We start from the raw sequence: 918,028 nt of genomic DNA, 5'->3' as shown, positions 1-918,028 counted from the left end.
CGCGATCGGCTCCGACGTGAGCCAGGCGGCCACGCTACGCATCGGCGACTGCGCCACGCTGGCCGAGTACGCGCGGCTCGGCCCCTGCGCCGACGGGGACGTCTTCCTCGCTCAACCGCCGGCCGGCGAGCAGCAGCTCACCGGCTTCGACCCCGGCGACCGGGTGACCCTGAGCGGGAACGAGACGGCCTGGACGCTGCCGCGGCGGCTGCGCGCCGTGCCGTCGGTCCCGGACCCCGTCGGTTGGTCCCACACCAGCCTGCTGGTCACCCCCGGCGCGGCCGACGCCGCCTGGACGGGACTGCGAGCGCAGGCGCTGCTCAGCCTCGACCCGGCCGACCCCGACGCGCTGGAGCGGGTCCGCAACGCCGCCGCCGAGGTGGACGTGCGCGCCCAGGTCATGGCGCTGGACGAGGAACGCCAGGCCACGCAGTTCGTCAACGTCAAGCGGGGCCTCTTCGTCGGCGTCGTGGTGACCCTGCTGCTGCTCGGGGCGAGCATGCTCGTCGGCGTGCTGGAGCAGTTGCGGGAGCGCCGCCGCCTGCTGGCGATGCTGGCCGCCGTCGGCACCCCGCGCCGCACGCTGGGCCTGTCGGTGCTGTGGCAGGCGGCCGTGCCGGTGCTCGTCGGGCTCGGCCTCGCCGTAGCCTTCGGCCTGGGCCTCGGGGCGGTGCTGCTGCGCATGGTCGGCGCGCCGGTCTCGATGAGCTGGCCGGTGGTCGGCCTCGGCGCCGCCCTCGGCGGCGGCGTGGTGCTGCTGGTCACCGGCGCGAGCCTGCCCGCCCTCTGGCGGCTGACCCGGCCGGAGGGCCTGCGGGCCGAGTGACACCGGCCCGGAGCCGGTCGACCCGACCGACGAGGGCCTGCGCGGGTAAGCGGCCGGCCCGTCGCGCCCCGGCCGGCGGGCCGGGCGTCGACGGGCCGGCCGGGCGGTCAGCAGAAGCTGCCGGCGTCGGCCCCGCCGTCCTGCCGGGTGGTGCGGAAGTCGCAGAGGTCGTAGCCGTTGGCGGTCAGCACCGCCTTCGCCTCGGCCAGCTCGGCGCCGCCCAGCGCCGGCCCGCGCGACAGCACGAAGCCGGTGCGGCGGTCCGGGTCGCCGACGACGGCCCAGCGGTAGTCCACGTCGAGGCCCATGACCAGGTAGTTCGGCCCGCCAAAGTAGAGCCAGCGCCCGCCGACCTCCAGGAACGAGACGGTCAGCACCGAGTTGGCCGGCGGGTTCTCGCTGCGGGCCCGGCCGGTGACCGCGCTGGTGGTGCCGAGGATCGTCCGGCAGGTGTTGCGCACCCCGACGGTGCCGTCGGGCTGGACGTCGTACCGGGCCTTCACGTTCTTGAAGCACTGGATCTCGAAGATCGCCGGGATCGCGGCGACCTGGTACCAGTCCCCGGCGTAGCGCTGGAGGTCGACCGCCGCCACCGGGGTCACCGCTGCGGCGGCCACCGACGGCGCGGCGCTGGCGGGCGCGCCGGTGGCCGCCACCGTCGCGGCCACGAGCAGGGCGGTGGCGGCGACGGCGTGCGCCACCTGTCGACGTACTCCCATGGGGTCTCCTCCGGTCTTGCGCTCCACCGTGGGGTGCGGCACCCCACGGGCGACGGCGGGGCCGCGCTACCCGACAGGATGCCCGGGGACGCCGCCGGAAAACTATCGGCATTCTCATCGCCGTCGATGCATCCGGCGGCGGCGCGGCGGTCGTATCCCGACGGGGATCCTCTGTCCACTGCGACGGGTCGTGGCCCGGGTCACCAGCCGGGCCGGCCGCCGAGGCTGCGGGCGGGCCGCATCGGCGATAGGTTGGTGTCGTGCAGTCCGTAGCGTTCGCCCGGCCGTCCCTGCCGGCGACGCTGCGCGGGTCGCGCCTTTCGTGGCGGTCGAGGCTGCGCCGCATCGGGGAGTTGGGTCGCCTCGCGCTGACCACCCTGGTCCTCGCCGTCGGCCTCGGCGGCGTCGCCGCCCTCACGGCCGGCACCCCCGCCATGGCGTCCACGGCCACCGGCCCGACCCACCCCGTCGTGGTGGCCAGCCGGGTCGACTCGCTGGGCCCCGGCGCGACGGCCGAGCCGCGCACCGATCCGGCCGCCCCGCAGGCCCGCCCGGTCGTCGGCGACGCGCGGCGGCCGGTCCCCGCCCCGGTGGGCCGGCCCGTGGCGGCCGTCCCGGTCGACCGGCCCGCCGTCGACCCGGCCGCCGGCACCGTCGTCCGGCGCGGGCCGCCCCGGCACTGACCCGGGCCGCCACCAGCCGCCGATCCGGTCCGCCCCGGCGTCGTACCGCCGTGCCGGCACCGCATTGGCCCGCCGCGAGCCCGCCGCCCGCCGCGCCCCGCGCCGCCGACGACCCCGCCCGCCGTCACCCGCACCGGTGACGACTGCGGCAGGGCCCCGTCCGGCACCGGTCGACGCGCGGCCCCGCCCGCACCGCGGGCCCCGACCGTCAGTCCACTTCGTCCCCTCCGAGGTGCCCCTCATGCAGACCGCGCTCTCCTCCGTCCTGCTCGACGTGCCCCGGGCCGCCGCGATCTGGCTGGCCCTGCTCGTCCTCGCCGTCGTCGCCGTGGCCGGCCTGGTCGCCCGGCCCGACCTGTTCCGCTCCGTGATCGGCGGGCGGATCCGCGAGGCCGCCATGCCCAGCCTCCTGGAGGAGGCCGCCGAGGAACGCGCCCAGCGCCGGTACGCCGACGAGGTGGCGACCGCGGCGGAACGGGCCGCGGCGACCGCCAGCCGGATGCGGGCCGAGTGGCTGTCCGCACAGGATGAGGTCGAGGCCGCGTGGCAGGCGTACGAGGCGGCGGAGGCAGACGTCCGCCGGCTGGCGGCCGCCACGGCCCTGCCCCGCCCGCACACCGAGCGCACCCCCGCCGAGTACGCCGACCGCGAGCGTTACCTGCACCGGGCCGCACTGGACGCGTACTGGCGTCGGGAGCTGTCGGAGGAGCAGCTCAGCGACGTGTTCGCGCACCGCAACGGGTGGGACCCCCGGCTGCACCCGGTCGACCAGGAGCTGGTGCTGCGCCGCGCCGTACGCGACCACCTGCGCGCCCGGCAGGAGGCCGCCCAGGAGCGGGAGCAGGCCGCCTGGCGGGCCGCCGAGCAGGCCGCCGTCGCCGCGCGCAGCCTGCGGGACGAGGCCTTCGCCGCGACCGTGCCCGCCCCACAGGAGCAGGAGTCGCTGCTGCCCGGGGTGGGCGACGAGCCGTCGCCGGCCGCCGAGCAGACCCGGGAGATGCCGGTGGTCGCCCGGCAGAAGCCGGCCGTGGCGAGGGGCCGGGCCGCCGTCCCGGCCTGAGCGGCCACGCCTGACGGGTGAGGGTGGCCGCCGCGCCCCGGACACCGTGCCGGCCGCCGCCGAGCGGGTCGGGGCGGCCGACACGGGGCTCAGAGCTGCCGCAGGATGGCCACCTTGTCGTAGGCGACGGCGACGACGTCCGGCTTGCCGTCCCCGGTGACGTCACCGATGGCCACGCCGTCCCGCTGGGGCCCGACGCCGTCGACCCGGTTCGTCGTGTACCCGCCGAGCGTCCCGGTCGGCTGCTGCAGGTGGACGCTCACCGCCAGCCAACTGTCGTGGGTGACCGCCAGGTCGTTGCGACCGTCGCCGGTGAGGTCGCCGACGGCGAGACCGGAGGCGATGTCGTAGGCCGGATACCGCACCGGCGTCGTGGCGAGCCCACCGGCGCCTTGGGTGAACACCTGGACGGCGGAGTCGGGGGTGTTGCCGCTGACGCTCGTCACCAGGTCGGCCCGGCCGTCGCCGGTCACGTCGCCGACCGCCGCGCCGTTGCTGACCCGGCGGTAGCCGTTGCCGTCCTCCGGCGTCCGGTACGTCGTCGCCGGCCCGAAGGAGCCGTCCACGCGGCGCAGCCGCACCCACGTGCCGTGCCGGTAGAACTGGGCGACGTCGAGCCGGGCGTCCCCGTTGAGGTCGGCGGCGAACACCTGCTCGCCCGGGGCGCCGGCGAGGTACGGCCCGGTCACCGTCGAGTGGACCGGGAAGGCACCGGTCGCGGTCTGCGCGTGGATTCGCACCTCGCCCGGCCGCGCGCTGACCACCAGGTCCGGCCGGCCGTCCTCGGTGACGTCCGCGATCGCGACGTCTCCGGCGCTCCCCGCGACGAGCACGGGTGCGGCGAGCCGCCCGCCCCGTTGGAACAGCAGGTCGACCCCGGCGGACGACGACAGCGCCACGTCCGTGCGCCCGTCGCCGTCGATGTCGGCGACCGCGAGGCGTACGTCGCTGTTGTAGCCGCCGTGCGCGACGATCCTCGTCGGAGCGCCGTAGCTGTGGTCGGCGCGCTGGGCGAAGAGCAGCACCGAGCTCGTCTGCGTGCCGTCCACGGCGTCGACGCCGACGACGATGTCGGGTCGCCCGTCCCCCGTGACGTCGGCGACGGCGACGGCGTTGGTGGCCGTCGACCCGCTGGCGAGATACTGCGGGGGCGCGAACGTCCCGCTGCTCGCGGCCCCGGCGGCTGCCGGCACCGCCGCCCCGGCCACTGCGGCGAGCGTCGCCGCCAACCCGAAACTGGCACGTCTGTCCATTGCGAATCCCCCGTCACCGTACGGTCACCCATCGACCACTGTCGGCGCTCCCTCTTCCCTGAGCGCCGACGGCGCAAACTCTGTCGCCCTTCTTCGCCCCCGGTCGGCTAGCGTGGGCGCATGACGGAGCGCACCTGGCTGCTGGTCGTCGCCGGCCTCGTCGTGGCGGCGACGCTCGTCGGCGCCGTCGTGCTGGCCGTACGGGTGGTCCGCACCCGCAAGCTGCTCGGCACGCTGGGCGTCGGCGGCAAGGTCGCCTTCTGGGGTGCGCTGGCCTACACGATCTTCCCGATCGACGTGCTCCCCGACCCGATCTACCTCGACGACATCGGGGTGCTCGCCGCCGCCCTGCTCTACCTGGGCCGGCTGGTCCGGCAGCACCGCGCCGCCCAGCGGCAGCTTCCCGGCCAGCCCGGGCCGCAGGAGGACAGGACGCGCCGCCCGGTCGGCTGAGCCCGTGCCATGATCGGGGCCGGGCTCCCGCGTCGGGGGCGGCACGGTGCGGCGGGATCGGACAGGGGCGGGACATGCCGGGCGACCATCGGTTGGGCATCCACGACGAACGGGTCCTCGCGTTCTGCCGGGAGCGGCACCTGGCCACCCTGACGACGCTGCGCGCGGACGGGACCCCGCACGTCGTACCGGTCGGGATGACCCTCGACCCGGCCGCCGGCCTGGCCCGGGTGATCACGTCGGGCACGTCGGCCAAGGCCCGGCACGTCGCAGCGGCCGGTGCGGCGGGCACCCCGGTGGCGGTCTGTCACGTCGACGGGAGGCGCTGGCTGACCGTGGAGGGTCGGGCGGTGCTGCGCGCCGACCCGGCGTCGGTCGCCGAGGCCGAGCGCCGGTACGCCGAGCGCTACCGCGTCCCGCGCCCCAATCCGCAGCGGGTCGTCATCGAGATCGCCGTGACCCGGGTGCTGGGCAGTCTCTGACCGGTTCGGACGGTCTTTGACCGGTTCGGACGGTCGCCTCGGGGTACCAGCCTCAGCACCGACCGATCCGCAACCGGTAAGGGGCACCGACATGACCGACCCGCAGAGCAGGACCGACCACCCGCAGGGCGTGACCGACCAGGACGTCGTGGACGTACTCGTCGCCGACCACCGCGCGGTGGAGGCGATCTTCGTGGAGCTGGAGGGCCGGCAGGGCACCCCGGAGCACCGCCGGCAACTCGCCGACGTGGTGATCGCCGAACTGGTCCGCCACTCGGTCGCCGAGGAGCAGTACGTCTACCCGGCCGCCCGCAAGGCGCTGCCCGACGGCGACCAGCTCGCCGAGCACGAGATCGCCGAGCACGCCGAGGCCGAGCGGACCATGAAGGAGCTGGAGTCGGTCGACCCGTCGGAGGCCCGGTTCGAGCCGCTGCTGGGTCACCTGGCCAAGACGATCCGCCACCACGTGCAGGAGGAGGAGGCGGAGCTGTTCCCCCGGCTGCGCGCCGCGATGGCCCGGGAGGAACTGGTGGAGCTGGCCGGCAAGGTGCAGGCGGCGAAGAGGTCGGCGCCGACCCGGCCGCACCCGGCCGCGCCGGACCACCCGCCGGCGAACCGGCTGCTCGCCCCTGGCACCGGCCTGGTGGACCGGCTACGGGACGCCCTCAGCGGCCGGCCCACCTCCATGGAGGAGCTGCGCGACAAGCAGCTCTGAACTGTTGCGGTGACGCACCGCCGACACCGGTTCGGGGTCGGTGTCGACGGTGGTCACCGGTCAGGGCTCGGGGGCGATCCGCCGGCGACTGTCCGCCTCGGAGACGAGGATCGCCTCCATCGGGCAGGAGTCGGCCGCGTCGAGGACCGCCTGCGCCGGGGCCACCCGCTCGGCCAGCGGGCGGGACAACCCGTCCACCAGGCCGAAGTGCTTGGGTGCCGTCCCGGCGCAGATGCCCGAGCCGATGCACCGGGTCGGGTCCACGTGCAGCCGCCACCCCGGGCCGGACTGCCCTTCCTCCATGCTCACCTGATCCTCCCCCTCACCAGGCCACCGGCATCGCGGTGAGGCCGCGTACCAGCAGGCCGCTCTTCCAGATCAGCTCCGGCTCGGGCACCGCCAGGCGCAGCCCCGGGGTGCGGTCGAGCAGCGTGTCCAGCACCACCTGGAGCTCCATCCGGGCGAGCTGGGCACCGACGCAGTGGTGCACCCCGTGCCCGAAGCCCAGGTGCGGGTTGACCTCCCGGCCCAGGTCGAGCCGGTCGGCGTCGGCGAAGACCGTCTCGTCCCGGTTGGCCGACGGGATCGACACGACCACCGGCTCGCCCGCGCGCACGAGCACGCCGCCGATCTCGACGTCCTCCTTCGCGTAGCGGGCGAAGGCGGCGGTCGCGCCGAGCGGGACGAAGCGCATCAGCTCCTCGACCGCGCGGGGGACCAACGTCCGGTCGGCCCGCAGGCGGGCCCACTCGTCGGGGTGCTGCAGCAGGACGTACACGAAGTTGGGGATCTGCGTGACGGTGGTCTCGTGGCCGGCGGCGAGCAGCCCCGCCGCGAGCTGGACCACCTCCTCCGCGCTGAGCCGGTCGTCGGCGTCGCGGGCCCGGACCATCGCGCCGATCAGGTCGTCGGTGGGTTCGTCGCGCCGCCGCGCGATCAGCTCGCCCATGTACGCGAACAGGTTGTCGATGTACTGCTGGATCTGCTCCTGGCTCAGCGAGGTGGTCGAGACGATCGCCTCCGACCAGGTGTGGAACTTGTCCTGGTCGGTGACCGGCACACCGAGCAGGTCGCAGATGACCCGGATCGGCAACGGGGTGGCCACGTGCTCCACCAGGTCGGCCGGCGGGCCGGCGGCGAGCAGATTGTCGACCAGCTCGTCGGCGATCTGCCGGGTGCGGGGCCGCAGCTCCTCGACCCGGCGCGCGGTGAACGCGCGGGCCACGAGCCGGCGCAGGCGGGTGTGGTCGGGCGGGTCCATGGACAGGATGCCGCCCTGGATCTGCCGCGCGGTGTTGCGCGGCTCGTCGCGCCCCACGGCGGCGGCCCGGCTGAACCGGGCGTCGCCGAGCACGGTACGCACGTCGGCGTGCCGGGTGGCCAGCCACGCCGGCTCGCCGTACGGCAGGCGGACCCGGATCAGCGGCTCGTCCCGGCGCAACCGGGCGTAGCGCGGATCGAGGTTGAGCCGGTCGGGATCGCCGAACGGGTAGCGCTGGATCGTCGCCTCGGATGTGTCGGTCACCGGATGACTCCCTCTCGTCCGCAGCCCCGCCGTCGGGCCGCCCGGTCCGCCGGGGCGACCCACCTGGAGTCATGCCCCGAATACGGATCGTAGCGAGAGAGTTCGATGATCGGCCAGTGAGCGGGACCGGATTTCCGGCCCGGGTCGCCTTGACGAGAATCCCCCTGGCCCGCCCCGGCGCGGCGGCTGCTCCGACACGACGGTCCCGGGGCGCCTCGGCGTGGCGGCCCGGGACCGGAGACGGGTCGGGGTCAGCGCGGCGAGGTGTCGCCCTCGCCGGTGCGCCGCTGGGCCATGTCGACACCCTTGTCGATCTGCTTGTCGTACTTGCCGCCGCTGCGCTGGTCGGCCATGTCGCCGGTCTTCTCGATGCCCTGGTCGACCTGCTTGTCGTGCTTGTCGGCGAAGTCCTTGGCCTTGTCCATGAAGTCACCCACGCGCTTCCCCTCCTCCACTGATTCCCTGACGGGAGCGTTCCCTGCCCCCACCCGCACAAACCGCCGCCGGATCGGCCGCGCCCGCCGACCTTGGACAGTTCGCGTTCCGTCCCAGCGACAACCGTCCAAGATTGGTACGAGGTGGGGCGGGTGTCGGGGAGGTGGCGTTCGGGTACGGGGAACTCGCCGAGAAGTGGGAGGGTGACGTGGTCGACGACGGTGCCGGGGATACGACGGACGACGGGCAGCGCGCCGGGCGGGTCGCGGTCGACGCGAGCGGCGCGGGGTCGCGCCAGGCGTGGGCCGGGCTGCCGTGGCTGGTCCGCTCTGCCGTGCTGTGGAGCGCCTGCCTGGTGGTGGTCGTCGCCGGGCTGTACCTGGTCGGGAAGATCGCCGTACTGCTGGCCCCGCTGGCGATCGCGCTGGCCGCGACGCTCTTCCTCACCGCCCTGCTCGACCCGGTGCTGCTCCTGCTGCGCCGGCTCCGGCTGCCGGCGGCGCTGGCCGCCCTGCTCACCGTGCTGTTCCTGCTCGGCATCCTGGTCGGCGTCGGGGTGCTGGTGTGGAACCTGACCGCCAGCCAGTTCAGCGAGCTGAGCCAGGAGCTGGACCAGGGCCTCCAGCGGACCCGGGACTTCGTCACCTCCACCCTCCCGGTGACCGACGACCAGCTCGACAAGCTGATCCGGCAGACCCGGGACGGGCTGGGCGGCGGCGCCCCCGACCCGGTCGGCGGGGCGCGGACTGCCGCCGAGGTCGCCGGTTCCGTGCTGCTCTCCCTGGTGCTGCTTTTCTTCCTGCTCAAGGACGGCCGGTCCATGTGGCACTGGGTGCTGCGCCGCACGGCCGGCCCCAACCGGGACGTCGCCGCCGAGGCCGGCCGGGTGGGCTGGCGGACCCTCGGCGCGTACAGCCGGGGGACGATGATCATCGCGGCGATCGACGCGCTCGGGATCGGCCTGGCCCTGGTGCTGCTGCGGGTGCCGCTCGCCCTGCCGCTGGCCCTGATCACCTTCCTCGGCGGGTTCGTCCCCATCATCGGGGCCACCGTGGCCGGGGCGGTGGCGGTGCTGGTGGCGCTCGCCGCGAAGGGGCCGACCGTCGCGCTGCTCACGCTGGCCGCCGTGATCGCCGTACAGCAGATCGAGGGCAACCTGCTGGAGCCGCTGGTGATGAAGCGGCAGGTCCAGCTGCATCCGGCGGTGGTCCTGGTGGCGGTGACGGCCGGCACGCTGATCGCCGGCATCGCCGGGGCCTTCGTCTCGGTGCCGATCACGGCGGTCGTGTACCGGGTGATCGACACCGTGCAGCGGCACCGGCAGGCCGCCACCGGACGGCCGCCCGCGCCCGCCTGAGACCGATGGCCCGTCAGGTGGGCGGGCGCAGGTGGGTGGCGAACCAGTCGGCCGCCGCGTCGGCGACCTGCTCCAGCGCGCCCGGCTCCTCGAACAGGTGGGTCGCGCCGGGCACCACCCGCAGCTCACCGACGTCACCCAGCTCCGCCACCGCCTGCTCGTTGAGCGAGATCACCTGCTCGTCCAGCCCACCCACCAGCAGCAGTGTCGGGGCGGCCACCCGGGGCAGGGCGATGCCGGCCAGGTCCGGTCGGCCGCCCCGGGAGACCACGGCCCGCACCCGCTCGGGGCGGGCCGCCGCGGCGACCAGCGCGGCGGCGGCACCGGTACTCGCGCCGAACAGGCCCACCGGCAACCGGGCCAGCGTCGGCTCGACGGCCATCCAGTCGACGATCGCGGCCAGCCGGTCGGCGAGCAGCCCGATGTCGAACCGGAGTTCGGCCGTACGGGCGTCGACCCGGTCCTCCTCCGGCGTGAGCAGGTCCACCAGCACCGTGCCGAGCGCCCGCCCGTTCAGCACCCCCGCCACGGCCGTGTTGCGGGGGCTGTGCCGGGAGCTGCCGCTGCCGTGCGCGAAGAGCACGACGCCCGTGGCCCCGGCCGGAACCAGGACGTCGGCCGGCAGCCCGGCGTCACCCGCCGGGATCGTCACCTCGCCACCCCGGGTCGTCGTGCCCACCTGTCCCCGTGCCGCCATCGCACATCCTCCCCACGGCTTCCGCCTCGTCCGGCGTCGCTTACCCGCCCTGGCGGCCGGGATTCGCCGTTGCCTTGACATCGGCGGCAAGGTCTAGCGTTGCGGTCGGCGGCGGGCGAAGGAGGTCGGATGCTGATCGGTGAGCTGGCGGAACGTGCCGGCACGAGCACCCGGACCCTGCGGTACTACGAGTCGCAGGGGCTGGTCCGGCCCCGGCGCTCCGCCAACGGCTACCGCGTCTACGACGAGGCGGAGCTGCGGGTCGTACACGAGATCCGGGCCCTGCTCGCGGTGGGCTTCGGCCTGGACGACATCCGGCCGTTCGTGGCCTGCCTCCGGGCCGGGCACGCCTCCGGGGACGTCTGCCCGGACTCGGTGGCCGTGCTGCGCCGCAAGCTGGCCGAGGTGGACGCCTACCTCGACCGGCTCGGCGCGGTGCGGCGACAGCTGCACGACCAACTCGCCCAGGCCATCGCGTACCGGGAGGAAACATGCCTCAGGAAACGGGAACCACCCCGCTGACCGCCGTCACCGACGCCTCGTTCGCCGCGACGGTGCTCGCCGCCGACCGGCCGGTGGTCGTCGACTTCTGGGCCGAGTGGTGCCCGCCGTGCGTGGCGGTCTCCCGGAGCCTCGCCGAGTTGGCCGTGGAGTTCGGCGACCGGCTGCGCATCGTCACGCTCAACACCGACGAGAACCCGGCGACGACCCGGGCGTACCAGGTGATGTCGATGCCGACCCTGCTGGTGTTCCGCGACGGGGAGGTGGTCGGCTCCACCGTCGGGGCCCGCCCCAAGAGCAACCTGCGGCTGAGCTTCGCGCGGCACCTGGAGCCCTGGCGGCCCTGACCCGGCTCGCCGCCGCTGCGGTTTGCCGCCGGGCCGGGCGGGAAGGCCCGGGGTGACCGCAGCACCGGCGCAGCCGCGCCCCGACGGATCGCGAGGATCGTCATGGCCCGACGACAGGACAGGTCCAAGCAGCAGACCGCCGAGCGGGACGAACAGCGGGAACGGGACGCCGAGCGCAGCCGGGACTGGGCGGACGAGGCGGCGCAGGCCCGCACCGCCGACGACCCGAGGGCCGTCGCCCCGCACGACGCGGCCGGTCGCCCCTCGAACGGGCGGCAGTTCTGACCCCTCCCCGGTCGGTCGGGGAAGCGCCCCGGCCGACCGGGAACGCCCGCCGGGCGCGGAGCTTCAGCCGAGCTGCTCTGGGAGGCGGAGCAGCGGGGCCCGGCCGGGCGGCTGCTCCGGTTCGGTGGCCGGCGGCGTGAACGGCGGCACCGGCACGGTGACCGGCTCCGCGTAGGTCACCCGCACCTTCTCGCCGTGGTGCCGCAGCTCCACCACGTCGTCGGCGCGGCCGTGGCGCAGCGCGTACGTCGTCTGGTGCGCCCGGACGTCGACCCGCAGCCGCAGCCCCCGCCACTGCAACGAGAACTCCAGCCGGTCGAGCCGGCTCGGCAGCCGGGGCGCGAACGCGAGCATCCCGTCGTGGTCGCGCAGCCCGCCGAACCCGGCGACCAGGGCGATCCACGCCCCGGCGAGGGACGCCATGTGCACCCCGTCGCGGGTGTTCTCGTTGAGGTCGTGCAGGTCCATCAGCGCGGCCTCGCGCAGGTACCGGTGGGCCAGCTCCAGGTAGCCCACCTCGGCGGCGATCACCGCCTGCGTGCAGGCCGACAGCGACGAGTCCCGCACGGTGCGCCGCTCACAGTAGAGGAAGTTGCGCCGCTTCTCCTCCTCGGTGAACGCGTCCCCCCGCCAGTGCATGGCCAGCACCAGGTCGGCCTGCTTGATGACCTGCTTGCGGTACAGGTCGAAGTACGGGTAGTGCAGCAGCAGCGGGTACTTCTCGGTCGGCGTGTGCTCGAAGTCCCACTCCTGGAGCCGGGTGAACCCCTCCACCTGCTCGTGCACCTCGACGCCCTCGTCGTACGGGACGCACATCGCGTTCGCCGCGTCCCGCCAGGCCGCCGCCTCCTCCTCGGTGACCCCCAGGCCGATCGCCTGGTCCCGGAAGCGCATCGCGCACTGGGCGGCGGTAAGCAGGTTCCGCTGCGCCATCAGGTTGGTGTAGACGTTGTCGTTCTTCACGGCCGTGTACTCGTCGGGGCCGGTCACGCCGTCGATGTGGAACCGGCCGTGCCGGTCGTGGTGGCCGAGGGAGCGCCACAGCCGGGCCGTCTCGACCAGCAGCTCCAGGCCGATCTCCCGTTCCAGCCCCTCGTCGCCGGTGACCAGCACGTACCGGCGCAGCGCGTCGGCGATGTCGGCGGCGATGTGGAACGCCGCCGTCCCCGCCGGCCAGTACGCCGACGACTCCGGCCCCTCGATCGTGCGCCACGGGAAGGCCGCCCCCGCCAGGTTCAGGGTGCGGGCCCGCTCCTGCGCCTGGGCGAGGGTGGAGTACCGCCAGTACAGGGCGTCGCGCACCGCCCCCGGCTGGGTGTAGGTGAGCACCGGCAGCACGAACATCTCGGTGTCCCAGAACGCGTGCCCGTCGTACCCCGGGCCGGTGAGGCCCTTCGCGGAGATCGGCCGGCGTTCGGCCCGCGCCCCGGACTGGAGCACGTGGAACAGCCCGAACCGCACCGCCTGCTGCACCTCCGGGTCGCCCTCGACCCGGACGTCGGCGACGTCCCAGAACTCGTCGAGGTATTCCCGCTGCTCCCGGCGCAGCCCGTCCCAGCCGTCGAGGCGGGCCCCCGTGAGGGCCGCGCCGACCTGGTCGCGCAGCGCCGGCAGCGACCGGCGGCTCGACCAGCCGTACGCCAGGTACTTGACCACCCGCAACTTCTCGCCGGGCTTCAGCACGCAGCCGACGGTGGTGCGGACCCAGTCCTCGTACCCCTCGGTGGTGACGGTGGTGTGCTCCGGGGCGTGCACGTCGTGGTCCATGGCGGCGGCCACCCGCAGCCCGCTGACCTTCGTGCGGTGGATGAGCAGCCCGCCGTCGTTGGTGGTCAGTTCCTCCTCGGCCTGCAACGGCGACTCCAGCACCGCCGCCACCCGGGGGTCGCGGCTCTGCGCGGGGAGGTTCTCGTTCGCCACCAGCTCGGACTGGAGGATCAGCCGCAGCGGCCCGTCGACCGCCTCCACCTCGTAGTTGATGCAGGCGACCGAGCGCTGGGTGAACGACACCAGCCGCGTGCTGCGCACCTTGACCTCGCGCCCGGCCGGGGTGCGCCAGTGCAGCTCCCGGTGCAGGGTGCCGGCGCGCAGGTCGAGGATCCGCTCGTGGGCGAGGAGTTCGCCGTACCGGACGTCGAGGGGCTCGTCGTCGACGAGCAGCCGGATCAGCTTGCCGTTGGTGACGTTGACGATGGTCTGGCCGGACTCGGGGAAGCCGAACCCGGCCTCCGCGTACGGCAGGGGGCGCAGCTCGTAGAAGCTGTTCAGGTACGTGCCGGGCAGGCCGTGCGGCTCGCCCTCGTCGAGGTTGCCGCGCAGGCCGATGTGCCCGTTGGAGAGCGCGAAGACCGACTCGGACTGCGCCAGGACGTCCATGTCGAGCCGGGTCTCCCGGATGTGCCAGGGCTCCACCGGATAGGCGCGTTCCCGGATCATGCGTCGGGTCTCCTGTCCACGAGGTCGGCGAGGTCGGTCACCACGACGTCCGCCCCGTGCGCGCGCAGCTCGTCGGCCTGGCCCACCCGGTCGACGCCCACGACGTACCCGAATCCGCCGGCCCGGCCGGCGGCAACCCCGGCGAGGGCGTCCTCGAAGACGGCGGCCTGCGCGGGGTCGACGCCGAGCAGCTTCGCGCCGGCCAGGAACGTGTCGGGGTGCGGCTTGCCGCGCAGCCCCTGCTCGCGGGCGACCACCCCGTCGACCCGGGCCTGCAGCAGCGACTCCAGCCCGGCGGCGGCGACGACGTCGCGGCAGTTGGCGCTGGCCGAGACGACGGCGCGGCGCAGGCCGGCGTCGGCTGCCGCCCGCAGGTACGTCACGGAGCCCGGATAGACCTCGACCCCGTCGGTGTGGATGCGCTTGAGCAGGACGGCGTTCTTCCGGTTGCCGACGCCGTGGACGGTGTCCGCGTCGGGCGGGTCGTCGGGCGAGCCCTCCGGCAGGACGATGCCCCGGGAGGCGAGGAACGACCGCACCCCGTCGGCGCGGGGCTTGCCGTCGACGTACCGGTTGTAGTCGGGGCCGGGGTCGAACGGCCGGTACGGCTCGCCGGTGGCCGCCGCGCGGCGCTGGAGGAACGCGTCGAACGTCTCGGTCCACGCGGCGTTGTGCACCCGGGCGGTCTGCGTCAGCACACCGTCCAGGTCGAAGAGACACGCGGTCACGTGAGCAGGCAGGCCCAGCACGGTACGAATCTATCCACCCCCGGAATCCCCCAAACCCGTTTGGGGAGAAGGAGGGGCCCGCGCGGGGATCAGCGGTGGGGGCGCAGGGTCCAGACGACCGTCATCGCCGAGGTGGGGGTGCCGTCCTCGGTGGCGATCTCGACGTCGACCGGGAACTCGGGCCGCCGGCCGGCCTCCAGCTCTGCGACCACCTCGGGCGCCGGCCGACCGAGCCGCGCGGTGGCCAGCACCGGACCCATCGCCACCTTCCCGTACGCGATCTCGGCCCGCACCGCCAGCGGCACCGCCCGGTCGAGGAGCTGCCCGAACGCGGCGAGCACCACCGCGCCGGAGGCGGTCTCGCCGAGGGCGAACATCGCTCCGGCGTGCGGGCCGCCGACGTGGTTGTGGGTGGCCGGCGAGTCGGGCAGCCGGACCACGGCGCGCACGCCGCCGTCGGCCTCGGGGGCCACCTCGACGAATTCGACGCCGAGCGTGCGGGCGAACGGCACCGCCTCCAGCATGCCGGCGGCGACCTGGCGCGAGTCGATGGTCATGCCCGCACGTTACTCCGCAGTAACTTGCGGCTCAAGCGTCGGCTGCGGAGGCCGGCGGGTGGAAGTGTTCGGTTCCCGACCCGACGCTGTCGGATGCTGGCGCGGCGGCGGCACGATGGGGAGCGTGATCGATGCACAGCAGCGCGCCGCAGCCCTCGTCGTCGACGCCGCGCGCCGCGCGGTGACCGGCTATGCCCCGGAGGAGCTGGAGGTGTTCGACGGGGTGGCCGCCGGCTGGCGGGAGCAGGCCGCGAGGGGGGCTCGGCAGCAGGAGGCCCCGGGCAGCGCGGTCGGCTTCGGCATCGACACCACGCTCGTCAGCGAGCTGTTCCTCCAGGCCATGTCCGCCGCCGTGACCGAGGTGCTCGTGCTCGGCGTGACGGGGGTCGGCGCGGGGCTCCGGGCCAGGTGGCTGCGACACCGCGGCCGGGACGCGACGACGGCCGAGTCGACGGAAGCGCTCGCACCGACGGAAGCGCTCGCACCGAACTCGGCTGGCGAATCCGCGAAGGTCGCCAGCGAACCGGAGGGACCGGCCACCGGATCGGCGGGACCCGCAGCCGGCACCGGCCCGACGGCAGCGAAGGCACCGGAGGCCGGCACCGGGCCGGCCGACGGGCTCGGGTTGACCGGCCCCCAGGTGGCCGCACTCCAACAGGCGTGCCGCCGGCACGCGCTCGCGCTGGGCCTGCCGGCGGACGCGGCCGATCTGCTGGCCGACGCCCTGGTGGGCGCGCTGGCCGCACCGGGCGACCGGTGACCCGGCCAGCCGGCACACCCGAGGCGGGCCGCGACGAGCCCCCGCCACCCCAGGACCGCGACGAGCCCTCGCCACTCCATGACCGTGACACGACGACGACGCCCGGCCACGACGGCGACGGCGGCACGCCGTACCGGCTGGGCTGGCTGTACCTGCTCGTCGTCGCGGCGCTGGTCGCCATCGGGATCAGGGCGGGTGACCTGCTCTTCCTCGCCAACCGGGCATGGAGCCTGCCCTGGGCAGCCGCCTTCGCCGAGTGCGAGCTGGCATACGGGGCGACCGCCGCGAATCCCATCCCGCCCGGGTTCACCGACTGCATGGCCGGTCCGGCCCGAGAACGTGGGTTGGTCATGCTCGGGGCGGTGGGCGTGGTGCTGGCCGGCGCGGCCCTGTTGCTGCTGCTGGTGCCGGCGGTCGACCAGTGGCGGCTGCGCCGGCACCGGGGCCGGTTCGCCGTGCCGGGGGCGGCCGACCGGTTCGACGCGCTCTGCGACGACAACGGGCTGACCGGCCGCAACCGGCCACGCCTGCTCATCGCCGGCCCGCCGGTCCGGCAGGCGTTCACCATCGGGGTCGTCGGCCGGCGGCCGCTCGTCGTGCTCCCGGCGGGGGTGGCCGTGGCGTACCGCGACCCGGCCCGGTTCGACCCGGTCGTGCAGCACGAGCTCGCCCACGTACGGGCCCGCGACGTGACCTGGGCGGCTGCCGTACGAGGACTCGTCTGGTTGCCCGTGCCCGCGGTCGCCGCCGGCATCCTCGTGGAGATTGCCTCCAACCAGCAGACCTCCCCCCTCTCGCAGACCACCAGCAGATGGCTGGGTGGCTCGCTGCTCACGGTCCTGCTCCTGGCGGGCCTGGTCACGCTGCTGGCGGCCAGCCTGCTCCGGATGCGTGAGCGGGAGGCGGACCGGCACGCGGCCCGGGCCGGCCAGGCGGACGCGTTGGCCGCGCTGCTGCGCGACGCCGCCGCCCGGACGGCGCCGGCCGGCAACCGGTTGGCCGTCGCGCTGCGCAGCCCGTTCGCCCGCCACCCCCGGCCGCTGGACCGGGTCCGGTCGCTGCGGCAGCCGGACGGACGCGACGGCGACCTGGCGCAGGGGCTGGCCGTCGGCGCGGTGACGGTCATGGCGATGGCCGCCGCCGCGAACCTCACTTGGGCGCTGCACTACGCGGCGCAGGGCTGGCTGCCGACGGCCGCCGCCGCCTGGGTCGGTGCCGCGCTGCTCGTCGGCGGGCTCCTGCCGTCGCTGCTCTGCCGCGCGGAGTCGGCCCGGCGGACCGGAGTGCCGGCCACGTGGTGGCGGCCGGTCGCGGGCACGGCGACCGGCCTTTCCGTGGCCGCGTTCGGCACGGCGATGCCGTCCCTGCCCGGTGCGGATGGGCTGTTCCTGGCCCCGGGGACGGCGGACGGCCTGCTCTTCGCCGCCGCTACCGCAGCGCTGGGCGCGGGCGCGGTCGGCCTCTGCGTGGCCCTCGCGACCGTGCTGGCCGGGACCAGGCCCTCGACAGGCCCGGCACGGGCTGCGGGACGGCTCGCCGGGCACCTCGTGGCGATCGCCGCCACGGCCGTCCTGCTGTGGCCGCTGCACATACTCGCTACGGTGTTGCACACGGACCTCCCGGAAGCGTTCCGGGCCTGGCTGGTCTACTCGCTGCCGAAGGCCGCCTGGCCAGCGGCGCTCGCGCTGCCGGCGCTGATCGCGGTGCGGTCGCTCGCCACCGGGCCAGGCGCACTGCGCCGGGCACTCGGCTCGGTCGAGGCGAGGACCGCCGCGCTCGCCGCGCTCGTCGGCGGCACCGCCGCGATCGTGCGTACCCAAATCGATCCACCCGCGACCATCGACGAGGCGCTCCGCGCGGCGCAGGCCCGGTGGCTGCTCTGCGCCCTGACCGGCTGGGTCGTCCTGCTCGCGACCGCGACGAGGCCGGGCCCGCGGGCCCTCGCCCGTGGGCTGCTCGCCGCCGGGTCCGCGACGGTCCTGGCCGGCTTCCTCCAGTACGCGCACTCGGCCGTGACCGGGCGCTCGGCCGACGTCCTGGCCCTGCGGCTCGCTGTCGGGACGCCCCTGGTCTGGCTGCTGTTCCTGACGGCGCTCACGTCGGCCGTCCTGCTGCTGCGCCCGGCCCGCACCGCGCTGCCCGACGGCACCCCAGCCCACGCCGCGCCCCGCGACAGCACCCCGGCCCGCACCGCGCCGCCCGGCCGTGTCCCGCAGTCGCCCGACCGCCCAGCGCTGCCGGGCCGGCTGGTCCTGCCGGCGACCGGGCTGGTCATCGTCCTGTTGGCCGGGGTCGTCCTCGGCCCGGGAGTGCCCGGCAGCTACGCGCCGGTGCCGCTGCCCGCCGCCCTCCCGTCGGCTCCGCCGGACGGCACCGGCGCCGCCGCAGCGCCGGCCGGTTCGCCCGGACCCGGCGCGGACGGGACGATCCCCGCCGCTCCGACGACGACCACGGATCCGGCGCGCACGGGGCCACCGATTATCGGCAGCTCCGCCGACGCCGGTCGCCTGCTCACCGGCACCGAGGCCCGGAAGGTCGCGCGGGCGGTCCGGGCGGCACTGCCCAGGTCCTGGGTCGCCGAGGAGGCCGGGCCGGGCACCGAGTCCCGGATCGAACCGGCCGCCTGCCGCCCGCTGGCCCGGGACGCCTACCTTGACGGGCTGAAGCCCGGCGAGCGGGCAGCCGCCGAGGCGCGCTACTCCACGCCGCCGGGCCAGGTCGGCATTGCCTCGACCACGGCGAAGGTGACCGTCGCCTCGTATGCCGAGCCGGTGCCCGCCTCCGTGTTCGCCGCCGCAGAGGCCGACCGCGCCGCGTGCCGGCGGTTCACCGGCAGCAACGACGACGGCCCGCCCGTGCGGTTCGCGGTGCGCGCCCGGCCGGCGCCGGCGGCCGGCGAGCAGTCCTGGCGCGTCGACTACGGGCTATCGGTCGGCAGCGGCGTCAACGAGATCACCGGCAGCAGCGCGTTCGTCATGGTCCGGGTGGGCCACAACCTCGTCACGCTCACCGTGACCTCGGTGTTGCGGCCCCTGGACGAACGGCTCGTCGCCGACGCGCTGACCGCCGTCGTGCGCGCCCTCGACCGGCCCTGACCCGACCGCCCCTGACGGGAGGCGGCGTCTCGGCGGCGCACGTGCCTCAGCGGCGCTTCGCCTGGGCGACGAACGCCGCCCAGCTCGCCGGGGCGAACACCAGCACGGGGCCCCGCCGGTCCTTGCTGTCGCGCACCGCGACCGCCCCCGGCAGGTCGTCGGCCACCTCCACGCAGTTGCCCTGGTTGCCGCTGCTGCGGGAGCTCTTGCGCCAGGTCGCGCCGGTCAGGTCCATGCCTCTGCCGCCTCCATGATCGCCGTGAGCGTGGCACCGTGCGGCAGCGCCTCCGCCCGCACGGACTCCCACCCCTGCCGCAGCGAGTGTATGTCCACTGTGCGCTCCACGATGGTGCCCTGCAACTGGTTGTCCAGGTAACCGACGTCGTTCGCCTCGGGCAGGGTGGCGAGCACGAACGCGCCGTTGAGCCCCGGGTACGCGCCGGTCCCGCGCGGCACCAGGTGCAGGTGCACCCGGGGGCGGCGGCCCATCTCGACCAGGTGCCGCAACTGCTCGCGCATCACGGCGGGCCCGCCGACGGGGCGTTCCAGCACGGTGTAGTCGAGCACGGCCACGAGCTGCGGCGGGGCGGGCCGGTCGAGCACCGCCTGCCGGGCCAGTCGCGCGGCGAGGGGCGGTTCGATCGCCTCGCCGACGAGCTGGGCCGCGCCCTCGTAGAGCGCGCGGGCGTACCCCTCGGTCTGGAGCAGGCCCGGCACGACCAGCGGCTCGAAGCTGCGCAGCGTGGTGGCCTCCTGCTCGATGGTCACCCACTCGCGGAACCACGGCATCAGGCTCTCCCGCACCAGCGTGTCCCGGATCCGCACCAGCAGCCCCTCGCCGCCCAGCGTGTCGTCGCACCGCTGGGTGAACTCCTCCCGGGGCGGGCGGCGGCACTGCTCGACCGCCGCGACCAGCGACGCCGAGTAGTTGACCCGCTCGCCGAGGGCCTCCTGCGACAGGCCCGCGCCCGTCCGCAGGCGGCGCAGCTCGCCGGCGAACAGCTCCAACATGGGGATCCGATGGCTCATCTGCACACCTCTGCACACACGCCCCGGCCGATCCGGACGGCCGGGCTGGTGGGAGCGGAAAGACTTCTGAGAGTAGTACGACGATCAGCAGACTGTCACACAGCGGGGCCGCCGCCGCTTCCGCCCCCGGGAACGCGGCGCGACCGCACGGGCCCGCCCCGCCATTCCCCCGGCGGGGCGGGCCCCTCCCGGCGCGAAAGGAGACGTACGTGATCAGCCACCAGCTTCCGCAGCCCGGTGACGGGCCGGCGGCGGACCGCCCCCGGGCGTACCCGCCGCACGCCACGCCGCACACCCCGCTGCGCCCACTGTGGTGCTGCCGGGCGTGCGGGCAGCCGTGGCCGTGCGCCGAGGCGCGGTTGCTGCTCAAGGCGGACTACGCGGGCAACGCGATCGGCCTGTCGATCTACCTGTGCGGGATGTTCTACGAGGCGGCCCGGGACCTCTACCGGCTCAACCCCGACGACGGCCCCGCCCCCGCCGACCTGTACGCCCGCTTCGTCGCCTGGGGCCCGTACCGTCGCCGCCCACCCACCCCCGACCCCCCATGACCGGGCCACCGGTGACCCGGCTCGCCGCTCGGCTCTGGTGATCAAGAGGTTTGCGTCATCGTGGAGATCGACTCTGACGCTTTTCTCTTGATCACCAACGCCGGGGTGGGGGCGGGAGGCGCGGGCGGGAGGCGGCTAGAAGAGGTTGCCGAGGGTGCGGATGATCTCGGCGTAGAAGTTGCCCTCGATGCTGCGGAACAGCGCGAACCCCTCGCCGGGGCTGCCGAAGAACGGGCGCAGCGTCCAGGCGAGCTGGGTGCCGACGAAGCCGAACAGCAGGATCCACACGTACAGCAGGGTCATGCTGGCCGGGCGCTGCGCGTCCGGTGCGGGGCGGGCCGCCGGGTACGGCCACTGCCGGTGCTGCTGCGCCGGGTACCCGGGCGGGAGCAGGCCCGGCCCGGCCGGCACCAGGTGCTGCCCGGCCACCATCTGCTGCGGCGGGACGCCGACCGCGACGGGTACGGGCTCACCGGCCCCGTTCGCCGGGGTGGAGGCAGCCGGGGCGGCGGGAGTGGCCGGGGCGGCGGGAACTGGCGGAGTGGCCGGGACCGCCGGGGTCGCGGCGCTCGCGCCGTTCGCGCCGACCGCCACCGGCTCGGCGGCGGGCTGACCGACGGCCTGCGGCGTCACCTGAACAGCCGGCACCGCCAAGGCCGGCGCGGCCTGAGCAGCCGGGACAAGGGCCGGGGCAGCCGGGGCGACGGCCGGGGCGGCGACGGGAGGAGCCGCAGCCGGGGCGAGCAGGCCGTGGGCGTTGAGCACCTGCATCCCGCCGGTCAGGAAGCGCAGCCCGACCACCGCGCTCAGCGTCAGGATCGCGACGTTGAGCAGCTTGAAGAAGCCGTAGTCCGGGGCGGTGATCAGGAAGAACAGGCTGATCGGCGCGAACGCCACGGCCAGCATCGAGGTGACGGTGATCGCCACCATCACCAGCGCCAGCGACTGCCGCACCGACAGCCGGGCCCCGAACACGAGGTTGAACAGGTAGAGCGTGGGCAGGCAGATGGCGAGGGTGACCAGGAACAGCAGTGGGAGCTTGACCGCCGACGTCAGCGCCATCAGCACGCTGTGGAACGCCCCCAGCACCGCCCCGTAGCAGGCCAGGGCGACGCCGGAGCTGGCCAGCATGCGCAGCGTGAGGGCGTTGAGGTCGTGGTCGGCCACGATCTGCTGCCAGATGCCCTGCCGGTCGCGCAGGATGCGCTCGATGACGAGCGGGCTCGGACGGTCACCCGACACGGGCTGACCCCTTTCTCACACTGTGCTCAGTGGACGAGGTCCGCTGACCGTAGGGCACCGCCCGCCCCGCCCGCCACCCCGCTCGACTCCGGCGCGGATCGGAACGGGCCGCTCAGCGCCAGCCCACGTCGATCCGGTCGCCGCGCTCGTCGAAGAAGTGCAGGGCGTCCATGCGTACGGAGATGGCCAGCGGGTGCCCGGAGCTGACCGCCGGGTACGGGGCGAGCCGCACCGCCAGCTCGGCGGGGCGGCGGTGGTGCCGGCCCGGGTCGTTGAGCACGCTGGTGCGGTTGCCGCCGCCCCGGGCCGGCTCGGCGGGGGCCGCCTCGGCGTCGCCGGAGCGCCCGGTGAGCCGCTGCATGACCTGCCCGAACCGGCGCAGCCCGCGCTGGCCGCCGCTGGTCTCCTCGGTCCGGTTGCCCATCTCGTCGACCACGATCGCGGTGGCCCCGATGTCGAGGAACGCCAGCGACTCGTGGCCGTGGTGCTCCAGGTAGCGGATCCGGCCCTGGAGGACGTGCCCGGGGGTGTCCGGCGCGACCGGGGTGAGCGCCTCGGCCCGCATCCCGACCACGATCCGCTCGCCGTGGTAGTGCGCGACGGCCCGGCTGCGGATGTCGTCCCAGGGCAGGTAGAGCGACTGCTCGCCGAGGTTCAGCGCGACGTACCGGTCGAGGTGGACGTAGACCGACGCCTCCAGCAGGTTCATCCTCGGGCTGCCGAGGAACGCGGCGACGTAGAGGGTCGCCGGCCGCCCGTACACCTGGGTGGGGGTGCCGACGTCCTGGAGGACGCCCTTGCGCATGATCGCCACCCGGTCGGCCATGGTGAGCGCCTCGGCCTGGTCGTGGGTGACGTAGATGGTGGTGACGCCCAGCTCGCGGGTGAGGGCGGAGATCTCCGCGCGCAGCTCGGCCCGCAGGCCGCTGTCGAGGTTCGACAGGGGCTCGTCCATCAGGAACAGGCCCGGCCGGCGGACGATGGCCCGGCCCATCGCGACCCGCTGGCGCTGCCCGCCCGAGAGCTGGCTGGGCTTGCGGCCCAGCACGTCGCCGATGCCCAGCGCGCTGGCCACGTCGGCGACCCGTTCCCCGCGCGGCGACGGGTCCACCCCGGCCAGCCGCAGGGGGAAGCCGATGTTGTCGCCCACCGTCATGTGCGGGTAGAGGGCGAAGTCCTGGAAGACCATGGCGATCTTCCGGTCCCGGGGCGGCAGGTCGTTGGCCAGCTCGCCGTCGAGCAGCACCGCACCGGAGGTCGGGTCCTCCAGGCCCGCGATCATCCGCAGCACCGTCGACTTCCCACAACCCGACGGGCCGAGCAGGACCATGAACTCCCCGTCGTTCACGTCCAGATTTATCTTGTCGACGGCAACTGTGCCGTCCTGAAACACCTTGGTCACATCCTTGAGCGCGACGGTTGTCACCGTCTCCTCCCCAGCCCCTCGGTTGAACCCCGAATGAATGTGACCAGGATCATGGACGCCGCACATCGGGTAAACGTGCCATGTTCGGCTCGTGACAGACCTATTACATGATCCTGCGGTTCAGCCGACTTCCCCCAGGAACACCCGCCGGACGACCCGCTCGGCGGCGTGCCCGTCCTCCAGGGCACAGAACCGCTCCCGGAACCGGCGGCGGGCCGCCGTGGCGGGCTCGGCGTCGACCGCGCCGGAGCGGAACAGGTCCAGCAGGCCGGGGAAGCTGGTGGTCACCGCGCCGGGGGGCTCGGCGAGCAGGTCGAGGTAGACGCCCCGGGCCAGCCGGTACGCCTCCCAGTCCGGCGCGTAGACCACGATCGGCCGGTCCAGCACGGCGTAGTCGAACATCGCCGACGAGTAGTCGGTGACCAGCACGTCGGCGGCGAGGTAGAGGTCCTCCACCCGGTCGTGCCCGCTGACGTCGCGCACCCGGGCCGGCCCGGGACCCGCCCCGGGATCAAGGCCCGGCCGCCGGTCCCGGTCGGCGAAGTAGTGGCTGCGCATCAGCAGCACCCCGGTCGGGCCGAGCGCGTCGCGCAGCAGCTCCGGGTCGAACGGCGGGCGGTACCCGGGCAGGTGCTCGCGGTGCGTCGGCGCGTACAGCACGACCCGGTCGCCGGGGGCGAGGCCGAGCCGGGCGCGCACCTCGCGCACCTCGGTGTCGGTGGCGGTGACCAGCCGGTCGTTGCGCGGGTAGCCCACCTCCAGCGTGGTGTACGCGGCCGGGTACGCCCGCTCCCACATCTGGGTGGAGAAGCTGTTCGCCGAGACGCTGTAGTCCCAGCGGTCCACCCGGCGCAGCAGCTTCGCGAAGTCCATCCCGACCGCGCCGACCGGGTACCGCTGCTGGTCCAACCCCATCACCTTCACGGGGGTGCCGTGGTGGGTCTGCACGTGCACCGACCCGGGGCGCTTACGCACGAAGTCGGGGAAGTTCACGTTGTTGACCAGCCACGTCGCCCGCGCCAGCACGCGGTGGTACTCGCGGGTGCCGGCGACGACGTACTCCACCCCGGGCGGCAGGGATTCGACCCGGTCCCGCCGGACGATCCACACCCCGCGCACCTGCGGGGCCAGCCGGCGGGCCGCCTCGTAGATCGCGGCCGGGTTGCAGGCGTACCCCCGGAACCAGTAGGCGGCGTAGACGGCGAGGTGCGGGTCGAGCGGCCGGCGCAGCTCCGCCAGGTAGTACTCGCGCAGCACCGCGTCGCGGCCCAGCCGGGCGGCCCGGCGGGCAACGGGCCTGCCCCGGCGGACCTGCCGCCCGGCGACCTCCCGGGCCTGGTTGGCGGCCCGCAGCGCGCTGAACGTCCGCCACCGACCGGCGGCGACCAGCCGGTGCTTGAGCCCCTCCACGCCGGGCGGGGCCGGGTAGCCGCCGGGCGGCAGCCAGCGGGCGTGGTCGGCGGTGATCCGGTCGAAGAAGGCCGACCGCAGCTCGGGGGCGATCCGCTCGCCGTTGCCGAGCACGGTCAGGTAGTGCCAGATCATCCGCTCGAAGACCGCTGGCCGCAGGCCGTCGACCGGCGGCGTCCGCCCGTCCATCCACCGGAACACCCGGTGCCACTGGACGAAGACCTCGAAGTGCCGGTCGCCCCGGGTGCGGGTGATCGCCCCGGCCCGGCGCTGCCGGTAGTTGAGGCAGACGCGGTCGAGCACCCCGATCCGCTCGGCGGCCAGCAGCAGCGGATAGCTGAACGCGACGTCCTCGTACCAGCCGGGTTCGAAGCGCAGCCCGAGGTCGACGAGGAACTCCCGCCGCACCAGCTTGTTCCAGGCGGTGTGCAGCAGCCGCAGCGCCTCCGGCCGCTCGGCCAGCCGGAACGTCTCCTCGCCGGGCGGGGTGGGGAAGACGTCGGCCAGCGCGCTGCGGGTGGCCCGGCCGTCCCAGCGCACCCGCACGTGGTCGACGAGCAGCACGTCGGGGCGGGTCCGGCGCAGCCGGGCGGCCACCTCGGCGAGGCAGTCGGGGGCGAGCCAGTCGTCGCCGTCGACGAACCAGACGTACTCGCCGCCGGCCCGGTCCAGCCCGACGTTGCGGGCCGGACCGAGGCCGACGTTGTCGTCGAGCCGGACGGCGTGCACCCGGTGGTCCCGGGCCGCGTAGTCGGCGAGGATGTCGCCGCTGCCGTCCGGCGAGTGGTCGTCGACGCCGATGACCTCGACGTCGTCGAACGGCTGGCCGAGGATCGAGTCGAGGCACTCGCTCAGGAACGCCTGCACCCGGTAGGCCGGTACGACGAAGCTGATCAGCGTCATCGGCCGGCCCCTCACGTCAGCCCGGCTGGCGGACCTCACCGCCCGCCGGGACCCCCACGCCCCGCCGGGCGCGGGCGGGCAGGACGACCCAGGCCAGGACCACGCTCCCGACGAAAACCACGAGCAGGTACGCACCGAGTGTAGCCATGGCAATACCCGCAAAACCGGCGAAAGCCGCTACCGCCAGCACCGCCGAGCGCCCCTCCCAGCCCAGCGTGGCACCGTGCAGCGGCGGGGCCGCCTGCCGCTTCTCCAGCCGGGCGGTCAGGTCGTAGTGGTGCAGGGTGAGCACGAAGACGTAGCCGAAGACCACCCATGCGGGGGCCCCGCCGACCACGCCGGCGGCGATCGCGAACAGGTACTCGCCGGCCCGCAGCGCCGCCGGCACCAGCCAGTCCAGCGGGCCGTTGTGCGCCGCCCCCGCCCCGAGCGCGGCGACCAGCAGCACCAGCAGCGCCACCGGCACCGCCCAGGCCAGCCCGCCTGCCTCGTCGCCGGCACGCACCCGCAGCCCCGCCGCGACCAGCAGCGCCGCCGGGCCGAGCGCCCCGAGCACCGCCAGGGTCAGCGGGCCCATCGGCCGCAGCACCGGGAACCGGGCCGCGATCGGCCCGTCGTCGCGGTGCAGGGTCGCGTCGACCGTGTCCAGCACCGGCACCCACATCCAGCGGGCCCGCAGCGTGCGCAGCGCACCCGTGTACGCGAACGCCAGCACCCCCCAGGTCAGCACGGCGACGAGGCTGACCAGCGGCCCGAACAGCGCCACCGTCAGCGCGATCAGCGCCCACCGCTCCCCGATCGGGAACACCACCGTGCGCTTCAGCCAGTACGACAGCGAGCCCGTGTCGGCCTGCACCCGGGTCGACGCGGCGTTCAGCCGGTCGCCGATCCCGCCGCCGCCCCCGCCGACGGCCTTCGGCCGGCGGGCCGCCTCGTCGTGCAGCACCCCGTACCAGGTGTCGGTCATGTGCCGGACGGTCTGCAACGTCATCGCGGCCACGGCCAGCGCCCAGCCGTAGCGGAACCCGGCGGCCGTCGCGCCATAGCCGAGGCCGGCGTAGACCAGGTATTCCTTGGCCCGGTCGGCCATCGTGTCCAGCCAGCCGCCCCACGCGCTGAAGTGCCGGGTGTAGCGGGCGAGCTGCCCGTCGACGCAGTCGAGCACGAAGCCGAGGTAGAGCAGCACCGCGCCGGTGACCAGCGCCGGCCGGCCGCCGACGCCGAACAGCACCGCCGCGACCGCCGCGAAGAGCACCGAGATCGCGGTGACCCCGGTCGGCGTCAGGCCGAGCTTCGCCGACGCCTTCGTCACGTACGGCGACCAGGTGCTGACGAAGAACGTGGTGAAGAAGTCGTCCTTCTCCTTCACCGACAGCCGCAGCTCGGCTCGGTCCTCGTCGACGGCGGCGACGGCGGCCTCGGCGGCGGCCAGCCCTGCCGGGTCGGCGACCCGGTGGGCGACGAGCAGGCGTACCCGATGGGCGAACGTCAGCGTGCCCAGCGCGGTGAGGCCGGTGAACAGCCGGTCCACGGCGGACCCGGCCGCCTCGGGCCCGGCGGCCGGCGGCGTGCCCGCGACGGCGGCCGTGCCGGCGATCGGCGTGCCCGCGACGGCGGCGCGGGCGGCGGCGGCCAGCGCGGACAGGTCGTCGCGGCCCACCCGCAGCGCGCCGCCGAACACCCCGGTCTGCCCGCCGTCGAGCCGCCCGTCCGGGCCGGCATCGACGACCTGGCCGCGCTCCTCGCGCACCACCGCCTGGCCGGGGGCCGGCGGGTCGGTCAGCACCAGGGCCACCGTCGGGCCCACCGGGCTGGTGGCCAGGTGCCGCAGTACGGCGGTGTGCGCCACCAGGTCCGTCCCGCTGACGATCACCGGCCCGGTCGCGGCGTCGACCAGCGTCGCCAGCTCGGTCAGGTTCGCGGCGCGCCGCACGTGGGTCACCCCGGCCCGGTGCCACTGCTCGGCGAGCCGGTCGGCGAGGGTGTCCCCGGCCGCTGTCGGCTGGCCCGCGGCCGGCGCACCGGCCGCGAGCACGATCGCGACGGTCACCGCGCGACCGCGGCGTGGTACGCGTCGAGCGCCTCGGCGATCGTCCCGTCGACGGTCAGCCGCCCGGCGTCGAGGTAGAGCCCTCGACGGCAGAACCGGGTCAGATCCTTTTCGTTGTGTGACACCAGCACGAGTGTGCGTCCCTCCCGAAGCAATCTCTCGATCGTCGCATAGCACTTCTCGCGGAACTCCGCGTCCCCGACCGCCGTCACCTCGTCCATCAGCAGGATCGGGTGCGGGAGGTGGGAGATGATCGCGAAGCCGAGGCGGACCTTCATCCCCGACGAGTAGTGCCGCACCGCCGTGTCGATGGCCCGTTCCACCTGCTCGCCGGCGAAGGAGACGATCTCATGAAAGTGTTTCCGCAGGTAACGCGACGACAGGCCGTGCAGGCCGCCGACGAGGTAGAGGTTCTCCCGCCCGGTCAGGTCGTTGGAGAACCCGGCCGAGAGCTCCAGCAGCGGGGCCACGTCGCCGCGCACCCGGATGCTCCCCTCGTCGGGGATGAGCACCCCGGCGATCAGCCGCAGCAGGGTGCTCTTGCCGGTGCCGTTGCGGCCCACCACCCCGAGCGTCTCGCCGGGCGCGACGCGGAACGACACGTCCCGCAGCGGCCAGAACCGCCCGTCGTCGCCGGACCGGCTCTTGTCGGCGGCGAGTCCGGCGGTGCCCCGGCCGCCGGGACGGATGAAGAACTCGCGCAGCCGCAGCTGCCGCCGCCGGTTGCGGACGAACCGGATGCCGAGCCCGTCCGCCTCGATGATCGGATCGGCGGCCATCACAGCTCCTTGAGCACGGCGGGTTCGAGCCGCCGGAACGCCCACCAGCCGGCCACCAGCACCAGCACGCTCACCACGACCGTGGTGACGAGCAGCCGGGCGTCGGGGAACTGGTCCGGGTACCACACGGCGTGGTGCAGCTGGAAGATGCCGACCAGCGGGTTCAGCTCGTACGCGGCCTTCACCCACCCCGGCAGCGTGGACTCCTGCACCAGGCTCAGGGGGTAGATGATCGGGGTGGCGTAGAACAGCACCCGGATCACCAGCCGCATGAACCGCTCGATGTCGCGCATCAGCACGTTCAGCGCCGACAGCAGCAGCGCCAGCCCGACCAGCAGCACCGCCTGCACGGCCACGGCCAGCGGCAGGGCGAGCACCGACCAGCCCGGGTGCACCTCGCCGCGCACCGCGTACGCGACGGCGATGGCGGCCAGGATCGGCAGGCCGGCGGCGTACTCGGCGAACCGGCCGGTGATCCGGCCGATGGGGAACACCTGGCGCGGCACGTTCATCGTGGTGATCAGCCGGGCCTGGCCGGTGAGCGCGTTGGTCGCCTCGCTCAGCGCCGAACTGGTCCACATCCAGGCGAAGATGCCGGTGATCAGGAACAGCGGGTACGACCCGGCGGCCTGCCCCAGGTGCCGGCTCGTGTCGCCGGAATAGAGCACCCCGAAGACGAACCAGTAGATCGCGCCCATGCCCAGCGGCTCGATCAGCGACCAGAAGTAGCCCAGCACCGACTGCTGGTATTTCACCGCGAGGTCGCGGCGGACGAGGATGCGCAGCGAGTTGCGGTGCGCCCACAGGCGGGCCACGGGCCCGTGCGGGCCGGCCGCCCGGACGCCAGACGTCACCGCCCGCCTCCTCGCCCGCTCAACACTCGATCACGTTGACGGCCAGGCCGCCCCGCGCCGTCTCCTTGTACTTGACCTTCATGTCGGCGCCCGTCTCGCGCATCGTCTTGATCACCTTGTCCAGCGACACGTGGTGCACCCCGTCGCCGCGCAGCGCCAACCGGGCCGCAGTGATCGCCTTGATGCTAGCCACCGCGTTCCGCTCGATGCAGGGGATCTGCACCAGGCCCCCGACCGGGTCACAGGTCAGCCCCAGGTTGTGCTCCATGCCGATCTCGGCCGCGTTCTCCACCTGCTCCGGGGTGCCGCCGAGCGCCTCGGCCAGCCCGGCGGCGGCCATCGAACAGGCCGACCCGACCTCGCCCTGGCAGCCCACCTCGGCCCCGGAGATCGACGCGTTCTCCTTGAACAGCACGCCGATCGCCCCGGCCGCCAGCAGGAACCGGACCACGCCCGCCTCGTCCGCCCCCGGCACGAACCGGGTGTAGTAGTGCAGCACCGCCGGGATGATGCCGGCCGCGCCGTTGGTCGGCGCGGTCACCACCCGCCCGCCGGCCGCGTTCTCCTCGTTGACCGCGAGCGCGAACAGGGTCACCCAGTCCATCACCCGCAGCGGGTCGGCGCTCGCGGCGTCCGCCTCCAGGCCGCGCCGCAGCTCGGCGGCCCGCCGCCGCACCTTCAACCCGCCGGGGAGTACGCCGTCGCGGGCGCACCCGTTCTCGACGCACTCCCGCATCACCCGCCAGATGTCCAGCAACCCGGCCCGCACCTCGCCCTCGGTGCGGCGGGCCAGCTCGTTGGCCAGCATCACCTCGCTGATCGACAGCCCGTTGCCGGCGCTGACCGCCAGCAGCTCCGCCCCGGTGCCGAACGGGTACCGCACGCGGGTGGTGTCGGGCACGATCCGGTCCGCCCCGGCCGCCGCCTCGTCGACCACGAACCCGCCGCCGACGGAGTAGTACGTCCGCTCGCGCAGGAGCGCCCCGCCCCCGTCGTACGCGGCGAAGGTCATCCCGTTCGGGTGGTACGGCAGCGACCGGCGGCGGTGCAGCACCAGGTCCCGGTCCGGGTCGAAGTCGACCTCCTGCGCGCCGAGCAGGGTCAGCCGCCGCCCGGCGCGAATCGCGGCCACCCGGGGGGCGACGGTGTCGGTGTCGACGGTCTCCGGGGCCTCGCCCTCCAGCCCGAGCAGCACGGCCGGGCCGCTGCCGTGGCCGTGACCGGTGGCGCCCAGCGAGCCGAACAGCTCGGCGCGCACCCGGACGACGTCGGCGAGCAGGCCGTCGGCCTTGAGCCCGGCCACGAACGTCCGCGCCGCCCGCATCGGTCCCACCGTGTGCGAGCTGGACGGGCCGATGCCCACGCTGAAGAGGTCGAAAACGCTGATCATGTGCACTTCCTCGCCGTCGTACGCCCTTGTACGGACCCGACGGGCGAGCCTACCCGCCGCCCGCTTCCCTGCTCGGTGCGTCGGGGCGGGCCCGCCCGGGTAAGCACCTACGGGTCAGGGGTACCGGGATCCCCCTCGCGACGGAGGGCGGGTGCAACGGCGGTTCCTACCGTTGAGTCAGAGGCGGCGGGCACGCCGCAGAGTGGGAGTACGACGATGAGTCGCAAACTGGTCCGGCCCCGCGAGGGGCGCATGCTCGCCGGCGTCTGCGTCGGCCTGGCCCGCCGGTTCAACACGTCCGCCAACCTGGTCCGGCTGCTGTTCCTGCTGTCGCTGCTGCTGCCCGGCACCCAGGTGATCGTCTACCTGGTGCTGTGGGTGCTCATGCCGAACGAGGACCGCTACGCCGCCACCACCCGCTACTGACCCGCCGCACGAGGACGCCCGCCCCGGCTCCCCCCGGGGCGGGCGTCCGTTCGCTGTGCGCGCTGGCGTTCGCGTTGCTGTTCGCGCCGGTCAGGGCGCGGTGTAGGTGACGGTCACCTTCTCGTAGCCGAGGGAGCGCAGCAGGCCCGCCAGCATCTTGTCGGTGTTCTCCTGCGCCCGGTCGGTCAGGCCGCTGTCGCGGGCGGCTGCCGTGATCCGGTCCTCGGCCAGCTTGTAGACCTGCTGCTGGCGGTTCGGGTCGCCCTTGACCAGGTCGTTGATCCGGTTGAGCAGGCCGCGCTGCTCCGCCACGACATAGCTCTTCTCCATGTCGAGGTTGGTCTGGCCGAGCTGCGGCGCGGGCAGCTTCACCTCGACGGACTTCCCGTCGGGCGAGACGACCACCGCCCCCTCACCGATCTTGGTGAAGTCGACGTACGCCTCCACGCTGCCCGCCCCGACGAAGAGGGTGCGCTGGTTGAGCAGGAACTCCGGCACGTTGTCGCGGTCGTTCTGCAGGTCGACCACGACCTGGAAGTTGCCCTCGGCCGCGACGTAGCGGCTGAGGTCCTGGATCGACTTGAGCAGCGGCGGCTGGCTGCGGTCGGTCTGCTCCTTGGCGAAGGGGTTGCGGAAGTCGGGGAACACGTTGGTGGCCTGCGCGCCGAGCAGCACGACCACGGCCACCGCCGCCGCGCCGAGCACCACGAGCAACCCCCGGGCGGGCCCGGAGGGGCCCTTGGGGGCGGGCCGGTCGACCTCACCGTCGTGGGACATCGCTCACCATCCTCGATCGAACATCGTCTGAGGATGACGTTACGGCCACCGTGCGACACCCGCCCGCCGACGGCACCGAGGCGTATGGTTCGTGGCGTGCCCAGCGGTCGTCTCATGCGGATCCACAGCGCCGAGTTCCAGGCCATGGCCGCCCGGGTCCTGCGGGTCACCGAGCTGACCTCCCGCCTGAACGTGCTGCCCTTCGAGGACGAGGCGGGCAAGGCGGAGCTGTTCGCGCAGATCCTCGGCAGGCCGCTGCCGGCGCGGGTCACCATCTATCCGCCGTTCTACACGGACCACGGCCTCAACCTCGACCTCGCCGAGCGCGTGTTCATCAACCAGAACTGCACGTTCCTCGACTACGCCGGCATCCGGCTCGCCGAACGCGTGATGGTCGGCCCGAAGGTCACCTTCATCACCAGCGGCCACCCGGTCGACCCCGAGGAACGGCGGCTGTATCTCACCGGCGCGCCCATCGACGTGGCGGACAACGTGTGGATCGGCGCGGGTGCCACGATCCTGCCCGGCGTCAGCATCGGCCGGGACGCCGTGATCGCCGCCGGCGCGGTCGTGGCCGACGACGTACCGCCGGCAACCCTGGTCACCGGCGCGAAGGCGACCACGCGCCGCCAGTGGTGAACGCCTTTCCGGGAGCGCCGGATCGGGCCCAAGATCGTGCTCGATCGGTGCCCAAGATCGTGCTCGATCAGGGAAAGCGGGGCCTCGCTCCGGCTTGGACCCAACTCCTTCACCGATCGAGCACGATCTTGCAGGCCAGGACCCGACCGACGAGACTCCCCCGCAGACCACCGGCCCAGAACGCGCCAAAGCCAGGAGATCTTGGAAGCCGACGGCCCCTCTGGGGGCCGGATTCTTCCAAGATTCAGTCCCACCGCCTGCGGAGCAACCGAGCCAGTCAGGGCAGGTGCACAGCGCACAGTCAGGCCAGGATCGCCGTCGCCTCGACCTCGACCTCGACGTCGGGCTCGAAGAGGTAGTCGACACCGATGAGCGACGCCGGAGGCAGGGGTTGCGGCAGGCCGAGTTCCCCCGCGACGTCGTCGACGCCGGCCATGAAGTCGCCGATCCGCTCCGGCGCCCAGTTCGTGACGTAGAACGTCAGGCGGACCACGTCCGAGAAGCTCGCGCCGGCACCGGCGAGACCGTGGGCCGTGTTGCGGAGCGCCTGGGCGACCTGCCCCCGGAGGTCACCGGACGCCACCGGCCGCCCCGCCTCGTCGCGGCTGATCTGGCCCGCCACGTGGACGTGGCGCGACCCCGACGCGACCGCGACGTGGTGGTAGGGAACGGGCTGCATCATGCCCCGGGGGGAGAAGAGCTGGACACCCATCGCAATTCCTTCCTCGCACCAACCTTGGTATCACCTTGATACCTGGTGCCTAGAGGAAACTTCAACGAGACTAGGTGTCATGGCAGATACCGACCCCGGCACGGCGGAGCGTCTCGACGTCACCCCGGCGCACCGCGAACTCCTGGACCAGGTCCTCGACAAGTGGTCGCTGGAGGTGCTCAACACCCTCTGCGAACGACCCTCGCGGTTCAACGAGCTGCGCCAGGCGATCCCGGCCGTCAGCCAGAAGTCGCTGAGCGCGACCCTGCGCCGGCTCGAACGCAACGGCATCGTCGAGCGTCGCGTCCTCTCGTCGCGGCCGGTCGCAGTCGAGTACCGGATCACGCCGCTGGGCAAGACCCTCCGGTCGCCGGTCGACGCCCTCTTCGACTGGGCCGACCATCACCTGGGCGCGATCGAGACGGCCCGCCGGGCCTACGACGAGGCAGACCCCACCGCATCCTGACGGCGGACGAGGTCCCGCAGCCCGACGGCAAGCGCCCGCCCCGAGCACGGGACGGGCGCGTCACGCCTGTGGCACGGGCTGGTCAGGCGAACGCGGAAAGCCCCGTCAGCCGCTGCCCGATGACGAGCTGGTGGATCTCGGAGGTGCCCTCGTAGGTGAGCACGCTCTCCAGGTTGTTGGCGTGCCGCATGATCGGATATTCCCCCGAGACGCCGTTCGCGCCGAGGATGGTGCGGCACTGCCGGGCGATGGCCAGCGCCTCGCGCACGTTGTTCAGCTTGCCGACGCTGACCTGCTCGGGGCGCAGCCTCCCGGCGTCGGCGAGCCGGCCCAGGTGCAGCGCCAGCAGGAAGCCCTTCTGCCACTCGACGGCCATGTCGGCGAGCTTGGCCTGGGTGAGCTGGAAGCCGGCGAGCGGCCGGCCGAACTGGGTGCGCGTGCCCGCGTACGCCAGGGTGGTTTCCAGGCAGTCGCGGGCCGCGCCGAGCGCGCCCCAGACGATGCCGTGCCGGGCCTCGGTGAGGCAGCTCAGCGGGGCCTTGAGCCCGGCCGCGCCGGGCAGCAGCGCGTCGGCCGGGAGCCGGACGTCGTCGAGCGCGATCTCGCCGGTGAGGGAGGCCCGCAGCGACATCTTGCGCCGGATCTCGCGCACCGACACCCCGGGCGTGTCCAGGGGTACGGCGAACCCGCGCACCCCCTCCTCGGCGCGGGCCCAGATCACGGCGACGTCGGCGACCGGCGCGTTGGTGATCCACATCTTGCCGCCGTGCAGCAGCCAGTCGTCGCCGTCGCGGCGGGCGCGGGTGGCCATCGACGCCGGGTCGGAGCCGTGGTCGGGCTCGGTCAGCCCGAAGCAGCCGATCGCCTCGCCGGTCGCCATGGCGGGCAGCCAGCGCTGCTTCTGCTCCTCGCTGCCGTAGCGCCAGATCGCGTACATGGCCAGCGAACCCTGCACCGAGACCAGGGACCGCACGCCGGAGTCGCCGGCCTCCAGCTCCAGGCAGGCCAGCCCGTACGCGACGGCGGTGGAGCCGGCGCAGCCGTACCCCGTCAGGTGCATGCCGAGCAGGCCGAGCCGGCCGAACTCCCGGGCCAGCTCGCGGGCCGGCACCTGGCCCCGCTCGTACCAGTCGGCGACGTGCGGCCGGACCCGGTCGTCGACCAGCCGGCGCACGACGGACCGGATCTGGCGTTCCTCGTCGTCGAGGAGGGAGTCCAGGTCCAGCAGGTCGACAGGAGTCATCCCGCCACCCTAACGAAGCCTCAGGAGCGGGTCACTCGTGCTGACCGGCCAGCACCAGCACCCGGGCGTGGATCTGGTTGCGTTGCTGGAGCGCGGCGCGCAGCGCGCGGTGCAGCCCGTCCTCCAGGTAGAGCCCGCTGTTCCACTGCACCACGTGCGGGAACAGGTCCCCGTAGAAGGTGGAGTCCTCGGCGAGCAGCTTGTCCAACGCCAGCTCACGCTTGGTGGTGATCAACTGGTCCAGCCGCAGCGGACGCGGCGGGATCTCCGCCCACTGCTTGAGCGTCAGGTTGTGCTCCGGATAGGGACGCCCGTCCCGGACCGCTCTGAAGATCACGACGGCACGCTCCCCTCCCCCTCACCGTTCCGACCCACCGCGCCGGGTCGGATCGCGGCGTGGCACCGCGCGGCACGGCACCGATGACCGTGCCAGCGTAGCCGCCCCCGCCACACCGCGTTTTACTCCCTCATGTCGCTTTCGCGACCACTGTTGGTCAACCCCGCCCGGCGACGCCGGGCCGGCCACCGACACCGCCCCGCCGACGGCGAGCCGGGCCGCCGACGCCCCCGGCGTCAGCTCCAGCGGCCCCGCCGGACCACCTCGTCGACCGGGCGACGCCCCCGCCGCAGCGACGGCGACCGGTGGTCCGGCGCCCGGTACCCGACGGTGAGCGCCCCGACCGGGTCGTACTCCGCCGGCACCCCGAACGCCTCCCGGTACGCCTGCGTGCGCTGCGGCGGGATGCCGAAGAAACACGCGCCCAGCCCCTCGTCCACGGCGGTGAGCAGCATCAGCAGGGCGGCGAAGCCGGTGTCGACATACCAGTACGGCACCGGCCAGCGCTCCTGCGCGCGGTCCGTCCAGCCCTTGTCCGGCTCGGCGTACCGGTCGAGGTACGCCGAGCGGTTGGCGTGCGGCACGACGATCAGCGGGGCCCGCCGCATCCCGGCCAGCCACCGCTCGCGCCCGCCACCGTCCGGGGTGGTCGCCGCCCAGAACCGTTCCCGGTCCGCCGGCTCCTCCAGCACCAGGAACCCCCAGCCCTGGGCGAACCCGGCCGACGGGGCCCGGACGGCGTGGTCGAGCAGCCGCTGCACCACCTCCGGCGGGACGGGGCGGTCCGGGTCGTAGTTGCGCACCATCCGGCGTCGCCGGAGCACCTCGGCGAACTCCACGCCGCCTGCTCCCCCTGCTACCGGGCCCCGGGCCGGATGCCCATGGTGCCCCGCCAGGTGTCGCCCGGCTCCAGGGTGATCACGTCCTTGCCCGAGCGGTACGCGTCCGGCGGGCAGGTCATCGGCTCGATCGCCACCGAGCGGCGGTGCCGCTCGCCGGTCAGGGTGTCCCCGGTGAAGACCTGCCACCAGCCGAACTCGCGGTCCGCCCAGACGGTGACGGCCGCCGCGTCGTCCGGGGCGGCCAGGGTCACCGAGGAGCCGCCGTCGGCGTCGCGGACCACGTCACCGAACGCCGTGTCGAGCACCGCGTGGCCGATCCGCCGGGGGCTGGTGTAGTCGTACTCGGTGCCGGCGACCGGGGTCGCCCCGACCGGCAGCAGCCGCCCGTCCACCTGCACCCGCAGCTTCGCCGGCACCCGCAGGGCGAGGTCGTCCACCGCCACCCCGGGCAGTTGCAGGTAGGGGTGCATCGAGAAGCCGAACGGGCAGGGCTCCCCGCTGACGTTGGTGGCCTCGTGGTCGATGCGCAGGCCGTCCGGGCCGACCGAGTATCGGTTGCGCAGCCGCAGCGCCCACGGGTAGCCCGGCTGCGCGGGCAGGTCGTAGCCGAGGGTCACGGCGTCGTCGGACTGCTCGACGAGGTGCCACGGCACCCAGTTGACCAGGCCGTGCAGGGCCGCGCCCCGGCTCGGCTCGGTCAGCGTGAGCTGGAACTCCCGGCCACCGAAGGCGTACTGACCGTCACGGATCCGGTTCGGCCAGGGGGCCAGCACCTGCCCGGCCCCGCCGGGGCAGAGCTCGTCGGCGGCGAACCCGTCGACGTAGTCGACGCCGTCGTGCCGGTACGTCCGCAGGCCGCCGCCGACCTCGACGAGCACGGCCTCGTGGCCGGCGGCGGAAATGGTCCACTGGGTGCCTGACGGCGGGCGGGGTGCGGCGTTCTGCATGCCGGTGACCTTAGTCGGTCACCTTCGCGCACGGGGTGCGGCTGTCGGTCATGGCCGCGCAGCGGTATCGACGCCCGCCCGGTAGCGCACCAGGGCCGGGAAGACGGCCACCAGCAGCACCGCGAGCACCGCCGCGGCGAGGCCGCCGCCGACCCAGGCGACGCCGGTGCCGAAGCCGGCGGCCATCGTGCCCGCCCGCAGGTCGCCGAGGCGGGGCCCGCCCGCCACCACCACCGTGTTGACGCCCTGGAGCCGGCCCCGCATCCGGTCCGGCGCGTGCACCAGCAGCATCGTCTGCCGCAGCACGGCGCTGACCAGGTCGGCCGCGCCGGCCACGGCGAGCAGCCCGACCACCAGCCAGAGCTGGCGGGCCAGCCCGGCGGCGGCGATGGCCAGCCCCCAGCCGACGACGGCGCACACCAGCGCCACCCCCTGCCGGTGGAGCCGGCCGATCCAGCCGGACGTGAGCCCGCCGAGCATCGACCCGATGGCGATGGCGCTGAACAGCCAGCCGACGGCCGCGCCGCCGCCGAAGCGTTCCTCGGCGATCTCGGGGAACAGCGCCCGGGGCATCGCCAGCACCATCGCGATGAGGTCGATGGCGAAGGAGAGCAGCAGCACCGGCGTGGTGGCCAGGTAGCGCAGCCCGTCGACGACGCTGGCCAGCCCTGCCCTGCGGGGCGAGCCGTCCCCGTCGGGGTCGGGCTCCGGCGGCAGCGCCGGCATCCGCAGCGTCGCCCAGACCGCCGCCGTGAAGAAGACCGTGTCCACGCCGTACGCGATGGGCAGCGCGACCCCGACCTCCCAGGCCGCGAAGATCAGCCCGGCCAGCAGCGGCCCCAGCACGGACGCGGCGGTGTGGGTGGTGAAGTTCAGGGTGCTCGCGGCCGGGACCAGCTCGGCCGGGACGAGCCGGGGGATGCTCGCGGTGCGGGCCGCCCCGCTGACCGCGAACCCGACCGACTGCAACGCCACCAGGACCAGCAGCAGCACCGGGCTGCCCACCCGGAACACGGCCTGGGCCAGCAGCCCCACCATCGACGCCCAGAGCACCGCCTGGCTGACCAGCAGCACCGCGCGCCGGTCCCGGGCGTCGGCGACCGCGCCGCCCCACAGCCCGAAGACCAGCAGCGGCAGGAACGCGGCCACGCCGAGCAGCCCGACCCAGAACGAGTCCCGGGTCAGCGCGAACATCTCCACCGGCACGGCCACGGCCGTGAACTGGAAGCCGAGCATCGCGACGCTGTTGCCGACCCAGATCCGCCGGTAGACGGGCACCCGCAGCGGGCGCAGGTCGATCGCCCAGCGACGCGCCCCGCGCGGCCGGGTCTCCTTGACGGCGGTCACGGGGCGAGCCGCTCCACGACCCACCGGCCGTCGTCGGCCGGCCCCGGGTCGGGCGCGGTGCGGCGGAACCGCAGCCGGTCGTGCAGCCGGCTGGCCCGGCCCTGCCAGAACTCCACCGTCTCGGGGCGCACCCGCAGGCCGCCCCAGTGCGGGGGCGCGGGCACCGGGTCCACGTCGGCGAACCGCTCGGCCACCGCCCGGTAGCCGGCGTCCAGCGCGGCCCGGTCGCCGATCACCCGCGACTGCTCGCTGGCCCACGCGCCGAGCTGGGAGCCGCGCGGCCGGCTGGCGAAGTACGCCTCGGTCTCGGCCCGGTCGACGGGCTCGATCCGCCCGGCGACCACCACCTGCCGCTGGATGGGAAACCACGGAAAGACCAGGCTGGCGTACGGGTTGGCCAGCGCCTCGGTGCCCTTGCGCGAGCCGTGGTTGGTGAACAGGACGAAGCCCTGCGGGTCGTACCCCTTGAGCAGGACGGTGCGCCCGCTGGGGCGGCCGGCCGCGTCGGCGGTGCCGAGCACCATCGCGTTCGGCTCGGGCAGGCCGGACGCCACCGCGTCGGCGAACCAGCGGGCGAACTGGGCGTGCCAGTCGGCGGCCAGATCAGCCTCGGAAAGGCCCAGGTCGGCGGCGTACTCGTTACGCATGCCGGCCGGGCCGGGTGTGTCACCCGTCACAGCTACCCTCCCCTTCGGTGGCCCCGTCACCCTCGGCGACGCTGGCCAGCCCCTACCGCCCAGTCTCATCGACCCCGCACGCTTGTCCACCGGCGGGGATGTCGCGTGCAGCACAGTCGTCGCGGGTCGCGCAGCCGGTTACCCACCAGGCAAGATGTCACGAACACGTCCCTGAGGGTCGCCTAAGGCGCTCGGCCGGCCGGGCCGGATGAGCCCAGGCGGGCGCATCGAGCAGATCCAGGAGTAAGAATGGCCGACTTCAAACCGGGCCTGGAGGGCGTCGTAGCCTTCGAGACCGAGATCGCCGAGCCCGACCGCGAGGGCGGTGCCCTGCGCTACCGCGGCGTGGACATCGAGGATCTGATCGGTCAGGTCTCCTTCGGCAACGTCTGGGCGCTGCTGGTCGACGGCCGGTTCGGCCCCGGCCTGCCGCCGGCGGAGCCGTTCCCGGTGCCCGTGCACTCCGGCGACATCCGGGTCGACGTGCAGTCCGCCGTCGCGATGCTCGCCCCGTACTGGGGGCTCAGCCAGCTCCTCGACATCTCCGACGAGCAGGCCCGCGAGGACCTCGCCCGGGTGTCGGTCACCGCGCTCTCCTTCGTCGCCCAGTCCGCGCGCGGCCTGGGCCTGCCGGCCGTGCCGCAGAAGGAGATCGACAAGGCGGAGACGATCGTCGAGCGCTTCATGAAGCGCTGGCGCGGCGAGCCCGACCCCCGCCACGTGAAGGCCGTCGACGCCTACTTCATCTCGGCCGCCGAGCACGGCCTGAACGCCTCCACCTTCACCGCCCGGATCGTCGCCTCCACCGGCGCCGACGCCGCCGCCTGCATCTCCTCCGGCATCGGCGCGCTCTCCGGCCCCCTGCACGGCGGCGCGCCGTCGCGGGTGCTCAGCATGCTGGAGGCCGTCGAGCGCAGCGGCGACGCCGAGGGGTACGTCAAGGGCGTCCTCGACCGGGGCGAGCGGCTGATGGGCTTCGGCCACCGGGTCTACCGGGCCGAGGACCCGCGCGCCCGCGTGCTGCGCCGCACCGCCAAGGAGCTGGGCGCGCCGCGCTTCGAGATCGCCGAGGCGCTGGAGAAGGCGGCCCTGGCCGAGCTGCAGGCCCGCCGACCGGACCGGGTGCTCGCCACGAACGTCGAGTTCTGGTCGGCCGTGGTGCTCGACTTCGCCGAGGTGCCCGCGCACATGTTCACCTCGATGTTCACCTGCGCCCGGATGGGCGGCTGGAGCGCGCACATCCTGGAGCAGAAGAAGCTCCAGCGGCTGGTCCGCCCGTCGGCCCGCTACGTCGGGCCGGGCAGCCGCAAGCCGCAGCAGGTCGAGGGCTGGGACGCCATCCCGCACGGCGTGTGAGCAGCGGCCCTCTCGACGCCTTCGCCAGACACCCACCACCTGGGTGCGCGACGCCCGTCCGATCCACCCGTCGACGCGACGACGGAAGGGGCCCCGCCGGTTCGGCGGGGCCCCTCCGCGTACCGGAAGGTCTGTCCGGCCCCGTGTAACCGCGGGTGGGGTGGCGACGTAACCGGGCGGATGTGTCATACGCCTCAGCTCCGGCGGCGGGACCCTCGGGTGTCCGGGCCGCCCCGGGTGCGAGGATGGGGGCTCGGCAGTGCCGCCGGACCGGGCTCGGATCCGGCCGCCCGTGCGTCCCACGCACGCGTCCGTCCTCCGCGCCCGACCACCACCTGTGACCGGGCCCCGCCCACGCGGAAGGATCTCGACAACCGTGGCTGACGCACCGACCATCCGGATTCCCGACGACATCAAGCCCGCCGACGGGCGGTTCGGCTGCGGGCCGTCCAAGGTCCGTCCGGCGGCCGTCTCCGCCCTCGCCGACGCGGCGACGGGCTTCCTGGGCACCTCGCACCGGCAGAAGACCGTCCGCGACCAGGTCGCCCGGCTGCGGCGCGGCATCGCCGAGTTCTACTCCCTCCCCGAGGGCTACGAGGTGATCCTCGGCAACGGCGGCACCACCGCCTTCTGGGAGGTCGCGACGTTCGGCCTGATCCGCGACCGGGCGCAGTTCGCCAGCTTCGGCGAGTTCGGCGCGAAGTTCGTCAAGTCGGTCAAGGACGCCCCGTTCCTCGGCGAGCCCACCGTGCGCAAGGCCGAGCCGGGCAGCGCTCCGGCGCTGGTCGCCGAGGCCGGCGTCGACGCGTACGGGCTGCCGCAGAACGAGACCTCCACCGGCGTCGCGGTGCCGATCAACCGGGTCGCCGGAGCCGACGAGGGCTCGCTGCTGCTGGTCGACGCGACCTCGGCGGCCGGCGGCCTGGCGGTGGACGTCGCCGAGACCGACGTCTACTACTTCGCCCCGCAGAAGTGCTTCGCCTCCGACGGCGGCCTCTGGCTGGCCCTGATGTCGCCGGCCGCCCTGGACCGGGCCGCCGAGATCAAGGCGTCGGGCCGCTACATCCCGGCGTTCCTCGACCTGGTCACCGCGATCGACAACTCGCGGCTGGAGCAGACCTACAACACCCCGGCACTGGCCACCATCTTCCTGGCCGCCGAGCAGACCGACTGGATGAACGAGCAGGGCGGCCTGGCCTGGGCGGCCAAGCGCACGGCCGAGAGCGCCGGCATCGTGTACGGCTGGGCCGAGCGCTCCGCCGTGGCGACCCCGTTCGTCACCGACCCGGCGCTGCGCTCCAACGTGGTCGCCACCATCGACTTCGCCGACGGGGTGGACGCGGCGGCGATCGCCAAGGCGCTGCGGGCCAACGGCATCGTCGACACCGAGCCCTACCGGAAGCTCGGCCGCAACCAGCTGCGCATCGCGCTCTACCCGGCCGTCGAGCCGTCCGACGTGGAGGCGCTGACCGCCTCGATCGACTACGTGGTCGAGCGGCTCTGAGACATCGTCACACTGGGTGGCCGCCGCACCGCCGCCGGCCACCCAGTGTGATCATCTTCGCAGCTCATCCGCGACATGCGGGTGTCGCATCCCCCACCGGGTTGCGGATGGGCGTACCGTGGTGCGGGACGCCCGGGTGGCCGACCCGTGGCGTGCGGCCAGCGAAGCGGGACGGAGGCAACGCTCATGCGCCCAGTACGCTTCGTCGCCCTCTCCGAGGACGGCCAGGCACTGGTGCTCGCCGACGAGGTCGGGCGGCTGCTCGCCCTGCCCATCGACGAGCGCATCGCCGGCGCCCTGCACGCCGAGCCGGGCGCGCCCCCGCTCGCCGTGGTGCCGAACACCACCGACCACCCCCTGCCGTCGCTGTCCCCGCGCGACATCCAGGCCAAGATCCGTTCCGGCGAGTCCGCCGAGGACGTGGCCCGCGTCGCGGGCGTCCCGGTCGACCGCGTGCTGCGCTACGCGGGCCCGGTGCTCCAGGAGCGGGCGATGCTCGCCCAGCACGCCCGGCGCACCCGGCTCAAGGGCGCGGAGAAGCCGACCCCGCTGGCCGAGGTGGTCAACGGCCGGCTGGCCCAGCACGGGATCGACACCGAGAAGATCTCCTGGGACGCCTACCGCCGCGACGACGGCACCTGGCGGATCATCGCCACCTGGCCGTCGGGCAAGGCCACCGCGCAGGCGGTCTGGGATCTGGACAAGACCCGGCAGCACGTCGTCCCGCACGACGACATGGCGCAATACCTCTGCGCCGAGCGCCCCACGCCGATCCTCGGCCAGGAGCCGGCACCCGAGCGCGGCGGCCACGCGCTGCCCGGCCCCTCGCGCGGCGAGCCGAGCCGGGGCGGCCACGGGCTGCCCGCGGCGGCCGGCGACCACAGCCGCCCGGGGCGCGACCCGATCCGCGCCGGGCGGGACGCCCTGCTCGCCTCCCTGGACCGGCCGCTCGGCTCGACGTCCGGTCGCGGCCTGGAGCCGCGTACGCCGGCAGCGCTGGCCGGGTCCGACGCGCCCCGGCAGCGGCCGGTCGGCGGCGGGGCGGCGGCCCTGCTCGGCGGCGGCCAGGGCTCGGCGTTCGACGACGACTCGGACGCCCCCAAGGAGGTCCCGGCCGTGCCGTCGCTGGCGGTGCTCCGGCCCCGCCGCACGGGCGCTGCCGCGGCGGCCTCCGGCGGCGAGTCCACCGACGCCTCCGGCAAGCCGCGCAAGCGCCTGCCGAGCTGGGACGACGTGCTGTTCGGCAGCGGCCCGGCGGCCCGCGAGTCCTCCTGACCCACCCGCCCGCGCCGGGCGGCACGCGGTCCCCGCGCACCGCCCGGCGGCGGCAGGCAGTCGGCGTGCCGCCGTGGCAGGGTGGGTCGTATGGAGTACACGAATCTGGGACGCACCGGTCTGTCGGTGAGCCGGCTCTGCCTCGGCACGATGAACTTCGGTCCGCAGACCAGCGAGCCGGACAGCTACGCCGTCATGGACCGGGCGCTCGAGCACGGCATCAACTTCTTCGACACCGCCAACATCTACGGCTGGCAGACCGGCGAGGGCATCACCGAGCAGATCATCGGCCGCTGGTTCGCCCAGGGCGGCGGCCGGCGGGAGAAGGTGGTGCTGGCCACCAAGGTCTACGGCAAGATGGGCGACTGGCCCAACGAGCAGGGCCTCTCCGCCCGGCACATCATCCGGGCCTGCGAGGATTCGCTGCGCCGGCTCCAGACCGACGTCATCGACCTCTACCAGATGCACCACGTCTCCCGGGCCACCCCGTGGGAGGAGATCTGGCAGGCGATGGAGACCCTGGTCGCCCAGGGCAAGGTCGTCTACGTCGGATCGTCCAACTTCGCCGGTTGGCACATCGGGCAGGCACAGGCGGCGGCGCAGCGGCGCAACTTCCTCGGCCTCGTCTCCGAACAGTCCATCTACAACCTGCTGACCCGGGCCGTCGAGCTGGAGGTGGTGCCGGCCGCCCAGCACTACGGCCTCGGCATCATCCCCTGGTCGCCGCTGCACGGCGGGCTGCTGTCGGGGGCGCTGCGCAAGATGGCCGAGGGCGGGGCCGCCCGCAGCGCCGCAGGCCGCGCCGCCGAGGGCCTGGCCGAGCACCGGCCGACCATCGAGGCGTACGAGAAGTTCTGCGCCGACCTCGGCCACGATCCGGCGGACGTGGCGCTCGGCTGGCTGCTCTCCCGGCCCGGGGTGACGGCCCCGATCATCGGCCCGCGCACCATCGACCAGCTCGACCGGTCGCTGGGCGCGCTGGACGTCCGGCTCGACGAGGCGGCGCTGGCCCGGCTCGACGAGCTGTTCCCGCCGGTGGGCAAGGGCGGCCCCGGCCCGGAGGCGTGGGCCTGGTAGGGCCTACGCCGAGCGCGGCGGGCGCGCGTCGCGCCGCGGCCGGGCACGCACCGCCGCCGGGCACGCACCGCGGCCGGGCACGCGCCGCCGGGCACGCGCCGCGATGTCGGCGACATGGTGGTATCCCCGAGGCGGGAAGCCGCCATGTCGCCGACATCGCGGGCCACCACCGGCCCCGACGCGGCCCGGCGCGACCCGACCCCGCCGGCGCGACCCGGCCCCACCGGCGCGACCCGGGCCCACTGGCCCCGACCCGGCCGGCCGGTCCCGGTCAGATCGGCCAGGCGGCCACCCGGTCGTACGTCGGCTGCGGGCACTGGTGGCTGCGGACCAGCACCAGCTCGGCGGCCGGCCACGGCGGCCCCAGGTAGTCGTGCAGGGCCTCCCGGTCGGCGGCCACCTCGGCGCGGTCGATCCGGTCGCCGGGGCGGGCGATGGTGAGGTGCGGGGTGAACGGCTTCTCGTCGTACGGCAGCCGGCCCCGGCGCAGCCCCGACCGGACCAGCCGGGCCAGGACGCGCAACGCCTCGACGTCGCCGCGCACGTCCACCCAGAGGACCGTGAACCGGCCCCGGCCGAAGCTGCCCCCGCCGCCGAGCCGCAGCACGGCCGGCCCGGTCCGGCCGCCCGCTAGTCGTTCGGCCGCCGGCAGATCGCGGGTGCGGAACGTCTCGGCGGCGATGCCGAGGGCGTTCTCGACGTCGACGAGGCGGCCCGCGTCGACCTGGCCGAGGAAGGCGACGGTGAGGTGCGCCCGCGCCGGATCGGCGAGCCGTACGTTGGTGCCGGCCGCCGCCGCGCGGCCGACCCGGAGCCGGGCCACCTCGGCGCTCAGGTCGGCGACGGCCTCGGGCGGCGGGAAGACCCCGACGAAGAGCCGCATCCCGGCGGCGGGCACGACGGTGCCGGTCACCGGGGGCTCGGCGGGGGTCAGCGGTGCCGCTGGCGGTGTCGGGGCCGGGCGGCGGGCAGGGTGAGCCCGGCCGCGTGCAGCATCCCCTCGACCCGGACCCGCTCGATCTGCCGGTCGACGCCCTCCAGCTCGCCCAGGTGCTCGGGGAGCCCCAGGCAGCGGCAGGCGGCCCTCAGGTGCTCGTCGTACGCGTCGACGACGGCGGCGTGCCAGATCACCGCCCGGCCGCCCGGGTTGACCCGGTGCCCGGCGAACCGGTGCAGGTCGGCGGCGATCTGCTGGAGGGACCGGCGGTCCTCCCGGTCGAACTCGGTGAGGTCGATCCCTCGGGTCAGCCCCTCGGCGTCGACGGCCCGGTCCAGCCGGGCGATGGTGCGGCGTTCCCGGCGTCGTTCGCGCCACTCGGCGTAGCCGCAGGCGACCCGGTCGATGATCTCGTCGGCGCAGAACACCAGCGCAAAGGCGACCGGAAGACTCGCGACAGCGACGAACGCCAGGGCAAGGAGCATCGCTCGGCCTACCTCCACGTATCGACGCTATGCTGCCGCGAGCCTCGCCGCCACCGGTTTGTTGACATTCACCATCTTCAATTGCTCGGCGTCAGCAGGGGGCCCCTCCCTGCTCCCTGCTCCACCACGTAGAAGCGGGGGGACGGGAGCACCCGCAGGCGCAGCCGGGCCCCCGAGCGGCGCAACTGCCAGGCGAGCGCCAGCAGGGCGGTGGCCAGCGAGATCAGCCCGCCGATCCAGATGCTCGCCCCGGCGCCGAACCGCTCGGCCACCCAGCCGATGATCGGCGCGCCGACCGGGTTGGTGCCGAGGAACACCAGCACCCACAGCGCCATGACCCGGCCCCGGAAGGCGGCGTCGGTGCCGAGCTGCACCCGCTGGTTGGCCGACTGGGCGAAGAAGACCATGAAGAACCCGGCGGGCAGCAGCAGCGCCACCACCATCCAGTACGCCGGGGCGAGCCCGACCAGGGTGCCGAAGACGGCACAGCCGACCGCCGCGCCGAGCACCAGCCACACCGAGGGGCGGCTGCGCCGCCCGGTGCCGGCCAGCGCCCCGACGAGCGCGCCGACGGCCAGCGCCGTGCTGAACAGGCCGAACGAGGCGGCACCCGTCTTGAACACGGTCTTGGCCAGGGCGGCGAGGGTGAGCTGGAAGTTGAACAGGCTCATCCCGATCACCGACATCACGGCCATCGGCAGCAGCAGGTCGGGGCGGCGGGCGACGTAGCGCAGGCCGTCGACGACCCGGGCGGAGTCCCGCTCGGCGACGGGGAGGAGGTCCTTGCGGTGCAGCTCGGCGGGGCGCATCCGGACCACGGTGGCCAGCGGGCCGAGCGAGCTGAGCGCGGTGAACAGGAAGACCGGGCCGACGTCGACGGCGGCGATGGCCAGGCCGGCGACGGCGGGGCCGACGATGCGGGCCGAGTTGAACACGGCCGCGTTGAGCGACAGCGCGTTGGGCAGCAGCGACGTGCCGACGAGTTCGGAGACGAACGCCTGCCGCACGGGCGTCTCCACCGCGTTGGCGACGCCGAGCAGGGCGGCGAAGACGAAGACGTGCCAGAGCTGGACGAGGCCGGTGAGCACCAGCAGGCTCATCCCGAACGACAGCACCGTCCAGAACGCGTTCGCGACGAAGAGCAGCAGGCGCTTGTCGTACCGGTCGGCGAGCCGCCCGGAGAGCAGGGTGAGCAGCAGCACCGGGGTGAACTGGAGGGCGGTGACCACGCCGAGGGCGGTGGCGGAGTCGTCGGAGAGTTCGAGGACGAGCCAGTCCTGGGCGATGAACATCATCCAGACGCCGATCAGTTTGATCAGCTGCCCGGACGCGAAGAGCCGGTAGTTGCGGACCTGCAGTGACTGGAACATCGTGCTCAGCTTCGCCTGCACCCTGGATGCGCCTCCTCGCTCGTACGCCTCATCGACGGCGGACGGCGCGGACCCGGCGGCGGCGCGCCCCGGTGGGCGCGGCGCGTCAGGCGCGGGCGAGCTGCTGCAGGATCTCGGCAGCCCGTTGCAGGGTCTCCCGGTCGGTCTCGGGCAGCTCGGCCAGCCGGCTGGCCAGCCACTCGTTGCGGGCCCGCTCGAACTGGTCGAGCACGGCCCGGCCGCCCTCGGTCGCCGAGAGGATGACCTGCCGGCCGTCGGTCGGGTGGGGGGTGCGGCCCACGAGGCCGCGTTCCTCCAGCTTCGCGACGATCTTGGTCATCGTCGGCGGCTGCACCCGTTCGACGTCGGCCAGTTCCCGGGGCGTCAGCGCGCCCGCCAGCACGAGGCTGGTGAGCGCGGAGAGCTGGGTGACCGTCAGGTCGCCGACCGGTCGGGCCTGTCGGACCCGCCGGTTGAGCCGGGTGATCGCATCACGCAACTGGGGAGCCAGCTGCGCCGGTGGCACGCGTCTCGCCGTCACCGTCCGCTCCGTCACGATAGTTAGCCTAACTAATGAGCCTGGCTAACGACAGCCGTTATGACCATGCTCACCAGGGGGTGTGCGCCCCGGAAGCCGGGGTACCTGTCCGGCACCCCGACCCCCGGGACACGTGGGGCGTCAGAGTACGACCGACTCGATCGGCCCGCGCAGGAAGTACAGGACGAACAGCGCCGCCACCGCGTACAGCAGGGGGTGGACCTCGCGGGCCTTCCCCTTCGCCAGCTTCACGATCACGTACGAGATGACGCCCGCGCCGATGCCGTTGGAGATCGAGTACGTGAACGGCATCAGGGTGATCGTGAGGAACGCCGGGATCGCGATCTCGTAGTCGGTCCAGTCGATCGTCCGCACCGCCGTCATCATCAGGAAGCCGACCACCACCAGCGCCGTCGACGCCGCCTCGAACGGCACCACCACCGCCAGCGGCGCGAGGAACATCGCCAGCAGGAACAACGCGCCCGTGACCAGGTTGGCCACGCCGGTGCGGGCGCCCTCCGCGACACCGGCGGCGCTCTCGATGTACGACGTGTTGCTGGAGACGCTCGCCGCGCCACCCGCAGCCGCGGCGATCGAGTCGACCAGCAGGATCTCCTTGGCCCGCGGCGGGGTGCCCCGCTCGTCGAGCATGCTCCCCTCCTGGCCGATCGCGACCATCGTGCCCATCGTGTCGAAGAAGTCCGTGATCAGCAGCGTGAAGACGAACATCAGCGGCACCAGCCAGCCGACCCGGGTCCACGAGTCCAGCACGTTGAAGTTGCCGAGCAGCGACAGGTCGGGCACGTCCACGACCGTCTTCGGCAGCTCCGGCACGTTCAGCGACCAGCCCTTGGGGTTGGGCTTGCCGTCGACGAAGGACGGGCCGACGTTCGCCACGGCCTCCACCACGATCGCCAGCACGGTCGAGGCGAGGATGCCGATCAGGATCGCGCCGCGTACCCGGCGCACCACCAGCACGATCGTGACCAGCAGGCCCACCACGAAGACCAACATCGGCCAGCTCACGATCTTGCCACCGATGCCCAGCCCCACCGGGACCGTCGTGTTCGCCGCGTCCGGCACCCGCCGGACGAAGCCGGCGTCGACCAGGCCGATGATCGTCAGGAAGAGGCCGATGCCGACGCCGATCGCGGTCTTGAGCTGCGTGGGCACCGAGCGGAACACCGCCGTACGCAGGCCGGTGAGCACCAGGATCGCGATGAGCACACCCTCGATCACCACCAGGCCCATCGCGTCGGCCCAGGTCATCTGCGGGGCGATCTCGTACGCCACCAGCGCGTTCACGCCCAGGCCGGCGGCCAGCGCCATCGGGAACCGGCCGACCACCCCCATCAGGATCGTCATCAGGCCCGCGACGAGCGCCGTCGCGGCGGCCAGCGCCGGGATCGCCAGCTTCTTGCCGTCGCCGTCGACGGCGCTGCCGATGATCAGCGGGTTGAGCACCACGATGTACGCCATCGTGAAGAACGTCGCCAGGCCGCCCCGCACCTCCCGGCCCGGTGTCGAGCCGCGGGCGGTGATCTCGAAGAAGCGGTCGAAGGCGTTGCGGGGGTGAGCGGGATCGGGTGGAGTGCCGTTGTCCGGCGGCGCAATGGCCATCTGGTCCTCGCAGGTGATCATCCGTCTGTCGCGCGCATCGTCGCAGATCACACGCCAACTGGGAAAGTTGATCGCGTACGCTTGCCCCCGTGCGACAGGAGCAACCGCCGCGGCCCGAGCCGCTCGACCCGCCGATGGTGCCGTTCGCGGTCGCCGGGCTGGTCGCCTGGGCGGTCGCCGGCCTGGTGCTGCTGCTCTTCTTCCGTGGCTGGCTGACCGAGCACGGCCACCAGGACTGGCTCTGGATCTGCCTTGCCGGTTTCCTCTGGGGCTTCCCCGGTCTCGCCGTGATGATGCGTCACGACGCCAACCGGCGTCGCCGCCGCGCCGCCGCGCGGGCCGGTCAGCCCGCCGACACCCGCCGCTGAGCCCGCCCGGTCCGCCGGCCGCTGGCCGGCACTCGCTCAGGGGTGGCCGTAGGGCTCGCCCGGCTCCGCCGCCTCCACCGAGCCCGGGGCCCGGCTCACCGCCACCGCCTCGACGGCGCTGTCGTCGTAGATCGTGGGCAGCTCGTCGACCGGGCTCTCGGGCGTCTCGACCAGCGTCTCCGAGTGCGCGCCGCAGCCGTGGTCGGCGCTGACCACCCGACCGTCGTCGGGGGCGTAGAAGTTGCCGCACGCCCCGAACGCCTGCCGCAGCGCGCCGGCCAGCGGCAGGTAGAAGCCGCACGTGCCGCAGCGGGCGGCGGCCGGGGCGGCCGTGGAGATCGGCGCCGAGGGGCCGTGGTCGCCGTCGTACCAGCGCTGCGCGGCCTCGCTGCGCCCCTCCCGGGACAGCACGCGCGGCCGACCGAGGCCCAGCTCCCAGGCGGTCTCCTCCACCGCCGGGTCGTCGGACAGGACGTACCCCGGGGCGAGCCGCTCGTCGTCGGGCGGGGTCGGCAGGAGGTCACCCGGGCCCAGGTCGCCCGGCTTGAGCCGCTCCTGCCAGGGCAGCCAGCCCGGCGCGAGCAGCGCGTCCGAGCCCGGCAGCAGGACCGTCTCGCAGACGGTGACCTTGCGGCTGCGCGGCACCCGGGTCACGGTGACCGCCCACCGCCAGCCCCGGTAGCCGGACAGCCGGCACTCGAAGTAGTGGGTGACGACCCGGTCCGCCTCGGCGACGGCCTGGAGGTGGTCGCCGACGTCGGACGGCTCCACCTCGGTGATGGCGTCGCGGGCCACCTCGACGGCGGCGGCGCAGACCTGGTCGAGGCGGGCGGCACGAGCGGAGGCGGGCCTGGTCACCCGTCCATTGTTCCCCATGGGTGACGAAGACCGACAGGCACTCCCCGCAAGGTCGTTCTCCGGCGGTGCTGGCGCGGGGGTGGGGTACATGGGCGAGGATGGTGCACATGCCGTTGTTCTCCCGCTCCGATCGGTCCATGCTGGGGCGGACCGTCGGCACCGGCATCCGTGCCGTCCGCCTCCTGCTGCGCGGCTCCGCGCGCGGCGGGCGCTGGATGACCCGTCAGGCCGGCTCGGCCCGGGCCCGGGGCGCGGGCGGCGAGGTCGGCATGGTGCGCCTGTTCGACCTGCACGCCCTCTCCTGCGCGGGAGACACGCTGATCGCGATCGGCCTCGCCGGGACGATCTTCTTCAACGTCCCCCTCGGGGAGGCGCGCAGCAAGGTCGCGCTCTACCTGCTGGTCACGATGGTGCCGTTCGCGATGCTCGCGCCGGTGGTCGGGCCGCTGCTGGACCACTTCCGGCACGGCCGGCGGTACGCGCTCGCCGCCACCATGCTCGGCCGGGCCTTCCTGGCCTGGCTGATCTCCGACTACATGCACGGCTTCGGCCTCTACCCGGCGGCCTTCGGGGTGCTCGCGCTCTCCCGGGCGTACGGCGTGGCCCGCTCGGCGGCCGTGCCCCGGCTGCTGCCCGAGGGGCTCGGCCTGTCCCAGGTCGGCGCGCGGGCCAGCGTCTACGGCACGGTGGCCGGCGCCCTCGTCGCCCCGATCGGGCTGGCCGCGTTCTGGTTCGGGCCGCAGTGGCCGCTGCGGGTCGCCTCGGTGATCTTCCTGGTCGGCATGGTGATCGCGTTGCGCCTCCCGCCCCGGGCCGACTCCGAGCCGCCCGAGCGGGTGCCCCGCCCGCTGCGCTCCCTGGGCCGGCGGGCCGCCGGGGACCGCCCGCTGGGGCGTGGCCGCCCGTCCGGCCGCCTCGTCATCGCCAGCCTGCTCGGCGCGGCGCTGCTCCGCGTCGTCTACGGCTTCCTGCTGCTCTTCCTCGCGTTCGCGCTGAAGAAGGGCGACCTGACCACCGACTTCTTCGGGCGCGAGCTGAGCGCGGAGATGGCGCTCGGCCTCGTCGGCGGTGCGCTGGCGGTGGGCAGCTTCCTGGCCACCGCGGTCGGCACCCGGCTGCGCATCCACCGCCCCACCGCGATCCAGTCCAGCAGCACGATCATCGTGGCCGGCACGGCCGTTCTCGCCACGATCCAGTTCTCGCTGCCGATGGTGGCCCTGCTCTGCCTGGTCGCCACGCTGGCCAGTGGCGTGGCGAAGCTCGCGGTCGACGCCTCCATCCAGGAACGCATCCCGGAGCGGCTGCGGGCCAGCTCGTTCGCCCACTCGGAGACGGCGCTGATGCTCGCCTTCGTGGCCGGCGGCGCGCTCGGCCTGGTCCCGTTCGACGGCCGGCTGGGCATCGCCGTGGCCGCCGGCGTGGGCGTGCTCGCCGCCGCCCGGGGCGCGTACGTCGCCGGCAAGCTCCGCGACCAGCGGCTGCTCGGCCGCCCGCTCGGCGACGACGAGTTGGCCGACGAGCCGGTCGAGGATCCCGCCGGGAAGCCGGCCGCCGGGGACCGCCCGGCAGCCGACGACCCGACGGCGCACGGGCCGGTGACACCCGACCCGGTGATGCACGACCCGGTGACCGACCACGACCCGGTGACGGACATCGCCCCGACCTCGCCCGCACCCGCCTCCTCCGCCCCGCCCGGCTACCACGTCTACCGGCCGTCCTCCGCGGTCGCCGGCGCCGGCGGAGCGGGCGCGGCCGACGACGAGGCCCGCCGGGAGCCCCGAGGGCCCCTCGCGTGACCGGCGGGACGGGCGTGACCGGCGGGACGGGCGTGACCGGCGGGACGGGCGTGACCGGCGGGACGGGCGTGACCGGCGGGACGGGCGTGACCGGCGGGACGGGCGTGACCGGCGGGACGGGCGTGACCGGCGGGACGGGCGTGACCGGCGGGACCGGCCTGCTCGGCGAGGCCGGCCTGCTCGTGGTGACGGCGGTGCCGGCCGAGGCCGAGGCGATCCACGCCGGCCTTTCCGCCGCCTCGCCCGGGGCCACCCCGCCCGCGGCTGCGCCGGCCGGGACCTCGCCGGCCGCCGCCGGGGTGACCGTGGTGCCCGTGGGGGTGGGCCCAGCCGTCGCCGGGGCGGCCACCGCCCGGCTGCTGGCGCTCGCGGAGGCCGCCGGCCGCCCGTACCGGGCCGTGGTCAGCGCGGGCATCGCCGGTGGCTTCGTCGGCCGGGCGGCCGTGGGCGCGACGGTGCTGGCGAGCCGCAGCGTCGCCGCCGACCTCGGTGCCGAGTCGCCGACGGGCTTCATCCCGGTGGACCAGCTCGGCATGCCCCCCGAGCTGCTCGGCGCCGGCACCGCCGTGCCCGCCGACCCGGGCCTGCTGGCCGCCCTGCGCGCGGCCCTGCCGGCGGCGACGGTCGGCGCGGTGCTCACCGTCAGCACGGTCACCGGCACCGCCGCCGGCACCGCCGCGCTCGCCGACCGGCACCCCGACGCGGTGGCCGAGGCCATGGAGGGGTACGGCGTGGCGGTCGCCGCCGCCCAGGCCGGCGTGCCCTTCGCCGAGCTGCGCACCGTCTCCAACCCGATCGGTCCCCGGGACCGCAGCGCGTGGCGGATGCGCGAGGCGTTCGCCGCCCTCACGACGGCCGCGGCGGCGCTGGGCTAGGGCTGGAGCGGCGCTGGGCCAGGAAGCAGCGCAGCACCGAGCCACGCACGGTCGAGGCGCATCGCGTAGTGCCCCCGCCCCTCGATCCGGTATCCACAGGCGAGCAGCAGGTCGACACCGCCGAAGTCCGCGACGGCGTGGGCGACCCGGATCCCGGCCCGTTCCATCTCCGCAGTCAGCGCCGCCACCAGCCGCTGCCCGATCCCCAGCAGCCGGCACGGCCCGGCCACCAGCACGCCGTCCAGCACGATCTCCCGCTCACCGGCGTCGATCAGGTCGCCGTACAGCAACCGGGGGTCGCGCTCGTGGGCGCGCAGCTCCCCGACCAGCCGGCCGTCGGGCAACTCCGCCACGAACCGCCAGCACGTCCCGGGCAACCCGTCGTCGGTGACCCGGCGCACGGTCACCTCGCGGCGGATCCGCTCGCCCCACCGGCGGCGGTCCCGACGCTCGCGGCTCAGCTCGTACGTCGCCGCGGGCAACCGCCGCGGCCAGTGCTGCGGCGGAAGGTTCCACCACCCCGCCCACCAGGCACCCGGCCAGTCCCTCGGGCCGTGCACCTCCCAGGCGTCCAGGTGCGGCGGGTACCGCCGCCCCGCCGCGTCCCGCAGCCCGTCGTGCGGCACCCCGGGCACCGGCACCACCTCCGGCACCCGGTCGTCGCTGGCCTGATCGCCGGGTATCCCGATCGCCACCCGCCCGCCGGCCGCCCGCACCAGCCGCTCGACCGTCCGGAACCGGACGTCCCCGGAGCGACCCGACTCGATCCGCGCCAACGTCGCCTGTGGCACCCCGGCGAGGTCTGCCAGCTCACGCTGGCTCAGGTCCGCGCGGCGACGCAATGCCCGAAGCGATCCGCCCAGATCGACCCGGTCCGCTGTCTCTGCCATGCCTCAATGCTGTCGCCCGCTCCCGCCGGTCATCAACAACCCCCGCCAGGCTGTGGACAACCTGTGGATAACTCCACTCGCTGTTGAGGACCGATACTGCGTTCCGCTCACTAGGGAGCTGAGTCACCTACGACATCAGGGCACCGGAGCACGACACCGGAGCCACCTGCCAGGCACGGGGCAGGGGGCGGCGCGAGACGAGGCGGCACGGCGGGCCCAGGAGACAGCGCGAGGCGAGGCGGCACGGCGGGGGCGCAAGACAGCGCGAGGCGAGGCGACGCGGGCCGGCAAGGCCGGAAGGCGACGCGCAGCGAAGGAGGGCCGGCAGGCCGATTCCCGGCATGTCGGGTACCGCCCTTCCCGGGACCAGGCTGCCTGGGGACCAGGCTGCCTGGGGACCAGGCTGCCCGGCAACAGCCCGCCCGGGGACCGGCCTGTTCGGGACCGGCCTGTTCGGGACCGGCCTGTTCGGGACCGGCCTGTTCGGGACCGGCCTGTTCGCTGAGTCATCCACGACATCAGCTCCCTAGCCGGCGGAAGAAGTACCCGAGGTCCGCCGACACCGCCGCCGCACGGTAGGCGCCCGCACCGAGCGGGTGGCGGGCCAGAACGGGGGCGGGGATACGGTGGGGGCGTGGCGCTCACCCTGGCGATCTCGCCCTGCCCCAATGACACGTTCGTCTTCGACGCCCTGGTGCACGGCCGGGTGCCCGGCGCGCCGCCGGTCGAGGTGACCTACGCGGACGTGGACGTCACGAACACCGCCGCCGAGCGGGGCGCGTTCGACCTGGTGAAGGTGAGCTACGCGGCGCTGCCGTGGCTGCTGGACGACTACCACCTGCTGCCCTGCGGGGGCGCGCTCGGCCGGGGCTGCGGGCCGCTGGTGCTGACCCGCCCCGACCGGGCCATCAGCGGGCAGGCCGGCAATGAGCAGCCCGACACCGCCGACCTGAGCGGGGCGACGGTGGCGGTGCCCGGGGACCGGACCACGGCGTACCTGCTGTTCCGGCTCTGGTCGGCCGAGCGCCCGCCGGCACGGATCGAGGTGGTCCCGTTCCACGAGATCATGCCCGCGGTGGCGGCCGGCCGGTACGACGCCGGGCTGGTGATCCACGAGGCCCGCTTCACCTACCAGCGGCACGGGCTGACCGCCCTGGTCGACCTCGGTGAGTGGTGGGAGGGCGACACGGGGCTGCCGATCCCGCTCGGCGCGATCCTGGCCCGCCGGGGCGTGGTCGACCCGGTCGAGGCGGCCGGCTGGATCCGCGAGTCGGTACGCCAGGCGTGGGCCGACCCGGAGGCCAGCCGACCGTACGTGCTCTCCCACGCGCAGGAGATGGAGCCCGACGTGGTGGACCGGCACATCGCCCTCTACGTCAACGAGTTCACCGCGGACCTGGGGGACGCGGGGTTCGCCGCCGTGGAGGCGCTGCTGGGCCGGGCCGCCGACGCCGGGCTCGTGCCCCGGGCCGCCGGCCCTCAGACCTCCAGCTCGCGCGCCACCGCGTGGACCAGCTGAGCGATCTTCTGTGCCGTCTTCTTGTCGGGGAACCGCCCCCGCCGCAGGTCCGGCTGGACCTTCGCCTCCAGCACCTTGATCATGTCTTCCACGAGGCCGTGCAGCTCCTCCGCCGGCCGGCGGCGCAGCTCCGCCACCGACGGCGGGGCCTCCAGCAGCTTGACCCCCATCGCCTGGGCGCCCCGACGGCTGTCCACCACGCTGAAGTCGACCCGCTGACCACCCTTGAGGTCGGTGACACCCGCCGGCAGCGCGCCCTTCGGCAGGAACACGTCGCCACCCTCGTCGCTGGTGACGAACCCGTATCCCTTGGCCGCGTCATACCACTTCACTCGACCCGTCGGCACCTGAGAACCCCTGCTTCACTTGAGACGTCTACTGCTCCAAGGCTAGCCGGATCATGGTGGCGAGCGCCGCCGGGAATCCGGTGAGGTCGGCCAGGACCAGGCTGGCCCCGGCCGAGCGCAGCTCGTCGGCCGAGCAGGGGCCCGTGGCGACCGCCACGCCCGGCACGCCCGCCGCCCCGGCGGCGACCATGTCGGCGGTGTGGTCGCCGACGTACAGGGTCGCGCCGTGCGCGCGCAGCGCCGTCGCCTTCTCCTCGGCGAACAGGTCGCCGGCCAGCTCGTCGACGGCCAGCCCGAGGTGGTCCAAGTGCAGCCGGGCCAGCCGGCCCAGCTTCGAGGTGACGACCACGACCCGGCCGCCGTGGGCGTGCACGGCCGCGATGGCCTCGACCGCGCCGGGCATCGGCAGGGTCGGGGTGATCGCGTACGCCGGATACAGCTCGCGGTACGCCTCGACGGCCGACTCGACCTGCTCGGGCGGGAACCAGCGGGCGATCTCCACCCGCAGCGGCGGGCCGAGCCGGGACACCGCCGCGTCGGCGTCCACGGGCACGCCGGTGCGCGCCGTCAGCGCCCGGTACGCCGCGGCGATGCCGGGACGCGAGTCGACGAGGGTCATGTCGAGGTCGAAACCGACGGTGAGCGGGGGCATGCCGAGAACCTACCCGGCCGGCGGGTCCAGCCGGACGTCCGAGGGGCGCGCGGGCCCCGTCCCGGGCTAGCGTGGAACGACGATGACGACCTCACTCGCCGACCACCTGCGGACGCTGCCCGACGAGTCCCTGGCCGCCCTGCTCCAGCTGCGGCCGGACCTCGTCGTGCCCGTGCCGGCCGACGTGTCCGCGCTCGCGGTCCGGGCCCAGTCCCGGGTCTCGGTGGCCCGGGCGCTGGACGGGCTGGACCAGTTCACCCTCCAGATCCTCGACGCCGCCCGGCTCACCCGGGACCCGGACGACGGCACCACCTCCACCGAGGCCGTCCTCGCCATGGCCACCGCCGGTCCGCGCCCGCCCGCCCCGGCCACCATCCGGGGCGCGGTGAACAAGCTGCGGGCGCTGTTCCTGCTGTACGGGCCCGAGCACGCCCTGCGCGTGGTCGACGGTGTCGACGAGGTCGCCCCGTACCCGGCGGGGCTGGGCCGGCCGGCGACGGAGCTGGACGCGCGCACGGCGGCCCTCTGCGCGGACCCGGCGAAGCTGCGCCGCACGCTGCTGGCCGCGCCCCCGTCGGCGCGGGCAATCCTGGACCGGCTCGCCGCCGGCCCGCCGGTGGGCAGCGTGCCCCCGGGCGCGCTCCAGGCCCCGCCGCTCGGGGCGGAGGACAGCGTCCCGCCGGACCCGACCAACGGCGGCGCGCCCACCGGGTCGCCGGTGCGCTGGCTGGTCGACAGCCGGCTGCTGGTGGCGGTGTCCGCCGGCACGGTGGAGCTGCCCCGCGAGGTCGGCCTGCTGCTGCGCCGCGACAGCGGCCCCCTGGGGCCACTGCGCACCAGCCCACCGCCGGTGGCCGCCGTCGCGCGCGAGGCGAAGGCCGTCGACTCCGCCGGGGCCGGGCAGACCATGGAGGTGGTACGCCACACCGAGGCGCTGCTGGAGCTGCTCTCCGCCGAGCCGGCCCCAGTGCTGCGCTCGGGCGGGATCGGGGTGCGTGACCTGCGCCGGCTGGCGAAGGCCCTCGCCCTGGACGAGGCGACGACCGCCCTGCTGCTGGAGGTGGCGTACGCGGCGGGGCTGGCCGGCGAGCTGGAGCTGTCCGGGGCGACGACCACCCGGTACGGCGCCGACCAGCAGGTCCTGCCCAGCGGCGGGTACGAGGTGTGGCGGGCCATGTCGCTGGCCCGGCGCTGGGAGCAGCTGGCCCGGGCGTGGCTGCTGATGACCCGCCAGGTGGGCCTCGTCGGGCAACGCGACGACCGGGACCGCCCGATCGGCGCGCTCTCGCCCGAGGCGGAACGGGCCGGGGCGCCCGCCGCCCGCCGGGCCGTGCTGGCGGTGCTGGCCGACCTGGAGCCGGCCGTCGCGCCCACCCCGGAGGAGGTGCTGGAGCTGCTCGACTGGCGGGCTCCCCGGCGCAGCCGGGGCCGGGAGGCCGCGCACCGGGAGGCCCTGGTCGAGGCGGCGCGGCTGGGCGTGACGGGGCTGGGGGCGCTCACCTCGTACGGGCGGCTGCTGCTGACTGACGTGGCCGAGGCCGACGAGCGGGGCGGGGACGACCCGCTGGGGCTGCGCGCCGACGCCGAGGACGCGTCCACGGCCGTGCGGGCGCTGGACGGGCTGCTGCCCGCGCCGGTCGACCACTTCCTGGTGCAGGCCGACCTGACGGTGGTGGTGCCCGGCCCGCCCGACCCGGCGCTCGCCGGCGAGCTGGAGGTGGTGGCCGAGCACGAGTCGGCGGGCGGGGCGAGCGTGCACCGGGTCACCACGGCCAGCGTGCGCCGGGCCCTGGACGCCGGCTACTCGGCCGACGACCTGCACGACCTGTTCCGCCGCCGGTCCCGCACACCGGTGCCGCAGGGGCTGACGTACCTGGTGGACGACGTCGCGCGCAAGCACGGCGGGCTGCGGGTCGGCTCCGCCGGGGGGTACGTGCGCAGCGACGACGAGGCGCTGCTGGCGGAGGTGCTCGCCGACCGGCGGCTGGAGGCGCTGGCGTTCCGGCGGCTGGCCCCGACGGTGCTGGTCACCCCGTACCAGGTGAACCGGATGCTGCTGGCGTTGCGCGACGCCGGGTACGCCCCGGTGCCCGAGGACGCGTCGGGGGCGGCGGTGCTGTCGCGGCCGAGGACCCGGCGGGCCCCGGGGCGGGCCCCGGTGGGCCGGACGGTGGACCCGTTGGCGTCGCCGAAACTGGCCCTGCCCCGGCTGCTCGGGGTGGTGGAGCAGATCCGGCGGGGCGAGGCGGCGGCGCGGGCGGCCCGGCGGGCCCCGGCGGTGGTACGCGGCACGGCGGCACGCACCGGCCCGGCCCCGGTGCACGGTCACTCCGACGCCCTGGCGGTGCTGCAGCAGGCGGTGCGGGACAAGGCGCTGGTCTGGGTGGGCTACGTCGACGCGCACGGGGCGACCGCGTCGCGGCTGGTCCGGCCGGTGTCGATCGGGGCGGGCTACCTGCGCGCCGAGGACGAGCGCACGGAGATGCTGCACACGTTCGCGCTGCACCGGATCACCGCGGCGGTGCTGGAGGGCTCCTGAGCCGCCCGGCCGCCGGGTCGGGCGTCGCCGCCGGCGGTGTGGCGTCAGCGGCGGCTCCGGCGCACGGTGCCGACCACGGAGACGGCCAGCAGCAGGGCGAACCCGGCCCCGGCGGACTCGCCGACGGAGGCGACGAAGCCCTGCCGCTGGACCAGCCAGCCGTAGAGGAACCAGCCGACGAGGAGCACGGCGGCGGTCGCGTACGCGAGCAGCGTCGCCGCCGAGACCTCGCCGGCCGGCGCGGGCTCGTCGTCGCCTGTCACGTGCCGGGCCGGCGACCGAAGAGGACCACCCGGCTGCCGACCTTGCCCAACTCCCAGGCGCGGAGGGCGTCGGCGGGGAGGAGGTTGACGCAGCCGTGCGAGCCGATCGACTTGTCGTGCAGGTAGGTGGTGGTCTGGTGGTAGCCCATGCCCTGGGTGAAGTGCTGCCAGTAGGGCAGCCACACCTCGTACGGGTCGGACCACTCCTTGATGTTGCGGTAGTTGATGGTGAACGTGCCGGCGGGCGTCGCGTAGCCCTTCATGCCGGTGCGGGTCACCGTCGGGCCCCACACCACCTTGCCGCCGCGCAGCGCCCACGTGGTCTGGTGGGTCAGGTCGATGCAGAACGTGGTGCCGGAGGAGGCGGCCTTGCAGCGCTTCGTGTCGGTGGTGGCGAGGCGCTTCGCCACGTCGTACGTGGTGGGGCCGGCGCGACCGGCGGCGGGGCGGATGTCGTACCGCTGCTGGAACTTCTTGATGGCGGCGCAGTCGGCGGCGGACTGGCGGCCGTCGACGGTCACCCGCCCGAAGCCGCCCAGCCGGGCGAGGTAGGTCTCCACCTCGCGCTGGTGCTCGCCCAGCGGGCATCCGGCCGCCGCAGGCTTCGGCGCGGGCTTCGGCTTCGCCTTCGTCGGGGTGGGCTTCGGCTTCGGCTTGGACTTCGTGCGGGTGGGCTTCGGCTCCGGCCGGGTCCGCTGGTCGGAGCCGGACGAACCGCCCGCCCCCGTTTCCCGTTCCGCCGAGCCGGCCTGGGCGAGCCCTCCTCCACGGCCACCCGGGTCGGCTTGGCGTTCGGGCGTGCACGCACCGACGCCGACCAGCGTGACCACAGCCAGGGCGACGACCCGGGCGCTGAAGCGAACCTGTCTCATGGGGCCTCCCCGGGTCGGTCGTCCCACTGCCTAGACGCCGGACGTACCGGAATGGTTGCACCTGGTGTCCGAATTTTCGGCCCCATTCGGGCTTCGTGCAACACTGGTTGGTCGGCCCGGGGTGGGTAGCCGCCCGGCGGAGGGCCGTTGACCAGGCCAAAGAGAGGACGCCGGCGTGAGCGGTGGACCACTGATCGTGCAGTCGGACAAGACGCTGCTGCTGGAGATCGACCACCCCGACGCCCAGTCCTGCCGGATGGCGATCGCCCCGTTCGCCGAGCTGGAACGTTCGCCGGAGCACGTGCACACGTACCGGCTGACCCCGCTCGGCCTGTGGAACGCCCGCGCCGCCGGCCACGACGCCGAGGCCGTGGTGGACGCGCTGCTGAAGTACAGCCGCTACCCGGTGCCGCACGCGCTGCTGGTCGACGTGGCCGAGACGATGGACCGGTACGGCCGGCTCCAGCTCGCCAACGACCCGGCGCACGGCCTGGTGCTGCGCGCCCTCGACCGGTTGGTGCTGATCGAGGTCGCCAAGAGCAAGAAGCTCGCCGGGATGCTCGGCGCGAAGCTCGACGACGACACGATCGCGGTGCACCCGTCGGAGCGGGGGCGGCTCAAGCAGGCGCTGCTGAAGCTGGGCTGGCCGGCGGAGGACCTCGCCGGGTACGTCGACGGTGAGGCGCACCCCATCGAGCTGGCCGAGGCCGGCAAGGACGGCGGGAAGCCGTTCACGCTGCGCTCGTACCAGCGGGAGGCCGTGGAGGCGTTCTGGGCCGGCGGGTCCGGCGTGGTGGTGCTGCCCTGCGGCGCGGGCAAGACCCTCGTCGGGGCGGCGGCCATGGCGGAGGCGAAGGCCACCACCCTGATCCTGGTCACCAACACGGTCGCCGGCCGGCAGTGGAAGCGGGAGCTGATCGCCCGCACCTCGCTGACGGAGGAGGAGATCGGCGAGTACTCGGGCGAGCGCAAGGAGATCCGGCCGGTCACCATCGCCACGTACCAGGTGCTCACCTCGCGGCGCGGCGGCGCGTTCACCCACCTGGACCTGTTCGGCGCGCGCGACTGGGGCCTGGTCGTCTACGACGAGGTGCACCTGCTGCCCGCGCCGATCTTCCGGTTCACCGCGGACCTCCAGGCCCGCCGCCGCCTCGGTCTCACCGCGACCCTGGTCCGCGAGGACGGCCGGGAGGGCGACGTGTTCAGCCTGATCGGCCCCAAGCGGTACGACGCGCCGTGGAAGGACATCGAGCAGCAGGGCTGGATCGCCCCGGCGCAGTGCACCGAGGTGCGGGTGACCCTCACCGACGCCGAGCGGATGTCGTACGCGACGGCGGAGGCGGAGGAGCGCTACCGGATGGCGGCGACGGCCCGCACGAAGCTGCCGGTGGTGCGGGCGCTGGTCGACCGGCACCCGGACGAGCAGGTGCTCGTCATCGGCGGGTACATCGACCAGCTGCACCAGCTCGGCGAATACCTGGACGCGCCGATCGTGCAGGGGTCCACCACGAACAAGGAGCGGGAGCGGCTGTTCGACGCGTTCCGGTCGGGCGAGGTACGCACGCTGGTGATCTCGAAGGTCGGCAACTTCTCCATCGACCTGCCGGAGGCGGCGGTGGCGATCCAGGTGTCGGGCACGTTCGGGTCGCGGCAGGAGGAGGCGCAGCGGCTGGGCCGGGTGCTGCGGCCGAAGGCCGACGGGCGGCAGGCGCACTTCTACACGGTCGTCTCCCGGGACACGATCGACACGGAGTACGCGGCCCACCGGCAGCGCTTCCTGGCCGAGCAGGGCTACGCGTACACGATCGTGGACGCCGACGACGTCCTGGGCCCGCCCCTGCCCAGCGTGGACTGACGCCACCTTTCGACATCACGCGTGCTGGACCACTCAGTTGCGCTTCTGCAGGACGCCCACTTCCTCGATCCGAGCCATGATGGCGCTGACGAAGGCGGCATAGCCGATCTCCGGGTCTGGCTGCCGGATGGGGGCGTCTGGCTGCCGAGACGAAGTGACAAGGCAGGTGGCGTCGTACAGCCCGGCGCTCCGCAGACGCCTGCAGAGAATCACGTATCGGTCGAGGTAGGAAGTGTCAGCAAAGGCCGGGTCGATCGGAAAGGTGCCGCTCCGCGGCCTGCCCTTGCTAACAGAGCCGGGTGCCTCCTCCAGCAGCAGCACGTAGCCGAGCCATGGCTTGGTTCGCCCGAGTAGGCCGTTGTCATACGCTCGCCGCAGGTCGGCTGCGCTTCCAATCGCCTCTTCCACCCGATTGTTGAAGTTGTTTCCGAACGACGGGCCGACATGGGACTTCAGCTCGATGGCGGCAACCAGTTCACCTTCGAGCAGTACGACCAGATCCCACTTCTTGGTGGGTCGGAAGTAGCCGGGCAGTTCAACGCCGGACCTGCAGCGCACCGCGTCAGGCGGGAAGCCGGCGTCTCGAAACACGTTTCCGAGCAACTCCGTCATGGCGTTGAGGTGTGCCCCGCCGGTGACGGCACCACGTCCTCCGGTGTCGATCTTGCCGTCGATCAACTTCTTCGCGGCCTGCGATTCGCGCACCGCCCAGGAACTGCGGACCGCTTCCTCCAGCGAACGCTGGTCCATTGATTACACCTCCATGGCCGCAATCCCGTAAACACGCAGCGCCACCTCCGTCGCCGCTCGGGCATTCCGCTCGTCAAAGGCGGCGACGAGCGCAGCACGGTCGGTGGCCGAGATCGTCTCGGGCCTCGGGACACGGATCCGACGCAGGTACTGGGCTTGGAATCGAAGGGTGCCGCCCCGCATCCTAACGGCATAAGCCTCCACAAAGGCCTGTGCGACACCGGAGAGCAACAGTCCGCCAAGGACTCGCAGGTCCCAGGCGTCCGACACGATGTAGTACAGATTGTGATGCGGATAGAAGCCACCCTCGTCGAGGACGGGATGAATCGCGGTCTTCAGGTCGGGGAAGAGCAGCTTCGGGCGGTCGACCAGGGAATGGTCAACCTTGTCGATGGTTCGGTACCAGTGCGCGGGACGCTTGCCAGCGACGTGCCGGCGCTTGAGTGCCGCAGCGTGCCGCTGGTAATACGCACGCAGGCGCGGCAGAGCATCCAGGTTCACGAGCTGGCCGTCAGCGTCCCATGGATTGACGAGATAGTGGCCGGACCAGGAGTGCCTCCCCGATGTCGTGTCCTTGACCATCGACAGCGGCAGCAGCCGACGCGGCTCGACATCGGCGTCCGTGGTGATGAAGACGCTGTCGGCACCTGTCGCCACGCCAATACCGACCCGGGTTCCGGTGCTCGGGTCTTCCAGCGCAGGGAAGCGGTCGTTCAGCGTCTCGATCATGGCTAGCCGGGACGGCGATCCCGCTGGCCAGGAGTCACCCCCGGCAAACCAGTGAGGTAGCTGAGCGACCTCGAAATGACCATCAAGGCCCACCCTGGGCTCGGCAGAACAGATCGCCTCCACCAGCTCCGGAGCGTCCTGCGGCCCAAATCCCCGCCGTGTGTCCACGACTGCGGCGACACCCTGCTCAGCGCGACGTAGCACCGTGACAGCCGGATAGGCTGACACCTGCTCCTCGAACGCGTCGACGTCGTGCATGGTCACGGTGACGTCGACGCTGTAGCCGGCAGCGATGAGCTCCCGCAGTTGCCGGCCATACTGGTTGCGCATCCAGCGATCGGCGCAGATGAACGCGAGGACACCGCCCGGCGCGAGGCAGCGCAGCCCACGCTCGTAGAAGCCGACGTAAAGATCGGACCTGCCCGTCATGGTCGGGCAGGCGGCGCGGTAGGCGAGCATCCGATCCGCCGGCACGTCCTCCAGCCGGACGTACGGCGGATTGCCCACGACGAAGTCCACGGCCTCCGGGACGTGTGGATCCAGCAGGTAGTCGGCCTGCCGCACCCACGCCGTCGCCACCTCTCGTGCTTCGGGAAGCGACCAACCCCCATCGACCAGCACGTCCCGCACCAGCCGCCTGCTGGCCGCCACGTTCACGGCCAACAGGTCGAAGGCCTGTACCGCCCACTTGGCATCGAGCAGCGGCCGATCGTGCTTGCGGCACGAAGCGCTGACCCGCGCCGCCATGCCTGCCAGGAAGGCGCCGCCGCCGCAGGCCGGCTCGACCGCCACCAGAGCGGCAAGATCACGGTCGGCGGTGTAGCCGGCCAGGTCGAGGACCAGATCGACGACCCAACGGCGGGTGAAGACCTCGCCATGCTCGACTGACTCCGCCGGAATAGCGGTCAGCGACGACAGCATCTCGCCGAGCATGGGCTGTCGCATCTCCGCTGCTGCCGCCTTCACCCGACGAGCATAGGACAGCCGGCTGGGCAGAGATCAGACTATGACGACGCGGCTCGCGTACCCGCGCTCAGCGGCTCAGCCTCGTCTCCCGCGCCATGTGCGACAGCTTCTCGGGATTGCGTACGGCGTAGAGCCCGCCGATGCGGCCGTCGTCGACGTGCACGGCCAGCACGGTGTCGAGTTCCCCGTCGAGCCGGATGACGAGCGCCGGGCTGCCGTTGACCTGCGTCGGCAGCAGCGACGTGACACCGGGAACCCTGCCCCACCCGCCGGCCAGCAGGCGGGCCACCTTGTCGGCGCCCACGACGGGCCGCAGGACGGCCTGCTTGACTCCGCCGCCGTCGCCGAGCAGGACGACGTCCGGGGCGAGCAGGTCGAGCAGGCGCTGGAGGTCGCCGGTTTCGACCGCCCGCCGGAACGCGTCGAGCACGGTGCGGGTCTCGGCCGCCGACACGACCCGGCGCGGCCGGCGCGCCGCCACGTGCGCCCGGGCCCGGTGCGCGATCTGCCGGACCGTGGCAGGGCTCTTGTCGACGGCTTCGGCGATCTCGTCGTACCCGAGGTCGAACACCTCGCGCAGCACGAACACCGCCCGTTCGGTCGGCCCGAGGGTCTCCAGCACCAGCAGCATCGCCATCGAGACGCTGTCGGCCAGCGCGACGTCGTCGGCCACGTCGGGCGCGGTGAGCAGCGGCTCGGGCAGCCACGGGCCGACGTAGGACTCCCGGCGGCGGCCGAGCGCGCGCAGCCGGGTGAGCGCCTGGCGGGTGGCGATCCGGACGAGGTAGGCGCGCTGGTCCCGCACCGCACCGAGGTCGACGCCCGCCCACCGCAGCCACGTCTCCTGCAGGACGTCCTCCGCGTCGGCGGCCGAGCCGAGCAGCTCGTACGCGACGGTGAAGAGCAGGTTCCGGTGAGTGAGGAACGCCTCGGTGGCCGGGTCGGGCGAGCCGGCGCCCCGGCCGGCGTCGGCTGCGGTCTGCGGTGTGCCGACCATGGGTGACCCCCGTTCGCTCTCGACTGCGTCGCCCATCAGACGCCGGACCCCGCCGCCGTGTGACACCTCCGGGTGTGGCAGTCGTCACCCATCCCGGCCGTCACAGGGGCCCGAGCGCCGGCATCTCTTGTTCGTCCCACTGCACGAGCGAACGAGCGAAGGACGGTAGCCATGGACACCCGATTCGACCTGTTCAGCAACGAGCTGGCCACGAGGTTCGCCAAGCGGTTCGCCAACGCCGGCATGGTGATCCACCAGTCGCCGCTGCCGAAGGCCACGCAGGAGCTGGTGTCGCTGCGGGCCAGCCAGATCAACGGCTGCGGCTGGTGCATCGACATGCACACCAAGGAGGCGGCCGCCGCCGGTGAGAGTCAGGTCCGGCTGCACCTGGTCGCCGCCTGGCGCGAGTCGACGGTCTTCACGGAGGCGGAGCGGGCCGCGCTGGCGCTCGCCGAGGAGGGCAGCCGGCTCGCCGACGCCCACCAGGGCGTGTCCGACGAGACCTGGGCCCAGGTGCGCAAGCACTACGACGACGACCAGATCGCCGCGCTGGTCTGCCTGGTCGCCCTGATCAACGCTGCCAACCGGCTGGCCGTGATCGTGCACCAGCGGGGCGGCTCCTACCAGCCCGGCATGTTCGCCGCCGCCCTCGACTGACGCCAACCTGGCCGAGTCGTCCTGCATGGGCACCCCGACGTCAGTCCACAGTGGCACAATCGGGGACCGTCACCGACACCCGCCGAAGGGACCCGAGTGAAGCGTCGAATCCTGTCCGCACTGACGGTCGCCACCGTCGCTCTCGCCGGCTCCGCCGTGGCCCCCACGGCCGCCTCGGCGAGCGACGCGTGGGGCATCGTCTGCAACCTCACGCAGAACACCTGGCTGCGGGCCGCCCCGCACGCCCAGGTCCTGCGCACCCTGACCTCCGGGCGGGGCTTCCGCTGGCACGGCCAGGTGTGGGCGGAGGACGACGACGTCTGGATCTACGGCCACGGCGCCGAGGATCCGGCCATCGACGGCTGGGTCCCGGGCGGCAACACCACCTGCTGACGCCCCACCCCTCTCACCGGTCGTAGCGCCCACGCAGGGCCTGGCCTGAGGTTGTTCGCCCGCCGTTCACGGCCGGGCCAGCTCCCGCTCGGCCCTGCGTGCCAGCCTCCGTCGCAGCGATATGACGGAGGACCATGTGACACCGAAACGCACCCCCACCCCGACGGCCGGCATCGCCGCCGCCGCGCTGGCCATCGCCGGCACGCTGGCCGTCACCGGCACGGCCGCCGCCGGCCCCACTGACGCCGGCCGGCACCACCCCGCCGAGGGCCTCACCTTCGACCGCACCGCCACCTACCCCGTGTTCCAGAACCGGCCGGCCGGCGAGGACCCGGCGACGGAGACGGTCGCCGAGATCTCGGCGGTCAGCCCCGACGGCCGCACCCTGGTCTACACCGACGCGGCGGCCCGCCGGATCGGTTTCCTCGACATCGCCCGCCCGGACCGGCCGCGCGGGCTCGGCACGCTCTCCCTCGCCCAGCTCGGCGACGCCGAGGACGAGCCCACCTCGGTGGCGGTCCTCGGCCGGTACGTCCTGGTCGTGGTCAACACCAGCGCCAGCTACACGGCCCCCTCCGGCCGCCTCGACGTGATCGAGCTGGCCACCCGCCAGCGGGTCCGCAGCATCGACCTCGGCGGCCAGCCGGACTCGATCGCCATCAGCCACGACCAGCGGTACGCGGCGATCGCCATCGAGAACGAGCGCGACGAGGACGCCACCCCGCCCGGTCGGAAGAAGGGCGACCTGCCGCAGGCCCCCGCCGGCTTCGTGCAGATCCTCGACCTCGACGGCAGGTCGACGCCGCAGCGGTGGAAGCTGCGGACCGTGCCGCTGACCGCCGCCGACGGGCAGGCCCTGCCCGCGCTGGCCGCCGCCGGGATCACCGAGCCCACCGACCCGGAACCCGAGTACGTCTCGATCAACGGGCGCAACCAGCTCGCGGTCACCCTGCAGGAAAACAACGGCGTCGTCCTGGTGGACCTGCCCACCGGCCGGGTCACCGGGGCCTTCAGCGCCGGCACCGCCTCGGTCGGCGGCATCGACACCGTCAAGGACGGCCGGATCGAACTGACCGGCTCGATCACCGACGTGCCCCGCGAGCCCGACGCCGTCGCGTGGGTGGACGACCGCTACCTGGCCACCGCCAACGAGGGCGACTGGCGGGGCGGCACCCGCGGCTGGTCCGTCTTCGACAGCCGCACCGGCCAGGTGGCCTGGGACGCCGGCAACACCTTCGAGCGCCTCGCCGTCCGCCACGGCCTGCACAACGAGGACCGGGCCGCGAAGAAGGGCACCGAGCCGGAGGGCGTCGCGATCGCCGAGTACGGCGGCGTGCGGTACGCGTTCGTCGGCTCGGAGCGGAGCAACTTCGTCGCCGTCTACGACCTCAGCCGGCCCACCGCCCCGGTCTTCCGGCAGGTCCTGCCCACCACCAACGGCCCGGAAGGGCTGCTGCCGATCCCGTCGCGGGGGCTGCTCGCGGTCTCCAGCGAGACCGACGACGCCGACGCGGGCGTACGCGCCTCCGTGTCGCTCTACCGACTGGGCGGGGGCACCCCCGGCTTCCCGAGCCTCGTGTCGGCCGACGACGCGCAGGGCGCACCGATCGGCTGGGGGGCGCTCGGTGCCCTCTCCGCCGCCACGGGCCGGCCGCAGCAGCTCTACAGCGTCACCGACGCGGCGTACACCCCGACCCGGATCCTCACGGTCGACGCCGGCCGGTCCCCGGCGGTGGTCACCGACTCCCTGCCGGTGACCGACGCCGACGGCAACCCGGCCGCCTACGACGCGGAGGGGATCTTCGCCCGCCCGCAGGGCGGCTTCTGGCTCGCGGTCGAGGGCGCCAAGGGCGCGGAGAACAAGCTGGTCCGGCTCGACGCCGCCGGGCGGACCCAGCAGACCGTGCCGCTGCCGGCCGAGGTCGCCGCCGGGCTCGGCAAGCAGGGCTTCGAGGGGGTCGCCGCCAGCACCGACCGGCACGGCCGGGAGATCGTCTGGGCGGTGCTCCAGCGCGAGGTGTCCACCGACCCGGCGGGCGTCGCCCGCATCGGCCGGTACGACGTGACCGCCGGGACGTGGAGCTGGTTCGGCTACCGGCTGGAGTCCACCGCCGTCGCGGGCGACTGGATCGGGCTGTCCGAGGTGACCGTGGTCGGCAACCGGCTCGCCATCATCGAACGGGACAAGCTGAACGGCCCGGCCGCCGCGCTCAAGCGCGTCTACACGGTGCCGATGCCCGCCGGCCCGGCCGCGCCGGGCCCGCTGGCGGTGCTGCCGAAGACGCTCGCCGTCGACGTGCTGTCGGCGCTGCGCGCCACCAACGGCTGGACCCAGGAGAAGCTGGAGGGCCTGACCGTGGCCGGCAACGGCCAGGTGTACGCGATCACCGACAACGACGGCGTCCAGGACGCCACGGGCGAGACGGTCCTGCTCCGGCTCGGCCCCGCCGCGAAGGTCTTCGGCCGCCGCTGACGCCCCGCCCCTCTGCTCGAATGCCGGGCAGGTGGCGGTATCCCGGCCGCTCGGATACCCCCACCTGCCCGGCATGGCGTCGTCGGTCAGAGCACGCGGGTGATCTCCTCGGCGGCGACCCGGGCGTCGAGGCGGGACCGGTCGAGGTTGGCGCACACGACCACCGACGCGCCGACGGACAGCGGGGCCAGGAGCCACTTCAGCGGCTGCTCGTGCTCGGCCGCGTCGACCAGCAGCCGGTCACCGGGCCGCAGCCCGAGCTGGTCGGCCACCTCCCTGGCGAGCCGGCCCCACGCGCCGAAGCTCGTGCCGTCGGGGGTCGCCGCCTCCGCCGGGTGGACGCCGGCATAGTCGGGCGGTGTGTCGGTGTGCCGCAGCACCTCGGCGTCCCAGTCGAGCCAGCCCGCCGGCACGTCCGCCAGCGGGCCCGGCCCGGTGCCGACGAGGTAGCGGTGCACCCCGTCGGGCACGTCCTCCAGCCAGTCGTCGAGCCGCTCCGGGGTGACGAACACAGCGTCGTACGGCCGGTCGCCGCCCGGCTCCAGGACCGGCAACCCGGCGGTGGCCCGGGGCCGGAACGACACGGCCAGCCCCACCGACCAGGCGCCCAACAACACTGCGGCGGTACGCCAGTGCGGCGGCAGCAGCACCGCGACGCGGCTGCCCGGGGCCAGCCCGCAGCCGTCGCGCAACAGCCCCGCGGTGCGCGCCGCCCAGCCGCCCAGGTCAGCGGCGCTCAGCGCGACCCGGTCACCGGTCGCGTCGTCGCAGAAGGTGAACAGTGGCCGGTCTACCTCGGCCTGCGCCGCGACCGGCAGGGCCACCACGTCCGGCGCTCCCATCGCACACCTCCCTGTGAGCGCGGCCCGCTCGGGCCACGGAAGGTCACCGTACCGCCACGAGCTGACGCTACGACGACGGCATGTAGCGACTACGCACCGCGCCGAGCGTTCAGTGATCAGGCGGCCCTGAGCTTCCGAATGACGTACTGAGGATCACCCCCGCGTGCGCGGGGAGCAGGACGCCCAGGTGGTCGCCGAGCGCCCGGACCTGGGATCACCCCCGCGTGCGCGGGGAGCAGTAGATCGGGTAGAGGCCGGTCGCCGCGAACGCCGGATCACCCCCGCGTGCGCGGGGAGCAGCGATTCGCCGTGATCGACGGGGCGCACGTCGCGGGATCACCCCCGCGTGCGCGGGGAGCAGGCAGGTTGATCACCGCGGTGACTTCGAGCCACGGGATCACCCCCGCGTGCGCGGGGAGCAGCCGGCCGAGGACGGGCCGCCGGCGGATCCGACGGGATCACCCCCGCGTGCGCGGGGAGCAGAGCCGTCGCACCGCCGGCACCCATCGCGGGTCGGGATCACCCCCGCGTGCGCGGGGAGCAGACGAACGGCTTCTGCGTGATGGCGTGCACGCCGGGATCACCCCCGCGTGCGCGGGGAGCAGGTCATCGGCACCCGGGCGCGGGTGTGGGTGCGGGGATCACCCCCGCGTGCGCGGGGAGCAGGTCATCGTGGCGTACCGCACGATCTGGATCTTCGGATCACCCCCGCGTGCGCGGGGAGCAGCCGAGCTGGACGGCGAGCTGGTCCGTGACCAGGGGATCACCCCCGCGTGCGCGGGGAGCAGTTCAAGCGCCGCCACCGGGCCGCGTGATGGCCGGGATCACCCCCGCGTGCGCGGGGAGCAGAGGCGGGCTGACGTGTTCGGCAAGCGGGCCGCGGGATCACCCCCGCGTGCGCGGGGAGCAGGTGTGGTGGGGCTGCTGGGGCGTCGAGCCGTGCGGATCACCCCCGCGTGCGCGGGGAGCAGACCACCACCAGGCCCTGCACCCGGTCGGCCGCGGGATCACCCCCGCGTGCGCGGGGAGCAGGCGTAGGCGGCCGGCATGGCGGGGTTCAGCGCGGGATCACCCCCGCGTGCGCGGGGAGCAGCCGCCGCGACCTGGGGCCGCATGGTCGCCGTGGGGATCACCCCCGCGTGCGCGGGGAGCAGATGTCGACGCCGAGGCGCTGCCCGGCCAGGTCCGGATCACCCCCGCGTGCGCGGGGAGCAGGCGCGTAGGCGGTTGCCGTGGCGGGACCGCCAGGGATCACCCCCGCGTGCGCGGGGAGCAGCCACCGGCCGGCCGGTTGCCGAAGTTGTCCCGCGGATCACCCCCGCGTGCGCGGGGAGCAGCTCGGCGTGGTGCCGTTCACGGCGTGCGTGCCGGGATCACCCCCGCGTGCGCGGGGAGCAGAAGGTCGGCGCTCAGAGCGTCGATGACGAGGCGGGATCACCCCCGCGTGCGCGGGGAGCAGCACATCTCCATTTCCAGGCCGATCAGAGTCGTGGGATCACCCCCGCGTGCGCGGGGAGCAGGCCAGATCGATCGTGGTCCGCGTGCTCTTGGCCGGATCACCCCCGCGTGCGCGGGGAGCAGACCAGGGCCCGCGCCTGCGCGCCCGGTACGCAGGGATCACCCCCGCGTGCGCGGGGAGCAGACTTCCTGAGCTGGGGCGCTAAAGATCAACTACCGCCATTTCCTTCACTTTGTTCGGAGGGAACCGACGATCCGCTGCTCCCATCTGGGGCCCTCCGCCCGAACTTCCGACGCTTGGACGCCTTGCTCCATCCCCGCCCCACTGCTGGGTTGTACGAACTCCGATCCGTAGGCCGACGCATGAGCGTGATCCCGTCGAAGTCCACCGGCTCCCAGTGATGGTCGTGTACCTCGAAGGTCAGTCGTTGCTCGCCTGGCCGCTTGTAGACGAGCAGTGCCCGGCCTGGCCCGGCCATCTCGACGACCTTGGCCCAGAGCCGCTGTCGGATCCGGCTGTTCACGTGTCCCACGTACACCCCGGCAGAGATCTCCAGCAGCCACTGCGTCAGGTGCCCACGCAGCCCTTCCGGGCAGGCGGTGAGGATGATGACGGTCATCAGAAGTCCACGTCCCCGGAGTAGTTCCGGCCGCCAGCGAGTTCGTAGCCTCCCTCGTCCCACAGGCGTACGGCATCGCTGCCGGCTTCCTCGTCGAGCTGTTCCTCGTCGATCGGCCCGGCCGAGCCATCGGTGAGCAGCAGGCTTCGGATGTCGCGGACGCACCGGTCGAGGAGCGCGCCGTCGTGGACCCGGTCACGGACGGCCCGACGGGTGTCCGAGCCGATGTCGGTCGACTCGCCGGCCGCGATGTCGAAGGCGACCGGAATGCTGATCTCGGCCTTGTACAGGTCAGCGATGTCGTAGACGAACGACCGCTCGTGGCCGGTGTGGACGAATCCGAGCCCCGGCGATGCGCCGATGGCGACGATGACCGTGTGCACGATGCCGTACAGGCAGGCGTGCGCCGCCGACAACGCCTGGTTGACTCGATCGCTGCCGTCGAAGTTGTCCGGGTCGTACTCTCGGTTGTTCCACGACACACCGGTGCGCAGCGAGTGCTCCCGGTAGCAGCGGCGGACCCTCGCCCCTTCCTTGCCGCGCAACTGTTGCATCGTGAGCCTGCTGGTGTCTTCCCCGGGAAAGCGCATCCGGTACATCGCGCGCGCCACCTGGAGCCGCCGGTCCCGGTGCGAGACGGCGGCGGCCTGGGCGAGGAGGAGGCGGCTTGACCGGGCGAGCGAGCGCCCGTGTGCGTAGTACCGGATGCCGTGCTCACCAACCCAGACGACCGTGGCGCCGTTGTCGGCGATCAGCATCATCGCCTGCTGGGTGATGCTGGTGCCGGGACCCAGCATGAGGACCCCGAGCGTGGCGGCCGGCAGATGCACGACGCCTTTCTCGTCGGTGGCCGTGATGGCGTTGCTGTCCCGGTGGAGGACGCATCGTTCGAGGTAGACGAAACTGACCCGGTCCTGCGCACGGTTGAGTTCCGCCAGTTCGGCCGGCGGCACACCCGGGATCTTCTTCACGAGGTCGGCTGCGCGGGCGCGAGGGTCAGCAGCCCACAGCCGTACGCCCGCGCGTGGCCGATGCCCCGGGTAAGGACGTTACGGAACAGGGCTGGGTCCTCGATGTCGAGGACGCCGTCATAGGTGGCTGTGACGAGGGTGACCGGCCGTTGTCCGTGGTTGCGGGTAAACCGGCGAACCTGGCGGTCGTAGGTGACGAGGTTCAGCTCCCCGTCAGCCTGCCGGGCGATGGTGAACCCGTGCCGCTCGGCCCGGCTGGTCAGCCACTCGATCTGCTGCGTGGCGGTGACCTGACCGAATCTCTGCGTCGTCGGCGAGTTCTCCGTCTTACGGCCGGTGCGGCTGGGGTTGGCCGTCAACCGGAACGCCCATCGCTGTCCCTTCTCCAAGGAGTCGAGCAGGCGGTCGTAGGGACGGGTCTCCCAGGACTCGCTGCTCCTCGGCCAGCCGGCCTGCTCGACGAGGTGGGTCAGCTCGGGCTCGGTCGGGCTCACGATGTAGAGCACGACCTGCCGGTCCCGCCGCTGGTCGACGCGCCACAGGGTGCGGGCGTCGTCGCGGGTGTGGTCCTCGGGACGAGGGAAGCCGGACAACACGGCGGCGTGCATCGCCTGCGGCGAGGCGAGCAACTTGCGCGCGCCCTGGCGGGCGGTGTTCATGAGGAACCGGGTCAGGTACATCGTCGTCCTCACAGCCACGTGAGCGGGTCGTGGTCGGCCAGGGCGGGGCCTCCGGGGACGCCGGCGGCGACGGGAGGACGGCCGTCGGGGTTGGGCGCGAGGACCCGGGTACGGACGACAGCCCGCCACCCGTACTGCCGGTGGGCCGGGTCGAAGCTGATCGGCTCGTCCTGGAAGGTCTCCGTGGCCTCGGCCCCCGGCGGAGCGTCGAGGAGCGCCTCCAGCCCAACGGTCGACGGTCCGCGCTCACGCAGGCGCTTCGAAGCCTGCCACGGCACGTCGCCGAGCACCTCTGCGACCGTGCCGGGGCGAACGCCGAGGGTGACGGGCGCGACCGGCGGGCAGGACCGGCGGCCCAGATAGAGCGGGAACTGCGGTCGGCGTACCGCCTCGTGCAGGCCGTCGAGCAGCTCGCTGTCGCCACCGATCGCGGCGAGGAACACCGCGTCGGAGAGGTAGTAACGGTTGGTCAGCGGCATGCTGTCCCGGCCGTCGAGGGTGCGGGCAACCTGAAAGTCGCGGAGGATCTGGCCGGGCTGGTCGATCCGTACCCCGAAGTCAAGGCCGAGCAGCTCGGTCAACGGATCGGTGCGCCGCTGCCCCCGGGCTGCGGCGAGCAGCCCGATCACTCCGCTCTTGGTGGGCGCGATCTCGGTGTGCCGCTGGGTGAAGCGGCTGGTCGACCCCCATGCCTGGAGCGGGCCGGCCAGCCGCAGCAGCAGGACGCTCATGCCGGCGTGCCGAGGCGGTCCGCGACCGTCGTCCCGACGGCGCTGACCAGGCCGGGCAGGGGCAGCACCTCGCCGAGAGGTGCGAGGGCGGCGGTACGGCTGCCGACGTGGGTGACCCAGGCGGCGACGGCGGGATCTCCGTACGTCTCCTCGATCTCGGTGGTGTAGTCGGCGAGCTTATGGGCGGCCTCGGCGACCATGCCGGAGCGATCCCCGAGCTGCCGCTCCCGAACGGGCTCCTCGAAGGCCCCCACCAGGTTGACCGACTGGGTGTCACGCAGCCGCACCATGACCGCGTCGGGGCGGGTGTGGTTGGCGAACGTGTTCTGCTTGCCGGACGGCATGCTGGTGACAAAGGCCTGCAGGAATGCCGTCACGGCCTCACGCGTGGCGTCGGCGTCGCCGAGGGTTTCGTGCAGTCGGTCGACGTCGATCGTCGCGTACCGGTAGAGGGTGGCGGAGTTGAACTCGATCGTGCCGATCATGCCGGCACCGGTCTCCTGGTTGTCGTGCTTACGGTCGTCCACGGCGGTGTAGTAGTCGAACTCGTTGTCGACGGCGTGAACGCTGAGGGCGTGGGCGACCTGGACGGCCGCATCGACGTTCAGGTCCGGCACGTCGGCGAGCATCCGGCCGAACATGGCGATGTCGATGGAGTGGTCGGTGTCGGCCAGCTTCTGGAGCTGCTTGGTGTCGAGCTTCTCCCCGGTCCGCTCGGCGTCGATCGCGGCCCGCGCCAGGTTCTCCTGCTGGCGGTGGCTGAGGAACATCAGGTAGCCGGACTCGACGTCGGAGTTCGCCGCCGCCTCGCCCTTGCCCTTCTTCGCCGCGGCCTCCTTCTTCACCAGGCCGGACGCCTTCAGCACGTCGGCTGCCAGGGCGGACGCCCGATCCTTCAGCTCGGGGTCGAGGTCGGCGATCCGGGCGGCGATCGCCTCTCCGATGCGCTTGGTCCGCTCGCCGAGTTGGGAGTCGTCGAGGGTACGGCGGAACGCCAGCCGGACTGCCCGCTTCCAGGACTGGGAGGAGACCCGGGCCCGACGTACGCCGCCGTAGGTGGCGGTCTTCGGGGAGCCGGAATCGTCCCGGTTGATGTTGCTCGGCGGCACGGTGTGCAGGATGTGGACGTCCAGGATCGTGCGGCTCATGGTCACTCCTCGGAGGGGGCGCCTGCGGGCGCGGAGTCGGCTTTCGAGTCGGTGCTGTCGTCGCCCTGGCGGTCCCCGGGCTCGGGCTGGCGGTAGAAGTCACGGCCCCACCGGCCGCGGACCTGGGCGGGGCCCCATGGCTTCTGCAACTCGACCAGGTCATCGGCCAACACGCCGTAGTCGAGGGCGATCCGGTGGTCCCGCAGAAGCCGGATCAGGCTGCGCAGGTGGGTGGTAACGGCGGCGTAGCTGGTGGCGGTGCCGAGGGCGGCGAACCGCCGGCGCACGGCGGCGGCTCTGTCCGGGTCGCTACACAGCAGGCTGACCGCCCTGCCAAGACCGATCCCGTCCTGGTGCATGGGCGTGTCGCGGATCGACTGCTGGTGCACCGCGTACAGGGTCAGCGCGGTGTGCATGGCCCGCTCGGTGTGAGTCGGCTCGTCACCGAGGCGATCCCCGAGGTACTTCTCCGCCACGCGGGTCTGCTCCAGGATCGTGAAGTCCTCGCCGGGTTCCCGGCCGACCACGCCCCGCAGCCTGGCCAGGGCGGCGATGGCGAAGCTCTCCTCGCGAAGGTAGCCGTCCTGCAACACCGCAACCCGGGTAGCGACGTGACCCCCGAAGGGCTTGCGTCGGCGGGCGTACCGCTTGGGCTCCGGGCTCTGGGTTTCGTTGTCGGCTGGGGCTGTGACGGTCACGCCGGCACCTCCTGGGAAACGGGCGGGTTCTCGGTGACAGCAGCCAACGGCAGGGCGCGACACAGGGCGTCGCGGAAGAACTTGTCCGCGAGCGGGCTGCTCAGGTGCTTCTTCTTCTCCTGGTCGACGTAACGGCCAGCCCATGCCTGCGGGCCAGCCTGCTCGACCATGCCTTGGCCGAGCCGGCGCACGCAGCGATCGGCCAGCGTCTGCCACTGGATGCGCGCCCCTGCCGGGTCGCTGTGGGGGCCGAGGTCGCCCAGCCAACGCCGGAACAGGACGTCCAACTTGGCGTAGCCGACTTCGGCGGCCCGGTCTGCGGCGGCAGCGGGCGGATCCTCGGCCCGGTCCCCGTACCCTCCGGCGGCGCGACACAGGTCGGCGGCCAGCCGGCGTAGCGCGAGGACGGCGGCCTCGGCGTCGGCGGCGCTGTCCACGATGGTGACGGCAAGCGGACCCGCAGGGTCGAACGCCTGAACGGGCATGGTCAACGCGTCCTGGTAGACCTCGTCGACCACCGACATCTGGTTGCCGTAGACGACGCCGACGGCGCGGGCGGTGACCCGGTACCGGTCGTCGATCAACTCCCTGATCCGGAGCCGGGCCAGCCACTGGCTGACCGCCGGCGGTCGTCGGCTCGCGGCTTCGGTCCCCGGTCGTTCGGTCGGGGCGGGCAGCAAGCTGGTCAGCCCGCGCCAGAGGGCCCGGGTGTGGTCGTGGAGGGCGGGCAGATAGACGAGGGGTTGCCCGAGCTTCTTCTCCTGGTTGGCGCTGCGCCGCCAGCCGCTCATCGGCTCCTGCTGGTGCAGGTTCGGCCAGGCGATGCGGTCCCCGTTTGCGATCATGGCACCGGTGATCCCGGCTTGGTCGCCGAAGAGGCGGATCCGGCGAGACTGCCAGGTGTAGAGGTTGAGCAGCCCGTACGGGCCGCGAGCGCGCTCGTTCTCCTCGACTGGGCCGTGCGGCTCGCGCTCCCAGACCGGGGAGTCACGTTCCGGGTCCTGCCGGAGGTAGTCGCTGTCGAGCGGGACGAGGTTGAGCAGCAGTGTCTCGCGCAGTGTCCGGCCTTCGAGGTAGACCAGTCCGAGGGAGCCACAGGAGGCGGGACCGATCGGGTAGCCCTTACCGCCCTTGACCCGGTCGTCACCGACCGCCCCGGACTTGATGCCGGACGTGTCGTACGCCTGGCAGTGGACCAGCCAGACGGCCGCCTCGGCAGGTGTCAGCCGGGCCAGGCCGGGCCCGAGCCGGGTGGTGAGGTAGGGCGCGTTGTTCGGCACGTCGGCGATCAACCGTTCCAGGCCGAACCCGTCTCCCTTCTGCGTACGCAGGTCGGCCACCTGGTAGAACGGCGTGACCGGGTGCAGCAGGTCGAAGCGGTCCCGGTACTCGTCGAGGTAGCCGGCGATGTCGTCCGCCGGCAGGTCGGAACGCCGCCACAGCCCCTGCCACGCGCGCTCGTCCTCGGGCCCGCCGACCGCCCGGTGCAGGATCGCGAGGAGCAGCCTTAGGATCGCGGACGTCTGGGTCGGCAGCTCACCGGCGACGGCCCGCAGCTCCGCCGCTTGGGCGAACAGCTCGTGCAGGGTGACCAGGCGACGACGGCCGGACAGGTCGAGCACCGGTATCCACGGCTGCTCGATCAGCGAGAAGGAAGAGGTGGCGGCATCCGGCATCTGAAGGTTCTCCATCCACTTCGACCGGCAATGAGAAACACGGGTATGAACCTGTCCCTACCAATGCGACGGCGCTTGCACTGTAATCGTTTCCCGCGTCACGCGGGGTGATCCACTGTCGCTACCGATATTCACAATGTTCCCTGCGTAGGCAGGGTTTACCGCAGCTCACTGGGGGCGCGGGCCACCAAGTTCGGTAACGAAGAGTCAGCAGCCTCGCGCGGCCTGTCTGATAGCGGACAACTGCCGGTCAGTCGCTACGCAGGTCGGCCTTCTCGACGCGCAGGCCGCTGTGCCGGTCGTACGTCAGGACATGATCGACAAGGCGGGCCTGCCCCCGCTCGTCGAGGTCGAGGATCAGCTCGCCGCCGAGCAGCGGGTCCTTCTCCCAGGCCGGGAAGGCGTTGCGTGCCTCCAGTTCGTCGATGATCCGCTCGGTGCCACCGTTGGCGGTGAGTGCCCTCGGCAGCGGCAGGGCGCACCGCAACATCGCGCGGGCTACCGCCTTCGACGGCGCGAAGTCCGTCGGGACGACCACATCGCCCCCCTCGGCAAGCCAGGACGGAGTGCGCAGTTCGCCTCCCCGACGGATCAGCAACAGCACCTCCAGCGCCTCGGCTGCGTCGTCCCGCACGTGTGCCCGGCCGCGCCGCTCGTCGCCGTTGGCGGTATCGGTGTTCCCCACGTTGGCGTCGAGCCAGCTCAGCAGGGAGACCCCCGGCTGCTTGACCGGCCGGATCCGGAACGTCTCCGCGCGCTCGCCAGCCGCGAAGGTTCGCTTCAGCGCCTGCGTCTCGGCCTTGGCCAGAGCGTCGTGCCAGGAGGACGGGCCGACCGGCTCGGAGCCGTACGCGTCCTGCACGAGGGACGCGATGTCCTGCGGAAGGGCAAGGCCACTTTCACCGTCGAGGTAAGGCAGGAGCACAGCCGCCGCCCGGAGCAGGGCGAAACGGTCGTACACCCGGACCGAGCCGGTCACCGGAGCGGGCGGCTCGGCCGCCCAGTCCGCGCCGGTCACCAGGCACCGAGGATGCGCGAGCCGGGCGGGGCGGTCGGTCCGGTGGTGCCGGTGCAGCCGGCCGAGCCGTTGCAGGATCAGGTCCACCGGGGCGAGGTCGGTGACCAGCAGGTCGAAGTCGATGTCCAGGGACTGCTCGGCGACCTGGCTGGCCACGACGACGTGGCAGCTCGGCCGGATGCGTCCGAGCTTGGCGAGGTGGCTGGGAGGGCCGAAGGTGTCCCGCAGCCACTTGTCCTTGGCCGCGCGGTCGGCGGCCATGAAGCGGGAGTGCGCCACCGACACCGGAATCTGCGGCCCGAGGTGCTCGCGCAACGCGGCCGCCGTGTCCAAAACCCGCGCAACGGTGTTGCGGACGATCAGGACGCAGCCACCGTCCGCAAGGTCGGCCCGGAGCCGATCGGCGAGGGCAGCCAGGTCGTCGTCCGCGTGTTCCAGCCGTACGTCAAGGCTGCGGCCGGACGCCGCGCAGCCCACCGCCACCGGCTGCCGGCCGACACCGGAAACGCTGAGCAGCGGATACCGTCGATCATCGCGCAGAGGTTGGTAGTCGTCGGCGGCGACGGTGCCGCTCGCGCGATACCTGCGTCGGGTGCCACCCGCCTGCCGATGGCCCAACCGCCCGTCGTCGTAGGCCCGCATCATGTCGGCCCGCCGCGCAGCGGGAAGGGTCGCCGACAGGATGACCACGGGTACGCCGTGGGCCCCCAGCCATTCCAGCGCCCGGTCCAGGTACCGGCTCATGTAGACGTCGTAGGCGTGCGCCTCGTCGATGACGACAACCTTGCCGGCGAGGCCGAGGTGTCGCAGGGCCACATGCCGGGCCTGCAACGCGGCGAAGAGCAACTGGTCGATGGTGCCAACGACGAAGCTGGACAGCAGCTTGCGCTTCCGTCCGGCCAGCCAGCCGTGCACGGCGGTCTGTGTCCCGCCCTCGTCCAGGGCGATCGCGCTGGGCAGCACCCCCCGGTAGAGCCGGGAGTATTCGTCGTTGAGCATCGCCTTGCCGTGCGCCAGGGCCGCATCCCGGGCGCCCCTGCCCAGATCCGCATCAGGGAGCCGGCTGAGCCAGGTCAGCACCCGGCTGAACATGGCATCCCCGGTCGCGCGGGTAGGAAGCGCCAGGAAGCAGCCGCCCGCACCGCTGCGCCGGGCGAGAATCTCCACGGCCGCGAGCGCGGCCTCGGTCTTGCCCTCGCCCATTGGCGCCTCGACGATCAGCAGGCCCGGCAGCGGCATGGCGCGGGCCTGTTCCACCACCGCCGCCTGCACGGGATACGGATGCGTCCCAGCCGGCAACTCGAAGCGCCGGGAGAACAGGGCCGACACGTCGAGGCCGGCCACGTCAACGGGCTGCCAGGGCATCGGCAGATCCAGCTCGTCCCAGGCCTCGGCCAAGCGGTCCGGCGCGTTCTCCCGTTGGAAGCCGTACGGAAAGATCTCGTCGTTGCTGGCGATCCAGTCGGCGACGATCACGATCCCCGTCAACAGCACCTGGACCGGTTGCGGCAGGGCGACCTCCCGCCAGACCGGCAGCCGGCCGGTCACGTCGGCGTACCCACTCATCCAATCGAGCAGCTCGTCGCGCACCTCTGGCCACAGCCCGTCGATTCCAAGCAGGTAGGGCCGGTCGCGGATTGCCTTGAGGTCGCCGTCGGTCGGCGGCACCCCGTGGTGGCCGCCGACGACCACCGCGTATGCCTCGGCCTGGTTACGCACCCAGCCGTGGCGGGCGGCCAGCCAGTCGATCAGGGCGAGATGCCCTGCCGGGCCGTGCGGGGCGCAAAGGCGTTTGTCCTCCACCTGACGGTCGAAGACGAAACCGTGGTCCTGCATCGCCTGCCGCAGGTGTTTCACCTGCCAGGCGAACGCCGGGGTGGCCTTGCCGATGTCGTGGATGCCGGCGAGCCAGCGGACCAGCCGGCGGCCGTCGTCGGCCCCACCGGGCAACGGCGCAGCGATCCGCCGCCGGACACTTTCCGGCAGCCACATGTCCCACAGCAGGCCGGCGACATCGGCGCTGTCGGCGAGGTGACGATGGAGCGGAAGCCAGAAGCCCCGATCGCGGTTCGTCTTGCCCCAGACAAGACGGGCACTCTCGCTGAGACCAGGTTGGTCGGGCACGGGAGGGATGAAAACAGAGGGGTACGACACCTGACGACCAACTCCCAGGGGCGACTTGCAGGCCGAGCTTTCAGCATCGAGAACGACGCTCATGTACGTCCGGACGCAGCCTGGTCGGAGATCGAGCCAGATTCATCTGGCCACCGGAACCCCTCCCTGTCGGACACCCTCACGGGGAGTCCATCGGTACGCTGAGTCGGCTGCGACTCACACCACTCCAACCGAAGCGCTCGATTGCAACGGCGATGATCTTGAGAGGCAAAGTGAACGAAAACGAGGAAGTTGATCTTTAGCACTGCTGGTCAGGAAGTCTGCTCCCCGCGCATGCGGGGGTGATCCCAGCTCGTGCACCTCGTCGAGCAGGATGAACACCTGCTCCCCGCGCATGCGGGGGTGATCCGGCGGTGAGCAGGGCGGCCCGGCGGTCGCCGTACTGCTCCCCGCGCATGCGGGGGTGATCCGCTCCGGGCGCGCATCGGCGTGTCCCCTGGGATCTGCTCCCCGCGCATGCGGGGGTGATCCTCACGGCCGTCGTTAATCCACAGCCCTCCCTGACTGCTCCCCGCGCATGCGGGGGTGATCCGTGGGGCATCCCCATCCACCACGGCCCCGGCATCTGCTCCCCGCGCATGCGGGGGTGATCCGCGGTGGATCACCCACGAGGTGCTCCCGGCGATCTGCTCCCCGCGCATGCGGGGGTGATCCCAGGTCGACGACGTCGACATGGAGCCCTGCAACCTGCTCCCCGCGCATGCGGGGGTGATCCCGGTGGGGACGTGTTCTACCGGGGCCGGCGTAGCTGCTCCCCGCGCATGCGGGGGTGATCCCAACAGCGCCATCTTCGACTTGCCTGACTTTTTCTGCTCCCCGCGCATGCGGGGGGTGATCCCCACGGCGAGCGATCCACCCCCCTACCCCTCAGCTGCTCCCCGCGCATGCGGGGGTGATCCGTCGAGCAGCGCCTTTTCGACGTCGAATCCGGTCTGCTCCCCGCGCATGCGGGGGTGATCCCGCCCGCGACCGCGAGCGCGTCGCCGGAGAGATCTGCTCCCCGCGCATGCGGGGGTGATCCCGCGCACAGCCATTGGGCCACGGTGCCGCATCCCTGCTCCCCGCGCATGCGGGGGTGATCCGTCCATCGACCGCCGCAGATCGCCCGACTCGAACTGCTCCCCGCGCATGTGGGGGTGATCCCGCGATCAGCCACCGGCCCAACCGCGGGAACCGCTGCTCCCCGCGCATGCGGGGGCGAACTGCGGCATTCGTCGTCCGGCATCCGGCCAGGCCGCGCCGCCTCACGCACCACCGTGCTTGCACCTAAGTGCTGCTAGCCCTCAGCGACGAAGACACCTCGGCCGGGGCGGCCCACCAGGATGCCCCGCTTCCGCAGGGTCGCCCAAGCTCTATTGATGGTGGACAGCGACACGTCGTACTCGTCGGCCAGCACATGACCGGGCGGCAACTGGGCGCCAGGAGCCCACTCCCCCTCGTCGATGCGCCTGACGAGATCCTCCAGCAGCTCGTTCATGGTCGGCGGGATAGGCACGAGCACCCCTTGCAGTCGGTTGGCTCTGCCAGTATCAATCCACCTCCTGAGACAGGCAAAACACCTAAGGCATTTGGCAGTGCTGACATAGGTGAAGACACTGCGACGACTCTTGACATTGCTCCTGACGGTCCGTACGGTCGCTTTCAGTGACGCGGTACCTGCGGTCGGTTGGCGCTTGCCGTGGTGGTGGCCCGTCACGTCAGCACCACTCCCCCCGTTCCGGGGCGGCCGGGCCATTCCCCCGGCCCGGCCGCCCCGGACCCGATTGCGCTCTGCCGTCGCACGTCGAGTGAGACTGCACTGGCAGGTCCACCCCCAACCAACCGAAGGGCACTGGAATGTCGAAGACCCCGCCTACAAGCCGATGAGAGGGCCCAACAACCGGTGGGTCGTGCACGTGCCGATCGTCGTCCCGGACCTGCTCCGCGCCCGGATCCTCGCCCGCACGGCGGCGCGGGTCCTGGCCCAGCTCACCCGGTGTGTCGACGTCGGGGAGGTGACCGTGTCGACCGAGGACGACCAGCGCGTACATCATCGGGTGTTCTGTGACCGGCGACTGGTCGGCGGCGCGCGGTGCGGCCTGCCCAGCGACCACCTCGCGCCGTGCGCGACCCGCCGCAACCAGCGGGCCTACGGGCAGCGCGAGCAGCGACCACCGGGGGTGTAGGCCCATGACCGTTGCCCGGCGACCGTCGGGTCTAGACAGTGGACGGATGACTGGTCACGGAGAGCCACGGATCGCACCACATGCCGAGGGAGGCGCGCCACCGACACCGGGCCGCTGGCGTCGGTGGCGCGCCGGTGCTGGCCGGCGATCGTGCTGCTAGCCGCCGCGTTCGGGGTGGCGCAGGCCGGGCTGGTCGATCAGTCGCTGTTCAACACCGGCTTCCTCGACGACACGGAGTGCGCAGAATTCGACTCCGCCGCCGCGCAGACCCGGGTGCCGGTCCTCGGGTTCAGCGTCGGGGAGGCGTTCGACTACGTCGGCAACCATGTCGCGCTGAGCGTCTGCGCGCCGATCGCGATCGTGGAGTCGTTCGTCTCCCCGTACCGTCGGCACCGGCCCTGGCTGCGGTGGCCCGGCCGGCGCGCTCTTCCTGGCCGGCTGTCTGCTGCTCTCCGCCGCCAGTTTCGCGTACGCCGTGCCGAGCTACGCGCCGTCGTCGCCGGTGATGGCCCTGGTCAGCGATGTGGTGATCAGCGTCATCGCGGTTGCCCTGGTCGGCGGCGCGTTCCTGCGGCTGCGCCCCGAGCTGCGCGAGAAGAGCGCCTGGACATTCTGGGCGTGACACACAAATTGCTGCTAGCCTGGAGGTCGCAGGACGCCCCTCGGGGCTCCCGCACCCGCCTTAGGGCCCGCGTCAGCGGGCCCTTCGTGCATCCGGGGTCAGGTCACGGAAGCCTGGCCAACGGGTCCCAGCACCAGCAGTGGTAGCAGCGGGAGGCGACCAGGGACCACAGGCGCTCGTTGGCCGCGACCTCCCGTGGATCGACGCCTGGCCGGTCAAGCCGTTGGTAGAGGAACGTCACCAGGTCGACGGCTTGGACGAGCCGGCTGGCGTGCGATGGGGCGAAGTGCAGCGTATCGACGATGCGTGTGAGCTTCCTCGACCGGTACCCGCCGGTCCCGGACACCCGGTACCGCGTGAGGTCGGCCCGATGCGCCGCCTGTTCCTGCACCTCGTCGGCGATGACCAGCGCATACTCCTCCCGACTCGCCGCATACCCGTCGATTCTTTCGAGCAGGTGGGACAGCACCACCTCGTGTGCCGGCCGGGCGGATGCGGCGTATCTCTTGGCCAGGGCTGGCCGTTTCACGCCACGGATGATGATCGTGACATCGTGAGCGCCGATCGCCTCCATGTTGGCGCGTCAGCCGGCGGACACCTCGGGGCCGCCGTCGAGTAGCGGGGCGAGCAGGTCGCCGTGCTTGTCCACCCGCTTGAGCACCTCTTCCGCCGTGTAGGGGCGGGCAGCCGGGCGCTTCCCGGCCGCGCCGGCCGCCACCTCGTCCCAGGTCAGCGGCGTCGACACCGCCGGCACGGGCTGGGCGCGCAGCGAGTACGGGGCGACGGTCGTCTTCGCCGCGTTGTTCTGGCTCCAGTCGATGAAGACCTTCCCGCCGCGCAGGTTCTTCGCCATCTTCGACACGACCAGCTTCGGGTGGGTTTCCTCCAGCTCGCGGGCGACCCGGTGGGCATAGTCGGAGACCGTGTCCGAGGACTGGGTGCCGGCGATGGGGCAGCAGAGCTGCATGCCCTTCTTGCCGGAGGTCTTCGGATAGGAGTCGAGCCCGTCGAGAGCCAGCCGGTCGCGCAGCAGCAGCGCGACCTGGCTGCATTCGCGTAGCCCGGCCGGGGGGCCGGGGTCGAGGTCGACGACCAGCAGGTCGGGGTGCGCGCCGATCTTCCACTGCGGGGTGTGCAGTTCCAGGGCGGCGAGGTTGGCCAGCCAGACGAGGGTGGGCAGGTCGTCGGCGACCACGTAGTCGATGGTCTCGCGGCCCTTGGTGGAGCCGGGGGCGGGAAGGTTCTCGGTGCGTACCCAGGCGGGGGTGGCGGCGGGGGCGTTCTTCTCGAAGAAGCTCTTGTCCTCCACGCCGTTGGGGTAGCGGATGCGGGTGAGTGCCCGGTCGGCGAGGTGCGGCAGGAGCACCGGGGCGATGCGGGTGTAGTAGTCGATCACCTCGCCCTTGGTGAAGCCTGCGGCCGGGTAGAGCACCTTGTCCAGGTTGGACAGCTCCAGCGCGCGGCCCTGCACGTCGACCTTGAGCCGTTCAGCCGGCATCGTCCACCTCCTCGGGCGGCTTGTCGGGGCGCAGCCGCAGCACCCGGGGGAAGCGCAGCCGGCCGTCGGGGGTGCGCTGGCCGTACTTCACCTCCACCACGACCTCAGGATCTACCCAGATGGCGCCCCGGGCATCCTCGCGGGGCACGTCCCCGGCGAACGGGGAGCTGCCGGCGCGCAGGGGCTCCAGCTCGCGCAGCAGCTCGCGTTCGAGGGCCGCGCCGATGCCGCCGCCGACGCGGCCCCGGTAGGTGAGCCGGCCGTCGGGGCGGGGCACGCCGACGAGCAGGCCGCCGATCTTGCGGGCCCCGGGCCGCCAGCCGCCGACGACGAAGTCGCCGGTGACCTCCAGCTTGACCTTGACCCAGTCGGGCGAGCGGACGCCGGGCCGGTAGGCCGAGCCGGCGCGCTTGGCCATCACCCCTTCGAGGCCGTGTTCGCCGGCCGCCTCGTAGGTGGCGGGCCCGTCGGCGAAGACGGGGGGCACGGCCCACCGGGCGCCGCCGAGTCCGAGGCCCTCCAGCAGGTCGCGGCGTTCGCGCCAGGGCCGGCCGGTGAGGTCCGCGCCGCGCAACCGCAACAGATCGAAGATCAGATACGTCACGGGTACGCTCGCCGCGAGCCGGGCCGCCTTCGCCGGATTGCGCACGTGCATCCGTTCGGCGAGCGCGGTGAAGGAGGGCTGACCGGCCTGGTCGAGCAGCACCACCTCGCCGTCGAGCAGGGCGTCGTCGACCTGCTCGGCGAGGGTGATCAGCTCCGGGTAGGCGGCGGTGATCTGCACGCCGGAGCGGGCGTACAGGTGTTGCCGGCCGCCGACGATGTCGGCGAGCGCGCGTACGCCGTCCCACTTGAACTCGTACGCCCAGTCTTCACCGGCGGGCAGCGGGCCGGTCGTCGCGAGCATCGGCTTCAGCGGCGCGCCGGGCATTTCCTGACTGTAGTAGGGCAACAGAAGTCATCGCGCCCGCTTCGATCCTTTGCGATCCTGATCTGTAGCCGGGGAGAGGAGCGGGGGATGCGGGCGATCTGGAAGGGGGCCGTCTCGTTCGGGCTGGTCTCGATCGCGGTGAAGCTCTATTCGGCCACCGAGGAGAAGGACATCCGCTTCCACCAGGTGCACCGGGAGGACGGGGGGCGCATCCGGTACAAGCGCACCTGTTCGGTGTGCGGTGAGGAGGTCACCTACGACGACATCGCCAAGGGGTACGACATCGGCGGCGGCGAGATGGTGATCCTGACCGACGAGGACTTCGCGGACCTGCCGCTGACCACGTCACGCGCGATCGACGTGCTGGAGTTCGTCCCGGCGGAGCAGGTCGACCCGATCCTCTACAACAAGGCGTACTTCCTGGAGCCGGAGGGCGCGGCGACGAAGCCGTACGTGCTGCTGCGCGACGCGCTGGCCGACTCGGAGCGGGTGGCGATCGTCAAGGTGGCGCTGCGCCAGCGGGAGCAGTTGGCGACCCTGCGGGTGCGCGAGGGGGTGCTGCTGCTCAACACGATGCTGTGGCCGGACGAGGTGCGTACCCCCGATTTCGGTTTCCTGGGCGAGGACCTGAAGGTCCGGCCGCCGGAGCTGGCGATGGCCAGCTCGTTGATCGACTCGATGGCGGGCGAGTTCGAGCCGGAGGTCTTCACCGACGACTACCGGGCGGCGTTGCAGGAGGTCATCGACGCGAAGGTGGAGGGCCGGGAGGTCGTCGCGCCGGAGGAGGTCGAGGAGGCTCCGGCGGCGGCGGTGGACCTGATGGCGGCGCTGAAGGCGTCGGTGGAGCGGGCCCGGGCGGCGCGCGGGGAGCAGCCGGAGCGGGGCGGCGAACCGACCCCGATCACGTCGGCCCGGTCGGCGCAGAAGGCCACGAAGGCGGCGAAGGAGGCGAAGGCCCCGGCGCGGAAGTCGGCCGAGAAGAAGGCGGCGGCGAAGAAGACCGGCGGGACCGGCGGCGGGACCGCCGGGGGCGCGAAGGCCACCGGGGGTACGCAGAAGGCGGCCCCGGGGAAGGCCACGACGAAGGCGGCGGGGGCGAAGGCCGAGAAGAAGGCTCCGGCGCGGAAGGCCGCCCCGAAGAAGGCGGCGCCCCGCAAGACCGCCTAGCCGGGTCGCTCCGGGATCGGCCCCGCAGTCAGCCCTGTTCGGCGAGCCGCCGGCGGTCGAGCCCCTCGATCAGCAGGTCGAGGGCGAATGCGAACTCGTCCTCGTCGTCGCAGCCGCCGAGGGCCCCGCTGTGCGAGACCGCGACGGCGAGTTCCGCGATGTGCGGCATGCTCTCGGCCCAGGCGGCTGCCTGCGCGGCGGTCTCCGCCTCGGTCGCGGGGGTGTCCGGCGAGTCGTCGAACAGGTCCTGGCTGAAGCCGAGGATCCGGCTGCCGAGCAGGTGCAGGGCGTGGTGGCTCAGGCTCACCGAGCAGCCGCCGCCCCGCAGCACGGCGAGCACCCGCTCGATGTGCCGCAGCACGGCCGGGGTGGGCGTGTCGCGGGCCTCCAGCACGCGGGCCGCCCAGGGGTGGCGCAGCATCGTCCGGCGGGCCCGCATGATCAGCGCCCTCAGTTGGTCGGTCCACGGTCCGGGGGCGCCCGCCGGGCCGCTGCCGGCCGCCGCCTCGCCACCGGCCCCGGTCCCGCCGCCGAGTGCGGCGGCCCCGGTCCCACCGCCGCCGAGTGCGGCGGCCTCGATCTCCCCGTCGGCCTCGATCTCGGCGGCGACGGCGTCGGCCATCGCGGCGAGCAGGGTGTCCTTGTCGCGCAGGTGGTAGTAGATCGACATCGCGTCCACGCCGAGGTGCTGGGCGAGCCGCCGCATGCTCAGCCCGGCGAGGCCGTCCCGGTCGGCGAGGCCGATCGCGGCGGCGACGATCGCCTCCCGGCTGAGGCGGGCGGGGGCGCGGGGCGCGGAGCGCTCGTCGGCGTGTCGGGGCACCTTCGGATCCTACTTGCCGCCCTACGGCGTAGGGCTTACTCTACGGTGTAGACCTACACCGTAGAAACGAGGCCGCCATGGGCACCTCCCCCAAACCCCCGCCGAGGTGGTTCGTCCGCAGCGCCTGGCTGGCCCACAAGGCCCTGCTGCGCGTCACCGCCGACCGGGTGGGCCTGAGCGCCCCGACGCCGGGCGGCCGGTTCGGCATGCTGCGGCTGCACACGACCGGCCGCCGCTCCGGCCGGCCGCGCGCCGTCATCGTCGGCTACATCCGCGACGGCGACCGGCTCGTCACCCTCGCCATGAACGGCTGGGACGCGGCCGACCCCGCCTGGTGGCTCAACCTCCAGGCCCACCCGCGGGCGACCGTCGACCTCGGCGGCGAGTCCCGCGAGGTGACCGCCCACCGGGCCACCGGAGCCGAGCGCGACCGGCTGTGGTCGGCGCTGCACGACTACCGGGGCTACGGCGACCTGGACGGCCTCGCCGCCCACCGGGGCCGGGACACCGCGATCGTCGTCCTGACCCCGGTGCCCGCCTAGGCTGCCGCCCGGCGGCCGGACCGGCGACACGGACCGACGGCCGGACCGATCAGGAATCAAGAAGCACAGGTCAGTCGCCCGCAACTAGCGTGACCGGCATGGACATCACCATTCACACGAGCTTCCTGCCGCACACCGACCCGGAGGAGTCCCTCGCCTTCTACCGCGACGTGCTCGGCTTCGAGGTCCGCAACGACGTCGGCACGGGCACCATGCGCTGGATCACCGTCGGCCCCGCCGGCCAGCCCGGCACCAACATCCTCCTGGCCCCGCCGGCCGTCGACCCGGGCATCACCGACGACGAGCGGCGCACGATCGCCGAGATGATGGCGAAGGGGACGTACGGCTGGATCCTGCTGGCCACGCCCGACCTGGACGGCACCTTCGAGAAGATCCAGGCCAGCGACGCCGAGGTCGTCCAGGAGCCGACCGAGCAGCCGTACGGGATGCGCGACTGCGCCTTCCGCGACCCCGCCGGCAACCTCGTCCGGATCCAGGAGCTGCGCTGAGCATGGCCGCGGAGACGGGGTCGGAGTCGACCGCGCGGCGCGGCGCCGGGGGTCACGACGTGATCCGGGTGCGGGGCGCACGCGAGAACAACCTGAAGGACGTCAGCGTCGACCTGCCGAAGCGGCAGCTCACCGTGTTCACGGGCGTGTCCGGCTCCGGCAAGAGCTCGCTGGTGTTCGGCACCGTCGCGGCGGAGTCGCAGCGGCTGATCAACGAGACGTACAGCGCCTTCGTGCAGGGCTTCCTGCCGACGCTGGCCCGGCCCGAGGTCGACGTGCTCGACGGGTTGACCACGGCCATCGTCGTCGACCAGCAACGGCTGGGTGGCGACGTGCGCTCGACCGTCGGCACCGTCACCGACGCCAACGCGATGCTGCGCATCCTGTTCAGCCGGCTGGGGCAGCCGCACGTCGGGCCGCCGGCCGCGTTCTCCTTCAACGTGCCGTCGGTGCGGGCGAGCGGCGCGATCACGGTGGAGCGCGGCGGCGGCCGGACCGTACGGCAGACCTTCACCCGCACCGGCGGCATGTGCCCACGCTGCGAGGGCCGGGGCACGGTCTCCGACCTCGACCTCACCCAGCTCTTCGACGACTCGAAGTCGATCGCCCAGGGCGCGATCACCATCCCCGGCTGGAAGGCCGACAGCTTCTGGACGGTGCGGGTCTACGCCGAGTCGGGATTCCTCGACCCGCACAAGCCGATCCGCGAGTTCACGGCGCAGGAGCGGCACGACTTCCTGCACCGGGAGCCGACCCGGGTGAAGGTGGAGGGCGTCAACCTCACGTACGAGGGGCTGATCCCCAAGGTCCAGAAGTCGTTCCTCGCGAAGGACCGCGAGGCGATGCAGCCGCACGTCCGGGCGTTCGTGGACCGGGCGGTCACCTTCACCGCGTGCCCGGAGTGCGGCGGCACCCGGCTCGGCGAGGCCGCCCGCTCCGCCCGGATCGGCGGCGTCAACATCGCCGACGCCTGCGCGATGCAGATCAGCGACCTGGCCGAGTGGGTCCGCGGTCTCGACGAGCCGTCGGTCGCGCCGCTGCTGGACAAGCTGCACCAGACCCTCGCCTCGTTCGTGGAGATCGGGCTGGGCTACCTGTCGCTGGACCGGCCGTCGGGCACGCTGTCGGGCGGCGAGGCGCAGCGGGTGAAGATGCTGCGGCACCTCGGCTCCCCGCTCACCGACGTCACGTACGTCTTCGACGAACCCACGACGGGCCTGCACCCGCACGACGTCAGGCGGATGAACGACCTGCTGCTGCGGCTACGGGACAAGGGGAACACGGTGCTCGTCGTGGAGCACAAGCCGGACACCATCGCGATCGCCGACCACGTCGTCGACCTGGGGCCCGGCGCGGGCGCGGCCGGCGGCGCCGTCTGCTTCGAGGGCACCGTCGAGGGGCTGCGGGCCAGCGGCACCGTGACCGGCCGTCACCTCGCCGACCGGGTCGCCCTCAAGGAGACGGTACGCACGCCCACGGGCCGGCTGCCGATCCGGGGCGCGTCGACCCACAACCTGCGCGACGTCGACGTCGACATCCCGCTCGGCGTGCTCGTCGTCGTCACCGGCGTGGCCGGCTCGGGCAAGAGCTCGCTGGTGCACGGGTCGATCCCGGCCGGCGCGGGGGTCGTGTCGGTCGACCAGGGCCCGATCCGGGGTTCGCGGCGGAGCAACCCTGCGACGTACACGGGGCTGCTCGACCCGGTCCGCAAGGCGTTCGCGAAGGCCAACGGCGTGAAGCCGGCCCTGTTCAGCGCCAACTCGGAGGGCGCCTGCCCCGGCTGCAACGGCGCGGGCGTGGTCTACGTGGACCTGGCAATGATGGCCGGGGTCGCCACGGTGTGCGAGGAGTGCGAGGGGCGGCGGTTCGAGGCGTCGGTGCTGGAGTACCGCCTCGGCGGCCGGGACATCGCCGAGGTGCTGGCGATGCCGGTCACCGAGGCGCGGGAGTTCTTCGGCGACGGCGAGGCCCGTACGCCGGCCGCGCGGGCGATCCTCGACCGCCTCGCCGACGTGGGGCTGGGGTATCTCACCCTGGGCCAGCCGCTCAGCACGCTGTCCGGTGGCGAGCGGCAGCGGCTCAGGCTGGCCACCCACCTGGGCACCGAGGGCGGCGTGTACGTCCTCGACGAGCCGACCGCCGGCCTGCACCTCGCCGACGTCGGGCAGCTGCTGGGGCTGCTCGACCGGCTCGTCGACGCCGGCAAGTCGGTGCTCGTCGTCGAGCATCATCTGGCGGTCGTGGCGCACGCCGACTGGGTCGTCGACCTCGGCCCCGGAGCGGGCCACGACGGGGGTCGGATCGTCTTCGAGGGCACGCCGGCCGCCCTGGCCGCCGCCCGCTCCACGCGCACGGGCGAGCACCTCGCGGCGTACATCGGGGGGTGAGGAGGGGTCCCTTGTCAACGCAAACGGTGGAGAGGGGTCCCCTTCTCACCGCGGGTGTCGACAGGGGGCCCTTCCTTGCAGGTGGGGGTCAGCCGCGGCCGAGCTTCTGGGTGGGGGTGATCCGGACGATCACCCGCACCTCGCCGGGCTGCCCGAACGGGTAGGTCTCCTGGCCGAGGTACTTCTGCGCCATCTTGTCGATGTGCGCGTCGGCCCCCTCCTCGACGAACTCGGCGGTGCCCTTGACCCACAGGGTGCGGAAGTCGTTGGCCTTGTCCACCACGGAGACGGCCACGATCGGGGTCCGCTGGATGTTGTTGTACTTCTGCCGCCCCTTGGCGGTGTTGAACACGATGTGCTCGCCGTCCGTGTCCACCCAGACCGGCGTGACGTGCGGGCTGCCGTCGGGCTCGATGGTGGCCACGTGGGCGAGCTGCGGTTCGGCCAGCAGGGCCAGGTCTTCTTCGGTGAGGATCGCCATGGTCGACAAGCTACCCCCGTCGACGCCCGCGCGCCGGCAACCGCAGCCGGTCGGACCGGTGGGGGTGGCGGCCGAGGCAGCACCGTGGGCAGCAGGGCGGGTACCGTGTGCGCTGGCCTAGGCAGCGGCCGCCGGGCCCCCCACCTCTTGATCAGGGAGTCGACGTGAGCGAGCGTGTGCAGAACCGGTCGGCGGGCCAGGGCCCGGGCAAGGCGGAGCGGCGACTGGCCGCCCAGCTGGCGGCGAAGAAGGCCGCCGAGAAGAAGCGCCGCCTCCAGTCGATCGTCGGCGCGCTCGCCGGTGTCGCCGTCGTCGGCGTGCTGATCACCGTGTTCGTGGTGGTCAACCAGGGCAAGGACGACGCGCCGGAGGAGGTCGCCTCCGCCCCGTCGGCGACCGCGCCGGCCGAGGAGCAGCCGCCGACCGCGCCGCCCGCCCCGCAGCTGCCCGAGGGGTCGGACCCGGCGCTGGCCACCAAGCCGAAGGTCGAGGCGGGCAAGGGCGAGCTGAAGAAGCTCACCGTCAAGACGCTGATCGAGGGCAAGGGCGCGGCGGTGAAGGCCGGGCAGCAGATCACCACCAACTACGTGGGCGTGTTCTACGCCGACGGCAAGGAGTTCGACGCGTCCTGGAACAGCGGCCAGCCGGCCACCTTCCCGATCGGCGTCGGCCAGGTCATCAAGGGCTGGGACCAGGGCCTCGTCGGGGTAAAGGTGGGCAGCCGGGTGCAGCTCGACATCCCGGCCGACCTGGCGTACGGCAACGACTCCTCGGGCGGCCGGCCGGCCGGACCGCTGCGGTTCGTCGTCGACGTGCTCGCCGCGCAGTAGCCCGCACCTGGTGCGGTAGTTCACAACAGTCTTTCTTCCCGTCGCCTACGACCAGTAGGTTCGGGGTCACCGTGGGCGGTCCCGCCCGCCGCACGGTGACCCCATCGACGCGGAGGTGCACGTGGCGGCGCTGGACGATCCGGGGATCGCCCGGTTGATGTGGACGCACTTCGAGCCGGTGCACACCGTGACCTATTTCCATCCCCGGGCGCGGGCGGCGTTCGAGGCGGTCGGGCTGCGCGGCTTCTGGCGGGGCTACTTCGCCGGCCGGGCCGCCCCGCTGGGCGCCGTGGAGGCCGCCCCGGTGGTGGCCGCGTTCTTCAGCTTCGCCCCGCCCGTGGTGGCGCGGGCCGTGCCGGCGGTGTGGCAGTTGGTGACGCCTGCCGAGGCGCTGCGGGCCCGGCTCACCGGTGCCGTGCAGGCGCTGGCGGAGCTGGCGTACGAGCTGCCGGAGCGGCACCTGGCGGAGGCCGCCGAGCTGCTGGAGGAGGCCGCCGGGGCGGCGCGGCCGGAGGGCCGGGTGCTGGGTGCGGCCAACGCCGCCCTGCCGGCCGCCGAATACCCGCTGGCCCGGCTGTGGCAGGCCGCGACGACGCTGCGGGAGCACCGGGGCGACGGGCACATCGCGGCGCTGGTCGCCGCCGGCCTGGACCCGGTGGAGACGCTCGCCTGGCGGGTCGCCGAGGGCATGCCGGAGCTGAACCTGCTGGGCCGGGGCTGGTCGCCGCAGGAGTGGGAGGCGGCGGCCGGGCGGCTCGCCGAGCGGGGCTGGCTGACCGGGGACGGGAAGCCGACCGAGCACGGCCGGGCGGAGTTCCGGGCGGTGGAGGACGCCACCGACGTGGCCGCCCTGCACCCGTGGCAGGCGCTCGGCGCGGAGCGCACCGACCGGCTGCGGGAGCTGCTGGAGCCGCTGGCCCGGGCCGGGCACACGGTGATCCCGCCGGAGAACCCGATCCGCCTGCCGCCGCTGCCGGCCTGACACCCCGGGTGGCGACACACGCGGCCGTGCCGCCGGGTCCGGCCACGTGCGACCGGTGCCGGGCCACCGGCCGCCGACGAGGCCGGTAGCGGGCCGCCCCGAAGCGCGGGCGGGTGAGGGCTCGGGCAGGATGGTGCCGTGGCGGATGCGGTGGTCTTCGACCTGGACGGCGTGATCGTGGACTCCGAGCCGGTCTGGGAGGAGGTGCGCCGGGCGTACGTGGCGACGCACGGCGGCACCTGGCAGCCCGACACCCAGCGACGGCTGATGGGGATGAGCACGGGCGAGTGGGCCCGCTACCTCAGCGGCGAGCTGGGCGTCGACCGGACGGCCGAGCAGGTCGCCGTCGAGGTGGTCGACGAGATGGGCCGGCGGTACGCCGAGCGCGTACCGGTGATCGACGGGGCCGACGAGGTGGTGCGCCGGCTGGCGGCGCGGTGGCCGTTGGGGCTGGCCAGTTCCTCGCCGACGCGGCTGATCGCGGCCGCGCTGGCGGCGACGGGGCTCACGGAGGCGTTCGGCGCGACGCTGTCGACGGAGGAGACCGAGCGGGGCAAGCCGGCCCCGGACGTCTACCTGGAGGTGGCCCGGCGGCTCGGCGTCGATCCGGCGCGCTGCGTGGCGGTGGAGGACTCCTCGAACGGGGTGCGCTCGGCCGCCGCGGCGGGGATGCGGGTGGTGGCGGTGCCGCACGGGGCGTACCCGCTGGATCCGGACGCCGAGGCGCTCGCGGCCGTGGTGCTGCCGGCGGTGGGTGACCTGACCCCGGAGGTCGTCGCCGACCTCGGCTGACCGCGCGGGCAGCCCGGCCATGCGGGCCGGGCGGCCGGTCTGCCTGAATCGCGGCCTTCACCCGGCTTGCCCGCCTACCGTCGGTGGCATGAGAGCTGTGGTGTACCAGGGGCCGCACGAGGTGGCGGTCAACGAGGTCCCCGATCCGCGGATCGAGGCGCCGAACGACGTGATCGTCAGGATCACCACGACCGCGATCTGCGGCTCGGACCTGCACATGTACGAGGGCCGCACGCTGGCCGAGCCGGGCATCGTGTTCGGCCACGAGAACATGGGCGTGGTGGAGGAGGTCGGGCCGGGGGTCGTGCACATCCGCAAGGGCGACCGGGTGTCGATGCCGTTCAACGTGGCGTGCGGGTTCTGCCGCAACTGCCGGGAGGGGAAGACGGGGTTCTGCCTCACCGTCAACCCGGGCTTCGCCGGGGGCGCGTACGGCTACGTCGCGATGGGGCCGTACCGGGGCGGGCAGGCCGAATACCTGCGGGTGCCGTTCGCCGACTTCAACTGCCTGCGGCTGCCGCCCGGCACGGAGCACGAGAACGACTTCGCGATGCTGGCCGACATCTTCCCGACCGGATACCACGGGGTGGCGATGACCGGGCTGCGCCCCGGCGAGAACATCACCGTGATGGGCGGCGGACCGGTGGGGCTGATGGCCGCGTACTCGGCGCTGCTGATGGGCGCGGCCGAGGTGTTCCTGGTGGACAAGGTCCCGGACCGGCTGCGGCTGGCCGAGTCGATCGGCGCGATCCCGGTCGACTTCACCGCCGGCGACCCGGTCGAGCAGATCCGGGAGCAGACCGACGGGGTCGGCACCGACCGGGGCGTGGACGCGGTGGGCTACCAGGCGTCCGGGGCGGGCGGCGAGGAGCACCCGGCGGCGGTGCTGAACAGCCTGGTGGACGTCGTGCGGCCGACGGGGTCGCTGGGGGTGGTCGGGCTGTACCTGGCGCACGACCCGGGCGCGCCGGACGAGCGGGCGGGCCGGGGCGAGCTGGTGTTCAAGGTCGGCAAGTTCTTCGAGAAGGGCCTGCGGATGGGGACGGGGCAGGCCAACGTGAAGTCGTACAACGAGTACCTGCGGAACCTGATCATGGCGGGGCGGGCGAAGCCGAGCTTCGTGGTGAGCAAGGAGCTGCCGCTGGCCGACGCGCCGGAGGCGTACCAGCGCTTCGACCAGCGGGAGGCGGGCTACTCGAAGGTGGTGCTGAAGCCGGCCGCGTAGGCCGCCGGGCCCTGCGGGCTCAGATCGCCCGGCTCCGGCTCGTCCACGGCAGCCGCCGCCCGGCCGGGTCGTCGGGGGCCGGCCGGGGTTCGTCACGCGGCGGGTCGGCGCGGACCGCTTCCGGCGTCACCCGGCCCGCGTCCAGCCTCGCCCGGCCCGCGTCCGGCCCGGTCCGGCCCGTCGGGGGCGGCAGCGCGCCCACCACCGGTTTGTCCCGCATCAGCACTCCCCTACCTCCGTGTACCTGGTTATACGGTTCCGGTGGCGGGCGGGATCGGAATGAAGCGAGATCACCCGGGTAGCGGACCGGGGACGGGCCCGCGACGGGCCCGCCGCAGGCGAGGGTGAGGAGAGACGGCGATGCGGGCGATCGTGTACGAGAGCAACGGCGACGCCTCGGTGCTGCGCCTGGTGGACCGGCCGGTGCCGGAGCCGGGGCCCGGCGAGGTGCTCGTCCGGGTGGCCGTCTCCGGGGTGAACCCGACCGACTGGAAGGCCCGCCGGGCCTCGCCGCCGCCGGCGGGCTGGCAGACGCCCGGCCAGGACGGCGCCGGGGTGGTCGAGGCGGTCGGGGCGGGGGTCGACCGGAACCTGATCGGCGAGCGGGTGTGGCTCTGGGAGGCCGCCTGGCAGCGCCCGTGGGGCACCGCCGCCGAGTACACGGTGGTGCCGGTCCGGCAGGCGGTGCCCCTCGGCGACGCCTCCTTCGACGTGGGGGCGGCCCTGGGCATCCCGTTCCTCACCGCGCACCGCTGCCTGACCGCCGGGGAGATGATGCCGGGCAAGCTGCACGCCGGGGCGCTGGCCGACCACACCGTGCTGGTGCAGGGCGGGGCGGGGGCGGTCGGCAACGCGGCGATCCAGCTCGCCCGCTGGGCCGACGCCACCGTCGTCGCCACGGTCAGCAGTGCGGAGAAGGCCAACCTCGCTGCGGCGGCCGGCGCGTCGTTCGTCGTGAACTACCGGGAGCAGGACGTCGTCGAGGAGGTCCGCAAGATCGCACCGGACGGCGTACACACGATCGTCGAGGTGTCGGCGGCGCGCAACGCGGCGGCCGACGTGCAGCTGCTGCGGGCCGGCGGGGCGGTCTGCGTCTACGCCGACGACGGCGGGGGCGAGGTGACGCTGCCGATCCGGCCGCTGATGGCCCCGAACGCCCGCTGGCAGTTCGTGCTGGTCTACACCGCCCCGGCGGTGGCCAAGGCGCAGGCCGTCGCCGACGTGTCGGCGGCCGCCGCGCAGGGCGGCATCCGGGTGGGCGAGGCGGCGGGGCTGCCGCTGCACCACCACCCGCTGGCGGCCACGGCTGCGGCGCACGAGGCGGTGGAGAACTCGGTGGTCGGCAAGGTGCTGGTCACGACCACCGAGGAGGCGAGCGCCGGGTAGGACGGCCACCGACCGGACCGGCACCGAACGGGGCGCGTTCACCGGCTGTTTTCCCCGTCGCCAGGACAGAGCCGAACAAGTTTCGCAAGAATGGAGGGGCGGGTGAACCGCCCCTGGGCGGGCGGCCCCGGCGCGGTGCGAACGCCGGGGCCGCCCTTGGGGGGAGGGAGGTCTAGGAGTACATCCCTGCCCATTCAGGCGACGGTGCGCCTGAAATTGTTACGGCGTTGTCAGCTCCCGGACATTCAGGCCCCCTTCGGCGTACCGGGACCGGACGACCTTCTTGTCGAACTTGCCGACGCTGGTCTTCGGCACGGCGTCGACGAACGCCCACCGCTCCGGCAGCTGCCAGCGCGCCACCGAACCGGCCAGGAAGTCGCGCAGCTCCTCGGCGGTCACCTCGGCGCCCTCGCGGACCACCACCGTGGCCAGGGGCCGCTCGTCCCAACGCTCGTCCGGCACGCCCACCACGCAGGCCTCCAGCACCGCCGGGTGGGCCATCAGGGCGTTCTCCAGCTCGACCGAGGAGATCCACTCGCCGCCGGACTTGATCACGTCCTTCGCCCGGTCGGTGAGGGTGAGGTACCCGTCGGGCGACAGCGTCCCGACGTCGCCCGTGCGCAGCCAGCCGTCGCGGAACTTCTCCTCGTCCGGGGCGTCGTCGCCGACGTACCGGGCGGTCACCCACGGCCCCCGGACCTCCAGCTCCCCGACGGAGGCCCCGTCGGCGGGCAGCGGCTCGCCCAGCGGACCCACGATCCGCGCGGCGACCCCGGCCGGGACGCGGCCCTGCGTGTACCGGTAGCGCCAGGCGTCCTCGCCGGTCGCCCCCGCCGGCGGCCGGGCGACCGAGCCCAGCGGGGACATCTCGGTCATCCCCCAGGCGTGGATGACGTCGACGTGGTGCCGCTCGTCGAACGCGTGCATGAGGGCGGGCGGGCAGGCCGAGCCGCCGACGATGACCTCCTTCAGCGAGGAGGTGTCCACGTCGTGCTCGTCGAGGTAGGCCAGCAGGTCGTTCCAGATGGTCGGCACCGCGCCGGCCAGGGTGGGCCGCTCGGCGGCGATCATCGCGGCGATGGGGGCGGCCTGGAGGAACCGGTCCGGCATGATCAGCGACGCGCCGGAGAGGAACGCCGCGTACGGCAGCCCCCAGGACATGGCGTGGAACATCGGCACGATGGCAAGCTCCCGGTCGGTCGGCCCGAGGCCGAACCCCTCCGGCATGCAGATCTGCAACGAGTGCAGGTAGATCGACCGGTGCGAGTAGGCGACCCCCTTGGGGTTGCCGGTGGTCCCGGAGGTGTAGCAGAGGGCGGCCGCGTCGCGCTCGTCGACCTCCGGCCAGTCGAAGACCTCCGGCTTGCCGGCCAGCAGGGCGTCCCAGTGGTGTACGGCGATCCGGTCGCCGGCCGCCGCCACCAGCGGTGCGGGGTCGCCCCCGCCGACGACCACCACGTGCCGCACCGTGGCCAGGTCGCCGATGACCCGGGCCAGCAGCGGGATCAGCGTCGAGTCGACCAGCACCACCCGGTCCTGCGCATGGTTGGCGATGTAGGCGACCTGGTCGGGGAAGAGCCGCAGGTTCAGCGTGTGCAGCACCGCGCCCATGCTGGGCACCGCGAAGTAGGCCACGAGGTGCTCGTTGTTGTTCCACATGAACGTGGCGACCCGCTCGTCGCCGGTCACCCCGCACTCGTCGCGCAGCGCGTGGGCCAGCCGGGCCGCCGCCCGCCCCACCTCGGCGTACGACATGCGACGGGGCTCGCCGCCGGTCCAGGTGACCACCTCGGCGGTGCCGTGCACCGTGGCGCCGTGTTCGAGGATCCGGGCGACCTGGAGGGGAGCGTCCATCATCGTGCTACGCATGGGTAACAAGCTAGTGTCGGCGGTCATCCGTTGGGAACCCCCGTTAGGTTGTCCGGGTGAGCATCTCCTGGGCCGACTCGTACGTGGGGCAGCTTCGCGCCCTCGCCGGTGACCGCACCCTGATGTTCGTCGGCGCTCGCGCGGTGGTCCGCGACAGCGCCGGCCGGGTGCTGCTGATCCGGCGCTCCGACAACGGCCAGTGGGCCCTGCCGGCCGGGGCGATGGAGCTGGGCGAGTCGATCGCCGACTGCGCGGTGCGCGAGGTGCGCGAGGAGACCGGGCTGCGCGCCCTGCGGGTGGGCGCGTTTGCCCTCTACACCGGCCCCGACCGGATCACCACCAACATGTACGGCCACACCTACCAGGTCTTCACCGTCGCCTTCCGCGTCGAGGACTGGGACGGCGAGCTGGTCCGGGCCACCGACGAGACCACCGACGCGGGCTTCTTCCACCGCGACCGGTTCCCCGCCCCGCTGTCGGCCTCCGTCACCGAGACCCTCGCCGACCTGGACGTCTTCGAGCAGGCCAACCGGATGATCCTGAAGTAGCCGCCGGATTCTCCCGGGTCCGGCCGCCCGGCCCCGGCCCGCCCGGGAAGGGGCGGGGCGGGGCTCACAGCATCGTCTGGCTCTTGGCCTCCATCTCGGCGGCGGCCTCGTCCCGCGACTCCTTCGCCAGCGGCTTGCCGCCCGGGGCGGGAGCCTTCCCGCCCAGCGGGTCGGCCCCGCCCGACGCGCCGCGCGGCCCGGCCCCGCGCAGCTTCTCGTTCGGCAGCGCCAGGGTCACCAGCACCGCCACGACGGCGACCAGCCCGGTGGTGAGGAAGACCAGGTGCAGCGACTCCACGAAGGCGGCCTGGATGGCGGCGCGGACCGGGCCGGGCAGGGCCAGGATCGTCGCCGGGTCGTTGATCGACACGTTGTTCCCGCCGCCGGCCAGCACCGCCGCCCGCTGCTGCGGCGGGAGCTGCGCGAGCGCGGCCGGCATCCGGGCGGCGAGCTGGTCGGCGAGCCGGGACGACAGCACCGCCCCGAGGATCGCCACCCCGAACGAGCCGCCCAGCGACCGGAAGAACGTCGCCGAGGAGGTGCCCGCGCCGAGGTCCCGGGGGCCCACCGAGTTCTGCACGGCGAGGATCAGCGACTGCATGGACAGCCCCAGCCCGACGCCGATGACCGTCAGGTAGCCGAACGCCACCCACAACGACGTGTCGACGGCCAGGCGGGTGAACAGCAGCATGCCGGCGAGCAGCACCACCGACCCGGCGACCGGGAACCACTTGTACCGGCCGATCCGGGTCATCGCCCGGCCGGTGAGGATCGAGGTGACGATGATGCCGGCCATCATCGGCAGCATCAGCAGGCCGCTGCGGGTCGGCGACGCGCCCTTGACGATCTGGAGATACAGCGGGATGAAGATGATCGACCCGAACATCACCAGGCCCAGGACGAAGCCGGCCCCGTTGGCCAGCGCGAACGTCCGGCTACGGAACAGCCGCAGCGGCAGGATCGGCTCGGCGACCCGCGCCTCCTGGAGCAGGAACAGCCCGCCCAGCACCGCCCCGGCCACGAACAGCCCGACGATCACGGCGGAGCCCCAGGCGTACGAGTTGCCGCCCCAGCTCAGCGCGAGCAGCAGGCAGCTCACCCCGGCGACCAGCAGCGCCGCCCCGAGCCAGTCGATCGCGTGTTCCCGCCGCTGGAACGGGATGAGCCGCATGACGTGGTAGCAGACCACGATGGCCAGGATCGCCAGCGGCACGTTCAGGTAGAAGATCCACCGCCAGTTGGCCTCGGCAAAGTAGCCGCCGACCAACGGCCCGGCCACCGAGGCGATGCCGAACACCGCCCCGAACAGGCCCTGGTAGCGACCGCGTTCCCGGGGCGACACCACGTCCGAGATGATCGTGAACGCGAGCGTCATCAGGCCGCCCGCGCCGAGGCCCTGCACGCCCCGGGTCACGATCAGCTGGGTCATGTCCTGCGACAGCCCGGCCAGCAGCGAGCCGAGCAGGAACGTCCCGATCGAGAAGAGGAACACCGGGCGACGGCCGTACAGGTCGGCCATCTTGCCGTACAACGGGGTGGAGGCGGTGGAGGCGAGCAGGTAGGCGGTGACCACCCACGAGTAGTGGTCGATCCCGCCCAGCTCGCCGACGATGGTGGGCAGCGCCGTGCCGACGATGGTCTGGTCCAGCGCGGCGAGCAGCATGCCCGTCATCAGGCCGAACATGAGCAGGCGTAGCTGCCGGGGGTTCAACACCGGGCTTTCTTGCGTGGTCATCCCGCCTTCTTTCCCGCCCGGCGCGGATCATGCGGGCCGGGCGGGAGGAAGAAGGCGGATCCGGTCGTTGGCGGCTCTCGGCGGGTCGGTGGCGGCCCTCGGCGGGTCAGTGGCGGCCCTCGGCGAACTCCTCGACGATCTTGGCGCAGAAGGCGGGCAGGTCGTCCGGCTTGCGGCTGCTGACCAGCCCGTCGTCCGTGACGACCGGCTCGTCGACCCAGGTCGCGCCCGCGTTCGTCAGGTCGGTGCGCAGGCTCGGCCACGAGGTGATCCGGCGGCCCCGCACCACGTCCGCCTCGACCAGCGTCCACGGGCCGTGACAGATCACCCCGACCGGCTTGCCGGCGTCGAAGAACGCCTTCACGAACCGGACCGCGTCCGGGTCGGTGCGCAGGAAGTCCGGGTTCGCCACCCCGCCGGGCAGCACCAGGCCGTCGTACCGGCCGGCGTCCGCGTCGGCGACGGTCACCTCGACGTCGTACGTCCCGCCGTGGTCCAGATGGTCGAATGCCTGGATCTTGCCCGGCTTGAGCGAGACCAGCTCCGCCGTCGCCCCGGCGTTCTCGACCGCCTCGCGCGGCCGGGTGTACTCGACCTCCTCCACGCCGTCGGTGGCCAGGAAGGCGATCCGCTTGCCCTGCAGTGTCGTGCCTGCCATGTCGTGTCTCTCCTCTCGGGGGTACCCCTGGACGGTTCCCGGGCCCGCCGCGGCGAAACCGGCCCAGGTTTGATCCCGCAGGGCCGGGGGACCCGGGGTGGCATGGCAGGAGCAGCAGCGGAAGAGCGCCGGCTCGCCACCGTCGTGGAGAGCTGGCTGGGCCGCCCCGTGCTGGTAATCGGCGACGCCATGCTCGACGAGTGGCGGTTCGCCGAGTCCGACCGGCTCTGCCGGGAGGCCCCGGCCCCCGTCCTCACCCTGCGCCGGCGCATCTCGGCGGCCGGCGGGGCGGCGAACACCGCCGTCAACGTGGCCGCCCTCGGCGGGCGGGCGGTGCTGGTCGCCCCGGTCGGCGCGGACGTCGCCGGGGACGAGCTGCACGACTGCCTCGACCGGGCCGGGGTCTGGGACCGCACCGTCGCCCAGCCCGGCCGGCACACTCCCGTGAAGCGGCGGATGCTCGCCGGCAACCAGATCCTGCTGCGCGAGGACTCCGGCGACCCCGACGACGCGCTCGACGGCGACGGGGTGCAGCGGCTGCTCACCGCCCTGGAGTGCGCCACCGAGGAGCTGCGGGCCGCCGCCGGGGGCGAGGCGCCGACCCTGGTGGTCTGCGACTACGGGCTGGGCGCGCTGCCCGCGCCCGTACGCGCCTGGCTGGTCGCCGCCCGCGACCGGTACGCCACGATCGCCCTCGACGCCCACGACCTGGCCGACTGGCGAGGGCTCGCGCCGACCGTGGTCACCCCCAGCTTCGCGGAGGCGACCCGGCTGCTCGCCCGCGCCGCCTCGCGTACCGACTCGCACCTGCACCTGGACCACCCGGCGGCCGACCCGGCGGACGGCCCCTCGGAGCTGAGCGTGGGCACCGCGCCGGGCGCGGCGGGATCCCCGGCGGTCGCCGCACCGGCCGGAGTGCCGGGGGCCGCGCCGCCGCCGGCCGGGGTGCCGCTCGGCCCGCCCACGGGCGGGACCGGCGAGCCGACGCCCGGCGAGGACCGGGTGGCGATGACCGGCGACGGGCTCAGCGTCACCGGCACCGGCGTGACGGTGAGCGCCCTCGCCGGCGAGGGGGTGGACCGGGCCGTGCTGGCCGAGGCCCGCCTCGCCGAGCTGCGCGCGCACACCGGCGCGGACGTGGTCGCGGTGACCCTGGACACCGAGGGCGCGGTGGTCGGCGGCGCGGACGGCGCCTCCCGGCGCAGCCACAGCACCCCGGTCCCGGCGAGCCACGCCGTCGGCGCGGGGGACGCCTACCTGGCCGCGATGACGCTGGCGCTGGCCGCCGCCGCGCCCCTGCCGACCGCCGCGCAGCTCGCCCAGCTCGCCGCCACCATCACCGTGTCCGACACCGGCACCTGCGTGTGCCGGCGGGAGGACCTGCTGCGCGCGCTCGGCGCGCGCGGCGACGACGCCGGGCACCCCGTGCTGGTGGCCCCGGACGAGCTGGCGGCCATCGTGGAGACCCAGCGCGGCGCGGGCCGGTCGGTGGTCTTCACCAACGGCTGCTTCGACGTGCTGCACCCGGGGCACGTGCGCTACCTGGAGCAGGCGCGGGCCCTCGGGGACCTGCTGGTGGTGGCGGTCAACTCCGACGGCAGCGTACGCCGGCTGAAGGGCCCGGACCGGCCGGTCAACCCGGTGGAGGACCGGGTCGCGCTGCTCGCCGCCCTGGCCTGCGTGGACCACGTGGTGATCTTCGAGGAGGACTCCCCGGCGGGCCTGATCGAGGTCGTCCGCCCCGACGTGTACGTCAAGGGCGGCGACTACCCGCCGGAGATGGTGCCGGAGGCCCCGCTGGTGCGCCGGCTCGGCGGGCAGGTCCGCACCCTCGGGTACGTGCCCGACCGGTCCACCTCCGCGATCATCGAACGCATCCGGGCGCACGGCCACGGGACCGTGCCGGGCGGGCCGGAGCGGGTGGACGCGCGCGGCCGATCGGCTGTCCCGGGCGAGCCGGAGCAGGTGGACGCCCACGGTTCCACGGCGTCGGTGCCGGGCCGGCCGGCGTGAACCGACCGCCCGACCCCGGCACGGGTGGCGTCGACCGACCGCGTGCCTCCGCCTCGGATGGCGTCGGCCGACCGCTCGACCCCGGCACGGCCGACGGGTTCCGCCGCCAGCGGCAGCTAGACGTGCTGATCCCGACGCGCAACCGGCCCGCCGAGCTGGCGGTCACCCTCGCCGGACTGGCCGCCCAGGAGGGCGTCGCCGGGTTCGGCGTGGTGGTCAGCGACCAGTCCGACGGGGACCCCGCGTACGCCCATCCGGCCGCCGCGACGATGGTGCGGGCGCTGCGCCACCGGGGCCACCCGGTGCTGCTGACCCGGCGGCTGCCCCGACGCGGGCTGGCCGAGCACCGGGCGTACCTGCTGGACGCCTCGGTCGCCCGCTACGTGCTCTGCCTCGACGACGACGTCTGGCTGGAGCCGGGGACCCTGCGCCGGCTGGTCACCGCGATCGGCGAGCTGGGCTGCGGCTTCGTCGGCAACGCGGTGCACGGGCTGTCGTACGTCGACGACGTCCGGCCGCAGACCCACCGGCACTACGAGGAGTGGGCGGGCCGGCCGGTGCCGGAGCGGGTCCGCCCCGGCACGCCGCAGTGGCAGCGGGCGTCGATCCACTCGGCGGCGAACCTGCTGCACGTCACCGCGGGGCTGCGCCTGCCGGCGGGGGCGTGGCGGGCGTACAAGGTCTCCTGGGTCGGCGGGTGCGTGCTGTACGACCGGGCGGCGCTGGTCGACTCGGGCGGCTTCGACTTCTGGCGGCGGGTGCAGCCCAACCACCAGGGCGAGGACGTGGCCGCCCAGCTCGCGGTGCTGGAGCGCCACGGCGGCGCGGGCGTCCTGCCCAGCGGCGCCTACCACCTGGAGTCGCCGACCACGGTCACCGAGCGGGACGTCGAGGCGTGGGAGGTCGTGCTCGCCGACTCCCCCGAGCGGGTGTGAGCAGGGGACCCTTCTCGACCGTATGCGTCAACAGGGGGCCTTCCTTACCCGGCCAGCAGGTCGTGGGCCGCCTCCAGCACCTCGATCGCCGGCACGTCGGCGACGAACGAGTCCCGGTGCGGGCACTCGCCGTCGCCGGGGCGGTGCGGGTAGATCCCGGGGGTGCAGTCGACGCCGCAGACCGGGCAGCGCACCGTCCAGGAGGCGATCGGGCGGTGCCGGCCGCGCAGCAGGTGCCCCCCGTTGATCAGGTTGCCGATCCAGTAGACCCCCACCGTGGGGGTGCCGACGGCGGCGGCCAGGTGCAGCGGGCCGGTGTCGTTGGAGACCACCAGCGCGCAGCCGGCGTAGCAGGCGGCGAGCCCGCCGAGGCCGAGCGCGCCGACGAGCGGGCGCACCGGCACGCCGGCCGCCGCGACCACCCGGTCCACCACGTCGCGTTCGGCGGGCGTGCCGGTGACCAGCACCTCGTAGCCGTCGCCGGCCAGGGCGCGGGCCACCTCGGCGAACCGCTCGGCCGGCCAGCGCCGCCGTGTGTCGGTGGCCCCGGGGTGCAGGGCCACCCGGGGCCGCCCCGGCGGGCCGAGCACCGCGTCGGCCTCGGCCCGGTCGGCGTCGGTGACCGCCAGCACGGGGACGATCCCGGCGGGCGGCGCGCCGACCAGGCCGACCACCTCCAGGTAGCGCAGCACCTCGTGCTGGTAGTAGACGTAGCGGATCCACCGGTCCAGCGGCGGGGCGTCCTCGGCGCGCAGCCCGGCGGTGACCCGCGCGCCGAGCGCGCCGACGATCGGGTTGGAGTTGCCCCCGCCGCCGTGCAGTTGCAGGGCCAGGTCGAAGCGTTCGGCGCGGGCGGCGGCGAGGAAGTCGGCCATCGACGTCTCCGGCTCGCCCGCGCCGGGCTCACGGATGCCGGGCGCGGGCGGGACCACCAGCACCCGGTCCACCGGGCCGGGCCGGTCGCGCCAGAGCTGCGCGTGCCACGGCGCGCCGAGCAGCACGATCTCCGCCTGCGGGTACGCGGCGCGCAGTGCCTCCAGCGCGGGCAGGATGAAGATGAAGTCGCCGAGCGCGTTGGCGCGCAGCACGGCGATCCGCGCGACGTCGGGGACGCGCTCACCCAGCGCGGCCGGTGCGGCGGCACCGCCCTGCGGGCCGGACGTCGACGGGGTGACCATCTCTGCCCGACCCGCTACGGCCGGTCGATCTCGTCGACGGCCGTGTCCGGGTGGTGCAGCTCCCGGTCGGCGGCGGGATCGACGGGGGCGGGCGTGCCCGTCGAGCCGGTGCTCGTCCGGTGGCCCGGGCCGGTGCCGGCTCCCCGGTGGGCCGGGCCCCCGTCGGCTCCCCGGTAGCCGGTGCGGCCGACGGTGATGGTGCGCGGGGTGGGCCGGGCCGCCCGGGGCAGCCGGACCCGGAGCAGGCCGTGGTCCATCACGGCGTCGATGCGGTCGGGATCCACGCGGGCGGGCAGGCCGACGCGGTACTCGAAACCCCGGGTCTCGAAGCCGCCGGGGATGCCCTGGTCGGCGTTGACCTCGGCCTCCGATCGGGCCCGGACGCACAGCTCCCGGTCGTCCAGCTCGACGGCCACCTCCTCGGGGGCCACGCCGGGCAGCCGGACGACGACCTCCCAGCCGTCGGCGGTCTCGCCCAGTTCCACCTCGGGCGGGCCGGACCGGCCGCCGCCGACGAGGCGGCTCAGCTCGGCGCGCAGCGACTGGAGCTCCCCCATCGGGTCCCAGCTCTGCTGCCGGCCGCGCCAGCCACGGCCCTCGGACTGCTGGCTCATCGCACGTCTCGCATCCGCTGGCCGGCCGCCTGGGCCCGCAGCGAGCTGGGCGCGTCGAGGCCGGCGTCGGTGTCGACGCCGACGCCGAGCCGGTCGACCAGCTCGCCGCCGAGCCAGGCGCTCGCACCGAGGATGGCCAGCGCGACGACCTCGATGGCGATCAGCGCGCCGCCGGCGGCCCGCGACTCGGCGTTGAGCCGGACCACCCAGACGGCGGCGAAGAGGAGGATCACGGCGAGGTTGGCGGCGGCGTGGGTGAGGCCCACCCGCTTCGCGCGGGTGCCGGTGGGGATGGCCAGCAGGTCGAACGCGCCGGCCGCCGCGGCCAGCAGGCCACCGATCAGGCCGACGGTGATGTTCCAGTACGCCACCTCGCCGAGGAAGGCCGGGCCGCCGACGGTGTCGACGACGTCGAAGATCACGGCGGTGACCAGCAGGCCGACGGGGAACGTGATCAGCATCGGGTGCACGGGGTGCCCGAGCACCTTGAGTCGGCTCTCCATCGCGGCCTCCGTCGGTCGGTCCGTGCACGGTTGCGGGCTGGGCTGCTGTTCCGGGCTGGGCTGCTGGTGGGGCTCGGCGGCGCTGCGTGGGGCCGTACCCGGGACGCCGGGTGACAAACCTCGCGCTCGCGGCGCTTCGCCTAGGCTCGACCCGACGGGCCGGGCAGCGCCGCCACGGGCCGCCACCGGGATCAACGGTTACGGGGAGGCTGACGTGACGGTGGAGATCACCTCACACGAGGAACTGCGCGAGCTGCTGGGGGCGCCGCTGCCCCGGGCGGTGACCAAGGAACGGCAGGCCCTGCACGAGCGGGACCGCCAGTGGCTGGCGGCCTCGCCGTTCTGCCTGGTCGCCACGGCCGGCGCGGACGGGGCCTGCGACGTCTCGCCGAAGGGCGACCCGCCCGGCTTCGCCCTGGTCCTGGACGACACGACGATCGCGATCCCGGAGCGGCCGGGCAACCGGCGGGCGGACGGCTACCACAACATCGTGGACAACCCGCACGTCGGGTTGATCTTCCTGATCCCCGGCCGGACGGACACGCTGCGGATCAACGGCCGGGCCCGCCTGGTGCGCGACGCCCCGTTCTTCGACGACATGGTGGTCCGGGGCCACCGGCCCGTCCTGGCGATCGTCGTGGAGATCGAGCAGATCTTCTTCCACTGCGGGAAGGCGTTCCTCCGCTCGGAGCTGTGGCGGCCGGAGACCTGGCAGCCCGACGCGCTGCCGTCCCGGCCCCGGCTGGCCAAGGAGGTCGAGACCTACCCGGAGAGCCTGGCGGACCTGGAGGTCTACTACGGCCCGGCGTACGAGCGCAAGATCTACGGCTGACGCGAATGTCGGGGAGGTGGCGGTATCCCTGGCTCCGGATACCGCCACCTCCCCGACACGATCTCGTCAGCCACCCACGCTGTGCAGGTCCTCCAGCACGGAGGCCGGCACCGGCCTGCCGAGCATCGCGCAGACGGACGCGTCGGTGGCAGCCATGGCCACCCGGTAGTAGCGGTCCCAGCCGGCGTTGGGCTCGGCGTCGAACGGCTCCGCGTTGGCGACGCTGACCACGGTGCGCCGGCCGTCGGCGGTCGCCAGGGCGATGCTGTGGTGGCCGAGGGTGTCGCCGCCGTGGCCCCACACCGTGCCGCACGCCGAGTCGAGCCTGATCAGCCCGAGGCCGTAGCCGCCCTTCATGGGGAAGTCCGCCGGCAGCTCGACCGTGGTCGTCATCTGCCTGAGCTGCTCGGCCGAGAACAGCTCGCCCCGCAGCACGGCGGAGAAGAACCGGGCGAGGTCGTCGGTGGTGGAGATGACGGCCCCGGCGGCGCCGCCCCAGCCGCCGATCGGCCAGGTGGCCGTGTCGACGTAGCTGGGCTGCGGGCCGGCGAGCCTGACCCCGTAGCCGTGGGCGTAGCCGGGCCCGGTGTGGACCGCGCGCGGGTCGGCGAAGTAGGTGTGCCGCAGGCCCAGCGGCGCGGCGATGCGCTGCCGCACCAGCTCCGGCAGGCCCCTGCCGGTCAGCTTCTCGATGATCATCCCGAGCAGCGTGTAGTTGGTGTTCGAGTAGGACCAGCCCGTGCCCGGCGCGAAGTTCGGCTCGTGCGCGAATGCCACGGCGAGCAGCTCCTGTGGGGTCCACACCCGCTGCGGGTCGCTCGCCAGGGAGGCCATGAAGTTCTCGTCGCCGGTGTAGCTGAACAGGCCGCTGGTGTGGTTGAGCAGCATCCGGACGGTGATGTTCCGGCCGTTGGGCACGACCTGCGGCAGATACCGGGAGACCGGCGCGTCCAGCTTGAGCTGCCCACGGTCCACCAGCTGCAGGGCGAGCACCGCCGTGAACGTCTTCGTGTTGCTGCCCGCCTCGAACTGGTCGCGGGCGGCCATGCGTCGCCCGGTGGCGATGTCCGCGAGGCCGGCGGCCGTGCGGGTCACCCGGTGGCCGTCGCCGATCCGGGCCGCGTACCCGGGCGGGCCGACCGCCATCATCCGGCGGGCGACGTCCTCCAGCACGGGGTTGCCGCCCCGCTGGGCGGGAGCGAACGCGGCCGGGTGCCCGTCGGCCCCGGCGGCGGTGGCGACCCCGGGGGCGGTCAGCACGGCTGCGGCGGTCGCCAGGATCGCGGTGGCGCGCATCAGGCGGGACTGCTTGGGGGTGGTGTTCCGCGTCGTCGTCATGCATCGAGCATGTCGACCATCCGGGGCCGGGTCATTGCCGCCCACTGCCCGACCGTCGTCCAGGGCACACCACCGTCCACGGTGGTGCCAGCACTACCAGCGCCGCGCTGCGGTAGCGTCGCGGGCGTGCTGATCCGGGAGTTCACCGACACCGACTGGCCCCGGGTGTGGGAGATCGTCGCCGAGGTCGTCCGGGCCGGGGACACCTTCACGTACGACCCGGCGACGACCGCCGGGCAGGCGTACGACATCTGGGTGGAACGCCCGCCCGGGCGGACCGTCGTGGCGGTCGACGGTGACCGGGTGCTCGGCACGGCCAAGATGGGCACCAACCGGCCGGGGCCGGGATCGCACGTGGCCACCGCGAGTTTCATGGTGGCCGCCGACGCCCGGGGGCGCGGGGTCGGCACGGCCCTGTGCCGGCACGCGCTGGACTGGGCGCGCGGGCGCGGCTACGCCGGGATGCAGTTCAACGCGGTGGCCGAGTCCAACCGCGCGGCGGTCGGGATCTACCGCCGGCTCGGGTTCGAGGTGGTCGGCACCGTGCCCGGCGCGTTCGCACACCCGACCCTGGGCCGGGTCGGCCTGCACGTCATGTACTGCGCGTTCTGACTACTCCCGCCAGCCGTCGGCGTTGCCGAACGACTCCCGGGAGATGCCCGACCCGGTGTGCGGCCAGTCGCCGAACCGCTTGTCGTGCAGGTGCGCGAACAGGTAGCAGATGCTCTCGCACTCGGCGTCGGTGACCGCCAGGGCGGGGTCGGCCCGCACCGCCTCGTAGAACTCGCGGCCGAGGGCGACGATGTGGCCCCGGGCGTAGAGGAAGCCGTCGTCGGAGCCGTCGGTGACGGCGTGGATGTCGGCGCGGTCGAGGTCGTAGAGCTTTCGCTCGACCACCCGGTCCAGGGCGGTCAGCTCCTCGCTCGACAGGTCGGCGGCGAGGGCGCGCAGCTGGTCGACGAACGGGTCCAACCACTCGTCGAGGTCGTCCGGGTCGACGTCGCCGGCCGCCGGGTCCCGCTCCCGCAGGGCCCGGCGCAGCGCCGCCGGCTCGGGGCCCAGCCGCTCCCACGCGGCCTCCACCATGGCCCAGAACCGGGCCTCGTCCTCGACACCGGGCAGCTTCGCGACACCGTCCACCGACACGCTCATGAGCCGCAGGTTAGCGGGGGGCACCGACATCCTCCCCCGGCCGGCGGGCGGGGCGGCTACCGGTGGCGGGCCAGCAGGTCGGCCACGGTGGCCGGCGAGTACACCCGGCCACGGGCAAGCACCGCCACGACCAGCGGGGCGAGCACCGCGACCAGGCCGAGCAGCGCGGTCTGCTGGTCGGCCGACACCGGCAGCCCGAAGGCGACCAGCAGGCTGAGCACGGCGGCACCGGCGGCGGTGACCCCGCCGACGGTCAGCAGCGGCTCGGAGGCCGCCGCCGCGTGCGCGGGAAGGGGAACGGGAACGGACTCGGGCATCACGGCCCTCCTAGGGGCTCGGTCGCGGACAGATCGGTCGTTCATTCGGTCACGCAGGCGACGATGCGCTGCGGGCCGTCGGCGGTGACGACGGTGACGACCTGCGCGGTCGTACCGTCAGGGCACCAGGGCCCCGGCGGGCCGCTCGGGCCGCCCGGCCCGGCCTCGCCCTGCGGCCCCCGCTCCCCCTGCGGGCCCGCCTCGCCCCTGGGCCCCTCCGGACCGGGCGGCCCCGGCGGGCCACCGGGGCCAGTCGGACCGGTCGGGCCGGTAGGGCCGCTCGGGCCGACCGCACCGGTGGGGCCGGATGGCCCCTGCGGTCCCTGCGGGCCCTGCTCACCGCGCGGTCCCGGCAGACCGGTGGGACCGGCGGCACCGTCGAGGCCGGGCACCCCTGGTGGTCCCGGCGGACCGGCCGGCCCGGGATCCCCGGGTACGCCCTTCAGGTCTTCCGGGTCGAAGACGCACGTCCCGCCGAGCTGCCGGACCTGCTGGCACAGTTGCTCGGCACCGGACACGGCGGTGGCCGCCCGCTGCTGCTGCTGGACGGTCTGCCGCCCCATCGACGCCGCCCACCAGCCGATCGTGGCGGCGATGAGGGCGGTCGCCGCGACGGCGATCACCGCGCGGCGGCGGCCCAGACGGTTCATCCGTAGCCGTAGCTGAAGGGTCTCGTCGGTCACGCATCACCGCCTGGCTCGTGCGGACGCAGTCTCGTCAGTTCCCGCAGCAGGGAGTCGGCGTGGTCCTCGGCCGCCCGCCGGGCGGATCGCGCCTCGTCCACAGCCTGCTGGAGGGTGTCGAGCCGGGCCTCGGCGGCCGAGCGGCGCACCTCCGCCTCGTCGGCGCGCCGCTCGGCCCGGTCGATGGCCTCCTGGTACTCCTTGCGGTCGGCCCGGTTCGCGTTGAGGAGGTACAGGACGACCATGACGAGCAACCCGCCGGCTCCGACCGCACCGAGGCCGCCGGGCGGGACGAGAGTCGCCAGGTCCACACGACGTCAGCTCGACAGCCGGGCGGTCAACTCGTCGACGACCTTGCGGGCCATGTCCTGCGGCACCGCCGCCGCGATGGCCGCCGGGGTGAGCCCGGCGGTCGCCAGCGCCTCGGCGAGCCGCTGCGGGGACAGGCCGGCGAGCACCCCGGCGATGATGGCGGGCTCGTCCGTCCAATCCTTGCCCTGCAGGGTGGTGACCCCGGCGACGACGCCGTCCAAACGGGCCATCAGGTAGTCGAGCTTGGCGACGAGGCTGTTGCTGGCCCCCGCCGGACCGGCGCCGTCGGGGTCGACGGCTCGGCCCATGCTGCTCCCGCCGTAGAACGTGCCTAGGTAGACCTGGTGGATTTCGTTCTCGGCCTTCTCGCTCATGTCGTCCTCCGGTGTCGGGGGGCTGATCAGCCCAATTTCGGTCAGGTAGCGGCGGAACAGCGGGGTCTGGTCCCGGCCCGCCTTGGTCGAGTCGCGGAAGAAACTGAAGTGGGTGTGCCAGAGGTGGGAGCTGTCGCCGGTGCTGCGCTTGCCGAGCCGGTCCCACCGCTTGACCGTCTTGCCGTCGGGGGAATAGATGATCTCCCTGATGTCCCGCGTGTCGGCCGTGCCGGCGGTGCACTGCTGCACGCACCAGACCGAGAACGAACGCAGGTCGTGGGTGCGGCCGCCCGACTTCACGCTGAAGTCACCGACGTCCAGGCCGGACGCGTCGAGGGTCAGCCCCGAGCTGTCCCGGGTGGACTCCACCACGGAGTAGTCGCCGGACACGACGCGGTCGGAGCCACAGTGGTAGCCGCCCCGGTGGGAGGCGTCGCCCACGATGCCGACCTCCGCTGGTTCCAGGTCCTGCGGGCGTGAGGTCTTCGGGTCGACGTCCAGGTGGGTCAGGAGCAGGCTTCGGACGGCCATCAGGTTCGCCGGGGCCCGGGTCATGGGCGCTCCCTTCGGGTAGTTGGGAGCCGGGCCAGATGACTACCGAGTACGCATACCCTCCGTTAGGCACAAGCCCGACCAAGTGGTGCACAACGGCGGGCAGTTGACCCAAGGGTAGCTAGATAATCACGCTTTCACCAGGGCAAACGCCCCAGCTTCGGATAGTGCTATCCAAGCCCTGACCTGCCCGAACACCTGGGGCGGCGACATGGGGGCATCCGGCGGGCCGGATACCGCCACTAGGCCGACGTCGCCGGCGGGCGTCGCCGCCTCCAGACATAGGCAAGGACGAGGGCGGCCAGACCCAGGAGAGCCAGAGCGGCGGCGACGACCACGCACACGGCGAGCCGGCGTTCGGCCGCCGCGACGTTCGCGGCGTGCTGTTGCAGCATCTCGGGCGTCGGGTCCTGATAGGGCAGTGACGTCCCGGCCACCTGCAGCAGGGGCAGGCACGGCAGCAGGCAGGAGGCGAGGAGCAGGAGAACCCCGACGGACAACGCCAGGCGGCTACGGGACATCGCGACAGGCTCCCACAGCCCGTCGCCCCCCGGGCCCGCCGGTGCGCGGAGGCTTTGCTGCCAGCGCCACTCCCCGTGACCCTGCGTCCACCCCCGCCCACGCCTCGCGCTCCCTTTGCTCTGCACCCATATCCGCAGCATCAGCGCCGACCTGCAGTTATGTACATTCGCGCAGAGCGCGGCAGGCAACGGCCGATCACTCCGGGTAAGCCGTTGCGCATCTGGGTGCAGAGCAAAGGCAGCGGGCCGGGGTGGCAGCGCTCGACGGAAGAACACGCTGTGTCACGCCGGGGTGGGAGAGATCGCGGCGCACGGCAGCCGCGCACGGCAGGGCCCAGCCCGGGCGGCGGTGCGACCGCTACCGGAAACGACGAAGCCCAGGCCATCTGACCTGGGCTTCGTCACCGAGCCGCCTGACGGAATCGAACCGTCGACCTACGCATTACGAGTGCGTCGCTCTAGCCGACTGAGCTAAGGCGGCAACGATCGTCAAGTGTACGGCACGCCCCGGCCGCCGCCACAGCGGGATGCCTCCCCGCAACGGGAACAGTCACGGCGACAGGCACCCGTGCCCGGCACCCGGGCCCAGTGCGACCGGGCCCGGGCAACCGGACATCCGGCCCGTCCCTGCTCACACCCGACAGCGGATCGGCGCTGCCCGGACTACGCTGCGCCTGGTGACCGACGATCGCACCCCAATCGACGGCCCGGCCCCCCTCGATGAGCCCGACGACGAGCGCGCCTTCGCCCGCACGGCCCGCCGGCCGCGCAGCATCGACCCGCCGGAGTTGGGCTTCACCCCGCGCAGGCCGGTGCCGTGGCTCGCGCCGCTCCTGCTGATCAGCACCGGCCTGCGTACGCTGCTGGCGATGCTGTTCGGGGCGTACCTGGACAAGCGGGAGCTGCAGAACTCGCTGGAGGCCCGCATCGAGCGCCAGGTCGGGCCGGACGGCGGGCTGTGGCTGGACTACGTGGCCGACCTCGGCGACGGCTTCGACGCCACCTACTCGGTCGCGTACCTGCTCGCCCAGCCGGAGCTGACCGTCGACGGGCACCGGCTGCCCCGCGCGCAGACCCTGGTGATGGGGGGCGACCAGGTCTACCCGTCGGCCTCCTACGAGGCGTACGAGGACCGCTGCAAGGGGCCGTACCAGGCCGCGCTGCCGGTCACGCCGCCCGAGCGGCCCACGCTGTTCGCGGTCCCCGGCAACCACGACTGGTACGACGGGCTGACCGCCTTCCTGCGGCTGTTCGTCCGCTCCCGGGACCGGCACTTCGGCGGCTGGGGCACCGGCCAGTCCCGCTCGTACTTCGCCGTCGAACTGCCCGCCGACTGGTGGCTGCTGGGCCTCGACGACCAGTCCGGCTCATACCTGGACGACCCGCAGCTCACCTACTTCGACACCGTCGCGAAGCGGCTGGGGCCGGACAGCCGGGTGATCCTGGCCGTGCCGGCGCCGACGTGGGTCAAGGCCGTCGACCACCCGACGGCGTACGACTCGATCGACTACTTCATCCGCACCATCGTCGCGCCGACCGGGGCGCGGGTGCGGCTGCTGGTCTCCGGCGACCTGCACCACTACGCCCGGTACGCCGGCCCGGACCGGCAGCTCGTCACCTGCGGCAGCGGCGGGGCCTACCTGTACCCGACCCACCACCTGCCCGAGCGGATCGAGGTGCCCCCGCGCGACACCCTGTCCCGGCGGGCCAGCCGCAGCCTCCCGTACGACCTCGCGGCCACGTTCCCCGACCGGGCCCGCTCCCGCCGGTACGGCTGGGGCGTCTTCGCCCGGCTACCGAGACGCAACCCGGGCTTCGGCACCCTGCTGGGCACCGTGCACACCCTGCTCATGCTGGCCATGGCCGGGGTGGCGGCGGGCCGGGCCGGCGGCACCGAGCAGCGGCTGCTGAGCGTCCCCCTGGTGGCGATGCTGCTGGTGACGATGCTCGGCGCGGTCTTCTTCGCGAAGCCGCCGAGCGCGAGCGGCAAGCGGCACGTGCGGCACTGGATCCTCGGCGTCACGCACGGGCTGGCGCAGGTGGCGCTCGCCGCCGCCGGCACCTGGGCCTGGCTGTCGGTGCCCCTGCACGACTGGCCGTGGCCGCTGCCCGTGGCCGCCGCGGCGGTGGTGTACGGCCCCCTGATCGGCTTCCTCTCCACCGAGCTGGTGGCGGCGTACCTGCTGGTGGCCGCGGCGTTCGGGGTGAACGTCAACGAGCTGTTCGCCGGCCAGGGCATCGACGACGCGAAGGCGTTCCTGCGGATGCGCATCGACCCGGACGGCACGCTCACCGTCTACCCGGTCGCCGTGGACCGGGTCGCCCGCGACTGGCGGCTGAACCCCGACGGGTCCCCGACCGCCTCCTGGCTGACCCCGAAGGAGCCGCTGACCCCGCGCCTGGCCGAGCCGCCGATCGTGCTGGAGCCCTGAGTCCTCAGGCGTCGTAGCGCTGGTCGTGGGCGCGGCGGGAGCCGCAGACGTCGGCGCGGGAGCACATGGAGCGCGAGCCGTCGGCGTCCAGCCGGACGGTGACCGCGTCGCGGGGGACGCTGTGCCCGACGACCCGGCCGTCGCCCTCGGGGGTCGACACCCGGCTGCCGACGGGCGGGGCCGACTCCTGGAACTTCTGGTAGAGCGGGTGCTCGTACTTCAGGCAGCACATCAGCCGGCCGCAGGCCCCGGAGATGCGCAGCGGGTTGAGCGGCAGGTCCTGGTCCTTGGCCATCCGGATCGTCACCGGCTCGAAGTCGGTGAGGAAGGTGGCGCAGCACAGGTCGCGCCCGCAGGAGCCGATGCCGCCCTGCACCCGCGCGGAGTCGCGGGCGGAGAGCTGGCGCAGCTCGACCCGGCAGTGCAGGGTGGCCCCGAGGTCGCGCACGAGGGACCGGAAGTCGACCCGGTGCGGGGCGGTGAAGTAGACGGTGGTGCGGTCCCCGCCGCCGTCGGCGGTGGCGAGCACGTGGTCGACGGCGACCACCTTCATCGGCAGGCCGTGCTCGCGGATCAGCCGCTTCGCGGCCACCTTCGCCTCGGCCTTGCGCCGCCGCAGCAGCTCGTCGCGGCGCAGGTCGTCGTCGGTGGCGAGGCCGGCGAGCCGGGGGAAGCCGTCGGTGTCCTCACCGACCCACTGCGCGGCCCAGACGCACTCCGCGACCTCGGGGCCGTCGTCGGTGGGGACCAGCACCCGGTCGCCCACCTGCGGGCGGAACTCGCCCGGGTCGAGGTAGTAGAGGCGCCCGTACCGGTTGAAGCTGACCGCGCAGAGCATGCCCATGCCTTCACCCTACGACGCGGCGCGGCCCGGTACCCACCCCCGTGTCACCGCCCGGTCACCGGACCCGCAGCGGGGAGCCGTGGTAGGGGCCGCCGACCGTCGACCCGCGCCAGGTGGTCTCCGCGAGGCTCGGCGACCACTGGCGCAGCAGCGTCTCCGCCCCGTCGTACGCCACCCCGAGCACGGCCAGCACCCGGTGGGCGATGTCGGCCGCCGCGAGCAGCCCCGCCCCGCCCGGCCCGGCCCCGCCTGTGGTGGCGGTGGCGGTGGCGGCGCGCACCCGGACCGCCTCGGCGGAGCCGAGCACGTCGGCGAGCGCGCGGGCCAACGCGAGGCGGCTGCCCTCCACCCAGTCGGCGAGGGCGTCGGCGTAGCCGGCCGTGGCCTCCAGCCGGCCCACCAGGCTCTCGGGGCCCTCGTCGAGGTGGCGCAGCAGGACCGCGCGCGCCTGGTCGTACGCCGAGGCAGCCGGCCCGGACCAGGCGGCGGGATCGGTGAGGGTGCGGCTGACCTCGTCGTACGCCCGGACGAGCCCGCGCACCGCGTGGCCGGCGCCGGCCAGCGGGGCCGGGTGCAGGTCGAGGAAGCCCCGCACGGCGTCGCCGGGGAGCACCTGCATGCGGCGCAGCAGCGGCCAGAGCCGGTGCCCCTCGGGTGCCCCGCCGGCGAGCAGCGTGTCGACGCGGTCGAGCAGGTCGAGCCCCGGCTCGGCGAGGCGGTCGAGGGCGTCCATCAGAACTCCCGGCCCAGCCGGCGGCGGACGGCGTCGTCGACCCCCGAGTAGCGGTCGGCGGCGGTGCGCACCGCGGACGCGGCGGCGGCGAGGCGGGACGCGGCGACGGTCGCCTCCCGGGCCCGGTCGCCGGTGGCGTCGGTCCACCGCCGGTGCAGGGCCCGGCCGATCTCGCCGGGCCGCCCGGGGACGTGCGCGCCGAACGCCGGGTGCGGCGGATCGGTGGCGGTCACGGCGCGGGCCAGCGCCTCCAGGGTGGCGCCGGCCTCGTCCAGCCGGGCGGCGAGGGCGCGCAGCTCGTCCACGTCAGGCCCCCGCGAGGGGCCGGTAGGCGGCGAACGTCTCGTTGTGCAGCTTCTCCCGGGCCCACTGGGCCGCGTCGGCGGCGGCGGCCACGGCGGCGCGCACGGAGGCGGCCACGTCGCGGTGGTGGCGCTGGTGCAGCGGCCCGAGGAAACGCACGTCGGTGATCCGGCCGTCGGCGGTGACCGCGACCTCGACCAGGCCGTCCGGGGAACGCACGGTGACCTCCACGGTCGCCACCGCCTGGTCGAACTCGGCCTGCAACGCCTCGATGCGGCGGTAGCGCCGCACCGCCTCCTCGATCCAGGCCTCGTCGATCTCCCCCCGAGGCATCGCGGACTCCTCCCGGCAGTGCACTCACTGAGTGTGCCGCCACGGTCACCACGGCATCACCGGACCGTACCGCACACCAATCGGGCCTGTCGATGCCCTGTGGACGGAGCAGGGGTGGGCGGTTCAGCCCTTCCAGAGGGCCAGCATCATCGCCTCCACGGCGATGCGCGGCTTGACGTTGGACTCGATGGCGGACCGGCACTCCAGCACGGCCTCCAGCCGGCGCAGCGCCCCCTCGGCGTGCCACTTCTGCCCGCCCGCCTCGGCCAGCGCGGCGGCGTCGGTGTGCACGGGGGCGACCGGCGCGCGCAGCGCCGCGACGAGGGCGTCGCGGTAGAAGCCGGCGAGGTCGACCAGGGCCCGGTCCAGGGCGTCGCGCTGGGCGCGGGTGGCCCGCGACTTCTGCCGCTTCTCCAGGTCCTTGAGCTGGCCGGCGGCGCCGCGCATCGCGCCGGCCGCGCCCCGGCCCGTGCCGCCCGCGCCGAGCGCCGTCTGCAACGCGGCCTTCTCCGCCTCGTCGAGTTCGGCGACGGACGCGGCGGCCTCCGCCTCGGCGGCCTCGATCAGCGCGGACGCCGCGTCGAAGGCGGCGCCCACCCCGGTGAGCCGGCGGGGCACGGCGAGCACGGCGTCGCGCCGGCTGCGGGCCTGCGGGTCGCCGGCGAGCCGCCGGGCCCGGCCCACGTGCCCCTGCGCGGCCGCCGCCGCCCACCGCGCCACGTCCGGCGCGATCCCGTCCCGGCGGACCAGCACCTCGGCCACCGCCTCGGGCGCGGGCTGCCGCAGCGGTACGACCCGGCAGCGCGACCGGATGGTCACCGACACGTCGTCGGGGTGGGTGGACGGGGCGCAGAGCAGGAACACCGTGCGCGGTGGTGGCTCCTCGACGGCCTTGAGCAGCGCGTTGCCGGCCGCCTCGGTGAGCCGGTCGGCGTCGGAGATGATCACCACCTGCCAGCGCCCGCCGGACGGGGTGCTGGCCGCCCGCAGCACCAGGGCACGCATCTCGCCGACGCCGATGCTGAGCCCCTCGGGCGCGACGAGCCGCACGTCGGCGTGGGTGCCGGCCATCGTGGTGTGGCAGCCGGGGCAGGTGCCGCACCCGGTGCCGTACGCGCACTGGAGGGCGGCGGCGAAGGCGCGGGCGGCCAGCGAGCGGCCCGAGCCGGGCGGCCCGGTGAAGATCCACGCGTGGGTCATCCCGGCCCCGGGGTCGGCGGCGGGCTCACCGCCGGGGGCGGCCTGCCGGAGCTGGGCGGCGGCCGCCGCGGCGGCCCGGCGCAGCGTGGCGACCGCGTCGTCCTGCCCGACGAGGTCGGCGAAGACGCCCGGCGGGCTGGTGAGGGCTTCCGACGGGGCCGCGGTTTCCGGCGCGGCGGCTTCGGCTGCGGAGACGTCCGGCATCAGGTGCGGTGCTCCATCGTCACCAGCTCCGAGTCGGATAACTCGGGCTGCACCGAGGTGTCGGGCCCCTGGGCGGGCCGGGGGTGCACGATCCCGGCCGGGTCGACCAGGAACTCCTCCACCCGGCGGGCGACCAGCGCGGCGGTCTCCTCGACGGGGCGGGAGGCGTCCAGCACCAGGTAGCGCTTCGGGTCGTTCGCGGCGAGGTCGAGGAAGGCGTACCGGACCCGCTCGTGGAAGGCGACGGACTCGGCCTCCAGCCGGTCGGGCCCCTCGTTGCGGGCGGCGACCCGGGACAGGCCGGTGTGCGGGTCCACGTCGAGCAGCACCACCAGGTCGGGCTTGAGCCCGCCGGTGGCCCAGGAGGAGAGCCAGGAGACCTCGTCGACGGGGAGCGTCCGCCCGGCCCCCTGGTAGGCCAGGGACGAGTCGACGTACCGGTCGCTGATCACCACCGCGCCCCGGACCAGCGCCGGCCGGACGACGGTGGCGACGTGGTGCGCCCGGTCGGCGGCGTAGAGCAGGGCCTCGGCGCGCGGGGACGGGCCCTCGGCGGTCGCGTCGAGCAGCAGGGTGCGGATCCGCGCGCCGACCTCGGTCGCGCCCGGCTCCCGGGTGACCACCACCTCACGCCCCTGCCCGCGCAGCCGCTCGGCGAGCGCGGCGAGCTGGGTGGACTTACCGGCCCCCTCGCCGCCCTCGAAGACCACGAAGAGCCCGCTGGAGACGAAGTGCTCGGCCGGCATCAGGGGGCGGCCCCGGATCGACCCCCACAGGTCGGCGAGGACCGGCACGCCCTTCTTGTCGTCCATCTGGCCGAAGGCGCTGATGCCGGCGAAGATGCCGGCGGCACCGGCGGCGAGCAGCAGCAGCCGGGTGGAGGAGACGGAGATGCCGAGGTCGGCGATGGTCAGCTTGCGGGAGCCGCCGACGCCGACGAGGAGGCTGCTCAGCGCGATGGCGAGGATCAGCACCAGCCGGGTGCCGATCTGCACCACCGCGAAGACCCGGCCGCGCACCTCGTCGGCGACCTCGCCGCCGAGCAGCGTGGTGCCGGCGAGGAAGGCCATGCCCGCGCCCGCCCCGACCAGGATCGCGCCGAGCATCGCCATGGACAGGTGCACGGCGAACGCGAGCACCAGCACCGACGCGCTGGCCAGCACGATGCTCATGCCGAACCAGCGCCGCCGGGACATCTCCCGGACGATCATCGGGCCGAGCCCGATGCCCAGGGCGAGGCCGATGAACATCGCCCCGAAGAGCAGGTAGAAGGCGGCGTCACCGGCACCGAGCGAGGCGGCGAAGAACTTGGCCGTGCCGATCACGATGCCGCCGCCGGCGAACGCGCCGAAGATGCCGAGCACCAGGCCACGGACCAGCGGGGTCTGGCCGATGTATTTCCAGCCCTCGGTGAACTGGCGCATGACGCCCTGTTCGGTGCGCGCGGCCTCGCCGGCCTGCGCCTGGCTGATCTCCTTGATCCCGAAGGCGACGACCAGGGCGGTGGCGAGCCGGGAGAACGCGTTGAACCAGAGCGCGAGCTGCGCCGGCTCGGCCCAGGACGGCATCTCCCCGCCGGTGGCCGCCCGGACGCTGCGGTCGAGCAGGGCGAGGCCGAGCGCGGCGGCGATCGGGGTCAGCCCGTACGTGGTGATCAGGGTGAGCTGGTTGGCCGCCTCCAGCCGGGCGCGCGGGATGAGGTTTGGGACCGCGGCCTCCTTGGCCGGGATCCAGAGCAGGGTGATCGTCTCGATCAGGAAGGTGGCGACCGCCGCCCAGCCGACCACCAGCCCGCCGCTGGCCCCGGTGAGCGCGAACAGCGGGATGGAGGCGAACAGCAGGAAGCGCAGCACGTCGCAGATGACCATGGTCCAGCGCCGGTCGAACCGGTCGGCGAGCACGCCGGCCACCGGGCCGAGGATCAGCGCGGGCAGCAGCCGGATCGCGATCAGGGTGCCGAACGCGGCGCCCTGGGCGGTGCTGCCGGAGACCTGGGCGGCGGCGAAGACCGAGGTGGCGAGCAGGCCGAGCCAGTCGCCGAAGGACGCGGCGCCGAGCACGATCCAGAGCCGGCGGAACGGTCGGATGCGCAGCACGGAGCGGATCGCGGCGGCCCCGGACCGGTCGGCCGGCTGCGTCCCGGCCGGCTGAGCGCCCGCCTGGGTGCCGGTGCGGCCGGTGTCCTCGGCGCCGGGCGGGCCGGCCGACGGCGACTCGCCGGGCGACTCGCCGCTGTTCTGGCTTTCGATGGCCGTACCTCCACGTGCCGGCCCAACGTTGGGCATCCCGGTGCAACACTCTAGTCCCGGCCGGGGGACTTCCCGCCCGTGACAGTGCCTGCTCGCCGAGCCTAGGCCGCAGACGCCACCCGCCGCCGCCCGTGTCCCCGGGCCGCCGGGAGGAAGACGGTCCGGCAGACGCGAGGCTCTTTCACAATTGACCGATCGACAGTTAGCGTGCACACGTGACCAGCGAAGGCGACAAACTGCGCGAACGCCTGGAACGGGCGACCGCCCACCTCGACCCGCCGTACGCGGTGGTCGACCTGGCGGCGTTCGACGCCAACGCGGCGGCGCTGCCCACCCGGGCCGGCGGCAAGCCGATCCGGGTCGCCAGCAAGTCCGTCCGGTCCCGCGAGTTGCTCCGCCGCGTGCTGGGCCGCCCCGGCTGGCGGGGGGTGATGGCGTTCACCCTGCCCGAGGCGAGCTGGCTCGTCCGCGCCGGCGTGACCGACGACGCGCTGGTGGCGTACCCGACGGCCGACCGGGGGGCGCTCGCCGAGCTGGCCGCCGACGAGGGGCTGGCCGGCGCGGTCACGCTGATGGTCGACGGGACCGACCAGCTCGACCTCGTCGACGCGGTGTGCCCGCCGGGCCGCCGGCCCGCGCTGCGGGTCTGCATCGACCTCGACGCGTCCTGGCGGCCCCTGGGCAGGCGGGTGCACGTCGGGGTGCGCCGCTCACCGGTGCACAGCGCCCGGGCGGCCGGCGCGCTCGCCGCCGCGATCGCCGCCCGGCCGGGCTTCCGGCTGGTCGGGCTCATGTCGTACGAGGCGCAGATCGCCGGGCTGGGCGACGCCCCGCCGGGGCGGGCGGCCCTCGCCGCCGCGATCCGGGCCGCCCAGCGCGGGTCGTACCGCGAGTTGCTGGCCCGCCGGGGCGCGGCGGTGTCGGCGGTACGCGAGCACGCCGACCTGGAGTTCGTCAACGGCGGCGGCACCGGCAGCGTGGCGGCGACCAGCGCCGATCCCGCGGTCACCGAGGTCACCGCGGGATCGGGCCTGTACGGGCCGACGCTGTTCGACGCGTACCGGGCCTGGCGGCCCACCCCGGCGGCGTTCTTCGCCTGCGCGGTGGTCCGCCGGCCGACGCCGGAGCTGGCGACCGTGCTCGGCGGCGGCTGGATCGCCTCCGGCCCGCCCGCCGCCAGCCGGCTGCCCACCCCCTGGCTGCCGACCGGGCTCAAGCTCCTCGGCGCGGAGGGCGCCGGCGAGGTGCAGACCCCGCTGACCGGCCCGGCGGCGGCCGGCCTGCGCGTCGGCGACCGGGTGTGGTTCCGGCACGCCAAGGCCGGCGAGCTGTGCGAGCGCGTCAACGAGCTGCACCTGGTCGACGGCGACCGGGTGGTCGAGACCGTCCCCACCTACCGGGGGGAGGGCCACGCCTTCCTCTAGCCTCGCCGCCGCCGGTTCAGGAGGCGGGGGCGGGGGCCGGGGTGGTGACGCCCGCAGCGGCGGCGGCCGACGCCTCCACGTGCCGGTGCAGGTATTCGCGGATGAGCGCCTTGGCCTCGGCGAGGACCCGCTCGTCGCCCTCGGCGTTGCGCCGGAACGCCAGCTTGATCAGGGCGTCGGCGGCCTCGACGGCGATCTCCAGACAGAACCGCAGGCGCGGCTCGTCGACCATCCCGAACCGCTCGGTGAGCACCCGGGCGAGCTGGTCGGCGATCACGCCGTTGTTGTCCCGCTGCTCGTCCAGCAGGTGCAGGTCGACCACGTCGCCGAAGTGCAGGGTACGGAACCCGGGGACGGTGCGGTGCATCGTGATGTATTCGTCGATCCCCGCGTCGACGCCGTCCCACCAGTGCGTCAGATCGTCCGAGGCGAACCGCTCGTCGAGCCGCTGGAGGTAGGATTCCATCGTGCGCAGGGTCAGCGCCTGCACGATCGCCCGCTTGTCCGGGAAAAACTGGTAGACCGACCCGATCGCCACCTCGGCGCGCTCGGCGAGCAGGGTCGTGGTCAGTCCCTCGTACCCCACCTCGTCGACGAGTTCGGCGCAGGCGTCCAGCATCCGCTGGACCCGCGCGACGCTTCGACCCTGGACCGGCACCCGGCGCAACGGCCCGGTCGTGGCGGCTGGTGTGGACACTCGGCGCCACCCCCCTTCGACGGATGAACATATCTGCACGTCACGAGTACGTGACTACCGGTACAACGAGCGGACCTGGATTGCGGTATTTACCAGGCACAACGTTCCTGATATGAAGACATCTCACGTTCACGTCGAGGAGCGCGCATGGGCAGCACGACCCCGCCGAGCCCCCACTGGAGCAACTGGGCCGGCAACCAGCGCAGCACCGCCACCACCATCCTCCGCCCCCGTACGATCGCCGACGTCACCGCCGCCGTCCAGGCCGCCGCCGACGCCGGCGAGCGGATCCGGCCCGTCGGCAGCGGCCACTCCTTCACGGCCGTGGCGTGCGCCGACGGCCACCGGATGGAGCTGACCGACCTCGACACCGAAATCCGGGTCGACCGCGACCGACGCCTGGTCACCGTACCGGCAGGAATGCCGCTGCACCGACTCAACGCCCTGCTCGCCGGGCACGGGCTGGCGCTGCCCAACCTCGGCGACATCGACGCGCAGACCGTCGCCGGGGCGATCTCCACCGGCACCCACGGCACCGGCGCGGCGTACGGCTGCCTGTCGACCTTCGTCGAGGCGCTCACCCTGGTCACCGGCACCGGAGAGGTGCTGCGCTGCTCCGCCGACGAGCACCCGGACGTCTTCGCCGCCGCCCGCGTCTCCCTCGGTGCCCTCGGCGTGCTGACCGAGGTGACCCTGCGCGTCGTGGACGCCTTCGTGCTGCGCGCCCACGAGCGCCCCGCCGCCCTCGACGACGTCCTCGCCGACCTGCCGTCACTGATCGCCGCGCACGACCACGCCGAGTTCTTCTGGTTCCCCTACACCGACCGGGTGCAGCTCAAGACCAACGACCGGGTGCCCGCCGACGACCGGCCGCTGCCCCGCTGGCGGGCCTGGCTCGACGACGACTTCCTCTCCAACACCGTCTTCGCCGGCCTCTGCCGGCTCGGCCGCGCCGCGCCGGGCCTGGTGCCCGCGATCAACGCGGCCTCCGCCCGGGCCCTCAGCGAACGCACCTACACCGGCCGCTCCGACGCGGTCTTCTGCACGCCGCGCCGGGTCCGCTTCATGGAGATGGAGTACGGCCTGCCGCGCGCCGCCCTCCCCGAGGCCCTGGCCGAGGTGCGCCGCATCGTCGACAGGCTCCCGTTCAAGGTGCAGTTCCCGGTCGAGGTGCGCTTCACCGCCGCCGACGACATCTGGCTCTCCCACGGGTACGGGCGCGACTCCGCGTACATCGCCGTCCACCAGTACGTCGGCGCGCCCTACGAGCCGTACTTCCGGGCCGTCGAGGAGGTCGCCGCCGGCCTGGGCGGTCGCCCCCACTGGGGCAAGCTGCACTGGCGCGACGCGGAGTCGCTCGCCCCGGCGTACCCGAAGTTCGCCGACTTCCGCTCCCTCCGCCACCGCCTGGACCCTCAGAGAGTCTTCGGAAGCCCCCACCTGACAACTCTCCTGGGCACCTGACGCGCGCCCCGCGCGAACGGGCCTCGCGAATCTTGGTACGAAATTGCCCTCAGGGGGGCGGATTCGTACCAAGATCCGGAGGTTGTCCACAGGGGGTGGAGAGGTGATCCCTCTGTGGGGAGAGTGGTGGGGTGAGGGGCGGGAGTGGGAGCGGGAGCCTGGGGCAGGGTGGGGGTAGCGGTGGGGGTTGGGCCCGGTTGGCGCGGGCGCTGCCAGGGGACGACGCCGACGAACTGACCTGGTTGCTTTTCCATCAGGACGATGTGATCAGCCTGGCGCAGGCACGGCGGTTCCTGACTCCCAAGGCGATCCGGCACCGGGTCACCGTCCAACGGTGGCGACAGGTGCACCGCGCCGTCTTCGTCACCCACAACGGCCCGGTGAGCGCAGACCAGCGCCGCTGGATAGCTGTTCTGGCCGCTGGAGCGGCGGCGGTGCTCGCCGGCCCTACCGCCGCCAGTGCCTGGGGCCTGCGCCGGTACGACAGCCGAGCCGTGCACCTGCTCCTGCCCGCCGCGCACCAGACCCGCTCGCTTCCGCCCGGCGTCCTTCTGCACCGCACCACCCACCTGCCTGAGGAGGACGTGCTACGGGTGGGTCAGCCGTGTCGCACCATGCCAGCACGTTCGCTGGTGGACGCCGCGCAGTGGGCGGCCACCGACGAGGACGCGCGGGCGATCATCGCGGCCGGGTTCCAGCAGCGGCTCGTCGCCGGCGACGACCTGCACCGCGTGCTCGACCGGCTACCGCGGGCGCGACGCCGCAGCCTCATCCGCCAAACAGCCGACGATGCGGCAGGCGGCTCCCACTCCCTGCCCGAGCTGGACTTCCTCAGGCTGACACGCCGCGCCGGCCTGCCCGAGCCGTCCCGGCAGGCGGTGCGACGCGACGCCAGCGGCCGACGTCGGTACCTGGACGTCTGGTTCGACGACTGGCGCGTGCACGTGGAGATCGACGGTGGACAGCACCTCGACCCGCGGGCCGCCTGGGCGGACATGCGACGACAGAACGACCTCTGGATCGAGGGCGACCGGGTGCTGCGATTCCCAGCCTGGGCGGTGCGCCACACTCCTGACGAGGTGGTAGCCCAGGTCCGCGCCGCTCTCCGCGCGGCAGGCTGGCCCGGTTGAGCCAGCCTGCCGCCCTTGCTCAGGTGGTGGCCTTCTTGGGGGGTGTCGCCTTCTTCGCCGGGGTCGCCTTCTTGGTCGCCGTGGACTTCGCAGCCGCCGTCGTCTTCGTGGCGGCGGTGGTCTTCTTCGCGGTCGTCGTCTTCTTCGCCGTCGTCTTCTTCGCGGCCGGGGCCTTCTTCGCCGCCGCCTTCTTCTTCGGGGCCGGGCCCTTCGCGCGCTTCTCGGCGAGCATCTCGGAGGCTTCCTCGACGGTCAGCGCCTCCGGGGTCTGCCCCCGCCGCAGGGACGCGTTGAACTCGCCGTCCGTTACGTACGGGCCGAACCGGCCGTCCTTGATCACCAGCGGCTTCTCGGTCAGCGGGTCGTTGCCCATCTCCCGCAGCGGCGGCGCGGCGGCGCGACGCTGGCGGGTCTTCGGGGCGGCCAGCAGGGCCAGCGCCTCGTCCAGCGTGACGGTGAACATCTTGTCTTCCGAGTCCAGCGAACGGAACTCGTCGCCGCGCTTGACGTACGGGCCGTAGCGGCCGTTGTTGGCGAAGACCTCCACGCCGTCGGGGGCCACCCCGACCAGCCGGGGCAGGCTGAGCAGCTTCAGCGCCTCTTCGAGGGTGAGCGAGTCCGGCGACTGCGTGCGCAGCAGCGACGACTTGCGCTCGCCGCTGGCCACGTACGGGCCGAACCGGCCGGACTTGAGCAGGATCGGCTCGCCGGTCGACGGGTCGTCGCCGAGCTTGCGCTCGCCGCCCCCGCCGAGGAACAACTCGTGCACCTTCTCCGGGGTCAGCTCGTCGGGGGCCAGCCCCTCGGGGATCGGCGCCCGGTCGCCCTGGGCACCGCCCTCCTCGCCCTCCCCGTGGGCCGCCGGCTCCTCGCCGGGCACGCCCCGCTGGAGGTACGGCCCGTAGCGTCCCACCCGGACGACGACCTCGCGGCCCTCGTCGTCGGTGTGCAGGGGGATCGAGTTGACGCTGCGCGCGTCGATCTCGCTGAGGTTCTCCGTGACCAGCTTCTTCAGCCCGCCGGAGCGGGCGATGTCCTGGTCGCCGGCCCCGTTGGCGCTGCCGAAGTAGAACGCGGTGAGGAAGTCGACGGCGGCGTGGTCGCCACCGGCGATCTCGTCCAGCTCGTTCTCCATGCTGGCGGTGAAGTTGTAGTCGACCAGCCGGGGGTAGTGCCGCTCCAGCAGGCCGATCACCGCGAACGCCAGGAACGACGGGATGAGCGCCTGGCCGCGCTTGCTGACGTACCCCCGGTCCTGGATCGTCTGCATGATCGACGCGTAGGTGGAGGGGCGGCCGATGCCCAGCTCCTCCAGGGCCTTGACCAGCGACGCCTCCGTGTACCGCGACGGCGGCTGGGTGTGGTGGCCCTGGGCGGCCAGCTCGTCGGCGGTCAGCGGCTGGTCCTTGACCAGGTTGGGCAGCCGGCGCTCGGCGTCCTCGGCCTCGGCGTTCTCGTCGTCGGACGACTCGACGTACGCGCGCAGGAAGCCCGGGTCGGTGATCGTCTTGCCGGTCGCGCCGAAGTCGGCCTCCTCGCTGGCGGAGGAGACGGCCCGGATGCGCACCGAGACGCTGGAGCCGACCGCGTCGGTCATCTGGGAGGCGATGGTGCGCCGCCAGATCAGCTCGTAGAGCTTGAACTCCTCGCCGGACAGCTCCCGGGCCACCTCGCCCGGGGTGCGGAAGTTGTCCCCCGCCGGGCGGATCGCCTCGTGCGCCTCCTGCGCGTTCTTCACCTTGCCGGTGTAGCGGCGCGGCTCCGGCGGCACGCTGCGCTCGCCGTACAGCTCGACGATCTGCCGGCGGGCCGCCGCGATGGCGGTCTCCGACAGGTTCACCGAGTCGGTACGCATGTAGGTGATGTAACCGTTCTCGTAGAGCCGCTGCGCGGTGCGCATCGTCTGCTGCGACGAGAACCGCAGCTTGCGGGCCGCCTCCTGCTGGAGGGTGGAGGTGATGAACGGCGCGTACGGGCGGCGGCGGTAGGGCTTCTCCTCGACCCGGGTGACCGTGAACGGCCGCCCCTGCAGGCGGGCCGCCAGGCCGCGCGCGCCGCCCTCGTCGAGGTGCACGACGCCCGCGCCGGGCCGCACCCGGCCGGTGGTCGGCTCGAAGTCCTTGCCGGTGGCGATCCGGTCGCCGTTCAGCGCGACGAGGGTGGCGTTGAACGTGCGCGGCCCCTCGCCCGGCCTGGCCACGGCGAGGGTGGCCAGGATGTCCCAGTATTCGGCGGTGCGGAAGGCCATCCGCTGCCGCTCCCGCTCGACCACGATCCGGGTCGCCACGGACTGCACCCGGCCCGCCGAGAGCTTCGGCATGACCTTCTTCCACAGCACCGGGGAGACCTCGTAGCCGTAGAGCCGGTCGAGGATGCGCCGGGCCTCCTGGGCGTCGACCAGGTCCCGGTCGATCTCGCGGGGGTTGGCCACCGCCGCCTGGATCGCCGGCTTGGTGATCTCGTGGAAGACCATCCGCTTGACCGGCACCTTGGGCTTCAGCGTCTCCACCAGGTGCCAGGCGATCGCCTCGCCCTCGCGGTCCTCGTCGGTGGCCAGGAAGATCTCGTCGACCTCCTTGGCCAGCTTGACCAGCTTGCTGATCTGCTGGCGGCGGTCGGGCGAGACCACGTAGAGGGCGTGGAAGCCGTTGTCGACGTCCACCCCGAGCCGGGCCCACGGCTCGCCCTTGTACTTGGCGGGCACGTCGGCGGCGTTGCGCGGCAGGTCGCGGACGTGACCGAAGCTGGCCTCCACGACGTACCCCGGGCCGAGATAGCCCGAGATCGTCTTGGCCTTCGCCGGTGACTCGACGATGACCAGACGGGTGGTCCTGGCGTTGCTCGGCACGTCTCCTGCGACCTCACTCCTGCTCGTGGCCGGCCGATCCGGGGCGCGGACCACCCGCGGTCCGCCGGAACCGCCGGCGGTCCGGATGTCCAACGTAACGCGCCGTCCGCGTTCCGGGTTTCGCGGGCGGCAAACCGCCCACGCCGCTTCCCCGGGCACCGGCGACGGTCTTGCCGGACGGCGCCACCGTACACCGTGGGTAGGCCCTCGGGCGGGCCACTGTGACGACGCCGCCTCTCGGTGGAGGTCCGACCAGCCGCTCCGCCGCCGCCGTCCGACGGCCGGAGTGTCCTTGATCGGACACCCGGAGGAGGCCGACCAGCGACGCGCCGCCCGGCCCAGGGCGTGCCGCGGCACCCGGCTCAGGACGTGCCGCCCGCCCGGCTCAGGGCGCGGCGGGCCAGTCGGCAGCGGGGGCGGCGGGCGGGCGGTCGCCGATGAGGTCGGCGAGGCGGGCCAGCCGGCGGCGGCCCGTGATCCGGTACGCCGGACCGCCCGCCTGCGCGTCGAGCAGCACCGCCGGCAGGCCGACGGCGGCCAGGGCCGCGCCGACCGGTCCCCGGCAGTGCTCGTCCGCCGCGCCGAGGCGGAGCAGGAACCCGGGCGGCTCGGCCGCCCCGGCGGCGGCCACCCACAGCCGCAGCCGCCGGCCGTTGAGGTGGAACCCGGCGGGCGGCCGCTTCACCTCCCCCGCTGTCGGCGGGTCGAGCAGCCAGGCCAGCGCGAGCGGCGCCAGGGTGCTCGCGTACGAGGTGCGCACGAGGTGCCGCCCGTCGGCAGTCGCCTCCCAGGTCGCGGCGACGCCGCGCCGGGACAGCTCGGCGACGAGCACGTGCACCCGCCAGGCGGCGTCCAGCACGATCGACAGCCGGGCGGTGCCGCCCATCCGGGACACCTCACCGGGCCCGGCGAGCAGCCCGGCCAGGTCGGCGACGGACGGGTCCGCCGCCTCGGCGCCGAACAGGGAGAGCTGCCGCACCGGGTCGGGTGGTCGGTCGGGGGACGTCAGCGGCACTCCGGGACCTCGTCGAAGGCCTGCCTGAGCTCTTCGGAGTCGAGCCGGCTGGTGTCCAGCGCGCTGGCGTCGTACTCCTTGTTGAGGGTCTCCACGGCCGTGCGCACCCCGTCGTAGAAGGCGGTGGCCTCGCCGGTGCCCAGCCCGTCGATGGTGTCCCGGGCCCGGCCGTACGCGTCGCGCACCTTGCCCAGGGACGCCTGGAAGCGGGTCGAGATCTCCTCGCCGTGCTCGGTCTCGGGGACGCCGGCCTGGTCGATCTTGCGACGGGCGGTCTCGCTGGCGTCCTCCGCGCCGGCAAAGAGCCGCACCAGGTTCTCCTTCGCCTGCGCCGGGGTGGTCTGCGCGGTCATCTGCTGCTGAGTGCTGCTGGTCAGCTTGTTGATCTCGGCCCGCCACGGGGTGAGCGCCTCGCAGACCGACGCCGCCCACGCCCGCGGGCTGGGGCCGCCGCCGCACGCGGCCAGCGCCAGGACCAGCGTGGCGAGGACCGCCGTCAGCTTTCCGGCGGTCGCCGCCCGGCACGTGCGCATGCGTTGCAGCGTACGGCCTCCGCGCCGTTGTGCCACGGGTCGGTTTGCCGCCCCGGGCCCGCCAAGGGGTGTGCGGGTTCCCGGCCGGCGGTGGTGGACCGGCCGGGAACCCGCTGTGTCACCGCTCAGGCGTTGACCGTCTCCGGCCGCTGGTCGGCGCTGCCGGCGCCGGTGCCGCTGTCGTCGGAGTCGCCCATCGCGACGCCCTTGCGCTTGCTGAACACCACCGCCGCCACGACGATCAGCGTGGCCACCACCGCGATGCCGACCCGGAGGCCGACGTTGCGGTCGTCGCCGACGCTCCACGCCACGACGGCCGGCGCGATCAGCAGCGAGACCAGGTTCATCACCTTGATCAGCGGGTTGATCGCCGGGCCGGCGGTGTCCTTGAACGGGTCGCCGACGGTGTCGCCGATGACCGTGGCGGCGTGCGACTCGGAGCCCTTGCCGCCGTACGCGCCGTCCTCGACCAGCTTCTTGGCGTTGTCCCAGGCGCCGCCGGAGTTGGACAGGAAGACCGCCATCAGGGTGCCGGCGCCGATCGCCCCGGCCAGGTACGCCGCCAGCGCGCCCGGCCCGAGGCCGAAACCGACGGCGATCGGGGCGAGGATGGCGAGCAGGCCGGGGGTCATCAGCTCGCGCTGCGCGTCCCGGGTGCAGATGTCGACGACCTTGCCGTACTCGGGGCGCTGGGTGCCGTCCATGATCCCGGGCAGCTCGCGGAACTGCCGGCGCACCTCCATCACGACGGCGCCCGCCGAGCGGGACACCGCGTTGATGGCCAGCCCGGAGAAGAGGAACACCACGGCCGCGCCGATGATCAGGCCGACGAGGTTGCGCGGATTCGCCACGTTCAGCGAGTTGAGGATCTCCGCGCCGACGTCGCCGACGCCCGCGTCCGAGTACGCCGTGCGCAGCGTGTCGGTGTACGAGCCGAACAGCGCCGTCGCCGCGAGGACGGCGGTGGCGATCGCGATGCCCTTGGTGATCGCCTTGGTGGTGTTGCCGACCGCGTCCAGCTCGGTGAGGATCCGGGCGCCGTTCTCGTCGATGTCGCCGGACATCTCGGCCACGCCCTGGGCGTTGTCGGAGATCGGGCCGAAGGTGTCCATCGCGACGATCACGCCGACGGTGGTGAGCAGGCCGGTGCCGGCCAGCGCCACCGCGAACAGCGACAGCGTGATGGAGCCGCCGCCCAGCAGGAACGCGCCGAAGACGCCCGCGCCGATCAGCAGCGCCGAGTAGACGGCCGACTCCAGGCCGACGCTGATGCCGGCGAGGATGACGGTCGCCGGGCCGGTCTGCGAGCTCTTGCCGATGTCCTGCACCGGGCGGCGGTTGGTCTCGGTGAAGTAGCCGGTGAGCGCCTGGATCGCGGCGGCCAGCACGATACCGATGATCACGGCGGCGATGGTCACCCCGCGCGGGCCCAGCGGCGGGTCGCCGCCCTCGACGCCGAGGCTGGCCCGCCACTCCGGCCCGAGCAGGTCGGCCCAGGTCGGCTTGAGGTAGACGAAGGAGGCGACCGCCACCAGCACCGCGGAGAACAGGGCGGAGAGGTAGAACGCCCGGTTGATCGCGGTGAGGCCGTTGCGGTCGGAGGCACGCAGCCGGGTGATGAAGACGCCGACGATCGCCACCAGCACGCCGATCGTGGAGATGATCAGCGGGAGGACGAGGCCGTCGTTGCCGAACGCGGCGCGGCCGAGGATCAGCGCGGCGACGAGGGTGACGGCGTACGACTCGAAGAGGTCGGCGGCCATGCCGGCGCAGTCGCCGACGTTGTCGCCCACGTTGTCGGCGATGGTGGCGGCGTTGCGCGGGTCGTCCTCGGGGATGCCCTGCTCGACCTTGCCGACCAGGTCGGCGCCGACGTCGGCGGCCTTGGTGAAGATGCCGCCGCCGACCCGCATGAACATGGCGAGCAGGGCGGCGCCGAAGCCGAAGCCCTCCAGCACGGTCGGCGCGTCGCCCTTGAACAGCAGGACGACCAGCGCCGCGCCGAACAGGCCGAGACCGACGGTGAGGAAGCCGACCACGCCGCCGGTGCGGAAGGCGATCTTCATGGCGCCCTCCCGGCCGCCGGTCGCCTCCCGGGCCGCGGCGGCGACCCGCAGGTTCGCGCGGGTGGCCAGCCACATGCCGGCCCCGCCGATGAACGCGCTGAACAGGGCGCCCACCACGAAGAAGGCGGACCGGCCGATCTTCACCGCCAGCTCGCTGCCGTCGGTGTCGTGCACCGGCAGCAGGAAGAGCAGCACCACGGCGATCACCACGAAGATCGCGAGGGTCCTGAACTGCCGGAGCAGGTAGGCCGAGGCCCCCTCCTGCACCGCTCCGGAGATCTCCTGCATGTTGGTGGTGCCCTTACCGGCTGCCAGCACGGCCTTGGTCAAGGCGGCGGCGAAGACGAGCGCCACCAGCGCGATGACCGCGGCGATGACGACGTACGTCAGGTTGGCTCCGGTAAGGGACAGTGCGCCGCCGTCGGCGGCCATGGTCCCGGACATCTGTGTCCTCCTGTACCGAACACTCGCGCCGGCCGGTGGAGACGCACGGACCGACGCCTGGATGCGGACTCGCAAGCGCGCCAACCCACTCCAGCGGACCAGCGATGAACACCCATACCCGCTGGCTGCGGGAAGGATCACTTGCTGACAACCCGCGTACTGTAGCCCTCCGTAGTGCCAGAGGTCACATTGAGGGGCACCCTGTTCGGATGATCTTCGTCGCTGTGTTACGAGAAGAATTCTGATATAAGCCCCGACCACGACGAACGGGCCGCCCTCCCGGTCGGGAGTGCGGCCCTGAGCAGCCAATCAGTGGGTTGAGCGCGGAGTCAGTCGGGACGACTGACCATGCGATCAGCGGGGGTTGATCCGGGAGTCAGCGACCCACCGGCCATACCATGCGGACCTCCGTGCCGACGCCCTCCTCGACGGGGCGCACCTGAAGATCCTCGACGAAACCGGCCAGCAGCGCGAAGCCCACGCCGGTGGTCAGGTCGTCCTCGTTGAGCGACTCGTTGGCGAGCTGGTCGGCGTCCAGCGCGGCCAGGCCGATGCTCGCCTCGATCGGCGCCCGGTCCACCACCCGCACCGCGTACGCCCCGCTGTCGGACATCTCCACGAGCACCGGATCCGGCACGTTGTACTGCCGGTGCAGCGCCACCGCCCGGGTGCACGCCTCACCGATGGCCAGCCGCACCTCGTCGAGCAGGTCCTCGCGGACGCCGGCGCGGCGGGCCACCGCGACACCGACCAGCCGGGCGGTGCGCACGTGCACCGGGGCCGGCGAGAAGGAGAGCCGGACCGTCGCCATCAGGCGCCGGAGCCGGTCGGATCGGCCCCGATCGCCGCGTCGACGGTCGGGTACAGCGGGAAGACCTGATCCAGGGCGGTGATCCGGAAGATCTTGAGCAGCGGTTCCTTGCCGCAGACCAGCGCGAAGCTGCCGCCGGCCGCGCGCAGCCGCTTCAGCGCGCCCACCAGCACGCCCAGCCCCGTGGAGTCCAGGAAGTCGACCCGGCCCAGGTCGACCACGACGTGCCGGTCTCCGCCGTCGATCAGCTCCAGCAGCCGTTCCCGCAGCCGAGGGGCCGTGTAGACGTCGACCTCACCGCCGACCTCGAGCACCGTGTGCTCCCCCACGGCACGGGTCGCCAGCGACAGCTCCATCGGTCCTCCTCGCAAGAGTCGTAAACTCTCCTGGGCATCTAACCATCCCCGCCGGGGCCGTCCGCGAGGTCACCGGCGAAGGGCTCCCCCATACCCACACCCCCGCCGGTCAACTCCGAACACTTGTGCGAGAGTGCAGACATGCCCCCCGCAGCCACCGTAGCCGCAGGCCACGGCCCCGACCGCCCGCCCGGCGCGGCCCCGGCCGAGCTGCTGCGTCGGCTGCGCGCGCGCACCGGCGGTGACGCCGACCCGGTCACCCACGTCGAGCGGGTGCCGGCCCGGCCCGGCGAACAGGTGCCGTGGCCGCAGTGGACCCCCGAGGAACTGCGCGCGGCGTTCGCCCGCCGCGGCGTCGTCGCGCCGTGGCGGCACCAGGCCGAGGCCGCCGACCTGGCGTACGCGGGCACGCACGTCGTCGTCGCCACCGGCACGGCGTCCGGCAAGTCCCTGGCGTACCAGCTTCCCGCGCTGGCCACCCTGCTCGCCGACCCCCGGGCCACCGTGCTCTACCTCGCGCCGACCAAGGCGCTCGCCGCCGACCAGTTGCGCGCCGTCGCCGGCCTGGAACTCGACGGGGTACGCCCCGCCACCTACGACGGGGACACCCCGCGCGCCGAGCGGGAGTGGATCCGCCGGCACTCCCGGTTCGTGCTGACCAACCCCGACATGCTGCACCACGGCATCCTCCCCGGGCACGCCCACTGGTCGGGGTTCCTGCGCCGGCTGGCGTACGTGGTCGTCGACGAGTGCCACACCTACCGGGGCGTGTTCGGCTCCCACGTCGCGCACGTGCTGCGCCGGCTGCGCCGCCAGTGCGCCCGCTTCGGGCGTACCCCCGTGTTCCTGCTGGCCTCGGCCACGTCGGGTGACCCGGCGACGGCGGCCGGGCGGCTCACCGGCCTGCCCGTCGCGGCCGTCACCGACGACGCCTCCCCGCGCGGTGGGGTGACGTTCGCCCTGTGGGAGCCGCCGCTGCTGCCCGGCGACCAGGCTCCCGGGGCCGGCGGCCAGGCGGGCGGGGCCGGCGACCTCGCGCCGGTGCGCCGGTCGGCGCTGCGCGAGACCGCCGACCTGCTCGCCGACGCGGTCGCCTCCGGCGTGCGCACCCTCGCCTTCGTCCGGTCCCGCAAGGGCGCCGAGGTGGTGGCCGCCACCGCGCGCCGCGCCCTCGACGAGGCAGTCCCCGGGCTCGGCGACCGGGTGGCCGCCTACCGGGCCGGCTACCTGCGCGAGGAGCGGCGCGAGCTGGAACGCGCCCTGCTGCACGGCGACCTGCTCGGGCTCGCCTCGACCAACGCCCTGGAGCTCGGCGTCGACCTGGTCGGCCTCGACGCCGTGCTGATCTGCGGCTGGCCGGGCACCCGGGCGTCCCTGTGGCAGCAGGCCGGGCGGGCGGGGCGCTCCGGCGACGAGGCGCTCGCCGTGCTCGTCGCCCGGGACGACCCGCTGGACACCTACCTCGTGCACCACCCGGAGGCCCTGTTCGGCCGCCCCGTCGAGGCCACCGTGCTCGACCCGGCCAACCCGTACGTGCTCGCCCCGCAGCTCGCCTGCGCGGCGGCCGAGGCCCCGCTCACCCCCGCCGACCTGGACCTCTTCGGCGACGGCGCGAAGGAGGCCGTCGACTCGCTCGTCGCGGCGGGCGCGTTGCGGCAGCGGCCGACCGGCTGGTACTGGCGGCACCGCGAACGCCCCGAGGTGGACCTGCGCGGCGAGGGAGGGGCCCCGGTCTGCGTGGTCGAGGCGGCCACTGGGCGGCTGCTCGGCACCGTCGACGGCGGGTCGGCCCACTTCCTCGTCCACGCCGGCGCGGTCCACCTGCACCAGGGCGTGTCCTACGTGGTCGACTCGCTGGACCTCGACGACGGGTGCGCGCTGGTGCACCCGGAGGAGCCCGACTGGTCCACCCACGCCAGGGACGTCACCTCCCTCACCGTGGCGTCGGTCCGCTCCTACGTCGACGCCGGGCCCGTCGGGCTCTTCCTCGGCGAGGTGGACGTGACCAGCCAGGTCGTGTCGTACCAGCGACGCCGGATCTCCTCCGGCGAGGTCATCGACACCCGCCCGCTGGACCTGCCGGCCCGCGAGCTGCGCACCGTCGCCGTCTGGTTCACCCTCTCCCCGGAGTCGCTGGCGGCGGCCGGGGTCGAGCCGGCGGACGTGCCCGGGGCGCTGCACGCCGCCGAGCACGCCGCCATCGGGCTGCTGCCGCTGATGGCCACCTGCGACCGGTGGGACATCGGCGGGCTGTCGACGGCGCTGCACCCGGACACCGAGGCCCCCACCGTCTTCGTCTACGACGGGCACCCCGGCGGGGCGGGTTTCGCCGAGCGGGCGTACGGCACGGCCGCACAGTGGCTGCGGGCCACCCGCGACGCGATCGCCGAGTGCGGCTGCGAGGCGGGGTGCCCGTCCTGCGTCCAGTCCCCGAAGTGCGGCAACGGCAACAACCCGCTGTCCAAGCCGGGCGCGCTCCGGGTCCTCGACGTGGTGCTGGCCAACCTGCCCGCGCCGGGGGCCGCCGCGCTGCCCCGGCAGGGTGACCGGCGCGCCGAATAGGCGGCGTGCCGGATGGGCCGGTATCGGGAGGCGTGCATGACCAGAAGGCCTAGTGGGCATTGATGCATGGGAGCGCTTCCATGTCAGGCACCCGCCCCACTACCCTGAGATCGCCGTTTCCAGCCGCCGGAGGAGGAGTCGTGGCCGACACCATCGCCGAGACCGTCGACCTGCTCTACACCATCGACCAGGAACACCTCACCCCCGACCAGCAGATCGCCCTCGGTGCCGCCATGGCCACGCTCGCCCAGGCGGAGCGGCTGGAACAGATCAACGAGCGGCTGCGCGGCATCCACCAGGTGCTCAACGCGTGGGCGCTCAAGGCCACCGTCGACGGCGGGCGCTGACGGCTGCCAGCGGGCCGGCGGCCGGCGGGCGGGTGTCGGCGGCCGTCAGCCGGCGGGCGGGTGTCGGCGGGCTGTGCGAGACTCCGGCGACCCTTTGGAGGAGATCTCATGCAGCTCGACACCTTGCAGCACCAGCAGCAGTTCCACGTCCGGCAACGGATCCGGATGATGGTCAACCAGTACGAGGTCCACTCCGTCGCCCCCGACGGCTCGGAAGGCGGGCTGCTGGCGTTCGCACAGCAGAAGCGGCTGGCGTTCAAGGAACAGGTCACCATCTACACCGACGACAGCAAGCAGCAGCCGCTGCTCGGCTTCAAGGCCCGGCAGCGGCTGGACCTCGGCGCCACGTACGACGTGACCGACCACGCCGGCACCCCGATCGGGCTGTTCCGCAAGGACTTCGCCCAGTCGCTGCTGCGGTCCACGTGGCACGTCGAGCAGGCCGGCCTGCCGCAGATCACCGGCCAGGAACGCAGCATGCCGGTGGCGCTGCTGCGCCGGTTCGTCGACTCGCTGTCCTGGCTGCCGTACCACTTCGACTTCACCGCCGACGGCCAGCCGGTGTTCTCGGTCATCAAGAAGTGGGGCCTGCGCGACCGGTACGTCGTCGAGGTACACAACCCGCAGATCGACCGGCGGCTCGTGATCGCCATGGCGATCGGCCTGGACGCCCTCCAGGGCCGCTGACCCGGGGCCGCTGGCCCTGACGTCGCCCCGGTCCGACGGCCTTCGGTCCCGCCGCCGGCTTTCGGTCCCGGCTCCGCTGAACGGCCGGGGCCGGGCCGGGACGGCCCAACACCACCACTCCCATCTGCTCGGCCAGGCGCAGGACGTCGGCGCTCGCCGCGGTGGCCGCCGGAGGACGACCGCCAGCAGCGCGTGCCCCACCGGCCCGATACGGACCTTGGCCGTCGCCACCCGGTCGGCGCCCACCACCGCCTCGGCCGCACCAGGCAGGTCACCGAGGCCACCCAGGGCTAGCCCCTAACCTCGACGTGTGTGGGGAATCAGGGAGATCTTGGAAGATTCCGGCCCCCGGAAGGGCCATGCGCTTCCAAGATCTCGCAGCTCCGAAGCTTGTCGGGCCAGTGGCCTCCCAAGCGGGTAGGAGGCAACACTTTCCCTGATCGAGCACGATCTTGTTGCGTGCCCGCCCGCTTACACCACGCCGAGGCCGGGTGAGCGACCGTGACACAGGTGCCAGGTGGAGGTCGGTGGGCGTTCACGCAGATCGCTAGGCCGACTCCGGCAAGGAAAGCACCGGCAGCGGCGGCGTTCAGGCGCGGGAGATGTGGATCAGCCGGTAGTTGGGGCTGTGCCGGGTTGTGAGCGGAACGCGGGTCCGGTCGAAGTCCGGGTTCCCGAGCTCGACCTCGGTGCCCTCCGGCACGTTGAACTCCCTGACGGTGAAGGTCAGGGGCACGTAGCCGGGCACGCTGGCGTTGCCGCTGTTTACCCTGTTGATGCCGTCGATGACGCTCTGCGCGAACCCCTGGCCGGGCTCGTTGTCGGTCAGCACATAGGCATGGCTTGCGGCCCCCATCACCTCGTCGAGGCAGGAAGCGAGGTCGTTCGGCGGCGCCAGCTTCGTCCACGGCCCCGGGTGCGGCACGAAGATGTCGGTGTGCGGCACGTGGTTGCCGAACGCGGTGATGGATGCCTGGTGAAGCGTCACCGCGTTGGCGGGCACGCCGACGCTCGCAAGCGTGGATTGCGCCGTCGGCGTCATGTCCGGGTCGTAGGCCGACACCTGACCGCGCTGGCTCGCGAGGTCCCGCAGGAAGTTGGCCTCTCCCCGGCTGACCACGTTGATCCCACCGGTCAGCGTGTTCCGCACCACCGCCAGCGCCTCCTCGACGTGGTAGATCTCCTCGTCGTCGGCGGCCAGCGTCTGCAGTTGGGCGATCATCGGCTGGGGAAGGCCCGCGAACGCCGGATAGGTGGGGACATCGTTCGACTCCAGCAGGGTGGGGTCCGCCGGGTCCCCCGCAGCGATCATCCGCTGGACCGTCGGCGCCCCGACCCCGTGCCCGCCGGTGTCCGCGTCGTGCTGCTCCGACTCGACGGCCGGGGACGGAGGTGCCACGGACAGCGCCCTGGTCGCGGTCTCCTCGGCCTCCCGCTCGAACCGGTCGGACGGATCGCTGATCCGCAGCCCGCCGCCGTGATCCGTGCCGTCCACCGCGCCCAGGCGCTGCTGGACGACGTGGGTCAGCTCGTGGGCGAGGGTGTGCCGGTCGGCACCGCCCTGGCCGATCACCACGTGGTTGCCCGAGGTGTAGGCCCGCGCCCCGATCTCGCCGGCCGACTGCTCCGCCGCCGTGCCGGTGTGCAGCCGGACGTCGGAGAAGTCGGCGCCGAGCCTGGCCTCCATGTCGGCCCTGGTCGTCTCGTCGAGCGGCGCCCCCGCAGAACGCAGCACCTCCGGCACCGTCGACCGCTGGACCGGCTGTCCTCCGGCCAGCAGGCGGCCGACCTCGGCGTTGCCGATGGCGCGCTGGAGCGCCGGCAGCGCGGCCGGCGTGAGGGCCTCCGGCCCCAGGTCGGCGTGGGCCGGGTGCGCAACCGCCGGTTCCGCGTCCCGGACGGGTCCCGTCAGCGACGCTGAGCACAGCCGGCGCTGCCGCTCCGGGTCCTGCCGTGCGTGCATGATCGTCTCCGTTCGACGGGCTCCGCGGGACCGGTTCGGACGGGTGGGGCCGTTCTCGGGCGACGAGCCGGCCGGGACGAGCCGGGCGATCTTCGTCATCCCACCTAAGCGCGCGGGACGCCGCCCCGCGAGAGCCGCCGGGGCACACCTGTTGCCCCTGGGGGCGCGCGCCACCGTCGATGCGTCATGCCCGGGCCGGGCCGGCGCGGGCGGTCGCCGTGGCGACCCGGGTGAGGCCGGGCACCGGCGTGACGGTCACCTCCGTCGCCACCACGGCGTCCAGCCCGTCGAGCCGGCAGCCGGCCAGCCGCGCCCCGTTGGCCCGAGCGACGGCATCAGCGGACGCGCAGGCCACCTCGCCGCCGGTGAGCGCCTGCGCCGCTGCGGCGAGCGCGGCGAAGTCCGCCGCCACCGCGGCCCGCTGGCGCGCGACCCGGGCAGCCTCGACGGCCGCGCCGAAGACGCCGACGATCACGAACATCAGCCCGACGGCGAGCAGACACACGGTCGCCCCGCCCCGATCGCCGCCGCACCGCCGGCCCACCGCCACCCCACCCCGACCGCCACCGCACCGCCGGCCCACGGTCGCCCCGCTCGTCCCGGCCCCGCCGGATCGCCCGTTGCCCGGAGCGCCCGCTGCGCGGGCCGGTGCGGCCAGGGTGACTGAGCGGGTCCTCACGGCTGCGGGCCCGGAGCGCCGGGCTCGACGGCGGCGACCGCCGTAGCGGTCACGGTGATGAGGGGCAGCCGAGCGCCGAGGGCGCGCACGGGCGCCCGTACCGACGCGGTGACCCTTTCGCCGCCCACCGAGACCGAGACGTCGGCTCCGGCGGGTGCCGCCGCCTCGCCCGCCGCGACGCCGGGCTGGCCCCGGGAGGCGGCGAGCGCCGCCTCCCGGGCCGCCCCGAGGCAGCCGGCCTGCGTCGCCACCGCGTTGACGGCGGTGAGACCGGCGAGCAGGAGCAGCAGCAACGCCGGCAGGCCGGCGGCCATTTCGGCCGTGAACGACCCACGCTCCCGGGGCCGCCGGAGTGGACGCCGCCGCGCCCGACGGCCACGTCGACCGGATGCTGGCTGCCGCTCCGGCGCACCCCGATCGCGCACGGCCTGCCGGCGGCGCGTCACTTCAGCGCCCGGTCGATCACGGCGGTCAGCGCGGACTGGACGTTGCCCGAGGTCAGCACCTTGAGCAGGATGCCGGCGAACGCGACGGCGGCGAGGGTGCCGACGGCGTACTCGGCGGTGTTCATCCCGGCGTCGCCGCGCAGGCGCACGAGGAGCTTTCGCATGTGTGTTCCTTTCTCGACTTGTCGCCGCGCGGCCGGACGGCCGACGGCGCTCAGAGCACGTCGCCGAGGACGGCGACGATCACCGGCACCAGGCCGGCGAGAATGAAGGCCGGCAGGAAGCAGAGCCCCAGCGGCAGCACGATGAGGACACCGGCCCGGCGGGCGGACGCCTCGGCGGCGGTCGAGCGGTCGGCGCGCAGGTCGTCGGCCAGACGGGTCAGCGCGCCGGCGAGGGCGGCACCGCTGCTCGACGAGCGCAGCGCCGCCCCGGCCAGCCGCTCGGCCCCCGGTACCGCGGCGAGATGCGCCCACGCCTCCTCGGAGCCGCCGCCGAGGAGCAGGGTCCGGCCGACGCGGCCGAGGCGGTCCCCCAACGGTCCGCCGAGCGCTTCGGCCACCGCGAGCACCGAACGGTCGACGGGTGCCCCGGCCCGCATCGCGGACGCGAGAAGGTCCGCGGCGAGGGGCAGGTCGGCGGCCTCCCGCAGCCGCCGCTCCCGGGCGACGCGCGGCTCGATCCGGCGCAGTCCCCGGTCCGCCACGACGGCGGCGAAAGCACCGCCGAGCAGTCCCGACCAGCCGCCCAGCACGATCAGGACCGCCGCCCCGGCCAGCCCTGCCCCGAGGCGTACCGGGTCGGGCCACCACGCCGGGCGCGACCGCCCGGCAGGCTCGTTCCGCCGGCTCAGGCCGCGCAGCCGCCGGGCGGGGGCGGCCCGCGTACGGACGGACAGGGCGAGCACGGCCGCCACGGCGAGACAGCCGGCGGCCAGCGCATGGCGGGACATCAGCGGCTCCCGTCCGGTGCCGCGCCGAGCCGTTCGGCCCAGAACAGGCCGGCGAGCTGGAGGACGACGGCCACCACCGCGCAGCCACCACCGACGGGGGTGTGCAGCAGGACCGCGACGGGGTCGACGCCGACCCCGTACCCCAGCCCGATGCCGCCGAGGGGCAGCGCGGCGAGGAGCCAGGCGGTGGCCCGGCTCCCGGCCGCCTGCGCTGCGGCGGCCGCGAGTCCCCGATCGGTGGCCCGCGCGTCGGCCTCGATGCGTTCCAGCAGGTCGGCCAGGGGTGCCCCGGTCCGGTCGGCGAGCTGAACCGCCGCGCGGGCCAGCCGCCCTAGCCGGTCGGCAGCTGCGGGGTCGACGGGCAGCGAGGCGGCGGCCGTCAGCACCGGAACGCCGGCACGCAGGTCCGCGGCGAGGGCGCAGAGCTGGTCCAGGCTGCGCCGTCGCGCGAGCTGCGCCTGCCGGGCCAGCCGCCTGCGGAGCAGACCACGTACGGCCAGCGCCCCGTACGCGCCGACCACCACGGCGGCCACCGGCCCGGCCAGCACGGCACCGGACGCCGCACCCGCCACGCCCCCGACCAGCCGGGCCCGCCGGGGCGAGGCCGACAGCCAGGCCGGGGCGCGCAGCGACCGGAGACCGGCCACCGACAGCCGGGCACGCCCACCGCCGCCCGCCCCGTCGCGCGGCGGAACCGTGGACGGGCCCGGGTGGGGCGGCGTCTCGGATCGGAGCAGGGCACCTGCCGGCCTGCGCGGATCACGCCGACCGGGCGGGCCGGACCGTCCGCCGGGCTCCGCCGGACCGGGAGCGCCAGCGGGGCCGACCGAGGGACGGTGACCGGTCGGGCCGGGCGAGGGACGGTGACCCGTCGGGCCGGACCGGCTGGAGGGCGGGCCCGGGGTGCACGGGCCGGCGGTGGCCCAGGCCGGGCGGGCGCCGGACGGCGCGGGGTCCCGCACCGGCCGACCGGCATCCGGCGCGCCGGACCCCGCCGGGTGCGGGGGCGGTTGCCCGAGCAGCGCGCGTCTCCTGGCCCGGCTGCTGCGCATCGGCCACACCACGGCCGCAGCGGCGGCGACGAGGAGGGCGGCCACCAGCCATTCGGTCGTGCTCACCCGAGCTCCCCGTGGCGGGCAGGGGCCCCGGCCCGGCCGTCCCGCTCGGTGCCGCCCCGCCACGCCTCACCCAGGACCGACGGGACGGGCACGTCCCGCTCCCGCAGCAGCACGCCGAGGGCCTGCGCGGCCCGACCGGGGCCGTGGCCGCGTACCCAGGCGGGGACGACCGTGACGAGGCGGTCCGGGCCGTCCGGGAGCAGCAGGCAGACCGACTCCAGGACGCGGCCCCGCGCGCCCCGGCGGACCTGGAGCAGCACCTGGAGCGCGGCGGCGACCTGGGCGTGCAGCGCGGCCCGGGGCAGCCCGCCCAGCATGCCGAGCGCCTCCAGCCGGGCCGGTACGTCCGAGGGCGCGTTGGCGTGCAGCGTCCCCGCGCCGCCGTCGTGGCCGGTGTTCAGCGCGGCGAGCAGGTCGACGACCTCCCCGCCCCGGCATTCCCCGACGACGAGCCGGTCGGGGCGCATCCGGAGCGCCTGCCGCACCAGGTCGCTGAGCCCGACCGCGCCGGCACCCTCCACGTTGGAGGTGCGGGCCTGCAGTCCGACCACGTGCGGATGCAGGGGGCGCAGCTCGGCGGCGTCCTCGACCAGCACGATCCGCTCGTTGCCGGGCACCAGCCCGAGCAGGGTGTTGAGCAGGGTCGTCTTGCCGGAGCCGGTGCCGCCCACCACCAGGTACGCGAGCCGGGCGGCCACCACGGCGGCCAGCACCGGTGCGACCGGCCGGGGCACGGTGCCCTGCCGCACGAGGTCGTCCAGCGTGAACGGGCGCTGCCGGAAGGTGCGCAGGGACAGGTAGGGCCCGTCCGTGGCCACCGGGGGCAGCACGGCGTGCAGCCTCGTGCCGTCCGGCAGCCGGGCGTCGGCATACGGGGCGCCGTCGTCGAGGCGACGGCCGGCTCCGGCGGCGAGGCGTTGCGCCAGGCGGCGTACGTCGTCGACGGTGCCCACCGGCACCGCGACCTGGTGCAGGCCCTGGCCCCGGTCGACCCACACCCGGTTGCCGTTGACGAGAACGTCGGTCACCTCCGGATCGGCGAGCAGGGGTGCCAGCGGGCCCGCGCCGACCAGGTCGTCGTGCACCCGGCCCGCGATGCGCAGCACGGCGGTGTCGCCGAGGACCGCCGCCGCCGGCTCGGCGCGGACGGCGGAGACCACCGCCGCCGGCGTGACCGGGGCGGCCGTGGCCGCGAAGCGCTGCCGCACCCGGCTGGCGATCTCCTCGCCGTCGGCGTGGCCGGTCACGCCGCACCCGGCATCGGGACGCCGGTCAGCTCGCCGACGATCCGCTGGCAGAGCGCGGCGAGGGGGCCGCGCCCGTCGGCGGCGGGGGCCTCCCCGCGCTCCAGTCCCCGGCACAGCCCCGGCTCGGGGCGGAGCGTGCCGGCCAGCGGCAGGCCCAGCGCGCGGGCGACCACGCGATGCCAGAAAACATGCACCCATTGTACGATCGCTCAATGACCGTCCGAAATGCCGCCATCTATTGCCGCATCAGCCACGACCGGGAAGGCCGCGCCCTGGGTGTGGCCAAACAGGAGGAGGACTGCCGGGCACTGGCTGAGCGCCTCGGGTGGGAAGTCGGGCATGTGTTTGTGGACAACGACCTCTCAGCCAGCGTCCATGGCAAGAAGCCTCGGCCCGGTTTTGAGGACATGATCCGGCGGGTGGAGGCAGGAGAGTTCAACGCCGTTCTTGCCTGGTCGACATCACGCCTCACACGTCGACCGATGGAGCACGAGCGGCTGATCCCCCTGTTCTGGGAACGCAAGATCCCGATCTCCACGGTCAAGGCTGGCGACATCGACTACACCACCGCCCGAGGTCGTAGCCGCGCCCGTGACGACGCTCGTCGTGATGCGGAAGAAGCGGAAGAAACGTCTGAGCGGGTGGAGCGGGACGTGCAACGGAGGGCCGAGGCTGGCGAGTTCCACGGCGGGCACCTGCCCTTCGGCATCGATGCCGACCGCGAGATCATTAGGGGCAAGGTCAAGTACGTCAGGTTCCGTCACCACACCACCGACGCCCCACGAGTCAGGGACGCCGCGCGTCGGCTGCTGGCCGGAGAGACGGTCTACGGCATCGCCAAGGACTTCGGGATGCAGCCCCGGACGTTGAAGCGCGCTATCACTAACCCCGCCATCGCTGGTCTACGCGAGTACAACGGGCAGTTCTACCCGACGCCGTGGGAGCCCATCGTGGACCGCGAGGACTGGGAGCGGGTGTGCGAGATCCTGAGCGACCCGTCGCGCCGCACTAGCGAGACCAACCAGCGCAAGTACATGCTGTCGGGGCTGGTGTACTGCCACTGCGGCAACCGCATGACCTCTACCAGCGCCAAGCGCACCGAGGGACCGACCTACGAGTGCTCACCGACCAAGACAGGCGGGGGGTGTGGTCGCGCCCGCATCGTCATGAGGCCGCTTGAGGAGTACATCGCAGAGCAGGTGTTCACCCGCCTCGACTCCCCTGATCTGCGGGAAGCGATGGCCCGGGAGTCGGGAGGTGTGGACGACAAAGAGCGGGAGCTACGCAAGGCCGTCATGGATGACGAGCAGCGGTTAGTCGAGCTTGCCAACGAGCGCGACGACAACCTGATCGGTGAAGCTGAGTACCGCCGTCGTCGGGCACGGTTGACCGATCGGCTTGAGGCCAACCGCATGACCCTGGAGAGGACCACCAGGAAGCGCGCACGCACCAACCCCCCGCCCGGTGCCGAGCTACGCGCGGTGTGGGCAGACAAGGGCAGCGTCTGGAAGCGGACCATCCTCGCGTCGATCATCGAGCGCATCGACATCGGGCCACACCCCGTCAACCCCGACACAGGCCGGCTGTTTACTAGCGCTCCGCCTCGTCGGAAGGGCGAGGATCATGAAGCTTGGCGTAAGCGGTTCGACCTCCACCGAGCGAGAGTGTTCGCCAGCCGGGTCTACGTGACGTGGCTGGTATGACGCCAAAAGGAATGCCGCGGTCAAGCCGGCGTTGCTGACGATTCTTGTCCGTATTGAAGATTAGGATTCGGCAGAACCGAACTACCGCTGCAAATGGTCGCTTCCAGGGTGCGAACAACATGGCCCGGGTGGTTTCCGAAGGGCGGGTGATACGAACGGGATCAGCATTGTCCTTACGCTGCCAGCTAAGGCCGTTTGCATCTGTGAAGTAGATCTCGGTAGACACGTACCCGGCATCCAGCTGTCCACCCCCCTTAATCCGCGCAGGAAAGGGCCGCTTAGGCACCATTTCCCCGACAAGCCGGTCGGTAACAACCTGTTCCACGTACGCAGATGACCGACACCCATAGCCACCCGTCCGCGCAAACAGCATCGGATAAAGTATCGGAAGGCCACTGAAGTTGAGCACTTCGAAATGAACTGACTCAACGAACCGAATGCCGTCCTCATCCTTATACGACAGACCCACACATCGAGTCACGATGAGTCGAGCCTGAGCCGCCTCGTTGTCGCGCCGCTCCTCGCGGCGCACGCGGATCTCATGGCGAAACAGCAGACCGGTGAAGATCACGGCAAAGGTAGACATCACCAGGCCAGCAAGACTCCCCCACGCCTGCATCCAGTCAGTGACCTTCGGGGCTTCAACGGCCAGCACTGCACCACCCTACGACTATCGATCCACCGCGCGTCGCGGACCGCCGCGCGGTGGCGGCTCCGATCATCGGACGATCAAAGACACCGCAGCCCCGGCCATGCCGGCAGCCATCGTCCCACTGAGGACGATCATCACCACCTGAGCAGTCCTGGAATCTCTCACCGGTTTGTCTAGGACTCGCACAGGTGGGTGTCGGTCGAGGCGGCTCCACCGATGGCCGTTGGAGTCAGTGAACATGATCTCGATCTGAGACGTCCTGACGACCTTGGTCAGCATGGCGGGCTGCATCCCCTCGAACAGTTGCAGGTCGCCCTTCTCCTCGCCCGTCAGCACTGGGAAGTGATGCGGGAGGCCGAGACTGCCTTCCTCCCAACGGTGTCTCACCGTTACGTCGAGGACCGGTGAGCTGCTGTAGTTCACAACCTTGTAGGTGGCTCTTGGCTTGCCGCCCCTCCACGGCTCTGCTGGCCCGACCTCGGTGAGCGTGGGCACCACCAACCGTGCCTGCGCTAACTCGGCGTCCAATCGTTCTTCACGCCGTACCCGGATCTCGTGACGGAGCAGTCCCCACGTAGCGATCACAGCAAGGACGGACATGATTAGGCCGCCCAGACTCCCCCACGCCTGAATCCAGTCGGTGATCTTTGGGGCTTCCTCGGCCAGCACTGGGTCAGGGTACGACCATCGATCCAGAACGGCAGTCCCACCAGTTGGAGCGCAAGTCTAAGACCAGTTGGGAAGGGATTAGGACTGGTCAGCGGTCCTCTTACGTTGCTGATGCGCCACCAGGGCGCACCCCACCGAGGAGGACCCGATGACCGAGCCGACCCCCGGCACCGCCAAGAAGGCGAAGGCCGCCCCCGACGCCAGGCCCGCGTTCGCCCCGAAGGTCACCGAGAAGGGCCGCTTGGATCACTCCGCCTGCGGACACCCGCGCACCCTGGCCGGTCGGTCGGCGTGCCGGGCCAACCACGCCAAGGCTGCGGAGGCTGCCAAGTGACCGCCGACATGCTCGCGGCGTTCGATCGGCTCAAGGCGCAGGTCGATCGGACGTACGAAGCGGCGCGGGACCGCCTGGCCGATCACGACCTCACCGCCGCTCAGGCCCTCTTGTCCCGCCTCGGGGAGACCCACACCCGGGCGGCTTTGCTCATGGGCAACTGTCTCGCTCCGTGCATCGTCTGCGGCAAGGGCAATCACGATGGCACCGAGGGTCACGAGCTGATCCGCACCGACACCCTTAGAGACTGAACCGACCGGTACCCGCCCAACGACACCCGCCCCGGTGGGTTAACGCCTCTGCGGCGATCTGGACCGCCTCTGCGTCACGGGCGCGGGGGCGGTCCGTCGCTGGAGCATCAACCCGGCCCGAAGTACGAAGATCTCCCGTCGGGCCACCGCCTCGCCTTTAGCGTCGAGCTGGTATCCGTCGAGCCAGATCCACTGGTCGTAGGTCACCAGGTCGTGCCGCACCTTGATCAAGCGGAACATCATCGACTTCGTGAACTGGACGCTGCACGCGGCAGTTATGTAGAGGACGTCGCCGGGCCTCAGCTCGATCATCGCCGACCCCAGCGGTAGCGGTACCAGTGCCACGCCCGGATTCGGGCACGGGCGACCTCCACCATCGGGCAGAAGCCAGTGTCCAAACACTTTCCGCAGCGGTGGTGTCGGTGGTAGGCGAGGCAAGCCCAGGCCAACTGCACCAGAAGCGGCACCTGTCGGGGTGTGGTCATCGGGCCTCCTGGGGCTGCGGTTACTGCGGCACCCCGCCCCGCCGAGCGCAGCTCCACCAGGGCGGGGGCACCGCGTCACCGATCCCACACCCACAGTCGCCCGGTGTCAACTAGGGCACGCCCTATAGGGCAGAGTGTGTGCGGCAGGCCCTAAGGGGTAGGACGCACTGTGCCTACCTTGTGGGACATGGGCGAGGAGGAAGTCCCAGGTCCGCTCGTTGGGGCGGCCGAGATCCAGGACATGCTGGGAGTGAGCCGGTCGCGGTTCCGGCAGATCATCCTGCTGCCCAGATTCCCGAAGCCGTTTCAGAAGCTGATCGGCGGCTCGGTGTGGCTGCGATCAGACGTCGAGGCATACATCCGGGACTACCGCCGCCCCAAGCCACCAGCGGACGAGGACGAGCAGGGCTGACGGCCACCGCCTACACAAGGAGTACAAGGTGCGGAACCTCGTATACGGGCAGCCCGGCCAAGGCGTCTACGTCAAGAAGAACTGAGGGCGGCAGCCAGCCGAAGCCAGCTACCGCCCCTACAGGCCGATCAGCGACGCCACCACCGGAACAGCTCGGATACGGCCTTCACGATCGCGGCACGATCCTTGGACTCAGCACCCCTCAGGGCGATACCAGCCACGATCACCTTGCCGACCACCGGGAGCCCCACGACGACCGCAGCGATCAGCGGACTTGCTGCGGCGATAGGCTCGATGCTGGACAGTGCCACTGCCTTACCCTCCTCGCTCCAGACCGAGCGAGGCGCGCAGGACTCAGCTCGGCCACGACAGGCCAAAGGCTGAGGCCCCGCGCCGACTGCGCAGAATCCCAGGTGTTTCTCTGGCCCTCATCAGTTTCAGCAGAGCTTTAGAGGCTTTGGGGTCGCATCTCGCCGGTCGTCGGCACCGGGAGACACTCATTAGGGGGCGGGCCAGACGCCGTCCACGGGGGACGGACACTCGCCAACAGCGTACCGGACCCGCACAAAACCACGCTACGGCTCATGCCGTCAGCACTGCCCCCTCCTGCTCCGCCTCTCAGACAAGATCGATGGGAGGTTAGCGCCCGGCTCTTCATCAAGATCAACAACCCGGGCGTTGAGTGGGCGCAGGGCGGACAGCCCTTCCAAGATCTCCCGGCGCTCACGAGGTCGAGCGTCGCGTAGTGCGATCTCAAGCAGGGCCTTGTCTCGCTCGGCATGGATCTTGTCGCGGATCAGGCGGAACGCCAGGGAAGCAACAACAGCTATAGCGCTAGGGAGCGCCAACCAGAGCCCCGGTTCTACGAGCCCCACAATCTCGCCTCTCACTCAACTGGTCGAGAGACATCTGCGCAGGGGCACGATTCAGCTCGACCAGTACTTATACGACTGGTGAACCGAGTCGATCCCTTACGACTCGCCATCGGACGGCCCTCGCGGGCAGGCCCGGCCTTGCCATCGCACAGAATGCGGTTGCTCGTAGAGCGCTACTGGTGGGAAGCGTACCGGACCCGCGCAACGCGATGCCAGCGTGAAGGGCTCTCAGGTTGCCCCAGAGGCGCGAACGCGGCCCGGTGGCACGTGGGTACCAACCGAACCGCGTCGCGGGCCTTACAGCGAACAACGCGTTGCGGGGCCACACCCGGTCAGAACGGCATGACGACCATGGTGACCTTGCCGACGTATGGGCTGCCCTCCATAGATCCGTCCATGGCGTCGGCGCTCGTGTCCTTGGCCTCCAGCCAAAAGGTCCACTCGCCGGGGGCGAGGTCATCCCGGAAGTCGACCGAACTGGCCTGCGGGCTAAGCGAGCCGCTCAGGAAGCTCTCGGGGCTCGATGAGATCTCCAAGCCGCTGTAGAACCCCACGCCGATGAATCCGGTGATCGTCGCTCCGCCCGGCCCCAATCCCCTCACGTAGATGTTGACGCCCTCACGCGCATAGGTGTCGAGGGTGATGGAAGCGCCCACGAGGAACAGCGCCCGGCGAGAGGTCCCGATCCGCGTGGTGAGGTCCGTGCCTTCCAGCTTCACAGTCTGGTTGGTGATGTTGATGCTTGGTGTCGCAGATACCGCCTTCATCCCGAAGGCCAGCTGCGCGAGGTCCACCAGAGCGCCGGTGCTTGGGTCAACGGCCGCCAGCCCGTAGTCCCCGTTACTCAGCTCACCGACCTCGACCTTCGTAGGTCCATAGACCAGCCCGTTGTGCGATACCGCACCCTCGCCGTTGGGGTCGTGAACCCTCAGCCCCGCGCGGGGCACCAAGGCGGTCTCCCCGCCGACGATGCGGACGGCACCGTCTCCGGCATCACCGCTGATCTCCACCGATACGTTGGTCACTTCGTCTCTCCTTCGGTCATGCACGACCACGGGGCGAGCAGCGCCGTAAAGTCGCCAGGATCGATGCTGTCTCGCGCGGCGTAGGCACCTGCCGCGTCCATAGCCGCCAGCACCGCAGCCCAGATGGCGTCAGTCCCCGCCGTCTTGAGGTCCCTGTCCGCGAGAACGGCCCGCTTGGCGTCGGCCCGAGCGGTGAGGAACGTTGGCCGGGCCGAGTCGGGCATGCTCGTCACCCCTGGCTTCCGCAGACGAGAGGCTTCCACTGCTCGCGACAGGGCCTCAGGGGTCAGCGCGTCAGGGATGCCCGCTATGAACGCCTTCGCCGTCATGTCGCCCTTCGCAGGGTGGGCATCCCGGTAGGCGACCAGCGGGCCGTAGTAGCCTCTGGGCCGGTCCAGCGTCGGCCAAACCGCCACCGTGGCATGGTTGGGTGTGGGCATGTCCAGCGCCTGTGCGACCGTCTGAGCGACCTTGTAGAAGCGGTCCCCGTGCCCGTCATGGTCATGGTCGGACGGCCCCGGGTAGTCGCTGATGATCTGGTGAATCATCTCGTGCGCCACTACGTCTCGGACCAGTTCGGGTACCAGGGCCAGGTCGCGGTGAAGAACGAAGTGCCGAGTGTGAGGATCCCAGCCACCGAGGGCTTCTTCGCCATCCGGCCCGGTCACCTGCTCGGCCCAGGTGACCGTGTTGTTAGCAGGCGGATGGAAGAAGATGCTGTGGTCGCGCAGCCGGTTGTACAACTCCGTGTAGATCGTGGCGAGGTCGGTTGCGCAGTCCCCGCCACCGCCCCGGAGCCGGGTCAGATCGAGATGACTGCCATCGAAGCTAACGATGATCTCGGCCGTCAATGGTTGAAGCATTCCTCTCCTCCCCTTACGAATCCTCGTCGTCCTCGATGTATTCACCGTCAAGGACGGCAGGTGTGTCTTGCGGGAGTCCGTCGTCGAGGACGATGGCCGCAGCGATAGCCACACGCGGGGCGGCCTGCGCGCCTACGTCGACGTGGGCCTTGGCCTTGCCGTGAAGCTGCTCGTAGATGAACTTGCCGATGTCAGCCCGAACGCCTGCCGGCGTCGCGGGGTCTGTCGCCAGGTCGACCAGGACCTTCATCACGGCTTCCGAGTGGGCCATGACGGCCGAGAACGTCCTTTCCTTGAGCCTCTTCCGCGCCTCGGCCTGGATGGCCTCCGACAGCCACGATGGCGAAGGACCAGCGAAAGTGCCTCGCTTGTTTCGTGGCCTGCCCCTGGCCAGTTCCTCGTTATCCCACTCAGAGACGGGCTTGTACCCGATCTCCTCCAGCATCGCGAGGTCCCGTTCCGGGTTGGTTCCGTGCCGCAGCCGGTCCCTGATCCGCCGGGGCTTCCGGGACAGCTCCCGATTCGTCACACCACACCTCCCGTGTGCGAAGGAAGGGCCGGGCACGCCGCGAGGGTGTGGCCCGGCCCTCCCGGTCGTCAGTTCCCTTGTTCCTGCACCTGGCGGACGTAGTCGCCCAGCGTGCGTGCCGAGCCGGGCAGCGCAGGGAATCGCCCCCGCAGATTCGCTTCCCCCGCCTCATCCTGAAACTGGGCCAGTGGCTTGTCGTAGAGGTCAGCGAGGTGGTTGTCGTCCTCGATGAGTGACCGGTGCAGCTCGGAGAGGCGACCGTGCTCCGCGACGAAGTTCCGCATCTTGCCCTCGGCTTCCTGGGGCGTGATCCGTCCCTCCTCCAGGTCCGTCTTGAGCTGTCGAAGCTCCTTCGGCCCCTCCTTCTTGGCCCGGTAGACCAGCTCGTCGTGAGACTCGTCCCGGGCCTCGCTGCCGGCCCGGTACTGCTTCTTCCGCCGGACGCGCCACTCCTTCCGGGCAGCGGCATAGGCACGTTCCAGGACGTCCCTGTCTGCGGCGTTGAGTTGCGCCCGGTCGATCTCCGCCCGCATGTCGGCGAGCCTCGTCACGTTGAGGTTCATCAGTAGCTCCCGTGTACGGAAGGCGCCTGCTGGTCGGTGTCGACGTAGGCGCTGGGGTCGGTCGGGTCGGTCTGGTAGATCGCGTGGAGCTTCTCCGACGCGGACGGCTCGTGCGGGTACGGCTGCGTCAGTCCGCCCACACCCCCGAACTCGCTATCGTCCGTGCGATCGACGAGGGAGTTCAGGTGGTCGGTGGCCGACCGGTGGGGGTTCACGCCTTCTCCCTCAGTGCGGGCCAGCGGTTGAGGTCGGCGGCGGCCCGCTCCTCGGCCGGCTCTCCCAGAGTCCGGTACGCCTGCCGAGCCCTCGCCCGCAAGATGGCGTCCTCCACCTCGCTGATCGTTCGATGGAACAGGCCCAGCGCGGTCACGCGGCCCTCCTCGTCAGCCCTCTCGTGTGGCATTCTTGTCCCCTTCATCAGCCGTGCCGCTTCTCCATTCCTTGTCCACAAGCCAGCGAACGGTTCCCGCCAGAGAATCCGATCGCCGCGCGGCAAGGCTCTTCAACCGGAACCGTTGCGCCTCTGACATCGAGATATCCAGCGAGACCGGATACTCCGGCAGCTTTCCCCGAGCACCCATAGCGCTCCTCCCGGTCCGCAAAAACGTTCCGGGGACCATTTTCCGTGGAATCCGAGAGTTTGTCAGATTCGCCCCTCGCCTACATCGAACGGGCGTTGTCCGGCAGACCCAATCTCGGTTGCAGAGTCATGCAGGGATGTGCATACTGCACTGATGGCGCAAGAGAGACGAATACCTCTCGCGAGCGTGGGATTCCCCGACCCCGAGTCGCGCGAGGCGGCGAAGAACAGCCACTTCCTGGACGAGCTCGACCGGCAGGCCGAGTTAGCCATCAGAAGCATCCACTTCGCCGTCATGCGAGGCCGGGAGACTAGAGACGCCCGCGACCCGAAGGTCTGGGGCTCCCTCCAGAACGCGCTCTTCGCGGCCATCTGCATTGCCCGGATCTTCAATCCAAAGGTCAGGAAATACCCCGGCATGACCAAGGATGAGAGCCAGGCCTATGCCGATAGGCGGGGGAAGACACTTCGAGATCTACTCCAAGTCAAGGACGACTGCCACATTCTGGAAGTCAACAGTGTCCGCGACGCCTACGAGCACTATGACGAGTACTTCGAGAAGCACCTACTCAACGGCGTGGATTGCTTCTCCGACTGGTACATCACCGACCGGCTCGTCTTGAAGACTGCGTCGCATCCGGGGGGATCATGGAGCTCAGCAGGCCTTCGGGTCTTCTATCCAGCCGGGGGAGTTCTCATCTTCGATGAACGAAGGCTTTATCTGTTTGAGCTTGAGGTAGAGCTAATAGAACTTCGCGTCAGAATTGCCGACAAACTTAAGGAACTCCGAGAGAGCATCAAGGGACGAGCCAACTACGGAGGACACATAGGCGAAGTTGTCATGACGGGACAAGAAACCAGCCAACGATTTATGGAGTGGCAACACCGCCGGGCAGAAGCGTTGGAGGAGCTGGCCAAGCGGAAGAGGTAGCCCCGGCTACACCCGACGCACGTTGACTGTCCACACCGCCGCTTTGCCGGACGCGGGAGCATCCCACGATTCCACAGGTCAAGACGTGGCGAGAACCAGGGGTTGCGACGTGCTGGCATCATGCGTGAACGTGCTCCTCTCACCGACGCCTTCTCCGCCAGACCTGCCACCTCCGGTGCCCACGAGCGCTCCGCCCACAGTCGTCGTCAACGTGCCCGAACCTGCCCCCAACGTTTGGGAGATCATCAACTCGCTGGGAGCCTTCTTTGCGGCAGTTATAGCCCTAGTGGCCATCCTGGTAACGATCAAGGTCACCCGCGATCAGGCAAAGCGACAGCGCCAGGCCGACGAGGAAGCTACCGCCGATAAGCGCCGCCTTTACGAGATCGGCATTCTGAGAGAACTACTCGACAGCATCCCGTCGTCTGATCATGATCAGCAATCGATGAAGCAGAACGGCAATGCGGAGGTGGTAACCCATCAGCAATTCACACTCCTATCGCTACTACCCAACGACGTACTGCCTCTTTCGCGCCAGATCGCCATCATCATCGGAAGAGGGCGACCATTCCCGGAACTGCTGGAGGTTTTAAATGAGGCCAACGTTCCACAAGCATTCAGCCCGGCTCAGCGAGTCCGAAGGCTGCAAACACGCGAAGTACTCGAAGAGATTCGCAAGCGGACCGGCGGCGAGCCATCCGAGGTAGAAGCGTGGCTAGACCGCCTTGACGGAAGAGCCTCCTGAACCGATTGCCGATGGCGCACCATAATACCGGTTATGGTATTCCTAACCGTCTATGGAAGTGGCACTATCACCCAACCGCCGCTACCCTTCCAGCGGACATTGATCTCGCCGAGGGTGGGAAGCTGCATTGAGGTGAGCACCAAGAACCTAATGGATTCACCGGGGGCAAGCTCCGCCACATCGAGCCCGCTGCCGCCGATTGGCCGCAGGACTGAGTTCATCTTGTCGACCTCTACGTTCACAGCGGTCTGCGTGCCAACGTTACGCAGTACGTAGCTGTTCTTCCCCCTACCAGGGAGCACCTGCCAGGCCACGGTAGGAGGGGGTGGGGGGATGGCCGCCTCTGCCGCTGCTGCCTGCCGCTCCGCTGCGTCTGCCGATCGCTTCGAGGCATCTGCTGACCTCTTCGAGTAGCCGGCGCTGACCCCAGACACCACGAGCGCTGCCAGAGCGATCACCAGCGTTGCCACGTTCTCCCAGGCCATGGCACGAAGCTACCCGGTAGGGCCAACCTCAGCGAGTTGCCCGCGCAGGACCCGACGCGGGGCCTACCGACTGTGTACCGTCCGCAGGGCATGACCGAAGGGAGTCAAGGGTGAATGGCGTGAACTGGGTGGGCGTGGGTGTGGGCGGCCTGTTCGCCGTGACTGCTGTCGTGGCACTGGTAGCCAGCATGCACCCGGACCCTGAGGTACGTAAGGACTCTGGCGCTGTGCTTCGCCAACTGCTGCGGTTCCTGCCCCGCGCTGACGTGTCCGTTGCCTAGAACTCGACGCATTCCGTCTTGGACCGACGGCCTACGGCAGGATGTTGCGGTGGACACCAACGCCTCTGACCAGAAACCCGAGCAGCACGTGTGCACGTGGCGCATGACGGCGGGCTTCGGCGACAAGAAGTTCTACGGCTGCTCGCACGCTTGGTCCGACGGGGCCATCTGCGGATACGTGACCATGGATCCTACGGAGCGTATCCAGGTAACCCGGTATCCCAAGGTGCCGGCTGACAGCAGTGCGCGGGACGTCTAGCGCAGCAGACGCCACACGGCCGGCTTGGCTCGGTGGCCTCCCGCTGCAAGGATCGCGGGGTGACTGATGACTTCAAGAAGACCGACCGGAACCTCAAGGTCACCCTCGATTTGGACGACCAGCTCACCTGGGGCGAGCTGATCCGCTTCGTAAACCTGGCGCAGAGCGCAGGCAACGTGTCACCGGATCAGCCGGTGGGCATCGAGTACGACCCCAACGAGTCGCTGCCGCTGGTCAACGGCCTGTACGTATATCTCGACGCCGAGAGCCTGTCGCAGAGTTCTTGATCTAGGCCGTTCAGATCGCCGCAGAGGTCACCGACCACCCCGGAACCGTGTCGTCCACACCACTCGGTGCGCCATGGCCTCTACGGTGGCCTGGAGACGTTCCCCGTACATGCTGGTGGGGCGGGTGGGCGGACCGATACCGCAGTAAGATCCAACGGCCGCCCTTGCTAGGAGACGAGAGCCTAGAAAGACCGGCGGTGTTTCTAGGAAGACGCCCCCCACACCCGCAGGCATGAGGGCCGTCCCCGTCGTCGGTCCGCCGCACCGCCCCGGTCGTTCCGCTGCCGCCCTCGTCGGTGGTCATGTTTGGTTGGGTCGTTCCATGTATATACGGAACGACCAACCCAACCAGGTTATTCAGAACGACCCAGAACGACCCAGAACGACCGGGAACCGTGAGGTATGCGGTAGGTGGAACGACCTGGCACGTTGCGACCGCCCCCGTTGATTCCCGGTCGTTCGGCTACCGGTCGCGGGTCGTTCGGCTGCGTCGCCCCGGTCGTTCCGTCCCATTCGTCCCGCCCCGGCGCGGTCGTTCCGCCGCGATGTAATGAGGTGTGGCACCACCTTCAGGCTTGACCGGTGGGGGTGGGCCGCCCCGGTGCTCAGGCCCCGGTTCGATGCGCTTCTCCTTCTTCTGCGCCCCCTGGCCCTCCCGCAAGAACCCGTGGTAGATGGCCTCATCAATGACCGTGCCTGCTGCCTGCCCACTTTTCTTGCCTGGAGGGAAGAGGTGTTTGGCTGCCGCCTTGAACTTGGACTTGGACAGGCCGGGGTTGGCCTCCGCGTACGCAGCCAGACCGATCCACACATCGCGGTCAACCACGTCATCTCGGCTGCCCGCCGTGCCGATCGAGGACCTGTGCGTCTCGTCGTCCCAGACCAGTGACGTCTGCTTCAGCTCCACGCCTCGCCCGTTGACTCGGAGGAAGCGGATGTTGTTGTGCATGGTGAAGATCCACCGGGCGCCTGCGTGCTCATCGATCGCGGAGGCACCACGCGCCCGTTCCTTGCCCTCTTCCATGTCCGCACGCGGCGTGTGGGCGAGGATGAAGGACACCTGGACATCGGCCTCACGCTTGATCTCATCGATCGCGGCGAACAGCGCGCGGGTCTGTCCGTTGTCCTTGTCGATGTCCACGCCAACCCAGACCGCCAGGACCGCCAGGCTGTCGATCATCCATACCTTGACCTTGTAGTGCTTCAGCCAGTTGACCGTCCACGCCTTGCCCGGCTCCGACAGGATGTTGACTGGCTGACCGACGCCATCCCACACCGCCAGCCTGCGGTCGGACTTGATCCCCACTGGGTCCATGAACTCGCGCCGCAGTTCGTTGAGTTCGACCTCCAGCGACCAGAATCCCACTCGCGACCGGACCACCGGAAACGTCCCCAGGAACGGCTCTCCGTCCACCAGAGACCGCGCGAGATCGATTGCCAGGGCGGTCTTGCCGGTCTTGTACTGCGCGATCAGTACCGCGTTGTGCCGCGCGCCCAGGAGGCCCTTCTTGCCGTCCTCGGCCGAACCCACCAGGTACTCGACCGGAGGCAGGTCCAGCTTGTTGATGTCGGCCAGGGTGCCGTACGTCTCGGGGTCAGGAGCGCGGAAGTCAGCCGCAGCCAGTTCCTCCGCCACCTGGCGACGGGCCTCCGCTTGGGCGCGGAGCTTCAGCTTCTCCTTCCGAACGAGGTTGTCGTACTCCTCCTGCTCGGACTCTTCGAGCTCTTCGTCGGTCAGTTCCTCGAAGGGTCCGTCGTCCTCGACCAGATGTAGTCCCATCAGGCAGCCTTCTTCTTCAGCGCCCGCAGGCGGACGGCCTGGCGTTCCTTGGTGATCGTGCGGCAGATCGGGTACATGTCACCCAGCAGTAGTGCCACGTCCAGCCGGTAACTTTCGGCCAACACGGAGTCAAGGAATCGCTTGTACTCGTTGAGATCGCTCGTGTAGGTGGTGTGGTAGTAGGGCATGAACCAGATCAAGAGCAGATGGAAGTCGCCTTCGCTCATCTGCTCCAGCGGCGTCCGGTTGAGCTTGGAAGGGCGGTAGACCTTGCCCGGCTTAGGTTTGATACCGCGCAACAAGGGCTTCAAGTGCCGATTGATGACTGTCAGCTCTTCGCCCTTAGCAAGGCCCCGGCTCTTGGGCATCGGCAGTGGAGGAGGGGGAAACTTGCTGAGTTGCAGCGCTCTTTGATTAGGCATTATGGTTCACTTATCCTTTGTCGTTTCACGAGGGCTCTCGCATTGGCAGTGCGGGAGCCCTCACCTCTTTCCGAGGGCCGCGATCTTGTCCAGCGTGGACCGGTCCTGAATGACAGGCGGCAAGCCCTGCTTGACCGCCGACCGCACGGCGTCCTGCGCGGCGACCTCTTCGAACGTCTCCGGCGTGTACCACTCGGCCTCGGGCCAGCAGGTGACGACGGTCCGAGGACGGAAGTCCAGCTTCCGGCGGGTGGCGGTCACGACCGCACCGCCGATCCCTTGCGCGGGTCGTAGCTCGCCTCAAGCATCTCGGCGCAGAACAGGTCGCTGAGGGGAACGTCGAGCAAACGCGGCAGGCCCCTACGCACCTCGGGCATGGGGTACGTCTTGCCCGCGAGTGCGTTGCGGAGGTGCCGCTCCGGCACGCCGATCTCCTCGGCCACCTGCTGAATCGTCAGCCGCCGCTTGAACAACTCGACCTTGGCCGGCTGCCAACCGTACTTGTCTCGTGGCATTGGGTCATGTCCCAACCGCCCTCGCGGGGATACACGCGTGCCGAGGTCCCGCGAGGGCATAGGGGTGCCCGGCAGCGTTCTCCTCGGTTGACTCGCGCCCAATACGCGAAGGGTGGAACACCACGACTCCGGCCGGTTGCCGTCGGCGTCCGTCGTGTGGATCGACCATACATGGTGCTGGGACTCCCAACGGCGCTGAGTTCGCCACAGCCCGCAACGGGTGCCACACCACCGGGGACAACACCCACCCCCGCCCACCAGCGGCTCTGGGGCGATCTCAGGCACCTCTATGCGCGGTCGTCGCGTCCGTGGCGGCGGTCGGGTACGCTGCTTGCAGATCACCCGAGCCGCAATGGCTGGGTGCCTAACCCTCAGCCAGCGTCCGCAATGGAAGCAAACGGCGCAATGCCGGGCACGAGGAGGGCTCTCTGTGCTCCGGCGGCAGAGCAGCCACAGTTCGACCCATACCAAGTGGTAGGTAGCACCATCGGCAAGACCCGAGAGGCAAGTGCTTCTCGGTACTGAGATCCACGATCGCCGGAACGCGGACTCAGCCAGACCAGTGTTCACGCACTGGCCGGGCTGGGTTGACGCACCCTCGCCCGACCAGGGAGGAGGGGTAAGAAGTGTGGATCGCCAACCTTGAGCCTGTCATGGGCGCTGGGCCTTGGGTCGTCGCTGCTATAGGTGTGCCGGTCGCGGGAATGATCATCATCACGTACATTGCCCTACGTGGCACCGAGGGCAAGGACCGCGCCGCGATCATCAAGGCGATTGCTGAACTGTTCCGGTGGCGTCGGTGACCTGCACCGTCTCTACGCCAGTGCCCACCACGAATCGAACGGGTCAGGTCGGGGCGGTACGTGGTCGTGCTCGGTCAGGTACTCGGGCCAGTAGCCTTCATCGGTCCACTCGCCGGAGGGCTGGGGCTTACCTTCCCTGCACCGGCTTCTTGCGCTTCCTCGTGCGGCGCGGCTCCGGGAAGCTCGTCAACAGCTCTTTTGATGACGCAAGAGGCAGGTAGAGGAGAGACGGTGTGGAGAGCCCATCGGCAGGGATGATCGGCAGATCGGCCGGTCCCCCGCTCTGACTCACGCCGACGTACTTGACGGCCCGCTTTGCCTTGAGGTGAGGCGAAACTCTCCGGCGGCATCGCTTGCGGGCAGCGTTGGTGAGCGGATGGTCGCAGTTGGCATGGTCTAACCCCCTGGTCGCCTCTGGTCCAGGTCCGCCCGCCTTCCGGCAAGCTTCACGGGCCGCGTTGGTGGCGGGGTGATCGCAGTTCGAGTGGTAGGTCTTCGGCATGGCTACCTCTGCGACCGCATGGCGTCAAGCAGGTCGGCCAGCTGCTGCCGTTCGTGCTGGTGTTCCTCGGCGGGCGTGGCCGGTCGAATGGGGTAGACCTTCGGCTCGCGGGGCTCAGGGAGCGCCAACAGGACGCCGACGATGACGACTATCGCCGCGATACACACGGCCAGGTGTTGGATGACGGCGTAGTAGTACCAGGAGCGTCGGGGTGCCCCCTGTTGTACCACACGCGACTTCGACGGCCTTGAGCCGGCCCGGCGCCGGGCCCCGCACGACGACGGAGAGTTGGGCGCAGTGCGGGGCGGCGGCCGCCGCCACCCGGGCCGCCGCGGCGGTGGCCCGCAGCTCGGCCGGCACGACGAGGAACGCCTGGTCGGCGGCCTGCAACGCGAGCACGGCCGGGTCGTCGAGGTGCCGGGGCACGTCGACCACGACGAAGTCGCGCCCGCGTCGGGCCGCGTCGAGGGTGGCCGCCATGGCCGGGGCGGGCAGCGGCAGGGGGTCTCCCCGGTCCCAGGAGAGCACCACCAGGTCGCCGCGGCTGGGCAGGGCCCGCACCAGCGCCGGCGGGTCGACCCGGCCGTCGGCGTCGGTCAGCGCCGGCCAGCGCAGCCCGTCCAGTTGTTCCCAGCCGAGCACCAGGTCGAGCCCGCCGCCGAGCGGGTCGGCGTCGACGAGGAGGGTGCGCAGCCGGGCCCGGGCGGCGGTGACGGCCAACCCGCCGGCGAGGATGCTGGCTCCGGCACCGCCCCGGCCGCCGAGCACCGCGACCACCCGGGCCACGCCGTCCCCGGCGCGGTCCGGCGCGCACTCGGCGAACCGGTCCACCAGCCACGGCTCGGCGGCCGGCAGCGTGGCGACGTGCTCGGCACCGATCAGCTCGGCGATCTCCCAGCCGGGGTCCAGTTGCCCCGTCCGGCCCACCAGGACCATGCGCGACCGGCGCGGCAGCCGCGCCCGCAGGCAGGGCTGGGCCTGGTCGTCGCCCACCAGCACCAGCGGGGCCGGTGACCACCGGGACCGGGCGGCGGCCGGGTCGGCGGCCACCTCGACCTCGGTGCCGCCTGCGGCGGCGAGCCGGAGCAGGTCGTCGAGCAGGCCGTCGTCCGAGGTCACCACCAGGGGCAGTCGGCGGCGCGGCGGGAGCGGGGTACGGGGTGGTGGCATCGCGGCCTCCAGCAGTCGGGCTCGGGGGTGCTGCCGGAGAGCGTGCCCGGGTGGGACCCGGCCCGGCCGCCCACGATGGCTTCCCTGTGGACAACCGGGGGCACTGTGGACAACGCCCGAAGCCCGAGTGGATCTGCTATGGCGGGCCGAAGCGGTGCAGGTCGGAGGGGTCAGCCACGGCAGGCGCCTGGGCCCCGTCGCACGTCCCGCGCCCGAATACGCCGCCGGCCCGGGTGCCCGATGGACGGCCGAGGCAGAATTCCCCCCGGCAACCATTGACCTTGGAGAACCCATTTCGCATAATTCGGTCCTCCGTGCCGCTGTTTCGAGCGGCACCGTGCGCGGATCGGGGCCATGACCCACTCAAACGATTTCGACGATCGGCGCAGGCTCGACATCTCCAGGGGGGCCGGGGAAGGCGCCGGGACGGTGGCGCGCCTGCGCATCGGCGGCTGGGTGCAGCCGTCGGTGGAGCGCGCGGCTCTGCCGTCCGCGCCCTACCAGGCGTTTCCCGTCGGGGACGGCTGGACCGGGGCGGGGCCGGGGGCGGCACCGGCCGCCCAGCCGGCGTCCGCGCCGTCGAGACGCGCCTACGGCAGCGAGGGGCCGCAGTTGGCCCTCGTGCTGACCTCCGTGGCGGTCGGGCTGGTGGCCACTCTGGTCATCACGCTGCTTCCGTTGTTCAACGCCTACCAGCCGTACCAGCCGGGGCCGATCGCCCAGGAGCCGATCCGGGTGGGCCTGCCGACCGACAGCGCGACGCCCACGCCCACCCTCTCTCCGGCGTTGGGGTCGCTGTCGAACCGGGCCTCGTCGCCGGCCCGGGCTTCCGCGTCGAGCCGCCCGTCGACCGACCGGCCCCGGACCACCAGCCCGACCCCGACCGCCCGCGCGACCACGAGCCGGCCCGCCCCGGCGACGACCGGGCCGCGGCCGCAGCCCACCCCGGCGGGTACGGCGGAACTGCAGGCGCTTCCGCCGTCTGCGGAGTCGCGCCTGCGGTCGACCGGCGGCGGCCGCTCGACGTACGTCGACTTCGTCAACGCCCGGCGCGAGCGGGTCGTCGTGTACTGGCTCGACTGGGACGGCCGCCGCCGGCAGTACCGGACGCTGGGACCGGGCGAGTCGTACCGGCAGCAGACCTACGTCGGGCACCCGTGGGTGGTCACGAACGACCGGGGGTGGGCGCTGGCCTGCTTCCAGCCGGAGCCCGAGACGCGCCGGGCCGTGGTGCGCTGAAACGACGGTGGCTCACCGTCGCGGCATCAGCCACGACGGTGAGCCACCGCGCCTCGCTAGTTGGCGACGAGGCGGAACTGCTGGTTGGCCTGCCCGTGGCAGTCGTAGAGCTGGACCTGCTGCCCGTTGCCGGTGCCCCACACGTCGAGGCAGCGGCCGGACTGGACGCCCGAGATGGTGCCGTTGGAGTTGACGTTCCACTGCTGGTTGGCCCCGCCGTTGCAGCTGTAGATCTGGACCGCCGCGCCGTTGCCGGAGCCGTTGGCGTCCAGGCACCGGCTGCCGCCGTACACGGTCAGTTGCTTGCTCGCGGTGTACGTCCACTGCTGGTTGGTCTGGCCGTGGCAGTCGTAGAGCTGCACCCGCGTGCCGTTGGTCTGCGACGAGTTCGGCACGTCGATGCACCGGCCCGACTGGCTGCCGACGATCCGGTTGGCGCCGCCGGACGGCGGCGGCGTGGTCGGCGTCGCCGTCGGGGTGCCGGTGGGACCGGGGCCGGCGGCGTTGAGGGCGTTGAGGACCGAGGTGTACGCGGCCTTCTTGTTGCCCCCGCCGTCGAAGAGCAGCGGGTTCTCGTTGGAACGCCAGGAGTCGCTGTCGCGGACGCCCCAGACGGTGATGCCGATGCAGCGGGGCACGTTCAGGCAGGCCTGGGTGAGCCCGGCGTACTGGGTGGTGGAGGCGTTGGTGACGTCGACCTCGGTCAGCGCCACGTCGACGCCGAGCGCGGCGAAGCTGGACAGCGTGGTCTGGAAGTTGCTCGGCAGGGAGCTGCCGCCGGTGAAGTGGGTCTGCAGGCCGACGCAGTCGATCGGCACGCCGCGGGACTTGAAGTCCTGGATCATCCGGTAGACGCCCTGCGTCTTGCCGTAGCTCCAGTTCTCGATGTTGTAGTCGTTGTAGCAGAGCTTGGTCGACGGGTCGGCCGCCCGGGCGGTGCGGAACGCCACCTCGATCCAGTCGTTGCCGGTGCCCTGGAGGTTCGACTGGCGGCGGCTGCCGTCCTCGTTGAACGCCTCGTTGACCACGTCCCACGCGGCGAGCTTGCCCTTGTAGTGGGCCATCACGCCGTTGATGTGGTTGATCATGGCGCTGCGCAGCGCGCTGCCGCTCATGCGCTCCATCCAGGGCGGCTGCTGGGCGTGCCAGGCCAGGGTGTGCCCCCGGACCTTCAGGCCACGCTGGGTGGCCCAGTTGTAGATCTGGTCCCCGGCGGAGAAGTTGAACTGGTTCTGGTTCGGCTCCGTCGCGTCCGGCTTCATCTCGTTCTCGGCCGTGATCATGTTGAACTCACGCCCGGCGATGGTGCTGTACGTGGAGTCGTTCAACCGACCCCCGGCGATGGCGGTGCCGAAGTAGCGGCCCGACTGCGCCGCCGCGGCCCCCAGCGTGGTGGCGGCCTGGGCCAGGCTGGGCACCACCAGCGCCGCACCGGCCAGCACCAGCGCGCTGGCGGCGGTGGCCACCACCGCGCGGCGGCGGCCGTTGCTCAGTAGACGTTTCATGACACTCCTTTGCATATCCATCGACGATGCGCAAAGTTGGAAGGAAGCGCGGATTCACGGCCTGTTTCCGAAACTTTCGGAAACTGCCGTAACTGGACTGCAACATACCCGCAACCGCCCGATCGGTCAACGTCGATGGCGCTGTCGTGCGAGGCAGGGGAGCGCGATCAGCCCTACACACTGACGGCACACCGGAAGCCCGACAGGAAGCACCTCCCCTGCCGGGCATGACCCTTACCCCACCAGAGCCCGAAACTTTCGGCGCAGCGCGCCTCGGTTCAGCCGAGGGCGGTGTGTTGCGGCGGGAACCGCAGTTCGAGTTCGACCGTCTGTACCGCGTCCTGGCTCACCGTGATCGGCTCGGGTCGGCCGGTCCAGTAGCCCTGGGCGAAGTCGACGCCGTAGCTCTTCAGGTGCTCGACGGTCTCGTCGTCCTGCACGTACTCGGCCGCGACGCGGATGCCGAGCGTCTGGCACAGTTCCACCAGCTTCGACACCACGGCCTGGTCCGCCGGCGACCGGCAGAGGTCGACGATGAACGTTCCATCGATCTTGACGAGGTCCACCGGGAGGTACTTCAGGTGCGCGAGCGCCCCGTACCCGGTGCCGAAGTCGTCAAGCGCCAGGTGGCAGCCCGCCGCCCTGATCCCCCGGGCGAAGGCCAGCGCCTCGTTCCGGTTCTCGATGAGCGCGGTTTCGGTGATCTCGAACGTCAGGCGCTCCGGCTTGACCCCGTACCGGTCGATCGCCTCCGTCACGAAGGTCAGCAGTCCCGGGTCGGCGAGGGACTTCCCCGAGATGTTGACCTGGTAGTGGGAGGTCTGCGCGCCCCGGCCGATGAACTCCAGGGCGTGGTCGACGACCCACTTGTCGACCGCGAGGATCTCGCCGACGCGTTCGGCCATGTCGAGGAAGGCCACCGGCGCGACCGGCTCCCCGGTGTCGCTGCGCACCCGCAGGAGGATCTCGTGGCGGGTGACCTGGTTGAGGTTGAGGTCGACGATGGGCTGGGCGTAGAGGGCGAACCTGCTGGCCGAGACCGCGTGCCGGACACGGGAGCGGCACCGGGCCGTCCGCTCGCCGTCCGCGACCGGCTGGTCGAGCACGACGACGGAGGCGGTGTCGCGGCGCGCGTCCCGGGCCGCGTGCTCGCCGTCGACGAGCAGGTCGAAGCCGGTGGCGAGCACGCCGCTGCCGAAGCGCACCACGCCCGCCGAGGTGTTGAGCCGCAGGGTGTTCTGCCGGATGCCGAACAGGTGGTTCCGGAAGGTCTCCACGATCCGGGCCGCCAGGCTCTCGGCGGCCTCCGCGCGCCCGTCGGCCGGCGCGAGCAGCACCCCCCACAATCCGGAGCCGACCAGACCTGCGGTCACGTCGTTGCCGACGACCGTGCGCAGCAGCCGGGCGACCGACGCCGTCAGGCGGTCGCGGTCGGCGTCGGTGAGCGCGTCCGGCAGCCGGGTGGCGGGTTCGGTCGCGACCACGACCAGGGCTCCGCCGGTGGTACGGCGGGCCCGGTCGACCTCGTCGATGACGTACCCGCGGTTCGGCAGCCCGGTGAGGCCGTCCAGCACGGCCAGGTCGGCACCGAGCATCTGGCTCCGGATGGCGAGCCGGCGGCGTTCCTGCCGGGCGAGTTCGAGCGCGGTGACGTCCTCGCCGGTCACGATGATCCCCGACGGTTCGCCCTCGCGGGTGGTGATCTCCAGGTGGCAGTGCACGTGGCGGATGCTGCCGCCGGGCTGGACCACCCGGAAGCCGACCTCGCCCGGCCGGCACCGCGTCCACGCCGTCCGGACGGCCCTGCGGACCCGCTCGGCGTCGGCGGGATGGACGAGCCCGAACAGCGTCTCGGGCGTGAGGCGCAGTGTCCCCGGCGCCTGCCCGAAGATCATCGCCATCTCGTCCGACCAGTGGAGCCGACCGAGGCCGTCCCGCCCGCCGGCCACCCAGGTGATGGTGCCCAACTTCGCCAGCTGGGCGGCGCGCGCGACCCTGGTCGCCTCGTCGACGTCCCAGGTCAGCGGGTCGACGAGGGCGGTGTCGACCATGATCTTGTAGCCCTCGGCGAGCGAGAGGTCGTACCGGCTCTGCGCCGCACGCGCGACGCGGCGCGCGCGGGCGAGTTCCAGCGGGCTCGGCCTGGTCTCGGCCAGCGCCAGGATGTCATCGAGGTCCACGACGTGCTCCCTGCCGCCGGTGACCGTCCGGGGCGACGTAGCCGGCCTCCTCAGCCAGCTCGCGCAGCCCTCGCCTCGCGGCGACCTTGTAGGAGCGGACGCTGTTCTCGGTCAGCCCGAGGATGCGGGCGATCTCCTGGTTGGAGAAGCCCTCCTGCGCCATCTGGAACACCTCGGCGTGCCGTGCCGGGAGCCGGTGCAACCAGCCCCGCAGCAGTTCCTGCGCCTCCCACACGTCGGCGATGTTCGAGTGCGGCGCCGTCGGCAGGTCCTCCGGTGCCATCGCAGCCTCCCGTAGGTGCCGCTGGTGGTCCTTGCGGATCTTGTGTCGCGCCGTGACGATGATCCAGCCGATCGGCCGGTCGTGGACGCGCAGCTTGGACCACTGGACGCGCCCGTGCAGGTACGCCTCGTTGAGCGCGTCCTCGACCACCTCGCGGTCCCGGCACGCCGACCTGAGGATCCGCTCCACCTGGTGGTAGGAGGCCTCGGTGAACGCGGCGAACTCCTGGTCGTGCGCGGCCTTCACGCGTGTGGCCTCCGCCTCGCGCGTCGCCTCGCAGTCGGCCTGCTCCGGTGTCAGGGCGGCGGTGCCCTCGAACTCGATCACGCCGCCTCCCTGGCGGCCTCGGAGTTCGACCCGCCACGGCCGCCCAGCTCCACCTCGCGGTGCCCGTCGCGGTCGCGCTCCACGATCCGCACCACGTCGTGGTCGGCCTCCGCGAGCCTGGTCAGCCACGTGACCCGGGCTGTCGTACGTGTCGTCACCTCCCGCTCCTGCTGTATCCGGGCCCGGTACGCGACGCAGGCGCGCGCCAGGCCGGCCAGTACCCCGGCGACGGTGACGGCCACGGCCATCACCTGGTATCCGGTGAGCGGTTCCGCCAGCGCTTCGTTCATCTTTCCCCTGCCCCTCTCGGTCGACAATTACTATCCGTGGCGGGCAGCGGTTGTAGACGCCCCAGCGTCCACAATGTTCAGGAAGATCAATGATCAAGCCTTTTACCTGGCAGTACGGCACAAAGTAGTGGCGACGGGACGCTGTGCGAAGGGTGCGTGACAATCCCATCGGGGCAATTTGCACACCGCCCTAAATCACTCTCAGCTATCGTCCCGCCACTCCGGACCGGCCGTCCCGCGCGCCCGATCCAGCACCTCCTCGACGGTGAGCGGGCTGCGGGGATGATGCGTCAGCGAGAGCGGGGTCCGGATCTTCCGTGGTGCCGCGCCCTCGGCGGCGAGGTAGAACTCGCCCACCGTCAGCCGGGAGATGTCCGGCACGTCCCCGCCCTTGGCGCGGGCCATCTCGCGGGCCGCCTCGATCTGGATCGGGCTGTTCATCAGGCCGTACAACTGCGTCGCCGCGTTCCCCGGGATGCGGTTGTGCAGCCCCTTCGGCGCCTGCGTGGCGAAGACCAGCCCGAGCCCGTACTTGCGCGCCTGGGCGGCCAGCGCCAGCGTGCTCTGGGTGCAGGCCGTCATCGCCCCCGACGGGGCGAACGTCTGCGCCTCGTCCATGACGAGCAGCCCCAGCAGCGGCCGGTCGCCGGCCGGGTTCCTCTTGATCCAGGCGAACAGCGCCATCTGGAGCTGGTTGACGAAGCTCTGGCGCACGTCGTCGGAGGGCAGGCCCACGAGGCTGACCACCGACACCCGGGCCCGCCTGCCGGGGGCGGGCGTGAGCAGCACGCCGGGATCCATCGGGGTGCCCTCGCCCCCGAAGAGCGGATCGTTGACCATGGCCGCCGTCAGGTTCTGCGCCAGGCTGAGGCCGATCTTCTCGGCGTCGTCGAGGTCGATGATCCCGTCCGGCAGGTCGGCCAGCGTGTCGACGAGGCCCCTCAGCCGGGAACCGCCGCGCCGGCCGTAGTGCTCGACGGCCTTGCGCAGCACCGCCAGCCCCAGGTGCGCCCTGGTGGCCCGGCCGGTGACCATGGCGCGCGGCGCGAGGGCCGCGACCGCCGCCTCGACGGCCTCACCGAACTCGTCCGGGTCGTCGCGCACGCCGGTGAAGTCGGGCAGCGGCTGGAAGCTCAGCGGGCGGCCCGAGTTGCGGCGCGGCGTCCAGACCACCACGTCGGTGTACGCCAGATAGTCCCGCGCCCGGGCCGCGTCGCCCGGCCGCCACCCTGCGGGCTGCTCGGGCCATTCCTCCCCGAGGCGGGCGAGGTCGTTGTTCGGGTCGAGCACGATGGCGGAGACACCGGCGAGGGCGCACTCCTCGACGATGCGGCGGATGAGCACCGTCTTGCCCGAGCCCGAGCCGGCGAAGATCGTGGTGTGCTTCCGGAGCGCCTCCAGGGCCAGCGGCACGGGCGCGCCGTCGTCGTACCCGTACCCGACGACGAACGCCGGCTCGGCCGGGACGGTGGCCGCCGGGGCCGACTCGGCCGGCCCTGCCGACTCGGCCGACCGCGCCGGCTCGCTGGCCTCCGGGGCCGGAGTGACCGGGGTCGGGGCGGTGGGGGTCGGGGCGGCCGGGCGGGCGGCGGGTCCCGGCGGCGCGGCGTCCGTCGTCCAGCGGTCGACGTCGGCCAGCGCGTGCTGGAGGAACTTCAGGTCCCGGGTCGGGCGGCGGTCGATCAGCCAGCCCTGGAAGTCCATCGTGGCCTCGGCGAGCATGACCCGCAGCGCCGAGAGGATCCGCAGGTCCTCCTCGTCGACACCGATGGTCTGCCCGCCCGCCGCCGTGAACGCGGAGACGGCCTTCCGGGTGGCGGCGCTGGTCGACCAGCCGCGGTTGCGCAGCAGGAACAGCGTGCGCTTGGCCGAGCCGGTGTCGAGGGCGGCCGCCACACTCGCCTTGCGGAGCCGGGCCAGCGCCGCGTTGCCGTGGTGGTCGTCGCTGATCGCCCGGAAACACCAGTGCGCCTGGTCCTCGGTGCGCTCGTCGAGCGTCAGGCGCAGCCGGGCGTGCAGCGGCGGGTCGGTGCTCGGGGGCGGGTCGACGCTGAACGCCGCACCGGCGTCGCCGCGTTCCAGGATCCAGGCGGTGAGCCCGGCGGCGAGCAGCGGCGGCATCGCCTCGTCCTCCGTCGCCCGCCCGAGCGGGGTGGCGACGTCGGCGGCGTCCCGCAGCTCGGCGAAGCGGGCGTCGTAACGCTCCATCTCCTCGGCGGTGGCGGTGACCGGGGCGGGCCGGGGCGCTGGTGACTCCGCGACGGCCGGCTCGCCCAGCGTGGCCATCTCCCGCACCTCGTCGGCGGCGAGGCAGCCCCGGATGTGCCGGTCGATCTCGATCAGCAGTTGGCGCGGGGTGAAGGCCCCGGCCTCGGCGAAGGCGCGCGGGGACACCGGCCACGACGGGTACGGCGGCGCGTACCCGACCTCGCCGTAGCGGACGGTGAACCGCTTCTCGATGATCGCCCGCGCGAGATCGGCGTCGTCGATCCGGCGCAGGACCGGGGTCTCCCGGAACCGGTCGGCGACGGTGTCGGCGGCCGTGGACCGGATGATCGTCCACGAGTTCGGGATGCAGGCGAGGACGGTCAGCGTGCGCCGCGTCGCCTGCCGCAGCGACATCAGGCCGTCCGCCATCCGGGCCAGCATGAGCGACTGCTCCGGGCTCATCGCGGCGGCGCCCACCACGGCGGGGTCGCTCTGGATCGCCAACTGGGCGATCAGCGTGTCGACCTGGTCGATCGCCACCACCGACGGGCCGGTGAGCGCCAGCAGCCAGGACAGGTCCTGCACGATCTGCTGGGCCGGTCGGGGCGCGCGCCGCATCCCCCAGGCCGCGCGTTCGCCGGCCACGACCTCCTCGCCGGAAAGGAAGTAGTTCTCCGCCAGGTCGCGGTGGGAGATGTCCTCCGAGGCGGACAGCGCGAGGGCGCGGGCGGTCTCCTGGCAGGTGCGGGCCGCGTGCCGGTCGTAGTCGCCGAGGCCGGTGAGGAAGGCGTCGAGCGCCGGCCGGGTCAGCTCGGTGTCGCCCATCACGGCCCGGCGTGCCGTCCGGGGCGCGCCCACCAGCGCCGACAGCCGCCGCAGCAGCAGCTTGAGCTGCGTCTCGGGGCTGCCGGGCACCGGCCGGGCCAGGCCGTCCAGCAGGGCGGCGAGGACGTTGTCCCAGAAGCTGCCCGCGTCGAGCAGGCCGACCAGGAAGAAGTAGCCGCCCGCCTCCTGCACCCGCTGGCGGACCACGCCCAGCAGGTGGGTCTTGCCGGACCCCCGCTGCCCCTGCACGACGAGGCCGAGCGGGCTGCCGTGCGGGTTCGACGCGGCCTCGTCCACCCCGGCGAGCACCTCCCGGACAACCGGGACGTGCAGGCCCTCGACGTGGAAGGGCAGCGGACGCCACACGTCGTCGGGGACCGGCGCCCAGTCGAACCGCAGGGCCGCCAGCGCGGTCCGCTCCGCCTCGTCCATCACACGCCGATCGCCAGCAGATGATTGTCCTGCCCGCCGAGGCGCAGCGCGGCCGCGATGTCCGCCTCGGTGAGCGTCTTCTGGTTCGACTCCGGCGTGATGGCGACGCCCTCGGAGCGGCTGAGCCGACGCAGCGCCTCGTCCAGGTCCTCCCTCGGCACGTCGGCGAAGAACGGGCGGAGGCGGCGCAGGCTCACCCAGGCCCCCGGCGCGTCGGCGAGCGCCCGGTACGCGCTGACGACGCGCGCCGTCAGCGCGCCCGCCGGGTCGGCGGCGGCCGTGGGCGCCGACGCGCGTACGTCGGTCACGGCGAACAGCTCGGCGAGCGTGGCGCAGCCGCTGCGCGCCAGGACCCGGTCGCGCAGGTTGGCCTGGAGGGCGGTCAGCGCGGCACCGAGCGCCGACGCGCCGCGCAGCGCGAAGTCGAGGTCGCTCTGCATCCGCACCCAGCCCTTGTCGTCGAGCTGGAGGGCGTACGTCGATCCGCTCTTGCGGCTGGCGACGTAGTGCAGGCGGGTGAGCTTGTCGCGCTGCGGCTTGCGTACGTCGAGGTGGTAGAGCTCGCGGAGCTCGGTGTTCAGCACCTCGCGCGCCTCGGCCATGAGCACGACGAGGATCGCGCTCTCGGATGCCGTCAGATCATCGCCGGCCATGCTGCCGTCCTTCCGCCATGTCCCGCCGACGTTCCCGCAGATACGTGCCGATCTGCCGGACCACGGCACCGACGTCGTGGGTCACCCGGGCGTTGGTGAAGCGCAGGACGGCGTAACCATCCAGTTGCAACTGGACGTCGCGCTGCCGGTCGGCCTCGAAGTGGACCGGACGGCAGTGCTCCGGCCCGTCGATCTCCACCACGCACCGTTCGTCGGGCCACACTAGATCCAGCCGGATCGGCGTGGCCAGATCGTGCGACCGGTAGCTCTGGTTCCACCGCCGCCCGACGGCCCAGCTCTCGGCGGCGAGCGCCGCCTCCAGCCTCTTCTCGGCCTCGCTCGCCGGGTGCGGCTGGCCCACCACCGCCCCCGCGTCGGACGACAGTCCGCGCGGCGCGGGAGGCACGTCGCGCGCTGTGCGTGGCGGGGTGAGCGACGCGGATGGCACGTCGCGCGCTGTGCGTAGCGGCGCGGGTGGGACGTAGCGCGGCCCGGGCGGCAGCGCGACCGAGAACTCCGGCACCGCCTCCAGCCCGGCCGCGTCAGCCCCGAGCAGCCAGGTGACCGGGCCGCCGTGCTGCACCAGCCAGGCGGCCCCCGCCGCAGACACCGCGCCCGTGCCGGCGGCCGGCTCGACGAGCAGCACCACCCGACGCCGGCCGAACGCCCCCGCCACGAGCCGCGCCAGCGCCGCCGCCCGGGTGCGCAACGGCAACTGCGTGCCGGACGGACGGCGGGCCGTCACCGCGAAGACGGCCAGGTCGGGCAGGAAGGAGCCGGGATAACGATCGCGGCGGGAGCGCGCCGCAGCGGCGGCCCGGACCGCCGCCAGCCCGGACGTGTCCGGGCGGACGCCGTCCGCAGCCTCGGGCAGCCAGGCGGGCAGCAACTCGACGGCGACCTGTTCGAGCTGGTCCAACGCGGCGTACACGAAGTCCACCGGCAGCGCGATCCGGGCGGCCGGGCGGTGCACCACGGCGGCCAACTCCGCGTGGTCCCGCGCGATCAGCATGGCCAGCGCGTCGGTGTCCGCGTCGGGCAACGCGACGACCCGGTCGGCGGGGACGTCGGCGAGGCTCCGGTTAACCAGCAGCGTCCGGCCCTCCCCCACGGTCGACGGGACGTCCCGGACAGAGTACGAACGCGCCTCGGGTGACGCCACACCGTCGCGTGCCCGCTACGTAGGGCGTCGGGGGACGGAAAGGCCCTCCCACCAGCGGCGGGACGCTCAGGTGCCGCTGCAGAGTCGGCTTTCGGACCGTCGGCGGGCGGACGTCCCGGGGAAGGGACTCATCGGGAAGTCACCCGACATGGCAAGGAGGGCGATCGGGTGCCATGTCGCATGGTCAGGCGCATCGCTCGTGTGGGTGGTGCGGTCGGCGGATGGCTCCCCACCGCCACCACCCCGCGATCGGGGTCGACTCATCGCCTCCAGAACAGGAGGTGGGTGACTCCGCTAGGGCTCGGCACCGACTCAAGGTGGAAGCGGTCGAGAAGGTCGTCGGGGCTGTCCCACAGCCGCTCACCTCGGCCGAGGTCGACGGGCGCGACGGCGATGTGCATCGTGTCGACCAGGTCGGCCTCGATGAACTCGCGGATGGTCGCGACTCCACCGCCGAGGCGCACGTCCCGACCATCGGCGGCCTGCCTGGCGCGTTCCAGCGCCTCGGCCGGGCTCGCGTCGAGGAAGTGGAAGGTGGTGTCGGACAGGGTGAACGACGGTCGTTCGTAGTGGGTGAGCACGAAGACCGGCGTGTGGAACGGCGGGTTGTCCCCCCACCAGCCTTGCCAGTCGTGGTTCTCCCAGGGCCCGCGCTGAGGGCCGAACTTGTTCCGTCCCATGATCTCCGCGCCGATGTTGTGGTCGTAGTCGCGGGTCAGGTAGTCGTCCAGGCCACGGGTGCCGCCGGGTTCGGTGCGGTACATGAAGCTGGCGGTAGCGGCACGCCAGGAGAACAGCGGGGTGGGGTCGGCATGGCCGAAGGGCCGCTCCAGGCTCTGCCCCTCGCCGGTGCCGAACCCGTCACGCGACACGTTGAAGCTCTGCACCCTTAGCAACTGCGGCACGGATCCTCCTTGGTAACTGCGGAGAACTTCCGGTTGCAACTTGCAACCGGTGCCACCGTACTAAACTGGTTGCATGTCGCCATCAGTAGGGGCCGGTCGCCTGCCCGTACCCGATGGAAAGTCCGGGTGCCCGATCAATCTGACCGTCGAGCTCCTGGGCGACCGGTGGAGCCTGGTCGTGCTGCGCGATCTCATGTTCGGCGGCCACCGGCACTTCCGCGAGCTGCTCACGAACTCGATCGAAGGCATCGCCTCGAACATCCTCGCCAGCCGCCTGTCCAAGCTCGTGGACGCGGGCCTGCTCAGCCGGCACGAGGACCCGACCCACCGCCAGAAGATCGACTACCGGCTCACCGAGGCGGCCATCGAACTCGTGCCGCTCATGGCGCATCTCGGCGCCTGGGGCTCCCGATGGCTCCCGACATCACCCGAGCTGTCGATCCGCGCCCAGCTACTCGCCGACGGCGGCCCCGAAATGTGGCAGAGGTTCATGGACGAACTTCGCGGCACGCACCTCGAAGGCCGCCCGCAACCTGCCGACGGAGTTCTCGCCGAACTGACCCTGGCCTACGAACGCGCCCGGGCACGCGCATCGGCTTGACGGGGCGTCGATCGCCGCCTGACGCCTTGAGCGAAGACACGCCGAGGTGCCGGACTTTCATCTGCCGGGCGGAGTCGGACATGTCGCCGCCGTGCAGCGGACCCAGCGCCGACTCTCGGGCAGCGTCGCTCAGCCGATGTAGGGCTCGGGGCGTTCCTCGTAGCCGTGGGTGATGCGGAGCAGGGTCGACGGGTGGATGTCGAGCGTGACCAGATCGTCACGGGCCACCCACCGGGCGTCGCTTGATTCGTCGCTCGGGGTCAGGGTGCCACCGAGGGGCACGGCTCGAAGGCAGAGGGAGAACTGCTGCCGCACCTGGCCGTCGGAGTAGGCGATGACGTGCGCGGGGTCGGAATAGACGCCGACCATCCCGGTGACCTCGACCCGTACGCCGGTCTCCTCCTGGGCCTCCCGGACGGCCGCCCCTGCGACCGATTCGCCGATCTCCTGGCCGCCGCCGGGCAGCGACCACAGGCCGTTGTCTGTGCGCTGGATGAGCAGCACCCGGCCGCCCTCGTCACGGACGAAGACGGAGACGGCAACGACGATGCTGTTGGCCTTCGGCGCGTGAGGAGCTGGCGCGTCGCCAGGGGATCCGGCCGGTCGCCTCCGTCGACGACCTGGCGCGGCCTGGCCTGTTCGAGTCGGACGAGGAGTTGGATGACTTCCTCGCCGACCTTTACGCCTCCCGGTGAGCCGGCACCGCGTGAGTCTGGTCGTCCTGGACACCGACGTCGCGTCGGCGATCCTCCGGGGGCGGCTGCATGACTCTCCGTGCTCGCCTGGCCGGTAAGACCCCCTGATCACCTTCGTGACGCGCCGACCTTGGGACCGGCCGACTCGGGAAACGCGTCTTCACCTGGCCCGGAACGGGACGGGGAAAGGGACGACCCCCGTCGGGGGGAGACGGGGGTCGTCGGGAGGTTCGGCTCCGGGGGGGTTGAGCCGAACCGGCTCGGCGGTCACGGGGGGTGCGATCGCCGAGGGCCTGCTGTCGTACGACAACGCGAATGTGCGTCGCAAGAACAAGCATGCCTGAGCAAACCGGTATACGTCGAGTGGTGTCGCCTCCACTCCCTGCGAAATCATCGCCGGAGAGTGTGACCGCCGTCACTGACGGCAGGGGGTGGAGGAGGTCGCCGTAGGGGCCGGGCCGGAGTCCGTACCCCAGGCACCCGCCGACCATAGACCATCCGGCTAGACTTTCGCGCCGTGGGCCGAAGTGCCGCTTTTTTCGATCTGGACAAGACCGTCATCGCCAAGTCGAGCGCCTTGGCGTTTGGTCGGCCGTTCTACCGGGATGGGCTGATCACCCGGCGGGACGTGGTGAAGTCGGCGTACGCGCAGCTGATGTTCCGGCTGGGCGGCACCGACGAGCAGACCATGGCCAAGACCCGGGACTACCTGGCCGCGCTGTGCAAGGGCTGGCAGGTGGAACAGGTCCGCCAGATCGTCGCGGAGACACTGCACGAGCTGATCAACCCCTACGTGTACGCCGAGGCGGCGGCCCTCATCGAGGAGCACCAGGCCGCCGGGCGGGACGTCGTGCTGGTCTCCGCCTCTGGGGAGGAGATGGTCCGGCCGATCGGCGAGTTGCTCGGGGTGACCGACGTGATCGCCACGCGGATGGCGGTGGCGGACGGCCGGTACAGCGGTGAGGTGGAGTTCTACGCGGCCGGTCCGAGCAAGGTCGAGGCGGTCAGCGAGCTGGCCCGGCTGCGCGGCTACGACCTGGCCGACTCGTACGCGTACTCCGATTCGATGAGCGACCGGCCGCTGCTGGAGTGCGTGGGGCATCCGTCGGTGGTCAACCCGGATCGGGCGCTGCGCAGGCTGGCCACCGAGAACGCCTGGCCGGTGCTGGAGTTCCGGCACCCGATCCCGCTGGGCCGCCGGCTGCGGGAGCGCCCGGCGGTGCCGGTCGCCGCGGCGGCGCTGGGCGTCGGGGTCGGGGTGGCGATCGGCATCGCCTGGTACGGCCGGCACCGCCGCACGCGTACCACCCCGGTGGCCTGACCGGCAGCCCGCGACCGGTCCGGGCGGCCCGGCCAGGCCAGCCGGGCCAGCCAGCCGGGTCAGCCAGCCGGTTCAGGCGGCGGCGAGGATCTCGTCGCCGACGGCGGTGAGCTGGTCGGCGCCGAGTTCGACGGCGGCCATGTAGTGCCGCAACCAGGAGCGCAGCCCGTCGGGGGTGCCGGTGGCGAACGCCCCGGCCGCGCCGACGTACTCGGGTTCGCGCTCGCGGTGGCCGACGTCGACGCCGACGAGCCCGCGGGGGTCGAAACCGGTGGACATCAGGACGAGCCGGGCGGCTCCCCGGGCCACCAGGCCGGACGGCCCGGCGAACGGGCGCAGGTTGAGCAGCTCGCCGTGCACGACGGCGGCGAGCACGAGCGGGGGCACGGCGGTGCCGCCGGCGACGAGCCCGGCCAGGCCGTCGAGCCGGGCGGCGACGACCGGGTCGGCCACCGGCCGCCCCAGCTCGTTTTCGGGTACGACATCCCGGGCGGCGAGCACGTGCAGCCGGGCGAGGACCTGCCGGGGCGACGTCGGCCAGCGCTCGGTCAGGCCGGGCAGCGCCCCGGCGACCCGCAGCGCGCCCTGACTCACCGGGTCGGTGACCGTGCCGGCCCGGACGGACTCGCGGTCGTGGGCGTACCCCTCCAGGGCGGCGCTGGCCACGGCGGACCGGAGGCTGACCTCGGCCGCGACCTGGCCGCCGTGCCGGCGCAGAGCGCGGTGCCGCATGGCCTGGTCGACGCGGTCGCGGGCCCGCTCGACGGCGGGGGCGATGTCGGCGAGCGCGAGCAGGGGCGCGAGCGGATCAGCGGTCACGCTGCCACGCTAGCCACCTGCGGGGACGGCGGGTGAGAAGGGGACCCTTCTCTACCGTAGGCGTCAACAGGGGGCCCTTCCTGACAGCTCGGCGCGTGGCGGGGGCCGCTCGGCGCGCGTGGGTTCGGGGAGCTGTCGCGGCCTCCGGCCGCCCCGACTAACCTCTGCGGGGGTAGGAGACGCAGGTCACGCGAGCGACGAGGGAGTCACGGCATGAGCGAGGCACTGGCCAACTTGCTGAACGAGACGCGGCAGTTCCCGCCGCCGGCCGCACTCGCCGCGCACGCCAACGTGACCGCCGACGCGTACGCCGAGGCCGCCGCCGACCGGCTGGCGTTCTGGGAGCGGCAGGCCGGGCGGCTGGCCTGGGCGCAGCAGTGGGAGCAGGTGCTCGACTGGTCGAACCCGCCGTTCGCGAAGTGGTTCGTGGGCGGCCGGCTGAACGTGGCGTACAACTGCCTGGACCGGCACGTGGAGGCGGGCAACGGCGACCGGGTGGCCATCCACTGGGAGGGCGAGCCGGGCGACACCCGCACCATCACGTACGCCGACCTGCACCGGATGACCTGCCAGGCGGCGAACGCGCTGACCGACCTGGGCGTGGTGGCCGGCGACCGGGTGGCGATCTACCTGCCGATGGTGCCGGAGGCGGCGGTGGCGATGCTGGCCTGCGCCCGCATCGGCGCGACGCACAGCGTGGTCTTCGGCGGCTTCTCCGCCGACTCGCTGAGCAACCGCATCCAGGACGCCACCGCCAAGGTGGTGATCACCGCCGACGGCGGGTACCGCCGGGGCAAGCCGTCGGCGTTGAAGCCGACCGTGGACGAGGCGGTGGCGAAGTGCCCGTCGGTGGAGCACGTGCTGGTGGTCCGCCGCACCGGTGAGGAGGTCGCCTGGTCGGCGAAGGACCACTGGTGGCACGAGACGGTGGAGACCGCGTCGGCGGAGCACACCGCGCAGCCGTTCGACGCCGAGCACCCGCTGTTCATCCTCTACACCTCGGGCACGACGGCCCGGCCGAAGGGCATCCTGCACACCACGGGCGGCTACCTGACGCAGGCGGCGTACACGGCGCACGCGGTGTTCGACCTGAAGCCGGAGACCGACGTCTACTGGTGCACCGCCGACATCGGCTGGGTGACGGGGCACTCCTACATCGTGTACGGGCCGCTGGCCAACGGCGTCACCCAGGTCATGTACGAGGGCACCCCGGACACGCCGCACAAGGGCCGGTTCTGGGAGATCGTCGACCGGTACCAGGTGAGCATCCTGTACACCGCGCCGACGCTGATCCGCACGATGATGAAGTGGGGCGACGACATCCCCGCCGGGCACGACCTGTCCTCGCTGCGGCTGCTGGGCAGCGTCGGCGAGCCGATCAACCCCGAGGCGTGGATGTGGTACAGGCAGCACGTGGGCCGGGGTGAGCTGCCGATCGTGGACACCTGGTGGCAGACCGAGACGGGCGCGATCATGATCTCGCCACTGCCCGGGGTCACCGAGACCAAGCCGGGTTCGGCGATGACCCCGCTGCCGGGCGTCGTGGCGGACGTGGTGGACGACCAGGGCCAGTCGGTGCCGAACGGCGGCGGCGGCTATCTGGTGCTGCGCGAGCCGTGGCCGTCGATGCTGCGCACGATCTGGGGCGACGACGACCGGTTCGTCGAGACGTACTGGTCGCGGTTCGAGGGCATGTACTTCGCCGGGGACGGGGCGAAGAAGGACGACGACGGGCACATCTGGCTGCTGGGCCGGGTGGACGACGTGATGCTGGTGTCGGGCCACAACATCTCCACCACGGAGGTGGAGTCGGCGCTGGTGTCGCACCCGTCGGTGGCGGAGGCGGCGGTGGTGGGGGCGACCGACCCGACGACGGGGCAGGCGATCGTGGCGTTCGCCATCCCGCGCGGCTCGGTCGACACGGCCGGCGAGGCGGGCGAGCAGCTGATCGCGGACCTGCGCAACCACGTGGCGCGGACGCTCGGCCCGATCGCCAAGCCGCGGCAGATCATGCTGGTGCCGGAGCTGCCGAAGACCCGCTCCGGCAAGATCATGCGTCGGCTGCTGCGGGACGTCGCGGAGAACCGGTCGCTGGGCGACGTGACGACCCTGCAGGACTCCTCGGTGATGGAGCTGATCTCCTCGGGGATGGGCGGCGGCAAGTCCGACGAGGACTGACATAGGACGTACCTTTCGGAGGGTGGCGGGCCCCGCACGGGCCGCCACCCTCCGTGTCTGCGCTTGTGAACGGTGCGTGACGAAGGGGTGTCGGTCGGTCGGTTGAGGGGCACCGGCTGAACGGACACAGGGGACGCCACCCCCTGTCGGAAGGGTTCTTTCTCCTTTAGGTTCAGCCGCATCGGTCGGTTCGACGGATGTCTCTGCCGTGCGCGCCGGCCGGCTCCACGCCCATGCCCGAGAAACGGAGCGGCATGCACATGATTCCGCAACGACGGTCACGCCGACGCCTACTCGTCGCGCTGCCCGCCATCGCCCTCGCGGCCACGTCACTGACCGTGACGGGGACTGCGTCGGCCCAGACGTCCGGCCCGGCTCCTGCCACGATCGGGGCGGACGAGCACTACATCAACTACGCCGAGCCCGAGGTGCAGCCGGACACCGCCGGCAAGGAGGTCAAGGGCGCCGACGGCGTGTACACCACGGCGGCGGACGAGGCCCGGGCCTACGACCGCAAGTACGCCGCGGGCAACCCGACGACCGCCAAGCAGCTGGCGAAGCTGGAGGCCCAGTCGATCCGCTCCGGCAAGAGCCCCCGGTGGATCAAGAAGGCCCCGAGCACCCAGAAGGCGAAGCTCCTCACCCTGCTGGTGGAGTTCAACGACCAGGCCAACGACGACTTCACCGGCACGATGGTGCCGAAGACGGTCTTCGAGGACCGGACGTGCGTCCCCGGCACGGTGCAGAACGGGCCGAAGCACAACAACATCGCGAACCCGGCGAGCCTGCCGCACAAGGACAACAACTCGATGTGGGTGCCGGACTTCTCGCCGGACCACTACAACAAGATGCTCTACACGAAGACGGGCATCACCGAGCGGGTCCGCAAGGACCTGAAGGGCCCGGACGGCAAGAAGGGCATCAGCCTCGCCGGCCGGACCATGCACAACATGTACCTGGAGATGTCCAAGGGCGCGTACACGGTGGACGGGCAGGCCAGCCCGTGGATCACCGTGCCGCACTCGGAGGGCTGGTACGCGGCGTCGCGCTGCTTCCAGGACGAGAACGGCAACTGGGTCGCCGGGCGTGAGCAGGCCATGAACGGCCACCCGGACAACCCGGCCGGGGCGGGCCGGCTGGCCACGGACGCGATCGACGCGCTGGCCGCCATGGACCCGAGCTTCCCGTGGGCCGACTACGACATCGAGGACCAGAGCGACCGCGACGGCGACGGCAACCTCTTCGAGCCCGACGGCGTGATCGACCACCTGGTGCTGGTGCACGCCGGCCAGGGCAAGTCCCGCGGCGGCGGCGCCGAGGGCACGTACGCGGTGTGGGCGCACTCCTCGACCGTTCCGGGCGGCTACACCATCCCCGGCACGCAGCTCAAGGTGTCGAACTACATCGTGCAGCCGGAGGACGCCGGCGTCGGCGTCTTCGCCCACGAGTACGGGCACGACCTGGGCCTGCCGGACCTCTACGACACGTCCGGCAACGCCGACTCCGACGTGGACTTCTGGGACCTGATGGCCTCCGGTTCGCACAGCGGCGAGATCTTCCAGGCGCTGCCCACCCACATGGGCATCTGGGACAAGTGGGTGCTCGGCTGGGCCGACCCGGTGACGGTCGCCCCCGGCTCCGCCCCGCGCACCATCAAGCTCGGGCAGACCTCCCGCACGCCGGTCGGCACGGCCGACGGCATCAAGGTGGACCTGCCGGACAAGGTGATCACCCTGGCCACCCCGCACAGCGGGTCGAACATGTGGCACAGCGGCGCCGACCAGAACTGGGCGGACGTCAAGCTGAGCCGTTCGGTGAGCGTCCCCTCCGCCGCCGACGCCAAGTTCTGGATGTGGAACAACTACATCATCGAGGAGGACTGGGACTACGGCTTCGTCGAGCTCTCCACCGACGGCGGGGCGACCTGGTCCGAGCAGAAGGTCTACGACGCGGACGGCACCGTCGTCACCACGCCGGACAACTACGCCGACCCGAACGGCCGGATGGCCGACTTCGGCGGCAAGAAGTACGGCCTGACCGGCTCGTCCGGCGGCTGGCGGCACGACTACGTCGACCTGTCGGCGTACGCGGGGCAGACCGTGCAGCTGCGGCTGCGGCAGGCCACCGACGAGGCGTTCGTGGAGCGCGGCTGGTTCGCCGACGACTTCTCGGTCACCGGCGGCGGCGGCGCCACCACCTGGAGCGACGACGTCGAGGGCGGGGCGAACGGCTGGACCGCCACGGGCGGCAGCTTCACCGACACCACCGGCGCGGGTTGGAAGACCAATTCGGGCACCGAGGTCCGGGCGCACTACTACCTGGCCGAGTGGCGTAACTTCGACGGCTTCGACAAGGGCCTGAAGTACGCGTACGACACGGTGTACTCGCACGAGGCGTGGAAGGTCGACCGGATCTCCTACAACGCCCCGGGCATGCTGGTCTGGTACCGCGACACGGCGCTCGGCGACGTCAACCACGTCACCGGGCAGCTGACCGCCCTGCCGAGCTACGGCGCCAAGGGTGGCCTGCTGATCGTCGACTCGCACTTCGACCCGCTGCGGCGGCAGGGCACGGCGGCCGAGAAGGACCCGTCGGTGCTGGACAACCTGCCCAGCCGGCCCCAGTCGTCGAACGCGGCGTTCGGCCTGAAGAAGACGTACTCCTTCAAGGAGTGCCTGGAGGCGGCGGACGAGCCGTACAGCGAGTACTGCACGAGCTTCCCGGCGCAGCCGGCGGTGCCGCAGTTCACCGACTCCAAGGGCTGGTACCCGGGCATCGAGATCCGGGACGGCTCGCCGTACGCGCGGGACAGCGACGCCTCCGTGGTGCTGCCGTCGCGCGGCAACGCGCAGTACACGACCCGGGTGGTCAACCCGGACGGCACCCCGGCGCCCTCGTTCTACGGGGTCACCCTGGGTGGCGGGGCGATCGTCCTGGGCACGGGCAACCCCGGTGACGCGGGCGTCGCCTACGGCGTCTCGCTGACGGTGAAGAAGACCGCGTGGAACAACTCCGTCGCCACGGTGAAGGTGACCGCGGCGACCCCGTGACGACGGGCGGCAACTGATCGGAAGATCAACGAAGGGGCCGGTGGCGGCGACGCCACCGGCCCCTTCCGCATTTATCCGACCACACCCATCGAGATTCGTCGCTGCAATTCACCGTCGGGCGTCCGCGCTGCTCAGCCTGCCGCCGAAGGCGATCGGTGTGACGGTGAAAAGCGTTCTCAACAAAAGTTTGCAACAAATCGACGCACGCGTCTTCCCACCCGTCCCGCGAGACTCTATGTTCACCATTGGTCCCACAGTCGGGACGACTCACCGGCTCCTACCCCCGTTGGGCCGGTTCCCTCACACCGGAGGTACCACGTGCGGAAAGTCGCAGTGGGTCTGCTCGGGCTTTCGTTGACGGCGACGGGTCTGGTGGTCGCCACGACCGCCAACGCGGCGCCGACCGCGAAGCTCCCGACGGCCGCCCCGTCGGCCGCCGAGAAGGCCCCAGCGGATCACGATCTGCCGGACAAGCTCGAGGACAAGCGCCGCGCGCTCCGCCAGGAGGGCCTCAGCGAGGTCCTCTCCGGCCGGGCCAAGGCCCAGAAGATCAACGGCAGCACCGTCGTCAAGGTCGGCAAGACCGCCGGCGGCGCGGCCTCCGCGGCCGGCGCGCGCAGCGCCAAGAAGGGCCAGAAGGACCAGTACGTCGAGCTGGCCCGGGAGCGCACCGACAAGATCTTCGTCATCCTCGCCGAGTTCGGCGACGAGCGGGACCCCGCGTACCCGGACAAGGACACCAACCCGAACATCGCCGGGCCGACCACCTTCGACGGGCCGCTGCACAACGAGATCCCCCAGCCCAACCGGGCGGTGGACAACTCGACCGTCTGGCAGGCCGACTACAGCGCGGACTACTTCCGCCAGCTGTACTTCGGCACCGGGCAGGGCGACGAGTCGCTCAAGCAGTACTACGAGGCCCAGTCGTCCGGGCGCTACAGCGTCGACGGCATGGTCACCGACTGGGTGAAGGTCAAGTACAACGCGGCCCGCTACGGCCGCTCGGACGACCCGATCGCCGACGACGACACCGACAACCCGGCCAACGACCCGGCGGTCTGCGCGGACAACATCTGCCAGAACACCTGGGACCTGGTCCGCGACGCCGCCAACCAGTGGGTCGCCGACCAGAAGGCCAAGGGCCGCACCGACGCCCAGATCAAGGCCGACATGCAGTCCTACGACCAGTGGGACCGGTTCGACTACGACGGCGACGGCGACTTCAACGAGCCGGACGGCTACATCGACCACTTCCAGATCGTCCACTCCGGCGGCGACCAGGCCGACGGCGACCCGCACCAGGGTGAGGACGCCATCTGGAGCCACCGCTGGTCGGCGTACAACACCTCGCGCACCGGCCCGGCGAACTTCCCGATCGGCGGCACCCAGATCGGCAACACCGGCGTCTGGATCCGCGACTACACGATCCAGCCGGAGAACGGCGGCCGGAGCGTCTTCTACCACGAGTACGCTCACGACCTGGGCCTGCCGGACGACTACAACAACCTCAACGGCGGCGACAACAACAACGAGCACTGGACCCTGATGGCCCAGAGCCGGCTCTCCGCCAAGAACGACGCCGGCATCGGCGAGCGCGGCGGCGACCTCGGCGCCTGGAACAAGCTCCAGCTCGGCTGGCTCGACTACGAGGTGGTCAAGGCCGGCCAGAAGAAGACCCTGGAGCTCGGCCCGCAGGAATACAACACGGCCAAGCCGCAGGCCGCCGTGGTGGTCCTGCCGCAGCGGGAGTACACCTTCGACTACGGCGCGCCGTTCGAGGGCAGCAAGCAGTTCTTCTCCGGCAACGACGACGACCTGGACAACACCCTGACCAGGACGATCGACCTGACCGGGAAGACCTCGGCGGCCCTGTCGCTCAAGGGCCGGTTCGACATCGAGTCCGGCTACGACTACCTCTTCTTCGAGGCGTCGACCGACGGCGGCTCCACCTGGAACGCGCTGCCCGGCACCGTGAACGGCAAGCCGATCCCGCCGGTGTCCAGCAGCGACCCGACCCCGGGCCTCAGCGGCAGCAGCAACGGCGCGTGGACCGACATCAACATCCCGCTCAACGCCCTGACCGGCAAGAGCATCCAGTTCCGGTTCCACTACATCACCGACGGTGGCGTGGCCGAGGGCGGGTTCTTCGGTGACAACATCACCGTGACCGCCGACGGCCAGACGCTGTCCAGCGACGGCGCCGAGAGCGGCACCGGCGACTGGGCCGCCAAGGGCTGGAGCATCGTCGACGAGACCTACACCCGGCTCTTCGACAACTACTACATCGCCGGCCACCGGTCGTACGTCTCGTACGACCAGTACCTCAAGACCGGCCCGTACTACTTCGGCTACGGCAACACCCGCCCGGACTACGTGGACCACTACGCGTACCAGGAGGGCCTGCTGATCTCGTACTGGAACCTCCGGTTCGCGGACAACGACACGTTCGAGCACCCGGGCGAGGGTCGCAACATGATCATCGACTCGCGTCCGCAGCCGATCTACAACCTGACCGGCAACCCGTGGCGGGCCCGCGTCCAGGTGTACGACGCGCCGTTCAGCACGAAGAAGGCGGACTCGTTCACGCTGCACATCAACGGGCAGGCCCAGTACATCCGGGGTCAGGCCGCGCAGCCGCTGTTCGACGACACCAAGCAGTACTGGTTCCCGGAGCTGCCGAACCACGGCGTCAAGGTCCCGGCCACCGGCACCAAGATCAAGGTGCTGGAGCAGAAGGGCACCTCGATCAAGGTCCGCTTCTCCTGAGCCACTGATCGGCATGCGCTGATCGACCGTTCCACCGCGATGCCCGGGCAGGCCACCTGCCCGGGCATCGCCCTTTCGGCACCGGTGCTCCGGGGTCCTAGGCTGGGGTCATGACCGAGCAGCGCGGCGGGGCCGTCGACGAGTCCTGTGTCCTGACCGAGGGGCCGTGGACGCACCGGTTCGTCGGGGCCAACGGCAGCCGCTTCCACGTCGTCGAGGCCGGCACCGGCCCGATGGTGCTCCTCCTGCACGGCTTCCCCGAGCACTGGTGGGCCTGGCACGACGTGCTGCCGGCCGTCGCCGACGCCGGCTTCCGGGCCGTCGCGGTCGACCTGCGCGGCTACGGGGCCAGCGACAAGCCGCCCCGGGGGTACGACGGCTACACCCTCGCCGCCGACGTCGCCGGCCTGATCCGGGGCCTCGGCGAACGCTCCGCCACCGTGGTCGGCACCGGTGCCGGCGGCCTGATCGGCTGGACCGCCGCCTCGTTCCACCCGTCGCTGGTCCGCCGGCTCGTCGTGCTCGGCGCGCCCCACCCCCTGCGGCTGCGGGCCGCGATCTTCGCCGACCCGCGCGGCCAGTTCGCCGCCGCCACCCCGGCCCTGAAGTTCCAGCTACCCCGCTACGAGCACGTGCTCACCCGCGACGACGCGGCGGCCGTCGAGGAGATGCTGCGCCGCTGGGGCGGCCCCCGGTGGGTCGACGGCCCCGACTTCGACGCGTACGCCCGGCGCTGCCGAGAGGCGATGCGGATCCCGCAGGCCGCGTTCTGCGCGCTGGAGGGCTACCGCTGGGCGTTCCGCTCGGTGCTGCGGCTGCACGGCTACCGGTTCGTGCGGCTGATGCAGAAGCCCCTGGTCACCCCGACGCTCCAACTGCACGGCGCGTTGGACGTCGCGTCCCTGCCGCGCACCGCCCAGGGCTCCGGCCGCTACGTGACGGCCCCCTACGAGTGGCGGCTGCTGGACGACGTCGGCCACTTCCCGCACGTCGAGGCGCGGGACGTGGTGCTCGGCGAGATCCTGCGCTGGGCGAAGTCCTGAGCGGCTCCCGCCCCGCCCCTGGCCGCCGGTCGGGTCAGAGCCGCTGCTCGCGCAGGTCGGCGACCGCGCCGGCCGGGGCCCAGCCCTGATAGACCCCGAAGTCGAAGACCTCCAGCCCCATCGCCTGCGCCACCGGCCACCGGCCACCCGTGTACTCGACCCGCAGCCAGCCGTCGTGCTCGGCGAGGACGATGAACGGCTGGCCCTGCCACGTGCAGGTGGTCCGCACGTACGCCAGCTCCTCCACCTCGGACGCGGGCAGCACCCGGACGTAGCGGCCGGGGCGGATCTCCTCGAACCCCTCGCCGGGCTCGGGCTGGTAGAGCCGCACGTCGTCGCCGTCGGGGCTGGCCTGGTATTCCCGGCCCCGCCAGCGGGCCACGTAGCCGTCGCGCATCAGTCCTCACCGGCCCGACGCCACAGCAGCGCGTCCGTGTCCAGGGTCGCGACCACCCGTTCGGTGCCGTCCGCCCCGATCCGCCACAGCTGCGCGCCGTGCGGCAGCCGGGCGCTGTCCACCTTGAACTCGGCCACCACGTCGCTGCTGTCTCCCGGTGCGAAGCCGTTGCCCCGGAACGGCGGACGCTCGATGACCCACCCCTCCATGGCCCGCATGGCGCCCTCGTTCTGGCCGCCGTACGGGATGCGGTAGAGGCTCGGCCGGTGGGCGGGCCAACGCAGGACGTAGATCTCCTCCGCGTCCCGCGAGAACGGCGAGCCCGGGTGGCTCAGGCCGAGCGCGTCGTGCAGCTTGGCCGGGGTGTTCAGGTGGGCCAGCTCGCTGGCCCGGTGCACGAAGCCGGAGACCCGGTCGTAGCCGCGCTCCAGGTAGTAGGAGAGCTGGCTCGGGGCGACGGCCTTCTGCATCACCACCGGCCGGTTCGGGTCGACCGGCGGCGGCGCCTGCCGGGACGCGCCGGCCGACGCCTCGGCCACCGGCTGCGGCTCCGGCTCGCTCTCGACGTCGTCGCCGAGCCCCACGTCGGCGGCCCAGTTCGCCAGCGCGACGATCTGCTCCCCGGGCAGCTTCGCGCCCACCGGCGTGTTCGGGTTTACCGCGAACGACCAGGCGTCGTCGGGCCAGCGGCGGATGAGCTGGGCGAACTTGACCGACACGGTCTCCACCGGACCGTCGGCGTGGTCGGCCAGCCGCTCCGGGGAGGTGTAGACCACGACGTAGCGTTCGCCGTCCAGCCGCTCGGTCCGCCAGACGAAACCCGGCTCGCCGGGTCGGCTGCCGTCGGCCGAGTCCGGCGCCACGGGGAGCAGCACCCGGGCCAGCAGCAGGGTGGAGAGGAAGGTGTCGGTGCTGCCGGTGCCGGCGGCGGCGAGCAGGTCCTCCTCGACCTCGTTCGCCGGCTGGAACTCGGGGGCGGGCGACGCGACGGGCTCCGGGCCCGGATCCTGCTCAGGCACCTGCTCCGGTTCGGCGACGACTCCGCTCGGTGCCGTGGCCCCGCCGGCCGGTGCGGCGCTGTCGGCCGGCGGGGGCCCGTCGGTGGGTGCGGGCCCGTCGGCCGCAGCGGGACCGTCGGACACGCCGGTCGACGTCGGCAGGTCAGGCGCGGCCGGGATCGGATCGGTGGGGGTGCCCGGCTGGAAGAGGGACCCGGCCGACGGGTCCGGCGTGGGCCGCCTCGACGGGGTGAACAGGGACACCGTCGCCTCCGCGTCGGCGGTGCCGACGGGCGGGGCGGTGGCTGCGGAGCCGGCCAGGGTGATGGGCGCGGTCACTCCGTCGGCGGGCCCGGCGACGGACGGGTCGACCCCGACCGGGTCGGGGACCGGCTCGGTCGGCACCGTCGTGCCCAGCGCAACGGTCGGCTCCGGCGGGACCGTCACGCCCAACGCGACGGTCGCGTCCGGCGACGCAGTGGTGCCCAGCGGAACGGTCGCGTCCGGCGAAGCAGTGGTGCCCAGCGGAACGGTCAGGTCCGGCGAAGTCGTGGTGGCCAGCGAGACCGTCGCGTCGAGAGAGACCGTCGCGTCCGGCGGGGCGACCGGGTCCGGCTCCGCGGCGGGCAGGTCGCGCGCCTCGATGATCGTGCCCTCGATGACGATCGGCGAGAAGGACTGGCGGGGCGCAGGCGGCGCGGAGACCGGCTCGGCGATCGAGGCGGTCACCTCCTCGACCACTTCCTCGACCGGAGCGGGGCCGGGACGCTCCCGCAGGGGCCGGGTCGGCTCCTCGTCGGCCGCACCGGGGCGGGGGCGCACGAACGCCGGCTCGGCCGCCGGCACGGGGCCACGACGCGGCAGGTTTTCCGCCACCCCGGCACCGGTCGCGCCGAAGGGGCGGGTCGGCTCGTCCGCGCCCGCGCCACCCGCCGGGCCGAAGAGTCCGGCCGCCGCGCCGCCGGCCGCCGCCGCGAAGGGACGGGTCGGCTCGTCGCCGGGCGGCACGGCCCGGAAGGCCCTGGTCGGCTCCTCCGCCGGCGACGGCCGGGGCGGCACCCCGGGCGGCACGGCGCCACCGGGACGCAGGAGACGGGTCGGCTCGTCGTGGGCCGCAGCGGAGCCAGGCGCGTCTGCCGGGGCCGCCGCCGGTGCCGCCCCGCCCCGGGAGATCGGCACCGTCGGCGGCTCCGGGGCGGGAGCCGGGGCCGGACGGAAGGGCTGGGTCGGTTGCTCGGCGAGCGGGTCCGAAGCGGGACGCCGCCGGGGGAACGGCTGGCCACCGCCGCCGAATCCCCGGGACTGCGGCGCGGGCCGCTCCGCGGGACGGCGGGGTTCGCCGAGCGCCCGGGCCGCGCGGCTGCGGCCGGACGCTGGTTCGAAGAAGGAGCTGGGTTGTGGGGGTGGCCCCGGCGCAGCGGCGGGTGGGGGGTTGCCGCTCGGCGTCGCCTCGCCCGGCGGGACCTCCACGGGCGGCCGCCGCCGGGGGACGTTCAACCACGCCGAGCCAGCCGGCGCAGGCTCGCCGCCGGGCGTGCCGGCGGCGGAGGCGGGAACGGGGCCGGCGTCGCGGGGCCGGCCGCCCCCCGGCCCGTCCGGGCGCGGCGGTGCCGGGGGCAGGTCGGCCCCCTGTGGACGGGGCGGGGCCGTCGGCGACACGGTGAGCCGGGTGGTGGGCGTGCCGGCGACGTCGGCCGGCCCGGTGGTCGGTGTGCCCGGCAGCGGGCCCGCGGCCGCCGCGCCGGGCGCGGGCGACACCGGCGCGTCCCGGCCGGGGACCACCGCGGTGGCCCGGGCCTTCGCGGCGGACTCGACGCGGTCGAGGCGGGCGCGGGCACCGAGGGTGCGGCCCGGCAGCCGCACGTCGCCCCTGGAGAGCTGGGAGACGAACCAGGCGGGCAGGTAGCCCTCGATGGGCAGCCCCGGGTTGACCGCCAGCCACCACTCGTGGTTGGGCCATTCGGCGGCGAGGTCGGCGTACGCGCTGCGCCGGGTGGGCGCGGGGTTGCCGCCGAGGCAGGCCCGCAGCGCGGCGGGCGACGTGAAGGCCAGCACGTGCGTCCGGCCACCGGTGGTCCAGGTGCCCCACCCCATCGGGACCTGCCCGGCCAGGGCCTCCGCGGAGACCGGCAGCAGCAGGTCGGTGCGGGCCAGGATCCGGAAGTAGAGCTCCTGGTCGTTGGCGCGGAGGGCGTCCCGCATCGCCGCTTCGGCCTCGGTAGCCGGCTCCCAGTCGGTCACGGCCACCTCTCCTCCCGCCATCAGGCCATAGCCATCGCGTACAACCTACAAGGTGGTAACAAGATCACAATGGCTGGCCGGGGACGCCCCGCCGGACAATCCGGATGCGGATAACATCCGGTTTCGAAGCCGACACGATACGGAGGCGTGATGCCCCGGCCCACCGCGCGTCCGGCCCTCGCCGCAGCGGCCGCGGCCCTGTTGGCCGCCCTCCCCGTCGCCTCGGCGCAGGCGGCCGGCGCGCATCGCGCGGCCCCCGGCTGCGCCACCCCGCCGGCCCCGGCACGTCCGGTCGCGGCCACCCCGTGGCCGCAGCAACGGTACGCCCCGCAGCGGCTCGCCGCGCTGGCCAGCGGGGCCGGCGTCACCGTCGGGGTGATCGACTCGGGCGTGGACCGCCGGCACCCGCAACTGGCCGGGCGGGTCACCGCCGGGGCCGACTTCCTCGACCCGGGCGGCGACGGCAGCGGCGACTGCGCCGGGCACGGCACCGGTGTGGCGAGCATCATCGCGGCCGAGCCCCGCGCCGGCGTCGCGTTCCAGGGCCTCGCGCCGGGCGCCCGCATCCTGCCCGTACGCGTCAGCGAGCAGCAGGTGGTCGAGGGGCGCGAGTCGGGGCGCACGGTCAGCGCCGCCGACTTCGCCCGGGCGATCCGCTGGGCGGTCGACCACGGGGCCGACGTGGTGAACCTCTCCGTCGTGCTCTACACCGACAACCCGGCCGTCCGGGCGGCGGTCGGCTACGCCGTCGCGCGGGACGTGGTCGTGGTGGCCGCCGCCGGCAACCTGCACGACAGCGGCGACCCGCGACCGTACCCGGCGGCGTACGACGGGGTGCTGGGGGTGGGTGCGATCGGCGCCGACGGCCGGCGGGCCGACTTCTCGCAGACCGGCCCGTACGTCGACCTGGTCGCCCCGGGCGGCGAGGTGCTGATGGCCGCCCCGGGGCAGGGTCACCGCCGGGCCGAGGGCACCAGCTACGCCGCCCCGTTCGTGGCGGCCACCGCCGCCCTCGTCCGGCAGTACCGGCCGGAGTTGACGGCTGAACAGGTGACGCGGCAGATCCTCGCCACGGTCGACCCGGCACCCGGCAACGACACCGGCGGCGGGTACGGCGCGGGGGTGCTCAACCCGTACCGGGCGGTCACCGAGACGTGGGCGGGCCCGCAGGGGCCGGCTCGCCGGGCCGTGGCCCTGCCGGCGGGCGAGGTCGACCCGGCGCTGGGCGCCCGTCAGGCCCGGCGGGCGGCGGCCCGGGACCGGGCGGTGGTCGTCGCGGCCGTCGCCGGGGCGGCCGTGGCGACCGCGATGCTGCTGGCGGTGGTGCTGCCCCGGGGCGGTCGCCGCCGCTGGCGGCCGGCGGCCTGACCGGCTGCGGTGGCGGCGCCCGGCGTTGCCGCCGAACGCCGCCGTCGCCGCCGCTCACCGGAGCGGTCCGCCGCGCTCACTGGAACAGGTTGACGTTCCGCTTCTCGGTGTCGAGGTAGTCGTGCGCGGAGTCGTCGACCGCGAGCTTGATGTCGCGCAGCATCGCCTGGAGGTCCTGCGAGGCGGAGCGCCACCGGGCCTGCCGCTGCTCGTACGCCTGGCGGGCCTCGCCGTCCCAGCTCGCCACCAGCGGGGCGGCGTCGCGTTCGAGCTGGCCGAGCTGGCTGTCCAGCGTGTTCAACGCCCGCTGGATGTCGGCGCCCGCCTGCTGCAGCGCGGCGAAGTTGACGACCAGAACCCCATGGTCCATCGGATGATCCCCTTTCCGGGAGGTGCTACAGCGGCAGCTGGATGCCGCGGTTGGTGCCGGCGACCCGGCTGGCGGCTTCGTTGTCGGACACGTCGTACTGCTGGCCGGCGGTGCGGATGGCGGTGGCGGTCTCCCGCAGGGCCCGCTGCAACGCCGCCTGGTCCTGCGACCACTGCCGCTTCACCTGCTCGAACGAGCGCCCGCCGGCACCCCGCCAGGCCTGCTGCAACACCTCCAGCTCGGCCAGCAGGCCGGTCAGCATGGCCTGCAGGGACTGGTCAACCTGCTCGAACTTCGCGGCGGTCTGCTGCATCACCGCGGCTTCTGCCTGGGTCTGGGACACCCCGGACGTCACCTCGTCTCCTCGATCGTGGCTGGCCGTCGGACGCGCCCGCGGCGGACGCGCCGCTCGCCTGTCCCGGCGGCGCGCCGGGTCGGGACGGGGTCAGCCAACTCGTCGCTGACGGTAGCGGCCCGGTGGCGGTTCTGCTACCCCGCCCCGCTCCCCTGTGGACAACCTCGGCTCCCGTGATCTCGGGGTGGAACCATACGATGACGCTGCGGAACCGCCCGCGGTCACGCCCCGGGCCACGGCGGCGTTCCGGGCGGGCGTTGAGGAGGCGCGGTGACGGCCAGCACGACCACGGCCCCGGTCCAGCCGGCGCACCGGCAGCCGCTGCCCCCACAGTGGATCCCGGCCACCACCCGGCGGGGCTCGGCCGGGGTGCGGGTCGGTCAGGTGGTCGCCACGCAGGCGGCGGTGGCGCTGGTCGCCGCCGGGGTCGGCCGGGGCGCGGTCGCGACCGTGGCCGCCGTCGCGGTGGCCGCGCCGCTGCTGGCCGGCGCCTGGGTGCGGGTGCGGGGGCGCTGGCTGTTCTCCTGGCTCGGCGTCGCCGCCGGCCACCTGTCCCGCCGGCGGGCCCTGGCGGCGACCACCGGCCCGGGGGCGCTGCTGGGGCTGCTCGACCCCGGTGCGGTGGTCCGCGCGGCGGAGCTGGCCGGCGGCCCGGCCGCCGTGGTCGACGACGCCGAGGGCCTGACCGCCGTGCTGGAGGTCGGCGACCCGGGTGACCTGCTCGGCGACGGGCCCCGGGCGCTGCCCCCGCCGTCGATGCTGCTGCCGCCGGTCTCCCCGGAGCTGCCCCCGGTCCGGCTCCAGCTCCTGATCAGCGGCTCTCCGGCACCCGCCGTCGCGGTCGGGGGGAGCACGGTGGCGACGTCGTACCGGCAGCTCACCGACGGGCTGCTGGCCGGGCGCGACTCGGTGCTGCTGGCGGTGCGGGTGCTGCGGGTGGACGGGTGGACCGACGAGGACCTGCGGGCCGCCCTGTCCGGGGTGGTCCGGCGGATCGTGCGCCGGCTGGGGCCGGTGACCGCCCGTCCGCTCGGCGAGCACGCCGCGCCCCGCGTACTCGCCGAGCTGGCCCACCACGACGGCGGCGGGCCGATGGTGGAAACCTGGCCGGCCGTGCGGACGGGGGCGCTGTGCCAGACCACCCTCCGGGTGCGGCGCGGGCCGGACCCGGCCACCGACGCAGGGCGGCGGCTGGTGCCCCGGCTGCTCACCCTGCCGGCCGCCGCGACCACGGTCTCGCTGTGCGTGGGGCCGCGCGCCGGTGCCGGCGGCGTGACCGTGCCGGCCGAGCTGACCGTACGCCTGGCCGCCTGGACCCCGGCCGAGCTGGCGGCGGCGACGCAGGCGTTGCGGCGGCTGGCCGACGGCGCGGGCGCGGAGGTCGACCGGCTCGACGGCCAGCAGCTCCCCGCGTTGGCGGGCACGCTGCCCCTCGCCCTCGCCGTTCCGGGCGCGGCGGTCGACCCGGCGGCCCTCGACGAGCTGGAACTGCCGGTCGGCGACGCGGGGCTGATGGTCGGCGCGAACCGGCGCGGGGCGGCGGTGACGATCCGGCTGTTCCGGCCGGAGGGCACCCGGTTGATGCTGGTCGGCGGGGTACCCGTCGCGCAACTGCTGGCCCTGCGGGCGCTGGCGCTGGGTGCCCGGGTGGTGGTCCAGACGACCCGGCCCCGGGCGTGGGAGCCCTTCGTCCGGGGCGTCGCCACGCCCGACGGGCCGATCCCGGTGCTGCCGCCGGGCCGCGCGGTGGGCGCGGCGGCCGGTTCGGCGCTGCGTCCGATGCTGCTCGTGGTGGACGCGGGCCCGCTGCCCGCCGACGCCGATCCCGGGTCGGCCTGGCGCTCCACGCTGGTGGTCCGGGACGGCCTGACCACGTCCGACGTCGACCAGCTGGGCCGGGCCGACCTGGTCGTGCTGCAACCGCTGCGTCCCGCCGAGGCCGCGTTGGCCGGTGCCGCGCTCGGCCTCGGCGGCTCGGCCGAGTGGCTGACCCGCATCCGGGAGGACATGGTGGCGGTGGTGAACCGCCGGGCGCTGCGCTGGGCGCTGCTGTCGCCGACCCCCATCGAGTCGCAACTGATCGGCCGCCCCGGTCGGGGTTGACGCGGCGGGTTCCGCCGGTGGCGGGACCGTGGCACGATCCGTGGCCATGGGTTTCCTGAAGGGTCTTCTGATCCGGCTGGGCAGCACGGCGGTGGCCTTCTGGCTGGCCACTCTGCTCATTCCGGGCATCACGCTCGACACGGGTTCGGCCACCGAGGCGATCGTCACGCTGCTGCTCGTCGCGGTCATCTTCGGGGTCGTCAACGCCGTGCTCCAGCCGATCGTCAAGACCGTGGGCTGCGGCTTCTACCTGCTGACGCTGGGCCTGATCGCCCTGGTCGTCAACGGCCTGCTGTTCCTGCTGACGAGTTGGATCGCGGGCGAGGCCGGGCTGCCGTTCCACGTGGACGGCTTCTGGCCGGAGGCGGTGCTCGGCGCCCTGTTCGTCGGTGTCGTGACCTGGCTGCTGGGCGCGGTCCTCGACCGCGACTGAGGCGAGCGGGGGCGGTCCCGGCCGGAGCGGGGTGGGCGGATTCACGGCGCGCGGGGCCGAGCGGGCACGCTAGCGTCGCAGGGTGTTCACCCTGACCCGCGACGACGGCCACCAGCTCAGCACCGACCCCGCCCGGCTCGACCTCGACCTCGTGCACCACTGGCTCTCCACCGACGCGTACTGGGCGCTGGGGCGGGACCGGGAGACCGTCGGGCGGGCGTTCGCCGGCTCGCTGCCCTACGGGGTCTACCGCCCCGGTGACGGTCGGCAGGTGGCGGTGGCCCGGGTGGTGACCGACGGCGCGACGTTCGCCTGGCTCTGCGACGTCTACGTGGACCGGGCGGCCCGGGGGCGCGGGCTGGGCACCTGGCTGGCCGGTGGGGTCCGCGACCACCTGGCCACGCTCGGCGCACGCCGGATCGTGCTGGCCACCTCCGACGCGCACGGGGTCTACGCGAAGATCGGCTTCACCCCCGTCGACCCGGGGCGCTGGATGGAGTACGACGGGCGAGGGCAGGCGTGAGCCCGCTCCGCCTCGGCTACCTCTACGGCATCGGCGCGTACCTGCTCTGGGGGTTCTTCCCGCTCTACCTCAGGGCGCTCAAGCCGGCCGGCCCGCTGGAGATCCTGGCGCACCGGATCGTCTGGTCGGTGCTCTTCGTCGCGCTGCTGCTCGCCGCGCTGCGCAACGTGGGCTTCCTGCGCCGGCTGGCGCGCCGGCCCCGGGCGCTGGCCGGCATCGCCGTGGCCGCCGCGCTCATCGCGGTCAACTGGGGCACCTACATCTACGGCGTGAACTCGGCGCGGGTGGTGGAGACGGCCCTCGGCTACTTCATCACCCCGCTGGTGTCGGTGCTGCTCGGGGTGACCGTGCTGCGGGAACGCCTGCGCCCCGGGCAGTGGCTGGCGCTGGGCATCGGCACGGCGGCGGTGGCCGTGCTCACCGTCGACTACGGCCACCTGCCCTGGCTCGCGCTCGTCCTGGCCGTCAGCTTCGCCGCGTACGGGCTGGTCAAGAAGCGCCTCGGGCTGCCTGCGGCGGAGGGGCTGTTCGTGGAGTCGGCGGTGCTCGCCCTGCCCGCCCTCGGCTATCTCGGCTGGCTCGCCGCCGCCGGTGGCCTGGCCTTCGGTCACGTCTCGGCCGGGCACACGGCGCTGCTGGTGCTGGCCGGCGCGGCCACCGCGACCCCGCTGCTGCTCTTCGCCGGTGCCGCGAACCGGCTGTCGCTGACGGCGCTGGGCATGCTCCAGTACCTCGCCCCGATCCTCCAGCTCGGCTGCGGGGTGCTGATCTTCCACGAGCCGATGCCCCCGGCCCGGCTCGCCGGCTTCGCCCTGGTCTGGCTGGCCCTGCTGACCTTCACCGCCGACGCCCTGCGCCATTCCCGCCGCTCACGCCGCGCCCGCCGCCCCGGTGCCGCCCGGCCGCTCGCGCCGTCGCCGGTGGGGCAGGGGACGACGGCCCCCTGAGCGCCCGCCGCCGCACCCCGTCGCTTTCCGTCGCTTTCCGTGATGGGATGCGGTGCCGATCGCGGCGCCCCACCGGGCTGACCGTCAGTCACCACCGCTCGACCTCGCCACGGACCTCACGCCCCCTTTGCTCTGCACCCATCCACGCAGCACCACCTGCGAGCTGGAAACATGAGGATCACGCCGCTCGCGGCGACCCCGCCGGCCGGTTGCGCCGCGTGACCGTTGCGTATTCGGGTGCAGAGCAAAGGAGTGCATCCAGGGGTGGCCCGGTCGGGTAGGGCAACTACGCGCCGCAACATCGCCGAGGCGAGCAACGCGCACGATCACCGCCCCGCGCGGGGGCGCAGTCCCCCGGCGGAGCCCCGACGGGGCTCAGCGGACGTCGTAGGCGAGGACCGGGGTGCCGTCGGCGCGCAGGAGTTCCAGGCGGACCAGTTCGCCGTCGGTGAAGTGGGTGGTGGCGGTCAGGCTCAGCTCGTCGCCGGGGGCGGCCAGCCAGGAGCCGATCTGCTCCGTCGCGCCGTCCGGGCCGTGCGCCATCAGCCGGAAGGTGTACGCCTCGCGGTGCCCGGCCCGCCGGTCGTACCCGCAGCGCATGGTGACCTCGGTGCCCCACGGCGTGCCGGTCAGCGCCACCTCGGCGCGCACCGGCACCGTGCCGGCGATCGGCCGCATGGACGCCAGCGCGATCTGCGGGGTGGGCGTCGGCGTGACCTCGACGGGCGGCCGGAGGGTGGCCGCGCCGAGCCCGGCGAGCACCGCCAGGACGGCGGCGGCCAGCGCGGTCAGGGCGTACCGGCGGCGGGCGGCCGACCGCTCGCGGCGTCGGCGGCGACGGGCGGCGTCGAGCAGCGCGGGCACCCGGGAGATCTCGGCGGGCGGCTCCAGGAACTGCTCCAGCCCGGCCGGGTCCAGCCGGCCGAGCAGCCCGGGGAGCACGGCGATCTCGGCCACCGCGTCCCGGCAGGAGGCGCAGCCGCCGAGGTGCCGCTCGTAGGCGGCCCGGTCGGCGGGGGCGAGCGCGCCCAGCACGTACGCGCCGTCGTCGTGCGCGAACTCGCAGCGGGTCATCCCGTCACCCCCATCTCGGCCAGCGCCAACCGCAGTGAGCGCAGCGCGTAGTGGGTACGGGACTTGACCGTCCCCGGCGGCACGCCCAGCCGGACCGCCGCCTCGGACACCGAACGCCCCTGGTAGAAGCACTCGATCAGCACCTCGCGGTGGGTCGGGCTGAGCCGGTTCAACGCCTCGGCGACCGTCCACGCCTCCACCGCGCGCTCCGCCTCGTCGATCGTCTCCGGGGGTTCGGGCAACTCGTCGGTGTAGATCTCGCCGACCCGGGTCGAGCGCCGCCGCCACGCGTCGATGGCCAGGTTGCGGGCCGTGGTGAACAGCCACGCCCGCACCGATCCGCGCGTCGGGTCGAGCGACTCCGGGTGCCGCCAGGCCCGCAGCAGCGTCTCCTGCACCAGGTCCTCGGCCCGGGTCCGGTCGCCGTTGACCAGCCGCAGGGCGTGCGCGTAGAGCGCGTCGGCATGCTCGTCGTGCAGCGCGCGCAGCAGTTGGGCGTCGTGGTCGCTGATGACGACCTCCTCGCTGTCGCCGGAGTCCAGCGGCTCCCGCTGTCGAACGCGTCCAGCGGTGCGTTCGCCGGACAGTACGTACGGTGCCGCCGATCGGTTCATCCGCAGGTCGACGGGGAGGTCAGGCGCAGGTGTTCACATCCGGTTCATGTTCGGGCCGACCCGCGCTCACCGCGCCCTCCTAGCGTCCGCCGGGTACGCACGTCGGAGGGCTGACCCCGGCGTGCACCGACTTCCTTGGAGGCACCTCCCGATGAGCGACCGACCCCGGCTGCTCCCCCTGCTGGGCGCCACCCGCCACGGCAGCCGTGACGCCATGACCTGTCTCTACCGGTGCGGCAACGCCTGTGACCACCCGGTGCCCAACACGTCCGACAACCCGTACCTCGGCGACATCGTGGACGCCGAGGTGTCCCGGCGCGGTGTGGTCCGGGCCGGCGCGGTCGGTGCGCTCGTCCTGGGCTTCGGCGGCGCGACCGCCGGGGCGCTGGCCGGCGCCGGCGCCGCGTCCGCCGCGCCGGCCGACCCGGTCGTGCCGGAGGCCGCCGGGTTCGGCCGCCCGGCCGGCGGGGTGGGCAGCGGAGCGCTGACCTTCCGGCCGATCCCGCCGAACAAGCTCGACACCCTGGTCGTGCCCAACGGGTACGACCACAGTGTCGTGATCCGCTGGGGCGACCCGGTGGTGCCGGGCGCGCCCGAGTTCGACGTGCACGCGCAGACCGCCGCGAAGCAGGCCAAGCAGTTCGGCTACAACAACGACTTCGTCGGCGTGCTGCCGCTGGACAAGCGGGGCCGCCGGGCGCTGCTCGTGGTCAACCACGAGTACACCAACGAGGACCTGATGTTCCCCGGCTTCACCAGCCTCGACGCGCTCACCGTCGAGCAGGTGAAGGTCGCCATGGCGGCGCACGGCATGTCCGTGGTCGAGCTGGAGCGGGTCGACGGCACCGGGCAGTGGCGGCCGGTCGAAAGCGGCCGGCGGCCGTACAACCGGCGGGTCACCGCACTGGCCACGAAGTTCGAGCTGACCGGCCCGGCCGCCGGCTCGGCGTGGCTGCGTACCGCCGCCGACCCGAAGGGCCGGACGGTGGTCGGCACGCTGAACAACTGCGCCGGCGGCGTCACCCCGTGGGGCACGGTGCTCTCCGGCGAGGAGAACTTCAACCAGTACTTCGTCGGCGGGGACGCCGCGCCGGAGGAGCTGAAGCCGAAGCTGGCCCGCTACGGCATCAACACCACCGAGCGGTACCCGAGCGGCAACCGCAAGTGGGACCGCGCCGACGAGCGCTTCGACCTGGCGAAGAACCCGTACGAGGCGCACCGCTTCGGCTGGGTCGTCGAGATCGACCCGTTCGACCCGGAGAGCCGGCCGCGCAAGCACACGGCGCTCGGCCGGTTCAAGCACGAGGGCGCGAACGTCATCGTCGCCCGCAGCGGCCACGTGGTGGCCTACATGGGCGACGACGAGCGGTTCGACTACCTCTACAAGTTCGTCTCCGACAAGAAGTTCATGGCCGGCGACTCGTGGGTGGCCCGCAAGCACAACCTGACCCTGCTGGAGTCGGGCACCCTGTACGTGGCGCAGCTCGAAGGCAACTCGGCGGCCGAGATCGACGGCTCCGGCAAGCTCCCCGCCGACGGGGCGTTCAACGGCCGGGGCCGCTGGATCAAGCTGGTCAGCGGCAACCGCTCGTACGTCGACGGGATGACCGCCGCGGACGTGCTCACCTTCACCCGGCTGGCCGGCGACAAGGTCGGCGCGACCAAGATGGACCGCCCGGAGGACGTCGAGCCGAGCCTGCTGACCGGCAAGGTGTACGTGGCGCTGACCAACAACACCGACCGCGGCAAGGCGGGCAAGGCCCCGGCCGACGAGGCCAACCCGCGCAACCTCAACAAGCACGGTCAGATCCTGGAGCTTGTCGAGGACGGCAACAACAACGCCGCCGAGACGTTCGCCTGGTCGCTGCCGATCGTCTGCGGCGACCCGACCGACCCGTCGACCCACTTCGCCGGGTACGACAAGGCGAAGGTCTCCCCGATCTCCTGCCCGGACAACGTCGCCTTCGACGCCACCGGCAACCTCTGGATCTCGACCGACGGCAACGCGCTGGGCAGCAACGACGGCCTGTTCGCCACCGCCGTGGAGGGGCCGGAGCGGGGGCACCTCAAGCAGTTCCTCACGGTGCCGCTGGGCGCGGAGACCTGCGGCCCGTTCATCACCGGCGACAACCGCTCGGTGTTCGTGGCGGTGCAGCACCCGGGTGAGATCACCGGGGCGACCGTGGAGAACCCGGCGTCGACGTGGCCCGACGGCGACTACGCCAAGCCCGGCGTGGTGGTCACCTGGCGGCTGGACGGCGGCCCGATCGGCAGCTGACCCCGCTGGGCGTCGCGGCGGGCCCCCTCCCCACCAGGGAGGGGGCCCGTCCCGTTTCGGCTCTCGACGGCGACGGCGTCGGTCCTCGACGACGCCGGCTCAGTTCTCGGCGGGGCCGGCTCAGCCCTCGGCGGCGACGGCGTCGGCGATGGCGCGGGCGGCGGTGAGCAGCTTGGCCCGCACCACCCGGGCGGAGGTCATCATCTCGCTGGCCGGCAGCGAGCAGGCCAGCACCATCCGCCGTTCCATGTCCTTGTCGGGGATGACCAGCACGGCGGCGCACGCGACGCCCTGACGGAACTGCCCCAGCTCCAGCTGCATGCCCCGGCGGTCGCCGGCCGCCACGTCCGCCTCGAACGCCTCGGGGGTGGTGAGGGTGGCGTTGGTGAACGGGCGCATGCCGTATTCCCGCAGGTAGCGGAAGCGCTGCTCGGCGGTGAGGGTGGCCAGCAGCGCCTTGCCGAGCGCGGTCGCGTGCGCGCCCTCGTCGAACCCGGGGACCAGGTCCTCCAGGTGCGGGGAGCGGTGCCCCTCGGCCACGGCGGTCACGGCGACCTGGCCGCCGACGAAGCGCCCCAGGTAGTGGCTGTAGCCGGTGTCCAGGGCGGCGCGGCGCAGGCACTCCCCGACCGCCGCGGGCCCGCGGAACGCGGTGACCAGCTCGCGGTAGCGGTCGGCGATCTCCAGCCCCACGATGTACGTGCCGTCCTCCCGGCGGATCACGTAGCCCTCGTAGGCCAGCGTGCGGACCAGGTGGTAGGTGGTGGCCACGGTCAGCTCGCAGCGCCGCGCGATCTGCTTGACGGTCAGCCCCTTCGGGGCGCGACCGACCGATTCGAGCACGCGTAGCGCGCGGGAGACACTCCGGATGAGGTCCGAAGGTTCCGCCAAGGGGTCGCGCACAACCACCTCCGCCGCCGGGGACTTACACCATATGAAATCCAGGCGTCCGGCGAAATGCCTGTTCGGGTCGACGCTGCCAGATCATCCTAAACGGTCAGTGCGTCGAGCGACACGGTGAGTTGTCCGAGTCGGACTCGCGAAGGGTTCGCGGAACCCGCACCGGGACCCGGGAAGGGTCAGCCGGTGCGGTCGGCGATGTAGTCGCAGAGGGACTCCAGCGCACGGCGGGACGACGTCTCCGGCAGCAGCGCGAGCTGCTCCCGGGCCTCCTCGGCGTAGCTGCGGACGGTCTCCCGGGCGCGCTTGAGCGCCGGGGACTCGCGGAGCAGGCCGAGGGCCTCGGCGTGCAGGGCGTCGTCGACGAGCGGGCCCGTGGCCAGGATCTCCCGCAGCCGCACCGAGGCGGCGTCGGAGTCGTCGGAGGCGAGCGCGTAGAGCACCGGCAGGGTCGGCACGCCCTCGCGCAGGTCGGTGCCGGGTGTCTTGCCCGACTGCACCGACTCGCTGGCGATGTCGAGCAGGTCGTCGGAGAGTTGGAAGGCGACGCCGATCGTCTCGCCGTACCCCGCCAGGGCCTCGGTGTGCGCGGCGGACGCCCCGGAGAACAGGCCGCCGAAGCGGGCCGAGGTGGCGATCAGCGAGCCGGTCTTCTCGGCGATCACGCCGAGGTAGTGGGCCACCGGGTCCTGCCCGTCCCGGGGGCCGACCGTCTCGGCGATCTGGCCGTGCACCAGGCGGGCGAACGTGCGCGCCTGCAGCCGCACCGCCTCCGGGCCCAGATCGGCCGAGAGGTCCGCGGCGCGGGCGAAGAGGTAGTCGCCGACCAGGATCGCCACCGAGTTCGTCCAGCGGGAGTTGGCGCTCGGGGCGCCCCGCCGCACGGCGGCCTCGTCCATGACGTCGTCGTGGTAGAGCGTCGCCAGGTGGGTGAGCTCCATCACCACGGCGGCGGAGACGACCCGGGGGTCGGCCGGATCGCCGAACTGGGCGCCCAGCGCGACCAGCAGCGGGCGGAACCGCTTCCCGCCGGCGTCCACGAGGTGCCGGGCGGCCTCGGTCACCAGCGGGTCGGCGCTCGTCACGGTGGCCCGCAGCTCCGCCTCGACGGACTCCAGCAGGCCCAACACGGACGCCTCGACGCGGGCATCGGCTAGGTGCAGGCCGAGCGCGCCGAACTGACCCATGCTCTCCCGACCCCGCCGAGCGGAGCCGGTGGCACCTGAACGCTCGCCAGCCGGATTCACCACGCTATCCACCATGCCACACCCGTTCGACCTGCTCCGGGGCGGGGATGCGGCGACGGGGCCGGCACGCTGTCGCGTACCGGCCCCGTCGCGGGGAAAGGTCGGTCATCGCACGAATTCGGCGGCGCCGTTGGCGAGGTCGAGCAGCGGGCCCGGCACGACGCCCAGCACCAGCGTGGCCAGCACGCCGATCATGAGCGCCGCCGAGGTCAGGCCGCCCGGCACCGTCACCGTCGGGGTGGACTCCCCGGGCTCGGACAGCCACATCATGACCACGACCCGCAGGTACGGGAACGCGAGCACCATGCTCGTCAGCACGCCGGCCACCACCAGCCACGCCTGGTCGGCGTCGAGGGCCGGGGCGAAGACGGCGAACTTGCTCATGAACCCGCTGGTGAGCGGGATGCCGGCGAAGGCCAGCAGGATGAAGGTGAAGACCGCCGCGAAGAACGGCGAGCGCTTCCCCAGCCCCGCCCAGCGGGACAGGTGGGTGGCCTCCCCGTCGGCGTCGCGGACCAGGGTCACCACCGCGAACGCGGCCAGCACCGAGAAGCCGTACGCGGCGAGGTAGAACATCGTGCCGGCGAGCCCGTCCCGGCTCGGCGCGAGCACCCCGACCAGCAGGTAGCCCGCGTTGGCGATCGACGAGTAGGCCAGCAGCCGCTTGATGTCGGTCTGGGTGACCGCCAGCACCGCGCCGACCAGCATGGTGAGCACCGCCACCGCGCCGAGGACCGGGGTGAAGTCCCACGCCGCCCCGGCGAACGCCACGTGAAAGACCCGCAGCAGGGCGCCGAACGCTGCGACCTTCGTGCAGGCCGCCATGAAGCCGGTGACCGGCGTCGGGGCACCCTGGTAGACGTCGGGGGTCCACACGTGGAACGGGGCGGCGGCGGCCTTGAACAGCAGGCCGATGGAGAGCAGCGCCATGCCGGCGAAGAGCAGCACCTGGCTCGCCGGGGACTCGCCGACCGCCGCGTGGATGGTGGCGAAGTCGACGCCGGCCGGGCGGCCCGGGATGCCGGAGGTGAAGCCGTACACCAGGGCCACGCCGAACAGGAAGAACGCCGAGGCGTACGCGCCGAGCAGGAAGTACTTCATCGCCGCCTCCTGGCTCAGCAGCCGCCGGCGACGGGCCAGCGCGCAGAGCAGGTAGAGCGGCAGGGAGAAGACCTCCAGGGCGATGAACATGGTCAGCAGGTCGTTCGCCGCCACGAAGATCAGCATGCCGCCGATGGCGAAGCTGGCCAGCGGGTAGACCTCCGTCGCCCCGTTGCTGCCCTCGGCCTGCCGCCGGTCCTCCACCGACTCGGCGGTGACGGCGGCCTGGGCGACGAACGCCCCGCCCCGCTCCACCGAACGCTCGCCGATGAGCAGCAGCGACATCGCGGCGAGGACCAGGATCGCGCCCTGCAGGAACAGGGTCGGCCCGTCCACGGCGAGCGCGCCGCCGGCGGTGATCAGCCGGTCGTCGGCGTTGAAGATCACCATCACCAGCGCGGCGAGCACCGCGAGCAGCCCCAGCGAGAGCTGCACGAGGTGGCGGTGCTTGCGGGGCACGAACGCCTCGACCAGCACGCCCAGCAGGGCGGCGCCCAGCATGATCAGGATCGGAGCGAGCGCCGCGTAGTCGATCGACGGCAACTTGAGCTCGGTCACTTCGCGGCCTCCTGCACGACACCGCCGACCTCAGGGGCCGGATCGGTCCTGCCGACGTCCTCCATGGTGGCCCGGACGGCGGGGTTGATGACATCGGTGACCGGCTTGGGATAGAAGCCGAGCAGCACGATCAGCGCGATCAGCGGCGCGACCACGACCTTCTCGCGCAGGTTGAGGTCGCGGCGCATCGGCTCGACCTCGGTCAGGGCCGGGTTGAGGGTGCCCTGGGTCGTCCGCTGCACCATCCACAGCACGTACGCGGCGGCCAGGATGATGCCGAGCGTGGCGATCACCGCGACCGGCTTGTTCACCGTGAAGGTGCCGATCAGCACCAGGAACTCGGAGACGAACGGCGCGGTGCCGGGCAGGGCCAGCGAGGCGAGGCCGGCGAAGAAGAGCACCCCGGCCAGCAGCGGCACCAGCTTGCCCGCGCCGCCGAAGTCACTGATCAGGGCCGAGCCGCGCCGGGCCACCAGCATGCCCACCACCAGGAAGAGCAGGCCGGTGGCGAGGCCGTGGTTGAGCATGTAGAGCACCGCGCCCGTGCCGGCCTGCGTGGTGAAGGCGAAGATGCCGACCCCGATGAACCCGAAGTGCGCGATCGAGGTGTACGACACCAGCCGCTTCAGGTCGTTCTGGCCGACCGCCAGCAGCGCGGCGTAGATGATGCCGATCACCCCGAGCGCGAGCGCGTACGGGGCGAACCACTTCGACGCCTCCGGGAACAGCGGCAGGCAGTAGCGCAGGATCCCGAACGTGCCGACCTTGTCCAGCACGCCGACGAGCAGCGCGGCGGCCCCGGCGGGGGCGGCCCCACCGGCGTCCGGCAGCCAGGTGTGGAACGGGAAGAACGGCGCCTTGATCGCGAAGGCGAGGAAGAAGCCGAGGAACAGCCAGCGCTCGGTCCCGGTGGAGATGTCGATCTGGGTGAGCGCCTGCCAGTCGAAGGTCTTCCCGCCGACGACCCACAGGCCGATCACGGCGGCCAGCATGAACAGGCCGCCGACCAGCGAGTAGAGGAAGAACTTCACGGCCGCGTACTGCCGCTGGTGGCCGCCGTAGCTGCCGATCAGGAAGTACATCGGCACCAGCATGACCTCGAAGAACACGTAGAACAGGAAGACGTCGGCGGCGGCGAAGACGCCGATCATCGTGGATTCGAGGACGAGCAGCAGGGCGAAGTAGACCGGGATCGAGCGCTTCGACGACTCGGCGTCGTGCCAGGACGCGAGGATCACCAGCGGCACCAGCACCGCGATCAGCATCAGCATCACCAGGGCGATGCCGTCGGCGGCGAAGGTGAACCGGGCGTCCCACTGCGGGATCCAGGTGTACGACTCGCGGAACTGGAGCCGCTCACCGCCGGTCTTGAACGCCAGCCACATGACCACGGACAGCGCGAGCACCAGCAGCGACCACCCGAAGGCCACCTGCTTGGCCAGCTCCGGCCGGCGGCGCGGCAGGACGGCCACGACCAGCGCGCCGACCAGCGGCGCCACGGTCAGCACCGAGAGGAACGGGAAGTTGGACATTATGCGGCCTTACCTCCGTCGTCACTGCGTGGTCCGCCGGCGGGGGCGGCCGTAGAGAGGTCGATCACGCCAGCCACCCCGCCTGCACGGCCAGGAACGCCGCCACCACCAGCAGCGCGCCGGTCAGGATGGACGTCGCGTACGACCGGACGAAGCCGGTCTGCAGCCGCCGGAGTCGGCCGGAGCCCCCGCCCACGGCGGCGGCGAGGCCGTTGACCAGCCCGTCGATGCCCCGGTTGTCGAGGAAGACCAGCGCCCGGGTGAGGAAGATCCCCGGCTTCTCGAAGACCGCCTCGTTGAAGGCGTCGGTGTAGAGGTTGCGCCGGGCGGCGGTGACCAGCACACCCGCCGGCTGCGGCTCGGTGGCCGTGCCGTTGCGGAACAGCGACCAGGCGAGCCCGGCCCCGGCGATCGTGACGACCAGCGACAGGATCGTGATCACCGTGTGCGACAGCACGGCGTGGTGCTCCTCGCCGGCCTCGCCGAGCACCGGCGTCAGCCAGGAGGCCAGGCCGTCGTTCCACACCATCAGGCCACCGGCGACCACCGAGCCGATCGCCAGCAGGATCAGCGGGATCGTCATCAGCTTCGGCGACTCGTGCGGGTGCTCGATGTCCTCGGTCCACCGCTTCGGGCCGTGGAAGGTGAGGACGAACAGCCGGGTCATGTAGAACGCGGTGAGCCCCGCGCCGAGCAGCGCCGCCCCGCCGAACAGCCACGCCGTCCAGTCGTCCCGCGTGAAGGCGGCGACGATGATCGGCTCCTTGGAGAAGTAGCCGGACAGCGGCGGCAGGCCGATGATGGCCAGCCAGCCCATCATGAACGTGATCCAGGTGACCTTCATGTACTTCGACAGCCCGCCGAAGCGGCGGATGTCCACCTGGTCGTTCATGCCGTGCATGACCGAGCCGGCGCCGAGGAACATGTTGGCCTTGAAGAAGCCGTGCGCCAGCAGGTGGATGATCGCCAGGGCGTACGCCCCGCCGCCGAGGCCGACGCCGAGGAACATGTAGCCGATCTGGCTGACCGTCGACCAGGCCAGCACCCGCTTGATGTCGTCCTTGGCCGCGCCGATGATGCAGCCGAGCAGCAGGGTCAGCGCGCCGACGCTGACCACCACGAGCTGGAGCGTCGAGTTGGCCGAGAAGACCGGGTTGGACCGGGCGATCAGGTAGACGCCGGCGGTGACCATGGTGGCGGCGTGGATGAGCGCCGACACCGGGGTCGGGCCCTCCATCGCGTCCGGCAGCCACGCCTGCAGCGGGAACTGGCCGGACTTGCCGGCCGCGCCGAGCAGCAGCAGCAGGCCGAGCACCAGCACCGTGGTGCCGGTCAGCGAGCCGACCCCGTTGAACACCTCGTCGTACTGGGTGGTGCCGAGGGTGGCGAACATGATGAAGATGCCGATGGCCAGGCCGGCGTCGCCGACCCGGTTCATCAGGAACGCCTTCTTGCCGGCGGTGGCCGCGCTCGGCCGGCCGTACCAGAAGGAGATCAGCAGGTACGACGCCAGACCGACGCCCTCCCAGCCGAAGTAGAGCATCACGTAGTTGTTGCCGAGCACCAGCAGGAGCATCGCGGCGACGAAGAGGTTGAAGTAGGCGAAGAACCGCCGCCGACCCTCGTCGTGCGCCATGTACTCGACCGCGTACAGGTGGATCAGGAAACCCACCCCGGTGATCAGCAGGACGAAGACCGCGGCCAGCGGGTCGAACAGCAGGCCGAAGTCCACGTGCAGGTCACCGACGGCGATGAAGTCCCACAGGCTCAGCTCCGCCGACTTGTTCTCCAGGCCACGGAGCTGGAAGAAGTAGGTCAGGCCGAGCACGAAGGCGGCCCCGATCGCGGCCACCCCGAGCCAGTGCCCCCACCGGTCGGCCCGCCGCCCCAGCAGCAGCAGGACCGCCGCGCTGGCCAGCGGAATCGCCACCAGCAGCCAGAAGCTGCCCAGCAGGCCGCTCGCCGCAGCGTAGGCGACGTCACCTGCCGGCTCAGCCGGGGCGTTCATCAGAATCGTTCCCACCGCAGGGCCCCTTAGTACTTCAGCAGGTTGGCGTCGTCGACGCTGGCCGAGCGCCGGGTCCGGAAGATGGACATGATGATCGCGAGGCCGACCACGACCTCCGCCGCGGCCACCACCATCACGAAGAACGACATGATCTGGCCGTTCAGGTCACCGTTGATCCGGCTGAAGGTGACCAGGGTCAGGTTGGCCGCGTTCAGCATCAGCTCGACGCACATGAACAGCACGATCGCGTTCCGGCGGACGAGCACCCCCACCGCACCGATGGTGAACAGCACCGCGGCGAGCACGAGATAGTAGTCCGGGGTCACCGGTCCGTCCCCTTCAGCGTGGTCTCCTCGGCGGTCATCTCCCGGGCCGGCATGATCTCCGGGATGCTGCGCTCGGTCAGCCGGCCGTCGGGCAGGCGGGCCGGCGTGGCCACCGAGGACGAGGTGGCGAAGACACCCGGGCCGGGCTTCGGGCCGGGGTAGTTGCCCGGGGCGAAGCGGGCCTTCATGGTGGCGATCTGGTCCATCTTGTCCTCCCGACGCCGCTCGATGTGCGCCAGCACCATCGCGCCGACCGCCGCGGTGATCAGCAGCGCCGAGGTCAGCTCGAAGGCGAAGACGTACTTGGTGAACAGCAGCCGGGCGATGCCCTGCACGTTGCCCTCGGCGTTGGCCTGCTCCAGGCCGACGGCCGAGACGCCGCCGAGGCCCCGGTAGAGGCCGCCGCCGACCAGGCCGGCGAAGCCGAGGCCGAGCACCACGGCGGCGACCCGCTGGCCGCGCAGGGTCTCGATCAGCGAGTCCGAGGAGTCCCGGCCGACCAGCATCAGCACGAACAGGAAGAGCATCATGATCGCGCCGGTGTAGACGATGATCTGCACCATGCCGATGAACGGCCCGGCCTGCAGGACGTAGAAGACGCCCAGGCAGAGCATCGTCAGCACCAGCCAGAGCGCCGAGTGCACGGCGTTGCGGGCCGCGATCATGCCGATCGCGCCGAGCAGCGCCAGCGGGGCGAGGATCCAGAAGGTGACCTCCTCGCCGCCGGAGACCCCGCCCGCCGCGGCGAGCACCGTCTGCGTGGTCATGCCTCGTCCCCCTTGCCCGCCGCCGCCCGCTGGGCCTGCTGCTCGGCGCCGGGGAAGGTCACCCCGGGGTGCTCCTCGACCTGGTAGCGACCCGGGCTGTTCGCCGCGTGCTCGGCCCCGGCCGACGTGCCCGGGTTGCTCAGCGCGCCGACGTAGTAGTCCTTCTCGCTGTCGCCGAGCCGCATCGGGTGCGGCGGCTGCTCCATGCCCGGCAGCAGCGGCGCGAGCAGCTGCTCCTTCGTGAAGATCAGGTCCTGCCGGTTGTCCCGGGCCAGCTCGTACTCGTTGCTCATGGTGAGCGACCGGGTCGGGCAGGCCTCGATGCAGAGCCCGCAGAAGATGCAGCGGGCGTAGTTGATCTGGTAGACCGACGCGTGCCGCTCACCCGGGGACAGCCGATTCTCCTCGGTGTTGTCCCCGCCCTCGACGTAGATCGCGTCGGCCGGGCAGGCCCAGGCGCACAGCTCGCAGCCGATGCACTTCTCCAGGCCGTCCGGGTGCCGGTTGAGGATGTGCCGCCCGTGGTAGCGCGGCGCCGAGACCGGCGGCTTGAACGGGTAGTCGGTCGTGACGACCTTCCTGAACATGTGCGAGAAGGTGACCCCGAAGCCCTTGAACGTTCCGGTGATCGCGCCCACGTCACACCTCCCTGGAGTCCGAGCCGGCGGCGATGTTGGCCGGCTCCCGCTCGGCGACCACGCGCTTGGTGCGCGGGCTCGGTGGCACTTGCAGGTCCATCGGTGGCAGCGGGAAGCTGCCGTGCGGGCGGCTGTTGACCTGCTCCTGCAGCGTCGGCCGCGGCTCCTTCTTGCGGCTCGGCCACAGCAGCGTCACCAGCAGCAGCACACCCGCGCCGAGGCCCGTGGCGAGCAGCCGGTCCCGGGTCTGCCAGCCCTCGATCGAGCGCAGGCCGGCCAGGACCAGGATCCAGACCAGGTTGATCGGCAGCAGCACCTTCCAGCCGAACCGCATGAACTGGTCGTAGCGGAGCCGGGGCAGGGTGCCCCGCAGCCAGACGAAGACGAAGACCAGCGCCAGCACCTTGCCGAAGAACCAGAGCATCGGCCACCAGCCGGTGTTGGCGTCCGCCCACAGCGTGATCGGCCAGGGGGCCCGCCAGCCGCCGAGGAACAGCGTCGTGGTGACCGCGGACATGGTCACCATCGCCACGTACTCGCTGAGCATGAAGAGCGCGAACTTCAGCGAGCTGTATTCCGTCATGAAGCCGGCGACCAGCTCCGACTCGGCCTCGGGGAGGTCGAACGGCGCCCGGTTGGTCTCACCGACGGTGGCGATGAAGAAGATGATGAAGCTCGGCAGCAGCAGGATCGCGTACCAGCCCGGGGCGGGGATCTCGGTGCCGGCGATGGTCAGCCGGGTGGCGTCGCCCTGGGCGGCGACGATCCCGCTGGTCGACATCGTCCCGGCGGTCATGAACACCGCCACGATGCTCAGCCCCATCGCGACCTCGTACGAGATCATCTGGGCGCTGGAGCGCAGGCCGCCGAGCAGCGGGTACGTCGACCCGGACGCCCAGCCGCCGAGCACGATGCCGTAGACGGCCAGCGACGAGCAGGCCAGCAGCACCAGCACCGCCACCGGCACGTCGGTGACCTGCAGCGGCGTCCGGTGGCCGAAGATGCTCACCATCGGGCCGAACGGCACCACCGACAGCGCGGTGACCGCGCAGACCACCGAGATGACCGGCGCGAAGAAGTAGACGACCTTGTCGGCGGCCTTCGGGAGGATGTCCTCCTTGAAGGCCATCTTCAGGCCGTCGGCGAGGGTCTGCAGCAGGCCGAACGGGCCGACCTGGTTGGGGCCGGGCCGCACCTGCATGTAGCCGACGACCCGCCGCTCGAACCAGACGCCGAGCAGCGTGGCCAGCAGGCCGAAGACGAAGGCGAACAGGACCTTGATCAGGACCAGCCACCACGGGTCCTTGCCGAAGTCGGCCAGCGTCGGGTCCTGCGCGAGGTAGACCGCGTTCACTGGGAAACACCCCCGGTGTTGAGGAGGGGACCCGGGCGGCCGGCCGCGTCGGCGGCGACCTCGCCGGCCGGGGCCGGTCCGGTCGCCGTGGCGGCGGAGATCCGCACCACCGTGCCGGACGTCGCGCCGAGGCCGCGCCGGACGGTGGAGCCGGGTGAGTTGGTCGGCAGCCAGACGACGCCGTCGGGCATCTCGGTGATCGCCGCCGGCAGGGTGATGGCTCCCCGGTCGGTGCCCACCGTCACCGGGTCGCCGTCGGCCACGCCGAGGGCCTCCGCGGCGCCCTTGCCCAGCCGGGCCACCGGCGGGCGGGCGGTGCCGCCGAGGTGCTCGTCGCCGTCGGTCAGGCTGCCCAGGTCGACGAGCTGGTGCCAGGTGGCCAGCACGGCCTCCCCGGCGCCGGGCTGCGGCACCGTGGCCGGCTGCACCGACGGCGTGGACGGCCGGTCGGCCCGGGTCGGCGGCAGGCTGCCCAGCTCGCGGCGGACGCTGAGCACGTCGCCGGTGCCGAGCTGCACGTCGAGCAGCGCGGCGAGGGCGTCGAGCACCCGGCCGTCGGTCATCGCGGCGGTGTGCAGGACCGCCTCGAAGGGCCGCAGGCGGCCCTCCCAGTCCAGGAAGCTGCCGGCCTTCTCGACCACCGGGGCGACCGGGAGGACCACGTCGGCCCGGCGGGCCACCGCGCTCATCCGCAGCTCCAGGCTGACCAGGAACGGCACCGCGTCCAGGGCCTGCTCGGCCAGCCGGGGGTCGGCCAGGTCGGCCGGGTCGACGCCGGCGACCACCAGCGCGCCGAGCTGACCGCCCGCCGCCGCCGCGAGGATGGCGTCGGTGTCCCGGCCGGCCTGGCTCGGGATCACGCCGGCCGGGATGTCCCACGCCTCGCCCAGCTCGGCCCGCGCGGCCGGCTCGGTGACCGGGCGGCCGCCGGGGAGCAGGTTCGGCAGGCAGCCCGCGTCGACCGCGCCCCGGTCGCCCGCGCGCCGCGGCACCCAGGCCAGCTTCGCGCCGGTACGCCGGGCCACGTCCGCCGCCGCCGACAGGCCGCCGGGCACCTCGCCCAGCCGCTCGCCGACGATCAGGATCGCGCCGGGGGTGCTCAGCGCCTCGGCCACCGTGGCGTGCTCGGCGAGCACGCTCGCCTCCTCGCCCGGCACCACCCGGGCCAGCTTGGCCCCGAGCTTCTCCAGGCCGCGGGTGGCGAACGGCGCGATCGCGTACACCGTCAGCTTCTTCTTCAGGTACGCCTTGCGCAGCCGCAGGAAGAGGATCGGGCACTCCTCCTCCGGCTCCAGGCCGACGAGCACCACGGCCGGGGCGTTCTCCACGTCCGCGTAGGTGACGTCGGTGCGCCCGGCGACGGAGCTGGCCAGGAAGTCGGACTCCTCGCGGGAGACCGGCCGGGCCCGGAAGTCGATGTCGTTGGTGCGCAGGGCGACCCGGGCGAACTTCGCGTACGCGTAGGCGTCCTCGACGGTGAGCCGGCCGCCGGTCAGCACCGCCGTGCCCCGGGCGGAGTCCCGGGCCGCGGCCAGCCCCTCGGCGGCGACGGTCAGCGCCTCGCTCCACGACGCCTCGCGCAGCTCACCGGTCTCGGCGTCGCGCACGAGCGGGTTGGTGATCCGGTCGAACGCGCGGGTGTACTGGAAGCCCCAGCGACCCTTGTCGCAGTTCCACTCCTCGTTGACCTGCGGGTCGTCGCCGGCCAGCCGGCGCAGCACCTTGCCGCGCCGCCAGTCGGTGCGCTGGGCGCAGCCGGCCGAGCAGTGCTCGCAGACGCTGGGGCTGGAGACCAGGTCGAACGGGCGGGCCCGGAACCGGTACTGCGCGCCGGTGAGCGCGCCCACCGGGCAGATCTGCACGGTGTTGCCGGAGAAGTAGGAGTTGAACGGGACGTCGCCGCTGTCCTCGCCGGCCTCCGCGCCGTACTCCTCGTCCCGGTAGATGTTGATTTCCTCGGCGGACGACCGGCCCATCAGGTCGATGAACTTGTCGCCCGCGATCTCCTCGGAGAACCGGGTGCAACGCTGGCAGAGCACGCAGCGCTCGCGGTCGAGCAGCACCTGGGTGCTGATCGGCAGCGGCTTGGGGTACTCCCGCTTGTGCTCGTGGAACCGGGAGTCCGTGCGGCCGGTGGACATCGCCTGGTTCTGCAGCGGGCACTCGCCGCCCTTGTCACACATCGGGCAGTCGAGGGGGTGGTTCATGAGCAGCAGCTCCATGACCCCCTCCTGCGCCTTCTTGGCGACCGGCGAGGTGAGCTGGGTGCGCACCACCATGCCCTCGGCGACGGTCTGGGTGCAGGAGGCCACCGGCTTGCGCTGGCCCTCCACCTCGACCAGGCACTGCCGGCACGCGCCGGCCGGGGCCAGCAGCGGGTGGTCGCAGAAGCGCGGGATCTCGGTGCCCAGCTGCTCGGCGACCCGGATCAGCAGCGCGCCCTTGGGTGCGGTGACCTCGACGCCGTCGATCGTGAGGGTGACGGTCTCGGTCTGCTTGGCTACGTCGGTCATCAGTGCGCTCCCACCAGCTGCTTGTCCGACAGCTTCGGCGCGGTACGTCCCTCGATGTAGTCGAGGTAGTCCTGCTTGAAGTACTTCAGCGACGAGGTCACCGAGCTGGTCGCACCGTCACCCAGGCCGCAGAACGAGCGGCCGAGGATGTTGTCGCAGGTGTCGAGCAGGGTGTCCAGGTCCTCGTGGGTGCCCTGGCCGGCGAGGATCCGCCGGTAGACCCGGACCATCCAGTAGTTGCCCTCGCGGCACGGGGTGCACTTGCCGCACGACTCGTGGTGGTAGAACTCCAGCCACCGGTAGGTCGCGTAGACCGGGCAGTCCTGGTCGGAGAAGAGCTGGGTGGCCGTGGTGCCCAGGATCGAGCCGGCCGCCGCCACCCCCTCGAAGTCCAGCGGCACGTCCAGGTGCTCGGCGGTGAGCAGCGGGGTGGACGAGCCGCCCGGGGTCCAGAACCGCAGGTTGTGGCCCGGCTGCATCCCGCCGGCCAGCTCCAGCAGCTCGCGCAGCGTGACGCCCATCGTGCACTCGTACTGGCCGGGGTTGGCGACCCGGCCGGAGAGCGAGTAGATCATCGGCCCGGACGACTTCTCCGTGCCCATGGTCTTCCACCAGTCGGCCCCGCCGAGCACGATGTACGGCACGCTGGCGATGGTGCCGACGTTGTTGACCACGGTGGGGCTGGCGTACAGGCCGTGGGTCGCCGGGAACGGCGGGCGCAGCCGGGGCTGGCCCCGGAAGCCCTCCAGCGAGTCCAGCAGCGCGGTCTCCTCACCGCAGATGTACGCCCCCGCGCCCGAGTGCACCACCAGGTCCAGGTCGAACCCGGAGCCGAGGATGTTGCGCCCGAGGTAGCCCTTGGCGTACGCCTCCTGGACGGCGCTGCGCAGCCGGCGCGCGGCGTGCACCGCCTCGCCCCGGATGTAGATGTACGCCCGGCTGGCCCGGATCGCGTACGACCCGATGATCACGCCCTCGACCAGCGAGTGCGGGTCGTGGGTCATCAGCGGCAGGTCCTTGCAGGTGCCCGGCTCGCCCTCGTCGGCGTTGACCACCAGGTAGTGCGGCTTGCCGTCGCCCTGCGGGATGAAGCCCCACTTCAGGCCGGTCGGGAAGCCCGCGCCGCCGCGACCGCGCAGCCCGGAGTCCTTGATGAGCTGGATCAGGTCGTCCGGGTGCGCCTTGAGCGCCTTGCGCAGGGCGGCGTAGCCGTCGAGCTTCTCGTAGGTGCCGATCCGCCAGGCGTCCGGCGACAGCCAACGCTTGGTGAGCACGGGGGTGAGCTTGGCCAGGGTCTCCGGCCGGGGAGTCGTCACTGCTGGGCCTCCGCTTCCTTGAGGGAGCGCTCCTGGGCTTCGGCGTCGTCGCCGGCGGGCTTGCGGTCGCCGGCCGGCGGGTTCGCGGCGGCGCCCGCGGCCTGGGCCTGCTGGGCGTCGCGCGGGACCGGGGGCGCCCCGTCGACCGGCACCGCCACCCCGGGCGCGGCCGGCGCGGGCTCGGGCTCGGCTGCCGGAGCCGGCTTCGCGGCCTGGGCCTTCGCCTCGGCGGCGGCCTTCTCGGCCTCGGCCTTCGCCTTGGCCTCGGCGGCGGCCCGGTCGGCCTCGGCCTTGCTCCGGATCGGGGTGTTCGGGTCGTAGCCCGGCACCGAGATGCCGTGCTGCTCGGCCAGCCGCAGGCCCCGCAGGGTGGGCTCGCCCGGGCCGCCGTCGGCGACCGCGCCCTCGCGCTCGTCGGCGAAGCCGGCGAGCTGCACCGACATCTCCTTCAGCGTGCAGAGCCGCGCGCCCCGGGTCGGCATCGGCCGGCCGCCGGCCCGCAGCTCCTCGACCACCCCGACCGCGGTCTGCGGGTCGACGCCGTCGAAGAAGTCGTAGTTGACCGTCATGACGGGGCCGTAGTCGCAGGCCGCGAGGCACTCGGCGTGCTCCAGGGTGACCTTGCCGTCGGCGGTGGTCTCGTCGTGCCCGACGCCCAGGTGCTCGGCGAGGGTGTCGTAGACCTCCTGCCCGCCCAGCACGTTGCACATCGTGTTGGTGCAGACGCTGACCAGGTAGTCACCGGTCGGCCGACGCTTGTACATCGTGTAGAAGGTGGCGACCGCGCCGACCTGGGCCTTGTTCAGGCCGAGCACCTCGGCGCAGAACTCGACGCCGGCCGGGGAGACGTACCCCTCCTCCGACTGCACCAGGTGCAGCAGCGGCAGCAGCGCCGACCGGGACCGGTCGGCCGGGTAGCGGGCGATGATCTCGCGCGCCCGCTCCCGCGTCTGCTCAGTGAAAGTCGTCGTCATCGGTCACAACCACCCATCACGGGGTCCAGCGAGGCGCCGCCGGCGATCACGTCGGCGATCAGGCCGCCCTCGGCCATCGCCGGGAGGGCCTGGAGGTTGACGAAGCTCGGCTCCCGGTAGTGCACCCGGTAGGGCCGGGTGCCGCCGTCGGAGACCGCGTGCACGCCCAGCTCGCCCCGGGGCGACTCGATGCCGACGTACACCTGGCCCGGCGGGACCCGGAAGCCCTCGGTGACGAGCTTGAAGTGGTGGATCAGGGACTCCATCGACTGGCCCATGATCTTGGCGACGTGCTCCAGCGAGTTGCCCATGCCGTCCACGCCGATGGCGAGCTGCGCCGGCCAGGCGATCTTCTTGTCGGCCACCATCACCGGGCCCGGCTTGAGCCGGTCCAGCGCCTGCTCGACGAGCTTCAGCGACTCCCGGATCTCGGCCAGCCGCACCAGGTAGCGGCCCCAGACGTCGCCGTCCGGGTGGGTGGGCACGTCGAACTCGTAGGACTCGTAGCCGCAGTACGGCATCGTCTTGCGCAGGTCCCAGGCGAGGCCGGCGGAGCGCAGCACGGGGCCGGTGACGCCCAGCGCCAGGCAGGCGGTCACGTCGAGCACCGCCACGTGCTTGGTGCGCTCGGTCCAGATCGGCTGGCCGGAGAGGAGGTCCTCGTACTCCTTGAGCTTCTTCGGCATCATCTTCAGGAAGTCGCGGATCTTGCGGATCGCGTCGTCCGGGACGTCCTGCGCCACGCCGCCCGGCCGGACGTACGCGTGGTTCATCCGCAGGCCGGTGATGGTCTCGAAGATGTCGAGGATGTACTCCCGCTCGCGGAAGCCGTACAGCATGATCGAGATCGCGCCCAGCTCCATGCCGGTGGTGGCCAGCCAGACCAGGTGCGACGAGATCCGGTTGAGCTCCATCATCAGGACCCGGATCGTGGTGGCCCGCTCGGTGATGTCGTCGGTGATGCCGAGCAGCTTCTCCACCGCGAGGCTGTACGCCGTCTCGTTGAAGATCGGGGAGAGGTAGTCCATCCGGGTCACGAACGTCGAACCCTGCACCCAGTTGCGGTATTCGAGGTTCTTCTCGATGCCCGTGTGCAGGTAGCCGACGACCGACCGGGCCTCCCGGACGGTCTCGCCCTCCAGCTCCAGGATCAGCCGGAGCACGCCGTGGGTCGACGGGTGCTGCGGACCCATGTTGACGACGATCCGCTCGTCGTTGATCGGGTCCGTGCCGGAGACCACCTGGTCCCAGTCCCCACCGGTGACGGTGAAGACCTTGCCCTCGGTCGTCTCGCGCTCGGTGGCGTAGTTCGACGTCGTCACTGGTACGACCTCCGTCGGTCCGGCGGCGGGATCTCCGCGCCCTTGTACTCGACGGGCACGCCGCCGAGCGGGTAGTCCTTGCGCTGCGGGTGCCCCTCCCAGTCGTCCGGCATGAGGATCCGGGTCAGGTTGGGATGGCCGTCGAAGACGATGCCGAACATGTCGTACGTCTCCCGCTCCTGCCAGTCGGCGGTCGGGTAGACGGCGGTGACGCTCGGCAGGTGCGGGGCCTCGGCGGAGACCGCGGCCTCCAGCCGCAGCCGGCGGCGGTAGGTCATCGAGGTGAGCTGGTAGACCACGTGCAGCCGGCGCTCGTCCGCGCCCAGGTAGTCCACCCCGGACACCGAGGAGCACAGCTCGAAGCGGAGCGCGAGGTCGTCGCGCAGCACCTGGCAGACCTCGGCGATGCGCTCCGGGCGTACGTGCAGGGTCAGCTCGCCCCGGTCGACCACGACCTTCTCGATCGCGTCGCCGAAGTGCGGGTACGCCTCCTCCAGCGCGTCGCGGACCTCGTCGAAGTAGCCCCCGTACGGCCGGGGGGTGTCCTCGATCGGCCGCTGCTGGCGGACCAGGCCGCCGAAGCCGGAGACGTCGCCGGTGCCGTGGATGCCGAACATGCCGCGCCCGGCCGGGCTGGACGGCGGGTGCTCGGCCGGTGCGCCGCTGGTGGCGCCGGCCGGCGTCACCGGCACGGGCACGCCGCCGGTGCTGTTCCTGTCGTTCGGTGCGGTCACTTGGGGCCCCCGTGCGGGTGGAGGTGGTTCTGCGCGTTCATCCAGTTCTCGATCCGCAACTGCTCCTCGCGCCCCTCGCGGACCGCCCGGGTCCACTCGGCGCGGCGGGCCTTGTCGTTGCGGTACGACGAGGGCATCGAGCCGTACGGCACGACGGGGACGTCGCCGCGCTCCTGGCGGGCCTGGAGCATCTTGCGACCGTTCGGGCCCAGCGGCTCATACATGATCTTCTCGCGGAGCTTGAGGATCGCGTCGATGAGCATCTCCGGCCGGGGCGGGCAGCCCGGGAGGTACATGTCGACCGGGACGATGTGGTCGACGCCCTGCACGATGGCGTAGTTGTTGAACATGCCGCCGCTGCTGGCGCAGACGCCCATCGAGAGCACCCAGCGGGGCTCGGCCATCTGGTCGTAGATCTGGCGCAGCACCGGGGCCATCTTCTGGCTCACCCGGCCGGCGACGATCATCAGGTCCGCCTGGCGGGGCGAGGCGCGGAACACCTCCATGCCCCAGCGGCCCATGTCGTAGTGCGGGCCACCGGCGGCCATCATCTCGATGGCGCAGCAGGCCAGGCCGAAGGTGGCGCCCCAGACGGACGACTTCCGCGACCAGTTGACCAGCTTCTCCACGGAGGTGAGCAGGACGCCGGCGGGAAGCTTCTCCTCGATACCCATCTGACGTACCTCCCTCAGTCCCAGTCCAGGCCGCCGCGCCGCCACACATAGGCGTACGCGACGAAGACCGCGACGATGAACAGGACCATCTCCACGAAGCCGAAGATCGGCAGGGCGTCGAACGAGACCGCCCAGGGGTAGAGGAAGATGATCTCGATGTCGAAGACGATGAAGAGCATCGCCGTCAGGTAGAACTTGATCGGGAACCGGCCGCCCCCGACGGGCTGCGGGCTGGGCTCGATGCCGCACTCGTACGCCTCGAGCTTGGCCTTGTTGTACCGGCGCGGGCCGGCGAAGCGGGCGGCGGCCACGGAGAACAGCGAGAACGCCGCGGCGAGGGCGAACAGCCCGATAATGGGTGCGTAAGGCGAGAGCGTCATCGTGGTCTCCTGCTCGTCCTTCCCTGCCCTCGGCGGTGGTGGGCCAAAATCACACTATTCACGTCCCTCACGACGGCTGTCGGCGGGGGTCGATCTCTGCCTGGCCGGTGTCCTCGTCGACCTCGGCCCGACGGCTCACACGGCGGGTGCCGCCTTCGTCATCGCGTTGATGACCCGGTCCATCGCGTCCCCGCCGCGCGGGTCGGTCAGGTTGGCCAGCAGCTTGAGCACGAAGCGCATGAGGGCGGGGTGCGGCATGCCGTGCTTCGTGGCGATCCGCATGATCTCCGGGCGGCCGATCAGCTTCACGAAGATGCCGCCGAGCCGGTAGTAGCCGCCGAAGCGGGCCTTCAGCTCCTGCGGGTACGCCATGAGCGCCCGCTCCCGCTCGGCGCCGGCCGGCCGGGCGAGGGCCTGCACCGCGACCTCGGCGGCCAGTTCGCCGGACTCCATCGCGTACGCGATGCCCTCGCCGTTGAACGGGTTGACCATGCCGCCGGAGTCGCCGACCAGCAGAACGCCCCGGGTGTAGTGCGGCACCCGGTTGAAGCCCATCGGCAGCGCCGCGCCGAGGATCGGCCCCTCGGCGTTCGTCTCGTCGGTCAGCCCCCACTCCTCGGGGGTGTTGGCCAGCCAGTCGGTCAGCAGCCGCCGGTAGTTGGTCTTGCCGAAGGCGGTGGAGGAGTTGAGGATGCCGAGGCCGGCGTTGACCCGCCCGTCGCCGAGGCCGAAGATCCAGCCGTAGCCGGGCAGCAGCTCGCCGTTGCCCTTGCCCCGCAGCTCCAGCCACGACTCCAGGTAGTCGTCGTCGTGCTTGGCGGGCGAGCGGTAGTAACGCCGGACGGCCACGCCGATCGGCCGGTCCTCGCGCTTGGCCAGCCCGAGGGCGAGCGGGAAGCGGCCGGAGACGCCGTCGGCGGCGACCACCAGCGGCGCGCGGAAGGTGGCGGGCTCCTTCTCCGGGCCGACCTCGGCCACCACGCCGATCACCCGGTCGTCGGCGTCGAGCACCGGGCCGGTCACGTTCACGCTGGTGCGCAGCTTCGCCCCGGCCGAGACGGCGCGCTGGGCGAGCAGGTCGTCGAAGTCGAGCCGGGTGCGGACCAGCCCGTAGTTGGGGAAGCTGGCCAGGTCGGGCCAGTCCAGCTCCAGTCGGACGCCGCCGCCGATCACGCGCAGGCCCCGGTTGTGCAGCCAGCCCGCCTCGGTCGAGGTGTCCACGCCCATCCGGATGAGCTGCCGGACCGCGCGCGGGGTCAGCCCGTCGCCGCAGACCTTCTCCCGGGGGAACTCGGTCTTCTCCAGCAGCAGCACCCGGACGCCGTGCCGCGCCAGGTGGTACGCCGTCGCCGAGCCACCGGGACCGGCGCCCACGACGATCACGTCGGCGTCGTTCTCCACCGCGGTCATCTGCGCCTCCTCCCCATGCTCGTGAAATGCTTCACAAGCCAGTCGGGTGGAGTCTATGACCGGCGTAACACGCGCGCCCGGTTAGGTGGCCCTAACTTACCGAGGTGAGGGCCACCAAGGTCCACTTCTCCGGTCAGCAGGGTCCACTTCGGTCGTCAGCGCGGGGCGGGGGCCGGGGCGTCCAGCCGGGTGTCGGCCGCGTCGTCCAGTCCGGCGTCGACCCGGATCGACTCGGGCAGATGGTCGCGCAGCGCGCCGCCGGCCACCCGGTCGAGCGCGGCCAGCACCTCGGCCACCACGCGGCGCACGTCGGCGGGATCGGCACCGGCCAGGTCCCGGAGCTGGGCGACCAACTCCGCCGCGTCGTCGTCCGGCGGCGCGTCGCCCGCCTGATCTGCTCCGGTCATGCCGCGAGCCTAAGCGGCAAAGTGGACTATTTCCCCACAATTGGGAAAGGTGTGGGCGACTCGGGTCAGGCGCGGCGGGTCGCGCGGTGCAGCGCCACGACGCCGCCCGTGAGGTTGCGCCACGCCACCCGCTCCCAGCCGGTCGCGCCGATCCGCCCGGCCAGGGCCGGCTGGTCCGGCCACGCCCGGATCGACTCGGCCAGGTAGACGTACGCCTCCGGGTTGCTCGACACCGTGCGGGCCACCGCCGGCAGCGACCGCATCAGGTACGACAGGTAGACCGTCCGGAACGCGGGGTTGACCGGGGTGCTGAACTCGCAGACCACCAGCCGGCCGCCGGGCCGGGTGACCCGGGCCAGCTCCCGCAGGGCGGCGTCGGTGTCCGACACGTTGCGCAGCGCGAAGGAGATGGTCACCGCGTCGAAGCTGGCGTCGGCGAAGGGCAGCCGCAGCGCGTCCCCGGCCAGCAGCGGCACCGCCGGGCGGGACCGCTTGCCGGCGTGCAGCATGCCGAGGGAGAGGTCGGCGCCGACCGCGTACGCGCCGGACTGGGACAGCTCCTCCGTGGAGACGCCGGTGCCCGCGCCCACGTCCAGCACCCGGTCGTCGGGGCCGAGCCCCAGGGCCGCCCGGGTGGCCCGCCGCCACGAGCGGTCCTGCCCGAAGGAGAGGACCGTGTTGGTCAGGTCGTAGCGGGCCGCCACCCCGTCGAACATCGCGGCGACCTCGTGCGGCTGCTTGTCCAGGCTGGCGCGCTGGCCCTGCGGGGTACGGCTCACCCCTCCACTCTGCCAGCCGCCGCCCGGACGCGGTACGGGCGGGGTGGTCGCCCACCCCGCCCGTACCGTCGTGTGTCGCCGCTGACCGGCTGTCGCGCTCCGGGTCAGTCGGTCGACTTCTCGTCGCCCGGCGTGACCAGCACCACCCGGCGACGGCGGGCCAGCACCAGCAGCACGCCGCCGGCCAGCAGCACGGCCGCGCCGACGCCACCGATCAGGCCGGCCTGCACGCCGGTCACCGGCAGCCCGCCGCCTCCACCGCTGCTGCTCGGCGAGGGGGTGACGCTCGGCTGCCCGGAGGGCGCGGCGGTCGGCGTGGCGCTCGGCTCACCGCTCGGGGTGGGGGTGGGGCTGGGCTGGGCCGACAGGTCCACGAACACGTCGAACACGGCCTGGTTGTCGACGTCGTCCGTCTCCATGAAGGCACGACGCTGCGCCGAGGAGGCGACCTGCGGCTCCTCCTCGGGCTCGCCCTCCGCCCCGTCCAGCCCGTACGCGAACAGCTCGCCGGGGCGCAGGACCGGCTCGGCCGCGTCGTCGGCGACCTTCACCTGCACGTCGTCGGTGTAGTACTCGCCCGGCTTCAGCACCGCGCCCGCGTCCTCGCAGAGCGCCTGGGCCAGCCCGCCGATCTCCTGCTCGACGCAGTTGTCGGGGAGCTTCGCGAAGCTGACCTTGGCCGGCAGGGTGAGCATGTAGAAGATGCCCGTCGCCCGGCGGCTGCCGTCGTTGTAGACCGCCCAGTCCAGCGGGGCCGTGCCGCCGCGCGGGATCGGCTTGAGGTCCGGCTCGCTGTTCTGCGCGCCGTCGACCACGACGTTGGCGTACCCGTCCTGCACCCACGAGGTGAGGTCGTAACCGGGGCGGGTCACGGTGATGTCGACGGTCTCGGAGTTGTCGTCGGCGTTCGGGTCGGCGGTCGCCGAGGTGATCGTCACCGTCAGCGAGCCGCCCTTGCCCCTGAGGCCCGCGCTGAACAGCGGGATGCCGAAGTCCTCGGTGGTGCCCCCGGCCAGGTCGCCGAGCAGGCAGGTGAACGTGGTGCCGGCGACGTCGCAGCCCTGCGGGACGACGAAGCCGACCCGCTGGGTCAGCCCCTTCGTCTCCACGGTGACCCGGACGTCGCGGGCCACGGCCGAGCTGCGGGTGTTGTCGACGGTGAACTTGAACGGCTTGGCCTTGGCCGCCTGCACGCCCCGGGCAAGGTTCTGGCTGAGCGGGACGAGCGCCAGGTCGGCCTGGTCGGCCGCCTGCGCCGGAGCGGCGACGGCGGCGAGGCCACCGGCGGCCAGCAGCGCCGCGGCGCCGACGCGGGTCAGCGCCGAGCGGTGAAACGAGGTCATTGATCCCCCGAGACAGGAAAGAGGGAGGTTGCGGAATCGAGCGGACGTTATCCGAGGTAGATCGTTCGCGCCAGCCGCAGCGCGCGATGTTCATCGCTTCGACCACGACCCGTATCGACAGTGAGGGCGGGATGGTCGCCCATCCCGCCCTCACCGCGGTGCGTTATATGAACGGCCCTCATGGGCCGATGGAGGATGTGGCCCGCCGGCCGTTCCACCCCGGCCGACCCGCTCCGACCTGCGTCGGAGGGTGCGCGCCGCACGTTATCGGCCCCCGGGCGGCGCCGCCACCCCCCGCGCCGGCGATGCCCGGGCCGTACGTTCGGTCACCTTCGGGGATTGTCGGGATTGGCCGCTTGTGGGGCGGGCCCTCAACCCGGTGCGTCCCCCGAACGGCGACCACTAATGCCCTCCCGACGACCGGTCACGGGACTTTCGGCCGGTCACGCTGCGATCCGGGGCCGCGACCCGGCGTGAGGGCCGGCCAGGGGCGTGCGCAGCCGCCGCGCCGCTCGTCGGTTTGGGGTCAGCCGTTGCGCCGCTCGTCGGTTGGGGCCACCAGGACCACCCGGCGGCGACGGGCCAGGACGAGCAGCACACCGCCGACGGCCAGCACCGCCGCGCCGACCCCGCCGATCAGGCCGGCCTGCGGGCCGGTCACCGGCAGGCCGCCGTCGCCGCCACCGCCGCCGTTGCTCCTGGCAATGACGAGCACGGCGAAGTCGTCGCTGTTGTCGCTGCCGTCGACCTCGTGCGCCGGCACGAGGGTCAGGCCGGACGGCAGGGCCGGCGCGGTCGCCTTCCGCGACCGCTGCTGCTGCGGCGTGAGCTGGCCCAGGGCCTCCGCCGTCACCGTGCCGGGCTTGAGGGCGACCGGCCCCCGCACACCGGCGTCGACCGTGATCGGCACCACGAAACTCAGGGCGTCGCCGCCGTCGGCGAGCCGCAGGTCCTCGATCTCGCAGGTCACCTTGCGGTTGCCGGCGGAGTGCGTGCAGTCGGTGAACTCCGCCGCGAAGGTGACCCCCTCGGGCAGCAGCATGGTGAGCCGGAGCCCGTCGGCGGCGAGGTCGCCCTGGTTGAAGACCTCACCGACGAGCACCGTGGTCTGGCCCGGTTGCAGGGCGGGGAAGCCCTCGGTGTCGGGGTCGTACTCGTCCGGCCGGATGTGCCGGGTCACGTCCGGGACGCGGACGCCCAGGTCGACGCCGCTCTCCTCGGTGAACTCGACCCGCACGGTCCTGGTGTTGTTCTCCGGGGTGGTGTCGTCCGGCGAGGCGAGGGTGAAGGTCACCGGGGCCGAGCGGGGGCCGCCGCCGTTGTTCTTGAACACCAGCAGGGGCACCTCGACGGTCCGGCCGGGGGCCGGCAGCTCGTCGTCGAGCAGAGCGCAGTACCAGCGGTCCTCGCCGATCTCCTCGCACGCCTCGCCGCGCGGGATCGCCTCGGCGTCGAGCGGGTCGAGGTCGCTGACGTCCACCTCCACGCTGGCCTTCGAGACCGGGTTCGTACCCCGATTGCTGATCTTGATGAAGGCGGTCTTGCCCTCGACGCCGGCGGCGACCCGGGTGCCCGCGACGTCGAGCGAGAGGTCGGTGCCCGCGCCCTCGGCGTGGGCCGGGGCGCCGAGGGCGGCGAGCGCGCCGGAGGCGAGCAGGGCGGCGGCCCCGAGCCGCACCAGCGGTCGGTAACGCAAGGTCATGACTTTCCCCCGTGGAAAGAGCGGAATGTACGCGACCGCACGTTAGCGCTCGCCGCTCCGTCCCGCCGCCCCGTGCCGGGGTGGGTGGGGGTTCGGTCAGCGGGCCTCGACCAGCGGCAGGGTCTTCCCGACCCCGCCTCCCGGCAGCGCGATCGAGGAGAAGTGCGACACCACCCGGTCGTCGGTCGGGTCGTCGGCCGGGGTGTGGTGCATCGCGAGCCGGCGGTAGAGGGTGTCCCGCTGGGCGGGGATGCGGTCCGCCGAGCGGATCATGCCGATCAGCTCGTGCAGGTTGGACCGGTGCCGCGCGCCCGCCGAGGAGATCACGTTCTCCTCCAGCATGATCGAGCCGAGGTCGTCCACGCCCATGTGCAGGGCGAGCTGGCCGACGTCCTTGCCGGTCGTCAGCCAGGACGCCTGCAGGTGCGGCACGGTCTCGAAGAAGAGCCGGGACACCGCGACCAGGCGCAGGTATTCCAGCGTCGTCGCCTGGGTGCGGCCCTTGAGGTGGTTGTTCTCCGGCTGGTACGTCCACGGGATGAACGCCCGGAAGCCCTTCGTGCGGTCCTGCACGTCGCGGATCATCCGCAGGTGCTCGATCCGCTCGGCGGCCGTCTCGCCGGTGCCCATCATCATCGTGGCGGTCGACTCCAGGCCCTGCCGGTGGGCCAGCTCCATGACCTCCAGCCAGCGCGCCCCGGACTCCTTGAGCGGGGCGATCGCCTTGCGCGGCCGGTCCGGCAGCATCTCCGCGCCGGCCCCGGCGATCGAGTCGAGCCCGGCCGCCTTGATCCGCGCGATCGCCTCGTCGAGGCTCACGCCGGACACCTTGGCCATGTGCAGGATCTCGCTCGGCCCGATGGAGTGGATGGCGAGCTGCGGGTACGCCTGCTTGACCGAGGAGAACAGCTCCTCGTAGTACTCCACGCCGTAGTCGGGGTGGTGGCCGCCCTGGAGCATGACCTGGGTCGCGCCCAGCTCGACCGCCTCGCCGCAGCGGCGCAGGATCTCCTCGGTCGGGTGGGTCCACCCCTCCTTGTGCTTGGGCGCACGGTAGAAGGCGCAGAACTTGCACGCCGTCACGCAGACGTTCGTGTAGTTGATGTTGCGGTCGATCAGGTAGGTGACGATGTTGTCGGGGTAGCGCCGCCGGCGCACCGCGTCGGCCGCCTCGCCGAGGGCGTGGAAGGGCGCCTCGGTGTAGAGCAGCAGGGCCTCCTCGGGCGTGATCCGCCCGCCGTCCGCGCCGCGTTGCAGGATGTCGTCGATCTCCCGGCTCACCGTCACGCCTCCGAGGGTACGCCGGGCGGCCGTCCAGGCCCGCAGGGGTGCGCGGCGTCGTGACGCGTCCCGCACCCGGACACTGCCGGAGACCCACGCCAATCTTGGACAGTTCCCGTCAGCTCCGGACGGGAACTGTCCAAGGTCCAGGGGTTCCGCCAGCGGGACCCTCTCAGGCCCGGCGTGGCAGGCCGGCGACGAAGGCGGTCCAGGCCCGCCGGTCGAAGGCCAGCACCGGCCCGGCCGGGTCCTTCGAGTCGCGTACGCCCACCGCCCGCGCGCCCGTCGCCACCTCCACGCAGTCGGCGTTGGAGCCGCTGCGGGTCGACTTGCGCCAGGTCGCGCCGGACAGCTCAGGGGTGGTCATCCTCGGCTCACTCTCGCTCGTGCTCCGCCGCGTAACGCGCGACGAGCGCCACCGAATCGACGGGGCTCAACGCCGCCCCGGTCAGCCTATCCGCCTCCCGCCGGAAGTGCGCCACCTGCGCGGCCTCCTCCAGGAACAACCCGGTCAGCTTGTGGTCGAGATAGACCACCGACCGGTTGCGCGGGAAGTCGAAGAGCGCGAACGAGCCGTCCAGGCCGGTGTGCGCGCCGACCGCCAGCGGCACCACCCGCAGCGTCACCGTCGGCCGCTCGGCCGCCTCGACCAGGTGCCGGAGCTGCCGGGCCATCACCCGGGGGCCGCCGAGCGCCCGGCGCAACACCGCCTCGTCGAGCAGAGCGTGGAGAGCAGGCGGGGTGGGGCGGCTCAGGATCGCCTGCCGGCCCAGCCGGGCCGCCACCCGCCCCTGCGCATCCTCGAGTGGCACCCCGCAGCCGACCATCACCGCGTGGGCGTAGTCCGGGGTCTGCAAGAGCCCCGGCACCAGCAGCGGCTGCCAGTTCACGATGCCGGCCGCCTCGGCCTCCAGCCGGATCAGCGTGCGCGACTCGTCGGACAGCCCGCCGATCGACTCCCACCAGCCGGTCTCGGCCGACCGCTCGGCCATCGCGAGCAGCCGCTTGCGCTCGTCCCCGGTGATGCCGTAGATCACCAGCAGCGAGGCGACGTCGGCGGCCTGGATGCCCTGGATGCCGGTTTCCATCCGGGACAGCTTGGACGGCTGCCAGTCCAGCCGGATCGCCACCTGCCGCAGCGGCAACCCGCGCTTCCTCCGCAGCTCGCGCAGCTCACCGCCCAGCCCGCGCCCGACGACGGTCGGCAGATTCGCCTTGGCCATGCCATCCCCTCCACCACACCGCCGGCCGTCACTCTGACGACACGCGTCGTGGCGTTGAGCATTGACTCCAGGCACCTAGAAAGCAACCATGACAAGCAACGTTGCTGAGCATCGTCGCCACGAGTTGAGGAGTTGCGATCGGGGAGGCCTGCGGCGAGCCGGTCGTCCTCACGGAGCACCACTCCGACCTCACCTACTGGACCGCCCACGTACGCAAGGGCTGAAGCCCGCGTCGCACCCTCACAAAGAGGAGATCTTGGAAGAATGAGGCCCCTCCAGGGGCCGGAATCTTCCAAGATTCACGCCGGTCCGGAGGGCCGCGCCTGGAGGGCGGGTCAGCGGAGGGTGAGGTCGGTGGCGGGGAAGTCGTACCAGGACAGTTCGAGCGACGAGCCGGCCTGCGGCGCCACCGGGAACACGGCCCAGCTCGCCAGCTCGCGGCCGGGCGCGAGGTCGAACGACTCACCGGGCCGGGTGGAGCAGTAGGTGCTCTCCGGGCGCACGGTCCTGCCGTCGGGCAGGGTGAGCAGCACCAGCTCGCGGTCCTCGGCGACGGTCGAGCATTCCAGCCCCCAGGGGACCACCGAGCCGTTGCGATACCGGAGGTTCAGCCGCAGCTTGCTCCCGGTGACCTCGGCGCTGACCAGGGTGACCGTCATCGACGCCTGGTCGTAGAAGGTCCGGTCGAGCCGGTACGTCCGCGATCCCCCACCGCCGGAGGAGCCGGACGAGCCCGAGGAACCGGACGAACCCGTGGGGGCGCCCGACGACGGACGCGCCGGCTGGTCGGTCGGGGCTGCTCCCCCGCTGGCCTCGGGGCCGCCCGTCTGCCGGCCCGCGTCCCCGCCCGCGTCCACGGTGCTGCCGGCGTCCACGGTGCGGTCCGCCGTCGCACCGTCGCCCCGGGTGGCCAGGTAGGTGCCGCCGACCGCGCCGACGACCGCCACGACGGCCAGTACGACGACCAACGTGCCGACGTGCCTCTTCTCCATCATCGCTCCCACTCCGACCGGCGCTGCTGGCGCGACCGTAACAAAACCAGGCCAGCCGCCGGCGCGGCCGACCTCACCGGCGCGCCCGCATGTTCAGCACCACCCCGGCGGTACGCGCCAGCGCCGCCATCCGTCGAGGCCGGGAGACGACCGCCGCGCGGGTACGCAGGCAGTCCAGCACCACGTCGGCAGCCTGGTCCACCGAGAGCATCATCGGCTTGACCCGCGCCTTGGCCATCTTGGTGTCCACGAAGCCGAACCGGACGACGCTGACCCGCACCCCGTGTGGCCGCAGGGCCCCGCCCAGCCCCAGCAGGTACGACGACAGCCCGGCCTTGCCGGCGGCGTAGCCGGGCGCCTCGGCCGAGGGGGCCACGTCGGCGAGGCTCGACAGGCCGACCACGTGCCCCGCCCCGGCGCGCGCCATGGACGGCACCACCACCTCCATGGTGCGCGCGGCGCCGACGAGGTTGACCTCCAACGCCCTGGTCTGCGCGGCCAGGTCGTCCACGTCGAAGAAGTCCCCGATCCCGGCGGCGTAGATGCATGCCTCGACGCCGCCGAGGGTGTCCAGCGCCCCGGCGAGCACCTCGCGGTAGCCGACGTCGGTGACGTCGGCGCGGTGGTGCTCGTAGCCGCTGGACGTCAACGGGCTGCTGCTACGCGACAGGCCCGCCACCGTCCAGCCGTCGTCCAACAGCCGGCGGGTGACCGCCAACCCGATGCCGTCACTGTTACCGACCACGATGGCCCGCTGCTTGTCCACAGCGCATGTCATACCAGCACGGCGGTCAGTCCACGAAGCGGCCAGCGGCCCCGCCGCGCCGGCTACGCGTCGTAGTCGACCGTGAGGGTGTCGGTCGTGGGGGTGGACTGACAGGTCAGCACGTACCCGGCGGCGACCTCGTCCGGCTCCAGGGCGTAGTTGCGGGCCATCGTCACCGCGCCGGAGACCACCTTCGCCCGGCAGGTCGAGCAGACCCCGCCCTTGCACGCGTACGGCAGCTCGCCGCGCACCCGCAGCGCCGCGTCGAGGACCCGCTCCTCGCGGCCCATGGGGAACGTCGACGCCCGGCCGTCCAGCACGATCGTCACCTCGGCGTCCCCGGTCGACCCGGCGGGGCGGCGCTGCGCCGGGGCGGGCGTGTCGTCGACGTGGAACAGCTCCGCGTGCACCGCCGACTCCGGCAAACCCCGCGCGGCGAGCACCGCCTTCGCGTCGACCACCATCCCGTACGGGCCGCAGAGGAACCACTCCTCGATCGCGTCGCCCGGCACGATCGTGCCCAGCAGGCGGCCCAGCCGGTCGGCGTCGATCCGCCCCGACAGCAGCGGCGACTCGCCGGGCTCCCGGGACAGCACGTGCACCAGGTGCAGCCGCGTCGGGTAGCGGTCCTTCAGGTCGGCCAGCTCCTCGGCGAACATCACCGAGTTCGCCGTGCGGTTGCCGTACACCAGGGTGAAGGTGCTGGCCGGCTCGACGGCCAGGGCCGTGGCGACCAGCGCGAGCACCGGGGTGATGCCGGAGCCGGCGGCGACCGCGCCGTAGCGGCGGGCCCGGCCCGGGTCGAACGCCGTGGTGAAGTGCCCGAGCGGGGGCAGCACCTCGACGGTGTCGCCGTGCCGCAGCACCGAGCAGGCGTAGGCGGAGAACGCGCCGCCGGGGACCTCCCGCACCCCGATCCGCAGCCGGCCGTGCCGGGCCAGGTCGTCGGGCGTCGAGCAGATCGAGTACGACCGCCGCACGTCCGCCCCATCCGCATGGTCGGAGTTGGCGGGCAGGCGCACGGTGAGGTGCTGGCCGGCGGAGAACGCGAAGAGCGCCCGCAGCTCCTCCGGCACGGCGAAGGTGATCGCCACGGCGTCGGCGGTGAGCCGGTCGACGGCGGCGACGGGCAGCGGGTGGAAGGCCGGCCGGCGGCGGACCGGGCGGGTGATCGTGACAGTCACAGCGCCTTCAGGTGGTCGAAGGGTTCACGGCAGGCGCGGCAGCGCCACAGGGCCTTGCACGCGGTGGAGCCGAACCGGCTGACCTGCTCGGTCTCCGCCGACCCGCAGAGCGGGCAGCGGACGGCGAGGGTCAGCGGCACGACCGTGCCGGCCCGGGTCGCCGGGGCGGTGCCGGCGTCCCGGGTGGCCGGCGGCGGGGCGATGCCGGCGGCGGCCAGCTTGGCCCGGCCGGCGGCGGAGATCCAGTCGGTGCTCCACGCCGGGCTGTAGACCGTGCGGACGTCGGCGTCGGGGTGTCCGGCGGCGGCCAGCGCCCGCCGGATGTCGGCCCGGATCACGTCCATCGCCGGGCAGCCCGTGTAGGTGGGGGTGATGGTCACGGTGACCCGGCCGGTGGCCGGGTCCTTCTCGACCGCCCGCAGGATGCCCAGCTCGTCGATGGTGATCACCCGGATCTCCGGGTCCACCACCGCCGCCACGGCCTCCCTCGGGTCTACCACGTCGCCCCCGGGTGGGCGCGGTGCAGCACCTGCATCTCCGCCAGGAGGTAGGACAGGTGCTCGGTGTGCACGCCGTCCCGCCCGCCGGCCGGGGCCCAACCGTCCGCCGGCCGGGTCAGGGTCGCCTCGGCCAGCACCGGCCCGACGTACGCGTCGAAGTCGCCGCGCAGGCCGGCCGGGTCGACCGGCGCGCCCGGCCACGGCGCGAACAGCTCGTGCGCGTACGGCCAGACCTGGTCGACGGCGGCCTGCATGCGGCGGTGCGACTCGGCGGTGCCGTCGCCGAGCCGGCGCACCCACAGCGCGGCGTGGTCCCGGTGGTACGCGGACTCCTTGCGCGCCTTCGCCCCGATCGCGGCGAGCCGCTCGTCGGCGCACCCGGCCAGCGCGGAGTAGAGCGGGAGCTGGTAGGCCGACAGGAACAGCAGCTTCGCCATGGTCACCGCGAAGTCGCCGTTGGGCAGCTCGACCAGCAGGCAGTTGCGGAACTCCCGGTCGTCGCGCAGGTACGCCAGCGCGTCCTCGTCGCGGCCGGCGCCCTCCAGCTCGCCCGCGTACGTGAGCAGGAGCCGGGCCGCGCCGAGCTGGTCGAGGGCGATGTTGGCCAGCGCGACGTCCTCCTCCATCTCCGGGGCGCGGCTGGTCCACTCGCCGAGGCGCTGCGCGGCGACCAGCGCGTCGTCGCCGAGGGCGAGGGCGAAGTCGAAGGGGTTCCTCACAGGTGGGCCACCCCGTCCGGCACCTCGTAGAAGGTGGGGTGGCGGTAGACCTTGTCGGCCGCCGGGTCGAAGAAGGCGTCCTTCTCGTCGGGGCTGGACGCGGTGATCGCGGCGGCCGGCACCACCCAGATCGACACCCCCTCCTGGCGGCGGGTGTAGAGGTCCCGGGCGTTGCGCAGGGCCAGCTCGGCGTCGGGGGCGTGCAGGCTGCCGACGTGGGTGTGCGCCAGCCCGCGCCGGGCCCGCACGAAGACCTCCCACAGGGGGCTCGGGCTGTCGATGCCGCTCATGCCGCAACCGTCTCTCTCGCAGTCGACCGTTTCGCGGCGTACGCGGCGGCGGCCTCGCGGACCCACGCGCCCTCGGCGTGGGCGCGGCGGCGGTGCTCCATCCGCTGCCGGTTGCACGGGCCCTCGCCGGAGATCACCCGCATCAGCTCGGCGTAGTCCGGCTCGGTGAAGTCGTACGCCTGGCGCTGCTCGTTCCAGCGCAGGTCGGGGTCGGGCAGGGTGAGGCCGAGGATCTCCGCCTGCTGCACGCACATGTCGACGAAGCGCTGGCGCAGCTCGTCGTTGGAGAACCGCTTGATCTTCCAGGCCATCGAGCGGGCGGAGTGGGTGGAGTCGCCGTCGGGCGGGCCGAACATGGCCAGCGACGGGTACCACCAGCGGTCCACCGCGTCCTGGGCCATGGCCTTCTGCTCCGAGGTGCCGTGGGCCAGGGTGTGCAGGATCTCGTAGCCCTGGCGCTGGTGGAACGACTCCTCCTTGCAGACCCGGATCATGGCCCGCGCGTACGGGCCGTAGGAGCAGCGGCACAGCGGCACCTGGTTGACGATCGCCGCGCCGTCGACCAGCCAGCCGATCACTCCCACGTCGGCCCAGCTCAGGGTCGGGTAGTTGAAGATCGAACTGTATTTCTGCCGCCCGTCGAGCAGGAGCTGCACCAGCTCGTCCCGGCTCACGCCGAGGGTCTCGGCGGCGGCGTACAGGTAGAGGCCGTGCCCGGCCTCGTCCTGGACCTTGGCCAGCAGGATGGCCTTGCGCTTGAGCGAGGGGGCGCGGCTGATCCAGTTGCCCTCCGGCTGCATCCCGATGATCTCGGAGTGCGCGTGCTGGGCGATCTGCCGGATCAGCGTCCTGCGGTACGCCTCGGGCATCCAGTCGCGGGGCTCGATCTTCTGGTCGGCGTCGATGACGTCGGCGAAGTAGGCCTCCAGGTCGGCGTCCGGGCCGGGGCCGCCGCCCCGCTGCCGGGTCGCCGCCTCGCGCAGCGCCGCCTCCGCCGCCGCCACCTCGCCGAGCAGGCCACCGCCGGGCGCGTCCTCCGGGGCGGAGAAGTCGTTGCCATACATGCCGACAAGTGTTACAGCTCGCGCCAGCCCACACCAGAGGGTGTCACAGGTTTCCGAAAGCACCTTCCGTCACGAGTCGACCCCTTTTCGTATTGCCCCAGGTCAGGGCGCAGGTATGACATGGCTCACTAAGCAGAGATGAATCCCCCCAAGGCTGGCATAACAGGCCACAATCCCGCCTTCATAGCGACTTGACAGGCGCCGGTTCCTGGCGTGTCGGCCATCCGGACGTAGACTTTCCCGGTCACACCGACCGGCTGCGGACGACCGCCGGGCGTATGACGCGGGCCACTTCCCCCGGCCCCCAGCGATCAGGACGAACCAGTTCGGAAAGCAGTCGGTCCCCCGGCCCCTGACATCTGGAGCTCACCCACTCATGCGACCTCGCGTGGCCATGGTGCTCGCCGTCGTGGCGATCCTCCTCGGCAGCGCCATGTTGGTGCCCGCCGCGTACGCCAAGCTCTCCGGCGACGACGGCGGCGAATCCGACGGAAGCGGCATGCAGATCGTGGCGGCCCCCGAGCCCACCGCCCCGCCGCCGCCGACCCTCGCCGCCGGCCCCGTCTCGGTGACCTTCTCCGGCGAGTTCTTCTCCTGGGCCCTGATGGACCGCGAGAGCGGCAGCATCTCCGGCTCGAAGAACCTGACCAAGACCAGCTCCACCGAGTCGATGATCAAGTCCTGGTTCGCGGCCGACTTCCTCCGGCGGCTCGGCGACAAGGAGCCCACCGGCGTGCAGAAGAGGCTGATCAGCACCGCCATCCGGGACAGCAACGACGATTCCGCCAACTCGCTGTACGTGGCCAACGGCAGGGGCGACTCGATCAAGCGGATGATCAGCACCTGCGGGCTGACCGACACCAAGCCCGGGACCGTGCCCGGGTACATCGGGTGGTGGGCCTTCACCCAGATGTCCCCCCGCGACGCCGTCCGGCTCGGCGACTGCATCGGCGACGGCAAGGCCGCCGGCGCGAAGTGGACGCCGTACCTGCTGGACGAGATGAGCAAGGTCCGCGGCAGCGTCAAGGACCAGCGGCAGCGCTCCGGCGGCGGCAAGTGGGGGATCGTCGACGGCCTGCCCGCCGAGATCAAGGCCCAGGGGCCGGTCAGCATCAAGAACGGCTGGACGCCGTTGAACTACGACGGCAACTGGCACGTGAACTGTCTTGCGGTCACCGAGAAGTGGAGCCTCGCCGTCATGTTGCGCTACCCGCAGAAGAAGGGGCTGTCGTACGGCGCGAAGGTCTGCGCCAGCGTCGCCACCCAGCTGGTCACCCCGCAGCCCGGCGCCGCCCTGAAGGTGCCGCAGCAGCCGATCGGCAAGCTCTGATGGCGGGCAGCCGCCGCCGGGCCGGCGGTGGAGGTGCCGGGCGGGGCGAGGCGTCGCCGCTGCGGCTGATCGCGATCGCGGCCGTCCTGATCGGGCTGGTGCTGGTGTCGCTGCGGCTGCTGCCCGGCTCGCCGATGGCGTCGACCGCCGCCGCCCAGTGGGGCGACGCGTCCGCGCCCGTCGACCGCGCCGCCGGAACGGCCTCGGACCGCAAGTCGCGTCCCACCGCCTCGCCCAGCCCCTCCCCGACGCTGGAGCCGCTGCCGTTCGCGGACAAGCAGATCGACCTCGACATCGAGGGCTGGTACGCCTGGAGCGTCCTGGACACCCGCACCGGCAAGATCATCGGCTCGAAGAACATGGACGAGACCAGCACCACGGCGTCGCTGATCAAGTCCTGGATCGTCGCCGACTACCTGCGGCGCACCGACGAGCAGGGGCAGAAGCCCAGCGACGCCAAGCTCGCCGACGCCACCCGGATCATCCGCGACAGCGACAACACCCGCGCCGAGCAGTTCTACAACACCGTGGGCCGGTCCGCGTCGATCAAGCGGATGATCTCCATCTGCAAGACCACCGACAGCAGCCCCGCAGCCGACGGCGGCTGGAGCCGGACCAACCTCTCGCCCCGGGACACCGCGCGCCTGGGCGCGTGTATCAAGGACGGCCGGGCGGCCGGGCCGGAGTGGACCAAGTGGCTGATCAACGAGATGCGCCTCGTCCGCGGCTCCGGTGACTTCGGCATCCGCAAGGCGTTCCCGGCGGCCGAGCAGAAGAAGATCGCCATCAAGAACGGTTGGATCGACCGGACCCGCGAGCAGGAGATGCACATCAACTGCCTCGCCATCGGCGACAACTGGACGATGGGCGTGATGGTCCGCTACCCGATCAACATGGGCTACGAGTACGGCATGAAGAACTGCCAGAAGATCACCGAGGCGGTGCTGCGCTCCGGCACCTGACGGGCGCCCCGTGACCGCCGTCGGGCGGCGGCGGTCACGGCGTACGTCTGGTGGTCGGCCGACTCAGCCGGCGAAGAACCGGGGGCCGTCCGCCGGCAGCGGCGGGGCCTCGCCGATCTCGGCGGCCCGGCGGGCGAACTCGCGCAGCCCGGCCACCTGCCGCTCGCCGAGCGAGAAGTCCAGCGCCCGGAAGTACGTGGCCAGGGTCGCGGCGTCGAACGACTCCCACCGGGCGGCGGCCTCGGCGACCTGGTCCAGCTCGGCCAGGCACAGGTCGCGGGAGCGCAGGAACGCCTCGTGCACCTCCTTGACCAGGCCGGGGTGGGCGGCGGCGAAGTCCCGGCGCACCGCCCAGACGGCGAAGACCATCGGCAGCCCGGTCCAGTCGCGCCAGGCCTGCCCGAGGTCGGTGACCTCCAGCCCCCGCTGCGGGGCCTCGTACAGCGCCCGCAGCGCCACGTCGCCGATCAGCACCCCGGCGTCCGCCTCCAGGAGCATCTGCGTCAGGTCGGGCGGGCAGCGGAAGTAGTCGGGGTGGACGCCGTACCGCTCGCCGAGCAGCAGCCGGGCGAGCAGCACGCCGGTGCGCGACGTCGAGCCGAGGGCCACCCGGCCGCCGCCCAGCTCGGCGAGGGGCTTCGTGGACACCATGTTGACCGAGAGCACCGGGCCGTCGCTGCCGACCGCCAGGTCGGGCAGGAGCAGCAGCTCGTCGGCGTGACGCAGGTATTCGACGTGCGAGATCGGCCCGATGTCCAGGTCACCGGCGACCAGCGCGGCGCTCAGCCGGTCCGGCGAGTCCTTGTGCAGGTCGACGTCGATCAGCGCGCCGGAACGCATCAGGCCCCAGTAGATCGGCAGGCAGTTCAGGAACTGGATGTGTCCGACCCGGGGACGGGCGATGCGGTCAGCCATGCTGCGACCGTATCCCCGCCGTGGGGGGCGGGCTCAACGGGCGGCCCCCGGAGTGGCCAATCCCGCACCGGCCGCTCGACCGCCGCCCGGGTGGGGCGACGGTCGAGCCGGGTGACCGCACCGGCGAGTCGTGCGGGGCGGCGGGCCACCGGCCGCCGTCCGCGCCGGGGGTGGCCCGGCGCGGACGGGTGGTGCTGGCGGGTGGTGCGGGCGGGTCAGCTTCCGACGTAGAGCAGCCGGTTCGGGGAGCCGGCACCGGGGTTGACGACCACGTTGGGCGTGCCGGCGGCGACGATCGCCGCGTTGACCGTGGCGGGGCTGGCCGTGGGGTTGTTCCGCAGGTAGATCGCGGCGGCGCCGGCGACGTGCGGTGCGGCGAACGAGGTGCCGCTGCCGGTGTAGGTGGCGGTGTCGCTGGTCCGCCAGGCGGCGGTGATGGAGACACCGGGCGCGAAGAGGTCGAGCGCGGTGCCGTAGTTGGACCAGCTCGCCCGGGTGTCGGTCTGGTCGGTCGCGCCGACGGTCAGCGCCTCGGTGACCCGGGCCGGCGAGGTGCCGGTGGCCGGTACGCCGGAGTTGCCGGCCGCGATGCTGTAGGTGACACCAGCGGCGATCGACCGGCGGACCGCCGCGTCGAGAGTGGTGCTGGCACCGCCGCCGAGGCTCAGGTTGGCCACGGCGGGACGGGTCGCGTTCGCGGTGACCCAGTCGATGCCGGCGATGACGCCGGCCGTGGTGCCCGAGCCGCTGTTGTCGAGCACCCGGACGCCCACGACGGTGGCGTTCTTGGCCACGCCGTACGCGGTGCCGGCGGCGACCGAGGCGACGAAGGTGCCGTGTCCGTTGCCGTCGTCGGCGTTGTTGTCGTTGTCCACCGCGTCGTACCCGCTCACCGCCCGGCCGCCGAGGTCCTGGTGGGTCACCCGGACGCCGGTGTCGACGACGTAGACGCGTACCCCGTTGCTCGGCCCGTAGGTGAAGGACCGGTTGAGCGGCAGGTTGCGCTGGTCGATGCGGTCGAGCCCCCACGAGGGCGGGTTCGTCTGGGTGGCGAGGGCCTGCACCCGCTGGTCCTGCTCCACGTAGGCGACGGCGGGGTCGGCGGCCAGCCGGCGGGCCGCCCGCTCGGTGAGGTGGGCAGACCAGCCGTTGACGGTCCGGCCGTAGACCCGGTCGACCCGGCCGTTGCCGTAGCGCGAGGTGAGGGCCTCGGCGCGGGCCCGGTCGGGCCGCTGGCCCTCCTTCAGCACCACGAGGTAGCTGCCGTCGACGGCGGTGGGCCGGTCGGCACCGAGGACGGTGCCGGTGGCCGGGGTCGCCGCTGCCGGGTCGACCCCGGCGGTGGCCAGCAGCGCGCCGGCGAGGGCGGCGGTGCCGAGGGTGCCGATCCAACGGCGGGTGACGTACGGGGTGAGCCTCACTGGGCTGCTCCTTCCTGGGCCGGTCGACAGCGTCGACCGGCGGCCTCCCGCGCCAACGGGATGTGTGGGGCGGAGGGCCTTCGTGGTACGTCGGGTTCGACGTGCCCACCACGCTAGGGATCGGACAGCCATCGAAGGTTGCCATCCTTTGAGGCGATTGTTGTCAATGGGTTCCTTCCGTAACAGGGACGGAACATCCTCGCGCATCTCGCCGGTAATAGCATCGCCATGATGGACAGGTAGGTATGTTTATCCATCGATGCTCGTCTTCACAGGATCCCCGCAGCGGACGATGATCTCGCTATCGATAGATGCGAGTGCATCTCGTATTGGGGAGGTCATGTTGAGATCAGCCCTAGCGCTGGCCGGCGTCACCATGCTGGTCGGCAGCGGTCTCGTGGTCACCACCACGAGCGCGTCCGCCGCCCCGCCATCCACCCCGGGGCCGGCGCTGGTCGCCGCCGCCGACACCGCCCTCAAGGAGCACTCCCGGGCCGTCAGGTCCTCGGCGAAGGACCGCTACGCGGTGCACAGCAGCAAGCGGGACGCCGAGGGCCGGGGCACGGTCCGCTACACCCGCACGTACGACGGGCTCCGCGTCTACGGCGGGGACGTCGTCATCCGCACCGAGGCCGACGGCGACTACGCGGGCAGTTCGGTCGGCCTGGCCGCCCCGCTGAGCCTCGCCACCACCCCGAAGGTCAGCGCCGCGAAGGCCCGCAAGGCGGCGATCGCCGAGTTCTCCGGCAAGGTCACCAGCACCGGCGCGGCGGAGCTGTTCGTCGACGCGAGCAGCGGGACCGGGCGGCTCGCCTGGGAGACGGTGGTGACCGGCTGGGCCTCGGACGGCCAGACCCCCTCCAAGCTGCACGTGATCAGTGACGCGCTCACCGGCGCCCGGATCGGCTCCTTCGACGAGGTCGAATCCGTCGTCGGCACGGGCAACAGCATCTACGCCGGCCCGGTCTCGATCGACACCACCCTGTCCGGTTCGACGTACAACATGATCGACCCGACCCGGGGCAACGGGCGCACCTGCGACATGAACAACGGCACCTCGACCTGCACGACCTTCACCGACGCCGACAACGTGTGGGGCACCGGCGCGGCCTCGAACCGGCAGTCCGCCGCCGTCGACGCGCACTTCGGCGCGGCCACGACCTTCGACTACTTCACCGAGGTGCACGGCCGCAACGGCATCTTCGGCAACGGCACCGGCGTGCCGAGCCGGGTGCACTACGGCAACGCCTACGTCAACGCCTTCTGGGACGGCGCGCAGATGACCTACGGCGACGGCGCGGGCAACGCCCGGCCGCTGGTCGCCCTCGACGTCGCCGGCCACGAGATGTCCCACGGCGTCACCGAGAACGTGGTCCCCGGTGGCCTGACCTACTCCGGTGAGTCCGGCGGCCTGAACGAGGCCACCAGCGACATCTTCGGCAACATGGTGGAGTTCTACGCGAACACCCCGGTCGACCCCGGCGACTACCAGGTCGGCGAGAAGATCAACATCAACGGCAACGGCACCCCGCTGCGCTACATGTACGACCCGACGCTGGACGGCTCGTCGCACGGCTGCTGGTCGACCGGCACCAACAGCCTCGACGTGCACTACTCCTCGGGTGTGGCCAACCACTTCTTCTTCAACCTGGCCGAGGGCTCCGGCGTCACCCCGTACGGCACCTCGCCGCTGTGCGGGTCGGCCCCGCCGGTGACCGGGATCGGCCGGGAGAAGGCGGAGAAGATCTGGTTCCGGGCGCTGGACGCGTACTTCGTGTCGAACACCCGCTACGTGAACACCGCGCAGCCGACCAACACCGCGCGGCTGCACACCCTGTCGGCCGCCACCGACCTGTACGGCCTGTGCAGCACCGAGTACAAGGCGGTGATGGCGGCCTGGACGTCGGTGAACGTCACCGGCACCGAGTCGTGCGCGGCCAACGACTTCACCGTCTCGGCCACCCCGGCGGCGCTGACCCTGGACCCGGGCACCTCGGGCACCGCCACGGTCGGCACCACGGTCATCCGGGGCACCGCCGAGGAGGTCACCTTCTCGACCGGCCCGCTGCCGGCCGGGGTGAGCGTGTCGTTCGCGCCGCCGTCGGTCACCGCCGGCGGGTCGACCACGGTCACGGTCAGCGCCGCCGCCACCGCCGGCAGCGGCACGGTGGCGATCACGCTGGTGGGCACCTCCCCCTCGGTCGCCCGGACGACCACGCTGAGCCTGACGGTGAACGGGCTGCCGGGCTGCTCCGGCACCAACGGCACCGACGTCGCGATCGCCGACAACTCGACGGTGGAGAGCACCATCGTGATCAGCGGCTGCGCGGCGACCCCGTCGACCACGAGCAAGGTCGAGGTGCACATCGTGCACACCTACATCGGTGACCTGGTGGTCAGCCTGATCGCCCCGGACGGCAGCGTGTACACGCTGCAGAGCCGCTCCGGTGGCAGCGCCGACAACATCGACCAGACGTACTCCGTGAACCTCTCCTCGGAGGTGGCGAACGGGAGCTGGCGGCTGCGGGTCCAGGACGCGGCGAGCCTCGACACCGGTTACCTCAACAGTTGGAGCCTGAACCTCTGACATCGGCACGGCGAGCGGGCCATCCGGGTCTCCGGGTGGCCCGTTTCGTGGGCCGAAACCGGTAGACAGCGCACGCCGGCGGCCGAACCCGGTAGACAGCGCACGCCAGCCGCCGGTGCCGACCGCCGACCTGGTGGACCGGGCCGGCGCGGTCGACCTCCGCCGTACGACGTCACGCGTTCTCCTCCACCTGGCACAACCGACGCCCGGCGGCCGGGTGCACGGCGTGTGTGGTGGCGGAGCGTTCGGCGCGGGCCGCCCGGACGACCGGGACGGCGAACGCGGCCACCGCGAGCACCCCCACCGTGCCGCACGCCGCCACCAGCGGCCGGGGGTCGGCCAGGTCGAGCAGCAGGCCGCCGGCCGCGAGACCGACCATGCCCGCGCCCTGCACGGCCGCGCCGAAGACGGCGTACGCCCGGCCGCGCGCCGCCTCGGGCACCCGGCGGGCGAGCAGCACGTTGCAGACGACGTTGTTGCCGCCGTTGAGCAGCCCGCCGAGCAGCCAGATCGGCACCAGCAGCCAGGCGGACGGCACCGCGGCGGAGACCAGGACCGCGAAGCAGCACCCGCCGAGCAGGAGCAGGCCCACGCCGAGCAGCCGACCGTCGTCGGTGAGCCGGCGGGCCAGCGGGGCGAGCGCCCACGCCCCGGCCACGATGCCCAGCGGCCAGGCCCCGGTGACCAGCCCGTAGACGGTGGTGGAGCTGCCCAGCGTCTCGCGGATGAAGAACACCTCGATCACGTTGATCGCCCCGACCGCACCGACCACCCCGGCGAGCGAGGCCACCATCGCGAACAGCAGCCGGTCCGGGCGCAGCCGCCAACCCCGGGCCGGCCCGTCGGGAGTCGGCGTCGGGTGGGCGTCGGCGGCCGGGCGGGGTCTGGCGGTCGGGTGAGGGCCGCCCCGGCGGGTGCGGATCAGCAGGCCGGCGGCCACCAGGGCGAGGTAGCTGGCGGCGTCCAGCAGCAGCGGCACGCGGGTGCCGAACTGCCCCACCAGCAGCCCGGCCAGCGCCGGCCCGGCCAGCGCGCCGAGGGTGCCGGCCGTCTGGTTGAGCGCGCTGGCCCGGGGCAGGTCCCCGGGTGTGACCATCGCCGGGACGAGGGCGGCGAGCACCGGCTGGGTGACCGCGAGCCCGGCGGCCAGCAGCGCCACCAGGCCGATCGCCAGGGCCGGGTGTCCGGCGTACGCGAGGGCGAGGCAGATCGCCGCCTGCACGATGCCGGCCGCGACGAGCAGGGTGCGGGAGTCCACCCGGTCGGCGAGCCGGCCGGTCAGCGGGGCGAGCGCGACGAGCGGCAGGCTGGCGGCGATCAGCAGCCCCGCCACGGCCGGGCCGCCGGCCCCGGCGGACTGGAGGGCGAGGGTGAGGGTGCTCGCGGCCAGGAAGTCACCGCAGCTGGAGATGCCCCGGGCGGCGGTGGCGAGCCAGACGTCGGGCCAGCGCGACCGACCGGGCGTGAAGGACATACTTCGAAAATAATCCTTCACACCTCGGCCGGGCAATCCCCCTCGCCTCCCGTTCAGTCCACGGGCACCGACCGGTACTGGATGGCCACGGGGCGCGCCCCGTCCGGCGGAGCGGTCCGCACCCGACGCCGGTAGGGCGCCATCAGGTCCTGGACCGCCTCGTTGAGCGCCAGCAGCTCCTCGGCGGTGAGCAGCAGCACGCTGTCGCTGAACCACCCGGCGCGGTACCACTCCGGCGGTTCCTCGGGCCCCCGGCGGAACCAGTCCCGGGTGCGCTGCGCGTCCCGGGCGAGGTGCGCCTCCACGAGAGCCAGCTCGGCCGCCCGCGCCTCGGAACCGGCCGCCTGCCCCGCCTCCACCTGGTACGACGGGCTGAACGCCCGCCACACCCGCTCCCGGGCGTCCCCCCGGCTCGGGGCCTGCTCGACCAGCCCGAACTTCGCCAGCGCCCGCAGGTGGTAGCTGGTCGCGCTCGGCGACAGGCCGGCGATCTCCGCGCACTCGGTGGCGGTGGCCCCGGACTCGATCGAGGCGAGATGTTCCATGATCGCGAGCCGTGCCGGGTGGGCCAGGGCCCGCATCACCTGCGGATCGCTGATCGTCACCCGCTGCCGCTCGGGCGGTGCCTCGCTCATGCCCCCATGATCCCGCCCGCCACCCGCGCCTGCCATCGACCCCGCCGCTACGCTCGGCGGCGGCGCAGGGCGCGACCGCCGACACGGTGCCGAGCGAGGCCCACGATGGACACGACTCCCGACGACCCCGCCGCACAAGGCGACCCGGTCGCCTCCGGCGATCCCGCCGCACCCGTCGCCTCCAACGACCCCACCGCACCCGTCGCCTCCGACGTTCCCGCCGCACCCGCCGACCCGGCCGCCTCCGACGATCCGGCCGCGCCCCGGAGCGCCGTCGAGATCGCCGAGCTGGTCAACGCCGGCCGACTCCGCCCCGTCGATGTCGTCGAGGCGACCCTGGCCCGCATCGGCACCGCCGACGCCACGCTACGGGCCTTCCGCGAAACCTGGCCGGAGCAGGCCCGGCACGCCGCCCGCGAACTGGAACGCACCCTCGCCGCCGGACCGCTGCCGCTGGCCGGCGTGCCGCTGGGCGTCAAGGCCGCCGAGGGCGTCGACTCGCTCCAGACCCGCCGGCTCGTCGCCGCCGGCTGCATCCCGGTCGGGGCCACCGCCGTCCCCCGGGGCACGCCCTGGCAGACGTGGGGCCACACCGACCGGGGCCCCACCGCCAACCCCTGGCGCGCCGACCGTACGCCCGGCGGGTCGTCGGCCGGGTCGGCAGCCGCCGTCGCCGCCGGGCTCGTGCCCCTGGCCACCGGCAACGACGGGGCCGGTTCGGTGCGTATCCCCGCTGCCTGGTGCGGGGTCATCGGGATCAAGCTCACCAACGGGCGGCTGCCCGCCATCGACGCCGCCGGGCTCAACGCGCCGGGACCGCTCGCCCGTACGGTCGCCGACGCCGCCGCGTATCTCGACGCTCTGCTCGGCACCCGGCTCGCCGGGCATCTCGGCCCGGCGGGTGGCGGGCCGCTAAGGGCGGTCTGGTCGGCCACGCTCGGCCACGCCGAGGTCGACCCCGACGTCGCGGGGCCCGCCCGCGCCGCCGCCGACCGGCTCGCCGACGCGGGCCTCCTCCGGTGGGTCGCGCACGACCTGACGCTCGCCGATCCCGCGCCCGCCTGGCGGGCCCTGCGAGCGCCCGGCGACCGGGCCGCCGCCGCGCGCTTGCGGGCCGGCAACGACGCGCAGCTGGCCCGACTCTTCGACCTTGCCGACCTGCTGCTCACCCCGACCACGCCCGGCCCGGCGCACGGCCACGCCGGGCCGGGCGAACGGATGAGCGTGGCGCTGACCTGGGCGTTCAACCTCAGTGGGCATCCCGCCGCCAGCGTCCCGGCCGGGTTCGCCCCCGACGGCACCCCGGTCGGCCTCCAGATCGTCGCCCGCCACCACCACGAACACCTGCTCGTCCACACGGCCGCCGCCCTGCAGTCCCTTCACCCCTGGCCCCCACCCCGCCCCCATCCCCACCCCCCAGCCCGGTGATCAAGAGGTTTGCGTCATCGCCGAGATCGACTCTGACACTTTTCTCTTGATCACCGGGGTGGGGGGGTGGGGGCGGGGTGGGGGCGGGGTGGGGGCGGGGGTGGGGGTGGGTGGGGGTGGGTGGGGAGAGTAGAGTTTTTGGCCCCGCCGACGGCCGAGGTGTCCAGCACCGCAGCGGACGTCCCCGCGCCGGCCCCCGTTGCCGGAAACGCGAGCGGCAGTGTTGTCCCCCGCGCCGAGGAGTAGGTCGGATGACCCCGCACGCCCCCATGTCCCTGGACACCGAGCTGGCCGCCGAACGGGCCCACCTGGACGCGTCCCGCGCCGCGCTGGCCCGCATGCGCGAACGCACCGAGGCCCTCTTCGCCACCGGCCACAACGTCGCCGGCGACGCGTACACGGCGGAGACCCTGGGGCGCACCCTGTCCCGCCGCGTCGCCGAGCTGGCCGACCAGCCCGACACCCCGCTGTTCTTCGGCCGGCTCACGTTCGGCGACGAGGAGCACCACATCGGTCGCCGGCACGTCACCGACGATCTCGGCGAGCCCATGGTGCTCGACTGGCGTGCCCCGGTCTCCCGGTCGTTCTACCGGGCCAGCGCCCGCGACCCGCAGGGCGTGACCGTGCGCCGCCGGTTCGGCTTCAGCGCCGGGGCGCTGACCAGCTTCGAGGACGAACACCTGGACCGGGGCGAGGAGCTGGGGACGGCCAGCCGCATCCTCACCGCCGAGATCGAGCGCCCCCGCGTCGGCCCGATGCGCGACATCGTCGCCACCATCCAGCCGGAGCAGGACGAGCTGGTCCGCGCCGACCTGGCCGCCTCGATCTGCGTACAGGGGGCGCCCGGCACCGGGAAGACGGCCGTCGGGCTGCACCGGGCGGCGTACCTGCTCTATCTGCACCGGGAGCGGCTGCGCCGGTCCGGGGTGCTGATCGTGGGGCCGAACCGGGCGTTCCTGTCCTACATCGCGGCGGTGCTGCCGGCGCTCGGCGAGGTCGAGGTCGAGCAGGCGACTGTGGAGGACCTGATCGCCCGGGTGCCGGTGCGGACGGTGGAGGACCCGGCCGTGGCGGCGCTCAAGCACGACGCGCGGATGGCCGAGGTGCTGCGGCGGGCCGTCGAGGCCCGGATCGCCGCCCCGGCCGAGCCGATCATGGTCTCCGACGGGTCGTTCCGCTGGCGGATCGGCCTCGACCCGCTGCACCGCGTCGTCGAGGAGACCCGCCGGGAGGGGCTGCCGTACGCCACCGGCCGGGAGCGGGTGCGGGCCCGGGTGGTGGGCCTGCTGCAACGCCAGGCCGAGGCCCGCCGCGCCGAGTCACCCGGCGACGCCTGGCTGCGCCGGATGGGCAAGATCCGCCCGGTCGCCGACTTCCTCGACGCGGTCTGGCCGGCGCTCACCCCGGAGGGGCTGGTGCACGGGCTGCTCGCCGACCCGGCGGTGCTCGCGGCAGCCGCCGACGGCGTGCTCACCGAGGCCGAGCAGGCGCTGCTGACCTGGGCGAAGCCGCCGCGCACCCCGAAGGCGACGAAGTGGACGGCCGCCGACGCGGTGCTCGTCGACGAGGCCGCCGGGCTGCTGGAGCGCCCCGCCGGCTTCGGGCACGTGGTGGTCGACGAGGCGCAGGACCTCTCCCCGATGCAGTGCCGGGCCATCGCCCGCCGCAGCGAGCACGGGTCGATCACGCTGCTCGGCGACCTGGCGCAGGGCACCGCCCCGTGGGCCGCCCGCGACTGGCGGGAGTCCCTGGCCCACCTGGGCAAGCCGGACGCGACGGTGGTGCCGCTGAGCGTCGGCTTCCGGGTGCCCGCCGCCGTGGTGGCGTTCGCCAACCGGCTGCTGCCGGCGCTGGCGGTGGACGTACCCCCGGCCGAGTCGCTGCGCCGCGACGGCGCGCTGGACGTGCGTACCGTGGACGACCTGGTGGCGGCGACGGTGGCCGAGGTGCGGGCGGCGCTGGCCCACGACGGCTCGGTCGGGGTGATCGCCGCCGACGACGCGGTCGGCGGGCTGCGGGCGGCGCTGGCCGACGCCGGGATCGACACCGCGACCGCCGACGACGTGGCGGCCCCGGCGCGGGTCACGGTGGTCCCGGCGACGCTGGTCAAGGGCCTGGAGTACGACCACGTGGTGACCGTGGAGCCGGCGGCTATCGTGGCGGCCGAGCCGCGCGGGCTGCACCGGCTGTACGTGGTGCTGACCCGGGCGGTCTCCCGCCTGACGGTGCTGCACACCGCACCGCTCCCCGCCCCGCTGTAAGGAGGGGCCCCCTGTTGACGCATACGGTCGAGAAGGGTCCCCTTCTTACCGGGCGGTTCACCATCGGCGGGGGTTGTGTCGATCGGTGATGATGGGTGCACCTCGTCCACTTGGGAGGCAGCATGCACCTGTCGCGGCGCGATCTCCTGCTCGCCGGGGCCGGCACCGCGCTGGCGGCCACGCCCCTGCTGGCCGCCCCGGCGACGGCCGCGCCCGGCGGGACCACCACGCCCGGCGGGTCGGCCGCAGCCGACGGATCGGGCGCGGCCACCGGGCCGGGAGCGGCGGCGGGGCGGCTGCCGGCGGACGCGCTCGACGCCGGGATCGGCGCGATCACCGACGCCGGCATGGTGGGGGTGTTCGCCGAGGCCCGCGACGGCCGGGACCGGTGGCGCGGCGCGAGCGGCGTCGCCGACCTCGACACCGGGCGACCGATGCGGCCCGGCTTCCAGCACCGGGTCGGCAGCATCACGAAGACGTTCGTGGCCGCCACGCTGCTGCGCCTGGCCGGCGAGGGCCGGGTGGCGCTGGACGCCCCGCTCGGCCACTACCTCCCGGAGTACGCCGTGCCCGGGGTCACCGTCGAGATGCTGCTCAACCACACCAGCGGCATCGGCGACTACGACACCGTGCTGTTCACCAGCGGATACGACGTCGAGCGGCTCCGGTTCACCACGTTCACCCCGGACCAGCTCGTCCGGATCGGGCTCGGCGAGCCCCGCACCGGGGCGCCGGGGGCGGGGTTCGCGTACTCGAACACCAACTACATCCTGGCCGGCCTGGTCGTCGAGCGGGTGACCGGCCGCGGCGCGGCCGACGAGGTGCACCGGCGGGTCATCCGGCCGCTGGGGCTGCACCAGACGTACTTCCCGAGGCGGCGGACCCGGATCGCCGGGCCGCACAGCGAGGCGTACCTGCCCTGGTACGACGGCCAGCTCCGCGACTTCAGCGTGACGAACACGTCGTGGGCGTGGACGGCCGGCGCGCTGGTCTCCACGGCGGCCGACCTCAACCGGTTCTTCCGCGCGCTGCTCGGGGGCCGGCTGCTGCGCCCGGCCGAGCTGGCCCGGATGCGGACCACGGTGCCGCTGGACCCGGCGCAGCCGGAGGCCGGCGGGTACGGCCTCGGCCTGCTGTGGCTGGCGCTGCCCGGCGGGCGGTTCTGGGGGCACGACGGGGTGGTCTTCGGGCACGCCACGATCTCGCTGCACGCCCCCGACGGCTCCCGCCAGGTGACGCTCGGCACGAACGTCACCCACTACCAGGTGCCCGGCCAGCCCGACCCGATCGGGGCCGCCACCGGCGCGTTCCTGGTCACCGCCCTGTCCGGCCCGGCCGCCGCCCTGTCCGGCCCGGCCGCCGCCCTGTCCGGCCCGGCCGCCGCGCGGCCGGCGGGCGCGACCGGGAAACTCCCGGCGACCCCGTCGCCGGGCGGCCCGGCGCTGGTCCGCCCCCTGCCCCGCTGACCTCGTCGAGCCCGGCCACAGTGACGACCGGGAGCCGCCGCCCCAGCCCAAGGAGCGTTCATGATCCTCGCCCGCGCCGACCAGGCCACCCGCCGGTACGGCGACGTGCTCGCCCTCGACCGGGTCGACCTCGACGTGCGCGCGGGTGAGCTGGTCGGCCTGCTCGGGCCGAACGGCGCCGGCAAGAGCACCCTGCTCAACCTGCTCGTCGGGCTGCGCCGGCCCACCGCCGGCCGGGTCGAGCTGTTCGGCGGCGACCCGCGCGACCCCGCCCACCGCCTGCAGGTCGGGGTGACCCCGCAGGAGACCGGGCTGCCGGCCACCCTGCGGGTCGGCGAGGTGGTCGACTTCGTCGCCGCGCACTACCCGGACCCGGTCCCCCGGGGCGAGCTGCTCGACCGGTTCGGCCTCACCGACCAGGTACGCCGGCAGGCCGGCGGGCTCTCCGGCGGCCAGCGGCGGCGGCTGGCCGTGGCGCTCGCCTTCGTCGGCCGGCCCCGGCTGGTGCTCCTCGACGAGCCGACCACCGGGCTCGACGTCGAGGCCCGGCACACCCTGTGGGAGGCGATCCGCGGCTTCCACGCCGACGGCGGCACCGTGCTGTTGAGCAGCCACTACCTGGAGGAGGTGGAGGCGCTCGCGCACCGGGTGGTGGTGATCGGGCAGGGCCGGGTGCTGGCCGACGACACCACGGCGGCGATCCGCTCGGTGGTCGGCGTACGCCGGGTCAGCCTGGTCGCGGGCGACCTGCCGGACCTGCCGGGCGTGGTCCGCGTCGAGCAGGTCGACGACCGCACCCACCTGCTCACCACCGACGCCGACCGGCTGGTCCGGGAGCTGGTGGCCAGCGGGGTGTCCTTCCGCGACCTGGAGGTGCGCCCCACCTCGCTGGAGGAGGCGTTCCTGGCCATCACCTCCCCCGGTGGGCAGGGCACCGCCGCCCCGGGCGGGCAGGGCACCGCCACCCCGACCGCCGCGTGAGGAGACCGACCCCGTGAGACTCGCCCTCGTGCACGCCCGCTACCAGCTGTTGCAGACGGTCCGCATCCCGGTGGCGGTCTTCGGCAGCGCCTTCTTCCCGGCCGTGGCGATGCTCTTCTTCGTGGTCCCGTTCGCCGGGGACGACCCGACGGGCGCCACCTACGCCACCGCCGCGATGGTCACGTTCGCGGTGATGAGCGCCAACATCTTCCAGTACGGCGTGGGCGTCGCCGAGGACCGCGACCAGCCCTGGAACCCGTACACCCGGACCCTGCCGGCCGGGGCCGCGCCGGCCTTCGCCGGACGGGTGCTCGCGGGCCTGGCGCTGACCTTCCTCTCCCTGCTCCCGGTGGTGGTGATCGCGGCGCTGTTCACCGACGCCCGGATCAGCCCCGGGGCGTTCGTCCTGGCCGTCGTCGTGGTCGGGCTGATCTCCGTGCCGTTCACGCTGATGGGCCTCGCCATCGGGTACGCGCTGCCGAGCAAGGCGGCGATCGTGGTGGCCCAGATCGTCTTCTTCCCGCTGGCGTTCGGGGGCGGCCTGCTCTCCGCGCCGGACGCCGCGCCCGCCTTCGTCAGGGCGATCGCGCCGTACCTGCCGACGCGGGGCGCGGTCGAGCTGATGTGGGCGGCGGTCGGCGACTGGCGTCCCGCGCCGGTGTCGGTGGTGATGCTCGGCGTCTGGGTGGTGGCGCTGGCGGCGCTCGCCGGTTGGGCGTACCGGCGCGACGAGGGCCGTCGCTTCCGCTGACGACCCGCGCCGTGGGGCGCTGTTCGGGCCGGCGATCGGCCGTGGGGCGCGGGCCGGGGCCGGCGAGCGCCGCCCGGCTGGGGTTATTCGTCCCGTTTAAGCCCGTTCCATCGGGTTGCGGTGCCAGGATGCGGGCAGGGCGTCCCGCCGGGCCGCCACCTGTGGAGAGGGGTCAGCGTGAGCAGCGTCCCGCCGGGCACGCCGTGCTGGGCCGACCTGGCCACCCCGGGCCTGGCGGACGCCCGGCGCTTCTACCCGGAACTGTTCGGCTGGACCACCCGGATCGCCCCGCAGCCGGAGGCCGCCGGCTACACCACGTTCCTGCTCGACGGGCGCGCCGTGGCCGGGGCCGGTCCGCCGGCCGCGCCGGACCAGGTGCCGATCTGGTCGACGTACGTGGCGACCGACCACGCGGACCTGGTCACGACCCGGGTCGAGGCGGCCGGCGGGCAGGTGCTGGTCGCCCCGTTCGACGTGTTCGACCAGGGACGGATGGCGGTCTTCGCCGACCCGGCCGGCGCGGTGTTCAGCGTCTGGCAGCCGATGGCCCACCCCGGGGCGGAACTCTTCGACACCCCCGGGGCGATGAGCTGGAACGAGCTGGTCACCCCCGACCCGGAAGGCGCGAAGGTCTTCTACGAGCTGGTCTTCGGCTGGCACCCGGAGGAACAGCCGGCGGGGCCGGTCCCGCCGGAGATGGGCGACTCCCCCTACACCGGCTGGCGGTGCGGCGAGCGGATCGTCGGCGGGATGATGCCGCCGCTGGCCGACGACTTCCCGGCCGACCTGCCGGCGTACTGGACCGTGTACTTCGCCGTGGCCGACGCCGACGCCACCGCCGCGCGGGCCGCCGAGCTGGGCGGTTCCGTCCTGGTGCCGCCCCACGACACCCCGCAGGGCCGCCTCGCCGCGCTGCGCGACCCCCAGGGCGCGCTGTTCTCCGTCATCGCCCGACCCGCGGGCGGCTGACGGCCAGCGGCTCGTTTGCAGGGGCCCCTTGCTGTACAGAAAGCGTTGACAGGGGGCCCTTCCTTGCGCCTCAGCGGGGGCGGACCGGGACCACCAGCGGACCGTGCTCGCCGGGCAGGACGCGGACGGAGGCACGGTAGTGCGTCGCCAGCAGGTCCTCGGTGAGCACATCGCGCGGCGGGCCGGCGGCGGCCACCCGGCCCGCCGCGAGCAGGACCATCCGGTCGGCGTACTCGCCGGCCAGGGAGAGGTCGTGCATGGTGGCGAGGACGGTGAGCCCGTGCTCGCGGCGGAGCTGGTCGACCAGTTCGAGCACCTCCTGCTGATGGCCGATGTCGAGGGCGCTGGTCGGCTCGTCGAGCAGCAGCAGGGTCGCCCCCTGCGCCAGCGCCCGGGCCAGGAAGACCCGTTGCCGCTCGCCGCCGGAGAGGGTGGCCAGCTCGCGGCGGCCGAAGCCGCTGAGGTCGAGGCGGTCCAGCACGTCCCGCACGGCGGCCAGGTCGGCGGCGGACTCCCGGCCCAGCGGCGGAACGTACGGGCTGCGGCCGAGGAGCACGTAGTCGAAGACGGTCATGCCGGCCGGGACGACCGGGGACTGCGCGACGGTGGCCACCACCCGGGCCCGCTCGCGGCGGCGCAGCGCCTCGCTCGGCGTACCGAAGATGCGGATCGTGCCCGGCGCGGGCAGCAGGCCGCCGAGCGCACGCAGCAGGGTCGACTTGCCGGCGCCGTTCGGGCCGATCACGGTGACCCACTCGCCCCGCTCGACGGTCAGGTCGACGCCGGCCAGGATCGGCGCGCCGTCCAGGCTGACCCGCAGGCCCCGCACCTCGACGGCAGGCGCGGCACCCGGCGGCGGGGCGTCGGCCGACGGGGCGCTCACGTCAGCACCCGGCGGGCGGTGCGCAGCACCAGGACGAAGAACGGGCCGCCCAGCAGCGCGGTGACCACGCCGATGGGCACCTCGGCGGGGGCGGCGGCGGTCCGGGCGACCACGTCGGTCAGCGCCAGGAACGCCCCGCCGAACAGCAGGGACAGCGGCAGGATCACCCGGTAGCTGGAGCCGGCGAGCAGCCGCACGGTGTGCGGGACGATGATCCCGACGAAGCCGATCAGCCCGGACGCGGAGACGGCGGCGGCGGTGCCGAGCGACGCGGCGGCGATCAGCAGGTAGCGGGAGCGCTGCGGGTGCAGGCCGAGGCTGCTGGCCTCGTCGTCGCCGACGGAGAGGACGTCCAGCTCGCGCCGGTGCAGCAGCACCACGACGGTGGTGAGCAGGAAGTACGGCAGGACGAGCCGGACGTCGTGCCAGCCGGCGGTGGCCAGCCGGCCGAGCAGCCACGAGTAGACCTGCTGGATGCTGTCGGAGTTGCGCTGGAGCAGGTACGTCTGCCCGGCGGAGAGGAACGCGGACACGGCCACCCCGGCCAGGATCAGCGTGGCCGTGGAGCGCCCCCGCCCGCCGGCCACCCCGAGCAGGTACGTCATGGCGACCGCGCCGAGCGAGCCGACGAACGCGGCGAGGGGGATGGTGAGCGGGAGCCCGGTCAGAGCGCCGCCCGCCCCGGCCCCGAGGGAGATCACGGCGGTGACGGCGAGCCCGGCCCCGGCCGCCACCCCGAGCAGGTACGGGTCGGCCAGCGGGTTGCGGAACACGCCCTGGTAGCAGCCGCCGGCCAGGGCGAGCAGCCCGCCGACGAGCAGCCCGAGCACGACCCGGGGCAGCCGCAGCTCGGTGACGATGGCGATCTCGCGTTCGCTCAGCCCGCTGTCGAGGCGTACGCCGGGCAGCAGGTTGAGCAGTTCGGCGGCGACGCTGCCGGGGGGCAGGCTGACCGGGCCGAGGGAGACTCCGGCGACGAGCGCGACGAGCACGGCGGCGACCCCCGCAGCGAGCCAGCCGGGCCGCAGCCCGGCCGGCCGCTGCGCGAAGGAGGGGCCCCTTGCTAACGCTTTCTGCACAGCAGGGGCCCTTCTCAACGCCCCGCACCGCGCGAAGCGCACTCCACACCGCGCGCAGCGCACTCCGCACCGCGCGCGGCACGCCATGCGGCGAGGGTCACGCCGGCACCTTGGCGACGGCGTCGACGACGGCCCGGAGCAGGTCGACGACCCGGGGGCCCCAGCGGGAGGCGATGTCGTCGTCGAGCGCGACGACCTGGTTGTTCTTGACGGCGGTGACGCCGGCCCAGCCGCTGCGCGCCTTGACCGTCTCCGGGCTCTGCTTGCAGCACTTGGTGTCGGCCAGGAAGACGAAGTCGGGGTTCGCCTTGACGATGATCTCCTGGGAGAGCTGCGGGTACCCGCCGTTCTTACCGTCGGCGTCGGAGGCGTCGGCGATGTTCTCCAGGCCGGCGAGGGCGTAGATCGAGCCGATGAACGTCTTGCTGGTCGCGCTGTACAGCTCCGGGCCCAGCTCGTGGTAGTAGGTCAGCTTCGCCGACCGCTGCGGCAGGTCCTTGGTGAGCTTGGCGATGTCGTCCTTGATCCGGTTGTTGACGTCGGCGGCCTCGTCCGGGTGGCCGGTCAGCGTGCCGAGCTCGATGAGCTGCCGGTAGGTGTCCTCCAGGGTGGTCGCCGCCGGGGTGAGCAGCACCGGGATCTTCAGGGTGGTGAGCTGCTCGACGATCTTGTTGGTGTCGTTGGAGAGCACCACCAGGTCGGGGCTCTTGCCGGCGATGGCCTCGGCGTTCGGCTGGAAGCCGGACAGGTCGCTCTTCGGCGCGTCCGGCGGGTAGTTGGACTGGTCGTCGACGGCGGCGACCTGCTTGCCGGCGCCGATGGCGAAGAGCATCTCGGTCGCGGTCGGCGAGAGCGAGACGATCTTCTCGGGTCGCCTGTCGAGCGTGAGATTGCCGACGGTGACCGGGAAGGCGGCGGTGGCCGAGGTGCCACCGGGGGTGGGGGCGTCGTCGGGGCTCTTCTCGGCGCACGCGCCGAGCGCGAGCGCGGCCACCGCGAGGGTCGCGGCGAAGAGCCGGGGGGTACGTCGGAACACTGGACCTCCTGTCGGTCGAGGAGCGTGGTGCTTCGCCGACAGGAGCCTGGTGGGGTGCCCGTCCGCGAGGCGCCCTTCCTCGAGAGCGCGTGTCGCGACCGTGCCGCAGGCGACCTGGCTCGCCCCACACACGTCGGCGTCGGCCGGCCGGCCGACGCCTGGTCGACGGCGGCCGGGGGCCGGACGCCGCGGGTGGGGCATCACAGTTGCGGGACAGCGCCGGATTCGCACCGGCTTCGCTGCGGTTTGGTCGGTGCCACCGTAGCGCACGCCCCGGCGACACCTCGTTGATCTAGGGACTATGACCCGGCGTGACGACACCGACACGGGTGCGGGGCCCGGACGGGACCCCGCACCACGGGCGGGTCAGGCGCAGTACTGGGCCTGCTTGCCGATCACCCGGTAGGGGCAGTCGGCGTACTCGGAGAGCAGCAGCACCGCCTCCTTGTTGCGCGAGGTCTGGGCCGGGATGACCTCGTCGGGCGGGTAGAAGCCGCCGCCGGCACCGGACGAGCCGGGGTACATCTCGAAGGTGTACGCCCAGATGCCGTGCGTCGCCCACATCCAGTCGAGGCTGTCGCCATCGGTGATGTAGAGGTCGCTGGACTGCTCGGGGGTGTAGCCGTTGGTGGCCGCCATCTGCTGACCGAGGGTGGCGAAGGTGTTGTACTGGTCCGCCGTCATGCCGGTGGTGGTGTTCGCCGTCGTGTAGCCGAAGGGCCAGAGCACGAGCTGCGAGTACGTGTGCCAGTCGATGTTGGCCTTGATCTGCTGGACACCGCCGACGACCCGGCTGTTGACGAAGTCACGCAGCGCCTTCGTCTCGGGGGCGGAGAAGGCGGACGGTCCCCGGTAGGTCGACGACGACGGCAGCCCGGAGGACCCGCCGCAGCAGCCCCAGTTGTAGCCCCAGTTGCGGTTCAGGTCGGTGCCGACCGCCGACGCGCCGCTGTTGGGCTGGCGGTTCTTGCGCCAGGACCGGTAGGAGCCGGTGGCGATGTCGTACTCGCTGCCGTCGGGGTTGACGGTGGGGACGATCCAGATCTCCCGGGTGTTGACGATGTTGGTGACCCGGGAGTCGCTGCCGTAGCTGTCGGTGAACAGGTTGAGCAGGTAGATCGCCATCTCGACGGTCAGGTGCTCGCGGGCGTGCTGCTGCGAGTTGAACAGGATCTCCGGCTCGGCCTCGTCGGTGGCCACGTTGTCGGAGATCTTGACGGCCATCAGGTCGCGGCCCTCGTACGACTTGCCGATGCTGATCTTGCGGGCGAGGGTCGGGTGGTCGGCGACCACCTTGTTCACCACGGCGGTCAGCTCGGCGTAGTCGTGGTAGTTGGAGTCGGCCGACGGGAAGCCGGTCGTGCCGACGCCGCCTGCGTGGACGGGGGCCTGCTTCTCCACCTGGTAGCCGAGCCGCCTGATCGCCGCCGCCTCGGCGTCGGTCGCCGTGACGTGCAGGATGCCGTGCTCGGCGGCGTCGACGGCGGCGCCGGTGCGGGCGATGGCGGTGCGGGCGGCCAGGGTGCGTACGCCGAGCACGTCGTATTCGGCGGCGGCCGGCTCGGCGGCGGGCTCCGGGGCGGGGCGCGCGGAGACCGGCCCGGTGGCGACGGTGAGGCCCAGGCCGGCGGCGGTGGCGAGCACCAGTGCGCGACGCAGGCGGGTCGGGGTGCGGAAGGCCATGGACAACCTCCTGGGGGTACGGGGAGATCCCGTCTCGTGGTCAACACTTCACCACTTGTCACATGGTCAGATCAATATCTTTCACTATGTGATCCATCCCGACCGCATCCTCATGCCGGCAAGGATTTTCCTGGCGGGAACATCTGGCGAAACTTCCCGACGGGCGGGATAGTGACCGGCAAGCATGCCCCGACCCGCCTCACCCCGCGGAGATCCCATGGCCAGCATTGCCCTACGCGCGATCGCGCTCACCGGCGTCGCCACACTCGCCCTCGCCGGCACGGCCGTCCCCGCCCACGCCGGCGGCCACCGCCCGCCCGTCGAGCACGACGAGCAGATCACGTTCCAGGAGTGGTCCCGCCACCCCGACTGGCGTACCGGCACGCACCGGGGCACCCGGGCGGTCCCCGGCCACCGCGCCGGGATCACCATCGGCCGACCCGCCGGGACGACCGAGTTCACCGACGAGCACACCGGCACCACCAGCACCTGGGAGTACGCCACCTGGACCTCGCCGGCCACCCGGATCGGCTTCGACGCCACCGAACTGGTCGCCTCGTGGAACGCCGACACCCCGGCGGGCACCTGGCTCCAGGTCGAACTCCAGGGCACGTACAACACCGGCGACCGCACCCCCTGGTACGTCATGGGCCGGTGGGCCTCCGGCGACGCCGACGTCAAACGGTCCACCCTCGACGGTCAGGGCGACCCGTGGTCGAGCGTGTGGACGGACACCTTCGCCATCGACGACGCCGACGCCGGGGTGCTGCTGCGGTCGTACCAGCTGCGGCTCAGCCTCTACCGCAAGCCCGGCCAGACGGCCTCGCCCCGGGTCCGGATGCTCGGCGCGATGAGCTCGAACGTGCCGGACCGGTTCACCGTCACCCCGAGCCGGGGCGGGATCGCCTGGGGGAAGGAACTGCCCGTCCCCGCCCGCTCCCAGATGATCCACAAGGGCAACTACCCCGAGTGGGGCGGCGGCGGGCAGGTCTGGTGCAGCCCGACGTCGACCACGATGGTGCTGGAGTACTACGGCCGGGGTCCGTCGGCCGAGGACCTGGCCTGGGTCACCCCCGGCTACACCGACCCGCAGGTCGCCCACGCCGCCCGGATGACCTGGGACTACGAGTACGAGGGCGCGGGCAACTGGCCGTTCAACACCGCGTACGCCGCGAGCTTCCCCGACATCGACGCCCGGGTGACCCGGCTGCACTCGCTCGACGAGCTGGAACGCTTCGTCGCCGCCGGCATCCCGGTGATCACCTCGCAGTCCTTCCTCGACACCGAGCTGGACGGGTCGAACTACGGCACCTCCGGGCACCTCTTCGTGGTCGTCGGCTTCACCGCCGACGGCGACGTGATCGTCAACGACCCGGCGTCGTCGTCGAACGCGGAGGTGCGCAACGTCTACCAGCGGGAGCAGTTCGAGCAGATCTGGCTGCGCACCAAGCGCTACCGCGCCGACGGGAAGGTGGCCAGCGGCTCGGGCGGCATCGCGTACCTGATCAAGCCGACGGACCAGCCGTGGCCGGTGGTCCCGGGCTCGACCAACTGGTGACCGGCGCGGCCGGGGCCGCTACCGCTCGTTGCCGGGCTGCTCGTCGTCAGCTCTTGTCGCCGGGCTGCTCGTCGTCGCCGGCCAGGGCGGAGCGCAGCCGCTCCTTCTCGGCCCGGCGGCGCTCGGCGGCCCCGGCCATCTCCCCGGCCATCTCGTCCCGCCAGCTTCGCAGCAGGAAGAACGAGAGCGCGGCGGAGAACGCCAACGCCAGCATGAGCTTCAGGAAGACGTTCAGGTCGACCGGCCACAGCGCCGCCATGACCACCACGAACAGCCCGATCCGGCCCAGCGTGTACTTGACCGCCGCGCTCACGTCGCACTCCGTTCTCCGCCGGCGGGGCCGGCCGTAGGGTTCGCCCCGGCTGTCCCCGCCGGGCGGGGTTCAGCCCGTCCGGCGGGCCAGCCAGTGGACCCCGGTAAACCAGACCACCGCGTAGACCACGGTGAAGGCCGCCGCGCCGAGCCCGCCGCCCAGCAGCGGCGGCAGCCCGTCGGCCAGCCCGGCCACCACCAGGCCACCGACCACGGCCAGCCCGGCCGCCACCAGCGCGGCCACCACGCGGGCCGCGCCGAACTCCCAGGCCCGGAAGTCCTCCCAGTAGAGCCAGGCCGGCAGGATGATCGCCAGCCAGCCGTTGGCCCGGCCGAAGTCGCCCGCGCCCACCGTGGCGAAGCCCCAGTCGAACAGCAGCAGGGCGAGCAGGCCGATCACCAGACCGGCGAGGCTGATGCCCAGCAGGTCGCCGAGGGCGACGATCCGCCCCTCAACGTCCCGCCGGGGGAACCCGCCCTGACCCTGCCGACTCGACTCGCTCATGATTTACGAGGGTACGGGCTGCTCAGGCCCACACCTGCTGCGGCTCGGACCGGCGCTCCGCCAGCGACGGCGGCGCGTCGTACTCGCGGACGATCTCGTAGCGGGTGTTGCGCTCGACCGGGCGGAAGCCCGCGTCCCAGATCAGGTGCAGCAGGTCGTCGCGGTGCATGGTGTTCGGGGTGCCGTACGAGTCGGCGTCGTGGGTGATCTTGTATTCCACGACCGAGCCGTCCAGGTCGTCCACGCCGAAGTTCAGCGAGAGCTGGGCCACCGACAGGCCGTGCATCACCCAGAAGCACTTCACGTGCGGGACGTTGTCGAACAGCAGCCGGGAGACCGCGAACGTCTTCAGCGACTCGGCCGGCGAGGCCATCGTGGTCTGCGCCTGGATCCGGTTGCGGATCTTGCCGTCCGCCGAGTCGACGAAGTCGTGCTGGTAGCGCAGCGGGATGAAGACCTGGAAGCCGCCCGTCTCGTCCTGCAGCTCGCGCAGCCGCAGCACGTGGTCGACCCGGTGCCGGGGCTCCTCGATGTGGCCGTAGAGCATCGTCGACGGGGTCTTCATGCCCTTCGAGTGCGCCAGCCGGTGGATCCGCGACCAGTCCTCCCAGTGGCAGGCGTGGTCGACGATGTGCTGGCGGACCTCCCAGTCGAAGATCTCCGCGCCGCCGCCCGTCAGCGACTCCAGGCCCGCGTCCATCAGCTCGTCGAGGATCTCGTCGGCGCTCAGGCCGCTGATCTTCTCGAACCACTGCACCTCGGTCGCGGTGAACGCCTTCAGGTTGACCTTCGGCAGCGCCGCCTTCAGCTCGCGCAGCACCTTCGGGTAGTAGCGCCAGGGCAGCGTCGGGTGCAGGCCGTTGACGATGTGCAGCTCGGTGAGCTGCTCGTCCTCCATCTCCTTGGCCTTGCGGACCGCTTCGTCGATGCGCATCGTGTACGCGTCCTTCTCGCCCGGCTTGCGCTGGAACGAGCAGTACGCGCAGGAGGCGCTGCACACGTTGGTCAGGTTGAGGTGCCGGTTGACGTTGAACATCACCCGGTCGCCGTTGAGCTCCGTGCGCCGGTGGTGCGCCAGGCGGCCCAGCCAGGTCAGGTCGTCGCTGTCGTAGAGGGCGATCCCGTCGGAACGGGTCAACCGTTCGCCCGCGTACACCTTCTCTTCGAGCTCGCGCTTGAGTCCGGCGTCCATCGAAAGCCACGTCCCTTCCACCTGCGGTCCCGTCGAGCCTACGTCGGGTCGTCGACCCACCGCCGATGCGGTCGACCCCAGCGACGTACCTCACCGGACTCTCAGCCGCTCGTAACCTGTTACGCCATCGACATCACTGCCCGGGTGCGGTAAGACAGGGTGGGGCGCGCCACATTCGGGGCCGCCCCCGCCGTCGCGCCACCCGAGCGCGGCGCCCACCCACGCCGGACGGGGAGCGGAATGGTGCAGAGCACGCGACGACAGCGACGGCAGCGACGGAGGGCGCCCCTGTTCTCGCCGGTGCTCCGGCCAGCGCTGTGGTCCGCCCTGCTCAGCGCCGTGGCCACGGCCGCGCTCGCCACCCCCGCATACGCCGAACCGCCGCTGCCCAACGTCGTACCCGACACCGGCTCCCGCCCCGTCGCCGTCGGCGGGCTCCCGGTGCCCGGCCTGAACGGCCCCGCCGTCCCCGGTGCCGGCGCGCCGGTGACGCCGCTCGGCACCGGCCCGCTCGCCGCCGCCATCGCGGCCGCCGAGGCCCAGGTGGGCCTCCTCGGCGACCAACTGCTCGGGCTGCGGCAGACCCGCACCGACGCCGAGGCCCAGCTCGCCGCCGCCGACCGGGACCTGAAGGCGGCCCGCGACGCCCTGGCCCGCGCCCAGGAGGGCGCCGACGCCGCCGCGGCCGGCGCGCTCAAGGCCGCCGCCGCGCTGCCGCCCGGCGAGTTCGCCGAGGACCTGCACGGGCTCAACATGCTCCAGCAGATCACCCGGGGCGAGGAGGCGGAGGGGGCGACGACCGCCGCGGCCGGCGAGCTGACCCGCGCCCGCGCCGCCGAACAGGTCGCCTACCAGGCGTGGCTCGCCGCCGACACCCGGGTGCGTTCGGTCCGGGACCAGTACGCCGCCGTGGAGAAGTCGCTCCACGAGCAGGAGAAGAAGCTGCTCAAGCTGCGTAAGGACAACGCCGCGCAGATTATCGAGCTGGAGCGCCAGCAGGAGGCCCTCGAGCAGCAGCTCGGCGCGGGCTACGTCGACGGGCAGAGCAGCAACGGCCTCACCGCGAGCCCGACCGCGCTGGCCGCCGTCCGCTACGCCCTGGCCCAGCTCGGCGACCCGTACGTCTGGGCCGCCGAGGGCCCGGACGCCTTCGACTGCTCCGGGCTGATGTGGGCCGCCTACCGGTCGGCCGGCTACAACCAGCTGCCCCGGGTCTCCCGCGACCAGTACTACGCGACCCGGAGCCGCACGGTGAGCCGCAGCGCGCTGCTCCCCGGCGACCTGCTGTTCTTCGCCTCCGGCAGCAGCTGGACGACGATCCACCACGTCGCGATGTACATCGGCAACGGCAAGATGGTGCAGTCCCCCACCACGGGCCAGACGGTGAAGATCAGCACGGTGGGTTGGTCCCGGCTCTACGCCGCGACCCGCGTGGTCGGCGCGGTGCCCGCCCCGACGCCCACGCCCACCCCGGCTCCGACCACGCCGAAGCCCACCAGCACCCCCAAGCCGACGAATTCTCCGACGCCGAAGCCGACCACCCCGTCGCCGAAGCCCACGACCCCGTCGCCGAAGCCGACGACGGCGAGCCCGACGCCGACGCCGACTCCGACGCCGAGCCCGTCGGACACCCCGTCCCCGTCGCCCGCGCCAACCGCCCAGGCCAGCAGCCTGGCACCGAGCGACAGCGCCGCACCGGACCCCTCGACGAGCACGGCGGACTGAGCGCATCCGTCCACTCCGGCTGTGCTGCCGGGCGGGAATGTGGCACCGTGACACCCATACACTTTCGGCCCGACGCCTCGGGCCCGGAGGCGAGCGTGGGCACGGAGGACGACCATGGGCGAGCAAGAGGTTCCGGCGGGAACGACCGACCCCGGATCCCGGCTTGACCCCGGATCCACACCCGCCCCGGGCGGTGGCCCGGCCGGCTCCACACGCACCCCGGTCGGCACCGCGCCGGCCGACGGGTCGCAGCCCGGGTCGGCCGGACGGGCGACGGTGCCCGCCGCGACAGCGCGGGCCCGGGTGAGCGTCTCCGGCGTGACCGTCCCGCCCGACAGCTCCGCGTTGCCGGTCGCGGGCAGCAGCGGCACTACGTACCGCGCGGGTGCCCCGGCGCTCGATTCCGTCCCGGGACGGCCTTCGACGCCGCCCGGCGGGACGACCGGGGGCGCCGCCACCGGGCCGACACCGGGTGCCGAAGGCGGCGGCGTCACGCCGGACGCCCGTGTCACACCGGACGCCGGCGTCGGCGTGGCACCCGCCCCGGGCAGCGCCCGGACCGGCGCTGGCGTGCCGAGCCAGCGGGCCGGCGGCAGCGGGTCCGCCCGGGCCAGCGTCTCGGTGCCCGGCCTGAACCGGGTCTCCGCCGACGAGGCGGCAGGCGCCGTCGGGGCGGAGGCGGCCGGCGCGGCGAAGCCCGGCAGCGCCAAGGTCTACCGGTCGGCCCCGGTGAGCCCCGAGCCGCCCGAGCCCGCCCGGCCCCCGGAGCCGGCCGAGCCCCCGAAGCCGGCCGGGCCGCCCTCGCCACCGGAGCCGGAGCCCGCCCCGGCACCCACGCCCGTTCCGGGGCCGAACCCGCCCACGCCGCCCGTGCCGGGTCCCCCACCGCCGTCGCCGAACCCGCCGGTCCCCGAGCCGACGCCGCCGGCCCCCGGGCCGTACCCGCCCGCCCCGGTCCCGCCGCCCGGCCCGGCCGTGCCGCCGCCGACGCCCGGTCCCGTGCCTACGCCCGGGCCGGTGCCGCCCGTGCCGGGCCCGCCGGTCCCCCCGCCCGGCCCGGCCGTGCCGCCGTCCCCGCCGCCGCCCGGCCCGATGCCGGCACCGCCGTTCCCGCCACCGCCGCTGACCGCGCCGGCCACCCCGGCCTGGCCACCGGCCAGCCCGGCCGGCTCCGCGCCGTCGTCAGCTCCGCCGTCGTCCGGGGCCCCCGCGGGCTGGCCGGCGGGCCACGCCGCACCGCCGTTCCCGACGGAGCCGGCGTCACCGCCCGCCGCGCAGTCCCCTGTCGTGCCGGCCCCGGCGCTCCCGGTCTGGCCGCCGCCGACCAACCCGGCCACCCAGCGCGACGGCACGCCCGCCGCCACCGGCGTGGCAAGGACGCCGGCACCGGCCGCCCCGGTCTCGGGCGTCCCCGCCTCGGCAGCTCCCGCATCGGGCGTCCCGGCGTCGGGTGCTCCCGCATCGGGGCCGCCGGCCGCAGGTCGGCCGGCGTCCGGCCTGTACGGCGCGGCCCCGACCACCGCCTGGCCGGTGGCGCCCCCGGACGGGCCTCCCGCGCCCCCGGGCGGGGCCCCCGGCGGCCGGGCCACCGTCGGCAGCCCCACCGCCCGCCCGGAACCGGGGACGGCCGACCTCGCCAGCACCGCGTACGGCACCGACGGGCCGGGCTTCGCCACGGTCGCGCTGCCCACCGGCAGCCAACTGGACAATTCCGGCTCGCTGACCGGGCACATCCTGGCCCAGGGCTGGACGGACACCCCGACCGCTCGGTCCAGCACCGCCAAGGTGCTGATCGTCCTGGTGGCGTCGCTCGGGCTGCTCGTCGCGATCGGCGTGCTCGTCGTGCTGCTGGCCGGCGACGCGATGGACGGGCTGGTCGGCGGCCTCCTCAACAGCTGAGCAGGCCGGCGGGACGCCTGAGCGGACCGCACAGGCCACCGAGGCGGACCGGAGGGCGGCTGAGCGGGCCGGGGATGGTGAGCCCGCCCACTACGGTCTCGTGGCACGGTGGCGGGTTTGCCTTGTCGCCGTACACTTGTCGTGATCCTTGACCCGGCGCGCGTGAGGCGCGCCCATGGGCGATCTTGCGGGCGATCCGGCGGCGTTCAGCTGCGGCAGGCCATCGCGAAGATGCGCCCCGCTCGAAAGGCATTTCTTGACCACGTTTGCTGACCCCAGCACGTTCCCGTCCGTCCTCGACACCACGGCCGAGGCGAACGACCCGACCGACGCCCCCGCCGCCGAGACCGGCTCCGCCGACGTCGCCGGGACCGCCCCCCGCGGCACCGTCGACGACAACGCGGCGCTCGAAACCGCCGTCGTTGACGACGCGGGGCTCGACGCCGCCGCCGACGAACCCGCCGAGGCCGAGGCCGACGCCGGCGAACCCGACGCCGAGTCCGACGTCGCCGTGGACTTCGGCGCGCTCGGCCTGCCCGAGTCGCTGGTCCAGGCGCTCGACCGGCTGGGCATCACCACGCCGTTCCCGATCCAGCGGGCCACCGTGCCCGACGCCCTCGCCGGGCGCGACGTCCTCGGTCGGGGCCAGACCGGCTCCGGCAAGACCCTCGCCTTCGGCCTGCCGGTGATCGCCCGGCTCGCCAAGCGCAACCGGGCCCGCCCGCTGCACCCCCGGGCCCTGGTGCTGGTGCCCACCCGGGAGCTGGCCATGCAGGTCAACGACGCGCTCGTGCCGCTCGGCAAGGCGGTCGGGATCTTCCTGAAGACCGCCGTCGGCGGCGTGCCGTACGACCGGCAGATCGACGCGCTCCGGCGGGGCGTGGAGATCGTCGTGGCCACCCCCGGCCGGCTGGGCGACCTGATCAACCGGGGCGTCTGCCACCTCGACGACGTCGAGGTGACCGTGCTCGACGAGGCCGACCAGATGGCCGACATGGGCTTCCTGCCGGAGGTCACCGAGCTGCTGGCCAAGACGCCGGCCGGCAGCCAGCGGCTGCTCTTCTCCGCCACCCTGGACGGTGACGTGGACTCGCTGGTCAAGCGGTTCATGACCGACCCGGTCACCCACTCGACCGCCCCGGCCACCGCCGCCGTGTCCACCATGGACCACCACCTGCTGCTGATCCCGCCGCACGACAAGTTCGCCGTGGCGGCGTCCATCGCCGCCCGGTCCGGCCGGACGATGCTCTTCGCCCGCACCCAGCTCGGGGTGGACCGGCTCGTCGAGCAGCTCGCCGCCGTCGGCGTACGGGCCGGTGGGCTGCACGGGGGCAAGACGCAGCGGATGCGCACCAAGACCCTGGCCGAGTTCCGCGAGGGCCGGATGAGCGTGCTGGTCGCCACGGACGTCGCCGCCCGGGGCATCCACGTGGACGGCGTCTCCCTGGTGCTGCACGTGGACCCGCCGAAGGACCCGAAGGACTACCTGCACCGGGCGGGGCGTACCGCCCGGGCCGGCGAGTCGGGTGCGGTGGCCACGCTGGTGCTGCCCAAGCAGCGTCGGACCACCCTCGCCATGTTGCAGAAGGCCGGCGTCGAGCCGGCGGAGACCCGGGTCCGGGCCGGCGACCCGGCCCTGGCCGAGCTGACCGGCGCCCAGGAGCCCAGCGGCGTGCCGGTCCGCGACGAGCCGCCCGCCCCGCGCCGGCACGGCGACCGTCCGGCCGGTCCGCGCCGGTTCGAGGAGCGGGGCGAGCGCCGCTACGGCGACCGGGACGGCCGGGGCGAGCGCCGCTACGGCGAGCGGCCCACCGGCGAACGCAGCTTCGGCGAGCGCCGCTACGGCGACCGACCGACCAGCGACCGGCCCACCGGCGAACGCGGCTACGGCGACCGGCCGACCAGCGAGCGCCGCTACAGCGACCGGCCCACCGGCGAACGCGGCTTCGGCGAGCGGCGGTACGGCGATCGGGAACAGCGCGTCGGCGGGGACCGCCGGTTCGGTGACCGCCCGACGGGCGAGCGCCGCCACGACGACCAGGGCGACCGGGGCTTCGGCGAGCGCCGGTTCGACGACCGCTCCGGTGGCGACCGCCGCTACGGCGACCGGCCGACCGGCGAGCGGCGCTACGGCGACCGGCCGACCAGTGACCGGCCCACCGGCGAGCGGCGCTACGGCGACCGGCCGACCAGTGACCGGCCCACCGGCGCGCGGCGCTACGGCGACCGGCCGACCGGTGACCGGCCCACCGGCGGGCGGCGCTACGGCGACCGGCCGACCAGTGACCGGCCCACCGGCGAGCGGCGCTACGGCGACCGGCCGACCAGTGACCGGCCCACCGGCGAGCGGCGCTTCGGCGACCGGACGGCCGGCCCGCGTCGGTTCGACGAGCGCGCCGGTGGGGAACGTCGCTACGGCGACCGGCCCGGCGGCGACCGCCGCCACGACGACCGGCCCACCGGCGACCGCCCCACGGGCGAGCGCCGCTTCGGTGAGCGGGGCTTCGGCGAGCGGGGCGGGGACCCACGTACCGGCGACCGGCGGGGCGGCTTCCGCCCCGAGGGGCGCGGACGGGACGACCGGCCCCGTGACGACCGGCGCGGCTTCGGCGGGCGACCGCCGGCGCGTACCCACTGATTCTGACGACGACCGGAACGCCGCCGCGGAGCCCACGCTCCGCGGCGGCGTTTCCGCTTGCGCTGACGGCGACCCCGGCGTGCCGTAACGTCCGGTTCATGCCGACAATGCCGAAGTCGCTGTTCTGGGCCCGGACGGACACCGCCGGCAGCGAGCACGTGGTGTTCGACGACGGCGCCGGGCTCGGCGCGCAGGGCGTCGTGCTCGCCGTCGACCCGATCCCCTACACCTGCCGGTACCGGCTGACGGTCGGGCCCGACTGGGCCACCAGCCGGCTGGAGGTCGAGGCGGAGGGCGCGGGCTGGCAGCGGAGCGTACGCCTGGAGCCGGCGGGTGACCGGTGGCGGGTGACCGCCGCCGAGCAGGGCGACCTGGACGCGGCGTTGCGGGCGGCCGGGCATCCGGCGGCCGGCCTGCCCGGCCTCGACGATCCGGACCGGCTGGCGGGCGCGGTGGACGTCGACCTGGGCGGTTCGCCGCTGTTCAACACCCTTCCGGTACGCCGGCTCGGGCTGGCCCCGGCCGCGACCACGACCTCGCCTCCGGGCGCGGCGGAGCCGGGGGCGGCGCACCGGATCACCGTGGCGTGGGTGCAGGTGCCCAGCCTGATGGTGCTGCCCGCCGAGCAGGTCTACACGGCGCTCGGGCCCGGCCGGGTCCGCTTCGCCAGCGAAACGTTCACCACGGAGCTGGACGTCGACCCGGGCGGCTGGGTGCTGCGCTATCCGGGCCTGGCCGAACGCATCGCCCCGCGCTGAGGGCTCGCGGTCGCGCGCCCCGTGTCAGCAGGGGTCCCCTGTCCAACAGAATGCGTTGACAGGGGGCCCTTCCTGGCACGTCACGCGGGCCAGGCGCCGGTCGCCAGGAAACGGTCGACGGTGGCCAGGTGCGGGGCGAGGTCGAGGCCCTGCCCGGCCACCCAGTCGTCGGCGTAGTACGTGTCGGCGTACCGGTCCCCCGGGTCGCAGATCAGGGTGACCACCGAGCCGGTGCGGCCCTCCGCGAGCATGCCGGCGATCAGGCCGAACGCGCCCCACAGGTTGGTGCCGGTGGAGCCGCCGACGCGGCGGCCGAGCAGGGCCGAGCCGGCCCGCATGGCGGCCAGGGACGCGGCGTCGGGCACCTGGACCATCCGGTCCACCACGGCGGGCAGGAACGACGCCTCCACGCTGGGCCGGCCGATGCCCTCGATCCGCGAGCCCCGGCCAGTGCACACCGACCAGTCGGCGGCCTGCCAGGCGGGGTAGAACGCCGAGTTCTCCGGGTCGACCACGCAGAGCTTGGTGGGCAGCCGCCGGAACCGGGTGTAGCGGCCGATGGTGGCGCTGGTGCCGCCGGTGCCGGCCCCGACGACGATCCAGGCCGGTACGGGGTGCCGCTCCAGCGCGAGCTGGGCGTAGATCGACTCGGCGATGTTGTTGTTGCCCCGCCAGTCGGTGGCCCGCTCGGCGTACGTGAACTGGTCCATGAAGTGCCCGCCGGAGTCCTCGGCGAGCCAGCGCGCCTCGACCACCACCTTGGCCGGGTCGTCGACGAGGTGGCAGCGCCCGCCCTGGAACTCGATCTGGGTGATCTTCTCGGGCGAGGTGGACGCCGGCATGACCGCGATGAACGGCAGCCCCAGCATCCGGGCGAAGTACGCCTCGGAGACCGCCGTCGAGCCGGAGGACGCCTCGACGATCGTCGTCCCGGGGCCGATCCAGCCGTTGCAGAGCCCGTACAGGAACAGGGAGCGGGCGAGCCGGTGCTTGAGGGAGCCGGTGGGGTGCACCGACTCGTCCTTGAGATAGAGGTCGATGCCCCACTCGCGGGGCAGCGGGAACGGCAGGAGGTGGGTGTCGGCGGACCGGTTGGCGTCGGCCTCGACCGTGGCGATCGCCTCGGTCACCCAGCGCCGGCTGGCCTCGTCGCACCGGTCGAGATGAGTCATGTTCGGAAACGTAGCAAGCGGATCGGCCCTGGTCGCGGCCCGGTCAGGTCGCGGGGCGGGCGAGCGGTTGCGGGCGGTTCTCCCACTTGGTGGACAGCGCGATGCCCGTCCGGGTGGAGGCCACCCCGGGGGTACGGTTCAGCCGCACGATCAGCTGCTCCAGCTCGGCGATGGTGCCGACCCGGGCCTTGAGCAGGAACGACTCGACTCCCGCCATGAAGTAGCAGGACTCGATCTCGGGCATCCGCCGGAACGCCTCCAGCACGTCGTCGGTGTCGCCGCCGGAGTCCTCGACGATGCCGATGAGCGCGGTCACGCCGAGGCCGATGGCCTCGGGCTCGACCTCGGCCCGGTAGGCCCGCACGACGCCGCTCGACTCCAGCTTGCCGACCCGCTCGTGCACGGCCGGGGCGGAGAGCCCGACCTGGCGGGCCAGCTCGGCGTACGAGAGTCGGGCGTTGCCCTGCAACAGCTCCACGAGGCTCAGGTCGATGGCGTCCACGGACTGTGACCCTAGTCGTTGGGGCGTAACGCCGGTCGCCCGGCATGCGTTGCACATGACAGTAGGTGAGTGTCCGCAGACCTTCGGTCGAGGGAGAGCAGAGGCGCCCCAGTTTACTAACTTCCCACTCAGTGCGTTTTTCGCGTTTGGCGGACAGGCCAGGTCGCTGGTGCTGTAATTGCCATACGTCCCTCATGACGGCTCTGGGCTCGCACCGGCCGGGGGCAGTGTGTTCAGCCGGGGGCTTCGTCGACGCGAGGAGGGGGCTGTGGACACTGGAGATCGCCTGCTGACACCGGGTGAGGTCGCCGCGCTGTTTCGGGTTGACCCGAAAACTGTGACGCGCTGGGCGGCGGCCGGCCGGATCGGCAGCATCCGGACTCCAGGCGGGCATCGCCGGTTTCGGGAATCCGAGGTGCGGGCCCTGCTTGAGGGGGAGGGCATGCTGGACGAGGCGGACGAGATGGGGAAGGCCCGTAACGTCGGCCCCGCCGCGTCGACCGGCCCTGGCCCGGCCAATGCCGGGATGTACTGAGCAGGTGCGCTGACGGGCACGGGCCGGCCAGTCCGGCCCGCGTCCCGCCACCGGTCCCGGCGTCGGAAGCCCGCAGCGGCAGGGCCGACCACCGGCCCCCGACGTGGTTCAGGAGCGGGTGGCGCCCAGCTCGCCGGACCAGCGGCGGAACAGCGTGTGCGGCACGCCCAGCGCGTCGAGCACCTTCCCGGCCACGAAGTCGACGAGCTGCTGCGCGGAGGCGGACGCCCCGGCACCGTAGAAGCCGGGGCTGGCCGGCAGCACCACCGCCCCGGCGTCGTGCAGGGCGATCAGGTGCTCCAGGTGGCTGCGGGTCACCGGCGTCTCGCGGGGCACGACCACCACCGGCCGGCGCTCCTTGAGGTTGACCTCGGCGGCCCGCTGCAACAGGTCCTTCGACAGGCCGATCGCGATGCCGGCGCAGGCCGCCGTGCTGGCCGGCACGACCGCCATTCCGCGTACCCGGTAGGAGCCGCTGCTGGGGCCGGCGGCGAGGTCGCCGGCGGGCCAGTGCCGCACGTCGGCGTCGCCCAGGTCGCGGCCGAGCCAGGCGGCGAGGTCCTCGGCCCAGTGCCCGTCGCGGAAGGCCCGCCCGGTCTCGTCGAGGATGGTCAGCCGGGCGGCCCGGGAGACGACCAGGTCCACCGGTTCGCCGGCGTCGAGCAGCCCTCGGACGACCGCCGCCGCGTACGGCGTGCCCGATGCGCCGGAGACTCCCACCACCCATGGTTCCCGCATGCCCTCCAGCCTGCCTGGTCACGGCGGTGGGCCGCCGACCGCCCCCACCCCCGGGGCAGGGTGGGGGGCATCGCACGGGGTCGACCTGCCATGCTGCCGAAAACGATTCACGTCCCACAGGGGGAATCGGTGATGACCGACGACATCCTCCGGTCGCTGCGCGCCGACTGCCCGATTCCGCCTCGGCTGTCGCCGTACGCCGACCGGGTGCAACGCTGGCTCGACGACCGGCTGCCCGGGGTCGGCCTGCCGTTGGACTCCCCCGCCCTGGACCGGTTGTCCCGCGCCCGGTTCGCCCGGTACGCGGGCCGGCTCTACCCGGAGGCCACCGAGCCCGACCTGCGGGCCATCGCGGCCCTGTTCACCTGGTTCTTCCTGGTCGACGACGCCTGCGACCGGCCGGACCGGCTGCGCCCCGACGAGATCCTCGCCCTGCGGGACGGGACGCTCCGGCTGCTGCGCGACGGGCCCCGAGGCCGGCACCCGGGCCTCACGGGTCCACTGCGCCGGCTGCTGGTGCGGGCGTGGCGGGAACCGCGCCGCCGGATGCCGGCGCGCTGGCGGGAGAGGTTCACGGACGCGGTCGGTCACCACCTGCACGGCGCGTGGCTGGAGGCGGTGGAGAAGGCGGCCGGCCGCCCGCCGGACGTCGCCCGGTACGTCGAGCTGCGCCGGGCCACCTCGGCGGCGTACGTGTCGTATCCGCTGATCGAGTTCGTGACGGGCCGGCCGCTGCCCGACGCGGTGTACCACCACCCGCGGCTGCGCGAGATCGGCGATCTCGGCAACGACCTGCTCTCCTGGTACAACGACATCGCCTCGCTGGAGCGGGACCGGGCCACCTCCGGCGGGCACAACCTGGTGCTGGCGCTGGCCGCCGAGCGGGGCGTCGGGGTGGAGGCGGCGCTCGGCCCGGCCGCCGAGTGGTGGCGGACGGCGATGCGCCGCTTCGTCGAGCTACGCGCGGGCGTGCCGTCGTTCGGGCCGGCGCTGGACGAGGCGGTCGCCGACCACCTCGACGGGGTCGCCGCCGCCGTCCGGGGCACGATCGACTGGACGCTGGAGAGCGCCCGCTACGGAGGCGGCGGCGGTAAGGAGGGGCCCCTTCTCAACGCTTCCGGTAGAGCAGGGGCCCCTTCCTAGCCACGCTGGCCAGCGGCGGGAGCAGCGCCGGGGGGCGGCGACCCGGGGGACGGCGACGCGGGCGGCGGGGGCTCGCTCAGGGGTGCAGGCCCAGCCTGGCCACGAGGTCGACCAGCGCGAACACGAACAGCGCGATGCCGACGAACCCGTTCGCCGTGAAGAACGCCCGGTTGACCTTGCTCAGGTCTGTCGGGCTGACCACGAGGTGCTGGTAGCCGAACGCGGCGGCGGTGAGGGCCAGCCCGATCCACCACGGCCAGCCGAACCCGACGAGCGCCCCGAACCAGACGAACAGCGCGAACGTCACCACGTGCGCGACGGTGGAGGCGTGCAGGGCGAACCGCAGCCCGTACCGCGCGGGCACGCTGTGCACGCCGATCTCGCGGTCGACCTCGGCGTCCTGGCAGGCGTAGATCAGGTCGAAGCCGCCGATCCACAGGCCGACGGCCGCGCCGAGCAGAAACGCCGGCCACGAGCCGGCGAAGGTGCCGGTGACGGCGAGCCACGCGCCGACCGGGCCGACCGCCTGGGCGACCGCGAGGATCGCGTGCGGCCAGTTGGTGAACCGCTTGCCGTACGGGTAGACGACCAGCGGGACCACCGCGAGCGGCGCGAGCGCCAGGCAGAGCGGGTTGAGCAGGGCGGCGGCGGCGAGGAACACCACGAGCGCGACGCCCGCGCCGGTCCAGGCCGTCCGCACGCTCACCGCCCCGGTGACCAGTTCCCGGGCGGCGGTACGCGGGTTCCGCGCGTCGATCCGCCGGTCGAGGATGCGGTTGGCGGCCATGGCGAACGTCCGCGCCCCGACCATCGCCACGGTGATCAGCAGCAGGTCGAGCCAGCGCACCCGGCCGCCGTCGACCTGCATCGCGGTCAGCGCCGACAGGTACGCGAACGGCAGCGCGAAGACGGAGTGCTCGATCGCGACGAGCTTGAGGAAGGACTTGACGCGGCCCGGCCGCGCGGGCGCAGCAGCGGCGGTGGCCATCAGATCCCGTACTCCTTCCAGCGCTTGTCGACCAGGGAGACGACCTCGGGGGCCATGGTCATCTCCTCGGGCCAGCCCCGGGTGTAGCCCTCGGTGGGCAGCTTGCGGGTGGCGTCGACGCCGACCTTGCCGCCCCAGAACTGCTGGTAGGAGGAGTGGTCGAGGTGGTCGACGGGCCCCTCGGTGAGCAGCAGGTCGCGGGCGTAGTCGACGTTGCCGAACGCCCGGAACGCGACCTCGTGGTAGTCGTGCACGTCGCAGTCCTCGTCCACGATCACGATCAGCTTGGTCAGCGACATCAGGTGCGCGCCCCAGATGGCGTTCATCACCTTCTGGGCGTGCTTCGGGTAGCGCTTGCGGATCGACACGATCGCGCAGTTGTGGAAGACCCCGGCGGCCGGCAGGTCGTAGTCGACGATGTCGGGGATCAGCAGCTTGAGCAGCGGCTGGAAGATCCGCTCGGTGGCCTTGCCGAGGCCGTGGTCCTCCTGCGGCGGCTTCGAGGTGACGATCGAGTGGTAGACGGCGTCGCGCTGCATGGTCATCGTCTCGATGTGCAGCACGGGGAACGGCTCGACCGGAGTGTAGAAGCCGGTGTGGTCGCCGAACGGCCCCTCGGGCAGCCGCTCGCCGGGCTCCAGGTAGCCCTCCAGCACGATCTGGGCGTGCGCGGGCACCTGGAGCGGGACGGTGAGGCAGTCGACCATCTCGACCCGCTCGCCGCGCAGGAACCCGGCGAACAGGTACTCGTCGATGTCGCTGGGCAGCGGCGCGCTGGCCGCGTACGAGACGACCGGGTCGCAGCCGATCGCGACCGCGACGGGCAGGCGCTGGCCGAGCCGCTCGGCCACCGCGTGGTGGGCGGTCGAGTCCTTGTGGATCTGCCAGTGCATGCCGAGGGTGTTGCGGGAGTGCTGCTGGAGCCGGTAGAGGCCGAGGTTGCGCTTGCCGGTCTCGGGGTGCTTGGTGTGGGTGAGCCCGTAGTTGTGGAAGATCCCGCCGTCGCCGGGCCAGACCTGGAGGCCGGGCAGCCGGCCCAGGTCGACGTCGTCGCCGGAGTAGACCACCTGCTGGCACGGGGCCGTCTTGACCTTGCGCGGCGGCACCGACTTGAGCTGCATGACCTTGCCGAGGCCCTCGCGGATGCCGGACCAGCCGACGGGCAGCTCCGGCTTGATCAGCGCGCCGATCCGCGCGCCGATCTCGTCGAGCGAGTCGACGCCCAGCGCCATCGCCATCCGCTTCTCGGTGCCGAACAGGTTGATCGCCACCGGCAGCTCACCCCGGGTGGGGCGCTCGAACAGCAGCGCGGGGCCGCCCTCGCGCACGGTCCGGGTGACGATCTCGCTGATCTCCAGCGTCGGGTCCACGGGGACGCGGACGCGGCGCAGCTCCCCCGCCCGCTCCAGGGCCGCGAGGAAGTCCTTCAGATCGGTGTACGGGAACCCACGAACCGCCATGCCCCCAGTCTCCCGCACCGTGCTGAGGTGCAAGGAAGGGCCCCTTGTTGACGCTTCCTGCAGAGGAAGGGCCCCCTGTCAACAAGCCCGGTCACCCGGGCGGCGGGCGTCTCCCCACCCGATCGGCGCTCGTTGGTACGGGTGGCGGTGCGACGGGTGGTCGGGCCGCCGGGGTCGGGACGGGGGCGGCGATGGGCGACGGGCGGGTGCCGGCGGGGTTCACCGAGCAACGGGCCCAGGTCGGCGCGGTGGCGATCAACTACGTCCGGGGCGGCCGGGGGCCGACCCTGGTGCTGCTGCACGGCTACCCGCAGTGCTGGCGGATGTGGCGGGGGCTGCTGCCGGAGCTGGCCGACTCGTACCACGTGATCGCCCCCGACCTGCGCGGCTTCGGCGACAGCGACGCCCCGCCCGGCGGGTACGACAAGAAGACCGTCGCCGCCGACCTGCACGGGCTGCTGACCGGCCTGGGCCTGGCCGACGACATCCGGCTGGTCGGCCACGACGTGGGCACCATGGTCGCGTACGCCTACGCCGCCGCGCACCCCGGCACGGTGTCCCGGCTGGTGCTGACCGAGGCACCGATCCCCGACGAGAGCATCTACGCGTTTCCCGCGTTGACCGCCGCCGGGCCGGCGGTGTGGAACTTCGGCTTCTTCAACCTCACCAACGGCCTGCCGGAGGAGCTGGTCGCCGGCCGGGAGTCGCTCTGGGTGGACCGCTTCACCGACTCGATCATGGTGCACAAGGGCAGCATCGGCGCGGACGACATCGAGGAGTACGCCCGGCATCTGAAGGACCCGGCGCACCTGCGGGCCAGCTTCGCCTACTTCCGCGCGTTCGGGCAGGACGTCGCGGACAACGTGGCGTACCGGAAGCGGCCGCTGCCGATGCCGGTGCTCGCCGTCGGGGCCGGGGCCAGCCTCGGCGGGCAGGTGGCCGACCAGGTGCGCCGGTACGCCCGCACGGTCGAGGGCCGGGTGGTCGAGGACTGCGGCCACTGGCTGTTCGAGGAGCGCCCGGCCGAGCTGACCGCCCTCCTGCTCCCCTTCCTGCGCGGCTGACGCCGCGTGCCGGTCAGCGGGTGCGGGCCAGTGCCACGAAGGCTCGCCAGGCGGCCGGGGCGAACGTCAGCACACCGCCGTCGCGGTCCTTGCTGTCGCGCACGCCGACCACGCCGGAGAGGTTGTCGGCCACCTCGACGCAGTTGCCGCCGTTGGTGCTGCTCCGGGTGCTGGTGCGCCACCGCGCGCCGGTCAGCTCCATGACTTTGCCACCTCCGCCAACAGGTCGATCGACTGTCGGGGCGGCAGCGCCTCGCCCTGGATCGACTCCCAGGCCGACCGGACCGCCAGCACGTCCCCGGTGTGGTCGATCACCTGGCCCTTGAGCTGATCGTCGAGATAGACGACGTCCTCCCCGGTGGGCAGCGTAGCCAGTACGAAGGCCCCGGCGACACCCGGATACGCGCCGACCGTGCCGGGCACGACGTGCAGCCGCACCCGGGGATGCTCGGTGGCCAGCTTCACCAGGCGCAGCGATTGCTCGCGCATCACCACCGGGCCGCCGACCGGGCGGCGCAGCACGTGCTCGTCGAGCACCGCGACGAGCTGCGGCGGGCGCTCCCCGGTGAGCACCGCCTGCCGCGCCAGCCGCGTCTCGACCCGCTGCTCCACCTCCGGCTCGTCGAAGAGGCCGACGCTGCGGAACAGCGCGCGGGCGTAGGCCGCCGTCTGGAGCAACCCCGGCACCACCGTGTTCTCGAACGACCGGAGCACGGTGGCCTGCCGCTCGTTGGCCTCCCACTCCCGCATCCACTGCGGCGACCCGAGGCGGACCAGCATGCGCGCGAACGCGCCGCCCGTGTCGAGCGCCACGTCGACCAACTCCCAGAAGTCCGGCGGCGGCTTGCGCGCCCCGGTCTCGACCATCGCCACCGTCGACGGCGAATAGTTGACCGCCTTCGCCAGGTCCTCCTGGGTCATCCTCCGGGCGGCCCGCATGTGCCGTAGCTCATCGATCAACACCCGCAGGCGCTCGTCCATCCCCGCGTCCCCTCACCGTCGTTTCCGCGTTTCTCACGGCATTCACCGAGCACCCCGGCCAACACACAGGGCAACCAGTCACCTTCTCACGGTAGCGGGGTCCTCGCCAGACTGTGCACAACGGAACCGCCCGGATCCGACCCGAAAGGACGGGCGCAACCGTCGCGGGGCCGTCCGGCACGTCGGCGACGGACGGCCCCGCCGCCAGGCCACCCACCGAGAGCGAGGAGAGCGCGATGACCGGCTGTGCACGGCCCACGCGGCTGCACGTACCCCTTCGCCCGCTCTGGCTCTGCCGGGCCTGCGGCGCGCCGTGGCCCTGCGCAACGGCGCGGCTGACCCTCCTGACCGACTACCGGAACAGCCCCATCGCTCTGTCGATCTACCTCGCCGGAATGCTGTACAACGCCGTCGACGATCTGTATCGGCTCGACCCGCACGACGCGCCGAATCCCGGCGCCCTGCACGCGCGCTTCCTGGGCTGGGCAGCCCCCCGCACCCCCCGCTTCCCGGATCGGTGATCAAGAGAAAAGCGTCATAGTTGATCTATGCGATGACGCAAACCTCTTGATCACCGGGCAGGGGAGCGGGCGCTCGCCCCGAGAGAGCAACCCGGCGACATGCATGATGGGGGCATGGACGACGCGTACGTGTCCGGCGACCCGGACGGCCTCTCGCCCCTGCTGGTCCGCATCCGCGACGCCGTGGCCCGGGAGCTGCACGCCCAGCTCGCCATGCGGTCGGACCGGATCGAGCTGGCCGACGTGCCGGAGATCGCCTACCAGGTGACGCTCCGCGTCGACGGGGTGATCACCCGGCGGTGACCAGCCGTTGACACGACGGTGACGGGTCGCGGGGTCCACTCGCCGGGCATGGGCGGGCCGGGAGGCAGCGCCGCGACCTGTGGCGGTCGGCCGGCCCGGACGGAGATCCCCATGAGCAGACGCGCTCTCCACAGCGTGCTGGCGGCCCTCGCCCTCGTGGCCGGGCTGCTCGGCGGCGCGCCGCCGGCAGCGGCGGCAACCACGACCGTGACGTTCCTCCCCAGCCAGGACACCTACGTCAGCTCGTCGAGCCCGAACACGAACTTCAACAGCACCAACTCGCTCGTGGTCGGTGCCGCCCCGACCCGGATCTCGTACCTCCAGTTCACGGTCACCCGGCTGACCGACCCGGTCAGCAGCGCCCGCCTCCGGCTGCACGTCCAGAACACCCCCAACGCCCCCAGCCCGGCCGGCGGCACCGCGCAGCAGGCCGGCACCGACTGGTCGGAGCGCACGCTGACGTACGCCACCCGGCCGCCGTCGATCGGCGGACCGTTCGGGTCGATCGGCACGGTGCGCAGCAACACCTGGTACGAGCTGGACGTCACCGCCGCCGTCACCGGCAACGGGCTCATCGCCTTCGCCCTGTCGTCCACCAACCCGGACGGCGCCTTCTACGACAGCCGGGAGTCCACCACCTTCGCCCCGCAGCTGATCGTCGGCACCGGCACCCCGCCCACGGGCAACAACGTGCTGCTCAACGGCGGCGACATCTCCGCGTGCAGCACCACCGGGGCGGCGCAGACCGCGCAGATCGTCGCCCGCGAGCCCGGCACCGTCATGGCCGGCGGCGACCTCACCGACAGCGGTACGGCGGACCAGCTCGCCAACTGCTACGACCCGACGTGGGGCCAGTTCAAGGACCGGACGAAGCCCATCCTCGGCAACCACGACTATCTGACCGCCAACGCCAAGCCCACCTTCGACTACTTCGGCCCGGTGCTGCCGCCCGGCAAGGGCTACTACTCCTTCGACCAGGCCGGCTGGCACATCGTCGTGCTGAACACCAACTGCTCGAAGGTGGGCGGCTGCCAGGCCGGCTCGGCGCAGGAACGGTGGCTGCGCGCGGACCTGGCCGCGCACCCGACCCGCTGCACCCTGGCCCAATATCATCACCCGCTGTTCAGCTCCGGCGGCCGGGAGTCGTCGAACGTCCGGCCCCTGTTCCAGGCGCTCTACGACGCCGGGGCCGAGATCGTCATCAACGGGCACAACCACCAGTACGAACGGTTCGCCCCGCAGGACCCGTCGGGGGTCGCCGACCCGGCCCGGGGCATCCGGGAGTTCGTGGTGGGCACCGGGGGCCGTTCGCTCCAGAGTTCGTTCCCCGAGCCCGCCGCCAACAGCGAGGTCAAGAACGGACGCACCTTCGGGGTGCTCAAGCTGACGCTCTCGCCGGGCAGCTACACCTGGCAGTTCCTGCCGGTGGTCGGCGCCACCTTCACCGACTCGGGCACCGGCACCTGCCACTGACCCGGGCCGGGTCCGGCCCGCTCGTGCGGGTCGGACCCGGTGGGGGTCAGCTCACCCCGGCGTACGAGTGCAGGCCGGTGAAGAAGAAGTTGACGCCGAACAGGTTCATCAGCACGGTGAGGAAGCCGACGATGGCGAGCCAGGTCGCCACGTTGCGTCGCACGCTCGGGGTGGCCCGGGCGTGCAGGTAGCCCGCGTAGACCACCCAGGAGATGAACGCCCAGGTCTCCTTCGGGTCCCAGCCCCACGGCCGGCCCCACGCGGCCTCCGCCCAGATCGCCCCGGCGATCACCGCGAAGGTGAAGACCGGGAACGCGAAGGCGTGCAGCGAGAAGGTCAGCCGCTCCAGGCCGGCCGCCGCCGGCAGCCGCTTCGCCAGGGTGTACGGGAAGCTGCGCTTGCCCTGCTCGTAGCCGTTGCGCATGAGGAACGCGATCGCCGGCACGACGCCCAGCAGGAAGATGCCCGACGAGAAGCTGATCGTCGACACGTGCACGACGAACCAGTAGGAGTTGAGCGCCGGGGTCAGCGGCACCACCTCGACATAGAGCTTCAGCTCGGCGAACGCCAGCAGCAGCACCATGACGAGGGTGAGGAACAGCCCGAGGCGGCGCAGCGAGGGGCGCTTCCACAGCACGGCGAGCCACGCCGCCGTGCCGATGAACGACACGGTCAGCACGAACTCGTACATGTTGCCCCAGGGCATCCGGTCGGCGGCGATGCCGCGCGTGACCGTGGCGCCGAGGTGCAGCGCGGCGGCGAGCGCGGTGATCCACACCGCCACCCGGCCGGCGAGCCGGCCCCGGGCCGTCGAACGGTCGACGCCGACCGGCGGGGCGTCGGCCTTGGCGACGGGACCGTCGGGAAGGACGCTGCCCCCGGCACCCACCCCCGCCCCGACCAGCTCGCGCGCGGGCGCGGCGGGCCGGGCGACGGCGCGGGCGTTGCCCAGGGCGTACTCGACGGCGTGGCTGATCATCGCGATCAGGTACGCCAGGGTCGCGAACGTGACCAGTTGGTCGGAGAGTGCGGACATCACTGCGCTCCTTCTCGCGTCCCGGCCGGGCCACGCGCTGTTGCCTCGCCGGCCCGCTCGCCCGGCGTACCGTCGCCGCGGATGGCGGCGACGAGCTGCGCGAACTCGTCGGCGAACCCTGGATAGTCGGTGCGCGGCAGGCCACCGGCCTCCACCAAGCTACTACCGGCCGTCGGAGATCCACCGGCGGGGTCCGCCGCAGTCTCCGTCGCGCCGGTCGCCGGGGGCGTCCCGGCCGGCGTGACGCGGAACCAGACCCGGCGGCGCTTGCCGAACAGCGCGCCCATGAGGCCGATCAGCAGCGTCGTCGAGCTGACCAGCAGCAGGGCCGAGCCGGGGTCGTACCGGACCGAGATCGTGATGTACGGCTGCGTGCCGACGAACTCCAGCACGCTGCCGTCGTCCAGCGTCCACTTCTCGCCGACGGCGAGCTTGCGGTCGCCGATCTGCTTGAGCTTGCCGTTGCTGACCTGGCGCTGGTCGAGTTGGTAGACCGAGCCGGGGATGCCGGCGTCCATGCCCAGGTTGCCCCGGTAGGCGACCAGCACCACCGCCGGGTTGCGCTCGGTCGGGAACTCCGACCGGGTGAACGGGGGCTGCTGCGGCGCGGTGGGCAGGTAGAGCCCCTCGAAGGCGACCTGGAGGTCGGCGTTCCGCTTCCCCGTGGCCGGGTCGACGTTGACGTCGGGGAACGCGGCCACGCCCTCGCTGGTCAGGGTGGCGTCCCCGGTGGTCAGGAACGGGAAGTTGCTGGTCTGCGTCTTGCCGTAGCGGTCGGTGTAGCGCAGGACCGGCGCGTACCCGTGGCCGAGCAGGTAGACGTTGGCGCCGCCGAGGCGCAGCGGGTCGTTCACCGAGAAGGACGCGGTGCGGGTGGCCCGGCCCGCCTCCTCCACGTCGACCGTCGCCCGGTACGACTCCGGCTGCGTCGACTCCAGGAACGTCGCGTCGAACTTCTTCAGCGTCAGGCAGAACGGCGGCAGGTCGGCGCTGTCGACGCGCGGGCCGAGCTTGGCCTCGGCGTACTGCTGCCGGGTGTTGCAGAACGCGTTGTCCGCGCCGGCCACCAGCAGCTTGTTGCCGTGCCAGCCGTACCACGAGCCGAGCGCGACCCCGAGCAGCACGGCGATGAGCGAGGTGTGGAACAGCAGGTTGCCGGTCTCCTTGAGGTAGCCCTTCTCGGCGGAGACCTCGGTGCCGCGCACCTGGACGCGCCAGCGGCGGCGGCGCAGCTCGGCGGCGATGGCCTCGACGGCCGCGATCCCCTCGACGGTTGCGGGACCGGAGGTGGCGACGCCGGTCAGCACGGCGTGCTGGGGCAGCCGGTCCAGCCGCTTCGGCGCGGCCGGTGGCTTCGCCCGCAGGGCGCGCACGTGGTCGCGCAGCCGGGGCACGATGCAGCCGATCAGCGAGGTGAACAGCAGCAGGTAGATCGCCGAGAACCAGACCGAGCCGAACACCTCGAACGCGCCGATCCGGTCCAGCTTCGGGGCCAGGTCGGGGTGCTCGACGAAGTACTTGTTGACGTTCTCCGGGTTGACCCCGCGCTGCGGCAGCACCGAGCCGGGGATCGCGGCGACCGCGAGCAGGAACAGCAGGATCAGCGCCGTACGCATGCTGGTGAGCTGCCGCCACGAGTTGCGCAGCAGGGCCAGCACGGGGTTGGGCCGGCGGCGGGGGGCGTCGGCCGGCGGGGCCGGCCGGTCCTCGACGACCGTCATCAGATGCTCACCTCGCCCACGCCGACGGTGGTCTGCAACCAGATCACGAAGTTGGTCCACCCGCCGGTGACCAGCGCCAGGCCGATCAGGATCAGCAGGACCCCGCCGACGCGGGTGACCCAGCGGCTGTTGCGCCGCACGGCGCGGAACACCCCGAGCAGCCGGTGGAAGGCCAGCCCGAAGACGACGAACGGCACCCCCAGCCCGAGGCAGTACGCCACGGCGAGCACCACGGCCCGGTCGAGTTGCCCGCCGGGGGTGGCCATGCCGAGCACCGCCGCGAGCGTCGGGCCGGTGCAGGGCATCCAGCTCAGCGCGAAGACCGCGCCGAAGACGGGGGCCCCGAGCAGGCCGGCGGCGGGCAGCCGCTGGATGCGGAACTCCCGTTGCAGGCCGGGGAGCACCCCGACGAACGCCAGCCCGAGCACGACGATCAGCGCGCCCACGCCGATCTCCAACTGCCGCTCGTACTGGATGAGGACCCGGCCGACGCTGGCGAAGAGGATCGCGGTGGCGGTGAAGACGGCGGTGAAGCCGGCGATGAAGAGCAGCGTCCCGGCGAGCACCCGCCCCTTCACGGCCGCGCCGGTCCGGATCCCCTCCCGGGTACGCTCCGCCGCCCGTTCCCGCACGGCGACCCCGCCCCCGTCGGGGTGCCCGCCGCCGGCCGGCTCACCCGACCCGGGGGTGTCAACAGGGGGCCCCTGCTCTACAGAAGGCGTTGACAGGGGGCCCTTTCTTGCACGCTCCAGGTCGGTGCCGGCCAGGCCCGTCACGTAGGACAGGTAGCCGGGGACCAGGGGGAGGATGCACGGGGAGAGGAAGCTGACCAGCCCGGCGAGCGCCGCCGCGCCGATGGCCAGCAGCAGCGGGCCGCCGCTGGCGATGTCGTGGAAGGTCTCGCCCATCAGCGGGAACCGTCGGGCGCGGGCTTCTCGGCGGCGATCCGCTCGACGATCGGTTGCAGCCGGTCCTGGGTGACCGCCGACCGGATGACCACGGCGACCCGGCCGTCCCGGTCGAGGATCACGGTGGCCGGGATGGTGTTCGGCGCGATGTCGAAGGCGAGGGCCAGCCGGCTCGGCGGGTCGAACAGGCTCGGGTAGGTGACCCGACCTTCCTCGAACGCCAGGGCCTTGTCCCGGTTGTCCTGCACGTTGATGCCGAGGAACGTCACCCCGGAGCCCTTGGTGGCCTGGTAGGTGGCCTCCAGGTCGTCGGCCTCGGCGCGGCAGGGCGGGCACCAGGAGCCCCAGAAGTTGACCACGACGACCTGCCCGAGGTCCTTCGCGATGTCGTAGCTGCCGCCGGTGAGCAGCTCACCGGCGAGCTTCGGCGCGGCGGAGCGCTCGTCGGGGGCGCACTCGATGACCCCGTCGGTGGTGGCGCAGCGCCGCTCCTGGCTGTCGCCGGAGCAGCCGGCCAGCGCCGCCGTGGCCGTCACGGCCGCGAGGAGTCCGGCGATCCACCTTCGGGCTGGCATCAGGCCCCCTTGGCCGTCCGGGCGGTCGGCGATGTGGCGACGAGGTGGGCGGCGGGCTCCGAGTAGCCGATGCCCACCACCTTCGCGCCGTCGAAGTGGAACGAGGTGAGGCTGGCCAGCCCGCACTGCCGCTTGCGCGGGTCGTGCCAGAGCCGCTTGCGCTCGACGTACCGGCGCAGGGTCCAGATGGGGAGCTGGTGGGAGACCAGCACGGCCTCCCGGCCCTCGGCGGCGACGCGGGCGGCGTGCAGGGCGGCGAACATCCGCTCGGCGATGGCCCGGTACGCCTCGCCCCAGCTCGGGGTGACCGGGTCGCGCAGCACCCACCAGTTGCGCGGGTCGCGGAACGACCCGTCGCCCGGGGAGACCTTCTTGCCCTCGAACCAGTTGGCGCTCTCGATCAGCCGCTCGTCCACCCCGACGGGCAGGCCGAACTGGGCGGCGATCGGCTCGGCGGTCTGCTGGGCGCGTTCGAGCGGGCTGGCCACCACGTGCACCACGTGCCGCTCGGCGAGCCCCTGGGCCGCCGCCTTGGCCATCTGCACGCCCAGCTCCGACAGGCGGAAGCCGGGCAGCCGGCCGTAGAGGATCTGGCCCGGGTTGTGCACCTCACCGTGCCGCAGCACATGCACCACCGTCTTGCTCACCGGTTACCCCCCGTTGCCTGCCGCTGCCGCGTTCGCCGCCGCCGGCAGGGCCGAGGCGATCCGCTCCAGGGCGGCGTCGTCGATCGCCGCCGAGACGAACCAGGACTCGAACGCGCTCGGCGGCAGGTAGACGCCGTCGGCGAGCATCGAGTGGAAGAACGCCCGGAACGCCGGGACCTGCTGGGTCCGCGCGCTGTCGTAGTCGACCACGTCGGCGTCCGTGAAGAAGATCGAGAACATGCTGCCCGCGTACGACAGGCGGTGCGGGACCCCGGCGGCGGCCAGCGCGTCGGAGGCGAGCTTGCCCACGACGGCGGCCGTGTCGTCGAGCCTGCGGTAGACGGCGTCGTCGGCCAGCCGCAGCGTGGCCAGGCCGGCGGCGCACGCGAGGGGGTTTCCGGAGAGCGTGCCGGCCTGGTAGACCGGCCCGGCCGGGGCGAGTCGCGCCATGATCTCCGCGCGCCCGCCGAAGGCCGCGGCGGGCAGCCCGCCACCCATGACCTTTCCGTACGTCCACAGGTCGGCGTCGACCGGGTCGAGCCCGTGCCAGCCGGAGCGGGACACCCGGAACCCGGTCATCACCTCGTCGACGATGAGCAGCGCGCCGTGCGCGTGGGCGATCCGGGCGAGCTGGGCGTTGAACCCGTCGCGCGGGGCGACCACGCCCATGTTGCCGGCCGCCGCCTCGGTGATGACGGCGGCGATGTGCTGCCCCTGCGCGGCGAACGCCTCCTCGACGGCGGCGACGTCGTTGTACGGCAGCACGATGGTCTCGCCCGCCGCCGCGCCGGTGACGCCGGGCGAGTCGGGCAGGCCGAGGGTGGCCACGCCGGAGCCGGCGGCGGCGAGCAGCGCGTCGACGTGCCCGTGGTAGCAGCCGGCGAACTTGATGATCTTGGAGCGGCCGGTGTGGCCCCGGGCCAGCCGGATCGCCGACATGGTGGCCTCGGTGCCCGAGTTGACCAGCCGGACCTGCTCGACCGGGGTCCGGTCGACGATCTCGGCGGCCAGCTCGACCTCGCCGGGGGTCGGGGTGCCGAAGCTGGTGCCCAGGGCGGCGGCGGCCTGGACGGCGTCGACCACCGCGGGGTGGGCGTGCCCGAGCAGCAGCGGCCCCCAGGAGCAGACGAGGTCGACGTAGCGCCGGCCGTCCGCGTCGTAGAGCCAGGGACCCTCCCCCCGGACCATGAAGCGCGGCGTCCCGCCGACGGCCTGGAACGCGCGCACGGGGGAGTTGACCCCGCCCGGCACGATGGCGCGGGCGCGGTCGAACAGGGCCTCTGAGGCCGGCGCGTCGGCTGGGTAGCGGCCGGATCCGGCGGAGAAGTCATCGGTCACGATGCGGCCATTGTGTCAGCGCCGGACGGCGAATCGGCACCCACCCCTGATCGGGGTTACCGGGCTCACCCCGGCGGTGGGGCTCGACGGGGGGCTGGGACGGTCGCTGCGGCGGGACCCGCCGCGCCTGGTCGCCTCAACGGGCCGGGTGAGCGAGATCGCGATAGGCTGACCGGGTGGATCGTGCCGAACTGTCCATCACGGTACACCGGACGGGCGATGAAGCCGTGCTTCGCCTCGCCGGTGAGATCGACATGCTCACGGCCGCCCAGCTCTCGACCGCCGTCAACGAGGCGCTGGCCGACCCGCCGCCGCGCATCGTCCTCGACCTGGGCGGCGTCACCTTCTGCGACTCACAGGGCCTGGGCACCCTGGTCGTCCTCAGCCGCAAGGCCAGCCACGCCCAGAGCCTGCTGGTCCTGACCAACGTCGGCGACTTCCTGCTGCGCGTCCTGGACATCACGGGCCTACGCTCGGCCCTCATGATCCGCAACGGCGCGCCCGCCGACTGACCCGGGCGCCGGTCGCACCCCGGGTCAGCTCGGCAGGTTCCGTCAGCGCGGCAGGTCGCGGCGGCGGAACGCCAGCAGGCCCGCCGCCGACAGGGCCGCCGCGGTGGCGGTGAGCGCCAGCAGCGGCGTGCGGGGGACGGGGCCGCCCAGCACCTGCGGGGTGTGGGTGAACGGCGACAGGTCCAGCAGCCACTGGCTCAGCTCCAGCACCGCGCCGAGCTGCCCGAGCAGCAGGCAGGCCGCGAGCGCCGCCCAGGCCACCCCGACGCTGACGCGCGGCAGCAGGCCGAACAGCAGCACCGCCACGCCGACCAGCACCCACACCGCCGGCACGTGCGCCAGCGCCGCCCCGGTCAGCCGGGGCACCCGCCCGGCGACGTCGCCGATGCTGAGGCCGTACGCGAGCCCGGTCACCAGGCCCGTGACGACCAGCACGGCCGCCGGGCCGAGCAGGGCGAAGGCGAGGTGGCCGAGCAGCCAGCGGGACCTGCTCACGCCGGTGGCGAGCACCGGCTCGGCCCGCTGGGCGGTCTCCTCGGCCCGCATCCGCAGCGCGGCCTGGATGCCGTAGCCGGCGGCGGCGAGGGCGGTGATGCTCAGGGTCGCCCCGAGGTACGCCTCGGCGACCGACGCGGAGCCGCCCAGGCGCTCCATCAGCCGGGCGACGGCCTCGTTGCCCTCCACCGCGCTGCCGGCCGCCTCGGCCGCGCCGCCGAGCACCGCCCCGAGCGCCGCCGCGCCGACCGTCCAGCCGAGCAGCGCGACCCGGTTGAGCCGCCAGGCCAGCCCCAGCGGGCCGGCGAGGGCACCACCGGCGGTGGCCGGGCCGAGCCGCTGCGGCAGCACGCCGGCACCGAGGTCCCGCCGGGCGGCCAGCCCCGACGCCAGCGCCCCGACCAGGGCGGTCAGCCCGACCAGCACCGCCAGGGGCCACCACCGCTCCGAGGTGTAGGGGTGGGTGCGCTGGGCCAGGCCCAGCGGGGAGAGCCGGCTCAGCCACTCCACCCCGCCGGCGTCCCCGGCGAGCCGGACCAGGTACGCCACGCCGAGGACCGCGAGGCCCAGCCCCCGGGCGGCGCCGGCGCTCTCGGTGAGCTGCGCGACGAGCGCGCCGACGGTGGCGAAGAACATGCCGGCGAGGGTCACCGACAGCCCGAACGCCACCGAGCCGGCGGCCGGCAGGTCGGAGGCGACCAGGCCACCGGCGACGAGCAGCCCGAGCAGCAGGTCCGCCGCGTACGTGACGAGCAGCGCGGCGGCCAGCGGCGCGGCCCGGCCGAGGACGGTGGCACCGAGCAGCTCCCGCCGGCCCGCCTCCTCCTCGGTGCGGGTGTGCCGGACGACGACGAGCAGGCTGATCAGGCCGACGATCAGGTGCAGCAGCCCGGCCCGCTGGGTGGCGAGCGCGCCGACGCTGTCGCCGTACGCGGGGCCGAGCAGCGCCACGATCGACGGGTTGCCGGCGGTGGTGGCCAGGTATTCGGCGCGCTGGGCGGCGGTCGGGTACAGCTCGGCGTAGGTCGCCGCATAGCTGGCGGGGAGGACGGCGATCACCAGCACCCAGATCGGCAGCAGGACGCGGTCGCGGCGCAGGATCAGCCGGACCAGGTGCCGGGTGCCGGTGAGCGGCCCGCCCCGCCCGGTGGCCGGGCGGCTCGTCGCGTCGCCCCGTGCGGCGACTGCGCGGCTCATCGCGTCGCCCCGGCCGGTGCGGCGTCGGGCGCGGCCGTCCCGTAGTGCCGCAGGAACAGCTCCTCCAGCGTGGGCGGCCGGCTGACCAGGCTGCGTACGCCGATCTCGGTGAGCCGGCGCAGCGCGGTGTCGAGGGCCGGGGTGTCCACGTCGAAGCGGACGCGGTCGCCGTCGACCCGCAGGTCGTGCACGCCGGGCAGCCCGGCCAGCCCGTGCGGCGGCCCGGCCAGCTCGGCGTCGACGCTGGTGCGCTGGAGGTGGCGCAGCTCGCTCAGGGTGCCGGCCTCGGCGGCCCGGCCGCTGCGGATGATCGTCACCCGGTCGCAGAGGGCCTCGACCTCGCCGAGGATGTGGCTGGAGAGCAGCACGGTGCGGCCCTCGGCGCGGGCCCGGCGGACCCAGTGCTGGAAGACCTCCTCCATCAGCGGGTCGAGCCCGGAGGTGGGCTCGTCGAGGATCAGCAGCTCGGCGTCGGAGGCGAGGGCGGCGACCAGCCCGACCTTCTGCCGGTTGCCCTTGGAGTAGGCCCGGCCCTTCTTGCGCGGGTCCAGCTCGAAGGCGGCGAGCAGCTCGTCGCGGCGGGCGCGGTCGAGGCCGCCGCGCATCCGGCCGAGCAGGTCGATCACCTCGCCGCCGGTCAGGTTGGGCCACAGCGTCACGTCGCCGGGCACGTACGCGAGCCGGCGGTGCAGGGCGACGGCGTCGCGCCACGGGTCGCCGCCGAGCAGCCGGACGGCTCCCGCGTCGGCGCGGAGCAGGCCGAGCAGCACGCGGATGGCGGTGGACTTGCCGGCCCCGTTGGGGCCCAGGAACCCGTGCACCTCGCCGGCGCGGACGGTCAGGTCGAGCCCGTCGAGCGCCCTGGTCCGGCCGAAGGTCTTCACCAGGCCGGAGATCTCTATCGGAGTTTCCACACTTCCGAAGCTACAGTGATTTCAGAAAGTTGTGAAGTCTGTAGAACCTGAGGCACGATCAGATACCCGACCGCCGAGGAGAGCCCGATGAGCGCCGCCGATCCGCCCCGCCGCAACGACGAGGCGGTCCACCACTTCGTCGAGCGGATGGCCATGGCCTTCGCGGAGGTCGGCTTCCCCCGGATGGCGGCCCGGGTGCTGTTCACGGTCATGAGCGCGGACGACCCGCTGACCGCCGCCGAGATCGGCGCGCGCCTCGACGTCAGCGCGGCGGCCGTCTCCGGCGCGGTCCGCTACCTGACCCAGTTCGGCATGCTGGTCCGCGAGCCGGTGAAGGGCTCCCGCCGCGACCGGTACCGGCTGCCCGACAACCCCTGGTACGAGGGGACCATCACCAAGACCGGGATCTACAAGAACCTCATCGACCTCGCCGACGGCGGGGTCGCCGCCCTGAACGGACGCGGCACTGTGGCCGGCGAGCGGGTCTCCGAGATGCGCGACTTCTTCGTCTTCGTCCAGGAGGAGATCGACTCGCTGGGCGAACGCTGGCGGGCCCGGCGCGCCGCCATCGGGCACGGCAGGCACCCGGCCGACCGGTGACCCGCCCGCGCCGGCCACCGCCCTGCCGGTCGGCCCGCCCCGCCGCTGCCTAGAGGCTGCTGCCCCAGCGGGCCTGTTCGAGGAGTTCCACGGCGCGGGCGGGGCCGTCCGGGGCATCGCCGCGCAGCAGCGTCGTGGCCTCGTCGACCGCGTCGGTGAGCGCCCGCCACTGCGTCTCGCGCTCGCGGACCAGGTCGGACTGCGCGGCCAACTGCCGGGTCTTCACCCACAGCTCGACGAAGACCGACACCTTGGCCCGCAGCACCCACGGGTCGAAGGGCTTGGTCAGGTAGTCCACCGCGCCGACCGCATACCCGCGCAGGGCGAGCTGGGCGTCCTTGTCGGCGGCGGTGAGGAAGATGATCGGCACGTGCCGGGTGCGTTCCCGCCGCTTGATGTGGCTGGCCGTCTCGAAGCCGTCCATGTCGGGCATCTGCGCGTCCAGCAGGATGACCGCGAAGTCGTCCACCAGCAGCTGCTTGAGCGCCGCCTCGCCGCTCTCCACCGCCACCGACTGCACCGGCAGCCCCTGGAGGATCGCCTCCAGGGCCATCAGATTCTCCCGCCGGTCGTCGACCAGCAGCGCCTTGGCCGTCTGACTCACGAACTCTCCTCGCCTCGGCTGCCGCTCACCCAGGACGACATCAGCTCGATCAGCTCGTCCAGGTCGACCGGTTTGGTGATGTAGTCGCTGCCCCCCGCCGCGAGCGCGGACTCGCGGTCCCCCGGCATGGCCTTCGCGGTCAGGAAGACGATCGGGAGGTCGGCGAAGTGGTGGTTACGGCGGATCTGCCGGGTCGTCTCGTAGCCGTCCTGGTCGGGCATCATCGCGTCCATCAGCACGATGTCCACCTCCGGATGCTCGGCCAGCAGGCGGACCCCGTCCGCCCCGTTGTCCGAGTACAACACGGTCATACCGTGCAACTCCAATGCGCTGGTCAGAGCGAAGACGTTTCGCACGTCGTCATCGATGATCAGCACGGTCACGCCCTCCAGCCGGCGGGTCCCCGGCGCCTCGGCCGGCTCCGGCAGCTCCAGCGGGGGCATGAGCAGCGACGACGGCAGGCCCGCCCGGGCCGGCGAGGGCGGCGCGGGTGCGACCACCGCGTCCGGCGCCAGCACCTCCGGTACGTAGAGGGTGAACGTCGAACCCTCCCCGGGCGCCGAGCTGACCGTGATCGACCCGCCGAGCAGACGGGCCAGGTCCCGGCTGATCGACAGCCCGAGCCCCGTCCCGCCGTAGCGGCGGCTGGTCGTGCCGTCCGCCTGCTGGAACGCCTCGAAGATCAGCGACAGCTTGTCGTCCGAGATGCCGATGCCCGTGTCGATCACCGTGAAGGCGATCACCTGGCGGGCGTTGGTCAGCGCCGGGACGTCGAACACGACGTTCTCGGGGGCCGGGGCGATGCGCAGCGTCACCGCGCCGTTGTCGGTGAACTTCACCGCGTTGGAGAGCAGGTTGCGCAGGATCTGCTGCAACCGCTGCGCGTCGGTGACCAGCGCCGGGGGCAGCTCCTTGGCCAGCCGCACCTGGAAGTCGAGGCCCTTCTCCTCCGCCTGCGGGGCGAACGCCTGCTCGACGAACCCCCGGATCTCGGTGAACTGGACCTCCGTCGGCTCGACGTCCATCCGGCCCGCCTCGATCTTCGACAGGTCGAGGATGTCGTCGATCAGGCGCAGCAGGTCCGAGCCGGAGCCGTGGATGGTCCGGGCGAACTCGATCTGCTTCGGGGTGAGGTTCTGCTCCGAGTTCTCCACCAACAGCCGCGCGAGCAGCAGCAGCGAGTTCAGCGGCGTACGCAGCTCGTGGCTCATGTTGGCCAGGAACTCCGACTTGTACGCCGACGCCCGGGTGAGCTGCTGCGCCTTGTCCTCCAGGCCGAGCCGGGCCAGCTCGATCTCCCGGTTCTGGGTCTCGATGTTGGCCTTCTGCTCCGACAGGAGCTGGGCCTTGTCCTCCAGCTCGGCGTTGGTGCGCTGCAGCTCGGCCGACTGCTCCTGCAGCTCGTGGGCCAGCCGCTGCGACTGCGCCAGCAGCTCCTCGGTGCGCCGGTTGGCCTGGATGGTGTTGACGGCCACGCCGATGGTCAGCACCAGCCGCTCCAGGAACGTCAGGTGCAGGTCGGGGAAGGCCGCCACGCCGGCGAACTCGATCACGCCGAGCAGCTCGCCCTCGAACAGGACGGGGAGCACCACCAGGTCGGCCGGCGGGGTGTTGGCGAGCCCGGAACGCAGGGTGAGCCGGCCGTCCGGCGAGGCGCTCACCCGGATCGTCCGGCGGGAGAGCGCGGCCTGCCCGACCAGTCCCTCGCCCGGCCCGAACGTGACGTCGTGCCCCCGCGCCACGTAGCCGTACGAGGCGGTCAGCCGCAGCCGCATGCTGCCGTCCGAGGTGTCCGCCAGGAAGAACGCGCCGAGCTGCGCGTCGACCAGCGGGGTCACCTCCATCATGATCATCCGGCAGACCTCGCCGAGGTCACGCTGCCCCTGGAGCAGGCCGCCGATGCGGGCCAGGTTGGAGTCCAGCCAGCCCTGCTCGGCGTTCTTCTTCGTCGTCTCCCGGAGGGTGACGATCATCTGGTTGATGTTGTCCTTCAGGTCGGCGACCTCGCCCTGCGCCTCGACCGCGATCCGCTGGGTCAGGTCGCCCCGGGTCACCGAGGTCGACACCTCGGCGATGGCCCGGAGCTGGGTGGTGAGCGTCGAGGCGAGCTGGTTGACGTTCTCCGTGAGGTCCCGCCAGGTGCCCGAGACGCCCTTCACCTGGGCCTGCGCGCCCAGCTTGCCCTCGATGCCGACCTCGCGGCCCACCCGGGTCACCTCGTCGGCGAACGACCGGAGCTGGTCCACCATCGTGTTGACGGTGTTCTTCAGCTCCAGGATCTCGCCCTGCGCGTCCACCGTGATCTTCTGCGACAGGTCACCCTTCGCCACCGCCGTGGTCACCGAGGCGATGTTGCGCACCTGCGACGTCAGGTTCGACCCCATCGAGTTCACGTTGTCCGTGAGGTCACGCCACGTGCCGGAGACGCCCTTGACCTGGGCCTGGCCGCCCAGCTTCCCCTCGGTGCCCACCTCACGCGCCACCCGCGTCACCTCGTCGGCGAACGAACTGAGCTGGTCCACCATCGTGTTCACCGTCGACTTCAGCTCCAGGATCTCGCCCCGGGCATCCACCGTGATCTTCTGCGACAGGTCACCCTTCGCCACCGCCGTGGTCACCGAGGCGATGTTGCGCACCTGCGACGTCAGGTTCGACGCCATCGAGTTCACGTTGTCGGTCAGGTCCCGCCACGTGCCCAGCACGCCCTTGACCTGGGCCTGGCCGCCCAGCTTGCCCTCGGTGCCCACCTCACGCGCCACCCGCGTCACCTCGTCGGCGAACGAACTGAGCTGGTCCACCATCGTGTTCACCGTCGACTTCAGCTCCAGGATCTCGCCCCGGGCATCCACCGTGATCTTCTGCGACAGGTCACCCTTCGCCACCGCCGTGGTCACCGAGGCGATGTTGCGCACCTGCGCCGTCAGGTTCGACGCCATCGAGTTCACGTTGTCGGTCAGGTCCCGCCACGTGCCCGCGACGCCGCGGACCTGGGCCTGGCCGCCCAGCTTGCCCTCGGTGCCCACCTCACGCGCCACCCGCGTCACCTCGTCGGCGAACGAACTGAGCTGGTCCACCATCGTGTTGACGGTGTTCTTCAGCTCCAGGATCTCGCCCTGCGCATCCACCGTGATCTTCTGCGACAGGTCGCCCTTCGCGACGGCCGTCGAGACCTGCGAGATGTTGCGGACCTGGCTGGTCAGGTTGCCGGCGAGCTGGTTGACGTTCTCGGTGAGGTCGCGCCAGGTGCCGGAGACCCCGCGCACCTGCGCCTGACCGCCCAGCTTCCCCTCGCTGCCCACCTCACGCGCCACCCGCGTCACCTCGTCGGCGAACGAACTGAGCTGGTCCACCATCGTGTTGACGGTGTCCTTCAGCTCCAGGATCTCGCCCTGCGCGGCGACGGTGATCTTCTGCGACAGGTCGCCCCGGGCGACGGCCGTCGAGACCTGGGCGATGTTGCGCACCTGCGCCGTCAGGTTCGACGCCATCGAGTTGACGCTGTCGGTGAGGTCCTTCCAGGTGCCGGCGACGTTCGGCACGTCGGCCTGGCCGCCCAGCTTGCCCTCCGTGCCCACCTCGCGCGCCACCCGGGTCACCTGCTCGGCGAAGAGGCGCAGCGTGTCGGTGAGCGAGTTCATCGTGTCGGCCAGCTCGGCGACCTCGCCGCGCGCCCCGACCGTGATCTTCTGCGACAGGTCGCCCCGGGCCACCGCCGTCGCCACCTGGGAGATCGACCGCACCTGGCCGGTCAGGTTCGACGCCATGGTGTTCACCGAGTCGGTGAGGTCCTTCCAGGTGCCGGCCACCCCGCGCACGTCGGCCTGGCCGCCGAGCTTGCCCTCGGTGCCCACCTCCCGGGCCACCCGGGTCACCTCGTTGGAGAACGACGAGAGCTGGTCGACCATGGTGTTGACCGTGCGGCCGATCCGCAGGTACTCGCCGCGCAGGGGGCGGCCGTCGATCTCCAGCGCCATGTGCTGCGAGAGGTCGCCGTCGGCCACCGCCACGATCACCCGGGCGATCTCGGTGGTCGGCCGGCCCAGGCCGTCGATCAGCGAGTTGACGGCCCGCTGGTCCTCCGCCCAGGAACCCTCCAGCCCCTCCTCCTCCAGGCGCTCGTTGAGCCGGCCGTCCCGGCCGACGACCCGGCTGATCCGCAGCAGGTCGCGGTGCTGCCGCTCCTGGAGGGCCACCACCTCGTTGAAGGCGTCCGCCACCTCGCCGGCCGCGCCCGCCCGGGGCCGCAGCCGCACCTTCAGGTCACCCCCGCGCACGCGCCGCAGCGCCTCCGCCAGCTCGCCGAGCAGAGCGGCCTGGTCCGGCGCGGACGGGTCCGCGGCTACCGGGTGTTTCGCCGTGGTCATCGCATTCCTCGCTGAGTTCCGGGGGCCGCCGGCGCCCGTCGAACGCACCGGCCGTTCCCTCATTGTGCCCGGCTGGGCTCCCGGGACGCGCCGCCCGCCGGCCCGCCACGCCCGGCCGTACCGCCGCCGACGGGACGCCGGCCCGCCCGGCGCGGCGGGCCGACCGCCGGATCAGCTTGGCGCGGGGCCGGGCGGCGGTGGAGGATACGGAGGTGTCAGCGGAGGCGGGGCCGGCGGCCTTCGACGGTCCGGACGAGCGCGTCCGGCGGGTCCGGCTGCCCGCCGACCGGCGCACACCTGCCGCCGCCCGCGCCCTGGTCCGGTCCGTGCTCGCCGCCGCGCGCCTCGACGACCTGCTCAACGAGGCCCTGCTGCTCACCACCGAGCTGACCACCAACGCCGTCGAGCACGCCCGCACCGAACTGGACATCGAGGTCGTCGGCGACGACGTCGGCCTCACCGTGACGGTCTCCGACTTCGCCGCCGGATCCGTCGACGAGCTGACCGTCGGCGTACGCAACGACACCTCGGAGATCAACGAGGTGTCCGAGCGGGGCCGGGGGCTGCTGCTGGTGGACCACTTCGCCAGTCGGTGGGGCACGACCTACCTGCCCACCGGCAAGGGGGTGTGGTTCCGGCTGGACCGCTCCGGTGCCGCCGACGGGCAGTCGGTCGCCGCCGGCCCCCAGGCCGGTGCCGCCGGGGGCACGCCGATGTCGACCGCAGGCGGGGAGCACGCGGGGCCCAGCGCCGGGGCGATGAGCGAGCTGATGCAGACCGCCCCCGACCAGTACGCCGACGACCCGCTGCCGGACTTCGCCACCGACCTGCTCACCCGGCTCGCCGAGATGGTCGGCGCGGCCGGTGGCCTCGTCCGCCTCGACCGCGGCGACGGGCTGGGCCGGCAGGTGCTGGCCCGCTACGGCCGCACCCCCCGCGCCGGCAACGAGCTGCTGCGGGTGCCGCTGGCGGTGCACCGGCCGTACACCGGGGAGCTGGAGCTGGACGCGGCCCCCTCGACGTACGCGCGGCCGCTCGCGGTGCTGACCGCCGAACGGCTCTCGCTGCACCTGGAGAACGACCGGCTGCGCCGGGCCGACGTACGCCGGCAGGCCTGGCTGACGTTCCTGGCCGAGGCGGGTGAGCTGCTCGCCCAGTCCCTCGACGTCGAGCTGACGATGGTGCTGATCCCGCAGCTCGTCGTGCCCCGCCTCGGCCAGTGGTGCGCGGTGCACACGGCCGACGAGTGGGGGCGGCTGCGACTCGCGGCCGCCACCCACGCCGACGAGTCGGTGCTGCCGCAGCTGCACAAGGTGCTCCGCGAGACAGGCACGGACTCGGTGCAGTCCCGGCTGCGCGAGGCGTCCCGGATCGGGTCGCAGGTGCCGCTGGGCGGGCCGATGGAGGGCTTCGCCGTCCCGCTGGTGGCGCGCGGGCAGCGGCTGGGCACCCTCGCGGTGGGCCGCCACCAGCGGCACCGGCACGACCCCGACGAGGTGGCCGTGCTGGAGGACGTGGCCCGGCGGGCAGCCCTGGCCATCGAGAACGCCCGCATCCACGCCGAGCGGCGGCGGGTGGCGCAGACGCTCCAGCGGTCGCTGCTGCCACCGGTCCTGCCGGTCGTCGACGGCATCGGCTTCGCCGCCGAGTACGTGCCGACCGGCGACGACGCCGAGGTGGGTGGCGACTTCTACGACGTGCTCCCCCTGCCCGACGGGCGCTGGCTCGTGGTGGTCGGCGACGTGTCCGGCAAGGGGGTCGAGGCGGCGGCCGTCACCGGGCTGGTCCGGGACGTCATCCGGGTGCTGGTCAGCGACGGCAAGCCGCTGCCAGAGGCGCTGGTCCGGCTCAACAACACGCTGGTCGAGCGCGGCGGCGGGCGCTACTGCACTCTCGCGCTGGCGGCCGTCGGGCCGGGCGAGGGCGACCAGCTCGACGTGTCCCTGCACCTCGCCGGCCACGACCGCCCGGTGCTGCTGCGCGCCGGCGACGGGGCCGCGTTCGTCGGGGCCGGCGGCACCGCGCTCGGCCTGCTCGACGCGATCGCCTCCCCGGCCGTCGAGCTGACCCTGGCCCCCGGCGACTCGCTGATCTTCTACACGGACGGGGTGACCGAGCGTCGGCGCGGCCGGGAGCTGTTCGGCACGGAGCGGCTGCGGGAGTCCGCCGCGCCGCTGGCCGGATACTCGGCCGACGTGGTGGCCGCCCGGCTGCGGTCGACGGCGATCGGGTTCTCGGCCGAGACGCCCCGCGACGACATCGCGATCCTCGTGCTGCGCAACGACCGCCGCTGACGCCCCGCCCACCGGGCTGGCCCGCACCGGGTGCCGGGTCCCCGCGCGGAGGGTCGGGCCGCGCGAGGCGGGTCCACGCCGGGGCCGGGCCCATGCCGGGGCCGGGCCCATGCCGGGGCCGGGCCCGCGCCCGCGCCGGGCCTGGGCTGCGCGGGGCGCGTCGGGGCGCGTCGGCGCTGCATGTCGGCGACATCGCGGTATCCCCGGCCTGGGATACCCCCATGTCGCCGACATGGCGACCCGGCCCGGCGGCCGACAGCCGGCACCGGCGACCGCGCAGGGGCGCGCGGGCGCGCGGGCGCGGGCGCGCAGGTGGTGTCAGAGGCCGCCGGGGAGGCGGCCCGGGGCGAGCCGCTGGTGCGGGTCCAGGTATTCCTTCGCCGCCCGCAGCCGGGGCAGCGAGGCCAGCTCGCCCCACAGGTCGACGGCCTCCCGCACCGGAGGTGGCGCGGCGACCACCACGCACCGGCCCCGCCGGGCGAGCAGGACGGCGCGCACCCCGGCGACGATGGACGCCACCCGATCGACGGGCAGGGTGCCGGGCAGGGCGGCGTGCAGCACCCCCTGACCGGCCGAGCCGCGCACCGGCACCGGGCCGCCGGCCGCGTCGCGCAGCGCGTAGGCGGCGGCGTGCAGGTTGCCGACCGGCACCTCGATGCGCAGCGCGGTCTCGCCGGGGCCGAACGGATAGCGCCGCCACCACTGCGGTGCCGAGTGCCCGATCTTGGCCTCGTCGCCGAACAGTCCGCGCAGGCCGTCGGCGCGTTCGGCGACGTCGGCGGGGTCGCCCTCCAGCAGCACGGTCAGGCTGCCCGCGCCGGCCGGGGTCACCGTGCGCCGGAACATGGAGGGGTGGCGGGCCCGGGCCAGGGCCTCCGGGGCGTCGGGGTGCAGCGGCGGGCGCGCCCGGTTGGCGCGGGCCGGCAGGTCCAGCTCCACGGCCGCCGCGTCGAGCCGGGCGGCGAGCACCTCCCGGACCAGGCCGTCGACCTCCAACGGGCTCCACACCGGACGGGTGACCCAGGCCTGGCTGGCCGGCACCGGCTGCACCCGCAGGGTGGCGGAGAGGAGCACGCCGAGGCCGCCCTGCGACCCGCACAGCAGCCGGGCCAACTCCAGGCCGGGTGCGCCGCCGCCGGCACTGATCAGCTCGCCGGCGGCGTCCAGGTAGCGCACGCCGACCAGTTGCTCGCAGGGGCCGCCGTGGCGGTGCCGCAGCGGGCCGGACTCGTCGGCGGCCAGCACCCCGCCGACGGTGGCCCCGGGCGAGGGCGCGTCGAGGGCCAGCCGCAGCCCCGCCCGTTCGAGGGTGGCCTGGGCGGCCCGCAGCGGGGTGCCCGCGCCGATCTCGACCACGCCGCCGTCGGCCGGCCGATGGCAGATGCCGGCCAGCCGCCCGGTGTCGAGCATGATGTCGACGTGTGCGGGGGCGACCCCCCAGTCGATCTTCGTGCCGGCGCCGCGGGGCACCACCGTCAGGTCGTGGGCGGCGGCCAGCCGCAGCACCTCGGCAGCGGCCTGCGGGGCACCGGGCACGGCCACCCACCGGGCCTGTGCGCCGGCGACCTCGTCGGCCGCCCCCGCGAACCGCGCGAAGGGCGGGCCGCAGATCTCCGCCAGCCGTCGGGTGATGTCCACTGCACCGGACCGATCGATGGACCCCGCTGCTGTCGCCATGGCCGCAATCGTACATGTGTTCGAACACCCGGTCGCGCCACCGCGCCGGTGCCGGGCGTCGATCTCGCCGGGCGGGTGCCGGGGTCCCGACGGACGGTAACCTGACCGGCGTGACCACCGAGACTCCCGTGCCCGTCGCCAAGCGGGTCCCCAGCGAGCGCACCCACCACGGCGACACCGTCGTCGACGAGTACGCCTGGCTGGCCGCCAAGGACGACCCGGAGACGATCGCCCACCTGACGGCGGAGAACGCCCACACCGAGGCGCGCACCGCGCACCTGGCGGAGCTGCGGAACACCCTGTTCGAGGAGACGCGCCGGCGCACCCAGGAGACCGACCTGTCGGTGCCGACCCGCAAGGGTGACCACTGGTACTACACGCGCACGGTCGAGGGCCAGCAGTACGGCGTGCACTGCCGCCGCGCGGTCCGCGACGGCGAGACCGACCCGCCGGTCAGCGTGGACGGTGCCCCGCTCGACGGCGAGGAGGTGCTGCTCGACGGCAACCTGCTCGCCGAGGGGCACGACTTCTTCTCCCTCGGCGCGTTCGACGTGAGCCCCGACGGGCGCTGGCTGGCCTACTCGACGGACTTCAGCGGCGACGAGCGGTTCACGCTGCGGGTGAAGGACCTGACCACCGGCGAGGTGCTGGCCGACGAGGTGCCGGGCACGTTCTACGGCACGGCCTGGTCCGCCGACGCCTCGGTGCTGTTCTACGTCACCGTCGACGACGCCTGGCGGCCCCACCGGGTGTGGCGGCACCGGATCGGCACCCCGTCCACCGAGGACGTGGTGGTCCACCAGGAGGACGACGAGCGGTTCTGGGTCGGCGTCGAGCTGACCCGGTCGGAGAAGTTCGTCCTGATCGACATCCACAGCAAGATCACCAGTGAGGTGCTGGTCATCCCCGCCGGCAACCCCACCGGCGAGCCGGCGTCCGTCGCGCCCCGGCGGCAGGGCGTGGAATACAGCGTCGAGCACCACGGGCACCGCTTCCTGATCCTGCACAACGACGACGCCGAGGACTTCGCGCTCGCGTACACCTCGGCGGACGCGCCCGGCGACTGGGTCCCGCTGATCCCGCACACCCCCGGCACCCGGCTGGAGTCGGTCGACGCGTTCGCCGACCACCTGGTCGTGTCGCTGCGCACCAACGGCCTGACCGGGCTGCGGGTGCTGCCGGTCGGCGGCGGCGACGGTCACGACATCGACTTCCCCGAGCCGCTCTACAGCGTCGGGCTGGACAGCAACCCGGAGTACCGCACCCGGCAGGTCCGGTTGCGCTACGCCTCGCTGGTCGCCCCGGAGTCGGTGTACGACTACGACCTGGTCACCCGGGAGCTGACCCTGCGCCGCCGCAAGCCGGTCCTGCCCGGCCCGGACGGCCGCGAGTACGATCCGGCCGACTACGAGCAGCACCGGGACTGGGCGCTCGCCGACGACGGCACGCGCGTGCCGATCTCGCTGGTCTGCCGGGCCGGCACCCCCCGCGACGGCTCCGCGCCCTGCGTCATCTACGGCTACGGCTCGTACGAGGCGAGCATGGACCCGTGGTTCTCCGTCGCCCGGCTCTCCCTGCTGGACCGGGGCGTGGTCTTCGCCGTCGCGCACGTGCGGGGCGGCGGCGAACTGGGCCGGCGCTGGTACGACCAGGGCAAGATGCTGGCCAAGAAGAACACGTTCACCGACTTCGTGGCCTGCGCCCGGCACCTGGTCAAGTCGGGCTGGACGTCGGCCGACCGGCTGGTGGCCCGGGGCGCGTCGGCCGGCGGCCTGCTGATGGGCGCGGTGGCCAACCTCGCGCCGGACGCGTTCGCGGGCGTCGTCGCGCAGGTGCCCTTCGTGGACCCGCTCACCTCGATCCTCGACCCGTCGCTGCCGCTGACCGTCACCGAGTGGGAGGAGTGGGGCAACCCCCTCGACGACCCCGAGGTCTACGCGTACATGAAGTCCTATGCACCGTACGAGAACGTGGCGGCGGTGGACTACCCGGCGATCCTCGCGGTGACCAGCCTCAACGACACCCGGGTGCTCTACCACGAGCCGGCCAAGTGGATCGCCCGGCTGCGGGCGGTCGCCCCGCAGGGCGACTACCTGCTCAAGACGGAGATGGGCGCCGGGCACGGCGGCCCCAGCGGCCGGTACGACTCGTGGCGCGAGGAGGCGTTCGTCAACGCCTGGATCCTCGACCGCCTCGGCGCGGCCTGAAGGAGCGGCTCAGGCGGTGGTGGCCAGGTCGGCGAGGACCTGCGGGTCGGCGTTGCCGCCGGTCACCACCGCGACCGTACGCCCCGGCGGCAGCTCGTCCGCGCGGAACAGCCGGGCGGCCGTGGCCACCGCGCCGCTGGGCTCGACGACCAGTCGGGCCTCGCGGATCAGGCGACCGGCGGCGGCCCGGATCTCCTCCTCGGTCACCGTGACGATGCCGTCGAGGCGGTCCCGCAGGTGGGCCAGCGTCAGCTCCGACAGGTTGGTGCGCAGCCCGTCCGCGCAGGTGCGGTAGGTCAGCTCCACGTCCCAGGTGACCACCCGCCCGGCGGCGAGCGAGTCCCGCGCGTCGGCGGCGAGCAGCGGTTCGACGCCGTACACGGCGGCCGACGGGCGCAGCGCCCTGACCGCCGTGGCGACCCCGGAGGCGAGGCCGCCGCCGCCGACGGGCACCAGCACCACGTCGATGTCGGGCAGGTCGGCGACGATCTCCGCCCCGACGGTGCCCTGGCCGGCGATGATCCGCCGGTCGTCGAACGGCGGCACCAGGGTCGCCCCCGTCTCGGCGACGATCCGCTGGGCCTCCGCCAGCCGCCGGGCCGGCGGGACGAGCAGCACCTGCGCCCCGAACGCCCGCATCCGGGCGACCTTCACCTCCGGCGCGCCGTCGGGCACCACCACCGTGCACGGCACGCCGGCGGCCCGCGCCGCGTACGCGAGGGCCTGGCCGTGGTTGCCGGACGAGTGGGTGACCACCCCCCGGGCCCGCGCGCCGGGGTCGAGCCGGGCGACCGCGTGGGTGGCCCCGCGCAGCTTGAACGACCCGACCGGCTGCAGGCTCTCCGGCTTCAGCCACAGCCCGTCGTCCCACGGCGCGGCCAGCAGCGGCGTGCGCAGGACGGTCGGCGCGATGTCGGCGGCGGCGGCCCGGATGTCGTCGAGCGTCACGAGGTCCACGGGGCCATCCTGCCTCAGGTCGCCCGCAGCTCCTCGACGGTGGTGCTGGCCCGCAGGAAGAGCAGCCCGACCGCGACCGTGAGGGCCACCGCGGCGACCGCGCCGGCCCCGACCAGGGCCAGCTGCTCCAGGGGTACGCCGGGCATGACGAACCGTTTCGCCCCGTCGACCGTGGAGGTGGACACCGGGCCCGCGAGGAACCGGCCGAGCAACAGCCCCACGGTCAGGGCGAGCAGCACCGCCGGCACCGTCGGGGCGAGCGCCTGCCAGGCGACCGAGCGCCCCAGCACGCCCCGGGGCACGCCCTGGGCGACCAGCGCCGCGTACGCCCGGCGGCGGGCCACGATCCCCTCCACCAGCGCGACCAGCAGCCCACCGGCGGCGATCGTGACGGCGACCGCCACGGCGAGGTCCACCAGCCCGATCGTGTCCAGGTAGAACGTGTCCCCTGCCGAGGTCAGGTCGCCGAACGAGCGTGCCTCGGCCAGCTCGGCGTCGTACCGGGCCTGGAAGTAGGCCCGGTGGGCCGCCGCGCCCCCGCCGAACAGCACGGCGGCCAGCAGCGCGGCGAAGGTGCGGCTGCCGGCCCACGGGTCGGCGGTGAGCCGGCGGGCGGCCAGCAGCGCGGCCGGCCCCCGGGCGAGACGGTGCAGCAGCCGGCCGGCGGCGTACGAGAACCAGCCCGCCGCGAGCACCGTTCCGACCAAGGCGGCGAGCCCTCCGGCGGTGACCAGGATCGGCAGGTACGGCAGCGGTGCCTGCACCTCGTGGCGCTCCAGCCAGCGCAGCAGCGGGCCGTAGCCGGCGAACGCCCCGACGCCGGCCGGGACGAGCAGCGCGAACCAGGGGCGGGGCGGGCGGTCCCGTCGGGCGCGCCGGACCACGCCGAACGGGGTGGTGACGACCCGGCGCAGCAGCAGCGCGGTGGCCGCCGCCGCGACGGCGGGCAGCCCGAGCACCGTCGCCGCCAGCGCGACGGGCGACGGCAGCACGTCCGTGGGCAACGCGAGCCGGCCGTCCGCGTCGGGCCGGTCGAGCAGCTCGTGGGCGCCCAGGAAGACGACCAGGCCGACCACGGTGCCGAGCAGGCTGGCCACCCCGGTCTCCAGCGCCGCGAGCCGGGTCACCTGGCCGGGGGTCGCGCCGGCCAGCCGGAGGGCGGCCAACCGGCGGTCGCGGGCCGGCGCGCCGAGGCGGGCGCACTGCCCGGCCAGCGCCAGCACCGGCAGGGCGAGCAGCAGCAACGCGAAGGCCGTGCCGCCGCGCAGCCCCGGCTCGCGCAGCAGCGCCTCCGAATACTGCTGGGACCAACGGACCCCGTTGTCGTCGGTGGCCGGCGGCGTCGGGATGGCCAGCACGGTCAGCGCGGCCAGCCCGGCGAGGGTGGCCAGGGCGGCGCTGAGCGCGGTCAGCACCACCCGGACGGTGTCGGTGCGGGTGCCGGCGAGGGCCAGCCGGCCCAGGGTGCCGGGCCTCACCGCGCCCCACCCGCGGGCGCTCCGCCAGCCGGTGCCTCGCCCGCCGGTACCCCGGCGGCGAGCAGCCCCAGACCGGGCCCGACCGCCGCCGGCAGGTCGAGCCCCAGGCCGGCCCCGTCCACCTCGCCGTCGCGGAGGATCACCTCGCGGTCGGCGTACCCGGCGATGCGCGGCTCGTGGGTGACCAGCACGACCGACGTACGCTGCTCGCGGGCCAGCCGGACCAGCTGGGTGAGCACCTGCTCGCCGGCCAGCGTGTCGAGCGCGCCGGTCGGCTCGTCGGCGAAGATCACCCGGGGTTCGGTGACCAGTGCGCGAGCCAGCGCGCAGCGCTGCTGCTGCCCGCCGGACAGCTCGCCCGGCCGGGCGTCGGCCAGGTCCGCCACGCCCAGCCGGTCCAGCCAGGCCGTCGCCACCGTCCGCCCTGCTCGCCGCCCCGTGCCGGCGAGCAGGAGCGGAAGGGCGACGTTCTCCGCCACGGTCAGCTCGGGCACGAGCTGGCCGAACTGGAACAGCACCCCGAACTCGGTGCGCCGCAGCTTCGACCGGGCCGCCTCGGACCAGATGTCGATCCGCTCGCCCCGCCAGAGGACCTGGCCGGCGTCCGGGCGCAGGATGCCGGCCAGGCAGTGCAGCAGGGTGGACTTGCCGCAGCCGCTCGGGCCGGTCACCGCGACGATCTCCCCCTCGGCGACGTCGAGGGTGATCCCGCGCAGCGCGGGTGTGGGCCCGTACGCCTTCACCACGCCGCGAGCCTGAAGTTCCGTCACGAGTGCACCTCCCGGTGCCAGTCGGCGACCCGCTCCAGGGTGGTGTGCAGCCACCTCAGGTCGGCGTCGAGGTGGGCGATGGCGTAGTCGGCCGCGACGACGTCGTCGAGGCTGGCCGACGGGTCCGTCTTGACGGCGGTCAGCTCGCGCAGCCGGTCGGTGTGCGCCCGGCGCTGCGCGACGAGGTACGACCGGACGTGGCCGGTGTCGGCGACCAGGAGTGCCACCACCACCTTGGCGAAGAGCGTGCTGGCCACGTACGGCATGGGCGGCTCGACCTCGGCGAGCCAGGCGGCCAGGGCGTCGCGCCCGGCGGGGGTGAGCGCGTAGGCGGTGCGGTCGGGGCCGGCGTCGCGGTCCTGGCCGGCGGCGGCCACGAGCCCGTCCCGCTCAAGCCGGCCGAGCGTGGCGTAGACCTGCCCGAACGCCAGCGGACGCGCCCGGGGCAGCCGCCGGTCGTGGGCGCGCTTCAGCTCGTACCCGTGCTTGTCGCCCTCGGCGAGCAGGCCGAGCAGCACGTGCGGAGTGGACACCGGATAGACTATTCACTGAGCGAATAGGACCGTCAAGCCGACGATGCGGCAGACCAGGCGGTGCTCCTGATCGATGCGCCTCGACCAGAATCCCGCCCAGTTGCCACGGAGTTGCTCAGGTTTGCCGATGCCCTGTCCTCCCAGCCCCGGCTGGCGAACTGGACCTTCACGCTGTCGACGCCTCGCCTGGGCTGGCATCGGGGTCGATCAGATCGCGCATCTCCCCGCCCCCGTTGCGCAACTCTTCGACGGCCTCGTTGAGCCGGCGCGCGTTGGCAGGGCTGGCCATCAGGTACGCCGTCTCCTTCAGCGACTCGTACTCACGCAGCGAGATGATGACGGCGGCCTCACGGCCGGAGCGGGTGACCACCACTTCCTCGGCGTCGTTCACGACGTGGTCGAGCATCTTGGCCAGGTTCTGCCGGACTTCCGAGTAGGGGACGGTACGCATGACACCTCCCGAACTTCACGTACAAGACATTGGCTCTCCGGTCAGCTCGGCGACCAGTTGGGGTTTCGGCCCATCCGGGCGACGCCGCGCTCCAGGTCGGTGGCGTTCGGCGGGGCGGTGACCGGGGCGGCGAAGGCGCCCTGCTGCTGGCCCATCTCGCCCATCCGGTCCATGAACCCGTTCAGCGTGGCGATCACGGCCGGCGCGGCGTCGTACGGCTGGCCGGTGGCCCGCGCCAGGTCCCACGCGTGCACGGTCAGGTCGATCAGCGCCATGTCGCCGACGGTCTCCTGCGGCAGGCCCATCCCCGGCGACACGCCCTCCAGCGCGGCCGGGTCGGCCCACGCCGCCACCAGCCGCTCCGTCTCGGCGGCGAACCGGTCCCGCCAGCCGTCGGTGAGGCGGTCGGTCTTGTCCGCCCAGTCCGCCGGCTGCCGGGCGGCCAGCGCCTGGAAGTTGACCACCACCTGGAAGAGATGCCCGAGCAGGTCCCGCACGGTGTAGTCCGCGCACGGGGTCGGCAGGTCGAACTGGTCGCCGGAGATCGCCCGGACCACCGCCACGGCACGCGGCGCGGCATCCGCCAGCAGTTCACTAGTCTTCGTGGTCATAGGGGCAGCGTAGGCAGCCCGGGAGGACAAGCTTGAAGAAATGCGACAGCGGCCCGCGCGCCGACAACCGGGGCATCCTCGACCCCGCACGGCTGCGGCGCGAGGTCCGCTTCCGCCGCCTGCCGCCGGCCCCGGCCCTGCTCCCGTACGTCGAGCACTACTGGCTGGTCGACTGGTGCCTCGACGAGCCGTTCGAGCAGCGCGTGCTGCCGCACCCGGCGGTCAACCTGGTCTTCCGCCGCGACGTGGCGGACGCTGCCGTTTCCGAGTCCGCCGAGGTGGCCGGCGTCGGGCGGGAGCTGTTCCGGATCACCCTCGCCGGCACCGGCCGGGTCAGCGGCGTGCAGTTCCGCCCCGGCGGGTTCCGCCCGTTCTGGCCGGGGCCGGTCGCCGAGCTGACCGGCGAGCGCCGCCCGCTGCCCGCCGGGCTCGTCGCGGGCCGGCACCCCTGCGACGGTACGGACGACGAGCGCGCCGCCGCCCTCGACGCCCTCCTGCTCGCCTGGCACCCCCGCCCCGCCTCGCCGACGGCGACCCCGTCGGCGGCTGACGCTACGGCGAACGGCCTGTCGGCGGCCAGTCCGCCGATGGCCGGCTCACCGGCGACCGGCCTGCCGTCGGTCGACCCGCTCTCGGCGGAGGTGATGACGCTGGCCGGGGAGATCCGCGCCGACCGCAGCGTGCTGCGGGTCGACGACCTGGCCCGCCGGCACGGCACCACCACCCGACGCCTGCAACGGCTGTTCCTCGACCACGTCGGCGTCGGCCCGAAGTGGGTGATCCGGCGGTACCGCATCCAGGAGGCGATCGAGCACGCCGCCAGCGGCGGGCCGGTGGACTGGGCGGCCGTCGCCGCCGACCTCGGGTACGCCGACCAGGCCCACCTGATCCGCGAGTTCGCCGCCGCGACGGGGCTCACCCCGGCCGCGTACGCCCGGTCGCTCAACCGACCGGCGGGAGCCTCGCTCAGCCGACCGGGGTGAAGCGGATCAGCCAGCGGGGGGGTGCAGCGGGTCAGTCGGCCGGGGCGAGCCGGGTGAGGAAGGCCCCCCACGCCGCCGGGGCGAACGCCAGCACCGGGCCGGTGCGGTCCTTCGAGTCGCGCACGACCACCACGCCGGGCAGGTTGCCCGCCACCTCGACGCAGTTGCCGCCCGTGCTGTTGCTGCGGCTGCTGGTGCGCCACCGCGCAGCGCTCAGGTCCATGGTCCCGCCTCCGTGATCTCCGCGATCAGCTCGATCGACCGCTGGTGGGGCAGCGCCTCGCCCCGGATCGACTCCCACACGTCGATCGCCCGGCGCACGTCGGCCGGGCGATCGACGACGTGCCCGCCGAGCTGAGTCTCCACATAGACCATATCCTCGCCGACGGGCGGCGTGGCGATGACGAACGGGCCCTCCAGCCCGGCATACGCCCCCACCGCGAACGGCACCACGTGCAGGATCGCGGCCCGGACGCCCGGACGGTCCGGGCCGCGACCATTCACACAGTAACCGCAGCATCAGCAGAATGTGACCCCAGCGGGCCCGTTCGGGTGTCTTCCCCCGAGATTCCCCGGCCCGGACGGGACCGCGCGGGGGCGTGCCGGGCACGGCGGCACGCCCCCGCACCAGTCGAGAAGGGACAGCCACAGTGGATGAACGACCCCGGGACCCGGCCCGCGAACACGCGACGCAGGCTCGCGAACGCCCGCCGGCCCGGGAGCATCTGCCGGCCCGGCCGATCTGGCTCTGCCGGGTCTGCGGCGGGCCGTGGCCCTGCTCGCCGGCCCGCCGCCGGCTCCTGCACGAGTACGCCGACGCGCCCGTCACGCTCGCCGTCCACCTCGCCGGGCTGATACTGGAGGCGGGCGACGGGTGTTAGGAAGGGGCCCCTGTACAACAGAAAGCGTTTAACAAGGTGCCCTTCCTTGCACCTCACCGGCGGCGGACCGCCACCACCGCCACGTCGTCCTGGATCTCCGTGGGGGCCAGCTCGACCACCAGCCGCTGGCAGAAGCCGTCCAGGTCGTCGTCCACCGTCTCGGCGCAGCGGGCCAGGGCGGCCAGCCCTTCGTCGATGGTGGCGTCCCGCCGCTCGATCAGCCCGTCGGTGTAGAGCACCAGCGTCGACCCGGCCGGCAGCACGAACTCCAGGTCGGCGGGGCGGTCCACACGCACGCCGAGCAGCGGCGCGGAGTGCTGGACGTACTCCACCCGGCCGTCGCGGCTGATCAGCGCCGGCAGGTGGCCGGCGCTGGCCAGTCGGACGTGACCGGTGCCGGGGTGCAGTTGCAGCACGCAGATGGTGGCCAGCTCGCCGGGGAGCAGCGTCCGCATCAGCTCGTCGACCCGGGTCAGGATCACGCCGGGCGGGTGCCCCTCGACCGCGTACGCCCGCACCGCGTGCCGCAGCTCGGCCATCACCGTCGCCGCGTGCAGCGAGTGGCCGGCCACGTCGCCGATGGCCACCAACAGCTCGTCGCCGAGCATCACCAGCTCGTAGAAGTCCCCGCCGACCTCGGTCTGCGCGCTGGCCGGCTCGTACCGGACGGCGAGGTCTAGCCCGGCCACCTCGGGCAGCCGGCGCGGCAGCAGGCTGCGTTGCAGGGTCACCGCGATCCGGTGTTCCTCGTCGAGGGTCCGCTGCGCCTCCACGGCCGCCGCGAGGGCCTGGGCGAGCTGGCGCACCACGGGGGCGCCCGGGACCAGGGCCCGGGGCGGCACCGCCACGTAGATCGGGGACCGGTCGGGGCGCAGCCGGGCGACCGCGACGACCAGTTCCGGCTCGCCGGCCCAGTCGTGCACCGCCCACTCGGCCGGGTCCACCTGCTCCCGCAGGATCGCCCCGATCGACACGTCGTCGGTCGGCATGGGCCACGGGCGCACGACGGGCTCCGCGCCGGGGCCGGTGGTGGCGGCGGCGAGCGTGGTGCCGTCCATGGTCTCGGCGAGCACGACGACGGGGGTGCCGAGCATCTCGGCCGCCCCGGCCGCCGCGGCGACCATCAGCCGGGGGAAGGTCGGCGCGGAGTTGACGGCGAGGGTGGTCTCGGCGAGCCGGCTGAGCCGGTCGGCGAGCTGCTCGGCGCGCTGCCGCGCCCGGTAGTAGCGCAGCACCGCGTGGGTGGTGGCGACCAGCTCGTCGGGCTCGATGGGCTCGGCCAGGTAGGCGTCCGCGCCCCGGGTCAGGCCCTGGGCCCGGTCGTTGACGTCGACGGCGTGCGCCGACACGTGGATCACCGGCATCGCCGGGTGGGCCTTCTTGATCTGCTCGCAGACCTCGAACCCGGTCAGGTCGGGCAGCCGGACGTCGAGCACCACCAGGTCGATCGGGTCCACCCCGACCCGGGCCAGGGCCTCGCCGCCGCTCTCCGCCTCCAGCGTCGCGAAGCCGGCCCGGCTCAGCCAGCTCACCAGGAGGTAGCGCTTGGTGCGGCTGTCGTCGACGACCAGCACGGTCCCCTGACCACCGTCCACCGTCACGCTCCGCCCACCGGCAGGACGACGGTGAAGGTGCTGCCCCGCCCCGGCTCGCTGGCCAGCTCCAGTGCGCCGCCGAGCAGGTGCGTCACCCGCCGGGCGTACGGCAGGCCGAGGCCGGTGCCGCCGATGCGGGTGCTCCCCGGCACCTGGTAGAACTCCTCGAAGATCCGCTCGTGCAGCTCCGGGGCGATGCCCGCCCCGGTGTCGGAGACGGACAGCCGCCACCGCCCGTCGCGGATCTCGGCGCGCAGCCGGACCTGGCCCCGCTCGGTGAACTTGAGCCCGTTGTGCAGCAGGTTGCGCAGCACCTGGGCGAGCAGCACCTCGTCGGAACGGACCGTGCCGGGCGGCGGCGGGTCCTCCACCACCAGCTCGACGTCCGGCTTGGTGGACAGCGCCCGCAGGGTGCCGCGCAGTTGGCCGAAGATGGCCCGCAGGTCGACCTCGGTCCAGTTCGGCTCCAGCCGCCCGGACTCCGCCTTGGCGAGATCGAGCAGGTCGTTGACCAGGCCGAGCAGGTCGGTGGCGGAGTCCCGGATCAGCCCCACCTGGCGGGCCTGCTCGGCGGTGAGCGGGTCGGACGCGGAGTCGGCCAGCAGCCGGCTCAGCCCGATGATCGCGGTCACCGGGGCGCGCAGCTCGTGGCTGACGTTGGCCAGGAACCGGCTCTTGGACTCGCTGGCGGTACGCAGCTGGGCCGACTTCTCGTCCAGCTCGGCGTAGAGGGCCACCACGCCCCGGTTGGTCTCCTCCAGCTCCTCGGTGAGCTGGTTGTAGAGCGCCATCACGCCCCGGTTGGTCTCCTGGAGCTCCTCGTTGAGCACGGCCAGCTCGTCGCGCTGGCTGCGTACCTCGTCCAGGGCGGCGATGAGCTGCTCGTTCTGGAGGGCCAGCTCGTCCACGGCGCTGGCCGGAGCAGAGCTGCCGAGCTCGGCGCGCAGCTCGGCGAGGCGCTCCGGGGTCAGCGCCTGCGCGTTGGCCGGGACACGTCGGGACATCCTCACGACCGTATCGCCCTCCCGGCCCACCACGCCCAGCATGTCCACGAGGCGTGCCACCGCGCCGGACTGCGGCTCGTACCGGCCGCTGGGGAGCGGGCGCACCGGGGCCAGGTCGACGCGCAGGCGGACCGGGCCCTGCGCCTCGACCACGGCGGCGAAGGTGACGTCGGCACCGCCGCAGATCCGCAGCAGGTCCCGGGCCACCTCGCTGAGTGCGGTGGCAAGCCGCACCTGGTCCTGATGTTCCAGCCCGACCGCCTCGGCGACCTCCCGGCCCCGCTGCCGGATGAGGAAGATGTCGTGCTCGACCCGCAGCGCCATCTGGAGCAGCGACGGGCCGCCGGCCGGGCCCGTCACCAGGGCGCCCTCGCGGCGAGTACGCACGCGTCGTCCCGTCGCACCCCGGCGTCGCGCAGCACGGTCGCGGCCAGCACCAGCGGGGCGCGCCCGGCCAGGCCGGGGTAGTCGTCGAGCTGCCAGCGGTCCGCCACCCCGTCACTGTGCATCACCAGCGACGCTCCGGCGGGGAAGGGGTACTCGTACTCGCGGACGACGGGTCGTTGATGGCCGGCGATGCCGGGCAGGGAGACGAGCCCGCGCCGCCGCTCGCCCTCGGCGAGCACGGTCGCCGCGATGTTGCCCAGCCCCGCGTACCGGAGCAGGTGGGCCTGCCCGTCCAGCTCGGCGACGGCCAGCGCGGCCCCCCGGGTGTGCGTCATCGCGCGATGCAGGTGCTGCACCACGGCGGCCGGCGGGGCGGCCGGAGCGGACCGGAACGCGGCGAGCGCCGCGTCGGTCGCGGACGCGGCCAGCGGCCCGTGCCCGAGACCGTCGCAGACCAGCACCTGGTGCCGCCCCTCGGCGACGCGGACGGCGTACCCGTCGCCGCTGACCGCCTCGCCGGTCAGCGGCCGGGTCAGCGCCCCGGCCCAGGACTGCGCCGGGGCGGGGCCCTTCGGCCAGATCTGCACGGCGAGCACGGTGCCCCGGCCGGGGAGGGAGTAGCCGTCGAACCAGTCCGCCTGGCGCATGATGGCGCCGAGGCCGATGCCGAGCGTGCCGGCGGTGGAGTGGCCGTCGCGGGAGGAGACCGTGAGGTCGGCCATGCCGGGCCCGGAGTCGATGGCGACGAGTTCCACGCCCGCCCGGTCGCCGACGCGCACGGGGCGCAGCAGCAGCACCCCGTCGTCGGCGTGCTTGACCAGGTTGCTGGTCAGCTCGGCGGCGACGATGGCCAGGTCGGCGGTGCGGGCGTCGCCGATGCCGAGCTGCCCGCCCAGCCGCTCGGCGGCCCGCCGGACCGAACTGGCCGCGCTGCCGCTCTCCACCCGGAACCAGATGCCGTGGTCGGACACGGCGTCCAGGGTCATCGGGACCACTTGGTGACCGTGATGCGGGTGCCCCGCCCCGGGCCGGTGTCGATGTCGAACTCGTCGACCAGGCGGCGGGCACCGCTGAGGCCGAGCCCGAGGCCGCCGCCGGTGGTGTAGCCGTCGGTGAGGGCCAGGTCCAGGTCGGCGATGCCGGGGCCGTCGTCGGCGAAGACGATGCGCACCCCGCGCCGCCGGCCGTTGTCCACCACGGACACCTCGGCGCTGCCGCCCCCGCCGTAGACCAGGGTGTTGCGGGCCAGCTCGCTGGCGGCGGTGACCAGCTTCGTCTGGTCGACCAGGGAGAGCCGGACGGCCACCGCCACCGTACGCACCAACTGGCGGACCCGCACCACGTCCTCGTCGCTGCGGATCGCCTGGGCCTGCGGGTCGCCCAGGTCGACGCCCGCGGTCACCTCGTGTCCGTGGACTGGTCGCCGGGCTCGTCGATGTCGTCGTAGCCGTAGTCGTCGTCGTGGGTCGCCGCGATCAGCTCCATGCCCCGTTCCACGTTGAGGGCGGTGCGGATGCCGTTGAGCGACAGGCCCAGCTCGACCAGGGTGATGGCGACGGCGGGACGCATCCCGACCACCACCGTCTCGGCGTCGAGCACCTTGGAGATGGAGGCGATGGTGGAGAGCATCCGGCCGACGAACGAGTCGACGATGTCCAGCGCCGTGATGTCGATGATCACGCCGTGGCAGCCGGTGGCGACGATCCGCTCGGCCAGGTCCTCCTGTAGCTGCACCGCCGTCTGGTCGGACATGTCGACCTGGATCGAGACGAGCAGGATGTCGCCGATCTTCAGGACCGGCACCCGCTCCATCAGGACTCCCGACGCGGCTGGCGGCGCGCCGTCTCCACGCCCGTCAGCCGCAGCACGTGTCGCAGCGCGTCGGCGAGGCTGGCCTTGGTGGCGATGTCGCCGAACTCGATGCCGAGGGCGACGATGGTCTGGGCGATCTGCGGCCGGATGCCGGAGATGATGCAGTCGGCACCCATCAGCCGGGCGGCCACCACGGTCTTGAGGATGTGCTGGGCGACCTGGGTGTCGACCGCCGGAACGCCGGTGATGTCGATGATCGCGTACGGCGAGCCGGTGTCGACGAGGGTCTGCAGCAGCCGCTCCATCACCACCTGGGCGCGGGCCGAGTCGAGCGTGCCGACCAGCGGGACGGCGACCACGCCCTCCCAGATCTTGACGACCGGGGTGGAGAGTTCGAGCAGCTGCTCGGCCTGGTCGGCGATCAGGCTCTCCCGGGTGCGCACGAAGCTCTCGAAGGTGAACAGCCCCATCTGGTCGACCAGGGAGGAGAAGGCCACGTAGTCGCGCAGCGCCGTGTCGGTGGCGTCGGCCTCCAGCAGCTCCAGCAGGACGTCCTTGAGCGCGTACACGCTGATCGCCGTCTCGGTGGCGGTGAAGCCCTGCCGGGCCCGGCCCCGGGACAGCTCGGCCAGCACGGCGCGCAGCTCGCCGGCCGACTCGGACTCCAGGTCGAAACCGCCGCCGCGGGCGGCCTCGATGACGGCCCGGTGCAGCTCCTGCACCTGGCGACGCAGCTCCGCCTGGCTGAGCCGGCCGCGCAGCGAGGCGCCCACCAGCTCCGTCCAGCGCTGGGTGATCCGCTCGGCGTGCTCGTCGAGCAGACCGGTCAGGCGACCGCTTTCCTCCGCGCTCAACGCCACGGCATCCTCCCTATGACCTGGGTCGGCCGGACTCTACCACCGGGTAGTCGGAAACTAGTTGTCCCACGGCAACGACATGACGACCGGCACCCCGGCGCTCCCGGCTCTGCGCCGAACCGCCCTCGTGGGATACGGTTCCACCGATACCAGCAGGAGGTCGGCGAATGTCCTTGACGGTGCAGACGGAACAGCGCGGCGACGTGGTCGTCGTGTCGGTCGCGGGCGAGCTGGACATGGCGACGGCTCCGCAGCTCCAGGACCAGATCACGGACCTGCTGGACAAGGGCCGCAGCCGCCTCGTGTTCGACCTGGCGGAGGTCTCGTTCTGCGACTCGACCGGGCTGTCGGTGTTCGTACGCGCCAAGAACAGCTGCGACGAGGCCGGGGGCGTGGTCCGGCTGGCCGCCCCGCAGCGCGGGGTGCTGCGCATCCTGGAGGTCAGCGGGCTCGTCGAGGTGCTGCACACCTACCCGACGGTGGAGCAGGCCGTCGCGGGCGACCCCACGCCGGCCTCCTCCTGACCGTCCCGCTCAGCGCTCGTCCTCGACGAAGCGGGGGCGGGCGATGACCAGGCCCGCGCCCGTCTGCACGGCGAGGGCGACGAGCAGGAACCCGATCGGCGCGGTCCACCCGCCGGTCGCCTCGTAGAGGACGCCGACCAGCAGCGGCCCGAGCGCCGCGATCACGTACCCGGTGCTCTGCGCGAACGCCGACAGCGCCACCGTCCCCTCCGCCGTGCGGGCGCGCAGCCCGATGGTGGTGAGGATCAGCGGGAACGCGCCCTGGCCGAGGGCGAGCAGGGCCACCCAGAGCAGCGCGCCGTCGTGCGGCGCGAGCGCCAGCCCCAGGTAGGACGCGGCCGAGAAGGCGGTCAGCCCGAACACCAGCGGCCGCAGCGTCCGCAGCCGGCCGGCGAGCGTCGGCATCAGCAGCGCCACCGGCACGCCGAGCGCGGTCACCCCGGCCAGCAGCAGCCCGGCCGTCTCCGGACGGAAGCCGGCGTCGCGGAAGAGCTGGGCCAGCCAGCCCATGATCGCGTACCCGCTCAGCGACTGCGCGCCGAAGTAGACCGCCATCGCCCAGCCGAGCCGCGTCCGCGCCGGCCGCACCCGGACCGGGGCGGCGACGGCCACCGCGCCGGTGGCGGCCCGCCGCGCGGCGCGGGCCCGCAGCGCCAGCGGCACCCACGGGAGTACGGCCAGCGCGGCCAGCCCGGCCCAGACCCCGAGCCCGGCCCGCCAGGACCCGAAGGCGTGCGCCACCGGCACCGCCGACGCGGCGGCCACCGTCGTGCCCGTCGTCAACGCCATCGTGTACGCCCCGGTGACCAGGCCGGTGCGGTGCGGGAAGTGCTGCTTCACCAGCATCGGCAGCAGGATGTTCGCCACCGCGATGCCGGCCAGCGCGAGCGCGCTGGTGGCCACGAAGACCAGCGCGGAGTCGGTGACCACGCGCAGCACCTGCCCGACGGCGAGGGCCGACATGGCGACCACGAGCACCCGGGCCGGGGCGTACCGCCGGACCAGCCAGGGGGTGAGCGCGCCGAGCCCGGCGAAGGCGATCGTCGGCAGGGTGGTGACGAGCCCGGCCATCGCCCCGGAGAGCCCGAGGCCGGTGCGGACCTCGCCGAGCAGCGCGCCGAGGCTGGTCACGGCGGCGCGCAGGTTGAGGGCGACCAGCAGCATCCCGACCAGGACCAGCAGCCCGCCGGTCACGGGCTGCCCGGTCTTCTTGGCCTCGACCTTCTCGGTCCCGGTCCTCTCGGTCCCGGTCTTCTTGGCCTCGGTCTTCTCGACGAGGGTGGGTGCGGGGGCCGGGGCGCGCGCCACGTCGACGGTCGGGCGGGATCGGGCGGTCCCGGTGGTCGGTTCCGCGACGGCGGTCGGTGGCGGGGTCATGGCCTTCAACCTACAATCATGGGATGAATCCTGGGCAGGTGATGTAACCAGTGCCACCGTCGGTTGATTCCGCGCCCCCGCCCGGGTCCGCCCCCCGGCCCGACTCCGCACCCCCGCCCGCACCCCCGCCCGGGTCCCCGCCCCCGCCGCCCCGGGGCCAGCGCGTCCGGCAGACGATCGAGCAGCTCCGGGCCCGCATCCTCGGCGGCGAGTGGCCGGTGGGCGGCCGCATCCCCACCGAGCCGCAGCTCGTCGCCGCCCTCGGGGTGGGGCGCAACACCGTCCGGGAGGCCGTCCGCGCCCTCGTGCACGCCGGGGTGCTGGAATGCCGGCAGGGCTCCGGGACGTACGTGGTGTCGACCGACGAGCTGGCCCCCGTGGTGGCCCGCCGACTCACCGACGACCGGATGACCGAGGTCGTCGAGGTGCGCCGCGCCTTCGAGGTGGAGGCGGCGCGGCTGGCCGCGCTGCGGCGTACCCCGGCGGATCTGGCCGCCCTCGACGGCGCGCTCGCCGCCCGGGAGGCCGCCTGGCGCGCGGGCCGGGTCGACGAGTTCGTCGAGGCCGACGCAGCCCTGCACACGGCGGTGGTGGCCGCCGCCCACAACGGCATGCTCGCCGAGCTGTACGCGTCGGTCGGCGCTGCGCTGCGCAGCACGATCAGCCAGGCGACGGGCGACGCGCTGGAGCCCGAGCGGTACGTCGACCACGCCCGGCTGGTGGACGCGATCAGGGCCGGTGACCCGGCCTTGGCGGCCCGGGAAGCTGGTGCTTTCCTGGAGCCCTCCCCGGGGGAATAGGTTGCCCGGGAAACCGAACCGGACACCACGGGAGTAACGGATGCTCAAGGGCTTCAAGGACTTCATCATGCGCGGCAACGTCGTCGACCTCGCGGTCGGCGTCGTCATCGGCGCGGCGTTCACGGGCGTGGTCACCCAGCTCACCAAGTCGTTCCTGGAACCGCTGATCCGCGTCTTCGTGCTGCTGATCACCGGCAGCGACAAGGGCCTCTCCGGCACGGCCCCGACGTTCCGGGGCATCGCCTTCGACTGGATCGCCTTCGTCAACGCGGTGATCACCTTCCTGCTCACCGCGGCGGCGCTCTACTTCCTGGTCGTCTTCCCGATGAACAGGCTGGCCGAGCGGCGCAAGCGCGGCGAGGAGCCGCCGCCGGCCGCCCCCAGCGAGGAGGTCAAGCTGCTCACCGAGATCCGGGACGCGCTGGTGGCCACCGGCCACACCACCCCGGGCCAGCAGCGGGGCGCCTTGGACGACGTGCTCGGCCGCAGCCCGGAGCCCCCGGCCGCGCGCTGACGCACACCGACACACACCGGCCCTCACGGGATTCCCGTGGGGGCCGGGCCTTGTCGTACACATGTTCGATAGAGTCCCGCCATGGAGCAGCGGAAGCACTGGTGGAACGGCAAGTGGGGGCGGCTCGCGCGGCGGGACGTCTTCCTCCGGGTGGACGGCGACCGGTGGCACGTCGAGCAGCGCGCCGGGGGCGCGGAGGGGGTCTCCCAGTTCTACGAGTACCCGAGCGCGGAGGAGGCCGAGGAGACCGTCCGCGCGCTGCTCGCCGGGGCGGACGGGTGGCGGGAGCTGTCCCCCCGGCCGCCGGGCTCGTGGCTGCCGACCCCGGACACCCGCACCTGACCGGGACGGTGTTTCGAGGTTCGGCGCGGCGTTCGGTCGGGCCTGACCCGGACGATGTTCGGGGTCGGCGCGGCATCTGGTCGGGCCTGACCGGCGCGGCGTTTAGTCGGGTGGCGGGGCGGGAACCGCCTCGGGATGGAGCAGCAGGGGACGGATCAGCAGGCGGCCATCTCCCGCGTCACCACCGGGATGCCCGTGTTCGACGTGACCGGTGCAGAGGTCGGCACCGTGGACCTCGTCCAGCGGGGCGACCCGAACGCGGTGACCGTGCAGGCGCCGACCGCCGCCCCGACCGCCGACCCGGGCGGCAGCCTGGACGAGCTGATCGAATCCGCGGCGACCGAGGAGCCGGACGTCCCTGCCGACCTGGCCGCCCGCCTGCTGCGCACCGGCTACCTGAAGGTCTCCACCGACCAGGCCCCGACCGGCGCGGTCTACGTGCTCGCCGACCAGATCGCCGCCGTCGCCGACGGCCGGGTACGCCTCGACGTCCTCGCGACGAGCCTGCCCGCCGAGGAGTGACGCCAGCGGGCCTCGATCGACGCGGGCCTTGATCGAGGCGAGCCCCTTGGTCGACCCCGCCCCTCTTGATCGACGCGGCCCCCTTGATCGACTCCATGTCGGCGACATCGGGGTATCCCGGGGCGGTTTTTCCCGCCATGTCGCCGACATGGAGTCGATCTAGCGCTCCGCCCGCCCAGCCGACGCCCGCCCAGCCGACGCCGGCTCGACGGGCTCGACGGGCTCGACCGGCGGAACCGGCTGCACGGACTCGACCGGCTGGGCCGGCCGGGCGGGCTCGACGGGCTCGCCGGGCTCGCCGGGCTCGCCGGGCTCAGCGTGGTCGCTCTCGTGGCGGCGGCGTAGGAGGAGCAGCATCAGCCAGCCGGCGACCAGCCCCCAGAACGCGCCCCCGACGCCGAGCAGGCTCACCCCGGAGGCCGTGACGACGAGGGTCACCACGGCCGCCTCCCGGGTCGCCGGGTCGGCGACGGCCGCCGACACCGCGCCGGCCAGCGCGGCGAGCAGCGCGAGCCCCGCCACGGCCTCGATGAGCACCGGCGGGGAGAGCAGCACGAGGGCGGTGGCGACGCCCGCGCCGAGGCCGAGCAGGGCCAGCCCGACGCCCGCCGTGACCGAGGCGACCCAGCGGCGCTCCGGGTCCGGGTGGGCGTCGGGGCCGGCGGCCAGCGCGGCGGTGATCGCGGCGAGGTTGACCGCGTGCCCGCCGACCGGCGCGCCGATGGCGCTGGCCAGGCCGGTGACCCGCAGCGCGGAGCCGAGCGGGGGACGGTAGCCGTACCCGGTGAGCACCGCCATCCCGGGGACGTTCTGCGCGGCCATGGTGACCAGGAACAGCGGCAGCGCCAGCCCGATCACCGCCGGCACCGTCCACTCGGGTGCGGTGAGGACGAGCACCGGCCGCAGGCCGTGCGTGCCGACGCCGCCCGGCGTGGTCACCGCGATGGCGACCGCCGCCGCGACGAGCGCGGCGGGCACCGCCCAGCGCCGGGCGAAGCGGTGCAGGACGAGCCAGGTGACGACCACCGGCGCGGCCAGCCTCGGCACCTCGACCAGGGCGCGGACGGGCGCGGTGCACAGCGGCAGCAGCACCCCGGCCAGCATCGCGGCGGCGATCGGGCCGGGGATCGCGGCCACCGCCCGGCCGAGCGCCGGGAACAGCCCGGCGGCGACGATCAGCGCCCCGCACACGACGAACGCGCCGACGGCGGCCGGCCAGCCGCCGGGGACCGGGCCGGTGGCCACCAGCAGCGCCGCCCCGGGGGTGGACCAGGCGATGGCCATCGGCAGCCGGTGCCGCAGCCCCAGCCACACCGCGCAGAGGCCGGACGCGACGCTGACGGCGAGCAGCCCGGAGGCGGCCTGCCGTTCGTCGGCGCCGACGGCGCGCAGCCCGGCGAGCACGACGGTGAACGAACTGGCGAAGCCGACGAGCGCGGTCACCACCCCGGCGAGCACGGGTTGCAGCAGGCCGGCCACGTCTCCCCCTTCGCCGTTCCGTTTACGGAACGATGGCGTGTAGCACGATAGCGGGATGGAGTCGCCGACACCAACCCCGCAAGCGGCCCGGGAGCAGGCAGCCACGGACGCCGGCACGGTCGGTGCCCGGGTGCGCGCCCTGCGCGAGGAGCGGGGCCTGTCACTGTCCACCCTGGCCCGGCTCGCCGGGGTGGGCAAGGCCACCCTCTCCGGCCTGGAGAACGGCACCCGCAACCCCACCCTGGAGACGCTCTACGCCGTGACCGCCCAGCTCGGGGTGCCGCTGACCGCGGCGCTCTCCGGGCCGGCGGCGACCCCCACGGTGCGCGGGGCGGCGGTGAGCGCGACCCTGCTGGAGGTGTTCACCGAGGCCGGGGCGACGTACGAGCTGTACCGGATGCGGGTCGCGCCCGGCGTCGGCCAGCTCTCCCCCGCGCACCAGCCGGGGGTCACCGAGCACGTCACCGTCTTCGCCGGGCAGCTCCGCGCCGGGCCGGTGGACGACCCGCTGACCGCCGGGCCCGGCGGCCACCTGCGCTGGACGTCGGACGTGCCGCACGGCTACGCCGCGATCGGCGACGAGGAGGTGTGGGCGAGCCTGCTGCTGCGCTACCCCCGCCGCTGACCGGTCGACCGTTCGGGCCGCCGGCCGGTCGGCCACCCGCGCCGACACAAGATTCTTTTCGGGCCGACCCCGGAGTGCGTAGAGACGCCGGGCGGGTCTTCTTGGCAAGCTTGTCGTATGACGCTGATCCTCCGCTCGGCCATCCTCAACGACGTCGGCCTCGTGCGGACCAACAACGAGGATTCCGCCCTCGCCGGTGACCGCCTCGTCGCCGTCGCCGACGGGATGGGTGGCCTGCCGGCTGGTGAGGTGGCGAGCGAGATCGTCATCCGCATCCTCGACGAGTTGGACCCGCCCACCACCACCGAGGGGGCCGCCGACGCGCTGCGGGCCGTGGTGAGCACCGCCAACCAGCGGATCCGGGCCGCCATCTCCGTCGACCCCGCGCGCGAGGGCATGGGTACGACGCTGACGGCCGGCCTGCTCGCCGGGGACGTCCTCGTCCTCGCGCAGGTCGGGGACTCCCGCTGTTATCTGCTGCGGGACAACGAGCTGACCCAGCTCACCCGCGACGACACGTTCGTGCAGGCGCTCGTCGACCAGGGCGCCCTCTCCCCGGACCAGGCGCGGCACCACCCGCAGCGGTCGCTGGTGACCCGCGCCGTGCAGGGCGCCGACACGCCCCCGGCGGTCGGCACGCTCACCGTCTTCGCCGGCGACCGGCTGCTGCTGTGCAGCGACGGGCTCTCCGACTACGTGGACGACGCGGCGATCGCCGCCGCCCTCGCCATGTACGGCGACCGTCAGCAGTGCGGCGAGCAGCTCGTGAAGCTCGCCCACCAGGCCGGCGCGCCGGACAACGTCACCGTCGTCGTCTCCGACGTCACGGCGCTCTCATGACCATCCGGCGGTTGACCAACTCCGAGCGGCCGGCCACCTCCTTCCCGCTCCAGGCGTACGCCTTCGAGGCGTCCCCGATGCGGCCCGAGCGGGCCGAGGAGTTCCGCAGCTACCTGCCCTACCACGAGGCCACCCGCACCCTGGTCGCCGAGGAGGGCGGCGAGACGCTGGCCACCGCGTCGGCCATCCCGATGCGGCAGAACCTGCGCGGGGCGGTGCTGCCGATGGCCGGCGTCGCCGGGGTCGCCACCCACCCGCTGGCGCGGCGGCGCGGGCACGTCCGGGCCCTGCTGCGCCAGCTCCTCGACGAGATGCGCGACGAGGGGCACCCGCTCACCGCGCTGTACCCGTTCCGCGCCTCGTTCTACGAGCGCTTCGGGTACGTCGGCCTGCCCCGGGCGCGTACGGCCGTCTTCGCCCCGGCCGACCTGGCCGCGCTGCTGCGCGCGGACCTGCCCGGCGAACTGGCCTGGGGCCGCAGCGGCTCGGGGTACGCCGACCACCGCGCCTTCACCGAGCGCTGCCTGGCCGAGCGGCACGGGTTCGCGATCTTCCCCGAGACCCGGGCGGTGCGGCAGCGCGACGACGACGACCGGTGGCAGCTCACCGCCCGCGTCGACGGCGAGACGGTCGGCGTGCTGACGTACCGGATCGACGACCACGGCGGCGAGCTGGCCGGCGACGACCTGCTGGTCGCCGACCCGTACGCCCGGGCCCTGGTCCTGCAGTTCCTCGCCCGGCACGTCGACCAGGTGGAGCGGATCCGCCTGCGGATCGCGGCGGACGAGCTGCCCGAGCTGTGGCTGACCGACCTGGCCGTGCACGTCGAGGCGCGGGTCGCCCGGCCGGGTTCGTCCGCGCCGATGGCCCGGCTGCTCGCGCTCGACGCGCTGGCCGGTCTCCCGGCCGGGCCGGGCCGGGTCCGGGTGGAGCTGACCGGGGACCGGTGGCTCGCCGGCACCCACCTGCTCGACGGCGCGACCGGCCGGCTGGAGCTGTCCGGCGACGCCACCGGGTCCGTGCCGGCCGCGACGCTCACGGCGGCCGGGCTCTCCGCCCTGGCGTACGGGGTGCTGGACCCGGCGGAGGTCGACGTCCGTGGCCTGGGGCGGGTGCCGGCGGACGCCGCCGCCGAGCTGCGCCGCCTCTTCCCCCGCCGTTTGCCATACCTCTTCGCGGACTTCTGACCCTGTTTCGCGATCCCGGGGCGCGGGTAGCGTCCTGCGGGTGCCGGAGTGGTCGCAAGCGGGTGGTTGGGGGCTGCTGGCCGGGTCGGCGCTGCTGCTCGGGGCGGCGCTGGGCTGGTTCGTGCCCGTCCCGCGCCGGGTCATCGCGTCGATCATGGCCTTCGGGGCCGGGGTGCTGCTCTCCGCCGTCTCCTTCGAGCTGATCGCCGAGGCGCACGAGCAGGGCGGGCTGTTGCCCACCGCGGTCGGGGCGGCCGGCGGCGCGCTCGCGTACACGGGGGCGAACGTCCTGCTGGCCCGGCGGGGCGCGCGGCACCGCAAGCGCTCCGGGGCGCAGCCGTCGGAGCAGGAGGCGCCCGGTTCCGGGTCGGCGATCGCGGTGGGCGCGCTGCTCGACGGGATCCCCGAGTCGGTGGTGATCGGCGCGAGCCTGCTCACCGGCGGCCCGGTCAGCCTGGTCACGGTCGTCGCGGTCTTCCTCAGCAACGTGCCGGAGGGCCTGTCCAGCGCGGCCGGGATGCGCCGGGCTGGCCGGAGCAGCCGGTACGTCTTCGCCCTGTGGGCCGGGATCGCGCTGGTCAGCGGTCTCGCGGCGCTCGCTGGCTACACGCTGTTGGGCGGTGCGCCGCCGGAGGTGCTGGCCTCGATCACCGCCCTGGCGGCCGGCGCGATCCTCGCGATGATCACCGACACCATGGTCCCCGAGGCGTTCGAGGACGCCCACCTGCTGGTCGGCCTGATCACGGTCGCCGGCTTCCTGACCGCCTTCGCGCTCTCCCACGCCTGAGCCCGCGGGATGTCAGGGGCGGGGGGAGGTGCGTACCCAGCTCTGCCGCTGCCGGCGGTCCCGGCTGCCGCCGGTGGCGGCCAGGCAGCGCGGGCAGACGTGGCCCACGGCGTCGGCCTCGGTGAGCACGTCGGTCGAGGAGTAGTCGAAGCGGACGTGCGGGAAGCGGCGCAGCCTGGTCCGGCTCAGGGGCAGCCCGCACAGGGTCTGGTTCTGCCCGGGCAGCCAGGCGTGCACCTCGCCGCCGGGCCGGCGCACCCCGTCGGGGCCGGTCTCCTCGCTCGACGCCGCCACCGCCGGGGCGCTGCTGATCCGCATGCCCCCAGGTTCCCCACCCGGCGCGAACTATCCCGCCGCCACCCCGGCCGTTGCGGCGGGTGCCCGCCGCGGGGTGTCGACGCTGGCGAGGACGGCGTCCCAGGCCAGTTCGGCGGCGACCGTGCCCAGCCGGAGCGACGGGGAGGGCACCGTCACCTCGTCGGTCGTCAGGGCGAACAGGGTGTCGCCGTCGGCGATGGTGTGGAAGGGCTGGATCGCCCGGTGCATGGAGCTGTGCACCTGGGTGGCGAACTGGGCGAGCTCGGTGTCGGTCATCCGGACGTTGGTGACCACGGCGGTCAGGGTGGTGTTGCCGCCGGCCGGCGCGGGGTCCGGCGTGGCTGCCGCGAGCAGCTCGGCGTAGTCCTCGGCCGGGTGGCGACGCCGGCCGGTCGCCGGGTCGAGGTTGCCCCGCACGATGCCGCCTTCCCGGTCGACGATCACGCCCATCGCGTTCACCACCGTCAGCACCAGCAGCCGGGCCGCGCCGATGCGGGCGAAGGCGGCACCCTGCCCGCCCCACTCGGCGCGGGCGTTGTCGACCTTGCCGACGGTCGCGCCGACCCCGGCGCCGACCCTGCCCACGGCCACCCCGTCGGTGCGTACCGCGCGCAGCCCGTCCGCGCCGAGCTGGGCGTCCGGATAGACGGCGTTGTCCCGGGGGGTGAAGTCGTAGACGACGGCCCCGGACACCACCGGCAGGCTGCCGAAGTCGGTCGCGTAGCCGGCGCGGCGGAGCAGTTCGTCGTAGACGCCGGAGGCCGCGGCGAGACCGAAGCTCGACCCGCCGGCGAAGCACAACGCATGGTGGTACGGGAACCCGCCGCTGACGCCGACGGCCCCGCCCCGCCTGTCCACGGCCGTACGCGCGCCGCCGGGGATGCTGAGCACGGTGACGCCGGTCGGCCCGTCGGGATACTCGGCGGTGCCGATCCCCACGCCGGGCAGGTCGAACTCGACCCAACCGTCGCCGGCCGCACCGAGCACGGCGGGTCGCTGCCGGTGGTCGTTGCCGACGGGCGACGTCGTGCGCGGCGGGGCGGGATGGTGCTCGGACATGAGGGTCACCGTCTTCCGTGGGGGGTGTGGTGGTGCCGTGTCCCGGCCGGTGCCCGGTTCCCTAGACTGGGCTGATGCCCCGTCCGGTCACGCTGCACGACGTCGCGCGCCGGGCGGGAGTCGGCAAGTCCACGGTTTCCAATGTGCTGTCGCGTTCCGGCCGGGTCTCCGAGGCGACCCGGGAGCGGGTCCGCGCGGCGATGGCGGAACTGGGTTACGTCCCCAACCGCGCGGCCCGGCAGTTGCGGGGTGGCCGCACCGGCATCATCGGGGTCTACGTTCCCGGCGTGCCGTCCACTTCGGAGTTCTACATGCGGTTCGTCTTCGGCATCATGGAGCGCGCTGCCGCCCGCGACCGGGACGTCACCATCCTGACCGCCTCCGAGCACCGGTCGCCGCGGGCGCTCGACGGGGTGATCGTGGCCGACCCCCACCAGGACGACGAGTTCGTGGCGGTCCTGATGCAGGGCGGCATGCCGGTCGTGTGCTTCGAACGGCCCCCGGACGGCATGCGTCCGGAGGTGGTGCTCTGGGCGGACCACCACCGGGCGCTCACCGGGCTGCTGGACCGGATGGCCGCCGCCGGTGCCCGGCGTCCCGCCCTGGTGGTGCCACCGGAGACCGGCGACTGGGCGGCCCAGCTCGCGGCGGGATACCGCGACTGGTGCGCCCGGCACGGCGTCGCCACCGTGGTGGCGCAGCATCCGTGGGTACCCTCGCCGGCGGAGGTGTCCCGGGCGGTCGCACAGGTGCTCGCCCAGCCGGGGGTGGACGCCCTGGTGTGCGCCTCGGTGGACACCGCTCCGCTGGCCGTGCAGGTGCTGCACCGGCTCGGCCGCCGGGTCGGGCGGGACGTCCTGCTGGCGAGCGCCACCGAGTCGAGCGCCCTGCGGCTGGGACAACCGCCGATCACCGCGCTCGACCTGTCGCCGTTGGACGCCGGGCGCCGCTGCGCCGACCTGCTCGACGAGCTGATCGGTGGCGGCCCGGGTGGGGTCTACGAGCACCCGGTCCACCTGTGGTGGCGGGACTCCACCCGGGGGTCGGAGCCGGTCACCGGGTCATCCGTTCCAGTGCCTCCTCCATCCGGTCACCGGCCTCCACCGGGTTGAGCCCGGCCGCGAGGGCGTCCTGGTAGACCTGGTCGAGGAGGGGACGGAAGCGGGCGTAGCGGTGTTCCCAGTCGGCCGCGTCGGTGCGCCAGTAGCCCACGCAGACGGCGCGGTCGCGGGGCAGGTGGTGCACGGTACGCAGCACGGACCGGGCCTGGCGGCACTCGCCGGCCTCCCCCGCGACCCAGACGTAGCCGGGACCGTCCGGCAGGGTCGTCTCCCGCAGCCGGTCGACGAGGCTACCCGGGCCGTGGCCGTTGCCCACCCCGACCCGTACGTCGATCTGCACCGCGGGATCGTCGCCGGCGGCGGCGAACAGGTCCCGGGCGTCGGCCGTGTCCGGCAGGTCCACCAGCACCCGCACCGGGACGCCGGGCGTCCGTTCCGCGACGATGCGGGTGGCAGCCGGCAGCCCGGCCAGGTCGGCGGCGAGCACGAGCCACCGGGTGTCCGCAGGTGGGCGGAACCAGGCGCGACAGCGCCACAGCAGGAGACCGGTGCCGGTTTCGGCCCGCCGCGCCCAGGACGTGGCGGGGCCGTGGTCGTGCAGGGCGAAGTCGACGGTCAGCCGCGCTCCGACCGGATCGAAGTCCCGGACGGAGTAGTTGCGGCCGGTGGGCGGGTGCGGCTCGTCGTGGTAGCCCCACACCTCGCCGCGCAGGGTCATCGGTGGCGGGGCCGGCTCGCCGGGGCGGGGGAAGTAGAGCGTCACCGACTCGTCCGGCACGCCCAGGGCGGGGAAGCGGGCCAGGTCGGGGCCGCCGAGGACGACCCGCTGCAGGTGCGGGGTCAGTCGCCGGGTCTCGTGCACGGTGGCGGTCCAGAAGCCGGGCCGGGTGAGCGTGTCGGTCATTTCGCGCTGTACTCCGAGTCGGTGGCGGGGTCGCCGTCGGCAGCGGCGGCGAGCGCGGGGACGATCTTGTCCAGCACGTACGGGAGGCTCAGCACGGAGGAGAACGCCAGCGCGCCGTTGGCCTCGGTGCCGAGGAAGACCTCGCGGCGTTGGGTGTGCACGTCGAGCCGGGTGTAGAGCGGGTCGCCGAGCAGGGTGGCCACGCCGGGGTCGGTGGCCGCCTCGGACCAGACGGCGACGTCCACGTCCGTCAGGTCGAACCGTTCGCGGCTGATGGTGGCGGACTGGTTGGCGTTGTCGGTGAGCGTGGTGACCTCGGGTGACATGGTCAGGCCGAGGTCGAGCAGGACCTTCGAGGCGGTGGTCTCGGGGCTGAACAGGTAGTACTGGCCTTCGTACGTGGAGGCGAACACGGTGCGGGCGCCCTTGAGGCGGGGCTGCGCCCCGGCGACGGAGGCGATCCGCTTCTCCAGGTCGGCGACGAGCGTCTCGGCTTCGGCGCTGCGGCCGGTGATCTGCCCGGCGGCCCTGGTCATCTGCTGCCACGTCACCGCCCAACTGCCGTCCCCCGCCGGCTGGGCGACGGTGGGGGCGATCTTCGCGAGCAGGTCGTACTCCTGGCGGGACATGCCGGAGGAGAGCCCGACGATGACGTCGGGGCGCAGCGCGGCGATCTTCTCGTAGTCGAGCTCGGCGCGGGCCAGCACCTCCGGCCTGGCCTCGCCGAGCCGCTCCCGGGCCCACGGCCAGGTCGCGTTCGGCATGTTGCCGTACCAGTCGCGGATCGCGACGGGCACCTCGCCGAGGGCGAGGAAGTAGTCCTGCTCCTTGAGGCCCACCACCACGATCCGCTCGGGCTTGGCGGCGATGGTGGTCGTGCCGAAGGCGTGGGTGAGCGTCGTGGGGAACGCGGCGCTGGACGATCCGGACGCCGTGTCGGCCGGGCCCGCCTCGCTTGCGGCGCAACCGCCGGCCACCAGCGTGACGAGCAACAGTGCGGCGGCGGTCAGGAGTGTGCTCAGCCGGCGTGGGCGGGTGTGTGACATGGCATTCGATCCTCTGAGGGGCGGCGAAACGAGATTCCCATGGGGCTTAGGGTAGGTTTACCTTAGCCAGAGATGGAACGTTCCACCATGAAGTGAGTCACAGTGTCGGTCGCCACCCCCACCGGCTTACGCCGCCCCCACCTCCTCGCCGCCGGGCTGCTCGCCTGTGCCGTCGCCCTGCTGGCATCGATCGCGGCCAGCCTCGTCGTCGGCGCCCTGCCCCTGACGCCCGGCACCGTGCTGCGGGAACTCGTCGCCCACGGCGACAGCCAGGCGGGCCTGATCGTCTGGGAGGTCCGGCTACCCCGTACGGCGATCGCGATCTGCGTCGGAGCGGCCCTGGCGCTGGCCGGCGTCCTCATGCAGGCGCTGACCCGCAACCCCCTCGCCGACCCCGGGCTGCTGGGCGTCAACGCCGGTGCCGCCGCCGCCGTGGTGGCCGGGATCCTCGCCGGGGTGGCCGGCCAACGCGGTCACCTCCTGCTCGCCCTGCTCGGCGCGGGCGTCGCCGCCGGCCTGGTCACCGTCATCGGCGGCACCCGGGGCCCGGGTACGGCCGAGGACGGCCGGCTGGTCCTGGCCGGCGCGGCCGTCGGCGCCTGCCTGACCGGCGCCGTCGCCGGAGTCACCCTGCTGGACCAGACCGCGTTCGACCGGTACCGGTTCTGGGCCGTCGGCAGCCTCGCAGACCAGCCGCTGTCCGCCCTGCTCACGGCCGCCCCCGCGCTGGTCGCCGGCCTGGTCGTCACCGTGGCCGTGATCCGGCCGCTGGACGTGCTGCGCTTCGGCGACGACGGCGGCACCGCCCTCGGCGTCAACCCCGGCCGCACCCGGCTGCTCGCGTTGGTCGCCACCACCCTGCTCTGCGGCGGCGCGACCGCCGTGGCCGGCCCCATCGGCTTCCTCGGACTCGCCGTCCCCCATGCCGCCCGCGCGATCTGCGGCCCCCGGCTCGGGTGGGTCGTCGCCTACAGCGGCCTGCTCGGCCCGATCCTGCTGATCACCGCCGACGTGCTCGGCCGGCTCCTGGCCCGCCCCGGAGAGATCGAGGTCGCGATCGTCATGGGCGCCATCGGCGCCCCCGTGTTCATCGCCCTGGTCCGTGCCCGGAGGATCCCCCGACCATGACCACCGCCCCCACCAGCGGTCCGGGCCGACGCACGCTCCGTCGGCAGACCCGCCGCGCCACCCTCGCCTGCGTCGTCGTGCTCGCGCTCAGCGCCGGCCTGGCCGTCGCCGCCCTGGCCAGCGGCCGGTACGCCACTCCGCTGCACGAACTGTGGCCGGTGCTGACCGGCGGCGGCGACCCCGGCCTGCGGTTCGTCCTGTTCGAGCTGCGGCTGCCCCGGATCGGCACCGCCCTCGCCGTCGGGGCGGCCCTCGGCGCGGCCGGCGCCCTCTTCCAGAGCGCCAGCCGAAACCCCCTCGGCAGCCCCGACATCGTCGGCTTCACCGTCGGCGCAGCCACCGGCGCGCTCGTCGTCCTGCTGGTCCTGCACGACACCCGGCTCACCCCGGCGGTGGGCGCGGTGCTCGGCGGCGCCGCCGTCGCCACGGCGGCGCTGCTGCTCGGCGGGACCGGGCAGCGCCTCATCCTCGTCGGGATCGGCCTGTCCGCCCTGCTCACCTCCGTCAACGCGTACCTGCTGACCCGCGCCGAGGTGACCGACGCGCAGAACGCCGCCGTCTGGCTCGTCGGCAGCCTCAACGGCAGCGGTCACCACCTGCCGCTGCTGCTCGGCGCGCTCGCCGCGCTGCTGCCGCTCTCCGTGCTGGCGGCCCGGGGGCTGCGGCTCATCGAGAACGGCGGGGACAAGGCACTGAGCCTCGGCGTACCCGTACGCCGGCAACGCCTCACCGCGACGGCCCTGGCGGTCGCGCTCACCGCCGTCGGTGTCGCCGGCGCCGGGCCGGTCGGCTTCGTCGCACTGGCCGCCCCCCACCTGGCCCGCCGGCTCACCCGGGTCGCCGCCCCCCTGGTGACCACGAGCGCGGCGCTCGGCGCCGCCCTGCTGCTCGCCGCCGACCAGCTGGCCCAACGACTCGTCCCCGGGCAACAACTGCCCGTCGGCGCGGTCACCGGCGTCCTCGGCGGCGGCTACCTCGCTCTCGTCCTGGCCTGGACCTGGCGGGGGAGGCCCAGGTGAGCCGTCCCCCGTCTCACACCGCACCCGCCGCCCCGGAGGCAACCATGACCGCCCCGCCCGCGATCGAGCTGGACTCGGTCACCGTCGGCTACGACCGCCGAACCGTCTGCCGCGACGTCTCCCTGCGGGTCGCCGAGGGAAGCTTCACCGTCTTCATCGGACCGAACGGATGCGGCAAGTCCACCCTGTTGCGCACCGTCGCCCGCGTGTTGCGGCCGACCGAGGGCCGCGTCGCCGTCCTCGGCCGCGACGTCCGCGGCTACAGCCGGCGGCAGTACGCCCGCACCGTGGGGCTGCTCCCCCAGGGCATCGAGGCACCGGCCGGGATGACCGTCACCGATCTGGTGCTACGCGGACGGCATCCGCACCGATCGCCGCTGAGTCGCTGGACGGCGCAGGACGAACAGGCGGTCAGCTCGGCGCTGGACGTCACCGGGACCACCGGGTTCGGCGACCGGATCCTCGCGGAACTCTCCGGTGGTCAGCGGCAACGCGCCTGGCTGGCCATGCTGCTGGCGCAGGACACCCCGATCCTGCTGCTCGACGAACCGACCACCTACCTCGACATCGCCCACCAGTACGAGGTCCTCGACCTGCTCGCCGACCTGCACGCCGGCGGCCGGACCGTGGTCGCCGTCCTGCACGACCTCAACCAGGCGGCCCGCTACGCCACCGACCTGGTGGTGCTGCGCGGCGGCCACGTCGCCGAGACCGGCCACCCGGCGACGGTGCTCACCCCGGACCTCGTCGCCGACGTGTTCGGGCTGCGCTGCCGGATCGTGCCCGATCCGGTGACCGGCACGCCCGCGGTGTTCCCCGAGCCTTCCCGACCCCACCCGACCGGTTCCGCGCCGGCGGGCGGGTGAACGGGCGACCGGTACGGCAGTCGCTGCCGCCGGCGTAGCTCCCCGGCCCGGACGTCGCCGGGCCGGGTCGAAGCGCTCGATCGACGGCATCCGGGCTGCCGGGGGGGGCTCACGCCGACCGTTCCTCCCTCCGTTGCGAGTGGTCGTGGTAAGTGGCGAGTCGGTCCCGCACGACCTGCCGCTGCGGGTGGTCCGTGTCGCCGAGGAGACCGAGGGCTTCCCGGCCCCGGACGAGGGCGCCGTCGTGGTCGCCGACCGCGCTGAGGGCCTCCGCCGACACGACCAGGGCGCGCGCCTGCCGCAGCGGGTCGGCCAGTTCGTCGCCGACGGCCCGGGCCAGGGCGGCGTCGGCCAGCGCATCGCGGTGCCGGCCGAGGCGCAATTGGGCCTCGGCCGAGATGGTGAGGGCGTCGCACCGGATGGTGTCGTCGGTGACCCGGTCGTGCAGGCCGAGTGCGACGCGGCCCTGGGCAAGGGCGACCTCAGGCTGGCCCGCGTCGAGGCTGAGTTCGGCGAGCCCGACGTGGGTGAGGCTTCGTCCACGCAGCGAGCCGATCCGGTCCCAGACGACAAGAGCCTGTCGGTAGAACGCGCGCGCCTCGTCGCGGAGCCCGAGCCGATGGTGCGCATCGCCTAGGTTATGGAGGGCGTACGCCTCCCCGGGGACCTCCCCGACCGCGCGGCAGTCGGTCAGCACCTCGTGGAAGCTGTCGATGGCGGCGAGGGTCGCCCCGGTGCGCAGTTGTACGGAGGCGAGGTTGTGCCGACAGGCCCGCTGCAGCTCGGCGCACCCGTTCTCCCGGGCGAGGCGCAGGGCCTCGGTGAAGAGGCGGCCGGCGCGGTGGTAGTCGTGGGTGGTGAAGTAGCTCGCGCCGAGGTTGACGAGGGTGCCGGCCCGGCCCAGGTCATGACCGTCGGCAGTCGCGGTGTCGAGGGCGATCCGCAACATCTCCCGCGTGTCTTCCTGGTCGCCGGACCGGTCGAAGACCTCGTGGACGGTGTCGACGATCTGCCAGGCGTGCCGGTGCAAGCCTTCGGCAGCCGCGCGACGGACCATGGCGAGCAGGTTGGTCCGTTCCACCTCGCACCAGCGCAGGGCGGCACAGTCGGAGGCGAACGTCATCGGCGTCACCCCGCCCGGCTCGGGCAGGTCGGGAACGGCCGGTCGGCCCGGCGCCAGCAGACCGACGGCGTTGACGGCCGTGTGCAGGTACCAGTCCAACAGCCGACGGAGCGCCGCGCGGCGCTGCTCGGGTGGCACGTCCTCTCCGGCCCGGTCGGCGGCGTACTGGCGCAACAGGTCGTGCATCCGGTAGCGGCGGACGGTGTCGTGGTCGACCAGGTGGGCGCGGGCGAGCCGGTCGAGGGCCCGCTCGGCTCCGGCGACGTCCACCGCCAGCATCGCGGCGGCGGCCTCGGCCCCGATGGTGCTGCCCGGAAAGAGGCCGAGCGCCAGGAAGAGCCGGGCGGGCAGCGGGTCGAGCGCGTTGACCGACCAGGCGAAGACGGTCCGCAGGGTCATCTCGTCGGTGTCGTCGCCCTCGATGTCGAGCAGTCGACCGGCCAGTTCGTCGGCCAGGTCGCCGAGCCGCGCATCTGGCCGGGAACCCACGTGCTCGCCGATGACCCGCAGCGCGAGCGGCAGGCCGTCCGACAGTCGGGCCAGCGTCTCCAGCGCCGCGGGCTCCGCGCCGGCGCGTCTCCCTCCTACGATCCGGCCGAGCATGCGCTGTCGTTCGAGGTACGACAACGGCGTGACGGTGAGGCTGCGGATGCCGTGCCGGACACTCAGCCCAGGGAGCCGGTTGCGACTGATCACGACCGTGAAACCGGTGTCGGCGCGGGGCAGGAGCTGCCGCGCGTGGTCGGAGTCGACGACGTTGTCGAGCACGACGAGCATCCGCCGCCCGCTCATCAGCCGGTGGTACAGCTCGAGGCGTCGTTCCGCGTCGGCGGGCACCCGGTCGGCCGGGACACCGAGGGCGACGAGGAAGCGGTGCAGCGCCTCCTGCGGGCGGACCGGCGGGGCCGGTCCGTGTGCCTCCGCGTTCAGGTAGAGCTGCCCGTCCGGGAACCAGCTCTGCCGGCGATGCCCCCAGTGCCCGGCGAGGGTCGTCTTGCCCACCCCCGGCATCCCGGTCAGCACGACCACCTTCGCGATGCCGTCGCCGGCGGCGAGAGCGTCCAGCTCGTCGAGCAGTGCGGTGTGCCCGGTGTAATCGGGTACGTCGTGCGGCAGCTGCCGGGGCATCGGCACGGTTCCGTCCGTGCCGGCGAGTTGGCTCCTCGCCGGCACGCCGGGTTGGAGAGCCGCCAGGTCCAGCACCGGATCAGTTCGCATCGCTCGGCGATAGCGTCGCCGGTAGGCGGCGACAAAATCCCGCGCATCGTGGGTACGACCGGCCGCGTGCAGTGCGGTGGCCCACAATCGGGCCAGCCCCTCGTCGAGCTGGTTCTCGATCAGCAACGGTTCGAGTCGGGTCAACACCCGCTCGTGTCGGCCGATGGCCAACTCACTCTCCGCCAGAAGTTTCTCCGCCCTGAATTGCTTCTCCCGCATATCCCGCCGGAGGTGTTCACCACGCGCGCCGCGCAGCTCGGCGAGCGGATCATCCCGCCACAGATCGATTGCCCCGGTGAGCAGATCAATTCCCCGATCATGATGATGCCGGTCAATTGCCTGCCGCGCCTCGGCGGTCAATCGCAGGAACCGGTGGTAATCGACCAGCTCCGGATCCACCGCCAGCCGGTAGGCGCCGGCGCCGGGCACCCGCACCAGGGCATCCTGGAGGCCGACCAGCCGCAGGGCCGACCGCAACCTGCTGGCCAGCGTGTAGAGCAGCGGTCGGCGGGCATGGACGGCGGAATCCTGCCACAGGAACTCCACGATCGTCTCGACCCGCACGGGATCACCGGCGTGGTAGAGCAGGACAGCGAGCAGGCCGCGCTGCTTCGCCGCTCCCAGCGGGATCGTCCGCCCCCCGACCGTGAGTTCGGTGGGACCCAGAATCGTGAACTCCATCAGCTCTCGCCCCCACTAGATCTTGATCGACGTTCACCTATTTATTCTTGATCCGACAGACCGATAGTCACAAACATTTCTCCGCAGAGTCCAAGATCGGACATTCCACTTCCCAGCGCCCTGCAAGCCCACTGCAAGGCGACCGGCAAGGTGATCCGCAGCCGCCCACTCGACGCTGATTCCCATCCACACAGCACGCCGGAAGGGACGCAAAATGACGTCATTGGAATGGTCGGCCAGCCCGATCGGCATCGACGCCAGCCGTTGGGTGAGCCGGTCGGGCTGCCGTACGGTGCTCGTCGTCGCCCACACCATCACGAGCTGCCAGCGGCTGCTGGACGTGATCGAGTACGTCGAGAGCGACCCCCGGGTCCAGCTGGTCTTCACGGTGGCGCCGGACGTCTTCAACCCGCACGTGAGGCGGTTCCTCGACCGGCTCGGCGCGCTCGTGCTGCCCTGGCACCAGGCCGTCCGGGAGCGGTTCGACCTCGGCCTCGCCGCCGCCTACGGCGGGCTGCACCAGTTGCACGCGCCCCTGCTGCTGATGGCCCACGGGGCGGGGCACAGCAAGCGGGTGCGACCAGCGTCGTACGGCGGACCGGTGCTCGCGGAACCGCCCGTGTACGGGCTCGACGCCCAGCGACTGACCCACGGCGGGCGAGTGCTCCCGACGGCCCTCGCCCTCTCCCATGACGGCGAGCTGGAGGTGCTGCGCCGGCAGTGCCCCGAGGCGGTCGAGGCCGCGGTGGTCGTCGGCGACCCCTGCGTCGACCGGCTCGTCGCCAGCCTCCCCCGACGCCCGGACTACCGACGGGAGATGGGGCTGGACGAGCAGCAGGAACTCGTCGTGGTCTCCTCCACCTGGGGCCGGGACGGCGTCTTCGGCCGCTGGCCCGACCTTCTTCCGCAGCTGATGACGCAGCTCCCGGCGCAGCGGTACCGGATCGCCGCGCTGCTGCACCCGGCGGTGTGGGACGCACACGGGCACCGCCAGATCCGCGCCTGGCTCCGGGACTGCCGCGACGGCGGGCTGCTGCTGCCCGATCCGACCGTCGACTGGCGCGGCCCGGTGGTCGCCGCCGACCATGTCATCGGCGACCACGGCTCCGTCACCGCCTACGCCGCCGCCATCGGACGCCCGACCCTGCTGCTGCCCGCCCCCCGGTCGATGCCCGCCGCCGGCACGGCCCAGCACCTGCTCGCCGCCAACGCGACCCACCTGGACCCGCACCGGCCGCTGCCACCCCAGCTCGCCCTGGCCGCGACGGTCGACCCGCAGGCGGTGATGGCCGCCCTGACCGCCCGGCCGGGGGAAGCCGGCGTGCTGTTGCGGCGCACCATGTACCGGCTGCTCCAGCTTGCCGAGCCGGGCCGGCACCGGCAGACTTCCCCGGTGCCGATGCCGGTGCCGCTGGACGGCCGGGCATGAGCGCCGCCGCCGAGCCCGTCGTCGTCGCGCTGCTGCCGGGTGGCCCACCGCCCCGCGCGGCTCGGCTCGCCGACGTCGTGGTGACCATTACCGGCGGCGATCCGGCCCGGGTCGGCGCGAGCCTGCTCACGGCCTGCCCCGGGATCGCGCTCGCCGTCGTCGGCACCCCGGCAGGCGACGTCACCGTCGGCGTACGTAACGGCCCGCCGCTGGAGCTCGGCCAGGTGACCCCGCCCGGCCTGCTGACCGTCGGACTGCTCGCCGCGACGGCCGGGCTGCTGCACACCCGCTGGGTCGCCGGAACCCTCCACCACCGACGGACCGCACCGAACGCGCTACGGCTCGCCCGCGCCGCCGCCCGCCTCGTCGACCAGGCGGAGCACGTCGGGCAGCCGGGGAGAGCCGAGCCGGGTGAAGACGTCGGCGGCCTCCCGGTAGTGCTGCCGTGCGGCCTCGTCGTCGCCGCGCCGCCGGGCGATGCGGCCGAGCAGCACCACCGCCTCTGCCCGCTCGCTGTCCGACCCGAGGTCGGCCATCCGGCGCACCGCCTCGGCGGCACAGCTCTCTGCGGCGGCCAGATCACCGAGCCCGAGGTGGGCGCCGGCCAGCCCGGACAGCACCCGCGCGGCGTTGTACGGGTCGACCTCGGACAGCCCGGCGAAGATCTCCCCGGCCTCCACCAACAGCGGTAGCGCGTCGGCGGGTCGACCGGTCGTGGTCAGCAGCATGCCCAGGTTGAGGCAGGACAGGCCCACGCTCCGTACGTCCGGCAGCGCCCGCCGCCCGGCGAGCACCCGGGCGTACGCCTCCGCCGCCTGTTCTGCACGGCCGGTGTCGGCGTAGAGGGTGGCCAGGCCCTCCTCGGCGTCGACGACCCCCTGGGCGTCGCCCGCCTGGCGGTACCGGTCGACCGCCGCCCGCCCGTGCTGCTCGGCCGCCTCGTAGGCGCCGACCCGGCTGCAGGCCCGGGCCAGCCGCTTGAGCATGTCCGCCTCGGCCCACACGTTCCCCCAGGCCCGGGCCGCCTGCACGCCGCGCTCGTCGATCTCCAGCCGGTCCCGGTAGTTCTTCACGTAGAGCAGCAGGGGCCACATCACGTCGCTGAGCTGCCAGGCCAGCTCGTGGTGCCCCAGGCCGAGGGCGACCCGGCCCGCCTCCATGAGGTTGCCCCGCTCCCGATCCAGCCAGGCGAGGGCGGCGGCGCGGTCGGCGAACTCGGGTGGCCCGTCCAGGGGTCGCAGGAAGGCGTACGGCAGCCGCCGCCGGTAGGGAGTCACCACCAGGTCCGCCCGGCGGGCGGCGGCGAGGTAGAACTCCAGCATCGTGCGCACCACCGCCTGCCGGTCGGCCTCCGGGTCGTGCTGCTCCGCCACCTCGCGGGCGCAGAGCCGAAGGAGGTCGTGATACCGGAAGCGGTCCTCGGACACCTCGTCCAGCAGGCTCGCGTCCAGCAGCTCGCCCACCAACGCAGCCACCCGGGCCGCGTCGCCGGGCCCCGCGCCGGCCACCGCCGCGACCAGATCCACCCCGAACTCCGCCCCCGGGTGCAGGGCCAGCCTCCGGTACAGCACCGACGCCTCCGGCGTCAGCGCCTGGTACGAGAACTGGAACGTCGTCCTGACCGACACACCGTCCACCGTCGAGAGCCGGGCCAGCCGCTGCGCCTCGTCGGCCAGCTCCGCGACCATCCGTCGGAGTGTCAGCTTGGGACGGGAGGCCAGCCGGCCCGCCGCCACGACGAGCGCGATGGGCAACCCGCCGCAGATCGCCGCCAGTTCCTCGGCCGGCCCGGACTCCCGCAGGATCCGCTCGGGGCCCACCGCCCGCCCCAGCAACTCCACCGCCTGCGTGGTCGGCAACGGACCCACGTCGAACAGGCGGGCCCCGTCGGGCAACAAACCGGTCAACCGACGCCGGCTGGTCACCACCACCGCCGTGGACGTCGAGGCCGGCAGCAGGTGCCTGACCTGGCCTGCCGAGAACGCGTCGTCGAGCAGCACCAACAGGGACCTGTTCGCGGTCACCGTTCGATAGAGGGCGACCTGCTCGGCGAGATCCACAGGGATGCGGTCCGGCGCCACCCCGAGGGCCCGGAGGAAGGCCACCAGCGCGACCCCTGGGTCCAGCGGCCGGTCGCCGCTGAAACCCCGCAAATCGGCATAGAGCTGACCATCCACGAATTGGTTCCGCCTGCCGTGGGCCCATTGTCTCGCCAGCGCCGACTTACCCACGCCGCCGGGCCCGCACAGCACCGCGACGCTGTTTCCGCCCTCAGCGAGAAGGCTGTCCAGTGCTGACAACTCACTCAGCCGGGCGGAAAAGTTCGGCGACGGGGCGGGCAGTTGCCGGGGAATTGGATAACGATCAGCGGGAACGCCGTTGAAATGCACACCGCCGTGAATTACGCCAGCCTGGATGCTCGACCCGGACACATAACCCGACTGCTCGTTCGACGCGGCGAACGGCATCTTGTCCCCGGCCCCGCGGAAATCTGTCCCCAATCGCCGCGCCCCCATACACCTCGCCGCACGCCCCATTCCGGAAGGCCCTAGAAGATGATGTCTCCCTGCACGTCACGCGCCTGAACGACCCTCTCAGCCGTCCCGCTGAAGTGGTTCACCACCTGACCCTGAACAGCGACGACGCCTGCCCTCGACAACCTGCGCCACTCTTCGTCGAGGGCAGTGGCGAAGTCGGGGTCCCGAGCCATCACGTCAGCCAACGCCGAGGCGAGAGCGGCCTGCCGCCAACGCTCCTGTGGGTGCTCGATCGCGGCTTCAAGAACAGCCGATTCCTGCGTTCCCGCCCCGAACCGGGCACGGACCAGTTGGAACAGCGAGCCGATCGCACTGCGGGCACCGGCCGCGAGCGCCTCCGCCCCCTTGGTCGACAGCGCCGTGGCGACAGCAAGGACTACCTGATCCTCCACACGCGCCCCCCGAATCAGGATTCACATAGACGTTTGGCGTTTTAGGTTTCGATCAGCCTAACGCATTCAGTCAACAGCTCCGAGCCTTCGACAAGCACCACAAAGCAGCAGATTTTATCCATTTCCCAACAGAATCGCACGAACCAAGAAATACGGCATAGCACGCAAACGACGCTTTGCGATCATTTCGGACAGACGGCCGCCCACCTTCCGACAGATCGACTTACCGCCCCCGAGGCGATAACGTCCCCCCTCATGATCCAAGCAATGCTGGCAGCGCTGGCCATTGCAGGCCTCGCCACCGAGTTATCGGTACTTCACTCGGAGTTAGCACCTAGCTTCACTCTGCACATGCCCGATACGGAGACAGTCCTAGTGTATTCATCATTTTGGTACAAGTGGGTCACTTCCACTGGGGCACATATCATGGATCTGCTGATGAACTCAATAACGTTCTGAAAGCTGTCGACTACTTAACGCAGTTGCAGCGATTGCGTTACGTGTGCGCTGCCGGCCGTGGCCGGCAGCGCACACCCTCTATCGAGCTACCCAGCCCGGCTTCTCGCCGGCATGGCGAGACGACGCCCGGTTCCGACCGAGAGAGGCCACCCCCGCCATCGTCGGCGACCGGCGCCACGGCCCAGGGAGTACGGGCACCGGTCTCGCTGACGAAGCTGCCGGACTTCCTACCGCGTCTGCATCGCCCGCAGCCCGCTGCGGCACGATCGAACGCGACGTCGACAGGGGCGACATTGAGGCCCGGTGGTCGAGCGCGGTCCCTGTCCTCGATCAAGCGACCGGATGCCACCTGCGATCCTCGAATACCCAACGCGCATGTACGGCCTTTGGCAGCACCAGGCCCGCCCAGGCTGGCGGCGGCGCACCGCGTGCCCCCGTGGCCACCAACCGGGCGAGTGCTCGCCGCCGCCCGTACAACAAAGCCCAGAAACCCGACAATGCTCGCGCGAAGGGCTGCGACATGAGGTGACGGCGGGATGTTCTCCCAGCTCAACGGTGGGCCGGAGGCGCCACCATACGAACCAATCGGCCACCATCGCCAGCGGCCCGCTACCGCTGAGTTTGCCTAAGGGATGTCTCGTAACTCGGCGGTGGGTCCATGGTGGATCATGTTCTGGTGCAGGTGATCACGGCGGCTCGCCCGGAGTGGATCTTCCCGTTCACCGGGCTGCAGCCCGCCCAGTTCCGCAGGCTGGTCAGGCTGGTCGCCGAACGTGGCGGGGACGCCATCGCCGACGGGCGGCCGGGCCGGCAGTGGTCCCTCGACCTCGCCGCCCGGGTGCTGCTGGTCGCCGCCTACTGGCGCACGAACCTGACCATGCGGCAGATCGGCCCGCTGTTCGGGGTGTCGCACTCCGCCGCCCACCGGGTCATCGACACCCTCGGCCCCCTGCTCGCCCTGGCCCCGGTCCGCCGACGCCGGATCGAACAGATCGCCATCGTCGACGGCACCCTGGTCCCGACCCGGGACCACCGGCTGGCCGCCCCGAGCAAGAACTACCGCTACTCGACGAACCTGCAGGTCGCCATCGACGCCCACACCCGCCTGGTCGTCGCGTTGGGTGACCCGCAGCCGGGCAACCGTAACGACACCATCGCCTACCGCACCTCCGGCATCGACCAGAAACTGGCCGGACGGCCCGTCATGGCCGACGGCGCCTACCGCGGCAACCCCGAGGTGATCATCCCGTACCGCAAACCCACCGACGGCACCGAACTACCCGACTGGAAGAAGGACCTGAACAAGCACCACCGCACGATCCGGGCGCAGGTCGAACACGCCCTGGCCCGCATGAAGACCTTCAAGATCCTCCGGGACTACCGACGCGCCGCCAGCACATTGACCGACACCGCTTCCGGCATCGCCCACCTCCACAACATCATCCTGCTCGGATGACACCGACACCGTTGACCGGCAACGCCATCACCGAGTTACGAGACATCCCTTAGCTCACGGACCTCGGGCGGCGCCTGAAGAGCCTGACTCAACCGGTCGAACCGCCGACGCGGTTCGCCGATGCCGAAGAGATCAACCCTTTCTAACTCCTTTTCGATCTTCATGACCATGCTCTCGCTCCAACGACGGCGGCCGGTCGCAATGACGTCTTGGCGGAGTTCGCGCTGTCCGCTGCGGTAGTTCCCGGTGGGCTTGCTCGACGATCCACGCCGCGTTTGCGGGCGGCTGCGGACCTGACGGACATCACCGAGGCGACCGGCCTCGACGTCAACGAAGTCGTCCAACGCTGGCGGCGATGGATCGATGTCCAGACACGGCTGGACATCGGCGGACGCCCAGCCGTGGACCCCGCCGAGGTCCGGGCCATCGAGCAACGGCTCGGTCCGGGGGTGATCCCGTGACACCCACGCGGATCGCCCAGGACGTGAGCACGATGGCGACGGCCGGGATCGCTGCCCTGTCTGTCAGGGTGAGTTGAGGCCAGCGGTTCATAGCAAGTCCGCCGGACAGGGCGAGTTCAGGATCGAGAAGCGTTGAATGCTGCTGTAGACGTTGTGACGGCCCAGGATGGGGTCATGAGTCGCAAGAAGGGCCCGCGTTCGGAAGGGCCGCGTGCCCGCCGGTCGTTCACCCCGGGGCAGAAGCTGGAACTCCTCGCCGGTTACGAGCAGGCCGTCGCGGCTGGTGAGGGCGGAGCGTTCCTGCGGCGGGAGGGCTTGTACTCGTCGTTGATGTCGGAGTGGCGCCGGGCCCGTGACGCCGGCCTGTTGCAGGGCAAGCCGGCCGGTGAGACGGTCGGGAGGCCGTCGGCGGAGCAGGCGGAGATCGCCCGGCTGCGGCGGGAACTGGCGCAGGCGCAGGCGAAGCTGGCGCGGACCGAGACGGCGTTGACGATCATGGGAAAGCACGAGAGCTCTTGGAGGACATCTCCAGGAGCGATCCGGACGGTCCGGACGTGTTCGGGCTCGGCAAGCGCTGATGGCCGCGTACCGGGAGTTGACCAGCACCGGCACCACGACCCGGGCCGCGGCGGCGATGACCGGGATCGCCCGGTCCAGCGCGGAGCGGGACCGGCGCCGGCCGACACCATCGCGGCCGGCTCGGCGGACGCCTGCGAACGCGCTCACCCCGAGCGAGCGCGGGCAGGTGCTGCGGCTGTTGAACAGCTCGGAGTTCGTCGACGCCGCCCCGGCTCAGATCTACGCGGTGCTGCTGGACCAGGGCGTCTACGTGGGCTCGATCGCCACCATGTACCGGCTCCTACGCGAGAACAAGCAGGTTCGCGAGCGTCGCCGGTAGGCCCGGCACCCAGCCAGGCAGCGTCCCGAGCTGATCGCCGACCGGCCGGGGCAGGTCTACACCTGGGACATCACGAAACTCGCCGGACCGGTCAAGGGCGTCTACTACGACACCTACGTAATGATCGACATCTACTCCCGGTACATCGTCGGGGTCCGCGTGCACGCCCGCGAGTCCGGTCCGCTCGCCGAGTCGATGATGCGCGAAGTGTTCGGCGCCCACGGTGTCCCGCACGTCGTGCACGCCGACCGGGGCACCTCGATGACCTCGAAGTCGGTCGCTGACCTCCTCGAAGACCTCCAGGTGACCCGCTCGCACTCCCGGCCGAAGACCTCCAACGACAACCCGTACAGCGAGGCCTGGTTCAAGACGTTGAAGTACGCGCCGGTCTTCCCGCACCGATTCGCGTCCCTGGCCCAGGCACGGGCGTTCATGGCCGAGTTCGTGACCTGGTACAACCACGCCCACCGGCACTCCGGGATCGGGTTGCACACCCCCGCAGACGTCCACCACGGCCGCCACCACGCCGTCCGCGCCAACCGCCAGGACACCCTCGCCACCGCGCGGGCGGCGCACCCGGAACGATTCGGCACCACCCGACCCCTACCCAAGATCCTCGACCTGCCCAACCAGGTCTGGATCAACAAACCCGAACCGGAACGACAGGCCGCTTAACTCCCGCTGGCCTCAATCCCTTGACACGTTCCGCTGCCTGGTCGTCCTGGAGCCACATGGTCGCCGTGGCGTTGCGCTTCGGTGGCGTCCAGAAGTTGCCTACGTACTGCCGCTGTCGGTCAACGGAATGCTCATCATCGCGTCGGCGGCCATGATCGAGGACAAGCGCGCCGGCCGGAGGGTGCGCTGTTCGGCCCCAGACGGCATTCGTGGCCGGGGTAGCAGCCAGCGTGGCGGCGAATATCGCCGCCACGCCAAGCCCTAGGGCACGCATCGTCGCTGCCTGGCCGGCGGTCGCGCTGCTGCTCGTCGTGGAGATGCTGACCAAATCGCAACCAGCACACGACACCACCTCACGTCCGGCCCCGCCGGCAGCAGGAGCCGCCGGCGGGCCAGGGCAGCCATCGACGAATACAGTCATCTACGCCCGAGGAAAGACCTGGTCAGCGCGCCGGCGAACGTTCGACAGCGGCTGGACGTCGATCCTGTATTCGGAGGCCACCGCGCCGGTGCGACGCGCGTTGGGTCGCCAGCTCGAGGCGAGTGTCACGCCCTCGGTTGCCCTGCATCACTCTCCGCGCCGCAGCCGAACTCGCCTGCGGCGGTTTCGGTCGCACGGATCGCTCCTCCAGCCTGTCGTTCACGGCCGCCCACACCCAGCTTACGGGACCAGCCGCGCCCGACGCCAAAGCGTTGACAGCCCGGCTTGGTAGTGCCGGACGCCTTCCCCCCGCAGCAGGACCACGGCGATTCAGGGCATGGTGCACGGCTGAACGCCTAAGGCGCTATAGTCTCCTCGGCATGACCGGCAACGAAGCTCAGCGCTCCTCACCTGGTATCCGCTCCATCACAATAGGTGACAACCTGGAGGCCCTGGCTCGTCTCGACTCGGGCTCGGCCGGGTTGGTCTATATGGATCCGCCGTTCAACAGTGGCCGGATCTACCAGACTCGCGTGAGCAAGGCGAGCACGACTTCAGATGCATTCGCCGACATCTGGTCTTGGAGTGACGCAAGCACTGAGTTGCTGGCCTCCCTTGGCGAGCACCTGAATCCCGGCGGCGCTTCGATGACCAGAGCGCTTTTGGGTCAGCTGGGGCGCACGCCACTCGCCGCCTATCTGGTCGGCCTCGCTGCACGGCTGGGTCAGGTGCATCGGCTATTGTCGGAGCAGGGCAGCCTTTACGTGCACGTCGATCCTGCGGCGAGTCATTACCTCAAGATAATTCTCGATGCCGTGTTCGGCCCTCAAAACTTTCGCAACGAGATCGTGTGGCGCCGCACCCATGCCCACAGCGGCTCGCGCCGGTACGGTCCGATCCACGACACGATCCTTTTCTATAGCAAGACAAGTAACTACACCTGGAATCAACAGTATTCGCCGTACACTCCTGAGTACATTGAAACCTATTTTCGGCAGTCCGACGAACGTGGTCGTTACCAGGCGATCACCTGTACCGGGCCGGGCGAACGGCTGGGTACGCTGGCCCATTACGAGTGGAAGGGTCAGTATCCGCCGGCCGGGCGGCACTGGGCCTGGGTAAAGCCTGAGATGGAGCGCCTTGAGGCGGAAGGTCGGCTGGTTTACAGCCGCAATGGGGTGCCTCGCCTTAAGCGTTACGTGGAGGACAGCCCTGGTGTACGTCTGCAGGATATCTGGAGCGATGTAGCACCTCTATCCGCGCATTCCGCCGAGCGGACCGGTTATGACACGCAGAAGCCGCTGGCTCTCCTCGAGCGGATTGTGGCCTCCAGCAGCCGGCCTGGCGACCTCGTCCTGGACCCGTACGGCGGCACCGGCACCACCGCCTTGGCGGCCGAACGGCTGGGTCGCCAGTGGCGGGTGATGGACATGAGCATGCTTGCCGGCACGCTCACGCTGGCCAGGATCCGGGCAGAGGCACCGCAGATCGATGTGGCGGTTAGCGGTTTGCCAGCCGACACCGCAGCGGCGCGTCGGCTGCTTCGCGAGGACCCGCTGGGGTACGGGTCGTGGGCGACCGCCCTGCTTGCGACTGTGTTGGACCGGAGCACACATGGTCCGAGCCTCGCCGTCGGCACCAGGCCGTGGGGCCAGCGGACAATCGGCCTGGTGCCATTAGACAGCGTGGTTGACGCGCCTGGGCTGCTACATACTGGCCGTTTCACTTCTGGCTTTGTGGTCGATGGCCCGGGTTGCCTGGAACTAGTACGGGCACTCACCGAAGCTGGAACCCCGCATGTTCAGAAGGTGTCGTTGTCATCGCTTGTGGGGGCGAATGTGGCCGTAACCGGCCGCGCCGACATCGATCTGAGGCTGGGGGCATGAACAAGCACGTCGTCTACGACCACGTCTCCGGCAAGCTAAGCAGCCTGGACGAAGAGGTCCTGCGGCACGTGCCGCCCGGCGGCAACTGGAAGGACCTACCCGAGGACTTCCCGTCCGCCCGAGTACGGCAGATCCGGGAAGCGTTTACGCGGGGCGAGGGCAGCCGCAGCACCTACTACGGGCGGCTCACCTGGCAGCGCCCGTCATACACCATCTCCACCTACCTCACTCGGCCAGGTAACGGCTCGTTCATCCATCCTGAGCTGCCGCGCCTACTCACTGTCCGCGAGGCGGCGCGACTGCAGGGCTTCCCCGACCGGATCCGATTCCACGGCACTCTTCGACAGCGGTGCATGCAGGTCGGCAATGCAGTACCTCCGGTGCTGGCCTATCAGATTGGCCAGGTGATCGAGTCGGGCACCGCCGTTGACCTATTCGCCGGGGCCGGTGGCCTCGGCTTGGGCCTCGACTGGGCGGGGCACGAGGTCATCGCCAGCGTCGATAACAACCGCGACGCATGCCGTACGCTAGCCGGCTGTCACGGGCCGAGCCATAGGGTCTTGGAACGCGACCTGTCGCTGCCCGAGCATGTGGAGGATGTGGTGACGACCGTTCGCAGCCGACTCGCAGGGCGTTCGCTGGGCCTGCTTGCCGGTGGCCCCCCGTGCCAAGGCTTCTCCACGGCTGGGCCATGTCGGGTTGACGATCCGCGCAACCTGTTGGTCCTCAGCTTCCTCGAGGCGGTGCGGCAGTTGCGGCCCGAACGCGTGCTCTTCGAGAACGTGCTCGCACTGCGCTGGCGTGGCAAGGCGTTCCTCGACGAGTTGACTGAAAGGCTAGCCTCGCTTGGATACGACGTCGACATCCGGGTGCTGCACGCGGAGGCGTACGGTGTGCCGCAGCTGCGGCGGCGGCTCGTGCTGCAGGCCAGCGCGACCGGGATGAAGCCGGTCTGGCCAATGCCGACGCATGCCATGCTCCAGCCGTACTTCGCCAACGAGCAACCGAGGCCCCATCGGACGAACCCACTCCCAGTTTCCGTTCACGATGCGATCGCCGACCTGAGCGTCGCGGCCGCCGCCGGCCTCGACGAGCCCGCCATCGCACTGCCCGCTGACGCTCCGTACGCGCGGTGGGCGCGCGGAGAGCTGGCGCTCGACGCGCTGCTGCCAGCACGCTACGGCGGGGTCGACACCGCTCAAAGTGCCGGCTACGAGTCCTGCCTTAAGGTTGGGGCGTGACTCTGCCAGTTGTATATGCCGCGGATCCGCAGGATCTCAAGTCCGCAGTACTGGAAATCCGACAGCGGGTCAGAGCGCTACGTGAGCCCCGGATATATTGGATGGCGGTCGCGCTGTCCGTGTTGACTCGCACCGGGGGTGCCACACACTGGCAGTCCTGGGACGCTCCCCCGCCCGGCCGCGCGCGGCGGTTCGGCCGCAATGAGCTTGTGCAAGCAATGTGGAGGCTCTTCGGTACCGCCCCTAGCGCCCTGCTCCACCCGCACGCGCCGCTACTGAAGGAGCTGAGCTATCCGACACGAGTCCTCTTGGACTTGTTGTTTGACCCACGCGAGGCGTTGACGCTGGTGGCCGACCACCGGCTGCCAGGCCCCGGATCTCGCGACTCAGCGAAGCTCGGCATCGATGCGCCGGACTGGGTTTGGAGTGCAGAGCCGCTCTCGGCGATCCGGGCGACGACCTTGGCCGAGTACAACCCGGTCAATACCCTAAACCAGCAGAACGGGATCGGCTGTGCATGGCCGGCGGACGACGCCCAGGCCATCGGCGAACCGCAGGAGGTGTACGCTGTGCCACGCTCGCGGTGCGTCAACCTGGTTACCGTCCCCGGGCGCGATCCGCAGTGCCGGCTAAACAGTAAGGCCTGTGCGGGTACCGGCGAGGGCACCGCGCGGACCAGCACCAAGCCACGGCTGTTGGCGCCAGCATTTGCCGGCGATCCGGGGTACCTCGTGCTGCCCGGCACGATCGAGGCGCTGGTTGCCCAGGCAACCCGCAATGGCGCTCCGTTGCCACGAGCCCGAAACCTGTCATTGGTGGTGAGCTGGTGTGCCGCCAACGGCACTGGAAACCTGGATGCGAACCGCCTGATTCAACTGCTCGGCCCGCCGAGCCTCCGTCTACTGACGAGCCCATCATGATCGTAGACCAGGTGGCGGGTGTGCCGCAGGCGTTTCGGGACTTTCTGGACCAGCGGGGCCTTGTGTATGATGCGCGCACTCAGATCGATCTGCTGGCCGCCAGCCTTGGCGCTCAGTTTCTGCTGTTCGCCGGTCCGAGTGGGACGGGCAAGTCAACGGCCGCCAGAGTTTTGTCCGACTTCTTTAGCCAATCGAGGTGTCACGCTGTTATTGACACCCGACCGGCATGGACGTCGTCGGAGGATCTAGTCGGGCAGTACAGCGTGTTCGCTGGCGCCTTTGTGAACGGTCCGGTCACACAGGACCTGATGCGGCTGCATGAGAATTCCAGCGGCACCCCTGTGATCACGGTCGAGGAAGCAAACCTCAGCCCAATGGAGGCGTACCTCGGGCCGGTCATAACGGCCGCGAGCGCAATCGCGTTCGAGAGCCTCCGGTGGCCGCTGCATCATCACGGCACAAACGCTGGCGGCGTGCCGACGAAGGTGCAGCTGCACCGTTTTCCCCGGGTGTTCGGCACTGTCAATGTGGACAGCACCGCACAGGCCCCTGCCCCAAAGGTCAGCGGACGGGCCTGTGTTGTCCTGCTCGAGCCGCCGGACATCGACTATGTCCTGCGAAGCACCGACGCCATTGTCCCGCCGCCCCCGAGGTCCATCGAGCCTCCCGGCGCGGCGCTGTTCGGCGACCCGACGTTGGCCTGGTCGAGCTACTTGACGATGGGCGACTCCGACCGCTTTGCCGCAGCCTTGCGGCCGCTGCTTACCGTCGTCGCCGAGGAGGCAGGCCGCGGGACGAATATTGTCAGCCCTCGCGACATCCAGCGCTGTGTGCTTTACATGGCGTGGCACGTACCGCTCGCTGAGGCGGCCTTGGCCGGTGGGCTTCTGCCCGGACACACGGACATGGAGTCGGCGGAGAACAGTCTGCTGCACTTTGTCCTGCCCGGCCTGTCCTCGGAGCAGTTTGGGCGGGTCCTGCCGTCGTTGCTTGCCGCCACCACCGAGGGCGGGCTGCTGTATCGGCGGCTCACCAAGCTCGCCGCTGGCGGCGAAAGCCTGTTCGGCGTCTCACCGGACTTCTGGGCCAGCCTCTCGTGACCTCGGGCAGCTTCTCGTGACACGGTCGTCGACTTCGGTGACCTATGTCCGCGGAGGTGTGCCCGTGGCGGACGTCGAGATTCCGGGACACCTGCTCGAGGTGGATCTACCCGCAAGCGTGCAGATCCACCGCCTCGCCGACGGTCGCACTCAACTGATCGAAACCAACGATCCGCTACACGAGTGCTGCGGCATACTGCTTCTACCCTGGATCAGCCGGGACGGCCCCGGCGTCAGCACGCTCTCCGTACCACCACCGGCCCCGTTCGGCCCCGCTGATCTCGAACAGATGTGGCATGCCCGCAACGAGATCACCAGCCTGCGCCGGCCACCAACGAGCGGAAGCGCCGCGTGGTCCCGGCTCGAACGTCACCTGGGGCCGCGCATCCACTGGGCCGCGCTCGAAGCGGCGGTGCACGCGGCCAGTGCTCTTCTCGCCAACTGGCCCATCGCCGGTGCACCAGAAGTGCGGTGGGTGCCCTTCGACCGGCCCGGCGGCCGGATCCTGTTGTCCAAGACGGAGCGCACCGCGAAAGCCCATGCGCTCGCCCACCCCGCGCGGCGCGCGCCGGCTACGACCGCCCGGCGGCACATCGTTGCTCAGCCACGCAAGCTTCACGCTCTTATGGCGGTGGGTAGTCTCCTATCTCGCGAGCTGGAAGCCGTGACTGCCCTGGCCGCCGTGCCGGAGATTCAGGCCCGGATGGTCGGGCTGTTTCGGCGCCTCGCGGTCAACAGCAAGCCCAGTTCCCCGGTCGCCGACCCGCCACCTTCGGTGTGGCCTGCGACCATGGCTGGTACATACTCGTCTTGTTTGCGTGCCCTCTCCGAAGTTCGCAACATCGGAGCGGGTGGCGCGCATGCGCCGCTGTCCGAACTCTGGGAGCTGTACGAAGCCTGGGTGGCTTACAGTATTCGGACCGCGCTGATCAAACTAATCGGACCACCGCAGCCGCACACAGCCGACGGGAGCTGCCTGGGCCGGTGGGCCGACGGTGACGGCGTCCTGGAGCTGCACTACCAAGCGGTCATCCCCCCCTACCGTGCCGGTCGTCGCGAGCATGGCTTCAGCGTGTTTGGCGAACGTTACGTAGCGGCGGTTGGGGAGTTGCGGCCAGACCTCCTGCTCGTACGGAGTGGACCTGGCGAGACGACCGCCATCATCATCGACGCCAAGAAGCGGCAGGCCCCCGTCAGCACCGACGACTTCACTGTCAGCACGTCCAAGTACCTTTGGGGCGTTCGCCGCGCCAGCAAGCCAGACGCCGTAGCAGCGATCCAGCAGTGTGTCCTGATGGCACCGCTCGGCGGACCCGTAGCTCCGCTGCCTAGCGGCCGGGCTAACGTGCTGGCCGCCCATCCGGCCACACCTCGGCCAGATGAGGCAATCGGTCGTCTGTTGCAGTCCCTCCGGGCCGAGCCCGCGCCAGACGCTCAGGCGCGATCGTCCGCGCCGTGATCGCTCTGGCGTGGCCCATCTCGTTGTAACGGTGCAGGTGACGCAACCCCTCGCCGACCACATTGTCGCCGGAGTCTCCATCACCGAGTCAGGTCCAGCTGATGTGTTCTTTGAAGGGATTCCGACAGGTTGGGTCTGCGGATGGTTTTGGTTCGCTTGCTGCCCAGCAGTTTGGCGAGCGTGCGAGCCAGCCAGCGAGTGGAAGGCTGCACACCCCGTGAGCCAACCCGGATCTCCTTGGAGCCGATCAGGGTCAGCTCGCGGGTGCAGGTTTCGATGGTCACGAGGTGAGTGTCGACGGGAAGCGGAGGCGGACGGCGATTTGCGTACCGGGCGGCGAACGGGCGCCGCCCAACTCGGAAGCGGAGTCTCACTCCCCTATGGACTGGGCGTCCATTGCAGACCGCCCGTCAAAGCACGACCATGCGTTGCTGCCGAAATTGACTGCCCCGCTGTTGGCGTAGTAGCGAAACGGTCACCTTGGAGCCTTCGCGAAGCCGAGGAAGGCATCCCATCCGGAAGAGGTGAAGACCAGCACCGGCCCGCGCTGGTCTTTGCTGTCACGGACGGCAACGAGTCCCGGGAGGTTGGAAGCGACCTCCATGCAGTTACCCTGAGAGCTGCTGCGGCTGCTCTTCCGCCAAGCCGCGCCAGTCAGATCAATGCCAGTCAGATCAGTCATGATTTCTCTCCTTGATTGCTTGCATGAGCTTGCGGGACTCCTCAACGCTCAGGGCTTGATGCGTAAGGGTGTTCCACACCTCGGCGTACGCTCGTACCTCTTCTAGGCGGTCGATGTAGAGGGCTCCCGAGAGTCCCTCGTTGTAGACGGTGGTCGGCTCTGCGGAGCGGGCGCCGTTCGTCGGGAAGTCCAGGATGACGAAGCTGCCAGCGATGGCTGCCTGGCTCAATCTCTTGTTCAGCGGTAGGACCCTGACGGACACGTTGGGTGCGGTGCTCGCCTCCACGAGTCGATCGATCTGCCCGGCCATGCCGGGCACGCTGGCGTGTAGAAGCGTCTCCTCGATGATCACTTCCAGGGTGGGGGCGGCCGGCCGCTTTCGGACTAGCAGGCGTTGGCGCTCCGTTCGTAGGCCGACGAGCTTGGCGACCTCTTCGTCGCTGACACCTGGACGAGTCCGTGCCACCTCGGCGGAGTAGTCGGGTGTCTGCAGCAGGCCGGGCACCAGGGCGTGTTCGTAGGTTCGTATCCGGTTGGCTGCGGACTCAAGTCCTACGTACAGCTCGAACCATCGAGGGATGATCTCTCCGTAGGCGTGGTACCAGCCCTTGCTCTTGGACTCCTTGGCGAGGCTGATCAGGACTTCGGCCATGTCCGGTGATGCCCCGTACAGGCGGCACATCTGGTCGACGTCGAGCGCGCGCACGGGGGTCTGCCCTGATTCGATGCGATACATCTTGGCGCGTGACCACTCAAGGTCAGAGGCCGCAGCTTCCAGGCCGATACCGGCTTGCTCTCGGGCTTGCCTCAGCAGCCGGCCAAGCTCCCGCCGCGGCACCGTCGATCCCGCTTCAGTCATCGGCATCATCCTCCCAGTCTCATGCTGATGCGTCATTCGACGTGCCGCGAGACGACCGTTGCATCACCATCCGCTAGTCGCGTCTCAGTCTGATCGTCTCACCAAGAGTGTTGCAAGGTGAATTGATCCTGCCGGATCGTAGCTGGCAGCAAGGCTGATGCACGGACACCGAAGGTGACTTGGATGCCCCGATGGAAGTGGTTCCAGCGCAAGGACGAACCCGTGGACGTCGTAGAGCGCGGGGACTTCAACCACCATGGCGAGCGTCTGCGGCGATGCCCGTCCGACGTCTTCGTGGGCAGCCCCCACGACGCCGCTGGCTCACGACCACACCCCGCCGACACAAAGCGGCATGGGGTGAGCCGATCCGGCGGACAGCAGCCGGGCAGGCACCAGCACACCTGCCGGATTGGTAGCGGTTCGGTGGAGGTCCCGGGTGGGGGTGGCGTGGTCCGCGTCGTGGTGTTCGAGCAGGTTCCGACAGCGACTCGTTCGTCGGCGGAGTTGGTGACGCCGGAGGAGGTGGCGGACGCCCGCAGGCTGGCAGGGGATGGGCTGGCCGCGGCGCGACGGGCTGCCGGTGTGACCCAGGTGCGCCTGGCACGGATGGTGTCTTGGTCGCGGAGCACGGTGGCCAATGTGGAGATAGCCCGTCAGACGGCACCGATGGAGTTCTGGGCGGCCTGTGACGCGGCCTTGGACGGTGAAGGGGCCTTGCTGGCCGGGTGGGAGCGGCTGGAGGTGTTGTCGCGTCGCTTGCGGGAGCAGAAGGCGGCGGAGCTGTTCCGGCGGCGTTTGGCGCGGCGACAGCTGAGCTGCGCGTGTGGCGATCATCTTCGGTCGCTCGCTGGACCTAGCGCGTCGTTGTCCCTCGAACGCGTGCCCGCTGCGCTTGCCAAAGCGGATGGGAGCGATCGTGGATGACGACGATGCGGCGCTGATCCGGCCGAGGCATCGCCGGCATCGGTCACGCAGGTTCCCGGGTGGTCGGCCCTGCATCTGTCCGGCCTGCCGAATGGAGCGAAAGCGGGAGCGGCAGCCTCCCAACCCTGCGGTGAGGCTCGACGGCTTCCGCCGGCCTCCTGGCGTCAGTGCCGCGCCTCCCGACGCGGTGAACCGGGTGGTGGATGGGCCGACGCAAATCGATTGGACCCGCGCGGCCGAGCTCGTGACCCGAGGCCAGCTCGGCCGCGCGCAAGGGATCGCACGAGTGGAAGGAGCTTGTCCCTCTAGCACGTCAGCTCATGGCATCTACCTGTCAGCTCTCACATCGAAGGAGACACGGCACCATGACCGACACGATCACTGGTAATCCGACCATCGAGGCGTACTCCGGCCCGATCGACCTGTCCTGCCCCCACTTCGTGGGCGTCGGCGGTTCCGCGATGTCCGGTCTGGCTCGGCTGCTGGCTGAGCTGGGCCACCAGGTCAGCGGAAGCGACGTGCAGGACTCCGACAGGTTGGCGGCGCTGCGGACGGCCGGCGCCTTCGTGCGCTTGGGGCACGACGGCTCGCACATCGAGGGCGCGAGCTGTGTCGTCTACACCACCGTTGCGCGGAACACGCCGGAGGTGCGGGCGGCGCGCGCCGCCGGTATCCCGGTGGTGCACCGGGCGCAGGTGCTCGACAAGCTGGCCGTCGGGCGGCGGCTGGTGGCGGTGTCCGGTTCGCACGGCAAGTCCACCACGGCCGGCGTGCTCGCTCACGTCCTGCGCACCCTCGGGGAGGACCCGACGTACCTGATCGGTGCCGACCTGACCGGGCCGGGCTCCGGCGCGCACCTCGGCCGGTCGAAGCTGCTGGTCGCGGAGGCGGACGAGTCGGACCGGTCGTTCCACTTCCTCACCCCGTCGATCGCGGTCGTCACGAACGTGACCGACGACCACCCGGAGAACTTCGTCAGCCACGCCGACGTGCTGCGCGCCTACGTCGGGTTCGGCTGCCGGATCGCGCCGGACGGGTTCCTGATCGTCAACGCCGACTGCGTGGGCGCGACGGTGGCCGCCCAGGTCATCGCCGACGAGCGGCCCGACCTGACGGTGCTGCGCTACGGCCGCGACCGCACGGCGGACGTGCGGCTGTTGGACGTGCACGCCGACGGCTGGTCGGCGTCGGCGACGGTGCGGATGCCCAACGGCACCGAGGTACGACTGACCCTGCCGACCCCGGCAGCGCACCACCTGGACAACGCGGCGGCGGCCCTGGCGTGCGCGGTGGCCCTGGGCCTGGACCCCGCCGAGGCGGCCGGGGCGGCGTGCACCTTCGGCGGGGTGCGCCGCCGGTTCGAGCACATCGACACCCGCGCCGGAGTGACCGTGATCGACTCCTACGCCGACCACCCCAACGAGATCGCCGCCGACCTGGACGCCGCGCGGACCCTGGCCCGGGGGCGGGTGCTCGTGGTGTTCCAGCCCTCCGGACACGCCCGCGTCCTCGCCTTCGGCGAGCGCATCGGGCGGATCCTGGCGGACAACGCCGATCACATCCTGCTCTTGGACGTGCACGGCACCGTGCCGGATGGACAGCCGGTCGCGGACGCCACCGCCATCAAGGTGCACCTGCGCGACGGCGACTACTGCCTGCCACTCGGACCCGACCACGCCGCCCGGGTGGTCGCACGGATGGCCGGACGCGGTGACGTGGTGCTGACGATGGGCACCGGTGACGTGACCGGCTACGGCACGGCGATCCTGGACAGCCTGAGCTGCCGAACCGAGGTAGCCCTGTCCGCCTGATCTTCCCTGTCAGGCAGTGACAGCGCCGGGTTCCTCGATCAGCTTGTCCGCGAGCGCGAGGAGCCCGGCGCTGTTGGCCGCCTTGACCAACACGACATCCCCAGGCCGCAGCCCGTCGCGCAGCAACTCCCACGCCTCGGCCACGTTCGCCGCACGGTCCACCGCCGTGCCGTTGCCGGCAGCTCCGGCCGCGTACTGGGCGGCGTCGGCTCCGCCGATCGCCACGAGCCATCCGGCCCCAATCTCGGCCACCTGCTGCCCGATCTCCCGGTGCACCTGCGCGGCGTGCTCGCCCAACTCCGCCATCTCGCCCAGCACCGCGACCGCCCGTCGGCCGTCCCCGGTCATCGTGTGCAGGGCACGCAGCGCGGCGCGCATGGCGTCGGGGGCGGCGTTGTAGGCGTCGTTGATGATCGTCACGCCGTCGGCGCGGGTGGTGACCTGCATCCGGCCCGGTGACACCGCCTCGGCCTGGGACACCGCGTCGGCCACCGCCTCGATGGGGTGGCCGAGCCCGAGCGCGACGGTGGCGGCGGCCAGGGCGTTGGATGCCTGGTGTAGCCCGTAGAGACGCAACCGCACCTCGGCGGCCTGGCCGTCGTACGTCAGCCGGAAGCCGGCCCGGCCCAACTCGTCCACCGTCACGCCCTCGGCACGCACATCCGCAGGGCTCTCGATGCCGTAGGTCAGCACGCGGGCGCTGGTGCGGCTCGCCATGGCGGCCACCAACGCGTCGTCGGCGTTGAGCACCGCCAACCCGCCGCCCTGCGCGTCGGGCAGGGCTTCCACGATCTCGCCCTTGGCCTGGGCAATGTTCTCCACCGACCCGAACTCACCAAGGTGCGCGTGCCCGACACGGGTCACGACACTGACGGTGGGCGGGGCGATACGGGTCAGGTATGCCACGTGACCGATGCCCCGCGCTCCCATCTCCAACACCAGATACCGCGTGTCGGCAGTGGCGCGGGTGACCGTGTACGGCAACCCAAGCTCGTTGTTGTTCGACGCCCGGTTGGCCACCGTCTCACCCCAGGTGGGGAGAACCTGGGCAAGGATGTCCTTGGTCGACGTCTTGCCCACCGACCCGGTCACCCCGATCACCGTGGTCTGCGGCAACCGGTCCACCACCGCGCGGGCCAGTCGCCCGTACGCGGCCGGCACGTCCTCGACGACCACCGCCGGCACCCCGACCGGCCGTGACGCCAGCACTCCCGCCGCACCAGCCTCGATCGCCTGCGCCGCGAAGTCGTGCCCGTCGACGCGCTCACCGGGCAACGCCACGTACATCCCGCCGGGCTCCACGCGCCGGCTGTCGAACACCACCGGGGCCGTCACCGTCACCGCTCCAGGGGCGTCGTGGACGGCTCCGCCGACAACGGCCGCGATCTCTTGCAAGGTCATCGGAAGCACGAGATGAACTTACCGTGCGCAGTCAGCGGGCTGGGCGGGTCGCCGATGGGTGTAACCGGATGTGTGGAGGGCTCCGGCCGACCTGCGCTGTCAGTCTCGTCGCCTTCGCGTGAGCATTCTCAGTTCCTTACCGAATGGCGAGATCGCCGTCCTGAGCAATGGGCGAAGTGGTGGGCAAATTTCGCGCGGGCGGTGTGGACGCGGGAGCACTGCGGGTCACTGGAGGTGACGTTCCTGGACTCGGCTGGACTGGCGGCTCGGTTCGAGTGTGGCGCCTGTTGGAATTCTGGGTTGACGTGGTGGGTGTGCCCGGGGCGTACTGGTTGTGCGTTCCCCGTCCCGCTGGTTGGTGTGGTCGGTCATGGGGGGCAGGCGTTCCCGGATGTCGGATGTCTGCTGTTGTTCGTGGCGGCGATGTCCGGGGGCGTGGAGAGATGGGAGGACCCACATGAAGGTTCGGCTGTCGGCGAGTTGAGCCGCCGCTCCACCTCTGGCGCTCCGCGTGGCGCCCTCGGTGAGTCCTGACCCCCTGCGGCTCGGCTGGCCTCTGTCATTGTCCGTTGCTGAGCGCAGCCCGCTGTGCGGGTTGCGGCGATGCCTGCTGTCCTCTTCGCCTGCCCTGCGTGGGCCTGGCTCGTTCGTTGATTCGTCCACAGTGACTTCACGGCCCCCGCGCGTGGATGGGGTGGCCCGCCCTGCCGGAGGGCCATCCGGCAGGAGCGCGCATGCCCAGAAGGTGGCCTGCGCGGTCGTGCTGTCCGCGTTGCCGAGGGCGTCTGCGGGTGGCCCTCATTCATCGCACTCCGAACCCTACGACCATCGATGGAGCTTCAACGTGATTTCGTTCGACATCAATCGGGCGGGGGTGGCGGCGGTGTCCGTCGCCTCTGTCGTCGCGGTCCGTGCTGGCCTGGCCGTTCTGGTCGAGGCCATGCGCGGGCTGTCCGTCGACGGGTGGTGGGCCGTTGGCGAGACCTGAGTATCGACCGCATGACCCGCCGGGTGAGGGGCGGTCGGGGCGGGAGCGGCTGGAGAACCGGGTCCAGGTGCTGATCATGCTGTTGATCGGCGGTGCGGCGGGCGCGGCGTCCTTCCGTCATGTTCATGACGTCGCTGCCGGGCACGGCCAGCCGGGTTGGCTGGCGTGGGCGGACGCGGTGGTCCTGGAGTTGACGTCGATCGCGGCGGGTCTGGAGCTACGCCGCAACCGGCGCCTGGCCAAGAGCGTCACGTTCCCTGCGGCCGTTTTGGCGGCGGCCGTGTTGCTGTCCCTGGCGGCTCAGGTGGTGGAGGCGGAACCATCGGTGATCGGCTGGATCGCCGCCGCGCTGCCCGCGCTCGGTTTCCTGGCGATGGTGAAGATCGCCCTCGGCCGCGCCGACCCCGCTCCGCCCACCCGGGACGTCCGGGGCAGGTCTGGGCCAGTGTCGGCCTCCGACGCCACGGTCCCGGACGCCTTCGAGCCGGTCCCGGGACCGCCTGCGCCGGTCCACGCCGGCGCGGTCTCGGTCCGGGACTCCACTGCCGCGGTCACCGCTGCCGCGGACCGGCAGCCGACTGTCCCGGACCGGAGCGACGGTCACATGCCGGTCTCGGACAGCGGACCGGAAGTCACGGCGCTGGTCCCGGCCGCCAAGGCCGCCGCCCGTGCCCTTGAGGCCCAGGGGACGACGCTGTCCCGCACCGCCGTCGCTCGACAACTGCGCGCGGACGGCCATCACCTGTCCAATGCCACTGCCTCGGCGCTCGTCCGTGTCCTCCGCGCCGAGACCACCACGCCCCACCAGCCCTGACCGGACCTGTCACCACCACCTACCGCATGACAGATCGTCCCGTCTTCTGTCAGACGAAGCGTCGCCGCCGATGAGGGGCACCTTCAGGAAGTCCGGGTCTCCCTAAAAGACCCTGACCCACCTGGCAAAACGCGCCCGCGCCCCAGCAAGGAGTTCAGCACCAGCCCCAACTGCGGGCGGCGTGACCCTGTCCCCGCGAGAACAACCGGTGCTCACCGACCTCCGACTCGCATCCCGATCATGGAGTAGAAACGTGTCCACCGAACTCAACGCCATCCACCCACGCCGACGACACTGCCACCGACCCGCGGCGGACGTTCTCGTAATCCGCCAGGACCGAGGGTGCCGTGTCGTCGTCGGTTCGGGGGTCGGTGTCGATCCCCGATCCGCCGTCCGGCTTGACACCGACCCCCGAACCGACCCCCCGCCCCGACTGACAGCCCAGGTCAGCCCCGCTGTCACCGCTGCGGTCCTGCTCCAGACAGACCCTCATCTCGGGGGTCTCTCCCCTGGGGACGCGTATGCGTAGCCGCCTACCGGCTCCGGATCCGCTGCTGCGGCTGCAGGCCAGCATCACCGCCCGCGACGACCGCCTCCTCGGCTGGCTCTACGACCACGGCGTCCTGACCACCGACCAGATCGCCGCCGCCCTGTTCCCGTCACTGGACTTCACCCAACGCCGGCTCCTGCGCCTGACCGTCCTGCGGGCGGTGGACCGGTTCCGGCCCAACCGCCCCGACGGCGGCTCGTACCCGTACCACTACGTCCTGGACCAGCTCGGCTACGACCACGTCCACGCCCAACGCGGACTCGGACCACCACGCCGGGACCAGGCCCGCCGCCGCAAGCAGTCCCTCACCGCCCGGCCGGACCTGCCGCACCTGCTCGGCGGCAACCAGGTCTTCATCGACCTCGCCGCCCACGCCCGCATCCACCCCGACACGGTCCTGGACCGTTGGCAGCCCGCCTCCGCCTTCCACGACCCCGGCGTGTTCTACCGGCACGGCGGCAACCCGCAGATCATGGTCCACGGACCTACCGGGCTGCCCCGCCCGGACGGTGCCGGGGTGTGGACCGAGCACGGACGGTCCGTGCCCTTCTTCCTCGAATACGACACCGGCAGCGAACGCCTCGACATCCTCACCGCAAAGATCGCCAAGTACGAGCGGCTCTACGCCATGAGCACCTGGGCGTGGCCGGTCCTGTTCCACCTGCCATCCGCCCGACGCGAGACCAACCTGCACCACCGCCTCGCCGCCCACCCGCCGAAGGCGATCATCGCCACCACCACCGCCGAACTCCGCACCGCCCTCGACGCCAGCCCCGCCGAACCGGTGTGGCACCTCCCGGGCAGCACCATCGGCCGGACGCGCCTGGTCGACCTGCCCTACACCGACGCCCACCACGACACCCATTTCCCCACACCCAGGCCTGCAGAGCCGAACCGACGGGTGCCCTGACGGTCAAGCGGACCGGCACGCTGGCGGCGTGTTGCCCGAACGGCCACCCACGGGCCGCATCGTCTCCCCGCCGATGGGCGCCTTGCGCCCACCAGCCGTCAGGCGGCTGCCAGCGGCACTGTCAACCGACCCGACGCCAACGTTGGCCGAGTGAACCAGCCGAACGACGCGCCTCGCTGCCGGGCGGGCACGGGAGCACGGCCCCGCACCACTACTGGCGTCGGCCGATCAGGCGCCGGGCGGCTCGCGCGAGCGAGGCTCATGGCGCGGCGGGCGTCACGGGCGGCGGCGCACATACCCCGCTGCCCGACGCACTGCAGGTTCCTGCAGTCTCCCCGCGAGTCCGGCTGATGAGCGGCGACGACGTCGAGGGCGAGCCGCCACAGCAACGGATCGGTCACGTCGTCAGGGATGACAGCCAGGCAGCTGAGTCGTTCGCGGGGCATGGCAGACCCTTCCTCCGAGGAGACATGCGGTCGCGCGCCGCCCGCCTACCCGCCGACGGCACGGACACGATCGACGCCCACCCCTGCCGAAAGGTCAAGTCATCCCAACAAGCCTGACACCAACCCGCGTTGATTCCGCGCAGAAAGGACACCCATGAAAGAAGGACTCCGACTCGAACTTATTCGCATGCTTTTCGGAGGACAGTGGCGAAACCGCCCCACCACGAAAACGCCGTCCGGAGGTATCCTGACGAACCGCATCCCGGTGCCGCCACAACAAATGGTGGCGCAATACCCGACCGCACCCGCACAACGCAACAGTCGATCCCGATGGTTATCGCACGGATCGACACCGTACCCATGACCGCCGACGAACTCGACAACGCCGCCGAAGCCCTCGCCGTCCTACTCAACCGTTTCCTCGACGACCACCCCGACCTGAACCTGTAAGCCCCCGGACCCGAACAAGCCGCTGGCGGCCTGCCCTTGGCCGCCAGCGGCTTGCCCAGTGACCCAGAAGGACAACCGGCCACCATGCCCGACACGCCACCCCTCCCCCCACCCCGCCGACGCGGCCGACGCGCTCACACCCCCACCGAGGCACCGACCGGTCCTCGCCGGGTGTGCGTCTACATCCGCCGCTCCACCGACGACGAGCACCAACCCTTCTCCCTCGACGCACAACGCGCCGCCCTAGAGAAATACGTCGCCTCGCAGCCCGACTGGACCATCGTCGCCGAATACGAAGACGACGCCTCCGGCGCCACCACCGAACGACCCGGCCTCAAGAAAGCACTCCGCGCCGCAAAAGCCGGCCTCTACGACGTCCTACTCGTCTACCGACTCGACCGATTCAGCCGCAGCGTCGCCGACCTCCTCGACCTCATCACCATCCTCGAAGCATCAAACGTCCGATTCTCATCCGCCACCGAACCCGTCGACACCGGCGGACCCTTCGGCCGCATGATGCTCCAACTCCTCGCCGTCTTCGCAGAATTCGAACGCAACATCATCATCGACCGAGTGAAAAGTGGCATGACCGCAAAAGCCAGCAAAGGCAAATGGGCCGGCGGCACCCGCCCCTACGGTTACCTCGTCGACCCCGACCACCGCCTCGTCCCCCACCCCGGCGAGGCCCCCATCCTCCGCGACATCTTCCGCCTCTACACCCGCGACCGCGCCGGCACCCGCGCCATCGCCACCGCCCTCAACGAACGCGGCATCCCCAACCGCACCGGGAAGAAGTGGTCCGGACACACCATCAACCGGATCCTCGACAACCCCGCCTACGTCGGCGACATCGCCTACCGCGACGTCTACGTCCCTGACGCCCACGAACCCCTCATCGACCGGGCCACCTTCCAACGCGCCCAGGACATCGCCAACGCCCGAGGAGACACCCAAACCCAACGCGCCATGTCCGACTCGGACTACTACCTCACCGGCCTACTCACCTGCCCACAGTGCGGACAGCGCTACATCGGCACCTCCGCCAACGGCCGCACCCGCCGCTACCGCTACTACACCTGCTTCACCCGCAGCCGCTACGGCAAACACGCCACCTGCACTGCACCCAGACTCCCCGCCGACGACCTTGACCAGCTCGTCCTCCAAGCCCTGCACGACTTCTACGCCACCGCCGAACCCGTCCTGGCCGCCATGATCGAACGCGCGCACGCCCAACGCGACACCACCAGCGACGATCGACGCGCCGAACTCGGCGCCACCGCCCACCAGATCACCACCATCGAGGCAGCCATCAGCCGCTACCACACCGCCTTCGAAAACGGCACCATGGACGACGCCACCGCCGGACCCCGCATCCGCGAACTACGCCAACGCCTGGCTCAACTCCACACCCGCCACGCCGAACTCGAAGCCGACCTCGCCACCCAACCAGCGCCTCCGCCGCCCGCCACCATCACCCGGATCCGCGAGCACCTCACCACGATCATGGCCAGTGGCACCCCCACCGAACGCAAGGCAGCCATCGAAACCCTCATCGCCGAGGTCCGACTCACCGACCAGGGCATCGTCCCCGTGTTCAAGATCCCCACCGACACGACGATGCCCCCGCCCGACCCGGACGGGGGCACTCACGATGAACCACCGGTTCGCACAATGGTGCGGTCGGTGGGCCGCCTGGGACTCGAACCCAGAACCTAAGGATTAAAAGTCCTCAGCTCTGCCATTGAGCTAACGGCCCGCTGAGCCACAGATTACCCGAATGCCTCCTCGCGGTCGGGGTCCGCCTGCGAGCCGCGGCTCGGTACGGCCGGCCGGGGTCACATGCTCCTCGTCCCGGCAGTTCGCGTCAGCGGCATCGCCGACGTGTCGCCCGAGGAGGCGGCCCCATGCTGGCCGCTCTCCCGAGACATCCCGCGTTTCCACTGGCACATCGTTCCGCGGTACCTGGGCGACGACTTCAACAGCGCCAAGTCCTCCGAGGTGCCCCCGAGCAAGCTTGCAGCTCACGGCGAAGCTTGGCAGCACCTTGTCAGACGAGGCGGCGACGAGCTGGCCCTACGGTTGTGGCGGCTGCTGGCCGCCGAGTCGGAGAAGCACTTCCTGACCGTCTACGACCAGCTCGGCCGACCTGCCCGAGGCGGCCATCGCCGACGTCGCCCGCGCGGTCGGCATCGGCGCCATCAAGTACGCCGACCTGTCCACCGACCGGATCCAAGGACTACGTCTTCGACTGGCAGCGGATGCTCTCCCTCGACGGCAACACCGCCCCGTACCTCCAGTACGCCCATGCCCGGATCCGGTCCATCTTCCGCCGCGCCGGGATCGGGCAGCCCACCGTGGCACCGATCTCGATCACGCACCCGGCCGAGCACGCCCTCGCCCTCGAACTGGTCAACTTCGGCGCCGTCGTCGCCGACGTCGAGCAGAGCCTGGAGTTCCACCGGCTCGCCGGATACCTGCACACCCTCGCGGCCACCTTCAGCGGCTTCTACGAGCACTGCCCGGTCCTGCGCGGCCAGCGAAGTACGCGATAGCCGGCTGGCCCTGTGTGAACTCACCGCCCGAGTCCTGCACCAAGGTCTGCACCTGCTGGGCATCACCACCCCGGACCGCATGTAACCGATCCTCGGCCTCACCACGTGTGCTCGCCGGACGGCAGGTCTACTACCGAGCTAACTCCGCACTGAATCGTGCTTTCTGCGGGACCGAGTCCCAAATGGCGGCGCGAGGCGGCCGAAGTTGGTGCCGAGGATCTCGTCGCTGAGCCGGAAGACCTCAGGTGCCCATGGTCCGACCCGGCCACCACCTGGGAGCCGGGCGGTGGCAAGGGTCGTGGTCAGCAGCCAACCTCGTGGGGACGGGCTGATGACGAGGCTTCCGTCTGCGTCGTTGCTTGCGGCGGTGACCAGTCGGTCGCCATCCCAGCGAACCCACGCCTTCCGAGGGGCTCTCTCGTCTGCAGACGTGGCCGCACCGAAGATCGTGCAGGTGCTGCCGATGGAAAACAGCATCCGCACGTGCCCATCCTGCCCGCCATCCGCTCCGGTCGGTATCGGCAGCGCTACCCGCCCTTCTGGCTCGCGCTGCGGTATCGCAGCTACAGGAAGATGTCGTTGATGCCGTAGTTGTCCCACCAGGCGTGACGGTGTCTTCGCAGGATGCCGGCGATGCGGGTGAGGAGCAGCCAGTTGCCGTTCAATACCAGTGCGGCGTCCTCCGGCCGGCCGGCGAGCACGCGGGCCACGGCCCTCACCATGTCGGGCACCGACCTACCGGACGGGTCGTCCTTTGGCATGTGGAAAACGAGGTTCACATGCCGGTCGGGTTCCCACTCCCACTGGGTGCCGTCGTCGTCTTCGGCGTCGAAGTAGCCGTCGCTGCCGCCGTAGATGCTGACCGTGTACCCAGACGTGTCCTGAAGGTCCGCGCCGAGCAGCCGTGGATAGCCGGGCAGGGCCGACTCCTCGAATCCTTCCGGCGAGACGAGTTCGGCCACCCGTTCCAGTGGGATGTCTCCCGCCAGCGTCAATCGGTACTCGATAGCCACGTGCCGCCCGCCTTCTCAGTCTCGCCGTACGAGTTGAATGATCTCACCGCCGCGGGTCACCGCAGCGAGCTCTTTTGAGCTGGTGGATCGGCCAGTCGTCGAACTGCTTCTGGAGAGCGGCGAGGTCACCGCGCCAGTCCCGCAGGTTCAGCACCACCCGTTGGGTCTGCTGGCTAGCCACCTTCCCCGACACCTCCGTCCAGATGCCCCGCACGGCCTTCGCCGGATTCGGTGCGTAGCAGTCGAAGACGTGGCCTTCGATCAGATAGTCGGGGTCCTTGTCCGGCTTCCCGACGTCGCCGGTGTTCAGCCGCGCCTCGGCGATCTCCCGCTTAGTCGGGTTCTGGTGGACCCGGTAGCCCCGCTCCGCGACCGTGTCGGCGCACGCGTTCTCCAACTCCAGCGACCGCCGCACGCTCTCGTCCTCCTGCGGCGGGATCCGCGTTCGTGGTCCGGTTGGTGATCCGCCGGGGACGCCGGTGGGTTGCCTGGCCCACGGGGTGGGGCCACGCCCAGCGGAGGTGTCACCGTCGAGGCTGGTAGCTGGACCAGCCGGGGCGCTGGTGGCGGACGGGGGCGGGCTGGTCGGTGCGGGACCGCCAGCCCCGGTCAGTTTCCCGAGGAGCCGAGTTGTCGCGCCTCGGCGATCGCCGCCTCGACGTGCTGACGTGCGATGCCGGTGCGCTGGACCACCAGGACCAGGACCTGCTTGATGCCGTCCAGGGCCTGGAGCAGTGGGCCGGGCTGTCCACCCTGGAGGATCATCGCAACGAGTTGCTGTGCCTCACCGACCTGGGTGATGATGCCGGTCGTGGCGTCGCGGGCGCTGTCCACGGCGGCCAGCACGGGAGTCAGCCCGGCGATCGTCTCCTGCGGGGTGGCTTCGTGCGGGACGGCCGCAGTCGCCTTCGTCGCCTCCCCGATCGAACCGGAAAGGCTGCCCAGACCGCCCTGGATTTCCGTGATGGTGCTGCCGACCCGGGTCATGCCCGCCGCTACCGCGACGAAGCCGGCACCCGCGGCCCGCAGCGCCACTTCCTGCGCCTGGTTTCGGGCAGCGGCCATCAGACCCTGCGCACGCTCGACGCCCGTCATCAGCGCACGCAACTCACCGGTGATCTTCTCGATATGCGACACGAGGCCGACTTTCCGATCGAAGACAGAGACCACTGAAGCTACCGGGGCGTCCTCACGGCCACCAGAACCCCATCGGGGCCGACGGGTGCTCCACAGGTGCTCGTATGTCCCCGACACGGACGGATTCACGGCGCGAATCCTGGACGTCGACCTCGACCCACCCTCGCCCGGCTGCAGTAGGCGACACCGGGGGCGACAGTCTCCCCCGGTGTCGTCAGCAAGCGTTGGGCTCACCTTCGACGTCGGCTGCACTGCCAGCAGTCGCCTACGCCGCCTAGCCGGTCCGGGCCCTTAGTCGAGGAGACCACTGGCGCGGCGGGAGAGTGCGGCGAGCCGGTCGTCGGCCCGCTCTCGGCGGGCTCTCACCCGGTCCTTACCCTCTGCCGCAACGCCCGCCGGCACTCGCCGGGTCTGGCGCAGCGCCCTGGGTAGTGCAGTCGAATGTGGACAAGGCGGCGTCGCGGACGTCGATTGCCTGGCGGCGCATGATGACAGGTCACCGCCACGACGCGATCCTTCGATCGTGGGCAATGTCACACGGCGTTGCATGGTGCAAATTGCAACTAGCGACAAGCGCGCCGCTGCATTTCGTCAAACGTGTCCGTTACAAGGAATATGAGACGTTTTGTGGGGGTGGGAAGCAGGATTCGACCCGAATGTCAACGTACAAACCGTGTGGCAAGACGGTGAGGGAATAGTCACGGCGACCGGCGACCCCCGGGGCGATGCCCGCGTTTCCGTCGCAACGTCCGTCACTCCCGCCCCTGCTGAGCGTTGAGTCGAACGCGGAGGGGAGTACGTAAACCTTCTTCGGGGCACCGGTGTCCGAAGAAACTGAAAGGCCTGAAGGCCCCAACGAGACAAGCCCCGCCCGTCCCGGGAGGCAGCCAGCACCCCGAGACGGCACGGTCCGAGCAGTGGAGGCGCTGGCCACCGCGTTCGAGCTTGCAGCAGTAGTGCTGGAGGCCCGGGGAAACGGTGGCCCTGCTGACGCAGCCAGGGCCACCGCCCATCTGCTACGCCTGATCGCCGCACTCGCAAAGTTCAACGATCAGAGGTAGCCGCTCCCGGTGCGGGGCCGGCGCATGCCGGCCCCGCACCATTCTCAGCATCCAACGAGGACGCTTCAATAACGACGCGGCACTCTCACAAATATGCACTGACGTGCGAAAACATATGACTGTGAACCAGATGGCCGCCCGTCGATCGGGCATAGCGTGCAGTCACCTCCGGGCCACACCTGCCGGAGGCGGCACTGTGTCATGGGTCAGGACGGCGGTCGCGCGCGATGTGCACCCGGACCGCGCACCGGACCGGCGCCGCCGGCACGGCGTGGATCACCTCGCCCCCTTTCAGAGCCGGCGACGGTGTGGGCCTCGATGTAGGCATGAAGACTTCGGAGCGGGATGCGGATGCTGCCGTTCGGCCCGTCGCCCTTGATCGCTTCCAGTGCGCCGGCCCCGATGTAACGCCCGACGCTCCATCGGGAGACCCGGAGGACGTCCGCGACCTCCTGGACGGTCAGGAAGCGGTCTGTGTCCAACTCGGTCATCGAAGACCACCTTGCATCGAATCGCAGCGCATCCGCGCGCTACAAGATGCTAGTCGACGCACGAATCCGATGCAAAGCAATGCGGGACGAACACGGCGGCAGTTCGTGACCTGTGCCCTCGCCGCCGGGACTATGTCCGGATCATGCAGTCGTGCTACAACATGCACGTGACTCAGGGGCCCGAAAGGGGCGTGGCGTACGACTTCTGGTGGCGCGTGCGCCACGAGCAGGGCGCACGCGGCTGGACGGACGAGGAGCTACGCGCCCGAACCGGCATCGCCCGCACGACGGTCGACCGCCTCCGGGGTGGGAGGCGGCCACCCACCGCCCGCGTCGTCAATGCCCTCGCGGACGCCCTCGACATCGACCTTACCGAGGCGCACCGGCTCGCCGGTCGCACGCCGGTCCCGCCGGCCGCCCCCACCGACGGGGAGGGCACGCCCCGGGTGAGCGCCCGCGAGGCGATCCTGCGGGACCCGGCCTACACCGACCAGCAGCGCAGGACGATGCTGGATCTGCTCGACATCTTCGAGCAGGCCAATCGCAGCCGCCGGACCTGAGCACGGCCGGACCTGAGCACGGCCGGGCGGGCGTCGGCCCGTCGGTCGCCTGGTGGGCGGGTGGTCGGCTCACGCCTCAGGCGCCGGGCCGGTCGATTGGCGCAGCACGACGTGGTTGAGGCCGGGCGGGTGTACCAGGCTTTCCGGCTCCTCGCCTCTCAGGAGGGCGAGGAGCCGCAGCATCGCCTCACGGCCCTGCCATTCCCGGTCGACCCGGACGGTCGACAGCGCGGGCCGCATGTACCGGCCGATCTCCTCGTCGTCCCAGCCGACGACGCTGATCTGGCCGGGCACGTCGATGTGCAGGCTCTGTAGCCCCTGGATGACCCCGAACGCGACCCGGTCGTTGGCGGCCAGCACGGCGGTGGCTCCGCACCCGGCTATCACCGTGGTGGCCGCCTCCCAGCCGGAGCGTACGGTCCAGTCGCCGTCGACGACCGCGCAGGAAGTGAGGCCGAGTTCCGCGACGGTCGCCTCGTAGACCGTGCGGCGGTTGCGGGCGGAGGCCCACAGGTCGGAGCCGGCCACGTGCACGAAGCGGCGGTGTCCGTCGGCGGCGAGTCGGCGCACGATCTCGGCCATCGGCGCGGCGTCCGCCAGCAGGCCCTGGGCCCGCATGTTGTCGTCGTACTCGCCCTCGACCAGCACCGGCACGGGAAAGGACGTGAGGTCGAGGCCCGCCATGCAGGTGGCGAGCGGGGCGAAGGCCAGGATGCCGTCGATGTTGTCGGGATGCAGCAGCGTGTGCATCCGGTCGGCCCTGGCGGAAGCGTCGCCTTCGGGCCCCACGACGTCCAGCAGGTAGCCGGACTCGTGGGCCGCGTCGGCGGCACCGTTCAGCAGCCGAGTGGGCTGTCGCTGTCCGCCGGCAACCACACCCTGCGGGCCGTGGTGGTCGGGAAGAACGCGGGTTCCACCGGTTACAGCATGGTCTTCGACCGGTTCGACCTAATCAGGGTCGGCTAGGGCGCTGCCCCGGCACCGGATACGGGTAGCGGACGGCGGGTCGACCCGGTTCTCCGGTCGACCCGCCGTCCGTTCCGGGGCCGGGGCGCGCCCACGCAGCGGCGTCGCGGCCCGCCCGGGCGTGGACGGCATCGACGCCGCTGCGTGGGCGAACGATAGGCTGCGGGCGGCGTTCGAGCGGCCTGAGGAGAACGGGTGGTTGGCAACATGGTTCGCGCAGTGGTCGCGGCCTGCGGGCATCCGGCGTGAACGACGGGCTGCGTCCCGGCGACCCGGCCCGACTCGGTGGGTACGAGCTCCTCGGCCGGCTCGGCGACGGTGGCATGGGCAGCGTCTTCCTCGCCCGGTCGCCGCAGGGGCGACGGGTGGCGGTCAAGGTCGTCCGGCCGGAGCTCGCGCACGACGACGTGTTCCGGGCCCGGTTCCGCAGCGAGGTGAACCGGGCCCGCCAGGTCCCGCCGTTCTGCACCGCCGAGGTCCTGGACGCCGACCCGGACCACGACCCGCCGTACCTGGTGGTGGAGTACGTCGAGGGTCCCAGCCTGGCCCAGCTGCTCCGGGAACACGGGCCGCTGGGCGCGGCGCAACTGCACAGCATCGCGGTCGGGGTGGCCACCGCGCTCACCGCGATCCACGGCGCCGGGGTGATCCACCGGGACCTGAAGCCGGCGAACGTCCTGGTCGCGCCGGGCGGGATCCGGGTCATCGACTTCGGCATCGCCCGCGCGTTCGAGGCGACCAGCCAGCACACCCGGACCAACCAGCTGGTCGGGACGGTGTCGTACATGGCTCCGGAGCGGCTGGACACCTCGTCCGGCAAGCCGGCCGGCCCGGCCGCCGACATCTTCGCCTGGGGCGCCCTGGTCGCCCATGCCGCGACCGGTCGCAACCCGTTCGGCGGTGACTCCGCCACCTCCATCGCGATGCGGATCCTCACCCAGCCCCCGGACCTGGCGGGCCTCGGCGGGCCGCTGCGGGAGCTGGTCTCCCGGGCGCTGGAGAAGGACCCCGCCGCCCGGCCCACCGCCCGGGAACTGCTCGACGGGCTGCTGACGGCAGCGGACCAGGGGTCGCTGTCGTCGGGGTCGGGCACGGCCGGGCGCACGGGCTCGAAACGGCGTGGTTGGCTCACCGGGCTGGGCGTGACCGCCGCGGTGATCGCGGTGCTGGTGCCCGCCGCCCTGTTCGGCCCGCGGCTGCTGGGCCCGTCCGACCCGGACCCCACCGGGTCGAACACGGTCGGCGGGCCGGCGACGACCGGGCCGGCGTCCACCACGCCGACACCCGCATCGGGTACGCCGACCGGGTCGCCGTCGTCCGCCGGGGCCGACCGCACCCGGGCCATGCTCGCCGGCCAGCGGCGCATCCTGCTGCACGTCGTGGAGATCGACCGTGACCTCTCGCTGCCGTACGACGGCAAGGTCCACGTCGGCGACGGCACCGGCAAGGACGCCGTCTTCGTGCTCGAACCGGTCGGCGTCGACTACATGATCAGATCGCTGAACCCGGAGATCGCGCACCAGCCGTGCCTCGGCGTCAAGATCGATTCCGCGGGGTACGCGTCGCTGGTGGGCACCGACTGCCAGCCGACCGACGCCACCCTGTTCGGGATCACCCGCGAGGGCAAGGACGACAAGGGGCGCACCTCCTACTCCATCATCAGCGAGAAGTACGGGGTGGTGCAGTGGAGCCCCAGCCAGAAGAAGATCTACGTGGAGGTCCTCGGCGACGCCCCGGTCGGCACGACGTTCAGCCTGGTCGACCGAGGCGCGGCCTGACCAGGGGACGTGGCGGGCTCAGCTCGCGCTCGTGGGGCCGAAGAGGGGATCCGCCGGGCCGGCGGTGACCGGCTCGGCGTGGTGCTCCGGCGGCGGGAGCTGCCTCGCCGGCTGGCGGGAGTACAGGCGTACGCCCGCCTCCCCGCGCCGTGCGGCAACGGTGAGGGTGGCCATCCGCACCGGCTCCGGCGGTGCGGTGAAGCCCCGGGAACCCCACCGCACCCAGATCGGCACCCGCCCGGCGGCGGCCTCGGCGAGCAGCTTCTCGACCGTACGACGCCGGTCGGTGTGGTCGACCTCGATCACCACCGGCGGCGCGGCCGGCCGGGCGCAGGCGACGTCCACGACCGACTGTTGCCCGGACATCGGGGGCGGCAGCGGCACGACGCTGGCCGCCCGCCGGTAGACCCGCCACCCCTGTGCCGCACCCCAGTCGGCGATCGTGTCGACGAGCAGCTCGGTGACCCGCTCGGTGGTGAGGTCGACGAAGGTGAGGGCGGCGAGCCGGTCGGACAGGTCCCCGGCCAGGCGCGCTCCGTCGTCTGGGTCGCTCATCGGGCCCGGCCCACCGCTGCACCGTCGTGGTCCGCGGCGGCGGGTCGCCCGGTCACGGCTCGTCCGTCATCGGCATCCCCGCACGATAGCCACCGCCGCCACACCTACGCCATTGATCGACAGACGACTATCATCAGCGCATCCAGCCCGCTCGATCGAGAGGTGCCTCAGTGAAGAAGCTCGTGCGGAACGCCGTGGTGGCCACCCTGCTGACGGTCGCCGGCACCACGGCGGTCGTGGCCAGCCCGGCCCACGCCCTCCCCTACCCGGGGGCCAACGAGAGCATCACCATCATCTACTACTCGGACGCGAGCAGGACCGTGCAGGTCGGCATGGTCGTCTACGGCAACTGTCTCGACGACTTCCAGTACGGCATCCGCACCGCCTACTCGACCATCAACCGCGTCACCTGCCCCGGGGACCTGTAGGGGCTCGGGTGGGGCCCGACGACGAGCCGGGCCCCACCCGACGGCAGCCCTCCGGCCCGGCCGGGCGGCTCAGCGGCGGACGCCCACCCCGCCGAAGCCGTGCGACACCCCCGCTCGCGGCTCGCCGTCCGGACGCCAGCACGGCGTCCTCCACGGGAGCGGTCGGCGCCCGCCACCCGGGCAGCCCGCCGCGAGCGCGCCCTGAATGTCCAGCTCCCCGCGTGGCTGCCCACAGGCCCATCGTGTCGTTGATCCGGTTGTGTCCGTCGACCACCCGGGCGACGGTGGGCTGCGGGTGCCGGCCAGGCCGGCGCCGCGAGGTCGAGGAGGTCGCCATGACCCGCCAGCGGGAAACCGTCGAGGTCGATCCGGTCCTGTTCCGCGCCGTGTACGACTCACCGGCCTCGCTGCCCGGCCGACACCGCTGGGTCACCCCCGAGCACGACGTACGCCGGATCGAGAAGCTGCTCGGCATGCCGGCGCGCAGCATCGGCGCGCCGCTGTGGGTCAGCGGCGACGAGCCGGACTGCCCGAAGTGCGGCCGGCGGATGACCTGGCTGGACATCGTCTCGTCGGCCCTGCACGGGGTGCACGACCCCGCGATGATCGCCCGGGTGATCCTCGGCGACCGCCGGTACGTCAACACCGAGGTCCCGGACGCGATCCCCGGCGTGCACTGCGTCGACTGCCGGACCCCGATCGACGGGCTGCGCAGCTTCAAGTGCCACAACTGGGCGTACGCCTTCGAGGCGCTGGAGGACGTCGTCGAGCGGATGTCCGGCGTGGTGCAGCACCCCGTCCCCGGCCCGGCCGCACCCCCGGCGTAAGCCGCCTCGCCCGGGTGCAAGAAGGGGACCCTTCTCTACCGTATGCGTCGACAAGGGGCCCCTCCTTACCTCCGGATGCCGCGTGACGGCCTCGGCCGCGCCGCGCAGGTTGCGCCGCGCCATCAGGTTCGTGAAGAGGTTCGTCGTCGACCAGGGCGGCCTACTCGTCTGGGCCGGTGACGCCGGTCAGTTTCCTGGCCTGGGGTCGGGTGAACAGCAGATGAACTTTGGTAGGGTGAATCATGATCAACGCTGGTTTGTCATCGATTCCACCCTTCAGCGATGGTCTGTACCACGACGTCGTCAGCTTCGCCGACGGCACGCCCGAGCCGGTCCAGTGGTTCGCCGCGCACTTCACCGAGTGGTCGATCGTCCTGCTCGGCCTGCTCCTCGTGGCCGCCGCCCTGCCCAAGCTGGGTGCCGGGCCGCGCAACCTGGCCCTCGCCGTGGCCGCGCCGGCCACCGTGGTCCTCGCGTACGGCGGCAGCGAGCTGCTCAAGACCGTCGTGGACCAGGACCGCCCCTGCCGCGTACCGACCGACCTGTTGATCATCGCCGAGCGGTGCCCGCCCGTGGGGGACTGGTCCTTCCCGAGCAACCACTCCACGATCGCCGGGGCGCTGGCGACGGCGATCGTCCTACTCTCCCCCCGGCTCGCCTGGTACGCGGTCCCGCTGGCCGTGCTCGCCGCGTTCTCCCGCGTCTTCGTCGGGGTGCACTACCCGCACGACGTGCTCGCCGGCCTGCTGCTCGGCGCGCTGGTCACCGGCGTCGGCGCCCCGCTGCTGGCGCGGCCGGCGGCCGAGCTGCTGCGCCGGCTGGCCCGCCCGGTGAAGGGAGGGCCCGCGCGTAGCGCGGGCGCGTAGCGGGAGGCGGGTAGCGCGGGAGGCGGCTCGGTCAGCGGGCCAGCAGCAGGGCGGCGACCGCGCCGAGGGCGAGGAACGGGCCGAACGGCAGGTGGCTGGACCAGCGGACCCGGCGGGCCAGCAGCAGCGCCAGGCTGGTCAGCGCGGACAGCGTGAACGTCACCAGCAGGCCGAGGACGAGGACGGGCCAGCCGTACCAGCCGAGCAGCGCGCCCACCCCGAGCGCCAGCTTGGCGTCGCCGAGGCCGAAGCCGCGCCGCCCGAGCAGCAGGGTGGTGGCGGCGAAGGCCAGCGCCAGCCCGGCCCCGGCGAGCGCGGCGCGCAGCCAGGGGGCGATCCCCGCCGAGGTCGCGGCGGCCACGCCGTAGAGGGCCAGGACTCCGGCGGCGGCCGGCCAGGTGAGCCGGTCGGGCAGCCGGTGCACGGCCACGTCGATCAGCACCAGGGGCACCGCGCAGCAGAGCCACCAGGCGAGGGCCGCCCGTTCGGCCGGCGCGGCGGGCACCGCCACGAGCACCGCCAGCGCCGCGAGGGCGGCCAGCTCGACCGCGCCGGCCGGTGCGCCGACCCGGGCCCGGCAGCCGCCGCACCGCGCCGCCGGGCTTAGCGCGGGCCAGGGCCGGTCGAGGCCGAGCGGCGTGCCGCAGCGCGGGCAGGCGACCCGGTCCGGCTCCCCCGGCGGTACGGCGTACCGGGCGACCGCGAGGCGGAGCAGCGGCGTGCCGGCCAGCAGGGCCGTCAGGCGTACGCGAGAAGGCCGGCCCGGCGCGGGCGACGCGAGGGGCGGGTCGGGCGGTCGCCGGAGCCGCTCCCCGGTCACGGCCGGCTCCCGGACGTGGACACCCCGGGGCGGGGCGACACGGTGAGTAGTTCTCGGTTGGCCGACGTGTAGCGGATGGTGCGGAATCCGACGGCCGCGCATCCCACCGGGCCGCCGTTCGGGTGGGATGCCCGCCCGGCGGTGATCCCCCGCCGGGCGGGGGGCAATTCGGGCCTACCCGCCTGGAGCGGGCCAGCATTCGAGCCGAACGGACCAACCGCCGTCGACGCTCCGACACTGTGACGGGGGTCACCGTACAGCAGCGGAGCGCGACACGGGGCATCGACGCCCGCCATCCGTGATCACCGCCATCCATCACCCAGCGTATTCGAACAGATTGCCTCTGTTGCATCGCCAGGCGTCAGCTTATGCTCGCCCCTTGAGTACGACGCAACCCCAGCATGAGGCGTCGGAGGCCACAGAAGACATCGGTGCACGGCTCTTAGAAGATCAGCACAGGTAAATGCGGCGGTGAACCGAGGGGCCCGGATGAGTTGATCCGGCCGCGCTGCCGCACGCCCGGAGACGGTCGGTGCACCGCCCGCCCCGGGTCGCCAGCGAGGAGGCACGGCGTTGCGAACACGGCGCCCCGGCCGATGGATGATCTTACTGGTCACGGCCCTGACCGCCACGCCGGTGGCTGCGTGCGGCGCGAAGCCGGAAGCCGCCGCGCGGCCCCAGGCGACGGCAGGGCCGAGCGCCACCGCGACCCATTCCCCGGCCGAGGAACGGGCGGCCCGGGAGGCGGCGCTCGCCGCCTATTCCGGATATCTCGCGGCATCACGGGCGGCGAGCCGGCGCAGCGATCCGCGCCACCCGGAACTGGCGAAATTCCTGGCCGACCCGTTGTTGACCAGGGTCCGACTGGCAATTCGCGAAGCTAAGGAGCACGGTGCCGTGCGTACCGGGACATTCGTTTCCGACCCCACCGTCACGTCGGTGAGCCTGGACTCCGTCCCCGCCACCGTCGAGATCCAGGACTGCCTGGACACCACCGGCTACCGGCTGGTCGACGCCAAGACCAAACGGGTGGTACCCGGCTCGGGCGGCGGTCGGCACCTGGCCACCGCGACGGCCACCCGGTACCACGGCCGTTGGCTGATCAACTACGGCGCCGGTCACGAGGACCAGCCGTGCTGACCCGGTGGGGTCGCCGCGCGGCTGGTGCCGCCGCTCGCCCGACGCGACCGCCCGCCGCCCACCCGGGGCTGCCCTCCGCACCCCGCCCCGGGCGGCTGCTGGCCGCGATCGGCCTGGTCCTCGCGCTCGCCGTAGCGGCGGCACCGCCGACCGCCACCGTCGCGGCGGCCCGCGAGGGCGGCATCGAGTGCCCCATCGGCCAGAACGACTGCGACGTCTGGGACGACGACCCGGGCACCCCGGGCAACCCGGGCGGCGGGGACCCCGGCGACGGCGACGGTTCGAGCGGCGGCAGCGGCACGTGCCAGTGGAAGGGCAGGGTCCTCCCCTGCTACGACGAGGATCTCGGCTGGTTCAACAACGGCAACGGCTGCTACTACAGGCTGTCGGATCCACAGCGGGAGGACACCCCCGAGGGCATGCAGTGGTACACGGCGACCTGCAACGGCGGCGACCTCGGCAGCGTGCACGAGGAGTTGCTGGACGCGCCGCCGCCCGGCTACGGCACCCCGCCCGACCCGGAGGAGTTGGCCCGCCGGGCGCTCGCCTCGATCTCGCTGCTGCCGCCCCGGGCGACCGTCGCGCCCCGCAAGCGCATCGGCTCCGGGCTGGTCGGCCTCCCGGTGTGGATGTGGGCGAGCCCCGGCAAGGCCTACTTCGGCCCGCTGGAGGCCTCGGCCTCCGACCGGGGCCTGACGGTGAGTATCGAGGCGAAGGTCGACGACATCGTGTGGGACATGGGCAACGACGACGAGGTCACCTGCCACGGCCCCGGCACCCCGTACGACCCGCAGGGCCCGGGTGCCGGCGGCCGCTCCCCGGACTGCGGCTACGCCGGCTACGCGAAGGCCGACACGTACGAGGTCTTCGCCACGACCCACTGGACCGTCCGCTGGACGGCCTCCAACGGCGTGCGGGGCGAGATCCCGCAGACCCGCCAAAGCGGCATCATCCAGGTCCAGATCGACGAACTTCAGGTGGTGACGCGGTGAGTCTCGCTACGCGCAACGGGACCGGGCAGCCGGTGGACGCTCCCGTCGCCCCGCCCCGGGTCGTCCGGCAGCGGCGGGTCCGGCCCGGCCTGCTCGGCCTCGCCGTGCTGCTGATCGCCCTCGGCGGCCTCGGCGCGGCGTTCGCGGTCACCTCCGTGCGGGCCACCGGCAGCTACCTGGCGGTCGCCCGCGCCGTCGAGGTGGGCCGCACGCTGGGCGCGGACGACCTGGTCACCGTGCAGGTGGCCGGCGGCCAGGGGCTGCGGCCGGTGCCGGCCGCCCAGCTCGACGACGTGGTCGGCATGCGGGCGGCCGTCGCCCTCACCCCGGGCACCCTGCTGACCCTCGGCCAGCTCACCGACGACCCGCTGCTCGGCCCCGGCCAGCAGCAGCTCGCGCTCGACCTCGCCCCGGGCCGGGTGCCGGCGAAGCGGCTGCACCCCGGCGACCGGGTGCTGCTGGTCAGCACCCCGGACCGCAGCTCCGGCGGGCAGTCCGCCTCCAGCACCCGGTTCGAGGCGACCGTCATCGACACGGCCACCCCGAGCACCAGCAGCGTGGTGGTCTACGTCGCGCTCACCGCCCGGGACGTGCCCGCCGTGGTGGCGCTCGCCGCCCAGAGCCGGATCGCGGTCGTGCTGACCCGGGCGGCCTGAGCATGGCGATCATCGCGCTGGTCTCGGCCAAGGGCTCGCCGGGCGTCACCGCGTCCGCGCTCGCCTGCGCCCTGACCTGGCACCGGCGGCTGATCCTCGCCGAGTGCGACCCGGCCGGCGGCTCGATCCTCGCCGGCTACCTCGGCGGTGCGCTGGACGGGCCCCGGGGCATCGGCGAGCTGGCCGTCGGTGAGCTGCGCGACGGCAGCCTGGAGACGGCGTTCTGGTCGCAACTGGTCGACCTGGACGCCCCGCGCCGGGAGCGGCTGCTGCTGCCCGGCGTCGTCGACCCGGCCCAGGCCGGCAGCGTCGCCCCGCTCTGGCAGCGGTTCACCGACTTCTTCCTCGACCTGGAGCGCGGCGACCCCCCGTACGACGTGCTTGTCGACTGCGGCCGGCTCCAGGTCGCCGGCCCGCCGTGGCCGATCCTGCGCGCCGCCGCCGTGGTCCTCCTGGTCACCCGGGCGCGGCTGCCCGACCTCTCCGCCACCCAGGCCATGGTCCGGGCGATCGAGCGGGATTTCACCGAGCACCGGGTGCCGCCGGGCACGCTGCGGCTGCTGCCGGTCGGCGACGGCCACGGTCGGGGCGAGATCAGCAAGGCGCTGCGGCTGCCGGTGATCGCGCGGCTGCCGGACGACCCGCGTACCGCGGAGGTGTTGACCCTCGGCGGGACCCTGCGGGCCGGACGGCCGCTGATGCGCGCGGCCGGCGCCCTGGAGGTACCGGTCCGGGCGCTGCTGGACCGCCGCCGGGCGCGGCTGGCCTGGCCCGTCACCCAGGGGGTGCCGGGTGCGGTTTGAGCCGGTGTCGCACGACCCCCGGGTGGCGCGGCAGCCCGCCGCGACCTCCATCGCCCCGCCGCTCGCCCCCGCGTCGGGCGGCCCCCACCCGCCACCCGCGCCGACCGGCGGCGGCCACCCGCAGCCCGCGCCGCCGGCGGGGGCCGCGCCGGCCCCGCCCGTCGCGCCGGCACCGCCCCGACCCCGGGTCGACTTCGCCGTGGTACGCGAGCTGCGCCGCGAGCTCAGCGAGCGGCTCACCCTGTGGCAGCGCGGTCGGGAGTTCGACGCCGACGCCGAGGACGTCGAGCGGGCCCGGCTCGCCGTCGCGGTGGTCGCCGAGTACGCGGACGCGGTCCGCCGTGCCGGCACCCCGATGGCCGCCGGGGAGGAGCGGCTGCTGCTCGACCAGGTGACCGCCGAGCTGGTCGGCCTGGGGCGGCTGCAGACGCTGCTGGTCGACGGCACCATCGAGGAGGTGCACATCCTCGGCTGCGACCAGGTGCGCATCACCCGGCACGGCGGCGGGGTCGACTGGGCCGACCCGATCGCCGACAGCGACGACGAGTTGGTGGAGATCCTCCAGGCGGCGGCCCGCCGGGCCGGGGCGACCGAGCGGTCGCTGTCCACCTCGAAGCCGACCCTCGACCTGCAGTTGCCCGACGGCAGCCGGCTCGCCGCGGTCTTCCTGGTCAGCCACCGCCCGTACGCGGTGATCCGCAAGCACAACACCCTCGAGGTGAGCCTCGACGACATCGCCGGCGGCCGGGGCGACCTGGACGAGATGATCGACCCGCTGCTGCGCGACTTCCTCCGGGCGTCCATGCGGGCCGGGCTGAACATCATGGTCGCCGGCCTGGCCGGGGCCGGCAAGACCACCGTCATCCGGGCGCTGATGGACGAGATCCCGGCCGACGAGCCGTACGTGCTGCTGGAGGAGAGCCGGGAGCTGCTGCCCACCCGCCGGGGGCACAAGCACCGGGCGGTGATGAGCTTCGAGGCCCGCGAGGGGCACGGCGAGCGCGGGCTGGACGGCCGTCCGGCCGGCGAGGTGAGCATCGCCGACCTGATCCCCGTCTCGCTGCGGATGGGCGTGCTGCGGATCATCGTCGGCGAGGTGCGGTCCCGGGAGATCGTGCCGATGCTCCAGGCCATGACCACCAGCCGGGGGTCGATGTGCACCATCCACGCCCGGTCGCCGGGCGGGGTGGGCGAGCGGATCGTCGAGCTGGCGCTCTCCCACGGCCGGGAGATGACCGTCGACCAGGCCCGCCGGATGGCCGGCAACGCCCTCGACCTGATCGTCTACGTCACCGTCGAGGACGAGACCGCGATCGGCGGGCGCAAGCACCGGTTCGTCTCCCACGTGGAGGAGGTCATCGGCGTCGGCGAGGGCAGCCGGATCACCACCACCACGGTCTTCGGTCCGGGCCCCGACGGCCGGGCGGTCCCCCGGCACCTGCCGGAACGCGTCCGCGACCAGCTGCTGCGGGTGGGCTACGACGCCCGGCTGCTGGGCCGGTGGATCGACGCCGGCACGGGGGCGTGGCGGCGGCCCCGGCACACCCGGCTCGGGGCGCGGACGGTGGCCCGGTGACCGCCGACATCGAGCTGATCGCGGTGGTCTCCGGCGCGGCGTGCGTGGCCGGCCTGGTGCTCGCCGTCGTCGCGCTGGTCGGCACCACCCGGCCAGCCGGGCCGGCCCCCGGCGCGGGACCCGGCGGCGGGCTGAGCCGGCTCTGGCTTGGCTCCGGCACGCCCCGGCAGCGGCGCAACCACCAACTCCTGCTCGGCGGGGCGGTGCTGGCCGGCGCCCTGGCGTTCCTGCTCACCGGGCTGCCGGTGGTCGGCCTGCTGGTCGCCGTGGCGGTGCCCGGCGCGCCGTGGCTGTTCGCCGTCGGCCGGGCCGAGCAGCGGGCCATCGCCCGGATCGAGGCCGTCGGCGAGTGGACCCGCCGGCTCAAGGACGTCTCGTCGACCGGTCAGGGCCTCCAGCAGGCCATCCTCGGCACGCTGGCCACCGCCCCCGAGGAGATCGAAGAAGAGGTACGGCTGCTCGCCGCCCGCCTCCAGGCCGGCTGGCTGGCGAAGTCGGCGCTGCTCGCGTTCGCCGACGAGATCGGTGACCCGGTGTGCGACCAGGTCGTGGCGGCGCTGATCCTGCACCTGTCCGACCGGGGCGAGCGGCTGGGCGACGTGCTCGGCTCGATCGCGGGTGCCGCCGCCGCCGAGGTCGCCACCCGACGGGAGATCGAGGCCAAGCGCACCCAGCCGCGTTTCGCGGTGCGCTTCCTCACCGGGATGACCCTGCTGACCATCGCGTACGGGCTGGTCAACACCGACTACGTCCGCCCGTACGGTACGCCGGTCGGGCAGCTCGTGATGCTCGTGCTCGGCGCGGCGTTCGTCGGGCTGCTGGCCTGGGTGCGGTCGATGAGCCAGCCGCCCCGGCCGGCGCGTTTCCTGCCCGCCCCCGATCCGGCGGAGGCGATCGGATGATCCTGAACTGGCACCTCACCCTGGCCGTCGTCGGCGGGGCGGCGGTGGGCCTCGGGCTGTTCCTGGTGGTCCGGGAGGCCCTGCCGGCCGCCCCGGCGCTCGGCCCCGCCCTGCGCCGGCTGCACCAGCCGCCGGGCACCGGCCGGGCCACCACGGGGCGCGGGCCCGACTGGATCGGTGGCTTCGCCCGCTGGCTGCGCCCGCCGCACCGGCAGCTCGCCCTGCTCGACCGCACCCCCGAGCAGTACGCCTTGTCCCTGCTGCTCTCCGCCCTGGTGGGGCTGGCCACCCCGACCTTCCTCGGCGCGGTTCTCTTCCTCGGCGGCGTGTCCGTGCCGCTGGCCGTGCCGCTGCTGGGCAGCCTCGGCATGGCGTTCGTCGCCGCCCTGATCGCGCACCGCAGCGTGCTGACCCGCGCGGACGCCGCCCGGGACGAGTTCCGCCAGGCGGTCTGCACCTACCTGGACCTGGTGGCGTTGCAGCTCTCGGCCGCACACGGCCCCGTGCAGGCCCTGGAGCGGGCCGCGACGGTCTGCGACGGCTGGGTGTTCGACCGGATCCGGGAGTCGCTGCGGATCGCCCAGATGCAGATGCACTCGCCGTGGGACGAGCTGCGCGAGCTGGCCGACCGGATCGGCATCCCGGAGCTGGGCGACGTCGGGGCGATCATGCGCTCGTCGGGCAGCGAGGGCGCGCAGGTGCACGACACGCTGCGCAGCCGGGCCGACTCCCTGCGCGACCAGATCCGCACCGACAACCTGGCCCGCGCCGAGGCGATCACCAGCCGGCTGGACATTCCGGGCTCCCTGCTGGTCTTCGTGCTGCTCGGCTTCGCCGTCTATCCGTTCCTCGCCCGGTTGTGAAACCCCTCCCCCTCCGAAGGAGCATCTCATGCACCTCATCACCTACCTGCACGTCGCGCTGACGACACGGCTGGCCGAGCTGCGCCGCGACGGCGAGCGGGGCGACAGCCCCGTCCCGACTGCGGTGATCATCTTCGGGCTGGTCTTCGTGGCGATGGCGGTAACCGCGCTCGCCCTGGCCAGGGCCAACGACTGGATGAGCAACATCCCGACCCACCAGGACCCGACGGCACCGTAATGACCCACCGCCCCACCCGCGTGGACCGGAGCCGGTCGGCACCCGCCGACCGGCCCGCCGGCCTGCGCCGCCACGGGTCGCCCCGGCCAGGGGCCGGTCTCGGCCGGCGGGCCCCGTGGCGGCTCGGCGACGGCGTACGGCTCGGCCGGCGGGCCCGGCGGCAGCTCACCAGCGGCGTACGGCTGGGCCGGGCGGCCCGGCGGCCGCTCACCACCGGCGTACGGCTGGGCCGGGCGGCGCGGCGGCGGCGCACCGGGGGCGGGGCGGACCGGGGGGCCAACCCGGTGGAGCTGGCGGTGGTGATGCCGGCGATCCTCGTGCTGCTCTTCGCCTCGATCCAGGTCGCCGCCTGGTTCGTCGCCCGCGCCACCGCACTGAACGCCGCGCAGAGCGCGGTCAACGCCCAACGCCTGTACGAGGCCCCCGCCGGGGCCGGCGAGGCGCGGGCGGTCGACTTCCTCACCGCCGCCGGGGACTGGCTGGTCGGCTGGGACCAGCCGGGGCCCGCCTGTGTCACCACCCTCGCCGAGGTCACCTGCACCGTCAGCGGGGACTCGTTGTCGGTCATCCCCGGCGTCAGCTTCCCGGTGCGCCAGACCGCGCACGGCACGGTCGAACGGTGGACGACCGGATGAGCCGCCGCCGTCGCCCCGCAGCCGAGCGCGGCTCGGTCGCCATCGAGGTGGCCGTCCTCGCCCCCGCGTTCATCGGGCTGATGGTGCTGGCCGGCGTCGCCGGGCGTACCGCGATCGCGCAGGAGGCGGTCCAGTCGGCGGCGCACGACGCCGCCCGCGCCGCGTCCATCTCCCGGGACGCCGAGACCGCGCGCGATCGGGCCCTGGCCGCCGCGCAGAGCCAACTCGACTGGCAGCGGGCCAACTGCGCCGGCCAGCCCACGCTCACCCTGCGCGGCTCGGTGGGCGGCTCGCCGGTCAGCTTCGCCGAGGCGTTCGACAGCGGCCCCGGCACGACGGCCGCCGTGACGGTGCAGGTCACCTGCACGGTCACCTTCACCGACATCGACCTGGCGCTGCTGCCCGACATGGCGGGCAGCCGGACGATCTCGGCCAGCTTCACCTCCCCGCTGGACCGCTACCGGAGCCGGTCGTGACCGCCCGCGCACCCGGCGGAGCTGTGCACACCGCCCCCGCCGACGGTCCAAACGAGCGCCGGGCCACCACCCCCGCCGCCGGCCCGGGGCGCCGGTGGCGCGGCGACGAGGGCCGGGTCAGCCTGTTCCTGGCGGCGGCGATGATCGGCGTCCTCGCGATCATCGGCCTGGCCTTCGACGGCGCCGGGCAGCTCCGCTCCCGGCAACTGGCCGACAACCTGGCCGCCGAGGCGGCGCGCACCGGCGGCCAGTCCATCGACCGGGCGAAGGCCATCCAGGGCGGCCGCAAGGAGATCGACGAGACGGCGGCCAGGGCGGCGGTGACGAGTTACCTCGCCGCCGCCGGTGCCACCGACCACAGCGTCGAGTTCCCCGTCGTCGACGGGGAGAAGCTCATCCGCGTCCAGGTCACCGTCACCTACGACCGCTACCTGCTCGGCTTCTTCGGTTTCGGTGACGCCGTCACCGTCTCCGGCGAGGCAACCGCACGCGCCCTCACCGAGGGCTCCTAGGAAGGGAAGGCACGCCATGGCCGCACCGGGTCGCTCCGCCGCACGGCGGGTCGGGCAGGTACTCACCGGGTTCGGCGCGCTGGTCGTGCTGATCGCCGTGCTGGTCGGGGGGCCGGTGGCGTTGATCGCGTTCGCCGGGAACCCGCTGCCCGACCACCTGCCCAGCCTCGCCGAGGTCGGTGCCACGCTGACCAGCCGGGACGACGGTCAGCTCTTCCTGCGGGCGCTGGCCCTGGTCGGCTGGTTCGGCTGGGCCACGTTCGCCTTCTCCGTGCTCGTGGAGCTGGGCGCGCAGACGCTGCGCCGACCGGCACCCCGGCTGCCCGGGATGAGCCGGCAGCAGCGCGCCGCCGCGGCGCTGGTCGGCTCGGTGGCCCTGATCATCGCGGCGAGCCCGGCCGCCGCCAGCGCGGCCACCGTGCTGTCCGGCCCGTATCCCGCCGCCGCACCCGCCGCCGTCGCCGGGGCACCGGCGGCCCGCCCGGTCGCCGCGCTGCCGGTGGTCGACGCCCCGGCAACGACGCCGACGGCCGCCACGGCGGCCGACCTCCGGCAGGAGGCGGAACCGACGGTGTACCGGGTCGCCAAGGGCGACTACCTGGGCGAGGTCGCCGAGCGCTACCTCGACGACTTCGACCGCTACCGGGACGTGGCGAAGCTGAACCGGCTGGGCGACCCGGACCGCATCCGCCCCGGGCAGCTGATCACGCTGCCCGACGGCGTCCACGACACCGGGGCCCGCAGGCACGCGACCGGGAAGCTGGTGGTCCGGCCCACGACGCCCGCCCCCGGCGGTGCGGTCACCCCCCGGCCGCCGTCGGCACCCGCCACCCCGCCCGCCGCCGACGCGCCGGCCGCACCGGGTGCGGCCCAGCCCTCGCCCACGCCGCCCTCGCCCACCTCGCCACGGGCCACCCGTCCCGCCCCCGGCCCCTCCGCCGCCCAGCCGCCGGCCGGCTCGTCGGCGGGAGGCTCGTCGCACGGCACCCAGCAGGTCGCCCAGCCGCCCTCCGGGCCGCAGCCCGCGATGGCCGCCGGAGCGTCCCGGGCGAGCGCGGGCGACCAGATGAACCGGCCGCTCGCCGTCTCGGCGGTGCTCGCCGTCGCCAGCATCGTCGGGGCGCAGATCGGGGCCGTCCTCGGGCTACGCCGCCGGCCGGCGGTCGCCAGGGCCACCAGCAGCGCACGGGCCCTCGTCACCGGCCGGCACCGCCGGGACTGACCCCCGAGCCGAGGCACGGCACCGAGCCGGGCCAGGCCAGGCCAAGCCAAGCCGGGCCAGGCCAAGCCGGGCGGGCCGGGCGGGCCGGGGGGCGCATGATCGACTCCATGTCGCCGACATGGGGGCATCCGGTGCCAGGGAAACCGCCATGTCGCCGACATGGCGGCGGGCCGGCGGGCCGGCGGGCCAGCCCGTCCGGCCGGGCCACGCCGCCGGCCCGGTCCGGCGGTCCCCGCCGGGCCCGGCCAGGCCCGGCCTGCGGGGCCCGGCCTCAGGGCAGCCTCGCCTCCAGGACCCCGTCGACCACCCGGGTCGGCAGGATCTGCTGGTCGTTCCCGGACGGCCCGTGCATGACCTCGCCTCCGTTGAGCCGGAACGCGCTCCCGTGCCACGGGCAGACGACGCAGGCGTGTCCGTCGATCTCGGTGACCTCGCCCTCGCCGAGCGGGCCGCTCTGGTGCGGGCAGCGCTCCAGCATCACCGTGACCTCGTCGCCGTGCCGGTAGAGGATCACCGAGACGTCGTCCACCTCGCGGGTGACCAGCTTCCGCTGGGGCAGGTTGGCCATGTCCGCCAGCGGGTGCCAGCCCTCGCCGATCCGGTGCAGCTCGGAGATGCTCTGGTTGACCTGCGCCCCCTGCTTGTACGCGAGGTGCCCGCCGAGGTACGCCCCCGCGCTCGCCGCGCCCAGCCCGAGGTAGGCCAGCGCCCGCCCCGTCCCGTGCCGCCCGCGCAGCCGGGCCGCCAGCGAACCCGCGTACAGGGTCAGGCCGACGGCGTTGGCGGCGGCGTGCACCAGCCCGACGCGGCGCTGCTCCCGGGAGAGGGCCGCCCAGTCGTTCAGGCCGGCGATCGCCGCCGGGACGGCGCTGACGGTACCCAGCCCCACCAGGGCGGTGGCCGCCCGGCGCTGGCCGGGCATCAGGTCGAGTACGGCCGCGCTGATCCAGGAGCCGACCGGCACCTGCACCAGCGCCGGGTGCAGCGGATGGCCGATGAAGACGCCGTGCAGCAGGTCGCGGACCCGCTGCGGGCGCAGGGTGGCCTGGACACCGCGCTGCAGCCGGTCGCCGGCCCGGTCCAGGGCCGAAGCCTGTTCGAGTTTCGTCAAGAGTGCCCGCATTCCGTCCGACTTCCCGGCAGAAGCGGTCGCAAACCGGGCAGCCGTGCCGGGTGTCCGGCGTACGCGACCCACGCGTACGCCGGACGGGGCCGGCTACAGCCAGGGGCCGCTGCGGCAGGTGAACTGGGTGGTGCCGCTGTACTGGGTCGTGCTGCCGTCGAAGTAGCTGTAGCTGGCCCGCACCGGGTGGCCGAGGCTGCTGGCCGGGCAGTTGGCGAAGAGGGTCGACCCGGCGGTCGTGAAGGTGCCGACGCTGCCGGAGTACCAGGTGATGCTCCAGGTCGTCGTGCCGACGCTGCTGGCGTCGCAGTAGAACTGCGACGCGCCGGACTCGCAGAAGGGTGCCGGGGCGGCGGCGAGGGCCGGGGTGGCGCCGGCGGCGAGGCCCAGGGCTGCGAGGGCGGACACGGCCAGGACCTTGACGGTGGTACGCATGGAACTCCTCCCAACGTAGCTAAGTGATGACTCAGTGCTACGTCAGCCTAGCCGTCGCATAGACGTACCTGAATTAGCTGTTTGGTCGGTCGGTCACCCGTTGCGGCCAGCGGTCGTGGTGCACCGCCTCGGCGAGGGGCCGGCGTCGCCGCCACCCGTGCCGCTCCAGGTCGGGCACGGCCTCCAGGTGCGTGACCGGCCCGACGCAGAGCCAGGCCACCGGCCGGACGCCGGCCGGCACGCCCAGCAGTTCGGCGAGGAACGACTCCCGGTAAAAGGAGACCCACCCGACGCCGAGCCCCTCGGCGGTGGCGGCGAGCCAGAGGTTCTGGATGGCCAGGCAGACCGAGTAGAGACCGGCGTCGGCGATGGCGTGCCGCCCGAGCACGGCCGGGCCACCGCGCTCCGGGTCGTACGTGACGACGACCGACAGTGTCGACTCCAACACCCCGTCGATCTTGATGCGCGCGAACCGCTCGGCCGCCGCGTCGTCCAGGGTGGCGGCGAACGTGGCCCGCTCGGCCTGCACGTGCCGGTGGAACCGGCGGCGGACGGCGGCGTCCCGGACCAGGACGAAGTCCCACGGCTGCGAGTAGCCGACGCTGGGCGCGGCGTGCGCGGCGTCGAGGATCCGGTGCAGGGTGTCGGCCGGCACCGGCTCCCCGGTGAACTGGGCCCGGACGTCCCGGCGGCGGTGGATGGCGTCGTAGAGTTCCACAGGCAGGCTCCCGCTGCGCTCGGCCCACCCCGACGGGTGGGCGGTCGACGCGAGGCCGGTCTTCGGACTCCCGGATCGACGCCTGCCCGTCCGCCTTCCCAGCCGCACGGCCAGTGGCTGCGCTCCTCGCGCGTGGACGGTGGCTCCCCGGTCACCGCGGCGGGCCCGTGCCGGATTCACACCGGCTTCCCGATTCTCCCCGCACCCGCGGGGCACCTCGCATGATCGTGCCGCCGGCGATGCTAACCCGCGTCAGCGGTGCAGGGTCCGGCCGGGCAGTTCCCCGTACGTGGTGAGGTAACGGGCGGTGAAGCGGCGCGGATCGGCGAATCCCCAGCGCGCGGCGGTCGCGGCCACGGAGGTGCCGTCGCCGGGCGTAGCCCGGGACAGTTCCTGTCGGGCCAGGTCGAGTCGCACCCGGCGCAGATAGGCCAGGGGGGTCGTGCCGAGCTGACTGCGGAACGCGAGCTGCACCGCGCGGGGGGTGGTGCCGGCGGCGCGGGCGATGTCGACGAGGCCGATGTCGGTCCCGGCGGTGGACTCGATGAAGGCGATCGCCCGGCGCAGGGTCCCCGCGTGGGCGTCGGCCCGGTCGCACGGCCGGTCCTCCCGGAGGGCGTTGCTGGGAAACGCGGCGAGCGTCGCCGCGGCGAGCAGGCGGCCGAGGCCACCGAGCACGAGCGGGGACGCGCCCGGCGCGCCACTGGCGGCCATGACGGACTCCGCGTACCGGACGGTCTGCCGCCACCGCCACTCCGCGTCGGCGCTGATCGGCCGGAAGCTGACGAACCGCAGGGGTGCCGGCGGCCGGTCCGGATCGGCGCGGGCGACCTGGTCGATCAGCGAGAGGTCCAGCAGGACGCAGGTCACGTCCAGGTCGCTGGACCACGAGGAGCCGGGCAGGTCGGGCTGGTACAGCACGGCGACCTCGCCGGGCCCGACCAGCTCGTCGACGCCGTCGCAGCGGCGCCCGAAGCACCCCCGGCGGGGGGCGGCGAGCAGGACGTAACCGAGTGGTTCCGCGTTCACCCGCAGGTCGAGGGCGATGCTGATGTCGTCGATGCAGAACGCCCCGGCGTTCCACCGGTCGTGGCGGAGCGGAAGCCCGGTCGGCACGGCGGCCAGCCGCACGCTGCGGCCGTACGCGGTCTCGTAGACGTGCGCCGCCTCTGCCGGGTCGCTGGTCGAGAACCGGGTGAGCGCGGGCGGGACGTGACTACCCGAAGTCACCAATTCACCCCCCTGGGTCACGAGGGAGCCTAGCTACCCGGCCCGGGTGGACAGTGCAACGGCACGCCGGAGCGCCACCTCCCAGGCCCGAGGGGTTCTCGCGCCCGGTCAGCTCCGCAGCGTCTGGCTGGGCGGCCGCCCGTAGGCCCGGCGGTACTCGGTGGCGAACCGGCCCAGGTGGGCGAAGCCCCACCGAGCGGCGACGGCGGCCACGGTGAGGCCCGCGCCGGGCTCGGCGGCCTGGAGTTCGGTGTGCACCCGTTCCAGGCGTACCTGTCGCAGGTAGCGCGTCGGGGTGGTGTCGAGGTACTTGCGGAAGGCCTGCTGGAGCGCCCGCGCGCCCAGCCCGGCCGCGACCGCCACGTCGGTCACGGTCAGGGTCTGGTCCGCGTACTGCTCGATGTAGGCGACGGCACGACGGACCGCGGCCGGCGCGACGGCCCCCGCGCCGCGCGACGGCGCCTCGGTCATCGTCGTGTTGGGGAACGTCGCCAGCGCGACGGCCACCAGCAGGCCCGTCGCCTCCGCCTGCACCAGCGCGTTGGCCCCGAACGCGGCGCCCGGCAGCGCCACCTGGGTGAGATAGCGCGTGGTGTTGCGCCAGAGCTGCGCGGCGGACGGGGACACCGGCGACAGCCCCTGGAACCGCAGGTCGACCGGCGCGAGGCCACACCGCTCCTGCGCCACCCGCCGCACGTCGGCGAGGGGGATCTCCACGGCGACGACCTCCATGTCGCGGTGCAGGATCGCCCTGGTCCGCCGGGGCGGCACGAGCAGCAGGTCACCGGCGCCGGCCATCACCTCCCCGGCCCCGACGTCGACCCCCCAGCCACCGGAGAGCACCTCCGCCACCCCGACGACGTCCCGGGTGAACACGTCGTTGTCCGCGTTCATCGGATAGCGCACCCGGGCCACGCTGGCCGAGCCGAAACGCGCGTGGGCGGCCCGGAAGACGACCCCACCGCGGCGGTCGAACGCGCGTAATCGGTGTTCCGGATAGGCCGCCAGCAGCCAGCGGTGCGCCTCGTCCGGATCGTCCGTGACGAGCCGCGACCACGACCCGGGCGGGTCGGCGGATGCCTCGTCGCCGCAGTCGACCCGCGTCGTCGCGGACGGCCCCGCCCCGGTACGTCCTGTCACGGCATCTCCCCGCATCGCCGGCGGCGGTGGCGCCCAACGGCGTCCCTCACCCTCACCTCACCCGGGGCCCACGGCGACGGGCGACGGGCACCGCACGAGTTCGCGTCGACACGTTCGGTGGCCCTTCAGCGCGCATTCTGGCGGCCGACAGAGGACGAGAGAAGCCGCCACGGGCCGGGCTGTCCGCCGTGCGAAGCCGATGTACGGAGTACGAACACCGGTGGCCGCCCGGCAGGGTGGCTACGCCCGCGCTGGTGCGTCGGCGTCCGGGCAGGGCATGCTGTCCCGATGGGGGTACGGGTCGAGCACGCCGCCGCGGTGACCACGGTGATCCTGGACCGGCCGGCGTCCCGCAACGCCGTCGACGGTCCCACCGCCCGGGCCCTGGCCGACGCGTTCCGCGCCTTCGAGGCCGACCCGGCGGCGGCGGTGGCCGTGCTGTGGGGGGCCGGCGGCACGTTCTGCGCCGGGGCGGACCTCAAGGCGATCGGCACGCCGAGCGGCAACCGGGTCGAGCCGGACGGCGACGGCCCGATGGGCCCGACGCGGCTGCGGCTGTCCAAGCCGGTGATCGCCGCGATCTCCGGGTACGCCGTGGCCGGCGGGCTGGAGCTGGCGCTCTGGTGCGACCTGCGGGTCGCCGAGTCCGACGCGGTGCTCGGCGTGTTCTGCCGGCGCTGGGGCGTGCCACTGGTCGACGGCGGCACCGTCCGCCTGCCGAGGCTGATCGGCGAGAGCCGGGCGCTGGACCTGATCCTCACGGGCCGGCCGGTCCCGGCCGAGGAGGCGTACGCGATGGGGTTGGTGAACCGGCTGGTCGCGCCGGGTGCGGCCCGCGCGGAGGCCGAGCGTCTGGCCGCCGAGATCGCCCGGCACCCGCAGGCGTGCCTGCGCAACGACCGGGCGGCGGTGCTGGCCGGCGCGAACCTGCCCGAGCCGGACGCCCTCGCGGTGGAGCTGGCCTACGGCGCGGCGTCCCTCGCGGCCGACGCGACGGCGGGGGCGGCGCGCTTCGCGGCCGGTGCGGGCCGCCACGGCGCCCCCGCCTGAGGGGGTGCCGGCCGGCTACCTCAGGTCGCGCACGGCGGTCTCGATGGCGCGGTGGAACGTCGGGTACGCGTAGATCATGTGCCGGAGCCGGCTCAGCGGCACCTCCGCGTGCACCGCCACCACCAGGCCCGACAGCACCTCGCCGCCGGCCGGGCCGACCGAGGTGGCCCCGACCAGCACCCCCCGGTCGGCGTCCGCGACCAGCTTGACGAACCCGTCGCCCCGGTGGATCCAGCCCCGGGTGGACGAGTCGAGCCGGCTCACCCCGACCTGCACGTTGATGCCCCGCTCGCGGGCCTGCCGTTCGGTGAGCCCGACCGCGCCGATCTCGGGGTCGGTGAACGTGACCCGGGGCAGCGCCCGGTAGTCGGCGTGCGGCACCCCGCCGGCGATCCCGGTGCCCTCCGTGTGCGCCGCGCCGCCGACCGCGCTGGCGGCACCGCTCGCGTCCGCGCCGGCCCGCGCCCGCCGGACGTGGTCGAGCACGTCGGCGACCACGATGGCCGCCTGGTACATGGCGATGTGGGTGAACGCGCCCTCCCCGGTCAGGTCGCCGACGCCCCAGATCCCGTCGGCGACGCGCATCCGGTCGTCCACGGCGAGGAACCGCTGGCCCGGGTCGACGCCGACGGTGTCGAGGCCCAGCTCGTCGAGGTGCGCCCGGCGGCCGGTGACCACGAGCAGCCGCTCGGCGGTGAACTCGGCCCCGCCCACCGCCCGCAGGGTGAACGCCCGCCCGTCGTGGTCGACCCGCTCCGCGCGTACCTCGGTGGCGATCCGCACCCCGTCGGCGCGCAGGGCGGCGGCGGCCACCTCGGAGGACTCGGGCTCCTCGACGGCGAGCACCCGGCCCGACGCCTCCAGCACGGTCACCTCGACGCCGAACCGGGCGAAGACCTGGGCCAGCTCCAGCCCGATCGCGCCGCCGCCGAGCACCAGCAGGCTGCCCGGCAGCTCCTCGACCTCGATGGCCTGCTGGTTCGTCCAGTACGGCGTGTCGGCCAGCCCGGGCAGCGGCGGCACGAAGGGCCGGGTGCCGGTGCCGAGCACGATGCCGTGCCGGGCCCGGAAGACCCGGTCGCCGACGCGCACCCGACCGGGGCCGTCGAGCGCCCCGCTGCCCCGCACGAACCGGCCGCCCTTGCCGGTGAACCGCTCCACGGCGACCCGGTCGTCCCAGTTGTCGGTCGCCTCCTCGCGGATCCGCTTCGCCACCGGGGCCCAGTCGGGGCGTACGTCGGCCTCGCCCGCGAACTCGGCGACCCGCCGGGCCTCGGCGACCGCGTTCGCCGCCCGGATCATCATCTTGCTCGGGATGCACCCCCAGTACGGGCACTCGCCGCCGACCAGCCGCCGCTCGATGCCGACGACGCTCAGGCCGGCCTCGGCGAGCCGGCCGGCCACCTCCTCGCCGCCGACCCCGAGCCCGAGCACGACCACGTCCACCAGTTCCGGTTCCGCCATCGGACCAGCATTCCGCACCGGAGGACCGTGGGCCACCGCGAGGTGCAGTTCCGGTGCTGCGGGCCGTCGCCGCCTCCCGGAAGCCCAGCGCTGGCCGCCCTCGCCCGCCTCCCGGAATTCCCGCGCCCCGGGGCTCGCCGGGCCCCTACCGTGGCCGGATGCGCGCACGCTTCGCCCCCGTCCGGGACTGCTTCCACGACCTGTTCGCCGCCGGCCGGGAGACCGGGGCCGGCCTCGCCATCTGGTACGACGGCACGCCGGTCGTCGACCTCGTCGCCGGTTCCCGGGCCGCCGTCCCGCCCGGCCGATCGGTGCCGCCGGCCGGGGGCGGCGACCCGTGGCGGCCGGACACCCTGGTCAACGTCTACTCGGTGGGCAAGCCGGTGGCCGGGCTCTGCCTGCTCCTGCTCGTCGACCGGGGGCGGCTCGACCTGGACGACCCGGTCGCCGACCACTGGCCGGGGTTCCGCGCGCCGGCCACGGTCCGCCAGGTGCTCAGCCACACGGCCGGGCTGCCGGCGTTCCCGGTGCCCCGGCCGGCCGACGTGATCGCGGACTGGGACCTGCTCTGCGCCGACCTGGCCGCCGCCGAGCCGCGATGGACGCCGGGGACCGTCGCGGGCGAGCACGCCTGGACGTACGGGCACCTCGTGGGCGAGCTGGTGCGGCGGGTGGACGGGCGGTCGGTGGGCCGGTTCCTGGCCGAGGAGATCGCCGGCCCGTGGCGGCTCGACCTGGGCTTCGGGCTCGGCGCGGCCGACCGGCGGCGGTGCGCCGACCTGTCGTACGCCGATCCGGGCTGGCCGGTCCGCACGCTCGGCGAGCCGGGGTCCCTGCGGGCGGCGGCGCTGGGCAACCCGGCGGGCGGCCTGGACGTGGCGGTGCTGAACGGCCCGCTGTGGCGGGGCGCGCAGGTGCCGGCGGTGAACCTGCACGCCACGGCCGCCGGGCTGGCCCGCTGCTATGCCGGCCTGCTCGCCGGGGGCACCCTGGACGGGGTGCGGCTGTTCAGCCCGGAGCTGGTCGCCGAGGCGACCCGGGCCCAGTACGACGGGCCGGACCTGGTGCTCGACCGCCGGGCGTGCTGGACGCTGGGCATGCAGCGGGAGCCGGACGGCAGCTGGGGCATGGGCGGGATCGGCGGCAGCAGCGCCTGGGCCGACCCGGGGCGGGGCTACGTGTTCGCGTACGCGACCGCGCGGCTGGCCGACCACGACCGCGTCGACGAGCTGGTCGAGGCCCTGCACTCCTGCCTCTGAGCGCGCTGCCGCGCCGGGGCCCGGTTGTCAGGAGGGGTCCCTTGTGCACCAGAATGCGTTAACCAGGGGCCCCTCCTTTCACCCAGCGGCGGACGTACGCGCCGTCGGGGTCGAAGCGGCCCGCCTGGCGCACCGGGTTGAACCCCCGGTGCGGCCGGCTGTCGTTGCCGGTGCCCGCCACCCACTGCCAGTTGCCGGCGTTGTTGGCCACGTCGCCGTCGAGCAGCCAGCGGGAGAAGACCGCCACCCCTTCGCGCCAGTCCAGCCCGAGCACCTTGGTCAGGTAGCCGGCCGTGATCAGCCGGGCCCGGTTGTGCATCCAGCCCTCGGCGCGCAGCTGCCGCATCCCGGCGTCGACGATCGGCAGGCCGGTACGCCCCCGCGCCCAGGCGTCGAGCGCCTCGGGGTCGTGCCGCCAGTCCTCGGTGGCCCCCCGCCGGTACGCCTTCGTGGCGATCTCGGGGAACGCGGCGGTGACCTGGTGGTAGAAGTCCCGCCAGCAGAGCTGCCGGACGAACGGGCCGAACCGCGCGCCGCCCGGATCGCCGGCCCGCTCACCCGCCCGGTTCGCCAGCTCCAGCGGCGACAGGCAGCCGAAGCGCAGGTACGGGCTGAGCCGCGAGGTCGCGTCGCCGGCCAGGTCGTCGTGGATGTCGCCGTACCGGTCGACGGTGGGCAGCCACTGCGCGAGGCGGCTGCGGGCGGCGGCCTCCCCGCCCGGCACGGCGTGCGGCGACTCCCCCTTCGGCAGGGCGGGCAGCTCCCCGACCGGCAGGCCGTCGGGCGACGCCCCGGACGTCAGCCGCTCGGGCAGTCGTACCCGGTCGGGCGGGGCCGACTCCTCCCGCCACAGCGCCCCCTGCCAGGCCCGGAAGTAGGGGGTGAACACCCGGTAGTGGTCGCCGCCGGCCGGGCGCACCGCGCCGGGGTCGACGATCGTGAGGCCGGGGAAGAGTCGCAGGTGCAGGCGGTGCCGCTCGCACTCGGCGCGCAGCCGGCGCTCCCGCGTGCGGGCGTACCGGCTGACGTCGGCGGAGAGGCCGATCCCCTCGGCGCCCACCTCGCCGGCCAGCCGGATCGTCTCGGCCACCGGGTCGCCGTGCCGGATCACCAGGTCGCCGCCGCGTTCCCGCAGCGCGTCGCGCAGGGCGGCGAGGCTCTGGTGCAGGAAGCGCGTCCGGTTGGGCGAGCGGCCGGCGAGCGCCGGGTCGAGCACGTAGAGCGGGACGACCCGGTCGAAGGCGGCGCAGGCCGTGGCCAGCGCCGGGTGGTCGTGCACCCGCAGGTCGCGGGTGAACAACACGATCGCGGTACGCGTCATCGGCCGGCGGGCGTCAGGGCCGGGCCGGGGACCACGACGGGGGTGCCGGCGGGGGTGAGCAGGGCCCGCCCCGCCACCGCCATCCGCCGCCGCCGGGGCACCAGCGCCCGCCGGGTGAACACGTCGTAGTCCTGGGCGGCGACCTCGTCGAGGATGCCGCCGTAGAGGGCGTACGCGGTGCGCATGCACGCCTGGGAGGCGGGCGCGAGCAGGGTCACGCCCGGCGCGGCGGCCTCGTAGTGCGTCTGGGCGCGGCTCACCTCGTACTCGATGAGGTCGCGGATCCTCGGGGTGGCCCGGCCCCGGGCGGCGGCGGCGAACAGGTCGTCGCGGGTGACGTCGAACTTGGCGAGGTCCTCGTCGGGCAGGTACGTCCGGCCGCGCGCCAGGTCCTCGGCGACGTCCCGGATGAAGTTGGTGAGCTGGAAGGCGAGGCCGAGCTGCCGGGCGGGCTCGCGGGCGGCGGCGGGGTCGGAGCTGCCGAGGATCGGCAGCATCATGGTGCCGATGACGGCGGCCGAGCCCTCCATGTAGTCGAGCAGGTCGTCGTAGGTGGGGTAGGCGGTGACGGTCAGGTCCATCGCCATGCTGCGCAGGAACGACGCGAAGTCGGCCCGGTCCAGGTCGAAGACGGCGATGGTGTGCAGCACGGCGGGCAGCAGCGGGTCGTCGACCTGGGCCCCGCCCAGCCCGGCCAGGAAGCGGGCCGACCAGTCGTCGAGCCGGGCGGCCCGCTCGGCGGGTGGCAGGTCCTCGGTGCGGTCGACGATCTCGTCGGCGTACCGGGTGAATCCGTACAAGGCGTGAACGTGCCGCCGTTTCCAAGCGGGGAGCAGGCGGGTGGCGAGATAGTAGGTGCGGCCGTGACGTCTGTGCAGCTCGCGGCAGCGGTCATAGGCAGCGGTGAGGTCGACGTCCACCGGCCCTCCTCGGATTCGACGCAGCAATCGACGCAACTCGTAACCCTAGGGTACGCTCGCCGACATGGCCAACGACGCAGTTGCGGGTAATGCGCTCCGCGTCGCGCCGGCACAGCCGGAAGCGACGGACGATCCGGTCCGCGGCGTACTGGCCGCGTTCACGAATGACCTGGTCAAGGGGGTCGACGACACTCTCGCGGGGTTCCTCGCCGCCGAGGTCTCCACGCTCGCCGAAATCGACTCGGCGATGGGCGAATTCGCCGCGACGGCGCGCGACTGCGTGCTGGCCGGCGGCAAGCGGGTGCGCCCCACCTTCGCGTACTGGGGCTGGCGAGGGGTCGCCGGCGGGGACGAGCCGCTGCCGGCGGTGCTGCCGGCGCTCGCGGCCCTGGAGCTGCTGCACACGTTCGCCCTCGTGCACGACGACGTGATGGACGCCTCCGACACCCGGCGCGGCCGGCCCACGGCGCACCGGTCCGCCGCCGCCCGGCACGTCGCCGCCGGGCACACCGGCGACCCGGACCGGTTCGGCGAGGCGGTCGCCGTGCTCGTCGGCGACCTCTGCATGGTCTGGGCCGACCGGCTGCTCGGGCACGCCACCGTGCCGCCGGCCCGGCTGCTCGACGTCCGGCGCTGCTACGACCAGATGCGCGTCGAAACGGTCGCCGGGCAGTACCTCGACGTCTTGGGCGAGAACGACGCGGCCAACTGGTCGCTGGACCGGGCCCTGCGGGTCGCCCGCTACAAGACCGCCAGCTACACCGTCCAGCGTCCGCTGCTGTTCGGCGCGACCCTGGCCGGCGCCGACGCCGACGGGCCGCTGACCGCCGCGTACACGCGCTACGGCCTGGCCGTCGGCGAGGCGTTCCAGCTCCGCGACGACCTGCTCGGCGTCTACGGCGACCCGGCGACCACCGGCAAGCCGGCCGGCGACGACCTGCGCACCGGCAAGCCGACCGCCCTGCTGATGCTCGCCCGGCAGCTCGCCACCGCGAACCAGCGCCGGGCGCTGGAGCGGGCCGGCCGGGTCGCCGCCGCCCGCGAGGTGGCCCGGCTCGCCGAGCTGGTCGCCGACACCGGCGCGGTCGCCCGGGTCGAACGGATGATCTCCGACCGGGTCGCCGACGCGCTGGCCGCGCTCGACACCGCGTCGATCGACGAGACCGCGCGCACCGCGCTGACGGGCCTCGCCACCGCCGCCACCGCGCGGCGGGCATGATGGGCAACTTCGTGAGGGAGGTGGTCGCGTGCGCACCGTGACCGGACGTACGGACCGGGTGGTGGTCGTCGGGGCGGGACTCGGCGGGCTGGCCTGCGCGCTGCACCTGGCCGGCAGCGGGCGGCAGGTGACCGTGCTCGAACGCGAGGCGGTGCCGGGCGGCCGGGCCGGCCGGCTCGGCGTCGACGGCTACGAGTTCGACACCGGCCCCACCGTGCTCACCATGCCCGACCTGATCGCCGAGGCGCTCGGGGCGGTCGGCGAGGAGCTGGGCGACTGGGTCGAGCTGATGCCGCTGGACCCGGCGTACCGGGCGTACTACCCGGACGGCTCGACGCTGGACGTCATCACCGACACCACCCGGATGGCCGCCGAGATCGCCTCGGTCTGCGGGCCCCGGGAGGCCGACGGCTACCTGCGCTTCGTCGACTACGCCCGCGAGCTGTGGCGGCTCGAGCGGGCCGACTTCATCGAACGCAACCTCGACGCCCCCACCGACCTGCTCACCGGCAACCTGCTGAAGCTGCTGGCCGGCGGCGCGTTCCGCCGGCTCCAGACGAAGATCGAGCAGTTCTTCCGCGACCCGCGCACCCAGCGGATCTTCTCCTTCCAGGCCATGTACGCCGGGCTCGCCCCGCACGACGCGCTGGCCATCTACGCCGTCATCGCGTACCTCGACTCGGTGGCCGGGGTCTACTTCCCGCGCGGCGGCATCCACGCGGTCTCCCGGGGGATGGCCGGCGCGGCCGAGAAGCACGGCGTGCAGATCCGCTACGGCACCACGGTCGCCCGGGTGGAGACCGCGAACGGCCGGGCGACCGGGGTGGTCACCGCCGACGGCGAGTTCGTCGGAGCCGACGTGGTGGTGCTCAACCCGGACCTTCCGGTCGCCTACCGGGACCTGCTCCCGCCGACCAGGCGACGCCGGTTGACCTACTCGCCGTCGTGCGTGGTGCTGCACGTCGGCTCGCGGCAGGGCTATGAGAAAATCGCCCACCACAACATCCACTTCGGACGATCCTGGAAGGGCACGTTCGACGAGGTGATCCGGCGGGGGGAGCTGATGACCGACCCGTCCCTGCTGGTCACCAACCCCAGTCGCACCGACCCGGCGGTCGCCCCGGCCGGCGGGCACACGTACTACGTGCTCGCCCCGGTGCCGAACCTCGACCGGGCCCCGTTCGAGTGGCGCGGCGACCTCACCCGCCGGTACACCGACCAGCTCGTCGGGACGCTGGAGGAGCGCGGGTACGTCGGTTTCGGCGCCGGCATCGAGGTGCTGCGCGCGGTCACCCCGGCCGAGTGGGCCGAGCAGGGCATGGCCGCCGGCACCCCGTTCGCGTCCGCGCACAGCCTCTTCCAGACCGGCCCGTTCCGCCCGTCGAACCTGCACCGCACGCTCGACAACGTGGTGTTCGTCGGCTCCGGCACCCAGCCCGGCGTCGGCGTGCCCATGGTCCTGATCTCCGGCAAGCTGGCCGCCGCCCGCGTGACGGGCGACGGCCGGTGAGCGCCCGAGTAGTGGGAGGTGTGCGGTGAGCGTGCGTGAGGAACACCTGGTCGAGCTGGTCGACGACGACGGCCGGGCGCAGGGCGAGGCGACGGTGTTCGCCGCCCACCAGCCGCCCGGCCGGCTGCACCGGGCCTTCTCCGTGCTGCTCGTCGCCCCGGACGGCCGGGTGCTGCTGCAGCGCCGGGCCGCCGTGAAGACCCGGTTCCCGCTGCGCTGGGCCAACTCCTGCTGCGGCCATCCCGCGCCGGGCGAGTCGCTGGTGACCGCTGCGAACCGCCGGCTGGGCGAGGAGCTGGGCGTCGGGCCCGTCGAGCTGACCGAGGCCGGCGTGTACGTCTACTACGCCGAGGACCCGGCCACCGGTCGGGTCGAGTTCGAGTACGACCACGTGCTGCGCGCCGACGTCCCGGCCGACCTGCCCGTGCGGCCTGACCCGGCCGAGGTGGCCGAGCTGCGCTGGGTCGACCCGGCGACGCTGGAGGCCGACCTCGACGTCGACCCCCGGGCGTACGCCCCCTGGCTGGGTGGGGTGGTGAACCGCCTGCTACGCCCGTCCCGGCCGGCGGGCACCGCCGGCCCCGACGCGACCCCGGCCGGTCCCCCGGCGGACGAGGTGAACGAGGCGGCGGAGCGGTCGGGTGGGCGATGAGGCGTTGAGCGCGGGGGCCGTGGCGCGCCGCCTGGGCGTCGCGGTCACCACGCTGCGCACCTGGCACCAGCGATACGGCCTGGGCCCCAGCCAGCACCTGCCGGGCCACCACCGGCGGTACACGCCGGCCGATCTCGCGCGCCTGGAGATCATGCGCAAGCTCACCGCCGAGGGGGTCACCCCGGCCGAGGCGGCCCGCTGGGCCCGGCAGGTGCCCGCCACGGGACCGGGCGGCGCGCCGTCCGCCGTCGTCGCCAACCGGATCCGGCCGGGCGGCGGGCGCGACGGCGGCGGGCAGACCATCCCGGTCGGCCGGGCCGGGCCGGCGGCCCGGGGGCTGGCCCGGGCCGCCATGCGGCTGGACTCGGTGGCGATCGGGGAGACGATCGCGCACGCCCTGGCCACCGACGGAGTCGTCGGCACCTGGGAGGGGCTGCTGCGCCCGGTGCTCGTCGGCATCGGCGAGCGGCACGCCGCCACGGCCGGCCTCATCGAGGTGGAGCACCTGGTGTCGCGGTGCGTCTCGGAGGCGTTCGCGGCCGTCGCCCGCGCCTCCTCGGCCCCCGGCCCCGCCCGCATCCTGCTCTCCTGCGCCGACGAGGAGCAGCACACCCTGCCGCTGGAGGCGCTCGCCGCCGCGCTGGCCGAGGCCGGCGTCGCGTACCGGATGCTCGGTGCCCGGGTGCCGGCGGCGGCCCTGGTCGAGGCGGTCAACCGCACCGGCCCGGCGGCCGTGGTGGTCTGGTCGCACATCCGGGCCACCGCCGATCCGGCCCAGCTCACCGCGCTGCTGGCCAGCCCGCGCCGCCCGCTGCTGGTGCTGGCCGCCGGCCCCGGCTGGCGGGCCGACTCGCTGCCGGCCGGGGTGGTCCGGCCGGTCGACCTGGCCGAGGCGGTCTCGCTCGCCCTGGCCGTGCGGGACTCCCTGGACCAGTCGACGGGGGACTGACCGCCCTGCCACCGTTCGCGTTTCGTCCACTACGGTCGAGTGGCCCACGGCCCCCGACCCCTCGGAGTGACGATGAGCGCACGGAGAGTTCTCGTGCTCGGCCTCTGCCTTGCGTTGTTCCTTGCCGGCTGCGGCGAGCGGACGACCGACCGGCGCCCGGGAGCCGCCGCCTCCCCGGCGACACCCACCGCGCCCCCGGCGGAGCCGACGCCCAAGCCGACCGTCGCCCCCAAGCCGACCCGCACCACCCCACCCCCGCTGCGCCCGCGCCCCACCAAGCTCCCGTCCGGGCTGCGCCGGACCACGGGCGGCAAGGCGGTGGCGTTGACCTTCGACGACGGGCCCGACCCGGCCTGGACGCCGAAGATCCTCGACCAGCTCAAGGCAGCCGGGGCGAAGGCCACCTTCTGCGTGGTCGGCACGCAGGTGCGCAAGCACCCGCAACTGGTCGCCCGGATCGCCCGCGAGGGGCACCAGCTCTGCAACCACAGCTGGCGGCACGACATCGACCTCGGCCGGCGGCCGGTCGCCGAGATCCGCGCCGACCTGACGCGCACCAACCGCGCCATCCGGGCGGCCGCGCCCGACGCCAAGGTGACCCTCTACCGGCAGCCGGGCGGGCGGTGGACCCCGGAGGTGGTGACGGTGGCGAAGCAGCTCGGCATGCGATCGCTGCACTGGGCCGTCGACCCGCAGGACTGGGCGAAGCCCACCGCCCCGACGATCAGGAAGCGGGTCATGGGCGCGACGAAGCCGGGCTCGATCGTGCTGATGCACGACGGGGGCGGCAACCGGGCCGCCACGGTCGCCGCCTGCGCCCACCTCATCGGCGACCTGAAGCGGCGCTACGGGCTCACCCGGATCGGCTAGACCGCCCATGACCTGCAGGTTTACGGCTGGATGTGCCACCGGCCATACCGATTTGTTTCGTGGGCCGACCGTCACGTATGCTTTCGAAGCCTCCGGCGGGGCCGGATGGGAGCAAGTCCGCTAGAAGTTGCGAGTGTGCAATGATGGCGGGGCCGCCCTCATCGTCTAGCGGCCCAGGACGCCGCCCTTTCAAGGCGGTAGCACGGGTTCGAATCCCGTTGGGGGCACGACCGGCGCAAGCCGGAGCAACACCGGTAACACCAGCAAGGTCCTGTGGAGCAGTCGGAGTGCTCGCCGCCCTGTCAAGGCGGAGGTCGCGGGTTCAAGTCCCGTCAGGACCGCAAGCGCTGACGCCGCGCGTAAGATGCGCGGCGTTCTGCGTATCGGAGCAGGTGCCCTGCCGGCGGCGATCCCGCCACTTGGGTACGATGAGCCGAGCAGCACGGCCAGGTAGCTCAGTTGGTACGAGCGTCCGACTGAAAATCGGAAGGTCGGCGGTTCGACCCCGCCCCTGGCCACATAGCCTTTCGCCGGGCTACAGAGGTCCCCACCAGCGGAAACGCAGGTGGGGATCTTGCTTATGTGGCCTGGGTCGCAGCGATCAACGCTGTCCGTGGTTGACCGCTGGGCACCCATGATCACCGCCGCTAGTTGCACGTAGGTTGCACGCCAAGTTCACCCCCCGCATGCGCGGGGAACACCTGGTCGAGTGCCTGCTTCTGGGCGGGGTCGGGAGTTCACCCCCGCATGCGCGGGGAACACACTTCCCGGCCTGGACCGCTAAAGATCAACAGAACCGATTTCATTCACTTGCCCGCCCAAGATCCTTCCCGCCCGTGCCGCCCTGGTTGCTGGCGACAAGGCACCGCTGACTCGCGGTGACGTGGGACGGGTCCGGCGTGGGCGCAACGTGGGTCGGGGCGGGGCCGGGGTGACCGACGGACCCCGGGGCGTGCGGTCCGGCGGGGCGTGGCTGGGTTGATCGACTTCATGTCGGCGACATGGCGGCATCAACGCGCCGGGATACCCCCACCTGCCCGACATCCCGTCACCCCTCCACCGGAATGGGTGGATTGTCCGGCCCGGCGGGGTGTTGAACGTGATGCTGGTTCGCCGCTTCTCTGGCCTGCACAACAGCGCCTTCCGCCCGGACCGGTCAGTCTCGCGATCCGCGACGCTGACCGTGAGCGGGGCCAAGGTCGCGCCCCCCAGTGTCACCTACACGGCTTCCTCGTCATCCTTCACGAAGGTATAGGCAACGATGAGCGAAACTCGGTCCGACGAAGAGCTGTTCGAACAGGCTGACGAGCTGATTCGGCAGTTGGAGTTGGTCAGCGTCACCTTCGACCGAGCCGCTGGTGAGATCAGAAACCGGTCGGCGCCTGACATTCCGAGCGGTCAAGATGTGCCTACGCACGTAACCCTGATGCTGGCGCATCGCTTCGACGAAGAAGGTCTCACCTTCAAGCACGACGCCAAGGTTGCCATTGGTGGCAGCGACGAGGACGCGGATGATGCGGCTGCAATCGTAGAAGCATCCATAGTTGTTCAGTTCAGGGCTGAATCGCCTCTCGTGCCCGACCATGAGCGCGCGCTGGCCTTGGGACAGACCCACAGTCACCGAGTCATGTACCCCTACCTCCGGGAGCTCGTGCAGAGCATGCTTGCCCGATTGGGAGTTTCAGGCGCAACCTTGGGCCTGTTCAAAGCCGTGGGATAGCTCGCGGATTCCACGCCGAGTGGTTCGGGATGAGGAGGGCCGATGACGATGGACCCGTACGTTCAGGCACTCCACGACGCGCTGCGCAGCGAGCACGAGGACTGGATCGCGGAGGTCCAGCGCTGGGCGGACGAAGCCGCCGCCCGCCGGTGACCACGAGCGGCGTCACCTCGCCCACGTCGAACGACTCCGGGCGATGCCCTACCCCTGGGAGTCCGTACAAGCAGCATGAGTCGCTGCGGCGCGAGGCAGCAAGGCGTGGCGTCACGACCACTCGGCGCTACTGTCCGACATCCGGGCGCAACGGGTCCGCAAGCCGGCACTTTGCAAGCTGCACTCCAGGACACCAGCCGGTATGGTCCGGGCCTATGGGACAGGAGATCGACGGTCCGACAGCCGTCCGGCAGGACGTCGCACGATACTCGCTGCGCAGCAGCCTCCTCGTTCCCGCCTCCGCCGAACGGGCCTTCGCGGTCTTCACCGGTGCCCTCACCGACTGGTGGGTGCCGGAATACACCTGGTCCGGGCCGGCCGAGCTGGTCGAGCTGGGCGTCGAGCCGCACGCCGGCGGCATGCTCTACGAGATCGGCCCGCACGGCTTCCGCGCCGACTGGGGCCGGGTGCTCACCTGGGATCCGCCCCGCCGCCTGGTGTTCGTCTGGCAGATCGGGCCCGACCGGGTTCCCGTCCCCGACCCGGCGCGGGCCAGCGAGGTGGAGGTGCTGTTCCTCCCCGAGGGCCCGGAGTGGACCCGGGTGGAGGTCGAGCACCGGCACTTCGACCGGCACGGCGCGGCCGCCGAGGGGTACCGGGAGGCCCTCACGGCCGGCTGGCACGAGCTGCTGACCCGCTATCTCTCCTGTGTCCTGCACCCCCACGACAGCTGACGACCTGCGGCAACGGCGTCAACCCCACAGCGGCCCGCGCGACGGTCAGCGGGTGAGGCCCCGTGCCGGCCGGGCTGCTGGGGTCACCCCCCGGCCGCCGAGGTCCGCACGTCGACCCGCCGCCGCGCCCGAGCCGAAGCCGGTGCCGGCGAGCCGCCTCGGCGCGGCCGTGCGCAGCCGGGGATAGACCTCGGCGACCCGACGCTGGACCCGGTCCGAGCGGTCGGCCAGCACGAGCGCGACCGAGGGGCCGCCCGAGTCGGCGACCGCGTCGGCCTCCGCCGCCGCCAGTCGCGCGCCGACCACCTGGGCGAACCCGGCGAGCCAGGACCGCCGGAACGCGGCCGGGTGCTCGCCCGCCGGTACCCCGGCGGCGGCCAGCCCGTGCGCGGCCTGCACCAGCAGCGAGGTGAAGAGCAGGTCGACCCGTTCCAGGTCGCTGGCGAAGCCGAACAGGTGCATCGCGAAGCCGTCGCCGTGCCGGCGGCGCACGCAGCGGCAGCGCAGCGGGTCGGCGACGGCCGCGAGCAGGCCGGCCTTGTCCCGGGCGTACGGGGCGACGACCTCGACCACCCGGTCGCCGACCGGGTCGGTGGTCGGGTCGCGGGCCGCCAGCAGGGCCCGGTCCACGCCGTAGCGGGCGATCAGCTCGGTCGCCTTGGCGGTGAAGGCGGCCGACTCCTCGGGCGTGCAGGCCGGGTCCTCGGCCTTCGCCAGCAGCTTGCGCACCTTGGCGAGCATGGCCTGCGACATGCCACCAGAGCTATCACACCGGCCCCGCCACGGCCGGGCCGACGCCGGGAAGATCGACCAGTATCATCGTCCCGGTCGGTCGGCCGTCCCACCCGGACGGTCAACAAACCCGTTGGAGGCACCCATGTCGTCCCCGGTCGTCCGCCTGCTGTCCACCTCGACGGCCGCGGCCGTGTCGGCGCTCGCCCTCGCCGCCCCCGCCGTCGCCGCTCCCGCCCAGCCGCTGGTCGCCGGCAACCTCGCCGGCACGTACGCCACCTGCTACGGCGGCGCCGTGCGCTCGTACTTCCAGACCGGTAGCTGGGGCGGCGAGGCCGGCACCTACCGGACCACCAGCCGCTGCGCGGACGTCAACGTCCGCAACGACAGCAGCTTCGGCACCCAGGCGTGCGTGGTCTTCGTCGACAAGACCAACAACTGCAACTACTGGACCTATCTCCCCGCGAAGTCGGGGTGGACGACGGTGGCCACCAACGTCCGCGACGGGGTGAACTTCCGGGTGCGCTTCCAGAACCTGCGCTACGAGTACGAGCCGCTGATCGCGTACCACGCGTTCTGACCGGCGACGCCCGACGCCCGGCCCCCGGGTCGGGGTCGGGCGTCAGCCGGCCCGGCTGCGCAGGGTCGCCACCGTCGAGCCGGCGAGGGTGAGCAGGCAGTCCGGCAGCAGGCCGTCGGCGACCGCCGCGCCGAAGAGCGCCTCCCCCGTGTCGGCGTCGGCGTTGGCGTACGCGCTGACGAAACGCGCCACCCAGCGGGTGTCGTAGCCCGCCTCGTCGATGCCGGGGAAGTCCAGCGCCGCGCCGCCGGGGGCGGGCACGTCCCCGACCATGGTGGCCGCGAGGCACCAGGCCACCCCGTACGCTCCGGCGAGGCCGGCCCGGTCGACCACCTTGTCGAAGGTGCCCACCACCGCGTCGCCGTCGCCGGCGAGGGCGGAGTGGAGCACGGCGGTCGCGTCGTCCAGCGTCTGCTGCGGTACGTCCGTCACCCGCCGAACTGTACGTCCGGTGGTCAAGCGGTGACCACCCGAGAGCGCGCGCCCCGTGACCGTCCGTGCGTCGCCGGGGCTAGCTGGGGTTCGACCCTCCTCCACGGTCCCGCCGATCAGCCAGGCACGCTAATGTGCGCAGCGGACCTTTCCCGGAGGAAGGACGACCATGCTCGTATCACCCGGCTCGCGCGTCGCCGCCCTGGCGGCGTGCGGGGCGCTGCTCCTCGCCGGCGCCGGCTGCGGCGCCGACAAGTCCGAGGAGGCGACCACCACCCCACAGGTCCGCCTCTACGGCAGCGACGGCAACATGACCAACGCGTACGCTGCGGAATTCAAGGAGCGCGCCGACCTGCTCGACGGCATGAAGGGCACGACCCCGCTCACGCCGTTGCCGGAGGCCTTCAAGAACCGGCTCCGCGCCATCGACCCGAAGCTGGGGGACTATCTCTACTCCGCCGAGTCGTACGACGCCGTCGTGATCAGCGCCCTGGCCGCGCAGTTGGCCGGCAGCACCGATCCGGCCGCGATCGCCAAGCAGATCGTCGGCGTCACCAACAACGGCGAGCGGTGCGAGAAGCCGGCGGACTGCCTGCGGCTGGCGCGGAACGGGCGGGACATCGAGTACCGGGGTGTGTCGCTCAACCGGGCCGGGTTCACCGACGCCGGTGAGCCGGCCACCGCCAGCTACGCCACCCTGACCTTCGGCGAGGAGAAGCTCGACGACGGCAAGACCGAGTTCGTCGGCGCCGGCGACGAGTCGGCGGCGAGCACCAAGAACCCGCCCCGGCCGCACCGGCAGGGCGGCGGCAAGGCCCCCTCGGCGCCCCTGGTCCTCGGCGGCCTGCTGCCGCGCACCGGCGACCTGGCCATCGCGTACCCGCCGCTGGCCGCCGGGGCCGCGCTCGCCCTCAAGGAGATCAACGCCGCGGGCGGCGTGCTCGGCGAGGACGTGCGCTGGGTCGACGGGGATGACGGCACCAATCCTGCCGTGGCGAAGGAGACGGTGGAGAAGCACATCGCCGACGGCGTGCACGTCATCATCGGCGCGGGCGCGTCGGGCATCTCCCGGGCCGTCCTGCCGGACGTGGTGGCCGCCGGCCTGGTGCTCTTCTCGCCGTCCAACACCGATGCCGGGCTGACCTCGGTCGAGGACAAGGGGCTCTACTTCCGCACCGCCCCGCCGGACAGCCTCCAGGGGCGGGCGCTGGCCGACGTGATCCTGCGCGACGGGCCGCACCGGATCGCCCTGGTCGCCCGGAAGGACTCGTACGGCGAGGGCCTCCAGGAGAACGTCCGCGCCGAGCTGGAGCGGGCCGGCATCGACGGCGACCGGGTGAAGCTGCTGACGTACGAGCCGCCGGCCGACGCGAAGGCCCCGCCGCTGGACTTCACCGCGGGGGCCCGCGAGATCAAGGAGTACGGCGCGGACGCCGTGCTGGTCATCGGCTTCGGCGAGTCCGCGCAGGTGATCCGGGCGCTGGCCGACTCCGGGGTGCAGATCCGGCACTGAACCGACCTGGTCCGAGCGGCGGCCGCCCACGATCCTCGCGGGGCGGCCGCCGACTCGCGGCTCGCGTCAGCGGTCCCGGCGGCGCTCCAGGAAATCGGTCATCCGCCGCCGCTTCTCCTCGTCCTCGAACAGCACCGCCTGGCTGACCAGGTCGAGGTGCGGGTGGGCAGCCGGGGGCGCGTCCACGGCCAGCTTGGTCAGCCGCAGCGCCAGCGCGGACCCCTTCGCCATCTCGTCGAGCAGCCCGTGTGCGGTGGGCAGCAGCTCGGCCGGATCGTCGACCACCCGGTTGACCAGGCCGATCCGCAGCGCCTCGGCGGCGTCCACCCGGCGGCCGGTGAAGAGCAGTTCCTTGGCGAGGGCCTCGCCGACGAGCGCCGGCAGCCGGTGGGTCGCGCCCGCGCCGGCCAGGATGCCCAACCGCACCTCGGGCTGCCCGAACACGGCGCGGGCCGTGCACACCCGCAGGTCGCACGCGTACGCCAGCTCGGCCCCGCCGCCCAGCGCCGGCCCGTCCACGGCGGCGACGGTGGGCATCGGCAACGCCCGGACCCGGGCGAACACCGCCGAGTTGATCGCGGCGAGCGCGTCGAGCCGGCCGCGCTCGCGGAGCTGGCCGATGTCCGCCCCGCCCGCGAAGATCCCCTCGGTGCCGCCGGTGAGCAGCAGCAGCCGGGGCCGGGCCTCCAGCTCGGCGCAGACGGCGTGCAGCTCGGCGACCAGGTCGGCGTCGATCGCGTTGCGCTTCTCCGGCCGGTCGAGCGTCACCACGAGCCGGTCGGGGCGCTCTTCGACGCGCAGCCCGCTCATCGCCTGCCGCCCTCGTCCCAGTGGTAGAAGCCCTGCCCGGACTTCCGGCCCAGCTTCCCCTCGGCGACCATCTTCTCCAGCAGCGGCGGCGGCGCGAACCGGTCCCCGTACGCGGCCTGGAGGGTGCGGGCGATGTCGAGCCGGACGTCCAGCCCCACCAGGTCGGTCAGCTCCAGCGGGCCGACCGGGTGCCGGTAGCCGAGCACCATGGCCTTGTCGATGTCGGCGGGGCTGGCCACCCCGTCGGCGACCATCCGGATCGCCTCCAGGCCCAGGGTCACCCCGAGCCGGGAGGTGGCGAAGCCGGGCATGTCGCGTACGACGACGGGGTCCTTGCCCAGCCGGCCGGCGAGCGCGACGGCCGCCGCGGTGGTCTCGTCGGCGGTGGCCGGGCCCACCACGACCTCCAGCAGCGCCATGGCCCAGACGGGGTTGAAGAAGTGCAGGCCGAGGAAGCGCTCGGGCCGGTCCAGTCCGGCGGCCAGCTCGGCGATGGCGATGCTGGACGTGTTGCTGCCGAGCAGCGCGGGGCGCAGGGCGGCGGCGTCGCGCAGCACCGCCCGCTTGAGGTCGAGCCGCTCGGGGACGGCCTCCACCACCACGTCCGGCTCGGGCGCGACCTCGCCGAGGGACGGGCGCAGCGTCAACCGTTCCCGGTTGGCCGCCGCCGCGTCGGCGGTGAGCTTCCCGCGCTGCACCGCCCGCTCCCACAGCTCGCCCAGCCGCGCCCCGGCGGCGGTGGCCCGGCCCGGGTCGACCTCCACCAGCTCGACGCGGTATCCCGCGCCGGCCGCCACGTAGGCGATGCCGAGGCCCATCGTGCCGGCCCCGACGACGACGAACCGACCGCTCATGACGTCTCCTCGCTCCGCCCGGCGCACGGGGTCTCCGCCGCACCGGGGCGCTCGCTGCACTGGCTCATGGGTGCGACCCTATGCAGCACCGCCACCCGGCGGATGCGTGGGGGCGCGTCGATCCGGGTAAAGACGGCCGTCAACCGAGGGAAGGACCCGACATGAGCCAGGCACCGGAGAGTGTGGAGACCAACGAGACCGTGGAGACCCGGGGCGACGAGCGGGTCGACCTGCTCCGCGCGGACACCAACAACGACGGGAAGACCGACGTCTGGGTGGTCGACACTGACGGTGACGGCCGGGCCGACCTGTTCCAGTTCGACACCGACGGCGACGGCAAGGTGGACATCACGATGGTCGACCTCGACGAGGACGGCACCCCCGACGAGGTCGTCGACGGCGACGGCGGCCTCCCGCCGGAACAGCTCCCCCCGACCGTCCAGGTCTGAGGTGTGAGGAGGGGCCCCTTGTCAACGCTTTCTGTTGTGCAGGGGCCCCTGCACACACCTCAGCCCGTGAGCGTCAGCGTCGCCAGGTAGTACGGGGCGTCCCGGTCGTCCACGTCGGCCAGCCGCCACGGGGTCCCGCGTACGAGGTCGGCCAGCTCGGCCACGGAGCAGACCAGGTAGTCGAACCACTCGGTGCCCAGCTCGCGGTACCGCAGGCGCAGCCGAAGCTGGCCGCCGAGCCGGCCGAGCCGCCGGTTGCGCTCGTGGTAGCCGGTGTGCACCGGGTCGCTGGTGCCGTACGGGTCGGTGCCGTGGGCGATGACCTGCGCTCCGGGCCGGGCGAGCGCGGCCAGCGCGGCGAGGAACGCCGGTGCCCGGTCCCGCCCCTCGATCAGGCCGAGGTTGTTGCCGAGCAGCAGGAAGGTGTCGTACCGCCGGCCGTCGGCGACGTGCTCGTCGACCGTGCCGTGCACCAGGTCGCGTACGCCGCGCCGCCGGCACACCTTCAGCGCACCGAGCGAGGTGTCCAGCCCGGTCACGGGCACGCCGCGCTCCTGGAGCAGCAGCGCGATCCGGCCGGCGCCGACGCCGACGTCCAGCGTCTCGCCGCGCACCCGGTCCACGGCCCGGTGGTCGTACGGCTGCCAGTCCTCGGGCCCGGCCAGGTAGTGGGCGGCGGGGGCGCCGTTGATCAGGCCGTCGTCCCGCTCGATGACCTCGATGACCGGGCGGGGCAGGCGTCCCCCGGCCAGCGGCCGGGCACCGACTCCGCTCTGCACGGCGAGCGCGTCCCGCAGCAGCTCGCCGAAGACGTCGCCGATCCTGGGTTCCCCGGTCACATGGTTCACGCTATCCCCGCTGCCTGGTGTCCGCTCGGTCGTATCCTGGCGGCGTGACCACCTTGGACCGGCTGGGCGCCGAGAAGTACGTGCTGTTGACCACGTTCCGCAAGGACGGGCGGGCGGTGCCCACGCCGGTGTGGGTGGTCCGCGACGGTGACGCGCTCGCCGCGTGGACCGTCGCCGACTCGGGCAAGGTGAAACGGATCCGGCGCAGCGGCGAGGTCACGGTCGCCCCGTGCGACGTGCGGGGCCGCCCGCACGGTGCGGCGGTGCCCGGCCGGGCGGTCATCTGCGATCCGGCGCAGACCCGCCGGATCCGCGAGTTGCTGAAGCAGAAGTATCGGCTGGTGGGCCGCCTCAGCCTGCTGGGCAGCCGGCTGCGCCGGGGCGAGGGCGGCACGGTGGGCATCCGGGTGGCCCTCACCGAGGGGGCCGCACCCGGGGACGAGGGGGCCCGGTGACGGGGGCCGGACACGGATCAGGGGCGGCAGAATCGCTCTGCCACCCCTGATCCGTACGTCTGAAGGAACTGTCTCAGTCCCCCTGGCGTTGCTGGGGGATCTGCCCCTGCAGCAGGGCGCGAACCTCCGACTCGCGGTAACGGCGGTGGCCGCCCAGGGTGCGGATGGCGCTGAGCTTGCCAGCCTTGGCCCACCGGGTCACCGTCTTCGGGTCGACACGGAACATCGACGCCACCTCGGCCGGTGTGAGCAGCGGCTCCGGTTCGTGCGTTCGCGATGCCATATCGGTCACTCCTCCACAGGTATAGACATCGGCCGGGGTCCCGCCGGCCGACGCGTCTCCCATGGTCCGGCTAGTCCCCGATGTCCGACATGGGCCGAACGGCCGAAGGTCCCTAGACGGACGGATGAACCATGCCCGATTTATACGACTAATACACGCCAGAACCCACCTTATTTGGACTCATAGTCACTGGTCGTGATGCTCCAACTACGAGAGCATCTCACCTTGGGAGCGCTTCCATGGGGGGTTTGCGCCCCCTTGGACCGTTCTTTACCCAGGTCAGAGGCTAGTTGCACCGCTCGAGCAACTGGACCGCCCGCCACCGCGCGACGAGCCGGTCGTACGCCGCCGACGCCTCGTCGGCCTCCCCCTTGGACAGCCCGGCGAGGCCGCCCGCGACGAGCGCCGGGGAGTCGTCCTCGGCGAGGGTCTCGTCGGAGAGCAGCTCGACCAGGCCGCCGTAGTCCAGCTCCACCACCGAGCGCGGGTGGAACTCCTCCAACCACCGCGCGGCCTCCTCGACCGCCTCGGTGATGGGCGCCTCGCCGACGGTCTTGCGCAGCACCGACAGCGCCCGCGACGACCGGCGGCGGGCCTTCGAGATCTCCGTCCGGTACCGCAGCGCGCGCCGCCCGGGCCGGGTCACCAGGTCCCGCTCCTCGAAGTCGAACAGGACGAACCAGCGCAGCGGCACGCCCCACGTGGCGATCTGCTCGTGCACCCGCGGCACGCCGTGCTCCAGCACCCGGGCCCCGCTGCGCCAGTCTTCCACGACCGCCTTGGCCTGCCCCGCCAGGATCGGCGGCACGAACGCGTCGGCCAGCACCGACGGCACGCCGTCGCGGGCGCTCAGCGCCGCCTCGGCCACCCGGATCCGCAGGTTCCACGGGCAGACCAGCAGGGCGTCGTCGACCTCCAGGACGTACGCCTCCTCGGGCAGGTCGGGCAGGCGGGTCCAGCCCGCGCCGAGCGCCTCGATGACCGCCGTCCGCTGCCGCAGGGGCCCCTCCGAGGGGGCCACCGCCCGCCCCTGTTGCACGTAGCGCCGCCAGAAGGACTGGCGGTCCCGGTCGAAGGCGGTCAGCGGCTCGTACACCCGCAGGTAAGAAGCGAAGAGCGACGGCACGGCGCGATCCTCCCACGAGACGCAACCCGGACGCCCGCAGCGCCCCCCGATCAGGCGCGCTGGGCACCGGACGCCCGCGACCGGGCACGCTGCGCACGACGGCACGGCGTCGGCCGATACTAGGCTCGGAGGCACCGGCACCATCCCGCCGGACGCGCCACCAGGTCCGCGTCCCACAAGGACGCACACCGTCACAGGAGTCAGCCATGGGCGTTTTCACCAGCATCGACGACCCGTCATCCACCGGCCACGAGCAGGTCGTGTTCTGCCAGGACACGCAGACCGGCCTCCGCGCGATCATCGGCATCTACTCCACCGCGCTGGGCCCCGCGCTCGGCGGCACCCGCTTCTACCCGTACGCCAGCGAAGAGGCCGCGCTGGCCGACGTGCTCGACCTGTCGCGCGGCATGGCGTACAAGAACGCGCTCGCCGGGCTGGACCTGGGCGGCGGCAAGGCGGTCATCTGGGGCGACCCGGACCAGCTCAAGAGCGAGCCGCTGCTGCGCGCGTACGGCCGCTTCGTCGAATCGCTCAACGGCCGCTACTACACCGCCTGCGACGTCGGCACCTACGTGGCGGACATGGACGTGATCGCCCGGGAGACCCGCTACGTCACCGGCCGCAGCGTGGAGCACGGCGGCGCGGGCGACTCCTCGGTGCTGACCGCCTGGGGCGTCTTCCAGGGCATGCGGGCCGCCGCCGAGCACGTCTGGGGCGCGCCCACCCTCAACGGCCGACGGGTCGGCGTGGCCGGGCTGGGCAAGGTCGGCAAGCACCTGACCCGGCACCTGCTCGACGATCACGCCGAGGTGGTGGCGACCGACGTCGACCCCCGGGCGCGCGAGTGGGTGCGCGCCAACCACCCGCAGGTCGAGCTGGTCGACGCCGCCGCGCTCGTCGCCGCCGACATCGACGTGTACGCCCCGTGCGCGCTGGGCGGCGCCCTCGACGACGACACGGTGCCGGCGCTGCGGGCGAAGGTGGTCGCCGGGGCGGCGAACAACCAGCTCGCCCACCCGGGCATCGAGAAGCTGCTCGCCGACCGGGGCATCCTCTACGCCCCCGACTACGTGGTGAACGCCGGCGGGGTGATCCAGGTGGCCGACGAGATCGAGGGCTTCAACTTCGAGCGGGCCAAGCTCCGGGCCACCCGCATCTACGACACCACCCGGCAGATCCTGCGGCTCGCCGACGACGAGGGGGTGCCCCCGGCGGTGGCGGCGGACCGGCTCGCCGAGCGCCGGATGGCGGAGGTCGGCCGGCTGCGGACGATCCACCTGAGGTAACGACCGCCGCGCCGCGGCGCGGGCCGCCTGTGCGGTGCGGGGCCGCGTGCTGCGGTGAAGGTCACAGCCCGGCCCGGGGGGCCACCCTGGCCCCGGGTCGGGCGACCGGGCAGGGTCCGGCGGCGGACGGCGTTAAGCTGAAATCGGGGTGATTGCTGCCCAACTGCCCGATGTCACGGGTGATTCGGCAACCGCCCCTTACCTCAGTACAATCGGTGACGGCCGGATAACTGCGACGCGCAGAGCCGGCCTGCGGTAACCCGAGGTGCCGAAGGGCGGCATCCCCATGTACCGTAAGAGCCACGAGAGATGCCTGACGTCATCGGGGCCCGCCTTCGGGCTGCCCCGAATTCTGTGCGAGGGGGTCGAGCCATGGGGCGCGGCCGTGCTAAGGCCAAGCAGACGAAGGTGGCCCGGGAGTTGAAGTACCACTCCCCGAACACCGACCTCACCGCCTTGCAGCGCGAACTGGCGGGTGCTGGTAAGTCGAACCACGACTTCGACGACGACTACAAAGAGTATGTCGACGACGACGACGAGGATCACGCGGACGAGGACCCGGACCCCTGGGTCCGTCCGACCCGTTGACCCCCGGGAGCAGCTGAGCACGCGGCAGTCCGCGTGCTTGTGTTTGTGCCCGTCCCGGGGCCGGCGTACCAACCGATGATCAAGGATCTGTCCACCGGACCCCGTTCCGGGCGATCGGCAGGTCCTTGATCTCGGAGCCGTACCCTCAGCGGGGCCGGTTGTTCCAGTTGTAGAACGTCGGGATGTTCTCGAAGTGGTTCCAGGCGCACACCGCGCCCGTGCCCTCTCCCGCCGCCTCCGACCGCAGCCGGCGCGCGTCCTCCGCCTCCTGGAGCAGCGCGACGAGCCCGTCGGCGGCATCCCGCACCCGGTCGACGACCGGGCCCTCCGTGGCCCCTCCGACGCGCTCAGACTGCCGGTGTCCGGTGTTCTCGGGCATGGTCCAACACTCCCTCCAGTAGGCGGATCTTGCTGTTGCGGCAGTGCTCGGTCTCCGTACCGTCGAAACGCCCCAGCTCGAAGTAACGGTTGGCGGCGTGCCCGCCCCCGCAGAACCCGAAGTAAGGGCAGGACGCCCGGCACGCCTCCACGCCGGCCAGGAACTCACCCACCCAACCGGTCGTCCGCTCCGCGCCGGCCACGATCTCGGCCAGCGGGGTCGTCAGCACGTTGCCGCTGCTGAAGTCGCCGTACCGGGGGTCGGAGAAGCCGGCCAGCTCCGGGGAGAGCACGACCACGGAGCCGTCGTAGCCGACCGTGGGGATCGGGTCCAGCCGCCGGGGCAGCAGCCCGTCGGCGGTGCCGTCGAGGACCGCCGCCGCGTACCGCAGCGACCACTCCACCTCACGCAGGTGGATGCGGGGGTCCCGACGCCAGGCGGCCACCAGCTCCGCCCAGAACGCCCGCACCTGCGCTGCCTCGTGGGCGTTGCCCCGGGTGTTCACCCCCTCCGTCTCCTCGATGTTGACGCCCAGCACCTCGCAGCCCAGGCCGAGGAAGTAGTCGTACAGCTCGGCGGCCCGGCCCGGCTCCGGGTCGTTGACCACGGCCAGGGCCGAGAAGGGCAGCCCGTGCCGGCGCAGCGCCGCCACCCCACGCACGATCCGGTCGTACGCCGGTCGGCCAGCCCGGGTGACCCGGTCGCCGTTGCGCCCGCGCGGCCCATCCACGCTCACGCTGACCCGCACCCGGTGCGCGGCGAGGAACTCGCACCAGGCGTCGTCGATGAGGGTCGCGTTGGTCTGCACGTGGTGCTCGACCTCCGGGCCGAACGGGGCGATCAGCGCGGCGAGGTGCTCCCGGCCGGCGGCCAGGGGCTCCCCGCCGTGCCACACCACCGAGAAGCGGCCGGCCTCCGCCCAGCGGTTCACCGAGGCCGCGACCGCCTCGGCGACCGCGACCGGCATCCGCCGGTCGACCGCCCGCATCGGGAGGTAGCAGTATGCGCAGTCGAGGTTGCACAGGGTCGTCGGCTGCATCACGACGTACGACGGGACCGGGGAGATCCCCCGCATCCCGCTGGACGGCCGTCCCCGAGCAGCCATCGCCCTCCTTCCCGACCCGAAGGGTGCCCCTCAGGCTAGGCGGCGACGGCCGCTCGGGTGAACCCCCGACCAGACGCCGAGCAAATCAATGGCCCTCGATATTAACCCCGGGTGTGCTGGCCGACCATCTGCACCTTGCCGGTGCCCTCGATGATCTCGCCGGCCTGCCAGGCGTCCACGCCCCGGCCGGTCAGCGTGGCCAACGCCCGGTCGGCGTCCTCGGCGGAGACGATCGCGAACATGCCGACGCCCATGTTGAACGTCGACTCCATCTCGTTGTCCTCGATCCGGCCCTTGGACTGGATCAGGTCGAAGATGGGCTGCGGCTTCCACGTGGAGCGGTTGACCACCGCGTCGACGTTCTCCGGCAGGATGCGCACCAGGTTGCCCGGGATGCCGCCACCGGTCACGTGCGCGATGGACCGCACCTCGGCCTCGGCGATCAGCTTGAGGCAGTCCTGGGCGTAGATCTTGGTCGGGGTGAGCAGCTCCTCGCCGAGGGTGCGCTGGCGGCCGAAGTCCTCGATCACCACGTCCAGCCGCATCCGGCCCGCGCCCAGCAGCACGTGCCGCACCAGGGAGTAGCCGTTGGAGTGCAGGCCCGAGGAGCGCATCGCGATGACCACGTCACCGGTCTCCACCCGATCCGGGCTGAGGATCTCGCTCTCCTCCACCACGCCGACGCCCGTGGCGGAGACGTCGTACTCGTCCGGACGCAGCACGCCGGGGTGCTCGGCCGTCTCGCCGCCGAGCAGCGCGCAGCCGGCGTACCGGCAGCCGTCGGCGATGCCCGCGCCGATCTCGGCCACCTTGTCGGGGACGACCTCACCGCAGGCGATGTAGTCGAGCAGGAACAGCGGCTCGGCCCCGCAGGCCACCAGGTCGTCGACGACCATGGCGACCAGGTCGATGCCGATCGTGTCGTGGATGTCGAGCTGCTGCGCGATCACCAGCTTGGTGCCCACCCCGTCGGTGGAGGACGCCAGGATCGGGTTCTTGTATTTCTTGGTGTCCAGCCGGAACAGGCCGGCGAAGCCGCCCAGGTCGCCCATGACCTCCGGGCGACGGGTCTGCTTGACCTTGGACTTGAGCAGCTCGACCGCGCGGTCGCCCGCCTCGATCGAGACGCCGGCGTCCGCGTACGAGACCGAGCGTTTGCGCGCCGGGCGGCCGTTGCCGGCCGTCCAGGGCTGGCGGTCACCGCCGGCGCCGGTCGGGCTGCTTCCTGTGCCGCTGCGCTCGGAAACGTGCGTCACGGTTCTCCCCTTTTGTGGTTCTCGCGGGGTCCGGCGGTGGCCGGTCGGCCCGCGTCGGGCGGTGCTATTGGCGGTGTACGGTCGCGCCGCCCGAAGTGGCGACGAGCGGTGGGACGTCGTGCCCGGGGGCGTCCGGGGCATCGGCGACCCGGCGTCCCACCCCTTCGAGCACGTGCTTGCCGATCAGGTTCCCGGCCGGCAGCTCGATCGGGTATTCCCCGTCGAAGCAGGCCCGGCAGAGCCGGGTCTTCGGCTGCTCGGTCGCGGCGATGAGGCCGGGCAACGAAACATAGCCCAGCGTGTCGGCGCCGATGGACCGCCGGATGCCCTCGTTGTCCAGCCCGTTGGCCAACAGCTCGGCCCGGGTGGCGAAGTCGATGCCGTAGAAACACGGCCAGTTGACCGGCGGGGAGGAGATCCGCACGTGGACCTCCAGCGCGCCCGCCTCGCGCAGCATCCGCACGATCGCCCGCTGGGTGTTGCCACGCACGATCGAGTCGTCGACCACCACCAGCCGCTTGCCCCGCACGTTCTCCCGCAGCGGGTTGAGCTTCAGCCGGATGCCGAGCTGGCGCAGGGTCTGCGACGGCTGGATGAACGTCCGGCCGACGTACGGGTTCTTCATCAGGCCGGCGCCGTAGGTGATGCCGGACTCCTCGGCGTAGCCGATGGCGGCCGGGGTGCCGGACTCCGGCACCGGGATGACCAGGTCGGCCTCGACCGGGTGCTCCTTGGCGAGCTGGCGGCCGATCTGCACCCGGGCGGCGTGCACGTTGCGCCCGGCGATGGTGGCGTCCGGGCGGGCGATGTAGACGTACTCGAAGAGGCAGCCCTTCGGCTCGGGCGCGGCGAACCGGGCCGAGCGCAGGCCGTTCTCGTCGATGGCGATCAGCTCGCCCGGCTCCACCTCGCGAACCACGCTCGCACCCACGATGTCGAGCGCGGCGGTCTCGCTCGCCACCACCCAGCCGCGCTCCAGCCGGCCGAGGACCAGCGGGCGCACGCCGTGCGGGTCGCGGGCGGCGTAGAGCGTCGACTCGTCCATGAAGACGAAGCTGAACGCCCCGCGCAGCTGGGGCAGCACCTCCAGCGCGGCGGCCTCGACCGAGAGATCCGGACGACTGGCCAGCAGCATCGTCACCAGCGAGGTGTCGTTGGTCGAGCCGTCGGCGGCCAGGCCCCGCTCGGCCACGTCGCGCTGCAACTCGGCGGTGTTGACCAGGTTGCCGTTGTGCGCCAGCGCGATGGTGGTGCCCGCGCTGGTGGACCGGATGGTCGGCTGGGCGTTCTCCCAGGTCGAGCCGCCCGTCGTCGAGTAGCGCGCGTGCCCGATCGCGAGGTGCCCGCGCAGGCTCGCCAGGGTCGGCTCGTCGAAGACCTGGGCCACCAGGCCGAGATCCTTGTAGACCACCACCCCGGAGCCGTCGCTGACGGCGATCCCGGCGGCCTCCTGGCCACGGTGCTGGAGGGCGTAGAGCCCGAAGTAGGTGAGGTTGGCGACCTCTTCCCCGGGCGCCCAGACACCGAAGACGCCGCAGGCGTCCTGGGGGCCGGGTCGTTGGGGATCGAGATCGTGGCTCAGCCGGCCGTCGCCTCGGGGCACCTGCCGCTCCCTCATGCTGGTCGGGACTGGCCGGGCCGGACGGATGTGCTGGTCCGCGTTGCCCGGCCGGGACCACTGTCGTCGCCTGACAGTGTACGCGAATCGGTGTCAATACAGAAAGTCACGATTCGCCTCCTCTCCGTGTTCGCATGGGGGGACTATTCGCCCAGGTGGAGCGGAAGGTGCGCGGAGAGGTCCGCACGGACCCCGCTGACCCGTACGCGACCCTCGGTGACCGCGTCCGCCCAGCTCCGCCGGCCCGTCGCCAGCTCCAGCCAGGTGGTCGGATCCAGCTCGACGACGTTCGGCGGGGTTCCCCGGGTGTGTCGGGGACCGGGAATGCACTGAACTGCACCGTAAGGTGGGACACGCACCTCCACCGATCGGCCGGGGGCACGCTCCGTGAGGGCGGTCAACAAGGCACGGACCGCCTCCCGGAACACCAGCCGTTCGGGGGTACGACCCTCGTCGAGCGCGGCGAGCGCCTCGGCGACCGCTGCGGACTTAATGTGCGGAGAGGACACGACGGGACGATACGACCCGCCTCCGGCGCTTTCGACGCTGGCCCTGGGTCGCGCCGATCCGGTCAGACAAGGCATAGTTGCCGACGGCGTATTCGTACCGTGATGATCCCCGGCCCGGCGCCCCGCCGGCGGAGGGAAGTCAGACCGGAAGGCGGTGGACGTGTCAACACACCGACGTGCCTGGCAGCAGCGGGCGGGTGTGGTCGTGGCGCTGGCAATCGGCGCCCTGCTCGCCGTCCCCGCCACACCCGTACTGGCCGCCGAGGTCAGCGTCACGCCCGGCTCGATCAACCTGAACGCGGGCAGCGACGCCACGGTGAGCGTCAAGGTGACGCCCGGCAACGACGACGCGAGCGCCCAGATCAGCCTCACCGGGCTGCCGGCCGGCGTGAGCTGCACGGGCGGCTGCGGCCAGATCAGCTTCAACGGCCAGGCCCCGAGGACCCAGCTCCTGACGATCAAGGCCAGCGACAGCGCGCCGGACGCCGGCGGGATCAACGTGACGGTCCAGGTGCAGCCCGACAAGTCGGACTCCACCACCGGCAGCTTCCAGCTCAACGTCAAGGGCAAGGCCGCGCCGACCACCCCCGCCCAGACGCAGACCGTCAAGTCGGTCTCCGGCAAGGTGGTCGCGGCGGCCAACGGCGAGGCGGTGCCGAACGCCGTCGTGATGCTCCAGGACAGCGCCGGGCACCGCTACGAGACCACCAGCAACGGCAGCGGCAACTTCAGCTTCACCGGCAGCACCTCCCGTCCCATCGCCCCCGGCCGGCTCGACATCGGCGCGATCCAGGGCGAGGTCAGGGTTGCGAAGTCCTTCACCGCCAGCGCCGGGCAGAGCGTGACCGGGCAGCGGCTCAGCCTCGCGATCAAGGTCGAGGTGAGCCCGAGCCCCAGCCCGTCGGCCAGCGAGGAGCCGCTGCCTTCCGACGAGGCCACCGACGACGCCACCGAGGAGCCGACGGAGGCCGCCCCCGGCGCCGCGAACAACGCCGCCTCCACCGAGGAGGACAGCGGCATGTCGTGGCTGCTCATCCTGCTCGGCGGCCTGTTCGTGGCGATCGGCGTCGGCACCATCGTGCTGCTCTGGATGAAGCGCCGGGAGAACGGCGACGACGTCGACGACGCGCCGAAGAGCGGCGCTGCGGCGGCGGGCACGATCCCGGCCGCCCGGGGGGCGTACGGCGGGGCGGACGACCAGACGCGGGTGGTGAACCGGGTCGGTGCCGGGCCCGACCCGACGATGGTCGGCGGCACCTCGCTCAGCGACGCCCCGACGATGATGCACCGGCCGGTCGTCGACGACGTCCCGCCGGACCCCTACGGCGCTCCGCCGGCCCCGTACGGCGCTGGCGGCCAGCAGCAGGGCGGCTGGGCCGGCGGCGGCTACGGCGACGAGCCGCAGACCAGCGGTTACGGCGCGGCCGGCGGGTACGGCAACGCCCCGGCCTCCGGCGGCGGGTACGGCGGTGCCCCGGCCTCGGGCGGCTACGGCAACCCTGGCGGCGGCTACGGCGCCGACGCCCCTGCCTCGGGCGGCGGCTACGGCAACGCGGGCGGCTACGGCGCCGACGCACCCGCCTCGGGCGGCGGCTACGGCAGCGCGCCGGCGTCCGGCGGCGGCTACGGCAGCGCCCCCGCGTCGGGCGGGTACGGCTCCGCCCCGGCCTCCGGCGGCGGCTACGGCGGTGCCCCGGCCTCGGGCGGCGGCTACGGCAACCCCGGCGGGTACGGTGCCGAGGCCCCGACCTCCTCCGGCGGCGGCTACGGCAACCGCGACTACGGCGCGCCCGCAGGTGCGCCGGCCGGCGGGTACCCGGGCCAGGGCGGTGGCGGCTACGGCGGCGAGCGCTACGACGAGCCGACGGGGCGGTACACCGGCGACACCGCTTCCTCCTACCCGCCGCCCGCTGCGGACCCGTACCCGACCAGCACCTACCAGCCGGAGCAGGGTCACGGCGGCTACGGCCAGCCGGAGCCCCCGCAGTACGGGGGGCGCGGCGGCGAGCCCACCGGCGGCTACGGCGCGGCCGAGCCCACCGGTGGCGGCTACGGCGGCGGTTACGGCCAGCACGGCCAGCAGGGCGGCGGCTACGACGCCGGCCAGCAGCAGGGCGGCTACGACCAGCGCGGCGGATACGGCGCCGAGGGCTACGGTCAGCAGAGCGGCTACGGCCAACAGGGTGGCTACGGTCAGGAGCCCCCGCAGCAGCGCGGCGGCGGCTACGACGACCGTGGCTACGAGCAGCCCACCAGCTACGACCAGCAGCAGGGCGGCTACTACGGCGACCAGGCCCAGCAGCAAGGCCGGGGCCGGCCCGACGCCCCGCCGCCCCCGCAGCAGCAGGACCGGGGCGGTCGCCGGCTGGACTGGCTGGACGACTGACCGACGCGGGCCACGGCCCGCGCAACGCGACGACGAAGAAGGCGGCTGCCCGGAAACCGGGAGCCGCCTTCTTCGTCGGTACGCGTGAGCCGAGTCAGCCCCGCTCAGAGCCGGGCCGCGGAGAAGACGCCTCAGCCCCGCTCAGAGCCGGGCCGCGGAGAAGACGCCCTGCCGCAGCACCGGCACCACGCCCGACACGCCGACCTGGACGGCCACTTCCACGTCCCCGCCGAAGCCGCCCTCGACGAGTTCCCGGCCGGAGACGCAGCCGCGCACGGCGGCCGGGACGTCCGGCGTGGCAGCGAGCGCGGCCAGCGTCATCGCCGCCTCCACCGACAGCCCGCCGGGGACGCCGGAGAGCGCGTCGAGCACGCACGCCGCCCCGAGCTGGTCCTCCACGCACGGGCGCAGGGAGCCGTCCGGCCAGCGTTCCCCGGAGGCCACCACGCCGACCGGGGCGTCGATCGAGCCGTACCCCTGGTCGGTCAGCCAGCGCCCGACGGCGCGGGCGTTGCGCAGGCAGGCCGCGACCACCGGCAGGCCCGTGGCGCTGGCGGCGGCGCTGATCGCCGAGCCGTTGGGCGAGGGCAGCACCAGGTCGGCGACGGCCGGCGCGGTGCGCAGGGCCGCCGGGGAGAGCGACCACGGCTGGTCCGGGGTCGCCTGCCGGCGGCCCACGGCGGCGACGGCGCCGACCCGGCGGGCGTACTCGGCGGCCTGCTCGCCCCAGGGGAACGGGTGCACCCGCATGCCCCGGGCGACCGCCACCTCCACGGCGGTGGTGAACGACAGGACGTCCACCACCACCAGGACGGCGCAGACCCGGCCGAGTTCCGCCGCGCCGGCCAGCCCCCAGTCGAACCGGGCACCCGAGCCGGGCTGGACGTAGACCGTCGCGGTCACGCCTCAGCGCTGGTCGGGCGCGGCCGTCGGACCTGCCTCACCGGAGTCGGAGCCGTCGGTCGCCTCCGGGCCGTCGACCCGCTGCGGCTCGGCCCCGGCCGGCGGCGTCCCACCGTCGGTCGGCTGCGCTGCGTCGGTGCCCGGGGACGGGTCGGTGGCGGCCGGGGCAGCCGCGTCGGCGGCAGTCGGCTCGCCGGGCGCGGCCGGTTCGGCGTCCGCGACCGCGACCGGTGCTCCGGCAGCCTGCGGGGCAGGCGACCCGGCTGCCGACGGTGCCTCGTCGTCGGCCGGCGTCGCCACGGCGGGCGGTGCCGGCGTCGTCGCAGCGGCAGGTGCCGCCGCGACGGCGGGCTCCACCGGGGTCACGGAAACCGGCTGGGCCGGGGTCACGGCGGCGGGCGGAGCGGCGACCGGCACCGCAGCGGTGGCCCGCGCGGTCGGGGTGGCCGACTCGGCCGGCTCCGACCCGCCGAAGAGCCGGGGCAGCGTGGCGGTGTGCGCGGCGGACAGCTCGTCCAGGCCGATCCGGAACTGGTCGCGCACCTCCAGCGCGCCGCCCGCCGGGTCGGTGACGCCGATGAACTCCCACGGCACCCCGCGCTCGGCGCAGAGCGCGGTGAACGCCTTCTCGTGGCCGCGCGGCACCGAGACCAGGGCCCGCCCGGCCGACTCGCTGAACAGGAAGACGAACGGCATCGAGCCGCCGGCGAACTGCTCCGGCACCGCGATCACCGCGCCGACCCCGCGCCGCAGGCAGGACTCGACCAGGCTCTGCACGAGACCGCCGTCGGAGAGGTCGTGCGCGGAGCTGAGGTGCCCGACCCGGGCCGCCTCGGCCAGCAGGTCGGCCAGCTGCCGCTCGCGGCCCAGGTCGACCTGCGGCGGGATGCCGCCGAGGTGCTCGTGGGTCACCCAGGCCCACTCGGAACCGGAGAGCTCCACGTGGGTCTCGCCGAGCAGGAAGAGCTGGTCGTGGTCGCCGCCGGTGCGCGGGACGAAGCCCATCGGCACCCGGCTGGCCACGTCGTCCAGCACGCCGAGCACGCCCACCACCGGGGTGGGGTGGATCGCCGCCGCGCCGGTCTGGTTGTAGAAGCTGACGTTGCCGCCGGTCACCGGGATGCCCAGCTCCAGGCAGCCGTCCGCCAGGCCGCGCACGGCCTCGGCGAACTGCCACATCACGCCCGGGTCCTCGGGCGAGCCGAAGTTGAGGCAGTTGGTCACGGCGATCGGCTTCGCGCCGGTCACGGCCACGTTCCGGTAGGCCTCGGCCAGCGCCAGCTTGGTGCCGTGGTACGGGTCGAGGCGGGCGTACCGGCCGTTGCCGTCCAGCGACAGGGCCACGCCGAGGCCGGTGTGCTCGTCGATGCGGATCACGCCGGAGTCCTCCGGCTGGGCGAGCACGGTGTTGCCCAGCACGTACCGGTCGTACTGCTCGGTGACCCAGGTCTTGTCGGCGAGGTTCGGCGACGCGATCATGCGCAGCACGGTCTCGCGCAGGGCCTCCGGCGTCGACGGCCGGGGCAGCGTCTCGGCGCGGTCGGCCTGGAGCAGGATCAGGTCGGCCGGCTCGCGCATCGGGCGGGCGTAGACCGGACCGTCGTCGACCAGCGACCCCGGCGGGACGTCCACGACGAGCTGGTCGCGCCAGGTGATCACCAGGCGGCCGGGACGGCCGTCCGGCGACGGGGCGGTGACCTCGCCGATCGCGGTGGCCCAGACGCCCCACTTCTCGGCGGTCTTGAGCACCGCCTCCAGCTTGTCCGGGGCGACGACCAGCAGCATCCGCTCCTGGGACTCGCTGGCCAGGATCTCCTGCGGCTCCATCGACGCCTCGCGCAGCGGAACCCGCTCCAGCCAGACCCGCATGCCGGTGCCGGCCGACGCGGCGGTCTCGGTGAGCGCGCAGGTCAGGCCCGCGCCGCCGAGGTCCTGGATGCCGACGACCAGCTCGGCGTCGTACAGCTCCAGGCACGCCTCGATCAGCAGCTTCTCCATGAAGGGGTCGCCGACCTGCACGGACGGGCGGCGCTGCTCGCTGCCCTCGTCGAAGGTGGCGCTGGCCAGCACCGACACGCCGCCGATGCCGTCACGGCCCGTCCGGGCGCCCATCAGCACCACGACGTTGCCGGGGCCGGTGGCCTCCTTCTTCTGCAGCCGGTCGACCCGCAGCACGCCGAGGCAGAGGGCGTTGACCAGCGGGTTGCCCTGGTAGCAGGGGTCGAAGACGACCTCGCCGCCGATGTTGGGCAGGCCGAGGCAGTTGCCGTAGCCGCCGACACCGGCCACCACGCCGGGCAGCACCCGGGCGGTGTCAGGGTGCTCGGCCGCGCCGAAGCGCAGCGGGTCCATGACGGCGACCGGGCGGGCGCCCATGGCGAGGATGTCCCGGACGATGCCGCCGACGCCGGTCGCCGCGCCCTGGTACGGCTCGACGAAGCTCGGGTGGTTGTGCGACTCGACCTTGAAGGTCACCGCCAGCTCGTCGGAGACCTGCACCACACCGGCGTTCTCGCCGATGCCGGCCAGCAGCCGGTCGCTCGGCGGGGCCTTCTCGCCGAACTGGCGCAGGTGCACCTTGCTCGACTTGTAGGAGCAGTGCTCGCTCCACATGATCGAGTACATGGCCAGCTCGGCCTGGGTGGGACGCCGGCCGAGGATCTGCCGGATCCGGTCGTACTCGTCGTCGCGGAGGCCCAGCTCGGCGTACGGCTGGAGCTCCTCGGGGGTTTCGACGGCGCGCGGCACGGTGTCCAGGCCGTGCGCCCAGTCGGCGGCCGGGACGGGCCGGGACGACTCGGGGTGGACCGGCTCGCCGGGACGGGCGGCCGGGTCGACCGGGCCGGCCTGCGGCGCCACGGTGGCCGCGAAGGGCTCCGCCGGGGTGGCCGGAAGGCCGCCCGGGGTCTCCCGTACCGCCGGGTCCGGATGGGTGGTCATGACCTCTCCTCGCTGCGCTCGCCGCCGCAGGGGCGGTGGAGCCGACCGTTGGTGCCGCGCACGGTCACGCCGGCGCCCCCACCAGGTGCTTGAGCACCGAGGTGAAGAAGCCGAGGCCGTCCAGGGAGGGGCCGGTGAGCGCCTCCACGGCGTGCTCGGGGTGCGGCATGATGCCGACCACGTTGCCGGCGGGGTTGGTGATGGCGGCGATGTCGCGCTGCGACCCGTTGGGGTTGCCGCCGACGTAGCGCGCGACGACCCGCCCCTCGGCCTCCAGCTGGTCCAGCGTGGCGGCGTCGGCGACGTAGCAGCCCTCGCCGTTCTTGACCGGGATGAGGATCTCCTGGCCGGCCTGGAAGGCGTTCGTCCACGCCGTGCCGGCCGCCTCGATCCGCAGGACCTGGTCGCGGTTGCGGAAGTGCAGGTGCTGGTTGCGGGTCAGCGCGCCGGGCAGCAGGTGGGCCTCGCAGAGGATCTGGAAGCCGTTGCAGATGCCGAGCACCGGCAGGCCGCCCCGGGCGGCGTCCACCAGGGTCTCCATCACCGGCGCGAACCGGGCGATGGCCCCGCAGCGCAGGTAGTCGCCGTAGGAGAAGCCGCCGGGGAGGACGACGGCGTCCACCCCGCGCAGGTCCGGGTCGCCGTGCCAGAGCCGGACCGGCTCGGCGCCGGCGATCCGGACGGCACGGGCCGCGTCCCCGTCGTCGAGCGAGCCGGGGAAGGTGACCACACCGACCCGGGCGGTCACGGGTGCGCGCCCGCGGTCTCGTCGGTCTCGACCAGGCGGACGGTGAAGTCCTCGATGACCGGGTTGGCGAGCAGCTTGTCGGCGATCTCCCGGGCCCGGTCCAGGTCCGGTTCACCGGTGAAGTCGATCTCGATCCGCCTGCCGATCCGGACAGAGGCGACGTCGCTGACGCCGAGCCGGGGCAGCGCGTTTGCGACGGCCTGGCCCTGAGGATCGAGGATCTCGGGCTTGAGCATGACGTCGACGACGACGCGAGGCACTGGGCACTCCTGACTGTGTACGCAGTTGGGTGCCGACCCACAACGGGCGAGCGCAGCCAGCCTACCTGGCAGATACCGCCTCAGCCGCACCGGCCGGGCGCGGTTCAGGCAGTGATCAACATAACCGGCGGGACGCGGGGCCGCACCGTGTCCGATCCCACGCGAAACGTCCCGGAGCAGGCGGTTCACCACGCCAGTGGTCGCCAAATTGTTACATCGGCTAGTCTCGATCGAAGCCTTGCCGCCAGAAGTGGTCACCCCTAGTATCCATCGATACAGGTCAATGAAGACCCTGGCGGGTGACCCCCGCGCCCGCCGGCACGACCGACCCGGCGACCCCGGGTCCTAGGCAAGGAGTACGTCCCCATGCGTATCCGTTCCCTGCTCGCCGTGGCCGGTGCCGCCCTGGCCGGCGTCCTCGGCGTCACCAGCGCCGCCACCGCCGCACCGGCCGGCCCCCAGCCCATCATCGGCGGCGGCACCGTCTCCTCCGCACCGTGGGCCGCCGCCGTCTTCAGCAACGGCTCCTTCACCTGCTCCGGCAGCGTGATCGCCTCGACGTGGGTACTCACCGCCCGGCACTGCGTCAGCGGCACCATGTCCGTCCGGATCGGCAGCGTCTACTACGCCTCGGGCGGCACCACCCGCACCGTGAGCGCCTCGTACACCCGCTACGACCTGGCGCTGCTGCGGCTCTCCAGCGCGGTGACCACCTCCACCGTGTCGCTGGCCAGCAGCAACCCGCCGGTCAACTCCACCAACACGATCTACGGCTGGGGCATGACCTGCTACAGCGGCTGCGGCGCGTCCAGCCAGCTCAAGACCGCCAGCGTGCGGGTGACCAGCACGAGCGTCACCGACGCGTACGGCGGCCAGGCGATCCGGAGCACCGCCGTCAACGGCAACGCGTGGCGGGGCGACTCGGGCGGCCCGCAGTTCTACAACGGCCAGCAGGTGGGCGTCGCCTCCACCGCCGACGGCGTGAGCATCCAGAACTACGGCAGTGTCGCGTACAACCGGGCCTGGATCACCTCCGTGGCCGGTGTCTGACGGTTAGCGCCCGGCTCGGCGCGGATGGTCGGCTAAGCGCCGGCCGTCCGCGCCGACCCCTTTTGCAGCATCCGATCAGGTGACCACGGCCGACGAACCGCCGCCCGCCGGTGCGACAGCATCAGAACCGTGCTGGTCGTGACGACGGATCAACTGCCCGGCTACGAGATCCGCCAGATCCTCGGCGAAGTGGTGTCCTCGATGGCCAGGACGCGCAACCCGTACCGCGAGGGGGTGAAGAACCTCCGCGGCGGCGCGTACGACCCCATGGCGCCGGACAACCTGACCCGCTGGCGTACGGACTCGGTGGCCCGCCTCGGCGAGGAGGCCCGCCGCCTCGGCGCGAACGCCGTGATCGGCATGCGCTTCGACAGCCGGGACTGCGGCGAGATGTGGATGGAGATCTGCGCGTACGGCACCGCCGTCATCGTGGCCGCCAAGACCCCGGACGTCATGCCCCCGGACCAGCCGATGATCGCCGCCGACACGGCACACGACCCGGCGATCGCCGAGGCCCCGGGCGGCATAGCCGAACCGGCGAGCGCCCCCAACCTCTCCTCGGCCGCCGAAACCCCCACCCGCAACGCGTGACCCACCCACCCCACCCACCCACCCCACCCTGCCCCGGCCGGGCCCGCGTCGGGTCCCCCCGGGTCGGTGATCAAGAGAAAAGTGTCAGAGTTGATCTCCAACATGACGCAAATCTCTTGATCACCGGGGCGAACCGGGGAGCGGGGGGGGCGAACTGGGGCGGGGGCGGGGGTGGGTCAGAGGATGGGGGGTGGGGTGTAGGTGGCTGCCTTGGGGTGGGTGAGGGCGATCTTGGCGATGCGGGTGGTCACCCGGTCGACCTGGGCACCGGCGGTGCCCACGAAGGCCGTCCGGTCGGCGATCAGCGCGTCGATGTCGGCGCGGGACAGGCCCAGGCGGTCGTCCGCCGCCAGCCGGTCGAACAGGTCGTTCTCGGTGGCGCCCTGCTCCCGCATGGCCAGCGCCACGCCGACCGCGTGCTCCTTGATCGCCTCGTGCGCCGCCTCCCGGCCGACGCCCCGGCGCACCGCCGCGACCAGGATCTTCGTCGTGGCCAGGAAGGGCAGGAAGCGCTCCAGCTCCCGGTTGACCACCGCCGGGTACGCCCCGAACTCGTCGAGCACGGTGAGGAACGTCTGGAACAGCCCGTCGGCGGCGAAGAACGCGTCCGGCAGGGCCACCCGGCGGACCACCGAGCAGGAGACGTCCCCCTCGTTCCACTGGTCGCCGGCCAACTCGCCGACCATCGACAGGTAACCCCGGATGATCACCGCGAAGCCGTTCACCCGCTCGCTGGACCGGGTGTTCATCTTGTGCGGCATCGCGCTGGAGCCCACCTGGCCGGGCTTGAAGCCCTCGGTGGCCAGCTCCTGACCGACCATCAGCCGGATCGTGGTGGCCAGCGACGACGGCGCGGCGGCGACCTGGGCCAGCGCGGCGAGCACCGCCAGGTCGATCGAGCGCGGGTAGACCTGGCCGACGCTGTCCAGCACCCGGGCGAAGCCGAGGTGCTCGGCGACCCGGCGCTCCAGCTCGGCCACCCTGTCCGCGTCGCCGTCGAAGAGGTCGAGCTGGTCGGCGGCGGTGCCGACCGGGCCCTTGATCCCCCGCAGCGGATACCAGTTGATCAGGTCCTCCAGCCGCTCGTACGCGATCAGCAGCTCCTCGGCGGCCGACGCGAAGCGCTTGCCCAGCGTGGTGGCCTGCGCGGCGACGTTGTGCGACCGGCCGGTCATGACCAGGCCGGAGTGCTCGTTGGCGAGCCGGGCGAGCCGGGCGAGGGTGGCCACCACCCGGTCCCGCACCAGCTCAAGCGACGCGCGGACCTGGAGCTGCTCGACGTTCTCCGTGAGGTCCCGGGAGGTCATCCCCTTGTGCACGTGCTCGTGCCCGGCGAGCGCGCTGAACTCCTCGATGCGGGCCTTCACGTCGTGCCGGGTGACCCGCTCCCGCTCGGCGATCGAGGCCAGGTCGACGTCGTCGAGCACCCGCTCGTACGCCTCGACCACGCCGTCGGGAACGGCCACGCCGAGGTCCCGCTGGGCGCGGAGCACGGCGAGCCAGAGCCGCCGCTCCATCCGCACCTTCTCCTCCGGCGACCAGAGGGCGACCAGTTCGGGCGAGGCGTACCGGTGGGCGAGCACGTTCGGGATCGTCGTCACGTGCCTCATTCTCTCGCACGCCCGGACCGCCGCCCGAGCCAGCCCACCCGTGGCGGCGGGGCTGGCCGGCGTGACGTCGCTGGTCAGACGCGCGGGATGTCGTGCACCTTCGCGGTCACCATGATGGTCTTCGACTGCTTGCCGTGCGCGTTGCGGACGGTCAGCGTGTAGGTGTGCTCCTGGACGTCGCCCTCGCCACCGGAGCAGGGGAAGTTCAGGGTCTCGCTGCCGGCCGGCGGGTAGTTGTCGCCGTACACGCCGGGGCCGTCGACCGAGAGGGCGACCGAGTCGACGTTGCCGGTCTTCCACTCCACGACGACCGGGGTGCCGGCGATCGGGTTGACGTTGGTCCCGGCCGGGCAGGTCGGCTTCTGGGCGACCCGGAAGTATCCGATGGTGGGGCCGCTGGACTTGGTGCCGGACCCGCCGCCGTTGCTGCCACCCCCGGTCGACCCGCCGCCGGTCGACCCGCCGCCCGTGGAACCGCCGCCGGTCGAGCCACCGCCCGTGGATCCGCCACCGGTGGAACCGCCGCCCGTCGAGCCGGTGCCGGTGCCGGTGCCACTGTCGCCGGAGCTGGAACCGGAGCCGGCGGAGGCCGGCGCGTCGCCGGGCGCCTCGGTCACGGTCGTCTTCGCGGTGGATTCCCCGGAACCCGTCGCGGTGGACGCGCAGCCGGCGGCGGTGAGCGCGACGGCCAGGCCGAGGACGACGGGGGCGAGGTGGGCGGGGCGGAGCAGGACTCGACCGGGCATGGCCACTCCTTGACGGGTGCCGCCGGTGACGTCCGGGCGGGCTGGATCCACAGTAGGGACGCCCGGCAACAGGGATCAGTACGGCGCGGGCCGACCCGTCAGCGCCGTGTAGAGGCCGGCGGCGGCGGCCTCCTCGGAGTCGTACGCCTGGCGGACGTCGTGCGTCCCGCGTTCGTACAGGCCGATCTCCCAGCGTCCGTCGGGTGAGCGGCGCAGGAACCAGAAGTCGGGCGGGACCGGCACGTGCTCGTGCACGCCCTCGATCTCGAAGGCGTCCGGGGACAACCCGGCCGCCAGCAGCGCGGCGCGTACGTGATGCCGGTCCACACCCGACCTCCGTTCATCCGATTCGACGTCAGCAGACGGCCGGGACGCCGCCGCGCTGGAGCGGGACGGCGCACGGTGCCGCCTCCAGGTTCTCCTCCACCAGGAAACCGTGCGCGAGCAGCCAGGTGACGCTCAGGTTGCCCCCGGCCTGCGGCAGGTACGCCGGGTTGAGCTGGAACTGGGTGCCCATCCCCGGCTGGGCGAACCACGGGGCGATCGGCCCGGAGTCCACCGGGAACGGCTTGACCACGCAGTAGACGTGGTAGTTGGCCAGCGGCGCGTCGGCCGGCGTGTTCAGGTTCGACGGCGGCAGCGACCGGGCGCTGAACGGGGTGCCGAGCGGGGCGAGGAACGCGCCGCCCGGGAAGCCGAAGCGGTCGAGGCGGTAGCCGGGCAGCAGGGTCTGCTTCGCCTTGATCGGCACCCCGTTCGGGCCGAGGACGAAGCCGTTCGCGGGCGGATAGACGTACGCGGTCTGGGTGGCGTTGCCGTACTGCTGGAGGAACTGCGACTCGGTGAGGCCGCCGAAGCGCTGGTAGCCGGCGAGCAGTGGACCGACCGGCGGCGCGGTGGGCAGCGTGGCGGGGCCGAGCAGCGGGTTGTTGTCGTAGAACTGGGTGGTCGGCGGCGCGTTCGGCGGGACGCCGGGGCGGCACAGGCTGTCGCCCACGGGCGGCTGCGGCTGGGCGGGGCCCGTGGGGGCCACGTCGCCGGAGCCCGGGAGACCGGAACCCCAGAAGCCGGCGCCGAGGCCGGCGGCGGAGGACCGGTCGGCGATGAGCCGGGTGCCCTGGTCGGTGTCGATCGGGGCGGCCTGGGCCGCCACGGCGGGAAGCAGGGCCAGGGCCGCGCCGGAGAGCGCCGCCAAGGCCCAACGAGGTATTTTCACGTCAAACCTCCAGAAAAGGGACAGGAGCTGCCCTCATCTTCTGGAGATCGGGACTGGAATGTGAGTCTTCGTGCGGTTTTCTACCGGTAGAGGTCGGTCAGCGCAGCCGACCCGCCGCCAGCGGCCGGCACGCGGTCAGCGCGGCCGGTGACCGTCAGCGCAGCCGGTACACGGTCACCGGGCCGGCGACGAACCCCACCTCGGCGAGCCGGGCCAGCTCCGGTGACACCGGGCCGGCGGCCGAGTCGGCGAGCAGCCACCGCACGCCGTCCTCGCGGCGCGCCCGGTCCAGTTCGGGGGCGGTCGGCGCGGTGAACAGCCGCTCGTTGCGGGCGAACAGCTCCGGGTCGGGGGCGGGCTGCCGGGGGTACGAGAAGCCGTCGCGGGCGTGCCCGGCCAGGGCCTCGTCCGTGTAGCCCCAGCTCTCCACGAGCGTCCGCCGGCCGCCCAGCCCGCTCACCCAGAAGGCCCGCGCGTCGCAGTGCGCGACGGTCCGCACCGGCCGGCAATGCACGTTGGTGGCCACCACGTCAGCCGGGTCGGCGTGGGCGTCCAGCCAGAGGGCGGCCCGCGCCTCGTCCCGGGTGAGCGCCCAGGGGCGTTCGGCGGCGGTGAGCGCCCGGGGCGGGTCCCCGATCCGGCGCGCGGTCCACTCCAGGCCGCCGGCCACGCTCGCCCCACAGAGCGCGGCGACCACCCCGGCCACCGCCGCCCGGGCACGCCACGACGCCCCCGCCGGCCGCCCGCCCCGGTGCCGCAGCCCGGCGAGCAGGACGGCCAGCAGCGCGGCGACGCCGGCCAGCAGCAGCACCCGGCCCGCCGGCACGGCCATCGCCCACAGCCAGGCCCGCCGGGTCCGCTCGGACGGGGCCAACGGGTCGAGCAGCCACTGGGCCGCCGCGCCCACGGTCGCCGCGACCGCCACGACCGGCCACCACGGGCGTGCCTCGGCCAGCAGCCACGCGGTCAGCAGCGCCCCGAACGGGACCACCGCCAGGAAGAAGTAGAGCTGGCTGACCGACGGGTGGAAGAAGGACCAGGCACCGCCCGCCCCGGCCAGCAGCGCCCCGGCCAGCAGCCACGCCGCCGGGTCACCCCGGGTGCCCCGGCGGGCCAGGAGCAGCACGCCGACGTACCGGGGCGCCTGGAGCGCCAGCCACCAGCCCAGCACGGCGAGCGCGAAGAGCCACCCGGCCGCGCCGGCCGCCGCGAGCCCCGGCGGCAGCAGGCCGCCCGCCGCGATGCCCCCGCCCGCGCCGACGGTCTCCCGCCACGGCGCGAGGAACCGCAGCACCCCGAACACCTGCGGGGAGAGCACCCCCGCGCCGCCCCCGGCGAACAGCCGGTACCCGACGGCCATCGCCGCGACCAGCACCGCGAACAGCGACACGACCGCCCACGGCACCCGGCGGGCCCGCCGGCCGACGACCACCCCGGCCAGCGCCACGCCGGCGATCAGCGGGGGCAGGCCGCTGGACTTGGCCCCGGCGACGGCCAGGCCCGCCGCCGGCACCAGCACCCACCCCCACCCGGGTCGCCGGCCGCGCACCACGTCCGCGCAGACGCCGGTGAGCAGCAGGAGCAGGGGCAGCAGGTACGTCTGCGAGGGGCTCTCCACGGACAGCGGGAGGGTGCCGCTGGCCGTCGCGGCGGAGCCGAGGGAGAGCGACACCCCGAGGTACGCCGTCGCCGCGGCGACCGGGCCGGCCCACCAGCGCCCGCTGAGGTCCCGGGCCAGCCCGGCGGTGACGACGACCGCCGTCGCGGCGACCGGCACCAGCCACAGCCGGAGCAGGACCGTCGCCGGTGCCGTGCCGGTGATCATGCTGGCGCTGGCCAGGTGCGCGTCGACCAGGTAGTGGTAGCGCAGCGGTTCCCCGGCGAGTTGCGGCAGCTCGAAGGGCATGGTCCGGGTCAGCTCGTGCACCAGCCCCAGGTGGTAGAGCAGGTCCTGGTAGTAGACGTGGTCCACCGGCGGCAGCGGGTTCGCTCGCCAGCCCACGGCCGCCCAGGCCACGACGAGGACCAGCACCCCGGCGACCGCGACCGTCCAGCGCAGCGGCAGCGGCCGGGGCTGGGCGATCCGCCAGTGCCGGCGCAACCGGGGCACCGCGACGAACAGCGCCAGCACCGGCACCGGCCACCAGCGCAGCGCCGGCTGCGTGCCGGTGGCCGTGGCGAGCGCCCAGGCGGCGAGTTCCAGCAGCAGGCCGACGGCGGCACCGTAGCCCAGGTCCTCCGGCAGGTTGCCCCGGCTGCCCCGCAGCGCCCGGTGCACGAGCGTGCCCGGCAGCACCAGGGCGAGCGACCAGTACGCGACGTACCGGGCGACGTCGCCGCCCGGGGTGCCCGTCCACCACCAGCCGGCGACCAGCGCGGCGAGCACCGTGGCCCAGGCGAGGGCCGCCGCGACCCGGCGGGCCGGCGGGCCGCCCCGACCCGCCGGTGCGTCGTGTGGGGCGGGCGCGTCCGACGCCAGCGGCGGGCCCTGCGTCAGCACCGCCGGTTCAGTCACCGGCCCGGCCAGCCGCCACCGCCACGGCCGGCGCGTCGGACGCCCCGGCCGGGTCGACGGGCACCCCGCCGGGGCTGGATGCGCCGCCGGAGCCGAAGGGAGCCTCGCCGGAGCCGAAGGGGACCCCGGTGGATTCGAAGGGCACCTCGGCGGAGTCGAAGCCGACGAGGTGGGTGGGGCGGTCCTGCACCGTGCGGTAGATGCGGCCGACGTACTCGCCGAGCAGCCCGAGGCAGATCAGCTGGACGGCGCTGAACAGCAGCACCGCCACGAACAGCGAGGTCCAGCCCGGGATGGTCGCGCCGTCGGCGTAGGCGACCAGGCCGAGGACGGCCAGCACCAGGCAGGCCGCGAAGCTGACCACGCCGAGCCAGGTGGCCAGCCGCAGCGGCGCGGCGGTGAAGTTCGCCGTGCTGTCCCAGGCCAGCGCGATCATCCGGCGCAGCGGGTACTTCGTCTCCCCGGCCGCCCGCGCCGCGCGGGAGTAGCGCACCTCGGCGGCGGCGAAGCCGAGCGAGGGCACCAGCAGCCGGTAGACCGGGGTGCGCTCGGGCAGCCGCCGCAGCACCTCCACCACGTCGCGGCTGACCAGCCGGAAGTCGCCCGCCTGCGCGGGCAGGTCCGCGCCGACGATGCGCCGCATCAGCCGGTAGTACAGGCCGGCGGTGCCGCGCTTGAACGGCGTGTCGGTGCTGCGGTCGGCGCGCACCCCGTACACGACGTCGACGCCCCGGTCGCGGGCGGTGGCCAGCATCTCGGGGATGACCTCGGGCGGGTCCTGTAGGTCGGCGTCGATGCTGACCACCCAGCGGCCCCGGGCCCGGTGCAGGCCGGCGGTGAGGGCGGCCTGGTGGCCGCTGTTGCGACGCAGCCGGACCAGCCGGAGCTGGGGCCAGGACCGGGCGTGGTCGAGCAGCAGCCGGGCCGTGGCGTCGCGGCTGCCGTCGTCGACGGCGACCACCTCGTACGTGGTGCCGGTGCCGTCGAGCACCGGCCGGAGCCGCTCGACGAACACCGCGACGACGTCCTGCTCGTTGTACATGGGGACGACCACGGACAGGTCCGGTGCTGCCCCGGCTGCGCTGATGTCCATCGCCGGCCACCCTGCCGGCCCGAGGCCACCACAGCCACACACCGAGTTGAACGCCCGGTGAACGTCGGCCGCCCGGCACCGGACGGCCGGACGGCGGCGGATCAGCGCGGCGAGCCGCGGCGAGGCGAGGCGGGGCCGGGCGTCAGCGCTCCAGGATCGCCGTGACCCCCTGGCCGCCGGCCGCGCAGATCGAGATGAGCCCCCGCCCCGAGCCGGACTCGGCGAGCAGCTTGGCCAGCGTGGCGACGATCCGCCCGCCGGTGGCGGCGAACGGGTGGCCGGCGGCCAGGGACGAGCCGTTGACGTTGAGCCTGTCCCGGTCGATCGACCCGAGCGGGGCGTCCAGGCCGAGCCGGTCCTTGCAGAACTCCGGCGACTCCCAGGCGGCGAGGGTCGCCAGCACCTGCGAGGCGAACGCCTCGTGGATCTCGTAGTAGTCGAAGTCCTGCAACGTGAGCCCCGCGCGGGCCAGCATCCGGGGCACGGCGTAGGCCGGGGCCATCAGCAGCCCCTCGTCGCCGTGCACGAAGTCGACGGCCGCCGTCTCCGACCAGGAGAACCAGGCGAGCACCGGCAGGTTGCGCTCGGCCGCCCACTGTTCGGAGGCGAGCAGCACCGTGGACGCGCCGTCGGTGAGCGGGGAGGAGTTGCCGGCGGTCATGGTCGCCTGTTCGGCGTCCGGGCCCCGGTGGCCGAAGACGGGCCTGAGTGAGCCCAGCTTCTCTCCGGTGGTGTCGGGGCGGAGGTTCTGGTCCCGGGTCAGCCCCAGGTAGGGGGTCAGCAGGTCGTCAAAGAACCCCCGCTCGTACGCGGCGGCGAGCCGCTGGTGGGAGCGGAGCGCCAGCTCGTCCTGGGCCTGCCGGTCGATGTTCCAGCGCAGGGCGGTGCGGGCGGCGTGCTCGCCCATCGACAGCCCGGTGCGCGGCTCGGCGTTGCGCGGGATCTCCGGCTGGAACGGCTGGAGCGGACGCAGCTTCGCCGCGATCTTCAGCCGTTCGCCGAGGGTGCGGGCGGAGTTGAGCCGGAGCAGGGTGCGGCGCAGCTCCTCGTTGACGGCCAGCGGGGCGTCGGAGGTGGTGTCGACGCCGCCGGCGATGCCGGCCTCGATCTGCCCGAGGGCGATCTTGTTGGCGACGAGGATCGCCGCCTCCAGACCGGTGCCGCACGCCTGCTGGATGTCGTACGCCGGGGTGTGCGGGTCGAGCTTCGAGCCGAGCACCACCTCGCGGGTGAGGTTGAAGTCCCGGGAGTGCTTGAGCACCGCCCCGGCAACGACCTCGCCGACCCGCTGCCCGGCCAGCCCGAACCGCGCGACGAGCCCGTCGAGGGCCGCGCCGAGCATGTCGGCGTTGGACGCGCTGGCGTACCGCGAGTTGGACCGGGCGAAGGGGATGCGGTTGCCGCCGATGACCGCGACCCGCCGGATGCTCTGCACGATCCCGCCTCCGTTTCAGGGCTTGCCCACAACCTACTGGCCAGTAGGCTACGCCTATGACCGACAGGTACGCGAGCTTCGTCCGATCGGGGGCCGGCCGCGCGCTGGTCAAGCGCCTGGGGCTGCCCGACCCGCCACGACTGCGCCGGCACACCCCGGGGGACCCGCTGCTGAACGGGCCGGCCCTGCTCGGCTCGGCCACCGGCGGCCGGCTCGCCGGGCCGGTCGGCAAGATCCTGACCGCCGCCGGGGTGGAGCTGCGCGATCCGGCCACCGCCGATGCCCAGGAGCGCTTCGGGGCCCTGGTGTACGACGCCACGGGCGTCACCGACTCCACCGGGCTGCGCCAGCTCTACGACTTCTTCCACCCGCGCGCCCGCTCGGTGCTGCCCGGCGGCCGGGTGATCGTGCTCGGCACCCCGCCCGACGAGTGCGGCACGCCGCGCGAGGCGACCGCCCAGCGGGCCCTGGAAGGGCTGACCCGCAGCATCGGCAAGGAGTTCGGCCGGGGCGTCACCGCCCAGCTCGTGCACGTCACGGCGCACGGCGACGCCGGCACGGCCACCGGCCTGGAGGCCACCCTGCGGTTCCTGCTCTCGGGCCGCTCGGCGTACGTCTCGGGGCAGGTGGTCCGGGTCGGTGCCGGCGCGGCCGAGCCGCCGGCCGACTGGGACCGGCCCCTCGACGGCCAGGTCGTCCTGGTCACCGGGGCGGCCCGGGGCATCGGCGCGGCACTGGCCCGGGTGCTGTCCCGCGACGGCGCGCAGGTCGTCGCGCTCGACATCCCGGCCGCCGGGGACGAGCTGGCCGCCGTCGCCAACGAGATCGGCGGCACCGCCGTGCAGCTCGACCTGACCGCCCCGGACGCGCCCACCCGGCTCGCCGACCACCTCGCGTCCCGGCACGGCCGCGTCGACGTGGTGGTGCACAACGCGGGCATCACCCGGGACCGGACGCTGGGCCGGATGGACGCCGACCGGTGGGACAGCGTCATCGACGTCAACCTGTCCAGCCAGGAACGCATCAACGACGTGCTGCTGGAGCGCGGGCTGATCCCGGCCGGCGGCCGGATCGTCTCGGTCTCCTCGATCGCCGGGATCGCCGGCAACCGGGGCCAGACCAACTACGCCACCTCCAAGGCGGGCGTGATCGGCCTCGTGCAGTCGCTCGCCCCGGCGCTGCGCGAGCGCGGGATCAGCGTCAACGCGGTCGCCCCCGGGTTCATCGAGACCCGGCTGACCGCCCGCATCCCGCTCGTCGTCCGGGAGGCGGGCCGGCGGATGAACAGCATGGCCCAGGGTGGCCTGCCCGTGGACGTCGCCGAGACCATCGGCTGGCTGGCCTGGCCGGCGAGCGGCGCGGTCAGCGGCAACGTCGTCCGGGTCTGCGGCCAGAGCCTGCTGGGGGCGTGATGACCGGCGCGGACACGCAGGGTCGGACCCTGCTGGAGCTGCCCCGGCTGCCGCAGGCCGGCCCGCTCTATCGGCGGGCGCTGCTCGGGGCGCTGCCCGGCCCGGGTCGCCGCCGGGGCGACGCGCTGCCGCAGGTCGAGCTGGCCGTCGCCGGGGTCGCCGTCGACCGGGCGCACCTGGCCGACTACGACCGGGTCTGCGGGTTCCGGCTGGCCGACCGGCTCCCGGGGACGTACCCGCACGTGCTGGGGTTTCCGCTGGCGCTGCGGCTGATGACCGCGCCGCAGTTCCCGCTGCCGCTGGTCGGGCTGGTGCACGTGGCCAACCGGATCACCGTGCGCCGGCCGGTCGAGGCCGGCGAGACGCTGGACTTCCGCGCGTACGCCGAGAACCTGCGCCCGCACGAGCGGGGTCGGCAGGTCGACGTGGTGCTGGTCGGGGCGGTCGGCGGGGCGGAGGTGTGGCGCGGCGTGTCGACGTACCTCGGCAGGGAGCGCACGGCCGGCGGCGGCGCGCGGCGCGACCGGGGTGACCGGCCCGCCGCGCCGGCCGCCACCGCCTCCTGGCGGGTGCCGCCGAGGGTGGGCACCGACTACGCGCGGGTCTCCGGCGACCACAACCCGATCCACACGTCCCGGTTGGGGGCGCGGCTGTTCGGCTTCCCCCGCCCGATCGCGCACGGCATGTGGAGCAAGGCGCGCTGCCTGGCCGCGCTGGAGAGCCGGCTGCCGGAGGCGTACACGGTCGAGGTGGCGTTCAAGCTGCCGGTGCCGCTGCCGTCCACGGTGGCCTTCACCGCCACCGCCGACGGCCCGGCCTGGGAGTTCGCCCTGCACGACGCGCGCAGCGGCAGGCCGCACCTGGCAGGTTCCGTGCGCTGACGAGGGGTCAGGGCTTGGCATTCACTCTTTCGTGCGCTAAGTTGTTCTCACGTTGAGATGTTCTCAGAGTGAGAGAGACGCCGTGAACGAGCAGGAGTTCCTCACCGCCTACGACCCCCGGGCCTACCCGGCGGTGGCCGTCACCGTCGACGTGGTCGCCCTGACCGTCCGGTCCGACGCGCTGCACCTGCTGCTCGTCCGCCGGGGCGGGCCGCCGTTCGAGGGCCACTGGGCGCTGCCCGGCGGGTTCGTCCGCCCCGAGGAGGACCTGGCGACCGGGGCCCGGCGGGAGCTGGCCGAGGAGACCGGCCTCGGCGGCGAGCGGCTGCGCCGGGTCCACCTGGAACAGCTCGCCAGCTACGGCGACCCCGACCGCGACCCCCGGATGCGGATCGTCTCGGTGGCGTACCTCGCGTTCGCCCCCGACCTGCCCGACCCGGCCGCCGGCAGCGACGCCGACGACGCGATCTGGCTGCCCGTGACCGCGCTGAGCAGCCGGCAGCTCGCCTTCGACCACGACCGGATCATCGACGACGGCCTAGAGCGGGCCCGGTCCAAGCTGGAATACACCCCGCTGGCCACCCGCTTCCTCGACACCGAGTTCACCATCAGCGAGCTGCGGGCCGTCTACGAGACCGTCTGGGGGCACCCGCTGCACCCCGGCAACTTCCACCGCAAGGTGCTCTCCGTGCCGGGCTTCGTGGAGAGCACCGGCGCGAGCACCGAACGCGGCGGCACGCGCGGCGGCCCCCGCGCCAAGCTCTACCGGGCCGGCGACGCCCGGCTGCTGCACCCGGCGCTGCTGCGCCCCGCCCGGGAGGAGACGGTGCGGTGAACACCCACGAGGCGATCCGGCTGGTCACCGCCGCGCGCACCGACGCCGACCTGTTCGGCGCCGACCCGTCGGCCCACCGCTACCGCGAGCTGGTCGCGGCCCTGCACCCCGACCGGCTGGGCGCGCTCGACCCGGCCGTACGCGCCGCCGCCACCGACGCGTTCGTCCAGGTCACCAACCGGTGGCGGGCCGGGCGGGTCAGCGCCGACCCGATCGTCCTCGGCGGCCACCGGCTCGGCCCGCTCGCCCACACCGGCGACCTCGCCGACCTCTACGACGTCGGGTCGGACCGCCTGCTCAAGCTGCCCCGCGACCCCGCCGACAACGACCTCGTCGCCCGCGAGCAGCACGCGTTGCGCACCATCGAGGAACGCGGCGACCCCCGCTACCTGCCGTACGTGCCCCGGCTCGTCGACACCCTCCGGCACCGGGACCCGGCCACCGGGGCGGAACGGCGGATCAGCGTGCTGGCCACCGCACCCGGCCTGCACAGCCTCGACGAGGTGCGCCGCGCGTACCCCGACGGGCTCGACGGCCGGGACGCGGCCTGGATGTGGCGGCGGCTGCTGGTCGCCCTCGGCCTGGCCCACCGGGCCGGCATCGTGCACGGCGCGGTGCTGCCCCGGCACGTGCTGATCGAGCCCGACGGGCACGGCGTGGTGCTCGTCGACTGGTGCTTCTCCGCCGCCACCGGGGGCACGATCCCCGCGCTGGTGCCCGGCCACGAGGACTGGTACCCGCCGGAGGTCGCCGCCCGACGGGCCTGCGGGCCCGGCACCGACCTGGCGATGGCCGCCACGTGCATGGCGTGGCTGATGGGCGACCGGGCCCCGCGCGAGCTGCGCGCCTTCGCCCACGGCTGCCGCCGCCCGGCGCTGCCGTCCCGGCCCGACGACGCGTGGCGACTGCTGCGCGAACTGGACGAGGTGCTCGAACGGCTCTACGGGCCGCGCACCTTCCGACCCTTCACCCTCAACCCCTAGGGAGGCTGCCATGGGCAGTGGAATGTGGTCCACCGACGTGTACGACGCCGCCGACCGGTACCGCCGGGCCACCGGCAAGAGCGCCTTCGCCTACAGCGACAGCGGGGCGCGCAAGGTGCACCCCGCGCTCGACCCGCGCGACGCGATGCGGGAGAGCCGCGACTCGGCCGAGCACCCGCAGTCGACGGCCATCACGGTGCTGTTCGACGTCACCGGCTCCATGCGGAACGTGCCCCGCACCCTCCAGGCCAAGCTGCCGCAGCTGCTCGGGCTCCTGCTCCGCCAGGGGTACGCCCGCGACCCGCAGATCATGTTCGGCGCGATCGGCGACGCCACCTGCGACCGGGTGCCGCTGCAGGTCGGGCAGTTCGAGTCGGACAACCGGATGGACGACGACCTCGGCCGGATCGTGCTGGAGGGTGGCGGCGGCGGCCAGATGACCGAGTCGTACGAGCTGGCCATGTACTTCATGGCCCGGCACACCGCCACCGACTGCTGGGAGAAGCGGGGCCGGCGCGGCTACCTGTTCATCATCGGCGACGAGCTGGCCTACCCCCAGGTGGACCGGCGGCAGGTGAGCCGGCTCATCGGCGACGACCTCCGCGAGGACGTGCCGCTGCTGCAGATCGTCGACGAGGTGACCCGGCGCTGGGACACCTACTACCTGCTCCCCGCCGGCAGCAGCTACGCCGGCAACACGAAGGTGCTGGACTTCTGGCGCGACCTGCTCGGGCAGAACGCCGTCGTGCTCGACGACCTCGACGCGGTCTGCGAGACCATCGCCCTCACCGTCGGCCTCGGCGAGCAGGCCGTCGACCTCGACCAGGGCCTGGCCGACCTCAAGAAGGCCGGCTCGAAGGCCACCGGCACCGTGTCGAAGGCGCTGGCCCGCCTCGGCCGGGGCACCCGCGACCAGGTGGCCACGCTGCCCGCCCCGTCGACGCCGCCCACCCGTGGGGTGACCCGACTGTGAACCACGTGCTGGTGGTCGACCTCGGCTACGGCGACGCAGGCAAGGGCACCGTCGTGGACTGGCTCTGCGCCACCCGGCCCGTCCACACGGTGATCCGCTTCAACGGGGGCGCGCAGGCGGCACACAACGTCGTCCTGCGCGACGGGCGGCACCACACGTTCGCGCAGTTCGGGGCGGGCACCTTCCGCCCCGGCGTGCGGACCCACCTGTCCCGGCACGTGGTGGTGGACCCGCTCGCCCTGGCCGCCGAGGCCGACCACCTCGCCGCGGTGGGCGTGCCCGACGCGCTCGACCGGCTCACCGTCGACGGGGAGGCGCTGCTGGCCACCCCGTACCACCGGGCCGCCAACCGGGCCCGCGAGCTGGCCCGCGGGGCCGACCGGCACGGCTCCTGCGGGCTGGGGGTGGGCGAGGCCGTCGCGTACGGGCTCGCCCACCCCGGCTCCGCGCCCCGGGTGGCGGACTGCCGCACCCCGGCCGTGCTGCGCCGCCGGCTGGCCGCCCTGCGCGACCGGCTCACCGCCGAACTCGGCCCGCTGGACGCCCCGCCCGTCGACGACTGCCTGCCCGCGTTCACCGCGTTCGGCGACCGGGTGGCGATCGTCGACCGGTCCCACCTGGCCGGGGTGCTGCGCGCCGGGACCTGCGTCTTCGAGGGGGCGCAGGGGGTGCTGCTCGACGAGTGGCACGGCTTCCACCCGTACACGACGTGGAGCACCACGACGTTCGCCAACGCCGAGGGCCTGCTCGCCGAGGCGGGGCTCGCCGGCACCGCCGAGCGGCTGGGCGTGCTGCGGGTCACCACCACCCGGCACGGCCCCGGCCCGCTGGTCACCGAGGATCCGGCGCTGCCGCTGGCCGACGCGCACAACGCCACCAACCCGTGGCAGGGGCGGTTCCGGTTCGGCCACTTCGACGCGGTCGCCCACCGGTACGCCCTCGACGCGGCCGGCGGCGTCGACGGGCTCGCCCTCACCCACCTCGACCTGGCCGACCGGCTGTTCTCCGGCGGGGTGCGCTCCGGCCAGGGCCTGCCCGACCGGGCGCTCCCCGGCCCTGGCCTGCGGATCTGCCGCCGCTACGACGGCACCGACCGCCTGGAGCCCGGCCCGCCCGGCGACCTGGACCGCCAGGCCGCCCTCACCGCCCGCCTGCTCGCGGCCCGCCCCGTCTACGACGACGACCCTCCGGCCGACTGGCCGGCGGCGGTCGAGGAGGCGCTGGGTGCCCCGGTGACGCTCACTTCCCACTCACCCACCGCCGAGGGCAAGCTGGTAAGGAAGGGCACCTTGTCAACGCCTTTTGTATAGGAAGGGCCCCTTCCTAACGCCGCGACGGCAGAGCATGAGGGCATGCAGTCGGTCCTCGGCCTGCTCCACGACACGGTCACCTCGCCGTGGGTCTACCTGGTGATCTTCGCGGTCACCGCGGTCGACGCCGTCTTCCCGGCGGTGCCCGGCGAGACGATCGTGGTGACCGCCGGGGTATTCGCGGTCGGCGGGCAGCCGGACCTGACCATGGTGATCCTGCTCGCCGCGTGCGGCGCGCTGGCCGGCGACCACCTGTCGTACGCCATCGGCCGGGGCGGCGGCGCGCACCGGCTGGCCCGGCTGCCGGCGGACAGCCGGCGACGCGCCGGGTCGGAATGGGCCCGCCGGGCGGTCGACCGGCGCGGCGGCATGATGCTCACCACCGCCCGCTACGTCCCCGGCGGGCGCACGGCGGTGACCCTGACGATGGGCGCGGTCCGCTATCCGCTGCGGTCGTTCGTGCTCTTCGACGCGCTGGCCGCCGGCACCTGGGCGGCGTACTGCGGGCTGCTCGGCTACTTCGGTGGGCTGGTCTTCGAGCGGGAGCCGATCCTGGGCATCCTGGCCGGGATCGGGCTGTCGGTCGCGATCACCGGCCTGCTGGAGGCCGCCCGCTGGCTTCGGCTCCGTGCCCGCCGACGCGCCGCCGGCCGGCCCCGCTGAGCGGACCGTCGAGGGTCAGGTCGGAACGCCTTCGAGGTACGCCAGCATCTCCTCTCGGCTGCGCGGCAGGCCGTAGTCGCCGACGAGCAGGCTGAAGTTGACGAACGTCGAGTCGCCGACCAGCCACACCTCGGGCGACCGGGCCAGCAGCTCGACGAGCCGCCGTTGCCGGGGAGCCAGCGCCGCACACGGCGCCCCCGTGGGCGGGCTGCCCTCGGGGAACGCCAGGCGCAGGGCCTCGGCCGCCACCGGCAACGCCTGTTCGCCGGTGACGGCGGGCAGCCGGTCGAGCAGCGCGTCGAACGCCCGATCGGTGTGCCGGGGGCCGAGCAGGCGCAGGGACAGCCCCGCGTGCCCGTTGAGGTCGCCGTCGAGGAACGGCACCTCGGCCCCGTCGGCCGTCAGCCGGTTGCCCGGGCCGGCGGCCGTCCAGGCGAGCAGCTCGTCGACCGTCGCCTGGTCGGCATCGGCACCGAGCACCCGGGCCCGGCCGACCGCGGCGGCCCAGCGGATCACCGGGCGCGCGTCGGTCAGCAGCCCGGCGTCGGGCGCGGCACCGAGCAACCCGGCGGCCACCAGGGCGGTCGCCGCCTCGTCCTCGTCCACCTCCAGTGCGGCCCCGGCCGCCGCGACGAGCGCCGGGAGGCTGCCGGCCGCGTCCTCCGGGAACCAGGCGAGCGCGTACGCAGCCCCGGCGCGCAGCCCCGGGTCGGCGTCGGTGAGCAGGTCACGGAACAGGGGCACGCCGGCCCGCACCGCGTCGTAGACGGCCAGCTCGATGTGCGCCCACAGGCGCTGCTGATCCGCCTCGTCGAGCGACTCCACGTACGCCCACTCGACGTGCTTCTTCTGGGTCTCGTCGTCGCCGTGCCACGGGGGCGGCTTGGCGACGAGCAGCTCCCGCCCACCGTCGGCCGCCCGGCGGAACTCGGTCACCGGGACGCCCTCGGGCAGCCACCGCTCGTCGTAGCCCACCGCGAGCGCCGTCACCAGGTAGAGCACCAGCTCCCGGTCGGGGGTGGCCGGGTCGGCGAGCAGCTCCAGCAGGAACGGCACGGCGTACGCCGACGCCTCGTAGCGCGACCCCTGGTGGAAGATGTTGGCGTAGAGCGCGCCGATGGCGGCCTGCCGCTCCTCCTCGTCGGGCGAGCGCAGGGCGCGGAGTTGGCCGGGCACATCCCCGGCCGAGCCGTAGGCGTGGCCGAGCCGCACCCAGTCGATGTCGTCGATGCCGTCGAGCACGCGCCCATCCTCGCGCACCCCACCGACATTCCCGTCGGGCGAGTTGGCAGGGGCCCTTCCTTACCCCTCGGGGTGCCAGGTGACGCCGCGGAGGAGCTGGTCGGCGCCGAGCCAGGCGACGTTCATCATCCGGGTGGCGGTCTTCTCCGGGTCGGCCTCCGGGTGGTCGGCGAGCCAGTCGCCCAGCGACTCGCTCGCGCCGACCAGGGCGTACGCGACGACCTCCAGGTCGGTGGCACCCACCTCGCGGCCCCGGGCGCGCAGGGCGTGGTCGAGCATCCCGGCGACCACCTCGACGAGCCGGGCCCGCATGGCGGCGAGCTCCCCGGCGAACGGCTGGGAGCCGCGGGCCTGCCGGTAGAGCACCGCCCAGCCGTCGCGGTGCGCCCCGACGAAGCCGAAGAACGCGCGCAGGCCCCGCCAGAGCCGCTCGTCGGCGTCGAGGTCGGGGGCGGCGGCGCCGGCGATGGCCTCCATCATGCGGGTGCCCTCGCGGTGCAGGCAGGCGACGAAGAGCTCCTCCTTGCTGCCCAGGTACGCGTACACCATGGGTTTGGAGATGCCGGCGTCCTCGGCGATCTCGTCCATGCTGGCCGCGTGGAAGCCGCGTCGGGAGAAGACCCGGACGGCGGCGTCGAGCATCTGCTGCTCGCGTACGGCCCGGGGGAGGCGCTTGAAGGTGGGGGTGCTGGACACCTTGCGAGCATACCTACTCGTGCGTAAGGTTACGCTAGAGTAACCACAGTCGCCGCTCGAGAGGTTCCTTTCCATGACTGACTTCGACCCGGCCAACTTCGCCAACTACGGCCCCAAGGAGTTCGCCCAGCTGGTCAAGTCCACCCCCGACGACAAGATCGTCGAGGTGATGTCCGGCGAGCTGCGCGGCAAGGTCCTGAGCGAGGTCTTCGGCCGGATGCCCACGCTGTTCCGCGCCGACCGGGCCGGCTCCACCAACGCGGTGATCCACTGGGGCATCACGGGCCGCCCGGACGGCGGCACGGACACCTACGAGATCGTCGTCGCCGACGGCGCGTGCACGGTCAACGAGACCCCGCAGCACGACCCCAAGCTGAGCCTCACCATGGGCCCCCTGGAGTTCCTGAAGATCGTCTCCGGCGGCGCGAACCCGGTGATGATGTTCATGACCGGCAAGCTGAAGGCCAAGGGCGACCTCGGCCTCGCCGCCAACATCGCCAACCTGTTCGACATCCCCAAGGGCTGACGATGGCCGAGTTCTCGCTCGACCTGAACGAGGAACAGCGGGACCTGCGGGACTGGGTGCACGGCTTCGCCGCCGAGGTCGTGCGCCCGGCCGCCGCCGAGTGGGACGAGCGCGAGGAGACCCCCTGGCCCGTGATCCAGGAGGCGGCGAAGGTCGGGCTGTACGGCTTCGAGTTCCTCGCCACCTGCTGGGCCGACCCCACCGGCCTGTCCCTGCCGATCGCCAGCGAGGAGCTCTTCTGGGGCGACGCCGGCATCGGCCTCGGCATCTTCGGCACCTCGCTGGCCGTGGCCGCCATCTACGGCGCGGGCACCCCCGACCAGCTCGTCGAGTGGGTCCCCCAGTGCTTCGGCGACGCCGACTCCCCGGCCGTCGCCGCGTTCTGCACCACCGAGCCGGAGGCCGGCTCCGACGTCGGCGCGATGCGCACCCGGGCCGTCTACGACGAGGCCAGCGACGAATGGGTGCTGCGCGGGCAGAAGGCGTACGCCACCAACGGCGGGATCGCCGGGGTGCACGTCGTCACCGCCTCGGTCGACCCCACGCTCGGCTCGCGCGGGCAGGCCGCGTTCGTCGTACCCCCGGGCACCGCCGGGTTGAGCGCGACCCGGAAGCTGCGCAAGCTGGGGCTGCGCGCCTCGCACACGGCGGACGTCTTCCTCGACGACGTCCGGGTCCCCGGCCGCTGCCTGCTCGGCGGCAAGGAGGCCCTCGACGAGCGGCTGGCCCGCGCCCGCTCCGGCCAGAAGGCCTCCGGCCAGGCCGCCATGCGCACGTTCGAGCTGTCCCGGCCGACCGTCGGCGCGCAGGCGCTCGGCGTGGCCCGCGCCGCCTACGAGTACGCGCTGGACTATGCGAAGGACCGGGTGCAGTTCGGCCGGCCGATCATCGAGAACCAGGCGGTCGCGTTCGCGCTGGCCGACATGAAGATGGAGATCGACGCCGCCCGGCTGCTGGTCTGGCGGGCGTCCTGGATGGGGCGCAACAACCGCCCGTTCACCGCCGGCGAGGGCTCGATGTCCAAGCTCAAGGCCGGCGAGGTGGCCGTGTCGGTCACCGAGAAGGCCGTGCAACTGCTCGGCGGGGCCGGCTTCCTGCGGGACCACCCGGTCGAGCGCTGGTACCGGGACGCCAAGATCTACACCATCTTCGAAGGCACGTCGGAGATCCAACGGCTGGTGATCTCCCGCGCCATCTCCGGCGTCCACGTCCGCTGACCCGACCACGAACCGACTCGACCCGGATGCCCCGGGTGGGTCCCGCACGCCCGGAGGAGGCCCGCGGATGGATCTGCCGTTCACCGTCGCCACGCTGACCCGGCGCGGGCTGCTCACCCCGGGCCCGCCGATCCGGGTCGCCGCCCAACTCAACGCGCTGCGCCGGTGGGGCTGGAGCCTCGCCGGCGAGCTGCGCCAGGCCGCCGCCCGGGACCCGGGCCGCACCGCCGTCGTCGACGAGCAGGGCGCCAAGCTGACGTACGGCGCCCTGCTCGACCGCGCCGAGCGGCTGGCGAAGTCGCTGCGCGGCGGCCTCGGCGTGCACAGCGGCGACCGCATCGGGCTGCTCTGCCGCAACCACCACGGGCTGATCGAGGCCATGGTCGCCACCACCCTGCTCGGCGCGGACGCGGTGCTGGTCAACACGGGGCTCTCCCCCGCGCAGCTCGCCACCGTCGCCGAGGAGCAGGGGCTGAAGGTCCTCGTGCACGACGCCGAGTTCGCCGAGCGGGCCCTCGGCCTCCCCGCCGACCTGCACCGGGTCGACGAGGCCCGGCTGGAGGAGCTGATCGCGGCGGCGCTGCCCGGCGACCTCCAGCCGCCGCCGCGCGAGGGCCGCACCATCGTGCTGACCTCCGGCACCACCGGCGCGCCCAAGGGGGCACGCCGGCCCACCCCGCACGGCTTCGGCCCGCTGGTCTCCATCATCGACCGCATCCCGCTGCGCGTCCGGGACACCGTGCTGATCGCCGCGCCGCTGTTCCACACCTGGGGGTACGCGGCGCTCCAGGTCTGCTTCGCCCTGCGGGCGACCATCGTGCTGCACCGCCGCTTCGACCCGTCCGCCACGCTCGGCGCGCTCACGGCGCACCGCTGCGACGCCATGTTCGCCGTGCCGGTGATGGTGCAGCGGCTGATGGAGGTGCCGCCGCCCGAGCCGAAGCCGCCCCTGAAGGTGGTCGCCCTCAGCGGGTCGGCGCTGCCCGGCGGGCTCGCCCTGCGCTTCATGGACACCTACGGCGACGTCCTCTACAACCTGTACGGCTCGACCGAGGTGTCCTGGGCGTCCATCGCCGGCCCCGCCGAGCTGCGGGCCGCCCCGACCACCGCCGGCCGTCCGCCGCACGGCACCCGGCTGCGCATCCTCGACGACGAGGGCAGACCGGTCCCCGCCGGCCGGGTCGGGCGGATCTTCGTCGGCAACGAGATGCTCTTCGAGGGCTACACCTCGGGCACCGCCCGGGAGAGCCGGGACGGGCTGCTGGACACCGGCGACCTCGGCCGGGTCAACGCCGACGGGCTGCTCTTCGTCGACGGGCGGGCCGACGACATGATCGTCTCCGGCGGGGAGAACGTCTTCCCGTCCGAGGTGGAGGACCTGGTGGCCCGGCTGCCGCAGGTCCGCGAGGTGGCCGTGATCGGCGTGCCCGACGACGAGTACGGCCAGCGCCTCGCCGCGTTCCTCGCCCTGCACCCCGGCGAGACCCTCGACCCGGAGGCGGTCCGCGAGTACGTCCGGCACTACCTGGCCCGGTTCAGCGTCCCCCGCGACGTGGTCTTCGTGAAGTACCTGCCGCGCAACGCCACCGGCAAGGTGCTCACCCGCGAGCTACGCCGCTACTTCGGCTGACCGGGGATCCCCGAGGCCGCCGCCCGGGTCCGCCGGGGGACTTCCCCGGATGCCCTCGGGTCCCCCCGCCGGCAGGCTGACGGCCATGACAATCATGAATCGGCGTACGGTCGCCGCCACGGCGCTCGCCGCCCTGCTCACCGTCGCCGTCCCCGGCACCGGCACCGCGGCCCCGCGCGCCGCCGCGCCCCTCGGCCCCGCGCCCGCTCCGCTCGACGCCGCCCTGCTCGACGCCGGACGGTCCGGGGTCGACTGCCGACCCGGCACCCTCGACGCCGCCCCGATGCGGGCGGCGATCGCCGGTCTACCCAACGCCGACGCGACCAGCGCCCAGGTCCGGATCACCACCCCGGACGGCTGTTGGACGGGCACCAGCGGGGTGCGGGACCTGCGCACCGGGGCCCCGGTGCCGCCGCACGCCCGGTTCCGGGTGGGCAGCGCCACCAAGATGTTCACCGCCGCGCTGGTGCTGCAACTCGCCGCCGAGGGACGGATCGACCTCGACGGGACGGTGCAGGACTACCTGCCCGGCCTGCTGCCCGCCGACTACCCGACCGTGACCGTCCGCCAGCTCCTCAACCACACCAGCGGCATCTCCAGCCCGACGGTGCCCGACGACATCGAGTGGCAGCTCGCCCACCGGTACGACCGGTGGACCCCGGAGCAGATCGTCCGGGCGGGGCTGGAGAACCCGCGCGCGTTCGACCCCGGCGAGAAGCAGGACTACACCAACATGGGCTACATCGTCGCCGGCCTGCTCGTCGAGAAGGTCACCGGACACACGTACGAGCAGGAGCTGTCGCGGCGGATCGCCCGGCCGCTCGGGCTGCGCGACACGTACGGGCCCGGCGACGACCCGCGCATCCGGGGCCCGCACGCCCACGGCTACCAGGCCGTCACCCGGGACGGGGTGACCGAGCTGGTGGACGCGACCGTGTGGAGCCAGACCTTCACCCCCGCCTCCGGTGACCTCATCTCCAGCCTGGCCGACCTGGACACCTTCACCACGGCGCTGTTCGCCGGCCGGGTGGTGCCGGAGCCGCAGCTCACCGAGATGTTCACCCTCCCGCCCGTGGACGACGTCGCGGGCGGCCCGGCCCGGTACGGCGCGGGGCTGACCGCCATGCGGCTGGCCGACGGCGAGATCCTCTGGGCCAAGACCGGCTCCCGGTACGGCTACCTGGCCGCTGCGGCGTCGACCCGGGACGGCCGGTTTCGGGTCGAGTACTCGATCACCGCCACGGACGCCAAGGGCGAGGAGCTGAGCGCGACCGCCCAGGCCGTCATCAGCGCCGCGCTCGGCATGGCCTGACCGGTCCCGCCGGAACCCGCTCGCCGGCCACGATCCCTGGGTCAGCCGGGGATCGTGATCCGGCCGTCGACCGCCGCGGCGGCGATGTCGGTGCGGTGGTGCGAGCCCACCAGCCCGATACCGCCCACCAGCTCGTACGCGGCGTCGCGCGCGGCGGCGAGGGTGGAGCCGGTGGCCGTACCGCAGAGGACCCGGCCGCCGGCGGAGAGCAACGCGCCGTCGGCGGCCCGGCGGGCGGTGCCCGCGTGGATGACGCCCGGACGGTCGGCGCCGGTGATCACGTCGCCGGTGCGCGGGGTGCCCGGGTAGTTGCCGGCGGCCACGACCACGGTCACCGCCGCGCCGTCGCGCCAGCGCAGCGGCGGGTGGTCGGCCAGGGTGCCGGCAGCGGCGGCGTGCAGCAGGCCGCCGAGCGGCGTCTCCAGCAGCGCGAGGACGACCTGGGTCTCCGGGTCGCCGAAGCGGGCGTTGAACTCGATCACCCGGGGGCCGGCGGCGGTCATCGCCAGGCCGACGTAGAGCAGGCCGGAGAACGGGGTGCCCCGGCGGCGCATCTCGGCCAGCGTCGGGTGGACGACGTCGGCCATCACCTCGTCGACGAGGCCGGGCGGGGCCCACGGCAGCGGCGCGTACGCCCCCATGCCGCCGGTGTTCGGGCCGGCGTCGCCGTCGCCGACGCGCTTGAAGTCCTGGGCAGGCAGCAGCGGCAGCGCCGCCTCACCGTCGGTGACCACGAAGAGGGAGACCTCGGGGCCCGCCAGGTATTCCTCCACGACGACCCGGCCGCACTCGGCGGCGTGCGCCAGCGCGGCGGCCCGGTCGTCGGTGACGACGACGCCCTTGCCGGCGGCCAGCCCGTCGTTCTTCACCACGTACGGCGGGCCGAACTCGTCCAGCGCCCGAGCCGTGCCCTCCTGGTCGGTGCAGGTGTACGCCCGCGCCGTGGGCACCCCGGCGGCGGTCATCACGTCCTTCGCGAACGCCTTCGAGCCCTCCAGCCGGGCGGCCTCGGCGGACGGCCCGAACGCGGCGATGCCCTTGGCGCGTACGGCGTCGGCGACCCCGGCCACCAGCGGTGCCTCGGGGCCGATCACCACCAGGTCGACGCCGGTCTCCACGGCGAGCGCGGCGACGGCGGCGGGGTCGGCGGCGTCCACCGACCGCAGCTCGGCGACCTCGGCGATCCCCGGATTACCCGGTGCCGCGATCAGCCCCTCGACGGCCGGATCGGCTGCGAGCCCCAGGGCGAGCGCATGCTCCCGCCCGCCACCACCCAGAAGAAGTACGCGCACGCCCACGAACTCTACCCACCCCCACCCTGCCCCCTCCCCGCCCGCCCCGCCCCCTCCCCGGTGATCAAGAGGTTTGCGTCAAGTTTGATCTTCGATTTGACCGAATTCTCTTGATCACCGACGCGGGCGGGGCGGGGCGGGGGCGGCGGGAGGGTGGGGGTGGGTGGGTAGGTAGGTGGGTGGGTGGGGTCAGTGGGGGGTGGATAGGGCCTGGCGGACCGTCCAGGGGATGTAGTCCGGGTTCAGGGTGTCGGACCAGGTGAACCGGAGCACTCGCCACCCCGCGTTGACCAGGCGGTTCTGTCGTCGGCGGTCGGCCAGGAGCGCCTCCGGCGAGCTGTGCGGGCCGGCACCGTCGGCTTCGGCGATCAGCCTGGCGGCGCGCCAGCCCAGGTCACCGACGCCGAGGAGGTGACCGTCCTCGTCGCGTACCTGGAGTTGCAGCGTGTCCGGGGGGACGCCGCCGTCGATGCATCTCAGCCGGGACCGGGTCTCCAACGGTGACTGCGCTCGACCGTCCGCCTCACGCAGGTATCCCCGAGCGGCAACGGCACCGCGTCGCCCCCGGATGAGCACCCCCGCCGTGCACAGGTCGTCCGGGGTGAGGGCCCCCCGGTTCAGCGCCGAGTCGAGCACGGACACGGCCGGGTACCGGTCCTGCCGGAGGATCACGTCGGTCACGGTACGCAGGACAGAGGTCACGGGAATGCCGGCCACCCGGACGATGTCACCCGCAGCCGTGGTGAGCTGGTGCACCGTCAACGCGGGATCGCTGTTCCGCTGCGGGCGGGGACGGTCCACCGGCACGGAGACGTGGACGGTGGAGCTGCGGCGCAGGCCGGCGATGCCGTGCAGCTCCAGTGCCGTGTCGAGCACCGCGAAGGCCCCCGGCCCCAGACTGGCCACCGCAGCACGGACCCGGGCCCGGGTTGGCACCGGACCGCGCGGGCCGACGCCCAAGCCACCCGAATCGCCCAGGCTGTCCCGGCCACTCGGGCCGCTCGAACCGAAAGCAGGGCCGCTCGGGCCGCTCGGGCCGAAGGCAGCGACGCTCAGGCCGAGAGCGGGGGCGCTCAGGCCGCTCGGGCCGAAAGCAGCGCCGCTCGGGCTGCCAACGGGGGCGAAGCAGCCACGCGCCAGTCGCGTCCACCGGCCGGACCGCCAGAGCTGCCGGATCTGGTCCCGGCTCAGGCCGGCCGCCTGCGCCTGGGCGAGGGTGATCATGCCGTCCTGCCGGGCGGCGACTTGGTGGATGAGTTCGAACGGCGTCACCACCCCACCCTGCCCCGCCCACCCCCAACCCCTCGACCCCTGTGGACAACCCTGTGGATATCGACGCCCACCGCTTGGTGATCAAGAGAAAAGCGTCACCGCAGAGGTCAACGGTGACGCTTTTCTCTTGATCACCGACGAGGGCCCGCGGCCGGCGAGCCGGCGGGTCAGGGGAGGGTGGTCAGGGGAGGAGGGGGTGACGGGTCACGTTTTCCTCGCGGCCCGGGCCCACGCCCACCACGCTGACGCGGGTGCCGCAGAGCTCCTCGATGCGCGCGATGTAGCGGCGCGCGTTCTCCGGCAGCTCGTCCTCCGTCCGCGCCTTGGTGATGTCCTCCCACCAGCCGTCGTGCTCCTCGTAGATCGGCGTGGCGTGGTGGAAGTCGGTCTGCGTCATCGGCATGTCGTCGAACCGCTCGCCGTTGATCTCGTAGCCGACGCAGAGCGGGACCTTCGGCAGGCCGGTGAGCACGTCCAGCTTGGTGATGACCAGGTCGGTGACGCCGTTGAGGCGGCACGCGTACCGGGCGACGACGGCGTCGAACCAGCCGCAGCGGCGCTCCCGGCCGGTGGTCGTGCCGTACTCGTGGCCGACCTTGCGCAGGTGCTGGCCGTTGTCGTCGAACAGCTCCGTCGGGAACGGGCCGGACCCGACGCGGGTCGTGTACGCCTTGCTCACCGCGATGACCTTGTTGATCGCGGTCGGCGGGATGCCCGCGCCCACGCACGCCCCGCCCGCCGTCGGGTTCGACGAGGTCACGAAGGGGTACGTGCCGTGGTCCATGTCGAGCATGGTGGCCTGGGCGCCCTCCAGCAGCACCGTCTCGCCCCGGTCCAGGGCGTCCCAGAGCATCACCCGGGTCTCGGCGATGTACGGCTTGAGCCGCTCGGCGTAGGCCAGGTATTCCTCGACGGTCGCGTCGACGTCGATCGCCTTGCGGTTGTAGACCTTGAACAGGATCTGGTTCTTCTCGCGCAGGGCGAGCTCCAGCTTCTTGCGCAGGATGCCCGGGTCGAGCAGGTCCTGCAGCCGGATGCCCATCCGGGCGACCTTGTCGCCGTACGCCGGGCCGATGCCCCGGCCGGTGGTGCCGATCCGGGCGCTGCCCAGGTAGCGCTCGACCACCCGGTCCAAGGCCCGGTGGTGCGGCATGATCAGGTGCGCGTCGCCGGAGATGCGCAGCCGGGAGACGTCCACGCCGCGCTCGGCGAGGCCGTCGATCTCGGTCAGCAGCACCTTCGGGTCGACCACCACGCCGTTGCCGATGATGATCATCGCGCTCGGCGAGAGCGCGCCCGACGGCATCAGGTGCAGCGCGTACTTCTGCCCGTCCGGGGTGATCACCGTGTGGCCGGCGTTGTTGCCGCCGGAGTAGCGCACGACGTAGTCGACCCGCTCACCCAGCAGGTCGGTAACCTTGCCCTTGCCCTCGTCGCCCCACTGAGCGCCGATGAGCACGATCGCTGGCATCTTCTCCGCCTCCAGAAGGCTCGGGTGCCAGGTGGCGACCGGTAAGCGAGCCCGGGGTGTCAGGCTAACAAGAGGTCACGGCGGGACCGGCAGGGGTTCGTCGACAGGCAGGAGGCTCCTTCGTGTACGACGTGGTGCTGCTCACCCTCGGCTCGGAGCGGGACGCTCCCGGCGGGGCCTGCGGCAGCGGCGGCGCCTGCTGCGGCGGCGAGGACGGCGCAACCGGTGACGCAGCGAGCGGCGGCGGGGCGACCCATGCCGGTGCGACCGGTGACGACGGTCACGCCCCGGCCGAGCAGCGGTGCGAGACCCCCCGGGTGCCGGTGCTGGCCTGCGCGGACGCCCTGACCGCCCGGGGCGCCCGGGTGGAGACGGTCACCGCCCGCTCGGACGCGGAGATCGACGAGGTGCTCGCCCGGCTCGACGGCCCGCCCCGCCCCGACGGGCTCACCTGGCCCGACCCGGACTCGAAGACCCGGCTGGTCGTCGCCACGGCCAGCGACGGCCAGTTGCGCGCCGTCGTGCGCCGGCTCGTCCGGCGGTACGCCCCACCGCCCAGCCGCCGCCCGGCCGACCTGCCCGGCAACCGTACGGTGCCGGACCTGCCGCCGGTGGGCGTACTCCCGCTCGATCCGGCCCGGGCCGGCGGGCAGCGCGACCTGGCCGCGCAGCTCGGCCTGCCGCGCGACCCGGCGGCGGTGGCCGCCGCGGTGCTGGACGGCACCGTCCGGCGGCTGGACCTGCTGCGCAACGACGGCGGCTCGGTGACCCTGGACGGCGCGCTGATCGGCGCCGCCGACGACGCCGGCCGGCCGCTGCACTGGCGGGGGCGCGTCGAGGTGGACGACGCCGTGCTCTCGGCCGGCGACGATCCGCTGCTGGCCTGCGCGATCGGCAACGCGGCCGGGTACGCCCGGCTCGACGGGCTGCCGCTGCTCACCACCGGCGACCCGACGGACGGGCTGGTGGAAGTGGCGGTGGCCGTTCCCGTGGTGACCCGCTCGACGTTGGGTAGGAAACGGGTGCGGTTCGAGGTGCGCCGCGCGCGGGGGCGCGCGGTGGCCGTCGTGCCGCGTGACGAGCGGGTGCCGTACCTCGACGACGGGGTCGAGGGCGAGTTGAGCCGGAAGCGGTCCTGGTGGGTCGAGCCTGCGGCCTGGGCGGTCTACGCGGCCTGACCGGCGCACCCCCGGTCGGCCGTCGGCACCGTGGCACCGCCGGCGGAGACCGGCGCGCCGGGAACGCCGGCGGAGACCCGCGTCGATCCCGGCGGCTCGGCTCCGGGGCCTATCCTCGGCAGGAGGAATTGGGAGGAACCGCGTGGACGACAACGCCGACCGGGTCCACGTGCCCGGCCAGCAGCCGGTGCCGGAGCGGGACATCGAACCGCTCTGGCCGCCGGAAGCGACCGATCCCGGGCGGGGCGGCTCCGCTCCGGCATGGGCCATGACAGCCGCGGCGGGTCCCGTGCCGTACCAGGAGGACACCGAGCCGTCGTTCGTCGCCTCCGACGCCTACCCGTCGCTGGGAGCAACGCCGAGCACCTACGCGCCGTACCAGGTGGCCGGTCCGCAGGGCGAAGCGCCCGCGGCGACGGGCCCGGAGCAGGGCGGGCCGGGCCCCGACGCTTGGGCCGCGCACGGCACGGACAGGCCCGGCACCTGGGCCACGCACGGCACGGACGGGCCCGACACCTGGGGCACGCACGGCGCGGGCGGTCCCGCCCCGGTCCCGGCGGAGACCGCCTGGGCGCCGCCCGCCATGGGCGGGGTGCCGGCTCCCCGGGCCGGACAGCCGGCGCCGGGTCCGGTCGACCTGCACCTGCCCTTCACCCTGGACCCGCAGGCGTCGCCCGGGCCGCTACCCGGCGAGGGGAACGGGTCGCCGGGCGACGCGGTGGCGTCGGAGCAGCCGACGGCTGCCGGGACCTTTCGGACCGCCGACGGGACGTCGGCCGCCGGGCCGGTCCCGGTGGCACCGGGCGTGACGGCGGTCGGGCCCGTGGCGGCACCGGCCGTGTCAGCGGCCGGGAACACGGGCGCGGGCAGCAACGGCGCGGGCAGCAACGGTACGGCCGGCGGCGCGGAGGGGCCGGGCGGTACCGACGCGGCGGACGGCTCGGGCGGGGCGGCTGCCACGGCGTCGCACGGCACGTCGAACGGCGGAGCGGCCGTCACGACCTCGCATGGCGAGACGGGCGGCACGGCCTCGCACGGTGGTGGGCGGGTGGCCGAGTCGCCGTGGGCGCTGCCGCCGCAGCGACCCGCAGCGGCGCGGGCGACCGAGGCGGCGGCCCGACCCGCACCGCCGCAGCCGGCCGAAACGGTCCCACGACCCGCACCGCCGCAGCCAGCCGTGGTGGCACCGGAGCCCGTCGACACGGCCACACGGCCCGGGCCGCCGCAGCCGGTCGACGGGGTGCCGCGCCCGGTCGAGGCAGCGCCACCGCAGCCACCCGGGCCGTTCCCGCCGGTGATGAACCCGCCCGGGCCGCTGGCCCCCACCCCGTACCCGCCGGCCGTCGCCGGGGCTGCGGCCGGGCCGGTCGACCCGTACGCGGGGGGCTATCCGGCCACGGCGGGCGAGGCAACGGCGGGATGGGGTCCCGGCCAGCAGCAACCGCCGCCCGCCCCGCCCCGCCCCGACGCGGCCCCGCCGGGCCCGAGGCATCCCGACCAGGGTCACCCCGAACAGGGCCACCCGGTCGCGGGGCAACCCGGGCCCGGGCAGCCGGCCACGTCCGGGTGGTACCCACCGGGCTGGCCGCCGCAGCCCCCGTCTCCCGTGGCACAGCAGCCGGTGGCACCGGTGCCGCAGCCGCCGTACCGGCAGGCCGACGGGGTGACCCGGGTGCCGCCGGGGTACCCGGAACCGGCGTGGACGCCCGACACCGGGATCGCGCCGACCGCAGAGGACTTCGCCCGCCGCCGGCAGGTGCGCCCGGCCGACCCGGTGGCCACGATGGGCGTACGGGCCGTGGTGAACAAGACGGGGTTGATCAAGCTCCCGCCGGGGCGGCAGGAGCAGGAGATGCGCCGCGACATCGAGATGGTGCGTCGCAACTTCGGCGGGCTGCGCCAGGTGACCGTGGTCAACCCGAAGGGCGGCGCGGGCAAGACCGTGGCCATCCTGCTGCTCGCCATGACCTTCGGCCAGAAGCGCGGCGGGTACGTGTTGGCCTGGGACAACAACGAGACCCAGGGCACCCTGGGGATGCGCGCCCAGCAGGACTTCCACTCCCGCACGGTGCGGGACATGCTGCGCGACCTCGGCCAGTTCCAGGGCGCGCACGGGCGGGTCGGCGACCTGTCGCAGTACGTCCGCTCGCAGGGCGAGGGCATGTTCGACGTGCTCGCCTCGGACGAGTCGGCCACCGGCGGGGAGATGCTCACCGCGTCGGCGTTCGCCGAGATCCGGGAGGTGGTCAGCCGGTTCTACAAGCTGATCTTCGTGGACACCGGCAACAACGTCCGGGCGCAGAACTGGCAGGCCGCGATGGACGCCACCGACCAGCTCGTGGTGACCATGTCGGCCCGTAACGACTCGGCGGAGACGGCCGCCCGGATGCTCGACCACCTGGAGCAGAGCGGCCGGCACCGGCTGGTCCGGCAGGCGGTGACGGTGGTGTCGATGCCGCCCTCGCGCAAGGAGATCGACCTGCCCGCCATCCAGGAGCACTTCGCGGCCCGGACCAGGGCGGTGCTGCTCGCCCCGTACGAGCGGTTGATCGACACCGGCGAGCCGATCCGGTACGGGCAGCTCTCGTCGGCCACCCGCGACGCCTGGCTGAAGATCGCCGCATCGGTCGCCGAGGGGCTCTGACCGGCACCCGGCTCCGACCGGGGCGGGGCCCCGATCAGCGCGGCGGCCGGCCCGACGGGTGTCGGACCGGCCGCCGCACCTGCTCGGGAGGGGTCAGGCGCTGGCCAGGGCGTCCCCGGCGGCCGGGTCGCAGTCGCGCAGGAACTGGGCGCAGCGCGCGGCCTCGTCCGCCTCGCCGATCTCGCCGGCGGCCCGGGAGAGCACGTAGAGGCAGCGCAGGAAGCCCCGGTTCGGCGCGTGCGACCAGGGCACCGGGCCGTGGCCCTTCCAGCCGCTGCGGCGCAGCTGGTCGAGGCCCCGGTGGTATCCGGTCCGGGCGTAGGCGTACGCGGGGACGACCTGGCCGTCGGCCAGGGCCCGGCTCGCGAGCGCACCCCAGCCCGCACTGTAGGTCGGGAAGCGGGCCGCGACCTCGGCGTACGCCTCGTCGGTGCCGGCCTCCTTGGCGGCGGCCAGGGCGGTGTCGGCCTCGTCGTGGGCCGGCAGGAGGGTGGCCGGTGGCTCAGGCAACAGGTTCTGCATCGTCCCATTCAACCCGCTTCGCTCTGCGCCGCGCGAGGGGGTCCGCAGACCCGGCCACCTGAACGGTTGAGGCTTTCGTCACGCCTGTGGTCGTGGCACCGACCCTGCGGTCCACGATGGCCGGACCTGCGGTTCGCCCCGGCCGGACCTGCGGTTCCCGGGGCCGGACCTGCGGCCCATGCCGACGGGTGATGTTTTCCACTACAACTATTGGTCCGGAGCCTCCCCAGGACCCGGTTGGAGCAGGAGCCCGGTGGCCTCGCCGCCGGGCTCCTGTGCGTACAGATGGTTTGCGGGGTTGACCCGGGTGGGCAGGATGGCGTCGTGCCGACCCCACCTCCCGCGGACGTGCTCTCCCCGCACGACACCAGCGCCACCGAGATCGAGACCCGCAGCGCGTTCGAACAGCGGCTGGCCGGCGGAAGCCTGGCCGGGCTGACCGTGCAGGGCCTGCGCCTCGACGTCGACCCGGTCCCCGACCTGAGCGCGACGGAGGTGACGGGCACCCTCTTCGTCGGCTGCCGGTTCGCCTCCCGCGAGGTGGGCGCCGACCTGGTCCGGCGCGGCGCGAACGTGGTGCCGCCCTTCTCCGGGCTGCCGTACCCGACCCAGCCGTCGCACCTGTACACCCCGGAGGACCTGGCCGCCGGGTTCGCCGAGGGCGGCTTCGCCGGCATGTACGACACCCGGGTGTACGAGCACTTCCGGGCGCACGGCGGGGCGCTGCCGGAGGTGAAGGAGGCGCTCGGCCAGCGGCTGCACGACCACGGCGTGGACAACGCGCTGGTCGACGCCACCCGAGCCTGGCTGGCAGCGCACGGGCCGCAGTCCGTGGTGGGCGTGATGGGCGGGCACGCGGTGCGCCGGGGCAGCGTGCCGTACCGGATGGCGGCGGTGCTGGGCTGGGAGCTGGCGCGGGCCGACCGGCTGGTGGTGACCGGCGGCGGGCCGGGCGTGATGGAGGCGGCGAACCTGGGCGCGTACCTGTCGACCCGGCCGGCCGGGGAGCTGACGGCGGCGATCGACCTGCTCGCGACCGCGCCGGACTTCACCGACCACGACCGGTACACGTCCGCCGCCCTGGAGGTCCGGGTGCGGTACGCCCCGGCGGTGCCCCGGCAGCGCGACCCGGACCTCAACCTGGATCTGGGCTGGGCGCGGGCCGGCGGGCTGGCCATCCCCACGTGGCTCTACGGGCACGAGCCGGCGAACCTGTTCGCGGGGCGGATCGCGAAGTACTTCTCGAACGCCATCCGGGAGGACACCATCCTGCGGCTGGCCCGGGGCGGGATCGTCTTCGCGCCCGGCCGGGCCGGCACGGTGCAGGAGGTGTTCCAGGCGGCGACGAAGACCTACTACGGCACGGACGGGGCGAGCGGCGCGTACGTCTTCCTCGACCGGGCGTACTGGACGACGGAGCTGCCGGTGGAGTCGCTGCTGCGCCCGCTGCTGGCCGCCTCGCCGTTCGGCGACCTGTCGGGCACGGTGCACCTCACCGACGACGTGCACGAGGCGGTCCGCGTCCTGACGGCGGGCTAGGTGCAAGGAAGGGCCCCTTGTCATCGCCTGGGCGATGACAAGGGGCCCTTCCTAACAGCGGGGGTTACTTGATCTTGGTGCCGGTGGAGCGCAGGTGCTCGCAGGCCTCGACGACGCGGGCGGCGAGCCCGGCCTCGGCGAGCTTGCCCCAGGTGCGCGGGTCGTACTGCTTCTTGTTGCCGACCTCGCCGTCGATCTTCAGCACGCCGTCGTAGTTGCGGAACATGTGGTCGGCGACGGGCCGGGTGAAGGCGTACTGGGTGTCGGTGTCGATGTTCATCTTCACCACGCCGTAGTCCAGCGCCTCGCGGATCTCGGACAGCAGCGAGCCGGAGCCGCCGTGGAAGACCAGGCTGAGCGGCTTCTCCTTGCCGTACTTGGCGGCGACGGCCTCCTGGATGTTGTTCAGGATCTCCGGCCGGAGCTTCACGTTGCCCGGCTTGTAGACGCCGTGCACGTTGCCGAAGGTCAGCGCCGCCATGTAGCGGCCCTTCTCGCCCAGGCCGAGCGCCTCGACCATGGCCAGGCCATCCTCGACGGTGGTGTAGAGCTTGTCGTTGATGGCGTTCTCGACGCCGTCCTCCTCGCCGCCGACGACGCCGACCTCGATCTCCAGGACGATCTTGGCCTCGGCGGCCCGGTCGAGCAGCTCGGCGGCGATCTCCAGGTTCTCCGCCACGGGCACGGCCGAGCCGTCCCACATGTGCGACTGGAACAGCGGCTCCTGGCCGGCGGCGACCCGCTCCTTGGAGATCTGCATCAGGGGCCGGACGAACTTGTCCAGCTTGTCCTTCGGGCAGTGGTCGGTGTGCAGCGCGACGTTGACCGGGTACTTCTTGGCGACCTCGTGCGCATACGCGGCGAACGCCACCGCGCCGGTGACCATGTCCTTCACGGACGGACCCGACAGGTACTCCGCGCCGCCGGTGGAGACCTGGATGATGCCGTCGCTCTCCGCGTCGGCGAAGCCCTTGAGCGCCGCGTTCAGCGTCTGCGAGGACGTCACGTTGATCGCGGGGTACGCGTACCGGCCCGCCTTGGCGCGGTCCAGCATCTCCGCGTAGACCTCGGGGGAAGCGATGGGCATGTCGAACGCTCCTTACTTACCGCTGTCGGCCGTCACCGGCCGCTGTCTTCCGTGGGTGCGCCGGACCGCGCTGTCCTCCGCCGGAAGTATCCCGCAGGAGGTGGCCACGGACGAAACCGGCCCATGGCCGGCCGCCGCGCGGGCCGCCCGCAAGGCCCGGCGGCACCCGGTCGGAGCCTCACCGGTCCGCCAGGCTGTCCGGCACGGCGACGCTGATCAGCCAGGTCACCACCGCCATGACGATGGCCCCCCAGAAGGCGGGCCAGAAACCCTCCACCCGGAACGGCAGGTCCAGGTGCCGGGCGATCCAGTCGGTCAGCAGGAACAGCAGCGCGTTGACCACCAGCGCGAACAGCCCCAGGGTCAGCAGGTAGAAGACGCAGCCCACCACCTTGATCACCGGCTTGAGCACCGCGTTGACCACGCCGAAGATCAACGCCACCGCCACCAGGGTCAGCGCGGTGTTGCCGCCACTGCGGCCACCCACGTCGACGCCGGGCACGATCAGCGTGGTGATCCACAACGCGATCGCGGTGATCGCCAGCCGGATCAGGAAGCCCACGGCACCATCCTGGCACCGCCGGCCCGATCCGGAGGAGGGAATCCGCCGACTCCACCCCCGCCACCGAGCGGCAGCCCCGGCCAGCCCGTACGGTGTGGGTAGCTTTCCGCCGATTCAGGGAGGGACGATGGGTCAGCCCGACGAGGACTTCACCCCGAGCGACCACCTCGCGCCGGAGGAGCGGGACCCGGAGGCCCCGGCGGCCGACGCCGTGGAGCAGGCCGCCTCCACCGACCCGGCCGACAGCGAGGGCGAGCCGAGCCGGGGCCTGGAGGTCGGCGACTGGGACGCCATGGAGCAGGCCCGGATCGTCGCGGGCGACGAGGACGACTACCGCTGATCGGAGCCGACCCCGGGACGCCGGGGCCGCCGGACGTTGCGGCAGACCTGGTCAGCCGTTCGGCCCGTTCCGGGAAAGATCGACGGAACGGGTTGACCTGCCGCCTTAAGGAATCCTTAAGATCCACGGGCTCCACCTGCACCCTCACGGGGAGGAACCCTCCATGCTCAAGCATCCGACCCGGCGCTGGCTAGCCGGGCTCGGCGTCGCAGGCGCGCTCGTCGCCGCCTCCGCCAGCCCCGCCGTCGCCGCGCCCGCGGCCGACATCGAGCTCTATTTCCAGGACACCACCCTGGCGGCGGACTCGCCGGGCAAGTCGCAGGCCCTGCGGCTGTTCGCCGATCAGCCGGCAGTGCTCCCCGACGTCACGGTGCGGTACGACTACCGCTCGCTCGCCGGAAAGGTCACCCTGGCCGACGACGGGAACGCGCAGTGCACCGCCCCGGAGGCGGGCGTCCTGGTCTGCGCCGAGACCTTCGAGGTGCCCCTCGACGAGGTCTACGGCGAACAGACCGAACCGGTGCTCATCGCGCCCACCGACAAGGCGAAGCTCGGCGACTCCGGCGAGCTGAAGATCAGCCTCCAGGTGGCCGGCAAGCAGCGCGGCAGCTACACGTCCCGGATCCGCATCGGCGAGGGCGTCGACCTGGCGGGCGGCCCGGACAGCAAGCTGAGCGCCGCGCCGGGCGGCTCGTTCGAGGCCCCGCTGACCGTGGTCAACGTCGGCGAGAAGGCCGTCGAGGGCGTGGTGGCGTTCTTCGACCTGGACTACTCGATCCGCACCAAGGAGCGGTTCAGCAACTGCCTCTACGTCGAGGACCACCTGCTCGCCTGCCAGTTCGACGAGGAGATCCCGGCCGGCGAGGGGCGCACCACGACGCTGAACTACCAGCTCGGCAAGGACACCTACGCGCCGGGCCGCCAGTACGGCAACGCCGAGTTCATGACGTACGCGGACTTCGAGGACCTGTTCGGGCTGCGCGAGGACGCGGGCGCCCGCGCCGCCGCGCGTGGCACCGGGTCCGCGAAGCTGACCCTGCGCGACGCCCCGCAGAAGCTGCGGGCGGCGGCCGCCCAGACCGACACCGACCGGGGCAACAACTACACCTCGTGGAACATCACGGTCACTGGTAAGAACGGCACCGACCTGGAGGCGATCGGCGACACGGTCGAGGGCGCGGCCGGCGCGGTGGTCACCGCGACCGTCGGCTTCCGCAACAACGGCCCGGCGACGCTCAACTACATCCGCGGCGACATGTCCGTGACCTACCTGGACGTCGACGTGCCGGCCGGCACCACCGCCGTCGAGGTTCCCGCCGAGTGCGCCCCGCGCAGCGGCAACGGCACCGACTGGGGCGACTTCGGCAAGCCGGGGGCCCGCGCGTACCGCTGTCTCGCCGACACGATCTCCGTGGCCGGCGAGACGTCGACCGGCGACTTCCGGCTGCGCATCGACAAGGTCGTGCCGAACGCCCAGGGCACGATCCTGGTCAACGCGAAGTGCGAGTGCGAGGGCGGCTTCCGGGACGACCTCAAGCCGGCCAACGACCGCGCCCTGATCGTGGTCAACGCCGACAGCAGCGGCGGCGGGGGCGGCACGCTGCCGATCACCGGCACCTCCACCGGGCTGATCGTCGGCATCGGCGGCCTGCTCCTGGTGGCCGGAGTCGGCGGCTACCTGCTGGCCAAGCGCCGCCGCACCCACTTCGTCGCCTGACCGAGAAGCATCCCCAAGCACGGCACCACGAAGGGTTTCCGGGGAGCCCCACCCGCAACCAGCCACACAACGAAAAGCGGACGACGCAAGATCGAGGCCCCTGACACCATGGGGCCGTGCTGCTCACCCTCACCACGACGCACCGCCCCGCCACCGACCTCGGCTACCTGCTCGTCAAGCATCCGGACCGGATGCACTCCTTCGAGCTGCCCGTCGGCGCGGCGCACGTGCTCTACCCGGAGGCCGACGAGCAGCGCTGCACCGCCGCCCTGCTCGTCGACGTCGACCCGCTGCGACTGGCCGGCGGGCACGGCAGGGGCCGGGGCCACCGGCAGGCGGCCACCCCGGACACCTTCACCCTCGGCCAGTACGTCAACGACCGGCCGTACGCCGCGTCGAGCCTGCTGGCCTCGGCGCTGGCCAAGGTGTTCCGCTCGGCCCTGCGCGGCGAGTCCCGGGACCGCCCGGAGCTGGCCGCCGCGCCGATCCCGCTGGAGATCCGGGTCCCCGTGCTGCGCTGCCGGGGCGGCGGCGACCTGGCGGCCCGGGTGTTCGCCCCGCTGGGCTGGGCCGTGACGGCCACCCCGATCCCGCTCGACGAGGCGCACCCGCAGTGGGGCGACAGCCGGTACGTCGACCTGACGCTCACCGGCACGCTGCGGCTCGCCGACGCCCTCAACCACCTGTACGTGCTGCTGCCCGTCCTCGACGACGCGAAGCACTACTGGGTCGCCCCGGACGAGATCGACAAGCTGCTCCGGGCCGGTGCGGGCTGGCTCGCCGACCACCCGGAGCGGGCCACCATCACCCGCCGCTACCTGGCCCACCGCCGCGCCCTCGCGGGGGAGGCGATGGCCCGTCTCGCCGAGCAGCGGCTGGCCGAGGAGCCGCCCACCGACAGCGTGGCCGAGGAGGAGCGCGCGGAGGTCCCGCGCCGGCCGGCGCTGGCGCTGCGCCGCCGGGAGGCGGTGCTCGCCGCGCTCGTGGCGAGCGGGGCGACCCGGGTGCTGGACCTCGGCTGCGGTCCCGGCGCGCTGCTGTCCGCCCTGGTGGGCGACCGACGGTTCACGGAGGTCGTCGGCACGGACGTGTCCGCGCACGCGCTGACGCTGGCGGCCCGCCGGCTGCGGCTGGACCGGCTGCCGGAGCGGCAGCGGGACCGGATCCGGCTGTGGCAGTCCGCCCTGACCTACCGGGACGACCGGCTGCGCGGGTACGACGCGGCGGTCCTGATGGAGGTGGTCGAGCACGTCGACCCGCCGCGCCTGCCGGCGCTGGAGGACGCCGTGTTCGGCCACGCCCGGCCGGCGACGGTCGTGGTGACCACGCCGAACGTGGAGCACAACGTCCGCTACGAGGGGCTGGGCGCGGGCCGGTTCCGGCACGCCGACCACCGCTTCGAGTGGACCCGGGCCGAGTTCGCGGCCTGGGTGGACCGGGTCGCGGCGACGTACGGCTACGCGGCGCAGATCCGGGGCGTCGGCGACGACGACCCGGAGGTGGGCCCGCCCACCCAGCTCGCCGTGTTCCGCACCACCGGGACGACGACGACCGCCGAGCCGGGGACGACCGCCGAACCGACGACCACCGAGACGACGACGAAGGAGGCAGCCCGATGATCGAGATTCCCGAGCTGGCCCTGGTGGCGCTGGTCGGCGTCTCCGGCTCCGGCAAGTCCACCTTCGCCCGGCGGCACTTCGCGCCGAGCCAGGTGCTCTCCTCCGACGCCTTCCGAGGGATGGTCGCCGACGACGAGAACGACCAGTCGGCCTCCGCCGACGCGTTCGACGCCCTGCACCACGTGGCGGGGATCCGGCTGCGGCGGGGGCTGCTCACCGTCGTGGACGCCACCAACCTCCAGCCGCACGCCCGGGCCGGGCTGGTCCGGGTGGCCCGCGAGCACGACGTGCTGCCGGTGGCGATCGTGCTGGACGTGCCGGAGGCGGTGGCGTGGGAGCGCACGCAGGGGCGGGCCGACCGCACCCACGGCCGGCAGGTGCTGACCCGGATGCAGCGGGACCTGCGGCAGTCGTACGGGCGGCTGGCCCGGGAGGGCTTCCGGAAGGTGCACGTGCTGCGCGGCGTCGACGAGATCGACGCGGCGCAGATCCGCTACGAGAAGCTGTTCAACGACCGGCGGGAGCTGACCGGCCCGTTCGACATCGTCGGCGACGTCCACGGCTGCCGCGAGGAGCTGGAGGCGCTGCTGCTCCGGCTGGGCTACGTGCTGCGCCGCGACGACGCGGGCCGCCCGGTGGACGCGGTGCACCCGGCTGGTCGTACCCCTGTCTTCGTCGGTGACCTGGTGGACCGCGGCCCGGACTCCCCCGGGGTGCTCCGCCTGGTGATGGGCATGGTGGCGGCCGGCCACGCGATCTGCGTGCCGGGCAACCACGAGCAGAAGCTGCTGCGCAGGCTGCGCGGCCGGGACGTGCGGCTCACCCACGGCCTGGCCGAGACGATGGCCCAGCTCGACGCGGAGGACCCGGCGTTCGTGGCCGAGGTCGCGACGTTCGTGGACGGCCTGGTCAGCCACTTCGTGCTCGACGGCGGCCGGCTGGTCGTCGCGCACGCCGGGCTCAAGGAGGAATACCACGGCCGCGCGTCGGGCCGGGTCCGGTCGTTCGCGCTGTACGGGGAGACCACGGGCGAGACCGACGAGTACGGCCTGCCGGTGCGCTACCCGTGGGCACGCGACTACCGGGGCTCGGCCATGGTCGTGTACGGGCACACGCCCACCCCGGAGCCGGAGTGGGTGAACAACACGATCTGCGTCGACACCGGCTGCGTGTTCGGCGGGAAGCTGACGGCGCTGCGGTACCCGGAGAAGGAGTTGGTCTCCGTCCCGGCGGTCAAGGAGTGGTACGCCCCGGCCCGCCCGCTGGTCGCGCCCGCCCCGGCCCGCCCGGACGCGGTGCTGGACCTGCGCGACGTGACCGGGCGGCGGCACGTCGAGCACGCGTACGGGACGCTGACCGTGCCGGCGGAGAACGCCGCCGCCGCGCTGGAGGTGATGAGCCGGTTCGCCGTGGACCCGCGCTGGCTGACCTGGCTGCCGCCGACGATGGCGCCCTGCTCCACGGCCACGGCCGACGGGTTCCTGGAGCACCCGGCGCAGGCGTTCGCCGACTACCGGGCGGCCGGCGTCGACCGGGTGGTGTGCGAGGAGAAGCACATGGGCTCGCGGGCGGTGGTGCTGGTCTGCCGCGACCCCGACGGCGGCCCGTTCGGGCCGGGCGGCGGGGTGGTGCACACCCGCACGGGCCGACCGTTCTTCGGCCCGCCGCTGGACGGCGAGCTGCTGGGCCGGGTCCGGGCGGCGGTCGGCGTGGCGGGGCTCTGGGCGGAGCTGGACACCGACTGGCTGCTGCTCGACTGCGAGCTGCTGCCCTGGTCGGCGAAGGCGGGCGGGCTGATCCGCGAGCAGTACGCGAGCGTGGGCGCGGCGGGCCGCGCGGCCCTGCCGGCGGTGCTGGCCACCCTGGACGCGGCGGCCGGGCGGGGGCTGCCGGTGGGCGACCTGCGGGCGCGGATGGCGGCCCGCCGGGCGGACGTCGAGGCGTACTCGGCGGCGTACCGGGCGTACGTGGCGCCGACGGACGGGCTGGCCGGGGTGACCCTCGCCCCGTTCGCGGTGCTCGCCTCCGCCGGGGCGAGCCACGTCGAGCGGGACCACGGCTGGCACCTGGACCTGGCCGACCGGCTGTGCGCCGCCGACCCGGGGTTCTTCACGGTCACCCGGCGGCGGGTCGTCGACCTGGCCGACGCCTCGGCCGAGGCGGACGCGACCGGCTGGTGGCTGGCGCTGACCGCCGCCGGCGGGGAGGGCATGGTCGTCAAGCCGTACGCGGGGCTGGCCTCCCGGTCGCCGAAGGGGTCGCTGCTCCAGCCGGGCATCAAGTGCCGGGGCCGGGAGTACCTGCGGATCATCTACGGTCCCGGGTACACCGAGCCGGAGCAGTTGGCCGCGCTGCGCCGCCGGTCGCTGGGGCGCAAGCGGGGGCTGGCCCTGCGCGAGCACGCGCTCGGGCTGGCGGCCCTGGCCGCGCTGGCGGACGGCGCTCCGCTGTGGCGTCGCCACGAGCTGGTCTTCGCCGTCCTGGCCTGCGAGTCGGAGCCGGTCGACCCGCGCCTGTGAGGCGGGACCGGGCTGGTCACCCCCGCCGGTGCGGGCGGCGGCCGGCCCGGTCCGGGGCGGCGCGGAGCGCGACCGGTTCCGGGTTCGGTACCCTGTGTGGCCGTGGACACAGCAGAGAAGGCACGGGCGGTCTCCGAGACCGTCGCCCTGAACCCGCTCGATCCGAAGGATCTACTCCAGACCTTCGGGCTGATCGGCGTCTGGGTGATCCTGTTCGCCGAGACCGGGCTGCTCGTCGGCTTCTTCTTCCCGGGCGACTCGCTGCTGTTCCTGGCCGGCGTCGCCGCCTCGCCGGTGGCGGACGCGATCTTCGGCGACGGCACCCGGCTCTCCCTGGTCGGGCTGCTGATCGGCGGCCCGATCTGCGCGATCGTCGGTGCGCAGCTCGGGCACTGGCTCGGCGCGCGGTACGGCCGGCGCATGTTCGAGCGCCCCAACTCGCGGCTGTTCAAGCGGGAGTACGTGGAGAAGGCCGAGCACTACTTCCGGAAGTTCGGCCCGGCCAAGGCCGTGGTGCTGGCCCGGTTCATCCCGATCGTCCGCACGTTCCTCAATCCGGTGGCCGGCGTGCTCGGCATGCCGGCGAAGCAGTTCTTCCTGTGGAACGTCGTCGGGGCGATCCTGTGGGTGGACGGCATCCTGCTGATCGGCTACCTGCTCGCCGAGCAGATCTACAACGCGATCGGCGACAAGATCGACCGGTACATCCTGCCGGTGGTCGCGCTGATCATCCTGATCTCGGTGCTGCCGATCTTCTTCGAGTTCCTCCGCGACCGGCGGGCCCGCAAGCGGGGCGAGGTCATGACGGTGATCGCCGCCGCCAGCGCGGCCGGTGCGGTGGAGGCCGTCCGGGACACGGTCGAGCACCACCACGACCACCACGGTCAGGCCCCGCACGGGCAGCAGCAGTTCCCGCAGCAGCCGCCGCAGGACGGCGGTCGGTGGCCGGAGCGCGGCGAGGGCCACTGACGGAGAAGGCGTACGTCGATGGCCGGTCCCGTTTCGACGGGACCGGCCATCGTTCAAGCCGCAATGAAGTAACGAGGCGACTGCCGGTTACCCGGGCAGGCGTCACCGTCCGGTGGTGGCGCCACCCCTTGCACGCCACCCGATGCCGTCCTGAGGCGGGACGGCCGGAACGGAGAACCTCGTCAGCGGGCCTTCTTGGTGGCCCGCTTACGCGGCGGGGTCAGCAGATCCGCGATCGTGGCGATCGCGGTCGGCACCAACCGGTAGTACGCCCAGACCCCGCGCTTCTCCCGCTCCAGCAAGCCGGCCTCGGTGAGGATACGCAGGTGGTGGCTGACCGTCGGCTGGGAGAGGCCGAGCGGCGCGGTCAGGTCGCACACGCACGCTTCGCCCTCGGGGGCCGACTGGATCAGGCTGAGCAGCCGCAGCCGGGCGGGGTCGGCAAGGGCCTTGAGGACCCCCGCCAGCCGCTCGGCGTCGGCGCGTTCGATCGGCTCGCCGGCAAGCGGCGAGATCTGAGGCATGGTCATTTCAGCCAACGCAGTTCCCACGTATTCCATCCTTCCACCAGCAGCATCGATCCGCCTGCATATCAGCAAGTCCGAATCGGCAAACTTTTAGGCCACAAGGCCGAGGTCAGCCAACGTATAGGCCGCCCGATACGGCAGTCCGGCGGCTTCCACCGCGTCGCCGGCGCCACGATCAACAATAACCGCCACACCCACTACTTCGGCTCCGGCCTCGCGCAGCGCCTCTACTGCGGTCAGCACGCTGCCACCGGTCGTCGACGTGTCCTCGACCGCCAGTACCCGTCGTCCGGCCACGTCCGGCCCCTCGATGCGGCGTTGCAGACCATGAGCCTTACCCGCCTTACGGACGACGAAAGCGTCGAGCGACCGGTCGGTCGCCGACGCGGCGTGCAACATGGAGAGCGCCACCGGATCGGCGCCCAGGGTCAGGCCACCGACGGCGTCGTACTCCCAGTCGGCGGTCAGGTCGAGCAGCACCCGACCGACCAACGGAGCGGCCTGGTGATGGAGCGTGACACGTCGCAGATCGACGTACCAGTCCGCCTCCCGACCGGAGGAGAGCACCACCCGCCCGTGGACCACAGCCAGGTCGATGATGAATTTACGCAGGTCGTCGTGGTCCCCCATGGCGATAGAGGGTACTGCGCAAGTCTGGGAGGTGTGTGTGGGGTCCACCCCGGTCAGCCCCACGGGCGACCGATGGTTGGCGATATTCGGCTACTCTGTGCGATCGATTCGCCGGGCCGGGTCGGCCGAACCGCCGAACGGGACGGTCCGCCGCCGCTGCGCCGCAGGTCAGCCGGGGCGACGGTCGTCGCGGCCCCGGGTGTCCCGGGCGAACCGGCGCAGCAGCCCCCGGGGGGCGTGCCGCACCGCCGCGACGGCCAGCTTGTAACGCCGTGACGGGACGCTGACCGTGCGACCTTTCCGCAGGTCACGCAGGGCTTCGTCGACGACCTGCTCGGCTGTCAGCCACATCAGGCGGGGCGTGCCGGACATGTCGATCCCGATCCGCTCGTGCGCGCCGGTGCGGGTGTAACCAGGGCAGAGGGCCATCACGCGTACTCCACGCGGGCGGGTCGCGAGGTCGACGGACTCGCTGAAGGCCGTCACCCACGCCTTGCTCGCCGGATACGTCGATCCCGGCATCACGGGACCGAAGCCGGCGACCGAAGAGACATTTATCACTGCCCCGTCGCCCCGCCGGATCATCGGGCCGACCGCCGCGCGGGTCAACCGCAGCACCGCGTGCACGTTCAGCCCCAGCAGGCGGGACTCATCGGCCATCGAGGACCGCAGGAACGGCTGGTTGAGGCTGATCCCGGCGTTGTTGACGAGCAGGTCCACCTGCTCGTCGCCGGCCAGCCGCCGTTCCACGTCGGCGCAGCCGTCGGCGGTGGACAGGTCCGCCGGGATCACCTCGACGGGGTGGCCGTACCGGCCCGTCAGCTCGGCGGCCTTCTCCGCCAGCCGGGCAGCGTCGCGTGCCACCAGCACCAGGGCCCAGCCGTCGGCGGCGAGGCGGCGGGCGAACTCCGCGCCGATGCCCGCCGTCGCGCCGGTGACCAGCGCACGGCGCATGGCGGGGACCTGCTCTGGCGTCACGGACGATCCTCAGCGGGGCGGGTGGTGCGGGGTGGCGGTCGGTGCCGGCGCGGGGTGCCGCCGGCGGAACCAGGCGCTGGCGCTCGGCGAGACCAGCAACGCGGCTACCACAAGGTAACCGAGCGCCTGGCCGATCGAAAGCGCGGCGTTGGCCGCGAGCCAGAACTCCGGGTACGCGTCGCCGACGAGGCCCAGCAGCTCGGCGGCGGACCGGTCGTCGGCGGACAGCCGCAGCGGCACGGCCCGCTGGCCGACCAGCGCGGCCACCGCGCAGCAGCCGAACAGCGCGCCCAGCCCGCAGACCACCCAGGTCGCCACCCGGGCCCCGGGCCGGCCGGCGAGCAGCCCGGCCGCCAGGCCGACCAGCACGACGCCCACCAGCACCGTCACCACCGCCGAGGCGATCGTCGCGCCGCGCAGCAGGAGGACCGCGTCGTCGACCTCCGCCGCACCGGCCGAGGTGCCGGCCGCCGCCGACCGGAACCGCCCGACGGTGCCGCCGAGGACGAGCAGCGCGGCGACCGCCGAGGCCACGGCACCGGCGGCCATCAGCAGCAGCACCGCCGCCGCCAGCCCGACGGCCGCGGGGCGACGGGCCGGCACCTGATCGGGGTACGACACGACAAGTCCCTCCGGTAGGCGTCCGGTTGGAACCTACTCGGAGGGACCGTCGGTGTCGCCGTTATCCGGCGCGCCCCGCCCGGCTGGTCGCGGGCGGGGCGGCATCGATGCTCAGTCCGACGACGAGGAGGACGACGAGCCCGAGTCCGACGAACCGCCGGACGAGGAGCCGGAGTCCGACGAACCGCCGGACGACCAGCCCGAGTCCGACGAGCCGCTGGAGGGCGACGGCCCGGGGTCGCTGCCCTGCCCGGGCCCGGACGGGTCCGGCCGATCGGACGGGGACGGCCCCGGCTGGTCCGGGTAGGGCGACTGGTCCGGGGTGGACGAGCTGTGGGTCCCGTGCGGGTACGTCGGGTGGCCGGGCTGGTAGCCGGGGGCGGCCGGGTAACCCGGGGTCTGCGGGTAGCCGGGCTGCTGCGGGTACGCCGGGTAGGCGGCACCCGGGACCGGCGGCTCCCAGCCCTGCTTCGGCTTGCGGAAGAACTCGTTCGCCTTCGGCAGGGCCAGCAGGATCAGCGCGGCCAGCACGGCGAGCAGGCCCGCGACCCCGAGCAGCAGGCTGACCGGGGTGTACCAGGAGGGCAGCGCCGCGGTCAGGCTGCGCTCGATCTCCTCGGCGCTCGGCGCGTCCCCGCCGGCCGACGGCCCGCCCATCGAGCCGGCCGCGCCGTTGATCATGCTGCCGCCGACGCAGCAGAGCAGGATGCCGCCGAGCACCCAGGTGGTGATGCGGCTGCCGTTGCTGCCCCGGTTGTTGAAGATCGCCAGTACGACGAGGACCAGGGCGAGGACCAGCATCAGCACGGCGCTGCCGATGGCGAAGCCGACGACGAAGGTGCCCAGCCCCTCGGCCCCGCTCGCGGTGCCCGCGAACGCGTCCTCGAAGCCCTGCCGGAGCTTGCCGGCCACGGCGATCGTCGTGACGAGGTTGAGCAGCTGGAGCAGAGCGAAGAACATGAGCAGGTAACTGGAGATCGTCACGATGCCCGGACGGGCCCGCGACGGCGTGCTGTGGGTATCGACCATGACTTCTCCCTTCTAGATCACGACGTCACGGTATCGTCCGGAGTCCCGTGCCGCCCGTCGGCGAGCCGCCCCGGGCCGTCCCGGGGCAAGACGGGCCACCCGACTCGGCGCGGCGGGCGTCAGCCGGCCCGGGACAGCCGGCGGTGCTCGGCCGTCACCACGGCGAGCAGGAACAGGTCGAAGGCCAGCGCGGCGACCGCCCCGAACTGGTTGACGGTGAAGTTGAAGATCTGCCCGAACAGCAGGTCGACCAGGATCGCCAGCTTGAACAGCCGGAACGCGCCGATCCGGTCCCGCCGCAGCCGGACGGCCGCCGCGATGCTGAGCACCGCCGTGGCCAGCGCGGACGCCGAGACGCCGAGCACCGCGCCCCACTCCCGCTCCTCGTCCAGCGCCCCGGTGACGCCGTCGACCGCCACCCCGACCACGGTCAGCGCCGGCTCCACCACCAGGTAGAGCACCACGAAGCGGACCACCCACCGCTGGTCGGTCAGCCCGACAGCGACCCGGCGGACGCGGGCCAGCCACGGCTGCCAGAACCGGGGCGGCGGCGGTTCCCGGCGGGGCACCGCGTCGAGCAGCGCGGCCACGGCGGCCTCGGTCTCCGCGCCGGAGCCCCGGGCCAGCCGCAGCACCTGCGCCCGACGCCGGTCGGTGAGCCCGTCGATCAGGCCGCCGGCGACGGCGTCCAGGGCGTTCGCGGTCCGCTCCTCGGGGATCAGCCGGGTCCGCTCCCGGACCGCCTGCGTGATGACCACCAGCACCGCGAAGACGGCGTAGATGATGCCGGCGGCGGGGGCGTAGAAGTAGTCGGTGCGGGCCGTGACGAACTTGCCCACCTCGTCGATGAACAGGCCGAACCCGATCCCGCCGAGGATCGCGCCGGTCATCCTGGCCGCGCCGCCGAGGAAGACCAGTGCCACGCCGAGGCCGGCGGCCAGCAGCAGGCCGCCCCAGAGCACGTGCGCGATGTGCAGGCCGCCGCCGCCGAGCTGGGGATAGCCGGTGGCCCGCAGCAGCACCCGGGTCAGCAGCACGGCGGCCACCCCGGACAGCACGAACGCCTGGAGGTACGCCGCCGCGGCCAGCGCCCGGGGCGGCATCCAGTGACGACGCGACGGTCCGCGCACCATGGTCCCGACGCTAGTAGCCGCGCCACTCGACGCGGGCGTACTCCAGCACCCTGGGCCGCAGCAGCGTGGAGGCGGGCACGTCGAGCCGGCCCCGGTCAGCGGGGAAGTTCGCGGCCGACGCCAGCGTGCCGGCGGTGAGGAAGCGCAGCCGGGGGGCGTCGGCGGGAAGCGCCAGCGCGGGCGGGGCGGCACCCGGGGCGGCGAGCACGAACCCCCAGTCGCCGAAGCTGGGCACGTCGACGTGGTACGGCACGGTGGCGAAGCCGGCCTCGCGCACCGACGCCTCGATCGACCAGTACGACCGGGGCGCGAAGTACGGCGAGCCGGACTGCACGACGAGCCGCCCGCCGTCGGCGAGCACCGCCCGGACCAGCGCGTAGAACTCGACGGTGTAGAGCTTGGCGGTGGCCGTCTCGTCGGGGTCGGGCAGGTCGGCGACGACCACGTCGAACCGTTCGGTGGCCTCCCGCAGCCAGCCGAACGCGTCGACGTTGACCACCCGCACCCGGGGGTCGGCGAACGCGTCGCCGTTCAGCTCGCGCAGCTGCGGCTCGCTGCGGGCCAGCGCCACCACGGCAGGGTCGAGGTCGACGACGGTCACCCGCCGCACGTCGGGGTAGCGCAGGATCTCCCGCACCGCGAGCCCGTCGCCGGCACCGAGCACCAACACCTCGCCGCGCGGGCCGTTCAGCGCGGGGTGCACGAGCGCCTCGTGGTAGCGGTACTCGTCGATCGAGCTGAACTGGAGGTCACCGTTGAGGAACAGCCGCAGGTCGGTGTCGGCGTGGCCGACCTCCCGCACCGAGCGGGTCAGCACGATCTCCTGGTAGCGGCTGCGCTCGGCGTGCACCACCGGGTCGCGGTAGAGCTGTTGGCGGGCGGTCACCTCGAAGTCGGCGGCGGTGACCCAGGCGTACCCCAGGCAGAGCGCGACCACGACGGAGCCGGTGCCGACGGCGACGCGCGCCCGGCGGCTCAGCTCCGCCCGGAACACGGTGCAGACCAGCGCCACGCCGGCCACCGCGTTCACCGCGCCGACCACCAGCGCGCCCTTGAGCTGCCCGAAGACCGGGATCAGCAGGAACGGGAAGGCCAGCCCGCCGAGCAGCGCGCCGACGTAGTCGGCGGCGAACAGGTCGGCCACTGCGCTGCCGGCGGACTGCTCGCGGATGCGTTGCAGCATGACCATCAGCAGCGGGATCTCCGCGCCGATGAGCAGCCCGAGCACGAACGCGGTGCCGACCAGCGCCGGGCCGTACAGGTCGAGCCAGGCGAACGCGGCGTAGAGGCCGAGCACCGACAGCCCGCCGAGCAGGGCGAGGACCAGCTCGACCACGGCGAACGCGGCGGCGGCCCGGGACTGCAACGGCTTCGCGGCGAGCGCGCCGACGCCCATCGCGAAGACCATCACGCCGAGCACGATCGACGCCTGACCGACGGCGTCGCCGATCAGGTAGCTGCCGAGCGCGACCAGGGCCAGCTCGTAGACCAGGCCGCAGGCGGCGCAGACGAAGACCGCGACCAGCACCGCCGAGCGGGCCAGCCGCCAGCGCGGCCGGGCGGCGGGGGCCTCGTCGTCGACCGCCGCCGGCGCCTCGGTGGTCACGCCTTCCCCGGGGTACGCCCGGCGGTCGCGCGCTGCCGGCTGCGCTGCACGAACCCGACGGTGAACAGCAGCGCGGTGACCAGCAGCAGCCCGCCGGTGGCGAGCAGCCAGCCCCAGCGGTCCCGCCAGAAGTCGCTGCCGGCGTCGGGCAGCGGGGCGGCGGTCGCGCCGGGCTGCGCGCTGGGTGCGGCGGCGGGCGGCACCACGCCGGTCTCGGCGAGCAGCAGCGGCAGCGCCACGGCGGCCCGGCAGACCGCCCAGCCGGGGTCGTCGACGAACACGTCCTCCACGAGGCCGAAGCGGGCGAGGCCGGTCTCGACGGCGTACAGGTCGGCGCGGTCGATGTCGGGCGAGCCGGTCACGTTGATAGCCGCCGAGTCGCTGCTCTCGCTGCTCTCCGACGTGTAGCGGACGTCGGCGGTCACCTCGACCCAGCGCGGGCAGGCCGGGTCGTCGACCACGGGGACGCCGTCGCCGAGGTTGGAGCCGACGCTGACCGGGGTGGAGCCGTACCAGCTCTCCAGCCGCCAGCCGTAGCAGATGCCCTGGCTGGCGGCGGCCTGGGCGAGGATCGGCACGGTGTCGGCCCGCTCGTCGGCCGCCGGAGCGGGCACGGTGGTGCCGCCGGAGTCGCCGTTGACCACGCCGATGCCGATGCAACCGCCGACGAGGACGACGGTCACCAGCGCGATGACCCAGCCGCTGGCGGTCGACGACTTCTTCGCCGCCGGCTGGCCGGGCCGCCCGCCGCCCGGGTGCTTGCCGGCGGCCATCAGCTGATCGCGGCGGCGATGATCGCGCCGGTGGCGAGGTGCACGACGGCGGACACCCACACGGCGGGGTGCGGCTCCGGGTCGACCAGCAGCTCACCGAGCCGCCCCGGGGTCACGGCGTCGAGCAGCAGGAACGCGGCGGCCATGATGACCAGGCCGACGATCCCGTACGCCGCCGCGCCGACGAGGCCGAGCACGAAGTCGTCCTCGCTGGCGACGATCGCGGCGACCACGATGGTGCCGACGCCGAGCAGGTTGGACGACAGCAGCAGGGCGGCGTTGCGGTTGCGCTCGGTCCAGATCAGCTCGTGCAGCTTGCCGGGGGTGGCCACGTCGACCAGCCCGTAGCCGATGCCCATCAGGACGACGCCGACCACGCCGTAGGCGAGGGTGACCAGCAGATCGGTGACGAGGTTCTGCAAGGGGGACACTCCAGGGTGAGGGGCGTTCGTCGGGCTACTTGCCGGCGCCGGGGCCGCCGCCCCGGACGGTGCTGCCGCGTCCCCAGCCCCAATGCGACCCGACGGTCGAGTGGTAACGGGGGTAGGCGGTGGTGAGGCGTTCGAGCAGGATCACCGAGCCGGCGGCGATCGGCAGGATCACCACCGAGTCGTCGTCGTAGCGCAGGTAGACGCCGCTGCCGTCGACGTACTGGTCGGCCGGCTGCCAGGCGTCGGTGACCTCCTTGGCGACCTGGCTGGGCGTCTTCGTCGAGGTGTACGCCACGGCCTGCCCGCCGATGTCGCGGCTGGCCGCCCGGTTGTACCGGTCCTGCACGTACCCGCGCGGGGAGAAGTTGCCGTAGAAGATCGCGAAGGCAGCGAGCAGCGCGCCGACCACGGCGACCGCCGCTCCCACCACGAACCAGCGTCGGTACGTCACAGCGCCACCTCCGTTCGCGACTGCGGGGCTCGCAGACCCGGCTCACTCCTCGCGCTCACAAGGGCCACCACCGTCTCGGTCAGGACCAGCTCGTTGGTCTGGGGGTACGCGTGCCAGGTGCGCCAGCCGACCGCACCGTCCGGCGGGTCGGTGCGCACGGCGAGGGCGGTCACCGCGTCGGCGTCGCCGGGGAACACCCCGACCAGCGCGTACGGGTCGCCGGCCAGCTCGGCGCGGAGCGCGGCGACCCGGGTGCTCAGCTCGGCACCGGCCGGGCGCAGCACGGTGGCGGTGAACCGGTAGCCGTTCGCTTCGTCCAGCCGGGTGGCGGGCAGTTCGGGCGGGCGGCCGGGCAGGCAGGCGACGGTCTCGGTCAGCTCGGTGCCGGCCGCGCGCAGCACCACCTGGTGGGACGCGCCGAGCAGCCGCAGCCGCAGCCGGATCCCGCCGGGCAGGTCGAGGTCGAGCACGTGCAGCGCGGGGCGTTCGCCGTCGCCGAGGGCGAGGCTGAGGTCGGCGGCGCTGGTGTCGACGTACGGGGCGTCGAGGGTGACCAGCACGGGTCAGCTCACCTTCCCCGGCCCGGACTGCGGGTAGATCATCACGTCGGAGCGGTGCAGCTCGTCGCCCCGGGCCACCTCCCAGGCGGCGTTGCCGTACGCCTCGAAGGAGAGCCGCAGCTTCCCCGGGCCCCGGTAGTCGTGGTAGCGCATCGCACCGGACGGGTCGAGGCCCGTGCTGCCGGTGGCGGTGAACCGCGCGTGCCCGGCCTCCTTGCTGACGTACCGGTGGCCGTCGAGGTCGATGCTCGGCGCGCCCGGGGTGATGGTGAGCGCCGGATCGGTCGTCCAGAGCACCATGATCACGTCGGGGTCCTCCTCGACGGAGAGCCAGAGCTGGCCGCCGGCCGCGTCGTCGAGCAGGTGCTCCGACCAGGTCCAGCTGCCCTCCCTGAGCAGCACGGAGCCGCGCACCCCGTACGACGTGCCGCGGATCTCGACGATGTCGCCGGGGCTCAGCCGGCGCGGGTCGCCCCGCAGCGCGTCGGCGTCGCGGTCCCGGAACGGGTCCACCGGGCCGGGCCGCCCGCCCGTGCGCCTACGGGAACGTTGCATCGCCACCACGGCGACGACGACACCGGCCACCGCGATGAGGCAGCCCGCCGCCGTCACCAGATACGCCACCGAACCGTTCAACCCGATCGCCTCCCCCAGTCGCGTCGGCGGAGACGGTAACAACCCCGCGCACGTGGCGAAACCCGAGCGGAGTTGAGTAATGACTCAGTTACGAACCGCCCTCAGGCCGGTTGAGCTGCGTGTTCGCGTACTCGCCCAGCTTGGTCCGGCCCATGATGCAGCCGGCGAAGGTGACGAACTCGGCCTCGGAGCCGCGCAGCGCCTCCCAGGCGGCACGGGCGGCGGCCGGGTCGACCCGCCCCAGCAGGGTCGCCGCGTACGCCCGGCCGGCCGGCGAGCCGTGCGCCAGCAGCCAGTCGACCTTCCGCCGGGCCCGCTCCGGGTGCGCGTCGAGCTGCCGCTCGACCTCGAAGTACGCCTCGGTCTCCGGCAGCACCGTGCCGGCGAAGCCGACCCCGCCGAAGGCGAGGGTGTCGGTGCCCGCCAGCTCCCGCACGGCCGCGTCGAGCCGCTCGACCATCCCAACCCCCTTGAGTATGGAAGGGCCCCCTGTCGACGCAAAGCGTTGCACAGGGGGCCCCTATCGGCATCCGGGCCGGCGGGTCAGGCCGCGGCGACCGTCAGCCCGTCCTTGCCGTCGGCCAGGTCGACCTGGACCGTGTCGCCGTCGCGGATCGCGCCGGAGAGCAGCGCCCGGGCGAGCTGGTCGCCGATGGCCGACTGCACCAGCCGGCGCAGCGGGCGGGCACCGTAGATCGGGTCGTACCCGTGCTCGGCGAGCCACCCCCGGGCGGCCTCGCTGACGTCCAGCGTCAGCCGGCGGTCGGCGAGTCGCTTCCGCATCCGGTCGAGCTGGATGTCGACGATGGCCCGCAGGTCGTCGCCCAGCAGCGCGGCGAAGACCACGATGTCGTCGAGCCGGTTGAGGAACTCCGGCTTGAAGTGCGACCGGACCACCGCGAGGACGCCCTCCCGGCGCTGCTCCTCGGCCAGCGTCAGGTCGCTGATCACCGACGACCCGAGGTTGGAGGTGAGGATCAGGATCGCGTTGCGGAAGTCCACCGTGCGGCCCTGGCCGTCGGTGAGCCGGCCGTCGTCGAGCACCTGGAGCAGCACGTCGAAGACGTCCGGGTGGGCCTTCTCGACCTCGTCGAGCAGGATCACCGAGTACGGCCGGCGGCGCACCGCCTCGGTGAGCTGGCCGCCCTCCTCGTAGCCGACGTAGCCGGGCGGGGCACCGACGAGCCGGGCGACGGAGTGCTTCTCGCCGTACTCGCTCATGTCGATGCGGACCATGGCCCGCTCGTCGTCGAAGAGGAACTCGGCGAGCGCCTTGGCCAGCTCGGTCTTGCCGACGCCGGTCGGACCGAGGAAGAGGAAGCTGCCGGTGGGGCGGTCCGGGTCGGCGACGCCGGCCCGGGCGCGGCGCACCGCGTCGGAGACGGCCGAGACGGCCTCGGCCTGGCCGACCACGCGCGCGCCCAGCGACTCCTCCATCCGCAGCAGCTTGGCGGTCTCGCCTTCGAGGAGCCGGCCGGCGGGGATGCCCGTCCAGGAGGCGACCACGGCGGCGATGTCGTCCGCGCCGACCTCCTCCTTGAGCATCGCGCCGTCGGCCTGGAGCCGGGCCAGCTCCTCCTCGGCCTTGGCCAGGTCGGCCTTGAGGGCGGGGATGCGCCCGTAGCGCAGCTCGGCGGCCCGCTCCAGCTCGCCGTCGCGCTCGGCCCGCTCGGCCTCGCCGCCGAGCCGCTCCAGCTCCTCCTTGGCGGTGGAGAGCTTGGTGATGTGGCTCTTCTCCGTCTGCCAGCGCTCGGAGAGGGCGGTGAGCTGCTCGCGCTTGTCGGCCAGCTCCTTGCGCAGCCGGTCGAGGCGCTCGGCGGAGGCGGCGTCGGGCTCCTTGGCCAGCGCCATCTCCTCGATCTCCAGCCGGCGCACGGCCCGCTCGATCTCGTCGACCTCGACCGGCCGGGAGTCGATCTCCATGCGTAGCCGGGACGCGGACTCGTCGACCAGGTCGATCGCCTTGTCCGGCAGGAACCGGTCGGTGATGTAGCGGTCGGAGAGGGCGGCGGCGGCGACCAGCGCGGCGTCGGTGATGCGTACGCCGTGGTGCACCTCGTAGCGCTCCTTGAGCCCGCGCAGGATGCCGATGGTGTCCTCGATGGTCGGCTCGCCGACCAGCACCGGCTGGAAGCGGCGCTCCAGGGCCGGGTCCTTCTCGATGTGCTCGCGGTATTCGTCGAGGGTGGTCGCGCCGACCATCCGCAGCTCGCCGCGCGCGAGCATCGGCTTGAGCATGTTGCCGGCGTCCATCGAGCCCTCGCCCTTGCCCGCGCCGACGACGGTGTGCAGCTCGTCGAGGAAGGTGATGACCTGGCCGTTGGAGTTCTTGATCTCCTCCAGCACGGACTTGAGGCGCTCCTCGAACTGGCCCCGGTATTGCGCGCCGGCCACCATCGCGCCGAGGTCGAGCGAGACCAGCTTCTTGTCGCGCAGCGACTCGGGCACGTCGCCGGCCACGATCCGCTGGGCGAGGCCCTCGACGATCGCGGTCTTGCCGACGCCGGGCTCGCCGATCAGCACCGGGTTGTTCTTGGTACGCCGGGACAGCACCTGGATGACCCGGCGGATCTCGGAGTCCCGGCCGATCACGGGGTCGATCTTGCCGTCGCGGGCGCTGGCGGTCAGGTCGACGCCGTACTTGGCCAGGGCCTGGTAGGTCTGCTCCGGGTCGGCGGTGGTGACCCGGCGGTCCCCGCCCCGGACGGTCGGGAACGCGGCGACCAGGCTCTCCTCGGTCGCGCCGGCGTTGCGCAGCGCAGTGGCGACCGCGCCGCCCACCCGGGCCAGGCCGGCGAGCAGGTGCTCGGTCGAGGTGTACTCGTCGCCGAGCGGCCGGGCGATCTGCTCGGCGGCGCCGATGGCGTTGACGAACTCGCGGGCCAGCGTGGGCTCGGCGATGCTGGAGCCCCGGGCGGCCGGCAGGGCGGCGACGGCGCGCTGGGCGGCCCGGCGCAGCTCGGCGGGGTCGGCCCCGGCGGCGCGCAGCAGGCCGGCGGCGGTCGACCCCTCGGTGTCCAGCAGCGACAGCAGCAGGTGCCAGGGCTCCACGGTGGCGTGACCGCGCTGGTTCGCCAGCGCGACGGCACCGGTGATGGTCTCGCGGCTCTTGGTGGTGAGACGTTCCGTGTTCATGGGCTCCCCCGGATCGGCGTGTCCACTAGGAAGGACACAACCAGAGTTGAGCCTATTCCGCTCAACCTTGCGACTGTGACCTGCGTCACTCACGACTCCGGCCGGGCGGCGGGCGCTGGGGCGGCGCGGCCGGTCAGGCCGGGGCCAGCACCACGCGCACCCAGCGGCGGTTGCCGACCGGCCCGGTGGCCAGCAGCACCTCGTCGGGGGCGCGGCCCACCAGCGTGCCGTCGGCCAGCAGGGTCAGGTGGTGCTTGGGGGCGACCGGCCAGTCGAGCCGTTCGTACCGGCCGTCGGCCACCACGCCCGCGCCGTCCGGGCCGTTGACGGCGAACCGGCCGGTGGTCAGCGGCACCACGGAATCCGCCCGCGCGGGATGCCCCGCGGCGGGCACCGCCACCCACCGGCCCAGATACCGCCAGAGCGCCGGGAAGCCGCTCCGGTCCGGCGGCCAGCCGACCAGCCGCGCCTCACCGTCCGGCCCGACCATCGGCCGCAGCACCCCGACCTCGCCGTCGGGCACCGGCACCGGGGTCCGCTGCCAGGTGCTCCCCCGGTCCGTCGAGACCGCCGCGTACGGCTTCCCGCCGTCGACGCCGGCCACCACCAGCAGGCCGCGGGCCTCGACGACGCCGTGCGGCACCGGCACGGGCGGCTGGGCGGGCAGCGGCGTCGCGCGCAGTCCCGCCCAGCGGACCACCCGGCCGGCGCCCTCCTCGATCTGGAACCGGCCCTGGGCGGCCCGCCAGGCGACGGGCTCCTGCTCGCCCGTGGTGTGCGCGAACGTGCGCCCGCCGTCGGTGGAGGTGTACCGGCCGTGCGGCTCGGCGAGCAGCATCAGCACGCCCGGGGCGACGTAGAGCTGCTGATTCTCGGCGACCGGGCGGGGATGGGTGAGCCGCCGCCAGGACCGGCCGCCGTCGACCGTGGCGTAGAGCACCGCGGGGCAGCCCCGCTCCGCAGGGCAGCTGGAGAAGAGGGCGTACGCCTGCTCGGCGGTGACGAACTCGACGTACGGGTGGTCGTACCCCTTGCCGACCGGGACCCGGACGTCGCGCAACTCGACGGCGGGGGCCGGGGGCGACGGCGTCGGCTCGATCGCGGTCGGTCGGGGCGACGGCGCGGTGCGGTCCGGCGGCGGGCGACGGACGTCGCCGATCGAGCAGCCGGTCAGCAGGGGCGCGAGCAGCAGCGCGACCATTCTGCGGCCGAACCGACGAGTCATCGGCCTACCCCCCAACCGGTAGCCTGACGCCGTGCGAGTACGTGTCGAACAGACTGCCCTACCCGGGATCGGAATGCGTCACGACCTGTTGACGGAATCCGGACGCCGGCTCGGTGTGGTTTCCCACCGCAATGGCCGCCGCGACCTTGTCCTCTATGACCCCGATGATCCCGATTCCTGCCAGCACGACATACCGCTGACAGACGACGAGGCGGAGGCGCTCGCGGACATCCTCGGCGCGTCGCTGATGCTCGGCCAACTCTCCGGGCTGCGCGAGCAGGCGGCCGGGCTGCTCACCGAGCAGATCGCCATCCCCGCCGGCTCCAAGTACGTCCACCGGCGGCTCGGCGACACGAAGGCCCGCACCCGGACCAGCGCCTCGATCGTCGCGGTGCTGCGCCAGGGCGAGGTGATCGTCTCGCCCGACCCGGCCTTCCGCTTCGACGCCGGTGACGTGGTGGTCGTGGTCGGCACCCGCAAGGGGCTCGACGGCGTGACCGCCATCCTCGCCGACAGCGACCCGGACGGCTGAGGCGCGGATGCACGAGGAAACCACAATATTGCTCATCGAGGTCGGTGCGCTGCTGTTCCTGCTCGGGCTGCTGGGGCGGCTCGGGCGGCGGATCGGCCTCTCCCCCATTCCCCTCTACCTCCTCGCCGGGCTCGTCTTCGGCCACGGCGGCGTGCTGCCGCTGACCGCCAGCGAGGAGTTCTTCGCCGTCGGCGCGGAGATCGGCGTGATCCTGCTGCTGGTCATGCTCGGCCTGGAATACTCGGCGGGCGAACTGGTCGGCAACCTGCGCTCGGCGGCCCCCGCCGGCCTGATCGACGGCGTGTTCAACGCGCTGCCCGGCGCGGCCTTCGCCTTCCTGCTCGGCTGGGACTGGGTGGCCGCGATCGTGCTGGCCGGCATCACCTGGGTCTCCTCCTCCGGCGTGATCGCCAAGGTGCTGGCCGACCTGGGCCGGCTCGGTAACCGGGAGACCCCGGTGGTCCTGTCGGTGCTGGTCATCGAGGACCTGGCGATGGCGCTCTACCTGCCGCTGCTCACCGCCGTGCTGGCCGGCACCGGCCTGCTCGGCGGCGGCATCGCGCTCGGCGTCGCCGTCGGCACCGTCGTGCTGGTGCTGGTGGTGGCAATCCGGTACGGCCACCTGATCTCCTCCGCCCTGTCGGCGAAGGACCCGGAGGCGCTGCTGCTCGGCGTGCTCGGGCTCACCCTGCTGGTCGCCGGCATCGCGGCGAAGCTCCAGGTGTCGGCGGCGGTCGGCGCGTTCCTCGTCGGCATCGCGCTGTCCGGCCCCGTGGCGCACCACGCCACCGAGATGCTCTCCCCGCTGCGGGACCTGTTCGCCGCGGTGTTCTTCGTCTTCTTCGGCCTGGTCACCGACCCCCGGGACATCCCGCCCGTGCTGCTGCCGGCGCTCGCGCTGGCCGTGGTCACGATGGGGACGAAGACGCTGACCGGATACCTGGCCGCCCGACGGGTGGGGATCAAGGAACCCGGCCGGTGGCGGGCCGGGCTGGCCCTGGTGCCGCGCGGCGAGTTCTCCATCGTCATCGCCGGGCTCGCCGTGGCCGCCGGCAGCGTCGAGCCGAAGCTGGCGGCGTTGGCCACCGCGTACGTGCTGATCACGGTGGTGACCGGGCCGATGCTGGCACGGCTGCCCGACTTCGCCTGGTTCAAGGTGTGGCTGCGCCAACGGGCCGTCGCCCAACGCGCCGAGCCGCTGGTCACCACCGACTGATTCGGCACTCAGTTTCGCCCGCCGGGGCGGGGTCGGCCGTACGGCCGGCCCCGCCCCGCGTCCATCGGATGCCGAATTGTGCTGGGAGCCCCTTCCCCCTGGTCGGCGGACCGGGTTACCGTTTCGCCCCAGCAGCAAGGGTCCGTGGGAGGCCGTCCGGTCGCCCTCGGGCGCGAGCGGAAGGTTGGCCGGTGAGCGTGCAGGACTCGACGTTCCACGGCTTCGCCAACCCCGTCGACCCGTCCCCGGCGGAGTTGCGGGCGTGGGCGTACCACCCCGACTCGGTGCCGTTGACGTCGATGCCGCCGGACTGGGACCTGCTGGTCTCAGGGGACCACCTGGTGCAGACCCTCTTCGAGTTGGCGATGGACCCGGCCTGCCCGGCCCGCCGGTTCGCGCTGCACTGCCTCTACATCTACGCCGCCGACGGCATCCGGACGAACTTCCGTGCCCACCCGAAGCGCCGCTTCCGCAAGCTGGTCGAGCAGTCGGAGCGGACCGGCGACGAGATGATGCGGACGTGGGCGCACAACAGCCGGGTGCTGCTGGCACGCCCCCACCTGTTCGACTACCGGGACTGGTGCGAGGGCGGCCTGGTCCGCGAGAACCGCCGCATCGGCTGACGCCGCGGCCGCCTCAGGCGGCCGATCCGCCGTGCCCCTCGCCGCGCGTGTCCTGCCCGCCGCGCGCGTCCCGCGCACCCTGCCCGGAGCGCCGGTCGGCCTGCCCGGAGCCCTGATCGGCCCGGCCCCGGTCGGCACCGTCGCCCCGGTCGGCGAACCGGCCCTCCCGGACCTTGTCCGTGAACCGACCCTCGGTGATCTTGTCGAACCGCTGCCGGGCGGACCTGGCGACCCGGTCGAGCCGCTCCTCCGCCTGCTGCGCCACCTTCTTGGCCTGTTCCGACATGGCTCCCCCTCGCCAGCGCGGTGGGCCCGGATCGTGCGGGCCGGCCTGATTCGCAGGTTAGTGGAGCCGGCCCGGCCCGCGCCGGGGTTCCGGGAAGCGGACCGGGCCGACGATGCTCCGGCGGGGTGAGCGGCGGGTCAGCGGTCGCGCCGGGGACGCCAGACCACCAGGGCGGTGGAGGTGCGGTTGGTCGGCACCAGGTCGCTGCCCGGGAACCGGGCGAGGGACTCCAGCTCCGCCACCCGCCGGTACGCGGCGTCCAGCTCGGCCTCCAGCCGCGCGATCCGCTGCTGGGCCTGCTCCAGCAGGCGTTCCAGGCCGATGATCCGCTTGACCCCGGCGAGGTTGACCCCCTCGTCCTGGCTGAGCCGCTGCACCTCGCGCAGCAGCACCACGTCCCGGACGCTGTAGCGGCGCCCGCCGCCGGCCGCCCGGCCGGCCTGCACCAGGCCGAGCCGGTCGTACTGGCGCAGGGTCTGGGGGTGCATCCCCGCCATCCGCGCCGCGACCGAGATCATCAGCACCTTGGCCTCGTAGGCAGGGTCACCCGAGCCGACGTGCTCTCCCGCCATCGCCGCTCACCTCCGCACACACTCCAGCAGGCTCAACTGAACCGACGCACCCGGGCGTCGAGATGTTCCCGGGCGGCCGGCGGGGTCTGCTCGGCGAACGCCTCCAGCGCCGCCCGCGCCTCGTCGGACACCCCGGCCGGAACCACCACGTCGAGGGTGACCAGGAGGTCACCGGCCTTTCCGTCGCGGCGTACCACGCCCTTGCCCCGGGCGCGCAGCACCCGGCCGCTCGGCGTGCCCGGCGGGACCCGCAGGGTCACCGTGCCGTCGAGCGTGGGCACCCGCAGGTCCGTGCCGAGCACGGCCTCCGGGAAGGTGATCGGCACGGTCAGGGTCAGGTCGTCCCCGGTACGCCCGAACAACTCGTCCGGCCGCACCTTCACGTGTACGTACAGGTCGCCGGCCGGGCCGCCGCGCTCGCCCGGCTCGCCGCGCCCGTTCAGCCGGATCCGCTGGCCGTCGGCCACCCCGGCGGGGAAGCGGACGTTCAGCGTGCGGGTCTTGGTGACCCCGCCGGTGCCGTGGCACTCCGGGCACTTCTCCTCGACGACCGTCCCCACGCCCTGGCAGTTGCGGCACGGCTCGGAGAAGCTGAACGACCCCTGGTTGCGGTTGGTCACCCCGGCACCGTGGCAGACCTGGCAGGTCACCGGCGAGGTGCCCGGCTTCGCCCCGCTGCCGGCACACGTGTCGCAGATCCCCGGCGCGCGCAGGGTCAGCGGGAGGGTGACCCCGCGTACCGCGTCGCCGAAGTCGAGCGCCACCTCGGTCTCGATGTCCCGGCCCTTCGCCGGGCCGCGCGCGCGGGCCGGGCCGCCGGCACCGCCGCCGCCGGAGAAGATCGAGCTGAACAGGTCCTGGAAGCCGGCCCCGCCGAAGCGTCGGTCACCGCCGCCCGCCGCGCCGCCGAACAGGTCGGACACGTCGAACGGCTGCCCGCCGGGGCCGCCCGGACCCCGGGCGTTGCGCCGGAACTGACCCGAGCCGAACAGCGAGCGCATCTCGTCGTACTCGCGGCGCTTGGCCTCGTCGCCGAGCACCGCGTACGCCTCGGAGACGGCCTTGAACCGCTCCTCGGCACCGGAGTCGCCCGGGTTGTGGTCCGGGTGCGACTCCCGGGCCAGTTTCCGGTACGACTTCTTGATCTCGTCCGAGGAGGCGGACTTCTGCACGCCCAGCGTGGCGTAGTAGTCCTTCTCGATCCAGTCCTTGGTACTCACCGGTCCACCCCCTTCCACGGGACGTACCCCGGACGTCCCGCCCGCCCGGTGCGGGCGGGCGGGACGACACGGGTCGGCACTACTCCGGGTCGGCGACCGCGACCATGGCCGGCCGCAGCAGCCGCTCGCCGAGCTGGTAGCCCCGGCGCATGACCTGCACGCAGGTCGGCTCGGTCACGTCGGCGGAGGTCTGATGGGCCACCGCCTCGTGCCGGGTCGGATCGAACGGGTCGCCCTGCTCGCCGAACGCCGACAGGCCGAACTTGCCCAGCGCGGTGGTGAGCTGCTCGGCGACCGTGCCGAACGGGCCCACCAGGTCGCCGTGCTCGCGGGCGCGGTCCAGGTCGTCGAGGATCGGCAGCAGTGCGGCGAGCACCGAACCGGTCGCCTGCTCCTGGACGAGGCTGCGGTCCCGGTCCACCCGCTTGCGGTAGTTGGCGTACTCCGCCGTCACCCGTTGCAGGTCGCGGGTCCGCTCGTCCAGCTCGGCCCGCAGCGCCTCCAGCTCGGCGCCGAGCGGGGCCGCGGCGGGCGGCGCGCCGCCCTCGACCGGCTGGGCCGGGGCGTCGACGACGGGCGGCCCGTCCACCGACGCGGCCTCGACCTCGATCTCGTCGACCACGATCTCGGCGTCCTCGACCAGGCCCTCCGCCGGGGTGTCCGCCCCGGCGTCGGCCGCGGCGGGCACCTCGGACTTACTGATCTTGCGATTGTCACGGATGACGACCCGCGGCTGCTCACCGGCGGACTGCCCGGCGGTCGCGGAGCCACCCGGCGTCGACCCGGACTCCACCGGGTCGGCGGCTCGTGGCTTCTCCGTCATGCGGCTACCTCATCCCTTGGCCGTCGATACGTGTCCGAGGCGGATCGTCACTTCTTGTCCTCGTCCACGATCTCCGCGTCGACCACGTCGTCGGCGCCGCCGGCCTTGGCGCCACCGGTCGCGCCGGCACCCGGGCCGGCCGCCCCCGGCTGCTCGCCCTGCTCGGCCTGCTGGGACGCGTAGAGCAGCGAGCCGGCCTGCTGGGAGACCTGCGCGAGCTTCTCGTGGGCCGCCTTGATCTTGTCGATGTCCTGGCCGCCGAGCGCGCCGCGCAGCTCGCCGAGCGCCTCGTTGAGCTGCTCCCGGTTCTCGCCCGGCAGCTTGTCGCCGCTCTCGGCGAGGAACTTCTCGGTCTGCCACTGGAGCGCCTCGGCGACGTTGCGGGTCTCCGCCTCCTCGCGGCGGCGCTTGTCGTCGTCGGCGTGCTCCTCGGCGTCGCGGCGCATCCGCTCGATGTCTTCCTTCGGCAGCGAGGAGCCGCCGGTGATCGTCATCTTCTGCTCCTTGCCGGTGCCCAGGTCCTTCGCGTGCACGTTCACGATGCCGTTGGCGTCGATGTCGAACGTGACCTCGATCTGCGGCACGCCGCGCGGCGCGGGCGGGAGGCCGGTCAGCTCGAAGGTGCCGAGCTTCTTGTTGTAGGCCGCGATCTCCCGCTCGCCCTGGAACACCTGGATCAGCACCGACGGCTGGTTGTCGTCGGCCGTGGTGAAGACCTCGGAGCGCTTGGTCGGGATGGTGGTGTTGCGCTCGATGAGCTTGGTGAAGATGCCGCCCTTGGTCTCGATGCCCAGGCTCAGCGGGGTCACGTCGAGCAGCAGGACGTCCTTGACCTCGCCCTTGAGCACGCCGGCCTGCAGGGCCGCGCCGACGGCGACGACCTCGTCGGGGTTGACGCCCTTGTTCGGGTCACGGCCGGTGAGCTGCTTGACCAGGTCGGTGACGGCCGGCATCCGGGTGGAGCCGCCGACGAGGATGACGTGGTCGACGTCGGCGACCTTGATCCCGGCGTCCTTGACGGCCTGCTCGAACGGGCCCTTGCAGCGGTCCAGCAGGTCCTGCGTCATCCGCTGGAACTCGGCGCGGCTGAGCGTCACGTCCAGGTGCAGCGGGCCGGCGGAACCGGCCGTGATGTACGGCAGGTTGATGTTGGTGGTGGTGGCCGCCGACAGCTCGATCTTGGCCTTCTCGGCCGCCTCGCGCAGCCGCTGGAGGGCCATCTTGTCCTGGGCCAGGTCGATGCCGTGCTCGCCCCGGAAGGTCTTCACCAGGTGGTCGATGATCCGCTGGTCCCAGTCGTCGCCGCCGAGCTGGTTGTCGCCGCTGGTCGACTTGACCTCGACGACGCCCTCGGCCAGCTCCAGCAGCGACACGTCGAAGGTGCCGCCGCCGAGGTCGAAGACCAGGACGGTCTGCTCCTTGGAGCCCTTGTCCAGCCCGTACGCCAGGGCCGCCGCGGTCGGCTCGTTCACGATCCGCAGCACGTTGAAGCCGGCGATCTCGCCGGCCTCCTTGGTGGCCTGACGCTGGCCGTCGTTGAAGTAGGCCGGGACGGTGATCACCGCGTCGGTGATCTGCTCGCCCAGGTACGCCTCGGCGTCCCGCTTGAGCTTCATCAGCGTCCGGGCCGAGATCTCCTGCGGGGTGTACTTCTTGCCGTCGATGTCGACGGTCCAGTTGGTGCCGATCTCCCGCTTGACCGACCGGATGGTCCGGTCCGGGTTCGTCACCGCCTGGCGCTTGGCGACCTCGCCGACGAGGACCTCCCCGTTGCGGGCGAACGCGACGATCGACGGGGTCGTCCGCGAGCCCTCAGCGTTCGCGATAACGGTGGGCTCACCGCCCTCGAGAACGCTGACGCAGGAGTTCGTCGTGCCGAGGTCGATACCGACCGCACGTGCCATCTTCGCTTCCTCGCTTCTTACGTTGGAGGCTTCTCGCGTCGGAGCAGGTGGCGGGGGTTGTCCCGCCGCTCGCTCGCCACAAGTTGAGTGAACTTGACTCAATAGTGCCACGCGTACGGCGATCGTCAAGTCGAGTTGAGCCGACCCGACGCAACCTCGCGTTCGGGGGAGCCCGGTTGTCTTACCTTGCGTTGGTCGGGCACGCTTTAGCGGTGACGACGCACGGCGATCCCGCCATCGGAACCGGTTCGCCCGCCGTCGCCGCCCGTACCGGCACGGGGGATGCCGGGGAGGACCCGTCCGGCCCTTCCGGGGACGGCCTGCCCGCCGCGCTCACCGCCCTGCGGGCCGCGATCGGCGCGGCCCGGTTTCCGCTCGCCCTGCCCTCGGCCGAGGCCGCCCGACAGATCGGCGCGAGCCTCACCGCGCAGCTCGACGACTATCTCCTGCCCCGGCTCGCCCGGCTCGACGCGCCGCTGCTCGTGGTCGTCGGCGGCTCCACCGGGGCCGGCAAGTCGACGCTCGTCAACAGCCTCGTCCAGGCCCGGGTCAGCGCCGCCGGGGTGCTCCGGCCGACCACCCGCTCGCCGGTGCTCGTCTGCAACCCCGCCGACTCCGGCTGGTTCCGCCAGGGCGAGCTGCTGCCCGGCCTCACCCGCACCAACGAGCCGAGCGAGGATCCGGGCACCCTCCAGCTCGTCACCGCCCCGGCGCTCCCCGCCGGGCTGGCCTTCCTCGACGCCCCCGACATCGACTCCGTGGTCGACGCCAACCGCGCGCTCGCCGGCCAGCTCCTCGCCGCCGCCGACCTCTGGCTCTTCGTCACCACCGCCGCCCGCTACGCCGACGCGGTCCCCTGGGAGCTGCTGCACACCGCCCGGGCCCGGGGGGTGGTGATCGCCATGGTGCTCGACCGGGTCCCGGCGGAGGCCACCGACGAGGTCGCCGCCCACCTGGCCGAGATGCTCGCCGAGCAGGGCCTCGGCGCGGCACCCCTGTTCGTCCTCCCGGAGACCTGGGTCGACGGCCAGGGCCTGCTGCCCGACAAGGTCACCGACCCGTTGGGGAGCTGGTTCTCCCGGCTCGCCGCCGACGCCGGGGCGCGCGCCGCCGTCGTCCGGCAGACCCTCGACGGCGCGCTGGCCGCGCTGGTCCCGGCCGTCGCGGGCCTGGCCGACGCCGCCGACGAGCAGGGGGCCGCCGCCGACGCCCTCGACGACCGGGTCGTCGCCGCCTACCAGGGGGCCGAACGCGTCGTGGAGCAGGGGCTGCGCGACGGCCGGCTGCTGCGCGGCGAGGTGCTCGCCCGCTGGCAGGATTTCGTCGGCACCGGCGAGTTCTTCCGCACCCTTGAGGCGCGGATCGGCCGGCTGCGGGACCGGCTCCTGGCGGCGGTGACCGGCCGGCCCGCCCCCGCCACCGAGCTGCGCGACGCCATCGAGTCGCAGCTCGTCACGCTGCTGCGCGGGGTCGCCGCCGAGGCGGCCGAGAACGCCTACACCGGGTGGCGGGCACACCCCGCCGGGGCGGCCCTGCTCGAACCGCCGCTCGCCCACCCGGGCACCGACTTCCCCGACCGCGCCGAACGCCTGGTCCGCGACTGGCAGCGCGGGGTGCTGGAGCTGGTCCGGTCCGAGGGCGCCGACCGGCGGTTCGTCGCCCGCACCGCCGCGTACGCGGTCAACGCCACCGGGCTGGCCGTGATGATCGCCGTGTTCGCCTCGACCGCGTTCATCCCGACCGGGCTGGAGGTCGCCACGGGGGCCGGCACCACGGTCGCCGGGCAGGCCGTACTCCAGGCGATCTTCGGCGACCAGGCCGTGCGTACGCTGGCCGCGAAGGCCCGGGGCGACCTGCTCGCGCGGGTCCGCGAGCTGCTCGACGCCGAAGCCACCCGGTTCCTGTCCCGCACCGCGACCGCCCGGCCGGCGGCGGACGCCGGAGAAGCCCTGCGGACGGCGGCCGAGCGGGTCGAGCAGGCCCGGCACCGCAGCGGCCTCGTGGCGGCCGGCGCGGCGGCCCTGCCCCCGGCCCTGGCCCCGGAAGGCGGAGCGCGGTGACCCCGAACCTCGTCGGCCGGGTGCGCGAGGCGCTGCGCGGCGACCAGCGGGTCGACCCGGACGCGCTGATCGCCCGCCTGGCGGCCGTCCGGCGGTTCCTCGAAGCGGCAGACGGCCAGCTCCCGGACACCCAGCTCGTGCCCGCGCACACCCTCGTCGAACGGGCCGGCACGCGGCTCGCGCTCTCCCGCGACCACACCGTCGTCGCCCTCGCCGGTGCCACCGGCAGCGGCAAGTCGAGCCTGTTCAACGCGCTCGCCCGGTTCGAGTTGTCCCCGGTCGGGGTGCGCCGCCCCACCACCGGCGTGGCGCACGCCTGCGTCTGGGGCCCGCTCGACGGCGCGACCCGGCTGCTCGACTGGACCGGCGTGCTGCCCCGGCACCGGTTCGTCCGGGAGAGCGCGCTCGACGGCGATGACGAGTCGGCCCTGCACGGGCTCGTCCTGCTCGACCTGCCCGACTTCGACTCGGTGCAGCGGTCGCACCGGCTGGAGGTCGACCGGCTGCTCGGCCTGGTCGACCTGGTGATCTGGGTCGTCGACCCGCAGAAGTACGCCGACCGGGTGGTCCACACCAGCTACCTGCGCGAGTTCCACCGGCACCGGGACGTGACGCTGGTCGTGCTCAACCAGGCCGACCGGCTCCCCCCGGCCGAGCTGCCCCGCGTCCTGGCCGACCTGCGCCGGCTCCTCGACGCCGACGAGCTGGGCGGGGTGCCGCTGCTGGCCACCACCGCCGTCGACCCGAACGGGATCACCGAGCTGCGGGCGACGCTGGAGCGCACCGTCGCCGAGCGGCAGGCCGCCCTGCGCCGCCTCGCCGGCGACGTCGACACGGTCGTCGCCGGGCTGGAGGAACTGGTCGCCACCGAACCCCCGACCGACGTGCCGGACACCGGGCCCTCCTCGGGGCTGACCCGGGCGCTGGCCGGCGCGGCCGGAGTGCCGGCGGTGGCGGAGGCGGTCGAGGGGGCCTACCGGCACCGGGCCGCCGCGAGCACCGGCTGGCCGCTGGTGCGCGGCTGGCGGCGGCTGCGTCCCGACCCGCTACGCCGACTGCACCTGCCCGGCCCGCCCACCGGCGGCGACGCCGTCGACCCGGCGGAGAGCCCGGTCGCCGCGACCTCCGTACCCGATCCGAGCGCAACGCAGCGCTCGGCGCTGGGGCTGGCCGTGCGGGCGGTGGCCGACCGCGCCGGCACCGACCTGCCCGACCCGTGGGCGACCGCCGTGACCACAGCCGCCCGGTCCCGGCTCGGCGACCTCCCGGACGCCCTGGACCGCGCGGTGGCGCAGACCGACCTCGGGCTGGACCGCCGGCCCGCCTGGTGGCGGATCGTCGGCGGGATGCAGTGGCTGGTCACCCTCGCGGCCGTGGCCGGCCTCGGCTGGCTCGCGCTCGGCTACGCGCTGCGCGCGCTCGGCCTGCCCGCCCTGGACTATCCGCGGGTCGGCGAGGCACCGCTGCCCACCGTGCTGCTGCTCGGCGGCCTGCTCGCCGGGCTGCTGGTGGCCGCGTCGACCAGGCCGGTGGTGCGGTGGGCTGCCCGCCGGGCGCGCGGCCGGGCCGAGAAGCGGCTCACCCTCGCCGTCGGCGCGGTCGGGCAGGAGCACGTGGTGGAGCCGGTGCGGGCGGTGCTGGCCCGCCACGGGCAGGCATGGCAGGCGCTGCGGGACGCCGCCCGCCGCTGACGACCGGCGTCTTTCTTCGCTGTTCGGGGACCGTCGGCGGGCGTAGGGTCGACGCATGGCCACGCCTCAGACCCCCTACGACGCGGTGCTGCACGCCGCACGCGACGTGACCAGGCTCGACACCGCCCTCGATGCCGAGATGCTCGGCGCGGCGCTGCTCGGCAGCGTCTACTCGGTCGCGGAGACCGACCGGGAGGCGGCCGTCCGGGAGTTCGTCACGGGCTTCCTCGCCGCCACCTCCCGCCGCCGCACGGCTGCGGCGAGGACCATCCGCTCCGTCTTCGCCGCCCTGGTGCCCGACGCCGAGGGCGCGGCGAAGGTCAACCCCGGCACCCAGGCCCCGGCCTGGTCCGCGCACCTCGGGCGGGTGCACCTCACCGGCACCTGGAGCTACGGCGACGTGTACGGCGACCAGACCTCCTACCTGGCCACGTTCGCCTACGACGACGCGGCCGGCGGCCCTGAGCACGCGCTGGTGGCCCTGGTCGACCACAACATCGGCATCACCAAGGACGTCTTCGTGGGCGGCCCGGCGGGACGCATCGTCGAGCAGGTCCGGGAGATGGTCGACGGCGACGAGCTGACGTGGTTCCGGGAGGAGGATCCGGCCCGGATGCACGGCGAGGTCGGCCGGCACCTGGCCGTCACCGACGACCTGGGCGAGCTGCCCGCCGAAGGGTCCCTCGCCACCGACCGGGCGCTGGCCGGCGCCCGGCTGGCGCTGCTGCCCCCGCCGGCCGCCGGGGCCACCCGGGACGCCGAGCCCCTCTCCGGCGACCAGCGCACGGAGCTGGTCCGGGCGTTCCTCGCCTCGCCCGAGGCCGCCCGCTACGACCTCGACCCGTCCGACGACGCGGGGCTGGCCTCGCTGCACTTCTGCCTCAGCCTGCTGCTCGACCACGCAGCGAGCTTCCCCGACGCCGACGCGCTGCGCTGGAGCCCCACGGTCGCCGAGCTGTTCCTGCTCGACTGGGTGCACCGGCGGGCCGTGCTCGACATGGACGACGCCGCGATGCTGCCCCGGGTGCTGCGCGGCTGGGCGGCCTACGCGGCCCGGCGCAAGGGGCTGCCGCAGGCGGCGGCGGAGCGCACCGACACGGCCGTCGAGGAGATGATCCCCGAGTTCGCCCGCCTCTACTCCACCGGCGAGCGCCGCAGCCCCGCCACGGCGGCGGTGGCCCAGCTGATGGCCGACGGGGTGGACCCGGACGACCCGGCCGCCCTCGACGCCTGGATCGAGGCGAACCGGCACCGGCTCGCCGACGACGGGGCCTGACCGCACGCGGCCGGGCGCCCTCCACTGGACCCGGTCCGCTCGGGCCTCGCCCGGTGGGCGGGCCGGGCCGGCGCGCGCTCAGCCGGTTGGTCCTGGGCGCTCGGCGGGCGCTCAGCCGGGCTGGCGGGCGGTCGGACAGCGGGCGCTCGGCCGGTCAGCTCGGGGCGCTCGCAGCGTGGGCGGGCCCGGCCGGGTCGCCGGGCGGGCCGCTCACGTCAGCGCACCGTAGACGGCTCCGGCCACCAGCCCGCCGACCGTCCCACCGACCAGCACCTGGGGCAGGGTGTGGGCCCGCAACCGCACCCGCGACCAGCCGGCCAGCACCGGCACGGGCACGGCGGCCAACAGCGGGGCGCCGAAGGTGAGCACCAGCACCACCACCGCGCCGGCGGCCACGGCCGTGTGTATCGACATCTTCCACCAGTGGCTCACGGTCACCGCCACCACGAGCCCCACCACGCCGGCCGCCACCAGCGCCAGCAGCGGGCGGGGGGCACCGAACGCGGCGAGCAGGGCCCAGCCGACCGCCGCCGAGGCGAGTCCGAAGAGCAGCGGCGTCCGGCGCTGTTCCCGCACACCGACGTGGTGGTCGGTGAGTCGCCCGCGGCGTACCCCGCCGACGATGTACGCGAACGGAATCCCGCTGGCGAAGACGGTGGCAAGCAGCCCCCAGGCCAGCCCGTGCGCGCCCCCGTTCCCGCCGAACCAGCCGACCAGCATGGTCAACACGGTCACCAGGACGGCGGGCGCGGTCAGCTCGGTGACCAGGCGGGCGGCGCGCAGCCCCGGGCCGGGCGTGACAGGGAGGCGCTCCTGTCCCGTCGGGGGGCGATCCGGTCTGCTCAGCCCTGTCGCTCCCCGCCGTGCGGCCCCGGCCGCCGCCCGCCGGCCTGCGGCCTCGGCCGCCACTCGCCACCGTGCGGCCCTGGTTGCCACTCGCCACCGTGCGGCCCTGGCTGCCACTCGCCGACCTGCCGCCTCGGCCGCCGCTCGCCGCCGTGTGGCCTGGGCCGGGAGTCCGGGCCATGGTCACGCTCGATCCGGGAAGTAGTGGCATCGGTCGCGCCACGAGGCCACTGCTTCCCGGATCGAGCGTGATCTCGACGAGTGCCGGGTTGGCCGGCGGTGACCGGCCTCACCGGATGGCGGGTGCGCGGTCGTCGCCCACGGCGGGCCCGACGGGAGAACCGGTGGTGGGCCGGGGCGGTACGGCCGGAGTCTGCGGCGTCGGGCTGGGGTGGCTGGTCGTGGTGGCCGCCGGGCGGCGGTGTGTGGGCGGGCCGGGCACCGCCGTCGGCACGGCCGGGGACAGCCTCGGCACGGCGGGTGCCGCCGGGGACACCGCAGGAGCGGTCGGGAACACCGGGGGAGCGACCCGGGGCGCGGTGGGAGCGGTCGTCGTCGGGTCGGGGCCGGCGGTGGGCTCCGCGCTCGCGGTCGGCTCGGTGCCCGACGACGGGCTCGGCACCTGGGCCGAGGCGGAGAGGGTAGCCGTCGGCTCGGTCGAAGGCGTCGGCGAGGTCGGAGGCATGGGTTCCCCGGTCGGCGCCGGGGCCGGGGAGGGGTGCGGCGTCGGGGTGGGGGTCGGGGTCACGGTGGGCGGCGGGGGCAGGGTCGGCACCCGGGGCGGCGGGCGGTGGACCGCCTCGGGGTCCGACCGGTCGGAAGCGGCCGGCACGATCGGCGCGGGCGCGGGCGGCGGGAGGTTCGGACCGGGCAGCTCGGGCTGCGGCACCGCGGCCGTGCCCGGCGGGGTCGAGGGGGCGGCCGCGGGTTGGCCGGTCGCCGGCACGATCACCGGCCCGACGGAACGCGTGGGGATGAACGGGGTGCTGCTGTCGGGGAGTGCGGTGCTGCCCACGGTGGCCGACCCGGTGCTGATGGCGGCGAGGATCGGCATGGAGGCGGTGCCGGCGAGCAGGGCGACCGTGAAGAGGTACCCGCGCCCGGGGCCACCGGAGCCGGGGGCACGGTGCGCCCCGACGACCCGACGGTAGCTGCCCCCGGCCGCACGGTGCCGGCCGAGCAGCGGCACGGTTGGACCCTCACCTGGCTGGGACACGCGCACTCCTCGTCCGTCGTCGATCATCGATGCGGGACGGGCGACCCCCAGGGATCAAAACGGGCATAAACCCATGAAACGCCCGACCGGCATCATCAGCTTGACTCAGTGACGGCCAGTTCACCAGGAGCCACCGCGTGTCGACACACAAATTGTCCGGCCCGCCCCGGTCACTCACGATCCTCCGGGGACAGAGGGCCCTACCAGCCACAAACCCGACAGCGCCCGGAATCCGGGGCGGGCGTACTGTGGGCGCGCTCACCTCCTCTGCCATCATTTGGGGCACGACGGCAACGCAGCCGCGACCTCCGCGCACCCTGCGGCAGGCGCGGTACGACGCCGGCGCTCCCGAACCGGGTTCGCACGGAATCCGGCTCACGCCGCGCGGCAACCCTCACCGGGGCTAGGCGCGGCCGCCAGGAACCAGTCCGGCACCAGCCGGGCGGGTGCACACACTGCGCGGAGCGGGTCACCCCCGGTGCCGGCGCAGACCACGACAGGGAGAGACGGATGGCAAAGGGCGACCCCGGGGTCACCACCACCCGCGGCCGGCGAGCCGCACCCCGTGCCAAGCGAACGGCCGCGACGGCTGGCGGCGACCCGGAACTCGTGCAGCTGCTCACGCCCGCCGGAGAGCGCGTCGAGAGCGCGTTCGGGCCGGACGGCACGGAGTACCGCGTCGACTTCACCGACGAGGAGTACCGAGGGCTCTACCGCGACCTCGTGCTGGTCCGCAAGCTCGACGCCGAGGCCACCGCGTTGCAGCGGCAGGGCGAGCTGGGGCTGTGGGCCAGCCTGCTCGGCCAGGAGGCGGCGCAGGTCGGCTCCGGGCGGGCGCTGCGCAGCCAGGACATGGCCTTCCCGACCTACCGCGAGCACGGCGTGCTCTATTGCCGGGGCATCGACCCGATCATGCCGCTCGGCCTGTTCCGGGGCGTCGACCAGGGCGGCTGGGACCCGAACGAGTTCAAGTTCAACATGTACACGATCGTCATCGGGGCGCAGACCCTGCACGCGACCGGGTACGCGATGGGCGTCCACATGGACGGCAAGACCGGCGGCGACGACGGCGAGGCGGTGATCGCCTACTTCGGCGACGGCGCGACCAGCCAGGGCGACGTGAACGAGGCGTTCGTCTGGGCCAGCGTCTTCAACGCCCCGCTGGTGTTCTTCTGCCAGAACAACCAGTACGCCATCTCCGAGCCCCTGGAGCGGCAGACCCGCGTCCCGCTCTACCAGCGGGCGCGCGGCTTCGGCTTCCCCGGCGTACGGGTGGACGGCAACGACGTGCTCGCCTCGTACGCGGTGACCCGGCACGCGCTGGACAACGCGCGGCACGGCCAGGGCCCGAGCCTGATCGAGGCGTACACCTACCGGATGGGGGCGCACACCACCTCCGACGACCCGACCCGCTACCGGATCGCCAGCGAGGTCGAGGCCTGGCAGGCCAAGGACCCGATCGCCCGGATGAAGGCGTTCCTGGAGAAGCAGAAGATCGCCGACGAGTCGTTCTTCGCCGAGGTCGACGAGCAGGCCCGCGCCGAGTCGGTGCACCTGCGCGAGCGGGTGCTCGCCATGCCCAACCCCGAGCCGGTGTCGATGTTCGACCACGTCTACCCGCACGGGTCCCCGGAGCTCGACGAGCAGCGGGCGCAGTTCAGCCGCTACCTGGAGTCGTTCGAAGGGAGCGCCCACTGATGGCCACGGAGACGCTCACCCTCGGCAAGGCCCTCAACGCCGGCCTGCGCCGGGCCCTGGAGCACGACCAGAAGGTCGTCATCATGGGCGAGGACGTCGGCAAGCTCGGCGGCGTGTTCCGGATCACCGACGGCCTCCAGAAGGACTTCGGCGACCAGCGGGTGATCGACACCCCGCTGGCCGAGTCCGGCATCATCGGCACCGCGGTCGGCCTGGCCATCCGCGGCTTCCGCCCGGTCTGCGAGATCCAGTTCGACGGCTTCGTCTACCCCGCGTACGACCAGATCGTGTCGCAGGTGGCGAAGATGCACTACCGCTCGCAGGGCAAGGTGCGCATCCCGATGGTCATCCGCATCCCGTACGGGGGCGGCATCGGCGCGGTCGAGCACCACTCGGAGTCGCCGGAGGCGTACTTCGCGCACACCGCCGGCCTGAAGGTCGTGACCTGCGCCAACCCGCAGGACGCGTACTGGATGATCCAGCAGGCGGTCGCCTCGGACGACCCGATCGTCTTCCTGGAGCCGAAGCGGCGTTACTGGGAGAAGGGCCCGGTCGACCTGGAGGCCCCGCTGTCGACGGCGTACCCGCTGCACTCGGCCCGGGTGGCGCGGGCCGGCACGGACGCCACCGTCCTGGCGTACGGGCCGATGGTGCGGACCTGCCTGGACGCGGCGGCCGCCGCGGCCGAGGACGGCCGGGAGCTGGAGGTCGTCGACCTGCGCACGCTCTCCCCGCTGGACCTCACCGCCGTGTACGAGTCGGTGCGGCGCACCGGCCGGTGCGTGGTGGTGCACGAGGCCCCCGGCAACCTGGGTCTGGGCGCGGAGATCGCCGCCCGGGTCACCGAGGAGTGCTTCTACTCGCTGGAGGCCCCGGTGCTGCGGGTGACCGGCTTCGACACCCCCTACCCGGCGTCCCGGGTGGAGGAGGAATACCTTCCCGACCTCGACCGGGTGCTCGACGCCGTCGACCGCGCCTTCGGGTGGTGAGCGGGGTGTCGCGGATCAAGGAGTTCAACCTGCCCGACCTGGGCGAGGGGCTGACCGAGGGCGAGATCCTCGCCTGGCTGGTCTCCGAGGGCGACACGATCGAGCTGAACCAGCCGATCGTGGAGGTGGAGACGGCGAAGGCGGCCGTCGAGATCCCCGCGAAGTGGGCTGGCCAGGTCCGGTCGATCTTCCACCCGGAGGGGAGCACGGTCGAGGTCGGCACGCCGATCATCGCGATCGACACCGACCCGGGCGCGGGCCCGGTCGAGGCGTCGACGACGGGCGCGCCGGCCGCCGACCTGCCGACCCCGTCGGCGGCGTCCCTGGCCGCCGTCGAGATCGCGCCCGAGGAGGGCATGGTCGAGCCGGGGCTGATCGGCGGCGTGGCGCCGGGCGGGCGCACCGCCGTGCTGGTCGGCTACGGCCCGCGCAACGCGCCGGCCAAGCGCCGCCCGCGCAAGGGCGCGTCCCCGGAGCGGCCCGCCGCCACCCCGGCGGCCTCCGTTCCGCCCGCGCCGGCCCCGGCACCCGCCCCTGCGGCGACACCGGTCACGGCAGCGGCAGCAGTCGCGGCGGCGACGACCGTGAACGGCAACGGGCGGCCCGGCGGGCTGGTGCTGGCCAAGCCACCGGTGCGCAAGCTCGCCAAGGACCTCGGCGTGGACCTCGGCTCGCTGAGCGGGTCGGGGCCGCTGGGCTCGATCACCCGGGAGGACGTACAGCGGGCGGCGAGCGGCACCGCGACGGCGGCCGAGCCGCCGACGGTCGCGGCACCGGCCACGTCGGCCGCGGCCTTCGGCGCCGACCGCGAGCAGCGCATCCCGGTCAAGGGGGTACGCAGGCTCACCGCCGAGAACATGTCCCGCTCGGCCTTCACCGCGCCGCACGTGACGGAGTTCCTGACCGTCGACGTGACCCGGGCGATGAAGGCCCTGGACCGGCTGCGGGGCCGGCGGGAGTGGCGCGACGTGCGGGTCTCGCCGCTGCTGCTGGTCGCCAAGGCGGTGCTGCTGGCGGTGCGGCGGCACCCGATGGTCAACTCGACGTGGGCCGGCGACGAGATCGTCGTCAAGGAGTACGTCAACCTGGGCATCGCGGCGGCCACGGAGCGCGGCCTGATCGTGCCGAACATCAAGGACGCCGGCCGGCTCACGCTGCGTGAGCTGGCGGACGCGCTGACCGACCTGGTGCAGACGGCGAAGGCCGGCCGGACCTCGCCGGCGGACATGTCCGGCGGCACGCTGACGATCACCAACGTCGGGGTGTTCGGGGTGGACACCGGCACGCCGATCCTGCCCCCGGGCGAGTCGGCGATCCTGGCCTTCGGCGCGGTCCGCGAGATGCCCTGGGTGCACAAGGGCAAGGTCCGCCCACGTCAGGTGACCACGCTGGGTCTCTCCTTCGATCACCGGATCATCGACGGCGAACTCGGCTCGAAGTTCCTCCGCGACATCGGGGACTTCCTGGCCGATCCGGAGGCGGCGCTGCTCGCCTGGACCTGACGGGTAACCGACACCAGCCACGGCCGGTGTGCCACGGGTGAACGCCCGGCACACCGGCCGTGGCCGTTGGAAGAAGAAAGCGCCGCCCCGCAGCCCCGTTGACCTACGATCCTTAGGCAGGTGTCTCAGCTCACCTACTAATCGTTGGAAGTTCCGGGCTGGATGCGGTTCAATTGAGTCATCAAGGGGCCGACAACCGAATAGCCAGGAGGAGAACCCAGATGAGCATGATCGAGCGAATCCGCAACCGCCGCGACGCCAACCGCCGGGCCCGTGCCATCGAGCACGCCCTGCGCTCCGCCAACTCGCCCGCGGTCCGCGAGGAGCTTCTCGCCATCGCCCAGCGTCACATGAGCTGACGCCCCACACTTTTCTCACCCTCCTCCAGTTCGACGACCCGCCCGGTTCGCCCGGGCGGGTCGTCGGCGTTTCGGGCCTATTGACACCGGGATTCCGCCTCGCCGCACCGCCCGGTACGGTGGGGCTCGGTCGTCAACCGCCCGCCCGGACCCCGTCGCGCCGATAGAAGCTGCTCGACACCGTCCGGCGACGCGGAGTGACGGCCGGTGCTCCCCGGATGCCGCGGGCGGCCACCGGATACGGTGCGGGGAGTCCCCACGGTCGGCACCGCCGGCCACACCGGCACCCACGCCGACGCACCGTCGGCATCGGCGGCCGACATGTGATGGAGGAGGCGCACCGATGACGTCCGAGGGCCCGCACCACCCCGGCCAGGAGCCGGACGAGGTGTCGCCGGGCGCCGGCGCACCGGCGCCGTACGGCGTCGCCAACCCGGACCTGGGCTGGGCACCCCCGCCCCCCGCGGCCCGGCCGAACCCGCCCGCTCCCGCCTGGGCGACCCAGAACGACCAGCCGCCGGCCCCCGCCTGGGGCCAGCCCCCGCAGAACGACCAGCCCCCGACCGCCGCCTGGGGAGCGCCTCCCCACGGCGACCAGCCGCCGACCGCCGCCTGGGGCACCGGGCCGCAGGGCGACCAGCCTGCGCCCCCCAACTGGGGCGCGGCACCGGGTGACCAGCCGCCGACCGCCGCCTGGGGCCAGCCTCCGCAGAGTGACCAGCCCCCGACCGCCGCCTGGGGTGCCGCCCAGGTGCCGGCGCAGCAGCCGGAGCCGAACCGCCCGGCCGCCTGGGGCCCGCCGGCCGGCGCGGCGCAGCCCGCCTGGGAGCAGGACGAGCAGGCCGGGCCGGGCTGGCAGCAGAACGAGCCGGCACCCGGTTGGGAGCAGAACGAGCAGGCGGCCCCGGCCTGGGCCGCGGCCGACCAGCAGCCGCCGGCGCCGTGGGGCCAGGCCGAGCCCGGTGCCCGGGGTGCCGCCCGCGTGCCCGGCCAGGCGACGCCGCCCCAGGACTGGGCCACCACACAGGACGACGCCTCCCGCTCCGGCGGCTGGAACTCCGGTCAGCAGGGCGACGGCCCCGCCGGCTCCGACGCCTGGAACGCCGCGCCGCAGCAGGGCGACGGCCCCGCCGGCTCCGGTGGCTGGCCGCGGACCGAGCAACCCGACGCCCCTGGCCAGGCAGTTCAGGCCGCCTCGGCCGCCCCATCCGAATTCGGCGGACCCGCCGCACAACCCACGTTCGACGGTGCGCCCGGGCAGCCCGGATTCGGCGGCCCGGCCGAGCAGCCGCCGGCCGCGTGGGGCCAGGCCGAATCCGCCGCCCGAGGTGCCGCCCGCGTGCCCGGCCAGGCGACCCCGCCCCAGGACTGGGCCACCACACAGGACGACGCCTCCCGCTCCGGCGGCTGGGCGACCGGCTCCCCCGCCTCCGCCCAGGACGACCCCGCCCGCTCCGGCGGATGGGCCGCCACGGCGGTCCGCGCCGACGACCAGCCGAGGCCGAACACCTGGCCCGCCGCCGACGAGTCGGGGCAGCCCGGCACGTGGGGCGCGGCAGCGGTGCCGCAGCGGCAGGACGACCGGCCGGAGGTGCCCGACTGGGCGGCGGCCGAGCCGACCTCCGTACCACCGGCGCGGGCCACCGCCACCGTCGGCACGGACGGGCCGCCCGCCTGGGGGACGCCCGGCGAGAGCCCGCAGCAGCGGCCCGGCGGCGACCGCTCGGACCGACCGGTCATGCCGGACGTCGAGCCGTGGGCACCGGGCGAGGCGTGGGGGCGTACCGAGCCGGAGACCGCTGCGCCGCAGCAGGCCGGCAACGGCTGGGAGCCCGAGCGGTCCGAGGACCGTCCGCTGTACCAGCCCGCCCCCGGGCCGGGGATCTCGCCGGCCAACGCCGTGCCGCTGCCGCCGCAGGAGCAGCGCGTGCCCGGTGCCAGCCTCGCCGCCCTCCCGCCGGCCGACTATGCCCCGCCGGCCCAGTTCCCCCCGGCGGTCGAGCCCCCGCCGGCCGGCGAACCGTCGGGCCGTGAGGGCGCCCCGTCGCCGTACGCGCCCGAGTCGGGCGCCGGCTGGGGCCGCGCCGAGGAGCCGCACCCGCAGGGCACCCCGTTCGTGCCCGCCCCCCGGGTCTCGCCCGAGTCCGGGGCGGCCGCCCGGGCCGCCGTACCCCCGGCGGAGGCCGGAGAGGCCGCGGCCGGTGCGGTGGGCAGCGTCTCGGCGAGCGCGTCCGTGCCCATGGCCAGCCGCGTGGTGCCCCCCACCGACCAGGGGCTGCACTCCGGCGGCGCGCCCGCGCCGCAGCCCCGGGTGTACGGCCGGCCGGCCCGCCCGGAGCCGGCCGACGAGCCGGAGGCGGCGGACGAGAACCCGTTCCGCCCCGAGCACAACCCGCCACCGTCCCGGTTCGACGAGCCGGGCCCGCAGGGGCGGTTCGACGAGCCGGGCCGCTTCGACGAGCCGGGCCCCCAGGGCCGCCCCGCCGAACCCGACCAGCAGCGCGGGTTCGACGGGCACGACCAGCAGCGCGGGTTCGACGGACACGACCAGCACCGCGGATTCGAGGGGCGCGACCAGCACCGCGGGTTCGACGACGTCGGGCCGCAGCAGCGGTTCGACGACCGCGGGCCGCAGGGCGGACCGCAGCGCTTCGACGCCCCGGACCGGCAGGCCGGCCAGCAGCACGGCTTCGGCGACGGCCCGGCGATCGGGGCCGCCGGCGCGCCCGCTCCGCCGACCTTCCCGCCCGGGGTGCCGTCCTTCGTGGACCCGCCGGCCAGCAACCGGCCCGTCAACGGCGTCCGCCCGCACGAGGGCGACCGCCCGGGTGACCAGTTCGGCGGCCCGATGGGCGGGGCCACCGCCGTGCACGGCGCGGTGCCCGGCAACACCCCCGCGCCGTACGGCGAACCGACCCAGGTCGGCTTCCCGTCGCAGGGGCAGCAGTCCGGCCCCGCCTGGGGCGCGGAGCCGGAGGAGCAGGGCCGGTTCGACGCGTTCAAGCCGGAGGCGGACGCACCGAAGGCCGAGGCTCCGCCGCCGAAGGTCCGCAACGGCCGGGTGCTGGCCGCCGTGCTGGTGGCCGCCGTGCTGATCCTCGCGGTGCCGCTGGGGCTGCTCATGCTGCTCGGCAAGGTGGGCGGCGACAACGCGAAGCCGTTCGACCCGGCCGTCGGTTCCTGCGTGAAGCAGGCGGGCGACTTCGCGACGTCGGCCACCTGCGGCGAGGCAGGATCGTTCACGATCGTGTCCAAGGTCGAGGCCAAGGAGAAGTGCGCCGACCCGGGCCAGCCGCACGTCGTCCTGCGTGGCGACGTGCCGAAGAAGGTGCTCTGCCTCAAGTCGGCCGCCAAGTAGCGAACCCGGGGGCGGGGCCACGGACCACCGTGGCCCCGCCTTCGTCGTACGCCCGGGGTGTGACCAAGCCGCGCGGGGTGCCGGCCGGTCGGAGCCTCGCGGTCGGGCAGACTGGGGGCATGAGCGCACGAGTACGGGCTCCCGAGCTGCGCGGACGGGGCTGGCTTAACACCGGCGGGCGGGACCTGAAGCTGGCCGACCTGCGCGGCAAGATCACAATTGCCGACTTTTGGACCTTCTGCTGCATCAACTGCCTGCACGTGCTCGACGAGTTGCGCCCCCTGGAGGAGAAGTACGCCGACGTGCTGGTCGTCGTCGGCATCCACTCGCCGAAGTTCGAGCACGAGAAGGACCCGGCCGCCGTCGCCGCCGCCGTCGAGCGGTACGGCGTGCACCACCCCGTCCTCGACGACCCCGAGCTGGACATGTGGCAGCAGTACGCGGCCCGCGCCTGGCCGACCCTCGCCGTGATCGACCCCGAGGGGTACGTGGTGGCCACCATGGCCGGCGAGGGTCACGCCGAAGGGCTGGCCCGGCTGGTCGACGAGTTGGTCGCCACCCACGAGGCGAAGGGCACCCTGCACCGGGGCGACGGCCCGTACGTGCCGCCCGCCGAGCCGGAGACGGCCCTGCGATTCCCCGGCAAGGCCCTCGCGCTCGACGGCGGGCACCTGCTCGTGTCGGACTCGGCCCGGCACTCCCTGGTGGAGCTGGCCCCCGACGGCGAGACGCTGGTGCGCCGGATCGGCGCGGGCGTCCGGGGGCGCGCGGACGGGCCAGCGGGCGCCGCCGCGTTCTCGGAGCCGCAGGGGTTGTGTCGGCTGCCGGAGCACGTGGCCGAGGTGGCCGGTTACGACGTGGTCGTCGCCGACACCGTCAACCACCTGCTGCGCGGGGTGCGGTTGGCCACCGGCGAGGTGGTGACCGTGGCCGGCACGGGCCGGCAGTGGCGCTCGACGGTGGACGACCACGCCCACGACTCGCTCTCGGTCGACCTCTCCTCCCCGTGGGACGTGGCCTGGTACGACGACCGGGTGATCGTCGCGATGGCGGGCATCCACCAGCTCTGGTGGTTCGACCCGATCCGCCGCACGGCGGGCATGTACGCCGGCACCACCGTCGAGGCGCTGCGCGACGGGCCGCTGGCCGAGGCGTGGCTGGCCCAGCCGTCCGGCCTCTCGGTCTCGGCCGACGGCACCCGGCTCTGGGTCGCCGACAGCGAGACCAGCGCCATCCGGTACGTCGAGAACGGCGTCCTGGGCACCGCCGTCGGGCAGGGGTTGTTCGACTTCGGCCACGTCGACGGCCCGGCCGACCGGGCGCTGCTCCAGCACCCGCTGGGGGTGTGCGCGTTGCCGGACGGCTCGGTGCTGATCGCCGACACGTACAACGGGGCGGTCCGCCGCTTCGACCCGGCCAGCGGTCAGGTGTCGACGGTCGCCGACGGGCTCGCCGAGCCGAGCGACGTGGTGCTGACCGCCGACGGCGGGGTGCTGGTGGTCGAGTCGGCGGCGCACCGGCTGACCCGGCTGGCCCCGGGCGCGTTGTCGGCCGTGGGGGCGAGCACGGTCGACGGCCCGCGGCACCGCACCGAGCGGAAGCCGATGGAGGTCGCGGCGGGCGAGGTGACGCTGGACGTCGTCTTCACCCCGGCGCCGGGGCAGAAGCTGGACGAGACGTACGGGCCGTCGACGCGGCTGGTCGTCTCGGCGTCGCCGCCGGAGCTGCTGATGGAGGGGGCGGGCACCGGCACGGAGCTGTCCCGCCGGTTGGTGGTCGACGGGTCGGTGGCCGGCGGGGTGCTCCAGGTGACCGCGCAGGCGGCGACGTGCGACGCCGACGTGGAGCACGCGGCCTGCCACCTGACCCGGCAGGACTGGGGGGTGCCGGTGCGGGTGGTCGAGGGCGGCCCGGCGCGGCTTCCGCTGGTCCTGCGCGGCCTGGACGCCTGACCCGACGCCGGCCGCCCGCGCGCTGGCGTCAGGTGCGTCAGGAAGGGGCCCTTCCCATACGGGATGCGTTGACAAGGTGCCCCTCCTTTCACGCGAACGGGGTGAGCGTCACCCCCGCTTCGAGGAGCGCGGCCCGCACCAGCTCGGCGGACGCCACCGCGCCCGGCGTGTCGCCGTGCAGGCAGATGGACTCGACGGGGCAGGGCACGACGGTGCCGTCGACGGCCACCACGGTCTGCTCGGTGGCCATCCGGACGGCGCGGGCGGCCACCTGCTCGGGGTCGGTGACCAGCGCGCCGAGGGCGGTGCGGGGCACCAGCGTGCCGTTGGGCAGGTAGCCCCGGTCGGCGAAGCCCTCGGCGACCACCCGCAGACCGGCGCCGGTGGCGAGCTGGGCGAGCACCGAGCCGGGGGCGCAGAGCACCGGCAGGTCGCGGTCGTAGTCGTCGATGGCGGCGATCAGGGCGGCGGCCTGCGACTCGTCGACCGAGGCGGCGTGGTAGAGCGCCCCGTGCGGCTTGAGGTAGCGGACCCGGGTGCGGTACGCCCGGCAGAACGCGTCGAGTGCGCCGAGCTGGTAGGTGGTCTCGTCGCGCAGGTCCGCGAACGCGTACGCGATGTGTCGGCGGCCGAAGCCGGCGAGGTCGCGGTAGCCGACCTGGGCCCCGACGGCGACCCCGCGGTGGGCGGCGGCGGCGCAGACCCGGCGCATGGTGGACGGGTCGCCGCCGTGGAAGCCGCAGGCGACGTTGGCCGAGGTGATCAGGTCGAGCAGCGCCTCGTCGTCGCCGAGCCGCCAGATGCCGAATCCCTCGCCGAGGTCAGCGTTGAGGTCCATGGAACGTCACCGTAGTCCCCGGGCGGGCCTGCGCGAGCGGCGTCACGTCGTCCACCACCCCGACGACGGGGTAGCCGCCGGTGGTGGGATGGTCGGCGAGGAAGATCAGCGGCTGGCCGTCGGCGGGCACCTGCACCGCGCCGAGCACGAGGCCCTCGCTGGGCAGTTCCCCGGCGACCGCGCGGGGCAGCGGCGCTCCGGTCAGTCGCGCGCCGACCCGGTTGCTGACCGGGCTCACCGTGTACGCCGTGCCGAGCAGCCGGTCGAGCGCGGCGGGGGTGAACCAGTCGTCGCGGGGCCCGAGGCGCAGCCGGAGCCGCAGCGCGGCCGGGGCGGGCCGCCCGATGGTCACGTCGACGGGCGCGGGGTCGCCGCCCGGGTCGCCGAGGGGCAGGGTGTCGCCGTCGCGCAGCGGGGGCGGGCCGAGGCCGGAGAGGGTGTCGGTGGACCGGCTGCCGAGCACCGGCGGCACGGCGATCCCGCCGGCGACGGCGAGCCAGGTGCGCAGCCCGGAGCGGGCCGGGCCGATCCGCACGACCGCCCCGGCGGGCACGGCCAGGGGCCGGCCGACGTCTCCGGGCCGGTCGCCGACGCGCACGTCGCCGGGTCGTCCTCCGACGCGCGCCTCGGCCACCGCGCCGATCCGCCCGTCGCCGATCCACACGTCGGCGTCCGCGCCGGTGAGCGCGACCGTGCCGGCCCGGGTGAGGCGCAGCGCGCAGCCGGTGAGGGTGATCTCCAGACCGGCGGCGTCCTCCGGGTTGCCGACGAGGCGGTTGGCCAGCCGCAGGGCCGCCGGGTCGAGCGCCCCCGACCGGGGCACGCCGAGGTGTGCCCAGCCGGGCCGGCCCTGGTCCTGCACGGTGGTGAGCGCCCCGGCCCGGAGCACCTCCACCCGGCCCGCCGGGCCGCCGGCGGGTGGGCGGGTCACGTGGTCGCCGCCAGGCGTACCGGGGTGCCGGGGGCGAGCCGGGCCGGCGGGTCGGCGGCCACGTCGAACAGGGTCAGCGCGGTCCGTCCGACGAGCAGCCAGCCGCCGGGCGACGCGCCGGGATAGATTCCGGCGTACGGTCCGGCGAGCGCGACCGAGCCGGCGGGGACCCGGGGGCGGGGGGTGGCGAGCCGGGGCACCGCCCACTGCGGCGGCAGCCCGGTCAGGTACGCGAACCCGGGCGCGAACCCGCAGAAGGCGACGCGGAACGGGGTGCCGGTGAGGCGGGCGACCACCTCGGGCACGTCCACGCCCCAGTGGCCGGCGACGGCGGGCAGGTCGACCCCGTCGTACGTGACGGGCACCTCGACCTCGGCGGGCCTGGTGCCGTCGGCGGGCGTCGCAGGGCCGGCGGGTCGTGGGGTCCAGTGGGCGACGAGCGCGGCGGCCCGGTCGGGGTCGGGCACCCCGTCGAGCAGCACCGTACGGGCCGCCGGGACGATCTCGACGGCGGTCAGCTCGCCGGCGGTGCGGCGGCGCGTCAGCTCGGCCCGCCACGCCTCCACCTGGTCGGGGTCGTCGCAGTCGAGCAGCAGGGCGTGGGCGCCGACGGGCCGGATCCGCATCCCGTCATGATCCCCGATCGGCGGGCCCGTCAGGGCCGCCGGACCCTGCGGTCCCGTGACGATCGGCACTACTTGACGGTAACCTACGGTGCCGTAACCTAGGTGCGTGACGACCTCCGCACCGCTTCGACTCAAGCCGGTCGACATCGGGAAGCCGCGGATGCGCGGCTGGCTGCACACCTACGCGTTCTTCGTCGCGCTCGTCTGCGGCATCGTGCTCTGCGCCATCGCCGCCAGCCGCCCCGGCTGGTCCCCGCTGGTCAGCTGCCTCGTCTACAGCCTGACCGTCTGCGGCCTCTTCGGCACCAGCGCCCTCTACCACCGTCGGGTGTGGTCCGAGCGCGGCTACCAGATCATGCGCCGGATGGACCACTCGATGATCTTCGTGTTCATCGCCGGCACGTACACACCGTTCTGCGTCCTGCTGCTGGACGCCCGGCAGGCGACCACCATGCTCGCCCTGGTCTGGGGCGGCGCGCTGGGCGGCGTGGCGCTGAAACTGGTCTGGCCGCACGCGCCGCGCTGGGTCTCCGCACCGCTCTACCTGGCTCTCGGCTGGGTGTCGGTGGCGATGCTGCCGCAGATCCTGCACTCCGGCGGCGTGACCGCGCTGGTGCTGCTCGCCGTCGGCGGCGCGATCTACAGCGTCGGTGCCGTCTTCTACGCGCTGCGCCGGCCCAACCCGTGGCCCACCGTCTTCGGCCACCACGAGTTCTTCCACGCCTGCACGCTGGTGGCGGCGATCTGCCACCACATCGCGATCTACTTCGCCCTGTTCGCCTGAGCCTGCCGCCCGGTTCCCCCACCCTGATCCCCCGCTCCGGGCACGCGCCGGGGGCCCCGCGCCGTTGCGGGGCCCCCGGAGTCCTGGGCGGTCGTCGGCCGTCGGGCCGGACCGGTCAGACCGTACGACCCGGGCGGCGCACCTCGCGGTACTCCTGGACCACGGGCTCACCCTGCACCGGCACGACCCGGTCGGCGACCACGCGGTTCTGGCGCACCGGCGTGGCGACCACCGTGCGGCGGCCCCGGTTCCAGAAGTAGAGCGTGGTGAGCAGGCTGACGACGCCGGCGAGCATCAGCACCCAGCCGACGACGCCGAGATTCAGCCACCCCAGGTCGGCCTGCACGGCGAACGCGAAGATCGCACCCAGCGCGATGAGGAAGATGCTGGCACCAATGCCCATGTTCGTCGCCTCCTTGGCTGTCAGCTGGCGCTGCTACCCGCCGCGGCCATGGATGAGGTTGCGGCATCCATCGACATACCCAGGCGCTCCGATCGTCAATCGGGCAAGCTGGGCCCATGACGGACGCCGGAGGGACGGAACGGACGTTGGTGCTGCTGCGGCACGCCAAGGCGGAGGCACCGGGGAGCGGCCCGGACGTCCAGCGGCCGCTCACCGCACGGGGGCACGCCGACTCGGCCGCCGCCGGTGCCTGGCTGGCCCGGCACGGCCTGCTCCCCGACGTGGTGCTCTGCTCGGCCGCCCGGCGCACCCGGCAGACTTGGCACGGGGTGCAGCTGGGCATGACCGGCGCAGCCGACGAGGCGGGGCCGGCCGGCCCCGCCCCGCAGGTGCGCTACGAGCCGGGCGCGTACGAGGCACGCCCGGCGGACCTGCTGGCGCTGGTCCGGTCGGCCCCGGCGGAGGCGAGGACGGTGCTGCTGGTCGCCCACAATCCGGGCATCTCGCTGCTCTCGGCGCTGCTCGACCCGGAACACGCGGACCAGGAGGGGCTGCGCACCACCGACCTGGTCGTGCACCGCACCCGACTTCCCTGGGCCGAGCTGAGCCGCGCCGACATCGTCGCCCGCCACACCGCCCGCGCCTGAGGCGCAAGGAAGGGCCCCCTGTCAACGCATTCCGTCGTACAGGGGACCCCTGCCAACACCTGCGAGCGCCCGAGGTGCGCCCGAGCCGGCCGGGCCGGTAGGCGAGCGCCGGCCCGGCGGGCGAGCCGGCGGGCCTCAGGAGGGCGGTGCCGTGGGCGGCGGCGGGTCGGGCGGAGGCGGCATCATGGCGGTCGGATGCGACAGCCTGTTCTCCTCCACGATCAGGGTGCGCGCCCGCTTGCGCCGGTCCTGCCAGAACCAGAGCGTGGTGAGCAGCACGGCCAACCCGGCCAGGATGAAGACCCAGCCGACCGCGCGCAGGTCCACCCACCAGACGTTCGCCCGGATGGCGAAGGTCAGGATCGCGCCGATGGCGATGAGGAAGATTCCACTACCAATGCCCATGTGCGCTGCACCCCCACGTGCGGTGGCTCTGGGCGTTCACTGACGACGTCCGGGCCTCGGTTACCCGCCCGGCCGGGCAAGTACCCGGGATGCGACCGGCGATAGGGGACGCGCGGGACCGTTCGGCACGGGTCGCCGAAGCCGGGTGGGACGGCGACGGCCGGCGAGTTGGGGGACTCGCCGGCCGTCCGGGGGCCGCTGTGGTGCGTCAGCGGCTCAGAACGCCTCCTCCGGGAGGTCCATCAGCTCCAGGTCGGTGCTCTCGATGATCCGCCGGTCGGCGCCGAGCCGGGGCAGCACCTCGCGGGCGAAGAACTTCGCGGCGGCCACCTTGCCGGTGTAGAACGCCTTGTCGGCGGCGGAGACCTCACCGGCCAGGGCGCGCAGGGCGACGTCGGCCTGCCGCTGGAGCAGCCAGCCGACGACCAGGTCGCCGACCGCCAGCAGGAACCGGCGGCTGCTGAGGCCCACCTTGTAGAGCGCCCGGGCGTCGCCGCCCTGCGCCTCGCCCAGCCAGCCGGTCAGCACGCCGAGGATGGTCTGGACCTCGGCGTGCGCCTTGCCGAGCGCCTGCCGCTCCTGCTTGAGCTGGCCGTTGCCGCCCTCGGAGGTGATGAACTCCTGGATCTCGCCGGCGACCGTCATGAGGGCCTTGCCGTTGTCCCGGACGATCTTCCGGAAGATCAGGTCGAGGCTCTGGATCGCGGTGGTGCCCTCGTACAGGGTGTCGATCTTGGCGTCCCGGACGTACTGCTCCAGCGGGTAGTCCTGGAGGAAGCCGGAGCCGCCGAAGGTCTGCAGCGCCTCGTGGCCCAGCATCTCGTACGCCCGCTCGGAGCCGACGCCCTTGACCAGCGGCAGCAGCAGGTCGTTGACCCGCTTGGCGATCTTCGTCGCCTGCTCGTCGCCGGCCGCCTCGGCGATGGCGACCTGGTCCTGCCAGGAGGCCGTGTAGCAGACCAGGGCGCGCAGGCCCTCGGCGTACGACTTCTGGAGCATCAGCGAGCGACGCACGTCCGGGTGGTGGGTGATGGTGACCCGGGGCGCGGTCTTGTCGGCCTGCTGGACGAGGTCGGCGCCCTGGACGCGGTTCTTGGCGTACTCGAGGGCGTTGAGGTAGCCGGTGGAGAGCGTGGCGATGGCCTTGGTGCCGACCATCATCCGGGCGTACTCGATGATCATGAACATCTGCCGGATGCCGTCGTGCTTCTCGCCGAGCAGCCAGCCCTTCGCCGGCACGCCGTGCTCGCCGAAGGTCATCTCGCAGGTGTTGGAGACCTTGATCCCCATCTTGTGCTCGACGTTGGTGGCGTAGACGCCGTTGCGCTCGCCCAGCTCGCCGGTCTCCGGGTCGAAGTGGAACTTCGGCACGACGAAGAGCGACAGGCCCTTGGTGCCGGGGCCGCCGACGCCCTCGACGCCGACCGGGCGGGCCAGCACGTAGTGCACGATGTTGTCGCTCAGGTCGTGCTCGCCGGAGGTGATGAAGCGCTTCACGCCCTCGATGTGCCACGAGCCGTCCGGCTGCGGGATCGCCCGGGTGCGGCCGGCGCCCACGTCCGAGCCCGCGTCGGGCTCGGTGAGCACCATCGTGGAGCCCCACTGCTTGTCGATGAAGAGCTTGGCCCACTTCTTCTGCCGCTCGGTGCCCTCGACGTGCAGCACGTGCGCGAAGGACGGGCCGGAGGCGTACATCCAGACGGGGGCGTTCGCGCCGAGCACCAGCTCGGCGAGGGACCACCAGAGGGCACGCGGGGCGTTGGTGCCGTCGAGCGCCGGCGGGAGGTCGAGCCGCCAGAACTCGGACTCCATGAACGCCCGGTAAGACTTCTTGAACGGCTCCGGCAGCGGCGCAATGTGCGTGGCCGGGTCGAAGACCGGGGGGTTGCGGTCGCTGTCCGAGTAGCTTGCCGCGAGGTCCTCGCGGGCGAGGCGGTCCACCTCGGCGAGGAAGCTGCGCGCGGTGTCGACGTCGAGATCCGAGTACGGCTCCTGGCCGAACGCCCGGTCCGCCCCGAAGACCTCGAACAGGTTGAACTCAAGGTCCCGGAGGTTGCTCTTGTAGTGGGTCATGCTCGCTGGCCCCGCTTCCCGGACAGGTGTTACCGATCAGTAACCCCGACTGTATTACTCACGGGTAGGCAGCGACAAGCTCAACGTGGAAGTGACGGCGATTACACACCCGCGCTTCGGCCGTCGGGGCCGGGTGCGAGGACGGGCCGGGAGCGGCGGGGCGGGGCCGGGAGGCGGCGGGGCGGGGCCCGGGAGCCGGGGGCGGCGGGGCGGGGCGGGGGCAGCGGGCGGGTGGCTCAGCCCTCGGCCGCGCCGACCTCCCAGCTCGGCACGGCGGCGGTCACCCCGCTGCTGTGGCCGGCGTACTCCATCAGGACCAGGGCGATGTCGTCGTCGAGCCGGCCGTGCACCCACTCGACCAGGGCGGTCTCCAGCGAGGCCAGCCCGTCGCCGACCGTGCCGTGACCGAGCAGCCGCCAGGCGCGGTCGGCCGTCGGGAAGAACTCGCCGTCCCGGCGCGCCTCGCCGAGGCCGTCGGTGAACAGCAGCAGCCGGTCCCCCGGCTCCAGGCGCTCGACGCGGGGCCGGACGACCGGCATGAAGCCCAGCGGCGGCGCGGGCGCGGGCGGTTCGAGGGGGATCACCGCGCCCCGGCGCAGCAGCAGCGGCGACGGGTGGCCGCAGTTGACGATGGTGAGGGTGCCGCCCCGCTCCTCGACCAGGGCCGCGGTGACGAAGTCCTCGTCGCCGACGTTGCGGGCCACCGCCCGGTCCAGGTCGGCGACCACCGCCCGCAGGTCGGCCCGCTCGTACGCGACGTGCCGGTACGAGCCCAGCACGATGCTGGCCAGCCGGACGGCGTCCAGCCCCTTGCCGCGCACGTCACCGATGATCATGCGGACGCCGTACGGGGTGTCGATCGCCTCGTACAGGTCGCCGCCGATCTCGGCGGTGGCGGTCGAGGAGATGTAGCGCCCCGCCACGGCCAGGGTCCCCACCTGCGGGCCCAGCGGACGCAGCACCGCCTGCTGGGCCACCGCCGCCAGCTTGGACAGCTCGGCGATCTGCTCGGCCTGCCGCTGCCGCACGGCGGCCACCGCAGCCGCGATGCCGGTGGCGAGCGCGATGCCGGCCACGTTGACGGCGGTGACCAGCGACGTCCTCGGCTCGGCGAGGGCGAAGGCGGACCCGATCGCGGTCGCGGCGGCCCCCACTCCGAGCACCACCCGCCAGGAGGCCAGCGCCGCGGCGAGGAACGGGGCGGCGACCATCAGCGCCACGTAGTGCGCCCAGCGGCCGTCCGCCAGCTCCACGCCGGAGATGATCGCGAGCAGGACGAGGGCCGCGCCGAGGCCGGCGCGGGATCCGGGGCTCAGCGGGCCACGGCCCGACTGGAAGGCATGCATGCGTACGAGGGACAGCATGCCTGATGGACGTGAACCGGTGAATGAGCCTGGCCCGTCGGCCGAGGATGTTCTGCCCGGCCGGGTCGGGGCGGCGGCCGGTCCGGCCCCGGTCGCACCGCCCCCGCCCGAGGTCATCGGGTCAGCCCAGGATCTCGTACTTCACGGTCAGTGCGCCGACGTCGACGGAGGCGATGGCCGCGAACGCGGCCCGCGACAGGTCGAGGCAGCGGCCGTCGATGAAGGGGCCCCGGTCGTTGATCCGGACCGTGACCGACTTGCCGTTGGCCGGGTTCGTCACCCGGACCATGGTGTCGAACGGCAGGGTCTTGTGGGCGGCGGTCATGGCGCTCGGGTCGAAGTTCTCCCCGTTGGCGGTGAGCTGCCCCTCGTCGTAGAAGGACGCCCCGCACGAGCCGCTGTCGACGACGTTGCTGGTCGGGGTGGGCTTCTTGGTGGCGGCCGCCTTCGTGGCGGCCGGCTTCGGCGCGGCGGTGCGCGGCCTGCTCCGCGAGGCGGCCTGGCTCCGGGTGGCCTTCGGGCTGGCCGTGACGGTCGGCGACGGGCTGGCGCTGGGCGGGACGCTCGCGCTCGGGCTGGGCGACGCCGAGGGCACGGCCGCGGTGGTGGGGGCGGTCACCGGGACGTCGGCGACGGTCGGCTGCGGGGCCGCCTCGCCGGAGGTCAGGCTCACCGCGCCGACGGTGCCGCCGACGGCGAGCGCGACACCGACCGCCGCGGTGGCCGCGATCCCGGCCGGCGAGGAGAACAATCGGGTACGGGAGTGCCTACCAACCACGGGCCCGGTCCTTTCGTCGTGGCGAACGAAGTCGTTGTTGAGGACGAAGTCCTGGAGAACAAACCGGCCCGGACCGTAACGAGAGAAGCACTTCCGAAGTCAACGTGATCATGGCGCTATGTTCGTATTTGCTCGTATACGTGTGGCCGATCATCCGAGGCGACGTGGCCCGCTCGGCCCCGGGCGGGCCGGACCCCACCGGGGCGTCGATCTGGCGCAGGATGGGCGGCATGCCCGCTGAGCTGAGCGAACGTCTCGTCGAGCTGTTCCGGTGGATCGACCCCGGCCCGCAGAGCACCCACCTGGTCAGCGACGTCTCCGGGTGGTGGCGGGACCCGGAGGTGCTGGCGGGGCTCGGGCCGGCCCTGGCCGCGCCGTTCCGGGACGCCCGACCGACCGTGGTGCTCGCCCCCGCCGTGACCGGGCTGCTGCTCGGCCCGCTCGCCGCGACCGCCCTCGGGGTCGGCTTCGCGCCGGCGCACAAGGCAGGGGACGGGCGGCTGCCCGCCGGTGCGACGACCTGGGCACAGAGCCCCCCGGACTTCCGGGGCCGCCGGGTCGACCTGGGCGTCCGGGACCGGCACCTCGGCCCCGGCGACCGGGTGCTGGTGGTCGACGACTGGGTGGCCACCGGCGCCCAGCTGCACGCCCTGTACGCGATCTGCGCCGCCCGGGGCGCCGAGGTCCTCGGCACCTCCGCCGTGGTGCTCGACTGCCCGCCCGCGCTCGCCGCCGAGCTGCGGATACACGGCCTGGTCGAGGGTGGCCGGCTGACCCCACCCGAGGGTTGACCTCAAGCAAGGTTCAAGTCGCACGATCGGTGGCATGGACGACGGAATCCTGGACGAGGCGTACCGACGGTTGCACCGCACCGGCCCGGAGTTCGAGGGCTGGCTCTCCAACCACGGCCCGATGACGGTCGAGGCGCTGGCCCGGCACGGGCACGACGCCGAGGTGCACCGCTGGCTGGACGACTACCTGCGGCGGCTCGACGAGCTGCCCCGCGGCCTCCGGCCGATCGACGACTGGCGGGCCGCCCTCGGGGACCCGAAACGCGCCGGCGACTGGCTCGCCCACTTCGACCGGGAGCTGCGCGAACGGCCCTGGCGGGACATCCTCGGCACCTGGTGGCCCCGGCTGCTGCCGGGCATCGCCGCCGGGGCCACCCACGGCGTCATCCGGGTCGGGCACGCCGTGCGGGCGCTGCGGGCCGACGAGACCAGCCCGGACCGGCGCACCGAACTCGGCCAGGCCCTCGCCTACTGGGCCGCGCGCTGGCAGCCGGTCCCGGGCGCGCCTCTGCTACCGGCAGCGCCTCCCGCCGGGGAAGCCGGGCAGGGCGGGGAGGCCGGGGTGGCCGCCGCGCTGGCCGGGCTGCCCCGCATCGCCGACCGCACCGGCGGCATCCGCGAGCGGCTGGGGCGGCTGCCGGACGTACCCGAATGGGAGTCGTCGCTCGCGGCGCTGCGGCCCGCGCGGACCCCGGCCGAGGCGGAGCGGGGGCTCGCCGAACTGGTGCACCGGGCGAGCCTCGACTACCTCCGGTACGGGCACGCGGAACCCGTCATGCTGGTGCACGCGGTGACCGCGCCGACGGCGGTGCTGCGTACGCTGCCGGAGCTGGACCCCGGGCTCTGGGCGCCGAGCCTCGCCGCGGCCTGGTCCGCGACGGCGGCCGTCACCGCCGTGTACGCCTCCCCGGCCGGCGTCGCGCCGCCGGCCGTCGCCCCCGGCACCCCGGCGGAGGTCTTCGCCCGCGCGGCCCGGCACGGCGACGAGCACGTGGTGAAGCTCGCCGACGCGGTGCTCGACGCCCACGCGGCGACGGGGGACGAGCGGGTGCTCGCCGCAGCCGGCTACGCGGCGCAGCTCATCTGAGCGGGGCGGCGCGGCCGCGAGCGGCGCGGCTCAGCCGCCCGAGCCCGCTCCGCCGAGGAACTCCTCCGCGGCGGTGCAGACCATGCCCAGCACCTCCGCAGAGCGGGCCAGCGGACCGGGCAGCAGCAACGAGTGGTCGGCCCCGTCGACCTCCAGCACGTGCGGGCTGAGCCGGCGGGCCGCCACGCCGTCCCACGATGGGTCGGCGGTGCCGCCGACCAGCAGGAACGGCGCGGTCGCGCGGGCCAGCGCCCCGGTCACCTCGGCCCGGTGCAGCAGCGGGGTGAGCCAGATCGCCGGGACCCCTCGGTCGGCGGCGAACGGGGCGGCGAAACTGCCCAGCGATTTGCCGACCAGCAGGTGCGCCGGCTCGGCCAGCGCCGGGGCGACCTGCTCGACCACCCAGGACGCCGCCCGGTCCAGGTCCAGGTCCGCCGGTGCCCGCCAGGTGATCTCGTCGATGTCGAAGCCGATCCGGCGCAGCGCCTCACCGGCGTACGCGAACAGTGGCCCCCGGGTGTCGTAGCCCTGCCCCGGAACGAGCACCGCACGGCGCTTCCCCATCGTCCGCCTCCTCGCCAGCTCGATCCGCCGTCACCGTAGCGCCCCCGGCACGCTCCGGCGCAGCGCCGCTCCGAGCCGGTACGTGGTGCCGCGCCCGCCCGGAATCCGGCGGCGGGGCGCGGCCGGGCCGCGTAGCCTCGGCGGGATGTGGCCCCGGATCGACGGACTGCGCAGCCTCGCCCTCGGCACCCCCGGCGAGCTGCGGGCGAGACTCAACTCCCTGGTGCTGGCCGGGGCCAAGACGGCGACCGCCGGCCTGACCGACGAGTACGCCGAGGAGGGCGAGGAGCTGGAGCACGTCGGCGAGCGGCTCGCCCTCGTGGACGACCACGACGCGCCCGTCGGAGTAGTCGAGGTGACCGGCGTGGACGTGGTGCGCTTCGCCGAGGTGCCGTGGGACTTCGCCCGCTCCGAAGGGGAGGGCGACCGGTCGATCGAGGAGTGGCGGGCCGGGCATGCCGCCTACTGGGCGCGGGTCGGCACCCCCGTCACCGACGACAGCCAGATCGTCTGCGTGCGGTTCCGGCTCGTCTCGGCGCGGGGGTGAGGAAGGGCCCCTGCTAACGCATACGGTCGAGAAGCGTCCCCTTCTCACACCCCTCACCCGGCGGCGGGTGGGCGGGGAGCCGGCGTCAGGCGGCGCAGCTCCGGCAGGAGGCGGGTGGCCGCGTCCACCAGGACGGCCTCGTCCCCGGCGTACCAGCTGCTGGCCCGGGGCCAGTGCGTCACCACGTCGGTGAAGCCGAGGGCGGCGGCCCGCCCGACCTGCTCGGCGAAGAAGTCCGCGCTGCGCAGCGAGAACGCGGGGGCGGAGTCGAGCGACAGGTAGCGGTCCAGAGTGGCCGGGTCGCGGCCGGCCTCGGCCAGCGCCCGGTCCATCCGGGTGGTGAGGTCGGCGACCGTCCCCCACCACTGCTCCACGTCGTCGCCGCCCGTGCCGGTGGTGACCCAGCCCTGCCCGAACCGGGCCACCAGCCGCATCGAGCGGGGGCCGTTGGCGGCCATCACGAACGGCACCCGGGGCGTCTGCACGCAGCCCGGGTTGTTGCGGGCGTCCACGGCGGCGAACCAGTCGCCACGCCAGGTGGTGCCGTCCTCGCGCAGGATCAGGTCGAGCAGCTCGACGAACTCGGCGAGCCGGTCGACGCGCTGGCGGGGCGGCAGCGTCTCCCCGCCCAGCACGGCCGAGTCGAAGCCGATGCCGCCCGCGCCGACGCCGAGCAGGAACCGGCCGCCGGAGACGTCGTCGAGGGCGGTGATCTGCCGGGCGAAGGCCGCCGGGTGCCGGAAGTTGGGCGAGGCGACGAGGGTGCCCAGCCTGATCCGGGAGGTCACCGTGGCGGCGGCGGTCAGCGTGGTCATCGAGTCGAACCAGGGCCCGTCGACCAGGTCCCGCCAGCCCAGGTGGTCGTACGTCCAGGCGTGGTCGAAGCCCCACTCCTCCGCCTGCCGCCAGCGGCGCCGCGACTGCGACCAGCGCTGGTCCGGAAGGATCACGATGCCAATCCGCATGAGCGCCAGCGTACGTCCTGACCGGCCGGGCACGCCCCGCCGAGGCAGCACCCGCCGCACGGTCGGTCACCAATCGTCCGCGCATCCCGTCGTGCGCAGTGTCCAGTTCGTTCACCACCCACGACCATCGGGAGTCGCCGTGAACGTCGCACTCTGGGCCGCGCAGGCGGTCCTCGCACTGATCTTCGCCTTCTCCGGGCTGGCCAAGGGCACCTGGTCCCGGGAGAGGCTACTCGCGGGCGGGCAGACGAGCGCCCGGATCGTACCCATGCCGCTGCTGCGCACCGTGGCCGCGCTGGAGGTCCTCGCGGCCGTCGGGCTGCTCCTGCCCGGGTTGACCGGCATCGCGACGTGGCTCACGCCGCTCGCCGCCGCCGGCCTCGGCGTCGTCATGGTCGGCGCGACGGGCATCCACCTGCGGCTGCGCGAGCCCGTCGCCGTGCTGGTCAACCTGACGATCCTCGCCACCTGCGTGTTCGTCGCCGTCGGCCGGCTCTGACGCCTCCGGGCCCGGCGAGCGCCTGTAGGCCGACAGAGCCGGGGCTGGCAGGACCGGGTCTGGCAGGCTCGACGCCATGACGACCGGGACCGACTGGCAGGCGTGGCACCAGCCCTACGCCGACGAGGACTCCCCGCTGTCCCGCCGGCTGCGGCTGGTGCGCGGGGCGATCACCGCGTGGCTGGACGAGCGCCCCGACGAGCCGCTGGCGGTCGTCAGCGCCTGTGCGGGCCAGGGACACGACCTGGTCGGTGCGCTGGCTGGCCGGGCCGACGCGGCTCGCGTCCGCGCCACGCTGCTGGAGTACGACCCGGGCAACGTCGCCGCCGCCCGGGCAGCCGCCGCCGGGGCCGGCCTCGCGAACGTCGACATCCGGCGGGCGGACGCGGGCCGGCTCTCGTCGTACGCGCAGGCGGTGCCGGCCGACCTCGTGCTGATGGCGGGCGTCTTCGGCAACGTCGACGACCATGACGTACGCCGGACCGTGGCCGCCCTGCCGCAACTGTGCGCGGCCGGTGCCACGGTGATCTGGACGCGGACCCGGCGCGCCCCCGACCTGACGCCGGCGCTACGCGGCTGGCTGCGGGACGCCGGCTTCGCCGAGCGGGCCTTCCACGCGCCGGACGGGGTGCTCTTCTCGGTCGGCGTGCACCGGTTCACGGGCACGCCTCGACCGCTGGAGACCTCCGGAGCGCTCTTCACGTTCGTCCGTCAGCCATGATCGACTCCATGTCGGCGACACAGCGGTGTCACAGTGGCTCGGATGCCGCCATGTCGCCGACATGAAGTCGATGTTGCCGCCTCGAAACGCCGAAGGCCCCGGCTAGGGACTTGCGTCCTGACCAGGGCCTTCGTGCGTGGAGCGGGTGACGGGAATCGAACCCGCACTGTCAGCTTGGGAATTGACGATGGGCGGCAGGTCGTGGGGCCGGCGGCCTGGTCGCGGCGGTCCCGGGTGGCCTGGGTTGACCCCGGCTGTCCTGCCTTAATGGCACGCTAATGGCACGGGCTACCCGTCCTCGAACGGCTCGTCATGCCACCGAAAGCCGGCCTCGTCGTCCTCGATGCTCAGCAGGAACTCGGCCACCGGGCGGCCGTCCGGCTGGGTCATGGTGAGGGCGGCCCGGATCTCGTCGTCGATCCGGATCATGGCCTCGTCGTCGTCCGCGTCGAGGGCGGCGCTCCGGGCGACGAAGAGCGGGCGTAGTGGCTCGAACCCCGACAGGGGGCGGAACCGGCCGTACGTCCAGGGGAAATCGTGACTCTGCTCGTCGATCTCGCCGACCAGCTCGCCCCGGTGGTACAGCCGCCACACCCTGCCCGCGTCCACCGCGACAGCGTAGGCGGACCCGGTGTGGTCGGCTCCGGCGCGGCGTGGGTGACCAAGGAAGGCCGAGGGCAAGCCGGCGAAGCCGGCGCGGCAGCCGATCGCCAGAAGCTCGACGGCGGCCAACCACGCTGGCGATCGTCACGGCCTGGTCGTGGTCGTCATCCGCGTTCGGGATGCTGCGGGCGCGGCAGCCCGTCGGCTGTCGGCGGCTTTCCGCCCCGGCGTCGCAGACGACCGGGGCGGCTTGCCGCCGGACGGGGCCACCGCGCCCGCACCGCGCGCAGCGCGGTGCCTTGATCTATAACAGAACAACTCGGCAGTTGACCCCCGCCAACCCCACCAGTCCTCATGGCTTGGTAGTGCCTCTTCGTCCCCGCCGGCACGTAGTGGATCAGGTGTGGGTTTTGTATGGTATAGCAGTGACGCTAGAGGCAGAGCTTGAGAAGTATCGACGCCAGATTTCGACGGACGCGTATCCAATGTCAATTGGCGAGGTTGCAAACCTTTACCGGGATGGAGAACTTGATATCCATCCCGAATTCCAGCGACTGTTTCGTTGGACAACCACGCAGCAAACAAGACTGATCGAAAGCATCCTCTTAGGAATTCCCTTACCTAGCATCTTTGTCGCCGCTAGCGAATCCGGCTGGGACGTAGTCGATGGCGTCCAGCGCCTTTCAACAATCTTCCACTTCATGGGCATACTACGGAACGAGGACGGGGAAACTCTTCCTCCATTCAAGTGCGACGAGGCACCTTTCCTTAAGTCCTTGGGCGGGATGACGTATGAGCCAGGCAATGATTCCCCGGGTTTGAGTCAGGCTCAACGGATCGACTTTAAACGTGCGCGACTAGATATGAAGATCATCAAGAGGCAGAGCGACAAGAGGGCGAAGTACGATCTATTTCAACGCTTGAACTCGTTCGGAAGTGTCGCCAGCGAACAAGAGCTTAGGAACTCGCTGCTGGTCAGCATCAGCCGGAAGCACTTCCTGTGGCTGAGCGACATTTCAGACAATGCAGATTTCTTAACAGTCCTAAACCTCCCGAGCAGATCGATTCGGGAAAGATATCATATGGAAATCGCACTCCGCTTCGTCACCCTGAGGAATATTCCGGAGACTAATCTACGGACGCTCGGATTCCTTGGCGAGTTCCTGACTGAGGAAGTTGTACCCCTTACGGAGCTTACAGATGAAGACTTAGCGGAAATGAAGGCAGTTTTTGAACGAACTTTCTCGGTTCTGAATAAAGCGGCGGGTGCCGACATATTGCGCAAGTTGAATCCAACAAGTGGGCGACCAGTCGGCCCCTTCTCCGCCACAGCGTTTGAGGTCCTTGCCCTTGGAGTCGCTTACCATGGCGCTCCCGCTCGGATAACTCCTGAGGTGGTCTTAGATAAGCAACGGGCTTTGTGGTCCGATCCTGAGTTTTCGCCAGGATTCTCGACGGGCATCCGTGCCGACCAAAGAATGAGAAAAACGATTCCAAAGGGTCGGCAGTTGTTCTCGTAGTTGGCGTCACCTAGATGACCCCTGAGGACTTCGTAGGAGCCATCCACCGCAACCTTGCACACCGCAAACGTGAGCTATCACAACTAAAACTGGATATTCAATCTCTCGAAGATGGACACGCCGAGCCTGCGCAGATGGGCTGGACAACGAGAGCCGCGGTTGTTCTTGCCTACGCGCACTGGGAAGGATTCGTTAAGACTGCCAGCGAGAAGTACGTACGCTTCATCGTTGCTCAGAGGATTCCGACGTCCCTCCTGAAGGTTAGCCTTCAGGCGGCAAGCGTAGCCTCACATTTTAAGCGGTCGGAGGGGAGTCAGAAAGCTCGCTATCTTGGGGAACTACTCGCAGACATGGACGCAAAACGGCAAGAGACCTTTTCGGTCAACCCCGATAAAGTCATCGATGCAGAAAGCAATCTCTCTTCCCGCGTCTTCGCTGAGATTATAGCCGCACTGGGGCTTGAGGTGCCCTCATTTGCCGTCACCCACCTCGGATACATCGACAGCTCTCTCTTGGCAGCGAGAAATAAGGTCGCACACGGCGAACTCCTTTCCTACTCGTCCGAAGAGGCTATCTCTCGTTTAGAGGTGGTCCTGATCTTACTTGACGGGTATGCAGACTATTTGATTGACGCCGTTCGCGATCGTTCATTCATGGCAACTACTTGATCTTCGGTGAGCACTAATCAAACCTCTCTCGAAACTTCTCGGCAGTTGTCGCCCATTCCAACCCCCGAAATCCGCGATTCCCGCAAACCTGCCTCTATTTCTTTATAGGGCATAGAGGTGGACTATTCTCCCTATCCCGCCATGCATACACTGCCTGCCAGGCTAAGATCGAAGGACTGAGGTGACGTAGGTGCCTTGAGGATGCTTTATAGCGGGGTACCCGTTCTCCGGCATGCTCGGCCGCCTCACCCGAGGCGCACCCGCCACCCACCCCCGATGCCATACCTTCATTCCGCTCGACTGGCAGACATGCGGAACGCTCTCTAAGAGGACGATTTGGCAGAGCTATTGGAAACTGGATTAGGCCCGTCGTACCTCACCCCGCCGAGATTTGCCCCCTCAAAGTCCCTGGAACCGCTGAATGTCGCGTTTTCGAACCCTGCAACACCGCTGAACGTCGCCCTACCGAACCTGGCGGCTCGGCTGAACGAAGCCTCGCCGAATCTAGCAGCCCTGCTGAACGTGGCCTCGCCGAACTCGGCCACACTGCCGAACATCGCCTCATGGAATCCGGCGGCCCCGCAGAATTTCGCCCTGCGAAACACAGAGCTGCCGTTGAACGTCGCTTTAGGAAACGTGGCGGCACCGTGAAACGTCGCTTCAAGGAACATGGCGGAACCGCTGAACGTTGCCCCGCGGAACCAGGCATCACCGCCGAACGTTGCCCCGATGAACCGGGCACTACCGCTGAAAGTTGTTCCCCCGAACGAGGTATCTCCGCTGAACGTCGCCTTGTTGAAGCGGGCGTTGTGGAGGTGGCAGTGGGCGAAATCGACGTTAATGAGGGTCGCTTCGGTGAGGTCCAAGGCCAGGTTTGGGCCCCAATACGAGGGGTTGGTACCTCCGCCCTGGGTGGTTGGGTGGAGGTGACGGGCGAGGATGCGTTGAGCGGCGAGGCGAACCTGACGTTCTTCTCGTGGGTCCACGGCTGTTTCGTCGTCCTCCTCCCTCGCATCTGCGGGGGCAAGCGAGATTCGGTCGGTGTTTGCTCGTGCCTGATTGGTGGGAGCGGGCTGAATAGGAGGAGGGATGTAGGGCATGCGTAGGTAGGCACAGATCACTTCCGCGATGCTTTTTCGATGGAGCGGGTTGTCCTGAGCAAGGCGTTCCAGGGCATACAGGCCCGCGAGGCGGACCGGGGCCTTGTCCGAGCCGAGTTGGTCAGCGGCCTTGACATACAGATCGGTGACGCGCTTCTCACCGGCGTCGTACTCGGTAGCCTGCTGGCTGCGCTCGGCTAATTGCTGTCGGCGAAACGCCAGTAGTAGTGCGAACGCGGCGGCCACCGCCCCGCCGATGGTCAGGCCGGTCCGGATGGACTCCACCCGCAGCTGTGCGCGCTGCACCTCGTCACCCACTGCGGGCACCGAGCCTTGCAGCCAGGCAACCGCGGCCCAGGTGGCCACTGCAACCAAGGCCACCCCGACCGGGATCACCCACGACCGCAGGGGGTGTACCTGCCGGTCTGGCGCTGTTGGTGCAGCCGATGCCTGATGTTCCTCGGTAGATCGGCACCACAGCAGCACACCCAGGATCAACACCGTCAGGCTCGCCGCCACCGGTAGCAACACCGCCCAACTGGAAGCCAGCACACGCCACCACGAAGTGGGGAACTGGGTCAGTGCGACACCGAGCAGACCCAGCACGCCGGCAGCGATTAGAGAAACACTCCATCGTTTCGTCACACTATGGAATCATGCCCGAACCAAGCAAGTGCGACGCCTTGCCCATCGTGGAACTCAAGCGCACGGCTGCCTGAGGGAAACCACCGCAGCGCACCCTGATGACGGCACGAACAGACCATCGTGGGCTGGCCTACTTTGCCAGCCCATGTCCACGGCTTTGGGTGAATACCAGAATCAGGCGTATCCAGTGGGGTTGTTGAGAACTCGGTAGGTCCTCACGACTGCCTCGACCTTTCTTTCTCGGCACGTAACGTCTTGATCTTCGATCAAAGTTGCTCCGACTTCGACCTTGAGCAACGCTGCCAACTCGGGTTCCGCAGCGACTCTCCGCTGCCTCTTTGCTTTCTCGTCGACAGGATTAGGAATATGCGCAGTGAAGTCGGGGTTCACGCAGGTTCCCCGGCCATGCTCCGTGGTGACCAAGCCGATCTCTCGCAGCGTGGCGATCGCTTGTCGGATCGTGCCGCGACTCGCCCGAAACTCGATAGCAAGTGCGCTCTCGGCTGGCAGGAGGGTGCCCAGCGGGACGACGCCACTTTCGATGCGCTTTCGTAGCTCGTCGGCGATGGCGCGGTAGCGGGGCTGTCCGTAGTGCGAGGTGGGCACCTGCTCACCGTACCTGGCACTTGTCTTACCAAGTGTCAACCAAGAGGCCCGTTTCGACGTGTAGACAACTCGTCCAGTTGTAGGTACGTTTCCATCTGTGCGGCCAGGGTGACGGCTCGTGTCAGGGGTGGTCGGGTCGGCCCTGGTCGCACTTGAAGCGCGGCGTCCTGTCGGACCGGTTGCGGTAGCCGTGCACAAGTTGGCTCGGCGATACCCGACCCGTCTGTGTCGGACGGTGCGCCGTGCCTTCATCCGGGCCGGTGGCTGGCCATCTCCTTCCATGGCTGGCCACCGGCCCTCCTACCTCTGGAGGTGCGATGTCCGGCTCTCACCGTCGGCGCGGATGGTTCTCGTCCTGGTGGCCACGAACGCGAACGCCGATCCGGCCCGCCAGCAGCAACGCCCCGTCCCGCCCGCGTCCCCTTGCCTCGGTTCCGCCGTCGCCGTGGTGGTCGGTGGCTCCGACGCGGGAGGTACCTGTACTGCCCTACGCGCCGCTGATGACCCTCGCGCAGGCGACGCGGGGCAACGGCGGGCGGTGTCCGCGATGAGGCACACGATCAGGCCCTTCGGGGTCACGGCCCACCCTGAATGGTGTGCACCGGACCGCTGCGGCTATCTGGTGCCGCCGGTGATGGCGCACATGGCCCGCCGCCATCGCGGCCAGATGCACCGCGTCGGCGACTCCCGCGCATCCGGGGTTGTCGCCACCTACCTCATCGCTGCGGATGGGCTCGGTCCGATGGTGGGGGTTCACGCGACGTGCCGGGCGGGCAACACCTGGGCAGAGTTGACGTTGCCGCAGGCAGCCGACCTGGCCGAGCACCTTCTTGGGTTGCTGGAGCAGGCCGCCGGCGACCAGGGGGCCGACGATGAGTGAGGCCGTACCCGTGACGGACGCCCGGCCGTCGTCGTCGGCTGCGCCGGTCGTGTGCCCGGTCTGGTGCCGGGGCTGCGGGCCGAACGATCCGATGCATCGAGGGCTTCTCGCGACCATCGGGCGGGAGCGGACCGGCTGGGTCAGCGTGCAACTGCTCGTCGACCGGTTCGCGCGTCGGGACCTGGCCGTCAAGCTCGACGCGACCCGCTACGGCGCGACTCAAACCGTGCTGCTGACGGCCGCCCAGGTGGACCGGCTCATCGAAGAACTGACCCACGCCCGACAGGCCATGCAGGCGGCGACCGACCCGCGCGAACAGGCAGGGGAGACGCGGTGAACGCCAGCAGTCGTCGGGGCGTACCTGTTCCTCGGACTCCGGGTCCGCGTCGGACGCTGTCGTCACGGACGGCGGTGGCGGTGCCTGCGGTTCCCGAGCGGCCGGCTGGGGGGACCACCTGGCAGACGTTGGAACGTCTAGGGGGTACGGTGACCGGTGTGCATGGTCGGGACTGGCGCCCTCGCTACCTGCAACTCGCCGAAGAGTTGCGGGCAAAGATCGTGAGCGGTGAACTGGCCCCCGGCACGCTGATGCCCAGCGAAACCGAGTTGGCCGACACCTCCGGGCTGTCCCGCACGAGCGTGCGCAACGCCATCCGCCAGTTGCGGGAATGGGGCCTTGTGCGGGCCGAGCAGGGGCGCGGCACCTACGTGCGGGCACCCCGCCAACGGGTACGCCGTCGCAACAACGAGCGGTACCAGTGGGAGAAGGATCGGGTCCTGCTCGACGAGGCCGAACGGTTGAAGACCGGCGCGACCGAGCACGACACCGGCCTGACCGTCGACGACCTCAAGTTCCACGCCGAGTACACCCGCGTCGACGCCGATGCCGACATGGCGGCGGCCCTCCAGGTCGAGGCGGGCACGCCGCTGCTGCGCCGGGTCTACTGGACCTCGTCACGGCACGAGAACGCGCCGCTGACCGTCTCGTACTCCTATCTGCCGTACGACCTGGTGGCCGCGAACCCCGACCTGCTCGACGCCAGCAAGGAACCCTGGCCGGGCGGCACGCAACACCAGCTCTACACCCTCGGCATCGAGCTGGACCGCATCGACGACGAGATCCGTGCCCGGCCGCCGTCGCCGGACGAGGCGGAGTTGCTGGACATCGACCCGGGCGTCTCCGTGCTCACCGTGCGCAAGACCTCCGTCGACACCACCGGCCGTGTCGTCGAGGTGGCCGACGTGGTGATGCCGGGCGACCGGACTGAGCTTGTCTACTCCCACAAACTCCAGCGGTGGAAAACGTGACGCAGCTCGTCTCGGTCATCACCCCGGTCCACGCGCCCAGCATCGAGTACCTTGCGGGCGCGTACGAGTCGCTGGCCAAGCAGGACATGCCCCCGGGGTGGGACTGGCAATGGCTCGTCCAGGAAGACGGACAGACCGGTGCCCTCGTCGACGCGCTGCCCGACGACCCCCGAATCAGCCTCGGCACCGGGCGTCCCGGCGGGCCTGGCGTCGCCCGTACCCTCGCGCTCTCTCGGGTTGCCGGGCAGCTCATCAAGGTCTTGGACGCCGACGACCAGTTGACCCCCGGGGCACTGGCCCGGGACATCGCCGCGTTCGACGCGCACCCGCAGATCGGCTGGACCACCTCGCGGGTACTCGACCTGCTCCCCGACGGGTCAACCGCCGGATGGGACAAGGACCCGGCCGGCGGGATCATCGACCGCGGTGCGGTCCTGTCGTTCTGGCAGGCCAACGACTATCGGGCCTCGGTGCATCCGGCGACGCTGTGCCTGCGCCGGGATCTCGTCTTCGCCCTCGGCGGCTGGATGGCCCTGCCCGCGTCCGAGGACACCGGCCTTCTCTTGGCTGCCAACGCGGTCAGCGAGGGCTACTTCACCCGGGAGTACGGCTTGCTCTACCGCAAGTGGCCCGGCCAGGTCACCAGCCAAGCCGCACACCGGGAACCCGCCGAGTATCAGGCACGCATGAGGATCATCGAGGCCAGAGCCCACGCCCTGACCTCGATGATCCCGAACGGCTTCGACCTCGGCGGCGGCCCCACGGCATAGCCTCGCGTCCCGGCATCCCGGGAGTACCCCGACGCTTATTTATCCCCGCCTCGTAGATTTTGGCGGAAGTGGTGGCAGGAGGGTCTCCATCGGAATCTTTCCGCGAGCTGGACCGTTCGGTGCTCTAACACGTTGCCCCAAAACTCGTGCGCGATACACCTACTTGTGAGTTTCCTGTCGAACAGGCTTAGGCTCCTGACGTTTGATCAGCATGAAGGCCAAGAGGGCGCCAGTTGCCACCCCGACGGAGTTGTGCAATACGTCAGCAAATTCTCCGGAGCGAGAGTTGAGTGCCTGCCAGAGTTCGATTGCGAAAGAGGTCATGATTCCCGCGCCAATAGTGATCACGATTCGGCGCCCAGCCATGGCGGATGCGAAGCCAAGGGGTACATACAGAGCTACGTTTGCCGCCTTCTCGGCACTGCCTCCAAAGGTGGTGACTTGATACTTAATCAGCGCAAGATCACCAAACTGTGCCAAGAATGACTCTGGCATTCCATTCGAAACCGACAAGAGCAATGGCTGGCCAGGTGGAGTTAGGGCGGTAAAGGCGAGGATTGGCGCCAGGCTAACCAGCGTCAAGGTCGTCCATCTTCGACTCCGGTGGCAAGCCTTGGCGATGAGCGGGCCAGCCGCCAAGGCCAGGCTTACCCCTATCAGCAACGCTGCCAGCAAGCGTCTGTCGCCGATCCAAGCCTGTAAAACTACTTGAATCTCGCCCAACAGTCCCTCTTTCAGTCGAGCATCCGCCCGTCGGGTGCGCGGACCCAGGTACTGAACGGGCGGAGGTGAGCTGCCGCTACATGTTGCAGACTAGCTTGGTAACGTACTGAGTGCCGCTGTTCTGATCCTTCATGATGCCTCGACCGCACTTGTAGGTGCTGTCATACGACGGCCGCCAAGTCGGGTACTCAAAGCGGTAGTACTTGGTCTGGCCAGCACTTTGAGTGAAGGCCCCCTCGTCCCAGTAGGTCTCCTTGACGGTGTCGCTTGGGCTGATAATCTGCCAGCCAAACCGAAGGGTTACAGTGCCGCCACCGCTCTTGATGTATTGCACAGTCGTGCGGGTCGCTTTCCTGTCGGTGTCGACACAGAAACCAGCCTGCAGCACCCCATTGCTGAGGCTGCCCTCCTCGCTGCCCCGCCAGCTCCCTCCGGTGCCACTGCAGTCGTTCACATTGATGGCGTGTGCTGGCGCGGCGGTAAGCCCGAGCACTCCAACGGTTAGCGTTGCCGTGATGGCTGCCAAGCGGGCGACGCGCTTTCCCTTGCTTTTCTGAAGAGTCATGGTCCGACCCTAGCATGCAATCCACATGAGTCAATGCCATAGCCGATGGCCAATTACTCGCAACATCGCTTGAATGCTCCGTCCTGCTTCGACACCTCAATGGCGAAAGACGCTTCTGAAGGGAATTACCTACTGTAAGTGATCCACTCCCGAGAGTCAAGGTTCCCAAGCTGGCTTGCCGGGCAGCGGCCGTCACTTCTCGTTCGATCCAGGAATCCACCATCGCGCTGACTGCCCTTCGCTGCTCGTGCGTCGATCGCTCGGCCGCGTTCGCTTCTCATCTGAACTGACGGACCTCCGACTACGGGAGCGTGGCGGGCTCACGCTAGCTCGTCACATCCGTTGAGGATTCGGTCGATCCTCGCCAAGCGGGTTCGCCGCGGCGCTGCGAGTTTGCCGGTTCGGTCGCCAACCCACACGACTAGAGTTGTTGACTTGTCTGCCAAGTGCTGTCTACCTTGGAGTCTCACTTGGCAGACATGTCAACAACTTGGAGGTTGAGCGATGGCTCTGCGTGGCGGTGCGAGGTTCGCCGTGCGTTGTGAGGACGTGTTCCCGGCGGGGTGCGCCCTGGTGCCCGAGTCCCTGGGTGAGGTCGAGGACTACGACGAGAAGACGGGCCGGCGTAGTCCGGCGAAGGACAAGCTGACCGGTCAGAGGGTGTGGCAGGTGCGCGTGATGGACCTGGACCCGGAGCTTGGCAAGCGGTCCCGGGAGACGACGGTGAAGATCTCGGCGGATCACCAGCCGGTGCCGCCGACGGGTGCGCCGTTCGAGGCGGTGGAGTTCGAGGGCATGACGGTGACGCCGTACGTGTCGAACACCGGTCGGATGGCGTACTCGCTGCGGGCGACCGGGATGCGCGCCCCGGCGGGCGTGGCCGGCAAGCAGAAGGCGGCGGCGTAGCCGTATCGGGTGGGGGCGGGGCTGTCAGGTCTTGGCGGACGGCAGCCCCGCCCCCTGTGTCTCTTTCCCCTGCTCTGTCGAGAGAGGTAGTGACGTGTCCAAGCGTAGGCGTTCGGCTGCCCCCGTTCAGGCGCGGTGCGGCGTGTGTCAGTCCCGGTTCGACCCGGCCACGGGTGCCGACGGTCGGTGTGCCGGTTGCGTCGGGCAGCTCGTTCTTCCGTTCCCTCCGGTCCGGGATGCGTCGGGCCGGTTCGTGTCCCTGCGGGGTGCGCGGTGATGCGCCGCCCTCGTGGTGAGGTGATCTTGACGTCGGGCGGGGATCTGTTGGTGATCCGGCCGAAGCGGTTCGTCCTGCCGATGTGGTTGGTCGTGCTTGGCGTGGTGCTGCGCTGGTTGGCCCGGTTCTGTTGGTGGTGCCTGCGTCACCCGGTCGCCGTGGGCCTGGCCGTGGCCGCGGTCGTCCTCTACGCCGAGCATGGTGTGCTGGGCGTGGTGGTGCCGCTGGTCTTGTCCTCGGCGGTGTCGGCGCTGTGGCGGTGGCGCGATGAGGCGTCCTGGTGGCGGTGGTGCGCGGGTCCGCTGCTCGGCCGTTTCCGGCACGTGTTCGTGTATCGGCGGGCGTGGCACGAGGCCATGACCCTGTGCGGCCTGGCCGAGACGTACGACCATCGGCCGGTCCTGCCGGAGCTGCTGCGGGTGCGGTCGGATCAGGCGCTCGACGTGCTGACCGTCCGCATGGTGCGGGGGCAGACCCCGGCCGACTTCCAGAAGGTTACAGCGAACCTCGCGTACGCCTTCGGCCGGCGGCACGCCCGGGTCTACTCCGAGCGGCCCGACGCCCCGCCGACCCGTACCGGCTACTGGGCGTTGCTGCTGGGCTGGGTGGACCGGGTGCGGTTCCGGGACCGCCCGACGCTGGTGTACCTGGTGCTCGTCCGCACCGACGCGCTGCGGCCGGTCGTACCGCCGTTCGACGCCTCACCCGTCCCCGACTTCACCGCATTGCCGCTGGCTCGGCGGGAGAACCTGGGCACCTGGTCGCTGTGCCTGCTCGCCACGCACGTGCTCATCGGCGGGGCCACCCGTTCCGGTAAGGGCTCGGTGTTGTGGTCGCTGGTGCGGGCGCTGGCCGGCGGCATTACGTCGGGCCTGGTCCGGCTGTGGGTGATCGACCCCAAGGGCGGGATGGAGTTCGCCATGGGCCGCCCGCTGTTCGCCAGGTTCGCCGGCACCTCGTTCGAGGCCATGGCTGATCTCCTCGACGAGGCCGTGACGGTGATGCGGGAACGTCAGACCCGGCTCGCCGGAACCGTCCGGGTCCACACCCCGACCGAAGCCGACCCCCTGGTCGTGGTCGTCATCGACGAAATGGCCGCCCTCACCGCGTACCTGCAAGACGTCGACCTGCGTAGGCGGATCGCGGGCTCGCTGGGGCTGCTGCTGTCACAGGGGGCCGGCGTCGGCGTCCTAGTCGTGGCCGCGTTGCAGGACCCACGCAAGGAGGTGCTGCCGTTCCGGGACCTGTTCCCCACCCGCATCGCGCTCGGCCTCACCGAAGCGGCGCAGGTGGACATGGTCCTCGGCGACGGTGCCCGCAACCGGGGCGCCCTGGCCGATCAGATGCCGCGATGGGCCAAGGGCGTCGGGTACGTGATCCTCGACGGCACCCCCGAACCCCTGCGGGTCCGCTTCTCCTACGTCACCGACGACGACATCCGCGACCTCGCCCGCCGGTATCCGGCCCCGGCTGACGCGGCGGACATCCTCGCCCAGGTCGGCCGCAAGTCGACCCCGGAACCGGTGCGCACGCCGCTGCCCCGCAAGCCGTCCGGGCCGCTGCTGCCCGACGCCCTGCGCAACCTCCTCGACCCCAACGGCGGGAGTGAACCGCGATGACCAACACGCCGAACGGACGCCGGTTCTACCGGCTGCGCACCCCCGAACCAACTACCGCCGTGTCCGTCCGCGTCGACCCCGAACGGCCCGACCCGTACCCGGTCCACCTGGCCGTCGGCGCGGGCCGGCGACGCATGTCCCTGACCCCGGACGAGGCGTGGGCGCTGTGGCGCTGCCTCTCCGAAGCCGTCGCCACCCTCGGCACCCCACCCGACTACATCCGCACCGACATCCGACCGGCCCGGAGGTAACCGCCATGACCACCCTCACCCGCATCGTCAACCGGCTCCGGCGTCCGCTGCGCATCCGCCTCGTCGGCCCCGCCGACCAGACCGCCGCCGCCCTGCACGGCCTGGCCCACATGGTTAGCCGCCGCCCCGACATGGCCGACCGGCGCATCCGCATCGACCTCACCATCCGCGAGAAGCCCTTGCAGGAGTGGCGATGACCGAGCGCACCGAAACCGCCGTACGCCTGGTCATCCTGCTCGCCATCGGCACCATGGCCGGCGCAGCCGCCTTCACCCACGTCCACGACCTGTCCGTCGCCCACGGCCAACCCGACTGGATCGGCTGGGCCAACGCCGTAGCCGTCGAACTCATGGCCATCTACCTCGGCCTCGAACTACGTGCCCGCCGCCGTGTGTGTCGCCCGGTCGGCCTGGTCGCCTCGCTGCTCGTCGGGTTCGCGCTGCTGTCCCTCGCCGCCCAGGTCGCCGAAGCCGAACCGTCCGTGTGGGGCTGGACCGTGGCCGCCGTGCCGTCCCTGGCGTTCCTCGCCCTGGTCAAGGTCGTCCTGTCCAACGCCCCCGCCCTGCCACCGGCCCCCGAACCCGACCAACCCCCGGTCGACTGGGACGAGACACCCGAGCAGACCACCACCGACCCCGAACCGGAGCATCCGGCCGACCCCGTGCCGCCGGCTGTCCCCGCCCCGGCCGCCGTCTCCGCCCCGGCGGTGATCCTGCCCCCGCGCGGCGTCGTCCAGTCGAACCGGCCGCACGTCGTCGGGATCATCCGATGACCGCTGCCACCCTGCCCGGCCTCGAACCCGTCCCGACCCCGGCTGCTGCTCCTCGGCCGGGGTCGCGGGCGGCCCGCATGGCGCTGCCCCGCTCCGTCGACGTGCTTAAGCAGATCGCCATCGAGTACGGCGTCTGCGTCCGCCCTCTCGCCATGCGCCGCACCGACCTCGACACCGGCCTGACCGAGGTCATCGACCTGCCCTGCGGCGCGACCCGCGAAGACAAGTGCCCACCGTGCGCGAAGAAGAACCGCCGGCTGCGACAGGCCCAGATCCGCGAGGGCTGGCACCGCGACGACGAACCCCTACCCGGCCCGCAACCCGCCACCGAAGCGCAGAAGTCCCTGATCCTGTTCCGCGCACACCTGGAGTTCTCCCGCGACGAGGCATCACGCGCCTGCCAGTGGGACCAGGTCGAAGACCTCGACGAGGCCATCCGCGAGGTAGAGGAAGCCATCGCCGCCGAGGGCCTGCGCGGGCGCGTCGGCCCACCCCACACCAGCACCGACGACGACCAGGGCGACGACGACACCGGCCGCCGCCGCAAGCGCTCCACGAAACGGCGGCAGGACGCACCCGACCTGCCCCGGCGCAAGGTCGAAGCCCGCACCGTCGGCCGCACCTACACCGCCCCCGACGGCTCCACCTACCGGCCGTCGATGTGGCTCACCCTCACCCTCGACTCCTACGGGCCGGTCCGCCCCGACGGCACCCCCGTCAACCCCAACCGCTACGACTACCGCCGCGCCGCCTGGGACGCCGTCCACTTCCCCCGCCTGCTCGACCGGTTCTGGCAGAACCTACGCCGCTGCGAGGGCTGGAACGTCCAGTACGCCGGCTGCGTCGAACCCCAACGCCGACTCGCCCCACACGCACACTTCGCCATCCGGGGCACCATCGCCCGCGACACCCTGCGCACCGTCGCCGCCGCCACCTACCACCAAGTCTGGTGGCCGCCCGTCGACGTCCAGCGGTACACCGCCGACCGGCCCCCGGTCTGGGACGAACAAGCTTCGGCGTGGGTCGACCCGGACACCCACCACCCGCTGACCACCTGGACCGAAGCCCTCGACGCCATCGACGACGACCCCGACGCCGAACCCGTGCACGTCGTCCGCTTCGGCACCCAGGTCGACGCCCGCGGCGTCCTGCCCGGCACCGAAGACGCCGAACGAACCATCCGGTACGTCACGAAGTACATCACCAAGCACACCGGCGACTGCCACAAAGCGACCACCGACCGGCAACGCACCCACCTCGACCGCCTATGGCGCGCGCTACGGGTCACCCCGTGCACCGAACGGTGCGCCAACTGGCTGCTCTACGGCATCCAACCCCGCAAGGCCAACGCCAAGCTCAAGCCGGGCCGCTGCAAGGGCAAGGTCCACCAACGCGACACCCTCGGCATCGGCGGCCGACGCATCCTCATCTCCCGCGACTGGTCCGGCAAGACCCTCGCCGACCACAAACACGACGTACGCGCCTGGGTACGCGCACTGCTCGGCGTCACCACCGACAGCACCACCGCCAACGGCACCACCGAAAGCAGCACGGCCGGCAGCCCCGGGCAGCTCGTCGACGACCAGGGCGCCACCGCCGAACGGGTCCGGCACGCCTGGGAACTCGCCCGACCCGACGACGCCGACGTCGGCCCGCTGTCCTTCCGGCTCATGCGCTCGATCAGCGAACGCGCCCGCTGGCGCACCGAACTACTCGCCGCGAAGGACCGGGCCGAGCAGGGGCCCGCAGACCTTTCGGCAACTCAGCACATCGCACCACAGCACGACGGGGAGGAAGATCAAGTTGGACGAGGTCCTTACGATCGAGCAGGCAGCGGCCCGGATCAACATGAGTGAGCGCTACGTGCGCCGCCTGGTCGCCGAACGGCGTATCCCGTTCCACAAGCTCGGGCGCAGCGTCCGAATCAAGGCCGTTGACCTCGCCGCACACGTCGAATCCGGGCGCGTGGAGCCGCTGACCGCCTCAGGGGTGTGGCGTGACCTCCAGCGGGTGGCCTGATGGCGAACAAGGAAGGGCATCGGCGGTTCGGCAACGTCCGCAAGCTGCCGTCCGGGCGCTATCAGGCGCGGTACCCGGGGCCGGACGGTCGGATGCGGAACGCGCCGGAGACGTTCGCCCGAAAGTCGGACGCCGACCGGTACCTGACGCTCGTCGAGGCGCAGATGGTGCGGCGGGAGTGGGTCGACCCGGACTTGGCCAAGGTGAAGCTCGACGACTACGCACGGCGGTGGATCGAACAGCGGCCGAACCTGCGGCCCCGGACCGTCCACCTGTACGGCTGGCTCCTGGAAAAGCACATCGTCCCGTACCTCGGCGGGACCGAGTTGGGCCGGCTGGACACGCCGATGGTCCGCGACTGGCGGGCGGAACTGCTCGGCAACGGCGTCTCGGTGAGCATGGCGGCCAAGGCGTATCGGCTGCTGCGCGCGGTGCTGATGACGGCGGTCAAGGAAGACCAGATCCTGACCCGGAACCCGTGCCAGATTCCCGGTGCCGACCAGGAGAAGGCCGCGGAACGGCCGGTGCTCACGCTGGCCCAGGTCTTCAAGCTGGCCGACATCGTGCCGCCCCGATACCGCGCCCTGGTCCTGGTGACCACCTTCGGGTGCCTGCGCTGGGGCGAGGTGTCCGCACTGCAACGGCAGGACATCGACACGACGGCCGGCACGATCAGGATCAGGCAGGCATACACCGAACAGCGCGGGGTCGGCCTGGTGCTCGGGCCGCCGAAGTCCCGGGCCGGCCGGCGCACGGTCACCCTGCCCCCGGCGGTCGTCGAGGTCGTCCGTGACCACCTGGCGGCCGAGGTCGACGACCACCCTGACGCGTTCGTCTTCACTACCGAGAGTGGGCGCCCGATCTGGCGGGGCAACCTGAACAAGATCATCGCTTGGAAGGCGAGCGTGTCCCGGATCGGACAGCCGAACCTGCACTTCCACGATCTGCGGCACACCGGGAACACCCTCGCCGCCCGAACCGGGGCGAGCACCCGCGACCTGATGGCCCGGATGGGTCACGACTCGCCGCAGGCCGCGCTGATCTACCAGCACGCGACGGCCGAAGCTGACCGGGCCATCGCCCAGGCGCTGCACGAGGCGGTGCGCGCGGACCGGAAGAAGGGCAAGAAGTCCGACGCCAACGGCAAGCGCAAGGACAAGGCGGGCAAGAAGAGCAAGAAGGACAGCGGCAGGTGAGGCTAACCGCCCGGGTGTGTCCATGGGATGGCCCGCATCTCGACCGGCTGGTAAGCCAGGGCACGGTCAACGACCTCGGCAGCCGTCAGCTCCGGCATGACGTTGAAGATCAGCTCAGAGACGTCGGGGTAGACGAGATCTCGTTCAAGCCTGTCCAACCAGTCGTTCAGCTCGGCGTCGTCGGCATAGTCGAGCCGCATGATCCGCTCGACGAGGTGGATCGCCTCGTCCCGGGTCAGCTTCGCAGGCAAGACGCCCTCCCCGACCGGGGCTAATGGCACGCCAATGGCACGCCGCATGATCGTTGACCGTGGAACGCCGAAGGCCCTGGCTTGGGACTTGCGTCCTGACCAGGGCCTTCGTGCGTGGAGCGGGTGACGGGAATCGAACCCGCACTGTCAGCTTGGGAAGCTGATGTTCTGCCATTGAACTACACCCGCAGGCGGACCCACTGTACCCGACACCGCTGACGCGTGCACCCAGGCACCCCCTCGCGCGCCCCATCATCCCGATCACGCCGACACCCGGCCGACCAAGATCCGCAGGCCATCGTCGGTACGCGGGATTTTCATCGCCGCAACATATGCCCATTCTCAAATGCCTCGATCGGTTGTAACGTCTCCCGCACGTTCAAGCCACGGCGCGACACACCCCCTGTCGCGCCGCCAGAAAGAGGTGGGCCCATGGGACTCCGTCCCAACCTGCTGACCCGGCGCACCGCCGGCGTCGCGTCGACGACCCTCGCGCTCCTGCTCAGCACCGCCGCCGTGGGTGTCGTCCCGGCCGCTTCGGCCTTCTCCGCCGCCCCGACCGAGGCGTGCGCCGAGCCGGCCGACGTCCACTCGGACGCCCGGGTGAAGGCCGGCGCGCACGCCAAGCACGAGCCGAACGAACTGACCGCCAAGGAGACCCGCGAGCGGGAGGCCGACCTCGCCGCCGCCCTGCGCGAGCGGGCCAACTTCCGGGCAGGTGCCGGCGCCGCCGCGCTCGCCACCGTGACCATCCCGGTCGTCGTGCACGTCATCCAGGAGGACAGCACCCGCGCCGGCGGCAACATCCCGGACTCGATGATCAACTCGCAGATCAGCGTGCTGAACCAGGCCTACAGCGGCGCCACCGGCGGCGCGGCCACCGCCTTCAGCTTCCAGCTCCAGAAGATCAACCGGGTCACCAACCCGGCGTGGTTCCCGATCGTGCAGGGCTCCTCGGCCGAGCGCTCGATGAAGACGTCGCTGCGCGAGGGCGGCAAGAACACGCTGAACATCTACCTCGGCGAGCTGAGCGACGACCTGCTCGGCTGGGCCACCTTCCCGAAGCGCCGCCTGGACAGCATGGACGGCGTCGTCGTGCTGACCGAGTCGCTGCCGGGCGGCACCGCCACCAACTACAACCAGGGTGACACCGGCACCCACGAGGTCGGCCACTGGCTGAACCTCTACCACACCTTCCAGGGCGGCTGCTCCGGCTCGGGCGACAGCGTGAGCGACACCCCGGCGGAGGCGTCGCCGGCGTACCAGTGCCCGACCGGGCGGGACACCTGCACCGCGACCGGCCTGGACCCGATCACCAACTTCATGGACTACACCTACGACTCCTGCATGTACCAGTTCACCGCCGGCCAGGCGGCCCGCATGCTGACCGCGTGGAACGCGTACCGCGCGGCCTGACGCACCACTGCCGCTGATCGTCCCGGTGCCGGCTCCGTCTCCCGACGGGCCGGCACCGGCGTCTGTGGGGGGGGTCAGGCCGCCGCGCGATGGGCGCCGCGCCCGTCGAGGGCCGACCGCCGATCCGGTACGCCCACCGCGCCCCCGCCCGGGGCGGTGCTCGCGGCGTCGGTGGTGGCAGTGGTAGTGGTGGTCGCGGCACCGGCGGCCCCGGGGTCGAGCCAGACCTGCACCGCCGGCCGGCCGGTCGCCTCACCCGGGCGCACGGTGCCGGCGTCGCCGCGCCGGGCCAGCATCGCCACGTCGACGGTGAACTCGAAGAGCCGCCAGTCCACCTGCGGCGCGGCCCGCCCGATCTCGGCGAGCCGGGCCACCCGGGCCTGGTCGGTCACCGGCCTGGCGTGCCCGGCCACGTACGCCTCGTCGTCGCTGTCCTCCGGCGGGAAGGAGTGCAGCGCGTAGCGGCCGTCGCGTTCGAGGTCGCGCCGCTTCGGCGAGTCGACGACGAAGCAGAAGAGCCCCTCGTCGGTGATCACCGGGGACACCGGGTGCACCCGGGGCCCGCCGTCGGCGCGGACGGTGGCCAGGTAGCCGAAGCCCGGCCCGTACTGCTGCATGAGATGACGGATCCCGTCGGCGAGTCGTGGCTCGTCAGCGGCGAATTCGGACCAGGAAGCCATGCCGGCATTCTATCGAACACCTGTACGACACGCGAAGCGCGACGCGCGGGTCGGGTACCCGATTCGCAGGCCCGCTGAGCAGCCCCGCTGACCGGTCCCGCCCACCCACCTCGCTATGGTGTTGCGATGCTGCTCTCCGACCGCGACCTCGTCGCCGAGCTGAAGGCCGGCACGCTCGCGCTGGAGCCGTTCGAGCCGACCCTGGTGCAGCCGTCGAGCATCGACGTACGCCTCGACAAGCTCTTCCGGGTCTTCAACAACCACCTCTACACGCACATCGACCCGTCGGTGCAGCAGGACGACCTGACCTCCATGATCGAGGTGCCCGACGGCGAGCCGTTCGTGCTGCACCCCGGCGAGTTCGTGCTCGCCTCCACGCTGGAGGTGATCTCGCTCGGCGACCAGCTCGCCGGCCGACTGGAGGGCAAGTCGAGCCTGGGCCGGCTGGGGTTGCTCACCCACTCCACGGCCGGCTTCATCGACCCGGGCTTCACCGGCCACGTCACGCTGGAGCTGTCCAACGTGGCGAACCTGCCGATCACGCTGTGGCCGGGCATGAAGATCGGCCAGCTGTGCATCTTCCGGCTGTCGTCGCCGGCCGAGCACCCGTACGGCTCGGCGGTCTACGGCTCGCGCTACCAGGGCCAGCGCGGCCCGACCCCGAGCCGCTCCTGGCAGAACTGGCGCACCTGGCCGCCCCGCTGACGCCCCGCTCCTCCCTGCGGCACGATGCGCCGTCCGCCGCCCGAGGGGTGTGAGGAGGGGCCCCTCTCGACCGTATGCGTCAGGAAGGGGCCCCTTCTCGCAGCTCAGGCGGGGCGGCCGAAGCTGTGGATCGGGCCGTCGTCGACACGCTTCATTTTCACCGGGACGCCGGCCCGGGAGGCGTGCACCACCCAGCCCCCGCCCACGTACATGCCGACGTGGTGCAGGTCGGAGTAGTAGAAGACCAGGTCGCCGGGGCGCAGGTCGGCGCGGCTGACCTTGGCGGTCACCGACCGCTGCTGGGCCGCGTTGTGCGGCAGCGAGACGCCGGCCTTCGCCCAGGCGGCCAGCATCAGCCCCGAGCAGTCGTACGAGTTCGGGCCCTCGGCACCCCAGACGTAGGGCTTGCCGATCTGGGCGCAGGCGAACTTCACCGCCGTCCCCGCGCCGCCACCCGGGTAGGACGCCGGGCAGGGGGCGGGCTTCAGCGGGCCGCCGCCTCCGTTGCCGTACACCTTCAGCCGCAGCTTCTGCAGGCGGTCGATCTCGGCGTTGATCTGCTTCTTCTTCGCGGCGAGCTGGGCCTCGGTGCGGGTGAGCTGGGCGACCATCTCGTCGAGGGGCTGCTTCTTCGCGGCCAGCTCGTCGCGGAGGTCGACGACCGCCTGGACGTCGTGCTGCTGGCGCTGGGCGAACCGGTCGAGCAGCTCCAGCTGCCCCATCATCTGGCTCGGCGTGCGGCTGCCCAGCAGGGCGTTGACCACCGAGAGGTTGTCGCCCTTGTACGCCTCGGCGGCGAGGCCCCCGACCTTCTTCAACGCCTCGTCCACCTGGCGCTGGAGCGGCCCGATCCGCGCGGCGAGCGCGTCGGCCTGCTTGCGCTTGGCGGCCAGGTCCTGGCGGGTGGCGTTGTGCCGCTCGATGATCGGTTCGAGCTTGTTCCAGTCCTCGTCGATCTGCCGCTCGATCTCGGCGACCGAGGGGTCGGCGTGGGCCACGGTCGGTGCGCCGGTCAGGACGACGGCGACGCCGACCAGGGCGGCGAGGACGGTGGTGCAGCGTGACCAGCGGGTACGCGGCGCAGCCGGCATCCGGTCGGCGTCGGCCGACCGGCGTGACGGGCGCCGCGGGGCATGGAGTGCCACCGGGCTCCGTTCTCCTTCTTCCTCTACCGCCTACCGGGTTAGCTGACGGGTTCGGGCGGGAAGGGAGAGCGCCCTACCGCAGCGCCGCTGCGGATTCACCCCGGCGTACCTGGGTCCCCGGCTCGCCCGTAGGCGACTCGGCGGTGTCGCACCGTCACCGCCCGGCTGGGCGGTGCAGCTACCGGCCGACAATTGGCCAGAGTAGAGACGACCGCCGTTGATCCGCAACCCGACCGGCCGTGACACACCGTACATGCCCGTGGCCGACGTCGATGTCCGCGCACGGCGAAGGCCCCCGGTCTCACCAGACCGGGGGCCTTCGGGCGGTGCTGCGCGGCGCGGCCTTCGCGGGGGCCGGGCCGGGTCAGCCGGGTCGGCGGAAGCCGGCCACCGGCATGGTGTTGATGCTGCTCACGTTGACCGGCTTGCCGGCGCGGGGCGCGTGCACCATCTTGTCGTTGCCGATGTAGAGGCCGACGTGGTGCAGGTCGCTGAAGAAGAACACCAGGTCACCGGGGCGGGCCTCGGAACGCGGGATGGCACGGCCCTCGTTCCACTGGGCGCCGGTGAAGTGGGTCAGGTGGATCCCGGCCGCCTTGTAGGCGAACTGGGTCAGGCCGGAGCAGTCGAACGAGTTCGGGCCGGTGGCACCCCAGACGTACGGGTCGCCGACCTGGGCGCAGGCGGTCTTGATGGCGGTGCGGGCGGCCGCACTGACCACGCCGGTGACCGTCGGGCAGCCCTCGGTGGACACCACGGTCTTCGGCATCGACGCCTGGAGCCGCTTGATCTCACCGTTGATCTTGGTCTTCTTCGCCGCCAGTTCCTTGGTCTGCTTCTCCTGGGAGGCGATGAGCGTGTCGAGCTTCTGCTTCTCGGTGTCGTACTTCGCCCGGACGGCGAGCACGCCCTCGACCTGCTTGCGCTCCTGCGCGGCCAGCCGGTCCAGGATGGTCAGCTGCTCGGCGAGGGTGCCCGGCTTGGTGCTGACCAGCAGCGCGCCGATGTCCTGCGACGGGCCGGAGATGTAGTAGCGGGAGGCGAGGTCGCCGACGCGGTTCATCGCCAGCTCTGTCTCGAGCGCCAGCGGCTCGATCTTCTTCTGCACCTCCGCCGCCTTCTCGCGGTTCACCTTGAGCTGGGCGCGGACCTTGTTGTACTGCTCGATGGTGGGCTCAAGCTGCTCCCACTGCTTGTCGATCTGCGCCTCGATCTCGTCCACCGACGGCTCGGCGTACGCGGGCGCGGTCAGTGTCCCGGCGCCGACGGCGACCGCCGCGACCAGGGTGAGCAGGCGGCGTGCGAAACGGCGGGCACCACCCGGGCGAGCGGTTGACCGTTCCGGGGCATGACGATGAGGGGGCATGGTTGCCACCGGCACCGACTCCTTCGCAACCGACCGCCGGGCGCCTCGCGAGAGGGAAGATCGAGGCAGACGACCCACAGCGGTCAGCGCCTCACATTAGGGGAGTCCCGCGCGAGGAATCAAGGCGGGTCGGCACACCGTGACGCCCCGCAAACCCTTCCTGCACAACGGGTGTGGGCCGCGCGGCGACGACGGAGAAGACGGGCGCGGTGGCGGCCGGTCCGTCAGCCGACGATGGCTGTCAGCACGTCGTCGAGGGTCACCACGCCGAGCGGGCGGCGGCCGTCGCTCACCAGCACCATGTGCCGCCGCTCGCGGCGCATCGACAGCAGCAGGTCGGCCAGCGTACGGTCCGGCGGCACCACGGCCAGCGGGTGGTAGACCCCGGCCGGCACGGGGGCGCGGCGCTCCGCACCCGCGTACCCGAGGACGTCCTTGACGTGCACGAAGCCGAGCACCCGGCGGGTGGCGCGCTGCACCACCGGGAAGCGGGACCGGCCGGTGCGGGTGGCCAGCACCTCCAGCGAGGCCGGAGACACGTCCTCGGCCACTGTGGTCACCGTCGACCAGGGTTGCAAGGCATCCGCCGCCGTGCGGGTGTGCAGCGCGAGCGCCCCGGTGATCCGGGCGTGCTCCTCGGCGTCGAGCAGGCCCTCCGTCCGGGCCTGCGACACGAGTCCAGCCAGCTCCTCGGCGGTGAACACCGTCTTGACCGCGTCCGTCGCCTCGACCCGCCAGATCCGCAGCACCTGCCGCGACGCCCACTTCATGGCCAGCAGCAGCGGCTTGGTCGCCGTGCAGAACGCCAGCATCGCCGGCCCCAGCCAGAGCGCCGACGGCTCCGGCCCGGCCAGGGTGATGTTCTTCGGCACCATCTCGCCGACCACGGTGTGCAGGAAGACCACCACGCCGAGGGCGATCAGGAACGCCAACGGGTGCACGGCACCGTCGGGCAGGCCCAGCGCGTGGAACAGCGGCTCGATCAGGTGGGCCAGCGCCGGTTCGGCGATCGCGCCGAGGCCCAGCGAGCAGATGGTGATGCCGAGCTGCGCCCCGGCGATCATCAGCGGGATCTGGTTCATCGCCGACAGCGCCCAGCGGGCCCGCTTCGAGCCGGCCGCCAGCGGTTCGATCACCGTCCGCCGGGAGGCGATCAGCGCGAACTCGCTGCCGACGAAGAACGCGTTGCCGAGCAGCAGCAGCACGGTTACCAGCAGTTCAGGCATCGTCCCCGGGCTCCTCCGGGCGCAGGACCCGCACCTGTTCGATCCGGTGCCGCTCCACCTCGACCACGGTGAACTCGTATCCGCCCTCCTCGACCGTCTCGCCGGCCACCGGGATGTGCCCGAGCCGGGCCATCAGGAAGCCGCCGAGCGTCTCGTAGGGGCCCTCGGGCAGCCGGAAGCCGGTCTGCTCGACCAGCTCGTCCTCGCGGAGCACCCCGTCGACCAGGACGGTCCGCTCGCCACCCGGCACGGTCAGCTCGACCGGCCCGACGTCGTCGACCGCGTCCGGGTCGAACTCGTCGGCGATCTCCCCGACCAGCTCCTCCACCAGGTCCTCCACGGTCACCACGCCGTCGGTGCCGCCGTACTCGTCGACCACGATGGCCAGGTCCGCGTTGGCAGCCTTGAGGGCGGCCAGGACGCCGTCGAGGTCCAGGCTCTCCGGCACGTACACGGGCTCGCGGGCGACCGACGCGACGGTCGTCCTGGCCCGGTTCGCCAGCGGTACGCCCAGCGCGTCCGGCACCGCCGCCACGCCGGTGACCAGGTCCAGGGTCTCCTCGAAGACGGGGAACCTGGTCCGCCCGGTGTGCTGGGCGAGGGTCAGCAGCTCGGCGACGCTCGCCGTGGCGCGCAGCGCGATCACGTCCACCCGGGGGGTCATGGCCTCGGCCGCCCGCTTGTCGCCGAACCGGATGGTGCGCCGCAGCAGCATCGCGGTGTCCGGCGGGAGCGCGCCGGCGCGGGCCGAGATCGCGGCCAGCAGGCCCAGTTCCTCGGGGGACCGGGCGCTGGCCAGCTCCTCCTGCGGTTCCACCCCGAGCCGGCGGACCAGCGTGTTCGCCGAGTTGTTCAGCCCCCGGATCAGCCACCCGAACGTCCGGGAGAAGCCGCGCATCCCCCGGGCGGTGGCCAGCGCGGCGGGCATCGGCCGGGCCAGCGCCAGGTTCTTCGGCACCAGCTCGCCGAAGAGCATGGACAGCAGGGTCGCCAGGGCCAGGGCGAGGAACGGGGTGAACCGGTCGGCCGCCGGCCCCAGCGGGTGCAGCGCCGGGGCGAACAGCCGGGCCAGCGCCGGCTCGGCCAGGTATCCGGTGAGCAGGGCGGTGATGGTGATGCCGAGCTGGGCCCCGGAGAGCTGGAAGGACAGCTCGTGCAGCGCGCGGCGGACCGTCCTGGCCGCGCCGTCACCGGCCGCGGCCCGTCGGTCGATCTCCGGCCGGTCCACCGTGACCAGGGCGAACTCGGCCGCTACGAAGAACGCGTTGCCCGCGGTCAGCAGCACGAAGCCGACCAGGGGCAACACCGTGGCAACCAGAAGACTGTCGATGATCGGTTCACCTCGGCAGGATTGTTCCACGACGGGCCGGGCCGCACATCACTACGCGCGGCACCGGCTCGTCGGGTCAGCTGCCGGAGGTGGCGGTCTCCTTCTCGCCGGCGGCGTCGGCCGGCTTGATCGAGCGGAGCAGCACGCTGGCGACGTCGACCACCTCGACCTGCTCGCCGGCCCCCTTGCCGTTGACCCCGTCGTTGAGCATCGTCGAGCAGAACGGGCAGCCGACCGCGATGGTCCTCGCCCCGGTGGACATGGCCTCCTCGACCCGGTCCACGTTGATCCGCTTGCCGATCTTCTCCTCCATCCACATCCGGGCACCGCCGGCGCCGCAGCAGAAGGAGCGCTCGCTGTTGCGCGGCATCTCGGTGATCTCGCCCTGGACGGAGTCGCCGAGCACCTCGCGCGGGGCGGCGAAGACCCGGTTGTGCCGACCCAGGTAGCAGGGGTCGTGGTAGGTGACGCCGCCGTCGACCGGCTGCACCGGGGTGAGCTTGCCGGCGCTGACCAGGTGGGCCAAGAGCTGGGTGTGGTGCACCACCTCGAACTCGCCGCCGAGCTGCCCGTACTCGTTGCCGAGGGTGTTGAAGCAGTGCGGGCAGGTCGCGACGATCTTGCGCTTGCTCTTCTCCCGGCCGTCGAACGCCTCGTTCAGCGTCTCGACGTTCTGCTGGGCGAGCATCTGGAAGACGAACTCGTTGCCGATCCGGCGGGCCGGGTCGCCGGTGCAGGTCTCGCCCTCACCGAGGATGGCGAAGGAGACGCCGGCCTCGTTGAGCAGGGTCGCGACCGCCCGGGTGGTCTTCTTGGCCCGGTCCTCGAACGCGCCGGCGCAGCCGACCCAGAAGAGGTACTCGAAGTCGTCGACCTCGCCGACGCGCGGCACCTCGAAGCCGAGCCCCTTGGTCCAGTCCTCGCGGGTGTTCTGCGGGGCGCCCCAAGGGTTGCCCTTGTTCTCCAGGTTGCGCAGCATGACGCCGGCCTCGGACGGGAAGCTCGACTCGATCAGCACCTGGTAGCGACGCATGTCGACGATGTGGTCGACGTGCTCGATGTCGACGGGGCACTGCTCGACGCACGCGCCGCAGGTGGTGCAGGACCAGAGCACGTCCGGGTCGATGATGCCGCCGTCGGAGGCGCCGCCGATCAGCGGCTTCTCGGCCTCGGCGAGCGCCAGCACGTCCACGTGGGCGAGCTGGGCGGCGGTGGCCTTCTCGTCGCCGGTGAGGTCCTTGCCGCCGCCGGCCAGCAGGTACGGGGCCTTGGCGTACGCGTGGTCGCGCAGGCTGAGCACGAGCAGCTTCGGCGACAGTGGCTTGCCGGTGTTCCAGGCCGGGCACTGCGACTGGCACCGCCCGCATTCGGTGCAGGTGCTGAAGTCGAGCAGGCCCTTCCAGGTGAACTGCTCGACCTGGGCGACGCCGAACTGGTCGGACTCCGGGTCGGCCTCCTCGAAGTCGAGGGGCTTGCCCTGGCTCATCATGGGCCGCAGCGCGCCGAGGCCGGAGCCGGCCCGGCCCGGGTCGCGCTTGAAGAAGATGTTGAAGAAGGCGAGGAACCGGTGCCAGGCGACGCCCATCGTGACGTTGAGCGCGATGACGATCAGCCAGGTCATCGAGATGGCGATCTTGATGAGGGCGGCGATGCTGACGCCGGCCGACCAGTCGGGCAGCAGCGCGCCGACGGCGTGGCTGACCGGGGTGGCCCACAGCGGGTACTCGAAGTGGTCGGTGGCCACCTTGAAGCCCCGGATCACGAAACCCATGATCAGCACGGCGAGGACCACGGCCTCGACGAAGTAGCCCTGCCACATGGTCGAGCCGGTGAACCGGGAGCGCCCTCCCGGCCGGGAGGGCCGGTTGCGGATCCGGATCGCGATCAGCACTCCGATGCCGACCGTGCCGAGCACCGCGATCAGCTCGGTGACCAGGCCGTAGACCGCCAGGCCGCCGATCAGCGGCAGGCCGCCGGTCGGGGAGACGACCTCGAAGTATGCCTCCAGGACCAGCAGCGACAGCACGATGAAGCCGACCATGACGAACCAGTGCGCGGCGCCGACCACGCTCCAGCGGAGCATCCTGGTGTGGCCGGCGGTCTCGGCCAGCATCGTCTTCGTGCGGGTGCCCCGGTCGGCGAACCGCTCCGGGGCGGGCTGGCCCAACCGGACGACTGCCACGATCTTCATGACCGCGCGTACCGCAAGCCACACCGCCACGGCGGTGATGGCGGCCGCGAGGATCGTGGTGACGATCTGGACGCTGCCCATCGAGTTGGCCTCCCGGTCTGCTGCCTGTCGAGCGGCTCGGCGGCCGGGCCGGGTCAGGGGCGCGACCGGCGCAGCGCCTTCGTCGCACCCTGACCGGACCGGTCGATGACCTCGCTCCGCTCGGTCATGCAGTGCAGCCTACGCGAGAGTTACCCGACAGTAACGTGAGTCATCTCGCAGCTGAGCCGCGCCGCCCTGCGGACACCATAGGGTGCCCGCCGCCGAAACGCCGGGCAGGGGCCCGGCGGGGTGGCGTGGATCGTGCCGGAAGCAGGCCGGGGGTCAGGCTCCAGCCCGGCCGGTGACGGCCGGGCCCGCCGGGTCAGCGCCAGCGGGAGAGCAGGACCAGGGAGGCGACCATCGCGCCGAAGCCCACCGCGAGGTTCCAGTAACCCCACGACATGACCGGGTATTCCTGCTCGGAGAGGTAGTAGACCACCAGCCAGCCGATGCCAGCGACGATCAGGGCGACCGCCGTGACCGGCAGCCAGACCGGGCTAGGCTTGCGCGTCGCCGCCGTCGCCGTCGGACGCACGTCCGTCGGCGGGGTGTACACCTTCTTCTTGCGGACCTGAGACTTGGGCACGACGCTCTCCAGAGGGGGTGACGACCTCGTCCGGCCTGACAACCGGGCGCGGGGGCGACGGTCCATGGCCAATAATGTTCGACAGCTAGCGTAGTCCGGATGACCCGTTCAAGCCATGAATGGGGTCAGGCCGATGCACGGAGTGACCGAAAAAGGCGGGACTGTTCGGGTCGCCGCACCGGCCCGCGTCGTCGCGGGCCGACACGAGACGACGCGGAAGGAGCGCTCGGTGGAGTACACGTCCGGCGCGGCCTCCTGGCAGAAGGTTCTCCGCCGGGCGGTCGTCGGCCTCCTGCCCCGGCGTCCCCGGCAGCGGCGTCCGGGCTGGTCGATCGGCGTGCCGCTGATCGCCGCCGCGGCCGGGCTGCTGTTCACCACCACCGCGACGACCGCCGGCGGCACCGCGCTGCGCGAGGACCGCCGGCCCCAGCTCACCCAGCTCATCGAGGACCGCCGGGTGCAGGTCGCCGCGAGCGAGCGCCGGGCCGCCCAGCTCCGGGCCGAGGTCGAGGAGGAGACGGCGACCCTGGCCGATTCCGACGGCCCGATCAGGGAGCAGCGGGACCGCGCCGCCGCCAGCCGGCAGGACGCCGGGTTCACCGCGCTCACCGGGACGGGCGTCACGGTCGAGCTGAACGACGCCGTACGGCGCGCGGACCAGGAGCTGCCCGACGGTGCCACCAACGACGACCTGGTCGTCCACCAGCAGGACGTGCAGGCCGTGGTGAACGCGCTCTGGGCCGGCGGCGCGGAGGCGATGTCAATCATGAACGTCCGCGTCCTCGCCACCAGCGCGGTACGCTGCGTAGGTAACACCCTGCTGCTCCATGGGCGGGTGTACTCCCCTCCATTCAAGATCGTTGCAATCGGCGACCCCGCTGCGCTCCGGCAGGCCCTCGCCGCGTCTGAGGGAGTGCAGATGTTCAAGGGCGCGGTCAACGACTTCCAGCTGGGCTACCGGGAGACCGTCTCGACGGTCACGGTGCCGGCGTTCGAGGACTCGACAGCCCTACGCTCGGCGACGGTGCCCCGGTGACCCGGAGGCCCGACGACGGCTGGGACGGCCGGCACCGGGGCCGGCAGGAGGAGGACACGGCCTTCCTCCCCAGGCTCGACCGCGCCGAACCGGCCACCCCTGGGCCGGCGTCCCCCCACCCGACCGCCCCTGGCCCGGCTAATTCTGGCCCGACGGGTACTGGCCCGACGGGTTCTGGCCCGACCGCACCTGGCCCGGCTGCCGCCGACGCGGTGGCCGCCGCTCCGCCGGACCCGTCCCGCCCGGAGCGGCCCGGCCCGACCGGTCCCTGGCCCACGCCCGTGCTGACGCCCCGCCCGGCGGTGCCCCACGCCCAGCGGCCGGCGACGCCCGGCCGGGCACCCGCGGAGGCGGCCCCGCCCCTGGCCGGGCCCCGCGCCCAGCAGCGGCCCGCACCGGCCCCGGACCCCGGGCGCGGCACCGACTGGTTCGCCGGCACCCCGCAGCGGCCCGCATCCGGGCCACCGGCCCCGGCCCACCCTCCGCTGGGCGCGCCCCCGCAGCCCCCGGCCCACCCCCCGCTGGACACGCCCCCGCAGGCCCCGGCCGCGCGGCCGCCCGTGGACGTCCCGGCCCGCCGGCCGGCGGCCGAGCCCGACCAGACGCCGTACGGACGTCCCTCGGGCAACGGCGCCGAGCCCGGGCGGGCACCGTACGAGCGGCGGCCCGTCGACGGCGACGCCGGGTTCGGGCCGGGTCACCGCCCGGCGAACGACACCGACGGTCCCACGGCCTTCCTCCCCCCGATCGAGGCGCGCGCCGCCGACCGCTCCGGGGCACCTTTCTCCCGTGGGTCCGGCTTCCCGGGCACCGCGCCGCCCGACGCGGTCAACCGTCCCCCTGCGGACCGCCGCCCCGGCCCGGTGCCGCCCGCCGCGGACCGCCAACCCGGCACCCCGCCGCACGGCACCCCGCCGCACGGGGCGGTCGACCGCCCCGGCCCGGTGTCGCCCGCTCCGGTGTCCCCGGGGGCGGGGCGTCCGGTTCCGCCGGGCGGCAGCCCTGGTCACCCCGTCGACCCAGCGGCCACCGCCGTCATCCCGGCGGTGCCCCCTCGGCCTCCGGCCCCCGACGCGACCGCGCTGATGGGCGCGGTGCCGCGCCTGCCCGACAACGGCGACGAGGCCGCCACCGACGGGGAGCCGGCCGAGCCGCCCCGGCCGCGTCGCGGCGAGCGGGTGGTCCAGCTCCGGGCCGAGCAGACCGACGAGGGCTACAAGAGCGTCTACTCCGACCTGACCCGCCCGACGTTCTGGAGCCGGTTGCGCACCGGGGTCCGGTTCACCGGCGAGCTGCTGATCACCTTCGGCCTGGTGGTGCTCCTCTTCGCCGGCTACGAGGTGTGGGGCAAGTCGGCCATCGTCGACGCCCACCAGAACGACCTCAGCAACCAGCTCGCCCAGGCGTGGGGTCCCACCGGCGACCCGACCGTCGCTCCCAGCGCGAGCGCGTCGGCGAAGCCGAAGCCGCCGGCGCACGGCAAGCCCATCGCCGGGCTCTACATCCCGAAGCTCGACAAGAACTGGGTCGTGGTCGAGGGGGTCACCCAGCAGGACATCCGGTACGCCCCGGGCCACTACCCGGACAGCGCGATGCCCGGCCAGGTGGGCAACTTCTCCGTCGCCGGCCACCGCAACCGGGCGACCTTCTGGCGGCTGGACGAGCTGAACCCCGGCGACGCGATCGTCGTCGAGGGCAAGACCGAGTGGTACGTCTACCAGGTCTACAAGTCGCGCATCGTCAAGCCCAACCAGGTCGAGGTCGTCGCTCCGGTGCCGATGCAGCCGGACGCGAAGCCGACGAAGAAGGTGCTCACGCTGACCACCTGCAACCCGAAGTTCGACAACTACCAGCGCCTGATCGTGCACGCCGAGCTGACCCGTACGCAGCCCAAGTCGGCGGGTCAACCGGCGGAGCTGGGGGGCTGACGATGTACGCCTGGATCTGGCGCAAGCTGCCGCTCGGCGTGCCCGGCAAGCTGATCGGCTCACTGCTGCTGGCCACCGCCACGGTGGCCCTGCTCTGGTACGTGGTCTTCCCGTGGGCGGAGCCGCTGCTCCCCTTCGACGACGTGCAGGTCACCCAGGACTCCGGGGTGCCGGGCGGCGGCTCAGGCGTGGACGGCAACGCCCCGCCGGCCGGCGACGAGCACGACCTGCCGTACGACACCGAGCAGAACAACACCCCGCCCCCCTCTCCGAGCAGGTGACGATGCGCGTCCTGGTGATCGACAACTACGACTCGTTCGTCTTCAACCTCGTGCAGTATCTCGGCCAGCTCGGGGTGGACTGCGAGGTGCGGCGCAACGACGAGATCGACGTCGAGGAGGTGGGGCGGGTCGGCGCGGCCGGCGTCCTGCTCTCCCCGGGGCCGGGCAGCCCCGACCGCGCCGGCATCTGCCTCGACGTCATCCGCCGGTACGCGGGCGAACTGCCGATCTTCGGCGTCTGCCTGGGTCACCAGGCCATCGGCGAGGCGTTCGGTGCCACCGTGGCCCGCGCCCCCGAGCTGCTGCACGGCAAGACCTCCGAAGTCAGCCACCACGGCGTCGGGGTGCTCGCCGGCCTGCCGGACCCGTTCACCGCGACCCGCTACCACTCGCTCGCCGTGCTGCCCGAGACCCTGCCCGAGGAGCTGGAGGTCACCGGCTGGACGGGCTCGGGGGTGGTGATGGCGATGCGGCACCGCACCCTGCCGATCGAGGGCGTCCAGTTCCACCCGGAGTCGGTGCTGACCGAGGGCGGTCACCTGATGCTGGCGAACTGGCTCGCCGCCTGCGGCCACCCGGAGGCGCTGGAGCGCGCCCCGGCGCTGGCCGCCGAGGTGGACGCGCGCCGCCGCGCCGCCTTCGCCGCCGCCTGACCGGCTCCCGGTTCCCCGCGCTGAGCGGCGCTGGCTGGGAGCTGTCTGTCGGCGAAACGGGGCGATCCGGCCCAATGGACGACGGCGTGTCGCCGGCAGGGTGTGGATCAACGCGCTCACCGGTCGGCGAACGCGTTGATCGACGAGCCTCGGCCGGCGTCAGTCCTGGTTGAGGCGGACCGGCGGGGTCGGGAAGGGCAAACCGCCGCCGTTGCCGCCACCCCCGCCGTCGATCGGCGGGGTCGGTGTCGGCGTGACGGGTGGGTTGCCCGTCGGCTCGGTCGGCTCGGGGGTGGGCTCGGGGATGTCGACCTCGATGGTGACCCGCTTGCCCCGCTCCAGCTCCGTGCCGCCCCGGGGGTTCTGGCCGGACACCTTGCCGGCCTGGTCGGCGGGGACCTCGTCGCCGTCGACGATCTTCACCACGTAACCGGCCTGCTCCAGCTCGCGCTTGGCGTCGTCGGCCGAGGAGCCGACGACGTTCGGCACCTGCCGGACGTTGCCCCGGGAGACCTCCACGGTCACCTTGCTGTCCTCGGCGACCTTGGTGCCGGACTTCGGGGAGACGTTCGTGACGATCCCCTCCGGCGAGGAGCTGCTGACCTCCTTCTTGACCACTTCGAGCTTGAGGGCCTCGAGCTGCTGCTCGACGTTGTCGAACTGGGAGCCGACCAGCCCGTTGGGGATCGTCACCTCCGGCTTGCCGGAGCAGATCTGGATGGTGACGCCCCGGCCCTTCTCCAGCTGGGTGGTCGGCGGCGGCTGCTGCGCCGCGACGGTGTCCTTCTTGCAGGTGCTGTTGGCGATCGGGTCGCCGACGGCGGGGACCAGGCCGGCCTGTTCGAGCTGGGCCACCGCCGCCGCCTGGGTCTGGCCCGTCAGGTCGGGGACGGCGATCTTCTCGGCGCCGCCCCGGCTCATCGCGTAGGCGGTGACCAGGGCGATGATCGCGAGCACGCCGAGCGCGGCGAAGGTGGCGATCACCCAGGAGGACGCCCGGCGCTGGCGCGGGTCGCCGACCCGGGCCGGCATCTGCTGCCGGGTGGCCGCGCCGCCGACGACCTGCGTCGGGTAGCCCGACCCGGCGGCCGACATCGGCGCGGTCTCGGCCTCACGCATCACCGGGGTGGCGAGCACCGGCCGGCCGGCCGCCGCGCGGAGCAGGTCGGCCCGCATCTCGCCGGCGCTCTGGTAGCGGTTGAGGGGGTTCTTCGACAGCGCCTTGAGCACGATCGCGTCGACGGCGGGGTTGACGTCCGGGTTGATGTCGCTCGGCGTCGGCGGGGCCTCCCGCACGTGCTGGTACGCCACGCTGACCGGGCTGTCCCCGACGAACGGCGGGTGGCCGCAGAGCAGCTCGAACAGCACGCAACCGCCGGCGTACACGTCGGAGCGGGCGTCGACCGCCTCGCCGCGCGCCTGCTCGGGCGAAAGGTATTGCGCCGTGCCGATGACCGCGCTGGTCTGCGTCATCGTGGTGGCGCCGGAGGCCAGCGCCCGGGCGATGCCGAAGTCCATCACCTTGACCTGGCCGGTCTGGGTGAGCATGACGTTGCCGGGCTTGATGTCGCGGTGGATGATCCCGTGCCGGTGGCTGAACTCCAGCGCGGCGCACATGTCGGCGCAGATCTCCAGCGCGCGGCGCGGCTGGAGCCGCCCCTCGACGCCGAGCACCTCCTTGAGGGTCCGCCCGTTGACGAACTCCATCACGATGAACGGCAGCGTCTCGCCGGTCGGCCCCGTCTCCTCGCCGGTGTCGTAGACCGCGACGATGGCCGGGTGGTTGAGCGAGGCGGCGTTCTGCGCCTCCCGGCGGAACCGCATCTGGAAGGTGGCGTCGCGGGCCAGATCGGCCCGGAGCATCTTGATCGCGACGTCGCGACCGAGCCGGAGGTCACGGCCGCGGTGCACCTCGGCCATGCCGCCGTAGCCGAGCAGCTCGCCGACCTGATACCTGCCACCGAGCAGGCGGGCCTGCGCTGTCATCGCGTCTGTCGTCCTTCGCTCGTCGTCGTCTCGCCGCCGCCCGGCAGGAGTCGTTCCACTCGACGGTACGGCGTCCCGGACGGATCGTCGCGCCCACCGGCCTGCAGCGCGCCGGACGCCGCGGCCCGGGCACCGGACCCGCCGGGGTCACCGGCTGCCGCATTCTTCCGCAGGTTGTAGGAAATCACGCCGGAGCAGAGCAGGACCAGTGTGGCCACCAGGATGAACAGCCAAACCGCCCCTGACCTGGACCGCTGCGGCGGGGCCGGGGGCGGGCCGGGCTGGCGGGCGTACGCGAGGGGGTTGGCCTGGCGGACCGGGGCCGGCGGCGGCACGGTCGCCGCGCCGCGCGGGTAGGCCGGCTGGTTGGCCACCGGCGGACGGGGCACGCCGGCCGGCGGGTGAGGCTGCTGGTGCACAACGGGCGGGCGGGGCTGGTGGGTGACCGGGGGACGCGGCTGGGGCGGGGCCGACGTCGGGACCGGGCGCTGCTGCGGCGGGCCGGAGGTCGGCACCGGGCGCTGCGCCACCGCGGGCGGCCGGGGCTGTTGCCGGGAGGCGGGCGGCACCTGGGCACGCGCCTGCGGGCCGGCCGGGGACGCCGGGGCGGCGGAGACCTGCCCTACGTGACCGCCGCCACGGGACTGCTGCCCGAGCGCGAGCTTCGCCTGCCGGGCCACCCCGGCGAGGGCGGCGGCGCTGGGCCAGCGGGCGGCCGGGTCCTTCGCCATGGCCCGCTCGACGATGGCCCGCACCGGGGGCGGGATGTCCGCCGGCAGCGGCCGGGGGGTGTCCCGGACGTGCTTCATGGCGATTTCCAGCGGGTTGTCGCCCTCGAACGGCCGTCGGCCGGCCAGGCACTGGTAGGCGACCACGCCGAGGGCGTAGACGTCGGAGGCGGGCGTGGCCACCGCGCCGGTGGCCTGCTCGGGGGAGATGTAGGAGGCGGTGCCGAGCACCGAGCCGGCGGCGGTGAGCTGGGCGACCAGCTCCGACCGGGCGATGCCGAAGTCGGTCAGCACGAGGGTGCCGTTGGGCCGGACCAGCAGGTTTCCGGGCTTCACGTCGCGGTGCACGATGCCCTTGCAGTGCGCCGCGTGCAGCGCGTCGGCGGCCTGGGCGAGCAGGGCCATGGTGCGCGCCGGGGTGAGCCGGCCGACCCGGCCCAGCGTCGAGGAGAGCGCGTCACCCTCCACGTATTCCATCACCAAAAAGGCGATCTGCTGGTCGTGGCCGAAGTCGTAGACGTCGACCACGCCGGGGTGGTTGATCGTGGCCATGGTGCGGGCCTCGCCACGGAAGCGCTCGGCGAAGTCGGGGTCGTCGAGCAGCGCCGGGAGCAGGCTCTTCACGGCGACCGTGCGGCCCAGCACCTGGTCGGTGCCGCGCCACACGTCGCCCATGCCGCCGCTGGCGATCCGCTCGTCGAGGCGGTAGCGGTTGCCGAGCTGGACCCCGGGGCTGAGCATGTCAGCGCCCCCCGGAGTCGGCGGCCGCCGCCTGCATGATCTTGCCGGCGATCCGGGCCGCCTCGGCGCTGCCGCCGCTGCCCGCCTCCTCCAGCACCACGCACACGGCGGAGACCGGGGTGCCCTTCGAGTCCAGGGCGAAGCCGATGAACCAGCCGTGGTCGGGGGTCTGCGGGCCCGACTGGGCCGTGCCGGTCTTGCCGCCGACGGTGTAGCCGTTGAACTTCGCGTTGCGGCCGGTGCCGTTCTCCACCACGCTCACCATCATGTCGCGCAGGTCCGACGCGACCTGCCCGCTGACCGGCTGGCGCAGCTCGCGCGGCTTGGCCGTGTAGTAGCTGGTGGTGCGGTCCGGTGCGAGGAGCTGCCGCACCAGGTAGGGCCGCATCTGGCTGCCGCCGTTGGCGACCGCCCCGGCGATCAGGGCCCCCTGCAGCGGGGTCATCTTGACGTCCCGCTGGCCGATGGAGGACTGGGCCAACGCGGCCGGGTCGGTGCTGCCGTCGGGGCCCTGCATGGCCCCGGTGCGGCTGGCCGCCACCGGCAGCCCGCCCTCACCGAGCTGGCCGACGGTCAGGTCGTCCTGCTCGAAGCCGAACTGCCGGGCCTTCTCCTTCACCCTGTCCGCGCCGAGCTCCACGCCGAGCTTGGCGAAGCCCGTGTTGCAGGACTCGGTGACCGCGCTGATCAGGCTGACCTCGGACTCCGGGCAGATCGACGGCACCGCGTTGCGGATCGGGGTGCCCGAGGTCGGCGGGGTGTAGCTGGGGCCGGCCGAGATCTGGGTGTTCTTGCCGATGCCGTTCTCCAGCGCGGCGGCGGCCACCACGATCTTGAAGGTGGAGCCCGGGGGCAGCACCTCCGACAGCGCCCGGTTCTTCAGCGGGCCACCCTCGGCGCTCTCCAGCTTGTTGTACGCCGCCGTCGCCTCGTCCGTGTCGTGGCTGGCCAGCGGGTTCGGGTCGAAGCTGGGCATGGAGACCAGCGCCTGCACCGCGCCGGTGCGCGGGTCGAACGCGATCGCCGCACCCTTCTTCGCCCCGACCTGGTTGTTGGACAGCCCGTTGAACGCGGCGTCCTGGGCCCGCTTGGAGAGGGTCAGCAGCACGTTGCCGCCGCCCGTCTCGTCGCCGGTGAACATGTCCTTGATCCGGTTGGCGATCAGCGCGTCGCTGGTGCCGGCGAGGAAGTCGTTCTCGACCCGCTCGATGCCGGTGTCGCCGAGGTTGACCGGCTTGTAGCCGAGGACGTGCGCGTACTTCTCGCCGCCGGGGTAGGTACGCAGGAACCGCAGCTTGCCGCCGGTCTCCTTGCTGGTGGCGAGCGCCGTGCCACCGGCCTCGATGTTGCCGCGCTTGCGCTCGTACTCGGCCACCTGGACCCGGCCGTTGTAGTCGCTGTTGCGGTATTCGTCGGCCTTGTAGGCCTGGATCCAGTTCAGGTTCGCGAAGAGCAGACCGAACAGGACCATCGCGACGACACCGACGCGGCGCAGGGGTGCGTTCACGGCCGGATCACCTCCGTGGGGGCACCGTGCAACTGCTCGGGTGGGCCGCCCCCTGGTCGGGCCGCCGGGCCGCCGCCACCGGTCACCGGGCGGCGGGCCGCGTCGGAGACCCGCAGCAGCACCGCGATGAGCAGCCAGTTCGCCATCAGCGACGAGCCACCGGCGGAGAGGAACGGGGTGGTCTGACCGGTCAGCGGGATGAGCTTGCTGATCCCGCCGACGATCACGAAGACCTGGAGGCCGAGGGTGAAGGCGAGGCCCCCGGCGAGCAGCTTGCCGAACGAGTCCCGCACGGCGAGCGCGGCCCGCAGGCCCCGCTCCACGATGAGCAGGTAGACCACCAGCAGCGCGGAGAGGCCGAACAGGCCGATCTCCTCGCCGATGCCGGCGAAGATGAAGTCGTTCTGCACCTCGGGGATCTCCAGCGGCTCCCCGCCGCCCGGCCCTGCGCCGAACAGGCCGCCGCTGCCCAGCGCCAACAGGCCCTGGACGAGCTGGTAGCCGTCCTGGTAGGGGTCGGCGAACGGGTCCAGCCAGATCTGGGCCCGCAGGTGGAAGTTGGCGAACGGCCCGCCGACGACGCCGCCGAGCACGTACGCGAGGTAGGCGCCGCCGAAGAACAGGATCAGGCCGATGAGCAGCCAGCTCACCCGCTCGGTGGCGATGTAGAGCGTCACCACGAACATGCCGAAGTAGAGCAGCGAGGTGCCCAGGTCCTTCTCGAAGACGAGCACCAGCACGCTCAGCGCCCAGACCGCGAGCACCGGCCCCAGGTCCCGCCCGCGCGGGAAGTCGATGCCGAGGAACCGGTGGCTGGCCAGCGACAGCACCTCGCGCTTGCGCACCAGGTAGTAGGCGAAGAAGGCGAGCAGCGCGAGCTTGGCGAACTCACCCGGCTGGATCTGCCCCACCCCGGGCACGATGATCCACAGCTTCGCGCCGTAGATCTCCGAGTATTTCGCCGGCAGCACCGCCGGGATCATCACCAGCACGATGCCGGCGAGGCCCAGCGTGTAGGCGTACCGGGAGACCGACCGGTGGTCGCGCATCAGCGCCAGCAGGCCGGCGGCGAGCATCACCGACGCCAGCGTCCAGGCGAACTGGCGACCGCCGTTGCCGGCGAAGATCGCCAGCGACTCCCGGTCGGCGGGGGCGGCCCGGGCCAGGTCGAGCCGGCGCAGGAAGCCCACCCCGATGCCGTTGAGCAGCGCCACCGCCGGCAGCAGGGCCGGGTCGGCGTAGGGGGCCAGGAACCGGATGACGACGTGCAGGGCGAGGAAGACGCCCGCCAGCACGGCGGTGGGGACCCAGAAGTCCGGGGTGACCGTGTCGAGCACGGTCGCCTCCACCGTCGCGCCGTACGCGGCGACGATCACCAGGGCCAGCAGCAGCAACGACAGTTCGGCGTTGCGCCGCGACCGGGCCAGGCGTACGCCGGGCTGCTCGCCCGTCGTTGCGGGCGAGGCGGCCGGTGCGGCGGCTGCGGTCACGGAGGTGTCCTCGGGTTTCTCAGCCGACGCTCACTCCGGCGACCGGCACCCGGCCGGGTCGGCCGGCGGAACCGTGTCGGAGGGCAGCACGTCGGGCGTCTCGGTGGGCGCGGGGGTCGGGGTGTCGACGGGTCGGGCGCTGCCGGAGGCCGTACGGGTCGCCCCCGGCTTGACCGGGGACCTCGTGGGCTCCGGCGTCGTCGCCTCGGGGCTCGGCGTCGGGGTCGGCTGGCAGACCGGCTTGAGGTTGGGGTTCAGCGGGTCGTCGCTGGTCAGCTCGGCCAGCCGGCGCTCGGCGTCGGGCTCGTCGCGGGCGGGGATGCCCTGCTTGACCTGCTCCTGCGCGGCGAGGGTGAGGTCGTCGAGCCGGGCGGGGCTGACGGAGTGCTCGGCGGAGAGGTCGAGGCCGGCGATCTGCCCCTGCACGCCCCGGAACACGGCCACCCGGCCGTCCTCGGTGGCGCCCACGTAGTACTGCCGCTGCGTGTACGTCCACCCGCCGAGCAACGCGCCGCCGAGGATGACCAGCAGGGCGAGGGTCATCGCCGCGGTGCGCAGCGGGCGGCGCTTCGGGCGGTCGTCGTCGCCGTCGTCGTCGGCCGGCTCCTCGGGGGCGGGCGGCCGGGGGGCGGAGAGCGCGGAGGCGCGCGCGGCGGGGGTGGAGACGTCGGCGGAGGTGGCCATGCCCCGGTCCCGGGCGGCGGCGCCGCCGACGATCGGGCTCGCCTCGACGATGTCCCGGTCGGTGGCGTCGGCGATGATCACCGTGATGTTGTCCGGGCCGCCGCCGCGCAGCGCGAGCTGGACGAGCCGCTCGACGCACTGCTGGGGGTCGGTGTATTCCCGCATGGTGTCGGCGATGGTCTCGGCGCTCACCACGCCGGAGAGGCCGTCGCTGCAGATCAGGTAGCGGTCGCCGGGGAGCACCTGCCGGACGCTGTATTCCGGGTCGATGTCGCGGCCGTCGAGCGCCCGGGTGAGCAGCGAGCGCTGGGGGTGGCTGCTCGCCTCCTCGGCGCTGATCCGGCCCTCGTCGACGAGCATCTGGACGTAGGTGTCGTCCTTGGTGATCTGCGCGAACTCGCCGTTGCGCAGGAGGTAGGCCCGCGAGTCGCCGATGTGGACCATGCCGAGCTTGGTGCCGGAGAAGAGGGTCGCGGTCAGCGTGGTGCCCATCCCCTCCAGCTGCGGGTTGGCGTCCACGGTGTCGCGGAGCTGCTGGTTGGCGGTGCCCACGGCCGAACGCAACGCGTCGACCAGGGCGTCACCGGGGACGTCCTCGTCGAGCGGCGCCATGGCACCGATGACGATGTTGCTGGCGACGTCACCGGCGGCCATGCCGCCCATGCCGTCGGCGACGGCGAGAAGCCGCGGCCCGGCGTAGACGGAATCCTGGTTACCGTCTCGGATCAGACCGCGGTCGCTGTGGGCCGCATAGCGCAGGGTCAGAGTCATGGCCGTAATTCGAGAGAGGTGCGCCCGATGCGGATCGGCACGCCGAGGGGGACGGGGGTTGGTCCGGTGACCTTAGCGCGATCGAGGTAGGTGCCGTTAGTCGATCCGAGGTCCTCGACGAACCACTGCCCGTCGCGGGGCACGAGCCGGGCGTGTCGCGCCGACGCGTAGTCGTCGGTGATGACGAGGGTCGAATCCTCGGCCCGACCGATGGTGATCTGCGCCTCGCCCAGGGTGATCCGGGTGCCGGCGAGCTGACCGGCGGTCACCACCAGCTGGTGCGCGGCCCTGCCCCGCTTCACCTTGGCCGGCTTGGCCTGCGGCTGGCCGGTCGAGGCGCCCACGGCCCGGGGCGCGGCCACCAGCCGGCCCGACCGGGCACCGGCGAACAGGTCCCGGCGGATGACGCCGACCACCGTGAAGACGAAGATCCACAGCAGGATCAGGAACCCGAACCGGGCGACGGTGATGACGAGTTCCGGCAAGGCGGATCAGCCGTCCACGCGGAAGGTCAGGGTGGTGGTGCCGAGCTGGATCATGTCGCCGGGGTTGAGCGCGACGGCGGAGACCCGCTGGCCGTTGACCATCGTGCCGTTGGTCGAGCCGAGGTCGGTCAGCACGACCTGACCACCGTCGAAGTCCAGCCGGGCGTGTCGGCGGGAGATCCCGACGTCGGGCAGGCGCAGGTTGGCCTGGTCGCCCCGGCCGATCACGGTCGAGCCCATCTGGAGCGGGTAGGTGCGGCCGTCGCCCGAGACCAGCCGGACGTTGCGCCCGCCGCCGTGCCCCGGCGGGGGGCCGTAGCCGCCGCCCTGGTCGTACGCCGGATAGGCGGGGCCGGCGTCGTAGCCGCCCTGGTCGTAGCCCGGCGCGGAGACCGGTGCCACGTCGCCACCGGTGTAGACCTCGGCGGTGACCCGGAACATGCCGGTGTCGAGGCCCTCGCCGCGCTCGATCTCGACGATCACGTCGCCGTAGACCGTCCAGGCCTGCTCGCCGATGAACTCCGCCTGCGACTGGGCCAGCTCCTGGGCCAGGGCGGCGGCGTACGGCGCCAGGCGGTTGTGGTCGTAGGGCGAGAGATCGATCACGTAGCGGTTGGGCACCAACGTGCGCCCGCCGGCCAGGATCGCCTTGTGCGCCTCGGCCTCCCGCTGCATGGCGTTGAGGATCTCCACGGGGTGGACCACCCCTTTGAAGACCTTGGCGAAGGCTCCCTCCACCAGGCCTTCCAGACGCTTCTCGAAGCGTTGCAGCACGCTCACCGGCTCCTCCTCGGGTCCCGAGGACATGATGGTATCCGGCCGGCGCGCGCGCAGCTCACACGCCGCTCGGCCGGCCGTCGCCGGCCCGTTCGAACGGGCCCTTTCCCCCGTGCTACAGTTTCGTCCGCCACGAACGGTAACCGGTCGCGGCGCAGGCCAGGGACACCGTAGGATGTGCCGGGCCGCTGGAGACAGCGGATCCGGGGCAGGCTAAAGTGTTCCGGGTCAAGCCACGGGGAAGTGGCGGAATGGCAGACGCGCACGGTTCAGGTCCGTGTGCCCGAAAGGGCGTGGGGGTTCAACTCCCCCCTTCCCCACCAGAGCGAGGGCTCCGCAGCACGCGGGGCCCTTTCGCCGTTCCGTGGGGCCCGGCGTCCCATCCGGTGGGTGCCGGACGTCACGCTATGCTCCGATCGTTTCCCTGCCTCCGATGGACCAGGAGTGGCGTGTGAGTGTCGCGTTGGTGACCGGGTCGGGCGGCCTGATCGGTTCCGAGGCGGTCCGGCACTTCGCCGGCCTCGGTCTCGACGTCGTCGGCATCGACAACGACATGCGGCAGGAGTTCTTCGGCGCCGAGGCGTCGACCGCGTGGAACGTCCGGCGGCTGGCCGAGGAGCTCGGCGGGGCGTACGCGCACCACAGCATCGACATCCGCGACCGCGACTCGCTGGCGAAGCTCTTCGCCCGGTACGGCCGCGACATCGCCGTGGTGATCCACACCGCCGCGCAGCCGTCGCACGACTGGGCGGTGCGCGACCCGTTCACCGACTTCGACGTCAACGCCGGCGGCACCCTCAACGTGCTGCAGAACGTGCGCGAGCACTGCATCGAGGCGCCGGTGATCCACTGCTCGACCAACAAGGTGTACGGCGACCGCCCCAACAGCCTCCCGCTGGTCGAGCTGGAGTCCCGCTGGGAGATCGAGCCGGGGCACCCGTACGAGCAGGGCATCCGCGAGGACATGTCGATCGACGCCTGCCTGCACTCGGTCTTCGGCGCGTCGAAGGTCGCCGCCGACGTGATGGTGCAGGAATACGGTCGCTACTTCGGGATGCGCACCGCCTGCTTCCGGGGCGGCACGCTGACCGGCCCGGCGCACTCCGCGACCGAGCTGCACGGCTTCCTCGGGTACGTGATGCGCGCCAACATGGAGCGCCGGACGTACAAGATCTTCGGCTACCAGGGCAAGCAGGTCCGGGACGCGATCCACAGCTCGGACGTGGTGTCGGCGTTCGAGGCGTTCTTCCGCAACCCGCGCTCGGCGGCCGTCTACAACCTCGGCGGCGGCCGGCACTCCAACACCTCCAACCGGGAGGCGTTCGCCCTGGCCGAGCAGATCACCGGCCAGGAGATGATCACCGAGTACGTCGAGGCGAACCGGATCGGCGACCACAAGTGGTGGATCGGCTCCAACGAGGCGTTCCAGGCCGACTACCCGGACTGGAAGCAGGTCTACGACGTGCCGATGATCATGCGCGAGATCTACGAGGCCAACGTGGACAAGTGGGTGCCCGGGGCATGACCGACGGCAGCAAGCGCAACGTTCTCGGCGTCCTCGTCGACGCCACCGACTACGCCACCGCGACCGAGCGGGTGGTGGCGGCGGCGCACGAGCGGAGTCCGCTGGCGCTCACCGCGCTCGCCGTGCACGGGGTGATGACCGGGGTGCTCGACCCGGCCCACAACGCCCGGCTCAACTCGTTCGACGTGGTCACCCCGGACGGGCAGCCGGTGCGCTGGGCGCTCAACCTGCTGCACCACGCCAACCTGGCCGACCGGGTCTACGGCCCGCTGCTGACCCTGCACGTGCTGCGCCGCTTCGCCGAGGAGGGCCTGCCGGTCTACCTGTACGGCTCGACGGAGGAGACGCTGTCACGGCTGATCCCCGCCCTGGAGCGGATGTTCCCGGCGCTGAAGATCGCCGGGGTGGAGCCGTCGAAGTTCCGCGCCGTCCAGCCCGGCGAAGACGCCGAGATCGCCGACCGGATCCGGTCCAGCGGGGCCCGGCTCGTCCTGGTGGGGCTCGGCTGCCCCCGGCAGGAGGTCTTCACGTACGCGATGCGTCCGCTGTTGGACATGCCGATGATGGCCGTCGGGGCGGCCTTCGACTACCACGCGGGGCTGCTGCGCAACCCGCCGCCGTGGATGCAGCGGGCCGGCCTGGAGTGGTTCTGGCGGCTCGGCCTGGAGCCGAAGCGCCTCTGGCGGCGGTACGTCATCCTCAACCCGGCTTACCTGGCCCGCCTGGCGGCGCAGAAGACCGGCCTGTGGAAGGCGAAGCCGCCGACCCCGGCCACCGAGCGCCCCGCCACCTTCGCCGTCTAGGCCGCCCGCGCGACCCCTACGGGACGGGCCTGCGGGACGAACAGGGGGCCGACCCGGATTCGGCGGGCGTCGAACTGGGCAAGGCTGACGGCATGGACGGGCATCTCATCGTGCTGTTGCCGATCGCCGGCGTGTGGCTGGCCGCGGGTCTCCTCGCCGAGCGGCTGCCCCGGCCGCATCGTGCCCGCGCGCTGCGGCGGCGTACCGGATGGTTGCTCGCCCTGACGGTGACCGGCCTCGGCCTGACGGCGGCCGTGCTCGCCGCCGGGCTGACCAGCGCCGGCACCGGCACGATCGACCGGGCCGCCGCCGGCCTGGCGCTGGCCGCCGCCCCCGCGCTGCTGGTGGCGGTCGTCACGGCCCGCCGGGTGCGCCGGCTGTGGGCCGGTGCCGGGGCGTTCGCCGCCGCACCGGAGACGCCGGCCCCGCACGGGCTGCGGGCCGCCGCGGCGCATCCGCTGATCGGCCTGCCGCTGCAGGCCACCGGCCTGGCCACCGTGCCGGGGGTGCTGTCGGCCAGCGGCCTCGACCTCTTCGCCGGGCCCGGCACCACCGGTGCCGCCGTCACCGTGGCCGCGCTGGGCGTCGCCGCGATCGGGGTACGCCAGGCGCTGCGCCACAGCCGCCTCGCCGAGCGGGCGGTGACCCGGCAGCCCGGGTCAGCGCGAGCGGCCAGCGCCGCCCTGCACGTATAGCAGCTCCAGGATCGCCCGGGTCGCCTCGAACCAGCGGTCCAGCCAGCCGGGCGGCGGCACGCTGCCCTTGGGGGGCAGCTCCAGCAGCAGCCCGCGCAGCAGCGGGTGGTCGACCAGGGACTCGGTGGCCGACGGGCCGGTCGACCAGCCCGACGGCGGGAACGACGGCTCGGTCAGCGGGTTCGGGTCCAGCGACGGCAGCGACAGCGGCGCGCCGGCCTGGTCGAGGGCGGTCGGGCCGTCGTCCCGGGTGCCGATCTCGGAATCGGTGGAGACGACCTCCGTCAGGACGGTGTCCCGGCGGGCCCCGCGGTATTTCCCGCCGAACCGCTCCGGCTTGCCCGGACCGTTGGTGAGGTTCTCTGAACCGATCGTCGTCATCGTCTCGCCTGCCTCGCTCGGGTGCCGATCCGGGTGGCCGTTGCCGATCCGGTAGCTGGTCCGGGTCGTCGACCAGCGCCGTCCCGACGGTTCAACGACCCGGGACGGCGGTGGAAACGCGACGGGCGCGACCCCTGCTCCGGCCACGCTGCCGGAAGGGGTCACGCCCGTCGTGTCTAGGGGTCAGCGATCAGTCCCGGAGGAACGCGCCGTCCCTGGCCCCGGCGACGAAGGCGTGCCAGCCTGCCGGAGCGAAGACCAGGTTGGGACCGCTCTTGTCCTTCGAGTCCCGCACCCCGACCGCCCCGGTCACGTACGCCACCTCCACGCAGTTGTCACAGTTCGGCCCGCTCTTCGAGCTCTTGAACCACGTCGCCCGCGTCAGGTCCCCACGGAACCCCTTGGTCGCCATTTCCACAACGGCTCCTCTGCCAGTTTTGCGATTTGTGCGATGGATTCCTCCGGGCGCATGGCCGCTGCTCGAACATGATCGAAGATGAAGCTGTACTTCTGTAGCTCGTCGCTCTTCTCCAGGAAGAGCCCACCCGTGGCGTTCTCCGCGTACACGACATCCGGATCATTGGCTTCTGGGAAGCTGAGGATGGTGAAGGTGCCGTCCATGCCGGCGTGCGCCCCGACCGAGAACGGCAGGATCTGAAGCGTCACGTTCGGCAGCTCCGCCACCTCCACCAGCCGCTTGAGCTGACCACGCATCACCGCGTCGCCGCCCACCGGCCGGCTCAGCACCGCCTCATCGAGCACCACCCACAGATCGACCGGATCGTCCTGGGTCAACAACGACTGACGGCCCAGTCGGACACGCACCCGTTGCTGGACCTGTTCGGCGGTGAAGTCCGGCCGGGCGGCGCGGATCATCGCCGAGGCGTACTCCTCGGTCTCCAGCAGGCCCGGGACGACCTGCTGCTCGTACTGCCGGATGGAGCTGGCGGCCGACTCCAGGCCGACGTACGCCCCGACCAGCACGGTGCTGTAGGGGTGCCACCAGCCCTTCTGCCGGGCCTCCCGGGCGATCTGCACCAGCTCGTCGCTCTCCGCGCCGGACACTCCGTAGATCAGCAGCATGTCGCGGACGTCGCGCGGGGTGGCGGTGGTGTGGCCGGTCTCGATCCTGGAGATCTTCGACGCCGAGCACTCCAGCCGTTCGGCCACCGCCTCGATGGTGATGCGCGCGGCGTCGCGGTGCCGGCGCAGTTCGGCGCCGAGCCGGCGACGGCGGATGGTCGGGCTGCGCCGCTCGCTCACGACGCCCCCCGGCGGCCCACTGGGCCGAATCGCTCGCTGCTCGCCCTCACCCGGTTACCTCCGGTCGGTCGCGCCTGGGGTCGACGCCCGCCGGGGGCGCGACCGTCGGAACGGCGGGCGAGCGTTCGCGGCAGGGGTGATGGTGCCGGTCGTCGACCGGCCGCGACGGGCGAAACCGGCGTCCAGTGTGCCGGTCCGGGGACAGCGGCATCAAGCGTCTATTTCCGCGAGCCGCTCACGTATCGGCAAAAGTCGACATGCAACTTGCATGAAGCACGACACTCATGCAATCTGTCCGTAGGGCTCGAATCACTCACCGTTCCGGTCGGCCGCCGGAACGGGACGATCCGCCGACGGGTGGGCGTCCGGTCGAGGGATACCAGCCCGGCACCGCACGACAAGATCCGCTCCGGGCGAGGACCCCGCTGCCGCACGTCAGGGTGACTGTGGCGGCGGGCGCGACGACCTGGAGCGGCGGGGTGCTGGTCGGGTGCTGGCACGCCACCAACGCGCCCGGCCCGACCAGCATCACCAGCGCCGCCGGTTCACGAGGCACAACCCCGTCACCAGGCGAGACATCCCCCGAAACACCAGCCACCGGCGTGCCCGCCGGCCGATCTCCCAGGAGAACTCTGTGCTTCCCCGCTCAGGTGACGTGCTGCACGTGACGCGCGCGGCGAGTGTCCAGTTCCTCAAACCGATCATGTTCCGCGTGATCCGGGTGCTCGACTGGCCCACCTACGACGGTTGGATGTGGCTCGAAGGCTACGAGCTGAACGCGGCGGGGGACGCGGTCAGCCGGCGTTCGATCTACGTGCAGGCCGCGGGGCTGCGCCAGCTCCGGGCCGCCGCCCAACCCCGGCAGCGCACCGTCCCCGTCCGGCAGCGCCGCCCCGTGGTGCGTACCCCCGCCCGGGTCGGCTGACCAGCCGAAACCCGTCCCGGTGGGCGTGCCACCGCCATAGAATCGGTACGCCCACCCCGGCGAACGTCTCCACCCCGCGCGTCCCGGACCCTGAACCTGGGATGGTCATGGTCATACTGCCCGCCGCGCGGCGGCACCACAGGTCCCGTACGATCTACGCCTTCGGGCTGCTGGCGATCCTCGGCGCCGCCACCACCCTCGGGGTGGTGGTCCGCTACCCGACCCTGTCGGCCACCGAGCTGGCCGCGCCGGTCCCCGCGCCGGAGATCACCGTCATCGACGAGGACCCGGAGCCCGACTGGGCCGCCCCGGCGGATCCACCGGCCGTCCCGGGCCCCGTCGGTGCGGGAGCGGACGCGGCGGGCGTGCCGACCGGTCCACCGGCCGGCGCGGGGGCCGGCGCCGGAACGGACCCGGTGGTCGAGGCCGGGCGGGCCGCGGCGGGGCCCACCTCCCAGCGGGACGAGACGAGCCGCTCCCTGTTCTGGTCCGGCCTCCTCGGGCTCGCCATCTCCCTGGCCGGGCTGGGCCTGGTCGGCACCAGACGCCGCATGTGGTGACCGGCGCCGGGCCCGGAGCGCGGTGGCCGAACCCCGGTGCCGGGCGTGACGACCGGATCCGCCGTCAGGGGGTCGGGGTCGCCGGGGTCGTCGGGGCCGCCGCGCTGCTCGTCGGTGCCGGTGCCGCCGCGACCACCAGGATGACCTGATCGCCGGCCGGCACCAGCGCCCCCGCCTCCGGGTCGGTCTCCAGCACCGTGCCGGTTGGCCGGTCGGACTCGCGGGTCTCGACGCGGTGGTCGACCCCGATCCGGTCCAGGATCCGCTCAGCCGTCGCCAGGGGCAGCCCCACCAGCGGCGGCATCGGCACCCCGGCCGGGGTCGTGGCCGGCGGCGTCGTCGGGGTGGGGGACGGCCCACCGGTCGTCGCCTCGGTCGTCGGTGCCCCGGTCGTCGTCGGTGCCGAGGTCGGGCCCGCCGACGGCGTCTCCTCGGGGCCGGTGCCGCCGCCGGACGACAGGGCCAGCCAGAAGCCGACGCCTAGCAGGCCGAGCAGCAGCAGCGCCACGACACCGAGCAGGATCGGCGTCCACCAGCGCCGGCCGGGCTGCTCCTCGGCGTACCACTCGTCGGTCGGGGGCCCGTACTCCGCCGGTCGGGGCGGCGGCACCCCGGCCCGACCGGACCACACCTGCCCGCCGGCCGGCTTCGGCCGGGCGTCGTCACCGGGCTTCGGCAGCGGCCGGGTCTGGTCACCGGCGTCGTCGGGGGGCGGGTCCTGGCGGTCGTCGCTCATGGCACGTCCTCTCCCACACCGGGCGGGTGGCTGGCCCTCCCATCCACGCTAACCGCTGTGGGCCAGCGCGGCCGGGACCGGCGCGGCGAGCCGCCGTCACGGGGTGGGCGGCGGCTCCGCGCTCGGCTCGCCGGGCTCCTCGCCGCAGGTCAGGGCCACCTTGTCGTTCCAGTGCGCCGTGCTGTCGGCCGCCGGTGCCTGGGCCGTGACGACGCCGGTCCGGCCCGTCGGATAGCCGGGGTAGAGGCCCTCCTCGACCAGGTCCTCGGCCGCGTCGTCGCAGTCGTCGCCGACCAGGTCGGGGACGCTGACCTCGGGTGCGGGCCCGGCGACGTACAGCGCGACGGTCGTGCCCCGCGACACGGGGGAGCCGACGGGCGGGTCGGTGCGCCGCACGTCCCGCCCCGACTCCGCGCCGAAGACCAGCCGCCAGCCCAGCCGCAGGTCCCGCAGCTCGTCCCGCGCGTCCTCGAAGTCCGTGCCCACCACGGGCGGGACGGTCAGCCCGGTGGAGCGGGTGGGCGCGGTGGTCCGGGTCGCCGGCGCGGTCGTCCGGGCCGGCGACGACGGGGCCTCGGAGGGGGGTGCCGTGGCCGAGACGTCGGGCTGCGCGGCCGGGAGGCCGGACGACGGGTCGTCCTCCCCGGCCAGCAGCCAGCCACCGGCCGCGCCGACCAGCGCGAGGAGCGCGACGGCCAGGCCGCCGCCCAGCAGCTTGGCCGACCGGCCCGAGCCGGCCGCGTCGGCCTCGTCGGGGTACGCCTCCCCCACGGTGTTCCCGTCCGTCACAGCGCCCACCACCTCATCACGGCGACCGTACCGGGGGCACGCCAGGTACCCCGGCGCGGGTTCCCCGCCACGACTCGCCGGGCAGCCCCCGGGGCGTTACGCTGCCCGGCATGGCCAGACGGGGCTGGGGAGGATCGATCGCCACCGCGATCGGTGTCGCTGCCGGCGCGGGCGCCGCCCAACTGGGCTTCGGCTACGGGCTGGGCATCATCAACTGGTCGGCGTCGGGCGTCGACGCGGGCGAGGCGGCGTGGGTGGCGAGCCTCGCGTGGGCGACCTGGATCTCGGCCACCTCGACGATCGCGGGCGCGGTCTGCGCCCAGCGGCTACGGCGTCCCGTCGCCCGGGGAGCAGACCGGGCCGCGACCGCCCCGGACGGGGTCACGACCGACGCGGAGCCGACCGCCACCGCCCAGCCGACCGATACTGCGGAGCCCACCGCCACCGCCGAGCCCGCCGCCACCGCCGAGCCCACCGCCACTGCCGAGCCGGCCGCCCCGGAGCCGGCTCCGGCGCCGGGCACCCCGGCACCGGCCGCCGCTCGCGGGCCGGAGGTGGTCGACCCGGGGCCGGACGTGGTCGACGCCGTCGACCCGGTCGCCGGGCCGGGGCCGACCGGCCCACCCCGGCCGGCGGGAGCGCTCGTGCTGGCGCTGGCCGCTGCGGTCGGCGCGCTGGTCACCGTGCTGCTGGTGGCCGTGCCGGCACGGATGGCGGACGTGCCCGGCGTCGCCGCACCGCAGGCCATGGCCGCCGGGTACGCCGGAACGGGCCTGTTCCTCGGGCTGCTCGTGGCGGTCTGGGCGCTGCGCTCGCCCGCTGCGGCGGCCAACGTGATCGCTACCGCCGGCTGGCTCTGGCTTCTCGCCGTGGTCGCCGTGGTGGACGGGGTGCTCGCCGGGCGCGGGCTGACCACCGCCCAGCTCGGGATCTGGCAGCTCAGCGCCGACCGGCCCGACTTCTGGATCCGGGACTGGTTCTACTGGCCCGGCGCGTCGCTGGCGCTCGGCTCGGCGCTGCTGATCGGGGCACTGGGCGCGCGGCGTGCCGCCCGGTCGGCGGAGCACCGGCTCGGGGCGGCGGCCTCCGGCGGGGCCGGCCCGGTCCTCGTCGCGCTGGCGTACCTGCTGGTCGTGCCCGGCCTGAGCACGCTCGGCCGGGAGCAGGTGTCGGCGCACCTGGTCGCCCCGTACGCCGTGGTGGTGGGTTTCGCCGGCTCGGTGCTGACGGCGGCGCTCGCCCAGCGCTCCGCGACCCGCCGGAGTGCCGGGCGCGACCTCGCGGGGCAGGCGGCCGGGTCCTCGAAGCCGACGACGGGCGGACGCGGCTCCGCCGCGCCGGCCGTGCTGCCCCGGCAGCGCTCCGGTGCGGCCGGGGAGGCCGGGAAGGCCGGGAAGGCGACCGCGACGACCGGCCCCGGGCCGGCCCGGCTGGTCGACACGGAGGCCGACCAGCCGGCGTGATCAACCTTGTGCCGGCGGCGTGGTGGTGGTCCGGCCGCTGGCGAGGTGGCGGGTCGGTCAGTCGACCGGCCAGGTGTGCACCGGTTCGTTCTTCCGCTGCAACTCCGCGTAGCGCTGCACCATGTGACGCAGGGCCGCGTCGCGTTCCATGCCCCGGTGGTGCTCGGCCGCCCAGACCGTCTCGGTCTGCCAGACCGCGCCGTTACGGCCGGTGCGGCAGCGCTGCTCGATGATGCCGAGCAGGCGGTCCCGCTCGGCGGGCGCGACGCCGAAGCGGTCCAGCCCGGTGGCCGCCGTCGGCAGCAGGGTGTCGAGCACCAGCTTGGTCACCGGCACCTCCCCGAGGCGCGGCCAGTGCAGGACGGCGTCCATCCCGCGCCGGGCGGCGGCGTGGAAGTTCTCCTCGGCGGAGCTGAAGGTGAGCTGGCTCCAGATCGGCCGGTCCGCCTCGGCCAGGCCCCGCGCCAGGCCGAAGTAGAAGGCGGCGTTCGCGAGCATGTCGACCACGGTCGGGCCGGCGGGCAGCACCCGGTTCTCCACGCGCAGGTGGGGCCGGCCGTTCATGATGTCGTAGACGGGCCGGTTCCAGCGGTAGACCGTGCCGTTGTGCAGCCGGAGTTCCGCCAGCTCGGGCACGCCCCCGGCGTGCAGGACCTCGACCGGGTCCTCGTCCTCGCAGATCGGCAGCAGCGGCGGGAAGTAGCGGACGTTCTCCTCGAAAAGGTCGAAGATCGACGTGATCCAGCGCTCGCCGAACCAGACCCGGGGGCGTACGCCCTGGGCCTTCAGCTCGTCGGGGCGGGTGTCGGTGGCCTGCTGGAACAGGGCGATCCGGGTCTCGGCCCAGAGCTGCCGGCCGTACAGGTAGGGGGAGTTCGCCCCGACGGCCACCTGGACGCCCGCGATGGCCTGGGAGGCGTTCCAGTAGTCGGCGAAGCTGTCCGGGGCGACCTGGAGGTGGAACTGGAGGCTCGTGCAGGCGGCCTCCGGCGCGATGGAGTCGGTGTGCGTCCGGAGCCGTTCGACGCCGCGGATGTCCAGCTCGATGTCCTCGCCCCGGGCACCGACGATCTGGTCGTTGAGCACCCGGTACCGGGCGGCGGTGGAGAGGTTGTCGGCCACCAGGTGCCGCTCGGTCAGTGTGGGCAGGATGCCGACCAGGACGATCCGCGCGTCGGACGACGCCGCCCGCGCGTCGGCCCGGTCCAGGCTGCTGCGCAGGTCACGCTCGTAGTCGGCGAAGCCGGCGCCCTCGATGAGCCGGGGCTCGGCGTTCAGCTCCAGGTTGAACCGCCCCAACTCGGTCTGGAAGAGCGGGTCGGCGATGTCCGCGAGGATCTCGTCGTTGCGCATCGCCGGCTCGGCGGCCGGGTCCATCAGGTTGAGCTCGATCTCCAGCCCGGTCATCGGCCGGTCGGCGTCGAAGCCGAAGTCGTCCAGCATCAACGCGAAGACGTCCAGGCACCTCCGGACCTTCTGCCGGTAGTGGAGCCTGTCCTCTCGGGAGAAGGCGCCCTGCTCGACGTCCCTGCCCATGTGTCCTCCCGGCGCGAGGCGCGGCGGGGCCTGCCGCCCGCAGCGCACATTGTGAACCTTCTACGGTAAAAGCACCCCCCGCGCCGGGCCAGAGGCCGACGCCGGACGGTCACCTCTGCGGCGACCGCGACCGGCCTGGAACGCGCTCCCGACCGCCTCTCTACCCAGGTGGCGGCGCGCGCCACCGCCCCCGCGAAGGGGCCGACCGTGACAATTCGCACGCTCCCGCCGAAGGGACTCCGGCGGGACCGGCCGTGACCCGCACCGGGGAGCGGCATCCGACGTCGAAAGCGCGAGGCGACCCGCCGGGGCACGACCGGACGGCCACCGGCACGCCGGGACGAGTGGCCTGCTGCCCGGGGATCGGCCGGGGGCCGGACCACCGGCCGGACGGCGGAACGGCCGCGGGCCCGCGTCGACTGGTGCGACGCGGGCCCGGGTCTCGTGGAGCGGGGCGGTCAGGCCTGGCGGACGCCCTCGCCCTCGATCTCGATCTTGATCTTCTTGCCGACCAGCACGCCGCCGGTCTCCAGGGCGACGTTCCAGGTGAGGCCGAAGTCCTCGCGGTCGATCTCGGTGCTGGCGGAGAAGCCGAAGATGTCCTGGCCGAACGGGCTGCGGCCCACGCCCTCGAACTCGACCTCCAGCTCCACCGGACGCGTCACGCCCTTGATGGTCAGCTCACCGGTGAGGACGAACTCGTTGCCGTCCCGGGACTTCACGCCCGTGCTGCGGTACTCCAGGGTCGGGAAGGCCTCGGCGTCCAGGAACTCGGGGCTGCGCAGGTGGGCGTCCCGGTCGGCCTGGGCGGTGCTGATGCTGGCGGCCTGGATGGTCGCGGAGACCGAGGACTGCATCGGGTCCTCGGCGATGGTGATGGTGGCGGTCGCGTCGGCGAACTCGCCGCGCACCTTGCTGACCATCATGTGCCGGGCGACGAACCCGACCCGCTTGTGGGCGACGTCCAGCAGGTAGGTGCCGGCCGCCGGGATCGTGAGGCCCTCCCACTCGCGGGTAACCGATCCGTTGCTGCTGGTCATGGTGCTGTCCTCCAGGAGAGATTGTTCAGTGACCCAACGACTGACCGAGCAACTATAGACAGAGCAATATTCCGTGTGTCAAGTATTGCTATGATGAACTCGTGGACCAGAACGTGTTCGACGACCCCCGGATCACCGCCGTCGGTCTCCTCGTCGAGGCGCACGCCGGGCTGTCGGCCCGGTTCGCCGCCCAGTTCGAGGAGCACGGGCTCTCTCCGGTCGAGTTCGAGGTGCTCACCCGCCTCGCCCGCTCGCCCGGCAACCAGCTGCGCATGACCGACCTGGCAGCGCAGACCTCGCTCTCCACCAGCGGGGTGACCCGGGTGGTGGACCGGATGGAACGCGACGGCCTGCTCTGCCGCCGGGCCTGCCCGTCCGACCGGCGCAGCTCGTACGCGGTGGTCACCGCCGCCGGGTTGCAGCGGCTGGACCAGACCCTCCCCGGGCACCTGCGGATCATCGAGGAGTGGTTCATCGGCCAGTTGCAGCCGGAGGAGCTGCGCTCCCTCCTCCACGGCCTGCGCCGCGTACGCGATGCGGTGCACCCGGGCGCGACCGCCGGCAGCACCGACCCGGTCCCGACGGAAGCCACCTCCTCCTGACCACCCGGCGGACGGGCCGGAGGCACCGGCAGAAAGACCGGCAGAACCGCCCACCCGCCGGCAACAAACCGGATTAAGCAGACAAGTCACACCGCCGGGGGTGGCTACTGTTCTCTCAGCGGGGGCGCACCGGGGGGTGCCGGCGCGAGCGATGAGCGAGGGGTAAAACCAGGGGGCTTCTTCGCTCGCGCCGCCCCCGCGTCAACATTTCCGGGCACGCCCGGTCGGCTCGGGTCGGCCGGGCCGCCGCAGCGGTGCCAGCAGCGCATCTTCCCGGGGCAGCAGGCTGATCCCGCTCTGCCGACAGGCGGCGTCGAGGCGGTCGAGCACGGCCGCGTCCCGGGTGCTCGCCGCGAGCCCGACGAGCGCCTCCACCAGTTCCCGCCGGTCCTGGCCGGCGACGTTTCCCTCCGCTGCGGCGGCGAACCACTCGGCCGCCAGCTCACCGTCGGCCCGGTGCAGGGCGATGTTCGCCTCGATGAGCGCGCAGATCCCGTCCTCGAACCGGGCCTCCCCCGGCCGGCCGCGCAGCGGCTCGGCACCGAGCGCCGCGTCACCGGCCGCGCAGGTGCGCAGACCCGCCAGCACCTCGGCCGCCTCGTCGGGACGCCCGTCCTGGGCCAGCGCCAGGCCGATCGTGCCGAGGGCCCGCCGCCGGTGCCCCGGGTCGCCGACCTCCACCAGCCCGGCGGCCACCCGGCGGCCCTGCTCCACGGCGTCGGCGTACCGGCCCTCCAGCCGGGTGACCTCGGCCAGGTTGGCCCGGGCCAACACGCGCAGCCGCCGCTCGCCGGACTGGGCGGCCAGCCGGTCCATCGCGGCCAGGCGACGCCGCGCCCCGGCCAGGTCACCCACCCGGACGTCGTGCCAGGCGAGGCTGTGCTGCGCCACGGCCATGTCGCGCAGCCGCCCGTGCCGGGTGGCCAGGGCGAGGACGGCGGCGGCCTGGTCGCGCGCCTCGTCGTGCCCCCCGGTCGCGCCCAGCAGAGCGCAGAGCACCGCCCGCGCCTCCAGCTCCCCGGCCACGTCACCGGCCCGGTGCAGGATGGCCCAGGCGTCCCGGGCCGCCGGCAGCTCCTGCTCCGCCGCGCCGTGCTCGACGGCGAGCCGGGCCGCGCCCAGCACCGCCCGGGCGCGCAGCCCCGGATCGGCGGCGGCGGTGCGCGGGTCGGCCAGCAGCCGCCGCAGCCACTGCCGCCCGACGACGTCCCGGCCCCGGAACCGCCACCAGCGGGCCAGCCCGACGGCCAGCCGGAGGGCGGTCGACGGGTCGTCGACGGCGGCGTGGGCCAGCGCGGCGGTGATGTCTCCGGTCGCCTCGTCCAGCCGGCGCACCGCCGAGGTCAGCTGCGGGCCGGCCAGGTCGGGGGCCGTCCGGGCCACCAGCCGCGCGAAGACCTCGGCGTGCCGCCGTCGGATGTCGGACCGCTCCCCGGCGCCGATGGCCTGCTCGGCGGCGAACTCCCGCACCGCGTCGAGCAGCCGGAACCGGAACGGACCGGTCCCCCGGACGCTGAGCAGGCCGAGCTGGAGCAACCGGTCCAGCAGTGGCACCGGGTCGATCGAGACCGTGCCCTCCGGGTCGGCGTCGTCGGCCAGCATCTCCTCGGCCAGTTCCACGGACCACCGGTTGCGGAACACGGAGAGCCGACGCAGGGCGGCCCGCTCGTCCGGGGCGAGGAGGCGGTAGCTGGCGGCCACCGCGTCCCGCAGGGTGACCGTCGCCCCACCCCCCGGCGTCCACCCGGGCCCGGGCCGCTGGGCCGGCGAGGTGGCGAGGTCGAGGACCCGGTCGCCGTACCGGTCGAGCAGCTCGTTGAGGTCGAGGATGCGCCCCCGGGCGGCCATCAGCTCGATGGCGAGGGGCAGCCCACCCAGCCGGCGGGCCAGCGCGGCGAGGGCCGGCAACTCGGCCGGGTCCGGCGGCTCCCGCCGCACCCGGGCCAGCCGCGCCGTGAACAGCGCCACCGCCGGGTAGCCGGCCAGGACGTCCGGCCCCGCCGGGTCCAGCTCGGGCGGCGGCACGTCCAGCGGCGGTACGGGCCAGACGCGCTCGCCGGGCACGCCGACCGGGTGCCGCCCGGTGACCAGCACCCGCAGCGTGGGCACCGCCCCCGCGAGCCGGTGCAGCGCCCCGGCCACCGGGTCGGGCGCCCGCTCCACCGCGTCGATCAGCAGCAGCGCCGGACGGGCGGCCAGTCGCACCGCGAGGTCGGACGCGCGGGCCGCACCGAAGGCCGCCGCCGCAGCGGAGAGCACGTCGGCGGGGTCCGAGCCCTCCCCGACGAGCACCCCGGCGACCTCGCCCGGCGACCGTCCGGCCACGGCGTGGGCGACCGCCAGGGCCAGCGCCGTCTTGCCCACCCCCGCCAGCCCGACCAGGCTGACCACGGGCGGGCCGTGGTCCGCGGTGAGCAGCTCGACGAGTTCGGCGACGTCCCGCTCCCGGCCGATCAGCTCGACGGGCGGCGGGAGCGCGATCGGCGTACCCCCGGGGTGGGCGGCCGACGACGGCCCGGCACCGACCGGGTGGGGAACCGCCGGCGGCGGGGCGGCGGGTGGTTCGTCGGCCGCGCGGGCAGGGTCGGCCGGGGCCATCCCCCGGGCGGCGGCGACGAACGCCGCGCGGACGGGCCCGGCGAGGCCGAGGGCACCGGCCAGCAGGTCGACGGTGGTCCGCTGCGGCCGCGCGGACCGGCCCCGCTCCAGGTCGCGGACCGTCCGCACCCCGACCCCGGCGCGGGCGGCCAGCTCGGCCTGGGTGAGGCCGGCGGCGTGCCGGTGCGCGCGCAGCAGGGCGGACAATCCGGTACGACCGTCCGCGCCCGGCGGACGGCCATGATCGGGAGCCATGGGCAGGAAGGGTACGGATCGGGTGTGACGGCCGTCAGCCAACCGTCGCCCTGCCGACGCTGACCGGCACAAATATCCGACAGCGCTTCACGCGGGAGTTTACCGGCGTGAGAGGGGGATCGTTCCCTCCCTCAGGCGTTGATAGGGGTCCTTCCTTTCACAGGCCGAGGTCGCGGGCGATGATCATGCGCTGGACCTCGCTGGTGCCCTCGCCGATCTCCAGGATCTTCGAGTCGCGCCAGAACCGGGCCACCGGGTACTCGTTCATGAAGCCGTAGCCGCCGTGGATCTGGGTGGCCTCCCGGGCGTTGTCCACGGCGACCGTGCTGGCGTGCAGCTTGGCGATCGCCGCCTGCCGCTTGAACGGCTCGCCGGCCAGCATCCGGGCGGCGGCGTCGTAGTAGGCCAGGCGGGCGGTGTGCGCCTTCAGCTCCATGTCGGCGATCTTGAACTGGATGGCCTGGTAGTTGCCGATCGGCTGGCCGAACGCCTGGCGCTGGCTCGCATACTTGATCGACTCGTCGACGCAGCCCTGGGCGAGGCCGACGGCCAGGGCGGCGATGGCGATGCGGCCCTCGTCGAGGATGCGCAGGAACTGGGCGAAGCCCCGGCCCCGCTCGCCGAGCAGGTTGGCCGCCGGCACCCGGCAGTCGTCGAAGGTCAGCTCGTGGGTGTCCGAGGCGGTCCAGCCGACCTTCGAGTAGCCCGGGGCGACCGTGAAGCCGGGGGTGCCCGACGGGACGATGATCGTGGACAGCTCCTTCGACCCGTCCGGCCGGGTGCCCGTGACGGCGGTGACCGTGACCAGGGCGGTGATGTCGGTGCCCGAGTTGGTGATGAACGCCTTCGAGCCGTTGATCACCCACTCGTCGGTGGACTCGTCGAGGACGGCCCGGGTCTGGGTGCCGCCGGCGTCCGACCCGGTGCCGGGCTCGGTGAGGCCGAAGCCGGCGAGGGCCTCGCCGCTGAGCAGCCTCGGCAGCCACCGCTCCTGCTGCTCGGCCGTGCCGAAGCGGAAGATCGGCATCGCGCCGAGGGAGACGGCCGCCTCCAGGGTGATCGCCACGCTGGAGTCGACCCGCGCCAACTCCTCCAGGGCCAGGCAGAGCGCGAAGTAGTCGCCGCCCATGCCGCCGTGCTCCTCGGGGAAGGGCAGGCCGAACAGGCCCATCTTGCCCATCTGCCGGATCACCTCGTACGGGAAGGTGTGCTTCTCGTAGTGCTCGGCGATGACCGGGGCGACCACCTCGCGGGCGAAGTCCCGCACGCTGGACCGCAGCGCCTCTTGCTCCTCGGTGAGCCGGAAGTCCATCGGTTCCTCCTGTACGCAGTCCTCCGTCGGGCGCTCGTGACGCCGACGGGGTGGGTCAGACCGGGGTGACGCCGTGCCGGCGGCGGGAGAAGTGCCGGTCCTTGGTGCGGGCGGCGGCGTACCGGCGGACCAGCTCGGCGCGCAGCTCGTGCGGCTCGACGATCGCGTCGACCACCAGCTCGCTGGCCAGGCGGACGACGTCGATGTCGCGCTCGTACTCGGCGCGCTTGGCGGCGACGAAGGCGGCCCGTTCCGCCTCGTCGGCGATGGCCGCGATCTTGTTGGCGTAGACGGCGTTGACGGCGGCCTCCGCACCCATCACCGCGATCTTCGCGGTGGGCAGGGCGATCGTCGCGTCGGGCTCGAAGCCGGGGCCGGCCATCGCGTAGAGGCCCGCGCCGTACGCCTTGCGGACCACCACGCAGATCTTCGGCACCGTCGCCTCGGAGATCGCCGTGATCATCTTGGCCCCGTGCCGGATGATGCCCTGCTTCTCCACCGCGCTGCCCACCATGAACCCGGGCACGTCGGACAGGAACAGCAGCGGCACGTTGAAGGCGTCGCAGAGCTGCACGAACCGGGTCGCCTTGTCGGCCGAGTCGACGAAGAGCACGCCGCCCTTGAACATCGAGTTGTTGCCGACGACGCCGACGACCTCGCCGTCGAGCCGGCCGAAGCCGATGGTCAGCTCCCTGGCCCAGAGCGCCTGGATCTCGAAGAAGCTGCCGTCGTCGAGCAGGCCCTTGACGTACCGGCGCATGTCGAACGCCTGCCGCTCGCTGGCCGGCACCAGCGCGGCCAGGTCGGCCTTGGCCGGCGCGGGCGTCGCCTCGGCGGCCGGCGGCGGCTGGGTCCAGTTGGCCGGCAGGTAGGACAGGTAGCGGCGGACCACGTCGAGCGCCTCGGCCTCGGTCTTGCAGAGGAAGTGCCCGACGCCGGACTCGGCGCAGTGCACGCGCGCCCCGCCCATCGCCTCCAGGGTGGTCTTCTCGCCGGTCACCATCTCGACCATCCGGTCGGAGCCGAGATACATGCTGGCGTTGCCGTCGACCATCGCCACCACGTCGCAGAACGCCGGGATGTAGGCCCCGCCGGCCGCGCTCGGCCCGAACAGGGCGCACACCTGCGGGATCGAGCCGGAGGCGCGGACCTGGTTCCAGAAGATCTTCCCGGCGCCGCGCCGGCCGGGGAACAGGTCGACCTGGTCGGTGATCCGCGCGCCGGCCGAGTCGACCAGGTAGACCATCGGCACGCCGGTCGAGTAGGCGCGCTCGATGATCCGGATGATCTTTTCGACGGTACGCGCGCCCCAGCTGCCCGCCTTGACCGTGGAGTCGTTGGCCATCAGGCAGACCGGCCGGCCGTCGATGGCGGCGGTGCCGGTGACGACGCCGTCGGCGGGCAGGCCCTCGGCCAGGGCGTTGGCGTAGAGGCCGTCCTCGACGAACGAGCCCTCGTCGACCAGGAGCGCCACCCGTTCGCGGGCGAAGAGCTTGCCCTTGGCGGCGTTGGCCGCGTGGTATTTGTCCGCACCGCCGGCCCGGGCGCGCTTGCGCAGTTGCTCCAGTGCCTCACCGTCGAGCGTCACGCCGACTCCCCATTGCCGCCACCGTGCCGGCCGCCGCACGGGCACGCCGACCACCCTGAACGATCGTTAGGGTATCCCACCCGCCGCCCGATCGGCGACCCCGGGGCGGCCGAACGCCCGACGTGCCACGAATCGAGTGATCGTGATCCAAATATTGAAATGTGTAGATGGTTCTCGTTAGGCTCCCGACACCCCCTCCCGGATTGGAGTCAGCGATGGCCTCACGAATCAGCCGGACCCTGGTCGCGATGGTCGCGACGGCCGGTGCGACCCTCGGCGTCACCCTCGCCAACCCGTCGCCCGCGTCCGCTGCCATGACCATCTGCTACAACACCAGCCAGGCGCCGAGCTACGCCAGCATCGCCAACCAGGCCGCCACGATCTGGAACAACGCCACGTCGAACCTGACGCTCACGGCGAACTGCGGCACCAACCTCCGGATCTACCAGATCACCGGCGGCGGCTCGTACGCGGTGCGGACCAGCCTCGGCAACGGGCGGGTCTACATCGACACCCAGCAGGCCGCGCAGTACAGCCCGCTGCGGATCATGACCCACGAGATCGGGCACATCCTCGGCCTGCCCGACAACTACAACGGCGACTGCGCGCTCCTGATGTCCGGCGGCAGCGCCGGCACGGGCTGCACCAACCCGTACCCGAGCACCGCCGAGGCGAACCGGGTGACCAGCCTGTTCGCCGGCACCCTCAGCGCCACCGAGCGGGGCTCGGACAGCAGCGGGGCGACCGTCTTCCGCGACAGCTGGCCCGCCGCGCTCGCCCCGGTGGGCTGACCGAGCGGGAACACCGGAGGGGCCGGCACACCGCCGGCCCCTCCGCCGCGTCTCCCCGCCCTGTCGACTTTCGCCCTGTCAGGCCGGCAGGGGCGTCAGCCGGGTGCGCGGGCCCGCCCGCAGGACGCCGGAGGGGAGCTTCTTGCCGAGCAACTCCTCGGCCAGCTCCGCCACCTCGACGAGGGCCGCCAGGTCGATGCCGGTGTCGATGCCCATGTCGTGCAGCATGTGCACCGCCTCCTCGGTGGCCAGGTTGCCGCTGGCCCCCGGCGCGTACGGGCAGCCGCCGAGGCCACCGACGCTGGCGTCGAACTCGGTCACCCCCAGCTCCAGAGCCGTCAACAGGTTGGCCAGCGCCGTGCCCCGGGTGTTGTGGAAGTGCAGCAGCACGGGGACGTGCGCGTTGCGGTCGCGTACCGCGCTGATCAGCTCGCGGACCCGGCGCGGTGTGCCCATGCCCGTGGTGTCGCCGAACGCGACCCGGTCCGCGCCGTCGCGGACCACCCGGTCGACGATGCCGGCGACCCGCGCCGGGTCGACGTCCCCCTCGTACGGGCAGCCGAAGCTGGTCGCCACGATCACCTCGGCGGTGGCCCCGGCACCGTGCAGCAGGTCGATCAGCTCGGCGATGTCGTCGAGCGACTCGGCGGTGGACCGGTTGACGTTGCGCCGGTTGTGCGTGTCGCTGGCCGAGACCACCACCTCGATCTCGGTGAACCCGGCCGCCAGGGCCCGCTGCGCGCCCCGGGTGTTCGGGACCAGCGCCGAGTAGCGCACCCCGTCGACCTTCGCCGCCCGCCGCCACACCTCGTCCGCGTCGGCCATCTGCGGGATCGCCTTGGGGTGCACGAACGACACCGCCTCGATGCGGCGCACGCCGGTGCCGGAGAGCGCGTCGATCAACCGCACCTTGGCGTCGGTCGGGATGGGCTCCTCGTTCTGGAGCCCGTCGCGCGGCCCGACCTCCCGGATCGAGACCGCCGCTGGCATCTGGCTCATGGTCACCTCGCTGTGACGTCGGGCCGCCGGGATGCCGCACGCGCCGCCGCCCCTCGTGAGGGCGGCCGACGGGGCGACGCCGGACGGCCAGTGGTCCCTCCAGACAACCAGACCCCCGCGCCCCGCCGCCAGGCCGACCCGCCCCCTGGCTGGCCCCCGACCGCCCCGCCCCGCCCGGCCGCGCCCGCCCTCGAAGTTGACCAAGAGGTTTGCGTCACCGGCAGGCCGGATCCTGACGCAAACCTCTTGATCACCGAGGCGATCGGCGAGGGCGGGGGGTAGGGGGCGGGGGCGGGGCGGGGGTCAGCGCATGCGGGAGACGATGCCCGTGTCGTAGTCGCCGGAGAGGAACTCCTCGTTCTCCAGCAGCTCGGCGAAGAACGGCAGGTTGCACTTGGGGCCGGCCACCTCGAACGCGGCGACCGCCGCGCGGGCCCGCTCGATCGCCTCCGCCCGGTCCCGGCCGTTGACGATCAGCTTGGCCAGCAGGCTGTCGTAGAACGGGGTGACCGTGTTGCCGTCGACGTAGCCGGAGTCGACCCGCACGCCCTCGCCGGCCGGCTCGCGCCACGTCGTGATCACGCCGGGGCCGGGCAGGAACCGCTTCGGGTCCTCGGCGTTGATCCGCAGCTCGATGGCGTGGCCGCGCGGGGCGAGCGCGTCCGGGTCGAACGTCGGCGCGAGGCCGGCGGCGACCCGGAGCTGCTCCTCCACCAGGTCGACGCCGTAGACCAGCTCGGTGACCGGGTGTTCGACCTGGAGCCGGGTGTTCATCTCCAGGAAGAAGAACTCCTGCGTGGCGGGGTCGAACAGGCACTCCACCGTGCCCGCGTTGCGGTAGCCCACCGCCTCGCCGGCCCGCACGGCGGCGGCCAGGAAACGTGCCCGCAGCTCCGGCGAGACCGCCGGGGACGGGGACTCCTCGACGAGCTTCTGGTTGCGCCGCTGCACCGAGCACTCCCGCTCGCCGAGCGCCACCACCCGGCCGTCGGCCAGGCCGAGGATCTGCACCTCGACGTGGCGCACCCGGGGGAAGTAGCGCTCGATCAGCACCGACCCGTCGCCGAACATCCGCTCGGCGAACGCGCGCACCTTGTCGTACTCGGTGCGCAGCGCCGCCTCGTCGGCGGCCACGCCCATGCCCATGCCGCCGCCGCCCGCCGCGGCCTTGACCATCACCGGGTAGCCGATCTCGGCGGCGGCGGCGACCGCCGCGTCCAGGTCGGCGGCCGGGTCGGTGGTGCCGGGCGCGACCGGCACCCCGGCCGCCGCCATCAGGTTCCGGGCGTTGATCTTGTCGCCCATCGCGGAGATCGCGTCCGCGCCGGGTCCGACCCAGATCAGCCCACTGCTCTCGACGGTACGGGCGAAGTCGGCGTTCTCCGACAGGAAGCCGTAACCGGGGTGGATCGCCTGCGCGCCGGTCGACTTGGCGGCGGCGAGGATGGCCTCGACGTTGCGGTAGCTCTGGGCCGGGTTCGCCGGTCCCACGCAGACGGCCTCGTCGGCCTCGGTCACGAACGGCAGGCCGGCGTCGGCCTCCGAGTGGACAGCGATCGCGCGGATGCCGAGCCGGTTCGCGGTTCGGATGATCCGACGGGCGATCTCGCCGCGGTTGGCCACCAGCAGCGATTCGATCATGTTCTCCTCCAGCGTCCAGGGGTGGGGACGATGCCAGGGAACCATGGGTGACGGAGCGTCCACGAGTCAAGCGCGTGGCGGCGGGGCGGGTTCAGCCGCCCGTGTCGAGCTGCTGCGGACACAGCACAGGCCCCCGGCGGATGCGAGGGCCTGCGGGTCGACGGGGTTGCGGGTGGAAGGACTGCGGGTGGAGGTGCTGTAGGCGGGAGGGCTGTGGGGCGAAGGGCCGCCGGTGGAGCGGGTCAGGCGACGCGCTTCGCCAGCGTGAGGAAGCCGCGCCAGGAGGCCGGCGAGAAGGAGAGGGTGCCGCCGTCGCGGTCCTTCGTGTCGCGGACGAGGACGACGCCGGGCAGGTTGTCGGCGACCTCGACGCAGTCACCGCCGTTGCCGCCGCTGCGGGTGCTCTTGCGCCACTGCGCGCCGGTCATGTCCATGCTGCTGCCGCCTCCCTCAGGAGATCCAGGGACTGCGACCGCGACAGAGCCTCACCCCGGATCCGCTCCCACCGTCGTTCGAGCGTAGCAAGTTGGGCGGCCTGATCGATGATCTGCGCCTGGGCCTGACTGTCCACGTGGGCCACCCGCGTCCCGCCGGGAAGCTCGGCGATCGTGAAGGGACCGTCGAGCCCCGGATAGGTCGGGGCGTCGCGGGGAACGATGTGCAGTTGGATGGTCGGCAGCTCCGCGCAGGTCACCAGGCGGGCGAGCTGGGCCGCCATGATCGCCCGCCCGCCGGCCGGCACCCGGCGGATCACCTGCTCGTCGATGACGACGACGGTCGTGGGTGCCCGGTCGCAGTTGAGGATCGCCTGCCGGGCGATGCGGGCCACCACCAGGTCGTCGACCTCGACCGGCGAAAGGGGCTGCCCGTGGAACGTGACGCGGGCGTACGCTTCGGTCTGCAACAGGCCCGGCACCCAGGCCAGTTGGAAGGCGCGCAGGGCGACCGCCTCGCGCTCGATGTCGACCCACGGCCGGAACCACACCGGCTCGCGGCGCAGGGCATCCGGCCAGAGGTCTGCCACATCCTTGCCGAGGATCCTCGCGACTTCGCCACGATGCCGGGTCTGCGGAATGCGCCCGGGGTTCGCCCAGCGGGCGACGGTCTTCGGGTGAAGCCCTATGCGACCTGCCAAACTCTCGGCGGTCTCCGACGCCTCGGCGAGGGCCGTGACGAACGCATGATTCATGCCTGAGTCCCTTCAGGAACCTACGGAACGTCCGAAGGAAATCATCTAACGCTGTGTGATTGCGCCGCAACCCTGCGGCAGGCTGTCGTCGGGACGGCGTGGGTCGGGGTGGCCGAAAGGCCCCGGTCCACGTTCGTCGAGGGGGCCGCCCGGTCGGTCCTGCGCACCAGGCGCGGGCGGCCCCCTCTCCACCGGCCACGGACAGGGGAAGCAGATGCCGAACCGAGCAGGACCCACCGCGCCGGCGACCGCCGGGGCCGGGAGGCGGCGGTGACCGACCGGCCGATCGTCCCAGGCGACGTGCTGCACCTGACTCGCGCCGCGAGCCCGCAGTTCGTCGAGCCGATCACCGTGCGGGTCATCCGCGAGGTGCCGGACCGGCACACCTACCACGGCTGGACGTGGATCGAGGCGTACGAGTTGGACGCCCGGGGCGACGCCGTCGCCAAGCGCGAGCTGTTCGTGCTGCGCGAGGGGTTGCACCGACTCGCCGGGACCCCGCGGCAGGCAGCGCCCGCCCGGGGCACGAGCCCAGCCCGGGTGCGCTGATGTCCCGCTCGGGTCCCCGGTGCCCCGCGCTCGTGCCGTGATGCCCCGCCGGCACCTACCGATGCGCCCCGCCTGGCTCTGCCGGGTCTGCGCCGCCCAGTGGCCCTGCCCGGCCGCGCGGCTCGACCTGCCCGTCGAGTTCCACGGCCACAGCGTCGCGCTCGCGTTCTACCTGGCCGCCGCGATGCGGGACGCCATGGACGACATGTACCGGCTCGGCGGCCGGCCCGACAGGGCGGCGATGCACGCCCGCTTCCTCGGCTGGCTCTCCCCGACCCGCCCTCACCGGACCGAGCGCCACTGACCGTCCGGGGCGATGAGGCCAGGACTGGTGTCGACATACTCGACATACCGGGCGACGCAGGCAGAAGATCGTGCTCGATCCTGGAAAGAGTGGCATCCGCCGGGGAACGACACCACTGTTTCCCTGATCGAGCGCGATCTTGTCCCGGTCGAGCCCGGCGCCGAGCGCGATCTTCCCGGTCGAGCCCGGGGTGGAGCAGGGGCTCAGGCGTCGGCGTCGGCCTCGGCCAGGAGGGCGGCCAGGGTGGCGGCGCGCAGCAGGGCGGCCCGCCGCTGCCGGTCCACCTCGCCGCCGAGGAACGGCGTCGAGTTCATCAGGCCGAACGCGGCGTGCGCCAGCACCCGCGCCTCGCCGTCGGGCAGGCCCGGGTGCAGGGCGGTCAGCACCGTCACCCACTGCTCCACGTAGAGCCGCTGGAGGCGGCGGATGCGGCGGCGCGGCTCGTCCGGCAGCCGGTCCAGCTCGTGCAGGTGCAGGGCGATCACGGCCGGGTTGGCCAGCGCGAACTCGACGTGGAAGTCGATCAGCGACTCCAGCGCCGCGCGCGGGTCGTCGGAATGACCGGTGACCCGTTCCCGCCCGCCGTCGAGCAACCCCTCGCTGACCGGGATCAGCGCGGCGGCCAGCATCGCCTCCTTGCCGGCGAAGTGGTGGTAGAGGGCAGGGCCGGTGACGCCCGCCGCCGCGCCGATGTCGTCCATCGACACGCCGTGGTAGCCCCGCGCGGCGAAGAGCCCGACCGCGATCTCCAGGATCTCGTCCCGCCGGGACCGTCGCCTGCCAGTGCCCGCCACGCCGCCCGCCGCTCCCCGTGCCCGCTGTTCCACCGTCACCCGGCAAGCCTAGACCCGACCGGACGCCTAGGTTACCCGCCGGTCGGCCCCCGTCAGCCGTGGTCGCCCCATCAGTCGTCGTCGTCGCCCAGGCCGTGCTCCGCCCGGACCGCCGCCGCCTCGTCCGGGCGGCCCAGCTCGTCGAGCACCCGGGCGAGCAGCCACGCCGCCTGGGACGCCGGCCGGGAGCCCGGGGGCAGGCCGCCGAGCACGTTCCGCAGCAGCGGCTCCGCCTCGCCCGGCCGGCCGGCGCGCACCAGCAGCTCGCCGCCGAGCAGCTCCACCCGGGCCGCCTCGCCGAACGCCTCGATCGACCGCAGCCGGGCCGGCACCCCGGCCAGCCGGTCCAGCCCCTCGTCCGGCCGGTCGTCGGCGGCCAGCACCCGGGCACCGACCTCCGCCGCGAGCGCCGCCTCGTACGTCACCACCGGCGGCACCTCCGGTCGACCGGTCAGCGCAACGGCGAGCCCGTCCACCACCTCGACGGCACGCACCGCCGCCGGCACGTCTCCGGACCAGTTCAGGGCGTCGGCCTCCCGGCGGCGGGCGCGCAGCTCGTCGACCGGCGCACCGGCCAGCCGGTAGGCGGTGGCCGCCTCGGCGAACCGCTGCGCGGCCAGCGCGTCCCGGTCGGCGTCGTAGAGCAGCCCGCCGGCCTCCTCCAGCACCTGCGCCCGGTGGGGCAGGTTGTCCGGCCCGTCGAGGTTGCGGGCGAGCTGGTCCAGCAGGGCCAGCGCCGGCTCCAGCTCACCGAGGTCGACGTAGATCCCGGCCAGCAGGTGCCGGCAGCGGTCCGCCTCGGCCTGCGCCCCGAGCCGGTCCAGCCCGAGCACCGCCTCCTCCGCCACCTCGGCCGCCTCCGCCGGCCGCCCGGCCGCCCGGTACGCGTTCGCCAGCTCCCAGCGCAGGAAGGCGTCCCCGTCGGCGCCCTGCTCGACGCAGAGGGTCACCGCCTCGGCGAAGTCCTCCACCGCCTCGGCCACCCGGTCCGCGCTCAGCAGGGCTCGCGCCCGGAACACCCGCACCGGCAACCGGGCCTGCGCCGGGGCCGTCTCCAGCGCCTCGTCGCAGGCGGCAATCCGCTCGGCCGGGTCGTCCGTCGCCCGCGCGTACGCCAGGGTGGCGGCGGTGACCAGCTCGCCCACGCCCACCTCGCGGGTGAGCCGGCGGGCCAGCTCGGCCGCCGCCCGGAACTCCTCCGGCCGCTCCAGTTCCTCCAGCACGTGCGCGCGGTGCAGCGCCACCCGGGCGGCCAGCCACGGGTCGACGTCGGCCTCGGCGGCGGCCAGGTCGGCGGCGGCCAGCGCTTCCTCCCAGCGCTGCAGGTGCGCCAACGCGAGGGCGAGCCGGTCGTACGCGGCGGCCCGCTCCCGGGCGTCACCCTGCCCGGCGAGGAAGTCGGCGGCGTCCCGCGCCAGCGCCAGCCCCTCCTCGCCGTCGCCGGTGAGGCAGAGCAGCGCACCGAGCCGGCCGGCGACCACCTGCTCGCGCACCGGGTCCGGCAGTTCCCGGTACGCGGCCAGCGCCGCCCGGTTCGCCTCCTGCGCCGCCTGCGGGCCGTCGGCGTCGGTCAGCTCGCCGGCCCGCAGCTCCAGCCGCCGCGCCGCCGTCCGGGGCGGCTGCCCGCTCGCCCCGAACCGCTCGTCGTAGGCGGCCAGCGCGGCGGCGAAGCCCGCCCGGTCGTGCGTACGCCAGCGCTCGTCGGCCAGGTCGAGCAGCTCGTCGGCGGTGGCCCCGGCCGGCACGGTGGCCGCCGGGGCCGGTGCCGCCGGCGGTTCGGGCCGGCGGGCCGGGCGACGGCGGAGGCTGGCCGACAGCGGCAGGTGCTCGCCGTCGGGGCCGGCGGCCAGCCTCCGGGCGATCCACTCCGACTGGTGGGTCGTGCCGTTGCGGGCGTCGAACCGCGCGGCCAGCGCGGTCGCCGTGTCGGTCAGCTCGGCGGCGAGCGCGGCGGCGGACACCTCGCCCGCCGGCCGCTCGCCGGCCGCCCGCCGGTGCAGGGTGACGTCGCCGGCCCCGGCGGCGCGGCGCAGCGCGGCGGCGGCCGTGGCCGCGAAGTGCATCGCGGCGGCCGGGGTCGGCGCGCGGTCCAGCCAGTCGAGGTGCCGCTCGACGATCTCCACGGCCCGCGCCTCGTTGCCGGTCAGCGTGCAGAACTCGACGTGGTCGCCGATGTCCCACAGGTCCGACAGGTTGCCGCGCAGCCGCCGGTACGCCTCCCGGTGCGCGTCCCGCGCCGCGTCGCCCCGCCCCGAGCGGAGGTAGGGCACCAGCAGCGCGGTCAGGATCGCCTGCGGCTGCTCCGTGCAGGTCAGCCGGCCGGCGAGGACCGGCTCGGCCAGCGCCACCGCCTCGTCGTGCCGGCCCACGTGGGCGAGGTGGGCGACCTGGGTGGTGGGATCGCAGCCGGCGCAGTCCGACAGCTCGTCGCGCGGGGCGGTCAGCCACTCCTGGTACCACCGCTCGGCGGCCTCGGCGTCGCCCACGTGGTCGGCGACCAGGTAGCGGTGCTTGTGCACGGCCTGGAGGCTGTGCCCCGCGTTGGCGTACCGGCGCTGCATGTCGTCGAGCACCGCGTACGTGCGGTCCAGCGGCAGCTCGGGGAACTTCAGCATGGCGTTGACCATGTACTTGAAGTGCCAGAGGAGCTGGTGGGCGTAGCGCTCGTGGTAGGGCTGCGGGTCCCGGTCGAACTCGGCCAGGCACCACGAGAAGGTGACGAAGGACTTCGCCGGCTCGCCGCCGTAGACGTACGCGGTGGTGGCCTGCATCCGCACGGCGAACGCCAGGTGCCGGTCGTCGCCGCTGTCGGCGCGGCGCAGCAGCTGCTCCAGGGCGGCCGTGCGCCCCGCGCCGTACGGCATGCCGCTGCTCTCGTGCAGCATCCGCCACAGCTCGTCGTCACTCATCGGTGCCACTCACTCCCGTCCCGGTACGGCCCGGCCGAGCAGGCCGAGGAAGGAACTGTTCAGCAGCGCGGCGTCGGCCGCGCGGATCGGATGGTGCCCGAGCAGCAGGGCCTGCCCGTACAGCGCCTCGACGGCGAGCCCGACCAGCTCCGGGTCGTCGAGGGTGGTGACCCGGCGGACCAGCGGGTTGCGGTGGTTGAGCACGAGCTGCGGGCGGTCCGGCGGGGCGGACGCGGCGAGCGCGTCGAGCACCCCGCCCCACAGCTCGTCGGCGGCGTCCCGGGTCGCGGCGAGCTGGTCGTTGAACGCCGCCGACCGGCTGACCAGGTAGAGCGCAGGCAGCGACACCGGGTCGTACGCCCGCACCACCACCTCGCAGCCGAGCCGTTCCAGGGCCCGCTGCGCCCCGGCGAGGAACGGCCGCAGGGCCAGCTCGACGGCCGGGTCGAGGGCGTCGAAGCGGGTGGTCAGGTCGCTCGGCTCCAGCCGCTCGATGAGCACCGACCGGTCGATGGCCGGCAGCCGCTCGATCAGCTCCGCGTCGTACGTGAACCCGGCGTTGACCACCGCCAGGTCCTGCGCGGCGGCGACGGCGGCGAGCTGGCGGAACTCGTCCAGGCTGGCCGCGTACCGGACCAGGCCGTGGCGCTGCCGGAACTCGGCCAGGGTGAGGGTGCCGACGTTGGTCTCCATCGGCCACCACTGGTCGACCAGCCGCAGCATCTCGTCGTCGTGCACGGCGAGGGCCTTCACGCCGAGGTGGTGCACCTGGAGGAACTCGCCGAGCCGCCGCGGGTCGTGCCGGGCCAGCCGCACCAGCCAGCCGCGCACCTGGTCGCCCAGGGCCTCCCGGGTGGCGGTGAGCAGGGCGTCCTCGTAGAGCGCCTCGCGGCTGGCGGTGGGCCGCAGCTCCCCGGCGTCGACCACGCAGTGGGCGAAGAACGCCCAGTCGGGCAGCAGCCCGTCGGCGTGCTCGGTGAGCAGCATCCGCTTGAGGTAGACCCGGTGGCCGGCGCGGGCCGCCGGGTTCACCGGGGTCGGCAGGATGAACGCGACGCCGGTCAGGCCGGCCTCGGGCACCGACAGCGGCACCACGTCGAACGGGTCGACGCCGAGCAGCTGCCGGGCGTAGCGGGTCAGGGCCGGCCGGTCGACGCCCGCGCCGGGCGCGGTCGGCCAGGGCGGCCCGCCGGTGGTGGTGACCGTGTCGCCGACCCGGACGGTGACCGGCAGCAGCGCCCCGTAGAGCCGGGCCAGCTCGGTGACGGTCGCCGTGGCGAACCACTGGTCGGCGTCGCGGCGCGGCACCAGCGTCACCGTCGTCCCGGGCTCCGGGCGCTGCTGACCGGCCGGGGCGACCTCGACGGCGTACCGGCCGTCGGCGTAGCCCGTCCAGAGCACCGTCGGCTCGTCGGCGTGCCGGGTGACCACCCGGATCTCGTCGGCCACCAGGAAGCAGGAGAGCAGCCCGATGCCGAACTGGCCGAGGAACTCGTGCCGGGAGAAGCCCAGCTCGTCGCGCTTGGAGCTGCGGCCGATGGTGGCCAGCAGCTCGTGCACCTGCGCCTCGGTGAGGCCGATGCCGGTGTCGTGCACCCGCAGCGTCCCGTCGCCGGTCAGCTCGGGCGGGAAGATCCGCACCAGGGCCGGCGCGTCGGGCTCGCCCGCCCGCCGCGCGGTGATCGCGTCGACGGCGTTCTGCATCAGCTCACGGACGTAGACCCGTGGGCTGCCGTACAGGTGATGACTGAGCAGGTCGACCACGCCCCGGAGGTCGACCTGGAAGGTGCGGTCCAACGCTGCTGCTCCCCGGTCCGATGCCGGCGCTCACCGTACCGGTGATCACCGACGCGTGGCTGCCCCCGTTCGGCCCGATCGCCGGACACCCGGTCGTGCGGCCCCTAGCGTGAGGGCCGGGACGCGCCGAAGCGGGAACGGGCCGGACGGGGGGCACGGTGGTCGACGGCGGCACGAAGGAGCGTCCGCTGGTGCTGGCGGGGATCCTGCTCGGCGGGGCGGGCGTCTTCGACGTGCTGGTCGGCATCGGCGACCTCGTCGGCGACCCGTACATCTCCATCGAGGGCGGCGCGTTGTACCACTACGACGTCACCGGCTGGGCCTGGGTGAACCTCACCGCCGGGGTGCTGCTGGTGGTGGCGGGGGCACTCGTGCCGCTGGGTCGGCGCTGGTCCGCCCGGCTCGCGCTGTTCGCCGTCGCCGCCGCCGCCGCGACGCACCTGCTGATCCTGACCTACCACCCGCTCCGGGTGGTGATCGTCCTCGGGCTGGCCCTGGCCGCCGCCCGGTTGGTGCTGCGGCAGCGGCGCTCGCCCACCGCCTGACCACCTCCCCGGCTCATCGGCCGGTCGGGCCCGAGCCCCGACGGCGGTCGGCGCTACCGGGATTCCCGGGGCGGCTGGCAGACCTTGCCGGTCAGCGCCGGGTCCGGCTGCTCGCTCTCCTCCCACGCCGGGTTGGCCGAGATCGGCAGCGGGGGCGCCTGCCAGGCGGCCCCGAGCCGCTGGAGCAGGGGGTACTCGCGCGGGGTCCGCTGGACCGGCTCGCCGCCGAGGAAGTTCACCAACCGGTCCTGGACGAGGGACCGGTTGAGCAGGCCGCCGTGCACGCCCGGGGTCTGGAAGACCGGGATGCCGCTGTAGTCGCCGGGCGGCGCCTCGGCGGCCGTCGTGTACGGCAGGAAGGCGACCATCCGCACGCCGGGCACCGGGCACATGAGCTGGTTGCGGTAGAACGGGGCGTCGTCGAGCAGCGAGCGGATGAACGGCTCGTCCGGCCCGTTGCCCGGCGCGCCGGCGAGACGACCCAGCCCGAACATGGCGCGGAGCATCCAGCCGGTGGCCACGCCCCACCCGTGGCCCTGCCCGCGCGGCGGGTAGTAGGCCCGGCCGGCGTTGATCAGCGGGCTGAACATGACCAGCGCGTCGACCGCCGGATGGGGCCGCCGGGCGAGGTAGGTGCGGGCCACGAGCGCCCCCTCGCTCTCCCCGACCAGGGCCACCTTCCGGCCGGTACGCCGGTGCAGCCGGTCCACCTGGTCGGCGAGCAGCCCGACGCTGTCCGCCACCGAGATGGTGGTGTCCTGTGGCCGGTAGGGCAGAGGCCGGCCGTCGGAGCCCAGCCCCCGGTAGGAGAACCGTTCCACCCTCGGGTCGTGCGGCTGCTCGCCCCCGTACGCGGAGCCGTAGCCGGCCAGCACCACCACCGCCTCGGTGACCTCCGGCGGCAGCGGCCGGGTGAGCAGCACGTCCTCGGTGCGCAACTGGTTGCCGGGCACCGTGCTGGCCAGCGACGGAATCAGCAGCGGCACGACGAGTGCCAGCAGGGCCACGATCGGGGCCACCGGCACCCGGGCCCACCGCAGCCGGGGCGCGAGCACGGCCGCCCGTACCGTCCGGTTCCACAGCACGCCGTTGACCACGCCCGCCGCCGCTGCCACCGGCACCGTCCACCAGCCGGGCACGCTCCACGCCACCGCCCCGGCCACCGTGAGCACCACGAAGTTCAGCAGCGTCCACCCCACCAGGGGCAGCGAGGGCAACCCCCGCCACCACGGCCCGACGGCGGCGGCCCGTTGCAGGAACGGCGCGAGCAGGAACATCGGCAGCAGCGACGCGAGCAGCACCCAGGACAGCGCCACCACCGACGCGGCCACCGAGATCACCGCCCACGGCACGACGAGGACCGTGACCACCACGGAGACACCGACGTTGCGCTTCAACAGCTGGCGTACGGGCGGCCGGGGCGCCTCGACCGGCCAGGCCAGCGCGACGAGGCCGGTGGTCAACGCGCCCCGGGTGAGCGCCACGTAGGCCAGCCAGAGGACGAACTCCGGCCACGACCGGTGGTAGACGAACAGCCACCGCAGGTCGTGGTACGTGTCGTACGGCCAGACCGCGCTCACCTGGGGCGCGATCCCCTCGGCCGCCACGAAGTCCATGGCGACCAGGACGGTGGCCTCGGCCGCCGGGAACACGGCGGTCAGCACGAGCAGCGCGACGAGCCTGCGGTCCAGGGTCAACACGGCCTCCTCGCCACCGTCGTGGGTCCTGCCCCTCTCGCAGGCTCCACCGGTGGCGGGCTCCGTGTCGGCGCATCCGGCACATTGCCCACAGAAGGACGGGTGCGGGCCGTTGTCGTGTCCCCGGGGCCGGCCGCCCGTGGCCGGGCGCGGGTCAGCCGGCCAGGCCGCCCGGCTGGTCGCCCTTCACGACGGGGGCCCGCACCAGGTTGCCCCACTCGGTCCACGAGCCGTCGTAGTTGCGCACCTGCGGGTAGCCGAGCAGGTGGTGCAGCACGAACCAGGTGTGGCTGGACCGCTCCCCGATCCGGCAGTACGCCACCACGTCGTCCGACGGGCTCAGCCCGAGCTGGTCGGCGTAGATCGCCCGCAGCTCGTCGGCCGACTTGAACGTGCCGTCGTCGTTCGCCGCCGACTTCCACGGCTTGCTCACCGCGCCCGGGATGTGCCCGCCGCGCAGCGCGCCCTCCTGCGGGTAGTCCGGCATGTGCAGCATCTCGCCCGTGTACTCGCCCGGCGAGCGCACGTCCACCAGCGGCCGGCCGGCGGCGACGTGCGCCATCACCTGCTCCCGGTACGCCCGGATCGGCGCGTCGTTGCGCTCCGGCACCGGGTACGCGGCGCGCGGCCGGGTGACCTTCTCCCGGGTCAGCTCCCGCCCCTCGGCGGCCCACTTCTGCCGGCCGCCGTCGAGCAGCCGCACGTCCGCGTGGCCGAAGAGCGAGAAGACCCAGAGCGCGTACGCCGCCCACCAGTTGAAGTTGTCGCCGTAGAAGACGACCGTGTCGTCGCGGCCGATGCCCTTGGCGGCGCACAGCTCGGCGAAGCTGGCCGCGTCCAGGTAGTCCCGGGTCACCTGGTCGTTCAGCTCGGTGTGCCAGTCGACCTTCACGGCACCCGGGATGTGCCCGGTGTCGTAGAGCAGCACGTCCTCGTCGGACTCGACCACGACGAGGCCCTCGTCGCCGAGGTGCTCGGCGAGCCAGTCGGTGGTGACGAGCCGCTGCGGGTCGGCGTACGACTGGAGGCGGGGGTTCGGATCACTCGGCACAGGCATGAGCCCAACCTACGCCGCTTCCCCGAACCCGGGGCGACGGTCGGGGCGGTCGAGCGGTCAGGCGCGGCGGTGCACGAGCCGGCCGGCGACCACGGTGGCGACGCAGCTCCCGTCGTCGGCGAAGACGGCCAGGTCGGCCCGGCCGCCGGTGACCAGCTCGGGCGGGCGCGCGGACGCGAGCAGCGCGACCCCGTTGCGGGCGGCGGCGGCCCGCAGCCCCGGGTCGGTCACCCGGTCGGCGAGCACCGCGGCTGCCCCGAGCCCGAACAGGGCGTGCACCCGTTCGCGCGGGGTGGGGGCGGGCGGCAGCGGCCCGTCGTGCACCAGCGCCGGCCCGAGCATGCCGGCCCACCGCCGCACCCGCACCCCCGGGTACGCGGCCGTCAGCTCGCCGGCCGGCGCCACCGCCTCGATCAGGTCCCCCGTCACCAGCACCGCCGTGTCGGCGACCGGCCGGTCGTCGAGGGTGCGCCGCAGCAGTGTCGCGGCGTGGATGGTCCGCACGTCAGTCGGCGACCGGGCCGAGCATCGGCCGCTTCGCGGTGACGGTGTCGCCGGACGAGCGGCCGGTGAGGCGGCGCTTGATCCACGGGGCGAGGTGCCGGCCCGCCCAGCGCAGGTCGGCTGCGCGGGCGGCCAGCCACGGCGTCGGCGCGGGGTGCGGCGGGACCAGCAGCCAGTCCTCGTCGCAGCCGACGCCGAGGGCGGTCAGCACCTGCCCGGCGACCCGCCGGTGCCCCGCCGCCGACAGGTGCAGCCGGTCGGTGCTCCACAGCATCGGGTTGAGGAAGGTGTCGTCGGCGTAGAGGTCGACCAGGATCGCGCCGTGCCGCTCGGCGGTCTCCCCGACGGCCCGGTTGAGCAGGTGCACCCGGGGCGCGACGAGCCGCTGCCCGGGCAGCCGGGCCATCACGTCGGCGAACCGGAACAGCAGCACGTCCGCGCCACCGGAGCGGAGCTGCCGGACCACGTCGTCGAAGCGGGCCACCAGCGCGTCCGGGTCGAAGGTGCGGCGCAGCACGTCGTTGCCGCCGGCCGCGAAGCTGATCAGGTCGGGCTTCATCGACAGCGCGGCCGGCACCTGCTCGGCCACCACGTTGGGGAAGAGCCGACCCCGGATCGCCAGGTTCGCGTACTGGAAGTCGGGGCCGGCCTCGGCGGCGAGCCGGGTGGCCACCAGATCCGCCCAGCCCCGGTAGGTGCCGTCCGGATACGCGTCGTCCATGCCCTCGGTGAAGCTGTCCCCCACCGCCACGAAACTGCGCCAGCCCACCGAACCCTCCGCCTTGCCGGCAAGGAAGGGCCCTGTTATGAAGGGCCCCTGCTCAACGTCAGACAGTCTGGCACCGGCCACCCGCGCGCATCGTCCCGGCACCGGGAACGTGAGGGAGTTCATCGACAGCGAGACGCCTCCGGTCGGCCGCGCCGGTAAACCGCGTCGCCCGGCCGGTCACCGCGGCCGTACGCTGCGCTGATGTTGTTGCGCATGTCGACCCTGCTGCTGCGGACCCTGCGTGAGGACCCGGCGGACGCGGAGGTGCCGAGCCACCGGCTCCTGCTGCGCGCCGGCTACGTCCGTCGCGCCGCCCCGGGCGGCTACACCTGGCTGCCGCTGGGCAAGCTGGTGCTGGACCGGGTGACCGAGATCGTCCGGGGCGAGATGACCGCCATCGGCGACCAGGAGGTGCACTTCCCGGCGCTGCTGCCGGCCGAGCCCTACCGCACCAGCGGCCGGTGGGCCGAGTACGGCGACGACATCTTCACCCTCGCCGACCGCCGGGGCGCCGAGCACCTGCTCGCCCCGACCCACGAGGAGCTGGCCGCGCTGCTGGTGAAGGACCTGTTCACGTCCTACCGGGACTTCCCGGTGACGCTGTTCCAGGTGCAGACGAAGTTCCGCGACGAGGCCCGCCCCCGCGCCGGGCTGCTGCGCGGGCGCGAGTTCCTGATGAAGGACGCGTACTCGTTCGACCTGGACGACGCCGGGCTCCAGGCCGCCTACGACCGGCACCGCGAGGCGTACCAACGCATCTTCACCCGGCTCGGGCTGGACTTCACCGTGGTCCGCGCGACGTCCGGGGCGATGGGCGGGTCGGCGTCGGAGGAGTTCCTGGCCGCCACGGACGTCGGCGAGGACACCTTCGTCGGCTGCACCGCCTGCGACTACGCCGCCAACACCGAGGCGGTCGTCACCCGGCCCCCGGCGGCCGGCGACCCCGACGCGCAGCCGGCGTCGGCCGTGCACGACACCCCGGAGACACCGACCATCGCCGCGCTGGTGGACCTGGCGAACACCCGCCGGCTCGCCGGCCGCGCCGACTGGACGGCCGCCGACACCCTGAAGAACGTCGTGCTGACCGTACGCCGGCCGGGCGTGGCCGAGGCCGAGCCGCTGGTGGTGGGGCTGCCCGGGGATCGCGAGGTGGACCTGAAGCGGCTCGGGGCGGCGCTCGCCCCGGCCACCGTGGCGGTCTTCGACGACTGGGCCGCCCACCCGGAGCTGGTACGCGGGTACATCGGGCCGCAGCGGCTGGCCGGGCTGGGCGTCCGCTACCTCGTCGACCCCCGGGTGGTCCCCGGGACGGCCTGGCTGACCGGGGCCGACGAGCCGGGCCGGCACGCCACCGACGTGGTCTGCGGCCGGGACTTCACCCCGGACGGGACCATCGAGGCGGCCGAGGTGCGGCCGGGCGACCCGTGCCCGGCGTGCGCCTCCGGCGCGCTGACGATGCGGCGCGGGATCGAGGTCGGGCACATCTTCCAGCTCGGCCGGCGCTACACCGACGCGTTCGCCGTCGACGTGCTCGGCCCCGCCGGCAAGCCGGTCCGCCCCACCATGGGCTGCTACGGCATCGGGGTGTCCCGGGCGGTCGCCGCGATCGCCGAGCAGCACCACGACGACCGGGGCCTGGTGTGGCCGGCGGCGGTCGCGCCGTGCGACGTACACCTGGTGGCGGCCGGGAAGGGGCCGCAGCTCGACGCGGCGCTGGAGCTGGGCGGACGTCTCGCCGCCGCCGGCCTGCGGGTGCTGGTCGACGACCGCACGCACGTCTCCGCCGGGGTGAAGTTCACCGACGCCGAGCTGATCGGTGTCCCGCGCGCCGTCGTGGTCGGCCGCCGTCTCGCCGACGGGTACGTCGAGCTGCGCGACCGGGCCACCGGCGAGCGGACCGAGCTGCCGCTGGCGGGGCTGGTGGACCGGCTGCGCGACGAGGCGCTGCGTGCCCGGGGCGATCTGGTGTAGCGGGCGGCGCACTGGGTACCGGTTACCGATCGGCACAGGTGTGTATTCGGAGGCTCCCATGACCGGTTACCGGGTCAGCGACGTGATGACGAGGCAGGTGGTCTACCTGCCTGCGGAGACCACCCTGGACGAGGCGGCCAGGGTGATGAAGGAGGCGGACATCGGCGACGTGGTGGTCACCGACGGCGCGAGCCTCGCCGGCATGCTGACCGACCGCGACATCGTGGTCCGGGCGGTGGCCGAGCGCAGCGATCCGGCGACCACCACGATCGGTTCGGTCATCACCCGCGAGGTGGTGATGATCGAGCAGCACGCGACCGCCGGGGAGGCGGCGTCGCTGATGCGGGAACGCGGCATCCGGCGCATCCTCGTGTGCGACGGCGAACGCAAGCTCGTCGGCATCGTCTCCCTCGGCGACCTGGCCATGCAGCTCGACCCCAACTCGGCGCTGAGCGACATCAGCGAGCAGGCCCCGACCGTGTGAAAGGAGGGGCCCCCTGTCAACGCCTCCGGTAGGGCAGGGGCCCCTTCTTGACCACCGTCGGGCTGCCACCGATCGACCGTCGGTAGCCTGAACGGATGCCCGAGATGCCGACCAAGCTGGCCGAGATCGTCGACGAGTTCGCCGCAGCCCCCCGCGACGTGGTGCTGGAGATGCTGCTGGAATACGCCGACGTCATCCCGCCGCTGCCCGGGGAACTCGCCGGCCGGGAGGGCATGGAGCAGGTCCCCGAGTGCCAGACCGCGTTCTTCCTCCGCGCCGAGGTGAACCCGGACCGGACGGTGACCACCTGGTTCGACTGCCCGCCGGAGGCGCCGACCACGCGCGCCTTCGCCGGCATCCTCGCCGAGGGGTTGTCCGGGGCGAGCACCGACGAGGTGCTCGCCGTGCCGGACGACCTCTACCAGCGGATGGGGTTGGCGCAGGCGATCAGCCCGCTGCGGGTCCGGGGCGGCACGGCCATCCTGGCCCGGCTCAAGCGCCAGGTCCGGGAACAGATCTCCTGATCGACGGGTTGTCGCTGGTCATGGAGATCGAGATCTACGCCGACGTCGTCTGCCCCTGGTGCTGGATCGGCAAGCGCCGGCTCGAACAGGCGCTGGAGTCGTACGGCGGTGAGGTGACCGTCCGGTACCGGCCGTTCCAGCTCGACCCGTCGCCGGTTTCCGAGCCGAAGCCGCTGGTGGAGGCGCTGGCCGCGAAGTTCGGCGGCCGGGAGCGGGCGGAGGGCATGTTCGCCCAGGTGACCCGGGTCGCCGCTGGCGTGGGGCTCGACATGCGCTTCGACCGCGCGGTGCACGCCAACACCTTCGAGGCGCACCGGCTGATCCGGTTCGCCGCCGAGCGGGGCCGCTCCGCCGAGCTGGTCGAGGCGCTCTACCGGGCGCACTTCGCCGACGGGGTCGACATCGGCGCGCGGGACGCCCTGGTCAAGCTGGCCACCGGGGTCGGCCTGGACGAGGTCGAGGCCCGGGACTACCTGGAGTCGAACCTCGGCCGCCGCGAGGTGGCTGCCGACCTGGCCGCCGCGCGCGAGCTCGGTGTCTCCAGCGTGCCGACCTTCGTGCTGGCCGGGAAGTACGCCGTCACCGGCGCCCAGGAGCCGGAGACCCTGCTCGCCGCCCTGCGCGAGGTCGAGCAGCGCGAAGCCTGACGCGTCAGGGCCACGATCCGGGCAGCCAACGATCGGCGTCGATCACGTTCCACGTGAAACGACATCGATCTACGCCGTGGGCTGGGCGGGCCTGGCCAGCCCCTCCACCACCCGGGCGCCGGGGAGCGCGCCGAGCGCCGGCCCCGGCAGGGCGATCTTGCTGTGCCGCACGCCGGAGCCGACGATCACGTACGGAGCGGCGACCACCCGCGCGTCGACCAGGATCGGCCAGTCCCCGGGCAGCCCGATCGGGGTGATCCCGCCGTACTCCATGCCCGTCAGCTCCACCGCCTCGGCCATCGGGGCGAAGCTCGCCTTGCGTACGTCAAGTGCCCTGCGGGCCACCCCGTTGACGTCGGCCCGGGTGGTGGCGAGGACGACGCAGGCGGCGTACCGGATCTCGCTCCCGCGCTTCCCGGCGATCACCACGCAGTTCGCCGACACGTCCAGCCCCACCCCGTACGCGGAGCAGAACTCGGCGGTGTCCGCGAGGCTCGCGTCGATCGGCGCGACGAGCACCTGGTCGACGTCCACCGGCGCGTCGGCGGGCCACTGCCCGAGCGCGGCGGCCACCGGGGGCGCCAGCAGGTCCGATCGGCTCCGGGCGGGCTCGGTCTTCAGCGTTCCCATCACGGCTGCGATCCTCGCATCCCCCGACGCCGCCGGCTCGCGGGACGCCCACCGCAGGTGGCCGGGCCCACGCCCAAGCGAGGCCGGACCGGCGATGCCGGTGTTACCACCTCGGGGCCGGCCCAGCCCCGTGCCCGGGCCGGCCCCGAGGTGCGTCCCCCGCCCCGCCGGGGGAGCTGTCCGGCCCCCGTGGGGACCGGTGCCAGGTCAGCCGTTCGCGACGAACGGGTTCTCCCGGACGAACGTCCGGTCCTGCGCGGCGGCGACCTCCTGGGAGCGCAGCACGCCGGGTCGGCGGGCCTCCAGGTCTTCGAGGGCGTGCCGTACGGCGAGCCGGATCACCCCGTAGAGGAAGACGAAGCCGGCGACGTAGAGGATCACGGTGGAGACGAGGACCAACATGGCGTCACGGTAGGCAGACGTCGAACGGGGAGACTTCTCATCTACGGTCGGTTCCCCCGTACGTGGCGGCGAGGTGGTCCGCCCAGGTTCGGCTGCCCGTCACAGTCGCGGCGGTGGTGAGACCGCCCGCGCGCAGGGCCCGCCCGAGCCGCCCCGGCAGGCGCACCGGCAGCAGCGGGCGGCGGGAGCCCCGAGCGGCGCGCCAGGCGTACGCCGCCTCGTCGAAGCGGAGCACCTGCGGGCCGCCGTACTCCTCGATGTCGCCCAGCGGCCCGGCGGAAAGCCGCGCGGATAGCCGGGCCGCCACCTCGCCGGGGTCTACCGGCTGGACGAGCAGCGCCCGGTCCCCAATCACGGGGCCGAGTCGACCGGACATGGTGAGCAGGCGGTCGAGGAACGGGTGGAACTGGGTGGCCCGCAGCACCGACCAGGGCACCAGCCCCTCGGCGATCACCCGCTCGGCCGCCAGCTTGTGCCGGTAGTAGGGGAACGGCACCCGGTCCACCCCGACGATGGAGACGTGGAGCAGGTGCCCGACCCCGGCCCGGCCGGCGGCGACGGCCAGCCGGCGGGTGCCGAGCACGTCCACCTGGTGGGTACGCCGCCCGCCCCCGGGCAGTGAGGCCAGGTGCAGGACGGCCTCCACGCCGGTCACCGCCTCGGCGAGGCCCGCTCCCGTGGCGAGGTCCACCACCGTCCACTCGGCCTCCGCTCCGGTGCGGGGCCGCCGGCTCGTCGCCCGCACGGCGAACCCGTCGGCACGCAGCCGGGGCAGCACGACCCGCCCGAGACCGCCGGTGGCCCCGGTGACCAGCACCTTCATGTCCATCTCCCTCCCGACGCCCCCGGGCAGGGTCGTCCACCGACCCGACGAGCCGGCCCGCCGGCTCGTGACCGGACCCGCGCCGCGAAACCGGGCCGGACAGGTGGGCCGGCTACCGGGGGCCGGGCCGCCAGGCCAGCGGACGCCTGCCGGCCGGGATCTCACTGCCGGGAGCCCGGAGCCGGCCCTGCCGGGATCACCCGGCCGGCGAGCAGGACGCCCAACCCGGCCAGGCCGGCCGCCAGGACCAGGGTCACCGCGTAGCTCGACCGGCCGGGGGTGGTGCCCGCCGCGAGCACCGCGCCGGTCAGCGCCAGCACGGTCGCCGCGAAGAGCGAGTCGCCCAGTTGCAGGGAGGAGCTGTTGCGGCCCTGCTCACCGGGGGCGGACAGCTCCAGGGTGAGCACCGACAGCGACGGGTAGAGCAGCCCCATCCCGAGCCCGGCGGCAGCCCAGCCGAGCACGCACACCGGCAGCGGCACCGCCGGCCACACCGCGAGCGCCACCGTGGCGGTCCCGCCGGTGATGCAGGCGAGCCCGGCGCGGACCAGCGTGGCGGAGGACCGGGGCGCGAGCCGGTCCCGCAGCCCGGCCAGGAGACCGCGCCGGGCCGCCGACGCTGGGGCGGGCACCGCGGAGCCGGGCGCGGGCAGCCGGCCCTGCAACCAGGACCCGGCCGACCAGGAGAGCGCGCCGACGGTCAGGACCAGACCCGCGCCGGTCGGCGTGAGCCCGCGCTCCCGGGACAGCATCAGCGGGATCACCACCTCGGCACCGGCGAACGCGGCCGAGGCCAGCCCCCGCAGCCCCACCACCGTGGGCAGGCCCCGGCCGGCCCGCAGGAAGCCGGCCGGCAGCAGGCGCGGGGCGCAGCAGAACAGGCCCGCGAGCGCGGCACCGACCAGGCCGACCGCGAGCACGCCGCGCTGCTGCCCCCCGTAGTGCAGCAGTGCGGCGCTCGCCCCCGCCCCGAAGGCCCAGCCGACCCGGGCCGCCGCGCCGGTCGACGGCCGGACGACGGCGGACGGTGCGAGGCTGCGCAGGCCCGGCTGGACGAGCAGCAGCGCCGGCACCGCCACCGCGGGCACCGCCAGGAAGACCCACCGCCAGCCGAGGTACTCGACGACCAGCCCGGCGATCGCCGGGCCGACCAGCGACGGGATGACCCACGCCGCCGCGAACGCGGCGAAGATCCGCCGGTGCAGCGCCTCCGGGTACGCCCGCCCCACCACCACGTAGAGCGCGACCGACAGCAGGCCCGAGCCGAAGCCCTGCACCATCCGGCCCGCCACGAGCACGCCCATCGTCGACGCGGAGCCGGCGACGAGCAGCCCGGCCACGAACCAGCCCGCCCCGTGCCACACGGGTGCCCGGGGGCCCCGCGCGTCGCACCACACCCCGGAGACGACCATCCCCACCACGCCGGAGGCGAAGGCCCCGCCGAACGCGAGCCCGTAGAGGGACAGCCCGTCGAGGCTGCGGGCGACGGTGGGCATGGCGGTGCCGACGGCCAGCGCCTCGAAGGCCAGCAGCGACACCAGTGCCACCACGCCCACCGTCATGGCGCGCAGCGCGGGGGCGAACAGGTGCCCCGGGGCGGCCGGGGGCGCGACGGCGGTCACCGCCGGCCGGCTGTGCGGAAGACCCACGCCGGTGGCGCAACCGGGGGCTTCCGCCGCCGCCCGCCGGCCGGGCGTTCCCGGCTCACCTCGATCCTCAGCAGTTCGATCAGCATGCGCCCAGCCTGCGACCTCAACCCGGATTCAGGTCAAGCCGGACGTGACCGGGCTCTCACCCCGCGCGATCGGGCCTCACCCACCCCCGCTCGACGCGCCGCAAAGGATCAGGCGGACTCCAGCGCCTCGCCGATTCCCCTCGCCAGCCCGGACAGGTGCTGGTCGGCGAGCAGGTGCCCGGCGGTGATGACCAGCGCGAGCGGCCACTCGATGACCTGGAGCGCGGCGAGCACCCCGAGGCCCGCGTAGTAGGCCACCTTGTCGGGCGGCGGCACGGCGACCTCGCCCAGCATCGGCACCTCCACCCGGCGGCTGTACGTCCGCACCATCTCGTGCGCCCCGCTGAGGTGTCGCGTGATCGTGCTCATCCCGGCCTCCCCTGTGTCGTCCGCGCTGGCCATGACCCGAGCCGCGTTCCACCGTCGGTCGCGTCCATGCCAGTGGCGGAGGAACTTCTCGGGCAACCGCCGAGAAATTCCCGGACGAAGGGGGCATGACGCCCGAGCGGGCGGGAAGTCAGCCCGCCGGGACCGAGCGTGGGAGGCGAGATGGCGTACGGCGGGAGCAGCGGCGGCACCGGGAAAGCCGGCCGGCGGCGCTCCGGCCGTACCGCTCGATGACCTCGCTGGGTCGGCTCGCCGGCCGCCTCCTGCCGTCGGTGACGATGCCCCTGGTCGGCGACGTGTCCCGGACGGTGCCGCACCTGGTGGGCGACGCCTCCCGCAGCGTCGGCGTCGCCGCGACCCGGCTGGCCCGGTCGGCCGGCCTGACCAGTCGCCGGGTCTGGTCCCGGCCGGGTCGGCACCACATCGAGGTGCACGGCGTCGGCCAGGACGGCGGCGACCGGCTCGCCCGCCAGGTGGAACGCACGCTGGAACGGCTGCCCGGGGTGACCTGGGCCCGGGTGAACGCGGCATCCGGCCGCGTGGTCGTGGCCGTCGGGGAACCGGAACCGAAACTGCGCGACCTCATCACCACGATCGCCCGCTGCGAACGCACCTGCGACCACGAGCCCGACCCGGAGATCCCGCCCCCGCACCCGCCCGAGGACGGGCCGCGCACCCCCCGCACCCTCGGTGCGCTCGCCTCGGACGCGCTCGGCCTGACCATCTCGGCGGCCACCCGGATCCTGCCGTTCACCCCGGTCCCGGGCGAGGTGTCCGGCCTGCTCGCCGCCGTCGACCTGCACCCCAAGCTGCACGCCCTCGCCGGCCGGGGGTTACGCGCCGACCCGCGCGCCGACATCCTCTTCCCGCTCGCCGAGGCGGTCGTGCAGGGCCTCACCGGCGGCTGGGCCGGGATCGTGCTGGACGGCGCGCAGCGCGTCGTGCAGTGGGGCGAGGCCCGCGCCCAACTCACCGCCTGGACGAAGGCGGAGCCCCGACTCACCGGCGACCCGGACCGGGCCGTCGCCCGGGTCCCGACGGCGGAACGCCCGAACCCGAAGCCGGACGGACCCGCCGAACGCTTCGTCAGCCGGATGCTGACGGCGGGCGCGGCGTCCGCCGCGGCGGCGGTCCCGGTGGTCGGGGGCAAGCGGGCCGCCGCGCTCGGGCTCTCCAGCCTGTCCAAGGCCCCGGGCAGCGGCCGTGAGGGGTACGCCGCCCAACTCGGCCGCATGCTCGCCCGGCGCGGCGTGATCGCCATGGACCGCAGCGTGCTGCGGGAACTCGACCGGATCGACACGGTGGTGCTGGACGCCGCGGTGCTCGGCTCGCAGCGGGCGGTCCTCGCCGATCTCGCCCCGCTGTCCGGGGCGGACACCGGGCAGGTGGCCGCCCGCGCCTTCGCGCTGTTCGACCCGGCCGCCCCCGGCCAGGTGCAGCAGGCCGACGGGTGGCGGCTCGGCCCGCTGGACGCCGTCGGCGCGACCGACCCGGGCGACACCGACGACAGCCGGCGGCTGCGCTCCGGCGGCGGCACGCTGCTCGGCCTCGCCGAGGCGGACCGCCTCGTCGCGCTGCTCCGGGTGGAACCGGAGCCCGCCCCCGGCGTGGACGCGCTACCCACCGCCATCCGGCAGGCCGGCCTGCGGCTGGTGGTCGCCGGCGACGACGACGGCCGGTACGCCTTCGCCGACGCCGTCCTTCCCGGCGGCCCACGGACCGTCGACACCGTGCGTCAGTTGCAGCGCGACGGCGCGGTGGTGCTGCTGCTCTCCGCCGACCGGACGGCACTGGGGGCGTCCGACTGCGGGCTCGGGGTAACCGGGCCCGACGACCTGCCGCCGTGGGGGGCCCACCTGCTGGTGGGCACCGACCTGCGGGTCGCCGCCCTGATCATCGAGGCGGCGGGGGTGGCCCGCCGGATGACCGCGCAGAACATCCGGCTGTCGCTGGCCGGCACCGGGCTGGGGGCGCTCGGCGCGTTCACCGCCGACCCCCGGCAGCTTCCGGGCCGGACGCTGGCCGCCGTGAACGGGGCCGCCGCCCTGGCCTTCCTGCACGGGGTGTGGCGGGCGGGCCGGCTGCCGGACCGGGCGGACAGCGCGCCGCCGGCCCCGACGGCGTGGCACCTGATGCCGACCGACGCGGTGCTGCGCCAGCTCGGCACCGGCCCCGACGGCCTCGACGACGCCGAGGCGCACCGCCGCCTGGGCCGCCGCACCGGGGACACGCCGGGCCCGTCGGGACTGCTCCGCGCGTTCGTCGACGAGTTGGCCAACCCGCTCACCCCCGTACTCGCCGCCGGGGCGGTGCTCTCCGCGAGCTTCGGCTCGCTGGTCGACGCCGCCCTCGTCGGCGGGGTGGTCGGCGGGTCCGCGCTGGTCGGTGCAGTCCACCAGCGCAACACCGAACGGTCGCTGGCCGAGCTGCTGTCCCGTTCGGCGGTCACCGCCCTGGTCCGCCGCGGCGGCACGGAACGGACCGTCGCCGCCGAGGAACTGGTCAGCGGGGACGTGATCGTCCTGGGGCCCGGCGACGCCGTACCGGCGGACTGCCGGGTGCTCGCCACCGACGGGTTGGAGGCCGACGAGTCGTCGCTGACCGGCGAGTCGCTGCCGGTGGGCAAGTCCGCCGACCCGGTGGTCGCCGCCGCCGTCGCCGACCGCCACTCCATGCTGTACGAGGGCACCACCATCGCCACCGGCCACGGCACCGCCGTCGTCGTCGCCACCGGCTCGGACACCGAGGCGGGACGCAGCCTGGCGCTGGCCCGGCAGTCGCCCCCGGCCAGCGGCGTGGAGGCCCGGCTCGGCAAGCTCACCAGGTCGGCCGTCCCGTTGGCCGCCGGGTCGGCGGTGGCGGTGGCCGGGGCGGGGCTGCTGCGCGGCGTACCCCTGGCGGAGACGGCGGCGACCGCCGCGAACCTGGCGGTGGCGTCGGTGCCGGAGGGCCTGCCGTTCCTGGTCAGCGCGGCCCAGCTCGCCGCCGCCCGGCGGCTGGCCGAGCACGGCGCGCTGGTCCGCAACCCGCGCACCATCGAGGCGCTGGGCCGCGTCGACGTGCTGTGCTTCGACAAGACCGGCACCCTCACCGAGGGCAAGCTGCTGCTCGCCGGCGTCGGCGACGGCAGCGGCACCCGGTACGCCGCGCCGGAGGATCTGGACGGTGCGCTGCGACGGACCCTGGCCGCCGCGCTGCGCGCCACCCCGGCCGGCGACCCGGACGAGCTGCCCCAGCAGACCGACCGGGCGGTACGCCGGGGCGCGGCGGCGGCCGGGGTCGACGAGCGGACCGACGCCGACGGCTGGCAGGCGGCGGGCGGCCTGCCGTTCGAGCCGTCGCGGGGCTACCACGCCACCGTCGGCCGGGCCGGCGGCGGGCTGCTGCTCAGCGTCAAGGGCGCCCCGGAGACGGTGGTGCCCCGCTGCGCCGCCCGGCGCACCGCCGACGGGCACGACCGGCCGCTGGACGACGCCGGCCGGGCCGAGCTGCACCGGATGCTCGCCGAGCGGGCCGGCGCAGGGCACCGCGTCCTGGCCGTCGCCGAGCGTCCCGTCACCGCCGAGACCGTGACCGACGACGACGTGACGGGCCTCGTCTTCGTCGGCCTGCTGGCGATCGCCGACGGGGTACGCGAGTCCGCCGCGCCCGCCGTGCGCCGGATCCGGCAGGCCGGCGTGCACACCATCATGATCACCGGGGACCATCCGGCGACGGCCGAGGCGATCGCCGCCACCATCAGCCCCGACCACGGCGAGCAGCGGGTGGCCACCGCCACCGAGCTGGACCGGCTCGACGACGACGCGCTCGCCGAACGGCTGACCCGCACCGACGTGGTGGCCCGCTGCACCCCGGCCCACAAGGTACGCATCATCCAGGCGTTGCAGCGCAACGGGCGGACCGTGGCGATGACCGGCGACGGGGCCAACGACGCCCCGGCGATCCGACTCGCCGACGTCGGCATCGCCCTCGGCCAGCGGGGCACCCCCGCCGCCCGCGCCGCCGCCGACCTGGTGGTCACCGACGACCGGCTGGAGACCATCATCGCCACCCTCGTCGAGGGTCGGGCCATGTGGTCGTCCGTCCGGCACGCGCTGAGCATCCTCGTCGGCGGCAACCTCGGCGAGATCGCGTTCAGCGTGCTCAGCGCCGCCAGCACCGGCCGGTCGGCGCTCAACGGGCGGCAGCTGCTCCTGGTCAACCTGCTCACCGACCTGGCACCGGCGCTGGCCATCGCCGTCCGGCCACCCGCCGACGGCCACGCCGACCACCTGCTACGGGAGGGCCCGGACAGCTCGCTCGGCGAGACGCTGACCCGGGAGATCGCGCTGCGGGCGGCGTCCACCACGCTGGGCGCGACGGTGGGCTGGACGCTCGCCCGTTACACGGGGCGACAACGGCGGGCCGGCACGGTCGCGCTCGCCTCGCTCGTCGGCACCCAGCTCGGGCAGACCGTGTTGGCCGGCGGCACCAGCCCCACGGTGCTCGTGTCGACCGCCGCCTCCGTCGGGGCGCTGGTGCTCGTGGTGCAGACGCCGGGGGTCAGCCAGTTCTTCGGCTGCACCCCGCTCGGGCCGGTCGGCTGGAGCATCGCGGCGGGCTCGGCGCTCGGCGCGACCCTGGCCAACGGCACCCTCACCCGCCTGCTGGGTAAGGAAGGGCCCCTTGTTGACGCCTCCGGTAGAGAAGGGTCCCCTTCTCACCCCTGAACCGCAGGCGCCCGGCACCGCCGCCCGACCGCCCCGCGTCAGGCGTCCGACCGCCAGGTCGCCGCCGCCCGGCCCAACCGGTCGTTGACCGCCCGCCCCACCCCGACGTCCGGCACCCGCTCCGCGACGATCTCCGTCACCCCGGCCGCGTCGAGTCGGTGCAGCGCGTCGAAGAGCCGGGCCGCCGCCACCGTCAGGTCACCCCCGGGCGACAGCACCTCGACCGCCGCCCAGTCGCCGCCCGCCGGTCGCTCCCGGAAGGCCAGGAAACCCCGCCGGGTGCCGTCGCCGGCCGCCGGCTCCGCCCCACCCGCCACCCGCAACGGGGTACGCGGGGCGTAGTGCGCGGCCAGCGTCCCGGGTGCCACCGGCTGGCCGGAACTGCCCGGGCGTACGGTCACCGGGCCCACCGCCTCGACCAGGGTCTCCACCGGCAGCGCGCCGAGCCGCAGCACCACCGGCCGCCCGCCCCGGGCATCCACGATGGTCGACTCGATGCCGCAGCGGGTCGGTCCGCCGTCGAGCACCACGTCGACCGCGCCGCCCAGCCCCGCCACCACGTGCTCGGCCCGGGTGGGGCTGAGCTGCCCGAACCGGTTGGCGCTCGGCGCGGCCACCGGCACCCCCGCCGCCGCGATCAGCGCCCGCGCGGACGCCTCGTCCGGCACCCGCACGGCCATCGTCTCCAGCCCGGAGGTGACGATCGGCGGGATGGCGGCGGGACGGTCCACGATCAGCGTCAGCGGCCCCGGCCAGAACCGCTCGGCCAGCGCCGCCACCGCCTCGGGCACGGGCCCCACCAGCCCGGCCAGGTCGGCCGCGTCGGCGAGGTGGGTGATCAGCGGGTCGAAGCTCGGCCGCTGCTTCGCCTCGAAGATCCGGGCCGCCGCACGGGCGTCGAGGGCGTTCGCGCCCAGCCCGTAGACGGTCTCGGTCGGGAACGCCACCAGCCCCCCGGCCCGCAGGACCGAGGCAGCCTCGGCGATGCCGCTCTCGACGGGCAGGACGCGCGGAGATCCGGTGCTCACCCCCCGACGCTAACCTGCCCGTCCCGGGCGCACCGGCTCGCCCCTTCTCCTCTCCCCGCCGGTACGAGAGGATGCGGGCATGCTCCGGACACCGCGTGCGCTCCTGCTCGACTTCGGCGGGGTCCTCGCGGACGCGCCACCGCAGCCACCGAACCCGCCCGAGCTGGTCCAGCGGCTGTTCCGGCTCGTCGGCGGCGCGGTCCCCGCCGAGCAGATCGCCCGCGACCTGACGGCCGGCGCCCAGGCGTACGGGCTGTGGCGGGACGAGGAGAGCGCCGGGGAGCACCCCGTCGAGCTGGGCCACCGGCAGGTGTGGGCCAGGTTCGTCACCGGCGGCTGGCCGGCTCCGGCCCGGGCCGCCGTCGACCGGGAGGCGACCCCGCTGGCGTACGCGTGGACCTGGCACCAGCAGTGGGCCGTGCGCCCCGGCATCCCCGACGCCCTCGCCGCCGCCACCCGGGCCGGCCTCCCGCTCGCGGTCGTCAGCAACACCACCTGCGGTGCCGCCCCACGCGACTTCCTGGCCGCCGCCGGCCTCGGCACACTGTTCACCGCGCAGCTCTACAGCGACGAGGCGGGCGTGCGTAAGCCGAACCCGGAGCTGGCCCGGCTCGCCGCCCGGGCGCTCGGCGTGCCGGTCGCCGACTGCTGGTTCGTCGGCGACAGCCGGCACCGCGACGTCGCCTGCGCCCGCCGCGCCGGAGCCGGGGCGGCGGTGCTGATGCGCTCGCCGCGCACCGACCGCGAGGAGCCCCTGCCCGCGCTCGCCCCGGACGCCGTAGTCGAGGACGGCCACGGCCTGCTCGCGCTGCTCCGCGACGCCGGAGTCACCGCCCCGGTCGGCTGAAGAGCAACGTTGCGGCGCGGGAACATACGCCCTAGCGTGTGCGACGTAGATATACATGAGTCGATGCCCGGGGGCGTGGATGCGCGCGTTGGCCGCTGTCGTCGTCGCTTTCCTCACCATGACCGTCGCCTCAGCCGGAGCAGCCAGCGGAGCGACCCTCGCGTGGCGGGCCTGCCCAGGTGTCGACGACACGCGCCTGCGCTGCGCCACCGTCCAGGTGCCGCTCGACCATGCGCGGCCAGCCGGCCCGACGATCGACATCATGATCTCCCGGCTCCCCGCGACCGACCCGGCGCTCCGCCGCGGCGTGCTGGTCACCACGGGCGGCGGGCCGGGTGGTGCCGGCGTCCCCGAGCCGCTGAACCTCGCCGCCATCGTCGACCCCGCAGTGCTCGCCCGGTACGACATCGTCGGGTTCGACATGCGCTTCGTCGAACGCAGTACTCCGATCACCTGCGGCCAGCCGGAAGAGGAGCCGGGCGGCTACTGGGTGCGCACCGCGACCTATCAGTCCCTCAAGGACACCGCCGCCGAGGCCCGCGAGTACACCCGCGACTGCGCCCGGCACGCCGGCTGGGCGCTGCCGTTCGCCACGACCGCACAGGCAGCCCGCGACATGGACGCCATCCGGGCAAGCCTCGGCGAGCGGAAGCTGTCCTTCCTCGGGGGCTCGTACGCGGCGATGCTCGGCGTCGCGTACGGCACACTCTTCCCGCACCGGGTGGACCGGTTCGTGCTGGACAGCCCGGTCAACTACGACCTCGCCTGGCGCCCCTACGAGCTGAACCGGATTCCCGCCTTCGAGGAGAACTACGCCGCGTTCACCGGCTACCTCGCCGACAACAGCGCGGCGTTCGGGCTCGGGAGCACGCCGGCCGAGGCCGCGGGAACCTTGAGCGAGGCTTTCGCCGAGGCGGCGATCGAGCCGATCGTGGCCGGAGACCACGCCTGGACCGTCGGTGAACTCGGCTCCCTGACGGTCATCGCGACGTACTTCGAGCAGCTGTGGCCGGTGGTCGCGACCAACCTGGCCGCCATCCTCGCCCGGACCCCACCGCCGATCCCACTCGACCCGCGACCGGCCCCCCTGCCCGGGACGCCGGGTGTGCCGGCCGACAACCACACCGCGGTCAACATGGCATTCCGCTGCGGCGACAACGCGTGGCCGCGCGACCTCGCGACCTACCGCCGCGACCTGACCCGCCTCGGCACCCGCTATCCCGTCTTCGGCCCGTCGATGGCCAACCTCAACCCCTGCGCCTTCTGGCCGGTCAGCCGGGACAACACCCCGCCGCTGGCCAGCAACCGGGCACCGGCGGCGCTCGTCGTCGCCGCGCTGCGCGACGCCTCGGTGCCGCCGGCCAACTCGATCGCGACCGCCCGCGCCATCACCGGCTCCCGACTGGTCACCGTGGACAAGCAGACACACGTGCCCCTGCTCAGCGGCCAGGCCAACGCCTGCATGACCGACATGGTCACCGCCTACCTGGTGCACGGGCACCTGCCGAAGCAGAACACGGCCTGCTAGGCCGCGCTTCAGAAGCGGGAAACCACTCGTTTACCGCTCGCTGCGACGTGCACGGTGGCCTCGGCCATCGATCGCGTGCTCGGCGAGGAAGGAACGGCGTGAACCGCTTGGCTGTACGGATGGCTGTACTCGGGACCGAGATCAACCAAGGAAAGTGCTGGTGGAGCCCAGGGGACTCGAACCCCTAACCCCTGCCTTGCAAAGGCAGTGCTCTGCCAGTTGAGCTAGGGCCCCGAAGGCGGGCGGATCCGCCCGGAGCTGACAGTCGAAGAGACGGTCAGCGCAGGTCGGGCGCGGTGGTCGCCTCGTGCCACAGGGCCCGCTCGTCGTTGGAGGCCTTGACCTTACGAGCGACCAGGGCAGCTACACCGACGACGCCGGCCAGAATCAGAAGCTTCTTGAACATGGGGCGACCCCTTGCGCTCGACAGCCGTCGGAACGATGTGCGGTGGGGCTAGCTGGAATCGAACCAGCGACCTCAGAGTTATCAGCTCTGCGCTCTAACCGACTGAGCTATAGCCCCGCGTGGCGACGGCCAAGGTTAACGCATCCGCCCGCCGCGCCCCAAATCGGGGGCCGCCGAGCGCCGCACGCCCCGCCGTACCCCCCGAAACTACCCGGACGCACGACGCCGGGGCGACCGCTTTACGCGGCACGCCCCGGCGTCGGACGCGGTCAGTCCCGCTCGGCGAGCGTCAGCTCGATCCCGCCGACCAGGTCGGCGCAGACGTTGTAGACGAACGCGCCGAGAGTCGCCAGCGCGGTGAACAGGACGACGTTGACCAGGCCGATCAGGGCGGAACTCAGGATCACGCCCTTGGCGGTGATCTGGAAGGTGCTGCTGCTCTGCCCGCCGGCGGCCACCAGGTCGGTCAGGCTGTCGTTGACGCTCTGGAACACGCCCATCGCGTCCAGCGCCAGGTAGAGCACCGACGTGGCCACGACCACCACGATGAAGAGCACGACGGAGACAGCGAACGCGAACTTCATCACGGACCAGGGGTCGATCCGCTTGAGGTTCAGCCGGGCCCGGCGAGGCCCGCGCGACGCGGCCGAACTGACCGAAGTACGCGCCGCGCGTACCGCGTCACCCACGCGGGCGGCACCCACGGCCGACGCACCGGCCACCCCCGGCGGCAGCCCGCCGCCACTGGCGGGACGGCCGGCACCGGCCGGACGGGCTCCGTCCGGCTGCGGCTTCGTGGCGGTGCCACCCCCGATGCGCGGCAGGGTGCCTGTGACGGCGCTGCTGCCGGCCGCCGACTGCCCGCCGCCGGTCCTGATCGGCTGGGTCGTCGCCGGACGGGCCGCACTGCCCGCCGCCACGGCCGGAGCCGCCGCGGAGGTGGGCGCGTCGATGCCGGATGTCTCGGTCTTGTCGCTCGCCCCCGAATCGTCGCCGGGGGAGTCCGGCGGCGGGGCCATCCCGGGCGCCCGGGTGAACTTCGGGGCAGGCGCGTCGGCGGGGACGGTTGCCCGGCCCACGGCCGCGCGGCCGGTCGCTGGTGCGCCGCCCTTTGCGGCGGCCTCCTCGTCGACCGGGTTGGCCGAGGTCCCCTTGTTCCCCGACTTCGCCTGTGTCTCCGTCATCAACTAGTCCTGTTCGTCAGGCTCGTCGGCATTGCGAGCAATCGCCACGATAGTCACGCCGTCCGGGAGGTCCATCAGCTTGACCCCCATTGTGTTCCGGTCACGCGTACGGCGTACAGGCTTCACCGGAGTCCGGATGACGCCACCGTTGCTGGTGATCGCGAACAGCTCGTCGTCCGGGTGGATCACCACAGCGCCGACCAGACCACCGCGGCGCTCGGTGATCTTCGCAGTCAGCACGCCCTTACCTCCCCGGCCCTGCACCGGGTATTCCTCGATCGGGGTACGTTTCGCATATCCCCCGTTCGTGGCCACCAGGACGTCCAGCCCCTCGCGGACCACCTCCATGGCCAGCAGGACGTCCTCGTCGCTGAACCGCATGCCGATCACACCCGACGTGGCCCGACCCATCGGCCGCAGCGCCTCGTCCGTGGCGTTGAAGCGGATCGCCTGCGCGTTCTTCGACACCAGCAGCAGATCGTCGGACGGGGCGACGAGGGCAGCACCGACCAGCTCGTCCTCATCGCGCAGGTTGATCGCGATGACTCCGCCGGAACGGTTGGAGTCGAACTCCTCGAGCCGCGTCTTCTTCACCAGGCCGTTCTTCGTGGCCAGTACCAGGTAGGGGGCCACCTGGTAGTTCGGGATTTCGATGATCTGCGCGATCTGCTCGTCCGCTTGGAAAGCGAGCAGATTGGCCACGTGTTGGCCCTTGGCTACCCTACTGGCTTCCGGAAGCTCGTACGCCTTGGCCCGGTACACCCGGCCCTTGTTCGTGAAGAACAGGATCCAGTCGTGCGTCGAGCACACGAAGAAGTGGCTGACGATGTCGTCCTGCCGCAGCGTGGCCCCGCTGACGCCCTTCCCGCCGCGCCGCTGCGAGCGGTACAGGTCGACCTTCGTCCGCTTCGCGTACCCGGTGCGGGTGATCGTGACCACCACGTCCTCGCGGGCGATCAGGTCCTCCATCGAGACCTCGCCGTCGAACGGCACGATCTTCGTACGCCGCTCGTCGCCCCACTTCGCGACGATCTCGCCCAGCTCCTCCGAGACGATCCGCCGCTGCCGCTCCGGCTTGGCCAGGATGTCCTTGAGGTCGGCGATCTCCAGCTCCAGCTTCGCCAGATCGTCGAGGATCCGCTGCCGCTCCAGGGCCGCCAGCCGGCGCAGCTGCATGTCCAGGATCGCCGTCGCCTGGATCTCGTCGATCTCCAGCAGCCGGATCAGGCCCTGCCGGGCGTCCTCCACCGTCGGCGACCGCCGGATCAGGGCGATCACCTCGTCCAGGGCGTCCAGCGCCTTGCTCAGACCGCGCAGGATGTGCGCCCGCTCCTCGGCCTTGCGCAGCCGGAACGCCGTCCGCCGCCGGATCACCTCGATCTGGTGCTCGACGTAGTAGCGGATGAACTGGGCCAGGTTCAGCGTGCGCGGCACCCCGTCGACCAGCGCCAGCATGTTCGCGCCGAACGTCTCCTGGAGCTGGGTGTGCTTGTAGAGGTTGTTCAGCACCACCTTGGCGACCGCGTCGCGCTTGAGCACGAGCACGATCCGCATGCCCGTACGCCCCGAGGACTCGTCCCGGATGTCGGCGATGCCGGCGAGCTTGCCCTCCTTGATCAGCTCCGCGATCCGCTCGGCCAGGTTGTCCGGGTTCACCTGGTACGGCAGCTCGCTGACCACCAGCGCCGGGCGGCCCCGCTTGTCCTCCTCCACCTCCACCACGGCCCGCATCCGGATCGACCCACGACCCGTGCGGTACGCGTCCTGGATCGCCTGGGTGCCCACGATCAGACCGTGGGTCGGGAAGTCAGGACCCTTGACGATCTCGATGAGCGCGTCGAGGGTCGTCGCCTCGTCGACGTCCGGGTTCTCCAGGCACCACTGCACCGCCGCGCCGATCTCGCGCAGGTTGTGCGGTGGGATCTTCGTTGCCATGCCGACCGCGATGCCCTCGGAGCCGTTGATCAGCAGGTTCGGGATGCGCGACGGCAGGATGGTGGGCTCCTTGGCCCGGCCGTCGTAGTTGTCCTGCAGGTCGACGGTGTCCTCGTCGATGTCCCGCAGCATCTCCATCGCCAGCGGGTCGAGCTTGCACTCGGTGTTGTGGCTGACGAACCCGTCGGAGACGAACGAATGGTCGTCCGTGTCCACCCGGATGCTGTAGACCGGCTGCACCCCGGCGTCCGTGACGCTGGCCACCTCGGCGTAGTAGAACCGGCCGTCGACCAGCGGCTCGACCACGTCGAGCACCTCGCGCTCGGTGATCCGGGCGGCGATCTCGTCGCGGTCCCGCTCCCAGCGCTCGATCCGGTCCACGTTGTGCCGGCGCAGCCAGTCCCGCTCCGTCCACCGGGTGGCGCCGTGCTCGCGGATGAAGTCGCCGACCAGCGGCACGTGGTCGCCGGAGAGGGCGGTGCTGCTCGCCGGCACCTGGGCCAGCTCCGACTCCAGCTTGACCTGCTTGCGGCCGAGGAAGCCGACCTGCTGGGCGAAGATCTGGGCGTCGCGGCGGTTGGTCACCACCACCTTGATCTCGCCGCTGTCGTACCGGCACTGCTTGCTGATGACGCCGAACTCCAGCAGGAGCTGCTGCACCTCACGGGCCAGCCGCTCGCTGCGGGTCGAGTACGAGATCTGGATGGTGTTGCGGGGCAGCAGCGACGACGAGCCGTCGCCCTCGAAGAGGGCCTGGAGGAAGGCCCGCTTGATCGCCGCCGGCCCCCGCCAGACGAACTCCGGCACGAACTTCGCGGCACTCCGCGCCCCGACCAGCTCGCCGAGAAGGCTCTCCCGCAGCACGGAGAGGTCCTGGACGTCGATCTCGTGCAGCAGGTTCCCGGAGGCGATGGTGCGCTGGCTGACGTAGCGCGGGCCGCCGACGGCGAGGTCGTAGGCCGCGAGGACCCGGACGAAGAACTCGCGGTCGGTGTTGTTGAAGCCGGCCCGGCCCTCGGACACCCAGCCCTCGCTGACGAACGCGCCGGCGAGGACGGCCGCCTCGACGTGCTCCAGCATCGGGTAGCCGATCTCCTCCGGCACCGTCCGCTGGATGACCACCCGGTCACCGGGGCCGATCTCGGCGAGCAGCTTCCACAGCAGGGTCGGCACGCCGGCCACGTCGACCAGGCAGAGGACCGGGTGGTTGTGGGTGCCGGTCAGCTCGTACCCCTCGCGGGTGCGCAGCCGCAGCGTCGGGTGCTCGCCGGAGTGGAAGAACTTGCTGGCGCGGACCAGGTCACCGTTGCGGTCGCGGACCTTCAGCTCGATGTCGGTCTCGCTGCTCGGCGCGGCGTCGGGAACGACGTCGCCGATCCGGACCGCACCATCGGCGGTACGAATGCGGACATTGCCGGTCAAGCAATATCTCATCGCGGCAGCCGGGTCATTTCCGGGCGAGCCGAAGTTGCCGTTGCCGTCGACCAGCGGGTAGCGCAGCGACCAGGGCTGCGCCATCCGGACCAGCGCGTCGTAGATCGCCGAGTCGCCGTGCGGGTGGAACTGACCCATCACGTCGCCGACGACGCGGGAACACTTCACGTAGCCGCGGTCCGGCCGGTAGCCGGAGTCGAACATGGCGTAGAGGATCTTGCGGTGGACCGGCTTGAGCCCGTCCCGGACGTCCGGCAGTGCCCGCCCGACGATGACGCTCATGGCGTAGTCGAGGTAGGAGCGCTGCATCTCCACCTCGAGCCCGACCGGCTCGATCCGGTCGTGCGCCACGACTGCGGCGGCGGGGGTCTCGGGGACCTCGGGCTCGCTCGGGGTGGACTCGGGGGTATCGGTCACTGTTAACCCTTATCAGAATCAGAGTCGGTTTCGTGCTGTGGATAACCGCTGTGGAAACCGGCCACACTGTGGATAACTCTGTGGATCGGCGGGCCGCCGGTGGACGGCCGGGCGGGCCCGCCGGCTCCGTCAGATGTCCAGGAAGCGGACGTCCTTGGCGTTGCGCTGGATGAACGAGCGGCGCGCCTCGACGTCCTCACCCATCAGCACGCTGAACAGTTCGTCGGCCACCGCCGCGTCGTCGAGCGTGACCTGACGCAGGGTGCGGGTCGCCGGGTTCATCGTGGTCTCCCAGAGCTCGGGGTAGTTCATCTCGCCGAGGCCCTTGAAGCGCTGGATGTCGTCCGGCTTGGCGTTGGGCTTCTTCTGCTGGCGCAGCGCGATCAGCCCGTCTCGTTCGCGGTCGGAGTACGCGTACTGCGCGTCGTCGCCCTTCTTGTTCCACTTGATCTTGTAGAGCGGCGGGGCGGCCAGGTAGACGTGGCCCAGTTCGACCAGGGGCCGCATGAAGCGGAACAGCAGGGTGAGCAGCAGCGTCTGGATGTGCTGGCCGTCGACGTCGGCGTCGGCCATCAGCACCACCTTGTGGTAGCGCAGCTTCTCCATGTCGAAGTCGTCGTGGATGCCGGTGCCCAGGGCGGTGATCAGCGCCTGGACCTCGTTGTTCTTCAGCACCCGGTCGATCCGGGCCTTCTCCACGTTGAGGATCTTGCCGCGGATCGGCAGGATCGCCTGGGTGCGCGGGTCGCGGCCCTGCTTGGCCGAGCCGCCGGCCGAGTCGCCCTCGACGATGAAGACCTCGGACTCGCGCGGGTCGGTGGACTGGCAGTCGGCGAGCTTGCCCGGCATCGAGCCGGACTCCAGCAGCGACTTGCGGCGGGCCAGCTTGCGGGCCTGCTGCGCGGCGATGCGGGCGCGGGCGGCCTGGGACGCCTTGGTGATGATGATCTTCGCCTCGGCGGGGTTCCGGTCGAACCAGTCGACCAGCCACTCGTTGCAGACCCGCTGCACGAAGCTCTTCACCGGGGTGTTGCCGAGCTTGGTCTTGGTCTGGCCCTCGAACTGCGGGTTGGCCAGCTTGACCGAGATGATCGCGGCGAGGCCCTCGCGGATGTCCTCCCCGGAGAGCTTCTCGTCGCCCTTGAGCAGCTTCTTGTCCGCGCCGTAGCGGTTGACCACGCTGGTCAGCGCCGCGCGGAAGCCCTCCTCGTGGGTGCCGCCCTCGTGGGTGTTGATCGTGTTGGCGAAGGTGTAGACCGACTCGCCGTACGACTCGTTCCACTGCATGGCGATCTCGACCGACATGCCCTCCTCCTCGGCGCCGAACTCGACCACCGTCTTGTGGATCGGGTTCTTGGAGGCGTTGAGGTGCCGGACGAAGTCGGCGATGCCGCCCTTGTAGCAGAAGGTGACCTCGCGGGTCTTGCCCTCCTCGCCCTCGGGGACCCGCTCGTCGAGCAGGTGGATGGTCAGGCCCCGGTTGAGGAAGGCCATCTCCTGGAGGCGGCGGTAGATGGTCTGGAAGTCGAAGTCGACGGTCTCGAAGACGTCGGCGTCGGGCCAGAAGGCGACGGCGGAGCCGGTGCGGTCGGTGGTCTCGCCCTTCTCCAGCGGCGTCGGCTTGGAGTTGGTGTATTGCTGCCGCCAGACGAAACCGGACTTGTGGATCTCCACCGCCATCTTGGTGGACAGGGCGTTGACGACGGACACGCCGACGCCGTGCAGACCGCCGGAGACGGCGTACGCCTTGCCGTCGAACTTGCCGCCGGCGTGCAGCACGGTGAGTGCCACCTCGACGCCGGGCTTCTTCAACTTGGGGTGCAGGTCGACCGGGAAGCCACGCCCGTTGTCGGTGACCCGGACCCCGCCGTCGGCCAGCAGCACCACGTCGATGGTGTCGCAGTAGCCGGCAAGCGCCTCGTCGACCGCGTTGTCGACGACCTCCCACACCAGGTGGTGCAGACCGCGCTCGCCGGTCGACCCGATGTACATGCCCGGCCGCTTGCGGACCGCCTCCAGCCCTTCGAGGACGGTGATCGACTCGGCGCCGTACTCCTGCTTGTCCTGCGCTGCCACCCTCGGCCACTTTCTCGCGCCGCCAGCGCCGCAAGCGGCGCGAGTCGGGCGCGGGTTCGGCGGACAGGACGCGACGTCGGCGCGCGGACCGGCACCGGGCGTGAACCGGGGCACGGGCCGGAGCGCCGGTCGCCGCGGATGCCCGCGGATCGCGATCGGCTCGACCCGACGTGGGACAATGATCTCGGGCCGGTGGGCCCGTGTCCGTCGCACCGTGTCGGGTCTTCGTCTCGCCCTCAATCTTACTGTGCGCAGACGACAGAACCGCCACTCGGCACCCCTTCGCGGCGGCTGAGAACTCCGTAGCCGGCCGATCCGCGCCACCCGCGACTCCCCCTACGGGCGAGCCCCGGATCGGGTGGCGGCGCCGCCGCCGGGACTCGGGGGGTGGGGGTCGCGGCGGGAGGGACGGTGGGCGTAGGTTTGCGGCGCCCAGCGTGGCCGGTCTTGATCTTTTCCGGTCGGAACCGGACGATCGACCCGAACGCTTCGACACGTGCTCTCAAGGGGTGACGCCAGATGGGGCTGGACAACGTCGCGGTGCACTGGCCGCGGACCGGCCGCTTCTACGATCCGGTCGCACCGGCCGAGTTCGTCGACTTCGGCGAGATCGTCGACCTGCCGCGGATCTCCGCGCCGACGGCGGCTCTCGCCGAACACATCGCAAAGACCGGCACGGTCCGGGCGACCGCCTACACGGAGCTGGTCGACCTGCTGCTCGGGCTGGAGAATGTGCTCTACGCCACGGAGAACGCGGCCGAGGACGAGGATCCGGTGATCGACCCGGACGGCTGCGCCTGGATCGCCGGCGGGATCGAGCGCTTCGTGGCCGGGCACCGGCCGCACGGAGAGACGGTCACCTTCGACTCGGTCAGCACCGTGCTGCGTGGGCTGCTCGGCGACGGCCGCCTCGCCGAGCAGCAGTTGCGCTGGCTCGACACCCGCCTGGACGGGCTGCGCGACGAGAACGGCGACCCGCCGCAGTGGGACTTCACCTGCGCCGAGCTGGGTGTGCTGGCGGCCTTCTACCGCCGCTGCGCCGACCGGGGCTTCGCCGTCTACGCCGACGCCTGACCCGCCCGGCGCCGGCCCGTCCCGCGCGTGGTGATCGACTCCATGTCGGCGACGTGGCGGTATCCGGGCGGCCGGGATACCGCCACGTCGCCGACATCGCGCGGCCCGGACCCGTCGGACGCGGCCCAGGCCCGTCCGCGCGGGCCCCGGCGTCAGCCGTACGTGTCGCGGGGGCCCCTGCCCCGGACGCGGCGCGGCCCCCGGGACCAGGACGGCGCGGCCGGCCCGTGGATGTGCAGCTTGCGCACCACGTTGTGGCCCACCTCGCTGGCGATCTGCCGGAGCAGGGAGGCGGCGAGCAGCCGCAGCTGCGTCGCCCACGCGGTGGACCGGGCCTCGACGGTCAGCTCGCCGTCCTCCAGCTTGACCGGGCGGCTGTTCTGGGCCACCTCGGGGCCGACGACCCGCTCCCACGCGCCGAACACGGTCGCCTCGGCGGCCGGCTGCTCCCAGCCGCGCGCCTTCATCAGCCGGCCCAGCACGACACCCAGCGGCTGCGGGTCGCGGGGGTCCGGCCCGGGGCCGGAGTAGCCGCGTAGCCGCCGCCCGCCCTCGCCGTCGCCGGAGACGACGCTGCGGCGGCGGGTCTTGGCCGCCGCCTCGCGGCGGGCCCGCGCGGCGTCCAGCACCGCCCGGGCCAGTTCCGGCCCCGCCGTCCCGGCGGGCGCGTCGCCACCGCCCGCGGCGGCCGGGCCGTCGGGCCGTCCGGTCCCGTCGGCCGCCCGGCCGGCACCGCGGCGTGCGCCGCCGCCCGGGGCTGCGGCGTCCCGGCCACCCGGCCCGACGGCGGGGGTACGGGGCCCGAGCCGGGCCGGCGGCAGCTCCTGCTCATCCGGCACGGCGCACCTCCCCATCGCCGACCTGGTAGCGGACGCCGTGCAGGCCGGTCGGCACGTCGTCGTCCACGGCGCAGGTCACCAGCAGTTGGCTCGCCCCGCCGACCAGCCCCGCCAGCCGCTCGCGGCGGCCCGCGTCGAGCTCGGCGAAGACGTCGTCGAGCACCAGCACCGGCTCGATGCCGTCGGAGCGGAGCAGGTCGTATCCGGCCAGCCGCAGGGCCAGGGCGAACGACCAGGACTCGCCGTGGCTGGCGTACCCCTTGGCGGGCAGCGGGCCAAGGGTGAGGGCCAGGTCGTCGCGGTGCGGGCCGACGAGCGTGGTGCCGCGCTCCACCTCGGCGGACCGGGACTCGGCCAGCGCCGCGAGCAGCGTCTCGGCCAGCGCCGCCCGGTCCGCCACCGGGTCCGTCAGTTCCACCGACGGCCGGTACGTGATGCCCGCCGCGCCCTTGCCGGCGGCGACCGCGTCGTAGGCCTTGGTGACGTGCGGGCCGAGTGCGGCGACGAGTTCCAGCCTGCCGGCGAGCAGCTCGGCCCCGTGCCGGGCGAGGTGGGTGTCCCAGACGGCGAGGGTGGACAGGTCCCCGCCGCGCGACCCGCCGGTCTTGCGGGCCAGGTACGCGGTGCGCAGCAGGGCGTTGCGCTGCTTGACGACCCGTTCGTAGTCGGCGCGTACCCCGGCGTAGCGGGGCTGGCGGCTGACCAGCAGGTCGTCGAGGTAGCGGCGGCGTTCCGCCGGATCGCCGCGGACGAGTTCCAGGTCCTCCGGGGCGAACAGCACCATGCGCAGCGCGCCGAGGACGTCGCGGGCCCGCCGGGCCGGTGAACGACCCAGCCGGGCCCGGTTGGCCTTGCCGGGGACGATCTCCAGCTCGACCAGCAGTTCCCGGCCGTCGTGCGCCACCGCGCAGCGGATCACGGCCGAGGTGGCGCCCAGCCGCACCAGCGGGGCGTCCGTGGCGACCCGGTGCGAGCCCAGGGTCGCCACGTAGCCGAGCGCCTCGACGAGGTTGGTCTTGCCGGTGCCGTTGGCGCCGACCAGGACGTTGGGGCCGGGTTCGAGGTCGACGGCGACCCGCTCGTAGGAGCGGAAGTCGACCAGTTCGAGCCGGCGGACGTACACGGGTGGCGGACGCCGCTCAGCGCTTGTGGACGGCGTGGCCGCCGAACTGCTGGCGCAGGGCGGCGACGGCCTTCATGGCGGGAGAGTCCTCCTGCCGGGAGGTGAAGCGGGCGAACAGCGAGGCGGCGATGACGTTCAGCGGCACGGCCAGGCGGATGGCCTCGTCGACCGTCCACCGGCCCTCGCCGGTGTCCTCCGTGTAGCCGCTCAGGTCGGACAGGTCCGGGTCCTCGTCGAGGGCGCGGTCGAGCAGGTCGAGCAGCCAGGACTGGACGACGGTGCCCTCGCGCCAGGACTTGAACACGCCCGGCACGTTGGTGACCAGCTCGGACTTGGTGAGCAGCTCGTAGCCCTCGGCGTAGGCGTGCATGAGGCCGTACTCGATGCCGTTGTGCACCATCTTGGCGTAGTGGCCGGCGCCGACGGGGCCGGCGTGCACGAAGCCGTGCTCGCCGGCCGGCTTGAGCGCCTCGAAGATCGGCATCAGCCGGTCGACGTGCTCCTGCGCGCCGCCGACCATCAGGGCGTAGCCATTTTCCTTGCCCCAGACGCCGCCGGAGACGCCGACGTCGAGGTATCCGATGCCGCGCGTGGCGAGCCGTTCGGCCCGGGGGGCGTCGTCGCTGAACCGGGAGTTGCCGCCGTCGATGATGATGTCGCCGTCGCCGAGGTGCTCGGCGACGGCGTCGATGGTGGTGTCGGTGACGCCGGCGGGGACCATCACCCAGACGGCCCGGGGGCCGTCGAGCTTCTCGGCCAGCTCGGCCAGGCTCGTGACGTCGCTGCGGTCGGCGTTGCGGTCGTAGCCGACCACCTCGTGACCGGCGGCGCGCAGCCGCTCGCGCATGTTGCCGCCCATGCGGCCGAGTCCTACGAGGCCGAGCTGCATGTGTTCCTACCTCCGCTGCGTCCGGGTCGGGTATGCGCGATCAGCGGGAGACGCGGATCGGCATGATGAGGTACCGGTACCCGGGGATGACCTCGCCATCCTCGCCTGCGGGGGAAATCACCGCCGGCTTGAAGGCGTCGACGAACGCCAGCTGCGCGAACTGGGCGCCCAGGTTGGCCAGCCCGTCGATGAGGTACTGCGGGTTGAAGCCGATGGTCAGCGGGTCGCCGGTGAAGGTGGCCTCCATGGCCTCGCTGGCCCGCGCCTCCTCGGTGCCGCCCGCCTCCACGACGAGGCCGTCGGAGCTGAAGCTGAGCAGCACGGGGGTGGTGCGCTCGGCGACCAGCGCCACCCGCTTGACGACCTCGATGAGGGTGCTGACGGCGAGGCGGGCCTCGGCGTTGTGGCTGGCGGGGAAGAGCGAGCGCACCGGCGGGTAGTTGGCGCCGTCGAGCAGCCGGCTGGTGGTGCGCCGGGTGCCGCCGGAGAAACCGATCATGCCCTCGCCGGCCGCCCCCTGGGACAGGGCCATCGTCACGTGCCCGCCGAGCGGGCCGAGGGCCTTGGCGGTGTCGTGCAGGGTGCGCGCCGGCACCAGGGCGTTGATGCTCACCTCGGGGTCGTCCGGGTGCCACTCCATCTCGCGCAGCGCGAGCCGGTAGCGGTCGGTGGCGAGCATGGCCAGGTTGCCACCCGAGAGCTCGATACGGACGCCGGTCATCATCGGCAGCGTCTCGTCCCGCCCGGCGGCCACGGCGACCTGGGCGACGGCGGCGGCGAACGCGGCGGCGTCGACCGTGCCGGTGCTCTCCGGCATCTCGGGCAGGGCGGGGTAGTCCTCCACCGGCATGGTGGGCAGGGTGAACCGGGCGCTGCCGCAGACCAGTTCGAGGTGCGCGCCGACCGCGGCGATGTCCACCGGCTTCGCGGGGAGCGCCTTGGTGATCTCGGCGAGCAGCCGGCCGGAGACCAGGGCGGCCCCGTCGGCGTCACCCTGCACCTCGACGGTCACCTGGCTGGAGACCTCGTAGTCGAAGCCGGAGACCTGCAGGTTGCCGTCGGTCACCCGGAGCATCACGCCGGCCAGGACTGGCACGGACGGCCGGTTGGGCAGGCTCTTCGCGGTCCACGCCACGGCCTCGGCGAGCGCGTCGCGCTCCACTCGGAACTTCATCAATGCCTCCGCGTCGACGTCAGCGACAACTCTCTCATGCCGACCGCTGCCCACCGTCCCGCCTGACTGTGCGGGTTCCCATCGCACCTTAGGGCGCGTGGGCATCGGCTGTGCGCCCGACCCCGTGGATCCGGCCGGTGCCGGAGCGACTGTCTCCGGCCGTTCCGGCCCCATCCACAGGAAGTCCAACGGTGATGATTGGTTTTTGTTCTCTTAGAAGAACAAACTCATCGTCTTCGTAGCACCTGTGCAAACTGTGGAAAACCCGCGTCTGTGCAGGTCAGGCACGTTATCCACCGGTGGTTAGCCTGTGGAGAACCCGGGGTAAAACCGGGCCGGTCGTCCACAGGCCCTCCGATCCACCGGGTTGTCCACCGCCGTCCACCGGTTATCCACCGGTTATCCACCGACTTTCTCCCCAGTCCTGTGGACGGGCCGCACCGGTCTTCGCGTCGTTGTCCCCAGAACCTTCAACAGGAAGCCCACAGCCGTCCCCCTGCCTGTGGGCGACGGGCGGCATCGTCCACAGGCGTCCACAGGCGTCCACAGGTCCGTCCCCAGGGTTTGTCCACAGCCTGTGGGTAACCGAGGTCGGACCGTGCGTAGTTTTCCACCGTCGGTGGACAACCGGCTGTGGACAGCGTGTGGAAACCGTGGACGAGCATGCGCCGATCCTGGGGCCTGAACCGGGTCGAGGGTCAACACGAGGCGTCCCGGTGCACCTGTGGACGACGGCTCCGGGGCCTGGAAGTGACCGGCGTCACGTCGACCCGGGTGGTCGGGCGCGGGGGCCGACGCCGCCCCGGGACGCGAGAACGCCCGGCCGTGGTCGGCCGGGCGTCGGTCGCCGCTGCGGGCGAGGGCGTGGTGGGCGTACGCCTCAGGTGGTCTGCTTGATCCGGTTGGTCAGCTCGGCGATCTGGTTGTAGAGCGAGCGGCGCTCCGCCATCTGCTGACGGATCTTCCGGTCGGCGTGCATGACGGTCGTGTGGTCCCGCCCGCCGAACGCCTGCCCGATCCGGGGCAGCGACAGGTCGGTCAGCTCCCGGCACAGGTACATGGCGACCTGGCGGGCGTTGACCAGCACCCGGGAGCGGGAGTGCCCGCGCAGGTCCTCCAGGCTGACCCCGAAGTAGTCGGCGGTGGAGACCATGATCTGGTCGGCGGTGATCTCGGGGCCGGCGCCGTCGGGGATGAAGTCCCGCAGCACCTCCTCGGCCAGCGACAGCTCGACGGTCGACCGGGTGAGGCTCGCGAACGCGGTGACCCGGATCAGCGCCCCCTCCAGCTCCCGGATCGAGTTCGACACCCGCGACGCGATGAACTCCAGCACGTCCGGCGGCGCGTAGAGCCGCTCCTGGGCCGCCTTCTTCTGCAGGATCGCGATCCGGGTCTCCAGGTCGGGCGGCTGGATGTCGGCCAGCAGCCCCCACTCGAACCGGGTGCGCAGCCGGTCCTCCAGCGTCGCGAGCTGCTTGGGCGACCGGTCGGAGGTGACGACGATCTGCTTGTTGGCGTTGTGCAGCGTGTTGAAGGTGTGGAAGAACTCCTCCTGGGTCCGCTCGCGGTTCTCCAGGAACTGGATGTCGTCGATCAGCAGGATGTCGACGTCGCGGTAGCGGCGCTGGAACGCGCTCGTCTTGTCGTCGCGCACCGAGTTGATGAAGTCGTTGGTGAACTCCTCGGTCGAGACGTACCGGACCGAGCGGGCGTTGCCCAGCGTGGTGGCGTAGTGACCGATGGCGTGCAGCAGGTGCGTCTTGCCGAGCCCGGAGCTGCCGTAGATGAACAGCGGGTTGTACGCCTTCGCCGGCGACTCGGCGACCGCGACGGACGCGGCGTGCGCGAACCGGTTGGACGAGCCGATGACGAACGTCTCGAACATGTACTTCGGGTTGAGCCGGTTCCCACCGGTCTCCGCCCCGCCGGGGAGCCGCCGGTCGTCCCGTCCGCCCGGACGGTGATCCATGCCACTGCGACCCGGTCCGCTGTCGGTGCCGCCGTCGCGCGGCAGCCGCTGGGGAGCCGGCACGGCGCCGGCCGCGTATCGGCCCTCGTAGGGCCGGGCCCCGCCGACGTCGAGCCGGGGCCGCTCCTCGAAGCCGCGCCGGTCGGCACCCGGCACCAGCGGTTCGGCGAAGGCGTCGCCGAACAGGGGCTCCTGGGCGTCGCGGGCGGCCGGGACCAGCCCCGGGCGGTGCCCGTCGTCGGTCGGGGCTGGCCGGGACGCGGGCCCCGGCTCCGCCGCCCCGTGCCCGGGATGCCCGGCGGTGCCGTCCTGGCCCGGGTGGGGTGGCCGCGCGGGGTCGGCGCCCGGCTCGTCGTGGCCGGGATGGCCCGGGGCGGGAAAGCCGAGCGCGGGTTCGTGCCGGCCCGCGCCGGACTCGTCGTATCCCCGGGCGTCGAACGCCGCTGCGGAGTCGAAGCCGGCGGACCCGTCGAGGGCGGGCTGTTCGCCCGGCCCGGCGTCCGGGGTGCTGCGGTAGACCGTGCCGGCGGGGCGGCCCGAGGGGTCCTCGGCGACCCGGACGGTCACCGCCACCTGGATCGGGCGGCCCAGCCGCCGGGTCAGCGCCTCGGTGATGGCCGGCCGCAGCCGGGACTCGATCACGTCGCGGGTGAAGGCGTCCGGCACGGAGAGCAGGGCGGTGTCCTCGACGATCGCGCGGAGCCGGGTGAGCCGCAGGTACGCGCGTTGCTGCGCGGAGATGATCTCGTCGGCGAGTTCGTCCGTGGTCGCCGTCCACACCGCGGCTAGGTCGGTCGTACCGGCCACCGTCGTGCCACCCCCCTCGCTTCTGCTCCCGACCGCCGCGGTGGTCCAGCCGGACGGCTCACCGGCCGTCGTCCACAAGTTATCCACAGCCTGTGTGTACTGACCGATTGTGGCCCCCCGCCCGAAGCGGGTGGGACCTGCCCCCTGTCTGAACGGGCGCTGAAGCGGGTTTCACCGTGCCGAACGATTCACTGCCTGGTCGGGTCTTGCCCGAGTCCGGTCCTGCTCGACGACGACCGTCTCGCCCGACGACGGGAACGGGGCGACGACGCCGACCGCAAACGCGCACGCTAACAGCGCGGGGCCGGGGCCATCAACCGTCGACGCGGTGGCACCCTTGGCGACATCAGTGAAAAGCAGCGCTTCGGTCGTGGTCAGGGGCGCTGTGGGGGTGTGGCGGGGTGTTTGACGCTCATTGCCCCTCTGCGTAGGCTGGAGCGGCTGCTCTGCCGCCCTCTGCTAGGGTGGTGCGTGCTTGCTGTCCGCGGTCGCCTCCCTCGCATCGCCGAGGTTCCGCGCCGCCGGGCAGCACCGATCGGGGGCCACCGCCGAGGTGGCCTGGACCACCACACGACCCCGGCGATCCCGCGCCCGGGGCGTACGAAAACGGAGAGCCTGACGTGAGCAAGCGCACCTACCAGCCGAACAACCGCCGGCGCGCGAAGACCCACGGCTTCCGGCTGCGTATGCGCACCCGGGCCGGACGCGCCATCATCTCGACCCGTCGCGCCAAGGGCCGCGCCCGCCTGTCGGCCTGAGGCCGACCGGGGCCGGTCCGGGGGACGTGGGCAGTCGTGCTGGCCGCCGCGCAACGACTGCGGCGCAGCAGTGACTTCGCCGCAGCGGTCCGGGCTGGTCGCCGGGCGGGCCGTGGCGTGCTCGTCGTCCACCTGACCCTGCCCGGCACACCGGGGACACCGACGGACGTCTCGCCGAAGCCGGCGCGGACCACCGCTGCGGAGCACACCTCCGCAGCGACCCGCGCCGGCTTCGTCGTGTCCAAGGCCGTCGGCCCCGCCGTCGTCCGCAACGTGGTCCGGCGTCGGCTGCGGCACCTGGTCCGCGAGCGGCTCGCGGCCCTGCCCGAGGGCAGCACCCTGGTCGTACGGGCACTCCCGGCCGCAGCCGAGGCGTCATTCTCCCGGCTGGGGGCCGACCTCGACGCGGCGATCGCCACAGCCCGCGCCCCCCGGGGGCGGCGGCCCCGATGAGCAGCGATTCCACGGCGTCGCCGTCGACGAGCTTGGGTGCCCGGGTGCTGACCGGCCCCATCGTCGCGTACCGTCGTTGGATAAGCCCGGCGCTGCCGGCCCGCTGTCGGTTCTACCCGTCGTGCAGTGCGTACGCCCTTGAGGCCGTGGCCCGGCACGGCGCGATTCGGGGGGCCGGTCTGACGGTCCGACGGTTGTTGCGCTGCCACCCCTTTCACCCTGGTGGACACGACCCGGTGCCCGAGCCGGGCGGTCGCCGCCGTGCCGAAGTGACTGGAGCCTGAGAATTGTTCAGTCTGGACTGGATCTACTACGCGATCTCGTGGATCCTGCTGACCTGGCACTCGGCCTGGGACGCCATCGGAGTACCGGTCGACGCGGTGATCGGGACGAACTGGGCCTGGATCCTGGCCATCGTCTTCCTGGTGGTCACCGTCCGGGTGATCCTGTTCCCGGTCTTCGTCAAGCAGATCAAGTCCCAGCGGGCCATGCAGGCGCTCCAGCCCAAGGTGAAGGAGCTCCAGGAGAAGCACAAGGGTGACCGGGAGACGCTCCAGAAGGAGATGATGGAGCTCTACCGGAAGGAAAAGGCCAACCCGCTCATGGGCTGCCTTCCGATGTTCCTCCAGATCCCGGTCTTCCTCGGCCTCTTCCACGTGCTGCGCCGCCTCGACCCGGCCAAGATCAATAAGACGCTCTACGGCTGGACGGTCGAGCAGTTCGACAGCGCCTCCAGCGCCAAGCTCTTCACCGCACCGATCGCCGGCAAGTTCGGCTCGACCGCCGACGAGCTGGCCCGCCTCGGGGCCAACGGCACCACCGTGAAGGTGATCGCCGGCATCCTGGTCCTGGTGATGATGGGCACCACCTACCTCACCAGCCGCCAGATGATCCTCAAGACCGGTTGGGCGGAGGACCCGCAGCAGAAGATGGTGCAGCGCCTGATGCTCTACGGCATCCCGCTGTCGCTGCTCGTCTCCGGCGCGATCTTCCCGATCGGTGTGATCATCTACTGGGTCACGAACAACCTGTTCACCCTCGGCCAGCAGCAGTGGGTGCTGCGCAAGTACCCGCCGCCGCCCACCCCGGGCCGCACCGGCGTCAAGTCCAACAGCCCGGTCCAGCCGGTGAAGACCGCCGGCCTGTTCGGCCGCAAGGCCGCCCCCGCTCCGGTCAAGCAGGCGCCGGCCACGCCGAAGGTCGCCGGCCCGAAGCCGGGTGCCAAGCCGGTCAACCCGAAGAAGAGCGGCCCGGCCAAGCGCCAGGGCTGACGCCTCCCCGCCCGCGCCGGCCGCCCGGCACGGGCGGGACCGGGCCCTGGCCGCCGCCCGTGGGGCAGCGCCGGGCCCGACCCACCGCGCGTAGCGCGGTCGCGGGCGACAGCCGCCCGTACAGACGTGCCCGTGGGCACCGGTGATCTCCCGCCGGCCCCCGGGGAACCAGCGGACCCGACGGTCCGGCCGAGCGAGTACGGAGATGAGACCGTGACCGAGACCAGCATCCCCAGCGCTGACCAGTCAGTGGACGAGGAGAGCACGCCGATCGAGGCCACCGACGACGACACCGAGGAGGAGGCCGAGACCGGGGCCGCTCCCCGGGAGAGGAAGGCGCCGGCCGAGAGCGAGCTGTTCCGGCAGAGCGAGATCGCCGCCGACTACGTCGAAGGGCTGCTCGACATCCTCGACTACGACGGGGACATCGACGAGCTGGTGTCCGGTGGCCGTCCGGTGGTCGAGGTCGTCGGCGGCCGACTGCAGAACCTGGTCGGGCAGCGCGGGGCCACCCTGGAGGCGCTCCAGGAGCTGGCCCGGCTGGCGGTGTTCCGGCAGACCGGGACTCCGAGCCGGCTGCTGCTCGACGTCGGCGGCTACCGCGCCACCCGGCGCAAGGAGCTCGCCGCCGTCGCCAAGAACGCGGTGGAGAAGGTCAAGGAGTACGGGGAGCCGGTGCGGCTCGAACCGATGTCCGCCTTCGAGCGCAAGTGCGTCCACGACGTCGTCAACGCGATGAGCGGCGTGGAGAGCGAGTCCGAGGGCGTCGAGCCGAACCGCCGCATCGTCGTCCGGCCCGCGGACTGACCGGGTGACCCACGACGACACCACGGCGGCAGCCGTGTCCGGCCCGGGTGGCACGCCGCCCGGGCCGTCGCCTGCCCGGCCCGGGTCGGCCGACGAAGCAGCGCCCGGCGTCGAGGCCGCGCCGCCCAGCGTGACGGCACCGGCCCTCGGGGACGACGCGCCCCGCCCGACCGGGGAAGCACCGGATCCGGCCGTCGCGACGCTGCCGCCGGAGCTGGCGGAGGCCGCCCGTGCCCTCTTCGGCGACCGGCTTGAACTCGCCGCCGCGTACGCGGAACTGCTCGCCACCGACGGGGTGGTCCGCGGCCTCATCGGGCCACGGGAGGCACCGCGGATCTGGGACCGGCACCTGCTCAACTGTGCCGCGGTGGCGGAACGGATCCCGCCGGACGCGTCGGTGCTCGACGTCGGCTCGGGTGCCGGCCTGCCCGGGCTGGTGTTGGCCATCGCGCGGCCCGACCTGACCGTCACCCTGGTCGAGCCGCTGGCCCGACGCACCTCGTTCCTCGTCGAGGTGGTCGAGAGTCTGGGGCTGGCGAAGACGGTCCGGGTCTTCCGGGGGCGGGCCGAGGAAGCGGCGACCGGCTCGACCGGGGTCGGCCCCTTCAGCGCGGACATCGTCACCGCTCGCGCCGTGGCACCGCTCGACCGCCTCGCCGCCTGGTGTCTCCCCCTGACCGTGCGCGGCGGGCGGCTGGTGGCGATGAAGGGCGCTTCCGCCGCCGACGAGATCGCGGAGCACGCCGAGGCCGTCGCCAAGTTGGGCGGGGGCGAGCCGACCGTGCAGCGCTGCGGGGTCGGTGTGATCGAGCCGCCGGCGACGGTGGTGGAGATCGTGCGCGAGCGGGTGGTGAACCAGCCCCGCGTCAAGTCGGCGGCGAAGCGCTCGCGCGGCGGGCGTCGCCGGGGCCGCTGACCGCCTTCGTCCCCTCGCGCCGGCTTCCCGCCGCAGGTCGGGTCGTTGATACGGGTGCGGGCACGCGCGGGCGGGAAATCCGGCGTGGACCGGCCGCGCCCGTCCGCCGTAGGCTGACCGCGCGTCGATAGTGTGGAGTGGACGGCATCTGACCCCGAGGGGGTCCCGGCCGCTCCCGCCGGGCCGTAGGCTCCGTGATGCGAACGAGCGTGGCCAAGACGACGGGGTGCGGGCCGACCATCCGGAGCGGGTAGGGATGACAGGTGCATGACGACGGCAGGTACGACGATCCACGGGTGAACGGTCGCGGAGAGCGGTCCGCAGCGGGCCCCGTTTCACGTGAAACCGACGAGCCCGGCTGGCCCGGCGACGCCTACGGGGCGGCGGCACACCCGATCGGCGGCGGCTCCGCTCCGCGCCGCGACGCCCCTGTCGCCGCCGGCACCGGCACCACCGCCCCCCGGGCGGAGGCGTCCGGGACGGTCTACGGCAGGGCCGGCCGCCCCGGCGTTCCGGCGGCCGACGGGTCCGACCCGGGGCTCTCCGCTCACTTCGAGTCGACACCCCGGCCTGCCGTCGTGCTCCCCCAGCAACCCGCACCGCACGTGGTGCCCGACGCGGCCCCGGGAGCCGCCGTTCCAGTCGACACGCCGGCACCGCCGGCCGGGGCCTATGGCACCGAACCGGCCGATGCCGCGTACGTTTCACGTGAAACCCCGACGCGCGAAGAGGATGACCCACCGTTGGCTATGGAGGCTATGCGCGCCGTGCAGATCCTTAATCCGAGTGGCGAGGTGACCATGCCGCGTCCGGAGCGGACCCGGGTGATGTGCGTCGCCAACCAGAAGGGCGGCGTGGGGAAGACCACGACCACGGTGAACCTGGCGGTGGCGCTCGCCCTGCACGGCAACCGGGTTCTCGTGGTCGACCTCGACCCGCAGGGCAACGCGTCGACCGGGCTGAACGTCCCGCACCACACCGGCGTGCCGGACGTCTACGACTGCCTGATCAACAGCGTCCCCCTGGAGGAGGTGGCCCAGGGCGTCGAGGGCATCCCCAACCTGTGGTGCGTACCGGCCACGATCGACCTCGCGGGCGCAGAGATCGAGCTGGTGTCCGTGGTGGCCCGTGAGTCGCGGCTGTCCCGGGCGATCGACGCCTACCCCGGCCACTTCGACTACGTCTTCATCGACTGCCCGCCGTCGCTGGGCCTGCTCACCGTCAACGCCCTGGTGGCCGCGCAGGAGGTGCTCATCCCCATCCAGTGCGAGTACTACGCGCTGGAAGGGCTGAACCAGCTGATCAACAACATCAACCTGGTCCGCAAGCACCTCAACCCCAGGCTCGACGTCTCCACCATCCTGCTCACCATGTACGACCGGCGCACCAGGCTGGCCGACGCGGTGGAGCAGGACGTCCGGAACCACTTCGGCGACAAGGTCCTGCAGGCGGTGATCCCCCGGAACGTCCGAGTCTCCGAGGCACCGAGCTACGGCCAGTCGGTCATGACCTACGATCCCGGTTCACGGGGGGCGACGAGTTACTTCGAGGCCGCCCAGGAGATCGCCGAGCGTGGGGTCAAGGAGCCGGTGAGCCGGAATGCGTAGTGCGGACAAGTCGCTGGGAGGCATCGTATGAAGAACCGTCCTCGGGGGGGTCTGGGTCGAGGGCTCGGGGCGCTGATCCCCACCGGCCCGGTCCAGCCCGTCGAGACGACGACGGCGATGCCCGAAGACGGCGAGGCGCCCGTCCCGGCCTCTGCACCGGCCCCGATGGCGGAGCCGGTTGACGTCGAGGCCCCTGTGGCCATGCCGCCGTCCGAGCCTCAACTCAGCCCGGTGCCCGGTGCCCGGTTCGCTGAGGTGCCGGTCGACGCGATCGTGCCCAACCCGAAGCAGCCCCGCCAGGTCTTCGACGAGGAGGCCCTGGAGGAACTGAAGACCTCCATCCAGGAGGTCGGCTTCCTCCAGCCGATCGTGGTGCGGGCACTCGACGGCGAGAAGTACGAACTCGTCATGGGCGAGCGCCGCTGGCGGGCCGCGCAGGCCGTCGGCCGGGAGAACATTCCCGCCATCGTCCGGGACACCCGCGACGACGCCATGCTCCGGGACGCGCTGCTGGAGAACATCCACCGGGCCAACCTCAACCCGCTGGAGGAGGCCGCCGCATACCAGCAACTGCTGGAGGAGTTCGGCGCGACCCACGAGGAGTTGGCCCGCCGGATCGGCCGGAGCCGCCCGCAGATCTCCAACACCATCCGGCTGCTGAACCTGCCCGCCCAGGTGCAGCGCCGCGTCGCCGCCGGGCTGCTCTCCGCCGGCCATGCCCGCGCGCTGCTGAGCCTGGACGAGGCGCAGGCGCAGGAGCAACTCGCGGCACGCATCGTCGCCGAGGGGCTCTCCGTCCGATCGACCGAGGAGATCGTCGCGCTCGCGCTGGTGGACGGGCCGGCGAAGGCCCCGGCCGCGAAGCGGCGGACCACTGCCCACGCCCCGGCCCTCACGGACCTCGCGGACCGGCTCTCCGACCGGTTCGACACCAGGGTGAAGGTGGACATCGGCCGGAGCAAGGGCAAGATCACCATCGAGTTCGCCACGGTCGACGACCTGGAACGGATCGTCGGCATCATCGGGGTCGGTCAAGAGGACACCTCCGAGGACTGACCTCCGCGCCTGCCCGCCGGCCGCGCCGTCCCACCCGGGCGACGCGGCCGGCGGCGTTTCGGGCTGCTGCCCGGGTGGTCCCGAGGGGCATCGCCTTCCGCTAGTCATCGCCCCATTTCGGTCGGCACGATGCGGCCCAGACTCCGTGAGGCGGTGCGGGGCCATCCACCTCCGTGCGCCGTGGTCGCCGACACGTTCCACGTGAAACCTCCCGGTCGTCGGTGGGCTGCCCGCCGTCGGAGGTGACCGCCAGGCGGGCTCGCCCCCTGGTGGTGGGAGGCGGGACACGTTTCGGCCGACGATCAGCTCCGGAGCTCCTCGCACACGCAGAAGACGTTGGCGGACAGGTAATGCCGAGCACGCGGGATCGGTGCCGTTGGCACGCGGGCTTGCCGCCGTCGGCTCGCGGGCTCGCCGCCCGCGCCGGCCGTGCGCGCCTCGAATGGGCTATGCGGGGCCGGCAGGGCCTACGCCTCCGCCAACTTGGGCCTCTCCCCGGCCGGGCATCCGATGGCGGTCACCGCCGACCTGGCGTCGTTGCTCGACATGTCGGCGACATGGCGGTATCCCGAGGCCCCGGATACCGCGATGTCGCCGACATGGTGGCGGGTGCCGGAGGGAGGAGGGCCGCCGGACGGAGGAGGGCCGCCGTGTCGACCCCGAGCTGCGTCGGTCCTCGGCGATCAGCCTGTAGACGGGTTCCACGTGAAACGAGGACATCCGCACGGACGCCACTCAGCACCATGCCCCGGCTCCAGGCTCTCGCCCCGTAAAGCCGCCGCAGACAGCGTCCGAGCCGGTCACCGAGGTTCGGCTCCCGCCGGCCGAATCCGCGTAACTCACCGCCTGGCCCGCCCGATGCCGCGAGTGTCCCGCCCACTGGTTCCACGTGAAACGGTCCTCCGTGTCGGGAGGTGGTGCCGTGCCGCGAGGCCTTCGGCAGCCGCAGTCCCGGCAAGGGGAGCGACGGCGGCGAGTTGGTGACGATGAGCCGCTCCACCTCGCTCGCGGTCTGTGGCTCGTGACGGCCGATGCCCGAGTAGCTGTGCTCGGTGATCCCCTCCGGCTCGCCCCCCGCCGGGGCGGCGAGGGAACGGCCCATCCCGGCCCCGTGCGGAGGCGAGCTGCCGCCCTGTTTCACGTGGAACCGGAAGCCGGGAAACCCTCGGCATCACCGGTGCCGACACGCAGCACGCCGACCCAGGGCCGCGTCCCGGGGCCGGCACCAGCCGCCGGCCGGAGCGCGTGGCTTCAGGAGCCATCGGACACGAAGGGACGTGGAAGCCGGGATCGGGAGGCCGGGGCGCGGAGAAGGCAGGACGCTCGGGGACACGCTCGGGACCGTCCGATCGGTGCCCCGCGGCCGGGAATGGCGGGCCCCGGACGTGCGCGGCGCGAGGCGGCTCCGGTGCCCCCTCTGGTCGGCGCAAGTACGGCCGGGCTCCGGCACCCCGGCCCTGAACCCGTAGCCCTTGTCGGGGACGCGGCCCCTCACGAGCGCGACCTGAGAGACCGGGGCAGGCCAAGGCTGTCGCCCGTGAAGCGGCGGCAGACCATCAGCTGGCCCTCACGCCATCGCAGGCTGCGATCCGACCCCATTGCACCCCGCTCGCCGGTTCGGACCTGCACGGCCTCCTCAGCGGGCTGGCCCGCTTTCTCCTGTGCGGTCGCGAAGCGACGAGTTGTTCGCCGCGCGCCAACGGCGATCTCCCCGCTCTCCCGTCCTCGGCGGTCCTCGGCGGTCCTCGAGCCTCGGGAGCCCGGCCGGCGGTCCTCGACCGGCCCGCGCTGCGCTCGGCGGTCCTCGACCGGCCCGTGTTGCGCTTGACGGTCGCCACTGCCCCGACGGCGTCGCTTGCCCCGACGGGTGCAGCAGCAGCCGCGACGGGTGCAGCAGCAGCCGCGACGGTCCAGCACCAAGGTCGGCACCAGCACGTCGCCCCGTCGCCGTTCGGCTGGATGCCCACGGGAGCCGGTCTTCGGCGGTCATGACGACCGCACCTTCCCGACGGGCTGCCGCCGCTTCGCCGCCCCGGTCGGCAGCGGGCACACCGACGGCACCACGCGGCTGCGCTGTGCGCGCCCGCGCCGAGATGACGGGAGGGTCGCGACCGGCGTCGGGTCGGTGGGAGTTGTGGAGCCCTTCGCCGATGGTCAGTTCCCCGTCATCCGGGGACGGTCACGTGGGAAGGGCCTCGGGAGCCCGGAGAGCCAGGGCGCGGCCATCTGCGGACGCCCGGCTGCGCCCCTCTGATGGCCTGTCCGACCCGCGCGGCACCAGGAGCAGGCGTCGCCCGGCCCGGAAGACGGCGGCAGATCGGCCCCATCTTCGGGCGCTCAGGCAGCGACCCGCAGGCCGCCGGCTCGTTAGGAACGAGGGAGACAAGAGGCTGTGCACAACCCTCGCCGAGAAGCGCGGAGTTATCCACAGCGGTTTTCCACAGCCCCACCCTGTTTCACGTGAAACCCCGCGTGAAACGCGTTGTCAGCCTGTGGACGACGGGCCGTGGCGACGGTCTCGACGGCCTGTGGATAACGTGTGGACAACGCTCGTGGACCGCGCGGGACGGCACTGCGCGGGGGTGCGGGACTCGCCCCGTCCGGCGACCGCGCGGGCCCGGTCCGAGGGGCCCGGCCGCCCTCGACGCTGGACGAATCAGGTAGGGACAGGGCCCGCTTGCTCGGCTAGGGTCAGCGTCGTGCACGACACCCCTCCCGCAGTCCCCGACTTCACCTCCTGGCCTTCCTTTCCCTTCGAGGGCGACCTCCGGGTCAAGCACCTTGAGGATCCCGTCCCGGTGGAACCCCCGCGCAAGGGCGAGGGCAACCGGGAGTGCACGGCCTGCGCCGCGCCCGACGACGCGTACATCTGGGTTGGCGAGCGGTGGCGTGTCCGCGCCATGGACCGGCCCACCGGGCTGCCGATGGTGCTGATCCTGGAGTCCCGCTCCCACCTCGACCTGGGCGACCTGCCCAATCTTCTCGCCGCCGAGCTGGGCGTGATGACGGTACGGCTGGAGAAGGCCATCCGGTCCCTCGACGGCGTCGCCCGCGTCCACGTGAACCGGTGGGGCGACGGATCGGCCCACCTGCACCTGTGGTTCCTCGCCCGGCCGTACGGGCGGCTCCAGTTGCGGGGCACGTTCCTGTCGCTGTGGGACTCCATCCTCCCGCCGATCTCCGAGCAGCAGTGGCGGGAGAACCTGGCCATGGTGGCCGCCTGGCTGGCTGAGTTCGGTGGCCGGCCGCTGGCCGAGCCGCCCCGAATCCAGTGGCAGGCGCCGTCGAGTATCGGCACCCAGTCGTCCTCCGACGCCGTGGGCGAGGACGACGGCGTCGGCGTGATCGAGGCCGCCGAGGAGATCCCGGAGCCGGCGGACGGGCCGACCGACGCCGCCCGGTAGCGGGGGCGGGTGGTCGGCCGCGTTGGAGGAGCCGGTCAGCCGCGCCGGGCGGCGGCCCGGGTCACCAGGGAGCCGATCAACCGGCCGAAGTCCAGCCCGGCGGCCTGGACGGCGAGCGGCAGCAGCGACGTCTCCGTCATGCCCGGCGAGACGTTGACCTCCAGCACGTGCGGCTGGCCGTCGGCGTCCACGATCAGGTCGACCCGGGACAGGTCGCGCAGCCCCAGCGCCGTGTGGGCCGCCACGGCGACGCGGGCCACCGTGTCGGCGACCTCCGGGTCGAGTCGCGCGGGGGTGTGCCAGGTGGTCCGGCCGGCGGTGTACCGGGCGGCGTAGTCGTACACGCCGTTGCGGGGCACGATCTCCACGGCGGGCAGCGCCTGCGGGCCCTCCCCGAGGTCGACCACCGACACCGCGACGTCCATGCCGGAGACGTACCGCTCGACCAGCGCCGTTGAGTGGTACGCGAAACAACCGACCATCGCGGCCGGCAGCGACGCGGCGTCCCGGACCACGGCGGCGCCCAGGCCGGAACCGCCCTGCGCCGGCTTCACCATCAGTGGCAGCCCGAGCCGGTCGACGATCCGGTCCAGCACCGCCACCGCCCCCAGCTCCGAGAAGCGGTCGTGCGGCAGGGCCACCCAGTCGGGGGTGGGCAGGCCAGCCTCGCGGAGCACCGCCTTCGCCGACGGCTTGTCCCAGGCGACGCGGGACGCCCGGGCGTCGCAGCCGACGTACGGGACGTCGCACAGGTCGAGCACGCCGCGCAGCGAACCGTCCTCGCCGGTCGCGCCGTGCAGGGCGATCACCACGGCATCCGGCGGGTCGGCGACCAGCGCCGGGAGCAGGGCCACGTCGGCGTCCCGCAGCTCCGCCTCCACCCCGACGGCGCGGAGCGCGTCCAGCACCCGGCGGCCGGAACGGAGCGAGACGTCCCGCTCGTAGGAGAGGCCACCGGCGAGCACCAGCACGTGCAGCTCGGTGGTGCTGTTGGGGGCGGTCACGGTGATTCGCTCGGCAGGGATCGCAGCCATGCCGGAATCATGCCAAGTCGGGTCCCGGGGTGTCCGCGCCGGCCTGCCCCCGCCGCGAACCGGGACGACCGACGGTGTTCCCGAAGACCCGGCGCATCGCGATCTCCTGCTCCATCACGCCGGCCAGCCGGCGCACGCCCTCCCGGATCCGCTCCGGCGTGGGGAAGGAGTAGTTGAGCCGCATGTTGCCGGTGCCGGTGCCGTCGGCGTAGAAGCCGGTGCCCGGCACGTACGCGACCCGGGCCGCGATCGAGCGCGGCACCATCGCCTTGGCGTCCAGGCCGTCGGGCAGGCTCGCCCAGACGAAGAGGCCGCCGGTAGGCCTGGTCCAGGTGGTGCCGGCCGGCATCAGGTCCTCCAGCGCGGCCAGCAGGGCGTCGCGGCGCTCCCGGTAGAGCTCCCGGTAGACCTTGAGCTGCTCGCGCCACGGCATCGTCCCCAGGTAGGTCGAGACGGCGGCCTGGGCGTACCCGCTGGGGCAGAGGATGTTCGCCTCGCTGGCGATGACCAGCTTGTCGCGGACCGCGTGCGGGGCCAGGATCCAGCCCACCCGCAGCCCCGGGGCGAAGGTCTTGGAGAAGGTGCTGAGGTAGAAGACGCCGTCGCGCCGCCGGGCCCGCAGCGGCCGCGGGGCGTCACCCTCGAAACCGAGCTGCCCGTACGGGTCGTCCTCGATCACCAGCAGGCCCGCGCGCTCGCAGATGTCGAGGACCCGTTCGCGTCGTTCCTCGCTGAGCGTCACGCCCATCGGGTTCTGGTACGTCGGGATGGTGTACAGGAACTTCACCCGCCGCCCGGCCCGGGCCAGCTCGGCGACCGCCGTCTCCAGCGCCTCCGGGATCAGCCCGTCGTCGTCCATCGGCACGTGCACGACCTGGGCCTGGGCGGCCTGGAACACCCCGAGCGCGCCGACGTAGGTCGGCCCCTCGGCGAGCACCACGTCACCCGGGTCCAGGAAGAGGCGGGCCACCAGGTCGAGGGCCTGCTGCCCGCCGACGGTCACCACCACGTCCTCCGGGGAGGCCCCGCACGACGCGTCGATGCCGGAGAAGGCCATCACCTCGCAGATCCGCTCGCGCAGCTCCAGGGAGCCCTGCCCGATGCCGTACTGGAGGGTGGTGACGCCGTGCTCGGAGCCGAGCCGGCCGAGCATCTCGCCCACCGCGTCCAGCGGCAGCGCGGCGATGTAGGGCGCGCCGCCGGCGAGGGAGACCACCTCGGGCCGGCTGGCCACTGCGAACAGGGCGCGGATCTCCGAGGCGGTCATGCCCCGGACGCGCCGGGCGTACCGGTCGGTGTAGTCGTCGAGCGTCGTGCCGGTCATGACATCACCTCGATCGCGTGTCGGGCGGCTCCCGCCCCCCGGGGGTACCCGGGACACCGCAGACCATGGCGGCACGGGACGCAGACCACCGATGGTAGTCCCTTCCCGCTCGGACGGGCCGATCGATTTGCCGGCCGTCCACATCCCGGACCGGCCCGGCGGCGCAACGGCAGGCCCGCATGGGCGCTGCGGGGTGTTTCGCGCGTCCCCTCCCGTACCGCCGTCCGGCGGCGTACGATCGCTCGTCGGAGGTACCGAAGGCGGCGGCGTCGTTCTCGCCTCCGAGCCTAAGGTGGGGATGCGCCGATGTCGCGACGTCTGGTCAGTTTGACCCTCGACACCCTGGAGGACCTGCCCCGGCCGTGCCGGCAGTGCGTCCACTGGGAGCTTGATCCGGTTTCGGCCGACCGGGCGTGTGCCGCCGGCGACCCGGGGCTGGAGAAGGAGGCCTGGGTCTCGCAGACGCTGCTGGAGTGGGGCTCCTGCGGCAAGCTCGCGTACGTCGACGGCATGCCCGCCGGGTTCGTCATGTACGCCCCGCCGGCCTACGTGCCCCGCTCGATGGCGTTCCCCACCTCACCCGTCTCCGCCGATGCGGCGCTGCTGATGACCGCGCACGTGGTCGCGCCCTTCGCCGGTGGCGGGCTCGGCCGGATGCTGGTGCAGGGCGTCGCCCGGGACCTCACGAAGCGTGGCATCAAGGCGATCGAGGCGTTCGGGGACGCGAAGTTCGGCGACGAGGGCGACCCGGCGGGCGGGTGCGTGGCCCCCGCCGACTTCTTCCTGTCGGTGGGCTTCAAGACGGTCCGCCCGCATCCCCGCTTTCCCCGGCTGCGGCTGGAGCTGCGCACCGCGCTGAGCTGGAAGTCCGACGTCGAGTACGCCCTGGAGAAGCTGCTCGGGTCGATGAGCCCCGAGACCCTGCTCCGGCCGGTCCGGCCCGCCCCGGCGACCCGCTCCACCGGCGGCTGACAGACCTGCCACCGACGCCCCCGCCGCCGTCGGGCACCGGCCCCGCACACGGGTGCCGGCCGTCCCGGGCCGGGCGGCTCAGTCAGTTCGCGCCCACCCGGCGACCTGCCGCGACCGCCGCGCGCAGCGCGCTGACGTCGATCGAGCCGGTGGGCACGTCCCGTTCGATCGGGAAGTACATGCGCTGGACGGCGGCGACGATCGCCTCGACCAGCCGGTCCCGGAACCGGGGGTCGACCAGCCGCCCCCGGTCGGTAGGCGACGTCAGGTAGCCCACCTCCACCCGCACCGCCGGCATCCGGGTCAGCCGCAGCAGCTCCCACGTCTTGGCGTGGGTACGGCAGTCCCGCAGGCCGGTGCGGGCCACGATCTCCCGCTGCACCAGCCCGGCCAGCCGCTCGCCCGTCGCGGAGGTGACCCCGTTGCCGGTGCCGTAGTGGTAGGTGGCCACCCCCTCCGCCTCCGGGTTGGCGTGCCCGTCGGTGTGCAGCGAGATGAACACGTCGGCACCGAGGGAGTTGGCCAGCTGCGCCCGCTCGGCGTCCGGCAGGCAGCTGTGCGGCGTCGGGCCCCGGGTGAGCTGCACCCGCACGCCCGCTGCCGCGAGCCGCCCCTCCAGCCGACTGGCCAGGTCGTGGACCAGGTCGGCCTCGGTCCAGCGCAGCGGGCCGTCCGGCACCACCACCCCGGGGTCGGTGCCGCCGTGCCCCGGGTCGATGACCACGGTCCGGCCGACGAGGGTCGGGCCGGCCTGTCGGATCGCGTCGGACTCGCGCAGCCACTGCGGCCGGCCGCCCACCACCTTCCGCCCCAGCCTGCGCAGCGTCCCCATGGTCTGCGGGCCGCAGGAGCCGTCCGGCTTGAGCCCCATCTCGCGCTGGAACTGGGCCACCGCCCGCGAGGTGCGTACGCCGTAGACGGCGTCGGCGCGTCCCACGTCGTACCCCATCTCCAGCAGGCGTTCCTGGAGCGACCGGACGTCCTCGCCGGTCAGCGGCTCCGGCACCGCGTGGTAGAGGGTGCGCGCGCCGAGCCGCCAGCGGGCGGCGTCCAGGGCGCGCCAGGTCTCCGCGCCGACCCGCCCGTCGACGCTGAGCCCCCGGGACTGCTGGAACGCCCGCACGGCGCGTTCGGTGTCGGCGTCGAACTCGTCGCCGGCCGAGGGTCCGGCCGCGAGCAGGTCGAGACCGGTCAGGACGGCGCGGATCTCGCGCACCGCCGGTCCACGGTCACCGGGTCGGATCGGACGCACGCTCGCCCCCTTCGCAGGGTCGCCGGCCGGCGGCTCCCGGGTTGAGGCTATGCGGTCCGGCCGCCCGAGGTGGCGGTGTCCGCGCAGGTCAGGGCCGCGAAACGCGAAACCCCGCACCCAACGGGGTACGGGGCTTCGCGCAGCGGCTGTCAGAGCGCGGACTGGATCAGCTTGACCAGCTCGCCCTTCGGCTTGGCGCCGGCGATCGACTGGACCGGCTCGCCGTTCTTGAACACGGTCAGGGTCGGCACCGACATCACCCGGTACGCGCGCGCGGTCTCCGGGTTCTCGTCGATGTTGAGCTTGACGATGCTGACCTGGTCGCCCATCTCGCCGGCGATCTCCTCGAGCAGCGGCGAGACCTTGCGGCACGGGCCGCACCACTCCGCCCAGAAGTCGACGAGCACCGGCTTGTCGGACTTCAGCACGTCGACGGCGAAACTCGCGTCGGTGACCGCCTTTGTCGCTCCCACTATGACCCTCCTACGGGGGTTGCGATGTGTTCCTTCAGTCGTTCGGTGCGCCACCCGGGAAGCCCGGGGTGCGGCGCTCAGCCTTCGAGCGTGGCGATGAACCGTTCGGCGTCGAGGGCGGCGGCGCAGCCGGTGCCGGCCGCGGTGATGGCCTGCCGGTAGGTGTGGTCGACCACGTCACCGGCGGCGAACACGCCCGGGACGCTGGTGCGGGTGCTGGGGGCCTGCACCTTGACGTACCCCTCGTCGTCCAGCTCCACCTGGCCCCGGAAGAGCTCGCTGCGCGGGTCGTGGCCGATCGCCACGAAGACGCCGGTGACGTCGAGGACCTTGGCCTCCCCGGTGTGCACGTTGCGGACGCGGACGCCGGTGACCTTGCCGTCGTCGCCGAGGACCTCCTCGACCACGCTGTTCCACTCGACCTTGATCTTCTCGTTGCCCAGCGCCCGCTCGGCCATGATCTTGCTGGCCCGGAACGAGTCGCGCCGGTGGATGATGGTGACCGACTCGGCGAACCGGGTGAGGAAGCTGGCCTCCTCCATCGCCGAGTCGCCGCCGCCGACGACCACGATGTGCTGGTTGCGGAAGAAGAAGCCGTCACACGTGGCGCAGGACGACACGCCGTGGCCCAGGTATTCCTGCTCGCCCGGCACGCCCAGCGGGCGCCAGGCGGAGCCGGTGGAGAGGATGACGGCCTTCGCCCGGTATGCCGTCTCGCCGACCCACACGGTGCTCACCGCGTCGGAGCCGACGCTGCCGGTGTCGGTCAGCTCGACCCGGGTCACGTCGTCGGTGAGGAACTCGGCACCGAACCGCTCGGCCTGCTTGCGCATGTTGTCCATCAGCTCGGGGCCGAGGATGCCGTCGGCGAAACCGGGGAAGTTTTCCACCTCGGTGGTCGTCATCAGCGCACCGCCGGACTGCACGCCCTCGATGACCAGGGGCTTGAGGTTGGCGCGCGCGGCGTAGACCGCCGCCGTGTAACCGGCCGGCCCGGAGCCGATGATGATCAGGTTGCGGACCTCGTCCACTGCCGTCTCCCGATGTGTGTGGTCGCCATCGGCACGCGCACCGATGCCGGTCGGAGCGTCGACGCCGCGCGGACGCCGACTACTGACTTGCAGAACGTCATCGTACGAAGTGGGGATTCCCGAGCCGGTCATCCGGTGGGTCACGTCACGTGGAAGAACGGCAGATGTGAATCAGGCGCGGCCGGTGGAGGCCCGCCGGGCCGGCCGCGGCCTCACCCTACCCGCGTCCGGTAGCGGGTGTCGGCACCGGACCCGGGCACCCCGCACTCGGGGCCGCTCACCCACGCCCAGCGCTCCCCGGACGGGTCGACGAAGCGTACGACCAGCGCCGGCGCGCCCCGGAAACGCGCGTAGTCGACGAGGTCGACGGTGAGCGGACCGGCCCCGTGCTCGGCGCTGACGGCCGTGAGGCAGTCGGCCAGGGCGGCGGTGCCGGTAAGTCGGCCCAGGTCCCCGACGGCCGGCATCCGTTCGCCGCTGTCGCCCCCGACGGGCGCGTCCGGCCCCGACCCGAACGACCTCGGCGGCTCGCTGGCACCGGGGGACGGCCGACCGCCGGCGGCCAGGGTCTCCGGCGTCCAGTCGGTGCCCGAGCGCCGCGGCGCGCCGGCGATGGTGAACGCGCCGCCGCCCGACTCCGCCTGCGCGCTGATCGCCCGGTCGGCCGTGCCGCCGCTCTGGTCGCTGTCGCCGACCACCTGGTTGAGCCCGAACCCGACGGCGACGACCGAGGCCGCGGCCAGGGCCACCGGCCCGGCGAGCCGCGCCCAGCGCCGCCCACGGCCCCCGGGGCGGCCGGTCGCCGGGCCGGGACCGCCGGCGGGCCGGCGCGTACCGCCGGTGGGCTGGGCGGGCACCCGGCCGACCCGGGCCGGGTCGGCGAGGCCCGCCCGGTTGGGCTGGTCGGTGACACCGGCGGGCGTGCCGGGGCCGGCACCGGCCAGCGCGGCGGTGATCCGGTCTGCGACCACCGGCGGCATCTGTGGTGCGGGCCCGGCCCAGGCCGCGAGGGCGTCGCCGACCGGGGCCAGGGCCGCCGCCAGCGCGTCGTGGGCCTCGGCCCAGGCCGGGTCCTCCGCGACGAGCCGCGCCACGACCGCCTCGTCGGGGGTGCCGTCCAACGCGCCGCCGAGGTAGTCGGCGAGCAGGTCGAGGTCGACCTCCCTGAACCCCCCGGCAGTCACGAGTCCTCCTGGTTGGCGACGCGCCGGGAGCGTCCCGACCCTGATCGGACGCCGTCGGCCGGCCGGGGGTTCCCCTGGGTGACGGCGGGCACGTCCGGGCCGTGGGAGCCGTCGGCACCGGCGCGCGGCGAGGCCAGCCGCACGGCGGGGCCGGGCTGTCGGCCCGCCCCTGCGGCGTCGCCGGCCGGGCCGTCGGGCAGTGCGCCCGTACGCAGGTGCCCGAGGGCGACGGCGAGCCGGGCCCGACCCCGGGCGCAGCGGCTCTTGACCGTCCCCTCGGCGACGTCGAGGATGCGGGCCACCTCGGCCACCGGGTAGCCCTGCACGTCGACGAGGATCAGCGCCGCCCGCTGCTCGACGGGCAGTTCGGCGAGCGCCTGCCGGACCACCAGGGCGGTGTCGTGGTCCTGGACGGGGGCGGCGGGCTCCAACCCGCCGGTCGACGGGCCGCCGTCGACGCCGTGCGTGCCGTCGGGCAGCGGGACGGTCGGGTGCGCCTGCCGGCGGCGGATCCGGTCGAGGCAGGCGTTCACCACGATCCGGTGCAGCCAGGTGGTCACCGCCGAGTCGCCCCGGAACCGGGCCGCCGCCCGGTGGGCGGACAGCAGCGCGTCCTGGAGGGCGTCGGCGGCCTCCTCGCGGTCGCCGAGGGTCCGTAGGGCGACCGCCCAGAGCCGGTCCCGGTGCCGGTGGAACAGCTCGGTGAAGGCGTCCCGGTCACCGGCGACGTGGGCGCGCAGCAGGTCGACGTCGCTCGCGCGCTCGCCGTGAGCGTCCATCACCGCGCCCGATCGCTGCGGTGCCCCGTCGCCGGGCCCCGGTTCACGACCCCTGGACCGTGATCTCCTGGACGCCGACCTGGTAGCCCCGGTCGTTCGGGGGCAGCTCGGTGATCCAGAACAGCAGGTAGCGGTATTTCGCGTCGGCGTCGAAGCCGTTGAAGGTCATCGTGGTGCCGTCGTGCTGCTCGAAGGGCTGCCCGATCGGGTTCTTCTTGTAGCTGGCGAACAGCTCCTTGTCGCCGGACGACGTGGGCGGCGGGTCGGTGGTGCCCGCGAACAGCTGGGCGGAGGCCCCGGTGGCGGAGAGGCTCACCTGCACCGACTTGACGGTGCGCTCCTCGCCGAGGTCGATCCAGACGCCCATGCCGCTCTTGGTGTTGCCGAAGTTCGACCGGGTGTAGGTGTCGGTGTCCCAGCCCTTGTCCGCGTCGCCGTCGATCACCTTCTCGGCCCCGCCCAGCTCGTCGCGGAGCTTGCTGTCCGGGTCGACGATGCGGACCTCGGTCACCGACAGCTTGCGCACGGCGGCGGCGGGGGTCGCCTCGGCCGCCGGGGCGCTGCTGGACGGCCGGGCCACCGGCTCGGTCTGCGGCGTCTCGTCGTCGTTGCCGAGGATGCTGATGCCGATGAGCAGGCCGACGAGGGCGACCGCCAGCAGGCCGGCGATGCCGACGGCGACCTTCCGCCCGGCGACCGAGGCCAGCGGCGACGGCTCCTCGCCGTTGTCGGCGGCGAACCGCAGCGGGCCGGCGGGCTCCAGGTAGCCGTCGTCCTCCACCGGGATGTCCAGCCGGGCCAGCTCGGCCGAGAGCACGTCCGACGGCGGCGGGGCGATGCCGGCGTCGAGCAGGTCCATGGTGAGGTCGTCGAGGTAGGCCGGCACGCCGGCCCGGACCTGGCGGGGCGCGGCGATCGCGCCGCTGGCGTCGCGCACGGCGTCGGGGATCGCGGCCCGGCCGTGTCCGGCGGTGGCGCCGTGCAGCGGGGCCTCGGCGTGCGGCCAGTGCCCGGTCAGGGCGAAGTAGAGGATGCCGCCGATCGCGCGGACGTCGTTCTCCTGGCTGTCGGCGCCGTCGGTGCGGGCGTCGGCCAGGACCACGCGGCCCTCATCGCTGATCATGACGGTGCCCGGGTGCACGTTGCCGTGCACCATGCCGGTGGCGTGCACGGCCGCCAGCGCGCTGGCCACGGCGTTGCCGATCGCGGTCGTCCGGCCCGGGTCGAGGGGGCCGTCGGCGACCATCTCCCGCAGGGACCGGCCGTCCACCCACTCGCGGACCACGTACGCCCGCTCGGCCTCGTCGATCGCGTCGTACACGCCGACCAGGTTGGGGTGGATCACCCGGCTGGCCGCGACGGCCGCCTGGAGCATCTCGGTGGCCGAGTCGCCGCCCGGGTAACGCAGCACGACCGCGACCGGGCGGCGCAGCACCACGTCGACCCCGCGCCAGACCAGCCGGCCCGCGCTGTCGTTGTTGATGTGCTCGACCAGCTCGTACCGCTCGGCGAGGATCTCACCGGTCGTGGGAGCACCGAAGGTCATGATCGGCGGAGCGCTCTCCTCCGCCTGCTGACCCTCGCCGACCTGGGTCACCCGTCCTCCCTCGGTGATCGTGTCGATCGATGGACCCGCGCTGCTGGGCATCTGGCTTCCCGCTCTGCCTGTTGAGGAACCGACCGACGGTCTCGACGCGGAGCGCCGGGGGTCAGCCGTACCCGTCGAGAGCGACCTTACCCGGGTTGCCGGCCTCCCCGACATGTCATCTTCCCGGCGTACCCGGCTGAGGTGCCGGGAGTGGCCGCGCCTGTCCGGTTACGACCGTTGTCGGCCGCGTTGCTGGCACATGTACTAGCCAATCTAGAGGTTGACGGCAAGTAGTCGTTGCAGGGGCCGCGCCGGTGTGGCGTCCGGGCGACGGCGACGGATTCCCCGCCGAACGGCCCGCCATACTCAGCCTTACGGCTGGTTGTCCACAGGGCCTTATGGCTGCTGAGCGGCGAATCGCTGAGTTATCCACAGGGCTGTCCCCAGCCTGGTGATCCTCGATCACGCTCCGTGTCTGCCGAGCGGAGGGTCCGCTCGACCGGCCGGCCCGAAGCGGCCAGCGGGCCCGGTCAGCGGCCGAGGCGGCGGCGGACCATCCCGACCACCTCGGTGATCTCGCCGATCCGCAGCACCATGGCGAGCCCGAGGTACGTCCCCGCGATGACCGCGCCGCCGACGACCAGCCGGAACACGGCCTGCGGCCAGCTCAGTGTGTCGCCGCCCGGCAGCAGGTTCACCACGAGCAGGCCGGCCAGCGCGGCACCGAGCGCGGCCACCAGGACCTTGCCGAGGGTGCGCAGGATCCCGCCCAGCCCGATCCGGCCGACCCGGGGCCGCAGCAGCATCGCGGAGAACACGGCGGCGGCCAGGTAGGAGACCGCGTTGCCGATCATCATCCCCGCCGCCGCGAAGGTGGCGGAGAAGGCGGCGAACAGCGCGATCTGCACGCCGATCCGCAGCGCCACCACCGGAATGTTGATCAGGGCCGGGGTGCGGGTGTCCGGGAGCGCGTAGAAGGCGAACGTGAACAACTGGCTGACCGCGAACGGGACCAGGGCCAGCGCCGCGACCAGCAGCACCAGCGAGGTGGCGGTGGCGTTCTCGTCGCTGAACGCGCCGTAGCGGAACAGCGTCACCGACAGCGGGCCGGCGAGCACCGCGTAGCAGACCGCGATGGGGGCGAGCACCGCCGTGACCGTCCGGGTGCCCCGGGACAGGTCGGCGGCGAGGTCGGCGTACCGGCCGTCGGCGGCGGCGGCGCTCATCCGGGGCATCAGCGCCGTGATGATCGACACGGCGATGATGCCGTGCGCCATCATCAGCAGCAGGAAGACGTTGTTGTAGATCAGCGGGCCGGCGGCGTTCTCCCGGCCGGCGCGGTTGAGCAGGTTGAACAGGACGATCAGGCCGATCTGGCTGACCGCCACGTAGCAGAACATCCACGCGCCGAGCCGGCCCAGCTCGCCCAGGCCCAGCGCCCGGAAGTCGAACCGCAGCCGCCAGCGGAACCCCACCTTGCGCAGGGCCGGCAGCAGCCCGGCCGCCTGGATCGCCACCCCGAGCAGGGTGCCGCCGCCGATCAGCAGGATCCGCCCGGTGGTCATCTGCTCCGGCTCGACGATCTCCGCGCCGAAGATGGCGATGTAGAGGCCGACGGTGCCGATCACCACGAGGTTGTTCAGGATCGGCGCCCACATCGGGGCGGCGAAGTGCCCCCGGGTGTTGAGCACCGCGCTGATCAACGCGCTGAGGCCGGTGAAGAAGATCATCGGCAGCATCAGGTACGACAGCTTGGTGACCAGATCCTGGTAGTCGCCGCTGGACTTGTCGCTCGCGTACAGCGCGGTCAGCAGCGAGGCTCCCGCGACGGCCAGCAGCGCCGCGACGGCCAGGGTGACCACCGCGAGCGTCAGCAACCGCTGCGTGTACGCCTGCCCCTGGTCCGCGTCGGCCTTGCGGCGGCGCACCAGCACCGGGATCAGGACGCTGGTGAGGATGCCGCCCAGCAGGAACTCGTAGACCATCCCCGGCAGGATCTGCGCCGTCGTGTACGCGTCGCCGACCAGCGCCCCGCCCAGCGCGGCGGTCAGCGCCAGCGTGCGCAGGAAGCCCGTACCTCGACTGACCAGGCTGCCGATCGCCATCACCGCGCTGTTCGTCGCGGCGCTGGCCTCGGCGACCTGCTCCTGGGGCGGCGCGGTCGACTCGATCGCGGGCTGGTTCAGCGGCTCCGCCGAGATGAAGGTGGCGTCGTCGCCGGGGGGCCGGCCGCCGCCCTGCGCGGCGTTCGCGCTGCGGTAGAGACCGCCGCTCATCTCCAGCCTCCCAGGGGTACGTCGGAGCCGGGCACCGGCCCGCACACCATGACCATAGTCAACACCTGCTGGTTACCCGCGCCCGGCGGATCAGGCCCCCGACCCGACCGATAGGCTGGCGATCCCATGTCCGAAGCCTCCGCACCCCACGCCGCCGACCGCCGCGAGCTCACCGCCGCGCAGCGCAACGCCGTCGCCGAACTGCTCCGCGTCTCGCCGGTCGCCGACGAGCTGGGCCGCCGGTTCGCCGACGCCGGCCACGAACTGCACCTGGTGGGCGGTTCGGTGCGCGACGCCCTGCTCGGCCGCCTCGGCGACGACCTCGACTTCTGCACCGACGCCCACCCCGACCAGACCCTGCGGATCGTCAAGGGCTGGGCCGAGTCGATCTGGGAGACCGGGCGGGAGTTCGGCACCATCGGCTGCCAACGCGACGGGCTGCGGCTGGAGATCACCACGTACCGCGCCGAGGCGTACGACCAGGTCAGCCGCAACCCCGTCGTGGAGTACGGCACCAGCCTCACCGAGGACCTCAGGCGCCGCGACTTCACCATCAACGCGATGGCGGTGAGCCTGCCCGCGCACCGGTTCACCGACCCGCACGGCGGCCTCGACGACCTCGCCGCCCGGGTGATCCGCACCCCCGGCACCCCCGCCGAGTCCTTCGGCGACGACCCGCTGCGGATGCTGCGGGCCGCCCGGTTCGCCGCCCAGCTCCGCTTCGCGGTGCACCCCGACGTGCGGGCCGCGATGACTTCGATGGCCGCCGACCTCGACCGGATCACCGCCGAGCGGATCCGCGACGAGTTCACCAAGCTGCTCTGCGGCGCGGACCCGATCACCGGCCTGCGGCTGCTGGTCGACACCGGCCTGGCCGACCGCTTCCTGCCCGAGCTGACCGGGCTGAAGCTGGAGATCGACGAGCACGCCCAGCACAAGGACGTCTACGAGCACACGCTCACCGTGGTCGCCAACGCCGTGTCGTACGAGACCGACGGGTGCGACTTCGTCCTGCGGATGGCCGCGCTGATGCACGACGTCGGCAAGCCGGCCACCAAGGCCGTCGGGTCGGACGGCCGGGTCAGCTTCCACCACCACGAGGTGGTCGGCGCCCGGCTCACCAAGGCCCGGATGAAGGCCATGCGATACCCGAAGGACGTCACCGCCCAGGTGGTCAAGCTGGTCGGCCTGCACCTGCGCTTCTACGGGTACGGCCGGGGCGAGTGGACCGACTCGGCGGTCCGCCGCTACGTCACCGACGCCGGTGACCTGCTGGCCCGCCTGCACAAGCTGACCCGTTCGGACTGCACCACCCGCAACCGGCGCAAGGCGGCGGCCCTCGCGGCCGACTACGACGCGCTGGAGGAGCGGATCGCCCGGATCGCCGCCGAGGAGGACCTCGCCCGGGTCCGCCCCGACCTCGACGGCAACGCCATCATGGAGCTGCTAGGCGTGCCGCCGGGGCCGATCGTGGGCCGGGCCTGGAAGCACCTCAAGGAGCTGCGCCTGGAGCGCGGCCCGCTGGACCGCGACGAGGCCGAGGCGGAGCTGCTGCGCTGGGCCCGCGAAGAGGGCGTCGGCGGCTGATCGCGGGTCTGCCGGGACGGCGCGACGCCCCGATCGCCCGTCCTGTCGGGAAACTGACGACGCGACGGCAGCGTATCGACCGATCGGCTGAGGTAATTCCGTTCGAGCAGCGTCCATGATGATGCAACATCATCGTGGCCTCCTGTCCATTTCAGTGTGAGGCCTGATTCATTGTTCTCGGCCGTCCGAGGTGGATGGCCGATGCTGCAACGGGGAGATCTCTTTGACACGTCGTGGCGTAATGCGCCGCTCTGCGGTGGCCGGGCTCGCCCTCGCCTCCGCGACCTCCATCGCCCTCGCCACCACCGGCGGCGCGGCGATGGCCGAACCGACCCCCCAGGCCAGCCCGGAGACGGCCGGCGTGGAGGCGTCCAGCCTGGACGCCGCCGGCAACCCGGTGCGGCCGAACCTGACCGCGCCGAAGCGGTCGCAGGCGCGTGACGCCTCGACCAAGGGCGTCGTGCCGGGCCGCTACATCGTCAAGCTGAAGAACGGCAAGGCCAGCGCGAGCACCACCCGCAGCACCGTCAAGGCCCTGTCCAAGGCCAACGGCGGCACGGTGCGCAAGGTCTTCACCGGGGCCCTGCGCGGCTACTCCGCGCAGCTCACCCCCGCTCAGGCGAAGCGGCTGGCGGCCGACCCGGACGTCGCGTACGTCGAGCCGGTCCGCAAGGTCTCGGCGAGCGGCACCCAGACCAACCCGCCCTCGTGGGGTCTGGACCGGATCGACCAGACCACTCCGGCGCTGAGCAAGTCCTACACGTACCCGTCGTCGAGCGGCGTCACCGCGTACATCATCGACAGCGGCATCAACATCAACCACCAGGACTTCGGCGGCCGGGCCAGCTCCGGGTTCGACGCGATCGACGGCGGCGACGCCGCCGACTGCAACGGCCACGGCACGCACGTGGCGGGCACCGTGGGCGGCACCACCTACGGCGTCGCCAAGGACGTCGACCTGGTCGCGGTCCGCGTGCTCGACTGCGAGGGCTACGGCTCGACCGAGGGGGTCGTCGCCGGGATCGACTGGGTGACCAACAACGCCCAGAAGCCCGCGGTGGCGAACATGAGCCTCGGCGGTGACGTGGACCCGGTGCTGGACGACGCGATCGCCACCTCCATCGGCCAGGGCATCACCTACGTCGTCGCCGCCGGCAACGAGGCCGACGACGCCTGCGCGTACTCCCCGGCCCGCGCGCCGGCCGCCATCACCGTCGGCGCCACCGACCGGGTCGACATGATGGCCGGCTTCTCCAACTACGGGACCTGCCTGGACACGTTCGCTCCCGGCGTCGGCATCACCTCGGCGTGGATCGGCGGCACCACCGCGACGGAGACGATCAACGGGACGTCGATGGCCGCGCCGCACGTGGCCGGCATCGCCGCCCAGCTGCTCGCCCAGAACCCGAGCTGGACCCCGCAGCAGGTGCGCAACGCCGTCGTCACCAACGGCGTCTCCGGCGCGGTGCTCGGCCCGGCGGGCAGCATCGACCGGCTCGCGCACGTGGGCGCGGCCCCGGTGGCCCGCACCAACGTCGGCCTGCGGGCCCGGGTCAACGACTCCCTCGTCGTGGCCGAGAGCGGCGGCACCAAGCCGCTGATCGCCCGCAGCTGGCAGCTCGGCGGGTGGGAGAAGTTCGACGTCGTCTCCGTCAGCAGCGGGGTGGTCGCCCTCAAGTCGAAGGCCAACGGCAAGTACGTCGCGGCCGACGGCAGCGGCAGCAAGCCGCTGATCGCCAAGAGCACCGCGATCGGCTCGTGGGAGAAGTTCGCGCTCGTCAACAACACCGACGGCAGCGTCAGCCTCAAGGCGCAGGTCAACGGCAAGTACGTGGCCGCCGACGGCGCTGGCACCAAGCCGCTGCTCGCCAAGAGCGCCAGCATCGGCGCCTGGGAGAAGTTCGACTTCGAGGCACCCAACCCGATCGTCAGCGTGAAGGCCAAGGCCAACGGCAAGTTCGTGGCGGCCGACGGCGCCGGCAGCAAGCCGCTGCTGGCCAAGAGCACCGCGGTCGGCGCGTGGGAGAAGTACGAGCTGGTCGACCTCGGCTACGGGTGGGTCGCCTTCCGCGCGCTGGTCAACAACAAGTACGTGACGGCGCAGAGCGGCGGCTCCCAGCCGCTGCTGGCGAAGGGCAGCGCGGTCAGCGACTGGGAGGCGTTCTTCGTCGGCTGGCACCACCCGGACGGCACCGTCCACCTGTACGCGAACGCGAACGGCAAGATCGTCAAGGCGGACAGCGGCGGCAGCAAGCCGCTGATCGCCAAGAGCACCTCGGTCGGCGCCTGGGAGCAGTTCACCATCGGCCTCGCCTGAGGATCCCGCACCACAATCCGGCGCCCGTCGGCACCGCCCCCAACGACCGGGGTGGTCCGGCGGGCGCCGGCCTTTCCCGGGACGGCCGAATCCTCCGTACCGAAAGCGAAGCCGGCCGGGCCACGACGGGCCCGGCCGGCTTCGTGTTGCTGATCAGGCTCAGCGGTCGACGGCGGTCCCGTCCACCGTGGCCGCCTCGGTGCCTGCGTTGCGCGCCGCGCCCAGCTTGGCGAGCAGGCCGGCCAGGTCGATGCCCGTCAGGTCGGTGCCGAGCTGGAGGCCCTGCGCCACGTTGCTCGCCACCGACTTCGTCAGCGTCGACGCCCCGTCGGTGGAGATGACCGTCATCTTGTCGATCGCGCCGATCGGCGCGCTGGCGGCCTCGACCACCTGCGGCAGCACCCGGACCAGCAGGTCCAGCACCGCTGCCTCCCCGTACGCGGCGAACGCCTCGGCCTTGCGGGCCATCGCGTCGGCCTCGGCCTGGCCCTTGGCCAGGATGGCCGCCGCCTCCGCCTGGCCCTCCCGCTCGACCGCCTCGGCGATCGCGGACCGGCGGCGCTGCTCGGCCTCGCCCTCCTTGGCGCCCTCGATGGCGTTCGCCTCGGCCAGCGCGGCCCGGCGGGCCCGCTCGCCCTCACCGGTGAGCCGGGCCTGCTCGGCGGCGGCCTGGGCGGCGGCGATGGTGGCCTGCCGCTGCGCGTCGGCGTTGAGCACCGCCGCGTTGCGAGCCGCCTCGGCCTCCTGCTCCACCTTGTACCGGGCGGCGTCGGCCGGCTTGCGGACCTCGGTGTCGAGCTGGCGCTGCTTCAGCTCGGCGTTGCGCTCGGCGACCTTCTGCTGCTCGGAGAGGATCGCCTGGTCCCGCTCGGCCTGGGCGAGCGGGCCGGCCGCCGCCGACTTCGCCTTCGCCGCGTCGATCTCCGCCTGGATGGCGGCCTGCTTGAGCGACAGGTTCCGGTTCGCCTCGGCGATGGCCTCCTCGGCGAGCAGCCGCTCCTGTTCGGCCTGCTGCCGGGCCCGGGCCTCGGCGATCGCCGCGTCCTTGAGGACACGGGCCGCCTCCGGCCGCCCGAGGTCCTGGAGGTACGACCCCTCGGCGACGATGTCCTGGAGCTGGAAGGTGTCCAGCACCAGCCCCTGGTTGGTCATCGAGTGCTCGGCCTCCTCGGCCACCGCGCTGGCGAACGCCGCCCGGTCCCGGATGACCTCCTCGACGGTGAGCCGGCCGACGATCGAACGCAGCGCGCCGGCCAGCACCTCGCGGGTGAAGTTGTCGATCTCGTCCTGCTGGTGCAGGAAGCGCTGCGCGGCGGCGCGGATCGCGTCCTCGGTGCCGCCGACCTTGACGATGGCGACGCCGTGCAGCTCGGCCCGGATGCCCTGCTTGCTCACGGCGCCCTTGATGCCGACGTCGATGCGGCGGCTGGACAGGTCGAGCGACTGGAGCTTCTGCACCACGGGCAGCACGAACACCGACGCGCCGAGGACGACCTTCTGGCCGGACATGTCGGTGGACCGGCCGCCGTCGGCGGTCTCGGTGGTCCGGCCCTTGCGGCCGGTGACGATGAACGCCTCATTGGGCCCGGCGACCTTGATCCGGGACAGCACGAACAGGACGAGGACGACGACGAGGAGCACCGCGCCGCCGATGGCGATGAGAAGGGGCATACGACTTCCGCTCTGCGACAGGGGAGGGGGACGGTGGGGTCAGTAGGTCTCGACGTGCACGCTGGTCTCGCTCAGGGCCTCGACCACGAAGATCTGCTCGCCCATTCCGATCGGCCGGTCGGCGCGGGCGTTGAGCTTGACCGGCTGGCCGGCGACGCGGACCCTGACCTCGCCGTAGCCGTCCACGGGGATCGGGGTCACGACCAGGCCGAGCGCGCCGACGAGGTGGTGGCGGGTGGGCGTGGGGTCGGTGCGCATGGTGCGGGCCGCCCGGCTCATCCGGGCCGCGACCCACGCGGTGGGCACCGCCGCCACCGCGCCGCCGGCCACGGCCGCCGCCACCATCCCGGGGGTACGCGCACCGAGCAGCTCGTTGACGATCGCCGCGCCGAAGCCGAACGCGCCGGCGAACCCGGCGACCGCCTCCAGGGACACCGGACCGTCGGCACCGGGATGGCTGAAGTGGAACAGCTCGGTGCCGAGCAGGGCCAGCGCCAGCACGCCGACGCCCGCCCCGCCGATGATCAGGAAGATGAGCGTTCCGGTGGCCACGACCTGCACGGTAGCCGCCCTGTGCAAGGTCATCCGGGTGTGGCGGGGTGCCCCGTCACGCGGGACGTCGTGCTTTCCCGGTCCACCGGACCGGCCGGAACCGGCTGCGGTGTCCGGCGGAGTCGAAGGCGCTGAGGTCATTCACACCTAAGGCGCCTTCCGCTGCAATACCGCGTAAATCAGCCCTCGTCTGAGCTGCAAATTTCGGCGCGCGGGAGTTGACCATACCGCGCAGCGGGGAAGCCCTTGCCCTGGTAAGGAGTTCCTACATAGCATATTGACACTCTCAAATTTTATCGATCGAGAGTGAGATCCTTCTGATTCGAGACCCTGACGCTTCCTCTCCTTTCTTAGGGTGTCGGCAGGGGAATTGTTCGTGAGCGAGGAGGAGTGATGAGAGAGATCAGGATCAGTCGACGGGGAGGGTTTGCCGCGCTGGGTGCGGGCCTCGGCGCCGCCCTGCTCGGCACAAGCCTCACCGACCGGGCAGAGGCCGCATCGCGTGCGGCATCGTCCCACGGCATCCAATCGAAGAAGGGCGCGGTCGGCTACAGCATCACGATCTCGAACAATTCTGCGCTGGATGGCATGAATGCCATCCTCTTCCAGGAGAACCCCGTGCTTCCGAGCGACGCGGTCACGCTCGCCTGGATGTCGAAGATGTGCCACCCGTCGACGACTATCGAATATCAGTGGAGCATCGACTACAACTTCGTCTGGGGTCAGGTCGGAACTCTCGTCCCCGGTACGCAGTTCGTGGCAGGCCAGATCCTCCAGGCCGACCTGACCCAGAACAATCTGGTGGCCCTCTCCTACGTCGACGGCGGTTTCGAATTCGGCCCAACCAGCCCGTCCGGAAAGAATGGAAGCCTGATGATCAAGGAGGACGACACCGTGCCGGGGCCGGGGAACGACGACCAGGGAAGCGTGGGAATCGGTATGTCGGGTGCCGGCACGTTCGTGGTGCCGACGGTGCCGAACACCGGGGTCGAGTTCGACCCCAAACCCACCTACTGGGTCGCCTTCGGGAGCTTCGCGAGCAGCGAGGTGATGGACGTCTCCGAGCTCACCCAGCCGGCCAAGGTGGTGTACCCCGACGGCATGACCAGCGCCAAGGCCCTCTTCGACGGCAAGGAATGGAGCATCTCCTACGGGAACTAGCGGCCGGGTGGGCACAGTTCACGGCCGCCTGCACCGTCAGCCGGGCGCGACGGTGAGGTTACGGTCGACCAACTCGGGCGGGAGCGGCTGCCGCACCAGCTCCCGCCCGGTCGGGTCGGCGAGCACGAAGTCTCGGTCGGCGGGGTGGCCGGTCGGGGCGTGTCGCGCTGGCGGGGGAGAATGGGGCGTGCGCTGGACTGTGCTCGACTCCCCGATCGGCGCGTTCTCCGTGGCCACCGACGACGACGCCGTGTGCGGCGCGCACTTCGGGCGGGTGGAGAGCGGCGTCGACGTCCCCGGCGACGAGCTGTCCGGCCGGGCCGTGGCCGAGCTGCGGGCATACTTCGCCGGGGAGCTGACCGAGTTCACGGTGCCGGTGGCGGCGCGCCGGGGCTCCGAGTTCGAGCGCGCGGTGTGGCGGGAGATGACCCGCATCCCGTACGGGGAGACGTCGACCTACGGCGAGGTGGCCCGGCTGGTCGGCGGCGGTGACCCGGGGGCGGCGCGGGCCGTCGGGGTGGCCTGCAACCGCAACCCGATCCCCGTGATCGTCCCCTGCCACCGGATCGTGGGTGCGGGGGCGAAACTGGTCGGGTTCGGCGGCGGCCTGCCCCGCAAGGTGAAGCTGCTGGAGCTGGAGGCCGGCGTCGCCCTGCGCCGCGCCTGGTCCTGACCGTGCAGATGCGTCGAAGCACGGTCCACTCGTGGTGCTGCTGCCTACGAAAGGGTGAACCCAGGGCTGGGGCCATGATCGTCTGACGTCTACCGAGAGAAGGAACGGCGTGTCGTGTCCGTAAACGACAGACGATCATGGGCTGGGGAGGGCCGGGTCCCGACGGACCCGGCCCTCCGTGATCGTGCTGTTGGTCAGCGCGTCAGCGCTCGACCTCGCCCTTGATGAACGCCTCGACGGCGGCGTGCGCGTCGTGGTCGGCGTACTGCACCGGCGGGGACTTCATGAAGTACGACGAGGCCGACAGGATCGGGCCGCCGATCTTGCGGTCCAGGGCGATCTTCGCGGCCCGGACGGCGTCGATGATGACGCCCGCCGAGTTCGGCGAGTCCCACACCTCGAGCTTCAGCTCCGCGTTGAGCGGGGTGTCGCCGAAAGAGCGGCCCTCCAGGCGGATGTAGGCCCACTTGCGGTCGTCGAGCCACGGCACGTGGTCCGACGGGCCGATGTGCACGTCGCTCTTCTGCATCTCGTGCGGGATCTGGGACGTGACCGACTGGGTCTTCGAGATCTTCTTCGAGACCAGCCGGTTGCGCTCCAGCATGTTCATGAAGTCCATGTTGCCGCCGAAGTTGAGCTGGTACGTGCGCAGCAGCTCGACCCCGCGGTCCTCGAACAGCTTCGCGAGGGCCCGGTGCACGATGGTCGCGCCGACCTGGCTCTTGATGTCGTCGCCGACGATCGGCAGGCCCGCGTCGGTGAACTTCTTCGCCCACTCCGGGTCGGAGGCGATGAAGACCGGCAGGGCGTTGACGAACGCGCAGCCGGCGTCGATCGCGGCCTGGGCGTAGAACTTGTCGGCCTGCTCGGAACCGACCGGCAGGTAGGAGACGACGACGTCGACCTGCGCGTCGCGCAGCGCCTTGGCCACGTCGACCGGCTCGGCGTCCGACTCCTCGACGATCTCGCGGTAGTACTGGCCGAGGCCGTCGAAGGTCGGGCCGCGCTGCACGCTGACGCCGGTCGGCGGCACGTCGCAGAGCTTGATCGTGTTGTTCTCGCTGGCGACGATCGCCTCCGCGAGGTCCATGCCCACCTTCTTGGCGTCGACGTCGAACGCCGCGACGAACTCCACGTCCGAGACGTGGTAGTCGCCGAAGGTGACGTGCATGAGACCCGGGACGCGGTCGTTCGGGTCGGCGTTGCGGTAGTACTCCACGCCCTGTACGAGGGACGAGGCGCAGTTACCCACACCGACGATGGCGACGCGGACGGAGCCCATAGCGTCTGCCTCCTTCTTCTTCATCACGGCCGCTCTTTCCTGGACTCTCCAGGCGGAGGCGGGCTGTCGTTATCTCGTCGGCCGCCGGCCGTCCCGGTGTCCGGGACCGTCGGGGCACGGCCGGAGCGCTCGTTGGCGATGAGCTCCTCCAGCCAGCGGACCTCGCGTTCACAGGCGTCGAGGCCGTGGCGCTGAAGTTCCAGGGTGTACGCGTCGAGGCGCTCGGCCGCCCGGCCCAGCACGTCGCGAAGCCCCTCGCGGCGTTCCTCGATCTTGCGGCGGCGGCCCTCCAGGATGCGCAGCCTGGTCGCCTGGTCGGTGCGGGCGAAGAACGCGAAGTGCACGCCGAAGCCCGTGTCGTCGTACGTCTCGGGGCCGGCCTGCGCGATCAGCTGGGCGAAGCGTTCCTTGCCCTCCGCAGTGATCTTGTAGACCACCCGCCCCCGGCGGCTGGTCAGTGCGGGGACCTCCTCGGCGGTGGCGGGCGTCTCGTCGGCCTCGGTGATCCACCCGGCCGCCTGCAGTCGGCGCAGGGTGGGGTAGAGCGAGCCGTAGCTGATCGCCGCGCGGATCGCGCCCAGCTTGGCCGCGAGCTCCTTGCGGAGTTCGTAGCCGTGCATCGGGGACTCCTGGAGGAGGCCGAGGATGGCGAGATCGAGCACGGGCCACCCCTTCTTACCCCCGACGCGGAGACTCAACCACCGCGATGTATCGGACCGATACATCGCACGTTAGCCGCTCACCAAGGATCAGGGCAAACCCCCACGCCGAATTCTCGGGGTCACCGATTGTGACGGTGGTCGCCTCGCCGCGCCGGACCGCGTACCCTTCTCCGCATGCGTACGCAGCGCCAGGTCGTCGACTACTCGCTCCGGAAGCGAGCGGTGCTGCGTGAACTTCTCGCTGGCCGGGTGGGCACGTACGACGTCTGCGACGCGTCGCCGTACCTGAAGAACGCCGCCCGCTTCCACGGTGAACCCACCGAGGAGCGCTGCCCGATCTGCCGCAGCGAGAACCTCACCCACGTCCACTACATTTACGGGGACGAACTCAAGCAGTCCGCCGGGCAGGCGCGTACCCTTGCCGAGTTGCCCGTCCTGGCGATGACGCTGCGTGAGTTCCAGGTGTTCGTGGTGGAGGTGTGCCTCGGCTGCGGCTGGAACCACCTCGTCGAGCAGTTCCTGCTGGGCCGGGACGGGCTGGCCGGCGGCGCGGAGAACGGGTCGGACCAGGGCGCGGCCGGCGCTTCGGCCGCCACGGCCCCGGGTGCCGGCCCGGCCGTTCGGCGGAGGCGAGAGGCGCAACGGTGAACCCAGCTGACTCGGTTGGCCCGATGTGGAGGAGGCGGGACGGCCGACAGCTCTTAGGACCGATAGGTCCGATTGATCCGGAAGTGATGCCCTCGGCCCGACTCGTTCGGGCGGCGGCGTCCTGTGTTTCAGCTCACGGCAAACCGGTGGCGGCGCGATCGCGTCCCACCGCGACCGGCAGGGTGTGAGGAATGAACTCGTACGGCGATCCCAGCTCCTCGCGCGGGCGGGCCCAGATACCGGGCGCCCACGGCGACCCGGGTGCGGGCCCGGCCGACGCGTACCGTCGCGGCGACGACGCCCGCGGCAGCTGGTCAGAGGGTACGGCACAGCCGGGCCGCGCCTCCGTGCCGCCCCGCGGCCAGGCTGCGGGTGGCCGCGCCTCGGTGGGTGGTTCGGCGGCGGTTCCGCCGCGCGTCGGTTCGGCGGCGGTGCCGCCGCGTGCCGGCTCCGCAGCGGTGCCGCCGCGCGGCGGAACCGCCGCCGGCTCCGCCTCGGTGGGCTCCGCCTCGGTCGGGCGCGCGGGGGCCGGCCGGGCCTCGGTGCCCGTCTCCCCGGCGCCAGCTGCCGGGCGAGCCGGTGCGGGCCGGGCGTCTGTGCCGGTGTCCCCGGCGCCCGGTGGGCGGGCCAGCGTCGGCGCGGCGGCCGTCGGCGGGCTCGCCGGGCGGGCCTCCGTCGGTCGGGCCGGGGTGGCTTCCGTCCCTGGTGGTCCCGGCGGGCCTGGTGGTCCTGGTGGTCCCGGCGGGCCGGTGGGCCCGGCCGGCGGGCGGAGCGGCCGGGGCGCCCGCGACCCGGGTGCGAGCGCGCGGGCGAAGAAGCGGCGGCGGATCAACATGATGATCGCCGGCTTCGCGGTCTTCATCATGCTCGCCGGCATCGGCGTCGTCAGCTTCACCTACTACTCGACGACCGTGGTGTTGCCCGCGCAGGTTCCCCTGCCGCTCTCCACGACGGTGTACGCGAAGGACAACAAGACGGTCCTGGCCAAGCTCGGCAGCGAGAACCGTCAGCTGGTCAAGATCACCGAGATCCCGGAGCACGTGCAGCACGCGGTGGCCGCGGCCGAGGACCGCAACTTCTACCGGCACTCCGGCGTCGACTACAAGGGCATCGCCCGCGCGGCCTGGAACAACCTCTCCGGCGGCGACAAGCAGGGCGCCTCGACGATCACCCAGCAGTACGCCCGTAACGCCTACGAGAACCTGAAGGACGACTCGTACGCCCGGAAGGTCAAGGAGGCGATCCTCGCCTCCAAGCTGAACGACAAGTACAGCAAGCCCGAGATCATGGAGCACTACCTCAACGTGATCTACTTCGGGCGCGGCGCGTACGGCATCGAGGCCGCGGCTCAGACCTACTTCGGCGTGCACACCAAGCAGCTCACCGTGGCCCAGGCGGCGGTGCTCGCCGGGCTGATCAAGCAGCCGGTCGCGAGCGACACCCACCAGGGATACGACCCGGCGGTCAACCCGGTCGACGCCAAGTCGCGCTGGACCTACGTGCTCGACGGCATGGCGGCCGAGGGCTGGATCGACGCGCCGAACACGCCGAAGCGGCCCACCGACGCCGAGTACCCGAAGACGCTCAGCCCCAAGAAGGCCGGCTCGGCGGCGTTCGGTGTGGCGAGCCCGCGCGGCAACGTGATCAACTACGTGCGGCAGGAGATGGACCAGTGGGGCATCTGCTCCGACAGCGGGGCGGCGGGCAAGATCAGCTGCGTTGACGCGCTGCGCGACGGCGGCTACCGCATCCAGACCACGATCGACCCGAAGCTCCAGACCGCTGCCGAGAACACCGCGATGCGGGCCAAGAAGAACTCGGAGCTCAACGACCAGCCCAAGAACCTGATGGCGGCGGTCGTCTCGATCGAGCCGAACTCCGGCCGGGTGCTCGCCTACTACGGCGGCGACAGCGGCGCGGACTTCGACTACGCGGGCAAGAACACCGACAAGAACGGCGATCTCGTCGGCGGGCACCAGCCCGGTTCGTCGTTCAAGGTCTACACGCTGGCCGCGGCGGTGAACGCCGGCATCTCGGTGAAGTCGCACTGGGATGCCACCCCGTTCAAGCCCGAGGGCTTCGATTCGCCGGTACAGAACGCCAACCGGGACGTGAGCCGGACCTGCGGCAAGTGGTGCACGCTGGAGTTCTCCACCATCCAGTCGTACAACGTGCCCTTCTTCCACGTCACCGAGAAGATCAAGCCGTCCGCCGTGCTGGACATGGCCAAGCAGGCCGGCGTGTCCACGATCTGGACCGTCGACCCGCCGAAGGCGTACGACCTCAACAAGAACGACCCGAAGGATCTCGCCCCCAGCAAGTTCGACCGCGTCATCGGCTACGGCCAGTACCCGGTCACGGTGCTCGACCACGCCAACGGACTGGCCACGCTCGCGAACGACGGCAAGTACAACAAGGCCCACTTCGTGATCAAGGTCGAGAAGCAGAACGTCGACACGGGCAAGTGGGAGATGGTCGCGAGCGAGAAGCTGAAGCCGCAGCAGCGGATCCGCGCCGACGTCGCGAAGGAGGTCACCGGCGTCCTCAAGCAGATCCCCGGCCCCAACAACCGGTCCCTGGACGGCGGTCGGGAGGCCGCAGCCAAGACCGGTACCTGGGAGTACGACAGCAGGCACAACGCGCACGCCTGGATGGTCGGGTACACCCCCCAGCTCGCCACCGCCGTCTGGGTGGGCAGCCGAGACCCGAAGAAGCCGCAGATCATCGACAAGGACGGCAACGACATCGGTGGCTCGAAGCTGCCCGGCGCCATCTGGCAGCGCTACATGAACGCGGCACTGAACGGCAAGGACAAGGAGAGCCTGCCGGCGGCCACCGGGATGGGTGACCAGGATGCCGGCAACGGCACCGAGCCGCCCCCGCCGCCGCCGACCACCCCCGAAGTGCCGAACTGCAACCCGCTGGACATCTTCTGCCAGAACCCCACCAACCCCGGCCCCGGTGGCCCCAACAATCCTGGTGGCCCCGAGTCCCCGACCCCGCCGGGTGGTGACCCGACCGATCCACGACCAGGCGGAGGCAACGGGGGAGGCATTCTGCCGACGCTCGCACCCCGCGCGCGGGAGTAGCTGAGCGGTCACCACATCACGAACGGCGGTCGGACTTCACGTCCGGCCGCCGTTCGCGCCTCCGCTGCCCTTCGACCGGGACCGGTGACGAAACGATGAACCGGCGGTGAGTGCCTGGGAGAACCTTTCGGCAGCTGATGTCTTGGAGGTGCACCTTGCTCGGAAGAAGAACTGCTCAGGTGGGCGCTGTGCTGGCGCTCTGTCTTTCCACGGGACTGCTCGCGCCATCGGTGGCGAGTGCCGCGCCGTCCGCGCCGCACGGCGTGACCCCGGCGTCCGCCGTCGTCACCCCCGAGAACCTCGACCCGGAAGAGGGGACGATGATCTCGGATGCGGAGCTGCTGGCGACCGGGTGCGGCGCCACGTGCGACGGCAAGAACCCCGCGAGCTACAAGATCTACTCCAGTGGCTGTAGCACGTGCTACCACTACTGCGCTGACGATGCCGTGACCGCCAAGTCCAACACCGACGGCATCAACCTCGAGCTCCGGTACAGCCCGAGGTGCCGGACCGCCTGGGCCCGGGTCAGCTCGGACTTCTACTACCCGACGGTCAAGAGCTACTACACCAGCGGCGCGGTCCGGACCTCCTACAGCGGATTCGCCGGCGCCTACTACACGCCCATGGTCAACGACGCGGGCCTGCTCGCCCGGGCCGAGGCGTCGGCCGGCCCCACCACTTGGTGGACGGACAAGTACTGAGGCGACAGGTGACCCTGGTGGGGCGGCGGCCCGGAGGAACGACCGGGCCGCCGCCCCACTTTCGCTCAGGCCGTCGGGACGGCGGGAAGAGACGAACGGCGTACCCGCATCGTTCCCGGCGAGGCTCGGCGAACGGCCCCGGGCACCTGCGCGGGCTCGTCCACGTCCGGTGTCCTCCCGAGGTGACGCTGGAGGCTCTGGACGGCGGCGCAGGCGTCGATGCCGAGTTCCCGGGTGAGCCGGGCACTGAGCTGCTGCAGGACGTGCAGGGCCTCGCCGGTACGTGATCTGGCGTGGAGCGCCTCGGCCAACCGGCAGTGCAGGCCCTCGTGGTACGGGTAGCGCTGGACCCAGTGGTGTAGGTCGATCAGGATGCTGTTGTGCCGATGTCGACTGAACTCGACGTCGACCAGGCTTTCGACGGCGTTCAGTCGGGCTTCCTCCCACCCGATCGCGTCTCCGCGTAACGTCAGCGAGTCGATGTCCTGGAAGGCGGAGCCCTGCCAGAGGTCGAGGCCGCTGTGGAGACGTTCGGCCGCGCGATCAAGTTCGCCGAGTCGTCGAGCCTGCTCAGCTTCGGCGCAGAGCCGACGGAACCTGAGCCCGTCGACCTGTTCCTCGCGGACCTCCAGCAGGTAGCCGCCTCCGGTGCTGCGGATCCCCTGGCCAGGCGTGCGCCCCAGCAGGGCGCGGAGTCGGCCGATCCTGTTCTGCACCTGCTGGCGCGCGGTCTCCGGGGGATGATCCCAGGCGACGTCGATCAACCGGTCGATGGAGACCGTCCGGTTGGCGTCCAGCAGGAGAGCCGCGAGGAGGCTTCTGTTGCGTGGCCCCGAACACGACAGTGTCGATGATCCTGATTTGATTGTTAATGGACCAAGGAATGCGAATTTCAATTCATGCCCCCGTGCAGTATTGATGCGACCCTAGTCCAAGGTCACGCCAAGCATAGCCATTACTCGATGCTCGTCAAGCGACTTCGCAGCGTGGTCGGGCCGTGGGGGCGCGGCTGAGGCCGGCCAGGTGGCGGTGGGCCGGGCGCAGGCCGTCTGTCCCCGGCGGGCCGGACGCCCCGACGGCAACACGCCGTCGGGGCGCCCGCTGGGCAGCTCAGTATTTGCTGGTGCAATACATGATGGTCTTCTTGTCGTTCGCCTGATCAAGCTCGGAGTTGTACTGGTAGAAGCAGGCGCGGGCGAGCAGGCCCTTGTCGTTCGCCATGCTGGACCACGTTCCGGCGTACCCGGGGATGTCGTCGTACGTCGCGCGCAGGCGTCCGTCGGTGTAGTAGCTCTGGACCAGAACCCCGCTCATGTAGCCGATGCTTCCCGTCTGTCGGGCCCACGCGGTCCGGCACCAGGGGCTGTACCGAAGCTCGGCGTAGGTGGTCGAGGCCGCCGTGATCGCATCCTGGTAACAACTGCCGCTCCCAGTTCCCACGACCGCCGTGTAGGTCTGCGGGTCCTTGTTGTCGCAGGGGCTGCCACACCCCACGGTGGCTGCGGAAGCGCTGGCGGGAGCGAGGAGCACCGCGGCGACGGAGGCCGCGGCGGCCATGATGGCACCCGGCCTCGCCAGACGGTGGTGACTCGGCCCGTCGAATCCGGCTCGGGAGCGCAGGCCGCGGTTGAGGAACGGCATCGGCATGGTCCAATCACTTGAGCTGAATAATGGGCAGATCATGCAGGCAGGGGCCACCGTTCGATCATCGAACCGACACAGGCGGGGTCAGGCGGCCCGCCGGGCTCCAGTCGATCGGCAACCTGCGGTCTAACGCCCGAAGCTCTCGTCCAGAACGCACTTGTGCGGCAGGATGCCATTCATGAGCATCCAGCCGACGGCCGGCACAGACGACGCTGGCACTGGTGACCACCCGTCCCGGTCGGACGGGTTCGTCCGTGGCGCATCCGAGCTGATCGGTGGCCCGCTGGGCGACCACGCGGTGGCGCTGGACCGGCCCGCCGACCGGGAGAGCCGGTTCTGGACGGCCGCCCGGATCGTGCTGGCCCTGGCCTGCCTGACCCTCGCCCTGCACTGGGTGCAGAAGTCCCCCTGCCAGGACGGCGCGTGGCAGAACAACATCCAGTACACGCGGATGTGCTACACCGACGTGCTGGCGCTCTACTACGCCGAGGGGCTCAACGAGGGCAAGGTGCCCTACCGGGACCACCCCGTCGAATACCCGGTGTTGACCGGTTACTTCATGGGTGCCCTCGGGCTGCCGGTGCACGCCCTCGGCGTCGACAACCCGGAGATCAACCAGGGGCAGTGGGCGTACAACGCCAACGCCCTGGTGCTCAGCGCCCTCGCCGTGGCGACCGTCGCGGTCATCCTCGCCCTGCGCCGCCGACGACCCTGGGACGCCGCCCTCTTCGCGCTGGCCCCGGCCCTGTTCCTCACCGCCACCGTCAACTGGGACCTGCTCGCCGTCGGGCTGGCCGCGTTCGGCTTCCTCGCCTGGGCCCGCAGCCGGCCGGCACTGGCCGGGGTGCTGCTCGGCCTGGCCGGCGCGGCCAAGATGTGGCCGCTGTTCGTCCTCGGGCCGATCCTCGTGCTCGCGCTGCGCGCCAACCGGATCCGCGCCGGCCTCACCGCCGTCGGCACGGCGCTCGTCGCCCTCGTCGCGGTCAACCTGCCCGCGGCAGTGCCCTACCGCGACAACTGGGACCGCTTCTTCGAGCTGAACACCACCCGGCCCATCGACTGGGGCACGCTCTGGTACATCGGGCGCTACCTCGACGGCAAGGTCAACACCGGTGGCCCCGGCTCGATGGGGCCGTTCGAGTGGCTCAACGCCAACATCCCCACCCTGAACTGGCTCTCGTACGCCCTGTTCGGGCTGGCCTGCCTCGGCGTCGCGGTGCTGGCCCTGCGCGCGCCGAAGCGGCCCCGGCTGGCGCAGCTCGCCTTCCTCGTCGTCGCCGCGTTCCTCATCTTCAGCAAGGTCTGGTCGCAGCAGTTCGTCCTCTGGCTGCTGCCGCTGGTCGTCCTCGCCCGCCCCAAGTGGGGTGCCTTCATCGCCTGGCAGGTCGCCGAGATCGGCTACTTCGCCGCCTTCTACGGGGAGCTGCTCGGCTCGGCGACCAGCCGCCCGGTCTTCCCCGAGGGGGTATTCGTGCTGGCGGCGACGCTGCGGCTGGGCACCGTCGCGCTGCTCTGCGTGCTGGTCGTGAAGGAGATCCTGCACCCCGAGCGCGACGCGGTGCGGGACACCTACGCCGACGACCCCGACGGCGGGGTGCTCGACGGCGCGCCGGACGCGCCCTGGGTGGACCGGTGGCGACGGCGACCCGAGCCCAGCGAGCCCGCCGCCGTGCCCGCCCCGACGGCGGCCTGACGGCGCTCGGCACGGCCCGGGCTTCCGGCCCGGGCCGGCCGCGTCTCGGGCCCGGCGCGGCAGCCGGGCGCGCCGTCAGAAGCGGAAGACCACCGCGTTGTCGACCTGCTCGCGGGTGATGCCGAGCGCGTCGACCGGGGCGTCGATCGTGGTGGCCCACGGCGTGCCGGCGATCCGGTCGCGCAGCACCACCACGTTGCGCACGCCCAGGGCACGCAGGTAGGTCACGCTCGCCTGGTCCGGGAACGTCTCGGTCGCCTTCCGGATCTCGATCTGCCGCTGCGGGGTGAAGCCGCTGCCGCCGTTGACCACGTCCTGGAACCGACTGGTCGACCACAGCATCACCAGCTGGTCCGGGCCCTGGTCGCTGGGCAGCACGAGCAGCGGGCCGTCCACCGACCGCATCGCGGCGGGCTGGACCGGCACCACCGGATGCGGGGTGACGTTGAGGCCCTCGGCGATCACCAGCAGCAGCGGCAGCACGGTGGCCAGCCGCAGCCACGGGCCCGGCCACGGCGGGACCCGCTCGGCGGCCCACTCGCGCACCCGGATCGCGAAGGCGCTGACCGCCCCGGCGGCGAGCAGCCCGAGCAGCAGCGTCGTCCAGAGCATCATCCGCCCCGGCGTGCGCAGGCCGTTCCAGCCCGGCAGATACTCGAACAGCAGACCGTAGGTGAAGGTGCCGCCGAAGAACCGGGTGCCCATGGCCAGGACCGCCGTCACCACCACCCCGGCGAGCAGCAGCAGCCTGTGCCGCAGCCGCCACACCGAGAAGAACAGCCCGCCCGCCGCCAGCGCGTAGAGCACGAAGCCGGGCAGCAGGGTCATCTCCGGGGAGTTCCAGGGCAGCCCGGCGCGCGCCCCTTCGTGCAGCGTGCCCCAGACGCGGGACTCGGCCGGTGCGGTGAAGAAGCCCGCAAGCGGCGGCGAGTAGATGCCGACGTCGTCGAGGGTGCGGGCCGCGTTCGGGTGCAGCTCGGCGACCTTGAAGTAGGGGACGGCCAGCAGGGCGCCCACCCCCGCGAAGAGCAGCGCGCCGACGACGTCGGCGACGAGCAGCCGCACCCCGAACGGCCGCCGCACCGACCGGCGCCGGACGAACCAGGTCACGGTGGCGACGAGCGTCACCACCGCCAGCACGTACGCGAACGGCAGCCCGATGCCGAAGCCCAGGCTCAGCTGCCAGGCGGCCACCACCCACCCGGCGTACGCCCACCCGGCGTGCCGCCGCTCGGGGCGGTAGCCGTGGCGCAGCGACCAGCCGTGCCCGCGGGCCAGCATGGCCAGCGCCAGCGGGATGCCGCCGTTGGAGATGATGTGCAGGTGCCCCGCCTGGGCGAGCAGCCAGGGGGCGTACGCGTAGCCGACCCCGGCCACCGCAGCGCCCGCTCGCCCCGCCCCGAGCTGCCGCGCCAGCGCGTACGCCCCGAGCGTGGCGAGCGCGTGGGCCAGCACGAACATGATGTTGTAGCGGAGCAGGGCCGCCTCGGGGCCGGTGCCGATCATGCCGGCCGGCGCGTACCCGAGGAGGGTGTCGGAGAAGGCGAAGCTCCACGGCTCCGGGAAGAACGTGTTGGAGTGCCACAGCTGCGCGGGGTTGGTCTTCAGGATGTGCCCCGACCAGGCCATCTGCCAGGTCTGGAGGCTCGGGTCCCAGTAGTCCTGCGGAAGCGTGTGGCGCGGGTAGCGCAGCGTCGGCCAGGTGAGCGCGACGGCCAGCGCCAGCGAGCCCAGCACGGCCAGGGTCCACTCGTGGACGCCGAAACGGCCGACCGCGCGCAGCCCGCGCCGCAGTCGACCCGGCACCGGCTCCGGGGCGGGGGCGAACGCCTCCCAGCGGTCCGGCTTCCCGCCCTCCTTGCCGCTGCTGTCGTCCTTCGTGCCGTCGCCGTCCCTGGAACCGCCGGCGTCGGTGTCGCCGCCCTTCGCGCTGCTGGCGTCCTCGGTGCCGCCGTCCTTTCTGGGCTCGCCGTCCTTCCCGGACTCGCCGTTCTTTCGGGCGTCCTGGTCGCCGGAGGTGGTGGCCTTCCCGGCGGTCTCGCCGACGGCCGGCTCGGTCCCGGCTGTCCCGCCCGCGGCCGGCTCCGTGCCGGTGGCGTCCGGCCCGGCCGCGTCCGCCGCGGGGGCGCCGGCCGTGGTCGGCTTCGTCGCGGCGGTGGCCTCGTCCGTGGCGCCGGACTGCTCGGTCGTCATGCGGCCGGGCTCCCCACGGCGAGTCGGTCGCGTAGGAAGGTGATGTCCGCACCCTGGCCGTCCACGCCGCCGGGGGTCTCCACGATCGCCGGGGCGCCCGCCGCGCGGATCACGGCCACCACCAGCTCCGGGTCGATGGTGCCGCCGTCGAGGTTGTCGTGCCTGTCCCGCCCCGAACCGAACGTGTCCTTCGAGTTGTTGGCGTGCACCAGGTCGATCCGCCCGGTGATCGCCTTCACGCGGTCGACCAGGTCGAGCAGCTCCTCACCCCCGGCGTGCGCGTGACAGGTGTCGAGGCAGAAGCCCACCTCGTAGTCGCCGAGCGCGTCCCAGAGCCGGGCCAGCGCGTCGAGGCGTCGGGCGCAGGCGTTGTCCCCACCTGCGGTGTTCTCGATCAGCACCGGCAGGGCGAAGCCCCCGGCGTCCGCCGCGTACGCGAAGGTCTTGCGCCAGTTGTCGAACCCGACCGCCAGGTCGTCGCCCGCGTTGACGTGCCCGCCGTGCACGATCAGGCCCTTCGCGCCGATCTCCGCCGCCGCCGTGGCGTGGCCGAGCAGCAGCTTCCGGCTCGGGATGCGGATCCGGTTGTTCAGCGTCGCCACGTTGATGACGTACGGCGCATGGACGTAGAGGTCGACCTCGGCGGCGCGCAACCGGTCGGCGTCCTCCCTGGGTTTCGGGGCCTTCCAGCCCTGCGGATCGGAGAGGAAGAACTGCACGGCGTCGGCGGCTCGGGCGGTGGCCTCGGACAGCGGGTCGGCGGAATCGACGTGGGCTCCGATACGCATGCAGGCGAGCCTACGTCGAGGCACCGACGTGCGGGGCGACGGAGCGGCCGGGTCGCGGTGTCGGTCGGGTCGCGGTGTCGGTCGGCGGGTCGACCGGTCGTCACCCGGCCGGCCCGCCGGTCGTTGGTCCGGGTGGGATCGACGGCGGGCCTTCTGCCGATCATCGGGCAAAAGTGCTGATTCTCTCCACACGTGACGAAATCGTTGTACGGTCGGATAACAACACAAGAAGCTCCGCGGGGCGTTTCGGTCCAACCTCATCGGTGTGGTCGTTCCTCCCCAGGTCCCACCCAAGGAATGCGGACGGGACGCCCCGCGGCCTCGTGACCGGGGGCCGGGTTCGACGCGCGTCGTCGGCCCGGCCCCCGGTTCCCGTACGCGCGCCCCTGCCCGCCGCCGGGTCGCGTCCCGGCGGCGGCGCGGGAACCGCCGACGTCGACCTGCCCGGGCATGATCGTCCGGGCCGGGTATCCTGGTCCGGTTGTCCGCGTCCGGCCGGGTTCCCCCGGTCCGGAGCGGTCACGACGCCAGACCTCCTGCCACGGAAGGACCGTGGCCGCCTAGCCCACAGGAGGTGAGCACGTCTTGCGTCATTACGAGATCATGGTGATCCTCGACCCCAGCCTCGAGGAGCGCACCGTCGCCCCGTCGCTCGACACGTACCTGAACGTGATCCGGACCGCGGGTGGCTCGGTCGAGAAGACCGACGTATGGGGCCGCCGGCGCCTCGCGTACGAGATCAACAAGAAGGCCGAGGGCATCTACGCTGTCGTCGACCTGCAGGCCACGCCTGCGGCGGTGGCCGAGCTGGATCGTCAGCTGCGGCTCAACGAGTCCGTGCTGCGCACCAAGGTCATCCGGCCGGAGACGCGCTAACAGTCCACCCGGTTCACCACCCGGATCAGCCTCATCGAGGTTGTCGTAGGGCCCTGAGAGCCTGTACGGCGAACGATGAGTGCGCGAGGAGATGGTCATGGCAGGAGACACCACCATCACGGTCATCGGCAATCTGACCGATGACCCCGAGTTGCGTTTCACCCCTTCGGGGGCCGCGGTCGCCAAGTTCCGGGTCGCCTCGACGCCCCGGTTCATGGACAAGGCGTCCGGCGAGTGGAAGGACGGCGAGCCGCTGTTCCTCGCGTGCACGGTCTGGCGGCAGGCCGCCGAGCACGTCGCCGAGTCGCTGCAGCGCGGTGCCCGGGTGATCGTGTCGGGCCGGCTGCGTCAGCGGTCCTACGAGACCCGCGAGGGTGAGAAGCGCACCGTCATCGAGCTGGAGGTCGACGAGATCGGCCCGTCCCTGCGCTACGCCACGGCGAAGGTGCAGAAGATGTCCCGCTCCGGTGGCGGCGGCTTCGGCGGTGGCGGTGGTGGCAACCAGGGCGGCGGCGGAGGCAACTTCGACGACCCCTGGGCCTCGGCTGCGCCGGCTCCCTCGCGCGGTGGTTCGGGTGGCGGCAACTTCGACGAGGAGCCTCCGTTCTAATGGCGCCGAGCGCCCGCGATCGCAAACCAGGAGCCCGAGCAATGGCCAAGGCCGCTGCACTTCGCAAACCAAAGAAGAAGGTGAACCCGCTCGACAAGGACGGGATCACGTACATCGATTACAAGGACACCGCGCTGCTGCGCAAGTTCATCTCCGACCGCGGCAAGATCCGCGCTCGGCGGGTGACCGGCGTGACCTCGCAGCAGCAGCGGCAGATCGCCCGCGCGGTCAAGAACGCCCGCGAGATGGCGCTCCTGCCGTACACGGCCACGGCCCGCTGAGAGGAGGCACCGATATGAAGATCATCCTGACTCAGGAGGTGTCCGGCCTCGGTGCCCCGGGCGACATCGTCGAGGTCAAGAACGGCTACGGCCGTAACTACCTGCTCCCGCAGGGCTTCGCGATCGCCTGGACCAAGGGCGCGGAGAAGCAGGTCACGGTCATCAAGCGGGCCCGCTCGGCCCGCGAGATCCGCGACCTCGGCCACGCCAACGAGGTCAAGGCCCAGCTCGAGGGCCTCAAGGTCAGCCTGAAGGCCCGCGCCGGCGACGGCGGGCGGCTCTTCGGCTCGGTCACCCCGGCCGAGATCGTCGATGCCGTCAAGGCGGCCGGCGGCCCGGCCCTCGACCGTCGACGGCTGGAGACGCCCGGCCACATCAAGTCGCTCGGCGCGTACCCGGTCAGCATCAGGCTGCACCCCGAGGTGACCGCCAAGTTCGACCTGAACGTCGTCCAGGGCTGACACCCGACAGCACCACGCGAAGGGCCCGCACCGGATCGCCGGTGCGGGCCCTTCCGCTTCGACGGGTGGACGATCCCGCTCGGCCGGCGGCGCAGGCAGACGATCCGCTCAACCGTGGAAGGCGCGAGCAGACGGACGGCCCGCTCTGCGGCGGAGTGTCGCCGAGGGCCGCGTGCGGCCTCGGTCAGCCGATGGGCTGGCCGGTCACCGCGCTGATCATCACCGTCGACAGCCCGCCGCCGACGACGGCTGCCGCCAGCGCCACCGTCGCCGACCGCCACGTCGTGCCGACCCGCCGCAGCAGCAGCGCGACCAGGAGGCTGCTGGCCAGCGCCAGGCCGAACCGGGGTGCCCCGTTCACCAGCGAGCCGATGGCGTGCGACCGTGGCGAGTCGCAGCCGCCACCGCTGATGTCCGTCACGCAGCCGGCCGGTGCCTGCCCGTCCAGCGTCAGCAGCCAGACGAAGACCAGCACCGCCGGCAGCAGATAGCACGCCGCCGTGTAGACCAACGGCCGGAACGGCCCGCCCGGATCCGGGTCGAGCAGGTCGTCTTCGAGACGACGGTTCCAGGACCTGGCGGGTGTCGACTCTGCCCGCCGACGGGACGGCACGTCCGCCGTCCGCGCGCCGACCGGCTCGCCCCTCCGCCGGGCCGGCTCCGCCCGGCGCCGTGGCGCCGACCGCGGCCGGGGGGCGGTGTACGGCACCACCGGTGACCGCGGCGCGGACGCCGGCGCGTCCATCCACCGGGGATCGTCGCCCGCGAGCCGGGTGCCCGACCAGAACCCCTCCACGTGCTCCGGCCAGGACCATCCCTCGATCGAGCCGTCCCCGGACCGGGGCTCCACCGACCGATCCCACCGTTGCCCGTCGTCGACCCGGCCCCACTGCCCCGTCTCGGTGGTCGACCGTTCCCGCCGCCCGGTCTCCCCGGCCCGGTCCCAGCGGCCGATCTCCCCGGTCTGGTCCCACCGGCCGACGTCCCCGGTCTCCTCCCACCGGCCGATCTCCCCGGTGCGGTCCCACCGCCCGATGTCGCCGATCTCGCCGGTCTGGTCCCAGCGGGCCGCGCCGTCGGGTGACTCCCACCGGCTCTCGACCGCCGACCGGTCCCACGCGTGCACGCCGGAGGCGTCCCACGGGTCCACCGCCGGCTGGTAGGAGGGCGTCTCGCTGCTGGTCTCCGGCGCGTCCGCGGAGCCCCGCTCCCACGGGTCCACGGCCGGTCGTGCGGACCAGGTGTCCGCGCCCGCCCGGCGGCTGCGGCGGGTCCGCCGCCCCCCACCCTCCGTCGCGTCCGCGCCGGTCGCGGTGCCCACGTCCTCCAGGCCCGACCAGACCACCTGGGGGCGGCGCGACGACGACCGGCGGGGGCGGGCCGCCCGCGCCGCGCCGGACACCGGATCGTCCTCGTCGGCCCGCCTGCTGCCCACGTAACCCTCGTCGCGGGAAGGCTCGTCGCGCCAGCCACCGGGCCGCTCGGGCTCCGGGGCCGCGCCGATCGCGGGCACGTCCCGCCATCCGCCGGGCCGCTCCCGCTCGGGGGCCGCCTCGATCGCGGGCACGTCCCGCCAGGTCGTCTCGCTGACGCGCCGCCAACTGGTGGTCGTCTCGGTGGTGCGCCAGCCCGAGCCCGAGCGGGGCCGGACGTCGTCATCGTCGTCGTCGGGGGCCGCGTGTCGACCCCCGCCGTCGGCCCGCTCGACACCCGAGTCCAGCGCCCACCGCGGCAGGTAGGTCTCGACCGGCTCCTGCTGACCACGGCGCGCGGCCCGGCGGCGGCTCGGGGTGCGGTAGCGCTCGACGGCCGAGCTGGGCGGGTCGACCGGAGGCTGGTCGCCGGAGGCGTCCCACGGGAGGCTTGCCTGCCACTCGCGCGGGCTGCCCTCCCCGCGTCCCCAGTCCCGGTGTCTCACGGCCGGAGCGTGACCCTTCTGAACCGAAAGTGCAATCCGCTGTCCAGGTGTAGCCGTTTGCAGGAGATAGTACGGGACGAAGCGCCGGGGAAGCTCACCAGAAATTTCTCCTCCACAGGGTGGGGACGGTGTTTGCGCAGGTCACGGCGTTTCGGGCCAGAATTCCCCAACACTTATCCACAACCTGTGCACACCCTGCGCACATGTTGTCCACCGGCGTCCACAGGTTGTCCCAAGGCTCGTCCACCGGCCTGGTTGAGTCGCTGACCTCGGGTTCCGTATGGTTGCCTCTCGACCGACGGTGCGATGACCCCCCGATCGACCCGACCGGTCCGATCGGACGTCGTCGTGCCCGGCGGCGGAGCGGTAGTCCATGCCGACGCAGCGGAGGGGGGATCCCGTGTCGGTCACCGACGACATGCGGACGGAACCACGGGGCGGCGGCCAGCCACCGGCACCCGCGCAGCGGGACGGCCAGTTCGAGAAGACCCCACCCCAGGACGTCGCCGCGGAGCAGTGCGTCCTCGGCGGCATGCTGCTGTCCAAGGACGCCATCGCCGACGTCGTCGAGATCCTGAAGTCCACCGACTTCTACCGACCGGTGCACGCCACGATCTTCGACGCCATCCTCGACATCTACGGCCGGGGCGAGCCCGCCGACGCGATCACGGTGGCCGCCGCCCTGGCCGACTCGGGCGACCTCGCCCGCATCGGCGGCGCGCCCTACCTGCACACCCTCATCGCGACCGTCCCCACCGCCGCCAACGCCGCCTACTACGCCCGCATCGTCGGGGAGCGGGCCGTGCTCCGCCGCCTCGTCGAGGCCGGCACCAAGATCGTGCAGCTCGGGTACGGCACCGGCAACAACGGCAGCCGCGACGTCGACGACATCGTCGACCTCGCGCAGCAGGCGGTCTACGAGATCACCGAGCGCCGGGTCAGCGAGGACTTCGCCATCCTCGCGGACATGCTCCAGCCGACCCTCGACGAGATCGAGGCGGTGGGCGCCCAGGGCGGCGTCATGACCGGCGTGCCGACCGGCTTCACCGACCTCGACCGGCTGCTCAACGGCCTGCACCCCGGTCAGCTGATCATCGTGGCCGGCCGACCCGGTCTGGGCAAGGCGCTCGCGCTCGACACCCCGCTGCCCACCCCCGACGGCTGGACCACGATGGGCGAGGTGGCGGTCGGTGACCGGCTCCTCGCCGCGGACGGCACACCGACCACCGTCACGGCCGCCTTCGAGGTGCGGCACGACCGCCCCTGCTACGAGGTCGAGTTCTCCGACGGCTCGGTCGTCGTGGCCGACGCCGAGCACCTGTGGCGGACCACCGCCGCCCAGGACGCGGTGACGACCGCCCGGATCGCCGCCACGCTGCACACCGACGCGGCGGGCCGGCAACCCCGCCACGCCGTCGGGAACTGCGCGCCGCTGCGGCTGCCCGAGCGGGATCTCGCCGTCGCGCCGTACACCCTCGGGGTGGGCGTCGGCGAGGGCAGCGCCGAGCCGCACCTCCCGCCGGAGTACCTCCGCGCGTCGGAGGACCAGCGCCGGGAACTGCTCGCGGGCCTGATGGACGCCGCCGGGACGGTGCGCCCCGACGGGACCCTCCGGTACGTTTCGACCTCCCGCCGGTTGGCCGGCTGCGTCCGGGAACTCGTGGTCGGCCTCGGCTACCAGTGCACCATCGACGAGCAGCCGGCACGGGAGGGCTCGCCCGCCGCGTACACCGTGGACTTCTCGACGCCCGACACCGTCTTCCGCCTGGCGGACAGGCGGGCGGCGCACGCCGCGCGGCAGCGGACGGCCCCGGACGCCCGCGCCCGGTTCATCGTCGACGTCCGGCCGGTGCCGAGCGTCCCGGTCCGCTGCGTGACGGTGGACAACCCGGACCACCTCTACCTGGCCGGCCGGTCCATGATCCCGACGCACAACAGCACCGCGAGCATGGACTTCGCCCGGAACGCGGCCATCCGGGCCAATCAGGCGTCGGCGATCTTCTCGCTCGAAATGAGCAAGGTCGAGATCGTCATGCGACTGCTCTCGGCGGAGGCCCGCGTCCCGCTGCACGTGCTGCGCAGCGGCCAGCTCTCCGACGACGACTGGACCAAGCTGGCCCGTTGCATGGGTGAGATCAGCGAGGCGCCGCTCTTCGTCGACGACACGCCGAGCATGAACCTGATGGAGATCCGGGCGAAGGCGCGTCGGCTCAAGCAGAAGCACGACCTGAAGCTGATCGTCGTCGACTATCTCCAGCTCATGACGTCGCCGAAGCGCACCGAGAGCCGACAGCAGGAGGTCGCGGACCTGTCCCGTGGCCTCAAGCTGCTTGCCAAGGAGGTCGAGTGCCCGGTGATCGCGGTGAGTCAGCTGAACCGTGGCCCGGAGCAGCGTACGGACAAGCGACCGCAGTTGTCCGATTTGCGAGAATCCGGCTCGATTGAGCAGGATGCTGACGTAGTAATTCTTTTGCACCGAGATGACTATTACGACAAGGAGTCGCCGCGCGCCGGGGAGGCGGACTTCATCGTCGCCAAGCACCGAAACGGGCCGACCGATTCGATCACCGTGGCCGCGCAGCTCCACCTGTCCCGTTTCGTCGACATGGCGATCGTCTGAGCCGGCGCGGCACCCTCCGGCCTGGCCGCTTCCCAGTGACCCGGCCGCCCAGTCGGTTCAGCCGATCAGCGGGAACCAGCCGGCGGCCTCGCCCAACTCCCACCGGTCCCGGTCGGTCAGCGGCACCCGGCCGGCAGCCTTGAGCAGGAAGTCCCGGTCGTCCCAGCCGACGGGCCGGACGGCGTCGTCGCTGAGCAGCCCGCAGAGGCTCGCCACCGCGACCCGGACGGGCAACGCGGCCGGTGGCGGGGCGTCGGGCAGGTCGACGATCAGGTCGAGGTGGTGCACGACCGCCTCGGTGGTGAGGGTGGCCAGCAGGTCCGGCACCCGCAGCACGTGGCCCTGCGTGGTGACGAAGCCGGCCGGGTCGGCCGCGGCGGCGGCGCGCACGGCGGCGGGGGCCGTGTCGGCCCAGACCCGGACCACCCCGCTCGGGCGCTCGAACGCGGCTGCCGAGCGCCGGACCCACGAGGCGTGCCGGCCACCGCTGCCGGCCTCGTCGCGGGCCGCCCGCCGCCCGGTCCCGGTGCCGTCGGCCGGGGCGGTGAAGGCCCGCCAGTAGGAGACGTCGTCGCAGTCGGCCGGCCCGTCGGCGGGGCTGGCGAGCGCCACCAGTGCCCGCTGCGCGTCACAGAGCACGTGGAACAGCAGGTCGGCGACGAGCCAGCCCCGGCACCGGGTGGGCCGTTGCAGGCCGGCGTCGTCGAGCGGGGCCACGACGTCGGTGATCCCCGCGTACGCCTGCGCCAGCGCCTCGGGCTGCGAAACGGCCGTCATGGACGCAGCCTCGCACGCCGGGCGTCTCCTGGCATGTCGGCGACGTGGGGCGGTCACCAGGACCGGATCTGCCCCACGTCGCCTGAAGGGGTCAGTCGAAGAGTTCGCCGAGGAAGCCGTGGTGCTTCTTGCGGCGGTAGTGGCCGTGGTAGCCGTAGTGCGGCTGGGCGTGCCCGCCGTACGCGGGGGCGGGCGGCGGGTAGCCGTGCGTCGGGGGCGGCGGCGGGGGCGGGGGCACCGCGCCGTAGCCCGGCTGGGGGGCGGGAGGTGGAGGCGGCGGGTATGCGCCGGGCGCCTGCGCCGGCCGGGCCTGGTTCGGGGCGCCCGCCGACTGCTGCCGGTTCCAGTTCGCCTCGGCCTCGAACAGCTTCTCCAGTTCGCCGCGGTCGAGGAAGATCCCCCGACATTCGCCGCACTGGTCGATGACGACTCCGCTGCGCTCGTACTGGCGCATGTCTCCGTGACACTTGGGACAGGTGAGCTGCATTACCCGAAGGTACCCCGTCAAGTCACCCGATCGCCGCGAGCGCGTTGGTCACCTCGTCGTCGGACACCTCGTGGAAGTCGAAGTAGTAGGCGCCGACCGCGCCGAAGTCGGCGGGCCGCTCGGCGCAGACGACCTCGTCGGCCTCGGCGGCGAGCATCTCGTACGCCTGCTGCGAGCCGACGGGCACCGCGACGACCACCCGGCGGGCGCCGAGGTGCCGGGCCACCTGGACGGCGGCGCGGGCGGTCGCCCCGGTGGCCAGGCCGTCGTCGACGACGACGGCGGTGCGGCCGGTCAGGTCGAGCGGGGGTCGCCCGGCCCGGTAGCGCTGCTCGCGGCGTTCCAGTTCCGCCTGCTCACGGCGCTGCACGTCGGCGACCTCCCCGGCGTCGAGCCGGGCGGCCACCGTCTCGTTGAGCACCCGCACGCCGTTGGGGCCGAGCGCGCCGAAGGCGACCTCGGGGGCCAGGGGCAGGCCGAGCTTGCGGACCACCAGCACGTCGAGGGGGACGCCGAGCCGCTCGGCGACCACCCGGGCCACGGGCACGCCGCCCCGGACGAGCCCGAGCACGGTGACGTCGGAGTGCCCGACGAGGCCGGCGAGCCGGTCGGCGAGGACCCGGCCGGCGTCTTCCCGGTCGTGGAAGGTCGTCGTCATACCTCAGGTGTACGCCGTGCCGGTCGACCGCGCCGGCCGTCGGGGCGAAGCCCCCCGGTCAGGGGGCGGCGGGGCCCGGCGCGGGGCGGGCCAGGGCGGCTGCCCAGGCGAGCAGGGCCACCGGGTAGAGCAGGTAGCCGAAGCGGGTGGTGGGCATCAGCAGGATCGCCGCGAGCAGCCCGTACCCGCAGATCAGGGCGGCGGCGGCGGCCGTGCGGGGCGGGCGGTGCAGGAGCCGGACGGCGATCGCGGCCCCGGCGGCGACGAGCAGCGCGGCGGCGACGACCCGGCCGGCGGGCAGGGCGGTCGCGATGAGGTGACCGGGGAACGGGGACTGTGCCGGGCTGGTCACCAGGCCGTGCCCGAGCGGGAAGCGCAGCACGTTCTCGACCAGCGCGTCGCGGTCGACGAGCAGGGCGGGGAGCAGGGCGAGCGCCGGCACGCCGAGCGCGCCGGCGGCGAGCCGCCCGGCGCAGCGGTGGGTGGCCGCCCAGGCGATCAGCACGAGGGCGACCGGCCAGGCGAAGAGCTTCAACGCGCCCGCCACGCCGATCGCGAGGCCGGCGCGGCCCGGCCGGCCGCTGGCGGCGAGGGCGAGGGCCAGCAGGCAGGCGGCGAGCACCGGCAGGTCGTCGCCGCCGGTGGCGAGGGTGAGGGCGCAGACCGGCAGCACGGTCGCCGCCTGGATCCCGCGCAGCACGGCCGCCGCCCGGTCGCCGTCGCCGGCCGGGTCGCCGGCGGCGGCCGAGGCGCCGAGGGTGGCCGGGGCCCCGGTGCGCAGGGCGGCCACCGCCAGGGCGAGGAGCAGCGCGGTGGCGACGGCGAACCAGACCCGGGCGTCCGTCCACCAGCCGTCCGCGACGGCGCGCGGCAGGCCGAACAGGGCCATGCCCGGCTGGTACGGGGTGTAGCCGAGCAGCCGCTCGTCGGCGGGGAGCGCGGCGATCGCGTCGTGCCCGAGGTAGGGCGTGCCGGTCTCGACGAGGCGGTTGCCGCTGTGCTCGACGACGACCACCTCCTCCTGCGCCCGGTCGGTGCGGCCGGCGGCCCGCTGCGCGCTCTGCACCAGCAGCGGCAGCAGCGTGGTGCTGGCCCAGGCCAGCCCGGTGACCGCCCAGCGGGCCGGCAGGGCGGCGAGCGGCGTGCCGGCGTCCCGGCGGCGGGCGGCGAGTTGACCGGCGACGGCGAGCGCGGCGAGCAGGTAGCCGAACGCGGCGACGGTGCCCCAGGCGCGGTGCGGCGGGAGGGTGGAGGTGCCGGCGGTGACCGCCGCGAACGCCGCGGAGGCACCGTAGAGGCCGAGGTCGAGGGCGAGGCCGCCGGCGGCCCGGTCGATCCTGCGCCACAGTGCGGGGGCGCGGGTGGCCCGGTCGGCGGCGGCGGTCACGCGGGCAAGTGTGGCAGACGCTCTCCCCGGCTGCGGCCACCCTGCCGCCGCCCGGCGGGGAGCCGGACCACGGTGCCCGCGTCGTGCAGCGGCGGGGCGAGGGTGCCGGTGCGACCGCCGAAGCCGCGGTGCAGGGTGGACAGGAGCGTGCCGGCCGGCACCGGCCGGCCGAAGAGGTGGCCCTGCCCGGCGGTGCAGCCCAGCTCCCAGAGGGCACGGCGCTGCGGTTCGCTCTCCACCCCCTCGGCGACGACGGTGAGCCCGAGGCTGCGGCCGAGGTCGAGGGTGGACCGGATGACGGCGGCGGCCTCGGCCGACCCCTCCATGGCCGACACGAAGCTGCGGTCGATCTTGAGCTCGTGGACGGGGATGCGGGAGAGCAGGGACAGCGACGAGTAGCCGGTGCCGAAGTCGTCCAGGGCCAGCCGGACGCCCTCGTCGCGCAGCCGGCTGAGCACCCGGTCGACCACGTCGAGCTGGCTGAGGGTCAGCGTCTCGGTCAGCTCCAGGACCAGCCGGTCCGGCGGCAGGTCGTGGGCGCGCAGCCGGGCCAGCACGGAGCCGGGGAAGCGGGCGTCGAGCAGGCTGCGCGGCGACACGTTGACCGCCACGGGCAGGTCGAAGCCGGCGTCGCGCCAACTGTTGGCGGCGATGAGCGCCTGGTCGAGGATCGCCTCGGCGAACGCGGGGAGCAGGCCGGAGCGCTCGACGGCCTCCAGGAAACGCAGCGGGTCGATGATGCCGTGCACCGGGTGGTGCCAGCGGGCCAGCGCCTCCGCGCTGGTCACCTCGCCGGTGCCGAGGTCGACGATGGGCTGGAAGTTGACGGTGAACTCCTGGTCGGCGACCGCCCGGGGCAGCTCACCGCCGAGGGTGAGCCGGCCGAGGTCGGCGGTGTCCCGGGCCGGGGCGTAGGTGGCGATCCGCTGGCCGGCGCGCTTCGCCTGGTACATCGCGACGTCGGCGCGGCGCAGCAGCTCGGGCATTCCGCCGCTGGCCGGCGCGATCGCGATGCCGCCGCTGGCCTCCACGCTGATCCGCATGCCGTCGACGTCGAGGGGCTCGTGCAGCGCGGCGAGCAGGGCCTCGGTGCGGTGCGCGGCCACCGCCGGGGCGGGCAGGCCACGCAGGAGCACGGCGAACTCGTCGCCGCCGAGGCGGGACACCAGGTCGTCGCCCTGGGCGGCGCCGCGCAGCCGGTCGGCGACCTGCAGGAGCACCTGGTCGCCGGCAGCGTGGCCGAGGGTGTCGTTGACCTCCTTGAAGTGGTTGAGGTCGATCAGCACGAGCGCGGTCACCCCGTCGGCGTGCCGGGCGTTGAGCTGTTCACTGCCCTGGTCCAGCAGGTGCCGCCGGTTGGCCAGGCCGGTGAGGGTGTCGTGGGTCGCCGCGTACGCGTGCTCGTCGGCGACGCGGGCCAGCTCGGCGTACGCCTGGGCGTTGCGGACGGCGGTGCACAGCGCCGAGGTGAAGGTGCGCAGGGTGTACTGCTCGCGTTCGGAGAACTGGACGGGGCCGTGGAACCGCAGGCGGAGCGTGCCGACGTCGACGGTGCGGTCGTGCCCCTCCAGGCGGGCGGAGATCACCGACCCGTGCGCCGTGCCGCCGGGGCCGGTCGGCCCGTCGTAGGTGAGGGTGCCGGCGGAGCCGCGGACCGTCCGGCCCGTCCCGCGCAGGGAGATCTCCACCTCGTCGGCGGAGAACAACTCGGCGGCCTGGGTGACGGCGGTGGTGAGAACCTTGTCGAGGTCGACGACGTTGAGCGCGTCGGTGGTGCGGGCCAGGCGCTGCCACGCCTGCTGCTCGGTGCGGGTGCGGACCCGGTTGCTGTAGAGCAGGTGCAGGCTCAGCACCAGGGGCGGGACGGCGAGCAGGAGGCGGCTGTCGGCCCGGAGGATGAAGACGGTGCCGATGATCACCAGGAGCCGGGCGGCGGCGGTGGCGGCCCGCAGGCCCCAGTCCTCCCGGAACAGGTCCCGCAGTCGCTCGCCGGTCGCCATCGCGATGACCGGGAGGGTGACCAGCTCGTCGAGGACCACGGCCGCCAGGTAGGCGACGGAGAGCGGCAGGACGAGATGGACGATCAGGTCGTCACCGGTGCGCCAGCCGGCGGCGTGCAGGGTCGCCCCCGCGACGGCGGCGACCAGCGTGTTCTTGCCGATGCCGAACAGCGTCTTGAGCGTGGTCTTACGGTGCAGCCAGGTGGTGATCGCGATGCCGAGGCTGGTGGCCAGGACCACCATGGGGGTGGGGGCGACGGCCAGGCCGATGAGGATGGCGGTCTCGGTCCAGGCGATGTCGTGGTTGGTGGCTCTGATCCGGACCCGGACCTTCACCGTGACCCCGATGGCGACCAGCGAGACGAGCGCCGCCCAGAGTGCCAGGTTGCCGGGGTCGTTCCCGGCCAGGAGCTGGTCGGTGGAGACGACGAGGGCGGCGGACGCACAAACGACGACGAGACCGACTAGCGACTGGAGTCGCCGATCGGTCTCGGTCCGTCGATTCGTCGGAGCGGCCACCCATCGTCCTCGCGTTGTCACCGATGGCTATGCGTTCCTCAGGGTACTGGCCATTGTCCGCTCCGAGAAGTGCTCTCAACTCCACTCGTGCGACTTCATCACAGCCCCCAGCCTTTCTGCCGTTCCTGTCTGACGGAGGAAAGCTTAAGGCCGGTCCCGTCCAATTCTGTACTGATAAATGTCGGTATGCGCAATATAAGCCAACCCGGGGATGATTTGTCACGTTGTGTTTACGGAACCTGTGCGGAGCGCTCTACAGGGAATTGCGTCGCGCTTGTCGTTTCTGTGTCGCGCGGCTACGTGGTCGGCAAAGAGTACGGCTCGTCCCCGTACCCAGTCTGGCGAGGTCCGCCTCTCGGTTCATCCGCGCTTCGGGTGTTTCTTTCCCGCTCGCCCCGGAAGTGGCGGTGTCTCCCGTCGCAGCGTGACGCACCGGGACGGACCGACTCCCGGCAGTCGCACCGAATGACCCCCGGCGGGGAAACGCCGTCTCGTCGATGCAATTCCTTTGTCCGTCCGGACGCCCGTCCACGGGACCGCCCCGCGCCGGGGAAGGTGGGAACCGGGGCCGGGCGTACCGGAGGATAGGCTCGCGACCGTGACGGATCCCGCCCAGCTCACCCACGTCGACGCGGCGGGCGCGGCCCGCATGGTCGACGTCTCCGCCAAGGCGGTCTCCGGCCGGCTCGCGGTGGCCGCCGGCCGGCTGCGGACCACCGCCGAGGTGGTCGACCTGCTGCGCCGTGACGGGCTGCCCAAGGGCGACGCGCTCGCCGTCGGTCGGCTCGCCGGCATCATGGGGGCCAAGCGGACCCCGGACCTGATCCCGCTCTGCCACCCGATCGCGCTGCACGGCGTGACGGTCGACCTGGCGCTGACCGACGACACCGTCGAGATCACCGCCACGGCGCGGACCGCCGACCGCACGGGCGTGGAGATGGAGGCGCTGACCGCCGTCGCGGTCGCCGGCCTCGCCCTGGTCGACATGGTCAAGGCGGTCGACCCGGCGGCGTCGGTGGACGCGGTGCGGGTGCTCCGCAAGGAGGGCGGCAAGACGGGCCTGTGGCAGCGGCCGGCGGACCGGCCGTGATCCGCGCCCGGGTGGTGGTCGCCTCCAACCGCGCCTCGGCCGGGGTCTACGCCGACACCAGCGGCCCGCTGCTCGTCGCCGGCCTGCGCGAGCTGGGCTGCCAGGTCGACGACCCGGTGGTGGTGCCCGACGGCGAGCCGGTCGGCGCGGCGCTGCGGGCCGCCCTGGCCGACGGGGTCGACGTGGTGCTGACCAGCGGCGGCACCGGCATCACCCCGACCGACCGCACCCCCGACGTGACCCGCGCGCTGCTCGACCACGAGATCCCCGGCATCGCCGAGGCGATCCGGGCGCACAGCCGGGACCGGGTGCCGACGGCGGCGCTGTCCCGGGGCGTCGCCGGGGTCGTCGGCCGGATGCTGGTCGTCAACCTGCCCGGCTCCACCGGCGGCGCCCGCGACGGGCTCGCCGTCCTCGGCCCGATCCTCACCCACGCCGTCGACCAGCTCCGCGGCGGCGACCACTGAGCGACCGGCACCCGGGACGGCGCGCCACTGGCCGGGTGGGTCCCGCCGGCCGACGATAGGCTCGGCCGGTGAGCACGGAAACCGCGTCCGCCGCGGAACAGGTCGCCGTACCGCCGCCGGCCGGCTGGGAGGAGGCCCGCTCCCGGGTGTACGCCGTCGGCCTCGCCGCCGCGCTGCCCGCCGTCGGTCGGCCGCTCGCCGACACCGACGGGCACACCCTCGCCGAGCCGCTGACCACCCGCACCGACCTGCCCGCCTTCCCCACCTCCAGCGTGGACGGCTGGGCGGTGCGCGGGAACGGTCCGTGGCGGGTCGTCGGCCGGGTGCTGGCCGGTGGCAGCCCGGCGCCGCTGACCGACGACGGCACCACCGTCGAGATCGCCACCGGCGCGATGGTGCCCGAGGGGGTCACCGCGATCCTGCGGGTCGAGGAGTCCACCCGCACCGCCGACGGCCGGGTCGCCGGCACCCCCCGGCCGAGCCCGGAGTGGCGCGAGCCCGGCGAGGAGGCACGCGCCGGTGAGGAGCTGCTCCCGGCGGGCACCCCGGTCGACCCGGCGGTGATCGGCCTGGCCGCCTCCTGCGGCCACGACACGCTGCGGGTGCGCCGGTCGCCCCGCGCCGCGCTGCTGGTCTTCGGCGACGAGCTGTTGACGTCGGGGCCGCCGGCCGCCGGCCGGGTGCGAGACGCCCTCGGGCCGGCCGTGCCGGCGTGGCTGCGCCGGTACGGCTGCCAGGTGCGCCCGGCCGACGTCGTCGGCCCGGTGGCCGACACGCTGCCGGCGCACGTGGCGGCCCTGCGCGCGGCGCTGGCCACCGCCGACCTGGTCTGCACCACCGGCGGCACGATGCACGGCCCGGTCGACCACCTGCACCCCACCCTGGAGGCGCTCGGCGCGGACTACGTGGTCAACACGGTCGCGGTCCGCCCCGGGTTCCCCATGCTCCTGGCCCGGCTGGTCGACCCGGACGGCCGGGTCCGCTTCGTCGCCGGCCTGCCCGGCAACCCGCAGTCCGCTATCGTCGCGCTCGTCTCGCTGGTCGCGCCGCTGCTGGCGGGCCTGCAGGGCCGGCCGATGCCGGTGCTGCCGCACGCCACGCTGGCCGAGGCCGTGCCGGGGCGGGGCGACTACACCCACCTGGCCCTGGTCCGGCTGGACCGCGTCGCCGGCACCGCCCACCCGGTCCGGCACGTCGGGTCGGCCATGCTGCGCGGGCTGGCCGGCGCGGACGGCTTCGCGGTCATCCGCCCCGGCAGCACCGGCGAGCCGGGCGCGCGGGTGCCGGTCGTGCCGCTGCCGCTGCTGCCTGGGGAGCGGTCGTGTCCGTGAGAAGGGGGCACCCGGTGACGATCGAGGAGCCGACCGTCTTCGGCACGGTCACCACCGAGCCGCTGGACCTGGCGGCGCACGAGGCGGCGGTCGCCGACCGGCGGGCCGGGGCGGTGGTGTCGTTCCAGGGCGTGGTCCGCGACCACGACCACGGCCGCGCGGTGCTCAGCCTGGAGTACGAGGGGCACCCGAGCGCCGCCGCCGTGCTCCGGGAGGTCGCCGCCGAGGTCGCCGCCGACCCCGACGTCTACGCGGTCGCCGTGTCGCACCGCGTCGGCCCGCTCGTCATCGGCGACGCGGCCCTGGTGGCGGCGGTGAGCACCGCGCACCGGGCGGCCGCGTTCGCCGCCTGCGCCCGGCTGGTCGACGAGGTGAAGGCGCGGCTGCCGATCTGGAAGCGGCAGGTGTTCGCCGACGGCACCGAGGAGTGGGTCAACTGCCCCTGACGGCGCTCGCGGCGCGGCCGAACCGGTCGGCGTAGAAGGCCGGCTCGGCGCCCGGCCGCCACGGCAGCGCGGCGACCAGCACGATCAGCGCCACGGCCAGCGAGTTCTCCATCAGCGCGCCGAACAGGCCGTCCTGGTAGTGCGACACCTCGGGGAGCTGGTGCTCGTACGGCCAGATGGGCGAGATCAGGAACAGCAGGTAGAGCCCCACCGCCGCCACGCCGTGCCGCAGGCCGGTCAGCGTCGGATACCAGATCGGCGGGCGCAGCCCGTTGACCCCGGGCAGCCCGCCGTAGGACGACGCCTGGCCGGGCCGCTGCGCCACGCCCCGGCTCGCCTCGCGGCGGCGCAGCGCGGCGTCGGCCAGGACGATGACCGCCGGGATGACCCAGACCAGGTGGTGCGACCAGGAGATCGGGCTGACCACGTTCGCGGTGAGCCCGACCAGGGTGAACGCGGTCAGCTCGTCGCCGTCGGCGCGCGCGCTGACGGCCCGGGACAGCCCGAGCGCGAGCACCAGCACCGAGAACGACAGCCAGAGCAGCCCCGGGGTCTCGATCGAGTCGTAGAGCCGGGCCAGCAGGCCGGCGAGCGACTGGTTTGGGGTCATGTCGGCCGCGCCGACCCGCTCGGTCTGCCAGAGCACGCCGCCGAAGTAGGCCCGCGACTCGGCGCCGACCAGCGCGAAGCCGGCGAGGGTCACCCCGATCGTGGTGCCGACCGCCGTGGCCGCCGCCCGCCACTGCCGGGTGATCACGAGGTACGCGACGAAGAGCGCCGGGGTCAGCTTGACGGCGGTGGCCAGGCCGATGCCGACCCCGGCCCACGCCCCGCTGAACACGAACCGCCGCAGCGGCCCGACCGCGTCGTCGAACCGGGTGCCCCGCCGGGCCCGCCAGCGCAGCCCGATCAGGTCGGCCATGATCAGGGCGAACAGCAGCAGGTTGACCTGCCCGTAGCCGAGGGTCTCGCGCCCCGGCTCGATGGCGATCGCCATCGGCGTCGCGATGCCCACCGTGTACCACAACGGCCAGCCCAGCCGGTCGACGATCGGCCGCAGCAGACCGGCCAGGACGAGGGCCAGCGCGCCGATGCTGGCCAGCGCGTTCAGCCAACCGGCGACCTCCACGGGCACCAGCGCCATGGGCAGCATCACCAGCGCCCCGAACGGCGGGTAGGTGAAGCCGAGCGTGGTGGAGGGGGCGATGAACTCGTACAGCTCGTTGCCGTTCGCCCACCACACCACCGCGCCGTGGTAGATCTTCATGTCGAAGAAGTTGTACGGCCGCCCGAAGGCGCCGATCGCGAGCCACGCCGCGTACGCGACGGTGGCGATCACACCGGCGCGCACCGCCGTCCTGCGGTCCACCCCACGGGTCGCGCGACGGACCGGAGCGAGGCGGTCCATCCGTCGTCCGACGGTCGCCGGCACGTCGTGGCCACCCCCATACCAAGGTCGTCCTGCCCGTCCAGGTCCAGCACGGAGCCTAGAACGGCGCCTCACGTTGATGCCTCCCGCGTTATGCGACCGTGTCCGATCCCACACTGGTTTTTTACATTTCCACCGCGTTAACGCCTACCGGGCGGTTCAGGTAATTCGTGGCGTTGGTGGGGGCGGGCCAACGCCGGGAGGGGTCGCGCCGCAGGTCAGCCCGGCAGTCGACGGGCGGTGGCGGCCGATCGTACGGCGATCCGGGCCTCGCGGCGGGCCGTCCGGACGGCCCGGGCCACCGACCGTCGCGAGTGGCCGATCCGGTGACCGGCGCGCCACCGCAGGCCCGGCCTGCCCTCGGTGTCGGCGGCGGCCAGCAGCAGCCCGCCGAAGAGCCCGAGGTTCTTCAGGAAGTGGACCTGGTTCTGCATGCGCTCGGCCGGGTCGGCGCTGTTCCAGAAGGGATGGCCGGCGGCGGTCGTCGGGATCAGCGTGCCGGCGAGCAGCAGCGCGGCCGGGCGGGTGAACTTCCCGGTGGCCAGCATCAGCCCGCCGACGAGCTGGGTGGCCGCGTTGGCGCGGATCAACGTCTCGGTGTCGGTGGGGATGCGCGGGGAGACCTGCTGGAGCAGCGGGGTCACCCGGTCGGTGACCGGCTTCGCCGCCGGCACCAGCCGCCCCGGATGCTGAAGGTTGCGGGCGCCGCTGACCACGAAGATGCCGCTCAACATGACGCGGGCGAGGGAACGCACGGGTGTCATGGGTCAGTCATACCCCGTCGCGGGCACCGCTACCCCTGCAACGGCCCGATCCGATCGGTGAACGTGGACGTCGCCGCCGGGCCAGTGGCCTGCGGGTCGGCGCGGCGATCGGGACCCGTCGGGCAAGGGAACACCACGCCGATGCGGGCCCGTCCGCCACGGGAGCGCCACGCCGATCGGGGCGACCGTCGGTGGTGGACCCGGCCCGGCGGGTAACCTCGCCCGGGTGACGACTCTGCGGCTGCGGCCCGAGGGCCCGGCGGACACCGGCCCCGTCCGGCGGGTGCTGACCGCCGCGTTCGCCCGCCCGGACGTGTCGACCCCGCCCGAGGTGGGGCTGGTCGAGGACCTGCGCGGCACCGACGCCTGGATCCCCGAGCTGGCCATGGTCGCCGAGTACGGCGGCGAGGTGGTCGGCTACGCCCTGCTCACCCGGGTCCACGTCCGCGACGACGGCGGGAGCGCCCCGGCGCTGGCCCTCGGCCCGGTGGCGGTCGCCCCCCACCGGCAGCGGGTCGGGCACGGCACGGCCGTCGTGCAGGCCGCCCTGGACGCCGCCACCGAGCTCGGCGAGCGACTCGTGGTGGTGCTCGGCGACCCGGGCTACTACCGGCGGTTCGGCTTCACCCGCGCCGACCGGATGGGGCTGACCAGCCCGTGGTCCGGCCTGGGCGAGCCGTGGCAGGCGCTGGTCCTGCCCGCCAGCACCAGCGGGGACGGGCCCGTGCCCCGGGGCGAGGTGCTGTTCCCGCCGCCCTGGTCGAAGGTCTGACCACCCGGCGCGTGCTCAGGCCGGCTGGGTGCGCAGGTAACGGCCGAAGTGCGGGACGGTGAACGCGACCGTGCCGCGTTCACCGGAGTAGATCAGCCCCTTCTTGATCAGCGCGTCCCGCGCCGGGGAGAGGCTCGCCGGCTTGCGCCCGAGCGCCCGGGCGATCTCGGCGGTCGGCACGGCCGCGTCCATGTCGTCCCGGCCGCCCGCGTCCCCCTCCACCAGGGACAGGGTGGCCATGGCGCGCATGTACTCGCGCTCGGCCGGCGTGGCCCGCTCGAACCGGGAGCCGAAGAAGCCCACCGCCAGCTCGGCCTCCGCCTCGGGGGCGGCCACCCGCACGTCCGCGTCGGTGATCGGGGAACGCGGCGCGTGGTCCCAGGTGGCCTTGCCGTACGCCTGGACGAAGTACGGGTAGCCGCCCGACTTCTCGTAGAGCAGGTCGAGGGCCTTCGGCTCGTACTCGACCTCCTCGCGCTCGGCCGGCGCGCAGAGCGCCTGGTCGGCGGCGATCCGGTCGAGCCGGTCGATGCGCTGGTAGCGGAACAGCCGCTCCGAGTACGACTTGGCGGCGCTGAGCACGGCCGGCAGGTGCGGCAGGCCCGCGCCCACCACGATCAGCGGCGCGCCGAGCTGCGACAGCTCGTGGCAGGCGGCGCAGAGCGCCGAGACGTCCTCGGGGCCGAGATCCTGCATCTCGTCGATGAAGACGGCGATGCCCGTGCCGACGTCGGCGGCCACCGCCGCGGCGTCGCTGAGCAGCTCCACCAGGTCGATCTCGATGTCGCCCGAGTCGGCCCGGCCGGTCGCGGCCGGCACGTCGATGCCCGGCTGCCACCGGTCGCGCAGCTTCGGGGCCGCACCCGCCCGGCCGGTCGGCGCGGACCGCTGGGCGAACGCCTTGAGCACTCCGAGGAACGCGTCGATCCGGTCCGGGGCGCGGTGCCGGGGGGCCAGCTCCCGCACCGCCATGTGCAGCGCGGCGGCGACTGGGCGGCGCAGCGACTGGTCGGGTCGCGCCTCGATCTTGCCGGTGCCCCAGAGGCGGGTGATCGCCTGCGAGCGCAGGGTGTTGAGCAGAACGGTCTTCCCCACGCCGCGCAGGCCGGTGAGCATCAGGCTGCGTTCGGGGCGGCCCCGCGCGATGCGCTCCAGCACGACGTCGAAGACGTCCAGCTCCCGCCCCCGCCCCGCGAGCTCGGGCGGGCGCTGGCCGGCGCCCGGGGCGTACGGGTTGCGGACCGGATCCACGAATTGCACAGTATCGGGCCGTCTAGCTGCGGGGCTAGACATCCGTAGAGGACCCTACCGGCGTGTCGTCGGCCGTCGAGGCAAAACTAGGGCTGTCTAGCGTGGACGCTAGACAGCCCTAGTTTCGGGTAGCGGGCCCGCTCTCAACGGGTGCGCTTCTTCAGGCAGAGCACGTAGTCGAGGGCGTTGACCGGGTTGTCGCTGACGAAGTTGGCGGTCGCGTCCGGCGACGCCGTCTTGCACCGGTCGCCGTCCGTGGTGCCGGGGATGCGCAGCAGGACCTCGTACGTGTCCGGTCCGCACGGGACCTTCCGCAGGTCGGCGTTGGCGTCCGTGCCGTCGTTGACCACGCAGTCGCCCCTCGCGAAGTCCCGGTCGTCGTCCTCGGTCGGGCTCGGCTCGGCCGTGGTCGGTGCGGCCGTCGGAACGTCGCTCGGCTCGCCCGTCGGCACCGTCGGCGCGGTCACCGTCGGCGCGGCGGAGCCGCCGTCGTCGTCGGCCGCCTGCCAAATCCCCCACCCGGCCAGGGCGAGGCAGGGGCAGAGCAGCAGCACGACCACCAGGGCGATGATCAGGGCGATCCGGCCGCCCCGGCGCGGCGCGGGCGGGGCGACGGGCGGTGGCCCGTACCCCGGAGGCGGCGGCGGGCCCCACGGCCCGGCCGGCCCCGGCTGGTTGACCGGCGGGAAGGGGCCAGGGGGCGGGTACCCACCCGGCTGGCCGCCGGGCGGGAACGGGCCGGGCGGCGGATACCCCGACTGTTCCGGCGGGTAGCCCGGCTGGCCCGGCGGGTACCCCGGCTGGTCACCGGCGGGTGCCGGGCCCCACTGCGGCAGGGTCGGGTCGACCGGAGGGCCGGCGGGCGGCCTGGCGTACGGGTCGTCGGGTGCGCCGGAGCCGGGCGGTCCGAACGATGACATCTCTCCCCCAGGGGTGTGGCGGACGGAGGGCGCGGCACCGGATGAGCGGCGTCAGCGCGGCTTCGGCGCGGATCAGCGGAGCTTCAGGCAGAGCACGAAGTCCAGGGTGTCCAGCTGGCTGTCGAAGAAGTACCAGTTGGTGTAGCCGGTGACCTTGGCGCACTTCGCCTCGGCGTCCTTCTCCCCGCTGGTCTGCCCGTCGAACCGGCGCAGCACCTCGTACGTCTTCGGGCCGCACGGGCTGATCAGCAGCTTGGGCTTGCCGCCCGCCGGCCCCTCGTTGCGGACGCACTGACCCACCTTCACGAACCGGGGATCCGCCGACGACTCGGGCGCCGGGGCGGTGGGCGCGGTCGTCGGCGCCGCCGGGGTGTCCTCCACCGTCGGAGCGGCGCTGGGCGCGGCGGGCCCCGCCGCGGGCGGCGGATCGTCCTGCCGCAGCAGATACCACACGGCCGCGCCGCCGACGAGCGCGAGCACGACCAGGGTGGCCAGCACCGCGGTCAGCGGACCGCGTCCGCGCTTGCGGTCAGCCGGCGGCCCCGCCTCCCCGGGGTACGGCGGCACGGGCCGCCCGGGATACGAAGGCGCACCCCCGGCGGGGTAGGGCGGCGCAGGCTCCCCCGGGTACGGCGGCGCACCGCCCGTCCTCGGGTACGGCGCGGGAGCCTGCCGGTCGTCGGCGTACCGGTCCCCGGGGTGCGCCGGGCCGACCCCCGCCGGCCGGTAGACGTCGGGGTGCCCCGGGTCGCGGGGACCCGGCCCGCCCCACGGGCCGGGCTGCGGTTCCCGGGCACCGGCCGCGAACCGGCCGGGGTCACCCGGCCACGGTGCCCGGTCGGCCGGGTGGGGTCCGGGCTGCGGGGGACCGTACCGCCCGGCGGGACCCGGCTCGGGCGGCTGCCCGGCGTACGTCGGGTAGGGACCCGGCTCGGGCCGGTAGCCCGGATACTGGCCCGGCTCGGGTGGACGGCCGGGGTGCGGACCCGGCTCGGGCCGATGGCCGGATCGCGGACTCGGCTCAGGCGGATAGCCGGGGTGCGGGCCAGGCTCGGGCCGGTGGCCGCCCTGCGGATAGGGGGCCGGCCCGGGACGGTAGCCGCTCTGCGCCGGGTACCCCGGCTCCGGCGCGCCCGGGCGGCGGGGTGGAGCCGCCGGATCCGGATCCCCCCAGGCGTCGTCCGCCCACGGCTCGGCCGGCGTGCCGTACCCGTCGTCGGGCCGACGCCCGGGCCGCGCCCCGGCGGGACCCTCACCCGGTGGTCCGTAGTTCGACATGCACACCCTCCTACCCCGAGCGGTGAGGCCGGCCACCAACCAGGGACGCCGACGCCGTGGTCACCGTAGCGTGGCGAACCGATGACATCACCACCCCGGCGGGTTACGCCACCCCTACCGAACGTGCCGGAGCCGACCGGCGCAGCCGCCGCGCCGGCGGCCCGACCGGCGCTGATCTGGGCGGCGCTGGCCGTCGTCTACGTCCTCTGGGGCTCCACCTACCTGGCCATCCGGGTCGCGGTGGAGTCGCTGCCGGCCCTCACGTCGGCCGGCCTCCGGTTCGGCGCGGCCGCCGCCGTGCTCGCCCTCTTCCTCCGGGTACGCCGCGGCGCCGGCGCCCTGCGCGTCGACCGGCGGCAGCTCGGCTCCGCCGCACTCGTCGGCGTGCTCCTGCTGGCCGGCGGCAACGGCCTCGTGGTGCTCGCCGAGTCGGGGCCGCCCGGGACGGCGGTGCCCTCCGGCATCGCGGCGCTGCTCGTCGCCACGGTTCCGCTGCTGGTCGTCCTGCTCCGTACGCTCGGCGGCGACCGGCCCCGGGTGTGGACCTTCGCCGGGGTGACGCTGGGCTTCCTCGGCCTGGTCCTGCTCGTGCTGCCGACCGGCGGGTCGGGCGCGGCACCGCTGGCCGGCGCGCTGACCGTGGTCGCGGCGGCCACCTGCTGGTCGGTCGGGTCCTTCCTGGCCGGGCGGCTGCGGATGCCCACGGATCCGTTCGTCGCCACCGTCTACGAGATGGTCGCCGGCGCGCTGGCGCTGACCGTGCTCGCCGCCGCCCGGGGCGAACTGCGGGACCTCGACCTCGGGCAGGTCACCGGACGGTCCTGGCTGGCCCTCGCGTACCTGATGGTCGCAGGCTCGCTGGTCGCCTTCACCGCGTACGTCTGGCTGCTGCACCACGCGCCGATCTCGCTGGTGTCCACCTACGCGTACGTGAACCCGGTCGTCGCGGTCGCGCTCGGCGCGCTGCTGGTCGCGGAGCCGATCACCGCCCAGGTGCTGCTCGGCGGCGCGGTGATCGTCGCCGGGGTCGCGCTGGTGGTCAGCACGGAACGCCCCGGACGGCGCACCGGGACGGCGACCCGACCCGCCCGGCGGTAGCGTCCGGCCGGTGCCCACCACCGGCGTGCTCGTTCTCGCCCTGACCAGCCGGCCGACCGTCGGAGTCCTCGTTCTCGCCCTGACCGGAGCGGTCACCGGGGCGTTCGTGCCGTGGCTGGCGGGGCGCTTCACCGGCGTACCCCGGCTTGCCCCGACCCGGGGGAGGGCGGTGGCCTGGGTGGCGGTGGCCGCCGTGGTGTTCGGCGGGCTCGGCGTCGCGCCTGGCGTCGGCCCGGCGCTGCCGGCGTTCCTCGCGGTGGCGGCGGTCGGTCTGGTGCTCGCGGCGGTCGACCTGGCCTGCCTGCGGTTGCCGGACCCGCTGGTCGGCCTGGCGGCGCTCGGCGCGGTGGCCGGGCTGGTCGCGGCGGCGGCGGTCGACGGCCGGCCCGGCCGGCTGCTCGCGTCGCTGGCCGGGGCGGGGCTGTCGTTCCTTGGGTACGCGCTGCTCGCCCTCCTGCCCGGCTCGCGGCTCGGCTTCGGCGACGTGAAGCTGGCCGCCGTGCTGGGGCTGCCGCTCGGCTGGCTGGGCTGGCCGGCGCTGCTGACCGGGCTGGTCCTGCCGCACGTGCTGCACGGGCTGGCCGTGCTCGGCCTGCTGGCCGCTCGCCGGGCCCGCCGGGAGACCCTGCTGCCGCTCGGGCCGGCCCTGCTCGCCGGCGCCTGGCTGGCGACCCTCACCGCCTGAGCCGCCCCGCCTTCTCTTACAGCAGGCGGAGCTGGCGGTCCTTCGGGCGGCGGGGTTCCGCCTCGCCCAGGCGCTCGAACAGCCCCGGGTCGATCACGTCGAGGAACGGCGTCGGCCGGCAGTCCCGCTCCGCCCCGTGCCGGGCGCGCCGGGCCGCGTGGCTGACGTAGAGCCGGTCCTGGGCGCGGGTGAGGCCGACGAAGAACAGCCGCCGCTCCTCGGCGATCGCGTCCTCGTCGGGCGTCGAGCCGGGCCAGCGCAGCGGGAGCAGCCCGTCCTCGCAGCCGACGAGGAACACGACGGGGAACTCCAGCCCCTTCGCGGCGTGCAGGGTGAGCAGGGTGACCGCCTCGGCGCGCGGGTCGAGGGCGTCGACCTCCGCGCCGGTGGCGAGCTGGGACAGGAACAGCTCCAGGTCGTCGCCGCAGCGGCGGGCCAGCGGGGTGAGCAGGTCGACGGCGGCGCGGACCTCCTCGGGGCGTACCACGCCGGAGCCGTCGAGGGTGGGCGTGGCGAACCGGTCGGCGACGACCTGCGCGGCGAGCCGCACCCGGGCGGGCAGGCCGCCGGAGCCGTCGGCGTGCCGCAGCTCCCGGGCGATCGCGGCCACCCCGGGCCGGTCGCGCAGCCGGTCGTGCGAGCGCTTCTGCACGGGCACGTTGGCGCGGGCCAGGGCGTCCACGATGGGGGCGGCCTGCGCGTCGGTGCGGTACAGCACGGCGATGTCGGAGAAGGACAGCGAGGTGGACCGGCCGTCGATGCGCCCCGAGTCCAGCGACCGGTGGGACAGGCCACCGACGAGGTCGTCGACGGTGCGTACGACGAAGTCGGCCTCGTCGGCGACGGACGCGGCGGCGTACCGGCCGACCAGCGGGGCCTCGGGGTCGAGCCGCGCCGGGTCGAGCCGGCGGCCCCGGACCAGCGACGACGGCGCGATGGCCTGGACGGCGGCGGCGAGGATCGGCGCCGACGAGCGGTAGTTGCGGTTGAGCCGCACCAGCCGGGCGTCGGTGAAGTCCTGCGAGAAGCGCAGGAAGTAGCCGACGTCCGCGCCCCGGAACGAGTAGATCGCCTGGTCGGGGTCGCCGATCGCGCACAGGTTGCCGTCGGCGGGGCTGAGCAGCCGCAGCAGCTCGTACTGGACGGCGTCGACGTCCTGGTACTCGTCCACGAAGATCCACTGCCAGCGGTCCCGGTAGCGCTGCACCAGCTTCCGGTCCGCGCGCAGCAGCTCCACCGGCAGCGTGAGCAGGTCGTCGAGGTCGACCAGGTCCCGCTTGCGCAGCAGCGCGGTGTACGCCGCCTGGTCCTCCCCCGCCTCAGCCTTGGCCGCCGCCCGCTCGGCGTCGTCGGCGATGCGGAAGTCGGCCGGCAGCCCGGCCGTGCCCGCGTTCTCCCGCAGGATGGTCAGGCCCAGCGAGTGGAACGTGCCGACGGTGATGTCCTCGGCGACGGGCCCGAGCAGCCCGTCGAGGCGGTGCCGCAGCTCCTCGGCGGCCCGCCGGGTGAAGGTGATCGCGAGGCAGCGCTCCGGGAACACGTTCAGCTCGGCGCACAGGTAGGCGATCCGGTGCGTCAGCGTGCGGGTCTTGCCGGTGCCCGGGCCGGCGACGATCAGCAGCGGGCCGCCCGGCGCGGACGCGGCCACCCGCTGCATCGCGTCCAGCCGGTCCAGCAGCCCCGTGCCGACCTCCTCCATCCCGGCGAGCATCGGCTCGAACGGCTCGTGCGGGGAGGGCTGCGGCGGGATCGGCGGCGGCGGGGCCGGCGGGGTGGGCTTCCGCTTCGGCTCGGCCTTCGCGGCGGCCGGGCGCTTCGCCTTCGCCGCCGGCTCCGCGGCCGGTCGCTGCGCCGGCACGGGTACGTCGAACAGCGTCTCCGCCTGCGCCCCCGTCCCCTTCCCGCCCAGCTCCGCCGGGTCGAAGAGGGTGATCACCCCGTACTCGCCGTCGTAGCCGGGCACCCGGCGCACGTCGCCCCGGCGCAGGCGGCCGATGCCCTCGGCGAGCAGTTCCCCGCCGACCCGGCCGATCTCGTCGAGCGGGGCGCGGGTCAGGATCTCCAGCTCCGGGCCGAGCGCGGCCACGAGGTCGTTGAGCTTCCCCTCGACCTTCTTGGACTTCGGGCCCACGTGGTTCAGCTCGCCGAGGATCTCCGCCAGCGGCACCAGGTGGGTGACGTCCCGGGCGTGGGCCGGCCGGTGCCCCTCGGGCCGGTCGGCCAGCTCCTCGACGCGGCTGAGCACCCCGACGGTGAGCGGCTTGCCGCACTCGGGGCAGCGACCGCCGGCCGCCCGGGTCCGCTCCGGCGACCAGTTGACGCCGCAGAGCCGGTGCCCGTCGGCGTGGTACTTGCCCTCTTCGGGGAAGAACTCGATGGTGCCGGCGAGCCCGTCGCCGGTGCGCAGCGCCTCGCGGATCGCGAAGTAGTCGCGGCCCGTGGCGAAGACCGTCGCCTCGCGGGCCAGGGCGGGCGGCGAGTGGGCGTCCGAGTTGGACACGAGCTGGTAGCGGTCGAGGCTGCCGACCCGCCAGTTCATCTCCGGGTCCGACGACAGTCCGGTCTCCACCGCGAAGATGTGCCCGGCCAGGTCGGCGTAGCAGTCGGCGATCGCGTCGAAGCCGGACTTCGAGCCCAGCGCCGAGAACCACGGCGTCCAGATGTGCGCCGGCACGAGGTAGCCGTCCGGGCTGGCCTCCAGGGTGATCTCCAGCAGGTCCCGGGAGTCGAGGCCGAGGATGGGCCGCCCGTCGGAGGCGATGTTGCCGATCCGGCCGAGGGTGGTGTTGAACCGCTCCACCGCGTCGAGGTCGGGCAGGTAGACCAGGTGGTGCACCTTGCGGGTGCGGTCGTCCCGCTTGTAGATCGTGGAGATCTCCACGCTGAGCATGAACCGGACCGGGTCCGCCTCCGCCTCGCTGGCCAGCCGGGGCGGCAGCCGGCGGGCGACGTCCCGCTCCGTCTCGGGGGAGAGGCGGTATAGGCCCGGCTCGGCCGGGTGCAGCGTCTGGCGCAGGTGGTCGTACCAGGCGGGGTGGGTGAAGTCGCCGGTGCCGAGCACCCCGATGCCCTTGCGCCGGGCCCACCAGGCGAGGTTCGGCGTGGTCAGGTCGCGGCTGCACGCGCGCGAGTACTTCGAGTGGATGTGCAGGTCCGCGACGAACGGCGAGGGGCCGGCCGGGGGTACGGCGCTGAACGGGAGCACGCCGCATCCTGTCACGCCCGCCCCGACGCCCGCCCGCCGCCACGCGTACGCGTGACCTGAGCAATCCTTGTCTGGACACCGGGGCGAGGGCGCGCTACGCCGATCAGGGGGTGCGCAGCTCCACAAGGGTGATCTGCGGGTTCGCCCCCACCCGCACCGGCGGCCCCCAGAAGCCGGCGCCGTTGGTGACGTACACCTTCGTGCCGTCGACCTCGCCGAGGCCGGACACGACCGGCTGCTGGAGCCGGACGGCCAGGTTGAACGGCACCATCTGGCCGCCGTGGGTGTGCCCGGACAGTTGCAGGTCCACGCCGAACTTCGCGGCCTCGACGGCCGCCACCGGCTGGTGGGCCAGCAGCACCACCGGGCGGCTCGGGTCCCGGCCGCCGAGCGCGGCGGCGAAGTCGGCGGGGGCGGCCAGCCCGGTCCCGGCGGCGGTGACGTCGTTCACCCCGGCGAGGTCGAGCACCCCGGCCGGGGTGCGGATCTCCTGGCGGACGTTCTGGAGCACCCGCAGGCCGATCCGGTCCACCTCCCGCACCCACTCCTCCACGCCGGAGTAGTACTCGTGGTTGCCGGTGACGAAGAAGCTGCCGTAGCGGGAGCGCAGGTTGCCCAGCGGGGCCGCCGCCTCGCCCAGCTCGGCGACCGACCCGTCGACCAGGTCACCCACGACCGCGACGAGGTCGGCGTCCAGCCGGTTGATCATCGCGACGATGCGCTCGGTGTGCGCCCGGCCGCGCAGCGGGCCGAGGTGGATGTCGGAGACGGTGGCGATGCGCAGGCCGTCCATGCCGCGCGGGAGCTTCGCCAGCGGGATCTGCACCCGGTCCAGTCGGGGCGGGCCGAGGGCGTTGCGTACCCCGTACCCGACGGTGCCCGCGGCCGTGAGGCCCGCGAAGATCGCCGCCCCACGGGCCAGCAGCAGCCGGCGGGACGGGTCGTGGTCGGGCTGGTCGACGGCCTCGGCGGCCGGCGGGTCGGCGGCACCGGACGCCCCGACGAGCACCGGCTCGGGCGCGGCGGCGGCCGGCTCGGCCGCGACCGCCCGGCGGCGCAGCATCCGCCGGGCGACCAGCATCGGCACCTCCAGCACGGCCAGCGCGACCAGCAGGTAGAACATCAGGGCCAGCCACACGTACCCGGGCCAGGCCAGCCAGTACAGGCCGTTCTGGGTGCCGGCCATCGTGGCGGGCACGAGCAGCGTGAGCAGCGCCGCCGCGATCACGCCGGCCCGGCGCAGCCGCCGGGACGTGGTGGTGTCCGCGACCAGGCGCTTCCACAGGTAGAGGTGGATGAGGCCGATCACGACCAGCACGAAGCCCACCAGAGCCACAACCGCCAACACCGAGCCTCCTCAGCCGCCCGCGAACGGCGGCAGCACGTCGATCGTCGCCCCTGCCGGCAGCGGTGTCCGGCGATCGTGACAGGTCACGCCGTCGACCAGGAAACTCGCCACCCTCAGCACGGCGGCGAGGCGCTCGCCGTGCCGTCGTGTCAGTTCGTCCGTGAGTTCGTCCAGGCTGCGGCCGGCGGATGCGGTCTCCTCGGCCGTGCCGGCGGCGGCCCGCGCACCGGCGAAGAAACGGATGGTGAGCTGGTCGGGCACGTCGTGGCGCACCGGTCACCCGCCGATCGCGGACATCGGCCGGGCCGGCTGGAGGAACGTCGGGTCGTCGATGCCGTGCCCGGCCCGCTTGCCCCACATCGCCGCCCGCCACCGCCGGGCCAGCTCGTCGTCGTCCGCCCCGGCCCGCAGCGCGCCGCGCAGGTCGGACTCCTCCGTGGCGAAGAGGCACGCCCGGACCTGCCCGTCGGCGGTGAGCCGGGTGCGGTCGCAGTCGCCGCAGAACGGGCGGGTGACGCTGCCGATCACCCCGACCCGGGCGGGACCGCCGTCGACCAGCCAGGTCTCGGCGGGGGCCGCGCCCCGCTCGGCCGGGTCGGGGGTCAGATCGAAGCCGGTGCGGCGGGTAGCTCCGGTGCCTGCGTCGCCTCGGGTGCGCGCGTCGCCTCCGGTGCGGAGGGTGGCGAGGATCTCGTCGGCGGTGACCATGGCGGCCCGGTCCCAGCCGTGCTGGGCGTCCAGCGGCATCTGCTCGATGAACCGCAGCTCGTAGCCGTGGGCCAGGGCGAAGCGGAGCAGCGCGGGGGCCTCGTCGTCGTTGACGCCCCGCATCAGCACGCTGTTGATCTTGACTGGGGTGAGCCCGGCGGCGGCGGCCCCGGCCAGCCCGGCGAGGACGTCCGCGAGCCGGTCGCGCCGGGTCAGCCGGGCGAACCGAGCGGCGTCGAGGGTGTCCAGCGACACGTTCACCCGGTCCAGGCCGGCGGCCCGCAGCGCCGGGGCCAGCCGGTCGAGACCGAGCCCGTTCGTGGTCAGCGAGATCCGGGGCCGGGGCTCCAGCGCGGCCACCGCCGCGACGATGCCGACCACCCCGGGACGGATCAGCGGCTCCCCGCCGGTGAACCGCACCTCGGTCACCCCGAGCCGCTTTACCGCCACCCGCACCAGCCGGACGATCTCGTCGTCGCTCAGCAGCTGCGGCCCCGCCAGCCAGGGCAACCCCTCGGCGGGCATGCAGTAGGTGCAGCGCAGATTGCACTTGTCGGTCAGCGAGACGCGCAGGTCCCGGGCGACGCGGCCGTACCGGTCGACGAGGACGCCGTCGGTCCCTCGCGCGGCGGTCACCGTTCGACGGTAGCGCGCCCCGCTCCGCGCAGGGTGTCCCGGGCGGCCGCACCGACCGCATCGCGGTACGCCGCGCCGAACAGGGCGGTGTGCACCAGCAGCAGGTGCAACTGGTGCAGCGGCACCCGCTCGCGCCACCCGTCGGCCAGCGGCCACGCCTCCCGGTAGGCCGCCATGATCCGCTCGTGGTGCGGCGGGCCGCCGAAGAGCGCCAACTGGGCGAGGTCGGTCTCCCGGTGTCCGCCGTGCGCGGCCGGGTCGACCAGCCACGCCCGCTCGTCGGCCCCCCAGAGCACGTTGCCCGGCCACAGGTCGCCATGCACCCGGGCCGGCGGTTCGTCGCCGCCGAACTCGCCGACCCGCTCGACGACCTGCTCGACCAGGGCGGTCTCGGCGGCGGTGAGCGCGCCGGAATCGACCGACATCCGCAGGTACGGCAGCAGCCGCCGACGGGCGAACCACGCCGGCCAGGGGCCGTCGTCAGGCGTGTTGTCCTGGGGGAGCGCGCCGACGAAGCCGGCCCACTCCGCGCCGAACGCGGGGGCCCCGGCGCGGTGCAGCGCGGCCAACTCCCGGCCGAACCGCTCGGCCGCCTCCGGCGTCGGCTCGCCGGGCTCCACCCAGTCGAGCGCCAGCAGCTCCGGCAGCGCCACCACCACGTCCGGTACGGCCACCGCGCCGGCCTCCCGCAGCCAGCGCAGCCCCGCCGCCTCGGCCGCGAAGAAGCCCTCCGGCACCGGCCGCCCCGCCCGCTCCGCGGGCCACGTCTTCGCGAAGACCGAGTGCCCGTCGTCCAGGGTCAACCGGGAGGCCGCGCAGACGTCCCCGCCGGCCACCGGGGTCTCCCGGATCCGCTGGTGGGTGAGGAACGTCGGGAGGTGCTCCGGATGCGCCCGCAGGTACGCCAGGTCCATGTGCGCAAGGTAGCCGCTGCGCCGCCCCGCCGTGCGGGCCGCCTCTCCTCCGCGCCGTCGATACACCACCGGCGCACCGCGCTGAGCTGCTCGAATACTGTGAGTAGTGTGGACAACTCGGCGTGTCGTCCACAGGCCCCCCGGAGGGCCCCCCGCCCGGCCCACGCTGCCTGCATGACCCGCACCGATCCCGCCCGGCTCACCGTCCGCTCCCCCGCCGACCTCATCGCCGCCGTGCCCTACCTGCTCGGCTTCCACCCCGCCGACAGCGTGGTGGTGGTCGCCCTGCAGGGTCGGCGGATCGTCTTCGCCGCCCGCGCAGACCTGCCCGGCCCCGGCGACGACCCGCTGGACCCGGCCGTCCACCTGGCCGGCGTGATCGCCCGGCAGGGCGCCGAGTCCGCCACCGTGCTCGGCTACGGCGACGCCTCGGGGGTCACCCCCGCCGTCGACGCCGTACGCGACTCGCTGACCGCGGCGGGGCTGGCCGTGCTCGACGTGCTGCGGGTCACCGGCGGCCGATACTGGTCGTACCTGTGCGACGATCCGGCCTGCTGCCCGCCCGACGGCACCCCGTACGACACCGGCACCAGCGAGGTCAGCGCGGCGGCCGTCTTCGCCGGCCAGGTGGCGCTGCCCGACCGGGCGGCCCTGACCGCGCAGGTGGCCCCCTTCGGCGGCCCGGCGCGGGTGGCGATGCGCCACGCGGTCGACCGCGCCGAACGCAAACTGGACGCCCTGATCACCGCAGCCGGCGAGGCCGACCTGCTCGGCGGCCGGGCACTGCGCCGGGCCGGCATCGACGCCGTCCGTGGTGCCCTGCGGGGGAGCCGCCGGGGCGAGCGGCTCACCGACGACGAGGTGGCCTGGCTGACCTTGCTGCTGACCCACCTGCCCGTCCGGGACCACGCCTGGGAACGCACCGACGGGCGGGACCGGGACATCGCCCTCTGGACGGACGTCCTGCGCCGCGCCGAGCGGGACCTGATCGCTGCCCCGGGCTCCCTGCTCGCCTTCGCCTGCTGGCGGGCGGGGCAGGGGGCGCTGGCGGCGGTGGCGTTGGAACGGGTGCTGGAGGCACATCCGAACTACTCGCTCGGCCTGCTCCTCGACGACCTGCTGCGTCGCGGGGTGCCGCCGTCGCAGCTCGACGGCTGGCCGGCGAACCGTCCCCCGGGGGTGCTCCGTCGCCGTCGACGTCGCCGTGATCCCTGATTCGTCAGGCGGACGCTGGTCGGCTCGCTCGTCTGGTTGTCTGGTCGGCTCTGTTGGTTCTTGCTGGCCTGCTCCGTGTGCTTGTCGCGGGTGTGGGTGGGGGTTCGCCGGGGCCCGCCCGCTCCGGGCGGTCAGGCTTGATCCCTCCGCGGGCGGGCCCCACCCGGCCCCGGCTCGCTTCCCCAAGCGGTAGATCTTGGTGAGAAACGGCCCCTCTGGGGGCCGAAATGCACCAAGATCTATGCGTGGCTCGGATTCATCGTCTGTCTGGCAGGGGTTGGTGGCTGTTGCTGCGCGATTGTCTGTCGCGGAGTGGTGTCGTGTTTTCACGCTTTGCGGCACACCCGCATCGATTCGGTTCCGCCGTATGCTGTGCGCGGCCCGAAGCGGCCGAGAATGGTGTGAGGCAGGAGTCGATCTTGCGCAGGCAAGTGAAGGAAGACTGCACACTTGATCTTTAGCGCTCCAGGCCAAGAAGTCTGCTCCCCGCACACGCGGGGGTAATCCCGTCACCGCGAGCAGCCCCCCGACCCACAGCAGCTGCTCCCCGCACACGCGGGGGTAATCCGAGATCCGGGCCCCTCACTGCATCAGCAGGCACCTGCTCCCCGTGTGCGCGGGGGTGATCCGTACCGCTGGGGGTGTCCCCGTGGTTCGTGCGCTGCTCCCCGCGTTCGCATGGGTGGTCCGGGTGCGGCAGGGGGTTGGTGTGGATGCTCTTTGCCCCTGCTTTGCGCCCCGGCTCTTGTCGGTATGCCACGCATGGTGTTGGTGCAGGTCGGTGTGGATGGCCTGTTGGCTTGTGTCAGGTGTAGAGGGTCGTCGATCGATAGGGTTCGAGGATGACTCCGGACGAGTTGGTAGGGGCCGCGCTGGAGGCCGCCGAGGAGGGGCTGGCCGTCGGCGAGCAGCCCATCGGGGCGGTGGTGCTGCTGGGTGACGAGTTCATCGGTCGGGCGTACACGCAGGAGCGGACGAGCGGGCGACGACTCGTGCACGCCGATCTGCTCGCCATGATGCAGGCCGACGAGGCGTTGGGCTGGCGTCGCCGGCCGTACCCGGTGCGACTCGCGGTGAGCCTGGAGCCCTGCGTGATGTGCCTGGGCGCGGCCATGGCGATGAGGGTGGACGAGTGTTACTTCGCGTTGGAGTCGCCGAGTGACGGCGGGGCCGCGCTGGCGGCTGCCTGGCGGCCGAGCCCCGACCTGCCCTGGTTCGCCCCACCGAAGTTGTTCGGCGGCATCCGCCGCGAGGAGAGTCGCAGTCTCTTCCGCCGCTACTGCGAAACCGCCCCGGAATCCGGCGCGCGCCGTTGGGCCCAGTCCCTCCTGACCGTGTCGTCGCCCTCGACGGGTCCATGATCGTCTGCTGAAAGGTGAGACGACACGCCGGCGGGAGTGTCTGAAAACGACAGACGATCATGAAAGTGCGGGTCGGATGAGCCGTGGAGGCGGCCGGCAGGACGGGCGGCAGGAGCCTCCTGCCGCCCGTCCTGCCTGGTTCGGGCGTACCGTCGTGGGTTGACTCTCAGTCATGAAACGAACCTGGAAGGTGACCTCTCGCCTCCTCGCCGCAGGGGTCCTCGCCGGTGCCACGGCGCTGGCCGGTCCGGCGGCGGCCCCCGCCCCCGCGCAGGCCGCCCCTGCCCCGGGGGCGGGCGGCACGACGATCCTCGACCTGATCCCGGGCGGCACCCGGGACCGGATGGTCGCGCAGGTGCCGCTGGTCGACGCGGCCACCGGGCTGCGGGCCGCCGTCGAGCGCGCCCCCTCGCGCGGGTACGCCGGGATCGGGCTGGTCGGCGACCACGTCACGCTCTGGTGGAAGGGCAGCCTCCCGGCCGACGTCGCCTCGGCCGTCGCTGTCGCCCGCCGGATCGCGCCGGTCGAGGTCGCCAAGGCGGCGTACGCCAAGACCGAACTGGCCGCCGCAGCCGCGCGGATCGCGCCCGTGGTGGACGGCGACGCGCGCGACTCGGCGCACGACGTGCGGTTGCGTACCGACGGTTCGGGCATCGAGATCGCCGTCGACGACGCCGACGCGGCGCTGCCGAAGCTGCCGGCGACCGGGGTACGCACCACGATCGTCGAGCGGGACCGGCTGGTTCCCCGCTCGCGTGAGGACGACTCCGCGCCCTGGAACGGCGGGGCCCGGATCTGGAACGACTCCGGTGCCGGCTGCACCGTCGGCTTCGGCGTGCGCGAGGTGGCGGCCGGCACCAACCACCTGCTCAGCGCCGGGCACTGCGGCTCGGTGGGGTCGCAGTGGAGCGACGGCCAGGGCGAGCCGATCGGCGTGCAGACCCACAAGAACACCGACCACGACACGATGCTCATCGGCACCCCGTCGGCCGGCGGCTGGCTCTACGTCGGCGGCTCGAACGACGAGGTGAAGGCCCGGGTGGTCGGCTGGACCGAGGTGTTCCCCGGCCAGATCCTGTGCCAGTCCGGGGCGACCTCGGCCTGGGAGATCGGCGTCCCGGTCTGCAACCTGGAGGTGCAGTTCCACTACGACGACCGGGAGGACCTGGTCGAGGCCACCCAGCTCGACGGCGACGAGTCGGCCCGCAGCGGTGACAGCGGTGGCCCGGTGTACGCGGTCAACGCCAACGGCACCGTCCTGGCCGCCGGCACCACGACCCGCTCGGCGGGGCCCGGGTTCGGGTTCCAGGACTTCGCCACCGCCCGGGACGACTTCGGCGACATCGTGCCGGTCACCGGGACGGCCGCCACCTGCCGGGTGTCCTTCGCCGTCGTCAACTCCTGGGGCACCGGCTACGAGGCGGCCGTCACCGTCTACAACGACGGCCCGCAGGTCACCGGCTGGAACGTGGGTTGGACGTTCGGCGGGAGCCAGGTCGTGCAGGGGCACTGGAACGGCGTCTTCCAGCAGACCGGCGCGACCGTCACGGTCAGCAACGAGAACCACAACGCGACGATCGCGTCCGGTGGCTCGGTGAGCTTCGGCTTCACGGCCGACGGGGCCCCCACCAACCCGGCCCCGTTCACCCTGAACGGCGCCACCTGCTCCTGACCTCAGCTTCCCACCACGGGTGGGTCCCATCGGGCGGGCACCCGGTGGGACCCACCGCTCTGCCATCCACGCCGAGCATGCCGCGCTGAGCCCACCGCGCCCTTACTCCTCCAGCGCGAGGCGTTCGCGGGCGTAGATGCGGGTCAGGCCGTGGAAGGCGTACCGGTCGCCCCGGGGCAGCAGCAGGCCGGCGTCGACCAGTTCCTCGGCGGCGGCCGCCGCGCTCTCGACGTCGACGCGCGTGACGGCGGCGAGTAGGCCGGCGTCGAACTCCGCCCCCGGCACGAGGGACGCCCTTCGGAAGACCCCGGCGATCGTCGCGCCGAGCCGGCGGTACGACACGTCGAACGTCGCCCGGACGTCGAGGTCCCCGGCGGTCAGCGCGGTCAACCGGCGGCGTGGGTCGGCGAGTTGGGCGACGAGCTGGGCGACGGGCCAGCCCGGCCGGCTGGCCAGCCGGTTCCCGGCGACCCGGATCGCCAGCGGCAGCCGGCCGCAGAGTTCGACCAGTTCGGCCGTGCCCGTCGGGTCGGCGGCCAGTCGATCCTCGCCGGTGATCGAGGCGAGCAGCCGCCAGGCGGCATCCGGGGCGAGCAGCCCGACGGGGACGCGGACGGCGCCGGTGAGCCCGGTCAGTGGTCGCCGGCTGGTGACCAGGGTCAGGCAGTGCCGCCCGGCCGGCAGGAGCGGGCGTACCTGGGCCTCGTCGGCGGCGTCGTCCACCACGATCAGCAGCCGCCGGTCCCGGGTGAGGGTGCGGAACAGCCGGCCGCGCTGCTCCGACGGACCCGGGATCGCCTCCTCGGGCACCCCTAGCGAGCGCAGCAGCCCGGCCAACGCCTCGGCCGGATCGACGATGCCGGCGAACGCACCGCCGGTCCGCCCGGTGTCGACCCGCCCGGTGTCGACCCACCCGGTATCAACCCACGCGCCCACGGCCCGTCCGCCGTCGGCCCGCCCGGTGTCGGTGGGCGCGGTGCCGTGCAGGTCGAGGAAAAGCTGGCCGTCGGTGAACGCGGTGCCGAGGCGGTGGCCGGCGGCGACGGCGAGGCTGCTCTTGCCGGTGCCGGGAGGGCCGTGCAGCACGACGACGGAGGCGGTCGTGGCGCTGCCGTCGGTGACTCCGGTGGTGAGCCGGGCCAGCACGGTGAGTTCGGCCTCCCGGCCGACGAGGTTCGGCACGGCGGCGGGTAGCTCCGAGGGGACCACCGGGGACGCGGCGACGATCCCTGGGTCGGGTTGCGGGCGGTGCCCGGCGCGGGCCAGCCCGACGAAGCGGTCGCGGTCCGCGCCCGCCAGGCCGAGCGCGTCGGCGAGCAGTGCGACCGTACGACGCTGAGGTGTGCGGACCCGGCCGCGTTCCATTTCCCGGATGGCGCGGACGCTGGAGCCGGACGCCTCGGCCAGCTCCTCCTGGGTGAGGCCGCGGGTGTCCCGCAGCGCCCGGAGCCACTGCCCGAAACCAGCTCGATGCTGCATGCCGACGCGCATGTCCCCCCACAACCGCTGACACGTCTGCGCTCACTGAGCGTGTGTCGATCGTGGCACGGCGCGATGGGGCGACGATATCCACAGTGGCGTGAGCATCGCCATAACAACTGGTGAGTAACCGGCCGCCACCGCCGGCCGCCACCACCAGCCACCGCCACCAGCCGCCATCGCCCGGTCGCCACCGCGTGCGGGTAGGTCCGCCTGCGACGGACTCCGGCTCGATACGATGACCCGTTCCGGATCCCGGCACCGCAGGAGCCGCACATGCACCACACCGCACCGGTGCCGATCGCGGCACTGCTCGCCGGCTACCGGCCGCGCACCGCCGCCGAGAGCGCCGACGTGCGCCGGGTCCTGGACCTCGTGGCGGCCGGTGACCCCTGGTCCCGTGAGCTGCCGCTGCACGTCACCGCGTCGGCGTTGGTCGTCCACCCGCCGACCCGGCGCGTGCTGCTGCGGTGGCACGTCCGGATGCGGTCCTGGTTGCAGATCGGCGGCCACGGGGACCCCGGCGAGCGCGACCCGCTCGACGTCGTGCTGCGGGAGGGGGCGGAGGAGACCAGCCTCGACGACCTGGTGTGCTGGCCGGACGGCGCGATCAGGCAGGTGGTGGTCCTGCCCGTGCCGGCCAGCGCCACCGAGCCTGCCCACGAGCACGCCGACCTGCGGTTCGTGCTGGCCACCGGGCAACCCGAGCGGGCCCGGCCCGAGCAGCCGGCCGCCGCGCTGCGCTGGCTGAGCCTGCCCGAGGCGCGTGCCCTCACCGCCGAGCCGAACCTGCGTGAGCTGTTCACCCGCGTCGAGGAGTTGCTCGACCAGCACGGCTGACCTCAGCCTGGACGGCTCAGCCCCTGCTGACGCCGCCCTGCCCCGCCGCCGCGATGCGGTGGCCGCCCGTGTAGACGTTCATGGTCCGGCCGCGCAGGAAGCCGACCAGGGTCATGCCCGCCTCCTCGGCCAGGTCACCGGCCAGGGTGCTGGGGGCGGAGACCGCCGCGAGCAGCGGCACCCCGGCCATCCACGCCTTCTGGGTCAGCTCGAAGCTCGCCCGGCCGGAGACCAGCAGCAGGTGCCCGGCCAGCGGCAGGCGGCCCTGCCGGACGGCCCACCCGACGACCTTGTCGACGGCGTTGTGCCGGCCGACGTCCTCGCGTAGCACCACCAGCTCCCCGTTGCCGGTGAACAGCCCGGCCGCGTGCAGCCCGCCGGTGCGGTCGAAGTGACGCTGGGCGGCGCGCAGCCGCTCCGGCAGCTCGGCCAGCAGCGCGGCCGGCACGGTGAGCGGGTCGTCCGCGACGGCGTACGGCGAGCGGGTCCGCACCGCGTCGATGCTGGCCTTGCCGCAGACCCCGCAGGAACTGGTGGTGTAGAAGTTGCGGGTCGGGTCGGCGGCCGGCTCGGGCACGCCCGGTGCGAGCACCACGTCGACCACGTTGTACGTGTTCGGCGTGTCCGGGCCGGCGCAGAGCTGCGCGGTGCGCACGTCCGCGTCGCCTCGGATGAGCCCCTCGGTGAGCAGGAACCCGATCGCCAGGTCCAGGTCGTCGCCGGGGGTACGCATGGTCACCGCCAACGGCCGCCGTCGGCCCGGCCCGGCCGGCCCGACCCGGATCTCCAACGGCTCCTCGACCGAGAGGCTGTCCGGCCGGCGGGTGGCGACGCGGGCCGGGTCGGCGGCGTCGAGGTCGATCCGCAGTACGTTCCGCCGGTCAGTCGCCCGTCCCATCCCGCCATCCTGCCCGACCGGTGACCCGGGCGAGGCGCGGACCCTGGCCACCGGCGATGGCGGCGAGCCTCCTCGCCCGGGATGCAACGGATGCGGGGGCGATCCCGTAGGAGAGGTGTCCGAGTGGCAAGCGGGGACGAGAAGAGGTGGGTGGCCTGTGAAGCGGCCTTCCGAACGGGATCGCGAGTTCACCGAGTTCGTGACAGCCCGGCGCGCCGCACTGGTGCGCGTGGCGACGCTGTTGGTCTCCGGTGACCTGGCCAGGGCCGAGGACGTGGTGCAGACGGCACTGACCCGGCTGTATCTGGCCTGGCCGAGGGTGCGGCCGGACACCGCGTACGCGTACGCGCGGCGGTGTGTCGTGAACGCGGCGACGGACGAGCGCCGCAGCCTGTTCCACCGGCGGGAGCGGGTGCACGCGCAGTTGCCCGATGTCGTCGCCGGCGAGGACCCGGGCGGCGACGGGACGCGGGTCCTGGCGTTGCTGGCCACCCTGCCGACGGGCATGCGGGCGGCGGTGGTCCTGCGGTACGTCGAGGGGCTCAGCGTCACCGAGGCCGCCGACGCGATGCGGTGCAGCGAGGGCAACGTCAAGAGCCAGAGCGCCCGTGGGCTGGAGCGGCTACGGGCGCTCCTCCCCACGCACACGTACGACTACGCCTGATCCGACCCCTGATCCGACTTGATCGAAGGAGTTACCGACATGTCAGACGTCATGGACGTCCTGCGGGCCCTGCCGGGTGCCGTCACGCCCGACCAGACCGACCCGGACGTCGTCGCCGGCGACGTGGCCCGGGGGCACCGGGCGTTGACCCGCCGCCGGCGGCAGCGTTTCGCGTGGTCCGGTGCCGCCGTGGTCGCCGTCGCCGTCGTCGTGGTGGGCGCGGGGCAGTTCGGCGGCGCCCCGCCCACGACCACGGCCGCGTACGGGCCCGCGCCGACGGGAACGCAGGCGGCGCGGCTGCGACTCGTCGCCTACACCGGCGCCCAGCCGGTCGGCTTCGAGGTGAGCACCGTGCCGGAGGGCTGGCAGGTGGTCTCGTCGGACCGGAGCGCGTTCGTGGTGGCGCCGCCAGGCCAGTCCACGGCCGCGCCCGTGCCCGGGCGCGCCGTCAGCCTCCAGGGCCGCATCGCGGTTTCCCTGCAGAGCCTGTCCCGGCTCCCCGAGGGCACGCCCGTGACGCGGGTCGACGTCGACGGCAGGGCGGGCCAGCTCGGCTTCCCGTGGGAGGCGGAGGGCAAGCTGTCGGACGTCCGGTGGCTGATCTTCCCGGACGCCTCGGGGCGGCGGGTCCTGGTGCAGGTCCCGGCGGCGCTGGGCCTCGGCGACGACCAGATCGTCCGCTTCGCGGAGGGCATCACCGTCACCGCCGCGGCGGAGACGGTGGGCGGCTGACCGCAGTGCCGGTGAGCGGCTGACCCGCCTCCCGGTCAGGCGGCCGGCTCCTCGGAGTCGCCGGCCAGGATGCTCTCCAGCCAGCTCACCACGAGTTCGGCGACGGCGTCCGGCGGGGGCATGGCGATGCCGAGGGCGTTCTCCCGTCGCCACAGCTCGAAGATCACCCGTTCCTGCGGTTCGACGACGGTGTGGCCCTCGTCGCGCAGCGCCTCCACGTGCCGCCGGGTGGTCTTCTTCGTCCACATCGACCTGTTCATGCTCGGGAAGAAGATCGCCGGGCGTTCGCTGGCCAGCAGGGCGGTCTGCGCGGGGGTGCCGGCCAGGCCGAGTGCCGCGGCGGCGATCGTGCCGGCGGTCGCCGGCAGGACCACGATGCCGAGCGAGCGCCGGGCGAACTCGGTCGGGTTCAGGGTCGGGTCGCCGCTGGCGTACACCTCGTCGGCGTACCAGGCGGCGACCTGGGGCTGCACGAACCGCTCGGCGCTGGCGGTGAGCAGCACCCGCAGCGGCAGGTCGATCTCCTGGCGCAGCCAGGAGAGGTAGCCGGAGGTGGCCATGGCGGCGCTGGAGCCGCAGATGATCACCGAAAGCGCGTCGTCTCGCATCCGGACAGCGTCGCGGCGCGGCGACGCCGGGGACATGGGGGAACGGCCCCATCTTCGCCCCCGCCGCCGAGCGGGAGTTTGGGTGTCGCTCCCCATGCCGCCGGGCACGCCCGGCTGGCAGGTTCGTCCTCAGCCGGCCGCCCCAACGACCAGCCGGCCGAGGAGGTGAACGGAAATGAAGAAGATCACGATCCGCAAGACGGGCTCCATCAAGCTCACCACGTCGGCGCCGCTGTACTGCACCGACTGCTGCTGACCGGTCCGGCCGTCCCGGCTCCCGAGCCGGGACGGCCGTCGCCGGGTCCACCCCTGGGAGGCCACCCCGAAAGGCCCGGTCCACGCGCTGGAGGAGCGATGTCAAGCACCCGCCTGGAGTTCCATCCGCTCACCTACGTGCCGGAGCGGGACGGGGTGACGGTCGGCCGGGTCGACGCCACGTCCTTCGCCCTGCTGCCCGAGGACGGCGTCGCGCTGCTGCGCCGGCTCGCCGACGGGATGCCGGTCGGTGAGGCTGAGCAGTGGTACCAGCGCACCTTCGGCGAGCCCGTCGACATGGCCGACTTCGTCGACACGCTGCGCGAACTCGGCTTCGTCCGGGCCGACGGGGAACCGCCGGCCACCGCGCCGAAGGTACGCTTCCGCCGGCTCGGCCGGGCCGCCTTCTCCCCGCCGGCCTGGGCGGCGTACGCGCTGATCGTGGTCGCCGCCGCCGTGGCCATGGTGTCCCGGCCGGAGCTGCGACCGCACGCCTCGAACGTGTTCTTCGTCCCGTCGCTGCTGGCCGTGCAGCTCGGGCTGGCCCTGTGCCAGTCGCCGGCCATCCTGTGGCACGAGTGGTACCACCTGCTCGCCGCCCGCCGGCTCGGCCTGCCGACGAAGATGCGGGTCGGCCGCCGGCTCTACTACGCGGTGGTGGAGACCGAGCTGGACGCCCTGCTCACCGTGCCGGCCCGGCAGCGCTACCTGCCGATGCTGGCCGGGCTGCTGGCCGACGCGGTGCTCTTCGGCGCGCTGGTGCTCGTCGCGTGGGCCGGCCTGTCCGACGGGCTGTCCTGGCCGGGGCGGCTCGCGCTGGCGGTGGCGTACACCGTGCTCCTGCGGATGTCCTGGCAGTGCTACGTCTTCCTGCGCACCGACCTGTACTACGTGGCGACCACGGCGCTGGGCTGCACGAACCTGGACGAGGTGAGCCGCGCCTGGCTGCGCGACCGGCTCGCCTGGCTGCCCGGGGTGCGCCGGGCGGACCTGGCCGACGCCGACTGGTCCCCGCGCGACCGGCAGCTCGCCCCCTGGTTCGCGCTGATCACCTGCGGGGGAGTGGCGGCACTGCTGATCACCGTCACCCTGTGGACCGCGCCGCTGGTGCTGGAGTTCGCCTCCCGGGTCTTCACCGCCCTGGCGCACGGCTCGCCCACCGGCCCCGGCTTCTGGGACTCGGTCGGCTCGCTGCTGCTGGTCACGTTCGAGATCGTGCTGCTGCCGCTGCTCGCCGGGCGTACCCGACGGCGGCCCGCCCCCGCCACGGAGCCGGCCGAGGCCGGCTGACGGCCCGCCCGGCCCACCTCCCCCGACACCCACCGCGAACAAGGCCCACCAAGCGAGGAGCAACGGCATGACTGCACATCAATGGCGGATCGGGCCGGCGCCGGTCGACGGCGAGCAGGTCGATCTCGCGGTCGACTCGCACCGGGGCCTGCGCGGCCCCTACACCGGGCTGGGCAGCGTGCTGCGGCAGCTCGTGCCGCAGGCGTACGAACGCTGGCCCGACCTCGTGCAGCGGCACCTGACCGAGATCCTGTCGGCGGCCCCGGAGCTGCGCGGGACGCTCGACGCGGCCCCCGAGACGCTCACCTCGCTGGCGGTGCCCGAGGAGCGGACCCGGATCTACCCGGCCAACCGCACCCGCCGGCTGGCCCACGGCGCGACGGAGTTCCTCGCCGGGTACGCCACCCGCGCCGGCCGCCTCCCGCTGCGGCTCGCGTTCGACCGGGTGGACCAGGCGGACCCCACCGACCAGGAGTTCCTGGCCATCTTCCTGCGGCGGGTGCGACCCGACGTGGTGCGGGTGCTCGTCGGCACCGACGGCGCACCGCTGGAGCCGGAGCTGACCGGTGCCCTCGACCGGTACGCCGACCGGCTGCCGGAGCTGCCCCGGGCCGCCGGCCCCGCCGGGCGCGGGCCGGCGGCGCTGCTTCGGGCGTACGTCGACGCCGACGGCACCTCCACCGACCCGGCGGAGTCGGCCGCGTACCAGCAGGCCGACCCGCAGGTGCGGGCGACGCTGCACGACGCGCGCGCCGCGCTGCTGCGCGAGCGGGGCGAATGGAGCCTGGAACTCGGCGCGATCCCCTGGCACCTGGAGCGCGGCAGCGACCCCGCCGGGGCCGGCGCGGAGGCGCTGTACGAGGCGGCGCGGCACTGCGGCGCGCTGGGCTACTACCACGCGGTGATCGACTACGGGACCCGTGGCCGGGCGATCGTCGACCCGGACACGCAGATGGAGCGGTTCTGGCTGCTCAGCACGCGGGCGAGCTCGGCCATGGTGGTGCTCGGCCGCACCGTCGAGGCGGAACCCACGTACCTCGACCTGCGCAGCCGGTACGCGGACCCCGAGCTGCAGATGTCCACCGGGTACGCGCTGGCGATGCTCTACACCCGTTTTCATCCCGAGGAGCTGAAGGACCACCACCTGGCCCGGGGCTACATCAACAACTCCATCGCGATCGCCTCGCTGCTGCCCGACCCGCAGAAGCGGGCCTTCCACTCGGTGTTCCAGAACAACGGGCTGGCGCTGATCGAGATGCGGCTCGGCCGGGTGGCGGCGGCGCTGCGGCTGGTCGACGACGGGCTCGACCGGCTCGACCGCGAGCTGCCCGGCGACAAGCACCGGCTGCACCGCTCGGTGCTCGTGCACAACCGGGGCAAGGCGTACCTGGCCCTGGGCCGGCTGGACGAGGCCCTCATCGACCTGACCCGGGTCATCGAGCTGGACCCGAACTACGCCGACTACTACTTCGACCGGGCGGACGTCCGGCGGCGGCTCGGCGACCTCACCGGCGCGGTGGCCGACTGCGACACGGCGATCAGCCTGTCGCCGCCGTTCTTCGAGCTGTACTACAACCGGGCCGACCTCAAGGCCGAGCTGGGTGACGTGGCCGGGGCGATCGCCGACTTCGGCTACGTGGTGGAGCTGGAACCCGACCAGCTCGACGCCCGGGTGAACCTGGTCAGCCTGTTGCTCGACGACGGGGCCGTCGACGCCGCCCGGCCGCACGTCGAGGAGGGCCTGCTGCGCCACCCCGCCGACGCCCGGCTGCTGCACCTGCGGGGCGTGCTGGCGCTGGCCGACGGGGCGGAGGCGGAGGCCCGCCGCTACCTCGACGAGGCGCTGGCGGCCGACCCGGGGCTGGTCGCCGCGCTGGCCAGCCGGGCCGCCCTGGCATTCGACGGCGGGGACCACGGGAGGGCCGTCGCCGACCTGACGGCCGCGCTCGCGGTGGACGGCGACAACCCGGACCTGCTCTACAACCGGGGGTTCGTCCACGAGGCGGCGGGCCGGTGGGCGGAGGCGGTCGCGGACTACGGCCGGGCGCTGGAGCTGCCCGGCGCGGACCGGGCGGAGCTGATCGGCCGCCGCGCCCGCTGCCAGGCGGAACTCGACGGGACGGCCGCCGGAGGGCCCGGCGGGGCGGCCGGACGGCCGGACCTGGCCGGCGCGCGATGACCACCGTGGTCCCCCGGCACGCGGCGACCGGCCCGGAGCGGGCCGCGCCCGCCGGCGGCCCGGGGCCGGACCGGGCGGCTCCGGTCGGCTCGGGTCCCGATCGGGCCACCCCCGTCGGCGGGCCGGAGCTGCGGGAGTTCATGCGCAGCTGGGCCACCGGCGTGGCGGTGGTGACCAGCCGCGCGGCCGGGCACCCCGTCGGCTGCACCGTGAACGCGTTCACGTCCGTGTCCCTGCGTCCGCCGCTGCTCCTCGTCTCGCTGGCCCGGACCAGCCGCACCCTCGCCGCGATCACCGCCGAGGGCGGGTTCGCGGTGAACCTGCTGGGCCGCCGGCAGCGTGCGCTGGCCGACCGGTTCGCCACCGGCGCCGTCGAGGACCGGTTCGCCGGGGTGGCGCACCGCGCCCTCGACGGGATGCCGCTGCTCGACGGGGCGATGGCGGCGGCCGTGTGCGCGGTGACCCAGGTGATCGCCGTCGCCGACCACGTGCTGGTGCTCGGCTCCCCGTACTGGTGCGAGGCCGCGGACGACGCCGACCCCGCCGTCTTCCTCGGTGGCCGCTACCGGACGGTCAGTCCGGCCTGACCTCCTCGCGGACCCGGGCGGCGTAGCGGCTCAGCGCCGCCCGGTTGGCCTGCTCGGTCTTGGCGATCAGGCTCGCCACGTGCTTCTCCACCGTGCGTGGCGAGATGAACAGCTCGCTGGCGATGCTCCGGTTGTCGGACCAGTCCGCCATGAGCTGGAGCACCTCGTACTCCCGCTCGGTCACCCCGATCATCCGCAGCGGCTGCGGGACCCGGCTCCCGATGCGCCGGTGCGGCACCACCACCCCCAGGTCGCGCAGCTGCGCCCGGCAGGCGCGGGCCGGCGCCGGCACCCCCGCCAGCCGGAAGTATTCCTCCGCGCCGCGCAGCCAGTCGACCGGCTCACCCCACCGGTCCGCGTGGGCGCAGGGCGCGACGAGCCGCAGGCCGAGGTGGAGCGCCACGGGGTGGGTGGGGGTCCGGCGGAGGGCCGCCACCGTCGCGCCGGCCGCCTCCCGGTCACCCCGCCGCCCCAGCAGCACCGCCCTCGCCAGCAGGACGAACTGCCGGTTCCAGTGCAGCCGCCCGGCGGGCGTGCCACCGGCGTCGCCGCAGAGCCGCCGGTCGGCGTCGCCGGGCAGCACCGCCAGGAGCAGGGCCAGCCCGTGCTGGCCGGCGAGCGGATAGGGCGCGGGACAGCCGGCGTCGTACGCCGCCGCCCGGTCCAGCTCCCGGCGCGCCCGCGCCGGGTCCTCCTCCAGCAGCGCGCACACCGCCGCGGCCATACCGTGGGCGAGGGCCGCCACCGGCTCGCCGTCGCCCGACAGGCCGGCCAGGGCCGCGTCCAGTTCGTGCCGTCGCCCCCGGTGCCCCGCGCAGACGGCCCGGACGAGCGACAGCAGCGGCGCGGACTCGCCCAGCCCGAGCCGCTGCGCGTCGGTCGTGCACTCCTCGACGAGCCGTTCGGCCTCGGCGTACTCGGCCCGCAGCGCGTGGTCCCAGGCGAGCCGGACGTCGACCGCGTGGCGCAGCGCGTGGGCGCCGAGCTGCCGGGCCCGTTCCGCGCTGCGGGCCAGCGCGTCGGCGTCACCGGTGAGCAGCCACCGCTGCTCGGCGAGCAGGGCGGCGGCCTGGGTGCGCCACAGCGGCAGGTGGTGCCGCTCGGCGATCCGGCGCATCCGGGTGAAGCAGGGCTGGGCCCCCTCCGGCCCGGTCCGGCGGGCCAGCACGCCCCGCGCCTGCCAGCCGAGGCAGGCGACGCCGGGCAGCCCGGCGCTCTCCGCCGCCGCGGCGGCGCGCGTGGCGAGCCGGGTGGCCCGCCCTGGGGCGTCCAGGCCCAGGTGGGCGGCGACGGCGTCGACCGGCGCGGTCTGCCGTTCGGACGCGCCGGGGCCGAGCAGCGTCCGGGCGGAGTCGAGCTGCGCGGCGGCGTCGGTACGCCGTCCGGCGAGCAGGGCGAGCCGGGCGAACAGGACGTGCACGGCCGCCAGCCGCTCGGGCGGGACCGCCGGGTGGCACAGGTCGTCGAGGCTGTCGAGCAGCCGCAGCCCGCGCCCGGCCTCGCCGCTCTCCAGCAGCGCGCACAGCAGCTCGTGCAGCACGTCGGCGCGCAGCGCGACGTCGACCCCCGCCGCCGCCAGCCGCCACGCCCCGTCGAGGGTGTCGGCGGCCGACCGGAGCCGCCCGGCGTTGAGGTCCCGGCGACCGGCGAGGGCGAGCAGCCGTACGGCGCCCGGCACGTCGCCCGCCAGCCGGGTGAGCCGGGCCGTGAACCGGCACCAGTCCCCGGGCAGGCCCGGGTGCAGCTCGTTCACCGCGTCCACCGCCTGGTGCGCGAGAGCGGCCCGGTCGGTGGGGGTGAGCTGGCCGAGCAGGGCGACGGCGGTGGTCATGGTGCGGAACGCGTACCAGTCGTGGTCGCCGCCCTCGGCGGTGACGAGTCCGGCCGTGACCGCCGCGCGCAGGTGCCGGAGCAGGTCGTCCTGCCCCATCTTCAGCGCCAGGCCGAGCACGGAGACCGGGAACCGCTCGCCGATCACGGCCGCGGCGGTGAGCAGGTGCCGTCCGGCGGGGCCGAGCCGGTCGGCCTGGTCGGTGACGCTGCGCCGCACGGTCGGCGGCACCTCGGTGGGTACGCCGTCGACCAGCCGGCACCCGTCGTCGTGCACCACCAGGTTGCCGCTGTCCAGCATGGCGCGGAGCAGCTCCGCCGCCAGGAACGGGTTGCCGGCGCTGTCGCGGCAGAGCCGGTCGAGAACCGGCTCCGCGATCCGCTCGGGGGCGAGGCCCAGCCGGGACGCCACCAGCAGGCGCACGGCGCGCCGGCTCAGCGGTTCGAGGCGCAGGACGGTGCCGCTGCACCGCCGGCCCAGGGCCTGCGCCAGGTCCCACGCCGGCCCCGGCTCGGCGCGGAGGGTGGCCAGCAGCAGCACGCCCTGGTCGGCGAGGTTGTCGGCCAGGTACTCCACCACGGCCAGGGTCGCCGGGTCGGTGTCGTGCAGGTCCTCCAGGGCGAGCAGGCAGCCCCGCCCGGCCCCGGTCACCGAGAGCAGCCGCAGCACCGCCTCGGCGAGCAGCACGGGCGACGGTGGACCCGCCGTCCCCACGGACAGGTCCTGGGGGATGAGCCTGCCGAGGGCGGACCGGTAGGGCCGCAGGCTCGCGTGTTCCAGGACGGGCTCGGTGCGGGACAGGGGGGCGAGCGCCTCGGTCAGGGGGCGCAGGGCCACCGCGCGGCCGGTCGAGCCGGCGCGGCCCACCAGCACCGCCATGCCGGCCTGCCGCCCGTGGTGCGTCGCCTCCAACGTCAGCCGGGACTTCCCCAGGCCGTCGCCGCCGACCACGAAGACCGCGCCGCCGCATCCCGCGCGGGCCTGGTCCAGCGCCTCGCGCAGCAGCGCGCGTTCGGAGTCCCGGCCGACCAGGACGGGCAGCTCGGTGTGGTCACCTGCTGACATGTGGCACCTCCGTCCACCTCGAAGAACGTCACGCCCGGCTGAAGGAGCGGTCGTGATCGGCCGGACCCGACGGGTGGGGCGGACTTCGAAACGTAACGTTCCTGAGTCGTCACTCTAGGAAGTAAGTAACAAGATTTACAGGCCCCGCCGGACCGACGTCCGGCGCTTCGCCTGTCGACTGCGCGACATGCCCCCACGGCCCCACCGGGCGGTACGGTGGCCGCGTGGGGGACTGGGCGGCGGTCGTGCTGGCGGGCGGGGCCGCGCGCCGGATGGGCGGCGTGGACAAGCCCGGGGTGCCGGTTGGCGGCCTGCCGATGCGCGACAGGGTGCTCGACGCCGTCGCCGACGCCGACGTACGGATCGTGGTGGGCCCGGCCGGCCCGGTGCCGCCGGGCGTCCGGTCGACCCGGGAACGCCCCCCGGGAGGCGGGCCGGTGGCCGCCGCCGCGGCCGGCGTGTCCCTGCTGCCCGTCGGCACGACGACCGTGGCGCTGCTCGCCGCCGATCTGCCCCTGCTCACCCGGGACGCGGTACGCCTGCTGCGCGACCACCTCGCCGACCCGACCGTGGACGGGGTGTGCCTCGTCGACGGCGACGGCCGGCGGCAGCAGCTCTGCGGGGTGTGGCGGGTCGCGCCGCTGCGGGCCGCGTTCGGCCGCCTCGCCTCCGCCCGGGGCGGCTCGCTCGGCGGCGCGGCGGTGCGGGCCCTGCTCGCCGGGTTGACGGTGCGCGACGTGCCCTGGTCCGGGACGGGCCCGCCGCCCTGGTTCGACTGCGACACTGACGATGACGTACGCCGGGCGGAGGAGTGGACACGGTGACGACGCTGGAGGACTGGGTGACGGCGGCCTGCGCGGAGCTGGGCCTCGACCCGGCCGAGGTGCCGGTGCCGGTGGTGCTCGACCTGGCCCGGGACGTCGCGCACCAGGTGCTGCGGCCCGGTGCGCCGGTCTCCGCGTACCTGCTGGGGGTGGCCGTGGGACGGGGGGCCGATCCGGTCGCGGCGGCCGACCGGCTCAGCGCGCTGGCGGGCGGTTGGCCGGTCGAGCTGGGGGACCGGCCCCCGGCCTGACGGCCGCCCCGGCGCGTCGGTGTCCGATCCCGGTCCGGCCTGATTCGGGTTCCGGGCGGCCTGGGTAGGGTGACCGCAACGGACGGAGGCGATCATGACGGTAGGCCACCCCTCGACGCCGGCCTCGGACCCGCCCGGCGGCACCCCCGAGCACGACGGCGAGCCGGAGCACGGCGGCCCGTCGGCGTCCGGCGGCCCGTCGGAGCACCAGCACGAGTCGATCCTGCTGGACGAGCCGACCACGGCCGACCTGCGGGCGAAGGTGACCCAGGCGTGGCGCGAGTTCGCCCGGGCCCTCGCCGAGCGGCTCCGGGAGCTGCCCGCCGGCACGCACGTCGAGCTGACCCTCGACCCCACCGCCTCCGGCACGGGCGACGCCATCTACTCCATCAGCATCGACCTCGCCGACGACGGCCGGCTCTCCGCGTGGGCCGTCGGCAACGCGACCCTGCCGCAGGGCTACCGGCTGGACCGGGCGGCCGTCGCCGACATGGTGGCGCTCGGCTGGTCCCCGCCCGGGGTGATCGAGGGCTCCGGCGAGCACTTCGGGCTGACCGGCGACACCACCGAGGCGACCCGGCTGGCCGCCCTCCTCTCCCGCACCCTGCGGGACGTCTACGGGGCCCCGCACCCGGCGTTCCTGGTCTATCTGGTGCACGACGCCGAGGGCGGGCCCGTGCCGATGGAGCCGCTGGGCACCGCGCGCAGCGAGTTCGGCCCGGACCAGGACGTCGAGGCGGACCTCGACGAGGCGCTGGCCGCCGCCCAGGGGCCGCGCACCGACGTGCTGGCCCTCGCCGAGCAGGTGCGGACCGTGGTGTCCGCCATGCTCAAGTCCGACTCCGACAAGTTGCAGGTCGACTCCGACGGCGACATCAACATCCGGGCCGGGTCGGCGATGGTCTTCGTCCGGGTCCGCGACAACCCGCCGCTGGTCGACGTCTTCTCGCCGGTGCTCACGGAGGTCGAGCCCACCGAGCGGCTCTACGTGAAGCTGTCCGAGCTGACCAACCGGATGCCGATCGGGCGGCTCTACTGCGCCGACGACACGGTCTGGGCCTCCATCCCGGTCTTCGGTCGCGACTTCCAGGCCACCCACCTGATGCTGGCCGTGCAGGTGATGACCGGTCTCGCCGACGAGCTGGACGACCGGCTGCACGGCGAGTTCGGCGGGAAGCGGTTCTTCGGCGAGGGCGACAAGCCCGGCCGGCGGGACCAGGGCGAGCACCGCACCGGCATGTATCTCTGAGGCCGACGGCAGGGTCCTCCGCGGCCGGCTGATCTCTGCCGCCCGCAGGGCTCCCCCGACGACGCGGAGGCGGGTGGGGCCCGGTCGGCCCGAGTGCCGGGCCCCACCCGCCGGCTCGGAGGGTCAGGTCGCCGGGAGCCAGGCGATCCTGACCGGCCCGGCGACGCCGGCCGGGTCGTCGGCCCGCAGGCCGGCGTCGGAGACGGTCCAGAGGACGCCGCCGACCAGCAACGACCGGCTCACCGGTGCGCGGCCGGGGTGGGTGACCGTGCCGGCCGGCACGATGGTCGCCCCGGCGACCCGCAGCAGGAGCAGCCCGCCGTCGTGGACGGGGAGCGCCACCAGCCCCGTCCCGGGGTCGTACAGGAAGGCGTGCGGGTCGAACTCCACGGCCGAACCGGCCCCCGGCAGATGGTGGCGGGCCAGCCGGGTGGGCCGGTCCGGGTCGGCGACGTCGAACAGCGAGACCTGGAGGCCCTGCGCCCGCCCGTCGGCGTCCGCCTCCTGGCCGACCCCGAGCAGCCGCCCCGGCCCCGCCGGGTGCAGGTACGCCGAGTACCCGGTGATCTTCAGCTCGCCGGTGACCCGGGGCGCCGCCGGGTCGGTCAGGTCGAGCGTGTAGAGCGGGTCGGTGCGCCGGAAGGTCACCACGTGACCGGTGGGGCCGAGGTAGCGCACCGAGTGGATCCGCTCGCCCCGGCCGAGGCCGGTGACCGCGCCGACCCGGGTCAGCAGGTCGCCCCGCCGGGTCAGCACGTACACCCCCGACTCGGTCGTCGGGCGGGACCCCCGGTCGTCGCCGCTGGTGGTGGCCACCCGCAGGTGGCCCTGCCACTCCGACAGGGCGTACTGGTCGAGCAGCGTGCCCGGCACGGTGCCGGCGGCCAGGTAGCGGGGGCGGCCCGGCGCGCGGGTGTCGAACTGGTAGATCGCGGTGCCCGGGTCGCGTCCGGCCGGCCCGCCCCAGCCGCGCGGCCGGAGCTGGCCCGGCCGCTGCCGCTGCCCGGCGAGGTAGAGGCTGCCGGCGGTGCCGTAGACGGTGTCCGCGTCGCCGGCCACGCTCACCGGGTCGCCGTCGCCGAGGCGGCCGGCGGCCAGGTCGAAGCTGAGCACGGTCAGCAGGGCCGTGCCGGTGGTGTCGGCGGTGGCGGCCAGCCGGTCGCAGCCGACCCGGCCGCCGCCGCGCCGGTCGCCCTCGGTCCAGTCGTACGCCGGCAGCCACGCGTCCAGGTCGGCCCGGCCGATCGCCGCCCGGTTCGCGGCCAGCCGCTGCGCCTCGGTGGCCCCGTCGCCCGGCTCGGGGAAAACCAGCCGGGCCTGGGAGCGGACCACGACCCGGGCCGTCGGGCCGGTCAGCCGCGCGTCGAGCAGGCTCCCGTCGATCCGGTACGTCCCGACCAGCGCGGGCCGCCCGGCCAGGTCCACCAGGAGCAGCCTGGCCCCGGTGGGCCCGCCCGCCGGCCGGCGGGCCGACGTGCCGTTCGGGAGCACCGGCGTGCTGCCCCGGAGCAGCACCAGCGCCCGGTCGCCGTGCAGCAGCAGGCTGCCCTCCCCCGGCCCGGGTCGCGCGTCGTCGCCGGTCAGGTCCAGCCGTCCGCTCGTGCGCCGGGTGGCCGGGTCGACGACCCGCAGCACGCCCCCGGTGACGGTGACGATCCGCCGGCCGTCGGTCTTGACCAGGTCCGGCTCGTCGGCGCCGGGCTCGTGGACGTTGGTGCCGGAGTGCTCCGGCGTCGCGCCCTGCGCCGCCCGGGCACCGTCTCCCGCCCTCGAAAGCGCCAGCGGCTCGCCGGCCCCGCCCGTGGCGAAGCCGGTCCGCCAGCCGGGCTGGAAGCCCCACGGCCCGACCGAGGCGGAGGCGGCGGCGCGCAGCCGGGCCAGCGCGTCGGCGCAGGTGTCGAAGGAGACCAGCCGGGGCGCGGCGGTCGGCGGCGCCGGCTCCGGGGCCGGCCTCGCGGCGGCGCTGCCGGCCAGCAGGGTCAGGGCGGCCAGCGTGCCGACGGCGGCGGTGACGGTTGCCCGGGTCATGCCGCTTCGACGCCGCGTGTCCGACTCCGGTTCCCGTGCCCGACCGGGCGGCTCAGGTCGGCGTCCCTCAGGTGGAGGGGCCGACGCCGGGGGACTCGGCGAGGCGGGAGAGCACGATGGTGCTGCGGGTGGAGGTCACGAACGACTCGGCGCGCAGCCGTTCGAGGGCCTCCTCCAGGTGCGAGATGTCCGCCGCGCGCAGGTGCACCAGCGCGTCCGCCTCCCCGGAGACCGTGTACGCCCCGACCACCTCCGGATGCCGGCGCACGGCCACCCCGATCTGGGCGGGGGTGGTCCGCCCGGCGCAGAACAGCTCGACGAAGGCCTCCGTGGTCCAGCCGACGGCGGCCGGGTCGACGACGGCCGTGAATCCCCGGATCACCCCGGCTGCGCGTAGCCGGTCCACCCGGCGCTTGACGGCCGGGGCGGAGAGCGAGACCCGGCTGCCGATGTCGGCGTACGAGGCGCGGGCGTCCGCCACCAGCAACGCAATGATTCGCTGATCCACCGCGTCTATCTGCAACGTTCCGCCCTCAGGAAGCAATGGTTGTGGCTGTTACCAAGGTTCAAGGCTACCTACTCTTGGTTTCCGTGAACCAGCACCGGATCCCCAGAAAGCGGACATATCTCATGTGTTCGCCCGAGCATTTCGCCGTCGCGTACGCGATCAATCCGTGGATGGACGTCACCACGCCCGTCGACGCGGCGCTGGCGGTCAAGCAGTGGGACCGGCTGCGCGAGACGCTGCTCGGTCTCGGCCACGACGTGCACCTGCTCACCCCCGAGGCCGGCCTGCCCGACATGGTGTTCGCGGCCAACGGCGCGTTCGTCGTCGACGGGACGGTCTACGGCGCCCGGTTCAAGCACGAGCAGCGGGCCGCCGAGGCCGCCGCGCACCGCGCCTTCTACGAGGAGCGGGGCTGGCACTTCATCGCCCCGAACGAGACCAACGAGGGCGAGGGCGACTTCGCGTACCTGCCGGAGGCGCACGGCGGGCTGGTCCTCGCCGGCCACGGCTTCCGCACCGAGCTGCCGGCGCACGCCGAGGCGCAGGAGGCGCTCGGCCGACCAGTGGTGTCGCTGCACCTGGTCGACCCCCGCTTCTACCACCTCGACGTGGCGCTGGCCTCGATCGACGACGGGAACATCGTCTACTACCCGGGCGCGTTCTCGGCGGCCAGCCAGCGGGTCCTCGCCCAGCTCTTCCCCGACGCGATCGTCGCGGACGACGTTGACGCCCTGGCGTTCGGCCTGAACCTGGTCAGCGACGGGGCGAACGTGGTCCTGAACAGCGAGGCGTCCCGGCTCGCCGGCAAGCTGAAGGCGGCCGGCTACACCCCCGTGCCGGTCGAGCTGACCGAGGTGCGCAAGGGCGGCGGCAGCGTGAAGTGCTGCATCGCGGAGCTGCGCGACTGACGGGCGCGACCCACCCGCGCACGGGCCGGTCTCGCCTGGGGGGAGACCGGCCCGCGCGGTGTCGTCGGGTGGGCGGTCAGCCGAGCGTGGCCAGCTCGTTGATCAGGACGTTGGAGAGCACCTGGCCGTCGCGCTGCACCTTGCGCAGGTACCACTTCTGCTGGGGTGTTCGCGGCTGGTTGAACTGCCACGCCCCGCGCGGGCTGTCGATCTGGCCGATCTTGCCCAGCGCCAGGTTGACCTGCTGCGGGGTCGGGTCGCCCCCCGCCAGCCGGATCGCCTTGTCCAGCACCTGCGCCGCGTCGTACGACGCCATCGCGTAGGTGGTCGGGGACGCGCCGTGCGTCTTGCGGTACGCCGAGGCGAAGGTGCGGTTGGCGGTGTTGTTCAGGTCGGCGGAGTAGTTCAGCGCGGTCACGATGTTGCGCGCCTCCACCTCCTGCACCTCGTCGAGCACGGTGCCCTCGGTGAGGAAGCCGGGCGCGTAGATCGGGCCCGTCCACCCCTCGCGGTACAGCTGCTTGATGAACTGCACCGCCGCCGGCCCGGCGAAGTGGCAGAAGATCGCGTCCGGCTGGCGGGCCAGGGCCGTGCGGATGTCGGCGGTGTACGCGGTGCCGCCCGGCGTGCTGCTGGTGTCGGTCCAGATCACCGGGTCGGCGATCCGGGGGTCGCCCGTTCCGGCTGTGCTGAACTGGGCTTGGAGCCCCTGGATCACGTCCCGGGAGCCGAGGTTGTCGGGGGCGATGATGGCGACCCGACTGCCGGTGGGCAGCCGCTGCGCCATGTACGGGCCGATCGCCCGGCCCGGCTCGTCCAGCACGTAGGAGGTGCGCCAGATGTAGACGACGCTCTGGAGGCTCTTCGGCGAGGCGTTGGAGCCGACCAGCGGCACCCGGGCCTTCTCGACGGTGTCCCGGATGCCCACCATGACGGCCGAGTTGACCACGCCGGTGAGCGCGAGCACGCCCTGCTTGAGCAGGCTGTCGACGGCCGCCTTGCCGGTCTTGGCGGTCTCACCCTCGTCGGCGGTCACCACCGTCACCGGATGCCCGCCGAGCTGCTGGCCGTTGAGGGTGAGATAGAGCTGGAAGCCGTTGACGATCTCGTCGCCGATGGCCTTGAAGCCACCGGTCTGCGGTGCGATGAGACCGATCTTGACCGGCTTGCCGGTGGGGGTCGCCGGCCCTTCGTCGCCGTCCGTGGCGCAGGCGGCGGTCAGGCCCGTGGTACCGAGGGCGGCCAACAATTGGAGTGCCCGCCTGCGGTTCATCTGGGACACCGAATTCCTTCCGGGAGCTGAGCTGGGCCGATACCGTCCCCTCGGCGTTCTACCGGTTCGGCGACGCTGCGTCAATGTTCAGTGATCAAAGTGCAAGGTTCGCAGCCCACGGGCCACCTCCGGCCAGGCGGACGACTCGGGGTCGATGAGCCCGAAATGCTCGCATTCGGGAAGCTCTACGAGCTCCACCGGGCTGCCGGCCGCCCGCGCGGCGGCGGCATATGACCGGCTCACCCCCATCGGCACCTGCCGGTCCAGCCGGCCGTGCAGGATCACCGTCCGTGTCGGGATGGGCACCAGCAGGCGGGGGTCGGCGGCGGCGTACCGCTGCGGGTGCTCCGCCGGCCCGCCGCCGAGCAGCGCGGCCACCGCCCCGCCGTCCAGGTCCAGCCGGTACGCCTCGGTCAGGTCCGCGACCGGGGCGAGCGCCAGCACCCCCGCCACCGTCCCCGGTGCGGTGGCCGCGGCGTACAGGGCGAGGTGACCGCCGGCCGAGTGGCCGACCAGCAGCGGCGGCCCCGGGCGCAGCCGGTCGCCCAGCACCGGCCCGGCCAGCCCGGGCAGCGCGGCGACGCCCGCCAGCACGTCCGCGAGGGTGCCCGGCCAGCCGCCGCCCGGCTGTCCGGTGCGCCGGTACTCCAGCTGGGCCACCGGATAGCCGAGCGCGGCCAGCGCCGCCGCGAGCGGCCCGGTGTGGCCGCGGTCGTACTCGGCCCGCCAGAAGCCGCCGTGCACCACCACGACCAGGGGGAGCGGCGGGCCGTCCCCCGCCGGACGGCGCAGGTCGGCGACCTGGTCCGGGTGCCCGCCGTAGGCGACGGTGGCGTCCGGCGCGGGGGCGGGGCGGTCGAGCACAGAACGGGGGTCGGCGGGCATGCCGGCGACGGTAGCGCGGCAGAAGGCCCCGAGGGTGCCCGGTCGGGGAACACCCGCGACCCGGTGCCGGTCCCGGCGAGCGGGCGGCCCGTCGCCTGGGTCAAGATGGAACGCATGACCGAAGCGCACTCCGCTGGACAAGACGACGAGCCGGGCCGCGACGGCACCGGGCGATCCGGCACCGTGGTGGTGGTCGGCCCGGACGGCCGCCCGGTCGGCACCGTGCAGACCGACGAGGCCGCGGGCGAGGACCCGACCCGCCTGGTCGAGCAACCCGCCAAGGTGATGCGGATCGGCAGCATGATCAAGCAGCTGCTGGAGGAGGTCAAGGCAGCCCCGCTCGACGACGCGAGCCGGCACCGGATGCGCGAGATCCACGAACGGTCGATCGTCGAGCTGAAGGAGGGCCTGGCCCCCGAGCTCCGCGACGAGCTGGAGCGGATCTCGCTGCCCTTCACCGAGGACAAGGCGCCCAGCGAGGGCGAGCTGCGGATCGCCCACGCCCAGCTCGTCGGCTGGCTGGAGGGGCTGTTCCACGGCATCCAGGCGGCCCTGGTGGCGCAGCAGATGGCCGCCCGCGTGCAGTTGGAGCAGATGCGCTCCGGCCGGCAGGCGCTGCCCAGCGGCCCCGCCGGGATGATGCCGGGCATGCCGGGCATCGGTCAGCCGCAGGGCGGCGAGGGACACAGCACCGGGCAATACCTCTGACCGTCGCGCGCCGGGCCGCCGCAGGCCCGGCGCGCGTCTCAGCCCACCCCGAAGACCTTCTCCAGGTACGCGGCCACGCCGTCGGCGGAGTTCGCCGCCGTCACCTCGTCGGCGATCGCCAGGACGGCGGGGTGCGCGTTCGCCACCGCCACCCCCCGGCCGGCCCAGGTCAGCATCGGCACGTCGTTGGGCATGTCGCCGAAGGCCAGCACGTCCCGCTCGTCGATCCCGAGCCGGGCGCAGTACCAGGCCAGGCCCGCCGCCTTGGTCACCCCGGCCGCCGAGATCTCCACCAGCCCCGTGTACGACGAGTGGGTCGCCTCGGCCAGCCCGCGCAGCGCCCCGGCGACCACCTCCACGAACACGTCCGGGTCCTGCTCGCCGGCGCGGGCCAGCAGCTTCACCGCCGGCACCGAGTGCAGCTCCTCCGGCGAGGTGATCGCCCGGATCGCCTCCGCGTCGGCGTCCCAGCGCAGCGGATAGCCGGCCTCGTGCCGCATCTCGCGGCTGTCCACGATCTCCACCGCGAAGCTGACCCCGGGCACCTCGGCGCGCAGCCGCCGGGCCACCTCGGCGAGCAGCTCCGGCGCGAGCGGGTCGGCCCGGAGCACCTCGTCGGCCACCGGGTCGTACACCACCGCGCCGTTGGCGCAGATCGCCGGCAGCGGCTCGGCGAGCTGCTCGTACACCAGTTGGAGCCAGCGGATCGGGCGGCCGGTGACCAGCACGACCGGCGTGCCCCGCGCGGACATCCGGGCCAGCGCGTCGCGGGTGCGGGGGCTGAGCGTCCGCTCGTCGGTGAGCAGGGTCCCGTCGATGTCCGTGGCGACCAGCCGAGGTGTCTCTCCCATCACCGGGAGAGTAGTCGGTCCAGGTAGACCGCGACTCCGTCGTCGTCGTTGCGCAGCGTCACCTCGTCGGCGGCGGCGCGGACGGTCGGGTGGGCGTTGGAGACGGCCACCCGGGACCACCCGGCCCACTCGAACATCGGCAGGTCGTTGGGCATGTCACCGAAGACCAGCACGTCGGCCGGGTCCACCCCGAGCCGCTGCGCCACGACGTGCAGCCCGGACGCCTTGTCGACCCCGGGCGGGGAGATCTCGACGAAGCCGAGCCCGGCCTGGGTGAGCGCGGCGACCTCGGGGCCGATGATCCGGCGGGCGGTCTCCAGCAGCGCGTCGACGTGGTGGTCGGCGGTCCGGGCGAACGCCTTGATCACGTCGGTGCCGAGGCACTCGTCCCGGGTACGCGGCTCGAACAGGTCCGGGTACGGCCAGCTCGGGTGGTAGTCGCCCCAGAGCGGGGCACCGGCCTCGCCGGACGCCTCGACCATCACGGTGAGCGGGCCGACCTCGGCCTCCAGGTCGGCGAGCAGCCGCGCCAGCACCTCCCGGGAGAGCCGCTCCTCGCGCAGCAACTCCGGGCCGGCCGGGTCGCTCTGGTCGACCACCCAGCCACCGCCGGCGAGCACCAGGAAGTCGGCGGCGCGGATGTCGTTGCGGGTCAGTTCGGTGAGTCGCGGGCCCCGGCCGGTCGCGCCGACCACCGGGATGCCGGCGGCCCGCACCCGGTCGAGCACCTCATGGGTGTACGCGGAGACGGTCTCGTCGCTGCGGACCAGCGTCCCGTCGAGGTCGGTGGCGATCAGCTTGGGCAGCCCCGGGCGGGTCATGGTTCCTCCTTCGCCCGCCGCCGTCGCGCCGGCCCTGTCTCTGGGTCGTCGGTGCCTCGACCAGCAGTGACGGCGGGCAGCCACCGTACCTCGCGTAACCGGGCGCGGCCATGGCTTCCCGGCGAACCGGGCGGCAACTCGACACCACACCCAGGTTGCGCGCGCCCCGGGCGCTATTCCGGGCGGGCGAAGGGGACCGTCGGCTGCACCGTGAGGTCGGCCGGCCCGAGGGGCAGGTCGGTCTCCTCGGCGGGCGGGTGCTCCGCCTGCGGCGCGCTCTCGTCCGGTGACCCGGATTCGGTCCGGCCGGCGAGGTACAGCGCCGCCGCCAACAGCACGCAGGCCGCGAAGGCCGCCACCAGCCCCCGGCCGTACTCGACCTGGAAGCCGTCCTCCGAGGAGTAGAGGGCCTGCCGGCCCGAGTCGTCCAGCGACACCGACGTGGCGACCAGGACGCCGACCAGGGCCGTCGACAGGGCGAGGCCGGCGACCCGCGCGTCGTGCCGCACGGCGGCGCTGCCCCGCAGGGCCAGGGCCGCAGCCGTGACCAGCGCGAACAGGCCCACCAGATAGCCCAGCCCGAAGCCGCCGACGTCGGACACCCCGCCCGGCACCCGCAGCGTGTCGCCCTCGGGCCCCCCGGTCGGCACGGTCATCACCAGCCACTCCCCGACCAGCGAGGCGAACGCGGCCACCCCGCCGAGGCCGGCCGCCACCAGCGGGATCCGGCGGTCCCGCCCGAGCCGGGACAGCGGGCGACCCACCCGCCCCGACGGGGCAGGTTCGGGCCCACCCCACTCCACGACGCTGGCACCGCCGGCCCGGCTGTCCTGCCGGGGGATGGAAAGATCGTCGGACATCGGCCACCTCTCCGCGTTCGTGGGCCTGAACCTCGCGGGCCTGAACCTCGTGGGCCTGAGCCGAATCATGACACAGCAGGCACCGCGTGGCCGGGAACGCGACCGCCACGATCGGCGTGGCCGGATCACGGGCACCGGGTCGCCCGCCGCCCGGCTTTCGGTTAGCGTCGGCTCATGCCTATCCGTACCGCTTCCGCACGCTGGCAGGGCGATCTCACCGAGGGTTCCGGCACGGTCCGCACCGGCAAGGGCGGGCTCCAGGGAAACTACTCCTTCAAGTCGCGGTTCGAGGAGGGCGAGGGCACCAACCCCGAGGAACTCATCGGGGCGGCCCACGCCGCCTGCTTCTCGATGGCGTTCTCCAAGCAGCTCGCCGACGCCGGCGCGACCGGCACGTCGGTGGAGACCACCGCGAAGGTGCACTTCGACAAGACCGACGCGGGGATGACCGTGACCCGGATCGACCTGGAGACGGTCGGCCAGGCCCCGGGGCTCGACGAGGCCCAGTTCGCCAAGCTGGCCGAGACCGCCAAGGAGAACTGCCCGATCTCGCGCCTGCTCTCCCCGGGTGCCCAGATCAGCCTCACGGCCCGGCTCGCCTCCTGAGGCTCCCCGCGCCCACGTGACGCGGAGGGTCCCCGTCCGCACGGACGGGGACTTTTCCGTACGAGAGGGATCTTGGGCCCCGTGCGCGGGGGCGGCTCGGGGACAATGGGGGCGTGGCGGTCCAGATGAGCCGGGAGCGCTTCGAGGAACTGGTCGGGGACGCCCTCGACGAGGTCCCCGAGGAACTGCTGCGGCTGATGAGCAACGTGGTGATCCTCGTCGAGGACCACCCGCCCCCCGGCGACGAGGACCTGCTCGGCCTCTACGAGGGGCACGCCCTCACCGAGCGGGGCTGGGACTACGCGGGCGTCCTGCCGGACCGCATCTTCATCTACCGGCACCCCATCCTGCGCATCTGCGACAGCGAGGAGGACGTCGTCGACGAGGTGGCGGTCACCGTGGTGCACGAGATCGCCCACCACTTCGGCATCGACGACGAACGGCTGCACGACCTCGGCTGGGGCTGACGGGTCGGCGTCGGAGTCCCCTCCGTCCGGTCCGCGCCGGCGTCCCCGTCCCCGTCCCCGTCCGTCCGGTCCGCGCCCAGCGACGGTGGGCCGGCCCCGCTCGGCCGATGTCACCGGTTGCGCTGGTCACCTACCCTCCGGGCAGACACCCCGAGTCAGGAGGCATTTCCATGCGCAGCGCGCTGTTCTCCGCCGAGAACCTGGAGAAGGAGTCCACCCAGCCCGGCATGCGGCTGCAGAACTCCAAGATGTTGAAGATCGAGCTGAACGGCGAGGCGATGGCCCGGGTCGGGTCGATGGTCGCCTACCAGGGTCAGGTGCAGTTCCAGGCGCTCGGCTCCGGCGGCCTGGGCAAGTTCCTCAAGCAGAAGCTCACCGGCGAGGGCGTCCCGCTGATGAAGCTCACCGGCCGGGGCGACGTCTTCCTCGCCGAGCTGGCCAAGGACGTGCACATCATCGACCTGGAGCCCGGCGACGCCCTGTCGATCAACGGATCCAGCGTGCTGGCCTTCGACTCCACCCTGCAGTACGACATCCGCATGGTCGGCGGCGCCGGGATGGCCTCCTCGTCCGGCCTGTTCAACTGCGTCTTCACCGGCCACGGCCGGATCGCGATCACCACGAAGGGCACCCCGGTGGTGCTCAACGTCGACGCCCCGACCTACGTCGACCCGCAGGCCGCCGTCTGCTGGTCGGCCAACCTCCAGACCGGCTACCACCGGGCCGAGCAGTTCGGCCTGGGCACGCTGCTGGGGCGCAGCACCGGCGAGGCGTTCACGATGAGCTTCGCCGGGCAGGGCTTCGTGGTGGTGCAGCCCTCCGAGGAGCCGCCGATCGCGGGCAGCGGCGCCCAGGAGCAGCAGGGCGGCCTGCTCGGCGGCCTGCTGAGCTGACCCGTCGCCGGGCCGGCGACGAGCTGACCCGGGCGGGGCGCCCGACACGGGGCGCCCCGGTCTCAGCTCGCCGCCGCGAGCCGGGCCGGCGAGGCCGGGGTCAGCTCAGCTCGCCGGCGCGTAACCGGGCCAGCCAGGCCGCCGCGTCGGCGTAGTCGGCGTCCGACAGGCCGGCCGGTGCGGGGATGGGCCGGTCGCCCGCCGGCTGCGCCCACCGGTGCCGGGGGTACGACCCGAGGAACCGCACCTGGGCACAGACCCGGCGCAACCCCTGCAACGCCTCCCCGAGCCGTGGCTCGGCGACGTGGCCGGTGCAGTCGAGGAAGAAGACGTACCGGCCCAGCGCCTCGCCCGTCGGGCGGGACTCGATGCGGGTCAGGTTCACCCCGCGCACGGCCAGTTCCATCAGCACCGACAGCAGCGCGCCCACCCGGTCATGGGCGATGTAGACGGCCAGCGACGTGAGGTCGTCCCCGGTGGGGGGCGGGGGCGGGCCCGGGCGGGACAGCAGCGCGAAGCGGGTCACCGCGTCGGGATGGTCGGCGATCTTGTCGGCGAGCACCGCCAGCCGGTGCCGGGCGGCCCCGATCGGGGCGCAGATCGCCGCGTCGTACTCGCCCGTCGCCGCGCCCGCCGCGGCGGCCCCGTTGGAGAGCACGTCGACCACGACCGCGTCCGGCAGGTGGGCGCGCAGCCAGCCCCGGCACTGCGTGGACGCCTGAGGATGGGCGGCCACCGAGCGGATCTCCTCCGGCGACGTCCCCGGGCGGGCGCCGAGCACGAACTCGACCGGCAGGATCACCTCCCGGGTGATCACCAGCGGTTCCCCCTCGGCCAGCTCGTCCAGGGTCACGCCGACCGCGCCGCCGATCGAGTTCTCCAGCGGCACCAGGGCCGCGTCGGCCTCGGAGGCGCGGACGCTCTCCAGGGCCTCGCCGACGCTGCGGGCGGGCGTGCGGGTGCCGCGCTCGGCGGCCGGCACGGTGCGCAGCGCCTGCTCGGCGAAGGTGCCCTCGGGGCCGAGGTAGACGAAACGGGTGGGCGGTGTTCCCGGCATGCCGCCAGCCTACGCACCCGGTACGGCACCGGGGACGGCGTCGCAGGCGAGTGCCCGGATGCCGGGCGGCCCGGCCACCCGTACCTCGATGGTGCAGACGTCGGTGCCGGCGGTGACCAGCTCCAGGTCGCCCGGCCGGCCCCGGGTGACCACCTGCAGCTCCTCGTGCCCGGTCACCCGCAGCACCGTGTACTGCCAGTCCCCGGCGCAGAGCGGGCCGTCGCCCGCCCGTACCGCGACCGAGCGGGACAGCACCCCGGCCGGGCCGCGCAGCAGCGCGACGACCCGGTCCACCGACGGGCCGTCGGGGCAGGGGCCGGCGACCAGGTCGGAGGCCGGGGTGGTCGGCGGCCCCGCCGCCGGCGGGGTGAGCGGTGTCGCCGGGCCGGTGGGCGGGGCGGAAGCCGACGGGGTGGTGCCGGGCGTGCCGATGCTGGGCAGGGCGGCGGGCTGGCGCAGCTCCGGCGGCGTGCCGCAGCCGGCGAGCGTGCCGGCGAGGACGGCGAGCAACACGACCGCGCCGGGGACCCGGAGCGAACCGGAGCAGCCGGGCACCCGGGAGGAACCGGCGTGACCGGGCGCGCGGGACGGACCGGGGGCGCCGGGCGCGCGGGACACCGGTCGGTGCGGTGCGGATGGCGGCACGAGCCGATCCTTGCATCGGAGGACGTCGTTGTGGCCGGGCGGCCGAGCTCATCGTAGGAGCCATCGGCCTGGCCGTGAAGGCCCACCGGGCAGGTCTCGCGCGGGCGACCGTCCGGGGGCCGTCAGTCGAGGACGCGGTGGCCGGCGCGGCGCAGCGCTGCGGTCGCCTCGCCCAGCCGCACGGCCGGGACCAGCACGTGGTCGGTGTCGTACGTGGAGAACGCCACCGGATCGACCCGCGCCTCGGTCAACGGGCCGATGAGCGCGGCCAGGGTGCCGGTCACCGCCTGCCCGAGCGGGCCGACGATCCGCAGGCAACGCCAGTCGGTCTCCACCTCGGCCGGCGCGCGGGGGACCGGGCAGATCACGGAGACCCCGTCGGCGGCCCAGCTCACGCTGACCACCTCGGCGTCGCCCAGTTCGCCCCAGAGGGCGGGCCCGAGGACGGAGCCGGCGACCAGCCGGCACACCGCGTATTCCCCCGGCAGCAGAGCGACATCGACCATGAGGGCACCCTACGGCCTGGCGGGTGTCCGCCACAGCTCCCGAGGGTGCGGCGGATGCCACATTCGCCCAGGTCAGGCCCGCAGTGCGGCGCATCGGTCCACAGGGCAGCCGGGACCGGGCCGCAGCGGAGCCGGGTCAGACCTCGGAGAAGAAGGTCAGCGACCCGGCGACCCGTCCGTCGGTGAGCACCGGCGTCGAGATCGCGTCGACCGTCGGGTCCGTCCGGCCCGCCGCCGCGGCCTGCACCCGCAGCAGCCCCCGGGCGAGACGCCCGGAGTGCAGGGCGAGCAGCGGCGGGATCTTGTCGGTCTCCTGCTCGGTCAGCTCGCCCCGGTGGGCGGTGAAGTCGAGCAGCCGCAGGCAGCCGTCGAGCAGGGGCAGGCCGATCACGTCGTCGGGACAGCCCAGGCAGAGCAACTCGCAACCGGACGCCGACACCGCGACGACCCGGGTGTCGGCGTCGATCAGGAGGCAGGGCTCGTCGGCCCGGGTCACGGTGGCGGACCACTGCCCGAAGTTGTCGGACTTCTGCTCCAGCGGTGTCCGGGCGGTGGGCGCGAACACTTCCGAGAGCGAGAGTTCGACGTGGGCCACCGCGCCTCCTATGTACACCGACGGTCTGTCCACGCTAACCGGTCGTTGTGGGTGCCGCCGACCGCGCTGGGGCCGCCGGGACGCCGGGGATCGGTTGCCCTCACCCGGGCGTCCGGCGCCGGCGCGGCCGGTGGTTGCTCCGGGTGCGGGCCGGACCGCGTGGCGTCGCGGGAGACGTTACCGGCGGTTGGCCGGCTTGTCAGCCGCCGTTCGGCCGCCGTCGTACCACCGGTAGTCGCCTGCTGGACGGTACGTGCCGTTCATCCAGGTCCCCGGGTGCTGCGCCACGCGGGCGAGTTTCTCGGCCGTGGCCGGGGTGATCCGGTTGCCCCCGGCCACGAGCAGGCGGTCCAGCTCGCGGTGGGTGGCCATGAGGCAGTCCTTCGGCAGGCCGTACACGCTGATGACGCCGGAACCGACGAAGGTCAGCACCGGCGTCACGGGAATGGGCAGTCCCACCGCCTGGGAGAGCACCTTGCTCGCCCGCTTGGCGTCCCGGCGGGCCTCGGCCACGTACGGCGGGCGCTTGCCGTTGATCTGCACCACGTCACCGGCTACGAGCACCCGGGCGCGACCGTGGTCGGCGATGGTCACCGCGAACAGGCCGCCCGGCCCGATGGCGAGGAACCCGGCCCGGTCGTCCTGCGCGGGGTCGAGGAGGAGATCCGTGGTGTCCGTGCGAGGCCACTCGACGACGTGCCACCCCGGCCCCAGATGGTCGAGCCGGCCCAGGGCGCGGGCCCCGGCCGCTTCCAACCGGCGGGCCCCCCGCTCGGCGCGCCGCCGCCGGGCCCACTCCAGGGGGCTCGGACGGGTCGGGTCGAGCACCCCGGGGGCATCCGCCCTGGGGTGTGGCACCGAGACGGGCGGCAGTGCCCGTGCGGTGGGTGCGGCTCGACGTGCGGGAAAGACAGTCATCGCGACCTCCGGCAAAAGGTCCCTCGAAGTTATGTCCTCACTACCCTACGTTGACATACCGGGTACCCGGCAAGTCGGAGCGCCGGAGTGAGTGCGGATGAATGCCATATTCATCCACAGACGTTTTACCGGATGCCGCCAAACCCTGCCCTACCCTTGGCCGGGTGACCCACTACGTGGACAGTGAAGTCGGCCGCCTCGGCACCGTGCTGCTGCACCGACCGGGCCCCGAACTGGCCCGACTCACCCCCCGGAACAACGACTCGTTGCTGTTCGACGCTATCCCATGGGTCGGACGGGCACAGGAGGAGCACGACGCGTTCGCCGCCGAGCTGCGCGCCCGCGGGGTGGAGGTGCTCTACCTCGCCACCCTCCTCGCCGAGACCCTCGCCGTCGCCGAGGCCCGCACCGAGCTGACCGAGCAGGTGCTCAGCTCGCCCCGGCTCGGCGACACCCTGCGCCGCCGGGTGGCCGACCACCTCGCCTACCTCGACCCCGCCGCCCTCGCCGACGTGCTCATCGCCGGGCTCGCCCACGAGGAGCTGCGGATCAGCCGGGAACGGCCCGGCGGGCTCGTCTACTCCCTGATGGACCGGCACGACTTCGTCATCGATCCCCTGCCCAACCTGCTGTTCACCCGCGACTCGTCACTGTGGATCGGCGACCGGGTCGGGGTCACCAGCCTGGCCATGCCAGCCCGCCGAAGAGAGACGAGCATCACCGACGCGATCTACCGGCACCACCCGCGCTTCGTCGGCACCGAGTTCGTCTACCACCCGAGGCTGGAGCACCTGGAAGGCGGCGACGTGCTGCTGCTGGCCCCGGGCGTGCTCGCGGTCGGGGTCGGCGAGCGCACCACCCCGGCCGGCGCGGAGCGGCTCGCCCGGCAGGTCTTCGCCGCCGGGCTGGCGCACACCATCCTGGTGGTGCCGATCGCCCAGGAACGCGCCACCATGCACCTGGACACCATCTGCACGATGGTCGACGTCGATGCCGTGCTGATGTACGCGAACGTGGCGAGCAGCCTCGTCGCGTACACGGTGGTCGCCGGCCCCGACGGCGAGCCGCAGGTGGACGGCCCCGCGCCGTTCCTGCGGGCCGCCGCCGACGCGATGGACCTCGACCAGCTCCGGGTGATCGACACCGGCCTCGACCCGGTCACCGCCGAGCGGGAGCAGTGGGACGACGGCAACAACACCCTCGCCATCGCCCCCCGGCTCTGCGTCGGTTACGAGCGCAACACCGGCACCAACGCCCAGCTGGAACGGGCCGGCATCGAGGTGATCCCGATCGCCGGCTCCGAGCTGGGCTCCGGCCGGGGCGGCCCGAGATGCATGTCCTGCCCCCTGGTCCGGGAGTAAGGAAGGGCCCCTGTCGACGCGAGACGTCGCACAGGGGCCCTTCCTGACGCGCGGCTCAGCGCAGGGTGAGCTGCCGGCCGAGCAGGCCGTGCCGGGCGCGGCGGCCCGCCGCGTCCAGCGGCTCCTTCTCGGCGAGGGCCTCGGCGTAGCGCTCGGCGAACTCCCGCACCGGCTCCTCCCAGTCGGCCGCCGGGACGTCCTCGGGCAGGTCCCAGACCGGCACGAGGCGTCCGTGCGCGCGGAACATGCCGGCGAACTTCGTGCCCCCGGCGAGCGGCAGCGTGCCGGCGGCGCTCAGCCGCGCCAGGGCGTCCAGCGCGGCGTCCTCGTCGTCGGGGAGCACCCAGCGGACGTGCGCCTTCTCCGGCACCTGACACCAGTACGCCGCCCGCGCCGCCGCCAGCCGTACGGTCGGGTAGATGGCCGCGTTGGCCCGCTCCAGCGACGCCTGGACGGTCGGGTCGTCGGCCGCCCCCGGGTCGAGCCAGAACTCGAAGCCCTCGTGCATGCTGATCTCCAGCGGCCCGTCGACCAGGATGTCCTGGAGGCGGGGGCCGGGGCCGGGCAGCGGCGGCACGGTGACCGTCCGGCCCGGCTCGGTGCGCAGCGCGCAGAGCAGCGCCTCGGCCAGGTCCCGGGAGACGTCGCCGGACTGCTGGTGGCGCTGGAGCCCGACGAAGACCCGACCGTCCGCCTTGGTCATCGCCGGGGCGGCCATCGGCAGCACGGTGGCCAGGGTGACCGGGCGGTCGCCGTGCTCCTCGACCAGCTCGGGGACGAGCCGCAGCGGCGCGGACGCGGCGGGGACCAGCTCACGCAGGGCGATCCACTCCGGCTCGTCGGCCAGCCCCTCGAACGGTCGGGGCACGAAGACGTCCCGCACCTTCTCCCGCTTCCCGGTGGCGCTGACGTCGGCGGCCCGCTGGATCCTTCTACGCTTGCTCACGGCGAGACAGCCTAGAGCCCACGGCCCGCCGGGGTGGGGAGGACCCGCCCCGCACGGACGGCCCGGCGTGGCTCAGCCGGCGGCGACGAGATCGGTGCGGGGCGTGGCGGCGGGGTCGAACTCGGCCCACACGCACTGCCCGAGGCCGTCCCGGTCGACGCCCCACCGGCTGGCCAGGCCGGCGACGATGTGCAGGCCCCGGCCGTCGACCGCATCGGGGCTGGCGACCCGGACCAGCGGCCCGGCGGCGGCCCCGCCGTCGGTGACCCGGAGCTGGACGAACTGCCCGTCGGGGGTCCGGCGCAGCCGCCAGGCCACCCGGACCACCCCGCCGGGGAGCGCCTCGGCGTGCCGGACGGCGTTGCCGACCAGCTCGGCCAGGACCGCCACCAGGTCGGCCAGGAGCATCGACGGCACGACGTCGGCCAGCTCGTCGGCGAGCCGGTGCCGGGCCAGGCGCGCACCGGTCGGGTGGTGCGGCACCACCACGCACCACGACCTCTCGACCGGCTCTCCCGCCACCGTCGCTTCCTCTCGCCCCACCACACCCCGGCCGCGGAGACCTGCCTCGCAACCGTGGCCCCGGCCCCGCCGGCCGGGCTCACCCGCGTGGCAGCCGGACCTCTGCGACCGTACCGCCACCTTCCCTCGGCCGGAGGGACACCCAGCCGTTCTGCTGTTCAACGATCCGGCGGACGAGATAGAGGCCGAGACCCGCCCCCGGATATCCCCGGCGGTCGCCGGACTCGCCCTGCCAGAACCGGTCGAACGCCCGCTCGACGTGCTCCGGCCGGATGCCGATGCCCCGGTCGCTGACCCGCAACGACACGGTCCGCTCGTTGCCTCCGGCGGTGATCTCGATCGGGGTGTCGGGCGCCGAGTACTTGTCGGCGTTGGTCCCCAGCTCGGTCAGCACCGTCGTCAGCGACTGCCGGCTGCCGAGCGCCTTCGGCAGGCCCTCGGGCACGTCGAGGACGACCCGGCGGCGCAGGTCGGTGGGCAGGTCGGCTACGGCGGCCCGGAGCGCCTCGCCCAGGTCGAACGGGACGGACGGCTCGCCGGGCCGGCCCTCGGTGGCCGAGGTGAGCAGCCGGTCGACCAGCCGGGCCAGTTCGTTGGCCCGCTGCCCGATGACCCGGGCGGCCTGCCGCCGGTCGGCCTCGGTCAGGGAGTCCCAGTGCTCGGTGAGGGTGTCGGCGTACCCCTTGATGACGGTGACCGGCGTGCGCAGCTCGTGGCTGGTCACCGCGACGAAGAGGTCCCGGTCCTGGTCGCGGAGCTGCTGGTCGGTGATGTCCCGGAAGGTGACCACGCGCAGCGCCCCGGGGCCCGGCAGCTCGCCCGAGGTGATCTTGATCCAGCGGCCGTCGGGCAGCCGGTGGTCGAGGACCTGCCCGGACGGGGGGAGGGGGAACGGCAGGGCGCGGTTGAGCGACTCCGCGACCGACCGGCCGGTCACCTGGGCGGCGGCCGGGTTCCAGAGCCGGACGCGCCCGTCCCGGTCGACCACGGCGAGCCCGTCGGCCAGCGCCGCGACCACCGGGCCGTCGCCGTGCACCGGCAGCCCGCTCTGGTCGCTGTACATGTGGGCGATGCAGGAGGCGATGTACGCCACCACCTCGTGCTGCCCGGCGGCCGTCGAGTCGTCGTCGTCCGGGTAGAACGCGTGCAGGCTGCCGACGGTCAGCCCGCCGATCTCGGCGCGGGCGGCCACCATCCGACGCAGCCCCCGGTCGACCAGCTCGGCGCCGATCGGGCCGGGGATGCGGTCCACCCGGATGTCACGGACCCGCGGGCCGGAGAGCAGGCAGACGGTGGCCGGGTCGGTGGGCGACACGGGCCGGCCGACGGCCCACTCGGCACCCCCGGTCGCGGCGATCACCCGGCCGCCGGTGGGCGCGAACTCCACGAAGGCGGTGCTGGCCGCCCCGATCGCCGGCTGGACCACCTGGAGCAGCCGGGCGAGGACGGGCAGACCGGCTTCACCAGAGTTGATCATCTCGATAACCCTGCCATGGCCGGTTATCAGGGCGGCGAGGTCGGTACGCTCCGGCATGTCCCGAGTGTGCCGCGCCGACCCGCTCCCCGACACCCCCGCGCGGGCGGCCCCGGCACCCGCGCCGCCCGGCGAACCCGGCCTGACCAGCCAGCGGACGACGCCGCCCCGCCGGTTCACCGGCCCCGTCCGGTGCGGAGGCGACCTCGGCGGCGGACGATGCCGCCCGACCCGTTCACCGGCCCAGCCGGGCCAGCGCGTGCGCCGGCCGGTCGGTGATGATGCCGTCCACCCCGACGTCGAGCACCAGGTCCAGTTCGGCGGGCTCGTTGACGGTCCAGACGTACACCTGGTGGCCGGCGGCCCGCAGCGCGGGAACCAGGCGCGGCCGGGCCCGGACCAGCTCGACCCCCGGCCCGGCGATGCGGGTGCCGAACGGCAGCCGGCCGAGCCGCAGCCAGCGCGGCAGCACCTCCAGCAGGAGCACCGTGGGCAGCCCGGGGGCGAGGTCGCGGACGCGGCGCACGGCCAGCGGCGAGAAGGACATCACGGTGACCTGGACCAGGGCGTCCGGGTCCGGCTCGGCCAGGCCGTAGCGGCGCAGCAGGGCCACCAGCCGGCGCTCCACGTGCCCGCCGTACCGCGAGGGGTGCTTCGTCTCGATCAGCAGCCGCACCGGGCGGCCGGCGGCCAGCACCGCGTCGAGCAGCCGTTCGAGGGTGAGCAGCCGCGTGTGCGACTCGTCGGGCAACTCGTCGCCGTCGGGCGGCACGCAGCCCGGGTGCCAGGAGCCGAAGTCCAGCGCCTCCAGCTCCGCCAGCGTGCGGACGCTGACCAGGCCGGTGCCGTTGCTGGTGCGGTCCAGCCGCCGGTCGTGGACGCAGACCAGGTGCCCGTCGCGGGTCAGCCGGACGTCGCACTCCAGCCCGTCGACGCCCTCGTCGAGGGCCCGCAGGTACGCGGCGAGCGTGTGCTCCGGCAGGTCCGCCGAGGAGCCGCGGTGCGCGAAGACCAGGGGGTCACCCATGCCCGTCGCCCGTCGCTCTCAGATGACCTGGCCCGGCCCGCCGTCCCCGGCCACCACGGGTCGGCCGACGGCCGCCCACTGGCGCATTCCACCGTCGGCGTTGCGCACCTGGTCCCAGCCGTTGTTCCGCAGGTAGGCCACCACCTGCGCCGAGCGCCCGCCGGAGCGGCAGATGACCGCCACGTCGCGGTCGGTGGGCACCTCGGCCATCCGGGCGGGCAGCTCCATCATCGGCAGGTGGTGGGCGCCGGGGGCGTGCCCGGCGGCCCATTCGTCGTCCTCGCGGACGTCGAGCAGGTAGGTGTCGTCGGCGATCTCGGTCACGGGCACGGTGGGAACCTGGGGTCCGAACACGGTCACCAAGCCTAGAGCCTCGCCCGGCCGCCCGGTCGGGGGCGTGCGAATCCGGGCGGGTCGGGACGAATCCGCAGGTCAGCGGCGGGTGGGGAGGTGAAGGCGGGGGCGGCTCGGCGGCGGGTGGGAAGGCGAGGGTGGAGGCGGCTCAGAGACGGGTCACCCAGCGCGGGTTGGCCTGGACCCAGCCGGGCATCCGGGCGCCCCGGACCGCGTCGAAGAGGGCGCCGCCCCCGCCGTCGAGCACGACGTACGAGATGCCGTCGATGGTCTGCGGGTGGGACGGCACCTGGACGCCCGTCAGCGCGTCCGGGGGGAGGTCCCGGAGGGTGAGCAGCAGGTCCTCCAGGGGCACCCCGTTGGTGTCGACGGTCAGCGACGCGCCGACCGCCCGGATGAGCCGGTCGAGCCGCACCGGGTCGCGGCGCAGGTTCGTCTCGCCGGCCCGGTCCAGCATCGCCCGCAGGAGCTGCTGCTGGTGGCGCTGCCGGTCGTAGTCGCCGCCGGGCAGGTCGTAGCGCTGGCGGACGTAGTCCAGCGCCCGCGCGCCGTCCATCTGCTGGCAGCCGGGGCTGAACAGGGTCCCCGTGTGGATCGAGCGGACCTCGGTGTCGACGCACATGCGTACGCCGCCGAGGAGGTCGATCACCTGCCGCAGCCCGGCGAAGTCGATCAGGGCGGCCCCGTCGAAGCGCAGCCCGGTGAGCCGGGTGAGGGTGGCCGAGAGGAGTTGGACGCCGGCCTCGCCGCCGCCACCGTGCTCGTACGCCGCGTTGAGCTTGTCGCTGCCGCCCCCGTAGCCGTTTCCCCCGGGCGGGATGCTGACCAACAGGTCGCGGGGGAACGAGACCAGATAGGCGCTCTTCGTGTCGGCCGGCACGTGCACGACCAGGATGGTGTCGGAGCGCTGGTCGTCGCCGGCCGCGCCGGGCCGCCGGTCCGAGCCGACGAGAAGGTAGTTGAGCGCCCCGTCGAGGTCCGTCCGGTCGCGCCGGGCATCCGCGTCGAGCAGGTCCTCCCGGGTCACCGTGCGCTCGTACCGGTGGCCGAGGGCCCGGAGCCCGACCACCGCGCCGGCGGCCAGCAGCGCCAGGGCGAGGCCGGCCCCGAGCAGGATCCGGCTCCAGCGGGGTACGCCTCGACGGGCCGGTCCCCGCCGTCCCCGTCCGGTTTCCCCCGACCTGGCCGTGACGCCCCCCGTCGCCGCACGTGAATGGTTCTCACGTCAGGCTACGGGGGGCGTCGGGTCCGGCGGAGGGTTTCCCCTGATCAGGGTGCTACTTGCGGGTCGACAGCACGCTCGGATTGGCGTAGACGAACTCGGCGAGCTTGTCGTTCTTGATCGCCTGGAACATCTCCATGGTCTGCGGGCTCAGCGACTCCTTCGTCCCGCTGGCGTTCGCGTGGAACGTGCCGCCGTTGGTCCGCAGCGTGGTCAGGTCGTTGCCGGTGACCCCGCGCATCGTGTAGATGAAGTCGATGATCGGCACGCCGCCGGTGTCCAGGACGAACGCCTTGCCGGCCGCCTTGATCAGCCCGTTGAGCTTCACCGGGTTGGTCAGCGTGCCGTTCTCGGTCGCCTTCTTCGCCATCGCCTTGATCAGCTGCTGCTGGTTCTGCTGGCGGTCGTAGTCGCTGTTCGGCAGGCCGTAACGCTGCCGGGCGTAGTCGAGGGCGGCCCAGCCCTTCATGTCCCGGCAGCCCTTCTTGTGCACCACCGGGGTCATCGGCTTGCCGGTCTTCTTCGCGTCGGCGTTCCACATCGGCTTGCCGTCGACGTACGACATGTGGTGCGACTTCACCTCGTGGCTCACGCAGATCCGCACGGTGCCGAGGGCGTCGATGACGCCCTTGAAGCCGCCGAAGTTGATGATGGCCGCGCCGTCGAAGCTGATCCCCGTCATCTTCTTGATCGTCTGGGCCATCAGCTGCGCGCCGCCCTCCCAGCCGCCGCCGTTGCGGGCGCCCGCCTGGAACGCTGCATTGATCTTGTCGGTGCCGCCGCCGTAGCCGCTCTTCTTGAACGCCGGGATCTGCGCCTCGGTGTCGCGCGGAATGGAGATCAGGTACGCCTGGTCGTGCGAGGCGGGGATGTGCAGCACGATGATGGTGTCGGCCCGGACGTCGTCGGCGGCCCAGCGCTCGCGGGCGTCCACGCCCAGCAGCAGCATGTCGATCGGGCCGTCCAGGCTCGCCCCGCCCTCGGCGTCGGACTTGCCGGCGTCGCCGAGCAGGTTGCGCTGCGCGATGTTGCCGGTGGCCTGGCTGATGAACGCCTTGCTGCCGACGATGGCGATCCCGCTGGTCATCATGAGGATCGCGCCGAAGACGACGGTGAGGCGGGCCCACAGCGGGTCCTTGCGGCGCTTCTTGCGCTTACGGGCGGGGACGTCGGCGGGGGGTCGGCCGCCGCTGCGGGGTTGCGACGGGATGGCCGACGGAACCCGTGCGACCGCGCCGACGGGCTCCTGCGACGGAGGGCGACGGCTGGTATGAACCGGCATGCGTGCTCCAGCTCGCGTGATCGGGGGGCGGGACCACTGTACGTACCGCTTCCCGTCAAGGCGAGTTCGTCCCCCGGCTATTCGCAGTTATCTTGGTAGTTGCCTGCGGAATTCACCCGTTCGGTCAACAGGAATCAGCCGGTCGGCGGTAAGGCCCCCGGTGGAACGGGGTCCGGCCGCCGACCGGCGCTGATGTGTGTCGAAGTAACGACCACCCGAATCCGTCTCCGTTACCGGAAACTCGTCACCCCGAGCTGCCCTCCGGCGGGTTGGCCTTCACCCACTCGGCCATCTTGTCCGCCGTCATCGCCTGGTACATGGCCAGCGCCTTCTCCCGGTCCGAGACCACCACCGACTCGCCGTTGATCGTGTCGCTGCCCGAGTTCGGGCTGGTGACGAAGATCAGGTTCTCCCCGCGCAGGCTGCGGAACTGCAGCGCCATGTCGACCAGCGAGAAGCCCTGGTCCACGGTCACCGCGTCCGTCACCGACTGGAGGAACGCGTTGAGCTTCTTCGGGTTGGTCAGCGTGCCCGTGCTGGCCGCCTTGTCCATCAGGGCCTTGAGGAACTCCTGCTGGTGGCGCATCCGCGCGAAGTCGCCGTCGGGGAACTGCTTGCGCTGCCGGATCCAGTCCAGCGCCTCCGCGCCGTTCATGTGCATGGTGCCCTTGGTGAACTTGCGGAACGGCTTGTGGATCGAGGTGATCGACCGCTCCACCTTCAGGTCCACCCCGCCGAGCGCGTCGGTAACCTGCTTGAACCCGGCGAAGTCGATCGCCATCACGTTGTCGATGCGGACGTCGGTGAAGCACTCCACCGTCTTGACGGCCAGCGGCAGGCCGCCGAACGCGAACGCGGCGTTGATCTTCGCCCGCTGCCCCGAGGCGCAGTCCGCCTGGGCGTTCTCCGGGATCGGCACGTACAGGTCGCGGGGGATGGAGACCAGGTAGGCGGACTTGTGGTCGGCCGGGATGTGCATGACGATGATCGTGTCGGCCCGCCACTGGCTCTGCTGGTCCACCGGGGCGTCCGGGTCCCGCGAGTCGCTGCCGACCAGCAGGATGTTCAGCGCACCGTCCACCGCCTTCGGCGGTCGGCCGCCGGTCAGCTCCGAGAACGGGTCGGTGCGGGCCAGGTCCTGGTTGAGGTTGCGGGTGTAGAACCACGCCCCGGCCCCGCCGAGCAGCGCGAGGACGAGCACCGCCACGCCGGCCACCAGGCCGATCCGGCCCCACCTCGGGCGCGGCCCGCCTCCACCGGCCCGCCGGGGAGCGCCCGGTCCCCCGGGCCCGCCGGGGCCGTCCGACCCGCCGAAGCCGCCGCCCCGGGGCCGGTCGTCGTGGGTGGGATACCACTGGGCCCCGGGCACGCGGGCGCGCCCCGAGCCGCCCTGGCCGGGGCCGGGCACCGGGGCACGCCCCGCGCTGCGACGCAGGTGGGGGAACGGAACGCCGGCGGAAGCGGTCGCTGACATGTACCCGAGGGTACGTAGCCCCGTCGAGTGTCGCCCTCAATCGCAGGTCGGCCGGCGGGCCGCGGCGCGCCGACCGGCTACCCTAGCCGCTCGCGGAAGTGCTCGATCGTGCGTCGGAGGCCGTCTTCGGGCGCCACCGCCGGCTCGTATCCGAGCAGTTCACGGGCGAGGGTCAGGTCGGGGCGGCGCATCTCCGGGTCGTCGGCCGCCCGGGTGACGTACGTCACCTCGGAGGTGCTGCCGGAGAGTGACACGATCAACTCGGCCAGTTGCCGCATGGTCAGCTCGTGCTCGGTGCCGCAGTTGACCGGGCCGGTCTGCGTCGAGTCGAGCAGCAGCAGGATGCCGCGCACCAGGTCCTCGACGTAGCAGATCGACCGGGTCTGGTTGCCGGTGCCGTGCACGGTGATCGGCTCGCCGCGCAGCGCCTGCGAGATGAACGTCGGGATCGCCCGGCCGTCGTCCGGCCGCATCCGCGGGCCGTACGTGTTGAAGATCCGCACGATCGCGGCGTCCAGCCCCCGGTACCGGTGGTAGGCCATCGTGGCCGCCTCCGAGAACCGCTTCGCCTCGTCGTAGACGCTGCGCACGCCGATCGGGTTGACGTTGCCCCAGTACGTCTCGCGCTGCGGGTGCTCCTTCGGGTCCCCGTACGCCTCGGAGGTGGAGGCCATCAGGAACCGGGCGCCGTCGGCGACCGCGCGGTCCAGCAGGTGCAGGGTCGCCACCGACCCGACCCGGAGGATCTCCACTGGCAGGGTGGCGAAGTCGGTGGGGCTGGCCGGGGAGGCCATGTGCATGATCGCGTCGAACCGCTCGGCCAGGGCCGGGTGGTGGGTCGGCAGCCCGTCGGAGATGTCCGCCTCGACCAGCGTGAAGTTCGGCTTGTCGTGCAGGTGGGCCACGTTGTCCTTGGAACCGGTGACGAAATTGTCCAGCGCCACCACCGTGCAGCCGCGGGCGACGAGTGTGTCGACCAGGTGCGACGGCACGAAGCCGGCGCCGCCGGTGACGAGGACGCGGTGACCGGGACCGAAGCGCGGGGCAACCTTCATGCCGACCAGCCTATACAGGCACGAGATGGAAGGAAGGGCCCCCTGTTAACGCGAAACGTTGTACAGGGGGCCCCTTTTAACCAGCTCGGCCGGTGCGGGGCCGAGCGGGATCGGTACGCACCCGGGCCGGTGCGTACCGGCCTCAGTGCGCGCCGGCGCCGGTGAGGGAACGCACCTCCAGTTCGGCGTACTTCTCCTCGTCGCTCTCCTTGGAGATCATCGTGCCGATCCACCCGCACAGGAACCCGAACGGGATGGAGAGGATGCCCGGGTTGGACAGCGGGAACCAGTGCCAGTCGTGGTCCGGGAACATCGACGTCGGCGCCCCGGAGACCACCGGCGAGAAGAACACCAGCAGCACGGCGGCGAGCAGTCCGCCGTAGATCGCCCAGACCGCGCCGGAGGTGTTGAACCGCTTCCAGAACAGGCTGTAGAGGATCGCCGGCAGGTTTCCGGAGGCGGCCACCGCGAACGCGAGCGCCACCAGGAAGGCCACGTTCAGGCTCTGCGCGTAGATCGACAGGGCGATCGAGACCGCGCCGATGACCAGCGCCGAGACCCGGGCCACCCGGACCTCCTGGCGTTCCGACGCCTGCCCGTTCTTGATGACGTTGGCGTAGAAGTCGTGCGCCAGGCTGGACGACGAGGCGAGGGTGAGCCCGGCGACCACCGCCAGGATGGTGGCGAAGGCCACCGCCGCGATGATCGCCAGCATGGTCGCGCCGCCGAGGTCGCCGCCGAGGAAGTCAATGCCCAGCTTCTCGGCGAGCTGCGGCGCGGCCGTGTTGCCGGCCTTGTCCTGGGCGGTGATCGCCGGGCCGCCCACCAGGGCCGCCGCGCCGAAGCCGAGGGCCAGGGTGAGCAGGTAGAACGAGCCGATGATGCCGATCGCCCAGAGCACGCTCTTGCGGGCCGCCTTGGCGGTCGGCACGGTGTAGAAGCGGATCAGGATGTGCGGCAGGCCCGCCGTGCCGAGCACCAGCGCGATGCCGAGCGAGAGCAGGTCGACCTTGTTGTAGAAGGTCTGCGTCGCGTTCCCGGCCACCTCGACGCCGTAGCGCAGGCCGGGTTCGAGGAAGGCGCTGCCCTTGCCCGAGGAGGCGGCGGCGTCGCCGAGCAGCGACGACAGGTTGAACTTGTACTTCGCCAGCACCAGCAGGGTCATCACCAGCGCGCCGGTCATCAGCAGGAACGCCTTGACGATCTGGACGTACGTGGTGCCCTTCATGCCGCCCACGGTGACGTAGATGATCATCAGGGCGCCGACCATGATGATCGTGGCGACCTTCGCGGTGTCGGCGTCCATGCCGAGGAACGTGGTGCCCGGCTTGATGCCCAGCAGCAGTGCCACCAGCGCGCCCGCGCCGACCATCTGGGCCAGCAGATAGAAGATCGACACGGTGATGGTGGAGACCGCCGCCGCCGTGCGGACCGGCCGCTGGCGCATCCGGAACGCCAGCACGTCCGCCATCGTGTACCGGCCCGAGTTGCGCAGCAGTTCGGCGACGAGCAGCAGCGCCACCAGCCAGGCGACCAGGAAGCCGATCGAGTAGAGGAAGCCGTCGTAGCCGTAGAGGGCGATGATGCCGGCGATGCCGAGGAACGACGCGGCCGACATGTAGTCGCCGCCGATCGCCATGCCGTTCTGGAAGCCGGAGAAGGACCGGCCGCCCGCGTAGAAGTCGGTGGCGGTCTTGGTCTGCCGGCTGGCCCAGATGGTGATGGCCAGGGTCACCGCCACGAACACCAGGAACAGCGTGATGGTCAGGTTGCGGGCGGTGCCGCTGCCCGCCTCAGCCGCGAGGACCGTGTTCATGGGTCACCTCCCCCATCTCGGCGCGGATGCGGTCGGCGATCGGGTCGATCTTCCGGTCGGCGAACCGGGAGTAGAGCCAGGCGATCAGGAACGTCGAGACGAACTGGAGCAGGCCGAAGATCAGGGCGACGTTGATGTTGCTGCCGAACAGTCTCGTGCCCATGAAGTCCCGCGCGTACGCGGAGAGGATCACGTAGAGCGCGTACCAGAGGAAGAACGCGACGGTCATCGGGAAGATGAAGCCGCGCAGAGCGCGACGTAACCCGGCGAACTCGTCCGAACGCTGTACGGCGAGGTACCGGTCCGCCGTGGACGCGGCCGGGCCCGCCGTCTCCGGCTCGGCCGGTGCGTCCGGCGGGGGTGTGTCCGTGGACATCTGTGGATCACCACCTTCACAGGCGTAGGGGGTTTCGCGCACGGTAGGAACCGCGCGCCCCGCCCGGGAAGACGTGGATCGACGAGGGTCTCCACCTGCGCCGAGCGGTCGCCTGCCTGCGCCGAGTGACCCAGGTCACTCCGGTGACCGGTGGTGGCTGGTCAGGTCAGCTCGTGGTAACGACCCCGGTAGTGCAGCAGCGGGTCGCCCTCCCGCGTCAGGTCGATGCACTCGATGGTGGCCTCGACGAGCAGCGCCCAGCCGTACTCGCGGGCGGTGTCGAGCCGGCACCCGGCCCAGCCGGCGGCGTCGGCGGGGACCGGGCCGTACTCGGTCTCGGTCCAGGCGCCGGTGGCGAAGAGGCCGCCTGGCGACGGGAACAGCCCGGCGAACCGGTCGGCGAGCTGCCGGTGCGGCGGACCCAGCGGCGCGACGGCGAACCGCCCCGCCGCCTCGACCGCCGCCCACAGGTCCGACTCCGCGTCGATCAGGCCCAGCAGCCGGTCCGGCTCCCCCTCGGCGACCAGCGTGGAGGACACCGTCAGGCCGGCGGGGCCCGGCGCGGTCCACAGCGTGACCGGCGCGGCGAGCCGACCCCGCAGCCGCCGGGCCGGGGAGCGCTGTCCCGCTGGTACGGCGAACGGGTCGACGTGGTGGATCTCGGCACCCGGCTCTGGATTCACGTGAAACATTGTGACCCCACCCGGCCCCCGCCGGCCGCCGGTCGGAACCTTCCGCCGGGCCCGTGCTCAGGCCCGCCCGCCGCCGCACCGCGACGGTCGCAGCCCTTCCGCCCTCTCCGGCACCGCAACCCCCGTGAGCCCCCTTTGCTCTGCACCCGGATACGCATCGCTCACCGAGCGCAACCGATGGCCGCATGCCTCGGCTCCGTCGGCCCCGCACCCTCGCAGCTCAGGAGGGTGCTGCGCGGATGGGTGCAGAGCAAAGGGGAGGTGAGGGCGTGGAGGGTCGGGAGCGGGTGACCACGGAGAGCAACGAGACACGGTGACCCGGCGGCGCGGCGCGGGGCCGCGCGGTCACTCGTCGGAGCGCAGGGCGCGGCGGGCGGCGGCCAGCACCTCCGGGTCGGTGCAGCCAGCGGCGTACCCGGCGATCCGGCGGCGGATGTCCCGGCCGAGCAGCCAACTCCCGACCCGGTGCGCGACGGGGCGCAGGAACGCCGGCCGGCAGCGGAAGTGGTACCGCCAGGTGGCGACCGACGTGCCGGGCTCCGGGCCGGGGGCGAACCGCCACCCGCCCGCGAACATCTCGAAGAACCACGGGCCCCGGACCATCTTCATCCCGACGTGGCTCGGCGGCGCGAAGGAGACGTACTCGCTGACCATCGTCAGGCCGTGCCGGGAACGGGTGAAGGTGCGCACGCCCTTGCCCGGGCGCGTCGCCCCGTCGGTGAAGTGCTGCTCGCGGACGAACGGGTCCCAGCGGTACCGGGTCGGCGCGACGGTCTGCGACACCGCGAAGGCCAGTTCGGGCGGCACCGGCACGGTGATCACCGACTCGACGACAGGCATCGCCCCATTGTGCCGGCACGCGTGCGGGGGGCTCCTATCGTGCCGGGCATGAGTCCCGTGACGCCGCAGCAGCTCGCCCAGACCCGCGTCGTGGCCGCCGACGCCGTGCTCCGCAACGAGGTGGACTTCCGGGGCTATCCCCACCGCCACCTCGCCATCGCCGCCCGCCCGCGACTCAGCAGCAGCGGCGTCACCCAGCTCCTGGAGGCCGTCGAATACCTCGCCCACTACGGGTGGGAACTGGTCAACGTCAGCTCCTCCAGCAACAGCGGCCTGTTCTACGCGTTCCTGCGCCGCCGCTGAACCGCGTTCAGCGGCGCGGGGTCACGGCCGTCAGCAGCTCGGGGGCCCGCCGGTCCAGCACGTCACCGGCCAGGTACGCGCCGAGCAGCGCCGCGCCCAGCCCGTACGCCAGCCCCAGGGGCGGGGCCAGCCAGAGCCAGGCGTCGCCGAGCAGCGCCGCGGCGACCACCATCGGCACGCTCGCCACCGCCGTGCCCAGCATCGACAGCAGGGTGAGGAAGCTCTTCGCGACCCCGGCCCCGCTGTTCATCGCGAACGGGTTGCTCGTCTCCGGCAGCGAGTACGCCCCCAGCACCGAGACGAAGGCGCTGATCGCCAGCCCCGCACCGTACGTGGCGAGGAGGCTGCCCGCCATCACGCCCAGCCACGCCGGCCGACCCAGCAGCACCCCCAGGACCACCGTGACGACGGCGAGCATCGGCAGGACGTACACCGAGAAGGCGGCCATCCGGGCCCGCAGCTCCAGCCGGCCGGGGACCCCGGCGACCACGTTCGCCGCGTACGCGCTGCCGTCGAAGCCGAACTGGTTGGCCAGGGTCACCGAGGCGAGCAGGCCGACGAAGACCATCGAGATGCTGACCAGCACCGGGGACGAGTCGGGGGCGGCGAACTCCATGCCCTCCCCGGTGGAGAAGCTCGCCCCGCCGAAGTTGACCATCACCGGCACGAAGATGCCGACCACGGCGATCGTGATCAGGTTGGCCCGCCGCCGGGCGTCCCGCCACCAGTAGCGGCACTCCCGGGCCACCAGCGCGCCGAACCGGTCCCGCCGCGCCCAGCCGACCGCCTTCGGAAAGAGCTGCCCGACCGCGCCGGAAACGGCCCCCGCCGCGCCGCCGCGCGCCCTGATCCGGCCGTGGCTGGTTGCCCCGACCATGGCCGACTCCAGCGACCGGGACCACCACCACAGCAGCGCGCCGATCGTGAGCGCGGTGATCAGCAGCTTCACCGGCACGGCCCAGGCCCGCCCCTCGGCCACGTCGATGCCGACCGTCCACGGCGCGCCGAACGGGGTCCAGCCGACCACCCGGGCCACCCCGGTCAGCCGGTCCCAGTCGGCCTGCTGCACGGCGGCCAGCACCGCGATCTGCAACGGGCCGAGCAGCGCGGCGAGCACCGCCAGCAGCACGGCCGCCAGGTCGCGTACCCGACGGGAGCGCAACATGGTCGCGAACGCGCTGGTCATCGCCCGGCTGGCCGCGACGCAGAGCAGCAGCCCGGCGACCACCCCGACGGCCGCAACGAGCGCCGCCGCCGCGCCGCCGAGCAGGCCCGAGGTGAGCACCAGCCCGCCGGTCGCGATCAGCGCCGCCACCGCCGGCACGCTGACCAGCGCGGCGGCGAACAGCCCGGTGACCAGGGTGCGCCGGGACAGCGGCAGCAGGGCGAACCGGGCCGGGTCGAGCGTCTCGTCCACCCCGAAGAAGACCAGCGGCAGCAGCAGCCAGCCGAGCACCAGCAGGCCGCCGCCGAACGCGGCGGCCATCAGCGCGTACGTCGGCTCGTCGGCCAGCCCGGGGGCGGCCAGCAGGAAGAAACCGGTGGCGGCGAACCAGAGCCCGGCGATCATCCCGCCCACGAACATGGCGATGCGCCAGCCCTGGCCCCGGAAGTTGTTGCCCATCACCCGCAGCTTCAGCCGGACGAAGTGCCGGGCCGAGACGGGGCGGACCCGCTCGGCCGGCTGGCCGCCCGGCCCGGTCACCGCCATGGTCGCGCCCCGCTGGCCCGCGCTGGTCACCGGGACAGCCACGCCAGCTCCTCGCCCGTCGCTGTGCGCCCGCCGACCACCTCGACGAACACGTCCTCCAGCGAGCGGTCGCCGCGCACCTCGTCGAGCGTGCCGACCCGCTTGATCGTCCCCTCGGCGAGGATCGCGACGTGCGAGCAGAGCCGCTCGACGACCTCCATGACGTGGCTGGAGAAGATGACCGTCCCGCCGCCGACGACGTACCGGTGCAGGATGTCCCGGATCAGGGCCGCCGACACCGGGTCGACCGCCTCGAAGGGCTCGTCGAGCACCAGCAGCCGGGGCCCGTGCAGCAGCGCGCAGGCCAGGCCGATCTTCTTCTTCATGCCCGCCGAGTAGTCCACGACCAGCGTCCGGCCGGCGTCGCCGAGGGCGAGCACGTCGAGCAGCTCCGCCGCGCGCTGGTCGACCACCGTCGGGTCCATGCCGCGCAACAGACCGTGGTACGCCAGCAGCTCCGCCCCGCTGAGCCGGTCGAACAGCCGTACGCCGTCGGGCATCACGCCGAGGAGCTGCTTCGCCCCGACCGGGTCGGTCCACACGTCGTGCCCGAGCACCCAGGCGCCCCCCGCGTCGGGGCGCAGCAGCCCGACCGCCATGGACAGGGTGGTGGTCTTGCCGGCCCCGTTCGGGCCGAGCAGCCCGTAGAACGAACCGGCCGGCACGTCGAGGTCGACGCCGGCCACCGCCACCTTGCCGTCGAACCGCTTGGCGAGGCCACGCAGCACGAGCGCGGGGTGCTCATCAGTCATGTACCGACCGTATCCGGCGCTGGCCAGCGACCGCTCCCGCCCAGGGACGACCTGCGCCTCCTCCCCGAGGGTGAGAAGGGAACCCCTCCCTACCGGATGCGTCAAGAAGGGGCCCTTCCTTCGGCGCGGAGCGCCTCGGGGGAGTGCAGGCGCAGCATGGTGCCGGCCACGTCGGCCGGCAGCCGCCGCCGGGACGCCACCGACACCGCGATCATCACCGTGAACGCGAGCGGCACCGTCCACGCCGCCGGCTGCGCGGTGAGCGTGGCCGGCCAGCCGGACAGCGGCGGGCCGAGCACCGTGACCAGCACCGCCCCGATCGCCGCCCCGCCGCCGGCCAGCACCCCGGCGGCGGCCCCCACGTCGGTCAGCCCTCGCCACCAGATGCCGAGCACCAGCAGCGGGCAGAAGCTCGACGCGGCGACGGCGAAGGCCAGCCCGACCACCTGGGAGACGTCCAGCCCCGACACGTTCAGCGCGAGTGCCGCCGGCACCCCGCCGGCGATGACCGTGGCCAGCCGGAAGCCGCGCACCGAGCCGCGCCCCAGCACGTCCGTGGAGATCACCCCGGCGACGCTGGTGAGCAGCCCGGACGACGTCGACAGGAACGCGGCGAACGCCCCGGCGGCGACGAGCGCGGCGAGCAGCCGGCCGGTCAGGCCGTCGCCGAGCGCCGCGCCGGGCAGCAGCACCACCACCGCGTCGGTCTGCCCGGTCACCAGCAACTGCGGGGTGTAGATGCGGCCGAGCACCCCGTAGAGGGTGGGCAGCAGGTAGAACACGCCGACCAGGGCCAGCACCACCAGCGTGGTGCGCCGGGCCGCCGCCCCGTCGGGGTTGGTGTAGAACCGCACCAGCACGTGCGGCAGCCCCATGGTGCCCAGGAACGTGGCCAGGATCAGCGAGTACGTGGCGAACAGCCCCCGGTCGTCGTCCCCGGCGGCGCTGGGCAGCAGCCAGTCCGCGGCGTCGGTGGCCGTGCCGGAGACCTGCGGCACCGGGTCGCCGGCGGCGAAGTCGAGCCGGTCGCCGGGGCGTACCTCGCGGATGTCGCCGTCGGGGAGGGTGAGGGTCGCGCGGTGCTCGACCACGACGGTGGTCGCGGTCCGGAACGTCGGCCCGTCGGGCGGGGTCACCGCCGGGCGGGCGTCGGCCTGCCACTGCAACACCAGGAAGATCGCGGGTACGGCGAGCGCGGTCAGCTTCAGCCAGTACTGGAACGCCTGGACGAAGGTGATGGCCCGCATCCCGCCCAGCGCCACGTTCGCGGTGACCACCACCGCCACCACGAGCGCACCGACCGGGTACGCCGCCCCGGTCAGCGTGGCGAGGGTCAGCCCGGCCCCCTGGAGCTGCGGCACGAGGTACAGCCAGCCGATGAAGATCACGAACGCGGTGGCGAGCGTACGCAGCCGCCGCGACCCGAGCCGCACCTCGCAGAAGTCCGGCAGGGTGAACGCCCCGGAGCGGCGCAACGGCGCGGCCACGAACAGCAGCAGGGCCAGGTAGCCGGCGGCGAAGCCGACGGGGTACCAGAGCACGTCCACGCCGTACTTGAGGATCAGCCCAGCCACGCCCAGGAAGCTCGCCGCCGACAGGTACTCCCCGCCGATCGCGGCGGCGTTCCAGGTCGGGCTGACCGAGCGGGAGGCGACCAGGAAGTCGGAGGTGGTCCGGGCCAGCCGCAGCCCGTAGAAGCCGATCCCGACCGTGACCAGGGTGACCGCGACGATCGCGGGGACGACGTACCCGTTGCCCATCTCAGCGCTCCGGCCGCTGGACCAGGTCGGTGAAGTCCTGCTCGTTGCGCTCGGCGAGCCACACGTACGCCCAGCCGACGGCGATGAGGAACGGGAAGGAGACCAGCCCCAGCAGCAGCCAGGGCAGGTTGATCCCGAACACGGTGACCCGCCCCACGGAGGGCGCGATGGCGAACAGCCAGGGCAGGCCGCCCAGGCCGATCAGCACCACCAGGCTCAGCCGCAGCGCCAGGGCGAGCTGGGCCCGCACCAGGCCCCGGACCAGCGCCTCGCCGACCCGGGTCTGCTGGGCCAGCTCGGCGCGGGCCCGGTCGGCGTCGGGTTCGCGGCGGGACACCTCGGCCAGCACGATCCGGGTCCGGCCGGGCGCGGTCGGCGCTGCGCCTGTCGCCTGGCCCGGGGTGCCGCCCGGCGTCTCGTCCCGGGCCGGTGCCCGGGGTGCCGGTGCGGGGTCGTCGGGTGCGGCCACCCCGGCAGTCTGGCCCGATCGGTGGGAATGTCAAGACCGGTGTGGCCGCTGGGCGTATCGCCCCGGCTCACCGGGTTCCGCAGTCGACGGCCGGCGCGCCGATCGGTCCCGCCGCGAGCAGGTCGCGGGCGGTCGCCCGACCCAGGTTGGCCGTCCAGGCACCGTCGGCCGGCAACGTGCCGGCGAGGTCCCGCAGCGCGCAGGAGCGCAGCGGCTCGGGCAGCCGGGCCAGCGCCGGCACCGCGTCGGCCGACAGCCCCGACAGGTACGACACGTCGATCCGGCCGGTCTGCCGGTGCCGGTCGACGTTGCGTTCGGCGATCAGCCGGTCTGGGTTCACCGCGGCCAGCCCGAGCAGGGCGAGCACCGCCGTGCCCACCACCAGCACGGGCAGCCGGCCCGCCCGCAGCAGCAGCACGGCCACCCCGACCAGCACGAACAGGGCCCCGAGCCACAGCTCGACGGCGGCCACCACCAGGCGCAGCCGGGTCGCCCCGTACGCGTCGGCGTAGACCTGCATCCGATACAGCGCCGAGGCGACGACGACCAGGCTGAGCGCGGTGAGCGTGCCGAGCAGGACCCGGACGAGGACCCGGTCGGCGCGGGTGGCGCGGGGCGCCCAGCGGGCCGCTCCGGCGATCACCAGCAGGGTCAGCGCGGAGACCGCGAGCAGCTGCCAGAACCCGCCGCGGGCGTACTGGGCGTAGCTGAGGCCGGCGGTGCGCAGCACGTGCGCGGAGCCGCCGAACAGCACGGCGAGCTGCACCAGCACGAACGCGGCGAACAGCGCGTCGAGCAGGGCCAGCGGCACGGCCCACTCCAGCCGGCGCACGGACCGGGCCGGGGCGACCCGCAGCCTGTCCAGGTCGGCCGGCGCGATCACCAGGTACGCCGCGCCGAGCAGCCCGCCACCGACCAGGGCGACGCGGAACAGCCAACCGACCGCCCCGCCGACGCCGACCTCGGGCAGCGCGCCGGTGAGCAGGTCCGCGAAGACCGCGTCGGCGGAGGCGAGCAGCAGGCCGAAGACGAGGAGCAGTCCCACCGTGGCGGCGCCGGTGGCGAGCGCGCGCCGCAGCGTCGAGGCGGCCGGGCCGACGCGGCGTGCACCCCGTACCGCCCAGGGCAACGCCCGGAACGGGGCGGCCGGGGTCAGCGCGACGGCGGCCAGCATGCCGAGCGGCGTCCGGGCGCCCACCACGGCGAGCGCTCCGGTGACCACGGCGGCGAGCAGGCAGAGCGCGAAGAGCCAGCCGGCGGCCCGGACGTACCCGACCGAGACGAGGGCGATCGTCGCGGCGGCCCAGACCAGCCGGGCGGCCCGCCCCGGCGCCCCCGTGGCGTCGGGACGGGCCACCCCCGCTGCGACCCCGCCGGCCGGGGCGGGCGTGGTGCGGGCCGCCGTTACCAGGGCGGCCGTGGCGACGAGCGTGGCGAGCGGCCAACCGAGGCCGGGGCGGTCGAGCGGGACGACCGTCGCCGCGACGACGGCGGCACCGGCCACCGCGCCGAGTACGACGGGCCGAGCACCGTCTGTCGCCCGCGACGCCTTCAGATCTTGGTACGAATGCGCCCTCATGGGGGCCGTTTCGTACCAAGATCTCCCGGCGGGTTGGGGTGCAACAGGCATGGTGACTCCTCGGTCGGGCCGGGAAGGGACAAGTCGGGCCGGGAAGGGAGAAGAGAGGAAGCGACCGGGTCAGAGCGGGGCGGTGGCCGGGAGGGTGACCCGGATGCGGCAGCCCGGGGGTGCGCCGGGCGACTCCGGGTGCGGATCGAGGACGGCGATCGTGCCGCCGTGCAGCTCCACCACCCAGCGCGCGATGGCCAGCCCCAGGCCGGTGCCGCCGCCGGGTGACCGGTCGCCCCGGGTGAACCGCTCGAACACCCGGGACCGCTCCTCGACCGGGATGCCGTCGCCCTCGTCGGCCACCTCGAAGTGCAGCCGGCCGTCGCGTTCCGCCGCGCTGACCAGCACCGTCCCGCCGGGCGGGCTGTGCCGGGCGGCGTTGTCCAGGAGGTTTGCGAAGACCTGGTGGAGCCGCCCCGGGTCGGCGTACCCGGTCAGCGGGGCCGTCGGCGGGTGGAGCCGGAACCGGACGTCGCGCCCGACCCCGGCGGACGTCGCCGCCGCGTGCTCCACCGCCTCGCCGAGGAAGTCGACCAGGTCGATCCGCACCCGGCGCAGCGGCACCACCCCGGCGTCCAACCGGGACAGGTCCAGCAGGTCCGCGACGAGGTGGCCGAGCCGCTCCGTCTGGGCCAGCGCGGTCCGCAGCGCGGCCGGCTCGGTGGGCGCGACCCCGTCGACCAGGTTCTCCAGCACCGCGCGCAGCGCGGTGATCGGGGTACGCAGCTCGTGCGAGACGTTCGCGATCAGCTCCCGCCGACGCTGATCGGCGGCGGCGAGGTCGGCGGCCATCTTGTTGAACGCGTGGGCCAGCTCGCCCACCTCGTCGCGCGAGGTGGCGCGCACCCGCCGGGAGTAGTCGCCCCGGGCCATCGCCCCCGCCGCCGCGGTCATCTCGCGCAGCGGGGAGGTCATCCCGTGCGCCAGCACCTGCGACGTGAGCAGGGCCAGGCCGATCGCGGTCAGCGAGGTCATCGGCGGCAGCCAGCCGATGGCCCACCAGAAGTAGCCCATTCCGGCGGCACCCGACGCGACCAGCAGCAGGCCGAGCTTCACCTTGATCGAGCGGACCGGGTCGAGCGGGCGGGGCAGCACCTTGTTGAGCCAGGTCACCAGGCGGTCGGTCACGGCTGGACCTCCAGCGCGTACCCGACGCCGTGCACGGTGCGGATCAGGTCCGCGCCGAGCTTGCGCCGCAGGGCCTTGACGTGGCTGTCCACGGTGCGGGTGCCGGAGCCCTCGGCCCAGCCCCAGACGTCGGCGAGCAGCCGCTCCCGGGGCAGCACCGTGCGCGGTCGGCCGGCCAGGTGCACCAGCAGGTCGAACTCGGTGGGCGTCAGGTGCACCTCGACGCCGGCCCGCGACACCCGACGCTCAGCCTGGTTGATCTCCACGTCGCCGACCGTGAGCGCGGCGGGCGCAACAGCCGCCGCCCGCTCGACCCGGCGCAGCAGCACGTGCACCCGGGCGGCCAGCTCGCGCAGCGAGAACGGCTTGGTGAGGTAGTCGTCCGCGCCGACGGCCAACCCGACCAGCAGGTCGGTCTCGTCGTCGCGGGCGGTGAGCATGAGGACCGGAACCGGCCGGTGGGCGCGGACCGCCGCCGTGGCGTCGGGCGGCCCGGCCTGGATCCGCCGGCACACCTCCAGGCCGTCGAAGCCGGGCAGCATCACGTCGAGTACGACGAGGTCGGGCTGCCACGCCCGGAACCGGGCGACCGCCGTGGGGCCGTCCCCGGCGGTCTCCACCGTGAATCCCTCGGCCCGCAGCCGGGCGGCGACCGACTCGGCGATCGTCCGCTCGTCCTCGACCACCAGGATCCTGCGTTCCCTCATGGCAGCTGACTGTAGGCAGCGGCTGTGGAGATCGGTGGGGAGCCTTGTGAACAACCTGTGGAGAACTCTCCACACCTGTGGATAACCCGGTGGATAACCCGTGGACGAGCGCTGTGGACAACCTGGCCGACCAGACTGCGTCAGCGGTTCCAGTCCTGCTTGGCGGCGCGCACCAGCTTGTCCTTCAGCTCCCGGGTGTGCCGGCGGCTCACCGGCAGCTCCGTCGAGTCGATCACCACGACGTACCCGGAGTTGACCAGCCGCAGCTCGGCGATGAGCTTGAGCTGCACCAGGTACGACCGGTGGATGCGGACGAACCCGGCGTCGGCCCAGCGCTCGGCGAGGGTGGCCAGCGACACCCGCACCAGGTGCGAGCCGTCGGCGGTGTGCAGCCGGGCGTAGTCGCCCTGCGCCTCCACCCAGCGCACCGCCGAACGGGGCAGCATCCGCGTCGTCCCGGCCAGCTCGATCGGGATCGTCGGGTCCTCCTCGGCGCGGGCCAGCGCCGCCGGGTGCGTGGCGACCACCCGGGAGCCGATGACCCGACGCAGCGACTCGGCCAGCCGTTCCGCCCGCACCGGCTTGCGCACGTAGTCCGTCGCGCCCAGGTCGAAGGCGTCCACCGCCCCGTCGTCGTACGCGGTGACGAAGACGATCGCCGGGGGCCGGGCGAACCGGCGCAGCACCCGGGCCAGCTCCATCCCGTCGAGGCCGGGCATCCGGATGTCGAGGAACACCACGTCCACGTCGGCGTCGCGGAGCACCCGCAGCGCTTCGGTGGCGTCGCCCGCCGTGTGCAGCCGGGCCACCCGGGGGTCGGCCCGCAGGTGGTACGCCAGCTCGTCCAGCGCCGGCGGCTCGTCGTCGACGGCGAGCACCCGCAGGAAGCCGGGGGAGGTCACGAGGCGACCCGCACACCGGGGTGGAACTTCGGCACCCGCATGCTCACCTTCGTGCCCGAACCGAGGCCCGTCTCGACGACCAGGCCGAACCGGTCCCCGAAGGCCGAGCGGAGCCGCTCGTCGACGTTCGACAGGCCGACGTGCTGGCCCGGGTCGTCGGTGGGGTCGCTGCCGGCCCCGGCCAGCTCGGCGATGCCGGCGGTCAGTGTCGTCGGGTCCATGCCCACTCCGTCGTCCTCCACCGTGATGTGGCACTCGGCACCCGCGTCGCGGGCCTCGATGCTCACCATGCCGGGGCCGGGCTTGCGGGACAACCCGTGCCGGACGGCGTTCTCCACCAACGGCTGGAGGCAGAGGAACGGCAGGGTCACCGGCAGCACCTCCGGGGCGATCTGCAGCCGCACCTGCAGCCGGTCGCCGAACCGGGCCCGCTCGATGGTCAGATAGCGGTCGATCGAGCGCAGCTCCTCCGCGAGGGTGGTGAACTCGCCGTGCGCCCGGAAGGAGTAGCGGGTGAACTCGGCGAACTCCAGGATCAGCTCCCGGGCCCGTTCCGGGTCGGTGCGCACGAAGGAGCCGATGGCGGTCAGCGCGTTGTAGATGAAGTGCGGGCTGATCTGGGCGCGCAGCGCGCGTACCTCGGCGCGGGCCAGCCGCTCCCGGGAGGCGTCCAGCTCGGCCAGGGCGAGCTGGTTGCCGGCCCAGTGCGCCGTCTCCAGGGTGGCCTGCACCAGCCCCGGTGCGGGTGGGCCGTCGGCGACGGCGATCAGCGCGCCGACCACCCGGCCGTCGGCGCGCAGCGGCGCGACCACCGCGCCCCGCACCGGGCAGTCGACCCGGTCGCAGTGCAGCTCCGCCTCCCCCAGCACCGTCGACCGCCCGCCGGAGGCCGCCCGCCGGGCCGCCGCGACCAGCTGGTCGGCGTGGTGCGTGCCGCGCCCGTCGAGGGCGAGCAGCGCGTCCCGGTCCGTCAGGGCCAGCCCGGCCGCGCCTACGAGGGCCCGCAGATGGCGTACGGCCTTCGCCGCGCCCGCCGCGCTCAGGCCCGTACGCAGCGGCTCGGCGGCCAGCCCGGCGGTGTGCAGCACCTCGTACGTGGCCCGCTGGGTGGCGGTGGCGATGCCCCGGCGGGCGCGCAGCCGGACCACCGCGTACAGGGCGGCGCCCAGCGCGGTGACCAGGGAGACGACGCCGAGCACGGCGGAGAGGTTGCCAGCCACCCCGCGATCCTGACGGCTGCCGTCGCCGCGCGCTAGTACGCGCCCTTGCGGGCCAGCACCACGCCCACCGTGCGCCACAGGATGCTCAGGTCGTACGCCAGCGACCAGTTGTCGACGTAGTAGAGGTCGAGCCGGACGGCCTCGTCCCAGGACAGGTCGGAGCGGCCGGAGACCTGCCACAGCCCCGTCATGCCGGGCCGCACCAGCAGCCGGCGGCGCACGTCGCCGAGGAAGTCACCGTCGTCGGCGGGCAGCGGACGCGGCCCCACCAGCGACATCTCGCCCCACAGCACGTTGATCAACTGGGGCAGCTCGTCGAGCGAGGAGGCCCGCAGGAAGCGGCCCACCGGGAAGACCCGAGGGTCGTGCTTCATCTTGAACAGCATGCCGTCGGTCTCGTTCTGGTCGACCAGGCCGGCGAGGCGGTCCTCGGCGTCGACGTACATGGTGCGGAACTTCCACACCCGGAACGTGCGGCCCTCGTGGCCGACGCGGGGCTGGCGGAAGAAGACCGGGCCGGGGTCGGAGAGCCGGATCGCCACCCCGATCGCCAGGAACACCGGCACGAGCAGGAGCAGGCCGAGGCCGGCGGCGACCCGGTCCATCAGGTTCTTGGCCAGCAGCGCCGGGCCCGACAGGGTCGGCTCCTCGACGTGCAGCAGCGGCAGCCCTTCGATGGGGCGGATGTGCACCCGGGGGCCGGCGATGTCGGTGAGCTGCGGGGCCACCACCAGGTCGACGCCGGAGCCCTCCAGCTGCCAGGCCAGCCGGCGCAGCTCGCCCGGCTCGGCGCTGGCGGAGCCGCAGACCGCGATCGTGTCGCCGCCGACCTCCCGCACCAGGGCGAGGACGTCGCGGCCCGCGTACACCGGGACGGGGGTCTGGATGCCCCGGGCCGCCGCGTAGCCGTCGGTGATGTGGATGGCCACGGGGACCAGCCCGGCGCTCGGGTTGCGGGTGACCGCGGTGTAGACCTCCAGGCACTCGGGAAGGGTGCCGACCAGCACCATTCGGTGCCCGGCCTGGCCGACCCGGCGGCGCACCGCGTGCAGGGTGAACCGGGCCAGGATGCGGCCCAGCAGGATCAGCACCAACGCCCCGAGCAGCGCGAAACCGACCGTGTAACGGGACAGGTCGGTCTTGGTGGCGAACGCGATGAACGAGACGGTGGCGGCCACCGCCACCCCGGCGCGGATCACCCGCTTGAACTCGTCCGGCCCGAGCCCCATGTAACGCCGGTCGTAGGCCCGGTTGCCCCAGAGGATGACCAGCCAGCCGAGCGGCAGCAGCAGGAACGCGACCGTGTAGAACCAGGTCGGGTCCTCCTGGGCGTTGTAGAAGCCGGCCCGGGCCTGCCCGAACGCCTCCTGCGCGGCCCAGTCGGCCAGCACCACGGCGAAGAAGTCGACCAGCAGCAGGGCGGCCGTGTAGGGGCGGTGCCAGCGGGAGACGCGCCGGCGGGCCCGCGCCCACGCCGACCGGGGGACACCGTTGTGGGACGGCGGTGTCGGCGGCTGGATCTCGAAGCTGTCGACGTGCCGCACGAGTTGGCTCCGGCCTGTGTTGGTTACCGGGCGCTGGAGGCTAGTCGTCACCTCACCCATGTCCTCCCGCATGACGCGCGCCGCTCACTCGCAGTGAGGGCCCGGGTCGCCCACCGTTCAGTTTCCCACGCGGGGCCCGCGCCGGACGTCGACCCGAGGGACTTCGCGCCCAGTGCGCCGCATGGGATCCGGCCGGCTCCACCTCAGGTGCGAAAAGCCGGGGACCGGGCCACTATACCGATGGATGACGGGCCGGGTAGAGGCGCGGACCGGGAGGATCGGCGCTCCGGAGGCGATTCCCCTCCGTAACCCCCGGGTGTCGTTACTCACCGTACGATTCGTGACAACCGTCGGTCAGCCAACGGCTTCCCGCCGGTCTGACAGGTCGGGCAATATTGCAGGCTCGAATCGGCGAAACTGACCTCCCGGACCGTGTCGCCGCAGACGGGGCACGGCAGGCCCGTCCGGGCGTGCACGGCCAGCCCCGAACGCTTCTCGCCCTTCAGCTCCGCCGCCCGGTGTCCCAGTGAGCGGGACACCGCGTCGCCCAGCACCCGCCGGGTCGCCTCGTGCAGGGCGGCGACCTGATCGTCGGTGAGCCGGTCGGTCAGCGCGAACGGCGACAACTTCGCCGCGTGCAGGATCTCGTCGGAGTACGCGTTGCCGACCCCGGCCAGCACCGACTGGTCCGTCAGCACCCCCTTGACCTGGCCCCGCCGGCTGCGCAGGCGCGCGGCGAACGTGGGCAGGTCGGCGGCGAGCGCGTCCGGGCCGAGCTTCGCCACCCCCGGCACGGTCGCCGGGTCGGCGACCAGGTAGGCGGCCAGCTTCTTCTGGGTGCCCGCCTCGGTCAGGTCGAAGCCGGAGCCGTCGTCGAGCCGCACCCGCAGGGCGATCGGCCCCTTGCCGGGGCGCAGCGGCGCGCCGGACGGGAACGACTCCCGGTAGTGCAGCCAGCCCGCCCGCGCCAGGTGCACCACCAGGTGCAGGTCGCCGTCGAAGACGACGTCGAGGAACTTGCCGTGCCGCCGCGCGTCGGTCACGGTGCGCCCCGACACGGCGGCGGGCGCCGGGTCGTACGTCTTCAGGGCGCTGATCGCGGCGACCTCGACCCGGTCGACGCGCCGGGACACGGCGCGCTCCCGCAGGTAGCCGGCGAGCGCTTCCACCTCGGGAAGTTCGGGCATGCTGCAACGGTAGCCTTCGTACCCGTGAGAATCGTGGTGGCGCACAACCGGTACCGGGAAGCCCAGCCGTCCGGCGAGAACACCATCGTCGACGCGGAGATCACCCAGCTCCGCGCGGCAGGGGTGGAGGTGCTGCCGTTCCTGCGCAGCTCCGACGAGATCCCGAGCCTGCCGAAGACGGCGAAGGCGCTGCTGCCGATCTCCCCGATCTACGCCCCCCGCGCCCAGCAGGAGCTGAGCCGGCTGATCACCGAGCACCGGCCGGACGTGCTGCACCTGCACAACCCGTACCCCCTGCTCTCGCCCTGGGTGGTGCGGACCGCGCACAAGCACAACGTGCCGGTGGTGCAGACGGTGCACAACTACCGGCAGGTCTGCTCCTCCGGGCTCTACTTCCGCGACGGGGTGATCTGCCAGGACTGCCGGGGCAAGGCGCTCGGCGTGCCGGCGATCGTGCACCGGTGTTACCGGGGGTCGCGGGCGCAGAGCGCCCTGATGGCCACCACCCTGGCCGTGCACCGGGGCACCTGGCACTCGGTGGACCGGTTCATCGCCCTCACCAGCGCCGTCGGCGACCACCTGCGCGACTACGGGGTGCCGGCGGAGCGGATCGTGGTGAAGCCGAACGGCATCCCCGACCCGGGCACCCCCGCGCCGCTGGGCGACGGGTTCCTCTACATGGCGCGGCTGTCGCCGGAGAAGGGGCTGGGGCTGCTGCTGGACGCCTGGCGGCGGCACCCGGACGGCTCCCTCGGCCCGCTGCGCATCGCCGGGGACGGCGAGCTGCGCCACCTGGCCGAGGCCGCCGCCGCCGAACGCGCCGACGTCACCTATCTGGGGCCGCTGGACCGCGCCGGGGTGCGCGCCGCCATCGACGCCAGCGCGGTGATCATCGCCGCCTCCACCTGGCACGACGTGCTGCCCACGGTGATCATCGAGGCGCTGGCCAGCGGGCGGCCGGTGCTCGGCACCGCCCTCGGCGGCATCCCGTACCTCGTCGGCGCGGACGCCCCCCGCGAGCCCGCCGGCACCGGCCCGGCCGCCGTCGCCACGGCCGCCCCCGGGGTGGGCCGCGTCGCGCTGCCGCACGGGGTGAAGGAGGGCGAGACGGGCTGGGTGGTGGCCCCGGACCCGGCCGCGATGGCCGCCGCGCTGCCGGTCGCCCGGGCGGGCGCGGCGGCGCTGGCCGCCCCGGCGCGGTTGCGCTACGAGCGCACGTTCCACCCCGACGTGGTCACCAAGCGCCTCATCGACGTGTACGCCTCGCTGGCGCGCTGAGTCCTCCCGAGCCTTTCGGCTGCTACGAGGCGAGCCGCTCGGGTGCGTGGCGGCGGGGGTCGGTCGGCTCGATGGCGCGCACGGGCCTGTCGACCTCGGCCTTGTCGATCTCTGCTCGGTTGATTTCGGCCCACACGGCGTCGAGGGAGAGGCCGAGGACGTCGGCGATCGCCGCGATGGTCGAGAAGGCCGGGGTCGCCACGCGCCCCGACTCGATCTTGCGGAGGGTCTCCGGCGAGACGCGGGCGTCGAGCGCGGTGTGGAGCATCGAGCGGTCCCCCCGGGCGTGGCGCAACAGCGCGCCGAGGCGCTGCCCGCGCTCGACCTCCTCGGGGGTGAGCGGCAACCTGACCATGCGACCGATTCTAGTACCGGGATAGTATGGCCGGGATAGTTATTGGTGGCACGAGGAAGGCGCCGCATGATCGAGATCCTGAGCCCCACCCAACTGCCCCGGGCGCGGGAGGCCGGCGCTCTGGTCGCCGACATCCTCCAGACGCTCAAGGGCCGCTGCGAGGTGGGCACCAACCTCCTCGACATCGACCGGTGGGCCCAGGCCATGATCGTCGAGGCCGGCGCGTCGTCCTGCTACGTCGACTACGCGCCGTCCTTCGGGCGCGGGCCGTTCGGCCACTACATCTGCACCTCCGTCAACGACGCCGTGCTGCACGGGCTGCCCCACGACTACGCGCTCGCCGACGGCGACCTGCTCTCCCTCGACCTCGCCGTCTCCGTGGGTGGGGTAGTCGCCGACTCCGCGATCAGCTTCATCGTCGGCGACTCGAAGCCCTCGGAGAGCGTGGCGCTGATCGCCGCGACCGAACGCGCGCTCGCCGCCGGCATCGCCGCCGTCGGGCCCGGCGCGCGCATCGGCGACATCTCCCACGCCATCGGCACGGTTTTGCAAGATGCGGGCTACCAGGTCAACACGCAGTTCGGCGGGCACGGCGTCGGGTCGACGATGCACCAGGACCCGCACGTGTCCAACACCGGGCGGCCCGGTCGCGGCTACAAGCTGCGCCCCGGGCTGCTGCTGGCCCTGGAGCCGTGGATCATGGCGGACACCGACGAGCTGATCACCGACGAAGACGGGTGGACGCTGCGCAGCAAGACGGGCTGCCGTACGGCACACAGCGAGCACACGATCGCCATCACCGAGGACGGGGCGGAGATCCTCACCCTGCCGAGGCGGGCGTAGTCGTGACGCCGCAGCCCTGGCTCCGCTGAGTCGAGCGGACCCGCCTACCGGGTTTCGGAGGTGGAGCCCGGTCCGGCAAACCCTCCCGAACAGTCGACCTGCCCTGCTCCGGTCCAGCCGATGCCCGGACCGGATGGTCCGGGCATCGGCCCGTTCAGCCTGCTCGGCGGGCTTCGCGCGACTCGTGTTCGGATCGGGCGGCGGCTCAGGCCCAGTCGTCGCCGTCGGACAGCAGGATCATGTGGTGGGCGTCGAGCGACTCTCCCAGCGCGGCGAACTTCTCCGCCGTCCACACGGGCGGCAGCTTGCCGGACGGGTCAGGATCCTCGCCGTGCTGGAGAAAGAACTCCTCGGCCCCCGCCGGGGTGTAGAAGACCAGCAGCTTGGCCTCCTCCGTGCCGAGGTTCCTGAACCCGTGACGGGTGCCACGCGGGATGTAGACGAAGTCGCCCGGACCGGCGGTGAAGGTGCGGTCGCCGTTGATGAACCGGAACTCGCCGGACACCACGTAGAACGCCTCGTCCTCGGCTCCGTGAGCGTGCGGAAGGTTGCCGAACCCGGGTGCGATCCGGCCTTCCATCAGGCTCAACCGGCCATCGGTCTGGCTCCCCGTGACCTTGACGCGCATGATCTCCTGCCCGCCGTTGATCAGCTTGAGGGCGCCTTCGGTATCGCGCACCACGAAGCCGTTGGCGGCGGTCCAGATCGGGTCGCTCCGGTCAGGCCGCGAGTTGAGCGGATCCATGCCGATCGCCCTCCCTTCCGTTCTGGTCGGGCACCGAGGCCCAGTTCGCCGCACCGGCGATGTCGCCACCGTCGACGACCAGGTCCGCCCCGGTGACGAATCGGGAACCGTCGCCGGCGAGGAAGAGCACGGCACCGGCGATGTCGGCCGGCTGCCCGACGCGCTTGAGGGCGACGTGGGCGGTGTCGAAGTCAGCGCCGTCGGTCAACGGCGTCTCGGTCTGCCCAGGGTGGACGGCGTTGACCCGGATGCCGTCCGCGCCGAGCTCCAGGGCGGCGGCCCTGGTGAGCCCGCGGACCGCCCACTTGCTCGTGATGTAGCCGGTCATCAGCGGGTAGGCGCGGAACGCACCGATCGAGCCGACGTTGATGATCGAACCTCCGCCGACCTGCCGCATCGCGGGCGCGACGGCGGCGATGCCGTGGAACAGCCCCATCACGTTCACGTCCAGCACCCGCCGGAACGCCTCCTCGCTGTGCTCCGCGAACGGCGCAATGGCGGCGACGCCCGCGTTGTTGACGAGCACGTCCACCCGCCCGTACGCGCGCTGCGCCTGGGCCACGACCCGCGACCAGGCTCCGGTGTCCCGCACGTCCAGTTCCACGAACCGCGCCCGCTCGCCGAGGGCCGTTGCGAGCTTGCCTCCCTCGGCGACGTGAACGTCGGCGATCACCACTGTCGCGCCTGCGGCGTGCAGCGCCTTTGCCACCCCCGCACCGATTCCCTGTGCCCCGCCGGTGACGATCGCTGTTCGCCCGGCCAACTCCCCTGACATGCCGTGCCTCCCTTGCGCTGGGTTCCGCTCGGCTCACCGTACGAATTTCGTTGAACGCCGGTCAATGAGATCGATATCACTGAACAGCGTTCAATGAACGGCGTGCAACACTGGCTGTGGGAGCGACGCGTAAGGAGCAGAGGCACGTGACCGGACCGACCACGAAACGCCAGGCCGCCGCCGAGCAGACCCGCCAACGGCTGCTGGCTGCGGCAATGGCGGAGTTCTCCCGGCGGCCCTACGGCGAGGTGACGGTCGGCGACATCGCCCGCGCCGCCGGTGTGTCCCAGGGGCTGCTCGCCCACCACTTCGACAACAAGTGCGGCGCATACCTGGCAGCGCTACGCACAGCCCGCCGCGGTCTCGGAAGCCTGCCGGCCACCCGCCCGGACCTCCCCCCCGGCGCTCGCATCCGCCTCTACTGGGAAGGCCACTTCACCTACCTGGCGGACCATCCGGACCTGGCGCTCAACCTCGTCCTGTCCGACTCCGGCACCCCCGAAGGCACCGCCGAATTCGAAGCCGCCCGCCGCGAGGGCCTCCACGACCTCTGCCTGATCCTCGGGCTCGACCCCGACAACCCCGCCGTCGCCATGGCGCTACGGGCCTTCGGCGACGGAGTGGACCGGCTCACCGTGGAATGGCTCCGCGCGGGACAACCGTTCACCGTCCCGGTGCTCGTCGAGGCGAGCATCCAACTCCTGGTCGGGGCTGTCCGCGCACTGCCCCTCATGGACCCCGACATCCGGGTCGATAAGGCTGTCCGCCTGCTCCTCAAGAAGCCGCCAGCCGACCAGGGCCGCTGACCAGTGTGGGTACGGCTGGTCGACCGCGAGGACGAGAAGGGCGAGAGGTGCAAGGTCGTGCTCGATCGCGGAAAGAGTGGCCTCCGAGCGGCCACGACACCACTCTTTCCCTGATCGAGCACGACCTTGCTTCCTGATCCGGCGCGACCCCGAGCTGGGATGGGCCGACTTCACTCCTGGTGCCAAGGCACCTCGTTCGCCCAGGGCGGCCGTGTTCCGCACGTAGCCGGAACCATGGCCCGCTGGTCGGCGCAGTAACCCGCCGATCAGTGCGTAGATCTTGGAAGAAGTCGGCCCCTGGAGGGGCCATTTGATTCCAAGATCTGTGTCGGTGCCTACCACCGGTCGTCCGCTGGCCTGAGTTCGATCTCGGTGGCGGCGTCGATGACGTTGCGGGCGGCGGTCGCCACCCGACACCCCAGCGTCCGGCACACCCGGCAGCGACCGTCCGGCCCGGCCCGATGATCGCGCAGCACCGCCCTGGCGGTCAGGATCAGCCGGTTACGGATCTGCGCCAGCGACAGGAACGGCCCGGTCATCCTCAGGTCACCCCGACGGCGACGGCGAGTTCAATGATCGCGGCCGGGGCGTGCGGGTCGCGGGCCACCTGGGCGAGCACCTCCCGGGCGGCCGGCCGGTGGCGTACCTCTGCGGGTGCCAGCCGGTCCGCGTCGAGCAGCACCCGACCCGCGCGGGCCGGGTCGTCGGCCCATGCGTAGGCGCGGGCCGCGTCGACCAGGTGCGCCGCCCGGTGCTCCAGCGGCAGCCACCGCCAGCCGTCCCGCCGGGTCGTCCGCTCGTGCCAGGCGACCGCCTCGCCCGCGTCGCCCAGGTCGAGGGCTGCGGCGGCGCGGGCCAGGTCCACGGCCGTCGGCCCGAACGCGGTCCGATGATGATCCTGGCCGTCGCCCACCCGGGCGGCCATGCCGGCGGCCTCGTCGAGCAGCTCGATCGCGGCGCGGTCGTCGCCCCGGCGGGCCGCCGACAGGGCCCCCTGCACCAGCAGCGTCCCGCACAACGACAACGCCCCGGGCGCACCCTCCGCCGGATCGGCCGGCGCGATCTTGTACCCGGCAGCCAGCACCGCCGACTGCGCCGCCCGCGCCCGCCCCGCCGCGCGGAACACCTGGCCGAGCTGCACCGCGGCGGCGGCCACCAGCACGGGATCGCCGGTCGCGGCGGCCATCGCCCGGTCCGCCGCCAGCCAGCCCAGCTCGACCTCGCCGAGCTTCACCAGCACCGACGCGGTGAGCCGGTACCCCTCCACCAGCAGCGGTCGGCCCCACCCCGGATCGTCGGCGGCGGCCCGCTGCACGCCGGCCAGCAGGCCCGGCACGGCGGCGACAGCCTGCGGATACCGGGCATGCTGGAACGTCACCCACGCGTGCTCGACGTCCCGGGCCAGCCGGTCCGCCGGCACGGCACCGTTGCGGGCCACCGGCCGACCCAGAGCGATCTCGTACGTCGACAGGGCCTCCCGGATCCGCTCCACCCCCTCGACCCGCTCGGCCATCGCGGCGGGCTGGGCGTCCCGACCGAGCAGCACGGCGGTGTCGATCCGCAGCACGGCGGCGATGTCCCGCAACGTCGACACCTTGTCCAGCGAACGCACACCCCGCTCGACCTTGTCGACCCAGGACTTCGACCTGCCGAGCCGATCGGCGAACACCTGCTGCGACAGCCTCCGCCGCCCCCGCCAGTACGCCACCCGCCGGCCCACCGGCAGCAGCTCAGGGCTGTTCACGCTGCCACCGCCGGTCCGCCTTCGCCCGGGTGCTCTCCTCGGCGGGGATCCGCTCCGCCTCGGCCTGGGCGAGGATCCGCTGCCGGGCGGCCTCCCGCTCGGCGGCCTGGATCTGCTCGCCCCGGTCCTTGCGCTCGGGCTTCCGCCGCGCCGTCACGACCAGCGCCCCGCGCGATGGTCCCCGGCGAGGGCCGGCGCCGGCCGTTCCGGCAGGTAGGGCACCCGCGCCACGCCGATGGCCCGGTATGCCGCCGGCCGATCCGGGACTGTCCTCGGTGGGCAGAGACAGTCGGGTGGGTTCGCGCGACGGGGCTTGAAGGGCCGGAGCCGGCGCAGCAGACCGGGGCGTGTCGGGTTCTTCGCATGCCGAGCCATGAGTCCTCCCGAATGTAGTGACTTCTCTCTTCCCATGGGCCAACACCTCGGAGCTGAGCCTCGCCGCAACCCGGTCTGCTGCTGTGCTTCGTCCAGCGCGCCAGCGACATCCGCTGTGCCTGGTGCACGATCCGAGCGGTTGGTAGCCCCGTCTCCGTTGCCCATCCAGGGGAACCTATCGGCGACCCCCTGTCAAGTAAGAAAGGGGGGTCTGGGAGTCTACAGATGGCTTCCTGCCAGCACTTCAAGGTGATTCGTCCCTACTTTCGAATTAGTAAGGGGGTCGGCTCAGGATGCTTCAACAATGGGCTGGCGACGGAAGCTGTACGGGAGTGCAGAGCTTCAGGAGCGCCTGGGCGTCTCGCGCGTCCGGGTCGTCCAGCTCACCAGTCGACCTGATTTCCCCGAGCCGTTTGACCGGTTGGCTGGCGGGGCAGTCTGGCTGGTGGAGGACGTGGAAGCTTGGATAACCGTGCACCAGCCGTGGAAGGCGCGGGGAGCGGACGAGCCGCCGCCGCCAGAGATCTGAGCAGTCAGGAGATTGGACGCGCAACGGCCGGGTTACTGACGCTTTGGCCCGTTCGGCGGGATCCGCGCGCTCGCGTAGAAGTTTTGCCCGAATTCTTGCTGCTCGTCAGCGCCTGCGGTATAGGTGTAGTTGGCGCATCCGCCACTCATGCCTGCGAAGCTTGGCGCTCAGCTGAAATGAGGTCCCGGAAGCTCCATCCGGCGGATCGCCGACGAGATGAAGTAGAGGCTGACATGTCGAACCCCGACCTCACCGGCGCGGTGTGGCGCAAGTCCACCCGCAGCGACTCCAACGGCGGCGCGTGCGTCGAGGTGGCGGACCTCCGCGACGGGGTGGCCGTCCGCGACAGCAAGGACAGGTTCGGCCCGACGCTGGCCTTCGACGCCCGTGGCTGGCGCACGTTCATCGACTCCCTCAAGAGCAACTAGGCCGTTTCTCTTATCAGTGTGTGGCGAGCCGTGGTTGGTTCTGGCCCGGCGGGGTTGCGAACCTCCGGAGCTGCGTTCGGCGATGGCACCAGCAGCGGGGTAAGGAGAGTGCATGGTCGGGAGGTTCCCGCCTGACGTCGAGCGGGCGTTGCAGCGCGCCGGGTGGCGCTCGGGGCGGCGAGTGGAGACGGCGCGATGGCGAGCGGAACTGGTTGGGCTCGACATGCACCCGGCAGCAGAGGCGTTCCTCGCCGAGTTCGGCGAACTCGTCGTCGATCTTGATGGACCGGGACGGACGGCGGCGCGCGTCCCGTTCGAGCTGAATCCGTCGCTTTGCGTCGGTGAGGAGGATCGGTTCCTGGCGTGGGGTGATGAGACCGGACGGTCGCTCTACCCGCTGGGCGAGTTGGACCAGGGTCGGTACTTCCTCGGGATGGACGATCGGGGCGTGATTCTCCTGGTTGAGACTTGGGTTGCCGCTTTCGGGCCAGGTGACCAGGGCCTGATTGCCTTGTGCGAGGGAACGATGCCTACACGGCTCCAAGCCGGCGGCTAGACCTACCGAGGTTCTGACTTCTGAAACACGGTCCAGCGCCGCTGCTCGCACCAGCGAGGCAGTGACGTGCCCCGGCTTACCTTCTCGGAGCCGGGGCGCTTTGCGCATCTCGGCTGTCGCACGACAGGGGTGGAGCTGTCTCACGTGCCCTGCGCTCCGCAGCCTGTCATACGGGGTTGGCATGATCACCCGTGCGCGGTTCCGGGGTGCCGGTCACGCTGGGCGACAACTATCCGAAGGAGACGTCGTGTCCGACTGGGACGACCTGCTTGGTCACGCGTTCGGGCTGTTGCTCGGCCAGCCGTTGGCGGAGTTCGACGCGGCGGGGACGTACGCGGTCTTCTACTACGACGACGAGACCGCCGGCGAGGCACTTGAGGACCTTGATCCCGGCGAACTCGTGGCCGACATCGACGGGAGGTCAGGCGACCAGGGCGGTGATGAGCTCTATCCGGACCGCTGGGTGCCCGACCTGGCCAGGTCGGCGTTCGTCGCCACGGAGGTGCGGCCCGCCGCGCTCCAGCCGCTGCTGACCGTCACGACGGACGACGACCGGGCCCTGGTGTGGGGCAGGGACATCGGCAGGGCGCTACAGGCCGGCTCGCTGAGTCTCGACGAACTCACCCCCGACGGCTACCGGCTGTTTCCCCACCTGCTTCTGCGGCCACGGACGGACGGCTCGCTGCTGGACGCGATGCGGGCGGCGACGTGGACGATGAGCGCTCCGGACGGCCTGTCCGACATCGGCGACAGCCTCGTGCGGGATGGGTACGTCACGTCCGAGGTCAGTGTGGTTGACCCTCGTTGGGAATCGGCCCTGGACCAGGTCGGCGACGATGCGCTACGACGGCATCTTCGTGGGCTGTGTCTCGACGCTCACTGGGCACGGATGGCCGGCGCGTACTACCTCGGCCCCGGTGAGTGCCCGAGCGATTTCGGGCCGATCGCCGCCTTGCCGGGCAGCAAGGTGATCGCCGGCTGGGAGTTCGGTGAGGGCCAGGGCGCCATGGTCGTCATGCATCTGAGTGAGCCTTCCGTCGGGTCGCACGGATGATGCCGGTCGGTCGGGCGACCCGCTGAGTTCGGCCCGAAGCTGGCCTTCGACGCCCAGGGCTGGCGCACGTACATCGACCCTCAAGAGCAACTAGCGCGGCCTTCCGCACCGGCTACACAGTGACGCGCCCCGGCTCCCCACTTCGGAGCCGGGGCGCGTTGCTTCCTGGGCCGCAGCCCTCCGCCCTCCACGACGCGCCGATCTTGCACTTTCGGCCCCTCACAAGAGGGATTCATCCCTCTTGCCTGGGCCCTAAGTGCAAGATCGCGGGCGCATCTTGTCCTGGTGGACCGGTCGGCGGGCCGTTCGCGTACGTCGAAAGGTTGTTGATGCGCTCGCGGCCTTCCTGGTGGTGCCTGGCCGTGGCTGGACGGTGCCGGTCATCGCCGGTGTCGGTGCCGGTTCGCCTGCTCACCGGCCCGCTGGGTGCTTGACCCGTGTTATGGACGGAACCTAAACTTTCGATCTGTTATCGCTAACAGTGGCGTCAGTCGATGAGAGCCGACGGGTCATTGACGCCGGGGTCAAGGGCAGTCCCCAGGGCGACGCTGGAGGGCGGTGCCGACCGGTCCGGGCAGGACCGGGGCACGCGCGCGTATCACCACCACCAGCCAGGAGGACGCACCATGACGCAAGATCAGAACGGGCCGGTCAGCGGCGAGCGGCGCACGCTGAGCCGGAGAGCCGTCCTGACGACGGTGGGGGCCGTGCCGGTCGCCGCAGCGGCCGGGACACTGCTGGGGGCCACGGGCGCCTCGGCCGCGCCCGCGACCATCAACGTGTCGGCGCAGCGGCAGACAATCAAGGGGTACGGCGCCATGGCCCACGCGGCCTGGATCGGCGACCTGACCGCTTCCCAGCGGGAGACGGCGTTCGGCACCGGCGAGGGCCGCCTGGGCTTCTCCATCCTGCGGATTCCCGTCGGCGAGAGCTCGGCTGACTTCGGTCGCGACCTCGCGACGGCGAAGCGCGCCGTCGAGCTGGGGGTGACCGTCTTCGCGTCGCCGTGGAACCCGCCCGCCAGCATGATCGAGACCTTCACCCGGGGCAGCCAGACCAACGCGAAGCGGCTCCGCTACAGCTCGTACGCCGCCTATGCGCAGCACCTCAACGACTTCACCACCTACATGCGCAACAACGGGGTGCCCCTCTACAGCATCTCCGTGCAGAACGAGCCCGACTACGCGCACGACTGGACCTGGTGGACCACCACCGAAATGGTGCGGTTCCTGAAGGAGAACGCCGGCTCGATCAGCACCAGGGTCATGGCGCCCGAGTCGTTCCAGTATGTCAAGTCCATGTCGGACCCGATCCTCAACGACGCCGCCGCGCTGGCCAACGTGGACATCATCGGTGCCCACCTCTACGGGACGTCGTACTCGAACTTCCCGTACCCCCTCTTCAAGCAGAAGGGTGCGGGCAAAGAGCTGTGGATGACCGAGGTCTACTACCCCAACAGCAACGCCAACTCGGGTGACGCCTGGCCCGAGGCGCTCGACGTGGGCGAGCACATCCACCGCGCCATGGTGGACGCCGAGTTCCAGGCGTACGTGTGGTGGTACCTGCGGCGCAGCTACGGCCCCATGCGGGAGGACGGCCAGATCAGCAAGCGCGGTGCCATGATGGCGCACTTCGCTCGGTTCGTCCGGCCCGGCTACACCCGGATCGACGCGACGGCGAACCCGGCGTCGAACGTCTACGTGTCGGCGTACCGGGGCGGCGACACCGTCGTCATCGTCGCCGTCAACAAGAACACCTCGTCGGTGAGCCAGCAGTTCACCCTGTCGGGTGCCACCGCGTCCGGCAGCGTCTCGAACTGGCTGACCGACGCGAGCCGGACCGTCGCGCCCCAGAACGCGCTCACCATGTCCAACGGCTCCCTCACCGTCACGCTGCCCGCCCGCAGCATCATGACCTTCGTGACCAGCGTGAACGGCACCACGCCGCCGACTACGCCGCCGCCCACCACCCCGACTCCCACGCCCACCGTCACGCCCCCGGCTGGCGGCACCGGTCCCCGGGTCGCCTACACGATGAACTCGTGGGGCACCGGCTTCACGGCCAGCATCGACATCACCAACACGGGCACCTCGGCGATCAACGGCTGGACGCTGGCCTTCACCCTGCCCTCGGGCCAGTCGATCACCTCGGGCTGGGGTGCCACCTACTCGCCGTCCAGCGGCCAGGTGAGCGCCCGCAACGTCGACTACAACGCCACGATCGCCCCCGGAGCCACCATCAACGTCGGCTTCCAGGCCACCACCAGCGGCAGCACCGCCGAGCCGACCGCCTTCACCCTCAACGGCGTCGCCTGCACGGTGGTCTGACCGGTACACCGGCAGGACAGAGATCGGGCCAACGGTGCGGCCCCTCCGGCGACGGAGGGGCCGCACCGTTCTCACGGGGCGTGCCCGGGGCGGTGGCTACCAGTTGCCGAGCACGAGGCGACCGGCCACGTTGCCGAGGCTGAACGGTCCGCTGTTGTACCAGACACGAGCGGCGAAGTTCCCGTTGCGCCAGACGTAGTAGGAGAAGGTGCCGTCGGGTTGTTGGTAGGCCATGACGATGTCGTCTTTGCCGTCGCCGTCCACGTCATCGGCGGCCATGCGGTCGCCGACGACGCTGAGCCGGAAGGCTCCGGAGTCGTAGTCGGTGGTGCGGTTGAAGGAGTTGCCGTCGGAGAGCCAGCGGTAAGTCCGCATGGTGCCGTCGCCTTGGTCGTAGGCCATTGCTGGTTCGGCTTTGCGGTCGCCGTTGAAGTCGCCGAGTACGAGGCGGCCGGCGACTCTGCTGAGGGTGAAGGGTCCGCTGTCGTACCAGACGCTGGCGGCGGAGTTGCCGTTGCGCCAGACGTAGTAGGAGAAGGTGCCGTCGGGTTGTTGGTAGGCCATGACGATGTCGTCTTTGCCGTCGCCGTTGACGTCGCCGGAGGCCATGCGGTCGCCGACGGCACTGAGCCGGAAGGCTCCGGAGTCGTAGTCGGTGGTGCGGTTGAAGGAGTTGCCGTCGGAGAGCCAGCGGTAAGTCCGCATGGTGCCGTCGCCTTGGTCGTAGGCCATTGCTGGTTCGGCTTTGCGGTCGCCGTTGAAGTCGCCGAGTACGAGGCGGCCGGCGACTCTGCTGAGGGTGAAGGGTCCGCTGTCGTACCAGACGCTGGCGGCGGAGTTGCCGTTGCGCCAGACGTAGTAGGAGAAGGTGCCGTCGGGTTGTTGGTAGGCCATGACGATGTCGTCTTTGCCGTCGCCGTTGACGTCGCCGGAGGCCATGCGGTCGCCGACGGCACTGAGCCGGAAGGCTCCGGAGTCGTAGTCGGTGGTGCGGTTGAAGGAGTTGCCGTCGGAGAGCCAGCGGTAGATCCGCATGGTGCCGTCGCCTTGGTCGTAGGCCATTGCTGGTTCGGCTTTGCGGTCGCCGTTGAAGTCGCCGAGTACGAGGCGGCCGGCGACTCTGCTGAGGGTGAAGGGTCCGCTGTCGTACCAGACGCTGGCGGCGGAGTTGCCGTTGCGCCAGACGTAGTAGGAGAAGGTGCCGTCGGGTTGTTGGTAGGCCATGACGATGTCGTCTTTGCCGTCGCCGTTGACGTCGCCGGAGGCCATGCGGTCGCCGACGGCACTGAGCCGGAAGGCTCCGGAGTCGTAGTCGGTGGTGCGGTTGAAGGAGTTGCCGTCGGAGAGCCAGCGGTACATCCGCATCGTGCCGTCACCCTGGTCGTACGCGACCGTCGGGGCGGCGCGCCCGGCTGGCGTCGGCGGGGGCGGCGGCGTGGAGGGTGCCGCGATCTTCGTGTACCGCCGCGCCACGTAGCTGGTGGCCTGGTGGCTGTCGATCGTCCCGGCGTCGATCGCCGCCGTCCTGATCTTCACCGGCGTCGACCCGAAGGTGTAGTAGGTGAAGTGCCGGCGGTCGGTCTTCCAGCTTTTGAAGAGGACGACGTGCTTCGAGGCGATGTTGAGGATGTCGCCGGCCTGGAGGTCCGCCTTGCTGATCTGGTTGGAGAACTGGGGCAGCGTCCGCGTGCTCGGGTCGGCGTTCAGGTGCCAGGCCATGCCCACCAGCCCCGAGCAGTCCCGCCGGTACTTGCGGGTGTGGGTGGGGTCCCAGGAGAACCCCTGCTGGCTGTACGGGCCGGGCTGGTGGTCCACCCAGCCCTGGGCGCGCTGCATGATCTCGTTTCGGGTGATCGGCCCACCGATCGCGGAGGCCGACGCGGACATCGTGCCACCGTCGGCGTCCCGGGTCGCCGAGGGATCCTCGGTCTCCTCGACCGGATCGGCGTCGGGCAGTTCGTCGCCGGGGTCGTTGAGCTGGCATCCGTCGAGCTGGGCCGCGATCTCCGTCGGCACCGACTCGTCGCAGACCCCGCCCGAACCGACGTTGAGCGGCTTCCACTGCTCCGCCGCATCCTCGTAGCGGAACAGCACGAAGGACGCGTCGTACTCCCCCTCCGCCGGCACGACCGCGGTGGCCCAGGGCAGGGCACAGCTCACGCCCTCCAGCACGGCGGGATTCCCGGCCGCCTCGTCGGTGAGGGGATCGGCCCGCAGCGCGGCCAGCAGGCCGGCCGCCGTCGGACAAGCCGGAGCCGCCGCCCTGGCCTGGGTCGGTATCCCACCCGGAGCGGCGAGGACACCCGCCATCATCAGTACCGTCGCGAGCCTTCGCCCGCCGGATCCACGCACAGTCTTCCTCCCCGTTGGTCGCTAGCGCACGTCCGCACGTCGCAGGTTCGAGGAGCGGGTCAGGTCGTCGGCACGCCAGGCCCTGTCGGCCTGTACGAGCGACGGAGCGGACTGCCCGCGCCACGGCAGACGTCGATGACTGAACGCACAGGTCACCCCGGACACATCCGGGGCGTAACTCCCGACTTGGCTAGATGCCGGGGCGAATGCGTCCGAAATGGAGACTACGGGGAGTGGCCGATCCAGTGTGTCCACGATCCGACGCGTGGACCGGGATGGTTGGAAAAGTCGGCGCTGGGGCCGGGCCTGTCTGCTGACGGTTCCACGAGGCGGCGGGCCACGCACGATGTGTGCGTGGCCCGCCTGGGTCGCGGCCGAAACTGCGCCTGCCGGGCCCTACTTGTAGACGATGTTGGACGACGTGTACTTGCAGTACGTACCGTCGGGGCCGCTGCCCGTCTTCACGGGCTCCTTGCCGGTGTTGTTGCCGGTGTAGCGGTCGCAGATGGAGATCTTCTTGCTGCTGTCGCCGTAGATGGTGATGCCCGAGAAGGTCGCGGTGTCGCCGTAGTTGGTGTTGATGCCGGCGAGCGCCGATCCGGGCGCGGTCACGGTGACGTTCTGGATGACGACCGTCCGCTTGTACTGGGTCGAGCAGTTGCCGCACGACCGGTACAGCTTGCCGAAGTTGCTGACGTCGAAGTTCTTGATGGTGAGCTTGCCGCCGCCGTTGTGCTGGAACACCTTGTCGGAGGCGGACCGGGCACCGCCGCCATCGACGGTGTAGTTGGCCGACGAGCCGCCCTTGAACGTGGCGGCGTCCTCGCCCACGTCCTCCCACCAGACGTTGATCAGGGTGCAGCTGCCCTTGCAGTGGATGCCGTCGGCGGCCGGCGAGCCGATGATCAGGTTCTTGACCACGGCTCCGTCGGCCAGCTCGAAGAGCGGCTTCTGGCTCTCGCTCTGGCCGCCGTCGCCCATCGCGCCGCCGGCCTTGTAGCGCACCAGGCCGAAGTCCTTGGTGCCGCTGACCGACTGGGTGCTGGTCACGGTCGTGGTGCTCTTGGGCGTCGGCCAGGTGGCGGCCTGCGCGCCGGTCTGGGTTACGGCCAGGCCGGTGGCGACCAGTCCTGCGGTGACGAGCGGCAGCAGGGCGAGCCGCCACCGCCGGTGGCGGGGCGTCGCGCCGTTCTCACGTGTGGTCACGTGTCCTCCGAAGGGGATCAAGGGACGGGGTGGTGTGACGGACGTGCGTCCGCGTGCGTAGGGACGCTTCCCGTGCGCGCCGCACGCACTGGGAAAGCGCTTGCCTACGAGTTGTTACAGTACGACAACCGTCGATGGCACGGAAGGGGCTTCCCTGGTGAGTGCCGAAATCGGCCCCCTCCCCGTCACACGTTGTCGAGGACGAACGACCGCATGAGGGTGGCGCACTCGGCCGCGTGCGTCTCCAGCAGGAAGTGCCCGGCGTCGTAGATGTGCGCGTCCATACGGTCGAGGGCGCGGTGGTACGCGAGAACCTCGTCGACGTCGAAGTACGCGTCGTGCCGCCCCCACAGCACGAGCGCCGGCGGCTGGTGGTCCCGGTGGTACGCGGCGATCTCGCCGAACCGGGCGCGGTGGTTGGCATAGTCGCCGAACAGCGCGAACTGCGCGTCGAGGTTGCCGGGCCGGCCCATCCGCTCCCAGTCGAGGTGCCACGACTCGGGCGCGTGCAGCGTGCGCAGGCGTTCGGGGAGCCCGGCGACGTACTGGTCACGGGTGCCGGCGAAGGTCAACCAGCCCGGCAACTCGGCGCGCCTGTCGTCGGTCGGGTCGGCCCAGTACGCCCTGGCGCCGTCCCACTGCCCGCCGAGGCCGTCCTCGTGGGCGTTGCCGCTCTGCACGACGAGGCCGCGGACGCGATCCGGCGCGCGGGTGGCCAGGTGGTATCCCACCGGTGCGCCGAAGTCGTGCAGGTAGACGAAGAAGCGTCCGACCCCGAGCTGGTCGAGGAACCTCCCGATCGTGTGGGAGAGGTTCTCGAAGGTGTAGTCGTATTGCTCGACGGTCGGCGACGAGGACATCCCGAAGCCGGGAAGATCAGGCGCGATGACGTACGCGACGTCGGCCAGCGTCGGCATGACCTCGCGGAACGTGTGCGAGGAGCTGGGGAACCCGTGCAGCAGGAGCACGGCCGGCTGGCCGGGGTGTCCGGCCTCGCGGAAGAAGACCTCCAGCCCGTCGACGTCGGCCCGTCGATGGCGCACCTTCTGCACCGCCCGCACCGCGCCGCCACCTCCCACCCAGCGCCGCCGCCCAGCGCCCCCGCCCAGCGGCGGTCAAGAAGGGGCCCCTGCTATGCAGAAGGCGTTGACAAGGTGCCCTTCCTTACAACGAGGCGCGGGCGGAGAAGGCGATGCTCGCCAGGAGGAAGCCGCCGTTGACGATCGTGAACGCCACGATCACCCAGAAGGTGAGGGCCGGGGCGAACGCCAGCACCAGGCCCGCCACGAAGATCACCGCGCCGTAGTCGCGGACCAGCTTCACCAGCCGCACCGGCAGCGACGTCGAGGTGACCATGCTGGCGGCGTTCGGGCCGGACTGCATCACCGACGTGACGAGGTTGACCATCCAGGTGCCCGCGAAGAGGGCGACCAGCCACGTCGGCGTCGACGGGCGCTGCGCCACGGCCGTGGCGGAGAGGGCGGCCACCAGGGCGATCTGGGCGGCCACGTCGGCGAGCACGTCGACCCGGGCGCCCGCCGGGCTGCCCGTCTTGGTCACCCGGGCGAGCTGCCCGTCGGCGCAGTCCAGCGAGTACGCCACCTGCCAGCCGACCAGCGCCGCCAGCCCGACCACCCAGGCCGGGACGGTGCCGGCGGCCACCTCGTCGGCGAGCGCGACCACGGTCACCGAGGCGGCCAGCCCGAGCACCAGGTTGGCCAGCGTCAGCGCCGTGGGGCGCAGCCCGAGCCGCTGGGCGACCAGCGCGAACACCGCGCCCAGCCACTGGCTGACCGACTCGCTGAACAGGCCACCGCCCCGGTTGACCCGGTGGAAGTCGGCTACGGAGGGGCGGGCGGGATCAGCCAAGGTCGCGGAGTGCACCGGCGTAGTCTGCCAGCCGCTCCCGCGTCTCGGAAGCCGACATCGCCAGGTGCTCCAGGATGGTGTACCGGTCGGGGCGGGTGGCCGGCGCGAACTGCACCGCCTCGACGAACTGGTCGTCGGTGAGCGCCACCTCGGCCGGCAGCCGGGGCAGGTTGTGCCGGGCCAGGCACGCCGACATCTCCGCGAAGCGGCGCACGTCGCCGCGCAGGAACGTGCAGAACAACGCGCCGAGGCCCGCCAGCTCGCCGTGCGAGGCGGTCCCGGGGAAGAGCGCGTCGATCGCGTGCATGATCTCGTGGCAGCCGCCGCTGGACGGGCGGGACGTGCCGCACACCGCCATCGCCAGCCCGCTGGAGATCAACGCCTCGGCCAGCACGGTGACGAACGCGTCGTCGGTCATGTCGCCGGGGTGGGCGAGGACCGCCTCGGCCCCCATCCGGGCCAGCGACGCGGCCAGGCCGTCGACGGGCTCGCCGCGTACCTGGCGGGCCAGCTCCCAGTCGGCCAGCGCGCTGATGTTGCTCACCACGTCGCCGATGCCGGCCCGGTTGTGCCGCTCCGGCCCGGCCTCCACGAAGTCGAGGTCCACGATGACGGCGATCGGGATGTGCACCCCGTAGGAGCCCTTGATCCCGCCGGTGATCAGCGACGCCACCGGGGAGGCGATGCCGTCGTTGGCGAGGCTCGTCGCCACGGTCACCATGGGCAGGCCGCGCCGGGTGGCCGCGTACTTCGCCACGTCGATCGTCTTGCCGCCGCCGATGCCGACCACCGCGTCGTACGACCGGGCGCGCAGCTTCCCGCCCAGGTCGTCGGCGGCCTCCAGGGTGCCCCCGGCGACGGTGAACACGTCGGCCGAGCGCAGCGACGGGCGGATCAGCTCGGCGATCTGCCCGCCCTGCCCCGGCCCGACCACCACGGCGACGTCCCCGCCGGAGGAGATCCGCCCGTCGGCCAGGATCGCCGCCAGGTCGGCCACCGCGCCCCGCCGCACGTCGATGTGCAGCGGGGTGAGGATCGTCCGGGCTAGTAGCGGCACGCGATCTCCCGCGCGCGGGCCAGGTCGTCGTGGTTGTCGACCTCCACCCAGGAGACGTCCCCGATCGGCGCGGCCCGCACCTCGCCGCCCCGCTCGGCGAACTCCTGGTAGCCGTCCTCGTAGTAGAGGTTCGGGTCGCGCCGCCAGGTCGCCTCCAGCGCGTCGGCGAGCGCGTCGGCCACCTGCGGCTCGATCAGCGTCGCGCCGATGTACTCCCCGTACGCCTCGCCCGGGTCCATCAGCTTGGTGATGCGGGTGAGCTGGCCGGCGGCGTCGAAGGTGGTCTTCATCTCCTCCTCGGCCAGCGTCTTGAGCGTGTCCACGGCGAGCAGGATGCCCGGCCCGCGCTCGGCCAGCAGCGTCCGCTCGACGCTCACCGGGTGCACGGTGTCGCCGTTGACCAGCAGCACGCCCTTGGCGAAGTGCTCCCGGGCCAGCCACAGCGAGTACGCGTTGTTCCACTCCTCGGCCTTGTCGTTGTGCACGAGGGTGAGCGTGACGCCGTGCCGCTTCTCCAGCTCCGCCTGGCGGGTGACGACCGCGTCGGCGGCGTACCCGACGACGACCACCACGTCGGTGAGGCCGACCTCGGCGAGGTTGCGCAGCGCGATGTCCAGGATGGTGGTGTCACCGTCCACCGGCACCAGCGCCTTGGGCAGGGTGTCGGTGTACGGGCGCAGCCGACGCCCCGCACCGGCCGCGAGGACCATCCCGATCATGCAGTTGCCTCCCTGGTTCGACTCCGGGTCACCGGTGGAGGATAGCGCCGGGGCCGACCCCGCCCACCGCCAACCGGGGCGTCAGCCCGGCAGGGCGGCCAGGTCCGCCAGCATCGTCAGCCGCTCCTCGGCGGTCAGCGCCGCGTACGGGCCGGCCGCCCGGCGGTCCGTCTCCAGCTCGATGGCCAGCCGCTCCGGGCCCGCCGGCAGCTCGCTGACGCTCAGCGCGGTGTGCCCCGCCGCCGTCCAGGCCGCGGCGTGCGCGTCGGCCCGGTGGTAGCGCAGCGTGCCCAGCCGGTTGAGCAGCAGCACCCCCGGGGCGGTGCCGTCCGGCTCGTACGGCGGCGCGGTCACCGCGAACGCGTCGCCCAGCACGTCGGTCTCCTCCTCGGCGCTGACCAGCGCGTGCGCCAGCAGCCGGCCGAGGGTCTCGACCAGCCGGAGCACCCGCTCGTCGTGCCCGGCCCACAGTTCCTCGGTCACCTCGGCGTGCACCTGGAACAGCTCCGCCAGGAAGGCGAGGCCGCGCTCGGTGGCGCAGAGGCAGCCGTCGGGGCGGCGGTGCAGCATCCCGTACGCGACCTGCTTGTCCAGCGCCCGCTGGCAGGACGCCGGGTCCCGGTACCGGGTGACCGCGGCGAAGCCCGCCGGGTCGACCGTCCCGCCCGGCGCGGCCAGCCGGGTGCGGAACTCGACGAGGAAACCGGTGGCCGCCGGCCCGCCGTACCGCTGGCTGAGCTCCGCGCCGCCCCCGTCCCGCCCGGCGAGGATGCCGGCGGCGAAGACCCGGTCGACTGCCGGGGCGACCAGCCCGGCGAACCGGTGCGGCGGAAGCTCGACGTCGTCGCTCACAGACCGATCGAGCGCAGCGCCGCGAAGCCGTCCTCGGCGATCCGCCGGATCAGCCCGTCGTTGACGTCGCGGTGTTCGTCCAGCACGGCCAGGTCCCGCTCGGTCAGCCAGCGGAACTCGGTGTGCTTGCCCTCCTCCAGCCGGGGACGGGTCAGGTCGCCGTCGACCCGGACGAGGAAGTCGCTCTCGATGCGGGCCAGGCCGTCGTTGCCGGTCCACCGGTATTCGCCGACCGTGCCGAGGATGTGCGACACCGTCCAGCCCGTCTCCTCGGTGACCTCCCGGCGCAGCGTGTCCTCGATCTCCTCGCCCGGCTCCAGGTGGCCGCCGACGATGTCCCAGGTGTCGGGGAAGAGGACTCGCTGCGGGGACCGGCGCTGGAAGAAGAGGCGGCCGTCGTCGTCGACGATCAGCGCGCCGGCGCAGCGGAGAGGCTCGGTGGGCACGTCACGACAGTAGCGAGCCGGGGCCGTCAGGGCGATGCCCCGTACGGCCCCGGCTCGTCACCGCTGGCGTCGTGCTCGGGTCACGGCCCGACGAAGACCGCCTTGGCCCGCCAGTCGATGCCGTTGACGAGGCGGTTGCTGCGCACCGTCCAGCTGCCCGACGGCGCGCCGTTGACCCAGCTGGCCGACGACAGGTTGCCCAGGAGCCGGCTGACCAGGTAGATCCGGTCACCGGAGACGAAGACCCCGGCCGAGTCGGCGAAGCCGGTCGTGGCCGCGGTGAACTTGTCCGCCCCGACGGTGCCGCTGTCCGGGTTGAACCAGCGCCAGTACAGGCCGCTCTGCCCGTTGAGCGTGTAGTAGAGCCGGCCCTTGGTGTAGAACATGCCGGTCACGTTGGCGATCTCCGGGTAGAAGCTCACCGTGTTGCCGGCGTACGTCTGGCCCTCCGACCCGGAACCGGTCACCACCGTGTCCCACAGCTCGTCGTGGTACGGGTCGACCTTCGTCGGGGTGCCGAAGGTGGTGCCGTCGAACGTGCGCCGCCACAGCGCGCCGCTCATCCCGTAGAACAGGGTGCCGCCGACCCAGAAGGCGCTCTTCGCCGACGACCAGGTGGTGCCGTCGGGGTTGGCGACGGCCGTGGCCGCGCCGATCGCGCTCGTCCCGTCGTACGTCCGGCTCTGCACCGCGTTGACCGAGCCGCTGCTGAACCCGGCCAGGTAGACCTTGCCCGGCAGGGAGGCGGTGGCGGTGGAGTGCGGGGCGGCCCCGCCGCTGAGCGGGAAGAACGCGATCCGCCCCCGGCGGTACTGGAAGTTGCCGATGTACTCCTGGTCGGAGCCCAGCCAGATGCCCTCCGGGGTGACCAGCAGCTTTGCCACGCCGTAGCCGCGCGGGTGCCGGCCCGGGTTCCACGACAGCGGCAGGCCGTTGAGCGGGTCGAGCGCGGCGATGCTGGGCCGGGCCACCGCGCCCGGGTACGCCGAGTTGGTGGCGGAGGTGTTGTTGAGCCAGCGGAAGTGGCCGCCGACGTAGATCGCCTGCTCGGTGATGCCCACGGAGAGGAACGTGTCGCCGCCGGTGTAGGCGACCCAGGTCGGCTGGACCGACGTGCCGGTGGACGACGTCTCGAAGCGGGCCGCCGCGTCGCAGAGCGTCCCCGCGTACGGGGCGCCCGTGCTGACGATGACGAAGTAGCTGCCGTCGGGGGAGAAGCTGACGTCCCGCACGTACGAGTCGAACGACTTGTAGGCGCAGCGCGGCTCGAACCGGTTGGTGTTCCACGACGACACGGTGGCGGCGGACGCGCCCAGGTTGATCCGGACCACCTGGTCGTGCAGCACCCCGTCGGCCTTCTTGAAGTTGCCGATCACCACGAGCTGGGTGCCGTCGGGCGAGACGGCCAGCTTCTCGGGCCCGATGCCGGCGTTCGCGCCGCTGACCCCGTCGTAGTTGTGGTGCTCGGTCAGCGAGGTGGTGAGGTAGTCGTCCACCACGCCGGTGACGGCGTCGAGCGAGGCGAGGCCGTTGCGCGGCTTCGTGGCGGCGGTGGTGAAGATGCCGCCGACGAGCAGCCGGCTGCCGACCTTGACGACGTCGTTGACCAGGCCGTTGAAGGCCAGGTTGGGGAAGCTGGTGACCACGCTGCCGTCGGCGAGGTTGAGCAGGGCCAGCTTGCGGCGGTTGGTGCCGTTGACGGTGTTGAACTTGCCGGCGAGGTAGACGGTGCCGGCGGTCGGGCCCGCGAGGATGTCGCTGACCTCGTTGTCGACCACCGGGGCGAACGCGGTGTCCACCTGGCCGGTGGTCTTGTCGAAGGCCAGCACGTAGTTGCGGGCGATCGTGACGTCCGAGTTGCGGTTCTTCACCTGCGTGAACGAGCCGCCGACGATGACCTTGCTGCCGGCGTCGTGGATGGCGAAGACGGTGCCGTCCACGATGTTCGGGGTGAGGGCGGAGGGGACCGCGCCGACCACGGTGGTGTGGTCGGGCGCCGCGGGGGCCGGGCCGGCGACGAGGATGCCGGAAACGGTCAGGGCGGCGGCGGTCAGGACCGCGAGAGGTCGGCGACCAAGCGCCGGGAAACGGGCCACGGGCAACTCCGGATGAACGGCGGAGATCGATGTGAGGTGCCTCCGTGCGAGCGGGCGAACCCGTTCGGTGACCGCCGGGCGCTGACGCGGCGACCGGGGGACGGAAAGCTCGATGACACAATTGCGCACGGAAGGCGCGGCGTCTACCCCGGGTTGCGTCTTGTGGCCGACAACGCGTCGGCCGTTGCCGGGACAGCCGGTCTCGCCGGACGAAAAGACGAGGTCACTGGGTTCGTGGGCCGTGCGCCGGGGTGGGGGGCGGCGGCGCGGAGAACCACGGGTCGGCCGTCAGTTCCCGGAACGCGGCCAGCCCGTCCGGGTCGTCGTTGAAGGTGCTGTCGTACGCGGGCTTGGTCTGCTTCGCGGCGAAGTAGACGACCGCCTTGATCTGCGGGTGCCGCTTGATGTAGTCGCCGGCCTCGCGCAGCCACGCGCCGCGCTGCCCCGGCGAGCCCGGGTAGGTCACGCCGAACTCGCCGATCACAATCGGACGCGGGTGCTGGGCGGCGAACGCCATGAACTTGTCCATCTGCGGGGCGAACCCCTCGAACCCCTTGCCCGGGTAGACGTCCGTGCAGAGCCAGTCGACCTGGTCGTCGCCCGGATAGTATGCGGCGGCGTCACGGGAGGAGTCGACGAACCCCTGCACGTGCGGGCACCAGACGAAGCCGGCGTTGGTCGCGCCGACCTCGGTGAAGATGCCCCGGATGCGCTTCCAGGCCGCCACGTAGTCCTCGGGCGAGTGGATGCTCTGTTGCAGGTTGGGCCGGTCCATCTCCCACCGCCAGCGCAGCAGCAGCGGCACCCCGAACTGCTTGATCTTCTCGGCCCGCTGCCGGATGAGCTGGTCGTAGACGCCGTCGCGGATCGACCGGGTGTCCGCGCCGGACCAGGAGATCATCTGGAGCTTCCCGGCGGCCTGGAAGGCGTGCTCGGTGGGGCCGGGGAAGTCGTCCTCCCACTCGTGGAACATGTGCGCCAGGTTCACGTTGCCCTGGGTCTGTGCGGCGAACGCGGCGAGCGCCTCGACCCGCCCCTCCGGGGTCTGCCAGTCCGGCTTCACCCACGCGCCCAGCCACGCGCCCTTCTCGGGCAGCTCCGGGCCCCGGCCCGTGGTGGCCAGGTCGTCCGTCGTGCGGGGGGACACCGTCGGCGCGGCGCTGGACGGGGGCGGCACGAAGTCCGGGGCCTGCTCGGAGCAGGCCGTGACGGCCAGCGCCGAGGCGAGCAGGAACGCCGCCGCCCTGTGGAACCGCTTCATCGTCTGCCGCACCTTCCCCATGCCGCCGACGTGCCCGGCGGCGGTCGTTTCCGTGGCTGTGAGACCCGCGCCGGGCCTCAGCGTCGGCGGCCCCGGCGCAGGGCCCGCAACGCGTCGAGCTGGAGCACCCGCCGCAGCCGCCACGCACCGGCGAGATACCCGGCGGTGCCGAGCACCGCGAGCACCGCGAGGGTGACCGGCCCGGAGTCGAGCACCGCGCGGGCGATCAACGCCGGCACGCCGAAGCACGCCACCGCGAGGCCGGCGGCGGCGAGCGTGCCCCGCCCGAACGGGTGCAGCCGGTACGCGTGGTGCAGCTGCGCCAGCGGCACCAGGTTGGTGATCAGGATGGACGCCGACCAGGCGACCGCCGCCCCCATGATGCCGAAGCGCGGGATGAGCAGCACGTTCAGCACCACGTTGACCAGGGTGCCGGCCAGCGCGTTGTAGAACGTCCAGGACGTGCGCCCGGCCATGTTGAGCACCGTGTCGACCATGCCGCAGCCGGTGGCCACCAGCATCGTCAGGGCCAGGAACACGGTCACCCGCGCCCCGGCGGAGTATCCCTCGCCGAACAGGTGCAGCATCGGCTCGGCGAACACCGCGAACAGCAGGTACGCCGGCCAGGCCAGCAGCACCAGCCAGCCCGTCGCGGCCTGGTAGAGCCGGCCCGCCGCGTCCCGGTCGTCGCGCACCAGGTGCTCGGCCAGCCGATGCTGCACGGCGGTGGACAGCGCCTGCCCGGAGAGCTGCCCGAGGGCGAGGAACCGGGTGGCCGCCGTGTAGAGCGCCGCCTCGGACAGCCCGCGCAGCGCGCCCAGCAGCACGATGTCGAGCCGCTGCACCGCCATCTGGGCCAGCCCGCTGAGCGCCCGGGGCCCGCTGTAGCGCCAGTACGGCCCGAACTCCTCGCGCAGCGACACCGCCGGCACCTGCGCGCCCCGCTCCGCGCGCCGCACCAGCCGGGCCAGCCACACCGTGGCGACCAGGCCGGCCGGCAGGTAGGGCGCGACCCAGGCCAGCGGCAGCGCCGTCGTCGCCGAGAGGCCGAGGAGGGCGGCGAGCCCCACCCCGGCCACCTGCAACCCCGTGCGGCCGAGGCGTTCGATCAGCAGCAGCGGGCGCATCTTGCCGAAGCCCCGGCAGGCGGCCAGGGCGAAGTCGCACAGCGCGGCCACCGGCACGAAGACCAGCAGCACCCGCAGCGCGCGCACCGCACCGGGCACCGGCTCGTCGAACGTCAGCGCCACGATCCGGGGGGCCGCCCACCAGCCGGCCACCGCGATCAGCGTGCCGACCCCCAGCACCGGCAGCAGCCCCACCAGCACCGACGCGCGCAGCCGCTCCGGCTGGCCCAGCGTGCGGTAGCGGCTGATGAAGTAGACCGAGCCGACGCCGGTGCCCAGCCGCGCCGCCGCGTACGCGATCATGAAAGCGCTGGTGGCGGCGAAGAAGAGGCCCGCGTCGGACATGGACCAGCCGCGGGTGACGATGATGTTCAGGCCGAACCCGGCGACCGCCGCGACCGCCACCCCGAGCAGGTTCGCGACCCCGTGCCGCGCCGCGCCGCCCAGCTCGCCGGCGGCCGACCGGGCCGGGGCTACCGTCGCCACGACGGCACGCGTCCCCACCAGGTGCTCAACCGCTCGTCGTACGGGGCGAAGTGCTCCTCCAGGCGGGTCCGCAGCGCCGGATCCATGGGCGAGCGGGACCGCGCGTTGTGCTTGCCGAACGAGATGTCCGCCCAGTGCGGCAGGCCAAGGAAGTCGCACACCGCGTCGAACGCCGGCCGGGGCTCGGCGAAGAAGTCGTCCGCGTCGATCACGTGCAGCCGGTCCCGACCGAAGATCGACTCAAGGCGTTCGAGCTGCTCCACGTACTGGCCCCGGGTCAGGTACGCGTTGTGCTGGAAGTGGTGGCTGTGCGCCGTCGGGTCGGCGAGCAGCCGCTCCCGCTCCCCGGCGATCCGCTCCTGCTCCAGTTCCAGGGCCCGCTCGAAGCCCTCCGACTCGAAGCCCCGCGCCGCCTCGTGGGTGTGCGCCGAGTACGCCCGCTCCACCGGGTCGCGCAGCAGCACCAGCAGCCGCACCCCCGGCAGGTCCTTCGCGATCCGCTCCCCCGCGAGCGGGTGGAACATGTAGTACGGGCTCGACTCGCCGGTCACCCCGCGCACCCCGACCTGCGCGCGGACCGCCTCGGCCCGGCGCACCGTCGGGAAGTGCCCGAGATACCAGTCCATCCCCCGGTCGTAGCCGGTGTCGAAGTAGTGCACGCCCTTGTGGTAGACCGCCGGCAGCACCGCCGGATGCTGCGACAGGGTCTTGAACAGCGAGGTCGTGCCGCAGCGCTGGGCACCCACGATGAGGAAGTCGGGGGCGAGCCGCGACCCGGCGGTCCACCGGCCGTACGTCCGGCTCACCGACCGCACCGCGCGCCGCGCCTGTGCCTTGACCAGCGTCACTTCGCCACTCCTCCCGCACCCGGCCGTCCGGCCAGGTGTTCCTCCACCGCCGGCAGCAGCCAGGCGTCCACGTGTCCCAGCCGCGCCCCCGCCTCGGCCTGCCGGTCGCGCAGGTAGCGCGCCGCCAGCTCGACCAGGTAGAGCACGGCCACCAGGTCGGCGACCCCGGCCGGCTGGCCGAACGGGGTCAGGTCGTCGGTCGCCCCGGCGATCAGCCGCGCCGCCGCCGCCCGGGGCTCCACCCCGGCCCGGGTGATCGCCGTCTGCACCCGCCGGTGCAGGGCGTCGAACCCCAGCGGCACGTCGTCGGCGAACCGCTCCCAGTCCCACACCAGCACCCGGCCGTCGGCCAGGGCGGCGCTGTTGCCGCCGTTCCAGTCGCCGTGCCAGGCCCCCAGGCCCAGCACCGGGTCGACGCGGCGCACCTCGTCCAGCACCGCGCGCAGCCGGGCCGCCTCCGGCCGGTCCCCCAGCGCCGCCAGCTCGGCCCCGAGCCGCCGGTCGTGGGCGCTGCCCGCGTACGGGCGGTGGTCCACGCCGACGCAGCGGCTCACCGCGACCATGGCGGCCCGCTCCGCCTCGGCGGCCGGCGCGGGCGCGGCCCGGGGCAGCCCCACCGGCAGGGCGCTCTGCACCAGCAGCGCGTGCCCGCCCCACACGCCGTGGTGCAGCACCTCGGCCACCTGCACGCCGGGCACGGCGAGCGTCGCCAGCCGGGCCAGCGCCGCCGCCTCCGCCTCGACCAGGGCCCGGGTGAGCGGGTCGACGCCGAGCTTCGCGTACCCGATCGGGACGCCGGCGGCGTCGAGGAGCTGGACCACCGGCTTGCGGTTGGCCCGCGCCGGCCCGATGTGGATGCTCAGCAGCGCCGGGCGGCCCAGCACGGCGGCCAGGTGCGCGTCGAGCGCGCCGCCGCCCGAATCGCCCGCGTTGCCGCCCGCGTCGACGACCAGCCGGTCCCGGAACGCGAGCCGGCCCAGCCCGGTGCGGAACGCGGTGGCCAGCACCGCGCGGCGCAGCCGGGCCTTCGCGCTCTGCGCCTCCGTGGAGTGCCGCACCGCGCCGGCCGCCGCCCGTCGGGAGCCGGCCGGCACCAGCAGCCGGGGCCGCGCGGCCGACGGCACCACCGCGAACCCGGCCCGGCCGCCGCGCCGCAGCGCCGGTCGCGCCGGTGCCGGCCAGACCAGACCGGCCAGCTCCGGCAGGTACGCGCCGCGCGCGTCGGCGCCGGGGGGAGGGGTGAGCATCAGCGGAACCGCCGTTCGGGCCGGGCACCCGGCGTGGCCGGCGCGGACGCGGCCTCGACGGCGGCGAGCCGGGCCTCGCGGCGCTCGGCGCGCAGGTGCAGGTCGTTGCGGGCGAGCAGCGCCACGCTGATCAGCCCGTACGCCAGGGTGGTGTTCAACGAGCCGTAGAGGAACTGGAAGAACAGCATCAGGATCAGCACCAGGCTGCCGGCGATGCCGATCGGGGTGTTGTCGTGGCGGAACCGCCACAGGCACCACAGGAAGAACGCGCTGTAGCAGAACGCGCCCACCCAGCCCTGGCCGGTCAGCAGGTTCCACACCTGCCCGTTGCTGCCCAGCTCCCGGTTGCCGCACTGCTTGCACTCGGCCGACTTGCCGATCGCGATCGACCGGTTGCTGCCGATCAGGGCGCGGTTGCCCCCGTAACCGAGCACCGGCGAATGGTTGGCCGCCTCGACCGCGCCGCTGGACAGGGTGGCCCGGATGTCGTCGCTGTGGCCGTTGGCCATCCGCTCGTTGAGCAGGTCGCCCAGCGGGGACGCCAGCACCGCCACCCCCATCAGCCCGCTCGCCAGCGCCAGCCCGACCAGCACCACGACCCGGCCGCGCAGCGCCAGCCGCACCGCGACGTACACCGCGCCGACCACCAGCCCGATCCACAGCCCCCGGTTGAGCGAGTAGACGATCGGGAAGACGGCGGCGACCACCACGAGGTAGCCGGTGAGCCGGCGCGGCCCCCGGCCGAGGACCACCCAGCCGACGATGAACCAGATCAGCAGGATCGCCATGTTCTCGCCCCAGGTGTTGGTGTATTCGAAGGGGGCGGCCGGGCGGGGCGAACTGGCTTCCCCGGCGAGCACCTCCTGCACCTGGGCGACCTCGACGTGCATCAGCCGGTTGACGAACGGTTCCTTGGCGATGGCGGCGGGCAGGATGTAGTTGAGCGGCGCGACGAACTTGAGCTGCGGGAACAGCGCGCCGACGTACCCGCCGATGACGGTGACCACGGCCATGAAGCCGAACAGCTTCACCAACCGGCCCCGGGGCAGCTCCCGCTCGCTGAGGTTGAGGACGTAGAGCATCGTCACCGTCAGGGCGGTGTAGTTCATCACCCGGATGCCCCAGCCGATGAATCGGCCGGAGCCGCTCGGGGGGAGCGTGTTGGGTGCGGTGATGCCGAGCATCAGCCCCGAGAGCACCACCCAGGCCAGCAGGATCAGCCAGATCCCGAAGCCCGGCGGCACCTTCACGTTGCCGCGCCGGTAGAGCTGGAACGCCATCGGGATGGCGAGGATGGCGAAGATGAACGAGGGCAGGCCCAGCGCCCACCACACCGGGTAGAGCACGAAGAGCGCGGTCACCGGCCAGGCGACGGGCAGCCGCAGCGACCAGCGCCGGGCCGGCTCCGGCGGGTGCTGCGCGGGGTGCTGCGGCGGGCCGGCCGGACGCCGTCCCGCCGGTGCCGGCTCGGGTCCCGGTGCCGGCCGGAGCGGGGCGGCCATGGTCATGTCACGCTGACCTTGGCGGTCTTCGGGGCGTAGATCACCCAGGCCGGGCCGGGCTGCGGCCGGACCTGGAAGCCGCCCTCGTCGGTGACGTTGCAGACCAGCTTCTGCCCCGGCTTGCTCCACTGCGCCTTGGCGCTGGACGGGCCGGAGACCACCAGCGCCGCCCCGGAGCCGTAGACGTTCGCCCCGGGCAGCGAGCGGGGGCTGGGCTTACGCACGGTGAGCGTGCGGTATTCCATCGTGAGCACCACCACCGAGGCGACGCTCACGGTGACCTTGCCGACCCTGCCCCGCCACGACGCGCTGGCCGCGTCGTACGCCCAGGTCTGCGTGGGGTGCCCAGGGGCGGCGATCGTCAGCTTGCCGGCCGGGGCGACGCCCTGGCTGGCAAGCGGCGCGCCCGGGGTGGCGTGGTCGAGGACGGGGGTCGGCGCGGCGCCGCCCTTCGGGGCCGCCGCCCGCAGCGCGGCGGTCGACGCCTGACCCGACGGGAACGCCCCCTCGCGCTGCGTCGGGGTGACGCCCTTCAGCTCGGCGGCGGCGAACTGGTTGAGGAAGCCGGTCGGCCCGCCCGCGTAGCCGACGAAGGGGTGCAGCACGCCGACGGTACGGATGTCCACGGGGCGGATCTCCGCGACCGGGCCCACCTTCGCGGCGTCCCGGGACTGGTAGACCGCCGTCAGGTGCAGGCTCTCCGACTCGGCGAACTCCTGGTAGACCACGTCGGCCTCGGCCAGCCCGACGGGGCTCGTGCCGGGCGTCACCCGCACCGGCACCACCACCGCCTGGCGGCCCGCGACCTCCTCGGCGACCGGCTTGCCCGACAGCGGCGCGGTCGGCAGGCTCGGGGTCGGGGTGGGCCGGGGGGCCGGTGAGCCCGGGTCGACCACGTTGGTGGCCCCGGGCGGCTGCTCCTCGGCGCAGCCCGCGCCGAACGCGGCGACCAGCGCCACCGAGAGCGTGCTGCCCAGGGCGCGCCGGCGGTTCACTCCCTGTCCTCGACCGGGTCGAGGGCCATCGAGTATCGACCCGGGTCGACACCGTCGGAGTCCCGCGACGACCGGTAGACGGTGGACTTGCCCGGGGGCTTCGGCTGCGTCGTCGGCCGGGCCGGCGGAACCGGCTTCGGCGGGACGGGCGGCGGGCCCTGGACCGCCGGGGGCGGCGTCGGCGGCCTGGCGGAGGCCTGCGGGCCGGCCGGCGGATGAGCGTCCCGGCCGCCGGCCGAGGGGCGGGCGTCCCGGCCGCCGCCCGACGGGCGGGTGTCCCGGTTGCTGGTGGCGGGGCGGGGCAGGATCATCGTGGACTCGATGTTGGGCGGGCCGGCCTGCGACGGCACCGCCGGGTTGGGCCGTGGGCGGGGCGACGGCGGGCCGTCGCGCCGCGCCGCCGGGGCCGCGGGCGGGGCCGGGACGCGCTCGGCCAGCCGGGGGGCCAGCACCGCGCCGAGCACCGGCGCGTCGACCTGCTCGAACTGGTGGATCGCGGCGGTGATCTCGCTGCTGCGGGTCTGCCCGCCCTCGATCACGAGGATCACCCCGTCGACGTGCCGGGCCAGCGCCTGCGCCTCCACCGCCGCCGTCGGCTGGGCCGTCTCGATCAGCACGTGGTCGAAGCGGGCGGCCAGCTCGCCGAGGACCTCCAGCATCATGGCGACGGGCAGCTCCACCTCGGTGTCGAGGGCACCGGGGAACAGCACCCGCAACTGGCCGAGGCCGGGGGCCGGGGTCAGCGCGGTCAGCGCCGACACGTCGTGGCGCAGCACGTCGGCGAGGGTGTGCCGGGGCTTGATCCCGCCGAGCATCGTGGGCAGCGGGGAGTCCCGCTTGGTCGTCACCACCGCGACCTGCGCGCCGGTGCGGGCGTACGCGGCGGCGAGGTTGCCGACGACGAAGCCGGCCGCCGGGCCGGGCGAGGTGTCGGTGAGCAGCAGCTGGCGGCCCCGGCCGGGCTGCGGCTCGGGCATGGTCGACAGCAGCACGTTGCGCAGCCGGCCCAGCTCGCGGGAGACCTCGTGCCCCGCCGGCAGGATGGTCAGCCCGGCCTGGCCGGTCGGCAGCTCCAGCAGCATCGGCACGCCGAGCCGGTCGGCGACGTCCCGGCCGCGCCGCACGCGGGTGTCGAGCCGGTCCAGCACCAGGGCGACCACGATGCCGAAGAGCAGACCCGCGCCGAGGCCGCTGGCCAGGTTGAGGGTCGTGTTCGGGGAGCTGGGCTTCCGGGGCAGCGGCGCGTCGGAGATGATCTCGCCGGGGTCGAGGGCGGTGCTCAGCAGCGGGCTCAGCCGGCTGTTGAGGCTGGCCAGCTGGTTGGTCAGCACGTTGCGGTCGGCCTCGGCGCGGGCGCGCTCCACCGAGTTCGGCGGCGCGGCGGCGATCTTGCCGGCGACGGCGGCGAGCTGCTTGTTGGTCTCGGTGATCTGCTGCTTGAGCGCGGTGGTCTCGTTCTCCAGGGACCGGGTGGCCGTGGCCAGCCGCAGGTCAAGGTAAGCCTGGGCGAAGGAGTGCGAGCCCGCCTGCGCCGCCTCGGGGCTGGCCGCCTCGAACGCGATCTGGAGCACCTGGCTGTTCGGCGGCACCGTCACCGACAGCGACCGGACCAGATCCTCGGCGGGGAGGTCGGTCTTCAGCAGGGCCTGGGCCCGCTCGGCGACCACCAGGGAGCGGACGACCTGCGCCTCGGTGTCGAGGTTGACCTTGGCCCCGGGGTTGGCGTCCGGGCCGACCTGGCGGACCAGCAGCGACGTGGTCGACACGTAGGTGCGGGTCTGCACCTGGCTGACCAGCATGCCGGCGCCCGCGCCGAGCAGCGCGGCCACCACGAGGATCCACCACCGGCGGCGTAGCCACTCGAGGTAGGTCATCAGGGTGGGGCCGTCTGAGTCGCGCAGATCGGCGTGGTGAGACGAGGGCATCGGGGTGTGTCGCTCCCTTTGGACCGGACCGGCCAGTCGTCCGTGACGGACGGCGTCACGGCGGAAACCTGAGTCTCCCTGATCCGGGCGGTCAGGGGAAGCCGACGAAGCGTCGCTTTCCAGCAACGGCGTCGCAAGGGAGGATAGGCGGGTGCGGTTTTGCTACCACATCCAGAGCCACCGGTCGCCGGAGCAGCTGAACCGGCTGGTGCACGCGGTGAAGAAGTACAGTCCCGACAGCATTGTGCACGTCAGCCACGACGTGAACGGTGCCCCGCCGGACCTCGCCGAGCTGCGTTCGATGACCGACGTCGTCGTGCAGATGCACGAGGGTGGATACGGTGACTTCAGTCATGTCGACCGCTACATGGCCGCCGTCGACTGGCTGAACGACGAGGGGGTGCAGGTCGACTGGCTGGTGAACATCACCGGTCAGGACTACCCGCTGCGGCCCCTCGGCGATTGCGAGGCGGAGCTGGTCGACTCGGGTGCCGACGGGTTCATGGAATATTGGGACGCCTTCGGGCCGGAGAGCCACTGGCCGCGCAGCCGGGTCCGCTCCCGCTACCACTTCCAGCACCGCCGGGTGCTGCCGCTCAGCCCCCGGGGCAAGAAGCTGCTCCGCCCGCTCCAGGCGGTCAACCGGGTGCAGCCCCTGGTGCGGGTGCACGTGTCGTACGGGCTGGCCCTCGGCCGCCGCGCCCGCACCCCGTTCGGCCCCGACCTGCGGCTGCACGGCGGGTCGGCGTTCTCCTCGCTGAGTTGGCCCGTGGTGGCGTACCTGCGGGACTACTTCGACCGGCGACCGGACGTGGTGGACTATTTCCGACACTGCCTCTCCCCGGTCGAGGCGGTCTTCCAGACGATCGTGTGCAGCGCCGACCGGTTCAACCTGGTGCCGGACTGCAAGCGCTACTTCGACTTCCGCAACAGCACCTTCAACCACCCCAAGTCGCTGACCGCCGAGGACCTGCCCCTCGCGCTGGCCAGCGGGGCGCACTTCGCCCGCAAGTTCGACTACGAGCGGGCCCCCGAGCTGATCGACACCCTCGACGCCCACCTGGCCGCCGGGGTGTGAGGGGCGGCGCCCGTCAGCGGTAGCCGTAGCGGCGGCGCAACGGCCAGGTCATCGCCCCGACCAGGCGGCGGGGCCCCGGGGCGTACTCGCGACGCCACTTCTCGTCCAGCGCCAGCGTGATCGGGCCGCTGCGCATCCGGATCCGGCCGCCGGCCACCGCGTGCGAGCCGGCCTGCTCGAACTCGTTGTCCCGCAGGAACTCCAGCGGGTCGACGACCTCGGTCACGTCGGCGGTCAGCGCCGCGATCCGGCCCAGCTCCCCGCGCGGGTCGCGGACCAGGTCCTCGTACCGGACGGTGACCCGGGGCACGCCCCGGCGGCCCAGCGCGGCGACCATCGCGTTGACGGTGACCCAGCGCCGGGCGGTCAGCCGCGCCGACCGCTGGTTCATCCGGCCCTTCGTCGAGGTGCCCTCGGGCAGCTCCACCACCTGGCTCCACGAGTACGCCACCCCGCGCGGGTCGCGCAGCACGTGCACCAGCCGCAGGTCGACCTGCGGGGCGCGGGCCAGGATGTACGCCAGCGAGGGGCGCTTGGTGGAGTCGACCACGACCCGCGCCCCGGACACCTCGGCCACCGCCCGGTAGAGCGGGGTCAGCAGCTCGGTGTAGCGGTCGAGGTCCCGCCGGAAGGCCGTGGACATCCCCGGGTTCACGATCAGCGGGATCTTGGCGGTGGCGTCGACCCGGCTCTGCAGCGCCCGCACGTCGGCCACGTCGATCTCCGACCACCCGCCGTACGCCCGGCGGCCCACCTCGCCCCAGAACGGGCACGCGTCGAAGTGCTCGCCGCAGGCGCACCGGAAGTTGCGCTCGACGCCGGACTGCCACAGGTAGAACAGCTCGCCGACGTCGCAGTGCCCGACGAACTGGCCGAGCATCAGGTCGAGCAGCGTGGAGCCGCTGCGCGGCATGCCGCAGACGTAGAGGACGGTGACCGGGTCGGGGGTCACCCCGTTGCCGGCACCCTGTGCTGCCTCGGCCGTCTGGTCGGTCATCCGCGATCCCCTCGCCCCCGGTGCTGTCAGCGGCAGTCTAGGTGCGCAACGGGGGAGCCCGGCATTGGCGGAAGGTCCTGCTGGCAACCATCCGACAGGCCGGATGATGGTGAACGCCACTTATGTTTCTGTTCCGGAGGCCGCTACATTGTGGCGGCGTCGCGCCGCCCGGTCGACCGCCCCCCGTGGGCGCGTCCCGGGGCGCGGTGGGCCCTCGGGAGGCGGGTGGACGTGGAGTCTGGTGAAGTCATGCTCGTCGGTTCCAGCGGCGGGCACCTCGCCCAACTGGTGGCGCTCGCACCGTGGTACCGCGACCGGGCCCGCTCCTGGGTGACCTTCGACACCCCGGACGCCCGTTCGCTGCTCGACGGCGAGGACGTCGTCTGGGCCCACCACCCGACCACCCGCAACCTCAAGAACCTGGCCCGCAACCTGTGGCTCGCCGTGCGGGTGTTCCAGGGGCGGGACGTCGCCGCGGTGGTCACCACCGGCGCCGGGGTCGCCCTGCCGTTCGTGATCGTGGCCCGGCTGCGCGGCATCCCCACGGTCTACATCGAGGTGTACGACCGGATCGACACCCCGACGCTGTCGGCCCGGCTGTGCCGGCCGTTCCTCTCGGCGATGCTCGTGCAGTGGGAGGAGCAGCGCCGGCTCTACCCGAAGGCGACCGTGGTGGGAAACCTGCTGTGAGCCTGCCGATCCCGCGCCAGCGCGGCAACTCCCCGGCCCCCCGCACGATCCTCGCCATGGTCGGCACGGACGTGCACCGCTTCGACCGGCTGGTCGACTGGCTGGAACGCTGGCACACCGGCCGCGACGCCGCCGCGCCGGAGGTCCGCCTCGTCGTGCAGCACGGCCGCAGCCGCGCGCCCCGGGTGCCGGGCGGGGCACCGTTCCTGGCCCACGACGAGCTCCAGCGGGCGATGACCGAGGCGGACCTGGTGGTCTGCCACGGCGGTCCCGCCACCATCACCGAGGCCCGCCGGCACGGGCACCTGCCGATCGTGGTGCCCCGGGATCCGACCCGCGACGAGCACGTCGACAACCACCAGCAGCTCTTCGCCCGCCGGCTCGGCGCGGCCGGGATGGTCAAGCTCGTCGAGGCCGAGGCCGACCTGGTCGAGGCGCTCGACAAGGGCGTGGCGGACCCGCTGACGTACGCCCTCGCGGCCGACCCGGACCGGCCCGACCCCCGGGTCGCCGCCGCCACGGCGGTGGGCCGGATCGTCGAGGACCTGGTCCGTGCCAGCCGGGCGCCGGGCCGGCGCAGGTGGTGGCGGTGAGCGCCCGGGTGCTGTTCGTCGGCGGGCTGGGGCGCAGCGGCTCCACCCTCCTGGAGCTGATCCTCGCCCAGCACCCCGACGTCTGCGCCGTCGGCGAGGTGGTGCACCTGTGGGAGCGGGCGCTCGGCGGCGACGAGCGGTGCGGCTGCGGCGAGCGGTTCACCGCCTGCGACTTCTGGCAGCGCGTCGGCGAGCACGCCTTCGGCGGCTGGTCGGCGGTCGACCGCGCCGAGGTGCTGGCGCTCAAGGACGCGGTGGACCGCACCCGGCACATCCCCCGGCTGGCCCGCGCCGAGCTGCCCGCCGCGCAGCTCGACGAGGTGCGCCGCTACGCCGACCTCTACACCCGCATCTACGCCGCCGCGATGGCGGTGACCGGCGCGCGGCTGGTGGTGGACTCCAGCAAGCACGCGTCCACGGCGTTCGCGCTGCGCTGGGCCGACGACCTCGACCTGCGGGTGCTGCACCTGGTGCGGGACAGCCGGGCGGTGGCCTACTCGTGGGCCAAGCAGGTGCGCCGGCCCGAGGTGGTCGACGCCGAGGCGTACATGCCGACCTTCTCGCCGTTCACGGTGAGCAAGCTGTGGACGGCGCAGAACGCCGCGTTCCACCTGCTGGCCACCCGCGCGCCGGTGGTCCGGCTGCGCTACGAGGACTTCACCGCCGACCCGCGCGGCACGGTCGCCCGGCTGCGCCGCTTCGCCGGCCTGCCCGACGACCCCGAGGCGCTGCGGGTGCTCGACCCGTCGCCCGCGCCGCTGCGCCGGGCGCACAGCATCGCCGGGAACCCGCTGCGGTTCAACGCCGGCCCGCTGCGGGTCCGGCAGGACGACGCCTGGCGCACGGCCCTGCCGTCGCGCAGCCGGGTGGTGGTGAGCGCCGCGACGCTGCCCCTGCGTCTGCGGTACGGATACGTCGGCCTCGGCCGCCCGGGTTCCACGGAGGCACCATGACCGAGCCGGTGAACGACGCGGGCGCGACGGCCGAGCCGGGCGCGACGTACCCGTCGGTGACCGCCGTGGTCCCCACCCGGGACCGCCCCGAGCTGCTGCGCAAGGCCCTCGACGCGATCCTCGGCCAGGACTACCCGGGCCGGGTCGACGTGGTGGTCGTCTACGACCAGTCCGAGCCGGACCGGTCGCTGGCCGACGACCCCCGGGTCACCGTGCTGGTCAACCAGCGCACCCCCGGCCTGGCCGGCAACCGCAACACGGGCATCCTGGCCGCCACCGGCGACCTGGTGGCGTTCTGCGACGACGACGACGAGTGGCTGCCCGGCAAGCTCGCCGCGCAGGTGGCGGCGCTCGCCGCCGCCGGCGACGGCGCGTTCGTGAGCTGCGGCATCCGCGTCGACTACGACGGCCGCCAGGTCGACCGGGTGCTGCCCGTCGACCGGGTGCCGCTGGCCGCCCTGCTGCGCGACCGGCACACCGAGCTGCACCCGTCGACGTTCCTCATCCGCCGGGACGCGCTGCTCGACGGCATCGGGCTCGTCGACGAGGAGATCCCGGGCAGCTACGCGGAGGACTACGAGTTCCTGCTCCGGGCCGCCCGGCACGCCCCGCTGGTCAACCTGGCGCAGCCGTACGTGACGGTGCGCTGGCACAAGCGGTCATACTTCGCCCAGCGCTGGGAGACCATCTCCGTGGCGTTGCAGTGGCTGCTCGGCCGCTACCCGGAGTTCGCCACCGTGCCGGCCGGCGAGGCCCGGGTCAGCGGGCAGATCGCGTTCGCCCAGGCGGCGCTGGGCAACCGGGGCGAGGCCGTGCGCTGGGCGCGGCGCACGCTGTCGCGCAACCCCCGGGAGCCGCGCGCGTACCTGGCCCTGGCCGTGGCCAGCCGGGCCGTCGACCCCGACCGCGTCCTGCGTACGCTGCACAAGCGCGGCCGGGGCATCTGAGCCTCGTCAGGAGGCGGCGCACCAGGCTCGCCACGCCTCGCGGCTCGGCGCGTCGAGGAGCCGGAAGTCGCCGCCGGCCACCTCGTAGTCGTAGTACGCCACCCACAGCGGGCGCTGCCCGTCGAGGTAGCGGCTCATCGACCGGATCCATGCGGCCCGGCCGGTGCCGCTGCTGTCCCCGGCGATGCGGACGCTGCCGGTCTCGGCGAGCCCCCACGGCTTGCCCAGCGCCTTCGACTTGTTGATCATCGGGGTGAAGACCTGCGCCGGGTCGGTGTACCTGTTGTATTTCCCGCCGCTGTTGTAGCAGTCCCAGCCGAGCACGTCGATCGCGTCCCCGCCCGGCCAGTAGTCGTCGAAGCTGCGCCGGGAGTTCGGGTTGAGCGTCCAGCACATCAGGATGAGCGTGGACCGCAGCCGGGCGTTGCCGGCCCGGTCGGCGAGGCCGGCGAGGCGCTTCCACGCGGACCGGTACTGGGCGGCCGTGTACGAGCCGCGCTCGATGTCGTCCTCCGGCTCGTGGAAGTAGGACCAGTAGACGTCGAGGTCCCGGGGCACGGAGCGGAACCAGGCGGCGAGCCGCGAGTCGTGCCTGCCGGCGGCCACCTCACCGGGCGGGGCCTTGAACGAGACGACCACCGTCCGGTCGGCGACGTCGGCGCGGGAGCCCGACCAGGACGGCGGCAGCCCCGGATAGAAGACCCGGACCATGCGCAGCGGGCCGTAGCTGCGGTCGGACCGGGCGAGCCCGGCGGCGAAGCTCTCGCCGTTCTGCAGGTAGATGCTCGCCCCCGGCAGCGTGTTCCGGCTGCCCGGGAAGCCACCCGAGGTGGCCCCGCCGCTGACGCTCGGGCTCGGCGAGCCCGACCTGGGGCCCGCGCCGAAGCCCTCGTTGCCGCCCGGCGTGGGGCGGCTGCCGGTGGCTGCCGGGCCGAGGCCGGCCTTGCCGCCGGTGGCGTCGGTGCCCGTCGGTGCCGGCCGGCCGGGCAGGTCACCGTTGGTGGCGAGGGCGACCGTGGTGCCCAGCACGAGCGCGCCGGCGGTCAGCGGCAGCAGCCACCAGCGGCCGAGCAGCAGCCGCCGTCGGCGACGGGGCGGGTCGGGCTCGGGCGGGGCTGGCGCGAGGGTGGGCGCGGCGGTGGGGCCGGTGCTCATGACCCTCCTCGGATCGGCGGTGCCGGAAGCGGGCGTCGTCAACGGTAGCGGTCGATGGCCGCGAGCAGGGACCCCGCGTGCTCCGGCCGGCACACCAGCAGGTCCGGAAGGCGCGGGTCGTCCCGGTTGTAGCGCAGCGGCGAGCCGTCGATCCGGGACGCGTGCATGCCCGCGCCGAGGGCCACGGCGACCGGGGCCGCCGAGTCCCACTCGTACTGGCCGCCGGCGTGCACGTACGCGTCGACCTCGCCGGTGACCACCGCGCAGACCTTCACCCCGGCCGAGCCCATCGGCACCGCCCTGGCACCGATGCCCTCGACCAGCTCGCTGACGAACGCGGGCGGGCGGCTGCGGCTCACCGCGATCCGCAGCGGCCCGTCGACGGCCGGCGCGGCCGGGACCCGGTTGCCGAGCACCAGCGGCGTGCCGTCGGGGCCGGTCCGGGCCGGCATGCCGACCGCGCCCGCGACCAGCGCGCCGTCCGGGCCGGCCGAACGCTGCCACAGCGCCACGTGCACCGCCCAGTCGTCGCGCCCGGACTCGGAGAACTCGCGGGTGCCGTCCAGCGGGTCGATGATCCACACCCGGTCGGCGGTGAGCCGGGTCGGCCGGTCCCCGGCGGACGGGTCGTCGGCCCAGGCCCGCCGGCTGTCCGCCTGCTCCTCGGAGAGCACCGCGTCGGCCGGACGCCACCGGGCCAGGGCCGTCGACATCAGGTCGTGGGAGACCTTGTCGCCGGCGTCCTTGAGCGCCTTCGCGTCGGCGAAGCCCTGCTCGGCGCGGAGCGCGGTCAGCGCCACGCCGGCCTCGCCGGCCAGCCACTCGGCGAACGCCTGGTCGTCGAGCCGACCCGTACCGTCCTCGGTCACGTGAAACTCACCACTCCTCCGGTGCCACCGCCGGACCGTCCTGCGCCGTCCGGCGGACGCCATCCTTCGGCGGTCGCGCGGTCGCGGCCAGACACCGGTCCGATAATCGACAACGAGTGTCCCGCACCTTCGGTGCTCCCCGCGTCGGCCGTTCGCCGCCCGTGGACTGCCCGCATGTTGAACTTGGCGTGTATGCCGGTCGGAGCGCCCGGGCCAGGCCCTAGGCTCGTCCGCATGACCGCCGAGCAGCTGATCTCCTTCGCCCGTGGCGCTCCCTCGCTGGACATCGTCGATGTCGAGGGGCTCAAGGCCGCCGCCGTCCGCGCCTTCGACGCCGACCCCGCCGGGGTCACGGCGTACGGCACCTCCGTCGGGTACCCGCCCCTGCGGAAGTGGATCGCCGACAAGCACGGCGTCGAGGCGGACCAGGTGCTCGTGACCAACGGCTCGCTCCAGGCCGACGCGTTCCTCTTCGACCACCTGGTCCGGCCCGGCGACTCGGTCGTGGTGGAGCGTCCCACGTACGACCGGACGCTGCTGAACCTCCAGCGGATGGGCGGCGAGGTCCACGGCGTGACCGTCCAGCCCGACGGCCTGGACACCGCCGAGCTGCGCAAGCTGCTGGAGTCCGGGGTACGCCCCAAGCTCGCCCACGTCATCCCGAACTACCAGAACCCGGCGGGCGTCACGCTGTCGCTGGACAAGCGGCGGGAACTGCTCGACCTGGCCGCCGAGTACGGCTTCACCCTCTTCGAGGACGACCCGTACGCCGACATCCGGTTCCGGGGCGAGCCGCTGCCCTCGATGCTGTCGATGGACACCCGGGGCGTGGTGGTGCACGCCTCCAGCTTCACCAAGACGGTCTGCCCCGGCGTACGGGTCGGCTACCTGGTCGGGCCGGCGGACCTGATCGGCGACATCGCGAAGAAGGCCACCAGCCTCTACATCTCGCCGGGCATGGTGTCCGAGGCGATCGTGCACCAGTTCTGCGTATCCGGCGACATCACCCGCTCGATCGAGAAGGTCAGCACCGCCCTCGGCGAGCGGGCCCGGGTGCTCGCCGAGTCGCTGCGCCGGCACATCCCCGAGGCGCGCTTCGTCGAGCCGGACGGCGGCTACTTCCTCTGGGTCGAGCTGCCCGAGGACGTGCTGGTCGACCGCCTCGCCCCGGCGGCGGCCGAGCGTGGCGTGGCGGTCGTCAAGGGCAGTGACTTCGTGGTCGACGGCGGGCAGCACGCCCTCCGGCTGGCCTTCTCGGCTGTCACGGCCGACCGGATCGACGAGGGTGTTCGTCGACTCGCGGAGGCGATGGCGGCCGTTCGGGGCTGATTGCCTGTCAGTTTGGTCACAACACGGTGGTGTGGGCCGGGTGGGGTCTCCCGCCCGGCCGATCTACGGCCCACAATGCTGCGAGCGCCGTTCACACCGGCCGGCCTGCCTGCCCCGACGCGGGCCCGGCGGCCCGGCCGGCGGCGCGCGAGGCATCACCCCCGCCCCCAAGGGCGCCGGGTGGGCCGGGCCGCCCCTCACCCCCCTGATGCGACCCGGCCCACCCGGCGCCGCCCCGACCCGACCGGTCCCGGCGGCAGCGTCGGTCGGGCCCGCCGTGCGGCGTGCGGTGGCGGTCGGCCCGCGCTGCGGCGGGCGGCGGTCGATCCGCCTCCGGCGGGCGTACCCTGCAACCCGCGGCGGCATCGGCGGTCGCGGCAGCGTGGGGAGGGGGTCGCCATGTCGGACCGGACGGAGCGGAACGAGGCCACGTCGCCCACGGGCGCGCGGGCGATCAAGCCCCGGGCCTGGGCCCCGGTGCGGGCGATGACCCGGATCCTCAACGCCGACGGCAGCCAGCGCACCGCCGTACCGGCCGGCACCGGCACCGGCCGCAGCGCGGTCATGGACTCCGCCCTCTACGTCGACGGCCGGCGGCAGCCTGGCGACCGGCACTACGCGGAGGCGCTGGCCGCCGCCCGCCGCGAGCGCGGCTTCGTCTGGATCGGCCTGCATGAGCCGGAGCTGGCGGAGATGACGGCGATCGCCGCCACCTTCGGCCTGCACGAGCTGGCCGTCGAGGACGCCGTCAAGGCCCAGCAGCGGCCCAAGCTGGAACGCTTCGGCGAGGTCAGCTTCCTGGTGCTGCGCACCGCCCGCTACTGCGAGCACGACGAGCTGACCGAGAACTCGGAGGTCGTCGAGACCGGCCAGGTGATGCTCTTCATCGGCCCGAACTTCGTGATCAGCGTCCGGCACGGCGACGCCTGCCGGCTCGCCCCGGTCCGCGCCGACCTGGAGGCCAAGCACGACCTGCTGGCGCACGGCCCCTGGGCCGTCGCGTACGCGATCACCGACCGCGTGGTCGACGTCTACCTGGAGGTGGCCGACCAGCTGGAGGACGACCTGGACGTCCTGGAGGCCGACGTGTTCGACCGGCAGAGCAGCGGCCGGATCCAGCGGATCTACCAGATGAAGCGGGAACTGGTCGAGTTCAAGCGGGCCGTCGTCCCGCTGCAACGCCCGCTGATGACCCTCACCGCGCAGGTCAGCCGGGAGATCCCGCAGGAGGTGCGGCGCTACTTCCGGGACGTGCAGGACCACCTCAGCCGCACCGTCGAACAGGTCAACTCCTACGACGACCTGCTCAACTCGATCCTCCAGGCGCGGCTGGCGCAGGTCACAGTCGACCAGAACAACGACATGCGCAAGATCGCGGCCTGGGCGGCCATCGCGGCGGTCTGGACCGCCATCGCCGGCATCTACGGCATGAACTTCGAGAACATGCCGGAGCTCAAGATGACGTACGGCTATCCGGTCGTGCTCGCCCTGATGCTCGCCATCTCGCTCGCGCTCTACCGCTGGTTCCGCCGAAACGGCTGGCTCTGACGGCTCCGCCGCAGCGGCTGCCTCTGACGGCTCCGCCGTAGCGGCTGGCTGTGCCGACATCGCCCACGGCGCGGGACGACGGGGGTCGTCGCCGCGCCGCGGGCGGTGGCACGAGGGTCAGCGGCGGCCGCCGGAACCGGCCGTCTTCTCCTTGTTGAGTGCCTTGTCGAGGTTGTCGGCCGGGCGGCCGGAGACGTCGCGGGCGCCTTCGGCGACCGAGGGGACCTTGTCGGTCGGGTGGACCACCGGCTGGGCGGCGGGCCGGGGGGTGGAGGAGTTGGCCGAGGGGGTCTCCACGATCAGGGTGTCCACCTCGTCGCGGGCCGGCTCCAGGGTGCGGGCCGGGTCGTACTCGGACCATTCCTGCTGCTCGCGGCGGCGGCGCAGCGCCATGGCGCCGGCCAGGCCGGCGACCGTGCCGGCGGCCAGCAGGCCGACCATCGTGCCCCGCGAACGCTTCTGCTTCCGCTTCGCCTTCATGCTCTTCGCCTTGACCTTCCTGCTCACGGCGGCCTGCCGCGCGGCGGCGGCCTTCTTCCCCGCGACGGCCTTCCCGGCCGCCTCGGCCTGCGCGTTACGGACGGCCAGGGCGAGCGGCGCGAGGGCCGCGACCGTCGACGCGAGACCGCTGGACGCCCGGTCCCGCACCACGAGGGCGGTCGGCGCGACGGCTCCCCGGGCCGCCTGGACCCGCGGGCCGACCGTGGCGCCGGCACCCTTGGCGGCGTACGTCGCAGCCTGCCGCAGGTGGCCGATGCCCTGGTTCAGCTCGGCCCTCGCCAGCTGCCCCTGGGTCTTGCGCCGCACGATTCCAAACACGGTCCCACCTCCTGGGAGTTGTTCCTTCGTCATCCTCCACCTTCGGATGCCTCCGCACTGCCAGAACGGGCACATGGGAGGATCCGCATGGAACTGACCAACGACTGAGGAGTACCCGTGGCCGAGGCTGTCTACGCCACCTTGCACACCAACGCCGGCCCGATCCGGCTGGAGCTGTTCCCCAACCACGCGCCGAAGACGGTTCGCAACTTCGTGGACCTGGCCGAGGGCAACAAGGAGTACATCGACCCGCGTACGGGTCAGCCGGGCAGTGGGCCGTACTACGACGGCACGATCTCGCACCGGGTGATCAGCGGCTTCATGATCCAGATGGGTGACCCGACCGGCACCGGTCGCGGCGGCCCGGGCTACAAGTTCGGTGACGAGTTCCACCCCGAGCTGCGCTTCGACCGGCCGTACCTGCTGGCCATGGCGAACGCCGGGCCCGGCACCAACGGCTCGCAGTTCTTCATCACCGTCGGCCCGACCCCGCACCTGAACAACCGGCACACCATCTTCGGTCAGGTGGCCGACGAGGCGTCGGCGAAGGTCGTCGACTCGATCGCCAACACCCCCACCGGCCCGAGCGACCGCCCGCTCCAGGACGTCGTCATCGAGCGCGTCGAGATCGAGCGCGTCCCGGCCTGACCGGCTGCGCGAGGTACCTTTGCTCGCATGACCGAGCGCCCCGCCGCACCGGGAGGCAGCAGCCGTGAGTGAGTCCCCGCCGACCACCCCGGTCTGCTACCGGCACCCCGGCCGGGAGACGTACGTCCGCTGCACCCGCTGCGACCGGCCGATCTGCCCCGACTGCATGCGGGACGCCTCGGTCGGGCACCAGTGCCCGGAGTGCGTGGACGAGGGACGCCGCAGCGTGCGGCCGGCGCGCACCGCCTTCGGTGGCGGTGCCGTCGGCCGCCTCGGCTACGTCACCAAGGCACTCATCGCGCTCAACGTGCTGCTCATGCTCCTGTCCATCGCCTCCGACCGGGGCGGGGACGCGCTGGCCGGCGGCTCCGGGTTCGGTGGCCTGATGGGTGGCAGCACCCCGCTCACCGACTGGGGCTCGGTGCTCGGGCAGGCCCTCTTCCCCGACGGCAGCGTGCACGGCATCGCCCAGGGCGAGTGGTACCGCCTGGTCACCGCGATGTTCCTGCACTACGGCATCGTGCACCTGCTGCTGAACATGTGGGCACTGTGGGTGCTCGGGCGGTCCCTGGAGGCCAACCTCGGCCCGCTGCGTTTCCTCGCCCTCTATCTGATCGCCGGCCTCGGCGGGAACGTGGCGGCCTACCTGTTCAGCGCCGAGAACGCCACCACGGCCGGCGCGTCGACCGCGATCTTCGGCCTCTTCGCCGCGCTGATCGTGATCGAACGCCGGATGGGGCGGGACATCTCCTCGGTGCTGCCGGTCCTGGTGATCAACCTGGTCTTCACCCTGACCGTGCCGGGCATCTCCATCCCGGGTCACCTCGGCGGCCTGGTGACCGGCGGGGCCATGGCGCTGGTGCTGGCGTACGCGCCCCGGTCCCGGCGGACGCTGTTCCAGGTCGCCGGCGCGGCCGTCCTGCTGGTGGCGCTGCTCGCCCTGGCGGTCGTGCGCACCCTGACGCTGACCGGCTAGCCGGCCCGTTCAGCCCTGGTCGGCCCCGTTCAGCCCCGTCCGGCCCGGTCGGCCGGAGGCGGCGGGCCCTGGCCCGGGAACGCCGGCCGCCGCACAGGCTGTGCCCACTCTCCGTGCGTCACGGCGGGGCGGTCCCCGCCGGCCGGCCGATCTCACTCCGAGTGTTCTCCTGCCGGCCTGCCACCACGCCCGGCGCTCCCTTTGCTCTGCACCCAGATAAGCAGCATCAGCCTGAGCTGCGTTGACGCGGGATGGTCAAGGGCGGGGGCGGTGACGACCGGTTGCGCTATGTAGACCGTTGCGTATCCGGGTGCAGAGCAAAGGGCCGGAGCAGGTGGTTGGCCCCGCGCTGGCTCGTTGCTTTCCGTCACCGGGCCCGAGAATGATCGTGGTGCCTCCGAGTGGCGTCGGCGGAACGGCGAAGCGGCGGGACGGCGGGACGACAGGGCGGCAGGACGCGGAGCCGCCGCCGGGCCGTCGCCCGGACCGCGGCGGCGGCTCGGGCGCGACAAGCTAGGGGCGGTCCAGCCCGCCCGGCCCGCCCGCGCCGCCGGGGCCGCCCGGCTCACCCATCCCGGTCGACCGGGCGCGGGCGGCGCGCAGCGCGTCGGCCACCTCACCGGGCGGGGCGTCCAGGTCGTAGCGGCCGAACAGGTGCAGCGACTCGCCCGCGTCGATCTCCAGGATCTCCGTGGACAGGCCCAGCCGGGGCCGCCGGTCCACGGTGATCGCCTCGACGGCGCCCCAGTCGAGGCGACGCCGGCCCGCGAAGCCCCGGACCACCGTGATCCCCGCCGGATCGACCGCGAGCCGCACCGGGGCCAGCAGGTCCCGCAGCGCCCAGCCGACCAGTCCGGCGGCCAGCACCCCGGCGAGCACCAGCCGCACCCGGTCGCCGTCGGCGAACACCAGCCCGAGCCCGACCAGCGCCGCCGCGCCGACCAGCTTCAGCACCGGCAGGGTGGGTGGGACCCGCCACTGCCGGACCGACGGTGCTGCGGGGGTCAATGCCGACTCCATCCCACCAGGATGCCAGCCGGGCCCACCCGTGACAGGGGCCCGCCCCGACCGCCCGCGACCGCCCCGACCGGCCCGGCCGGCGTGGGGGGACGGCCGGGCGGCGGAAGACGTACTATCGGGGCAGCCAGGTTAGCGGGGAGTAAACATGAGTGACGCGGTCATCGTCGGTGCGGTACGCACCCCGGTCGGGCGGCGCGAGGGCAGCCTCGCCGCCGTACACCCGGTCGACCTCTCGGCCCACGTGCTGCGGGCCCTCGCCGAGCGCACCGGGATCGATCCCGCGCAGGTCGACGACGTCGTCTGGGGCTGCGTGTCCCAGGTCGGCGAGCAGTCGTGGAACGTCGCCCGCAACGCCGTCCTCGCCGCCGGCTGGCCCGAGTCGGTGCCCGGCACCACGCTGGACCGGCAGTGCGGCTCCAGCCAGCAGGCCCTGCACTTCGCCGCCGCCACCGTCCTGTCCGGGCAGGCCGACCTGGTCGTCGCGGGCGGCGTCGAGTCGATGACCCGGGTGCCGATGGGCTCCAGCGTCGCCGGCGGCACGCCGTTCAGCGCCCAGGTCCGCGACCGCTACCGGGGCGTCCAGGGCTTCGCCGGGGACGAGCCGCTGCCGTTCAACCAGGGCGTCGGTGCCGAGCTGATCGCCGCCCGCTGGCACTTCTCCCGGGCGCAGCTCGACGAGTTCGCCCTCGCCAGCCACGTCAAGGCCGCCGCCGCGCAGGACGCCGGCGCGTTCGACCCGGAGCTGGCCCCGGTGGCGCTGGCCGACGGCGGCAAGTTCGCCGCCGACGAGGGCATCCGCCGGGACACCTCGCTGGCGAGGTTGGGCGGGCTGAAGACCCCCTTCCGCGCCGACGGCGTGGTCACCGCCGGCTCCGCGTCCCAGATCTCCGACGGCGCCGCTGCGCTCGCCGTCACCACCTCCGAGTGGGCCAGCCGCCACGGCCTGCGCCCGCTGGCCCGGGTGCACACCGCCGTGGTCGCCGCCGACGACCCGGTCACCATGCTCACCGCGCCCATCCCGGCCACCGCGAAGGCCCTGCGCCGTGCGGGGCTGGGCATCGAGGAGATCGGGGTGTACGAGGTGAACGAGGCGTTCGCCCCGGTGCCGCTGGCCTGGCTGGCCGAGACGGAGGCGGACCCGGAGCGGCTGAACCCGCGCGGCGGCGCGATCGCCCTGGGGCACCCGCTCGGCGCGTCCGGGGCCCGGATCATGACCACGATGCTCCAGCACATGCGCGACAACGGCATCCGCTACGGCCTGCAGACCATGTGTGAGGGCGGCGGCATGGCCAACGCCACCATCGTCGAGCTGCTCTGAGCGGGCGGGCGGGGAAAACCCCTCGCCGGCCGGCACGGCGCTGCCTACCCTGCCCACCGTGACCAACGCACCGACGCCCCCCGCCGACGCGCTGACCCCGCCTGCCGACGCCCCGCCGCCGTCCACCGACGCGCCGACGCCGTCCACCGACTGGGCCGACCCGCGCTGGCAGGCCCGCGCCCACGACTGGGTCGCCGGGCGGCTCGACCGGGTCGGCCGTCGGGTCACCGGGCCGGTGGAACCCCGCCTCCGGCCCTGGTCACTGGTGTGGCGGGTGCCCACCGACGCCGGCCCGTACTGGTTCAAGGCCAACAACGCCGGCACCCGCTTCGAGGCCGGGCTGCTCGGCGCGCTGGCCCGGATCGCCCCCGGCCGGGTGCCCGACCCGGTGGCGGTCGACGCCGACCTGGGGTGGTCGCTGCTGCCCGACGGCGGCGAGACCCTGCGCGACGCGCTCGCCCGGCACCGCGACCCGGCCGTCTGGGAACGCGTCCTCCCCCGGTACGCGGCGTTCCAGCGCGCCGTCGCGCCCCGGGTCGGCGAGTTGCTGGCCCTCGGGGTGCCGGACCACCGCCCCGAGGCGCTGCCCGCCCTCCTCGCGGGGCTGCTCGACGACCCCGACGCCCTACTCCTCGGCGTGCAGGGCGGCCTCACCCCCGAGACGTCGGCGCGGCTGCGGGCGTTCCTTCCCGAGTACGCCGACCGCTGCCGCCGGCTCGCCGCGTTCGGGGTGCCCGCCAGCGTGCAGCACGACGACCTGCACGACGGCAACGTGTTCGCCGCCGACCACCGCTTCTTCGACTGGGGGGACGCCTCCGTCGCCCATCCGTTCGGCACGCTGCTGGTGACCCTGAACTCCGTGGCGCACTCCTTCGAGCTGCCCGACGGCGACCCGGTGCTGCTGCGGCTGCGAGACGCGTACCTCGAACCGTGGACCGACCGGCACGACCGGGCCGACCTGCGGGAGGCGGCCGCCGTGGCGGTCACGGTGACCAAGGTCAGCCGGGCGCTGTCCTGGCGGCGCGCGCTGAGCACCCCGGACCCGGCCCGCGCCGAGTACGCCGAGGCGGTCCCCGGCTGGCTCGCCGAGCTGTTCGAACCCGACCGCCTCTGACAGCCGTCCACCGCGCACGTGGAAGTTCCGTAGATTGGCGGTTGCCCATATCAGGCGCGGGGCGGGCTCGTTGGTCACGTCATGGACGTCTTCTCCCGCACGTTCCTTCCGGCCGCCGCCGAGACCGGGCTGGCGGTGCAGGCCGTCAGCCGGCACGTGCCGGTCTTCCGCCGTTGCGTCGGCGCCGGCGACGCCAGCGTCCTGGTCGCCCGGTGCGGCCGACCCGACCGGGCGGCCGGCGAATACCTGCTGCTGCTCACCCACCGCCGGCTCGTGGTCACCCGGCAGACCCGGGTGCTGCACCGGCTCCGCCTGCACCTCAACGCCGAGCTGGGCGAGCTGAGCGACGTCACCTGGAGCGCCGACCCGCGTCAGCCGGCGGTCGAGCTGGCCGCCACGGCCATCGACGGCGTGCGGGAACGCTTCGTCATCCGCGTCCAGCACCCGAGGCAGGTGTGGCAGCTCGACGCGCTGCTGCACCACGCGTTCAGCACCCGGCTGCGCAGCTCGCGGGAGCGGGTGGTGGCCGCCATCGGCGACGCGCCGACCGCTGCCCGGGGTGCCGCGTTCCGGCCCGTCGTGGTGCACTGATCGGGTCCTTACCTGATCCGAACATGTCCTGACGCCCTCGGTCGGGCGGTGGTCGGCAATCATGGTCCGGTGACCGTCGACGCACCGCAGCGCGGGCTGGTCCTCGTCGTCGAGGACGAGCCGGCGATCGCCGAGCTGGTCCGGCTCTACCTGACGCGGGACGGTTTCGGCGTCCATCTGGAACGCGACGGCGCGGCGGGGCTGTCCGCCGCCCGCCGGCTGCGCCCGGTCGCCTGTGTCCTGGACATCGCCCTGCCCGGGCTCGCCGGCACCGAGATCTGCCGGCGGCTGCGCGAGGCCGGCGACTGGACGCCGGTGCTCTTCCTCACCGCGCGCGACGACGAGGTGGACCGGATCATCGGTCTGGAGCTGGGCGCGGACGACTACGTGACGAAGCCGTTCAGCCCGCGCGAGCTGGTGGCGCGGGTCCGCGCGGTGCTGCGCCGCACGGCGGGCGTGCCGGAGGGCGTGGAGCGGCCCCGGACGGTCGGCCCGGTCACCCTCGACCCGACCCGCCGCACGGTGACCGTGTCCGGCGAGCCGGTGCAGCTCACGTCGACCGAGTTCGACCTGCTCGCGCACCTGATGGCCCGCCCCGGCCGGGTCTTCACCCGCGAGGAGTTGCTGGCCGGCGTCTGGGGGTACGCGGCCCACTCCGGCACCCGCACCGTCGACGTGCACGTGGCGCAGGTCCGGGCCAAGCTGGGCGGGGCGGCCGGGGTGATCCGCACGCACCGGGGCGTCGGGTACGCCGCCGATGGCTGACCGACCGGCGACGCCGGGGGAGTCCGTGCCGGCCCAGCCCACCGTCGCGCTGCCGGTGATCGGCCCGCGGCCGGCCGGCCCGCGACGGCGTCGCCCCGGGCGTACGCTCACGGCCCGCGCGGTGCTCGTCACCTGCGCGGTCGCCCTCGTCTCGGTGCTGGTCACCGCGCTCGTCGCGGTCCCGCTGGCGGTGCGCGGGCAGGAGCGACGCGACCAGGAGGCGCTCGCGGCGCAGGCGCGGCTCGCCGCCGACGTGCTGCGCGTGCGGGCCCCGAGGCAGCGGGACGCGGCGGGCGAACGGTTGATCCGCCAGCTCCAGGAGCAGGACATCGACGTGTACGTGATCCGCGCCGGCACGGTCGACCGTGCCGGCCTGCCCCGGCAGGTCGTCAATCGGGTCGCCGCCGGCAACACCGTCTCCGGCCGGCGGCTGGTCTCCGGCGAGCGCGCCCTCGTCGAGGGGCGACCGCTGGCCGGCGGGGACGGCGTGGTGCTGACCCGGCCCGCCACCCCCGGCCTGTGGGGGCGGGTCGTCCGGGGCCTCTGGCTGCCGCTGCTCGCCGGGCTGGCCGCCGGCCTGGCGGCCGGGATGCTGCTGGCCCGCCGGCTGGCCCGCCCGATCCGCGTCGCCGCGACCGCCGCCGCCCGGCTCAGCGCCGGTGACCGGGCCGTCCGGGTGCCGGTCGAGCCGCCCGACGAGGTCGCCGAGCTGGCGCTGGCCCTGAACGGGCTCGCCGCCGCGCTGGCCACCAGCGAGGACCGGCAGCGGGAGTTCCTGCTCTCCGTCTCCCACGAGCTGCGCACCCCGCTCACCGCCATCCGCGGGTACGCCGAGGCGCTGGCCGACGGGGTGATCGACGCGGACGACACGCCGCGCACCGGGCGCACCATGCTGGCCGAGGCCGAGCACCTGGACCGGCTGGTCCGCGACCTGCTCGCGTTGGCCCGGCTGGAGGCCGCCGACTTCCCCCTCGAACCGGTGCCGGTCGACCTGGCCCGGTTGGCCGCCGACGCGGAGCACACGTGGGCCGACCGCTGCGCGGCGGTGGGGGTGACGTTCCGCATGGAGATCCCCGACGGCGTGGTGCCCGCGTACACCGATCCGGGGCGCATCCGGCAGGTGGTCGACGGGCTGCTGGAGAACGCGCTGCGGGTCGTACCCCCGGGTGCGCCGGTGGTGCTCGCGGCCCGGCCCGCCGGAGCCGACCCGGCGGCCGGCGGGATCCTGGAGGTGCGCGACGGCGGCCCCGGCTTCACCGACGACGACCTGGCGGTGGCGTTCGACCGGGGTGCGCTGCACGCGCGCTACCGGGGGGTACGCAAGGTCGGCAGCGGCCTCGGGCTGGCGCTCGCCGCCGGGCTGGTCCGCCGGCTGGGCGGGGAGATCGCCGCCGGTCACGCCGCCGAGGGCGGCGCGGCGTTCACCGTGCGGCTGCCGGCCGACCCTTACCTGACCCGAACATCGCGCTGACGCCCCCTGAGCACCGGGGCGGGACGCTGGGACCCTCACCGACGAGAGGGATACCACAATGGCACGTCACGGATTCGCGGTCGCCGCCACCTCGCTGCTCGCGGCGGTCGCCCTGGGCGTCACCGGCTGCGGGCCGGCGCAGGTGGCGCAGGACGCCTCCAAGGAGGTCGCGGTCGACGTGTCCGCCGCGCTGGGCGCGGAGGGACAGGCGCTCACCGCGCTGGGCTTCGACCCGGGCGACCTCGACCTGGTGGCCGCCCCGGCCCCGGCCGGTTCGGACCCGACACAGTCGGGCTCACCCACGCCGGCCAGCGGCGAGCCCAGCGCGAAGGAGCGGCGGGGCGAGCGGGCGCAGGAGTGGCGCAAGCGCCGGCAGGCGCGGGTGCTGCTGCGGAAGAAGAACACCCTGCACGGCGAGGTCGTGGTGGGCACGAAGGACGGTGGCAAGAGGACCGTCGCCGTGCAGCGCGGCGAGGTCACCGCGATCGACGGGGACTCGATGACCGTGAAGTCCACCGACGGGTTCACGATGACGTGGACCTTCGGCGACGACCTGCGGGTGGTCGAGCGGCGCAAGACGATCCAGCCGGAGGCGGTGCGGGTCGGCGCGACGGTCGGCGTGGCCGGCGCGAAGGACGGCGACGCCGCCAAGGCCCGGCTCGTCCTGCTCAAGTGAGCAAGCAGGACCCTGCCAACAACCCGCCACGTCAGCGGGGCGGCGGCAGGGCGTACCCGACGTAGCCCCGCCAGGTCAGCGTCCAGCCGGCGGGCACCAGGTCGGCGCAGACCTTCCGGGTGCCCGTGCAGACGATCGCGTCCGTCGAGGCGGGGTCGGCCGGCGGCCGGTCCGGCAGCACCGACTGGAGCGCCACCAGCTCGGGCGGCCGGCCGTCGGCGTCGCGCAGCAGGAGCCACCACGGGTACTCCCAGTTGTCGTTCTGCTGCACCAGCCCGATCCGCCGCGCACCGCTGGCCCGGACCGCGTCGGCCGCCGCCCGGAACTCGTCGGCCCACTGCGGCCGGCGCAGGAAGCGGGTGTCCCACTCCGAGGTGGTGAAGACGGAGCCGGCCCCGACCAGCCGGCGTGGGAAGCCGTACGACAGGGCGAGCACGCCGGCCAGCGCGGACCCGGCCAGCATCGCGACCGCCAGTCCGACCGCCACCGACCGGCGGCCCGAGGCGGAAGGAGCGCCGCCGGAGACCCCGGCCCCGGGCCTCGGGGCGAGCCGGCGGCGCAAGAGCGAGTCCAGCCAGAGCCCAGCGAGCGGGGCCGCCAGGACCAGGGCGTACAGCAGCAGCCGGTTCCCCCACGGCTGCCACTTGATCATCGCGGTGTGCAGCGCGACGGCCGTCACCACCACGATCGCGTACCCGCGCAGGGCACCGGCCGCCGTCGGGCTGACCCGGGCCGGCCGGGCCAGCGCCAGCGCCGCGCCGACCAGCGCCAGCGCGCCGGCCAGCGGGAACGCCACCCGGTCCTCGTCGGGATACCAGGACGGCACCGGGAAGGTCTCCCGGCCGAAGGTGATGGCCCGGTCCTGCGGGTCCACGCCGATCGCCCGCGCCCCGGCCATGATCGCCTCGGCGGTGCCCGCCCGCACCGGCGCGAGCGGCGTGTCCAGCGCGGTGTGCCCGATCCGCAGGGCGTTGACCAGGACCGACGGCGGGTCGTGCCGTTCCATCGGGATGGACTCGCGCAGCCGCGGCGGCCCCAACGGGTGCCCGAACTCCGCCTGCACGCGGGCCAGGAACGGGCCGACCACCAGCAGGGCCACCAGCACCACCAGCACGGAGCCGGCCACCGTCCGGACCACGCCGCCCGCGCGGGAACCCGGCGGCTCCGGCGCGCCGCCCGTCCCCGGCCGGGCGACGTCGTCCGCTGCGGGCGGGGCCACCGGGTCGGCCCCGCCGGTCGGCAGTCCGACGCGACCCGCGCCGACCAGGGCTGGCAGGGCCGGTCCGTCGACCCTGGCCCCGGCCCGCCGGTCGCGGTCCGCGCCCCGCACGATCCCGCCGAGGTACGCCAGCCGGAGCTGGCCGATCCCCCAGAGCAGCAGCAGCGGGCCGACGCCGATCAGGCCACTGGTCTTCGTCACCGCGGTCAGTCCCGTCGCCGCGCCGAGCAGCAGCAGCGTGCCGACCCCGGCCCGGCGGCGCAGCCCGTCCAGGGCGAGGGTCGCCACGCAGGCCACCCAGGCGGCGCAGACCAGGTCGGTCTGGGTGCTGGTCGCCTGCAGCGCCACCATGGGCGTGGTGCCCAGCACGAACGCGGTGAGGAGCTGGGCCCGCCGTCCCCCGCCGAGCTGCGCCGCGATCCGGGCGACGGCCAGCAGGCAGCCCACCCCGGCGGCCCACTGGACCAGGTTGTGCAGCGCGTCGCCGCCGGTGAACAGGCGCAGGTGCAGCAGCAGGTACTCCGCACCGGGCGGGATCGTCACCTGCCGGTGGATCGCGGTGGGCCAGAACTCCAGGCTGCCCTGGGCCACCCAGTGCTCCACCTTCGGCAGGTGGTACGTCTGCGAGTCGAAGTTGTTCGGCTCGGCGAGCAGCGCGATCAGCAGCTCCACCAGGACGAGCCCGCCGACCGTGCCGGCGAGCAGGCGCTCGCCCCGCCCGGCCGTACGCCATCGGTCGGTCAGCCGGGCCCGGACGGCGGCCAGGTCCCGGGCGGCGCCGGACCCGGTCGGTGCGGCGGTGCGGCGGCGTCGCCAGCCCGCCGCCGTCACGGTGGCGGCGACGAAGATCAGCCACGCGACCGCGAACGCGGGCAGGGTCAGCAGGCGCAACGCGCCGAGCAGTTCCACGGTCAGCACCGCGAACGCGCCGGTGACCACCGCGGCCCGGACCACGGCGAGGCGCAGCGGGGCGACGGTGTCCGGCCGGGCGGGGCGCAGCGCCACGGCGAGGGACAGGACGGCGACGAGCGGGGCCGCCACGAGCAGGGAGCCGGCTGCCGACATGGCGCGAAGTAAACACCATCCGGCTGAACGCGCCGAGCCCGACGCCCGGCGGTGCTGCACCCCGCCGCCCTGAGCTGCCAAGCTAGGCTAAGCCCGACGTGTCGCCGTTAGCGTGGAGATTCCCGTGAAGCTCTCGATCCTCATGCCGGTCTACAACGAGGAAGAACGCATCGCGGATGCCCTCAAGCAGGCACTGGCGGTCGACTATCCGTGCGAGATCGAGCTGGTCGTGGTCGACGACGGCAGCCGCGACGGCACCGGGGAGGTCCTCGGCCGCGCCGACGACGCGCGGCTGCGGGTGATCACCCACCAGCGCAACGCCGGCAAGGGCGCGGCCATCAAGACGGCGGTCGACAACGCCGAGGGCGAATACATGGTCATCCTCGACGCCGACCTGGAGTACGACCCGCAGGACATCCCCAAGCTGCTCGACCCGGTGCTCGACGGCCGTGCCACGGTGGTCTACGGCAATCGCACCTTCGGCAGCCACAGCGCCTACAGCTTCTGGTACGTGATGGGCAACAAGGGCGTCACCATGGCGGCCAACGTGCTGTTCAACTCGTACATCGGCGACCTGGAGACCTGCTTCAAGCTGATGCCGGTGGCGCTCTACCGTTCCCTCGACATCCGCTCGCGGGGCTTCGGCATGGAGGCGGAGGTGACCGGCAAGCTGTTGCGCCGGCGCATCCGCCCGTACGAGGTGCCGATCAGCTACCGCGCGCGCGGCCGCGAGGAGGGCAAGAAGATCACCTGGAAGGACGGCGTCGAGGCGATTTGGATCCTCGGCCGGGAGCGCACCCGCCGCCGCCCCGCGGGCGCCTCGCAGCACTGATTCCGACGGCTCCGCCGTGCTGGCGGTCATGCGGGCCGTGCCGATAGCCTGGTCGAGTTGAAGTCCACTTCAATTCAAGGCGACGTGATGCAGGAATCCCTGACCATCGGCCAGCTCGCCGCGCGCAGCGGGGTCGCACCCTCGGCGCTGCGCTACTACGAGCGCCTCGGCCTCATCCGGGCCGACCGCACCGGCGGCAACCAGCGCCGCTACGCCCGCACCGAGCTGCGCCGGGTCGCGTTCATCCGCGTTTCCCAGCAGGTCGGCGTCTCACTGGAGGAGATCCGCGAGGCGCTGGACTCCCTGCCCGCCTCCCGCACGCCCACAGCGGCCGACTGGGCCGAGCTCTCCGCCGCCTGGCGGGCCCGGCTCAGCGAGAAGATCCGCCTGATGACCAAACTCCGCGACGACCTCGACGGCTGCATCGGCTGCGGCTGCCTGTCGTTGCAGCGCTGCGTCCTCTACAACCCCGAGGACAAGCTGTCCGGCGAGGGCCCCGGCGCCCGGCTCATACTTCCCCGCCCCGAGCCCGCCGCCTCCGCCTGCGGCGACTGCGCCCCCGCCTAGACGGTCAGCAGCACCTTCCCCACGTGGGCGTTGGACTCGACCAGGCGGTGCGCCTCGGCGGCCTCGGCCATCGGCAGCCGCCGGTCGACGACCGGCCGGACCGCGCCGGCGGCGACCAGCGGCCACACCTGCTCGCGTACGCCCGCCACGATCTCCGCCTTCTCCGCCAGCGGCCGGGAGCGCAGCGCGGTGGCCGCCACCGACGCCCGCTTGGCCAGCAGCGCCCCCAGGTCCAGCTCCGCCTTCCGGCCGCCCTGCATCCCGATCACCACCAGCCGGCCGCCGGTGGCCAGCGCCGCCACGTTCCGGGCCAGGTAGGACGCGCCCATGATGTCGAGGATCACGTCCGCGCCCCGGCCGTCGGTGACCCGGCGGACCTCCTCGACGAAGTCCTGCTCCCGGTAGTCGATCGCGTGCGTCGCGCCCAGCCCGCGCAGCCGCTCGTGCTTGGCCGGACGGGCGGTCACCACCACCGTCGCACCGAGCGCCGCGCCGAGCTGCACGGCGAAGGTGCCGATCCCGCTGCCCCCGCCGTGCACCAGCAGTGTCTCGCCCCGCGCCAGCCCGGCGAGCCGCACGACGTTCGACCAGACCGTGCACGCCACCTCGGGCAGCGCCGCCGCGTCGACCAGGTCGACGCCGTCCGGCACCGCCAGCAACTGCCCGGCGGGCACGGCCACCCGCTCGGCGTACCCGCCGCCGGCCAGCAGCGCGCAGACCTCCCGGCCCACCTCCCACCCGGCCACGTCGGCACCGATCGCGCTGACCACCCCCGAGCATTCCAACCCGGGGTACGCGGGCGCGCCCGGCGGGGGAGGGTAGTGCCCCTGCCGTTGCAGCAGGTCGGCCCGGTTGACCGCGCTGGCCCGCACGTCGACGATCACCTCGCCGGGGCCGGGCTCGGGGTCGGGCACCTCCGCCCAGACGAGTGCGTCGGGTCCACCGGGCTCCGGGATCGTGATCGCGCGCATGGCCCAGTCATACCCGATCCGGCGCGCCCTCCACGTCCGGGCTGTCCCGGTCCGTCGACGCCCGGTGCCGGTGGGACGGTGATTCGCGGGTTGGCCGGCTTCTGGCAGACTAGGCAACGGTCGTGCCCTGCGGGGCACGCGCCGGGAGGGTTCGCCTAGTGGCCGATGGCGCTGGTCTTGAAAACCGGTAAGGCAGCGATGTCTTCGTGGGTTCGAATCCCACACCCTCCGCTCTCTGGACAGCAGAAACGGCCCCTGACCAGCGCGGACGCCAGCCAGAGGCCGTTTCGTCATTCGTGAGAAAGTCTCACTTCGTCCCGCCGGGGGCCGTCGCGTCTCGCTGGTCGTGTCGTATTCGTGTCGGCGTTACCCGGCTTCCTCGGTGCCCAACGCTCCCTCGATCCGCTTCCGGGCCGCTTCGTCCTGGCCGTCGATGCACGAGGCGTAGACCTTCAGCAGGACGTGCACGCTGTGCCCGGCCCACTGCGCGACCTGGGTAGCGGGCACCCCGGCGTTGAGCCAGAGCGACACGGCGGCGTGCCGCAGGTCGTACGGCCGGTGCGCCAGCGGTGACCGCTGCTGCGCGGGCGTCAACGCTGCCTCTCTGGCCTGCCTCCAGGCGCGCAGGTAGGTGCTCTTCGACACCGGGGCCACCCTGGCACCGGCGGCGTTGAACATCCGGCCGTTGGCGTTGCGGCAGTGCTCCCGTAGGTGGTGCCGCAGGATGCGTACCAACTCGGGGCAGGCCGGTACGTCGCGGGTCGCCTTCTTCGCCCGGTGCTTGAGTTCCCGGTCCTCCAGCGACGTGCCGCCGTCGCTCCAGTCCTCGCCCACCTGCTGAGTCGACCCGCTGAGGTGGAGCCATCCCCAACCGGTCTCGGGTAGCTCGCACTCGTCGGCGCGCAGGTGGATCACCTCGGAGGGGCGGAGCGCGGCGAAGTACATGCAGGCGAAGAAGCCTTCCAAGTGTGGGTCGCGGTTGCGCACCGCCGAGAGCAGGGAGCGGGCTTGTTCGGGATTCACGACCACCTTCCGGTCAACCTGGTCGGTGTTCTTCGGTGCTCGCCACTGGATGAAGTCCATCGGGTGAGCGTCGAGATAGCGGAGTTCTACGGCGTACTTCAAGGCGCTGTAGAGCACGGCCCGTTTCCTCGCGACGGTGTTCGCGGCGGCGGGGCCGCCGTCGATCCGGACCGTGAGCGCGTCGAGCGCCTTTCGGGTGGTGGCGGGGTTCGCCACGTCCGACAGCGGGAGCGTGTTCGCGGCGAGCCAGCAAACGACCGGCGCGATCTGCTCCGGCGGCAAGCCGTTGTCACGGTCGCGCTGCAACTTGTTGAAGGTCCAGGTGTAGAGGGCGTGCCGGATCTCGGCGTCATCCGGTGCGCCGCGCGACGTGCCGAGCAGGGCGAGCGTGGCCGTGGTGAGCGCGTCGGCGATGCTCTTGCGCTGCGTTGCGGCAGCACGCGGCCATTTCATGTCCACGAACGCGACAGCCAGGTCATACCAGTTCCGGGCGTTCAGTTCCCGGGCCATCGGTTCCGGCAGCCCGCTCTTCTCGTCGAAAGCCGTTCCCTCCCGCTGGGCAACGACCAGCTTCGACCGGAAGCTCTCGGCGAGCGCCGCGGTGGCGTAGGTCTTCCGGAACGACTTGCCGGCGACCCTCCATCGAACGGAGTAGGACTTCTTCTTGCTGGCGAGGGTGTTGGTCAGGATCGCGTGAATGCGCACGTCGTAGCTGCTCAAGCGGCCTCCTCGTGATCGTTGAGCCAGTGGTCCAGGTCGCGGCGGCGGACGTAGAGGCTGCCGTTGGGGTACTTGATGGTTCGGGGCGCGCGGCCGGTGGCCTTCCACTTGAAGAAGGTCGACCGGGGTACGCGGAGTTCGTCCAGGACTTCGGCGAGGGTGAGCAGGTTGCCGGTGGGGGTGGTGTGCTTCGGCCTGGCGGTCACGGGCGACTGTCCTTCCTCGGGGCGTCGTCGGCGGGGTGCGTCTGGTCAGGCGGCGAGAATTAGGGAGCATTGCCGCAGAACGGCGCAGAAAGGGCGACTGAGAGCCGCAGAGAGCCAAGATTCAGGGCGTGCCGGTGTTCGGCATAGGGTCCGACCGTCTGTGTGGCTCTCAGCGGGCCGGTGTGGTCGGGAGCGAGGGCGTTCGTGGGTGGTCTGTGCGTGGGAGGGCTGAACCATCTCCGCATCTCCGCATCTCCGCAAACATGGCTGTGAGCTGGGCGAATGCTTGCGGAGATGCGGAGTTCCGCTGAGGGGTCATCTCCGCAAAGGGGGTGTGATCTCCGCAGCGGCTTGCGGAGATGCGGAGATCGATGCTCTTCTAGGTTCTGATCTCCGCAGAGTGTTTCCGCTGGTAGGGCGGGGTTGGTGCGGCGTTGCGGAGATGCGGAGATGGTTCAGCGGGTTTCATCCCTGGTGGTGTTCGACCCAGAACACCGACCGGTCGCCCCGGTCGTTCTTGCCGGCCCGGACGACGTGTTCACCGCGCCACCGCCCGGCCTGCCCGGTGAGGAGTCGGCCGAGTTGGAGCGGGTTGGGTAGGCGGCCGTTGTGGGTGGTGATGAACTGGCCGTCCCACGGGTCATGGGTGTCGCTGCCGATCTGCATGGGTTCGGCGTCGCGTCGTAGGTCGGCGGCGGTCATCGGCCGGTTGCTGTGGCGGTCGTGCCAGCAGGTGAGGAACGCGCGCCAGCGCGTTTCGTCTTCGTCGATCTCGCGGACGTCGGCGGCGTTGGTGAGGAATCCGTCGATGCCGTGGTGGGCGAGGAACCCGCCGAGGGCTTGCGCCCAGGGGGTGAACTGCCGCATCGACAGCCCGGACACCCTCGGCGCTCCCTGCCGCGTCCAGTCGAGGACCAGCACGAGCAGGTGCCACAGGACGGTGAGTTGGTTGGTCGGGTCGGTGATCCACTGGTCGAGGTGAGGGATGCCGAACCCGGCTTGGTCGCGCAGTTCGGGGCGGGGCATGTCCGGGTCGAGGTGAACGCGCACGGTGCGGCTGGCCATGTCTCCGCCGACTTGGAGGTTGTTGCCGGTGGCCATCCACAGCCGGTCGTTGACGGTGGCCACGTTGCGCGACGCGCCCAACTGCCGGTCGGACCACACGCCGGAGGTGACGAGTTGGGCGAGCACCGGGGAGTCGATGACGGTGCCCTCGGCGAGGTTGTCCCAGATGACCACACCGACCTGCTCGGCCAACACTGCGGTGATGGACTTGCGTAGCTCTTCGTCGGAGTAGGCCCAGGTCATGACGCGCTGCCCGTAGAGCATCCCGGGACCAGCGGTGAGGATGGTCTTGCCGGATGACGGCATGGTCGCGTCGATCAACGCGAACGGCGTCAGGCTGCGGGTGAAGTGCCGCAGGATCGGCGTGGCGAGCAAGGCCACGTAGTTGGCCCGGTCGGCGGCGGATGCCCAGGGGAAGTCTCGCAGGAACCGGCCGAGCAGGAACGTGCGCGCGTCGCGTACCTGCTCCGGGGTGGGCTGGTCGGGCACGGGCGGGAGGGCGACTTTCGCGGCGAGGTAGAGGCCGGTTTGCGGATCGTAGCCGGGTTGCTGCAACAGGGTGCCGTCGCGGCGCAGCACGGGTGCGCCGATGATCCCGCGCAGCGGCGGCACGCCGGGCCAGGTCTTGCCGGCGAGCACGGATGACAGGATGTCGCGGGGCGGGGTCACCTCGTCTTCGTAGGGTTCCGGGTTGCCCTTGTCGTCCTTGCGGGTTTTGAGCTTGTAGACGTAGGCGTGTTCGGCGAGGAGTCCGGCCAGGCCGGCGGGGTTGAGGGTGCTCGCGCTGATCGGCAGCGGGGAGTCTTCGTCGGCAGCGGTGGGCAGACCACCGGACACCGCTTCCATGTGCACGAGGGAGCCGGCGGAGACGTAGGTGTCGGGCAACAGCCCGTCAACGAGGGCGGCTTTGAGCACGCGGATGGTTTCGGGGCCGGAACCGATCTGCAAGCGGGTACTCATGCGGCCCTCCGATCGGTGGCGAGGGTGCGCGGGTTGCGGGCACCCACACGGAGGCCGGATGCGATGGTCCGGGCGATCTCCCCGCGCCGTAGCCCGATAGACAGGGCGGCGGGTTCCAGGACGGCGGTCACGTCGTCGTCGGTGAGCGCGCCCCCGGCGGCGAGCTGCCCGAGCGCGACCGCGGAGGTGAACAGGGCGTGATTGCGCTGCCCTTCACCGGCGCCGGTGAGGTGGTCGACCTGGCGGCGGATCGCGGCGGCCAGGTAGCGGCCGTGCCGGTCGGCCGGCAACGCCACCGCAGCGGGCCGGTGCGCCGGCCGCGCGGCGGGGGCGAGTAGGGCGGTGAGCCAGTCGGGCAGCGGCGCGGGGTCGACGTCGAGGGCGACGGTGTAGGGGCGACCGGCGACGGTGCTGCCGGCGGCGACGACGTAGCCGCCGTGGGCGCGGGTGTCGACCAGCCATCCGAGCGCCCCGGCGGTGTTTCGCAGCGTCGGCCCGGTGGAGGGGTGGCGGTAGTAGAGGTGGCTTCCGCCTCGCCCGGTGGTCACCGTGTACGTGGTTTCGATGCGGTGGCCGTGCTGGTGGCAGACGGTGGCGAAGACGTCCACGCCGTTGCCGCACAGGTCATGGTCGGCCGGTGGGATCTGACCCGGCTTGGGCACGTCCAGGTCGACCACCACCAACCCCGACGGCCCGCACGCGATGCCGATGCCGTAGGGGCGGGTCGACCACGCGCGGCGGATGCGGCTCGGGTCGGTCGTGGCGCGTTCCTCCCACCCGACGTGCCGGCCCGCCGTCTTGCAGCGGGGGTCGGTGAGGTCGCACCGGTCGGCGGTGCAGCGAGACGGGAACGCGGGCCGCTTCGCACTGTCGTCGGCGGTGCGGGTGTCGGGGCGTAGCGGGAAGACGTGCCAGCCACGTTCGGCGTAGGCGAGCGCGGCGGCGAGCAGGTCGGGCATGACGGTCCTTCCTGGCGCAGGCGGGCGGTGGCCAGCGCCGCGCGGACGCTGGCCACCAGGGCAGTGAGCGCGCGAAGCGCGCCGATCAGGTCTTGGGGCAGCCGGCGTGCTGTCGGCGGTGGGCGCGGGCTGCGTCGAGGTCGACCAACGCGCCGCCCCGGTCGGTCGGCGTCGGGGCGGGTCGGCGGCCGGCGGCGGGGGCGGTGGTGAGGGCCAGGCGCAGGAACACCCGCCACCGGCCGGCGTCGGCCCCGACGAGCGGGTGCCGGTCGCCGAGCTGGACGACGTAGGCGACGGCGGTCAGCGCGTCGGTGGCGGCGTCGAGTTCGGCTGGGGTGCCGATCAACCACGTTTCCATCAGCGGGTTTCGGGCGGGTTGGCGATGGTGAGCAGCACGTCGGCGTGGCAGGGCTGGTCGGGCGGGCACCAGCAGGCCAGGTCGCGGCCGGCGAGGTCGCGGCGGGCGGCGGCGATGAGGTCGGGGCGGGTGGCGATCCACTGTCGGTACTGCTCGGCGGCGGCGGCGCGGCCGGCGGCGGTGGGTGTGGTGGCCGGGTAGGGGTTGCCGTAGCGGGTGGGGCGGCCGACGTAGACGGCCCCGGCGGGCATCCGCCAACCAGGGGTGCGGCGGCGCTGGATTCGACGGGTCATCGGGGTGCCTTCCTGGGGCGGGGGTGGCCGGCGACGGCAGCCCGGGTGACGGTGTCGGCCAGGTCGCCGAGCAGTCCGGCCAACTGCCGGCGGGCGGCGATCTCGCCGGGGGCCAGGGCGACCCTGACGCGCACCTCGGCGTGCTCTCGTCCGGTGGTGGTGCGCACCCGCACGAGGACGGCGCGACCGCGCCCGGCGAGTTCGACCACGATTTCTTCGGAGCGGTGTTCGCCGAGGTTGCAGCGGTGGTCGCGTCCGCACCATCCGGTGTGACCGTCGCGGCGGGGGCGGGCGGTCACTGCTGGCCGTCGCGGTACTCGGTGCGGATGTGGTCGAGGAGTCGGCGGCCGGTGCGGACGCGGATGCCGGTGCCGTCGCAGCGGGGGCAGTCGCGGCGGGTGCCGATGGTGGTGCGGTGGGAACGGGCACCGTGGCAGCGTCGGCAGCGTCCCCACGGGGACACCGCACACACGGCCAGGTATGACGCTGCGTAGACGAGGATGGCGAGGCTAGCGAGCGGCAGGATGGGGGTCACGAAATGCCTCCACAGGCCGGATCGGGGGCGTAGAGGGCCGTCGCCGCTAGTTGTTAGGGCGCTGGCCAGGTTTGGGGTCGGCTGCTAGCGGGGGTGCTAGGTCTAGCGGGGGGTGCCGCTAGACCTAGCACCCGACGGCTGTCCGGGTTAGGCGGCTTTGTCGCCCCGCCGCTTGTTACGTTCCGCGACCGCGTCGGCGATGTGCTGCCGGTCGATGCCGCGCCTGTTCGCGCCCTTGCCGGTGGTCGGGTCGGTGCCCCACACCTGCCCGGTGGTGATCCCGTACGGCTTCAACGCCGCCGTCAGTTGGTCGCGGGTCAGGTCGCCGTACGCATCGCCGTTCAGGTCGGCGAGGCGTTCGGTGAGCGTCTCGGCCCACACCTTCGGCTCGGTCGCGGGGACGACGGTGAGGATGTCGTCGAGCAGGGTGTCTCGCCGCGCGGCCGGGGTGGTCGGGGCTTGCCCGGCCGCGTGACCCGTGAGGGTCCCGGCGGCTTCGCGTAGGGCGCGTGCCCGGTCGGTGATCTTCTCGGCGGTGGGCCCGTCGATGTAGAAGGTGCGGACGATCTGGGCGTCGTCGGCCGCGCCGACGAGGTAGCCGACGCCCTTGTCCTTCTTGGCGAACATGGTCGCCCGGATGCCGTTCTTGTACGCCGACGTCCCGAGGATCATGTCGTTCTCAATCTGCCCCATCACGCGCAGGCAGAACCGGGTACCCGCATTCGCCGACACGCCGGTCGGCAGGCTCTTGGCGTCCGGGCGTTGGGTGGCCACGACGAGGATGACGCCCAGGGCGCGACCCAGCTTGATGACCTTCTCGGCCAGCTCGCCGGCTTCCTTGCCGAACTCCGGGTGCGAGAACAGTTCCTGCACCTCGTCCAGGGCGACCACGAGCCAGTGCAGACCGAGCTTCTTGCGGCGGGCGAGGTCGGGGGTGACCTTGTTGTCCGGGCACACCTGCTTGGGGAGTCCCTTGATGACGGCGGCGCGGCGCTGGCATTCCTTGCGCAGCTCCCGCAACGCGATCAGGCCCTGCTCGGCGGTGTCGTCGTCCTGCCCCGACGCATACCGCGCCGACACCTTCTCCAACGGATCCAGACCGCCGGTGCCCTTGAAGTCGAAGCACCACAGTTCGGCGTACGGGTCGAGGGCGGCGGCGAGCAGCGGCACCTGGGTGGCGGCGGTCTTGCCGTAGCCGGGAATCGACCCGATCAGCACGTTCGTGTACGGCAGCTCGAAGGAGATGATCCGCCCGCGCGGGTCGGTACCGAACGGCACCGGCCGCCCCAGATCGAAACCGCCCGTGGTCTTGAGTAGCGGCCACGGCTTCGGCGGCGTCGCGGCCATGTCCTGATCCCCGACCCACAGCAGCAACCGCCCCGGGTGCACCTCCGGCTGCCCTTCGGGCCAGACGCAGCCGAGGGGGCGGGTGAGGCCGGCGGCGAGCCGGTCCCGCCGCTCGATCACGTCCCCAGCGGTGACGCCGGGCGGGAGGTCGATGTCGGCCCGCCAGCCGGGGCCGTCGCGGGTGATCGGCGCGGTGAACGCGATCGCGCGCTGTCCTTGCTTGGCGATGGCCTGGGTGATGCCGGCGATGCCGAGCACGGCCAGGGCGCGCACGACCACGTCGGAGGTGAGGCGGGCCACGCGGGGGATGACCACGGCGGTGTCGAGCAGCGGCTTGTCGGCCGGCTGCCCCACCATCCCGCACAGGGTGACGAGCAGGGCGGGTATCGCCCACTGCGCCCATCCCGGGGCCAGGGCCACGGCCACACCACCGGCCAGGGACAGCGACAGGGTGAAGGTGGCGACGATGCCCCGCCACCGCACCCGCCGGTCACGCTGCTTCGACAGCTTCAGGTACAGCTCACCGTCGCGGGTCTGCGACGTCGACTGCCGCAGGTGCTCGCCTTCCCAGTCGAACACCCACCGCACCCCACCCGACACCAGGCGGGCGGCGCCGACCGGGGCGCGCAGGGCGAGCTTGCCGGCGTACTTCGGCACCCGCAGCACGTGGTAGGTGGAGGTGTGCAGCAGGTGCCCTACCGCCCAGCGCATCACGTCGACCAGCTCGGCACGCGAGCGCAGCCAGGCGGGCAGGATCGGGCGACGCTGCCCAGCCCGCGCACCCGACAGGGTGAACCGCGGGGACCGCTGCGCGTCGGCGGAGTCGACCAACAGCGGCCCGCCGTCACCGTCGCTGTCGGTGGGGTCGGGGGTGGTGCGGGCGGCGCGGGCGGCGTCGAGGTCGACCACCTCGGCATCCGGGCCGGCGGTCACGTCGGCTTCGGCGGCCTGCCAGTCGAATCGGTTGTCATCGTGGGGGGACGTCATGATGGGTGTTCCTCCGTGGTCGGCTGACGATTCGGGGAGGGCCGGCGGCACAGCACTGGTTCCTAGGCCGTTGGGCTGTGCCGCCGGGCAGAACTACGTGCCGGTCGCGCCGCAGCAGCAGCGGCGCGAGGCGGGCGTTAGCGGCGACCCTTCTTCTTGTCCTTCCGGCTGCCGGTGTTGCCGATGGCGACCGCGCCGTGGCCGATCGCGCACGTGCCGGTGACGTTGATGCCGCCGGAGATGTTGATGCCGGTCGAGCTGGTACGGCTGGCGTCGAACGTCCAGTCACCGCAGTTGCACTTGCCGAGGGTGCCGGTTTCGTCGGTGGAGACGGAGACGCAGGGCGTGCCGCAGGACTTGCACTTCACAGCGGTGGTCCTTCCGTTGGGGCGGGCCAGGGGGTCTGGCTGCCTCCGCGTGCCGCCGGGGTAATGGGGTCCGGCGGCCACGGAGGCGGTCAGACCTCCCACTTGGCTCCGCAGTGGGTGCAGACCAGGTACTTCTTGCCGTCGATGTAGGCGTAGTGGAAGACGGGGTGGGCGCAGCTCGACATGTCGTCGGTCCTCTCGGGTTGTGCCGTCCAGTCGCTCTGGCGGCCTCCGCGTGGGCATCCGGTGATGGGCGGATGCCCCACAGGGGCGGTCAGACCGCGCAGAACAGGGCGGCGACGAACAACCAGGCGTAGTGCCAGGACTGGTCCAGGGCGTAGGCCCCGGTGCCGAGGGATGGGTTGTCGTCGTGGCCGGGGCGGGGTGCGCCGAGGGTGTAGAAGCGGGCGGAGCCGAGGGCGGCGGCGATGCGCTTGAGCGGGGTGCGCCGGTCGGCGATGTAGTGCGTGACCGCCGACACCGCCAGGCCAACGGCGACGCCGCACGGGTCGAGGCGTAGGCCGGTGCCGGCGACCACGAACAGCAGGGCGATCAGCGCGGTGAGGGTGTAGGTGGTGACGTGGGCGGCGCAGGCGATACGGCCCGCCCATCCGGGCTGGCCCTTGCAGTCGGCCTGATGCTGGGTCTGCACCCAGTGGTCGGCGACCTGGTGGGCGACGTAGAGGGCGACGAACACGGCAGCGAACGCGGCAGCGCGGGTACCGGTCGGGTCTGCGAACATGGTGGTCTCTCCTGAGGTCTGTTGGGCTGAGGGGTGAGACCGGCGGCACAGCACTGGTTTCCAGGCCGTAGGGCTGTGCCGCCGGGCGTAGCTAGTCGGTGGCGTGCATCAGGTGTGCCAGGGCCGCGCCCATGCCGAGTACCGCGACGGGTAGGCAGGCGACGAGGGTGGTGATCCACCAGGGGGCCGAGGTGACTCCGGCGGCGATCAGCAGGTGATAGGCGACCTGGCCGAGCGCGCCGATGGCGAGGGAGCCGAGGGCGGACCACTTGGCGAACCGGGCCGCCCGTGCGGGTACGCGGCCGGAGAGCCACACGTAGAGGGCGAACGCGCCGTAGGTCTCGACGCCGATCGGGAGGGTGATGGCGGTGTCGATGACCCACCCGGACCCGATGCCGGGCAGCAGGTTGACCTTCCCGAACCCGGTGAGCTTCCCGAGGCCGACCCAGCCGCCCCAGATGGCGACGAACGCGGGCAGGGCGAGCAGGATCACCGGCCACACCACCGCCCGCCGCGACCGTGCGGGCCGAATCTTGGTACCCGGGCTTTCGACCGTGCTGACCTGCTCGGCCGGCGTGACGTCCACCGGCGGCGGGACGGGGGCCGGGTCCGGCGTGGGCTGCTCGGGCCGGTCGGGCGTGTCCGGGTCCGTGTCGGCGGTGGTGGTGTCCGGGGTGGGGTCGACCGGGACCAGCACCGGCCGGTCGGCGAGGCTGCCACGGAGCACCATCGCGGCGTGCAGCGAGTCCGACCGGTCCTGCTGGGCGCGCTCCTCGCGCAACCGGGCAAGCAGGTCGTTGGCCTTCTCCGACCCGATCCGGAACTGCTTCATCAGCCGGTTTCGCGACGGCAGCGCGTCCAACTCCTCGGCGAGGGTGCGGGCGGCCGGAAGCAACTCGTCAACGGGCTGCGGGTAGCGGGTGCCGTTGATGGTGGGGGCGGTCATGCTGCTTCCTCCTCAGGAAACGTGGCCGGGTCGGCGCAGGACAGGCACTCGCCGAGCGAGCGCGGGATGTAGTAGGAACGGGTCACGCCGCAAACGCGGCAGGTACGACGCGCGGTCAACGCCTTGCCGATCGCGGCCCGCTGGGCGGGGGTAGCGGTGCGCTTCGGCCGGGCCAGGTCAACCCGGTACAGGTACGCCGCACGGGTGCCCCCGACGCCACGCCAGAGCACCTGAGCAGCGACCGGCTGACCGGCGGGGCGCAGGCCGGCGGCGCGGAGCTGACGGTGGGTGGCGTAGCCGGGCGGGGCACCTCTCCACCAGAAGGTGGGGATGCCGTAGCGGGTCCCGTCCGGGTCCCAGTAGGCGGCGCGGATGCGAGACATCAGGCCGCGTGAGCCATGCCGGCCCGGTACCCGTCTTCGGTACGGTGAAGCACCTGCTCACCGCCACAGTCGGGGCAGCGCACGATCTCGCAGCCGTAGCCGCAACCGGTCCAACCGACGACGGCCAGGCTGTGCGACACGCACCCGTCGGCGCTCCAGGCCGGGCGGACCGGCATCGTGGCCGTGCGGGTGACGCGGGCCTCAGCCCGGCGCAGCCGTCGCCAGTCCAGCGGCGACGGGCCGCCGTGGTCGGCGGCGTTGATCAGGCTGATCTCAGCGTCGAGCAGGTCGAGTTCGGCGGCGATCAGCGGCCATTCGGCCTCGATCGCGGCCAGGTCAGCGGCGGACGGCTCGGGCCGGTCGTCGGGGTTCACTTCGATCGGTTCCTTTCGGTACGGCGAGAGCGCGACGACTGCCGGCAGGGCCGGCAGTGCTGTTCGTCGGGGGCCAGCGGGGCGAGGGAGCCGCACCGGCCGCAGTCGCGCCACACGGCGCTGCTCTTGGTCGTAATCCGCACGGCGGCGGCGATGCTCACGGACATGGGCGGCTCACCTCTCCCCAGCTCGAATCAGTCGGACGAATAGCCAGAGCGCGGCCAGGTCGGCGCGCTCCGGAGTGATGAACAGGGCGTGCCGTGCTGGCACACCGGGCGACCCTCGGTTGGGCAAGCGAGCGGACACGTCTTGCGGCCGGACATGTCACGGCCGACACCCGCAGCCACCCCTAGATCGCATGCTCGGGACCAATGAGGAAGACGAATCTCCCTGCGTCCCGGACCTCTGTGTAGTTGTCAAACACCAAGCGCCAGTGCGGTCCAGCAGATTCACGAGCGGCGCAGCCGAAGCCGCATCCGCCGGCTGTGGAGTCGCCAGCAGGTATACGTGTTCTATGCGCCATAGAACACGTATACCTGCGACCTGTCAAGCACTGCGTTGGGCGGTGCTGGGAGGTCGCGTCCTTCGTGGTGGTGCTGGAACCCAGCTAAGCCGCTATCGACGCAGGTCAACAGGGAGATCAAGGGGGTTCATTGGAGCGGCCGGGGGGTTCACTCGGGGGAGCACTTGCCCCGGCTTGGTGTTGACCTTGCAGGCGAGTACACACTTGACTGCGCAGAGAGTTCGATCACTGGGGAGGTGGCGTGCCCAACGAGCTGCTTATACAGGCGCTCGCACGAGCCGGTTGGTCCAACAAGGGCTGTGCAGCCCGACTCCGGGCCTTCGGCGAGGCCAGGGGAGTTGAGCTCCGCTGCACCCACGTCGATGTGCGCCGCTGGCTAGATGGCGTGCAACCTCGGCCTCAGACCGCTGTGCTCATCGCCGAAGCGCTCAGTGACGCCCTGGGGGCGATGCTGACACCCTCCGCGCTGGGCTTCGACTATCAAGCACGCGGCGCGTTGTCAATCGATTCGCTCCACTACGCCGACGCATTGCCTGATACCTACCGCAGCTTGACCAGCACGGCCGAGCATGACATTTCCGGTTCTATTGAGCTCCAAAAGGCGGCGGCGGTATCAAGCGCGTGGACCGGCCCACTCATGGCATGGCTACTGTCTCGCCCTGAATCTGTGCCCGTTAACGCGACGGGCCGTCGGGTAGGAATGGCCGAGGTGGCTGCCGTCTGCTCAACCATCAAATTATTCATGAACCTAGACTTTCAATTCGGCGGCGGCCACGCCCGGACGGCCCTCGCACAGTACTTCCGGCATGACGTGCTGCCTCTACTCGACGGCATCTATTCGGAGAGTGTTGGGCGGAGATTGTTCTCGGCGGCGGCTGAGGTAGCTCAGCTTCTCGGTTGGACAGCCTACGATCTCGGTCAACATGGCTTGGCTCAGCGCTATCTGATTCAAGGTCTCCGGCTTGCCCAAGCGGGCGGCGATCGCGTAATGGGCGGTCGCCTACTCGCCAACATGAGTCATCAAGCCAACTATCTAGGGCACTACCAGGAAGCAGCGCAACTTGCGCGTGCCGCGCAAGAGGGAACCCGAGGTGTAGCGAGCGCAACCGTCTCAGCGATGTTCCTTGCAATGGAGGCGAGGGCGCGAGCTGGGGCCGGTGACAGTCGTAGCTGTGCGAGTGTCCTACGTGAGGCAGAAAGCGCGTTCAATCGTCGTGCTGCCTGCGACGACCCGCCTTGGATCTACTACTTCGATGAAGCCGAGATGGCGGGCGAGGCTGCTCACTGTTTTCGGGATCTGCGCTCGCCTGTGCAGGCGCTGGAATTCGTGACGCAGGCTATCGCGCTTACCGATCCTGCCTACGTTCGCACTCATGCCTTTATCAGGCTCGTAAACGCGGCAAGCTGTTTGCACACACCCACTCCCGATGTGGGGAAGGCGGCTGAGGTAGCGCTTGAGGCAATTCACCTTGCTGGGGCGCTCAAGTCGGAGCGCTATCTACGCTACGTGAGAGACCTCCGGTCCGACTTCACGCCGCATGCCGGCAGCGCAGAGGCTAAGCGAGCGCTGGCCATGTTCGACGCGGTATTGGCCGGTCAGTAGCCAAGTTTCCTAGAATGGCTGCCACTCCGACCTTGCTGTCGGGCGACGCAACGTGGCTAGCCGCCTGTCGAATTCCTCTGCGTGCAGGTCGCTTTCGCCCACGTTCTGCATCAGCCAGGTTGTCATTTTGAACAGGTTGATATCGCGAAGAACCTGAAATCCGTCCCATTCCCGTACATCCGCTCCGTATGCCTCACAGAATGCGTGGTAGCCCTCCGGGCTGTGCCACCCGATCTCGTATTCGGTGGCAGTGACGGAGAGGTCTACCTCAGGCGGCCCGAAGCAGAACGCCTCAAAGTCAATCAGGATTGCCTTACCGTCAGGAGTGCAGATTAGATTCTTGACGTGTGCGTCTCCGTGAAGCGCGACGGGAGGACTCGGAAACGAAAGTGCGGCGTACGCTGCTCTTAGGTCGTCTAAGCGGGAGTGAAGGAAATCGAGTACCTCCGGCGAGACATTCGCTGCTTGATCCAGCCGGTCACCGACGCGCCCAAAGATGTCGAGCCTTGGGAGTTCAACGGCGTCGTCAATTCCGCAGTCGTGGACAAGGCGAAGCGCTGCGCCCAAGGCGCTGGCGGGAGCCTTCTCGCCGGTGTCAGCAACTTTTCGCCAGAACGTCACGGGGTGCGCACCTATAAGGATTGGCTGCTCTACTGGATAGAGGCGAGCGGCGGGCACCTCGCAACGCTCCAGCCATCGGGCGACACGGACCTCTTTCTCGGCATCCTTTAAGTGGCCCCTGCTGCGAGCGATGCGAACGACGAGAGAAGGGTGTTGAACGGAGAAGATCGCATTCTCTCCGAGCCTCATCAGCGTCGCGTTGGTCGACCAAGCGCCAACGACGGAACAGGCTTTCCTAAGAACTAGTGCTGCTGCTGTTGAACTGAACGGTTGCGATGCTTCCTCAGTTGTCAATTTATCCATCCGAGGTAGTGTCGTTCCCTAAGACTATGCGAGGTTTGCCCGGCGGCCTCGCGATTAGGCCATTGGACTCTAGAATATCCAATGCGCGGCGAACCGTACTGCGTGCCACGCTATAGCGCCAGGAAAGATCCTTCTCCCCGGGAAGTTCGGTGCCGACTGGAAAATTTCCAGCACGAATCTCTCCTTCTAAGGATCGCGCTACCTCCTCTGCGCGATTCTCAATCTTGCTACTCTCCTGAGGTAACGTAACGAAGCGGCCCCGGCCCGGAATCGTGATGGTAAATCCGCCCCTGTCGAGAATCAGGAGCGCTTGACGAGATGTGCCGCGCGCAACCCCGTATCGTTCGCTTAGCGATGCCTCGCTATCGACCCTCGCGCCGGCCGCTAGCCGTCCGCTTTGGATCTCCGCTCGGATCTCCGCAGCGATCGACTCGGCGCGGCTCGCGACTCGCGGTTGCCCCTGATCCTCGGCCTTCACGAAGCGGCCCCGACCGGCAACCGACTCGATCAGCCCCTCAGCCTCCAATGCGCCCAGGGCGCGACGTGCCGTCACTCTGGACACGGCCCAACGCCTGCATACCTCCGACTCAGGGGGCAGCGCCGCTCCGGGTGCTAGCTCCCCGGCCTGGATCGACTCTCGCAGGGTCTGGGCGATCTCGCGATAGCCGGCACCTGAGACGCCTCCGGTCTTCACAGGTCTCCTCGCTGTCGTCGTGTACATAGATCAGGCTATGCACACGAGGAGCAGCCGGCCACCGTCCGGCGCGCTCGCCGGGTGGGTGAGGTGTGACCGCGTGCCGCATTCGTGTCGTCGTGTCCGAGATCACCAGCGTTCGCGCTGGTCAGCGTCCTGAATGACGTGGGATTCCGTTCTTCGGCCTGCCGCGCGGCTGTGCGGTCACCGGGGCGCGGGGCGCGCGAAGCGCGGCGAGTCAGCGGTACCTTGTCACCATCAAACGAGCGGCGCGGGCGGAGGGATCTTGGTCGGGGAAGTGAATGAAATCGGCATTGTTGATCTTTAGCGGTCCAGGTCAGGAAGTCTGTTCCCCGCGCACGCGGGGGTGATCCGGGTCAGTTCCTCGTCCGTGACCGGGACGGCCGCTGTTCCCCGCGCACGCGGGGGTGATCCCTCTCCGGCGACAACCAGTTCGACGCCGGAGAGCTGTTCCCCGCGCACGCGGGGGTGATCCCCGGTTCGCACGGGCCCGACCGAGCACGCACGACTGTTCCCCGCGCACGCGGGGGTGATCCCGCGTCGTCGAGTTCGGTGACTCGCGTAGTGAGCTGTTCCCCGCGCACGCGGGGGTGATCCCCACGAGCGGTTCAGCATCGACCCCCGGTACGGCTGTTCCCCGCGCACGCGGGGGTGATCCCGTAGGTGGCCCACGCCGACCCCTCGACGGTGGCTGTTCCCCGCGCACGCGGGGGTGATCCGATGTTCGTGCTGCAGGTGCCTTTGGTGATCGGCTGTTCCCCGCGCACGCGGGGGTGATCCGGGGTGCCCCTCCGAGGCGCAGCAGCGCCGCCACTGTTCCCCGCGCACGCGGGGGTGATCCCATCCCGACCTGGAGCAGCGCGATGCCGGCCAGCTGTTCCCCGCGCACGCGGGGGTGATCCTGTGGAGTAAGCCGATGAGCACCGCGAAGACGCCTGTTCCCCGCGCACGCGGGGGTGATCCGTCCTTCGACAGCAGCGGCACCTTGCCGGCCTCCTGTTCCCCGCGCACGCGGGGGTGATCCGGCGCGCAGGTTGCGGTACTTCTTGTGGACTGTCTGTTCCCCGCGCACGCGGGGGTGATCCCGTGTGGGCGCTGGAGCGGGGCGACAACGACATCTGTTCCCCGCGCACGCGGGGGTGATCCGTGCCGGCCGGTGACGTCGATGTCTTGGACGACCTGTTCCCCGCGTACGCGGGGGTGATCCGTCGCCTCCATCGGCCTCGGGGATGCCCTCGGTCTGTTCCCCGCGTACGCGGGGGTGATCCGTAGCAGGGGAGGGAAGGCATGGGGACGTTCGCCTGTTCCCCGCGTACGCGGGGGTGATCCGCGGTCTGTCCACGCCTGCACGTGCATCTCCTGCTGTTCCCCGCGTACGCGGGGGTGATCCGTAGCCCCGGATCCACTCCTGGCGGATGGGTGCCTGTTCCCCGCGTACGCGGGGGTGATCCCGCGTTCTTCTCCGACCAGGTCATCAACGGCGACTGTTCCCCGCGTACGCGGGGGTGATCCCAGGGCGGCGGTCGTGCAGATCCACGCCTCATCCTGTTCCCCGCGTACGCGGGGGTGATCCGCTCGCGTGGATCGCGGCGAAGCGGCAGGGGCACTGTTCCCCGCGTACGCGGGGGTGATCCCGTGTTAGCGTGCTGTAGCCCGATCAGGGCAAGCTGTTCCCCGCGTACGCGGGGGTGATCCTCGATCATCGCGCTTCTGTCCGGCGTCGCCGGCCTGTTTCCCGCGTACGCGGGGGTGATCCCGTGACCGTTCGGTTTCCGGCGGCGCTTTTCGCCTGTTCCCCGCGCACGCGGGGGTGATCCGGAGATCCCCGTGAAGTGCTCCCGCTGCGGCAACTGTTCCCCGCGCACGCGGGGGTGATCCGGCGGCGCTGTGGTCCGGCGCTGACGTCTACGTCTGTTCCCCGCGCACGCGGGGGTGATCCCCACCACCACGCCGCCTCCAGCGACGTCCCACCCTGTTCCCCGCGTACGCGGGGGTAATCCCATGTTCCGGATGTCGGCCGGAGTGAACGTCTACCGTTTTTCGCGCTCTACCTTCGCTCCCTCCATGTCGTGTACGTGTCGGCTGTCACCGATCAGGTGCCATCGGGGCAGGTCAGGGCCGTGTAACTCTTGGTCTTGAAAACCGGTAAGGCAGCGATGTCTTCGTGGGTTCGAATCCCACACCCTCCGCTTCCTGGGCAGCGAAAATACCCATGAAGTGGTGCCGCGGCGCGGTGTGGTAGACCGCCATATCACGGTATGGTGATTGTATGGCTGCTAGGAAGATTACCGTCACCCTCCCCGAAGAGTTGGTCGAAGCGCTCGGCGCGGCCGCTAGTGAGGATGGAGTGCCGCTGTCGAGGCTGGTCGCCAGCGCAGCGGAGAGCGAACTCCGGCGGCGGGTGGGTCGACGGTTGGTCGCGGAGTGGCAAGCCGAGCACGGAGCGTTCACGGTGGAGGAACTCGCCGCAGCGCGCGCCGAGATGGCCGCCGCCGACGCGCAGGCGCTCGGTGTCGCAGGGCAAGCTGCCGCGTGAGCATTCCCTACGTCTACGACGCCGGGGTGCTGCTCGCGATCGACGGCAACGACCGGCGGATGTGGGTTATCCACCACCTGGCCGTGGAGGAGGGGCGACGCCTGCTCATCCCGTCCGTCGTGGTGGGCCAGGCGTGGCGCGATGCCCGTCGGCAGGTCCAGCTCGGTCGGTTCCTGCACAGTTGCGAGGTCGTTCCGGTCGGGGTCGAGCTGGCGAAGGCGGCCGGTGTCCTGTGCGGCAAGGCGGGCACGCGTGACGTGGTCGACGCCTGCGTGGTCAATGTTGCCCTGGCCTGCGGCGGCATCGTGTTCACCAGCGACCCCGAGGACATCGCGCAACTGTCGGCCGCCGCAGACGTCAAGCCCGGATTGGTCATCCGCCGCCTCTGACGGTGGATGCAGACACCGTCGCGTCAAGGGCTTTGCAGGCAGCGCGACGGGCAGGGATCGAAAGCGTGCCGGTGGTCGATAGGCGGGACGTCGCGGGGTAAGAAGGGGCGCAGGAAATCACGTCCACCGGAAGGACCATCCCCGATGTCCCTGGAACGACCGATCGCCCCGGACCCGTACGAGCTGCTGCCCACCGTCGCGTCGTTCGCCCTGACCAGCGACGACGTGCACAACGGCGAGCCGATGGACGCCCGGTACGCCCACGGCAGCGTCGGCGGCGAGAACGTCTCGCCCCACCTGGCCTGGTCGGGCTTCCCGGCCGAGACGAAGAGCTTCGTGGTCACCTGCTTCGACCCGGACGCGCCGACCGGCAGCGGCTTCTGGCACTGGGTCCTGGTCGACGTGCCCGCCTCGGTGACCGAGCTGCCCCGGGGCGTCAAGGAGGCCGACCTGGGCGGCGCGTTCAGCGTCCGCAACGACTACGGCGACACCGGGTTCGGTGGGGCCGCCCCGCCCGCTGGCGACCGCCCGCACCGGTACGTCTTCGCCGTGCACGCGGTCGACGTCGAGCGCCTCGACGTGGGCGCGGGGGCGAGCTGCGCGTACGTGGGCTTCAACCTGGCCTTCCACACCCTGGCCCGGGCGGTGATCCGCCCGACGTACCAGGTCAAGGACTGACCCTGCCCCACTCCGCTTCCGCGATCTTGCACTTGGGGCCCGCCGCTCGCGGCCTTTGCCCGTTCTGTCGGGGCCCTAAGTGCAAGATCGTCGCAGGAGGGGCTTCGGGTCAGGCGGGGACCCGGGCGACGGCGAAGACGGACTGGCCGAACGGGGGGCGGACCAGTTGCTCGGCGGCCTTGGTCGCCGGGAGGACCAGGGTGTCGTAGACCTTGACCATCGGGCCCTCCTTCGGCATCAGCCGGAAGACCTTGGTCGCCATGAAGTAGCCGATCAGGCCGAGCGCGTTCGCGTAGTGGATCTTCTCCACGGTCAGGCCGGCCTCGGTCATCGCGGCGGCCAGGGTCTTCTTCGTGTACCGCCGGACGTGGCCGGTGGCGATGTCCGCCGGGCTCATCGCGAACTCGAACGCCGGCACGATGATGATCACGTTGCCGCCGGGCCGGACCAGGTCGCGCATGCTGCGCAGCGCGCCCACGTGGTCCTCGATGTGCTCCAGCACGTTGTACGAGACGGCGGCGCTGTAGTCCCCGCGCTCGGAGTGCGGCAGCAGCATCTGCCGCACCTCGATGGTCGGCTGCTCGGCGAGGCGCTCCTTCAGCGCGATCAGTCGATCCGGGTCGGCCTCGGTGGCCGTGAACCGGGGGAGGTGCGCCGACCACTCCAGGGCGTAGTCGCCCAGCCCGCTGCCGATCTCGATAGGGTTGTCACCGAGGTGCGGGACGGCCAGTTCGACGAACCACCTGCGGTGGTTGACCGCCGTCGCGAGCCCCTCGAGGACCTCGGACTGGACTCGCTGATCCCCAGTGATATCTGCCATGCGTCGATTCCTCACGGTGTGACTCGACCTGCCCCGGGACCGACAGAGTGAACCATCCGAAGCGGACGGCGGGGAAATCGGGGCACCGAAGTGGCCGAATTGCGGTCGGGGGTGGGCACGAGATCGGCGGTCGGCGAACCCGGCACATAGTACGCCAGTCCCCAGAAACATGTCACGTCAGTGCCAAACCCTGACTACTCTACGAATTGTCATGACTACTAATCAATCGGGCCGCCCCGACGGCGAGGCCGGGGGCGGCGGGGGCGGCTCCCCGGCGCAGGGCGCCCGCGAAGAGCGGCGGGCCGGTGCTGCGGCGACCCGCCGGGGTCGGTGGACGGACGCCGCCGCCGTGCTCAGCTTCGCGCTGATCGCGTTCTGGGTGACGCTGCGCTTCTGGTTGAACCCGGCGCACGGGGTGCGGGACAACCGATCCGATCAGGCGCTCTTCGAATGGATGCTGGCGCACGGCGCGCGCGTGGTGACCGATTTCGCATACCCGTTCGGCTCGGACCGGATGAACGTGCCGGACGGCGTGAATCTGATGGCTAATACATCCGTATTGTCCATTTCATTGCCAATGACGCCGATCACCGTCCTGTTCGGCCCGCGTACCGCATTCCTGGTCTTTCTCACCGGCGGCATGATCGCCACCGCGACCGCCTGGTACTTCGTGCTCTCCCGGGTGCTGATCGGCGCCCGGGGGCCGGCCTGGCTCGGGGCCGGCTTCTGCGCCTTCGCCCCCGCGATGGTGTCGCACGCCAACGCCCACCCCAACATCGTCAGCCAGTTCGTCGTGCCGCTCATCGTCTGGCGCACCCTGCGGCTGGCGGACGGGGGCCGGTGGCTGCGCAACGGCGTGCTGCTCGGCCTCGTAATCGTCTGGCAGGCGTTCATCAACCTGGAGATCCTGCTGATGACCGCGATCGGGCTCGGCGTCGTGGTCGTCGCGCTCGCCCTCGGCCGGCCCGACCTGCGCCGGCAGGCCCGGCCCTTCCTCGCCGGCCTCGCGGTCGCCGCCGTCCTCTCCGCCGCCCTGCTGGCCTACCCGCTCTACGTGCAGTTCTTCGGCCCCGGCGCATACGAGGGGTTGTCCCGGCTGATCCGCGGCTACCGCACCGACCTGGCCGCGTTCACCGCGTTCGCCCGCGAGTCGGTCGCGGGGAACCCGGAGGCCAACCGGGAGCTGGTGAAGAACCCCACCGAGGAGAACGGCTTCTTCGGCTGGCCGCTCGTCGTGCTGGTGGGCGCGATCGTGTGGTGGCTGCGGCGCAGCCCGGCGGTGCTCGGCCTCGCGGCGGTCGGCCTCCTCTTCGCCGTCCTGTCGCTCGGCCGCGAGATCCAGTTCGAGGGCCGGGCCACGGGGATCGCCGGCCCCTGGGCCGCGCTGGAGGACCTGCCGATCCTGCACTCCGTGGTGCCGACCCGGTGGGCGCTGGCGACCGTACCGATCGTCGGGGTGCTGCTCGCGCTCGGCGCGGACCGCGCCCGCCGGCTCGCCCGGGATTACCCCGCCGCCCGGCCGCAGATCCGCTTCGCCACCGCCACCGTGCTGACCATGGCGCTGCTCCCCGCGTTCCCCACCCCGCTGCCCTCGGCCCGCCTCGACCCCGTGCCCGAGTTCGTCACCTCCGGTGCCTGGCGTCCGTACGTGGCCGGCGGCCGCAGCGTGGTGACCCTGCCGCTGCCCGACACCGACTACCCGGACCCGCTGCGCTGGTCGGCGGCCACCGGGCTGGACCTGCCGCTGGCGCGCGGCTACTTCCTCGGGCCGGACACCCGCCCCCGGGCACCGGAGGGGCGGATCGCCCTGTTCACCGCGCCGCCCCGCCCCACCAGCAGCTTCTTCATCACCATCCGGCGCACCGGCCAGGTGCCCCCGGTCACCCCGCTGACCCGGGTCAGCGCCGTGGACGACCTGCGGTACTGGCGGGCGGGGGTGGTCGTGCTCGGCCCGCACGAGCACGCCGACGCGCTGCGCCGGGGCATGACCGAGCTGACCGGCATCCGCCCCACGTACACCGGCGGGGCCTGGGTGTGGGACGTCCGCCCGCTGACGAACTGAAGCCCGGCGGCGGCCGGCCGGAGGGCCCGGTCTGCCGGCGAGCGCGGGCGGTTGGCGAGCGCGGGCGGGTCAGCGCGGGCGGCCGGCGGGTCAGCGCGGGCGGCCGGCGGGTCAGGCGGAGCGGAGGCAGCAGCCCTGGCAGACCTTGGGCCGGGGCAGCGTGAAGGCGAGGCAGCAGGTGCGGCGCTGGACCGTCGGCTCGCCGGCCGGGCCGGGCACCAGCTCGACCAGGTCCGCCAGGTCGAGCGCGCCGAGCAGCGTCTCCACGTGCCGGGCCGCGGGGCCGGGCAGCGCGTCGGCCGCCCGCAGGACGCCGTGCGCGATGCCGGAGGCGACGGAGCCGAGCAGCGTACGGGCGCCGATGCGGACCTCGGCCTGGATGGCGGCGACCAGCGGGGCGAGGTGGGCGTCGAGCAGCGAGGCGCGGAGCGCGGCCAGCAGCGCGGCCTCGTCGGCGACGACCCGGATCTCGGGGAGCCCCGCCAGGGCCAGCGGGTCGCCGGGGAGCACCGCGACGGTGGTCGACCGGCGCAGCCCGAGGGTGACCAGCGGGCGATGGTCCTCAAAGTGGATCAACACGTCGGTGGGGTCGAGCAGCGGGACCCGGCGGGCCGCCGCCCAGCCGAGGACGGCCGGCAGGGCGGCCCAGTAGCTGTACGACTTCCAGGCCAGGGCGGCGCAGGCGTGCGGGGTGCCGCCCCAGCGCAGCGCGGCGGCCGCGAGCAGCTCGGGCAGCCGGCTGCCGTCGACGAGGGTGGTGGCCGGGGCCCAGCCGAACCGGTCGTCGGTGACGAGCAGCCCCGGGGCGAGACCGGGCAGGTCGTCGGTGCCGAACATGGCGCGCAGGGTGTCGGTCACCGGGGCGAGCGGCGTCGCGGTCTCCCGCGTGGGCAGCACCGCTGTCACCTGATCCCCCCGCCTCTGCGCCCGCCGGACACGCCGGCCAGTGAACTAAGGCTAGCCTAACCATCCCGGTCGGATAAGGAAAGCCTCACCTGGGTGCTGGAGGGAGGCTCCGGTCACTCCGGCGGCCCGTCGACCGGGAGGGTCGTGCGCCGCTACTACCCTGCCCGGGGTGGCGGAAACGCCGGGCCGGGGCCCGGAACGGCGTCGAGTCGCAGGGCCGGCGGGCGGAAGTCCGGGGGCGGCGGGAGGCGCGAGGCCGGCGCTCGGGTCGCGAAATGATTGACGTTCATGGGTGAATTGTCAAGTTGAGTGTCGGCAAGATGTCATTCCTGTGCGCGTTCACGTACGGAACGTGAAACTGATACTCCCCGGCGTTGAGGAAGCTGATGACGACCTCTCCCATCGAGCGGGCCGCCGAGTCGTTCGCGGCCGAACTTGCCCGGCACCGGACCGAGCGGGGGCTGTCCAAGAAGCAGCTGGCCACACTGATGGGTTTCGACCCGTCCTACGTCAGCCACGTCGAGGGGCGACGGCACCGACCCACGGAGGACTTCGCCCGCCGGGCCGAGGCCGTCCTGGAGGCCAGCGGCGCGATCTGGCAACGCTTCCGGGAGTACGACGAACTGCGGCACGGCCGCTCCGCCACGCCCGCCCGGGACCACCCCGCCCCCGGCCAGTGGATGCCCCCCGGCACCGGGCTCATCGTCGAACGCGAACAGGCCGTCCTCACCCACACCGACGACGCCTACCACTGCCTCATCCGCCGGGAGCTCTACAACGCCGGCACCGAACCGGTCACCCGCTACCTCGTCCGGGTCGCCGTCGACCGCTACCCCAACGACCCGGGCCGGTCCAACCGGCACCACCGGGAGCACCCGCTCACCTTCGCCGAGCTGCAACTGCGGGCGCACCGGGACGACGGCGGCGGGCAGCCCGAGCCGATGCACTGGCGGGCCAAACACGACCGGGACGCGTTCAAGGAGATCTGGCTGCTCTTCGAGAACGACGAGGGCCGGTTCCCGCTCTACCCCGGCGACCGGGTCACCATCGAATACGCGTACCAGGTCGGCCGCGAGAAGTGGGGCCCCTGGTTCCAGCGCGCCGTACGCCTGCCCACCCGGCACCTGGCGGTGCGGCTGGACCTCCCCGCGGAGCTGGACCCCCAGGTCTGGGGGCTGGAGACCTCGCTCTCGGCGGAGGAAGGGCCGCTTCGCCGCCCCGTCGTCCGACACGACCGCGCCGACCGGGCCGTCTTCGACTGGGCGACGGAGGACCCGCCGCTCAACGCCCGGTACCGGCTGCAGTGGCGGTTCCGCAGCCGCCCGCCCGACTCCGACCCGGGCGGCCCGGCCGGCGTCGCCCGGGTGCGGGCCAGCGACCGGATGCGCGGGCTCGGCATCGTCCAGCGCGGCGCGGACCTGCTCCGCCAGCCCAGCCGCCAGTTCGACCTGCCCGCCGAGGAGGGGATCGCCCGGGAGGTCGTCGAACGGCTCGGCTCGGCGCTCGTCCGCCTCGACGAGCTGCACCCGTTCAGCAAGGGCGTCGGCATCGCCGCGCCGCAGCTCGGCCTCGCCTGGGCCGCCGCCGTCGTGCGCCCGCCCGACCGGGCCGCCGAGCCGGTGGTGCTGCTCAACCCCCGGGTCGTCGACTCGTCCCCCGAGACCGACGAGCAGTACGAGGGCTGCCTCTCCTTCTTCGACCACCGCGGGTTGGTGCCCCGGCCGCTGCGCATCGACGTCGAACATGCCCAGTGGGACGGCACCCGCCTCATCACCTCGTTCGAGTTCGCCATGGCCCGGCTCGTGGCACACGAGGTCGACCACCTGGAAGGCCGCCTGTACGTCGACCGGATGACGCCCGGCGTGCCGCTGGTGCCCGTCGAGGAATACCGCGAGACCGGCACCCCCTGGCGGTACTGAGCGGAGGCGACCCCGAGTCGAAGTGATCCGTGCCGGGTGCCCCTGGAACGAGAGGGGGACCGGGTCGCGTGCCCCAGGGGGCGGGGGCACGCGACCCGGTCTTTTTCGGGGGGAGGAAAGCTTCTCTGCCACCGACCCCGCCCGGCTTGCCGGCCGGGCGGGGAACGACGGCTGCCGGCCGACCTACAGGTCGCCGAAGGTGTCGTACCGGATGTTCGGCGGTGGGACCTCGTCCTCCGCGAGGGCCCGCAACGTCGACCGGACCATCCGCGCGGAGCCCGAGACGTAGCAGTCGTGGGTCGTCCACGGGCCGTAGCGGGTGATCACATCGGAGATGTCACCCCGCTCGCCGTCGAAGTCCGGCTCCTCGCTGCACGCCGGCGTCACCGACAGCCACGGGTGGGCCTCCACCAGCTCGCGGAGCCCGGCCAGCCCGTACAGGTCGGCGGCGTGGCGGGCACCGTAGAAGATGTGCACCCAGCGGGCCCGGTTCCAGCCGGCCAGCTCCTCCACCAGCGCCTTGATCGGGGCCAGCCCCACCCCGCCGGCAACGCAGAGCACGTCCCGCTCGGAGTCACGGTCCAGGACCATCGAACCCATCGGCGCGGCCACGCGCAGCAGGTCGCCCGGCCTCGTGCGCCGCACCAGCGCCCCGGAGACCCAACCGGCCCCCGGGGGCGTACGGACGTGGAACTCCAGGACGTTGTCGTCGTTCGGGGCGTTCGCCACCGAGTACGTCCGCCACACCCGGGGCAGGTGCCGGGGCACCTCGACGCTGACGTACTGGCCGGCCCGCCACCGCAGCTGATGCTGGAGGGCGCGCACCGTCAACACCGCGGTGTCCTGCCCGTGCCGCTCGTGGGTCAACACCTCCGCGTGCCAGAACGGCGGATTGTCGTCCGCCGCCGCCCCGGCCAGCATCTTCGCCGAGATCGCCCCGTACGCGTCCCGCCAGGCCTGGTCGTACTCCAGGTTCCAGCCGTCGCCGGCGGTGCTGCGCAGCGCATCCAGCAGCGCGACACCCATCGTCTCGTAGTGCGCCGCGTCGACGTGGTACTTCCGGTGGTCCCGGCCGAGCGAGCGAAGATACTCGTCGAAGCTTTCCGGATCGTCCACCACCTGGGTCGCGGTGACGATCGCGTCGAGGATGCGGTCACCCTGGCCGGTCATCTCGACCGGGAAGAGCGGACGCAGCGCGGGGTCGAGGAGGAAGAGCCGGGCGTAGAAGTGACCGCTCAGCCGGTCCCGGTCCTCCTCGACCAGGGTCCAGCTCTCCTTCAGCAACCGCGCGACATGGTCCACGGGGGCGCTCCTCCTGACGGCGGATCGGGCTGACGGCGATCGGGCACCCATAGAATGTCCACGGAGCGTGCCCGTCGGTCGCACAGAATGTGCGATCGCCTCACACCGCCCGGTTGACCCGTGTCCGCCGGGCCGGGTGGTCGGGCACAGTGGTGCGGTGACCGTTGAGGAGCTCACCCGCCCGGTGTCCCGCCGGGTCCTCGGCACGGAGACGCTGCTGGTGCTCGGGCTGTCGCTCGGGCAGTCGGCCGTCTACGCGCTCGTGTCGATCATCGCGAAGCTGACCGCCGACGGCCCGCTGTCCAAGCAGACCGCCGCGCTGAACACCTCGCACTCGGCCCGCCCCTGGCTCGACCTGACCTACCAGCTGCTCGGCATCGTCTTCGCGCTGCTGCCGGTGCTGCTCGCCGTACACCTGCTGGCCCGCGACCCCGGCGACCCCGGCCGTACCCTCGGGGTGGACCTGCGTCGGCCCGGCTCCGACCTGGCCCGCGGTGCCGGCCTCGCGGCGCTCATCGGCCTGCCCGGCCTCGCCCTGTTCTGGGCCGCCGCCCAGCTCGGCGTCAACGCCACCCTCGTGCCCGCCGGCCTGCCGGACGTCTGGTGGGCCGTCCCGGTGCTGATCCTCGCCGCCGCGCAGAACGCCGTGCTGGAGGAGGTGATCGTCGTCGGCTACCTGGTCACCCGGCTGCGCCAGCTCCAGTGGCGGCTCGGCGCGGTGCTCGCGGCGAGCGCCGTGCTGCGCGGCTCCTACCACCTCTACCAGGGCTTCGGCGCGTTCGTCGGCAACGCCGTGATGGGCGTCGTGTTCGGCCTGTTCTACCTGCGCACCAAGCGGGTGATGCCGCTGATCGTCGCGCACACCCTGCTCGACGTGGTCGCCTTCGTCGGCTACGCGCTCCTGCCGAAGGCCTGGTTCAGCTGGCTCTGACCGGCCCCGGGGGCGGCACCTCCGGGGCCGGGGTCGAGGCCGGGCGCGGGCGGTAGGCGGCGACGGCCCGCGCCGCCAGCCGCTCGGCGGCGGCCGAGTCGCCCACGGCCGCGGTCAGCACCGCCGCCCCCGGCAGCAGCCGGGACACCACCCGCACCCCCAACCACCCGCCGGGCCGCCCGGTCAGCGGCGCGGCCAGCCGCCAGACCGCTCTCGCCGCCTGCGGCGCCCCCGCCGTCGCCTGCCCCGCCGACCCCCGTCCCGTCGCCGTCCGCTCCGCCGCCGTCCGCTCCGCCCTCATCCGCTCTGCCGCGTCCAGTGCCGCCCGGGCGCTCTGCGCATCCGGACGCACCCGGGTCAACACCAGCAGCTCCACCGCCCGCTCGGAATCGGCCGGATCCCGTCCGTACGCCGCCGCCAGGTGCAGCACCAGGTTGGCCTGCGCCCACAACACCGCCGTCAGCTCCACGACCGGGGCGAACAGGCCGGCCAGCGCCGCCACGGCCCCACCCGCCCCGGCCAGCCGGACGAATCGCCGGGTCGCGAGCCGGGCCAACCCGTCCGGCGTAGCCGCCGGGTAGGCGGCGCGATGCCACGCGGCCCAGTCGGCCGCGCGCGGCCCGAGCGTCCGCACGGCGGCGAGGGCGAGCAGCTCCGGAGCGAGGTCCGGGTGGTCGAGCGCCCACCCGGCCGTCACCCGCGGGCCATCCTCGGAGATACGCGCCGACGCCGCCCCTGGTGCCCGTCCACCCGTACCGGCGTCGGCCTCCGGGGCAGGGCCCGGGCGGGTCGGCTGCTCGGACACGGACACGACCGGGGGCACCGGCCCGGCCGGGGTGGTGGTGGCCCCCTCCGATCGTTTCCCTGCCGGAGTGGCCCGTCGCGGCTCGCTCGCCTTCGCGGCTGTCCCGCCCGGCGCGGCCGCCCTGCCTGGCGTCGCCTTCCGGGCAGGTGCCTTCCGGACAGCCCGCGGCCGAGGGGCCGGGCGGGTGGGGGTGTCCTCCGTCGCAGCCCGCTCAGGCTCGCCCGGCTTCCTCCCGACCTCCGCTGCAGCATCGGCGCTCGGTCCGGGCGTTTCCCCGGCGGGGCTGGTCCCGGATGTCCTCGCGGGTACGTCCCCTGCGGCGGACTGCCCGGCCGGCTCCACCTCGGCGGGCCCGGCCGGCGCCTCTCCGGCGTCCGTGTGTGGCTGATCACGTCGCCCAGCCGTACCCTCGGCCGGCGCGGGCGCCTCCGAGGCCGCAGAAGAAGCCGGGGCCGGCCGGGCCGCGACCCGCCCCGGGCCCGGCGGCGACGATGCCGGCTGGTCGGGTGCGGGCGGCTGGAAGATCACCCCGGGGGCCGCTCGCGGCCGGCGCGACCGGGGGCGCGGGGCCTTCGGAGCTTCGGGGCCCTCGGGTGCCTGATCCTCCGCCGGCGGTGGCGCGGGCTCGGGGACGACCGGCGGTATGAAGGCCGCCTTCGGTGAACGGCGTCGTCGCGCACCCTCACCAGGCTCGCGGCGGGACGGGTCGCGCGGCGACTGCTCCTCCATGTCGATGGAGCCTAGCCCCGATCCGGGAGCCGCACAGCGGGGAAACGCCTGCGTGGGAGGCACCCGTCCGCCCGGCACCGGGCGTTCCTTCCCGCCCCGCCGGCAGCGCTGCGATAGTCGCTTTGCCCCGGAAGGGTGCGGGCCTGTATCCTCGGGCGCGGTGGTCTACGGGCCACCTGGGAGACTTCGCCTAGTCTGGTCTATGGCGCCGCACTGCTAATGCGGTTGGGGTCTTAAAGCCCCTCCCGGGTTCGAATCCCGGAGTCTCCGCGCGAAAGCCGGTGTGTAGACTGGCCCAGCAGCAAGCGCCCGTAGCTCAACGGATAGAGCATCTGACTACGGATCAGAAGGTTAGGGGTTCGAGTCCCTTCGGGCGCACTTCACGATCAAGGCCGTGACCAGCGGAAACGCCGGTCGCGGCCTTGATCGCTTCTGTGGGTTGGGACGGATCGTCCCAGGATTTGGAATCTGGTGCTCCGATGGTGCTGCGTTGTCGGTGTGCTGTCCCGGCCGGGGTTCGTGCTGGTTGGTGCTGACCAGTGCGTTTGCGTGTCGGCTGGTCTGGATCATGGACGGGTGCCAGTGCGTCGGGGTGCGACTGCTGTCCACTGTGGTCAGTGTCGTGGATCTTGCCTGGCTGGGTGGACGTCTGGGTGGTCGGTCGTGGTTGACCTGGGCGGGCACAGGTGCCGAACAAGGGTCGGGACAACGGCCAGGCCAAGGGTCGCCGGTGACTGCCGAAAGGTCCACGCACCTGATTCCCGCACTTCTGACCAGCGCGGCGGAGCCCCGGGGGGCACGCCGGGCCGTCGGCATGACGGGCCACCTCACGCGTCCCGCCGGGACCTACCGGTGGTACGTGACACGGCCGGACTGTGCGTGGGCGCGGGTATATCGGTGCGGTGGGAACTGGTCGACTGGCGCGCCTGCTAGTACAGCCCCTACACGGTGGGGGACTGCCCTTCGGGATGGTCAGCGTTCGGCCTCGATGCCGAATCGGGTGTGGTCGTGTGTTCGGGTTTCCCAGGTCGGCTGCTGGGGGTCGTCGTTGTGCACGATGATGTCGGCGCGGGATGACACCTGGCGTTGGCGGATCACGGCGCGATCCACGGTCTTGTCGAGGGCGGTCGACACGGAGATGCGCAGGTCCCATTGGTCGATCAGTTCTGGGCGCAGGAGGAAGACGCCGTCGAAGATCAGTACGGCGTCGGTGGGGGCGGTCCTGATCGGTGGGGACAGCGTGGTGTCGGTGGTGTGGTCGTAGACCGCGGGTTGGAAGCGTCGATCTCCGCCCGGCCCGAGCGGGTCGAGCAGGACTCGGTTCAGCGCGTCGTGGTCGTGGGTGTGGAGGTAGCAGCCTTCGGCGGAGTACTCGCCGCGCGGGTAGCGCTGTGCGCGGGGGAAGAGGAAGTCGTCGATCGTCGTACGGATGATGTCGCGGCCCTGTGCGCGCAGGGCGGTGGCCACACTGACGCCGAAGCCCGCGGCCAGACGGGTGAAGGTGTCGCCGTTGCGTAGATGAGCCAGTGCGAGTAGGGCCTGCCGGCCGGGGCTGAGTCGACGCCAGTGGGATCGCTGCTGGTGGCGGTGGGCGTGGATCAGGTCAGCGAGGTGGTTCAACGATCGGTTGGACAACGGAATCGAGGCGGGGTGAGACAGCGACGAGGCTCCCGGTGGGGGCATCTTTCTTGGTCGATCGCTGTCCTACCGGGAGCCTCACCTCAACCCGCTGTCGGGGCACCCGAACCCATCCCCACCAGCACAAAGCCAGTTGAAGAACGCTCAATGGCTTCGGATCAGGTCCGCTTGCGGCGCGCGATCTCGTCAGAGAGTTGCTGCACATAAGCGGGGTCCGCGTCCCGGGCAAGGGCGACGTAGTGGTCCATGACGGCCGGCCGGTAGCGCACGGGCAACGTCTGCCCTGGGGCGAGTCGGGTGAGCTCGGTGATCGTGAGGCCTTCGTCTGCGATACCGCGGAACGAGATGCCGTCGGCGGTCTCCACGTCGAACATCAGGATCACGCGAGGGTTGCTGTTCACCTCCCGCCAGTCGACGAGAACGCCGAGCGCAAGCGCCCCCGTACGCAGTTCCGCATTGCGCTTCCGCGCATCACTGCTCATCAGCGGGTTCGGGGCGATCCCGGGGAAGTCGGGCCCGACGCCGAGCGATTCCCGACTCAGGTCGGGCCTGAGCTGGTCCATCTGAGCGCTGAGGTTGTTCGTCGAACCGATGATCCTGCCGATCATCGCGTCAGAGGGTGGTTCGGGAGCCTTTGTCTGATGTGGGCTTGGCGGTTCGTTGGAGGCCCTGCTGGTGGGGTTACGCCGAGGTCGTCGGCGGGGCCAGGGTGAACAGTCCGGCCTCGGGTTCGGTGAGGATCTGGCGGGCGACGAGGCGTTTGAGCTTGGCGCGGAGATTCTCGGTGTCCTTGGCGGTGGCGCCGGTGCCGAGGGCCTGGCAGATGTCCTTGGCGCGCATCGGCGCGGTCCCGGCGTGGAATACGGCAAGGATCTGTTGGTAGGCGGGGCTAGCGACGGTCGGATCAGCAGGTGCCGTCGTGTCGAGTGGGCCGCCCAGGCTCAGGAGCGTCTTGCGGGTGATGGCGAGTTCGGCGACCTCGGTCTCGGCTGCGGTGAGTTGCTCGTCGAGGGAGGCGATCTGGGTGCGGAGCCGCTCAACGGCAAGGACGGCGGCGGTTTCGCGTTCGGTGAGCAGGGTCAGCAGCGTCGGCTGGGTCACCGTTGGTAACGCCAAGACGTGGTGGCGGTGCCGGTCAACCGACGCACCAGGTTCGCCGTCGAGGCCCACCAGGTGCGGGACACCGCCGAGGCCGGTCGGCTTTCGTACTCGCGGACCAGGCGGCGGTGCAGCATCAGCGTGCCGTGGGTCTGCTCGACCACCCACCGGCGCTTCACGGGCACGAACCCGGCGGTCGTGTCGGACCGAAGGACCTGCTCGACGTCGATACCGTTAATCGCGCCGTGGATCTGCACGTCGTCCTTGAACCCGGCGTCGACCCACGCCTTGGTCACCGTCGGGGTGTGCGCGAGGACGTTGTCCAGCAGCCGGATGCCGATCGCGTTGTCGGTGACCGACGCCGCCGTGACCACCACGGCGATGATCAACCCGAGGGCGTCGACCGCGAGGCCCCGCTTCCGGCCTGGGACCTTCTTCGCGGCGTCCTTGCCGGTCGTCGCGGCCGGGACGTGGTTCGCCGCCCGGATCGACTGGGTATCCAGCACCACCGCGCTCGGATCCTCCCGACGGCCGGCCTTCTCCCGGGCCTGACACCGCAGCAGATCATGAATCACCTGGTCGGTGCCGTCATCACGCCACAGGGCGAAGTAGTAGTAGGTGGCGGACTTCGGCGGTAGGTCGTGCGGCAGGTACGCCCACTGACACCCGGTCCGGTTCTGGTAGAAGATCGCGTTCACGATCTCTCGCAACTCGTACCGACCCTGATGCCCCGACACCGACGGGTGCCGGTCCTTCCACGCCTGCAGGAACGGCCCGACCACCGCCCACTGATCATCGTTCAGGTCGCTCGGATACGCCGCACGCTCACCCATGATCGGCCCAACGCGGCCGGGGCCCTACCGGTTACGACCACGCCTCACATTCACATGCCGGCCCAAACCCACAATGGACGGAAGCCACCGAACCACCCTCTCAAACATCCTGCCGAACATCCTGACCCCTCCCTCACACCGGTGCCGGGATCTCGGCCTGGCGCTCCGCCTTACCGCGATTGTATGGCGGCCATTCCCGAGCGCCATCGCACCGCGCGTCACCGGAGCGCAGCGCGACGCCCAGCGCCGCTGACGCGTCCGGCCAGGCCAGGTACGCGCTCCAGAGGCGTACCTCCGCCTCGCGCTCCTGGATCTTCGCCAGGCCCAGCACCCGCCTTGCCTCGCGGATCCGGACCGCGGCCGGTAGCACCTCCATGATCTCGGCAGCCGGGATCAGCATCGCCGTGTCGACCTCGGACAGTGCCCGGTCGTACAGGTTCGCGCGCCGGGCCGGGGCGACGGCGTCGAGCAGCGTCGCCAGCGCCCGGCTGTGTTCCCGGTACCGGCTTGCCAGGGGCACCAGCTCGTCGGTGGGCAGGACCGCGAGGCGGCGGCAGTGCGGTCCGTCGTAGCCAGGCCGCGCGGCCGGGTGTGGTGAGCAGCCGGGCGACGCGACCCGGATCGTGTGCCGCGAGTCGTCCGTACGCGTCGAGCGGGCCGGGTAGCGACTCCTCCGGTGCGTACCGTTCGAGCAGATCGAGTGCCTGCGCCGGGTCACATCGCAGCACCGCGGCGGCGGCCTCGGCCCAGATCCTTGCCCGCAGTTCGGGCGGGGCCGCGGCCAGCCGCTCGCCAGGCGGTGGGCGTGGACCGCCCGCGGGTCGTCGAAGTCGATCTGCCCGTACGGGGTGTGGATGCGGTCGTCCTCGGCGGCGTGCATGCTGGTGTAGCAGCACTGGTTCAGGTCGTCGAGGGTGCAGAGGAACCGGACCCCGGGGTCCGCCGCGTGCAGCCCGCCAACGAAGGCGAGCACCTCGTCGAGAGAGCCGATCTCCGACAGCCGCGCGTAACTCAGGGAGTCGACGGGGCGGTAGGGGCCTGGTGCGGCATGGTCGACCAGCCGGACCTTCATCCGAGCAGCCGGCCCTTCGACGGTGGAGACCCGTGGCGCCCCGACGATTCCAGGGCCTGTTGCTCGCCCACTCCCGGGCGGATCAGCCCGCCCTCGTACGCCGCGATCGTTGCCTGCACCCGGTCGCGCACGTCTAGCTTGCCGAGGACGACCGCGACGTGGTCCTTGACCGTCGACGCGCTGATGCCCAGGACCGCCGCGATCTCGGCGTTGGACAGCCCGCGTGCCACCTGGTGCAGCACCTGCGTCTCGCGTGGGGTCAGCCCGCCGAGGCGCGCGGCGTCTTCGGGCCCGGGACCGGTCGCGAACCGGTCGATGAGCCGGTGGGTGACCCCCGGGTCGAGCATCGCGTCCCCGGCGGCGACGACCCGGACGGCATCGACGACCCGCTCCGGCTCCGCGTCCTTGAGCAGGAACCCGGCCGCTCCGGCGCGTAGCGCCGCGAACACGTACTCGTCGAGGCCGAACGTCGTCAGCATGACGATCCGGGTCGCCGGGTGCCGCTGCCCGATCGCGGCGGCCGCCGCGATCCCGTCGGCGCAGGTCGGCGGGCTCGGCGGAGGGCCGTCCGGGCGGACCCCCCAAACCGACGGATCCGGGGCAGGAGGCCGGCGGACAGGCATGCGCACGTCCAGGACGGCGACGTCGGGGGTGGTCGACGCGACCAGCGCGACGGCCGAGTCGCCGTCGTGGGCCTGGCCGACGACCGCGATGTCCGGCTCGGCATCGAGGATCGCGGCGATGCCGGCGCGCACCGTGGCCTCGTCGTCGGCGACGATGACCCGGATCACCGCAGCGCCTCCGGCAACCAGACGCGGACCGTGGTGCGGTCGGTGTCGACCGCCACCGAACCGTTGGCAGCGTCCGTCGACTCCCGCAGCGACCGCAGCACCTCCGCACCGACGGGCGGGCAGCGGCGTACCTCCAGGCCGATGCCGCTGGCGCCGTATGTCACCGTGGCCACCGCGCCGTCGGCGATGAGCGCCGCGCCCACCCGGTGCGCGGCCACCTCCAGGGGCGCGGGCAAGGACCGCGGCTCGCCGACGAACCGCAGCGCCGACCGGCGGCGTGCCGCCAGGTCGAACAGGGCGGCGATGGCGGGCGGTGGGTCGGGCCAGTCCTGGGGCAGCCCGTGCAACAGCCGTCGAAGGGCGACCAGGCCGGCGCGGGCCTGCGCTGCGACCTCGTCCAGCCGGCCCGCCTCGGCCGCGGCGAGCGCTGAGGTGGCGTGTGCCCGCGCGCTGCCGCGCAGGCCGTCCACGATGCGCGCGCGTTCGTCCCGCGCCGCGCTGTCGGCGTGCCAGTGCACGGTCTCCCGTGCGGCAGCCTCGGCGGCCGCCCGGCGGGACCGGCGCGCCGTCATCAGCCTGCCGGCGAGCCAGCCAGTGCCCAGCGGTACCGCGAGCATGACGCCCAGCACCGCACCGGCCGCGGCGCGGTTTCCGGTGATGTCGGTGCCCGAGCCCAGGGCCACCCCGCCCACGGCGGCCACCGCCAACGGCGCGGCGAACCCGAGGCCGGTTGCGGGTCGGTAGGCGCCCACCGCGTACACCAGCGCCAGCTCGACCCACCAGCACCACAGGAACGTCTCCGCCGGGTCGTGCCGGGTCCAGCCAGCAGCGGTGCCAGCAAGCCAGGCGACCTGGATCGCCAGCGCCGCGACCAGCGCCGGGCCGGGCGCGAGCCGGCGCCACGCCAACGGCAGCGCGTGCAGCACCAGCAGCGCGACCAGCAGCGCCGCCGGCATCGGCGCGGCCAGCGGATCGGGGCTGTCTCCGCCCGGCAGCAGCACCGTGCCCATGGACAGCCCGAGCGCGAGGACGACCATCGCCCGGTCGCGGACCGCCGCGCCGGCCCACGTCCGGACGCCCGGCGTCGCTCCGGTTCTCGGCGGCGTGCCCGGTGTCGCCTCGGGTCGCCATGGCAGCCGGGCTCGGACCCGCCACCCCGGTCCGTCCGGTCCGGCGTCCAGGTCGCCGCCGACCGCTTCGACCCGGGCGCGAAGCCCGGCGATGCCGTGCCCGCTGCCCACGTCGCCGGCCGCGCGGCTGCCACCACGGTCGAGCACCGTCACGGTGAACCCGCCGGGGTCGGCGGTGATCCGTACCGACGCCGCCGCGCCCCGCGCGTACCGCATGATGTTGGTCAGCGCCTCGCGGACGATCCCGTGCGCCAGGGCCGCGACGGCCGGCGGGACGATCCGCGCGGTGCGCTCGTAGCGCACCCACGGGTGGCCCGCCACCAACTCGTCGACGGCCTCGATGCCGACCTCGCCATCCCGTCCCGCCGACGCCATCACCCGGTCCAGATCGTCGACCGCCGCCTGCCCGGCACCGATCGCGTGCTCGATCGCCCGCTCCCGCAGCACCGGGTCGGCGAGGCGTAGCGCCGCACCGGCGGACACGAGGATCGCGGTCAGCCGGTGGCCGGCCACGTCGTGCAGCTCGGCCGAGAGCCGCCGACGCTCCTGCGCGACCGCGAGCGGCACGAACCCGTCCACGGCGGCCCGGAAGACCTCGGCCGAGGCCCGGTCGGCGCGGACCCGCCGGCGGAACCGCCCGACCGCCCACACCCCGGCCGCCACGGCACCAAGCTGGAGTGCGACCGCGAGAGTGGTCCGCACCGACCCGCCGGAGGCCGCCGTCGTCACGGCGAACCCGGCCACCACGGCCGCGGCGCCGGCCGCCGAGACCGCCGCCGTGCGGTGCACCGCGAGCGCGTACGCCGTCAGCACCACCGCGGCCGGGCCTGCCGGTGCGGACCCGACGGCGGGGGCGGCCAGCGCGGTGGCCAGGGCGGCGCAGGCCAGCGCCGGACCGGGCACCCGCCGGCGGTAGAGCAGCGCGACCACGGCGACCACGGCGATGGCGCAGACGCCGGGCGCCAGCCGCGGGTCCGGCCGCGCGGCGAGCCACCACAGCACCTGCGACACCGCCACGGCACCGGGCACCCAGGTGTCACCCAGGTCCGGCACCCAGCGTCGCATGCCCCGATCGTACGGGCCGCCCGGCCGGTGGGGACCCCCGCCGCGAGACGGGGGTGGGGCGCGCGGAAGCCGTCCTGCGGCACGACGCGCCTGCACCCGTCACCAGCCAGCATGATCTTCATGGTTCGTTCCTTCCTTCGCCGGAGCACCGGCGTCCTGCTGCTGCCGGTCGCCGTGGCCACCGCCGTGACGGTGGGCGCCGCCGGCTTCGTCGCCACCGCGTTCGTCACCGCCTGGATACCGCTGCTGTGTGCGGTGGGGCTCGTGTTGCTGGGTACCGTCGCCCAACTGTTGGCCCGGCCCGCGTTCGCGCTGCTCGGCGTACGACGCCGGAGCCGCGCCGCGACGGTGCTGGCCGTCGCCGTCACCGTCGCCGTCGCCGGGCTCGCCGCCGCGACCGTGTTCCGGCCCGGCCCGCACCCGGCCGCCCCGCCCCCACCCGCCGGCGTCCGGTTCTGGGACCTGCCCACCGGATCACGGATCGCGTACGTCCACGCCGTCGCCTCCGGCACGCCCCGCCCGACGCCCGTGCTCTTCCTGCACGGCGGCCCCGGCACCCCGGGCGAAGGCATGCCCGCCGTGGGCACCCTGCTCGCCGCCGACGGCTTCGAGGTTTACGCCTACGACCAGCTCGGCGCCGGCCGGTCCACCCGGCTCGCCGACGTCACCGGCTACACCGTCGCCCGGCAGGTCGCCGACCTCGACGCGATCCGCGTCGAGCTGGGCGCTGAGCGCATCATCGTCGTCGGGCAGTCCTGGGGCGGATCGCTCGCCGCGCAGTACCTCGCGGCCCACCCGCAGCACGTCGCCCGGGCCGTGTTCACCTCGCCCGGACCGATCTGGGCGGGCGCCTACCCGGACGGTGGAGGCGGCGACCCCTGGGCCCGGATGACCGCCGAGCAGCGTCGGCAGCGCGACGACCTGTTCGCCTCGCCCCGGGTCATCGCCCAGGCGATCCTGCAGGGCGTCAACCCGAACGCGGCGCGCGCGCTCGTCGGCGACGACGAGGCGGACGCGCTGATGCACGCCGTCGCCGTGCTCGGCAAGGACACCGCCCGCTGTCCCGGTTCGGCACCCGCCGAGACACACGACAACCACCAGGGCTTCTACGTCAACCAACAGACGGTCGAGGACTTCGCACACATCCCCGACCCGCGGCCCGCGCTCCGGCAGGCCCGGGTACCCGCGTTGATCATGCGCGGCGAGTGCGACTTCGTCCCATGGGAGGAAACGTACGAATACCGACGCACGCTGCCGCAGGCGACCCTGGTCTACCTACCGCATACAGGACACGACATCGCCGCCGGCCAGCCGGAGGCATACGACGCGCTGCTCCGCGCGTTCCTCCGCGACGAGCCACTGCCGCTGCCGCCCTACACCTCGGCCCAACCCCCGTCGTGAGTCGGACCCCGGCGACGATCGTTCCAGCGTCGGCTCGGCGTCGACGCGGTGTGCGAGTAATCGTTTCGCGCACAGAGGGGTCACCGGATGCTTCGCCGGTCGCCCGTGACAACGGAATCTATCTATGCCCCCCAATGGGTGGACGCGACCGGGGAAGGTCCCGTTGTCTGCTGAAATCGGACGCGTGGTGGCGTTTGATCAAGGCTGTGAGCTGGTTCGGCTGGCTTGTCGTCAACGGATCAGAAGGTTAGGGGTTCGAGTTCCTTCGGGCGCACTTCACGATCAAGGCCGTGACCAGCGGAAACGCGCGCCACGGCCTTGATCGCTTCGGCGGGTTGGGACGGATTGTCCCAGTATTTGGAAGCAGTTAAAGAACGCTCGATGGCTTCGGATCAGGTCCGCTTGCGGCGCGCGATCTCGTCAGAGAGTTGCTGCACATGGGCGGGGTCCGCGTCCCGGGCAAGGGCGACGTAGTGGTCCATGACGGCCGGCCGGTAGCGCACGGGCAACGTCTGCCCTGGGGCGAGTCGGGTGAGCTCGGTGATCGTGAGGCCTTCGTCTGCGATACCGCGGAACGAGATGCCGTCGGCGGTCTCCACGTCGAACATCAGGATCACGCAAGGGTTGCTGTTCACCTCCCGCCAGTCGACGAGAACGGCGAGCGCAAGCGCTCCCGTACGCAGTTCCGCATTGCGCTTCCGCGCATCACTGCTCATCAGCGGGTTCGGGGCGATCCCGGGGAAGTCGGGCCCGACGCCGAGCGATTCCCGACTCAGGTCGGGCCTGAGCTGGTCCATCTGATCGCTGAGGTTGTTCGTCGAACCGATGATCCTGCCGATCATCGCGTCAAACATCCTGCCGAACATCCTGACCCCTCCCTCACACCGGTGCCGGGATCTCGGCCTGGCGCTCCGCCTTACCGCGATTGTATGGCGGCCATTCCCGAGCGCCGTCGCACCGCCCCGTCTCGATGGGGTCGCCGTCTGTGTTCGCGGACGGGCTCGGTCGGTGCACCTGTCTGTCGGACGAGCCACGTCCGCACGCCGACAGCTCGGGATCGAAACGTCTCCCGAGCCCGTACCGGGTCCTGCTCGTGGCGCAGCCGGCCGAGCCGCACGACCATCGTCCGGGGCCGAAGGTGGCGGTGACGGCCGGAAGGTCTACGCATCTGATTCCTGCTTGTTCGACCAGCACGCCGGGCCGTCGGCATGACGGGCCACCTCACGGGTTCCGGGGGCCTGCCGGTGGTACGTGACACGACCGTGCTGTGCGTCGCCGGCAGGGTATATCGGTGGCGGTAGGAGCCGGGTCGACTGGCTTGCCTGCCAGCACAGCCCTTCGTGGTGAGGGGACTGCCCTTCGGGACGGTCAGCGGTGGGTCTCGATGCCGAAAATTGGGTGTGGTCAGTGTGTTCGGGTTTCCCAGGTCGGCTGCTGGGGGTCGTCGTTGTGCACGATGATGTCGGCGTGGTCGGTCGGGCGGGCGGTGGCGAGGTAGAGCTGTTGGGAGGGGATGTAGCGTTCGCGCCAGCGTCTTTCGACGTCGGCGCGGGATGACACGTGGCGTTGGCGGATCACGGCGCGATCCACGGTCCTCTCGAGGGCGGTCGACACGAAGATGCGCAGGTCCCATCGGTGGATCAGTTCCGGGCGCAGGAGGAAGACGCCGTCGAAGATCAGTACGGCGTCGGTGGGGGCGGTCCTGATCGGTGGGGACAGCGTGGTGTCGGTGGTGTGGTCGTAGACCGCGGGTTGGAAGCGTCGATCTCCGCCCGGCCCGAGCGGGTCGAGCAGCATCCGGTTCAGCGCGTCGTGGTCGTGGGTGTGGAGGTAGCAGCCTTCGGCGGAGTATTCGCTGCGCGGGTAGCGCTGTGCCCGGGGGAAGAGGAAGTCGTCGATCGTCGCGCGGATGATGTCGCGGCCCTGCGCGCGCAGGAGGACGGCCAGTTCGTCGGCGAGGGTGGTCTTGCCGGCGGCGGGAGGTCCGTCGATGGCCACCCGCGTCGGGTGTGCGACGGTGACGGATCCGACCGCCGCGGCCAGGCGGGCGAGCATCTCGTCGCGGGTGCCTCGGTCCATGTCCTGCCCCGTTCTGGTCTCGCGAAGGCTAATGCTTCGAGCCGGCCCTTGTTCCCGGCCAGCCTTCCACGCCCGGCATGTCTCGAGTGAGCGAGACTGCCCTGTGATGACCGTTTGGCATCGACGCTGTTGCATGCCCGACGGCAATCGACTTCTTTGTGCGCGGATCGACGCCGAGGCTCGACGTGGTGCACGAGATGAGGGCGGCCATATGCGTAGGTGGGGTGACGGTTCGGCGTGGGACTGCTCCCGGATGCGGTCCCTTGGCCGAGCGGCGAGATGCTCGGTCAGGGTCGGGCTTCGTTAGGTTCGGTGGCGCTTGTTGCGGTTAGCGGTTTCACGGGTTGGCGGCAGGTGATGTCGCCTGGCGTGGAACCGCCTCCCACACCTACATCCAGTGCGGCTATCAGGCGTCCGCCCTGCACGTGGTGAACTTCGACGGGGTCAACAGCACCATCGACACCCGACGCTCGGGGCAATGGGTCGTGCCGCCACTCACCGTCGGGTCGACGTGCTGCCCGACCGAAGCGGCAGTACGCGGCGCGGCCCCTCCCGCCGGCACATGGGACTGGTTGGCTCAGACCTTCGGCGGTCGGTGGTCGTCGGCCAGTTCGACGATCGCCGACCATGCCTGGCCCTCGCCGAACTCCCAACCTGCGACGACCCGGGCGGCGGCGGATCGGACCGGTTCGCTGCCGCACGGCCAGCGGGCTCCGCAGTACTCGCCGCCGTAGGCCCGGGCGGACTCGGCGTCGAGGAACAGCGCGCTCAGGTGGGAGCGCAGCTCAACGTCGGCAATCCCGTCCAGCGCCGCCCGCCACCGCGGGTCGACCTCGGCGTCCGGATCGGCGGGCTCCAGCCCGGCTCGGTTCATCGTGCAGGTGGCCGCCCGGAGCGCGTCGAGGAGGCTCCCGTCGGTGACCACCCGCACATGGATCGGCATGACCACGCCGTCCTCGGCGAGGTCCTCCGGCGCCACGCCGTGCCGGCTCAGCACCCGCGCCAGCTCGACACCGGGCACCACAGCCCGGCCGCCGGAGGGGCGGGCCGCAGCCAGCAGGTCGGCGGCGGGCCCGCCCGCCAGCGCCTCGATCTTTCCCGCGTCGTCGACCGGAAAGATCGAGCGGCCGAGGTCGAACGCCCACCGGTCCCAGCCGATGCCGCTCGTTCCGTTCCCGGCCACGATGCACGACTGCGGCTCGGCGAGCGCGGCGAGTCGGTCGAGGTCCGCGTCCTCGAAGAACTCGCTGGCGAGCATGTCGTCCCAGTGGTAGAAGGCGTAGCGGGCCCTGCGCGAGTCGTCCGTCAGCGGCTCAGGCAGGAACCGCTGCAACTCCCGGATAAGCAGTTGTTCCCAGTCCGACACGCTCCGCCCCTCCACGCCGCCGACGATCATGGGCCATGATACGAGAGGGCCGTGTGCTGCACCGCTGATCTCGGGCACGGACCTCCTGCGGACCAGTAGTGCTTTGTTGGGTCGGCGCGTCGTTGGGACGCCGGAAGCGGTTCGGGTAGTTCGACGATGGCGTGACCCCTGATGGCCTTTCCGGTGCGGCAACGGCTTGAGGCGTTCGCCGCAGATGTGTTCCTTCGGCTCCGCCAGAGCCAATGTTCGGCCGGCGTCGACACGGCCAATCGACGATCTGCCGTGAATGGTGCTCCGGGAACCGCGCAGGGGTGGGCCGACAGCGTCGTGCCCACCCCTGGACATCACGGTCAACCCAACAGGAGCCGGTTCTCGGTGATGCCCTTCGGGTCGCCGAGCGTGGGCGGCGTCTGCCAGACCCGGCAGTTGGCGTCGTACGGGTCGTCGGCGACGCAGTACCGGCCGTCGACCACCACCACCGCCAGGGTGGTGGTCCGCCCGCCGGGCAGGGTCACCCGGGCCGCTGGTGCGCTGGTCGCGGGGCCGCAGGCCCCCGCCGCCAGGCTGCTGGGCAGCGCGCCCTGCCGCACCCAGCGGCCGTTGGCGTCGGTCGACCACACCGTGCCGGCCCGACCGCGCGGGTCGCAGTTCCACAGGTTCATGGCCGCCACGCCCTGCAACGTGGTCGGGTCGGCAGCCGCCTTCGCGGTCCACTGGCAGAAGAAGTACGGGTTGCCCGCCCAGCCAGGCGAGCGGGCCCCGAGCAGGAAGCAGTACTGGGTGCCGGGCTGCAACCCGGTGACCAGGTGACTCATCCGTCCGGTGCCCGGGGTGCCGGCCAGCACCACGTCGGGCACCCCGGACCGGACCAGCCGCCACTCGGCCTCGCCCATGGCGACGTCGTCCCAGCTCAGCATCATCGAGGTGTTCGAGACTCCGGTCACCCCCACCCGGGCCGGCTGGGGGTACGCCCCGGCCCAGGTGGTCGCGCAGACCGCCGGCGGGGTGTGCGAGCCGTACGCGTTGTACGCGGTGGCGAGGTAGCAGTAGGTGCGCCCCCAGTCCACGGTCAGGTCCATCTCCCAGTACCCGGCCGGGTTGCTCCAGGTGCTGTGCGGGGTGGGCCAGTCGGTCCACGGCCCGTTCGGTGTGGGGCCGCGCCACACGCTGACCTGGGTGGCGTCCCGGGTGCCCACCCGTACGTCGACCTCCATCCGGGGGGTCGGGTAGTCGGGGGCCCGTACCAGGAAGTGGTCGATCACCGGTGCGCCGCCCTGGGTGACCGTCCGGCAGGGCAGCGCGGTGTCCACCCCCACGCCGACGTTGAGCGCGGTGACGCAGACCGTGTGGTCGCCCCGGGCCGCCGGCACCAGCAGGTCGAAGCCGTGGTCGCCGCCGTAGGCGGGGTAGCTGGCGGCCACGTCGGTACGGGTCGTCGAGGCGACCAACGCGGTGTGCAGCCGGCCGTTCACCCGCACCGACACGGTCAGCGGCGAGGCGGTGTCCGGGTCGATGACCCAGCCGCGTACCCGCAGGCCGGACGGTCCGGGGGAGAGTTCGTCGAACGAGCCGAACGGGTCGAACCGGACGGCGAGCGCCCGACAGGCGGTCTCGCCGACCCCGGCTCCCTGGTTGACGACGGTGAGGCAGACGGTGTCCCCGTACCGGGCGGGGAGGGTCCGGATGAAGGCCGAGCCGGAGGCGACACTGAACCGGCCCACCTCCACACCGGAGATCTTGGCGATGACCTGGACCGACGTGGTGGCGTCCGGGTCACCGGCGCTCCCCTTGACCTGCACGCCGGTCGGTACCCGGCTGGCCGAGGTGAGGTTGACCCAGGCGTTGTCCTCGTCGACGTCCCCGCCGCACACCGGAGGTGGCTCGGGGACGTCACACACGGGCGCCGCCACGGCGGGCTCCGTGAACACGGCGACTGGCCCCAGGGCCAGCGCGAACGCGGCGAGGCCGCGCATCAGTTTGGGTGACACGCGGTGAGGGTGACAGGGGTACGCAAACCACGCCCGCACACCGGTTCGCCGGTCGCGGACGGCCCGCGGGGCCGGGCGGCCCCGGGCCGGAGCCGCTCGCGCGGTACCTGCCCGGGGCCGCTCGTGCAGCAGGCGCAGCGCGTCGACCCGGCCCCCGGCCGCAGCGGCGATCAGCTCTGTGTCGGAGCTGTCACCGTCGACCGGGAGCGGGTCCCGCCGTCGCCATCGGGGAAAGGTGGGCACGTCGCCAAGCGGCTGGACCGCGGAGCGCTGCGCGCGGGCTCGCAGTTCCGGTGGACCACCCCCGTACCCGAGACGCCGAACACTCCTGCCGCGACCCTGTCCATCACCTCCACCGTCCACCAGCTCAAGGACAACACGTGCATCCGCTGGTCCGGGCCGGCAGTCGGTGAGGGCCTCCGCATCGACATGGGCATCCACGTCTGGAACTTCACGCCCGTCAAGGGCGGCGTGCTGGTTCGCGACCGATGCCTGCCATTCGCATCGGCACCGGCACGGCAGCCCAGCGGCGACTGCGCTACCGGACCAGCAGCGGGAGCGCGGTGAAGGTGTGGTCCCGCCACAGCCGCCGTGAGGTTTCCTCCGGGTACGCGACGACCGCCGGCTGCTCGTCGAAGACCCGCGTGCTGCGACCGGCGTCGTACGACGGCCACCCGGGATCGCCGTTCGCGGCGAACGCCGTCCACGCCCCGCGAATCTGCCCGGACAGCTCCTGCGCCGCCGGGGCGGGCGGATCGCCGATCAGCATCGCGGGTTGCCCGCTGGTCAGGTTGCCGAAGACCAACGGCACGTCCAGGCCGTGACAGGCACCCAGGCTGCCGCCCAGGCCCGGCGCCGGCCAGGTCAGCTCGTAGAGGTAGGCCCGGCCGCCACCGGCGAGTTGCGCGTCGGCCAGGTGCAGGCTCGGCATCCGGAACAGCCAGTCCGCGTTGACCAGCTCGTACAGTTGCTCATCGGTCGCATCAGGGAACGCCTCCCGGTATCGGCAGGAGCCGTCCGTGCCCGGGGCCAACATCCGCAGCGCGGTCTCGGCCTGCTCCGGCGTGACCTGGCCGAGTACGCCGTCGAGCAGGCTGAACAGCCGGTGCTCGTCCCGGGTGTGTCCGACGAGCAGTTCGACGTCCCGCGCGGCGCCATCGGCAAGCGCCCGCCAGGGGGTCGCCGGCAGCACGTCACCATCGACGACCGGCGCGAACGGGATCGGCCGGTGGGTGATCCGCCCCCAACGCTCCCGCCACGCGACGATCCTGGCCGAGATCGCCTGGCCCACGGCCGGCAGCCGGGCCGGAGCCACCGTAGACAGGTCGGCCAGGGTTGGTCGTACCCCCAACTCGGCGGCGCAGGCGGCGGCGATGTCGGCGGCCAGGTCGGGCGAGAAGAACGTACCCGGAATGCTCTGCGCGACCACGCGCCGGAACAGTCCGGCGGCGCGCGGCATGGCCAGCAGCGCGGCGACCGAGCCGCCGCCGGCCGACTGCCCGAAGACCGTCACCCGGTCCGGGTCACCACCGAAGGCGCGGATGTTGTCCCGTACCCACTCCAGGGCCGCGACCTGGTCGAGCAGCCCCCGGTTGGCCGGGGCCCCGTCGATCTCCCCGAAACCCTCGAAACCGAGGCGGTAGTTGAGCGTCACCACCACGGTTCCGCTGCCGGCGAGATGCCCGCCGTCGTATTCCGGAAGGCCGGAACAGCCGACGAGGTAACCACCACCGGGGATCCACACCATGACCGGCATCCGCGCCGCCGGGTCCGGGGCCGGCGTCCAGACGTTGAGCGTCAGCCAGTCGTCGCCGACGCTCTGCGGGGACATCCCGAACGCGCCGGGCTGCGGGGGCGGCGGACCGTAGGCGACCGCCGGACGTACGCCCTCCCAGCCGCGCCCCGGCTGCGGCGCGGCGAACCGGAGGTCGCCGACCGGAGGCTCGGCGTACGGGATGCCGCGAAACACCGCCAGGCCCGCCTCCCGACTGCCATGCAGGACACCGACCATGGTTCGCGCTTCCGGCTCGGACTCCGACTGCATGCTGGCGCCTCCCCGATCCCGGTCGGCCGCAGCATCCCAGCGCCCGCCGACCACCGACAAACCAGTTAGGTCTTTCGTAGACCGGACGCATCGACTACTATCGATGTTTGTGGAGCAATTGGTGCGAGTCATGTTTTTCGACACTGCAACCGCGTGACCCGGCGCGTACTCCCACCCTCAGCAATCGTCAGTGGACGACTCGACACTCCCAGACGGTGGCCTTGCACTCGATCAGGCGGACAAACCTCCGCGCATCTTCGCACGGCTTGAACCCGCCCGACCCGGGTTCGTCATCCGTCCGCGCCACCGCAGCCGAAGGCGCGGCATCGAGACCAATCGGAGCAGAGAAAGGTGTTGGGATGATGATGCAACCCGTTCCACCGACCGTTCGGCGGCTGCCACGTGCCTTGGTGGCGGCCGGCCTCCTGGCAGCGCTTCTGGGTGCCGTCTCGGCCCCTGCCGCGGCGAGTGCGGGCCCCGCCGCACGCAGCACGTCGGCCGTTGGTGACTGCCCCTTCGCTAACACGCTCTGCCTGTTCGAGGGCACCAACTTCACCGGGGAGCGTCTCACCCTTACCTCTCTGGTATCGCCCGGTACGTGCGTGAGCCTGGTGGACGCCGGTTGGGGAGACCGTGCGCGTTCCGCGATCAACACCAGCAGTCGGAGTGCTGCGATGTTCATGAACGACGACTGCGCCGGGGGGGCCTTCGAAGTCCCTGGCAACAGCTCCCTGCCGGACTTCGGAGGGTTCACGCCCGAGAGTGCCTGGGTGCCTCGGTAAGGCCACCGCCGGGTGGCACGCGACCGCGTGTCACCCGGTTCCTCCGGTTCGGGAGTGTGTCGACACTCCGGCTCTGTCGCAATCCGGCTGGTCAGGTCTCGCCGACCGGGCCGGCAGGTGTCCGACGTCTGGTTGGGCATCCGTGATGACCGGTCGGTGTCCGGCCGGCGGTGCTCCGGTGTCCGGGAACCAGCCGGACAGCCCGGGCTCTGCGCAGCCTGGTCGAGACAGGCGTGACTGCGGGGGGATCCCCGTGCGACCAGAGGAGAGCCATGCTGGGAAAGAGATGGGCGGTAGTAGCCCTAGCCGCCGTTGCCGTCGCCACCGTAGCCCCTCCGGCCGGGCCAGCGGCTGCCGCCACGACTACCGACCGACCCGCCAGCGCCGGAGCGGCCCAGTCCGGTCACCGGCCCGTGAGCACGACGGCACCGGTGGACGGCACGGCCGTCGGCGTGACTCCCGCCGTCGGGATCGAGGCGATCCTCGGCCCCGACACCCGGGTGCCGGTCGGTCCGACCACCACGTTTCCCGCCAGCGCCGTCGTTCGGCTGGTCTTCACCGGCGGCCAGTGCACCGGCTTCATGATCAGCGAACGTACCGTGGCGACCGCCGCCCACTGCCTGCACTCCGGCGGCTCCAGCGGCACCTGGCGTACCAACGTCGTCGCGTACCCCGGGCACGACGGCACGACGGCACCCTTCGGCGGGTGCGCGGCACTCCGGCTCTTCGTCCCTTCGAACTGGACGGGCGCGAACAATGCCCCTGGCGGTGGCGACCCGGCCTTCGACTACGGAGCGGCGCAGCTCAACTGCGCGATCGGCACCAGGACCGGCTGGCTCAACCTCGGCTATCCGACCCAACCGGTGACCGGATCCTGCACCAGGACCCAGGGATATCCGACCGACCGGCCCGGACAATGGGCGAGCGACGACGCCGTCCGGGCCGAGGACGCTGCCGCTCTCTACGTTCGGCATCCCCTCGTCAGCGGGCTGGACGGCAGCCCCGTCTACTACACGCCCGACCCGGAAGACTGGTGCCCGGTGCGGCCACCGCTGGTGGTCCCGTGTCCGTGCCCGCCGCCGCCCTGCGTGTGCCCGACCCCGACGGTGCTGGGGATCCTCTCCCGTGGACCCTTCGGCAGCGGGCCCAGCGCCACCAACAACATCGCCGTCCGGATGACGCTACCGATCATCAACAACTTCATGCAGTGGCGTTGACCCCTCCGACCTGCGCTGTCGGGGCGCGCGGCGAGATTCCGCCGCCCGCCCCGACAGCGCTTCGGCCCGCTGGTCACGAAACCGGGCGGGCTCCGCCGCGCAGCCGGTCCCGGAGCTGATCGGCGTCCGGGTGGCCGAGCAGCTCCAGGATCTTCAGCGCTCGCCGCCAGGCCCGCCGAGCGGGGCCCGGCGCACCTGCGGCACGGTGGCTGTCGCCGAGATGGGTCAGCGTCGTCGCCTCGTAGTAGCGCTCGGCCGCTTCCCGCCACAGCGCGAGCGCGTTGCGGTAGCAGCGGATCGCCTCCGCCTGCTGCTCCAGCCGGTGGTGCGCGTAGCCGAGGCTGTCCCAGGTGTGCGCCTGCCAGTACCGGTTGCCGACCTGCCGTTGCAGCACCAGCGCCTGCGTGCAGTAGTCGATCGCCTGTCGGTGGTTGCCGAGCTGGCTGTGGTACCAGCCGATGTTGTTCAGCGCGTTCGCCCTCCCGTTGGGGTTCTCCGCCGCTGTGAACAGGTCGAGGGCCTGCTGCGCGTGCTGGAGCGCCTGCTCGTACCGGCCCAGCCGCTCGGCCAGGATGCCGAGGTTGAGATGAGCCCGAGCGCTGCCGATCGCATCGCCGAGGCCGGCGTAGAGCCGCAGTGACCGGCGCAGGTGCACCCGGGCCTGGTGGTGGTCCCCCAGCCGCAGGCAGGCTACGGCCCGGTTCCGGTGGGCGCGGGCCTGCCCGTCCCGGTCGGCCACCCTCGACGCGGCGAGCAACGCCCACTCCTGGACCACGAGCTGCTCCTGCCAGGCCCCGAGCCGATCGAGGTACGTGTTGACGACCCAGGCGAGCTGCCAGGCGGGTGTGTCGAACCTGGCGTCCGTGGCGAGGCCGATGACGGTCAGGAGGACTCGGTGCTCGCTGGTGAACCAGCGCCACGCCGCCGCCCGGTCGATGAGCGCGGTGATCGCGGTGCCCGGCCGGGCCGGGGCGGGGCTGATCGGGTCCCGCTGGTCGTAGAGGAGCAGGTCTGCGGCGTACCCGGTGTGCAGGTAGGAGTCGATGAGCCGGCCGAGCGCCTGCCGTCGGGCCTGCTCCGGCTCGTGTTCGGCGACCAGCTCGGCCGCGTAGGCGCGCAGCAGATCGTGCAGGACGTACCGCTGTGGGAGATGCTCGGAGAGCAGGTTAGCGCGGACGAGCGCAGCCAGGGTCCGACCCGCCTCCGCCACCGGTGCGCCGACCAGGCTCGCGAGCGCCGGCACCGAGACATCCGGCCCGGGGTGCAGTCCGAGCAGCCGGAACGCCCGCGCCGAGGTCGCGTCCAGATTGCGGTACGACCAGGAGAAGACCGTCCGGACGTCGGTGGCCGCATCTTCGTGGCTGAACCGGTCGAGGCCGTCCGACCCGGTCAGCTCGTCGGCGAGCCGACCGAGGCCGAGAGCTGGCTGGACGGCGGCACGCCCTGCCACGATGGCCAGCGCGAGCGGCAGCCCCGCCGCCGCGTCGACGATCCGGGTCGTCGCCTCCGGCTCGCTCTCCAGCCGATCCGCGCCGAGTCGCCTGGACAACAACTCGTGCGCCTCCCGCCGCGGCAGCGGGTCGAGGAGGAGCGGAACCGCCCCCTCGATGGTCACCAGCCCCGCCAGGTGCCCACGGCTGGTGACCACCACCAGACATTCCGGCGATCCGGGCAGCAGGGGGCGGACCTGGTCGACGTCACCAGCGTTGTCGAGCAGCACCAGCACCCGCCTGCCGGTCAGCACGCTGCGGTACAGCCCGGAGCGGGCATCCTGTCCCGCCGGGACGCGCTGCGCCGGCACTCCGAGAGCTTCGAGGAACTCGCGGAGCACCTCCGCCGGGCTCGCCGCCGGCCCGGTCGCGTCGAACCCACGGAGGTTGACGTAGAGCTGTCCGTCGGGAAAACGGTCGGCAACCTGGTGCGCCCAGCCGACCGCCAGGCTCGTCTTGCCGACCCCGGCCGTACCGCTGATCAGGCAGATCGTCGTGGTGCCCGGGGCGCGGTGCCGGTGCGCCAGCAGGGCGTCCAGTGCGGTGAGCGCCGCCCTGCGACCCACGAAATGGGGTACGGCCGCCGGCAGTTGCCGGGGCGTCACCCTGTCGAGGGCACCCGCCCCTTGCCCGGTCGGTGACGATCCGGGAACCGGCGGCTCGGGTTGGCTGGCCGGCGCGGCACTGCCGGTGCGGCGGCCGATCTGGGCGTGGGCGGCGGCCCGCAGCCGATCCTCGGTATGGGCGGCGTCGGCGATCCGCAGCAGCCGCCAGTGTCTCGCATCCCAGTGCCTCATCTCGGTCAGGTCGGCGGGGAGGCGGACACCGGCCCGGTCGGCGTGCGCCACACACGCCTTGACGAAGGCGACGACGAAAGGCCAGTCAGGCAACGACTTGGCGTTCAGCTTGTCGCTGATCGTCGAGCGGGCCAGTGGCTGCCCCTGCGCTGTCGAGATGGCGACCAGGGTGTTCAACGACGGGGCCCCGGAAAGCTGCCGGAGGCGTCGGAGTTCGCCGGCGAACCAGGCCGACGCCTGCTGCGCATTTCCGCCCACTTCGCTCACCCGTCCGAGCTCTCCACGCCGGACGAGTCTATCAATGCATAGAAGTTATCCGATGTTGTATTGACGTCGGGAGTTGGCGTCCGTCCACACCGCCGTGTCGCATGCTCAGCCCGTTGACCCCCTCGCGGTCGGCGAGCCGGACCGCCTCGACCACCACCCGCTGCTTGCTGAGCCCCGCGTCTGACGCGTCGCATCGCCGGTGACCACGGCAGCCAGCGGGTAAAAGAGCATCTTCAGACGCCGCATCACGCATGACTCCCTTCCGCGCCCTGGTCGCCTTTCGCCCGGCCCGGCGGCGACGATCGTGGCCCGGGTCGCGCCCTGTTCGCACAATCGGCGGCGGGAGTCAGGGCCGGCAGGCGAGTGGGACAGAGCCGCGACGTCGATCGGTCTGACCGGACGGGTTCGGAAGGCGAAGCGTGAACACGGCTCCCGCCCCGGCGGTGCCGGAGACCTCTGCGGTGCCGCCGTGTGATTCGGCGATCTTACGGACGATGGCGAGCCCCAGACCGCTGCCGCCCATTTGCCGGTTGCGGGATTTCTCGGCCCGCCAGAACCGTTCGAAGACCAGGCCACGCTGTTCCTCCGGAATTCCCGGCCCGGTATCGGCCACGACGATCTCGGCGTGCACACCCCCAGTCCGCGAGGAGATGGTGACCCTGCCGTTGGCGGGCGTGTGCCGGATCGCGTTGGTGATCAGGTTGCCGATGGCCTGCCGGAGCCGGATCGGATCGGCGCTGAGAGTGCCGGGTGTGGCATCGACGACCAGCGCGACCCCGGCGGACTCGGCGGCGGGGGCGAAGGCGTCCGCCACCTCCTGCAGCAGTTCGGGCACCTCGACCTGTCGCCGGTGCAGCTTCAGCTCGCCCGCGTCGGCTGCGGCGAGGTCCTGGAGGTCCTCGATGACGTGCTGGAGCAGCAGCGCCTCGTCCAGCAGCGAGCTGACCAGGCCCACGTCCAGTTCGACCACTCCGTCCTCGGCCGCCTCCAACCAGCCACGGATGTTCGTCACCGGCGTACGCATCTCGTGCGCGATGTCGCCGACCATGTCGCGGCGCAACTGCTCGACTCGGCACCGCTGCTCGGCCATCTCGTTGAACGCGTTGCCGAGTCGGGCGATCTCATCGCGCCCGGAGACCCGGACCCGTGCCGCGGTGTCGCCGTTGCGCATCCGCCCGGCCGCAGCGGTCAACGCGTGTAGCGGCCGGACCAGGCGTACCCCCACCAGGACCGTGACACCGACCGCGACGAGCAGCACCAGCCCGGCGACCCCGAAGATCCGCAACCGGTTGGCCGGGGTGAGGTCGAAGGCGCCGACCGGCGCCGGGGTGCCCGGCTCGGTGACGAACAGCAGCACGGGCGGCGCGACGTAGTCGGCCATCTGGGTGCGCCGTGCCTCGGAGACGCAGCCGTTGACGTCGTCGCGCTGTTCGGCGGTGATCGGGTCGGCCCTGGTCGGGGTCCACTGTCCGTCGAGGTCGGCTCGCACCGCTGGCATCCGCTGGCGGCCCAGGCATGTGTTGACCAGGTCGTCGAGCTGACCCAGCGCTCTCCGCTCGGTGGGGGTCGGCTCAGCCAACGCGTCGAACGCCTTCGCACACCGGATGTCGCCGGTGACGGCGGTGCCTCGGGACTCGATGCGGGGCCGACCGCCGGGAGCGACGACGATCTCCGCGTCGGTGTACGCCGGAAGTAGCCCTTCCGCCGCGATCATCGGGACTGCGGTGGCGACATCTACCGGGCCGCGCAGACAGTCCCGCGCTCTTTCCGCCATCTTGCGCAGCGCGGTGCGTTCGGCGTCCGGCAGTTGGTACGGGCCGGTCGCCCGCGCGTCGATGCCGCCGCGTCCCGCCGTTGCGGCCAGGCTGGTGTCGACGTCGAGCGGGTCGACGGTGGCGGAGGCCCGCTGCGGCAGTGCTCCCTCGCCGGACGCGGCGATCGGGGCTCGGTTGCGGTCGGTCAGGACGACTCGTCGCTCGGTGGTCGCCGCGAGGGACCGCACCAGTGGCAGCACGTCCGTCCAGTCCCGATGGGTCGCGGCGTGCCCGAGCAGGGCGTCGTAGATTCTCGCGTCGTCGGCGAGTGCCCGGCCGCGCTCCTGCTGGAGCGCCCTGGTCGTGTCGCGTACGGCGAGCCAGGCGGTCGCCGAGATCGAGAGTACGGAGATCACCACGCTGAGGCCGAGCAGCCGGACCAGGAGGCTGCCGCGCCTGTGCCGCTCAGCCATCGGCGAGCTTGTATCCGATGCCGTACACGGTGAGCAGCCGTACCGGGCGGCGGGGGTTCGCCTCGATCTTGCGGCGCAGGTTCATCACGTGCACGTCGACCGTGCGGCAGGTGATGTACGAATCGAGCCCGTGCAGCCGGCGAAGCAGCAGATCGCGGCTGAACACCCGCCCCGGCTCCGCCGCGAACGCGCTCAACAGGGCGAACTCCCCCGGGGTGCACACCACCGGGGCGCCCGCGACGGTGACCTCGTGGCGTACCGGATCAAGCAGGAGGTCGCCCACCCGCAGTGACGGCGCGACGGGCCGCGCAGCCGTGGACCGGGTCCGGCGGAGCAGGGTGCGGACCCGCGCCGCCAGTTCCCGCGGGCTGTAGGGCTTCGTCAGATAGTCGTCGGCGCCCAGGTCCAGGCCCAGCAGCAGATCGTCCTCGGTGCTGCGGGCGGTGACCATCAGCACCGGCACCTCCGAGTCCCGACGCAGGATGCGGCACACGTCGAGTCCGTCGACGCGCGGCATCATGACGTCCAGCACCAGCAGATCCGGCGGGCAGTGGCGGATCTCGTCCAGGGCGGCCCGGCCGTCGTGGACCACCGACACCCGGTGGCCCTCGTGCTCCAGGTATCGCCGGAGCAACTCGGCCTGCTTGGGGTCGTCCTCGGCGACGAGCACGTGCGCGTTCACGGCGGCGAGTCTATGAGGCGTCAGGGCATCGAAACAGGTCGAAAACGGGACCACTACCGGATCACAACAGGTCTCTGACAAGTGGCCGCCAGGATCTCCCTGCCGGTGGCACCGCCGCGGTCCTGTCACGGGGAAGGCAGGTCGTCCGGGTCGTCCGACTCGCTCCAACGGAGACCCTGTCCCTGCGAAGGAGAAGAAGTTGTCACTGTTGAAAGGCCTGGCCGCGGTGGTCCTGGTCGCAGCCGGTCTGGTGCCCACGTCGCCCGCCCAGGCGAAGGGCCGCACCTATCCGGTCCGGTCGCTCGACTACACCCTCGGCGACAGCGCTTTCACGGTCGCCGGTTTCCATACCGACGGCCCGGACTCGCCGACCCTGGCACCGATCGAGCTGACCGGCAACGTGCACTACCCGGCCACCGGCAGCGGGCCGTTTCCGCTGGTGGTGCTCTCGCACGGCTACTGGGGCACGTGCGCCGACCGCGCCGCCGACGCCGAGGCGGCTCGGATCGAGAAGGAGTCGCCGGACGACTACTACGACGATCCGCGCTGGTTGGAGGCCATCCACCGGCTCTGGCAGTGGCCCTGTGCGCCCGGTGTCGCGGCGCTGCCCAGCTATCGCGGCTACGACTACCTCGCGCAACAGCTCGCCGCCCAGGGCATGATCGTCATCTCGATCAGCGCGAACGGAATCAATGCCGGCCAGATCGGCACCGAGGCCGACAACGCCCGCTCGAAACTCATCAACAAGCACCTCGCGCTCTGGACCGAACTGGCCCGCACCGGCCGTGGCGCCCTGGCCGGCCACTTCAGCGGCCCGGAGCCGGACTTCAGGGGCAAGATCGATTTTTCCCGTACGGGAACACTCGGGCACTCACGTGGCGGCCGTGCGGTGGCCTGGCACGCCGCGGACGTCCACCGCGCCGATCTTCCGGCAGGCGTACGACTGGCCGGCGTCCTCGCCCTCGCCGCCGCTGGCTCGGGCAACGCCACCAACCCGGGCTCCCCGGACGCCAAGCTCTACCGGGTGACCTCGGCGCCGCTCGCGGTCTGGGTGGGCGGCTGCGACAGCGAGCAGGGTCTCGACTACGCGAGATTGGCAACCGGTCACACCCGAAAGCCGATCTACACCTGGCACGTGCGCGGCGCCAACCACAACTTCCTCAACACCCAGTGGTCTCCCGAGAGTGGGCAGGTCGGAGCAATCGACGACCAGGGATTCGGCCCGGAGCCCGGCTGGTGCGGCACCCCGACGTACCCGGACTGGGACCCGGACAGCGGCACGCCGGAGCCGCCGATCGAGTGGTCGCACGTGACCCGCAAACTGACCGAGACCGAACAACGCCAGGTCAGCGCCGGTTACGTCACCGCGTTCTTCCGCTCGGTGCTGCTCGGCGATCAGCAGGCCGAGGCGGTCATCAGCGGCTGCGTCGACCCGTACGCCTCCTTCACCGTGGTCGACGCAGAGAAGATCGATCCCCAGCTTCGCCGGGGATCGAGGTAGCGGCCGGTGTGGGCCGCGCCCCGAAGCGGGGTGCGGCCCACGGCGGCCGACCGGACGTTCCCGTCAGGAGACGGCGCAGCTGACGCCGTTGAGGGTGAATGACCCGGGCTTGGCGGTGTTGCCGGTGTGGGTGGCCTGGAAGCCGATGTCGGTGGATCCGCCTGCTGCCAGCGTGCCGTTGTACGAGACGTTGCGTGCGGAGATCTGACCGCTGGAGCCCGTGAAGGTGGCGTTCCAGCCGCCGGTCACGGTCTGCCCGCTGGGCAGGGTGAACGCCAGGGTCCAACCGTCGATCGTCGTCGTGCCGCGATTGGTGATGCGGATGCTGGCGGTGAATCCGTCGTTCCAGGAGTTCATCGTGTAGCCCACCTCGCACGCACCGGACTGGCCCGGCGGCGGGGTGGTCGGCGGAGGCGTGGTGGGCGGCGGGGTAGTGGGCGGCGGGGTGGTGGGCGGCGCGGTGGAGAAGGTGATGTTCGAGACGTAGGCGTTGATGTTCCAGGTCGCGTCCGAGTCGGTCTGGCTGGTGACCGGCTTGCCCTGGACGGTGAAGTTGCTGAAGTGCACGCCGCTGATGTTGACGGTCGACGACTTTCCGTGCAGGTTGACGACCTTCTTCACGTCGGAGGAAACGTTCGTGAAGTAGGCGTTCCGGATGGTCGAGGTGTTCTTCACCGTCCGCCAGGACGGCGGGCGATCCTCCTGGAGGTCGATCAGGCTGTCGGTCTGTTCGACTCTGACGTCCTCCCACCGGGTGTTCGAGACGACGGCGGTGTCGACTGCGTCGATCACCATTGAACGCCCGGCCTTCACCACGTCGATGTCGCGGAAGACGATCCCGTCCATGGAGGTGCCTTCGGTCTTGGTGCCGATCTTCGCGCAGGCGGAGTTGCTGTAGCAGACGATGTGCTCGTGGATGACGTTCTTGGTGTTGATCGTGCCGCTGTTGGCGAACTCGTTCTTGGTCGCCATGTTGTCGTCGCCCGTGTAGAGGAACGCGTTCGACAGCAGGCTGTTGGTCGACTCGTCGAAGTCCACGCCGTCGGTGTTGTTGTACCCCGTCGTGGGCCGGCAGTTGATCAGCTTGTAGTTCTTGATGGTGACCCTGTCGCTGCGGTAGACGAGTGTGTTCCAGTAGCTGGAGTCGCGGACGGTGACACCGTCGACCAGGATGTCGGAACTCTCCTCGATCTTCAGCAGGGCCAGGTTGATGCCCTGGGCCCGCAGGTACTTCCCGTTGCCGTCGATGACACCGCGACCCAGCAGCTTGGCGTTTCTCACCTGGTACATCCGGAGGGAGGCGTGCTGCATGCCCTCGATGTTCACCCCACCGCTGCCGGTGTTGAAGTCCGCCTTCTGGTTCGAGCCGTAGAGGACCGCACCGGTTGCCAGGTAGAGGGTCATGTTGCTCTTCATCCACAGCTCACCGACCTGGTACCGGCCCGGCGGCACGTACAGGATGTTGCGGGTCGCCCCGGACGCGGCGTCGATGGCGCTCTGGATCTTGGCCGTGACGAGCGTCGCCCCGGTGTTGTCGACGCCGTAGTCGGCGAGGTTCTTGACGTTGGCGTCTCCCAACTGGGGCGCGTTCGTCTCGGGCGCGTCGATCAGGATGAACAGCAGCTCCTTGGAATCGAACTGGACGATCAGGTAGTTCGGGCCGCTGTTGAAGGTGATGGTGTTGCCGCTGCGGGCGACGGCGAGTTTCCGGCTCTTGGGGCTGACGGTGTAGGAGCTGAAGCCCTCGGCGACAGTGACCGAGAACTGGGCCGTGCCCGCTCCCGCCATGGAGCAGTGCGCATAGTGCACCTGCATCTCAGGCGCGTACTTGGTCATCTTCTCGACGAACAGCGGCGCGGCGTCCGCCGTGACGGTGTAGAGCGGACTCTTCGTCGCGCCGCGCAGGGCGGGATCCGCGACGCAGCCGCCGGCGGCCAAGCCGGGCGAGCTGTTCCCGGCCGCTGTGGTCGCACCGTAGACCGGGGCCACCAGGGCACCGGTCCCGACGCCACCGATGGCGAGGAGAGCGATCGTTGCCCAGATCGCGAAGCGTCTGTTCTTCATAGGGACCTTTCTCGGGATTGACGGAGCGTGCCGTACGGCCGCACAGCCGATTGCTTGTCACGACGGCGGAACAGCCCAGCCCGGGGTGCCGGTCACCGGGGTGCCGCTTCTCGTGGTGGTGAAGAGCTCCGGCCACAGCAGGAAACCGGCGGGTCGTTCGTGCCGCCGCGAAGCTCTTCCACTCCGGTTGCCCGGCCGATCCGGTCGCCGAGAACCGTCACGCTGCCAGTTGCGGCGGAGTCGCCCGGCCAACGCCCGGCGACGGCGACGGCGGTGGGCCGGAGGCGACCTTTCCGTATCGCTCTGTTCATCGCTCGGGTTTCCTTGCCCAGGGGATCGGGAGCGGAGGAGTGGCTTCATCAAGAAACTTTCTACGCCGACGCTACGCCCTGACGTCGATGTTCGTCAATGAACGGGTCGCTGCGGGCTGGAAACTATCGGAGCAGAGCCGGGAAAGTTTCCGTCCCGCCGGTGGCGAGGCCTGTCGTGGCTCCGTAGGGGTCGAGCAGTGCTTGGCCCGGATCGCAGCCACCCCCTTTGGGCGGGGCCCGGGCGGTGTGCCCAGGCAGCGATCCTGCGGCTCCGCACCGTGTTCGCGTTGGCGGTGACGCGCTGTGTGCGTCGTGCTCGGTGGCGGTCCATCCCGTGGCCCGACGCTGGGCGGGAGGTGGCACGCGGGTGGTCCTCGACCGGACGTGCCGGCCGCAACCTTGCCCCATTCATGCATGTGCATCTATTCTTTGGCGGCCATCGACTGCCAACGAAGGCAATCGAAATATCGTCGAATCGCTTCGACAACCCAGCGTGACGGTTGGTTCGAAGACGGGAGATGCTTGTGAAACCCACACTCAGGAAGGTTCAGTTCGCCCTACTGTCCGGCGTACTGGCGCTGGCCGGAACCACAGCCGTGCTGCCCAGTGCCGCGTCGGCCGACAGCATGGCCCAGCTCAACGCCACCCAGCTCGTCGCGAACATGGGGGCGGGCTGGAATCTGGGGAACGCCCTGGAGGCCAACGTCAACGGGATCCCCAGCGAGACGGCATGGGGCAACCCGGTAGTGACGCAGGCATTCATCGACCGGGTGAAGGCGGCGGGATTCAAGACGATCCGCATCCCGGTCTCCTATCTGGGAAACATCGGGTCCGCCCCGAACTACACGATCAACGCCGCCTGGCTGAATCGGATCCAGGAAATCGTCGACTACGCCTACGGTCGCGGTCTGTACGTGCTGATCAACATGCACGGCGACGGTTACAAGACCGTCACCGGCTCCTGGTTGATCTGCGACTCGTCGAACCAGACGACGATCAGGGACAAGTACCAGAAGGTCTGGCAGCAGGTCGCGACCAGGTTCCAGAGCTACAGCGAACGCCTCATCCTCGAATCCATGAACGAGGAGTTCGACGGCCAGTACGGCAATCCCACCCAGCCGTGCTACTCGAACATCAACGCCTACAACCAGATCTTCGTGGACACGGTCCGGCGGACCGGCGGGAACAACACCTCGCGCTGGCTGCTCGTTCCCGGCTGGAACACCAACATCGACTACACGGTGGGCAACTACGGATTCGTGCTGCCGACCGACCAGTACCGGTCGTCGTCCATCCCGGCCAACGAGCAGCGACTCATGATCTCCGTGCACTACTACGACCCCTGGGACTTCGCCGGTGAGGAGAACGGCACCATCACGCAGTGGGGGCCGGCCGCCACCAACCCGGCACGGAAGTCGACCTGGGGACAGCAGGACTTCATGGACGGGCAACTGAAGAAGGTGCGGGACACCTTCGTCTCGCGTGGCTACCCGGTGTTCGTCGGTGAGTACGGTTCGGTCGACAAGACCTCGGCCGACTCGACGAACAACAGGTACCGCGCGGACTACGCGCGCACCCTGGTGTCCACCGCCAAGAAGTACGGGGCGGCCACCGCCTACTGGGACAACGGCTACAACGGGGCGTACGGGTTCGGGCTGTTCAACCGCAGCAGCGCCACGGTCACCCAGCAGGGCATCATCGACGCCATCATGAGCGCCGTCGGCAGCACCACCCCGACCACGCCGCCGACCACCGCCCCGCCGACCACCCCGCCCCCGACCACCCCGCCCCCGACGACCCCGCCGCCGTCGGGCGGGCGGTCCTGCTCGGCGTCGTACACCCTGACCGGTGAGTGGCAGGGTGGCTTCCAGGCCGAGGTGCGGGTGACCGCGGGTAGCTCGGCGATCAGCGGGTGGACGGTGACCTGGACGTTCGCGAACGGGCAACAGGTGTCGCAGGCGTGGAGCGCGACGCTGACCACCAGCGGCTCGACGGTCACCGCCCGCAACGTCAGCTACAACGGTTCGCTCAGTGCCGGCGGCAGCACGACCTTCGGCTTCCTGGGGTCGTCGAGCGGCACCAACGGCGTACCGTCGTTGTCCTGCGCGGCGAGCTGAGCAGGCCGTGAGCCGCGGGCCGGGCGTCACGGACGCCCGGCCCGCGCGGTCAGGGCGCTGAGGCCCGGAGCGGTCGCTCGCGGGCCCCTGTCGCCCACGCCGTCGACCTGCTCGGCGCGGCGGCCGTGCGGGTCAGAGCGCCGGGGAGAGGTACAGGAGGCGGTTGGGCGAGCCGGCCCCCGGGTTGATCACGACCGGGCTGGCGACGCCGAACAGGTAGCTGGCCACCTGGGCCGGTGTCCAGGTCGGGTTGTTGCTGAGCACCCGGGCGGCAACGCCGGCAACGAGCGGCGCGGCGTGCGAGGTGCCGCTGATCGTCTGGGTCGCGGTGGTCGAGCTCCACCAGGCCGACGTGATGCGGTCGCCGGGAGCGAAGATGTCCAGGCAGGGGCCGAAGTTCGACCAGCTTGCCCGGTTGTCGTTCATCAGCGTCGCGCCCACGGTCAGCGCGGTCGGCACCGACGCGGGTGAGACGGTGCAGGCGCTCACGTTCGAGTTGCCGGCGGGGACCGTCACCGTGATGCCGTCGGCGACCGCGTTCGTCACGGCGGCGTCGAGCGCGACGGTGGGGCTGGTCAACACGCCGACGTTCGCCACGGCCGGCTGCCCGGCGGGGTGGTTGGCGATCATCCAGTTGATCCCGTTGATCAACATCGACAGCGTGCTCGGCAGGGCGCAGTCGAACACCTTGACCGCGACCAGCACGACGTTCTTGGCCGCCCCGAAGGTCGTCCCGCCGACGGTGCCGGCGGCGTGGGTGCCGTGCCCGCTGCAGTCGTTCGCCGGCAGCGTGCCGTCGACGGCGTCGTAGCCGTATACCGCCTGGCCGCCGAAGTCGGCATGGCTGATCTGGATCCCGCTGTCCACGATGTACGCCCGGACGCCGGTCCCGACGCTGGTGAAGTTGTAGGTGCCGCTGAGCCCCAGCGATGCGTCGATCCGGTCGAGGTTCCACGGCGCGTTCGTCTGGGTGGTGGCCAAGCTGGTCAGCCGGTCCTGCTCCACGGCCGCCACCGCCGGGTCGGCGGCCAACCGGCGGGCCACCTGCTCCGAGGTCCGCACGGAGAAGCCGTTCAGCGCGTCGCGCCAGACCTGGTCCGGGCGGAAGCCGTACCGGTCGGCGAGGCGGGCCGCGCCGACGTGTCGATCGTCGACCGAGCCCCCACTTTCCTTGAGGGTGACCACGTAGCTGCCGGGCACGCGGGCGGCGTCGCCGGCGCCGAGGATCCCGCCGGCCGTCCCGGACGGCGCTTCGGCGGTGGGTGCCGCGGTGGCCGGTCCGGCAGTCATGGTGAGGAGCACGGCCGCGGTGGCGAGCGTGGCCGTGACGGCGGTTCCGGCTCGACGCCCGCGGGCGAAGATCGCGTGGCGGTGGATTCCCATCTCCCAGCCTCCCTTGTTCCGGCCATTCCGGCGGCCGCGCGACGTGCCGATCGAATGGTCCGAAAGATTTTGGGGGAGCGTACAACGGATATTCGATCTGACTCCACGGATGAATTCGCCGATCCAATCGAGATGAGTCTTTTTCAGCGTGGGGTGAGAAGAGTTCTTGCCTGATGTATCAGGGTTGTCCCGGACCTCGACTGCGGCTGTTGCCGGCGCGAGGCCGCGGGTGCCTCGCCAGGGATGTCGCCCATGGCCCCCGTCGCAGTCGTGACCGGGTGGCGACGAGCTGCTTGCCGCCCGTGCGGCTGGCTCTGCCCGGCAGGGCTCCGGCGTCACTCAACCAAATTGATGGCGATCGGCGTTGTTCTAGGTACGAGCCCCACACGAGGAAGAGGGCCCGATGCCAGCCCAGGATCGTTACAGCGGCTTCCGGGAGAGTTGCGGTCCTGGTTGCGTCGTCGCCGGTATCCCCAAGTACCCGTGGGGCCGTCCCTTCGATCGATGGTCGCCGCGCCGCAGGCGTGTAGCGTACGGTGTCGAAGCGGTGACCTCGGTTCATGCGGCGTCGGGAGGAACACCATGATCTCGGAAACTGTGGAATGCGCCTACTGCGGGCAGCCCAAGTCGGATCGAGTGCGCAAGTGCCCGCATTGCGGCAACGGCTGACAGGCCGTTACCGCACCTGCATCTGCATGACCTGCCCCTCGGGGTCGGTGCGAACCGCGAACGGACGCTGATCGGCAGTTCCCTCTGCGGACCACGACCTGTCCACCAGTTGCACGACCTGCAGGATCTCGATCGTCCGATATCCGACCGAGGTGAGGTGGGCCGTTATCGCCGAGGCGATGCTGGCAGCGCTCGCCGGGGGTTGCTTCACCAGAATTCCGCGTGCGCGCAGCTCAAGCGCCACGGCCTTCAGCACGTCGTAGGTGAAGTTCCCGGCCACACCAGCCAGAACGGCGTCGCGGAGGAAGTCGGCGACGCCGAGAGTGTGGGCCGCGTCCGACAGTTCGTCTCCGGCAACCCCGTCCAGCACCAGGGAGGAACCGTCGTCCAGCGGAACGATCAGTTGCGTCATGCGGACATGCTGGCAGACCCGCGCACCGTGATCGTAGGAGGACCGTGTGGAGGGTTACCCCGGATCTGGACGCGTGTGGTGGCTCGGTTTCTGGCAGACCGCCAAGCACGCCCACTGGTGGCTCAGCGCGGACGTGCGCCCGTCCGGCAGCGCCGATCCCCTGGCCGTGGGTTCGATCGACCTCGACCGGCTGACCGAGCCCCTGGCCACCCTGGCGGCTTCGCTTCCGGACCTCGTCGCAACGGAACGGGCGACGCTTGCCGACCTCGACCGCCGCATCAGGGACGCGGTTCCCCGGGACGACGACGCATCGATGGCGTCCGCCATCGCGAGCCGTATCGAACTCTCCCGGGAAAAGGTCGCCCTCTTCAACGCCGCCGCCCGACGCGCCTGGACCGGTGCGATGGTCGATCCGGCCGGCAACCTCGCGTTGTGCCGCGAGCTGGGCGGCATCCTGCTGCCACAGGAGCTGCGAGATCGGCTCAGGACGTCGCACGCGGACGACACGACGCTCGTCGTAGCTCCTGGTCCCGGCCTGTCGAGCGTGCCGTGGGAGCTTCTCGTCATCGACGACGACCACGACGTCCGGCTCGTCGAGCGCGCCAGCGTCCTCGGTGGAGTCAGCCCGGCCCTGCTGGTCAACCTGGCCAGGCCGGCACTGCCCTGGGCCGGTGGCGGCCGGGCCGTGCGGGTCGTCGATCCCACGGCGGCCGGGAGCCGAGCCGGGGGCGGACGCATCTACCCCGACGGGGTGCCCGAGGCGTGGCGCAGCCGCAGTGGCGACGACGACGCGCTGCTCGGCGCGGGTGCGACCATGGGCTGCTCGCCCACGGAACTGGCCGCGACCCTCCAAGCGGAGGAGTGGGCCCGCCTGGTGTTCGTCGGCCACGCCTCCGCCACGGACCCGGCGATGCCGACCTCGGCGGGCCTGGAGCTGGCCGTCGACGTGGAGATTGGGGACTCGCGGCTCACCGCCGGGCAGTGGCTCAGGGAACCGGCGCGGTGGCCCGCCCCTCGCCGGGTGGGCTTCGTCGCCTGCCAGTCCGACGACGCCGGGTACGCCGAGCAGATCGGCCTCACCCTCGCGGCGTTGAACGCGGGCGCGCGTACCGTGATCGCCACCCGGTGGAGCCTGCCGAGCGACGGTTCGGAGCGCCTGGTGGCCGGCGGGGCGCCGATCGGCTCGGCCACGACCGCGCTCGCGCTGGCCGTCGATGCGGCACTGGGAGCGACCGATCCCGTCGGGGCCGTCGGCGCGTGGCAACGTGACCGGCTCGACTGCTGGCGCTCCGCGAGCAGCGACGCCGCCCGCCGCCTGCACGCACCGTTGGTGTGGTCGGCCCTGGTGACCTACGACGTTCCTGACGCCGCGGTCAGCACGATCCCAGGACTCGACCAGCCCGTCGTGCGGCGGCCGGTGCCCGAGGCACCACGTCGCGACGTCCCCCGGGAGCCACCGGCCGGCGATCCCGCCGAGGTGGCGAAGAGCAGCCTGGCGGCCGGTGTGGCGGCGTTCGGCCGCGCCGACTGGCAGGAGGCGCGCGAGCACTATCTTGTCGCCCTCGCCGCCTTCACCGCCTGCGGCGACCCGAAGGGCGTCGCCGACGCCACGACCAACGTCGGGAACACCGCCTACTTCCTGGGAGACCTGGAGGAGGCCGCCGACCGGTACCGGACGGCACTGCCTCTGTACCGGGACCTCGGCCTCGATCGGCAGACGGCCGTCGTCGGGCAGAACCTGGGCAACGTCTCGTTCCAGCGCGGTGAGCTCGACGTAGCCGCAGAGCAGTACCGGGCGGCCGCCGAAGCCCTGCTCAGGGGTGGCTTCCGCCGCCACGCGGCGGACACGCTGGTGAACCTGGGTGCCGTCCTGATCGAACTCGGCCGCCCGCACCTCGCCCTCGAACACCTGGACCAGGCAGGTGCCCTGTACCGGGAGACGTGCGACGAGAGCGAACTGGGTGGCAAGCTCGCCGAACTCGACCAGAACACCGGGTTGGCGCTGGCCGGGGTCAAGTCCTTCGAGCGTGCCCGCGCCCACCTGCTCTCCGCCCTGCGGCACTGGCAGGCCGGCGAACCGTCGGCGGAGCGGGCCGCCCGCGCCAACCACAACCTGGGTCTCGTCGCGTTCCGCGCGGGCGACCTGCCGGAGGCGCAGCTCAGGTACGGCCTCGCGCTGGAGCACTTCCACACGGTGGGCAACGAGCACGAGGCGGCCGACGCCAGACTCGGCCTGGGGACCGTCGCCCGGCACCGGGGCGACGTGAGCGGAGCCCGGTCGAACTTTCGGCAGGCACAGGAGCACTACCGCAGGACGGGGCAGTGGCTGGCCTACGCCCAGGCCGCGTTCAACGAGGGGCTGACCCATCCGGGTGACAGCGGCCAGAGGTTCGATCTGCTGGCCGGCGCGTGGGCGGCGATGCAGTCGATGTCGTGGCGGCTCGCGCACGTCAGCGAGCGGGCGGCTTGGCGCGCCGCCCTCGACCACGCCAACGACGAGGTCCTGGAGTCCGCTCGCCTCAGTGGCCGCGACCGCCAGTTCGCCGAGTTGCTCGAGTCGCTGCGAATAGCCGGCACGCTGCGCCGCGTCGGGCCGACCCCACTGTCTCCGGCGCTTCCGGCAGAGGCCGACCGGGACGCCCCGTTCGTGGAGCCGCTGCCGTCGATGACCCTCTCCGCCGGACCGGTCATGCCCTGGGCGCCGTCGTCGGCCGCCGACGAGGCTCCCTGCGACGCGCCGCCGTGGATCGACTGCGGCTGGCCCCCCACCCTGGCCGACGCCGTCGCGCGCGCCGAGGAGATCATCGCCGTCGCCGGGTCGGCGACGCTGCCCCTACGCAGGGGGGCGGTGTCGCTGGTTGCGCTGCTGAACCGCCACCCGCAACAGGAATGACCCACGACCGAGACAGCACGGGTACGCAATCCGACCAGACCACGGAGGTGGCTCACCCCATGTTCCCACTCGAGCTGGCGCACCAGGCCAAAGGCACGCCCGTGGAGACCCTGTACAGGATCGTCGAGGCGGTGGGCCTCGTGATCACCGTGCAGGGCTCCGGCGATCTCGCCCGGATCGTCGGCGACGTGGTGGCGGTGGCCCCCCGCCTCGCCGAGGACCACGAGGTCAGAGCCGATGGCCTGATCATGAGCCGCGTGGGTCTCTACCGCGTCTTCTGGGGCGCCCTCAAATGGCCCGGCGGAAGCCTGGCCATCCTGGCCCCGCTTTCCCTGCACGACAGGCAGGACGTCAGCGAGTGGACCCGGCACTTCGTCAGAGAGGTGCTCGATCCGATCCAGACCCTGTCGCGGCAGGGCTATTCCGTCGGCGGAGGCGGCAAGGGAATGGTGACCGAGGGGGACTTCTGCCGCGCGTTCCAGCAGGCGTACGTCTAGCACTCCGTCCTGGCCGAGGCCCGCCGCCCGGCTCGGCGGTCGACCGACGGGGGCCCGCACCCCCGCAGCCCTGCCGCCGCAGGTGGGTGGGCCGTGAACCTGATCGGCAGTTCGCCCGACTGTTCCTGGTGACAGGAGGACGAGATGACCGATGAGCTGCTGGTGGTGCGAGCCCAGCTCGGCGAGCGGGCGGCGTTGGCCGAGGTGGTGCGTTGCCGGTCTCGGCCGGACCCGGCTCGCCAAAGTCCGTCCACGACGCCGGTTGGGCCGGCTTCACCACCCTGCTGGAGTACAAGGCCGCCCGGTACGGGCGGACGTTCGCCCGGGTGGACCGGTTCTTCCCCTCCACCCGCACGTGCTCGCAGTGTGGCCGGATCACCGAGAAGATGACGCTGAACGTCCGGTCGTGGGACTGCCCCTGCGGAGCAACCCACGACCGGGACGTCAACGCCGCCATCAACGTGTTGGCCGCCGGGCAGGCGGACAACTCAAACGACCGTGGAGCGCGGGTAAGACCAGGACTCGTCCCGGCACCGCGCGGCGAAGCGGTAACCCACCCGCACGCCGCGTGTCCCACACGCAGCATGGAGGGAACCTCCGTCCTTTAGAACGGAGAGGATGTCAAGGGGGCTGGCTGCTGATTCCGCCCGCAGGGTGCCGCTGTTCGCCTCCGAACAGGTGGTCGCCGCCTGGATCGCCCTGGCCGCCTCCGTCGTCACCACCACGATCGCGGCCGTCGCGGCAGCCCGCAGCGGTGCCGGCCTGGGGTTTGCGCTGGCGTCCGGGGGCCTGTTCGTCGCGGTGGCGCTGGTGTTGGCCGTGCGGGCGCACCGCCGACGTGCCGCGCTGCTGCGTCGCATGCGGGAGCTGACGCAGCGGGAGCGGTCGTGACGTCGTCGTCCGGAGCCGCCGGCTGACTCCCGCGCCGTCACGCTGACGGAGGGCCGAAGTGCCGGGTGAGCGAGGCGCGCAGCGTGTCGGCGTCGCCGGCGGACCAGGCGACGAAGCAGTCGGGGCGTACGAGCAAGGCGGTCGCGGTCGTGCCCTCCAGCGGGCCGGTGACCACGTCGACCCGGTCGCGCCACCCGGCGGCGGTCTCCGCGTAGGTCCCCGTGGAGTCCAGCAGCAGCGGCCGGGCGGTGCGGGTCAGCTCGGCGAGCCGCGTCGGCCCGTGGTCGCCGTGCACGACCACGTCGGGGGCGCTGCGGCCGGCCAACGGGTCGGCGGGGTCGGCGGGGTAGCGGACGTCCGCGCCGGACATCAGCCCCGCGATGTGCCCGGTCACCTCCGGCAGGCGGAGCAGTTCGGCGAAGAGCTGCCGCAGGCCGGTGATCTCGTCGCCGGGGCCGATGAGCGCCGACTGCGCCTGGGTGGACATGACGACCCGTTCGGCGACGGGCCGGCGCTCGGTCTCGTAGGTGTCGAGCAGGCCCGGCGGTGCCCAGCCGCGCACTGTGGCGGCGAGCTTCCAACCCAGGTTGACGGCATCCTGCAGGCCCAGGTTGAGACCGGGACCGCCGATGGCGGGGTGCACGTGCGCGGCATCGCCGACCAGGAGCACCCGACCGGCGCGGTAGCGGGCGGCGATCCGGGTGTTGCGGCCGGTCAACCGCCGGAGCAGACCGGGGCCGTCGGGAGCACCGACGGGGAGGTCCGCGCCGAGCACCCGGGCGACGCTGGCGCGTAGCTCCGCCAGCTCCATCGGCGCGTCGTCGCTCGTCGGCGCGTCGGGCCACTCCGTCGTGGTCAGGAGCGCCGGTCGGCCGGGGAACGGGGCCCAGGCGACCAGGCCGTGCGGGGTACGGGTGTGCTGGAACGGGGGCACGACGCCGTACCCGGGGACCCGCAGGCCGCCGGTCGCGGGGTCGAGGAAGGACGCGGGGACGGTCACGGTGGCGGTACGGGAGACCGACCGGTCGTCGGTGACGCCGGGAAAGTCGATGCCGACGAGGCGGCGCACCGTGCTGCGACCACCGTCGGCGCCGACGAGGAACCGGGCGGTGAGCTGCGTACCGTCGGCAAGGCAGACCTCGACCGCGTCGGGCCGTTGGTGGAGGTCGACGACCTCGTGGCCGCTGCGCAGGTCGACCCCGAGCTCGGCGGCCCGGGCGACGAGGGCGGCCTCGAGCTGGGCCTGCGGCACGCCGAGCACGTAGTGCGGGTTGTCCGCGAGGACCGTGAGATCCAGCGGGAACGCACCGAAGGTGAAGGCCGGCTGCGGGGACGGCGGGCTGCTCTCGCCGCTGAGCCGCGCGTAGAGGCCACGCCGGTCGAGCAGGCGGACGACCTGGCCGACGAGGCCGTTGGCGCGGGGCTCACCCCCGGGCGTGGGACGGCGCTCGAGGACGACGGGACGGACGCCGGCGAGGGCCAGTTCGCAGGCGAGCATGAGGCCGTTGGGGCCGGCCCCGGCGATGAGGACGTCGATCATGATCGTGGTCCCTTCAGGGTGTGCGTCTTCGCCACGACGGGCGCGGCGCGCTGCCGGCCCGCCGCGGAGGTGTGACGCGACTGAGGCGTGGGTGGGACGGTGGCCCGGGCGGGGGCCGGGCTTCAGCGGGGCGGCGCCGGGAGGCCGGCGGCGACCTGGGCGAAGGCGTCGGTGATGAGGCGCTCGATCGGGGTGGGCGGGTCGCCGCCGTCGAGGTAGTGCTGCATGGCGACGCCGACGGCGGCGCTGGCGGCGGCCGCGACGAGCCTCGGATACATGTCGGTGGCGAGGTCGGTGCCGGTGCGCTCGGCGACCGCGGCGGCCAGCCCGGCCTCGGCGATCGCGGCGGCGCGCAGCCGCTCGCCCTGCAGCGCGGGCTCGGCGAGCATGGTCCGCACGCCGGCCACCCACTGGGCGTGGGCGGGGGACGGCATCGCCTCGACCTCGGGGCCGGGCGTGAACTGTTCCAGTGCGGCCGCGGTGAGCGCCGCCCAGAGCGGCTCGTCGGCGGGGCGTTCGCGCAGCGCGGCTGCGGTGCGCAGGCTGCGGTCGAGGTGGCGGCAGGCGATCGCCTCCGCCTTGCTGGAGAAGTAGTTGTTGAAGGTGCGCGGGGAAACGCCGGCCGCCTCGGCGATGTCCTCGACGCGGACGTTGTCGTAGCCGCGTTCGGCGGTGAGGTGGATCGCCGCCCAGCTGAGCGCCGCCCGCGTCTCGGCCTTCTTGCGCTCCCGCAGCCCCGTCATGCCGCCACACTAGCATTGGTTGCGTGAGACGCAAATATGCGTGCTCCGCAGGAATTCGTCGCCGGGGTGCGGGCACCTCCACGACGTGCCCCTGGCTGCGAGCCGCCCGGTCGGCCCGGGGGCGCTGGCCACCAGCCAGGACTGGGGCCCAGACCAGGGAGAACCCCGGTCCGTACGCCGCGCCGGCGGCACACACTGCTGCTAACCGTCCGGCTGAGCAGCCGGGCGTTCCATCAGGGTGAAGAGGGGTACGACATGAGGCGCAAGACCGTGCGGATCGACACCATCCCGGCCGACGGCGTGGAACTGGCCGACGAGCAGCTCGCCCGGATGCTGGGTGGCCTGCCGAGGCGGGATGCCGGCGGCTCGTCGAAGACCATCGACGACATCCCCAGCGGGGGCCGGAACGACACCGACAGCGACTTCTGATCAGCCGCCGGCGCCGACCCGCCCTCCCCGGGCAGGTCGGCGCCGGCCGCTCCGGGCGGCGGGGAGGCGTCAGTCCGCGAAGAGGTCGCTGGCGGGGGCGTGGTGCGCGATCTCGCCGTCGAACACGTACCGGACGCTGATCTGCCAGCCGTCCGGGTGGTCCGGGGCCGACTGGTGCCCACCCGGGTGCACCCGGACGTCCTGCCCCGCCACCGAGACCTCGAAGGCCAGGTGATCGGCGCGGAGCCGGACCGCCTGGTAGCCGTACCGGCGGCGGATCGCGACCGCCGCCGCGGCAGCGGTCCAGACGGTCGCCGGCACGGTGACCCCGTCGCCGCCCAGGCAGCTGAGGTCGAACCGGCCCTGACCGGTGTGGACCATGCCGACCAGGACGTCCGCCCCGGCACCCCGGGTGGGCTGGCACAGGTTGCGGGCCAGGCCGGCCCAGTGCCGGGCCGGTACGTCGACCGCGTTGACGACGAGGTGGTCGGAGGTGCCGCTCTGGAGCTTCACGAAGCGGATGTTCATCGCGTTCTACCTGTCCGGGAGAGGCGGGCGTCTTCAGGAGGGGCGGGCGCCCTGCGGGATGGCCGGCGGCGCGACCACCGCCGCCCGGCCGGCGGCGCGGCGGGCCCGGCGTTCGGTCCCGACCACGGTGGCCAGCGCGGCCACCGCCACCGCCAGGAGCACGGCGGGGAGCCCGTACCGGTCGGTGAGCGCCCCCACGGCGATCACGGTGACGGTCATCCCGGAGAACGCGACCCCGTAGAAGAGGACCATCACGGCGGGCAGGTCGCCCTGGTCGGTGCGGGCCAGCACGACGCCGAAGGAGACCAGGTACACGATCTCGAAGACCATCGTGTAGACGAAGTAGCTGGCGAAGGCCGGTGCCGTCCGGTGCGTGGCGAACGGCACCAGCATCAGTCCGGCGGTCAGCGCGAAGAGCAGGCGGACCGGCAGCCGCCAGCGCGCCGGCAGGCCGACCATCACCAGGACCATCCCGGCGACGATCCCGGAGACGCTCACCGCCTCCAGCCAGGCCGCGCCACTGGCCGGCGTGCCGAGCCAGGTCAGGGGGAGCCAGACCCGGGCGATCTGGTTCACCCCCTGGAAGAGCACCACGGTCGCGACCAGGTAGCTGAACGCCCGGGTCAGCTCCGTGTCCCGCCGCAGCACCCCCAGCGAGCGACGCCACACCCCGGACGCCACGCCGGCTCCGCTGCCCGGGGCGGGCGCGGGCGGCAGGGCCCGGCAGCAGGCCGCCGAGACCGCGAAGCCCACCGAGGCGAGCGCGGCCACGACGACGACCGGCACCCGGCCGATCACCACCCCGCCGACCAGGCCCCCGGCCGTCGACCCCAGGAAGTACGCGCTGTTCAGCAGGGTGTTGCCCCGCTCCACCAGTTCGTCCGGGAGGTATGTCTTGATGGCCACCCCCCGGGCGGACTTCGTCGTCATCTCCAGGAAGCCCCGGGCGACGAGGAGCAGGAAGACCGGGAGGAAGGCGGCCCCGAAGACGACCCCGATGCCGAGCGACACCACCACCGAGACCAGGTCGAGCCGCACCATGAGGGTCCGGGTCGGCAGCCGGTCACAGAGGCGGGTGGCGATCGGCATCAGCACGATCAGCGGCAGGAACTGCGCGGCGAAGACCAGCCCGGCGGCGAGGGCCTCCCCGCTGCGCTGGTAGTACGCCACCGAGAGCGCGACGAGCAGCAGGCCGGTCCCGATCGTGCTGACGAACATGCTGCTCCACAGCGCGACGAACGGCCGGGACCGGGCCAGCGTACGGAGGCTGTCGCGGGTTTCCATCGTGCCGCCTTCCCTCACTCGGGCGTGCCGGTCACCGGATCAGCGGTACGCCGACGCTCTTCTCGAAGAGGCCCAGCAGGTTGTCCGCCTCCCGGCTCGCCTCGGCCAGGTCCGCGCCCCGCACCTGGTAGCGCGCCAGGATCTCCAGCTCGGCGACCTGCGCCCCGGGCGTCAACCGGTACGGGTCGAAGGCGATGACCCGGTCGTCGTACTGGTCGAGCCACTCCAGCGGGATCTCGTCGGCGAGCCGGCCCGCCCGCAACGGCATCAGCTTCCGGGTCGTCACGCACGAGGTCGCCACCGGCAGCGGCTCCTCGACCGGCTGGCCCAGGTGGATCCGGAGCAGGCTGTCGTGGATGTTCACCCCGGTCACGTGCTGGTAGAGGCTGGGCATCACCCCGCCCATCAGCCGGGGGTTCGCCTCGACCAGGACCGGCCCGTCGGCGGTGACCATCAGCTCGATGTGGAAGATCCCCAGGTCGAGGCCGAGGGCCCGGCAGACCTCCTCGGCGTACGCGAAGCACCGGTCGGCGGTCGCGGGCGTGACGTCCGCGGGCATGAACGCGCCCATCTCCACGCACTCGTTGGTGATCGCCCGGGGGCGTCCGGAGAGCATGAACCGGTAGAAGCGCCCGTTCCCGGCCCCCAGCTCGGCGGAGACGAGGTCCCCGATCAGGTACTGCTCGACCAGCACGCCCCGGGTGAACTGGTCGTGCATCAGCCGAGGGAGCCGCTCGACCTCGTCGAGCACCCGGCGGGCCGCGTCCGCCACCTCGGCGGGCGTGTCGGCGCGGAACGCGAGGATGCTGTCGGCGCCGCTCGGCGGCTTCACGATGACCGGCAGGCCGATCGCCTCGGCCGCCGCGACGGCCTCGGAGACGGTCGACGAGACCGCGTAGCGGGCGGAGGCGAGCCCGGCCGCCGCGAGCCGCTCCCGGGTGCGTCCCTTGTGCCGCGCGGTGACCACGGCGTCGGTGTCGGTGAACGGCAGGCCGAGTTCCCGGGCCATCAGCGCGGTGGCCTCCACGCAGAACTCGTTCTGCGTGATCACCGCGTCGACCGGCTCCTCGGCCAGCACGGCACGGACCGTCGCGGTGAGCGCCGCGACGTCGCTCGCCATCTCGATCCGGCGGCTGCGGTGCACGGCGGCCAGGACCGCTGCGGTCTCGGCGTTGTCCGGGTACATCCGGTAGTCGGTCGAGGTGATCAACGTGACCCGGTGCCCGGCGGACAGGGCCCGCCGCATGGCGTCGATGCCCGGCACGTTCGAGTCGACGAAGAGAATGTGTGCCATCGGTCCACCCTCCGGTGGGTCAGTGCTGGTGGATGGGGAACCGGCCGGCCAACTCCTCGACCTGGGTCCGGACCTCGGTCTCGATCTTGGCGATGTGCTCGGGCTGGTTGACCAGGCCGTCGAGGACGTCGGCGACGAGCCCGGCGAGGACGCGCAGCTCCGCGTCGCGCAGCCCTCGGGTGGTCACCGCCGAGGTGCCGAAGCGCAGCCCGGAGGTGACCGACGGCTTGTGCGGGTCACCGGGGACGAGGTTCTTGTTGCAGGGGATGCCGGCGTTCTCCAGGCTGCGTTCGGCGACGTTGCCGGTGAGGCCGTGCCGGCGCAGGTCCACCATGACGATCGGCGTGTCCGTGCCACCGGTGACGATGTCGTAGCCACGGTCGGCGAGGACCGCGCCGAGCCGGCGGGCGTTGGCGAGCACCGCCTCGGCGTACTCCCGGAAGTCCGGTCGGAGGGCCTCGCCGAAGGCGACCGCCTTCGCGGCGATGAACTCGGGCAGCGGGCCGCCCTGCACGCCCGGGAAGATCGCCGAGTCCAGTCGCCGGCCCAGATCGGGGTCGTCGGTGAGGATCAGGCCGCCCCGGGGCCCGCGCAGGTTCTTGTTGGTCGTGCTGGTCACCACGTGCGTGTGGGGGAAGGGGGAGGGGTGCACCCCCGCCGCCACCAGGCCCGCGAAGTGGGCGATGTCCGCCAGCAGGTACGCCCCGATCTCGTCGCAGACGGCCCGGATCCGGGCGAAGTCGACGGCCCTCGGGTACGACGAGCCGCCGACGACCACCAGCTTCGGGCGGTGCTCTCGGGCGAGTGCGGTGAGCTGGTCGTAGTCGATTAGGCCGCTCTGCGGGTCGATGCCGTAGCTGACCACGGTGAAGTACCGGCCGGAGAAGTTCGAGCGTAGGCCGTGGCTGAGGTGGCCGCCCGCATCCAGCGACATGCTGAGGACGGTGTCGCCCGGCTGGAGCAGGGCGAAGAAAACCGCCTGGTTGGCCTGGGTGCCGGAATGTGGCTGGACATTCGCGTACCGGCATTTGAAAAGTTCTTTCGCCCGGTCCCGGGCGAGGTTTTCGATGACGTCGAGATTGTCCATTCCGGCATGGAACCGCTTGCCCGGGTAGCCCTCGATGGTGGTGAAGGAAACGATCGATCGAAACGCTTCCCGAGTGGCCATGCTGGCGTAGTTCTTGGGGGCGAGCAGCTCCAGTTGGCGCTGCTGGCGGCCCTCCTCCCGGCTGATCGCCTCCTGCACGCCGGGGTCGGACCGGTCGAGCCCGGCATTGAAGAATGCGTCGACCGGCTCGGTGAACGCGCGCATGGGCATCGCCCCTCCAGCGAGGATGAGAATGCGTTGAAGCGGATCGGTTGACCGGGGTCCGCGAGAATTCAGGGGCGTCTCTCCCTGTGACGGGGGTAATTCAAACAGTAGCGATGGTCGATGTCAACACTGCCCATGCTCTTCTCCTCCTGTTCACGGAAAGGCCACATGGGTCGATGTCTAACGATTGTTAAGTCGCACCCCGGTCGGCCGGCTTCCAGGATGGACGGTGGTGAGCTGCCGCTTCCTCCGCGGCGGTGCTCGTCGAACCGGGGGGACCGACGGCAGTTACCGGATTAATGTGAATCCGTGATTGCGGGACGGCGCATTGCCGGTTCAGGCCGGACGGTGACGCGCCGGTCGCCAACTCCACCCACGGCCCGCCCGGCCCGCCGGAGTCGTACCCCTGGTCCAGACTGCGTGGCGTGGACCTGACGCATGCGTTCGCCGCCCTGCTCGGGCGGTCCGATCTTCCCGCCGGCTCCTACGACGCCTACTACGGCGGCGACACCCTCGACGAGTTCCTGTTTCCGGCCCCCTGGCTCACCCCGGCCGCCCTCGCGTCGTCCGCCCCGGTCGCGTTGCCAGACGTCGCCTGCTACCTCGACGACGACCATGCGGCCCTCGCCTGGGAGTTCGACCTGGCCAACTCGCTGTTCGCGGTCGAGTGGGCCGACGACGTGCTGCCGGCGGCGTTCCTCGCCGACGTGCGGGCGGCCGATCCCGACATGCTCGTACGCGGCGCCGACCTGGGCGTGCTGCTCGCCCGCCACGGCATCGAACTGGCGGCCAAGTCGGCGCGGCGCCTGAGGTACCGCATCACGGCGCTGCTGCGCCTGGCCACGGACGGCACGCTCCACGACGCCATGCGCATGGCGACGTTCACGCACCGCCTGCCGGCGCTGGCCGTGCTCGGTTCGAACAGTCAGCGGCGGGTCGAGCAGCGCTGGGCGGAGGCGCTGGCCGGGGTCGAGCCGCCGGAGCTGCGTGACCACCTGCGCCTGCACTGCCTGGAGCCGTTCTGGTCGCGGGCCGCGGGTGCCTGCTACCTGGGCGCGAGCGAGTGGCCGACCGGCACCTCGGCCCTCGACGGTCGGCGCAAGCTGGTGGCGGGCTGGGAGTTCGGCGAGTCCCAGTCCGGGGTGGCCGTGGTCGGCTGAGCAGGATCTGAGTCCCGCCCCGCCCCGCACCGGTTGCGCTGTCGTGTCCGGCCGGAGCTGGCAGGATGGTGCGCAGGAAACCGGGGCGGGCGGGGCGAGGAGTGGTCATGAGCGACTGGAACGAGAAGGTCATCGCCGAGTTCCGCGCCAACGGTGGACGGGTGGGCGGCCAGTTCGCCGGTGCCCCGCTGCTGCTGTTGCACACCGTCGGCGCCAGGAGCGGCCAGGCCCGCGTGAATCCGATGATGTACCAGGAGGTGGACGGCGGCTACGCCGTGTTCGCGTCCAAGGCCGGCGCGCCCACGAATCCCGACTGGTACCACAACGTGCTCGCCCATCCCCGGGTGCGGGCCGAGATCGGCACGGAGACGGTCGAGCTGGTCGCCAGGGTCGCCGCCGGGGACGAGCGGGAGCGGATCTGGAGCGCGCAGAAGGCCGCGTATCCGGGCTTCGCCGACTACGAGCGGAAGACCGACCGCCAGATCCCGGTCGTCGTGCTGGAGCCCGCGCCGTAGCCGGTGACGGTGCGCTGACATGCCGGGTCAGCCCTTCACCGCGCCCGCCGTGAGCCCCTCGGTCAGGAAGCGCTGCCCGAAGGCGTACATGATCACCACGGGGATGCTGACGAGCAGCGACGCCGCCGCGAGCTGCCCCTGCGGCACCACGTCCCCGGTGATCATCGACTGCATCCCGACGGAAAGGGTCTTGTACTCGTCCTTCGTGATGAACACGAAGGCGAAGAGGAACTCGTTCCACGCGTTGGTCAGGGTGAACAGCGCGACCGCCAGCAGTCCCGGCTTGGCCAGGGGCAGCACCACCCGGCCGAACGCCTGGAGGCGGGTGCAGCCGTCGACCAGCGCGGCCTCCTCCAACTCGACGGGGATCGACGCGAAGTATCCGGTCAGCAGCCAGGTGGCGAACGGAAGCGTGAACGTCGGGTACGTCACCACCAGGGACCACAACGAGTCGGTGAGCCGCGCCCCGATGAGCAGCTGGTAGAGCGGGATGAACAGCAGCGCGCCCGGCATGACGTAGGTGATCAGCACCGTGACGGTGAAGCCCTGCGCCCCGCGGAACCGCAGCCGGGCCAGCGCGTAGCCGGCGAGGGCGGCGCAGACCAGCGCCACCACGGTGGACGCCACGGACACCAGCACCGTGTTGACGTACCAGCGGCCGAAGGGCTTGGTGGCGAAGAGGTCGGTGAACTGCTGCAGGGTCCACGGGGTCGGCCACAGGTCGTGGACGCGCATGACGATCTGACCCTCGGACTTGAAGGCCGTGACGGCGATCCAGTACAGCGGGGCCAGGACGAAGGCCAGCAACAGGGCCAGGGCGGCACCGGACGCCAGCCCGGACACCAGCGCCGACGACCGGCGGCTTCCCCGTGCGCCGAGCGCCGAGACCACCCGGCCGACCGCCGCCGCGACCAGCAGGAGCACCCCGAGGAGCAGCGCCGCCTTCCAGGCGATGTGTGGCGACGCCCAGACCAGCAGGCCGGCGACCACCGCGGCGACCGCCCACGGCAGGGCCTTCCGCGCGGTACGGGCCGTCGACGCGGTACGGGCCTTCCGCGTCGCGCGGGCCCGGCGGGGCGGCTCGGTGCCGGCGTCCCGGCGCAACAGCCGGACCAGCACGTACACCAGGCCGCCGATGACCGGCAGCATCACGAGCGTGACCGCCGCCCCCGCGCCGTACTGCAGTTGCAGGATCGCCTTCGAGTACGCGACCAGCACGTACGGTGCCGTCGCGTTGCCGGGGCCGCCCTGCGTCAGCAACCAGATGAGGTCGAAGTTGTTGAACGTCCAGATCGACGACAGGGTCACCGTCACGGTGATCACGTGGCGCAGCCCCGGCAGCGTCACGTGGGCGAACCGCTGCCACGGCGAGGCGCCGTCGACGGTCGCCGCCTCGTAGAGGTCCGCCGGGATGGCCTTCAACCCCGCGAGGAACGCGACGGTGAAGAACGGCACGCCCTTCCACACGTTGACTCCGATCACCGACGGCATGGCCAGCGACGCCTCGGACAGCCAGCCCGCCGGCCAGGCTTCGACCAGGTGCGCCCTGGCCAGCAGCGGCCCGATCCCCGAGTCGGTGAGCAGGACGTTGACGCTGCCGAAGATCGGGTCGAGCAGCGCGCGCCAACTGAACGCCGTGACCACCGTCGGCACCACCCACGGCAACAGGAGCAGCCCGGCCAGCACGGCCCGGCCACGGCGCAGCTGGTGCAGCAGCAGGGCGGCCGACAGCCCCAGCACCACCTTGAACACCTCGGCGTAGGCGGTGAAGACGAACGAGTTCACCACGCCCGTGCGGAACTGCTCGTCGTCGGCCAGGGCGGCGTAGTTGGCCAGGCCGACGAACACGCTGTGCTGCCCGTGCCGTTCCGTGGTGCTGGTGACGATGGACCAGGCGATCGGCACGAGCACGAGGCTGCCGACCAGCACGGCCGTGGGCGCCAGGAACAGCGCCGCGAGCCGCCAGTCGCGGCCCAGCCGTCGCTGGGTGGCGGTGAGGGAGCCGGACCCCGGCGGCGGGGGCGCTGCCGCCGCCGGGGCCGATGCCGACCGGGTGGACGTCACTGCGGCAGCCCCTGCTGGGTGAAGATCTGCACCATCTTGGCGTGGGCGGCCTGCACGGCCTGCGCCGGCGGCGTGCCCTGGATGACCTGCTGCATCATGTCGGTGAGGACGTAGGCCCCGACGGCGGCCTGCTGGCCCGCGCTGGCCTTCTGCGGGAAGTCCAGGCCGTTCTTCGTGGACAGCGGCAGCGTCTGCTGGGTGATCTTGCGCATCACGGGGAACGCCGGGTCGCCGCTGGTGAAGAACGGGTCGGCGTCCCAGACCTTGTCCCAGGCGGGCAGCGCCAGGCCGGGTGCCTCCTTCGCCACCCCGAGCAGCGCGGGCGCGGTGATCAGGTATTGCGCCAGGAGCTTGGCGAGTGCGGCGTTCTTGGCGCCCTTGAAGACGACGAAGCTCTGGGACTGGCCGAGCAGCAGGGACGTGTCGGTGGCCGGCCCGGTGCAGTCGGCGAAGACGTGGGTGTTGGCGTAGACGGGGTTCTTCTTCGTCTTGGAGTCCGCGTAGACGCTGAACTGGTTGCGGGTGTAGCCGAGGATCCCGGCGAGCCAGTTCTCGTTGTTGCTGGAGTCGGTCCAGGCGGCCACGCCCGGCGGCAGCATCGGCTTGAACCGGGGGTTGGTGTAGATGTCGGCGAGGAAGGTCACCGCCTGCACCGTCTCGGGCGAGTCGAACGTGACCTTCCTGCCGTCGTTGGAGGCGATCGCCCCGCCGTACGAGTTGATCAACGCCTCGATCATGCCGTTGGCGTCGCCGGACCGGTTCACGGTCATGCCCCAGCCGAACCTGCGCTTGCCCGGATCGGAGATCGCCAGGCACACGTCCCGCAACTCCTCCCAGGTGTAGACGTCCTTGGGGGAGATGCCCTTGTCCTGCATCCAGTCCTTGCGCAGGAACGACCCGATCCCGATGAAGTGGTAGGGGATGGCGAACCATCTGCCGTCGAAGACGCAGTAGTTCTTGGACTCGGCGGTGGGCTCGCCGTACTTCGCCGTCAGCGCCTGGACGACGTCCGTCACGTCCTCCAGGTCGCCCAGCGCCTGGAACTGCGCGACGAACCGCGAGTCGGTCATGAACGCGAGGTCACGTGCCACGCCACCCTCGACCTCGGCGTGGATCTTGGCGACCGCGTCACCGGCGTCGGCCTGCACCAGGCTGTTGCCGATCTTCGTGCCGGTGGCGTCGGCGAAGTTCTTGATCGAGCTGTCGAGCGCCGCGTTCGCCGCCTCCGAGTACAGCTTCTGCGACAGCATCCCCATCGAGGAGCCCCGCAGCGCTGCCGCAGCGTCGATCAGTTCCTTCGGGACCTCGGCCTGCACGCGGGGCGCCGACGAGGTGTCCCCGCACGCGGCCAGGCCGGCCGCGCCGAGCAGTCCCACCCCCATGCCCAGAAAGCCGCGTCGGGTGCGTAACGGGTTGTCCTCCATGGCCTGTCGCCTCCTTCGCCTCGCCGCTGCACGCCGGAGGCGGCCGAGAGGCGTGCTGCCCTCTCTGGGCGCAGGCGACCCGCACACGAGGGCGCTTGCCCGGTCGGGTGGTCGCAGCCGGCCTCTGGCGCGCAGTCATCGGAAAAGTTGCCCCGGTGCGCGGTGGCCCTCCCCCGACCTGTTCCGGGACACGCGCCGCTGGCCCGACATCGGCTGGCCGGCGGTGCGCTCACTTTACACATTTCGGAAAGTCGCGCCTAGGGGTGGAGCGATTTCCGGAAATCAGATCAGCATCATCGAAGATCAATGTCTGTGGTCAACCGGTGACTCGTTCGGCGGGGTGTTGCCATTGAGGGTGGTCGCGCTGTAAGCGTCCTTGTTCGCGGTGGGGGAGGGTCGATTCAAGCGAGCAGTCTCGATGTCTTGACAGCCCGGATGAGATCGCTAACACTGGGCCGAAACGTGGAGTTAACAGCCAGAACATGCTGCCCGCACCGTTCCTGGAGGACGTCGTGACCGTGGTTTCCCGTCGAGTGGCCCGGTCGTCACGTCGGTTGCTGATCGCGCTGGTGACCGCGCTGGCAGCGATGGTCGGCGGCGTCGCCGTCGTGTCGACACCGGCCGTTGCCGCCACCAGTCAGTTCCGTGGCATGAACTGGGCCGTGCTGGGTGACAACTTCAGCACCGGCCCCCTCGTCGTGCAGGGCCTGAGTTCGTCCGACAGCAATGCGACGGTACGGGCCAAGGCGAACGCCCTCTATGACGACATGGCCGCCACCATGGGGGTCAACACCATCCGGCTGCCCATCAACACCCACACGGTGGGGACGGCGTGGTGGGAGGCCTATCGAGGCGCCATCGACGCCGCCACCGCCCGCGGTTTCAAGGTCATCCTTGCCTACTGGGAGGACGGCGCCGCCTCCGGCGGCAGGATCACGAACCTCACCGCGTGGAACGCGATGTGGTCCACCGTGACCAACGCGTACGGCTCGAACCCCAACGTCTACTTCGAGCCGATGAACGAGCCGCACGGCTACAGCTCGACGGAGTGGCGCAACGTCGCCGCCAACTGGCTCAGCTACCACTACTCGGCGGTGCCCGGCCGGGTGCTCATCGGCGGTACCGGCTTCAGCCAGGACCTGCGGGACATCTGCAACGACAGCCGCTTCAACGCGACGCTGCTGTCGTTCCACTACTACGCCTTCTTCTACGGCGAGATGACCTACGACGCCTTTCGGAGCCACATCCAGGCCCGGCTCGGCAACTGCGCCTCCCGGGCGGTCGCCACCGAGTTCGGCGCGCCCATGAACGACGGCCGCAACTACGCCGACGCCAACAGCACCGACAACTTCGTCCGCTACATCCGCGCCATGGCGCAGGTCATGCGCGACAACCAGATGGGCGGCACCTACTGGCCCGCCCTCGGCGGCAAGCCCGGCAGCATCGGTTACGACTGGTACTCGATGTACTCGCTCGGCGGCAGCGGCACCGACCTCAACCTCACCGTCCGCAACCCCTCCGGCGCCGACCGGGTCCGCTACGGGTGGGGCGACACCATCGGCAGCGAACCCACGACGCCTCCGCCGGCCACGGGGACGTACTACCGGGTCACCGTGCGCCACAGCGGCAAGGCCATGGACGTCCAGCAGCCGAACACCGACAACGGCGCGCGCGTCGGCCAGTACACGTACGGCGGCAACGCGTGGCAGCAGTGGCAGTTCCAGGACGCAGGTAGCGGCTACTGGCGCATCGTCAGCCGGCACAGCGGGAAGTGCCTCGACGTGGTGGGCGCCTCCACCGCCGACGGTGCCGAGCTGATCCAGTACACCTGCGGCAGCGGCACGAACCAGCAGTTCCAGATGGTCGCCAACGGCAGCTACTTCCAGCTCCGGGCGCGGCACAGCGGCAGGTGCGTGGACGTGCCCGCCGCGTCGACCGCCGACGGCGTGGTCCTCAAGCAGTACGCGTGCAACACCGGCACCAACCAGCAGTGGTCGCGTACGGCAGTCTGACGACCGGCCGGTCGTGTCCCGTCGGCGGCGCGGAAGTGATGGCTGAGCGCACCTTCCGGCCCCGACCCTGACCTTGGAATACTCCCGGCATGGCCAAGTTCGGACGCCGGTGGGCGTGGGTAGCCGTCCTCGTGCTCGGCGTAGCCCTGTACATGCTCGTGCTGGCGACGCTCGTCGACACCCGGAACATCAACTTCATTCCGGCGCTCATCATGCTCGGCTCGTCCATCGCCCCCGCGACGTTCCTGACGTTCGCGCAGGGTCGCTCGGGCCACTGGCAGGTGCCCGGGTCGGTGATCGCGGCGGCGGCGTTCTTCGGCGGCATCATCGGCGTGGTCGCCGCCGGCTGGCTGGAGTACGACACCCTGCGCAGCCTCGGCGTCCTGCCGATGCTGTTCGTGGGGCTGATCGAGGAGACCGCCAAGCTGGTCGCCCCCGTGCTGATCCTGCTGTTCTGGTGGCGACACCGCTCGGCCAGCAACGGCCTGGTCATCGGCGTCGCCAGCGGCGCCGGGTTCGCCGCCCTGGAGACCATGGGGTACGCGTTCACCGCCCTCGTCCAGTCCCAGGGCAACCTCGGCGACGTCGAGCAGACGCTGCTCGTGCGCGGGCTGACCGCCCCCGCCGCCCACCTGTCCTGGACCGGGCTGACCGCAGGCGCGCTGTTCGCGCTCGCCGCCGCGCCCAGCGCGCGCCGGGTGATCGTGTTCGGGGCGACGTTCGTCGCCGCGGTGGCGTTGCACGCGTGCTGGGACACCTTCGCCAGCCAGATCGCGTACGTGGTCGTCGGCCTCGTCTCGCTGGGCTGGGTGCTGCTGCAGATGCACCTGTACCGCCGGGCCGATTCCCGGGCCCGGATCGCGGGACCGCCGATGGCCGGGTGACAGCCGGCCGACCGTGAGCCGCGCCGCTCAGGCGCAGCCGCGACAGTGCAGCTGCTGGTGGTGCCACCCCGCTGCCTCGCCGGGCTCATGACGGGCTCTCATCGTCGTCCGGCCCGGCTCCGAGGTGCCGCTGCGACCGTGGTGGCGAGAACCGGGCCACCCGGCCCGCCGCCCAGCACACCCCGAGGAGCAGCATGCGCAGACGCCTCCTGACGGCGTTCGTCGTCCTGGCCGTGGCCGCGGCCGTGCCGCCGGCGAGCGCACGGACGCGACCGGCTACCTCCCCCGGCCCACACTACGAACCGATCGAGGTCGTCGCGACGATCCCCTTCCCCGGCGGGGTGGTCCCGCAGGATCCCAAGACCGGCGGCACCAACTTCAGCGCCGACCTGGCCCCCGACGGCCGGCACATCGTCACCACCTTCGCGCCCACCGAAGGGGAGAAGCAGGTCGGGGTGATGGACCTCGACGGGACCGGCTTCCGCTGCATCACCTGCGGCAGGATGAAGTCGGCCTGGAGCCCGGACATCTTCCCCGACCAACGGCGGATGCTGGTGCAGGTTCCCAGCCCCGTCGACAGGGTGACGGAAGCGCTGCCGGACGGGCTCAACCCGCTCTCCGCCGGCACCGGCGACCAGAGCTACGCGGTCGTCGAGTGCCTGCCGAGCGTCTACGACTGCCGGACCCTGCGGCGGCAACCACTGGAGTTCCCCCGCAACTCCCTCCTTGAGGGGGCGCAGAACCGGACGGTGTCCGTCTCGCCGGACGGCAGGTACGTCAAGTGGGCGGAGATCCGGACGCTCCAGGGCTCGGTGATGGTCATCGGCCGGCTCCACGCCGACGGCACGAAGTACACCGTGCGGGATCCGCTCGTGCTGAACCCGCCGTACCGCCTCGACTCGGACGTGGCCGCGTGGTCCGACGGCAGCCGCTACTACGAGACGGGCGCCTTCGCCGACGGCGGCCGGACCCTCAAGTACGGCACGGAGGGCACGGCGCTCAACTACGACATCTACGAGCTGGACCTGGCCACCGGGCGGCGCACCCGCGTCACGACGGACCTCGACTACAACGAGCTGTACGCCGCCTCGCCCGACGGCACCAGCCTCGCCTACAGCTCCGGCCGGGGCCTCGACCGGATGACCGTGTTCTCCCAGGTGACCCGGCCGCCGCTGATCGACCTGATGAGCTTCTCCCAGCTCGGACGGATCGCGCTGTGGAACAACCGGCTGTGCATGAACGAGATGTGGCTCATGCCCCGGGGAACCCAGTCCGGCACCTACGGCGGGCAGCCCGTCGTCCCCGAGGACAACTGGCACATCCGTGGTTGGAGCTGGTTCGCCGACGGCACGAGGGCACTCGTCACCGAGTTCCGGGACCCGTCCGAGGTCGCGCCGGGCAACCCCGCCGACCGGGTCCGGCTGCAGATCCTGTCCTTCCCCGACCGGAAGCCGACCGCCCCGAAGCCGGTCGTCGATCTCGACACGGTCGACATGGCCAGCTGGGCGATCCCCTACGACCGCTACGTCGGGATGGGGGCCCACGCGGTGACCGACCGGACGATCAAGGGCAAGGCCGCCGGCACCGCCCGAGTCCGGTATCTCGGCACGTTCGCCGCCGGGTCGTGGACCGTCGACTACGACCACTACTCCGAGGACGGCGTCACGTTCCTCGACGGCTCGGAGAGCATGGCCACCCCCAGCCCGGTCCTCCTCGGCGTCTACCAGGCCGACCTGAGCCTCACCGGCAGCCGGCGCGGCTACCTCCGGGCCGACCTCACCGTCCTCGGGCAGGACCGGTATCGGGGCAGCATCGAAAGCGAGGTCGACGGCAGGCGACTCGGCGGCGTACCGACGCAGGCGACGTGCCCCGGCGTACACCAGCCCGGCCTGCGCCTCACCGCCACCGCCACCGCCACCGCCGTGACCGCCGGCACCGCCCGGATCCGGGTGACGGTCGACAGCCGCGTGCCGGCCGACGCGACGTACCGCCCGGTGGCCGGCGCCACCGTCGAGGCCGGCGGGGTCACCGCGACGACGGGCGCGGACGGCACCGTCTCGTTCGACGTGCCCGCCGCGTCAGGTGACGTGCTGTCGGTCCGCGCCGACGCGGGCGGCTTCCGGCCGGCCGACGTGCGGCTGACCGCCGGGTGAGCCCGGTGGGGCCGGCCGACAGCCTCGCCGGCCCCACCGCCTCCGGGGCGCGCGGTGCCCGCGCCGGTCGTCGCGCCGACCGGAACGGCGCTCATGGTCGTCGATATTGCCGGAACGGGTGCGGCGTGCTGGAATGGATCACATCGCCGCAGCACGGGGGCAACCGCGCTGGGAACGGTGAGCACGGGAGCATCGCAGCGCCGGCACCGCGCCGCTTCGGCGGGCGCGTGCCGCATCGCCGGGCAGTTCCGCGACGACGGGCAGGTGCCCCGCCGTCCGTTTCCCGTCCCGCACGACCGAGACGTGCGACCTCCGACCCGCCGCAAACGGCCGAGGCTCCGGACGTCATGGAGGATGACCATGCGCAGTTTCCTCGCGGTGCTCACCGCCGCCCTGATCATCGGCAGCGCCGCCGGCAGCGTCCCGGCCGGTGCGTCGGGCGTCTCCCCGCGGTCCTGCGACCGTGGCCTGCTCTTCTGCGAAGACTTCGAGCGGCTGCCGCCCGGCGGTCCCAGCACGTTGAAGTGGGGCGTCGACACGCGCAACGGCACGCTCACCGTCGAGCGGGCCCGCCACGGCAACCAGGTGCTGCACGTCCACACCGTCGACAACGGACGCGCCTTCCTGCGCGTCGACGACTTCGCCGCACCGGGCAACCGCTTCTTCGGCCGGATGCGCCTGCGCGTCGACGCCTTCCCCACCGCCCCCGACTGGGCGCACTTCACGCTGGTGGAGGCGACCGGCACGGGCAGCTCGGAGGTCGTGCGCCCGGTCGGCGGCCAGTACGCGCCGACGGTCCCCGGAACCTTCTGGGGCGTGGGCGCCGACGGCGGCCCGACCGGCGACTGGACCAACTGGCGGGAGTCCGCCCCGGTCACCGAGGACACCTGGCAGTGCTTCGAGTGGGAACTCGACCCGGCGGACAACCGCGTCGCGGTGTGGATCGACGGCGTGGCGAACCCGGAGCTGACCGCCTCCACGACCGAACACGGCGGCAACGACGTCCCCTTCGTCCTGCCGGCGGTCGACACGGTCAAGATCGGCTGGCAGCTCTACCAGGGCGGCACCACGCCGGGCGAGTTCGACCTCTGGATCGACGACATCGCGCTCTCCACCCAGCGGCTCGGCTGCTGAGGCCGGGCCGGGGCACTATCGTTCTGGCGTGCACATCCGCTTCGACGTACCCGCCGACCCTGACTACCCGGGCCGCGTGGCCGCGGCGCTCAGCAGCGTCCGGCTGCGGAGGTACGGCCTGGTCGGCGCGGTGCTGACGGTGGTCGGGGTGATCGGGTTCGCCGTCTCGCGGGGGTCCGCGCGGGGCGAGCAGTTCTCGTCGCTGTGGCTGGCGATGCTCGTGGGCGGCCTGCTGTCGATGCTGTACGCGCCGTGGGTGCGGTGGCGGGCCCGGCGGCGGTCCGGCAGCTATGCCGTCGAGGGCGGCTACGACATCACCGACACCAACATCATGATGCGCAGCGGCTCGGAGTCCGGCGGCATCGCGTGGGACGGGGTCGATCAGGTGCGGGTCACCCCGGAGTTCTGGATCGTGTACGTCGGCCGGATGCCGGCGACCGTGATCCCACGTGGCCTGATGTCCACCGAGGACGCCGAGACGCTGCGCGCCTTCATGACCGCACGCGGGCTGCTCCAGGACCGGTGACCCGTCCTGCACCGACGGGCCCGTCGGTGCAGGACGGTCCGGTTCCGGGGCAGCGGGGAGGGACCCGTGGCCGGCAGAATAGGCCCGGTGAGGGCGGTCTCCCGGTGGTTGGTGTACGGCTCGGTGGCGCTGTGCGCCGTGGTGGTGCTGCTGGCGGCCGGCACGTACTGGTTCTTCCTCCGCCCCTCGGATCCGCTGCACGACAGCGCGGTCGCCGACGCCGCCAAGAAGGTGGACGCCGTGGAGCAGCGCTTCGACTACGACCACATCTACAAGGCCGACGACTTCGTGCACTCCGCCGGCCAGCACCCCGACGTCACGGTGCTCTCGGTGCGGGGCGAGACCCACTGGCAGACCGGCGTGACCCTGGTGCTGCGGGTCGTCGGGCACGGCGTCGAACTCGGCGCGGACCGGTCGGTGATCGACGAGCGGGACGTGCCGATCTGCTTCCGCCTCGATCTGGGGCCCGACGAGGACAGCCGCGCCGACGACGTCGACTGCCCGGCCGGCGAGCCCGTGCCGGTCAGCAGGGACCCGTCGCTGCGGGGCGTCGACGACCGGCTGGCGAAGGCGTTGGACAAGGCCGAGCCCACGGAGGCGTCCGTCCGGGCCGCGCTCGCCGGGCTCGGGATCGATCCCGCCGTACGCCAGGAGGTCCTCGGCCAGGGCGGCCAGGTCGGCGTGGCCCTGCGGGCGGCGCAGTACGACTGCGTCATGGCCCGCGTCACCGCCGGCGGTGCCCGGCTCTGGCGGCCTTCGCACACCCAGCTCGCGCCGGGCGAGCTGAGCTGCTCGGCGGAGGTGGCCCTGAGCGGCGTCTTCGGCCGGGACTGACGGACGTCCCGCTGCCGGGCCGGTGGAAGCCGACCCGAAAGCGGGACCGGGCGGGTGCCTCTCCGGGCGTCAGGCGCCCGGTCGCCCCGCGCCGCCCACGGTCGGGAGCCCGTCGGGCAGGCGGTCCCGGCAGAAGTCCCGGAACGACCGGGGCGGGCGGCCGGTCACGTCCGCGACGGTGCTGGTGGTCCGGTCCTCCGCGCCGGCTGCGATCGCCGTGTCGAGCCCCGCGAGGAGCCGGGCGAAGTCGGGCGGGAGGCCGTGCGCCTCGTGGTACGCCGCGAGCGCGTCCTCGTCGACGGCACGGTGCCGGACCGGCCGGCCGCCGATGTCGGTGAGGATCGCGGCGACGTCGGCGTAGCTCAGCGCCTCGGGGCCGGTGATGACGTGCTCGGTGTCGTGCGGCGTCGGGTCGGTGAGGGCGCGCACCGCCACCTCGGCGATGTCGGCCGGGTCGACGAACCCGACTCGGGCGTCGCCGGTGGCGCTGACGATCTCGCCGCGTTCCCGGGTGCTCGTCGCGTGCGGGTGGTCGCCCACGAAGTTCTCCATGAACCAGGACGGCCGCAGCACCGCCCACTCGGGAAACATCCCGCCCAGCCGGGACTGCACCTCTCCCAGCCCCGGCTCGCCCGCCTCGATCGCCGAGGAGCTGAGCAGGACGGCCCGTCGCACCCCGGCCTGCCGGGCCAGGCCCAGGAAGGGCAGCATGACCTGTGCCGGGTCGGCGTCGCCGACGGGCGCGATCAGGTACAGGCCGGTCGCGCCGTCCAGCGCGGCCGCGTGCGTGCTGCGGTCGTACCAGTCGAAGCGGACGTCTCCGGCGGATGCCCGGCGGCTGGCGACGCGGGTCGGGTGGGTGGTGGCGGCGAGTCTGGCGGTGACGAGCCGGCCGGTCGTTCCGGTGCCCCCGATGACGAGGATCATGAGTGCAGCAGCCCTTCGCCGAGCAGCTCCTGCGCGGCCTGCGGATTCCAGTAGTCGCGGTAGCGCACGATGCGTCCGTCGCGGATGGTCAGCACGGCGATGTACCGCAGCTGGTACGGCCTCCCGGTGGCGACGACGACGCCGGAGGCGGTGAACTCGGCGACGACCACCGTCGGGTCTGCGGTCTCGTGCACGGTGACGTCGGTGATCTCGCGGACGTCGAGGAGCTGCGGATAGTCGATGAGGTAGTCGTGCAGGGCGGCCCGGCCGGCCACCCGGTCCGGCTGCCCGGCCGGCGCGAAGGGGAGTTCCAGCACGGCGTCGTCGGCGAACAGTGCGATGAATCCCGCCATGTCCTTGGCGAGCAGGAGATCCATGGCCTGGTGGAACAGGTCGGTGGCGGGGTGCGACACGGTCGTCCCTTCGTCGTCGGTGGCCGTTCGCTGCGGACTACCATTAGCGGACGGCTGGTCCGTTTCCAGCTTAGCGGACCGCTGGTCCGTTTGCGAGGGGGTGGGGTGTGCGCGCCGACGCGGTACGCAATCGTGAGGCGGTGCTGGCCGCGGCGGACCGGCTGTTCGGTGCCGCGACCGACCCCGAGCAGGTCTCCATGGACGACATCGTCGCCGCCGCGGGCGTGGGCAAGGGCACGCTGTTCCGCCACTTCGGCGACCGGGTGGGCCTCGTCCGCGCCCTCTACGAGAGACGCGGCGACGACCTGCGGGCGGCCCTCGCGGCGGACGGAGCGGGCGGTTCACCTGCCGAACGGGCCCTGCACCTGCTCCGCGAGTTGGTCAGGTTCAAGCGGGACAACCGGGTGCTGACCCTGGCCCTGGAGAACGCGGGCGACGGCAGCCCCTACCGCACCGAGTCCTACGAGCACTGGCACGCCCTGCTGGCCGCCCTCGTGTCCGAGGCGCGCGGCCCGCAAGCGGCGGACTACCTCGCCCACGCCCTGCTGGCGGCCGTCCGTAGCGACCTCGTGGAGCACCTGCGCGACTGGTCCGCCGAGCAATGGGACGCCGGACTGGGCGCACTGACCCGGTCGGTGCTGGGCGGCGGGACGGCCACCGGCGGCCCCGGTCCGGGGATACGTCAGCGGCGGAACAACGACGGCTGACGGGCCCGGGTGGTGCCCATCATCATCGCCTCGGACACCATGTCGTACGCGCCCCGCCAGGCGCTCGCGCGCGCCTCGGTCCACGCCTCGCCCAACTCGGCCGCGAACGACTCCAGCAGCAGGTCGCGGAAGAGCCGGTAGTGGGCGGCGCGGACCCCGTACCCGCCGTGCCGGGCCCCGAGCAGCCGGGCCCGGGCCAGGAACCCGTCGAGATCCGGGATCGCCGCCACGATGGTCTGCAACTCCTCGGCGAACTTCTCCCGCTGGCCGGCCAGCTCCGCGGGGAACATCGCCCGCAGTTCCGGGTGGTGGGCGAACACCCGTCCGTAGAAGTCGTCGGCCACCGCGTCCAACCGGGGGGCCATCGCCCGCAGGCTGTCCCGCACCAGCTCCACCTGCTCCGGGCTCACGCCGCACCGTCCTCTCCGGCGCGGGCCCGACCCACCGGCCCGATCATCTCGGCCAGCTCGCTGCGGCTGTTCACCCCGCACTTGGCGTAGATGCTCTGCAGATGGTTGTCCACGGTGCGCACCGAGATGACCAGTGTCTCGGCGATGCTGCGGCTGCTCTGGCCCCCGGCGACCAGCAGCGCGATCTCGCGTTCCCGGGCGGTCAGCGGCTGCTGCGCCGACGAGGTGAGCAGGCCCGGCGTGCGCGCCCCCTCGCAGCGCGCGGCGAGCGCCGCCGCCTGGTTGGCGCACAGCGCCGCCTGCCGGGGGCGGCCCGCGGACCGGTGCAGGTCGGCGGCGGTGACCAGCGCCTCCGCCGCGAGCAGGTCCGCACCGCACGCCTCGAACGCGCGGGCCACCGCCGTGAGCGCCTCCGGGTCGCGGTCGAGCACCGCCCGGGCGTGCCCGACCCGCGCGGCGGCGAGCTGGCCCTGCACGCCCGACACCGTGAGCAGCTGCCGGGCGGCGTCCTGGTCGCCGAGCCGCACCGCGTCGTGCAGCAGCTCCACGGCCAGCCCCCGCCGGCCCCGGCCCAGCGCGGTCGTGGCCCCGGCCAGCAGCTCCCGGCGGGCCTCCCGCTGCTGCCCCGCGCCGGCCAGCGCCCAGGCCCGGGAAGCCGGCGTGACGAGGTCGCGCTCCGAGTCGTCGAGCGGTTCGTCCGGGGCCGGCGCGCCCTGCCAGGCCAGCGAGACGACCAGCCCGGACAGCGCCCCGCCGAGGGCCGCCGGGCGGCCGGTCCCGCGCAGCTGGGCGAGCGCCTCCCGGAAGTGCCGTTCGGCGGTGACGACCAGGCCGCGCAGCAACGCGATCGCGCCGAGCTGGGCCGAGAAGACCCCGATCAGCGAATCGACGCCGTCGCCGACGGCCAGGCGCAGGCCCCGCCGGACGGCCTGCGCCGCCTCGTCGAGGCGGCCCTGCCGCAGCAGCGCCTCGCCGAGCACGGTGAGCTGGGTGGCCGGGTGCGACACCACCATCCGGTGGTCGAGCCGCTGGTGCAGGTCGACGCCCCGTTCCGCGCCGGCCACCGCGTCGACCACCCGCCCGGCGTCGACCAGCAGGGTGGCCTGCGTCCGCAGCCACAGCACCCGGCTGAGGTCGTGGTGCTCGTCGGCGGGCTCGTCGCCCAGCCGCCGCAGCGCCGAGTCCGTGTCCGTCTCGTTCAGCAGCAGCGCCTCCACCGCGGCGAGCGCCGGATGGTCGGGCGGCACCTGGGCGCGTACGTCCGCCAGGCAGGCGTCCGCCCCGGCCACGTCGCGCAGGCCGTGCAGCAGGTTGAGTGCCCGGGTCACCGCGAGCCGCAGCAACGGGGGCCCGCCGGCCACCCCCGCCGCCGCGGCGAACGCCCGCTCCGCCTCGACGTAGCGGGCCTGCTCGTGCAGGGCCGCGCCGAGCAGCAGGCCGACCGCCGGATCGGGGCCGTGCCGCAGCGCGGCCTCCGCCAGGCGCGCGGTGCGGGGCAGGTCGTGTGCGAACCGGGCCAGGTGGGCGGCCCGGGCCAGCAGGTCCGGGTCGGCGGTGCCGGTCGCGTCGAGCCGCCACGAGGCCAGTCGCAGCGGGTCCCCACTGCGCCGGGCCCCGTACGCCTCGATCCGGTCGGCCTGGGTGAGCAACAGCGACCGGGCGCGCAGCCGGGGCATGGCCCGTTGCAGCGCCTGGGCGTGCAGCGGATGGACCAGGGTGAGGTCCTGTCGGCGACCGTCCTCCCGGACCTGGACCAGGCCCTGCTCCTCCAGATCGGCCAGGACGTCCATCGGGGCGTGCGCCAGCAGGTCGTCCACGCCCAGCGGCTCGCACAGGGCCAGCAGTTCGAGCACCGCGCGGTGCCCGGGGGTCAGGGCGTGCAGCCGTCGGCTGACCATCTCCACCACGCCGGCGCTGCCGGTCAGCGGGCCGGTCAGCCGCCACGTCCCGTCGGCGCAGACGAGGGTGCCGTCCCGCTGCCCGCAGCTCACGAGTTCCCGCAGGTAGAGCACGTTGCCCTGGCTCGCCTGCCAGAGCGCCTCGCTGGCCGCGGCGCTGACCGGGCCGCCGAGGGCGAAGTGGAGCAGGGTCTCGACGCTGCGCCGTTCCAGCGAGTCGAGCCGCAGCCGCAGCGCCCGCCCGTCCCGCCACCGGCTGTCCAGCGCGTCCGGCACCTGGCTCTCGGTGCGTTGGGTGGCGATCACGAAGAGGCTGCCGTCGGCCAGCAGGAACTGCAACAACGCCAGGGAGACCGTGTCGAGCAGGTCGACGTCGTCCACCGCGAGGACGAAACGCCGGCCGCCGGTCTGCTCGCGCAGCCGGTGGCGCACCGCCTCGAAGAGTTGGTGCGGATCGGCCAGTTGGACCTGGGCCGGCAGCAGCGGGGCCAGCGCGGACAGCGGTACGGCGGAGGCGCTGGCGGTGGCGGCCACGTGCGCGACCGGGTGGCCCCGGGACTCCGCTTCGGCCAGGCACTCCCGCGCCAGCCGGCTCTTGCCGACCCCGGAGGCGCCGGTCAGCAGCACCGCGTCGAGGTGCCCGGCGACGAGCGCGTCGGTCACCTGTTCCACCTCGGCGTGCCGGCCGACGAACGGCCAACCGATCGCGGTCGCAGTCGCCACCGTCGCCCCCTGTCCCGCCCGGTCGCCCCGGTGCCGGCAGCACGGCCCGCCAGCCGGCCCGGCGGGGCCAATCCTCGCACCCGTGGCGGCGGCCGGTGATCATCCGAAGGCACAGCACGGCTCGGGCGGCCGGTGGTTCCGGCCGCCCGATCTTCCGTACGGATCACCAGGTCAACAGGGCGGAGCGGACCTGCGGGCGGAGCATCGCCACGAGGGCGTCCTTCACGGGCAGGTTCGGCCGGCGGCGGGCGAAACCGCAGCGACGGTGGAGACGGTCGCGGCCGTGACGGCGGCGAGGGCCGCCGCAGCCAGGCGTCGGCGGCGTCGGCGGTGTCTCTCGGCACGGGCAAAGGTGGTGTACGGCATGGTTTCGTCGCTCCTGGACCGGTGAACCGGGATCCCCGGCTCGCTGGAACCAGTCTCGGGACGAGGCCCCGTCGCATCCTGAGCAACGACTACTCAATCCGCCCCCGCCCCGGCTACCTACCCGGGGGAGGGCCGGGATCGAAGCCACGGGGAGCACGCCGAATGTCCTTCTCGGCCAGGTATCTATAGATGATCATTGATATAGTGACCTATTGGTGCGATGCTGGTGGAAAGCGCTCTTAACCCTATATTGAGCGCCGGAGAAGGAGGATGTGCTGTGCTTCCACCCCAGTCCGATCAATCCGGTCGTCGGTCCCCCTCGGCCGTCCGCCGGTCCGTGCAGGCGCTCGTCATGGTGTTCGCCATGCTGGCCGGCACGCTGACCTGGGCCGGCGCGGCCCAGGCCCACGGCACGATCGTCAGCCCGGCAACCCGCGCCTACCAGTGCTGGCAGGCATGGGGGAGTCATCACACGGACCCGGCCATGCAGCAGCAGGACCCCATGTGCTACCAGGCATTCCAGGCCAACCCGGACACCATGTGGAACTGGATGAGCGCGCTCCGGGACGGCCTCGGTGGCCAGTTCCAGGCCAAGACTCCCGACGGGCAGCTGTGCAGCAACGCCCTCAGCCGGAACGACAGCCTGAACAGGCCCGGCGCGTGGAAGAAGACCAACATCGGTCGCAACTTCTCGATCCAGCTCTACGACCAGGCCAGCCACGGCGCTGACTACTTCAAGGTCTACGTCAGCAAGCAGGGGTTCAACCCCGCCACCCAGAGTCTCGGCTGGGGGAACCTCGACTTCATCACGCAGACCGGGCGCTACGCGCCGGCGCAGAACATCACGTTCAACGTCTCGACCTCCGGATACACCGGTCACCACATCGTCTTCGTCATCTGGCAGGCGTCGCACCTCGACCAGGCCTACATGTGGTGCAGCGACGTGAACTTCTCCTGATCGGCACGACCGGCAGCATCGGCACCGCTCCGGCCCGACGACACCCCGGGCCGGGGCGGTGCCGGCGCTGTGTGGGGTGCCCCGCCTGGGACCGGCCCGCTCCCTGCTGAGTCGGGGCTCAGTCTGGTCGGGCTGAACAGATGGCAAGTGCGTCGATGTCTTGAGGCGGTGGGAGCGCTCCCGTAACATACCTGACGCGGCTGTTAACGGTCACATGCTGAGACCACCACCAATTGCAGGCCGCCGTCCCATCAGGAGGATGCCTTATGGCAAGATCCAAAGCGACCAATGTCAGTGTGGTGTCCGCCGGCGTCGCGTTGCTGGCTTCGGCGACGGTCGCCGTGGCGTTGCCGGCCAACGCCGCAGCCGCCGGCTGCTCGGTGAACTATGCCGTGTCGTCGCAGTGGCAGGACGGATTCGGCGCCAACGTGTCGATCACCAACCTGGGCGACCCGTTGAGCAGTTGGACGCTGACGTGGTCCTACGGCGCTGGCCAGACGGTCACGCAGGCGTGGAACGCGACGGTCACCCAGAGCGGGGCCGCGGTCACCGCGAAGAACGTGAGCTACAACGGGGCGATCGCGACCAACGCCTCGGTGTCGTTCGGCTTCAACGGGTCGTGGTCGGGCAGCAACCCGGCGCCGACGAGCTTCGCCCTGAACGGCGTGACGTGCAACGGCGGCACGACGCCGACGACCCCGCCGACGGGGTCCCCGACCAACCCGCCGACGACGCCGCCCCCCACGACGCCCCCGCCGACGACGCCGCCGCCGGGCGGCACGTGCAACCTGCCGTCGACGTACCGGTGGTCGTCGACGGGCGCGCTGGCGCAGCCGAAGTCCGGCTGGGTCTCGCTGAAGGACTTCACCGTCGCCCCCTACAACGGCAAGCAACTCGTCTACGCGACGACCCACGACAACGGCACCAAGTGGGGCTCGATGAACTTCGGGCTGTTCACGAACTGGTCGGAGATGGCCACCGCGAGCCAGAACACCATGTCCTCGGGGACGGTCGCGCCGACGCTGTTCTACTTCGCGCCGAAGAACATCTGGGTGCTGGCCTACCAGTGGGGCGGCGCGGCGTTCAACTACCGCACGTCGACCGACCCGACCAACCCGAACGGGTGGTCCGCGGCGCAGACGCTGTTCACGGGCAGCATCACCGGCTCCGGCACCGGGCCGATCGACCAGACCCTGATCGCCGACAGCACGAACATGTACCTGTTCTTCGCCGGGGACAACGGCAAGATCTACCGGGCCAGCATGCCGATCGGGAACTTCCCGGGCAGCTTCGGCTCGTCGTACACGACGATCATGAGCGACACGACGAACAACCTGTTCGAGGCACCGCAGGTCTACAAGCTCCAGGGCCAGGACCGGTACCTGATGATCGTCGAGGCGATCGGCTCGCAGGGCCGCTACTTCCGCTCGTTCACGGCCACCAGCCTGAGTGGTTCGTGGACGCCGCAGGCGGCGACGGAGAGCAACCCGTTCGCCGGCAAGGCCAACAGCGGTGCGACCTGGACCAACGACATCAGCCACGGTGAGCTGATCCGCACCAGCGCCGACCAGACGTTCACCGTCGACCCGTGCAACCTGCAGCTGCTCTACCAGGGTCGTTCCCCCAGCTCCAACGGCGTCGACTACGGCCTCCTGCCGTACCGGCCGGGTCTGCTGACCCTGCAGCGCTGACAGCGCGAGCCGACGCTGACGGCGTGAGTCAGCGGCCGGCGTGAGTTCGATCGAGCGGCGGGTCCGGCGCAGGCCGGGCCCGCCGCATCGTCGTGGTGGTCCACGGCGACCGCGTCGCCGGGCTTCCTCGCCCTGCCCGCATACGGGATGATCGATGGATGTTGGACCCTGCAGTCCTGCACCGGCTCGACGCCCTCCTCGCCGACGACGACCGGCAGCGGGCCGCGCGATACCCGGGCCTCCCGCCGACGGGCCAGCCCGTGCACACCGTCTACGTGCCGGCCGACCGGTACGGCCCGCACACCGTCGACGAGTGGCGGGCCGCCGCGCTCGCGGCGCTCGACCGGTACGGCCCGCTGCCCGGCGTGGCCGACGCGCTGGCCGCCCGGGTCCGCGCCAAGCTCGCCGCCGAGCCCATCGAGGACCTGCGGATCGACTTCGAGGACGGGTACGGCGTCCGGGGCGACGCCGAGGAGGACGCCGCCGTCCGGGCCGCCGCCACCGCGCTCGCCCGGGGGCCGGTGCCCCGCCACGTCGGGCTGCGGATCAAGTCGCTGGAGCCGGCGACCCGCCGTCGGGCGGTACGCACGCTCGACCTCTTCCTCGACGCGCTGCTGCGGCACCGGAGCCTGCCCGACGGGTTCCGGGTGACCCTGCCGAAGGTGACGTCGCTGCCCCAGGTCGAGGCGATGGTGCAGCTCTGCGCCGAGTTGGAGGCCGCCCACCGGCTGCCGCCACTGCGCTTCGAGATCCAGGTGGAGACCCCACAGGCCGTGCTCGGTGCCGACGGCACGGCGACCGTCGCCCGGATGGTGCACGCCGCCGCCGGGCGCTGCGTCGGGCTGCACTACGGCACCTACGACTACTCGGCGGCACTGGGCGTCGCCGCCGGCTGGCAGAGCCTGGAGCATCCGGTGGCCGACCACGCCAAGGCGGTGCTCCAGGTGGCGGCGGCCGGCACCGGGGTCGCGGTCAGCGACGGGTCGACCAACGTGCTGCCGACCGGCGACCGCGCGGCGGTGCACGCCGGCTGGGCGCTGCACCTGCGGCTGGTCCGCCGGTCCCTGGAACGCGGCCTCTACCAGGGCTGGGACCTGCACCCCGGGCAGCTGCCCACCCGCTTCGCGGCGACGTTCGCCTTCTACCGCGACGGGCTGCCGGCGGCTGCCGGGCGGCTGCGGGCGTACCTCGACCGGGTCGACAGCGGCATCCTCGACGAGCCGGCCACCGCCCGGGCGCTCGCCGGGTTCCTGCTGCGCGGGCTGGACTGCGGGGCGCTGGACGACGCCGAGGTGGTCGGCCTGGCCGGCGTCGACCGCTCCCACCTGCGCGAGACGGCCGGTGGCCGGCCGATGAGTTTGGGATGATGCGCCGGTCTGCCTACCGAATCACCTGATCCCAAGGGGGCATCCGATGGCGAAGGTCATCTCCACGCTCTTCATCTCGGCCGACGGGGTGGCCGAGATCGATCCCGACTGGCACATGCCGTACTTCGACGAGAACATGGGCCGCGCCGTCGGCGAGGACTACGACGCCGCCGACGTGCTGCTCATCGGCCGCGAGACCTACGACAGCTTCGCCGGGGCCTGGCCCGACCGCGAGGCCGCGGGTGGGGACGACGCGCCGTTCGCCAAGCAGCTCGGGGACATGCGCAAGGTGGTCGTCTCGCGCCAGCCGCTGGAGTTCTCGTGGCGCAACTCCGAGCTGGTCGACGGCGATCTCCTGGAGGCTGTCGCCTCGCTCAGGTCCGACGCCGGCATCCGGGGCATTCTCATCCCCGGGTCGATCTCCGTGGTGCAGCAACTGCTCGCCGCGGGGCTGGTCGACGAGCTGCGCCTGCTGGTGCATCCGGTGGCGGCGCGCAAGGGGCGCCGGCTGTTCGACGAGGGGGACGCGCCGTACCACCTGAGGGTGACGGCGACGGAGGCGTATCCGACGGGCGTGCTCCGCGTGATCTACGCCCCGACCGTGGCACCCGGGAAGGTCGGCTACGACGAGATCAAGGACCAGGTGCCGGGCGGGAGGTAGCGCACGGGTCGGGTCAGCGGCTCCGGCGGCCCGGGTAGGCCGGTCGCGTGGGCCGCCCGGAGCCGCGCCCCGCGGCCGGCCGCTCGGCCCGGGGCGGCTGCGGCGCGCGCCGCCGGTCGGCGAGGTTCCAGTGGGAACGCTCGTAGAGAGCGATCCCGGCGCAGACGGAGACGTTCAGCGACTCCGCGGCCGGGTTGATGGGGATCGACACCGAGTGGCTGGCGATGCTCTCGAACGAGCGTGACGTGCCGGTCTTCTCGCTGCCGAGCAGGAGCGCGAGCTGCTCGTCGGCGTCGCGCAGGTCGCCGACCGCGAGGTCGCCCTCGGTGTCGAAGGCGATCAGGGGGACGCCGGTGCGCTGGAAGTGGGCGATCGCGTCGGCGCGCGACGCGAGCACGATCGGGAGCGAGAAGACGTAGCCCCGGCTGGCCCGGACCAGGCGTCGGTCCGCGATGGTGGTGAGGTCGCTGTCCACGAGCACGATGCCGCCGGCGCCGAGCGCGAAGGACGTGCGCACGATGGCGCCGATGTTGCCGACGATCTTCACGCCGTCCAGCACGATGATGTCGCCGGTCGTGCGGGCCAACTCGTCGAAGCTCCACGGCCTCGGGACCCGGGCGATCCCGAACGCCTTGGGCTTCTTGTCCGTCTTGAACAGGTCGTTCATGATCGGTGCCCCGACCAGGCGGACCGGGATCTCCCGCTGCCTGCAGGCCGCGAGCACCTCGCCGGGCAGTGGGGTGGTCTCCACCCCGTAGACCTCGATGAACTCCAGCCCGGCGCGGATGCACTCGACCAGCGGCTCGGCGTCCTCGATGAGCACGGTGCGGACGACGGACCGCGAGGGTTTGGTGACGTCGGCGATCCGCTGCACGGCCGGATCCGACCGGTCGGTGATGACGTCGAGGTTTACCACGAAATCGACCCTAACAGAGGCGTGATCGACCCCGCCCGTGGTGGACCGGCCGTTCGTGGTGGGCCGGCCCGGCGCCGCCGAGTCGCTTGCGCCGACCGTCGGCCGCCACTAACGTACAACCATATGGTTGTAGAAATGGTGAGCGGGGAGCAGGCCGACCGCGTCTTCCACGCCCTCGCGGACGCCACCCGGCGCGACATCGTCGCCCGGGTGATCCGCCACGCGGAGTCCGTCTCGGCGCTCGCCCGGCACTACCCGATGAGCTTCGCGGCCGTGCAGAAGCACGTCGCGGTGCTCGAGAGAGCCTCGCTCGTGACGAAGGAGCGGCGGGGGAGGGAGCAGCTCGTGCACGCGGACATGACCGTGCTCCGCCGGGCCGCCAGGCTCCTCGACGCGTACGAGGAGATCTGGCGGGAACGTGTGGCCCGCATCGACCAGCTGATCGCCGAAGACTGAGAGAGGGAACCGAACCATGCCCGTGACGAGCATCCAGAAGGACACCGAGGCGTTGACGCTGACCTTCGTCGCCGAGTTCGACGCCGGGGTCGAGCGCGTATGGCAGGTGTGGGCGGACGCCCGCCAGCTGGAGCGGTGGTGGGGGCCGCCGACCTGGCCGGCCACGTTCGAGCAGCACGACTTCGTGGTGGGGGGCTGGTCCCACTACTACATGACCGGCCCGGAGGGCGAGAAGGCGCGCGGCTGGTGGCGGATCACCGCGCTCGACGCGCCGCACCAGCTGGAGTTCGACGACGGCTTCTCGGACGAGCACGGCACCCCGACCGACACCGACCGGCCGACCCACGCCGTCGCGACGCTGACGGCCGACGGTGCGCGCACCCGGATGACGCTGGTCAGCAGCTTCGTCGACGCCGAGCAGCTCGAGCGGATGGTGAACATGGGCATGGAGGAGGGCCTCCGCGAGGCCCTGGGCCAGATCGACGGCCTGCTCGCCGGGTAGGGCCAGCCCCACCCGAAGACTCGGCCCAGCGCCCTGGTTCGCGCCGGTCGCCTTGGCTAGCTTGGGCGCATGACGTCGACGACCACGCTGCTCAGGGCGGTGATGCGGCCTGGTTTCCTCCTGTCGACGTGGCCGTGGCGCGGGATCGTCTACACCGCGACCACGGCCGTGGCCTCGGGTCTGCTCTGGCTCGTGCTCTCCTTCCCGCTGGCTCCGCTGGCCCTGGCCGTCGGGGTGCTCAAGGCGGAAGGGGCGCGGGCGGTCGGGGCGACACCACACTGGTGGGCCGGCACCTACGTGTCGGTCGCGGTGGTGCTCAGCCTGGTCGGGGTGGGCCTGCTCGCGCTGACGGTGCCGAAGCTGGCCACCGCCGTGGCCGGCATCGAGCGGTGGCGGTTGCGGCTGGCCGACGACGCCCCGGCGGTGGCGCGTCGAAGTGGCAACCTCTACACCGACCCGGCCACCTGGCGTTCCGTGGCCTACCTGCTGCTCCTCGGCATCGTCGCGCCGGTGTGGCTCGGCGTGCTGGGCCTCGCCGGCCTGCTCGTCGTCTCCACCCCGATCGCGGTGCACTACCGGCTGGTCACCATGGAGTCGACGGGCAGCGCGGTCAGCCGTGCCGTCCTGGGGCTGGTGCTGATCCCGGCGGTGCTCTATCTGACCTCGGCGTTCGGCGGTGGGCACGCCGCGCTCGCCCGGCTGCTGCTGTGCTGCGAGCCCGACCCGGCCGCAGCCGAACTGGTCGAGGTGACCCGGTCCCGGGCGCGGCTGGCCGACGCGTTCGACGCCGAGCGGCACCGCATCGAGCGTGACCTGCACGACGTCGCCCAGCAGCGGCTGGTGAGCCTGACCATGCAGCTCGGCCTCGCCAGGCTCGACCTGCCGAGCGGCTCGCCCGCAGCGGTCGCGGTGGCCTCGGCGCACGACCACGCAAAGGCCCTGATGGCGGAACTCCGCGACCTGATCCGGGGCATCAGCCCACAGACGCTGCGCGAACTCGGGCTGCGGGCCGCGATCGAGGAGCTCGCCGCCGGCAGTCCTCTCCGGGTCCACGTCGACGCCGACCCGGGTCGGTTCCCGCCGGCGGTGGAGACGGTGGCCTACGCCGCCGTGTCGGAAGCGCTCGCCAACGCCGTGAAGCATGCCGCCGCCACCGAGGCCACCGTCGCCGCCCGACGATCCGGCGGCATGCTGACGGTCCAGGTGCGCGACGACGGGCGCGGCGGTGCCGACCCGTCGCGCGGGTCGGGCATCACGGGCCTCGCCGACCGGGCGGCCGCAGCCGGCGGTCGGCTGCTCATCTCCAGCCCACCCGGCGGGCCGACGACCCTGCGGGTGGAGTTGCCGTGCGCGTCGTGATCGCCGAGGACTCGGTCCTGCTGCGCGAGGGGCTGGTCGGGCTGCTCTCCCGGTTCGGCTTCGACGTCGTCGCCGCCGTCGGTGACGCCGCCGCCCTGGTGACGGCGGTGGAACAGACCGCCCCCGACCTCGTCGTCACCGATGTCCGCATGCCGCCGGGCTTCACCGACGAGGGGCTGCGGGCCGCCGTGGCCCTCCGCGCGGCGCGCCCCGACCTCGCCGTGGTGGCGCTCAGCCAGTACGTGCAGCACAGCTACGCCGGCGAGCTGCTCGGCTCGGGCCAGGGCCGGGCCATCGGCTACCTGCTCAAGGATCGGGTGGCCGACGTCGCCGAGTTCGCCGACCTGCTGCGGCGGGTGGCCGAGGGCGGCACGGTCGTCGATCCCGAGGTGGTGCGTCAGCTGATGCTGCGGGGCCGAGACCCGATCGAGCACCTCTCGCCCCGGGAGCGCGAGGTGCTGGCGTTGGTCGCCGAGGGCCACTCCAACGCCGCGATCGCCCGCATGCTCACCCTGACCGAGGCCGGCGTGGGCAAGCACATCGGCAACGTCCTCGCCAAGTTGCGCCTGCCGGTCAGCGACGACACGAACCGGCGGGTCCTCGCCGTCCTCACGTACCTGCGGGGTCAACCGTGATCCACGACCGGGACGGCCGGCCCCGTTCACCCACTCGATCGATCCAGGGAGCCCTCGTGACCAGTTCCGCTGCCCCGCCGCACCCGGCGGGCGTCTCCGGCCGGGTCGTCGCCGCGCTCGGCGTACTCGCCGCGGCCCTGGTCGTCGCCTTCGTCGTCGCCCCGCCCGCGCTGACGGCGGACCGGGCGGGTGGCATCGTCGACAGGCGCGACCTCAGCGAGGCCCTGCGGGCGGCGTTCGTCGCATACTGGCGCTCCGGCGACCGGGACCTCCCCCCGGACCTGGCGCGGGTGGTCGACTACTGGTCCCGCTACCACCTGGTCAAGGCCGTGCTCGCCGCGCTGTTGCTGACCGTGCTGGTTGCCCTCGGCTTTCGTCTCGCCAGGGCGTTCGTGACGGCCGGCGGTCTCGGGGCGGGAAAGCGGGCCGCCCTCGCGTCGGCCGGCGTCCTCGTCGCGGTGCTCGCACCGTTCTCGTTGGCGATGGTGATGGCCAACGTCCAGGGTGCCGTCGCGCCCTTCGCCTCGTTGCTGCCGATGCTGACCGAAGGCGTGACCGACGCGGAGCTCGCCGACACCCTGACCCAGGTCGAGCGGGGACTGGCCGAGTCGGGCGGCCCCAGTGGCAGCATCCCACCCGCCCTCGACCTCATGATCGACGACTTCTCCTGGTATCACGAGGCGATGGCCGGGACAGCCGCCGTCGTGGCGGTGGTCCTCGTCGCCACGAGCGTGCTGGCCTGGCGGAGATTCGCGGCGACCCGCCCCGCTGACCGGCGAAGGCGGCAGGTGCTGGCGGCGTACGGTCTTCTCTCGGCGCTGTTGCTGCTGCCGGCGGTCGCGCTGGCGGTGGCGAACGCGACCACGGCGGCGGACCCGGCACCGGCGCTCCTGGCCTTCTTCCAGGGCGGCTGGTGATCGGGTTCCCCCGGTCAGGTCGCCTGGTGCCGGGGAGTGTCCCGGACGGGCCTGGTCACCTGCTTCGACACGCAGGCCGGCAGCCCCACCGTGCTGAGCGCCGCGCGCTGCCGGTAGGTGCTGGGCGGCATCCCCACCAGCTCGGTGAAGCGGGTGCTGAAGGTGCCCAGCGACGCGCAGCCGACCGCGAAACAGACCTCGGTGACGCTGAGGTCGCCGCGGCGCAACAGCGCCATCGCGCGCTCGATGCGGCGCGTCATCAGGTAGGAGTACGGCGACTCGCCGTAGGCGAGGCGGAACTGGCGGCTGAGGTGGCCGGCCGACATGTTCGCCCCCCGGGCGAGCGCCTCCACGTCCAGCGGCTGGGCGTAGTCCCGGTCGATCCGGTCGCGGACCCGCCGCAGCCGCGCTAGGTCGCGCAGGCGCTGGGCTTCGGCGGCACCGCTGGTCACTCCCGGGATCATGCCACCCCGTCCGCGCCGCGACGAAGGACCGTGCCGTTGGCATCGCCATCTCCTCCGGTCGCTCCCTCCCCGCGCCGATCGGTGACGTCGAGTGGTCGCCTCGCTCGCCGGCCCACCCGACCGGGCTCCCTTTGCTCTGCACCCACCTGCGCAACAGCCACGTAGCGTCATCGGCCGTCACGGCCTTGGTCGTCCGTGCTCCGGTGTGAGCGCTGGTCGGGCGAGGTGCTGCGCCGATGGGTGCAGAGCAAAGCGGTCGAGGGCGTCCATGGGGGCCGGAGGAGAATCACGAAGAGTCAGGTCGACTGGCCGCAGGGTGCGGCTCCGCGATCATCACGGGGAGTGCCCGAGGCATGCTGGGTTCCGCGGCCCACCGAGGGCTGCCCAGCCGGGAGGGCCCGGCCGTTCGGCCGGGCCCCGGTGACCGACGGACGCCCGGGTCAGGGTGTGGCCACCTGGATCCGCACCGGCACGGAGTCCACGCCGACCAGCCCGGCCGAGTCGAAGACCTCCAGCCACACCGACCAGGTGGTGATGTTGTCCTTGCCCAGGCCCAGCTCCGCGCTGAAGCTGGCGCAGCTCTTCGGCAGGACGATGTCGTCGACCGGGCCGCCGGTGGGCACCGCGCTGCCCTGGCAGAGCACCTTCTTGACGCCGCCGTCGCCGTACGCGGTCCACCGGTAGCGGGTCCCGGCGACCGCGCCGTCCTCCACGTCGGTGGCCGTGCCGGCGAACGCGACGACCTTCGGCTTGCCGTCGACCACCGACAGGTCCAGCGCCGCCGCCGGCTTGGTGATCGTGGCGGTCGGCCGGTTCTGCCCGGCCAACAGTGCGGTGACCGTGAAGCTGCGCTGCGCGCTCGCGCCGCCGGCCGTGAACGTCGCCGTGTACGACCCCGCCGTGACCTTGCCGGCCGGCAGGAGCGCCTGATGCCCGGTCTGCTGGTGGACCACCGTCCCGCCCCGCCGGACCGTCCAGGACGCCTCGGCGTCGGGCACCGGCCCGAACGCGTCCGGGTCGTGTGACGTGCCGACCAGACTGACGGACTGGCCCGGGGCGAGCGTCAGCCCGACCGGAGGCGAGATGATGGCCGCGGTCGTCGGGCTGTCCACCACCGTGACCGAGACGGTCGCCGAGCCGGTGCGCCCGAGGCCGTCGGTGGCCTTGGCCGTGATGACGTGGGTGCCGGGCGACAGCGACGGCACGAACGTCTGCGACTCGTGGCCCAGCACGCCGTCGAGGCTGCTGATCCAGGTGATCGGGAGCTGCTTGCCGAGGAAGTCGGTCGCCTTGCCCCACAGGTCGACCGACTGGCCCACCCCGACGTGCTGACCGGTCGTCGGCGCGCTGATGCTCACCGCGGGCTTGTCGACCTTGACCCCCAGTGCCTTGGCGACGGCGGCCAGGGCGTCGACCCGGCGCTGGCTGCCCGTCACCTTGGCGCCGAGCCCGCCGACGTGCGCGGTGTCGTTGAGGATGTCCCGGACCTGCGCGGCGGTCAGGCTCGGGTCGGCGGCCATCACCAGCGCGGCGACGCCGCCCACGAACGGCGCAGCGGCGCTGGTGCCGCAGAACTGGGAGTGCGTCTTGTTGACGGCCGGGTTGCCGGGGTCCTTGAGTCCATTGACGCACATCGGGCCGTAGATCTCCACGGAGGTGGTCAGGTCACTGGTGCCGAAGTTCGACATGCCGTCCAGCGTCGCGTCCGTCCTCATGCCGCCCACGCACATGACGTGGGTGCTCTCGCACGGCACGTAGAGGGTGTCGCCGTCGATGTTCGCGGTGTCGTTGCCGGCGGACGAGACGATCAGCGCCCCCGTGTCCCGGATGTGCTTCATCCGCCGGTCGGTCCACTTGCTGGCCGAGGACTTGCCGAGGTTGACGTCGCGGGTGAAGCTGAGGTTGACCACGTCCGGGTGGCTCGCCTCGGCGGCCTTCTCAAGCCGGCGCAGCACCGTCCAGTACTCGATGCCGTTGCGCACGGCGACCAGCTCGTCGACCACCGGCCCGGCCGGCCCGGCGGTGCCGTAGCCGTTGTCGACCCGGCCCATCGCGGCGAGCACCACGTCCGTGGCGTGCCACGGGCAGGGCGTGCCGCCCGTGCAGTCGTTGGTGTTGGTCTTGCCCCATTCCACCGAGTGCAGGGACACCTTGGTCGGGAAGTCGGGATTGGACTGGAACCCGCCGTCCTGCACCAGGTACTTCACCTGCTTGGTCAGCTTGCCCTTGGCCTCCAGCAGCTGCCAGGCCGGCGCGACCCCGATGTCCATCGCGCCGCCGTACTCCATGAACATCCAGTCGAAGACGTTGTTGGTGATGTCGGGGGCCTCGTAGACCTCGCCGTCGGCGATGCCGGTCGGCTCCACCAGCCAGTCGAGGACCAGCTCGGTCCCCGCCCGCCACTCGGCGGCGGCGAGCGCGAGCAGCCGCAGCGCCCGCTCGTCGCCGACCCGGTAGGTGCCGGACTGGCCCGGCTCGGCGGCCCGCAGGTCGTCGACCAGCTTGGCCGGGTCGGCGCGGTCGACGTCCACTCGGACCAGGTGGTCCTGCCCCTGCTCGTCCGGCGCGAACGAGTCGAGCACCTGACCGCCCCAGCGGGTCAGGAAGGCGTCCAACTCGGCCTGGTCGGCGACCCGCACCATCACCTCGTCGAGCACCAGGCCGGCGGGCGAACCGTCCGGCCCGGCCACCACGCCGAGCTGCCGGTCGGTGCCGAGCCGGCCGACGGGGTCGATCGGCAGCCGGGGAGGGGCCAGCCCCGGGTCGACCCGGAAGGCCAGCGGCTCGCCGCCGGTGCCGCCGGGCGTCACGGCCAGGTCGGCGGTTGCCGGCGCGGCGGTGCTGGTTGGCGCCGGCGCCGCGACGGCGGCCGCCCCGATGTTCGTGACCATGCCTGCGGCGAGCGCCGCCGCCACGGCGGCGGCCAGGATCCGGCGCGGTACGGCGGCGGTACGGCGGCTGGCGGGTGTCGGTGTCATGAGCGTCTCCTCGGTGTCGGCGGTGCGCTGACACCGGTGGGAGCGCGGGCGGGTCGGCATGCCAACAGAAACGCACCGGGATTTATCTTTTCCGTTCTACTGGACCGGTCGGAGAGTGGTGGGGGCACGGATGGACACGGCGGCACAGGACGACAGGGCGCTCGTCGAGGCGGTGCGCCGGGGCGACCGGGCCGGCCTGGAGGGCATGTACCGGCGGTACGCCGACCGGCTCTACACGTACGCGCGGGTGCTGGTGCGCGAGCCGGAGGCCGCCGCGGACGTCGTCCACGATGCCTTCCTCACCGCCAGCGGGCGCATCGACCAGCTCCGTGACCCCGACCGGCTGCGGCCCTGGCTGTACGCGATCGTGCGCAACGAATGCCTCCGGCAGTTGCGGGAGCGGTCCCGATCCTCCGCCCTGGAGGAGGCGGGCGACCCGGTGGCCGACACCGTCGACCCGGGTGCCGGGGTCAACGCCGACCAGGTGCGTGAGCTCGTGCACAGCGCGGCGGCGGCGCTCAACCCGGGCGACCGCGAGGTGGTGCACCTGGCGATCCGCCACGACCTGTCCTCCGTCGACATCGGCGCGGCTCTCGGGGTGCCCACCAACCACGCCCACGCCCGGCTGTCCCGGGCCCGGTCGCAGCTCGAACGGGCGCTCGGCGCGCTGCTCGTCGCCCGCAGCGGGTCCCGGGACTGCCCGGCCCTCGCCGGTGTGCTCGACGGCTGGCAGGGGCGGCTCACCCCGACCCTGCGCAAGCGGGTCGCCCGGCACATCGACGGCTGCGCCACCTGCGGGCTGCTCCGGCGCGAGCAGCTCAACCCGGCGGCGCTGCTCTCCGCGTACACGGCTCCGGGGTTCCTGGTCGTCGCGGACACGGTGTGGCCGAGGCTGGCCGACTCGGTGTGGCCGGGGTCGCCCGACGGCGGGCCGGCGCAGACGGCCGACGGTGGGGTGACCGGGGCGGCCGACGGTGGGGTCGGGCCGTCCGCCGCCGACGCGGCGACCGCGTCGCCGCCGGCACCGGTCGAGCCCGCCGGCCCGCCGCAGACGGCCGGGCCGGACGGCGGGCCGGAGAAGGGCGCGGCGTCGGAGGAGGGCGGGCACGCCGCGAGGTCGGCGGAGCGGCCCGCCGCCGGGCCCGCCACCGCGTTGGCCGGGGGCGGCGCGGCGGCTCCGCGGGCCGGGGCGGAGTCTCCGCGTGCGGCGTCGCGGTCCCGGCGGCGGCGTCGGCTGGCGGCGAGCGCCGGGCTGCTGGTGTTGCTCGCAGCGGCCGGCACCTGGGCGCTCGGGCCCGGTCGTCCGGCCGCCGACCGGGTGGCGGCGACCTCCGGCGCGGCGGCCGACGGAACGGCGACGCCCCCGGTGGGGTCGGCGGGCCCGACCGACGCCGCCGCGCCCGGCGGCTCCGGGGCTCCGGCGGGGCCGGGACCCGAGCCGGACGGCACCGGCGGCACGTCAACCGGTGCGGTCCCGCCCGGTGCGCCGCCGCCCGGCGCGACCGGTCCGGTCGCCGGACCGAGCTCCGGGCCCGGACCGACGGCCTCGCCGACCGGGTCGCCGGTCGCGCCCCGGCCGACGGGCACGCCGAAGCTGGCCACGGCGTTCACGTTGCGGGCGAGCGCGCACGTGCGCTGCGGGGCGGACACCTACACCCTGGTCGTGCAGGCCACCGGCAGCGCCGCGATCGACGCGGCCCAGGTGCGCTGGACCGCGTCCGGTGGGACCGCGTCGAGCCGGGCCATGACCGTGGACGGGTCGTCGGCGCGGGCGAGCGTGGGCCAGCTCCGCGCGTCGGCCCTGACCTGGACGGTGCGGGCGACCGCCGCCGACGGCCGCACCGCGCAGAGCCCGTCCTACCCGGTCACCGATCCGTGCCTGCGGCCGGGCTAGCGGGGCGGAGTCGACGCGACCCCGCCCCGCCCGTGCCGTTCCTGGGGAGTCGTCCGGCGGCCGGACGACTCCCCAGCGCGTGGATCAGGCCCGCAGCGTCCAGCGCTGGTTGGCCTGGCCGCTGCAGGACCAGAGAATGATCTTCGTGCCGTTGGCGGTGCCCAACCCGCTGGCGTCCAGGCAGAGCCCGGACTGGGCGTTGGTGATGGTGCCGTCGGCGTTGACGTTCCACTGCTGGTTGGTGCCGCCGTGGCAGTCCCAGATGATCACCGGGGTGCCGTTGCTGGTGCCGGCGCCGCTGGCGTCCAGGCACTTGGTGCCGTACACCGTGAGCTGCCTGCCCGCCGTGTAGGTCCAGCGCTGCTGGGTGGCACCGTGGCAGTCCCACAGCTGGATCTGGACGCCGTTGCCGCCGTTGGTCGGCACGTCCAGGCAGCGGCCCGACTGGGTGCCGACGACCGTCACCCCGGCCGCCGGCGGCGGGGTCGTAGGCGGTGGGGTCGTCGGGGTCGGGGTCGGCGTCGGCGTGGTGGTGGTGCCGTCGAGGCCGAGGAAGGCGATGGAGTACGCGATCTGACCGGCCTGCGGCAGCTCGTGCCCGACGCCGCTGATGCTGATGCCCTCGACCGTCGCCCGGGTGCCGGTGTCGCCGTACCGGGTGCGGGTCCAGTTCGACTGCGGGCGGTCGGTGAACGCCGGCGTCTGGCTCAACCCGTGCAGGTTGGTCCACTGCTTGATCTCTTCACCGAAGTTGACGTACGACAGGGTGGTGTCGGTGGTCCCGTGCAGGAACTGCATCCGGGGGTACCGGCCGGTGTAGCCGGGGTACATGGCGCGGGCGGCGTCGCCCCACTGCTGGGCGGTCTTGGTGATCTGCCCACCGGCGCACTGGCCGTTCCAGGTGTTGGTGCTGCTGCCGGTCGCGAAGCAGGTCGCGGGCACCCCGCTGAACGCCGAGCCGGCGGCGAACACGTCCGGATACTCGGCGGCCATCACGTTGGTCATCATCGCCCCGGAGGAGAAGCCGCTGACGACGACCCGGGCGGGGTCGACGTTGTGCCGCTGCTTCGCGTAGTTGACCATGGAGATGATGCCGTCGGAGTCGCTCCCGCCCCCGCGCCGCAGCCCCTGCGGCGAGTAGACGTCGAAGCACTTGCTGCTGCGCGTGACCTCGGGCAGCACGATGATGTAGCCGTACCGGTCGGCGGCGGTGACGTAGTCGCGGCCGTTGCCGTTGAAGATCGCCGGCCCGGAGCCGCCGCAGTAGTGGATCAGCACCAGCAGCGCCGGCCTGGGCGCGACGTTGTCGGGCACGTAGAGGTACATGTTGAGGCCGCTGGGGTTGTTGCCGAAGTTGGTGACCTGGGTCAGGGCCGCCGCCGAGGCCGGCTGCGCGGCCATCAGTACCGTCATGGCGAGCAGTGGCACGACCGCGAGGGCCGCCACCGCCCTGAGTAGACGCTTCACGGACATGGGCTCCGATCTGGTGGGACGGGGATGGTGGTGGGGTGGGGCTACCTGCCGAGGGTCACCTTGAGGATCCGCTCGTTGCTGTTGTTCGGGACGCTGTCCTTGTCGCCGCCGGTGCTCGTCGTCAGCCACAGGTTCCCGTCGATGGTCGGCTCGACGGTGCGCAGGCGGCTGTAGGTGCCGACGAAGTACTGCTGCACGTCGGTGAGGGCGTCGCCGCTGATCACCTCCCGGTACATCCGGTTGCCGCGCAGGCAGGCGAGGTACACCACGTCGCGGACGATGGCGAGGCCGCTGCACGAGGCGTCGGCGACGGGGTACGTGCGTACCGGTGCGCGGTAGTTGGGGTTGGCGCAGTCGCCGACCGTGCCCTCGCAGGCCGGCCACCCGTAGTTGCCGCCCCGGACGATGATGTTGGTCTCGTCCATGACGTTGTTGCCGAACTCCTGCTCGAAGAGGCGGCCCCGGGAGTCGAACGCCAGCCCCTGCGGGTTGCGGTGGCCGTAGCTCCACACCTGGTTGCCGAACGGGTTGTCCGCCGGCACGGTGCCGTCGGGGCGGATCCGCAGCACCTTGCCGGCCAGGTCGTTGACGTCCTGGGCGCGGTCCGGGGTCTGCCCGTCGCCGGTGGCGGCGTAGAGCATCCCGTCGGGGCCGAAGCGCAGCCGACCGCCGTTGTGGTACTTGTTGCGCGGGATGCCCGTCACCAGCACCTGGAGGCTGCTCGTCTGGAGCGTGCCGTCGTAGCGCATGCGGACGATCCGGTTGTCGGTCGCCGTGGTGTGGTAGATGTACAGCCACCGGTCGGTGGCGAAGGTCGACGCCACGGCCAGCCCGAGAACGCCGCCCTCGCCGTTGGTGCCGGCGGCGTTCGGCACCGAGCCGATGCTGCGCTTGTCGGTGCCGTCGGGGTTCATGGCGACGACGTCGAACAGGTCGCGCCGCCCGTACAGGACGGTGCCGTCGGAGAGCTGCACCAGCCCCCACGGCAGGTCCCGCTCGGTGGTGACCACCGTCGTGCCGCAGACCGCGCTCGTGCAGGCCGAGCCGGTGCGTACGGTCACCGGGGTGCTCGCCGTCGAGGCGTTGCCCTGGGCGTCGCGGGCGACGACGGTGTAGCTGAACTGGGTGTTCGCCGCCAGCCCGGTGTCGGTGAACGTGGTGGCGGGCGGGTTGGTGGCCGTGCCGGTGACGGAGCCGACGGTCGTGCCGCCGCGCAGGACGTCGTACCGGGTGACGGCGACGTTGTCGGTGGCGGCCGACCAGGTCAGGCGCACGTCGGTGCCGTTGGCGGTGGCGGCGAGGTTGGTCGGCGTGCTGGGCCGAGACGTGTCGACCTGGCAGAACGGTGGCGTGACGGTGAGCGTGGCGCTGGCCTGCGACACGTTGCCGGCGGCGTCCCGGGCGTTGACGTACCAGCCCCAGGTGACGCCCTGCGCGACGGTGAGCGTGGCGGTCAGCGTGCTGCCGCCGACGGAGGTGACGAGCTGCCCGTCGTGGTAGACGTCGTAGTTCGTGACGCCGACGTCGTCGCGGGCCGCGGACCAGGTGAGCGTGACGGACTGGCAGGTCAGCCTGCTGCTGCGCAGGTTGGTCGGCGGGGTGGGCGGCCTGGTGTCGGCGGCGGACCGGGCGGCTGCGGCCGTCGACCCGCCGGCCGGCGGTGGCGCGGCGATGGCGGGTGCACCTGCCAGGACGGTGCAGGCGCTGGTCAGCAGTGCGAGGGTGGCGAGGGGGCGGGTTGACACGTGATTCGTCCCTTCCGGTGGATCCTGGCGGTCAGTACGGGTAGCCGGGCACGTTCAGCCGCACGCTGTAGAGGCCGGAGTCGTTCGTGGGGCCGGAGGTGACGTAGAGGGTCCGCCGGTCGGACCCGCCGAACGCCACGTTGGTGGTGCCCGTGGAGCCGGAGCGGACGGTGCCGAGCTCGACGCCCGTGGGCGAGTAGACGTGGACCAGGCCGTCGAAGCCCGACGCCCAGTACACGTTGCCGGCGCAGTCGATCGTGGCGCCGTCCGGGCCGCCGACGTAGTTGACGAAGACGCTGCGGGGGCCGGTGCTGCCGTCGGGTGCGACGGCGTACTTGTAGATCTTGTTCTCGCCGTAGGCGCCCACGTAGAGCGTCGCGCCGTCGGGGGAGAGCGCGATGCCGTTGGGCTGGCGCAGCGCGTCGTCGACGAGCGACACCTGGCCGCCGGAGACGCGGAAGACGCTGGTGCGCCCGCTCATCTGGTCGGCGCGGGCCCCGCGCTGGAAGTTGGGGTCGGTGAAGTAGACGACGCCGTCGGAGCGGACCGCCACGTCGTTCGGCGAGTTGAACGCCCGGCCCTGGTAGTTGGCGGCGACCACGCCGCGGGTCAGGTCGTCGATCCGGTACGACGAGACGCTGCGCTGGTCGTGTGTGGCGGCGACGAGCTGCCGCCCGTCGGGGCTGAGGGCGAGCCCGTTGCTGCCGGAGTTGGCGAGGAACGTGTCGAAGGTCGCCGGCGGGGTGAAGCGGCGGATGGTCGACGGCTGGACCCGCTCCGGCCCGGTGGCCGCGCCCATGTCGGACACCAGCAGGTAGCCCCGGTCGGCGAGCCAGACGGGCCCTTCGAGGAACGAGAAGCCGCCCCGGATCTTCGCCGCCGTGACCGAGGTCGCCGGCAGCGGCGGGCCGTAGCTGGCGCCGGACGGGCAGACGCCGGGCGGGGCCCCGGGTGGCCCGGCCAGCGCGGTCGTGGTGTGAGCGCTCACATGGCCGGCGCGAAGAATCTGCGGGGGCGAGGCGGCGGCGCCCACCGGGACGGCGGCGGGCAGGGCGAGGCAGAGGCTGGCCAGCGCGGCGAGTGTGGGAGTCGGGACCATCGGGGGCTCCGATCGGCGAGGGCCCGCCGCCGATGGCGGGCGCGGGGTGGCGCGGTGACGGATCCGCCGAGTGGCTCCGGTGGCGGCGGGCGAGCCCGTCGGGCGCGATGGGGACATCGGGCAGCATAAGTCCTAATCCATCGATCCGCATGATTTCGTTGCCGCCAACTTCCCATGTGGGGCGGGGTGCTGCGCGGGTCTTGAGTTTGGCGAAATGGCCCGGTAATATCGCAAAGCTTCAATGGCTTTCGTCGGGAGTGGGCACCGTTCGAGCCCCGGGCGCCTGACCCGACGCGGGCGGAATCGACGTTTCGGGGTTGCTCATCTACCCTCAGGGCACATCCGGCCTCAACTTTCGTGGGCCGGCGTCGGTTCGGCAGCCATGGGTGTCGTGTGTGGTCTCCCCGCCAGTCTGTGAGCGACCATGGCCGTGTACGGAGGGGTCGAAGCGTTGACCAGCGAAAAGGTGGCGCCTCCGGGCGTCGACACCACCCGGCCCAGCATTGCCCGGGTCTACGACTACTACCTAGGCGGCAAGGACAACTTCGCGGTCGACCGGCAGGCCGCCCAGATGGCCATGCAGGTCACGCCGGACGGTCCCGAGGCGGGGCTGGCCTGCCGGGCCTTCCTCCGTCGATCGGTCAGATTCCTCGCGGCCGAGGCCGGCATCCGGCAGTTCCTCGACATCGGCTCCGGGCTGCCCACCCAGGGCAACGTGCACGAGATCGCCCACGAGGTGGACCCGAACGCCCGGGTGGTCTATGTGGACAACGACCCGATGGCCCTCGCCCACGGCCGGGCCCTGCTCGCCGACGCCCGCACCACCACCGTGCTCGGGGGTGACGCCCGCCGGCCCGAGGAGCTGCTGGCGCAGCTCACCGAACGCAAGCTGATCGACTTCGACCAGCCGGTCGGCCTGCTGCTTCTGGCGATCCTGCACCACCTCAACGACGAGGACGACCCCGCCGGCGTCGCCCGGCGGCTCGTCGCCGCCCTGCCCTCCGGCAGCTACCTGGCCATCTCCCACTTCCACGATCCGGGCGACGCCCAGCCGGAGGTCTCGGAGCGGGCGCGGGCGGTGGAGAAGGTGTTCAACGCGACCCTCGGCACCGGCCGGTGGCGCACCCGCGAGGAGATCATGGGCTTCTTCGGCGACCTGGAGCTGCTGCCGCCCGGGCTGGTCCCGCTGGCGGAGTGGCACCCGGACGGCGAGGAGGACCCCAAGCAGACCGCCACCTACCACACCATCGTCGGCG

851 protein-coding genes, 12 tRNA genes, 9 pseudogenes, 3 CRISPR repeat arrays and 2 riboswitches (3 of these 877 only partly in view) are annotated in these 918,028 nt (G+C 73.0%); of the genes and pseudogenes, 361 read left to right on the top strand and 511 right to left on the bottom strand.

Annotated elements, in window-relative coordinates; translation table 11 throughout:
• Positions 1–826, top strand: the final stretch of a protein-coding gene (locus TK50_RS04455; RefSeq protein WP_199485967.1) for an FtsX-like permease family protein. 1,469 nt of this gene lie to the left of the window's left edge; only the last 826 of its 2,295 coding nucleotides appear in the window; its start codon lies off the left edge, out of view; it ends in the stop codon at positions 824–826.
• Positions 827–933: 107 nt separating this feature from the next.
• On the opposite strand, the gene TK50_RS04450 is transcribed toward TK50_RS04455, so the two are convergent.
• Positions 934–1,545 carry a lipocalin family protein gene (locus TK50_RS04450; protein WP_043961598.1) on the bottom strand — a complete coding sequence of 204 codons (612 nt, stop codon included), beginning with the start codon at positions 1,543–1,545 and terminating at the stop codon, positions 934–936.
• Between the two features lie 260 nt (positions 1,546–1,805).
• Between TK50_RS04450 and TK50_RS04445 the strand changes: the two genes are divergently transcribed.
• Both TK50_RS04445 and TK50_RS04440 read left to right on the top strand, forming a co-directional pair.
• Positions 1,806–2,228 (top strand): hypothetical protein, encoded by a 423-nt coding sequence (locus tag TK50_RS04445; RefSeq protein ID WP_043961597.1) that lies wholly within the window; start codon positions 1,806–1,808, stop codon positions 2,226–2,228.
• 241 nt (positions 2,229–2,469) lie between these two features.
• Complete coding sequence (locus TK50_RS04440) at positions 2,470–3,288, top strand: hypothetical protein (protein ID WP_043961596.1); 819 nt, start codon at positions 2,470–2,472, stop codon at positions 3,286–3,288.
• Positions 3,289–3,377: 89 nt separating this feature from the next.
• On the opposite strand, the gene TK50_RS04435 is transcribed toward TK50_RS04440, so the two are convergent.
• Positions 3,378–4,541, bottom strand: a complete 1,164-nt coding sequence (locus tag TK50_RS04435; RefSeq protein WP_082106161.1) for an FG-GAP repeat domain-containing protein — start codon at positions 4,539–4,541, stop codon at positions 3,378–3,380.
• 120 nt (positions 4,542–4,661) lie between these two features.
• On the opposite strand from TK50_RS04435, the gene TK50_RS04430 reads away from it, so the two are divergent.
• The 3 genes from TK50_RS04430 to TK50_RS04420 all read left to right on the top strand — a co-directional run bounded on the left by TK50_RS04430 (position 4,662) and on the right by TK50_RS04420 (position 6,191).
• Positions 4,662–4,994, top strand: coding sequence for a YkvA family protein (locus tag TK50_RS04430; protein ID WP_043961594.1), 333 nt, complete (start codon positions 4,662–4,664; stop codon positions 4,992–4,994).
• Between the two features lie 74 nt (positions 4,995–5,068).
• A complete protein-coding gene (locus TK50_RS04425; RefSeq protein ID WP_043961593.1) occupies positions 5,069–5,476 on the top strand; it encodes a pyridoxamine 5'-phosphate oxidase family protein in 408 nt (135 codons plus the stop codon).
• Between the two features lie 91 nt (positions 5,477–5,567).
• Complete coding sequence (locus TK50_RS04420; protein WP_043961592.1) at positions 5,568–6,191, top strand: hemerythrin domain-containing protein; 624 nt, start codon at positions 5,568–5,570, stop codon at positions 6,189–6,191.
• 60 nt (positions 6,192–6,251) lie between these two features.
• On the opposite strand, the gene TK50_RS04415 is transcribed toward TK50_RS04420, so the two are convergent.
• The 3 genes from TK50_RS04415 to TK50_RS04405 all read right to left on the bottom strand — a co-directional run bounded on the left by TK50_RS04415 (position 6,252) and on the right by TK50_RS04405 (position 8,153).
• Positions 6,252–6,494: a ferredoxin gene (locus tag TK50_RS04415; RefSeq protein ID WP_043961591.1), complete on the bottom strand. Its 243-nt coding sequence runs from the start codon at positions 6,492–6,494 to the stop codon at positions 6,252–6,254.
• 19 nt (positions 6,495–6,513) lie between these two features.
• A complete protein-coding gene (locus TK50_RS04410) occupies positions 6,514–7,716 on the bottom strand; it encodes a cytochrome P450 (RefSeq protein WP_043961590.1) in 1,203 nt (400 codons plus the stop codon).
• Between the two features lie 251 nt (positions 7,717–7,967).
• Entirely contained in the window at positions 7,968–8,153 is a 186-nt protein-coding gene (locus tag TK50_RS04405) for an antitoxin (protein ID WP_043961589.1), read from the bottom strand.
• Positions 8,154–8,314: 161 nt separating this feature from the next.
• Between TK50_RS04405 and TK50_RS04400 the strand changes: the two genes are divergently transcribed.
• On the top strand, positions 8,315–9,508 hold the full coding sequence (locus TK50_RS04400) for an AI-2E family transporter (RefSeq protein WP_241773915.1): 1,194 nt from the start codon (positions 8,315–8,317) through the stop codon (positions 9,506–9,508).
• Between the two features lie 13 nt (positions 9,509–9,521).
• On the opposite strand, the gene TK50_RS04395 is transcribed toward TK50_RS04400, so the two are convergent.
• A complete protein-coding gene (locus TK50_RS04395) occupies positions 9,522–10,205 on the bottom strand; it encodes a dienelactone hydrolase family protein (RefSeq protein WP_043961588.1) in 684 nt (227 codons plus the stop codon).
• A 129-nt stretch (positions 10,206–10,334) separates the two neighbouring features.
• Here TK50_RS04395 and TK50_RS04390 point away from each other — a divergent pair, with 129 nt between their 5' ends.
• The 3 genes from TK50_RS04390 to TK50_RS04380 all read left to right on the top strand — a co-directional run bounded on the left by TK50_RS04390 (position 10,335) and on the right by TK50_RS04380 (position 11,338).
• Positions 10,335–10,727 carry a MerR family transcriptional regulator gene (locus tag TK50_RS04390; RefSeq protein ID WP_043961587.1) on the top strand — a complete coding sequence of 131 codons (393 nt, stop codon included), beginning with the start codon at positions 10,335–10,337 and terminating at the stop codon, positions 10,725–10,727.
• The gene (gene trxA, locus TK50_RS04385) at positions 10,697–11,053 is read left to right on the top strand and encodes a thioredoxin (RefSeq protein WP_043961586.1); all 357 of its coding nucleotides are present in this window, start codon (positions 10,697–10,699) and stop codon (positions 11,051–11,053) included. Before TK50_RS04390 ends, trxA (TK50_RS04385) begins: the two co-directional genes overlap by 31 nt.
• A 102-nt stretch (positions 11,054–11,155) precedes the next feature.
• A complete protein-coding gene (locus tag TK50_RS04380; protein ID WP_043961585.1) occupies positions 11,156–11,338 on the top strand; it encodes a hypothetical protein in 183 nt (60 codons plus the stop codon).
• Between the two features lie 63 nt (positions 11,339–11,401).
• Here TK50_RS04380 and TK50_RS04375 read toward each other — a convergent pair whose 3' ends face one another.
• From TK50_RS04375 to TK50_RS04365, 3 genes are all read right to left on the bottom strand, one after another.
• The gene (locus tag TK50_RS04375; protein ID WP_043961584.1) at positions 11,402–13,774 is read right to left on the bottom strand and encodes a glycoside hydrolase family 65 protein; all 2,373 of its coding nucleotides are present in this window, start codon (positions 13,772–13,774) and stop codon (positions 11,402–11,404) included.
• Positions 13,771–14,523, bottom strand: a complete 753-nt coding sequence (locus tag TK50_RS04370; RefSeq protein ID WP_043961583.1) for a beta-phosphoglucomutase family hydrolase — start codon at positions 14,521–14,523, stop codon at positions 13,771–13,773. Before TK50_RS04370 ends, TK50_RS04375 begins: the two co-directional genes overlap by 4 nt.
• Positions 14,524–14,591: 68 nt before the next feature.
• On the bottom strand, positions 14,592–15,059 hold the full coding sequence (locus TK50_RS04365; protein ID WP_043961582.1) for a DUF4442 domain-containing protein: 468 nt from the start codon (positions 15,057–15,059) through the stop codon (positions 14,592–14,594).
• A gap of 124 nt (positions 15,060–15,183) precedes the next feature.
• On the opposite strand from TK50_RS04365, the gene TK50_RS33475 reads away from it, so the two are divergent.
• Positions 15,184–15,819: a hypothetical protein gene (locus TK50_RS33475; RefSeq protein ID WP_043961581.1), complete on the top strand. Its 636-nt coding sequence runs from the start codon at positions 15,184–15,186 to the stop codon at positions 15,817–15,819.
• Complete coding sequence (locus TK50_RS04355; RefSeq protein WP_043961580.1) at positions 15,816–18,914, top strand: M48 family metalloprotease; 3,099 nt, start codon at positions 15,816–15,818, stop codon at positions 18,912–18,914. Before TK50_RS33475 ends, TK50_RS04355 begins: the two co-directional genes overlap by 4 nt.
• A 46-nt stretch (positions 18,915–18,960) precedes the next feature.
• On the opposite strand, the gene TK50_RS04350 is transcribed toward TK50_RS04355, so the two are convergent.
• A complete protein-coding gene (locus TK50_RS04350) occupies positions 18,961–19,149 on the bottom strand; it encodes a DUF397 domain-containing protein (protein WP_043961579.1) in 189 nt (62 codons plus the stop codon).
• Positions 19,140–19,943: a helix-turn-helix domain-containing protein gene (locus TK50_RS04345; protein WP_043961578.1), complete on the bottom strand. Its 804-nt coding sequence runs from the start codon at positions 19,941–19,943 to the stop codon at positions 19,140–19,142. Before TK50_RS04345 ends, TK50_RS04350 begins: the two co-directional genes overlap by 10 nt.
• Before the next feature lie 209 nt (positions 19,944–20,152).
• On the opposite strand from TK50_RS04345, the gene TK50_RS04340 reads away from it, so the two are divergent.
• On the top strand, positions 20,153–20,494 hold the full coding sequence (locus TK50_RS04340) for a hypothetical protein (RefSeq protein WP_043961577.1): 342 nt from the start codon (positions 20,153–20,155) through the stop codon (positions 20,492–20,494).
• A gap of 135 nt (positions 20,495–20,629) precedes the next feature.
• Here the strand turns inward: TK50_RS04340 and TK50_RS04335 are convergent, their stop codons facing one another.
• The 7 genes from TK50_RS04335 to TK50_RS04305 form a co-directional block, all read right to left on the bottom strand.
• Positions 20,630–21,736 (bottom strand): hypothetical protein, encoded by a 1,107-nt coding sequence (locus tag TK50_RS04335; protein ID WP_043961576.1) that lies wholly within the window; start codon positions 21,734–21,736, stop codon positions 20,630–20,632.
• A 112-nt stretch (positions 21,737–21,848) separates the two neighbouring features.
• Positions 21,849–23,162 carry an ABC transporter ATP-binding protein gene (locus TK50_RS04330; RefSeq protein ID WP_043961575.1) on the bottom strand — a complete coding sequence of 438 codons (1,314 nt, stop codon included), beginning with the start codon at positions 23,160–23,162 and terminating at the stop codon, positions 21,849–21,851.
• Positions 23,163–23,282: 120 nt separating this feature from the next.
• Entirely contained in the window at positions 23,283–25,475 is a 2,193-nt protein-coding gene (locus TK50_RS04325; protein ID WP_043961574.1) for a bifunctional glycosyltransferase/CDP-glycerol:glycerophosphate glycerophosphotransferase, read from the bottom strand.
• A 16-nt stretch (positions 25,476–25,491) separates the two neighbouring features.
• Positions 25,492–27,525, bottom strand: a complete 2,034-nt coding sequence (locus tag TK50_RS04320; protein WP_082106159.1) for a DUF5941 domain-containing protein — start codon at positions 27,523–27,525, stop codon at positions 25,492–25,494.
• Positions 27,522–28,304, bottom strand: a complete 783-nt coding sequence (locus tag TK50_RS04315; RefSeq protein ID WP_043961573.1) for an ABC transporter ATP-binding protein — start codon at positions 28,302–28,304, stop codon at positions 27,522–27,524. The genes TK50_RS04320 and TK50_RS04315 overlap by 4 nt, the downstream gene beginning before the upstream one ends.
• Positions 28,304–29,119, bottom strand: coding sequence for an ABC transporter permease (locus tag TK50_RS04310; protein ID WP_043963794.1), 816 nt, complete (start codon positions 29,117–29,119; stop codon positions 28,304–28,306). Before TK50_RS04310 ends, TK50_RS04315 begins: the two co-directional genes overlap by 1 nt.
• Before the next feature lie 58 nt (positions 29,120–29,177).
• Entirely contained in the window at positions 29,178–30,548 is a 1,371-nt protein-coding gene (locus TK50_RS04305; RefSeq protein WP_043961572.1) for an L-serine ammonia-lyase, read from the bottom strand.
• Positions 30,549–30,764: 216 nt separating this feature from the next.
• Between TK50_RS04305 and TK50_RS04300 the strand changes: the two genes are divergently transcribed.
• Positions 30,765–30,974: a PspC domain-containing protein gene (locus tag TK50_RS04300; protein WP_043961571.1), complete on the top strand. Its 210-nt coding sequence runs from the start codon at positions 30,765–30,767 to the stop codon at positions 30,972–30,974.
• A 90-nt stretch (positions 30,975–31,064) separates the two neighbouring features.
• Here the strand turns inward: TK50_RS04300 and TK50_RS04295 are convergent, their stop codons facing one another.
• The gene (locus TK50_RS04295) at positions 31,065–31,751 is read right to left on the bottom strand and encodes a DUF4230 domain-containing protein (RefSeq protein WP_043961570.1); all 687 of its coding nucleotides are present in this window, start codon (positions 31,749–31,751) and stop codon (positions 31,065–31,067) included.
• Between the two features lie 96 nt (positions 31,752–31,847).
• On the opposite strand from TK50_RS04295, the gene TK50_RS04290 reads away from it, so the two are divergent.
• Complete coding sequence (locus TK50_RS04290; protein ID WP_199485966.1) at positions 31,848–32,390, top strand: DapH/DapD/GlmU-related protein; 543 nt, start codon at positions 31,848–31,850, stop codon at positions 32,388–32,390.
• Between the two features lie 301 nt (positions 32,391–32,691).
• Here TK50_RS04290 and TK50_RS04285 read toward each other — a convergent pair whose 3' ends face one another.
• Complete coding sequence (locus TK50_RS04285) at positions 32,692–33,102, bottom strand: RidA family protein (protein WP_043961568.1); 411 nt, start codon at positions 33,100–33,102, stop codon at positions 32,692–32,694.
• Positions 33,103–33,181: 79 nt separating this feature from the next.
• Here TK50_RS04285 and TK50_RS04280 point away from each other — a divergent pair, with 79 nt between their 5' ends.
• Complete coding sequence (locus TK50_RS04280) at positions 33,182–33,568, top strand: winged helix-turn-helix transcriptional regulator (RefSeq protein WP_043961567.1); 387 nt, start codon at positions 33,182–33,184, stop codon at positions 33,566–33,568.
• 82 nt (positions 33,569–33,650) lie between these two features.
• Here TK50_RS04280 and TK50_RS04275 read toward each other — a convergent pair whose 3' ends face one another.
• From TK50_RS04275 to pdxH, 6 genes are all read right to left on the bottom strand, one after another.
• On the bottom strand, positions 33,651–34,811 hold the full coding sequence (locus TK50_RS04275; RefSeq protein WP_043961566.1) for an acyl-CoA dehydrogenase family protein: 1,161 nt from the start codon (positions 34,809–34,811) through the stop codon (positions 33,651–33,653).
• Positions 34,812–34,842: 31 nt separating this feature from the next.
• Positions 34,843–35,148 (bottom strand): type II toxin-antitoxin system VapB family antitoxin, encoded by a 306-nt coding sequence (locus TK50_RS04270; protein WP_043961565.1) that lies wholly within the window; start codon positions 35,146–35,148, stop codon positions 34,843–34,845.
• A 236-nt stretch (positions 35,149–35,384) separates the two neighbouring features.
• Entirely contained in the window at positions 35,385–35,987 is a 603-nt protein-coding gene (locus tag TK50_RS04265; protein ID WP_043961564.1) for a nitroreductase family protein, read from the bottom strand.
• A gap of 17 nt (positions 35,988–36,004) precedes the next feature.
• Positions 36,005–36,937 carry an aldose 1-epimerase family protein gene (locus tag TK50_RS04260; RefSeq protein ID WP_043961563.1) on the bottom strand — a complete coding sequence of 311 codons (933 nt, stop codon included), beginning with the start codon at positions 36,935–36,937 and terminating at the stop codon, positions 36,005–36,007.
• A gap of 48 nt (positions 36,938–36,985) precedes the next feature.
• The gene (locus TK50_RS04255; protein WP_043961562.1) at positions 36,986–38,284 is read right to left on the bottom strand and encodes an MFS transporter; all 1,299 of its coding nucleotides are present in this window, start codon (positions 38,282–38,284) and stop codon (positions 36,986–36,988) included.
• A complete protein-coding gene (gene pdxH / locus TK50_RS04250; protein ID WP_043963792.1) occupies positions 38,281–38,931 on the bottom strand; it encodes a pyridoxamine 5'-phosphate oxidase in 651 nt (216 codons plus the stop codon). The genes TK50_RS04255 and pdxH overlap by 4 nt, the downstream gene beginning before the upstream one ends.
• 279 nt (positions 38,932–39,210) lie before the next feature.
• On the opposite strand from pdxH, the gene TK50_RS04245 reads away from it, so the two are divergent.
• The 4 genes from TK50_RS04245 to TK50_RS04230 all read left to right on the top strand — a co-directional run bounded on the left by TK50_RS04245 (position 39,211) and on the right by TK50_RS04230 (position 44,173).
• Positions 39,211–40,317: a citrate synthase 2 gene (locus tag TK50_RS04245; RefSeq protein ID WP_043961561.1), complete on the top strand. Its 1,107-nt coding sequence runs from the start codon at positions 39,211–39,213 to the stop codon at positions 40,315–40,317.
• A gap of 376 nt (positions 40,318–40,693) precedes the next feature.
• The gene (serC, locus tag TK50_RS04240; RefSeq protein WP_043961560.1) at positions 40,694–41,821 is read left to right on the top strand and encodes a phosphoserine transaminase; all 1,128 of its coding nucleotides are present in this window, start codon (positions 40,694–40,696) and stop codon (positions 41,819–41,821) included.
• A 186-nt stretch (positions 41,822–42,007) separates the two neighbouring features.
• Complete coding sequence (sepH, locus tag TK50_RS04235; RefSeq protein ID WP_043961559.1) at positions 42,008–43,096, top strand: septation protein SepH; 1,089 nt, start codon at positions 42,008–42,010, stop codon at positions 43,094–43,096.
• Between the two features lie 90 nt (positions 43,097–43,186).
• A complete protein-coding gene (locus TK50_RS04230) occupies positions 43,187–44,173 on the top strand; it encodes an aldo/keto reductase (protein WP_043961558.1) in 987 nt (328 codons plus the stop codon).
• Between the two features lie 271 nt (positions 44,174–44,444).
• Here the strand turns inward: TK50_RS04230 and thpR are convergent, their stop codons facing one another.
• The 5 genes from thpR to TK50_RS04205 form a co-directional block, all read right to left on the bottom strand.
• Complete coding sequence (gene thpR, locus TK50_RS04225; protein ID WP_043963790.1) at positions 44,445–45,056, bottom strand: RNA 2',3'-cyclic phosphodiesterase; 612 nt, start codon at positions 45,054–45,056, stop codon at positions 44,445–44,447.
• 47 nt (positions 45,057–45,103) lie between these two features.
• Positions 45,104–45,613 (bottom strand): hypothetical protein, encoded by a 510-nt coding sequence (locus TK50_RS04220; RefSeq protein ID WP_043961557.1) that lies wholly within the window; start codon positions 45,611–45,613, stop codon positions 45,104–45,106.
• A 59-nt stretch (positions 45,614–45,672) separates the two neighbouring features.
• Entirely contained in the window at positions 45,673–46,986 is a 1,314-nt protein-coding gene (locus TK50_RS04215; RefSeq protein WP_043961556.1) for an MFS transporter, read from the bottom strand.
• A gap of 85 nt (positions 46,987–47,071) precedes the next feature.
• Positions 47,072–47,521, bottom strand: a complete 450-nt coding sequence (locus tag TK50_RS04210) for a MarR family winged helix-turn-helix transcriptional regulator (protein WP_176734295.1) — start codon at positions 47,519–47,521, stop codon at positions 47,072–47,074.
• A gap of 123 nt (positions 47,522–47,644) precedes the next feature.
• Positions 47,645–49,123 (bottom strand): NCS2 family permease, encoded by a 1,479-nt coding sequence (locus TK50_RS04205; protein WP_043963786.1) that lies wholly within the window; start codon positions 49,121–49,123, stop codon positions 47,645–47,647.
• A gap of 89 nt (positions 49,124–49,212) precedes the next feature.
• Between TK50_RS04205 and TK50_RS04200 the strand changes: the two genes are divergently transcribed.
• On the top strand, positions 49,213–49,491 hold the full coding sequence (locus TK50_RS04200) for a DUF2530 domain-containing protein (RefSeq protein WP_043961555.1): 279 nt from the start codon (positions 49,213–49,215) through the stop codon (positions 49,489–49,491).
• Between the two features lie 36 nt (positions 49,492–49,527).
• On the opposite strand, the gene TK50_RS04195 is transcribed toward TK50_RS04200, so the two are convergent.
• Entirely contained in the window at positions 49,528–50,367 is an 840-nt protein-coding gene (locus TK50_RS04195; protein WP_043961554.1) for a DUF3027 domain-containing protein, read from the bottom strand.
• An 89-nt stretch (positions 50,368–50,456) separates the two neighbouring features.
• On the opposite strand from TK50_RS04195, the gene TK50_RS04190 reads away from it, so the two are divergent.
• Together TK50_RS04190 and TK50_RS04185 are read left to right on the top strand one after the other, a co-directional pair.
• On the top strand, positions 50,457–52,145 hold the full coding sequence (locus tag TK50_RS04190) for an MFS transporter (RefSeq protein ID WP_043961553.1): 1,689 nt from the start codon (positions 50,457–50,459) through the stop codon (positions 52,143–52,145).
• Between the two features lie 158 nt (positions 52,146–52,303).
• Complete coding sequence (locus tag TK50_RS04185) at positions 52,304–53,020, top strand: futalosine hydrolase (RefSeq protein ID WP_043963784.1); 717 nt, start codon at positions 52,304–52,306, stop codon at positions 53,018–53,020.
• On the opposite strand, the gene TK50_RS04180 is transcribed toward TK50_RS04185, so the two are convergent.
• Positions 53,017–53,910, bottom strand: a complete 894-nt coding sequence (locus TK50_RS04180; protein ID WP_063838544.1) for a helix-turn-helix domain-containing protein — start codon at positions 53,908–53,910, stop codon at positions 53,017–53,019. The genes TK50_RS04185 and TK50_RS04180 overlap by 4 nt on opposite strands.
• A gap of 634 nt (positions 53,911–54,544) precedes the next feature.
• On the opposite strand from TK50_RS04180, the gene TK50_RS04175 reads away from it, so the two are divergent.
• Entirely contained in the window at positions 54,545–55,429 is an 885-nt protein-coding gene (locus tag TK50_RS04175) for a 1,4-dihydroxy-6-naphtoate synthase (RefSeq protein ID WP_043961552.1), read from the top strand.
• Here TK50_RS04175 and TK50_RS04170 read toward each other — a convergent pair.
• Entirely contained in the window at positions 55,390–55,776 is a 387-nt protein-coding gene (locus tag TK50_RS04170; RefSeq protein WP_007074225.1) for a cold-shock protein, read from the bottom strand. The genes TK50_RS04175 and TK50_RS04170 overlap by 40 nt on opposite strands.
• 28 nt (positions 55,777–55,804) lie before the next feature.
• Positions 55,805–56,428 (bottom strand): HAD family hydrolase, encoded by a 624-nt coding sequence (locus TK50_RS04165; RefSeq protein ID WP_043961551.1) that lies wholly within the window; start codon positions 56,426–56,428, stop codon positions 55,805–55,807.
• Positions 56,429–56,510: 82 nt separating this feature from the next.
• Here TK50_RS04165 and TK50_RS04160 point away from each other — a divergent pair, with 82 nt between their 5' ends.
• The gene (locus TK50_RS04160) at positions 56,511–58,967 is read left to right on the top strand and encodes a helicase-associated domain-containing protein (protein WP_043961550.1); all 2,457 of its coding nucleotides are present in this window, start codon (positions 56,511–56,513) and stop codon (positions 58,965–58,967) included.
• Positions 58,968–59,011: 44 nt separating this feature from the next.
• Here the strand turns inward: TK50_RS04160 and TK50_RS04155 are convergent, their stop codons facing one another.
• Both TK50_RS04155 and TK50_RS04150 read right to left on the bottom strand, forming a co-directional pair.
• Entirely contained in the window at positions 59,012–59,230 is a 219-nt protein-coding gene (locus tag TK50_RS04155; RefSeq protein WP_043961549.1) for a hypothetical protein, read from the bottom strand.
• Positions 59,227–60,102, bottom strand: coding sequence for a L,D-transpeptidase family protein (locus TK50_RS04150; protein WP_043961548.1), 876 nt, complete (start codon positions 60,100–60,102; stop codon positions 59,227–59,229). The genes TK50_RS04155 and TK50_RS04150 overlap by 4 nt, the downstream gene beginning before the upstream one ends.
• 175 nt (positions 60,103–60,277) lie before the next feature.
• Here TK50_RS04150 and TK50_RS04145 point away from each other — a divergent pair, with 175 nt between their 5' ends.
• Positions 60,278–61,957: a DNA repair helicase XPB gene (locus TK50_RS04145; RefSeq protein ID WP_043961547.1), complete on the top strand. Its 1,680-nt coding sequence runs from the start codon at positions 60,278–60,280 to the stop codon at positions 61,955–61,957.
• A 33-nt stretch (positions 61,958–61,990) separates the two neighbouring features.
• Here the strand turns inward: TK50_RS04145 and TK50_RS04140 are convergent, their stop codons facing one another.
• From TK50_RS04140 to TK50_RS04130, 3 genes are all read right to left on the bottom strand, one after another.
• Positions 61,991–62,707, bottom strand: a complete 717-nt coding sequence (locus TK50_RS04140; protein ID WP_043961546.1) for a PaeR7I family type II restriction endonuclease — start codon at positions 62,705–62,707, stop codon at positions 61,991–61,993.
• 3 nt (positions 62,708–62,710) lie between these two features.
• On the bottom strand, positions 62,711–64,402 hold the full coding sequence (locus TK50_RS04135) for an Eco57I restriction-modification methylase domain-containing protein (protein WP_241773914.1): 1,692 nt from the start codon (positions 64,400–64,402) through the stop codon (positions 62,711–62,713).
• A gap of 67 nt (positions 64,403–64,469) precedes the next feature.
• Positions 64,470–65,399 carry an RNA polymerase sigma-70 factor gene (locus tag TK50_RS04130; protein ID WP_043961545.1) on the bottom strand — a complete coding sequence of 310 codons (930 nt, stop codon included), beginning with the start codon at positions 65,397–65,399 and terminating at the stop codon, positions 64,470–64,472.
• Positions 65,400–65,570: 171 nt separating this feature from the next.
• Between TK50_RS04130 and TK50_RS04125 the strand changes: the two genes are divergently transcribed.
• The 3 genes from TK50_RS04125 to TK50_RS04115 all read left to right on the top strand — a co-directional run bounded on the left by TK50_RS04125 (position 65,571) and on the right by TK50_RS04115 (position 68,922).
• Positions 65,571–66,056, top strand: coding sequence for a carboxymuconolactone decarboxylase family protein (locus tag TK50_RS04125; RefSeq protein ID WP_043961544.1), 486 nt, complete (start codon positions 65,571–65,573; stop codon positions 66,054–66,056).
• A gap of 96 nt (positions 66,057–66,152) precedes the next feature.
• Complete coding sequence (locus tag TK50_RS34080) at positions 66,153–66,449, top strand: hypothetical protein (protein ID WP_043961543.1); 297 nt, start codon at positions 66,153–66,155, stop codon at positions 66,447–66,449.
• Positions 66,450–66,585: 136 nt separating this feature from the next.
• Positions 66,586–68,922 carry an esterase-like activity of phytase family protein gene (locus tag TK50_RS04115; RefSeq protein ID WP_043961542.1) on the top strand — a complete coding sequence of 779 codons (2,337 nt, stop codon included), beginning with the start codon at positions 66,586–66,588 and terminating at the stop codon, positions 68,920–68,922.
• Positions 68,923–69,008: 86 nt separating this feature from the next.
• Here TK50_RS04115 and TK50_RS04110 read toward each other — a convergent pair whose 3' ends face one another.
• From TK50_RS04110 to TK50_RS04070, 10 genes are all read right to left on the bottom strand, one after another.
• On the bottom strand, positions 69,009–69,764 hold the full coding sequence (locus TK50_RS04110; RefSeq protein ID WP_043961541.1) for a TIGR03089 family protein: 756 nt from the start codon (positions 69,762–69,764) through the stop codon (positions 69,009–69,011).
• A gap of 150 nt (positions 69,765–69,914) precedes the next feature.
• Positions 69,915–71,406: a CRISPR direct-repeat array (repeat unit 28 nt; unit sequence GGATCACCCCCGCGTGCGCGGGGAGCAG).
• Between the two features lie 25 nt (positions 71,407–71,431).
• Positions 71,432–71,842, bottom strand: coding sequence for a type I-E CRISPR-associated endoribonuclease Cas2e (gene cas2e, locus TK50_RS32755; protein WP_082106156.1), 411 nt, complete (start codon positions 71,840–71,842; stop codon positions 71,432–71,434).
• On the bottom strand, positions 71,842–72,813 hold the full coding sequence (gene cas1e, locus TK50_RS04105; RefSeq protein WP_043961540.1) for a type I-E CRISPR-associated endonuclease Cas1e: 972 nt from the start codon (positions 72,811–72,813) through the stop codon (positions 71,842–71,844). Before cas1e ends, cas2e begins: the two co-directional genes overlap by 1 nt.
• The gene (gene cas6e / locus TK50_RS04100) at positions 72,810–73,493 is read right to left on the bottom strand and encodes a type I-E CRISPR-associated protein Cas6/Cse3/CasE (RefSeq protein ID WP_043963781.1); all 684 of its coding nucleotides are present in this window, start codon (positions 73,491–73,493) and stop codon (positions 72,810–72,812) included. The genes cas1e and cas6e overlap by 4 nt, the downstream gene beginning before the upstream one ends.
• An 8-nt stretch (positions 73,494–73,501) precedes the next feature.
• Positions 73,502–74,224, bottom strand: coding sequence for a type I-E CRISPR-associated protein Cas5/CasD (cas5e, locus tag TK50_RS04095; protein WP_043961538.1), 723 nt, complete (start codon positions 74,222–74,224; stop codon positions 73,502–73,504).
• Positions 74,221–75,372: a type I-E CRISPR-associated protein Cas7/Cse4/CasC gene (cas7e, locus tag TK50_RS04090; RefSeq protein WP_043961536.1), complete on the bottom strand. Its 1,152-nt coding sequence runs from the start codon at positions 75,370–75,372 to the stop codon at positions 74,221–74,223. Before cas7e ends, cas5e begins: the two co-directional genes overlap by 4 nt.
• Before the next feature lie 2 nt (positions 75,373–75,374).
• Positions 75,375–76,070: a type I-E CRISPR-associated protein Cse2/CasB gene (gene casB / locus TK50_RS04085; RefSeq protein WP_043961534.1), complete on the bottom strand. Its 696-nt coding sequence runs from the start codon at positions 76,068–76,070 to the stop codon at positions 75,375–75,377.
• Entirely contained in the window at positions 76,067–77,761 is a 1,695-nt protein-coding gene (gene casA / locus TK50_RS04080; protein WP_043961533.1) for a type I-E CRISPR-associated protein Cse1/CasA, read from the bottom strand. Before casA ends, casB begins: the two co-directional genes overlap by 4 nt.
• A 235-nt stretch (positions 77,762–77,996) precedes the next feature.
• Positions 77,997–80,981 (bottom strand): CRISPR-associated helicase/endonuclease Cas3, encoded by a 2,985-nt coding sequence (locus tag TK50_RS04075; protein ID WP_082106155.1) that lies wholly within the window; start codon positions 80,979–80,981, stop codon positions 77,997–77,999.
• A 218-nt stretch (positions 80,982–81,199) separates the two neighbouring features.
• Positions 81,200–82,143: a CRISPR direct-repeat array (repeat unit 28 nt; unit sequence CTGCTCCCCGCGCATGCGGGGGTGATCC).
• A 72-nt stretch (positions 82,144–82,215) separates the two neighbouring features.
• Entirely contained in the window at positions 82,216–82,434 is a 219-nt protein-coding gene (locus tag TK50_RS04070) for a winged helix-turn-helix domain-containing protein (RefSeq protein ID WP_043963779.1), read from the bottom strand.
• A 367-nt stretch (positions 82,435–82,801) separates the two neighbouring features.
• Here TK50_RS04070 and TK50_RS04065 point away from each other — a divergent pair, with 367 nt between their 5' ends.
• Complete coding sequence (locus TK50_RS04065; protein ID WP_043961531.1) at positions 82,802–83,104, top strand: hypothetical protein; 303 nt, start codon at positions 82,802–82,804, stop codon at positions 83,102–83,104.
• 156 nt (positions 83,105–83,260) lie between these two features.
• On the opposite strand, the gene TK50_RS34075 is transcribed toward TK50_RS04065, so the two are convergent.
• Complete coding sequence (locus TK50_RS34075) at positions 83,261–83,431, bottom strand: hypothetical protein (RefSeq protein ID WP_158499154.1); 171 nt, start codon at positions 83,429–83,431, stop codon at positions 83,261–83,263.
• Between the two features lie 148 nt (positions 83,432–83,579).
• Between TK50_RS34075 and TK50_RS34070 the strand changes: the two genes are divergently transcribed.
• Complete coding sequence (locus TK50_RS34070; RefSeq protein WP_158499153.1) at positions 83,580–83,726, top strand: hypothetical protein; 147 nt, start codon at positions 83,580–83,582, stop codon at positions 83,724–83,726.
• Between the two features lie 103 nt (positions 83,727–83,829).
• On the opposite strand, the gene TK50_RS04055 is transcribed toward TK50_RS34070, so the two are convergent.
• From TK50_RS04055 to ligD (TK50_RS04045), 3 genes are read right to left on the bottom strand one after another with little or no spacing between them, the layout of a single operon-like run.
• Positions 83,830–84,255: a DUF3800 domain-containing protein gene (locus TK50_RS04055; protein WP_241773913.1), complete on the bottom strand. Its 426-nt coding sequence runs from the start codon at positions 84,253–84,255 to the stop codon at positions 83,830–83,832.
• Positions 84,256–84,309: 54 nt separating this feature from the next.
• On the bottom strand, positions 84,310–85,224 hold the full coding sequence (gene ligD / locus TK50_RS04050; RefSeq protein WP_043961530.1) for a non-homologous end-joining DNA ligase: 915 nt from the start codon (positions 85,222–85,224) through the stop codon (positions 84,310–84,312).
• Entirely contained in the window at positions 85,214–86,155 is a 942-nt protein-coding gene (ligD, locus tag TK50_RS04045) for a non-homologous end-joining DNA ligase (protein WP_043961529.1), read from the bottom strand. Before ligD (TK50_RS04045) ends, ligD (TK50_RS04050) begins: the two co-directional genes overlap by 11 nt.
• Before the next feature lie 87 nt (positions 86,156–86,242).
• On the opposite strand from ligD (TK50_RS04045), the gene ku reads away from it, so the two are divergent.
• Positions 86,243–87,322, top strand: coding sequence for a non-homologous end joining protein Ku (ku, locus tag TK50_RS04040; protein ID WP_043961528.1), 1,080 nt, complete (start codon positions 86,243–86,245; stop codon positions 87,320–87,322).
• A gap of 28 nt (positions 87,323–87,350) precedes the next feature.
• On the opposite strand, the gene TK50_RS04035 is transcribed toward ku, so the two are convergent.
• Entirely contained in the window at positions 87,351–88,145 is a 795-nt protein-coding gene (locus tag TK50_RS04035; RefSeq protein ID WP_043961527.1) for a TetR/AcrR family transcriptional regulator, read from the bottom strand.
• Positions 88,146–88,222: 77 nt separating this feature from the next.
• Between TK50_RS04035 and TK50_RS04030 the strand changes: the two genes are divergently transcribed.
• The 3 genes from TK50_RS04030 (at position 88,223) to TK50_RS04020 (ending at position 91,583) form a co-directional block, all read left to right on the top strand.
• Complete coding sequence (locus TK50_RS04030; RefSeq protein ID WP_043961526.1) at positions 88,223–88,687, top strand: nitroreductase/quinone reductase family protein; 465 nt, start codon at positions 88,223–88,225, stop codon at positions 88,685–88,687.
• Positions 88,688–88,785: 98 nt separating this feature from the next.
• Entirely contained in the window at positions 88,786–89,196 is a 411-nt protein-coding gene (locus TK50_RS04025) for a VOC family protein (RefSeq protein WP_043963773.1), read from the top strand.
• Positions 89,197–89,198: 2 nt separating this feature from the next.
• Entirely contained in the window at positions 89,199–91,583 is a 2,385-nt protein-coding gene (locus tag TK50_RS04020) for an ATP-binding cassette domain-containing protein (RefSeq protein WP_199485964.1), read from the top strand.
• A gap of 88 nt (positions 91,584–91,671) precedes the next feature.
• Here the strand turns inward: TK50_RS04020 and TK50_RS04015 are convergent, their stop codons facing one another.
• Positions 91,672–92,064 carry a PPOX class F420-dependent oxidoreductase gene (locus TK50_RS04015; RefSeq protein ID WP_043961524.1) on the bottom strand — a complete coding sequence of 131 codons (393 nt, stop codon included), beginning with the start codon at positions 92,062–92,064 and terminating at the stop codon, positions 91,672–91,674.
• Positions 92,065–92,228: 164 nt separating this feature from the next.
• Here TK50_RS04015 and TK50_RS04010 point away from each other — a divergent pair, with 164 nt between their 5' ends.
• The 4 genes from TK50_RS04010 (at position 92,229) to TK50_RS03995 (ending at position 95,893) form a co-directional block, all read left to right on the top strand.
• On the top strand, positions 92,229–92,894 hold the full coding sequence (locus TK50_RS04010) for an FKBP-type peptidyl-prolyl cis-trans isomerase (protein ID WP_043961523.1): 666 nt from the start codon (positions 92,229–92,231) through the stop codon (positions 92,892–92,894).
• Positions 92,895–93,051: 157 nt separating this feature from the next.
• A complete protein-coding gene (locus tag TK50_RS04005; RefSeq protein ID WP_043963772.1) occupies positions 93,052–93,876 on the top strand; it encodes an SCO6745 family protein in 825 nt (274 codons plus the stop codon).
• A gap of 138 nt (positions 93,877–94,014) precedes the next feature.
• Complete coding sequence (locus tag TK50_RS04000) at positions 94,015–94,668, top strand: HAD family hydrolase (protein WP_043961522.1); 654 nt, start codon at positions 94,015–94,017, stop codon at positions 94,666–94,668.
• Positions 94,669–94,756: 88 nt separating this feature from the next.
• Complete coding sequence (locus TK50_RS03995) at positions 94,757–95,893, top strand: glutathione-independent formaldehyde dehydrogenase (protein ID WP_043961521.1); 1,137 nt, start codon at positions 94,757–94,759, stop codon at positions 95,891–95,893.
• Positions 95,894–95,912: 19 nt separating this feature from the next.
• Here TK50_RS03995 and TK50_RS03990 read toward each other — a convergent pair whose 3' ends face one another.
• Positions 95,913–96,113, bottom strand: coding sequence for a hypothetical protein (locus TK50_RS03990; protein WP_144420155.1), 201 nt, complete (start codon positions 96,111–96,113; stop codon positions 95,913–95,915).
• A gap of 140 nt (positions 96,114–96,253) precedes the next feature.
• Here TK50_RS03990 and TK50_RS03985 point away from each other — a divergent pair, with 140 nt between their 5' ends.
• Positions 96,254–97,279: an NADPH:quinone reductase gene (locus TK50_RS03985; protein WP_043961519.1), complete on the top strand. Its 1,026-nt coding sequence runs from the start codon at positions 96,254–96,256 to the stop codon at positions 97,277–97,279.
• Between the two features lie 219 nt (positions 97,280–97,498).
• Here TK50_RS03985 and TK50_RS03980 read toward each other — a convergent pair whose 3' ends face one another.
• Positions 97,499–99,148, bottom strand: a complete 1,650-nt coding sequence (locus tag TK50_RS03980; protein WP_043961518.1) for a fatty acid--CoA ligase — start codon at positions 99,146–99,148, stop codon at positions 97,499–97,501.
• 56 nt (positions 99,149–99,204) lie between these two features.
• On the opposite strand from TK50_RS03980, the gene TK50_RS03975 reads away from it, so the two are divergent.
• Positions 99,205–99,696: an NUDIX domain-containing protein gene (locus TK50_RS03975; protein ID WP_043961517.1), complete on the top strand. Its 492-nt coding sequence runs from the start codon at positions 99,205–99,207 to the stop codon at positions 99,694–99,696.
• A 64-nt stretch (positions 99,697–99,760) separates the two neighbouring features.
• On the opposite strand, the gene TK50_RS03970 is transcribed toward TK50_RS03975, so the two are convergent.
• Both TK50_RS03970 and TK50_RS03965 read right to left on the bottom strand, forming a co-directional pair.
• Positions 99,761–101,431: an MDR family MFS transporter gene (locus TK50_RS03970; protein ID WP_043961516.1), complete on the bottom strand. Its 1,671-nt coding sequence runs from the start codon at positions 101,429–101,431 to the stop codon at positions 99,761–99,763.
• A gap of 106 nt (positions 101,432–101,537) precedes the next feature.
• Entirely contained in the window at positions 101,538–102,089 is a 552-nt protein-coding gene (locus tag TK50_RS03965; RefSeq protein ID WP_043961515.1) for a type 1 glutamine amidotransferase domain-containing protein, read from the bottom strand.
• 102 nt (positions 102,090–102,191) lie between these two features.
• Between TK50_RS03965 and rfaE2 the strand changes: the two genes are divergently transcribed.
• Positions 102,192–104,102, top strand: a complete 1,911-nt coding sequence (gene rfaE2 / locus TK50_RS03960) for a D-glycero-beta-D-manno-heptose 1-phosphate adenylyltransferase (RefSeq protein WP_043961514.1) — start codon at positions 102,192–102,194, stop codon at positions 104,100–104,102.
• Positions 104,103–104,224: 122 nt separating this feature from the next.
• A complete protein-coding gene (locus TK50_RS03955) occupies positions 104,225–105,037 on the top strand; it encodes a glycosyltransferase family 2 protein (protein ID WP_043963770.1) in 813 nt (270 codons plus the stop codon).
• Between the two features lie 44 nt (positions 105,038–105,081).
• On the opposite strand, the gene TK50_RS03950 is transcribed toward TK50_RS03955, so the two are convergent.
• The 3 genes from TK50_RS03950 to TK50_RS03940 are packed head-to-tail and all read right to left on the bottom strand — an operon-like array spanning position 105,082 to position 107,332.
• Complete coding sequence (locus tag TK50_RS03950) at positions 105,082–106,215, bottom strand: glycosyltransferase family 9 protein (protein ID WP_043961513.1); 1,134 nt, start codon at positions 106,213–106,215, stop codon at positions 105,082–105,084.
• Between the two features lie 14 nt (positions 106,216–106,229).
• Entirely contained in the window at positions 106,230–106,829 is a 600-nt protein-coding gene (locus TK50_RS03945; RefSeq protein WP_043961512.1) for an Hsp20/alpha crystallin family protein, read from the bottom strand.
• A complete protein-coding gene (locus tag TK50_RS03940) occupies positions 106,826–107,332 on the bottom strand; it encodes a DUF2231 domain-containing protein (protein ID WP_043961511.1) in 507 nt (168 codons plus the stop codon). The genes TK50_RS03945 and TK50_RS03940 overlap by 4 nt, the downstream gene beginning before the upstream one ends.
• Positions 107,333–107,546: 214 nt before the next feature.
• On the opposite strand from TK50_RS03940, the gene TK50_RS03935 reads away from it, so the two are divergent.
• Complete coding sequence (locus TK50_RS03935) at positions 107,547–108,164, top strand: pyridoxamine 5'-phosphate oxidase family protein (RefSeq protein ID WP_043961510.1); 618 nt, start codon at positions 107,547–107,549, stop codon at positions 108,162–108,164.
• 66 nt (positions 108,165–108,230) lie between these two features.
• Here TK50_RS03935 and TK50_RS03930 read toward each other — a convergent pair whose 3' ends face one another.
• Complete coding sequence (locus tag TK50_RS03930; RefSeq protein ID WP_052503599.1) at positions 108,231–109,502, bottom strand: serine hydrolase domain-containing protein; 1,272 nt, start codon at positions 109,500–109,502, stop codon at positions 108,231–108,233.
• A gap of 126 nt (positions 109,503–109,628) precedes the next feature.
• Between TK50_RS03930 and TK50_RS03925 the strand changes: the two genes are divergently transcribed.
• Complete coding sequence (locus tag TK50_RS03925; protein ID WP_043961509.1) at positions 109,629–110,114, top strand: GNAT family N-acetyltransferase; 486 nt, start codon at positions 109,629–109,631, stop codon at positions 110,112–110,114.
• Here the strand turns inward: TK50_RS03925 and TK50_RS03920 are convergent, their stop codons facing one another.
• From TK50_RS03920 to TK50_RS03890, 7 genes are all read right to left on the bottom strand, one after another.
• Complete coding sequence (locus tag TK50_RS03920; RefSeq protein ID WP_043961508.1) at positions 110,115–110,654, bottom strand: DUF4240 domain-containing protein; 540 nt, start codon at positions 110,652–110,654, stop codon at positions 110,115–110,117.
• A gap of 56 nt (positions 110,655–110,710) precedes the next feature.
• On the bottom strand, positions 110,711–110,971 hold the full coding sequence (locus TK50_RS03915; protein WP_077935728.1) for a hypothetical protein: 261 nt from the start codon (positions 110,969–110,971) through the stop codon (positions 110,711–110,713).
• A gap of 41 nt (positions 110,972–111,012) precedes the next feature.
• Positions 111,013–111,654, bottom strand: a complete 642-nt coding sequence (locus TK50_RS35360) for a hypothetical protein (protein ID WP_277814335.1) — start codon at positions 111,652–111,654, stop codon at positions 111,013–111,015.
• A complete protein-coding gene (locus TK50_RS03905) occupies positions 111,651–111,965 on the bottom strand; it encodes a hypothetical protein (protein ID WP_043961506.1) in 315 nt (104 codons plus the stop codon). The genes TK50_RS35360 and TK50_RS03905 overlap by 4 nt, the downstream gene beginning before the upstream one ends.
• Before the next feature lie 6 nt (positions 111,966–111,971).
• Positions 111,972–112,895 (bottom strand): hypothetical protein, encoded by a 924-nt coding sequence (locus TK50_RS03900; RefSeq protein ID WP_043961505.1) that lies wholly within the window; start codon positions 112,893–112,895, stop codon positions 111,972–111,974.
• 239 nt (positions 112,896–113,134) lie between these two features.
• The gene (locus TK50_RS03895) at positions 113,135–113,413 is read right to left on the bottom strand and encodes a hypothetical protein (protein ID WP_144420154.1); all 279 of its coding nucleotides are present in this window, start codon (positions 113,411–113,413) and stop codon (positions 113,135–113,137) included.
• 407 nt (positions 113,414–113,820) lie between these two features.
• Positions 113,821–113,894: transfer RNA gene (locus TK50_RS03890), tRNA-Thr, on the bottom strand.
• Between the two features lie 46 nt (positions 113,895–113,940).
• Between TK50_RS03890 and TK50_RS03885 the strand changes: the two genes are divergently transcribed.
• Complete coding sequence (locus TK50_RS03885; RefSeq protein ID WP_422119914.1) at positions 113,941–115,845, top strand: metallophosphoesterase family protein; 1,905 nt, start codon at positions 113,941–113,943, stop codon at positions 115,843–115,845.
• Positions 115,846–115,849: 4 nt separating this feature from the next.
• On the opposite strand, the gene TK50_RS03880 is transcribed toward TK50_RS03885, so the two are convergent.
• The 6 genes from TK50_RS03880 to tmk all read right to left on the bottom strand — a co-directional run bounded on the left by TK50_RS03880 (position 115,850) and on the right by tmk (position 121,747).
• Positions 115,850–116,689, bottom strand: a complete 840-nt coding sequence (locus TK50_RS03880) for a PSP1 domain-containing protein (protein ID WP_043961502.1) — start codon at positions 116,687–116,689, stop codon at positions 115,850–115,852.
• A gap of 55 nt (positions 116,690–116,744) precedes the next feature.
• Positions 116,745–117,422: a hypothetical protein gene (locus tag TK50_RS03875; protein ID WP_043961501.1), complete on the bottom strand. Its 678-nt coding sequence runs from the start codon at positions 117,420–117,422 to the stop codon at positions 116,745–116,747.
• Positions 117,422–117,727 (bottom strand): hypothetical protein, encoded by a 306-nt coding sequence (locus tag TK50_RS03870; RefSeq protein WP_043961500.1) that lies wholly within the window; start codon positions 117,725–117,727, stop codon positions 117,422–117,424. The genes TK50_RS03875 and TK50_RS03870 overlap by 1 nt, the downstream gene beginning before the upstream one ends.
• Before the next feature lies 1 nt (position 117,728).
• Positions 117,729–118,058, bottom strand: coding sequence for a YbaB/EbfC family nucleoid-associated protein (locus TK50_RS03865; protein WP_043961499.1), 330 nt, complete (start codon positions 118,056–118,058; stop codon positions 117,729–117,731).
• A gap of 123 nt (positions 118,059–118,181) precedes the next feature.
• A complete protein-coding gene (locus TK50_RS03860) occupies positions 118,182–119,462 on the bottom strand; it encodes a DNA polymerase III subunit delta' (protein WP_082106152.1) in 1,281 nt (426 codons plus the stop codon).
• The gene (tmk, locus tag TK50_RS03855; RefSeq protein ID WP_277814334.1) at positions 119,462–121,747 is read right to left on the bottom strand and encodes a dTMP kinase; all 2,286 of its coding nucleotides are present in this window, start codon (positions 121,745–121,747) and stop codon (positions 119,462–119,464) included. The genes TK50_RS03860 and tmk overlap by 1 nt, the downstream gene beginning before the upstream one ends.
• Before the next feature lie 179 nt (positions 121,748–121,926).
• On the opposite strand from tmk, the gene TK50_RS03850 reads away from it, so the two are divergent.
• Entirely contained in the window at positions 121,927–123,135 is a 1,209-nt protein-coding gene (locus TK50_RS03850) for an amino acid deaminase/aldolase (RefSeq protein ID WP_043961498.1), read from the top strand.
• Positions 123,136–123,151: 16 nt separating this feature from the next.
• On the opposite strand, the gene TK50_RS03845 is transcribed toward TK50_RS03850, so the two are convergent.
• On the bottom strand, positions 123,152–123,754 hold the full coding sequence (locus tag TK50_RS03845) for a TetR/AcrR family transcriptional regulator (protein ID WP_043961497.1): 603 nt from the start codon (positions 123,752–123,754) through the stop codon (positions 123,152–123,154).
• Positions 123,755–123,979: 225 nt separating this feature from the next.
• Here TK50_RS03845 and TK50_RS03840 point away from each other — a divergent pair, with 225 nt between their 5' ends.
• Together TK50_RS03840 and TK50_RS03835 are read left to right on the top strand one after the other, a co-directional pair.
• Positions 123,980–125,296, top strand: coding sequence for a D-arabinono-1,4-lactone oxidase (locus tag TK50_RS03840; RefSeq protein ID WP_043961496.1), 1,317 nt, complete (start codon positions 123,980–123,982; stop codon positions 125,294–125,296).
• Positions 125,297–125,493: 197 nt separating this feature from the next.
• Entirely contained in the window at positions 125,494–126,426 is a 933-nt protein-coding gene (locus TK50_RS03835; RefSeq protein ID WP_052503817.1) for a DUF559 domain-containing protein, read from the top strand.
• A 19-nt stretch (positions 126,427–126,445) separates the two neighbouring features.
• Here the strand turns inward: TK50_RS03835 and topA are convergent, their stop codons facing one another.
• The 6 genes from topA to TK50_RS03805 all read right to left on the bottom strand — a co-directional run bounded on the left by topA (position 126,446) and on the right by TK50_RS03805 (position 134,499).
• Positions 126,446–129,274 (bottom strand): type I DNA topoisomerase, encoded by a 2,829-nt coding sequence (topA, locus tag TK50_RS03830; RefSeq protein ID WP_043961495.1) that lies wholly within the window; start codon positions 129,272–129,274, stop codon positions 126,446–126,448.
• Between the two features lie 385 nt (positions 129,275–129,659).
• Positions 129,660–130,289, bottom strand: a complete 630-nt coding sequence (locus TK50_RS03825; RefSeq protein WP_043961494.1) for a hypothetical protein — start codon at positions 130,287–130,289, stop codon at positions 129,660–129,662.
• The gene (locus tag TK50_RS03820) at positions 130,280–130,822 is read right to left on the bottom strand and encodes a hypothetical protein (protein WP_043961493.1); all 543 of its coding nucleotides are present in this window, start codon (positions 130,820–130,822) and stop codon (positions 130,280–130,282) included. Before TK50_RS03820 ends, TK50_RS03825 begins: the two co-directional genes overlap by 10 nt.
• Before the next feature lie 125 nt (positions 130,823–130,947).
• Positions 130,948–133,332 (bottom strand): sodium-translocating pyrophosphatase, encoded by a 2,385-nt coding sequence (locus TK50_RS03815; RefSeq protein WP_043961492.1) that lies wholly within the window; start codon positions 133,330–133,332, stop codon positions 130,948–130,950.
• A gap of 376 nt (positions 133,333–133,708) precedes the next feature.
• The gene (locus TK50_RS03810; protein ID WP_043961491.1) at positions 133,709–134,143 is read right to left on the bottom strand and encodes an ATP-binding protein; all 435 of its coding nucleotides are present in this window, start codon (positions 134,141–134,143) and stop codon (positions 133,709–133,711) included.
• Positions 134,143–134,499, bottom strand: coding sequence for an STAS domain-containing protein (locus TK50_RS03805; protein WP_043961490.1), 357 nt, complete (start codon positions 134,497–134,499; stop codon positions 134,143–134,145). The genes TK50_RS03810 and TK50_RS03805 overlap by 1 nt, the downstream gene beginning before the upstream one ends.
• 141 nt (positions 134,500–134,640) lie before the next feature.
• Here TK50_RS03805 and TK50_RS03800 point away from each other — a divergent pair, with 141 nt between their 5' ends.
• The 3 genes from TK50_RS03800 to TK50_RS03790 all read left to right on the top strand — a co-directional run bounded on the left by TK50_RS03800 (position 134,641) and on the right by TK50_RS03790 (position 138,095).
• Positions 134,641–137,061 (top strand): DEAD/DEAH box helicase, encoded by a 2,421-nt coding sequence (locus tag TK50_RS03800; protein WP_043961489.1) that lies wholly within the window; start codon positions 134,641–134,643, stop codon positions 137,059–137,061.
• A gap of 140 nt (positions 137,062–137,201) precedes the next feature.
• A complete protein-coding gene (locus TK50_RS03795; RefSeq protein WP_043961488.1) occupies positions 137,202–137,408 on the top strand; it encodes a hypothetical protein in 207 nt (68 codons plus the stop codon).
• Positions 137,409–137,516: 108 nt separating this feature from the next.
• A complete protein-coding gene (locus TK50_RS03790; protein ID WP_043961487.1) occupies positions 137,517–138,095 on the top strand; it encodes an LURP-one-related family protein in 579 nt (192 codons plus the stop codon).
• A 589-nt stretch (positions 138,096–138,684) separates the two neighbouring features.
• Here the strand turns inward: TK50_RS03790 and TK50_RS33460 are convergent.
• The 8 genes and pseudogenes from TK50_RS33460 to TK50_RS33455 form a co-directional block, all read right to left on the bottom strand.
• Positions 138,685–140,058, bottom strand: a complete 1,374-nt coding sequence (locus TK50_RS33460; RefSeq protein ID WP_144420153.1) for an eCIS core domain-containing protein — start codon at positions 140,056–140,058, stop codon at positions 138,685–138,687.
• A gap of 184 nt (positions 140,059–140,242) precedes the next feature.
• Entirely contained in the window at positions 140,243–140,716 is a 474-nt protein-coding gene (locus TK50_RS34705) for an Rv3654c family TadE-like protein (protein ID WP_082106364.1), read from the bottom strand.
• A gap of 17 nt (positions 140,717–140,733) precedes the next feature.
• Positions 140,734–141,051 (bottom strand): TadE family type IV pilus minor pilin, encoded by a 318-nt coding sequence (locus tag TK50_RS03775; RefSeq protein ID WP_043961485.1) that lies wholly within the window; start codon positions 141,049–141,051, stop codon positions 140,734–140,736.
• 128 nt (positions 141,052–141,179) lie between these two features.
• A complete protein-coding gene (locus TK50_RS32745; protein ID WP_077935702.1) occupies positions 141,180–141,347 on the bottom strand; it encodes a DUF4244 domain-containing protein in 168 nt (55 codons plus the stop codon).
• 50 nt (positions 141,348–141,397) lie between these two features.
• Positions 141,398–142,135, bottom strand: coding sequence for a type II secretion system F family protein (locus TK50_RS03770; RefSeq protein ID WP_043961484.1), 738 nt, complete (start codon positions 142,133–142,135; stop codon positions 141,398–141,400).
• A complete protein-coding gene (locus TK50_RS34700) occupies positions 142,135–143,253 on the bottom strand; it encodes a hypothetical protein (protein WP_052503595.1) in 1,119 nt (372 codons plus the stop codon). Before TK50_RS34700 ends, TK50_RS03770 begins: the two co-directional genes overlap by 1 nt.
• Positions 143,250–144,500, bottom strand: coding sequence for a TadA family conjugal transfer-associated ATPase (locus TK50_RS03760; protein WP_043961483.1), 1,251 nt, complete (start codon positions 144,498–144,500; stop codon positions 143,250–143,252). The genes TK50_RS34700 and TK50_RS03760 overlap by 4 nt, the downstream gene beginning before the upstream one ends.
• Positions 144,497–144,670 (bottom strand): annotated as a pseudogene (locus tag TK50_RS33455) (septum site-determining protein Ssd); the annotation flags it as partial. The gene TK50_RS03760 and the pseudogene TK50_RS33455, both read right to left, overlap by 4 nt.
• A 42-nt stretch (positions 144,671–144,712) precedes the next feature.
• On the opposite strand from TK50_RS33455, the gene TK50_RS03755 reads away from it, so the two are divergent.
• On the top strand, positions 144,713–146,203 hold the full coding sequence (locus TK50_RS03755) for a recombinase family protein (protein WP_043961482.1): 1,491 nt from the start codon (positions 144,713–144,715) through the stop codon (positions 146,201–146,203).
• Here the strand turns inward: TK50_RS03755 and TK50_RS33450 are convergent.
• Complete coding sequence (locus tag TK50_RS33450) at positions 146,091–146,858, bottom strand: hypothetical protein (protein WP_144420152.1); 768 nt, start codon at positions 146,856–146,858, stop codon at positions 146,091–146,093. The two genes, TK50_RS03755 and TK50_RS33450, sit on opposite strands and share 113 nt — an antisense overlap.
• A gap of 63 nt (positions 146,859–146,921) precedes the next feature.
• A complete protein-coding gene (locus TK50_RS03750; RefSeq protein WP_043961481.1) occupies positions 146,922–147,524 on the bottom strand; it encodes a hypothetical protein in 603 nt (200 codons plus the stop codon).
• Positions 147,525–147,672: 148 nt separating this feature from the next.
• On the opposite strand from TK50_RS03750, the gene TK50_RS03745 reads away from it, so the two are divergent.
• Positions 147,673–147,858 (top strand): hypothetical protein, encoded by a 186-nt coding sequence (locus TK50_RS03745; RefSeq protein ID WP_043961480.1) that lies wholly within the window; start codon positions 147,673–147,675, stop codon positions 147,856–147,858.
• On the top strand, positions 147,855–148,109 hold the full coding sequence (locus TK50_RS03740) for a hypothetical protein (RefSeq protein ID WP_043961479.1): 255 nt from the start codon (positions 147,855–147,857) through the stop codon (positions 148,107–148,109). The genes TK50_RS03745 and TK50_RS03740 overlap by 4 nt, the downstream gene beginning before the upstream one ends.
• Before the next feature lie 39 nt (positions 148,110–148,148).
• On the opposite strand, the gene TK50_RS03735 is transcribed toward TK50_RS03740, so the two are convergent.
• Positions 148,149–148,454 (bottom strand): hypothetical protein, encoded by a 306-nt coding sequence (locus TK50_RS03735; RefSeq protein WP_241773912.1) that lies wholly within the window; start codon positions 148,452–148,454, stop codon positions 148,149–148,151.
• A gap of 327 nt (positions 148,455–148,781) precedes the next feature.
• Here TK50_RS03735 and TK50_RS03730 point away from each other — a divergent pair, with 327 nt between their 5' ends.
• Entirely contained in the window at positions 148,782–149,006 is a 225-nt protein-coding gene (locus tag TK50_RS03730) for a helix-turn-helix transcriptional regulator (RefSeq protein ID WP_043963752.1), read from the top strand.
• A 128-nt stretch (positions 149,007–149,134) separates the two neighbouring features.
• On the opposite strand, the gene TK50_RS03725 is transcribed toward TK50_RS03730, so the two are convergent.
• The 7 genes from TK50_RS03725 to TK50_RS34065 form a co-directional block, all read right to left on the bottom strand.
• Positions 149,135–149,317, bottom strand: a complete 183-nt coding sequence (locus TK50_RS03725) for a hypothetical protein (RefSeq protein ID WP_043961478.1) — start codon at positions 149,315–149,317, stop codon at positions 149,135–149,137.
• A gap of 896 nt (positions 149,318–150,213) precedes the next feature.
• Positions 150,214–150,906 carry a hypothetical protein gene (locus TK50_RS03720; protein ID WP_043961477.1) on the bottom strand — a complete coding sequence of 231 codons (693 nt, stop codon included), beginning with the start codon at positions 150,904–150,906 and terminating at the stop codon, positions 150,214–150,216.
• Positions 150,903–151,757 carry a SprT family zinc-dependent metalloprotease gene (locus TK50_RS03715; RefSeq protein WP_144420151.1) on the bottom strand — a complete coding sequence of 285 codons (855 nt, stop codon included), beginning with the start codon at positions 151,755–151,757 and terminating at the stop codon, positions 150,903–150,905. The genes TK50_RS03720 and TK50_RS03715 overlap by 4 nt, the downstream gene beginning before the upstream one ends.
• A gap of 25 nt (positions 151,758–151,782) precedes the next feature.
• Positions 151,783–152,298, bottom strand: a complete 516-nt coding sequence (locus tag TK50_RS03710) for a hypothetical protein (protein WP_043961475.1) — start codon at positions 152,296–152,298, stop codon at positions 151,783–151,785.
• 68 nt (positions 152,299–152,366) lie between these two features.
• Entirely contained in the window at positions 152,367–152,861 is a 495-nt protein-coding gene (locus TK50_RS03705) for a hypothetical protein (protein WP_043961474.1), read from the bottom strand.
• Positions 152,861–153,076: a hypothetical protein gene (locus TK50_RS03700; RefSeq protein WP_043961473.1), complete on the bottom strand. Its 216-nt coding sequence runs from the start codon at positions 153,074–153,076 to the stop codon at positions 152,861–152,863. The genes TK50_RS03705 and TK50_RS03700 overlap by 1 nt, the downstream gene beginning before the upstream one ends.
• Positions 153,073–153,231 carry a hypothetical protein gene (locus tag TK50_RS34065; protein WP_158499152.1) on the bottom strand — a complete coding sequence of 53 codons (159 nt, stop codon included), beginning with the start codon at positions 153,229–153,231 and terminating at the stop codon, positions 153,073–153,075. The genes TK50_RS03700 and TK50_RS34065 overlap by 4 nt, the downstream gene beginning before the upstream one ends.
• A 364-nt stretch (positions 153,232–153,595) precedes the next feature.
• On the opposite strand from TK50_RS34065, the gene TK50_RS03690 reads away from it, so the two are divergent.
• Positions 153,596–154,372 carry a hypothetical protein gene (locus TK50_RS03690; RefSeq protein ID WP_144420150.1) on the top strand — a complete coding sequence of 259 codons (777 nt, stop codon included), beginning with the start codon at positions 153,596–153,598 and terminating at the stop codon, positions 154,370–154,372.
• A gap of 211 nt (positions 154,373–154,583) precedes the next feature.
• Positions 154,584–155,117 carry a hypothetical protein gene (locus tag TK50_RS33445; protein WP_144420149.1) on the top strand — a complete coding sequence of 178 codons (534 nt, stop codon included), beginning with the start codon at positions 154,584–154,586 and terminating at the stop codon, positions 155,115–155,117.
• A 50-nt stretch (positions 155,118–155,167) separates the two neighbouring features.
• Here the strand turns inward: TK50_RS33445 and TK50_RS33440 are convergent, their stop codons facing one another.
• Positions 155,168–155,602, bottom strand: coding sequence for a hypothetical protein (locus TK50_RS33440; RefSeq protein ID WP_144420148.1), 435 nt, complete (start codon positions 155,600–155,602; stop codon positions 155,168–155,170).
• Positions 155,603–155,932: 330 nt separating this feature from the next.
• Between TK50_RS33440 and TK50_RS03685 the strand changes: the two genes are divergently transcribed.
• The gene (locus tag TK50_RS03685) at positions 155,933–156,142 is read left to right on the top strand and encodes a hypothetical protein (protein ID WP_043961469.1); all 210 of its coding nucleotides are present in this window, start codon (positions 155,933–155,935) and stop codon (positions 156,140–156,142) included.
• 59 nt (positions 156,143–156,201) lie between these two features.
• Positions 156,202–156,429 (top strand): hypothetical protein, encoded by a 228-nt coding sequence (locus tag TK50_RS03680; protein ID WP_043961468.1) that lies wholly within the window; start codon positions 156,202–156,204, stop codon positions 156,427–156,429.
• A gap of 463 nt (positions 156,430–156,892) precedes the next feature.
• On the opposite strand, the gene TK50_RS03675 is transcribed toward TK50_RS03680, so the two are convergent.
• The 4 genes from TK50_RS03675 to TK50_RS03660 form a co-directional block, all read right to left on the bottom strand.
• On the bottom strand, positions 156,893–158,209 hold the full coding sequence (locus tag TK50_RS03675; RefSeq protein ID WP_043961467.1) for an AAA family ATPase: 1,317 nt from the start codon (positions 158,207–158,209) through the stop codon (positions 156,893–156,895).
• Entirely contained in the window at positions 158,209–158,577 is a 369-nt protein-coding gene (locus TK50_RS33435) for a hypothetical protein (RefSeq protein WP_144420147.1), read from the bottom strand. Before TK50_RS33435 ends, TK50_RS03675 begins: the two co-directional genes overlap by 1 nt.
• A 114-nt stretch (positions 158,578–158,691) precedes the next feature.
• The gene (locus TK50_RS03665) at positions 158,692–158,892 is read right to left on the bottom strand and encodes a hypothetical protein (protein WP_043961465.1); all 201 of its coding nucleotides are present in this window, start codon (positions 158,890–158,892) and stop codon (positions 158,692–158,694) included.
• Positions 158,889–159,146, bottom strand: a complete 258-nt coding sequence (locus TK50_RS03660; RefSeq protein WP_043961464.1) for a helix-turn-helix domain-containing protein — start codon at positions 159,144–159,146, stop codon at positions 158,889–158,891. Before TK50_RS03660 ends, TK50_RS03665 begins: the two co-directional genes overlap by 4 nt.
• A gap of 626 nt (positions 159,147–159,772) precedes the next feature.
• Here TK50_RS03660 and TK50_RS34060 point away from each other — a divergent pair.
• Entirely contained in the window at positions 159,773–159,949 is a 177-nt protein-coding gene (locus TK50_RS34060; protein ID WP_158499151.1) for a hypothetical protein, read from the top strand.
• Between the two features lie 616 nt (positions 159,950–160,565).
• Here TK50_RS34060 and ssd read toward each other — a convergent pair.
• Entirely contained in the window at positions 160,566–161,570 is a 1,005-nt protein-coding gene (gene ssd / locus TK50_RS03655; protein WP_199486043.1) for a septum site-determining protein Ssd, read from the bottom strand.
• Between the two features lie 480 nt (positions 161,571–162,050).
• Between ssd and TK50_RS03650 the strand changes: the two genes are divergently transcribed.
• Positions 162,051–162,860, top strand: coding sequence for a VHL beta domain-containing protein (locus TK50_RS03650; protein ID WP_043961462.1), 810 nt, complete (start codon positions 162,051–162,053; stop codon positions 162,858–162,860).
• A gap of 56 nt (positions 162,861–162,916) precedes the next feature.
• Here the strand turns inward: TK50_RS03650 and TK50_RS03645 are convergent, their stop codons facing one another.
• From TK50_RS03645 to TK50_RS03610, 8 genes are all read right to left on the bottom strand, one after another.
• Complete coding sequence (locus tag TK50_RS03645) at positions 162,917–164,365, bottom strand: endo-1,4-beta-xylanase (protein ID WP_043961461.1); 1,449 nt, start codon at positions 164,363–164,365, stop codon at positions 162,917–162,919.
• A 278-nt stretch (positions 164,366–164,643) separates the two neighbouring features.
• Positions 164,644–166,545 (bottom strand): EAL domain-containing protein, encoded by a 1,902-nt coding sequence (locus TK50_RS03640; RefSeq protein WP_052503594.1) that lies wholly within the window; start codon positions 166,543–166,545, stop codon positions 164,644–164,646.
• Complete coding sequence (locus tag TK50_RS34330) at positions 166,532–167,155, bottom strand: RNA polymerase sigma factor (protein WP_043961460.1); 624 nt, start codon at positions 167,153–167,155, stop codon at positions 166,532–166,534. The genes TK50_RS03640 and TK50_RS34330 overlap by 14 nt, the downstream gene beginning before the upstream one ends.
• Positions 167,152–167,445, bottom strand: a complete 294-nt coding sequence (locus TK50_RS34325; protein WP_043961459.1) for a hypothetical protein — start codon at positions 167,443–167,445, stop codon at positions 167,152–167,154. The genes TK50_RS34330 and TK50_RS34325 overlap by 4 nt, the downstream gene beginning before the upstream one ends.
• Positions 167,446–167,646: 201 nt before the next feature.
• Positions 167,647–170,910 (bottom strand): helicase HerA domain-containing protein, encoded by a 3,264-nt coding sequence (locus TK50_RS03625; protein WP_043961458.1) that lies wholly within the window; start codon positions 170,908–170,910, stop codon positions 167,647–167,649.
• Positions 170,910–171,563 carry a hypothetical protein gene (locus TK50_RS03620; RefSeq protein WP_052503593.1) on the bottom strand — a complete coding sequence of 218 codons (654 nt, stop codon included), beginning with the start codon at positions 171,561–171,563 and terminating at the stop codon, positions 170,910–170,912. The genes TK50_RS03625 and TK50_RS03620 overlap by 1 nt, the downstream gene beginning before the upstream one ends.
• A complete protein-coding gene (locus TK50_RS03615; RefSeq protein WP_241773911.1) occupies positions 171,550–172,674 on the bottom strand; it encodes an endonuclease domain-containing protein in 1,125 nt (374 codons plus the stop codon). Before TK50_RS03615 ends, TK50_RS03620 begins: the two co-directional genes overlap by 14 nt.
• 311 nt (positions 172,675–172,985) lie before the next feature.
• Positions 172,986–173,630, bottom strand: coding sequence for a dihydrofolate reductase family protein (locus TK50_RS03610; protein WP_043961457.1), 645 nt, complete (start codon positions 173,628–173,630; stop codon positions 172,986–172,988).
• Between the two features lie 73 nt (positions 173,631–173,703).
• Between TK50_RS03610 and TK50_RS03605 the strand changes: the two genes are divergently transcribed.
• The gene (locus TK50_RS03605; protein ID WP_043961456.1) at positions 173,704–174,231 is read left to right on the top strand and encodes a winged helix-turn-helix transcriptional regulator; all 528 of its coding nucleotides are present in this window, start codon (positions 173,704–173,706) and stop codon (positions 174,229–174,231) included.
• A 129-nt stretch (positions 174,232–174,360) separates the two neighbouring features.
• Here the strand turns inward: TK50_RS03605 and TK50_RS03600 are convergent, their stop codons facing one another.
• Positions 174,361–174,780 (bottom strand): NUDIX hydrolase, encoded by a 420-nt coding sequence (locus tag TK50_RS03600; protein WP_043963747.1) that lies wholly within the window; start codon positions 174,778–174,780, stop codon positions 174,361–174,363.
• A gap of 663 nt (positions 174,781–175,443) precedes the next feature.
• On the opposite strand from TK50_RS03600, the gene TK50_RS03595 reads away from it, so the two are divergent.
• The gene (locus TK50_RS03595) at positions 175,444–176,247 is read left to right on the top strand and encodes an HAD family hydrolase (protein ID WP_043961455.1); all 804 of its coding nucleotides are present in this window, start codon (positions 175,444–175,446) and stop codon (positions 176,245–176,247) included.
• A 72-nt stretch (positions 176,248–176,319) separates the two neighbouring features.
• Here TK50_RS03595 and TK50_RS03590 read toward each other — a convergent pair whose 3' ends face one another.
• On the bottom strand, positions 176,320–177,066 hold the full coding sequence (locus TK50_RS03590; protein WP_043961454.1) for a Fic family protein: 747 nt from the start codon (positions 177,064–177,066) through the stop codon (positions 176,320–176,322).
• A gap of 213 nt (positions 177,067–177,279) precedes the next feature.
• Here TK50_RS03590 and acs point away from each other — a divergent pair, with 213 nt between their 5' ends.
• From acs to TK50_RS03570, 4 genes are all read left to right on the top strand, one after another.
• Positions 177,280–179,244, top strand: coding sequence for an acetate--CoA ligase (acs, locus tag TK50_RS03585; RefSeq protein ID WP_043961453.1), 1,965 nt, complete (start codon positions 177,280–177,282; stop codon positions 179,242–179,244).
• A gap of 338 nt (positions 179,245–179,582) precedes the next feature.
• Positions 179,583–182,294 carry an immune inhibitor A domain-containing protein gene (locus TK50_RS03580; RefSeq protein ID WP_241773910.1) on the top strand — a complete coding sequence of 904 codons (2,712 nt, stop codon included), beginning with the start codon at positions 179,583–179,585 and terminating at the stop codon, positions 182,292–182,294.
• A gap of 333 nt (positions 182,295–182,627) precedes the next feature.
• Positions 182,628–185,060: an immune inhibitor A domain-containing protein gene (locus TK50_RS03575; RefSeq protein WP_043961452.1), complete on the top strand. Its 2,433-nt coding sequence runs from the start codon at positions 182,628–182,630 to the stop codon at positions 185,058–185,060.
• A gap of 110 nt (positions 185,061–185,170) precedes the next feature.
• A complete protein-coding gene (locus TK50_RS03570) occupies positions 185,171–186,103 on the top strand; it encodes an alpha/beta fold hydrolase (protein ID WP_043961451.1) in 933 nt (310 codons plus the stop codon).
• 34 nt (positions 186,104–186,137) lie between these two features.
• On the opposite strand, the gene TK50_RS03565 is transcribed toward TK50_RS03570, so the two are convergent.
• Both TK50_RS03565 and TK50_RS32470 read right to left on the bottom strand, forming a co-directional pair.
• A complete protein-coding gene (locus TK50_RS03565) occupies positions 186,138–186,503 on the bottom strand; it encodes a hypothetical protein (RefSeq protein WP_043961450.1) in 366 nt (121 codons plus the stop codon).
• The gene (locus TK50_RS32470) at positions 186,500–189,739 is read right to left on the bottom strand and encodes an SseB family protein (RefSeq protein WP_043963745.1); all 3,240 of its coding nucleotides are present in this window, start codon (positions 189,737–189,739) and stop codon (positions 186,500–186,502) included. Before TK50_RS32470 ends, TK50_RS03565 begins: the two co-directional genes overlap by 4 nt.
• A 150-nt stretch (positions 189,740–189,889) precedes the next feature.
• On the opposite strand from TK50_RS32470, the gene mycP reads away from it, so the two are divergent.
• Positions 189,890–191,107: a type VII secretion-associated serine protease mycosin gene (mycP, locus tag TK50_RS03555; protein ID WP_043961449.1), complete on the top strand. Its 1,218-nt coding sequence runs from the start codon at positions 189,890–189,892 to the stop codon at positions 191,105–191,107.
• Between the two features lie 76 nt (positions 191,108–191,183).
• Here mycP and TK50_RS03550 read toward each other — a convergent pair whose 3' ends face one another.
• Both TK50_RS03550 and TK50_RS03545 read right to left on the bottom strand, forming a co-directional pair.
• Positions 191,184–191,477: a WXG100 family type VII secretion target gene (locus TK50_RS03550; protein ID WP_043961448.1), complete on the bottom strand. Its 294-nt coding sequence runs from the start codon at positions 191,475–191,477 to the stop codon at positions 191,184–191,186.
• A gap of 25 nt (positions 191,478–191,502) precedes the next feature.
• Complete coding sequence (locus tag TK50_RS03545; protein ID WP_043963744.1) at positions 191,503–191,820, bottom strand: WXG100 family type VII secretion target; 318 nt, start codon at positions 191,818–191,820, stop codon at positions 191,503–191,505.
• 282 nt (positions 191,821–192,102) lie between these two features.
• Here TK50_RS03545 and eccE point away from each other — a divergent pair, with 282 nt between their 5' ends.
• From eccE to rarD, 4 genes are all read left to right on the top strand, one after another.
• Positions 192,103–193,935, top strand: a complete 1,833-nt coding sequence (gene eccE, locus TK50_RS03540) for a type VII secretion protein EccE (RefSeq protein WP_043961447.1) — start codon at positions 192,103–192,105, stop codon at positions 193,933–193,935.
• A 46-nt stretch (positions 193,936–193,981) separates the two neighbouring features.
• Positions 193,982–194,368 (top strand): phage holin family protein, encoded by a 387-nt coding sequence (locus TK50_RS03535; RefSeq protein ID WP_043961446.1) that lies wholly within the window; start codon positions 193,982–193,984, stop codon positions 194,366–194,368.
• 82 nt (positions 194,369–194,450) lie between these two features.
• Positions 194,451–194,891, top strand: coding sequence for a GNAT family N-acetyltransferase (locus TK50_RS03530; RefSeq protein WP_043961445.1), 441 nt, complete (start codon positions 194,451–194,453; stop codon positions 194,889–194,891).
• Positions 194,888–195,838, top strand: coding sequence for an EamA family transporter RarD (rarD, locus tag TK50_RS03525; protein WP_043961444.1), 951 nt, complete (start codon positions 194,888–194,890; stop codon positions 195,836–195,838). Before TK50_RS03530 ends, rarD begins: the two co-directional genes overlap by 4 nt.
• Positions 195,839–196,213: 375 nt before the next feature.
• Here the strand turns inward: rarD and TK50_RS03520 are convergent, their stop codons facing one another.
• Positions 196,214–196,912, bottom strand: coding sequence for an anti-sigma factor family protein (locus tag TK50_RS03520; protein ID WP_043961443.1), 699 nt, complete (start codon positions 196,910–196,912; stop codon positions 196,214–196,216).
• On the bottom strand, positions 196,909–197,526 hold the full coding sequence (locus TK50_RS03515; protein ID WP_255700226.1) for a sigma-70 family RNA polymerase sigma factor: 618 nt from the start codon (positions 197,524–197,526) through the stop codon (positions 196,909–196,911). The genes TK50_RS03520 and TK50_RS03515 overlap by 4 nt, the downstream gene beginning before the upstream one ends.
• Positions 197,527–197,677: 151 nt before the next feature.
• Here TK50_RS03515 and TK50_RS03510 point away from each other — a divergent pair, with 151 nt between their 5' ends.
• Entirely contained in the window at positions 197,678–199,804 is a 2,127-nt protein-coding gene (locus tag TK50_RS03510) for a PhoX family protein (RefSeq protein ID WP_043961442.1), read from the top strand.
• Between the two features lie 120 nt (positions 199,805–199,924).
• On the opposite strand, the gene TK50_RS03505 is transcribed toward TK50_RS03510, so the two are convergent.
• The 31 genes from TK50_RS03505 to paaA form a co-directional block, all read right to left on the bottom strand.
• Positions 199,925–200,707 carry an IclR family transcriptional regulator gene (locus tag TK50_RS03505; RefSeq protein ID WP_043961441.1) on the bottom strand — a complete coding sequence of 261 codons (783 nt, stop codon included), beginning with the start codon at positions 200,705–200,707 and terminating at the stop codon, positions 199,925–199,927.
• Between the two features lie 176 nt (positions 200,708–200,883).
• Positions 200,884–201,966 carry a polyprenyl synthetase family protein gene (locus TK50_RS03500; protein WP_043961440.1) on the bottom strand — a complete coding sequence of 361 codons (1,083 nt, stop codon included), beginning with the start codon at positions 201,964–201,966 and terminating at the stop codon, positions 200,884–200,886.
• 90 nt (positions 201,967–202,056) lie between these two features.
• Positions 202,057–203,610, bottom strand: a complete 1,554-nt coding sequence (gene nuoN / locus TK50_RS03495; RefSeq protein WP_043961439.1) for an NADH-quinone oxidoreductase subunit NuoN — start codon at positions 203,608–203,610, stop codon at positions 202,057–202,059.
• Complete coding sequence (locus TK50_RS03490) at positions 203,607–205,142, bottom strand: NADH-quinone oxidoreductase subunit M (protein WP_043961437.1); 1,536 nt, start codon at positions 205,140–205,142, stop codon at positions 203,607–203,609. Before TK50_RS03490 ends, nuoN begins: the two co-directional genes overlap by 4 nt.
• Positions 205,143–205,206: 64 nt before the next feature.
• Positions 205,207–207,150, bottom strand: a complete 1,944-nt coding sequence (gene nuoL / locus TK50_RS03485) for an NADH-quinone oxidoreductase subunit L (RefSeq protein ID WP_043961436.1) — start codon at positions 207,148–207,150, stop codon at positions 205,207–205,209.
• A 26-nt stretch (positions 207,151–207,176) separates the two neighbouring features.
• Positions 207,177–207,476 (bottom strand): NADH-quinone oxidoreductase subunit NuoK, encoded by a 300-nt coding sequence (nuoK, locus tag TK50_RS03480; protein ID WP_007074133.1) that lies wholly within the window; start codon positions 207,474–207,476, stop codon positions 207,177–207,179.
• Positions 207,473–208,243, bottom strand: a complete 771-nt coding sequence (locus tag TK50_RS03475; RefSeq protein WP_043961434.1) for an NADH-quinone oxidoreductase subunit J — start codon at positions 208,241–208,243, stop codon at positions 207,473–207,475. The genes nuoK and TK50_RS03475 overlap by 4 nt, the downstream gene beginning before the upstream one ends.
• Complete coding sequence (nuoI, locus tag TK50_RS03470) at positions 208,240–208,881, bottom strand: NADH-quinone oxidoreductase subunit NuoI (protein ID WP_043961432.1); 642 nt, start codon at positions 208,879–208,881, stop codon at positions 208,240–208,242. Before nuoI ends, TK50_RS03475 begins: the two co-directional genes overlap by 4 nt.
• A gap of 1 nt (position 208,882) precedes the next feature.
• Positions 208,883–210,235, bottom strand: a complete 1,353-nt coding sequence (gene nuoH / locus TK50_RS03465; protein ID WP_043961431.1) for an NADH-quinone oxidoreductase subunit NuoH — start codon at positions 210,233–210,235, stop codon at positions 208,883–208,885.
• Positions 210,232–212,748, bottom strand: a complete 2,517-nt coding sequence (locus TK50_RS03460; protein WP_043961429.1) for an NADH-quinone oxidoreductase subunit G — start codon at positions 212,746–212,748, stop codon at positions 210,232–210,234. The genes nuoH and TK50_RS03460 overlap by 4 nt, the downstream gene beginning before the upstream one ends.
• Positions 212,748–214,064, bottom strand: coding sequence for an NADH-quinone oxidoreductase subunit NuoF (nuoF, locus tag TK50_RS03455; RefSeq protein WP_043961427.1), 1,317 nt, complete (start codon positions 214,062–214,064; stop codon positions 212,748–212,750). Before nuoF ends, TK50_RS03460 begins: the two co-directional genes overlap by 1 nt.
• The gene (gene nuoE, locus TK50_RS03450) at positions 214,061–215,038 is read right to left on the bottom strand and encodes an NADH-quinone oxidoreductase subunit NuoE (protein ID WP_043961425.1); all 978 of its coding nucleotides are present in this window, start codon (positions 215,036–215,038) and stop codon (positions 214,061–214,063) included. Before nuoE ends, nuoF begins: the two co-directional genes overlap by 4 nt.
• Positions 215,035–216,360: an NADH-quinone oxidoreductase subunit D gene (locus TK50_RS03445; protein WP_043961423.1), complete on the bottom strand. Its 1,326-nt coding sequence runs from the start codon at positions 216,358–216,360 to the stop codon at positions 215,035–215,037. Before TK50_RS03445 ends, nuoE begins: the two co-directional genes overlap by 4 nt.
• Positions 216,357–217,094 carry an NADH-quinone oxidoreductase subunit C gene (locus TK50_RS03440; RefSeq protein ID WP_043961422.1) on the bottom strand — a complete coding sequence of 246 codons (738 nt, stop codon included), beginning with the start codon at positions 217,092–217,094 and terminating at the stop codon, positions 216,357–216,359. Before TK50_RS03440 ends, TK50_RS03445 begins: the two co-directional genes overlap by 4 nt.
• A complete protein-coding gene (locus TK50_RS03435) occupies positions 217,091–217,768 on the bottom strand; it encodes a NuoB/complex I 20 kDa subunit family protein (RefSeq protein ID WP_007074124.1) in 678 nt (225 codons plus the stop codon). The genes TK50_RS03440 and TK50_RS03435 overlap by 4 nt, the downstream gene beginning before the upstream one ends.
• Before the next feature lie 14 nt (positions 217,769–217,782).
• Positions 217,783–218,148, bottom strand: coding sequence for an NADH-quinone oxidoreductase subunit A (locus TK50_RS03430; RefSeq protein ID WP_043961418.1), 366 nt, complete (start codon positions 218,146–218,148; stop codon positions 217,783–217,785).
• A gap of 135 nt (positions 218,149–218,283) precedes the next feature.
• Positions 218,284–219,558 carry a geranylgeranyl reductase family protein gene (locus TK50_RS03425; RefSeq protein ID WP_043961416.1) on the bottom strand — a complete coding sequence of 425 codons (1,275 nt, stop codon included), beginning with the start codon at positions 219,556–219,558 and terminating at the stop codon, positions 218,284–218,286.
• A 155-nt stretch (positions 219,559–219,713) separates the two neighbouring features.
• Positions 219,714–219,965: a hypothetical protein gene (locus TK50_RS03420; protein ID WP_043961415.1), complete on the bottom strand. Its 252-nt coding sequence runs from the start codon at positions 219,963–219,965 to the stop codon at positions 219,714–219,716.
• A gap of 65 nt (positions 219,966–220,030) precedes the next feature.
• A complete protein-coding gene (locus tag TK50_RS03415; RefSeq protein ID WP_043961413.1) occupies positions 220,031–220,744 on the bottom strand; it encodes a demethylmenaquinone methyltransferase in 714 nt (237 codons plus the stop codon).
• A 104-nt stretch (positions 220,745–220,848) separates the two neighbouring features.
• Entirely contained in the window at positions 220,849–222,087 is a 1,239-nt protein-coding gene (locus TK50_RS03410; RefSeq protein ID WP_043961411.1) for a hypothetical protein, read from the bottom strand.
• 526 nt (positions 222,088–222,613) lie between these two features.
• On the bottom strand, positions 222,614–223,789 hold the full coding sequence (locus TK50_RS03405) for a COG1361 family protein (protein WP_144420145.1): 1,176 nt from the start codon (positions 223,787–223,789) through the stop codon (positions 222,614–222,616).
• 96 nt (positions 223,790–223,885) lie between these two features.
• Positions 223,886–225,076, bottom strand: coding sequence for a cyclic dehypoxanthinyl futalosine synthase (gene mqnC, locus TK50_RS03400; protein ID WP_043961407.1), 1,191 nt, complete (start codon positions 225,074–225,076; stop codon positions 223,886–223,888).
• A 166-nt stretch (positions 225,077–225,242) separates the two neighbouring features.
• Positions 225,243–225,437: a DUF397 domain-containing protein gene (locus tag TK50_RS03395; protein ID WP_043961405.1), complete on the bottom strand. Its 195-nt coding sequence runs from the start codon at positions 225,435–225,437 to the stop codon at positions 225,243–225,245.
• A gap of 7 nt (positions 225,438–225,444) precedes the next feature.
• A complete protein-coding gene (locus TK50_RS03390; protein ID WP_043961403.1) occupies positions 225,445–226,293 on the bottom strand; it encodes a helix-turn-helix domain-containing protein in 849 nt (282 codons plus the stop codon).
• 335 nt (positions 226,294–226,628) lie between these two features.
• The gene (locus TK50_RS03385) at positions 226,629–227,288 is read right to left on the bottom strand and encodes a hypothetical protein (protein ID WP_043961401.1); all 660 of its coding nucleotides are present in this window, start codon (positions 227,286–227,288) and stop codon (positions 226,629–226,631) included.
• A 70-nt stretch (positions 227,289–227,358) separates the two neighbouring features.
• Positions 227,359–228,051, bottom strand: coding sequence for an SDR family NAD(P)-dependent oxidoreductase (locus TK50_RS03380; protein ID WP_229406436.1), 693 nt, complete (start codon positions 228,049–228,051; stop codon positions 227,359–227,361).
• Positions 228,052–228,113: 62 nt separating this feature from the next.
• The gene (gene paaE, locus TK50_RS03375) at positions 228,114–229,235 is read right to left on the bottom strand and encodes a 1,2-phenylacetyl-CoA epoxidase subunit PaaE (protein WP_043961398.1); all 1,122 of its coding nucleotides are present in this window, start codon (positions 229,233–229,235) and stop codon (positions 228,114–228,116) included.
• On the bottom strand, positions 229,232–229,735 hold the full coding sequence (gene paaD / locus TK50_RS03370; RefSeq protein ID WP_043961396.1) for a 1,2-phenylacetyl-CoA epoxidase subunit PaaD: 504 nt from the start codon (positions 229,733–229,735) through the stop codon (positions 229,232–229,234). Before paaD ends, paaE begins: the two co-directional genes overlap by 4 nt.
• Positions 229,729–230,454 (bottom strand): 1,2-phenylacetyl-CoA epoxidase subunit PaaC, encoded by a 726-nt coding sequence (paaC, locus tag TK50_RS03365; RefSeq protein WP_043961394.1) that lies wholly within the window; start codon positions 230,452–230,454, stop codon positions 229,729–229,731. Before paaC ends, paaD begins: the two co-directional genes overlap by 7 nt.
• Positions 230,451–230,744 (bottom strand): 1,2-phenylacetyl-CoA epoxidase subunit PaaB, encoded by a 294-nt coding sequence (gene paaB / locus TK50_RS03360; RefSeq protein WP_043961392.1) that lies wholly within the window; start codon positions 230,742–230,744, stop codon positions 230,451–230,453. Before paaB ends, paaC begins: the two co-directional genes overlap by 4 nt.
• Positions 230,741–231,808: a 1,2-phenylacetyl-CoA epoxidase subunit PaaA gene (paaA, locus tag TK50_RS03355; protein ID WP_043961390.1), complete on the bottom strand. Its 1,068-nt coding sequence runs from the start codon at positions 231,806–231,808 to the stop codon at positions 230,741–230,743. Before paaA ends, paaB begins: the two co-directional genes overlap by 4 nt.
• A gap of 376 nt (positions 231,809–232,184) precedes the next feature.
• Between paaA and TK50_RS03350 the strand changes: the two genes are divergently transcribed.
• Positions 232,185–233,138: a hypothetical protein gene (locus tag TK50_RS03350; protein ID WP_043961389.1), complete on the top strand. Its 954-nt coding sequence runs from the start codon at positions 232,185–232,187 to the stop codon at positions 233,136–233,138.
• Positions 233,138–234,100, top strand: a complete 963-nt coding sequence (locus TK50_RS03345) for a serine hydrolase (RefSeq protein WP_043961387.1) — start codon at positions 233,138–233,140, stop codon at positions 234,098–234,100. Before TK50_RS03350 ends, TK50_RS03345 begins: the two co-directional genes overlap by 1 nt.
• Before the next feature lie 63 nt (positions 234,101–234,163).
• On the opposite strand, the gene TK50_RS03340 is transcribed toward TK50_RS03345, so the two are convergent.
• Both TK50_RS03340 and TK50_RS03335 read right to left on the bottom strand, forming a co-directional pair.
• Positions 234,164–235,015, bottom strand: a complete 852-nt coding sequence (locus TK50_RS03340) for a menaquinone biosynthetic enzyme MqnA/MqnD family protein (protein ID WP_043961386.1) — start codon at positions 235,013–235,015, stop codon at positions 234,164–234,166.
• 215 nt (positions 235,016–235,230) lie between these two features.
• Positions 235,231–236,436 (bottom strand): S8 family peptidase, encoded by a 1,206-nt coding sequence (locus TK50_RS03335; protein WP_063838543.1) that lies wholly within the window; start codon positions 236,434–236,436, stop codon positions 235,231–235,233.
• Between the two features lie 340 nt (positions 236,437–236,776).
• Between TK50_RS03335 and TK50_RS03330 the strand changes: the two genes are divergently transcribed.
• Positions 236,777–239,023, top strand: coding sequence for a M4 family metallopeptidase (locus TK50_RS03330; protein ID WP_082106147.1), 2,247 nt, complete (start codon positions 236,777–236,779; stop codon positions 239,021–239,023).
• Between the two features lie 172 nt (positions 239,024–239,195).
• On the opposite strand, the gene TK50_RS03325 is transcribed toward TK50_RS03330, so the two are convergent.
• The gene (locus tag TK50_RS03325; protein WP_043961384.1) at positions 239,196–240,497 is read right to left on the bottom strand and encodes an MFS transporter; all 1,302 of its coding nucleotides are present in this window, start codon (positions 240,495–240,497) and stop codon (positions 239,196–239,198) included.
• 53 nt (positions 240,498–240,550) lie between these two features.
• The gene (locus TK50_RS03320) at positions 240,551–241,132 is read right to left on the bottom strand and encodes an ArsR/SmtB family transcription factor (protein ID WP_043961382.1); all 582 of its coding nucleotides are present in this window, start codon (positions 241,130–241,132) and stop codon (positions 240,551–240,553) included.
• A gap of 105 nt (positions 241,133–241,237) precedes the next feature.
• Here TK50_RS03320 and TK50_RS03315 point away from each other — a divergent pair, with 105 nt between their 5' ends.
• The 6 genes from TK50_RS03315 to TK50_RS03290 all read left to right on the top strand — a co-directional run bounded on the left by TK50_RS03315 (position 241,238) and on the right by TK50_RS03290 (position 248,988).
• Positions 241,238–242,560 (top strand): amidase family protein, encoded by a 1,323-nt coding sequence (locus tag TK50_RS03315; RefSeq protein WP_082106146.1) that lies wholly within the window; start codon positions 241,238–241,240, stop codon positions 242,558–242,560.
• A 251-nt stretch (positions 242,561–242,811) separates the two neighbouring features.
• Positions 242,812–244,821, top strand: coding sequence for a HelD family protein (locus tag TK50_RS03310; protein ID WP_043961380.1), 2,010 nt, complete (start codon positions 242,812–242,814; stop codon positions 244,819–244,821).
• Between the two features lie 122 nt (positions 244,822–244,943).
• Positions 244,944–246,287, top strand: a complete 1,344-nt coding sequence (locus tag TK50_RS03305; protein ID WP_063838542.1) for a serine hydrolase domain-containing protein — start codon at positions 244,944–244,946, stop codon at positions 246,285–246,287.
• Positions 246,288–246,347: 60 nt separating this feature from the next.
• Positions 246,348–247,268: an ABC transporter ATP-binding protein gene (locus tag TK50_RS03300; RefSeq protein WP_043961378.1), complete on the top strand. Its 921-nt coding sequence runs from the start codon at positions 246,348–246,350 to the stop codon at positions 247,266–247,268.
• A gap of 13 nt (positions 247,269–247,281) precedes the next feature.
• The gene (locus TK50_RS03295) at positions 247,282–248,019 is read left to right on the top strand and encodes an ABC transporter permease (protein ID WP_043961376.1); all 738 of its coding nucleotides are present in this window, start codon (positions 247,282–247,284) and stop codon (positions 248,017–248,019) included.
• Between the two features lie 177 nt (positions 248,020–248,196).
• Positions 248,197–248,988, top strand: a complete 792-nt coding sequence (locus tag TK50_RS03290) for a VOC family protein (protein WP_043961374.1) — start codon at positions 248,197–248,199, stop codon at positions 248,986–248,988.
• A gap of 70 nt (positions 248,989–249,058) precedes the next feature.
• Here the strand turns inward: TK50_RS03290 and TK50_RS03285 are convergent, their stop codons facing one another.
• The 4 genes and pseudogenes from TK50_RS03285 to TK50_RS03270 form a co-directional block, all read right to left on the bottom strand.
• Positions 249,059–249,871 (bottom strand): ABC transporter ATP-binding protein, encoded by an 813-nt coding sequence (locus TK50_RS03285; protein ID WP_043961372.1) that lies wholly within the window; start codon positions 249,869–249,871, stop codon positions 249,059–249,061.
• The gene (locus TK50_RS03280) at positions 249,868–250,950 is read right to left on the bottom strand and encodes a FecCD family ABC transporter permease (protein WP_043961370.1); all 1,083 of its coding nucleotides are present in this window, start codon (positions 250,948–250,950) and stop codon (positions 249,868–249,870) included. The genes TK50_RS03285 and TK50_RS03280 overlap by 4 nt, the downstream gene beginning before the upstream one ends.
• A 97-nt stretch (positions 250,951–251,047) precedes the next feature.
• On the bottom strand, positions 251,048–251,986 hold the full coding sequence (locus TK50_RS03275) for an ABC transporter substrate-binding protein (RefSeq protein ID WP_043961369.1): 939 nt from the start codon (positions 251,984–251,986) through the stop codon (positions 251,048–251,050).
• Positions 251,987–252,358: 372 nt separating this feature from the next.
• Positions 252,359–253,669: pseudogene (locus TK50_RS03270) on the bottom strand (M14 family metallopeptidase); the annotation flags it as partial.
• Positions 253,670–253,886: 217 nt separating this feature from the next.
• Between TK50_RS03270 and TK50_RS03265 the strand changes: the two are divergent.
• On the top strand, positions 253,887–255,227 hold the full coding sequence (locus TK50_RS03265; protein ID WP_043961365.1) for a peptidase C39 family protein: 1,341 nt from the start codon (positions 253,887–253,889) through the stop codon (positions 255,225–255,227).
• A gap of 46 nt (positions 255,228–255,273) precedes the next feature.
• On the opposite strand, the gene TK50_RS03260 is transcribed toward TK50_RS03265, so the two are convergent.
• The 3 genes from TK50_RS03260 to mqnE all read right to left on the bottom strand — a co-directional run bounded on the left by TK50_RS03260 (position 255,274) and on the right by mqnE (position 257,236).
• Positions 255,274–255,540 (bottom strand): DUF4229 domain-containing protein, encoded by a 267-nt coding sequence (locus tag TK50_RS03260; RefSeq protein ID WP_043961364.1) that lies wholly within the window; start codon positions 255,538–255,540, stop codon positions 255,274–255,276.
• A gap of 69 nt (positions 255,541–255,609) precedes the next feature.
• Positions 255,610–256,044, bottom strand: a complete 435-nt coding sequence (locus TK50_RS03255; RefSeq protein ID WP_043961362.1) for a hypothetical protein — start codon at positions 256,042–256,044, stop codon at positions 255,610–255,612.
• Positions 256,045–256,066: 22 nt separating this feature from the next.
• Positions 256,067–257,236: an aminofutalosine synthase MqnE gene (gene mqnE / locus TK50_RS03250; RefSeq protein ID WP_043961360.1), complete on the bottom strand. Its 1,170-nt coding sequence runs from the start codon at positions 257,234–257,236 to the stop codon at positions 256,067–256,069.
• 240 nt (positions 257,237–257,476) lie between these two features.
• On the opposite strand from mqnE, the gene TK50_RS03245 reads away from it, so the two are divergent.
• A complete protein-coding gene (locus TK50_RS03245) occupies positions 257,477–258,961 on the top strand; it encodes a C40 family peptidase (RefSeq protein WP_043961359.1) in 1,485 nt (494 codons plus the stop codon).
• Between the two features lie 713 nt (positions 258,962–259,674).
• Here the strand turns inward: TK50_RS03245 and TK50_RS34695 are convergent.
• A complete protein-coding gene (locus TK50_RS34695) occupies positions 259,675–260,313 on the bottom strand; it encodes a hypothetical protein (protein WP_241774037.1) in 639 nt (212 codons plus the stop codon).
• Between the two features lie 178 nt (positions 260,314–260,491).
• Here TK50_RS34695 and TK50_RS34690 point away from each other — a divergent pair, with 178 nt between their 5' ends.
• The 3 genes and pseudogenes from TK50_RS34690 (at position 260,492) to TK50_RS03225 (ending at position 264,256) form a co-directional block, all read left to right on the top strand.
• Positions 260,492–260,860 (top strand): hypothetical protein, encoded by a 369-nt coding sequence (locus TK50_RS34690; RefSeq protein WP_082106145.1) that lies wholly within the window; start codon positions 260,492–260,494, stop codon positions 260,858–260,860.
• Between the two features lie 175 nt (positions 260,861–261,035).
• A pseudogene (locus TK50_RS03230) lies at positions 261,036–263,180 on the top strand (DEAD/DEAH box helicase); the annotation flags it as partial.
• A 416-nt stretch (positions 263,181–263,596) separates the two neighbouring features.
• Positions 263,597–264,256 carry a putative glycolipid-binding domain-containing protein gene (locus TK50_RS03225; protein ID WP_229406416.1) on the top strand — a complete coding sequence of 220 codons (660 nt, stop codon included), beginning with the start codon at positions 263,597–263,599 and terminating at the stop codon, positions 264,254–264,256.
• Positions 264,257–264,336: 80 nt separating this feature from the next.
• On the opposite strand, the gene cds1 is transcribed toward TK50_RS03225, so the two are convergent.
• Positions 264,337–265,428, bottom strand: a complete 1,092-nt coding sequence (gene cds1, locus TK50_RS03220; RefSeq protein WP_043961355.1) for an L-cysteine desulfhydrase Cds1 — start codon at positions 265,426–265,428, stop codon at positions 264,337–264,339.
• A gap of 43 nt (positions 265,429–265,471) precedes the next feature.
• The gene (locus TK50_RS03215; protein WP_043961353.1) at positions 265,472–265,930 is read right to left on the bottom strand and encodes an Lrp/AsnC family transcriptional regulator; all 459 of its coding nucleotides are present in this window, start codon (positions 265,928–265,930) and stop codon (positions 265,472–265,474) included.
• Positions 265,931–266,198: 268 nt separating this feature from the next.
• Between TK50_RS03215 and TK50_RS03210 the strand changes: the two genes are divergently transcribed.
• A complete protein-coding gene (locus TK50_RS03210; RefSeq protein WP_043961351.1) occupies positions 266,199–266,465 on the top strand; it encodes a BldC family transcriptional regulator in 267 nt (88 codons plus the stop codon).
• Positions 266,466–266,573: 108 nt separating this feature from the next.
• Here TK50_RS03210 and TK50_RS03205 read toward each other — a convergent pair whose 3' ends face one another.
• Positions 266,574–267,203 (bottom strand): UbiX family flavin prenyltransferase, encoded by a 630-nt coding sequence (locus tag TK50_RS03205; RefSeq protein ID WP_043961350.1) that lies wholly within the window; start codon positions 267,201–267,203, stop codon positions 266,574–266,576.
• Positions 267,204–267,335: 132 nt separating this feature from the next.
• Between TK50_RS03205 and TK50_RS03200 the strand changes: the two genes are divergently transcribed.
• A complete protein-coding gene (locus TK50_RS03200; RefSeq protein ID WP_082106144.1) occupies positions 267,336–268,346 on the top strand; it encodes a terpene synthase family protein in 1,011 nt (336 codons plus the stop codon).
• Between the two features lie 76 nt (positions 268,347–268,422).
• Here the strand turns inward: TK50_RS03200 and mqnP are convergent, their stop codons facing one another.
• Positions 268,423–269,334, bottom strand: a complete 912-nt coding sequence (mqnP, locus tag TK50_RS03195) for a menaquinone biosynthesis prenyltransferase MqnP (protein WP_043961346.1) — start codon at positions 269,332–269,334, stop codon at positions 268,423–268,425.
• Positions 269,334–270,794, bottom strand: coding sequence for a menaquinone biosynthesis decarboxylase (locus TK50_RS03190; protein ID WP_043961344.1), 1,461 nt, complete (start codon positions 270,792–270,794; stop codon positions 269,334–269,336). The genes mqnP and TK50_RS03190 overlap by 1 nt, the downstream gene beginning before the upstream one ends.
• A gap of 191 nt (positions 270,795–270,985) precedes the next feature.
• On the opposite strand from TK50_RS03190, the gene TK50_RS03185 reads away from it, so the two are divergent.
• A complete protein-coding gene (locus tag TK50_RS03185) occupies positions 270,986–271,858 on the top strand; it encodes an alpha/beta fold hydrolase (protein ID WP_043961342.1) in 873 nt (290 codons plus the stop codon).
• Between the two features lie 13 nt (positions 271,859–271,871).
• Here TK50_RS03185 and TK50_RS03180 read toward each other — a convergent pair whose 3' ends face one another.
• Together TK50_RS03180 and TK50_RS03175 are read right to left on the bottom strand one after the other, a co-directional pair.
• Positions 271,872–272,060 (bottom strand): DUF397 domain-containing protein, encoded by a 189-nt coding sequence (locus tag TK50_RS03180; protein WP_043961341.1) that lies wholly within the window; start codon positions 272,058–272,060, stop codon positions 271,872–271,874.
• Entirely contained in the window at positions 272,051–272,839 is a 789-nt protein-coding gene (locus tag TK50_RS03175) for a helix-turn-helix domain-containing protein (RefSeq protein ID WP_082106143.1), read from the bottom strand. Before TK50_RS03175 ends, TK50_RS03180 begins: the two co-directional genes overlap by 10 nt.
• 236 nt (positions 272,840–273,075) lie before the next feature.
• Here TK50_RS03175 and TK50_RS03170 point away from each other — a divergent pair, with 236 nt between their 5' ends.
• From TK50_RS03170 to TK50_RS03160, 3 genes are all read left to right on the top strand, one after another.
• The gene (locus tag TK50_RS03170; protein WP_043961339.1) at positions 273,076–273,360 is read left to right on the top strand and encodes a hypothetical protein; all 285 of its coding nucleotides are present in this window, start codon (positions 273,076–273,078) and stop codon (positions 273,358–273,360) included.
• Between the two features lie 114 nt (positions 273,361–273,474).
• Entirely contained in the window at positions 273,475–273,663 is a 189-nt protein-coding gene (locus TK50_RS03165; RefSeq protein WP_043961338.1) for a hypothetical protein, read from the top strand.
• Positions 273,664–273,774: 111 nt separating this feature from the next.
• Positions 273,775–275,136 (top strand): CBM96 family carbohydrate-binding protein, encoded by a 1,362-nt coding sequence (locus TK50_RS03160; RefSeq protein ID WP_043961336.1) that lies wholly within the window; start codon positions 273,775–273,777, stop codon positions 275,134–275,136.
• 46 nt (positions 275,137–275,182) lie between these two features.
• On the opposite strand, the gene ccsB is transcribed toward TK50_RS03160, so the two are convergent.
• Genes ccsB through hemL form a run of 6 tightly spaced genes read right to left on the bottom strand, consistent with a single transcriptional unit; the run spans position 275,183 to position 281,361 of the window.
• Positions 275,183–276,172, bottom strand: coding sequence for a c-type cytochrome biogenesis protein CcsB (gene ccsB / locus TK50_RS03155; protein WP_043961335.1), 990 nt, complete (start codon positions 276,170–276,172; stop codon positions 275,183–275,185).
• A complete protein-coding gene (gene resB, locus TK50_RS03150) occupies positions 276,172–277,893 on the bottom strand; it encodes a cytochrome c biogenesis protein ResB (protein ID WP_043961333.1) in 1,722 nt (573 codons plus the stop codon). The genes ccsB and resB overlap by 1 nt, the downstream gene beginning before the upstream one ends.
• Positions 277,893–278,801 carry a cytochrome c biogenesis CcdA family protein gene (locus tag TK50_RS03145; RefSeq protein WP_043961331.1) on the bottom strand — a complete coding sequence of 303 codons (909 nt, stop codon included), beginning with the start codon at positions 278,799–278,801 and terminating at the stop codon, positions 277,893–277,895. Before TK50_RS03145 ends, resB begins: the two co-directional genes overlap by 1 nt.
• The gene (locus tag TK50_RS03140; protein ID WP_043961329.1) at positions 278,801–279,376 is read right to left on the bottom strand and encodes a TlpA family protein disulfide reductase; all 576 of its coding nucleotides are present in this window, start codon (positions 279,374–279,376) and stop codon (positions 278,801–278,803) included. The genes TK50_RS03145 and TK50_RS03140 overlap by 1 nt, the downstream gene beginning before the upstream one ends.
• Complete coding sequence (locus TK50_RS03135) at positions 279,376–280,023, bottom strand: histidine phosphatase family protein (protein WP_043961327.1); 648 nt, start codon at positions 280,021–280,023, stop codon at positions 279,376–279,378. Before TK50_RS03135 ends, TK50_RS03140 begins: the two co-directional genes overlap by 1 nt.
• Positions 280,024–280,026: 3 nt before the next feature.
• Positions 280,027–281,361, bottom strand: a complete 1,335-nt coding sequence (gene hemL / locus TK50_RS03130; protein ID WP_043961326.1) for a glutamate-1-semialdehyde 2,1-aminomutase — start codon at positions 281,359–281,361, stop codon at positions 280,027–280,029.
• A gap of 176 nt (positions 281,362–281,537) precedes the next feature.
• On the opposite strand from hemL, the gene TK50_RS03125 reads away from it, so the two are divergent.
• Positions 281,538–281,873 (top strand): STAS domain-containing protein, encoded by a 336-nt coding sequence (locus TK50_RS03125; RefSeq protein WP_043961324.1) that lies wholly within the window; start codon positions 281,538–281,540, stop codon positions 281,871–281,873.
• Positions 281,874–281,915: 42 nt separating this feature from the next.
• Here TK50_RS03125 and TK50_RS03120 read toward each other — a convergent pair whose 3' ends face one another.
• On the bottom strand, positions 281,916–283,565 hold the full coding sequence (locus TK50_RS03120) for an ABC transporter permease (RefSeq protein ID WP_241773909.1): 1,650 nt from the start codon (positions 283,563–283,565) through the stop codon (positions 281,916–281,918).
• Complete coding sequence (locus TK50_RS03115; protein WP_043961321.1) at positions 283,562–284,479, bottom strand: ABC transporter ATP-binding protein; 918 nt, start codon at positions 284,477–284,479, stop codon at positions 283,562–283,564. The genes TK50_RS03120 and TK50_RS03115 overlap by 4 nt, the downstream gene beginning before the upstream one ends.
• An 87-nt stretch (positions 284,480–284,566) precedes the next feature.
• Here TK50_RS03115 and TK50_RS03110 point away from each other — a divergent pair, with 87 nt between their 5' ends.
• Positions 284,567–285,079, top strand: coding sequence for a GbsR/MarR family transcriptional regulator (locus TK50_RS03110; protein ID WP_043961320.1), 513 nt, complete (start codon positions 284,567–284,569; stop codon positions 285,077–285,079).
• A 49-nt stretch (positions 285,080–285,128) separates the two neighbouring features.
• Here TK50_RS03110 and TK50_RS03105 read toward each other — a convergent pair whose 3' ends face one another.
• Positions 285,129–285,683, bottom strand: coding sequence for a response regulator (locus tag TK50_RS03105; RefSeq protein ID WP_043961319.1), 555 nt, complete (start codon positions 285,681–285,683; stop codon positions 285,129–285,131).
• Positions 285,680–290,047 carry a HAMP domain-containing protein gene (locus TK50_RS03100; protein ID WP_043961316.1) on the bottom strand — a complete coding sequence of 1,456 codons (4,368 nt, stop codon included), beginning with the start codon at positions 290,045–290,047 and terminating at the stop codon, positions 285,680–285,682. The genes TK50_RS03105 and TK50_RS03100 overlap by 4 nt, the downstream gene beginning before the upstream one ends.
• Positions 290,048–290,259: 212 nt before the next feature.
• On the opposite strand from TK50_RS03100, the gene TK50_RS03095 reads away from it, so the two are divergent.
• On the top strand, positions 290,260–292,341 hold the full coding sequence (locus TK50_RS03095; protein WP_043961315.1) for a SpoIIE family protein phosphatase: 2,082 nt from the start codon (positions 290,260–290,262) through the stop codon (positions 292,339–292,341).
• A 318-nt stretch (positions 292,342–292,659) separates the two neighbouring features.
• Here TK50_RS03095 and TK50_RS03090 read toward each other — a convergent pair whose 3' ends face one another.
• Positions 292,660–294,018, bottom strand: a complete 1,359-nt coding sequence (locus TK50_RS03090; protein WP_043961314.1) for an FAD-binding oxidoreductase — start codon at positions 294,016–294,018, stop codon at positions 292,660–292,662.
• Positions 294,019–294,128: 110 nt separating this feature from the next.
• Here TK50_RS03090 and TK50_RS03085 point away from each other — a divergent pair, with 110 nt between their 5' ends.
• Positions 294,129–296,225, top strand: coding sequence for a S9 family peptidase (locus TK50_RS03085; RefSeq protein ID WP_043961312.1), 2,097 nt, complete (start codon positions 294,129–294,131; stop codon positions 296,223–296,225).
• Between the two features lie 9 nt (positions 296,226–296,234).
• Here the strand turns inward: TK50_RS03085 and TK50_RS03080 are convergent, their stop codons facing one another.
• From TK50_RS03080 to TK50_RS03055, 7 genes are read right to left on the bottom strand one after another with little or no spacing between them, the layout of a single operon-like run.
• Positions 296,235–297,182 carry a threonine ammonia-lyase gene (locus TK50_RS03080; RefSeq protein WP_043961308.1) on the bottom strand — a complete coding sequence of 316 codons (948 nt, stop codon included), beginning with the start codon at positions 297,180–297,182 and terminating at the stop codon, positions 296,235–296,237.
• A 14-nt stretch (positions 297,183–297,196) separates the two neighbouring features.
• Positions 297,197–298,660, bottom strand: coding sequence for an FtsX-like permease family protein (locus tag TK50_RS03075; RefSeq protein ID WP_043961306.1), 1,464 nt, complete (start codon positions 298,658–298,660; stop codon positions 297,197–297,199).
• Entirely contained in the window at positions 298,657–299,430 is a 774-nt protein-coding gene (locus TK50_RS03070; protein ID WP_082106142.1) for an ABC transporter ATP-binding protein, read from the bottom strand. The genes TK50_RS03075 and TK50_RS03070 overlap by 4 nt, the downstream gene beginning before the upstream one ends.
• Positions 299,427–299,963: a PadR family transcriptional regulator gene (locus tag TK50_RS03065; RefSeq protein WP_043961304.1), complete on the bottom strand. Its 537-nt coding sequence runs from the start codon at positions 299,961–299,963 to the stop codon at positions 299,427–299,429. The genes TK50_RS03070 and TK50_RS03065 overlap by 4 nt, the downstream gene beginning before the upstream one ends.
• A gap of 12 nt (positions 299,964–299,975) precedes the next feature.
• Positions 299,976–300,161 (bottom strand): type II toxin-antitoxin system YoeB family toxin, encoded by a 186-nt coding sequence (locus tag TK50_RS35580; RefSeq protein WP_082106141.1) that lies wholly within the window; start codon positions 300,159–300,161, stop codon positions 299,976–299,978.
• The gene (locus TK50_RS03060; protein ID WP_043961302.1) at positions 300,130–300,414 is read right to left on the bottom strand and encodes a type II toxin-antitoxin system Phd/YefM family antitoxin; all 285 of its coding nucleotides are present in this window, start codon (positions 300,412–300,414) and stop codon (positions 300,130–300,132) included. The genes TK50_RS35580 and TK50_RS03060 overlap by 32 nt, the downstream gene beginning before the upstream one ends.
• A gap of 41 nt (positions 300,415–300,455) precedes the next feature.
• The gene (locus TK50_RS03055) at positions 300,456–301,025 is read right to left on the bottom strand and encodes a TIGR03086 family metal-binding protein (RefSeq protein ID WP_043961298.1); all 570 of its coding nucleotides are present in this window, start codon (positions 301,023–301,025) and stop codon (positions 300,456–300,458) included.
• Positions 301,026–301,057: 32 nt separating this feature from the next.
• Between TK50_RS03055 and TK50_RS03050 the strand changes: the two genes are divergently transcribed.
• A complete protein-coding gene (locus TK50_RS03050; RefSeq protein ID WP_043961297.1) occupies positions 301,058–302,008 on the top strand; it encodes a helix-turn-helix domain-containing protein in 951 nt (316 codons plus the stop codon).
• 31 nt (positions 302,009–302,039) lie between these two features.
• Here TK50_RS03050 and TK50_RS03045 read toward each other — a convergent pair whose 3' ends face one another.
• A complete protein-coding gene (locus TK50_RS03045; protein ID WP_043961296.1) occupies positions 302,040–302,231 on the bottom strand; it encodes a DUF397 domain-containing protein in 192 nt (63 codons plus the stop codon).
• A complete protein-coding gene (locus TK50_RS03040) occupies positions 302,222–302,512 on the bottom strand; it encodes a Scr1 family TA system antitoxin-like transcriptional regulator (protein WP_199485963.1) in 291 nt (96 codons plus the stop codon). Before TK50_RS03040 ends, TK50_RS03045 begins: the two co-directional genes overlap by 10 nt.
• Positions 302,513–302,658: 146 nt before the next feature.
• Between TK50_RS03040 and TK50_RS03035 the strand changes: the two genes are divergently transcribed.
• Positions 302,659–302,889 (top strand): hypothetical protein, encoded by a 231-nt coding sequence (locus TK50_RS03035; protein ID WP_043961295.1) that lies wholly within the window; start codon positions 302,659–302,661, stop codon positions 302,887–302,889.
• Between the two features lie 53 nt (positions 302,890–302,942).
• On the opposite strand, the gene TK50_RS03030 is transcribed toward TK50_RS03035, so the two are convergent.
• The 6 genes from TK50_RS03030 to TK50_RS03005 are packed head-to-tail and all read right to left on the bottom strand — an operon-like array spanning position 302,943 to position 308,547.
• Positions 302,943–304,484 carry a SpoIIE family protein phosphatase gene (locus tag TK50_RS03030; RefSeq protein ID WP_043961294.1) on the bottom strand — a complete coding sequence of 514 codons (1,542 nt, stop codon included), beginning with the start codon at positions 304,482–304,484 and terminating at the stop codon, positions 302,943–302,945.
• 2 nt (positions 304,485–304,486) lie between these two features.
• A complete protein-coding gene (locus TK50_RS03025) occupies positions 304,487–305,812 on the bottom strand; it encodes a sensor histidine kinase (RefSeq protein WP_043963732.1) in 1,326 nt (441 codons plus the stop codon).
• Between the two features lie 32 nt (positions 305,813–305,844).
• Complete coding sequence (locus TK50_RS03020) at positions 305,845–306,861, bottom strand: ATP-binding SpoIIE family protein phosphatase (protein WP_043963731.1); 1,017 nt, start codon at positions 306,859–306,861, stop codon at positions 305,845–305,847.
• Positions 306,858–307,277: an ATP-binding protein gene (locus TK50_RS03015; protein ID WP_043961293.1), complete on the bottom strand. Its 420-nt coding sequence runs from the start codon at positions 307,275–307,277 to the stop codon at positions 306,858–306,860. The genes TK50_RS03020 and TK50_RS03015 overlap by 4 nt, the downstream gene beginning before the upstream one ends.
• Entirely contained in the window at positions 307,274–307,687 is a 414-nt protein-coding gene (locus TK50_RS03010; protein ID WP_043961292.1) for an STAS domain-containing protein, read from the bottom strand. The genes TK50_RS03015 and TK50_RS03010 overlap by 4 nt, the downstream gene beginning before the upstream one ends.
• Complete coding sequence (locus TK50_RS03005) at positions 307,687–308,547, bottom strand: STAS domain-containing protein (RefSeq protein WP_043961291.1); 861 nt, start codon at positions 308,545–308,547, stop codon at positions 307,687–307,689. The genes TK50_RS03010 and TK50_RS03005 overlap by 1 nt, the downstream gene beginning before the upstream one ends.
• A 164-nt stretch (positions 308,548–308,711) precedes the next feature.
• On the opposite strand from TK50_RS03005, the gene TK50_RS03000 reads away from it, so the two are divergent.
• Complete coding sequence (locus TK50_RS03000; protein WP_043961290.1) at positions 308,712–309,068, top strand: STAS domain-containing protein; 357 nt, start codon at positions 308,712–308,714, stop codon at positions 309,066–309,068.
• 9 nt (positions 309,069–309,077) lie between these two features.
• On the opposite strand, the gene TK50_RS02995 is transcribed toward TK50_RS03000, so the two are convergent.
• Positions 309,078–310,232, bottom strand: a complete 1,155-nt coding sequence (locus TK50_RS02995; RefSeq protein ID WP_043963730.1) for an MFS transporter — start codon at positions 310,230–310,232, stop codon at positions 309,078–309,080.
• A gap of 389 nt (positions 310,233–310,621) precedes the next feature.
• Between TK50_RS02995 and TK50_RS02990 the strand changes: the two genes are divergently transcribed.
• From TK50_RS02990 to TK50_RS02975, 4 genes are all read left to right on the top strand, one after another.
• Positions 310,622–311,245: a FadR/GntR family transcriptional regulator gene (locus tag TK50_RS02990; RefSeq protein ID WP_043963729.1), complete on the top strand. Its 624-nt coding sequence runs from the start codon at positions 310,622–310,624 to the stop codon at positions 311,243–311,245.
• A 40-nt stretch (positions 311,246–311,285) separates the two neighbouring features.
• Positions 311,286–311,759 (top strand): large conductance mechanosensitive channel protein MscL, encoded by a 474-nt coding sequence (gene mscL / locus TK50_RS02985; protein WP_043961289.1) that lies wholly within the window; start codon positions 311,286–311,288, stop codon positions 311,757–311,759.
• An 81-nt stretch (positions 311,760–311,840) separates the two neighbouring features.
• A complete protein-coding gene (locus TK50_RS02980; protein WP_043961288.1) occupies positions 311,841–312,101 on the top strand; it encodes a hypothetical protein in 261 nt (86 codons plus the stop codon).
• A 135-nt stretch (positions 312,102–312,236) separates the two neighbouring features.
• Positions 312,237–312,623, top strand: coding sequence for a hypothetical protein (locus TK50_RS02975; protein WP_043961287.1), 387 nt, complete (start codon positions 312,237–312,239; stop codon positions 312,621–312,623).
• Positions 312,624–312,782: 159 nt separating this feature from the next.
• Here TK50_RS02975 and TK50_RS02970 read toward each other — a convergent pair whose 3' ends face one another.
• Positions 312,783–314,102 carry a benzoate/H(+) symporter BenE family transporter gene (locus tag TK50_RS02970; protein WP_043961286.1) on the bottom strand — a complete coding sequence of 440 codons (1,320 nt, stop codon included), beginning with the start codon at positions 314,100–314,102 and terminating at the stop codon, positions 312,783–312,785.
• Between the two features lie 55 nt (positions 314,103–314,157).
• On the opposite strand from TK50_RS02970, the gene TK50_RS02965 reads away from it, so the two are divergent.
• The 4 genes from TK50_RS02965 (at position 314,158) to TK50_RS02950 (ending at position 317,541) form a co-directional block, all read left to right on the top strand.
• Positions 314,158–314,727: a helix-turn-helix domain-containing protein gene (locus TK50_RS02965; RefSeq protein WP_229405614.1), complete on the top strand. Its 570-nt coding sequence runs from the start codon at positions 314,158–314,160 to the stop codon at positions 314,725–314,727.
• Between the two features lie 117 nt (positions 314,728–314,844).
• Positions 314,845–315,567: a PP2C family protein-serine/threonine phosphatase gene (locus tag TK50_RS02960; RefSeq protein WP_043961285.1), complete on the top strand. Its 723-nt coding sequence runs from the start codon at positions 314,845–314,847 to the stop codon at positions 315,565–315,567.
• Complete coding sequence (locus TK50_RS02955) at positions 315,564–316,754, top strand: GNAT family N-acetyltransferase (protein ID WP_043961284.1); 1,191 nt, start codon at positions 315,564–315,566, stop codon at positions 316,752–316,754. The genes TK50_RS02960 and TK50_RS02955 overlap by 4 nt, the downstream gene beginning before the upstream one ends.
• Before the next feature lie 40 nt (positions 316,755–316,794).
• Positions 316,795–317,541, top strand: coding sequence for a ZIP family metal transporter (locus TK50_RS02950; protein WP_043961283.1), 747 nt, complete (start codon positions 316,795–316,797; stop codon positions 317,539–317,541).
• Between the two features lie 12 nt (positions 317,542–317,553).
• On the opposite strand, the gene TK50_RS02945 is transcribed toward TK50_RS02950, so the two are convergent.
• Together TK50_RS02945 and TK50_RS02940 are read right to left on the bottom strand one after the other, a co-directional pair.
• Positions 317,554–317,859: a hypothetical protein gene (locus TK50_RS02945; RefSeq protein WP_043961282.1), complete on the bottom strand. Its 306-nt coding sequence runs from the start codon at positions 317,857–317,859 to the stop codon at positions 317,554–317,556.
• A 27-nt stretch (positions 317,860–317,886) separates the two neighbouring features.
• Entirely contained in the window at positions 317,887–318,918 is a 1,032-nt protein-coding gene (locus TK50_RS02940) for a P1 family peptidase (RefSeq protein WP_052503589.1), read from the bottom strand.
• Between the two features lie 74 nt (positions 318,919–318,992).
• Between TK50_RS02940 and TK50_RS02935 the strand changes: the two genes are divergently transcribed.
• Complete coding sequence (locus TK50_RS02935) at positions 318,993–320,030, top strand: LacI family DNA-binding transcriptional regulator (protein WP_082106140.1); 1,038 nt, start codon at positions 318,993–318,995, stop codon at positions 320,028–320,030.
• On the opposite strand, the gene TK50_RS02930 is transcribed toward TK50_RS02935, so the two are convergent.
• Both TK50_RS02930 and TK50_RS02925 read right to left on the bottom strand, forming a co-directional pair.
• Entirely contained in the window at positions 319,972–320,883 is a 912-nt protein-coding gene (locus TK50_RS02930; RefSeq protein WP_043961281.1) for a siderophore-interacting protein, read from the bottom strand. The genes TK50_RS02935 and TK50_RS02930 overlap by 59 nt on opposite strands.
• A complete protein-coding gene (locus TK50_RS02925) occupies positions 320,880–321,929 on the bottom strand; it encodes an iron-siderophore ABC transporter substrate-binding protein (protein ID WP_043961280.1) in 1,050 nt (349 codons plus the stop codon). The genes TK50_RS02930 and TK50_RS02925 overlap by 4 nt, the downstream gene beginning before the upstream one ends.
• 102 nt (positions 321,930–322,031) lie before the next feature.
• Here TK50_RS02925 and TK50_RS02920 point away from each other — a divergent pair, with 102 nt between their 5' ends.
• Genes TK50_RS02920 through TK50_RS02910 form a run of 3 tightly spaced genes read left to right on the top strand, consistent with a single transcriptional unit; the run spans position 322,032 to position 324,942 of the window.
• Positions 322,032–323,057 carry a FecCD family ABC transporter permease gene (locus TK50_RS02920; RefSeq protein ID WP_043961279.1) on the top strand — a complete coding sequence of 342 codons (1,026 nt, stop codon included), beginning with the start codon at positions 322,032–322,034 and terminating at the stop codon, positions 323,055–323,057.
• Positions 323,054–324,076 carry a FecCD family ABC transporter permease gene (locus TK50_RS02915; protein WP_043961278.1) on the top strand — a complete coding sequence of 341 codons (1,023 nt, stop codon included), beginning with the start codon at positions 323,054–323,056 and terminating at the stop codon, positions 324,074–324,076. The genes TK50_RS02920 and TK50_RS02915 overlap by 4 nt, the downstream gene beginning before the upstream one ends.
• Positions 324,077–324,120: 44 nt before the next feature.
• Positions 324,121–324,942, top strand: coding sequence for an ABC transporter ATP-binding protein (locus tag TK50_RS02910; RefSeq protein WP_043961277.1), 822 nt, complete (start codon positions 324,121–324,123; stop codon positions 324,940–324,942).
• A gap of 109 nt (positions 324,943–325,051) precedes the next feature.
• Here TK50_RS02910 and TK50_RS31955 read toward each other — a convergent pair whose 3' ends face one another.
• Positions 325,052–327,964: an AfsR/SARP family transcriptional regulator gene (locus TK50_RS31955; RefSeq protein WP_082106139.1), complete on the bottom strand. Its 2,913-nt coding sequence runs from the start codon at positions 327,962–327,964 to the stop codon at positions 325,052–325,054.
• A 214-nt stretch (positions 327,965–328,178) separates the two neighbouring features.
• Here TK50_RS31955 and TK50_RS02895 point away from each other — a divergent pair, with 214 nt between their 5' ends.
• Entirely contained in the window at positions 328,179–329,393 is a 1,215-nt protein-coding gene (locus tag TK50_RS02895) for a hypothetical protein (RefSeq protein ID WP_043961275.1), read from the top strand.
• Positions 329,394–329,728: 335 nt separating this feature from the next.
• On the opposite strand, the gene TK50_RS02890 is transcribed toward TK50_RS02895, so the two are convergent.
• Both TK50_RS02890 and TK50_RS02885 read right to left on the bottom strand, forming a co-directional pair.
• Positions 329,729–331,498 (bottom strand): tetratricopeptide repeat protein, encoded by a 1,770-nt coding sequence (locus TK50_RS02890; protein ID WP_158499150.1) that lies wholly within the window; start codon positions 331,496–331,498, stop codon positions 329,729–329,731.
• Positions 331,499–331,941: 443 nt separating this feature from the next.
• Complete coding sequence (locus TK50_RS02885) at positions 331,942–332,322, bottom strand: hypothetical protein (protein WP_052503584.1); 381 nt, start codon at positions 332,320–332,322, stop codon at positions 331,942–331,944.
• Between the two features lie 1,135 nt (positions 332,323–333,457).
• Here TK50_RS02885 and TK50_RS02880 point away from each other — a divergent pair.
• The 8 genes and pseudogenes from TK50_RS02880 (at position 333,458) to TK50_RS02850 (ending at position 343,298) form a co-directional block, all read left to right on the top strand.
• Positions 333,458–334,237, top strand: a complete 780-nt coding sequence (locus TK50_RS02880) for a transposase family protein (RefSeq protein ID WP_082106137.1) — start codon at positions 333,458–333,460, stop codon at positions 334,235–334,237.
• A gap of 209 nt (positions 334,238–334,446) precedes the next feature.
• A complete protein-coding gene (locus TK50_RS02875) occupies positions 334,447–334,698 on the top strand; it encodes a hypothetical protein (RefSeq protein WP_241773908.1) in 252 nt (83 codons plus the stop codon).
• Between the two features lie 174 nt (positions 334,699–334,872).
• Positions 334,873–336,271 (top strand): annotated as a pseudogene (locus TK50_RS02870) (IS3 family transposase).
• A gap of 801 nt (positions 336,272–337,072) precedes the next feature.
• The gene (locus TK50_RS02865; protein ID WP_052503583.1) at positions 337,073–338,578 is read left to right on the top strand and encodes a site-specific DNA-methyltransferase; all 1,506 of its coding nucleotides are present in this window, start codon (positions 337,073–337,075) and stop codon (positions 338,576–338,578) included.
• Positions 338,575–339,819 (top strand): DNA cytosine methyltransferase, encoded by a 1,245-nt coding sequence (locus TK50_RS02860; RefSeq protein WP_052503582.1) that lies wholly within the window; start codon positions 338,575–338,577, stop codon positions 339,817–339,819. The genes TK50_RS02865 and TK50_RS02860 overlap by 4 nt, the downstream gene beginning before the upstream one ends.
• A 308-nt stretch (positions 339,820–340,127) precedes the next feature.
• Positions 340,128–340,739 (top strand): hypothetical protein, encoded by a 612-nt coding sequence (locus TK50_RS33415; RefSeq protein ID WP_144420143.1) that lies wholly within the window; start codon positions 340,128–340,130, stop codon positions 340,737–340,739.
• Entirely contained in the window at positions 340,736–341,839 is a 1,104-nt protein-coding gene (locus tag TK50_RS02855; RefSeq protein ID WP_043961274.1) for a hypothetical protein, read from the top strand. The genes TK50_RS33415 and TK50_RS02855 overlap by 4 nt, the downstream gene beginning before the upstream one ends.
• Positions 341,840–341,903: 64 nt before the next feature.
• On the top strand, positions 341,904–343,298 hold the full coding sequence (locus TK50_RS02850; RefSeq protein WP_043961273.1) for a hypothetical protein: 1,395 nt from the start codon (positions 341,904–341,906) through the stop codon (positions 343,296–343,298).
• 80 nt (positions 343,299–343,378) lie between these two features.
• Here TK50_RS02850 and TK50_RS33410 read toward each other — a convergent pair whose 3' ends face one another.
• The 3 genes from TK50_RS33410 to TK50_RS02845 all read right to left on the bottom strand — a co-directional run bounded on the left by TK50_RS33410 (position 343,379) and on the right by TK50_RS02845 (position 344,839).
• On the bottom strand, positions 343,379–343,582 hold the full coding sequence (locus tag TK50_RS33410; RefSeq protein ID WP_144420142.1) for a hypothetical protein: 204 nt from the start codon (positions 343,580–343,582) through the stop codon (positions 343,379–343,381).
• A gap of 191 nt (positions 343,583–343,773) precedes the next feature.
• Positions 343,774–343,980, bottom strand: coding sequence for a DUF397 domain-containing protein (locus TK50_RS32720; RefSeq protein WP_422119912.1), 207 nt, complete (start codon positions 343,978–343,980; stop codon positions 343,774–343,776).
• The gene (locus TK50_RS02845) at positions 343,973–344,839 is read right to left on the bottom strand and encodes a helix-turn-helix domain-containing protein (RefSeq protein ID WP_082106359.1); all 867 of its coding nucleotides are present in this window, start codon (positions 344,837–344,839) and stop codon (positions 343,973–343,975) included. The genes TK50_RS32720 and TK50_RS02845 overlap by 8 nt, the downstream gene beginning before the upstream one ends.
• Positions 344,840–345,298: 459 nt before the next feature.
• On the opposite strand from TK50_RS02845, the gene TK50_RS34055 reads away from it, so the two are divergent.
• Together TK50_RS34055 and TK50_RS02835 are read left to right on the top strand one after the other, a co-directional pair.
• Positions 345,299–345,763 (top strand): helix-turn-helix domain-containing protein, encoded by a 465-nt coding sequence (locus TK50_RS34055; protein WP_158499149.1) that lies wholly within the window; start codon positions 345,299–345,301, stop codon positions 345,761–345,763.
• 365 nt (positions 345,764–346,128) lie between these two features.
• Positions 346,129–347,574: a UDP-N-acetylmuramate--L-alanine ligase gene (locus tag TK50_RS02835; RefSeq protein ID WP_043961272.1), complete on the top strand. Its 1,446-nt coding sequence runs from the start codon at positions 346,129–346,131 to the stop codon at positions 347,572–347,574.
• Between the two features lie 9 nt (positions 347,575–347,583).
• Here TK50_RS02835 and TK50_RS02830 read toward each other — a convergent pair whose 3' ends face one another.
• Positions 347,584–348,975, bottom strand: a complete 1,392-nt coding sequence (locus tag TK50_RS02830; protein WP_082106136.1) for a UDP-N-acetylmuramoyl-tripeptide--D-alanyl-D-alanine ligase — start codon at positions 348,973–348,975, stop codon at positions 347,584–347,586.
• Positions 348,976–349,819: 844 nt separating this feature from the next.
• Between TK50_RS02830 and TK50_RS34050 the strand changes: the two genes are divergently transcribed.
• From TK50_RS34050 to TK50_RS32710, 4 genes are all read left to right on the top strand, one after another.
• Positions 349,820–349,963 (top strand): hypothetical protein, encoded by a 144-nt coding sequence (locus TK50_RS34050; protein WP_158499148.1) that lies wholly within the window; start codon positions 349,820–349,822, stop codon positions 349,961–349,963.
• 76 nt (positions 349,964–350,039) lie between these two features.
• Complete coding sequence (locus TK50_RS02825; RefSeq protein WP_082106358.1) at positions 350,040–350,777, top strand: DUF2637 domain-containing protein; 738 nt, start codon at positions 350,040–350,042, stop codon at positions 350,775–350,777.
• A 521-nt stretch (positions 350,778–351,298) separates the two neighbouring features.
• Positions 351,299–352,237, top strand: a complete 939-nt coding sequence (locus TK50_RS02820) for a replication-relaxation family protein (RefSeq protein ID WP_043961269.1) — start codon at positions 351,299–351,301, stop codon at positions 352,235–352,237.
• Positions 352,238–353,304: 1,067 nt separating this feature from the next.
• Complete coding sequence (locus TK50_RS32710; protein WP_241773907.1) at positions 353,305–354,849, top strand: recombinase family protein; 1,545 nt, start codon at positions 353,305–353,307, stop codon at positions 354,847–354,849.
• Here the strand turns inward: TK50_RS32710 and TK50_RS02805 are convergent.
• Positions 354,818–354,889 (bottom strand) — tRNA-Lys (locus TK50_RS02805). The genes TK50_RS32710 and TK50_RS02805 overlap by 32 nt on opposite strands.
• 405 nt (positions 354,890–355,294) lie before the next feature.
• On the opposite strand from TK50_RS02805, the pseudogene argS reads away from it, so the two are divergent.
• Positions 355,295–355,770 (top strand): annotated as a pseudogene (argS, locus tag TK50_RS32705) (arginine--tRNA ligase domain-containing protein); the annotation flags it as partial.
• 478 nt (positions 355,771–356,248) lie between these two features.
• Here argS and TK50_RS02795 read toward each other — a convergent pair.
• The 4 genes and pseudogenes from TK50_RS02795 to TK50_RS32690 all read right to left on the bottom strand — a co-directional run bounded on the left by TK50_RS02795 (position 356,249) and on the right by TK50_RS32690 (position 359,387).
• The gene (locus TK50_RS02795; protein WP_043961265.1) at positions 356,249–356,698 is read right to left on the bottom strand and encodes a SitI3 family protein; all 450 of its coding nucleotides are present in this window, start codon (positions 356,696–356,698) and stop codon (positions 356,249–356,251) included.
• 15 nt (positions 356,699–356,713) lie between these two features.
• Positions 356,714–357,113, bottom strand: a pseudogene (locus TK50_RS02790) (CdiA C-terminal domain-containing protein).
• A 194-nt stretch (positions 357,114–357,307) separates the two neighbouring features.
• The gene (locus TK50_RS02785; protein WP_043963713.1) at positions 357,308–357,835 is read right to left on the bottom strand and encodes a DUF6244 family protein; all 528 of its coding nucleotides are present in this window, start codon (positions 357,833–357,835) and stop codon (positions 357,308–357,310) included.
• Positions 357,836–359,102: 1,267 nt separating this feature from the next.
• Entirely contained in the window at positions 359,103–359,387 is a 285-nt protein-coding gene (locus TK50_RS32690) for a helix-turn-helix domain-containing protein (protein ID WP_082106132.1), read from the bottom strand.
• 167 nt (positions 359,388–359,554) lie between these two features.
• On the opposite strand from TK50_RS32690, the gene TK50_RS02780 reads away from it, so the two are divergent.
• The gene (locus TK50_RS02780) at positions 359,555–359,947 is read left to right on the top strand and encodes a helix-turn-helix domain-containing protein (RefSeq protein WP_158499147.1); all 393 of its coding nucleotides are present in this window, start codon (positions 359,555–359,557) and stop codon (positions 359,945–359,947) included.
• A 69-nt stretch (positions 359,948–360,016) separates the two neighbouring features.
• Here TK50_RS02780 and TK50_RS02775 read toward each other — a convergent pair whose 3' ends face one another.
• Positions 360,017–360,697, bottom strand: a complete 681-nt coding sequence (locus TK50_RS02775) for a substrate-binding domain-containing protein (RefSeq protein WP_052503580.1) — start codon at positions 360,695–360,697, stop codon at positions 360,017–360,019.
• Here TK50_RS02775 and TK50_RS33400 point away from each other — a divergent pair.
• Together TK50_RS33400 and TK50_RS02770 are read left to right on the top strand one after the other, a co-directional pair.
• Entirely contained in the window at positions 360,680–360,913 is a 234-nt protein-coding gene (locus TK50_RS33400; RefSeq protein ID WP_144420139.1) for a hypothetical protein, read from the top strand. The genes TK50_RS02775 and TK50_RS33400 overlap by 18 nt on opposite strands.
• A gap of 245 nt (positions 360,914–361,158) precedes the next feature.
• The gene (locus TK50_RS02770) at positions 361,159–362,691 is read left to right on the top strand and encodes a serine/threonine protein kinase (RefSeq protein WP_043961263.1); all 1,533 of its coding nucleotides are present in this window, start codon (positions 361,159–361,161) and stop codon (positions 362,689–362,691) included.
• A gap of 18 nt (positions 362,692–362,709) precedes the next feature.
• Here the strand turns inward: TK50_RS02770 and TK50_RS02765 are convergent, their stop codons facing one another.
• Positions 362,710–363,246 carry a hypothetical protein gene (locus TK50_RS02765; RefSeq protein ID WP_043961262.1) on the bottom strand — a complete coding sequence of 179 codons (537 nt, stop codon included), beginning with the start codon at positions 363,244–363,246 and terminating at the stop codon, positions 362,710–362,712.
• A gap of 170 nt (positions 363,247–363,416) precedes the next feature.
• On the opposite strand from TK50_RS02765, the gene TK50_RS02760 reads away from it, so the two are divergent.
• The 3 genes from TK50_RS02760 to TK50_RS02750 all read left to right on the top strand — a co-directional run bounded on the left by TK50_RS02760 (position 363,417) and on the right by TK50_RS02750 (position 365,367).
• On the top strand, positions 363,417–363,674 hold the full coding sequence (locus TK50_RS02760) for a DUF6289 family protein (protein WP_043961261.1): 258 nt from the start codon (positions 363,417–363,419) through the stop codon (positions 363,672–363,674).
• A gap of 335 nt (positions 363,675–364,009) precedes the next feature.
• Positions 364,010–364,501: a hypothetical protein gene (locus TK50_RS02755; RefSeq protein WP_043961260.1), complete on the top strand. Its 492-nt coding sequence runs from the start codon at positions 364,010–364,012 to the stop codon at positions 364,499–364,501.
• 242 nt (positions 364,502–364,743) lie between these two features.
• Positions 364,744–365,367, top strand: coding sequence for a phosphatase PAP2 family protein (locus tag TK50_RS02750; protein WP_043961259.1), 624 nt, complete (start codon positions 364,744–364,746; stop codon positions 365,365–365,367).
• Positions 365,368–365,398: 31 nt separating this feature from the next.
• On the opposite strand, the gene TK50_RS02745 is transcribed toward TK50_RS02750, so the two are convergent.
• Positions 365,399–366,187, bottom strand: a complete 789-nt coding sequence (locus TK50_RS02745; RefSeq protein ID WP_144420138.1) for a prepilin peptidase — start codon at positions 366,185–366,187, stop codon at positions 365,399–365,401.
• 600 nt (positions 366,188–366,787) lie between these two features.
• Between TK50_RS02745 and TK50_RS02740 the strand changes: the two genes are divergently transcribed.
• The 12 genes from TK50_RS02740 to TK50_RS02685 all read left to right on the top strand — a co-directional run bounded on the left by TK50_RS02740 (position 366,788) and on the right by TK50_RS02685 (position 376,202).
• Positions 366,788–367,327 carry a hypothetical protein gene (locus TK50_RS02740; RefSeq protein WP_241773906.1) on the top strand — a complete coding sequence of 180 codons (540 nt, stop codon included), beginning with the start codon at positions 366,788–366,790 and terminating at the stop codon, positions 367,325–367,327.
• Positions 367,321–368,319 carry a hypothetical protein gene (locus TK50_RS02735; protein ID WP_422119909.1) on the top strand — a complete coding sequence of 333 codons (999 nt, stop codon included), beginning with the start codon at positions 367,321–367,323 and terminating at the stop codon, positions 368,317–368,319. Before TK50_RS02740 ends, TK50_RS02735 begins: the two co-directional genes overlap by 7 nt.
• Positions 368,316–368,975: an SAF domain-containing protein gene (locus TK50_RS02730; protein WP_043961257.1), complete on the top strand. Its 660-nt coding sequence runs from the start codon at positions 368,316–368,318 to the stop codon at positions 368,973–368,975. The genes TK50_RS02735 and TK50_RS02730 overlap by 4 nt, the downstream gene beginning before the upstream one ends.
• Before the next feature lie 2 nt (positions 368,976–368,977).
• Complete coding sequence (locus tag TK50_RS02725) at positions 368,978–369,778, top strand: CpaE/TadZ family protein (RefSeq protein WP_043961256.1); 801 nt, start codon at positions 368,978–368,980, stop codon at positions 369,776–369,778.
• Complete coding sequence (locus tag TK50_RS02720; protein ID WP_043961255.1) at positions 369,768–371,354, top strand: TadA family conjugal transfer-associated ATPase; 1,587 nt, start codon at positions 369,768–369,770, stop codon at positions 371,352–371,354. The genes TK50_RS02725 and TK50_RS02720 overlap by 11 nt, the downstream gene beginning before the upstream one ends.
• Positions 371,303–372,256 (top strand): type II secretion system F family protein, encoded by a 954-nt coding sequence (locus TK50_RS02715; RefSeq protein ID WP_043961254.1) that lies wholly within the window; start codon positions 371,303–371,305, stop codon positions 372,254–372,256. The genes TK50_RS02720 and TK50_RS02715 overlap by 52 nt, the downstream gene beginning before the upstream one ends.
• A complete protein-coding gene (locus TK50_RS02710; RefSeq protein WP_043963708.1) occupies positions 372,256–373,119 on the top strand; it encodes a type II secretion system F family protein in 864 nt (287 codons plus the stop codon). The genes TK50_RS02715 and TK50_RS02710 overlap by 1 nt, the downstream gene beginning before the upstream one ends.
• A 28-nt stretch (positions 373,120–373,147) precedes the next feature.
• Positions 373,148–373,357: a hypothetical protein gene (locus TK50_RS02705; protein WP_043961253.1), complete on the top strand. Its 210-nt coding sequence runs from the start codon at positions 373,148–373,150 to the stop codon at positions 373,355–373,357.
• A 182-nt stretch (positions 373,358–373,539) separates the two neighbouring features.
• Positions 373,540–373,992 carry a TadE family protein gene (locus tag TK50_RS02700; RefSeq protein ID WP_043963706.1) on the top strand — a complete coding sequence of 151 codons (453 nt, stop codon included), beginning with the start codon at positions 373,540–373,542 and terminating at the stop codon, positions 373,990–373,992.
• Entirely contained in the window at positions 373,989–374,468 is a 480-nt protein-coding gene (locus TK50_RS02695) for a TadE/TadG family type IV pilus assembly protein (protein ID WP_043963704.1), read from the top strand. The genes TK50_RS02700 and TK50_RS02695 overlap by 4 nt, the downstream gene beginning before the upstream one ends.
• 140 nt (positions 374,469–374,608) lie before the next feature.
• Positions 374,609–374,980, top strand: coding sequence for a hypothetical protein (locus TK50_RS02690; protein WP_229405841.1), 372 nt, complete (start codon positions 374,609–374,611; stop codon positions 374,978–374,980).
• Between the two features lie 16 nt (positions 374,981–374,996).
• Entirely contained in the window at positions 374,997–376,202 is a 1,206-nt protein-coding gene (locus TK50_RS02685) for a LysM peptidoglycan-binding domain-containing protein (protein ID WP_043961252.1), read from the top strand.
• Positions 376,203–376,473: 271 nt separating this feature from the next.
• On the opposite strand, the gene TK50_RS02680 is transcribed toward TK50_RS02685, so the two are convergent.
• The 5 genes from TK50_RS02680 to TK50_RS31945 form a co-directional block, all read right to left on the bottom strand.
• Positions 376,474–377,325 (bottom strand): Rieske (2Fe-2S) protein, encoded by an 852-nt coding sequence (locus TK50_RS02680; protein WP_043961251.1) that lies wholly within the window; start codon positions 377,323–377,325, stop codon positions 376,474–376,476.
• A gap of 93 nt (positions 377,326–377,418) precedes the next feature.
• A complete protein-coding gene (locus tag TK50_RS02675) occupies positions 377,419–377,760 on the bottom strand; it encodes a hypothetical protein (protein WP_043961250.1) in 342 nt (113 codons plus the stop codon).
• A 73-nt stretch (positions 377,761–377,833) separates the two neighbouring features.
• Positions 377,834–378,478 (bottom strand): 5,6-dimethylbenzimidazole synthase, encoded by a 645-nt coding sequence (gene bluB / locus TK50_RS02670; RefSeq protein WP_043961249.1) that lies wholly within the window; start codon positions 378,476–378,478, stop codon positions 377,834–377,836.
• Positions 378,479–378,514: 36 nt separating this feature from the next.
• Positions 378,515–378,713, bottom strand: a riboswitch (cobalamin riboswitch).
• A 17-nt stretch (positions 378,714–378,730) separates the two neighbouring features.
• Positions 378,731–379,708 (bottom strand): AraC family transcriptional regulator, encoded by a 978-nt coding sequence (locus tag TK50_RS02665; RefSeq protein ID WP_052503579.1) that lies wholly within the window; start codon positions 379,706–379,708, stop codon positions 378,731–378,733.
• A gap of 108 nt (positions 379,709–379,816) precedes the next feature.
• On the bottom strand, positions 379,817–380,848 hold the full coding sequence (locus TK50_RS31945) for an AraC family transcriptional regulator (RefSeq protein WP_052503578.1): 1,032 nt from the start codon (positions 380,846–380,848) through the stop codon (positions 379,817–379,819).
• 288 nt (positions 380,849–381,136) lie between these two features.
• Here TK50_RS31945 and TK50_RS02655 point away from each other — a divergent pair, with 288 nt between their 5' ends.
• Positions 381,137–381,898 carry a crotonase/enoyl-CoA hydratase family protein gene (locus TK50_RS02655; protein WP_043961247.1) on the top strand — a complete coding sequence of 254 codons (762 nt, stop codon included), beginning with the start codon at positions 381,137–381,139 and terminating at the stop codon, positions 381,896–381,898.
• A gap of 15 nt (positions 381,899–381,913) precedes the next feature.
• Here TK50_RS02655 and TK50_RS02650 read toward each other — a convergent pair whose 3' ends face one another.
• Positions 381,914–383,362, bottom strand: a complete 1,449-nt coding sequence (locus tag TK50_RS02650) for a dihydrolipoyl dehydrogenase family protein (protein WP_043961246.1) — start codon at positions 383,360–383,362, stop codon at positions 381,914–381,916.
• Positions 383,363–383,520: 158 nt separating this feature from the next.
• Between TK50_RS02650 and TK50_RS02645 the strand changes: the two genes are divergently transcribed.
• Complete coding sequence (locus TK50_RS02645; protein WP_043961245.1) at positions 383,521–384,621, top strand: serine hydrolase domain-containing protein; 1,101 nt, start codon at positions 383,521–383,523, stop codon at positions 384,619–384,621.
• A 58-nt stretch (positions 384,622–384,679) separates the two neighbouring features.
• Here the strand turns inward: TK50_RS02645 and TK50_RS02640 are convergent, their stop codons facing one another.
• Positions 384,680–385,942, bottom strand: a complete 1,263-nt coding sequence (locus TK50_RS02640; RefSeq protein ID WP_043961244.1) for a cryptochrome/photolyase family protein — start codon at positions 385,940–385,942, stop codon at positions 384,680–384,682.
• Entirely contained in the window at positions 385,939–386,862 is a 924-nt protein-coding gene (locus TK50_RS02635) for a phytoene/squalene synthase family protein (protein WP_043961243.1), read from the bottom strand. The genes TK50_RS02640 and TK50_RS02635 overlap by 4 nt, the downstream gene beginning before the upstream one ends.
• A 64-nt stretch (positions 386,863–386,926) precedes the next feature.
• Here TK50_RS02635 and TK50_RS02630 point away from each other — a divergent pair, with 64 nt between their 5' ends.
• From TK50_RS02630 to TK50_RS02580, 10 genes are all read left to right on the top strand, one after another.
• Positions 386,927–388,081 carry a polyprenyl synthetase family protein gene (locus tag TK50_RS02630; protein ID WP_043961242.1) on the top strand — a complete coding sequence of 385 codons (1,155 nt, stop codon included), beginning with the start codon at positions 386,927–386,929 and terminating at the stop codon, positions 388,079–388,081.
• A gap of 28 nt (positions 388,082–388,109) precedes the next feature.
• Complete coding sequence (gene crtI / locus TK50_RS02625; protein WP_043961241.1) at positions 388,110–389,591, top strand: phytoene desaturase family protein; 1,482 nt, start codon at positions 388,110–388,112, stop codon at positions 389,589–389,591.
• 25 nt (positions 389,592–389,616) lie between these two features.
• The gene (idi, locus tag TK50_RS02620; RefSeq protein ID WP_043961240.1) at positions 389,617–390,243 is read left to right on the top strand and encodes an isopentenyl-diphosphate Delta-isomerase; all 627 of its coding nucleotides are present in this window, start codon (positions 389,617–389,619) and stop codon (positions 390,241–390,243) included.
• Positions 390,233–391,192 carry a MerR family transcriptional regulator gene (locus TK50_RS02615; RefSeq protein ID WP_043961239.1) on the top strand — a complete coding sequence of 320 codons (960 nt, stop codon included), beginning with the start codon at positions 390,233–390,235 and terminating at the stop codon, positions 391,190–391,192. The genes idi and TK50_RS02615 overlap by 11 nt, the downstream gene beginning before the upstream one ends.
• 72 nt (positions 391,193–391,264) lie before the next feature.
• Positions 391,265–392,062: a polysaccharide deacetylase family protein gene (locus tag TK50_RS02610; protein WP_043961238.1), complete on the top strand. Its 798-nt coding sequence runs from the start codon at positions 391,265–391,267 to the stop codon at positions 392,060–392,062.
• A gap of 154 nt (positions 392,063–392,216) precedes the next feature.
• Positions 392,217–392,289 (top strand) — tRNA-Glu (locus TK50_RS02605).
• Between the two features lie 40 nt (positions 392,290–392,329).
• Positions 392,330–392,403 (top strand) — tRNA-Asp (locus TK50_RS02600).
• Positions 392,404–392,506: 103 nt separating this feature from the next.
• A tRNA-Phe gene (locus TK50_RS02595) sits at positions 392,507–392,580 on the top strand.
• Positions 392,581–393,323: 743 nt separating this feature from the next.
• Positions 393,324–393,782 carry a hypothetical protein gene (locus TK50_RS02590; protein WP_043961237.1) on the top strand — a complete coding sequence of 153 codons (459 nt, stop codon included), beginning with the start codon at positions 393,324–393,326 and terminating at the stop codon, positions 393,780–393,782.
• A 368-nt stretch (positions 393,783–394,150) separates the two neighbouring features.
• Positions 394,151–394,669, top strand: coding sequence for an SRPBCC family protein (locus TK50_RS02580; RefSeq protein ID WP_043961236.1), 519 nt, complete (start codon positions 394,151–394,153; stop codon positions 394,667–394,669).
• A 45-nt stretch (positions 394,670–394,714) separates the two neighbouring features.
• Here the strand turns inward: TK50_RS02580 and TK50_RS02575 are convergent, their stop codons facing one another.
• Positions 394,715–395,422 carry a DUF2786 domain-containing protein gene (locus TK50_RS02575; RefSeq protein ID WP_043961235.1) on the bottom strand — a complete coding sequence of 236 codons (708 nt, stop codon included), beginning with the start codon at positions 395,420–395,422 and terminating at the stop codon, positions 394,715–394,717.
• Positions 395,423–395,546: 124 nt separating this feature from the next.
• On the opposite strand from TK50_RS02575, the gene TK50_RS02570 reads away from it, so the two are divergent.
• Positions 395,547–395,981 carry a hypothetical protein gene (locus TK50_RS02570; RefSeq protein WP_043961234.1) on the top strand — a complete coding sequence of 145 codons (435 nt, stop codon included), beginning with the start codon at positions 395,547–395,549 and terminating at the stop codon, positions 395,979–395,981.
• A gap of 42 nt (positions 395,982–396,023) precedes the next feature.
• Here TK50_RS02570 and TK50_RS02565 read toward each other — a convergent pair whose 3' ends face one another.
• Positions 396,024–396,413, bottom strand: a complete 390-nt coding sequence (locus TK50_RS02565) for a hypothetical protein (RefSeq protein WP_043961233.1) — start codon at positions 396,411–396,413, stop codon at positions 396,024–396,026.
• A 169-nt stretch (positions 396,414–396,582) separates the two neighbouring features.
• Between TK50_RS02565 and TK50_RS02560 the strand changes: the two genes are divergently transcribed.
• Complete coding sequence (locus tag TK50_RS02560; RefSeq protein ID WP_043961232.1) at positions 396,583–397,926, top strand: ABC transporter substrate-binding protein; 1,344 nt, start codon at positions 396,583–396,585, stop codon at positions 397,924–397,926.
• A 66-nt stretch (positions 397,927–397,992) separates the two neighbouring features.
• Here the strand turns inward: TK50_RS02560 and TK50_RS02555 are convergent, their stop codons facing one another.
• A complete protein-coding gene (locus tag TK50_RS02555; protein WP_043961231.1) occupies positions 397,993–398,736 on the bottom strand; it encodes an enoyl-CoA hydratase/isomerase family protein in 744 nt (247 codons plus the stop codon).
• Positions 398,733–399,590 carry a 3-hydroxyacyl-CoA dehydrogenase family protein gene (locus TK50_RS02550; RefSeq protein ID WP_043961230.1) on the bottom strand — a complete coding sequence of 286 codons (858 nt, stop codon included), beginning with the start codon at positions 399,588–399,590 and terminating at the stop codon, positions 398,733–398,735. The genes TK50_RS02555 and TK50_RS02550 overlap by 4 nt, the downstream gene beginning before the upstream one ends.
• A gap of 161 nt (positions 399,591–399,751) precedes the next feature.
• Here TK50_RS02550 and TK50_RS02545 point away from each other — a divergent pair, with 161 nt between their 5' ends.
• Positions 399,752–400,039, top strand: coding sequence for a hypothetical protein (locus TK50_RS02545; RefSeq protein WP_043961229.1), 288 nt, complete (start codon positions 399,752–399,754; stop codon positions 400,037–400,039).
• 59 nt (positions 400,040–400,098) lie between these two features.
• On the opposite strand, the gene TK50_RS02540 is transcribed toward TK50_RS02545, so the two are convergent.
• The gene (locus TK50_RS02540; protein ID WP_043961228.1) at positions 400,099–400,878 is read right to left on the bottom strand and encodes a class I SAM-dependent methyltransferase; all 780 of its coding nucleotides are present in this window, start codon (positions 400,876–400,878) and stop codon (positions 400,099–400,101) included.
• 53 nt (positions 400,879–400,931) lie between these two features.
• Here TK50_RS02540 and TK50_RS02535 point away from each other — a divergent pair, with 53 nt between their 5' ends.
• Entirely contained in the window at positions 400,932–401,342 is a 411-nt protein-coding gene (locus TK50_RS02535) for a PPOX class F420-dependent oxidoreductase (protein WP_043961227.1), read from the top strand.
• Between the two features lie 73 nt (positions 401,343–401,415).
• On the opposite strand, the gene TK50_RS02530 is transcribed toward TK50_RS02535, so the two are convergent.
• Together TK50_RS02530 and TK50_RS02525 are read right to left on the bottom strand one after the other, a co-directional pair.
• A complete protein-coding gene (locus tag TK50_RS02530) occupies positions 401,416–401,625 on the bottom strand; it encodes a BldC family transcriptional regulator (protein WP_007073996.1) in 210 nt (69 codons plus the stop codon).
• A gap of 286 nt (positions 401,626–401,911) precedes the next feature.
• Complete coding sequence (locus tag TK50_RS02525; protein WP_043961221.1) at positions 401,912–402,751, bottom strand: DUF8083 family protein; 840 nt, start codon at positions 402,749–402,751, stop codon at positions 401,912–401,914.
• A gap of 206 nt (positions 402,752–402,957) precedes the next feature.
• Here TK50_RS02525 and TK50_RS02520 point away from each other — a divergent pair, with 206 nt between their 5' ends.
• Positions 402,958–404,037, top strand: a complete 1,080-nt coding sequence (locus tag TK50_RS02520) for a Glu/Leu/Phe/Val family dehydrogenase (protein WP_043961219.1) — start codon at positions 402,958–402,960, stop codon at positions 404,035–404,037.
• A 372-nt stretch (positions 404,038–404,409) separates the two neighbouring features.
• Positions 404,410–404,625, top strand: coding sequence for a DUF3073 domain-containing protein (locus TK50_RS02515; protein ID WP_036373645.1), 216 nt, complete (start codon positions 404,410–404,412; stop codon positions 404,623–404,625).
• A gap of 145 nt (positions 404,626–404,770) precedes the next feature.
• On the opposite strand, the gene amcA is transcribed toward TK50_RS02515, so the two are convergent.
• The 5 genes from amcA to TK50_RS02490 all read right to left on the bottom strand — a co-directional run bounded on the left by amcA (position 404,771) and on the right by TK50_RS02490 (position 409,492).
• A complete protein-coding gene (gene amcA / locus TK50_RS02510) occupies positions 404,771–405,004 on the bottom strand; it encodes a multiple cyclophane-containing RiPP AmcA (protein ID WP_043961216.1) in 234 nt (77 codons plus the stop codon).
• Complete coding sequence (gene amcB, locus TK50_RS02505) at positions 404,973–406,079, bottom strand: cyclophane-forming radical SAM peptide maturase AmcB (protein ID WP_305071966.1); 1,107 nt, start codon at positions 406,077–406,079, stop codon at positions 404,973–404,975. The genes amcA and amcB overlap by 32 nt, the downstream gene beginning before the upstream one ends.
• Before the next feature lie 131 nt (positions 406,080–406,210).
• Positions 406,211–407,365, bottom strand: a complete 1,155-nt coding sequence (gene purM, locus TK50_RS02500; RefSeq protein ID WP_043961212.1) for a phosphoribosylformylglycinamidine cyclo-ligase — start codon at positions 407,363–407,365, stop codon at positions 406,211–406,213.
• A gap of 64 nt (positions 407,366–407,429) precedes the next feature.
• Complete coding sequence (gene purF / locus TK50_RS02495; protein WP_043961210.1) at positions 407,430–408,968, bottom strand: amidophosphoribosyltransferase; 1,539 nt, start codon at positions 408,966–408,968, stop codon at positions 407,430–407,432.
• Positions 408,969–409,126: 158 nt separating this feature from the next.
• Entirely contained in the window at positions 409,127–409,492 is a 366-nt protein-coding gene (locus TK50_RS02490; protein ID WP_043961208.1) for a sterol carrier family protein, read from the bottom strand.
• Positions 409,493–409,652: 160 nt separating this feature from the next.
• On the opposite strand from TK50_RS02490, the gene TK50_RS02485 reads away from it, so the two are divergent.
• A complete protein-coding gene (locus TK50_RS02485; RefSeq protein ID WP_241773905.1) occupies positions 409,653–411,878 on the top strand; it encodes a carboxypeptidase-like regulatory domain-containing protein in 2,226 nt (741 codons plus the stop codon).
• A 141-nt stretch (positions 411,879–412,019) separates the two neighbouring features.
• Here TK50_RS02485 and TK50_RS02480 read toward each other — a convergent pair whose 3' ends face one another.
• From TK50_RS02480 to purS, 4 genes are all read right to left on the bottom strand, one after another.
• Positions 412,020–412,781 (bottom strand): 2-phosphosulfolactate phosphatase, encoded by a 762-nt coding sequence (locus tag TK50_RS02480; protein WP_043961205.1) that lies wholly within the window; start codon positions 412,779–412,781, stop codon positions 412,020–412,022.
• A 3-nt stretch (positions 412,782–412,784) separates the two neighbouring features.
• Entirely contained in the window at positions 412,785–415,721 is a 2,937-nt protein-coding gene (purL, locus tag TK50_RS02475; RefSeq protein ID WP_043961203.1) for a phosphoribosylformylglycinamidine synthase subunit PurL, read from the bottom strand.
• Positions 415,722–415,785: 64 nt separating this feature from the next.
• On the bottom strand, positions 415,786–416,469 hold the full coding sequence (purQ, locus tag TK50_RS02470; RefSeq protein WP_043961201.1) for a phosphoribosylformylglycinamidine synthase subunit PurQ: 684 nt from the start codon (positions 416,467–416,469) through the stop codon (positions 415,786–415,788).
• On the bottom strand, positions 416,466–416,729 hold the full coding sequence (purS, locus tag TK50_RS02465) for a phosphoribosylformylglycinamidine synthase subunit PurS (RefSeq protein WP_043961200.1): 264 nt from the start codon (positions 416,727–416,729) through the stop codon (positions 416,466–416,468). Before purS ends, purQ begins: the two co-directional genes overlap by 4 nt.
• A 366-nt stretch (positions 416,730–417,095) precedes the next feature.
• On the opposite strand from purS, the gene TK50_RS02460 reads away from it, so the two are divergent.
• On the top strand, positions 417,096–417,779 hold the full coding sequence (locus TK50_RS02460) for a S1 family peptidase (RefSeq protein WP_043961198.1): 684 nt from the start codon (positions 417,096–417,098) through the stop codon (positions 417,777–417,779).
• A 69-nt stretch (positions 417,780–417,848) separates the two neighbouring features.
• A complete protein-coding gene (locus TK50_RS02455; protein ID WP_229405842.1) occupies positions 417,849–418,370 on the top strand; it encodes a YbjQ family protein in 522 nt (173 codons plus the stop codon).
• 176 nt (positions 418,371–418,546) lie between these two features.
• Here the strand turns inward: TK50_RS02455 and purB are convergent, their stop codons facing one another.
• The 7 genes from purB to TK50_RS02420 form a co-directional block, all read right to left on the bottom strand.
• Complete coding sequence (gene purB, locus TK50_RS02450; protein ID WP_043961196.1) at positions 418,547–419,971, bottom strand: adenylosuccinate lyase; 1,425 nt, start codon at positions 419,969–419,971, stop codon at positions 418,547–418,549.
• An 83-nt stretch (positions 419,972–420,054) separates the two neighbouring features.
• A complete protein-coding gene (locus TK50_RS34320) occupies positions 420,055–420,726 on the bottom strand; it encodes a hypothetical protein (protein ID WP_052503576.1) in 672 nt (223 codons plus the stop codon).
• Positions 420,727–420,801: 75 nt separating this feature from the next.
• Positions 420,802–421,053 (bottom strand): hypothetical protein, encoded by a 252-nt coding sequence (locus tag TK50_RS02440; protein ID WP_043961194.1) that lies wholly within the window; start codon positions 421,051–421,053, stop codon positions 420,802–420,804.
• Between the two features lie 28 nt (positions 421,054–421,081).
• Positions 421,082–421,942 (bottom strand): TNT domain-containing protein, encoded by an 861-nt coding sequence (locus TK50_RS02435; protein WP_158499146.1) that lies wholly within the window; start codon positions 421,940–421,942, stop codon positions 421,082–421,084.
• Positions 421,943–422,096: 154 nt separating this feature from the next.
• On the bottom strand, positions 422,097–424,457 hold the full coding sequence (locus TK50_RS02430; protein WP_144420134.1) for a hypothetical protein: 2,361 nt from the start codon (positions 424,455–424,457) through the stop codon (positions 422,097–422,099).
• Complete coding sequence (locus TK50_RS02425; RefSeq protein ID WP_043961191.1) at positions 424,450–425,550, bottom strand: glycosyltransferase family 2 protein; 1,101 nt, start codon at positions 425,548–425,550, stop codon at positions 424,450–424,452. Before TK50_RS02425 ends, TK50_RS02430 begins: the two co-directional genes overlap by 8 nt.
• 142 nt (positions 425,551–425,692) lie before the next feature.
• Positions 425,693–426,985 (bottom strand): acetyl-CoA C-acetyltransferase, encoded by a 1,293-nt coding sequence (locus TK50_RS02420; protein ID WP_043961188.1) that lies wholly within the window; start codon positions 426,983–426,985, stop codon positions 425,693–425,695.
• 56 nt (positions 426,986–427,041) lie between these two features.
• On the opposite strand from TK50_RS02420, the gene TK50_RS02415 reads away from it, so the two are divergent.
• The 7 genes from TK50_RS02415 (at position 427,042) to TK50_RS02385 (ending at position 434,042) form a co-directional block, all read left to right on the top strand.
• Entirely contained in the window at positions 427,042–428,397 is a 1,356-nt protein-coding gene (locus tag TK50_RS02415) for a 3-oxoacyl-ACP reductase (RefSeq protein WP_043961187.1), read from the top strand.
• Positions 428,397–429,278 (top strand): MaoC/PaaZ C-terminal domain-containing protein, encoded by an 882-nt coding sequence (locus tag TK50_RS02410; RefSeq protein WP_043963694.1) that lies wholly within the window; start codon positions 428,397–428,399, stop codon positions 429,276–429,278. The genes TK50_RS02415 and TK50_RS02410 overlap by 1 nt, the downstream gene beginning before the upstream one ends.
• Before the next feature lie 82 nt (positions 429,279–429,360).
• Positions 429,361–430,113 carry an NUDIX hydrolase gene (locus TK50_RS02405; protein ID WP_043961185.1) on the top strand — a complete coding sequence of 251 codons (753 nt, stop codon included), beginning with the start codon at positions 429,361–429,363 and terminating at the stop codon, positions 430,111–430,113.
• Positions 430,110–431,096 carry a protein kinase family protein gene (locus TK50_RS02400; RefSeq protein ID WP_043961183.1) on the top strand — a complete coding sequence of 329 codons (987 nt, stop codon included), beginning with the start codon at positions 430,110–430,112 and terminating at the stop codon, positions 431,094–431,096. Before TK50_RS02405 ends, TK50_RS02400 begins: the two co-directional genes overlap by 4 nt.
• 10 nt (positions 431,097–431,106) lie before the next feature.
• The gene (locus TK50_RS02395) at positions 431,107–432,069 is read left to right on the top strand and encodes a hypothetical protein (RefSeq protein WP_043961182.1); all 963 of its coding nucleotides are present in this window, start codon (positions 431,107–431,109) and stop codon (positions 432,067–432,069) included.
• Positions 432,066–433,379, top strand: coding sequence for an adenylosuccinate synthetase (locus tag TK50_RS02390; RefSeq protein WP_043961181.1), 1,314 nt, complete (start codon positions 432,066–432,068; stop codon positions 433,377–433,379). The genes TK50_RS02395 and TK50_RS02390 overlap by 4 nt, the downstream gene beginning before the upstream one ends.
• Before the next feature lie 42 nt (positions 433,380–433,421).
• A complete protein-coding gene (locus tag TK50_RS02385) occupies positions 433,422–434,042 on the top strand; it encodes a DedA family protein (protein ID WP_043961179.1) in 621 nt (206 codons plus the stop codon).
• Between the two features lie 15 nt (positions 434,043–434,057).
• On the opposite strand, the gene TK50_RS02380 is transcribed toward TK50_RS02385, so the two are convergent.
• Both TK50_RS02380 and TK50_RS02375 read right to left on the bottom strand, forming a co-directional pair.
• Complete coding sequence (locus TK50_RS02380; RefSeq protein ID WP_052503574.1) at positions 434,058–435,284, bottom strand: hypothetical protein; 1,227 nt, start codon at positions 435,282–435,284, stop codon at positions 434,058–434,060.
• Positions 435,285–435,344: 60 nt separating this feature from the next.
• Entirely contained in the window at positions 435,345–435,980 is a 636-nt protein-coding gene (locus TK50_RS02375) for a TetR/AcrR family transcriptional regulator (RefSeq protein WP_043961177.1), read from the bottom strand.
• A 73-nt stretch (positions 435,981–436,053) separates the two neighbouring features.
• On the opposite strand from TK50_RS02375, the gene TK50_RS02370 reads away from it, so the two are divergent.
• The 4 genes from TK50_RS02370 (at position 436,054) to TK50_RS02355 (ending at position 440,665) form a co-directional block, all read left to right on the top strand.
• Positions 436,054–436,506 carry an SCP2 sterol-binding domain-containing protein gene (locus tag TK50_RS02370; protein WP_043961175.1) on the top strand — a complete coding sequence of 151 codons (453 nt, stop codon included), beginning with the start codon at positions 436,054–436,056 and terminating at the stop codon, positions 436,504–436,506.
• A gap of 2 nt (positions 436,507–436,508) precedes the next feature.
• Positions 436,509–437,723 carry an acyl-CoA dehydrogenase family protein gene (locus tag TK50_RS02365; protein WP_043961173.1) on the top strand — a complete coding sequence of 405 codons (1,215 nt, stop codon included), beginning with the start codon at positions 436,509–436,511 and terminating at the stop codon, positions 437,721–437,723.
• Between the two features lie 67 nt (positions 437,724–437,790).
• Positions 437,791–439,353 (top strand): AMP-binding protein, encoded by a 1,563-nt coding sequence (locus TK50_RS02360; protein ID WP_043961172.1) that lies wholly within the window; start codon positions 437,791–437,793, stop codon positions 439,351–439,353.
• An 85-nt stretch (positions 439,354–439,438) separates the two neighbouring features.
• Positions 439,439–440,665, top strand: coding sequence for a serine hydrolase domain-containing protein (locus tag TK50_RS02355; RefSeq protein ID WP_199485961.1), 1,227 nt, complete (start codon positions 439,439–439,441; stop codon positions 440,663–440,665).
• A 41-nt stretch (positions 440,666–440,706) separates the two neighbouring features.
• Here the strand turns inward: TK50_RS02355 and purD are convergent, their stop codons facing one another.
• The 4 genes and pseudogenes from purD to TK50_RS02340 all read right to left on the bottom strand — a co-directional run bounded on the left by purD (position 440,707) and on the right by TK50_RS02340 (position 444,700).
• Positions 440,707–441,957: a phosphoribosylamine--glycine ligase gene (gene purD / locus TK50_RS02350; RefSeq protein ID WP_043961168.1), complete on the bottom strand. Its 1,251-nt coding sequence runs from the start codon at positions 441,955–441,957 to the stop codon at positions 440,707–440,709.
• 189 nt (positions 441,958–442,146) lie between these two features.
• Entirely contained in the window at positions 442,147–442,863 is a 717-nt protein-coding gene (locus TK50_RS02345) for a DUF559 domain-containing protein (protein WP_063838589.1), read from the bottom strand.
• 228 nt (positions 442,864–443,091) lie between these two features.
• Positions 443,092–443,229, bottom strand: a pseudogene (locus TK50_RS35675) (type IV toxin-antitoxin system AbiEi family antitoxin domain-containing protein); the annotation flags it as partial.
• Positions 443,230–443,410: 181 nt separating this feature from the next.
• A complete protein-coding gene (locus TK50_RS02340; protein ID WP_043961166.1) occupies positions 443,411–444,700 on the bottom strand; it encodes an adenylosuccinate synthase in 1,290 nt (429 codons plus the stop codon).
• A gap of 122 nt (positions 444,701–444,822) precedes the next feature.
• Between TK50_RS02340 and TK50_RS02335 the strand changes: the two genes are divergently transcribed.
• Positions 444,823–445,878, top strand: coding sequence for a diacylglycerol kinase family protein (locus tag TK50_RS02335; protein WP_043961164.1), 1,056 nt, complete (start codon positions 444,823–444,825; stop codon positions 445,876–445,878).
• Positions 445,879–446,461: 583 nt separating this feature from the next.
• Positions 446,462–448,522 carry a MinD/ParA family ATP-binding protein gene (locus TK50_RS02330; RefSeq protein ID WP_338390900.1) on the top strand — a complete coding sequence of 687 codons (2,061 nt, stop codon included), beginning with the start codon at positions 446,462–446,464 and terminating at the stop codon, positions 448,520–448,522.
• A gap of 93 nt (positions 448,523–448,615) precedes the next feature.
• On the opposite strand, the gene TK50_RS02325 is transcribed toward TK50_RS02330, so the two are convergent.
• Positions 448,616–449,044 (bottom strand): DUF3151 domain-containing protein, encoded by a 429-nt coding sequence (locus tag TK50_RS02325; protein WP_043961161.1) that lies wholly within the window; start codon positions 449,042–449,044, stop codon positions 448,616–448,618.
• 324 nt (positions 449,045–449,368) lie between these two features.
• On the opposite strand from TK50_RS02325, the gene TK50_RS02320 reads away from it, so the two are divergent.
• Positions 449,369–450,583 carry an LOG family protein gene (locus tag TK50_RS02320; protein ID WP_199485959.1) on the top strand — a complete coding sequence of 405 codons (1,215 nt, stop codon included), beginning with the start codon at positions 449,369–449,371 and terminating at the stop codon, positions 450,581–450,583.
• A gap of 64 nt (positions 450,584–450,647) precedes the next feature.
• On the opposite strand, the gene fbaA is transcribed toward TK50_RS02320, so the two are convergent.
• Together fbaA and TK50_RS02310 are read right to left on the bottom strand one after the other, a co-directional pair.
• A complete protein-coding gene (gene fbaA / locus TK50_RS02315; RefSeq protein WP_043961160.1) occupies positions 450,648–451,670 on the bottom strand; it encodes a class II fructose-bisphosphate aldolase in 1,023 nt (340 codons plus the stop codon).
• A gap of 178 nt (positions 451,671–451,848) precedes the next feature.
• Complete coding sequence (locus TK50_RS02310) at positions 451,849–452,232, bottom strand: phage holin family protein (RefSeq protein ID WP_043961159.1); 384 nt, start codon at positions 452,230–452,232, stop codon at positions 451,849–451,851.
• A 127-nt stretch (positions 452,233–452,359) separates the two neighbouring features.
• Here TK50_RS02310 and TK50_RS02305 point away from each other — a divergent pair, with 127 nt between their 5' ends.
• The 5 genes from TK50_RS02305 to TK50_RS02285 all read left to right on the top strand — a co-directional run bounded on the left by TK50_RS02305 (position 452,360) and on the right by TK50_RS02285 (position 459,396).
• A complete protein-coding gene (locus TK50_RS02305; protein ID WP_043961158.1) occupies positions 452,360–452,572 on the top strand; it encodes a hypothetical protein in 213 nt (70 codons plus the stop codon).
• A gap of 163 nt (positions 452,573–452,735) precedes the next feature.
• Complete coding sequence (locus tag TK50_RS02300) at positions 452,736–454,289, top strand: LPXTG cell wall anchor domain-containing protein (protein ID WP_043961157.1); 1,554 nt, start codon at positions 452,736–452,738, stop codon at positions 454,287–454,289.
• A gap of 116 nt (positions 454,290–454,405) precedes the next feature.
• Entirely contained in the window at positions 454,406–455,908 is a 1,503-nt protein-coding gene (locus tag TK50_RS02295) for a 3' terminal RNA ribose 2'-O-methyltransferase Hen1 (RefSeq protein WP_144420133.1), read from the top strand.
• Complete coding sequence (locus TK50_RS02290) at positions 455,905–458,427, top strand: polynucleotide kinase-phosphatase (RefSeq protein WP_043963687.1); 2,523 nt, start codon at positions 455,905–455,907, stop codon at positions 458,425–458,427. Before TK50_RS02295 ends, TK50_RS02290 begins: the two co-directional genes overlap by 4 nt.
• Positions 458,428–458,523: 96 nt before the next feature.
• Positions 458,524–459,396, top strand: a complete 873-nt coding sequence (locus TK50_RS02285; RefSeq protein ID WP_043961156.1) for a DedA family protein — start codon at positions 458,524–458,526, stop codon at positions 459,394–459,396.
• A gap of 182 nt (positions 459,397–459,578) precedes the next feature.
• On the opposite strand, the gene TK50_RS02280 is transcribed toward TK50_RS02285, so the two are convergent.
• From TK50_RS02280 to TK50_RS02210, 15 genes are all read right to left on the bottom strand, one after another.
• Complete coding sequence (locus tag TK50_RS02280; RefSeq protein WP_007073957.1) at positions 459,579–459,956, bottom strand: ArsR/SmtB family transcription factor; 378 nt, start codon at positions 459,954–459,956, stop codon at positions 459,579–459,581.
• Between the two features lie 57 nt (positions 459,957–460,013).
• On the bottom strand, positions 460,014–460,553 hold the full coding sequence (gene pyrE / locus TK50_RS02275) for an orotate phosphoribosyltransferase (protein WP_043963685.1): 540 nt from the start codon (positions 460,551–460,553) through the stop codon (positions 460,014–460,016).
• 168 nt (positions 460,554–460,721) lie between these two features.
• Entirely contained in the window at positions 460,722–461,507 is a 786-nt protein-coding gene (locus tag TK50_RS02270) for an SDR family NAD(P)-dependent oxidoreductase (protein ID WP_043961155.1), read from the bottom strand.
• 33 nt (positions 461,508–461,540) lie between these two features.
• The gene (locus TK50_RS02265; protein WP_043961154.1) at positions 461,541–462,152 is read right to left on the bottom strand and encodes a hypothetical protein; all 612 of its coding nucleotides are present in this window, start codon (positions 462,150–462,152) and stop codon (positions 461,541–461,543) included.
• A 111-nt stretch (positions 462,153–462,263) separates the two neighbouring features.
• Positions 462,264–463,181 carry a hypothetical protein gene (locus tag TK50_RS02260; protein WP_043961152.1) on the bottom strand — a complete coding sequence of 306 codons (918 nt, stop codon included), beginning with the start codon at positions 463,179–463,181 and terminating at the stop codon, positions 462,264–462,266.
• Positions 463,182–463,300: 119 nt separating this feature from the next.
• The gene (locus tag TK50_RS02255; protein ID WP_043961150.1) at positions 463,301–464,284 is read right to left on the bottom strand and encodes a hypothetical protein; all 984 of its coding nucleotides are present in this window, start codon (positions 464,282–464,284) and stop codon (positions 463,301–463,303) included.
• A 40-nt stretch (positions 464,285–464,324) separates the two neighbouring features.
• Entirely contained in the window at positions 464,325–465,920 is a 1,596-nt protein-coding gene (locus TK50_RS02250) for a polyamine aminopropyltransferase (protein WP_043961149.1), read from the bottom strand.
• Positions 465,917–466,693, bottom strand: coding sequence for a hypothetical protein (locus TK50_RS02245; protein WP_052503573.1), 777 nt, complete (start codon positions 466,691–466,693; stop codon positions 465,917–465,919). Before TK50_RS02245 ends, TK50_RS02250 begins: the two co-directional genes overlap by 4 nt.
• A complete protein-coding gene (locus TK50_RS02240; RefSeq protein ID WP_043961148.1) occupies positions 466,693–467,115 on the bottom strand; it encodes a DUF350 domain-containing protein in 423 nt (140 codons plus the stop codon). Before TK50_RS02240 ends, TK50_RS02245 begins: the two co-directional genes overlap by 1 nt.
• A gap of 34 nt (positions 467,116–467,149) precedes the next feature.
• The gene (locus TK50_RS02235) at positions 467,150–467,575 is read right to left on the bottom strand and encodes a DUF4247 domain-containing protein (protein ID WP_043961146.1); all 426 of its coding nucleotides are present in this window, start codon (positions 467,573–467,575) and stop codon (positions 467,150–467,152) included.
• Positions 467,572–468,135 (bottom strand): DUF2617 family protein, encoded by a 564-nt coding sequence (locus TK50_RS02230; protein WP_043961145.1) that lies wholly within the window; start codon positions 468,133–468,135, stop codon positions 467,572–467,574. The genes TK50_RS02235 and TK50_RS02230 overlap by 4 nt, the downstream gene beginning before the upstream one ends.
• A gap of 3 nt (positions 468,136–468,138) precedes the next feature.
• The gene (locus TK50_RS02225; protein WP_043961144.1) at positions 468,139–468,771 is read right to left on the bottom strand and encodes a DUF4178 domain-containing protein; all 633 of its coding nucleotides are present in this window, start codon (positions 468,769–468,771) and stop codon (positions 468,139–468,141) included.
• Between the two features lie 88 nt (positions 468,772–468,859).
• On the bottom strand, positions 468,860–469,231 hold the full coding sequence (locus TK50_RS02220) for a hypothetical protein (RefSeq protein ID WP_043961143.1): 372 nt from the start codon (positions 469,229–469,231) through the stop codon (positions 468,860–468,862).
• 83 nt (positions 469,232–469,314) lie between these two features.
• Positions 469,315–471,906 carry an ATP-dependent chaperone ClpB gene (gene clpB / locus TK50_RS02215; protein ID WP_043961142.1) on the bottom strand — a complete coding sequence of 864 codons (2,592 nt, stop codon included), beginning with the start codon at positions 471,904–471,906 and terminating at the stop codon, positions 469,315–469,317.
• A gap of 133 nt (positions 471,907–472,039) precedes the next feature.
• On the bottom strand, positions 472,040–473,131 hold the full coding sequence (locus TK50_RS02210; protein ID WP_144420132.1) for a hypothetical protein: 1,092 nt from the start codon (positions 473,129–473,131) through the stop codon (positions 472,040–472,042).
• 31 nt (positions 473,132–473,162) lie between these two features.
• On the opposite strand from TK50_RS02210, the gene TK50_RS02205 reads away from it, so the two are divergent.
• The 3 genes from TK50_RS02205 (at position 473,163) to TK50_RS02195 (ending at position 475,502) form a co-directional block, all read left to right on the top strand.
• Entirely contained in the window at positions 473,163–473,663 is a 501-nt protein-coding gene (locus TK50_RS02205; protein WP_043961139.1) for a cation:proton antiporter regulatory subunit, read from the top strand.
• 7 nt (positions 473,664–473,670) lie between these two features.
• Positions 473,671–474,879 (top strand): cation:proton antiporter, encoded by a 1,209-nt coding sequence (locus tag TK50_RS02200; RefSeq protein ID WP_043961138.1) that lies wholly within the window; start codon positions 473,671–473,673, stop codon positions 474,877–474,879.
• Between the two features lie 191 nt (positions 474,880–475,070).
• Positions 475,071–475,502 (top strand): hypothetical protein, encoded by a 432-nt coding sequence (locus TK50_RS02195; RefSeq protein ID WP_043961136.1) that lies wholly within the window; start codon positions 475,071–475,073, stop codon positions 475,500–475,502.
• Between the two features lie 13 nt (positions 475,503–475,515).
• Here TK50_RS02195 and TK50_RS02190 read toward each other — a convergent pair whose 3' ends face one another.
• From TK50_RS02190 to dnaK, 5 genes are all read right to left on the bottom strand, one after another.
• A complete protein-coding gene (locus TK50_RS02190; RefSeq protein ID WP_043961134.1) occupies positions 475,516–475,788 on the bottom strand; it encodes a hypothetical protein in 273 nt (90 codons plus the stop codon).
• A gap of 137 nt (positions 475,789–475,925) precedes the next feature.
• Complete coding sequence (locus tag TK50_RS02185) at positions 475,926–476,360, bottom strand: heat shock protein transcriptional repressor HspR (RefSeq protein WP_043961133.1); 435 nt, start codon at positions 476,358–476,360, stop codon at positions 475,926–475,928.
• Between the two features lie 32 nt (positions 476,361–476,392).
• Complete coding sequence (dnaJ, locus tag TK50_RS02180; RefSeq protein WP_043961132.1) at positions 476,393–477,580, bottom strand: molecular chaperone DnaJ; 1,188 nt, start codon at positions 477,578–477,580, stop codon at positions 476,393–476,395.
• A gap of 79 nt (positions 477,581–477,659) precedes the next feature.
• Entirely contained in the window at positions 477,660–478,403 is a 744-nt protein-coding gene (gene grpE, locus TK50_RS02175; RefSeq protein ID WP_043961131.1) for a nucleotide exchange factor GrpE, read from the bottom strand.
• Between the two features lie 47 nt (positions 478,404–478,450).
• Positions 478,451–480,307: a molecular chaperone DnaK gene (gene dnaK, locus TK50_RS02170; protein WP_043961130.1), complete on the bottom strand. Its 1,857-nt coding sequence runs from the start codon at positions 480,305–480,307 to the stop codon at positions 478,451–478,453.
• Between the two features lie 212 nt (positions 480,308–480,519).
• Here dnaK and TK50_RS02165 point away from each other — a divergent pair, with 212 nt between their 5' ends.
• From TK50_RS02165 to TK50_RS02155, 3 genes are read left to right on the top strand one after another with little or no spacing between them, the layout of a single operon-like run.
• Positions 480,520–482,367 (top strand): GTPase domain-containing protein, encoded by a 1,848-nt coding sequence (locus tag TK50_RS02165; RefSeq protein ID WP_043961129.1) that lies wholly within the window; start codon positions 480,520–480,522, stop codon positions 482,365–482,367.
• Complete coding sequence (locus TK50_RS02160; protein ID WP_043961128.1) at positions 482,364–484,058, top strand: GTPase; 1,695 nt, start codon at positions 482,364–482,366, stop codon at positions 484,056–484,058. Before TK50_RS02165 ends, TK50_RS02160 begins: the two co-directional genes overlap by 4 nt.
• 55 nt (positions 484,059–484,113) lie before the next feature.
• Positions 484,114–485,334, top strand: a complete 1,221-nt coding sequence (locus TK50_RS02155; RefSeq protein WP_043961127.1) for a hypothetical protein — start codon at positions 484,114–484,116, stop codon at positions 485,332–485,334.
• A gap of 210 nt (positions 485,335–485,544) precedes the next feature.
• Here TK50_RS02155 and TK50_RS02150 read toward each other — a convergent pair whose 3' ends face one another.
• Together TK50_RS02150 and TK50_RS02145 are read right to left on the bottom strand one after the other, a co-directional pair.
• Positions 485,545–486,069: a phosphatase PAP2 family protein gene (locus TK50_RS02150; RefSeq protein WP_241773904.1), complete on the bottom strand. Its 525-nt coding sequence runs from the start codon at positions 486,067–486,069 to the stop codon at positions 485,545–485,547.
• A 400-nt stretch (positions 486,070–486,469) separates the two neighbouring features.
• Complete coding sequence (locus TK50_RS02145) at positions 486,470–487,396, bottom strand: hypothetical protein (protein WP_144420131.1); 927 nt, start codon at positions 487,394–487,396, stop codon at positions 486,470–486,472.
• Positions 487,397–487,906: 510 nt separating this feature from the next.
• On the opposite strand from TK50_RS02145, the gene pdhA reads away from it, so the two are divergent.
• The 6 genes from pdhA (at position 487,907) to TK50_RS02120 (ending at position 497,254) form a co-directional block, all read left to right on the top strand.
• The gene (gene pdhA, locus TK50_RS02140; protein WP_043961126.1) at positions 487,907–489,094 is read left to right on the top strand and encodes a pyruvate dehydrogenase (acetyl-transferring) E1 component subunit alpha; all 1,188 of its coding nucleotides are present in this window, start codon (positions 487,907–487,909) and stop codon (positions 489,092–489,094) included.
• Positions 489,094–490,083: an alpha-ketoacid dehydrogenase subunit beta gene (locus TK50_RS02135; RefSeq protein WP_043961125.1), complete on the top strand. Its 990-nt coding sequence runs from the start codon at positions 489,094–489,096 to the stop codon at positions 490,081–490,083. The genes pdhA and TK50_RS02135 overlap by 1 nt, the downstream gene beginning before the upstream one ends.
• A complete protein-coding gene (locus TK50_RS02130) occupies positions 490,080–491,585 on the top strand; it encodes a dihydrolipoamide acetyltransferase family protein (protein ID WP_199485958.1) in 1,506 nt (501 codons plus the stop codon). The genes TK50_RS02135 and TK50_RS02130 overlap by 4 nt, the downstream gene beginning before the upstream one ends.
• A gap of 221 nt (positions 491,586–491,806) precedes the next feature.
• Positions 491,807–491,944: a hypothetical protein gene (locus TK50_RS34315; protein WP_165823299.1), complete on the top strand. Its 138-nt coding sequence runs from the start codon at positions 491,807–491,809 to the stop codon at positions 491,942–491,944.
• A 343-nt stretch (positions 491,945–492,287) separates the two neighbouring features.
• On the top strand, positions 492,288–495,302 hold the full coding sequence (locus TK50_RS02125; protein WP_043961124.1) for a hypothetical protein: 3,015 nt from the start codon (positions 492,288–492,290) through the stop codon (positions 495,300–495,302).
• A 119-nt stretch (positions 495,303–495,421) separates the two neighbouring features.
• A complete protein-coding gene (locus TK50_RS02120) occupies positions 495,422–497,254 on the top strand; it encodes an NHL domain-containing thioredoxin family protein (RefSeq protein WP_043961123.1) in 1,833 nt (610 codons plus the stop codon).
• Positions 497,255–497,342: 88 nt separating this feature from the next.
• Here the strand turns inward: TK50_RS02120 and TK50_RS02115 are convergent, their stop codons facing one another.
• Genes TK50_RS02115 through TK50_RS02105 form a run of 3 tightly spaced genes read right to left on the bottom strand, consistent with a single transcriptional unit; the run spans position 497,343 to position 499,649 of the window.
• On the bottom strand, positions 497,343–498,092 hold the full coding sequence (locus tag TK50_RS02115; RefSeq protein ID WP_043961122.1) for a LamB/YcsF family protein: 750 nt from the start codon (positions 498,090–498,092) through the stop codon (positions 497,343–497,345).
• Entirely contained in the window at positions 498,076–499,023 is a 948-nt protein-coding gene (locus TK50_RS02110; protein WP_043961121.1) for a 5-oxoprolinase subunit C family protein, read from the bottom strand. The genes TK50_RS02115 and TK50_RS02110 overlap by 17 nt, the downstream gene beginning before the upstream one ends.
• Entirely contained in the window at positions 499,020–499,649 is a 630-nt protein-coding gene (locus TK50_RS02105; RefSeq protein ID WP_043961120.1) for a 5-oxoprolinase subunit B family protein, read from the bottom strand. Before TK50_RS02105 ends, TK50_RS02110 begins: the two co-directional genes overlap by 4 nt.
• Before the next feature lie 106 nt (positions 499,650–499,755).
• Here TK50_RS02105 and trhA point away from each other — a divergent pair, with 106 nt between their 5' ends.
• The gene (trhA, locus tag TK50_RS02100; RefSeq protein WP_043961118.1) at positions 499,756–500,433 is read left to right on the top strand and encodes a PAQR family membrane homeostasis protein TrhA; all 678 of its coding nucleotides are present in this window, start codon (positions 499,756–499,758) and stop codon (positions 500,431–500,433) included.
• A gap of 115 nt (positions 500,434–500,548) precedes the next feature.
• Here trhA and TK50_RS02095 read toward each other — a convergent pair whose 3' ends face one another.
• Positions 500,549–500,836, bottom strand: a complete 288-nt coding sequence (locus TK50_RS02095) for a DUF6458 family protein (protein WP_043961117.1) — start codon at positions 500,834–500,836, stop codon at positions 500,549–500,551.
• Positions 500,837–500,952: 116 nt separating this feature from the next.
• Here TK50_RS02095 and TK50_RS02090 point away from each other — a divergent pair, with 116 nt between their 5' ends.
• Complete coding sequence (locus tag TK50_RS02090; protein WP_043961116.1) at positions 500,953–501,483, top strand: SixA phosphatase family protein; 531 nt, start codon at positions 500,953–500,955, stop codon at positions 501,481–501,483.
• A 135-nt stretch (positions 501,484–501,618) separates the two neighbouring features.
• Here TK50_RS02090 and TK50_RS02085 read toward each other — a convergent pair whose 3' ends face one another.
• The 4 genes from TK50_RS02085 to TK50_RS02070 all read right to left on the bottom strand — a co-directional run bounded on the left by TK50_RS02085 (position 501,619) and on the right by TK50_RS02070 (position 506,103).
• On the bottom strand, positions 501,619–501,888 hold the full coding sequence (locus TK50_RS02085; RefSeq protein ID WP_043961115.1) for a DUF6458 family protein: 270 nt from the start codon (positions 501,886–501,888) through the stop codon (positions 501,619–501,621).
• A gap of 216 nt (positions 501,889–502,104) precedes the next feature.
• A complete protein-coding gene (locus TK50_RS02080; protein WP_043961114.1) occupies positions 502,105–503,961 on the bottom strand; it encodes an acyl-CoA dehydrogenase in 1,857 nt (618 codons plus the stop codon).
• A 236-nt stretch (positions 503,962–504,197) separates the two neighbouring features.
• Positions 504,198–505,325: a PP2C family protein-serine/threonine phosphatase gene (locus tag TK50_RS02075; RefSeq protein WP_043961113.1), complete on the bottom strand. Its 1,128-nt coding sequence runs from the start codon at positions 505,323–505,325 to the stop codon at positions 504,198–504,200.
• A 121-nt stretch (positions 505,326–505,446) separates the two neighbouring features.
• The gene (locus TK50_RS02070) at positions 505,447–506,103 is read right to left on the bottom strand and encodes a septal ring lytic transglycosylase RlpA family protein (protein ID WP_043961112.1); all 657 of its coding nucleotides are present in this window, start codon (positions 506,101–506,103) and stop codon (positions 505,447–505,449) included.
• A 230-nt stretch (positions 506,104–506,333) separates the two neighbouring features.
• Here TK50_RS02070 and TK50_RS02065 point away from each other — a divergent pair, with 230 nt between their 5' ends.
• Complete coding sequence (locus tag TK50_RS02065; RefSeq protein WP_043963677.1) at positions 506,334–506,894, top strand: phosphoribosyltransferase family protein; 561 nt, start codon at positions 506,334–506,336, stop codon at positions 506,892–506,894.
• A gap of 34 nt (positions 506,895–506,928) precedes the next feature.
• Complete coding sequence (locus TK50_RS02060) at positions 506,929–507,981, top strand: questin oxidase family protein (protein WP_043961110.1); 1,053 nt, start codon at positions 506,929–506,931, stop codon at positions 507,979–507,981.
• A gap of 30 nt (positions 507,982–508,011) precedes the next feature.
• On the opposite strand, the gene TK50_RS02055 is transcribed toward TK50_RS02060, so the two are convergent.
• Entirely contained in the window at positions 508,012–508,545 is a 534-nt protein-coding gene (locus tag TK50_RS02055) for an alpha/beta hydrolase (RefSeq protein ID WP_043961109.1), read from the bottom strand.
• A 145-nt stretch (positions 508,546–508,690) separates the two neighbouring features.
• Between TK50_RS02055 and TK50_RS02050 the strand changes: the two genes are divergently transcribed.
• On the top strand, positions 508,691–509,092 hold the full coding sequence (locus tag TK50_RS02050; RefSeq protein ID WP_043961108.1) for an ASCH domain-containing protein: 402 nt from the start codon (positions 508,691–508,693) through the stop codon (positions 509,090–509,092).
• Positions 509,093–509,145: 53 nt separating this feature from the next.
• Here TK50_RS02050 and TK50_RS02045 read toward each other — a convergent pair whose 3' ends face one another.
• Positions 509,146–510,057, bottom strand: coding sequence for an LLM class flavin-dependent oxidoreductase (locus TK50_RS02045; protein ID WP_043961107.1), 912 nt, complete (start codon positions 510,055–510,057; stop codon positions 509,146–509,148).
• Between the two features lie 139 nt (positions 510,058–510,196).
• On the opposite strand from TK50_RS02045, the gene TK50_RS02040 reads away from it, so the two are divergent.
• Entirely contained in the window at positions 510,197–510,556 is a 360-nt protein-coding gene (locus TK50_RS02040) for a DoxX family protein (RefSeq protein WP_043961106.1), read from the top strand.
• 76 nt (positions 510,557–510,632) lie between these two features.
• The gene (locus TK50_RS02035) at positions 510,633–511,277 is read left to right on the top strand and encodes a class I SAM-dependent methyltransferase family protein (RefSeq protein WP_043961105.1); all 645 of its coding nucleotides are present in this window, start codon (positions 510,633–510,635) and stop codon (positions 511,275–511,277) included.
• Positions 511,278–511,565: 288 nt separating this feature from the next.
• Here the strand turns inward: TK50_RS02035 and TK50_RS02030 are convergent, their stop codons facing one another.
• Positions 511,566–511,886, bottom strand: coding sequence for a hypothetical protein (locus TK50_RS02030; protein WP_082106354.1), 321 nt, complete (start codon positions 511,884–511,886; stop codon positions 511,566–511,568).
• Positions 511,887–512,305: 419 nt separating this feature from the next.
• Between TK50_RS02030 and TK50_RS32680 the strand changes: the two genes are divergently transcribed.
• Together TK50_RS32680 and TK50_RS33380 are read left to right on the top strand one after the other, a co-directional pair.
• Positions 512,306–513,400 (top strand): DUF262 domain-containing protein, encoded by a 1,095-nt coding sequence (locus tag TK50_RS32680; RefSeq protein ID WP_241773903.1) that lies wholly within the window; start codon positions 512,306–512,308, stop codon positions 513,398–513,400.
• Between the two features lie 14 nt (positions 513,401–513,414).
• Positions 513,415–514,068 (top strand): MAE_28990/MAE_18760 family HEPN-like nuclease, encoded by a 654-nt coding sequence (locus TK50_RS33380; protein ID WP_144420130.1) that lies wholly within the window; start codon positions 513,415–513,417, stop codon positions 514,066–514,068.
• A 323-nt stretch (positions 514,069–514,391) separates the two neighbouring features.
• On the opposite strand, the gene TK50_RS32675 is transcribed toward TK50_RS33380, so the two are convergent.
• A complete protein-coding gene (locus TK50_RS32675; protein WP_241773902.1) occupies positions 514,392–515,813 on the bottom strand; it encodes a pentapeptide repeat-containing protein in 1,422 nt (473 codons plus the stop codon).
• Positions 515,814–515,987: 174 nt separating this feature from the next.
• Entirely contained in the window at positions 515,988–516,419 is a 432-nt protein-coding gene (locus tag TK50_RS34675; protein ID WP_241773901.1) for a GntR family transcriptional regulator, read from the bottom strand.
• Positions 516,420–516,762: 343 nt separating this feature from the next.
• Between TK50_RS34675 and TK50_RS34670 the strand changes: the two genes are divergently transcribed.
• The 4 genes from TK50_RS34670 (at position 516,763) to TK50_RS02010 (ending at position 519,377) form a co-directional block, all read left to right on the top strand.
• Positions 516,763–517,299, top strand: a complete 537-nt coding sequence (locus tag TK50_RS34670) for a hypothetical protein (RefSeq protein WP_241773900.1) — start codon at positions 516,763–516,765, stop codon at positions 517,297–517,299.
• A 91-nt stretch (positions 517,300–517,390) separates the two neighbouring features.
• Positions 517,391–517,636 carry a hypothetical protein gene (locus TK50_RS02020; protein WP_043963676.1) on the top strand — a complete coding sequence of 82 codons (246 nt, stop codon included), beginning with the start codon at positions 517,391–517,393 and terminating at the stop codon, positions 517,634–517,636.
• A gap of 149 nt (positions 517,637–517,785) precedes the next feature.
• On the top strand, positions 517,786–518,607 hold the full coding sequence (locus TK50_RS02015) for a GntR family transcriptional regulator (RefSeq protein ID WP_043961101.1): 822 nt from the start codon (positions 517,786–517,788) through the stop codon (positions 518,605–518,607).
• Positions 518,595–519,377, top strand: a complete 783-nt coding sequence (locus tag TK50_RS02010; RefSeq protein ID WP_241773898.1) for a glycosyltransferase family 2 protein — start codon at positions 518,595–518,597, stop codon at positions 519,375–519,377. The genes TK50_RS02015 and TK50_RS02010 overlap by 13 nt, the downstream gene beginning before the upstream one ends.
• A gap of 159 nt (positions 519,378–519,536) precedes the next feature.
• On the opposite strand, the gene TK50_RS33375 is transcribed toward TK50_RS02010, so the two are convergent.
• Complete coding sequence (locus TK50_RS33375) at positions 519,537–520,100, bottom strand: VanZ family protein (protein WP_144420129.1); 564 nt, start codon at positions 520,098–520,100, stop codon at positions 519,537–519,539.
• A gap of 76 nt (positions 520,101–520,176) precedes the next feature.
• The gene (locus TK50_RS33370; protein WP_144420128.1) at positions 520,177–520,665 is read right to left on the bottom strand and encodes a hypothetical protein; all 489 of its coding nucleotides are present in this window, start codon (positions 520,663–520,665) and stop codon (positions 520,177–520,179) included.
• A 504-nt stretch (positions 520,666–521,169) separates the two neighbouring features.
• On the opposite strand from TK50_RS33370, the gene TK50_RS02000 reads away from it, so the two are divergent.
• The 8 genes from TK50_RS02000 (at position 521,170) to TK50_RS01965 (ending at position 527,705) form a co-directional block, all read left to right on the top strand.
• Positions 521,170–521,571 carry a hypothetical protein gene (locus TK50_RS02000; protein ID WP_043961098.1) on the top strand — a complete coding sequence of 134 codons (402 nt, stop codon included), beginning with the start codon at positions 521,170–521,172 and terminating at the stop codon, positions 521,569–521,571.
• 276 nt (positions 521,572–521,847) lie between these two features.
• Positions 521,848–523,467 carry an FtsK/SpoIIIE domain-containing protein gene (locus TK50_RS01995; RefSeq protein ID WP_199485957.1) on the top strand — a complete coding sequence of 540 codons (1,620 nt, stop codon included), beginning with the start codon at positions 521,848–521,850 and terminating at the stop codon, positions 523,465–523,467.
• Entirely contained in the window at positions 523,464–523,718 is a 255-nt protein-coding gene (locus tag TK50_RS01990) for a hypothetical protein (protein WP_043961097.1), read from the top strand. Before TK50_RS01995 ends, TK50_RS01990 begins: the two co-directional genes overlap by 4 nt.
• Positions 523,719–523,723: 5 nt before the next feature.
• The gene (locus TK50_RS01985) at positions 523,724–523,915 is read left to right on the top strand and encodes a hypothetical protein (RefSeq protein WP_043961096.1); all 192 of its coding nucleotides are present in this window, start codon (positions 523,724–523,726) and stop codon (positions 523,913–523,915) included.
• A complete protein-coding gene (locus TK50_RS01980; RefSeq protein ID WP_043961095.1) occupies positions 523,912–524,490 on the top strand; it encodes a DUF2637 domain-containing protein in 579 nt (192 codons plus the stop codon). Before TK50_RS01985 ends, TK50_RS01980 begins: the two co-directional genes overlap by 4 nt.
• Positions 524,487–526,346 (top strand): replication initiator, encoded by a 1,860-nt coding sequence (locus tag TK50_RS01975; protein ID WP_043961094.1) that lies wholly within the window; start codon positions 524,487–524,489, stop codon positions 526,344–526,346. Before TK50_RS01980 ends, TK50_RS01975 begins: the two co-directional genes overlap by 4 nt.
• On the top strand, positions 526,339–526,509 hold the full coding sequence (locus TK50_RS01970; protein WP_241773897.1) for a helix-turn-helix domain-containing protein: 171 nt from the start codon (positions 526,339–526,341) through the stop codon (positions 526,507–526,509). Before TK50_RS01975 ends, TK50_RS01970 begins: the two co-directional genes overlap by 8 nt.
• Positions 526,509–527,705 (top strand): tyrosine-type recombinase/integrase, encoded by a 1,197-nt coding sequence (locus TK50_RS01965; RefSeq protein WP_043961092.1) that lies wholly within the window; start codon positions 526,509–526,511, stop codon positions 527,703–527,705. The genes TK50_RS01970 and TK50_RS01965 overlap by 1 nt, the downstream gene beginning before the upstream one ends.
• A 2-nt stretch (positions 527,706–527,707) precedes the next feature.
• On the opposite strand, the gene TK50_RS01960 is transcribed toward TK50_RS01965, so the two are convergent.
• Positions 527,708–527,956, bottom strand: a complete 249-nt coding sequence (locus TK50_RS01960) for an e9imm peptide (protein WP_043963673.1) — start codon at positions 527,954–527,956, stop codon at positions 527,708–527,710.
• 115 nt (positions 527,957–528,071) lie between these two features.
• A tRNA-Gly gene (locus TK50_RS01955) sits at positions 528,072–528,145 on the bottom strand.
• A gap of 243 nt (positions 528,146–528,388) precedes the next feature.
• On the opposite strand from TK50_RS01955, the gene TK50_RS01950 reads away from it, so the two are divergent.
• Entirely contained in the window at positions 528,389–529,372 is a 984-nt protein-coding gene (locus TK50_RS01950; RefSeq protein WP_043961091.1) for a zinc metalloprotease, read from the top strand.
• Positions 529,373–529,446: 74 nt separating this feature from the next.
• Here the strand turns inward: TK50_RS01950 and TK50_RS01945 are convergent, their stop codons facing one another.
• Complete coding sequence (locus TK50_RS01945; protein WP_043961090.1) at positions 529,447–530,052, bottom strand: pyridoxamine 5'-phosphate oxidase family protein; 606 nt, start codon at positions 530,050–530,052, stop codon at positions 529,447–529,449.
• A 126-nt stretch (positions 530,053–530,178) separates the two neighbouring features.
• On the opposite strand from TK50_RS01945, the gene dcd reads away from it, so the two are divergent.
• A complete protein-coding gene (dcd, locus tag TK50_RS01940) occupies positions 530,179–530,757 on the top strand; it encodes a dCTP deaminase (RefSeq protein WP_043961089.1) in 579 nt (192 codons plus the stop codon).
• A gap of 104 nt (positions 530,758–530,861) precedes the next feature.
• Here dcd and TK50_RS01935 read toward each other — a convergent pair whose 3' ends face one another.
• The 6 genes from TK50_RS01935 to TK50_RS01910 form a co-directional block, all read right to left on the bottom strand.
• Positions 530,862–531,902 (bottom strand): C40 family peptidase, encoded by a 1,041-nt coding sequence (locus TK50_RS01935; RefSeq protein WP_043961088.1) that lies wholly within the window; start codon positions 531,900–531,902, stop codon positions 530,862–530,864.
• Between the two features lie 12 nt (positions 531,903–531,914).
• Positions 531,915–532,055: riboswitch (cyclic di-AMP (ydaO/yuaA leader) on the bottom strand.
• Between the two features lie 211 nt (positions 532,056–532,266).
• A complete protein-coding gene (locus TK50_RS01930; RefSeq protein WP_082106123.1) occupies positions 532,267–533,283 on the bottom strand; it encodes a C40 family peptidase in 1,017 nt (338 codons plus the stop codon).
• 209 nt (positions 533,284–533,492) lie between these two features.
• Positions 533,493–534,494 carry a hemolysin family protein gene (locus TK50_RS01925; protein WP_043961086.1) on the bottom strand — a complete coding sequence of 334 codons (1,002 nt, stop codon included), beginning with the start codon at positions 534,492–534,494 and terminating at the stop codon, positions 533,493–533,495.
• A complete protein-coding gene (locus tag TK50_RS01920; protein ID WP_043963668.1) occupies positions 534,487–535,797 on the bottom strand; it encodes a hemolysin family protein in 1,311 nt (436 codons plus the stop codon). The genes TK50_RS01925 and TK50_RS01920 overlap by 8 nt, the downstream gene beginning before the upstream one ends.
• 103 nt (positions 535,798–535,900) lie before the next feature.
• Positions 535,901–538,096: a (Fe-S)-binding protein gene (locus TK50_RS01915; RefSeq protein ID WP_043961084.1), complete on the bottom strand. Its 2,196-nt coding sequence runs from the start codon at positions 538,094–538,096 to the stop codon at positions 535,901–535,903.
• A gap of 322 nt (positions 538,097–538,418) precedes the next feature.
• Positions 538,419–538,682: a cell division protein CrgA gene (locus TK50_RS01910; protein WP_043961083.1), complete on the bottom strand. Its 264-nt coding sequence runs from the start codon at positions 538,680–538,682 to the stop codon at positions 538,419–538,421.
• 229 nt (positions 538,683–538,911) lie between these two features.
• On the opposite strand from TK50_RS01910, the gene TK50_RS01905 reads away from it, so the two are divergent.
• The 4 genes from TK50_RS01905 to TK50_RS01890 all read left to right on the top strand — a co-directional run bounded on the left by TK50_RS01905 (position 538,912) and on the right by TK50_RS01890 (position 542,580).
• The gene (locus tag TK50_RS01905) at positions 538,912–539,718 is read left to right on the top strand and encodes a DUF881 domain-containing protein (protein WP_043961082.1); all 807 of its coding nucleotides are present in this window, start codon (positions 538,912–538,914) and stop codon (positions 539,716–539,718) included.
• Between the two features lie 281 nt (positions 539,719–539,999).
• On the top strand, positions 540,000–541,646 hold the full coding sequence (locus TK50_RS01900; RefSeq protein WP_241773896.1) for a class E sortase: 1,647 nt from the start codon (positions 540,000–540,002) through the stop codon (positions 541,644–541,646).
• A 2-nt stretch (positions 541,647–541,648) separates the two neighbouring features.
• On the top strand, positions 541,649–541,927 hold the full coding sequence (locus tag TK50_RS01895) for a hypothetical protein (RefSeq protein WP_043961080.1): 279 nt from the start codon (positions 541,649–541,651) through the stop codon (positions 541,925–541,927).
• 2 nt (positions 541,928–541,929) lie between these two features.
• Complete coding sequence (locus tag TK50_RS01890; RefSeq protein WP_043961079.1) at positions 541,930–542,580, top strand: aminodeoxychorismate/anthranilate synthase component II; 651 nt, start codon at positions 541,930–541,932, stop codon at positions 542,578–542,580.
• Positions 542,581–542,739: 159 nt separating this feature from the next.
• Here the strand turns inward: TK50_RS01890 and pknB are convergent, their stop codons facing one another.
• From pknB to TK50_RS01855, 7 genes are read right to left on the bottom strand one after another with little or no spacing between them, the layout of a single operon-like run.
• Complete coding sequence (gene pknB / locus TK50_RS01885; protein WP_043961078.1) at positions 542,740–544,566, bottom strand: Stk1 family PASTA domain-containing Ser/Thr kinase; 1,827 nt, start codon at positions 544,564–544,566, stop codon at positions 542,740–542,742.
• Positions 544,563–546,035, bottom strand: coding sequence for a serine/threonine-protein kinase (locus tag TK50_RS01880; RefSeq protein ID WP_043961077.1), 1,473 nt, complete (start codon positions 546,033–546,035; stop codon positions 544,563–544,565). The genes pknB and TK50_RS01880 overlap by 4 nt, the downstream gene beginning before the upstream one ends.
• A gap of 1 nt (position 546,036) precedes the next feature.
• Entirely contained in the window at positions 546,037–547,542 is a 1,506-nt protein-coding gene (locus TK50_RS01875; RefSeq protein WP_043961075.1) for a peptidoglycan D,D-transpeptidase FtsI family protein, read from the bottom strand.
• Positions 547,539–549,032, bottom strand: a complete 1,494-nt coding sequence (locus TK50_RS01870) for an FtsW/RodA/SpoVE family cell cycle protein (protein ID WP_043961074.1) — start codon at positions 549,030–549,032, stop codon at positions 547,539–547,541. The genes TK50_RS01875 and TK50_RS01870 overlap by 4 nt, the downstream gene beginning before the upstream one ends.
• A gap of 30 nt (positions 549,033–549,062) precedes the next feature.
• Positions 549,063–550,487, bottom strand: coding sequence for a PP2C family protein-serine/threonine phosphatase (locus TK50_RS01865; protein WP_043961073.1), 1,425 nt, complete (start codon positions 550,485–550,487; stop codon positions 549,063–549,065).
• On the bottom strand, positions 550,484–550,972 hold the full coding sequence (locus TK50_RS01860; protein ID WP_007073875.1) for an FHA domain-containing protein FhaB/FipA: 489 nt from the start codon (positions 550,970–550,972) through the stop codon (positions 550,484–550,486). The genes TK50_RS01865 and TK50_RS01860 overlap by 4 nt, the downstream gene beginning before the upstream one ends.
• A 6-nt stretch (positions 550,973–550,978) precedes the next feature.
• The gene (locus TK50_RS01855) at positions 550,979–551,779 is read right to left on the bottom strand and encodes an FhaA domain-containing protein (RefSeq protein ID WP_043961072.1); all 801 of its coding nucleotides are present in this window, start codon (positions 551,777–551,779) and stop codon (positions 550,979–550,981) included.
• A gap of 207 nt (positions 551,780–551,986) precedes the next feature.
• Here TK50_RS01855 and TK50_RS01850 point away from each other — a divergent pair.
• The 4 genes from TK50_RS01850 (at position 551,987) to TK50_RS01835 (ending at position 554,772) form a co-directional block, all read left to right on the top strand.
• Positions 551,987–552,072: transfer RNA gene (locus tag TK50_RS01850), tRNA-Leu, on the top strand.
• Between the two features lie 128 nt (positions 552,073–552,200).
• The gene (locus TK50_RS01845) at positions 552,201–553,274 is read left to right on the top strand and encodes an NAD-dependent epimerase/dehydratase family protein (RefSeq protein WP_043963666.1); all 1,074 of its coding nucleotides are present in this window, start codon (positions 552,201–552,203) and stop codon (positions 553,272–553,274) included.
• A complete protein-coding gene (locus TK50_RS01840; protein ID WP_043963664.1) occupies positions 553,271–554,077 on the top strand; it encodes a WecB/TagA/CpsF family glycosyltransferase in 807 nt (268 codons plus the stop codon). Before TK50_RS01845 ends, TK50_RS01840 begins: the two co-directional genes overlap by 4 nt.
• 92 nt (positions 554,078–554,169) lie before the next feature.
• Positions 554,170–554,772, top strand: coding sequence for a hypothetical protein (locus tag TK50_RS01835; protein WP_043961071.1), 603 nt, complete (start codon positions 554,170–554,172; stop codon positions 554,770–554,772).
• On the opposite strand, the gene TK50_RS01830 is transcribed toward TK50_RS01835, so the two are convergent.
• From TK50_RS01830 to TK50_RS01820, 3 genes are all read right to left on the bottom strand, one after another.
• Positions 554,737–555,153, bottom strand: a complete 417-nt coding sequence (locus TK50_RS01830) for a hypothetical protein (protein ID WP_043961070.1) — start codon at positions 555,151–555,153, stop codon at positions 554,737–554,739. The genes TK50_RS01835 and TK50_RS01830 overlap by 36 nt on opposite strands.
• A gap of 190 nt (positions 555,154–555,343) precedes the next feature.
• Positions 555,344–555,565, bottom strand: coding sequence for a DUF397 domain-containing protein (locus TK50_RS01825; RefSeq protein WP_043961068.1), 222 nt, complete (start codon positions 555,563–555,565; stop codon positions 555,344–555,346).
• Positions 555,535–556,416, bottom strand: a complete 882-nt coding sequence (locus tag TK50_RS01820; RefSeq protein WP_043961067.1) for a helix-turn-helix domain-containing protein — start codon at positions 556,414–556,416, stop codon at positions 555,535–555,537. The genes TK50_RS01825 and TK50_RS01820 overlap by 31 nt, the downstream gene beginning before the upstream one ends.
• Before the next feature lie 634 nt (positions 556,417–557,050).
• Between TK50_RS01820 and TK50_RS01815 the strand changes: the two genes are divergently transcribed.
• Together TK50_RS01815 and TK50_RS01810 are read left to right on the top strand one after the other, a co-directional pair.
• Positions 557,051–557,341 carry a hypothetical protein gene (locus tag TK50_RS01815; RefSeq protein ID WP_043961066.1) on the top strand — a complete coding sequence of 97 codons (291 nt, stop codon included), beginning with the start codon at positions 557,051–557,053 and terminating at the stop codon, positions 557,339–557,341.
• Positions 557,342–557,448: 107 nt separating this feature from the next.
• Positions 557,449–557,901 (top strand): hypothetical protein, encoded by a 453-nt coding sequence (locus tag TK50_RS01810; RefSeq protein WP_043963663.1) that lies wholly within the window; start codon positions 557,449–557,451, stop codon positions 557,899–557,901.
• Positions 557,902–557,965: 64 nt separating this feature from the next.
• Here TK50_RS01810 and TK50_RS01805 read toward each other — a convergent pair whose 3' ends face one another.
• Both TK50_RS01805 and TK50_RS01800 read right to left on the bottom strand, forming a co-directional pair.
• Positions 557,966–558,637, bottom strand: coding sequence for a PASTA domain-containing protein (locus TK50_RS01805; RefSeq protein WP_043961064.1), 672 nt, complete (start codon positions 558,635–558,637; stop codon positions 557,966–557,968).
• A 96-nt stretch (positions 558,638–558,733) separates the two neighbouring features.
• Positions 558,734–559,426 carry a PASTA domain-containing protein gene (locus tag TK50_RS01800; protein ID WP_144420127.1) on the bottom strand — a complete coding sequence of 231 codons (693 nt, stop codon included), beginning with the start codon at positions 559,424–559,426 and terminating at the stop codon, positions 558,734–558,736.
• Positions 559,427–559,536: 110 nt separating this feature from the next.
• Between TK50_RS01800 and TK50_RS34045 the strand changes: the two genes are divergently transcribed.
• Entirely contained in the window at positions 559,537–560,889 is a 1,353-nt protein-coding gene (locus TK50_RS34045; protein WP_052503571.1) for a hypothetical protein, read from the top strand.
• A gap of 57 nt (positions 560,890–560,946) precedes the next feature.
• Here TK50_RS34045 and TK50_RS01790 read toward each other — a convergent pair whose 3' ends face one another.
• Both TK50_RS01790 and TK50_RS01785 read right to left on the bottom strand, forming a co-directional pair.
• Positions 560,947–562,425: a glutamate-cysteine ligase family protein gene (locus TK50_RS01790; RefSeq protein WP_043961062.1), complete on the bottom strand. Its 1,479-nt coding sequence runs from the start codon at positions 562,423–562,425 to the stop codon at positions 560,947–560,949.
• A gap of 458 nt (positions 562,426–562,883) precedes the next feature.
• Positions 562,884–563,465 (bottom strand): YceI family protein, encoded by a 582-nt coding sequence (locus TK50_RS01785; RefSeq protein ID WP_043961061.1) that lies wholly within the window; start codon positions 563,463–563,465, stop codon positions 562,884–562,886.
• 101 nt (positions 563,466–563,566) lie between these two features.
• On the opposite strand from TK50_RS01785, the gene TK50_RS01780 reads away from it, so the two are divergent.
• The gene (locus tag TK50_RS01780) at positions 563,567–564,067 is read left to right on the top strand and encodes a MarR family winged helix-turn-helix transcriptional regulator (RefSeq protein WP_043961060.1); all 501 of its coding nucleotides are present in this window, start codon (positions 563,567–563,569) and stop codon (positions 564,065–564,067) included.
• A gap of 201 nt (positions 564,068–564,268) precedes the next feature.
• On the opposite strand, the gene TK50_RS01775 is transcribed toward TK50_RS01780, so the two are convergent.
• From TK50_RS01775 to TK50_RS01765, 3 genes are all read right to left on the bottom strand, one after another.
• Positions 564,269–566,920 carry an ATP-binding protein gene (locus TK50_RS01775; RefSeq protein WP_043961059.1) on the bottom strand — a complete coding sequence of 884 codons (2,652 nt, stop codon included), beginning with the start codon at positions 566,918–566,920 and terminating at the stop codon, positions 564,269–564,271.
• Positions 566,921–567,077: 157 nt separating this feature from the next.
• Positions 567,078–568,232 (bottom strand): acyl-CoA dehydrogenase family protein, encoded by a 1,155-nt coding sequence (locus TK50_RS01770; RefSeq protein ID WP_043961058.1) that lies wholly within the window; start codon positions 568,230–568,232, stop codon positions 567,078–567,080.
• A gap of 55 nt (positions 568,233–568,287) precedes the next feature.
• Positions 568,288–569,820, bottom strand: a complete 1,533-nt coding sequence (locus tag TK50_RS01765) for an acyl-CoA carboxylase subunit beta (protein ID WP_043963659.1) — start codon at positions 569,818–569,820, stop codon at positions 568,288–568,290.
• A 215-nt stretch (positions 569,821–570,035) separates the two neighbouring features.
• Here TK50_RS01765 and TK50_RS01760 point away from each other — a divergent pair, with 215 nt between their 5' ends.
• Complete coding sequence (locus TK50_RS01760; protein ID WP_043961057.1) at positions 570,036–570,611, top strand: snapalysin family zinc-dependent metalloprotease; 576 nt, start codon at positions 570,036–570,038, stop codon at positions 570,609–570,611.
• Between the two features lie 78 nt (positions 570,612–570,689).
• On the opposite strand, the gene TK50_RS01755 is transcribed toward TK50_RS01760, so the two are convergent.
• From TK50_RS01755 to TK50_RS01740, 4 genes are all read right to left on the bottom strand, one after another.
• Positions 570,690–571,610: a hydroxymethylglutaryl-CoA lyase gene (locus TK50_RS01755; RefSeq protein WP_043963657.1), complete on the bottom strand. Its 921-nt coding sequence runs from the start codon at positions 571,608–571,610 to the stop codon at positions 570,690–570,692.
• Between the two features lie 303 nt (positions 571,611–571,913).
• Complete coding sequence (locus tag TK50_RS01750) at positions 571,914–573,251, bottom strand: acetyl-CoA carboxylase biotin carboxylase subunit (RefSeq protein ID WP_043961055.1); 1,338 nt, start codon at positions 573,249–573,251, stop codon at positions 571,914–571,916.
• A gap of 242 nt (positions 573,252–573,493) precedes the next feature.
• Positions 573,494–573,679, bottom strand: a complete 186-nt coding sequence (locus TK50_RS01745; RefSeq protein WP_043961053.1) for a DUF397 domain-containing protein — start codon at positions 573,677–573,679, stop codon at positions 573,494–573,496.
• Positions 573,676–574,440, bottom strand: coding sequence for a DUF5753 domain-containing protein (locus TK50_RS01740; RefSeq protein ID WP_043961051.1), 765 nt, complete (start codon positions 574,438–574,440; stop codon positions 573,676–573,678). Before TK50_RS01740 ends, TK50_RS01745 begins: the two co-directional genes overlap by 4 nt.
• A gap of 270 nt (positions 574,441–574,710) precedes the next feature.
• Here TK50_RS01740 and TK50_RS01735 point away from each other — a divergent pair, with 270 nt between their 5' ends.
• Both TK50_RS01735 and TK50_RS01730 read left to right on the top strand, forming a co-directional pair.
• On the top strand, positions 574,711–574,989 hold the full coding sequence (locus TK50_RS01735) for a hypothetical protein (protein ID WP_377537205.1): 279 nt from the start codon (positions 574,711–574,713) through the stop codon (positions 574,987–574,989).
• A gap of 61 nt (positions 574,990–575,050) precedes the next feature.
• A complete protein-coding gene (locus TK50_RS01730) occupies positions 575,051–575,293 on the top strand; it encodes a hypothetical protein (protein WP_229405693.1) in 243 nt (80 codons plus the stop codon).
• A 203-nt stretch (positions 575,294–575,496) separates the two neighbouring features.
• Here TK50_RS01730 and TK50_RS01725 read toward each other — a convergent pair whose 3' ends face one another.
• From TK50_RS01725 to TK50_RS01715, 3 genes are all read right to left on the bottom strand, one after another.
• Positions 575,497–576,126 carry a TetR/AcrR family transcriptional regulator gene (locus TK50_RS01725; protein WP_043961049.1) on the bottom strand — a complete coding sequence of 210 codons (630 nt, stop codon included), beginning with the start codon at positions 576,124–576,126 and terminating at the stop codon, positions 575,497–575,499.
• Between the two features lie 71 nt (positions 576,127–576,197).
• Positions 576,198–579,035 (bottom strand): ATP-binding protein, encoded by a 2,838-nt coding sequence (locus tag TK50_RS01720; protein ID WP_043961045.1) that lies wholly within the window; start codon positions 579,033–579,035, stop codon positions 576,198–576,200.
• 9 nt (positions 579,036–579,044) lie between these two features.
• Positions 579,045–580,832 (bottom strand): HSP90 family protein, encoded by a 1,788-nt coding sequence (locus tag TK50_RS01715; RefSeq protein ID WP_043961043.1) that lies wholly within the window; start codon positions 580,830–580,832, stop codon positions 579,045–579,047.
• 191 nt (positions 580,833–581,023) lie between these two features.
• On the opposite strand from TK50_RS01715, the gene TK50_RS01710 reads away from it, so the two are divergent.
• Complete coding sequence (locus tag TK50_RS01710; protein ID WP_144420124.1) at positions 581,024–581,377, top strand: DUF7144 family membrane protein; 354 nt, start codon at positions 581,024–581,026, stop codon at positions 581,375–581,377.
• 53 nt (positions 581,378–581,430) lie between these two features.
• On the opposite strand, the gene TK50_RS01705 is transcribed toward TK50_RS01710, so the two are convergent.
• The 4 genes from TK50_RS01705 to TK50_RS01690 all read right to left on the bottom strand — a co-directional run bounded on the left by TK50_RS01705 (position 581,431) and on the right by TK50_RS01690 (position 585,404).
• Positions 581,431–583,077: an esterase/lipase family protein gene (locus TK50_RS01705; protein ID WP_144420123.1), complete on the bottom strand. Its 1,647-nt coding sequence runs from the start codon at positions 583,075–583,077 to the stop codon at positions 581,431–581,433.
• 151 nt (positions 583,078–583,228) lie between these two features.
• Positions 583,229–584,131 (bottom strand): sulfurtransferase, encoded by a 903-nt coding sequence (locus TK50_RS01700; protein ID WP_043961039.1) that lies wholly within the window; start codon positions 584,129–584,131, stop codon positions 583,229–583,231.
• A 57-nt stretch (positions 584,132–584,188) separates the two neighbouring features.
• Complete coding sequence (locus TK50_RS01695) at positions 584,189–584,635, bottom strand: imidazolonepropionase-like domain-containing protein (protein WP_043961036.1); 447 nt, start codon at positions 584,633–584,635, stop codon at positions 584,189–584,191.
• 1 nt (position 584,636) lies between these two features.
• Positions 584,637–585,404: an SGNH/GDSL hydrolase family protein gene (locus TK50_RS01690; RefSeq protein WP_043961034.1), complete on the bottom strand. Its 768-nt coding sequence runs from the start codon at positions 585,402–585,404 to the stop codon at positions 584,637–584,639.
• Positions 585,405–585,605: 201 nt separating this feature from the next.
• Between TK50_RS01690 and TK50_RS01685 the strand changes: the two genes are divergently transcribed.
• The 4 genes from TK50_RS01685 to TK50_RS01670 all read left to right on the top strand — a co-directional run bounded on the left by TK50_RS01685 (position 585,606) and on the right by TK50_RS01670 (position 589,030).
• Positions 585,606–587,375 (top strand): proline--tRNA ligase, encoded by a 1,770-nt coding sequence (locus tag TK50_RS01685; protein ID WP_043961032.1) that lies wholly within the window; start codon positions 585,606–585,608, stop codon positions 587,373–587,375.
• Between the two features lie 58 nt (positions 587,376–587,433).
• On the top strand, positions 587,434–587,859 hold the full coding sequence (locus TK50_RS01680) for a CBS domain-containing protein (protein WP_043961031.1): 426 nt from the start codon (positions 587,434–587,436) through the stop codon (positions 587,857–587,859).
• Positions 587,860–587,954: 95 nt separating this feature from the next.
• The gene (locus tag TK50_RS01675) at positions 587,955–588,383 is read left to right on the top strand and encodes a SufE family protein (protein ID WP_043961029.1); all 429 of its coding nucleotides are present in this window, start codon (positions 587,955–587,957) and stop codon (positions 588,381–588,383) included.
• A 20-nt stretch (positions 588,384–588,403) separates the two neighbouring features.
• The gene (locus TK50_RS01670) at positions 588,404–589,030 is read left to right on the top strand and encodes a DsbA family oxidoreductase (protein WP_043961027.1); all 627 of its coding nucleotides are present in this window, start codon (positions 588,404–588,406) and stop codon (positions 589,028–589,030) included.
• Positions 589,031–589,099: 69 nt separating this feature from the next.
• Here TK50_RS01670 and TK50_RS01665 read toward each other — a convergent pair whose 3' ends face one another.
• From TK50_RS01665 to TK50_RS01645, 5 genes are all read right to left on the bottom strand, one after another.
• Positions 589,100–589,660, bottom strand: a complete 561-nt coding sequence (locus tag TK50_RS01665; protein WP_043961025.1) for a YbaK/EbsC family protein — start codon at positions 589,658–589,660, stop codon at positions 589,100–589,102.
• A 207-nt stretch (positions 589,661–589,867) separates the two neighbouring features.
• Complete coding sequence (locus tag TK50_RS01660) at positions 589,868–590,062, bottom strand: hypothetical protein (protein ID WP_043961023.1); 195 nt, start codon at positions 590,060–590,062, stop codon at positions 589,868–589,870.
• Between the two features lie 37 nt (positions 590,063–590,099).
• Positions 590,100–590,885, bottom strand: coding sequence for an SDR family oxidoreductase (locus TK50_RS01655; protein WP_043963649.1), 786 nt, complete (start codon positions 590,883–590,885; stop codon positions 590,100–590,102).
• Positions 590,886–591,046: 161 nt separating this feature from the next.
• Complete coding sequence (locus TK50_RS01650; RefSeq protein ID WP_043963646.1) at positions 591,047–592,507, bottom strand: MFS transporter; 1,461 nt, start codon at positions 592,505–592,507, stop codon at positions 591,047–591,049.
• Positions 592,508–592,728: 221 nt separating this feature from the next.
• A complete protein-coding gene (locus TK50_RS01645) occupies positions 592,729–592,989 on the bottom strand; it encodes a hypothetical protein (RefSeq protein WP_199485956.1) in 261 nt (86 codons plus the stop codon).
• Between the two features lie 248 nt (positions 592,990–593,237).
• On the opposite strand from TK50_RS01645, the gene TK50_RS01640 reads away from it, so the two are divergent.
• The gene (locus tag TK50_RS01640; protein ID WP_043961020.1) at positions 593,238–597,716 is read left to right on the top strand and encodes a cation-translocating P-type ATPase; all 4,479 of its coding nucleotides are present in this window, start codon (positions 593,238–593,240) and stop codon (positions 597,714–597,716) included.
• Between the two features lie 38 nt (positions 597,717–597,754).
• On the opposite strand, the gene TK50_RS01635 is transcribed toward TK50_RS01640, so the two are convergent.
• Positions 597,755–598,720: an L-threonylcarbamoyladenylate synthase gene (locus tag TK50_RS01635; RefSeq protein ID WP_043963644.1), complete on the bottom strand. Its 966-nt coding sequence runs from the start codon at positions 598,718–598,720 to the stop codon at positions 597,755–597,757.
• 103 nt (positions 598,721–598,823) lie between these two features.
• Between TK50_RS01635 and TK50_RS01630 the strand changes: the two genes are divergently transcribed.
• Both TK50_RS01630 and TK50_RS01625 read left to right on the top strand, forming a co-directional pair.
• Positions 598,824–599,591, top strand: coding sequence for an HAD-IA family hydrolase (locus TK50_RS01630; RefSeq protein ID WP_043961019.1), 768 nt, complete (start codon positions 598,824–598,826; stop codon positions 599,589–599,591).
• 118 nt (positions 599,592–599,709) lie between these two features.
• Positions 599,710–601,119, top strand: a complete 1,410-nt coding sequence (locus TK50_RS01625; protein WP_158499145.1) for an alpha/beta fold hydrolase — start codon at positions 599,710–599,712, stop codon at positions 601,117–601,119.
• A gap of 158 nt (positions 601,120–601,277) precedes the next feature.
• On the opposite strand, the gene TK50_RS01620 is transcribed toward TK50_RS01625, so the two are convergent.
• The 6 genes from TK50_RS01620 to gyrB form a co-directional block, all read right to left on the bottom strand.
• Positions 601,278–601,353: transfer RNA gene (locus TK50_RS01620), tRNA-Ala, on the bottom strand.
• A 43-nt stretch (positions 601,354–601,396) separates the two neighbouring features.
• A complete protein-coding gene (locus TK50_RS34665; RefSeq protein ID WP_218107428.1) occupies positions 601,397–601,525 on the bottom strand; it encodes a DLW-39 family protein in 129 nt (42 codons plus the stop codon).
• 43 nt (positions 601,526–601,568) lie between these two features.
• A tRNA-Ile gene (locus TK50_RS01615) sits at positions 601,569–601,642 on the bottom strand.
• 152 nt (positions 601,643–601,794) lie between these two features.
• On the bottom strand, positions 601,795–602,709 hold the full coding sequence (locus TK50_RS01610; protein WP_043961015.1) for a DUF3566 domain-containing protein: 915 nt from the start codon (positions 602,707–602,709) through the stop codon (positions 601,795–601,797).
• Between the two features lie 3 nt (positions 602,710–602,712).
• Entirely contained in the window at positions 602,713–606,360 is a 3,648-nt protein-coding gene (gyrA, locus tag TK50_RS01605) for an intein-containing DNA gyrase subunit A (RefSeq protein WP_422119934.1), read from the bottom strand.
• 264 nt (positions 606,361–606,624) lie between these two features.
• Positions 606,625–608,571 (bottom strand): DNA topoisomerase (ATP-hydrolyzing) subunit B, encoded by a 1,947-nt coding sequence (gene gyrB / locus TK50_RS01600; RefSeq protein ID WP_043961013.1) that lies wholly within the window; start codon positions 608,569–608,571, stop codon positions 606,625–606,627.
• Between the two features lie 519 nt (positions 608,572–609,090).
• Here gyrB and TK50_RS01595 point away from each other — a divergent pair.
• On the top strand, positions 609,091–609,645 hold the full coding sequence (locus TK50_RS01595; protein ID WP_043961011.1) for a hypothetical protein: 555 nt from the start codon (positions 609,091–609,093) through the stop codon (positions 609,643–609,645).
• Positions 609,646–609,797: 152 nt separating this feature from the next.
• Here TK50_RS01595 and TK50_RS01590 read toward each other — a convergent pair whose 3' ends face one another.
• The 5 genes from TK50_RS01590 to dnaA all read right to left on the bottom strand — a co-directional run bounded on the left by TK50_RS01590 (position 609,798) and on the right by dnaA (position 616,446).
• On the bottom strand, positions 609,798–610,484 hold the full coding sequence (locus tag TK50_RS01590) for a DciA family protein (protein WP_043961010.1): 687 nt from the start codon (positions 610,482–610,484) through the stop codon (positions 609,798–609,800).
• Complete coding sequence (recF, locus tag TK50_RS01585; protein ID WP_043961009.1) at positions 610,474–611,607, bottom strand: DNA replication/repair protein RecF; 1,134 nt, start codon at positions 611,605–611,607, stop codon at positions 610,474–610,476. The genes TK50_RS01590 and recF overlap by 11 nt, the downstream gene beginning before the upstream one ends.
• A 16-nt stretch (positions 611,608–611,623) precedes the next feature.
• Positions 611,624–612,496, bottom strand: a complete 873-nt coding sequence (gene gnd, locus TK50_RS01580) for a phosphogluconate dehydrogenase (NAD(+)-dependent, decarboxylating) (RefSeq protein ID WP_043961007.1) — start codon at positions 612,494–612,496, stop codon at positions 611,624–611,626.
• Positions 612,497–612,536: 40 nt separating this feature from the next.
• Positions 612,537–613,670 carry a DNA polymerase III subunit beta gene (dnaN, locus tag TK50_RS01575; protein ID WP_043961006.1) on the bottom strand — a complete coding sequence of 378 codons (1,134 nt, stop codon included), beginning with the start codon at positions 613,668–613,670 and terminating at the stop codon, positions 612,537–612,539.
• Positions 613,671–614,550: 880 nt separating this feature from the next.
• Positions 614,551–616,446, bottom strand: a complete 1,896-nt coding sequence (gene dnaA, locus TK50_RS01570) for a chromosomal replication initiator protein DnaA (RefSeq protein WP_043961005.1) — start codon at positions 616,444–616,446, stop codon at positions 614,551–614,553.
• 620 nt (positions 616,447–617,066) lie between these two features.
• Between dnaA and rpmH the strand changes: the two genes are divergently transcribed.
• The 9 genes and pseudogenes from rpmH to TK50_RS01530 all read left to right on the top strand — a co-directional run.
• Entirely contained in the window at positions 617,067–617,204 is a 138-nt protein-coding gene (rpmH, locus tag TK50_RS01565) for a 50S ribosomal protein L34 (RefSeq protein WP_013736606.1), read from the top strand.
• 36 nt (positions 617,205–617,240) lie between these two features.
• Positions 617,241–617,657 carry a ribonuclease P protein component gene (gene rnpA, locus TK50_RS01560; protein ID WP_043961004.1) on the top strand — a complete coding sequence of 139 codons (417 nt, stop codon included), beginning with the start codon at positions 617,241–617,243 and terminating at the stop codon, positions 617,655–617,657.
• Positions 617,654–617,941, top strand: a complete 288-nt coding sequence (gene yidD / locus TK50_RS32645) for a membrane protein insertion efficiency factor YidD (protein WP_077935362.1) — start codon at positions 617,654–617,656, stop codon at positions 617,939–617,941. Before rnpA ends, yidD begins: the two co-directional genes overlap by 4 nt.
• A gap of 3 nt (positions 617,942–617,944) precedes the next feature.
• Positions 617,945–618,928 (top strand): membrane protein insertase YidC, encoded by a 984-nt coding sequence (gene yidC, locus TK50_RS01555; RefSeq protein ID WP_043961003.1) that lies wholly within the window; start codon positions 617,945–617,947, stop codon positions 618,926–618,928.
• A gap of 213 nt (positions 618,929–619,141) precedes the next feature.
• Positions 619,142–619,735 (top strand): Jag family protein, encoded by a 594-nt coding sequence (locus TK50_RS01550; RefSeq protein ID WP_043961002.1) that lies wholly within the window; start codon positions 619,142–619,144, stop codon positions 619,733–619,735.
• 202 nt (positions 619,736–619,937) lie between these two features.
• Positions 619,938–620,651 (top strand): 16S rRNA (guanine(527)-N(7))-methyltransferase RsmG, encoded by a 714-nt coding sequence (gene rsmG, locus TK50_RS01545; RefSeq protein WP_043963641.1) that lies wholly within the window; start codon positions 619,938–619,940, stop codon positions 620,649–620,651.
• A gap of 263 nt (positions 620,652–620,914) precedes the next feature.
• A complete protein-coding gene (locus TK50_RS35355; RefSeq protein ID WP_082106118.1) occupies positions 620,915–622,258 on the top strand; it encodes a ParA family protein in 1,344 nt (447 codons plus the stop codon).
• Positions 622,259–622,285: 27 nt separating this feature from the next.
• A complete protein-coding gene (locus tag TK50_RS01535) occupies positions 622,286–623,314 on the top strand; it encodes a ParB/RepB/Spo0J family partition protein (protein WP_043960999.1) in 1,029 nt (342 codons plus the stop codon).
• A gap of 2,699 nt (positions 623,315–626,013) precedes the next feature.
• Positions 626,014–626,611: pseudogene (locus tag TK50_RS01530) on the top strand (hypothetical protein); the annotation flags it as partial.
• 142 nt (positions 626,612–626,753) lie between these two features.
• Here TK50_RS01530 and TK50_RS01525 read toward each other — a convergent pair.
• Positions 626,754–627,752 (bottom strand): D-alanine--D-alanine ligase family protein, encoded by a 999-nt coding sequence (locus TK50_RS01525; protein WP_043960997.1) that lies wholly within the window; start codon positions 627,750–627,752, stop codon positions 626,754–626,756.
• A gap of 7 nt (positions 627,753–627,759) precedes the next feature.
• Positions 627,760–629,076 (bottom strand): aminotransferase-like domain-containing protein, encoded by a 1,317-nt coding sequence (locus TK50_RS01520; protein ID WP_043960994.1) that lies wholly within the window; start codon positions 629,074–629,076, stop codon positions 627,760–627,762.
• A 306-nt stretch (positions 629,077–629,382) separates the two neighbouring features.
• On the opposite strand from TK50_RS01520, the gene TK50_RS01515 reads away from it, so the two are divergent.
• Positions 629,383–630,048: a hypothetical protein gene (locus TK50_RS01515; protein WP_043960993.1), complete on the top strand. Its 666-nt coding sequence runs from the start codon at positions 629,383–629,385 to the stop codon at positions 630,046–630,048.
• 82 nt (positions 630,049–630,130) lie between these two features.
• On the opposite strand, the gene TK50_RS01510 is transcribed toward TK50_RS01515, so the two are convergent.
• From TK50_RS01510 to murJ, 7 genes are all read right to left on the bottom strand, one after another.
• The gene (locus TK50_RS01510) at positions 630,131–631,300 is read right to left on the bottom strand and encodes an N-acetylmuramoyl-L-alanine amidase (protein ID WP_043960992.1); all 1,170 of its coding nucleotides are present in this window, start codon (positions 631,298–631,300) and stop codon (positions 630,131–630,133) included.
• 149 nt (positions 631,301–631,449) lie between these two features.
• Positions 631,450–631,773, bottom strand: coding sequence for a thioredoxin (trxA, locus tag TK50_RS01505; protein ID WP_043960991.1), 324 nt, complete (start codon positions 631,771–631,773; stop codon positions 631,450–631,452).
• A 77-nt stretch (positions 631,774–631,850) separates the two neighbouring features.
• Complete coding sequence (trxB, locus tag TK50_RS01500; RefSeq protein WP_043960989.1) at positions 631,851–632,804, bottom strand: thioredoxin-disulfide reductase; 954 nt, start codon at positions 632,802–632,804, stop codon at positions 631,851–631,853.
• Between the two features lie 212 nt (positions 632,805–633,016).
• Positions 633,017–633,988, bottom strand: a complete 972-nt coding sequence (locus TK50_RS01495; protein ID WP_043960987.1) for a hypothetical protein — start codon at positions 633,986–633,988, stop codon at positions 633,017–633,019.
• Positions 633,985–634,767 carry an RNA polymerase sigma factor SigM gene (gene sigM, locus TK50_RS01490; RefSeq protein ID WP_043960985.1) on the bottom strand — a complete coding sequence of 261 codons (783 nt, stop codon included), beginning with the start codon at positions 634,765–634,767 and terminating at the stop codon, positions 633,985–633,987. The genes TK50_RS01495 and sigM overlap by 4 nt, the downstream gene beginning before the upstream one ends.
• Before the next feature lie 43 nt (positions 634,768–634,810).
• Positions 634,811–636,415, bottom strand: a complete 1,605-nt coding sequence (locus TK50_RS01485) for a protein kinase family protein (protein ID WP_043960983.1) — start codon at positions 636,413–636,415, stop codon at positions 634,811–634,813.
• Positions 636,416–636,885: 470 nt separating this feature from the next.
• Positions 636,886–638,631 carry a murein biosynthesis integral membrane protein MurJ gene (murJ, locus tag TK50_RS01480; protein ID WP_043960982.1) on the bottom strand — a complete coding sequence of 582 codons (1,746 nt, stop codon included), beginning with the start codon at positions 638,629–638,631 and terminating at the stop codon, positions 636,886–636,888.
• Between the two features lie 126 nt (positions 638,632–638,757).
• Here murJ and TK50_RS01475 point away from each other — a divergent pair, with 126 nt between their 5' ends.
• Positions 638,758–640,218, top strand: a complete 1,461-nt coding sequence (locus tag TK50_RS01475) for a CCA tRNA nucleotidyltransferase (RefSeq protein WP_043960980.1) — start codon at positions 638,758–638,760, stop codon at positions 640,216–640,218.
• A 241-nt stretch (positions 640,219–640,459) separates the two neighbouring features.
• Entirely contained in the window at positions 640,460–642,535 is a 2,076-nt protein-coding gene (locus TK50_RS01470; RefSeq protein WP_229405709.1) for a S8 family serine peptidase, read from the top strand.
• Between the two features lie 159 nt (positions 642,536–642,694).
• Here the strand turns inward: TK50_RS01470 and TK50_RS01465 are convergent, their stop codons facing one another.
• Together TK50_RS01465 and TK50_RS01460 are read right to left on the bottom strand one after the other, a co-directional pair.
• Positions 642,695–644,206, bottom strand: coding sequence for a flotillin family protein (locus tag TK50_RS01465; protein ID WP_043960978.1), 1,512 nt, complete (start codon positions 644,204–644,206; stop codon positions 642,695–642,697).
• Between the two features lie 39 nt (positions 644,207–644,245).
• Entirely contained in the window at positions 644,246–644,791 is a 546-nt protein-coding gene (locus TK50_RS01460; protein ID WP_043960977.1) for a hypothetical protein, read from the bottom strand.
• A gap of 360 nt (positions 644,792–645,151) precedes the next feature.
• On the opposite strand from TK50_RS01460, the gene TK50_RS01455 reads away from it, so the two are divergent.
• Positions 645,152–645,919: a hypothetical protein gene (locus tag TK50_RS01455; protein WP_199485955.1), complete on the top strand. Its 768-nt coding sequence runs from the start codon at positions 645,152–645,154 to the stop codon at positions 645,917–645,919.
• Between the two features lie 187 nt (positions 645,920–646,106).
• Positions 646,107–646,592 carry a methylated-DNA--[protein]-cysteine S-methyltransferase gene (locus tag TK50_RS01450; RefSeq protein WP_043960975.1) on the top strand — a complete coding sequence of 162 codons (486 nt, stop codon included), beginning with the start codon at positions 646,107–646,109 and terminating at the stop codon, positions 646,590–646,592.
• Between the two features lie 202 nt (positions 646,593–646,794).
• On the opposite strand, the gene TK50_RS01445 is transcribed toward TK50_RS01450, so the two are convergent.
• On the bottom strand, positions 646,795–647,874 hold the full coding sequence (locus TK50_RS01445) for an inositol-3-phosphate synthase (protein ID WP_043960974.1): 1,080 nt from the start codon (positions 647,872–647,874) through the stop codon (positions 646,795–646,797).
• Positions 647,875–647,897: 23 nt separating this feature from the next.
• Complete coding sequence (locus tag TK50_RS01440) at positions 647,898–648,536, bottom strand: PadR family transcriptional regulator (RefSeq protein ID WP_043960972.1); 639 nt, start codon at positions 648,534–648,536, stop codon at positions 647,898–647,900.
• A gap of 174 nt (positions 648,537–648,710) precedes the next feature.
• Between TK50_RS01440 and TK50_RS01435 the strand changes: the two genes are divergently transcribed.
• The 3 genes from TK50_RS01435 (at position 648,711) to TK50_RS31935 (ending at position 652,974) form a co-directional block, all read left to right on the top strand.
• Positions 648,711–649,184, top strand: coding sequence for a DUF5318 domain-containing protein (locus TK50_RS01435; RefSeq protein WP_043960971.1), 474 nt, complete (start codon positions 648,711–648,713; stop codon positions 649,182–649,184).
• Positions 649,185–649,375: 191 nt separating this feature from the next.
• Positions 649,376–652,273: a transglycosylase domain-containing protein gene (locus tag TK50_RS01430; protein ID WP_043960970.1), complete on the top strand. Its 2,898-nt coding sequence runs from the start codon at positions 649,376–649,378 to the stop codon at positions 652,271–652,273.
• A gap of 179 nt (positions 652,274–652,452) precedes the next feature.
• Positions 652,453–652,974 carry a DUF2690 domain-containing protein gene (locus TK50_RS31935; protein ID WP_158499144.1) on the top strand — a complete coding sequence of 174 codons (522 nt, stop codon included), beginning with the start codon at positions 652,453–652,455 and terminating at the stop codon, positions 652,972–652,974.
• Between the two features lie 65 nt (positions 652,975–653,039).
• On the opposite strand, the gene TK50_RS01420 is transcribed toward TK50_RS31935, so the two are convergent.
• Positions 653,040–653,870 carry an AfsR/SARP family transcriptional regulator gene (locus TK50_RS01420; RefSeq protein ID WP_082106116.1) on the bottom strand — a complete coding sequence of 277 codons (831 nt, stop codon included), beginning with the start codon at positions 653,868–653,870 and terminating at the stop codon, positions 653,040–653,042.
• Positions 653,871–654,084: 214 nt separating this feature from the next.
• Positions 654,085–654,531 carry a DUF2690 domain-containing protein gene (locus tag TK50_RS31930; RefSeq protein ID WP_158499143.1) on the bottom strand — a complete coding sequence of 149 codons (447 nt, stop codon included), beginning with the start codon at positions 654,529–654,531 and terminating at the stop codon, positions 654,085–654,087.
• Between the two features lie 265 nt (positions 654,532–654,796).
• Between TK50_RS31930 and TK50_RS01410 the strand changes: the two genes are divergently transcribed.
• Positions 654,797–656,311: a glycosyltransferase family 87 protein gene (locus TK50_RS01410; protein WP_043960968.1), complete on the top strand. Its 1,515-nt coding sequence runs from the start codon at positions 654,797–654,799 to the stop codon at positions 656,309–656,311.
• Between the two features lie 75 nt (positions 656,312–656,386).
• Here TK50_RS01410 and TK50_RS01405 read toward each other — a convergent pair whose 3' ends face one another.
• Positions 656,387–658,504: a collagen-like domain-containing protein gene (locus TK50_RS01405; protein WP_043960967.1), complete on the bottom strand. Its 2,118-nt coding sequence runs from the start codon at positions 658,502–658,504 to the stop codon at positions 656,387–656,389.
• Positions 658,501–659,292 (bottom strand): deoxyribonuclease IV, encoded by a 792-nt coding sequence (locus tag TK50_RS01400; protein ID WP_043960966.1) that lies wholly within the window; start codon positions 659,290–659,292, stop codon positions 658,501–658,503. Before TK50_RS01400 ends, TK50_RS01405 begins: the two co-directional genes overlap by 4 nt.
• A 585-nt stretch (positions 659,293–659,877) precedes the next feature.
• Here TK50_RS01400 and rpsF point away from each other — a divergent pair.
• The 4 genes from rpsF (at position 659,878) to rplI (ending at position 661,520) form a co-directional block, all read left to right on the top strand.
• Positions 659,878–660,168 carry a 30S ribosomal protein S6 gene (rpsF, locus tag TK50_RS01395; protein WP_043960965.1) on the top strand — a complete coding sequence of 97 codons (291 nt, stop codon included), beginning with the start codon at positions 659,878–659,880 and terminating at the stop codon, positions 660,166–660,168.
• A 79-nt stretch (positions 660,169–660,247) separates the two neighbouring features.
• Positions 660,248–660,778, top strand: a complete 531-nt coding sequence (locus TK50_RS01390) for a single-stranded DNA-binding protein (RefSeq protein ID WP_176734099.1) — start codon at positions 660,248–660,250, stop codon at positions 660,776–660,778.
• A gap of 41 nt (positions 660,779–660,819) precedes the next feature.
• Positions 660,820–661,059: a 30S ribosomal protein S18 gene (rpsR, locus tag TK50_RS01385; RefSeq protein ID WP_007073789.1), complete on the top strand. Its 240-nt coding sequence runs from the start codon at positions 660,820–660,822 to the stop codon at positions 661,057–661,059.
• 14 nt (positions 661,060–661,073) lie between these two features.
• Positions 661,074–661,520 carry a 50S ribosomal protein L9 gene (rplI, locus tag TK50_RS01380; RefSeq protein ID WP_007073788.1) on the top strand — a complete coding sequence of 149 codons (447 nt, stop codon included), beginning with the start codon at positions 661,074–661,076 and terminating at the stop codon, positions 661,518–661,520.
• Positions 661,521–661,704: 184 nt separating this feature from the next.
• Here the strand turns inward: rplI and TK50_RS34305 are convergent, their stop codons facing one another.
• Entirely contained in the window at positions 661,705–663,438 is a 1,734-nt protein-coding gene (locus tag TK50_RS34305; protein WP_043960961.1) for a hypothetical protein, read from the bottom strand.
• Positions 663,439–663,838: 400 nt separating this feature from the next.
• Here TK50_RS34305 and dnaB point away from each other — a divergent pair, with 400 nt between their 5' ends.
• The gene (dnaB, locus tag TK50_RS01370; protein ID WP_043960959.1) at positions 663,839–666,058 is read left to right on the top strand and encodes a replicative DNA helicase; all 2,220 of its coding nucleotides are present in this window, start codon (positions 663,839–663,841) and stop codon (positions 666,056–666,058) included.
• A 57-nt stretch (positions 666,059–666,115) separates the two neighbouring features.
• Here dnaB and TK50_RS01365 read toward each other — a convergent pair whose 3' ends face one another.
• The 5 genes from TK50_RS01365 to TK50_RS01345 form a co-directional block, all read right to left on the bottom strand.
• Positions 666,116–666,835 (bottom strand): maleylpyruvate isomerase N-terminal domain-containing protein, encoded by a 720-nt coding sequence (locus TK50_RS01365; RefSeq protein WP_043960958.1) that lies wholly within the window; start codon positions 666,833–666,835, stop codon positions 666,116–666,118.
• Positions 666,836–666,926: 91 nt separating this feature from the next.
• Positions 666,927–667,322: a TFIIB-type zinc ribbon-containing protein gene (locus tag TK50_RS01360; RefSeq protein WP_043960956.1), complete on the bottom strand. Its 396-nt coding sequence runs from the start codon at positions 667,320–667,322 to the stop codon at positions 666,927–666,929.
• Positions 667,323–667,344: 22 nt separating this feature from the next.
• On the bottom strand, positions 667,345–667,980 hold the full coding sequence (locus TK50_RS01355; protein WP_043960954.1) for a phosphoribosyltransferase: 636 nt from the start codon (positions 667,978–667,980) through the stop codon (positions 667,345–667,347).
• Between the two features lie 58 nt (positions 667,981–668,038).
• Positions 668,039–669,367 carry a glycosyltransferase 87 family protein gene (locus TK50_RS01350; protein ID WP_043960952.1) on the bottom strand — a complete coding sequence of 443 codons (1,329 nt, stop codon included), beginning with the start codon at positions 669,365–669,367 and terminating at the stop codon, positions 668,039–668,041.
• On the bottom strand, positions 669,364–671,886 hold the full coding sequence (locus TK50_RS01345) for a putative bifunctional diguanylate cyclase/phosphodiesterase (RefSeq protein WP_043960951.1): 2,523 nt from the start codon (positions 671,884–671,886) through the stop codon (positions 669,364–669,366). The genes TK50_RS01350 and TK50_RS01345 overlap by 4 nt, the downstream gene beginning before the upstream one ends.
• Positions 671,887–672,484: 598 nt before the next feature.
• Between TK50_RS01345 and moaC the strand changes: the two genes are divergently transcribed.
• The 4 genes from moaC to TK50_RS01325 all read left to right on the top strand — a co-directional run bounded on the left by moaC (position 672,485) and on the right by TK50_RS01325 (position 675,220).
• Positions 672,485–672,976, top strand: a complete 492-nt coding sequence (moaC, locus tag TK50_RS01340; protein WP_043960949.1) for a cyclic pyranopterin monophosphate synthase MoaC — start codon at positions 672,485–672,487, stop codon at positions 672,974–672,976.
• Positions 672,973–673,443 (top strand): MogA/MoaB family molybdenum cofactor biosynthesis protein, encoded by a 471-nt coding sequence (locus TK50_RS01335; RefSeq protein WP_043963628.1) that lies wholly within the window; start codon positions 672,973–672,975, stop codon positions 673,441–673,443. The genes moaC and TK50_RS01335 overlap by 4 nt, the downstream gene beginning before the upstream one ends.
• 68 nt (positions 673,444–673,511) lie before the next feature.
• Entirely contained in the window at positions 673,512–674,774 is a 1,263-nt protein-coding gene (locus tag TK50_RS01330; protein WP_043960948.1) for a molybdopterin molybdotransferase MoeA, read from the top strand.
• Between the two features lie 20 nt (positions 674,775–674,794).
• Entirely contained in the window at positions 674,795–675,220 is a 426-nt protein-coding gene (locus tag TK50_RS01325) for a molybdenum cofactor biosynthesis protein MoaE (RefSeq protein ID WP_144420269.1), read from the top strand.
• Here TK50_RS01325 and TK50_RS01320 read toward each other — a convergent pair.
• The gene (locus TK50_RS01320) at positions 675,207–676,652 is read right to left on the bottom strand and encodes a glycosyltransferase 87 family protein (protein ID WP_043960945.1); all 1,446 of its coding nucleotides are present in this window, start codon (positions 676,650–676,652) and stop codon (positions 675,207–675,209) included. The genes TK50_RS01325 and TK50_RS01320 overlap by 14 nt on opposite strands.
• A 215-nt stretch (positions 676,653–676,867) precedes the next feature.
• Positions 676,868–677,413, bottom strand: coding sequence for a DoxX family protein (locus TK50_RS01315; protein ID WP_043960944.1), 546 nt, complete (start codon positions 677,411–677,413; stop codon positions 676,868–676,870).
• 226 nt (positions 677,414–677,639) lie between these two features.
• Between TK50_RS01315 and TK50_RS01310 the strand changes: the two genes are divergently transcribed.
• Positions 677,640–678,185, top strand: coding sequence for a GNAT family N-acetyltransferase (locus TK50_RS01310; RefSeq protein ID WP_043960943.1), 546 nt, complete (start codon positions 677,640–677,642; stop codon positions 678,183–678,185).
• Positions 678,186–678,200: 15 nt separating this feature from the next.
• Here the strand turns inward: TK50_RS01310 and TK50_RS01305 are convergent, their stop codons facing one another.
• The 3 genes from TK50_RS01305 to TK50_RS01295 all read right to left on the bottom strand — a co-directional run bounded on the left by TK50_RS01305 (position 678,201) and on the right by TK50_RS01295 (position 680,923).
• Positions 678,201–679,436, bottom strand: coding sequence for an ATP-binding protein (locus TK50_RS01305; RefSeq protein ID WP_043960942.1), 1,236 nt, complete (start codon positions 679,434–679,436; stop codon positions 678,201–678,203).
• Between the two features lie 143 nt (positions 679,437–679,579).
• Positions 679,580–680,011, bottom strand: coding sequence for an LppU/SCO3897 family protein (locus tag TK50_RS35570; RefSeq protein WP_043963626.1), 432 nt, complete (start codon positions 680,009–680,011; stop codon positions 679,580–679,582).
• Positions 680,012–680,428: 417 nt separating this feature from the next.
• The gene (locus TK50_RS01295) at positions 680,429–680,923 is read right to left on the bottom strand and encodes an LppU/SCO3897 family protein (protein WP_043960941.1); all 495 of its coding nucleotides are present in this window, start codon (positions 680,921–680,923) and stop codon (positions 680,429–680,431) included.
• Positions 680,924–681,757: 834 nt separating this feature from the next.
• On the opposite strand from TK50_RS01295, the gene TK50_RS01290 reads away from it, so the two are divergent.
• Together TK50_RS01290 and TK50_RS01285 are read left to right on the top strand one after the other, a co-directional pair.
• Positions 681,758–682,732: an EamA family transporter gene (locus TK50_RS01290; RefSeq protein WP_241773894.1), complete on the top strand. Its 975-nt coding sequence runs from the start codon at positions 681,758–681,760 to the stop codon at positions 682,730–682,732.
• 10 nt (positions 682,733–682,742) lie between these two features.
• Complete coding sequence (locus TK50_RS01285; protein WP_241773893.1) at positions 682,743–683,417, top strand: prepilin peptidase; 675 nt, start codon at positions 682,743–682,745, stop codon at positions 683,415–683,417.
• Between the two features lie 16 nt (positions 683,418–683,433).
• Here TK50_RS01285 and TK50_RS01280 read toward each other — a convergent pair whose 3' ends face one another.
• The 5 genes from TK50_RS01280 to TK50_RS01260 all read right to left on the bottom strand — a co-directional run bounded on the left by TK50_RS01280 (position 683,434) and on the right by TK50_RS01260 (position 690,228).
• The gene (locus TK50_RS01280; RefSeq protein ID WP_043960940.1) at positions 683,434–686,622 is read right to left on the bottom strand and encodes a UvrD-helicase domain-containing protein; all 3,189 of its coding nucleotides are present in this window, start codon (positions 686,620–686,622) and stop codon (positions 683,434–683,436) included.
• Positions 686,623–686,725: 103 nt separating this feature from the next.
• Positions 686,726–687,970 carry a metallophosphoesterase gene (locus TK50_RS01275; RefSeq protein WP_043960939.1) on the bottom strand — a complete coding sequence of 415 codons (1,245 nt, stop codon included), beginning with the start codon at positions 687,968–687,970 and terminating at the stop codon, positions 686,726–686,728.
• 9 nt (positions 687,971–687,979) lie between these two features.
• Positions 687,980–688,243 (bottom strand): MoaD/ThiS family protein, encoded by a 264-nt coding sequence (locus TK50_RS01270; RefSeq protein ID WP_043960938.1) that lies wholly within the window; start codon positions 688,241–688,243, stop codon positions 687,980–687,982.
• 3 nt (positions 688,244–688,246) lie between these two features.
• Positions 688,247–689,314 (bottom strand): GTP 3',8-cyclase MoaA, encoded by a 1,068-nt coding sequence (gene moaA / locus TK50_RS01265; protein ID WP_043960936.1) that lies wholly within the window; start codon positions 689,312–689,314, stop codon positions 688,247–688,249.
• Entirely contained in the window at positions 689,311–690,228 is a 918-nt protein-coding gene (locus tag TK50_RS01260) for a fructosamine kinase family protein (RefSeq protein ID WP_043960935.1), read from the bottom strand. The genes moaA and TK50_RS01260 overlap by 4 nt, the downstream gene beginning before the upstream one ends.
• Before the next feature lie 174 nt (positions 690,229–690,402).
• Between TK50_RS01260 and TK50_RS01255 the strand changes: the two genes are divergently transcribed.
• The 3 genes from TK50_RS01255 to TK50_RS01245 all read left to right on the top strand — a co-directional run bounded on the left by TK50_RS01255 (position 690,403) and on the right by TK50_RS01245 (position 694,476).
• Positions 690,403–691,443, top strand: a complete 1,041-nt coding sequence (locus TK50_RS01255; protein WP_043960932.1) for a DUF4192 domain-containing protein — start codon at positions 690,403–690,405, stop codon at positions 691,441–691,443.
• Positions 691,444–692,285: 842 nt separating this feature from the next.
• Positions 692,286–692,804 carry a nucleoside deaminase gene (locus tag TK50_RS01250; protein WP_043960931.1) on the top strand — a complete coding sequence of 173 codons (519 nt, stop codon included), beginning with the start codon at positions 692,286–692,288 and terminating at the stop codon, positions 692,802–692,804.
• Positions 692,805–692,976: 172 nt separating this feature from the next.
• The gene (locus tag TK50_RS01245; protein ID WP_043960930.1) at positions 692,977–694,476 is read left to right on the top strand and encodes a cellulose binding domain-containing protein; all 1,500 of its coding nucleotides are present in this window, start codon (positions 692,977–692,979) and stop codon (positions 694,474–694,476) included.
• A gap of 102 nt (positions 694,477–694,578) precedes the next feature.
• Here the strand turns inward: TK50_RS01245 and TK50_RS01240 are convergent, their stop codons facing one another.
• Positions 694,579–695,955 carry a helix-turn-helix domain-containing protein gene (locus TK50_RS01240; RefSeq protein WP_043963621.1) on the bottom strand — a complete coding sequence of 459 codons (1,377 nt, stop codon included), beginning with the start codon at positions 695,953–695,955 and terminating at the stop codon, positions 694,579–694,581.
• A gap of 276 nt (positions 695,956–696,231) precedes the next feature.
• Between TK50_RS01240 and TK50_RS01235 the strand changes: the two genes are divergently transcribed.
• Positions 696,232–696,795 carry an NUDIX hydrolase gene (locus tag TK50_RS01235; RefSeq protein WP_043960929.1) on the top strand — a complete coding sequence of 188 codons (564 nt, stop codon included), beginning with the start codon at positions 696,232–696,234 and terminating at the stop codon, positions 696,793–696,795.
• A gap of 16 nt (positions 696,796–696,811) precedes the next feature.
• Here the strand turns inward: TK50_RS01235 and fdhD are convergent, their stop codons facing one another.
• Positions 696,812–697,693 carry a formate dehydrogenase accessory sulfurtransferase FdhD gene (fdhD, locus tag TK50_RS01230; protein WP_043960928.1) on the bottom strand — a complete coding sequence of 294 codons (882 nt, stop codon included), beginning with the start codon at positions 697,691–697,693 and terminating at the stop codon, positions 696,812–696,814.
• 115 nt (positions 697,694–697,808) lie between these two features.
• Here fdhD and TK50_RS01225 point away from each other — a divergent pair, with 115 nt between their 5' ends.
• Both TK50_RS01225 and TK50_RS01220 read left to right on the top strand, forming a co-directional pair.
• On the top strand, positions 697,809–698,357 hold the full coding sequence (locus tag TK50_RS01225; RefSeq protein WP_338390894.1) for a sigma-70 family RNA polymerase sigma factor: 549 nt from the start codon (positions 697,809–697,811) through the stop codon (positions 698,355–698,357).
• Positions 698,358–698,396: 39 nt separating this feature from the next.
• Entirely contained in the window at positions 698,397–699,089 is a 693-nt protein-coding gene (locus TK50_RS01220) for a hypothetical protein (protein WP_144420115.1), read from the top strand.
• Positions 699,090–699,124: 35 nt separating this feature from the next.
• Here the strand turns inward: TK50_RS01220 and TK50_RS01215 are convergent, their stop codons facing one another.
• Positions 699,125–699,697 (bottom strand): flavoprotein, encoded by a 573-nt coding sequence (locus TK50_RS01215; protein WP_043960925.1) that lies wholly within the window; start codon positions 699,695–699,697, stop codon positions 699,125–699,127.
• Between the two features lie 354 nt (positions 699,698–700,051).
• Here TK50_RS01215 and TK50_RS01210 point away from each other — a divergent pair, with 354 nt between their 5' ends.
• From TK50_RS01210 to TK50_RS01200, 3 genes are all read left to right on the top strand, one after another.
• Entirely contained in the window at positions 700,052–701,242 is a 1,191-nt protein-coding gene (locus TK50_RS01210) for a hypothetical protein (RefSeq protein WP_052503565.1), read from the top strand.
• 67 nt (positions 701,243–701,309) lie between these two features.
• Positions 701,310–703,421, top strand: coding sequence for a tetratricopeptide repeat protein (locus TK50_RS01205; RefSeq protein WP_052503564.1), 2,112 nt, complete (start codon positions 701,310–701,312; stop codon positions 703,419–703,421).
• Positions 703,418–704,008, top strand: coding sequence for a flavin reductase family protein (locus tag TK50_RS01200; RefSeq protein WP_052503563.1), 591 nt, complete (start codon positions 703,418–703,420; stop codon positions 704,006–704,008). The genes TK50_RS01205 and TK50_RS01200 overlap by 4 nt, the downstream gene beginning before the upstream one ends.
• Here the strand turns inward: TK50_RS01200 and TK50_RS35350 are convergent.
• The gene (locus TK50_RS35350; RefSeq protein WP_052503562.1) at positions 703,995–706,904 is read right to left on the bottom strand and encodes a helix-turn-helix transcriptional regulator; all 2,910 of its coding nucleotides are present in this window, start codon (positions 706,902–706,904) and stop codon (positions 703,995–703,997) included. The genes TK50_RS01200 and TK50_RS35350 overlap by 14 nt on opposite strands.
• A gap of 224 nt (positions 706,905–707,128) precedes the next feature.
• Between TK50_RS35350 and mobA the strand changes: the two genes are divergently transcribed.
• The 3 genes from mobA (at position 707,129) to TK50_RS01180 (ending at position 709,228) form a co-directional block, all read left to right on the top strand.
• On the top strand, positions 707,129–707,728 hold the full coding sequence (gene mobA, locus TK50_RS01190; protein ID WP_199485953.1) for a molybdenum cofactor guanylyltransferase: 600 nt from the start codon (positions 707,129–707,131) through the stop codon (positions 707,726–707,728).
• Complete coding sequence (locus TK50_RS01185) at positions 707,725–707,979, top strand: DUF6457 domain-containing protein (protein ID WP_043963612.1); 255 nt, start codon at positions 707,725–707,727, stop codon at positions 707,977–707,979. The genes mobA and TK50_RS01185 overlap by 4 nt, the downstream gene beginning before the upstream one ends.
• 94 nt (positions 707,980–708,073) lie before the next feature.
• Entirely contained in the window at positions 708,074–709,228 is a 1,155-nt protein-coding gene (locus TK50_RS01180) for a T3SS (YopN, CesT) and YbjN peptide-binding chaperone 1 (RefSeq protein WP_043960924.1), read from the top strand.
• 123 nt (positions 709,229–709,351) lie between these two features.
• On the opposite strand, the gene TK50_RS01175 is transcribed toward TK50_RS01180, so the two are convergent.
• Both TK50_RS01175 and TK50_RS01170 read right to left on the bottom strand, forming a co-directional pair.
• Positions 709,352–711,256, bottom strand: a complete 1,905-nt coding sequence (locus tag TK50_RS01175; protein ID WP_043960923.1) for a beta-propeller domain-containing protein — start codon at positions 711,254–711,256, stop codon at positions 709,352–709,354.
• Positions 711,257–711,323: 67 nt separating this feature from the next.
• On the bottom strand, positions 711,324–711,779 hold the full coding sequence (locus tag TK50_RS01170) for an Lrp/AsnC family transcriptional regulator (RefSeq protein WP_043960922.1): 456 nt from the start codon (positions 711,777–711,779) through the stop codon (positions 711,324–711,326).
• A gap of 59 nt (positions 711,780–711,838) precedes the next feature.
• Between TK50_RS01170 and ddaH the strand changes: the two genes are divergently transcribed.
• The gene (gene ddaH, locus TK50_RS01165) at positions 711,839–712,672 is read left to right on the top strand and encodes a dimethylargininase (RefSeq protein ID WP_338390893.1); all 834 of its coding nucleotides are present in this window, start codon (positions 711,839–711,841) and stop codon (positions 712,670–712,672) included.
• A 76-nt stretch (positions 712,673–712,748) separates the two neighbouring features.
• On the opposite strand, the gene TK50_RS01160 is transcribed toward ddaH, so the two are convergent.
• Positions 712,749–713,954: an ABC transporter substrate-binding protein gene (locus TK50_RS01160; protein WP_043960920.1), complete on the bottom strand. Its 1,206-nt coding sequence runs from the start codon at positions 713,952–713,954 to the stop codon at positions 712,749–712,751.
• Between the two features lie 78 nt (positions 713,955–714,032).
• Positions 714,033–714,830: an alpha/beta hydrolase family protein gene (locus TK50_RS01155; protein WP_043960919.1), complete on the bottom strand. Its 798-nt coding sequence runs from the start codon at positions 714,828–714,830 to the stop codon at positions 714,033–714,035.
• A 105-nt stretch (positions 714,831–714,935) separates the two neighbouring features.
• Here TK50_RS01155 and TK50_RS01150 point away from each other — a divergent pair, with 105 nt between their 5' ends.
• Positions 714,936–715,538 carry a bacterial proteasome activator family protein gene (locus tag TK50_RS01150; protein WP_043963610.1) on the top strand — a complete coding sequence of 201 codons (603 nt, stop codon included), beginning with the start codon at positions 714,936–714,938 and terminating at the stop codon, positions 715,536–715,538.
• 38 nt (positions 715,539–715,576) lie between these two features.
• On the opposite strand, the gene TK50_RS01145 is transcribed toward TK50_RS01150, so the two are convergent.
• The 3 genes from TK50_RS01145 to TK50_RS01135 form a co-directional block, all read right to left on the bottom strand.
• Positions 715,577–716,389, bottom strand: a complete 813-nt coding sequence (locus TK50_RS01145) for an HAD family hydrolase (protein ID WP_043960918.1) — start codon at positions 716,387–716,389, stop codon at positions 715,577–715,579.
• Positions 716,389–717,210 (bottom strand): HAD family hydrolase, encoded by an 822-nt coding sequence (locus tag TK50_RS01140; RefSeq protein ID WP_043960917.1) that lies wholly within the window; start codon positions 717,208–717,210, stop codon positions 716,389–716,391. Before TK50_RS01140 ends, TK50_RS01145 begins: the two co-directional genes overlap by 1 nt.
• Before the next feature lie 173 nt (positions 717,211–717,383).
• Positions 717,384–718,070 carry a hypothetical protein gene (locus TK50_RS01135; protein ID WP_043960916.1) on the bottom strand — a complete coding sequence of 229 codons (687 nt, stop codon included), beginning with the start codon at positions 718,068–718,070 and terminating at the stop codon, positions 717,384–717,386.
• 174 nt (positions 718,071–718,244) lie between these two features.
• Here TK50_RS01135 and TK50_RS01130 point away from each other — a divergent pair, with 174 nt between their 5' ends.
• The 3 genes from TK50_RS01130 to TK50_RS01120 all read left to right on the top strand — a co-directional run bounded on the left by TK50_RS01130 (position 718,245) and on the right by TK50_RS01120 (position 720,036).
• On the top strand, positions 718,245–718,676 hold the full coding sequence (locus TK50_RS01130) for an OsmC family protein (protein WP_043960915.1): 432 nt from the start codon (positions 718,245–718,247) through the stop codon (positions 718,674–718,676).
• Positions 718,677–718,801: 125 nt separating this feature from the next.
• Positions 718,802–719,143, top strand: coding sequence for a metallopeptidase family protein (locus tag TK50_RS01125; protein WP_043963608.1), 342 nt, complete (start codon positions 718,802–718,804; stop codon positions 719,141–719,143).
• 170 nt (positions 719,144–719,313) lie between these two features.
• Positions 719,314–720,036: an AIM24 family protein gene (locus TK50_RS01120; RefSeq protein ID WP_043960914.1), complete on the top strand. Its 723-nt coding sequence runs from the start codon at positions 719,314–719,316 to the stop codon at positions 720,034–720,036.
• A gap of 100 nt (positions 720,037–720,136) precedes the next feature.
• Here the strand turns inward: TK50_RS01120 and pheA are convergent, their stop codons facing one another.
• From pheA to TK50_RS01095, 5 genes are all read right to left on the bottom strand, one after another.
• A complete protein-coding gene (gene pheA / locus TK50_RS01115; protein ID WP_043960913.1) occupies positions 720,137–721,093 on the bottom strand; it encodes a prephenate dehydratase in 957 nt (318 codons plus the stop codon).
• Between the two features lie 9 nt (positions 721,094–721,102).
• Positions 721,103–721,738 (bottom strand): hypothetical protein, encoded by a 636-nt coding sequence (locus tag TK50_RS01110; protein ID WP_374199697.1) that lies wholly within the window; start codon positions 721,736–721,738, stop codon positions 721,103–721,105.
• Between the two features lie 122 nt (positions 721,739–721,860).
• Positions 721,861–722,244 carry an ACT domain-containing protein gene (locus tag TK50_RS01105; protein WP_043960912.1) on the bottom strand — a complete coding sequence of 128 codons (384 nt, stop codon included), beginning with the start codon at positions 722,242–722,244 and terminating at the stop codon, positions 721,861–721,863.
• Positions 722,245–722,380: 136 nt separating this feature from the next.
• Positions 722,381–722,839 carry a hypothetical protein gene (locus TK50_RS01100; RefSeq protein WP_043960911.1) on the bottom strand — a complete coding sequence of 153 codons (459 nt, stop codon included), beginning with the start codon at positions 722,837–722,839 and terminating at the stop codon, positions 722,381–722,383.
• Positions 722,840–723,016: 177 nt separating this feature from the next.
• On the bottom strand, positions 723,017–723,757 hold the full coding sequence (locus TK50_RS01095; RefSeq protein WP_043960910.1) for a hypothetical protein: 741 nt from the start codon (positions 723,755–723,757) through the stop codon (positions 723,017–723,019).
• Positions 723,758–723,921: 164 nt separating this feature from the next.
• Between TK50_RS01095 and TK50_RS01090 the strand changes: the two genes are divergently transcribed.
• Positions 723,922–725,118: an arginine deiminase gene (locus TK50_RS01090; protein WP_043960909.1), complete on the top strand. Its 1,197-nt coding sequence runs from the start codon at positions 723,922–723,924 to the stop codon at positions 725,116–725,118.
• A 55-nt stretch (positions 725,119–725,173) separates the two neighbouring features.
• Here TK50_RS01090 and TK50_RS01085 read toward each other — a convergent pair whose 3' ends face one another.
• From TK50_RS01085 to TK50_RS01025, 13 genes and pseudogenes are all read right to left on the bottom strand, one after another.
• On the bottom strand, positions 725,174–726,064 hold the full coding sequence (locus tag TK50_RS01085) for a DUF5926 family protein (protein WP_043960908.1): 891 nt from the start codon (positions 726,062–726,064) through the stop codon (positions 725,174–725,176).
• Positions 726,065–726,136: 72 nt separating this feature from the next.
• Positions 726,137–726,553, bottom strand: coding sequence for an ATP-binding protein (locus TK50_RS01080; protein WP_199486040.1), 417 nt, complete (start codon positions 726,551–726,553; stop codon positions 726,137–726,139).
• Positions 726,554–726,665: 112 nt separating this feature from the next.
• Positions 726,666–728,120, bottom strand: coding sequence for a sensor histidine kinase (locus TK50_RS01075; protein WP_043963603.1), 1,455 nt, complete (start codon positions 728,118–728,120; stop codon positions 726,666–726,668).
• Between the two features lie 175 nt (positions 728,121–728,295).
• Positions 728,296–729,087 carry a glycerophosphodiester phosphodiesterase gene (locus TK50_RS01070; protein WP_043960906.1) on the bottom strand — a complete coding sequence of 264 codons (792 nt, stop codon included), beginning with the start codon at positions 729,085–729,087 and terminating at the stop codon, positions 728,296–728,298.
• 18 nt (positions 729,088–729,105) lie between these two features.
• On the bottom strand, positions 729,106–729,441 hold the full coding sequence (locus TK50_RS01065) for a rhodanese-like domain-containing protein (protein ID WP_043963601.1): 336 nt from the start codon (positions 729,439–729,441) through the stop codon (positions 729,106–729,108).
• A gap of 148 nt (positions 729,442–729,589) precedes the next feature.
• On the bottom strand, positions 729,590–730,468 hold the full coding sequence (locus tag TK50_RS01060; RefSeq protein ID WP_082106349.1) for an LCP family protein: 879 nt from the start codon (positions 730,466–730,468) through the stop codon (positions 729,590–729,592).
• 250 nt (positions 730,469–730,718) lie between these two features.
• The gene (locus tag TK50_RS01055; RefSeq protein WP_043960904.1) at positions 730,719–731,945 is read right to left on the bottom strand and encodes an LCP family protein; all 1,227 of its coding nucleotides are present in this window, start codon (positions 731,943–731,945) and stop codon (positions 730,719–730,721) included.
• 244 nt (positions 731,946–732,189) lie between these two features.
• Positions 732,190–733,419 (bottom strand): LCP family protein, encoded by a 1,230-nt coding sequence (locus TK50_RS01050; protein ID WP_043960903.1) that lies wholly within the window; start codon positions 733,417–733,419, stop codon positions 732,190–732,192.
• A 77-nt stretch (positions 733,420–733,496) separates the two neighbouring features.
• Positions 733,497–734,474: an NAD-dependent epimerase/dehydratase family protein gene (locus TK50_RS01045; RefSeq protein ID WP_043960902.1), complete on the bottom strand. Its 978-nt coding sequence runs from the start codon at positions 734,472–734,474 to the stop codon at positions 733,497–733,499.
• A 142-nt stretch (positions 734,475–734,616) separates the two neighbouring features.
• The gene (locus TK50_RS01040; RefSeq protein ID WP_043960901.1) at positions 734,617–736,290 is read right to left on the bottom strand and encodes a solute symporter family protein; all 1,674 of its coding nucleotides are present in this window, start codon (positions 736,288–736,290) and stop codon (positions 734,617–734,619) included.
• The gene (locus TK50_RS01035; protein ID WP_043960900.1) at positions 736,268–736,666 is read right to left on the bottom strand and encodes a DUF485 domain-containing protein; all 399 of its coding nucleotides are present in this window, start codon (positions 736,664–736,666) and stop codon (positions 736,268–736,270) included. The genes TK50_RS01040 and TK50_RS01035 overlap by 23 nt, the downstream gene beginning before the upstream one ends.
• A 161-nt stretch (positions 736,667–736,827) precedes the next feature.
• A pseudogene (locus TK50_RS01030) lies at positions 736,828–737,388 on the bottom strand (flavin reductase family protein); the annotation flags it as partial.
• A 315-nt stretch (positions 737,389–737,703) separates the two neighbouring features.
• Complete coding sequence (locus TK50_RS01025; protein ID WP_043960898.1) at positions 737,704–738,198, bottom strand: SRPBCC family protein; 495 nt, start codon at positions 738,196–738,198, stop codon at positions 737,704–737,706.
• A gap of 48 nt (positions 738,199–738,246) precedes the next feature.
• Between TK50_RS01025 and TK50_RS01020 the strand changes: the two genes are divergently transcribed.
• Entirely contained in the window at positions 738,247–738,501 is a 255-nt protein-coding gene (locus tag TK50_RS01020; RefSeq protein WP_043960895.1) for a hypothetical protein, read from the top strand.
• A 7-nt stretch (positions 738,502–738,508) separates the two neighbouring features.
• On the opposite strand, the gene TK50_RS01015 is transcribed toward TK50_RS01020, so the two are convergent.
• The 11 genes from TK50_RS01015 to TK50_RS00965 form a co-directional block, all read right to left on the bottom strand.
• The gene (locus TK50_RS01015) at positions 738,509–740,212 is read right to left on the bottom strand and encodes a hypothetical protein (protein WP_043963599.1); all 1,704 of its coding nucleotides are present in this window, start codon (positions 740,210–740,212) and stop codon (positions 738,509–738,511) included.
• A gap of 26 nt (positions 740,213–740,238) precedes the next feature.
• Positions 740,239–741,003: an ABC transporter ATP-binding protein gene (locus tag TK50_RS01010; protein ID WP_043960894.1), complete on the bottom strand. Its 765-nt coding sequence runs from the start codon at positions 741,001–741,003 to the stop codon at positions 740,239–740,241.
• A gap of 101 nt (positions 741,004–741,104) precedes the next feature.
• Positions 741,105–742,763, bottom strand: coding sequence for a sodium/solute symporter (locus TK50_RS01005; protein WP_043960893.1), 1,659 nt, complete (start codon positions 742,761–742,763; stop codon positions 741,105–741,107).
• A 1-nt stretch (position 742,764) separates the two neighbouring features.
• Positions 742,765–743,115 (bottom strand): DUF485 domain-containing protein, encoded by a 351-nt coding sequence (locus TK50_RS01000; protein ID WP_043963597.1) that lies wholly within the window; start codon positions 743,113–743,115, stop codon positions 742,765–742,767.
• 184 nt (positions 743,116–743,299) lie between these two features.
• Positions 743,300–744,736: a DUF4153 domain-containing protein gene (locus TK50_RS00995; RefSeq protein ID WP_241773892.1), complete on the bottom strand. Its 1,437-nt coding sequence runs from the start codon at positions 744,734–744,736 to the stop codon at positions 743,300–743,302.
• Positions 744,737–744,931: 195 nt separating this feature from the next.
• On the bottom strand, positions 744,932–745,990 hold the full coding sequence (locus TK50_RS00990; RefSeq protein ID WP_082106111.1) for a HAMP domain-containing sensor histidine kinase: 1,059 nt from the start codon (positions 745,988–745,990) through the stop codon (positions 744,932–744,934).
• Entirely contained in the window at positions 745,987–746,697 is a 711-nt protein-coding gene (locus TK50_RS00985) for a response regulator transcription factor (protein ID WP_043960891.1), read from the bottom strand. The genes TK50_RS00990 and TK50_RS00985 overlap by 4 nt, the downstream gene beginning before the upstream one ends.
• A 140-nt stretch (positions 746,698–746,837) precedes the next feature.
• Entirely contained in the window at positions 746,838–747,599 is a 762-nt protein-coding gene (locus tag TK50_RS00980; protein WP_043960890.1) for a LytR/AlgR family response regulator transcription factor, read from the bottom strand.
• Positions 747,596–748,819 carry a sensor histidine kinase gene (locus tag TK50_RS00975; RefSeq protein WP_043960889.1) on the bottom strand — a complete coding sequence of 408 codons (1,224 nt, stop codon included), beginning with the start codon at positions 748,817–748,819 and terminating at the stop codon, positions 747,596–747,598. Before TK50_RS00975 ends, TK50_RS00980 begins: the two co-directional genes overlap by 4 nt.
• Before the next feature lie 32 nt (positions 748,820–748,851).
• Positions 748,852–750,423, bottom strand: a complete 1,572-nt coding sequence (locus TK50_RS00970) for a sugar transferase (RefSeq protein WP_043960888.1) — start codon at positions 750,421–750,423, stop codon at positions 748,852–748,854.
• 266 nt (positions 750,424–750,689) lie between these two features.
• Complete coding sequence (locus tag TK50_RS00965) at positions 750,690–751,550, bottom strand: Fpg/Nei family DNA glycosylase (protein ID WP_043960887.1); 861 nt, start codon at positions 751,548–751,550, stop codon at positions 750,690–750,692.
• 24 nt (positions 751,551–751,574) lie between these two features.
• On the opposite strand from TK50_RS00965, the gene TK50_RS00960 reads away from it, so the two are divergent.
• Positions 751,575–752,828 (top strand): glycosyltransferase family 4 protein, encoded by a 1,254-nt coding sequence (locus tag TK50_RS00960; RefSeq protein WP_043960886.1) that lies wholly within the window; start codon positions 751,575–751,577, stop codon positions 752,826–752,828.
• 22 nt (positions 752,829–752,850) lie between these two features.
• Here the strand turns inward: TK50_RS00960 and TK50_RS00955 are convergent, their stop codons facing one another.
• Positions 752,851–753,183 carry a helix-turn-helix domain-containing protein gene (locus TK50_RS00955; RefSeq protein WP_043960885.1) on the bottom strand — a complete coding sequence of 111 codons (333 nt, stop codon included), beginning with the start codon at positions 753,181–753,183 and terminating at the stop codon, positions 752,851–752,853.
• A gap of 66 nt (positions 753,184–753,249) precedes the next feature.
• Here TK50_RS00955 and map point away from each other — a divergent pair, with 66 nt between their 5' ends.
• Positions 753,250–754,026, top strand: coding sequence for a type I methionyl aminopeptidase (gene map / locus TK50_RS00950; protein ID WP_043960884.1), 777 nt, complete (start codon positions 753,250–753,252; stop codon positions 754,024–754,026).
• A gap of 205 nt (positions 754,027–754,231) precedes the next feature.
• Here the strand turns inward: map and TK50_RS00945 are convergent, their stop codons facing one another.
• Both TK50_RS00945 and TK50_RS00940 read right to left on the bottom strand, forming a co-directional pair.
• Complete coding sequence (locus tag TK50_RS00945) at positions 754,232–754,771, bottom strand: cupin domain-containing protein (protein WP_043960883.1); 540 nt, start codon at positions 754,769–754,771, stop codon at positions 754,232–754,234.
• The gene (locus TK50_RS00940; RefSeq protein ID WP_043960882.1) at positions 754,746–755,546 is read right to left on the bottom strand and encodes an SDR family NAD(P)-dependent oxidoreductase; all 801 of its coding nucleotides are present in this window, start codon (positions 755,544–755,546) and stop codon (positions 754,746–754,748) included. Before TK50_RS00940 ends, TK50_RS00945 begins: the two co-directional genes overlap by 26 nt.
• A 146-nt stretch (positions 755,547–755,692) precedes the next feature.
• Here TK50_RS00940 and TK50_RS31915 point away from each other — a divergent pair, with 146 nt between their 5' ends.
• Complete coding sequence (locus tag TK50_RS31915) at positions 755,693–756,352, top strand: TetR/AcrR family transcriptional regulator (RefSeq protein WP_052503561.1); 660 nt, start codon at positions 755,693–755,695, stop codon at positions 756,350–756,352.
• Positions 756,353–756,687: 335 nt separating this feature from the next.
• On the opposite strand, the gene TK50_RS00930 is transcribed toward TK50_RS31915, so the two are convergent.
• Genes TK50_RS00930 through TK50_RS34300 form a run of 3 tightly spaced genes read right to left on the bottom strand, consistent with a single transcriptional unit; the run spans position 756,688 to position 758,253 of the window.
• Complete coding sequence (locus tag TK50_RS00930; RefSeq protein ID WP_043960881.1) at positions 756,688–756,891, bottom strand: hypothetical protein; 204 nt, start codon at positions 756,889–756,891, stop codon at positions 756,688–756,690.
• A 2-nt stretch (positions 756,892–756,893) separates the two neighbouring features.
• Complete coding sequence (locus tag TK50_RS00925) at positions 756,894–758,096, bottom strand: helix-turn-helix domain-containing protein (protein ID WP_043960879.1); 1,203 nt, start codon at positions 758,094–758,096, stop codon at positions 756,894–756,896.
• The gene (locus TK50_RS34300) at positions 758,083–758,253 is read right to left on the bottom strand and encodes a hypothetical protein (RefSeq protein ID WP_199485952.1); all 171 of its coding nucleotides are present in this window, start codon (positions 758,251–758,253) and stop codon (positions 758,083–758,085) included. The genes TK50_RS00925 and TK50_RS34300 overlap by 14 nt, the downstream gene beginning before the upstream one ends.
• A gap of 980 nt (positions 758,254–759,233) precedes the next feature.
• On the opposite strand from TK50_RS34300, the gene TK50_RS00915 reads away from it, so the two are divergent.
• From TK50_RS00915 to xynC, 4 genes are all read left to right on the top strand, one after another.
• Complete coding sequence (locus TK50_RS00915; RefSeq protein WP_043960877.1) at positions 759,234–759,428, top strand: DUF397 domain-containing protein; 195 nt, start codon at positions 759,234–759,236, stop codon at positions 759,426–759,428.
• Positions 759,429–759,540: 112 nt separating this feature from the next.
• Positions 759,541–759,984: an SUKH-3 domain-containing protein gene (locus TK50_RS00910; RefSeq protein ID WP_043960876.1), complete on the top strand. Its 444-nt coding sequence runs from the start codon at positions 759,541–759,543 to the stop codon at positions 759,982–759,984.
• 247 nt (positions 759,985–760,231) lie between these two features.
• Entirely contained in the window at positions 760,232–761,038 is an 807-nt protein-coding gene (locus TK50_RS00905; protein WP_043960875.1) for a hypothetical protein, read from the top strand.
• Positions 761,039–761,664: 626 nt separating this feature from the next.
• On the top strand, positions 761,665–763,365 hold the full coding sequence (gene xynC / locus TK50_RS00900) for a glucuronoarabinoxylan endo-1,4-beta-xylanase XynC (protein WP_043960874.1): 1,701 nt from the start codon (positions 761,665–761,667) through the stop codon (positions 763,363–763,365).
• 96 nt (positions 763,366–763,461) lie between these two features.
• On the opposite strand, the gene TK50_RS00895 is transcribed toward xynC, so the two are convergent.
• From TK50_RS00895 to TK50_RS00820, 16 genes are all read right to left on the bottom strand, one after another.
• Positions 763,462–765,678, bottom strand: coding sequence for an FG-GAP repeat domain-containing protein (locus TK50_RS00895; RefSeq protein WP_043960873.1), 2,217 nt, complete (start codon positions 765,676–765,678; stop codon positions 763,462–763,464).
• Positions 765,679–766,113: 435 nt separating this feature from the next.
• Positions 766,114–766,923, bottom strand: a complete 810-nt coding sequence (locus TK50_RS00890; RefSeq protein WP_082106109.1) for a pectate lyase — start codon at positions 766,921–766,923, stop codon at positions 766,114–766,116.
• Positions 766,924–767,108: 185 nt separating this feature from the next.
• On the bottom strand, positions 767,109–767,984 hold the full coding sequence (locus TK50_RS00885; RefSeq protein ID WP_043960872.1) for an alpha/beta fold hydrolase: 876 nt from the start codon (positions 767,982–767,984) through the stop codon (positions 767,109–767,111).
• Between the two features lie 103 nt (positions 767,985–768,087).
• Positions 768,088–768,807, bottom strand: a complete 720-nt coding sequence (locus TK50_RS00880; protein WP_043960871.1) for a CDP-alcohol phosphatidyltransferase family protein — start codon at positions 768,805–768,807, stop codon at positions 768,088–768,090.
• Positions 768,785–769,849 (bottom strand): iron-containing alcohol dehydrogenase family protein, encoded by a 1,065-nt coding sequence (locus tag TK50_RS00875; protein WP_043960870.1) that lies wholly within the window; start codon positions 769,847–769,849, stop codon positions 768,785–768,787. The genes TK50_RS00880 and TK50_RS00875 overlap by 23 nt, the downstream gene beginning before the upstream one ends.
• Positions 769,837–770,568, bottom strand: a complete 732-nt coding sequence (locus TK50_RS00870) for a phosphocholine cytidylyltransferase family protein (RefSeq protein WP_043960869.1) — start codon at positions 770,566–770,568, stop codon at positions 769,837–769,839. Before TK50_RS00870 ends, TK50_RS00875 begins: the two co-directional genes overlap by 13 nt.
• Positions 770,569–770,649: 81 nt before the next feature.
• The gene (locus tag TK50_RS00865) at positions 770,650–771,420 is read right to left on the bottom strand and encodes a hypothetical protein (RefSeq protein ID WP_043960868.1); all 771 of its coding nucleotides are present in this window, start codon (positions 771,418–771,420) and stop codon (positions 770,650–770,652) included.
• On the bottom strand, positions 771,417–771,866 hold the full coding sequence (locus TK50_RS00860; RefSeq protein ID WP_043960867.1) for an NUDIX hydrolase: 450 nt from the start codon (positions 771,864–771,866) through the stop codon (positions 771,417–771,419). Before TK50_RS00860 ends, TK50_RS00865 begins: the two co-directional genes overlap by 4 nt.
• A gap of 80 nt (positions 771,867–771,946) precedes the next feature.
• Positions 771,947–773,962: a delta-60 repeat domain-containing protein gene (locus TK50_RS00855; protein ID WP_052503560.1), complete on the bottom strand. Its 2,016-nt coding sequence runs from the start codon at positions 773,960–773,962 to the stop codon at positions 771,947–771,949.
• 223 nt (positions 773,963–774,185) lie between these two features.
• Entirely contained in the window at positions 774,186–775,223 is a 1,038-nt protein-coding gene (locus tag TK50_RS00850; protein WP_043963587.1) for a glycoside hydrolase family 26 protein, read from the bottom strand.
• A gap of 77 nt (positions 775,224–775,300) precedes the next feature.
• A complete protein-coding gene (locus tag TK50_RS00845) occupies positions 775,301–776,836 on the bottom strand; it encodes a lipopolysaccharide biosynthesis protein (protein ID WP_241773891.1) in 1,536 nt (511 codons plus the stop codon).
• Complete coding sequence (locus TK50_RS00840) at positions 776,824–777,684, bottom strand: sulfotransferase domain-containing protein (protein WP_043960866.1); 861 nt, start codon at positions 777,682–777,684, stop codon at positions 776,824–776,826. The genes TK50_RS00845 and TK50_RS00840 overlap by 13 nt, the downstream gene beginning before the upstream one ends.
• Positions 777,681–778,931, bottom strand: a complete 1,251-nt coding sequence (locus tag TK50_RS00835) for a hypothetical protein (protein WP_229405749.1) — start codon at positions 778,929–778,931, stop codon at positions 777,681–777,683. Before TK50_RS00835 ends, TK50_RS00840 begins: the two co-directional genes overlap by 4 nt.
• A complete protein-coding gene (locus TK50_RS00830; protein WP_144420113.1) occupies positions 778,931–780,439 on the bottom strand; it encodes an O-antigen ligase family protein in 1,509 nt (502 codons plus the stop codon). The genes TK50_RS00835 and TK50_RS00830 overlap by 1 nt, the downstream gene beginning before the upstream one ends.
• On the bottom strand, positions 780,436–781,428 hold the full coding sequence (locus tag TK50_RS00825) for a DUF3048 domain-containing protein (protein ID WP_043960865.1): 993 nt from the start codon (positions 781,426–781,428) through the stop codon (positions 780,436–780,438). The genes TK50_RS00830 and TK50_RS00825 overlap by 4 nt, the downstream gene beginning before the upstream one ends.
• Entirely contained in the window at positions 781,425–783,302 is a 1,878-nt protein-coding gene (locus TK50_RS00820; RefSeq protein ID WP_229405750.1) for a lipopolysaccharide biosynthesis protein, read from the bottom strand. Before TK50_RS00820 ends, TK50_RS00825 begins: the two co-directional genes overlap by 4 nt.
• Positions 783,303–783,504: 202 nt before the next feature.
• On the opposite strand from TK50_RS00820, the gene TK50_RS00815 reads away from it, so the two are divergent.
• Positions 783,505–784,431, top strand: a complete 927-nt coding sequence (locus TK50_RS00815; protein WP_043960862.1) for a core-2/I-branching beta-1,6-N-acetylglucosaminyltransferase family protein — start codon at positions 783,505–783,507, stop codon at positions 784,429–784,431.
• Positions 784,432–784,444: 13 nt separating this feature from the next.
• Here TK50_RS00815 and TK50_RS00810 read toward each other — a convergent pair whose 3' ends face one another.
• Entirely contained in the window at positions 784,445–785,428 is a 984-nt protein-coding gene (locus tag TK50_RS00810) for a sulfotransferase family protein (protein ID WP_082106107.1), read from the bottom strand.
• Positions 785,429–785,677: 249 nt separating this feature from the next.
• On the opposite strand from TK50_RS00810, the gene TK50_RS00805 reads away from it, so the two are divergent.
• Genes TK50_RS00805 through TK50_RS00790 form a run of 4 tightly spaced genes read left to right on the top strand, consistent with a single transcriptional unit; the run spans position 785,678 to position 788,611 of the window.
• Positions 785,678–786,118, top strand: coding sequence for a glycosyltransferase family protein (locus TK50_RS00805; RefSeq protein WP_043960861.1), 441 nt, complete (start codon positions 785,678–785,680; stop codon positions 786,116–786,118).
• Between the two features lie 56 nt (positions 786,119–786,174).
• Entirely contained in the window at positions 786,175–786,711 is a 537-nt protein-coding gene (locus tag TK50_RS00800; RefSeq protein ID WP_082106348.1) for a glycosyltransferase, read from the top strand.
• On the top strand, positions 786,699–787,664 hold the full coding sequence (locus TK50_RS00795; RefSeq protein WP_077935230.1) for a sulfotransferase family protein: 966 nt from the start codon (positions 786,699–786,701) through the stop codon (positions 787,662–787,664). Before TK50_RS00800 ends, TK50_RS00795 begins: the two co-directional genes overlap by 13 nt.
• Positions 787,661–788,611 carry a glycosyltransferase family 2 protein gene (locus TK50_RS00790; protein WP_043960859.1) on the top strand — a complete coding sequence of 317 codons (951 nt, stop codon included), beginning with the start codon at positions 787,661–787,663 and terminating at the stop codon, positions 788,609–788,611. Before TK50_RS00795 ends, TK50_RS00790 begins: the two co-directional genes overlap by 4 nt.
• 6 nt (positions 788,612–788,617) lie before the next feature.
• Here TK50_RS00790 and TK50_RS00785 read toward each other — a convergent pair whose 3' ends face one another.
• Both TK50_RS00785 and TK50_RS00780 read right to left on the bottom strand, forming a co-directional pair.
• Positions 788,618–789,766: a glycoside hydrolase family 26 protein gene (locus TK50_RS00785; RefSeq protein ID WP_052503559.1), complete on the bottom strand. Its 1,149-nt coding sequence runs from the start codon at positions 789,764–789,766 to the stop codon at positions 788,618–788,620.
• A 38-nt stretch (positions 789,767–789,804) separates the two neighbouring features.
• Positions 789,805–790,635, bottom strand: coding sequence for a 3'(2'),5'-bisphosphate nucleotidase CysQ (locus TK50_RS00780; RefSeq protein ID WP_043960858.1), 831 nt, complete (start codon positions 790,633–790,635; stop codon positions 789,805–789,807).
• 234 nt (positions 790,636–790,869) lie between these two features.
• Between TK50_RS00780 and TK50_RS00775 the strand changes: the two genes are divergently transcribed.
• Together TK50_RS00775 and corA are read left to right on the top strand one after the other, a co-directional pair.
• Positions 790,870–791,964: an aminotransferase-like domain-containing protein gene (locus tag TK50_RS00775; protein WP_043960857.1), complete on the top strand. Its 1,095-nt coding sequence runs from the start codon at positions 790,870–790,872 to the stop codon at positions 791,962–791,964.
• Between the two features lie 399 nt (positions 791,965–792,363).
• Positions 792,364–793,512 carry a magnesium/cobalt transporter CorA gene (gene corA / locus TK50_RS00770; protein ID WP_043960855.1) on the top strand — a complete coding sequence of 383 codons (1,149 nt, stop codon included), beginning with the start codon at positions 792,364–792,366 and terminating at the stop codon, positions 793,510–793,512.
• A 117-nt stretch (positions 793,513–793,629) separates the two neighbouring features.
• On the opposite strand, the gene TK50_RS00765 is transcribed toward corA, so the two are convergent.
• Positions 793,630–794,364 (bottom strand): hypothetical protein, encoded by a 735-nt coding sequence (locus TK50_RS00765; RefSeq protein WP_043960854.1) that lies wholly within the window; start codon positions 794,362–794,364, stop codon positions 793,630–793,632.
• 84 nt (positions 794,365–794,448) lie between these two features.
• Between TK50_RS00765 and TK50_RS00760 the strand changes: the two genes are divergently transcribed.
• Positions 794,449–794,979: a peptidylprolyl isomerase gene (locus TK50_RS00760; RefSeq protein ID WP_043960853.1), complete on the top strand. Its 531-nt coding sequence runs from the start codon at positions 794,449–794,451 to the stop codon at positions 794,977–794,979.
• A 64-nt stretch (positions 794,980–795,043) separates the two neighbouring features.
• Positions 795,044–795,955, top strand: a complete 912-nt coding sequence (locus TK50_RS00755; RefSeq protein ID WP_043960852.1) for a rhomboid family intramembrane serine protease — start codon at positions 795,044–795,046, stop codon at positions 795,953–795,955.
• Positions 795,956–796,468: 513 nt separating this feature from the next.
• Here TK50_RS00755 and TK50_RS00750 read toward each other — a convergent pair.
• Positions 796,469–796,975 (bottom strand): PH domain-containing protein, encoded by a 507-nt coding sequence (locus TK50_RS00750; protein WP_043960851.1) that lies wholly within the window; start codon positions 796,973–796,975, stop codon positions 796,469–796,471.
• A gap of 145 nt (positions 796,976–797,120) precedes the next feature.
• Here TK50_RS00750 and TK50_RS00745 point away from each other — a divergent pair, with 145 nt between their 5' ends.
• From TK50_RS00745 to TK50_RS00720, 6 genes are all read left to right on the top strand, one after another.
• Entirely contained in the window at positions 797,121–798,293 is a 1,173-nt protein-coding gene (locus tag TK50_RS00745) for a thiolase family protein (protein ID WP_043960850.1), read from the top strand.
• 58 nt (positions 798,294–798,351) lie between these two features.
• The gene (locus tag TK50_RS00740) at positions 798,352–799,407 is read left to right on the top strand and encodes a phosphotransferase (protein ID WP_241773890.1); all 1,056 of its coding nucleotides are present in this window, start codon (positions 798,352–798,354) and stop codon (positions 799,405–799,407) included.
• Positions 799,408–799,488: 81 nt separating this feature from the next.
• On the top strand, positions 799,489–799,998 hold the full coding sequence (locus tag TK50_RS00735) for a hypothetical protein (RefSeq protein WP_043960849.1): 510 nt from the start codon (positions 799,489–799,491) through the stop codon (positions 799,996–799,998).
• Positions 799,999–800,067: 69 nt separating this feature from the next.
• Positions 800,068–800,763 carry a response regulator transcription factor gene (locus tag TK50_RS00730; protein WP_043960848.1) on the top strand — a complete coding sequence of 232 codons (696 nt, stop codon included), beginning with the start codon at positions 800,068–800,070 and terminating at the stop codon, positions 800,761–800,763.
• Positions 800,756–802,234 carry a sensor histidine kinase gene (locus TK50_RS00725; protein WP_043960847.1) on the top strand — a complete coding sequence of 493 codons (1,479 nt, stop codon included), beginning with the start codon at positions 800,756–800,758 and terminating at the stop codon, positions 802,232–802,234. Before TK50_RS00730 ends, TK50_RS00725 begins: the two co-directional genes overlap by 8 nt.
• 58 nt (positions 802,235–802,292) lie before the next feature.
• Positions 802,293–802,910 (top strand): hypothetical protein, encoded by a 618-nt coding sequence (locus tag TK50_RS00720; protein ID WP_043960846.1) that lies wholly within the window; start codon positions 802,293–802,295, stop codon positions 802,908–802,910.
• Between the two features lie 31 nt (positions 802,911–802,941).
• On the opposite strand, the gene TK50_RS00715 is transcribed toward TK50_RS00720, so the two are convergent.
• Positions 802,942–805,194, bottom strand: coding sequence for a hypothetical protein (locus TK50_RS00715; RefSeq protein WP_043960845.1), 2,253 nt, complete (start codon positions 805,192–805,194; stop codon positions 802,942–802,944).
• Positions 805,195–805,318: 124 nt separating this feature from the next.
• Here TK50_RS00715 and TK50_RS00710 point away from each other — a divergent pair, with 124 nt between their 5' ends.
• Both TK50_RS00710 and soxR read left to right on the top strand, forming a co-directional pair.
• Positions 805,319–806,026 carry a glycosyltransferase family 2 protein gene (locus TK50_RS00710; RefSeq protein ID WP_043960844.1) on the top strand — a complete coding sequence of 236 codons (708 nt, stop codon included), beginning with the start codon at positions 805,319–805,321 and terminating at the stop codon, positions 806,024–806,026.
• A gap of 87 nt (positions 806,027–806,113) precedes the next feature.
• Entirely contained in the window at positions 806,114–806,593 is a 480-nt protein-coding gene (gene soxR / locus TK50_RS00705) for a redox-sensitive transcriptional activator SoxR (protein WP_043960842.1), read from the top strand.
• Here the strand turns inward: soxR and TK50_RS00700 are convergent.
• Entirely contained in the window at positions 806,590–807,564 is a 975-nt protein-coding gene (locus tag TK50_RS00700; RefSeq protein WP_043960840.1) for an NAD(P)H-quinone oxidoreductase, read from the bottom strand. The genes soxR and TK50_RS00700 overlap by 4 nt on opposite strands.
• A gap of 144 nt (positions 807,565–807,708) precedes the next feature.
• On the opposite strand from TK50_RS00700, the gene TK50_RS00695 reads away from it, so the two are divergent.
• Positions 807,709–807,795 (top strand) — tRNA-Ser (locus TK50_RS00695).
• A 135-nt stretch (positions 807,796–807,930) separates the two neighbouring features.
• On the opposite strand, the gene TK50_RS35565 is transcribed toward TK50_RS00695, so the two are convergent.
• From TK50_RS35565 to TK50_RS00625, 14 genes are all read right to left on the bottom strand, one after another.
• The gene (locus TK50_RS35565; protein ID WP_338390899.1) at positions 807,931–808,647 is read right to left on the bottom strand and encodes a tyrosine-type recombinase/integrase; all 717 of its coding nucleotides are present in this window, start codon (positions 808,645–808,647) and stop codon (positions 807,931–807,933) included.
• 656 nt (positions 808,648–809,303) lie between these two features.
• Positions 809,304–809,513, bottom strand: a complete 210-nt coding sequence (locus TK50_RS00685; RefSeq protein WP_043960838.1) for a helix-turn-helix transcriptional regulator — start codon at positions 809,511–809,513, stop codon at positions 809,304–809,306.
• 465 nt (positions 809,514–809,978) lie between these two features.
• Entirely contained in the window at positions 809,979–811,538 is a 1,560-nt protein-coding gene (locus tag TK50_RS00680; RefSeq protein ID WP_043960837.1) for a hypothetical protein, read from the bottom strand.
• Positions 811,535–812,497, bottom strand: coding sequence for a bifunctional DNA primase/polymerase (locus TK50_RS00675; protein ID WP_043960836.1), 963 nt, complete (start codon positions 812,495–812,497; stop codon positions 811,535–811,537). Before TK50_RS00675 ends, TK50_RS00680 begins: the two co-directional genes overlap by 4 nt.
• Positions 812,498–812,582: 85 nt before the next feature.
• Entirely contained in the window at positions 812,583–812,843 is a 261-nt protein-coding gene (locus TK50_RS00670) for a hypothetical protein (RefSeq protein ID WP_422119905.1), read from the bottom strand.
• Positions 812,844–812,854: 11 nt separating this feature from the next.
• The gene (locus TK50_RS00665; RefSeq protein WP_082106106.1) at positions 812,855–813,148 is read right to left on the bottom strand and encodes a DUF4326 domain-containing protein; all 294 of its coding nucleotides are present in this window, start codon (positions 813,146–813,148) and stop codon (positions 812,855–812,857) included.
• Positions 813,145–813,447 (bottom strand): hypothetical protein, encoded by a 303-nt coding sequence (locus TK50_RS00660; protein WP_043960833.1) that lies wholly within the window; start codon positions 813,445–813,447, stop codon positions 813,145–813,147. The genes TK50_RS00665 and TK50_RS00660 overlap by 4 nt, the downstream gene beginning before the upstream one ends.
• Entirely contained in the window at positions 813,444–813,683 is a 240-nt protein-coding gene (locus TK50_RS00655) for a hypothetical protein (protein WP_043960832.1), read from the bottom strand. The genes TK50_RS00660 and TK50_RS00655 overlap by 4 nt, the downstream gene beginning before the upstream one ends.
• 147 nt (positions 813,684–813,830) lie before the next feature.
• A complete protein-coding gene (locus TK50_RS00650; RefSeq protein WP_043960831.1) occupies positions 813,831–816,017 on the bottom strand; it encodes a P-loop NTPase family protein in 2,187 nt (728 codons plus the stop codon).
• 137 nt (positions 816,018–816,154) lie between these two features.
• Entirely contained in the window at positions 816,155–816,385 is a 231-nt protein-coding gene (locus tag TK50_RS00645; RefSeq protein WP_043960830.1) for a hypothetical protein, read from the bottom strand.
• Between the two features lie 274 nt (positions 816,386–816,659).
• Complete coding sequence (locus TK50_RS00640; protein WP_043960828.1) at positions 816,660–817,127, bottom strand: DUF3307 domain-containing protein; 468 nt, start codon at positions 817,125–817,127, stop codon at positions 816,660–816,662.
• A gap of 91 nt (positions 817,128–817,218) precedes the next feature.
• Positions 817,219–818,073: a hypothetical protein gene (locus TK50_RS00635; protein ID WP_043960827.1), complete on the bottom strand. Its 855-nt coding sequence runs from the start codon at positions 818,071–818,073 to the stop codon at positions 817,219–817,221.
• Positions 818,070–818,456: an RRQRL motif-containing zinc-binding protein gene (locus tag TK50_RS00630; RefSeq protein ID WP_043960826.1), complete on the bottom strand. Its 387-nt coding sequence runs from the start codon at positions 818,454–818,456 to the stop codon at positions 818,070–818,072. Before TK50_RS00630 ends, TK50_RS00635 begins: the two co-directional genes overlap by 4 nt.
• Positions 818,456–818,944: a DUF6284 family protein gene (locus tag TK50_RS00625; RefSeq protein WP_241773889.1), complete on the bottom strand. Its 489-nt coding sequence runs from the start codon at positions 818,942–818,944 to the stop codon at positions 818,456–818,458. The genes TK50_RS00630 and TK50_RS00625 overlap by 1 nt, the downstream gene beginning before the upstream one ends.
• Before the next feature lie 650 nt (positions 818,945–819,594).
• Here TK50_RS00625 and TK50_RS33350 point away from each other — a divergent pair.
• Entirely contained in the window at positions 819,595–820,956 is a 1,362-nt protein-coding gene (locus TK50_RS33350) for an NsdA family TPR-like regulatory protein (RefSeq protein ID WP_043960824.1), read from the top strand.
• Between the two features lie 9 nt (positions 820,957–820,965).
• On the opposite strand, the gene TK50_RS32620 is transcribed toward TK50_RS33350, so the two are convergent.
• Together TK50_RS32620 and TK50_RS32615 are read right to left on the bottom strand one after the other, a co-directional pair.
• Positions 820,966–821,880, bottom strand: a complete 915-nt coding sequence (locus TK50_RS32620; RefSeq protein WP_241773888.1) for a phosphotransferase family protein — start codon at positions 821,878–821,880, stop codon at positions 820,966–820,968.
• Complete coding sequence (locus TK50_RS32615; protein WP_082106104.1) at positions 821,873–822,601, bottom strand: GntR family transcriptional regulator; 729 nt, start codon at positions 822,599–822,601, stop codon at positions 821,873–821,875. Before TK50_RS32615 ends, TK50_RS32620 begins: the two co-directional genes overlap by 8 nt.
• Positions 822,602–822,920: 319 nt before the next feature.
• A CRISPR array of direct repeats spans positions 822,921–824,595; the repeat unit is 28 nt; unit sequence CTGTTCCCCGCGCACGCGGGGGTGATCC.
• Between the two features lie 269 nt (positions 824,596–824,864).
• On the opposite strand from TK50_RS32615, the gene TK50_RS00610 reads away from it, so the two are divergent.
• From TK50_RS00610 to TK50_RS00600, 3 genes are all read left to right on the top strand, one after another.
• Positions 824,865–825,131: a ribbon-helix-helix domain-containing protein gene (locus TK50_RS00610; RefSeq protein WP_043960822.1), complete on the top strand. Its 267-nt coding sequence runs from the start codon at positions 824,865–824,867 to the stop codon at positions 825,129–825,131.
• Positions 825,128–825,520 (top strand): type II toxin-antitoxin system VapC family toxin, encoded by a 393-nt coding sequence (locus tag TK50_RS00605; RefSeq protein ID WP_052503557.1) that lies wholly within the window; start codon positions 825,128–825,130, stop codon positions 825,518–825,520. Before TK50_RS00610 ends, TK50_RS00605 begins: the two co-directional genes overlap by 4 nt.
• Positions 825,521–825,664: 144 nt before the next feature.
• On the top strand, positions 825,665–826,198 hold the full coding sequence (locus TK50_RS00600) for a YbhB/YbcL family Raf kinase inhibitor-like protein (RefSeq protein ID WP_043960821.1): 534 nt from the start codon (positions 825,665–825,667) through the stop codon (positions 826,196–826,198).
• A gap of 109 nt (positions 826,199–826,307) precedes the next feature.
• Here TK50_RS00600 and TK50_RS00595 read toward each other — a convergent pair whose 3' ends face one another.
• A complete protein-coding gene (locus tag TK50_RS00595; RefSeq protein ID WP_043960820.1) occupies positions 826,308–827,018 on the bottom strand; it encodes a class I SAM-dependent methyltransferase in 711 nt (236 codons plus the stop codon).
• A gap of 211 nt (positions 827,019–827,229) precedes the next feature.
• Here TK50_RS00595 and TK50_RS00590 point away from each other — a divergent pair, with 211 nt between their 5' ends.
• A complete protein-coding gene (locus TK50_RS00590; RefSeq protein WP_241773887.1) occupies positions 827,230–829,080 on the top strand; it encodes a DUF6311 domain-containing protein in 1,851 nt (616 codons plus the stop codon).
• A 111-nt stretch (positions 829,081–829,191) separates the two neighbouring features.
• Here the strand turns inward: TK50_RS00590 and TK50_RS00585 are convergent, their stop codons facing one another.
• On the bottom strand, positions 829,192–829,917 hold the full coding sequence (locus TK50_RS00585; protein ID WP_422119933.1) for an IucA/IucC family C-terminal-domain containing protein: 726 nt from the start codon (positions 829,915–829,917) through the stop codon (positions 829,192–829,194).
• A gap of 455 nt (positions 829,918–830,372) precedes the next feature.
• Between TK50_RS00585 and TK50_RS00580 the strand changes: the two genes are divergently transcribed.
• Positions 830,373–831,905, top strand: a complete 1,533-nt coding sequence (locus TK50_RS00580) for a peptide deformylase (protein WP_043960818.1) — start codon at positions 830,373–830,375, stop codon at positions 831,903–831,905.
• 183 nt (positions 831,906–832,088) lie between these two features.
• Here TK50_RS00580 and TK50_RS00575 read toward each other — a convergent pair whose 3' ends face one another.
• Positions 832,089–833,207 carry a globin domain-containing protein gene (locus TK50_RS00575; protein WP_043960817.1) on the bottom strand — a complete coding sequence of 373 codons (1,119 nt, stop codon included), beginning with the start codon at positions 833,205–833,207 and terminating at the stop codon, positions 832,089–832,091.
• A gap of 157 nt (positions 833,208–833,364) precedes the next feature.
• Here TK50_RS00575 and TK50_RS00570 point away from each other — a divergent pair, with 157 nt between their 5' ends.
• A complete protein-coding gene (locus tag TK50_RS00570) occupies positions 833,365–834,138 on the top strand; it encodes a CPBP family intramembrane glutamic endopeptidase (protein WP_043960816.1) in 774 nt (257 codons plus the stop codon).
• Here the strand turns inward: TK50_RS00570 and TK50_RS00565 are convergent.
• A complete protein-coding gene (locus tag TK50_RS00565; RefSeq protein ID WP_199485950.1) occupies positions 834,125–834,835 on the bottom strand; it encodes a hypothetical protein in 711 nt (236 codons plus the stop codon). The two genes, TK50_RS00570 and TK50_RS00565, sit on opposite strands and share 14 nt — an antisense overlap.
• Positions 834,836–835,851: 1,016 nt before the next feature.
• On the opposite strand from TK50_RS00565, the gene TK50_RS00560 reads away from it, so the two are divergent.
• Positions 835,852–835,942, top strand: a tRNA-Ser gene (locus TK50_RS00560).
• 35 nt (positions 835,943–835,977) lie between these two features.
• Positions 835,978–836,050: transfer RNA gene (locus TK50_RS00555), tRNA-Arg, on the top strand.
• 594 nt (positions 836,051–836,644) lie between these two features.
• Here the strand turns inward: TK50_RS00555 and TK50_RS35560 are convergent.
• From TK50_RS35560 to TK50_RS34630, 7 genes are all read right to left on the bottom strand, one after another.
• Positions 836,645–837,355 (bottom strand): transposase family protein, encoded by a 711-nt coding sequence (locus tag TK50_RS35560; RefSeq protein WP_338390892.1) that lies wholly within the window; start codon positions 837,353–837,355, stop codon positions 836,645–836,647.
• 113 nt (positions 837,356–837,468) lie between these two features.
• On the bottom strand, positions 837,469–837,918 hold the full coding sequence (locus TK50_RS00545) for a hypothetical protein (RefSeq protein WP_043960815.1): 450 nt from the start codon (positions 837,916–837,918) through the stop codon (positions 837,469–837,471).
• Positions 837,919–837,991: 73 nt separating this feature from the next.
• Positions 837,992–838,411, bottom strand: coding sequence for a hypothetical protein (locus TK50_RS00540; protein ID WP_043960814.1), 420 nt, complete (start codon positions 838,409–838,411; stop codon positions 837,992–837,994).
• Positions 838,408–839,241, bottom strand: a complete 834-nt coding sequence (locus TK50_RS00535) for an IS5 family transposase (RefSeq protein ID WP_043960813.1) — start codon at positions 839,239–839,241, stop codon at positions 838,408–838,410. Before TK50_RS00535 ends, TK50_RS00540 begins: the two co-directional genes overlap by 4 nt.
• 133 nt (positions 839,242–839,374) lie before the next feature.
• Complete coding sequence (locus tag TK50_RS34640) at positions 839,375–840,313, bottom strand: hypothetical protein (RefSeq protein WP_043960812.1); 939 nt, start codon at positions 840,311–840,313, stop codon at positions 839,375–839,377.
• Positions 840,310–841,104 (bottom strand): response regulator transcription factor, encoded by a 795-nt coding sequence (locus TK50_RS34635; RefSeq protein WP_043960811.1) that lies wholly within the window; start codon positions 841,102–841,104, stop codon positions 840,310–840,312. The genes TK50_RS34640 and TK50_RS34635 overlap by 4 nt, the downstream gene beginning before the upstream one ends.
• Positions 841,101–843,299, bottom strand: coding sequence for a histidine kinase (locus TK50_RS34630; RefSeq protein ID WP_043960810.1), 2,199 nt, complete (start codon positions 843,297–843,299; stop codon positions 841,101–841,103). The genes TK50_RS34635 and TK50_RS34630 overlap by 4 nt, the downstream gene beginning before the upstream one ends.
• 120 nt (positions 843,300–843,419) lie before the next feature.
• Between TK50_RS34630 and TK50_RS31905 the strand changes: the two genes are divergently transcribed.
• Positions 843,420–844,700, top strand: a complete 1,281-nt coding sequence (locus TK50_RS31905) for an alpha/beta fold hydrolase (RefSeq protein WP_158499141.1) — start codon at positions 843,420–843,422, stop codon at positions 844,698–844,700.
• A gap of 392 nt (positions 844,701–845,092) precedes the next feature.
• Here TK50_RS31905 and TK50_RS00510 read toward each other — a convergent pair whose 3' ends face one another.
• From TK50_RS00510 to TK50_RS00495, 4 genes are all read right to left on the bottom strand, one after another.
• Positions 845,093–845,554 carry a hypothetical protein gene (locus TK50_RS00510; protein ID WP_241773886.1) on the bottom strand — a complete coding sequence of 154 codons (462 nt, stop codon included), beginning with the start codon at positions 845,552–845,554 and terminating at the stop codon, positions 845,093–845,095.
• A gap of 550 nt (positions 845,555–846,104) precedes the next feature.
• A complete protein-coding gene (locus TK50_RS00505) occupies positions 846,105–846,779 on the bottom strand; it encodes a cytidylate kinase family protein (RefSeq protein ID WP_043960809.1) in 675 nt (224 codons plus the stop codon).
• A 577-nt stretch (positions 846,780–847,356) separates the two neighbouring features.
• The gene (locus tag TK50_RS31900) at positions 847,357–848,175 is read right to left on the bottom strand and encodes a hypothetical protein (RefSeq protein ID WP_052503555.1); all 819 of its coding nucleotides are present in this window, start codon (positions 848,173–848,175) and stop codon (positions 847,357–847,359) included.
• 320 nt (positions 848,176–848,495) lie between these two features.
• Positions 848,496–850,133 carry a fibronectin type III domain-containing protein gene (locus tag TK50_RS00495; RefSeq protein ID WP_144420112.1) on the bottom strand — a complete coding sequence of 546 codons (1,638 nt, stop codon included), beginning with the start codon at positions 850,131–850,133 and terminating at the stop codon, positions 848,496–848,498.
• 123 nt (positions 850,134–850,256) lie between these two features.
• On the opposite strand from TK50_RS00495, the gene TK50_RS34290 reads away from it, so the two are divergent.
• Positions 850,257–850,700: an SRPBCC family protein gene (locus TK50_RS34290; protein WP_199485949.1), complete on the top strand. Its 444-nt coding sequence runs from the start codon at positions 850,257–850,259 to the stop codon at positions 850,698–850,700.
• On the opposite strand, the gene TK50_RS00485 is transcribed toward TK50_RS34290, so the two are convergent.
• On the bottom strand, positions 850,672–852,177 hold the full coding sequence (locus tag TK50_RS00485) for a carboxylesterase/lipase family protein (RefSeq protein WP_043960806.1): 1,506 nt from the start codon (positions 852,175–852,177) through the stop codon (positions 850,672–850,674). The two genes, TK50_RS34290 and TK50_RS00485, sit on opposite strands and share 29 nt — an antisense overlap.
• A 359-nt stretch (positions 852,178–852,536) precedes the next feature.
• Between TK50_RS00485 and TK50_RS35670 the strand changes: the two genes are divergently transcribed.
• Together TK50_RS35670 and TK50_RS00475 are read left to right on the top strand one after the other, a co-directional pair.
• Positions 852,537–852,959, top strand: a complete 423-nt coding sequence (locus TK50_RS35670) for a peptidase inhibitor family I36 protein (protein WP_082106103.1) — start codon at positions 852,537–852,539, stop codon at positions 852,957–852,959.
• Positions 852,960–853,372: 413 nt separating this feature from the next.
• Positions 853,373–854,176, top strand: coding sequence for a trypsin-like serine peptidase (locus tag TK50_RS00475; RefSeq protein WP_241773885.1), 804 nt, complete (start codon positions 853,373–853,375; stop codon positions 854,174–854,176).
• Between the two features lie 73 nt (positions 854,177–854,249).
• On the opposite strand, the gene TK50_RS00470 is transcribed toward TK50_RS00475, so the two are convergent.
• The 3 genes from TK50_RS00470 to TK50_RS00460 form a co-directional block, all read right to left on the bottom strand.
• On the bottom strand, positions 854,250–856,721 hold the full coding sequence (locus tag TK50_RS00470; RefSeq protein ID WP_241773884.1) for an ATP-binding protein: 2,472 nt from the start codon (positions 856,719–856,721) through the stop codon (positions 854,250–854,252).
• Positions 856,722–857,076: 355 nt separating this feature from the next.
• The gene (locus TK50_RS00465; protein WP_043960802.1) at positions 857,077–858,957 is read right to left on the bottom strand and encodes a sensor histidine kinase; all 1,881 of its coding nucleotides are present in this window, start codon (positions 858,955–858,957) and stop codon (positions 857,077–857,079) included.
• Positions 858,950–859,639 (bottom strand): response regulator transcription factor, encoded by a 690-nt coding sequence (locus tag TK50_RS00460; RefSeq protein ID WP_043960801.1) that lies wholly within the window; start codon positions 859,637–859,639, stop codon positions 858,950–858,952. Before TK50_RS00460 ends, TK50_RS00465 begins: the two co-directional genes overlap by 8 nt.
• Positions 859,640–859,838: 199 nt before the next feature.
• Between TK50_RS00460 and TK50_RS00455 the strand changes: the two genes are divergently transcribed.
• Positions 859,839–861,140 (top strand): alpha/beta hydrolase, encoded by a 1,302-nt coding sequence (locus TK50_RS00455; RefSeq protein WP_144420111.1) that lies wholly within the window; start codon positions 859,839–859,841, stop codon positions 861,138–861,140.
• A 63-nt stretch (positions 861,141–861,203) separates the two neighbouring features.
• Here TK50_RS00455 and TK50_RS35555 read toward each other — a convergent pair whose 3' ends face one another.
• On the bottom strand, positions 861,204–863,204 hold the full coding sequence (locus tag TK50_RS35555; protein ID WP_052503553.1) for a cellulose binding domain-containing protein: 2,001 nt from the start codon (positions 863,202–863,204) through the stop codon (positions 861,204–861,206).
• An 835-nt stretch (positions 863,205–864,039) separates the two neighbouring features.
• On the opposite strand from TK50_RS35555, the gene TK50_RS00445 reads away from it, so the two are divergent.
• Positions 864,040–865,632, top strand: a complete 1,593-nt coding sequence (locus TK50_RS00445) for a cellulase family glycosylhydrolase (RefSeq protein WP_241773883.1) — start codon at positions 864,040–864,042, stop codon at positions 865,630–865,632.
• Positions 865,633–865,764: 132 nt separating this feature from the next.
• On the opposite strand, the gene TK50_RS00440 is transcribed toward TK50_RS00445, so the two are convergent.
• A complete protein-coding gene (locus TK50_RS00440; RefSeq protein ID WP_043960799.1) occupies positions 865,765–867,015 on the bottom strand; it encodes a S8 family peptidase in 1,251 nt (416 codons plus the stop codon).
• A gap of 243 nt (positions 867,016–867,258) precedes the next feature.
• On the opposite strand from TK50_RS00440, the gene TK50_RS35780 reads away from it, so the two are divergent.
• A complete protein-coding gene (locus tag TK50_RS35780; protein WP_479682683.1) occupies positions 867,259–867,684 on the top strand; it encodes a zinc ribbon domain-containing protein in 426 nt (141 codons plus the stop codon).
• 7 nt (positions 867,685–867,691) lie between these two features.
• Here TK50_RS35780 and TK50_RS00435 read toward each other — a convergent pair whose 3' ends face one another.
• Positions 867,692–868,096 (bottom strand): hypothetical protein, encoded by a 405-nt coding sequence (locus tag TK50_RS00435; RefSeq protein ID WP_043960798.1) that lies wholly within the window; start codon positions 868,094–868,096, stop codon positions 867,692–867,694.
• 73 nt (positions 868,097–868,169) lie between these two features.
• Between TK50_RS00435 and TK50_RS00430 the strand changes: the two genes are divergently transcribed.
• The 4 genes from TK50_RS00430 (at position 868,170) to TK50_RS00420 (ending at position 872,377) form a co-directional block, all read left to right on the top strand.
• The gene (locus TK50_RS00430) at positions 868,170–870,989 is read left to right on the top strand and encodes a CHAT domain-containing tetratricopeptide repeat protein (RefSeq protein WP_043960797.1); all 2,820 of its coding nucleotides are present in this window, start codon (positions 868,170–868,172) and stop codon (positions 870,987–870,989) included.
• 59 nt (positions 870,990–871,048) lie between these two features.
• Entirely contained in the window at positions 871,049–871,486 is a 438-nt protein-coding gene (locus TK50_RS00425; RefSeq protein ID WP_043963559.1) for a hypothetical protein, read from the top strand.
• Positions 871,487–871,698: 212 nt separating this feature from the next.
• Positions 871,699–872,094, top strand: coding sequence for an RNA-guided endonuclease InsQ/TnpB family protein (locus tag TK50_RS35665; RefSeq protein WP_199485948.1), 396 nt, complete (start codon positions 871,699–871,701; stop codon positions 872,092–872,094).
• Positions 872,095–872,104: 10 nt separating this feature from the next.
• Entirely contained in the window at positions 872,105–872,377 is a 273-nt protein-coding gene (locus TK50_RS00420) for a hypothetical protein (protein ID WP_144420110.1), read from the top strand.
• 37 nt (positions 872,378–872,414) lie between these two features.
• On the opposite strand, the gene TK50_RS00415 is transcribed toward TK50_RS00420, so the two are convergent.
• Together TK50_RS00415 and TK50_RS00410 are read right to left on the bottom strand one after the other, a co-directional pair.
• Positions 872,415–873,917 (bottom strand): FAD-dependent monooxygenase, encoded by a 1,503-nt coding sequence (locus TK50_RS00415; protein WP_043960796.1) that lies wholly within the window; start codon positions 873,915–873,917, stop codon positions 872,415–872,417.
• A 122-nt stretch (positions 873,918–874,039) separates the two neighbouring features.
• The gene (locus TK50_RS00410) at positions 874,040–874,660 is read right to left on the bottom strand and encodes a TetR/AcrR family transcriptional regulator (RefSeq protein ID WP_043960795.1); all 621 of its coding nucleotides are present in this window, start codon (positions 874,658–874,660) and stop codon (positions 874,040–874,042) included.
• Positions 874,661–874,915: 255 nt separating this feature from the next.
• Here TK50_RS00410 and TK50_RS34040 point away from each other — a divergent pair, with 255 nt between their 5' ends.
• Complete coding sequence (locus tag TK50_RS34040; protein WP_077935160.1) at positions 874,916–875,089, top strand: putative ATP-grasp target RiPP; 174 nt, start codon at positions 874,916–874,918, stop codon at positions 875,087–875,089.
• A gap of 69 nt (positions 875,090–875,158) precedes the next feature.
• On the opposite strand, the gene TK50_RS00405 is transcribed toward TK50_RS34040, so the two are convergent.
• Genes TK50_RS00405 through TK50_RS00390 form a run of 4 tightly spaced genes read right to left on the bottom strand, consistent with a single transcriptional unit; the run spans position 875,159 to position 879,513 of the window.
• A complete protein-coding gene (locus TK50_RS00405; RefSeq protein ID WP_043960794.1) occupies positions 875,159–875,617 on the bottom strand; it encodes a hypothetical protein in 459 nt (152 codons plus the stop codon).
• A gap of 33 nt (positions 875,618–875,650) precedes the next feature.
• Positions 875,651–876,901: an MFS transporter gene (locus TK50_RS00400; RefSeq protein ID WP_043960793.1), complete on the bottom strand. Its 1,251-nt coding sequence runs from the start codon at positions 876,899–876,901 to the stop codon at positions 875,651–875,653.
• A 31-nt stretch (positions 876,902–876,932) separates the two neighbouring features.
• Positions 876,933–878,195, bottom strand: coding sequence for an ATP-grasp domain-containing protein (locus TK50_RS00395; protein ID WP_043960792.1), 1,263 nt, complete (start codon positions 878,193–878,195; stop codon positions 876,933–876,935).
• A gap of 19 nt (positions 878,196–878,214) precedes the next feature.
• Entirely contained in the window at positions 878,215–879,513 is a 1,299-nt protein-coding gene (locus tag TK50_RS00390) for a serine hydroxymethyltransferase (protein WP_043960791.1), read from the bottom strand.
• A 419-nt stretch (positions 879,514–879,932) separates the two neighbouring features.
• Between TK50_RS00390 and TK50_RS00385 the strand changes: the two genes are divergently transcribed.
• The gene (locus TK50_RS00385) at positions 879,933–880,667 is read left to right on the top strand and encodes a hypothetical protein (RefSeq protein WP_052503551.1); all 735 of its coding nucleotides are present in this window, start codon (positions 879,933–879,935) and stop codon (positions 880,665–880,667) included.
• A gap of 107 nt (positions 880,668–880,774) precedes the next feature.
• Positions 880,775–881,182, top strand: coding sequence for a nitroreductase family deazaflavin-dependent oxidoreductase (locus TK50_RS00380; RefSeq protein WP_043960789.1), 408 nt, complete (start codon positions 880,775–880,777; stop codon positions 881,180–881,182).
• A gap of 27 nt (positions 881,183–881,209) precedes the next feature.
• Here TK50_RS00380 and TK50_RS00375 read toward each other — a convergent pair whose 3' ends face one another.
• Together TK50_RS00375 and TK50_RS00370 are read right to left on the bottom strand one after the other, a co-directional pair.
• Positions 881,210–883,246, bottom strand: a complete 2,037-nt coding sequence (locus TK50_RS00375; RefSeq protein WP_043960788.1) for an ABC transporter permease — start codon at positions 883,244–883,246, stop codon at positions 881,210–881,212.
• Positions 883,243–884,670 carry an extracellular solute-binding protein gene (locus tag TK50_RS00370; RefSeq protein ID WP_043960787.1) on the bottom strand — a complete coding sequence of 476 codons (1,428 nt, stop codon included), beginning with the start codon at positions 884,668–884,670 and terminating at the stop codon, positions 883,243–883,245. The genes TK50_RS00375 and TK50_RS00370 overlap by 4 nt, the downstream gene beginning before the upstream one ends.
• A gap of 482 nt (positions 884,671–885,152) precedes the next feature.
• Between TK50_RS00370 and TK50_RS00365 the strand changes: the two genes are divergently transcribed.
• From TK50_RS00365 to TK50_RS00340, 6 genes are all read left to right on the top strand, one after another.
• Positions 885,153–886,682, top strand: coding sequence for an RICIN domain-containing protein (locus TK50_RS00365; protein WP_052503550.1), 1,530 nt, complete (start codon positions 885,153–885,155; stop codon positions 886,680–886,682).
• An 89-nt stretch (positions 886,683–886,771) separates the two neighbouring features.
• Positions 886,772–887,566: a PrsW family intramembrane metalloprotease gene (locus TK50_RS00360; RefSeq protein WP_043960786.1), complete on the top strand. Its 795-nt coding sequence runs from the start codon at positions 886,772–886,774 to the stop codon at positions 887,564–887,566.
• A gap of 194 nt (positions 887,567–887,760) precedes the next feature.
• Positions 887,761–889,719, top strand: coding sequence for a carboxypeptidase-like regulatory domain-containing protein (locus TK50_RS00355; protein ID WP_043960785.1), 1,959 nt, complete (start codon positions 887,761–887,763; stop codon positions 889,717–889,719).
• Between the two features lie 360 nt (positions 889,720–890,079).
• Positions 890,080–890,853, top strand: coding sequence for a hypothetical protein (locus TK50_RS00350; RefSeq protein ID WP_199485947.1), 774 nt, complete (start codon positions 890,080–890,082; stop codon positions 890,851–890,853).
• Between the two features lie 28 nt (positions 890,854–890,881).
• Positions 890,882–891,379 (top strand): YcxB family protein, encoded by a 498-nt coding sequence (locus TK50_RS00345; RefSeq protein ID WP_043960783.1) that lies wholly within the window; start codon positions 890,882–890,884, stop codon positions 891,377–891,379.
• Between the two features lie 87 nt (positions 891,380–891,466).
• The gene (locus TK50_RS00340; RefSeq protein ID WP_144420109.1) at positions 891,467–892,213 is read left to right on the top strand and encodes a hypothetical protein; all 747 of its coding nucleotides are present in this window, start codon (positions 891,467–891,469) and stop codon (positions 892,211–892,213) included.
• Between the two features lie 69 nt (positions 892,214–892,282).
• Here TK50_RS00340 and TK50_RS00335 read toward each other — a convergent pair whose 3' ends face one another.
• Positions 892,283–893,140, bottom strand: a complete 858-nt coding sequence (locus tag TK50_RS00335) for a Rossmann-fold NAD(P)-binding domain-containing protein (RefSeq protein ID WP_043960781.1) — start codon at positions 893,138–893,140, stop codon at positions 892,283–892,285.
• Positions 893,137–893,553, bottom strand: a complete 417-nt coding sequence (locus tag TK50_RS00330) for a nuclear transport factor 2 family protein (protein ID WP_144420108.1) — start codon at positions 893,551–893,553, stop codon at positions 893,137–893,139. Before TK50_RS00330 ends, TK50_RS00335 begins: the two co-directional genes overlap by 4 nt.
• Positions 893,554–893,660: 107 nt before the next feature.
• Between TK50_RS00330 and TK50_RS00325 the strand changes: the two genes are divergently transcribed.
• Positions 893,661–894,260, top strand: coding sequence for a TetR/AcrR family transcriptional regulator (locus TK50_RS00325; RefSeq protein WP_043960780.1), 600 nt, complete (start codon positions 893,661–893,663; stop codon positions 894,258–894,260).
• Here TK50_RS00325 and TK50_RS00320 read toward each other — a convergent pair.
• Both TK50_RS00320 and TK50_RS00315 read right to left on the bottom strand, forming a co-directional pair.
• Positions 894,236–894,670 carry a globin domain-containing protein gene (locus tag TK50_RS00320; RefSeq protein ID WP_043960779.1) on the bottom strand — a complete coding sequence of 145 codons (435 nt, stop codon included), beginning with the start codon at positions 894,668–894,670 and terminating at the stop codon, positions 894,236–894,238. The two genes, TK50_RS00325 and TK50_RS00320, sit on opposite strands and share 25 nt — an antisense overlap.
• Complete coding sequence (locus TK50_RS00315; RefSeq protein WP_052503549.1) at positions 894,667–897,291, bottom strand: AAA family ATPase; 2,625 nt, start codon at positions 897,289–897,291, stop codon at positions 894,667–894,669. Before TK50_RS00315 ends, TK50_RS00320 begins: the two co-directional genes overlap by 4 nt.
• 718 nt (positions 897,292–898,009) lie before the next feature.
• Here TK50_RS00315 and TK50_RS00310 point away from each other — a divergent pair.
• The 4 genes from TK50_RS00310 (at position 898,010) to TK50_RS00295 (ending at position 902,334) form a co-directional block, all read left to right on the top strand.
• Positions 898,010–898,615: a lytic polysaccharide monooxygenase auxiliary activity family 9 protein gene (locus tag TK50_RS00310; protein ID WP_043963549.1), complete on the top strand. Its 606-nt coding sequence runs from the start codon at positions 898,010–898,012 to the stop codon at positions 898,613–898,615.
• 266 nt (positions 898,616–898,881) lie between these two features.
• Positions 898,882–900,306 (top strand): non-reducing end alpha-L-arabinofuranosidase family hydrolase, encoded by a 1,425-nt coding sequence (locus TK50_RS00305; RefSeq protein WP_043960778.1) that lies wholly within the window; start codon positions 898,882–898,884, stop codon positions 900,304–900,306.
• 158 nt (positions 900,307–900,464) lie between these two features.
• Positions 900,465–901,673, top strand: a complete 1,209-nt coding sequence (locus tag TK50_RS00300) for a DUF6986 family protein (protein ID WP_043960777.1) — start codon at positions 900,465–900,467, stop codon at positions 901,671–901,673.
• Between the two features lie 46 nt (positions 901,674–901,719).
• Positions 901,720–902,334 (top strand): dihydrofolate reductase family protein, encoded by a 615-nt coding sequence (locus TK50_RS00295; protein WP_043960776.1) that lies wholly within the window; start codon positions 901,720–901,722, stop codon positions 902,332–902,334.
• A 13-nt stretch (positions 902,335–902,347) separates the two neighbouring features.
• Here the strand turns inward: TK50_RS00295 and nshR are convergent, their stop codons facing one another.
• Entirely contained in the window at positions 902,348–903,250 is a 903-nt protein-coding gene (gene nshR / locus TK50_RS00290; protein WP_043960775.1) for an NshR/TsnR family 23S rRNA methyltransferase, read from the bottom strand.
• A 135-nt stretch (positions 903,251–903,385) separates the two neighbouring features.
• On the opposite strand from nshR, the gene TK50_RS00285 reads away from it, so the two are divergent.
• From TK50_RS00285 to TK50_RS00265, 5 genes are all read left to right on the top strand, one after another.
• Positions 903,386–903,706, top strand: coding sequence for an ArsR/SmtB family transcription factor (locus TK50_RS00285; protein WP_229405808.1), 321 nt, complete (start codon positions 903,386–903,388; stop codon positions 903,704–903,706).
• 16 nt (positions 903,707–903,722) lie between these two features.
• Positions 903,723–904,208: an SRPBCC family protein gene (locus TK50_RS00280; protein ID WP_043960773.1), complete on the top strand. Its 486-nt coding sequence runs from the start codon at positions 903,723–903,725 to the stop codon at positions 904,206–904,208.
• Between the two features lie 69 nt (positions 904,209–904,277).
• The gene (locus TK50_RS00275) at positions 904,278–905,567 is read left to right on the top strand and encodes a sensor histidine kinase (RefSeq protein ID WP_043960772.1); all 1,290 of its coding nucleotides are present in this window, start codon (positions 904,278–904,280) and stop codon (positions 905,565–905,567) included.
• Positions 905,555–906,202, top strand: a complete 648-nt coding sequence (locus TK50_RS00270; protein ID WP_043960771.1) for a response regulator — start codon at positions 905,555–905,557, stop codon at positions 906,200–906,202. Before TK50_RS00275 ends, TK50_RS00270 begins: the two co-directional genes overlap by 13 nt.
• Before the next feature lie 56 nt (positions 906,203–906,258).
• On the top strand, positions 906,259–907,119 hold the full coding sequence (locus TK50_RS00265) for a hypothetical protein (protein ID WP_043960770.1): 861 nt from the start codon (positions 906,259–906,261) through the stop codon (positions 907,117–907,119).
• A gap of 14 nt (positions 907,120–907,133) precedes the next feature.
• On the opposite strand, the gene TK50_RS00260 is transcribed toward TK50_RS00265, so the two are convergent.
• Both TK50_RS00260 and TK50_RS00255 read right to left on the bottom strand, forming a co-directional pair.
• Complete coding sequence (locus TK50_RS00260; RefSeq protein WP_043960769.1) at positions 907,134–907,571, bottom strand: helix-turn-helix transcriptional regulator; 438 nt, start codon at positions 907,569–907,571, stop codon at positions 907,134–907,136.
• 452 nt (positions 907,572–908,023) lie between these two features.
• Complete coding sequence (locus TK50_RS00255) at positions 908,024–910,561, bottom strand: S8/S53 family peptidase (RefSeq protein ID WP_144420107.1); 2,538 nt, start codon at positions 910,559–910,561, stop codon at positions 908,024–908,026.
• Positions 910,562–910,691: 130 nt separating this feature from the next.
• Here TK50_RS00255 and TK50_RS31890 point away from each other — a divergent pair, with 130 nt between their 5' ends.
• Positions 910,692–912,455, top strand: a complete 1,764-nt coding sequence (locus TK50_RS31890) for a sigma-70 family RNA polymerase sigma factor (protein WP_052503548.1) — start codon at positions 910,692–910,694, stop codon at positions 912,453–912,455.
• 84 nt (positions 912,456–912,539) lie between these two features.
• Here TK50_RS31890 and TK50_RS00245 read toward each other — a convergent pair whose 3' ends face one another.
• The 3 genes from TK50_RS00245 to TK50_RS00235 form a co-directional block, all read right to left on the bottom strand.
• The gene (locus TK50_RS00245) at positions 912,540–913,856 is read right to left on the bottom strand and encodes an extracellular catalytic domain type 1 short-chain-length polyhydroxyalkanoate depolymerase (protein ID WP_199486037.1); all 1,317 of its coding nucleotides are present in this window, start codon (positions 913,854–913,856) and stop codon (positions 912,540–912,542) included.
• Positions 913,857–913,969: 113 nt separating this feature from the next.
• A complete protein-coding gene (locus TK50_RS00240) occupies positions 913,970–915,673 on the bottom strand; it encodes a PQQ-dependent sugar dehydrogenase (RefSeq protein WP_043960766.1) in 1,704 nt (567 codons plus the stop codon).
• A gap of 31 nt (positions 915,674–915,704) precedes the next feature.
• Complete coding sequence (locus TK50_RS00235) at positions 915,705–916,772, bottom strand: SMP-30/gluconolactonase/LRE family protein (protein ID WP_052503547.1); 1,068 nt, start codon at positions 916,770–916,772, stop codon at positions 915,705–915,707.
• A 451-nt stretch (positions 916,773–917,223) separates the two neighbouring features.
• On the opposite strand from TK50_RS00235, the gene TK50_RS00230 reads away from it, so the two are divergent.
• Positions 917,224–918,028, top strand: partial view of an SAM-dependent methyltransferase gene (locus TK50_RS00230; RefSeq protein ID WP_082106345.1) — the 5' portion only. 20 nt of this gene lie beyond the right edge of the window; only the first 805 of its 825 coding nucleotides appear in the window; its start codon is at positions 917,224–917,226; its stop codon lies beyond the right edge, outside the window.
• Positions 918,009–918,028 carry the end of an IS630 family transposase gene (locus TK50_RS00225; RefSeq protein WP_052503546.1) on the bottom strand. It continues 1,045 nt past the right edge of the window, so only the last 20 of its 1,065 coding nucleotides appear in the window; its start codon lies beyond the right edge, outside the window; its stop codon occupies positions 918,009–918,011. The genes TK50_RS00230 and TK50_RS00225 overlap by 40 nt on opposite strands.

Source organism: Micromonospora haikouensis (assembly GCF_000876225.1).
Classification (GTDB): domain Bacteria; phylum Actinomycetota; class Actinomycetes; order Mycobacteriales; family Micromonosporaceae; genus Micromonospora; species Micromonospora haikouensis.
Note: the sequence above shows the minus strand (reverse complement) of the source record. Positions and strands in the feature narration are given on the sequence as shown.

Coding starts and splice junctions, on each gene's coding strand:
- TK50_RS00350 (WP_199485947.1), top strand. CDS start 890,080: ATGCGCAGTTTCCTCGCGGTGCTCACCGCCGCCCTGATCATCGGCAGC.
- sepH (WP_043961559.1), top strand. CDS start 42,008: ATGCGCCCAGTACGCTTCGTCGCCCTCTCCGAGGACGGCCAGGCACTG.
- TK50_RS01430 (WP_043960970.1), top strand. CDS start 649,376: ATGAACTCGTACGGCGATCCCAGCTCCTCGCGCGGGCGGGCCCAGATA.
- TK50_RS03300 (WP_043961378.1), top strand. CDS start 246,348: ATGATCCTCGCCCGCGCCGACCAGGCCACCCGCCGGTACGGCGACGTG.
- TK50_RS03705 (WP_043961474.1), bottom strand. CDS start 152,861: ATGAACCTCAACGTGACGAGGCTCGCCGACATGCGGGCGGAGATCGAC.
- TK50_RS00245 (WP_199486037.1), bottom strand. CDS start 913,856: ATGGCCGCGCAGCCGGCCTCGGCGGCGGCCCTGACCCAGGTCACCAAC.
- TK50_RS04305 (WP_043961572.1), bottom strand. CDS start 30,548: ATGATCAGCGTTTTCGACCTCTTCAGCGTGGGCATCGGCCCGTCCAGC.
- TK50_RS01515 (WP_043960993.1), top strand. CDS start 629,383: ATGTCGCGACGTCTGGTCAGTTTGACCCTCGACACCCTGGAGGACCTG.
- TK50_RS01200 (WP_052503563.1), top strand. CDS start 703,418: ATGACCACCGTGGTCCCCCGGCACGCGGCGACCGGCCCGGAGCGGGCC.
- TK50_RS00415 (WP_043960796.1), bottom strand. CDS start 873,917: ATGATCGACGTCCTCATCGCCGGGGCCGGCCCCAACGGCCTCATGCTC.
- TK50_RS01240 (WP_043963621.1), bottom strand. CDS start 695,955: ATGCAGCATCGAGCTGGTTTCGGGCAGTGGCTCCGGGCGCTGCGGGAC.
- TK50_RS31890 (WP_052503548.1), top strand. CDS start 910,692: ATGGACACGGCGGCACAGGACGACAGGGCGCTCGTCGAGGCGGTGCGC.
- TK50_RS01465 (WP_043960978.1), bottom strand. CDS start 644,206: ATGCCCCTTCTCATCGCCATCGGCGGCGCGGTGCTCCTCGTCGTCGTC.
- TK50_RS03805 (WP_043961490.1), bottom strand. CDS start 134,499: ATGGAGCTGTCGCTGGCGACCCGTGCCGTGGGGGAGCACACGGTGCTC.
- mycP (WP_043961449.1), top strand. CDS start 189,890: ATGCCCCGGCCCACCGCGCGTCCGGCCCTCGCCGCAGCGGCCGCGGCC.
- mscL (WP_043961289.1), top strand. CDS start 311,286: ATGCTCAAGGGCTTCAAGGACTTCATCATGCGCGGCAACGTCGTCGAC.
- TK50_RS02830 (WP_082106136.1), bottom strand. CDS start 348,975: ATGACCTTGCAAGAGATCGCGGCCGTTGTCGGCGGAGCCGTCCACGAC.
- TK50_RS03940 (WP_043961511.1), bottom strand. CDS start 107,332: ATGGAGAGCCGACTCAAGGTGCTCGGGCACCCCGTGCACCCGATGCTG.
- TK50_RS03645 (WP_043961461.1), bottom strand. CDS start 164,365: ATGAAACGTCTACTGAGCAACGGCCGCCGCCGCGCGGTGGTGGCCACC.
- TK50_RS00275 (WP_043960772.1), top strand. CDS start 904,278: ATGACGTCGACGACCACGCTGCTCAGGGCGGTGATGCGGCCTGGTTTC.
- TK50_RS03350 (WP_043961389.1), top strand. CDS start 232,185: ATGCGACCTCGCGTGGCCATGGTGCTCGCCGTCGTGGCGATCCTCCTC.
- TK50_RS03315 (WP_082106146.1), top strand. CDS start 241,238: ATGGACACGACTCCCGACGACCCCGCCGCACAAGGCGACCCGGTCGCC.
- TK50_RS00930 (WP_043960881.1), bottom strand. CDS start 756,891: ATGACCGGGCCGTTCCTGTCGCTGGCGCAGATCCGTAACCGGCTGATC.
- TK50_RS34320 (WP_052503576.1), bottom strand. CDS start 420,726: ATGCCCGGTCGAGTCCTGCTCCGCCCCGCCCACCTCGCCCCCGTCGTC.
- TK50_RS02290 (WP_043963687.1), top strand. CDS start 455,905: ATGATCGAGATTCCCGAGCTGGCCCTGGTGGCGCTGGTCGGCGTCTCC.
- TK50_RS02915 (WP_043961278.1), top strand. CDS start 323,054: ATGACCACCGCCCCCACCAGCGGTCCGGGCCGACGCACGCTCCGTCGG.
- TK50_RS04425 (WP_043961593.1), top strand. CDS start 5,069: ATGCCGGGCGACCATCGGTTGGGCATCCACGACGAACGGGTCCTCGCG.
- TK50_RS04020 (WP_199485964.1), top strand. CDS start 89,199: ATGGCCGCGGAGACGGGGTCGGAGTCGACCGCGCGGCGCGGCGCCGGG.
- sigM (WP_043960985.1), bottom strand. CDS start 634,767: ATGGACGCTCACGGCGAGCGCGCGAGCGACGTCGACCTGCTGCGCGCC.
- TK50_RS32615 (WP_082106104.1), bottom strand. CDS start 822,601: ATGTACACGACGACAGCGAGGAGACCTGTGAAGACCGGAGGCGTCTCA.
- TK50_RS02125 (WP_043961124.1), top strand. CDS start 492,288: ATGACGTCCGAGGGCCCGCACCACCCCGGCCAGGAGCCGGACGAGGTG.
- TK50_RS04295 (WP_043961570.1), bottom strand. CDS start 31,751: ATGTCCCACGACGGTGAGGTCGACCGGCCCGCCCCCAAGGGCCCCTCC.
- TK50_RS01785 (WP_043961061.1), bottom strand. CDS start 563,465: ATGACCAGCAGCAACGGATCGGTTACCCGCGAGTGGGAGGGCCTCACG.
- TK50_RS02755 (WP_043961260.1), top strand. CDS start 364,010: ATGACCCGCCAGCGGGAAACCGTCGAGGTCGATCCGGTCCTGTTCCGC.
- TK50_RS01975 (WP_043961094.1), top strand. CDS start 524,487: ATGACCGCTGCCACCCTGCCCGGCCTCGAACCCGTCCCGACCCCGGCT.
- TK50_RS03180 (WP_043961341.1), bottom strand. CDS start 272,060: ATGGAGCTGACCGGCGCGCGGTGGCGCACCAGCACCCGGAGCAGCACC.
- TK50_RS01700 (WP_043961039.1), bottom strand. CDS start 584,131: ATGCCTGTGCCGAGTGATCCGAACCCCCGCCTCCAGTCGTACGCCGAC.
- TK50_RS33370 (WP_144420128.1), bottom strand. CDS start 520,665: ATGACTCTTCAGAAAAGCAAGGGAAAGCGCGTCGCCCGCTTGGCAGCC.
- TK50_RS02610 (WP_043961238.1), top strand. CDS start 391,265: ATGAGCGCACGGAGAGTTCTCGTGCTCGGCCTCTGCCTTGCGTTGTTC.
- TK50_RS03460 (WP_043961429.1), bottom strand. CDS start 212,748: ATGACCGACGTAGCCAAGCAGACCGAGACCGTCACCCTCACGATCGAC.
- mqnE (WP_043961360.1), bottom strand. CDS start 257,236: ATGGACGCCGGACTCAAGCGCGAGCTCGAAGAGAAGGTGTACGCGGGC.
- TK50_RS01095 (WP_043960910.1), bottom strand. CDS start 723,757: ATGACTGTCTTTCCCGCACGTCGAGCCGCACCCACCGCACGGGCACTG.
- TK50_RS02560 (WP_043961232.1), top strand. CDS start 396,583: ATGCTCGTATCACCCGGCTCGCGCGTCGCCGCCCTGGCGGCGTGCGGG.
- TK50_RS04450 (WP_043961598.1), bottom strand. CDS start 1,545: ATGGGAGTACGTCGACAGGTGGCGCACGCCGTCGCCGCCACCGCCCTG.
- pyrE (WP_043963685.1), bottom strand. CDS start 460,553: ATGGGGGACCACGACGACCTGCGTAAATTCATCATCGACCTGGCTGTG.
- TK50_RS02105 (WP_043961120.1), bottom strand. CDS start 499,649: ATGCGGATCCGGCCCGTCGGCGCCCACGCCCTGCTGCTCGACTGCGAC.
- corA (WP_043960855.1), top strand. CDS start 792,364: ATGTCGGACCGGACGGAGCGGAACGAGGCCACGTCGCCCACGGGCGCG.
- TK50_RS02975 (WP_043961287.1), top strand. CDS start 312,237: ATGGAGCAGCAGGGGACGGATCAGCAGGCGGCCATCTCCCGCGTCACC.
- TK50_RS02000 (WP_043961098.1), top strand. CDS start 521,170: ATGGCTCTGCGTGGCGGTGCGAGGTTCGCCGTGCGTTGTGAGGACGTG.
- TK50_RS03865 (WP_043961499.1), bottom strand. CDS start 118,058: ATGCCTCGGGGGGAGATCGACGAGGCCTGGATCGAGGAGGCGGTGCGG.
- TK50_RS00735 (WP_043960849.1), top strand. CDS start 799,489: ATGGACGTCTTCTCCCGCACGTTCCTTCCGGCCGCCGCCGAGACCGGG.
- TK50_RS00680 (WP_043960837.1), bottom strand. CDS start 811,538: ATGAGTACCCGCTTGCAGATCGGTTCCGGCCCCGAAACCATCCGCGTG.
- TK50_RS00700 (WP_043960840.1), bottom strand. CDS start 807,564: ATGCGCGCGATCACGATCCCGGAGCCCGGTGGACCCGACGCACTCGTC.
- TK50_RS03205 (WP_043961350.1), bottom strand. CDS start 267,203: ATGCGGGAACCATGGGTGGTGGGAGTCTCCGGCGCATCGGGCACGCCG.
- TK50_RS04390 (WP_043961587.1), top strand. CDS start 10,335: ATGCTGATCGGTGAGCTGGCGGAACGTGCCGGCACGAGCACCCGGACC.
- trxA (WP_043961586.1), top strand. CDS start 10,697: ATGCCTCAGGAAACGGGAACCACCCCGCTGACCGCCGTCACCGACGCC.
- TK50_RS00295 (WP_043960776.1), top strand. CDS start 901,720: ATGGCGAAGGTCATCTCCACGCTCTTCATCTCGGCCGACGGGGTGGCC.
- TK50_RS02910 (WP_043961277.1), top strand. CDS start 324,121: ATGACCGCCCCGCCCGCGATCGAGCTGGACTCGGTCACCGTCGGCTAC.
- TK50_RS03090 (WP_043961314.1), bottom strand. CDS start 294,018: ATGGCGACAGCAGCGGGGTCCATCGATCGGTCCGGTGCAGTGGACATC.
- TK50_RS03430 (WP_043961418.1), bottom strand. CDS start 218,148: ATGACGCTCTCGCCTTACGCACCCATTATCGGGCTGTTCGCCCTCGCC.
- TK50_RS33380 (WP_144420130.1), top strand. CDS start 513,415: ATGACCCCTGAGGACTTCGTAGGAGCCATCCACCGCAACCTTGCACAC.
- TK50_RS04380 (WP_043961585.1), top strand. CDS start 11,156: ATGGCCCGACGACAGGACAGGTCCAAGCAGCAGACCGCCGAGCGGGAC.
- TK50_RS02645 (WP_043961245.1), top strand. CDS start 383,521: ATGCGCGCACGCTTCGCCCCCGTCCGGGACTGCTTCCACGACCTGTTC.
- TK50_RS04315 (WP_043961573.1), bottom strand. CDS start 28,304: ATGGCCGCCGATCCGATCATCGAGGCGGACGGGCTCGGCATCCGGTTC.
- TK50_RS02825 (WP_082106358.1), top strand. CDS start 350,040: ATGCTGTTGATCGGCGGTGCGGCGGGCGCGGCGTCCTTCCGTCATGTT.
- TK50_RS00335 (WP_043960781.1), bottom strand. CDS start 893,140: ATGATCCTCGTCATCGGGGGCACCGGAACGACCGGCCGGCTCGTCACC.
- TK50_RS03320 (WP_043961382.1), bottom strand. CDS start 241,132: ATGAGCGAGGCACCGCCCGAGCGGCAGCGGGTGACGATCAGCGATCCG.
- TK50_RS02675 (WP_043961250.1), bottom strand. CDS start 377,760: ATGCGTACCACCGTCAAGGTCCTGGCCGTGTCCGCCCTCGCAGCCCTG.
- TK50_RS00635 (WP_043960827.1), bottom strand. CDS start 818,073: ATGACCGCCCCCACCATCAACGGCACCCGCTACCCGCAGCCCGTTGAC.
- TK50_RS01760 (WP_043961057.1), top strand. CDS start 570,036: ATGGCCTCACGAATCAGCCGGACCCTGGTCGCGATGGTCGCGACGGCC.
- TK50_RS03620 (WP_052503593.1), bottom strand. CDS start 171,563: ATGGCCGGCGATGATCTGACGGCATCCGAGAGCGCGATCCTCGTCGTG.
- TK50_RS00285 (WP_229405808.1), top strand. CDS start 903,386: ATGGTGAGCGGGGAGCAGGCCGACCGCGTCTTCCACGCCCTCGCGGAC.
- TK50_RS00585 (WP_422119933.1), bottom strand. CDS start 829,917: ATGTTCGGCACCGACGACCTGCCCGGTCTCGCCCCGGGGCTGCTCGTC.
- pknB (WP_043961078.1), bottom strand. CDS start 544,566: ATGACAGCGCAGGCCCGCCTGCTCGGTGGCAGGTATCAGGTCGGCGAG.
- TK50_RS00915 (WP_043960877.1), top strand. CDS start 759,234: ATGTCGAACCCCGACCTCACCGGCGCGGTGTGGCGCAAGTCCACCCGC.
- TK50_RS03410 (WP_043961411.1), bottom strand. CDS start 222,087: ATGACCTCGTTTCACCGCTCGGCGCTGACCCGCGTCGGCGCCGCGGCG.
- TK50_RS31930 (WP_158499143.1), bottom strand. CDS start 654,531: ATGGCCGCCGCGGCCTCCGTCGCCGCGGTGCTCCTCGCTCCCGCCAGC.
- TK50_RS31900 (WP_052503555.1), bottom strand. CDS start 848,175: ATGATCGTCGGCGGCGTGGAGGGGCGGAGCGTGTCGGACTGGGAACAA.
- TK50_RS02020 (WP_043963676.1), top strand. CDS start 517,391: ATGCATCGAGGGCTTCTCGCGACCATCGGGCGGGAGCGGACCGGCTGG.
- TK50_RS03190 (WP_043961344.1), bottom strand. CDS start 270,794: ATGGCGGTTCGTGGGTTCCCGTACACCGATCTGAAGGACTTCCTCGCG.
- TK50_RS03730 (WP_043963752.1), top strand. CDS start 148,782: ATGGGCGAGGAGGAAGTCCCAGGTCCGCTCGTTGGGGCGGCCGAGATC.
- TK50_RS00370 (WP_043960787.1), bottom strand. CDS start 884,670: ATGGAGGACAACCCGTTACGCACCCGACGCGGCTTTCTGGGCATGGGG.
- TK50_RS02095 (WP_043961117.1), bottom strand. CDS start 500,836: ATGGGCATTGGTGCCAGCATCTTCCTCATCGCGCTGGGTGCGATCTTC.
- TK50_RS00910 (WP_043960876.1), top strand. CDS start 759,541: ATGGTCGGGAGGTTCCCGCCTGACGTCGAGCGGGCGTTGCAGCGCGCC.
- TK50_RS01205 (WP_052503564.1), top strand. CDS start 701,310: ATGACTGCACATCAATGGCGGATCGGGCCGGCGCCGGTCGACGGCGAG.
- TK50_RS33400 (WP_144420139.1), top strand. CDS start 360,680: ATGCAGCAGCGTGTGCATCCGGTCGGCCCTGGCGGAAGCGTCGCCTTC.
- nuoE (WP_043961425.1), bottom strand. CDS start 215,038: ATGACGACGACTTTCACTGAGCAGACGCGGGAGCGGGCGCGCGAGATC.
- TK50_RS04140 (WP_043961546.1), bottom strand. CDS start 62,707: ATGGACCAGCGTTCGCTGGAGGAAGCGGTCCGCAGTTCCTGGGCGGTG.
- TK50_RS34670 (WP_241773900.1), top strand. CDS start 516,763: ATGGTTCTCGTCCTGGTGGCCACGAACGCGAACGCCGATCCGGCCCGC.
- TK50_RS00545 (WP_043960815.1), bottom strand. CDS start 837,918: ATGATCGGCAGGATCATCGGTTCGACGAACAACCTCAGCGCTCAGATG.
- TK50_RS02980 (WP_043961288.1), top strand. CDS start 311,841: ATGGAGCAGCGGAAGCACTGGTGGAACGGCAAGTGGGGGCGGCTCGCG.
- TK50_RS02650 (WP_043961246.1), bottom strand. CDS start 383,362: ATGGCGGAACCGGAACTGGTGGACGTGGTCGTGCTCGGGCTCGGGGTC.
- TK50_RS02055 (WP_043961109.1), bottom strand. CDS start 508,545: ATGGGGAAGCGCCGTGCGGTGCTCGTTCCGGGGCAGGGCTACGACACC.
- TK50_RS00945 (WP_043960883.1), bottom strand. CDS start 754,771: ATGGATCCGCTCAACTCGCGGCCTGACCGGAGCGACCCGATCTGGACC.
- TK50_RS04365 (WP_043961582.1), bottom strand. CDS start 15,059: ATGACCATCGACTCGCGCCAGGTCGCCGCCGGCATGCTGGAGGCGGTG.
- rplI (WP_007073788.1), top strand. CDS start 661,074: ATGAAGATCATCCTGACTCAGGAGGTGTCCGGCCTCGGTGCCCCGGGC.
- TK50_RS01485 (WP_043960983.1), bottom strand. CDS start 636,415: ATGCCCAGCAGCGCGGGTCCATCGATCGACACGATCACCGAGGGAGGA.
- paaB (WP_043961392.1), bottom strand. CDS start 230,744: ATGAGCGGCATCGACAGCCCGAGCCCCCTGTGGGAGGTCTTCGTGCGG.
- TK50_RS00300 (WP_043960777.1), top strand. CDS start 900,465: ATGTTGGACCCTGCAGTCCTGCACCGGCTCGACGCCCTCCTCGCCGAC.
- TK50_RS03045 (WP_043961296.1), bottom strand. CDS start 302,231: ATGGACCTGAGCGCTGCGCGGTGGCGCACCAGCAGCCGCAGCAACAGC.
- TK50_RS02210 (WP_144420132.1), bottom strand. CDS start 473,131: ATGACTCGTCGGTTCGGCCGCAGAATGGTCGCGCTGCTGCTCGCGCCC.
- TK50_RS02590 (WP_043961237.1), top strand. CDS start 393,324: ATGAGCGAAACTCGGTCCGACGAAGAGCTGTTCGAACAGGCTGACGAG.
- TK50_RS32720 (WP_422119912.1), bottom strand. CDS start 343,980: ATGACTGATCTGACTGGCATTGATCTGACTGGCGCGGCTTGGCGGAAG.
- TK50_RS03625 (WP_043961458.1), bottom strand. CDS start 170,910: ATGGACGAGGCGGAGCGGACCGCGCTGGCGGCCCTGCGGTTCGACTGG.
- TK50_RS01950 (WP_043961091.1), top strand. CDS start 528,389: ATGGGACTCCGTCCCAACCTGCTGACCCGGCGCACCGCCGGCGTCGCG.
- TK50_RS02955 (WP_043961284.1), top strand. CDS start 315,564: ATGACCATCCGGCGGTTGACCAACTCCGAGCGGCCGGCCACCTCCTTC.
- TK50_RS00895 (WP_043960873.1), bottom strand. CDS start 765,678: ATGATGGCGGGTGTCCTCGCCGCTCCGGGTGGGATACCGACCCAGGCC.
- TK50_RS01925 (WP_043961086.1), bottom strand. CDS start 534,494: ATGCCTGAACTGCTGGTAACCGTGCTGCTGCTGCTCGGCAACGCGTTC.
- TK50_RS00785 (WP_052503559.1), bottom strand. CDS start 789,766: ATGAGCACCGGCCCCACCGCCGCGCCCACCCTCGCGCCAGCCCCGCCC.
- TK50_RS01070 (WP_043960906.1), bottom strand. CDS start 729,087: ATGGGTGACCCCCTGGTCTTCGCGCACCGCGGCTCCTCGGCGGACCTG.
- TK50_RS03770 (WP_043961484.1), bottom strand. CDS start 142,135: ATGTCCCGCCATGCGCTGGCCGCCGGCTGTCTCGCCGTGGCGGCCGTG.
- TK50_RS32690 (WP_082106132.1), bottom strand. CDS start 359,387: ATGACCGAGTTGGACACAGACCGCTTCCTGACCGTCCAGGAGGTCGCG.
- TK50_RS03000 (WP_043961290.1), top strand. CDS start 308,712: ATGTCCTTGACGGTGCAGACGGAACAGCGCGGCGACGTGGTCGTCGTG.
- TK50_RS00850 (WP_043963587.1), bottom strand. CDS start 775,223: ATGAAGCGGTTCCACAGGGCGGCGGCGTTCCTGCTCGCCTCGGCGCTG.
- TK50_RS00390 (WP_043960791.1), bottom strand. CDS start 879,513: ATGCCCATGCGCGCGTTCACCGAGCCGGTCGACGCATTCTTCAATGCC.
- TK50_RS01175 (WP_043960923.1), bottom strand. CDS start 711,256: ATGACCCGGGCAACCGTCACCGCCGCCGTCGGCACGCTGGCCGCCCTG.
- TK50_RS04150 (WP_043961548.1), bottom strand. CDS start 60,102: ATGAGACAGGTTCGCTTCAGCGCCCGGGTCGTCGCCCTGGCTGTGGTC.
- TK50_RS00465 (WP_043960802.1), bottom strand. CDS start 858,957: ATGGCTGAGCGGCACAGGCGCGGCAGCCTCCTGGTCCGGCTGCTCGGC.
- TK50_RS00940 (WP_043960882.1), bottom strand. CDS start 755,546: ATGTCAGGGGAGTTGGCCGGGCGAACAGCGATCGTCACCGGCGGGGCA.
- TK50_RS34630 (WP_043960810.1), bottom strand. CDS start 843,299: ATGCGACGCTGGGTGCCGGACCTGGGTGACACCTGGGTGCCCGGTGCC.
- TK50_RS02050 (WP_043961108.1), top strand. CDS start 508,691: ATGTGGCCCCGGATCGACGGACTGCGCAGCCTCGCCCTCGGCACCCCC.
- TK50_RS04030 (WP_043961526.1), top strand. CDS start 88,223: ATGGGCACCTCCCCCAAACCCCCGCCGAGGTGGTTCGTCCGCAGCGCC.
- TK50_RS01990 (WP_043961097.1), top strand. CDS start 523,464: ATGACCAACACGCCGAACGGACGCCGGTTCTACCGGCTGCGCACCCCC.
- TK50_RS04195 (WP_043961554.1), bottom strand. CDS start 50,367: ATGGGGAACAATGGACGGGTGACCAGGCCCGCCTCCGCTCGTGCCGCC.
- TK50_RS02365 (WP_043961173.1), top strand. CDS start 436,509: ATGGCCGAGTTCTCGCTCGACCTGAACGAGGAACAGCGGGACCTGCGG.
- cas2e (WP_082106156.1), bottom strand. CDS start 71,842: ATGACCGTCATCATCCTCACCGCCTGCCCGGAAGGGCTGCGTGGGCAC.
- acs (WP_043961453.1), top strand. CDS start 177,280: ATGAGCGAGGCACTGGCCAACTTGCTGAACGAGACGCGGCAGTTCCCG.
- tmk (WP_277814334.1), bottom strand. CDS start 121,747: ATGCCCAACGTTGGGCCGGCACGTGGAGGTACGGCCATCGAAAGCCAG.
- xynC (WP_043960874.1), top strand. CDS start 761,665: ATGACGCAAGATCAGAACGGGCCGGTCAGCGGCGAGCGGCGCACGCTG.
- TK50_RS02085 (WP_043961115.1), bottom strand. CDS start 501,888: ATGGGCATTGGTAGTGGAATCTTCCTCATCGCCATCGGCGCGATCCTG.
- TK50_RS03815 (WP_043961492.1), bottom strand. CDS start 133,332: ATGTCCGGGACCATGGCCGCCGACGGCGGCGCACTGTCCCTTACCGGA.
- TK50_RS01675 (WP_043961029.1), top strand. CDS start 587,955: ATGCCCGAGATGCCGACCAAGCTGGCCGAGATCGTCGACGAGTTCGCC.
- TK50_RS00485 (WP_043960806.1), bottom strand. CDS start 852,177: ATGCAGTCGGAGTCCGAGCCGGAAGCGCGAACCATGGTCGGTGTCCTG.
- TK50_RS01655 (WP_043963649.1), bottom strand. CDS start 590,885: ATGAAGGTGCTGGTCACCGGGGCCACCGGCGGTCTCGGGCGGGTCGTG.
- resB (WP_043961333.1), bottom strand. CDS start 277,893: ATGACGGTCGTCGAGGACCGGCCGGCCCCGCCGGCCGACGCCCCCCGC.
- TK50_RS01670 (WP_043961027.1), top strand. CDS start 588,404: ATGGAGATCGAGATCTACGCCGACGTCGTCTGCCCCTGGTGCTGGATC.
- TK50_RS03985 (WP_043961519.1), top strand. CDS start 96,254: ATGCGGGCGATCGTGTACGAGAGCAACGGCGACGCCTCGGTGCTGCGC.
- TK50_RS31955 (WP_082106139.1), bottom strand. CDS start 327,964: ATGGAGTTCACGATTCTGGGTCCCACCGAACTCACGGTCGGGGGGCGG.
- TK50_RS03225 (WP_229406416.1), top strand. CDS start 263,597: ATGCCGACAATGCCGAAGTCGCTGTTCTGGGCCCGGACGGACACCGCC.
- TK50_RS01025 (WP_043960898.1), bottom strand. CDS start 738,198: ATGCCTGTCGTCGAGTCGGTGATCACCGTGCCGGTGCCGCCCGAACTG.
- map (WP_043960884.1), top strand. CDS start 753,250: ATGATCGAGATCCTGAGCCCCACCCAACTGCCCCGGGCGCGGGAGGCC.
- TK50_RS03025 (WP_043963732.1), bottom strand. CDS start 305,812: ATGGCGCTGCGGGTCGAGCACGACATCTTCCTCATCCGGCAGCGGGGC.
- TK50_RS34315 (WP_165823299.1), top strand. CDS start 491,807: ATGAGCATGATCGAGCGAATCCGCAACCGCCGCGACGCCAACCGCCGG.
- TK50_RS01210 (WP_052503565.1), top strand. CDS start 700,052: ATGTCAAGCACCCGCCTGGAGTTCCATCCGCTCACCTACGTGCCGGAG.
- TK50_RS03110 (WP_043961320.1), top strand. CDS start 284,567: ATGAGCGCCGCCGATCCGCCCCGCCGCAACGACGAGGCGGTCCACCAC.
- TK50_RS01855 (WP_043961072.1), bottom strand. CDS start 551,779: ATGTCCTCGGGACCCGAGGAGGAGCCGGTGAGCGTGCTGCAACGCTTC.
- TK50_RS02995 (WP_043963730.1), bottom strand. CDS start 310,232: ATGCTGCTGGTCGCCCTCAACCTGCGCGCCGCCGTGACCAGCCTCGGC.
- TK50_RS00985 (WP_043960891.1), bottom strand. CDS start 746,697: ATGAGGGAACGCAGGATCCTGGTGGTCGAGGACGAGCGGACGATCGCC.
- TK50_RS02555 (WP_043961231.1), bottom strand. CDS start 398,736: ATGAGCGGGCTGCGCGTCGAAGAGCGCCCCGACCGGCTCGTGGTGACG.
- TK50_RS02045 (WP_043961107.1), bottom strand. CDS start 510,057: ATGCGGATTGGCATCGTGATCCTTCCGGACCAGCGCTGGTCGCAGTCG.
- TK50_RS00380 (WP_043960789.1), top strand. CDS start 880,775: ATGAGCGACTGGAACGAGAAGGTCATCGCCGAGTTCCGCGCCAACGGT.
- TK50_RS04415 (WP_043961591.1), bottom strand. CDS start 6,494: ATGGAGGAAGGGCAGTCCGGCCCGGGGTGGCGGCTGCACGTGGACCCG.
- TK50_RS01610 (WP_043961015.1), bottom strand. CDS start 602,709: ATGACGGAGACACAGGCGAAGTCGGGGAACAAGGGGACCTCGGCCAAC.
- TK50_RS00810 (WP_082106107.1), bottom strand. CDS start 785,428: ATGACCGACCAGACGGCCGAGGCAGCACAGGGTGCCGGCAACGGGGTG.
- TK50_RS01050 (WP_043960903.1), bottom strand. CDS start 733,419: ATGTCAGCGACCGCTTCCGCCGGCGTTCCGTTCCCCCACCTGCGTCGC.
- TK50_RS02740 (WP_241773906.1), top strand. CDS start 366,788: ATGATCTTACTGGTCACGGCCCTGACCGCCACGCCGGTGGCTGCGTGC.
- TK50_RS03930 (WP_052503599.1), bottom strand. CDS start 109,502: ATGACGACGACGCGGAACACCACCCCCAAGCAGTCCCGCCTGATGCGC.
- dnaK (WP_043961130.1), bottom strand. CDS start 480,307: ATGGCACGTGCGGTCGGTATCGACCTCGGCACGACGAACTCCTGCGTC.
- TK50_RS02860 (WP_052503582.1), top strand. CDS start 338,575: ATGAACAAGCACGTCGTCTACGACCACGTCTCCGGCAAGCTAAGCAGC.
- TK50_RS04275 (WP_043961566.1), bottom strand. CDS start 34,811: ATGACTCCTGTCGACCTGCTGGACCTGGACTCCCTCCTCGACGACGAG.
- TK50_RS02835 (WP_043961272.1), top strand. CDS start 346,129: ATGACCGACACGATCACTGGTAATCCGACCATCGAGGCGTACTCCGGC.
- TK50_RS34640 (WP_043960812.1), bottom strand. CDS start 840,313: ATGAAGGTCCGGCTGGTCGACCATGCCGCACCAGGCCCCTACCGCCCC.
- TK50_RS01720 (WP_043961045.1), bottom strand. CDS start 579,035: ATGAGTGACGACGAGCTGTGGCGGATGCTGCACGAGAGCAGCGGCATG.
- TK50_RS00805 (WP_043960861.1), top strand. CDS start 785,678: ATGCTCGTCGGTTCCAGCGGCGGGCACCTCGCCCAACTGGTGGCGCTC.
- TK50_RS01055 (WP_043960904.1), bottom strand. CDS start 731,945: ATGCCGGTTCATACCAGCCGTCGCCCTCCGTCGCAGGAGCCCGTCGGC.
- TK50_RS04005 (WP_043963772.1), top strand. CDS start 93,052: ATGTGGACGCACTTCGAGCCGGTGCACACCGTGACCTATTTCCATCCC.
- TK50_RS00435 (WP_043960798.1), bottom strand. CDS start 868,096: ATGACGCAACTGATCGTTCCGCTGGACGACGGTTCCTCCCTGGTGCTG.
- TK50_RS03200 (WP_082106144.1), top strand. CDS start 267,336: ATGACCGACGACATCCTCCGGTCGCTGCGCGCCGACTGCCCGATTCCG.
- TK50_RS01475 (WP_043960980.1), top strand. CDS start 638,758: ATGTCCGAAGCCTCCGCACCCCACGCCGCCGACCGCCGCGAGCTCACC.
- TK50_RS35555 (WP_052503553.1), bottom strand. CDS start 863,204: ATGAAGAACAGACGCTTCGCGATCTGGGCAACGATCGCTCTCCTCGCC.
- TK50_RS00440 (WP_043960799.1), bottom strand. CDS start 867,015: ATGGGAATCCACCGCCACGCGATCTTCGCCCGCGGGCGTCGAGCCGGA.
- TK50_RS00965 (WP_043960887.1), bottom strand. CDS start 751,550: ATGCCCGAACTTCCCGAGGTGGAAGCGCTCGCCGGCTACCTGCGGGAG.
- dnaN (WP_043961006.1), bottom strand. CDS start 613,670: ATGAAGTTCCGAGTGGAGCGCGACGCGCTCGCCGAGGCCGTGGCGTGG.
- TK50_RS01595 (WP_043961011.1), top strand. CDS start 609,091: ATGGGGCTGGACAACGTCGCGGTGCACTGGCCGCGGACCGGCCGCTTC.
- TK50_RS02220 (WP_043961143.1), bottom strand. CDS start 469,231: ATGGTCGAGCGGCTCGACGCGGCCGTGCGGGAGCTGGCGGGCACCGAC.
- TK50_RS00775 (WP_043960857.1), top strand. CDS start 790,870: ATGACCGCCGAGCAGCTGATCTCCTTCGCCCGTGGCGCTCCCTCGCTG.
- TK50_RS03010 (WP_043961292.1), bottom strand. CDS start 307,687: ATGGAGCGGGTGCCGGTCCTGAAGATCGGCGACATCCTGCTCGTCTCG.
- TK50_RS03420 (WP_043961415.1), bottom strand. CDS start 219,965: ATGACCGGAGCAGATCAGGCGGGCGACGCGCCGCCGGACGACGACGCG.
- thpR (WP_043963790.1), bottom strand. CDS start 45,056: ATGCGGCTCTTCGTCGGGGTCTTCCCGCCGCCCGAGGCCGTCGCCGAC.
- TK50_RS02520 (WP_043961219.1), top strand. CDS start 402,958: ATGGGCGTTTTCACCAGCATCGACGACCCGTCATCCACCGGCCACGAG.
- TK50_RS00420 (WP_144420110.1), top strand. CDS start 872,105: ATGTCAAGGGGGCTGGCTGCTGATTCCGCCCGCAGGGTGCCGCTGTTC.
- TK50_RS01410 (WP_043960968.1), top strand. CDS start 654,797: ATGAGCATCCAGCCGACGGCCGGCACAGACGACGCTGGCACTGGTGAC.
- TK50_RS03100 (WP_043961316.1), bottom strand. CDS start 290,047: ATGACCACGGCGAAACACCCGGTAGCCGCGGACCCGTCCGCGCCGGAC.
- grpE (WP_043961131.1), bottom strand. CDS start 478,403: ATGACGGAGAAGCCACGAGCCGCCGACCCGGTGGAGTCCGGGTCGACG.
- TK50_RS03860 (WP_082106152.1), bottom strand. CDS start 119,462: ATGCCGGACGTCTCCGCAGCCGAAGCCGCCGCGCCGGAAACCGCGGCC.
- TK50_RS00640 (WP_043960828.1), bottom strand. CDS start 817,127: ATGTTCGCAGACCCGACCGGTACCCGCGCTGCCGCGTTCGCTGCCGTG.
- TK50_RS33460 (WP_144420153.1), bottom strand. CDS start 140,058: ATGCACGCACGGCAGGACCCGGAGCGGCAGCGCCGGCTGTGCTCAGCG.
- pheA (WP_043960913.1), bottom strand. CDS start 721,093: ATGCCGGGAACACCGCCCACCCGTTTCGTCTACCTCGGCCCCGAGGGC.
- TK50_RS03340 (WP_043961386.1), bottom strand. CDS start 235,015: ATGGCTGACCGCATCGCCCGTCCCCGGGTCGGACACATCCAGTTCCTG.
- TK50_RS02845 (WP_082106359.1), bottom strand. CDS start 344,839: ATGACTGAAGCGGGATCGACGGTGCCGCGGCGGGAGCTTGGCCGGCTG.
- TK50_RS02155 (WP_043961127.1), top strand. CDS start 484,114: ATGGCCACGCCTCAGACCCCCTACGACGCGGTGCTGCACGCCGCACGC.
- TK50_RS03435 (WP_007074124.1), bottom strand. CDS start 217,768: ATGGGTATCGAGGAGAAGCTTCCCGCCGGCGTCCTGCTCACCTCCGTG.
- TK50_RS01640 (WP_043961020.1), top strand. CDS start 593,238: ATGACCTCGCTGGGTCGGCTCGCCGGCCGCCTCCTGCCGTCGGTGACG.
- TK50_RS02685 (WP_043961252.1), top strand. CDS start 374,997: ATGGCCGCACCGGGTCGCTCCGCCGCACGGCGGGTCGGGCAGGTACTC.
- TK50_RS00400 (WP_043960793.1), bottom strand. CDS start 876,901: ATGGAAACCCGCGACAGCCTCCGTACGCTGGCCCGGTCCCGGCCGTTC.
- TK50_RS02120 (WP_043961123.1), top strand. CDS start 495,422: ATGAGCGCACGAGTACGGGCTCCCGAGCTGCGCGGACGGGGCTGGCTT.
- TK50_RS00830 (WP_144420113.1), bottom strand. CDS start 780,439: ATGACCATGGCCGCCCCGCTCCGGCCGGCACCGGGACCCGAGCCGGCA.
- TK50_RS02090 (WP_043961116.1), top strand. CDS start 500,953: ATGACGGACGCCGGAGGGACGGAACGGACGTTGGTGCTGCTGCGGCAC.
- TK50_RS02960 (WP_043961285.1), top strand. CDS start 314,845: ATGACGCTGATCCTCCGCTCGGCCATCCTCAACGACGTCGGCCTCGTG.
- TK50_RS00310 (WP_043963549.1), top strand. CDS start 898,010: ATGGTGTTCGCCATGCTGGCCGGCACGCTGACCTGGGCCGGCGCGGCC.
- TK50_RS32620 (WP_241773888.1), bottom strand. CDS start 821,880: ATGGATAAATTGACAACTGAGGAAGCATCGCAACCGTTCAGTTCAACA.
- TK50_RS02655 (WP_043961247.1), top strand. CDS start 381,137: ATGGGGGTACGGGTCGAGCACGCCGCCGCGGTGACCACGGTGATCCTG.
- soxR (WP_043960842.1), top strand. CDS start 806,114: ATGCAGGAATCCCTGACCATCGGCCAGCTCGCCGCGCGCAGCGGGGTC.
- TK50_RS02410 (WP_043963694.1), top strand. CDS start 428,397: ATGACCGGCGCGGACACGCAGGGTCGGACCCTGCTGGAGCTGCCCCGG.
- casA (WP_043961533.1), bottom strand. CDS start 77,761: ATGGAGAACCTTCAGATGCCGGATGCCGCCACCTCTTCCTTCTCGCTG.
- TK50_RS03060 (WP_043961302.1), bottom strand. CDS start 300,414: ATGCGTACCGTCCCCTACTCGGAAGTCCGGCAGAACCTGGCCAAGATG.
- TK50_RS04075 (WP_082106155.1), bottom strand. CDS start 80,981: ATGAGCGTCGTTCTCGATGCTGAAAGCTCGGCCTGCAAGTCGCCCCTG.
- TK50_RS02280 (WP_007073957.1), bottom strand. CDS start 459,956: ATGGAATACGTGGGAACTGCGTTGGCTGAAATGACCATGCCTCAGATC.
- TK50_RS01355 (WP_043960954.1), bottom strand. CDS start 667,980: ATGACGACGACCTTCCACGACCGGGAAGACGCCGGCCGGGTCCTCGCC.
- amcB (WP_305071966.1), bottom strand. CDS start 406,079: ATGCGGGGGATCTCCCCGGTCCCGTCGTACGTCGTGATGCAGCCGACG.
- TK50_RS03840 (WP_043961496.1), top strand. CDS start 123,980: ATGGGCAGCACGACCCCGCCGAGCCCCCACTGGAGCAACTGGGCCGGC.
- TK50_RS00745 (WP_043960850.1), top strand. CDS start 797,121: ATGAGTGACGCGGTCATCGTCGGTGCGGTACGCACCCCGGTCGGGCGG.
- TK50_RS03330 (WP_082106147.1), top strand. CDS start 236,777: ATGTTGAGATCAGCCCTAGCGCTGGCCGGCGTCACCATGCTGGTCGGC.
- TK50_RS01075 (WP_043963603.1), bottom strand. CDS start 728,120: ATGCCGGAGCGTACCGACCTCGCCGCCCTGATAACCGGCCATGGCAGG.
- TK50_RS02725 (WP_043961256.1), top strand. CDS start 368,978: ATGGCGATCATCGCGCTGGTCTCGGCCAAGGGCTCGCCGGGCGTCACC.
- gyrA (WP_422119934.1), bottom strand. CDS start 606,360: ATGAGCGTCATCGTCGGGCGGGCACTGCCGGACGTCCGGGACGGGCTC.
- TK50_RS01015 (WP_043963599.1), bottom strand. CDS start 740,212: ATGGCGGTGACCGGGCCGGGCGGCCAGCCGGCCGAGCGGGTCCGCCCC.
- TK50_RS02580 (WP_043961236.1), top strand. CDS start 394,151: ATGGGACAGGAGATCGACGGTCCGACAGCCGTCCGGCAGGACGTCGCA.
- TK50_RS00535 (WP_043960813.1), bottom strand. CDS start 839,241: ATGGGTGAGCGTGCGGCGTATCCGAGCGACCTGAACGATGATCAGTGG.
- TK50_RS03790 (WP_043961487.1), top strand. CDS start 137,517: ATGCAGCTCGACACCTTGCAGCACCAGCAGCAGTTCCACGTCCGGCAA.
- TK50_RS01880 (WP_043961077.1), bottom strand. CDS start 546,035: ATGCTCAGCCCCGGGGTCCAGCTCGGCAACCGCTACCGCCTCGACGAG.
- TK50_RS01235 (WP_043960929.1), top strand. CDS start 696,232: ATGCACCACACCGCACCGGTGCCGATCGCGGCACTGCTCGCCGGCTAC.
- TK50_RS01360 (WP_043960956.1), bottom strand. CDS start 667,322: ATGCAGCTCACCTGTCCCAAGTGTCACGGAGACATGCGCCAGTACGAG.
- TK50_RS02935 (WP_082106140.1), top strand. CDS start 318,993: ATGCCCCGTCCGGTCACGCTGCACGACGTCGCGCGCCGGGCGGGAGTC.
- TK50_RS01970 (WP_241773897.1), top strand. CDS start 526,339: ATGAGTGAGCGCTACGTGCGCCGCCTGGTCGCCGAACGGCGTATCCCG.
- fbaA (WP_043961160.1), bottom strand. CDS start 451,670: ATGCCCATCGCTTCCCCCGAGGTCTACGCGGAGATGCTGGACCGCGCC.
- TK50_RS02680 (WP_043961251.1), bottom strand. CDS start 377,325: ATGCGGGCACTCTTGACGAAACTCGAACAGGCTTCGGCCCTGGACCGG.
- TK50_RS32745 (WP_077935702.1), bottom strand. CDS start 141,347: ATGCGAAAGCTCCTCGTGCGCCTGCGCGGCGACGCCGGGATGAACACC.
- TK50_RS01810 (WP_043963663.1), top strand. CDS start 557,449: ATGGTCATACTGCCCGCCGCGCGGCGGCACCACAGGTCCCGTACGATC.
- TK50_RS00665 (WP_082106106.1), bottom strand. CDS start 813,148: ATGACCCGTCGAATCCAGCGCCGCCGCACCCCTGGTTGGCGGATGCCC.
- TK50_RS02550 (WP_043961230.1), bottom strand. CDS start 399,590: ATGAGCGGTCGGTTCGTCGTCGTCGGGGCCGGCACGATGGGCCTCGGC.
- ligD (WP_043961529.1), bottom strand. CDS start 86,155: ATGCCCGGCGCGCCGCTGAAGCCGATGCTCGCGACGACCGGCCCGCTG.
- TK50_RS01400 (WP_043960966.1), bottom strand. CDS start 659,292: ATGCGTATCGGAGCCCACGTCGATTCCGCCGACCCGCTGTCCGAGGCC.
- TK50_RS01980 (WP_043961095.1), top strand. CDS start 523,912: ATGACCGAGCGCACCGAAACCGCCGTACGCCTGGTCATCCTGCTCGCC.
- TK50_RS04230 (WP_043961558.1), top strand. CDS start 43,187: ATGGAGTACACGAATCTGGGACGCACCGGTCTGTCGGTGAGCCGGCTC.
- TK50_RS01120 (WP_043960914.1), top strand. CDS start 719,314: ATGCGCAGCGCGCTGTTCTCCGCCGAGAACCTGGAGAAGGAGTCCACC.
- TK50_RS03325 (WP_043961384.1), bottom strand. CDS start 240,497: ATGTCCTTCACGCCCGGTCGGTCGCGCTGGCCCGACGTCTGGCTCGCC.
- TK50_RS02330 (WP_338390900.1), top strand. CDS start 446,462: ATGGGCGGGGTGCCGGCTCCCCGGGCCGGACAGCCGGCGCCGGGTCCG.
- TK50_RS03475 (WP_043961434.1), bottom strand. CDS start 208,243: ATGACCACGCAGACGGTGCTCGCCGCGGCGGGCGGGGTCTCCGGCGGC.
- TK50_RS01405 (WP_043960967.1), bottom strand. CDS start 658,504: ATGACGACCGAGCAGTCCGGCGCCACGGACGAGGCCACCGCCGCGACG.
- TK50_RS04165 (WP_043961551.1), bottom strand. CDS start 56,428: ATGCCCCCGCTCACCGTCGGTTTCGACCTCGACATGACCCTCGTCGAC.
- TK50_RS01140 (WP_043960917.1), bottom strand. CDS start 717,210: ATGACCCGCCCGGGGCTGCCCAAGCTGATCGCCACCGACCTCGACGGG.
- TK50_RS01135 (WP_043960916.1), bottom strand. CDS start 718,070: ATGTCCGACGATCTTTCCATCCCCCGGCAGGACAGCCGGGCCGGCGGT.
- TK50_RS03055 (WP_043961298.1), bottom strand. CDS start 301,025: ATGACCACGAAGACTAGTGAACTGCTGGCGGATGCCGCGCCGCGTGCC.
- TK50_RS01150 (WP_043963610.1), top strand. CDS start 714,936: ATGGAACGCATGACCGAAGCGCACTCCGCTGGACAAGACGACGAGCCG.
- TK50_RS02370 (WP_043961175.1), top strand. CDS start 436,054: ATGACTGACTTCGACCCGGCCAACTTCGCCAACTACGGCCCCAAGGAG.
- clpB (WP_043961142.1), bottom strand. CDS start 471,906: ATGAACACGGAACGTCTCACCACCAAGAGCCGCGAGACCATCACCGGT.
- TK50_RS04065 (WP_043961531.1), top strand. CDS start 82,802: ATGAGAGGGCCCAACAACCGGTGGGTCGTGCACGTGCCGATCGTCGTC.
- TK50_RS03945 (WP_043961512.1), bottom strand. CDS start 106,829: ATGAGCCAGCAGTCCGAGGGCCGTGGCTGGCGCGGCCGGCAGCAGAGC.
- TK50_RS03920 (WP_043961508.1), bottom strand. CDS start 110,654: ATGAGCGTGTCGGTGGACGGTGTCGCGAAGCTGCCCGGTGTCGAGGAC.
- TK50_RS00360 (WP_043960786.1), top strand. CDS start 886,772: ATGGCCAAGTTCGGACGCCGGTGGGCGTGGGTAGCCGTCCTCGTGCTC.
- TK50_RS00970 (WP_043960888.1), bottom strand. CDS start 750,423: ATGGGTGAGGTGACGACTAGCCTCCAGCGCCCGGTAACCAACACAGGC.
- TK50_RS02190 (WP_043961134.1), bottom strand. CDS start 475,788: ATGTCGGAACAGGCCAAGAAGGTGGCGCAGCAGGCGGAGGAGCGGCTC.
- TK50_RS02940 (WP_052503589.1), bottom strand. CDS start 318,918: ATGTCCGAGCACCATCCCGCCCCGCCGCGCACGACGTCGCCCGTCGGC.
- TK50_RS00425 (WP_043963559.1), top strand. CDS start 871,049: ATGTTCCCACTCGAGCTGGCGCACCAGGCCAAAGGCACGCCCGTGGAG.
- TK50_RS01520 (WP_043960994.1), bottom strand. CDS start 629,076: ATGACCGGCACGACGCTCGACGACTACACCGACCGGTACGCCCGGCGC.
- TK50_RS01470 (WP_229405709.1), top strand. CDS start 640,460: ATGCGCCGCTCTGCGGTGGCCGGGCTCGCCCTCGCCTCCGCGACCTCC.
- TK50_RS01010 (WP_043960894.1), bottom strand. CDS start 741,003: ATGACTGATGAGCACCCCGCGCTCGTGCTGCGTGGCCTCGCCAAGCGG.
- TK50_RS35780 (WP_479682683.1), top strand. CDS start 867,259: ATGTCGCCCATGGCCCCCGTCGCAGTCGTGACCGGGTGGCGACGAGCT.
- TK50_RS35350 (WP_052503562.1), bottom strand. CDS start 706,904: ATGTCAGCAGGTGACCACACCGAGCTGCCCGTCCTGGTCGGCCGGGAC.
- TK50_RS34040 (WP_077935160.1), top strand. CDS start 874,916: ATGAGGCGCAAGACCGTGCGGATCGACACCATCCCGGCCGACGGCGTG.
- TK50_RS03775 (WP_043961485.1), bottom strand. CDS start 141,051: ATGGCCGCCGGCCTGCCGGCGTTGCTGCTGCTCCTGCTCGCCGGTCTC.
- TK50_RS00715 (WP_043960845.1), bottom strand. CDS start 805,194: ATGTCGGCAGCCGGCTCCCTGCTCGTGGCGGCCCCGCTCGTCGCCGTC.
- TK50_RS04260 (WP_043961563.1), bottom strand. CDS start 36,937: ATGCAGAACGCCGCACCCCGCCCGCCGTCAGGCACCCAGTGGACCATT.
- TK50_RS02775 (WP_052503580.1), bottom strand. CDS start 360,697: ATGCACACGCTGCTGCATCCCGACAACATCGACGGCATCCTGGCCTTC.
- TK50_RS02575 (WP_043961235.1), bottom strand. CDS start 395,422: ATGTCGCAGGCCATGCTCGCCAAGGTGCGCAAGCTGCTGGCGAAGGCC.
- TK50_RS00835 (WP_229405749.1), bottom strand. CDS start 778,931: ATGCTCACCCCTCCCCCCGGCGCCGACGCGCGCGGCGCGTACCTGCCG.
- cas7e (WP_043961536.1), bottom strand. CDS start 75,372: ATGAGCCGCACGATCCTGGACGTCCACATCCTGCACACCGTGCCGCCG.
- TK50_RS03140 (WP_043961329.1), bottom strand. CDS start 279,376: ATGCCAGCCCGAAGGTGGATCGCCGGACTCCTCGCGGCCGTGACGGCC.
- TK50_RS01105 (WP_043960912.1), bottom strand. CDS start 722,244: ATGGTCGATGTCGCTCTGCTGCCGGGGGAATACGCGGTGTGCCGGCTG.
- TK50_RS00365 (WP_052503550.1), top strand. CDS start 885,153: ATGCTGCCCGCACCGTTCCTGGAGGACGTCGTGACCGTGGTTTCCCGT.
- TK50_RS03500 (WP_043961440.1), bottom strand. CDS start 201,966: ATGGTGGATAGCGTGGTGAATCCGGCTGGCGAGCGTTCAGGTGCCACC.
- TK50_RS04285 (WP_043961568.1), bottom strand. CDS start 33,102: ATGGGTGTCCAGCTCTTCTCCCCCCGGGGCATGATGCAGCCCGTTCCC.
- TK50_RS01125 (WP_043963608.1), top strand. CDS start 718,802: ATGAGCCGGGAGCGCTTCGAGGAACTGGTCGGGGACGCCCTCGACGAG.
- TK50_RS03170 (WP_043961339.1), top strand. CDS start 273,076: ATGACCGGCTGTGCACGGCCCACGCGGCTGCACGTACCCCTTCGCCCG.
- TK50_RS02395 (WP_043961182.1), top strand. CDS start 431,107: ATGGGCAGTGGAATGTGGTCCACCGACGTGTACGACGCCGCCGACCGG.
- TK50_RS01215 (WP_043960925.1), bottom strand. CDS start 699,697: ATGCGAGACGACGCGCTTTCGGTGATCATCTGCGGCTCCAGCGCCGCC.
- TK50_RS03880 (WP_043961502.1), bottom strand. CDS start 116,689: ATGGGCATGCTCTGCGCGGTCAGCTTCAACCGGTACGGGCGCCTCTAC.
- TK50_RS03915 (WP_077935728.1), bottom strand. CDS start 110,971: ATGCCCGAGTCCGTTCCCGTTCCCCTTCCCGCGCACGCGGCGGCGGCC.
- TK50_RS01835 (WP_043961071.1), top strand. CDS start 554,170: ATGGACGGGCATCTCATCGTGCTGTTGCCGATCGCCGGCGTGTGGCTG.
- TK50_RS00720 (WP_043960846.1), top strand. CDS start 802,293: ATGGCACGTCACGGATTCGCGGTCGCCGCCACCTCGCTGCTCGCGGCG.
- TK50_RS02820 (WP_043961269.1), top strand. CDS start 351,299: ATGCGTAGCCGCCTACCGGCTCCGGATCCGCTGCTGCGGCTGCAGGCC.
- TK50_RS01645 (WP_199485956.1), bottom strand. CDS start 592,989: ATGAGCACGATCACGCGACACCTCAGCGGGGCGCACGAGATGGTGCGG.
- TK50_RS03990 (WP_144420155.1), bottom strand. CDS start 96,113: ATGCGGGACAAACCGGTGGTGGGCGCGCTGCCGCCCCCGACGGGCCGG.
- TK50_RS02460 (WP_043961198.1), top strand. CDS start 417,096: ATGCGTATCCGTTCCCTGCTCGCCGTGGCCGGTGCCGCCCTGGCCGGC.
- TK50_RS34045 (WP_052503571.1), top strand. CDS start 559,537: ATGGCCAGACGGGGCTGGGGAGGATCGATCGCCACCGCGATCGGTGTC.
- TK50_RS00510 (WP_241773886.1), bottom strand. CDS start 845,554: ATGTTTGACGCGATGATCGGCAGGATCATCGGTTCGACGAACAACCTC.
- TK50_RS01260 (WP_043960935.1), bottom strand. CDS start 690,228: ATGGACCTGGCGTACCTGCGGGCGCATCCGGAGCACCTCCCGACGTTC.
- TK50_RS03245 (WP_043961359.1), top strand. CDS start 257,477: ATGGTGCAGAGCACGCGACGACAGCGACGGCAGCGACGGAGGGCGCCC.
- TK50_RS02245 (WP_052503573.1), bottom strand. CDS start 466,693: ATGGCCGCCGGCAAGCACCCGGGCGGCGGGCGGCCCGGCCAGCCGGCG.
- amcA (WP_043961216.1), bottom strand. CDS start 405,004: ATGCCCGAGAACACCGGACACCGGCAGTCTGAGCGCGTCGGAGGGGCC.
- TK50_RS01660 (WP_043961023.1), bottom strand. CDS start 590,062: ATGTTGGTCCTCGTCTCCACCGTGATCCTCTACGTCGCCGGCTTCGTC.
- TK50_RS02865 (WP_052503583.1), top strand. CDS start 337,073: ATGACCGGCAACGAAGCTCAGCGCTCCTCACCTGGTATCCGCTCCATC.
- TK50_RS01145 (WP_043960918.1), bottom strand. CDS start 716,389: ATGGGAGAGACACCTCGGCTGGTCGCCACGGACATCGACGGGACCCTG.
- TK50_RS01255 (WP_043960932.1), top strand. CDS start 690,403: ATGACCCGCACCGATCCCGCCCGGCTCACCGTCCGCTCCCCCGCCGAC.
- TK50_RS01630 (WP_043961019.1), top strand. CDS start 598,824: ATGCTCCGGACACCGCGTGCGCTCCTGCTCGACTTCGGCGGGGTCCTC.
- TK50_RS02115 (WP_043961122.1), bottom strand. CDS start 498,092: ATGGACCTCAACGCTGACCTCGGCGAGGGATTCGGCATCTGGCGGCTC.
- TK50_RS02200 (WP_043961138.1), top strand. CDS start 473,671: ATGCACGAGGAAACCACAATATTGCTCATCGAGGTCGGTGCGCTGCTG.
- TK50_RS04300 (WP_043961571.1), top strand. CDS start 30,765: ATGAGTCGCAAACTGGTCCGGCCCCGCGAGGGGCGCATGCTCGCCGGC.
- TK50_RS00410 (WP_043960795.1), bottom strand. CDS start 874,660: ATGACGGGGCTGCGGGAGCGCAAGAAGGCCGAGACGCGGGCGGCGCTC.
- yidD (WP_077935362.1), top strand. CDS start 617,654: ATGAGCAGCGATTCCACGGCGTCGCCGTCGACGAGCTTGGGTGCCCGG.
- TK50_RS04125 (WP_043961544.1), top strand. CDS start 65,571: ATGGACACCCGATTCGACCTGTTCAGCAACGAGCTGGCCACGAGGTTC.
- TK50_RS01685 (WP_043961032.1), top strand. CDS start 585,606: ATGTTGTTGCGCATGTCGACCCTGCTGCTGCGGACCCTGCGTGAGGAC.
- TK50_RS02185 (WP_043961133.1), bottom strand. CDS start 476,360: ATGGCGGGAGAGCACGTCGGCTCGGGTGACCCTGCCTACGAGGCCAAG.
- TK50_RS00305 (WP_043960778.1), top strand. CDS start 898,882: ATGGCAAGATCCAAAGCGACCAATGTCAGTGTGGTGTCCGCCGGCGTC.
- ccsB (WP_043961335.1), bottom strand. CDS start 276,172: ATGTCCGCACTCTCCGACCAACTGGTCACGTTCGCGACCCTGGCGTAC.
- TK50_RS00280 (WP_043960773.1), top strand. CDS start 903,723: ATGCCCGTGACGAGCATCCAGAAGGACACCGAGGCGTTGACGCTGACC.
- TK50_RS00675 (WP_043960836.1), bottom strand. CDS start 812,497: ATGCCCGACCTGCTCGCCGCCGCGCTCGCCTACGCCGAACGTGGCTGG.
- gnd (WP_043961007.1), bottom strand. CDS start 612,496: ATGCAGCTCGGCCTCGTAGGACTCGGCCGCATGGGCGGCAACATGCGC.
- TK50_RS01315 (WP_043960944.1), bottom strand. CDS start 677,413: ATGACACCCGTGCGTTCCCTCGCCCGCGTCATGTTGAGCGGCATCTTC.
- TK50_RS01755 (WP_043963657.1), bottom strand. CDS start 571,610: ATGAGCCAGATGCCAGCGGCGGTCTCGATCCGGGAGGTCGGGCCGCGC.
- TK50_RS03980 (WP_043961518.1), bottom strand. CDS start 99,148: ATGCGTAGCACGATGATGGACGCTCCCCTCCAGGTCGCCCGGATCCTC.
- TK50_RS00610 (WP_043960822.1), top strand. CDS start 824,865: ATGGCTGCTAGGAAGATTACCGTCACCCTCCCCGAAGAGTTGGTCGAA.
- dcd (WP_043961089.1), top strand. CDS start 530,179: ATGCTGCTCTCCGACCGCGACCTCGTCGCCGAGCTGAAGGCCGGCACG.
- TK50_RS04180 (WP_063838544.1), bottom strand. CDS start 53,910: ATGGCAGAGACAGCGGACCGGGTCGATCTGGGCGGATCGCTTCGGGCA.
- TK50_RS35670 (WP_082106103.1), top strand. CDS start 852,537: ATGATGATGCAACCCGTTCCACCGACCGTTCGGCGGCTGCCACGTGCC.
- TK50_RS02080 (WP_043961114.1), bottom strand. CDS start 503,961: ATGACCCACTACAAGAGCAACCTCCGGGACCTTGAGTTCAACCTGTTC.
- TK50_RS03755 (WP_043961482.1), top strand. CDS start 144,713: ATGACCGTCCGAAATGCCGCCATCTATTGCCGCATCAGCCACGACCGG.
- TK50_RS02925 (WP_043961280.1), bottom strand. CDS start 321,929: ATGTCACACACCCGCCCACGCCGGCTGAGCACACTCCTGACCGCCGCC.
- TK50_RS34665 (WP_218107428.1), bottom strand. CDS start 601,525: ATGTTCAAGAAGCTTCTGATTCTGGCCGGCGTCGTCGGTGTAGCTGCC.
- TK50_RS01750 (WP_043961055.1), bottom strand. CDS start 573,251: ATGATCGAATCGCTGCTGGTGGCCAACCGCGGCGAGATCGCCCGTCGG.
- TK50_RS03900 (WP_043961505.1), bottom strand. CDS start 112,895: ATGACCCGGGCCCCGGCGAACCTGATGGCCGTCCGAAGCCTGCTCCTG.
- TK50_RS00355 (WP_043960785.1), top strand. CDS start 887,761: ATGCGCAGACGCCTCCTGACGGCGTTCGTCGTCCTGGCCGTGGCCGCG.
- TK50_RS02765 (WP_043961262.1), bottom strand. CDS start 363,246: ATGAGCGACCCAGACGACGGAGCGCGCCTGGCCGGGGACCTGTCCGAC.
- TK50_RS04345 (WP_043961578.1), bottom strand. CDS start 19,943: ATGAGCCATCGGATCCCCATGTTGGAGCTGTTCGCCGGCGAGCTGCGC.
- TK50_RS00790 (WP_043960859.1), top strand. CDS start 787,661: ATGACCGAGCCGGTGAACGACGCGGGCGCGACGGCCGAGCCGGGCGCG.
- TK50_RS01435 (WP_043960971.1), top strand. CDS start 648,711: ATGCGTACGCAGCGCCAGGTCGTCGACTACTCGCTCCGGAAGCGAGCG.
- TK50_RS00800 (WP_082106348.1), top strand. CDS start 786,175: ATGGTCGGCACGGACGTGCACCGCTTCGACCGGCTGGTCGACTGGCTG.
- TK50_RS02570 (WP_043961234.1), top strand. CDS start 395,547: ATGTCGTCCCCGGTCGTCCGCCTGCTGTCCACCTCGACGGCCGCGGCC.
- TK50_RS01035 (WP_043960900.1), bottom strand. CDS start 736,666: ATGTCCACGGACACACCCCCGCCGGACGCACCGGCCGAGCCGGAGACG.
- TK50_RS04350 (WP_043961579.1), bottom strand. CDS start 19,149: ATGGACCTGACCGGCGCGACCTGGCGCAAGAGCTCCCGCAGCAGCGGC.
- TK50_RS04245 (WP_043961561.1), top strand. CDS start 39,211: ATGGCCGACTTCAAACCGGGCCTGGAGGGCGTCGTAGCCTTCGAGACC.
- TK50_RS03875 (WP_043961501.1), bottom strand. CDS start 117,422: ATGGACGCCCTCGACCGCCTCGCCGAGCCGGGGCTCGACCTGCTCGAC.
- TK50_RS01945 (WP_043961090.1), bottom strand. CDS start 530,052: ATGGCTTCCTGGTCCGAATTCGCCGCTGACGAGCCACGACTCGCCGAC.
- TK50_RS02895 (WP_043961275.1), top strand. CDS start 328,179: ATGACGTCATTGGAATGGTCGGCCAGCCCGATCGGCATCGACGCCAGC.
- TK50_RS02690 (WP_229405841.1), top strand. CDS start 374,609: ATGATCGGCGTCCTCGCGATCATCGGCCTGGCCTTCGACGGCGCCGGG.
- TK50_RS01985 (WP_043961096.1), top strand. CDS start 523,724: ATGACCACCCTCACCCGCATCGTCAACCGGCTCCGGCGTCCGCTGCGC.
- rfaE2 (WP_043961514.1), top strand. CDS start 102,192: ATGGCAGGAGCAGCAGCGGAAGAGCGCCGGCTCGCCACCGTCGTGGAG.
- TK50_RS03690 (WP_144420150.1), top strand. CDS start 153,596: ATGGCGCAAGAGAGACGAATACCTCTCGCGAGCGTGGGATTCCCCGAC.
- ligD (WP_043961530.1), bottom strand. CDS start 85,224: ATGCCGGCTGAACGGCTCAAGGTCGACGTGCAGGGCCGCGCGCTGGAG.
- TK50_RS02075 (WP_043961113.1), bottom strand. CDS start 505,325: ATGCTGTCCCTCGTACGCATGCATGCCTTCCAGTCGGGCCGTGGCCCG.
- purL (WP_043961203.1), bottom strand. CDS start 415,721: ATGACCACCCATCCGGACCCGGCGGTACGGGAGACCCCGGGCGGCCTT.
- TK50_RS01625 (WP_158499145.1), top strand. CDS start 599,710: ATGACCGTCGCCTCAGCCGGAGCAGCCAGCGGAGCGACCCTCGCGTGG.
- mqnP (WP_043961346.1), bottom strand. CDS start 269,334: ATGGCCACCGCCGCTGCTGCGCCCGCGCGGCCGGGCCGCGTCAAGTCC.
- TK50_RS02750 (WP_043961259.1), top strand. CDS start 364,744: ATGATCAACGCTGGTTTGTCATCGATTCCACCCTTCAGCGATGGTCTG.
- TK50_RS00750 (WP_043960851.1), bottom strand. CDS start 796,975: ATGGAGTCGGCATTGACCCCCGCAGCACCGTCGGTCCGGCAGTGGCGG.
- TK50_RS02255 (WP_043961150.1), bottom strand. CDS start 464,284: ATGCCGCCCCGGGCGCTGGCCGCGGCGGCGTACCTCCAGGCGTTCGTG.
- TK50_RS04420 (WP_043961592.1), top strand. CDS start 5,568: ATGACCGACCCGCAGAGCAGGACCGACCACCCGCAGGGCGTGACCGAC.
- TK50_RS04015 (WP_043961524.1), bottom strand. CDS start 92,064: ATGGCGATCCTCACCGAAGAAGACCTGGCCCTGCTGGCCGAACCGCAG.
- TK50_RS04440 (WP_043961596.1), top strand. CDS start 2,470: ATGCAGACCGCGCTCTCCTCCGTCCTGCTCGACGTGCCCCGGGCCGCC.
- TK50_RS33435 (WP_144420147.1), bottom strand. CDS start 158,577: ATGCCCAAGAGCCGGGGCCTTGCTAAGGGCGAAGAGCTGACAGTCATC.
- TK50_RS02355 (WP_199485961.1), top strand. CDS start 439,439: ATGACAATCATGAATCGGCGTACGGTCGCCGCCACGGCGCTCGCCGCC.
- TK50_RS01890 (WP_043961079.1), top strand. CDS start 541,930: ATGCGCGTCCTGGTGATCGACAACTACGACTCGTTCGTCTTCAACCTC.
- TK50_RS04025 (WP_043963773.1), top strand. CDS start 88,786: ATGGACATCACCATTCACACGAGCTTCCTGCCGCACACCGACCCGGAG.
- TK50_RS00820 (WP_229405750.1), bottom strand. CDS start 783,302: ATGACCTACCTCGAGTGGCTACGCCGCCGGTGGTGGATCCTCGTGGTG.
- TK50_RS00595 (WP_043960820.1), bottom strand. CDS start 827,018: ATGGCAGATATCACTGGGGATCAGCGAGTCCAGTCCGAGGTCCTCGAG.
- TK50_RS01455 (WP_199485955.1), top strand. CDS start 645,152: ATGAGAGAGATCAGGATCAGTCGACGGGGAGGGTTTGCCGCGCTGGGT.
- TK50_RS04375 (WP_043961584.1), bottom strand. CDS start 13,774: ATGATCCGGGAACGCGCCTATCCGGTGGAGCCCTGGCACATCCGGGAG.
- TK50_RS03895 (WP_144420154.1), bottom strand. CDS start 113,413: ATGTCCCGTAGCCGCCTGGCGTTGTCCGTCGGGGTTCTCCTGCTCCTC.
- TK50_RS02415 (WP_043961187.1), top strand. CDS start 427,042: ATGACCGACAGGTACGCGAGCTTCGTCCGATCGGGGGCCGGCCGCGCG.
- TK50_RS00405 (WP_043960794.1), bottom strand. CDS start 875,617: ATGAACATCCGCTTCGTGAAGCTCCAGAGCGGCACCTCCGACCACCTC.
- TK50_RS03185 (WP_043961342.1), top strand. CDS start 270,986: ATGGGCGACGGGCGGGTGCCGGCGGGGTTCACCGAGCAACGGGCCCAG.
- TK50_RS03535 (WP_043961446.1), top strand. CDS start 193,982: ATGGGTTTCCTGAAGGGTCTTCTGATCCGGCTGGGCAGCACGGCGGTG.
- TK50_RS01005 (WP_043960893.1), bottom strand. CDS start 742,763: ATGGGCAACGGGTACGTCGTCCCCGCGATCGTCGCGGTCACCCTGGTC.
- TK50_RS00505 (WP_043960809.1), bottom strand. CDS start 846,779: ATGGACCGAGGCACCCGCGACGAGATGCTCGCCCGCCTGGCCGCGGCG.
- TK50_RS34325 (WP_043961459.1), bottom strand. CDS start 167,445: ATGAACGAAGCGCTGGCGGAACCGCTCACCGGATACCAGGTGATGGCC.
- TK50_RS01130 (WP_043960915.1), top strand. CDS start 718,245: ATGCCTATCCGTACCGCTTCCGCACGCTGGCAGGGCGATCTCACCGAG.
- TK50_RS02640 (WP_043961244.1), bottom strand. CDS start 385,942: ATGACGCGTACCGCGATCGTGTTGTTCACCCGCGACCTGCGGGTGCAC.
- TK50_RS00255 (WP_144420107.1), bottom strand. CDS start 910,561: ATGACACCGACACCCGCCAGCCGCCGTACCGCCGCCGTACCGCGCCGG.
- TK50_RS01220 (WP_144420115.1), top strand. CDS start 698,397: ATGTCAGACGTCATGGACGTCCTGCGGGCCCTGCCGGGTGCCGTCACG.
- TK50_RS03425 (WP_043961416.1), bottom strand. CDS start 219,558: ATGACCGCGGTGGAGAACGACGCCGACGTGATCGTCGTGGGCGCCGGT.
- TK50_RS02855 (WP_043961274.1), top strand. CDS start 340,736: ATGATCGTAGACCAGGTGGCGGGTGTGCCGCAGGCGTTTCGGGACTTT.
- ku (WP_043961528.1), top strand. CDS start 86,243: ATGCGGGCGATCTGGAAGGGGGCCGTCTCGTTCGGGCTGGTCTCGATC.
- TK50_RS01965 (WP_043961092.1), top strand. CDS start 526,509: ATGGCGAACAAGGAAGGGCATCGGCGGTTCGGCAACGTCCGCAAGCTG.
- TK50_RS04280 (WP_043961567.1), top strand. CDS start 33,182: ATGGCAGATACCGACCCCGGCACGGCGGAGCGTCTCGACGTCACCCCG.
- TK50_RS01460 (WP_043960977.1), bottom strand. CDS start 644,791: ATGACCTTGCACAGGGCGGCTACCGTGCAGGTCGTGGCCACCGGAACG.
- TK50_RS01250 (WP_043960931.1), top strand. CDS start 692,286: ATGACTCCGGACGAGTTGGTAGGGGCCGCGCTGGAGGCCGCCGAGGAG.
- TK50_RS03970 (WP_043961516.1), bottom strand. CDS start 101,431: ATGACCACGCAAGAAAGCCCGGTGTTGAACCCCCGGCAGCTACGCCTG.
- TK50_RS04160 (WP_043961550.1), top strand. CDS start 56,511: ATGACGACCTCACTCGCCGACCACCTGCGGACGCTGCCCGACGAGTCC.
- TK50_RS03490 (WP_043961437.1), bottom strand. CDS start 205,142: ATGTCCAACTTCCCGTTCCTCTCGGTGCTGACCGTGGCGCCGCTGGTC.
- TK50_RS35580 (WP_082106141.1), bottom strand. CDS start 300,161: ATGCCAGCCCAGGCGAGGCGTCGACAGCGTGAAGGTCCAGTTCGCCAG.
- TK50_RS03660 (WP_043961464.1), bottom strand. CDS start 159,146: ATGCCACGAGACAAGTACGGTTGGCAGCCGGCCAAGGTCGAGTTGTTC.
- TK50_RS04395 (WP_043961588.1), bottom strand. CDS start 10,205: ATGGCGGCACGGGGACAGGTGGGCACGACGACCCGGGGTGGCGAGGTG.
- TK50_RS01825 (WP_043961068.1), bottom strand. CDS start 555,565: ATGGCGACCAAGGGGTTCCGTGGGGACCTGACGCGGGCGACGTGGTTC.
- TK50_RS03995 (WP_043961521.1), top strand. CDS start 94,757: ATGAGAGCTGTGGTGTACCAGGGGCCGCACGAGGTGGCGGTCAACGAG.
- TK50_RS00600 (WP_043960821.1), top strand. CDS start 825,665: ATGTCCCTGGAACGACCGATCGCCCCGGACCCGTACGAGCTGCTGCCC.
- TK50_RS01740 (WP_043961051.1), bottom strand. CDS start 574,440: ATGAATCATGCGTTCGTCACGGCCCTCGCCGAGGCGTCGGAGACCGCC.
- TK50_RS03160 (WP_043961336.1), top strand. CDS start 273,775: ATGAGCAGACGCGCTCTCCACAGCGTGCTGGCGGCCCTCGCCCTCGTG.
- fdhD (WP_043960928.1), bottom strand. CDS start 697,693: ATGGGACGGGCGACTGACCGGCGGAACGTACTGCGGATCGACCTCGAC.
- TK50_RS02270 (WP_043961155.1), bottom strand. CDS start 461,507: ATGCGCCGTGCGCTGGTCACCGGCGCGACGGCGGGCATCGGCGCGGAG.
- TK50_RS03550 (WP_043961448.1), bottom strand. CDS start 191,477: ATGGACCATGGGGTTCTGGTCGTCAACTTCGCCGCGCTGCAGCAGGCG.
- TK50_RS01020 (WP_043960895.1), top strand. CDS start 738,247: ATGAGTCCCGTGACGCCGCAGCAGCTCGCCCAGACCCGCGTCGTGGCC.
- TK50_RS04130 (WP_043961545.1), bottom strand. CDS start 65,399: ATGGTCGGCACACCGCAGACCGCAGCCGACGCCGGCCGGGGCGCCGGC.
- TK50_RS02340 (WP_043961166.1), bottom strand. CDS start 444,700: ATGCCAGCGATCGTGCTCATCGGCGCTCAGTGGGGCGACGAGGGCAAG.
- TK50_RS03395 (WP_043961405.1), bottom strand. CDS start 225,437: ATGACCACCCCTGAGCTGTCCGGCGCGACCTGGCGCAAGTCGACCCGC.
- TK50_RS02305 (WP_043961158.1), top strand. CDS start 452,360: ATGGGTCAGCCCGACGAGGACTTCACCCCGAGCGACCACCTCGCGCCG.
- TK50_RS02060 (WP_043961110.1), top strand. CDS start 506,929: ATGGACGACGGAATCCTGGACGAGGCGTACCGACGGTTGCACCGCACC.
- TK50_RS02425 (WP_043961191.1), bottom strand. CDS start 425,550: ATGGACATCAGCGCAGCCGGGGCAGCACCGGACCTGTCCGTGGTCGTC.
- TK50_RS03845 (WP_043961497.1), bottom strand. CDS start 123,754: ATGCTGGACGCCTGCGCCGAACTCGTCGACGAGGTGGGGTACGAGGGA.
- TK50_RS00630 (WP_043960826.1), bottom strand. CDS start 818,456: ATGTCTCGCATCCGCGCCGCCTACTGGGACCCGGACGGGACCCGCTAC.
- TK50_RS03175 (WP_082106143.1), bottom strand. CDS start 272,839: ATGGACGAGCGCCTGCGGGTGTTGATCGATGAGCTACGGCACATGCGG.
- TK50_RS00235 (WP_052503547.1), bottom strand. CDS start 916,772: ATGGTCCCGACTCCCACACTCGCCGCGCTGGCCAGCCTCTGCCTCGCC.
- TK50_RS01040 (WP_043960901.1), bottom strand. CDS start 736,290: ATGAACACGGTCCTCGCGGCTGAGGCGGGCAGCGGCACCGCCCGCAAC.
- TK50_RS00870 (WP_043960869.1), bottom strand. CDS start 770,568: ATGATCGGGATGGTCCTCGCGGCCGGTGCGGGGCGTCGGCTGCGCCCG.
- TK50_RS01790 (WP_043961062.1), bottom strand. CDS start 562,425: ATGGGCAGGGACGTCGAGCAGGGCGCCTTCTCCCGAGAGGACAGGCTC.
- TK50_RS03605 (WP_043961456.1), top strand. CDS start 173,704: ATGTCGCCATCAGTAGGGGCCGGTCGCCTGCCCGTACCCGATGGAAAG.
- TK50_RS03310 (WP_043961380.1), top strand. CDS start 242,812: ATGACCCCGCACGCCCCCATGTCCCTGGACACCGAGCTGGCCGCCGAA.
- TK50_RS02630 (WP_043961242.1), top strand. CDS start 386,927: ATGGCCAACGACGCAGTTGCGGGTAATGCGCTCCGCGTCGCGCCGGCA.
- TK50_RS03390 (WP_043961403.1), bottom strand. CDS start 226,293: ATGGCCAAGGCGAATCTGCCGACCGTCGTCGGGCGCGGGCTGGGCGGT.
- nuoL (WP_043961436.1), bottom strand. CDS start 207,150: ATGAACGCCCCGGCTGAGCCGGCAGGTGACGTCGCCTACGCTGCGGCG.
- TK50_RS02530 (WP_007073996.1), bottom strand. CDS start 401,625: ATGGCATCGCGAACGCACGAACCGGAGCCGCTGCTCACACCGGCCGAG.
- TK50_RS02135 (WP_043961125.1), top strand. CDS start 489,094: ATGGCCACGGAGACGCTCACCCTCGGCAAGGCCCTCAACGCCGGCCTG.
- TK50_RS31905 (WP_158499141.1), top strand. CDS start 843,420: ATGGTTCGTTCCTTCCTTCGCCGGAGCACCGGCGTCCTGCTGCTGCCG.
- TK50_RS00650 (WP_043960831.1), bottom strand. CDS start 816,017: ATGACGTCCCCCCACGATGACAACCGATTCGACTGGCAGGCCGCCGAA.
- TK50_RS03405 (WP_144420145.1), bottom strand. CDS start 223,789: ATGACCTTGCGTTACCGACCGCTGGTGCGGCTCGGGGCCGCCGCCCTG.
- TK50_RS03020 (WP_043963731.1), bottom strand. CDS start 306,861: ATGACCCTGGACGCCGTGTCCGACCACGGCATCTGGTTCCGGGTGGAG.
- murJ (WP_043960982.1), bottom strand. CDS start 638,631: ATGAGCGGCGGTCTCTACCGCAGCGCGAACGCCGCGCAGGGCGGCGGC.
- TK50_RS03675 (WP_043961467.1), bottom strand. CDS start 158,209: ATGGGACTACATCTGGTCGAGGACGACGGACCCTTCGAGGAACTGACC.
- TK50_RS01525 (WP_043960997.1), bottom strand. CDS start 627,752: ATGGCTGCGATCCCTGCCGAGCGAATCACCGTGACCGCCCCCAACAGC.
- TK50_RS02705 (WP_043961253.1), top strand. CDS start 373,148: ATGCACCTCATCACCTACCTGCACGTCGCGCTGACGACACGGCTGGCC.
- TK50_RS01770 (WP_043961058.1), bottom strand. CDS start 568,232: ATGGACTTCCGGCTCACCGAGGAGCAAGAGGCGCTGCGGTCCAGCGTG.
- TK50_RS03265 (WP_043961365.1), top strand. CDS start 253,887: ATGGCCAGCATTGCCCTACGCGCGATCGCGCTCACCGGCGTCGCCACA.
- TK50_RS02065 (WP_043963677.1), top strand. CDS start 506,334: ATGCCCGCTGAGCTGAGCGAACGTCTCGTCGAGCTGTTCCGGTGGATC.
- cas5e (WP_043961538.1), bottom strand. CDS start 74,224: ATGAGCGTCCTGCTGCTGCGGCTGGCCGGCCCGCTCCAGGCATGGGGG.
- pdhA (WP_043961126.1), top strand. CDS start 487,907: ATGGCAAAGGGCGACCCCGGGGTCACCACCACCCGCGGCCGGCGAGCC.
- TK50_RS00580 (WP_043960818.1), top strand. CDS start 830,373: ATGACGACCTCTCCCATCGAGCGGGCCGCCGAGTCGTTCGCGGCCGAA.
- TK50_RS00955 (WP_043960885.1), bottom strand. CDS start 753,183: ATGGTCAGGTTGCCGCTCACCCCCGAGGAGGTCGAGCGCGGGCAGCGC.
- TK50_RS01445 (WP_043960974.1), bottom strand. CDS start 647,874: ATGGGCTCCGTCCGCGTCGCCATCGTCGGTGTGGGTAACTGCGCCTCG.
- TK50_RS04325 (WP_043961574.1), bottom strand. CDS start 25,475: ATGACGCTGATCAGCTTCGTCGTACCGGCCTACCGGGTGCAGGCGTTC.
- TK50_RS04110 (WP_043961541.1), bottom strand. CDS start 69,764: ATGGGAGCGCCGGACGTGGTGGCCCTGCCGGTCGCGGCGCAGGCCGAG.
- cas6e (WP_043963781.1), bottom strand. CDS start 73,493: ATGTACCTGACCCGGTTCCTCATGAACACCGCCCGCCAGGGCGCGCGC.
- TK50_RS03345 (WP_043961387.1), top strand. CDS start 233,138: ATGGCGGGCAGCCGCCGCCGGGCCGGCGGTGGAGGTGCCGGGCGGGGC.
- TK50_RS03885 (WP_422119914.1), top strand. CDS start 113,941: ATGCCTCCCCGCAACGGGAACAGTCACGGCGACAGGCACCCGTGCCCG.
- TK50_RS01865 (WP_043961073.1), bottom strand. CDS start 550,487: ATGACTCTGACCCTGCGCTATGCGGCCCACAGCGACCGCGGTCTGATC.
- TK50_RS03950 (WP_043961513.1), bottom strand. CDS start 106,215: ATGGTCACCCCGTCGACGTCCGGCCCGCAGGGCGGTGCCGCCGCACCG.
- TK50_RS01895 (WP_043961080.1), top strand. CDS start 541,649: ATGTACGCCTGGATCTGGCGCAAGCTGCCGCTCGGCGTGCCCGGCAAG.
- TK50_RS03570 (WP_043961451.1), top strand. CDS start 185,171: ATGACCGAGCAGCGCGGCGGGGCCGTCGACGAGTCCTGTGTCCTGACC.
- TK50_RS02930 (WP_043961281.1), bottom strand. CDS start 320,883: ATGACCGACACGCTCACCCGGCCCGGCTTCTGGACCGCCACCGTGCAC.
- pdxH (WP_043963792.1), bottom strand. CDS start 38,931: ATGCGTAACGAGTACGCCGCCGACCTGGGCCTTTCCGAGGCTGATCTG.
- TK50_RS01535 (WP_043960999.1), top strand. CDS start 622,286: ATGAAGAACCGTCCTCGGGGGGGTCTGGGTCGAGGGCTCGGGGCGCTG.
- TK50_RS02545 (WP_043961229.1), top strand. CDS start 399,752: ATGAGCCAGGCACCGGAGAGTGTGGAGACCAACGAGACCGTGGAGACC.
- cds1 (WP_043961355.1), bottom strand. CDS start 265,428: ATGACTCATCTCGACCGGTGCGACGAGGCCAGCCGGCGCTGGGTGACC.
- TK50_RS01045 (WP_043960902.1), bottom strand. CDS start 734,474: ATGAAGGTTGCCCCGCGCTTCGGTCCCGGTCACCGCGTCCTCGTCACC.
- TK50_RS01665 (WP_043961025.1), bottom strand. CDS start 589,660: ATGGGAACGCTGAAGACCGAGCCCGCCCGGAGCCGATCGGACCTGCTG.
- TK50_RS01680 (WP_043961031.1), top strand. CDS start 587,434: ATGACCGGTTACCGGGTCAGCGACGTGATGACGAGGCAGGTGGTCTAC.
- TK50_RS02360 (WP_043961172.1), top strand. CDS start 437,791: ATGGATCTGCCGTTCACCGTCGCCACGCTGACCCGGCGCGGGCTGCTC.
- TK50_RS01915 (WP_043961084.1), bottom strand. CDS start 538,096: ATGGGCAGCGTCCAGATCGTCACCACGATCCTCGCGGCCGCCATCACC.
- TK50_RS03165 (WP_043961338.1), top strand. CDS start 273,475: ATGGACGACGCGTACGTGTCCGGCGACCCGGACGGCCTCTCGCCCCTG.
- TK50_RS02695 (WP_043963704.1), top strand. CDS start 373,989: ATGAGCCGCCGCCGTCGCCCCGCAGCCGAGCGCGGCTCGGTCGCCATC.
- TK50_RS02385 (WP_043961179.1), top strand. CDS start 433,422: ATGCAGTCGGTCCTCGGCCTGCTCCACGACACGGTCACCTCGCCGTGG.
- TK50_RS03515 (WP_255700226.1), bottom strand. CDS start 197,526: ATGAACCGATCGGCGGCACCGTACGTACTGTCCGGCGAACGCACCGCT.
- TK50_RS03305 (WP_063838542.1), top strand. CDS start 244,944: ATGCACCTGTCGCGGCGCGATCTCCTGCTCGCCGGGGCCGGCACCGCG.
- TK50_RS01155 (WP_043960919.1), bottom strand. CDS start 714,830: ATGCCCGCCGACCCCCGTTCTGTGCTCGACCGCCCCGCCCCCGCGCCG.
- TK50_RS03745 (WP_043961480.1), top strand. CDS start 147,673: ATGACCGAGCCGACCCCCGGCACCGCCAAGAAGGCGAAGGCCGCCCCC.
- TK50_RS04430 (WP_043961594.1), top strand. CDS start 4,662: ATGACGGAGCGCACCTGGCTGCTGGTCGTCGCCGGCCTCGTCGTGGCG.
- TK50_RS02035 (WP_043961105.1), top strand. CDS start 510,633: ATGACGACCGGGACCGACTGGCAGGCGTGGCACCAGCCCTACGCCGAC.
- paaA (WP_043961390.1), bottom strand. CDS start 231,808: ATGTATGGCAACGACTTCTCCGCCCCGGAGGACGCGCCCGGCGGTGGC.
- TK50_RS03385 (WP_043961401.1), bottom strand. CDS start 227,288: ATGATGGAGAAGAGGCACGTCGGCACGTTGGTCGTCGTACTGGCCGTC.
- TK50_RS35565 (WP_338390899.1), bottom strand. CDS start 808,647: ATGGACTTCATCCAGTGGCGAGCACCGAAGAACACCGACCAGGTTGAC.
- TK50_RS02965 (WP_229405614.1), top strand. CDS start 314,158: ATGGAGTCGCCGACACCAACCCCGCAAGCGGCCCGGGAGCAGGCAGCC.
- TK50_RS01805 (WP_043961064.1), bottom strand. CDS start 558,637: ATGAGCGACGACCGCCAGGACCCGCCCCCCGACGACGCCGGTGACCAG.
- TK50_RS01830 (WP_043961070.1), bottom strand. CDS start 555,153: ATGACGACGATCGGTTCAGAGAACCTCACCAACGGTCCGGGCAAGCCG.
- TK50_RS00395 (WP_043960792.1), bottom strand. CDS start 878,195: ATGGCACACATTCTCTTCGTCGACTCGAACGTGCCGGGCATCGACGCC.
- TK50_RS34075 (WP_158499154.1), bottom strand. CDS start 83,431: ATGGTTGCCGACGTAGTCGAACGCCTCCCCGACGCTGAACCCGAGGAC.
- TK50_RS01365 (WP_043960958.1), bottom strand. CDS start 666,835: ATGACGGCCGTTTCGCAGCCCGAGGCGCTGGCGCAGGCGTACGCGGGG.
- TK50_RS01745 (WP_043961053.1), bottom strand. CDS start 573,679: ATGACCGGCGCGCAGTGGCGCAAGAGCACCCGCAGCGGCGGCAACGGC.
- TK50_RS03810 (WP_043961491.1), bottom strand. CDS start 134,143: ATGGCGACGGTCCGGCTCTCCTTCTCGCCGGCCCCGGTGCACGTGCGC.
- TK50_RS02515 (WP_036373645.1), top strand. CDS start 404,410: ATGGGGCGCGGCCGTGCTAAGGCCAAGCAGACGAAGGTGGCCCGGGAG.
- TK50_RS00765 (WP_043960854.1), bottom strand. CDS start 794,364: ATGACGAAGGAACAACTCCCAGGAGGTGGGACCGTGTTTGGAATCGTG.
- TK50_RS04190 (WP_043961553.1), top strand. CDS start 50,457: ATGCCGTTGTTCTCCCGCTCCGATCGGTCCATGCTGGGGCGGACCGTC.
- TK50_RS02260 (WP_043961152.1), bottom strand. CDS start 463,181: ATGGTCGATACCCACAGCACGCCGTCGCGGGCCCGTCCGGGCATCGTG.
- TK50_RS03820 (WP_043961493.1), bottom strand. CDS start 130,822: ATGCGCACGTGCCGGGCGGCGACCGCCGGAAAGCTGACGGCGGTCCTC.
- TK50_RS35560 (WP_338390892.1), bottom strand. CDS start 837,355: ATGCCCCCACCGGGAGCCTCGTCGCTGTCTCACCCCGCCTCGATTCCG.
- TK50_RS02325 (WP_043961161.1), bottom strand. CDS start 449,044: ATGCAGAACCTGTTGCCTGAGCCACCGGCCACCCTCCTGCCGGCCCAC.
- TK50_RS01995 (WP_199485957.1), top strand. CDS start 521,848: ATGCGCCGCCCTCGTGGTGAGGTGATCTTGACGTCGGGCGGGGATCTG.
- TK50_RS03120 (WP_241773909.1), bottom strand. CDS start 283,565: ATGAGCCGCGCAGTCGCCGCACGGGGCGACGCGACGAGCCGCCCGGCC.
- TK50_RS00590 (WP_241773887.1), top strand. CDS start 827,230: ATGACTACTAATCAATCGGGCCGCCCCGACGGCGAGGCCGGGGGCGGC.
- TK50_RS01730 (WP_229405693.1), top strand. CDS start 575,051: ATGCGCCCCGCCTGGCTCTGCCGGGTCTGCGCCGCCCAGTGGCCCTGC.
- TK50_RS03800 (WP_043961489.1), top strand. CDS start 134,641: ATGCCCCCCGCAGCCACCGTAGCCGCAGGCCACGGCCCCGACCGCCCG.
- TK50_RS03510 (WP_043961442.1), top strand. CDS start 197,678: ATGAGCGACCGACCCCGGCTGCTCCCCCTGCTGGGCGCCACCCGCCAC.
- TK50_RS00725 (WP_043960847.1), top strand. CDS start 800,756: ATGGCTGACCGACCGGCGACGCCGGGGGAGTCCGTGCCGGCCCAGCCC.
- TK50_RS33440 (WP_144420148.1), bottom strand. CDS start 155,602: ATGGCCTGGGAGAACGTGGCAACGCTGGTGATCGCTCTGGCAGCGCTC.
- rpsR (WP_007073789.1), top strand. CDS start 660,820: ATGGCCAAGGCCGCTGCACTTCGCAAACCAAAGAAGAAGGTGAACCCG.
- TK50_RS04435 (WP_082106161.1), bottom strand. CDS start 4,541: ATGGACAGACGTGCCAGTTTCGGGTTGGCGGCGACGCTCGCCGCAGTG.
- TK50_RS01840 (WP_043963664.1), top strand. CDS start 553,271: ATGACCGACGGCAGCAAGCGCAACGTTCTCGGCGTCCTCGTCGACGCC.
- TK50_RS02945 (WP_043961282.1), bottom strand. CDS start 317,859: ATGCGGATCAGCAGCGCCCCGGCGGTGGCGGCGTCGAGCGAGGAGACC.
- TK50_RS03520 (WP_043961443.1), bottom strand. CDS start 196,912: ATGACCCGCTGCGAGTTCGCGCACGACGACGGCGCGTACGTGCTGGGC.
- TK50_RS01180 (WP_043960924.1), top strand. CDS start 708,074: ATGACGGTAGGCCACCCCTCGACGCCGGCCTCGGACCCGCCCGGCGGC.
- TK50_RS03965 (WP_043961515.1), bottom strand. CDS start 102,089: ATGGCAGGCACGACACTGCAGGGCAAGCGGATCGCCTTCCTGGCCACC.
- TK50_RS03145 (WP_043961331.1), bottom strand. CDS start 278,801: ATGGGCGAGACCTTCCACGACATCGCCAGCGGCGGCCCGCTGCTGCTG.
- TK50_RS04205 (WP_043963786.1), bottom strand. CDS start 49,123: ATGGCCATTGCGCCGCCGGACAACGGCACTCCACCCGATCCCGCTCAC.
- TK50_RS01775 (WP_043961059.1), bottom strand. CDS start 566,920: ATGGCTCCCGATCATGGCCGTCCGCCGGGCGCGGACGGTCGTACCGGA.
- TK50_RS02300 (WP_043961157.1), top strand. CDS start 452,736: ATGCTCAAGCATCCGACCCGGCGCTGGCTAGCCGGGCTCGGCGTCGCA.
- TK50_RS01245 (WP_043960930.1), top strand. CDS start 692,977: ATGAAACGAACCTGGAAGGTGACCTCTCGCCTCCTCGCCGCAGGGGTC.
- TK50_RS03255 (WP_043961362.1), bottom strand. CDS start 256,044: ATGAGCGAGTCGAGTCGGCAGGGTCAGGGCGGGTTCCCCCGGCGGGAC.